The organism is Chitinophaga niabensis (assembly GCF_900129465.1).
Taxonomy (GTDB): domain Bacteria; phylum Bacteroidota; class Bacteroidia; order Chitinophagales; family Chitinophagaceae; genus Chitinophaga; species Chitinophaga niabensis.
In genome coordinates, this window is record NZ_FSRA01000001.1 from 2,674,209 (window position 1) to 3,596,954 (window position 922,746).

750 protein-coding genes, 7 tRNA genes, 1 pseudogene and 1 riboswitch (2 of these 759 running past the window's edge) are annotated in these 922,746 nt (G+C 46.3%); of the genes and pseudogenes, 332 read left to right on the plus strand and 426 right to left on the minus strand.

Annotated features, from left to right (window positions below; all coding sequences use genetic code 11):
• The 5 genes from BUR42_RS10430 to BUR42_RS10450 form a co-directional block, all read right to left on the minus strand.
• Nucleotides 1–990, minus strand: the 5' portion of a protein-coding gene (locus tag BUR42_RS10430; protein WP_074239173.1) for a PDDEXK nuclease domain-containing protein. 108 nt of this gene lie to the left of the window's left edge; only the first 990 of its 1,098 coding nucleotides appear in the window; the start codon lies at nucleotides 988–990; the stop codon falls past the left edge of the window.
• Nucleotides 991–1,104: 114 nt separating this feature from the next.
• Nucleotides 1,105–2,022, minus strand: a complete 918-nt coding sequence (locus BUR42_RS10435; RefSeq protein WP_074239174.1) for a 2-dehydro-3-deoxygalactonokinase — start codon at nucleotides 2,020–2,022, stop codon at nucleotides 1,105–1,107.
• Entirely contained in the window at nucleotides 2,019–3,296 is a 1,278-nt protein-coding gene (locus BUR42_RS10440) for an MFS transporter (protein ID WP_074239175.1), read from the minus strand. Before BUR42_RS10440 ends, BUR42_RS10435 begins: the two co-directional genes overlap by 4 nt.
• A gap of 19 nt (nucleotides 3,297–3,315) precedes the next feature.
• Nucleotides 3,316–4,464: a galactonate dehydratase gene (gene dgoD, locus BUR42_RS10445; protein WP_074239176.1), complete on the minus strand. Its 1,149-nt coding sequence runs from the start codon at nucleotides 4,462–4,464 to the stop codon at nucleotides 3,316–3,318.
• A 13-nt stretch (nucleotides 4,465–4,477) separates the two neighbouring features.
• Nucleotides 4,478–5,101, minus strand: a complete 624-nt coding sequence (locus BUR42_RS10450) for a bifunctional 4-hydroxy-2-oxoglutarate aldolase/2-dehydro-3-deoxy-phosphogluconate aldolase (protein WP_074239177.1) — start codon at nucleotides 5,099–5,101, stop codon at nucleotides 4,478–4,480.
• A gap of 139 nt (nucleotides 5,102–5,240) precedes the next feature.
• Between BUR42_RS10450 and BUR42_RS10455 the strand changes: the two genes are divergently transcribed.
• The 4 genes from BUR42_RS10455 to BUR42_RS10470 are packed head-to-tail and all read left to right on the plus strand — an operon-like array spanning nucleotide 5,241 to nucleotide 12,225.
• Nucleotides 5,241–6,311, plus strand: coding sequence for a 3-oxoacyl-ACP synthase III family protein (locus tag BUR42_RS10455; RefSeq protein WP_074239178.1), 1,071 nt, complete (start codon nucleotides 5,241–5,243; stop codon nucleotides 6,309–6,311).
• Nucleotides 6,312–6,336: 25 nt separating this feature from the next.
• Nucleotides 6,337–6,735: a hypothetical protein gene (locus BUR42_RS10460; RefSeq protein WP_143197404.1), complete on the plus strand. Its 399-nt coding sequence runs from the start codon at nucleotides 6,337–6,339 to the stop codon at nucleotides 6,733–6,735.
• A 46-nt stretch (nucleotides 6,736–6,781) separates the two neighbouring features.
• Nucleotides 6,782–11,092: a CusA/CzcA family heavy metal efflux RND transporter gene (locus BUR42_RS10465; RefSeq protein WP_074239180.1), complete on the plus strand. Its 4,311-nt coding sequence runs from the start codon at nucleotides 6,782–6,784 to the stop codon at nucleotides 11,090–11,092.
• A 2-nt stretch (nucleotides 11,093–11,094) separates the two neighbouring features.
• Nucleotides 11,095–12,225, plus strand: coding sequence for an efflux RND transporter periplasmic adaptor subunit (locus BUR42_RS10470; RefSeq protein WP_074239181.1), 1,131 nt, complete (start codon nucleotides 11,095–11,097; stop codon nucleotides 12,223–12,225).
• Between the two features lie 54 nt (nucleotides 12,226–12,279).
• On the opposite strand, the gene BUR42_RS10475 is transcribed toward BUR42_RS10470, so the two are convergent.
• The 7 genes from BUR42_RS10475 to BUR42_RS10505 form a co-directional block, all read right to left on the minus strand.
• Nucleotides 12,280–13,374 carry a TIR domain-containing protein gene (locus tag BUR42_RS10475; RefSeq protein ID WP_074239182.1) on the minus strand — a complete coding sequence of 365 codons (1,095 nt, stop codon included), beginning with the start codon at nucleotides 13,372–13,374 and terminating at the stop codon, nucleotides 12,280–12,282.
• A gap of 169 nt (nucleotides 13,375–13,543) precedes the next feature.
• On the minus strand, nucleotides 13,544–14,056 hold the full coding sequence (locus tag BUR42_RS10480; RefSeq protein WP_143197405.1) for a hypothetical protein: 513 nt from the start codon (nucleotides 14,054–14,056) through the stop codon (nucleotides 13,544–13,546).
• Nucleotides 14,057–14,067: 11 nt separating this feature from the next.
• The gene (locus tag BUR42_RS10485) at nucleotides 14,068–15,384 is read right to left on the minus strand and encodes a serine hydrolase domain-containing protein (protein WP_074239183.1); all 1,317 of its coding nucleotides are present in this window, start codon (nucleotides 15,382–15,384) and stop codon (nucleotides 14,068–14,070) included.
• 95 nt (nucleotides 15,385–15,479) lie between these two features.
• Entirely contained in the window at nucleotides 15,480–16,247 is a 768-nt protein-coding gene (locus BUR42_RS10490) for an ABC transporter permease (protein WP_074239184.1), read from the minus strand.
• Nucleotides 16,235–16,435, minus strand: coding sequence for a hypothetical protein (locus BUR42_RS10495; RefSeq protein ID WP_074239185.1), 201 nt, complete (start codon nucleotides 16,433–16,435; stop codon nucleotides 16,235–16,237). The genes BUR42_RS10490 and BUR42_RS10495 overlap by 13 nt, the downstream gene beginning before the upstream one ends.
• Before the next feature lie 2 nt (nucleotides 16,436–16,437).
• The gene (locus tag BUR42_RS10500; RefSeq protein ID WP_074239186.1) at nucleotides 16,438–17,202 is read right to left on the minus strand and encodes an ABC transporter ATP-binding protein; all 765 of its coding nucleotides are present in this window, start codon (nucleotides 17,200–17,202) and stop codon (nucleotides 16,438–16,440) included.
• 12 nt (nucleotides 17,203–17,214) lie between these two features.
• The gene (locus BUR42_RS10505; RefSeq protein ID WP_074239187.1) at nucleotides 17,215–18,090 is read right to left on the minus strand and encodes a pentapeptide repeat-containing protein; all 876 of its coding nucleotides are present in this window, start codon (nucleotides 18,088–18,090) and stop codon (nucleotides 17,215–17,217) included.
• A gap of 214 nt (nucleotides 18,091–18,304) precedes the next feature.
• Between BUR42_RS10505 and BUR42_RS10510 the strand changes: the two genes are divergently transcribed.
• Nucleotides 18,305–18,811, plus strand: coding sequence for a VOC family protein (locus tag BUR42_RS10510; RefSeq protein ID WP_074239188.1), 507 nt, complete (start codon nucleotides 18,305–18,307; stop codon nucleotides 18,809–18,811).
• Nucleotides 18,812–18,880: 69 nt separating this feature from the next.
• Here the strand turns inward: BUR42_RS10510 and BUR42_RS10515 are convergent, their stop codons facing one another.
• Nucleotides 18,881–19,777 (minus strand): alpha/beta hydrolase, encoded by an 897-nt coding sequence (locus BUR42_RS10515; protein WP_074239189.1) that lies wholly within the window; start codon nucleotides 19,775–19,777, stop codon nucleotides 18,881–18,883.
• 51 nt (nucleotides 19,778–19,828) lie between these two features.
• On the minus strand, nucleotides 19,829–20,740 hold the full coding sequence (locus BUR42_RS10520) for an AraC family transcriptional regulator (RefSeq protein WP_074239190.1): 912 nt from the start codon (nucleotides 20,738–20,740) through the stop codon (nucleotides 19,829–19,831).
• A 314-nt stretch (nucleotides 20,741–21,054) separates the two neighbouring features.
• Here BUR42_RS10520 and BUR42_RS10525 point away from each other — a divergent pair, with 314 nt between their 5' ends.
• The 11 genes from BUR42_RS10525 (at nucleotide 21,055) to BUR42_RS10575 (ending at nucleotide 43,260) form a co-directional block, all read left to right on the plus strand.
• Nucleotides 21,055–21,387, plus strand: a complete 333-nt coding sequence (locus BUR42_RS10525) for a PadR family transcriptional regulator (protein WP_074239191.1) — start codon at nucleotides 21,055–21,057, stop codon at nucleotides 21,385–21,387.
• 1 nt (nucleotide 21,388) lies between these two features.
• A complete protein-coding gene (locus tag BUR42_RS10530) occupies nucleotides 21,389–24,013 on the plus strand; it encodes an ABC transporter permease (protein ID WP_234979649.1) in 2,625 nt (874 codons plus the stop codon).
• 361 nt (nucleotides 24,014–24,374) lie between these two features.
• Nucleotides 24,375–27,611 (plus strand): SusC/RagA family TonB-linked outer membrane protein, encoded by a 3,237-nt coding sequence (locus BUR42_RS10535; protein ID WP_200798245.1) that lies wholly within the window; start codon nucleotides 24,375–24,377, stop codon nucleotides 27,609–27,611.
• Between the two features lie 3 nt (nucleotides 27,612–27,614).
• Nucleotides 27,615–29,390: a RagB/SusD family nutrient uptake outer membrane protein gene (locus tag BUR42_RS10540; protein ID WP_074239193.1), complete on the plus strand. Its 1,776-nt coding sequence runs from the start codon at nucleotides 27,615–27,617 to the stop codon at nucleotides 29,388–29,390.
• A 194-nt stretch (nucleotides 29,391–29,584) separates the two neighbouring features.
• Nucleotides 29,585–30,139 carry a sigma-70 family RNA polymerase sigma factor gene (locus BUR42_RS10545; RefSeq protein ID WP_074239194.1) on the plus strand — a complete coding sequence of 185 codons (555 nt, stop codon included), beginning with the start codon at nucleotides 29,585–29,587 and terminating at the stop codon, nucleotides 30,137–30,139.
• A gap of 72 nt (nucleotides 30,140–30,211) precedes the next feature.
• On the plus strand, nucleotides 30,212–31,246 hold the full coding sequence (locus tag BUR42_RS10550) for a FecR family protein (RefSeq protein WP_074239195.1): 1,035 nt from the start codon (nucleotides 30,212–30,214) through the stop codon (nucleotides 31,244–31,246).
• Nucleotides 31,247–31,331: 85 nt separating this feature from the next.
• A complete protein-coding gene (locus tag BUR42_RS10555) occupies nucleotides 31,332–34,484 on the plus strand; it encodes a SusC/RagA family TonB-linked outer membrane protein (protein ID WP_084185503.1) in 3,153 nt (1,050 codons plus the stop codon).
• 17 nt (nucleotides 34,485–34,501) lie between these two features.
• Nucleotides 34,502–36,106 carry a RagB/SusD family nutrient uptake outer membrane protein gene (locus BUR42_RS10560; protein ID WP_074239197.1) on the plus strand — a complete coding sequence of 535 codons (1,605 nt, stop codon included), beginning with the start codon at nucleotides 34,502–34,504 and terminating at the stop codon, nucleotides 36,104–36,106.
• Between the two features lie 57 nt (nucleotides 36,107–36,163).
• Nucleotides 36,164–41,602, plus strand: coding sequence for an Ig-like domain-containing protein (locus BUR42_RS10565; RefSeq protein ID WP_084185504.1), 5,439 nt, complete (start codon nucleotides 36,164–36,166; stop codon nucleotides 41,600–41,602).
• Between the two features lie 71 nt (nucleotides 41,603–41,673).
• Nucleotides 41,674–42,612, plus strand: a complete 939-nt coding sequence (locus BUR42_RS10570) for a hypothetical protein (protein WP_074239199.1) — start codon at nucleotides 41,674–41,676, stop codon at nucleotides 42,610–42,612.
• Nucleotides 42,613–42,627: 15 nt separating this feature from the next.
• Nucleotides 42,628–43,260: a class I SAM-dependent methyltransferase gene (locus BUR42_RS10575; protein ID WP_074239200.1), complete on the plus strand. Its 633-nt coding sequence runs from the start codon at nucleotides 42,628–42,630 to the stop codon at nucleotides 43,258–43,260.
• A gap of 122 nt (nucleotides 43,261–43,382) precedes the next feature.
• Here BUR42_RS10575 and BUR42_RS10580 read toward each other — a convergent pair whose 3' ends face one another.
• From BUR42_RS10580 to BUR42_RS10590, 3 genes are all read right to left on the minus strand, one after another.
• Nucleotides 43,383–46,628, minus strand: a complete 3,246-nt coding sequence (locus BUR42_RS10580; protein ID WP_074239201.1) for a S41 family peptidase — start codon at nucleotides 46,626–46,628, stop codon at nucleotides 43,383–43,385.
• A 47-nt stretch (nucleotides 46,629–46,675) separates the two neighbouring features.
• The gene (locus tag BUR42_RS10585; RefSeq protein WP_084185505.1) at nucleotides 46,676–47,962 is read right to left on the minus strand and encodes a glycoside hydrolase family 2 TIM barrel-domain containing protein; all 1,287 of its coding nucleotides are present in this window, start codon (nucleotides 47,960–47,962) and stop codon (nucleotides 46,676–46,678) included.
• Nucleotides 47,963–48,034: 72 nt separating this feature from the next.
• Entirely contained in the window at nucleotides 48,035–48,388 is a 354-nt protein-coding gene (locus tag BUR42_RS10590) for a winged helix-turn-helix transcriptional regulator (protein ID WP_234979650.1), read from the minus strand.
• A 50-nt stretch (nucleotides 48,389–48,438) separates the two neighbouring features.
• On the opposite strand from BUR42_RS10590, the gene BUR42_RS10595 reads away from it, so the two are divergent.
• The 5 genes from BUR42_RS10595 (at nucleotide 48,439) to BUR42_RS10615 (ending at nucleotide 52,664) form a co-directional block, all read left to right on the plus strand.
• Nucleotides 48,439–49,428 (plus strand): ClpXP adapter SpxH family protein, encoded by a 990-nt coding sequence (locus BUR42_RS10595; protein WP_200798246.1) that lies wholly within the window; start codon nucleotides 48,439–48,441, stop codon nucleotides 49,426–49,428.
• Between the two features lie 447 nt (nucleotides 49,429–49,875).
• Nucleotides 49,876–50,613: a hypothetical protein gene (locus BUR42_RS10600; protein WP_074239202.1), complete on the plus strand. Its 738-nt coding sequence runs from the start codon at nucleotides 49,876–49,878 to the stop codon at nucleotides 50,611–50,613.
• Between the two features lie 26 nt (nucleotides 50,614–50,639).
• Nucleotides 50,640–50,849 carry a hypothetical protein gene (locus tag BUR42_RS10605; protein ID WP_074240536.1) on the plus strand — a complete coding sequence of 70 codons (210 nt, stop codon included), beginning with the start codon at nucleotides 50,640–50,642 and terminating at the stop codon, nucleotides 50,847–50,849.
• Nucleotides 50,850–51,095: 246 nt separating this feature from the next.
• Nucleotides 51,096–51,716, plus strand: a complete 621-nt coding sequence (locus BUR42_RS10610; RefSeq protein WP_074239203.1) for a Crp/Fnr family transcriptional regulator — start codon at nucleotides 51,096–51,098, stop codon at nucleotides 51,714–51,716.
• 264 nt (nucleotides 51,717–51,980) lie between these two features.
• The gene (locus BUR42_RS10615) at nucleotides 51,981–52,664 is read left to right on the plus strand and encodes a hypothetical protein (RefSeq protein ID WP_143197406.1); all 684 of its coding nucleotides are present in this window, start codon (nucleotides 51,981–51,983) and stop codon (nucleotides 52,662–52,664) included.
• 846 nt (nucleotides 52,665–53,510) lie between these two features.
• Here BUR42_RS10615 and BUR42_RS10630 read toward each other — a convergent pair.
• From BUR42_RS10630 to BUR42_RS10640, 3 genes are all read right to left on the minus strand, one after another.
• Complete coding sequence (locus BUR42_RS10630) at nucleotides 53,511–56,612, minus strand: efflux RND transporter permease subunit (protein ID WP_074239207.1); 3,102 nt, start codon at nucleotides 56,610–56,612, stop codon at nucleotides 53,511–53,513.
• Nucleotides 56,613–56,614: 2 nt separating this feature from the next.
• Entirely contained in the window at nucleotides 56,615–57,571 is a 957-nt protein-coding gene (locus BUR42_RS10635) for an efflux RND transporter periplasmic adaptor subunit (protein ID WP_234979651.1), read from the minus strand.
• 114 nt (nucleotides 57,572–57,685) lie between these two features.
• The gene (locus tag BUR42_RS10640) at nucleotides 57,686–59,011 is read right to left on the minus strand and encodes a TolC family protein (RefSeq protein ID WP_074239209.1); all 1,326 of its coding nucleotides are present in this window, start codon (nucleotides 59,009–59,011) and stop codon (nucleotides 57,686–57,688) included.
• Nucleotides 59,012–59,361: 350 nt separating this feature from the next.
• Between BUR42_RS10640 and BUR42_RS10650 the strand changes: the two genes are divergently transcribed.
• From BUR42_RS10650 to BUR42_RS10660, 3 genes are all read left to right on the plus strand, one after another.
• The gene (locus tag BUR42_RS10650) at nucleotides 59,362–61,734 is read left to right on the plus strand and encodes an ABC transporter permease (protein ID WP_074239211.1); all 2,373 of its coding nucleotides are present in this window, start codon (nucleotides 59,362–59,364) and stop codon (nucleotides 61,732–61,734) included.
• A gap of 520 nt (nucleotides 61,735–62,254) precedes the next feature.
• Entirely contained in the window at nucleotides 62,255–63,067 is an 813-nt protein-coding gene (locus BUR42_RS10655) for a hypothetical protein (protein WP_074239212.1), read from the plus strand.
• Nucleotides 63,068–63,141: 74 nt separating this feature from the next.
• Nucleotides 63,142–63,675: a hypothetical protein gene (locus BUR42_RS10660; protein WP_074239213.1), complete on the plus strand. Its 534-nt coding sequence runs from the start codon at nucleotides 63,142–63,144 to the stop codon at nucleotides 63,673–63,675.
• Between the two features lie 344 nt (nucleotides 63,676–64,019).
• On the opposite strand, the gene BUR42_RS10665 is transcribed toward BUR42_RS10660, so the two are convergent.
• From BUR42_RS10665 to hsdR, 4 genes are read right to left on the minus strand one after another with little or no spacing between them, the layout of a single operon-like run.
• On the minus strand, nucleotides 64,020–65,309 hold the full coding sequence (locus BUR42_RS10665; RefSeq protein WP_074239214.1) for an SIR2 family NAD-dependent protein deacylase: 1,290 nt from the start codon (nucleotides 65,307–65,309) through the stop codon (nucleotides 64,020–64,022).
• Nucleotides 65,306–67,048 carry a restriction endonuclease subunit S gene (locus BUR42_RS10670; RefSeq protein WP_074239215.1) on the minus strand — a complete coding sequence of 581 codons (1,743 nt, stop codon included), beginning with the start codon at nucleotides 67,046–67,048 and terminating at the stop codon, nucleotides 65,306–65,308. Before BUR42_RS10670 ends, BUR42_RS10665 begins: the two co-directional genes overlap by 4 nt.
• 9 nt (nucleotides 67,049–67,057) lie before the next feature.
• Nucleotides 67,058–68,527 (minus strand): type I restriction-modification system subunit M, encoded by a 1,470-nt coding sequence (locus tag BUR42_RS10675; protein WP_074239216.1) that lies wholly within the window; start codon nucleotides 68,525–68,527, stop codon nucleotides 67,058–67,060.
• Entirely contained in the window at nucleotides 68,524–70,875 is a 2,352-nt protein-coding gene (gene hsdR / locus BUR42_RS10680) for an EcoAI/FtnUII family type I restriction enzme subunit R (protein ID WP_074239217.1), read from the minus strand. The genes BUR42_RS10675 and hsdR overlap by 4 nt, the downstream gene beginning before the upstream one ends.
• A gap of 370 nt (nucleotides 70,876–71,245) precedes the next feature.
• On the opposite strand from hsdR, the gene BUR42_RS30075 reads away from it, so the two are divergent.
• Nucleotides 71,246–71,380 (plus strand): hypothetical protein, encoded by a 135-nt coding sequence (locus BUR42_RS30075; protein WP_262488001.1) that lies wholly within the window; start codon nucleotides 71,246–71,248, stop codon nucleotides 71,378–71,380.
• A gap of 254 nt (nucleotides 71,381–71,634) precedes the next feature.
• Here the strand turns inward: BUR42_RS30075 and BUR42_RS10690 are convergent.
• From BUR42_RS10690 to BUR42_RS10705, 4 genes are all read right to left on the minus strand, one after another.
• Nucleotides 71,635–71,707 (minus strand) — tRNA-Lys (locus BUR42_RS10690).
• A 104-nt stretch (nucleotides 71,708–71,811) separates the two neighbouring features.
• Entirely contained in the window at nucleotides 71,812–74,226 is a 2,415-nt protein-coding gene (locus BUR42_RS10695) for a penicillin acylase family protein (RefSeq protein ID WP_074239219.1), read from the minus strand.
• A 15-nt stretch (nucleotides 74,227–74,241) separates the two neighbouring features.
• On the minus strand, nucleotides 74,242–74,715 hold the full coding sequence (locus BUR42_RS10700) for a hypothetical protein (RefSeq protein WP_074239220.1): 474 nt from the start codon (nucleotides 74,713–74,715) through the stop codon (nucleotides 74,242–74,244).
• 69 nt (nucleotides 74,716–74,784) lie between these two features.
• Nucleotides 74,785–75,882 (minus strand): aminotransferase class I/II-fold pyridoxal phosphate-dependent enzyme, encoded by a 1,098-nt coding sequence (locus BUR42_RS10705; RefSeq protein WP_074239221.1) that lies wholly within the window; start codon nucleotides 75,880–75,882, stop codon nucleotides 74,785–74,787.
• Between the two features lie 41 nt (nucleotides 75,883–75,923).
• Here BUR42_RS10705 and miaE point away from each other — a divergent pair, with 41 nt between their 5' ends.
• Nucleotides 75,924–76,523, plus strand: a complete 600-nt coding sequence (gene miaE / locus BUR42_RS10710) for a MiaE family protein (protein ID WP_074239222.1) — start codon at nucleotides 75,924–75,926, stop codon at nucleotides 76,521–76,523.
• Nucleotides 76,524–76,564: 41 nt separating this feature from the next.
• Here the strand turns inward: miaE and BUR42_RS10715 are convergent, their stop codons facing one another.
• The gene (locus BUR42_RS10715) at nucleotides 76,565–78,793 is read right to left on the minus strand and encodes a patatin-like phospholipase family protein (protein WP_084185506.1); all 2,229 of its coding nucleotides are present in this window, start codon (nucleotides 78,791–78,793) and stop codon (nucleotides 76,565–76,567) included.
• A 126-nt stretch (nucleotides 78,794–78,919) separates the two neighbouring features.
• Here BUR42_RS10715 and BUR42_RS10720 point away from each other — a divergent pair, with 126 nt between their 5' ends.
• A complete protein-coding gene (locus BUR42_RS10720; protein ID WP_074239224.1) occupies nucleotides 78,920–80,428 on the plus strand; it encodes an MFS transporter in 1,509 nt (502 codons plus the stop codon).
• 36 nt (nucleotides 80,429–80,464) lie between these two features.
• Here BUR42_RS10720 and BUR42_RS10725 read toward each other — a convergent pair whose 3' ends face one another.
• From BUR42_RS10725 to BUR42_RS10775, 11 genes are all read right to left on the minus strand, one after another.
• Entirely contained in the window at nucleotides 80,465–81,445 is a 981-nt protein-coding gene (locus BUR42_RS10725; RefSeq protein ID WP_074239225.1) for a GSCFA domain-containing protein, read from the minus strand.
• 22 nt (nucleotides 81,446–81,467) lie between these two features.
• Nucleotides 81,468–82,316, minus strand: a complete 849-nt coding sequence (locus tag BUR42_RS10730; protein ID WP_084185507.1) for a hydroxymethylglutaryl-CoA lyase — start codon at nucleotides 82,314–82,316, stop codon at nucleotides 81,468–81,470.
• Nucleotides 82,317–82,340: 24 nt separating this feature from the next.
• Nucleotides 82,341–83,120 carry a 23S rRNA (guanosine(2251)-2'-O)-methyltransferase RlmB gene (rlmB, locus tag BUR42_RS10735; protein WP_074239226.1) on the minus strand — a complete coding sequence of 260 codons (780 nt, stop codon included), beginning with the start codon at nucleotides 83,118–83,120 and terminating at the stop codon, nucleotides 82,341–82,343.
• A gap of 18 nt (nucleotides 83,121–83,138) precedes the next feature.
• On the minus strand, nucleotides 83,139–83,696 hold the full coding sequence (locus BUR42_RS10740) for an NUDIX domain-containing protein (RefSeq protein ID WP_074239227.1): 558 nt from the start codon (nucleotides 83,694–83,696) through the stop codon (nucleotides 83,139–83,141).
• Between the two features lie 69 nt (nucleotides 83,697–83,765).
• Nucleotides 83,766–84,206, minus strand: a complete 441-nt coding sequence (locus BUR42_RS10745; RefSeq protein WP_074239228.1) for a GNAT family N-acetyltransferase — start codon at nucleotides 84,204–84,206, stop codon at nucleotides 83,766–83,768.
• A complete protein-coding gene (locus BUR42_RS10750) occupies nucleotides 84,193–85,128 on the minus strand; it encodes a GNAT family N-acetyltransferase (protein ID WP_074239229.1) in 936 nt (311 codons plus the stop codon). Before BUR42_RS10750 ends, BUR42_RS10745 begins: the two co-directional genes overlap by 14 nt.
• Nucleotides 85,112–86,023 (minus strand): EamA family transporter, encoded by a 912-nt coding sequence (locus BUR42_RS10755; RefSeq protein WP_074240538.1) that lies wholly within the window; start codon nucleotides 86,021–86,023, stop codon nucleotides 85,112–85,114. Before BUR42_RS10755 ends, BUR42_RS10750 begins: the two co-directional genes overlap by 17 nt.
• Nucleotides 86,024–86,102: 79 nt before the next feature.
• Nucleotides 86,103–87,530 carry a pyridoxal phosphate-dependent decarboxylase family protein gene (locus BUR42_RS10760; protein ID WP_074239230.1) on the minus strand — a complete coding sequence of 476 codons (1,428 nt, stop codon included), beginning with the start codon at nucleotides 87,528–87,530 and terminating at the stop codon, nucleotides 86,103–86,105.
• A 140-nt stretch (nucleotides 87,531–87,670) separates the two neighbouring features.
• Complete coding sequence (locus tag BUR42_RS10765) at nucleotides 87,671–88,180, minus strand: methylated-DNA--[protein]-cysteine S-methyltransferase (protein WP_234979652.1); 510 nt, start codon at nucleotides 88,178–88,180, stop codon at nucleotides 87,671–87,673.
• Nucleotides 88,140–89,024: a DNA-3-methyladenine glycosylase family protein gene (locus BUR42_RS10770; protein ID WP_074239232.1), complete on the minus strand. Its 885-nt coding sequence runs from the start codon at nucleotides 89,022–89,024 to the stop codon at nucleotides 88,140–88,142. Before BUR42_RS10770 ends, BUR42_RS10765 begins: the two co-directional genes overlap by 41 nt.
• Nucleotides 89,021–89,494, minus strand: a complete 474-nt coding sequence (locus tag BUR42_RS10775) for a DinB family protein (protein ID WP_074239233.1) — start codon at nucleotides 89,492–89,494, stop codon at nucleotides 89,021–89,023. The genes BUR42_RS10770 and BUR42_RS10775 overlap by 4 nt, the downstream gene beginning before the upstream one ends.
• A gap of 100 nt (nucleotides 89,495–89,594) precedes the next feature.
• Here BUR42_RS10775 and BUR42_RS10780 point away from each other — a divergent pair, with 100 nt between their 5' ends.
• Nucleotides 89,595–91,013 (plus strand): aminotransferase-like domain-containing protein, encoded by a 1,419-nt coding sequence (locus BUR42_RS10780; RefSeq protein WP_074239234.1) that lies wholly within the window; start codon nucleotides 89,595–89,597, stop codon nucleotides 91,011–91,013.
• Nucleotides 91,014–91,061: 48 nt separating this feature from the next.
• Here the strand turns inward: BUR42_RS10780 and BUR42_RS10785 are convergent, their stop codons facing one another.
• The 21 genes from BUR42_RS10785 to BUR42_RS10885 form a co-directional block, all read right to left on the minus strand.
• A complete protein-coding gene (locus BUR42_RS10785) occupies nucleotides 91,062–92,180 on the minus strand; it encodes an ABC transporter permease (RefSeq protein ID WP_074239235.1) in 1,119 nt (372 codons plus the stop codon).
• A complete protein-coding gene (locus tag BUR42_RS10790; RefSeq protein WP_074239236.1) occupies nucleotides 92,180–93,286 on the minus strand; it encodes an ABC transporter permease in 1,107 nt (368 codons plus the stop codon). Before BUR42_RS10790 ends, BUR42_RS10785 begins: the two co-directional genes overlap by 1 nt.
• Before the next feature lie 4 nt (nucleotides 93,287–93,290).
• A complete protein-coding gene (locus BUR42_RS10795; RefSeq protein ID WP_074239237.1) occupies nucleotides 93,291–94,022 on the minus strand; it encodes an ABC transporter ATP-binding protein in 732 nt (243 codons plus the stop codon).
• Nucleotides 94,019–94,930: an ABC transporter ATP-binding protein gene (locus BUR42_RS10800; protein WP_074239238.1), complete on the minus strand. Its 912-nt coding sequence runs from the start codon at nucleotides 94,928–94,930 to the stop codon at nucleotides 94,019–94,021. The genes BUR42_RS10795 and BUR42_RS10800 overlap by 4 nt, the downstream gene beginning before the upstream one ends.
• Before the next feature lie 6 nt (nucleotides 94,931–94,936).
• Nucleotides 94,937–95,833, minus strand: coding sequence for an HlyD family secretion protein (locus BUR42_RS10805; RefSeq protein ID WP_074239239.1), 897 nt, complete (start codon nucleotides 95,831–95,833; stop codon nucleotides 94,937–94,939).
• A gap of 2 nt (nucleotides 95,834–95,835) precedes the next feature.
• Nucleotides 95,836–97,095: a TolC family protein gene (locus BUR42_RS10810; RefSeq protein ID WP_074239240.1), complete on the minus strand. Its 1,260-nt coding sequence runs from the start codon at nucleotides 97,093–97,095 to the stop codon at nucleotides 95,836–95,838.
• A gap of 50 nt (nucleotides 97,096–97,145) precedes the next feature.
• The gene (locus BUR42_RS10815; RefSeq protein ID WP_074239241.1) at nucleotides 97,146–97,754 is read right to left on the minus strand and encodes a TetR/AcrR family transcriptional regulator; all 609 of its coding nucleotides are present in this window, start codon (nucleotides 97,752–97,754) and stop codon (nucleotides 97,146–97,148) included.
• 77 nt (nucleotides 97,755–97,831) lie between these two features.
• Nucleotides 97,832–98,308 (minus strand): acyl-CoA thioesterase, encoded by a 477-nt coding sequence (locus BUR42_RS10820; RefSeq protein WP_074239242.1) that lies wholly within the window; start codon nucleotides 98,306–98,308, stop codon nucleotides 97,832–97,834.
• 140 nt (nucleotides 98,309–98,448) lie between these two features.
• Nucleotides 98,449–99,210: a glucose 1-dehydrogenase gene (locus BUR42_RS10825; RefSeq protein WP_074239243.1), complete on the minus strand. Its 762-nt coding sequence runs from the start codon at nucleotides 99,208–99,210 to the stop codon at nucleotides 98,449–98,451.
• 58 nt (nucleotides 99,211–99,268) lie between these two features.
• A complete protein-coding gene (locus BUR42_RS10830; protein WP_074239244.1) occupies nucleotides 99,269–99,538 on the minus strand; it encodes an ArsR/SmtB family transcription factor in 270 nt (89 codons plus the stop codon).
• A 64-nt stretch (nucleotides 99,539–99,602) separates the two neighbouring features.
• Nucleotides 99,603–101,078, minus strand: a complete 1,476-nt coding sequence (cls, locus tag BUR42_RS10835; protein WP_084185509.1) for a cardiolipin synthase — start codon at nucleotides 101,076–101,078, stop codon at nucleotides 99,603–99,605.
• Between the two features lie 105 nt (nucleotides 101,079–101,183).
• Nucleotides 101,184–101,573 (minus strand): hypothetical protein, encoded by a 390-nt coding sequence (locus tag BUR42_RS10840; RefSeq protein WP_074239245.1) that lies wholly within the window; start codon nucleotides 101,571–101,573, stop codon nucleotides 101,184–101,186.
• A 56-nt stretch (nucleotides 101,574–101,629) separates the two neighbouring features.
• Nucleotides 101,630–102,145: a Spy/CpxP family protein refolding chaperone gene (locus BUR42_RS10845; protein ID WP_074239246.1), complete on the minus strand. Its 516-nt coding sequence runs from the start codon at nucleotides 102,143–102,145 to the stop codon at nucleotides 101,630–101,632.
• A gap of 3 nt (nucleotides 102,146–102,148) precedes the next feature.
• Nucleotides 102,149–102,490 carry a hypothetical protein gene (locus BUR42_RS10850; protein WP_074239247.1) on the minus strand — a complete coding sequence of 114 codons (342 nt, stop codon included), beginning with the start codon at nucleotides 102,488–102,490 and terminating at the stop codon, nucleotides 102,149–102,151.
• A gap of 46 nt (nucleotides 102,491–102,536) precedes the next feature.
• Nucleotides 102,537–103,103, minus strand: a complete 567-nt coding sequence (locus tag BUR42_RS10855; protein WP_074239248.1) for an RNA polymerase sigma factor — start codon at nucleotides 103,101–103,103, stop codon at nucleotides 102,537–102,539.
• 28 nt (nucleotides 103,104–103,131) lie between these two features.
• Complete coding sequence (locus BUR42_RS10860) at nucleotides 103,132–106,053, minus strand: outer membrane beta-barrel protein (RefSeq protein ID WP_074239249.1); 2,922 nt, start codon at nucleotides 106,051–106,053, stop codon at nucleotides 103,132–103,134.
• Nucleotides 106,054–106,181: 128 nt separating this feature from the next.
• Nucleotides 106,182–108,587: a S9 family peptidase gene (locus tag BUR42_RS10865; protein WP_074239250.1), complete on the minus strand. Its 2,406-nt coding sequence runs from the start codon at nucleotides 108,585–108,587 to the stop codon at nucleotides 106,182–106,184.
• Between the two features lie 16 nt (nucleotides 108,588–108,603).
• Nucleotides 108,604–109,272: a response regulator transcription factor gene (locus tag BUR42_RS10870; protein ID WP_074239251.1), complete on the minus strand. Its 669-nt coding sequence runs from the start codon at nucleotides 109,270–109,272 to the stop codon at nucleotides 108,604–108,606.
• 45 nt (nucleotides 109,273–109,317) lie between these two features.
• Nucleotides 109,318–110,058 carry a sensor histidine kinase gene (locus BUR42_RS10875; protein ID WP_074239252.1) on the minus strand — a complete coding sequence of 247 codons (741 nt, stop codon included), beginning with the start codon at nucleotides 110,056–110,058 and terminating at the stop codon, nucleotides 109,318–109,320.
• Nucleotides 110,059–110,070: 12 nt separating this feature from the next.
• Nucleotides 110,071–110,736 carry a hypothetical protein gene (locus BUR42_RS10880; RefSeq protein WP_234979653.1) on the minus strand — a complete coding sequence of 222 codons (666 nt, stop codon included), beginning with the start codon at nucleotides 110,734–110,736 and terminating at the stop codon, nucleotides 110,071–110,073.
• A 14-nt stretch (nucleotides 110,737–110,750) separates the two neighbouring features.
• Nucleotides 110,751–111,293 (minus strand): hypothetical protein, encoded by a 543-nt coding sequence (locus BUR42_RS10885; protein ID WP_143197408.1) that lies wholly within the window; start codon nucleotides 111,291–111,293, stop codon nucleotides 110,751–110,753.
• A gap of 193 nt (nucleotides 111,294–111,486) precedes the next feature.
• Between BUR42_RS10885 and BUR42_RS10890 the strand changes: the two genes are divergently transcribed.
• On the plus strand, nucleotides 111,487–112,080 hold the full coding sequence (locus BUR42_RS10890) for a DUF1801 domain-containing protein (RefSeq protein WP_074239255.1): 594 nt from the start codon (nucleotides 111,487–111,489) through the stop codon (nucleotides 112,078–112,080).
• A 38-nt stretch (nucleotides 112,081–112,118) separates the two neighbouring features.
• Here BUR42_RS10890 and BUR42_RS10895 read toward each other — a convergent pair whose 3' ends face one another.
• The 6 genes from BUR42_RS10895 to BUR42_RS10920 all read right to left on the minus strand — a co-directional run bounded on the left by BUR42_RS10895 (nucleotide 112,119) and on the right by BUR42_RS10920 (nucleotide 120,446).
• A complete protein-coding gene (locus BUR42_RS10895) occupies nucleotides 112,119–114,503 on the minus strand; it encodes a phosphocholine-specific phospholipase C (protein WP_074239256.1) in 2,385 nt (794 codons plus the stop codon).
• A 131-nt stretch (nucleotides 114,504–114,634) separates the two neighbouring features.
• Complete coding sequence (locus BUR42_RS10900; protein WP_074239257.1) at nucleotides 114,635–115,981, minus strand: polysaccharide lyase 6 family protein; 1,347 nt, start codon at nucleotides 115,979–115,981, stop codon at nucleotides 114,635–114,637.
• A 120-nt stretch (nucleotides 115,982–116,101) separates the two neighbouring features.
• Nucleotides 116,102–116,524, minus strand: coding sequence for a hypothetical protein (locus BUR42_RS10905; protein WP_143197409.1), 423 nt, complete (start codon nucleotides 116,522–116,524; stop codon nucleotides 116,102–116,104).
• A 136-nt stretch (nucleotides 116,525–116,660) separates the two neighbouring features.
• Nucleotides 116,661–118,292, minus strand: coding sequence for a sodium/sugar symporter (locus BUR42_RS10910; protein ID WP_074239259.1), 1,632 nt, complete (start codon nucleotides 118,290–118,292; stop codon nucleotides 116,661–116,663).
• A gap of 9 nt (nucleotides 118,293–118,301) precedes the next feature.
• Nucleotides 118,302–119,408: an acyltransferase family protein gene (locus tag BUR42_RS10915; RefSeq protein WP_074240540.1), complete on the minus strand. Its 1,107-nt coding sequence runs from the start codon at nucleotides 119,406–119,408 to the stop codon at nucleotides 118,302–118,304.
• Nucleotides 119,409–119,558: 150 nt separating this feature from the next.
• Nucleotides 119,559–120,446 carry an inositol oxygenase family protein gene (locus BUR42_RS10920; RefSeq protein ID WP_074239260.1) on the minus strand — a complete coding sequence of 296 codons (888 nt, stop codon included), beginning with the start codon at nucleotides 120,444–120,446 and terminating at the stop codon, nucleotides 119,559–119,561.
• 111 nt (nucleotides 120,447–120,557) lie between these two features.
• On the opposite strand from BUR42_RS10920, the gene BUR42_RS10925 reads away from it, so the two are divergent.
• The 21 genes from BUR42_RS10925 (at nucleotide 120,558) to BUR42_RS11025 (ending at nucleotide 150,564) form a co-directional block, all read left to right on the plus strand.
• The gene (locus BUR42_RS10925) at nucleotides 120,558–121,571 is read left to right on the plus strand and encodes a LacI family DNA-binding transcriptional regulator (RefSeq protein WP_074239261.1); all 1,014 of its coding nucleotides are present in this window, start codon (nucleotides 120,558–120,560) and stop codon (nucleotides 121,569–121,571) included.
• Complete coding sequence (locus BUR42_RS10930; RefSeq protein WP_074239262.1) at nucleotides 121,568–122,014, plus strand: GNAT family N-acetyltransferase; 447 nt, start codon at nucleotides 121,568–121,570, stop codon at nucleotides 122,012–122,014. The genes BUR42_RS10925 and BUR42_RS10930 overlap by 4 nt, the downstream gene beginning before the upstream one ends.
• A 94-nt stretch (nucleotides 122,015–122,108) precedes the next feature.
• Nucleotides 122,109–122,528 (plus strand): SRPBCC family protein, encoded by a 420-nt coding sequence (locus BUR42_RS10935; protein WP_074239263.1) that lies wholly within the window; start codon nucleotides 122,109–122,111, stop codon nucleotides 122,526–122,528.
• A gap of 144 nt (nucleotides 122,529–122,672) precedes the next feature.
• Nucleotides 122,673–122,757, plus strand: a tRNA-Ser gene (locus BUR42_RS10940).
• Nucleotides 122,758–122,859: 102 nt separating this feature from the next.
• Entirely contained in the window at nucleotides 122,860–123,426 is a 567-nt protein-coding gene (locus tag BUR42_RS10945) for an RNA polymerase sigma-70 factor (protein WP_074239264.1), read from the plus strand.
• A 79-nt stretch (nucleotides 123,427–123,505) separates the two neighbouring features.
• Nucleotides 123,506–124,627 (plus strand): FecR family protein, encoded by a 1,122-nt coding sequence (locus BUR42_RS10950; RefSeq protein ID WP_074239265.1) that lies wholly within the window; start codon nucleotides 123,506–123,508, stop codon nucleotides 124,625–124,627.
• Nucleotides 124,628–124,708: 81 nt separating this feature from the next.
• Nucleotides 124,709–128,101 (plus strand): SusC/RagA family TonB-linked outer membrane protein, encoded by a 3,393-nt coding sequence (locus tag BUR42_RS10955; protein ID WP_074239266.1) that lies wholly within the window; start codon nucleotides 124,709–124,711, stop codon nucleotides 128,099–128,101.
• 17 nt (nucleotides 128,102–128,118) lie between these two features.
• Nucleotides 128,119–129,546 carry a RagB/SusD family nutrient uptake outer membrane protein gene (locus BUR42_RS10960; protein WP_074240541.1) on the plus strand — a complete coding sequence of 476 codons (1,428 nt, stop codon included), beginning with the start codon at nucleotides 128,119–128,121 and terminating at the stop codon, nucleotides 129,544–129,546.
• 3 nt (nucleotides 129,547–129,549) lie between these two features.
• Nucleotides 129,550–131,136, plus strand: coding sequence for an FAD-dependent oxidoreductase (locus tag BUR42_RS10965; RefSeq protein ID WP_074239267.1), 1,587 nt, complete (start codon nucleotides 129,550–129,552; stop codon nucleotides 131,134–131,136).
• Between the two features lie 5 nt (nucleotides 131,137–131,141).
• Complete coding sequence (locus BUR42_RS10970) at nucleotides 131,142–132,947, plus strand: hypothetical protein (protein WP_143197410.1); 1,806 nt, start codon at nucleotides 131,142–131,144, stop codon at nucleotides 132,945–132,947.
• Between the two features lie 148 nt (nucleotides 132,948–133,095).
• Nucleotides 133,096–135,666 carry a phosphoenolpyruvate synthase gene (gene ppsA / locus BUR42_RS10975; RefSeq protein WP_074239269.1) on the plus strand — a complete coding sequence of 857 codons (2,571 nt, stop codon included), beginning with the start codon at nucleotides 133,096–133,098 and terminating at the stop codon, nucleotides 135,664–135,666.
• Nucleotides 135,667–135,774: 108 nt separating this feature from the next.
• A complete protein-coding gene (locus tag BUR42_RS10980) occupies nucleotides 135,775–136,794 on the plus strand; it encodes an SDR family NAD(P)-dependent oxidoreductase (protein ID WP_074239270.1) in 1,020 nt (339 codons plus the stop codon).
• A 55-nt stretch (nucleotides 136,795–136,849) separates the two neighbouring features.
• Nucleotides 136,850–137,674 carry a helix-turn-helix domain-containing protein gene (locus BUR42_RS10985; RefSeq protein ID WP_074239271.1) on the plus strand — a complete coding sequence of 275 codons (825 nt, stop codon included), beginning with the start codon at nucleotides 136,850–136,852 and terminating at the stop codon, nucleotides 137,672–137,674.
• 157 nt (nucleotides 137,675–137,831) lie between these two features.
• Nucleotides 137,832–138,326, plus strand: a complete 495-nt coding sequence (locus tag BUR42_RS10990) for a sigma-70 family RNA polymerase sigma factor (RefSeq protein WP_159442248.1) — start codon at nucleotides 137,832–137,834, stop codon at nucleotides 138,324–138,326.
• Between the two features lie 50 nt (nucleotides 138,327–138,376).
• Nucleotides 138,377–139,597: a FecR family protein gene (locus tag BUR42_RS10995; protein WP_074239273.1), complete on the plus strand. Its 1,221-nt coding sequence runs from the start codon at nucleotides 138,377–138,379 to the stop codon at nucleotides 139,595–139,597.
• A gap of 329 nt (nucleotides 139,598–139,926) precedes the next feature.
• Complete coding sequence (locus BUR42_RS11000) at nucleotides 139,927–143,289, plus strand: SusC/RagA family TonB-linked outer membrane protein (RefSeq protein ID WP_234979654.1); 3,363 nt, start codon at nucleotides 139,927–139,929, stop codon at nucleotides 143,287–143,289.
• A gap of 11 nt (nucleotides 143,290–143,300) precedes the next feature.
• The gene (locus tag BUR42_RS11005) at nucleotides 143,301–144,809 is read left to right on the plus strand and encodes a RagB/SusD family nutrient uptake outer membrane protein (protein ID WP_074239274.1); all 1,509 of its coding nucleotides are present in this window, start codon (nucleotides 143,301–143,303) and stop codon (nucleotides 144,807–144,809) included.
• Between the two features lie 8 nt (nucleotides 144,810–144,817).
• A complete protein-coding gene (locus BUR42_RS11010) occupies nucleotides 144,818–145,642 on the plus strand; it encodes a DUF4843 domain-containing protein (protein ID WP_074239275.1) in 825 nt (274 codons plus the stop codon).
• Between the two features lie 21 nt (nucleotides 145,643–145,663).
• Nucleotides 145,664–147,133, plus strand: coding sequence for a PKD-like family lipoprotein (locus BUR42_RS11015; protein WP_074239276.1), 1,470 nt, complete (start codon nucleotides 145,664–145,666; stop codon nucleotides 147,131–147,133).
• 82 nt (nucleotides 147,134–147,215) lie between these two features.
• A complete protein-coding gene (locus tag BUR42_RS11020) occupies nucleotides 147,216–148,061 on the plus strand; it encodes a peroxiredoxin family protein (protein ID WP_074239277.1) in 846 nt (281 codons plus the stop codon).
• Between the two features lie 4 nt (nucleotides 148,062–148,065).
• Nucleotides 148,066–150,564, plus strand: coding sequence for a zinc-dependent metalloprotease (locus BUR42_RS11025; protein ID WP_074239278.1), 2,499 nt, complete (start codon nucleotides 148,066–148,068; stop codon nucleotides 150,562–150,564).
• Nucleotides 150,565–150,632: 68 nt separating this feature from the next.
• Here the strand turns inward: BUR42_RS11025 and BUR42_RS11030 are convergent, their stop codons facing one another.
• The 3 genes from BUR42_RS11030 to BUR42_RS11040 form a co-directional block, all read right to left on the minus strand.
• Nucleotides 150,633–151,040, minus strand: coding sequence for a VOC family protein (locus BUR42_RS11030; RefSeq protein ID WP_074240543.1), 408 nt, complete (start codon nucleotides 151,038–151,040; stop codon nucleotides 150,633–150,635).
• Nucleotides 151,041–151,125: 85 nt separating this feature from the next.
• On the minus strand, nucleotides 151,126–151,698 hold the full coding sequence (locus tag BUR42_RS11035; protein WP_074239279.1) for a Crp/Fnr family transcriptional regulator: 573 nt from the start codon (nucleotides 151,696–151,698) through the stop codon (nucleotides 151,126–151,128).
• Complete coding sequence (locus BUR42_RS11040) at nucleotides 151,699–152,169, minus strand: hypothetical protein (RefSeq protein WP_074239280.1); 471 nt, start codon at nucleotides 152,167–152,169, stop codon at nucleotides 151,699–151,701.
• Nucleotides 152,170–152,231: 62 nt separating this feature from the next.
• Here BUR42_RS11040 and BUR42_RS11045 point away from each other — a divergent pair, with 62 nt between their 5' ends.
• Both BUR42_RS11045 and BUR42_RS11050 read left to right on the plus strand, forming a co-directional pair.
• Nucleotides 152,232–153,140 (plus strand): extracellular catalytic domain type 1 short-chain-length polyhydroxyalkanoate depolymerase, encoded by a 909-nt coding sequence (locus BUR42_RS11045; RefSeq protein WP_074240544.1) that lies wholly within the window; start codon nucleotides 152,232–152,234, stop codon nucleotides 153,138–153,140.
• A 13-nt stretch (nucleotides 153,141–153,153) separates the two neighbouring features.
• On the plus strand, nucleotides 153,154–153,804 hold the full coding sequence (locus BUR42_RS11050; protein WP_143197412.1) for a hypothetical protein: 651 nt from the start codon (nucleotides 153,154–153,156) through the stop codon (nucleotides 153,802–153,804).
• A gap of 5 nt (nucleotides 153,805–153,809) precedes the next feature.
• Here the strand turns inward: BUR42_RS11050 and BUR42_RS30155 are convergent, their stop codons facing one another.
• Together BUR42_RS30155 and BUR42_RS29975 are read right to left on the minus strand one after the other, a co-directional pair.
• The gene (locus BUR42_RS30155) at nucleotides 153,810–154,004 is read right to left on the minus strand and encodes a sigma factor-like helix-turn-helix DNA-binding protein (protein WP_084185644.1); all 195 of its coding nucleotides are present in this window, start codon (nucleotides 154,002–154,004) and stop codon (nucleotides 153,810–153,812) included.
• Between the two features lie 393 nt (nucleotides 154,005–154,397).
• On the minus strand, nucleotides 154,398–154,712 hold the full coding sequence (locus BUR42_RS29975) for a hypothetical protein (protein ID WP_074239282.1): 315 nt from the start codon (nucleotides 154,710–154,712) through the stop codon (nucleotides 154,398–154,400).
• 104 nt (nucleotides 154,713–154,816) lie between these two features.
• On the opposite strand from BUR42_RS29975, the gene BUR42_RS11070 reads away from it, so the two are divergent.
• Both BUR42_RS11070 and BUR42_RS11075 read left to right on the plus strand, forming a co-directional pair.
• On the plus strand, nucleotides 154,817–155,443 hold the full coding sequence (locus BUR42_RS11070) for a class I SAM-dependent methyltransferase (protein ID WP_074239283.1): 627 nt from the start codon (nucleotides 154,817–154,819) through the stop codon (nucleotides 155,441–155,443).
• Between the two features lie 14 nt (nucleotides 155,444–155,457).
• Nucleotides 155,458–155,925, plus strand: coding sequence for a GNAT family N-acetyltransferase (locus BUR42_RS11075; protein WP_074239284.1), 468 nt, complete (start codon nucleotides 155,458–155,460; stop codon nucleotides 155,923–155,925).
• Here BUR42_RS11075 and BUR42_RS11080 read toward each other — a convergent pair.
• Nucleotides 155,912–156,691 carry an SDR family NAD(P)-dependent oxidoreductase gene (locus BUR42_RS11080; RefSeq protein ID WP_074239285.1) on the minus strand — a complete coding sequence of 260 codons (780 nt, stop codon included), beginning with the start codon at nucleotides 156,689–156,691 and terminating at the stop codon, nucleotides 155,912–155,914. The two genes, BUR42_RS11075 and BUR42_RS11080, sit on opposite strands and share 14 nt — an antisense overlap.
• Before the next feature lie 126 nt (nucleotides 156,692–156,817).
• Between BUR42_RS11080 and BUR42_RS11085 the strand changes: the two genes are divergently transcribed.
• Nucleotides 156,818–157,054 carry a YqaE/Pmp3 family membrane protein gene (locus tag BUR42_RS11085; RefSeq protein ID WP_143197414.1) on the plus strand — a complete coding sequence of 79 codons (237 nt, stop codon included), beginning with the start codon at nucleotides 156,818–156,820 and terminating at the stop codon, nucleotides 157,052–157,054.
• On the opposite strand, the gene BUR42_RS11090 is transcribed toward BUR42_RS11085, so the two are convergent.
• From BUR42_RS11090 to BUR42_RS11125, 8 genes are all read right to left on the minus strand, one after another.
• The gene (locus BUR42_RS11090) at nucleotides 157,051–157,404 is read right to left on the minus strand and encodes a hypothetical protein (protein ID WP_074239287.1); all 354 of its coding nucleotides are present in this window, start codon (nucleotides 157,402–157,404) and stop codon (nucleotides 157,051–157,053) included. The two genes, BUR42_RS11085 and BUR42_RS11090, sit on opposite strands and share 4 nt — an antisense overlap.
• Nucleotides 157,401–158,489 carry a chromate transporter gene (locus BUR42_RS11095; protein WP_200798291.1) on the minus strand — a complete coding sequence of 363 codons (1,089 nt, stop codon included), beginning with the start codon at nucleotides 158,487–158,489 and terminating at the stop codon, nucleotides 157,401–157,403. Before BUR42_RS11095 ends, BUR42_RS11090 begins: the two co-directional genes overlap by 4 nt.
• 46 nt (nucleotides 158,490–158,535) lie before the next feature.
• Nucleotides 158,536–159,390: a chromate resistance protein ChrB domain-containing protein gene (locus BUR42_RS11100; protein ID WP_074239289.1), complete on the minus strand. Its 855-nt coding sequence runs from the start codon at nucleotides 159,388–159,390 to the stop codon at nucleotides 158,536–158,538.
• 176 nt (nucleotides 159,391–159,566) lie between these two features.
• Nucleotides 159,567–160,976, minus strand: a complete 1,410-nt coding sequence (locus BUR42_RS11105; protein ID WP_074239290.1) for an efflux transporter outer membrane subunit — start codon at nucleotides 160,974–160,976, stop codon at nucleotides 159,567–159,569.
• A gap of 26 nt (nucleotides 160,977–161,002) precedes the next feature.
• Nucleotides 161,003–164,158, minus strand: coding sequence for an efflux RND transporter permease subunit (locus BUR42_RS11110; RefSeq protein WP_074239291.1), 3,156 nt, complete (start codon nucleotides 164,156–164,158; stop codon nucleotides 161,003–161,005).
• Between the two features lie 77 nt (nucleotides 164,159–164,235).
• Nucleotides 164,236–165,417, minus strand: a complete 1,182-nt coding sequence (locus tag BUR42_RS11115; protein WP_074240545.1) for an efflux RND transporter periplasmic adaptor subunit — start codon at nucleotides 165,415–165,417, stop codon at nucleotides 164,236–164,238.
• A gap of 333 nt (nucleotides 165,418–165,750) precedes the next feature.
• Nucleotides 165,751–166,641, minus strand: a complete 891-nt coding sequence (locus BUR42_RS11120) for a helix-turn-helix domain-containing protein (RefSeq protein WP_143197415.1) — start codon at nucleotides 166,639–166,641, stop codon at nucleotides 165,751–165,753.
• 19 nt (nucleotides 166,642–166,660) lie between these two features.
• On the minus strand, nucleotides 166,661–168,766 hold the full coding sequence (locus BUR42_RS11125) for an endonuclease MutS2 (RefSeq protein WP_074239293.1): 2,106 nt from the start codon (nucleotides 168,764–168,766) through the stop codon (nucleotides 166,661–166,663).
• 227 nt (nucleotides 168,767–168,993) lie between these two features.
• Here BUR42_RS11125 and msrA point away from each other — a divergent pair, with 227 nt between their 5' ends.
• Complete coding sequence (gene msrA / locus BUR42_RS11130) at nucleotides 168,994–169,650, plus strand: peptide-methionine (S)-S-oxide reductase MsrA (protein WP_074239294.1); 657 nt, start codon at nucleotides 168,994–168,996, stop codon at nucleotides 169,648–169,650.
• A gap of 332 nt (nucleotides 169,651–169,982) precedes the next feature.
• Here the strand turns inward: msrA and BUR42_RS11135 are convergent, their stop codons facing one another.
• On the minus strand, nucleotides 169,983–170,183 hold the full coding sequence (locus tag BUR42_RS11135) for a hypothetical protein (RefSeq protein WP_074239295.1): 201 nt from the start codon (nucleotides 170,181–170,183) through the stop codon (nucleotides 169,983–169,985).
• 137 nt (nucleotides 170,184–170,320) lie between these two features.
• Between BUR42_RS11135 and BUR42_RS11140 the strand changes: the two genes are divergently transcribed.
• The 4 genes from BUR42_RS11140 (at nucleotide 170,321) to BUR42_RS11155 (ending at nucleotide 177,197) form a co-directional block, all read left to right on the plus strand.
• A complete protein-coding gene (locus BUR42_RS11140; RefSeq protein ID WP_074239296.1) occupies nucleotides 170,321–170,860 on the plus strand; it encodes an RNA polymerase sigma factor in 540 nt (179 codons plus the stop codon).
• Nucleotides 170,861–170,944: 84 nt separating this feature from the next.
• Nucleotides 170,945–171,961: a FecR family protein gene (locus BUR42_RS11145; RefSeq protein WP_074239297.1), complete on the plus strand. Its 1,017-nt coding sequence runs from the start codon at nucleotides 170,945–170,947 to the stop codon at nucleotides 171,959–171,961.
• Nucleotides 171,962–172,180: 219 nt separating this feature from the next.
• A complete protein-coding gene (locus BUR42_RS11150; protein WP_159442249.1) occupies nucleotides 172,181–175,507 on the plus strand; it encodes a TonB-dependent receptor in 3,327 nt (1,108 codons plus the stop codon).
• A 25-nt stretch (nucleotides 175,508–175,532) separates the two neighbouring features.
• Nucleotides 175,533–177,197, plus strand: a complete 1,665-nt coding sequence (locus tag BUR42_RS11155) for a RagB/SusD family nutrient uptake outer membrane protein (RefSeq protein ID WP_074239298.1) — start codon at nucleotides 175,533–175,535, stop codon at nucleotides 177,195–177,197.
• A 70-nt stretch (nucleotides 177,198–177,267) separates the two neighbouring features.
• Here the strand turns inward: BUR42_RS11155 and BUR42_RS11160 are convergent, their stop codons facing one another.
• The 7 genes from BUR42_RS11160 to BUR42_RS11190 all read right to left on the minus strand — a co-directional run bounded on the left by BUR42_RS11160 (nucleotide 177,268) and on the right by BUR42_RS11190 (nucleotide 188,715).
• Nucleotides 177,268–179,421 carry a beta-galactosidase gene (locus BUR42_RS11160; protein WP_074239299.1) on the minus strand — a complete coding sequence of 718 codons (2,154 nt, stop codon included), beginning with the start codon at nucleotides 179,419–179,421 and terminating at the stop codon, nucleotides 177,268–177,270.
• Nucleotides 179,418–181,175, minus strand: coding sequence for a right-handed parallel beta-helix repeat-containing protein (locus BUR42_RS11165; RefSeq protein ID WP_074239300.1), 1,758 nt, complete (start codon nucleotides 181,173–181,175; stop codon nucleotides 179,418–179,420). Before BUR42_RS11165 ends, BUR42_RS11160 begins: the two co-directional genes overlap by 4 nt.
• 73 nt (nucleotides 181,176–181,248) lie before the next feature.
• Nucleotides 181,249–181,695 (minus strand): DUF5018-related domain-containing protein, encoded by a 447-nt coding sequence (locus BUR42_RS11170; RefSeq protein WP_074239301.1) that lies wholly within the window; start codon nucleotides 181,693–181,695, stop codon nucleotides 181,249–181,251.
• Between the two features lie 25 nt (nucleotides 181,696–181,720).
• Nucleotides 181,721–183,421: a RagB/SusD family nutrient uptake outer membrane protein gene (locus BUR42_RS11175; RefSeq protein WP_074239302.1), complete on the minus strand. Its 1,701-nt coding sequence runs from the start codon at nucleotides 183,419–183,421 to the stop codon at nucleotides 181,721–181,723.
• Nucleotides 183,422–183,445: 24 nt separating this feature from the next.
• Complete coding sequence (locus BUR42_RS11180; protein WP_159442250.1) at nucleotides 183,446–186,784, minus strand: SusC/RagA family TonB-linked outer membrane protein; 3,339 nt, start codon at nucleotides 186,782–186,784, stop codon at nucleotides 183,446–183,448.
• A 247-nt stretch (nucleotides 186,785–187,031) separates the two neighbouring features.
• Entirely contained in the window at nucleotides 187,032–188,111 is a 1,080-nt protein-coding gene (locus BUR42_RS11185) for a FecR family protein (protein WP_074239304.1), read from the minus strand.
• Nucleotides 188,112–188,154: 43 nt separating this feature from the next.
• Nucleotides 188,155–188,715 (minus strand): RNA polymerase sigma-70 factor, encoded by a 561-nt coding sequence (locus BUR42_RS11190; RefSeq protein WP_074239305.1) that lies wholly within the window; start codon nucleotides 188,713–188,715, stop codon nucleotides 188,155–188,157.
• A 161-nt stretch (nucleotides 188,716–188,876) separates the two neighbouring features.
• On the opposite strand from BUR42_RS11190, the gene BUR42_RS11195 reads away from it, so the two are divergent.
• The 3 genes from BUR42_RS11195 to BUR42_RS11205 all read left to right on the plus strand — a co-directional run bounded on the left by BUR42_RS11195 (nucleotide 188,877) and on the right by BUR42_RS11205 (nucleotide 192,809).
• On the plus strand, nucleotides 188,877–191,471 hold the full coding sequence (locus BUR42_RS11195) for a phosphatidylglycerol lysyltransferase domain-containing protein (RefSeq protein WP_074239306.1): 2,595 nt from the start codon (nucleotides 188,877–188,879) through the stop codon (nucleotides 191,469–191,471).
• Nucleotides 191,468–192,121 (plus strand): AcvB/VirJ family lysyl-phosphatidylglycerol hydrolase, encoded by a 654-nt coding sequence (locus BUR42_RS11200; RefSeq protein WP_074239307.1) that lies wholly within the window; start codon nucleotides 191,468–191,470, stop codon nucleotides 192,119–192,121. Before BUR42_RS11195 ends, BUR42_RS11200 begins: the two co-directional genes overlap by 4 nt.
• A gap of 139 nt (nucleotides 192,122–192,260) precedes the next feature.
• Entirely contained in the window at nucleotides 192,261–192,809 is a 549-nt protein-coding gene (locus BUR42_RS11205; RefSeq protein WP_074239308.1) for a hypothetical protein, read from the plus strand.
• A 56-nt stretch (nucleotides 192,810–192,865) separates the two neighbouring features.
• Here the strand turns inward: BUR42_RS11205 and BUR42_RS11210 are convergent, their stop codons facing one another.
• The 6 genes from BUR42_RS11210 to BUR42_RS11235 form a co-directional block, all read right to left on the minus strand.
• Complete coding sequence (locus BUR42_RS11210) at nucleotides 192,866–196,234, minus strand: 3-keto-alpha-glucoside-1,2-lyase-like domain-containing protein (protein WP_074239309.1); 3,369 nt, start codon at nucleotides 196,232–196,234, stop codon at nucleotides 192,866–192,868.
• 13 nt (nucleotides 196,235–196,247) lie between these two features.
• The gene (locus BUR42_RS11215; RefSeq protein ID WP_074239310.1) at nucleotides 196,248–197,528 is read right to left on the minus strand and encodes a Gfo/Idh/MocA family oxidoreductase; all 1,281 of its coding nucleotides are present in this window, start codon (nucleotides 197,526–197,528) and stop codon (nucleotides 196,248–196,250) included.
• Between the two features lie 137 nt (nucleotides 197,529–197,665).
• The gene (locus BUR42_RS11220; RefSeq protein ID WP_074239311.1) at nucleotides 197,666–199,267 is read right to left on the minus strand and encodes a RagB/SusD family nutrient uptake outer membrane protein; all 1,602 of its coding nucleotides are present in this window, start codon (nucleotides 199,265–199,267) and stop codon (nucleotides 197,666–197,668) included.
• 11 nt (nucleotides 199,268–199,278) lie between these two features.
• Nucleotides 199,279–202,482: a TonB-dependent receptor gene (locus BUR42_RS11225; protein ID WP_200798248.1), complete on the minus strand. Its 3,204-nt coding sequence runs from the start codon at nucleotides 202,480–202,482 to the stop codon at nucleotides 199,279–199,281.
• A gap of 187 nt (nucleotides 202,483–202,669) precedes the next feature.
• The gene (locus tag BUR42_RS11230) at nucleotides 202,670–203,743 is read right to left on the minus strand and encodes a FecR family protein (RefSeq protein WP_074239313.1); all 1,074 of its coding nucleotides are present in this window, start codon (nucleotides 203,741–203,743) and stop codon (nucleotides 202,670–202,672) included.
• 66 nt (nucleotides 203,744–203,809) lie between these two features.
• Nucleotides 203,810–204,412: an RNA polymerase sigma factor gene (locus tag BUR42_RS11235; protein ID WP_084185516.1), complete on the minus strand. Its 603-nt coding sequence runs from the start codon at nucleotides 204,410–204,412 to the stop codon at nucleotides 203,810–203,812.
• A gap of 96 nt (nucleotides 204,413–204,508) precedes the next feature.
• On the opposite strand from BUR42_RS11235, the gene BUR42_RS11240 reads away from it, so the two are divergent.
• Together BUR42_RS11240 and BUR42_RS11245 are read left to right on the plus strand one after the other, a co-directional pair.
• Nucleotides 204,509–205,303, plus strand: coding sequence for a helix-turn-helix domain-containing protein (locus BUR42_RS11240; protein WP_200798249.1), 795 nt, complete (start codon nucleotides 204,509–204,511; stop codon nucleotides 205,301–205,303).
• A gap of 69 nt (nucleotides 205,304–205,372) precedes the next feature.
• Nucleotides 205,373–205,729, plus strand: a complete 357-nt coding sequence (locus BUR42_RS11245) for a VOC family protein (RefSeq protein WP_074239314.1) — start codon at nucleotides 205,373–205,375, stop codon at nucleotides 205,727–205,729.
• On the opposite strand, the gene BUR42_RS11250 is transcribed toward BUR42_RS11245, so the two are convergent.
• Nucleotides 205,716–206,411, minus strand: a complete 696-nt coding sequence (locus BUR42_RS11250) for a lysophospholipid acyltransferase family protein (RefSeq protein WP_234979655.1) — start codon at nucleotides 206,409–206,411, stop codon at nucleotides 205,716–205,718. The genes BUR42_RS11245 and BUR42_RS11250 overlap by 14 nt on opposite strands.
• Nucleotides 206,412–206,485: 74 nt before the next feature.
• The gene (gene ung, locus BUR42_RS11255) at nucleotides 206,486–207,157 is read right to left on the minus strand and encodes a uracil-DNA glycosylase (RefSeq protein WP_074239315.1); all 672 of its coding nucleotides are present in this window, start codon (nucleotides 207,155–207,157) and stop codon (nucleotides 206,486–206,488) included.
• Between the two features lie 226 nt (nucleotides 207,158–207,383).
• On the opposite strand from ung, the gene BUR42_RS11260 reads away from it, so the two are divergent.
• The 6 genes from BUR42_RS11260 (at nucleotide 207,384) to BUR42_RS11290 (ending at nucleotide 213,398) form a co-directional block, all read left to right on the plus strand.
• Nucleotides 207,384–207,457: transfer RNA gene (locus tag BUR42_RS11260), tRNA-Arg, on the plus strand.
• Between the two features lie 561 nt (nucleotides 207,458–208,018).
• Nucleotides 208,019–208,393, plus strand: a complete 375-nt coding sequence (locus BUR42_RS11270) for a hypothetical protein (RefSeq protein ID WP_074239317.1) — start codon at nucleotides 208,019–208,021, stop codon at nucleotides 208,391–208,393.
• An 8-nt stretch (nucleotides 208,394–208,401) separates the two neighbouring features.
• Nucleotides 208,402–209,553, plus strand: a complete 1,152-nt coding sequence (locus tag BUR42_RS11275) for a DUF6575 domain-containing protein (protein ID WP_074239318.1) — start codon at nucleotides 208,402–208,404, stop codon at nucleotides 209,551–209,553.
• A gap of 72 nt (nucleotides 209,554–209,625) precedes the next feature.
• The gene (locus tag BUR42_RS11280) at nucleotides 209,626–210,711 is read left to right on the plus strand and encodes a GTP pyrophosphokinase (protein WP_074239319.1); all 1,086 of its coding nucleotides are present in this window, start codon (nucleotides 209,626–209,628) and stop codon (nucleotides 210,709–210,711) included.
• Between the two features lie 108 nt (nucleotides 210,712–210,819).
• Nucleotides 210,820–212,094, plus strand: coding sequence for a phosphoribosyltransferase-like protein (locus BUR42_RS11285; protein ID WP_074239320.1), 1,275 nt, complete (start codon nucleotides 210,820–210,822; stop codon nucleotides 212,092–212,094).
• Between the two features lie 206 nt (nucleotides 212,095–212,300).
• Nucleotides 212,301–213,398 (plus strand): reverse transcriptase family protein, encoded by a 1,098-nt coding sequence (locus tag BUR42_RS11290; protein WP_074239321.1) that lies wholly within the window; start codon nucleotides 212,301–212,303, stop codon nucleotides 213,396–213,398.
• Nucleotides 213,399–213,771: 373 nt separating this feature from the next.
• Here BUR42_RS11290 and BUR42_RS11300 read toward each other — a convergent pair whose 3' ends face one another.
• Nucleotides 213,772–214,521, minus strand: coding sequence for a hypothetical protein (locus BUR42_RS11300; protein ID WP_074239322.1), 750 nt, complete (start codon nucleotides 214,519–214,521; stop codon nucleotides 213,772–213,774).
• Nucleotides 214,522–214,732: 211 nt separating this feature from the next.
• Between BUR42_RS11300 and BUR42_RS11305 the strand changes: the two genes are divergently transcribed.
• From BUR42_RS11305 to BUR42_RS11325, 5 genes are all read left to right on the plus strand, one after another.
• The gene (locus BUR42_RS11305; protein WP_074239323.1) at nucleotides 214,733–218,764 is read left to right on the plus strand and encodes a hybrid sensor histidine kinase/response regulator transcription factor; all 4,032 of its coding nucleotides are present in this window, start codon (nucleotides 214,733–214,735) and stop codon (nucleotides 218,762–218,764) included.
• A gap of 226 nt (nucleotides 218,765–218,990) precedes the next feature.
• Nucleotides 218,991–222,125: a SusC/RagA family TonB-linked outer membrane protein gene (locus BUR42_RS11310; protein ID WP_234979656.1), complete on the plus strand. Its 3,135-nt coding sequence runs from the start codon at nucleotides 218,991–218,993 to the stop codon at nucleotides 222,123–222,125.
• Between the two features lie 22 nt (nucleotides 222,126–222,147).
• Nucleotides 222,148–223,791 (plus strand): RagB/SusD family nutrient uptake outer membrane protein, encoded by a 1,644-nt coding sequence (locus BUR42_RS11315; RefSeq protein WP_074239325.1) that lies wholly within the window; start codon nucleotides 222,148–222,150, stop codon nucleotides 223,789–223,791.
• 18 nt (nucleotides 223,792–223,809) lie between these two features.
• The gene (locus BUR42_RS11320; RefSeq protein ID WP_074239326.1) at nucleotides 223,810–225,030 is read left to right on the plus strand and encodes a glycan-binding surface protein; all 1,221 of its coding nucleotides are present in this window, start codon (nucleotides 223,810–223,812) and stop codon (nucleotides 225,028–225,030) included.
• A complete protein-coding gene (locus BUR42_RS11325; RefSeq protein ID WP_074239327.1) occupies nucleotides 225,030–226,760 on the plus strand; it encodes an alpha-L-arabinofuranosidase in 1,731 nt (576 codons plus the stop codon). The genes BUR42_RS11320 and BUR42_RS11325 overlap by 1 nt, the downstream gene beginning before the upstream one ends.
• Nucleotides 226,761–226,820: 60 nt before the next feature.
• Here BUR42_RS11325 and BUR42_RS11330 read toward each other — a convergent pair whose 3' ends face one another.
• Entirely contained in the window at nucleotides 226,821–227,306 is a 486-nt protein-coding gene (locus BUR42_RS11330) for a hypothetical protein (protein WP_074239328.1), read from the minus strand.
• A 92-nt stretch (nucleotides 227,307–227,398) separates the two neighbouring features.
• Here BUR42_RS11330 and BUR42_RS11335 point away from each other — a divergent pair, with 92 nt between their 5' ends.
• The 4 genes from BUR42_RS11335 (at nucleotide 227,399) to BUR42_RS11350 (ending at nucleotide 231,088) form a co-directional block, all read left to right on the plus strand.
• On the plus strand, nucleotides 227,399–229,168 hold the full coding sequence (locus BUR42_RS11335; protein ID WP_074239329.1) for an NPCBM/NEW2 domain-containing protein: 1,770 nt from the start codon (nucleotides 227,399–227,401) through the stop codon (nucleotides 229,166–229,168).
• Nucleotides 229,169–229,366: 198 nt separating this feature from the next.
• On the plus strand, nucleotides 229,367–230,047 hold the full coding sequence (locus BUR42_RS11340; RefSeq protein ID WP_143197416.1) for a hypothetical protein: 681 nt from the start codon (nucleotides 229,367–229,369) through the stop codon (nucleotides 230,045–230,047).
• 83 nt (nucleotides 230,048–230,130) lie between these two features.
• A complete protein-coding gene (locus tag BUR42_RS11345) occupies nucleotides 230,131–230,697 on the plus strand; it encodes a Crp/Fnr family transcriptional regulator (RefSeq protein ID WP_074239331.1) in 567 nt (188 codons plus the stop codon).
• Nucleotides 230,698–230,761: 64 nt separating this feature from the next.
• Entirely contained in the window at nucleotides 230,762–231,088 is a 327-nt protein-coding gene (locus BUR42_RS11350; protein ID WP_074239332.1) for a DMT family transporter, read from the plus strand.
• Between the two features lie 26 nt (nucleotides 231,089–231,114).
• On the opposite strand, the gene BUR42_RS11355 is transcribed toward BUR42_RS11350, so the two are convergent.
• From BUR42_RS11355 to BUR42_RS11375, 5 genes are all read right to left on the minus strand, one after another.
• Nucleotides 231,115–231,759 carry a hypothetical protein gene (locus BUR42_RS11355; protein WP_074239333.1) on the minus strand — a complete coding sequence of 215 codons (645 nt, stop codon included), beginning with the start codon at nucleotides 231,757–231,759 and terminating at the stop codon, nucleotides 231,115–231,117.
• Nucleotides 231,760–231,847: 88 nt separating this feature from the next.
• Nucleotides 231,848–233,209 (minus strand): hypothetical protein, encoded by a 1,362-nt coding sequence (locus tag BUR42_RS11360; RefSeq protein ID WP_074239334.1) that lies wholly within the window; start codon nucleotides 233,207–233,209, stop codon nucleotides 231,848–231,850.
• 169 nt (nucleotides 233,210–233,378) lie between these two features.
• Nucleotides 233,379–235,139 (minus strand): sulfatase family protein, encoded by a 1,761-nt coding sequence (locus BUR42_RS11365; protein ID WP_234979657.1) that lies wholly within the window; start codon nucleotides 235,137–235,139, stop codon nucleotides 233,379–233,381.
• Nucleotides 235,140–235,224: 85 nt separating this feature from the next.
• Nucleotides 235,225–235,782 carry a DUF4256 domain-containing protein gene (locus BUR42_RS11370; RefSeq protein ID WP_074239336.1) on the minus strand — a complete coding sequence of 186 codons (558 nt, stop codon included), beginning with the start codon at nucleotides 235,780–235,782 and terminating at the stop codon, nucleotides 235,225–235,227.
• A gap of 11 nt (nucleotides 235,783–235,793) precedes the next feature.
• On the minus strand, nucleotides 235,794–236,786 hold the full coding sequence (locus BUR42_RS11375; protein ID WP_074240550.1) for a glycoside hydrolase family 43 protein: 993 nt from the start codon (nucleotides 236,784–236,786) through the stop codon (nucleotides 235,794–235,796).
• A 103-nt stretch (nucleotides 236,787–236,889) separates the two neighbouring features.
• Between BUR42_RS11375 and BUR42_RS11380 the strand changes: the two genes are divergently transcribed.
• Nucleotides 236,890–239,391: a tetratricopeptide repeat-containing sensor histidine kinase gene (locus tag BUR42_RS11380; protein ID WP_159442251.1), complete on the plus strand. Its 2,502-nt coding sequence runs from the start codon at nucleotides 236,890–236,892 to the stop codon at nucleotides 239,389–239,391.
• A gap of 51 nt (nucleotides 239,392–239,442) precedes the next feature.
• Here BUR42_RS11380 and katG read toward each other — a convergent pair whose 3' ends face one another.
• Nucleotides 239,443–241,707, minus strand: coding sequence for a catalase/peroxidase HPI (gene katG, locus BUR42_RS11385; protein WP_074239338.1), 2,265 nt, complete (start codon nucleotides 241,705–241,707; stop codon nucleotides 239,443–239,445).
• 98 nt (nucleotides 241,708–241,805) lie between these two features.
• On the minus strand, nucleotides 241,806–242,798 hold the full coding sequence (locus BUR42_RS11390) for a hypothetical protein (RefSeq protein WP_074239339.1): 993 nt from the start codon (nucleotides 242,796–242,798) through the stop codon (nucleotides 241,806–241,808).
• Nucleotides 242,799–242,920: 122 nt separating this feature from the next.
• Here BUR42_RS11390 and BUR42_RS11395 point away from each other — a divergent pair, with 122 nt between their 5' ends.
• A complete protein-coding gene (locus BUR42_RS11395; protein ID WP_074239340.1) occupies nucleotides 242,921–243,421 on the plus strand; it encodes an OmpH/Skp family outer membrane protein in 501 nt (166 codons plus the stop codon).
• A 68-nt stretch (nucleotides 243,422–243,489) separates the two neighbouring features.
• On the opposite strand, the gene BUR42_RS11400 is transcribed toward BUR42_RS11395, so the two are convergent.
• Both BUR42_RS11400 and BUR42_RS11405 read right to left on the minus strand, forming a co-directional pair.
• Nucleotides 243,490–244,824 (minus strand): RagB/SusD family nutrient uptake outer membrane protein, encoded by a 1,335-nt coding sequence (locus BUR42_RS11400; RefSeq protein ID WP_074239341.1) that lies wholly within the window; start codon nucleotides 244,822–244,824, stop codon nucleotides 243,490–243,492.
• Nucleotides 244,825–244,841: 17 nt separating this feature from the next.
• On the minus strand, nucleotides 244,842–247,931 hold the full coding sequence (locus BUR42_RS11405; protein ID WP_074239342.1) for a SusC/RagA family TonB-linked outer membrane protein: 3,090 nt from the start codon (nucleotides 247,929–247,931) through the stop codon (nucleotides 244,842–244,844).
• A gap of 512 nt (nucleotides 247,932–248,443) precedes the next feature.
• Here BUR42_RS11405 and BUR42_RS11410 point away from each other — a divergent pair.
• From BUR42_RS11410 to BUR42_RS11460, 11 genes are all read left to right on the plus strand, one after another.
• Nucleotides 248,444–249,727, plus strand: a complete 1,284-nt coding sequence (locus BUR42_RS11410; protein ID WP_074239343.1) for a TCR/Tet family MFS transporter — start codon at nucleotides 248,444–248,446, stop codon at nucleotides 249,725–249,727.
• A gap of 194 nt (nucleotides 249,728–249,921) precedes the next feature.
• Nucleotides 249,922–250,488, plus strand: a complete 567-nt coding sequence (locus BUR42_RS11415) for an RNA polymerase sigma-70 factor (protein ID WP_084185518.1) — start codon at nucleotides 249,922–249,924, stop codon at nucleotides 250,486–250,488.
• Between the two features lie 81 nt (nucleotides 250,489–250,569).
• Nucleotides 250,570–251,547, plus strand: a complete 978-nt coding sequence (locus BUR42_RS11420; protein WP_074239344.1) for a FecR family protein — start codon at nucleotides 250,570–250,572, stop codon at nucleotides 251,545–251,547.
• A gap of 188 nt (nucleotides 251,548–251,735) precedes the next feature.
• The gene (locus BUR42_RS11425) at nucleotides 251,736–255,317 is read left to right on the plus strand and encodes a SusC/RagA family TonB-linked outer membrane protein (RefSeq protein ID WP_084185519.1); all 3,582 of its coding nucleotides are present in this window, start codon (nucleotides 251,736–251,738) and stop codon (nucleotides 255,315–255,317) included.
• Nucleotides 255,317–256,918, plus strand: a complete 1,602-nt coding sequence (locus BUR42_RS11430) for a SusD/RagB family nutrient-binding outer membrane lipoprotein (protein WP_074240553.1) — start codon at nucleotides 255,317–255,319, stop codon at nucleotides 256,916–256,918. Before BUR42_RS11425 ends, BUR42_RS11430 begins: the two co-directional genes overlap by 1 nt.
• 10 nt (nucleotides 256,919–256,928) lie before the next feature.
• Entirely contained in the window at nucleotides 256,929–257,552 is a 624-nt protein-coding gene (locus tag BUR42_RS11435) for a hypothetical protein (protein WP_074239345.1), read from the plus strand.
• 17 nt (nucleotides 257,553–257,569) lie between these two features.
• Nucleotides 257,570–260,290: a M14 family metallopeptidase gene (locus tag BUR42_RS11440; protein WP_074239346.1), complete on the plus strand. Its 2,721-nt coding sequence runs from the start codon at nucleotides 257,570–257,572 to the stop codon at nucleotides 260,288–260,290.
• Between the two features lie 7 nt (nucleotides 260,291–260,297).
• Complete coding sequence (locus BUR42_RS11445; RefSeq protein ID WP_074239347.1) at nucleotides 260,298–263,105, plus strand: M14 family metallopeptidase; 2,808 nt, start codon at nucleotides 260,298–260,300, stop codon at nucleotides 263,103–263,105.
• A gap of 284 nt (nucleotides 263,106–263,389) precedes the next feature.
• The gene (locus BUR42_RS11450) at nucleotides 263,390–268,699 is read left to right on the plus strand and encodes an Ig-like domain-containing protein (protein ID WP_234979698.1); all 5,310 of its coding nucleotides are present in this window, start codon (nucleotides 263,390–263,392) and stop codon (nucleotides 268,697–268,699) included.
• Nucleotides 268,700–268,710: 11 nt separating this feature from the next.
• Nucleotides 268,711–269,757, plus strand: coding sequence for a PorP/SprF family type IX secretion system membrane protein (locus BUR42_RS11455; RefSeq protein WP_074239349.1), 1,047 nt, complete (start codon nucleotides 268,711–268,713; stop codon nucleotides 269,755–269,757).
• 47 nt (nucleotides 269,758–269,804) lie between these two features.
• Nucleotides 269,805–270,314: a group II truncated hemoglobin gene (locus BUR42_RS11460; RefSeq protein ID WP_074240554.1), complete on the plus strand. Its 510-nt coding sequence runs from the start codon at nucleotides 269,805–269,807 to the stop codon at nucleotides 270,312–270,314.
• Between the two features lie 5 nt (nucleotides 270,315–270,319).
• On the opposite strand, the gene BUR42_RS11465 is transcribed toward BUR42_RS11460, so the two are convergent.
• The 7 genes from BUR42_RS11465 to BUR42_RS11495 all read right to left on the minus strand — a co-directional run bounded on the left by BUR42_RS11465 (nucleotide 270,320) and on the right by BUR42_RS11495 (nucleotide 284,831).
• Entirely contained in the window at nucleotides 270,320–271,807 is a 1,488-nt protein-coding gene (locus tag BUR42_RS11465; RefSeq protein WP_074239350.1) for a glycoside hydrolase, read from the minus strand.
• Nucleotides 271,794–273,458 carry a RagB/SusD family nutrient uptake outer membrane protein gene (locus BUR42_RS11470; protein WP_074239351.1) on the minus strand — a complete coding sequence of 555 codons (1,665 nt, stop codon included), beginning with the start codon at nucleotides 273,456–273,458 and terminating at the stop codon, nucleotides 271,794–271,796. The genes BUR42_RS11465 and BUR42_RS11470 overlap by 14 nt, the downstream gene beginning before the upstream one ends.
• A gap of 17 nt (nucleotides 273,459–273,475) precedes the next feature.
• On the minus strand, nucleotides 273,476–276,583 hold the full coding sequence (locus BUR42_RS11475; RefSeq protein ID WP_074239352.1) for a SusC/RagA family TonB-linked outer membrane protein: 3,108 nt from the start codon (nucleotides 276,581–276,583) through the stop codon (nucleotides 273,476–273,478).
• A gap of 175 nt (nucleotides 276,584–276,758) precedes the next feature.
• The gene (locus BUR42_RS11480) at nucleotides 276,759–280,817 is read right to left on the minus strand and encodes a hybrid sensor histidine kinase/response regulator transcription factor (RefSeq protein WP_234979659.1); all 4,059 of its coding nucleotides are present in this window, start codon (nucleotides 280,815–280,817) and stop codon (nucleotides 276,759–276,761) included.
• Between the two features lie 48 nt (nucleotides 280,818–280,865).
• Nucleotides 280,866–283,211: a TonB-dependent receptor gene (locus tag BUR42_RS11485; protein WP_159442253.1), complete on the minus strand. Its 2,346-nt coding sequence runs from the start codon at nucleotides 283,209–283,211 to the stop codon at nucleotides 280,866–280,868.
• Nucleotides 283,212–283,325: 114 nt separating this feature from the next.
• Nucleotides 283,326–284,372 (minus strand): helix-turn-helix domain-containing protein, encoded by a 1,047-nt coding sequence (locus BUR42_RS11490; protein WP_074239354.1) that lies wholly within the window; start codon nucleotides 284,370–284,372, stop codon nucleotides 283,326–283,328.
• Nucleotides 284,373–284,450: 78 nt separating this feature from the next.
• On the minus strand, nucleotides 284,451–284,831 hold the full coding sequence (locus BUR42_RS11495; protein WP_074240556.1) for a response regulator: 381 nt from the start codon (nucleotides 284,829–284,831) through the stop codon (nucleotides 284,451–284,453).
• 129 nt (nucleotides 284,832–284,960) lie between these two features.
• Between BUR42_RS11495 and BUR42_RS11500 the strand changes: the two genes are divergently transcribed.
• Complete coding sequence (locus BUR42_RS11500; RefSeq protein WP_074239355.1) at nucleotides 284,961–285,296, plus strand: ArsR/SmtB family transcription factor; 336 nt, start codon at nucleotides 284,961–284,963, stop codon at nucleotides 285,294–285,296.
• Entirely contained in the window at nucleotides 285,280–285,768 is a 489-nt protein-coding gene (locus tag BUR42_RS11505; protein WP_074239356.1) for an SRPBCC domain-containing protein, read from the plus strand. The genes BUR42_RS11500 and BUR42_RS11505 overlap by 17 nt, the downstream gene beginning before the upstream one ends.
• A gap of 40 nt (nucleotides 285,769–285,808) precedes the next feature.
• Here BUR42_RS11505 and BUR42_RS11510 read toward each other — a convergent pair whose 3' ends face one another.
• Nucleotides 285,809–287,452, minus strand: a complete 1,644-nt coding sequence (locus BUR42_RS11510) for a T9SS type A sorting domain-containing protein (RefSeq protein WP_074239357.1) — start codon at nucleotides 287,450–287,452, stop codon at nucleotides 285,809–285,811.
• Between the two features lie 168 nt (nucleotides 287,453–287,620).
• Here BUR42_RS11510 and BUR42_RS11515 point away from each other — a divergent pair, with 168 nt between their 5' ends.
• From BUR42_RS11515 to BUR42_RS11535, 5 genes are all read left to right on the plus strand, one after another.
• Nucleotides 287,621–288,679: an NHL repeat-containing protein gene (locus BUR42_RS11515; protein WP_159442254.1), complete on the plus strand. Its 1,059-nt coding sequence runs from the start codon at nucleotides 287,621–287,623 to the stop codon at nucleotides 288,677–288,679.
• Nucleotides 288,680–291,784 (plus strand): ligand-binding sensor domain-containing protein, encoded by a 3,105-nt coding sequence (locus BUR42_RS11520; RefSeq protein WP_084185523.1) that lies wholly within the window; start codon nucleotides 288,680–288,682, stop codon nucleotides 291,782–291,784.
• A complete protein-coding gene (locus BUR42_RS11525) occupies nucleotides 291,784–292,533 on the plus strand; it encodes a LytR/AlgR family response regulator transcription factor (protein WP_074240558.1) in 750 nt (249 codons plus the stop codon). The genes BUR42_RS11520 and BUR42_RS11525 overlap by 1 nt, the downstream gene beginning before the upstream one ends.
• A gap of 138 nt (nucleotides 292,534–292,671) precedes the next feature.
• Nucleotides 292,672–292,950 carry an ArsR/SmtB family transcription factor gene (locus tag BUR42_RS11530; RefSeq protein ID WP_074239359.1) on the plus strand — a complete coding sequence of 93 codons (279 nt, stop codon included), beginning with the start codon at nucleotides 292,672–292,674 and terminating at the stop codon, nucleotides 292,948–292,950.
• Nucleotides 292,951–293,023: 73 nt separating this feature from the next.
• Nucleotides 293,024–294,238: an MFS transporter gene (locus BUR42_RS11535; RefSeq protein WP_084185647.1), complete on the plus strand. Its 1,215-nt coding sequence runs from the start codon at nucleotides 293,024–293,026 to the stop codon at nucleotides 294,236–294,238.
• A gap of 50 nt (nucleotides 294,239–294,288) precedes the next feature.
• Here BUR42_RS11535 and BUR42_RS11540 read toward each other — a convergent pair whose 3' ends face one another.
• The 3 genes from BUR42_RS11540 to BUR42_RS11550 all read right to left on the minus strand — a co-directional run bounded on the left by BUR42_RS11540 (nucleotide 294,289) and on the right by BUR42_RS11550 (nucleotide 296,515).
• A complete protein-coding gene (locus BUR42_RS11540; RefSeq protein ID WP_074239361.1) occupies nucleotides 294,289–294,798 on the minus strand; it encodes a hypothetical protein in 510 nt (169 codons plus the stop codon).
• An 80-nt stretch (nucleotides 294,799–294,878) separates the two neighbouring features.
• Nucleotides 294,879–296,033 (minus strand): DUF3095 domain-containing protein, encoded by a 1,155-nt coding sequence (locus tag BUR42_RS11545; RefSeq protein WP_074239362.1) that lies wholly within the window; start codon nucleotides 296,031–296,033, stop codon nucleotides 294,879–294,881.
• A gap of 41 nt (nucleotides 296,034–296,074) precedes the next feature.
• Nucleotides 296,075–296,515, minus strand: a complete 441-nt coding sequence (locus tag BUR42_RS11550) for an SRPBCC family protein (RefSeq protein ID WP_074239363.1) — start codon at nucleotides 296,513–296,515, stop codon at nucleotides 296,075–296,077.
• A gap of 122 nt (nucleotides 296,516–296,637) precedes the next feature.
• Here BUR42_RS11550 and BUR42_RS11555 point away from each other — a divergent pair, with 122 nt between their 5' ends.
• A complete protein-coding gene (locus tag BUR42_RS11555; RefSeq protein ID WP_074239364.1) occupies nucleotides 296,638–297,621 on the plus strand; it encodes a GlxA family transcriptional regulator in 984 nt (327 codons plus the stop codon).
• Here BUR42_RS11555 and BUR42_RS11560 read toward each other — a convergent pair.
• From BUR42_RS11560 to BUR42_RS11570, 4 genes are read right to left on the minus strand one after another with little or no spacing between them, the layout of a single operon-like run.
• Entirely contained in the window at nucleotides 297,615–298,055 is a 441-nt protein-coding gene (locus BUR42_RS11560; RefSeq protein ID WP_074239365.1) for an anthrone oxygenase family protein, read from the minus strand. The genes BUR42_RS11555 and BUR42_RS11560 overlap by 7 nt on opposite strands.
• The gene (locus BUR42_RS11565; RefSeq protein ID WP_143197417.1) at nucleotides 298,052–298,849 is read right to left on the minus strand and encodes a hypothetical protein; all 798 of its coding nucleotides are present in this window, start codon (nucleotides 298,847–298,849) and stop codon (nucleotides 298,052–298,054) included. The genes BUR42_RS11560 and BUR42_RS11565 overlap by 4 nt, the downstream gene beginning before the upstream one ends.
• A gap of 23 nt (nucleotides 298,850–298,872) precedes the next feature.
• Complete coding sequence (locus tag BUR42_RS29755) at nucleotides 298,873–299,046, minus strand: hypothetical protein (protein ID WP_159442255.1); 174 nt, start codon at nucleotides 299,044–299,046, stop codon at nucleotides 298,873–298,875.
• Nucleotides 299,047–299,075: 29 nt separating this feature from the next.
• Entirely contained in the window at nucleotides 299,076–299,564 is a 489-nt protein-coding gene (locus tag BUR42_RS11570) for a hypothetical protein (RefSeq protein ID WP_143197418.1), read from the minus strand.
• 84 nt (nucleotides 299,565–299,648) lie between these two features.
• Between BUR42_RS11570 and BUR42_RS11575 the strand changes: the two genes are divergently transcribed.
• Nucleotides 299,649–300,428 carry a helix-turn-helix domain-containing protein gene (locus BUR42_RS11575; RefSeq protein WP_074239368.1) on the plus strand — a complete coding sequence of 260 codons (780 nt, stop codon included), beginning with the start codon at nucleotides 299,649–299,651 and terminating at the stop codon, nucleotides 300,426–300,428.
• 28 nt (nucleotides 300,429–300,456) lie between these two features.
• The gene (locus BUR42_RS11580) at nucleotides 300,457–301,503 is read left to right on the plus strand and encodes a S41 family peptidase (protein ID WP_074239369.1); all 1,047 of its coding nucleotides are present in this window, start codon (nucleotides 300,457–300,459) and stop codon (nucleotides 301,501–301,503) included.
• On the opposite strand, the gene BUR42_RS11585 is transcribed toward BUR42_RS11580, so the two are convergent.
• The 5 genes from BUR42_RS11585 to BUR42_RS11605 all read right to left on the minus strand — a co-directional run bounded on the left by BUR42_RS11585 (nucleotide 301,460) and on the right by BUR42_RS11605 (nucleotide 304,498).
• Nucleotides 301,460–301,990 (minus strand): dihydrofolate reductase family protein, encoded by a 531-nt coding sequence (locus BUR42_RS11585; protein WP_074239370.1) that lies wholly within the window; start codon nucleotides 301,988–301,990, stop codon nucleotides 301,460–301,462. The two genes, BUR42_RS11580 and BUR42_RS11585, sit on opposite strands and share 44 nt — an antisense overlap.
• 62 nt (nucleotides 301,991–302,052) lie before the next feature.
• Nucleotides 302,053–302,802 carry a helix-turn-helix domain-containing protein gene (locus BUR42_RS11590; RefSeq protein ID WP_074239371.1) on the minus strand — a complete coding sequence of 250 codons (750 nt, stop codon included), beginning with the start codon at nucleotides 302,800–302,802 and terminating at the stop codon, nucleotides 302,053–302,055.
• Between the two features lie 15 nt (nucleotides 302,803–302,817).
• Complete coding sequence (locus BUR42_RS11595) at nucleotides 302,818–303,195, minus strand: tautomerase family protein (protein WP_074239372.1); 378 nt, start codon at nucleotides 303,193–303,195, stop codon at nucleotides 302,818–302,820.
• Between the two features lie 8 nt (nucleotides 303,196–303,203).
• A complete protein-coding gene (locus BUR42_RS11600) occupies nucleotides 303,204–303,644 on the minus strand; it encodes a VOC family protein (RefSeq protein ID WP_200798250.1) in 441 nt (146 codons plus the stop codon).
• Nucleotides 303,645–303,709: 65 nt separating this feature from the next.
• Nucleotides 303,710–304,498, minus strand: coding sequence for an AraC family transcriptional regulator (locus tag BUR42_RS11605; RefSeq protein ID WP_074240560.1), 789 nt, complete (start codon nucleotides 304,496–304,498; stop codon nucleotides 303,710–303,712).
• A 166-nt stretch (nucleotides 304,499–304,664) separates the two neighbouring features.
• Here BUR42_RS11605 and BUR42_RS11610 point away from each other — a divergent pair, with 166 nt between their 5' ends.
• Entirely contained in the window at nucleotides 304,665–305,474 is an 810-nt protein-coding gene (locus BUR42_RS11610) for a GNAT family N-acetyltransferase (protein WP_074240561.1), read from the plus strand.
• On the plus strand, nucleotides 305,464–306,015 hold the full coding sequence (locus BUR42_RS11615) for a GrpB family protein (RefSeq protein ID WP_074239373.1): 552 nt from the start codon (nucleotides 305,464–305,466) through the stop codon (nucleotides 306,013–306,015). Before BUR42_RS11610 ends, BUR42_RS11615 begins: the two co-directional genes overlap by 11 nt.
• A 108-nt stretch (nucleotides 306,016–306,123) precedes the next feature.
• Here the strand turns inward: BUR42_RS11615 and BUR42_RS11620 are convergent, their stop codons facing one another.
• Nucleotides 306,124–306,972: an AraC family transcriptional regulator gene (locus tag BUR42_RS11620; protein ID WP_074239374.1), complete on the minus strand. Its 849-nt coding sequence runs from the start codon at nucleotides 306,970–306,972 to the stop codon at nucleotides 306,124–306,126.
• Nucleotides 306,973–307,055: 83 nt separating this feature from the next.
• Here BUR42_RS11620 and BUR42_RS11625 point away from each other — a divergent pair, with 83 nt between their 5' ends.
• Nucleotides 307,056–307,997, plus strand: a complete 942-nt coding sequence (locus BUR42_RS11625) for an NADP-dependent oxidoreductase (protein ID WP_074239375.1) — start codon at nucleotides 307,056–307,058, stop codon at nucleotides 307,995–307,997.
• Nucleotides 307,998–308,024: 27 nt separating this feature from the next.
• Here BUR42_RS11625 and BUR42_RS11630 read toward each other — a convergent pair whose 3' ends face one another.
• Genes BUR42_RS11630 through BUR42_RS11645 form a run of 4 tightly spaced genes read right to left on the minus strand, consistent with a single transcriptional unit; the run spans nucleotide 308,025 to nucleotide 310,608 of the window.
• Entirely contained in the window at nucleotides 308,025–308,618 is a 594-nt protein-coding gene (locus BUR42_RS11630) for a DUF1349 domain-containing protein (RefSeq protein ID WP_234979660.1), read from the minus strand.
• Nucleotides 308,619–308,626: 8 nt separating this feature from the next.
• Complete coding sequence (locus tag BUR42_RS11635; RefSeq protein WP_074240562.1) at nucleotides 308,627–309,877, minus strand: hypothetical protein; 1,251 nt, start codon at nucleotides 309,875–309,877, stop codon at nucleotides 308,627–308,629.
• Nucleotides 309,878–309,927: 50 nt separating this feature from the next.
• Nucleotides 309,928–310,263, minus strand: a complete 336-nt coding sequence (locus tag BUR42_RS11640; RefSeq protein WP_074239377.1) for an iron chaperone — start codon at nucleotides 310,261–310,263, stop codon at nucleotides 309,928–309,930.
• The gene (locus BUR42_RS11645; RefSeq protein ID WP_074240563.1) at nucleotides 310,264–310,608 is read right to left on the minus strand and encodes a DUF1801 domain-containing protein; all 345 of its coding nucleotides are present in this window, start codon (nucleotides 310,606–310,608) and stop codon (nucleotides 310,264–310,266) included. It lies immediately after the preceding gene.
• Nucleotides 310,609–310,721: 113 nt separating this feature from the next.
• Between BUR42_RS11645 and BUR42_RS11650 the strand changes: the two genes are divergently transcribed.
• Complete coding sequence (locus BUR42_RS11650; protein ID WP_074239378.1) at nucleotides 310,722–311,429, plus strand: DNA alkylation repair protein; 708 nt, start codon at nucleotides 310,722–310,724, stop codon at nucleotides 311,427–311,429.
• A 30-nt stretch (nucleotides 311,430–311,459) separates the two neighbouring features.
• Nucleotides 311,460–313,160 (plus strand): GMC oxidoreductase, encoded by a 1,701-nt coding sequence (locus BUR42_RS11655; RefSeq protein WP_074239379.1) that lies wholly within the window; start codon nucleotides 311,460–311,462, stop codon nucleotides 313,158–313,160.
• A gap of 211 nt (nucleotides 313,161–313,371) precedes the next feature.
• Here the strand turns inward: BUR42_RS11655 and BUR42_RS11660 are convergent, their stop codons facing one another.
• Genes BUR42_RS11660 through BUR42_RS11685 form a run of 6 tightly spaced genes read right to left on the minus strand, consistent with a single transcriptional unit; the run spans nucleotide 313,372 to nucleotide 322,444 of the window.
• Nucleotides 313,372–314,514: a glycoside hydrolase family 76 protein gene (locus BUR42_RS11660; protein WP_074240564.1), complete on the minus strand. Its 1,143-nt coding sequence runs from the start codon at nucleotides 314,512–314,514 to the stop codon at nucleotides 313,372–313,374.
• 6 nt (nucleotides 314,515–314,520) lie between these two features.
• Nucleotides 314,521–315,651 carry a SusE domain-containing protein gene (locus BUR42_RS11665; protein WP_074239380.1) on the minus strand — a complete coding sequence of 377 codons (1,131 nt, stop codon included), beginning with the start codon at nucleotides 315,649–315,651 and terminating at the stop codon, nucleotides 314,521–314,523.
• Nucleotides 315,652–315,674: 23 nt separating this feature from the next.
• Nucleotides 315,675–317,282 (minus strand): RagB/SusD family nutrient uptake outer membrane protein, encoded by a 1,608-nt coding sequence (locus BUR42_RS11670; RefSeq protein ID WP_074239381.1) that lies wholly within the window; start codon nucleotides 317,280–317,282, stop codon nucleotides 315,675–315,677.
• 5 nt (nucleotides 317,283–317,287) lie between these two features.
• On the minus strand, nucleotides 317,288–320,782 hold the full coding sequence (locus tag BUR42_RS11675) for a TonB-dependent receptor (protein ID WP_084185527.1): 3,495 nt from the start codon (nucleotides 320,780–320,782) through the stop codon (nucleotides 317,288–317,290).
• A 27-nt stretch (nucleotides 320,783–320,809) separates the two neighbouring features.
• Nucleotides 320,810–321,820 (minus strand): FecR family protein, encoded by a 1,011-nt coding sequence (locus BUR42_RS11680; RefSeq protein ID WP_074239384.1) that lies wholly within the window; start codon nucleotides 321,818–321,820, stop codon nucleotides 320,810–320,812.
• A 42-nt stretch (nucleotides 321,821–321,862) separates the two neighbouring features.
• The gene (locus tag BUR42_RS11685; protein ID WP_159442256.1) at nucleotides 321,863–322,444 is read right to left on the minus strand and encodes an RNA polymerase sigma-70 factor; all 582 of its coding nucleotides are present in this window, start codon (nucleotides 322,442–322,444) and stop codon (nucleotides 321,863–321,865) included.
• Nucleotides 322,445–322,567: 123 nt separating this feature from the next.
• On the opposite strand from BUR42_RS11685, the gene BUR42_RS11690 reads away from it, so the two are divergent.
• The gene (locus tag BUR42_RS11690; RefSeq protein WP_074239386.1) at nucleotides 322,568–324,184 is read left to right on the plus strand and encodes an ankyrin repeat domain-containing protein; all 1,617 of its coding nucleotides are present in this window, start codon (nucleotides 322,568–322,570) and stop codon (nucleotides 324,182–324,184) included.
• 35 nt (nucleotides 324,185–324,219) lie between these two features.
• Here the strand turns inward: BUR42_RS11690 and BUR42_RS11695 are convergent, their stop codons facing one another.
• Nucleotides 324,220–324,921 (minus strand): hypothetical protein, encoded by a 702-nt coding sequence (locus BUR42_RS11695; RefSeq protein ID WP_143197419.1) that lies wholly within the window; start codon nucleotides 324,919–324,921, stop codon nucleotides 324,220–324,222.
• Between the two features lie 101 nt (nucleotides 324,922–325,022).
• On the opposite strand from BUR42_RS11695, the gene BUR42_RS11700 reads away from it, so the two are divergent.
• Nucleotides 325,023–325,409, plus strand: coding sequence for an SRPBCC family protein (locus BUR42_RS11700; RefSeq protein WP_074239389.1), 387 nt, complete (start codon nucleotides 325,023–325,025; stop codon nucleotides 325,407–325,409).
• On the opposite strand, the gene BUR42_RS11705 is transcribed toward BUR42_RS11700, so the two are convergent.
• Nucleotides 325,406–326,074: an NAD(P)H-dependent oxidoreductase gene (locus BUR42_RS11705; protein WP_074239391.1), complete on the minus strand. Its 669-nt coding sequence runs from the start codon at nucleotides 326,072–326,074 to the stop codon at nucleotides 325,406–325,408. The two genes, BUR42_RS11700 and BUR42_RS11705, sit on opposite strands and share 4 nt — an antisense overlap.
• Before the next feature lie 75 nt (nucleotides 326,075–326,149).
• Between BUR42_RS11705 and BUR42_RS11710 the strand changes: the two genes are divergently transcribed.
• A complete protein-coding gene (locus BUR42_RS11710) occupies nucleotides 326,150–326,518 on the plus strand; it encodes a winged helix-turn-helix transcriptional regulator (RefSeq protein WP_074239392.1) in 369 nt (122 codons plus the stop codon).
• Here the strand turns inward: BUR42_RS11710 and BUR42_RS11715 are convergent.
• Nucleotides 326,505–327,539 (minus strand): Atu2307/SP_0267 family LLM class monooxygenase, encoded by a 1,035-nt coding sequence (locus BUR42_RS11715; protein ID WP_074239394.1) that lies wholly within the window; start codon nucleotides 327,537–327,539, stop codon nucleotides 326,505–326,507. The genes BUR42_RS11710 and BUR42_RS11715 overlap by 14 nt on opposite strands.
• Nucleotides 327,540–327,548: 9 nt before the next feature.
• Nucleotides 327,549–328,979 carry a hypothetical protein gene (locus BUR42_RS11720; protein WP_074239395.1) on the minus strand — a complete coding sequence of 477 codons (1,431 nt, stop codon included), beginning with the start codon at nucleotides 328,977–328,979 and terminating at the stop codon, nucleotides 327,549–327,551.
• Between the two features lie 107 nt (nucleotides 328,980–329,086).
• Here BUR42_RS11720 and BUR42_RS11725 point away from each other — a divergent pair, with 107 nt between their 5' ends.
• The gene (locus BUR42_RS11725; protein WP_074239397.1) at nucleotides 329,087–329,812 is read left to right on the plus strand and encodes an Imm49 family immunity protein; all 726 of its coding nucleotides are present in this window, start codon (nucleotides 329,087–329,089) and stop codon (nucleotides 329,810–329,812) included.
• Here the strand turns inward: BUR42_RS11725 and BUR42_RS11730 are convergent.
• Nucleotides 329,807–330,238: a hypothetical protein gene (locus BUR42_RS11730; protein WP_074239398.1), complete on the minus strand. Its 432-nt coding sequence runs from the start codon at nucleotides 330,236–330,238 to the stop codon at nucleotides 329,807–329,809. The genes BUR42_RS11725 and BUR42_RS11730 overlap by 6 nt on opposite strands.
• 224 nt (nucleotides 330,239–330,462) lie before the next feature.
• Here BUR42_RS11730 and BUR42_RS11735 point away from each other — a divergent pair, with 224 nt between their 5' ends.
• Entirely contained in the window at nucleotides 330,463–331,056 is a 594-nt protein-coding gene (locus BUR42_RS11735) for a hypothetical protein (RefSeq protein ID WP_074239399.1), read from the plus strand.
• 62 nt (nucleotides 331,057–331,118) lie between these two features.
• Here BUR42_RS11735 and BUR42_RS11740 read toward each other — a convergent pair whose 3' ends face one another.
• Nucleotides 331,119–333,755 carry a putative LPS assembly protein LptD gene (locus tag BUR42_RS11740; protein WP_159442257.1) on the minus strand — a complete coding sequence of 879 codons (2,637 nt, stop codon included), beginning with the start codon at nucleotides 333,753–333,755 and terminating at the stop codon, nucleotides 331,119–331,121.
• A gap of 361 nt (nucleotides 333,756–334,116) precedes the next feature.
• Between BUR42_RS11740 and BUR42_RS11745 the strand changes: the two genes are divergently transcribed.
• The 10 genes from BUR42_RS11745 to BUR42_RS11790 all read left to right on the plus strand — a co-directional run bounded on the left by BUR42_RS11745 (nucleotide 334,117) and on the right by BUR42_RS11790 (nucleotide 345,749).
• The gene (locus tag BUR42_RS11745) at nucleotides 334,117–335,397 is read left to right on the plus strand and encodes an N-acetylmuramoyl-L-alanine amidase family protein (protein ID WP_074239401.1); all 1,281 of its coding nucleotides are present in this window, start codon (nucleotides 334,117–334,119) and stop codon (nucleotides 335,395–335,397) included.
• Between the two features lie 93 nt (nucleotides 335,398–335,490).
• On the plus strand, nucleotides 335,491–336,489 hold the full coding sequence (locus tag BUR42_RS11750) for an MlaD family protein (protein ID WP_074239403.1): 999 nt from the start codon (nucleotides 335,491–335,493) through the stop codon (nucleotides 336,487–336,489).
• A gap of 5 nt (nucleotides 336,490–336,494) precedes the next feature.
• A complete protein-coding gene (locus BUR42_RS11755) occupies nucleotides 336,495–338,090 on the plus strand; it encodes an OstA-like protein (RefSeq protein WP_084185528.1) in 1,596 nt (531 codons plus the stop codon).
• A gap of 21 nt (nucleotides 338,091–338,111) precedes the next feature.
• Nucleotides 338,112–339,284 carry a Na+/H+ antiporter NhaA gene (nhaA, locus tag BUR42_RS11760; RefSeq protein ID WP_074239405.1) on the plus strand — a complete coding sequence of 391 codons (1,173 nt, stop codon included), beginning with the start codon at nucleotides 338,112–338,114 and terminating at the stop codon, nucleotides 339,282–339,284.
• A gap of 65 nt (nucleotides 339,285–339,349) precedes the next feature.
• Complete coding sequence (locus BUR42_RS11765) at nucleotides 339,350–339,820, plus strand: hypothetical protein (RefSeq protein ID WP_074239406.1); 471 nt, start codon at nucleotides 339,350–339,352, stop codon at nucleotides 339,818–339,820.
• A gap of 20 nt (nucleotides 339,821–339,840) precedes the next feature.
• Complete coding sequence (locus tag BUR42_RS11770) at nucleotides 339,841–340,374, plus strand: hypothetical protein (protein WP_074239407.1); 534 nt, start codon at nucleotides 339,841–339,843, stop codon at nucleotides 340,372–340,374.
• A 68-nt stretch (nucleotides 340,375–340,442) separates the two neighbouring features.
• Nucleotides 340,443–341,963: a bifunctional ADP-dependent NAD(P)H-hydrate dehydratase/NAD(P)H-hydrate epimerase gene (locus tag BUR42_RS11775; RefSeq protein WP_074239409.1), complete on the plus strand. Its 1,521-nt coding sequence runs from the start codon at nucleotides 340,443–340,445 to the stop codon at nucleotides 341,961–341,963.
• A gap of 113 nt (nucleotides 341,964–342,076) precedes the next feature.
• Nucleotides 342,077–344,287, plus strand: coding sequence for a sodium-translocating pyrophosphatase (locus BUR42_RS11780; RefSeq protein ID WP_074239410.1), 2,211 nt, complete (start codon nucleotides 342,077–342,079; stop codon nucleotides 344,285–344,287).
• Nucleotides 344,288–344,397: 110 nt separating this feature from the next.
• A complete protein-coding gene (locus tag BUR42_RS11785; protein WP_074239411.1) occupies nucleotides 344,398–344,808 on the plus strand; it encodes an Rrf2 family transcriptional regulator in 411 nt (136 codons plus the stop codon).
• Nucleotides 344,809–344,891: 83 nt separating this feature from the next.
• Nucleotides 344,892–345,749 (plus strand): NmrA family NAD(P)-binding protein, encoded by an 858-nt coding sequence (locus BUR42_RS11790; RefSeq protein WP_074239414.1) that lies wholly within the window; start codon nucleotides 344,892–344,894, stop codon nucleotides 345,747–345,749.
• A 31-nt stretch (nucleotides 345,750–345,780) separates the two neighbouring features.
• Here the strand turns inward: BUR42_RS11790 and BUR42_RS11795 are convergent, their stop codons facing one another.
• Entirely contained in the window at nucleotides 345,781–346,776 is a 996-nt protein-coding gene (locus BUR42_RS11795; protein WP_074239415.1) for a helix-turn-helix transcriptional regulator, read from the minus strand.
• Nucleotides 346,777–346,874: 98 nt separating this feature from the next.
• Between BUR42_RS11795 and BUR42_RS11800 the strand changes: the two genes are divergently transcribed.
• The 16 genes from BUR42_RS11800 to BUR42_RS11875 all read left to right on the plus strand — a co-directional run bounded on the left by BUR42_RS11800 (nucleotide 346,875) and on the right by BUR42_RS11875 (nucleotide 360,859).
• Nucleotides 346,875–347,084 (plus strand): hypothetical protein, encoded by a 210-nt coding sequence (locus BUR42_RS11800; protein WP_074239416.1) that lies wholly within the window; start codon nucleotides 346,875–346,877, stop codon nucleotides 347,082–347,084.
• Between the two features lie 191 nt (nucleotides 347,085–347,275).
• A complete protein-coding gene (locus BUR42_RS11805) occupies nucleotides 347,276–349,645 on the plus strand; it encodes a TonB-dependent receptor (RefSeq protein WP_074239418.1) in 2,370 nt (789 codons plus the stop codon).
• Nucleotides 349,646–349,668: 23 nt separating this feature from the next.
• Entirely contained in the window at nucleotides 349,669–350,538 is an 870-nt protein-coding gene (locus BUR42_RS11810; RefSeq protein WP_074239420.1) for a DUF4249 domain-containing protein, read from the plus strand.
• A gap of 17 nt (nucleotides 350,539–350,555) precedes the next feature.
• The gene (locus BUR42_RS11815) at nucleotides 350,556–351,176 is read left to right on the plus strand and encodes a hypothetical protein (RefSeq protein WP_074239422.1); all 621 of its coding nucleotides are present in this window, start codon (nucleotides 350,556–350,558) and stop codon (nucleotides 351,174–351,176) included.
• Between the two features lie 125 nt (nucleotides 351,177–351,301).
• Nucleotides 351,302–352,198, plus strand: coding sequence for a sterol desaturase family protein (locus BUR42_RS11820; RefSeq protein WP_074239424.1), 897 nt, complete (start codon nucleotides 351,302–351,304; stop codon nucleotides 352,196–352,198).
• 81 nt (nucleotides 352,199–352,279) lie between these two features.
• Nucleotides 352,280–352,663, plus strand: a complete 384-nt coding sequence (locus BUR42_RS11825; RefSeq protein ID WP_074239427.1) for a BlaI/MecI/CopY family transcriptional regulator — start codon at nucleotides 352,280–352,282, stop codon at nucleotides 352,661–352,663.
• Between the two features lie 10 nt (nucleotides 352,664–352,673).
• The gene (locus BUR42_RS30080; protein WP_074239429.1) at nucleotides 352,674–355,316 is read left to right on the plus strand and encodes a M56 family metallopeptidase; all 2,643 of its coding nucleotides are present in this window, start codon (nucleotides 352,674–352,676) and stop codon (nucleotides 355,314–355,316) included.
• A 131-nt stretch (nucleotides 355,317–355,447) separates the two neighbouring features.
• A complete protein-coding gene (locus BUR42_RS11835; RefSeq protein WP_074239430.1) occupies nucleotides 355,448–355,939 on the plus strand; it encodes a YajQ family cyclic di-GMP-binding protein in 492 nt (163 codons plus the stop codon).
• A gap of 63 nt (nucleotides 355,940–356,002) precedes the next feature.
• Nucleotides 356,003–356,257 (plus strand): type B 50S ribosomal protein L31, encoded by a 255-nt coding sequence (locus tag BUR42_RS11840; RefSeq protein WP_074239432.1) that lies wholly within the window; start codon nucleotides 356,003–356,005, stop codon nucleotides 356,255–356,257.
• Nucleotides 356,258–356,324: 67 nt separating this feature from the next.
• Nucleotides 356,325–357,491 carry a putative sugar nucleotidyl transferase gene (locus BUR42_RS11845; RefSeq protein WP_074239433.1) on the plus strand — a complete coding sequence of 389 codons (1,167 nt, stop codon included), beginning with the start codon at nucleotides 356,325–356,327 and terminating at the stop codon, nucleotides 357,489–357,491.
• A 50-nt stretch (nucleotides 357,492–357,541) separates the two neighbouring features.
• Nucleotides 357,542–358,300, plus strand: a complete 759-nt coding sequence (gene tpiA, locus BUR42_RS11850) for a triose-phosphate isomerase (protein WP_074239434.1) — start codon at nucleotides 357,542–357,544, stop codon at nucleotides 358,298–358,300.
• Between the two features lie 182 nt (nucleotides 358,301–358,482).
• Nucleotides 358,483–359,094: a 2'-5' RNA ligase family protein gene (locus BUR42_RS11855; RefSeq protein WP_074239435.1), complete on the plus strand. Its 612-nt coding sequence runs from the start codon at nucleotides 358,483–358,485 to the stop codon at nucleotides 359,092–359,094.
• Between the two features lie 339 nt (nucleotides 359,095–359,433).
• Nucleotides 359,434–359,736 (plus strand): hypothetical protein, encoded by a 303-nt coding sequence (locus BUR42_RS11860; RefSeq protein ID WP_074239436.1) that lies wholly within the window; start codon nucleotides 359,434–359,436, stop codon nucleotides 359,734–359,736.
• 43 nt (nucleotides 359,737–359,779) lie between these two features.
• Complete coding sequence (locus tag BUR42_RS11865) at nucleotides 359,780–360,052, plus strand: acylphosphatase (protein WP_074239437.1); 273 nt, start codon at nucleotides 359,780–359,782, stop codon at nucleotides 360,050–360,052.
• Between the two features lie 174 nt (nucleotides 360,053–360,226).
• A complete protein-coding gene (locus BUR42_RS11870) occupies nucleotides 360,227–360,454 on the plus strand; it encodes a helix-turn-helix domain-containing protein (RefSeq protein WP_074239438.1) in 228 nt (75 codons plus the stop codon).
• Between the two features lie 156 nt (nucleotides 360,455–360,610).
• On the plus strand, nucleotides 360,611–360,859 hold the full coding sequence (locus BUR42_RS11875; RefSeq protein WP_074239439.1) for a helix-turn-helix domain-containing protein: 249 nt from the start codon (nucleotides 360,611–360,613) through the stop codon (nucleotides 360,857–360,859).
• Nucleotides 360,860–360,891: 32 nt separating this feature from the next.
• On the opposite strand, the gene BUR42_RS11880 is transcribed toward BUR42_RS11875, so the two are convergent.
• The 9 genes from BUR42_RS11880 to BUR42_RS11920 all read right to left on the minus strand — a co-directional run bounded on the left by BUR42_RS11880 (nucleotide 360,892) and on the right by BUR42_RS11920 (nucleotide 370,238).
• Complete coding sequence (locus BUR42_RS11880; RefSeq protein WP_074239440.1) at nucleotides 360,892–362,040, minus strand: C1 family peptidase; 1,149 nt, start codon at nucleotides 362,038–362,040, stop codon at nucleotides 360,892–360,894.
• A gap of 38 nt (nucleotides 362,041–362,078) precedes the next feature.
• Nucleotides 362,079–362,792, minus strand: a complete 714-nt coding sequence (locus tag BUR42_RS11885; protein WP_074239441.1) for a head GIN domain-containing protein — start codon at nucleotides 362,790–362,792, stop codon at nucleotides 362,079–362,081.
• A 30-nt stretch (nucleotides 362,793–362,822) separates the two neighbouring features.
• Nucleotides 362,823–363,779, minus strand: a complete 957-nt coding sequence (locus BUR42_RS11890; RefSeq protein ID WP_143197421.1) for a hypothetical protein — start codon at nucleotides 363,777–363,779, stop codon at nucleotides 362,823–362,825.
• A 112-nt stretch (nucleotides 363,780–363,891) separates the two neighbouring features.
• On the minus strand, nucleotides 363,892–364,419 hold the full coding sequence (locus BUR42_RS11895; RefSeq protein WP_074239443.1) for a hypothetical protein: 528 nt from the start codon (nucleotides 364,417–364,419) through the stop codon (nucleotides 363,892–363,894).
• Between the two features lie 2 nt (nucleotides 364,420–364,421).
• Complete coding sequence (locus BUR42_RS11900) at nucleotides 364,422–364,982, minus strand: RNA polymerase sigma factor (RefSeq protein ID WP_084185529.1); 561 nt, start codon at nucleotides 364,980–364,982, stop codon at nucleotides 364,422–364,424.
• A 174-nt stretch (nucleotides 364,983–365,156) separates the two neighbouring features.
• Nucleotides 365,157–367,568 (minus strand): TonB-dependent receptor, encoded by a 2,412-nt coding sequence (locus tag BUR42_RS11905; protein WP_159442258.1) that lies wholly within the window; start codon nucleotides 367,566–367,568, stop codon nucleotides 365,157–365,159.
• 367 nt (nucleotides 367,569–367,935) lie between these two features.
• Nucleotides 367,936–368,367 carry a hemerythrin domain-containing protein gene (locus BUR42_RS11910; RefSeq protein ID WP_074239446.1) on the minus strand — a complete coding sequence of 144 codons (432 nt, stop codon included), beginning with the start codon at nucleotides 368,365–368,367 and terminating at the stop codon, nucleotides 367,936–367,938.
• An 8-nt stretch (nucleotides 368,368–368,375) separates the two neighbouring features.
• Complete coding sequence (locus tag BUR42_RS11915) at nucleotides 368,376–369,656, minus strand: prolipoprotein diacylglyceryl transferase (protein ID WP_074239447.1); 1,281 nt, start codon at nucleotides 369,654–369,656, stop codon at nucleotides 368,376–368,378.
• Between the two features lie 168 nt (nucleotides 369,657–369,824).
• Complete coding sequence (locus tag BUR42_RS11920) at nucleotides 369,825–370,238, minus strand: BrxA/BrxB family bacilliredoxin (protein WP_074239448.1); 414 nt, start codon at nucleotides 370,236–370,238, stop codon at nucleotides 369,825–369,827.
• A gap of 221 nt (nucleotides 370,239–370,459) precedes the next feature.
• Between BUR42_RS11920 and BUR42_RS11925 the strand changes: the two genes are divergently transcribed.
• Complete coding sequence (locus tag BUR42_RS11925; RefSeq protein ID WP_074239449.1) at nucleotides 370,460–370,900, plus strand: Hsp20/alpha crystallin family protein; 441 nt, start codon at nucleotides 370,460–370,462, stop codon at nucleotides 370,898–370,900.
• Between the two features lie 168 nt (nucleotides 370,901–371,068).
• Complete coding sequence (locus BUR42_RS11930; RefSeq protein ID WP_143197422.1) at nucleotides 371,069–371,905, plus strand: hypothetical protein; 837 nt, start codon at nucleotides 371,069–371,071, stop codon at nucleotides 371,903–371,905.
• 7 nt (nucleotides 371,906–371,912) lie between these two features.
• Here the strand turns inward: BUR42_RS11930 and BUR42_RS11935 are convergent, their stop codons facing one another.
• From BUR42_RS11935 to BUR42_RS11950, 3 genes are all read right to left on the minus strand, one after another.
• A complete protein-coding gene (locus BUR42_RS11935) occupies nucleotides 371,913–372,374 on the minus strand; it encodes a nuclear transport factor 2 family protein (RefSeq protein WP_074239451.1) in 462 nt (153 codons plus the stop codon).
• A gap of 437 nt (nucleotides 372,375–372,811) precedes the next feature.
• On the minus strand, nucleotides 372,812–374,212 hold the full coding sequence (locus tag BUR42_RS11945; RefSeq protein WP_074239453.1) for a type III PLP-dependent enzyme domain-containing protein: 1,401 nt from the start codon (nucleotides 374,210–374,212) through the stop codon (nucleotides 372,812–372,814).
• Between the two features lie 294 nt (nucleotides 374,213–374,506).
• On the minus strand, nucleotides 374,507–375,136 hold the full coding sequence (locus BUR42_RS11950; protein ID WP_074239454.1) for a WbqC family protein: 630 nt from the start codon (nucleotides 375,134–375,136) through the stop codon (nucleotides 374,507–374,509).
• Nucleotides 375,137–375,477: 341 nt separating this feature from the next.
• Here BUR42_RS11950 and BUR42_RS11955 point away from each other — a divergent pair, with 341 nt between their 5' ends.
• The 5 genes from BUR42_RS11955 (at nucleotide 375,478) to BUR42_RS11975 (ending at nucleotide 380,612) form a co-directional block, all read left to right on the plus strand.
• Complete coding sequence (locus BUR42_RS11955; protein ID WP_074239455.1) at nucleotides 375,478–375,933, plus strand: LEA/WHy family protein; 456 nt, start codon at nucleotides 375,478–375,480, stop codon at nucleotides 375,931–375,933.
• An 816-nt stretch (nucleotides 375,934–376,749) separates the two neighbouring features.
• A complete protein-coding gene (locus BUR42_RS11960; RefSeq protein WP_074240565.1) occupies nucleotides 376,750–377,277 on the plus strand; it encodes an RNA polymerase sigma-70 factor in 528 nt (175 codons plus the stop codon).
• Nucleotides 377,278–377,286: 9 nt separating this feature from the next.
• Nucleotides 377,287–378,249, plus strand: coding sequence for a FecR domain-containing protein (locus BUR42_RS11965; RefSeq protein WP_074239456.1), 963 nt, complete (start codon nucleotides 377,287–377,289; stop codon nucleotides 378,247–378,249).
• Nucleotides 378,250–378,271: 22 nt separating this feature from the next.
• Entirely contained in the window at nucleotides 378,272–379,540 is a 1,269-nt protein-coding gene (locus tag BUR42_RS11970) for a hypothetical protein (protein WP_074239457.1), read from the plus strand.
• Between the two features lie 58 nt (nucleotides 379,541–379,598).
• Nucleotides 379,599–380,612, plus strand: coding sequence for a radical SAM/SPASM domain-containing protein (locus BUR42_RS11975; RefSeq protein ID WP_074239458.1), 1,014 nt, complete (start codon nucleotides 379,599–379,601; stop codon nucleotides 380,610–380,612).
• A 40-nt stretch (nucleotides 380,613–380,652) separates the two neighbouring features.
• Here BUR42_RS11975 and BUR42_RS11980 read toward each other — a convergent pair whose 3' ends face one another.
• Nucleotides 380,653–381,033: a heavy-metal-associated domain-containing protein gene (locus tag BUR42_RS11980; RefSeq protein WP_074239459.1), complete on the minus strand. Its 381-nt coding sequence runs from the start codon at nucleotides 381,031–381,033 to the stop codon at nucleotides 380,653–380,655.
• A 52-nt stretch (nucleotides 381,034–381,085) separates the two neighbouring features.
• On the minus strand, nucleotides 381,086–381,721 hold the full coding sequence (gene pyrE, locus BUR42_RS11985) for an orotate phosphoribosyltransferase (RefSeq protein WP_074239460.1): 636 nt from the start codon (nucleotides 381,719–381,721) through the stop codon (nucleotides 381,086–381,088).
• Nucleotides 381,722–381,778: 57 nt separating this feature from the next.
• Between pyrE and BUR42_RS11990 the strand changes: the two genes are divergently transcribed.
• Entirely contained in the window at nucleotides 381,779–382,405 is a 627-nt protein-coding gene (locus BUR42_RS11990) for an NUDIX hydrolase (protein WP_074239461.1), read from the plus strand.
• Nucleotides 382,406–382,415: 10 nt separating this feature from the next.
• Entirely contained in the window at nucleotides 382,416–383,144 is a 729-nt protein-coding gene (locus BUR42_RS11995; protein ID WP_074239462.1) for a class I SAM-dependent methyltransferase, read from the plus strand.
• A gap of 118 nt (nucleotides 383,145–383,262) precedes the next feature.
• Here the strand turns inward: BUR42_RS11995 and BUR42_RS12000 are convergent, their stop codons facing one another.
• Genes BUR42_RS12000 through BUR42_RS12015 form a run of 4 tightly spaced genes read right to left on the minus strand, consistent with a single transcriptional unit; the run spans nucleotide 383,263 to nucleotide 385,622 of the window.
• Complete coding sequence (locus BUR42_RS12000) at nucleotides 383,263–383,700, minus strand: hotdog fold thioesterase (protein ID WP_074239463.1); 438 nt, start codon at nucleotides 383,698–383,700, stop codon at nucleotides 383,263–383,265.
• Nucleotides 383,697–384,179 carry a pantetheine-phosphate adenylyltransferase gene (gene coaD / locus BUR42_RS12005; protein WP_074239464.1) on the minus strand — a complete coding sequence of 161 codons (483 nt, stop codon included), beginning with the start codon at nucleotides 384,177–384,179 and terminating at the stop codon, nucleotides 383,697–383,699. Before coaD ends, BUR42_RS12000 begins: the two co-directional genes overlap by 4 nt.
• Nucleotides 384,180–384,189: 10 nt before the next feature.
• On the minus strand, nucleotides 384,190–384,756 hold the full coding sequence (locus tag BUR42_RS12010; RefSeq protein ID WP_074239465.1) for an RsmD family RNA methyltransferase: 567 nt from the start codon (nucleotides 384,754–384,756) through the stop codon (nucleotides 384,190–384,192).
• Nucleotides 384,747–385,622: a DUF3822 family protein gene (locus BUR42_RS12015; protein WP_074239466.1), complete on the minus strand. Its 876-nt coding sequence runs from the start codon at nucleotides 385,620–385,622 to the stop codon at nucleotides 384,747–384,749. Before BUR42_RS12015 ends, BUR42_RS12010 begins: the two co-directional genes overlap by 10 nt.
• 114 nt (nucleotides 385,623–385,736) lie before the next feature.
• Between BUR42_RS12015 and BUR42_RS12020 the strand changes: the two genes are divergently transcribed.
• Nucleotides 385,737–387,071, plus strand: a complete 1,335-nt coding sequence (locus BUR42_RS12020; protein WP_074239467.1) for an MATE family efflux transporter — start codon at nucleotides 385,737–385,739, stop codon at nucleotides 387,069–387,071.
• Here BUR42_RS12020 and BUR42_RS12025 read toward each other — a convergent pair.
• From BUR42_RS12025 to BUR42_RS12045, 5 genes are all read right to left on the minus strand, one after another.
• The gene (locus BUR42_RS12025; RefSeq protein ID WP_074239468.1) at nucleotides 387,061–387,816 is read right to left on the minus strand and encodes a tetratricopeptide repeat protein; all 756 of its coding nucleotides are present in this window, start codon (nucleotides 387,814–387,816) and stop codon (nucleotides 387,061–387,063) included. The two genes, BUR42_RS12020 and BUR42_RS12025, sit on opposite strands and share 11 nt — an antisense overlap.
• Before the next feature lie 52 nt (nucleotides 387,817–387,868).
• The gene (locus BUR42_RS12030) at nucleotides 387,869–388,219 is read right to left on the minus strand and encodes a dihydroneopterin aldolase (protein ID WP_074239469.1); all 351 of its coding nucleotides are present in this window, start codon (nucleotides 388,217–388,219) and stop codon (nucleotides 387,869–387,871) included.
• 51 nt (nucleotides 388,220–388,270) lie between these two features.
• The gene (trxB, locus tag BUR42_RS12035; RefSeq protein ID WP_074239470.1) at nucleotides 388,271–389,218 is read right to left on the minus strand and encodes a thioredoxin-disulfide reductase; all 948 of its coding nucleotides are present in this window, start codon (nucleotides 389,216–389,218) and stop codon (nucleotides 388,271–388,273) included.
• 28 nt (nucleotides 389,219–389,246) lie between these two features.
• Nucleotides 389,247–390,128, minus strand: a complete 882-nt coding sequence (locus BUR42_RS12040; protein ID WP_074239471.1) for a DUF4249 domain-containing protein — start codon at nucleotides 390,126–390,128, stop codon at nucleotides 389,247–389,249.
• A gap of 161 nt (nucleotides 390,129–390,289) precedes the next feature.
• On the minus strand, nucleotides 390,290–391,147 hold the full coding sequence (locus tag BUR42_RS12045; RefSeq protein WP_074239472.1) for a sigma-70 family RNA polymerase sigma factor: 858 nt from the start codon (nucleotides 391,145–391,147) through the stop codon (nucleotides 390,290–390,292).
• A gap of 419 nt (nucleotides 391,148–391,566) precedes the next feature.
• Here BUR42_RS12045 and BUR42_RS12050 point away from each other — a divergent pair, with 419 nt between their 5' ends.
• The 3 genes from BUR42_RS12050 to BUR42_RS12060 all read left to right on the plus strand — a co-directional run bounded on the left by BUR42_RS12050 (nucleotide 391,567) and on the right by BUR42_RS12060 (nucleotide 396,001).
• Entirely contained in the window at nucleotides 391,567–392,580 is a 1,014-nt protein-coding gene (locus tag BUR42_RS12050) for a threonine aldolase family protein (protein ID WP_074239473.1), read from the plus strand.
• 234 nt (nucleotides 392,581–392,814) lie between these two features.
• Entirely contained in the window at nucleotides 392,815–395,451 is a 2,637-nt protein-coding gene (locus BUR42_RS12055) for a valine--tRNA ligase (RefSeq protein ID WP_074239474.1), read from the plus strand.
• Nucleotides 395,452–395,503: 52 nt separating this feature from the next.
• Complete coding sequence (locus BUR42_RS12060) at nucleotides 395,504–396,001, plus strand: hypothetical protein (protein ID WP_074239475.1); 498 nt, start codon at nucleotides 395,504–395,506, stop codon at nucleotides 395,999–396,001.
• 4 nt (nucleotides 396,002–396,005) lie between these two features.
• Here BUR42_RS12060 and BUR42_RS12065 read toward each other — a convergent pair whose 3' ends face one another.
• Nucleotides 396,006–397,058: an AI-2E family transporter gene (locus tag BUR42_RS12065; RefSeq protein WP_074239476.1), complete on the minus strand. Its 1,053-nt coding sequence runs from the start codon at nucleotides 397,056–397,058 to the stop codon at nucleotides 396,006–396,008.
• 9 nt (nucleotides 397,059–397,067) lie between these two features.
• Nucleotides 397,068–399,848, minus strand: coding sequence for a hypothetical protein (locus tag BUR42_RS12070; RefSeq protein WP_143197423.1), 2,781 nt, complete (start codon nucleotides 399,846–399,848; stop codon nucleotides 397,068–397,070).
• Nucleotides 399,849–399,975: 127 nt separating this feature from the next.
• Here BUR42_RS12070 and BUR42_RS12075 point away from each other — a divergent pair, with 127 nt between their 5' ends.
• Nucleotides 399,976–400,320 (plus strand): HesB/IscA family protein, encoded by a 345-nt coding sequence (locus BUR42_RS12075; protein ID WP_074240566.1) that lies wholly within the window; start codon nucleotides 399,976–399,978, stop codon nucleotides 400,318–400,320.
• Between the two features lie 150 nt (nucleotides 400,321–400,470).
• Nucleotides 400,471–401,187: a DUF3800 domain-containing protein gene (locus tag BUR42_RS12080; protein ID WP_234979661.1), complete on the plus strand. Its 717-nt coding sequence runs from the start codon at nucleotides 400,471–400,473 to the stop codon at nucleotides 401,185–401,187.
• A 224-nt stretch (nucleotides 401,188–401,411) separates the two neighbouring features.
• Here BUR42_RS12080 and secDF read toward each other — a convergent pair whose 3' ends face one another.
• The gene (secDF, locus tag BUR42_RS12085; protein ID WP_074239479.1) at nucleotides 401,412–404,576 is read right to left on the minus strand and encodes a protein translocase subunit SecDF; all 3,165 of its coding nucleotides are present in this window, start codon (nucleotides 404,574–404,576) and stop codon (nucleotides 401,412–401,414) included.
• Nucleotides 404,577–404,802: 226 nt separating this feature from the next.
• On the opposite strand from secDF, the gene BUR42_RS12090 reads away from it, so the two are divergent.
• From BUR42_RS12090 to BUR42_RS12100, 3 genes are all read left to right on the plus strand, one after another.
• Entirely contained in the window at nucleotides 404,803–405,987 is a 1,185-nt protein-coding gene (locus BUR42_RS12090; RefSeq protein ID WP_074240567.1) for a serine hydrolase, read from the plus strand.
• Between the two features lie 49 nt (nucleotides 405,988–406,036).
• The gene (locus tag BUR42_RS12095; protein WP_143197424.1) at nucleotides 406,037–406,705 is read left to right on the plus strand and encodes a DUF4397 domain-containing protein; all 669 of its coding nucleotides are present in this window, start codon (nucleotides 406,037–406,039) and stop codon (nucleotides 406,703–406,705) included.
• A gap of 121 nt (nucleotides 406,706–406,826) precedes the next feature.
• Entirely contained in the window at nucleotides 406,827–408,017 is a 1,191-nt protein-coding gene (locus BUR42_RS12100; protein WP_074239481.1) for a pyridoxal phosphate-dependent aminotransferase, read from the plus strand.
• Between the two features lie 60 nt (nucleotides 408,018–408,077).
• Here BUR42_RS12100 and coaE read toward each other — a convergent pair whose 3' ends face one another.
• The 4 genes from coaE to nusB form a co-directional block, all read right to left on the minus strand.
• Nucleotides 408,078–408,662: a dephospho-CoA kinase gene (gene coaE, locus BUR42_RS12105; protein WP_074239482.1), complete on the minus strand. Its 585-nt coding sequence runs from the start codon at nucleotides 408,660–408,662 to the stop codon at nucleotides 408,078–408,080.
• A 70-nt stretch (nucleotides 408,663–408,732) separates the two neighbouring features.
• Nucleotides 408,733–409,086, minus strand: coding sequence for a preprotein translocase subunit YajC (yajC, locus tag BUR42_RS12110; protein WP_074239483.1), 354 nt, complete (start codon nucleotides 409,084–409,086; stop codon nucleotides 408,733–408,735).
• 36 nt (nucleotides 409,087–409,122) lie between these two features.
• Entirely contained in the window at nucleotides 409,123–409,563 is a 441-nt protein-coding gene (locus BUR42_RS12115; protein WP_074239484.1) for a DUF1573 domain-containing protein, read from the minus strand.
• A gap of 3 nt (nucleotides 409,564–409,566) precedes the next feature.
• A complete protein-coding gene (nusB, locus tag BUR42_RS12120; RefSeq protein ID WP_074239485.1) occupies nucleotides 409,567–410,496 on the minus strand; it encodes a transcription antitermination factor NusB in 930 nt (309 codons plus the stop codon).
• 289 nt (nucleotides 410,497–410,785) lie between these two features.
• Between nusB and BUR42_RS12125 the strand changes: the two genes are divergently transcribed.
• The 6 genes from BUR42_RS12125 to BUR42_RS12150 all read left to right on the plus strand — a co-directional run bounded on the left by BUR42_RS12125 (nucleotide 410,786) and on the right by BUR42_RS12150 (nucleotide 416,102).
• Nucleotides 410,786–411,067, plus strand: coding sequence for a co-chaperone GroES (locus tag BUR42_RS12125; RefSeq protein WP_074239486.1), 282 nt, complete (start codon nucleotides 410,786–410,788; stop codon nucleotides 411,065–411,067).
• A 58-nt stretch (nucleotides 411,068–411,125) separates the two neighbouring features.
• Nucleotides 411,126–412,760 (plus strand): chaperonin GroEL, encoded by a 1,635-nt coding sequence (gene groL, locus BUR42_RS12130; RefSeq protein WP_074239487.1) that lies wholly within the window; start codon nucleotides 411,126–411,128, stop codon nucleotides 412,758–412,760.
• Between the two features lie 127 nt (nucleotides 412,761–412,887).
• On the plus strand, nucleotides 412,888–413,403 hold the full coding sequence (locus tag BUR42_RS12135) for an FKBP-type peptidyl-prolyl cis-trans isomerase (RefSeq protein WP_074239488.1): 516 nt from the start codon (nucleotides 412,888–412,890) through the stop codon (nucleotides 413,401–413,403).
• A gap of 28 nt (nucleotides 413,404–413,431) precedes the next feature.
• Nucleotides 413,432–413,926 (plus strand): FKBP-type peptidyl-prolyl cis-trans isomerase, encoded by a 495-nt coding sequence (locus tag BUR42_RS12140; protein WP_084185532.1) that lies wholly within the window; start codon nucleotides 413,432–413,434, stop codon nucleotides 413,924–413,926.
• Nucleotides 413,927–414,022: 96 nt separating this feature from the next.
• On the plus strand, nucleotides 414,023–415,453 hold the full coding sequence (locus BUR42_RS12145; protein WP_074239489.1) for an L-serine ammonia-lyase: 1,431 nt from the start codon (nucleotides 414,023–414,025) through the stop codon (nucleotides 415,451–415,453).
• A gap of 115 nt (nucleotides 415,454–415,568) precedes the next feature.
• Nucleotides 415,569–416,102, plus strand: a complete 534-nt coding sequence (locus BUR42_RS12150; RefSeq protein WP_074239490.1) for a DUF7935 family protein — start codon at nucleotides 415,569–415,571, stop codon at nucleotides 416,100–416,102.
• A 25-nt stretch (nucleotides 416,103–416,127) separates the two neighbouring features.
• On the opposite strand, the gene BUR42_RS12155 is transcribed toward BUR42_RS12150, so the two are convergent.
• A complete protein-coding gene (locus BUR42_RS12155; RefSeq protein ID WP_074239491.1) occupies nucleotides 416,128–417,027 on the minus strand; it encodes a M23 family metallopeptidase in 900 nt (299 codons plus the stop codon).
• Nucleotides 417,028–417,082: 55 nt separating this feature from the next.
• Here BUR42_RS12155 and BUR42_RS12160 point away from each other — a divergent pair, with 55 nt between their 5' ends.
• Entirely contained in the window at nucleotides 417,083–418,636 is a 1,554-nt protein-coding gene (locus BUR42_RS12160) for an acyl-CoA mutase large subunit family protein (RefSeq protein WP_074239492.1), read from the plus strand.
• 39 nt (nucleotides 418,637–418,675) lie between these two features.
• Nucleotides 418,676–419,578 (plus strand): class I SAM-dependent methyltransferase, encoded by a 903-nt coding sequence (locus BUR42_RS12165; RefSeq protein WP_074239493.1) that lies wholly within the window; start codon nucleotides 418,676–418,678, stop codon nucleotides 419,576–419,578.
• Between the two features lie 17 nt (nucleotides 419,579–419,595).
• Here BUR42_RS12165 and BUR42_RS12170 read toward each other — a convergent pair whose 3' ends face one another.
• From BUR42_RS12170 to BUR42_RS12180, 3 genes are all read right to left on the minus strand, one after another.
• A complete protein-coding gene (locus BUR42_RS12170) occupies nucleotides 419,596–420,492 on the minus strand; it encodes a ThuA domain-containing protein (RefSeq protein ID WP_074239494.1) in 897 nt (298 codons plus the stop codon).
• A 3-nt stretch (nucleotides 420,493–420,495) separates the two neighbouring features.
• Nucleotides 420,496–422,694: a S46 family peptidase gene (locus BUR42_RS12175; protein WP_074239495.1), complete on the minus strand. Its 2,199-nt coding sequence runs from the start codon at nucleotides 422,692–422,694 to the stop codon at nucleotides 420,496–420,498.
• 82 nt (nucleotides 422,695–422,776) lie between these two features.
• Nucleotides 422,777–423,607 carry a M57 family metalloprotease gene (locus tag BUR42_RS12180; RefSeq protein WP_074240569.1) on the minus strand — a complete coding sequence of 277 codons (831 nt, stop codon included), beginning with the start codon at nucleotides 423,605–423,607 and terminating at the stop codon, nucleotides 422,777–422,779.
• 299 nt (nucleotides 423,608–423,906) lie between these two features.
• Between BUR42_RS12180 and BUR42_RS12185 the strand changes: the two genes are divergently transcribed.
• Nucleotides 423,907–426,573: a S8 family peptidase gene (locus BUR42_RS12185; protein WP_234979662.1), complete on the plus strand. Its 2,667-nt coding sequence runs from the start codon at nucleotides 423,907–423,909 to the stop codon at nucleotides 426,571–426,573.
• A gap of 51 nt (nucleotides 426,574–426,624) precedes the next feature.
• On the opposite strand, the gene lpdA is transcribed toward BUR42_RS12185, so the two are convergent.
• The 6 genes from lpdA to BUR42_RS12215 form a co-directional block, all read right to left on the minus strand.
• Nucleotides 426,625–428,031: a dihydrolipoyl dehydrogenase gene (lpdA, locus tag BUR42_RS12190; protein WP_074239497.1), complete on the minus strand. Its 1,407-nt coding sequence runs from the start codon at nucleotides 428,029–428,031 to the stop codon at nucleotides 426,625–426,627.
• A 158-nt stretch (nucleotides 428,032–428,189) separates the two neighbouring features.
• Entirely contained in the window at nucleotides 428,190–428,873 is a 684-nt protein-coding gene (locus tag BUR42_RS12195) for an outer membrane lipoprotein periplasmic chaperone LolA1 (protein ID WP_084185534.1), read from the minus strand.
• 94 nt (nucleotides 428,874–428,967) lie between these two features.
• On the minus strand, nucleotides 428,968–431,541 hold the full coding sequence (locus BUR42_RS12200; protein WP_074239498.1) for an FtsK/SpoIIIE family DNA translocase: 2,574 nt from the start codon (nucleotides 431,539–431,541) through the stop codon (nucleotides 428,968–428,970).
• Between the two features lie 19 nt (nucleotides 431,542–431,560).
• Nucleotides 431,561–431,947: a DUF423 domain-containing protein gene (locus tag BUR42_RS12205; RefSeq protein WP_074239499.1), complete on the minus strand. Its 387-nt coding sequence runs from the start codon at nucleotides 431,945–431,947 to the stop codon at nucleotides 431,561–431,563.
• Nucleotides 431,940–432,446, minus strand: a complete 507-nt coding sequence (locus BUR42_RS12210) for a shikimate kinase (RefSeq protein WP_074239500.1) — start codon at nucleotides 432,444–432,446, stop codon at nucleotides 431,940–431,942. Before BUR42_RS12210 ends, BUR42_RS12205 begins: the two co-directional genes overlap by 8 nt.
• A gap of 53 nt (nucleotides 432,447–432,499) precedes the next feature.
• Nucleotides 432,500–433,129 carry a 4'-phosphopantetheinyl transferase family protein gene (locus BUR42_RS12215; protein WP_074239501.1) on the minus strand — a complete coding sequence of 210 codons (630 nt, stop codon included), beginning with the start codon at nucleotides 433,127–433,129 and terminating at the stop codon, nucleotides 432,500–432,502.
• 72 nt (nucleotides 433,130–433,201) lie between these two features.
• Between BUR42_RS12215 and dcd the strand changes: the two genes are divergently transcribed.
• The 11 genes from dcd to BUR42_RS12270 all read left to right on the plus strand — a co-directional run bounded on the left by dcd (nucleotide 433,202) and on the right by BUR42_RS12270 (nucleotide 443,594).
• On the plus strand, nucleotides 433,202–433,738 hold the full coding sequence (gene dcd / locus BUR42_RS12220; protein ID WP_074239502.1) for a dCTP deaminase: 537 nt from the start codon (nucleotides 433,202–433,204) through the stop codon (nucleotides 433,736–433,738).
• A gap of 111 nt (nucleotides 433,739–433,849) precedes the next feature.
• The gene (locus BUR42_RS12225; RefSeq protein ID WP_074239503.1) at nucleotides 433,850–434,260 is read left to right on the plus strand and encodes a Dabb family protein; all 411 of its coding nucleotides are present in this window, start codon (nucleotides 433,850–433,852) and stop codon (nucleotides 434,258–434,260) included.
• Between the two features lie 2 nt (nucleotides 434,261–434,262).
• A complete protein-coding gene (locus BUR42_RS12230) occupies nucleotides 434,263–434,751 on the plus strand; it encodes a DinB family protein (RefSeq protein ID WP_074239504.1) in 489 nt (162 codons plus the stop codon).
• Nucleotides 434,748–435,557, plus strand: a complete 810-nt coding sequence (locus BUR42_RS12235; protein ID WP_074239505.1) for an alpha/beta hydrolase — start codon at nucleotides 434,748–434,750, stop codon at nucleotides 435,555–435,557. The genes BUR42_RS12230 and BUR42_RS12235 overlap by 4 nt, the downstream gene beginning before the upstream one ends.
• Nucleotides 435,558–435,683: 126 nt before the next feature.
• On the plus strand, nucleotides 435,684–436,124 hold the full coding sequence (locus tag BUR42_RS12240) for a (2Fe-2S)-binding protein (RefSeq protein ID WP_074239506.1): 441 nt from the start codon (nucleotides 435,684–435,686) through the stop codon (nucleotides 436,122–436,124).
• Nucleotides 436,125–436,127: 3 nt separating this feature from the next.
• Nucleotides 436,128–438,191 (plus strand): xanthine dehydrogenase family protein molybdopterin-binding subunit, encoded by a 2,064-nt coding sequence (locus BUR42_RS12245; RefSeq protein ID WP_074239507.1) that lies wholly within the window; start codon nucleotides 436,128–436,130, stop codon nucleotides 438,189–438,191.
• Nucleotides 438,192–438,195: 4 nt separating this feature from the next.
• Nucleotides 438,196–438,642, plus strand: a complete 447-nt coding sequence (locus BUR42_RS12250; RefSeq protein ID WP_074239508.1) for a (2Fe-2S)-binding protein — start codon at nucleotides 438,196–438,198, stop codon at nucleotides 438,640–438,642.
• Nucleotides 438,643–438,661: 19 nt separating this feature from the next.
• Nucleotides 438,662–440,785: a xanthine dehydrogenase family protein molybdopterin-binding subunit gene (locus BUR42_RS12255; protein ID WP_074239509.1), complete on the plus strand. Its 2,124-nt coding sequence runs from the start codon at nucleotides 438,662–438,664 to the stop codon at nucleotides 440,783–440,785.
• On the plus strand, nucleotides 440,782–441,912 hold the full coding sequence (locus tag BUR42_RS12260; protein WP_143197425.1) for a cysteine desulfurase family protein: 1,131 nt from the start codon (nucleotides 440,782–440,784) through the stop codon (nucleotides 441,910–441,912). The genes BUR42_RS12255 and BUR42_RS12260 overlap by 4 nt, the downstream gene beginning before the upstream one ends.
• Complete coding sequence (locus BUR42_RS12265; RefSeq protein ID WP_074239510.1) at nucleotides 441,899–443,029, plus strand: XdhC family protein; 1,131 nt, start codon at nucleotides 441,899–441,901, stop codon at nucleotides 443,027–443,029. The genes BUR42_RS12260 and BUR42_RS12265 overlap by 14 nt, the downstream gene beginning before the upstream one ends.
• Nucleotides 442,992–443,594, plus strand: a complete 603-nt coding sequence (locus tag BUR42_RS12270; protein WP_074239511.1) for a nucleotidyltransferase family protein — start codon at nucleotides 442,992–442,994, stop codon at nucleotides 443,592–443,594. Before BUR42_RS12265 ends, BUR42_RS12270 begins: the two co-directional genes overlap by 38 nt.
• Here the strand turns inward: BUR42_RS12270 and BUR42_RS12275 are convergent.
• The 3 genes from BUR42_RS12275 to BUR42_RS12285 all read right to left on the minus strand — a co-directional run bounded on the left by BUR42_RS12275 (nucleotide 443,572) and on the right by BUR42_RS12285 (nucleotide 447,242).
• Nucleotides 443,572–444,834 carry a serine hydrolase domain-containing protein gene (locus BUR42_RS12275; protein WP_074239512.1) on the minus strand — a complete coding sequence of 421 codons (1,263 nt, stop codon included), beginning with the start codon at nucleotides 444,832–444,834 and terminating at the stop codon, nucleotides 443,572–443,574. The genes BUR42_RS12270 and BUR42_RS12275 overlap by 23 nt on opposite strands.
• Before the next feature lie 494 nt (nucleotides 444,835–445,328).
• The gene (locus BUR42_RS12280; protein ID WP_074239513.1) at nucleotides 445,329–446,558 is read right to left on the minus strand and encodes a TlpA disulfide reductase family protein; all 1,230 of its coding nucleotides are present in this window, start codon (nucleotides 446,556–446,558) and stop codon (nucleotides 445,329–445,331) included.
• A 12-nt stretch (nucleotides 446,559–446,570) separates the two neighbouring features.
• A complete protein-coding gene (locus BUR42_RS12285) occupies nucleotides 446,571–447,242 on the minus strand; it encodes a YggS family pyridoxal phosphate-dependent enzyme (protein WP_200798251.1) in 672 nt (223 codons plus the stop codon).
• 195 nt (nucleotides 447,243–447,437) lie between these two features.
• Between BUR42_RS12285 and BUR42_RS12290 the strand changes: the two genes are divergently transcribed.
• The gene (locus BUR42_RS12290; protein WP_074239514.1) at nucleotides 447,438–448,577 is read left to right on the plus strand and encodes an acyl-CoA dehydrogenase; all 1,140 of its coding nucleotides are present in this window, start codon (nucleotides 447,438–447,440) and stop codon (nucleotides 448,575–448,577) included.
• Between the two features lie 31 nt (nucleotides 448,578–448,608).
• Nucleotides 448,609–449,556 carry an arginase gene (locus BUR42_RS12295; protein ID WP_074239515.1) on the plus strand — a complete coding sequence of 316 codons (948 nt, stop codon included), beginning with the start codon at nucleotides 448,609–448,611 and terminating at the stop codon, nucleotides 449,554–449,556.
• A 104-nt stretch (nucleotides 449,557–449,660) separates the two neighbouring features.
• Here the strand turns inward: BUR42_RS12295 and BUR42_RS12300 are convergent, their stop codons facing one another.
• A complete protein-coding gene (locus BUR42_RS12300) occupies nucleotides 449,661–450,749 on the minus strand; it encodes a DUF3810 domain-containing protein (RefSeq protein ID WP_074239516.1) in 1,089 nt (362 codons plus the stop codon).
• On the opposite strand from BUR42_RS12300, the gene BUR42_RS12305 reads away from it, so the two are divergent.
• Nucleotides 450,748–451,626 carry a fructosamine kinase family protein gene (locus BUR42_RS12305; protein ID WP_074239517.1) on the plus strand — a complete coding sequence of 293 codons (879 nt, stop codon included), beginning with the start codon at nucleotides 450,748–450,750 and terminating at the stop codon, nucleotides 451,624–451,626. The two genes, BUR42_RS12300 and BUR42_RS12305, sit on opposite strands and share 2 nt — an antisense overlap.
• 2 nt (nucleotides 451,627–451,628) lie before the next feature.
• Here the strand turns inward: BUR42_RS12305 and BUR42_RS12310 are convergent, their stop codons facing one another.
• Nucleotides 451,629–454,094 (minus strand): PAS domain S-box protein, encoded by a 2,466-nt coding sequence (locus tag BUR42_RS12310; protein ID WP_074239518.1) that lies wholly within the window; start codon nucleotides 454,092–454,094, stop codon nucleotides 451,629–451,631.
• A 194-nt stretch (nucleotides 454,095–454,288) separates the two neighbouring features.
• On the opposite strand from BUR42_RS12310, the gene BUR42_RS12315 reads away from it, so the two are divergent.
• The 3 genes from BUR42_RS12315 to plsX are packed head-to-tail and all read left to right on the plus strand — an operon-like array spanning nucleotide 454,289 to nucleotide 456,057.
• Complete coding sequence (locus tag BUR42_RS12315) at nucleotides 454,289–454,825, plus strand: YceD family protein (RefSeq protein ID WP_074239519.1); 537 nt, start codon at nucleotides 454,289–454,291, stop codon at nucleotides 454,823–454,825.
• Nucleotides 454,826–454,857: 32 nt separating this feature from the next.
• A complete protein-coding gene (gene rpmF, locus BUR42_RS12320) occupies nucleotides 454,858–455,052 on the plus strand; it encodes a 50S ribosomal protein L32 (protein ID WP_074239520.1) in 195 nt (64 codons plus the stop codon).
• 48 nt (nucleotides 455,053–455,100) lie between these two features.
• Nucleotides 455,101–456,057: a phosphate acyltransferase PlsX gene (gene plsX / locus BUR42_RS12325; RefSeq protein ID WP_074239521.1), complete on the plus strand. Its 957-nt coding sequence runs from the start codon at nucleotides 455,101–455,103 to the stop codon at nucleotides 456,055–456,057.
• A 177-nt stretch (nucleotides 456,058–456,234) separates the two neighbouring features.
• On the opposite strand, the gene BUR42_RS12330 is transcribed toward plsX, so the two are convergent.
• Both BUR42_RS12330 and mazG read right to left on the minus strand, forming a co-directional pair.
• The gene (locus BUR42_RS12330; protein ID WP_074239522.1) at nucleotides 456,235–459,990 is read right to left on the minus strand and encodes a sensor histidine kinase; all 3,756 of its coding nucleotides are present in this window, start codon (nucleotides 459,988–459,990) and stop codon (nucleotides 456,235–456,237) included.
• Between the two features lie 4 nt (nucleotides 459,991–459,994).
• Entirely contained in the window at nucleotides 459,995–460,759 is a 765-nt protein-coding gene (gene mazG / locus BUR42_RS12335) for a nucleoside triphosphate pyrophosphohydrolase (RefSeq protein ID WP_074239523.1), read from the minus strand.
• 167 nt (nucleotides 460,760–460,926) lie between these two features.
• Here mazG and BUR42_RS12340 point away from each other — a divergent pair, with 167 nt between their 5' ends.
• Complete coding sequence (locus tag BUR42_RS12340) at nucleotides 460,927–463,191, plus strand: Tex family protein (RefSeq protein WP_074239524.1); 2,265 nt, start codon at nucleotides 460,927–460,929, stop codon at nucleotides 463,189–463,191.
• Nucleotides 463,192–463,267: 76 nt separating this feature from the next.
• Here BUR42_RS12340 and BUR42_RS12345 read toward each other — a convergent pair whose 3' ends face one another.
• Genes BUR42_RS12345 through BUR42_RS12360 form a run of 4 tightly spaced genes read right to left on the minus strand, consistent with a single transcriptional unit; the run spans nucleotide 463,268 to nucleotide 466,203 of the window.
• Entirely contained in the window at nucleotides 463,268–463,780 is a 513-nt protein-coding gene (locus BUR42_RS12345; RefSeq protein WP_159442260.1) for a hypothetical protein, read from the minus strand.
• Nucleotides 463,773–464,402 carry a carbonate dehydratase gene (gene can, locus BUR42_RS12350; protein WP_074239526.1) on the minus strand — a complete coding sequence of 210 codons (630 nt, stop codon included), beginning with the start codon at nucleotides 464,400–464,402 and terminating at the stop codon, nucleotides 463,773–463,775. Before can ends, BUR42_RS12345 begins: the two co-directional genes overlap by 8 nt.
• 12 nt (nucleotides 464,403–464,414) lie before the next feature.
• Nucleotides 464,415–465,188 carry an enoyl-CoA hydratase-related protein gene (locus BUR42_RS12355; protein ID WP_074239527.1) on the minus strand — a complete coding sequence of 258 codons (774 nt, stop codon included), beginning with the start codon at nucleotides 465,186–465,188 and terminating at the stop codon, nucleotides 464,415–464,417.
• A gap of 1 nt (nucleotide 465,189) precedes the next feature.
• Entirely contained in the window at nucleotides 465,190–466,203 is a 1,014-nt protein-coding gene (locus tag BUR42_RS12360) for a DUF3667 domain-containing protein (protein ID WP_074239528.1), read from the minus strand.
• Between the two features lie 111 nt (nucleotides 466,204–466,314).
• Here BUR42_RS12360 and BUR42_RS12365 point away from each other — a divergent pair, with 111 nt between their 5' ends.
• The 6 genes from BUR42_RS12365 to BUR42_RS12390 all read left to right on the plus strand — a co-directional run bounded on the left by BUR42_RS12365 (nucleotide 466,315) and on the right by BUR42_RS12390 (nucleotide 470,381).
• On the plus strand, nucleotides 466,315–467,154 hold the full coding sequence (locus tag BUR42_RS12365) for an RHS repeat domain-containing protein (RefSeq protein WP_074239529.1): 840 nt from the start codon (nucleotides 466,315–466,317) through the stop codon (nucleotides 467,152–467,154).
• A gap of 73 nt (nucleotides 467,155–467,227) precedes the next feature.
• Nucleotides 467,228–467,303 (plus strand) — tRNA-Gly (locus tag BUR42_RS12370).
• 83 nt (nucleotides 467,304–467,386) lie between these two features.
• Nucleotides 467,387–467,472, plus strand: a tRNA-Leu gene (locus BUR42_RS12375).
• A gap of 262 nt (nucleotides 467,473–467,734) precedes the next feature.
• Entirely contained in the window at nucleotides 467,735–468,523 is a 789-nt protein-coding gene (locus BUR42_RS12380) for a phytanoyl-CoA dioxygenase family protein (RefSeq protein WP_074239530.1), read from the plus strand.
• 95 nt (nucleotides 468,524–468,618) lie between these two features.
• A complete protein-coding gene (locus tag BUR42_RS12385) occupies nucleotides 468,619–469,680 on the plus strand; it encodes an endo-1,4-beta-xylanase (RefSeq protein ID WP_074239531.1) in 1,062 nt (353 codons plus the stop codon).
• 188 nt (nucleotides 469,681–469,868) lie between these two features.
• The gene (locus tag BUR42_RS12390; protein WP_074239532.1) at nucleotides 469,869–470,381 is read left to right on the plus strand and encodes a GNAT family N-acetyltransferase; all 513 of its coding nucleotides are present in this window, start codon (nucleotides 469,869–469,871) and stop codon (nucleotides 470,379–470,381) included.
• Between the two features lie 13 nt (nucleotides 470,382–470,394).
• On the opposite strand, the gene BUR42_RS12395 is transcribed toward BUR42_RS12390, so the two are convergent.
• The gene (locus BUR42_RS12395) at nucleotides 470,395–471,303 is read right to left on the minus strand and encodes a winged helix-turn-helix domain-containing protein (RefSeq protein WP_074239533.1); all 909 of its coding nucleotides are present in this window, start codon (nucleotides 471,301–471,303) and stop codon (nucleotides 470,395–470,397) included.
• An 87-nt stretch (nucleotides 471,304–471,390) separates the two neighbouring features.
• Between BUR42_RS12395 and BUR42_RS12400 the strand changes: the two genes are divergently transcribed.
• The 3 genes from BUR42_RS12400 (at nucleotide 471,391) to BUR42_RS29560 (ending at nucleotide 472,749) form a co-directional block, all read left to right on the plus strand.
• Nucleotides 471,391–471,735: a hypothetical protein gene (locus tag BUR42_RS12400; protein WP_074239534.1), complete on the plus strand. Its 345-nt coding sequence runs from the start codon at nucleotides 471,391–471,393 to the stop codon at nucleotides 471,733–471,735.
• The gene (locus BUR42_RS12405) at nucleotides 471,732–472,463 is read left to right on the plus strand and encodes a YceI family protein (protein WP_074239535.1); all 732 of its coding nucleotides are present in this window, start codon (nucleotides 471,732–471,734) and stop codon (nucleotides 472,461–472,463) included. The genes BUR42_RS12400 and BUR42_RS12405 overlap by 4 nt, the downstream gene beginning before the upstream one ends.
• Nucleotides 472,464–472,563: 100 nt before the next feature.
• On the plus strand, nucleotides 472,564–472,749 hold the full coding sequence (locus BUR42_RS29560; protein ID WP_143197427.1) for a hypothetical protein: 186 nt from the start codon (nucleotides 472,564–472,566) through the stop codon (nucleotides 472,747–472,749).
• A 73-nt stretch (nucleotides 472,750–472,822) separates the two neighbouring features.
• Here the strand turns inward: BUR42_RS29560 and BUR42_RS12410 are convergent, their stop codons facing one another.
• From BUR42_RS12410 to BUR42_RS12445, 8 genes are all read right to left on the minus strand, one after another.
• Nucleotides 472,823–473,374: a dihydrofolate reductase family protein gene (locus tag BUR42_RS12410; protein ID WP_074239536.1), complete on the minus strand. Its 552-nt coding sequence runs from the start codon at nucleotides 473,372–473,374 to the stop codon at nucleotides 472,823–472,825.
• A gap of 116 nt (nucleotides 473,375–473,490) precedes the next feature.
• On the minus strand, nucleotides 473,491–474,603 hold the full coding sequence (locus tag BUR42_RS12415) for an acyltransferase family protein (RefSeq protein WP_074239537.1): 1,113 nt from the start codon (nucleotides 474,601–474,603) through the stop codon (nucleotides 473,491–473,493).
• A gap of 129 nt (nucleotides 474,604–474,732) precedes the next feature.
• Nucleotides 474,733–476,079 (minus strand): hypothetical protein, encoded by a 1,347-nt coding sequence (locus BUR42_RS12420; protein ID WP_074239538.1) that lies wholly within the window; start codon nucleotides 476,077–476,079, stop codon nucleotides 474,733–474,735.
• 162 nt (nucleotides 476,080–476,241) lie between these two features.
• On the minus strand, nucleotides 476,242–476,709 hold the full coding sequence (locus tag BUR42_RS12425) for a hypothetical protein (RefSeq protein ID WP_074239539.1): 468 nt from the start codon (nucleotides 476,707–476,709) through the stop codon (nucleotides 476,242–476,244).
• A 2-nt stretch (nucleotides 476,710–476,711) separates the two neighbouring features.
• Nucleotides 476,712–477,860, minus strand: coding sequence for a glycoside hydrolase family 130 protein (locus BUR42_RS12430; protein ID WP_074239540.1), 1,149 nt, complete (start codon nucleotides 477,858–477,860; stop codon nucleotides 476,712–476,714).
• A 14-nt stretch (nucleotides 477,861–477,874) separates the two neighbouring features.
• Nucleotides 477,875–478,330 carry a MaoC family dehydratase gene (locus tag BUR42_RS12435; RefSeq protein WP_074239541.1) on the minus strand — a complete coding sequence of 152 codons (456 nt, stop codon included), beginning with the start codon at nucleotides 478,328–478,330 and terminating at the stop codon, nucleotides 477,875–477,877.
• A gap of 71 nt (nucleotides 478,331–478,401) precedes the next feature.
• Nucleotides 478,402–479,823: a sulfatase gene (locus BUR42_RS12440; RefSeq protein ID WP_074239542.1), complete on the minus strand. Its 1,422-nt coding sequence runs from the start codon at nucleotides 479,821–479,823 to the stop codon at nucleotides 478,402–478,404.
• A gap of 47 nt (nucleotides 479,824–479,870) precedes the next feature.
• Nucleotides 479,871–480,785 (minus strand): alpha/beta hydrolase, encoded by a 915-nt coding sequence (locus BUR42_RS12445; protein ID WP_074239543.1) that lies wholly within the window; start codon nucleotides 480,783–480,785, stop codon nucleotides 479,871–479,873.
• Nucleotides 480,786–480,886: 101 nt separating this feature from the next.
• Between BUR42_RS12445 and BUR42_RS12450 the strand changes: the two genes are divergently transcribed.
• The 6 genes from BUR42_RS12450 (at nucleotide 480,887) to BUR42_RS12475 (ending at nucleotide 486,063) form a co-directional block, all read left to right on the plus strand.
• Complete coding sequence (locus BUR42_RS12450) at nucleotides 480,887–482,728, plus strand: tetratricopeptide repeat-containing sensor histidine kinase (protein ID WP_074239544.1); 1,842 nt, start codon at nucleotides 480,887–480,889, stop codon at nucleotides 482,726–482,728.
• Nucleotides 482,718–483,359 (plus strand): response regulator, encoded by a 642-nt coding sequence (locus tag BUR42_RS12455; protein ID WP_074239545.1) that lies wholly within the window; start codon nucleotides 482,718–482,720, stop codon nucleotides 483,357–483,359. The genes BUR42_RS12450 and BUR42_RS12455 overlap by 11 nt, the downstream gene beginning before the upstream one ends.
• A 94-nt stretch (nucleotides 483,360–483,453) precedes the next feature.
• A complete protein-coding gene (locus tag BUR42_RS12460; protein WP_074239546.1) occupies nucleotides 483,454–483,879 on the plus strand; it encodes a hypothetical protein in 426 nt (141 codons plus the stop codon).
• A 10-nt stretch (nucleotides 483,880–483,889) separates the two neighbouring features.
• Entirely contained in the window at nucleotides 483,890–484,501 is a 612-nt protein-coding gene (locus BUR42_RS12465; protein ID WP_074239547.1) for an SIMPL domain-containing protein, read from the plus strand.
• 40 nt (nucleotides 484,502–484,541) lie between these two features.
• Entirely contained in the window at nucleotides 484,542–484,967 is a 426-nt protein-coding gene (locus BUR42_RS12470; RefSeq protein ID WP_074239548.1) for a hypothetical protein, read from the plus strand.
• A gap of 19 nt (nucleotides 484,968–484,986) precedes the next feature.
• Nucleotides 484,987–486,063 (plus strand): DUF1266 domain-containing protein, encoded by a 1,077-nt coding sequence (locus BUR42_RS12475; protein WP_074239549.1) that lies wholly within the window; start codon nucleotides 484,987–484,989, stop codon nucleotides 486,061–486,063.
• A gap of 30 nt (nucleotides 486,064–486,093) precedes the next feature.
• Here BUR42_RS12475 and BUR42_RS12480 read toward each other — a convergent pair whose 3' ends face one another.
• Both BUR42_RS12480 and BUR42_RS12485 read right to left on the minus strand, forming a co-directional pair.
• Nucleotides 486,094–487,284, minus strand: coding sequence for a TlpA family protein disulfide reductase (locus BUR42_RS12480; RefSeq protein ID WP_074239550.1), 1,191 nt, complete (start codon nucleotides 487,282–487,284; stop codon nucleotides 486,094–486,096).
• Nucleotides 487,285–487,372: 88 nt separating this feature from the next.
• A complete protein-coding gene (locus BUR42_RS12485) occupies nucleotides 487,373–487,729 on the minus strand; it encodes a LytR/AlgR family response regulator transcription factor (RefSeq protein WP_084185537.1) in 357 nt (118 codons plus the stop codon).
• 442 nt (nucleotides 487,730–488,171) lie between these two features.
• On the opposite strand from BUR42_RS12485, the gene BUR42_RS12490 reads away from it, so the two are divergent.
• Nucleotides 488,172–488,744: a hypothetical protein gene (locus tag BUR42_RS12490; RefSeq protein ID WP_074239552.1), complete on the plus strand. Its 573-nt coding sequence runs from the start codon at nucleotides 488,172–488,174 to the stop codon at nucleotides 488,742–488,744.
• Nucleotides 488,745–488,965: 221 nt separating this feature from the next.
• Nucleotides 488,966–490,309: a sulfatase family protein gene (locus BUR42_RS12495; protein WP_074239553.1), complete on the plus strand. Its 1,344-nt coding sequence runs from the start codon at nucleotides 488,966–488,968 to the stop codon at nucleotides 490,307–490,309.
• A 16-nt stretch (nucleotides 490,310–490,325) separates the two neighbouring features.
• Here BUR42_RS12495 and xth read toward each other — a convergent pair whose 3' ends face one another.
• Entirely contained in the window at nucleotides 490,326–491,099 is a 774-nt protein-coding gene (gene xth / locus BUR42_RS12500) for an exodeoxyribonuclease III (RefSeq protein WP_234979663.1), read from the minus strand.
• Nucleotides 491,100–491,422: 323 nt separating this feature from the next.
• Here xth and BUR42_RS12505 point away from each other — a divergent pair, with 323 nt between their 5' ends.
• From BUR42_RS12505 to BUR42_RS12530, 6 genes are all read left to right on the plus strand, one after another.
• Entirely contained in the window at nucleotides 491,423–491,893 is a 471-nt protein-coding gene (locus tag BUR42_RS12505) for a hypothetical protein (RefSeq protein WP_143197428.1), read from the plus strand.
• A gap of 271 nt (nucleotides 491,894–492,164) precedes the next feature.
• Entirely contained in the window at nucleotides 492,165–493,151 is a 987-nt protein-coding gene (locus BUR42_RS12510) for an alpha/beta hydrolase (RefSeq protein WP_074239555.1), read from the plus strand.
• Between the two features lie 20 nt (nucleotides 493,152–493,171).
• Nucleotides 493,172–493,924, plus strand: a complete 753-nt coding sequence (locus BUR42_RS12515; RefSeq protein ID WP_074239556.1) for an alpha/beta fold hydrolase — start codon at nucleotides 493,172–493,174, stop codon at nucleotides 493,922–493,924.
• 147 nt (nucleotides 493,925–494,071) lie between these two features.
• Nucleotides 494,072–497,269, plus strand: coding sequence for a sigma-54-dependent Fis family transcriptional regulator (locus BUR42_RS29990; RefSeq protein WP_234979664.1), 3,198 nt, complete (start codon nucleotides 494,072–494,074; stop codon nucleotides 497,267–497,269).
• 192 nt (nucleotides 497,270–497,461) lie between these two features.
• Entirely contained in the window at nucleotides 497,462–498,217 is a 756-nt protein-coding gene (locus tag BUR42_RS12525; RefSeq protein WP_074239557.1) for an SDR family oxidoreductase, read from the plus strand.
• Nucleotides 498,218–498,441: 224 nt separating this feature from the next.
• Complete coding sequence (locus BUR42_RS12530) at nucleotides 498,442–498,798, plus strand: YciI family protein (protein WP_074239558.1); 357 nt, start codon at nucleotides 498,442–498,444, stop codon at nucleotides 498,796–498,798.
• 136 nt (nucleotides 498,799–498,934) lie between these two features.
• Here BUR42_RS12530 and BUR42_RS12535 read toward each other — a convergent pair whose 3' ends face one another.
• The 5 genes from BUR42_RS12535 to BUR42_RS29565 all read right to left on the minus strand — a co-directional run bounded on the left by BUR42_RS12535 (nucleotide 498,935) and on the right by BUR42_RS29565 (nucleotide 502,290).
• A complete protein-coding gene (locus BUR42_RS12535; protein WP_074239559.1) occupies nucleotides 498,935–500,179 on the minus strand; it encodes an RNA polymerase sigma factor in 1,245 nt (414 codons plus the stop codon).
• 9 nt (nucleotides 500,180–500,188) lie between these two features.
• Nucleotides 500,189–500,530, minus strand: a complete 342-nt coding sequence (locus BUR42_RS12540; RefSeq protein ID WP_074239560.1) for a YciI family protein — start codon at nucleotides 500,528–500,530, stop codon at nucleotides 500,189–500,191.
• A gap of 26 nt (nucleotides 500,531–500,556) precedes the next feature.
• Nucleotides 500,557–501,015, minus strand: a complete 459-nt coding sequence (locus tag BUR42_RS12545) for a carboxymuconolactone decarboxylase family protein (RefSeq protein WP_074239561.1) — start codon at nucleotides 501,013–501,015, stop codon at nucleotides 500,557–500,559.
• 75 nt (nucleotides 501,016–501,090) lie between these two features.
• Entirely contained in the window at nucleotides 501,091–502,098 is a 1,008-nt protein-coding gene (locus tag BUR42_RS12550) for a bestrophin family protein (protein WP_074239562.1), read from the minus strand.
• Nucleotides 502,099–502,110: 12 nt separating this feature from the next.
• Nucleotides 502,111–502,290, minus strand: a complete 180-nt coding sequence (locus BUR42_RS29565; protein ID WP_143197429.1) for a hypothetical protein — start codon at nucleotides 502,288–502,290, stop codon at nucleotides 502,111–502,113.
• 157 nt (nucleotides 502,291–502,447) lie between these two features.
• Here BUR42_RS29565 and BUR42_RS12555 point away from each other — a divergent pair, with 157 nt between their 5' ends.
• From BUR42_RS12555 to BUR42_RS12565, 3 genes are all read left to right on the plus strand, one after another.
• A complete protein-coding gene (locus BUR42_RS12555; RefSeq protein WP_074239563.1) occupies nucleotides 502,448–502,990 on the plus strand; it encodes a T6SS immunity protein Tdi1 domain-containing protein in 543 nt (180 codons plus the stop codon).
• Between the two features lie 77 nt (nucleotides 502,991–503,067).
• Nucleotides 503,068–503,925: a DMT family transporter gene (locus BUR42_RS12560; protein WP_074239564.1), complete on the plus strand. Its 858-nt coding sequence runs from the start codon at nucleotides 503,068–503,070 to the stop codon at nucleotides 503,923–503,925.
• A 119-nt stretch (nucleotides 503,926–504,044) separates the two neighbouring features.
• Nucleotides 504,045–504,335 (plus strand): hypothetical protein, encoded by a 291-nt coding sequence (locus tag BUR42_RS12565; RefSeq protein WP_200798252.1) that lies wholly within the window; start codon nucleotides 504,045–504,047, stop codon nucleotides 504,333–504,335.
• A 3-nt stretch (nucleotides 504,336–504,338) separates the two neighbouring features.
• Here the strand turns inward: BUR42_RS12565 and BUR42_RS12570 are convergent, their stop codons facing one another.
• Nucleotides 504,339–505,493 carry an FAD-dependent monooxygenase gene (locus BUR42_RS12570; protein WP_074239566.1) on the minus strand — a complete coding sequence of 385 codons (1,155 nt, stop codon included), beginning with the start codon at nucleotides 505,491–505,493 and terminating at the stop codon, nucleotides 504,339–504,341.
• A 71-nt stretch (nucleotides 505,494–505,564) separates the two neighbouring features.
• Here BUR42_RS12570 and BUR42_RS12575 point away from each other — a divergent pair, with 71 nt between their 5' ends.
• On the plus strand, nucleotides 505,565–506,161 hold the full coding sequence (locus BUR42_RS12575) for a TetR/AcrR family transcriptional regulator (protein WP_074239567.1): 597 nt from the start codon (nucleotides 505,565–505,567) through the stop codon (nucleotides 506,159–506,161).
• A 1-nt stretch (nucleotide 506,162) separates the two neighbouring features.
• On the opposite strand, the gene BUR42_RS12580 is transcribed toward BUR42_RS12575, so the two are convergent.
• The 10 genes from BUR42_RS12580 to BUR42_RS12620 all read right to left on the minus strand — a co-directional run bounded on the left by BUR42_RS12580 (nucleotide 506,163) and on the right by BUR42_RS12620 (nucleotide 520,480).
• Complete coding sequence (locus BUR42_RS12580; protein ID WP_143197430.1) at nucleotides 506,163–506,669, minus strand: hypothetical protein; 507 nt, start codon at nucleotides 506,667–506,669, stop codon at nucleotides 506,163–506,165.
• A 34-nt stretch (nucleotides 506,670–506,703) separates the two neighbouring features.
• Nucleotides 506,704–507,303 (minus strand): FMN-dependent NADH-azoreductase, encoded by a 600-nt coding sequence (locus BUR42_RS12585; protein ID WP_074239569.1) that lies wholly within the window; start codon nucleotides 507,301–507,303, stop codon nucleotides 506,704–506,706.
• Nucleotides 507,304–507,350: 47 nt separating this feature from the next.
• Nucleotides 507,351–507,668 (minus strand): nuclear transport factor 2-like protein, encoded by a 318-nt coding sequence (locus BUR42_RS12590; RefSeq protein ID WP_200798253.1) that lies wholly within the window; start codon nucleotides 507,666–507,668, stop codon nucleotides 507,351–507,353.
• Between the two features lie 45 nt (nucleotides 507,669–507,713).
• Nucleotides 507,714–508,361, minus strand: a complete 648-nt coding sequence (locus BUR42_RS12595) for a hypothetical protein (protein WP_143197431.1) — start codon at nucleotides 508,359–508,361, stop codon at nucleotides 507,714–507,716.
• 8 nt (nucleotides 508,362–508,369) lie between these two features.
• Nucleotides 508,370–510,580: a hypothetical protein gene (locus BUR42_RS12600; protein WP_143197432.1), complete on the minus strand. Its 2,211-nt coding sequence runs from the start codon at nucleotides 510,578–510,580 to the stop codon at nucleotides 508,370–508,372.
• A gap of 16 nt (nucleotides 510,581–510,596) precedes the next feature.
• Nucleotides 510,597–512,327: a hypothetical protein gene (locus BUR42_RS12605; protein ID WP_074239573.1), complete on the minus strand. Its 1,731-nt coding sequence runs from the start codon at nucleotides 512,325–512,327 to the stop codon at nucleotides 510,597–510,599.
• A gap of 236 nt (nucleotides 512,328–512,563) precedes the next feature.
• Nucleotides 512,564–512,728 (minus strand): hypothetical protein, encoded by a 165-nt coding sequence (locus BUR42_RS29760; RefSeq protein WP_159442261.1) that lies wholly within the window; start codon nucleotides 512,726–512,728, stop codon nucleotides 512,564–512,566.
• Nucleotides 512,722–513,096: an SPW repeat domain-containing protein gene (locus BUR42_RS12610; RefSeq protein ID WP_074239574.1), complete on the minus strand. Its 375-nt coding sequence runs from the start codon at nucleotides 513,094–513,096 to the stop codon at nucleotides 512,722–512,724. The genes BUR42_RS29760 and BUR42_RS12610 overlap by 7 nt, the downstream gene beginning before the upstream one ends.
• Nucleotides 513,097–513,123: 27 nt before the next feature.
• Nucleotides 513,124–514,338 (minus strand): sensor histidine kinase, encoded by a 1,215-nt coding sequence (locus BUR42_RS12615; protein WP_074239575.1) that lies wholly within the window; start codon nucleotides 514,336–514,338, stop codon nucleotides 513,124–513,126.
• 34 nt (nucleotides 514,339–514,372) lie between these two features.
• On the minus strand, nucleotides 514,373–520,480 hold the full coding sequence (locus BUR42_RS12620; RefSeq protein WP_200798254.1) for a HAMP domain-containing protein: 6,108 nt from the start codon (nucleotides 520,478–520,480) through the stop codon (nucleotides 514,373–514,375).
• Nucleotides 520,481–520,636: 156 nt separating this feature from the next.
• On the opposite strand from BUR42_RS12620, the gene BUR42_RS12625 reads away from it, so the two are divergent.
• Nucleotides 520,637–521,068 carry a response regulator gene (locus BUR42_RS12625; RefSeq protein ID WP_074239576.1) on the plus strand — a complete coding sequence of 144 codons (432 nt, stop codon included), beginning with the start codon at nucleotides 520,637–520,639 and terminating at the stop codon, nucleotides 521,066–521,068.
• Nucleotides 521,069–521,070: 2 nt separating this feature from the next.
• On the opposite strand, the gene BUR42_RS12630 is transcribed toward BUR42_RS12625, so the two are convergent.
• From BUR42_RS12630 to BUR42_RS12650, 5 genes are all read right to left on the minus strand, one after another.
• Complete coding sequence (locus BUR42_RS12630; protein ID WP_234979665.1) at nucleotides 521,071–523,455, minus strand: heavy metal translocating P-type ATPase; 2,385 nt, start codon at nucleotides 523,453–523,455, stop codon at nucleotides 521,071–521,073.
• Between the two features lie 2 nt (nucleotides 523,456–523,457).
• On the minus strand, nucleotides 523,458–524,621 hold the full coding sequence (locus tag BUR42_RS12635; RefSeq protein WP_074239577.1) for an efflux RND transporter periplasmic adaptor subunit: 1,164 nt from the start codon (nucleotides 524,619–524,621) through the stop codon (nucleotides 523,458–523,460).
• A 3-nt stretch (nucleotides 524,622–524,624) separates the two neighbouring features.
• On the minus strand, nucleotides 524,625–528,917 hold the full coding sequence (locus BUR42_RS12640) for a CusA/CzcA family heavy metal efflux RND transporter (protein WP_074239578.1): 4,293 nt from the start codon (nucleotides 528,915–528,917) through the stop codon (nucleotides 524,625–524,627).
• Nucleotides 528,918–528,995: 78 nt separating this feature from the next.
• Nucleotides 528,996–529,298 (minus strand): DUF6660 family protein, encoded by a 303-nt coding sequence (locus BUR42_RS12645; RefSeq protein WP_074239579.1) that lies wholly within the window; start codon nucleotides 529,296–529,298, stop codon nucleotides 528,996–528,998.
• A gap of 130 nt (nucleotides 529,299–529,428) precedes the next feature.
• Nucleotides 529,429–530,016 (minus strand): FMN-dependent NADH-azoreductase, encoded by a 588-nt coding sequence (locus tag BUR42_RS12650; protein WP_074239580.1) that lies wholly within the window; start codon nucleotides 530,014–530,016, stop codon nucleotides 529,429–529,431.
• An 88-nt stretch (nucleotides 530,017–530,104) separates the two neighbouring features.
• Between BUR42_RS12650 and BUR42_RS12655 the strand changes: the two genes are divergently transcribed.
• The 3 genes from BUR42_RS12655 (at nucleotide 530,105) to BUR42_RS12665 (ending at nucleotide 532,007) form a co-directional block, all read left to right on the plus strand.
• Nucleotides 530,105–530,482, plus strand: coding sequence for a winged helix-turn-helix transcriptional regulator (locus BUR42_RS12655; protein ID WP_074239581.1), 378 nt, complete (start codon nucleotides 530,105–530,107; stop codon nucleotides 530,480–530,482).
• On the plus strand, nucleotides 530,469–531,302 hold the full coding sequence (locus tag BUR42_RS12660) for an AraC family transcriptional regulator (protein ID WP_074239582.1): 834 nt from the start codon (nucleotides 530,469–530,471) through the stop codon (nucleotides 531,300–531,302). The genes BUR42_RS12655 and BUR42_RS12660 overlap by 14 nt, the downstream gene beginning before the upstream one ends.
• 63 nt (nucleotides 531,303–531,365) lie before the next feature.
• Complete coding sequence (locus tag BUR42_RS12665; protein WP_074239583.1) at nucleotides 531,366–532,007, plus strand: HD domain-containing protein; 642 nt, start codon at nucleotides 531,366–531,368, stop codon at nucleotides 532,005–532,007.
• A gap of 6 nt (nucleotides 532,008–532,013) precedes the next feature.
• Here the strand turns inward: BUR42_RS12665 and BUR42_RS12670 are convergent, their stop codons facing one another.
• Nucleotides 532,014–532,904 (minus strand): class I SAM-dependent methyltransferase, encoded by an 891-nt coding sequence (locus tag BUR42_RS12670; protein ID WP_074239584.1) that lies wholly within the window; start codon nucleotides 532,902–532,904, stop codon nucleotides 532,014–532,016.
• A 163-nt stretch (nucleotides 532,905–533,067) separates the two neighbouring features.
• Here BUR42_RS12670 and BUR42_RS12675 point away from each other — a divergent pair, with 163 nt between their 5' ends.
• Nucleotides 533,068–534,564 (plus strand): flavin-containing monooxygenase, encoded by a 1,497-nt coding sequence (locus BUR42_RS12675; RefSeq protein ID WP_074239585.1) that lies wholly within the window; start codon nucleotides 533,068–533,070, stop codon nucleotides 534,562–534,564.
• A 2-nt stretch (nucleotides 534,565–534,566) separates the two neighbouring features.
• Nucleotides 534,567–536,864, plus strand: a complete 2,298-nt coding sequence (locus tag BUR42_RS12680) for an ATP-binding protein (RefSeq protein WP_074239586.1) — start codon at nucleotides 534,567–534,569, stop codon at nucleotides 536,862–536,864.
• On the opposite strand, the gene BUR42_RS12685 is transcribed toward BUR42_RS12680, so the two are convergent.
• From BUR42_RS12685 to BUR42_RS12695, 3 genes are all read right to left on the minus strand, one after another.
• The gene (locus tag BUR42_RS12685) at nucleotides 536,833–537,591 is read right to left on the minus strand and encodes a LytR/AlgR family response regulator transcription factor (protein ID WP_074239587.1); all 759 of its coding nucleotides are present in this window, start codon (nucleotides 537,589–537,591) and stop codon (nucleotides 536,833–536,835) included. The two genes, BUR42_RS12680 and BUR42_RS12685, sit on opposite strands and share 32 nt — an antisense overlap.
• Before the next feature lie 134 nt (nucleotides 537,592–537,725).
• A complete protein-coding gene (locus BUR42_RS12690; RefSeq protein ID WP_159442262.1) occupies nucleotides 537,726–538,931 on the minus strand; it encodes a serine hydrolase family protein in 1,206 nt (401 codons plus the stop codon).
• Nucleotides 538,932–539,059: 128 nt separating this feature from the next.
• Entirely contained in the window at nucleotides 539,060–540,256 is a 1,197-nt protein-coding gene (locus BUR42_RS12695; RefSeq protein WP_074239589.1) for a serine hydrolase, read from the minus strand.
• A 208-nt stretch (nucleotides 540,257–540,464) separates the two neighbouring features.
• On the opposite strand from BUR42_RS12695, the gene BUR42_RS12700 reads away from it, so the two are divergent.
• Nucleotides 540,465–541,472: a DUF6528 family protein gene (locus tag BUR42_RS12700; RefSeq protein ID WP_074239590.1), complete on the plus strand. Its 1,008-nt coding sequence runs from the start codon at nucleotides 540,465–540,467 to the stop codon at nucleotides 541,470–541,472.
• On the opposite strand, the gene BUR42_RS12705 is transcribed toward BUR42_RS12700, so the two are convergent.
• Nucleotides 541,469–542,593 carry a hypothetical protein gene (locus BUR42_RS12705; protein WP_074239591.1) on the minus strand — a complete coding sequence of 375 codons (1,125 nt, stop codon included), beginning with the start codon at nucleotides 542,591–542,593 and terminating at the stop codon, nucleotides 541,469–541,471. The genes BUR42_RS12700 and BUR42_RS12705 overlap by 4 nt on opposite strands.
• A 1-nt stretch (nucleotide 542,594) precedes the next feature.
• The gene (locus tag BUR42_RS12710) at nucleotides 542,595–543,242 is read right to left on the minus strand and encodes an ABC transporter ATP-binding protein (protein ID WP_074239592.1); all 648 of its coding nucleotides are present in this window, start codon (nucleotides 543,240–543,242) and stop codon (nucleotides 542,595–542,597) included.
• 34 nt (nucleotides 543,243–543,276) lie between these two features.
• Here BUR42_RS12710 and BUR42_RS12715 point away from each other — a divergent pair, with 34 nt between their 5' ends.
• From BUR42_RS12715 to BUR42_RS12725, 3 genes are read left to right on the plus strand one after another with little or no spacing between them, the layout of a single operon-like run.
• Entirely contained in the window at nucleotides 543,277–544,023 is a 747-nt protein-coding gene (locus BUR42_RS12715; RefSeq protein ID WP_074239593.1) for a helix-turn-helix transcriptional regulator, read from the plus strand.
• A gap of 51 nt (nucleotides 544,024–544,074) precedes the next feature.
• A complete protein-coding gene (locus BUR42_RS12720; protein WP_074239594.1) occupies nucleotides 544,075–544,542 on the plus strand; it encodes a DUF4199 domain-containing protein in 468 nt (155 codons plus the stop codon).
• A gap of 11 nt (nucleotides 544,543–544,553) precedes the next feature.
• Nucleotides 544,554–544,937, plus strand: coding sequence for an iron chaperone (locus tag BUR42_RS12725; protein WP_074239595.1), 384 nt, complete (start codon nucleotides 544,554–544,556; stop codon nucleotides 544,935–544,937).
• A gap of 54 nt (nucleotides 544,938–544,991) precedes the next feature.
• Here BUR42_RS12725 and BUR42_RS12730 read toward each other — a convergent pair whose 3' ends face one another.
• Nucleotides 544,992–545,771, minus strand: a complete 780-nt coding sequence (locus BUR42_RS12730; RefSeq protein ID WP_074239596.1) for an alpha/beta hydrolase — start codon at nucleotides 545,769–545,771, stop codon at nucleotides 544,992–544,994.
• Between the two features lie 152 nt (nucleotides 545,772–545,923).
• On the opposite strand from BUR42_RS12730, the gene BUR42_RS12735 reads away from it, so the two are divergent.
• From BUR42_RS12735 to BUR42_RS12745, 3 genes are all read left to right on the plus strand, one after another.
• Nucleotides 545,924–547,240, plus strand: coding sequence for a hypothetical protein (locus tag BUR42_RS12735; protein ID WP_143197433.1), 1,317 nt, complete (start codon nucleotides 545,924–545,926; stop codon nucleotides 547,238–547,240).
• Between the two features lie 40 nt (nucleotides 547,241–547,280).
• Nucleotides 547,281–547,739, plus strand: coding sequence for a RidA family protein (locus tag BUR42_RS12740; RefSeq protein ID WP_074239598.1), 459 nt, complete (start codon nucleotides 547,281–547,283; stop codon nucleotides 547,737–547,739).
• Nucleotides 547,740–547,929: 190 nt separating this feature from the next.
• Nucleotides 547,930–548,541 carry a sterol desaturase family protein gene (locus BUR42_RS12745; RefSeq protein WP_234979666.1) on the plus strand — a complete coding sequence of 204 codons (612 nt, stop codon included), beginning with the start codon at nucleotides 547,930–547,932 and terminating at the stop codon, nucleotides 548,539–548,541.
• On the opposite strand, the gene BUR42_RS12750 is transcribed toward BUR42_RS12745, so the two are convergent.
• Both BUR42_RS12750 and BUR42_RS12755 read right to left on the minus strand, forming a co-directional pair.
• On the minus strand, nucleotides 548,538–549,488 hold the full coding sequence (locus tag BUR42_RS12750) for a bifunctional helix-turn-helix transcriptional regulator/GNAT family N-acetyltransferase (RefSeq protein ID WP_074239599.1): 951 nt from the start codon (nucleotides 549,486–549,488) through the stop codon (nucleotides 548,538–548,540). The two genes, BUR42_RS12745 and BUR42_RS12750, sit on opposite strands and share 4 nt — an antisense overlap.
• Before the next feature lie 240 nt (nucleotides 549,489–549,728).
• Nucleotides 549,729–550,292, minus strand: coding sequence for a hypothetical protein (locus BUR42_RS12755; RefSeq protein ID WP_074239600.1), 564 nt, complete (start codon nucleotides 550,290–550,292; stop codon nucleotides 549,729–549,731).
• Between the two features lie 252 nt (nucleotides 550,293–550,544).
• Here BUR42_RS12755 and BUR42_RS12760 point away from each other — a divergent pair, with 252 nt between their 5' ends.
• Both BUR42_RS12760 and BUR42_RS12765 read left to right on the plus strand, forming a co-directional pair.
• The gene (locus BUR42_RS12760) at nucleotides 550,545–550,787 is read left to right on the plus strand and encodes an Ada metal-binding domain-containing protein (protein ID WP_074239601.1); all 243 of its coding nucleotides are present in this window, start codon (nucleotides 550,545–550,547) and stop codon (nucleotides 550,785–550,787) included.
• The gene (locus tag BUR42_RS12765; protein ID WP_074239602.1) at nucleotides 550,766–551,353 is read left to right on the plus strand and encodes an alpha-ketoglutarate-dependent dioxygenase AlkB family protein; all 588 of its coding nucleotides are present in this window, start codon (nucleotides 550,766–550,768) and stop codon (nucleotides 551,351–551,353) included. The genes BUR42_RS12760 and BUR42_RS12765 overlap by 22 nt, the downstream gene beginning before the upstream one ends.
• On the opposite strand, the gene BUR42_RS12770 is transcribed toward BUR42_RS12765, so the two are convergent.
• The 4 genes from BUR42_RS12770 to BUR42_RS12785 are packed head-to-tail and all read right to left on the minus strand — an operon-like array spanning nucleotide 551,346 to nucleotide 555,394.
• Nucleotides 551,346–552,119, minus strand: coding sequence for an SDR family NAD(P)-dependent oxidoreductase (locus BUR42_RS12770; protein ID WP_074239603.1), 774 nt, complete (start codon nucleotides 552,117–552,119; stop codon nucleotides 551,346–551,348). The genes BUR42_RS12765 and BUR42_RS12770 overlap by 8 nt on opposite strands.
• A 12-nt stretch (nucleotides 552,120–552,131) precedes the next feature.
• A complete protein-coding gene (locus BUR42_RS12775) occupies nucleotides 552,132–552,536 on the minus strand; it encodes an L-rhamnose mutarotase (RefSeq protein WP_084185542.1) in 405 nt (134 codons plus the stop codon).
• A gap of 6 nt (nucleotides 552,537–552,542) precedes the next feature.
• On the minus strand, nucleotides 552,543–554,168 hold the full coding sequence (locus BUR42_RS12780) for a sodium:solute symporter (protein WP_074239604.1): 1,626 nt from the start codon (nucleotides 554,166–554,168) through the stop codon (nucleotides 552,543–552,545).
• A 2-nt stretch (nucleotides 554,169–554,170) separates the two neighbouring features.
• On the minus strand, nucleotides 554,171–555,394 hold the full coding sequence (locus BUR42_RS12785; protein WP_074239605.1) for an enolase C-terminal domain-like protein: 1,224 nt from the start codon (nucleotides 555,392–555,394) through the stop codon (nucleotides 554,171–554,173).
• A 188-nt stretch (nucleotides 555,395–555,582) separates the two neighbouring features.
• Here BUR42_RS12785 and BUR42_RS12790 point away from each other — a divergent pair, with 188 nt between their 5' ends.
• From BUR42_RS12790 to BUR42_RS12830, 9 genes are all read left to right on the plus strand, one after another.
• Nucleotides 555,583–556,476 (plus strand): AraC family transcriptional regulator, encoded by an 894-nt coding sequence (locus BUR42_RS12790; RefSeq protein ID WP_074240579.1) that lies wholly within the window; start codon nucleotides 555,583–555,585, stop codon nucleotides 556,474–556,476.
• A gap of 429 nt (nucleotides 556,477–556,905) precedes the next feature.
• On the plus strand, nucleotides 556,906–559,968 hold the full coding sequence (locus BUR42_RS12795) for a SusC/RagA family TonB-linked outer membrane protein (protein WP_234979667.1): 3,063 nt from the start codon (nucleotides 556,906–556,908) through the stop codon (nucleotides 559,966–559,968).
• 10 nt (nucleotides 559,969–559,978) lie between these two features.
• Nucleotides 559,979–561,817 carry a RagB/SusD family nutrient uptake outer membrane protein gene (locus BUR42_RS12800; RefSeq protein WP_200798255.1) on the plus strand — a complete coding sequence of 613 codons (1,839 nt, stop codon included), beginning with the start codon at nucleotides 559,979–559,981 and terminating at the stop codon, nucleotides 561,815–561,817.
• Between the two features lie 27 nt (nucleotides 561,818–561,844).
• A complete protein-coding gene (locus BUR42_RS12805; RefSeq protein ID WP_074239607.1) occupies nucleotides 561,845–562,246 on the plus strand; it encodes a hypothetical protein in 402 nt (133 codons plus the stop codon).
• An 11-nt stretch (nucleotides 562,247–562,257) separates the two neighbouring features.
• A complete protein-coding gene (locus tag BUR42_RS12810) occupies nucleotides 562,258–563,235 on the plus strand; it encodes a DUF4466 family protein (RefSeq protein WP_074239608.1) in 978 nt (325 codons plus the stop codon).
• Nucleotides 563,236–563,292: 57 nt separating this feature from the next.
• Entirely contained in the window at nucleotides 563,293–564,465 is a 1,173-nt protein-coding gene (locus BUR42_RS12815; RefSeq protein ID WP_074239609.1) for an alginate lyase family protein, read from the plus strand.
• A gap of 2 nt (nucleotides 564,466–564,467) precedes the next feature.
• Complete coding sequence (locus tag BUR42_RS12820; protein ID WP_074239610.1) at nucleotides 564,468–566,387, plus strand: heparinase II/III domain-containing protein; 1,920 nt, start codon at nucleotides 564,468–564,470, stop codon at nucleotides 566,385–566,387.
• 103 nt (nucleotides 566,388–566,490) lie between these two features.
• A complete protein-coding gene (locus BUR42_RS12825) occupies nucleotides 566,491–566,859 on the plus strand; it encodes a BlaI/MecI/CopY family transcriptional regulator (protein WP_074239611.1) in 369 nt (122 codons plus the stop codon).
• On the plus strand, nucleotides 566,856–568,070 hold the full coding sequence (locus tag BUR42_RS12830) for a M56 family metallopeptidase (protein WP_074239612.1): 1,215 nt from the start codon (nucleotides 566,856–566,858) through the stop codon (nucleotides 568,068–568,070). Before BUR42_RS12825 ends, BUR42_RS12830 begins: the two co-directional genes overlap by 4 nt.
• Before the next feature lie 120 nt (nucleotides 568,071–568,190).
• On the opposite strand, the gene BUR42_RS12835 is transcribed toward BUR42_RS12830, so the two are convergent.
• Entirely contained in the window at nucleotides 568,191–570,308 is a 2,118-nt protein-coding gene (locus BUR42_RS12835; protein WP_074239613.1) for a TonB-dependent receptor, read from the minus strand.
• Nucleotides 570,309–570,390: 82 nt separating this feature from the next.
• Between BUR42_RS12835 and BUR42_RS12840 the strand changes: the two genes are divergently transcribed.
• Nucleotides 570,391–570,951 carry a flavin reductase family protein gene (locus BUR42_RS12840; RefSeq protein ID WP_074239614.1) on the plus strand — a complete coding sequence of 187 codons (561 nt, stop codon included), beginning with the start codon at nucleotides 570,391–570,393 and terminating at the stop codon, nucleotides 570,949–570,951.
• Between the two features lies 1 nt (nucleotide 570,952).
• Complete coding sequence (locus BUR42_RS12845; RefSeq protein ID WP_074239615.1) at nucleotides 570,953–572,542, plus strand: Na+/H+ antiporter; 1,590 nt, start codon at nucleotides 570,953–570,955, stop codon at nucleotides 572,540–572,542.
• On the opposite strand, the gene BUR42_RS12850 is transcribed toward BUR42_RS12845, so the two are convergent.
• From BUR42_RS12850 to BUR42_RS12870, 5 genes are all read right to left on the minus strand, one after another.
• The gene (locus BUR42_RS12850; RefSeq protein ID WP_074239616.1) at nucleotides 572,539–573,330 is read right to left on the minus strand and encodes a helix-turn-helix domain-containing protein; all 792 of its coding nucleotides are present in this window, start codon (nucleotides 573,328–573,330) and stop codon (nucleotides 572,539–572,541) included. The genes BUR42_RS12845 and BUR42_RS12850 overlap by 4 nt on opposite strands.
• Before the next feature lie 84 nt (nucleotides 573,331–573,414).
• Nucleotides 573,415–574,653: a glycoside hydrolase family 88 protein gene (locus BUR42_RS12855; protein WP_143197434.1), complete on the minus strand. Its 1,239-nt coding sequence runs from the start codon at nucleotides 574,651–574,653 to the stop codon at nucleotides 573,415–573,417.
• Between the two features lie 8 nt (nucleotides 574,654–574,661).
• Complete coding sequence (locus tag BUR42_RS12860) at nucleotides 574,662–575,579, minus strand: DUF5017 domain-containing protein (RefSeq protein ID WP_074239618.1); 918 nt, start codon at nucleotides 575,577–575,579, stop codon at nucleotides 574,662–574,664.
• A gap of 24 nt (nucleotides 575,580–575,603) precedes the next feature.
• The gene (locus BUR42_RS12865; RefSeq protein ID WP_074239619.1) at nucleotides 575,604–577,634 is read right to left on the minus strand and encodes a RagB/SusD family nutrient uptake outer membrane protein; all 2,031 of its coding nucleotides are present in this window, start codon (nucleotides 577,632–577,634) and stop codon (nucleotides 575,604–575,606) included.
• A gap of 20 nt (nucleotides 577,635–577,654) precedes the next feature.
• Entirely contained in the window at nucleotides 577,655–580,843 is a 3,189-nt protein-coding gene (locus BUR42_RS12870) for a SusC/RagA family TonB-linked outer membrane protein (RefSeq protein ID WP_200798256.1), read from the minus strand.
• 184 nt (nucleotides 580,844–581,027) lie between these two features.
• On the opposite strand from BUR42_RS12870, the gene BUR42_RS12875 reads away from it, so the two are divergent.
• From BUR42_RS12875 to BUR42_RS12885, 3 genes are all read left to right on the plus strand, one after another.
• Nucleotides 581,028–585,005, plus strand: coding sequence for a hybrid sensor histidine kinase/response regulator transcription factor (locus BUR42_RS12875; protein ID WP_074239621.1), 3,978 nt, complete (start codon nucleotides 581,028–581,030; stop codon nucleotides 585,003–585,005).
• Nucleotides 585,006–585,091: 86 nt separating this feature from the next.
• Nucleotides 585,092–587,980, plus strand: a complete 2,889-nt coding sequence (locus BUR42_RS12880) for a polysaccharide lyase family 8 super-sandwich domain-containing protein (protein ID WP_074239622.1) — start codon at nucleotides 585,092–585,094, stop codon at nucleotides 587,978–587,980.
• A gap of 49 nt (nucleotides 587,981–588,029) precedes the next feature.
• Nucleotides 588,030–588,425: a hypothetical protein gene (locus BUR42_RS12885; protein WP_074239623.1), complete on the plus strand. Its 396-nt coding sequence runs from the start codon at nucleotides 588,030–588,032 to the stop codon at nucleotides 588,423–588,425.
• Nucleotides 588,426–588,516: 91 nt separating this feature from the next.
• On the opposite strand, the gene BUR42_RS12890 is transcribed toward BUR42_RS12885, so the two are convergent.
• The 7 genes from BUR42_RS12890 to BUR42_RS12920 form a co-directional block, all read right to left on the minus strand.
• Nucleotides 588,517–589,266, minus strand: a complete 750-nt coding sequence (locus tag BUR42_RS12890; protein ID WP_074239624.1) for a LytR/AlgR family response regulator transcription factor — start codon at nucleotides 589,264–589,266, stop codon at nucleotides 588,517–588,519.
• Nucleotides 589,267–589,269: 3 nt separating this feature from the next.
• Nucleotides 589,270–590,256, minus strand: a complete 987-nt coding sequence (locus BUR42_RS12895) for a sensor histidine kinase (protein ID WP_074239625.1) — start codon at nucleotides 590,254–590,256, stop codon at nucleotides 589,270–589,272.
• Nucleotides 590,253–591,170, minus strand: a complete 918-nt coding sequence (locus BUR42_RS12900) for an extracellular catalytic domain type 1 short-chain-length polyhydroxyalkanoate depolymerase (protein ID WP_074239626.1) — start codon at nucleotides 591,168–591,170, stop codon at nucleotides 590,253–590,255. Before BUR42_RS12900 ends, BUR42_RS12895 begins: the two co-directional genes overlap by 4 nt.
• Before the next feature lie 24 nt (nucleotides 591,171–591,194).
• On the minus strand, nucleotides 591,195–591,545 hold the full coding sequence (locus BUR42_RS12905; RefSeq protein WP_143197435.1) for a hypothetical protein: 351 nt from the start codon (nucleotides 591,543–591,545) through the stop codon (nucleotides 591,195–591,197).
• Nucleotides 591,546–591,676: 131 nt separating this feature from the next.
• Nucleotides 591,677–594,793 (minus strand): TonB-dependent receptor, encoded by a 3,117-nt coding sequence (locus BUR42_RS12910; RefSeq protein WP_074239628.1) that lies wholly within the window; start codon nucleotides 594,791–594,793, stop codon nucleotides 591,677–591,679.
• 194 nt (nucleotides 594,794–594,987) lie between these two features.
• Nucleotides 594,988–596,589: a purple acid phosphatase family protein gene (locus BUR42_RS12915; protein WP_084185652.1), complete on the minus strand. Its 1,602-nt coding sequence runs from the start codon at nucleotides 596,587–596,589 to the stop codon at nucleotides 594,988–594,990.
• Between the two features lie 103 nt (nucleotides 596,590–596,692).
• On the minus strand, nucleotides 596,693–598,597 hold the full coding sequence (locus BUR42_RS12920) for a cytochrome-c peroxidase (RefSeq protein WP_084185545.1): 1,905 nt from the start codon (nucleotides 598,595–598,597) through the stop codon (nucleotides 596,693–596,695).
• A gap of 82 nt (nucleotides 598,598–598,679) precedes the next feature.
• On the opposite strand from BUR42_RS12920, the gene BUR42_RS12925 reads away from it, so the two are divergent.
• Nucleotides 598,680–598,961 (plus strand): GNAT family N-acetyltransferase, encoded by a 282-nt coding sequence (locus BUR42_RS12925; RefSeq protein ID WP_074239630.1) that lies wholly within the window; start codon nucleotides 598,680–598,682, stop codon nucleotides 598,959–598,961.
• Here the strand turns inward: BUR42_RS12925 and BUR42_RS12930 are convergent.
• Together BUR42_RS12930 and cobA are read right to left on the minus strand one after the other, a co-directional pair.
• Nucleotides 598,958–599,647: a Crp/Fnr family transcriptional regulator gene (locus tag BUR42_RS12930; RefSeq protein ID WP_074239631.1), complete on the minus strand. Its 690-nt coding sequence runs from the start codon at nucleotides 599,645–599,647 to the stop codon at nucleotides 598,958–598,960. The genes BUR42_RS12925 and BUR42_RS12930 overlap by 4 nt on opposite strands.
• Nucleotides 599,622–600,407: a uroporphyrinogen-III C-methyltransferase gene (cobA, locus tag BUR42_RS12935; RefSeq protein ID WP_074239632.1), complete on the minus strand. Its 786-nt coding sequence runs from the start codon at nucleotides 600,405–600,407 to the stop codon at nucleotides 599,622–599,624. Before cobA ends, BUR42_RS12930 begins: the two co-directional genes overlap by 26 nt.
• Before the next feature lie 197 nt (nucleotides 600,408–600,604).
• Here cobA and nirB point away from each other — a divergent pair, with 197 nt between their 5' ends.
• From nirB to BUR42_RS12970, 7 genes are all read left to right on the plus strand, one after another.
• A complete protein-coding gene (gene nirB / locus BUR42_RS12940) occupies nucleotides 600,605–603,094 on the plus strand; it encodes a nitrite reductase large subunit NirB (protein WP_074239633.1) in 2,490 nt (829 codons plus the stop codon).
• 26 nt (nucleotides 603,095–603,120) lie between these two features.
• A complete protein-coding gene (gene nirD / locus BUR42_RS12945) occupies nucleotides 603,121–603,492 on the plus strand; it encodes a nitrite reductase small subunit NirD (protein WP_074240582.1) in 372 nt (123 codons plus the stop codon).
• 80 nt (nucleotides 603,493–603,572) lie between these two features.
• Nucleotides 603,573–604,865, plus strand: a complete 1,293-nt coding sequence (locus BUR42_RS12950; protein ID WP_074240583.1) for an alginate export family protein — start codon at nucleotides 603,573–603,575, stop codon at nucleotides 604,863–604,865.
• A 12-nt stretch (nucleotides 604,866–604,877) separates the two neighbouring features.
• Nucleotides 604,878–606,176, plus strand: a complete 1,299-nt coding sequence (locus tag BUR42_RS12955; protein ID WP_074239634.1) for an MFS transporter — start codon at nucleotides 604,878–604,880, stop codon at nucleotides 606,174–606,176.
• Nucleotides 606,177–606,187: 11 nt separating this feature from the next.
• Nucleotides 606,188–609,700: a nitrate reductase gene (locus tag BUR42_RS12960; protein ID WP_074239635.1), complete on the plus strand. Its 3,513-nt coding sequence runs from the start codon at nucleotides 606,188–606,190 to the stop codon at nucleotides 609,698–609,700.
• A gap of 85 nt (nucleotides 609,701–609,785) precedes the next feature.
• On the plus strand, nucleotides 609,786–611,159 hold the full coding sequence (locus tag BUR42_RS12965) for a rubredoxin (RefSeq protein WP_074239636.1): 1,374 nt from the start codon (nucleotides 609,786–609,788) through the stop codon (nucleotides 611,157–611,159).
• A 1-nt stretch (nucleotide 611,160) separates the two neighbouring features.
• Nucleotides 611,161–611,526 (plus strand): DUF7009 family protein, encoded by a 366-nt coding sequence (locus BUR42_RS12970; protein WP_074239637.1) that lies wholly within the window; start codon nucleotides 611,161–611,163, stop codon nucleotides 611,524–611,526.
• Between the two features lie 66 nt (nucleotides 611,527–611,592).
• Here the strand turns inward: BUR42_RS12970 and BUR42_RS12975 are convergent, their stop codons facing one another.
• From BUR42_RS12975 to pdxR, 5 genes are all read right to left on the minus strand, one after another.
• A complete protein-coding gene (locus tag BUR42_RS12975) occupies nucleotides 611,593–612,651 on the minus strand; it encodes an amidohydrolase family protein (protein ID WP_234979668.1) in 1,059 nt (352 codons plus the stop codon).
• 94 nt (nucleotides 612,652–612,745) lie between these two features.
• Nucleotides 612,746–614,092 (minus strand): thioredoxin family protein, encoded by a 1,347-nt coding sequence (locus tag BUR42_RS12980; protein ID WP_074239639.1) that lies wholly within the window; start codon nucleotides 614,090–614,092, stop codon nucleotides 612,746–612,748.
• A gap of 23 nt (nucleotides 614,093–614,115) precedes the next feature.
• Nucleotides 614,116–615,462: a hypothetical protein gene (locus tag BUR42_RS12985; RefSeq protein ID WP_143197436.1), complete on the minus strand. Its 1,347-nt coding sequence runs from the start codon at nucleotides 615,460–615,462 to the stop codon at nucleotides 614,116–614,118.
• A gap of 11 nt (nucleotides 615,463–615,473) precedes the next feature.
• Nucleotides 615,474–618,284: an FAD-binding and (Fe-S)-binding domain-containing protein gene (locus BUR42_RS12990; RefSeq protein ID WP_074239641.1), complete on the minus strand. Its 2,811-nt coding sequence runs from the start codon at nucleotides 618,282–618,284 to the stop codon at nucleotides 615,474–615,476.
• A 180-nt stretch (nucleotides 618,285–618,464) separates the two neighbouring features.
• A complete protein-coding gene (pdxR, locus tag BUR42_RS12995; protein WP_074239642.1) occupies nucleotides 618,465–619,913 on the minus strand; it encodes a MocR-like pyridoxine biosynthesis transcription factor PdxR in 1,449 nt (482 codons plus the stop codon).
• A gap of 65 nt (nucleotides 619,914–619,978) precedes the next feature.
• On the opposite strand from pdxR, the gene BUR42_RS13000 reads away from it, so the two are divergent.
• The gene (locus BUR42_RS13000) at nucleotides 619,979–620,482 is read left to right on the plus strand and encodes a cupin domain-containing protein (protein WP_074239643.1); all 504 of its coding nucleotides are present in this window, start codon (nucleotides 619,979–619,981) and stop codon (nucleotides 620,480–620,482) included.
• Nucleotides 620,483–620,485: 3 nt separating this feature from the next.
• Here the strand turns inward: BUR42_RS13000 and BUR42_RS13005 are convergent, their stop codons facing one another.
• The 5 genes from BUR42_RS13005 to BUR42_RS13025 all read right to left on the minus strand — a co-directional run bounded on the left by BUR42_RS13005 (nucleotide 620,486) and on the right by BUR42_RS13025 (nucleotide 626,614).
• A complete protein-coding gene (locus BUR42_RS13005) occupies nucleotides 620,486–621,817 on the minus strand; it encodes an acetyl-CoA C-acetyltransferase (RefSeq protein WP_234979669.1) in 1,332 nt (443 codons plus the stop codon).
• Between the two features lie 17 nt (nucleotides 621,818–621,834).
• A complete protein-coding gene (locus BUR42_RS13010) occupies nucleotides 621,835–624,267 on the minus strand; it encodes an outer membrane beta-barrel protein (protein WP_074239644.1) in 2,433 nt (810 codons plus the stop codon).
• 168 nt (nucleotides 624,268–624,435) lie between these two features.
• The gene (locus BUR42_RS13015) at nucleotides 624,436–624,699 is read right to left on the minus strand and encodes a hypothetical protein (protein ID WP_074239645.1); all 264 of its coding nucleotides are present in this window, start codon (nucleotides 624,697–624,699) and stop codon (nucleotides 624,436–624,438) included.
• 66 nt (nucleotides 624,700–624,765) lie between these two features.
• On the minus strand, nucleotides 624,766–625,194 hold the full coding sequence (locus BUR42_RS13020; RefSeq protein ID WP_074239646.1) for an SRPBCC family protein: 429 nt from the start codon (nucleotides 625,192–625,194) through the stop codon (nucleotides 624,766–624,768).
• A gap of 58 nt (nucleotides 625,195–625,252) precedes the next feature.
• Nucleotides 625,253–626,614, minus strand: coding sequence for an acyl-CoA dehydrogenase family protein (locus tag BUR42_RS13025; RefSeq protein ID WP_074239647.1), 1,362 nt, complete (start codon nucleotides 626,612–626,614; stop codon nucleotides 625,253–625,255).
• Between the two features lie 88 nt (nucleotides 626,615–626,702).
• Here BUR42_RS13025 and BUR42_RS13030 point away from each other — a divergent pair, with 88 nt between their 5' ends.
• Both BUR42_RS13030 and BUR42_RS13035 read left to right on the plus strand, forming a co-directional pair.
• Nucleotides 626,703–629,753 carry a CHAT domain-containing protein gene (locus BUR42_RS13030; protein ID WP_074239648.1) on the plus strand — a complete coding sequence of 1,017 codons (3,051 nt, stop codon included), beginning with the start codon at nucleotides 626,703–626,705 and terminating at the stop codon, nucleotides 629,751–629,753.
• A 20-nt stretch (nucleotides 629,754–629,773) separates the two neighbouring features.
• Nucleotides 629,774–631,870 carry a type IA DNA topoisomerase gene (locus BUR42_RS13035; RefSeq protein WP_074239649.1) on the plus strand — a complete coding sequence of 699 codons (2,097 nt, stop codon included), beginning with the start codon at nucleotides 629,774–629,776 and terminating at the stop codon, nucleotides 631,868–631,870.
• Here the strand turns inward: BUR42_RS13035 and BUR42_RS13040 are convergent.
• A complete protein-coding gene (locus BUR42_RS13040) occupies nucleotides 631,851–632,798 on the minus strand; it encodes a YihY/virulence factor BrkB family protein (RefSeq protein WP_074239650.1) in 948 nt (315 codons plus the stop codon). The two genes, BUR42_RS13035 and BUR42_RS13040, sit on opposite strands and share 20 nt — an antisense overlap.
• Nucleotides 632,799–632,936: 138 nt before the next feature.
• Here BUR42_RS13040 and BUR42_RS13045 point away from each other — a divergent pair, with 138 nt between their 5' ends.
• From BUR42_RS13045 to BUR42_RS13055, 3 genes are all read left to right on the plus strand, one after another.
• Nucleotides 632,937–633,977, plus strand: coding sequence for an AraC family transcriptional regulator (locus tag BUR42_RS13045; protein ID WP_074239651.1), 1,041 nt, complete (start codon nucleotides 632,937–632,939; stop codon nucleotides 633,975–633,977).
• 128 nt (nucleotides 633,978–634,105) lie between these two features.
• A complete protein-coding gene (locus BUR42_RS13050; RefSeq protein ID WP_143197437.1) occupies nucleotides 634,106–634,558 on the plus strand; it encodes a hypothetical protein in 453 nt (150 codons plus the stop codon).
• A gap of 68 nt (nucleotides 634,559–634,626) precedes the next feature.
• Nucleotides 634,627–634,968, plus strand: coding sequence for a hypothetical protein (locus BUR42_RS13055; RefSeq protein ID WP_074239653.1), 342 nt, complete (start codon nucleotides 634,627–634,629; stop codon nucleotides 634,966–634,968).
• A gap of 44 nt (nucleotides 634,969–635,012) precedes the next feature.
• Here the strand turns inward: BUR42_RS13055 and BUR42_RS13060 are convergent, their stop codons facing one another.
• Genes BUR42_RS13060 through BUR42_RS13070 form a run of 3 tightly spaced genes read right to left on the minus strand, consistent with a single transcriptional unit; the run spans nucleotide 635,013 to nucleotide 640,393 of the window.
• The gene (locus tag BUR42_RS13060; protein WP_074239654.1) at nucleotides 635,013–635,462 is read right to left on the minus strand and encodes a hypothetical protein; all 450 of its coding nucleotides are present in this window, start codon (nucleotides 635,460–635,462) and stop codon (nucleotides 635,013–635,015) included.
• 23 nt (nucleotides 635,463–635,485) lie between these two features.
• Nucleotides 635,486–636,835 (minus strand): RagB/SusD family nutrient uptake outer membrane protein, encoded by a 1,350-nt coding sequence (locus BUR42_RS13065; RefSeq protein WP_074239655.1) that lies wholly within the window; start codon nucleotides 636,833–636,835, stop codon nucleotides 635,486–635,488.
• Nucleotides 636,836–636,844: 9 nt separating this feature from the next.
• Nucleotides 636,845–640,393, minus strand: a complete 3,549-nt coding sequence (locus tag BUR42_RS13070) for a SusC/RagA family TonB-linked outer membrane protein (RefSeq protein WP_084185546.1) — start codon at nucleotides 640,391–640,393, stop codon at nucleotides 636,845–636,847.
• A gap of 249 nt (nucleotides 640,394–640,642) precedes the next feature.
• Here BUR42_RS13070 and BUR42_RS13075 point away from each other — a divergent pair, with 249 nt between their 5' ends.
• Both BUR42_RS13075 and BUR42_RS13080 read left to right on the plus strand, forming a co-directional pair.
• Nucleotides 640,643–641,158, plus strand: coding sequence for an RNA polymerase sigma-70 factor (locus BUR42_RS13075; protein ID WP_074239657.1), 516 nt, complete (start codon nucleotides 640,643–640,645; stop codon nucleotides 641,156–641,158).
• Nucleotides 641,159–641,231: 73 nt separating this feature from the next.
• Nucleotides 641,232–642,296, plus strand: coding sequence for a FecR family protein (locus BUR42_RS13080; RefSeq protein WP_159442263.1), 1,065 nt, complete (start codon nucleotides 641,232–641,234; stop codon nucleotides 642,294–642,296).
• Here the strand turns inward: BUR42_RS13080 and BUR42_RS13085 are convergent.
• On the minus strand, nucleotides 642,289–642,963 hold the full coding sequence (locus BUR42_RS13085) for an NAD-dependent epimerase/dehydratase family protein (protein ID WP_074239659.1): 675 nt from the start codon (nucleotides 642,961–642,963) through the stop codon (nucleotides 642,289–642,291). The two genes, BUR42_RS13080 and BUR42_RS13085, sit on opposite strands and share 8 nt — an antisense overlap.
• Nucleotides 642,964–643,091: 128 nt before the next feature.
• Here BUR42_RS13085 and BUR42_RS13090 point away from each other — a divergent pair, with 128 nt between their 5' ends.
• The 3 genes from BUR42_RS13090 to BUR42_RS13100 are packed head-to-tail and all read left to right on the plus strand — an operon-like array spanning nucleotide 643,092 to nucleotide 646,448.
• The gene (locus BUR42_RS13090) at nucleotides 643,092–644,012 is read left to right on the plus strand and encodes a family 2A encapsulin nanocompartment shell protein (protein ID WP_074239660.1); all 921 of its coding nucleotides are present in this window, start codon (nucleotides 643,092–643,094) and stop codon (nucleotides 644,010–644,012) included.
• Nucleotides 643,996–645,636 (plus strand): family 2A encapsulin nanocompartment cargo protein cysteine desulfurase, encoded by a 1,641-nt coding sequence (locus BUR42_RS13095; protein WP_074239661.1) that lies wholly within the window; start codon nucleotides 643,996–643,998, stop codon nucleotides 645,634–645,636. The genes BUR42_RS13090 and BUR42_RS13095 overlap by 17 nt, the downstream gene beginning before the upstream one ends.
• Entirely contained in the window at nucleotides 645,636–646,448 is an 813-nt protein-coding gene (locus BUR42_RS13100; RefSeq protein ID WP_074239662.1) for a serine O-acetyltransferase, read from the plus strand. Before BUR42_RS13095 ends, BUR42_RS13100 begins: the two co-directional genes overlap by 1 nt.
• Here the strand turns inward: BUR42_RS13100 and BUR42_RS13105 are convergent.
• The 4 genes from BUR42_RS13105 to BUR42_RS13120 form a co-directional block, all read right to left on the minus strand.
• On the minus strand, nucleotides 646,435–652,176 hold the full coding sequence (locus BUR42_RS13105) for an FISUMP domain-containing protein (protein ID WP_084185547.1): 5,742 nt from the start codon (nucleotides 652,174–652,176) through the stop codon (nucleotides 646,435–646,437). The genes BUR42_RS13100 and BUR42_RS13105 overlap by 14 nt on opposite strands.
• Before the next feature lie 41 nt (nucleotides 652,177–652,217).
• Nucleotides 652,218–653,429, minus strand: a complete 1,212-nt coding sequence (locus BUR42_RS13110; protein WP_074239664.1) for a multidrug effflux MFS transporter — start codon at nucleotides 653,427–653,429, stop codon at nucleotides 652,218–652,220.
• Between the two features lie 40 nt (nucleotides 653,430–653,469).
• On the minus strand, nucleotides 653,470–654,621 hold the full coding sequence (uxuA, locus tag BUR42_RS13115; protein WP_234979670.1) for a mannonate dehydratase: 1,152 nt from the start codon (nucleotides 654,619–654,621) through the stop codon (nucleotides 653,470–653,472).
• An 83-nt stretch (nucleotides 654,622–654,704) separates the two neighbouring features.
• Nucleotides 654,705–655,910, minus strand: coding sequence for a molybdopterin molybdotransferase MoeA (locus BUR42_RS13120; RefSeq protein ID WP_074240585.1), 1,206 nt, complete (start codon nucleotides 655,908–655,910; stop codon nucleotides 654,705–654,707).
• A gap of 39 nt (nucleotides 655,911–655,949) precedes the next feature.
• On the opposite strand from BUR42_RS13120, the gene moaC reads away from it, so the two are divergent.
• Both moaC and mobA read left to right on the plus strand, forming a co-directional pair.
• Nucleotides 655,950–656,420 (plus strand): cyclic pyranopterin monophosphate synthase MoaC, encoded by a 471-nt coding sequence (gene moaC, locus BUR42_RS13125; RefSeq protein ID WP_074239666.1) that lies wholly within the window; start codon nucleotides 655,950–655,952, stop codon nucleotides 656,418–656,420.
• Nucleotides 656,407–656,988 (plus strand): molybdenum cofactor guanylyltransferase, encoded by a 582-nt coding sequence (gene mobA / locus BUR42_RS13130; protein ID WP_074239667.1) that lies wholly within the window; start codon nucleotides 656,407–656,409, stop codon nucleotides 656,986–656,988. The genes moaC and mobA overlap by 14 nt, the downstream gene beginning before the upstream one ends.
• A 68-nt stretch (nucleotides 656,989–657,056) precedes the next feature.
• On the opposite strand, the gene BUR42_RS13135 is transcribed toward mobA, so the two are convergent.
• Complete coding sequence (locus BUR42_RS13135; protein WP_074239668.1) at nucleotides 657,057–657,473, minus strand: molybdenum cofactor biosynthesis protein MoaE; 417 nt, start codon at nucleotides 657,471–657,473, stop codon at nucleotides 657,057–657,059.
• Between the two features lie 3 nt (nucleotides 657,474–657,476).
• Nucleotides 657,477–657,710 carry a molybdopterin converting factor subunit 1 gene (gene moaD / locus BUR42_RS13140; RefSeq protein WP_074239669.1) on the minus strand — a complete coding sequence of 78 codons (234 nt, stop codon included), beginning with the start codon at nucleotides 657,708–657,710 and terminating at the stop codon, nucleotides 657,477–657,479.
• A 47-nt stretch (nucleotides 657,711–657,757) separates the two neighbouring features.
• On the opposite strand from moaD, the gene moaA reads away from it, so the two are divergent.
• Entirely contained in the window at nucleotides 657,758–658,726 is a 969-nt protein-coding gene (gene moaA, locus BUR42_RS13145; RefSeq protein ID WP_074239670.1) for a GTP 3',8-cyclase MoaA, read from the plus strand.
• On the opposite strand, the gene BUR42_RS13150 is transcribed toward moaA, so the two are convergent.
• Genes BUR42_RS13150 through BUR42_RS13185 form a run of 8 tightly spaced genes read right to left on the minus strand, consistent with a single transcriptional unit; the run spans nucleotide 658,713 to nucleotide 671,174 of the window.
• A complete protein-coding gene (locus BUR42_RS13150) occupies nucleotides 658,713–659,453 on the minus strand; it encodes a sulfite exporter TauE/SafE family protein (protein WP_074239671.1) in 741 nt (246 codons plus the stop codon). The two genes, moaA and BUR42_RS13150, sit on opposite strands and share 14 nt — an antisense overlap.
• Nucleotides 659,454–659,465: 12 nt before the next feature.
• Complete coding sequence (locus BUR42_RS13155) at nucleotides 659,466–660,776, minus strand: DEAD/DEAH box helicase (protein WP_074239672.1); 1,311 nt, start codon at nucleotides 660,774–660,776, stop codon at nucleotides 659,466–659,468.
• 20 nt (nucleotides 660,777–660,796) lie between these two features.
• Nucleotides 660,797–662,302 carry a tagaturonate reductase gene (locus tag BUR42_RS13160; RefSeq protein WP_074239673.1) on the minus strand — a complete coding sequence of 502 codons (1,506 nt, stop codon included), beginning with the start codon at nucleotides 662,300–662,302 and terminating at the stop codon, nucleotides 660,797–660,799.
• A 10-nt stretch (nucleotides 662,303–662,312) separates the two neighbouring features.
• Nucleotides 662,313–663,422: a glycoside hydrolase family 88/105 protein gene (locus BUR42_RS13165; protein ID WP_074239674.1), complete on the minus strand. Its 1,110-nt coding sequence runs from the start codon at nucleotides 663,420–663,422 to the stop codon at nucleotides 662,313–662,315.
• 1 nt (nucleotide 663,423) lies between these two features.
• Nucleotides 663,424–664,881, minus strand: coding sequence for a glycoside hydrolase family 28 protein (locus BUR42_RS13170; RefSeq protein WP_074239675.1), 1,458 nt, complete (start codon nucleotides 664,879–664,881; stop codon nucleotides 663,424–663,426).
• On the minus strand, nucleotides 664,878–666,182 hold the full coding sequence (locus BUR42_RS13175) for a pectate lyase (protein ID WP_074239676.1): 1,305 nt from the start codon (nucleotides 666,180–666,182) through the stop codon (nucleotides 664,878–664,880). Before BUR42_RS13175 ends, BUR42_RS13170 begins: the two co-directional genes overlap by 4 nt.
• On the minus strand, nucleotides 666,172–667,917 hold the full coding sequence (locus BUR42_RS13180; protein WP_074239677.1) for a RagB/SusD family nutrient uptake outer membrane protein: 1,746 nt from the start codon (nucleotides 667,915–667,917) through the stop codon (nucleotides 666,172–666,174). Before BUR42_RS13180 ends, BUR42_RS13175 begins: the two co-directional genes overlap by 11 nt.
• 11 nt (nucleotides 667,918–667,928) lie before the next feature.
• A complete protein-coding gene (locus BUR42_RS13185) occupies nucleotides 667,929–671,174 on the minus strand; it encodes a SusC/RagA family TonB-linked outer membrane protein (protein WP_074239678.1) in 3,246 nt (1,081 codons plus the stop codon).
• A gap of 214 nt (nucleotides 671,175–671,388) precedes the next feature.
• On the opposite strand from BUR42_RS13185, the gene BUR42_RS13190 reads away from it, so the two are divergent.
• Nucleotides 671,389–672,420 carry a LacI family DNA-binding transcriptional regulator gene (locus BUR42_RS13190; RefSeq protein WP_074239679.1) on the plus strand — a complete coding sequence of 344 codons (1,032 nt, stop codon included), beginning with the start codon at nucleotides 671,389–671,391 and terminating at the stop codon, nucleotides 672,418–672,420.
• On the opposite strand, the gene BUR42_RS13195 is transcribed toward BUR42_RS13190, so the two are convergent.
• Nucleotides 672,417–674,825, minus strand: a complete 2,409-nt coding sequence (locus BUR42_RS13195) for an ABC transporter permease (RefSeq protein WP_074239680.1) — start codon at nucleotides 674,823–674,825, stop codon at nucleotides 672,417–672,419. The two genes, BUR42_RS13190 and BUR42_RS13195, sit on opposite strands and share 4 nt — an antisense overlap.
• A gap of 161 nt (nucleotides 674,826–674,986) precedes the next feature.
• Between BUR42_RS13195 and BUR42_RS13200 the strand changes: the two genes are divergently transcribed.
• Nucleotides 674,987–675,622 carry a hypothetical protein gene (locus BUR42_RS13200; protein WP_074239681.1) on the plus strand — a complete coding sequence of 212 codons (636 nt, stop codon included), beginning with the start codon at nucleotides 674,987–674,989 and terminating at the stop codon, nucleotides 675,620–675,622.
• Here the strand turns inward: BUR42_RS13200 and BUR42_RS13205 are convergent, their stop codons facing one another.
• Entirely contained in the window at nucleotides 675,623–676,513 is an 891-nt protein-coding gene (locus BUR42_RS13205; protein ID WP_074239682.1) for an aldo/keto reductase, read from the minus strand.
• A gap of 17 nt (nucleotides 676,514–676,530) precedes the next feature.
• Nucleotides 676,531–678,891 (minus strand): T9SS type B sorting domain-containing protein, encoded by a 2,361-nt coding sequence (locus BUR42_RS13210; RefSeq protein WP_074239683.1) that lies wholly within the window; start codon nucleotides 678,889–678,891, stop codon nucleotides 676,531–676,533.
• 358 nt (nucleotides 678,892–679,249) lie between these two features.
• Here BUR42_RS13210 and BUR42_RS13215 point away from each other — a divergent pair, with 358 nt between their 5' ends.
• From BUR42_RS13215 to BUR42_RS13225, 3 genes are all read left to right on the plus strand, one after another.
• On the plus strand, nucleotides 679,250–680,128 hold the full coding sequence (locus BUR42_RS13215) for a phytanoyl-CoA dioxygenase family protein (RefSeq protein ID WP_074239684.1): 879 nt from the start codon (nucleotides 679,250–679,252) through the stop codon (nucleotides 680,126–680,128).
• Between the two features lies 1 nt (nucleotide 680,129).
• Complete coding sequence (locus tag BUR42_RS13220; protein WP_074239685.1) at nucleotides 680,130–680,948, plus strand: SDR family NAD(P)-dependent oxidoreductase; 819 nt, start codon at nucleotides 680,130–680,132, stop codon at nucleotides 680,946–680,948.
• A gap of 112 nt (nucleotides 680,949–681,060) precedes the next feature.
• A complete protein-coding gene (locus tag BUR42_RS13225; protein ID WP_143197438.1) occupies nucleotides 681,061–681,255 on the plus strand; it encodes a hypothetical protein in 195 nt (64 codons plus the stop codon).
• 201 nt (nucleotides 681,256–681,456) lie between these two features.
• Here the strand turns inward: BUR42_RS13225 and BUR42_RS13230 are convergent, their stop codons facing one another.
• Nucleotides 681,457–682,023, minus strand: coding sequence for an HD domain-containing protein (locus tag BUR42_RS13230; protein ID WP_143197439.1), 567 nt, complete (start codon nucleotides 682,021–682,023; stop codon nucleotides 681,457–681,459).
• Between the two features lie 142 nt (nucleotides 682,024–682,165).
• Nucleotides 682,166–682,537, minus strand: a complete 372-nt coding sequence (locus BUR42_RS13235; protein ID WP_074239688.1) for a VOC family protein — start codon at nucleotides 682,535–682,537, stop codon at nucleotides 682,166–682,168.
• 126 nt (nucleotides 682,538–682,663) lie between these two features.
• Here BUR42_RS13235 and BUR42_RS13240 point away from each other — a divergent pair, with 126 nt between their 5' ends.
• Nucleotides 682,664–683,623, plus strand: coding sequence for a GlxA family transcriptional regulator (locus BUR42_RS13240; RefSeq protein ID WP_074239689.1), 960 nt, complete (start codon nucleotides 682,664–682,666; stop codon nucleotides 683,621–683,623).
• 45 nt (nucleotides 683,624–683,668) lie between these two features.
• On the opposite strand, the gene BUR42_RS13245 is transcribed toward BUR42_RS13240, so the two are convergent.
• From BUR42_RS13245 to BUR42_RS13300, 12 genes are all read right to left on the minus strand, one after another.
• The gene (locus tag BUR42_RS13245) at nucleotides 683,669–684,361 is read right to left on the minus strand and encodes a DUF4998 domain-containing protein (RefSeq protein WP_159442264.1); all 693 of its coding nucleotides are present in this window, start codon (nucleotides 684,359–684,361) and stop codon (nucleotides 683,669–683,671) included.
• An 18-nt stretch (nucleotides 684,362–684,379) separates the two neighbouring features.
• Complete coding sequence (locus tag BUR42_RS13250) at nucleotides 684,380–685,552, minus strand: DUF5000 domain-containing lipoprotein (protein WP_074239691.1); 1,173 nt, start codon at nucleotides 685,550–685,552, stop codon at nucleotides 684,380–684,382.
• A 32-nt stretch (nucleotides 685,553–685,584) separates the two neighbouring features.
• Nucleotides 685,585–687,495, minus strand: a complete 1,911-nt coding sequence (locus BUR42_RS13255) for a RagB/SusD family nutrient uptake outer membrane protein (RefSeq protein WP_074239692.1) — start codon at nucleotides 687,493–687,495, stop codon at nucleotides 685,585–685,587.
• 19 nt (nucleotides 687,496–687,514) lie between these two features.
• Entirely contained in the window at nucleotides 687,515–690,712 is a 3,198-nt protein-coding gene (locus tag BUR42_RS13260) for a SusC/RagA family TonB-linked outer membrane protein (RefSeq protein ID WP_234979671.1), read from the minus strand.
• A 371-nt stretch (nucleotides 690,713–691,083) separates the two neighbouring features.
• Nucleotides 691,084–691,617 carry an RNA polymerase sigma-70 factor gene (locus BUR42_RS13265; RefSeq protein ID WP_074239693.1) on the minus strand — a complete coding sequence of 178 codons (534 nt, stop codon included), beginning with the start codon at nucleotides 691,615–691,617 and terminating at the stop codon, nucleotides 691,084–691,086.
• Between the two features lie 76 nt (nucleotides 691,618–691,693).
• Nucleotides 691,694–692,614 carry a DUF5017 domain-containing protein gene (locus BUR42_RS13270; RefSeq protein ID WP_074239694.1) on the minus strand — a complete coding sequence of 307 codons (921 nt, stop codon included), beginning with the start codon at nucleotides 692,612–692,614 and terminating at the stop codon, nucleotides 691,694–691,696.
• 16 nt (nucleotides 692,615–692,630) lie between these two features.
• Nucleotides 692,631–694,193 carry a RagB/SusD family nutrient uptake outer membrane protein gene (locus tag BUR42_RS13275; protein WP_074239695.1) on the minus strand — a complete coding sequence of 521 codons (1,563 nt, stop codon included), beginning with the start codon at nucleotides 694,191–694,193 and terminating at the stop codon, nucleotides 692,631–692,633.
• A 9-nt stretch (nucleotides 694,194–694,202) separates the two neighbouring features.
• Entirely contained in the window at nucleotides 694,203–697,646 is a 3,444-nt protein-coding gene (locus tag BUR42_RS13280) for a TonB-dependent receptor (RefSeq protein ID WP_143197440.1), read from the minus strand.
• A 95-nt stretch (nucleotides 697,647–697,741) separates the two neighbouring features.
• Complete coding sequence (locus BUR42_RS13285) at nucleotides 697,742–698,926, minus strand: FecR family protein (RefSeq protein WP_074239697.1); 1,185 nt, start codon at nucleotides 698,924–698,926, stop codon at nucleotides 697,742–697,744.
• Between the two features lie 57 nt (nucleotides 698,927–698,983).
• Nucleotides 698,984–701,077: a BNR-4 repeat-containing protein gene (locus BUR42_RS13290; protein WP_074239698.1), complete on the minus strand. Its 2,094-nt coding sequence runs from the start codon at nucleotides 701,075–701,077 to the stop codon at nucleotides 698,984–698,986.
• Nucleotides 701,078–701,139: 62 nt separating this feature from the next.
• A complete protein-coding gene (locus BUR42_RS13295) occupies nucleotides 701,140–702,033 on the minus strand; it encodes a 3-hydroxybutyryl-CoA dehydrogenase (protein WP_074239699.1) in 894 nt (297 codons plus the stop codon).
• A gap of 94 nt (nucleotides 702,034–702,127) precedes the next feature.
• Nucleotides 702,128–702,766 carry a carboxypeptidase-like regulatory domain-containing protein gene (locus BUR42_RS13300; protein ID WP_074239700.1) on the minus strand — a complete coding sequence of 213 codons (639 nt, stop codon included), beginning with the start codon at nucleotides 702,764–702,766 and terminating at the stop codon, nucleotides 702,128–702,130.
• A gap of 109 nt (nucleotides 702,767–702,875) precedes the next feature.
• On the opposite strand from BUR42_RS13300, the gene BUR42_RS13305 reads away from it, so the two are divergent.
• Nucleotides 702,876–703,973, plus strand: a complete 1,098-nt coding sequence (locus tag BUR42_RS13305; RefSeq protein ID WP_074239701.1) for an Mrp/NBP35 family ATP-binding protein — start codon at nucleotides 702,876–702,878, stop codon at nucleotides 703,971–703,973.
• Nucleotide 703,974: 1 nt separating this feature from the next.
• Here the strand turns inward: BUR42_RS13305 and BUR42_RS13310 are convergent, their stop codons facing one another.
• Complete coding sequence (locus BUR42_RS13310) at nucleotides 703,975–704,403, minus strand: RDD family protein (RefSeq protein ID WP_074239702.1); 429 nt, start codon at nucleotides 704,401–704,403, stop codon at nucleotides 703,975–703,977.
• 43 nt (nucleotides 704,404–704,446) lie between these two features.
• Here BUR42_RS13310 and BUR42_RS13315 point away from each other — a divergent pair, with 43 nt between their 5' ends.
• Nucleotides 704,447–705,070 carry an FMN-binding negative transcriptional regulator gene (locus tag BUR42_RS13315; RefSeq protein ID WP_074239703.1) on the plus strand — a complete coding sequence of 208 codons (624 nt, stop codon included), beginning with the start codon at nucleotides 704,447–704,449 and terminating at the stop codon, nucleotides 705,068–705,070.
• Between the two features lie 147 nt (nucleotides 705,071–705,217).
• On the opposite strand, the gene BUR42_RS13320 is transcribed toward BUR42_RS13315, so the two are convergent.
• Nucleotides 705,218–706,588, minus strand: coding sequence for a Gfo/Idh/MocA family protein (locus BUR42_RS13320; RefSeq protein WP_074239704.1), 1,371 nt, complete (start codon nucleotides 706,586–706,588; stop codon nucleotides 705,218–705,220).
• Nucleotides 706,589–706,608: 20 nt separating this feature from the next.
• On the minus strand, nucleotides 706,609–707,472 hold the full coding sequence (locus tag BUR42_RS13325) for a sugar phosphate isomerase/epimerase family protein (protein WP_074239705.1): 864 nt from the start codon (nucleotides 707,470–707,472) through the stop codon (nucleotides 706,609–706,611).
• A 117-nt stretch (nucleotides 707,473–707,589) separates the two neighbouring features.
• On the opposite strand from BUR42_RS13325, the gene pyrF reads away from it, so the two are divergent.
• Nucleotides 707,590–708,396: an orotidine-5'-phosphate decarboxylase gene (pyrF, locus tag BUR42_RS13330; protein ID WP_074239706.1), complete on the plus strand. Its 807-nt coding sequence runs from the start codon at nucleotides 707,590–707,592 to the stop codon at nucleotides 708,394–708,396.
• 14 nt (nucleotides 708,397–708,410) lie between these two features.
• On the opposite strand, the gene BUR42_RS13335 is transcribed toward pyrF, so the two are convergent.
• Complete coding sequence (locus BUR42_RS13335; RefSeq protein ID WP_074239707.1) at nucleotides 708,411–708,827, minus strand: YciI family protein; 417 nt, start codon at nucleotides 708,825–708,827, stop codon at nucleotides 708,411–708,413.
• Nucleotides 708,828–708,926: 99 nt separating this feature from the next.
• Between BUR42_RS13335 and BUR42_RS13340 the strand changes: the two genes are divergently transcribed.
• Nucleotides 708,927–710,105, plus strand: coding sequence for an acyl-CoA dehydrogenase family protein (locus BUR42_RS13340; RefSeq protein WP_074239708.1), 1,179 nt, complete (start codon nucleotides 708,927–708,929; stop codon nucleotides 710,103–710,105).
• A 25-nt stretch (nucleotides 710,106–710,130) separates the two neighbouring features.
• Complete coding sequence (locus BUR42_RS13345; RefSeq protein ID WP_159442265.1) at nucleotides 710,131–711,117, plus strand: FAD:protein FMN transferase; 987 nt, start codon at nucleotides 710,131–710,133, stop codon at nucleotides 711,115–711,117.
• A gap of 114 nt (nucleotides 711,118–711,231) precedes the next feature.
• On the opposite strand, the gene BUR42_RS13350 is transcribed toward BUR42_RS13345, so the two are convergent.
• The 6 genes from BUR42_RS13350 to BUR42_RS13375 all read right to left on the minus strand — a co-directional run bounded on the left by BUR42_RS13350 (nucleotide 711,232) and on the right by BUR42_RS13375 (nucleotide 716,411).
• The gene (locus tag BUR42_RS13350) at nucleotides 711,232–711,855 is read right to left on the minus strand and encodes an outer membrane beta-barrel protein (RefSeq protein WP_074239710.1); all 624 of its coding nucleotides are present in this window, start codon (nucleotides 711,853–711,855) and stop codon (nucleotides 711,232–711,234) included.
• A 25-nt stretch (nucleotides 711,856–711,880) separates the two neighbouring features.
• Complete coding sequence (locus BUR42_RS13355) at nucleotides 711,881–712,525, minus strand: DUF4136 domain-containing protein (RefSeq protein ID WP_074239711.1); 645 nt, start codon at nucleotides 712,523–712,525, stop codon at nucleotides 711,881–711,883.
• Between the two features lie 365 nt (nucleotides 712,526–712,890).
• Nucleotides 712,891–713,511 (minus strand): HAD family hydrolase, encoded by a 621-nt coding sequence (locus tag BUR42_RS13360; RefSeq protein WP_074239712.1) that lies wholly within the window; start codon nucleotides 713,509–713,511, stop codon nucleotides 712,891–712,893.
• 62 nt (nucleotides 713,512–713,573) lie between these two features.
• Complete coding sequence (locus BUR42_RS13365; RefSeq protein WP_234979672.1) at nucleotides 713,574–714,833, minus strand: DUF2130 domain-containing protein; 1,260 nt, start codon at nucleotides 714,831–714,833, stop codon at nucleotides 713,574–713,576.
• Nucleotides 714,834–715,130: 297 nt separating this feature from the next.
• Nucleotides 715,131–715,214: transfer RNA gene (locus BUR42_RS13370), tRNA-Leu, on the minus strand.
• A 54-nt stretch (nucleotides 715,215–715,268) separates the two neighbouring features.
• Entirely contained in the window at nucleotides 715,269–716,411 is a 1,143-nt protein-coding gene (locus BUR42_RS13375; RefSeq protein ID WP_074239714.1) for a sensor histidine kinase, read from the minus strand.
• Between the two features lie 126 nt (nucleotides 716,412–716,537).
• Between BUR42_RS13375 and BUR42_RS13380 the strand changes: the two genes are divergently transcribed.
• Nucleotides 716,538–717,575: a glycosyltransferase family 2 protein gene (locus BUR42_RS13380; RefSeq protein ID WP_074239715.1), complete on the plus strand. Its 1,038-nt coding sequence runs from the start codon at nucleotides 716,538–716,540 to the stop codon at nucleotides 717,573–717,575.
• A 129-nt stretch (nucleotides 717,576–717,704) separates the two neighbouring features.
• Nucleotides 717,705–717,902 carry a hypothetical protein gene (locus tag BUR42_RS13385; protein WP_074239716.1) on the plus strand — a complete coding sequence of 66 codons (198 nt, stop codon included), beginning with the start codon at nucleotides 717,705–717,707 and terminating at the stop codon, nucleotides 717,900–717,902.
• Between the two features lie 172 nt (nucleotides 717,903–718,074).
• Here the strand turns inward: BUR42_RS13385 and BUR42_RS13390 are convergent.
• The 4 genes from BUR42_RS13390 to BUR42_RS13405 all read right to left on the minus strand — a co-directional run bounded on the left by BUR42_RS13390 (nucleotide 718,075) and on the right by BUR42_RS13405 (nucleotide 721,738).
• A tRNA-Gly gene (locus BUR42_RS13390) sits at nucleotides 718,075–718,147 on the minus strand.
• Between the two features lie 77 nt (nucleotides 718,148–718,224).
• The gene (locus BUR42_RS13395) at nucleotides 718,225–719,124 is read right to left on the minus strand and encodes an endonuclease/exonuclease/phosphatase family protein (protein WP_074239717.1); all 900 of its coding nucleotides are present in this window, start codon (nucleotides 719,122–719,124) and stop codon (nucleotides 718,225–718,227) included.
• Nucleotides 719,125–719,127: 3 nt separating this feature from the next.
• Nucleotides 719,128–720,510 (minus strand): FAD-dependent oxidoreductase, encoded by a 1,383-nt coding sequence (locus BUR42_RS13400; protein WP_074239718.1) that lies wholly within the window; start codon nucleotides 720,508–720,510, stop codon nucleotides 719,128–719,130.
• 1 nt (nucleotide 720,511) lies between these two features.
• Nucleotides 720,512–721,738 carry an MFS transporter gene (locus BUR42_RS13405; RefSeq protein ID WP_074239719.1) on the minus strand — a complete coding sequence of 409 codons (1,227 nt, stop codon included), beginning with the start codon at nucleotides 721,736–721,738 and terminating at the stop codon, nucleotides 720,512–720,514.
• Between the two features lie 196 nt (nucleotides 721,739–721,934).
• On the opposite strand from BUR42_RS13405, the gene BUR42_RS13410 reads away from it, so the two are divergent.
• Nucleotides 721,935–723,167 carry a DUF6786 family protein gene (locus BUR42_RS13410; protein WP_074239720.1) on the plus strand — a complete coding sequence of 411 codons (1,233 nt, stop codon included), beginning with the start codon at nucleotides 721,935–721,937 and terminating at the stop codon, nucleotides 723,165–723,167.
• Here BUR42_RS13410 and BUR42_RS13415 read toward each other — a convergent pair.
• Both BUR42_RS13415 and ribD read right to left on the minus strand, forming a co-directional pair.
• A complete protein-coding gene (locus BUR42_RS13415; protein WP_074239721.1) occupies nucleotides 723,162–723,758 on the minus strand; it encodes an IMPACT family protein in 597 nt (198 codons plus the stop codon). The two genes, BUR42_RS13410 and BUR42_RS13415, sit on opposite strands and share 6 nt — an antisense overlap.
• Before the next feature lie 3 nt (nucleotides 723,759–723,761).
• A complete protein-coding gene (ribD, locus tag BUR42_RS13420; RefSeq protein WP_084185551.1) occupies nucleotides 723,762–724,772 on the minus strand; it encodes a bifunctional diaminohydroxyphosphoribosylaminopyrimidine deaminase/5-amino-6-(5-phosphoribosylamino)uracil reductase RibD in 1,011 nt (336 codons plus the stop codon).
• 72 nt (nucleotides 724,773–724,844) lie between these two features.
• Between ribD and prmC the strand changes: the two genes are divergently transcribed.
• Nucleotides 724,845–725,699 carry a peptide chain release factor N(5)-glutamine methyltransferase gene (gene prmC / locus BUR42_RS13425; protein WP_074239722.1) on the plus strand — a complete coding sequence of 285 codons (855 nt, stop codon included), beginning with the start codon at nucleotides 724,845–724,847 and terminating at the stop codon, nucleotides 725,697–725,699.
• A gap of 71 nt (nucleotides 725,700–725,770) precedes the next feature.
• Here the strand turns inward: prmC and BUR42_RS13430 are convergent, their stop codons facing one another.
• From BUR42_RS13430 to BUR42_RS13445, 4 genes are all read right to left on the minus strand, one after another.
• On the minus strand, nucleotides 725,771–726,187 hold the full coding sequence (locus tag BUR42_RS13430; RefSeq protein ID WP_074239723.1) for an ExbD/TolR family protein: 417 nt from the start codon (nucleotides 726,185–726,187) through the stop codon (nucleotides 725,771–725,773).
• A 10-nt stretch (nucleotides 726,188–726,197) separates the two neighbouring features.
• Nucleotides 726,198–726,914 (minus strand): MotA/TolQ/ExbB proton channel family protein, encoded by a 717-nt coding sequence (locus tag BUR42_RS13435; RefSeq protein ID WP_074239724.1) that lies wholly within the window; start codon nucleotides 726,912–726,914, stop codon nucleotides 726,198–726,200.
• Between the two features lie 74 nt (nucleotides 726,915–726,988).
• The gene (gene pepT, locus BUR42_RS13440; RefSeq protein WP_074239725.1) at nucleotides 726,989–728,236 is read right to left on the minus strand and encodes a peptidase T; all 1,248 of its coding nucleotides are present in this window, start codon (nucleotides 728,234–728,236) and stop codon (nucleotides 726,989–726,991) included.
• A 68-nt stretch (nucleotides 728,237–728,304) separates the two neighbouring features.
• The gene (locus BUR42_RS13445) at nucleotides 728,305–728,733 is read right to left on the minus strand and encodes an FKBP-type peptidyl-prolyl cis-trans isomerase (protein WP_074239726.1); all 429 of its coding nucleotides are present in this window, start codon (nucleotides 728,731–728,733) and stop codon (nucleotides 728,305–728,307) included.
• A 170-nt stretch (nucleotides 728,734–728,903) separates the two neighbouring features.
• Between BUR42_RS13445 and fmt the strand changes: the two genes are divergently transcribed.
• On the plus strand, nucleotides 728,904–729,818 hold the full coding sequence (gene fmt, locus BUR42_RS13450) for a methionyl-tRNA formyltransferase (protein WP_074240588.1): 915 nt from the start codon (nucleotides 728,904–728,906) through the stop codon (nucleotides 729,816–729,818).
• Nucleotides 729,819–729,859: 41 nt separating this feature from the next.
• Here fmt and BUR42_RS13455 read toward each other — a convergent pair whose 3' ends face one another.
• The 6 genes from BUR42_RS13455 to hemH form a co-directional block, all read right to left on the minus strand.
• A complete protein-coding gene (locus tag BUR42_RS13455; protein ID WP_084185552.1) occupies nucleotides 729,860–730,882 on the minus strand; it encodes a DPBB and LysM peptidoglycan-binding domain-containing protein in 1,023 nt (340 codons plus the stop codon).
• A gap of 149 nt (nucleotides 730,883–731,031) precedes the next feature.
• Nucleotides 731,032–732,405, minus strand: a complete 1,374-nt coding sequence (locus BUR42_RS13460) for a methyltransferase RsmF C-terminal domain-like protein (RefSeq protein ID WP_074239728.1) — start codon at nucleotides 732,403–732,405, stop codon at nucleotides 731,032–731,034.
• A gap of 17 nt (nucleotides 732,406–732,422) precedes the next feature.
• Nucleotides 732,423–733,964, minus strand: coding sequence for an NAD(P)(+) transhydrogenase (Re/Si-specific) subunit beta (locus BUR42_RS13465; protein ID WP_074239729.1), 1,542 nt, complete (start codon nucleotides 733,962–733,964; stop codon nucleotides 732,423–732,425).
• 6 nt (nucleotides 733,965–733,970) lie between these two features.
• Nucleotides 733,971–734,285 carry an NAD(P) transhydrogenase subunit alpha part 2 gene (locus BUR42_RS13470; RefSeq protein WP_074239730.1) on the minus strand — a complete coding sequence of 105 codons (315 nt, stop codon included), beginning with the start codon at nucleotides 734,283–734,285 and terminating at the stop codon, nucleotides 733,971–733,973.
• 13 nt (nucleotides 734,286–734,298) lie between these two features.
• Entirely contained in the window at nucleotides 734,299–735,432 is a 1,134-nt protein-coding gene (locus BUR42_RS13475; RefSeq protein WP_074239731.1) for a Re/Si-specific NAD(P)(+) transhydrogenase subunit alpha, read from the minus strand.
• Nucleotides 735,433–735,596: 164 nt separating this feature from the next.
• A complete protein-coding gene (gene hemH / locus BUR42_RS13480; protein ID WP_074239732.1) occupies nucleotides 735,597–736,637 on the minus strand; it encodes a ferrochelatase in 1,041 nt (346 codons plus the stop codon).
• A gap of 318 nt (nucleotides 736,638–736,955) precedes the next feature.
• Between hemH and hemA the strand changes: the two genes are divergently transcribed.
• The 11 genes from hemA (at nucleotide 736,956) to BUR42_RS13535 (ending at nucleotide 751,523) form a co-directional block, all read left to right on the plus strand.
• Nucleotides 736,956–738,209 (plus strand): glutamyl-tRNA reductase, encoded by a 1,254-nt coding sequence (gene hemA / locus BUR42_RS13485; protein WP_074240589.1) that lies wholly within the window; start codon nucleotides 736,956–736,958, stop codon nucleotides 738,207–738,209.
• 2 nt (nucleotides 738,210–738,211) lie between these two features.
• A complete protein-coding gene (gene hemC, locus BUR42_RS13490; protein WP_074239733.1) occupies nucleotides 738,212–739,135 on the plus strand; it encodes a hydroxymethylbilane synthase in 924 nt (307 codons plus the stop codon).
• Between the two features lie 10 nt (nucleotides 739,136–739,145).
• Nucleotides 739,146–739,856 carry a uroporphyrinogen-III synthase gene (locus BUR42_RS13495; protein WP_159442266.1) on the plus strand — a complete coding sequence of 237 codons (711 nt, stop codon included), beginning with the start codon at nucleotides 739,146–739,148 and terminating at the stop codon, nucleotides 739,854–739,856.
• The gene (gene hemE, locus BUR42_RS13500; RefSeq protein ID WP_074239735.1) at nucleotides 739,853–740,884 is read left to right on the plus strand and encodes a uroporphyrinogen decarboxylase; all 1,032 of its coding nucleotides are present in this window, start codon (nucleotides 739,853–739,855) and stop codon (nucleotides 740,882–740,884) included. Before BUR42_RS13495 ends, hemE begins: the two co-directional genes overlap by 4 nt.
• Entirely contained in the window at nucleotides 740,881–741,795 is a 915-nt protein-coding gene (hemF, locus tag BUR42_RS13505; RefSeq protein ID WP_084185554.1) for an oxygen-dependent coproporphyrinogen oxidase, read from the plus strand. Before hemE ends, hemF begins: the two co-directional genes overlap by 4 nt.
• Nucleotides 741,796–741,817: 22 nt before the next feature.
• Nucleotides 741,818–742,789: a porphobilinogen synthase gene (gene hemB, locus BUR42_RS13510; RefSeq protein ID WP_084185656.1), complete on the plus strand. Its 972-nt coding sequence runs from the start codon at nucleotides 741,818–741,820 to the stop codon at nucleotides 742,787–742,789.
• Between the two features lie 11 nt (nucleotides 742,790–742,800).
• Nucleotides 742,801–744,087, plus strand: coding sequence for a glutamate-1-semialdehyde 2,1-aminomutase (gene hemL, locus BUR42_RS13515; RefSeq protein ID WP_074239737.1), 1,287 nt, complete (start codon nucleotides 742,801–742,803; stop codon nucleotides 744,085–744,087).
• A 163-nt stretch (nucleotides 744,088–744,250) separates the two neighbouring features.
• On the plus strand, nucleotides 744,251–744,862 hold the full coding sequence (locus tag BUR42_RS13520; protein WP_074239738.1) for an RNA polymerase sigma-70 factor: 612 nt from the start codon (nucleotides 744,251–744,253) through the stop codon (nucleotides 744,860–744,862).
• Between the two features lie 65 nt (nucleotides 744,863–744,927).
• On the plus strand, nucleotides 744,928–746,001 hold the full coding sequence (locus BUR42_RS13525; RefSeq protein ID WP_074239739.1) for a FecR family protein: 1,074 nt from the start codon (nucleotides 744,928–744,930) through the stop codon (nucleotides 745,999–746,001).
• Nucleotides 746,002–746,298: 297 nt separating this feature from the next.
• Nucleotides 746,299–749,733: a TonB-dependent receptor gene (locus BUR42_RS13530; RefSeq protein ID WP_159442267.1), complete on the plus strand. Its 3,435-nt coding sequence runs from the start codon at nucleotides 746,299–746,301 to the stop codon at nucleotides 749,731–749,733.
• 17 nt (nucleotides 749,734–749,750) lie between these two features.
• The gene (locus BUR42_RS13535; protein WP_074240591.1) at nucleotides 749,751–751,523 is read left to right on the plus strand and encodes a RagB/SusD family nutrient uptake outer membrane protein; all 1,773 of its coding nucleotides are present in this window, start codon (nucleotides 749,751–749,753) and stop codon (nucleotides 751,521–751,523) included.
• Between the two features lie 41 nt (nucleotides 751,524–751,564).
• On the opposite strand, the gene BUR42_RS13540 is transcribed toward BUR42_RS13535, so the two are convergent.
• Nucleotides 751,565–754,357, minus strand: coding sequence for a S9 family peptidase (locus tag BUR42_RS13540; protein ID WP_074239741.1), 2,793 nt, complete (start codon nucleotides 754,355–754,357; stop codon nucleotides 751,565–751,567).
• Nucleotides 754,358–754,573: 216 nt separating this feature from the next.
• Between BUR42_RS13540 and BUR42_RS13545 the strand changes: the two genes are divergently transcribed.
• The 6 genes from BUR42_RS13545 to BUR42_RS13570 all read left to right on the plus strand — a co-directional run bounded on the left by BUR42_RS13545 (nucleotide 754,574) and on the right by BUR42_RS13570 (nucleotide 765,620).
• Nucleotides 754,574–755,167 carry an RNA polymerase sigma-70 factor gene (locus tag BUR42_RS13545; RefSeq protein WP_074239742.1) on the plus strand — a complete coding sequence of 198 codons (594 nt, stop codon included), beginning with the start codon at nucleotides 754,574–754,576 and terminating at the stop codon, nucleotides 755,165–755,167.
• Nucleotides 755,168–755,235: 68 nt separating this feature from the next.
• The gene (locus tag BUR42_RS13550) at nucleotides 755,236–756,285 is read left to right on the plus strand and encodes a FecR family protein (protein ID WP_074239743.1); all 1,050 of its coding nucleotides are present in this window, start codon (nucleotides 755,236–755,238) and stop codon (nucleotides 756,283–756,285) included.
• 282 nt (nucleotides 756,286–756,567) lie between these two features.
• Nucleotides 756,568–759,969, plus strand: coding sequence for a TonB-dependent receptor (locus BUR42_RS13555; protein ID WP_159442268.1), 3,402 nt, complete (start codon nucleotides 756,568–756,570; stop codon nucleotides 759,967–759,969).
• Nucleotides 759,970–759,981: 12 nt separating this feature from the next.
• Complete coding sequence (locus BUR42_RS13560) at nucleotides 759,982–761,727, plus strand: RagB/SusD family nutrient uptake outer membrane protein (RefSeq protein WP_074240592.1); 1,746 nt, start codon at nucleotides 759,982–759,984, stop codon at nucleotides 761,725–761,727.
• A gap of 88 nt (nucleotides 761,728–761,815) precedes the next feature.
• Nucleotides 761,816–764,620 carry a hypothetical protein gene (locus BUR42_RS13565; protein ID WP_143197441.1) on the plus strand — a complete coding sequence of 935 codons (2,805 nt, stop codon included), beginning with the start codon at nucleotides 761,816–761,818 and terminating at the stop codon, nucleotides 764,618–764,620.
• 10 nt (nucleotides 764,621–764,630) lie between these two features.
• Entirely contained in the window at nucleotides 764,631–765,620 is a 990-nt protein-coding gene (locus BUR42_RS13570; protein ID WP_084185556.1) for an alpha-L-fucosidase, read from the plus strand.
• Nucleotides 765,621–765,663: 43 nt separating this feature from the next.
• Here BUR42_RS13570 and BUR42_RS13575 read toward each other — a convergent pair whose 3' ends face one another.
• Entirely contained in the window at nucleotides 765,664–766,437 is a 774-nt protein-coding gene (locus BUR42_RS13575; protein ID WP_074239746.1) for a carboxylesterase family protein, read from the minus strand.
• Between the two features lie 9 nt (nucleotides 766,438–766,446).
• Nucleotides 766,447–767,238, minus strand: a complete 792-nt coding sequence (locus BUR42_RS13580) for a hypothetical protein (RefSeq protein ID WP_074239747.1) — start codon at nucleotides 767,236–767,238, stop codon at nucleotides 766,447–766,449.
• A 175-nt stretch (nucleotides 767,239–767,413) separates the two neighbouring features.
• On the opposite strand from BUR42_RS13580, the gene BUR42_RS13585 reads away from it, so the two are divergent.
• Nucleotides 767,414–768,043 carry a DUF4142 domain-containing protein gene (locus BUR42_RS13585; protein WP_074239748.1) on the plus strand — a complete coding sequence of 210 codons (630 nt, stop codon included), beginning with the start codon at nucleotides 767,414–767,416 and terminating at the stop codon, nucleotides 768,041–768,043.
• An 8-nt stretch (nucleotides 768,044–768,051) separates the two neighbouring features.
• Nucleotides 768,052–768,144: riboswitch (TPP riboswitch) on the plus strand.
• 35 nt (nucleotides 768,145–768,179) lie between these two features.
• Here BUR42_RS13585 and BUR42_RS13590 read toward each other — a convergent pair.
• A complete protein-coding gene (locus BUR42_RS13590; RefSeq protein WP_234979673.1) occupies nucleotides 768,180–768,971 on the minus strand; it encodes an O-methyltransferase in 792 nt (263 codons plus the stop codon).
• A 1-nt stretch (nucleotide 768,972) separates the two neighbouring features.
• Nucleotides 768,973–769,710: a glycosyltransferase family 2 protein gene (locus tag BUR42_RS13595; RefSeq protein ID WP_074239749.1), complete on the minus strand. Its 738-nt coding sequence runs from the start codon at nucleotides 769,708–769,710 to the stop codon at nucleotides 768,973–768,975.
• Nucleotides 769,711–769,879: 169 nt separating this feature from the next.
• Between BUR42_RS13595 and BUR42_RS13600 the strand changes: the two genes are divergently transcribed.
• From BUR42_RS13600 to BUR42_RS13610, 3 genes are all read left to right on the plus strand, one after another.
• Nucleotides 769,880–771,097: a hypothetical protein gene (locus BUR42_RS13600; RefSeq protein ID WP_143197442.1), complete on the plus strand. Its 1,218-nt coding sequence runs from the start codon at nucleotides 769,880–769,882 to the stop codon at nucleotides 771,095–771,097.
• A gap of 114 nt (nucleotides 771,098–771,211) precedes the next feature.
• Entirely contained in the window at nucleotides 771,212–772,162 is a 951-nt protein-coding gene (locus BUR42_RS13605; protein ID WP_074239751.1) for a hydrogen peroxide-inducible genes activator, read from the plus strand.
• Between the two features lie 143 nt (nucleotides 772,163–772,305).
• Complete coding sequence (locus BUR42_RS13610) at nucleotides 772,306–773,073, plus strand: DUF6934 family protein (RefSeq protein WP_074239752.1); 768 nt, start codon at nucleotides 772,306–772,308, stop codon at nucleotides 773,071–773,073.
• Between the two features lie 70 nt (nucleotides 773,074–773,143).
• Here BUR42_RS13610 and BUR42_RS13615 read toward each other — a convergent pair whose 3' ends face one another.
• Nucleotides 773,144–775,270, minus strand: coding sequence for a carboxy terminal-processing peptidase (locus BUR42_RS13615; RefSeq protein ID WP_074239753.1), 2,127 nt, complete (start codon nucleotides 775,268–775,270; stop codon nucleotides 773,144–773,146).
• A 230-nt stretch (nucleotides 775,271–775,500) separates the two neighbouring features.
• Nucleotides 775,501–776,688, minus strand: coding sequence for a PQQ-dependent sugar dehydrogenase (locus tag BUR42_RS13620; RefSeq protein WP_074239754.1), 1,188 nt, complete (start codon nucleotides 776,686–776,688; stop codon nucleotides 775,501–775,503).
• Between the two features lie 117 nt (nucleotides 776,689–776,805).
• Here BUR42_RS13620 and BUR42_RS13625 point away from each other — a divergent pair, with 117 nt between their 5' ends.
• Entirely contained in the window at nucleotides 776,806–778,062 is a 1,257-nt protein-coding gene (locus tag BUR42_RS13625) for an MFS transporter (RefSeq protein WP_074239755.1), read from the plus strand.
• Here the strand turns inward: BUR42_RS13625 and BUR42_RS13630 are convergent, their stop codons facing one another.
• Nucleotides 778,063–778,554, minus strand: a complete 492-nt coding sequence (locus BUR42_RS13630) for a YkgJ family cysteine cluster protein (protein WP_074239756.1) — start codon at nucleotides 778,552–778,554, stop codon at nucleotides 778,063–778,065.
• A gap of 161 nt (nucleotides 778,555–778,715) precedes the next feature.
• Here BUR42_RS13630 and gcvP point away from each other — a divergent pair, with 161 nt between their 5' ends.
• Together gcvP and BUR42_RS13640 are read left to right on the plus strand one after the other, a co-directional pair.
• Nucleotides 778,716–781,592 (plus strand): aminomethyl-transferring glycine dehydrogenase, encoded by a 2,877-nt coding sequence (gene gcvP / locus BUR42_RS13635; protein ID WP_074239757.1) that lies wholly within the window; start codon nucleotides 778,716–778,718, stop codon nucleotides 781,590–781,592.
• A gap of 368 nt (nucleotides 781,593–781,960) precedes the next feature.
• Nucleotides 781,961–784,786: an outer membrane beta-barrel protein gene (locus BUR42_RS13640; protein WP_084185557.1), complete on the plus strand. Its 2,826-nt coding sequence runs from the start codon at nucleotides 781,961–781,963 to the stop codon at nucleotides 784,784–784,786.
• 833 nt (nucleotides 784,787–785,619) lie between these two features.
• Here the strand turns inward: BUR42_RS13640 and BUR42_RS13650 are convergent.
• Nucleotides 785,620–786,030, minus strand: coding sequence for a nucleoside deaminase (locus BUR42_RS13650; protein ID WP_074239760.1), 411 nt, complete (start codon nucleotides 786,028–786,030; stop codon nucleotides 785,620–785,622).
• A gap of 50 nt (nucleotides 786,031–786,080) precedes the next feature.
• On the opposite strand from BUR42_RS13650, the gene BUR42_RS13655 reads away from it, so the two are divergent.
• Complete coding sequence (locus tag BUR42_RS13655) at nucleotides 786,081–787,769, plus strand: tetratricopeptide repeat protein (protein WP_074239761.1); 1,689 nt, start codon at nucleotides 786,081–786,083, stop codon at nucleotides 787,767–787,769.
• Here the strand turns inward: BUR42_RS13655 and BUR42_RS13660 are convergent.
• Nucleotides 787,766–788,275 (minus strand): DinB family protein, encoded by a 510-nt coding sequence (locus BUR42_RS13660; RefSeq protein ID WP_074239762.1) that lies wholly within the window; start codon nucleotides 788,273–788,275, stop codon nucleotides 787,766–787,768. The genes BUR42_RS13655 and BUR42_RS13660 overlap by 4 nt on opposite strands.
• A gap of 69 nt (nucleotides 788,276–788,344) precedes the next feature.
• Here BUR42_RS13660 and BUR42_RS13665 point away from each other — a divergent pair, with 69 nt between their 5' ends.
• The 3 genes from BUR42_RS13665 to BUR42_RS13675 are packed head-to-tail and all read left to right on the plus strand — an operon-like array spanning nucleotide 788,345 to nucleotide 791,752.
• The gene (locus tag BUR42_RS13665; protein WP_074239763.1) at nucleotides 788,345–790,240 is read left to right on the plus strand and encodes a CocE/NonD family hydrolase; all 1,896 of its coding nucleotides are present in this window, start codon (nucleotides 788,345–788,347) and stop codon (nucleotides 790,238–790,240) included.
• Between the two features lie 33 nt (nucleotides 790,241–790,273).
• The gene (locus tag BUR42_RS13670; RefSeq protein WP_074239764.1) at nucleotides 790,274–790,978 is read left to right on the plus strand and encodes a hypothetical protein; all 705 of its coding nucleotides are present in this window, start codon (nucleotides 790,274–790,276) and stop codon (nucleotides 790,976–790,978) included.
• A gap of 39 nt (nucleotides 790,979–791,017) precedes the next feature.
• The gene (locus BUR42_RS13675) at nucleotides 791,018–791,752 is read left to right on the plus strand and encodes a BamJ family beta-barrel-assembly machinery protein (RefSeq protein ID WP_074239765.1); all 735 of its coding nucleotides are present in this window, start codon (nucleotides 791,018–791,020) and stop codon (nucleotides 791,750–791,752) included.
• Between the two features lie 42 nt (nucleotides 791,753–791,794).
• Here BUR42_RS13675 and BUR42_RS13680 read toward each other — a convergent pair whose 3' ends face one another.
• The 8 genes from BUR42_RS13680 to BUR42_RS13715 all read right to left on the minus strand — a co-directional run bounded on the left by BUR42_RS13680 (nucleotide 791,795) and on the right by BUR42_RS13715 (nucleotide 799,917).
• Entirely contained in the window at nucleotides 791,795–792,790 is a 996-nt protein-coding gene (locus BUR42_RS13680) for a chorismate synthase (RefSeq protein ID WP_074239766.1), read from the minus strand.
• A gap of 10 nt (nucleotides 792,791–792,800) precedes the next feature.
• Nucleotides 792,801–794,075, minus strand: coding sequence for a 3-phosphoshikimate 1-carboxyvinyltransferase (gene aroA, locus BUR42_RS13685; protein ID WP_074239767.1), 1,275 nt, complete (start codon nucleotides 794,073–794,075; stop codon nucleotides 792,801–792,803).
• Nucleotides 794,076–794,086: 11 nt separating this feature from the next.
• Nucleotides 794,087–795,112: a 3-dehydroquinate synthase gene (gene aroB / locus BUR42_RS13690; RefSeq protein WP_074239768.1), complete on the minus strand. Its 1,026-nt coding sequence runs from the start codon at nucleotides 795,110–795,112 to the stop codon at nucleotides 794,087–794,089.
• 19 nt (nucleotides 795,113–795,131) lie between these two features.
• The gene (locus BUR42_RS13695; protein WP_074239769.1) at nucleotides 795,132–796,217 is read right to left on the minus strand and encodes a chorismate mutase; all 1,086 of its coding nucleotides are present in this window, start codon (nucleotides 796,215–796,217) and stop codon (nucleotides 795,132–795,134) included.
• Between the two features lie 36 nt (nucleotides 796,218–796,253).
• Nucleotides 796,254–797,096 carry a prephenate dehydrogenase gene (locus tag BUR42_RS13700; RefSeq protein ID WP_074239770.1) on the minus strand — a complete coding sequence of 281 codons (843 nt, stop codon included), beginning with the start codon at nucleotides 797,094–797,096 and terminating at the stop codon, nucleotides 796,254–796,256.
• Nucleotides 797,093–798,277, minus strand: coding sequence for a pyridoxal phosphate-dependent aminotransferase (locus BUR42_RS13705; protein WP_074239771.1), 1,185 nt, complete (start codon nucleotides 798,275–798,277; stop codon nucleotides 797,093–797,095). Before BUR42_RS13705 ends, BUR42_RS13700 begins: the two co-directional genes overlap by 4 nt.
• Before the next feature lie 16 nt (nucleotides 798,278–798,293).
• Nucleotides 798,294–799,121, minus strand: coding sequence for a prephenate dehydratase (locus tag BUR42_RS13710; RefSeq protein ID WP_074239772.1), 828 nt, complete (start codon nucleotides 799,119–799,121; stop codon nucleotides 798,294–798,296).
• Between the two features lie 583 nt (nucleotides 799,122–799,704).
• The gene (locus tag BUR42_RS13715; RefSeq protein ID WP_074239773.1) at nucleotides 799,705–799,917 is read right to left on the minus strand and encodes a hypothetical protein; all 213 of its coding nucleotides are present in this window, start codon (nucleotides 799,915–799,917) and stop codon (nucleotides 799,705–799,707) included.
• A gap of 136 nt (nucleotides 799,918–800,053) precedes the next feature.
• Between BUR42_RS13715 and BUR42_RS13720 the strand changes: the two genes are divergently transcribed.
• Together BUR42_RS13720 and BUR42_RS13725 are read left to right on the plus strand one after the other, a co-directional pair.
• On the plus strand, nucleotides 800,054–800,620 hold the full coding sequence (locus BUR42_RS13720) for an RNA polymerase sigma factor (protein ID WP_074239774.1): 567 nt from the start codon (nucleotides 800,054–800,056) through the stop codon (nucleotides 800,618–800,620).
• A gap of 72 nt (nucleotides 800,621–800,692) precedes the next feature.
• Entirely contained in the window at nucleotides 800,693–801,715 is a 1,023-nt protein-coding gene (locus BUR42_RS13725; RefSeq protein WP_159442269.1) for a S1C family serine protease, read from the plus strand.
• 62 nt (nucleotides 801,716–801,777) lie between these two features.
• Here the strand turns inward: BUR42_RS13725 and BUR42_RS13730 are convergent, their stop codons facing one another.
• From BUR42_RS13730 to BUR42_RS13770, 9 genes are all read right to left on the minus strand, one after another.
• The gene (locus BUR42_RS13730; protein WP_074239776.1) at nucleotides 801,778–802,554 is read right to left on the minus strand and encodes a carboxypeptidase-like regulatory domain-containing protein; all 777 of its coding nucleotides are present in this window, start codon (nucleotides 802,552–802,554) and stop codon (nucleotides 801,778–801,780) included.
• A gap of 132 nt (nucleotides 802,555–802,686) precedes the next feature.
• On the minus strand, nucleotides 802,687–802,872 hold the full coding sequence (locus BUR42_RS13735) for a CsbD family protein (protein ID WP_074239777.1): 186 nt from the start codon (nucleotides 802,870–802,872) through the stop codon (nucleotides 802,687–802,689).
• Nucleotides 802,873–802,986: 114 nt separating this feature from the next.
• Nucleotides 802,987–803,919 (minus strand): aldose 1-epimerase, encoded by a 933-nt coding sequence (locus tag BUR42_RS13740; protein ID WP_074239778.1) that lies wholly within the window; start codon nucleotides 803,917–803,919, stop codon nucleotides 802,987–802,989.
• Between the two features lie 3 nt (nucleotides 803,920–803,922).
• The gene (gene xylA, locus BUR42_RS13745; protein ID WP_074240595.1) at nucleotides 803,923–805,251 is read right to left on the minus strand and encodes a xylose isomerase; all 1,329 of its coding nucleotides are present in this window, start codon (nucleotides 805,249–805,251) and stop codon (nucleotides 803,923–803,925) included.
• Between the two features lie 13 nt (nucleotides 805,252–805,264).
• Entirely contained in the window at nucleotides 805,265–806,752 is a 1,488-nt protein-coding gene (locus tag BUR42_RS13750) for a xylulokinase (protein ID WP_074239779.1), read from the minus strand.
• A gap of 5 nt (nucleotides 806,753–806,757) precedes the next feature.
• Complete coding sequence (locus BUR42_RS13755) at nucleotides 806,758–808,371, minus strand: sodium/sugar symporter (protein ID WP_074239780.1); 1,614 nt, start codon at nucleotides 808,369–808,371, stop codon at nucleotides 806,758–806,760.
• Between the two features lie 144 nt (nucleotides 808,372–808,515).
• Nucleotides 808,516–809,979, minus strand: coding sequence for an alpha-L-fucosidase (locus tag BUR42_RS13760; protein ID WP_074239781.1), 1,464 nt, complete (start codon nucleotides 809,977–809,979; stop codon nucleotides 808,516–808,518).
• 12 nt (nucleotides 809,980–809,991) lie between these two features.
• Nucleotides 809,992–812,379 (minus strand): glycoside hydrolase family 95 protein, encoded by a 2,388-nt coding sequence (locus BUR42_RS13765; RefSeq protein ID WP_074239782.1) that lies wholly within the window; start codon nucleotides 812,377–812,379, stop codon nucleotides 809,992–809,994.
• 88 nt (nucleotides 812,380–812,467) lie between these two features.
• Entirely contained in the window at nucleotides 812,468–813,601 is a 1,134-nt protein-coding gene (locus BUR42_RS13770; protein ID WP_074239783.1) for an NAD(P)/FAD-dependent oxidoreductase, read from the minus strand.
• Between the two features lie 119 nt (nucleotides 813,602–813,720).
• Between BUR42_RS13770 and BUR42_RS13775 the strand changes: the two genes are divergently transcribed.
• Nucleotides 813,721–814,005, plus strand: a complete 285-nt coding sequence (locus BUR42_RS13775) for a type II toxin-antitoxin system RelE/ParE family toxin (RefSeq protein ID WP_074239784.1) — start codon at nucleotides 813,721–813,723, stop codon at nucleotides 814,003–814,005.
• A gap of 26 nt (nucleotides 814,006–814,031) precedes the next feature.
• On the plus strand, nucleotides 814,032–814,409 hold the full coding sequence (locus tag BUR42_RS13780) for a HigA family addiction module antitoxin (RefSeq protein ID WP_074239785.1): 378 nt from the start codon (nucleotides 814,032–814,034) through the stop codon (nucleotides 814,407–814,409).
• Between the two features lie 6 nt (nucleotides 814,410–814,415).
• On the opposite strand, the gene ilvA is transcribed toward BUR42_RS13780, so the two are convergent.
• The 8 genes from ilvA to BUR42_RS13820 all read right to left on the minus strand — a co-directional run bounded on the left by ilvA (nucleotide 814,416) and on the right by BUR42_RS13820 (nucleotide 824,303).
• Complete coding sequence (gene ilvA, locus BUR42_RS13785; protein WP_074239786.1) at nucleotides 814,416–815,672, minus strand: threonine ammonia-lyase IlvA; 1,257 nt, start codon at nucleotides 815,670–815,672, stop codon at nucleotides 814,416–814,418.
• Between the two features lie 65 nt (nucleotides 815,673–815,737).
• Nucleotides 815,738–816,781 (minus strand): ketol-acid reductoisomerase, encoded by a 1,044-nt coding sequence (ilvC, locus tag BUR42_RS13790; protein ID WP_074239787.1) that lies wholly within the window; start codon nucleotides 816,779–816,781, stop codon nucleotides 815,738–815,740.
• A 47-nt stretch (nucleotides 816,782–816,828) separates the two neighbouring features.
• Nucleotides 816,829–817,371, minus strand: a complete 543-nt coding sequence (ilvN, locus tag BUR42_RS13795) for an acetolactate synthase small subunit (RefSeq protein WP_074239788.1) — start codon at nucleotides 817,369–817,371, stop codon at nucleotides 816,829–816,831.
• A gap of 30 nt (nucleotides 817,372–817,401) precedes the next feature.
• Nucleotides 817,402–819,150, minus strand: a complete 1,749-nt coding sequence (gene ilvB, locus BUR42_RS13800) for a biosynthetic-type acetolactate synthase large subunit (RefSeq protein WP_317044471.1) — start codon at nucleotides 819,148–819,150, stop codon at nucleotides 817,402–817,404.
• A complete protein-coding gene (ilvD, locus tag BUR42_RS13805; RefSeq protein WP_074239789.1) occupies nucleotides 819,116–820,795 on the minus strand; it encodes a dihydroxy-acid dehydratase in 1,680 nt (559 codons plus the stop codon). The genes ilvB and ilvD overlap by 35 nt, the downstream gene beginning before the upstream one ends.
• Before the next feature lie 227 nt (nucleotides 820,796–821,022).
• Nucleotides 821,023–821,925, minus strand: coding sequence for a branched-chain amino acid transaminase (locus BUR42_RS13810; RefSeq protein WP_074239790.1), 903 nt, complete (start codon nucleotides 821,923–821,925; stop codon nucleotides 821,023–821,025).
• A gap of 417 nt (nucleotides 821,926–822,342) precedes the next feature.
• Nucleotides 822,343–823,404: a phosphotransferase enzyme family protein gene (locus tag BUR42_RS13815; protein WP_074239791.1), complete on the minus strand. Its 1,062-nt coding sequence runs from the start codon at nucleotides 823,402–823,404 to the stop codon at nucleotides 822,343–822,345.
• Complete coding sequence (locus BUR42_RS13820; protein ID WP_074239792.1) at nucleotides 823,404–824,303, minus strand: sugar phosphate nucleotidyltransferase; 900 nt, start codon at nucleotides 824,301–824,303, stop codon at nucleotides 823,404–823,406. Before BUR42_RS13820 ends, BUR42_RS13815 begins: the two co-directional genes overlap by 1 nt.
• Before the next feature lie 153 nt (nucleotides 824,304–824,456).
• On the opposite strand from BUR42_RS13820, the gene BUR42_RS13825 reads away from it, so the two are divergent.
• From BUR42_RS13825 to BUR42_RS13840, 4 genes are read left to right on the plus strand one after another with little or no spacing between them, the layout of a single operon-like run.
• On the plus strand, nucleotides 824,457–825,791 hold the full coding sequence (locus BUR42_RS13825; RefSeq protein ID WP_074239793.1) for an alpha-L-fucosidase: 1,335 nt from the start codon (nucleotides 824,457–824,459) through the stop codon (nucleotides 825,789–825,791).
• A gap of 24 nt (nucleotides 825,792–825,815) precedes the next feature.
• On the plus strand, nucleotides 825,816–828,083 hold the full coding sequence (locus BUR42_RS13830; protein ID WP_143197443.1) for a family 20 glycosylhydrolase: 2,268 nt from the start codon (nucleotides 825,816–825,818) through the stop codon (nucleotides 828,081–828,083).
• Entirely contained in the window at nucleotides 828,067–829,056 is a 990-nt protein-coding gene (locus BUR42_RS13835) for a 1-aminocyclopropane-1-carboxylate deaminase/D-cysteine desulfhydrase (RefSeq protein ID WP_084185561.1), read from the plus strand. The genes BUR42_RS13830 and BUR42_RS13835 overlap by 17 nt, the downstream gene beginning before the upstream one ends.
• A 35-nt stretch (nucleotides 829,057–829,091) precedes the next feature.
• Nucleotides 829,092–829,790 (plus strand): hypothetical protein, encoded by a 699-nt coding sequence (locus BUR42_RS13840; RefSeq protein ID WP_074239794.1) that lies wholly within the window; start codon nucleotides 829,092–829,094, stop codon nucleotides 829,788–829,790.
• Here BUR42_RS13840 and lipB read toward each other — a convergent pair.
• A complete protein-coding gene (gene lipB, locus BUR42_RS13845) occupies nucleotides 829,764–830,486 on the minus strand; it encodes a lipoyl(octanoyl) transferase LipB (protein ID WP_074239795.1) in 723 nt (240 codons plus the stop codon). The two genes, BUR42_RS13840 and lipB, sit on opposite strands and share 27 nt — an antisense overlap.
• Nucleotides 830,487–830,533: 47 nt before the next feature.
• Here lipB and BUR42_RS13850 point away from each other — a divergent pair, with 47 nt between their 5' ends.
• Both BUR42_RS13850 and BUR42_RS13855 read left to right on the plus strand, forming a co-directional pair.
• Nucleotides 830,534–831,592: an RluA family pseudouridine synthase gene (locus tag BUR42_RS13850; protein ID WP_074239796.1), complete on the plus strand. Its 1,059-nt coding sequence runs from the start codon at nucleotides 830,534–830,536 to the stop codon at nucleotides 831,590–831,592.
• Nucleotides 831,593–831,759: 167 nt separating this feature from the next.
• Complete coding sequence (locus tag BUR42_RS13855; RefSeq protein ID WP_074239797.1) at nucleotides 831,760–833,448, plus strand: T9SS type B sorting domain-containing protein; 1,689 nt, start codon at nucleotides 831,760–831,762, stop codon at nucleotides 833,446–833,448.
• Nucleotides 833,449–833,450: 2 nt separating this feature from the next.
• On the opposite strand, the gene BUR42_RS13860 is transcribed toward BUR42_RS13855, so the two are convergent.
• From BUR42_RS13860 to BUR42_RS13890, 7 genes are all read right to left on the minus strand, one after another.
• Nucleotides 833,451–834,377: a hypothetical protein gene (locus tag BUR42_RS13860; RefSeq protein ID WP_074239798.1), complete on the minus strand. Its 927-nt coding sequence runs from the start codon at nucleotides 834,375–834,377 to the stop codon at nucleotides 833,451–833,453.
• Nucleotides 834,378–834,426: 49 nt separating this feature from the next.
• On the minus strand, nucleotides 834,427–835,254 hold the full coding sequence (locus BUR42_RS13865) for an anti-sigma factor (protein WP_074239799.1): 828 nt from the start codon (nucleotides 835,252–835,254) through the stop codon (nucleotides 834,427–834,429).
• 50 nt (nucleotides 835,255–835,304) lie between these two features.
• Nucleotides 835,305–835,856 carry an RNA polymerase sigma factor gene (locus tag BUR42_RS13870; protein ID WP_074239800.1) on the minus strand — a complete coding sequence of 184 codons (552 nt, stop codon included), beginning with the start codon at nucleotides 835,854–835,856 and terminating at the stop codon, nucleotides 835,305–835,307.
• 155 nt (nucleotides 835,857–836,011) lie between these two features.
• A complete protein-coding gene (gene def, locus BUR42_RS13875; protein WP_074239801.1) occupies nucleotides 836,012–836,590 on the minus strand; it encodes a peptide deformylase in 579 nt (192 codons plus the stop codon).
• A 43-nt stretch (nucleotides 836,591–836,633) separates the two neighbouring features.
• Nucleotides 836,634–837,050: a Holliday junction resolvase RuvX gene (ruvX, locus tag BUR42_RS13880; RefSeq protein ID WP_074239802.1), complete on the minus strand. Its 417-nt coding sequence runs from the start codon at nucleotides 837,048–837,050 to the stop codon at nucleotides 836,634–836,636.
• Nucleotides 837,051–837,054: 4 nt separating this feature from the next.
• Nucleotides 837,055–837,927 carry a UbiA-like polyprenyltransferase gene (locus BUR42_RS13885; protein WP_074239803.1) on the minus strand — a complete coding sequence of 291 codons (873 nt, stop codon included), beginning with the start codon at nucleotides 837,925–837,927 and terminating at the stop codon, nucleotides 837,055–837,057.
• Nucleotides 837,928–837,931: 4 nt separating this feature from the next.
• Nucleotides 837,932–838,465 (minus strand): RNA methyltransferase, encoded by a 534-nt coding sequence (locus tag BUR42_RS13890; RefSeq protein ID WP_074239804.1) that lies wholly within the window; start codon nucleotides 838,463–838,465, stop codon nucleotides 837,932–837,934.
• A gap of 83 nt (nucleotides 838,466–838,548) precedes the next feature.
• Between BUR42_RS13890 and mutS the strand changes: the two genes are divergently transcribed.
• Entirely contained in the window at nucleotides 838,549–841,146 is a 2,598-nt protein-coding gene (gene mutS / locus BUR42_RS13895) for a DNA mismatch repair protein MutS (RefSeq protein ID WP_074239805.1), read from the plus strand.
• Between the two features lie 146 nt (nucleotides 841,147–841,292).
• On the opposite strand, the gene BUR42_RS13900 is transcribed toward mutS, so the two are convergent.
• The 3 genes from BUR42_RS13900 to BUR42_RS13910 form a co-directional block, all read right to left on the minus strand.
• Entirely contained in the window at nucleotides 841,293–842,999 is a 1,707-nt protein-coding gene (locus BUR42_RS13900; protein WP_159442270.1) for a SusD/RagB family nutrient-binding outer membrane lipoprotein, read from the minus strand.
• A gap of 18 nt (nucleotides 843,000–843,017) precedes the next feature.
• Nucleotides 843,018–846,302 (minus strand): SusC/RagA family TonB-linked outer membrane protein, encoded by a 3,285-nt coding sequence (locus BUR42_RS13905; protein ID WP_074239807.1) that lies wholly within the window; start codon nucleotides 846,300–846,302, stop codon nucleotides 843,018–843,020.
• Between the two features lie 556 nt (nucleotides 846,303–846,858).
• Nucleotides 846,859–847,896 (minus strand): LacI family DNA-binding transcriptional regulator, encoded by a 1,038-nt coding sequence (locus tag BUR42_RS13910; protein WP_074239808.1) that lies wholly within the window; start codon nucleotides 847,894–847,896, stop codon nucleotides 846,859–846,861.
• A gap of 292 nt (nucleotides 847,897–848,188) precedes the next feature.
• On the opposite strand from BUR42_RS13910, the gene BUR42_RS13915 reads away from it, so the two are divergent.
• Nucleotides 848,189–849,064 (plus strand): AraC family transcriptional regulator, encoded by an 876-nt coding sequence (locus BUR42_RS13915; RefSeq protein ID WP_074239809.1) that lies wholly within the window; start codon nucleotides 848,189–848,191, stop codon nucleotides 849,062–849,064.
• A gap of 320 nt (nucleotides 849,065–849,384) precedes the next feature.
• Here BUR42_RS13915 and BUR42_RS13920 read toward each other — a convergent pair whose 3' ends face one another.
• The 4 genes from BUR42_RS13920 to BUR42_RS13935 all read right to left on the minus strand — a co-directional run bounded on the left by BUR42_RS13920 (nucleotide 849,385) and on the right by BUR42_RS13935 (nucleotide 856,381).
• Nucleotides 849,385–851,001, minus strand: coding sequence for a RagB/SusD family nutrient uptake outer membrane protein (locus BUR42_RS13920; RefSeq protein WP_074239810.1), 1,617 nt, complete (start codon nucleotides 850,999–851,001; stop codon nucleotides 849,385–849,387).
• A 28-nt stretch (nucleotides 851,002–851,029) separates the two neighbouring features.
• Nucleotides 851,030–854,500: a SusC/RagA family TonB-linked outer membrane protein gene (locus BUR42_RS13925; protein ID WP_074239811.1), complete on the minus strand. Its 3,471-nt coding sequence runs from the start codon at nucleotides 854,498–854,500 to the stop codon at nucleotides 851,030–851,032.
• Nucleotides 854,501–854,504: 4 nt separating this feature from the next.
• Nucleotides 854,505–855,533, minus strand: a complete 1,029-nt coding sequence (locus tag BUR42_RS13930; protein WP_074239812.1) for a FecR family protein — start codon at nucleotides 855,531–855,533, stop codon at nucleotides 854,505–854,507.
• Between the two features lie 266 nt (nucleotides 855,534–855,799).
• Entirely contained in the window at nucleotides 855,800–856,381 is a 582-nt protein-coding gene (locus BUR42_RS13935) for an RNA polymerase sigma factor (RefSeq protein ID WP_074239813.1), read from the minus strand.
• A gap of 240 nt (nucleotides 856,382–856,621) precedes the next feature.
• Between BUR42_RS13935 and BUR42_RS13940 the strand changes: the two genes are divergently transcribed.
• The 3 genes from BUR42_RS13940 (at nucleotide 856,622) to BUR42_RS13950 (ending at nucleotide 858,142) form a co-directional block, all read left to right on the plus strand.
• A complete protein-coding gene (locus BUR42_RS13940) occupies nucleotides 856,622–857,485 on the plus strand; it encodes an SPFH domain-containing protein (protein WP_074239814.1) in 864 nt (287 codons plus the stop codon).
• 2 nt (nucleotides 857,486–857,487) lie between these two features.
• A complete protein-coding gene (locus BUR42_RS13945) occupies nucleotides 857,488–857,673 on the plus strand; it encodes a type II toxin-antitoxin system antitoxin (RefSeq protein WP_074239815.1) in 186 nt (61 codons plus the stop codon).
• An 85-nt stretch (nucleotides 857,674–857,758) separates the two neighbouring features.
• Complete coding sequence (locus BUR42_RS13950; protein WP_074239816.1) at nucleotides 857,759–858,142, plus strand: hypothetical protein; 384 nt, start codon at nucleotides 857,759–857,761, stop codon at nucleotides 858,140–858,142.
• 5 nt (nucleotides 858,143–858,147) lie between these two features.
• Here BUR42_RS13950 and BUR42_RS13955 read toward each other — a convergent pair whose 3' ends face one another.
• Nucleotides 858,148–858,654, minus strand: a complete 507-nt coding sequence (locus BUR42_RS13955; RefSeq protein ID WP_074239817.1) for a hypothetical protein — start codon at nucleotides 858,652–858,654, stop codon at nucleotides 858,148–858,150.
• 118 nt (nucleotides 858,655–858,772) lie between these two features.
• Here BUR42_RS13955 and BUR42_RS13960 point away from each other — a divergent pair, with 118 nt between their 5' ends.
• The 5 genes from BUR42_RS13960 to BUR42_RS13980 all read left to right on the plus strand — a co-directional run bounded on the left by BUR42_RS13960 (nucleotide 858,773) and on the right by BUR42_RS13980 (nucleotide 867,384).
• Complete coding sequence (locus BUR42_RS13960; protein WP_074239818.1) at nucleotides 858,773–859,330, plus strand: RNA polymerase sigma-70 factor; 558 nt, start codon at nucleotides 858,773–858,775, stop codon at nucleotides 859,328–859,330.
• Nucleotides 859,331–859,395: 65 nt separating this feature from the next.
• Nucleotides 859,396–860,535, plus strand: coding sequence for a FecR family protein (locus BUR42_RS13965; protein WP_074239819.1), 1,140 nt, complete (start codon nucleotides 859,396–859,398; stop codon nucleotides 860,533–860,535).
• 218 nt (nucleotides 860,536–860,753) lie between these two features.
• Complete coding sequence (locus tag BUR42_RS13970) at nucleotides 860,754–864,185, plus strand: TonB-dependent receptor (RefSeq protein ID WP_074239820.1); 3,432 nt, start codon at nucleotides 860,754–860,756, stop codon at nucleotides 864,183–864,185.
• 10 nt (nucleotides 864,186–864,195) lie between these two features.
• Nucleotides 864,196–865,965, plus strand: coding sequence for a RagB/SusD family nutrient uptake outer membrane protein (locus BUR42_RS13975; RefSeq protein WP_074239821.1), 1,770 nt, complete (start codon nucleotides 864,196–864,198; stop codon nucleotides 865,963–865,965).
• A gap of 9 nt (nucleotides 865,966–865,974) precedes the next feature.
• A complete protein-coding gene (locus BUR42_RS13980) occupies nucleotides 865,975–867,384 on the plus strand; it encodes an arylsulfatase (RefSeq protein WP_200798257.1) in 1,410 nt (469 codons plus the stop codon).
• 95 nt (nucleotides 867,385–867,479) lie between these two features.
• Here the strand turns inward: BUR42_RS13980 and BUR42_RS13985 are convergent, their stop codons facing one another.
• Together BUR42_RS13985 and BUR42_RS13990 are read right to left on the minus strand one after the other, a co-directional pair.
• Nucleotides 867,480–868,964, minus strand: coding sequence for a S41 family peptidase (locus tag BUR42_RS13985; protein WP_074239822.1), 1,485 nt, complete (start codon nucleotides 868,962–868,964; stop codon nucleotides 867,480–867,482).
• A gap of 55 nt (nucleotides 868,965–869,019) precedes the next feature.
• On the minus strand, nucleotides 869,020–870,102 hold the full coding sequence (locus BUR42_RS13990) for a helix-turn-helix domain-containing protein (protein WP_074239823.1): 1,083 nt from the start codon (nucleotides 870,100–870,102) through the stop codon (nucleotides 869,020–869,022).
• Between the two features lie 26 nt (nucleotides 870,103–870,128).
• Between BUR42_RS13990 and BUR42_RS13995 the strand changes: the two genes are divergently transcribed.
• Nucleotides 870,129–870,878, plus strand: a complete 750-nt coding sequence (locus tag BUR42_RS13995; protein ID WP_074239824.1) for a DUF4262 domain-containing protein — start codon at nucleotides 870,129–870,131, stop codon at nucleotides 870,876–870,878.
• Nucleotides 870,879–870,966: 88 nt separating this feature from the next.
• Here BUR42_RS13995 and BUR42_RS14000 read toward each other — a convergent pair whose 3' ends face one another.
• Together BUR42_RS14000 and BUR42_RS14005 are read right to left on the minus strand one after the other, a co-directional pair.
• Nucleotides 870,967–871,341, minus strand: coding sequence for a DUF1801 domain-containing protein (locus BUR42_RS14000; RefSeq protein ID WP_074239825.1), 375 nt, complete (start codon nucleotides 871,339–871,341; stop codon nucleotides 870,967–870,969).
• Complete coding sequence (locus BUR42_RS14005) at nucleotides 871,341–872,810, minus strand: sulfatase family protein (protein WP_074240600.1); 1,470 nt, start codon at nucleotides 872,808–872,810, stop codon at nucleotides 871,341–871,343. Before BUR42_RS14005 ends, BUR42_RS14000 begins: the two co-directional genes overlap by 1 nt.
• 76 nt (nucleotides 872,811–872,886) lie before the next feature.
• Between BUR42_RS14005 and BUR42_RS14010 the strand changes: the two genes are divergently transcribed.
• Nucleotides 872,887–873,396, plus strand: coding sequence for a DinB family protein (locus BUR42_RS14010; protein ID WP_074239826.1), 510 nt, complete (start codon nucleotides 872,887–872,889; stop codon nucleotides 873,394–873,396).
• Nucleotides 873,397–873,429: 33 nt separating this feature from the next.
• Here BUR42_RS14010 and BUR42_RS14015 read toward each other — a convergent pair whose 3' ends face one another.
• The 9 genes and pseudogenes from BUR42_RS14015 to BUR42_RS14055 form a co-directional block, all read right to left on the minus strand.
• The gene (locus BUR42_RS14015; protein WP_074239827.1) at nucleotides 873,430–875,214 is read right to left on the minus strand and encodes a hypothetical protein; all 1,785 of its coding nucleotides are present in this window, start codon (nucleotides 875,212–875,214) and stop codon (nucleotides 873,430–873,432) included.
• Between the two features lie 148 nt (nucleotides 875,215–875,362).
• Nucleotides 875,363–877,033 carry a RagB/SusD family nutrient uptake outer membrane protein gene (locus BUR42_RS14020; protein ID WP_143197445.1) on the minus strand — a complete coding sequence of 557 codons (1,671 nt, stop codon included), beginning with the start codon at nucleotides 877,031–877,033 and terminating at the stop codon, nucleotides 875,363–875,365.
• Between the two features lie 35 nt (nucleotides 877,034–877,068).
• On the minus strand, nucleotides 877,069–880,227 hold the full coding sequence (locus BUR42_RS14025) for a SusC/RagA family TonB-linked outer membrane protein (protein ID WP_074240601.1): 3,159 nt from the start codon (nucleotides 880,225–880,227) through the stop codon (nucleotides 877,069–877,071).
• Between the two features lie 192 nt (nucleotides 880,228–880,419).
• Complete coding sequence (locus tag BUR42_RS14030) at nucleotides 880,420–881,466, minus strand: FecR family protein (protein ID WP_074239829.1); 1,047 nt, start codon at nucleotides 881,464–881,466, stop codon at nucleotides 880,420–880,422.
• Nucleotides 881,467–881,531: 65 nt separating this feature from the next.
• Nucleotides 881,532–882,092, minus strand: coding sequence for an RNA polymerase sigma factor (locus BUR42_RS14035; protein ID WP_074239830.1), 561 nt, complete (start codon nucleotides 882,090–882,092; stop codon nucleotides 881,532–881,534).
• A 112-nt stretch (nucleotides 882,093–882,204) separates the two neighbouring features.
• Nucleotides 882,205–883,038 carry an NAD(P)H-binding protein gene (locus BUR42_RS14040; RefSeq protein WP_074239831.1) on the minus strand — a complete coding sequence of 278 codons (834 nt, stop codon included), beginning with the start codon at nucleotides 883,036–883,038 and terminating at the stop codon, nucleotides 882,205–882,207.
• A gap of 69 nt (nucleotides 883,039–883,107) precedes the next feature.
• A pseudogene (bla, locus tag BUR42_RS14045) lies at nucleotides 883,108–883,947 on the minus strand (subclass B3 metallo-beta-lactamase).
• 55 nt (nucleotides 883,948–884,002) lie between these two features.
• Nucleotides 884,003–886,318 (minus strand): M1 family metallopeptidase, encoded by a 2,316-nt coding sequence (locus BUR42_RS14050; RefSeq protein ID WP_074240602.1) that lies wholly within the window; start codon nucleotides 886,316–886,318, stop codon nucleotides 884,003–884,005.
• A gap of 6 nt (nucleotides 886,319–886,324) precedes the next feature.
• Complete coding sequence (locus BUR42_RS14055; RefSeq protein ID WP_074239832.1) at nucleotides 886,325–886,912, minus strand: HupE/UreJ family protein; 588 nt, start codon at nucleotides 886,910–886,912, stop codon at nucleotides 886,325–886,327.
• A gap of 67 nt (nucleotides 886,913–886,979) precedes the next feature.
• On the opposite strand from BUR42_RS14055, the gene BUR42_RS14060 reads away from it, so the two are divergent.
• Complete coding sequence (locus tag BUR42_RS14060) at nucleotides 886,980–887,453, plus strand: DUF6702 family protein (RefSeq protein ID WP_074239833.1); 474 nt, start codon at nucleotides 886,980–886,982, stop codon at nucleotides 887,451–887,453.
• 11 nt (nucleotides 887,454–887,464) lie between these two features.
• Nucleotides 887,465–888,049, plus strand: a complete 585-nt coding sequence (locus BUR42_RS14065; RefSeq protein ID WP_074239834.1) for a Pr6Pr family membrane protein — start codon at nucleotides 887,465–887,467, stop codon at nucleotides 888,047–888,049.
• Nucleotides 888,050–888,078: 29 nt separating this feature from the next.
• Here the strand turns inward: BUR42_RS14065 and BUR42_RS14070 are convergent, their stop codons facing one another.
• The 32 genes from BUR42_RS14070 to BUR42_RS14225 all read right to left on the minus strand — a co-directional run bounded on the left by BUR42_RS14070 (nucleotide 888,079) and on the right by BUR42_RS14225 (nucleotide 920,423).
• A complete protein-coding gene (locus tag BUR42_RS14070) occupies nucleotides 888,079–889,074 on the minus strand; it encodes an alpha/beta hydrolase family protein (RefSeq protein ID WP_074239835.1) in 996 nt (331 codons plus the stop codon).
• Between the two features lie 41 nt (nucleotides 889,075–889,115).
• Complete coding sequence (locus tag BUR42_RS14075; protein WP_074239836.1) at nucleotides 889,116–889,583, minus strand: hypothetical protein; 468 nt, start codon at nucleotides 889,581–889,583, stop codon at nucleotides 889,116–889,118.
• Between the two features lie 32 nt (nucleotides 889,584–889,615).
• The gene (locus BUR42_RS14080) at nucleotides 889,616–890,905 is read right to left on the minus strand and encodes a flexirubin biosynthesis putative acyl-CoA ligase FlxY (protein WP_074239837.1); all 1,290 of its coding nucleotides are present in this window, start codon (nucleotides 890,903–890,905) and stop codon (nucleotides 889,616–889,618) included.
• Nucleotides 890,906–890,915: 10 nt separating this feature from the next.
• A complete protein-coding gene (gene acpS / locus BUR42_RS14085; protein WP_234979676.1) occupies nucleotides 890,916–891,287 on the minus strand; it encodes a holo-ACP synthase in 372 nt (123 codons plus the stop codon).
• Nucleotides 891,275–892,945, minus strand: a complete 1,671-nt coding sequence (locus tag BUR42_RS14090; RefSeq protein ID WP_074239839.1) for a C45 family peptidase — start codon at nucleotides 892,943–892,945, stop codon at nucleotides 891,275–891,277. The genes acpS and BUR42_RS14090 overlap by 13 nt, the downstream gene beginning before the upstream one ends.
• Before the next feature lie 2 nt (nucleotides 892,946–892,947).
• The gene (locus BUR42_RS14095; RefSeq protein ID WP_074239840.1) at nucleotides 892,948–894,456 is read right to left on the minus strand and encodes a phytoene desaturase family protein; all 1,509 of its coding nucleotides are present in this window, start codon (nucleotides 894,454–894,456) and stop codon (nucleotides 892,948–892,950) included.
• On the minus strand, nucleotides 894,449–898,309 hold the full coding sequence (locus BUR42_RS14100; RefSeq protein WP_074239841.1) for a trifunctional MMPL family transporter/lysophospholipid acyltransferase/class I SAM-dependent methyltransferase: 3,861 nt from the start codon (nucleotides 898,307–898,309) through the stop codon (nucleotides 894,449–894,451). The genes BUR42_RS14095 and BUR42_RS14100 overlap by 8 nt, the downstream gene beginning before the upstream one ends.
• A 7-nt stretch (nucleotides 898,310–898,316) precedes the next feature.
• Nucleotides 898,317–899,516, minus strand: coding sequence for a DUF2062 domain-containing protein (locus BUR42_RS14105; RefSeq protein ID WP_074239842.1), 1,200 nt, complete (start codon nucleotides 899,514–899,516; stop codon nucleotides 898,317–898,319).
• A gap of 1 nt (nucleotide 899,517) precedes the next feature.
• Nucleotides 899,518–899,880, minus strand: a complete 363-nt coding sequence (locus BUR42_RS14110) for an ApeI family dehydratase (protein ID WP_074239843.1) — start codon at nucleotides 899,878–899,880, stop codon at nucleotides 899,518–899,520.
• Nucleotides 899,880–900,503: a flexirubin biosynthesis protein LolB2 gene (locus tag BUR42_RS14115; RefSeq protein WP_074239844.1), complete on the minus strand. Its 624-nt coding sequence runs from the start codon at nucleotides 900,501–900,503 to the stop codon at nucleotides 899,880–899,882. Before BUR42_RS14115 ends, BUR42_RS14110 begins: the two co-directional genes overlap by 1 nt.
• The gene (locus tag BUR42_RS14120; protein ID WP_074240604.1) at nucleotides 900,481–901,110 is read right to left on the minus strand and encodes a flexirubin biosynthesis/transport protein LolA2; all 630 of its coding nucleotides are present in this window, start codon (nucleotides 901,108–901,110) and stop codon (nucleotides 900,481–900,483) included. Before BUR42_RS14120 ends, BUR42_RS14115 begins: the two co-directional genes overlap by 23 nt.
• On the minus strand, nucleotides 901,103–901,870 hold the full coding sequence (locus BUR42_RS14125; RefSeq protein WP_084185565.1) for a polysaccharide deacetylase family protein: 768 nt from the start codon (nucleotides 901,868–901,870) through the stop codon (nucleotides 901,103–901,105). The genes BUR42_RS14120 and BUR42_RS14125 overlap by 8 nt, the downstream gene beginning before the upstream one ends.
• Nucleotides 901,864–902,871, minus strand: a complete 1,008-nt coding sequence (locus BUR42_RS14130; protein ID WP_074239845.1) for a beta-ketoacyl synthase chain length factor — start codon at nucleotides 902,869–902,871, stop codon at nucleotides 901,864–901,866. Before BUR42_RS14130 ends, BUR42_RS14125 begins: the two co-directional genes overlap by 7 nt.
• A gap of 7 nt (nucleotides 902,872–902,878) precedes the next feature.
• Nucleotides 902,879–904,069 (minus strand): beta-ketoacyl-[acyl-carrier-protein] synthase family protein, encoded by a 1,191-nt coding sequence (locus BUR42_RS14135; protein ID WP_074239846.1) that lies wholly within the window; start codon nucleotides 904,067–904,069, stop codon nucleotides 902,879–902,881.
• Nucleotides 904,066–904,329 carry a phosphopantetheine-binding protein gene (locus BUR42_RS14140; RefSeq protein WP_074239847.1) on the minus strand — a complete coding sequence of 88 codons (264 nt, stop codon included), beginning with the start codon at nucleotides 904,327–904,329 and terminating at the stop codon, nucleotides 904,066–904,068. Before BUR42_RS14140 ends, BUR42_RS14135 begins: the two co-directional genes overlap by 4 nt.
• A 5-nt stretch (nucleotides 904,330–904,334) precedes the next feature.
• On the minus strand, nucleotides 904,335–904,949 hold the full coding sequence (locus BUR42_RS14145) for a beta-ketoacyl-[acyl-carrier-protein] synthase family protein (RefSeq protein WP_074239848.1): 615 nt from the start codon (nucleotides 904,947–904,949) through the stop codon (nucleotides 904,335–904,337).
• On the minus strand, nucleotides 904,942–906,192 hold the full coding sequence (locus tag BUR42_RS14150) for an NAD(P)/FAD-dependent oxidoreductase (RefSeq protein ID WP_074239849.1): 1,251 nt from the start codon (nucleotides 906,190–906,192) through the stop codon (nucleotides 904,942–904,944). The genes BUR42_RS14145 and BUR42_RS14150 overlap by 8 nt, the downstream gene beginning before the upstream one ends.
• A gap of 23 nt (nucleotides 906,193–906,215) precedes the next feature.
• The gene (locus BUR42_RS14155) at nucleotides 906,216–907,283 is read right to left on the minus strand and encodes a class I SAM-dependent methyltransferase (RefSeq protein WP_074239850.1); all 1,068 of its coding nucleotides are present in this window, start codon (nucleotides 907,281–907,283) and stop codon (nucleotides 906,216–906,218) included.
• Between the two features lie 22 nt (nucleotides 907,284–907,305).
• Nucleotides 907,306–908,415 (minus strand): beta-ketoacyl-[acyl-carrier-protein] synthase family protein, encoded by a 1,110-nt coding sequence (locus BUR42_RS14160; protein ID WP_074239851.1) that lies wholly within the window; start codon nucleotides 908,413–908,415, stop codon nucleotides 907,306–907,308.
• Nucleotides 908,412–908,837 carry an acyl-CoA thioesterase gene (locus BUR42_RS14165; RefSeq protein WP_074239852.1) on the minus strand — a complete coding sequence of 142 codons (426 nt, stop codon included), beginning with the start codon at nucleotides 908,835–908,837 and terminating at the stop codon, nucleotides 908,412–908,414. Before BUR42_RS14165 ends, BUR42_RS14160 begins: the two co-directional genes overlap by 4 nt.
• Nucleotides 908,838–908,861: 24 nt before the next feature.
• Complete coding sequence (locus BUR42_RS14170) at nucleotides 908,862–909,500, minus strand: hypothetical protein (protein WP_143197446.1); 639 nt, start codon at nucleotides 909,498–909,500, stop codon at nucleotides 908,862–908,864.
• Between the two features lie 11 nt (nucleotides 909,501–909,511).
• Nucleotides 909,512–909,934 (minus strand): hotdog family protein, encoded by a 423-nt coding sequence (locus BUR42_RS14175; RefSeq protein WP_200798258.1) that lies wholly within the window; start codon nucleotides 909,932–909,934, stop codon nucleotides 909,512–909,514.
• 30 nt (nucleotides 909,935–909,964) lie between these two features.
• Complete coding sequence (locus tag BUR42_RS14180; protein ID WP_074239855.1) at nucleotides 909,965–910,846, minus strand: LpxL/LpxP family acyltransferase; 882 nt, start codon at nucleotides 910,844–910,846, stop codon at nucleotides 909,965–909,967.
• On the minus strand, nucleotides 910,846–911,103 hold the full coding sequence (locus BUR42_RS14185) for an acyl carrier protein (protein WP_074239856.1): 258 nt from the start codon (nucleotides 911,101–911,103) through the stop codon (nucleotides 910,846–910,848). The genes BUR42_RS14180 and BUR42_RS14185 overlap by 1 nt, the downstream gene beginning before the upstream one ends.
• Before the next feature lie 120 nt (nucleotides 911,104–911,223).
• Entirely contained in the window at nucleotides 911,224–912,444 is a 1,221-nt protein-coding gene (locus BUR42_RS14190) for a beta-ketoacyl-[acyl-carrier-protein] synthase family protein (RefSeq protein ID WP_074239857.1), read from the minus strand.
• 63 nt (nucleotides 912,445–912,507) lie between these two features.
• On the minus strand, nucleotides 912,508–913,236 hold the full coding sequence (gene fabG / locus BUR42_RS14195; protein WP_074239858.1) for a flexirubin biosynthesis SDR family reductase FlxB: 729 nt from the start codon (nucleotides 913,234–913,236) through the stop codon (nucleotides 912,508–912,510).
• 23 nt (nucleotides 913,237–913,259) lie between these two features.
• A complete protein-coding gene (locus BUR42_RS14200; RefSeq protein ID WP_074239859.1) occupies nucleotides 913,260–914,834 on the minus strand; it encodes a flexirubin biosynthesis tyrosine ammonia-lyase FlxA in 1,575 nt (524 codons plus the stop codon).
• Between the two features lie 233 nt (nucleotides 914,835–915,067).
• Nucleotides 915,068–916,354 (minus strand): hemolysin family protein, encoded by a 1,287-nt coding sequence (locus BUR42_RS14205; protein WP_074239860.1) that lies wholly within the window; start codon nucleotides 916,352–916,354, stop codon nucleotides 915,068–915,070.
• A gap of 23 nt (nucleotides 916,355–916,377) precedes the next feature.
• Nucleotides 916,378–917,109 (minus strand): ZIP family metal transporter, encoded by a 732-nt coding sequence (locus tag BUR42_RS14210; RefSeq protein WP_074239861.1) that lies wholly within the window; start codon nucleotides 917,107–917,109, stop codon nucleotides 916,378–916,380.
• Nucleotides 917,106–917,681 carry a phosphatase PAP2 family protein gene (locus tag BUR42_RS14215; RefSeq protein WP_074239862.1) on the minus strand — a complete coding sequence of 192 codons (576 nt, stop codon included), beginning with the start codon at nucleotides 917,679–917,681 and terminating at the stop codon, nucleotides 917,106–917,108. The genes BUR42_RS14210 and BUR42_RS14215 overlap by 4 nt, the downstream gene beginning before the upstream one ends.
• Nucleotides 917,681–918,430, minus strand: a complete 750-nt coding sequence (locus BUR42_RS14220) for a class I SAM-dependent methyltransferase (RefSeq protein ID WP_074239863.1) — start codon at nucleotides 918,428–918,430, stop codon at nucleotides 917,681–917,683. The genes BUR42_RS14215 and BUR42_RS14220 overlap by 1 nt, the downstream gene beginning before the upstream one ends.
• Before the next feature lie 22 nt (nucleotides 918,431–918,452).
• Nucleotides 918,453–920,423: an LTA synthase family protein gene (locus tag BUR42_RS14225; RefSeq protein WP_159442271.1), complete on the minus strand. Its 1,971-nt coding sequence runs from the start codon at nucleotides 920,421–920,423 to the stop codon at nucleotides 918,453–918,455.
• 192 nt (nucleotides 920,424–920,615) lie between these two features.
• Between BUR42_RS14225 and glmM the strand changes: the two genes are divergently transcribed.
• Together glmM and BUR42_RS14235 are read left to right on the plus strand one after the other, a co-directional pair.
• On the plus strand, nucleotides 920,616–921,998 hold the full coding sequence (gene glmM, locus BUR42_RS14230; protein WP_074239865.1) for a phosphoglucosamine mutase: 1,383 nt from the start codon (nucleotides 920,616–920,618) through the stop codon (nucleotides 921,996–921,998).
• 109 nt (nucleotides 921,999–922,107) lie between these two features.
• A protein-coding gene (locus tag BUR42_RS14235) for a cysteine desulfurase family protein (RefSeq protein WP_074239866.1) crosses the window boundary here: on the plus strand, nucleotides 922,108–922,746 show its 5' portion. It continues 489 nt past the right edge of the window; the window shows 639 of its 1,128 coding nt (coding positions 1–639); the start codon lies at nucleotides 922,108–922,110; its stop codon lies off the right edge, out of view.

Below are 922,746 nucleotides of genomic sequence, written 5' to 3' on the forward strand. Positions count from 1 at the left end.
TGTTGCATACTTTACTAAAGTTTCATTTTTACCTGCACAAAGTATGATGCCTATCGGGGGATTATCGCCGGTACTCATTTCATTCTCCCTGTAATAATTCAAATAGACATTCATCTGTCCAGCATCCGCATGCGAAAACTCCCCTATTTTAAGATCAACAAGAACGTGGCATTTTAAGATGCGATGATAAAAAACCAGGTCTATCCGATAATGTGTATTGTCGAACGTAATCCGTTTTTGCCTGGTCTCAAAACAAAATCCTTTACCTAATTCCAATAGAAACGATTGCAAATGATCAATAATAGATGATTCCAGATCGCTTTCTGTATAACTGGGTTTCTCTTCCAGTTCAAGAAATTCCAGCATATATGGGTCCCGAAAAAAATTCTCGGGTATTAATGGCACTGGCTCCTTTTTTTCTACGATTGGTAATTCCACTTTACTTAAACCAGTTCTTTCATATAAAAGGCTATTCATTGCACGCTGCAATTCCCGTACAGACCAATTATTTTTGATAGCCTCTGTTTCATAGAAAATGCGCTTAACATCTGCATCTGCCTTAAACAGCTCTATAAAATGTGAAAAAGACAGCTTCGCTAATAGCTCTTCCGGAGAACAGGAATTTCGTTCATGAGCATACTTAACCGTTGCCAACCCATCTGCAACTATTTGAAAATCAACTTGTTTAAATTCGCCAGACAGTGTCTGACCAATTTGAGGATAAAGAATATAAAGTTGACGGAATAATTTAAGATTGGTCCCAGACATTCCCACCAACCCATTTTTCTTTAAACTACCAGCTAATCTTTCTAACAACTTATCTCCATATACCGCTCTATCTTCTCCATGTTGTTCATACTCTACTATATAATGACCAATAAGCCAGTTTCTCATAGTATATGCTGAATTCACTTGCTTGCGTACCTTATTCAGGAAAATTCCACTGGTGCTGTTTATTTTGTTGGTGAGCGCTTCAAAATTCGTAATCATTTTCTAAATAGATGAAACATAAAAAAGGTTAACAATTGCTATTTAGAAAATCCTTTTCATCAAAGTTGTTAAACTGCTGTTATCAAATTAAAAACAGGTAAGAATTACGAACGCTTAATGCAGGCCCGAAACAACCCCCTGTTGCCCCCGTATCAACGCCTCATCTGCATCTATCATAGCCCCGACATGAATACCCAATATCTGGCAAGCCAAAGTATATAGCGGAATATGCACCGGCCCTGCCACCAAAAAAACAGGCATATTAGATGGCAGTTCTTTTAGTTCTGCACCTATCAGCAACCCGCTTAAATAAAAGCTGTTATATGCCGGAGGTATTTTCTTAAGCAACTGGTTAGTACGTACCATAAAAGCAGCGTGCAACAGGTTTTCGGACTGCCCGGCTTGTAGCCCTGATTTAAAGCAGTCGCGGCAGGCCGGATCATCCAACATGCCATCACCGTTTACCGATGCAGCCAGGATACTATGTGTAGATAAAAGATCAAAGAACTCCCCCGTCATGTAAGTTTTAAAACGAACTACCTGGCCACCTTTCACTACTACATGTTTATTATGCGTACCTGGTATCAGCAGCAATGCTGTATCCGGCAACAAAGCTGAACATCCCACTACTTTTGTTTCTTCCCCACGCATCACATCATTCTCACTGCAGGCACCGGAAACAATAATAAACCTGCCGAAAGTATGTACGGTCAGATCTGCCCCACTCAGGCTAAAGGGCAACTCCTTGTAAGGAAGTTCCATCATACCAATACTGGAAGATGCCATGCCGGATAAGACTACCGGTACCTCCTGCAATGGAATACCTGTTCTTTCAGATAACACATCAATCTGCCGGTTGATGATGGCAGCAAAGAATTCTTCACGCGGTTGCGATGCCTGCTGCCATTGCTGGTAAGTACCGGCAATACCGTTACCGGACCTCTCTTCTGCTATTACGCTCCCGCTGCCGGTTTCCACTAACCGCAGCCGGAAGGAGCTGGTACCCCAGTCACAGCTTAAAAAGTATTTCATTCTTCCCCTGTTTTTATACGTTCCACATTCCCCACCAGGAAAATGTAGGAGCATGCGCCAAGCAATCCCATCGCCGCAACAAATACCAATGCCGGCGCAAAGCTGCCACCGCTGGCCAGGAAGCCTATTACAACAGGCACAATAATACCCGCCAGCTGGCCAATGAAGTTAAACACTCCGCCGGTAAGATTGATAAGATGTTTAGGCGCCAGCGTTGATACAAAGATCCAGGTGATAGAAGCAAAACCTACTCCAAAAAATGAAACAGACATAAAAAGGATGATGAGCGCAGGTTCGCTTACATAGTTAGCTCCCAATATAAAAGCAGATACCAGCAAACCGATAATAATAGGTCGCTTGCGTGCCTTTGCAGGAGATACTCCTTTCTTCACCAGGTGATCAGATAAAAAGCCGGAACACAAAATACCTGTGAATGCGGCGAGGTAAGGTATGGAAGCCCAATAGCCTGATTTAATGAAATCAAGGCCACGATAGTCTACAAGATATTTCGGGAACCAGGTGAGGAAGAACCAGAGTGTGGAGTTCACTGCAAACTGGCCGATATAGATCCCCCAGAGCTTGCGGTAAGAGAGTACTGCTTTGAGGTCGGACCAGCGGAAGGCGGTTTTCTTTTCAGCCTGTTGCTTGTCCAGCAGTCCGCCACCGCTCTCAATATGCGCCAGTTCTGCGGTGTTAACGGCCTTGTGTTTGAGCGGATCACGGTAGAAGACATACCATATGATGCCCCAGATAATACCAATGAGGCCTGTAACTACAAACAGCCCTTTCCAGCCTACTTCGAGCTGGATCTTTGATAATACCGGCATCAGGAACGCCAGGCCGAGGAACTGGCCGGAAGTATACACTGCAATAGCAGAAGCCCGCTCATTGTCAGGGAACCAGTTGCTCACTACGCGGTTATTGATGGGAAATGCGGGTGCTTCAAATACGCCGGTGGCCATACGAAGACCAAATAACGTGGCAAAGCCTTTTGCAAATCCCTGCATAACTGTAGTAAGCGACCAGGCGATGAGGCTAAAAGCATACAGGATGCGCGGGCTGAAACGGTTCACCAGGATGCCCCCGGGTATCTGGAAGGCCAGGTACGTCCAGCTGAAGGCGGAGAAGATCAGGCCCAGTTGTACCGGCGTGAAGCCAAATTCCCTGTCTATTTCGGAAGCGGCTACGGCCAGGTTACTTCTGTCCATGTAGTTGATCACTACGTTCACAAATATCAGGAACAGGACCCGGTAGCGGATTTTAGTAGGTTTCATGTTTAGGTTCGATCTGTGTTTACCATTCCGCTACACTGCCATCCGTATGGCGCCAAACCGGGTTACGCCAGTTATGACCTTCTGCTGCCATTTTTCTTACATGTGCTTCGTTGATCTCTATACCGAGGCCGGGTTTGGAAGGAATATCCACATAACCATCGCTGTATTGGAATACGGTTTTATCTGTGAGATAGTCCAGCAGATCGCTGCCTTTATTGTAATGAATACCGAGGCTTTGCTCCTGTATGAAAGCGTTGTGACAGGTAGCATCCACCTGCAGGCAGGCGGCCAGTGCAATAGGCCCCAGCGGGCAATGCGGGGCTGCCGCCACATCAAATGCCTCCGCCATGGAAATGATCTTTTTGCATTCGGTGATGCCGCCGGCATGGGAAACATCCGGCTGAATGATATCCGCATATCCCTCTTTCAGCAATGTTTTGAACTGCCATTTGGAGAACATACGCTCCCCGGTAGCAATAGGAATAGCTACATGCTGCGCAATCTCGCGAAGGTCTTCGTTGTTTTCCGGCAACACGGGTTCTTCAATGAACATGGGGCGGAAAGGCTCCAGTTCTTTCGCAAGTATTTTGGCCATGGGTTTGTGTACCCGGCCGTGAAAATCTATGCCGATACCCATTCCCGGGCCACCCGCTTCGCGTACGGCTGCGATGCGCGCAATGGCGGCGTCTATTTTTTCGTAGCTGTCCACGTATTGCAGTTCTTCCGTAGCATTCATCTTTACGGCCAGGAAGCCCTGCTCCTTCATTTTGCGGGCTGCCTCCCCTACTTCTGCAGGGCGGTCGCCGCCGATCCAGGAGTAGACCTTCATTTTATCCCGCGCCTGGCCGCCGAGTAGTTGATAGACAGGGGCATTGTAATATTTCCCTTTGATGTCCCACAGTGCCTGATCGATACCGGCGATGGCGCTCATGAGGATGGGGCCGCCGCGATAGAAGCCGGCACGGTACATCACGTTCCAGTGGTCTTCGATGTGCATGGGGTCTTTGCCGATCAGGTACTCCATCAGCTCATCCACCGCGGTTTTAACGGTGGCGGCTTTTCCTTCTATCACAGGTTCTCCCCAGCCGGTAATACCTTCGTCCGTTTCTATTTTCAGAAACAGCCAGCGTGGCGGCACCTGGAACAGTTCGTAGCTTTTTATCTTCATAACGTAGTTTTTTTTAGGATTGAAGGGCGCGGATGAACAGCTTCGACTTTTCCGTCAGCTGTTGCAGATACTCCGCCGTAACGGCCGTTTTTGCATTTACTAATGAGCTGCCGATGCCAAAGCCGGCGGCCCCGGCTTTCTGGAAATCTTTGATATTCTCCGGTGTAATGCCACCTGTGGGCAACAGGTGCATCTTAGGCAGCGGTGCTGAGATATCTTTGATGTAAGCGGCAGAAGTAGCAGGGAATACTTTGATCATGTCTGCTCCTTGTTTATAGGCAGCATAAATTTCAGTGGCAGTGTAGGCACCCGGGATACTCACTACCCCCAATTCCCTGGCCGTTCTGATCACTTCAGGTTCCAATATCGGGGAAAGGATGAAACGGGCTCCGGCTGCGGCAGCCTCCTTAGCCGTTGCGGCATCCAGTACCGTACCGGCCCCTATGATCATCTTATCCCCCATTTTGGCGGATACTTCTTTGATAACGGCCAATGGCTCGATGGAGTTCATCGTTACCTCCAGTAAACGGATACCACCGGCATACATGGCTTCTGCAATGGGCAACACATCCCGGGGCTGTACCCCACGGATAATGGCAATGATCTTGTGTTCAAGTATTTGTGAAAGTGTGGACATGGAATTTGTGCGTATAATTGAATATGGGTAAGATAGAAATAAATAAGTGTATTTTCAACCTTTCCAATATTCTATTGTAATATGGTTTAGCAAGGTTTTTGTGCCTTATATTCAATTATTATTTTAAAGACAGACATTCATGAGCACAGACACCGTCATCATAGGAACGGGCAGTTATATACCCGATGTTATTAAAAATAACAGTGAGTTCGCCATCAACAATTTTTATACTAACACACAGGAGCCTATTCCCAATGCTGCCGGAGAGATCATAGAGAAATTTGAAAAGATCACCGGCATTGCGGCCCGGCGGTACGCAGGAGAAGACATGAATGCCTCCGGAATGGCCTGCCTGGCCGCGAAAGCTGCCATCGCAGATGCCAATATTGATCCTGAAACGCTCGACTACATTATCCTGGCGCATAATTTCGGGAATGTGATCAAACATACCATACAAACAGATGCCGTTCCTTCGCTTGCTTCCCGCGTAAAACATGCGCTGGGCATCCATAATCCTTCCTGTATACCTTACGATATCCTGTTTGGATGCCCCGGCTGGGTGCAGGGCCTGATACAGGCGCATATCTATTTCGCAGCAGGTGTTGCAAAACGCTGCCTGGTGATAGGCACTGAAACCTTAAGCCGTGTTATTGACATCTATGACCGGGACAGCATGATCTTCAGCGACGGAGCAGGCGCCTGTGTTGTGGAAGCCAGGGAAAACAGCAAAGCCGGCATCCTGGGCAGCAGCGTTCAATCCTTTGCTGTTGACGAACTGGAATACATCAATATGGAAAAGGCCAACTATCCCGGCTCTGATGCACGCATACGGTATATTAAAATGCAGGGCAGGAAAGTATATGAGTTCGCGCTAAAGCATGTACCACTCGCTATTAAGGACTGCCTTGATAAAGCGGCCGTGCCATTGAGCGAGGTACGCAAGATCTTTATCCACCAGGCAAATGAAAAAATGGACGAAGCGATCGTTAAAAGGCTTTATTCCCTCTATGATCAGACGGTTCTCCCGGAAAATATCATGCCCATGAACATACGCGAACTGGGCAACAGTTCTGTAGCCACCGTACCAACGCTGTTTGATATGGTAAAAAGAGGAGCTTTCCCCCAGCACCAGCTATCAGCCGGGGATGTTGTGGTGTTTGCCTCTGTGGGTGCGGGTATGAATATTAATGCGGTATGTTATAGAATTTAGACAATCCTGGTTACCTTTGCCCCCGGTGAAGAAACGGATCACACTCATTTTATTTACTGTTTACCTTATTTCAGGTACAGGGCTGCGGGAAATAGCTAAATTACCCGTGCTCTTTCAGCATTTCTATGAGCATAAGTTACTAAACAACCATATTACGTTCTCCGAATATATCACCGATCATTATAATAATATCCCACATACGGATGACGATGAAGATCGGGACAACCAGCTGCCATTTAAACAGGTAGATTCCAATACATCGCTCAGTCCGGTTATACCTGCTTCTTATTTTGTTGACCTGAGAAAGCCCCTGCTTCCATTAACCGCCGGCAAAACTTTTTCCAGGAACGATCATTTTATCCCTTCCGCCCTTATCAGCAAGATCTGGCAGCCTCCAAAGCCAGGGTCATCCATCGTGGCATAAGGCATAATCTGCCTGTACTCATTTACGGATCGATCAAATTAAATCTATGTTGAATCAGATTATCGGGTTTTCCGTAAGGAATAAACTCGTGGTGGCATTATTTACTATCGCCCTTATTATATATGGCTTTTTCGAACTCTTTAAACTACCGGTAGATGCTGTACCGGACATTACCAATAACCAGGTCCAGATCATTACAATAGCCCCTTCTTACGGCGCTACGGATATTGAGCGCCTGGTGACCTTCCCGGTTGAACAGGCCAGCAGCAATATAGCCGGCATCACGGAGATCCGCAGTTATAGCCGGTTTGGCCTTTCACTGGTTACACTGGTGTTTAATGACGATGTTGATATATACCTCGCCCGGCAACAGGTATCTGAAAGGCTGGCAGTTATACAGGAATCCATACCGGACGGTATCGGTAAACCTGAAATGGGGCCTATTTCCACCGGCCTGGGAGAGATCTACCAATACGTGGTGAAACCCCAAAAAGGGTACGAAAACAAATACAACATCACCGAGCTGCGCACTATCCAGGATTGGATCGTTCGCCGGCAACTGCTCGGCGTGAAAGGTGTAGCCGAAGTAAGCAGCTTTGGCGGTAAACTGAAGCAATACCAGGTGGCCATTAACCCCGGTAAACTGCAGGCACACGGTGTTACTATCACGGATGTGTTCAACGCACTGGAAACAAACAATGAAAACACCGGGGGCTCTTATATCGAAAAGCAATCCACTGTGCTGTACATCAGGAGTGAGGGGCTTATCGAAAGCAAAGAAGATATTGAGAATGTAGTGATCAGGAACGTCAACGGCGGTGCCCCCCTGCTCATACGGGATGTTGCGGAGGTAAACATCGGCGCAGCCACAAGGTATGGCGCGCTCACTTACAATAATGAAGGAGAAGTGTCCGGCGCTATTGTGATGATGCTTAAAGGCGCCAATAGTAATGTGGTGATCAAAAACATCAAAAGCAAAATTGCGGAGATCCAGGAAACACTGCCTGAAGGTGTGGTAATAGAGCCATTCCTGGACCGTACCAATATGGTCAGCAATGCCATTCAAACAGTGCAGACAAATCTTTTGGAAGGAGCGCTGATCGTTGTATTTGTGCTGGTGATCTTCCTGGGTAATTTAAGGGCGGGACTGCTGGTGGCTTCGGTGATCCCGCTGTCTATGCTGTTTGCTGTAATTATGATGAACCTCTTTGGCGTAAGTGGTAACCTCATGAGCCTCGGCGCGCTGGATTTCGGGCTTATTGTTGATGGTGCCGTGATCATCGTGGAAGCAGTAATGCACCAGCTCAGCCACAGGAAGAAACTGCTTTCCCGCCAGGATATGGATAAAGAAGTAAAGAGTGCTTCTTCTAAAATGATGAACAGTGCGGTATTCGGACAGATCATTATCCTCATCGTTTATCTCCCCATCTTCAGCCTGGAAGGGATTGAAGGGAAGATGTTCAAACCCATGGCACAAACGGTAGCATTTGCCCTGCTGGGGGCCTTTATACTCTCGCTCACTTACATCCCCATGATGAGCAGCCTTGTTCTGAGCCGGAAGATCAAAGTAAAACAGAACCTCTCAGACCGCATCATGGCTAAGATCGAAGTACGCTACAGATCGTTGCTTACAAAGGCACTGAAGGTGCCGAAGATCATCGTAGCCACGGTGGTTGTATTATTTGTGCTGGCGGTGTTTGTGCTTACCCGGCTGGGCGGAGAATTTATTCCCTCTATTGAAGAAGGCGATTTTGCGGTGGAAACACGTGTGCTTTCCGGCAGTAACCTCAATACCACTATTGAAAACGTTCAGAAGGTAGCAGGCATCCTGAAAAGCCGCTTTCCAGAAGTGAAAAATATTGTAACCAAGATCGGCAGCAGTGAAGTACCCACAGAGCCGCTTCCGATGGATATGGGTGATATGATCATTAATCTGAAACCTAAATCGGAATGGACTTCCGCCACATCCTTTGATGAGCTTTCAGATAAAATGGGAACCGCCGCCACAGAAGTGCCGGGGGTAACCACCAGCTTTCAGTTTCCCGTGCAGATGCGGTTCAATGAACTGATGACGGGGGCCAGGCAGGATGTGGTGTGTAAGATCTTCGGGGAGGACCTGGATACATTGGGCATCTACGCCAAACAGCTCGGCAACATCGTTAAAACCGTAAAAGGCACTACTGAACTCTATGTAGAGCAGATCACCGGAACACAGCAGATTGTTGTGAAATATAACCGCGCCGCCATTGCGCAGTACGGATTAAATATTGCGGACATCAACCGGAACATCAATGCCGCATTTGCAGGCCAGAGCACCGGCCTTGTCTTTGAAGGAGAAAAACGTTTTGACCTGGTTGTACGCCTGCAAAACGAGCAACGTACAGATATCAGGGATGTACAGAACCTGCTGATCCCCACCCCTGCCGGCACACAGATCCCCCTGAACCAGGTGGCCGCTGTAAAACTGGTAGACAGTCCCAGCCAGATCCAGCGGGAAGATACCAGGAGAAGGATCCTGGTGGGCTTCAATGTAAGTGGCCGGGATGTGGAAAGCATTGTGAAAGAATTGCAGGAGAAGGTCCGTGCCGGCATAAAACTACCCACGGGTTATTCCGTTAGCTATGGCGGCTCTTTCGAAAACCTGAACGAAGCAAAGGCAAGGCTTTCTGTGGCTGTACCCGTTTCTTTAATCCTCATATTCCTGCTATTGTACTTCGCTTTCAGTTCCATTAAATATGGCCTGCTTATCTATACGGCCATCCCACTTTCTGCCATAGGCGGCATCTTCCTGCTGGCATTGCGCGGCATGCCATTCAGCATAAGCGCCGGGGTAGGTTTTATTGCCCTTTTTGGCATCGCTGTTTTAAATGGGATTGTACTGGTGGCAGAATTCAACAGGATCAAAAATTCAGGAGAAACCGATATGAAGAAAATTGTTGTCCAGGGAACCGTAACCCGTTTAAGACCGGTGATGATGACGGCCTTTGTAGCTTCGCTTGGTTTTTTACCGATGGCATTGAGCAACGGTGCAGGTGCCGCTGTTCAAAGGCCACTGGCAACAGTGGTGATCGGTGGACTTATGATTGCTACATTGCTTACACTTTTTGTGCTGCCGATCCTTTACATCGCTTTTGAAAAAGCGGTTAAGCTAAAGCCGAAGAAAGTTGTTGTTGGGGCCATGCTGCTGCTCACTGCTTTACCATCTGTAGCACAAAAACCTATTGGTATAGCGGAAGCGCTGGATACAGCAGTGGCCAACAATCTGCTGGTACAGAACCGCAAACTGAGAGCTGAACAGGCAAAAGCGCTGATCAGATCGGGCGTAAATCTTCCGAAAACTTCTATCAATGCAGAATATGGCAAGTTCAACAGCCCGTTTTCAGATGACAGGATATCCGTGATGCAAAATTTCAGCCTGCCTACTGTGTACCAGCAGCAAAGCAAACAGTTGAGTGAGGAATGGAAAGTGGCATTGCTGGAAGTAGAGCTTAAGGAAGCGGAGATCAGGAAACTCACCACTACTATATTTTACGAGCTGTTGCTGACCGGTGAAAAGGAATCTTTGCTGCGTAAGATGGACACTACCTACAGCGCCTTCCTGCGAAAAGCCGAACTGCGGCTGAAGGCAGGAGAAACCAATATGCTGGAGAAAACCAGTGCCGAAAACCAGCTCATGCAACTCAGGATCTGGCAAAAGGGCCTCAAGCAGGAGAAGACCATACTCCTGCAACAGTTTATGCTGTTACTCAATACAAACGACCTGCGCATACCGGAAGCAACCGCCTATAAGCTGGATACACCTTTACCAGATACCGCCACGCTGGCAGCACACCCTGCACTGAAATTACAGCAGCAACAGGAGAAAGCAGCACAGGCAGCTGTATTGGTGGAAAGATCGAAGCTCCTGCCGGAATTCAGTGTTGGTTACAACAACCTGAGTATCCGGGATGGGCTTACTTATACACGTTCGGATCGCTTTCAGTCTTTTCAGCTGGGCCTGGAAGTCCCGATATTTTCGCGATCTCAGAAAGCCAGGGTGAAGTCTGCCAGAACTTTTCAAAGCATTGCCCAAAACGAAACAGCCTACCGTACAAAAGTGCTGCATGCTGAATTCTCCGGTGCCTTAAGCCAGGTAGAACAATTCCGGGAAATTGTATCGGACTTTGAAAAAAGCACGTTGAAAAATGCGCAGGAGATCACTGCTACCCTTAACAGGCAACTGCAGGGCGGTGAAATTAATTTCCTGGAATGGACGGTGTTAAATCAGCAATCGCTGAGCACACAGCTCGAATACCTGGACGCCGTTAAAAACCTGAACAATAGCATTATTAACCTGAACTACCTTTTAGCTAAATAATCATGAACTATCAACTCATTTTTCATTGCGCGATCATTTTATCACTCTACGGCTGTGGCGGCAGCCCTGTACCCGCATCAGAGAATATTCCGGAAACGGGCAGTGCAGATATTGTTACATTAAGCCCTGAGCAGCTTAAGAACATCAACCTCCAAACGGGGGAACTCAGGTTGCAAAACATGAGCGGGAACCTTAAGCTCAGCGGTCAGATTGATGTACCGCCTCAAAACCTTGTATCCGTTAGTATTCCTTTGGGCGGCTACCTGAGATCTACCAGTATGATGCCCGGCACCCATGTGCGCAAAGGGCAATTACTGGCTGTTCTGGAAGATCCCCAGTACATCCAGCTGCAGCAGGATTACCTTACGGCAAAGAATAAACTGAACTATGCCGCTAAAGAATACGACAGGCAGAAGGAACTGAACAGCAGCAAAGCCAGCAGTGATAAAGTGATGCAACAGGCGGAGAACGAATTCAGGAACCTTACGATCGAAAGCAAGGCCCTTGCCGTTAAATTAGGCCTGATAGGCATAAATGCCACCCGTCTTACAGAAAACACCATTTCACAAACCATTAATATCTATTCCCCTATCAACGGATATGTGAGTAAAGTGAATGTGAACATTGGAAAATATGTAACACCGTCAGACGTAATCTTTGAACTGGTAAATCCGGAAGACATTCACCTGAACCTTACCGTGTACGAAAAAGACCTGAATAAGCTGGCCATCGGGCAGCATGCCATTGCTTATACCAACAGCAGGCCTGATCAGCAGTACGACACGGAAATTATCCTCATCAGCCATTCATTGAATGAAAACCGCAGTGCAGATGTGCATTGCCATTTTGAAAAATATGATAAAAACCTGGTGCCGGGCATGTACATGAATGCGGAGATCCGCCTGAACGATACAAAGGAAAAAGTACTGCCCGCCGATGCTGTGGTAAACTTCGAAAATAAAGATTACGTATTTGTGCAGGAAGGGGAACGCAGCTTCAAAATGACAGCCGTGGAGAAAGGGCAATCAGGCGATGGCGTAACGGTGATTGTTTCCCCCGGTTTGGATGGTAAGAAGATCGTTACTTCCGGTGCCTATTCTTTACTGATGAAATTGAAGAATACAGCAGAGTGATATGTGCCTGTTAAAAAAGAGAAAGCCCCTTATGCCAGGGAGCTTTCTCTTTTTTTATACTGTCACCTCCAGTTTTTCCAAAAAGACCATTTTAAAAGCCTGGGGCCTGTCTTTAACAATCTCCGTTTCCACCACACATTCAAAATAATTTTCCAGTACGGTTTGGTTTTCGAGGAAATCCTGGCTAATGGCATGTTTAACGGCTGCCCATGTTCCATATCCAAACGCGCCAAATAATAAGATAACGTTGCGCTTAGGATTAAAGGGATTAGGAGCTTTTATGATAACGCCAAAATCCTTTTTTACTTTGCCATCCATTAAAACGGGTACATACTTCTCTCCTGTTTTTGAGTTGGTAAAGCTCACTTCATATTTTTGAGGGTTGCCAAATCTCAGGGAGAGACTAAGCCGTGCTACTACTTCTTTGCATAATTCATTGGCATCCGGCCCTCCTATGATAATAAGATCATTACCAAGCAGATCACCATCTATTTTGTCAGCATATTCTACCTTTGGCGGCTTGCTGCCAATAGATTCGAGATATGCGCTAACATCTGATAGGGCCCTGGCATCTCCCACCGCAAGAAAACCGGAAGGTTCAAAATGTTTAAATTCCTGGAACCTGCCAACTACTATATGATAACTGTTTGCGAGATAGCTTTTCCAGAAAGATGTGGTAGTTAATGTTTGCTTTGGCAAACTGTCCTTTATTGTTTTGCTGATTAAGTAACTGGCCGGGCCCAGGCATGAAGATAGGTCCGGGTCACTGCTATCGTAAGTTGCAAGTGTAATACCTGCGAGATCGGATATAATCTTCGGTCGCTTATGCGCATCATATAATGCGAAAGTTTTTCTCCGGCCAAGTTTACCCATAAAGAGGCCAAGCTCAAATACAACATTGTCCCGGCTGGTCAGGAATCTTTCATTTCTGCTAACAGACTCATCATCTGCACTCAGGATGAATATTGCATAGTCAAAGTCGTCCAGCGCCTGGATAAGTCCTTCAAGCGTACTATCCCCTAAAGCAAATACCCCCTGGTTCCAGATTTTTGTACGTGCAATGCTTTGAAGCTGATATTGAAGGTTCTTTGCAAGCTCCAATCCTTCGGAAGAACAGCCTATAAAGACAAGGGGTTTGTGTATAGCCATAAGTAAGGATAATTAAGTTTGGGTAAGCTAACAGTTATCAACGCATTATGGAATGAAAATAAGGAAAAATAAGGACATAGCAGATACCCGCTACCTAAGAGGACTAAACAAAAAAGGTGCGGTAACCGCACCTTCATAATTCAGCAGGGACCTGCCTATTATCCAAGCATCATACCGCTGCTTTCCGGAACAGCATAGCCGATCCCGCAAACAGCAAAGCAAACACGGCATGAAGTCCAAAGACTGCCACTACACCATTATCAAAAGCAGGTGTACCAATGATCAACGCAATAGCAGGAACGATCAGCATAGCGAACGCCGTTGCAAACAATGCACGAGACATCCCCTCCGGCTTTAAACCTGCAATAGCCGCGCCAATGCATCCTACAAGCAGCACGCCGAAATACATCATATTGGCGGGGTTATCCCCCAGGATCCCTCCCACTGCAGCATTCATCCAAACAAGGAGTAACACTGCCGCGAGTGCTAATCCCACCGCAAAGCGGTATGGTTTATTGCTCAGCAGTTTTTTTGTCACCAATCCATATGCCATACCAGCTCCACCGATCAGGAGAACAAAGGCCAGGATAAATGAACCCGGTTTCCAATGCCAGATGGCCAGTAATGTAAGTACCAGGGGTATAAGCAGTATAAGCCCTGAAATGCGGATGATACTTTTCATAATTAGGAAGGTTACTTTTCTTTTGTGAAAACCCTCTGTCCACCGGCACGTTTAATGATCATCTGTTTTTTCGCAGCATCGAATTCAACAACAATTGCTCCCTGGATCTGAAATTTATCCTGTGCTATTGCTTCAAGTGGGGCAGCTTTGGATTCTCCGGGTGGTTGAATGAAAAGTATTGTGCCCTGCCTGCTGATCGTAAATTTCACAGGAGCATCGGGTGTTGTATAAATACCTGTGTATTGATCCAACACTTCCGCACTAACGGCGATAGCTTCAAAGCCGGGTATCTGAAATGGTTTATCGTAGTAGATATCTATCACCCCGCTTACAATATCGCGAACGGGAACAACCTTTGCGTTGGTAGTATAAGCCACTGCCAGTTTTTCCTCCGGCTGGTAAGCCAGCCACGCTCCATAGTTATCTGCTCCGCCTGTATGGCCGTAGAAGGTTTTACCGGCGAATGTGAAGGGTTCCATTCCCATACCCTCCCCTTCAATCATTGTTTTCATCTGATCAAGACTTTCCTTTGATACGATCTTTCCATCGAACAACGCCTGGATGAACTTGTTCAGATCATTCGGTGTTGAAACAATGGCTCCTGCGCTGAAGAGGATGCCTGGATGGGTTTCCGGCATCTGTTTCCATGCACTGTCAAAGTACATATAAGTAAGTGCTTCCTTTTTGTTCACATCAATATTTCCGGTGGCCATATAGGTATCCTTCAGCCCGATCTTCCCGGTAACCCTTTTCTCAAGGTTTTTCGCGTAGGACCGGCCGGTTACTTTTTCGAGGATGAGGCCTAACACCAGGTAGGCGGAATTGCTGTAGCCATGTTTTGTGCCCGGCTCAAAATCCGGCTTGCCATTAACGATCAATGTGAGCATCTCATCTTTCTTCATGGGAAGGGTGTTCACATTCTTCCCATGAACCTGTGCACGCCTTACGTTGGGGATACCGCTGCGATGACCGAGCATTTGCGCAATGGTGATCTTCCCGGCATTCGGGATCTGCGGGAAGAATTTAGCGAGCGTGTCTTCAGGCTTTAATTTCCCTTCTTCTATCAGCTGAAAGATCATGGCAGTAGTGAACATCTTTGTGATCGAACCAATGCGGAACCTGCTCTCCGCTGTTAACGGCTTCACATTGAGCTGGCTGTAGCCGATGCTGCGCGTGTAGAGCACCTTGCCGTCTTTGGCGATGCTGAGGTTCCCCATCGCTTTATTCTTTTCGGCCAGGCGGTCAAAATACTGGTCGAGCTTGGCTTTCTGAGGCAGTTGGGCAAAAGCCGCATTACTGAATACCAGAAGGAATAGGATCTTTTTCATGACACTAAAGTAGTTAAATCACTTTGAATTACAAAGCGCTTTAACAAAAAAAGCCTCACGCTCAGGTGAGGCATTGATTTGAGCACGATCATTCCCTATGCCCGCATTTTATACACCCTTCCCGCAAAAATGTAAGCAACCAGCATAATTCCAGCACACCATGCAAGAGCAATCCATATTTCGTTGCCCACCGGCTGGTTTAAGAGTAACGCGCGGATAGCTTCCACGATAGGGGTCACCGGCTGGTTTTCGGCAAAGGCGCGAACAGGTCCCGGCATGGAAGCTGTAGGTACAAACGCAGAGCTGATTATCGGCAGGAAGTGGATCGGATAGGCAATCACACCTGCACCATCCACCGATTTCGCAGATAATCCGGCAATCGCAGCTATCCACGTCAGGGCCAGTGTAAACAATGCGATGATCCCCGCTACGGCAAGCCATGATAATATCCCTGCCGGGGAACGGAAGCCCATAAGGAGCGCTACAAGAACAATTACCACAAGCGAAATAGCATTGGATACCAGCGAGGTTAGCACATGCCCCCACAGTGCGGCTGAATGCGCAATAGGCATTGAGTTGAAACGCTCGAATATGCCCCGTTGCTTATCCAGGAACAGGCGATAAGACACGTAACCTATGCTGTTCGCAACAGCAATCAATAGTATGCCGGGCAACACGTAATTCACATAATTATCAGTGCCGGATTGAATTGCTCCGCCAAATACATAGACGAACAACAGCATCATGGCAATGGGCATAATGGTAACCGTAATGATGGTATCCAGGCTGCGAAAGATGTGGCGCATGGAACGCCCGAGCATTACGCTCATGTCACTGAAAAAATAACTATTCATCGTTTCCATTTATTTCCTTTTTTATTAGTGATCATATCCAGGATCAGGATGGCGCCGCTGAATACATATACAAATAGCAGCATGCACACAAGGGGTATAATTATGATCAGGGTGTTCCTTCGGTGAAGTATATGGCGTATGGAACGCCCAAACATGAGGCCCATATCCCTGAAAAAATAGTTTTCTATCTTTTCCATTATCATTCCCCCTTTTTGCCAATGATTGTAAGGAAGATCTCCTCCAAAGTGGGCTGTTTTTCAATGTATTCAACTTTCGCAGGGGGGAAGAGCTTTTTCAGTTCGGCGAGTGTACCGTTCACGATGATCCTGCCATTATCAAGTATGGCAATCCTGTCAGCGAGTTGTTCGGCTTCTTCCAGGTACTGCGTGGTCAGCAATATTGTTCTGCCATTGCCGGCCATTTCTTTGATGATCTTCCAAACCTCAATACGTGCTTCGGGATCAAGTCCGGTGGTTGGCTCGTCGAGGAAAATCAGCGGTGCATCTCCCACAAGGCTCATAGCAATATCTAACCTGCGGCGCATACCCCCGGAATAAGCAGAAGCCCTGCGGTTGGCAGCGTCGGCCAAACCGAAGCGTTTCAGCAGATCATCGGCAACCTGATGCGGATCCCTGAGGTGCCGCAGCCTGGCTATCATGACCAGGTTTTCCCGCCCTGTCAGGATCTCATCCACAGCTGCAAACTGCCCCGTCAGGCTGATCGAAGCCCGCACGTTATCAGGCTTTGACGCAACATCAAACCCGTTGACCGTTGCGTTTCCGCTATCTTGCCTGAGCAGCGTACTGAGTATTTTAACAATGGTCGTCTTACCGGCACCATTGGCACCGAGCAGGGCAAAAATGCAGCCTTTCCTTACCTCAAGATCTACTCCCGTAAGCACAGGAATATTTTTATAGGACTTTTTTAATCCCTGCACCGAGATGGCAATTTCATGTGGTAACATATCTGTTCCTTTTTATGCTGTTAACAATGTGATGCCACTCAGATCTGCCTTCCCGCTTTTCAGGAATTCATAGGTCATCCGGTCTGCCTGGCAATCTATAAACTGGATCCCTTTCAGGCTCCTGCATTTAAAAAAAGTGTTGGTAAGCGTTGCATGCTGGAAGATCACCCTTTTGAAGGAGCAGTTTTCAAAGTAGCAGTTTTCTATTGCTCCTCCGAAAGTCATATCGCCGAGGTAGGTTTCCTTAAAGGAGGTCCGGTTCCACACGGCATTATCAAGTGTATTTTTGTCCATACCACCGGACCTGATCACCACCCCGGTAAGATCGGCGCCAGAAAGATCACAACCGGAGATGTGGCTTCCTGAAAACTCCGTTTCTTTCATAGAACAGTCCTTAAACAGGTTGTTGGCTAAGTGGGAGTGCTGAATATGGCTGCTGCTGAAATCGGAATTGGAAAAGTCACAACTGTTCACATTATTGCTTTTTAGCAGCAGGCCCGAGAGGTTTGAACCAATAAACCTGCAGCGCTGCATATTGGAAGAGCTGAATTTTTCATGCAGGTTCTTCAACCCTGAAAAGTCTGCATCCACCCAGTTTCCGCGGGACATATCCCAGTTAAGCTTTTTCTCCTCCTTTTCGGATGGTAATATATCCGGTTGTTTAACCGGGGCTTCTGACGGGAAGTTTTCTGAAAAATAGTTAAGATCTACCCCCAGTATTTCTGCAAGACTGTTAAAAGTAGTGATATCCGGCATTGACTCTCCCCGCTCCCACTTTCCGACTGCCTGCGAGCTGATAAATAAACGCTGAGCGAGCTGGGCTTGAGAAATATTTACTTTCTTTCGTGCTGCGGCAATTTTATCGCCGATCATCTTTGCATTTAACATACGTACAATGTTTTTTGATTTGACAGTACAAAGATATTGAGGTTCATGGCCAGAATCAGTAAAACAACCGCCACTCTTAGTTGTGGTTACGCTACTTCCCGTTGTTTTTCGACAACTAACGCTATACATGGTCGCAAAATGCCTTTATATTGACGTAAATACCCCTCGCCGGGCACATCCATCCTTTCTAACTTTGTTGAAACACTTATCTGATATGAGTAGTATTAATAACACCATAACAGCACTCGAATTCGCTCAGATCGGCTGGGTGGTTCCGGACATTCATGCCTCCGTAAAGTTCCTTTCAACTGCCCTGGGGATCAGCTTTCCCGAACCGGAACATATTCGGGCACAGGACCTGGATATGAGCTATCTGGGGAAAGTGGTGCCTGCGGAATGGCTGACCACGCAGACCTATAACGGGGGTACCTTCATTGAACTTATTCAGCCGCTTTCCGGCCAAAGCATGTTCCATGACTACCTTGCTAAGTTTCCCGCCGGCGGCACACAGCACCTGGCCTTTCGTTTACCGGTCAGCGGTTTCGATAAGGTGATCGGGGAGTTCCAGGAACAGGGTTATGCACTTATCAGCGAAGTGGACCACCCAATTGCAAGAATGAAGTTCTTCGATACCTATGCAACACTGGGCGTTGTTACCGAGATCATGGGTATTACACCGGAAGGATGGACCGCCATTAAACAAATGGAAAAGAGCCGCTAAGGGGTTTCGCAGCTATAAAGAGGCCTTCAGATCGTTTGATCTGAAGGCCTTCATGTTAATCATCCCTCTTTAAAACCCGTTTTCAGTCAGCCAGCTTCTGAACATCCTGAACCAATTGTCCTTACTGCCCGCATCGGTTAGGGCAAATCCATGCCCGCCCGATTGCAGTATATGCATTTCGGCCTTTACATTGGCTTTCAGCAGGGCATCAAAAAAGGAAAGCGTGTTCTTAACAGGGATCACATCATCATCTGCGGCATGTACCATAAAGGTGGGTGGCGTGGTAGCCGTTACATGTTTGTCCGTACTGTAGAGGTTTAATAATTCCGGGGAAGGCTGTTTGCCGATCAGGTTTTCACGGGTACGGGGAATGGCCGGGTCATAAATGATCACAGGATAGAGTAAAGCCATGAAGTCTGGCCGGAGGTTGCTCTTTTCTTCGTTGCTGATCACCACCCTGTTTTGTTGCGTTCCTTCCATCGATACCAGGTGGCCACCTGCCGAAAGGCCCATCATCCCTACTTTTTTTGGATCAATCCCCCACTCCGCTGCCCTTTTACGCACCAGCCTGATGGCTGCCTGTGCATCCTGCAAAGGCCCGATGGACCTGTTGATCATGATCGTATCATTGGGTAAACGGTATTTTACAATAAAAGCGGCAATGCCTTCTTTATTAAGCGCCTTCGCTATTTCTTCGCATGCCGCCAGCGACAGGAGGCGATAACCTCCTCCCGGAAAGATAAGTATAGCCGTACCGGTGGCAGTTTGTTCCTCAGGGAAAAAAGGAATGAGTGCCGGTTGTGTTATCCGGGTTATAAGCCCGTCGGCATCTGTTTGCTCCTGGTAATCTGCCGGCACCTGGCGGGCATTAGGTACATGGGTTTCGTAAAGTGGTATTGGTACCTGCTGAGCGGTAGCCTGTTGCAGGCAAATAATAAACAGCAGCATTGTGAACCTGATCATCATACACCAAAAGTACAGATGCCTATATACCGCGGCTATGCAAAAATGCTCAAATTATCCCGCTGTTCTGAAGCGGGTTGGCTGCACGCCATAGACCGATTTGAATGCCCTGCTGAAAGCTGCCGCATTTTCAAAGCCGCACATCCAGGCGATATCCTGCACCTGCTCGTCTGTATGTTGCAGTAAACCTGCGGCCTGTTGCAGCCTGATGCCGGTAAGGTACTGGTAGGGTGTAGTATGAAAAACAGATTTAAACTGCCTGACCAGTTGTGGAACGGACAGGCCGGCCTCGGTACCGATCCTGTTCAGATCAATGGTATCCCCATGAAAGGAATGCAGGAGATCTTTTGCTATACACAAACGTTTATATATTTCCTTCCTGGTGCTGGCTTTAACTGCCTTCACCCGGGTGGCACTCTTTGCATCCAGCTGATGTACGTTTACCAGGTAACGTAACATGAACACAAAATACTCGTCTGTCATGGTCTCGTTATATCCCTTGGTTTCAAGCAAGCGTATAAGACCGGATAATTGCCTGTTCATATCCGGTGTTATGTTACGCAGGGTCTGAAAAAATTCAGGCATATTGCCATTGCCCCCGCCGGGATGTTCCAGCACGTACTCTTCACTGTGCAGTGTATCGAACAACACGGATGAGGCTAAGGTGTTTTTAAAGAAGATGGATAAACACTGTACCTTCTCTTTACTGTCAATGCGGCAGGAATAGTGCTGATCATCATTTAAGACAAGGAATTGGCCCGGACGGACCACTAATTGCCGGCCATCAATACCGTAAATTTCCTCCCCGCTTAATATTGTTTTAATGGAAAGACAGCCTACATGGTCGTCACAATAACTTTCCCTGCTCTCTGCATTGAAGATAATATTGTGCTTTCTGAATTTACTAAAATGCAGTGCTTCATCAAAGCCAGGTTTAGAATGATCGGGTAAACTGGTAAAATACATGATGATCTAAAGTTACAGGAAATTGAGCATTTTGGCACAGCGCTACTACCCCGCCATGGGTATTTTACGCATATGAAGCTCCTGGTCATTTTAATTTCGGTAACCTGCCTGCAAATAACTCCTGTCAAAATAAAAGCCCCTGAGCATGTGGCCAGGCCGGCAGCAATGAAAAATGCCGGCCAAAGGAACATTAAAAAGCTTTGTGATGCCGCAGCACTAATTGCAGGTTGATCAGAACAGGCTTTTTTATCAAGCAATATTTAATTATTCGCCTTTTGCATATATTACATACATTTACGTAATTAATATCAAAGATGAAAGGTACAAACCTCGGAGAATTCGAAGAGTTGGTGCTACTCACCGTTGCAGCATTGACAAATGAAGCATACAGCGTAGCTATATGTGACGAACTTTCGAACCATACCGGCCGCTCGGTGAAACTCGGCGTAGTGCACGCAGTACTCAACCGTCTTGAAGAGAAGGGACTGTTGAAAAGCGAGCTGGGGGAAGCAACGAATGCCCGTGGCGGCAAACGCAAAAGGTTCTATGAACTCACTATGCAGGGAAAAACAGCATTGATCAACGCCAAATCCATGCGCGATCAGCTGTGGGCCAGGATACCATCGCTTGCCTGGAAAAACATGTAGCATGAAAGAACACCATCCGCCCGCCTGGGCGCAGCGATTTGTTGAATGGTATTGTAAACCCGGGCTCGTAGAGGACCTTACAGGAGACCTCAACGAATGCTTCGGGCGAAATGTACAATCCCTCGGGCCACGCCGTGCAAAGCTGATCTACATCATTGATGCCTTCAAGTTCTTCCGAAGTTATACCGTACGAAGCTCAATATTTACGAACCTTTTTATGAACCGTATCATGATCGGAAGCTACGTCAAAACATCAGGGCGCAACATCATGCGCAACAAGCTGTTCTCCTTCATCAATATCCTTGGCCTTGCCATCAGCATGTCCGTTGGCTTACTGCTGATAGCGTTTGTACTCGACCTGCGTTCGTACGACAGGTTCCATAAAAATGGCGAAAGGATCTATCGCATTACCAATGTATTGACCTCCAATAATGAAGACAACGGCAAGTTTGCCACCACATCCGCAAAAACGGGAAAGCTCATCCGCGAGAAAGTAAGCGGCATAGAAGAAGTGACTACTATGCGCAACAACTTTTCGGGTGATGCCAGGGTGGGCGACAATGTTCTTCCTATCCGGGGTTTCTGGGCCGAGTCCTCGCTGTTCAGGACCTTTACATTTCCGATGGTGGAAGGCAACCCCGCAACGGCGCTGAAAGATCCTTATTCAGTTGTGCTCACGGAAACGGCAGCAAGGAAATTGTTCGGCAACCAGGCTGCATTCGGCAAGGCCATCCAGGTGGATACACTCATTTACCAGGTGACCGGGATCATGAAGGACGTTCCCTTCTTTTCCCATATCAGTTTCGAAGCGCTGGTATCCTTATCCACCGTTGAACAAAACAATAAAGGGGAATGGACGGACATGTGGTCCAACTCCGTGTATCTCCTCCCCGCTGAAAATGCGGACATGGCTGCCATCCGGTCCCAGCTCCACGCAATTGCAAAGGAAGAAAACCTCGCCGGAGAAAATTCAAAGATCCAGCTCGAGCTCCTCCCTTTATATAACATTGTGGTGGGAGAAAGCCTCCGTCAATCTGAGGGTGGCCCTGGCTATACGGGCCCTCACATGTCTCCTGTTGTACTTTGGATCCTTGGCGGGCTGGCATTGGTTGTAATATTGTCTGCCTGCTTCAACTATACCAATCTTTCCATAGCACGCGCTATGCGCCGCATTAAGGAAATAGGCCTTCGCAAAGCTATCGGCGCCGGAAAGGGCCAGGTACGCCTGCAGTTCCTGGCAGAGGCGGTTATGATCTCCCTGGCAGCCCTTCTTCTTTCATTCCTCCTGTTCCTCGTATTGCGGCCACTGCTGATCAATATGGCGCCGGAAATGCAGCGCACCGTAAAGCTCGATCTAACGCCATCCATGGTTGCGACCTTCATCGTTTTTTCTGTTACCGTAGGTGTTATGGCCGGTTTCATGCCCGCTGTGTTCTTTTCAAAGATAAGCCCCATCAATGCGTTCGGAAATGTTGCGTCGATGAAAATGTTCAAACACCTCACGCTCAGGCGCGCACTGGTGGTGATCCAATACACGGTTACACTGATCTTTATTACAACAACCGCCATTGGTTATGTACAGTATAAGAACATCCTGGCTTTTGACCTGGGATTCAGTACAGCAAACATCCTGAACATTAATATGCAGGATAATAAACCGGACGCCTTCCTCAAGGAACTTGGTGAGATGCCGGAAGTAACCGCACTCTCCCGCTCGCTGATCACCACGGGCGTTGGGAACGCCTGGGGCGGCAATATGAAATACAAAGATTCGCGGGATTCTGTTCTGGTTATGACCAATCACGTTGACGAAAACTATTTGCCGCTGCATGACTATAAACTCGTTGCCGGCGGAAACTTTATTGCCCGCCCCGCCACCGCCCAGGCCACCGGCGAGGTGATCGTGAACCAGCAGGTTTTAAAAAGGTTCAACATTGGCGCCGGCAACCCCGGGAAAGCAATCGGGGAGCAGATCTCATTGAATGGACGAAAATTGACCATTGTTGGCGTAATACAGGACTTTCATTATGGGAAGGTGGAAAACCTCATCGGACCGGTAGCATTCACTTTCTGGACACCGGAAGACAGGGCTATTATCAGCGCTAAAATACAAAGCGCGGACATGCCGGCCACCGTAGCTAAGATCGAATCCGCATGGAAGAAGATCGATCGCGTGCATCCGTTTATGGCTGAATTCTATGACGAAGAAATAGCAGATGCATACAGCGAATTTTCTACCATGATCAAGATCATTGGCTTCCTTTCGTTCCTGGCCATTTCCATCGCATCCATGGGATTGTTTGGAATGGTGGTATTCACCACCGAAACAAGATTAAAGGAGATCGGCATCCGGAAGGTGATGGGGGCCGGCATCGGCAACCTTATATACTTGCTGAGCCGCAGTTTTCTTTTCCTCCTGTCAATATCCGCAATTATTGCACTGCCGGCAACTTACCTCTTCTTCAGGATCTTTGTACTTCCCCATTACCCTTATCATACACCCGTGCAGATCACTGAGCTGTTCGCTGGTTTACTGGCGGTACTGCTGATCGCGTTCATGATGATCGGTTCGCAGACGTTGAAGGCGGCGAGGAGTAACCCGGTGGCGGTGCTGAAAAGCGAATAACACTACTAATCAAACATAAAAGAAAGGAGATGGTATTTTCACACCATCTCCTTTCTTGCATCTGCATATAAGAAGTAGTACATTAGTAACAGGAACCCTTCAGACTCCAAATTTTGTGCATTATTCATTTTTAACCCGGTAGATTATGAATATGTTAATTGCATTCCACGTGCGTAAACTTCCGATTGAATTTTTCCAATTTTACCCCGTTAAAATCGAGTGAAATACATCGGATAGCCCAACTATCTATCGCTTTTATTCTATTCGTTTATTTCTACCATCGTCTAAATCAAATCTTATGCATTTCTTAAAGAAAAGGCTTAATCTGATGTGGTGCGCCCATCAGAGAACATGGGCATGCATGGCATTGCTCCTTTTGGGAAGCCCGGCAAGCCGGGCAACCACTGCTTCTTTAGCACCTCATTCGCATACCGTTGTATCGCAGGCCGACCGGCGTATTACAGGCAGGGTGACCAGCGATGCCGGAGAGGGTTTACCCGGGGTGAGCGTTATGATCAAAGGCACCACTACCGGTACGGTCACTGATGCCGAGGGTAATTATGCTATCAATATACCAAATGAAAATACCATCCTGGTGTTTTCGTATATCGGTTTCCTTAGCCAGGAGCTGAAACCCGGGCAAAGCGGCACACTCCATGTGCAACTCGTGCCTGATTCAAAATCGCTCGACGCTGTAGTGGTAGTGGGTTATGGTACACAAAAGAAAGTGAACCTCACCGGAGCTGTAGACCAGGTGAACCCGGCTGCACTTCGGAACCGCCCCGTACCCAACCTGGCCCAGGGCCTTGTTGGAGTGGTACCGAACCTGAACCTGAGGATGCTGGACGGAAAACCTACGCAATCCCCTTCATTTAACATCCGCGGAACTACTTCCATCGGGCAGGGCGGTAGTGCATTGGTGCTGATCGATGGTGTGGAAGGTGATCCCCGCATGCTCAACCCCAACGATGTGGAAAGCATCTCCGTTTTGAAAGATGCTGCATCTGCTTCTATTTATGGAGCGCGTGCCGCATTTGGTGTAGTGCTTATTACCACTAAGATGCCCGTGGCAGGAAAAACAAGCCTTTCCTATTCCGCAAACTATGCTATCAAATCGCCTACTACCATACCGGACAATATCACCGATTCCTATCCATGGGCAAAAGCATTCAGCGATGCATGGTCCAGGTGGAACGACAACGGTAGCACGCCTACGGCGATCAATAAAACCATCAGCTTCTCTCCCACTTACCTCGCGGAAATAAAGAGAAGATATGAAGACCCTTCTTTGCCGAGAATAGAAGTGACGCCCGGTACCAATGAATACCAATACTATTACAGCACCGACTGGTACAATGAATTATATAAGAAAAATTTTGGCGCGCAGGAACATAACCTGTCCCTTTCCGGGGGAAGCGACAAAGCTACTTTTTACCTGAGCGGTAGGTACAACGGCCAGGATGGTTTGTTCCGCTACAATAGCGACAACTATAAGATGTACAACCTGCGTGCAAAAGGCAGCATGCATTTAACGCCCTGGCTGCTGATCGACAACAACATGGAGTTTTCCACGCAGAAGTATCACCAGCCGCTGAACGTTGGTGAAGGTAGCGGTGTATACAGGAATATTGCAGATGAAGGCCACCCATTAGCTCCCTTATTGAATCCGGACGGTACGCTGTCATTTTCAGCAGCCTATACGGTGGGTGATTATTACATAGGCCGGAACGCTGTTGATGCCACACAACGTTTCCTTAAGAACAGGGTTGGCGCCAGGGCACACTTCCTGGACGACAAGCTGAACATCCGCGCGGACTTTACTTTCCAGAGCACGGATGTAGCCTCCCAGCAGAACCGCGTACAGGTGCCCTACAGCCGTTATAAAGGTGTGATAGGTTATACCGGTACCAATACCAACGATCTGCAGGAGCGGAAAAGAACCACCAATTATCTCGCCACCAACTTTTATGCAGATTACAAACACCAGTTCAGCGGTGGCCATAACTTCACTTTCCTGGCTGGCTTCAACTACGAACAATCTGTTTACAGCAATTTAACAGCACAGCGTAACGGTGTTGTGTATGGTGCTGCAGACGATATCAGCCTGGCGCTTGGCCAGAGCATCACTACCACCGGCGGTTACCAGAAATGGGCCATCGCAGGCGGCTTCTACCGCATTAACTATAACTTCCGCGAACGTTACCTGCTGGAAGTGAACGGACGTTATGATGGTTCTTCCAAGTTCCCTACCGATCAGCAATGGGCATTCTTCCCTTCTGTATCTGCCGGCTGGAGAGTGTCTGAAGAACCATTCTGGACTGTGAGTCCAAAAGTATTGTCGAATATTAAACTACGTGCCTCATATGGTTCGCTGGGTAACGGGAACATCAGCCCTTACACCTTTTACGAAAAATTCTCCATCTCGCAGTCCGGCCGCATCATCAATGGCGTCCGGCCACAGGCTACCCGTCAACCGGTAGTGTTACCGGATGGGCTCACATGGGAAACTTCCACCACTGGTAACCTGGGCCTCGATTTCTCCGCCCTCAATAACCGCCTGACATTTACAGGTGATTTTTACAGGCGTTGGACCAAAGACATGTTTACCGTTGGGCCCAATGTACCGGAAGTATTCGGTACCACGCAGCCGTTTGGTAACTATGCGGACCTTGAAACTACCGGCTGGGAGTTGTCTGTTAGCTGGGACGACAAGTTTGACATGGCATCGAAACCCTTTACTTATGGCGTAAGGGTTGCCTTAGCCGATTCATGGTCAGACATTACCAAATACAACAACCCGGATAAAAACCTGACCGACTATTATGAAGGTCAGCGCGTGGGTGAGATCTGGGGATACCGTGTAGAAGGACTGTTCAGATCTGCTGACGATATTGCCAAATCACCCTCACAGGCAAATGTGCCCAGCACCAATACCCGCAAGAACTATGTAGGCGATCTCAAGTTCAGGAACCTGGATGGCGACAATACGATCTACCAGGGCCTGAACCGCGTAGGGAACTCCGGTGATAAAACCATTATCGGTAACTCCGAACCGCGTTATACATATGGGCTGAGCCTTTATGGCGACTGGAACGGGATCTTCATTTCCACTTTCTTCCAGGGAGTGATGAAACAGGATTGGTACCCTTCAGCAGAAGCCCGTTTCTGGGGAATGTATAACCGCCCTTATAACGCCTACCCACGCTGGCAGGAAAACAATATGTTCCGCGAAGAGCTGGGAAATTTCGATGCCTACCTGCCCCGCCTTGTTGGCTATATAGCCCAGGGAACCGGCCGTGCATTACAAGTGGCCAATGACCGTTATCTGCAGAATGCAGCCTATATCAGGCTGAGGAATATACAGATCGGTTATACGCTCCCGCAACGCCTCGTATCTAAGATCCATGCCCGCGACCTGAAGGTGTATGTGTCCGGCGAAAACCTCTGGACATGGTCGCCCATGTACAAATGGACACGCGATACAGACGTGACCAATATCTACGGCTCTGACCGTGATCTGAGCGGTGGCACCAGCGGCGATGGTTATAACTATCCCATGCTGAAAGCGGTATCAATTGGTTTGACCCTTAATTTTTAAATCATGACGACAGGAAAAATATTCAACTATACACTCACGCTGCTGTTGCTGTTATCAGCCAGCTCCTGTGACCTGAATGAAGTGCCGGTAGACACTGCCACCAATGAAGCGGTGTTCGGTTCTGAAAGCGGCCTGGAATTATATTCCAACTCGTTCTATGACCTGCTCCCCAATACGGATGTAGGCGTATTCCAGGATGACGATAATTCAGACCTCGTAGCCCGGAACGGCGTAGACAACTACCTGGCACCAAACGCCCTTTCTCCTATCACCAGCTCCGGCTGGTCCTGGACGGACCTGCGCAACATCAATTACTTCATTGAAAACGCAGAAAAGAGTAAAGTATCCACCAAAGGGCATTTCCTTGGCGTAGCACGCTTTTTCCGCGCCCTGTTCTACTACGAGAAAGTAAAAAGGTTCGGCGATGTACCCTGGATCGATAAACCGATAGACATCACCGACACGGCAAAGCTGAAAGCGCCACGCGATAACAGGTTTGATGTGATGGACAAAGTGCTGGCAGACCTCAACTATGCGATAGAAAACATCACGCTGACTGCCGACCCAAGCTGCACACGCATCACCAAAAATGTGGCCCGCGCTTACAAAACACGCATCTGCCTGTTCGAAGCATCGTTGCGTAAATATCATACGAGCTATAACAAGCAAGCCACTGCCGATGCCTGGTTTGAGGAAGTAGTGAAAGAAGCAAACGCTATCACTGGTTTTACATTGCACGCAGGCGCTACACCGGACAGGGGATACCGCGAGCTGTTCATTGCGAAATCTGCATTCGCAGACGAGACGATCCTTTCCGTAGCACTGAGCAGCAGTCTCCAGGTATTCAGCTCGGCAAACCGCCGGTTCATCAGCCCAACGTATGGTAACCGCCCCAGCCTTACACGCCGTTTTATCAATACTTACCTCAACCTGGATGGTACCCCCTTCACCAGCAATGCAGGATATGCCACAACACCTTTCGTGGATGAAGTGAAAAATCGTGATCTCCGCCTCAAACAAACGATCCGCCTGGGAGATTACCGTAGAACAGAAAACGGTTCGCCTGTTGTTGCGCCACCGAATTTCAGCCAGACCTATACCGGTTATCAGCCTATCAAATGGTGCTATGACGAACGTTTCCCCTTCGACGATGAAAGCCGTAACGACAATGCACATATTGTTATGCGCTGGGCAGAAGTGTTGCTCAACAAAGCAGAAGCACTCGCTGAGCTGAACAGGATGACAGCTGCGGACTGGGCTGCCACCATCGGTGCGCTGCGCAAAAGAGCGGGCATTACTGGTGTTACACTTACAACAGTGCCTGCAGTTCCGGATCCTTACATGGTTACGTTCTTCGCCAACAAGTTCACCAATCCCGTATTGCTGGAAGTACTTCGTGAAAGAGGTGTGGAACTGATCTTCGAGGGCCTTCGTCCGGATGATCTGAGGCGCTGGAAGCTGGGTGAATTGTTCCAGAGTGCCCCTATGAATGGAATGTATGTTCCTGCATTGGGCGAATATGATCTGAATGGAGATGGTACCAAGGATGTATATTTCTACCAGGGTACCAAACCACCTTCCACCACACCCGGTATTGCATTTGTGGATGTAAGCCCTTCCACTGCTGTGGGACGTTTACAACTCTCTAATGGTACATCAGGTGAAGTGATGTGGAATCCCGGGCAGCGTCAATGGATTGATGCCAAATATTTGTATCCGATCCCGCAGGCTGTGCGGGACAGGAATCCGGCCCTGGGGCAGAATCCGGGTTGGCAATAGATGATCACACACTATAAAAAAGAGCGCTGCTGTTAATAGCAGCGCTCTTTTTTTATTTCAGACTAACAGCCGGTTTTTGAATGAGCTTTCAAAATCGCTGCGTATGGTTTTATGATCTGCCATATGGAAGACTTGCAAAATATAAAAATAACCCAAGGGAATTTTTCTAAATTGCTGTAGCAAAACACCATGTTGTGAATACTATAGCTGCTTTGAAACAAGGTAACCTTTTGGTATTTAATGAATTATACTATTCCTGGCACCAAAGGATCTACTATTTCATTCTTCGGAAAACAAAGTCTTCTTTCATCGCAGAGGAGGTGACACAACTTACCTTCATCAAGTTCTGGAACTACCGGGAAAGCCTGTCAGACAATCTTGATGCACATCTGCAGCTCTTCCGGATTGCCCGTACCACCCTGATCGATTTCCTCCGTAAGGAAACCGTATATAAAGAAAAGGTGATCCACATCATAGACCGGTACACGCTGCCATCAGAAGAACTCTGGGGCAAACTGGCCGAAAAGGAGTTACAGCACAAACTCGCCCATGCCCTGGAAGAAATGCCCCCCATGCGCCGTAAGGTGTTTGAAATGAGCCGCTTTAAAGGTATGAGCCACCAACAGATCGCGCAGGAGCTTTCCCTATCGTCCAGAACAGTAGAAGCACATATTTTCCAGGCCATTAAGCAGATCAAACATTATTTCGGCCTGCTCCTGCCCCTCCTGGCCTGGCTTTTCCCGTTCTGAAAATATTTTTTTGCCCGGACTAAGTAGTCTGCCCCTCACAAACGTATTACTTATCTATCAGCCGTACACAACATGATAAATGATGAATTACTGACACGGTTCTTTAATGATCAATGCACTCCTGAAGAAGCCCGTGAGGTAGCCACGTACCTGCAGGAACACCCGGAGGTGCTGGAGAAATATTTGCCGGAAGAAGAATTTTTGCAATTACGGGAGAACAACGATCTTCCAGAAACTGTTTCCCAACAGTGGCTGAAAAATATTCATCAGCAAACAGTATTGGCCAATAGCCGTACCAAATGGGCTAAACGGCTGGCCATCGCCGCAGTAACAACCGGCGTGCTGGTTGCAGGCGCGCTGCTGCTGGTAAACCGCAATGATAAAAAAGCAGTAAACATTACCGGCGAAACAGCAGTCACCATTCCGGCCGAACAACAGGAACGGCAGGAAAATACCGGCAGCAAAGCCATGACCGTTGCATTACCGGACGGTTCCGTAGTACAGCTGCAACCAACAGCCAGCATAGTATATAATAAACAGTTCAGAGAAAACAGGACCATATACCTGACAGGAGAAGCAGATTTTACAGTAGCAGCCGATCAACTACATCCCTTCGTTGTGTATAGCAGCGAACTATCCACCACCGTTCTGGGTACCTTTTTTCATGTGAAGGCTATTCCCGGGGAAGACATGATCACCGTTCGGCTAAACACCGGTAAAGTATTGGTACAGGGCGTCACTGATAAAAAGACAGTGCTCACTCCCGGCAAGGAGCTTCGTTATTACCGCAAAACCGGGAAAACCGTTGTAGCCAACTTCAATACCACGGGCACGGACATACTGGTAAAAGCAGGAAACAATGGAGACAGCCATGCCAAGCCCGACTGGTATAAGTTTAACAATCAACCAATGGCACAGGTACTCGATCAGCTGAGTAACTATTACGGCGTAGCCATCTATTATTATCCATCAGATGTGACGGAGATCTATTTTGATGGCAAATTTGAAAAGACAGATTCACTGGAGAAGATCCTGACCGACTTAACACTTCCCAATAATCTGAAGCTCATCCGAAACGACAGCGGATTTATTATTAAAAAGAAATAATTCAAGACTATATCGCTCTATTCCTAAAAAGGCGCAAAGACGCCAGGGGCTTACTATGCCCCGCATTATAAAATAAATTTCAGTTATGAAGATGTTCTATCGACCAAATTGGCTCCTGCTGCTATGCACATTGCTATCAGGTGTTTCCATGTTCACACAGGCACAAGTCCGCATGCAGGTAACCGGCACCGTCCGTACAGATGAGGGGGAGCTCCTGCCCAATGCCTCCGTTGTGGCGCTGAATGAAAAAACAAAATATTCTGCCGGTGTTATTACAGACAGCAACGGCGTATTCCGTTTTTCCGGGTTACCACAGGATGGCAAATATTTACTCAGTGTTTCTTACATGGGCTTTGAAACACAACAGTTCAGCAATGTTCAGCTTAAACCGGGCGCCACATTAACGTACTCTGTACGCCTCGTGAAAACGGTATCTGCCCTGAACGACATTGTGGTGATCGGTTACGGCACTGCCCGGAAAAAAGATGTAGTCGGCGCTTTCAATGTGATATCGGTGAAAGAAGCCGGTGCAGTAAATGCCACCAATCCTTCTCAATTGCTCATCGGTAAAGCTGCCGGTGTACAGGTGCTGCAAAGCAGCGGCGCAGCAGGTGCAGATGCACAGATCATCATCCGCGGTACCGGTAGCTTTACTGACATCAATCCGCTGTATGTGATAGATGGTATCCAGGGCACCAAAAACCTTTTTAATACCATCAATCCCCAGGATATAGAAAGCATAACGGTTCTCAAGGATGCTTCTTCCACTGCTATCTACGGCTCCGCCGCCGCCAATGGTGTGGTGATCATCACCACCAAAAAAGGAAAGGCCGGCCCGCCCCGTGTTAGCTTTACTTCACAATGGGGCATAGCTAAAGCCTGGAAGCAACTGGACCTGCTGAATGCAGCGCAGTATGTGGATGCGTTGAAAGACCTGGCCGCCACCAAAAATGCCGTGCTGCCCGCCAAATTTAATACCCCCGCCGTATTAAAGGACAGCACTGACTGGCAGGATGCTATTTTCCGCAATGCCCTTGTATCTGAAAACGATCTGAACATCAGCGGCGGTGGTGAAAAAGTGAACTACTCCATCTCTGCCACCTATATCAATCAACAGGCCATCTTAACCGATGCTACCAACAAAAGGTTCCAGGCGCGTGTGGGCCTTGAAGAAACCCTGGGCCGCTTCCGGTTTACGCAAAACCTGATATTCAGGCAGTATGTGGGCAATGGTAACTATGCCAATATCATCAATGCTATTCAGTACGCACCCTATAAACCAGTTTTGGATCCGTCTATACAGGGAGGATATTCAATCCTCTCCAACATAGACGACTATAGCAATGCCAGCAATCCCCTGCAGGATATTGCCATGAGGAGCCAAACAAGCAAATCGCTGGCCTTTTTCCCACAGCTGTCTGCTGAAGTGCGGATCATAGATGGACTGAAATTCCGTTCACAGTTTGCCGCAGAAGTGAATTCCAGCCGGAGCAACAGTTACCAGAAACAATACCAGTCCTCCAACTTCCTGAACCAGGCCCGCCAATCCACGCTCGTTTTTTCGGAGAACGCTTATTACATGCTGGAAAACTATTTGTCTTACGACAAAGTATTGGGCAATCACCAGTTCTCTTTGATCGCAGGGCAAAGCTATATAGATCCCGGGCAAACCAACGGTTCCGGCATCAGGGGTACCGGTCAGCCGAACGATAATATTACCAATGTTACGGTAGCTTCTTCCCAGGCTGTTACCAGCGGTTATTCCAACTATGCCCGTCCTTCCCTGATCTCTTATTATGGCCGGCTCAACTATACCTTTGATGATAAATACATCCTGTCTGCCAGCTATCGCAGGGATGGTGCTTCCAACTTCGGCGCTAATAACCGCTTTGGTAATTTTGCCGCAGGAGGTTTATCATGGCGCTTTTCAGAAGAAGGGTTTATCAAAAAAGCACTCCCTGTACTGAGCGATGGAAAGCTGAGTGTAAGCTGGGGGCAAACCGGTAACAACAATATTCCCAACTTCCTGAACACCGCCAGAACATACCAGGGTACACCTGCAGGCGCACTCGTATATTCCTTTGGCAGCACGGAAACATTTGTATCCGGTACTACGATCACTACTGTAAGCAATCCTGATCTGAAATGGGAGAAGACCAACCAGACAGATATAGGCATCGACCTGGTATTTCTAAATAACCGCCTCACGGTAGAAGCCGATTGGTATGACCGTAAAAGTACCGGGCTGCTGGTTACCACCATGCTGCCCGCCAGTATTGGTGTGAGCCCCACCGGCGCGCAACCAAGGAAAACGGTCAATGCTGCAGATGCACGAAATAAAGGCTTTGAACTCACCATTGGTTATAAGGATAAGATCAACAATAATTTCAGCTTTAACGTAAGTGTAAACGGATCTGTCAACCACAACGAAGTACTGTCTTTAGGAGACCAGTTTTCCGCGCCTATACAGGCAGGTGCCTTCACCCCTGTGCCGGCTACTACCTATACTGCTGCCGGTTATGCTATTGGTTCCTTTTATGGCTATCGCTTAGATCATGTAGCTAAAGATGCAGCAGAAGTAGCAGCGCTTGATGAGGCAGCCGCAAAGAAAACAGGCAGGCCTAATGCTAAATACCAGGATGGACTATTACCGGGAGACTTTATCTATAAAGACATTGACGGTGATGGTGTAGTAACTGCAAAGGACCAGGAAATATTAGGCAATGCTATTCCAAAATATATCTATGGCATCAATGCCGGTATAACATATAAGAACTTTGACCTCAACCTGGTGTTATCCGGTATCAGCGGATTGAAACTCCTCAACGGCTTAAAATTAAATACCAGTGCTATGGCCACCGGTCATAATGCATCTACCGAGCTCCTTAACAGGTGGCGCAAACCCGGTGATGTAGCGGCTTTACCCAGGCTGGGCCAGAATACCACCGGCAACGGTAACCTCCGCCCATCAGATTGGTGGCTGGAAGATGGCAGTTACCTGCGTTTGAGGAACATTACCATTGGCTACAGCGCTCCCTCAACCATGTTAAGCAATATCACCAAAGGCACTGTTAAATCACTCCGCATTTATGTGGCTGCGCAAAACCTGGTCACCCTCACTAATTATACCGGGTACGATCCGGAAGTAGTAGGTGACTACATTTTTGCGCGTGGTATTGACCTGGGCCAGGTGCCGCAGCCAAGAACACTCCTGGCAGGTATTCAATTAGGGTTTTAATTGTTAAAAACGATCTTATGAAGAAGTATATATATCAATTGCTGATGATAGCTGTGCTGATGAGCATTGCACCTGGATGTAAGAAATCGCGCCTGGACCTGGTAGATCAGAGCGCCTATGCGTATGAAACTTATTTTAATAATATCACCGCGCTGAACCAGGCCACCATTGCCAGTTACGCCACATTGCTCCATCCCGGGCTATGGGCCAGGGAGTACTACTATATTTTTGATCTGATGGGGCACGATGCCAAACGCGCCAGCTTTTTGCTGGGTGCAGAACAGGAACTGGGCGATTACAGCTTTGGTACCAACAATGCCAATCTTAGCTCGTTATGGGGCTCCCTGTACCGGATGATCTTCAGGACCAACCTGGTGATAGACCGGGCCGCTGCCTGGAACCCTACCGCTACCGTGGATCGCGCCAAGCTGAACCAGTACCTCGCGGAAGTAAAGTTCCTGCGTGCGTATGCTTACTTTCACCTGGTAGTATTATGGGGGGATGTGCCGCTGTACACCGACTATCAAACCACGCTTAATAACAATTATTTACCCCGCACTGCCGCTGCCGATGTGTGGAAGCAAATAGAAAAAGACCTTACAGAAGCACAGGCTACAGCGGAATTACCGGTGGTATACCCCGCCGCGGAATTGGGCAGAGCTACCAAAGGTGCCGTAACGGCCCTGCTTGGCAAGGTATACCTGTACCAGAAAAAATGGGCCGCTGCACAAACGGAACTCGAAAAACTGATGGGGGCACCATACACCTACAAACTTGATCCTTCCTATGACAATGTTTTCAGTACCACCAATCAGAACACGCCTGAAAATATTTTCCAGATCATGAACCAGCAGTGGACAGACTGGGCCATTGGTTCTCCCTATTATATGTTCGGCAACGGTGCGGAACAGGTAGGTAAACAAACACACAGCGGTCGTGCCATGGAGTATGGTTTTAACGATAACTGGAAGAATGTATATATCAGTAACGCGGCCGTTAAAGCATTCACTTATACCCATCCTGCCACCGGCCTGCCCTATACAGATCCCCGTGCCAAATCCACCTTCTACGGCACCGTTGCTACCGGCGGTGAAACCGTTTTCTGCCAGCAATGCCCTACCGGACCAAAAGCGTATCCTTTTGATGCCGCCGATCCACAAGGAGATTATCGCTGGAAGAAATACGAGTATTACCATCTCGTGGAAAAATACGGCGATCCTAAAAGCCCTATCAACGGACAGGTGATCCGCCTCGCAGATGTGATGCTGATGCTGGCCGAAGCACAGATCCAGCAAAACAATACAGGCAATGCACCACTGGCGCTGATAGACAGTGTTCGTTCCCGCTCCGGCGCATTTTTATATACCAGCCTGGGCGATAAAACAAATGCCATGAACATACTCATGCGTGAAAGGCAACTGGAATTATGCGGTGAACAATCCCGTTATTTCGATCTGCTGCGCTGGGGTATCATCAAACAAACCATCAATGCAGAAAAGGCTGCTGAACCAGGAACAGGTACGCAACCTTTCCAGGATAAACATCTTCTATTCCCCATTCCTGATGCAGAAAAAAACTATAATCCTAACGTAGCCAAAGCCGTCAAAAACGGATGGAATTAATCAAAGACACAGCATGATGTATCAGGGATAGTTCAATATAATCCTAAATAATTCCACATGAAAAAGATTTGCTACACCCTATTACTCGCCATTTTTTACATGGCGGCCTCACAGGGAGTGCGCGCACAAACCTATACCTGGAACCAGGTTCGGATAGGTGGCTCCGGCGCCATCCCCTCTTTTGTGGCGCACCCGCTGGTACCCGATCTTTATTTCATCACCACAGATGTAGGCACTCCCTACCGTTGGAATAAAGACCTGCAGAAGTGGGAGCACTTAATGTTATTCAAAAAGATACCGCTCAACTACTGGAGCTGGGAGTTTCACCAGCGTTGCGGCAGCATTGCCATAGACCCCAGCGATTCAACCGGTAACATCCTTTATGCCACGGTAGAGAACGGTGCTGGTTCCGGGCCCGGTAAAGGCTCCAGCACGGTAGGTACCATTATGAAAAGTACTGACAGGGGTGATACCTGGACGGACCTTAATGTTCCTATCGCCGTGCACCCGAACAGCACACAATCATTCGGCGATCGTATACAGGTAGATCCTGCCAACAGTAATCATGTGTGGGTTGTAACAGACGCGCATGGTGCTTTAAAAACGCAAAATGCAGGTACCAGCTGGACGCAGGTAAGCAACATCACTACACCGGGCTATTGTTCTTTTATTCTTTTCGATAAAAGCTCCGGCACTGTTACTGTAAACAGCCAGACGGTTACTAAACGGATCTATATCGGCCGGCAGGCAGGTGTATACGCATCGGAAGACGGCGGGCTTTCTTTCACGCTGATGAGCAACAGCCCTGCATACCCCATCCGTGCCACGATCCACGCGGATGGAACGCTGTACATATCTGCCGGAACCGAGAACCAGGAAAAGGGTGTTTACAAGTATAAGAACGGCAGCTGGCAGAACATCTCTCCCGTAACTTTAGAACCCGATCCTGATCCGAATAAAAACGACAGGTTCTTCATTAAAGTTGCAGTAAATCCTGCCAATTCAGATCATATCATTGTAGGTACCCGCGGCACCTGGCAAAAGGACCCTTATTATATTTCAACACATGGCGGCGCACCCGGCACCTACTCACCGGGGCAGATCACACGTGATAATACAGAAGCGCCACATTCGAAGAATGATGGTGTACCATTCAACGCACCGGGCCATAATTCCTATGGTTTCCACTGGGACCCTTTTTATCCCAACCGCGTGTGGTTAAATGATATGCTGGACGTACTTTCCACAGATAACATCTTTGCAACCCCTACCAACTGGAAGATACGCGTAGTAGGTTTGGAAGAGATCATGGTAACCGGTCCGCTGGTAGCTCCTCCCAGCGGCAAGAACCTGCTGCTCTCCGTTACTGCGGATGTGGGTGGCGCACATCACCGCTCTCTTACGGAGCCCCTGAACCAGGGTAATGTGGCCAATACTGCTTTGTTCACCAATATCTTCAACGCTTTTAACATGACGGGCGTAGCCTTCCAGTACAACGATCCTGAGTTTGTTGTACGCGTTGGCTGCGACGGCCCGGCCACTAACGAAGTGGCTTATTCGCGTGCAGGTTACTCTACCAATGGCGGAGATACCTATACCCTCTTCCCCCAATCACCCGGTATACGCGGGCGTGTAGCCGTGTCCGCTAACCGCAGGAATATACTCTGGCTTACGCAAATGGATGGTAACAGTCCCGGTAATGTGTACTGGTCAGAAAACCTGGGCACCAGCTGGCAAAAGTCCACCGGCGTTTCTGCCGGCATCTTACCTGCAGGCCCGCAGTGGAACCTGTACCCCGGGCAAAATCACCTCGCAGCAGATAAAGTGAACGGTGATTATTTCTATATCTGGGACCGCGGTTCTTTTTATGTAAGTTCCGATGGCGGAAAGTCATTCGTGAAAACAGATGCCACAGGCCTTACAGCCAATGCAGGCAGCAACCCGAACGGTTCAGCTTATGCCACCACTTCCAATGTTGAAGTAACACCCGGGAAAACCGGCGATGTGTGGATTGCCTTTCACAATGAATCCTATCCGCAATTCAGCGGGCTCTTCCATACAACAGATACAGGTAAAACATTCAGCAAAGTAGGGGGTGAAGATTTCAAGCCCAAATGGATAGCTGCAGCCATGTCCGACACAACAGTGAATGCGCACCTTGCGCTGTATGTGACCAGCCAGGCTATTCCCATCAATGGCATTAACTACGGCGCTTTCCGTTCAGACGATACCGGGCGTACCTGGACCACCATTTTAGACAGGTTGCCGGGCGTAGCACCGAATATTACGGCAGACAATAAAGGAAGGATGTTTATTTCCGCTCACGGGAACGGTATCTTTTTTGGTACCCCTGTAGCGGGCCCCGTTCAGTCCGTGGAAATTATCAATCCTGCATCGGACACACTGGTGAAAGGATATACCACTAAACTGAATTTTAAGCTCACACCCGCCTACCCCACTAACCCGGCCATTGTATGGAGCTCTTCCGATACCACCATCGCAAAAGTGGACCAGTTCGGGAAAGTGAGCGGCATCAACACCGGTAATGCCACCATCACCATTACATCGGTCGATGGCGGGAAAACGGATACACATCCGGTTGTTGTGGTCCCTCCTACTATATCCACGGGCATTACGATAGACAGTGTTGTTTATGGCACCATGAATACACCTAAGCAACTCAGCTTTGCCGTTGTGCCTGCCAATACGACCAACAAAACACTCACCTGGTCTGTGGCCGATGGTACCATTGCGGGTGTGGATGCAAATGGTGTGGTCACGGGCCTGAAGCTGGGTACCACCACGCTCACGATTGCTGCAGCAGACGGTGGCTTTAGCAAAACTGTGCAGTTGACTGTGAACACCATTGTGACAGCGATCAATGCCGGCACTAATGCAAACCCGCCAACACCTTACCAGGCTACCACTATCGGCCAGTATGTACCCGAAGGCGCGGCCAACACCGCCGGTCTCTGGCATGCAGGATATACAGGGAATAGCAGCATCACTGCAACCGTAGACCTGAGCCAGGTAACAGAACCTGCGCCGCGCAAAGTATATGAATACATGCGCATCTCCAGGAATAACGTTACACAGATGCGTTACTATCTGCGTAACCTGATCCCCAACGCCAACTATGCGGTACGCCTGCATTTTATAGAGCCCAGCAATACAGAAAAGGCCAATCGCATCTTCAGTGTAAAGACCATCAGCGGCGACAGCCTGATCAATTTCAATCCTTATGCTGCGGCCGGGAATAAGCTGAACACTGTTGTAACGCGCACCCTTGAAGCGAAAGCAAATAGCGCAGGCCTGATAGAAGTATGGTTCTATCCCAAAGTTGCCGCAAACGATCCACATAGTGCCTCTATCGCTGCTCTTGAAGCGCGCATTATTCCACTCCAGGGGATCAGCATTCATTCGGACAGCAGCAACCTCTATGTTAGCTACAAAGATACATTGAAGCTGACCACTACGCCGGTGAATGCCACTAACAGGAACCTGGTATACACCTCTTCCAACCAGGCAGTAGCTACAGTAGACCTGAACGGCGTTGTAACAGGAAGATCTGCGGGAACGGTTACGATCACCGCAACGTCTGTTGAAGGCGGCTTTACGGCTACCAAAAACTATAACGTAATTTACATACCGGTTACATCTTTAACGCTGGATAGTTCATCAGCTACTGTATTTGTTGGCTCCGGCATCCAGCTGAATGCTGCCATCGCTCCTCCGAAAGCCAGCAATAAAGGGGTAATATGGACGTCTTCAGACACGCTGCTGGCTAAAGTAAGCAGCAATGGCACCATCACCGGTATTAAACAAGGCGATGTTATCATCAAAGCCACATCGGCTGATAACCCGGCTATTTTTGCACAGGCCAATGTGCATGTGGCCAATGTATTAGCTACCAGCCTTACGCTGATCCCCTCTACCGCTATCATTGGTGCCCAGGATACATTGCTGATGAAGTTCAGCTTCTCTCCTGCCAACACCTCCATTAAAACGGTTGTGTGGAGCAGCTCTGATGCAACAGTGGCTACCGTTGATAGTGCAGGTATTATCACTGCCATTAAACAGGGTACTGCTACTATCACCGCCAATACACAAGATGCTTCAGGCGTTTCAGCTACACTGCCCGTAACGGTAGTGCCCTTTGATTCCTGCGGCGGTATACCCAACTACGGCTTCGAAAGCGATCTGATCAACTGGGTCACTTACCTGAAAGGCCAGCCAAATACCGGCGCAGTGTACACCGTGAGCGGTAAAGGCCACTCCGGCGATAAAGCGGCAACACTGGGCTTTAATAAAGACAAAACCAGCATGAACATCCAGGGTACTATCCCTGTAAGAGGAAACAGCATCATTGTATTTAAGCAATGGGTGAAGGTAGAAAGAGGTGCGGACGGTTACCCCTGGTGGGCCGGATACGGCGTTGGATTTGTGGATAGCCTTGGTGCTGCCACTGGTACTGCGTCCGTTTCAAGAGATGTACATGGAGCCGCATACTATGATAACTGGGTACAGATAAGGGATACCATTACCGTACCTGACAGCGCGGTTGGCCTCACTTACTGGATCGCTAAAGAAGGCCCCGGTCACGTATGGCTGGATGATCTTTGCATAGAAGTTTTAAAGACCAACAAAAAGGCTATTTACGGTATCAACGCAGGTACTACAACAACCCCTGCCGGCCCATATGCCAATACCACCTTTGCACAATATGTTCCGGAAGGGCCTACCGGCACAGACAAACTCTGGCATGCAGGTTATACCTGGGTACAGAAAGTGAATTCGCCGGTGGACCTCTCTTATGTAACCGATCCCGCTCCGCCGCAGGTATACGAGTACATGCGCGTATTCAAAAGCAATATCACCCAGATGCGTTATTACCTGCGCGATCTCACACCCAATACCGTGTATGCCATCCGCCTGCACTTTGTTGAGCCACAGGATGCGGAGAAGAACAAAAGGATCTTCAGCATCAAAGCCACTAACGGCCTGGACAGCCTTATTGACTTCAATGTGTACCAGGCAGCAGGTAACAGGCTGAACACGGCTGTGATAAAGACCATCAGGGCCACAGCCAACAGCGCAGGTATGATACAGGTGTTCTTCTACCCTAAAACAGGATTGTATGATCCTTATAGCGGATCAATTGCTGCTATCGAGGTGCGCACGCTGATGACGGCAGATACGCTGGAAAGTTTGCAGAACGGGATCGCAGCGGTTGGCAGCAGATCAAACGTCAGGCTGGATTTTTCAACGGAAGTGTTTCCTAATCCTTCCAGCAGTGGATTTAATGTAAGGATGACTTCTTCATCTAAAGCAGAAGCATTGCTTAACATTGTTGATAATGCCGGTAGTGTAATTTATTCCAGGAGGATAAATGCCGGTACATATTACCAGGTTGGGCAAAACCTGAAACCGGGGCTTTATTATATCACGGTAAGGCAAGGGGTTCAGAGCAAGACGATGAAGGTTGTGAAACAATAATGGGTTATAACTTCCATAAAAAGAGCGCTACTGTAATGGTAGCGCTCTTTTTTTATTTTAACTTGTGTACTATGAAGATCATGCTCCTGCTAATAAGCCTGGTATTTAATACCAAACCCATTAAACACTTCACTTATTTCGGCAGGGACCGGGAGAAGATCCATGACCCTGCATTTTATAACAATCCCAATATAACAGGTGCGCAGATCAGGTATGCATGGCGGCAACTGGAACCTGAAAAGGACATTTATAACTTTAGCGAGATAGAAGAAGATCTCAGATTCCTGGCCTCCAAAGGTAAAAAGCTCTTTATTCAGGTCCAGGATGCCACTTTCCTGAAAGAAAACCATGCTGTTCCCAAATACCTGGTAGCTGATACTATCTATCACGGAGGTGAAGCAAGGCAATGTGACGATAATGATTGTTATGGATATGTTGCAAGAAGGTGGGACCCTATGGTAGCGGAGCGCTTCTTTAAACTTTTACGTAAGCTGAGTGAACAGTTTGATGGCAGGATTGAAGGCATTAACCTCCCTGAAACGTCCATTGACATTTCCGAAAAACAGCTGCCGCAAGGTTTCAGTGACGACGTGTATATAGCAGCCATAAAACAGTATATGAAGGTGACGCGTGAATGTTTTAGAAGATCCGCTCCCATCCTGTACGCCAACTTTATGGTTAAGGGGCAGGAAGGGCTTAAGGAACTCTATGACTACGCCGAGGAAATTCACATGGGAATGGGCGGGCCGGACATTAAAGTGAATAAACCTTTCCAGATGGCTAACAGCTATCCGCTGATCAGGGCTTTATCAGGCAAAGTAATTACCGGCGTGGCCGTTCAGGATGGAAATTATGATGTAATTAATGTGAAAACTAATAAGAAAGTAACCGTTCCTGAGATCCTCGATTTTGCGCAAAACTATCTGAGGCTGGATTATATCTTCTGGTGTACGGAGGAACCGTATTATACCAAAGAGGTGCTTCCCTTGCTGGCTTCGCTTAAAAAATAAATAACAACCGGAATTATGGAAATAGTAGAAGCGGCCGATGCGTTTGACAAGTCTGCCAAAATATACCAGGATAAATTTATGGATGTCAGCTTATTTGCCGATACCTTCAATTTTTTCTGCGATAACATACCCGCCGGCAATGCATCTATCCTGGATATTGCCTGTGGGCCCGGAAACATCACCCGGTACTTACTGGATAAAAAACCGGGTTACGATATATTGGGAATTGACCTGTCGCCCAATATGCTCAGCCTTGCACAGGCCAATAATCCAACAGCTGAATTTCAGTTGATGGATTGCCGTGAAATAGGCCATATCGAAAAGAGATTTGATGGGATCATGTGTGGTTTCTGCCTGCCCTATTTAACACCCAATGAAGCCGTTGCGCTGATCACCGATACAGCAGGATTGTTAAAACCAGGCGGTGTATTTTATGTAAGCACTATGGAGGAAAATGATCATACCAAATCAAGATTTCAAAGATCAAGCTCAGGTGACCAGGTGTATGTAAATTATCACAGGGAAGATCATTTAACGCAAGCCATGCAGGAAAATAAATTTGAAGTGGTCCATTTAAAGCGTTTCAGCTCTCCTGATAAGGACGGTGTAATGATCACCGACCTGGTATTGATCGGGAAATTGACATGATCAGTTAATTCCAGCCTTCGCGCACCGATAAGATCGGCGCGGGGCGATCAACTTCATTCCCTAAAAACAGTAAAGCCGCATAAATCTTATGATCTATGCGGCTTTACTATCGATATCAATCATTACTTCGATTTATCCGGAAACGCCGGGATCTTCGGCACCCCTGTTTTCCCGCCCTGCGCCAGTTTCTCCAGCAGCACTTTTATACCCTGGGTCAACTGCACATCATTGCCTTTGTATTCAACATACGGATCATTGATCACTTCAATATCAGGATGCACGCCCTCCCCTTCTATGATAAACGAAGATCCATCCGGCGCAAAATGTGCGAATTCCGGTTTCCGCATATCTCCGCCATCAATAAACGGAAGCGAACCGCTGATCCCAACCACACCACCCCAGGTGCGTTGACCGATCAGGGGGCCAATACCATTGTATTTGAACTGCCAGGGGAACAGATCGCCATCGGAAGCTGAGTACTGATCGATCAGGCAAACCTTTGGCCCTATATGTGCATCCGGTTTAATAGATGCTGTTTTGCTGTTCCGCAACATAGTGCCCAGCGATGGCCGCCGTAATAAGCGCTCAATGATCATCGGCGATACGTTTCCACCGCCGTTACCACGATCATCAATGATGAGCGCTTCTTTATCCAGCTGCGGATAGAAATAACGCGCGAACTGGTTAAGCCCTTCCACCCCCATGTCAGGGATATGCACATAACCGATCCTGCCGCCGCTGGCTGCATTCACTTTGGCTATATTCTGCTGCACCCATTCATGATAGTAAAGAGAAGATTCATCGGCAATGGGTTTCACCAATAGCTTCCTCACATTTGTTGCCGATGGAGAACCCGCCACTTCAATTTCTACAAACTGGCCTGCTTTACCGGCCAGCGTTTCGTAAAGATTATTGACCACCTTCATAGAGGTTCCATTGATGGAAATGATATAGTCCCCGGCTTTCACTTTCAAGCCAGATGCGCGCAAGGGAGATACCAGTGTTTTGTTCCAGCTTTCGCCGGACAGGATACTGTCTATACGGTAGTACCCGCTTTTATCCCGACTGAACCTTGCTCCCAGCAGGCCCAATTGAATACGGTTGATAGGAGGCCTGTCCCCGCTGTTAACATAAGCGTGCCCGATACTCAATTCTCCGATCAGTTCACCGATCAGGTAGGTAAGGTCATCGCGATGGTTTACATAAGGAAGCAGCGGTGCATATTTGTCGTGCATGGCTTTCCAGTTTACGCCATGCATATTCGGATCATAAAAATAATCCCGCATCTGCCGCCAGCTTTCATCATAGATCTGTTTCCATTCTGCTCTCAGGTCTACCGTTATCTTTAATCCGCTCAGATCCACTTTATTGGCAGGCGTGATCTTTGACTTACCCAGGCTTTCAATAAAGAAATCGTTCCCTGTGCGGAACATGATCTTCTTTGCATCTGGTGTAACACTGTATCCGCCAAAGTTGCCGATCTCTGTTTCTTTCAGATCTGTGAGGCTGAAGAATTTGAACCCTCTCGGGCCGCGGGTGCCAGAGGAATAATAAACCCCATCTTCCACAGGTAACAGCCCTCCGTAAGATCCGGGAGATACAGGCAGGCTTTCAATACGGTCTGCCAGGCCTTCTTCGTCCACCACCACAGTTACTCCTTTTCCTGCAGGAACAGGTGTTTTTTTACTGCTGGTATCTGCGTCTCCCTTCACACTCACTTCATCGTTCTTATCAGCTAAGGGCGATCTATCACTGGCGCTGAGCCGGGCAAAATAAGGACGGCCCATATCTGTATAAGCATGGTTCCATTCAGTATTGCTGTAAGTGGGATTGAAGTCGCGCTCAGATATAAAATACAGGAGCTTCCCATCAGGGCTGAACTGTGGCCCGCCACTGTCGTACCAGGTATCGGTAACGGCAATGGTTTTCTTAGTATCGATATGATAGAGTTTGATCACGCTGAACTCACGTGCTTTACCGGGAACGGTAAAAGCGATCCATTTGCTGTCTGGCGCAAATGTGTATGATCCAAGTGTGCCCGCATCGGAATGCGCCACCAGTGTTTTGTTTTCTGAAACAACATCCACTATAAAAAGGTCCTGTTCCCGGTTACCGAACATCAGGTATTTACTATCCGGGCTCCATACGGGATTAAACTTATAAGAACCTCCTCCTTTCGTTATTTGTTTCGCTGGCTGCGATCCGCCCTGTTGCTGGATATACAATTCATCTTCCCCTGTACGGTCCGAGATGTAGCTGATCCATTTTCCATCGGGGCTCCAGCCAACATTGCGGTCGTGCGCGTTGCTGGATTGAGTGAGATTACGTGTAACGCCCGATTTGGAGGGAACCGTGAACACATCGCCGCGTGCGCTGAAAACAGCACGTTTGCCATCGGGCGACAGGTCCCAGCTATACACAAAGTCAGCCGCATCTACCTGTTTGGAACGGCCTGAGGCAAGATCTTCCGCGATGGTGATGTTCAGTTTCCTTGCCTGGTTATTGGTGAGGTCCAGCAGGTAAATATATCCTCCATTCTCAAACACGATGGCATTATCGCCTAACGATGGAAATTTGACATCAAATTCTTTGAAGGTGGTTACTTTCTGCGTTTGTTTTGTTTTGGTATCATATACAAAAATGTTCGCCGTTCTGTCCCGCTCACTTACGAAGTAGATCTTATCGCCATGATACATGGGAAAGATGTCCTGTGCCGGGTTGTTAGTGATATTTTCTGCTTTACCGGATGCAGGGTCTACCAGCCAGATATCATCCGCCATACCGCCACGATAATTCTTCCAGGTGCGGAACTCCCGGAATACGCGGTTCATGGCCATTTTGGAGCCATCGGCATTGTAGGAGGTCCAGGAAGCAACGGTGAAGGGCAATTCCTGGCTGAGGTCTCCATTGAGCGGGGCCAGGTAAAGTTTGCCTTTGAATGCATTAAATGAGGTACCGCGGCTGCGGTAGATCACGTGTTTGTCGTCCGGCGTCCAGCCCATTACTATATTGTTAGGGCCCATACGGTCCGCTATATCATCGCGGCCGAGGGTGGCTGTGTAGGTGATCCGTTTCGGTTCGCCGCCGGTAGCGGGCATAATGAAAACCTCCGTATTGCCGTCGTATTGGCCGGTGAAGGCAATTGTTCTACCATCATGGCTGAAACGGGCAAACATCTCGTAGCCGGGATGGCTGGTAATGCGCCGTGCCACACCGCCTGTTACGGGAACAGTGTAGAGATCACCTGCATAGGTGAAGGCCACCTGGTTACCATGAACGGCAGGGAAGCGAAGCAAGCGGGCATCCTGTTGTGCTTTTAAGGTAAGGGTTGATCCGAATAGGATGAAACCGGTAAGGATTTTTTTCATTAGGGTTTAGACTTTGTGTGAATATGAAAATACAGTATTTATTGGGTTTACTTTTGAGGAGGAGTTCCTACAAAAAAAGGAATGTTGCCGGTAGCCACTTTATTCCTGCCATTACTTACGTATAAAAACAACCTATAAGCGCCGGTTTTTTCAGGGGCTTTCAGGGTACACCCTGCCTGGTTGGCTTTTACCAGGCCTGGTATGGCTTGTGGCCTTGATTCGCGGTCTCCGCCCTCCTTCAGGTCCGTGCTTTCGGGTAATAGTTCCCAACGGGCAGTGAGGTGATGGCCCTGACCCTTTACGTAAGTATGCACCGGGTAGGTTTTGCCTGGTTGCAGGTAAATAAAGCTGGTGGCACGCTTCCCATCCAGCGTTAACGAATCCAGGTGAGGGGCAGGGTTATCCGGCCATTTGCCCGTCCACAAATATTGCATCACGTCTATTACCTCTGATTCTTCTCCCGCTTCCGTAAACAATCCATACCAGGTAGGCGTGCGTTCCTGCTTTTGCCCCCACAGGAATACATAGGATCCCAGGCAACTTTTGTCTATTTTCACAGACGCCTCATAACGTTTCCTGTACACTTCCGCCTTTTCACTGCTGGTTTCCTCTATGGCTGCTTTCCAGGGGGTGATGATACTTTCCCAATGACCAGTTGGGCCCCATTCCGTGACGATATACGCTTTTTTCCATCCGGTATTTATGATCTGTTGCGGCACCTTCGCTAAGCCCCCATATACCTGTACAGCCAGCAAATCAAGGTCCGGGCACCTCGCTATCACCTGCTTTACTACCTCCGGGTTTACGCCTGCCAGCATGGTTGTAACCGGGTGATCAGGATCTTCCTCATGGATCATTTTAGCAATATCGTTCACCGCATCCCATACCTTAGGATTTTTGTAGCTGAGATTAAGTTCATTACCAATGCCCCACATCAGCAAAGCCGGATGATTGCGGTATTTGATCACTTCCTGGCGAAGTTTCTCCAATTGCTTACGAACCGCAGCAGTATCATCATAGTTAAAGCCATGCCTTTCTCTTGCCACATCCAGCCCCATTGTTACCGTTAAGCCAAGTTTATCTGCTTTATCCAGGTCCTGGCCGGCATTACTGGTACTCCAGGTACGCAGGGAGTTGCCGCCATACTTTGCCAGCCTGTCCATATACCTGGTGCCACCCGCGCCCTTTATAAAATAAGGTTTGTGGTCTCTCATCAGCACAAAACCACTGTCGTTTTTCACGATTTCTACTTTTACAGGCTGGGCTTTCACCTGCCATGCAACCGTTAATAGCAGGCATGTAGCTGCGAATTTAAATAGTAAGGATCCCTTCATTAGATGATAGTGAAGATTAAATAAGGCTAATTTACTATTTTTTGAATGCCCGTTTTTTTTAAAATAAAAGAGCTATTTCAAACTTTCCAACTGTATAAAGACTGGGATCAGGGCTTTCCCATTTTCGGTGAGATTGTATTCGATGTGCAGTGGTTTCTCCTTTATGATAACTTTTTGCAACAAGCCGCCTTCTTCTAACTCCTTTAAGGCAATGGACAGTGTTTGTTTATTAGATCCTTCAATCTGCCGGAGTAAACTACTAAACCGTAAAGGGCTATCTACAGCCAAACGAAATATTTCCGGCTTCCACTTGCCTGACAGCAACTTTAAAAGTGCCTGTGCAGGGCAGGTTGCATTATCCTCTGTTTCCTTTTTAGTAGTCATAAAAAACTGACTTATTGCAGATGCCAGCTGAGACGTTGACATTTGTGCAAAAATAACATTTTATGGCACAGGAAAGCGCAATTATTCAACGAATGAAGCCAGTTATCTATCTCCTGCTGCTGCTAACAATGCCCGGTAACCAAAGTTGCCAGGCGCAAACAAATAAGAAGATGGAAAATACCAACCCTTTATTATGTGATCCGGAAAGTGGGGTTTGTGAAATGCCGGGGCAGCAAAACAACCCTGCAGGCACTATCAGATCAGAAAAGAAACCAATTAAGGTGGTTTACTATACTGACCCTATTTGTTCCTCCTGCTGGGGAATAGAGCCGCAACTGCGGAAACTTAAATTAGAATATGGTGATGTTATGGAAATAGAATACCGGATGGGTGGTTTGTTACCGGATTGGAGCTACAATAGCGGCGGCATCAGCAAACCCTCCGATGTTGCCCACCATTGGGATGAAGTGAGCCGCCATTATGATATGCCTATTATTGGCGATGTTTGGATAGAAGACCCTTTACCGTCCTCCTATCCCCCATCCATCGCTTTCAAAGCAGCACAACTGCAGGACAATGGAAAAGCTATTCTGTTCCTTCGTGCAATCCGGGAAATGGTTTTCCTGGAAAAGAAGAATATTACCAAATGGGAATACCTGGAATCTGCCGCTAAAAGCATTGGATTGGATATTGTTCAGTTTAAAAAGGATTACGAAGGGAAAGCACAGCAGCTATTTAAGGAAGATTTGAAGTTAGGCAAGGAGTTAGGGGTCCGGGGCTTCCCTACGATGTTCTTTACCGATGTAACAGGCAAAACTGAAATGGTGTATGGGTCTAAGCCTTATAGCGTTTATGAAGGTGCTTTGCTGAAGCTTCAGCCTGCTTCCGTAAAGAATGCGTATGATACAAGCTGGGATTATGTGTTTTCAACATATCATTCACTGACGGCAAAGGAGTTTGCTGAACTGACAGGAACGGCGAGGAATGAAAGTGAGAGGATATTGGATGAGTTAACTGCAAGCGGGAAGCTGGAGAAACTGGTAACGAGGAATGGGGCAATCTGGCGGGATCTGGGAATCTAAAAATCTATATCCAATCGTCCTTCAACAATATAATCGCCTATGAAGGCGCATGCGCTTGCAAAGAGCTACTATAAACAGTAGCTCTTTTGTCTTTTTCTCCTGTCAATCCCGTATCATTCCCGTAGCAATCCCGTATCAATCCCGTACCCATCCCGTATCAACCCGGGGTACCTGACAAAAAAACATGCTCAAATTCCCTCAAATGACACCAATTCCATCATAAACCCTCTATTCCCGCAAAACACCTCAATTCCCGCAAAATCCACCTAAAAACCTCAAATACCACCCGCTGATTTTTCATGCCTTCATTTGCCATCTACTTTTGCTTTATCGGTACCGAATACACGGATACTGGAAAGACGTCGCCAGTTTTCTGTGTACTAAGGCGAAAGGAGTTAGCCTTTGTAATAACTCCCTAAAACAAAAACAATTTTAAATCTTACTACAATGGCCAAACAAACAGGCGTAATCAAAATAGAAGGAACAGTAGGCAATCTCACCTTCTATACAACCAAAGACGGATCTTTTGTCCGTGAAAAAACCAAGGCAAGGGAAATCACCAACGACCGGGTTAAAGAAAACATGCAGGAATTTGCAAAAGCCGCCAGTGCCGGCGCGCTGGTCCGCAAAACATTTGCGACCATCATCAATGACATCAAGGACACTTACCTGATCCGCAGGTTATCACAGGAGCTAGCCCAGGTGATAAAATCAGACAAGGTAAATCCACGCGGGTTTCGCCGCGTTCCGGATGGAAATATTGAATTACTGAATGGCTTTGAGCTCAATTCAGACATTGCGCTCAGTACTGCACTGAAAACACCGTATACAGCGGAAATTGACAGGGCAACGGGCGTGATGAAATTAGATGTTCCGGCCTTTAATCCCGGCAAACTGATCGTAGCCCCTCCGGCTGCCAGCCATTTCAGGTTCACCATAGCAGGTGCTATGATCAACTTTGAAACCGGAGAACATTTAATGGCGCTTAATGCAGGGGAAGAATTGCCGCTCAGCAAAACGGAAGGCCCCGCAATTTCGCTGGAAGTACAATTGCCGGTTACAGGTACAGCACCGCTGATCCTTGCACTGGGCCTCTCCTTCTACCAGGAAGTGAATGGCATTTACTACAGTGTAGGGGAAGGTTTCTACAATGCCCTTGCATTTGTAGCTGTTTCAGGTTCCTGAGTGATCACCATTAAATGGACCCTTATATGGGAATCAAAGAGCGGTTATTTTCAAAACCACCTCCATTCTTTCGCAAACTTCGAACACTCGGTCTGGCACTTGTTGCAGCAGGCAGCGCAGTAAGTACCGTTAATATTACAATACCAGCAATAATAGCCGAGATCGGCGGCTATCTGATCGTTGCAGGAAGCGTAATGGTAGCGGTAAGCCAGGCAGTTGTAAAAGACGAAGAATAAGGAGTAATAACGCCCCGGTAAGTCCCGGGGCGTTTTACTTTTCATAAGATGAAGTGAAAAATTTCTTTGCCAGGTATTTCATTTCTCCTACATTAGCGCTCAGCGTAACCCCATCAGTAAAGGTCCGTTCAAACAAGTTTGAGTTTATCAAATAACCAATCACAGCCCCCTTTCTGAACACACGCACTGAGCAGCACTATCGTCCTTTTAAGCACAGCCATTATCTAAAAAACCAAATCAATTTTCATGAAAAAATTTACAGACGATCAAATTTATGCTGCTGTATCCGGCAGATTGAACGCTTTTACCATGCTTCCTCCACAAGTACATGAAAGAATCAGAGAAAAAACACAAATCGTATCTTTTAAGAAAAGGGAGATCTTTCACAGGGCAGATGAAACCTGCAGGTATTGCTACTTTATTGTTGATGGCTTTACAATGGCGTACACATTGGATAAGGATATGGAAGAAATAACTTCCTGGTGTATGGATACAGGAGATATCATTACATCCGTTATCAGCTATTACACACAAACTCCTTCAAATGAATACCTCGTTGCCCTGCAGGATTCCATATGCGTAAGATTTCACTATGAAGATATGATAGCTATTGCAGAAGAATTTCCTATATTCTACAAACTCATGTGGCTTGTTGATGTACACTACCATATGCAACTCTACCTGCGGGATTCCTGGAAGGGGCTGGATGCAAAGGACAGGTACATAAAATTACAGGAGCACTTCCCTAATATCATTCTGAAAGCCCCTCAATCCGTCATTGCCTCCTATCTCGGTATATCAAAGTTTCACCTTAGTGATATCAGGAGAGAGCTTAAACTTGGCAATCCTCCGGAAGAGGAAGAATAATGTAAACACCGCATTTTATTGGGAAATCCCAATTTTATCTGTTTGCAGGTGAAATACCTTTGCATTGACAACAACATTCCAATGAAAAACTACCAGGCGCGTGCGCCATAGTAATTAACCTGTTTTTATGTTGAAATTAAACCCACTTCCACAACAATCTCTGGCACACAAACACACTTATTAGCGTGTGTTCCATTTTATTTCAAGAGCATTTATGCGCTTCCATGAATGGGAGCACTATTATCTATTTAAAAAAACAAAATCATGAAATTATTCCTTAAAGACAAGGGATTGGTGTCCGAGAGACATCTCAGGCAGGCTATATATTTTATGGAGTACAGCCGTAGAGATCCGAACATGAGCTACCTTCTCCTCTGCATCCAATTGCATCTGATTGTGCTCTGGAGCAAATATGCATTCATAAAAAAAGTGCCATTCCATAAAAAATGGTTCCTGGATAACTTCAGCCTGGAAGAGTTCCCTTCTCTGAATGGTCAGCAACTCAATGAATCACTGATGAAACTTGATCAGATAGGCTATATAAAGTACTATCCTTCCGAAAGCCCGGAGGAATCAGATAGGTTTACAATGATCCTGCTTTTGAAGATCAGGGCCTATCCGCAAATAGTATGGAAAGGGAATACCTTCCGGGGCATCAAATCTCTCAGAAAACATATGCAGCTGAACCTTCCGCTCGCTATAGACGACCGTGGCCTTAAAATAGCGGATAGCGTTACCAGTTCTCCCTTCGCCCCTTCCCTTAAGCAGATAAAAGACCTGTTTAAGGAATACAAATATCCTTTAAAAGAAGCAGTGGAATTTTATCGTCACCATCAATACAACGACTGGATACATGCCGGTAAAACAATACGTAACTGGGAAAGGAGTGCCCATCAATGGATGAAGAAAGCCAAAGGAGGCATCACCACCGATCAATTAAAGACTTAACAAAATGATTCCAAATCGCATTGTGATCTATATCAGGGATATTCAGAATATAACAGGGCGTAGCGAGAATGGGGCGAGATCACTGATGGATAAGATCAAGAAGGCATATGGGAAAAAACAGCGGCAATTTGTGACATTGACAGAGTTTTGTGAGTATTCGGGGATGGATGAGGAAGAGGTTAAATTATTTCTTAAGCGGTAAATGAGCATTTATGATGGAGGTAAACGAATATTTGGATATTCTCAATTAGCTTATTTCTAAAAACCACATAACACGCCTGAACAATTTCATAAAATCGCACCCAAAAGCCCATTTTATTTGATAAATATCTATTTTTTTGAAATAACATTAGATTTATTTCATTAAAACCCATGAATTACTGTAAATTACATCATATTTGAAAGAAAATTGTGGGGTGATGGAATTGGCAGACATGCCCTCTTGTCTCGGGGGTGGAGATAAAGGATAAACTTTAGCATAATTAACTAACCATTTACTTCTTTGTGCTATAAGCTAACAGCTCCGTGCAGGTTCGAATCCTGCTCCTACAGCAAAAGACCGGAAGAATATCTTCCGGTCTTTTTTATGCCATACACCTCATTAACTTATACAATTGAATCTCAAAACAATTTGAATGAAGACAGTTGAAACCTGAGCTTCCCAATTCAATACCGGAATTATTAAATGTTTCAAGTATGCCTGAACAAACATTCAGAACAGCGCAAACACATTTAATGAAACGAAATCTATCTCAGAAGAGCAGCTGAAAAAAAGCCTGAGTAAGACTACCCCGGCCTTTCCTAGTAAACCTACAACTGTTACATGTTTGTAACACTATTTCTAATTCACCTAATGAGCGGCTTTCCCTTAAAACGCACCAGGAAATCCTCAATGATAAGATACATACCTGGTACTACAAACAGCGTAAGGACCATAGAGCTGGTAAGCCCGCCAATGATAACCCAGGCCATACCATTCTTAATTTCTGAAGCGGCACCGCTGGCAATAGCGATCGGCAGCATGCCAAAGATCATTGCCAATGTGGTCATCAGGATGGGGCGAAGCCTTTCTTTCCCTGCTTCCACCAATGCTTCTTTAACAGTTCGTCCATCGGCTTTAAGCCTATTGGTAAAATCCACCATTAATATGGCGTTCTTGGAAACCAATCCCAATAGCATGATCATCCCGATTATTGTAAAGATGTTCAGGGTCTCCATAGTAAGGGCCAGCGCCAGTAATGCCCCTATTAATGCTACAGGAATAGAGAACAGTACCACAAAAGGATATACTGCATTTTCATAGAGGGCAACCATGATCAGGTACACCAATAAAATGGCAGTGATCAGCGCCAGGCCCAGACTGCCAAATGCGTCCGCCTGGTTTTTTGAGTCGCCGAGGTAATCTATACTGATCCCAGCCGGAACTTTTACTGACCTTGCCTTTTCTTTTATTTCTGCTGACACGGTACCTGTTGGTCTACCGGCAACATTAGACTGTACAGTAATGGCACCTAAACGGTTGATGCGCTGCAGGGTTGTTTCCCCTAATGTTTCGGTGACTTCTGCAAACTGGTTTAGCAGGATGTTTTGCCCCCGGGTGTTTACGAAGGACAAATTCTTTATGTTCCCCACGTCCGAACGGCTGTATTTGTCCAGGCTTACCCGGATATCATATTCATTACCGCCCTCCTTGAACTGTCCTTCTTCATTACCACTAAAAGCATTTTGAAGCGTAGCACCAACGGTACTTGCGTTAAGCCCCAGGAGGCTCATTTTCTCCCTGTTTAATTTAATGCTTACTTCGGGTTTTCTTTCCTTTACAGAAAGCTTTACGAATTGAGTTCCCGGAACCTGTTCCACTATGCTTTTGTATGCTTCGGCAACTTCCCTTACAACGTTAAGGTCCACTCCTTTAACCGCGATCTGTATAGGGGCGCTGCTCACATTTCCTGTAATGGAAGTAGCTACATTAGAGAACTTAACACCTTTTACAATGCTGCTCAATTTCTGTTGAATGTACACCCCGAATGCATCTGCATTCATATTACGTTTCTTTTTATCCACCAGCGTCAGCGTAAGTTCAGCAAGATTGGCATTGCTGCCGGCCCCCGATACGTTTCCGCTTATAAAACCAATACTTGAAAATACTTTCTCTACCTCAGGTTGTTGCAGCAGCACTTTTTCAGCCTCCTGCACCAGCATATTTGTTTTATAAATAGTGGCCGCAGGCTCCAGTTCCATTCTTAATACGAGATCCCCCTGGTCCGTTTTGGGAATAAACGCCGCACCTATAAAGCCCATAGGAACCAAGGCGATTGCACCAACGATCAGCAGCAGCACCCCTGAAAGCAGCCATCTTTTTTTACGAAGCACTATTTCCAGTGATCTTGCGTATTCATCTTTAAGCATCTCAATAAAACGTTCAAAAGCAAGGTTCATTTTTCCCCACAACGTTTCCCGGGTCAAATGCTCCAGTTTGCCAAAACGGCTCACCAATAACGGCGTTACCGTAAAAGAAACAAAAAGGCTCATCAATGTGGAGAATACAACAACCAGGGAGAATTCCCGGAGAATAGCGCCAATCATCCCTCCGGCCAGTGCTAAAGGAAGGAACACTACCACATCCACCAGGGTGATAGAAAGGGCGGTAAACCCAATTTCATTCCGCCCTTCAAGTGCCGCGGTGCGTTTGTCTGACCCCATTTCCATATGACGATAAATGTTTTCCAACACTACAATGGAATCATCCACCAGGATCCCTACCACAAGAGACATCGCCATTAGCGTCATCAGGTTGAGGGAGAAGCCCAGTAAATACATGGCAATAAATGTTGGAATAATGGAAGCCGGCAGTGCAATCAAAACGAACATAGAGCTCCGTAAGCTGTGAAGAAAAGCCAGCATCACGATACCGACAATCATCACTGCAAGCCAAAGGTCCACCATTACCGCATCTGCTGCATGCAGCGTGTAGATACTTTGATCAGATGAAACATTAAACTTTAGTTGTTGAGTGGAGTATTGCGTTTCTACATTAGTAAAGGCTTTTTTCACATGCCTGCTTACATCTACCGCATTGGCGTCACCCTGTTTAATGATCTGCACGCCGATAGACGGGACGCCATTAATATGATTGATGGCAGTTGTTTTGGCAGTGGCGTCAACTACTTCTGCAATGTTTTTAAGATAGATTGCTCCATCCGTTGGATGTTGCAGAACAATGAGGTCCCGAAGTTGATCCAGGGAAACAACATTGGCATCATACCGTATGGAAAACTGCTGGTTCTTTGTTTCAATACCTCCGGCGGGAAAGGAAAGATTGGAAGCGCTGATGGCTTGTGAAACCTGGCCGATGGAAAGCCCATAGGCTAATAGTTTATCCTGCTTAATATTGATCTGTATCTCACGCTGGTCCCCTCCTATTATATTCACCTGTCCAACGCCTGCAACGTTTTGTAAAACAGGCCTGACCTGTTTATCCACCAGGTCGTAGAGGCTACGGGGAGACATATTTGCAGTTACACCTGCTTTGATCACTGGGGTTTCCTCTAAATTAACTTTGCTGACCAACGGCCGTTTGGCATCTTCAGGAAGATCGTTTAATGCAAGATCTGCCTTTTGCTGAACATTCCGCTCAGCTTTATCTATATCAGTTCCGCTTTTAAATGATACGGTTATGATCGAAACACTCTCCTGTGATGTTGAACTGATCTGGTCCAGGCCTTCAACTGATGAAAAAACATCCTCCAGTTCTTTGGTTACCGTGTTCTGCACCTCGGCCGCAGAAGCGCCGGGATAAATAGTACTCACGGAAACGGTAGGCACTTCTATCTTTGGTAAGAGATTGTAGTTAAGACCTAAATACGACTGTATCCCAAACAGCACCAGTACTGTAAATATAACGATCAGAAGCAAAGGTCTTTTTATGGCTATTTCCGTAATTGACATAATTAATTGCTATTTGAAACATTTACCGATGCGCCATCTTTTAGGTTGATCTGCCCCGAGGTAACCACCAGTTCTGCTGGCTGCAAGCCGCCGGTAACCTGTATTTTATTCCCGTATCCTTTCCCGGTATTTATTTTCCGCAACCTGGCTTTTCCGCCTTCAACCACGTATACCGAAGCATCCTGTGTACTTTCATTTAATGCCTCCCTGGGGATCAGTAGTATTTTCTGTAATGTTTTCTTTGAAAAATCTGCGTTTACAAAAGTGCCTGCACGCAATGGAAAAGAGCTGTCATTTGCTACGGTGATCTCCACAAAGTAATTAAAGGCTCCGTTTGCCTGTGGGCTGATAAAAGTGACCTTACCTTCGAAAACCTTATCAGCATAAACTTCCGTAGTGAGTTGTACCTGCTGGCCAGGTTTTACCTGGTAAACTTCTGATTCTGTTAAATATACTGCCGCCTTTAACGAAGACAGGTCCGCAATGGACGCAATCTCCCCTCCAGTGGCAATAAATGCTCCCTCTTCAATTGGCTTGGTGTAAATGGTCCCACTAACCGGCGCCTTTATGGAGGCATCGGCAATTTGTTTGCGAAGCTGTTGTACCTGGTTAAGGGCATCCTCATAGTTCAGGCGGATCTCATTCACCTTTTCCCGGGTGGCAGCATTTCCTGCTAAAAGTTCAGTATAGGTTTGCAGATCATTTTTCAACTTAGATTCGTTAAACAATGATCTTTGCAGATCGTATTGTAACAGCCGGGTATCAATGATGGCAAGTACCTGCCCCTGGCGTACATAGCTTCCCAGGCGGAATTGGATACGCTGAACGCTTCCGCTTGTTACAGACAAAGCTTTGGCTTGTTTACCAGGTGCCAAAGTGCCTGTCTTTATTAAAGAGACCTCTTCTTCTACTTCACTTGCGGCAATGGCAGTAACGGGTATATTTACGTTTTCGGTCACAATTGCCTTCTTTGCCTTGTTGATCTTCTGTTTGACAGATATAAGCCTGAGGGCTATGATAACTACGACAATGACACAGATAAGTATTACTATGAACTTTTTTTTCATCTTACTTTAAAGTGATCTGTAAAATGCTTTTAGTGATCCGGCTGCCTTTTCAAGGTCGATACGCGCTTTGTAATAAGTATAAAGTGAATTGAGATAAGCAGTTTGAGCTTCCTTCAATGAGTGCTGCGTATTAAGCCAATCGGTGAGATCTGTGGTACCTTTCTGAAACTGAAGATCGGTTACCTTAAATACTGATTGAGCTAGTTCGATCGTGCGCTGATCATTTTCAACATTTACTTCTGCCTGCAAAAGTTTAGTCCTTGTATTATCATACTCCACTCTATATTTACCCTCATTTAGTTTCAGGTTTTCTTCCGCATTCATGCGTTTGATCTCAGCCTGCTTATACCTTGCATTTCTCTTATAGAAATCGAAAACAGGAATGCTCAATTTCAGTCCTGCAGCTGAATAAGGCAGCAGGTCATTATAAGCGCCTGTAATGTTGTTTCCAAAACCATTGGCACCATACCTGAAGTAAGCGTTCAATTTAGGCAGCCCCTCTGCCTTAATACGGGATTGATCTACCTGGAGTAGTTTAATGTCCAGTTGGGAAAGTTTATAATCAATCCTTGAAGAAGGAGAAAAGGTGGTTGAGCTATCCCCCGGCATTTCTATTTTGGTTAAGACCTGTACTGCAAGTGGCTGGTCGATGGCATATCCCATTTCGTATTTCAATTCATTTTCCGCCAACTTCAGGTTACCGGATGCAACCCGTGCCTGTGAAATGCTATTATTATAATCGACCATCACCTTATCAAGGTCCTTTTGTAGTGCAACACCTTTGTTTACCCGCAACTGATATATAACTATCTGCTTTTCATAAGCCTCCTTATTATAGGCTAACAGTTCAAGCTGTTGGGTATAGATCAGTATCTGGAAGTATGCGGTGGAAATATTATAGATAATGGCTTCCTGGCTTTGGGCTATATTAAGGTCCGCTTGTTGCGCATAATATTTATTCGCTTTCAGCCCTGTTAATAAGGCTTTATCGTAGATCACCTGGTCCAGTTGCCCAAAGGCATTGGAATTAAATTTCTGAGTAAAAGACACTTTAAGTTCATCGGGGCCAAAAATTCCTGCCGGAATTACGCTTTGCTGCAGTTTAAGGTTATTATCAAGCGTTGAAGCCACAGATACTTTCGGCAGGTAATCTGCCAGCATTTCTTTTGCCTTTGCATCAGCTGCTATCTTTTGATTAGCATAGATCTTATTATTGCGGTGATTGGCAAGCCCATACGCTATACACTGTTTTAATGTCCATGGACCTTGTGCGCTACATTTCAATGCGGCAATGAATAAGAGTAATGTAATGCTTGTTGCTTTGGGTATCATAAGCCTTTGAAAGCGCTAAACTATACGATAGAACAAGGGCAGATCTTACTATTATACCAAAGCCGCCCGATTTTATACAAACTGCGCTCTTTCAACCATTGCCTGTATTTAAAATCAAAAACATACACCCCAGCTTTAGCCGGTGTAGTGGGAGCTGCAAATTTCAATTGTCCAGGCACATTTGCCATATCCGGCACCTGAAACCGAACACCCATGTCCGTATCCGGACAAGTCACCTTAAAAACAGATGCCATATGAATTGAAACAATAGCCACCAGGGGGACATAGGCCAATACCCCTATTAGTGGTATGAAAGTTGCCGAACCTAAAAGTCTTATTAAATTTACCTTATGTTCTCGAACTACCTGAAGATTGCTTTCCGTGTTCTCTGGCGCAACAAGATCTATGTAACCCTAAATATTGTGGGATTGGGCTTTGCCATTGCATGCTGTATATTAGCTTACCTGAACTACAATTACCGGGCAAATTTCGATCAAAATCATACGCATACCGAACATATTTACAGGATTAACAGCACCCGGCTGGTCGATGGCAGTAAGCAAACCTGGGGCGTTGTACCATTAGCGCTGGCCCAAACGATAAAGAAGGAAGCAGTGGGGGCGGATCGGATTGCCCGGTTACGTAGCGCTTCCGTAGTTGTTAAGGTTCAGGAAAATACTTTTGACGAACGTATCCACTACACAGATAAGAGCCTGTTTGATCTTTTTACATTTCCGCTAAAATCCGGGAACTTGTCTGGTTTTGAACAATTGAACCAGGTGGTGATCAGTGAACCTTTTGCAAACAAATACTTCCCTGATCAAATGCCGGTGGGCAAGCCTCTAACAATTGTCGGCCCCGAAGGCAATGCCAAAATATATAATATTGCTGCTGTAATGCAGAAAGTTCCTGCAAATTCAAGCATACAGTTCGATATCGTCACTTCTTTTGAGAATGAAATAGCCCCGGGTGCCCCGGCGAACCAGGAACTCATTACAACATTTGTGGAATTAAAAGACAAACAGGCAACCCATTTTGTAACGGCCAATCTTAGTCCTTATATAGCGCTTCATAACAGTAAGCATACTGACTGGCCCATAGAAAGCTTTTCCCTGCAACCCTTCTCTGATCTGAGGGCCAGTTCAGATATTGATATGCCGGGATATGTAAACGGCAGCCAGCTGATGGCGAACCCGCGTGGTGTGCTTGTTATAGTTCCGGCGCTGATGTCCCTCTTTATTTTAATTATTACCTGCTTTAATTTTACTAATATCTCCCTTGCATTTGCCAGTGGCAGGTTAAAAGAGATCGGTATTCGTAAAGTGATTGGCGGTTTCAGGAGCCAATTGATCCGGCAATTTTTAACGGAGAACATTATTCTTTGTTTGCTGGCTTCGGCCCTGGCATTGTTATTTGTGCTTTTATTATTGCCAATAGTTATCCAGCTCACCAATATTGAACTTTCGCCTGACTATGGCAGGGATTATGGTTTCTGGTTGTTCTTGTTGCTCATTCCCGGCGTGTGTGCCATCTTTTCAGGTCTATACCCTGCGATATATATCAGTTCCTTTCAGCCTGTGCGGATCCTTAAAGGCAAAACTTCCCTTGCTTCTTCCAATCGTTTTACACGTTTCCTGCTGATCGCGCAATTTAGTTTTACGTGCTTTGCGCTGGTGGTTGGCATTGCGATGACCCAGCATGCGTCTTTTCAGAGGAAAGCAGATTTTGGCTATGCCATTAATGAGGTTGCCGTTGTAGAAATCAATGATCCAAAGGAATACACCGTTTTTAGCCAGGCTGTTCAGTCGCACCCGCACATTAAAAGTGTTGCAGGATGTGTTCAGCAAATTGGGGCTGACACATACACTCAAACGGCCAAATCCGGAAATGGCGAGGTGCAGGTGCAGGTAGCGCGCGTTGGAGGCAAGGCCTATCTCAACAGCATGGGCATACGTTTAGTTATGGGGCGTCATTTTTACGATACCGGCGCGGACACCGATGAATCCATCCTGGTGAACGAAACATTCCTGCAAAGATTGCGGCTGACACAACCGCTGGGCCAACGGGTAACCCTCGACAGCACCAGCTACACTATTGTTGGCGTTGTAAGTGATTATAAGGAATATGGCCTGCATGGCCTTGTACCTCCCTGTGTACTACGGTTGGCCAATCCTGAGGAGTATAAATTCATGGTCGTACGTTCAGAAAAAGATAAATTGGCACAGGTAGTAAAGTATCTCCAGGCAGACTGGCACAAAATAGCGCCCGATGTGCCATACCGCGGCTTTTTACAGTCTGATCTCATTGAAAAAGAGGTCCGGATGACCCAGGCATTTAAATCGATCGCTTTTTTCCTGGCTATCGTTACTTTACTTTTATCTGCATCAGGCTTGTTTGCCCAAATTTCCCTGAACATTGATAAGCGGAGTAAAGAAATTGGCGTACGAAAAGTACTTGGCGCATCGGTGCTGCAGATCATTGGACTTGTCAACCGGGGGTTCATACGTATCCTCCTGGTCGCATTTGTCGTTGGTTCCATCCTGGGCCATTTGTTCACCAGCAAGTTTGTTTTCAACGTTATTTACCAATACCATCCGGATGCCGGACCTATCCCTTACATTGGTACATTCCTTATTGTGTTGCTTTGTTGTGGTGCGATCATTGGAACGAAAGTGTTCCGTGCCGCAACGGCAAATCCAATAGAAAGATTGCGGACTGAGTAATTGGGCGCCCGGCTACCTCTACCTGCTTTTTTCTTTACGGGAAAGAAGAAGAATCATTTTGCGCAAATTTCCAGGTTTTAAAATAGCCTAAAACCGCTAAGGATTCATCAATTGGAAACCTAACTTACCGTCTCCGGGATAGATCCCCGGACTATCTGATCTACTTTCTGCATTCTTTGCGAATTATTTCATCAAACCTCCGCTCGACAAGTTTAAACGATTGCCCGCTCCTTCGTGACTCCTGAAAGGATTTTTACAGCAGTCAGGAAAGGATCGCTATATGAAATCAGGTTGTTTGGGTACCAGCTCCCGGTTCCTTAGGCATCTTCATTACGCCGCAATACATTCATCCCACCCCGGGGAACAACAACCTTTTGCAGTCAATGATGATCTTAAACAACAGGTTCTAAGGCCAGGACACGTTTACAATAATTTACAAAGTTTACATTATAATTTACAATCCAAATCCTTCAAGTTCAAGGGATTAAAGTAGGTTCGCTGTATCAAACTTTAATAGGATATGAAAAATAAAAGAACCGTTTTGAACAGCCTGCTCCTGCACAGGCTCCGCAGAAACCCAGATGTCTTTTACCCGCCCGAAATAGAAAAGATCATGAAATACCTACTCATATGTATTTTGTTCTCAATGCCTGTTTTTCACGCTTCCTGTGGACAAAATCAAACAAACGTGCCTAAAGGTAATAGCAGGTCCGAAACCAAAGACACCATTACTTCCCCCGGGCGTAAAGAACCTAATTTCCACACCAGGTATGAGTATACTGATGGTATCGGTAAGAGCCTGATCATACAAAACAGCTTTCCAAAAGCCGAACTATACACTGACCCTAATGGGAAGGAATATGGCAGAGCTATATTCTGGACCCGAATAATCAATGAAACAGATAACCCTTTGGAACTGATGATCGATTTTTCCGGAGATCCATATGAGTTTCCAGGTTCAGTGGGATCTTCATTCGTTAGCTCCTATAATATATTGCTTCGTCCCGACACAATGACGCTTGATAAAGAGCCCTTACATAATTATGGTATGACAGATTTAAAATCCTTTTTAGAAAATAGTATGCATAAACCCTCTTCGTTGAAAAGAACGATTAATCCTAAAGGATCAAGTGGTTTTTATGTCGTAAGGCTTTTAATCCAACCAGAATCGGGTTGGCAAAGAGTAAAAGATGATGGCAATGGTACAACACGGGCAGGATTTAGCTTAAAAGGGCAAAATCTTTTTTATACACTTAACGGTAAAGAAGTTAGTTGTGGAAGCATTAATTTGAAAAATTTAACCTTAAAGGATCAGCGCACAACCGGTATATGAGAAATGCCCTGGTTCGTCTATGAAAATATGATTTAACAACAGCATCTGTATTATTTAATTAAAACAAAAAAGTCATGAAAAAAGTTATTTATGTACTGATCTTATCGCTGGTTGTGGTAAGCGGAGTAGTATTTGCTAATCGCGAAACTAAAACTGAAGCTTCTAAAAAGGCATCTCCAAAACCACTTACTGATGCTGAAAAGAGGGCAGCAAGGAAACAATGGGAAGCTACCCCTGCTGGTATAATGTTCAAAAAATGGGAAGCATCTCCTGAAGGTAAAAAAGTGCTTGACGGTGCTGCTAAAATAAGCGGGCACATAAGTGCTTTTACCAATATGGAAGCTGTTGTAACCTCTCTTTCTCTTCCGCCAGGCTCAAGATTAGGTTTCGGAGTGATGGCCAGTATTAATGGTAGCGAATATATCCTTAGGTTTGACGATAAACCTCAGCAATTACAAAGTCTGAAGGTTAACGACAAAATAATTATAAAAAGTCATAGCGTATCGTACGCGCCCAAGTACGCATATCCTATAGTATCGGGCGAATATGCAGAACGAGATGGTGAAATACTTTATAAGCATGCCCCTCGCAAAAAAGGTGGTTGCTAGGGATTAGATGGGATTAACTTCATTTCCGAAAAACAGAAAAGCCGCATAAATCCTACGATCTATGCGGCTTTGAATCTTTTTGCTTTCGCTACTGTGAACTTATTGGTACAAAGCCCGAACCCGCTATTAACAGATTTGAGAAAACTGTTGTCTATGAAATAGTAACATTTAGGATCAAGACCTAATGCATGCATAAGCTTCTGAGGAACTAACCGCTAATATGCATTGGTTCTACCGATTCCTATTTCTCTATTCCCAAGCTCTTTGACAAAGCTTTGGTCTGTGCTTAGCTTAGGCTTTGTACGGTTTTGGCAATGTGCTTGCAAAATGTTTTGGTATATTCTTTAGCTAAGTCGTAATAATTTTAATATTCCGTTCAATATCATTCGCAGACCAGATGGATCCATTTGCTCTGTCACAACTGGTGTTGGTTCATTTGTCTTTTGTTTCTTAATTCCAGGAATATATCCCCTGTATCGCATTTCGTTCCTCGCTAATCTTAAAATTTGTTCGATGCAATCATAATTGCCTTTTGGGAACCAAATCGGGGTAATTCCGAATTTCAACAAATAGGAGTTTCGATCTGTTAATTCGGCTTCCGTATCAGGCATTGCTTCTAAAGAAAAATGTTGCGGTCTGTCTATGTCTCCTTTCCTCTCTAATTCGTCTTTTACTGCTTGAAAAACTTCCATTGTTCTGTCACGGTTGAGGCTGCAACCAAGGAATAATAAATTACTTGTCCGGTAGTGATAGCTTAGGACTCTCGGAATGGGTTTTGAAAGGTCAAGATTTCCATTACCATATGCATCATTGTATTGACTCTTACTTATGATACAATTTGCAGGCTGTCTGATGTCACCATGCAGCTTAATGATGGTAAGTTTATTATTGTCGGGTATTTCCTGAATGTTGGTGCTGTCAAGCAATTGGATTCTATTTTCCTCTCCTGTGTCGTATGCTTGTTGCAGAATGTGATCGTAGTTTGTTGTAATCAATGTGTCTGTAAACAATTCAGTCAAACGTAAGGTAGTTTGAGTGATCTTGCCTGTTCTTGAAAAAGCATCTTTAATCTCCTGAATGAAAGCATCCCTATGACCGCTGGATTCTATTTCTTCAATAACCGTTTCATAGTGTCCATTATTTAAGAGGTCAAGAACATGATCAGCATCTAAGCCGCATGTTCTGCCCTGGTAAATCAAATGTGCTTTCCATGTTGGGAAACCAGATTCTACAGACAAACCTGCACCAATAAAGGGGACTACCGTTCCCTCTATTAAACAGTTTTCAAGCTGTTCAAACCGTTCAATATTTCTTTCGTACCAATGCTCATCCGTGAAATTATTACGGATATACTCTTTACTTAAAACCTCACTTTTTCTTTCGTTGCGAAAGACTTTGAATAGCTGATTGTATGCTTCTAAATCGCTTACAAAAAAGGCTTTGCTTGGATTGGACAAGCCATTAATTTCATATTTAATCCTGATATCCACACCATCATCTCCATCTATCCACTCGTTGAAGTCAACAAAATATTCATACAAATTATGATTGTCCTTCTCGCACCAAGAAACATTTTTCAGTGCCGGTGGAGCAATGGTTGCTCTGTCAGAATATATCTTGTCTAAAACACTCATGCGATTACACTTTCAACGATAGTTACAGAAAGCATATTCTGCTTTCCCCGACTTTTCGTGATTCTCATAGAAAGTGAATCACAAATGGAAAGCAGCTCTTGAACTTTTGCAACAATACGCTTTTGTTCTTCTAATGGAGGAAAAGGGATTTCAAATTGCTCAAGGATTCTTTTACTCAATCCCTCACGGTTTGCACCTATTTGTCGCCCCCAAATTAAATCCTGGATATATGGAGATAAAATACAACTATGTAAATACAAGGTCGAATCAGGAACAGATGGTCGGATTATTGTAACGTGCTGGCTTACATTCGCAATTTTTTCTTCAGCAGGAAATATAGTACAGCGTCCCAGTGACCCTCCTGTAATATTTAAAAGAATATCATTTGGTAAAACAATGGTATTTGACATTTTCTTGTTTGTTTCCTCATCTATGTAAACTACGTCATCTAGTAATAGTCCCTCATTTCGTATGTTTTGAGAACGAAGGAATAGAATTCCTGAATCAGCATACACATTATTCCCACCTCTTGGCGTACTTCCAGAACCAATTTTGCTTGTAATATTTCCCAGTCTTACCCAACTCCAACTTTCCGGAATTGAGTACGGTTTTTCTTCATCTTTAATATCAGCTAAGATATTTTGTTTTTTCAGCTTTCCTTCTTCAATTAGTATTCCCTTTTCCTCTATTATTCTTTCAATCAATTGACTTGCCGGCTCATCATTTGAGTCTTGCTTCACAAGCCTCCCCATAATTGCCAACTGCAAAATTGTTTGTTTCAATTGCTCAATACTATCTTCTGTGCAAAACAAAGTATCAAAGTGTTCAGATAGCTTTTCCCACGCTATTTGTAGTTCATTTGCGTCAGCAGCGTTTGTAAGGGTTTCTAAAAGGATTTTCACAAGGTAGTGATGTGTGGTAAGATTTGCTGTTTGTTGTTCTTCCAACTGGTCGCATAAAAACATTAACTCATCAACCTTTGCAACAATTCGCTTTTGTTCAGCCAATGGAGGAAAGGGTATCATCAACTTTTTCAAAGACGTGCCATTTACATTGGGTTGCCCTGTTCCCATTGAGCTTTCATAAAGCTGCTTCCAATAAAGCTTACTTCCAAGATATATTTTAATAAAATCAGAATAGGATGATGGAAGCTTTTTCACTCTAATTAAATATGATGCAAAAACAGCTTCAAGATTTAAATTTGAAACCAGGTATGACTTCCCAATCGTTCCACCTGTTCTGGCAATCAGTATATCTCCGTTCTCTAAAAGATAGTTTGGAATCTGATCTTTACTAATTTCACAGCCTGGAACAGTCTCCCAATTAACATCGTCATTTTGAATATCCGTTATTCTAAGTAATTTTATTCCTTTGTTTGCAGGATTAGATGCGGCATTAAAACCGTAATGAATATCTAAAGCAATATTTTCTAAATAAGTCCACTGCCAGGATCCTGGGATCTGGAAGGGTTCGATACTATTAAATTGGCTGCTTTTAAACTTACTGTCCTTAGTTAGCTTTTCTTTTTCCTTTTCAAGTGTGTCAAGTAATATAGTAGCAGGTTCCTCTTTAATATTTTGATCGACTAATTTGCCTTGAACTGCTATATCAAAAATTAGCTCTCTTAATCTTGCAATTCCTTCAAGACTAATATTGTCTATGCTTTTTGACCTGCCTTTGGATTTTACTCCTTGAGCATCAGTCCAAACTTCAAAGCCTTTTAAAATACTTTCTATCATTTAACAATTCTATTTGGATAAAGCTTCCGCCAAAATTCCTTTTAACTGATTGCGGAGTTTTGATATTTCATTCTGCTCCTCTTTGTATTGAGCAAGCAGCTCGTCAGGATCGTGACTTATCTGTTCTCCTATGTGCGGGTTCTTAATATCAAGGTTGTACTTCCTGTTTTTAATATCCTCCACAGAAATCTTCCAAGCTTGTTCATTTTCTACCCTTGCTGCAAAACCATCTTTCTCAATTCCCCACCATTTTATCTCCGCCTCAAACTCTTCAAAACGCATTGGTTTTGTTTTGTTGTAATTCACCACGCCTTTGGGATATGGATGCTCATAATACCAAACATGTTCTGTTGGTTTTCCTTTGGTAAAAAAGAGAATGTTTGTTCTTATGCCAGTGTAAGGATTGAAAACTCCATTGGGTAAACGAACAATGGTATGAAGATTACATTCGGTCAATAGTTTTTCCTTCAACCGTGTTTGAATACCTTCTCCGAATAAAAAACCATCTGGTAAAACAACGGCTGCTCTGCCTTCATTTTTCAGAATATGCATGATAAGAGCCATAAAGAGATTAGCCGTTTCTCTTGTTCGGAAAGCAGAAGGAAAGTTGTTTTCAATTCCATCTTCCTCCATTCCTCCAAATGGCGGATTGGTTACCACAATATTTACTCTGTCGGCATTAGAATAATCCCTTAACGGTCGGGCAAGTGTGTTATCATGCTTCACATTTATTGGCACATCAATCCCATGCAATATCATATTGGTGATGCAAAGCATGTGTGGTAATGCTTTTTTTTCCACTCCGAAAATGGTTTTTTGTAAAATTTCTTCGTCTGCTGTGGACTTAACAAAATGTTCTCTTTTGTATTCAATTACATTGGTTAGGAATCCACCTGTTCCACAAGCTGGGTCAAGGACCGTTTCTTCTAACTTTGGAGCAATTCTGTCAACTATAAATGTCGTTACTGCTCGGGGTGTATAGAACTCACCAGCATTGCCGGCACTTTGAAGGTCTTTTAAAATTTGCTCGTAAATACTTCCGAATGTGTGGCGATCGCTGGATGCATTGAAGTTGATTTCACATATTTTGTTGATTACCTGGCGAAGCAAAGTACCAGACTTCATGTAGTTATAGGCATCTTCAAAAACATTTTTGATGACTAATGCTCTTTTGCTGCCTTCTCCATCAACCTTTAACTCGTTCTTTAAGGTTGGAAATAATTCATTGTTTACAAAATTCAATAACTCATCTCCTGTTATACCTTCTGAATCTTTTGCCCAATTACGCCAACGAAGTTTTTCAGGCAAAGGAGATTTATAATAGTCTTCTGTTATTTCCAGTTCTTCTTCACGGTCATCCAATATTTTTAAAAAAAAGAGCCAAACCAACTGGCTGATGCGTTGTGCGTCTCCATCTACACCAACGTCTTTACGCATTATGTCCTGGATGGACTTTATAACACCTGAAACATTACTCATGCTACATTATCTTGTTTAAATAATTCGTTTTCCAGTTCTTTTATTGCTTGTTCGTATTTGTCTTTGCCCCCAAAAATGTCTTTGATAATCTCCAGAGGTGTTCCGATGTCACTAAACGGCTTAAGTTTTAATACCTTTGGATTTTCGATACTGATTACACCTTTATCTGCATACAGGTCCAGCAAACCTTGCAGAACAGCTCTTGCCTGTTCGCCATACTTTGTAAAGTAGTCCCGCTTCTTCACATTGTTGGCCCTTTCTTTTCTGGTTAATGGTTTTTGTCCAAAGGCTACATGACATATCAAATCGAAGTCACCGAAATCTCTCCCAACAATGTCAGCAAGATTTTCTAAAACAACACCATGCTCTTCCAGTAAATCAATGATGATTTGTTTTTTGTTTGCATCATTCCACTTTCTTAGAAAATCATCTAATGAAGTAAACTCCTGCTGCACCTTTTTCTTACTGAAGTCTTTATAAGATTCGATAATTAGTTTGCCATCTTCTCCTAAATATTCAATTCGCTCGCTTTTGATTTTAGCAGGAACCCCGCTTACTATAATCTTTCTTCTTCCTTCCCCTCCTGTCTGGTCATCATCATCATCATCTCCTTCTTCATCATCATCTGGTTCAGGATCGGGTGGAACAGGGTCGTCATCCGGGTTAGGATTGAAAATAATTACCGGCTCACCATCAAATTCAGGGTCACTGAAATGTTCAGTTGCTTTTTTAAAATCCATGATAGTGAAATAAAACTTTTTGTTTTCCTCATCGATTCGGGTGCCACGTCCAATAATTTGCTTGAATGTGGTCATGGAGTTAATAGTTTTATCCAGAACAATCAGTTTACAAGTTTTAGCATCTACCCCTGTAGTCATCAAATCAGAGGTAGTTGCTATTACTGGAAATTTGCTTTCAGGGTCAATGAAATTATCCAACTCATTTTTGCCTTCAATGCTGTCGCCAGTAATTCGCATTACGTATTTTGGATTGTCGATAGCTAATTTCCCTGCGGCATTAACAATTGCTTTTCGCATTCTTTCCGCATGGTCAATATCTTCGCAAAAAATTATTGTTTTTGAAAACGGATCGGTAGCTTTTAACAATTGCATAACCCGGTTTGCTACCAACCTGGTTCGCTGATTTAAAACAAGGATTCTGTCCATGTCAACCTGGTTGTAGGTGCGTTTTTCTATTTCTTCACCTAAATCATCAGTCATGCCATCTGGTGGTATCCAGCCATCAACATCTTTGTCAATGTCAATTTTGACAACCTTGTAAGGAGCAAGGAATCCATCCTGAATGCCTTGCTTTAGGCTATAAGTGTAAACCGGGGGACCGAAATATGTCATATTGGAAACATATTCTGTTTCCTTTGGAGTTGCAGTTAAGCCAATTTGAATAGCATTATTGAAATAAGCTAAAATTTCTCTCCATGCTGAATCTTCTGCCGCACTCCCTCTGTGACACTCATCGATAACAATCAGGTCAAAAAAGTCGGGCGAAACACTTTTATAGATTTTGTCTTCCTCGTATGGACCTGTCATCGCTTGATATAACCCTAAGTGAATTTCGTATGAGGGGTCAATTTTCCTGTTTTTTATTTTGGTCATGACAGAACCAAAAGGCTTAAAATCATTTACTAATGTTTGATCAGCGAGAATGTTCCTGTCAACGAGAAAGAGCACTCTTTTTACTGCTTTAGCTTTCCACAGTCTCCAAATGATTTGAAAAGTTGTGTATGTTTTTCCTGTACCTGTCGCCATAACCAGAAGAATCCGTTTATCTCCTTTTGCAACAGCTTCAATTGTTCTGTTTATTGCTTCAACTTGATAGTATCTTGGTTCTTTGTTTGAGCCATCGGAATAATATGGTTGTAATACGAGCGGCTCTTCTTCATCTTTGATATTGTGCATTTTCTTGTAGCGTTCCCACAACTCTTTAGGATTAGGAAACTGCTCCAATGAAAATTCGGTTTCTATATCTTCACCATCAGCAGCAACTTTATTGTGAGATGCAAATGCATCACCATTTGAACTAAAAGCACTTGGAACACCTAAAATAGTTGCATAACCCAATGCTTGCTGCATTCCATGGCTTACGGTGCAATTGTTGTCCTTGGCTTCAACTACCGCCACCCTTGTTCCGGGTTTCCATGACAAAACGTAGTCAGCAAACTTTTTCTTCTTATTATTTCTTGTGGACATTTCTCCACGAACAATCACGGGGCCAGGAGTGAGTGTGACTTGTGTTCTGATCTGGGTATGGAGATCCCAGCCAGCTTTAACTATAGCAGGAGTAATGAATATATTTTCAATATCTCTTTCGCTTAACTCTTTTTTGTTCATGATTTATTGCTAAAATGCGATTCGAAAATAGTCAAATTCGCTGGTGGATTGACAAGAGACGGCTCTTTTGAAAGTTTGGGTTGTAGGTCGGCCCGTGCGGCTTGCAAATATACTGTTTGTGCGGTGGCTAAAATTGTTTTTAAAAAATGTGCGGTAAAAAAAGAACATAGGGCCGGCAACGAGTGTAGGCTAGCTCGTTGTCGGATTGTGGTATTGTCTTTTTTGTTTTTCATTTTCCAAATAGAGTTTACCGGTCATTTTAGTTCCTGTCTATCCGTAGTGCAATGTCGCCAGACAGGCTTACTTCTAACACTCTAATATACGCAAGTTATACAAGAATATATACTTAGCCCATCGTTATCCAACCGGCATGGCTGATGTATTTATAGAGGCATTTATAAATGATTTTAATGAGCAGACAAAAATGCAGAATAAGGAAAAGGCTGATCTGTTAGCGCAGATTGAGCAACACAACACCCGTATTAGAAACGCCCTTGTTCCGTAAATGTGGAAATAAAAGACCTTCTTAAGTCCGGCATGAAAAAGATAGCAAACATTGATCGACGCTATGAGAAGGGAGCTATTGAAGAAAAGAGAACTATTATAAGTTTGATGCTCCCTGAATTTCTGGAATTTGACGTGACACGACATCGAACTCAAAGATTAAATTCTGCCGTAACACGCTTCTATCAGAATACTAATCACTTAGTGGGCAAAAAAAATGGGACAAGTCTTTCTTTTTAGACCTGTCCCATCCAGTGATTCCGCTGGGACTCGAACCCAGGACCCATACATTAAAAGTGTATTGCTCTACCAACTGAGCTACAGAATCATTCCCGTCATTTTCAATTGGGAGTGCAAAGATATGTATTAAATTATTTTTCCCAAATAAATCGACAACTAAAATTCCTCACTCCTCCAAACCCCGCTCCCACACTACTTATTAGCTACAAAAAAAATCTTTCCCCTCAATCCCTCCGGTTCTTTCGCCTTGTCATATATATGCAGCGAATAATATTTACCGGCTACCCAATCATCCACCATGTTATCATAAAAAGCACTGCCCGGATTACCGCTCTGACCACCGGGATAAATGCCATAAGCCTTCGTAGTTGGCCCCAATTCAACCACCATTCTCCAGGAAGGCCCATGTGTTTTCTTGGTAGCATTGAGGATATGTGTACCTCCGCCAGTATTCAGGCTCATACGGCTTAAAGCAGGCAAACTACGCGTGAGGTGGCGAATATCAGTGCCTCTCCATTTACCAATGGCAAGGTTGCCAGCAGCATCCAAAGCAGCAGCGGAATCCGCAGCAGCTTTAAACGATTGAAGAACAATATCAGAAAGTGTTTCACGAACAGCAGGCGTACGAACATTATCTACAAAGCGCATGGATGAATCTTTCAGCAGCCATAACACCGTAGTCCGTTGTAATGGTATTTCCAAAGTAATACTGTCGATACCAAGTTCATCATCCCAAATATCCTTCTGCAATTCATCAATCCACAGATTGAAGATCGTAGCAGCTTTAGAATCCGGGTTCGCCTGGCCATCCCAGGCAGCAATGGTCTTAAACTGTTCTTTCTGCGGAGCGGAAAGCGCTACAGGATCAAGGAAACGCGCCAAAAGAGGAATAGCCGTTACAGCAAAGAGGTTCATGTTATCGTTCTGCAGCTTCATCATATCCTCCGGCGTAATGGAAGACATCTCACGCAGTCTTTCATTCGCGCGTTTACCACGGAAGAGATCGTATTCCCCCACCAAACGGTAAGGGTATGTGCTATCCGTAGGCCGCTGGTTCGCAGAGCTTACAAATCCCTGTGCAGGGTTGAAGATATGCGGGTTCTCCGCCTGCGGAATATATCCCTGCCAGGCGTAAGTACTATCAGATCCCGGCATTACAAATTTCCCCTGGTCTTTCCAGCGTGCAGGATACTGGCCATTATGCCAGATAGCAATATTCCCATCTTTCCCTGCATAGATGAAGTTCTGCGCAGGACAGGTATAATGCTTCAACGCCTCCAGGTAATCTTCGTAATTCTTAGCATGGTTTAAGAGCGAAAAGGTCCGCAGTTCATTAGATTCATCATGCGCTTTCCAGCGCACCGCCAGGAAGCCCTGTTTACCCGTGGAATCCATGAAAGTATTATCATACATCACAGGGCCCCAAACCGTATAAGCCACGGTATCCATAAAAGGCGCTTCTCCTTTGATCTTTATTTCTTCCACATGCAGGTCAGCTTTCCGGTAGGCACCATTGAAGAGATATTCCGTGCGCCCATTGCGGAAATCCATGCGGTAATAATCCAGTACATCCTCGCTCCCATTGGTCACTGCCCAACCCATATGATCGTTGAAACCAATGATGATCCCTGGCGCACCAGGTAATGAAGCACCATACGCATTGAAAGAAGGCGTATGCAGCTGCATCTCATACCATAAAGAGGGAAGGCTCAGCCCAAGATGCGGGTCGTTACAGAGAATAACGGCGCCGGATTTAGTTTTACTGCCGGACACTGCCCAGTTATTACTGCCATTATCAGGATCAGGTTTATCTTCTTTAAAACGGAAAAATGCATCCGTAGCATGCAACACACTGTCAGAAGGCGCTACAGGCACAAATGAAGGCGCGGGGAACACTGTTCCCTTTGGAATGATCGGATCCAGTGTATCAGAGAAATCCGGATACATCTGGTCAAATTCGGAAGCAGTAAACAACCGCCGTGCATTCGTAGCCTCCAGGTCCGTATTGTTATAGGCCAGGTCATAGCTCATATACTTGAGCAGCAAGGCCGTTTTAAGATTAGTCCATGGCTCCGGTCTATAACCGAGCAGCTTGTACTCCAAAGGAAGATCGCGATCTCTGAGGCGGTGTATATAAGCATTTACACCTGCGGTATAAGCATCTCCCTGTGCCTTGGAAGCCGGGTCTTTGGCAATAGCAGCCACGGTTTTCTCCGCAGAAGATACCATGCCCAGTCTCCGCTGGCGCCGGTCGTAGGTGAGCATACGAGGGCCCAGCACTTCGCACAGCCGCCCCGCCGCCGCGTAGGTTTGCAGCTCCATCTGCCAGAGACGGTCTTTCGCATGCAGGTATCCCTGTACGAAATAAACATCATTCTCATTTTCGGCAAATACATGCGGCACCATGCGTTCATCCAGCCATACTTCCACCGGGCCGGAAAGCTCTTTAAATGAAAGGCCCACCTCTTTCTTGATAGATGCACGCTCTGCCTGTTGCCAGAAACCGTGCTGCGGACTCAGGAGCATGCCAAATGCAGGTACACTGCCCCACCTGTGATTCAACGCCCAAACAAGCGCAATCGTAAGAATTAAGGGTATAAATCTCATACTGGAATAGATCTGTTACTTAGCGAGGGCCAGCGGCGCTTCTTTCAGCACGCATACCTCAATCATTTTTATCCGGATGTCCGAATACATCTCAAAGATCTTCTTTAATAAGGAATATAATTCCTTGTAATTGGAAAACTGAGGTTTCTTCGCATCTGCGAGTTTGGAAAAGGTAGCCCCGGTGTGATGGGTGGGGTCGGTTGAAAACATCATTACCACATCTACTACGCCGCCTTCCAGGGACACTTCAAGCCCCGCACTCAGCCCTTTGGCGATGCGGTTCACTTCACTGTTCTCCAGGATGTACGTAGTGGTTTTTGGATTGTAGGTGGTTCTTGCGAACCCGAACTCGATCAGCATGTCCTGCGCTTCGCTGGTACTGAAATCAGTAAATGCGGGCGCTGTCTGGTAATTTCCGGATAAGGTCTGGTACCAGTTTACAAAGTCGAGTCCTTCCAATACTTTTTTAAGAACGGGATTTACTTCCATAGAAACAGGCTTTAGGTAATGAATTCCATGTTAATATACACCTTTTAGCAAATATGTTTGCTATTCATTTTAAATATTAATGGCTGTTATCAGGCGGTCCACGTCCGCAGCGGTGTTGAAACTGTGCAGTACCACCCTCAAACGCTCCTGCCCTTTAGGTACAGTGGGATGTAAGATTGCCCGAACATCCAGGCCCTCCTGTTGCAAATTGTGCGCCAATTGCCGGGCCTGCTCATTTCCGGGGGCCATTACCACCTGGATGGGCGTTTCGCTGCCTGCTCCCGGAACTCCTTTCCGAAACTGTGCGATCAGGGAAGAAAGATGGGAACGCTCCAGGTGCATGTCCGGAAATATATCATACGCGGCCAATATTACAGCGATGGCATGCGGTGGCAGCGCAGTGGTATAAATGAACGAACGGGAGAAATTGATCAGGAAATCCCGCAACACCTCAGATCCCAGTACTATCGCTCCATGGCAGCCCACGGCTTTCCCAAATGTATGCACCCGGGCAAAACAGCCCAGGCCCAGGGCCTGCATCAACCCTTCTCCTCTCGGGCCTATTACGCCGGTAGCATGCGCTTCGTCCACGATCAGCAATGCACCCAGTTTATCGCAGAGGGCGGTGATCTCCGCCAGCGGGGCAGTATCCCCATCCATGGAATAAACAGATTCCACGGCCACAAATACACGGCCGCCTTCAACGGCTAAGATCTTCTTTTGCAGATCTTCTACGCTGTTATGAATGAAGGAGTAGGAAGTAGCTGCAGATAAACGCACACCATCCCTGATGGATGCATGGATCAGCTGATCATATATGATGGTATCGCCTTTTTGCGGTACGGCGGAAAATAAACCAAGGTTGGCATCGTAACCGGAATTATAGATCAGGCCGGCGGGCGCTTCATGGAACTTTGCCAATACCTGTTCTGCCTGTTCCACCAACTCGTAATTCCCGGCTAATAATCTTGATCCTCCGCTCCCGTGCACCTGTGCCAGTTGACGGCTGATCGTATGTGCTTCTTCCTGCACCCGTTCACTCCGCGCAAGACCCAGGTAATCATTTGAACAGAAATCTATCATGCGCCCCGGCAGGCGCAGCTGGCGGAATGCGTGCTGCTCCCTGCGTTTGTTCAATGCTGTTTCCAGAAAGTCTTCTTTTCGCATAATGTCAAAACTAAGTATCTTGTCCCAATATCAAACATTGTATGAGCAGTAAAGTTTCGATCCTTGGATTAAAATTACCATCGGACCCGCGGTGGGTAGACCTGGCAGCGATTTCGCTGGAAGAAGTATTAACGGATCATGCTTTCTGCGAACAAAAAGCAGCCACCTCCTGCATCTCTCTTATTCAGCGATATCCTGACAGATCAAAACTGGTGGAAGAACTGGCACCCATTGTTACAGAAGAATGGGGGCATTTCAGGCAGGTGCTGGCCGAAATGAAAAAACGCGGCTTCACACTCGGTAAACAACGGAAAGATGAATATGTGAATGAACTGATCTCCTTCCAGGTAAAAGGTGGCTCTCCTGCAGATGTGCTGCTGGACAGGCTCCTGATCTTCGCATTGATCGAAGCCCGCAGCTGTGAACGCTTCCGCCTCTTAAGTGAAGGTCTTGATGATGCTTACCTCCGCGAATTCTACCGTAAGTTCATGATCTCCGAAGCAGGGCACTACCGCCTCTTTATCGATCTCGCCAATGAATACCTGCCGGAAGAAAAAGTAAAGGAACGCTGGGCGGAATGGCTGGAATTTGAAGCAGGTATGATCGCTACACTTAAAGTGCGCGGCGACAGGATGCATTAGGAATAGCAACCTAGGTTAAATGCGGTACAGCCCCACATGCACTAAAAATGGAATCCCAGGTTCACATACGCTTTTAAATACTGCGCCTGATCACTGTACATCACGGATGCCTCCAAAGGCCCCAGCCTTGTACTGTAGCCGAATGTAACGCCATACCCGGTTACATAATTATATTTCGTTTCAGATACCCCGTTAAAATCATATGCACCGAAAGACGCTTTGGGTGTGATGAAGATATTCCTCAATGCTTCATATTGAAAACCCAGCGAAGCAGATGCCACGCTGGAAGTATTCACCTCTCCATGATACAATCCCATAAAAGGTATCTGGTTACGGGTGAAATCTGTGAGGCCGCCAATCAGGAAGTCGTTGGTGAGGATCTGGTTATAGTTGAAATTAAATCCTGCATAACCATTAACGATCAGGGTAGACCTGCGCGAGAAAGGGAAATAGTAATTCATTTTCAGCAATACGCGCTGGTAGTCGGAGAAATTATACCCCAGGCTGTCTATGTCCTGCGAAACGCCTTCCAGTGTTACCCGGAGGTCCGGATTCTGATTATGGATCATGCCGGCTTCAAACTGTATCTCCGCTCCTTTGGTGGGGAATTGTTTGCGGTCTACCGTGCTTAAGCCGTAATATAAAAAGGTATTGAACTGTTTGGTATTGCCATCCAGCTCTACATAAGGAGAAAGTTTGGGTTTAATACGGATGTATTCCCAGCGGGAACTGACGCCTACTGCCATCACCCGGTTCAGCATGTATTGCAGTTTGGCGTCTACCGAAGCATATTTATTCCGATACTCCTGGATCTTCTTAAAATTATCGTAGAAATTGTAAGGATTGTTCTCGTAATAAGCACCTACGCCAAAACCAAAGTTCCGCTTGCGCCCCATGTATTTAAAGAACTCTGCCCTGATCCGTGGATTCTCACTGATAGCCACGGTTACGTAGGCCCGGGAGTTGGGTACGATGAAATTACGCTGGGTGAGGTTGATGATAGCACTGGCATTGGTGAAGGTATTATAATGCAGCGCGAACTTTACATAACTGAGCGGGTTCTCTTCCACATCTATTTCAAGCTGACTGCTGCCATAACCCATCGGGGTAAGATGATAGGTGATCTGTTTGTAGAAACGGGTACCATATACGTTCAGTACCGCTTCTTCAATCATCTCCGGCGTGTAACAACCGCCAGCTTCCAGGCCCAGGCGGCCACGGAAGAAGCTTTCATCTGAATGCACCAGCCCCCTGATCCTGATCCCGGAGATCTCCACATCCGGCACATTCGGCAGGCGGTTCGCCACCCGTTCTTCTTTGCCATAGATAGCATCCAGCGAATCTGCCATGTGTTTGAAGATGGGATACATCTCCCTTCCTTTCCGCTTTCCTTCTTCAATGATGGAATCCACACTGCTGAAACTGGCAGCGGAATAATTCTTCAGATCGTGATGTATATAGATATTGGCCAGCTTACGGGCCTTTACAAAATCGTCTGCATCCTTATAAAAACCTAACTGGTACAGCACGTCAAATGGCGTGAGCAGTTCGTCTGCAGGCCGGAGGCCATTGCTCACATTGGAGCCGATAATAAAATCGGCGCCCATCTCTTTGGCGGTAACGGAAGGAAAATTACGTACTACCCCGCCATCCACCAGCTTGCGGTTGCCGATCTTTACAGCGGTGAACACGGAAGGGATGGCCATACTGGCACGCATACACGTAACCAGCTCACCTTTATCGAGGGTCACTATCTCCCCGGTGGCCACATCGGTGGCGATACATTTAAAAGGAATATTGAATTTGGAGAAGTCTTTGATGTCCCGCGCGGGCCAGCTGAGCTTTGCCAGCTGCAGCCATAAGCGCTCCCCGGAGATCACGCCGGAATTGAGCTTGGGTTTACCATACTCAAAGGGGATCTCTATCATATAACGGTTGTATTCCGCCCTTTCCTCATAACTGATATCGGTCAAAACGGGCTGATTGGAGAAAAGCGTACCCCAGTCCAGCTTTTTTGCGATGATCTCAATGGTATCGCCGGAATAACCGATGGCATACAGGGCGCCTACGATGCTGCCCATGCTGGTGCCGGTAACATAACTAACTTTTAACCCTGCACTGTCCAGGGCCTGCAGGATGCCGATATGCGCCAGGCCCTTCGCTCCGCCGCCGCTTAAAGTAAGTCCAATGCCCGGCCTGTGGCCCGGCGACTGTTGCGCGGCCACGAAATAAGGCAGGAAAAGAAGTATGATAACGAATAGTCGAAGCATGCGGGTTTACCGTCCTTGAATGGTAATAAAGGTAAAGGATTTAACGATCCGAAAAACAAACTGTGATCAAAGTGATTTTATTTATTAAAGTATTTCTCTATCTTTTCGGGATAACAATTTCACATTATGAGTTTACCGAATCAAAAGCAGAGTATCTGGCAAGTGATATTCGCTTCGTCTGCAGGCACCTTAATAGAGTGGTACGACTTCTACATCTTTGGTAGTCTTTCCCTGATATTATCTGAAAAATTCTTCCCGGACACCAATCCCACCCTCTCTTATGTAGCCACCCTGGCCACGTTTGCGGTAGGTTTCATTGTACGCCCTTTCGGCGCCATCGTATTTGGCAGGCTGGGTGATATGGTGGGCAGGAAATATACTTTTCTCCTAACCCTTTTGATCATGGGGGGCTCAACTTTTGCTATCGGCCTTATTCCCGGGTACGCTACCATAGGCATACTGGCCCCCATCTTAGTATTGATCCTGCGCCTGGCGCAGGGGCTTGCACTGGGTGGTGAATATGGCGGCGCGGCTACTTACGTGGCGGAACACTCTCCCGCAGGGCGCAGAGGTTACTATACCAGCTTCATTCAAACCACGGCCACGCTTGGATTATTTGTATCCCTGGGCGTGATCCTGGCCACCCGTACTACTATGAGTGCTGAAAGCTTTAATGAATGGGGATGGCGCATTCCTTTCTGGTTAAGCATCCTGCTGGTACTGATGAGCTATTACATCCGTATCAAACTGCACGAATCCCCGCAGTTCGTACAACTGAAAGCAGAAGGTAAAACTTCCAAGAACCCTATCAAGGAAAGCTTTGGTAATAAAGAGAACCTGAAACTGGTATTGCTGGCGCTCTTTGGTGCGGCTATGGGTCAGGGTGTTGTTTGGTATACCGGGCAGTTCTACGCTTTATCCTTTTTACAGAACACCATGCATGTGGAGTTTGTGCAATCCAATATCATCATTGCAGTAGCCTTGTTCTTCGCTACGCCTTTCTTCATTTACTTCGGCCACCTCTCTGATAAGATAGGCCGCAAGAAAGTGATGATGACGGGTATGCTCATCGCGGCCCTCTCCTACTATCCCATCTATAAAGCGATGGATAATACAACTGACCTCAGCAAAAAAGAAGAGGTGAGCAGCGCCTACCGCGTGGAAAGCAGCCTCACCCCGCAGGAAGGCGGAAAGTTCTCTGAAAGGTCTGCCAGGATCCATGTGTATACAGATAGTACAGTGGTGAAAGAGATCACCACTACTTCTGCAGCCGGCAAAGTGGATGTGAAGAAAGAAGTAACCGTGAGCAAAAGCAACCAGGCATGGCTGATCCTGCTTATTTTCATACAGGTGATCTTTGTAACCATGGTATACGGTCCCATAGCGGCCTTCCTCGTGGAATTATTCCCTACCCGTATCCGTTATACTTCCATGTCCCTGCCGTATCATATCGGTAATGGCGTGTTCGGTGGATTGTTGCCGGCTATCTCTACCCTGCTGGTTACAAAATACAATAACCACCTGGCGGGGCTGATCTACCCGATCGGTATTGCATTGATCTGCCTGGTGATAGGATTGATCTTCATTAAAGAAAAGAAAACAGCAGACGGTTTTGCAGAAGTGGCAGACGTTTAAACATAACAATAGCTGGTGTGCCGATGGGCATGCCAGCTATACTTTCCCTTCAAAATACCCCAACTCCTCTCCCATTTCCAAAAAAGGATATGCTGCTGCCAGGGCCTTTGTTTTCTTCGCATAAGCCTGTAAGAACTGCTGATGCTGCGGCGTTTGCGGGTTAAAAGGGCGGTGATGCCTGGCCCTTGTTATTTCCATCACCTGCTGCAGAATCTTTTGCCCTTCAGGACTGATGCAGTTGCTGGCAAAGTTGTCCCAAACGTAATTAACAGCCAGTTCATTAGGGTGTACAAGGTCTTCCTTATAAAAACGGTAATCGCGCAGATCATCTATCACCAGTTCGTACGCAGGGAAATAAAAAAGACGGTTGAATTTATTCACCAGGTGATGTACAGCCTGCAACAGGATGGCCTTGCTCAGGTTGTTCTCTACTACGCCATCTCTGACATATCTCACCGGGCTCACCGTGAAAAGGATATTCACTTTCCGGTTCTGGAAGAACAGGCGGTGCATCATGTTATCCAATGCAGCAATGATCTCATTGGCCGTTAATAAACGTTTATAAAAAGCCTGCTCGGGTACTTTATGGCAATTAGCTACAATGCGGTTGTTCTCTTTGAGTGCGTAGGCATGTGCGCTGCCTAAGGTGATGATCAGCCAGTCGGCTTCTTTTAAACGTTTAGCTGCTGCGGCCTGTGAATCGTTGATGTGCTTTAATACTTTTTGTACAGCATCCCCGGAGAAACGGGAATGATGGTCCCAGCTATGCCAGAGGTCTTCGTGCAGGAACAGATCGTTTGCGGTGTACTCTTTTCCATCCAGGTAGCTTTGCATGCTTTGTGCAATGCTGAGGGGATTGAAGAGGATGCCGTTGGGATTGATGTTAACGTTAAACTTGTTCTGCTGCAGGCGCGCGCCGATCTCTTCGGCAAAACAGGAGCCGGTGAGCAGCAGCTTGTCAGTATATTGAAGGGATGGCTCTATGGGAGCCACCGGAAAGGTTAAGCGGAAGTTCATGCTGCAAAAGTATCAAATTGAATTAATGCCGGAACACCTTATCTGCCAGCACACCTGCCTGTAGAAGCTTTTCTAAAGGGAAAGGCAGCGGGATGTTCCGCTTCTGGCAAAAAGCAGCGAGGTTTTCTGTGGCAATGTTCCCCACCAGGTCGTCCTGCGCCATGGGGCAGCCTCCTATTCCACGCAGCGCACTGTCGAACCGGCGGCAGCCGTTATCGTAAGCGGCAGCGATCTTTTCTTCCCAGGCCTGCGGGGTGGAATGAAAATGTGCGCCGAATTCAATCTCCGGGTAAGCGGGAATAAGATGTGAGAAGAGTTTGGAAATATTTTCCGGGTTAGCGACACCTACCGTATCTGCCAGGGAAATGATGGGAATGTTCAGTTCTGCAAAAGCGTTGGCCCAATGCAGCACTACATCCGTATCATACGGATCGCCATAAGGATTACCAAAGCCCATGGAGATATAGATCACCAGCTGTTTGCTGTTCTTTACGCAAAGCTCCTGGATGGTCTGCACCTCCTCCATGGATTCCGCGATGGTTTTATTGGTATTGCGGAGCTGGAAGGTTTCAGAAATGGAAAAGGGGAAACCGAGGAAGTTTACGGCTTCGTGGGATACTGCATCTTCTGCTCCCCGCACATTGGCCACAATGGCCAGTAATCTGGTTTTGGAAGAAGGATGGATGCCCTTGAGCACAGCGGCCGTATCTGCCATCTGCGGAATGGCTTTGGCAGACACGAAGCTGCCGAAGTCCAGGGTATCAAATCCTACTTCCAGCAAGCTGTTCAGGTAACTGATCTTTTCTTCTGTTGGTATCTGCTGCGGCCACCCTTGCATGGCGTCCCGCGGACATTCAATGAATTTGATCATATCCGTTGCTATTTTATCGGCAAATTAACCCTTTACGGCCATACGGTGACGCATGGCTTCAAACAGGATGATCCCCGCCGCTACCGATACGTTAAACGACTCAAAATCGTTCTGCATGGGAATGTAGAACTGCTGGTCCGATGCTTTGAGCAGGGCCGGGTATACCCCTTTATCCTCAGAACCCATGATCACCGCTACCGGCTCCTGCCAGGGCAGGTCAAATAAGGCTGTTTTGGATTCCATTTCACTGGCCATCACTTTAATGCCGTTGAGATGCAGGGTGTCTATGGCCTTCAGCAGGCTGTCTACCCGGCAAACGGAGATCCTTTCCAGCGCACCGGCGGAAGATTTAAGGGCTTCTTCATTCAGGGCAGCAATACCCCTGTCCGGTATAATAATGCCATGGGCACCGCAACAAACGGCACTGCGGGCAATGGCGCCTATATTACGCACATCCGTGATCCCGTCCAGGATCAGGAAAAGCGGGGTCTCTCCTTTTTCTACTACATGGGAAATAACGTCCTGGAGGTCCAGGTAGGCTACTTTAGCGGTTACTGCTATCACGCCCTGGTGGTTGGCCTGCGTTAAGCCGTTGAGCTTCTCCATCGGTACGGTGTTGATGGGCACTTTCAGCGAGGCGGCCAGCTGGCGGATCTGGGGGATAATGTCCCCGGTTGCGGATTTCAGTAAAAATATACGTTCAATGGGCTTCCCGGCCTTCATAGCTTCCAGCAATGGCTGGCGGCCTATGATCAGTGAAGATTGTTTCGGCTTGGGAGGCGATGGCTTAAATCGATTGTTCATCGCGGCAAAGATAAAGCATCAAAGCTCACCTTCCAGCATCATGAGCTTAATCTTTTGGATAGCAGCAATAGAGAGGGAATCTGTTATCTCGTGGTTCTTTACCATCTGGTAGGCTTTTTCGAAGTGTACTTTCTGTACCAGCAACTGTTCTGTTTCCTCCGGCTGCGCTTCAAACTGTTCCAGCCCCTGGGCGAGGTATACAATACCAAACTCATCGCTCACGGAATTGGACAGATGCATCTGGATGATCATGGACCAATCCCTGGCTACCAGCCCGGTTTCTTCCAGCAGTTCCCTTTTGGCAGCATTGAGCGGGTCTGATCCCAGTGGCCCACCTCCTTCCGGGATCTCCCAGCTGAAAGCCTCCAGCGGAAAACGGTACTGCCCTACCAGGTAAAGCTGCTGATCCGTATCCAGCGCTACCACGCCAATGGCCAGGTTCTTGAAATGTACCACCCCGTAAATGCCTGCCCCTCCGGAGGGGTTCAGCACCTGGTGCTCGGTTACACGGATCCATTTGTTCTCGTAAGGAACGGCGGAATCGAGGATCTGCCAGGGATTCTGTTGTATGTTCATCGCACAAATATGCATAAAAAAAAGTGAGAACACAACGAGGCATCCTCACTTAAACGGGTCTATATATGGTTAAATGGAGAGATAATAATAGTAGAACTCATCGTCCCGCTTAAAGCCTGTATCCTCGTACAGGGCCTGGGCCGTGATATTGTCCGTATGCGTTTGCAGCATAATGTACCTCGCATTGGTAAGCTCTCCCAAAGCCCTGGAGGCGGCGATCAGGCCACGTGCCGCACCTATCCTCCTGTGAGCAGGATCTACAAAGAGATCGTTCAGGATCCAGGCCTTTTTCATACCAATGGAAGAGAATACAGGGTATAATTGTGTGAAGCCTACCACTTCATCGTTATACAGCGCCACAAATATTTCGCTTTCCCCTTTGGCCAGCCGTTCCGCGAGATAAGCTTTTGCGCCCTGCAGGTCCGGGGCCTGCTCATAATGCTGCCGGTATGCATCAAACAGTTCTGCCAGCCGGGGCAGATGTGCGGCGGTTGCTTTAGTAATTTGCATGTACAGGAAATATTTGAGCCAGGTGATGGTTCAGGTGACGCAGGTAATCTTCTGCAATGTATTGTAAGGACACGGGGGCATTAGGCCCTATCACGCAGATGTGCTGCAAAGCCCTTGCCGGTATCAGCGGCAGGATGCGTACGATGTGCAGGTTCTGTATGCGCCAGATGTCTATGATCTCCTTCCAGTCCGTTCGCTGGTAAGCTCTTACTTCTACCCAGAAATTCTGATTATAAGCGGGCAGCTCTACGTACTCCGCATGCTGCGCTCTCACAAAGCGGGTGTAATTATTCAGGGCAGAATCTATGAGGTGACCAAGTATTTCCTTTTTACTCCATTTGGAAGGCAGCTTTTTTTCGCCGGCTTCTTCTTCCGAAAAGCGCAGGAGCTTTTCAGTGGTGGCTTCCACCACTTCCCACAGTGCTTTGCTCAGGTCTCCCAATGGTGGCTTTTCCAGCGTTATGGCCATTTTAATATTACATCTTTCATAACCGCCTTTCTCCAGTTCCACTTCTTCAAATCCCAGCTTGCGGTACATATTGATAGCTGCTGCCTGTTTGGTGTTGGAATACAATACCATGCGGCTGAAACCGGCTTCTGCGGCACGCAGCAATAAAGTGCAGCCCAGCAGCCAGCCCAGCTTGCGGCCCTGGAAACTTTCATCCACAGCCATCTTCGTCATCTCCACCGTGCCTTCATCTAACTGCTTATAGGCTACGGTGCCGGCTATCTGATCATCCACCGCTACAAAGATGATATCTCCGCCATGGTTGATGATATATTCCTGCGGGTTGCCCAGCACAGCAATGTCTATCGGCTCTAATGTATAGTCCTTTTTGATCCAGGCACTGTTCAGCTGCTCAAAATCTTTCTGCAAGGCAGGATGCCAGGATAAGATGCGGATGTCATTTGCTTCGTTCATAACTTTTGTTCTTGTTAAAGGCATTGTTCACGAGATATACACCAAACAAGGTAACCAGGCAGGACGCCCCGATCGTCCAGTTGAGCTTTTCGCTCAGGATGAGCCAGCCCAGTACCACCGCCACAATGGGGTTCACGTACGCATAAATGGAAACAAGCGAAGGCGGCAGATTGTTAAGTGCAAAAACGTATGCGGAATAGCCTAATAAAGATCCTATAAAAATGAGGTATAATAAACTTCCCCATAATTCACCCGTAAAACTGGAAGATTGCAGATGCTGCCCTGTAACTACGGCTATCAGTAACATTACCAGTCCGCTGAACAACATCTGGAAGCCGGCACCATACAGGTAGTTTACACCCAGCGCCCATTTGGCGGTGAGTACGGAACCCAGCGCCCAGAACACGCAGGCCACTACAATGAGGATCACGCCTAAACGGTACTCCGGGTTCATCAGTTCTTTGAGATGATCGTAAAAGATCCCGCCTATGCCGACCATGCCGATCACCATCCCTAAGACCAGCTGAATGGAGATCCTGGTCTTTTGTACCAGGAAGTAACTGAAGATGGTGATCCATATGGGAACGGTGGCCGCTATGATAGCGCCCATTCCACTGGGAATGTATTGCATAGCCCAGGTCATGAGCCCGTTACTGCCGCACAACATCAGCACCCCTATTACAAAGAGCCTGGAGAGGATCGGCAACTCAGGGAGTTTATATCCCCTTAACATAAAGAAACCCACCAGTATAACACCAGCGGCGGTTTGCCGCAAACCTGCCAGCATAATGCCATGCATGTGCTGCACACCGATACGTGATGCCAGGTAAGTGGTTCCCCAGAAAAAACTAACTATGATCAACGCCAGGTAGGCGCTTGTATTTGACTTCTTCATGATGGAGCGTTCGATACGGTTAATGATAAACTGCAACGGGTAGATACCCATTGCCACTTACTAATATCAACCTCTAAAATCAATTATTATCTACGATGGCAGATAAATCAGCTATTTCAGCGGCTACAGTTTCCAGTTCTGCAACAACCTTGTCTATATCCTGGTCCGTGGTGCGCCAGTTTACGAGGGCTGCGCGGATAGCAGGTGTTCCCTTGTAATTGGTTGGCGTAACATACACCACGCCGCGCTTGACAAGCTTTTGCAGGAAGAGGTTCACATGTTCCTGTAACATTCGCTGCGAATGGTTCAGCGTAAAGCAGACAACGCACAACCGCACAGGTGCCAGCAAGTGAAAGCGCTCACTCTTAGCGAGCCGCTCTCCTAATTGCTGGGCGAGGCGGATATTGGTTTCTACCATATCTCTGTAACCTTCGGCCCCGTATGCTTTCAAAGAGAACCACGCTGGAAGCGAGCGCAATCGTCGTGAGTTCTCCGGGGCATAATTAATGTAATTAAAATTTGCTTCGGGGTCGCCGAGATAAGCGGCGCCCGCATTCTGGAATACGGATAACTGTAACAACGGATGCCGGGTGAAGACCATCGCGGAATCGTAAGGTACGTTCAGCCACTTGTGGGCATCTATCGTAATACTGTCCGCGCCTTCCCAGCCATTCAATAAGTGTTTGTAACGTGGGCTTACGGCAGCAAAGCCACCGAATGCCGCATCTATATGTAACCAGAAATGATGTTCTTTCTTTAAAGCAACAATGGCTGCGATATCATCGAAGTCTACCGTGTTCACGGTACCTGCATTGGCCACATAAATGAAAGGCTGTGCAGGATGCGCTGTTATCCATGCTTTCAGGGCAGCTACATCTACTGCTTCACGTTCCGGCAATACCGGTAGTTTCACCAGTGCATTACGGCCAAGGCCCAGCATGCTGAGTGCTTTGCCAATACTGGAATGTGGTGTACCACTGAGGATGGTCACTTCTTTCAATGCAACAGCGCCTTCTTCTCCCACATCCACTCCCTGCTGAATACCCAGCCATTGCCTTGCGGTGGCCAGTGCCGTGAAGTTGGACATGGTAGCGCCACTCACAAAACATCCCAGGAAATCTTCCGGTATATTAAATAATTGTTTCAGCAGGTGCAGCGTTTCTGATTCGATGGTGTAAGAAACAGCTGTTTTGTCTCCGGGGTTCATATCAAAGGTACCCGCCAGCCAATCTCCTGCCAGTGCAGCAGGAGTAACACCGCCTGTTACAAAGCCGAAATAACGCGGCCCCGCATTCCCTGTCAGATGATCTCCGTACTTGTTATCAAACAGCTCCAATGCTGCTGCAGTACCGATGCCTTTTTCCGGAAGTAAAGACGCCGGGAATGCAGGCAGCATACCACTAACAGGCAACTCATTCATCTGCTGTAAAAAATCAGAAGCATACCCTGCCGTTTGCGTTAAGAGTTCGTTTATTTCTGCGAGGTCCTGGCGGAAAGTTGCATTCATGTCAGTTAGGTTTGGAGGTCTGTAATGACGCAACAAAATTCCAACATTTCCGCTAAATAAAACAGATTCAGTTTTGGGTATTTTGACCAGATCAGATGGGTTGATCAAGAATAATGATCAGTGACGAATGCGTTTCGTCATCAGAACAACATGCCTCCGCGTTCATGGTCCAGCAACCATTGCTTCCGCCATAACCCGCCGGCATAGCCGGTTAGCACGCCACCGCTACCTATTACACGATGGCAGGGTACTACAATGGCCAGCTGATTTTTACCATTGGTAGTTCCAACTGCTCTGATACTTTTTACATTTCCTACCCGTTTGGCAAGTGCCAGGTAAGTGATGGTATGCCCGTAAGGGATAGTAGTGAGGTAATGCCATACTGTTTGCTGAAAGTCTGTGCCAGGCTGACTTACAGGCAGGTCAAACACTTCTCTTTCTTTCCTGAAATATTCCTGTAACTGCTGCACACTATTAAGCAGCAAGGCAGGCGGGTTATTTGTTGCAACATCTTTCTTCTCTCCATCTATAAAAGAAACGGCGCTGATATATTCCGCGGTTCCGCGTATGGCCAGCAGGCCTACGGGAGAATCCATATAGACCAGGTGCTCATCCATGATAGAGGGAGCGCCAGCAGTAGAAGGTTGCATAAGCTGCATGATTTTGCCAGTGTTGTGTGAATGCTTTTACTTCGGACAAAGCAGGTTTTGCCGCTAAGTTCAGCTGGTTGCGTAATGCATTGTGTAAACCCGCATCTTCCAGCGGTAATGCCTGCGGATGCTGCGCGAACTTCATCAGTACATAATTGGCGCTCCAGTTGCCGATACCTTTGATAGCTACCAGTGTTTCCCGGGCCTGTTCATAGGGCATTTGCTGCAGGACCTCTTCCGTGAGTTCTCCTGCTGCCATTAACTTCGCCACGCGGATAATCCCTTCTGCTTTGGTACGGGAAAACTGCATCACGGTAAGGTCTTCCGGCTGCAGGGATGCTATCACGGCCGGATGCGGATAGAGGTAATGATCCTCTAAGGCGTAACCAAAGGTTTGTACCAGTCTTTGCTTCAGTGTATATGCAAAAGAAAGATTGATCTGCTGGCCGGTGATGGTCCAGGTGATGGCTTCAAAAAGATCAGGAATACCAATAAGGCGAAGGCCATTGAATGATCTGACAAGCGGAGCCAGTAAAGGATCTTTTGCAGCGAAGGCATAAAAGCCCTCCATGCTGCCATCCAGGTGCATCCATTTGTTGAGGAAATCGCGGATATAAACGGTGCCGCTTTCATTCACTTCTCCCTGCAACACTTCTGCCACCAGGGCCTGCTGCGCAGGATCTTCACTGATCTTCAGCAGCACGGGGATCCCTTCCGGCGCCAGTAGTTTATATATGCTCTGTTCCTTTACATGGTGTAAACATTCACGTGGTGAACGGTTCAGGAACAGCAGGCATTCAGCAAAGCTGAAATGCGGATAATCTGTAATCGGTATAACGATCATTTACCGGGAGTATGGATCAACTGAATAATAGTGAATAAGTGATGTGCTTCATGCAGCAGGAACATTTCCAGCCATCCCGGAATATTGAACACGCCGTACTTCATATGTTTACCGGTGCGCGACAGGTCCTCCGCATCAATGTTATCCACCAACCGGATCAGTTCTGTGCGCTCTTTGCGGTAAATGGACAGTAATTCTGCATTGCTGAGCTTGCAATAAGAAAGGAAGAGCGGATCTGTATCGCCAAAATAAGCAGGAAAAACAGGATCATCTTCATTCAGCACTTTCTGTAAACGTGCTTTGAACACAGGCTGAAAAGCCACGAGGTGCGCTGCATTCTCCAGGGCCGTCCACTTCCCTTCCCTCACCCTATCCTCCAGCACTTCCTGTGCAACTTCTCCCGTAATGTCTTCCAGCGCTAAATGTTGCGTACGTAAACGTGTATCAGTGGCAATCGGAATTTGTAGCATGGTATGAATTGGTTAAACGGAGGATGAAATTATACAATTAAATCAGAATAAACAGATTCCATTTCCGTAATTTTGGCCATATCAGTACAAATTTCCCATCATGGAACATTTATATATGCAGGTTGCTGAACGCATTCAGACGATGATTGAAAAAGAAGTGATCAGGATAGGCGACAAACTGCCTTCCGTACGTTCGCTGAGCAAAGAACAGGGCATCAGTATGAGCACGGTGTTCCAGGCATATTATCACCTGGAAAGCAAAGGATTCATAGAACCCAGGCCTAAATCCGGCTATTACGTGAAGTTTTCCCCGCGCCGCATGCCGGAAATGCCCAAGATCTGCCGGCCTGTTAAAAAAGCTACGGAAGTGAATGTGAGTGATATGATCACCGAAGTGTTCTACCACCTTTCCGATGATGATGTACTGCGCTTTTCCCTGGCCGCACCTCCTGAAGAACTGCTGCCTGCTGCCAAACTCGGCAAATCCATGATCCAGGCCATGCGGGACCTGCCTGCCGGCGGCGTGAACTACGAGAACCTGCAGGGAAATGTGAACCTCAGGCGCCAAATTGCCCGCATGAGCCTGCAATGGAACGGGAATATCACTGAAGATGATATAGTGACCACAACGGGCTGTATGGACGCTTTAACGCTCTGCCTCTCCGCTACCACACAACCCGGCGATGTAATTGCCCTGGAAAGCCCTGCTTACTGCGGCACCTTTCAGCTGGCAGAAAGCCTGGGCCTGAAAGTACTGGAAATACCCACCAACCCGGTTTGCGGCGTAGACCTTGAATATCTTGATAAAGCCATCCCCAAGTTTAAGATCAAAGCCTGCGTATTTGTCACCAACTTCAACAATCCCTTAGGTGCTGTAATGCCCGATAAGAACAAACGGGAACTGGTGAAGCTCATGAACAAATACGATATCCCGCTGATAGAAGACGATATCTATGCAGACCTCTACTTCGGCAAGCTCAGGCCTTCCAGCTGCAAGCAATACGACCGTAACGGGAATGTACTGCTCTGCAATTCCTTCTCCAAATCCCTGGCACCGGGCTACCGTGTTGGCTGGACCATGCCGGGGAAATACAAGGATAAAGTTCTACGCCTCAAGCTCAACCACTCCGTATCCAGTGCCACACTGCCACAGGCAGCTATTGCACATTTCCTGGAGAACGGCCGGTACGAGCACCACCTGCGCAACCTCCGCAAGCAGATCCATACCCAATGCCTGCGTTACCAGCAGGCCATTGCAGATTATTTTCCGGAAGACACCTGCGTTACACGCCCGCAGGGAGGCTATGTACTCTGGCTGGAACTAAACCAGTCCATCAACACTTTTGAAATGTATGAGCTGGCCATGAAACGCAAAGTGAGTTTTGCACCCGGCAGGATCTTTTCACTACAAGACCGTTACAACAACTGCCTGCGCATCAGCCATGCCAGGCCCTGGAGCAAACAGGTGGAAGACGGTTTAAAGACCATCGGGAAACTGGCGCAGCAGATGATGATGTAAAGAAAAGCCAGGGCAGTAATGCCCCGGCGTCTGTTACCTACAACTGTACTAAACTGTTTTACGGTAATTCCACACAGCAATGCTGTTGATCACTACCGCAAACACTAGCATCATTCCAAGGTAATACCGGATGTCTGCCCAGCCACTGCCTTTCAGCATTACCATCCGTATCACTTTTATAAAATAAGCTATGGGGTTGATCAGCGTGAGCTTTTGTGCCCAGCCCGGCATACTTTCTACCGGCGTGAACAATCCACTCATGAGAATGAAAATGATCATAAAGAACCAGGTGATGAACATGGATTGCTGTTGCGTTTCCGTAAAGGTGGACACAAGCAGCCCCATTCCCAGCATCACCACCAGGTAAATAGCTGCAAACAGGAACACATACCCGATGCTTCCTACGATAGGAATGTTGAACACCAGCTTGCCCACTATCAGGCCAAAGCTGAGTTCAAACAAAGCAATGATCCAGAACGGCAGCAGTTTGCCGATGATGAAATGATGTTTGCGGATAGGCGTTACATTCAGCTGCTCTATAGTGCCCATTTCTTTTTCCTTCACAATGTTCATCCCGGACAAAAATGCGCCGATCAATGTTACCAGTACTACCAATATGCCCGGTACCATAAAGAACTTGTAATTCATATCGGGGTTATACCAGTAGCGGGAAGATACGTCTATATGCTCCGGGGCATTGTCTTCATCCATCGCCAGCCAGTCCAGCCTGATCTGCCGGTTGAAGCTGCTGATGATACTGACCGCATAACCGTTTGCCAGCCCCGCTTTGCTGCCATTGATGGCATTTACCAGCATTTGCACTTTCACTTCATCTTCCCGCACAAGGTCCCGCTCAAAATGCCGGGGGATCGTGAGGATCAGGTCTGCCTTATTAGCTTCAAGGTCTTCGTATGCTTCTTTTGGATTGAAGGTTTGTTTATTGAGGGAGAAGTAACCTGAAGACAGTAGCTTATCCCTCAACTGGCGGCTCCAGCTGGAGTTATCCTGGTCTACGATATCAACGGATAGATTTTTTATCTCGTAATTCGCCGCAAAGGAAAGCACCAGTAACTGTACCACCGGTACCACAAAGATGATCGGCAACATGGCACGGTTGCGGAAGATCTGAAGGAACTCCTTCTGTAGTATAAAGAATATCGTGCGCATCAGCTTAACCTGGTTTTAAAGTTCCGGACACTTAATACAAGGAAGAATAAGGTCATTCCGCCGAGGATCGCCGTAGGTAATAATATTTGCCTTAGCCCTGCCCCCTTGAGCATCACATCTTTGAGGATGATGATGAACCATTTGGCAGGAATGATGTTTGAAATGATCTGTAATGGCCCGGGCATGCTTTCAATCGGGAATACAAACCCGGATAAGAGGATGGTTGGCAATAACAGCGCCATCATGGAAATCATCATAGCCGTTTGCTGTGAATTGGTGATGCTGGAAATAAGGATGCCCAGCGAAAGCGCTGTAAGCCCGAACAGGCCGCATTCTCCCAGTAACAACAACAGGTTTCCTTTAATGGGCATGCCAAAGATAAAGAAGCCCATCCCTAAAATAATGCATGCTATTATAAAGGATAGTGCGATGTAAGGCACTACCTTCCCTGCAATAATGAGCATAGGCCGCAAGGGCGAAACCAGGAGTATTTCCATGGTACCTAATTCCTTTTCCCTTGTAATGGTAATGGAGGTCATCATAGCAGACACCAGCATGAGGATGAGCGTCATTACACCGGGAACAAAGAGGAACACACCTTTAAGGGAAGGATTATATTCCATCCGTACTTCCGTATTAATGGTCAGCGGTAATTCAATCCTGCCTGTTAGCTCCTGCTGGTATTGCCCGATTATAACAGTGGCATAATTGATAACGGTGGTGGCGGTATTGGGATCAGAGGCATCGGCCAGTAATTGCACCGGTGCTTTTTTCTGGTGATAGAACTTATCGCCAAAATGGTCCGGGATCACTACCACCAGTTTAATATCTCCTTTATGAAAAGCGGCCTCTATCTCGTCTGCGGACCGCAGATGCTGCTTAACCGTAAAATAACCGGAGGAAGTCATCTTCCGGATCATCTGCTGGCTGTAGGTATCGCGTGCATTATCCAGCACGCCTATCTGCACATGATGGATCTCATTGGTGATAGCAAAGCCAAACAGCACGATCAATATAACGGGCATGCCAAAGAGGATCAGCAGCGTGCGCTTGTCGCGGAAAATATGGTAGAACTCTTTTCGTACAAATACGATGAACTGGCGCATGGTGTTAAGATTTGGCCCTGGCTAATTGCAGGAATACATCATTCATGGAAGCAGCATTGAATTGCGCTTTCAGCTTTTGCGGCGTATCCAGCGCTTTGATCTTTCCATCCACCATAATGGAAATGCGGTTGCAATATTCCGCTTCGTCCATATAGTGGGTGGTCACAAAGATGGTCACGCCCCTGTCCGCCGCTTCGTAGATCAGGTCCCAGAACTGGCGGCGGGTAATGGGGTCTACCCCACCCGTGGGTTCATCCAGGAACACGATGGAAGGATCGTGCAGCACAGCAATGGAAAAGGAGAGCTTTTGCTTCCAGCCTAAGGGCAGCGAACTCACCAAATGACCGGCTTCCTTTTCCAGGTTCAGTTGTTGCAGCAGTGCATGTGTTTTGTCTTTGATCTGCTGATTGCCCAGGCCGTAAATACCGCCATAGAAACGGATATTTTCTTTCACGGTTAAATCCTCGTACAAAGAGAACTTCTGGCTCATATAACCAATGCTTTGTTTCACCTTCTCCGTTTGCGTGTACACGTCAAAGCCAGCTACTTTCGCTTCTCCGCTGCTGGGCTTGAGCAATCCGCAGAGCATGCGCATGGCAGTGGTTTTACCGGCGCCATTGGCGCCGAGGAACCCGAATATTTCTCCCTTTGCCACTTCAAACGTGATGGCATTGGTGGCAATGAAATCGCCAAAACGTTTGGTGAGGTCTTTGGTTACGATCGCATAGTTACTCATACCGCTTCGTTTTGTTCCTGCATCAGCTGCATGAAGGCATCTTCAATACCTGCTTTTGCGGTGGTGATAACAAGGCCCTGGTGTTTGTTTGCCAGGTAAGCTTTTAATTGCTCCACATCCGTGTGCAGTGTTACGTGCAGGTATTCACCAAATGCATAACAACTGTCCGTTCCCTCATAAGCGCGGATATCCCTGATGAGGTGATACATATTATCCGCCCGCGCAGCCCAGATCTTTTTACCGAAGCCGGCCACAATAGCAGCAGGTGTATTGATCATCATGATCTCTCCTTTCTGCATCAGCGCTACCCTGTCACATAAAATGGCTTCATCCATGTAAGGGGTGGATACCAGGATGGGGATACCTTTTGCTTTCAAGCGCTGCAGCATTTCCCAGAACTCTTTGCGGGATACAGGGTCTACACCGGTGGTGGGTTCATCGAGGAACAATACCTTGGGTTTATGCACCAAAGCGCAGCATAACGCCAGCTTCTGTTTCATTCCCCCGGAGAGTTTACCTGCGGGGCGTTTTTTAAAAGGTTCTATCTGTTCGTAGATCTCTTTAATAAGCTCATAGTTCTCTTCCACCGTGGTGTTGAAGATGGTGGCAAAGAAGTTAAGGTTCTCTTCGATGGTAAGGTCCTGGTAGAGGGAAAACCTGCCAGGCATATAACCTACCTGCGAGCGGATGGCCCGGTAATCTTTCACCACATCCGATCCGTTCACGGTTGCCGTACCTTTATCCGCCAGCAACAGGGTGGCCAGGATCCTGAACAGGGTTGATTTTCCGGCGCCGTCCGGCCCGATCAGCCCAAACAGTTCACCTTCTTCCACCGTGAAAGAAATGTTCTGCAGGGCCTTTACATCCCCAAAACTTTTATGGATATTTTCTACAACTATAGGTTGCATGATCTTTTATTTAGAAAGCCTTATCTCACCCGGCATACCTATTTTCAGGCTGCCATCGTTTTGTACCCGTACTTTCAGGGCATATACCAACTGTACCCTTTCCTCACGCGTCTGGATTGTTTTGGGCGTAAACTCCGCGTCGCCGGAGATCCAGCTTACAGTGCCGGGGAGGCTTTTCATTTCACCATTCGGCAGATCCGTTTGTACCGTTACCTGCTGGCCTGTTTTCACCAGTCCTAACTGATCACCGCTGATGTATGCACGGAGGTACATGGTATTCAGGTCTGCGATCTTGTACAACGGTTTTCCGAAAGTGACCACCTCTCCTTTCTCTACGTATTTAGTGAGTACGGTCCCCTGTATGGGATTGATCACGCGGGATTGCGCGAGTTGTTCCTTCACCTGTTCCACCTGTAATTCAAGCGGCTGCGATTCACTGTTCAGGCCGCTGATCTGTGTATTCAGCGAAGAGGAAGTAGAAGCGTATTGTTTTTCCAGTAAGGCAATGGCCGCATTGATATCGTCCAGTTGTTTGGGTGTGGCGGCATTGGCCTTTAAGAGGTTCTGGATCCTTTGTTTTTCCCTTTGCTGCGTAGCGATCTGCTGGCGGATCACTTCCAGTTGTGGTGCGATCTCGGGGCGTTTACTTAACACTGCTTTGATATTGGCACCCAGTTGTGCTTTTTTGAGGTTCAGCTGGATGGAATCAATTCCACCTACCAATGCATTGGCCTGTAATACGGCGCCTTCTTCCACATCAAAACTGAGCAGGCGGCCGGAGGCTTCTGCAGATACGATGATCTCCGTGGATTCAAAGTTGCCGTAGGCATCGGCAGCATCATCTTTCGATCTGCATGCAGTGAATAATACGATCAGCGATATAACTGTTAAGGTTGTTTTCATGTTTAATATCCTTTAATGACCTGGTAATATAATGTGGCATACACCCATTGGATCTCGTGTGTTTTATGTGCAATCACGGCCTGCGTTTCTGCATGCAGGTCTGTGAGGTAATCGTGTACGGTGAGTACACCATTATCCAGCTGCGCGGCAGATACTTCTTTCACTTTGGTACGCAGCTGCACGATCTCTTTATCTTTTTCCACGGCCTGCTGTAAGTTGGTGATCTCTGAAGATTGCTGCACCAGCTGCATCTTTGTATTCAGCGTAAAGGCTTCTGACTGTGCCTGGATGCTTTGCTCCTGCTGCTGCAACACGGCCCGTTCTGTTCTGTTATAACGCCAGTTCCAGAGCGTCCAGTTAAAACGGATCCCTGTCATGTAGTAGAAGTCGAACTTATTCTCCAGCATGTTCAAACCCGGGCGGCCGTATCCTCCCTGTGCAAAGGCGCTGACTTTCGGCAATGCTTTGGTGCCGGTGAGTTTGGATTGTTGCTGTAATACGTTCGTTTGGTATTTGTAGAGCTGTAACTCGGGGCGCTGTAATTCTTCCGTTTGGTTGGCAACAGAAAGCGGGAGTTGCAGCTGAAGGGATGCCGGCAGCTCTTTACCGGTGAGCAGGCTTAACACCTGTATAGCTGCGCGTTTACCGGTCTGTGCTTCGAATAACTGCTGTTCTGTTCTTAAGAGTTCTGCTTTGAGGATATCCACCTGGCTGGCCAGTATGGTTCCGTTATCAACGCCTGCCTGCTGACGCTCCATTTTTTGTTTCACTTCCTCCATCATCTTTTCGCGTGCTGCAATATTCTCCTCCCAGAGCAAAGCATTGAAGTAGGTTTGCAATACCTGCTGGCGGAGCTTATATAATTCCACTTCCACCTTCTGCTGTTCTGCCAGTTTAGTTACTTCCTGTAATTCCCGCTGGCTCGCAGTGGCACCGCCATCGTACAACAACTGCTTCACATCTATGGTGGCCTTATACTGGTCTTTGGATAATTCGGGGATGTTCATGCCCGGCAGTTTGATGGGGATCTGTGTTACTTCAGACTGATAGGTAGCCTGGCCATTCAGTTCCACCTGTGGCAGGTAATTGGTTTTGATGTTCTGAACCTGCAGCCGCGTCATATTATCCAGCACCTGCTTCTGTTTCAGCAGGGGATAATTGCGCCTTGCCGACTGCTGCGCCGAGTCCAGGCTTAAGAACTGCTCCTGTGCGGATACCTGCAGGGAAAGCAGTAACAGCAACAGTGGAGGGATCAATTTCATAACTAACTATTTTATTTAACTATTTGGTTAATAGCAGGACAAAAAAATATTTATGGTCGTAATGACATTAGAATAAACTCCGTTACAGATTTTTTCCGCTCTTCCATCAGTGCGCTGTATTGCTGGTCATTCATGCCAAACACATTGCTGATCAATGGCCTGGCCACGAAGGGGAAAATGCACATACTAAGCATGTTCATCATCAGTTGCATGGGATTCATCTTACGGATAGTACCTTTTTCCATTTCCACCAGCATTTCTTTCATGAATTGTTTAATGTCCGGGAAATCGGGGGCATGCACAAATCTTTCAACAATCCTGTCCGGGTTCTGGTTTATTTCGTTGATGATAAAAACAGGCAGGTGTGGATTGCCGGACAGGAAGGTGATATAATGATCCACCGCTGCCGCTACTTTTTCCTCAAAGGCCATTTCCCCTTTAAAGATCACATTGATCCTTTTCAGCAGGTTCTCCATGGCTTCCTGGAATACCATGTCGAACAGTTTATCCTTGCTGCGGTAATAATAGTGCAGCATGGCTTTGTTGATCCCTGCTTCATCGGCAATATCCTGCATCCGGGCGCCTGCCAGGCCCTTTTGCATGAAGATCTTCTTGGCTGCGTCTATGATCTGTTGTTCTGTGGTGTTCGTCGTCTGCATATCTAACTATACTGTTTAACCATTTGGTTAAACTCAGCTCAAAGGTATAGATTCTGCGGATTTCTCCAAATAAAAATTTAAAAAGATTGCAGTACGGCCCCTACTCTCTGGTCGAAAGTGTCTATCCCATTGTGTTCTACCCGGATGGATCCCAGGAGGTTTAGCAGGGCTTCATCGTGTTCCGCTTTTTTGCCGGTTTTCAGGTCGATGTGTACGAATTTGGACCAGAGGAAGGCCTTTACTTTCTTTTTGGCTTCGTCCGTCATCCACATTTCCACGAGGATGTGATTATTGGAAAATTCCAGTACACGGGAGAAGATGTGTACTTTTTCTGCTACCAAAGCAGGTTTGAGGTAAGAGATCTGGTGCTGGGCTACAACCCAACCCACCCCTTTCACCGCATAATCTTTCAGGTGCATGTTATAGGTGGCAGCCAGGTGATCTTCCCGGGCATTCATGAAATAATTGATATAGGAGGCATTGTTGAGATGGCCAAAGGGATCACAGTCGCTAAAGCGGACTGTATACAGCGCTTCCGGTTCTTTGATGATCATGTTGCATGGTTTTGGAGACCCGAATGTAAAGAAAAAGCCGGGTTCAGTGCGAAACTGCCCGGCATTGCTCTGTCAATTGTTTTAAACGCATTAATCAGGGTTCACAACGGATCATGAAAATTATGCAGTCTTACTAATCTTTAACCCAAAAGTACCTGGGAGGATACTCCTCCATCAATAGTATATTCCGAGCCCGTGATAAACGAGGCGTCTGAAGAAGCCAGGAAGGCAACCAGCTTGGCCACTTCTGAAGACTCGCCTGCGCGGTTCAGGGGAACACGTTCTTTTACCTGGTTATTGAATGCGGTGCGGGTGGCATCATCCATCCCCAGTTTGTCGAAAATAGGGGTGTTGATCGGTCCGGGATTCACGGTGTTTACACGGATGTTCCTCGCTGCCAGTTCACTGCTCAAAGTGCGGCCCAACGCATTGAGAGCGGCTTTGCTGGCGGAGTATACAGAGGTGTTTGGCATTGCGGTGAATGCATTCACGGAAGACAGCAGGATGATGGAAGCGCCATCATTCAATAATGGTAAGAATTTTTGTACGGTAAAGTAGGCGCCTTTGAAGTTGATGTTCATGATGCTATCAAAAGCAGCTTCTGTTACGTCAGCAACAGGACTGAAAGTGCCTATCCCGGCGTTGACAAACAGCACGTCAACTTTTCCGAAATGTTCTTTCACGGTGTTTACCAGTGCGTCTGTATCTGCGAGGCTGGCCTGGTCAGCGATAATACCCAAAGTACCGTTGCCCAGTTTGGTTGCCGCCGCATCTACCGCAGCGCGGTTACGACCTGTAATGATAACCTGTGCTCCTTTTGCCACGAATTCTTCAGCCGTAGCGTACCCTATGCCGCTGTTACCGCCGGTAACAACAGCTACCTTGTTCTTTAAGGTGCTCATTAGTGTGTGTATTTGTATTGATTTATTTAAAAATATCGATGTATTAGGGCAAAAAAAATCAACTCAGTTGCAAGAAGAAAGATGAGAGGTGTTTCATCATTTCTTTATTAATGGCCAGCTGTACATTCCGGCCTTCTTTTGTGCTGATCAATACGCCGCTATCTACAAGGATCTTGATGTGATGGGAAACAGTAGGTTGGGAAAGACAGGTCAGGTCCTGGATTTCTCCACAACAAACAGATTCATTCCTTGCTATCTTCATCAGTATAGCCATCCGGTGTTTATCTGCCAGTGCATTTGCCGCCTTCTCTATCAACGCTGCGTCCATGATGCAAATATACATACATTTTCGAAACATCGAAATATTTCGATCTATTTTTTTTAGAAGGCATTTACAATAAGGGGGAAAAGAGGCGTACAATGGCTTCCCCGAGGCGTGCCATGCGGCCGCGGTTGCGCCATTGTTCCAGGTGCAGCTCTGTGCTGTGAAGGGTATCCTGCAAAAAGGCCTCGGTGAGCTTCCAGTTCATGTCTTTACTATACACAAAGGCGTTTACCTCAAAATTGAAGTCGAAGCTGCGGATGTCCATATTGGCGGTGCCCACTACGGATAGGTTCTCGTCCACCACCATGGTTTTGGCGTGTACAAAGCCCTTCTGGTAACGGAAAATGCGCACGCCGCAGGTGAGCAGTGCTTCAAAGAAGGATTCTGAGGCTTTGTTCACGATCCGGCTGTCGCTCTTGTCCGGCACCAGCAGGCGTACGTCCCTGCCGGACAATGCGGCCATTTGCAGGGCATTGAGGATAGATTCGTTGGGAATGAAATAAGGTGTGGTAATATATACAGAGCGTTCTGCCTGGTTGATGGCAGCCAGGTAAGAGAGCATAATGGAGGAACGTTCTGAGTCCGGGCCGCTGGCGGCGATCTGCACAAGGTCCTCCCCTGTTACTTTGATATCCGGGAAAAAATCCTGGGTAATGGGCAGGTCTGCTTCCGCGCAAAAGTTCCAGTCTCCCATAAAAAGGAATTGCAGGGTATGTACGCCCAGGCCTTTTATGCACAAGTGGGTATCTCTCCAGTAGGGCCATTGGGGATGTGCATCCCGGTAACGGGGGGAATTGATGTAACGGTCTGCCACATTAATACCGCCGATGAAACCGGTATGCCCGTCTATTACCACTATTTTACGGTGGTTCCGGTAATTGAGGCGGTTGGCCAGCAGGCGCACGCGGTAGAAAGGATATACTTCAATGCCTGCTGCCCGCATCTGGCGAAGGAAACGGCGGTTGATGTCGCTGCTGCCGAAATCGTCGTAAATGAAACGCACCTCCACCCCTTCTTTGGCCTTTTGCATGAGGATGTCCATGATCTCCCGGCCTATCACATCTTCTTCAAAGATGTAGTATTCCAGGTGAATGTGGTGTTTGGCAGCTTTGAGTGTTTCTACCAGGAGAGGGAACTTTTCTTCTCCGTTGAGGAGTAGCACGGCTTCGTTATCTGCCGTGATGGGGGATAAGGAATCCCTGAAAAGCAAACGGGCGATGCCGGTTTTATTTGTTACGAGGTCAGAATGTTCGATGAGGGTCTGGCGGCTTTCCTGCTGGAGGTATAACTGCAGCTTTTCGCTGAGCCTTACATTACTCATCCATTTACGGCTGTAAATGCGGTTCACGCGGCGGTTCATGCCTACAAGCAGATAGATAAGCACCCCGATACCGGGCAGGAAGAAAAGCACTAAGAGATATGCCAGTGTTTTACCCGTGGACCGGGCTTCCAGCAATGCTTTCACAGCCACCCATGCTGTAATGCCATACAGGATAATGATGGAGATCGTTTGCCAGTGGTCCTTCAGGAATTGCAGTATCATCGTTCACAATAATACGTTTTTCGGGGCACAAAAAAGCCGTACTATACTGCGTGCATTCTTCTACGTTATTTGCAGTATAATACGGCCACGATCTTTTAAGGCTGCTTAGTTGTTGCCGCCACCACCACGGTTACCACCGTTCTGGCGCATCTTCTCCTGTGCTTCCTTGTACTTTTTGAACTGGTCCTCTGTGAGGATGCCTTTCACTTTTTCATCTCTTTCAGTGCTCAGCTTCTGGAATGCTTCCCTGTCAGGACGGTTGCCGGAGGCCTGTGCGTCTGCACGCATTTTCTCCATTTGTTTGTAAGAGTTAGTGAATACAGAATCCAGCTTTGTTTGCTGATCTTTATTCAAAGACAGTTCAGTGGTCAGTCTTTCAATAGTAGCTTTTACGCGTTCTTCAACGGAACGGCGCTGACCGCCACCTTGTTGTGCAAAAACGCTGATGTTCATTGCCAGCAGGAAGGCCAGCATCAGCATGATCCTTTGTTTCATGATTAGAGGGTTTTTGTAGATTGTTTATTTTTTATTTAAATGCTCATGATGCCTTGCTATTGTTTCACACTATCTTTCGGCGGCTGGTTCTTATTACGCCAGGGGGCGTTCATTTTTTTCAGCACCTGGCTTACCACAGAGTCAAAGGCCGGTTGCTGCTGCGGGGTGCAGATGCTTCTCAGCCGTTGAAAATACCGGAATGTTCTCAGGTCTATCTTTTTCTGTTTGGCTGCAATGGTATCCGCTGCCGCATTGATCACGGAGTCTGGAACCGCTGCATTATTGATCAGTTTAAAGAAATTATCTTTTGCTACACGCATTTCCCCGAAGTAAGGCCTGATACTATCCCAATGCTGGTCTTTCAGGCTTTTATACTGAGCCAGTTGATCCGGCGTAAATCCCACCTGTTTTTCAAGCATTTGCAACATTTCACCACCTTTATCCTTATCCGGGTGTTTTTGCTGGGACGCCGGTTTGGTATACACAAAGAATACCAGCATGCCGATGTTTGTCAACAAAAGGAAAAGCAGCAGCAGGCTCAGTATTTTATTCCGTGCAAATGTTTCTTTCATCTTTTATTCGGGTTTGTCAAAGTCGTAAAAGGTGGTGGTGATGCCCAGTTGAGAAGCATCATCAAAGTCTTGCTGCAACATGGCCTGTTCTGTTCTTTCCGGGGCCGGTTTCATTTGTACGAACATAATACTGTTCACCGCCAGGATAAGCAATACCCCGGCAATGGCTATAGAGGGCCTTGTAACAATGGCAAGGAACCGCCCCCATGCGTCTGCGGCGCCGGACCTTTGCATCCTGGCCTGCAGGCGGGTAAAGAAGAAATCACCCGGCTCAGCCCGTTGTACGCCATCGAGGCTACTGAGGGTGCTTTCTACTTCGTGTGATATATTTAGTTTCTTCTTCATGATCGCTGTATTTAAGTTAGACGATAAAAAGCTTGAAAACTTGCATTTATTCTTCGTTATGATAATATTCTTCCAATTGCTGCCTCAAATTCTGTTTGGCCCGGTGCAAAAGCCCCTCTACTGCGGATATGCTGGCATCCATCACCCCTGCTATCTCCTTGCTGCTCAGGCCCTCCAGCTTGTGGAGCACAAAAGCGGCCTTCTGGCTGTCCGGCAGCCGGGCGATAGCCCTGAACAGCAGGTCCGCCCGCTCTTTATTGGCTAATGCGACCCCGGGATGGTGAAAATCCGGCGGATCTATGATCAATTCGTTCTGCTGGCCAAAAAGGCTGTATACTTTTGCCCATCTTTTTTTCCGGTTCTTTTTCCGGAGATGGTCCAGGCATTTGGTAACGGTAATACGGTATAACCAGGTGGAGATCTGTGCTTCTCCTTTGAATGTTCCTATTGATTCATGCACCTGCATGAACACCTCCTGAGCCACGTCTTCCGCGTCCGCAGTATTTTGCAGTATCCCGAGGGCGGTATTATATACCATGCCCTGCCACTGAGCCACCAGTTGAGAAAAGGCGGCCTCGCTACCTTGCTTTAACTGTGCAATAATATCCGTCAATGCGCTCCGAGTATGGTGGTGTTAGGTTTTAAAATGGTCTGTTCATCATGTCCGGTGCGCCGTTTAGTCTGTTAAAACGTTCCCTGCCACCGGTAGGCATGTTGAGCTTGCCGAAATTCTTCAATCTGTAAGTAAATGTAAGCATAAAATACTGCGTGAGCACCTGGCTCTGGCTATCCACAATACTCAGCCCGTTAACGGTACGGCTGATGGCCCTGTTCTGCTTCAGCAGGTCAAAAACAGATGCCCTCAGCTCTCCCCGCTGGTTCTTCAGGAACTTCTTCCCGATACCGGCATTCCACAGGATGTATCCTTTATCCAGGTCTCCTCCCAGGCCCCTGTTGAACTGGTAGTTCACTTCGTTCTGCAATACCCAGCCACTTTTGGTGAGCAGGTTCACAGCACCGGAGGCGGTATGGGTGGAATAATCGCTGTTTGTGCTTGGGTCGATGGTATTTTTGACCGTATTGAAATTACCATTATACGATAAGGTGAAATCCACATACTCGCTGATGTTGCTGGAGATCAGCACACCTGCACTATACGTATAGTTATGCGTAAAACCTCTCAGTTGATTGATCTGGCCCGGCGTACGCTGGTAACTTACCCCTGTATTCAGGTTAAAGTTGGATTTGATGAATTTCAGCGGTACACCATAGGTAAAGAAGGAACGCACACTCACAAAACCATCCATATTCTTGGCCTGTGTTAACCGGCCACCGCGTTTCAGCGTATCTGTCCCCTGCAGAACAGAGTCTCCGCGGGATGGCGTGAACACGGCATTGGTCAGGTAATCGTTATTGGTTTGCAGGAATATATTGGCAAAGAAGTTATTGTTATTTACGGTGTTGGTATAGTTATACCGTGCAGCTACCATATGGCCGAATTGCGGGCGCAGCTTAGGATCACCCACGGAATAGTTCAGCAGGCCGCTTTTGAAATAACCATCCTGTAATTGCTGGATGGAAGGCTGGTTCATGGAAGAACGGTAGAACACCCTGATCCGGCTGTATTCAGACAATTTATACATCAGCATCGCATTGGGCAGGATGTTGGTAAAGCTCTGCGATTCATTGCTGGCAAAAGGAAAGATCCTGTCGCTCGTCATCTCTGTATGCTGGTAGGATACGCCTACAGACAACATCTTATCCCGGTTACCCAAACGGTAAGTGATACCGGCATTCTGGGTAACGGCAGTGTTCTCGAACATGTTGGACTGGGCAGAATCCAGGATGCTATAGTCTTTAGACCCCAGGAAATCATACTGGTAAGCCCTTCTGTCTGAACTGTTCTTACTGTAAGTAGGATTATAGTTTATCTGTAACTGACCGGATTTACCAATAGGCTCTGTATAGGCAATGTTAGCGTTGTAAGACTGCCCGTCTGATAAGGGGCTGATCTTTTGTTTCAGGGAATCATCCTTTCCTGAACCATCATAATAGTTTAGATCACTGTTCCGGTATGTTGTTCCGGAACGGTCGTTGGTGCTCAGGCCAAGGCTCAGGGAGATGGTCCTGCCTCTTTTAGCGAATGCGTGGCGGTACATGATGTTCCCGTTCAGGTTGTATCCTGAATTGGAAGCACTGGAATTATTCATATTGTCCGCCAGCAGTTTGCCGAACTGGATGGTATTACCAAAAGACTCCGAGTAAGAGTTATTGTTCTGGAAACTGATACCGGGTGTAAAAATGATAGAGTTGTTAGAGTCTATCTTATATTCTATCCGCATATTGATGCGGTGATTATAGTTGGAACTGCTGCTGTAAGAAGTATCCGTATCGATCTGTTTCTGCCCTTCTTCCAGTGTTTGTTCCTCACGGTTGATCTCGTTATTGCTGGTGTTGCTGTTATTAAAGAAATAACTGCCGTTGAAGGTTACTTTCTTACCGAAATTATCGTTGAAGTTTACACCAATGGAATTGGTTTTGTTGAGCCCCCTGTTGGTACCGGTCAGGAAGTTGGAACTTCCTCCCCCGCCGCCACCGCCGAAGCTACCACCGCCACCTCCGCCACCACGGCCGCCGCCTCCACCGCCTCTTCCGCCACCTCCGCCGCCACGGCCACCGCCGCCGCCGGAACCAGCGTTTTGTACACCTAAGAGGTCTTGTGAAGAGAAGTTCTGCTGGTTGACGTTATTGGTCATGCCAATGATAGAGATGCGCCTGTCCTGGTTAAAGAGGTTCACATTTCCACCGGCGGAATACCGGCCTTCTGTACCATACCCGGCAAAGATCTTTCCGAACTGCCCCTGGCGCATTTCTGCACGGGTAACGATATTGATGGTCTTTTGAGAGTTACCATCGTCGAAGCCGGTGAACTGGGCCTGATCGCTCATCCTGTCGAACACTTCTATCCGCTGAATGGCTTCTGCAGGCAGGTTCCTTAAGGCCAGTGTGGCATCTTCTCCAAAGAATTCCTTTCCATCCACCAATACTTTTCTCACATCTTCGCCCTGCGCTTTCACATTACCATTCTCTACGGTAATACCGGGCATCTTTTTTACGAGGTCCTCACCACTGGCGTCCGGGTTGGTTTTATAAGCATCCGCATTAAATGCCAGTGTATCCCCTTTCTGCTGTGCAGGAGGCACCTGGCCTTTGATCACCACCTCTCTCAGTTCCCTGGAGGATTTGGGCATTTTAATAACACCCAGGTCCTGTGTTTCCGTTTGCAGCATGATAGCTCTTACGAGCTCTCCATAGCCGAGGAAGCTGATGGTAAGGAGATAAGCCTGCGGCTTGAGGTCTGTGATCTCAAAAGCGCCGTTATTATCAGTAAATACTTGTTTTTTAAAAGTATTATCTGTTGGGGAAGTAAGCCTGATGGTGGCTTTTTTCAATGTCGAACTATCCGCTTTATCCTTCAACACACCCTTCAGCACCAGATTCTGCGCAGAAGTAAGCTGAGCGCAGGTCAGTAAAAGCAATGTAAAGATCAGTGCATGCCGCATAGTAAAAGTTATCTGTATGGTTGGACGATATATCCGGGGGAAACATTTGCGGCCTTGATAAAAATATTAAAAAAAGAGGATATCTCTGCTGAACGGGCGTTCCGCCGGGAGATATCCTCTTTATACAGCTATTTAGCGTCCTTCACATAAGTATTCAACCATTGCGTTTGCTCCCAGAGCAGGTGCAGGAGGTTTTCCTTTGCGGCATAACCATGGCTTTCAAAAGGCAGCTGCACAAAACGAACCGTGCCACCATGCCCTTTTACAGCATTATATAACCGTTCACTCTGGATCGGGAATGTACCGGGGTTGTTATCCATTTCACCATGTATTAACAATAAGGGCGTTTTGATCTTATCTGCAAAACTGAAAGGGCTCATATTAAAATAGACCTCAGGCGCCTGCCAGTAAGTACGTTCCTCTGCCTGGAAACCGAATGGTGTTAAGGTACGGTTATATGCACCGCTCCGGGCAATACCAGCCTTGAACAGTTTCGTGTGGGCGAGCAGGTTAGCCGTCATGAAAGCGCCATAACTATGGCCACCTACCGCTACCCTGTTACTATCTCCCACCCCCATCTTAGCAAGGGCCTGGATAGCTGCATGTGCGTTGAGATAAAGCTGGGGAATGAAATTATCATTCGGTTCTTTATTTCCTTCTCCCACAATGGGCATTTCCGCATTGTCCAGAATGGCATATCCCTGTGTAACCCAGGGAATAGGGCCACCATAACCCACACGGGTGAACGTATACCTGGAACCTCTTACCTGTGCGGCATCTGCGGCAGACTTATACTCACGGGGATAAGCCCAGATCAGTACCGGTAAGGGACCATCTTTCTTTGCATCGTATCCTTTGGGCAGATAAAGATCGCCGGTAAGGTCTACACCATCTGCTCTTTTGTAGGAGATCTTTTGTTTGGATACTCCTTCCATGGCTTTATACGGATTGGTGAAATCAGTGATGGGCGTACCGATCAGCGAACGTTTCTTCAGGTCACGGATATAATAGTTGGGAGCCTCCGTCTGGCTTTCCCGGGAAGTAAGCATGATCAGCTTTTCTGCGTCCAGTACATCCACTACTGTTTCATAGAAGGGTGCCTGGCAACGCCAGAGGATATTGCCTTTACCAGTTTTGAGGTTATAGCTTTGCACAAAGGGCAGGTCTCCTTCAGGGGAAGAACCCTGTGAACGCAGCAGCAGCTCTCCGTTCTTTTGCACAAAGAGTACCGGCCTGTCGTATTGATTACGGATGGTTACAGGTGAACCTATTTCACTGTAAGCATCATTACTGCTTTTTTCAAAAAGGGAATCCAGTTTGCCGGTTTCGGAGTTATAGATACTGATGCGTTCTCTCCGGTCAGCAAATAAAGATTCATATACCAGTGCCAGTTGTTTTGTTCCCCATACTACGTTATCGAAGCGGCGTTTGGTACGGAAGAGTTCTTTTGGTGCTGCTTCTGTAACAGCATCCACAGCCAGCACTGCGTCGCGGAACTCCGCTTTCTTACGGCCCAGCCCTTCATCTAATGCTTTTACATAAATAATAGTATGCGGCTCGTCTGCTTTCCAGGAAAAATTACGCGGCGTGTTCTCCACATCATCGAAACCAATGGGCGCGCCTTCTGTGGAAGGGTTCTTAGCGAGGGTCTTTACCGTATTCCCCTGCAGGTCTGTTATGGTAATGGTATGCGGAAAACCGAAGGCGGTAACGAGGTAAGAGAAGGGTTTCTCCACCTGGCGTACCAGCAGGTATTGTTTATCCGGCGATACGGAATAGCCCTGATAAATACCGGGTTTGCCTATTGGTTTTTCTGATTGCAGATCGTTGATCACCAGTTGCGCATTGGTCATATAAGCGAACAATTGTTCGTCATACGGACTTTTGATCAGGTCCTGGTAAGTACGGGAAGCAGCGCTTTTGCCTTTGCTCTCCTGTACAACAGGCCCTTTGGGAGCAGCAGGCGCAACAGGTAAAGCCCCTGTTCCGGCAGGCACTGTTTTATACAACAGGCGGTTGTTATCTACCCAGGTGAATGATTGGCCAAGGGCCGTGTTCAAAGCTGCCTGGTTTACTTTCCGGGCTGCTTTGGTGGCGATATCTATTACATAAAGGTCTATGCGGTCGTTAAGCGTGTTCGTAAATGCGGCGAGCTTACCATCCGGGCTCCAGGTGACCTGGAAACCGCGGAACTCCTGTGGCAGGCCTGTAATAGGGAACAGCTCTTTGGTTTTGATGTTCTTCAACTGATAGCCTGCATTGTATACCACGCGGCTGGGGCCAAAGTTGCGGGGATTGAGGCGCAGCCCTGCAATACGCAATTCAGGCTGTGCGAGCTCTTCCACGGTAGGATAGGAATTACGGTCTATGAGTATCATCCACTCTCCTTTCTTGTCCACACTCACAGCAGGTAAAGGTTTTGCCAGCAACAGCTCCTCTATTACAGCCGGAGGGCGCTGGTAGGTAACATTATCCTGGCCATAGGCAATAGTAGTGGCCAGCAGGCTTAGTGCAAATAGTGTTGTTCTCATCATGTAAAATTGGATTTATCTAAAGCAGGTCTTCTTCTTTGATCAGGTTGTTCTTAAGGGCATACATCACTACGCCGGCGGTATTGCGCACGTTCATCTTCTCCAGGATCCTGGTGCGGTATCCTTCTACGGTGCGTTTGCTTAAAAAGATCTTATCACCTATCTGCTGGGCAGTGTACTGCAGGCAGATCAGCTGAATGATCTCCTGTTCCCGTTCCGTAAAGGAGATCTGTTCCTTGTGTTTATAGGGATTGAATTTGCTCTTGGCGATCATGCCGGCCAGTTTGGCGGAGGTGCTTTTGCAGTAATACACCCTGTCCTCATACACATTGGCAATGGCGTCCAAGATCTCCTGTTTGTCTGCATTCTTGAGCAGGTATCCCTTTGCGCCGGCTTCCAGCATTTCAACGATCTGGTTCTCTTCGTCGAACATTGAAAGTGCAATGATGCGCGCATCCGGCTGGAGGCGGATCATTTCCCTTGTGGCGGTAATACCGTCCATGCGGGGCATCTTAATATCCGTCATCACCACATCCGGTTTCTCCCGGGCTACTACTTCCAGTAATTCCCGGCCATCTCCGGCCTGGCCAACGAGGGTAATATTTTCCTGGCGGGAAAGCATCAGTGCCAACCCGTCTAAAAAAATTTCGTGATCATCAGCCACTACAAGGCGGATATCGTAATTCATGGAGATTATTGCCGGGATTAAAAAAGGTGTGAACAAATATACAAATTATCCCAAAGGTATCCTGAGATAATAATGGGTGCCTTCGCCGGGCACAGAGTGGATGCTTACGGATCCATGCATGATGTCCATACGGATCTCCATACTTTTCAGGCCCAGGCCGCGGGAGTTCTGTTTGGCCTTTTCCACGTTGAAGCCTTTGCCATTATCCTTTACCAGGATAAGGAGCTCTTTTTCATCCTGGCTGAAACCAATATCCAGCTTAGTGGCATTGGCATGTTTGAGCGTGTTGTGAATGATCTCCTGGATCACGCGGAAGATGTGAATATCCTTTTCAGGATCGGGAGTGATAGTGTTCACGGCATAAACGTGTACTTCCAGCAGATCGTTATGCCCTATATGGTTGGTGAATTCTGTGATAGCTTCAATAAGCCCTCTTCTTTCGAGGGTGTTGGGGAGCAGGTCATAAGAGATCTGGCGCATACTGGTGATGATCTCATCTATATACTTACCTGATTTGGCAATGATCTGTTTATCGCGCGGGTCGGTGACTTCAATGCTCGTCATGTTCAGCTTAACGGTGGAGAGCAATGGACCCAGGCTGTCGTGCAGGTCTGTGGCAATGCGCTTACGTTCATTTTCAAGTGATTTGATCTCTGCAGTGATGCGTTCCCGTTGCAGGCGCACATAGCGCCGGTGATACCGGATAATGGAACCGATAAAGAAAGTGATGATCACTGCCAGCAGTGAAGATAATAGTGCGGTTATATCATATATCCTATCTTCCATGGGGTGAAACACTTACGCTTTGAAACGCTTGGAAAAGTAATAGTCGTCCCTTACGGGGATAAACCAGACGGCTATTGCATAAACAATATTAACGAAAGCATTGATAAAAGCGAAGAGGTTAAAGATATTCCTGGATACTCTTGAATTATCTGGGTCTATTAACAGGAAACCTTCCGTGATCACGCTGTAGACGCCCATGATGATAAGGCCTATACAGATCAGGAACTTAGCATTCCTGAAGAGGTTACCGCCGAACGCGGCGATCAGTGAATTGATCTCATTTATGGATAAAAGCACTGTTACCAGGGAATATAACATTACAAAATAAGAGGAGAAGCCATCTGCCAGGAGGCCCATATAGAGGTTTTCAAATACCCATACCACACAATAGATAATAGCGAGGAAGATCATTAACCTGGGGCGTTTCTTGAGAAAGCCCCAGGTGTAAAAAAGATAGAGGATCACACCAGCTTCCAGCAATGTATAGATATTACTGGTGATGGCATTGCTTTTAGTCAGCCTGATGCTTACTTCACTCACCACTTCCGAGGTTAACGCCAATAGAAGGAGGAGTAAAAAGGGCTGATAGCTGGCACGTATACGGTGCATGCGTATCAACCCCAAGATCATTGGGAATATGATGGTAAAACTAAGTAACTGGGTAACAGTATTGGACATTGATCCGGGGATTATTAGGGTAGCGTTGCGAGCGGACTTCCGAAATCGCATGAATGGGGGCAGCGGTGACCGCGTTCAATAGCGTCTTCACCGCCAAGGCCGCTTGTATCCAGGTCCTGCGCATAGGCGGTACTTACGCCCGGAATCCAGAAATTGTTCTGTGCAAACAGTTTGCCGCGGAGGTCTTTACCGGCTGCGTCAACAGGTACCAGTACAAACACCACTTCCCGTTCCCTGTTGAGGCCCAGGTAAACACGGATGCCATCTGCGCCTTTTTTGTTGAGCATTGCGCCGATAGCGTCTTTATTGAATAATTCGCAAACAGGCAGTTTAAAGCTGGTGGAGAGGTAGGAAGAATCTTTCAGCTGCGCCTGCAATTCATCTTTAGCCTTGTCAAATGCATGCGTATAGTCGCGGGCATCCTTCATGGTAATAATGTGTTCTTTTGCTCTCTCCCTGTCCACAGGAATGCCTCCGCCGCGGCCGAATTCCCTGTAAATGAGCAGTATCAGTAGTAAAAGGATAATAATCCAGGGCACTGATTGTGATCTTTTCATAACCATTGTGTTTTTTATGTGAGTAAATGCAAGGTAATACAGCGATTACATGTTCGGGCAAGTAGAACTTCCCGAAAAAAAGGGTATAAATACTTATTTGAATCTGGGAACCTTTGGGTGGGTGAACTGGATGACGATATACCGCTACAAGTTATGAAATTTCCTTAACTTGTACATTCACAAAGCCCTAGCCATGAAAAAGGTAGATGATTACATCGCCAGATCTGCCCCTTTTGCACAGCCCATCCTTGAACATTTACGGGAACTCGTCTACAAAGCCTGTCCGCATGCGGAGGAAACTATTAAATGGGGCATGCCCATCTTTGAAACTTATGGCGCTAATATGTGCAGTATGGCCGCCTTTAAGCAGCATTGCGCTTTTGGCTTCTGGAAGGCTTCCCTGCTGGAGGACAAGCAGGGGATCCTGCAGGCGGCGGAAAATGCTATGGGGAGTTTAGGCCGGATCACTTCCCTGGAAGACCTGCCTTCTGAGAAGATCCTGATCTCCTACCTGCGGGAAGCGGATGCGCTGAACAGGGATAATATCAAAGTGCCTAAGGTACCTAAGGAGAAAAAGGAACTGGTAACACCCAGGGAACTGGCGGCTGCACTGAAGAAGAATAAAGCAGCTACGAAGGTGTTTGATGCTTTTAGCTATTCCTGCAAAAAGGAATACATTGACTGGATAGATGAGGCGAAGACGGAGGCTACGAAGCTTAAGCGGGTGGCTACCGCAATAGAGTGGATTGCTGAGGGGAAGGACAGGAACTGGAAATATAAGAAGTAAATAAAAATCCCGGCAACGTATGTTACCGGGATAATATCCTAAACAGTTCTTCCCATCAAAGGATCACTGAACGCAGGCTTCCCGGTTTCCACATGCCCTGCATATCTTCTCGCAAATCCTTTTGCACCTTGTACCGTTATTAAGAGGTCATACCAACCAAAGCTGGTATCCAGCGTCAATGGCACGGAAGCTTTCTTTCCTGCTGCTACTTTCACTTCGCGTGATTTACCTTTATAAGACACATCTTTGATCTCTACGGTATAGGTTTCCTTACCATGATTATTAAAGTTCAGTACCGCATTGTCCAATGTTACATCTAAGCGCGGATCATTTTCATCACCCTTTATTTCCCTGTAAAAACCATTAGGGCCGTATACATTCAGCGCATAAGCAGCAGCATCCCATTCATCTGTTAAAACATCACCTGCTTTTACAGCGTAATTGCGAATACCTTTCCCGTAGACTGTAAACGGCGCACCTGCCGCCTTTTTGCCAAAGAGGGTGTTATCCGCTTTCAAACGCAGCACCACTTTTTTACGATCGGCACTCAGCTTTGCATCTGCAGATAACTGGTAAGGAATAGCGCAGGAAGGCCTGATACCCGGCTCCTGTTGCGGCATGATGGCAGACAGCGGGCCGGCTATTTCCTGTGGTGAAAGGAGCTTATAATTAGCAGGCGGTGCTTTGAACTTCGCTTTGTGTACACTTTCAATGAAGGCTTCTTTGTTCAATGCCGCAGGACTTTCTATCTTCTCTCCGTTATAAGGCCTGAATACGGAAGTAAGGTCTCCGCAAACAGTACGCCTCCAGGCGGTGATATTTTCAGATGCTATTTTCTTTTTCAGTTTATGAGACAGGAAGGTTTCCAGGAACTGCAGATCAGAAGTATGATCAAACACCTGTGAGTTCACAAATCCTCCGCGGCTCCAGGGAGAAGCTACTACCATCGGCACGCGGTACCCCAGGCCAATCGCGCTTTCTCTTGCGCCTCTTTTTTCCTGTGCAGCAAACGTTACATACTCTACCGAAGGGTCTATACCTGCTGATACTTTACCCGCATCTGCTTTACCGGGTGTTGGCGGTACAAAAGGTGGCACGTGATCAAAGTAACCATCGTTCTCATCATAAGTGAGGATGAAGATGGTTTTCTTCCATACTTCCGGGTTCTGTGTGAGGATGTCCATCACTTCGGAGAGGTACCAGGCCCCATACCAGGGAGCGCCCGGGTGGTCTGAGAAATTCTCCGGCGCTACGATCCAGGATACTGCCGGTAATTCACCTTTCTTCACATCTTCACGGAACTGGTGCAGGATATCTCCCTTGGGTAACTGCACTTCCCGTTCTGTAGCACCATCATTATATTTCAATGTACTCAGGGAATGATAGTCAGGATCATTCCTGTTAGTGGTGAATGCTTTTTTATGCAGGTGCTGTTCTTTCTGCGGCAGGGTATCGAAAGGTTTTTGTGTTACCTTTTCTATCACCTTCTTTGCATATTCGAGGTATGTTTTTTTACGTTTGAGTGCTGCTTCGTCTTTTTCTTTTTCGATCTCTGCCGGTAATGTTTCCAGCAACTTCTTCAGGTATTGAACATGCGGTTCGTAATAGTCCACATGATATTGCGTGAACCATTCAATGGAGTTATCTGTGAAGTTGGCCAGCCAGGCATCTTCTTCCCCTTCAAGACCAACGCCCACACTGATCTCGTTCTGGTAGATCTTCCAGGAAACATTGTTTTCTTCCAGCACTTCCGGGAAAGTTTTCCAGCTGGCTTCTTTGCCGTAATCCACATCTGAATTGTATACGTTCGCTTTTGCGCCGGCGTTCATTTCATGGCGGATGGTGCCCGTCCAGAAGTACAGCCGGTTAGGTGTGGTGCCGGTCAGGGAAGAGCAGAAATGCTGGTCGCATACGGTGAAGGCATCTGCGAGTGCATAGTAGAAAGGAATATCTTCCCTGTTATAGTAGCCCATGGTAAGGGGCATGTGTTTATATTCTTTATGGCCTGAACTTTTCACATCCAGCCACCTGTTGTATTTGCCGTCGTTGCGGGCATCTACCTGGTCTGCCCAGGAATGCGGCAGGGAACTCATCCAGGTAGCTTTGGTATCAAAGATGTTCAGGCGGAAGGGAGCATAGGTTTCTCCTGCACTATTACTTTGCAGGAATACGGAATGGCCATTTTCCAGCTTAATGGCCCTGGGATCATTGTAACCTCTTACGCCTTTCAGGGTACCGAAGCAATGATCAAATGAACGATTCTCCTGCATGAGGAACACTACATGTTCAGCATCCAGGTAACTGCTGCCAGGGGCGGGATTGATGGCCAGCGCTCTTTGAATGGTTTCGGGCAGGATGTTGGCTAATCCGCCTGCGCCTGACAACAGGGCTGCTTTGCGTAAAAATTCTCGTCTCGTATCCATAAAGCCAAAATAGCAATATTTCCCGAATGGCCGGAGGGGATAAGATTAAATCCTGATTAAAAGAAGAAGGGCTGACACTTAGGTGCCAGCCCTTGCAGGTCATTTATTTTGTGTTGCAACCTACACCTGTTTTATTTTGCATTGCATCCTACATCTGCAGGATGAAGCGCACGTGCTGTAACAGGTTGTACAGATACTTCATCTGCCCCAAGGTCCAGCGCGCCTTTACGTTCCTGGCCATCCATATCTGCGGTGATACCGGGATATCCTTCTTTTACTGCATCAATGGCCGGGCTCCCTTTCTGCAGGTGACCATCTTTGGTAAGTTTAGGATCAAAGGTAGTATAACCGGATTCCGGCATTTGCCCTGCACCTTTGGTATTAAAGATCACATTCCCTTTAAAGGTAGGATTCACATACAGCGGGCCTTGTATACTCATCGCTTCTCCCCCGCCCTGGATAATGTTATAGGCAATGGTGATAAAAGTAGAACCGATACCTTCCTTGCGTTCTGTACGGGTAATGTTATTCTCATTATTCAGGAGTGTATTGAATGCGATCACTACGCGATCAGGACGATCATGACTGGTTAAAGGCGCGCCATCCGCTACTTCCGCACCACCATTCCCTACATTGATAGCAGGTTTGCAGTTTTCAAAATAATTACTGTAAATGATATGATCATCTCCAAAAATGCGAATGCCGGGGGTGTTGTAGAAATAGTTACCATATACCTTGCAGAAATTACCATGCCTTAAAGTGAACTGCGCTTTACAATCCCTGATGGTGTTGTAACGGATAGTTACGGCAGAGGATTTAACAGAGAGTAATTCGTTTTCTCCTGCGCAGTTTTCAAACAGGTTGTATTCAAAGATGCTGTTGCTGGAAGATAAGCTGTAACCGCTCAGCCCGAATTGTACGGCTTCTGCCCCATTCCCTTTCTGCGGAGAAAAGTTATGGAAGTAATTGTGATGGATCCAGAGCCTTTCAGCGATCTGTTTACCTGTACCTCTTACACCAATGAACTTTCCTAAAGAGTTCTTATCCTGGAAGGTATTGTAATCTACCGTGTGATCATTACCGATAACGGTGAGATAATTACCTTCTCCTGTGTTGATGAATATATTGCGCGTCCAGCGGCAGAAAGCAGTACCGCCTTCCATCACCGCTTTATTGGCAGCGTGCGTGAATTTAAACCCTGAAATAACAATCCAGGAAGAAGGGCTTACTATTTTGAAACCTCCTGCACCGGTGATCTCTGCGGCGCCTGTTCTTTCCGTGGTAATGGTGATGGGCTGCTCCTTTGTTCCGTTCCGGTTAATGGTAATGTCTTCCGTAGTGGTGTAAACACCACTGGCCATTGTGATCACATCTCCGGGTGCGGCGCTGTTAATAGCAGTCTGTAATTCAGCGATGGACCTTACGCGTATTTTTTTGGCTGAGATAGTACCTGCAGCCAGCAGGAAAGTTAAGAGCATAAGTGCCCTTTTTGCACAGTGTATTGGCAAGCTAGTTATCATTGTGGAACCTTTTATTACCGCATAATTACAAAAAGTTCCAATAAAGCCGGCTAAAAGTTTTTAGCCGGCTTTATGTTATCAGGGACAACGGTAATTACCGGTCCATGAATAGGTGTGTGTACTGTACTCACCAAAATCGGTCTGGCTGTTGCAGTTGGCGTCGTTCCACTGCTCCTGGTCCTGCCCCACATAGGTGCGGCTGCCTGAGCATAACATCATCCAGTGTGTACTGGAGGAGGTACCGTAATCAGACACGTCTTCCACCTTCATTTCCAGCTCAACACAGGAAGAATACTGGTTAGGATTAAGAAGGGTCACAAACCTTTCTTTGAGCCCGTCGTGCTGGCAGCCATTATCTATCCAGCCATAATCATCCCAGCTGAAGGAGATGTTAGGTACCGGGCATGGTGGTGGCGGCGTGGCGGTCAAAGGGGTGGATTGAATGAGGGGGAGTAATGGCAATAGCAGTACGCATGCCATTTTCAGCATTGATGTTTTCATAAAGTGGAAGTTTAAATAAAAAATGAAAAAAGGGTCTAACAGTCCGGGTTCAACGTTTGGGTCTTCATACCACTATAAAAATAAAAAGAGTAGCGCAATCGCTACTCCTCTTATTTTATCTTTTATGCATGTTATTTTACCAGAACACGGTATACAGCGCAGTGAGGATACCGCAGATGATCACGGAACCCACTACAAAACCCGGTGATACCCGGAACATGGAAGTATCGATCTCAATTTCCTCACCTGTTGGTGCTGTTTTAGGTTTAGACAAACTGATCACGATCATGATGGCTACAATGAGCACGAAAGTGATCGACATCCTGTCCAGGAAAGGATAATCAGGGAAGGCGCCATTCGTCCATACCGGTAAGAACTTCAATATGGTAGAAATAGGAATGGTGAGCAATGTACCCGTGAGTGCTGCTGCTGCCGTAGTGCGTTTCCAGAAGAAGCCCATCAGGAAGATGGCCAGCACACCCGGGGAGATAAAGCCTACATATTCCTGGATGAACTGGTATGCCTGGTCCAGCGATTTCAGGGCAGGTGTTACCAGGGCTGCGAGTAACATGGCAATGACCACTGCCCATTTTCCTACGATCACCAATTGTTTTTCTGTAGCGCTCTTATTGAAGAACTTCTTATAGATATCCAGTGAAAAGATAGTGGAGATACTATTGGCCTTACCTGCCAGCGAAGCTACGATAGCTGCTGTGAGGGCTGCGAATGCCACACCTTTGAGGCCGGCCGGCAATAAGTTCATCAGAGTAGGATATGCCTGGTCCGGTTTTAACACACCGGCTGCATTTTTCATTTCTTCCTGGAACATGCCGTTCTTATGCAACACATACATCACGATGCCCGGTAATACGGCGATCACCGGCACCAGTAATTTCAGGAAGGCTGCAAACAATATTCCTTTCCTGGCGGTTTTAAGATCAGCTCCCAGCGCGCGTTGTGTGATGTACTGATTACATCCCCAATAGGCCAGGTTATTGATCCACATCCCTCCTATCAATACAGATAAACCGGGAAGGTCTTTATAATAAGCGTTCGACTTATCAAAGATCATATGAAAATGAGTAGGCGCCTCTTTGCGGAGCACCCCCAGTCCTTTCCAGATATCACCATCGTACCCAAACTTGTCTGCCAGCAGGGATAATGCGAGGTAAGTAGTGATCAATCCACCCACGATCAATACCAGCACCTGTACCACATCTGTATACCCGATCACTTTCATACCGCCCAGCGTTACCACCAGCGCAAAGATGCACAGGCCTGCAATACACCATTCAAAACTAATGGGTGTGATAGAAGTGATGGCCAGCGCGCCGAGGTAGATAATGGAAGTAAGGTTTACAAACACATACACCAGTAACCAGAACACGGCCATGATGGTACTTACCTTATCGTTGTACCGCCTTGAGAGGAATTGCGGCATGGTGTAGATCTTGTTCTTCAGGTAAAGCGGAATGAAGAACACGGCTACGATGATCAAAGTGGCGGCGGCCATCCATTCATATGTAGAGATAGCCAGGCCCAATGCAAAACCGGAACCGGACATACCGATGAAATGTTCCGCAGAGATATTAGATGCAATCAGCGATGCGCCGATCGCCCACCAGGTAAGCGAACCTTCCGCCAGGAAAAATTCCTTTGCGCTGGTGGAAGTTGCTTTCTTACGATGGTAGATATAATAACCATAACCGGCTATGGCAACAAAATAGATGAAGAATACAATGTAGTCAGCAAGCTGTAGTTTATTCATGTGGTGGAATTAGATTTTGAGGAACCATCGTTTGCGATACAGGAAATAAAGCGCTGCTAATTCAATGGCCAGTACGCCGCACCACAACCACACCTCATGAAATGCTTCGGGCGTAAACTTTATCAATCCTCCAAACAGGTACTGGGAAGTATGTTTGAAATTAACAATGCCATGCGATGCCATGTAGATAAGGATGGCATTGGTGCCGATCCACACGAAGGGCATACTCCATTTCTTCCAGCCTGCGGCGTCTATTACAAGGTAGAAGAAGGATAACAACAGCAGGCTCCAGCCGGCGGTAACCAATACGAAAGAGCTGGTCCAGATATGTTTATTGAGCGGGAAGATAAGCCCCCAGGCATAGCCCAGTATTAAAGACACTACGCCGGCCAGGGCCAGGTAACTGCCTTTCTTCGTCCGGCTCCACTCGCAGGACTTCAGGAAATCCCCGGTGAGTACACCCAGCAGGGCGCTGCCTATGGCAGGAACAGTAGAGAACAGCCCTTCCGGGTCAAATACTTCGCGGTAAAGATGGCCGGGCAGGAAGAGGCGGTCGAAATAACCGGCGAAGTTCCCTTCCGGCGTTAAAACACCGGCTCCAAAACCGGGTACCGGGATCAGCATCATGGCCGCCCAGTAACCGATCAGGAGGATCCCTACCCAAATGATGCGCATGCGTAATGAGCAATTCAGGTAGATCAGGGCCGCAAAAAAGCAGGACAAGCCGATGCGGCCCAATACGCTGGCAAAACGGGTGTTCTCATATCCTTCCCAATGCAGCAGGCCGTTCACAACCATGCCCAATACAATGAGGATAAGGGTACGCCGTACCAGCGAGCTGTATATCTTCTTTTTGCCGACCACGGCCGCTTTTGCATAGGCAAAAGGCATGGATACCCCGGCAATAAAAATAAAAAGCGGGAAAATGAGGTCATAGAACGTGAAGCCGTTCCATTCGGAATGATGCAGCTGAACAGCCATCGTTTCCAGTACAGGGTGATGTGTGGCCTTAGCAAGCTGGGTGAAGATCTCCTCCCCGCTAATGATCCAGAACATATCAAAACCCCTTAATGCATCCAGTGATTGCAGGCGGGACGATACATCCCCTGCCGGCATAGTGTTAGGTAAGCCCCCGGTATTAATCATCGTATAATTTCCCGATTTTTTCTGATACCCGCAATAATCAGTGGTGTTATTTATTAGTTAGCGAGCGGTACAGGTATAGGTAAAGTTATACTGCCGGATCCAGGACCCGGCAGTAGTATATTAGAATTTCAGTGTTTTTGGCAGGTATTTAGCCACCAGGTCCTCATAATAAGGCCGCAGCTCTTTCCAATCCGGCGGAACCGGGTTCTTGGAATAGAGGTCGTAAGGGTTGAACAGTTTCACCCATTTCAGCATTTCGCGGTCGTGATCATCCAGCAACTGCTCATAATCCCCTTCCCGGTGCCAGGAGTAAAAGGAGTGATAACGCAGCATATACAGGCCGGATTCCGGCAGGCTGTCCTTCATCATCTGGTACACATATTCATCATGGCCCCAGGACATATGCACGTTGCGGAGACCGCATCCTTTCTTATATATACCTGTAGGCGTCTGGTATTCCGGGTTATTGAAATCCGGGTTGTTCTTAAAGAACTCAGGGTATACGATCTTATCTGAGTAGGCACAGCCTACGGGGAAGGTATCCCCCACTACTGCCCACTGCGGTTCGCCGAAGAGGCAGAGGGTTTTACCCATGTCGTGCATGAGCCCTACCAGCACCATCCAATCCGGGTGACCATCCCTGCGGATAGCCTCTGCTGTTTGCAGCAGGTGCTGGAACTGGTCCAGGTCCGTATCCGGGTCAGAATCATCTACCAGCTGGTTAAGGAAGTCAAATGCCTCCCAGATGGGCATCTCTTTTTTATTGAAACGCAGGTAATCTGCTCTTTTTTCCTGTACAAAATCATACGTTTGATAAGTATGGTTCAGCCGGTAGAATTCCCTTACCGTATCCCTTTCAGGCGCCTCGTAATTGCGGTATGCTTCTGTGGATTTGGAGGTAGCAATAGCTTCAGGATCAGGATAACGCTCAAGAACGGCATCTTCCCATTCATCAAGGCTTCCCAGAGGGTTAATTTCTTTTTCGGTGAACTTTTGTGTGGTACTCATAGGAGCATCAGTTTACTGTGAGAAAATTGTGGAATGTTTCCCTAATTTCGACGTTTTTCCCAAGATTCTTTGCATAATAGTGTAGCTTTATTTACGAAACCGGTTTCGAAAATGAAGAATGTTACCATCAGAGCGTTAGCTAAGGAATTGAACTTATCCGTTTCCACTATTTCCAAGGCATTGCGGGACAGTTATGAGATCAGCGAAGAAACCAAACAACGGGTGCTGGAAGTAGCCAACCGGCTGAGTTATACACCCAATCCTTATGCCAGCAGCCTGCGCGGCAAAAAAAGCAAAAACATTGCTGTAGTGATCCCCGAGATCGCGGATAGTTTTTTTGCGATCGCTATTAATGGTATTGAAGCGGTGGTGAAAGAAAAAGGTTATCACGTACTGATCTGCCTTACGCATGAAAGCTTTGAAAATGAAAAAGCCATACTCCGGGAATTTGGCAGTGGCCGTGTAGATGGGGTACTGATGTCCGTTTCCAGCGAAACCACCTCCTGCGAGCATATCTGTGATCTGATGGACAAAGAGGTGCCGGTGGTATTCTTTGACCGTGTGCTGGATGAAGTGGATACAGATAAGATCGTAACGAATGATTTTGAAAGTGGTTACGCCGCTACCCGGCACCTGGTAGAAAAGGGATGTAAAAAGATTGCCTATCTCGGCATCTCCAAAAGCCTTGCCATCAGCAACAACCGTATGGAAGGTTATAAAAAGGCATTGGCGGACCACCACATCCCCTTTGAAGCAAGTGATATTGTACTTTGCACCAATGACCCTGCTTATAATATCGAGATCGTAAAAGAACTGCTGCAGCGAAAGAAAAGACCGGATGGAATTGTGGCATCTGTGGAGAAGCTTACCACCACCGTGTACCTGGCCTGTAATGAATTGCAACTGGTCATTCCGCAGCAGCTGCGTATCGTTTGTTTTTCCAATCTTGAAATTGCTACCATCCTCCACCCCTCTCTTACTACTATAACACAGCCTGCATTTGAGATGGGTAAGTCTGCCGCAACAGTATTACTGAAAGCATTGGACAAGAAGAATAACGGCCAGCCTAAAAAACAGCTGGTTATCCCTTCTACATTGATCATCAGAGGCTCCAGCAGTATATGAAACTTATCAGAACAACATCAGAAAACCCGGATTTCGTAGCGCTTGTACGCGAGCTGGATCAATACCTTGCAGGTGTGAACGGCGAAGCACATGGCTTCTTTGCGCAATTCAACAAAATAGATATGCTGAAGCATACCGTGGTAGCATATATTGATGATATCCCGGTAGGCTGCGGCGCATTCAAAGCCTTTGATACCACTGCTGCAGAGATCAAGCGGATGTTTGTACAGCCTGCCTTTCGCGGGAAAGGAATTGCCAGTGCCATCCTCAAAGAACTGGAAACCTGGGCGGCTGAAGAAGGCTTCACTGCCTGCATGCTCGAAACCGGCAGCCATATGCCGGATGCAGTGGCGCTTTATGCCGCCAGGGGCTACAACGTTACCGCTAAATACGGCCAGTATGTGGATTCTGAGCTGAGTGTATGCATGCGGAAAGATGTCTGAAGGTCCCTTGTCGCATTAAACCCTTTCTTTGTCGGAATCTCCCCCCGGCGCTCTTCCCGTGGCGTTGTAAGTTTGTATTGCAAAACAACGAATCATGGAAAATAAAACACCTATCACAGTAGAAGCAACCATTCAGGCCCCGGTTGAAAAAGTATGGAAATACTGGAGCGAGCCTGCACATATTATGAACTGGTGCAGCGCCTCAGACGACTGGCATGCTCCTGCCGCAACAAACGACCTGCGTTCGGGCGGAAAGTTCTCCACCACCATGGCTGCAAAAGATGGCAGTTTCAGTTTTGATTTTGCAGGCGTTTATGACCAGGTAAAAGATCAGCAATACATCTCCTATACAATGGGTGATGGCAGAACGGTAAAGATCACTTTCAGCGGTGAAGGCAATGCTACAAAGGTTGTGGAAACATTTGACCCGGAAGAAGTGAATACAAGGGAATTACAACAAGGCGGCTGGCAGGCAATCCTGAACAACTTCAAGAAATATACAGAAGGGAACTAAGGTTTTCTCTTTTCAGGGGGCAGCATATCAAAGATATGCTGCCCTTTTGCCTGCAAACCCTTTACCACAGGCACTTGTAGATTTTTCTTTATCTCCAAGCAAAAAAGTTTTTTTTAAATACATTTCGTTTTATACTTTTGCCGCGGAGGAATGGCAGAGCGGTCGATTGCGGCAGTCTTGAAAACTGTTGACTGTAACAGGTCCGGGGGTTCGAATCCCTCTTCCTCCGCTGACAAAACAAGATGAACTCACAGGCTAAGCTTGTGGGTTTTTTGTTTTTTAGGAATACCCTTTCTCATAATTCTATTTATATTTATGGAGATTCCACTGAATGCAATACCAATCATATACTGACCATCAGTTATTAGACATGTTAAGGTTGGGAGATAAAGCTGCACTGAACGAAATATACACCAGATACCAGGGCATCCTTTACAGTCACGCCTTTAGACGCTTTCCCGACCGGGAGGAAGTGCGTGATGTAGTGCAGGATATATTTATCAATCTCTGGAATAACCGCGCACACCTCCAGGTTGGCACCAGCCTCGCCGCCTATCTCTATACATCGGTACGGAACCGCCTGCTCAATATTATCCGCCATCAGAAAGTACAGGACGCTTACGTTCATTCCCTGCAGAATTTTATCGACAAAGGAGAAAACATCACGGATGAAAAGCTCCGGGAAAAGGAACTGATCCGCCTTGTTGAACAGGAAGTGGCGGCACTGCCGGCGCAAATGCGCCTTATCTTTGAAATGAGCCGCCAGCTTAACATGAGCCACCAGCAAATAGCCGAAGAATTGAACCTGAGCCCTCTTACGGTGCGGACCCAGGTCAGGAACGCATTGCGGATCCTTAAGGTGCGGCTGGGTCCCCGGACCTTTAGTATTTTCTTCTGATTTTTTTTAAATCATCTACCCCCTTGCCCTTTATTGCGTGTCATATACGTATACAGGGGGAAATAATCCCCATTCCACGATGAAGAACGCCAAAGAACTGCTTGATAAATATCTTTCCGGAGAGGCTACCAGCGAAGAAAAAGCGCTGGTTGAATCCTGGTATCTGCAAGAGGGCCTCCCTCCCTCTGATCTTTCGCAACAACAACTTCAGGAAGAATACGACATGGGCCTGAAAGCGCTGCAGGCACAGCTTACACCTGTAAGGCGCATCTGGCCGCGTTGGGCAGCCGCCGCAGCGGTATTATTATGTGTGGGCACCGCCGTCTTTTATATGACTCCCGCTAAGCAGCATGTGCAGCCAGCCGTAACGGTAAATGTAACGGAAGCGGATATACCAGCCGGCAGCAACAAAGCCGTGCTGACCCTTTCCAATGGGAAAAAGATCAGCCTCACAGACGCCGCGCCGGGTAGCCTTGCCCGTGAGTATGGCGTATCCGCAGAAAAAACAGCAGATGGTGAACTGGTGTACAACGCCAACGGTTCCGCCAACGCGCAGGAATATCATACTATTACCACGCCTGCCGGTGGTCAGTACCAGGTTACCTTGCCTGATGGCAGCCATGTTTGGCTGAACGCCGCATCCAGCCTGCGTTACCCTGTGAAGTTCGGGCAACAGGAACGGCTGGTGGAATTAAGCGGTGAGGCCTATTTTGAGGTAAATAAACAAACCGGCGGGCGCCCCTTCATTGTGCAAACCGGTGGCCAGCAGGTGCAGGTATTGGGTACACATTTTAATATCAGCGGGTATGCGAATGATGCTGCTATTAAAACCACCCTGCTGGAAGGATCTGTGCGAGTACGGAACACCCCGGGCAATACTGTACTGCTGAAACCGGGGCAAATGGCGGTCAACAACCAAACACAGGGCCCCATACGTGTAACGGCGGCGGATGTGGAAGATGTAATGGCCTGGAAGAACGGATTATTCATTTTTAATAATGAGCATATCAGGGACATTATGACCAAACTGGCACGCTGGTACGATATTGATGTGCAATATGAGGGAGATATGTCTGGCGTGGCCTTCCAGGGGAACTACCAACGCTCAAGGAGCCTCGTGAACCTGCTCAAAACAATTGAACAAACCAATAGCATCCGCTTTAAAATTGAAGGAAGGCGGGTTACTGTGATCAAACAATAAACTTTTTTTAATTGACGAACAACCGTTCATACTGCAACTAATGCAGGATGCGGAACCGTATTGTAAAAATTCCCGCGTGTTATGAAATGTAGATTTACTTTTTTCCTGATCGCCTTTCTGCTGGCCGGCGCTCCGGGCTTCTCACAACAAGTCAGCATCCACGTGAAAGACGCTTCTATCAAGGAAGTATTTTCCAGGCTTACGGAACAAACCGGCCTGAACTTTATGGCCGATGCCCTCCTGATGAAAAACCTGAAACCGCTCAACCTGCAGTTCAGTAACACACCGCTGAACGAAGTATTGCAGAAATGTTTCAGCGGCGAAGAGGTGGACATCCTTGTGAACCAGAACTACAAAACAGTAGTGATACGGAAGAAGGCACCAGCCGCTAAAGCAGGCAGGCAGCAAAAACAGGTTACCGGTAAGATCACCAATAGCACAAATGAACCGCTGCCAGGTGTAAGCATCCGTGCGAAAAATACGGTTACCGCTACGGTATCTGATACCGCAGGCATGTTCAGCATTGCCGTTCCGGAAAACGATGCCACGCTCACTTTTTCCTTCATCGGGTTTACAACTAAGGAGGTAGCGGTAAAAGAGGGATCGGATATAAACGTAGTGCTGGAAGATCAGCAAAAGGCATTGGGAGAAGTAGTGGTGATCGGTTATGGCGAGCAAAGCAGTAAAAAAGTGACCACTGCTATTTCACGGATCGGCGGAAGCGCTATCGCCAAACAGCCCGTTGCAACGCCAGGTGAAGCCCTCGCAGCACTTGCGCCGGGCATACAGGTGCAATCAGCACGGGGAGGTTATCCCGGCGAAGCACCTACTATCCGGATCAGGGGTGTTGGTTCCCTCGGCACCAGCAGTGATCCGTTATACGTGGTGGATGGTTATCCCTTACAGGAATCCACGCAATTTGACCTGATCAATCCGGCCGATATCGAATCCATAGAACTGTTGAAAGATGCGGCCTCCGCAGCCATTTATGGCTCCAGGGCAGCTAATGGTGTAGTGATCGTCACTACAAAAAGAGGTAAAGCAGGCAAGGCAAGTTTTAATGTATCTGCATATAGCGGTATGCAACAGATCGCCAAAAAAGTAGATCTGCTGAACCGGGATGAATATATCGATTATGCCAAGTTCACGGCGCGCCTGCGTAATGTAACATATCCTGCGGTGTTTGATACCAACCCGGATAGTTTGCCGGATGTGGACTGGCAGGATGTGATCTTCCGGCAGGCCCCTATCGCCGACTTCCAGATGTCCGCAAGAGGTGGCTCTGAAAAAGCCCGGTATTCCGTGTCTGGCGGATACTTCAGCCAGGATGGCACCATGCGCGGCACTTCCTACAAACGGTATAACCTTCGTTTTAATATGGATGCGGACCTTCATCCTAAATTAAAGATCGGTATCTCCATGGCGCCTTCTTTCTCCGATCAGTACCGGCAGCCGGCAGGTGGACAGTTCAGCGAGGCTTCTGCCAGCGAAACAGTCGGTGGGCGCACTTTACCAAGCCCTATCCACTCCGCGGTATTAATGCCCCCCATAGTGCCTGTATATGCAGCAGATGGGGATTATGCACAGGGATACAGAGGTTTGAAAAATTCCGCGAACGGCGTGTTCTTCCAGGCGAGCCTCTATAACCCGCTGGGTGTGCTGGAACAATACCGCAACAGGGTAAAAGAATACCGCCTGCTGGGGAACAGCTTCCTGGAATACGAACCCTTGAAACGACTGAAGCTGAAAACCTCCCTCGGCGCTACCCTCAACATCAATGATCAGAATGCTTATATACCAGCTACACTGGCCAATAACAGCGCGCCGGCGGCCAGCCGCTCCAACCCTGTGATCGCGCAGATCTATGCAATGGAAAACCAGTCCACCGTGGTAGACTGGCTCTGGGAGAACACACTTACCTATTCAGGCAGCATTGCAGAAGCACATCATTTTAATGCGCTTTTGCTTTACTCGCTGCAAAAATACCAGGCTAAATCCACCGGTGCCACAGGCCGTTCCGGTACGTATACAAGCGCATTACTCGAAAATCCGCTAGCTTCGTCGGACCTTGTAGGCTCGCTGGCTTACAGTCAGAACTCCTTCCTGTCATTCGGCGGCCGCCTCAATTATGATTATAAGAATAAATACCTGCTGTCCGCCGCACTTCGCCGCGATGGTTCTTCCCGCTTTGGGCCCAACAACCGTTTTGCATCTTTTCCCTCGGTATCTGCGGCATGGCGCATCAGCGAAGAACCATTCATGCAAGCCATCAGCCCGGTGTTGAACGAAGTAAAAATACGCGCCAGCTATGGCGAAACCGGTAATGCCAGCATTGGTGATTTTACCTGGGCCAACAACATTGTACCACGCGATTATGGTTTTGGTAACCAACGTACTTACGGCAGCGCACAATCCGGCTTTGCTAATTATGATCTCACCTGGGAAAAGAACCGGCAAACAGACATTGGGCTGGAGCTGGGTTTCCTCGATGATAAATACAGTATCACCCTCGATTATTACACCCGCGAAACAGAAGGTATGCTTTTCCAGAAAGACCTGCCCGCCATTATCGGGTATGCAGCTTTCTATCGCACCAACCTGGGCAAATTGCGCAACCAGGGTGTAGAACTGAATGCAAAAGCCAATCTCAATCTTGGCCCCGTTAAATGGGTGCTGGAAGGGAACATATCAGCCAACCGTACAAAGGTACTCAGCCTGGGCGGCCCCTCTTCCCTCCCTCCGGATGCGGCCATCTTTGGATGGGATAACGTATTCCAGGTAAGAACAGGTGATCCGCTGGGGCTGATGTATGGTTATGAGGTGGCAGGTATTTTCCGCACAGCGCAGGACCTCCAGGCGCATCCTCAATGGGTGACCGGTAATAAAGTAGGGGACTGGATCATCAAAGATCAGAACAACGATAAAAAAATTGACGAGAACGACCGCGCTGTACTGGGCCACGGTTTCCCGGATTTTCTCTATGGCCTCAACAGCACCTGGCAATACCGGAACATAGATCTTTCTATCCTGGTGCAGGGTGTACAGGGCGTTGATGTGATCAATGGTAATGTGCGTCATCAGTTCGGCATCCACAATGTGAATACCAGCCCTGAGTATTACAATAACATCTTCGACCCGCAGCAACCGGAGAAAAATGCAGAATACCCCGCGCCACTGGCCTCCGGTGTAACGCCGCTCAATAATCTTACGAACAAAGCAGTGTCTGATGCCTCTTTTCTAAGACTTCGTAATGTAACACTCGGTTATACATTACCACAAGCTGCGTTGCGAAAAATAAAAGTACAGGCACTCCGCTTTTACGTTACTGCACAAAACCTGTTCACCATCACCCGGTATAACTGGTACAATCCTGAAACCAGTGTCACCGGCGATTCCGTGTACAGGCCCGGGGTAGACCAGGGCACCTACCCTGCTAACCGTGTGTTCATTGCCGGCCTTCACCTTGGTTTTTAACCTGAAAAATGTACAACATGCATCCTGGAAAATACATCACCATCCTGTTGGTTTCATGCGCAGTTACGGGCTGCAGCAGCTTTGTAGACATCACACCGCAACATGTGATCCCTGTAGGGAATTACTATAAAACAGAAGCGGACATACGCGCCACACTTACCGGCGCTTACGGTAGCCTCCGCGATATTTACAATGGTTACTGGATCCATTTTGAACTTCCCTCAGATAATACGCAGGTGTTCACAGAAAACGAAGGCAGCTATGGAGAATTCGACTGGCTGACCTTCCGCTCCACCGGCGGTGTATCAGGCCCCTGGAACCAGGCATACAGAACCATTGCTTCTGCTAATATCATCCTCGACCGTATTGATGGCATCACTATCACCGATGAATTGAAGAAACAATATACCGGTGAGGCAAAGTTCTTACGAGCGCTCATGTACTTTAACCTGGTACGCCTCTTTGGTAATGTGCCGCTGGTGCTGAAAGAACTGCTTACAGAAGAAGAAGCCTATACCTATCGCCGTACTCCTGCTGAGGAAGTATATGCACAAATAGAGAAAGACCTGCTGGACGCCATAGCCATGCTGCCGCCGAAGTTCACCGGTGCCAATGTGGGCCGTACTACCAGCGGGGCTGCAAGGTCGCTGCTGGGTAAAGCATATTTGCAGCAAAAGAAATGGGAACTGGCAGAAAGCACTTTATCCGAAGTGATCAATGCCTACACTTTTGAACCGGACCTTACCAAACTGTTCGGCCCTGCTAACGACAACAATTCCGAAGTGATCTTTTCCGTGCAATATGTAGCAGGTGGCATTGGGTTAGGTAATTCCTTTGCGCATGCCTTTGCACCACAGAAATCCGGCACCTCTGTTGTATCGCTGGGCGCATTCAGTAACAATATGGGTACGCAGGACCTGTATGATGCTTTTGAAGCCGGCGACCTGCGTAAAACCGCCTATATCGGCGTGTTTAAAGATGGCACCAATCCTAAGATCTATTACTGGTCTAAAAAGTTCGTGAACAATGTATCCGTGCTGAATGATGGTGGTAACGACTGGCCTGTGATCCGTTATGCAGACGTATTGCTGATGTATGCGGAAGCGCTTAACCAGAATAACAAAACGGAAGAGGCGCTGACCTTTATCAGTAAAACCCGTGTAAGGGCCAAGCTAACGGCGCTTACAGGGCTTTCAAAAGCAGATACGCAGCTGGCGCTCGAAAAGGAAAGAAGGCTGGAACTCTGTTACGAAGGCCACCGCTGGCACGACCTCATCCGTTGGGGCAAGGAAGTGAGTACCATGGAAGCCTTCCAGGCAAAGTACGGCCCCATTGATCCGCGCCTTTCCAATATGAGCATCACGGCAGACAGGAAGCTGATGCCTGTTCCTTTCAGGGAGATCAACCTCAACCCTTTACTATTACCGCAAAATTCCGGCTACTAACACATGAAAAAGATATTGACATTCCTGCTGATCTGTGCACTTTTTATAGCCTGGAAACCAGCCGATGATTATGATGTAATTGTATACGGCGGAACACCGGCGGGTATTACAGCAGCCATCGCTGCCGCCAGGGAAGGCCGTACCGTATTACTGGTAGAACCTTTGCCGCTGGTGGGTGGCATGATGAGTGGCGGTCTTAGTTTCAGTGACTCTAACCAGATGCTGCGCGAAACGCTCCTCGGGTTGTTTGAAGAATTTCACCGGCGGGTAGAGGCGTATTATACATCCCGCGGCATTACACTACCCTACCGTGTAGCCGAGAAAGATACCAAACACTGGACCTACGAGCCACATGTGGCCGAACAGGTGTTCAATGAGATGCTGAAAGAAGCGGGTGTGCAGGTAGTGCTGAACGAAACATTGAAGCAGGCTGGCATGTCCGGCACACGCATTACAAGTCTCCGCATGTGGTCCGGCCGCAGGTATTCCGGTAAAATGTTCATAGATGCCAGTTATGAAGGGGACCTGATGGCAGCGGCCGGCGTACGGTTCCGCGTGGGCAGGGAAAGCCGTGCGGAGCTGGGTGAATCTTTTGCCGGTGCAGTATACCAGAAGAAGGCGGTAGCTGCTGCCTCCATGAAGGCGGGCAAACCACTTCCCCTCATTTCAGGCACTACGGTAACGCCGGAAGGAGCAGGTGATAACAGGATCATGACCTATAGCTTCCGGCTCTGCCTGTCTGAAGACTCAGCGAACCGCGTGCCTTTCACCAGGCCCGCAGATTATGATGAAAAACGTTACGAACTGTTCCGGCGCTTTTATAAAGCCATGCCGAAGACAGGGATCCCTTTCGATATGTATCCCATTCCAGGCAACAAACTCGATGGCAATAACGGCATCGGCGGCCAGCTTTCGCTGGGGCTGGTTGGAGAGAACTGGCAGTATCCCACCGCTTCCCGCAAACAACGCAAGGCCATCTGGGCAAAGCACAGGAGTTACACAGAAGGTTTGCTTTATTTTCTGATGACCGATACCGCCGTGCCGGAGAACGTTCGCAACCGCATGCAGCAAATGGGTTATGCCAAAGATGAGTTTACCGCTTACGGCCACTTTCCACCGGTGCTGTATGTGCGGGAAGCAAGGCGTATGGTGGGGGAATATTTTCTCACACAGGCAGATATCCTGGAGCATGGTGAAAAGCCGGATGCCATTGCCGTAGCATCGTTCCCGATAGACTCGCACGATTGCCAGCGTATTGCCACACCCGGTGGCGGATTCATTAACGAAGGCACTATATTTCCGGCTAAGACCCGTATTGAAGGCCGCGGTATCCCTTACCAGGTACCCTACCGCAGCATTGTTCCTAAAGCAGCAGAATGTGTGAACCTGCTGGTACCGGTATGCATTTCCGCTTCGCATGTGGCCTTTAGTTCCATCAGGGTAGAACCGGCATGGATGGTACTGGGAGAAAGCGCAGGCATTGCCGCAGCAGTGGCATTGGAAAGCGGAACACCTGTACAGCAAGTGAACTATTCCATACTGGCGGATCGCCTGAAAGCGAAGGGCCAGGTTTTATCATACCAAAAATAACAAGCATGAAAAAAATCCCTTTCATCGCTATCATACTGATAGCGTGGCTTTCGTCGTGCCAAAAAATGGCGGATGTGATGCCTCTCAGCGCGGGAGACACGCTAAATAACATCCCTTATTTATCCATGTTGCAATTGCGAAGCGGCGCAGCAGATAACCGCGATGTTGTTTTTATTACTGCCGATCAGCAATCAGGTTCCTTTCAGTACGACCCTAACGACACCACCACCCCGGACGACAGCGCCATGACGCTCGTTAGCGGCAGCAGGCGCTACAAACGTATTGCCACCTACGTTACATTGGAAATGTTCGGAGCCACCGGCGACTATGATTATGTAGCCCAAACCGGTACAAACAACACCTACAAGATACAGAAGGCACTCAACTACTGTTCTGTGAACGGCACAGAAATAAAACTGCTGGCTGGTAAAAAATACCTGACGGGTACGCTGTACCTGTATAAGGACAGTGTTAAAAATCCTTTGTATGCCGCACGGCCGGGGCGCGTTAAAATTACCGGTCAGGCCGGGGGTATCGCCACAGGCAGCCTGGAGCCACAGGGCGCTGCATTTGTACATCTGAAAAATGATACGGGCAGGCTCATCGAATGCATCGGCAGTTTCTCCATTTCGGCCCCGGCCAGTATGGGCGGACAGATCTTATTCGAGAACATGAACTTTGTAGGCGGCAACAAAACAAAGGACGTGGTTTATTTTGAAGCCTGCCAGGGGCAGATCAGTATGAACAATTATACCGTACAGATCAACAACCCCGCAGGCAACGGCATCACGGAAGTGACCACCTGGGAAACAGAGCACCACAACGGGCTTATTCGCGGTCAGGCCGCAGGTACCGGCAGCTGGACGGGCATTGGCCTGAACATTAAATCCAATGAGTCAGACGGGCAGGTGAACATGAAAATATACAGCAATGTGAACGTGTACAAATGTGGCTACGGCATCCGGATAGGCAGGCGGGGCGCTACTTACGGCACCATCGGGCCGCTTAACTTCATCGGTGGCCAGGTGAGCCTTTCCGATCAGCATAATATGTGGCTGGATGGTGGCGCATACAACCTGGTGTCTACCGGTCAGCAATTCGAAGGTTCCCGCCTCAATGCCATACTCATTGATTCCGATGGTGCAAACGACCTGCCGAGGAATATCAAGTTCATCAACACCTATTTTACCGGCGGTGGAAGAATAGAGGACGACAGCTACAATACTTTCGCTGTGCATGTGAAAGATGGTGTGGGTGTGGAGTTTGACAGTCCTTTGTTCAATAACCTTGGCTGCGGTATTGTATTCAACAGGGCGCTCACACAGGGCCTGGTGATACGCCGGCCTATTGTAAGAACGGTAAGGCCTTACGGCACTACTAACGGTATTTTCATTGATGCGTATGGCACCAATGTATCCAGCAACCGCCTGACATTGGAAGACCCTGTGTTCAACCAGGCGCCGGCCACCTATATCACCGATGCGGCCCTGCAGGCATTCCTCACTACAGCAGCGGGCGGACGTTTATCCGTTAACAATAACGCGGCTGTTGTTTCCTGCTCTATGGGCGGCGGTACTTTGCAGGCTGCACAGATCCTCAACTTCAACAACTCAGTGGCCACCACCGTTACTAACATAACCGGCGGGCAGCTGTACCGTGAGCTGTTGCTCACCTTCAGTAACTCGTTGACTAAGATCGCGCACAATTCCAATATCTTTTTATCGGACGGGCTGGAGTTTTCACCTACTTCGCGCTCTACACTTAAGCTGATATGGATGGGCAGTTATTGGATAGAAGTTTCAAGGAGCTGATATAAAAAGGGCTATTCGTATATTGAATAGCCCTTACTAAACGCCTCTATTTTGTAAGAAAACGCCCCTCCTTTCATCATTATTGTGCAGCAAAAAATATAGTGGAGAAACCGTGTTTGGATGCCCCATACCCCCTACTTTTGGGCACATGAACACATACATACTTAGTTTTCAGGAGATCGGCAGATCAAAGCTGATGATTGCCGGCGGTAAAGGCGCTAACCTGGGTGAATTATCAGGGATCAGTGAGATACGGGTGCCGGATGGGTTTTGTGTTACCACTGAAGCGTATAAAAAAATAACCAGCGAGCTTAGCAGCCTGCTGGATGAATTAACACCTCTCAAAGCAGAAGAACGGGAAAAGGTCCGGGCAATCAGTGCAAAGATCCGTACTGCTATCGAAGCCATTCCCATTCCTGAGGATATAGCAGAGGAGATCAGCGGCTGTATCATAGAAAAAGAAGCCTATGCCGTGCGTTCCAGCGCTACGGCAGAAGACCTGCCCGCAGCCTCCTTTGCAGGCCAGCAGGATACATACCTGAACATTATCGGAAAGGAGGCTATCCTGCAGCATATCAGTAAATGCTGGGCATCCCTGTTTACCGAGCGTGCAGTGACCTATCGTATCCAAAACGGCTTTGATCATCATAAGGTCTATCTGTCTGTAGTTGTGCAGAAGATGGTATTCCCGCAGGCAGCGGGTATTCTGTTCACTGCCGATCCTATCACTGGCAACAGGAAAGTATTATCCATAGATGCCAGCTTCGGGCTTGGTGAGGCATTGGTTTCCGGCCTGGTGAATGCTGATCATTACAAAGTACGTAATGGTGAGATCACCGATAAGAAAGTATCTACCAAAAAACTGGCTATCTATGCCGTAAAAGGCGGTGGTACAAAGGAACAGGAGATAAGGCCCGAACAGCAGCATATGCAGGCACTCACAGATGAGCAGATCTTACAGCTTGCAGAGACGGGCAGAAAAATAGCAGCGCATTTCGGCAGTCCGCAGGACATTGAATGGTGTTTGGCAGATGATACATTTTACATTGTTCAGAGCCGGCCCATCACTACTTTATATCCCATCCCCGAAGCGAATGACCAGGAAAATCATGTTTATGTATCTGTGGGGCATAATCAAATGATGACCGATGCGATGAAGCCATTAGGGCTGTCCTTTTTCCTGATATGGACACCTGCACCCATGCGCACAGCCGGTGGAAGATTGTTTGTGGATATCACCCAAATGCTGACCTCAGCTACCGGCAGGGACACGATCTTACATCATACCCTTGGGAAATCCGATCCGCTTACCAAAGATGCACTGACAACTATCATAGAGCGGGACTTTATAAAATTATTACCGGAAACAGGCGATGGTAAGATGCCGTTTGCTGCTTTACCACCACAACTCGAAAACGATCCCTCTATCGTTCATGACCTGATCAGGCGTAGCGAGGAATCAGTACAAACGTTAAAACAAAATATTATCACGAAATCAGGACCAGAGCTATTTCATTTTATCCTGGAAGATATCCGTTTACTAAAACTCAATGCTGACAAGCAAAGCATAGGGGTGATCATGACTGCCATGAACGCTTCCGCATGGATCAATGAAAAAATGAATGCGTGGCTGGGTGAGAAAAACGCAGCAGACACCCTTGCTCAATCCGCGCCAAACAACGTTACGTCTGAAATGGGGCTGGCCTTAATGGATGTAGCAGATGTGATCCGCCCCTACCCCGCCGTAATTGACTATTTACAGCATGCGAATGATGATAACTTTTTAGATGAACTGGTTCAGTTTGAAGGAGGAAGGGAAACGCGGGAAGCGATCCATGCTTTCCTTAATAAGTACGGCATGCGTTGCGCCGGAGAGATCGACATCACCAAAACCCGCTGGAGTGAAAAACCCGCTATCCTTGTGCCCATGATCCTGAGTAATATCAAAAACTTCGAACGTGGTGCCAGCCAACAGAAGTTTGAACAGGGGCAGCAGGAAGCATTAAAAAAAGAACAGGAATTATTAGAGCGGCTGAAGCAATTACCGGATGGTGAACAAAAAGCCGCAGAAACAAAACAAAAGATAGACCAGATCAGGAATTTCAGCGGTTACCGGGAATATCCAAAATATGGCATCGTTAGCCGTTACTTTGTTTACAAACAAGCTTTACTGAAAGAAGCTGAAAAACTTGTACAAGCCGGAGTGATCCATGAAAAGGAAGACATCTACTATCTCAGTTTTGAAGAATTCCTCGAAGTTGTACGCTCCAACAGATCCGATCACCGGCTCATCAGCAAACGAAAGGAAGAATTCAAAATATTCGAAAAACTAAGCCCGCCACGTGTTATTACCTCTGAGGGTGAAATCATTACCGGCAGGTATAACCTGGAAAACCTGCCGGCCGGCGCTATTGCAGGCCTGGCCGTTTCCGCCGGCGTAATAGAGGGAAGGGCCCGTGTGATCTTAAACATGGAAGATGCGGACCTGGAAGATGGAGATATATTAGTCACCACATTTACTGACCCCAGCTGGACGCCTCTGTTCGTTTCCATCAAAGGCCTGATCACTGAAGTAGGCGGGCTGATGACCCATGGCGCAGTGATCTGCCGTGAATACGGCCTGCCGGCGGTTGTTGGCGTGGAGAATGCTACCAGGCTGATCAAAGACGGGCAAAGGATCCGCGTAAATGGGACCGATGGATATGTGGAAGTATTATAACCCGGGATGTTTGATCTGATTATGACGTTTTAAACAAACCGATTTGACGTTTTAAACAAAGCGACTCCGTGCTGCTGTCTGTAGTTTTGTCTTATAAAAATAAATAAGATGGAAACGAAAGACAATTACAACGGTGCAATGCAAATACCTGTCAGATCAGGATTTAACGCAAGCTCCACTACACATGATGTGATAAAAGGTGTGAACCTTACCGGTAAAACCATTATTGTTACAGGCGGTTACGCAGGCATAGGGCTGGAAACAGTGAAAGCTTTTGTATCCGTTGGTGCAAAAGTGATTGTGCCTGCACGTGATATTAATAAGGCTGCCAATAACCTCAAAGGCATTCCTAATGTAACAGTTGAGGCCATGGACCTTATGGATCCCGCTTCCATTGATGCTTTCGCAGCGAAGTTCCTTTCTGAACAAGGCCCCCTGCACATCCTTGTAAACAATGCAGGCATCATGTGGGTGCCGCTGCAACGTGATCAGCGCGGATACGAATCACAGCTTGCCACCAATCACTTAGGTCATTTTCAATTAACGGCAAAACTCTGGCCTGCATTGAAGAAAGCCAAAGGTGCGCGCGTGATCAATGTATCTTCATTTGGCCACCAGATGGCTCCCTTTAATTTTGATGATCCCAACTTTTTAAACAGGGAGTATGAAACATTGCAGGGATATGGCCAGTCTAAAACAGCCAATAATCTTTTTGCAGTGGAACTGGACCACCGCGGCAAAACTTTCGGTGTGCGGGCTTTTTCCCTGCACCCGGGATCAGTGAATGGTACTGACCTGGGGCGTGTTGCACCGATGAGCTTATTCCAGCAAATGGGTACCCACGATGCAAACGGGAATATATTCCCGGAGGTAGCCGCCACACTTAAAACCGTGGAGCAGGGAGCCGCCACTTCTGTATGGTGTGCTACCAGCAACCAGTTAAACGGGATCGGCGGAGTGTATTGTGAGAATGCGGATATAGCAGAACTGGATGAAGGGAATATTGAACATAACTATAGTGATCCTTCTTCTTTAAGAGGTGTAAAACCTTATGCGGTTGATAAAGCCAACGCGCAAAAGCTCTGGGCATTAAGTGAAGAGATGACCGGTATCCGATTCAGCCTATAAAGACAAATAGCCAGTTGTATTAACACAGCTGGCTATTTTTTGTAAATTCGATCAGATGGAATTCGAAACGAAATATATTACGCCTGATATCAAACTGTCTGAATTCAGCGGGAACATCTTCAGAACGGAAGTTGTGTTTGAGCATCATATGCTGGTGTGGTTCATTTCAGGTGAAACAAAGATCATACAGGCAGATGCTACCTATACTTTCAACGCGGGCGACATCTTCCTTATCCCCCGCAATCAGCTGGCTACGGTGATCAATTACCCGAAGAACGGGAAAGCTCATAAAGCGGTAGCCATGCATCTTACCAAAGAAAGGCTAAAGGATTTTTATGCCCGGCATACCAGCTCCGGCAAAATGCAGACCTTCCAGAAGGTCTACCGTTTCCGGAAGCATCCACTGCTGGAAAGCTGCCTGGCATCACTGATCCCGTACTTTGACCTGGGGGAAGACCTGCCGCCCAACATTGCCAGTATTAAAATAGAAGAAGCCATCAGCATCTTAAGGTCCATTGACAAAGGGGTGGATGGTTTGCTGGCAGACTTCGACGATCCGGGCAAAATAGACCTGAGTGACTTTATGGAACGTCATTATATGTTCAATATGACGATGGACAAGTTCGGATATCTTACCGGCCGCAGCCTGGCTACCTTCCGGCGGGATTTTAAAAAGACCTTTAACACCACGCCCCAAAAATGGCTCACGGAAAAACGATTAGGACTGGCGCATTACCAGATAGCGGAGAAACACCGGAAACCAATTGACGTTTACTTTGAGGTAGGTTTTGAGAACCTTTCCCATTTTTCCTATGCGTTTAAAAACCAATATGGTTACCCACCCAACGCCCTCTTTGACAAAAAGAGGCCCCCGGAATAGGTTTTTTGTTCGTAATTTGCCGGCCGGATACACCAAACGATCGGGGAATGCATTTATTCAAATGAGGGGATAACGAATTTTGCCTGCTAATTCATCATACGAGGACAATGAACTGCTTACGCGCATAGCTGAAGGTGATGCGGCCATATACCCCTATTTGCACGACACTTATTATAATTCTCTCGTTTATTTTTCCCTCAGTATCATACAGGACCTGCAACAGGCTGAGGATATCGCCATCGATTCCCTGGTAAAGCTGTGGCAGATACCTACCCGTTTTGAAACCACCGGTAAATTAAGGGGTTACCTTTTCACCCTGGTACGGAATGCCAGCCTCAACTACCTGAAACACCTGCGGGTAAAGGAAAAGACCGAGCAGGTACTATTAACGGCGCCGCAACTGGAAACCCTGGTGGTGGAATCAGATATCATGCACCTTATTTACCAGGAAGTAGCCCTCCTGCCCGAATCCTACCGCCAGATAGTAGAATTATTGTATATAGAAGATCTCTCTTCTGCAGAAGCGGCGGCCCAATTAGGCATTAGTATGGACAATCTCCGGCAGCGGAAAGGGCGCGCCCTGAAAGAGCTGAAAAGCGCCCTGTTACGGAAAGGGCTCAGCGAACATATCTTCTCGATGTTATTTTTTTAAAAAATCTGTCACGCTTCCTTCCCTTCAGTTGTTCTACTGAAAATAACTGCATGGCTAAGGAGGATTTTCCCATCATTAACACGGAATTACTGGATCCGGTAGCACCCCTGCTGCAAAAACTGCTCATTGGGGAAACGCTGTCCGGGGAAGAAATAGCGTTGCTGGAAGCATGGAAAAACCGGTCAGAAGAAAATAAGGTGCTTTTTGAACGCCTGGAAGAACCTGCTGCCGTACAGGAAATGCTTAAAACATGGCATGGAATAGAAAAGAACCGGGAGTTAAATAAACAACGCGCCATGAACAGGATCAGTGAACTGGTTAGTACGCCCTCCCCGGCTGTTCACCAGGTCCATTTCTTAAGGCGCAGGCCTTTCCGTTATGCGGCGGCAGTATTGCTGCTGTTAAGCGCAGGCACTTATTTCTGGGCTGTTAATAATAAAGGAACAGATAAACCGCAGGCAGCTGCGGCGGTTATAATAGAACCGGGCCGTGAAGGTGCCGTACTAACGCTGGCGGATGGTTCAAAAGTAGTATTGGACAGCCTGGGGAATGGTGTTGTAGCTAACCAAAGCGGTGTACAGGTGGTTTTGCAGAACGGCCAGCTGGCTTATGACGGCGCCTCCAAAGAAACCGTCTTTAATACCATCACTACCCCCAAAGGGCGCCAATTCAGACTGCAATTGCCGGATGGCAGCAAGGTATGGCTCAATGCAGCCAGCGCCATAAAATACCCTACCGCATTCACCGGCAGGGAACGCCTGGTGGAACTGGAAGGTGAAGCTTATTTCGAAGTAGCGAAAAATGCATCGATGCCTTTTAAAGTTGCTGCAAGGGATGCAACAGTGGAAGTACTGGGCACCAGCTTTAATGTAAACGCCTACAGGAATGAATCTGTTATCAGAACTACGCTGCTGGATGGCGTTGTAAGATTAAGCGCATACCAGCAGTCACAAACACTTAAACCCGGCCAGCAGGCCGTGGCAAAACCTGCCAGTGAGCAGCTGGAAGTGGTGAACAACGCTGATCTCGATAAAGTAATGGCATGGAAGAACGGCCTCTTCAATTTTGAGGATGCCAGCCTGGAAGAAGTAATGCGGCAGCTGGAACGCTGGTATGATATAGAAGTAACTTATGCTAAGGGGATACCTCCTATCCGTTTCGGAGGAGAGATAAACAGGCAAAATACATTACAGGATGTTTTACAGATCCTGGAAAAGTCCAACGTGCATTTCCGCTTTGAGGAAAGCCGCAAACTGGTTGTAGTACCATAATATTTCACACTATACCAAAATATCATAGATGAGTCCATGACAGACAACCAGCGGGGATAGCCAATAAAAAACCGAAGGTGCTACCAACACCTTCGGCGGACGGTTGGGCCGATCCCTATAAACAATTTTCCGTGGGAGGAATTACCGATTATTTTATCAACCCTAACCAGATGTAATTTATGGATTTTACAGCTTATCCCAAGCCGTATGTTACGGCTGTGCCATTCGAACAACTACCGGCACACAGGGAATCAACCAAACCGCTGCTGGCAATGGTCCGGAGCAAAATACGGAGCCATCGGGCCAGTACAGCATCAATTGTGCTAGCGATGAAAATGACAATTGTATTCTTAACTGTTGCGCTGATTCATGTTCAGGCCGCTGTTGTTGGACAGGCGGTAACACTATCGGGGAAGAATATACCCGTTAAAAAGATCTTCCAGTCTATCAAGCAGCAAACAGGTTATGTTACTTTTTACAACCAGGAAATGCTGGCAGACGCAAAGCCCGTTTCCCTGGAAGTAAATGGCCTTCCCTTAGATGATGTGCTGAACCTTATAGCAAAGGACCAGCCTTTCCTGTTCGAGATCAAACCAGGCACAAAAACGATTGTGCTGGCACCTAAGCCTGTAGCAGCAAGTACTATTTCCCCCCTTTCGGCGGCCTTCTTTCAGCCCGTTTCCGGTGCTGTAAGGGACAGCCTGAGCAATGATCCGCTACCGGGAGCTACGGTAAGGGTTTCAGGTACGCAGCAGGTGGCAACAACTGATAATGCTGGGCAGTTTAAGGTGAACGCGAATGTGGGCGATGTACTGATCATCAGTTATGTCGGCTACAGAACTGTGACCTACAAGATCAGGGACATCAGCAAACCACTCAGCATTACCCTGGCACCTTCTATTTCAACCATCAATAACGTGGTAGTAACGGGGATCTTTAATAAGAATAAAGAAAGTTATACCGGCGCTGTGAAAGTGATCACGGCGAAGGAAATGCAACAATTCCAGGGGCGTAATATATTCGTTACCCTGGGCAATATCGATCCCGCGTTCTACATAGTTCCCAATAATAGTTTAGGTTCAAATCCAAACCGTATACCGGATATTCAGCTCCGTGGTACACGTAACCTTCCGAATGTAGACCAGATAAATCAGCTCGGAGAAGCCGCTGCAGCTGCACTTAACCAGCCGCTGGTAATTATAGACGGGTTCCAGTCTACCATGGAAAGGTTGCTGGACTTCAACACCAACGAGATCGAATCCGTTACTTTACTGAAAGACGGCGGAGCTACTTCCCTTTATGGTTCCCAGGGGGCCAATGGTGTAATTGTAATTACCACAAAACAACCTGTGAGCGGAAAGTTAAGGTTCACTTACAGGGCAGGCCTGAACCTGAGCCTGCCGGACCTCAGCAGCTATCATTTGCTGGATGCCAAGGATAAACTGGAACTGGAACGCATCTCCGGTTATTTCAGCAATCCTACCAAAACGCCGCAATCGAATATAGCCATGGAGCAATATTATAACCAGCTGCTTGGCTTGGTGCAAAGTGGTGTAAATACGGACTGGATGGCCAAACCTTTACGCACTATGGCAGATCAGAACCATTCTATAAGACTGGAAGGTGGAGATAATGCATTCAGGTATTCCCTGCAGGGCCAGTACAACAAGATAAATGGTGTAATGAAAGGCTCCAGCCGTGAAACCGTAAATGGTACTGTAGATATCTCCTACCGCCTGAACAAGCTCAACTTCCGCAATAACCTTACTGTGGGCAGTACCAGGGGAGAAGAATCACCCTGGGGATCATTTGGCGATTATGTACAACTGAATCCCTACTGGAGTCCTTACGATGCCAACGGAAAAATTGCACAGACTTTCAAGCCTTACCTCAAGGACTACTGGGACCAGAGCCAGCAATTTACCCAGCCGTATGCTAATCCCATGTACGATGCCACACTGAATACTTTCGATAAAAATGCCTATACCAATATCACCAATAACTTCCAGGTTCAATGGCTGCCCGTGGATCACGTGTCGTTAAGCGGCTTTTTAGGGATCAGCAGCAAACAATCTTCTGCAGACAGGTTCAGGCCTGCATCACACTCCTCTTTCTCACAGTATAAAGAAGAAGATCTGATGCGGAAAGGAAGTTATGATTATAACAGCGGCAAGAACTTCAATTATACGGCAAGGGTGCAGGCCGGCTATTACAATGTTTTCAACAGGGTGCACAGCTTAAGTGTGGATGTAAACATGGAGGTTGCGGAAAACAAGGGCACCAATTATATTTTCAGCGCAGAAGGTTTCCCTGATGAAAGCATTCATTTTATTGGCGAAGCACTGCAATATAAGCCCAACAGCTCTCCTGACGGATCAGAAGCCACTACACGCAGAATGGCACTGGCCAGTATGCTTACCTATACTTACGACAGACGTTACACGGCAGAATTGAACTACCGTATTGACGGTGCATCTCAGTTTGGCACGGATAAACGCTTTGCACCATTCTGGTCTGCCGGTGCCGGTTGGAACCTCCATAATGAAGCCTTTATCATGGACAACTTCAGCTTTATCAACCGGCTGAAAGTACGGGGTACTTTTGGCGTAACAGGTAATCAGAATTTCAACGCTTACCAACCGCTGGCCACTTACGGTTATATTACCAACGACCGTTACAAGAACTGGATCGGTGCCGTGCAGAAAGCACTGGGCAACCCGGACCTGCAATGGCAGAAAACGGATAAATATGACCTGGGGCTGGAAGTGGAACTGTTTAACCAGCGTGTGGAATTCCAGGCTGATTACTACAAGGAATATACCTCTAACCTGCTTTCTTCCCTGGAACTCCCCTATTCCAACGGTTTTACGGATTACATTGAAAATATCGGCGAACTGGAGCAGAAAGGTTTTGAGCTGATGGCCAGGGTAAACCTGGTCCAGGATAAGGCACGCCGTATCTATTGGTCTGTTACAGGTACTATTGCCTACAACCAGGATAAGATCGTAAAATTATCCGCAGCTATGAAAGCTGCGAATGATAAGCTCGCTACACAGCCGGACTATGTAAATAACACCCCCAACAGGATCATCCGCGAAGGCGCATCACAAAATACGATCTATGCAGTGCCGTCACTGGGTATAGACCCCAGTACCGGTAAAGAGGTATTCTTAAAGAAAGATGGCGGGGTTACTTACCTCTGGGACCCGAAGGACCGTATAGCGGTTGGCTTATCCCAACCTAAATACCGCGGCAACTTCAGCACCCAGTTCCGTTACGGCGGTTTTGGATTTAATACCTCTTTCGGTTACCGCTTTGGTGGCCAGTTGTATAACGAAACGCTGATCGATAAAATTGAGAATGCAAACAGGTTTTTAAATGTGGATGCACGGGTGTACTATGATCGCTGGAAGAAACCAGGAGACGTTGTTAGTTTCCGCGGGATCAATGAACTGGGAAAGATCTATCCTTCCTCCCGCTTTGTGCAGAATGAATCAACCCTCATCTGCCAGAACGTGAACATTTCCTACGATGTTCAGAACAGGGAATTACTAAGGCGTTTGCGTATGCAGGCGCTGTCTGTAACCGCTAATACCGGGGAACTGTTCTACATCTCCAGTGTAAAACAGGAACGTGGTACGGACTATCCATTCACACGGCAGGTTAGCTTTAGCTTGTTTGCCACTTTTTAATCTGAAATCAAATGAAGAAAATAATTATCTCCACTATAATACTGGGTACGCTGGCCTTTACAGGGTGTAACAAATGGCTGGATGTAAAACCGGCAGCAACTACTACCAAAGATGAGTTGTTCCAAACCCAGAAAGGGTTCAGGGATGCCCTCACAGGCGCTTACCTGCATATGAAAAGCGGCAACACCTACGGCGGTGCATTGATATGGGGCAATATTGAATACCTGTCCCGCAACTGGGATGTAGTTTCCGCCAGCAATTCAGCGCTCACCAACCTGGCTGCAGCCAATTATACAGACGCCACTGTAAGAGCCTGGATGGATGCCACTTACCAGGATGAGTACAAGGTAATAGCAGATGTGAACAGCATCCTGGAAAGGATCGACGGAAAAAGATCAATATTCACCGATAATAACTATGCGCTCATCAAAGGAGAAGCATTGGCTTTACGTGCTTTCACCCACTTTGATGTATTGCGGCTGTTCGGCCCTATGCCGGATAATCCGGGCACTACGGCGGTATTGCCGTATGTAAAAGCAGTATCCAAAGAGATTGTTGTATCTCTTCCTTTCCAGGAGTTTGCACAAAATGTACTGGCAGACCTTGATGAAGCAGAAGCATTATTGAAAGACACCGATCCGTTTGTACAATACTCCATGGCTGAGTTAAATCCTTTGCCGAACAGCACCGCAGCACCTGTAGTAGCAGACAATTACTACATGTACCGCCAGATACGCATGAACTATCATGCTGTACTGGCACTGAAAGCCAGGGTGTACATGTGGCTGGCACCCTCCAACAGCGCAAATCGTGCAAACGCTGCTAAGTATGCGAAGATGGTGGCAGATGCCAAAGACCGTACAGGCGTACCTACCTTCCGCCTGGGTAAAGCAGCTGACCGTAATGCAGGAGATAACACCATGTCTCCCGAGCATATTATGGCCATCAGCATGTACGATCTGAAACAAAAAGCCATTGACCTGTTCCTGGAAGGTGGCAGCCTGGCACGTTCCGACTTTAATATACAGGACGGATACTATTACCTCAACAACCTCTTCCCGGTAGCTGAGAGGATTGCAGATGTGAGATGGGTAGGTATGTGGTCATATAAAGTAACAGCCGGCAACACCAACTTTGTAATGAACGCAAAATACCTGCAACGGGAAACATTGCCGGTACTGCAGATCCCCCTGCTCCGGCTAAGCGAAATGTATCTCATCCTTACAGAGTGCGCGCAATCCAAAGCAGAGGCAGAAGATTATTACAGAACTTATTGCGCAGAGAAAGGCATCCCCTTTACCAATGGATTTAATGCTGCAGCCTGGGAAACAGACCGGAAGAATAAAATGATCAGGGAATATGTGCGGGAGTTCTTTGCGGAAGGTCAGACCTTCTTCACCTATAAGAGATACAATGTAACCACATTGCCAGCCAGCTGGACAGCTGCGTTCTACAGCGGCACAACAGCAAGATACATCGTACCTAAACCTGACCGTGAAATTAATTACCACAACAAGTGATCACCGCCATGAAAAGATTAATATATATTATAGCTATTCTGCTGGCAACAGCCTCCGGCTGCACTAAATCAGAATACCTGCTATTCAACGATATTGCCAGGGTACAGTTGAGCGATACCACTTCATTAAGCTCAACATTTGTTTATGATCCGGTTACTATTGTAAAGGATACCGTTTATATCGAGGTTAGTACTATCGGTGGCATTACTAATTACGACCGGCCCGTAAAACTGGTTCAGATCCCGGAATTTGATTACACCTATGTGCGTGATCCTATCACTAACCAGATAACGGACACCATTGCTACTGAGCGGCCATTTAAAGCAGTTGCCGGTACACATTATATAGACCTGGCAGACAAATCGCTGGAATCTATGATGGTGATCAAAGCGGGCTCTGTAAGGGCCCAGATACCAGTAGTACTGTTACGGGATGCCAGCCTGAAAACAAACAGTTACCGCCTGCGCCTGCAACTTGTTGCCAATAAAGAATTTGGCCTTGGAGAGAAAAATTCAAGAGAAAAAACAATCGTGTTTTCAGACCGCCTGGAACGTTTTTACTCCTGGAGGGTAGACGCTACCAATGCATCGGCATTTATTACTTTCGGAAAATACAGCACGCGGAAACACCAGTTTATGATCGATGTGCTGAAAGTAAATATAGATGAAGCATGGTTCCAGGCTGCAGTTGCTGCACAGGCATTGACCAACTACGCAAACCTGCTGAAGCGTGCATTAACTACATTTAACAACGATCCGGCCAACATTGCCAGTGGAAAAGCGCCTTTGCGTGAAACAGATTCACCTGCCAGCGCCGCAGTTACTTTCCCCTGATCACCATCAATAATTATCAAGATGAAGAAATTATATTTCCTGGCAGCCGGCTTGTTTTCCATACTTGCCTTTGCCTGCACCAAAGATAAAAGCACTTCAGCAGACCGGCCACTGCCCACCTTTACAGTGAGCGGACTGCAAGCCAGTTATTCCGTATTAACACATAAAGATACCTTACGTATTCATCCCACCGTGCAGGATGAAAACCGGTACGAATATTACTGGACTGCATTTGATGCTAATTATACCATCGGGAAGGGCAACAGAAAACCAGATACGCTGGCTAAAACAAAGGACCTTGACTATGCCATGATATTAAATCCCGGCCCTTACGTACTGGTGTTCAACCTGAAAGATAAAGAGACCGGTGTGACCAAATTACTGAATGTGAACATGACCGTGTCCACACTGAATATGAATGGCTGGTACCTGTTAAAAGACAACAATGGGAAAACAGACTTTGATTTCATTCATAGCCTTGGACGCATTGATAACTGGATCGCTTTTTACAATGATGGCAAAAGCCTGGAAGGAACAGCGGTGAAAGCCGTATTCACGAACACCTTTAAGATGAGCCTTACTTCCCTGGATATTTTTTCAGCATTTACTGTACTCTCAGATAAAGATGCCGCGATCTACCGGATAGACAATGGAAAGGCAATGAGGACCTTTGATGATATGTTCTTTAGCAAACCTCCTGTACGCAAGCCACAAAGTGTATACCAGCCTGTTAATACAAACGTTATCGGCGTGGTTAACGATGGGCAGGTATATGTGATGCAAAAGGGCACTTTATTCGCTTCATTGCCTTACAATGCTGCCAAACTATCATCTATAACGGCTGTAGGGGCTATGAGCCTTGCTTTTGACCAGGATTCAAAATCACTGGTGATCATTAACGATTTCAATTTCCAGGCCGTGCCTGCCAGTGGGGCTGAGTTGAAGAATATGAATGCTGATCTTGTATGGCTGAACAGTTATGCGGGCCAGCGCGGTATAGCCATGGCCCTTTTCCGTAAACCGGATGGATCAGGACTTCTTTACAGGCTAAATGTGCAATTCGGTTTTCTGCTCGGCACTCAGCAGCCTATGATCCAGGCAAAAGTAACAGTGCCTGCCACTCATAGCTTAATGGCAGCGACTGCTATCGGCGGGAATTATGATGCGGATTTCGTTTACTACGCCCAGGGAAATAAGGTTTACATGACAGATCTGATCACCTTACAGGAGGCCTTGCAGGTAACACTGCCCGCCGGAGAAACCGTTACTGGTATCCAGCATATCAAATATCCTCAGCCCTCTGCAGGAGTGCCTGTTACAACAGATTTCCTGTCGGTCGCAACGTATAATAACGGCCGGTATAAAGTATACCTGCATAAAATAAGTTCTACAGGCACCATTCAGGCATTGGCGCAACCCAATTTTGAAGGGGAAGGAAAGATCAACACCGTTATCTATATGGAAAACGGATCCGGAAGCAGGGTCTTCTAACTTATTACATACATAAGATCGCCCCAATTGCCACTGTACAACAGCTGGTGGGGTGATCTTATGTCTTTATAAAAATAAATCAATGAAAAGCTTATTACTACTCGCATGCAGCTTTAGTGCCCTGAATGCACTTGCACAAACGGACACTGCCATGCAAAGAACAGAACTGAAACAGGCCCTGCAGCAGATTGATCAGAAAATGGCAGACCGGCAGCAGGCATGGCTGGATGCACAGAAAGCAAAAGCGAAGTATGATACGATCGGGCTCTGGCAGTACCGCGACGACTGGGCTAAGTTAAAAGCAGAAAGGAAAAAGCAGCAGATCGTTTTCGTGCAGCAGCACCCTGATTACATAGTGAGCCTGGAAGCCCTGAAAGATGCTATTGGCCCTATTCCCGATGATATTCAGAAATATGAGGGCCTGTTTAAGAAACTGGGTAAACAGGTGCGGGAAAGCGAAAGCGGTGTGAGTATAAAAAAGCTCATTGATCGTTATATGACGGTGCGTATCGGTGCAAAGGCACCATCGTTTTCAGCACCCGATACTGCCGGCCTTCCGGTACAGCTGGCAGACTACAAAGGCAAATATGTGCTGCTGGATTTCTGGGCAAGCTGGTGTGGTCCCTGCCGGGAAGAGAACCCTGTTGTAGTGGCTGCTTACAATCGTTTTAAAGATAAAAGCTTCGACATCCTTTCCGTATCCCTGGACCAGCCGGGTAAAAAGGCAGACTGGCTGAAAGCTATCCATCACGATGGCTTAACCTGGAAACATGTATCCGATCTGCAATACTGGAACAATGAAGTAGCGAAGTTGTATATGATACGTTCCATCCCGCAGAACTTCCTGATAGATCCACGCGGGAAGATCATTGCCAAGGACCTTCGCGGCGAACAGCTTATCCAAAAACTAGAAGAAATATTAAAATAGTACCATGCTCAGATTTAACATCGCTTTATTTGCGCTGCTTGGCTTCGCTGTTGCTGCTCATGCGCAAAAAGCCGTTCCTGCGGACACATCTGCCAAAAAAACAGATTCTCTTCCTTCCGCCATCAAACCGTACGGAACGGTGATCACCGCTAAAGCAAAAACGTACAACGGTATGTTCAAAGTTCACCAGCTGAACGCCCGTTATTACTTCGAAATCCCTGATTCCATGTATAACCGGGCCATATTGGTAGTAAACCGTATCGCCAGGTCAGCAGCGGGGCCAAGGCCGCAAATGACCGGTTATGCCGGTGACCAGATCGCGGAAAACGTGATCCATTTCGAAAAAGGACCGGATGACAGAATCTTCATGAAAGTGATGCGCTTTAATGAACGTTCCAGCGACTCTACAGAAAATGGCCTGTACAGGTCCGTGATCAATTCCAACCTTGAACCTATTGTTGCCGTATTTCCCGTAAAGGCTTATAACAAAGACGTTAAAAGCACCGTGATAGATGTAACGGATTACCTGAACACGGAGAATGAAATTTTCCATTTCAGCCCGCAGATAAAAACAACGCTCAGCATTGGCGCCATACAGGCAGATAAATCTTTTATCACTTCTGTGAAAGCGTTTCCGCTGAACATTGAGATCCGCATGTTGCGGACCTATTTGAAAGGCGGGCAGCAGGCTGCGTCCACTACTATTCCCGATACCTATGAACTGAACAGCTCCATGGTACTGCTTCCGGCAGTACCCATGCAGCCCCGGTACGCAGATGCACGGGTAGGCTTTTTTGCCAGGGGATATGTGGATTTTGATACCGATCCGCAGGGAGTAAAGCAACAATTCATGATCACCCGCTGGCGGCTTGAACCTAAAGAAGAAGATATAGAGAAATATAAACGGGGTGAACTGGTGGAACCTAAAAAACCCATCATCTATTATATAGATCCCGCTACACCCAAAAAATGGGTGCCTTACCTGATAGCAGGTGTGAACGACTGGCAGAAAGCATTTGAACAGGCCGGTTTTAAAAATGCGATCAAAGCATTACCCGCGCCTGAAAATGATTCAACCTGGAGCATAGATGATGCACGCCATAACGTGATCGTGTACAAACCATCGGCGATAGCTAATGCCAGCGGCCCTCATGTGCATGATCCCCGCAGCGGTGAGATCATAGAAACACATATCAACTGGTACCACAACATCATGCAGCTGGTGCATAACTGGTACATGATCCAGGCAGGTGCTATTGATCCTGCTGCACGCAAAATGGAATATGATGAGGAATTAATGGGCCAGCTCATCCGCTTTGTTTCTTCTCATGAAGTAGGGCATACACTGGGCCTTATGCACAACTTTGGCGCTAGCTCTACCATACCCGTAGAGAAATTAAGGGACAAAGCGTATGTGGAAGCACATGGCCACACGCCTTCCATTATGGACTATGCACGTTTTAACTACGTTGCGCAACCGGAAGACCACATCACCCAAAAAGGCATCTTCCCAAGAATAGGGGAATATGACACCTGGGCTATTGAATGGGGATACAAATGGTATCCTGCATTTAAATCAGCTAAGGAAGAAGGCCCTTACCTGAATAAACTGATCATAGACAGCCTCGCTAAGAACAAACGCCTGTATTTCGGCAGTGAGTTCAATTTCTCCGATCCCCGCGACCAAAGCGAGGACCTTGGCGATGATGCTATTGCAGCCGGCAGGTATGGTATCAAAAACCTCCAAAGGATCCTGCCACAGCTTAAAGAATGGACGAAGGTGCCCAATGAAGGGTATGATAACCTGAAGACCATGTATGAGGAAGTGATCAAACAGTATAAACTGTATACTGTCCAGGTATTGAAAAGTGTGGGCGGTGAATACCGTACCCTGAAAAGCATTGAACAACCCGGCAGGATAATTGAACCCGTGGAGTACCAAAAGCAGAAGGCATCCATGAAGTTCCTGAACGAATATCTCTTTACTACGCCTGCCTGGCTCATCAATGAATCATATACAGCGCTAACCGGCACTGATCCCATCTTACACATTGTTATCGCACAATCCAATGCGCTGATGAAGTTACAGGGTTCCGGCATGCTGATAGGTTTGATCAAATCAGCAGAACTGAACAAGGGCATCAAAACATACACCGCCGCCGAGTTCCTGGAAGACCTTAAGCAAGGCGTATGGAGCGAACTGTACACCAACAAACCTATTGATATCTATCGCCGCAACCAGCAAAAGGTATATATAGAGAATTCATTCAAGGCATTTAAAGCCATGAATGAAATAGTAGGCAGGAACAATGGTAACGGTACTATCTTTTATATAAACCCCGACCCCACGGGCAACGATGTTTCCAGCATTACGCGGGCGCATCTGACAGGGTTGCGGAATGATATCCGGAAAGCGATACCATCACAAACCGGCATTTCAAAGTATCACTTACAGGATATGGAGAACCGGATTAGTGAAGTACTGGAAGGAAAGAACAAATAACCAGCCATATTAATTCCACGGAGAACCTAAGCCGTATAGACCTTTGTGTCTATACGGCTTTCTCTTTTTTATTCTGTTGGCATCTTGCTCATATCCATATAGGCTATCTCCCATTGGTGGCCATCCAGATCCTCAAAGCTATGCTGATACATCCAGCCATAATCCTGTGGTTCATTATAGATATTTCCGCCTGCCTGTTTTGCCTTTGCCACCAGCTGCTCTACTTCTTCCTTAGAAGCTGCATCCAGCGCAATTAACACCTCTGTAGCCTTCTTTGCATCGCTTACCGGTTTCTTCGTAAATGTTTTAAAATAATCTTCCTGTAACATCATCGCGTAGATGCTTTCGCTGATCACCATACAACCAGCCTTTTCATCAGTGAACTGGGGGTTGAATGAAAACCCGAGAGTTGTAAAGAATTTAATTGATGCTTCTAAATTCTTAACGGGCAGATTGATAAATACTTTTGTTGCCATGATATTTGTTTTTTGGTGATTGAATGATACAAAACTAGCGCGGAGAAAAAACCCAAACATTTACATATGTTGAGGAATGGAAAAATTATTTGTTGGCAAATAAGATACGGCTAAATTGTGTAGGAGTAATGCCAAGGTAGGAAGCGATATGGTGTTTCTTCAGCCGTTTAACAAGGCCGGGGTACTTTTCTGCAAATGCCTCGTAACGTTTGCCGGCGGGGTCGTGCCGGAGGGCTATCTCTAAGGGTTCTTTCTCTATGATCCAGTGCAGTTCCATATAGTTCATATAGAAAGTGGCAATATCCATATGCTGCGTTGCCAGCCTTTTAAATGCGAAGAAATCGTATTCAAGTACATTGGTATCTTCCAATGCAGTGATCGTAAATAAACTGGGGGTATTGCTGAGCATGGCACTCACGGATGCGGCAAAACGCTGCTCGGGGAAGAAGGTTTTGATCACTATTTCTCCTTTATCAGAAACATAGTTCTGTGAAAAGAGCCCTTTCTCTACAAACGCCACTTTTTTGGGCGCCTGCCCTTCTGATACAAAGTTCTCTCCCCGTTTGTAGGTCTTAGCTACAAGGATGGTTTCCCATGCTTTACGGCTTTCATCAGAAAGTTTTGTGTAGGTGTTTATTTTTGAAAAGAAGATATCCATTTATGCCATTTTATCCAGGGCTTTACGCAGGATGTTTAACTGTTCCAGTCTTTTTACCCGGTACTCCTCTTCAAACACACTCAACCTGGATGGAGCACACTCCTTCTCTACTGACTGTATTGTCCGGACAAGCAGGTCTTTATCAATCTTACCTTCCAGCACAAACTGGCCAAAGCCTACTGCTATGATCACATTATTGATCCCTAATTTAGAACGCGCCACTAAATATTCCGCCACTTCAGCATCGTGTGGTGCAGCCCCCCTGCTGTATCCCCAGGTATCCAGTAGCAACTCTATGAAAATTAAAGGACTCGCTGTTTGGTTCGTTTCCCGCCATTCCCGGAACTGATAAAAAGCATCTGCACCGTCGTCATTCCCGAAGGGAGAAGTTTCTTCAATGGGGCTCCAGTAAAATTCTTCTGTAAAAAGTTCTCTGGCTTTTATATGCGCATTTTCGTATGTATTGTTCATACAACGAAAATATGCAAAAAAGAGAATTTAAACTTTTACCTTTTCAGAAAGTCTCAGTAACTATGAAAACCGTACTGCTTTCCCTGCTTTGCTTTTGTTCTATGGGCTGCCTCAAAAAAAAGGAGTCCACTCCCGCTAATGGCAGCATCACTGTTGATGGGCTCATCAGAACTTATACCCTGCACCTACCCCCCAATTACAGGGAAGGCAGTGATTTTTCGCTGGTGATAGCGATGCATGGCGGTGGTGGGAACGGCGGGCAGTTTGAATCTTCTTCCAGGCTTTCCCAGAAAGCCGATGCAGCAAAGTTCATTGTAGTATATCCCAATGGTGTAAAAGGCGACGGTTTATTAAAAGCCCAGACCTGGAATGCAGGTGGATGCTGCGATTATGCAAGAGACCATAATATCAACGATGTGAAATTCATCAGCCTGCTGATAGATCACCTGGTTGCAAAATATAAGATCAACCCTAAAAAGGTATATGCCACCGGTCATTCCAATGGAGGCATGATGGCCTACCGGCTGGCTTGTGAACTCTCTGATAAGATAGCAGCGATCGCTCCCAATAGTTCTACCATGGTGGTCACACAGCCCTGTAATGCTTCAAGGGCAGTACCTATATTGCATATGCACTCCGTACAGGATAACAATGTTCCTTATGCCGGCGGGGTGGGAACAGGTGTTTCCAAACATTATAATCCACCACTCGATTCCGTGTTCCAGGTATGGTCATTAAAGAATGCCTGTGCTACTCCTGCGCAGGTAATTGTGAATAACAATTCCTATAAGCTCACGAAATGGACGGATTGCAGTAACAATACCACCATTCAATATTACCTCACTAAAGATGGCGGGCATGCATGGCCCGGCGGAACTCCGGGTGGTTTACCGCTTGGAGACAAACCTTCTGCGGTTATTAATGCGAATGATCTTTTATGGGATTTTTTTCAGCAATATCAATTACCTTGATGTAAATTGGAATATGCGTTTTATCCCTATCTGCTTATTACTTCTCCTTTCTGCGAAAGATCTGTCCGCACAGGATTCCATCAAAGTGCGGTATGTAGCCTGGTACAATCCCGTAAAGCGGAACACTATTGTAAATGGCGTTAACATGGGGCTGATGGCGATACCATGGAAGCCGGCAAAAACATTGATCGTAAATGGCATAACCCTGGAATTACAACCCATCGGTGCTCTAGCTACCATGTATTCCCTTGGAACCACAGTGATCCCCACTGTTGGATGGAGGAAACAAAAAGAAGGTGAGCACGGAAGTATCTATTTCACTCACGTCAACGACAACTGGCCTGCTAATGAAACGATCAGGACCCACCTGAGAGGCATTAATATCAGTCCCGGCTTTATGTCTGAGATATCAGCAACAGGTCTCACTATCAATCTACTCACTTCTGTTATCACGGAAAACCGGGGCCTCACCATCACAGGGTTCGACAATACCAGTCATAAATTTTCCGGTGTAATGATCAGTGGTTTCAAAAACAAAGCCACCATCGGGCACGGCGTGCAGATAGCAGTATTCAATAATTGCAGGGAAGGGAAGTTAGTACAGATAGGATTATTCAACCGTATTGGTAACAGGGTGTTGCCTTTTGTGAATATGTCACTTTAATACTCTCAGCAAAATAAGAGAATAAAAAAGTTCTTAAGGTTCACCCGCAGATACTGCAAAGCATGTGTGATCTGATTCTCTACACTTCTCTTAGAAATATTCAGCCTGTCCGTAATCTCCTGGTTACCCAGGTTCTCCTGGCGGCTTAACAGAAAGATCTCTTTACAGTGCTTAGGTAATGCGTCAGAGAAAAACTTAATTGTTCCTGAAAGGTTTGCTCAGGTAATTTTTCCTCCGCAGAATTGGAAGAAAAGGCCTCATTGTATTCAGCAGGTAATTCCTGTGTTGCTTTCTTTGCTTTTAATTCTCCCGGACCTGGCTTCTGTAAATGCAGAATGAGTAAGCCAGTATTCCGGCATCCGCCAGTGTAATGTTTTCCTGGCCAACTATGAGAAGGCTACTACCGTTCCAGAGGCAATAAAGATCAGATGGCTGGTGAAGCAAGGATCATCAGGGCCTATATGTACATGAACCTGGTTTCCTGCTTCGGAGATCTTCTCCTGACCACCAAACCTTTAAAGACCGATGAATTATACGGGCCACGTAATACTAAAAGAGAGATCATTGATTTCATCCTGATTACGGGCCTCTTTTTATTCTTTGTCTTTTATCTGAGACGGTTTCAGGTATACTTTCTTTCCTTTCTTATCTACGTAATACTTGCGGTCTTTGCTATCAATGTAGACCACCTCTCCTCCCGGAGCCTGTTTGTCTTTGTAGATCTTATCCTTAATGGCGGATACGCCTTTAACAGCTGTAGAGGCTGTTTTATTACCGACCTTTTTTGCAGTGGTATCAATTTTTTCACCTACTTTTTTAGCAGTTTTCTCTATCCCCTGCGCCATACTGGTGAGGGAAATAGCGGAACCCATCAGGGCAGCTACGATAGCTATGCGGATCTTGCTCATGGTTGTTATTTTAGAAGGTAAGGGCCAAAAATAGTGCCATGTCTATAACTGTCGGTTTTTTACAATTTCTTCTATGTTATGGGTCAGATATTTGCATAAAAAAGATGGACGTTAAAGCTATTGCTGAACAATTGAGGAAACCAGTGGGCGATCTGGGGAAAGAGGTGGGCGTAAAGATGAATGAAGGGAACCTGTACATTAACCAGTATACTATCGCGGCTTTAGAGATAAAAAGCCATCAGCAGGTCCTGGAGATCGGGATGGGGAACGGTTTTTTTGTGAAGGATATATTAACTGCGGCCCCTTCGGTGAAATATACCGGCTGTGATGTTTCAGAAACAATGGTAGCGGAGGCCCGGTCCCTGAACACCCGTTTTATACAAAAAAGACAGGCGGAATTCATTGTAGCAGCTGCTGATGAACTGCCTTTATTCGACGCACTCTTTGATACAGTGTTCATGGTGAATACGCTTTACTTCTGGGAATTCCCGCAGAAAGAACTGGCAGAGGTCCGCAGGGTATTAAAACCAGGCGGGAAGATATTCATTGCCATCAGGCCGGCATCTGTAATGCAGTCGCTACCCTTTGTGCAGTATGGCTTTCGCCTGTATGAAAAGAAAGATGTAGCGGTGCTGCTGAAGCAGAATGGATTTAACAGGATACACAGCATTGAAAAGCCGGAGCCCGTGGGGAAAATGCAAACACTGATCGTACGTGCGGAGAAAATTTAGTTTTAATTTGCACTATGCTTATCAGACCTTACACTGCAGCGGACCGGCAGGCTTGCATTACCGCATTTAAAAGTAATATGCCCAAATTTTTCATGCCACATGAATTAACCGATTTTGAGGAATGGCTAAATGATGTGGAGGAAGGAAAGATACAAGCACCTGACGAACAATATTATGTGATAGAGCAGGACCATGAAGTGATTGGCTGCGGTGGCTTCTCTGTATACCCGGATAAGCAACGGGCCACCATGACCTGGGGGCTTGTGCATAACAGCATGCATAAAAAAGGCCTGGGCAAAGCCCTGATCCTGCACAGGATTGCAGCCATCAGGAAAGCATTTCCTGCTGTCACCATCGGCCTTGATACCACGCAGCATTCCTTTTCTTTCTTTGAGAAGCTGGGGTTTGTGACCACCAAAATAACCAATGATTCCTACGGAGAAGGCATGCACCGTTACGATATGGAACTTAGTCCCGCGTAGTGCCGCAGGTTACATTCGCAAACGTACCCGTCATTCCACTGGCCTGATCGGAAACCAGGAACACGGCTGCGCTGGCGATCTCCGCCATCAGGGGCAATTTCTTCAGCATCGTATTATCTATCAGTTCCTGTATGGCGTTATAGGGTTCAGGACCGTTGCCTTCCTCTTCCAATGCTTTCAGAAATACCGCGGAATCAGGAGAGCCTGCTGATCGGATGCCTACTACCCGGATGCCGTACGGCCCCAGTTCATCCGCCAGGTTCCTGGAAAATCCTTCCAGTGCGCTGCAAGCCGGCCCAAAACCACCAACGAATGCATAAGCTTTACCAGCAGGTGTAGCCGTGATGGACAGGATCACCCCTCCCTTCTGTTGGATCATGTGTTTACCTGCCGCCTTAGCCGTGAGGAACTGGGTTTGCATAGCCACATGGATAGGCTGCGTAAAGTCTTTCAACGACATCTCCACAATGGGGATACCCTGTACATCTTCCAGGCCAATGGCATTAAAGGAAATATCTATCCTTCCTGCTTTGGCCACTACTGCATCTGTAAAATCAGTAACGGCCTTTTCATCCAACGCATCTACAACAGCGGTTTCCGCCTTGCCGCCCAAAGCAAGGATGTCTTTCGCCACTGTATCCAGTGAAGATTGTGTACGGCCGGCCAGGAATACCCTGGCACCTTCCCTGGCAAAGGCCCTGGCTACAGCACCGCCAATGGAACCTCCTGCACCGTAGATCACGGCTGTTTTGTTTGTAAGTATCATGCTTAAAATTACAGGTTACGGATGGCCCCGGCCGGGTGTTAATGTGACAATTCATGGGTTTATTGTGACATAGTTCGTATCTTCAGCATTCCTCCTTATATGCCATAACAGCAAACCATGTATGTTATGATATTAATCGCCATTCTGGCTCCCTGGCTTTCCTTCCTTTTAAGAGGAAAATTACTTTCTGCATTTGTTGCATTTACTGTAGAGCTGATAGCAGCGTTTTCGTTCATATTCTTTGGCCTGAGCTTTTTTGTGGCCTGGTTTATCCTGGCTGTATGGGCTGTTACGTCTTATAACAATGCGAAGGCGGATAAGCGGAACAGGGCTTTGATCAGGGCTATGCGGTCAAAAGGCTAATGGAACTTATATCCTATTCCATAAGACCATAGCCACCTGCTTTGATTGCTGAGGTAATATCCGGGTACCAGGAAAACAAACCTGCGGTAATCCACCCGGAACCCCAGTCCGAGCTTAGGCTCCGGTTTGCCTTCGTGTATAAATAAAGAAGGCAGTGCACAAATGCCAACGCTCCACTGCTCTCCTACTTTCAGTTTGAGATGAGGGCCACCTACATTAATAGCGGTGAGGCTGTTGCCAAAGGAAACACCGATCATTCCTTCCAGGGAAAAACGGAGCTTCTTGGCGGTGGAATCCTGTGCTTGTGCAGCAATACAGGTAAATAAAAACAACGTAGTGAGCATTCTCATAAGATGAAGACTTTTAAAAGGATTCCCACCAGTGCTGCTAAAAGGATCAGTAGTGGTTCCGGCACCCTGCTGTATTTCCAGCAAACAAAGGCGGTTAACAATGCGATGGCAACCGTATACCCATCTACCAGGGAACGTTTACCCAATACAACCACGGCGCCGGTGATAGTGCCAATGGCAGCAGCCGTTACGCCATCAACGAAAGCTTTAATGCCGGGATGTTTTCCATATTTTTTAAAATAAGGCGCAGGTAATACCGTAAAGAGGTAACAAGGGAAAAAAGTAGCGAATGCTGCCACAGCAGCACCCTGAAAACCTGCGGTGAGATAACCGATGAACCCGACTGTGATCACAACAGGTCCCGGTGTGATCATAGCTACGGCTACTGCATCAACGAATTCCTGTTCGGTTAACCAGCCGTATTCTTTCACCACTCCCCCATAGAGAAAGGGAACAATGGCCAGGCCGCTGCCAAAAACAAAAGCGCCCGCCTTGGTGAAATAAAAGAAGATCTCCCATAAGGGGAAAGGAACCACGGCGCGCAATACCGGCGGTCTTTTGATGAGCCACCAGAGTATTCCGGCAGACAGGAAAATAAGCACGGATTCACTTTCCTGCCATATCGTATAAACAGCTGCTACACCGTAGATGCCCCACAGGCCCTTTGAAATGCTTTTCTTTGTGAGCTTAAAGGCGCTGTAAGCAATGATCCCTATCACGCTGGCACCAATACCATAAAAGACGGCCTGCATCCATGGGATACCATTGTAAGCTTCATAGACGGCACCCAATGCCAGCACCATGAAAAAAGAAGGTAATACAAAAGCGAGCCCGGTGAGTGTAGCACCTGTTACGCCGTAATGTATATATCCCAGGTAAATGCCCAGCTGAGCCGCCAGGGGGCCTGGTGCAAGCTGTGCAAGGGCCAGCCCTTCTTTGTAATCTGCTTCTGTGATCCATCTTTTACGCTCTACAAGGTCCCGGTTCATATAACCTACCAGTGCTACGGGACCGCCAAATCCCCAGGTACCCAGTTTCAGGAAATACAGGCACAGCTGCTTCAGTGAATATGTTGGTGCAGGCATCATGCTGCAATACTATCAAGGATCCCCGCAGCAGAATAGAACGTTCTTAACGATTTGTATCCTTTTTACCTTTTTGTAGTTCTTTCCGGTATTCTGAGGGGTTTTTACCGGTATGTTTTTTAAAGATGCGGGTGAAATGGCTTTGATCTGAAAAGCCGGTGAGATAAGCTATTTCCGTAAGGGAGTAATGGGTTTGCAACAACTCAATGGCTTTGTCTATCCTTTTCTTACGGATATAATCCCCGAAAGAAAGGTTGTCAAAATACCTGGAAAATTCCCGGGAGAGATAAGCGGGATTTATATCCAGTTCTTTTGAAACATCTCCTAAACTTACATTCAGGTTGGTATCCAGCTGGTCCTGGATGATCTCTTTCAATTCTTTTGCCCAATCCGGGATCTTTTGCTTTGCTTTCTGCCGGATGAACTTATTGAAGATCTCCATCAGCAAATGCTCTGCCGGGCTTTGCGTATGTTTGTCTGTATACAGATGGCTGGCCCAGCTGTAAAGTGCGTCGTAGATAAGCATTCCTTTTTCCAGCAGCTCCTCATCGTTCCTGAAATTATAGGCCAGGCCTGCCGATATGGCCCAAAGCCCTGCCGCCTGTGCAGAAAGATCATGACGGTCTGTATCCGCGCCCCTGATGATCGGCGCCATCTTCAGCAATGCAGGGTCTTTCAGTTGATGTTTGGACAGGAAGTAATCAAAAGTACAAAGGTCTTTATGATGACTGTATTCCACATCAGGAATATCAAAAGGGGTGGCATTAAGTACTTTGGCCTGAGGCAGTACCTGTTCTGCAGGTACATAAATGATCTCCGCATCTTTATCAATAAACCGCCTGATCAGCCAGGGACAGGCAATACGGTCTATTTTGGGATGTTCACGGGTGATCCATTTCATACTGCAATATTAATAAAAAAAAGACCGGCAGGCATAAAGCCCGCCGGTACAACCTGATGTTCATGAAGAATAGAAAACCGCTGACAGATGACAGCTGTCCCTTGCATTGCTTCCGTTTAACCTGTCTGTTGTTCCGAAAAAAAACAACTATCACCTGTCACCGGCTTTCTGTTCTTTTATTGATATCCTCCCCCTAATGAACGGTAAAGGTCAACCATTGCCGTAAGGCGCTGGCGGCGGATATCTACCTGTGTTAATTCTGCCTGCAGGCTGTTGCCCTGTGCGGAGATAACTTCCAGGTAATTGGCCAATCCGCTGCGGAACAGTAAACGGGCGTTGTTCACGGCCTGTTGTGTGGTTTGCAGGCGGGTTGCGGCTATGTCCTGTTGTGTGTGTAGTTTATCTAACTGTACGAGTGCATTGGATACTTCGCGCACGGCATTGGTCACTGACTGGCGGAAAAGGATCACTGCCTGGTCACGATCTACTTTCGCTACTTCCAGTTGCGTTTTTAAACGGCGTTGCTGGAAGATGGGTTGTGCAATGTTTCCGGCTACGGTACCAAATAATGAATTGGGCATGGCGAACCATTTTCCGATCTCGTAGGCATTCAAACCACCGTTAGCGGTTAAACTTAAAGCAGGATACATGCTTCCCTGCGCAACACCCACCTGGGCGTTGGCAGCTTTCAACCCTAATTCAGAGGCTTTCACATCCGGGCGGTTGCTGATCACTTTTGCCGGAACACCTGTTTCCAGGTTATCCCATACCGGGTACGCTTCCAGTGAACCATTGCGGGCAACAGGGCCCGGCATCTGACCGGTGAGGATGCGGATGGCATTCTCCTGGATCGTAGAAGCCTGTTCCAGTTGCGGGATCAGCAATTCTGCGGCCTGCTTCTGCGCTACCGCTTGCTGTACGGCCAGTTCTGTTACTTCGCCGGCTGTTTTCTGCATACGGATCATTTGCACGATGGTATCGCTCAGCGCCACATTGCTGCGGGCAATGGAAAGCTGCGCATCCAGCATCAGCAGGTTGAAGTAACTGTTGGCTACATTGGCGATGATGCCTGTTTGCACAGCTTTTGCGGCTTCGAATGTTTGCAGGTAAGAAGCTAATGCTGCTTCTTTCTGGCGGCGGATCTTACCCCATACATCTATTTCCCATGAAAGGCCCACCCCAAGATTGAAGTCTTCAATGTGGCTTGTTCCCAGTAAGTTATTCAGGTTGGCCCCGTTGAGACTGTTCTTGGAAGGGATCGAAGTGTTTGCAGTGGCGTTAGCTGTAATGGAGGGTAAAAATGCTGCCTTTGCCTGTTTCACATAAGCAGAAGCGGCTTCTATCCTCTTCAGTGCTATTTGCAGATCGAAGTTATTGGCGAGTGCATCACCGATCAGTTGCTGTAATGCAGGATCGGGGAAGAATTGCCTCCAGGCTGCGTTGGCCACGCTGCTATCTGTAGCAGGTACGTTGTTGAATTGCGCGGGGAGCGCAACCTCCGGCCGCTGAAAGTCCTTTCCGACCTTACAAGCGGCCAATGAGGCAGCACCAAGTATAGCTATGAGATATTGATTTAAACGCGTCATTGTTTGCTATATTAATCTGATGAATACTAAGCTTCCTGTTCTACGGCCAGGGGTTGCGGTTTGCCGCTGATCTTCTCCTGAACAAACTGGAAGATCACGAACAATACCGGGATCACGAATACACCCAGCACAACACCCGTGAGCATTCCTCCAGCCGCACCTGTACTGATAGACCTGTTACCAAGGGCTGAGGAGCCTGTAGCCCGCATCAGTGGTATCAGACCTGCAATAAAGGCGAAGGAGGTCATCAGGATCGGGCGTAAACGCAGCCTGGACGCTTCCAGTGCTGCTGCCAGCAATCCCATTCCGGCCCTTCTCCGCTGCACGGCGTATTCTACGATCAGGATCGCATTCTTCGCCAGCAGACCGATGAGCATGATCAAACCTACCTGTACGTAAATATTATTGTCGATGCCAAACATGTTGATGAAAGAGAACACACCGAAGATGCCCAACGGTACGCTCAGGATCACTGAGAATGGCAGGATGTAACTTTCATATTGTGCAGCCAGCAGGAAGTATACGAACACAAGGCACAACAGGAAAATGATACCTGCCTGTCCGCCTGCGGCGATCTCTTCTTTGGTCATACCCACCCACTCGTAAGAATATCCACGGGGTAAATAGTTAGCTGCTACTTCCTCTACCGCCTTGATGGCATCACCGGTACTGTAACCTGGTTTTGCCTGGCCGTTGATGGTTACGGCGTTGAAGAGGTTGTTGCGGCTCACTGTTTCAGGGCCGTACACTCTTTCCAGTTTAACAAGGCCGTTGATCGGCACCATTTCACCTGCGTTGTTCTTCACAAACACACCATTCAGGGAAGCAGGTTCTGCACGGTCTGCAGCATCTGCCTGTACGATCACACGGTAGTATTTACCGAAGCGGTTGAAATCTGAAGTATAAGAGCTACCGTAGTACACCTGCATGGTATTGAGGATCTCACTTACGGGAACGCCTAGTTGTTTACTCTTACGTTCATCCACTACTATTTCATACTGCGGGTTACCGGTGTTAAAAGTAGTGAAGGCGAAAGCGATCTCCGGGCGTTTCATCAGCTCGCCGATGAAGCCATAGGCAGTGCCGCCTAATTTATCCAGGCTGCCGCCGGTACGGTCCTGCAGGATCACTTCAAAACCATCCATGTTACTGAAACCCGGTACGGTTGGCATGTTGAAGAGGAAGATCCCGGCTTCAGGGATGCCGGCTACTTTCTGCTGCATCAGGCCCATTACATCCTTCAGGTCTTTTACCGCCCCTCTGTCCTTATGCGGTTTCATTTTCACGAAACCTACTGCGGAAGAAGAACTGCTGGAGTTGGTGAGGAAGTTGAAACCTGCCACGCTCAGGTAAGTGTGCGTAGCTTCGAGTGACTTCATTTCTTTCTCCAGTTTCTCGATCACTTTCCTGGTACGTTCCAGGGAAGAACCCGGAGGCATGTTCACTGCGTATACAATGAAGCCCTGGTCTTCCGTGGGAATGAAACCGGAAGGTGTTTTACGCACCATCAGTACGGTTACCACACCTATGATCACCAATCCTAAAACAGTGATCCATTTGTGACGTACGAGGAAGCGGAGGCTGTGTACATATTTATTGGTAAGGCTGTCGAAGCCTGTATTGAAAGCAGTAAAGAAACGTTTACCAAAACCTTTGGCTACCACGTGGTCGCCGGGGCCGGTATGGTTATTCTTCAGTAATAATGCGCACAAAGCAGGGCTGAGCGTGAGGGCGTTCAATGCAGAGATCAGGATGGCGATAGCCAGCGTGAAGGCGAACTGCCTGTAGAACACACCCGCAGGCCCCTGCATGAAACCTACCGGGATGAACACCGCGGCCATTACAATGGTAATGGAAACGATGGCACCGGAGATCTCTTTCATGGAACTAACGGTGGCCTCCTTGGGCGACATATGTATCGCAGCCATCTTGGTATGGACGGCCTCCACCACCACAATGGCATCATCCACCACAATACCAATGGCCAGTACCAGTGCGAACAGGGTGAGCAGGTTGATACTAAAGCCAAATAACTGCATGAAGAAGAAGGTACCTATGATCGCTACCGGCACTGCGATGGCCGGGATCAGTGTGGAGCGGAAATCCTGCAGGAAGATGAACACCACGATGAACACGAGGATGAATGCCTCTATCAGGGTAGTCTTTACCTGGCTGATAGATTCATCCAGGTATTCCTTGGTGCTGTAGATAACAGATTGCGTAACACCGGTAGGGAAAGCCGCTTCTGCCTTCTTCATCAGTGCCAGGATGGACTCCTGGATCTCGTTTGCATTGGAACCGGCTGTTTGGAACACAGCGATACCAATACCTGCTTTGCTGTCCACTTTTGTATCTGCAGCATAACTGAAGGAACCAAATTCAACACGGGCCACGTCTTTCAGGCGTAATACAGAACCATCCGCATTTGCTTTGAGGATGATGTCTTCATATTGTTCGCCTTTATTGAGCTTCCCTTTGTATTTGATCACATATTCAAATGCTTCTTCCTTGCTTTCACCACCGAAACGGCCGGGTGCTGCTTCCACGTTCTGCTCACGGATAGCGGCCAACACTTCCTGAGTGCTCAGGCCATATGCTGTGAGGCGTTCAGGTTTGAGCCAGATACGCATGGAATAATCCTTTGCACCGAACACCATGGCCTGACCAACGCCGGGTACCCGTTGAATTTCGGGGATGATATTGATCTTGGCATAGTTCTGCAGGAATGTTTCGTCGTATGCTTTGTTCTCACCGGTGAGGTTCACCACCATGATCATACTGTTCTGTTGTTTCTGCGTGGTGATACCGGCAGCAATAACTTCAACAGGCAGCAGTGCGGTAGCTTTTGCTACGCGGTTCTGTACGTTCACAGCTGCCAGATCGGGGTCTGTACCAAGTTTAAAATAAACGGTGAGTGTCATGGAACCGTCGTTGTTGGAGTTGGAGCTCATGTAGGTCATGTTCTCCACACCGTTTACGGCTTCTTCTATGGGAGTAGCAACAGAACGTGCCACCACCTCAGCGTTGGCACCAGGGTACGAAGCCGTCACCTGAACGCTGGGAGGTGCAATGTCCGGGAACTGCGTCACTGGCAATGATACCAGCGAGAGCAAGCCCAGCAGCACCAGTATGATGGATACAACCGTTGCTAATACGGGTCTTTCTATAAATCTTCTTAACATGAATCAGGTTTTGAAAAGTAAACGAATCCTCTTCCCGCCTATAAAACATAAGCAGGTTTCCGTTCTTAATGATTTGATCAGAGTGGTTTCGCTTTCAGTAAACTATCGATCGTAATAGGTTGCGGTGCTATTACGGCGCCATCACGGAGGCGGTCCAGGCCGGTGTATACAATACGTTCGCCTGCTTTCACTCCTTCTTCCACAAACAGGTATCCACCACTTTTACCGGAGATAGTGATCAGTTTGCTGACTACTTTATTACTGTCGCCTACTGCAAACACAAACACTTTATCCTGCAATTCGAAAGTAGCTTCGGCAGGTACTACCAGGGCATTGCTATGCTGCCTGGGGATGCGTACTTTACCGGTTGAGCCGGAACGAAGTACACCTCCTGCATTCGGGAAGGTAGCGCGGAAGCTGATAGCACCCATGGTTTTATCAAACTGTCCTTCTACGGTTTCTATCTTACCTTTCGATTCGTAAATACTGTTGTCTGCCAATACCAGTTCCACCTGCGGAAGTTGTTTGATCTTTTCCTGGATGGTGGCGCCGGGTACCTCCTCTTTAAATTGCAGGAAGTCTATTTCACTCATGGAGAAATAAGCGTACAGGTCTTTAACATCGCTTAACACGGTTAAAGGCTGCAACTCTCCTCTTCCTACGAGGCTACCTGCTTTAAAGGGTATACGGCCTACATAACCGCTCACGGGTGCAGTGATCACGGTAAAGCCAACATTGATATTAGCATTACCTACCTGGGCTTGTGCCTGTGCTACTGCAGCTTTAGCTCCTGCTAAGGTAGCCTGTGCTGTTTTCAGCTGCACATCACTCACTACGTTGTTCTGTACAAGGGGTGTGAGCTTTTCAACTTCCAGCGCTGCTTTTTCCTGGTTAGCCTTGGCGGCTTGCAGGGCTGCGCTGTTATTGCTCAACTGTTCCTGGTAAGGACGGTCGTTGATCTTAAATAAAGGCTGGCCTTGTTTTACATAAGCGCCTTCATCTACGTAGATCTTTTCCAGGTAACCATCTACCTGCGCCCGGATCTCTACATTCACCTTGCCTTCCAGCGCGGCGGTGTATTCACGGAAAGTAGTGGCTGGCATGGATTGCAGGGTAATTACAGGCAATGGCTGCGCCTGCGGAGGCGTTTCTGCATTACCGGTAGAAGAGCTGCATCCATATAATAGAATAGCAAAGGCGATACTTGCTAATGCGCCTGCTATCAGCTTTCTGTTGAAAGAAAATAATAACGATTTCATACTACGGTTTTTATAGATCATAAACACAGATTGCGCAACCATGTTCCCCTGCGCTGGGAATTAGTTAATTGAATTATACAGGGCATGACAGTCCCTCCGTAATCAGAACATGGAGTAGAAAAAAAGGAAGACTACACTAAATACTGCCTGGGCTTGCAGTATATCCATAATCGTTCGAGGTGTACTTTTTGTTACTGCTGTCGTAAAAAAAAGTCCTCTTCCGACTATAGTTAGGTTACATGATTTTCATGATTCGTTCAAACTTGATGCGTTGCAATTGACAATGCAAATTTAGAATAATAGGCGACACTTTACATGTTGCATATCGCGGGATTAGTTGTACTTTTCACGGATAGTCTTTTGGAAGAGCGCCGGCGTCTGCCCCGTATGCTTTTTAAAGAAACGGTTAAAATACGCGTCGTCGTCGAAATTCAATTCTCCCGCAATCTGCTTTACAGAGTGCTGTTGCCAGAACAGTAGCCGTTTTGCTTCCATAATGCGTTTAGCATCGATGATCTGCTTGGCACTCCTGCCTATGGTAGTTTTTACTGTATCGTTCAAATGTCCGGGGGTTACGTGGAGCATCTCCGCATAGTCCGTAACCTGTACTTTTTCACGGAAGTGCTGATCTACCAGGATCTTAAACTGGATACCCAGGCCACTGAAACTGGTTTCGGTACGGTAGAGGTCCATATTACTTTCCGGCCTGGCAATACGCCCGCAGGCAATGATAAAAGCACTGAGCACATTCCTGATGATAGCCTCCTTCCTGGGTTTATCATTCCTGAACTCTGCCAGGAGGATACGGGCAAAGGAAAGCACTTCCTGCAGCTGGCCTTCTTCCAGGCGCAGTACATTATCCTTGAACACACATTGCCAGCAGCTGAGCACACCTAAAGTTTCCGTGATCAGGAAATCGCGTGTAAAATACAACCCTATCACTTCTGCATCCGAACTCAGGTCATACTGGCGGATCTGTTCCGGGTCCATCATGATCACGGCCGGCGCATCTATAATATGTTTCTCGAAGTCGATATATAATGTAACAGAGCCTTTGAGCAGGATATCTATGGTATATCCGTCATGCCGGTGTGGCACTTCAAATCCTTCCCATTTGATATCCTTCAGGTTGGCCCGGTGGATCATGAACTGAGAGCCTTCTATAGCAAGACTGTTATCCTGCAGGGTGATCAAGGGTATCTGATTATATTTAGCCAGCTGCATGGTTTTGTGTTTATTCAGGTTATTCAACTTTCTGGCGTTCCTGTACTAATACAAGGTCGCTCATTTTAACATTGATCGGGATATTCCCGATCTGTACGATTGCACTCTTATTCCTTAGTTCTGTTACTTTTCCTACCTGGTTATTCGTCCGGATCTTCACCCGGTCCCCTACTTTGATCTCTCCCGCCAGTTCTACGAATTTATCCTGTACCTTTTTCTGTAATTTCTCGTTGATGGACTTTTCTTTTTTACGGAAAAGAAGCGCCTCTGCCTGTTTGATCACTTTCGCCTTATCATCTGTGCGCTTCCATTCAAATACGATCTGCTTCAGTTTGCGTTCCATGTCTTTCAGGTAGATGATCTCTTCTTCCCTGATCTTGTTCTGCAGCTTCAGCAGGGTGTATTGCTGCTGCACGCGTTCTTTGTCAGACAGTATTTCGTATTCTTTCTTAAGTCTTTCGTTCTCTTTGAGTAGTTTTTGCAGTTCTTTTTCTTTGCTTTCTACTTTCTGCAGGTCCTGTTCTGCTTTATTCAGTAATTTATCTAAGCGGAAGTGTCCGTCGTCTACTAATTTGCGGGCCCTGTTGATGAGGGCGGGATCCATGCCTATGCGCTGGGCGATGGAGAATGTATAAGAGCTGCCGGGTTTTCCGATAAGCAGTTTATACATGGGGAGCAGGTTCTCTTCATCAAATCCCATGGCGGCATTCACAATTCCTTTCACTTTACCGGCCATGATCTTCAGGTTGAGGTAGTGGGTGGTAACGATGCCAAAGGCATGTTTCCTTGCCAGCTCTTCCATGATCACTTCTGCAAATGCTCCGCCCAGGTTAGGATCGGAGCCGCTGCCCAATTCATCAATGAAGAACAATGTTTTACCATTGGCGTTCTCCATGAAGTATTTCATATTCTTCAGGTGTGAACTATAGGTGCTCAGTTCAAATTCCAGGCTCTGGGTGTCCCCGATGTGGATCATCAGGTTCCGGAAGATGCCCAGCTGGCTGCTGGGGTGAACCGGTACTAATAATCCTGCCTGCAGCATCAGCTGAATGAGCCCTACAGTTTTGAGCGTCACCGTTTTCCCTCCTGCGTTAGGGCCGCTGATCACCAGGATGTGGTTATCCTTGTTCAGCGTCATGTTCACGGGGATGGTGGGCTTTCCCTGTTTGCGGTTATACAATAGCAGCAAGGGATGATAGGCCTCTACCAGGTGCACCTGCGCGTGTGGCACGAGCATGGGGTAGTTTCCGTTGATATCCAGTGCCAGGCGGGCTTTTGCACGTATAAAATCATAGATCCCAAGGATGGTATGATATTGCTGCAATAAGCCCTGGTGTCTGGCCATTTCTGCCGTGAGGTTCTTGAGGATGGCATAGACTTCTCTCTGTTCATCCCTTTCCAGGGAAAAGACCTCATTGTTCAGCTGAATGGTTTCTTCCGGTTCCAGGAAAGCCGTGCGGCGGGTATCTGATTCCCCGTGCAGGATCCCTTTCACCATTCGTTTCTGTTCTGCAAAGATGGCCACTACCCTGCGTCCGTTGAGGAAACTCTCTTCGATATCAGCCAGGTAGCCCTGTTTCTGCAGTTTGCCCAGGATCCTGTCGAACACCCTCCGGAGCTCTGTTCTTTTACGGAACAGGTTTGTCCGGATCTTTGCCAGCTCAGGTGTTGCATTGTCGCGCACCTGCCCGGTTTCATCCAGCACTTCATCTATCTGCGAAACGATCTTCTTTTCGTAATGGGTTTCTTTGATCAGGCTGTACAGCCCCCAATATGTCACTCTCCTGTCTGTATCAAAGAAACGGACGATACTGTTCATACTTTCCGCCAGTTTGCGGAGTTGCATGAATTGCTCCCCGGCAAGCACGGCCCCCTGGATTTCCAGCAGGCGTAATTCCTGCTTCAGGTTGAGGACGTGATCGTTGGGGAAGTGCTGTTGGATCAGCACCAATTGCTTATACTCATGCGCCTGTTGAAGCGCAGTCTTTACGTAGTCGATATGTGTATGCAGGCGCAGTTCTTCGGCCATTTGCTTGCCCAGCTCCGTTTTACAATGCTCCTGCAACAAAACCTTTACCTTGTCAAATTCCAACTGCACCGGCGCCGATTCTGGAAAATATTTCACCTTCTGTTTTTTTAATATACGGCTGCCGGCCCATGCAGCCTATCCTTTTTTTCGTTCCGCAAAGTTGGCCTATCCACTGGAATTGATGAAAAATGATTGATCAACAGCCAGTCACGAATGACAAATGCGGTTCATCATTCATGCGTTCTCCAAAAGAATGTTAAAGTTACTTAACTTGTTGATCCAAACCGCCATGGATATCGTAATTTGATGTACAGTTAAAGTTTATGAAACAGCTAAAAAGATACCTTTTGTTCGTGGCAATGCTGGGTTCCAGCCTCGCATCCTGCGCTCAGCAACAAACAAAAACCGAAAAAGAACCAGGAGATATGACCATTGATAAAGACACAAAAACCGCAACGGCCATTTTTGGAAATGGCTGTTTCTGGTGTACGGAGGCAATATTCCAGCAGTTAGAGGGGGTATTAAAGGTGGAATCCGGGTATTCCGGCGGCGCCAACCCCAACCCCACCTACGATGAAGTATGTACGGGCCTTACGGGGCATGCGGAAGCGGCCAGGATCACTTACGATCCTTCAAAGATCAGTTATGCCACCCTGCTGGAAGCATTCTGGGGAAGCCATGATCCTACTACGCTGAACCGCCAGGGGAATGATGTGGGTACGCAGTACCGCTCGGTGATCTTCTATGAGAATGAAGAACAGCATAAAGAGGCTGAATTTTACAAAAAGAAGCTGCAGGAGTCCGGCGCTTTTAAGGACCCTATTGTAACGGAGATCACGCCCTTTAAGGCGTTTTACGTGGCAGAGAACTATCACCAGAACTATTACAACCAGAACGGTTCAGCGCCATATTGTACGTATGTGATCAAACCTAAGCTGGAAAAGTTCAAGAAAGCGTTTAAGGATAAGTTGAAACACTAGTTAACTAAATATAATATTGGAAAGAAGAGGGGTCTTAAGGCGCCTCTTTTTTTATGATACCATATTGGCCATATGGACTGAAGCTATGAGAGAGCTATGAAAGAGCTTTGAAAGAACTTTGCAAAGCCTATGTGAAGCAGGGGTAAAATAATATTATAGTAGTTTTCCTTTTTAGAAGTAACTGCGGTCAAAATGTTTGTCTGGCCAGGTAAATACCGTATCAAAAGCATATCAAAAGCGTATCAAGAGCATATCAAAAGCGTATCAAAAGCGTAGTTACCCCCACCCACTGTCAGAAAGACAGTACCTTTTACTAAAAATGGCGGGAAATCTTACAGCAAATCCAGCTTTTTACTCCCCCTGTACAACCAGGATAATAGAAAATACGCGATAGCGGTAATGATGAGTACATAGCCGATAAAACCGACCGTTAAAACTGTTTCAATGCGAACCCAGTTTTGGAGCTCTGCAAAATATGCGAGCACTGCGAGCAGCACTCCTGTTAATCCACCAATAATGGTTACCGTTTTCATGAGGTGTTATTTGGGTTAAATAGTTTTAGCTACCCATATAACGTACCAAAAAGTAAAAGGTTTACAGGCTGTTTTAAAGAATTTTGAAATACCATAGCTTTGCCATCTATATTCGATGCACGCTAATTTTGCTCTAGTTGAAGAACTACTCTGATGTTCAATTGCTGAAGATGCTCCGGGAGGACAGTGAACAAGCATTCCGGGAAATCTATGACCGGTACTGGAAAGTATTGTATGAAACCGCCTTCCGCAAAACTACAGCTGATGATGCCTGTGACCTGGTGCAAGATATTTTCCTCTATTTGTGGAAAAACAGGCACACTATTTTCCTCGAAGTACAACTCAACACCTACTTACAGGCAGCATTACGCCACAAGATCATAGACCTTTACCGCCTCCGTTCCGTACGCGAGCGTTATTATGCACAGATCTTCCCCTCAGGCGCACTTTCCGGCAATGAATATGAGCTGAAAGAGCTCAACCAGGTGATCCGTTCCGCTATCAACCGTATGCCTTCCCGCATGCGGGAGATATTCCTCCTTAACCGGGACGGGGACCTGCCTTCCGCCGCCATTGCTGAAAAGCTTTCCCTCTCCGACCAGACCATCCGTAACCAGATCTCTACGGCCATTCAAAGGATCCGCCTGGCTGTGGACCACTACCAGCGCAGTAAATAATTTTTTTTCCGGAACTCTGGTACAATCCCCTTCATAGCACGACTATGAGGATGACCATTCTATTCACCTTAAAAATCCACGTCATTGAACCAGGAAAGGATCGATCAACTTTTAACGTTATACGGCCGGAACGAATGTACCACGGAAGAACTGGCAGAGCTGCACACATGGTATCAGCAGCTGGAAACCAACCAGGCACCGCCTTTTATGGATGATAAAGCAGCAGCACAACTACAGGCAAGGCTCTGGGAACAGCTTAATACAGCGAGGCAACCAACCCGTGTATTCCGCCTGCCCATATGGGCAAGAGTGGCAGCCGTTGCCCTCCTGCTGGCAGGTGCAGCATTCTGGCTGTTGCAGACCAATTCATCCAAAACTAATACTCCCCTTGCTGTGGCGCCTGCGCCCAAAAAGATCAGCATACCTTACGGCGCTACAAAGAAGATCCAATTGCCGGATGGTACGGAGGTATGGCTGAATGCCGGCAGCGAACTGCTATACGCCGCAGATTTCAACACCAGCCACCGTACCGTACAGCTCAGCGGGGAAGCCTTTTTTGATGTAAAGAAAGATGCAGAACGGCCTTTTATCATTAATACCGGCAAAATGAACATCCGTGTGCTGGGTACTGCTTTCAATGTAAAGGCTTACCCGGAAGATAAAACTTCGGAAGCCTCCCTGATCCGCGGTGCGATTGAAGTAAGCATGCATGGTGATCCGGAAAAGAAATTCATCCTCCGCCCGAACGAAAAGATCGTATTTCCGAACAGGCCTTTACCCGGCAGCACCGAGCTGGTGGAATTACAGCGGGAAGGGTATGCCCTCTCCAATGTATCCATCAATCCGGTGGATAACAGTGTGATCGAAACAGCCTGGACCAATAACCGCCTGGCCTTTATGAATGAACGTTTCGGGGATATTGCGCAGCAGCTGGAAAGGAAGTTTGAAGTGAAATTACATTTTGAAGACAGTACTGCCGCCGGCTTACGTTTTACTGCTACTTTCGAAGATGAGGATATCCGTGAAACGCTGGAAGCACTGCAGTATTCATTGCCTTTTAATTTCAGGATCGAGAAAAAAGATATTTACATCACCCGTTAAAAAACTGCCTATGTAGTATGTAAAGCTATCCTAAATAAAACAGGGAAATGTTTGCGGCACTTCCCTGTAAGAATTTAGAAAACAAGACAGGTACTTCAGTTGGGACCGTAGACCTGTCATCATTTTATTGACCTAAATCCACTTAAAAGTATGAAAAAAATCAGACTTCCGGGCGTCTTATTGCCATCACCGGTTGCCGTTTTAAAATTGCTGCTCTTTATGAAATTGATCTTTACAATTGTTCTCATAACGTGCATGCAGGTATCAGCCAAAGTTTATTCACAGAAGACCAAACTAACATTCCGCGCAGAAAAGGTACAACTGGCCAAAATCCTGAGATTAATTGAGAAACAGACTAACTATCGCTTTGTTTACAGTAATGAGGTCCTTCCCGCTGAAAAAAAGATCACAGTCCACGCTTTAGAAACGCCATTCGACGAGGTGATGAAAACTTTGCTGGATGATACCGGCCTGAACTTTAAATTACTTGCCAATAACCTGGTGGTGATTGCACCAGGGCGTACGGTCATAGAAGATATCACCATCAAAGGAAAGGTATCTGACGCTACCGGTGTGCCATTGCCAGGCGTGAGCGTAAGAATAGAGAACACTACCAAAGGCACCTCCACCAATGCCGGCGGCCAGTTTGAACTGCAGGCACCCGGCACTGCCAATCTTGTATTCAGTTACCTGGGGTATTTAACGCAGGTAATACCTGTAAATAACCAGGCGACGCTTAACGTGATATTGAAAGAAGATACCAAAGGCCTGAATGAAGTAGTGGTGGTAGGTTATGGCAGCCAGAAAAGAGTGAACATGACGGGCGCTGTGGCTACCATCAGCCCCGCACAGATCACAGAACGGCCGGTAACCTCTATCCAGAATGCTTTACAGGGCCTCACTCCGGGTTTAACCGTACTCAACCGCCCCGGCGATGTAGGCAGTGACGTAGGCACACTTACCGTACGGGGAAGAACAAACCTTGGCGCCCCCGGTCCATTGATCATCATAGACGGTATACCCGCATCCAACCGGGAACTGGCCTCGCTGAACCCTAACGATGTGGAAAGCATGAGCGTGCTGAAAGATGCCGCCTCTGCTGCTATCTACGGCGCCAGGGCAGCGAATGGCGTAGTACTGATCACTACCAAAAAAGGGGTGGAAGGAAAAATGTCTATCGACCTGAATGCCAATTACGGCTGGCAATCCCCTACCCGCCTGCCGGATTACCTGGGCTCCGGAGATTTTGCCCGGCTCTATAACGAAGCCATGAAGAATGCCGGCAAACAACCCCGTTATACCGCAGAAGAGATCACCAAATTTGATAACGGTACTGATAGAGACCTTTACCCGAATACGGACTGGTATAAAGAAGCGCTGCGTAAAAACCCCGCCTACAAAGACATTCAGCTGGGTGTTAGCGGCAGCAGCAAACTCACCCAGTATTACCTGAGTACCGGGTATTTTGGCCAGGAATCGCTGGTACAGAACAAAGGACTGAACAGGTATACGATCAGGTTAAACACCAATTCACAGGTATTGCCTATCCTGAACATCGGCACCAATATGTCCTTCCTCAAACAGGACCTGGATACCAAAGGCGGGGAAATGAACTGGGTAAGCCTTAACCGCCTTGGGCCCACTATGGCTGCCCGCCAGTCAGACGGTTCCTGGGGAACGGTCAATGGCGGTAAGGTAGATGCTACGCTTGCCAAAGATAATGTACTCCGCAACATGGCAGAAGGCGGACGCAGCTGGACGCGTAACCAGGTAATACAAACTGCGCTCAATGCCACACTTACTCCCTTACCCGGCTTAACCATTAAAGGACTGGGTTCTCTCAAATACAACAACGAACTCAATAATAGTTTTACGAACGAACTGCCCGCACTGATCAATTTCATCACCAAACAACCGATCGCTTCTACTGCAGTAACGCCAAATGAAATGACAGAATACTGGGGCCGCCGGCAGGAAATACTGCTGCAGGCTTATGCTGAATATGATAAACATTTCGGCAAACACGGCGCAAAGATCATGGTGGGCGCTTCGCAGGAAAGCAATGAATACCGCAATGCTTTCATTGGCCGCAAACGCTTCCCCAACAATGCTGCCACCACCGTAGGACTGGGTGCCGGAGGTTCCGAAAACATCAGTTCTGATGCAACTGGCTCCGCTAACCGCTCCACTGCAGAAGAATGGGCCATTCGTTCTTACTTCGGCCGGGTGAACTATAATTATAACGACAAGTACCTGCTGGAAGCAAATCTCCGTATGGACCTTTCCTCCCGCTTCCACCCGGATCACCGTCTTTCTCAATTCCCTTCCGTATCCGCAGGCTGGCGGGTTTCAGAAGAGCCTTTCCTGAAAGGGAATGTATCCTGGCTGAACAACCTGAAACTACGTGGCTCATGGGGTATCCTGGGCAACCAGGATAATGTGGCCATCGGCAACTATTACGACCGGCTCAATACCGGTTATGCCTACAATTTTGAAGGCGCCCCGGTAGATGGCGTATGGCAAAGCATCGGTACCAATAAACTGGCCAGCTGGGAAAAGGTGAACATGACGGACATAGGTATGGACCTTACGCTGTTCAATGGTTTACTAGATATAACAGCGGATTATTATGTAAAGAAAACCAACGGCATCCTCCTGCCACAAAGCGTACCCAGCACTTATGCACTGGATGCAGCTACGGTAAATGCAGGTTCTACGAGGAATACCGGTATTGAACTAATGCTTTCCCATAATAACCAGATAGGTAAGGACTTTCAGTACCGCGTAAGCGTGAACGTTTCGCACATCCGTAACAAGATCGTGTTCCTGGGTGATGGTGTACACGAGAGATTGTCTGACAGGTGGATAGAACGTGTAGGCGAATCCGTTGGCTCCTTCTATGGATGGGAAGCAGAGGGTTTGTTCAAAGATCAGAAAGATGTGGACGATCATGCCACACAATCTGCTTCCACCAAACCGGGCGACATCAAATACAAAGATCAGAATGGGGACAAGGTGATTGATGCGAACGACCGTGTGATCATTGGGAATGATGTACCCTGGATCAATTATGGTGGTGCAATAGGTGCTTCCTATAAAGGATTTGACTTTGAAGTACTGATCTACGGTGCTGCCAAAGTAAAAACCTACCTGGATGGTGAAGCTGCGTTCTCTTTCTTCAATGGTGCCAGTGTAAAGGATTATCACCTGAAACGCTGGACAACCGAAAACCCTGATCCAAATGCAGCTTATCCACGCATCCTGATCAGTGCGGATGGTAAGCATAACTACGATAACCGTTCTTCTTTCTGGTTGTTCGATGCATCTTACCTGCGTGTGCGTTCACTCAGCTTCGGTTACACCATTCCGCACCGCATCACCAAAAGAGCGGCGATGCAACAGGCCAAAGTATTTGTGAGCGCCAACAATCCTTTCACTTTTATGATGGATAAAAGGCTGACTGACTATGACCCTGAGATCGGCTCCGGAAGAGGCGGCTACCCGGGTATTAAAACGTGGGCCGTTGGTTTGAATGTAAGATTCTAATACAGAACATTAAAGAGATTATTGTATGACGAAGTATAAATTCCATATTATTACAGCGATCACCGCTGCTTCCCTCCTGCTCTCCTGTAATAAGGATTTCCTGGACAGGCCGCCGCAGAACCAGCTTTCAGAAGGCACCTTCTGGACGGGAGAAAAAGATGTATATGCCGCACTGAATGCTATCTACAGTCAGATAGACGGCGGCGAAGGCAGCATCTTTGAAGATGGAGCCTCAGATAATGCCCACGCGCAATATCCCTGGGAAAGCAATGCTACTACCATTTCCCTCGGAGACGTAACCACTTCCATGAATGAAGGCTGGAACTTTACCGCCATACGCCGCGTGAACTACTTCCTGGAGAATGTGGACAAAGTGAAGATGGATGCTACGCTGAAAGAACGTTTCAAAGCAGAAGCCCGCTTTATGCGCGCTTTCCGTTATTTCAATATGACGAACAACTTCGGGGATGTACCACTGATCACTAAAACATTATCAGTGGAAGAATCGTATGTGGCACGCACGCCTAAAGCAGATGTATTGAAATTTGTGCTGGATGAATTAACCGCAGTGTCTGCCATACTGCCTCCCAGCTACAGCGGAGGAAAGAATAATGAGAAAGGCCGTATCACTAAAGGTGCTGTTATTGCGTTGAAAGCAAGGGTGCATTTATACAATGAACAATGGCAGGCCGCTGCCGATGCTGCTTCCCAGGTGATGGGCATGGGTTATGAACTCTTCACTATCACCGCAGAAGATGCCAAAGACCAGGCAGACGATTATGCGCAGTGGGTAAATTTTGCGGACGCTACAGAAGCAGCAAAATTTCGTTTGGGCCTCCGCAGTTATGAAAAACTCTTCTGGCAGAGCAATGAAAATAACAAAGAAGTGATCCTGGACAGGCAGCATATCCCGGAAAAGGATGCGCAGTTTGTGAACACTTACCTCCTCTCTGATGACCTTGGCGGATGGAGTTCTGTTGCACCAACCCAAAGCCTGGTAGACGCCTACCAGAGCTTTAAAACAGGAGAAGCCATCACACCGGTTGCTCCAGCCACCCGGGCAACATTGTACGCCGCCCGCGGCACTAACCCCGCCTTTTATGATGAATACAAGAACCGCGACCCCCGCTTCTATGCCAGTATCCTTTTTGATAAAGCATCCTGGAATTTCATTGAGCAGGGCTACCTGTTCAAATGGGTGAAAGGTGGTAATAACTGTTCCAAAACGGGTTACAATTTCCGCAAGTATGTAGATCCTCCCACCTGGGCTGCACAGGTGGATAACCATGCCAACCACATTATCATCCGCCTGGCGGAAATACTGCTCACCTATGCAGAAGCAAAGAATGAAGTAAGCGGGCCGGATGCCAGCATCTACGATGCTGTGGACAAGATCCGTATCCGCGCAGGCATGCCGGTGCTGGACAGGGCTAAGGTCAATACAAAAGAACTGCTTCGTGCAGCGATCCGTAATGAACGCAGGGTGGAACTGGTGCTGGAAGGGCAGCGTTTTATGGATATCCGCCGCTGGAAGATTGCCCCCGCGGTGATGACCAACCTGTATGACCTGGAGAATGGATTAGTGCAAACGAGAAGATGGGATAACAAATTGTACCTGATGCCGGTACCGCAGGCTGATATTGATAAGAACCCCAAGTTGAAGCCGAATAATCCTGGATATACCCAGTGATTAAAGGTGCTACTCTTTATGAAAAGGCCGCTCATATGAGCGGCCTTTATTACTTACAGTCAAACCAAGATCACAATTCCACCTTTACCGAATACTCCGGAATTACCCGGATGTTTCGTATACCTTCCTTTTTATCTTCCGGTAGTTGTACGCCTGTTATTTTATTATCCCAGGGCTGCACTTCCAGCAACATTTCCTTGCTGCCTAAGAACCGTTTTAGTCCCGGCCTCCATTTGTTGCCGGTATACAGATCATCTGCCACTACTTTTCCATTGATCGTCCCGGTGATACTTCCCCCGAAATAATCAATATCCAGGAAAACATCTGAAACGCCTGCAGGCAGAGATGAAGGCAACTGTACGGCGTTATCTTTCACAGGTATTGCCATTGATGCCTGCGGTGCTTTTACATACCGCTCCTTAAAAACACCGTCAGCATACCATTTAAAATGCATATCCGGTTCATTCAGCTGGCGGAGTTCTAATTCCTTTCCGCTGAGCATTAATTTTGCCGAAGAGATCATAAGGCTTTCCTTCCCTCCTATCTTTAACCGCCAGCTGTTCTCTGCTTCTTCCCTTGTGAGTAATACGATGGAAGATCTTTTACCTTTCAGATCAGTGATATACAGCGTGTTTCCTTCCTGCGGATGAAGGATCCAGTGATTGCCGCTTTTAGTTTTCTTCCATCCCTCCAGGGAGCGGATGTTTGCGGCATCGAGGCAGATCTCCGGTTCCATTCCTTTTACCTGTGTAAAGAAGATGGTGTTGCCTGCTTTAGCCAGTGGCTGGGCTGTGGCATATTTCAGTGTAATACCAAATGCATCCATATTGAAGGGCAGAATGGGAGCCGTTTCTCCAGCCAGGGTAAAGGCAGGGAAAGTGATATCCTCCTGCTGCAAATGAATGGTCAGTTGCACTTCCTTATCCGGCATAGGAACACGTACCTGTGTATTACAGAAGAATACAAATCCGCTGTTGCCTTTTATCCTTGTACTGTACCTGATACTATCCGTATTGCGCGGGTTCACTACAGGATACGCGGATGGCAGTACATCCATTACGGCAAGGTCTTTCCCGAAATCATTGATAAAATGATGCAGGATATTCAATGTATGAAAAGAAGCACGCGGCAGGCCATATTCTCCCAGGGGTGCCTGGAAATCATAACTCTCCGGGCAGCTGGGATCTTTCAACCCGGGAGTTTGTGTGCCGCCCTGGTACATATAATACCCGATGAGGTTCATGCCCCTTCCTATCTGGTTCTGTGTATGGGCTTCCACTACTTTCGGGTCCACAACAAAACGGTTGGCATAAGTGACCTGGCTGCCGCAGCCCTGCTCACACATGCCTTTAGGATATTCATCCATATCATAGAACAACTTACCCAAGGCATCCGTCATGATCCATTGGTCGTTACCATAGAGGAAATCCAGTGAAGGGCCGCCACCGGCCTTTTCCCAGCCACGGTAGGGATATGCGCCCTGTAAAGGCAATACTTCAAAACGGTCCGAATGAAAGACTGTATTTGCTGTAACGGAAAAGAACACCGGCTGTATGCCTGCCCTGATGGCCATTTTTTTAAGCATGGAAATATGATCGGGATCGCCGTTCGCATATTCGTTCTCTACCTGTGTGCCTATAATGGGGCCACCATCTTTGAAATACAGGCCTTTCGTTAATTGCCCGACCTGTTTATACAGGGAATCTGCTGCTGCCAGGAATGCGGGATCGTTGCTCCGTTTTCCCTTCATCCTGTAGATCCATTCCGGGAAACCGCCGTATAATTGTTCCGCGTTGCAATAAGGCCCGATCCGCAACCATACGAACAGATCATGTTTAGCACAAAGTGTAATGAAGCGGCGCAGATCATTATTGCCGGACCAGTTCCATATGCCACGCGGGTTTTCAAAAGTGTTCCAGAGCATATAGGTAGCAATGATGGATATACCACCCTGTTTCATTTTAAGGACCTGTTCCTCCCAGTATTTTTCCGGATAACGGGAGAAATGGAATTCTCCCATTACCGGAAACCAGGGCTTACCGTTCAGTTCAAAATACCTGTTATTTACAGAAAGGGTACGATGCGTGGGGTCGGTTCCTTTCATGGGCAACGGCTTTATAATGGCCGGTTTCCATTGGGTTCCATCAATGCTGATCTCCTTTGTTTGTGCCTGTGCCTGGCTAATACAACATATAAAGAGTAGTGCTAACCGTATATTCTTCATTTGGAAAATTTCTTTTTCTGAATAGTACCGGCATCCAGGATCTCCACATTTGTGCAATCCGTTAGCAGGAAAGCCGGCTTTGCCTGCTGGGGCACCGGTAAAAAATTAGTTTTCATGATGGTGTTATGTTTCATCACGAGGTTATCTGTACTGCGTGCAGATAATACTGCATCGTCCATTATCCGGAAGGTATTTTCCTCGATCCTGATATTACGATGTACTTTATAACCCTTTACCCGTTTATGGTTCTCAGGGCTTATGGAAATCACATGGTTATCCGGCATGGAATTATACCCGCATTCTGTAAATACATTCCGCCGGATGGTCACATCTTTTACCGGACCTGATTCATACCAGGAGGTAGCATCGTTGGCAATAAGGATGGCCTGCATGCCCATGCGGTAAAAAGTATTTTGTTCCACCAGTACCGGGCGGGCAGTTGTAACCAGCAGGCCACGTGTGGCTATTTGCCGGAAACTGTTATTACGGACCACTACAGAAGGCGTCCAGGTAACATTTTCCAGGCAGTCACCCGGTTTCACATTAGCTGGCAGGGGTTCATTGAACGTTACCAGCATCTCTCTTTCATTCAGCAGCTTCGCGGCCTTTAATACACCATAGCGATAAATACGAAGAGAAGGACCATTCAGCAATGCCACAGAATCTCCGGGAAAGAAGGCTTCAAACCCATAGGTCTGGTGATGCATAAAACGGATACGCAGTGTTGCGGGAGATACTTTCTCTACCACCTGCAGATGCGTTCCGTGAATATTTATACCATCATCATGCAATCCTGAGAATACGCTGTTTGTTACACTAATACTGCCTCTGCAGCCGGAAAACTGCATTCCGTCTGCCCCGCAGGCCATACTTCTGCCACTTCCGGGAGCAGGTGCTACCTGTAAACTATCAAAGGAAAGATCTTCAGAGAACTGGGAAACAACCCCCAGCCCATGCATGTAACGTATCCGCACATTGGCGAATGAAATACCCGCACTTCTGTTGATAAAGATCCCAACACGGTCCCTGATGGGGTCTCTCACGCTTACGATCTCCCCGGGATGCCATTCTTTCAGATCAAACTTCCCTTTAAACTTTATTCTGAAAGGACTGATCAGTTCAGCGCCGGCCTTTCCAAAAGGTTCCCAGTGGGTTCGTTTTCCTATCCCTTTAGCAGTATCCGCTACCACGGCATGAAAATGCTGCAGCGTCCATCCTTCTCCGTACCAGTACAATTTGTTATGCAGGATGGTAAAGCGGGAATCCGGGTGAACTGCGGCGGTTACCTCTTCAGGACTCACGGTTAATAAAGTCATTTCAGACATGCCGGGCCTTTCCGCATCCATCTCCACATTTTGCAGGCGGATGTTCTTACAGCGGTCCATGGCCAGGTTCACCATTTTGCCATGGAACATAAAGATGGATCGATTGCCTTCGATGGTAAGGTCTTTCATGCCCTCCAGTAATATGCCCATCGTTTTGTCTTTGGAAGGGCATTCCGTTTCACTGGAAGTATTGGTGATAAAATAAGTACGCACCGCTGCTTTCTCCGGCCAGAAATCATACCTGCCTTCCGGGAAATATAAAGTAGCGCCGGGTTTATCCTTACAGGCTTCCAGGGCTTTTTTCACCTTTTCTGTGGCATCCGTAAAAGTATTTGGCTGCAGGCCAAAATCACGCACATCTATCACCTGTGCTGTACTACGAAGTGTAGCACAGCACAGTGACAGGAATAAGAACAGTTTGCAACCCATCTTTAAGATATTTTACGATCACCTTTCCAGGACTGGAAAGGTCCTTGAAGATCAGATCTATAACCAATAATCATCATTTGACGAAATTCACCTGTACCTGCCAGGTGATCGTTGTTTTGCCATCTGCAGCAGTAACCTGGTAGGCTACCGGTTTGGCGTAATTTCCGGGCAAACCCAGCATGGGCGATCCATTGGCGGGCTGAATGGTTGCAGCTGTTGAGATATTGCACATACCGGTGATATTACTGGCTGTAACCTGATCTCTCACCGCCGTGGTGAATGTGCCGGAAGCAGCCGGTACTGTTGTTGTAACAGTCATACTATTTCCGTTCACTACAGGGGTAGATGTTGTTAAACGTATAACACGGAAAGTGCCATTATCGTTCCAGCGGTATTCAAAATCAAAACGATCTATTTTAGCATCCGTAAAAACAGGCAGATCTTTCAGGCCTCTTTTGAGGCAGGATTGGGAAAAAACTGCTATCATCAATAAACAACCCAGTGCAAAATATTTTTTCATACAGTAATTATTAAAAATGATAAGATCACCAGCCATCATTGTTAGGCGCCAGGTTAGGATTAGCCTGGATCTGTGAAACAGGTACAGGGAACAGGAAACGCCTTGCCGTGAACAAACGGTTACTATTGTTGTTCAGGGTGATGTTGTAAAAAGTGAATGTTCTGCCATCCGCAGAAATATCAATACCACGAATAGGTTCTGTTAATTCCGGAATGGTATTCTGCCCGTTGAACTTAGCCCATCTTAACAGGCACCAGTAGCGATCTTCTTCCAGCACCATATCCACCCTGCGTTCATTGGTATAAGCCGTCCAGGCAGCGGCAGCTGTGGTTGCAGCAAGGGCAGGCAAACCACCATGCGCTTCGCGGGTTTTATTGATAGCGGGTATTGCTTCTCCAAAGCGGTTGTTCAGTAAAAGTGCTTCTGCATAGTTCAGGTACACTTCTCCCAGTCTTAAAATGGACTGATGATGATCCGTAGGATCTGAATACCATACTTTCTTTACTTCATACAAACCTTTGCGGTAATAATAATTCGACTCGGAAACACCCCATTCTCCTCCGGTATTGCTTAAACGGTTCATGTTCCCCAGGTCCCTGGTTTGTATCACATTATTGAACAGTTTTACGGAATCATACGCTACAGTAGCATAGAAACGTTTATCCCTGTTCTTGTACAATACCTGCGAAACATATCCTCCGCTCAACTGGTAATTGGTATAGTAGGAAGTAGCATTCCATTTTTTGGCCACGCCATCTGCATCGATCACTTCATACGCATCTACCAGGTTCTGGGAAGGGAATCTCTCCGGCCAGCCTTCAAAGCTTTCCACGAAAGCGGGATGATTATATCCGGGGTTCAGTTTTTCATTCCCGTGATTGGGGCATAGTGCCTGCATGGCACAACCGGAAAAGGTATTATTGATCCCTTTCCTGAAATAGGCCAGGATCAGTTCTTTGGAAGCCTGTGCTTTTCCGAAATCGTTGAACATGCCCAGGTAATCCGCATCGATATTATATCCCAATGTAAATACCGCTTCTGCCGCTGTGATCACTTTAGTGAGCCAGGCGGCTTTTTGTGCAGGCACATATGCTGCGCCCTGCAACCCTACCCTTGTGATCAAAGCCAAAGCAGCTCCTTTGGTGGCCCTGCCTGTAGCTGCTGCTGCCGGCAGTTCTGCACTGGCTTCATCCAGGTCTTTCAGAATGAATGTATATACTTCCGCTATGCTTTTGCGTGGTAAACGGAAATCACTTTCCTTCTGATCATATACTTTATCCACGATCATTACACCGCCGAAACGTTGCACCATCCAGAAATACACCATAGCACGCAGAAACTTCGCTTCTGCCAGCATGATCTTTTTATCCGCATCCGGAATGGTAGTACTGGCAGCCAGCTTTTCCAGGATAAGGTTACAGCGGCGGATACGCGCATACTGTCCCCATCCTGCGTCGTAGGTGTTATCAAAGTTCTCTGTGGAAATGGAACTGGTGAAATTGTTACAATTGTTATCTGTATAATCATCCAGTTTCTGATTGTAGTACAAGCCTCGGATAACGTCCTCATACGTAGAGAACACAAAACCTTCCGCGAGGTTCTTATCTTTCCAGACAGCTTCTTCCGCAAAACCATCCAGGTATTTTTTATCTAACAGGTCCTTTTTGCAGGCGCCGGTCCCTAAAAGGGTAACCATCACAAAGGACAACCATATTTTTCGTTTCATACAATACTGATTAAAGGATAAACACTAAAGACCGATGTTCAGACCTACTGAATACACTTTCTGTACAGGGTAGCCGTAATTATTCAGATCGCTTGTTTCAGGATCGAAGAATTCTTTTACCGGTGAGAAAGTGAGCAGGTTAGTACCATTCAATGTAAGCACACAACTGTTCAGGAAAGACAGCTGGCGCGGGAACTGGCGTTTGGCATCAAATGCAATGCGTAAACTCTTTAAACGGAGATAACGCGCATCGTATAACCAGAAATCAGAAGCCTGCCCGGCCGGGTTGTAGTTATTGTTCCCGTTCCTTTCCGAACTAAGGGATTGACGGGGGAACCGCGCATCTTTGTTATCAGGCGTCCAGAAATCCCGCTGGAAGTCATACACAATATTCCCTGCGTTATAAGCAGTGAGCGTACCACCCAGCCTTACTGTACGGGTACCTGTGCCCTGCCATAACATTTCCATACTAAAGGCCTTCCAGGCAACATTCAGGTTCAAGCCAAAGATCAATGCAGGAAATTGCTGTTTACCGATACGCCTTGCATCGTTCCCGTCAATCTTTCCATCTCCGTTTGTATCCTGGTATTGAATATCTCCGGGTGTTAACTGATTGGCGGAACTGTTACGCGGATTGTTGAGGATCTGGTCTACGGTCTGATAATATCCCAGGTTGTGCAAACCATTCCCCCATACATAGGTAGCATGTGTTCTGCGGGTGAGCGGATTCTTCAGCGAAACACTGTCCTCACTATCATCCCTTTCCCACAATTCATTATACATGGTTAAAGTACCCCCAACATTGTAACTGAAATCTTTGCCAACGGGCTCTCCGTAGTTCAACTGCAATTCCATCCCATGCCTTCTGAATGCAGAACCGGAAGAGGCATAAGGCAGGCTGGTCCCCAGCGGGCCGGTGTAACGTGCGCCTGAATTGATGATATAACCAGTTGTTCTCTTGTAGAAATAATCCACACTACCCTGGAGTTTATTCCTGAACATGGAGAAATCCAGGCCGGTGTTATAGTCTTTTGTAGAGTACCAGGAGAGCACAAAACGATCTACAAGGCTGCCTTCATTGAAGCCGCCCTGCGGAGTTCCCCCAACTACATAGGCATTCTCCCTGAGGGAATAACCGTTCAGCAGATAAGGGAAACGCACCGGATTACCTGCGGGATCGCGCACATCATCGTTACCCACTGTTGCCAGTGTATAACGCACCTTGAACTGATCAAAGATGTTTTTGAAAGGAAAGAAATTTTCTTCAGACAATACCCAGCCAAGAGAAAGCGAAGGGAAGAAACCCCATTTGCTGTTATTCTCTCTCGGGAAACGGTCCGAACCATCATAACGGAAACTTCCTTCAATGATATATTTTGCAGCATAGTCGTATTTCAAACGGCCTACATATCCTCTCCGGCCGCCTTCCGCGGCACTTCCTCCATTGCTTAATCCTTCATTGCTGCCGGCAAAAAGCTGATCTACGGCAGCAGAAGGGAAGTTGATACGGCCGGCTGATACCTGTTCACTGAAGTCCTCACTTTCCTCATATAAGGCCAGGGCGGAAACGCTATGTTTGCCAAAGGTACGCTGGTACTCTATCCTCATTTGCAGGTTCTGATTCCTGTATTGGTCTGAAATGGTACTCAGAGAGGGTTTGGATTGCTGCTGTTCAATGCCCAGGTTATCAAACTGGGGAGCACGGGTAAACCAGCTTTTCCGGAAACGGTCTTCTATTTTATAATACCCCATCACACCGAGCTTCAGGCCTTCCACACCGGGCACTTCCCAGTCTATGGTAAGGTTTCCGTTCATGTTCCTGTATTCATCCCGCTGATACCCGGAGCGCGGATCTATATCCACCAGCGGATGGTCCACACCTGCAGCATAGGTACCATTCTTATTATAAGCCAGTTTTAACGGCGGGCTGTTCTGCAGGTGGCTCCAGATAGCGAATGCGCTGGCGCCGGGAAATTTATTATTAGTGAGCGTGGCATATAAGTTCAGCCCTATTGTAACACCTTGTTTATCGAACTTCTGCGTAACATTTGCCCTCGCATTGTATCGCTTAAAACTGGTCACATTTGTTTTATAGTTACTGGCCTGATCAAAATAGGCAAGGGAAAGGAAATAGGTGGTTTTTCCTGCACCTCCGCTCACATCCAGGGCGTATTTTGTTTGCGGGGTGAAATTGCGCAGGGTCATGGTGTACCAATCGTTATCCTGCCAGGCCCAGGGATCTTTTTTGTTCAGGATAGTATCCAGGCGGCCGGGGGAATACACCGCAGGCTGCCCATCTGCTGTAGCTGCAGCGTTCTGCGCAACGGCATAATTATAAGCGTTCACTCTTTGCGGCAGTATGGTAGGTTTGCTGAACTCAGTTAACACACTGAAATTCACCCTGGCATTGCCGGCCTGCCCCCGTTTGGTAGTGACCATGATAATACCGTTTGCACCCCTGGCACCATATACGGCGGTAGCTCCACCGTCTTTCAGGATAGAGATGTTTTCAATATCCTGTGGCTGCAGGTTCAGGAAATCGAAACGGGAAGACACTACGTTATCTATCACATACAGCGGGCCTCCCCTGTCCGGACCGGAACCTCCGCGTATAGCGATCCTTGCGGAACCTCCGCCGGGCTCACCGCCTGCAGATTGTGTGATCACCCCTGGCGCGCGGCCGGCTAAAGCGTCTGCCATATTAGAGTAAGGCAGCGTGGTGATCTTATCTGTTTTAATAACGGATACCGCATTCACCAGTTTCTTACGGGTATCCCGTCCGTAACCTACTACCACTACCTGTTCCAGGTTACTGGTAGAAACCTTCAGCACTACCGGAATACTGGTTTTGCCCGCCACGGGGATCTCCTGTGCTTCATACCCCACCAGTGAAAATACCAGCACAGCATTATCTGCTACAGTAAGCTCATAGTTACCTTCGCTATTGGTGGTAGTGCCCACCGTGTTACTGTTCTTCTGACGAACAACCACGCCAATGAGCGCATTGCCCTGTTCGTCCTTTACGGAACCGCTTACTTTAACGGCTGCTGCATTCAGTGCGGTTTCCAGGGGAGAGATCACAATCAGGTCTGAAGGTTTTACCTCATACATCAGGCCGGTGCCTTCCAGTAATCTGTTCATCACTTCTTCCACGGATGCTTTGATCACCTTCATGTTCACTTTTTTATCCCTGGGCAGGATATCATCGTTATACAGGAAACGATAGGAAGACCTTTCCCCGATCAGCCTGAGCGCCTCTTTCAGGTTGGCGTCGTTCAGCTGTAGGGTAAGTTTTTTCTGGGAATAACCGGTTGCATGTACCTGTAGAAAAGCAACGGTCATTAAAAGGGCAATAACTTTCATGACTCTTACACACTTAAGTAAAGCCGGCGGGGGCAGAAAGCCTCCGGCCCTGCAATTTTTTTTCATAACTTTGGTTTGATTGTGGACAATAGGTATCCCATTCCCTGATCGGAGCTCAGGGATACCTTAACAGATACAGTCAGAGGGAATGCTTGAACCATTCCCTTTTTTCGTGTGGAAAGAGTTAGGTTGAATTTGCGGTCATAGACGTGACATTTAGATCTTCAACGTTGATAAAACTTGTTGGTTATTTTTTCTTACTAATCGTAACTATCCTGTTCTCTTTATCGTATTCGTAATCGAAGTAACCGGCGGACCTGGACAAGGCGTCCATTACTTCCAGCAAGTCCTCAGCCTTAATGTAAGCAGTAAATATTTTCTGTTTCAGTGATTCATCTTTTAACACCACCCGGATATTAAACCAGCGTTCCAGCTGTTGCAGCACCTGGTCGAACGGTGTAGCGTCGAAGCAAAGTTTATTCTCTTTCCACACCACTTCCCGGATCACTTTTTCTTCTTCATTATAATATTCGATCGGCGTCATCTGCACAGCGGTTGTTACCAGGGCATCCTTATTGCTGCCGGGTTGTTCTGTTTTCTGCAGGCTTAGCTTCTGCATGGGTTTCAGCAATACTTTCTGCATGGTTTCTCCCAGGGAATATTCTACTTCCAGGCTTCCGCTGATCAGTGATGTTTCTACCCTGCTATCCTGCTTATATGCCTTGAGGTTAAAAGCAGTACCCAGCACCCTTATTTTCATATGGTCGCCCAGTTCAATGAGGAAAGGGATCTCCGCCATCTTCGTCACATCAAAATAAGCTTCCCCTTCCAGCCTCACGGTCCTGTTCTCCCTGCCAAAATCCTCGCTGTAAGACAACCTGGAATCTGCATTCAGCCAAACGTGTGAGCCATCCGGCAAAACAACATGAGATTTGTTTCCCCTGGCTGCGGTGATCTCCTGGAAAGAAACTTCCTTTTCTTTTTTTCCGTAAAACAGGTAACCTGCCCCTGTAAAGATCACTAACAGGAGGCAGGCAGCTATGCTGATCCATTTTTTGTACGGTCTTTTTCCAGGAGTTACTATTACCGGCGGGATAGGTTTATTCATCTTAGCCGCCAGGAGCGTGGTGAGCCTTTGGGCAGTTTCGTCGTCCGGTGCTTCCTGTTCCCCTTTTCCCCAGTGGCGGGCCATTAATTGCAGGAATTGCGCTGTAGAAGGGTCAACCGGGTAAATGGCAGACAGGCGGGTCCATTCCTCCAGCTCTTCTGCAGTTGCCTCTCCGCTTAGTTTACGGCCTGTTAATATCCAGAATCGTTGTATTGACATCCTGTTACTTAGACAGGCAGCATGTAAAAATCACCTAAAGGATTCAGGAATATTTTTTGGAACGGGATGCCAGGGTTTCGTGGATCTTGCGGAGCGCAATGGCTATCTGGCTGTCTATGGTCCTTACAGAGATATTGAGGATAGCAGCTATTTCCTTATACCTCAGCCCTTCTTCCTTTGCCATGCGGAAGATGAGGCGGCATTTGGCGGGGAGTGCGTCCATCGCTTCCTGTATGGCTTGCATGGTTTCTCCGGCAAAAAGGTTCTTTTCAGGGTCATGGTCTGCTATCAGTGGAGAAAGCACTACTTCCAGCTCATCAAAAGAGTAAAAAGAAGTTCTTTCCATCTTTTCCAGGTGGTTCAAAGCGGCATTACGTACGCAGGTAAACAGGTAAACCCGGAGATGCTCTATGCTCATTAAAGTTTGCCTGCGCTCCCAGAGGCCTGCAAATATTTCAGCTACAATATCTTCGGAAAGGGCTTTGTGCTGCTTCAGGAAGGAATTGGCAAAACGGATCAGCGAAGGGGCTAAATGCAGGTACAATGACTGAAAAGCGCTTTCGTCATTGTTCACTGATATACTCCACTGCCATTCTTTAATCATTAACGTGTAATTACAGGAAATATAATACTTCCTTGTTATTGCAAGTATGTTTAAGACAACTTTGCATTGTAAGATGAGAAAATACTATAAAAAAGGGCCTGCCTCCTTGCCGGCCCATGAGTTTTATGCTATCTCCCGCAGGTTACCTATATTTAACAAGCATGCAAACCATTATCACCAAACTCGTTAGCAGATCAAAGGCCTTTTCTCCCAAAGCCTGGTGGAGAGAAATAATGTCCCTGCTGATATTATTGCTGGCCATCGTTTTCTTCCGGAGCGAAAGAAAGGAATTGCATGCCATCATTCCTCACCTGCAGCAATCCAGTCCATTTTGGGTAATAGCCGGGTTAGGTGTTACCTTTCTCTGCATCCTTTTCCAGGCAGGGATCTACCGGCAGTGTTTTGCAGCTATCAGCCTTTCCCTGCAATGGGGGAAAGCCCTGGTATTATTCCTTAAACGAAATTTCATCAGTATCTTCCTTCCGGCCGGCAGCATCAGTTCCCTGGCCTATTCTCCTTCCCAGGTACGCAAAGCAGGGTTTAGTAAAATACAGGTACATCAGGCAAGTGGCCTGTTCGGATTTACAGGATTACTGACGGTATTCCTAGCCGGCCTTCCTGTTGTTATCTTCACTATTTTTCCCGGCAGGAACTTAACACATGCATGGTCCGGACTGGCCATTCTTTTACTCATTTTAGCGCTCCTTTTCTCAGCCGTACGGTCTATCAGGAATAAGGGCTGGCTGTTCCACCTGGTGAACAGGCAATTCCCTTCCTTTTCCCTCACATTAGATGAATTATTTGCGGTGAACGTCAATAATTACCGGTTGGGGGAAGCCATACTGTTTTCTCTTGGCGTAGAGCTATGCGGCATGTTCCATGTATACATTGCCATGCTGGCATTAGGTATGCCTCCTTCTTTCGGGGCGGCGGCGGCCGCCTATATCATTGCCGTACTGATGATGGTGATATCTCCTTTCTTAAAGGGCCTGGGGTTTGTGGAATTATCCATGGTGTATGTACTGGAGCAGGCAGGCTATACCACTACCCAGGCATTATCCATAACCGTGCTGTTCAGGGTATTTGAATTCTGGTTGCCTTTGCTTGCCGGATTCATTGCTTTTGCCTGGAAGGGAAGGAAATTATTCCTGCGGATAGCCCCCGCCTTATTCAGTTTTGCATTAGGTTTTGTGAACATCATTTCTGCTATTACTCCCCCGCTCCATAACCGCTTGCGCCTGCTTGAAGAATATCTTCCCTTATCTACCATACATGCATCTAATTTATTGATCCTGTTTGTTGGGCTGGGTTTACTGATCACTTCTGCGTTTTTGCTGCGTGGCTTACGAAGCGCCTGGATAATTGCATTAACCTTGTCTGCCTTTTCCCTGCTGGGGCATTTATCCAAAGCGCTTGATTATGAAGAGGCCATTGTTGCAGCAATTACCGCTGTTGTTTTAATTGCCACGGCTTCCCAATACCGCATTCACAGCAGTAACAAGTGGATGCAGGCAGGTTTAAAGACTGCGGTGATCAGCTTCCTGGCTGTGCTGCTGTTTGGATTCATTAGTTTTTACTTTATTGATGTAAGGCATTTCGGCATTGATTTTACCTGGCAGCAATCCCTCATTCATACCTTTAAGATCTTCTTACTCGTAGAAGATGAATCGCTGCATCCCGTTACCCGGTTTGGCCATGAATTTATCTGGCTCATCAGAACGCTGGGTTTTCTAACCTGGGGCTTTTTATTGTTCACCCTGATAAAGCCCACCCTCCACCAGCAAACGGTGAGTTATCCATCCAGGGAAAAAGCGGCTTTACTGTTAGAAGCGTTTGGAAATTCCGCTATGGATTACTTTAAACTGTACAAGGATAAATTGCTGTTCTTTTCTGATGTTCACGAGGCCTTCATTGCCTATAAGATCACTGTAGGTTTTGCCATTGTGCTGGAAGAGCCTGTTTGCGCTGAAGAACACAAAACGGAGGTGCTGCGGGAGTTTGATCATCATTGCCGGAAAATGGGCTTAAAACCTGCTTTCTACAGGGTAGATGAAGATAGCCTGCCATGGTTCAAGCAATTAAAGAAGCAACAACTCCTGATCGGGCAGGAAGCTATATTGGATATTACCAGGTTTTCACTGGAAGGAAAAGACAAAGCATCGCTGCGAAATGGGTTAAACAGTTTACGAAAGAAAGGATATTCGGTGAATATTCATAATGCTCCCCATGCGGAATCATTTATCCTACAATTAAAACAGGTATCAGATGATTGGCTGGAGCATTTTGGAAAAGAAGAGCTCGTTTTTTCACAAGGCATGTTTGATGAAAAGGAATTACAGCAACAGGACCTGATCACCATCAAAGATGCGGAAGATAAAGTGGTAGCATTCCTCAATATTATACCTGATTATGCGGAAGATGAATGCACATATGACCTGATCAGAAAAACCAGCCTGGCACCTGGTGCTTCCATGGATGCCCTTATCATCAAGCTCATAGATTATGCTAAAGAGCATCAGAAGTTATTTATCAATCTTGGCCTCGCCCCCATGACCGGGCTTGAACAGCCGGACAATACAGCTGAACAGATCATTAAGCTGGCTGCTGAAAGAATTAAACGTTTCCAGCATTATAAGGGATTAAGGGAGTTCAAGGAAAAATACGCAACACTTTGGGAAAACAAATACCTCGTGTATGATGTGGATTTCGATCTTTTACAACTCCCCATTGCATTGAACAATATCATGAAACCATGAAAATACTGCTATCGCTGCTACTTACATTTACCGGCACAGGTGCGGATACACTGCCTGTCAGGGAATGGAACTCCCCTGCACCCTCTGCACTAATACTTTTCATCACCGGCGATGCCGGGTTTGGAAAATTCTCTACAGAACTGTGCGATAACATTCATGCAGCGGGATATGATGTGTGTGCGATCAATGCAAAGGCTTACTTCTGGAATAAAAAAACACCGGAACAAACATCTGCAGACATTACTGCATACCTGGAAAAGCAATTCAGCAAGCGGGATAACCAGCAGCTGATCCTGGCAGGATACTCATTCGGGGCAGACGTTATGCCCTTTATTGTAAACAGGCTTCCCAATAATATCAGGAAAAAGCTGGTAAGCCTTATCCTGATATCCCCCTCTACTTCTACTTATCTTGAAATACATCTGTCCGACATGTTAGGCGGCAACAAGAAAAGAAGTATGGATGTAGTGGCAGAGATCAACAAGCTGAATGTACCGAGAACAGTAACCATTTTCGGCAGTGATGAAAACGATTTCCCTGTATCCGCCGTTAAACTGGAAAGATACTCAAATGAATCTTTGCCGGGCGGGCATCATTTTAACGGAGATGCGCCACAGGTAGCCAGAACGTTACTAAAATACTTCAAATAAGATCTTAACCTTAAAGTTTATTCCACCTGCTCATTGGTTTCCCCCGCCGGCTAATTCTCATAATTTCCCAAAGCGATATCTACGACCTTCGGAGCGTTTTCCTTCTTCCGATTGTTCATCCCTTAATTTATAAAAAACCATGATACATTTTAAGAACATCTTCATCATGTTTACTTTCCTTATTGCAACCTTATCCTGCAAAAAGGGGGAAACCGGCCCCAAAGGAGATGAGGGGCCGCGCGGGCCGCAAGGCATTACCGGAAATGCCGATGTGATCATGTACAGCTATAATGGTCCCATTTCGATGACCCTTGGAACCGATCTGTTATTAAGTAACATAACAAAGGAAAGGATTGATTCCAGCCTGGTACTCGCTTACTATATTCCCGCTTCATATAGTAGCAATTGGTACCCCATTCCGGGCCTGGGCGGATATGGTACTTCCGTTCAGTATCAAACAATCTATGACATACATCCGTCAACCGGAAATAAATATGTATTCGCACTGAGATTATTCAATCCGGGGTTTACCGCCTACAACGGGTCAACCGTAGTTTTCAATAAGGTTAAAGTGATACTGGCCACCGCATCTTCAATTGTGCCTGGTGGCAGACGGGCCGGAGATCCTTCCGCGCTTGACCTTTCAGACTACCATGCGGTGATGAAATATTTCAATCTTACTGAATAAAGAAAAGGGGCTGCCTCCTTGCCGGAGACAGCCCCTTTTCTTTCTATTGAAAGCATTTATTTCTTTGTAAGGTCCTTAATGCGGATGTTCCTGAAGCGTACCACAGAACCATGGCCCAGGAAACCAATGTGCCCGGTAGTATTTTTCAGACCGGGATGGTCTTTATGATCCAAAGTACCTTTATCACGTGGTTCAGCAATATCACCGTCTGTGATCACAGTGCCGTTCAGTTCTACGGTGATACGTGTACCCTTTACGGTCACCTGCTCATAGTTCCACTCTCCTACCGGCTTGAGGAAACCGCGTTTGGCAGGGATCACACCATATACAGAACCATGATACTGGTAAACCTGCAGGTTCTTATAGATATCTGCTTCGTTATCCAGGATCTGTAATTCCATACCCTGGTAAGCAGCATCCCCTGTGAGCGGAGCGCGGATACCCAACCCGTTGTTAGCGCCGGGAGTAAGCTGGAATTCCATGCGGTAAACAAAATCAGCATATTCATCTTTGGTATAAAGATTACCGCCGCCACCGTTCTTCGGATAACAAACGATATCGCCGTTCTCAATGATATAGCTGGTAGTGTTTCCTGTCCATTCGTGCATGTTGGTGCCATCGAACAGGATCTTGTACCCTTCTTTCTTTTCTGCTTCACTGAGCTCGAAAGGTTTTACTTTCTCAAACTCGCGGATATAGAGATTGCGGTAAGCTACATAGGTACCATGTGCCTGCAGCTCCAGCTGCTCTTCTGCAAAGATGGGCAGCTTGCGGTCCCAGTAGTTTTCCAGCATAACATTGTTCACTACCAGTTCTCCGTTCAGGTATACCGTTACACGGTCTCCCTTCATGATAATGTGGAAGTTATTCCACTCACCAATAGCGTTATCCGCCAGTTTCAGTGGTTTGCTTTCGTTCTTCTGGTTATTATACAAACCACCGGAACCAACCTGGGCGCCTACATCCCTGCGGGAGGTATCCCAGATCTGTACCTGCGGTGTACCGCGTAAATAGATACCGGCATCGCCATCTTTGGTGATCTTCCAGTCCACGAACATTTCAAAATCGCCGTATTTCTTTTCAGTGCAGAGATTATCTCCGTGACCGCCGAATACCAGCAAGCCGTCTTTCGCGCTCCATCCTTCTTTCATTTTCACATCCGCCTTCTCCTGTTCTTTTTTCAGAGTGGCAGCATCCATTTTAGCACGTTTGATGGGATCAGCTACAAGGCCTTTCCAGCCGCTGAGGTCCTTACCATTGAACATGGATACATATCCTTCGCCGGCAGGCATTTCAGAAAGGTATTTACGAATGGCTTCACGCTGATAATCCGCATCACCACCTTTCAGTACTTTGGAAGTTTTTTCCAGCAGGCCACGTACAATTGCGCCGCTGTAGGTTTTGTCTGCCAGTGCAATGTTCATCACGGCTATCGCAGCTTCCTGCTGTACTGCTGCATCATCCAGGAAGTTACCGGCGAAGATCAGTGCGGGGAATGTTTTGCATTGTTCTGCCTGTTGCAGGATGGCTTTCTTCAAACGTGCATCCTGTGCCAGTTCCATAGCATTGGTAAGCATCAGCAAACGCTGGTCCGCCGTAGCGGCCGCTTTTGCCAGGCGTACATAACCATTCAGTGCAGTTGTACGATATGCTGCATCAGCACGGGCAATATTCAGGAGCGTACCGGCTGCGCTGCCATCTTTCCATTCATTCAGGGCAGATACGGCAGCCTGCTTCTGGGAGGCAGTACCTTTTTCAAATGCAGCACTCACTTCGTTCATGGCATCAGCCCCACCGATGCCGGCAAGGATAGCATAGTAACGTTCTTTCTTAGCAGGCGCTTCCTGTGCCATCTGTGTTTTAACAGCATTTGCGTCAGCACCGGAATTGATCACGGCTGCCTGCAATGCTTTGATATCTTTAGCATTTTCTGCTGCGGATAACAGTTTGAATATAGCGGGCAGGTTCTCTGTGGTTACGATATCCTGTAAACCATTGATAGCTGCTGTGCGAACACTTTCATTGGAAGATGTTGTAAGTGCCAGTACCGGGGCAACCTGTTTATCTGCTTTTCGGGCAGCTACCACATCTATCAATGCCACCTGTGCGGCGGCAGGCATAGCAGGAATAGCAGCAGCAGCCTGTTGCGCTACTTCATCTCCCTTAATGGTTTTCAATACACCCTGAACGGCAGCCACTTCTTTTGCATCACCTTTCTTCATCACAGCCAGCAAGGCAGGGATAGCCTGTGTTCCGCCAGCCTGGCCTGCTGCTTTAATAGCCGCCAGCCTTACGCCGGCATCCTTATCCGTTAATGCTTTGAGGATAACGGGTACGGCTTCCGTTGCTTTATTATTACCCAGCATGCCGATCACGGCTGCTTTGCCACCGTTATTCGCTTTTGCCAGGGATTTGATCCAGAGCGCTGTAGCAGCGGGATCCAGGGCACTGCCTGCATATTTTAATGCGGCATCGCGGAATTCAGGTTGCGGATCATTCACTGCAGAGAGTAGCACCGGCAGGTTTTTGCTGCCATCTACCTGGTTGAGCAAGTATAATGCGGCTGTGCGCACATGTACCTGGTCTGCCGCTTTGGCTTCTTTCAGTAATGTCTGTGCAATCTTAGCCGCTGCAGCACTTTGGCCTTTCGCATGCAATTGCTGCGCATACAGGAGATAAGAAGCAGTAGCGTTCGTTACATCGTACTTATAACCTGCTTTTGCTGCTGCGCCGGACAATGCGGTGCCAGCAGCAGGATCGGCGATATGCGCAAGGGCATAGAGGGTGGTTTTAGTGAGCATCTGGTCCTGCTGGTTGAGCAGGGGCAGCAATGCCGGCGTGGCATCTGCTACCCGGCCATCTCCGATCACTTCCACCAGTATTTGCCTATTGCGGCCATTTACCTGGGGCAATGCAGCCAGCAGGGCTTTCTGTGCAGCGGGAGTGTTGATCTTCACCAGTGTACGGGCAGCGGGGTCGCAGAGGCGTTCGTCCAGCAGATAGGGTTGCAGTACGCTTACAGAAGCGTCGTTACCTACCTGTTGCAGCTGAACGATAAAGAAGGATTTATGTTCTTTATCCTTTACCAGGTCCAACGCCTTGCCAAATGCTTTGGCAGCCATTGCACGCTGGTTTTCTTTACCGGGTTGTGTTACATAAAAGGCATAACCGGCCAGCGCATATTCCAGCGCGGTGTTATCACCTTTACCGGGTGCAGCCAGCATAGCGGCCATGCCCGTGATGCCCTCTTCACCCAATTCAGACAGTGCGTCCATATTGGCCTGTAAGGCGGCTTTGTTCTTTGCAGGCTGCTGAGCCAGCAGGTCTGCTATTTTAGTGTGTGCGGCACGGTTATCCTGCTTCGGCTGTGCCATTACGGCCATCTGCGCGATACAACATGCAGCTATTAATAGAATCTTCTTCATGCTTTAGTTAAGTTTAGATGGTCCACGGTCCGCGCATCGGTTGAAAGATCAGCCTGTTAGCGCCTTCATCGTTGATGAACTCCTGTTTTACCGGATCGAACTGAAGATCGCGGCCTAATTGCAATGCAATCTTACCCATATTCACAATGGTAGCAGAGCGGTGCCCGTTCTCTTCGTTCAGCGCAAATTTCTGACGGTTCTTAACGGCGCCTACAAAATCTGTTACCTGTGGAGCAGGATCAGGGAATGCAGCCAATTTCTTTTCCAGGTCCGGGATATCTGATTTGAAACCCGGGTACAGCTTGCCTTTCGGCCCTTCAATATAAGCTGCCTTGGTTTCAGTGCCTGCACCATCCAATATGATCTGGCAGCCATCTGCATAAGTATAGGTGATCTTACGCCAGGTGCCTACTGCATCGAAGTGCTGCTGTGGTGCATCTATTTCCACTTTCACAGGGCTGGTATCATCCTTGCCCAGGAAGTACTGAACAGGGTCCAGGTAGTGCTGGCCCATATCGCCCAGACCACCGCCATCGTAATCCCAATAGCCTCTGAAAGTGCCATGCACACGGTGAGGGTTATAGGGTTTATAGGGAGCAGGGCCTAACCACATATCATAATCCAGTTCTTTTGGAACGGATTGTTGTTCCAGGTTGGTTTTACCCACCCAGTAGAATTTCCAGTCAAAGCCCGTGTGTTTGCTCACGGTTACTTTTAACGGCCAGCCGAGCAAACCGCTGTCCACTAATTTTTTGATGGGTTCCACCGTAGTGCCCATACCATAAAATCTGTCCGAGAAACGGAACCAGGTATTGAGCCGGAAGATCCGTCCATGCTGCTGAACCGCTTCAACGAGGCGTTTGCCTTCGCCGATGGTGGCCGTCATGGGCTTTTCGCACCAGATGTCCTTTCCTGCGCGTGCTGCATCTGCAGCAATGATACCATGCCAGTGCGGCGGGGTAGCAACGTGAACGATGTCTACCTCTGGCAGCTGGATCACCTCACGATAGTCGCTGAAGGTTTTAACGCCTCTGGCCTTTTCGCCTAAAGCGTCCAGTCCTTTCTGGATGTGACTTTTGTCCACATCGCAAATAGCTACTACTTTGGTGCCTGCGTACTCAAAGTGACCGCGGCCCATGCCGCCTGTACCGATAACTGCTTTTGTAAGGGTATCACTGGGTGCCAGGTAACCGCGCCCTAATACGTGGCGGGGTACGATAGTGAATGCAGCCAAGGCCCCCACGGAGTTCCTGAGGAAGGACCTCCTGGAAGAATGGATTTCTTTCTTTCCCATGGTTTTATTTAAAGTAAACGTGAATGTCGCTGTCGACGACACACAAAATACAAATTACATTTTTGGATTTCTGATGGAAATTTTGTGGATACTGGTAATAAATGAACGGTGAGCAGGGTACTGCTCACCGTTAAGTGTTAATAGTCGTCGTTTTGTTCCATATTGGGATTAGAGAGCATCTCCTTTTCCGGAATAGGCCAGTAGTAGTCCCTGGCGGTATAGGCCCTGTCCTGCACCTTGGTAGCAATACCGGTGGCGGGGTCAGTTGCGCCAAATACTTCTCCGTTCATTACGGTACTTACGGTGCCCCAGCGGCGGATGTCGAAGAAACGTTGCCCTTCAAAGCACAGCTCTGCCTGGCGTTCTCTGCGGATGAGGGTGCGCAGGGTTTCCTGAGAGTTGTAACGGGCAACTGCTACGGGCGGCATGCCGGCACGGTTACGGATATCATTCAGGTGAGTGATAACATCCGGGTTTTGCCAGTCGCCACTTTCCACGAGGGCTTCTGCATAGCTCAGCAATACTTCTGCGTAACGGATGAACATGAAGTCCAGCGTACCGGACTTCGCCTGCCTGTCCTTGGCATCGAGATATTTACGTACCCAGAAACCGGTGGCAGTGGATTTCTGCTGACCGATCCTGTCCAGGTTCAATGGGTTAGGGTCGAAAGGTTTCAGAATGTAGCTGGCATCAATGAAGTTCTGGCCGGGGAACAGTACTGCGCCGGTTAACCTGGGATCCCGGTTGTTTTTAAAGTTAGGATTGATCCTGTAGGCCAGTAAAGAATCTGCACCCAGCTCCCGGATGGTGAAACCCTGTTTTGTTTCAAAATTATCCACTACGGTGTTGGTGGGAGACAAATAAGTTTCACCGCCAATGCCCGCAGGTGCAAACCTTGTCCATGCAGTACCGCAACCATCCCTGCGATACCAGATACGTTCTTTATTGAGTTCGCCCGTGTAAGTGAACAACTCCGCATAACTGTTTACAGTGGCGTTTGTACTGCGGTGTAACCTGTACACACCAGAGGAGATCACTTTCTTTGCAGCATCGATGGCCACATCATACTTCTTGAAATACATGGCCATACGAACGATCAGGGCATAACAGGTACCACTGGAGATACGCCAGGCTTCTTCATTGGAGTATTCTTTTGGTAATTTCTCGCCGCAGGTATTCAGCTCCGTGAGGATAAAGTTATACACTTCATCTACCGTATTACGTTTAAGCTTATTTTCCTCTGGTGTGAGTGAAACAGTGGAAATAGGAATACGGCCAAAGAACAACAGGCATTCCAGGTGATAATAAGCCCGCAGCGCCCTTGCTTCATATTTCATACGATCCCGTAAAAGGGAATCCATGAAGCATTTATCTACATTCTCCAGGAACCTGTTGGCACGGCGGATATCCAGGTAGTTATCACGCCAGATCCATTCCGCTACATCCCAGGTAGGGTTTTGTAATCCACGGGTGTACAGATCGTATTTCCCGATATGATCTCCACGGTTCACTGCTTCATCGCTCAGGCCTGAAGTAAGCATTACATTCCTTCCGCTGGAACCGTCCGGCACACCTGCGTAAATAGAACCCAATGCGCCGATGGCATTGGCTTCCGTTGTCCACCATTCATTATCTGCAATACGGGTAGGATGATCGTTGGTCAGGAATTTTTCACATCCTGTTAATGCTACCATGATAGAAAAGGCAGCAATGCATATGTAGGAAAATTTCATTTTCATGATAACAGAATTTAGAATTGAACAGTTGCACCCACCATATAGGTTTTCATAATACCATACGTCCACTGGTTACCCTGGCTTTCCGGATCAACGAGCTTCATGCTGGTGATCACAAAAGGATTCTGGGCATTTGCGTATAATCTCACACCCTGTATACCGGCACGTTTTAATTTTGCGCTGCGAAGGTTATAACCCAGTTGAATAAATTTCATGCGCATATATGCACCATTCTGGAACCAGAATGTAGAAGATGCTTTGTTACTTTCCGGTGCTACGTTCAGGCGGGGAAAACGGGCATTTGGTCTTTCCGGCGTCCAGTAGTTCTCTGCATAATACTGGGTAGGAACACCGCCATCAGCAGACATATCCAGTGGATACGCCAGCATTCCTTTCATGGCTATATCAGCATGAGACACGCCTTGTATGAGCCACTCAAGGTCCCAGTTCTTATAATCCACTTTAAAGTTGGCGAAGTAATTATACTCAGGGTTTGAATTACCGATCAGTTTCTGATCCCTTGAATCAATCAGGCCATCAGCATTTTGATCCACATACCGGATATCCCCTGGTTTTTGCCCTACAGCCAACGGTACTAACCCCTTTCCATCTGTTCCAAAGTCCGAGGTTTGCAGCAGTCCATTTGCTTCGTAACCATAAATACCGAAAACAGGACCTCCATTCTGGTTAATGGTACTCGTATTCAAAGCTGGCTGAATGTATGGGCCTCCGATGAGCAATAGGATCCTGTTCCTGTTATAAGTGATACCGGGGCGGATGGAGAAGCCAAAGTCTTTATTCACCCTTTCATTATAATTCACAGCTAGCTCCCAGCCTTTGTTACTTACTTCACCTGCATTGAGCGGAACCAGCCCTAAACCACCCACATAAGAAACCGGGGGTTCTAACAGGATACCACTGGTTTTCTTATCGTAGTAATCAAAGGTTACTTCTACTTTATTTTTGAACAGGCCCAGATCAAAACCAAGGTCTGTCATCTTTACTGTTTCCCAGGTAATATCCGGGTTACCCCAAACCTCTTCTACCCCGCTGCTGGTATTGATCAGGTTCTGATAACGATAGGCGCCGATATCCTGGTTACCCAGCTGGCCGTAAGAAGCTCTGAGCTTAAGGTTACTGATGGAGCGGGAATCTTTCAGGAAGTTTTCTTTATGTACGTTCCAGCCTACTGCTACTGAGGGGAAATAACCATACTTATGCCCGGGGCCGAACTTGGATGATCCATCCATCCGGACTGCTGCTTCCAGCAAGTATTTATCATCATAAGAATAGTTCACTTTAGCGAAGGTGCTGAACATGGAAGCTATATCCCACTCGCCACTCTGCTGTTGTTCCACTGAAGTTCCCAGCATGGCAAAGAAATGATGCTTCTTTAAGTCAAAAGTATAATCAGCAGAACCACTGGCGTAATAATAAGTACCTCTTGCAGTTTCATAAGTACGTTGAAGTGCCCATGTCTGCACCAGGTTGTTGTTATAATAATCAAAGAAGTAAAAATTATCCCTGCGGGTACGGGTAGCATCACTATTCAGGCGATAACTGAACTGGCCTTTTAAATTGAAACCAGGGAACACTTCCCATTTGGGCTGCAGATTGATACTGCTTTGCATAGATTCATACCTTCTGTCTCCACCTTTTTCAGCGTAAGCCACGGGGTTTGCGATGTCTACATAACGTCCATAGCTATCGGGCTTTCCGGGTCTGGATGGATATTTTGGTAAAATAGTGGGAGGCACCCTGTATACATCTTCCAATATCCGGTTACCAGCGAAATCATTCGGTCTGTTTGGATAGGTCACATTCCTTTTGATCGCCATCATATCCATAAATACCAGGAACTTCTTGCTCAGGGATACGGAAGTATTGGCACGGATATTATATTTCTTAGAATCGTTATCCGGCACCATACCGCCATGATACTGATAGTTGGCTGATAAAGCAAAACGGGCCATGTTATTACCACCACTTACTGATAGTGAATGACTGGTGATAGGTGTTGTTCTGTCTATCACTTCTTTCTGCCAGTCTGTATTTGGATATTTAATTGGATCAGTTCCTGCAATGGTTTGATCAATATCGTTCTGGCTATAGAAAATAGGTTTGCCTGCATTTACCTGCGCTTCGTTATACATCTTCATGTAAGTAGCAGCATCTACCAGTTTAGGCATAGTGGATGGGGTTTGAATTCCATAATAGCCATCATAGGTAACCTGTACCCTTCCCGGTACGCCCCGCTTAGTAGTTACGAGGATCACCCCGTTACCAGCACGGGCGCCGTAGATAGCAGCCGCTGCTGCATCTTTTAATACGGTTACACTTTCTACCGTGAGCGGGTCAATAAAGTTCATATCCATAGGAATACCATCTACCAATACCAGCGGACTGCCGCCACCTGAGTTAGTGGTACTGAGCCCCCTGATCTTGATAGTAGCCGCATCACCACCTGGTAAACCTGAACCCTGGCGTACCTGTAAACCGGTTACACCACCCTGTAATGACTGGGATATTTGTGTAACGGGTTTCCCTGCTATCTGCGATTCTACATTTAGAGATCCTACAGCACTTGCAATGTGCTTACGTTGCATTTCGGAAAGCCCCACTACTACCACTTCATCCAATGCGGAAATATTTTCTTTAAGGGAGATCGTTAAACTGTTGGTTGCTTTTGTTACAGTATATTCCTGGGGCTCAAAACCCATCAGGCTAAACACGAGTACGTCGTTCTTCTCTGCGTTGATGGAGAAATAGCCATCTGCATCCGCCATTACTCCTTTATTTGAATCCTTGATGCGGATCGTAACACCGGGAATACCGCTGGGTGGTTCCTTGGTGTCGAAGATGCGACCTTTTACGATAAAACCGCTATCCGCCACAATAGGCATATAAAACAAGCGGTCCTCTTTCTCAACAATAGCCACCTGCTTGCGAATAATGCGGTAGGTAAGTTTAGTATCAGCCAATGCGAGGTCCAGCACTTCCCGGATGTCTTTGTCTTTTACATCCAGGCTTACTTTCCGCTCATTGAGCATCAATTCGTCTTTATAAAAGATGCGCCAGCTGCTTTGCTGCTTGATCTGTGAGAACAGCTCAGGCAGGCTACCTCCTTCCAGCTTAATGCTCAGCCGGCCCTGAGAGTACGATTCAGATGAAAAGGCACAGGTGGTTGTGACCAACAATAAAAAGAGACTTAGCTTCATAATCCGTAGCACTTTTAAAACAGCCTCTCCCCTGCGCGGGGAGCGCTTGCAGACATGGATTTTTTGCATACATTTACAGTGTTTAATTTAGAAAATAGTTAAGCCTGTCCCGCAGTCCTGCGGGACCAGTAACCGGGAGAAGGGCCAACTTCTTCCGGTTTTTTCAGCTCCTTTTTGGTTGTTTACTTTATTTTTTAAAGATGAATCCCTCTTCTGTACGTTTGTAAGTTAATCCTGTACTGACGCTCACGGCATCCAGCACTGTTTCTACATCGTCCGCCAGATCAAGATCTCCGGAGAATGTTGCTTGTTCGTTGGCTTGTAAGGTGATACGAATGTTAAAATACCTGCCTAGTCTCTTTATTATATGATTTAATGGTGCATGTTCAAATTGTAACTTTCCGTCTTTCCAGGAAGTATATTCCAGGGTATTAACGATCTGCTTACTGAGTTGCAGGCCATTAAAACCGGCTTTCTCTCCGGGTGACAGTAATTGCTCTTTATCGCTGCTGTTGGCTTTCACCTTTACATTACCGGTCACCAGCACAACAGATTGCTCTGCATCATCCGCATACGCACTTACATTGAAACCGGTTCCCAATACCGTGGTGCGGAGATTATTTGTATAAACAAAAAACGGAACGCCTGCTTTCTGCGACACATCAAAGTAAGCCTCCCCTTCCAGGAACACTTCTCTTTTCAGCCCATCAAACGCAACAGGATAGATCATCCTGGAACCTGCATTCAGCCAGGCTACCGTACCATCTTCCAGCGTAATGTGGGCACGGCGGCCATATGGAACAATGAGGGTGTTATATTGTTCCCCGTTATGTTCCTGATCCACCTGTTGCGTATTATTCACCAATACCCCCTGCTGATTGTATTTCAGCGTGGCATTGGTACCGTTTACTGTCATTTGCCGGTTATTACCCAGCATAAGCCTGGTTTCCGTAGTGGTATCTGAAATATGTTGTTGTTTCGCGAACTGCAGGATACCGCTTTCTTCTTTCTGTGCCTTGTCCGGCAACAGCCACCATGTGGCAGCTATCAGTACAGCAGCTGCAGCGGCCACTGCTTTCCAACCTATCCTGCGATAACGTGGCTGTTCTAGTGTAAAGTCATTTTTAATACGATCCCATAACGCCGCCTTTTCGTCCTCCGGAAATACCTCATTACCCGCGGACCGGCTGATCTGTTTTACAGATGCCTCCAACGGATCGTTCTCTCCGGACTGTTTTTCTTCATGGATGTGCTGCGTCATGCTTGATTTATTGTATAGAGTGAGGAAATAGGTATATATAGACTAAGGGGAATAAAAAAAATTAAATTATTTGAGAAGGGCCAAAAGCACTGCTGCCAGGTAATAAACTGGGACTTGCTTAAGCTGTTCACGGAGCTGCTGGAAAGCACGGTATGCCAGGGTACGGCAGGTGGGGACGGTGATCTTCATCACAGAAGCGATCTCTTCATAACTTAATTCCGCATTATAACGCAGGTAGATCACCTCTTTCTGGCGGGCCGGGAGTTGCCGGAGGGCAACTGCCAGTTGCTGCATGGTTTGCTGTTGTTCTTCGTCGGCGATCTTCAGGTGTTGTGTATCATATTCTATGAGGAACTCCATTTCCGGGTCTACCCCGGCCTTCCATGCAGCGGCTTTTTTACTGGCTTCGTGGAGCCTTCTGCGGAAAGCGCCCAGCAGGTAGAAGCGGATATTAACTGTGTCGGAAAGGTTACGGGAATAACGGTGCAGATCAACAAAGAGGTCGTGAATACAGTCCTTTATCGTGTCCTCATCTTTCAAATAGCGAAGACCGTAACGATACAGGACATCCGCATACGCTTCATACAACTCCTTAAATGCTGCTGCATCCCCATCCTTAATGGCGGACCACAGTGCATTTTCATCTTTAAAATGCTTCAGATTGTCCAATTGCGGTTCTTGATGATCTTATTTAGTGGAAAGATGCTCTGCCAATATATAAAACTTTTCGAAATGATTCCTGAAAGGTAAGTTAACTTTATACAAGTGTATCTTACGTTTCAGCCACCACCGCAATTGGCCCGGCATGTACGCATGTTCTGGGTGTTCGAGTACGATGTGCCCGAAGGGCAGCCTTATGTATACCGTTCTATGGCAGATGGCTGTGCGGAAATGGTTTTCCATTACAAGGGGGCGTTTTCGGAGGTTGATTCAGCAGATTATCATCCTGCAGTGCTGCATGCACAAACTAGCCGGCACCGGCGGTTCCTTACCCACGGGAGCTTTGGCATCTTCGGGGCCTACCTCTACCCTACTGCTTTACCGCAGCTTTTTGGTTTGTCTTCTTCTTCTTTTAGCAACCAGATGCCGCAGTTAACGGATTTCCTGGGCGCTGAAGGTGCCTTTCTAACAGAACAGATCATGACGGCGCCGAGTCATAAGCAGCGGGTACATTTGCTGAGTGTTTTTTTGCAGCAGCGGTTGGGTGGGCGCGAGCAGGACGAAACTGCTGCCCATGTAGCCGTAAAACATATCATTCAAGTGAACGGCCAGGTAGACGTGGCCTCTCTGGCTTCCCGCATCTGTCTCTCCACCCGGCAATTTGAGCGCAAGTTCAAAGAGTTCAGCGGTTTCTCTCCCAAAACATACACCCGCATCATCCGCTTCCAGCGTGCCCTGGCTGAATATGGGAACAAACACCTCAACATGACGGAGATAGCCTACCAATGCGGATACTATGATCAATCCCATTTCATTCACGACTTCCGTGAATTCTCCGGATACCATCCGCGGCAGTACTTTTCCGGCCGGCCCGAGGGGATAGAGTACCGGGAGGGTTGAAAATGTCGTGTTTCTCCAATTTTGGTCTGGCTTTTGCCCATTATTTTGGGTTCATAAAAACCTAAGTATATGGCACATCCGACTGTAAGCCCTTATTTCATCTTAAAAGATGGGGCGGCTTTTCTTTCTTTTCTGACAACTGTATTTGGTGCAACAACAATTGCGCTGCATCATAACGACAAAGGTGGAATAATGCATGGTGAAGCAGGCATTGGTGATAGCGTGATCATGTTCGGGGAAAGTTCCGGTGCTTTTCCTGATGAAACAGGATCTGTATTTATTTATGTAAAAGATACAGACGAAACTTATCGAAAAGCGATGGCAGAGGGTTCTGAGTCCCGCCAGGAGCCGTCGGATAAAGATTATGGGCGTGCAGCGGGGATAAGAGATCCGTTCGGGAATACCTGGTGGATCACGCAGGTGTAGGTTCTACTCCTCCATTGGTTAAATAATGGTCCCACATCATCATAAATATCTTTTCCTTCAATGCCGGCAGGTCTTCCTTTGTGAGGCCCTTTGTTTCCACCGGCGGCAGAAAATGGTAATCTATCCGATGCGGTAAAGCGAAGAAGAATTTATCGGGCACCAGTATTTTACGGGTATGGAAAATTAAAGAAGGAATGATGGGCGTTTGCGTTTCAATAGCGAGCGCAAATGCCCCATCATAAAAGCGTTTTAATGGAAATGGCGTGCGGTTACGGGTGCCCTCGGGGAATAAAGCCATATGCATACCCATTTTTAACGCATTCCGCATATGTTCGAAACTCTGCTTGCGGCTCAGATCATCGTTCCGGTTCACTATAATGCCCCCGATCTTGTACATCATACCAAAGATCGGCACCTTGACTAAATCATGTTTGGCCAGGGTTTTATTGGTGCCCGGAATGCCGGGTGTAGCTACCAGTACATCCACGAAAGAATTGTGGTTGCATACTACCACGTACACCTTGCCTTTTTCAAAATATTGCTTCCCTTTACGGTAAACGGGGCAAAAGATAAGGGTCATGTAGACTTTCATCCATATCCTCCCCAATATGAGGAAGTTGCGCGTCTTAGCAGGATCAGGTAAAAAGGAGAAGATCCAGATAGGGATAAGTACAATCAACATAGTGGCCACGAAAAGTAACAGTCCGTAAACTGCAAAAACACGACCAGCAATGTTTCTGAACAATTTTATCATAGTTATAGTTGCCAGTTAACCGGTTCTTTTCCCTGCTTCACAAGAATCTCATTCGTTTTGGAAAAGTGACGGCATCCGTAAAACCCTTTGTCTACACTAAATGGTGAAGGATGGGCCGCTTTTAAGATATAATGCCTGGTAGCGTCTATCAAAACCTGCTTATCCTGCGCAAATTTACCCCAAAGCAGGAAGACCAGGCCTTCTTTTGTGTCGGAGAGCCTTTTTATCACGGCATCTGTAAAATTCTCCCAGCCTATTTTACTGTGGGAAGCAGGCTCCCCTGCCCTCACTGTCAACATGGCATTCAGCAATAGTACGCCGTTTTCGGCCCAGGGGGTGAGATCGCCGGTGTCTGCGATGGGAATGCCGAGGTCTGTGTTCATTTCCTTGTAGATATTCACCAGGGAAGGCGGCGGTTTAATACCTTTCTGCACAGAGAAACAGAGGCCATGGGCCTGACCTGGGCCGTGATAAGGATCCTGGCCTAATATCACTACCTTTACCTTATCAAAGGGTGTTTTATCGAACGCATTAAAGATCAGGTTACCGGGGGGGTATATGGTCTTTCCGGAGGCCTTTTCATGCTTGAGGGACATGACGATCTGCTCAAAATAGGATTTTTGGAATTCGTCTTTAAGTGCCTCTTTCCAACTGCTTTCAATCTTTACATCCATTTAATTAGCTTTGAAACAACGGAATATTTGATTTATTGGTGGAAAATTATATAAATTTGCACTCCCAATAAAAATTAATTTTATTTAATTAGTGATTGAGTGGGATGAGCAGCTGCCTTCTAAGCAGCAGGTGCTTAAAACAAAGATACTGGACCGGTAGCTCATCAGCTGGATAGAGCATCCCGACTTTTAGTCGGGAAGGTCATTGGGGATGATAAAAAAATTTGGACCGGTAGCTCAGCTGGATAGAGCAGCTGCCTTCTAAGCAGCAGGTCATTGGTTCGAATCCAATCCGGTTCACTGAGGCGCAACGATTGTTGCGCCTTTTTTCATGGGTTTTGCCCGTCTGTGGCGCTTCTTCGCAAATTTCTGTATTAATTCAAATTAAAATGTATCAAGGGATTCGGTGACCATTTCGGTGACCTATTCAGTGCCCTATCTTCATATGGGCACTGACTTTTTGTAAGTGCTTTTTGAGGTTGAGAAAGAGCGATTTAATAACCGCTTAAATGTGTTTGGTATGAATTTCAAACAGAAGTTATCTATTCTTTTTTATTTGAAAGGATGTAAGAAATCCAGTGATGGTAAGGTGCCGATATATATCCGTATTACGATTGATGGGATGGCTGAGGATTTATCGCTGGGGCTTAATTATACTTAACAATAAAGTTAAAGTTTTTGGTTCATAATCTATTCCCCTGACGAGTAGAAAGGAATACTACTTGGAAGTTTTAAATTTGTTTATTAATCTAACTTTCAATACTTTGCTTCGTATTGCATGAGCCACTATTACACATTTACTTGTAAATGTAATTTGGCAACCTTTTTTCAAGAGGACAATCAGCCCTAAAACCCCACATTATGAATAACAACTGGTTTGAAGAACTACCAGAGAGATGCCCTCCCCAAGATGTCCTTTTGCCAAATGGAAAGACATTTTACAGATTAATTAATGGCGAAACACCTACTTCAGATGATTTCCTTTCAACACGAGCCGAATTTCCGTTACAAGTATTTAGCGGAGTGGATGAATGTATAGTAAGATCTATATCCATTTTCACCCAGAAAAATGATTGTGAAAACATCTTGAAACTTGCAAGGCACAAACATAAAAAGGTGTTTGAAATAAGCCTATATGAGAATGATGGTGCAATTAAACAAACATTCAAGGCAAGTCACCATTCTTGGTGGAGAACCCTAAGTTTTCAGATTAGTAATGAAAATTCAAATCAATAGATTTATTAGTGCAAAAAAATTTAAACATATTCCAGATCCTTGTCTATTACGATATTCCGGAGTTATTTATAGCAACGGATACCGTAGATACAAAATATGTTTGCTTATTATTAGAGTTGTCAAATGGTTATCCTAAGTATATTGCGACACCAATTTCTCAGCTAAGATTAGCCAATTTTTTGAAAGGCGATCTTGAATTAAAGGAGATCCTTATATCCCCAGAAATGGAAGAATGGTATTCCATTGCTTTGAACGACGATAAAATCATCGCAACTAAATCAGATTTAGATCATTTCCCCCAACAATTCCTACCAGAAGAAGGGTTTTATCTAAATTCGGCCATTAGTGATGGTAGTCAAATTGTTGAAGAAGTAATTGAAAAAAACAATGCAGTAGTCCATCTTGCAATTTCAGATAATATTGATGATTACGGTGCAGATGCCAATGATCTTGGAGACATCATTAAGTTGTACTCTATATTGCTTGAGAATAGTTATAAAAAGTCGGTAATAGAACATAAAGTTAAAGATAAGGGGATTATCATTCCAGCAAATTATCAACTCCGAGCCTTTGCAAGCTCTAGAAACTCATTCAATGTGCATCTATACTCAAAATCCCAAAAAGATCTGTTCGGGAATTGCATGATTGAGTATGGATTAGAGAAAATTTCTAAAGTCTTAGAGTATAGTGACGATGATGACTTAATTAAATCACTGAGAAGTATAAAAGGACATGCTGTAGCCAGTTTAAAAAAAATTTCCAAGAGAATAATTGATGATAAATTAAAAATAAAACATAAGTGGTTCGCACCTAATCAAGAGGTTGTGCATTTCCAAATATTCGATGCCGATAAAGCGACAGTAATTTTTAACATACTTAATCAATCTGAAGAATTAACTGAAGAAATAAAAGAATTTATTGGTGTATTTGTTCAAGCAGATGTTAAGAGAGGAACATGGCGCATCAAAGCTATGGATGATAAGCAAGAACATCATGGCGAAGCTAATCCAGATGATCTAAAAGGTATCACGTTGGAAACTGTTACTTATAAACTAATTTGTCAGGAAATTATAGAAGAATTTAAAGTGAGCGAAAAAGGGAAGATAAAGTATATTTTTAAGTCAATAGAAGAACTAAGAAACAAGTCACCTATAGATTAGTTAATATTCCTTGATGCATTTCGGAATCTTTTTATTAAACTTGAAACTCAAATTTATCCCCACCTTAAAAATATGGATAAAACACTAAATCTCGAAGTAATAAAATTTCGATACCCAGATGTTTCAAGGCTGTATGAGAAACTGGGATCAAAAGTTACTGATATTATAAGATCAATGATATCAACTGAAGGGGTAAAGTCACATGCAATTTATCACAGGGTTAAAGAACTTAAAAGCCTGATTGATAAAATAGAATCAAAAGATAAATACTCTAAATTAGAAGATATTACCGATTTATGCGGAGTTCGTATTATCACCTATTTGGCCAGTGATGTAGATTCAATAGTAAAAATAATCAGAGATAAATTTGTTATCGATGAGATTAACAGTATAGACAAGAGAAAGAAAGACGCGAAAGAATTTGGCTACAAATCTGTACATCTTGTTGTATCGTTACCTGATAATTGGATAGGTTCCCCAATCGATCAAGAGCTTAAAGGTCTTAAAGTAGAGTTGCAAATTCGATCAATACTTGAACATGCATGGGCAGAAATTGAACACGACCTGGGGTATAAAAGCGATAGCGCTGTGCCATATCCATTGCAAAGAGGTTTTACTAGATTAGCCGCAAATTTAGAGAGCGCTGATTTTGAATTTGATCGATTAAAGAATATGAAAAAAGAATATGAACAAGAAGTCGTAGATAGCATTGATCCTACTTCAGTTGTTCCGGTGTCTGTAAATCCTATATCACTATCTGTCTTCGCCAATTCAAATAGCACTTTCAATGAGATACGTGACGAATTGACGAAAGAAAGAGGTATGAAATATGCAAGAGGAAACAAAAATTTTGATAAAATAATCGAAAAACTCAGTTACTTAAAAATTAATACTATCAATGAATTAGAAGTTGTTATTAATGCGAACAAAGAACCTTTTAAACGCTTTGTAAGATTGCTATTTGAAAGAAGAAAGGATAGCAGAGAGGTTATATTACATGAATCACCTCTAGAGTATTTACTCCATTACATTGCAGCTTCTAAAGGTAGAGAGTACTTAAATAAGTATAAAGTTTATGGAACTAATTCACCTGAAGGGAATGTTAAAGAAATTACTGATTTTCTCGACTTATACAGAGATGCACATAGTAATAACTAAGCTATTTCAATATACTACTTAAAGAAACGAGTACGGATGTCGTACGAAGAAGGAAGAAATATGACAGTGTTGCTAAGAAGAATGATACTAACCTGAATACAAGAAATTATGTCCTTTAAAGTAGATATTGATAGTATAACCTTAGATATACTTGTAGGTAGATTAAAGGGAGTTGTTTCGGCAATCGACATACTAAAATGGCTTGCAAACTTTGAGGAAGATGAACAGCGGGTTGCATTAAGCCTTATTAGTAATCTTACGGTATACACATCAAATGAAATAGAGGAAAAATATCATAAAGGTTTGAACATAATAATAAGGGGTGTTCCCAGTAAATCAAAAATTGCTATTCACCCTATTGGACTTTTTGGAAAGAGTGGAAGCATGATGGCCTATCTATTAAGAAAAACAAATACATTCAACATAAACAATAGTCGACTTACCCTTATTCCTGATAGTAAAATGTTAAGTACATTAGGTGAAGAACATGAAACGTTAGTACTGCTGGATGATTTCACTGGAACCGGAAGCTCTATTGAGAAATACTATAATTCTGATATCATTGCTCATATAGGCCGTTTTAAACAGATTCACTTTTTAGGAGTTGCGGCCATGAAGGAGGCAATTATTTACCTTAAACCCTATTTTACAAGTATAATCATTGACAATGATAGCATTTACAAAAAAGCTTTTTCAAGTGAAGCTAGTTACTTTGGATATCGAAAGTATACTGCTCCAAAGGAGTTAGCTTACAAATATGGTGAATTTTTAACAAAACCGGAAAGATTGAAGTCTGGTAAACCCAAATACAGGCATGCATTAGGGCATGAAAATTCACAATCGCTCGTCGCTTTTTTTTATGGTTGCCCTAATAATACCCTACCCATTTTTTGGCAAGGAGATAGTGGCAGAATCAAATGGACCCCTTTAATTCCGAGATTTAATGCTCATAAAATCCAAAAGGCAAGGGAATTTAGAAAGCAGCTATCATACGAACTGAGTCTATTTAAGGAATTTGGTTCAGAAATGCTTACTGAAGCATTTGTAACCTATAGAGTAAAAAAGGGCAAAAAAGAATTCAGTTCTGTAAATCACATTGACTTTTCTGTATATGGCATTTTAAAATTACAACGTGACGGCTTTTCTGAATTCAATATATGCCAAAGATTGGGCATCTCATCAAGCGACTATCTGGATTACCTAAAAAGGGGCAAACAGCAAGGTATTTTTGATAGTACGAACAAAATCACTCAGTGGGGGTTGGAACTCTACCAGGAAGCTAAAAGGTGCATTAACAACAACCTTAAGAACAGATTTGAAGGTAAATCTTTAGAAATAAAAAATATTCACTATTTTCCCAAATCATTCAATGGTAGGACATAATCGACAAGCATTATCTTGTTTAATTGTGTCGAAAGACATTAAATATTTCGCAGAAATGCATAAATATTTGTACAAAGGCAAGATAACATGAGCAGTTGCACATGTATGGCTGAAGTAACTTTTCAACCTTTAATGCACAACATGTCTCCAAGTATTCAAAAGTTGTGCATTAAACGCTTCGCGAATTTTAAAATTGAGTTGTCGATATGACCTATCCATTGGATGTTTTTTTTGAATACGCAAAAGAAATGGACCACAGTCCTCAATTTACTGAGGAAGTGGAAAAGTATGTAAGCTCATTATTGAATAGAAATCTCCCAGTTTTTTTTTCTTTACCTCATCTTGCATTAGCCGCTTCATTTAGTATTAATCATGTGGAAAGAATAGTTAAATCTAATAGAAGGGATTATTATAAAAGATTTAAACTGGCAAAAAGAAGAGGTGGATTTAGAATAATACAAACCCCTGATCAAGAATTAAAGTATTTACAAAAATGGATATTATTGAACATTCTCAATAAAGTCAATTCTCATCCTGCTTGTAAAGGCTTTGACCCCAAATCATCGATTATTTTGAATGCCCAGGATCACCTTAATAAAGAAGCAATTTTGAAAATTGATTTACTTCGGTTTTTTGATTCAATAAATGAAAAACGAATATATGGAGTATTTAAAGGTCTTGGTTATCATCCTAATTTAGCTGTAAGCTTAGCGAAGCTATGTACTTTAAAACCAGATAATACTTTTTTTATAGCCTTTAAGAAAAATGAACTGATGCTTAAGGAACTGATCAAGAAAAGAGATGAAGGCATTTTACCACAGGGAGCCCCAACAAGTCCAAAACTTTCAAATTTAATTGCTAGAAACCTAGATATTAGGCTTGATAAGCTATGTAAAAAGCATGGTATCTCATACACTAGATATGCTGATGACCTGACGTTTTCAGGGGAAAAAACTAAACTTATGCTCCTCAAAAAAGTAGTTTACAAAATCGTTAAAACCGAAGGATTCTATATAAACTACGGGAAAACCAAATTTTTGACACGCGGAAATAAATATTTCGTTACAGGTCTATCTGTCCATAATAAAACTTTGAAAGTTCCCAGAAAGAAGAAACTTGATATCGAACATCATCTTCATCATTGCTTAAAAAACGGTGTTCATGTTCATATGATCAAGAGTAAAATTAAAAATCGCAATTTTAAAGACTGGTTATTAGGATCAATCTGTTTTGTATGGTCGGTAGAACAAGAACTTGGACAAAAATATTTTGATGAATATAACAAAATTGAATGGCCAGTTTAGATCCGAGCCTTTAATATTGCATCCTACACTATGTCAGTAATCACATAAAATTTGCCTAATTTTGGTTTGAAAAGCTCTTTCTCATCCTCCCAAAAAGCACCTCATTTCCAACACCACCCCACCCGGTGACCACTCCCTAAATGAGAATCACAAAAATTTGAATATCAATAATTTGCACCAAGATATACGAATCCAATCCGGTTCACTTTTCAAAAGCAAGTCTGTAAGGCTTGCTTTTGTGTTTTAGTTCCTCAGCTCGCAGAGCATCCCGCTTTTAGCGGGAAGGTCATTGGTTCGAATCCAATCGGTTCACTTATTAGAATCAGGTCACTGAAAATCAGTTCCCTCCTTTCCCCATATTGCCAATGCACTGTTAGCGGTTCATTACCTTATCATAAAGATGTTTTAATTGGGTATCACCAAAACCATAGATGCTTTCCCTATTCCAAAATTCTTTGAACACTTTATGAAAATCAGTTGAAATGTTTTTTGTGATGTCTTCAATAACTTTTTCGGGTCTTCCTTTTGTACCATCTTTGGGGAAACGGTCAACATGTGCCTGTACTACTTCTTGTAAATACGGGAAAGCTGAAGATTGATTCTTTGAAAGATTGGTCAACTCTTCAAGATTACCATTTTTGTACGCTTCCCACAAGTCTTTCCCTAAATTTATGTCGGCTTCACTTAAAGGGATTTTATTCGCATAACAAACTTTAAGTTCATCTGAATTTGCTGGTCCAAAACCATTCCAAAATTGTTTATTGGTTTTGTCTAAATGAGAAGTATAAACAGCAAAAACTTTTTTCCTTATTGGTAAACTATTGATAACTGAAATAACAAACCACATATTTACCTGACAAAACAAGTCATACTCAAACCAAAGATTAAATACTGAATTATCTGGCGCATTCCTTATTTTTTCAAACTCTTTTACAACTTTACTATGGTATTCAGTTTCTGTCACTCCTATATACCTTGCCCTTGATTGCCAAAAGTCATGCAGATTATCCCCTGACAGATCTCCATCTATAAGAGCTTCTCTAACAATTATTACATCCCCTTCAATTTTCGCATCCGGGAAACTATAGGCAAGAGAGTCGCCGTTTAAAATATTATAGATCATGATTGTGATTTTTTTTCATTACCGCTATGCTTGCAATACAGCTAAATTAGCATTATTTGCACGATTGTAACAGCAACCCTTTTATGGAAGCCGGCAATATAACATTACGATAAAATAAGTGTCTAAAAAACACCGATCAATACCCAAACCTGTAACGCATGGATAATTCAGCTTAAATTGGTATATTCACTTTTGCAGTATACATAATTCCATGTTAAAGAAATATACCCTGGTTCCACTTCTGCTCCTGCTGCTGCAATTTGCCTACGCACAGCAGCAATCTGTGCAATTTTCAACCCTGAATATCCATTCCGGGCTGTCTAACAATCAGGTGAATTGTATCTATAAAGATGCAAAAGGATTTCTCTGGTTTGGTACCATGAGCGGCCTGAACCGGTACGACGGTGATAATTTCAGGATATTCCGCCATAGCCTCTCTGATTCCCTTTCCCTCAGCGATGATTATATTACCCATATATTTTCAGCTCCCGGCAACCGCCTGTTCATTAAAACAAGGAATGGGGATAATATCTACGATCCGGCAAAAGAACAATTCACAGATGCCGCTCCCTGGCTCCAAAGCATGGGGCTGCCCACTATTGGTGTCAGGAGCATGCTCCTGACGGGCGACGCCTGCTGGGCCGCGTATGCGGATTCCGGCCTGTATTGTATCAAAGACCGGAACAGGGGTGTTCGCATATTCTTGCCGGAAGAAAAAGGCGGCATCGCTGATATTAAAATGGATGGGGATCAATTCCTTTATATCCTCTTTCTCAACGGCAACGTTACAAAGCTGGACACACGCAGCAATAAGGTCGTTTACAGAACGGATGTACTACGCCCTTTCATAAATGCCAGCTCCTTTACATTGCAGCTGTTTATTGATGCGCAGCACGATCTATGGGTATATAGGCCAAGTACGGACTACGGGGTATTGTATTTTAATCCCGCATCCGGCATGGTAAAGCAACTTTCCCGGAAACAGCAGGTCCTGAATAACGACATTGTGAACAGCGTGATCCAGGACAACCTTGGGCGCATCTGGATAGGCACCGATCATGGGGGTATCAACATCATTGATAAAAAGGATTTTTCCTCCAGCTTTCTCACTAATCAGCCGGAAGATGTGAAGAGCGTTGCGGAGAATGCTATTTACGCTTTGTATAAAGACAACCAGGGCATCATCTGGTGCGGCACCTATAAAAGAGGGGTTAGTTATTACGCGGAAAATAAAATGAAATTTTCACTTTACAAGAACAAACAGGGCAACCCTCAAAGCCTCAGCTACAATGATGTGAACTGTTTTGTAGAAGACCGCAAAGGCAATATCTGGATCGGCACCAACGGCGGCGGGCTCCTCTATTTCGACCGTAAAGCGAATACTTTCCGCCAGTTCAAACATAACGCCGCCGATGATAATAGCATCAGCAATGATGTGATCGTCAGCCTGTATGTAGATCCTTATAACAACCTGTGGATCGGGTATTATTTCGGGGGAATGGATTATCTGAGCAACAACCGTTTTACCCATTTCCGTAATAATGCGGAAGATCCTAACAGCCTGGCCAGCAAAACCGTGCTGAAGATCTTCCGCGATCAGCGGAACAATTTCTGGGTGGGCACCCTGGGTGGCGGTTTAGACCGTTTTGACCCCGGCAACGGTATTTTTTATCACAATAACACTACCTTACCCAACTCTATTCATTCTGATTTTATATCTGCATTTGCGGAAAGCCAGGAAGGAGATCTCTGGATAGGCACTGCATATGGGATAGACGTGATGGATAAGGACAAAGGCACTTTCTCCCATCTGCTGCACAGCACGCACAACCTCAGCAATGATAACGTTACTTCCCTGCATTGCGATAGCCGGGGGAACATGTGGGTGGGCACCCGCGAAGGATTGAATGTATACCAGCCAAAAACAGGCAGCTTCAAATCTTTCCGCATAGAAGACGGCCTGCCGGATAATAGCATCAACTGCATCCTGGAGGATAATAATCACCAGTTATGGGTAAGCACCGCTAACGGCCTGAGCCGCGTTACGATGGAACAGGACCATAACGGCATCCGGATCCATTGCAGGAATTATGATGAAGAAGACGGCTTGCAGGGAAGGGCCTTCAACTCAAGCGCAGCCCTGAAGCTGAAATCGGGCGAATTGATATTTGGCGGGGCAGATGGTTTTAATATTTTTAACCCTGCTGAGATGCGGCAGAACAGGTTTGAACCTGTATTGGTATTTACCGGCCTGCAGATCTTAAATAAACCGGTAGCCGTGAATGAAAAACGGCAGCAGCAGGTTGTACTGCCAACTGCCTTGCCGGAAACCCGGGAGATCACACTGCAGTATAATGAAAACGATTTCTCCATAGACTTTGCGGCCCTCAATTTCATCAATACCCGCAAGAACCGCTATGCTTATCTGCTCGAAGGATTTAATAAAGACTGGGTAACCGCCGATGGTAAAACGCGCCGGATCGCTTACACCAATATCAATCCCGGCGTTTATACATTGCACTTGAAAGCGGCTAATGAAGACGGCGTATGGAACGAACAGGGCATTTCCCTGGTGATACGTATCCTCCCGCCTTTCTGGAAAACAACCTGGGCCTACCTGCTTTATTTGCTGCTTGGGGCAGGCCTGCTTTTCCTTTCCCGTAAAATGATCATCCAACGCGCACATCGCCGCTTTGCACTGGAACAGGAACGAAGGGAAGCACAGGGCCTTCATGAGCTGGATATGATGAAGATCAAACTGCTCACCAATGTGAGCCACGAGTTCAGAACGCCGGTATCCCTTATCCTGGCGCCTATTGAAGACATCCTTAAAAAAGCTAAAGACCCGGAGGATAAGAAGAAGTTTCAGCTCATTCGCCGCAACGCCCGCAGGTTACTCAACCTCGTGAACCAACTGATGGATTTTCGCAAAATGGAAATGCAGGAGCTGAAAAACGAACCTGCTGCCGGGGACCTGATGGCTTTTATACAGGAAACAGCTGATTCTTTTACTGACCTTGCGGAAAGGAAAAGTATTGTTTTTACCTGGCACACCAACTGCCCGCAACTCCCGGCCCTTTTTGACCACGATAAAATGGAGCGCATCCTTTTTAACCTGTTATTCAACGCCTTCAAATTCACTCCCGAAGGCGGCGCCGTGATCATTACGGCCAATGTAACCGGCAATACCCTGGAACTCCGGATAAAAGATACGGGCATTGGCATCCCGGAAGAAAGACAGGAGAAGATATTTGAACGCTATTTCCAGGTGGATAACCCGGGAAGCTTTGTAAACCAGGGCAGTGGCATCGGGCTGGCCATTACCAGGGAGTTTGTAAGGTTGTGCAACGGAAGCATTGCCGTGGAAAGTAAAGTGAACGAAGGCACCACCTTTACCCTTCGTTTTCCAATAGTTCGGCCGCAAACGGAAGAAACGCCCCTGCCACTTCCCGTCATACATTCCGCAGGCACTGAAAAAAGGAACAGCCGCAAAAAACAGCGCATTCTGCTTGTTGAGGACAATGATGATTTCCGGTTTTACCTGAAAGACAATCTGAAAGAATGGTACGACATACTGGAAGCCACTGATGGCGCGGATGGCTGGCATAAAACGTTAAACACCCTGCCGGACCTGGTAGTAAGCGATGTGAATATGCCCCTGATGGACGGGGTCGACCTTTGCAAAAAGATCGGTGGTGATGCCCGTACCCGCCACATCCCCGTGATCCTGCTCACGGCTATGGACACGGAAGAAACCCAGTTAAAGGGCCTGGAAAGCGGCGCGGCGGATTATATGGTAAAACCCTTCAGCTTTGAGATCATGCTCTCCCGCGTGCGCAACATCCTGGCCCGGAAGGTACCCGTACAGCTGGTGATCCCCCAACCGGACATGCAACATGCCAATACCCTGACCGCAGACGAGAAATTCATGCAGCACGCACTGGAAATAGTAGAAAAACATCTTTCTGAAGCCAGTTTCTCTGTAGAGATGCTGAGCCAGCAGCTTTGTATGAACCGGGTATCCGTATACAGGCGTATTTTTTCCCTTACCGGGCATTCTCCCATCGAGTTCATCCGCACCATTCGCCTCCAGCGGGCTGCGCAGTTGCTGAGCCAAACGGAAATGAACATTACGGAGGTAGCCTACGAAGTAGGATTTAATAATCCTAAGTATTTTGCGCGTTACTTCAAAATAGCTTACAACATGCTCCCCTCAGCCTATGCATCCGCCATGCGGAAATGAAGCCTGCAACAAATGATACCCCTCAAATAAACATTTGATGCATGCCGGGTAACATTCCGTCCCGGATAACTAACAGACCCCTACCGCCGCTCCCCTTTCCTGCCGGTATATTTGACTGTATATAATAACAGCCAAAATCATAACTCTATTCCACATTCCATTAAACTGATTTCTACGTATGAAAAAAGAAAGTTTTGCAGGAAGATCATGTCTTTTAACAGGAGTCATGTTCTGCATCTGGCTATTTACCCTGCTGCCGGTGCATGCACAAAATATCCCCCGGAAGATTTCCGGCACTGTTACAGACCAGGCTACAGGCCGGCCGGTTGCAGGTGCCACCGTAGCCGTAAAGGGCACTACCAATGCGGTGGTTTCAGACAATCAGGGCCAATTCAGCATTTCGGCTGAAACCGGCCAGGTAATCGGTATTTCTTTTATGGGGTATGCCACCAGGGAACTAAAAGTAGGAAGTTCCAATATCCTGAACGTTAATCTTGAAACAGACTACCGCATCCTGAACGATGTAGTGGTGGTAGGATACGGCAAGATGAAAAAAACAGACCAGAGCAGCGCGCAGGTATCCATTACCTCTGCAGACATCAACAGAACGGTGAACACTACAATAGACCAGGCTATCCAGGGCCGTGCTGCCGGTGTGTATGTAACCCAGAACTCCGGTCAGCCTGGTGGCGGTATTTCTGTGGTGATCCGCGGTATTAATACCCTGAGCGGTACCAATGAGCCATTGTATGTAATAGACGGGGTGCAAATGCAGCCCGCTACTGTTGAATATGGCGCTACCAGTTCTACTAACCCGCTGGCCGGTATCAACCCTTCAGACATGGAGAGCATAGAAATACTGCAGGGGCCTTCTGCTACTGCCGTATATGGCTCCCGTGCAACAAATGGTGTAGTACTTATCACTACCAAGCGAGGCAAAAGCGGACAGATAAAGGTGAATTATAACTATCTCTATTCCCGTCAGGAAAGGCCGGAGAGCTTGCCCACAATGAGCCTTCAGCAGTTTGCCATCATGAATAATGAAATAGCCTCTATCCTGAACCGCACGCCCACTGCCGAATTCCAGAACCCTTCCGTACTGGGAGCTGGTACAAACTGGCAGAAAGCATTGTTCAAAGCAGCCCCCCTGCAAAAACACCAGGTTACTATCAGCGGTGGCGCCAACAATACCACTTATTATATGTCCGGCGAATATTTTAGCCAGGATGGCGTAGCGGTAGGCTCTGAATTTGACCGGTATTCTTTTCGCCTCAATCTTGATAACCAGGCTTTTAAATGGCTTAAGCTAAGCACTTCGCTGAACTTTTACCAAACGAAAGAAAAACTCGCTTCTACCAGTGAAGATGTGATCCGCAACGCTATCAACCTGGCACCCAATATTGCCGTAAAAAATGCGGATGGCAGCTGGGGTGGCGCTACTGAAAATGAATATGGCAGCAATGCAAAATTTGCGCCACTGAACCCTGTGGCCATTGCCAACCTGGTGAGCAACAATCTGAAAAAAACAGGTGGCTTAGGCGGGGCCACAGCAGAAATAGGCATTATTAAAGGCCTTATTTTCCGCACCAGCTTCAATGGCAATTTTGAATATTCAGATGGCGCCAAATTTATACCTACTTACCGCCTCGGGTATAATTCCAATGAAAAGGCCAGCCTGAGCGTGAGTACTAACCGGAATTTTTACTGGAACCTCAACGAGCTCCTGCAATACAATACCAACTTCGGCAAACACAGCATTGGTGTAATGGGCAGCCACGAAGCACAGGCCTGGAATTACCAGGGTTTCTCTGCTACACGCGTGGGTTTTGCCAGCAATGAGATCCCATCCCTCAATCTTGGCGATGCGCTGGGGCAAACTACAGGAAGCAGTAAAGGATCCGGTGCACTGGAATCCTGGCTGGGGCGGGTTAATTATTCTTATGACGACAAATACATACTGCAACTCGCCGGGCGGGCAGATGGATCTTCCAACTTCGGCTCTGAAAACAAATGGGGGTATTTCCCTTCTGTGTCCGCCGCATGGCGTGTATCGCAGGAAGGATTTATGCGTGCCGTTCCTTTTATCAGCGATCTGAAAATAAGGGCTGAATACGGTACCACCGGTAATAACGGCAGCGGCGGGAAGCAATATTCCGCGCTCAATTCTGTAACCACTCCATGGGGAGCAGGTTTCCGCACAGGCCAATATGGAAACGCCGGTTTGAAATGGGAATCTACAGAAACCAAAAATATCGGTATCAACCTTGGCCTCCTGAAAGGAAGGATACAACTGGAAGCGGATTATTATATCCGTAAAACGGATAACCTCCTGATGCCCAACCCGCTACCTGCCTATATGGGTACACAGAGCGAAGGAAATATCAATCCTCCTGTTGTAAACATCGGAGCCATGGAGAACAGGGGTTTCGGCATTACGCTTAATACGGTGAACATTGATAATAAAAATGGTTTTACCTGGAGAAGTAATTTTAATATCTCTTCCTTTAAAACAAAGATCACCAAGTTCTATTCAGATGCCGCATTCCTCTCCCGTTCTGCCTGGTATATGAACAACTTCACATCCCGCTCTTCTATTGGCAACGCACCCTGGATGTTTTACGGATATATAGCGGAAGGCATTTTTCAGTCTGTGGAAGAAATCAACAAAAGCGCCATTCCTGAACAGTCTCCGGGTACACGTTTACCAGTATCCAGAGATGGAGGTGTATGGGTTGGCGATATCAAATATAAAGATCTGAACAACGATAACATCATCGACTCAAGAGATCAGACCTTTATTGGTAATCCCTGGCCCAAACTCACGTTTGGTTTAACGAACACCTTTGCTTACAAGGGTTTTGACCTGAGCATCCTGGTAACAGGCGCACAGGGGAATGAAATTTATAATTACCTGCGTTTTGAAAATACCAATCCCGGTAATATCAACCTCGGCCGCAACCTGCTACGCGATGCCTTTGATTACGCACGTGTTACTGAAGACGGTAAGTTGCAAAATCCCGGTACTTCCGTACCCCGCATAGTGGGCAGCGATATCAACGGTAATGGCAACCGCTTTACGAACCTTTATGTGGAAGATGGTTCTTATATCCGTATCAAGAACGTGCAATTGGGATATAACATTCCCGGTTCCCTGTTGCGGCAGCAAACTATCGTAAAAGGCATTCGCCTTACCGTAGGCGCACAGAACCTTTTCACCTTTACCAAATACAAAGGTTTTGATCCTGAAGTGGGCGCATACCTGGGAAAAGAAGTGCAGCTGAACAGTCAGCTGATTGCTGTGGATGCAGGCCGTTACCCGCTTACAAGGCTTTATACAGCCAGCATTGGCGTGGATTTTTAATGCAGCTTAAAAAAATTACAACATGAAGAAGATCAATTATAAAAGATATCTTATTGCGCTGGCCTGCTGTGGTATACTGAGCGGGTGCAGCAAAGATTTCCTCAACAGGCCGCCGGAAGATGCGATCGTAGATGTGAACTTTTACAAAACGCCTGAACAGGTGCTTGCCGGTACGGCGCCATTATATAATGTGGTATGGTTTGCCTATAACGATAAATCATCGCATGGTATTGGTGATGCCAGGGGTGGTATATTGATGTCCGGCTCCTACCAGGTGGCCAATATTAGGATGCAGGCAACTGATGTTACACCGGAAGTTTACAGTTCATGGACTTCTTTCTTTAACGTGGTGGCACAGTCTAACATGGTGATCAATAATCTCACCAAATACACCGCACCCTCAGTGTCAGAGAACGTGAAACAGGCCGGCATTGCAGAAGGGCGCTTCATGCGCGCGGTAGCTTATTCCTATCTCGTACAAAACTGGGGTCCGGTGCCGGTGATCGTTGACAATAATGTATTGCTTACAGACACTACTATTACCCGTAATACGGTAGAAACCATCTGGGAATTTATTATCCGCGATCTCCGTTTTGCTTCGGAATATCTCCCCGCAGCCCCTGCGCAAAAAGGGCGGATCACGAAATGGAGTGCCAAAGGTATGCTGGCCAAAATGTTCCTCACACGCGCAGGCATTAGCGGCAATCGCGTACAGGCAGATTTGGATAGCGCTGCCAAATACGCTTTGGATGTGATCCAGAATAGCGGCGCCAAACTGATGACCAATTATGAGGACCTGTTTCTCATGAAAAACAATAATAACACAGAGAGCCTCTTTGCCCTGCAATGGAAATACGATGGGGATTGGGGCACGCAGAACAGCGTACAGGCCTTCCTCGCCTATGGTTCAGAGATCACTGGTTTTGGTGATGGATGGGGCGGAGACCTGGGTGCGAGTTTAGATATGCTGCAAAAATATTCTCCACTGGATAAACGCCGCAAAGCTACTTTCATGTTTCCTGGGGATCATTATTCCTATATTCATCAGTCAGTAGACGATCCTAATAATCCCGGTAAAAAGATCATCCGGGAATTGCAGGTGCCCTGGAATTATGTAGGAACAGACCATTACAATACCCGTGCATGGGTGAAAAAATATGTAGTGGGGCGGCCTGAAGATAATGAAGGTAAAGTAACACAACAGCATACAGAGATGAATACCTATATGTTGCGCCTGGCCGATGTTTACCTTGTATTTGCAGAAGCGAAACTGGGAACAGCAGCCTCCACAGCAGATCCGCTGGCACTGCAATACTTTAATGCCGTACGCGTAAGAGCAGGCATGCCTGAAAAAACGCTGCTTACTGCAGATGATATTTTCAATGAACGCAAACTGGAGCTGGCCATGGAAGGGCAGGTATGGTACGATGCCGTGCGCATGCATTATTATGCACCCACAAAAGTGCTCACAATGCTCAGCAATCAAGACAGAGGTAGTTACCGTATTGTTCCCAACGCCGCTACCAATGCTACTTCCTGGACTATCACCTCAGATGTACCGGCGTTTTATCCTGTAACGGAAAGCAATTTTTATCTGCCTTATCCTGCAGTAGAACTAACAGCTGCACCGAACCTTCGTAAACCTCCGGTGCCTTACAAGTTTTAATGTCTAAAAATGAAAATTATGCGCACACATACATATATCGCATTCCTGTTGTTATGCCTGCTATGGGCTTGTACCAAGGATAATGAATTCAGCGGCCCGCCTGTAATACAAAAGGTGAGCCTGCTGGATTCTGCGCGGCAGGACAGTTCTTTTGCCCGTGCATTGCCCGGCACCCTGGTACTTATTACTGGTGAAAACCTGGGTGGGGCTACCAATATCTATTTCAATGGGCAATCTGCTTATTTTAATCCTACCTACAATACAAATAAACATGTGATCATCACCATTCCGGACAATGCGCCTTCAGAAGCTACCGATCCGAATGTACCCAATAAGATCAGGATCGTAACCGGGCATGGCGAAGCGCTTTTTGATTTCGTGGTAGATATTCCGCCCCCTTCCATCGAGTCCATTTCCAATGAAAATGCATTACCGGGCGACTCACTGATCATCTGGGGCTCCAGCCTCTGGCTGATCGATAAAGTTGTTTTCCCTGGTGGCCGGGAAGTGACCGCTCTGAATGAAAGTAAAGAAGGCTGGAGGATTGGGCTCATTATGCCGGACATCGGCAATGATACCGGGCGCATTGTGGTGCATGCCAAATATGGTGTTACCGCCTTTAACGCACCGCTGAACGATCATGAAAGCGGGAACCTGCTGAGCAACCTCACCGATAATGGTGAAACAGGCGAAAAATCTGTGTTTAACTGGGCCTACTGGGGCGCAAACAGAACAGGTGATGCCACCATGTTTCCCGGCACAAGAGGTCACTACCTGCAGAATATTTTCGGAGGCGTAGGTGCAAAAAATGGCGCATGGTGGGAAGGGAACCGTTCCGGTAATTTTAGTGATGTAGCCCGGTTCACGGCAGCTGATTTAACACAGCAGGCATCTAATTATGCACTGAAATTTGAAGTGAATACAAAGGAACCATGGACCGCCGCCATCTGTGTATTACGTTTCGGCGAAACATATGCTTACCGCTTAATGCCTTTTTCCAATGCCCCGGATAAATCTTTCGAAACTGGTAATAAATGGCAAACCATTACTGTACTCCTATCCGATTTTAAAAAGGCAGCGGATGGCGTGGAAGGTACAGGCGCGGGTGCAACTACGCTGAGCGATCTTGTAAAACCAGACGGGAAAGTAGCTTTCGGTTATCGTTTTATTACAGAAGACGCGCCGGTAGAAGTGTTCAATGCTGCGTTCGATAATTTCAGAATTATAAAGATCAGGTAATGGTAAAAAAAACAAGCGGTGTTTTGTTCTGCGCGGTATTGATAGTAGTAATGGCATGCAACAAAAGGGCCCCGGATAAGGAGAATGGTAATATTGATACTTCCGGCACGGTGATCACCGTGCCGGACCCCGCTGTGGCTACAACAATTGGCTTTTTTATGGAAGGGTGGGCGCAAAAGAAATTCATTGCGCCCACTTATATAGAAAAGGAGCAGCCCACTGAAGCAGCGCAAACTGTAACGCTGGATGCTTCTGTAGTAGCCACTAAAATATCGCCTGCACTTTTTGGTAATAACAGCAATATTTACATGAGCCAGATGGTAACGGAAACAAAACTGATCAATCATATCAGGGAACTGCATCCTGGTATTATCCGTTTTCCGGGAGGTAACCTCAGCAGTCTATATTTCTGGAATTCCGCACCTGGCAGCTCTCCGGCAGATGCACCTCCGAAAATAAAAGATTCGAACGGCAACTTCATTGATGCAGGATATTGGTATGGCGGCAATACCGATGGCTGGACGCTTTCTGTGGAGAACTATTACAAAATGCTGCAGCAAACCGGCAACGAAGGCATCATCACCATTAACTATGCATATGCACGTTATAGTACTGCCAAAGACCCTGTGGCTGCTGCAGCACATCTGGCCGCAGACTGGGTTCGGTATGATAAAGGACGCACCCGCTATTGGGAAGTGGGTAATGAAAGCAATGGTGTTTGGCAGGCCGGTTACCGGATAGATGTATCGCAGAATAAAGACGGGCAGCCGGAGATCATTTCCGGCGACCTGTATGGCCGACACTTTAAAGTGTTTGCGGATTCCATGCGAAAAGCCGCCACGGAGCTGGGTAACACTATTTACATCGGTGCGCAGTTGCTGGAACATGAGCCGGCCACATGGGCTACTGTTACTGATAAACAATGGAACACCGGTGTGCTGCAACAGGCTGGCACAGCCGATTTTTTTATCGTCCATAGTTATTTCACGCCGTTTAATACCAATTCCAACCCACCAGAGGTACTGGCCTCTGCGGAAGCGGTAACCAAGGCTATTTCAGATCATCTCAATTCCGCCATCACAAATACTCATGTAAATATGAAGCCCGTAGCCCTTACGGAATGGAACATTTTTGCCATGGGCTCGCAACAAATGATATCCCAGGTAGCGGGCATGCACGCCGTACTGGTAATAGGTGAAATGATGAAGAACAAATTCGGTATGGCCAGCCGCTGGGACCTCGCCAACGCATGGGAAGATGGAAACGACCACGGTTTGTTCAGCCAGGGCGAAGCTGCTTCCGGAGAAGAAAAATGGGCACCACGGCCTGCTTTTTACTACCTGTACTTTTTCCGGAAAATGTTGGGCGACCGTTTTATAAATTCAGAAGTAACCGGCGCCAGTGCCAATATTAACGCGTATGCTTCTACTTACAGTTCCGGGGAGGCCGCCGTTACACTCGTGAATAAATCTACCGTGGCCAGGAATGTTCAGCTGGCATTCCGGAATTTCAAGGCCGGCAAACGATACTACTGGTATGTACTAACAGGTGGCGAAGGGGTCAGCAGTTTTTCACGAAAGGTATTTATAAACGGGCTGGGGCCGGCAGGCATTGCAGGCGGGCCGGATAATTACACCACACTGAAAGCTTTTTCCGCCGGTACACAGGCCGGTATTAAAATAGCTTTACCTCCTATGTCTGTAATATTTGCTGTGGTGGAAAAACCTTAATGTATGCAAGGGTTGTATCAGCTATGCCCCCTGCCCTGGATGGTACCGGGCAGTACGGGGTCAGTGATCACCTTTTTTATACAAGTCAAACAGCTCAATGATCTCCCGCGGCTTCTTTGAAAACTTATCAGCAGAAACAAGCATTGAACTTCCATCTTCAAGTGTCAAACTAATTGAATGAACATCATTTTCCTGGTACGTGCCCGTTTCATTTGAATAATATCTGTCCTTTTCCGTGATCAGCTGGTAGGATTTAATATCTGCCCATTTATAAAAAAAGGCTGCCGCAGTATTCTTTTTATTATTATCCTGAAAGGCAACACCTTCTGTAGTTAACGTCAAAGCACTATGATATTTAAAGATCACCCTAAAGCCGAAAACCGCTATCACTATTACTAAAAGGGTAAAAAGTGCGGCAAGTATGAACGCAATATCCGCAGGGCTGTTTTCGGACATAATATATAACCCCGGAAACAGGGCTACGCAGGCAATAAGAAGCATCAATGGCACGTCACCTCTTGTTCTCTTTATGGTTACCGTTTTCATTTTCAATCGGGTTAAAGCACAAAAATTTCCTATAAATATATTAAGCTAAGAATTATATTTGAATACTTAAGCCCTAACTATAAATTCCCACTGTGAAATTTCCTACAATAAGCCTCCTATTTGTTTCCCTGGCCGCTAATTGCTTCGGGCAGATCAGCCAGGTCTCCAAAGACGCTATCACCGCCTCAGAAAAGGTCATTAAAGCATACCACGCCGGCACGGCGCCTTCTAATAAAGTAGTAAAAGTGGTCTACTTCCATGGTTACCAGGCACAGCCGCTGCCCAACTGGGAAGAACGCTTAAACAGAACGCTACATGATGTGAGCAAATACTACCAGGAAGAATTCAGCAAATCCGGCATCCAATCCAATGGTGTGCCTTTCGAGAAATCAGGCGACAAATATGTTATTACCGTTGTGGAAGGCAACTTCCGGTCAGGAGATTACGATATCAATGCAGGCCAGCGGATCGGGGAGGAAATCGCCAGAAAGACCGCAGGAAAGGTCAATTTTTCTACTGATCATGTATTGATATTTACCGGGCTAAGCTATAAGAAAGAAGATAGTACCTATGTATTTCATTCTCCTTACTGGGGTACGGGCTCTTCTCAGAAAGGGGTATGCTTTGTAGCAGATTGTGATCTACTGGATTCGAAACTACTGACCGATACCGCGCAGCGAATAAAATTTTCTGAACAGGCAATAGCTTTTAAAGAATGTAGTGTAGCTGAATTCAACAGCTGGTACATCGGTGGCATCGCTCATGAAATGGGGCATATGTTCGGATTGCCCCATGACAATGGCAACCCTTCAGAGTTGGCTGCAAAAGAGATCTCACTGATGGGGCAATACGGAAGCCGGCATTTCAGGGGATACCTGTGGGGAGACAGAAAAAGTTCAGTTATCTCTGCTGCCGGCATTATGCAACTGCTCAGCCACCCGGTATTTACACAATCCGTAACGTCTGCGAATAATGGACCGGAGAGCGCCAATGATACTTTACATTTTGAAAACAACGATAAGGGTGTAACAATAAGGTCCGCTTTCCCAACCGGGACTCTCCCCTACGCCTGCTATACACTGCTTCGCACAGTAGATATTACCGAATACTTCAACAAAAGTTCCATTCATACCATAGGGCCAGCCAATCAACTGAATATGCAATTCGGGAAACTGCCCGGTGGCATGTACCTGCTAAGTGTAGTACTAATCTATCCGAATGGCGCAATTAAAACTGACCAGCAGATTTTCACCGTCAATAGCGATGGCATCGCTGCTGCCCCACAATTGCTAATTACTCCTTATGTAAATATTAAAGCTTTTCATAATCGCCTGCTGAAAGAAGAGAAAAGCAAAGAAACCGCCCTAAAGCTGAAAATACTGGAACCCCTTGTCCATCCCACTTCTCCTGCTGATCCGTTAACGGCTCCCGGCAAGCGTTTGTACTTGTCTGATACCAAATGGGAGAAAGCGGAAGTAGGCTGGCAGGAACCTGCCCGGAATTATTACTCCAGGGAATCAGAACGTACTTTCTTCCTGGAAAACCAGGGCAAAATATATGAGAAAGGCCTTTTTGCACATGCTCCCTCCGTGTATTCATTTAAGTTGGGCAAAAAATGGCGGACGTTTTCTGCACTCGCCGCCTTCAGGGATGATCTGAGAGAAGAAGGATCTGTGCGGTTCACCATCTGGGGAGATGGTAAGCTACTCTATACCTCCCCCGTATTAACTACCGGCCAGCAGACACCTGTTAAGATAGCTATCGCACAGGTAGATATCCTTGAACTGAAAGCGGAAAGCACAGCCCCGGACAATAATGGGCACTGTTGGTCTATCTGGCTAAACCCTGTGATTGAACGATAATTGATCTATCCGTTTTATAGACCCTGACAATATACCCGATATCATATACAACCCCTCTTTGTATACCATTCCAGCAAAAGCATACCCTATTCCTACATTTTATATGGGCTGGCATTAAAATTGTCTGGTGCATGTTTCTAATTTAATTAAACATTAACCTAACTCATCCCGGTAACATGGGATCAAAACACCATTTGTATGAATCGGATCCACACAAGTTTTCCCAAATTTTCATTAGCAATTTTTACGTTGAGCGCATTACTGGCTTCTTCCTGCAGCAAGGATAAGGGTGATGGCGGAGCCAAAAAAGAGGAAGTAGTATTCCAGGACAACTTCGACAATGGAGCTACTGCCATCTGGCAACCTGGCACCAGCGGCCAGGCAACAAAATCTGTAACTGATGGTCATTTTGTATTGACCCATAGCGGCGGTGCTGCGGCTATTTATAAAACATGGGCTACCACAAATGTTTTTGCTGCCGCGCACAAGAAGCAGGCTATTGAAATCATGCAGACACATGTAAAAGGTCATGAGTATGATAAAGCCGGTCTTCTTTTTTCTGTAGCAGATGAGAATTACATCATTGCCTTTCAGGTCGGCAATAAAGAGTTCCGGATATATCAGAAAGTGAATACCACAAATACCAACCTGGTTGCGTGGACAGCTTCTCCTCATATCAAAGGCGCGCTGAATGAATCCAATAAGCTGAAGGTTACGCTGGCTGACGGTAAGTTACAGTATTATATCAACGACAACATGGTAGCCACCATGGAATCCGGCCCTCTTAGCACCCTGGATAAAGTAGGCTTTGAAGTTGTAAAAGGTGCTGCGGCAGAAACCACTTACAAAGTAGATTACCTGAAGGCCATAAGACTATAACAGAAAGGCATGGTTGCAGACCGGGCAGGCGTTACGCGCATTGCCCGGTTTTTATATTACGGCAACCTGTGTATATTCGCTCTATGGATCTGGACAACATACTCGACAATATATACCCCCTCCCTGAACAGTCAAAGGCCCTGCTGAAAGAAAAGATCTACGAGATCACTTATCCCAGGGCACATGTGCTGTTTAAGCTGAACAGGATAGCACCCAAAGTATATTTCATCAGGAAAGGGATAGTGCGGGCCTATGCCAGCCCGGAAGGAGAAGAAGAAATAACTTTCTGGTTCGGAAAAGAAGGAGATGCCGTTCTCTCCATGAAGAACTATGTTGAAAATAAAAAGGGCTACGAAACCATTGAATTACTGGAACCATGCCAGCTCTATGAAATACAAACAGAGGATCTGAGAGCGCTGTACAATACGGACATACATATCGCCAATTGGGGAAGAACATTTGCTGAGCAGGAACTGATAAAAGTGGAAGAGCGTTTTATTTCCAGGCAATGCAGAACCGCATTGGAACGTTATAAAGAACTCATGAACACCAATCCTGACCTGCTGCAAAGAGTGCAACTGGCACATATAGCTTCCTATCTCGGCATAACACCGGTATCCCTGAGCAGAATAAGGGCTGAATTTAAATAATTATCATTTGATAATTTTTCCTTCCCTCCTTCTCACGAACTTGCAGGCATAAAATCTATAAGTCGTGAACTGGATTATTTTAATTATCGCTGGTTTATTTGAGGTAGCCTTTACCTCCAGCCTGGGAAAGGCCAAGACAACAACAGGCATGGAAATGTATCTCTGGTATGGATCATTCCTCATTTCACTGGTCGCCAGTATGCTGTTATTGATGAAGGCCGTTCAAACCCTGCCCCTCGGAACAGCCTATGCGGTATGGACAGGTATAGGGGCTGTGGGTACTGTGCTGATGGGTATCTTTGTATTCCATGAAAGTGTGAACTTCTGGAGGTTGTTCTTTATCGCAACACTGATAGGGTCTATTGTTGGTTTAAAGTCAATGTCGCATTAAAAAGGTAAAAACAGCCTTAGTTTACGTCAATCTGCTACAGAATATACTTTACCTAGCATAGATGTTGAAAACAGATAATCGTAGATGACGTTTTTACCTACATCCTCATATCCCCCGGAATAAGAATAACCACCTAAGATCTTCTGGGTAAAAAGGTATTTGAAGTCTATAAACGTATGTTCAGGGAAATATTTCTCTATCCGTTCTTTAATGCGCTGAATTTTATCAGCAATATTCAGATGATATTTCATACCGCTGTAAAGGTATCCATGTCCGGGAACAAAGCTGCTGTTTTCGCCCAAGGTATAATTATACTCATCATAAACGTAAACCGTATAGTGCTTTACCAATAGAGAAAGCGTTACTGTTAATGTTCCGGTGACAGACAGACCGTTATTCGTTCCATTGAATAGTATAATTGAAAGCTCATAACATGGAAACGGCTTCCCTGCAAAATTAATCACCTCATACCCTGCCCAGTCTTTTTCTGTTTCTCCGGCAAATGTAAACCATTCAGCAGGCTCATTATTACCGGCTGCAATTTGTTTTTTGTGCAATATCTCTTTCAGGTTCCTGAACCCTTCATATTCATGCTGAAGCAGCGGCAAACCGATAGGATAGAAAGAATGAATTTTCTTTAATAACTCTCCTATTATTCTATTATCGTTCATGTATCCAAGTTAGCATTCGTTGAACAACAAACCAAACCAATGACAACGCCATCAGTAACAACAGCGTTGTCATTGGTTTCTTAAAAGGTTAAACCGGATTAGTTGAGGGGCCGGGGCAATACTTCGGCTCAGAGATCGGGATATTTGTTCCGGAACCTCCACATCCTTCATTAAAGAGGATTGTTGCACCAGTGGCAGAAACTCCAAACATCTGATTGACAAGATATTGCTGCATCAATTGTTTGAATCTGTTCCGGACGCCTAAATCCCCGGGAGGAAGCGTCCCTGAATTTAATTCAGCGGTTATTTGATCAACTGTTCTATTATACGCCGTATTTACAAACCCTGTAATGTCATGACCTGCATTTACCAGATATTTGGGGAACTCAACACAAGCAAGCCCTAAGTTCACAGTTATAATAGGTTCCCCGGCCTTAACAAATGAAGCGCCGAAGTTTTTTATCTGGGCATAATATGCGGCCCCCACAACTTTCCAGGTATAGTTGCCACATAATTTTGCTCCGGGCTTTATACTTGCAGCTACCGTAGGAGGAGCTGAAGGTGCGGAGACAGTTCCCCCTCCCCCTCCTATATTGATCCCATCGTCCAGAACCCATGTATCACAACCATTAAACTGTACGGCTATTAATTCCCATTCTGTACATCCGCCTTCAGGACTGCATACCTGCTGGTATATGTAGGTATATGTGCAGACTGTAACAGTCATCATCCTTGCCAACGTTGGCGGGGTAGCGAATTGAAATGCGCTACCCTTTCCCTTGAATTTAACATACCCTTCGATCGCACCATTCACATACGCTTCTTCGAGCAGCTGTACTCCATTCAGATTAAAGAACTTGACGCTCCCTGTAAAGTCGCTCAGTCCGTTATAGTTGTCATAGACATTCGTAATATGAATTTCTGGAATTGGCCGAAAGAGGCTATCCAGCATATGGATATAATCGTTGTTCGGTACAACCCACATTACCTCTGCAATGTTTTGATGCCCCGGCTGCTCCTTTACTATCAAATAGGCTGTTGATGTTCTTCCGGAAAGATAAGGGTGAGGTTCTTCACCCGGCTTGAAGTTAAGCAGTTGCAACTCGTCCGGAAAATCCAAAGGCATTTCATAGATCGTTACTCCGTTTATCTGATGAACTGTTGCTGTATTCCAGCGCGGAACTGCCGCCTGGAACTGAGTTTGCCAATAGCTTTGCGGCGTAGTGTTTCCCGGAATTTTACTAAGGGTGGTTTGAGCCCCCTGCATCGATTGATTAGATTTTGATTCATCCCACCATTTCTTAATTTTATGGATCTGGGATTGTGTTGTGACCTCAACATTTTTCTCAATAGATTTTTTGTCGCGTTGGCATGCAATAATGACCAGGCTGATAATAATGGCGATTACAGGGATCGCGAGGAGGTTTCTGCGATTTAGGATCTTTTTCATAAGTAACAAAGTTTAGTAGTGAGGAAGGGTTTGTTACATGAAAATAAACCTGAAAAATGTATTAAGATATACCACTAAGAGACCATTAGCTCTGCAATTCCACTTCTGTGGATCATTTATAGTGCTGTATTTTAGCAGTGACAGGGCGGTACCCTTAAAGCGAATGCTTTTAAGGTTCCTTCGATAGTTCATTCATCGTAAACCGCAGATCGGTGATCTGCCCATCATAGGATTGGAGCTTACCTTCAAGCTCCTCTCCCTGTATCTTGCCACAGGTCACATATCCTGCTTTTATTTTTGTAAGGTCTTTCTTTAATGCTTTAACCAAAATAACTTCCTGGTTAAACCTCACTTCGAGTTCGCCTTGCGAAGATAATTTCATTAATAGCTGTCCTTCTTTTACAGGGATTGCCTCACTTTCCACTTCAGTACCATCCGCCAGTCTTAAGCCTATTTTGCCGTGACAGGCATATAGCCTGAAATTGGAAAAATAGTCACAGACCACACCGCCTTTATTCATATCATTCAGGTAGGCAGTGATATACAATACATCAGGATTCCATCTTTTTTTATTGAAGGAAAGATCTGACGCGCTCCTGCTCTGCCGGATGGTATAGCTCTGGTCAAAGAAAACCGGTAATGTTCCTTCCAATATCATCTCGTTGGTTTCACCCTGCCTGGCCAGTTCTTTATCAAGCAGCTTTTTCAGCATAACAGTCTTGTTATTATAGGCAGGATCAAGTGCGAGATTATTGAACTCATCACGGTCTGTATTTAAATTATAAAGCTCATCCGGTGGGTGATAGCTGTAACGGTTGAGCAGGAACCTGGCTTTAGGATCATTTTCAGCAGCAGCTACCCAGGTGTCAAAATAGAATTCATTCTGCTCTACCTTGTCTATATGCGTAACAAAGCGAACGCCGGGATGATAATTTTTGATATAATGGAATCCATCATCGGTAATAACAGTGCGGGATGGCGTGTAGTTATACCAGAAGTGAGGTTCCATGGATGTTTCAGCGAAGATGTATGAATGATGGTCTTTCTTCCTGTTTAATAACACGTTTTTAAAAGATTCGCCATCCAGCCCTTCTGGCTTCTTTCCACCCGCCAGGTCTACTAACGTGGGCGTTAGATCTACCAGCGATACAAGTGCATCTGATACAGTACCCGGTATAACTTTCCCTGGCCATCTTACAATCATGGGCACCCGCAAGCCCTGGTCATATGTCGTCCATTTTGCTGATGGGAATTGCGCTCCCTGGTCCGATATAAACATGAGCATCGTACTGTTTTTCTGACCGGCCTTGTCTAATGCCTGCATTACTTCTCCTAACATCTTATCTGCTTCTCCGATACTTTGATAATACGCGCTTAATGCCTGCCGTGTAGCCTTCGTATCTGCCAGGTAGTTAGGCAGCTTTAGTTTCCCAGGGATAAAATCTTTATTCGGAAACCAGGGCACATGCGGCACCCATGGTGCCACAATCAGGCAGATGGGTTGCTCCGGATGCTCCTTAAAATGGCTTTCTATCATCTGTACCGTTTCCTTCTTTCTGTCCAGCCGGTTTTCAATAGGGGCATACCGGCCAAATTCCTCTCCTATTCTTTCAAACGGGAAATTATGCAAGGGGAAAACATCCGTTTTGCCTGCAATAACTACCCGGTACCCCAGCTTCTTCAGTAACTGTGGCAGGTTAGCGGTGTTGGGCTTTACAGTGAAGTGATTCATTTGTGAGCCATTGCGGAAGGGATACAGTCCTGTAAACATCGCGCTCCTTGAAGGTGTGCATATCGGAGCGGCAGCATAGGCCTTATTAAACCGCATGCCTTCAGCAGCCAGCGAGTCCATATTAGGGGTCCTCACATCTGTATTGCCATAACATCCAACATCCGTTTGGTTCAGATCATCCGTAAGGAAAATGACCATGTTCGGCCTTTCCTGTGCAAAAGAAGCGCATAAGCCACTAAAAAAACATATAACGATACAACGAAAAGACAGCATCTATAAAGAATTATACGCTTAATGAACCACGGAATCCCCTGACTCCATAATAAGAATCTGCACCGTTATGATATACGAAAACATGGCCATAGCGGAAATCACAAAAAAGAGCACCACCCCGCTTACGAATATCAGCAGGCGTTTGTATCCAGCTGGATGTTTTTGCATCGAAAGTTCCTAACTGCTGTAACTCCCTGTATTGCTCCTCCGTTAGCATCTCAATCCCCATATCATCTGCCATATTCATGGCGCTGTCTTTAGGTTTATGTTCTTTCCTGGCTTCCAGTGCCTGATGGTCATAGCAGATGCTTCTGCGGCCTTTAGGCGTTTCAGGCGAGCAATCATAAAAAATGTATTCGTCCTTCTTCTTATCATAACCCACTACATCCGGTTCCCCGCCACTGGCTTCCATTTCCTCCAGTGACCACAATTTTCCGGCATTGGCTTCCAGCTTTGCTTCTACTTTAGCCCATGAAAGCCCTTTATGACGGTCCATGTTCTTCTCAAAACGGGTTTTCAATATCTTGAGCAGTGCTGCAGCCTGATCTGCTGATAGCTTCTTTTTCATATCAGTAGGATTTATTTTTTAACGATGATCTTATCTCCTGCATCATCTACCTCAAACAATTTCGGGTAACGTATAGTGCGGCCATTCAGTTCCTTATGACTGTGTAAGGACATGAGCAACTTCCCTTCAAAAGTACGGAATAACATGCCATGCCCATAATTTGGAGGTGTTATGGGTTCCTTCTCCTGGATCCATGGCCCGTCCAATGTACCGCTTTGAGAATAGGCCACTCCCTGTGTATACACATCGAACACCCAGCTTGTCCATAACATACCCAGCCTGCCGGATTGCGTACGAAACAACCAGGGGCCGTCAGTAACTTTATTGGGGATGATATTACCCTCTTTATCACGCTCCCTGCTCCAGGGAGAATCACTCGCTCTGAAAAGGAGTTTTGCTTCACCTACAGACCCGCTCAGATCGGGTTTCAACTGTATCTTTTCAATGGTACCATTCCAGTTTTGCAGCCACTCATAACAATATACCATGTAAGGCTTTCCATCCTTATCCACCCAGAGCGTACCATCGAGTGTTGGCATATTAGCGGGCAGGTACGTGGGATCCGCCATGGGCGTATAAGGGCCTTCGGGTTTATCGCTCACCAATACGTGGCAGGCACGGCGTTCGATAACATTCCCTCTCACGGTATCGATCTTTACATCCCGGTTTGTGAAGGTGGCGAAGTAATAATATTTATTTTGATAATAATGGATCTCTGCAGCCCAGATCATGGGATTGCGCCCCATCCATGAAGCGGTATCCGGCTTTGCAACCCTGAAAGGGCCTGTCCATTTTTGCAGGTCCCTGCTTTTCCATAACATGCCTCCTGTGCCCGTCATGTAATACATGGAGGTGTTCCTGTCTGCAAGGATAAAAGGATCGCTGAGGCGGATTGAATCCAGGGGAACATTTTCCATAACCGGCTGTTCGCGGTTTTGTGCAAAGAGCTGCAGGATATTCACTGCAAATAACGCGGATAGTAATAAGGTTTTCTTATGATCCATACCTACAATATAAACATCATGTATGAATAAATCACGTGTAAATCTGACAATTGTTTCTATTTTTACGGCCCTATTCTTTTCCCCTACCTGTAATACCACAACCATGAACCGAGCGCTACTTCTTTTAATGGCCTTATTGGCTATTCATCATACAACTACTGCAAGACAAACTAATCCCAAAACCGCCTTGCTGGAACGCCTGGCGCAAACAGGCCAGGATACTGCCAGGGTACACGCTCTATATGCCATCGCAGATTACCTCTGGCACAAGGATCCCAACTACGATAGTATTATCAGCTACGCCAACCGCGCCTTCGTCCTCTCCCGTCAACTGAAATACGAGGAAGGATATATTAAGTCGGCCGTTCTCCTGTGTAAGTCCTATACCAAGATAAACGAATTTGATAAAGCAAAAAGCCTTCTGCCCCAGATGAATAAAGAGCAACAGATACATTTGCTCATTCTCATCGGCGAAGGATACCTGTTCCAGCCCGGGTTAAAAAAGCCCGTACTTGATACAGCTTTCAGTTATTTCAACCAGGCCCTGCAGGCTTCCGAAAAAATGGGGTCTGTAAAATGGAGGCACGAAAGCCTTATAGCACTTGCCAAGTATTATTTTTCCTCAGATCAGATCCCAAAAGGAAAAGAAGCATTTCTCAGGATCATCCGTGATTTTCAGCAAACCAAAGAAATCGAAAAGGAAGCACATATCTGGTCGGAACTGGGTAAATATATGCCAGACACAGATAGCACTTTCAATGATCAGATGTGGGCGCACGGTACTGCACTGAAGCTGTACTACAAGTTAAAGGACACATCGAACCTTATATCCGTGCTGCAGGACATATCTGCTATTAACATGAACCATTCCAATTTTGATTCAGCCAGGGCACAAACCATGCAGGTATTGGAATGGCGCAGGCTGACAGGTAATAAAAAAGCATATTCCAATACCTATATGCTTGGCTGGCTCAGCTATGCAACCGGCGATATGGATGAAGCGCTCAAGTGGTTACTGATCACAGAAAAGAACGCTGCGGAGTATAATATATTCAACGAGACCAACATTAATACGCTGCTGGGCCTTATTTATTCTGAGGATGGGCAACATCAGAAAGCATTGTCCTATTTCCTCAATACCCCGAAAGCCTCCGGGTACATTTTATATTTTCTGGCAAGGAAAATAACTGAGGAGTATATCCACCTGGGGCAGCCGGAAAAAGCGTTGGCCTTCATGAGGGATTTTGAAACCAAAAATCCTCCGAAGAACCCGGATCACCAGGAGTCTATCGCCGCAGCCAGAGGAGATATCTATGCAGCACTAAACAAGCCGGCGCAAGCAAGGCAATATTACCTGGAGATGGTTGGGCTGGACAACGAGGCACAGAAATACAGGGGCCGGGAAATACTTCCCAGGCCATTTAGTGTCTCCGGATCAGAAGCATACTATAAAATAGCCCGCTTCTATGCTGATCAGCGGGAATACGCAGCAGCAGCTCCCTACCTGGCTACAGCCGCCAGGATCAATGCATTTTCCGGCAACCGGTTTTACACTGCCAACAACCTGCGCAACATCCGTTTTCTGCAATATGTGGTTGACTCAGCCACCGGTAATTATAAAGGAGCATTGGAGCATCACCGTCAATACACCGCGCTCAACGACTCTCTATCCAATATTGTTAAAATCCGTCAATTGCACCAACTGCAGGTGCAATACGAAACAGAGAAGAAAGAACAGGCCATTCTGCAAAAGGATGGACAGATCAAAACACTGGAACAAAACAATCGTCTGCGGCAGGCTAACCTGAAGCAGGCACAATTTATACGGAATATCTCCATAATAGCCACCCTGCTACTACTGGCACTTGCAGGCCTGCTATACAGGCAGTATAGGCAAAAACAACTCGCCAACCAGCTGATCACGATCCAGAACACACAACTACAGCATCTGTTGAAAGAAAAAGAATGGTTGTTAAAAGAAGTACATCACCGTGTTAAGAACAACCTGCATACCGTCATTTGCCTGTTGGAATCGCAGGCCGCGTTCCTGGAGAACGATGCTCTTAAAGCCATTGAAAGCAGCCAACACAGGATCTACGCTATGTCGCTGATACACCAGAAGCTTTACCAGGTGGACAATGTGAAGACGATTGAAATGAATCGCTATCTGCCGGAATTCGTTCAATACTTAAAAGATAGTTTTGGGATCACGGACAAGATCTATTTCCGGACGGAAGTTGAACCCGTATCGCTGGATGTATCTGTAGCCATTCCTATCGCACTCATCCTCAATGAAGCAGTTACCAACAGTATCAAATATGCGTTCCCGGGCAATAGTAAAGGCAGAATAGAAGTGAACATGTACCATGAAGCAGGAGAAATAGTGCTGGAGATCTCAGACAATGGCATCGGCATCGATAAGAACATTAAAGATAAAACCCTTAATTCCCTGGGGGTAGAGTTGATGAAAGGATTGAGTGAGGACATCAACGGGCAGATTGAGTTTGCCAATGACGAAGGGACTAAGATCACAGTAAGGTTTGCAGCTGATTCTCCTTTTTATCCTGCCTTGCAATCAGAAAAAGAAGCACCCATATCTGCATAAAGAACAAAGCCTCCTATAAAGGAGGCTTTGTTTCTTATACCCAGTGAAATCTTATGCGATATCAAACCTGTCCAGGTTCATCACTTTATTCCATGCTGCCACAAAGTCTTTCACAAACTTACCCTGCGCATCAGCACTTCCATACACTTCCGCAATAGCTCTCAACTCTGAATTAGAACCAAACACAAGGTCCGCACGGCTGCCTATCCACTTTATATCGCCGGTAGCGCGGTCAGTTCCTTCATAAAGCTCTTTCGCTTCAGATACTGCTTTCCATGAAACACGCATGTCCAGCAGGTTTACAAAGAAGTCGTTGGTCAACTGGCCAGGGCGTGCTGTGAAAACACCGTGATTAGAACCGTCGAAGTTAGTGTTCAACACACGTAAGCCACCAACCAGCACTGTTAATTCAGGCGCTGTAAGTGTGAGCAATTGTGCTTTATCTATCAGTAATGCTTCAGTAGATACATGCAGTTTTGACTTGCGGTAATTACGGAAACCATCCGCAGCAGGTTCTAAAAAGCCAACTGATTCAATATCGGTCAGATCCTGCGATGCATCCATTCGGCCGGGTGTAAATGGCACTGTGATAGTTTGACCTGCATCTTTCGCCGCTTTTTCAACACCTGCACAACCAGCCAGTACAATCAGGTCTGCCAGTGAAACCTTCTTACCGCCTGTATTAAATCCTTTCTGAATGCCCTCTAATACATCCAATACTTTTTGCAGCTGCGGAGGATTATTTACCAGCCAGTATTTCTGAGGAGCCAGGCGAATACGCGCACCATTAGCTCCACCACGTTTATCAGAACCACGGAAAGTGGAAGCAGAAGCCCATGCTGTGGAAACCAACTCAGATACGCTTAAACCTGATGCCAGTACTTTTGCTTTCAGCGCTGCAATATCATTGCTATCAATCAATGGATGATCAACTGCCGGGATAGGGTCCTGCCAGAGCAATACTTCTTCCGGCACATCCGGCCCCAGGTAACGGGCACGGGGTCCCATATCACGATGCGTCAGTTTAAACCATGCCCTTGCAAAAGCGTCTGCAAATGCATCGGGGTTTTCTAAAAAGCGCCGGGATATTTTTTCGTAAGCCGGGTCAAACCTTAAAGCGAGGTCCGTAGTAAGCATAGTAGGCACATGCTTTTTGGAACTGTCGAATGCATCAGGAACAATAGCCGGCGCATCTTTAGCTACCCATTGATGAGCGCCAGCGGGACTTTTAGAAAGCTTCCATTCAAAACCAAAAAGGTTTTCGAAGAAATTGTTGCTCCATTTAGTTGGAGTGGCTGTCCATATTACCTCAAGACCGCTTGTAATGGTATCAGCACCTTTACCGGAACCATAGGAGTTGCTCCAGCCCAGGCCCTGTAATTCCAGGCCTGCAGCTTCAGGCTCCTTGCCCACGTGGGAAGAAGGGGCAGCACCATGGGTTTTACCAAAGCTATGCCCTCCTGCTATCAGGGCAACTGTTTCTTCATCATTCATAGCCATGCGGCCGAAAGTATCCCGGATATCTTTAGCGGCGGCAATAGGATCAGGGTTACCATCAGGGCCTTCAGGATTCACATAGATCAAACCCATTTGCACGGCAGCCAGTGGTTTTTCAAGGTTGCGGCCATGGATATTACCATCTGCATCATCGTCTGATGAAACTACACCATGTTCTTTTGGCACTCCTTGGGAACCATGCGCATAACGCAGGTCGCCACCCAGCCAGGTGGTTTCTGAACCCCAATACACATCTTCATCCGGTTCCCAAACATCTTCACGGCCACCGGCAAAACCAAATGTTTTAAAACCCATTGACTCCAGTGCCACATTACCGGTAAGGATCATCAGGTCCGCCCACGAGATCTTGTTACCGTACTTCTGCTTGATAGGCCAGAGTAATCTGCGGGCTTTATCAAGGCTCACATTATCAGGCCAGCTGTTAAGCGGAGCAAAACGTTGCTGTCCTGCACCGGCACCACCACGACCGTCACCTACACGATAGGTACCTGCACTATGCCATGCCATGCGGATAAACAAAGGGCCATAATGCCCGAAGTCTGCAGGCCACCAGTCTTGCGAGTCCGTCATAAGTGCATGAAGGTCTTTCTTCACTGCTGCCAGGTCAAGGCTTTTAAAAGCTTCGGCATAGTTAAAACCTTCATCCATTGGGTCCGATAAGGACGAGTGCTGACGCAGGATACTTAACTTTAAATGGTTGGGCCACCAGTCACGGTTCCTGGTTCCGCCACCACCAACATTCTGCTTCATACTCCCATTATGAAACGGGCATTTACTGATGTCATTTGATTCTCCCATTGTTATAAGTTTTATGGTATTGAATGGACAATTGCTTTATTCATAAAAGTATGACTTCAACAATATAATCAAAATCTATTTAATAGATATTTAGATAGTTAAAATCTATCACCACTCTCCTGCTCCAATAATTCAACAATTGTACGGGGTTTCTTGTTGAACTGGTATTTCACCCAATCCTTTTCCTTTAACCTGGTAAGTGCCAGGAACATGGCCAGCCCTTCTTCCTGTGACCATTGATTACGTTTCCGGCGAAAACCAGCTATCGCAGCATCCCTTTTCACATTCCCTCCCCGGGGATGCATGAGCCAGTACACCGCCACATATTGCCCCAGCCCTTCCATGGAAAGGAAGATATCATCCAGCGTTTTCAGGATCTCCCTGTTACCTGTAAAGTATTTTGCCTGCCTTGCTTTCAGTAAGGCAAGCCCTTTCCGCACTGCCTCCTTTGCCTGTTTTTTGTCCGTTGTGGCAGCAGCCGTGTAAAAAGCATCGATCTCTTCCCGGAAGCTGCGTACATAGCCACTGTCTCCTTTAAAATAGCCCTGAACGATATCATCTGACAACGGCACCTCCTGAAAGGTATGTACACGTTCTATGGAATCCACCAGGCGCCCAAAACCCTTTTGTTGCCGGGTATGTGTAAACTCATGAAGGAATACGCCTGTCAACATCTTGTCAAGTGTAAATGCGCTGCTTTCTATACCGGCAGCTTTCCAGAATGCAGGTGCTGCCATTACAAAGAAACTTTGCCCTTCCGGAGTGGAAGCGGCGAAGCTCATTAGACCAACAGGTACACGCTGGCCATCTGGTAAGGTCAGGGTGTCTCCATGCGGGCCTCTCCTCCAGTAAAGTGGTTGCCCGTACATCCCGGGCCCCTTTATAGGAGCACAACTAATTAAAGATGTTGTATATACCCTGGTATCATCATAAAAGATCATTTCAGGTGGTTTATCAGCAGGCAGTAACAGCAACTGACGATCCACCAGTTCCCATGCACGAAACCAGTCCTCTAACCATTTTTGTTCCTTGTTTTGAGATTGTGCATATAGGGAGGTTAAAGTCAAAATGAAACATAGGGCTATTTTCATGAAGCATGTTTGTATCAAAAGATAACATTTTCATTTTAACTTTTCATTAAAGTTCCCTTAACTTTTAATTCTAATATCAATGTTCAACTTACGGTATCGTCTCATACCTTAAAATTGATATTATGCTTAAAAACTTTACCCTTGCAACACTGCTCCTGTTAACAACTTCATATGTTAATGCACAAACAAAAATCGCCTACATCCACATGCAGCAACTTATTTCCAGCATGCCGGAAACCAAACGGGCACTTGATACGCTGCAGCTATATGAACAGGAACTCAATAAGGATGGGCAGGTATTGGTAACAGAATTTCAGAAAAGGGTGGCGCTTTTTACGAAAGAGGAACCTACCCTGAAACCAGATATTAAAGATATCAGGATAAAAGAGCTGGAAACCGCTAAAGCAAGCATTGATGATTATAAAATGCGCATGGACCAAAAATTGGCGCTTCGCGAACAACAGCTTACCGATCCGATCATTGCAAGGGCTAAAAAAGCAGTAGCTGACCTCGCCGCTGAAAAAGGGTTTGTTTGTGTGCTGGATAGTTCAAAAGATATATTAGTAGCAGCCACCTGTGAAGACCTGATGGCACCGGTAAAACTGAAGCTGGGGATAAAGTAAGGTAATTATCACTTCAATATATTAAAAGCGCCCGCTGATCAGTTATCAGCGGGCGCTTTTATTTAAATTTAAATACCCGGATCGGCCGGTGTACTTGTATTGTTATCCCTTTCAATTAAAGGATAAGGGTAAAAGTTCCTGTTCCTTTCTTCACCCGCTACATTTGGGGCAGGCCGTCCAAAACGGCGGCTGTCCTCCAATTCCTGGCCGCTGATGAACATCTCCAGCCTTCTTTGCTTGTAGATATCTGTCAGCAAAGCTGGCATGGTCATCGCTCCACTGTAGGCAGGCTGGGAAGCCCCGATGCCATATATATCAGTCGTTTTGGTACGTACCGCATCCAGTGCTGTTTTACTTTGCGGGAACTGGGATTGCCGTGCATAGTTCTCTGCCATGATCAGGCTCATCTCTCCTGGTAAATAAACAGGATAGGAAGCGGTTGTATTCAGCGCAAATGCTTTCAGCGGATAAGTGGTAGGCCCTGTTCTGGCGATATAAAATCCTACGCGGGGATCCGTAGCCGCAGGTACCGGCGCCAGGCCATTCCTTAAACCCAGTGTGGAATCAATAGCACCAAAAACGTTCACGGTAAAGTTCCATTCGCCCAGCGGATTGGTGGTAACGGTAGAAAACCGGAACTCAGATTTAATAACCTGGCTGGCCGCAGCAGCAAAGGTCAGTGCTTTATTGCCGGATGCCGTATTATAAGTGCCGCTGATCATGCTCTGTACATTATAATACCTTGCCAGCAATGCTTTTACCGTATTCTTAATATCAATTCCTGCAGGAACTTTAGACAGGAACTTTGCACTGGGATTAGTAGTAGCCAGATCTGTGTCCGCACTTTCAAGTGCCTCGATGGCTTTTTGCAAAACATCTGCCCGCGTATTAAACTGGGCATTCTCTCCTTTCACCAAAGGGATCTGTTCAAAGAACTGTACCAAGGTACCGAGGCTGAGCGCATAAAAGATACTGGCATAAGCTTTCATCCCTACCCTGTCTGCCGGATCTGCAGCTACCGTGAGATTACTTAAAACAGTTTCCGCTTCCGTTTTAGTGAGCAGGCATTGCGCCCACAACTGGGTTATTACTGCATTGCCTTGTGTTACGGCACCTTTGCCGGTTTCCAGTTCCTTTTCAGCAGTATTACCAATGTTTATGGTATATAATGCATACACGCTATACCCACCTGCAATAGGCGCACAATACAAAGGGCTCTGCCGGCCGATCGTAAACCTGCGCTGCAATCCGGCACAAAGTGTCATTAACCCGTCCACACTGGTTGTTACGCTTGGAATGGATGCCTGGCTTGGATTAATATATTCTTTATTACAGGATACAATGGGGAAGCAACTACCCAGCATCAGTAATAAAATGGTCTGTTTTATTCGAAGCATTTTCATGTTACAAAAGTTTGAGATTAAAAACTGGCCTTGAAGGATAACTGAAATGTTCTCGGGATGGGCACATTACCAAAATCAATACCTCTCAATACTGAACTGTTCCCACCGGCATTCGTTTCAGGATCATATCCATCATAATCATCCCAACTGAACAGGTTCCTGCCTATTAATGAAATGGAGGAAGACCTTATAAACCTGGCAAAGGCGGGCAATTCAAAAGACAAGGCCACTTCTCTTAACTTTACATACGAAGCATCTTCCACACGCCATTCTTCTGTATTATATATAGCGAAAATATATCCCCTGGGGAGTTCTCCCTTTATTTCCTTTTCGGAGTAATCACCAATTCCCACACCCTGCCTTGTTCTTCTGTCTGCATTAAATACCTGGTGCCCCAATGCACCGTCAATCAGGAAACTCAGTGTCAGTTTTTTATAGGCGAGGCTGTTATTAAAGCTCAGTATCCAATCCGGGTTGGGATCGCCGAGTATTTTCCGCTGCAGCACTTTTGCCGTAGGATTATTCACTGCCGCAATAGGCCTGCCCGCAGCATCAAGAGCCAGGTTGCCATTTGCATCCCTTTCAAAATAGTTACCGTAGAAAACACCCAGCGGCTGCCCTGCCAATATAACAGATACAGAACCGGCGGCATTAGCCAGCGCAATAGGCGATACCTGGCTGGAGGATGTTACCAGGTTCTCATTTTTACTTACAGATGCGCCGATATTCCAGGAAAAATTATTACCGGAAACAGGATTGGCATTGATCCCAAGTTCCCATCCCTTATTGGTAAGGTTACCTACGTTCTGCACTTTGTTGCTGCCACCGGAAGACGGAGCAAGGACCCTGGCTACCAGCAAAGAATTTCCCACTATCTTTTTATCATACACCGTGAAGATCACCCCCAGTTTATTATTCAGGAAAGACAGGTCCGTACCGAATTCAAATTCGCTCGATCTTTCGGGTTCCACTGTTTCATTACCCAAAGTAGGGTTGATATTATAGGTAGCCACTCCGTTAATACTACCGGAGAGGTAAGTACTAAACCTTTCATAAGACCCAATACCACTAAGATTACCTGCAAGCCCCCATGAAGCCCTGAGCCTTGCAGAACTGAACCAGCTGCCCATGTTCTTCCAGAAAGACATATCGCTGAGATTAACCGAAGTACTCAGCTTTGGATAGAAGTACGTTCTTGTTTCCTTTGGAAAAGAAGTACTGCCATCGATCCGGCCAGCTGCTGTTATGAACACGATATTCTTATAACCGAAGGTCTGCTGTAAAAAACCACCGTAGATCTGTCTTTGATCATAGGTGTAACGAGGATCCAGTCTTACTGCCGCACCCATCACATTTGAGATCCCAGGTAACAGGTCACGTCCTTCATTGAACAATCCTGTAATTTTCTGATATTGGTGATTGAAACCAACAACGGTTAGAGAAGAAAAGTCTCTGAACTTTTTATCCAGGGAAATATTAATATCGTTATTGAGCTGCATGGAAGACACTAAAGCATTGGAAGCATATCCCAATCCTTCCTGCGCTGCTATATACGGATACCTTTCTATAAGGTTACTTCCTTCCTGGGCGTAGTTATCAATACCAAAGATATAATCTATGCTCAAGCCTTCGAGCGGCCTGATCTTTACCTGTATATCACTGATCGTTCTGCTTACTGACTGTTTCAGGCTCATATCTTCGATCACACTCAGCGGGTTCACGCGGGTAGGCTCTACATTTTTGAGATTACCATTTACATCCCTTTCTTCTATATTATAAATGTTATTAGTGATGTTGATGGAGTTAATAGGACTCCAGAATACATTCCCATTGGGCTTTTCATTAGACATGCTATTTACATAGGATATTCCCCCTATCACCGTCAGGTACTTATTGACGGTTTGCTCAATCCTGGTTTTAAAGTTAAACCGCCTGAAATTTGTATTCTTTATGATCCCTTCATTGTTATAATAACCACCGGAGAAATAATATTTTGTTTTATCCGTTCCGCCGCTTAATGAAATGTAGTTATCCGTACCAATTCCGGTTCGAAAGATCTGGTCCTGGTAATCATAACGGGTAACATCTACCAGGTCTGTTGACAATCTCCTCACCTGCCCGTCCGGCCTTGTATAAACAGTAACATTCCCGGGGCCATCGCTGATATTACCTAAACGGAGCGCGGCAGACCCAAACTGTTTTCCATAAGTAGAAATGTATACTTTCTTCCGTAATGAGTTTGTGATAATACTGGTACCAAAATCAATTTTCATCTGCCCGGCTTTTCCGGATTTGGTAGTGATCAGCACCACGCCATTACTTGCCCTTGAACCGTAAATGGCAGAAGCGGAGGCACCTGGTATTATATCGATCTTTTCAATATCATTGGGATTGATATCCGCCATGCGGTTAGTTCCCAATTCAGCAGTACCTGTTCCCACACCAAGGTTCGCTACGCCCGTAGCGGATACATTGAGGTTTGTTACGTTAACAGTTGAATTGCTCACTACCACCCCATCAATAACGTACAAAGGTTCTGAAGATCCCATAATGGTACTTGTTCCTCTCATACGAACGGAAATACCACCGGAAGGATCGCCGGAAGTCTGTTGGATCTGAGCACCGGGCACTTTTCCCTGAAGGGCCGCACCCAGGTTACCAGATCCTGTATTGGTCAGCTGTTTCGCGTCCACCGAATTAACAGTGTTCCCCAGCTGCTTCCGGGATTGCCTTAAAGAAGAACCGATCACCACTATTTCATCCATCTTTAGCACATCCTCTTCCATCTGCATATCCGCAGTAACAGCGTTGCCGCTTACAGTAATGCTTTTTCTGATTGATTTGAAGCCGATACCGGAAAACTCCAGTACATAATTACCCGGTTGAATGTTGGCATTGAAACTGTATTTACCGGTGGCATCCGTATTGTCTCCAACGGTGGCATTCTGCAAGCGGACGGTAATACCAGGCAACGCTGTTCCATCAGGCGCTGTCACGGCTCCGCTTATACGCACCTGTGAATAGGCAAGGGCGGTAATTAATTGAAAAAACAAGATCAATGAGCATGTTTTCCATCTCCTTTGTTTTTTCATGAATACATTTTTCATGATGTGCAATTTTGGCGTTAGTGAAAGAATACGGGCTTCAGGGCCTGAAGAGGTTGTGGAGATCCCTCAGCCGCTAAAGCATTCATGCGATCGCTGAAATAGTAAGTGAGGGCATTGCAGGGGGAAACAACAGCACTCCTAACCGAGGCGCTGCTCGTAACAGCGTTTTTCACGGTTATATGTACTCGTAAATGATCTAATGCCTGGGCTTATCAGTAAGCAGCGATTCTGTTTTGGTTGAAATAATAATCCTGAATGTTCCTGTTTGTAAAGCCTTTCTTTGTAAAGATCCAATGCGTTTATCCTTCTTTGACGGTTATTATAAAGATAAAGATAAAATGCGGTGAAAAGTTTCTTAAGCCTCTTATTTCCAGATATTTAGAACAGGAATTTCTTATCAAGGTACCAATCCTCTCCTGAATTGACGTAATCGCCCTCAATTTTGGCGTAATCACATCCCTGCTTGTTCATTATTTGGATGTAAGTTTGCTCCACTTAAAACAAAGCATCACATGCAGACCACGAATAAGAAAGCTGCCCTCAGCTTTATCTTTATCACACTACTGATCGACGTTATGGGATGGGGATTGATCATCCCTGTAATGGCAGATCTGGTGGCAGAGCTAAAGGGCCTGCCCATCAATGAAGCCAGTACCTATGGCAGCTATTTGCTAACCGCCTTTGCGGCCACTCAATTTGTATTTGCACCACTATTGGGAAATCTGAGTGACAGGTACGGCCGCCGCCCCGTTCTTTTGTTTTCACTGCTTGGTTTTGGTGTTGACTACATCATCCTGGCATTATCACCAACATACGGCTGGCTCTTTGCAGGCCGCATCATTGCTGGTATAACAGGTGCCAGCTTTACTACCGCCACAGCCTACATTGCAGATATCAGTCCGGATGAAACTACAAAAGCCAAGAACTTTGGTATGATCGGTGCGGCTTTTGGTTTAGGGTTTGTGCTGGGTCCTGCCCTTGGCGCGTTGCTGGCAACCTGGGGTATCAGGGCGCCTTTTTATGCAGCCGCAGCACTTTGCCTGGTGAACTGCTTATACGGATACTTCCTTTTACCGGAATCACTCAGCAAAGAAAACCGCAGGCCCTTTGAATGGAAACGGGCTAACCCCTTCGGCTCATTGAAATTCCTGACCAAACATCCTGAGATCGGAGGACTGGCAGTAGGCTTCTTCCTTATTTATCTTGGGGCGCAGGCTGTTCAAAGCAACTGGAACTTCTTCACCATCTATCGTTTCAACTGGAGCGAAAAAATGGTGGGTATCTCCCTTGCCGTGGTAGGTGTACTCGTGGGAGCCGTACAGGGAGGATTAACGAGAGTGGTGATTCCTAAGATCGGAAATGAAAAAAGTATTTACCTGGGCCTGGGACTCTATACATTAGGACTCTTCCTCTTTGCCATTGCCACGCAGGGATGGATGATGTTTGCTTTCCTGATCCCATATTGCCTGGGCGGTTTATGCGGCCCTTCCCTGCAATCAGTAATATCAGGCCATGTTCCCTCCAATCAGCAGGGAGAACTGCAGGGAGCACTCACCAGTTTGATGAGCCTCACCACTGTTATAGGGCCACCGATCATGAGCGGCACATTCGCATATTTCACATCCACACGTGCACCCTTCCATTTTCCCGGAATACACTTTTTGATCGGAGGAGTATGCATGCTGCTGAGCATCGTTATTATAAATAAGGTGCTGAACAGGGAGAAGAAAGAACATCCTGAATTACTGGAAGTGATCAAAGGCTCCGGAGGATTAAGTGAAACACCCATGCATTAAACACCCAAAATTTTCTGGAAAAGGCTTTAGGTCGGAGAAGACTTAAAGCCTTTTTTATTCAAACTACTTTACATTACGTTTTTTAATATAAGTATATCAAAAGACATACAATTAACATTTATTTATCATCACACTATGATTTTCTATATTTTTTTTGTTCTTTTATATCAATAAGTAAATATCATCCTTAAAAATTGGATATTAAAAATAAATACCATTCTTTAGATGAATCTATAATTCTTGCTTCCCTGAGAGAAGGCGATATGGACGCCTTTAAACATATTTACGACAGCTACTGGCCCAGATTATATGGGTATGTATACAATCGCCTGAAGAGTAAAGAAGCTGCAGAAGAAATTATCCAGGAAGTTTTCTTTGCCCTGTGGAAGAAACACAAAGAACTGGAAGTAACCCACTCTCTTTCCGCCTACCTGTTCTCTGCCGTAAAATACCAGCTGTTAAATTATATAAAGGCAGCACATATCCGGCAGAATTACACCCAGCATTTTTTAAAGTCTGAAAGAACCGCAGATAATTCCAATGAAGAGCAGGTAAATGCCAATGATCTGAAAAAGAACATGGATAAAGCAGTGGCAATGTTACCCGAAAAATGCCAGCAGGTTTTCCGTATGAGCCGGCATGAACAACTCTCTATCCGCGATATTGCAAATGTGCTTCATATTTCCCACAAAACCGTGGAAAACCATCTCACCAAAGCACTCCGGCAATTGCGGGCCGTATTAGGCCACTACTTCTGGTAAGAAAAAAATTTACGCCCTGCGTAGGTGTTCCCTCCATCTCAGTTTACTTACTTATAAGAACACCATCACCACGTAGCAATTATGGAGAATAATGCAATAAAAGAACTGATCGATAAATACCTGAAAGGCCTCCTTTCCGCCCGGGAAGCGAAACAGGTAGAACAGTTACTGGAAAGAATGGCGGATGAGCAGGCATTTGAAACCCTGCCGGAAGAGGAACGGGAAGAAGCGCAGCAGGGAGGTTATGAGCGATTATTAAACCGTATCCGGGAAGCAGAACAACCCGCTCCCGTTAGAAACATATTCACGGTAAAACGATTAAAGATAGCCGCCACGGTAGCACTCTTTATCATAGCCGGCACTATATACAGGAACAGCTTACTCAACCTGGTGGCACCACATCGCCTCACAGATATATCAAGCACGGGCGGAAAGATCAGGAAATTGATCCTTTCTGATGGTTCTATCGTATGGCTGAAGGATAACAGCAAGCTGATCTACCCTGTTACGTTTGGTAAAGGTAACCGCGTTGTAACGCTGGAAGGGGAAGCACTGTTTGAAGTGGCCAAAGACGCAGAACATCCTTTTTATATCCATTGCGGCCCACTCACCACGCAGGTATTGGGCACCAGTTTTAATATCAGGAGTAATGGCCGGCAAACAGAAGTAACTGTACTAACGGGAAAGATCTCTTTATCAACAGAAAAGGCAGGCCGCGTGCTGGTATACCCGAATGAAAAAGCTGTTTATGCCGTGTTATCTGAAACAATTGCCAAAGAAAGTAAAGCAACAACATCTTTACATGAGCTCACACGCGGCACAGAGTATGATATGGCTTTTAACGATGCTCATATGCCGGATGTAATAAAGCGCATAGAAAATAAATTCGATGTACAGATCCTGCTGAAAGACACTACGATCAATCATCATTTAATAACTGCCGATCTTACTGATCAATCATTAGACAACACCTTGAAGATGATCGGGCAGGCACTTAACCTGGAAGTATTAATAGAGGGAAGAATGATCTCTCTGCAACAGCAAAAAAAACACAACTAACAACAACCAAAATCAAACTGAAAAAAAGGGAAGCCTATGACTAAAGCAAGCACCGATTAAAAAAGGAAAGCAGGAGGGCTGACATCCCTCCCGCTACAAAATGATAGCCCTCTTATTCACCGCATGTGCGTGCGGTAAGGGAATTCCTTGTGTCGTTCAACTAAATCTACTAACAAGAAATCTGGACTATGTCTACAAATGTAAGCGCAAAAGCCCTCCTCTCCAAATCCATGCGAACAGCGTCCATGCACCTTATGGCAGTGATCTTCCTCTTTGAGATCGCTTATCCTCAGACAGGTTATTCACAAAGCATCCTCAATAAAAGGATCTCTATTCAGGTGGATGACATGAGTTTAAAGAATGTGCTGCATCAGATCGGAAACAAAGCGGATGTAAAATTCGTGTACAGCTCCAGCCACATTGCATTAGACCAAAAAGTAACGGCCAGTGCCCGCCAGGAAGAATTGGGTAAAGTATTGAACAGGTTATTCAACCGTACTGAAATTGACTTTGAAGTAAGCGATCGCTTTATTATCCTTAAAGAAAATGAAACGGCCCCGCCCTTTGAAATGTCTGCCATCCGCCCGGTGGCAGATTCACTGATCAAAGGAAAAGTACTGAGTGAAACCAATGATCCGTTTCCCGGCGCCACCATCCTGGAAAAAGGGACGGGCAATGGTGCCACTTCCGGTGCGGATGGTGCATTCTCTTTGAAAGTAAAACAGGGTGCTACTTTGGTAGTAACAGCTATCGGCTATCAACCGCTGGAGATCACCGCATCAAACGCCCGTACGATCCATTTAAAAGTAGCTGTAAAGCAATTGCAGGACATTGTAGTAACAGCGGCTGGTATCGCCCGCCAGAAGAACAGCCTGGGATATTCCGTATCTACCGTTACATCAGATAAGCTGGCACAAAAATCAGAACCTGATCCGGTAAGAGCACTCACAGGGAAAGTGGCCGGTGTAAATATTCAATCGGCAGGAGGTGTGGCAGGAGGCGCTACTAATATCACGATTCGTGGTAACTCTTCTCTGAATGGCAATAACCAGCCTTTATTTGTGGTGGATGGCGTTCCCTTCGACAACTCAAGTTTTGCAAATGTAGGCGCTACCACAGTGGGCGGAGTAGGCGTCACCAACCGTGCGTTTGACCTGGACCCTAATAATATCCAGAGTATGACAGTATTAAAAGGTGCTGCGGCAGCAGCATTGTATGGCTCCCGTGCTGCCAACGGTGCCATCATCATTACTACAAAGGCCGGTAAAAAAATGAGCCGTAAAGGAACAGAGATCACTTACAGCACTTCTTATGCTTTTGAAAATGTAGCAGGGCTGCCCGAATATCAAACAAAATATGGGCAGGGTACCAATAACGATTACCGGCATGGTGTATATGCTTCATGGGGGCAACCCTATCCCGGCGTAAAAAGCCTGCTTCCTACACGCACTACTGTTCCGCATCAGTTAACACGCACCTTTGGCTCGGACATCTTCCCGCAGTTCTATGAAGCAGATGGTGTAACCCCTATCCAGGTGCCCTACAAATCGTATGCAGGTCAGAATGTTAAGAACTTCTTCAGAACAGGGAATGTATATGAGAACGCGATCACTATCTCTTCCGGTAGTGAAAAAGGAAACTTCAACGCAGGTTTCTCACATACCATGAATAATGGCGTGGTACCCTCCAACGAGATCAACCGTACTTCTGTGAATGTAGGCGGCAATATCAAACTGGAGAATAAATTCTATGCCAGCGGTTCCATCAACTATGTAACAACCCGGCAAACCACCCCACCTATAGGTGGTACTACAGGATCTATCATGTCCGCCCTGATGTATGTTCCCACCAGCTTTGACCTTACCAGCTATCCATACGAAAATCCAAAGGATGGCAGTAACGTGTATGACTATACCGGGGTAGACAATCCTTACTGGTCTGTTAAACACAGTCCCTCCACCAGTGCGGTGGACCGTTATTACGGCAACCTGATCCTTGGTTTTGATCCCACTCCCTGGCTCAATATCCAGAACACCATCGGGTTCAACTCTTATACAGACCGCCGTACGAATGTGCGGGGCAAAGGATCTTCATCTTATCCCAATGGCAGTATCACTACTGATAATATCTACCGCCAGGAGCTGGACAATACGCTATTGGCAACAGTGACCACTAAACTGAAACCGGACCTTTCCATGCGGGCCATTATAGGCAACAACGTGAACCAACGGTTAACGGACCGTAAGGCATTCTATGGTGATAATATCATCGTAGCAGACCTGGTGGACATTCATAACACCAGTTCTATTACACCAATTCAACTCAACAATAACAGGAACCTCCTGAAGCAGCGTTACTTCGCTTTCTTTACAGACATTACTTTCGATTATAAGAACTTTGCCTCCCTCAACTTTGTGGGGAGGAACGATGTATCCTCTACCCTGCCTAAAAATAACCGTAGTTATTTTTACGGTGGCGTGAATGGTTCATTTGTATTTTCAGATGCCTTTCAGTTATCTGACCGCATTCTGAGCTTCGGTAAGATCAGGGCGGGTTACACCAGGGTAGGTAATGAAGCATCCCCTTATCAGACGGCTGCTTTTTACCAGATCAACCCTTCACTGGGCGCACCGAACTCTCCCGGAAATGTAGGGTTACCGTTCAGTGGCAGCAATGGTTCTTATAATGTAGTAACTAAAACAGACGTGCTCACCAATGCCAACCTGAAACCTGAATTCATTACAGAGCTGGAATTGGGTACAGAGTTGCGTTTCTTTAATAGCCGTATTGGAATAGACTTCACTTATTACAATAAGAAAAGTACTTCTCAGATCTTTGAAGTAACAGCCGCTCCTTCTTCCGGTTACACTTCCCAGATACTCAACCTGGGGGAAGCCACCAACAAAGGAGTGGAAATAGGCCTTACCATTGCAGCCCTGCAATCCAACAACGGACTTAACTGGAACATCAATGCCAACTTTACACGCAACCGCAATATCATCCAGGACCTGGGAGGTTATGACCGCTTCAGTTATGGCGGTGCAAGTGGTACCAGCAGCGTACACATCGTAGGGCAACCATACGGACAGATACAGGGAACAGGTTATGCACGGGACGATGAAGGTAACATCCTGATAGACCCTAATACCGGCAAACCATTAGCATCAGGTACTTTGCTGCCTATCGGCAATCCGAACCCTGATTTTATGATGGGCATCACCAATACTTTCCACTTCAGGAATTTTGGTCTCAACGTTTTATTTGACTGGAAACAAGGCGGCAACTTATTTTCTTCTACGGTGGGCAATATGATGTCCCGCGGCGTAACGAGGGATACGGAAGACCGCGAATTCCAGATCGTAGCACCGGGGGTGTTAGGAGATATCAATACCCAAACCGCCCTTCGTGATCAAAGTGGCAAAAAGATCCCTAACAATGTAGCGATCTCCTATGAAGATCATTTCTTCAGTGGTGGCATGGGGCCTGGTGGCGTAAATGAAGGTTCTGTATTTGATGCCACTGTGTTCCGCCTTCGTGAAATAGGATTCTCCTACGATCTGCCTAAATCCATGCTTGGCAGAACTCCCTTCGGCTCCATCTCCCTTTCCCTTTCCGGCAGGAACCTCTGGTACAAAGCACCCGGCTTCCCCAGGTACACCAACTTCGATCCTGAAGTAAGTACACTCGGTGCCGGCAATTCCCAGGGATATGATAACCTGGGGGTACCTACTACAAAACGTTTCGGGTTTAACTTAAAATGTTCTTTCTGATGAGACTAAAACATATAACACAGGTAATTGGTATCGCCGCGCTCCTGTCCGTAGCAGGTGGTTGCAGTAAATTTGTGGATATCAATTCTGATCCGAATAACCCTACTACAGCCCAGTTATCTTTACTGTTGCCTTCTACGGAAATATCGCTGGTAGGAAACATGTATGCGCTGAACAGTGGTACGGCCACTTTTGTACAACATACCATTTTCACCAATGGACTGAGCCGCTACCAGCAACAGGGCACCAGCTTTGATGATCCCTGGACCGGTTTTTATACCCAAACGTTAAACGATCTCCAATCGATCATCACCAGTGGCGCCGCACAGGACCAATGGGGATATGTGGGGATTGCACGGCTGGAGAAAGCTTATCTCGTCACCCTGATGGTAGATATGTGGGGAGATATCCCTTATTCCGAAGGAACAGAAGAAGGCCCTGTGAACGTGAGCCCTCCTTTTTTAAAAGGAGCCGACATTTATGAAAAATGCCTGGTGCTTATAGATTCTGCATTGGCAAACCTGAACAGCGTTGCAGGCACCTCACTGGTACCTGCAACAGCCGATCCTATTTATGCCGGCAGCAAGACCGCCTGGATCAGTATGGGAAGATCCTTACAACTAAAACTCTATAACGGGATCAGGCTTGTTGATCCCACACGTTCTGCCAATGCTATCAAAGCGTTGCTGACAGACCCTTCCAAGCTGATCAGTTCCAATACCGCGGACTTCACCTTTAAGTTCGGCACAGTGCAGAATCCCAATAACCGGCATCCCTGGCATCGTTCAGAATACCAGGGCGGCAAGAGCTTTTACATGAGCCAGTCGCTGATAGACCTGTTGTTCAATAACGATGATCCCCGCCTGCGTTATTATATCTCCCGGCAGAACACTACGGCTGGTTTGAACAATTCAAATAACAGCAACGGTTATTATGGACGTAACCCGGGTGATGGTACCGCTTCTCCCGCAGACCAAAGCCGCCGTTCTTCTTTTGGGATCTATCCTGCGGGCGGCCGGTTTGATAATGCAGCCATTAATAACCTGCCTCCTGCCAATCTCTACCTCACTAACACAGGCGCTACGGGCACAGCTAAAGTGCTGGCTGTAACTGATGGTACAGGAGCAGGCATTATGCCCATGATCACGTATGCCATGGTAAAGTTCATTCGTGCTGAAGCGGCATTAACATTGGCCACAGGAGATGACGCCAGGATAAGTTTCAGGGATGGTATTACAGCACATCTGAGCAGTATGAGCTCCTATGCTGCAGCCAACGGAGGGAATGCACTGGCACAAACAGCTATCGATGCTTTTGCCGCCCGCCTGGTAGCCCAATACGATGCAGCAGATGATGCAGGTAAGCTCAACCTGGTGATGACGCAGAAATACATTGCACAATATGGTAACGGTATGGAAACCTATTCAGATTACCGCCGCACAGGTTTACCTGTTCTGCGTACACCATTATCACCACTGAATACTTTCCCCCTGCGCCTCTACTATTCTGAAGCAGAACTAACGGCCAACACCAATTTAGGTGCTGATCCCGGTCAGCTGCAACTCGCACAGCAAACTACTCCTGTATTCTGGGACAAATAAAACCAACATCATGATGAAACCAATAATATACCTGGCCACTATTATGATCGTAATGATATCTTCCTGTAAAAAAGCACATTACGAATGGGAGAACTATCAATACACCGCAGTGCCTACCGTTAAGATCGATACAACCAAGTCTGCCCTGCCTACTTTTCAAAATGCAAAGGTGGTATTCTTTAATCTCAACGATCCCAACCTGGCAAATGAGCAATTTGCATTTGAGTTGAACTGGGAAGGGTTTGGCAGAGAAGAAGTAGCCTCTATAGAAGTGTATGCCAGCTTCAACAAAGCAGAAGCCAGCGTACCGGCCTATCCCCTGGTGATCTCCTACCCCGGCAACCTGTACCCTAACATTGCGCAGTTCCCTTTACCCAGCATTGTAGGAGCAGGCGACATACTGCATGAAACGGTGACCGCTTTCCCTAAAAGCTATTCCTTCACAGCAGCACAGCTGGCCGCCATTACCAATGTAAACCTGGCGAATGTGGCGATAAATGACTATTTTCTTTTTAAATTCATCCTCAACCTGAAGGACGGCCGAAGGATAGTGACCTTTTTCAATAATATAGCTGATGAAGCCCGCGGGGAACCAGGTGATTGCCGCACCGGCGCAAGGTTTAAGAGAGCTTAAAAATACAATAAATACTTATGATGTATAAATTCTATCGCATGTTGATCCTGTTGTTACTCATGGTAACAATAGCCTGGGCACAAACCGTTCCCTCTCCAAAAGAGCACTTCGGATTTAATATCGGGGACGATTATAAACTGGCCACCTACACGCAAACAGAAGCGTACTTTAAAAAACTCGCCACTTCCAACCGTACCAAACTGGTGGATATCGGTTTAACCGAAGAAGGAAGGCATCAGTATATGCTGATCATTTCAGACCCGGAGAACCTTTCAAAACTGGAGCGCTACAGGGAGATCTCTCAAAAGCTGGCACATGCGGAAGGATTAACGGACGAAGAAGCACGCAACCTGGCAGCAGAAGGGAAAGCAGTAGTATGGATAGATGGCGGCCTGCATGCAACAGAAGTAGTAGGTACCCATCAGCTGATCGAAAGCATGTACCAGCTGGTAAGCCGCAATGACCAGGAAACAAAAGATATCCTGAAGAACGTGATCATCCTGATGACACATGCTAATCCTGACGGGCAGGAGATTGTATCCAACTGGTATATGCGGGAAAGTGATGTAAAGAAACGCGCGCTGAACATCCCGAAAGTTTACAACAAATACGTAGGCCATGATAATAACCGGGATTTTTATATGATGAATATGAAAGAGAGCCAGAACATCAGCCGGCAGTTATTTGTAGAATGGATCCCGCAGATCATGTACAACCATCATCAGCGTGGCCCCGCAGGTTCTGTACTCGCAGGCCCTCCCTATCGTGATCCTTTCAACTATGTGTTTGACCCGCTGATCATGACCACTACAGATGCAGTAGGTGCTGCAATGAATAACAGGTTGAATGTGGAAGGCAAACCCGGTTATACTGAACGGGAAGGCTCTCAGTTCTCCACCTGGTGGAATGGAGGTTTACGTACAACTCCTTACTTTCATAATATGGTTGGAATTCTAACGGAGATCATTGGCGGCCCTACACCGGAAAATGTTCCGCTGGTACCGGAAAGGCTCATCCCCAAAGGCTCCACTCCTAACCCGGTTGTTCCGCAGGTATGGCATTTCCGCCAGTCCATTGATTATTGCATATCCCTCAACTATGCCGTGCTGGACTATGCAGCCCGCTATCGCAGCAGCCTCCTGTACAACATTTATAAGATGGGTAAGAACGGAATAGAACGCGGCAGCAAAGATAACTGGACCTTCTATCCTAAATATGCGGAGATGATCAAAACCTCCAACAAGGCAGCAGACAGCAGCAAAACAGAATCCGCGACGGGTGAAGGAGGAGAAAGTGAATTCTCTTTTGGCAGGGAAGATACCACCAGCACTAAGTTCTTTGATGCCGTACTAAAGAACCCTTTATACCGCGATGCCCGTGGTTATGTGATCCCGGCAGACCAGGCAGATTTTCCAACGGCCGTCAAATTTATCAATGCATTGAGCCGTTCAGGCATTACCATCCATAAATCCACTACCGCCTTCACCATTGGCGGCAAAAATTACCCGGCAGGTTCCTACGTAGTGAAAACCGCGCAGGCTTTCCGCCCACATGTGATCGATATGTTTGAACCACAGGACCATCCGAATGATTTTGCTTATGCAGGAGGTCCTCCCATTCGTCCCTACGATGCTGCCGGATGGACACTCGCCTTCCAGATGGGCGTTCAGTTCGATCGCATCCTGGATCCATTTAACGGACCATTTGTACAGTTGCCTTATGGCCAGATAGAAACACCACCTCAACAAACGATAGCAACTGCAAAAGCAGGTTACCTCATCAGCCCGAAGATCAATAATGCCTTCCTGGCGGTGAATGATCTGCTGAAAGCCGGTATTAAAGTATTCCGTGTAACCACTGCAGCAGGAGCTTTCTATGTTCCTGCATCTGCCAAAGCCCAAAACATCTTACAACAAAACAATATCGTGGTGAGCAGCCTTGCTAAAAAGCCTGATGGCCTCACTGCCATATCTCCCATGCGCATCGCCATCTTTGATAACTATGGCGGCTCTATGCCAGCGGGTTGGACGAGATGGTTGTTTGAACAGTTCAATTTCTCCTATGAAATGATCTATCCCAAAACCATAGATTCCGGTGACCTGCATAAGAAGTTCGACATGATCATCTTCACTGCAGGTGCTATCCCCGATACAGGAAAACCAAGAGCGGGTGCAGCGAGAGGAAGAGGTGGTTCACAACCCAAAGCTGCAGACATCCCTGCAGAATACCGCCCCTGGTTAGGCCGTATCAATGCAGATACTTCTATCCCGCAATTGAAAAGATTCCTGGAAGAAGGTGGCCAGGTTGTTACTATCGGCTCCAGTACCAATCTCGTTTATCATCTGAAACTGCCGGTAACTAACGCATTAACAGAGAAAGAACGCCCTTTGGCTAACACCAAATACTACATCCCCGGCAGCCTGCTGATAGCAGACCTGGACACTACCGCCCCTGCCAATTACGGCATGCCCGCAAAAAGCGATGTGTATTTTGACCGCAGCCCGGTATTTAAATTCAAAGACGGCGCCAACCTGCAAAAGCTGATATGGTTCTCCTCAGAAACACCTTTACACAGCGGATGGGCCTGGGGTCAAAAATACCTGAAGGATGGTATAGCTGCTTTTGTAGCACCCATAGGAAAAGGAAAACTGTACGCATTTGGCCCTGAGATCACTTTCCGCGCACAATCACACGGCACATTTAAGTTATTGTTCAATCAACTGTATCAAACGAAATAATTGCTGCATGAAAAATAAATTCCCATTGCTGCTTGCTGCGGTGTTGCTATTAAATAGCGCAACAGGCTTTGCTCAAAAAGTACCTTCACCCAAAGAACATTTTGGCTTCAACATCGGAGATGATTATCAGCTGGCTAATTATACACAAACAGAAGCCTATTTTAAGAAACTCGAAGCTTCAGATCGTGTAAAGCTGGTGGATATTGGTTTAACGGAGGAAGGACGGCATCAGTATATGATCATTGTTTCTTCCCCGAAAAACATGAAGGAACTGGACAAATATAAATCCATCTCTCAGCAGCTCGCCCATGCAGAAGGGCTGACAGACGACCAGGCCCGTTCATTGGCAGAAACAGGAAAAGCAGTGGTATGGATAGACGGCGGCCTGCATGCAACAGAAGTAGTGGGCACTCATCAGTTGATCGAAACCGCTTACCAGCTGATCTCCCGTACGGATGCAGAAACTATGCGCATCCTGGATAATGTGATCATTCTTTTCACACATGCCAACCCGGATGGACAGGAACTGGTATCCAACTGGTATATGCGGAACAGCGATCCTTTAAAACGATCTACTGAACTATTACCCGTGCTGTATGAAAAATATGCAGGGCATGATAATAACCGGGACTTCTATATGATGAACCTGAAGGAAAGCACCAACATGGGTAAACAATTGTACATAGAGTGGATCCCGCAGATCATGTATAACCACCACCAGCGGGGCCCTGAAGGTTCTGTACTGGCAGGCCCTCCCTACCGCGACCCCTTCAGCTTCTTCTTTGATCCATTACTGGTGACAGGCATCGATGCATTAGGTGCCGCCATGATCAACCGCCTGAATGCAGAAAACAAACCCGGCTTCACCCGCCTGAACGGTTCCAGTTTTTCTACCTGGTACAATGGCGGATTGCGTACTACCTCTCAGTTCCATAACCAGATAGGTTTACTGACGGAGATCATTGGCAACCCTACACCGGAAAAAATACCCGTAGTACCACAAAGGCTGATACCTAACGGTGCTACACCTTTCCCTGTATTACCGAATGACGACTGGCGCTTCCAGCGTTCTATCGATTACTCCGTATCCCTCAATTACGCCATACTCAATTATGCGGCACGCCAGCGGGATGAAGTATTGTTCAACATCTACAGGATGGGCAAGAATGCTATTGAACGCGGCAGCAAAGATACCTGGACGCTTTCTCCCAAAACTTCAGATTCCATTACACAGGCTTTCAGAAGAGACCAGGATGCAAAAGGTGTTAAACGGCCGGAAGATGACGGATCAGATCCCTATGGCTGGAGAAGAAGAGGTAATAATATCCCCCAGGGCTTTTACGATGGTGTACTAAAGAATCCCGCTAACCGGGATGCACGGGGTTACATTATTCCGGCTGACCAACCGGATTTCGGCACAGCAGTGAAGTTCATCAACACACTGGTTAAAACAGGCATCGCTATTGAGAAAGCAACTACTTCATTTACGGTTGCAGGTAAACAATATCCTGCAGGTTCCTATATTGTAAAAGCAGCACAGGCATTCCGCCCACATGTATTGGATATGTTTGAACCTCAAGACCATCCGAATGATTTTCAATATCCCGGCGGCCCTCCCATCCGGCCATATGATGCAGCCGGCTGGACACTCGCTTTCCAGATGGGTGTAGAATTTGACCGTATCATGGATGGCTTTGAAGGGCCTTTTCAAAAATTGCCTTATGGTGAGTTACAATCTCCTCCAAAACAAACCATCGCTGCGAATGCAGGTGCAGGATATTTATTAAGCCCCCATGAGAACAATGCTTTCCTTGCTGTGAACGATCTGCTGAAAGCAGGTGTAAAAGTGTTCCGTACTACAACAGGTAGTGCTGGCATAGCACAGGGAACATTTTTTGTGCCAGCAGGCGCCAAAGCAAAAGAGGTACTGCAGGAAGTGGGATTAAAAACCGCTACGGCTAAAAAACGCCCGGCCAATACTGTCAGCGTGAACCAGATGCGCATTGCATTATGGGATACTTATGGCGGTTCCATGCCCTCAGGCTGGATGCGCTTTATCATGGAGCAATTCCATTTCCCCTATACCGTCATCTATCCAAAAGATATTGACGCAGGGAACCTGAATAGTAAGTATGATGTGATCATTTTCCCAACACGTGCTATCCCTGCACTGGCTGGAAGGGAAAACCCGGCAGGCAATAGTGGCTTCACCCCGCGTGAACCCAAAGAAGAAGAAACACCTGAGCAATACCGCGCTTCCATTGGTAAGATCACACCTGAAAAGTCAATACCTGAATTGCAAAAATTCCTGGAAGCAGGAGGTTCCGTTGTTACCATCGGTTCCAGCACCAGCCTGGCTTATCATCTCAAATTGCCGGTAAGCAATTACCTGGTGGAAAAAGATAAAGAAGGTAAAGAACGCCCATTGCCGGGCACTAAATATTTTGTACCCGGCAGTATCCTCCATGTATCCATAGACAGCACATTGGCAGATACATGGGGTATGCCGGCTGAAGGCAATGTGAACTTTGATAACAGCCCGGTATTTAAGCTGGAAGCTGATGCAGCGGGTAAAGGCATCAAACCCATTGCATGGTTCTCTACTGATCATCCTTTACGTAGCGGATGGGCTTTCGGGCAAGCTTATCTGAAAGATGGTGTGGCAGCATTCATAGCGCCGGTGGGTACAGGCAAACTGTATGCATTTGGACCGGAGATCACTTTCCGTGGACAGTCGCACAGCACATTCAAATTATTGTTCAATGGTTTATATAACCTGGATATAAAACCGTCATTGTCTAATGATAAGAAATAGTTAGCGTTTCAATCAACTAGTGGTAAGTGAGCGGAGTCTTTTGGCTCCGCTTCTTTTTTAATTAGGTTAAAATAATACTGCATATGTGTTGAAATAATAGTGAGAACCTTGTGTCCCTACTAGTCAGGGCATCTAACTATAAATAGTGATATTAGGGTTATAATTCTTATTATTGTTGCTGTTAAATCCCTAATAGCAACAGATTTTATATGCATTTATCCCTTTGCAGTTCAACCTACTGGTCTCGAAAATTAGGCTTTATCATTCTCCAGAGCTTGGCGATAGTGCTATTGGGTAGCTTTACTTCAGTACATGCACAGGCCCCTACAATCGCCTCTTTCACACCTACCACTGCCTGCCAGGGACAATCTATCACCATAACTGGAACGGATTTCACAGGCGCTACATCTGTAAGGATAGGGGGCCTGAACGCCACTGGTTTTACTGTCAATAGCGCCACAAGTATCACTGTTAATGTTCCTGATCAAGCTGCAAATGGAACAGTGGAAGTAACTACGCCAGCCGGTACAGCAGTCAGTAGCACAAACATATCTGTACTAACTACCCCCCAGCCCGTCTTGAGAGACCTGAGTTCACTTGACCCTTTCAGCAATTGTGTGGGGAATGCAACCTATCAACTGGTTGTAGGCAATAACTCTGTTACAACGGGCACAGGAAATGTTTATCAAATTAACTGGGGAGACAATACACCTGTCTTTACATCAACAGATTGGGCTCCGGGCGCACAAACTACCCACACATATACATCCCAGGGATTCTTTCCTATTGTGATCACTATCACACCTGCCAATGGCTGTGCAAAAAGTGTAACCTACCAGTTTTACAATGGAAATAATCCTTTGGCCAGTTTTAGTACTTCCACTTCTACTACAGGTTTATGTGCCCCGGCGCCCGTTGAGTTCCAGATCGGCAATTGGTTCAATAACTCACCTGGTACTACCTATGTACTTAATTTTGGCGACGGGAGCCCGATCGTTACTTTACAACATCCATTAAATGCGACAAACGCTGTTCACTTAATTACCCATCAATATACAACTTCCTCCTGCCCTAATATAGATTTCATAGCAACACTAAGGGTTACCAATGGGTGTTTCACCACTACTTATACTTTAGACAAAATTATTGTAAGGAAAAAGCCTATTGCAGATTTTGGCCTCCCGCTTACGGCTTGTACAAATACTCCCGTTTGTTTCACCAATCAAACAATAAACGGTTCCAGTGGATCTAACAGTTGCTCTTCAGCGAGTGTTTTCACATGGGATTTTGGAGATGGCAATACTTACACAGGCCCTACCCTTTCCCCCTGCCATACGTATGCAGCAGGGACTTATAATGTTACATTGACTGCTTCCAATGCAAGTTGCGGAAGCGACTCTAAAACAAAACAGATCACTGTAAGCCCCCTGTCTCCCCCACCTGTAGTGTCCCCTGTAGCTTACTGCAGAGGAGCAACAGCCGCTCAGCTTACAGCAACAGGTACAGGATTATTATGGTATACAGGCCCAACAGGAGGAACCGGCAGTGTTATTGCTCCTACTCCTTCAACCAATACACCAGGCACTACAACGTATTATGTTACTCAGACCATTCCCGGCAGTTGTGAAAGCCCAAGAGTACCGCTTGTTGTTACGGTGAATGCCTTACCTGCTGCACCTGGTGTAACCACACCCGTTCAACTCTGCTTAAATCAAACAGCCAACCCCCTCACTGCAACAGGATCAGGTTTGTTATGGTACTCAGGCCCAACAGGTGGCATAGGTTCTCCAACAGCTCCTACACCCTCTACCACAGCAATTGGCAGTACAAATTATTATGTAAGTCAAACAGTCAATAATTGTGAAGGCCCAAGGGCGCTCATAGTGGTAACAGTAAATCCATTAGCCGTGATGCCTGCTGTGGTATCTCCTGTCCTTTACTGTCAGAACCAGCCGGCAGTTCCTTTAACTGCAACCGGAACGGGTTTATTATGGTATACAGGTCCAACAGGCGGCACAGGTTCGCCAACTGCTCCAACACCTTTAACAAACACTCCCGGCAGCACAACGTATTATGTAAGCCAGGTTACAGGATGCGGGGAAAGTCCCAGGGCATCTATAACTGTAGATGTTACACAGGCACCAAATGCTTCCATCACTTATACGCCTGCAGTATTGTGTAATGTGATAAACTCTGCGGTTAATCCCAATCCACCAATACCTGTAAGCCAGACAGGAACATCTGGCGGTACTTATTCAACATCACCGGCAGGATTGCCGATAGATCCGGCCACCGGAGAGATCAATCCCTCCGGTGCTACCGCTGGTACTTATACAATCAGGTATATAGTTCCGGGTACAGGAGGATGTGCAAGCTATACAGCTACCACAACTGTTACCATAAATAGTACGCCAACTGCTACAATTACTTATCCGCCTATTTGTACCGCAGATGCTGCAACCAATGTATCATTAACAGGTACGGCAGGTGGAACTTATTCTTCAGCCGCAGGTTTAACCATTAATCCTGCAACAGGAAGTATTACTCCTGCTACAAGTACACCCGGAACTTATGCAGTAACATATACCATTGCTGCAGCAGGCCCCTGCCCCGGATTCACAACAAGTACGAATGTTACGGTTACGCAGGCACCATCAGCTTCCATTAGCTATACACCTGCTGTGTTGTGTAACGTGCTCAACTCAGCAACCACACCAAATCTTCCGGTATCTGTAAGCCAAACGGGAACAACCGGTGGCACTTATTCAACATCACCGGCAGGGTTACCAATAGATCCAACAACCGGAGAGATCAATCCTTCCGGTGCTGTAGCTAGTACTTATATAATCAGGTATACAGTCCCGGGTACAGGAGGATGTGCAAACTATGCAGCTACCACAACTGTTACCATAAATAGTACGCCAACTGCTACAATTACTTATCCGCCTATTTGTACCGCAGATGCTGCAACCAATGTATCATTAACAGGTACGGCAGGTGGAACTTATTCTTCAGTCGCAGGTTTAACCATTAATCCTGCAACAGGAAGTATTACTCCTGCTACAAGTACACCCGGAACTTATGCAGTAACATATACCATTGCTGCAGCAGGCCCCTGCCCCGGATTCGCAACAAGTACGAATGTTACGGTTACGCAGGCACCATCAGCTTCCATCAGCTATACACCTGCCGTGTTGTGTAATGTACTCAATTCAGCAGCTAATCCTAATCCACCAATAACCGTAAATCAGACTGGCACAACTGGCGGCACTTATTCAATCACACCGGCAGGGTTACCAATAGATCCAACAACCGGAGAGGTCAATCCTTCCGGTGCTACCGCTGGTACTTATACAATCAGGTATACTGTTCGCGGTACAGGAGGATGTGCAGATTATAGCACCACTGCCACTGTTTCTATAAGCGGCGCACCAACTGCCACTATTAATTATGCAGGATCTCCCTATTGCGGAAGTACAACAATACTACAACAGGTTTCCCTTTCCGGCACCACAGGAGGAACATTTACTTCAAGCCAGGGTTTATCCATCAATGCAGTAACAGGAGCCATCAATCCATCTCTGAGCGTGCCTGGTATTTATAGCGTAAGGTATACTATTGCGGCTTCTGCTCCATGCCCGGGTTATACTACTACCGCAAATCTTACAATTCATGAAAGTCCGGTAATAACTTTCCCCATTCCTAATCAAACTATTTGCTCCGGGGAAACAGCCACATATATACCCTCTTCAACAGTTGCCAATACTACTTACTCCTGGTCAGTGGTGGGGGCACTACCGCCAAATGTGAGCGGTGTAAGTACAGGAAGCTCAACCGGTCCAATATCCTTATCATTTACAAATACAGGTGTAATTAGCCAGGCCATCACGGTGCGTGTTTTACCGGTTAATCCATCCCTGCCTCCATGCCCGGGAATACCTTATAATATAGTATTGAACGTAAAACCAGCTACACCTGCACCTGTTACCAATATAGCAAACTTCTGCATGGGTACGCCGCCTGCTGCACTGCAAGTGAACCCCATACCCGGTACTACTATCAAATGGTACGATGGAAATATGGTTTTACTAAATGCAGCTCCTGTAATCAGTACAAATACTGCCGGTCAATTCACTTACTATGTTAGCCAGACGAATACCTTCGGATGTGAAAGCCCTAAATCAGCCATCCTTGCCATTGTTCACCCCACGGCTAAAATTGTCAGTTCATCCTACACACATCCAACCTCCTGCGGAATTCCCACAGGCTCCATTGTATTAAATGTGCTGGACCTGAATAATGGCCCTCTTCCTAATATTCCTGTGATTGTTCATTATGATAAATTCCAGACCTCGTATACATTTTCCACCAATACGGATGCTTCAGGAAGGATTGTAATTCCACTCACGGCAGGAACTTATTCCGGAATATCTGTACAAACAAATGGTGGCTGTACATCACAAAAGATACCGGATGTATTTGTTTTAAGGGATCCTACACCTCCCGCTCAGCCTGTGGCCGGTTATAATCCCCCGGTATGTTCCGGAACGGCGTTAACATTAACGGCCCTTTCTCCTACAAGTACACAGGCCGGCCCTGTTGATTATGTATGGGTAGGCCCTGCTTTCGGCACCTTTGCTGACACGGTCCGTAATACGGTGATCACTTTCCCTTCGGCTGCCATGTCCCATGCAGGAACTTATATTGTGTATGCTATCCAGAACAATTGTATTTCATTACCTGCAACTTTCAATGTTGTTATCAACCAGGCTCCTCTCAAACCTGTTATTGCAACAAAAACACCACTATGCGTTGGGGACGACCTGGTATTGCAGGCTTACAGCTCAATTCCTGGAAATGCAGCACTCACTTACCTGTGGAAGGGGCCAGGAACAGGCTTCCCGGTAAATACCTCAAACGCCGGAATAAATAAAGTAAAGATCCAGGATGCCGGGATATATACAGTAACAGTAACTTCTCCTCAAACAGGTTGCAGTACCAGCACGGATACTTTAATACAGATTGGCGGATACCCAATCGTAAAATTCCCGCAGGACACGCTGATACTCCCAACCGGCACCCGTATAAACCTGGCACCTGTAATTACCAATGCCGCAGAGCCTGGTATTTTACCCATACGAAGTTATACCTGGACCCCATCACAGGAGCTTACCTGTAATGATCCAGCATGCTCTTCTCCGGTTGCAACTGTAAAAAACAATATCTGTTATAATGTAACGGCAACGAATATATATGGCTGTAGTAGAAGTGATGATATCTGTATTAAAGTATTCTGCCAGAACTCACAGGTGTTCATTCCAAATGCCTTTGTGCCGAATGGAAATGTTCCTGAAAACACAAAGCTGATAGTCAGGGGAACCGGCATTGCATCCGTTAAATCCTTCAGGATATTTAACCGCTGGGGGAAAATGTTATTCGAAAGAAGCAACTTCCCCGCTAACAGTACGGATTTTGGATGGGATGGCAGGGTGAATGGAAAGATGGCCGATACCGGTGTATATATCTATACAGTAGAAGTTATTTGTGAAAATGGAACGCCCTATACTTTTAAAGGTAATGTTACACTACTATAAACAACTTATTTATGAAACGATATCTTTTGTTATTTATAGGTTGTCTTTCCAGCATTGCGGGATACTCACAGGATGTTGGCTTTTCTCAGTTCTATGAGCAGCCGCTTTTGCGCAACCCTGCTTTGGCCGGCATCTTTACAGGAGATCTTCGGTTTACTGCATCTTACAGGAACCAATGGCAAAGTGTTACTATTCCTTACAGGACTTTTGGGTTAAGCTCAGAGGTTAAGATGCCTATCAATATCGCGAATGACGACAATCTTACCATTGGACTGCAACTGATCAGGGATGTTGCAGGAACCTCCCAGTTCAGTACCACACAAATATTACCGGCAATCAATTATAGTTTCCCGCTTAGCAACGTAAGGAATTCATATTTATCTGTCGGCTTTATGGGTGGCTCCATGCAACAAAGGTTCGACCCCACTAAACTGGTATTGAATGATCAGTTTGTTGCCGGTAGCAATGGCAGTTTCAGTATCCTTCCATCATCCCGCCAGGTCTTTAATAATACCAGTGTCAATTACTGGGATTTCTCTACCGGCATAAGCTATAATGGCGTGATCAAAGAAGAAACGGATTACTACCTGGGTGCAGGATTGTTTCATCTTACCAAACCTAAAGTGGGTTTCTATGAGGGGCATACCATTACACTGAATAAAAAGCTGGCTTTCAATCTTGGCGTATCTACGCCCACCAGCGAAACAGACAGGTTTATTCTCTATGCAGACTATTTTAAACAATTCGGTGAACAATGGAAACCAGTCGGCATCAGTAGCTTACAGGCCGGCGCCATGTTCAGCAGGGACCTTTGGGGAGATGGAGAAAGGATCATTACCGGCGGAATATTATACCGGATGAACGATGCCATTATACCCATCATCCAGTTGCAGTATTCTAAGTTTATGATGGGGATCAGTTACGACATCAACATCGACAAGCTGGCAGCTGCGGCACAGCATCGCGGAGGCTTTGAACTGATCCTGTCCTACAGGGATTTTTTAAACAGGAATCAGACCGAAAGGCGGCAGGCATTATGCCCAAGGTTCAACCGGTAGCCAAATGCTCATTAATAGCTTACATTTACATAAACCCTATTATCACCATGGACAACAAAGATCAGATCCCTTCCCCCTGCGAATGGGCAGGCGGTGTTGAAAAATTTGAACAGCTTACAGACATCTTTTACAAAAAAGTGCTGCAAGACCCCATCCTGGAGCCCGTATTCCGCCACATGCCCGCAGAACATTCCAAACATGTTGCGCATTTTATGGCAGAAGTATTGATGGGCCCTAAAGTATACACCGCAGAATATGGCGACAATGCGCTCAAACACATGGTGGGAAAACACATAGGCCGAAAATTAAAAGAAGAACAACGGAAGAGATGGGTAGACCTGCTACTGGAAAGCGCAGATGAGATTGGCTTAGCCAACGACCCGGAATTCCGTTCAACTTTTATTGCACATTTGGAATGGGGAACCAGGGTAGCCGTATTAAACTCCCAGCTCGACGAAAATCCCACCACAGAGAATGAACAGATACCGGAATGGGGATGGGGAGAAGTAAAAGGCCCTTATGAGGTGGTAGGCTCTTTATTTCAAAAGAAGAAATAAACGACCTAATACCCTGTAATGATCGTTGTAACACTCGCCGGCGCAATATCAACCGCTCCGGCCCTTACCTTTTGCTTCTGCAGTTTACTTGCTGAACTGGTTACATACATTTCCAAAACCCGCTTAGGCAGTATCGCTTTCTTCGCAACAGGCTCTGCATTGATCAGTACTACTACGATCCGTTTATCTTTTTCCTGTTTAAATGCAGAAACCATACAGTTCGCCGGCATATCAAAACCCGCTTCTATCCTTTTCATACCGGGTCTTACAAACCGGCTGTAATTCCCCAATGCCCAAAGCATTTTACTGTCGTAAAAATTACCGTCTTCTTTTCCTTTGTCGATATAAATGAGTCCGTCTTTATAATTGTAAGGAGAAATGGCCAGCCACCATTGCCAGGCTGCGGCATTAGCCACGGTCAGGTCTGTATGGATGGTACGGGCAACATACAAAGCGGCATTTATACCTGTATCTCTTTTCTCTCCGTTTATTTCCCCATTATTATCTCCCAGGATACAATATTCCGATTGCCAGTATTTCAATCCTTTTATTTCTGCCATGCGGCGTGCAATGGCCTGCCTTATTTCTATGCCGGATGCTAAGGGAGAAGTAGAGAAGTAACTATGTGCCGCAACTGTTTTGCTGACGTTGGATAAGTTACCCGTATAAAAAGGAGAGGCAGGATTAAAGAATGCATTTACCTGGTTGCCTTTCCCCGGTTTATCTTCGTCCGCCAGCAGGTATTTCACATGCCCTGCTTCAGGGATCAGGATCCGGGTGGATAAACGGTTAGCCAATAGTGATGCGCTCAATGACCTTACCACCCCGGCAACCTGTCCGTTATTATAAGGGTTTCCCTCCTGCCCGCCATCACTCCAATCCCATTGCGGTTCATTAACAGGGCTCACATAATCCAGCGTAATGCCGGTACGTGATCTTATTCCTTTCACCACACCGGCAACATATTCACCCAGTGCATCATACTTTTCCTGGTCAATATTACATTGGCCCTGGGAAGCAAATGCTTTCCCATTGTTGGTAAGATGTACGGGCGGGCTGTTCAGGAATCCCAGGAACTGTTTCACGCCCCGTTCTTTTGCAGCCTGTAATAACCATACCTGGCCGGCTACATCCTGCCAGTTATACTTACCATCCTTACTCAGCAGATTGCCTGCGCGCCGCCATTCATCCCTGATACCGCTTTCCCGTCCCTGTTCCCTGCTGCCTGCACCTATGTTGTAACGCCACATGGAAAGGCCAATGCCTTTGGGGCTGCCGTCAGGGAAATTCCCTGTGCTGAACAACAGGTCTGCGATCGCATTCTTTTTAGCAGCAGGCCAGGTTCCTACAAACTGGCCGGACCATGCATCGGAAGCCGCGAAATTCTCTATCACCTGGTATTCTTTCGCCGGGTCCAGGATCACTTTGAACTGGCCGGATACGCTGTTACACAACAGCATACCGGCCAGGAATAAACTTTTAGTAGCCTTCATTTTGGGTTATCTTATTATTAGAAGCCTGTATCTCTGCCCTTGGAATAGGAAGCCAGTAATGCTTCGTTTGAAAGAGCCTGCCTGTCAATGCAACTTTACGTGTATACGTAAAGGTATTACCATTTTTAACAACATCTATACCGTAAGCAGGTACATTCTCTGTTACGTCGGCAATCTTCCAGCGGCGTACATCATAAAAGCGGTGTTCTTCAAAAGCCAGCTCTACCCTTCTTTCATTCCGAATGCGTGCCCGCATCTCTGCCTGTGAAAGTCCTGCCGGCAAAGGAGGCATGCCCACACCCTGTCTTTGCCTGATGCGGTTCACAGCGTCGTACACTGTTGCATCGGGGCCAACTGCTTCATTCTGTGCTTCAGCATAGTTGAGCAGTACTTCTGCAAAGCGCATGTAGATCCAGGGTTGGAAACCCGCTACATCCCATGGGTTATTGATCGGGTAAGCATCATTCTGGAATTTCCGTGTATAGTATCCTGTTTTAGAAGTATTCCAGTTCTCATTACCATCTTTACTATCCCTGCCGCCCGGTGTAAAAGTTTCTACGGCGCGGCCCCTGTAATTAGCTGTATTGTAAAGGATGGAAGCCGCGAGGCGCGGGTCCCTGTTGGAATAAGGATCTTGCGGATTATAACCGGATGTGGGATCCGTAATACTTTTACCCGAGGTCGTTTCATAATCATCCACCAGGTTCTGCAACGGCGTATTACCACCCCATGCGCCATAACCGTTTGGCGCGGATGCTATTTCAAGCGGGAAGTGAGAAGCATTCTTTGTATAAAGTCTTTCAAAGATGATCTCATTACTTTCCGGTGTGAGGAACAGGTTAGCATAACCGCCGGTATGTAAACTGTAACGGTTTAAGTCCATCACTGCTTTGGCAGCAGCTGCAGCGGCTGCCCATGTACCTGCGTTATACAATGGGCTTGCTGCATACAATGCCATCCTGGCTTTCAAAGCCAGCGCGGCACCATTGGTGGCTCTGCCCAGTTTCCAGCTATCGCTGTTGGCAGCAGGCAGGTCTGGTGCGGCAGCACTCAGTTCAGCCAGAATATAATCTACTGTTTGTTTGATGGTGGAACGTGCAAAGAGTGCAGGGTCAGAAAGGTCATCTCCAAGATTGTATACCTTATCTCCCATCAGTATCGCACCACCATAATTGGTGAGCAGATCGAAATAACGATAGGCCCTGATGAAACGTAATTCAGCGGCCAGCATTTTTCTATGCCCTTCAGAGAACGGCACCTTACTGATATTCGCCAGTGCATAGTTACATTCCCTGATACTACGATAACTCCTTCCCCAAACCGTTCCTGCAATACCGAGGTTTTCCGGTGCCAGTTGCCCTCTCACTATCAGCCAGGTATTATCGTCATTATTGTAAATGCATTCATCACTTAATGAACTCCACATGGCCCAGGTGAAACCTCTGCCAAAACCGGGAATATCTTCTTTATCCTGCAACCTTACGCCGAGATAACGATTGGTAACAAATGCTTCAAACAAAGTAGAGTCCGCCAGCAGGAATTCCTGCGAAACCTTATCTGTTGGCTTTACTTCCAGGAAATCTTTCTGGCAGGATGCTGCCATTGCCCAGGTGGCAAAGAAGGTGAGTATATATATGACGTTGTTTTTCATTGCTGGAATTTTTAAAATTAGAATCGCACGTTTACACCAATATTCACAATACGCTGTTGCGGGTAGAACTGCCCGCTGTTGCTGTTCCCTTCCGGATCATAATCTTTCACTTTGGTGAAAGTGACCAGGTTGAATGCATTCACATATAAGCGGAGTGATTGCATCTTTAACATGCCTGCCGGGAAGTTGTACCCCAGTTCAACATTCTTCAACCTTAAGAAAGAGGCATCGTTCAGCCAAAATGTATTGGGATACAATCCGCCGTTCACGGAAGAAGATGCTCTTGTATCTACTCTTGGATAAGTGCCTTGTATATTGGAAGGGCTCCAGCGGTTATCAGCCCAGCTGCTGTAAAAGTTTCCTACAGTTCCTGACTCCGGCAACACGTACTGGCTTACCCTGGACTGACCAGCCCATACCATAGACAGATCAAAGTTTTTGTAGTCTGCATAGGCCGTGATGCCGTAAGATATTTCAGGAATATTCCCGTATCTGGAACGTACCTGGTCGTCGGCTGTGATCTTGCCGTCTTTGTTATAATCTTCATAGATCAGGTCTCCCAATTGTGCGCCGGTCAGGTGTGGATTTTTATCCAGATCTGCCTGCGTGCGGAAGATGCCGATGTTGTTATACAGGAGGTAAGTATTCAATGGTTGGCCTGTTTGGCGCTGATAAGGCAGTACACCAGGCGCCTCATCAATGAATACGATATCGCTCTTTGCATAGGTGATGTTTCCCGAAACTCCATAGTGGAAGCGTCCTTCCCGGCGATCGTAACCAATAGTGGCCTCTACACCATTGTTATCTATCTTTCCTATATTTTCTGAAGGCACCAGCGGGTCTGCACCAAATGGATTAACAATACCCGAAACAAATGGAATGGAAGCATTCCTTACAGCCAGGATATTAGAACGCTGCTGCCTGAAGTAAATAAATTCAAAAGAGAAATTATTGAACAAAGTTCCTTCAATACCGATGTCTGTTTTCTTTGCTTCTTCCCAATGTATGGCCAGGTTGGCCAGTTTGGTAAGATCAATGCCCGGCGTGATATTAGAGCCTGATACAAATACGTTATTGAAAGAATAGTTATCGAAATACTGGAACTGGGCCACATTATCATTTCCGAGCACGCCATAGGAAGCACGGAGCTTTAAGTTATTCACGAAAGTAACGTTGCTGAACCAGGGTTCTTTGGAGATCCGCCAGCCAACTGATGCTGCCGGGAATGTTCCGTACCTGTTCCCTTCAGGGAAAGTAGAAGAACCATCAATACGCACCTGTACTTCTGCCAGGTACTTTTCATGGTAATCATAGCCTACTTTACCAATAAAGCTCCTGCGGGTGAAATTGTAACTCTTACCACCGTTATTTCTGTCTGTTGCCGCAGTACCTCCCTGGGATAGTTCAGGCGTAAGCACTGTAGGGAAGTTTTGACGGGAAGCACCGAATGTATCCCGTTTGAAACTGCTTTGTTCATAACCTGCAAATGCACTAATATTATGATCTCCGAATTTTTGCTGATAGTTCAGTTTAATATTGGTGGTTACCTGTGCCTGGTTCTGCTGGCTCTCATTCAGTATACCGGCTCCTGAGGAACCGCCCACAACCCTCCTGTTGTAAGTGTTAGCCGTTTTATCATAACTATACAATACATAAGGGGTACCAAATGCCTTGCTGAAGTTCCATGATTTATCCACGGCAAGGAACCCATCCACGGAAAGCCCTTTCACCCAGGGGAGCTGGTAACTGCCTTTCAGGATACCATTAAATACCTGCGTGGGGTTCCTGTTCAGTCCGCCTGCATCTGTAGCCATCATCACGGGATTATTCCCTTCAATACCTTCTGATGGCAAACCATTCGGATACCGGGCAGGAACAGTGGAATAAGCCCTGTAAATAGAGCGGAAAATATCTCCGGCGCCACTCATGGGGAACTTGCGGTTTTCCTCCCGGCCTGAGAGATACAATCCTACTTTAAAGTCTTTGGTGATATCCGCATCGATATTAGAGCGGAAACTGTATTGTGTGTATTTGGTAGCGCCGTTCTTGTATAGCCCGTCCTGCGAAAGCATGCCGGCTGAAATATAATAGTGGATGTTTTCAGACCCTCCGGAAACGGCAATATTAGCCTGGTTCTGTGTAGTGGTTTTCTTTAGTGTTTCCTTCGCCCAATCTGTATTGGGATAATTGAGTGGGTCTGAACCATCCGCGAATTTCCGGATCTCGTCTGCACTATAATGTTGGTTCATGCCGCCGGCCGGGTTATTGTAATAGTCTATTTCATTATTTATAGCAGCATAAGTAGCGGCGTTTGCCATTTTAGGCAGGCGTGTGGGAGAAGAAAATCCCTGGTTGAAACTTGCGGAGATGGAAGGTTTACCTGATTTCCCCCGTTTGGTGGTAACCAATATTACCCCATTAGCAGCACGGCTTCCATAAATAGCCGCAGAAGCATCCTTTAATATAGACATGCTCTCAATATCATTTGGATTCAGTCTCTCCAATCCTCCGATCTGACCAGGCACCCCATCTACCACAACAAGCACATCGTTATTGCCGGTAGTGGCCAAACCGCGGATTGTAAAATTAGAGCCATCATAACCCGGCTCTCCGCTCCGGTTATTGATCACGATGCCGGAAAAACGGCCCGCCAGTGAATTGGATACATTGGCCTGGGGACTTTTAACAATATCCGCTCCTTTTAATACAGAGATGGAACCTGTGATCGTGGCTTTTTTCTGTGCATTATAACCTACCACCACTATTTCTCCCAGGTCTGCATTCTTCGATTCCAACTGTATTAAGATGCCGCTGCGTTCTTCAGGGCCAAGTACAATCTCTTTGGTAGCATAGCTCATATGAGTACAAACAAGGGTGACCTGGCCGGTTGCGTTAAGGGAAAACTTTCCTTCCCCATCTGAAACAGCAGCCACCCTGGTTCCTTTTACTAAAATGGTAGCGCCTGGTACTGGCCCGTCAATGGACCTGACTGTACCGGAGATCTGCTGCTGCGCAAACCCCAGCAGGCTAAAAAGCTGGAAACATCCCAGGAGGAGTAACCTGAGGATAGTTTTGCGGCACGGAGATGCCTCCGCATCATTGTGCAATAGTCGTGACTTTTTCATAACAGACATACGTGGTTTAATGTGGTTAAATGTCATTGGTTGATATGAGCGGGTATTGTTCACTTCCCCCTTTCATGGAATTATGCTACACAAAGTAGCCTTAACAGCGGGGATGCTATGGGGGGTAAATCACTTAAAAGAGGGGGTAAACTAACAGTCCGGGGGATTTTACCCCCTATTTTTCTTCCGTGCGGATCACGTTAAAATCCCGGTTAAAAGAATGGCGGTATTTTTTAATGTATTCTGATGGAGGCATCCCGAAGAGCTTCACAAACTGCTCTCTGAAATACTTGATATCTCCGATGCCTACATGATAGGCAGCCTGGCTGACATTCATGTTTTCGGTGAGCATCAGCACCGCTGCCCTCCTTAACCGGATGGAGCGGATAAAAGCATTCAGCGACTGGCCGGAGATGGATTTTACTTTCTGGTACAAGCCGGAATGGCTCATGCCCATCAGTTTGGAGAATTGTTTGATGGTAAAATCCTCTGCTTCCAGGTTAGCTTCTATTACTGTGATGCATTCCTGGAGGAAGTCCTGGTATTCCGCAGGAACTTTTACACTGGTTTTCTTCAGCGTGATATTATCCAGGAAGTAACGTTGGAGGAGACCCCGGTTTTTCAGGAGGGTATCCAGCCTGGCCAGCAGCAATTCTGTGTCAAAGGGTTTGGTAATATAATCGTCTGCCCCGCTTTCAATCCCTCTTAGTTTGATATGCGTTTCCGTCATACCTGTGAGCAGGATCACGGGAATATGGCCCGTACTTTCCGTTTCTTTTATTTTACGGCACAATTCCACCCCGTCCATTCCCGGCATATTGATATCACTGATAATAAGGTCCGGAATGAGTTGTTGTGCAATACGGAAACCGTCCTCACTGTCCGTAGCTGTATAAAGCAGGTAACGTTCTGCAAATACCTGTTGAAGGTAGTCTTTGATCAGGGGGTTATCATCTATCAGCAGAATGGCCTTTTTGCCGGTGATGGTCTCTTCCGCCGTCATGCCTTTCTGCTCATTCACTTTATTTGTTTTCAGCGGTTCTACATCTTCCGTCAGTTCCTCCAGCAGTTCATGCTCCTTTACCTGTTCCTGCAACAGGTGACCGGCAGGTAAATGAGAAGAACCTTTCAACAGGGTAATGGTGAATACGCTTCCTTCGTCCGGAATGCTTTCGCAGACCACGGTACCCTTATGGCTTTCCACAAAATGTTTTACCAGGTATAATCCAATACCGAAGCCCATTTTGTGGGATATCTTACGGGAGTCCGCCTGCCGGAACTTCTCAAACACCCGGGTAAGGTCAGCCGACTCGATCCCGCAACCATTATCCCGCACTTTGATCATTACCTCGTTGGACAACGCTGTTACTTCCAGGGAAATGCTGCCTCCCTGTGGCGTGAACTTAAATGCATTGGAAAGAAGATTGAAAACAGCGATCTCTGTTTTCTCCTGGTCCAGGGATAATTCCAGGGGGCTTTCCGGGGCAATGAACTGGTAATTGATCCCTTTTACCTTTGCCTGCTGTGCAAAGCAGCGGAACACTTCATTGCAAAGTTCAATTACATCCAGCCTGGAGACCTTCAGGAGGTCCGCTCCGCTGTCTGCTTTTCTGAAAAGCATCAACTGATCTACCAGGTTCAACAGGCGGCGGGCATTCCGGTAAACTACATCCAGCTCCGGATCTTTTCCATTGCTGTGTTGTACCATTTCTTTCACCGGGTTAATGATCAGGGTAAGGGGAGTTCTGAATTCATGTGAAACGTTGGTGAAGAAAGACAGCTTCCTTTCATTCAGTTCTTTTTCCTTTTCCTTTTCCAGGTGCGCCAGTTTCACTTCATACTGCAAGCGCTGTTTTGCAGCCGTATAACGGATATACAGCCAGATGCAGCCTGCCGTGAAACTGAAATATAAGAGATAGGCCCACCAGGTACGATACCATGGTGGCAGTACAACAATCTTCAGGGCAGTTACTTCCTTTCCCCACCTGCCCTGTGCATCGGTAGCCTTGATCCGGAAGTAATAAGTACCTTCTTCCAGCCAGGAATAGTTGGCGGTATGCACACTATTACTGTAATTCCATTGTTTATCCCAGCCTTCCAGGAAATAGGCATACTTTATCTTATCGGAGGCATCATACTCCAGCGCTACAAAGTTGAAAGAAAGAGAAGACCGGTTATAAGGAATACGGATGCCCTGTACATTTTCCAGGACCTTTTCCGTAATAAAAGAACTGCCGGATGTAAGGGGCTTTCCATCTATCCGGATGTCCGTTAAAAGCACCTCTGGCGGAGAGGCCTGCCCCGTTACACTATCCGGGTAAAAGATATTGAACCCTCTTATGCCGCCAAAAAGGAATTCTCCCGAACGCAGGGCGGCGGCAGCATGAAAACTGAACTGGTTACTTTGCAATCCATCCTGTGTAGAAAAGGGTCTGAACTTAAACTCTTTTGTATCCATCCGCACAAGACCTGTAAAAGAGCTAAGCCATAAATACCCTTGTCCGTCTTCTAAGATCCGCAACACAATATTGCTCTGCATGCCATTGCTCTCATCGAACCGTTTGAACGTGCCTGTTTCCCGGTTAAATAAAAGCAATCCTCCTCCCTGCGTACCGATCCAGAAATTTCCCTTTTTATCTTCATGGATACAACGGGCAGTATGCCCCAGTTCATATACCTTATGCTGTTTCGAAACACGGTCTATCTTTATCAATGTGGTGTAGTTTCCACCCCATAGATTGCCGGCGCTGTCTTCTCCCAGGCATTGTATATTCACAATATTCCGGTCGAAAACTTCAAATGTATTGGTGGTTTTGGAAAAGCGGTATAAAGTGCCGTCGTTTGTAGTGCTTGCCCAGAGGGTCTTTTGTTTATCTTCGTACAGGAGCCAAACCCTTTTCTCCTGACAGGTGTAATGCTCAAATGATCCCGTTCTTTTATTAAACCGGGAGATCCCGCCCAGCCAGGTAGAGACCCAGATGTTGTTCTCCGCATCGTTGATAATACTGGTGATGAAATTACTGCCTATCGTGTTCTTATTGGCAGGATCATGTGTATATACGGTATGGGTATTTCGTTTTCGGTCCCAGTAACGCAATCCTCCCCCATCTGTTCCTATCCATATATTCCTGTCGGCGTCCTCGCAGAAAGAAAGGATGAAATTATTGTTGGGGTTGTTATTCTTCTCATCTTTATAAACAATTGTTTTGAAAGGATCCGGGCGTGGCTCCACTACATTGATCCCTCCTCTGAGCGTGCCGATCCATTTCCGCCCCTCTTTATCCTCATAAATGGAATACACGGCTGCACTATTGATCAGGGATTTACCATCCTGGGAGATGAAAGGTTTTGCTTTGGTTGTAGTACCGTCATAGAACAACACACCTTTTCCATCAGAAGCGATCCACAATATTCCTTTTCTGTCAATACAGAGAGAAGTGATCTTACAGGTCACATCTATATAGTTGGCGGATAAAGTATCCATCTTCCTGTTATACCGGAATAAACCGCTCTCCGTTCCTATCCAGAGATCACCGCTAACATCTGTTTTGATGCAGCTTCCCTGCCGCATAGACTGGTTCACGATAGTAACAACCGTATCTGTAAGCGCATAACGGCATAGTCCTATGTTCTGTACAAATAACCACAGGCTTCCATCTTTCGGATCTTCTTCCAGCGCTGTTACCTGGTAGCTGTTCAATTTATAACGCGCATCTACTAAAGGGATCTGACGGCCTACAGGATTGCCTGATCTAAAAAGCAACAGTCCTGCCATTTCTGTTCCCGCAAAAATGGCTCCTTTTTTAGTAGTAAGGATCGTTGTAACAGAAAAGGAAATGTTCTTCTTAACAGTACTGCCGCTTTGCGTATAATATGCCGGAGCAAATAAACGGCTGCCCGGATCATATATACTGATTCCGCTCCTGTTCACGATCCATATATTATGTGCGGCATCCTCCGTGAGAGAATAGATCTCATTTCCGTTCAACGAAGTAGCATCATTGATCCTGTTCCTGAAAACGGTGAAGGTACTGCCGTCATACTTATTCAGCCCATCGTAAGTGCCGAACCACATGAAACCTTTATGATCCTGAAAAAGACAGGTTACCACGTTATTGGACAAGCCATGCTCTATCCCTATATATTTTACAGGAGGATCTGCTGCAAACAATGCAGGAGTAAAGCAAAAGAGCATAAGCAGTATTATCCCTGCTTTTCTGATGCAGAACAACATAACGTGCGATTTAGATCTGAAATGGCCTTACTACTAAGATAACGTAATTTACATTCCAGCCCTGTTTTCCTCTTCGTTTTTACTGTTCTGCTTTCCTTTGTGTGTAGACCTTCCGAAGCTGTAATTCAAAGTAGCCACTACTCTCCTGTTACCAAACCAATGGGAAAGTTCATTATTCAGGATCTGTTTCTCCCGGAAGATATAGTATACCCGGTAAGTATCCAGGATATCGTAATAACTGATCTTTGCATTCAGTTTTCCTTTCAGCCAGCTTTTCTGCAGGCTCAGATCAATACTGCTCAGGGGTTTTATCCGGTAGATACCATTACCGCTGCGGGATTTGTAATAATAGGTCAGGTCGAAAGTGATGGCATGCGGCAGTGTGAACACCTGGCTTCCTGAAAGGGTATAATCAGTGATAGGGATGGTATAAATGATCTCGTGATAAGGTGTTTGTTCTTTCCTGTAAGCACCCCTGATACTATGCTGCATCTTCCACCAGGTTTTAAGGGAAAGCGGAAAACTAAGCTCTATACCGGCAAAGTCGCCATAAGGCAGGTTGCGGCCCAGGTATTCCAGTTCATTGGTGGCACTGTCATATTCCGGATACCGGGCCATAGGACTCAGTTCACGGCCTATTTGTATAGCCGCGTTAAAACTTTTATGCGAATATGTGAGGCTCAGCATATTGGTCTGGGAAGGCTGTAGCTGCGGATTACCCACCACGTAATTAAGCGGGCTGAGATAAAAACGGAAAGGATTCAATTGGACGAAATTAGGTCTCGTCATCCGGCGGCTGTAAGAAAGATGCAGTTGTTGAGTTGGATCAATAGTATAAGTAAAGAGGAAACCGGGTAGCCAGTTCAGGTAATCCCTTGTAATGATACCTGCCACGCTGTGTGTATGTTCCGCACGTACGCTGAGGGTATAGTTCCATTTACGCCAGCTCCTTTCATAAGAAACATAGGCCGCAGAAATATATTCATCATATTGAAAATTATTAGTGCGGCTGCTGTCCAACCCGAAATCATTATTAGCGAGCAGCGTATCATAACGCAGATCATTCTTAGTAGTGGTATAGGCGAATTTGGCGCCTGCCCCCACTTTCCCTTTCCATACCTTCAAAGAAAGATCAGCCTGTGCCATGCGGATCAGGATCTCATTTTTCAAAGCAGTTTTCCAGTAGTCCAATAACGTTTCTGCTTCCCTGTTCTGAATATCCTCATACTGCCGGTTGCTGACTTTAGCAACGGAGCCTAGCAGGTCCAGCTGATGTTCCCCGAACTGAGCGGTATAATTAAGGTTAGCGGCATAGTTCCGTTGTTTGGGAGCGGAAGTATTGATACTGTAGGTATGGAAGATGGTCCTTTTAGCAGAGGAATCCGTAGTAAAGAGTGTATTGAAGGCATCAACATCCCGGTTCAGATTGAAAACCCTCAGCCCCACATCTATCCGTTGCCCCTTCCTGAAGCTGTATTCCGCTCCTAACTGGTAACTGAAATTATTGTTGCCGCTAAGTGTTTGCGTATTAGTGGCCATGATGTTTGTATTCGCCTGGTGTTGTAAAGCGGCATAACGATGTACCGTGGTACCGGCTCTATAGCCGAGGCGGGCTGTATAGGCTACCTTTCCTGTTTTGTAGCTGAGCTGAAGCGTATTGTCCGATAAGGTATAATTGTTCCGCTGAAGACTGAGAAGCGCGTTGCCTTTCCAGCCTAAGGTCTGATCACGTTTCAGTTTAATGTCAATGATCCCTTTATATTCACCATCATACCGGGAAGAGGGATTGGAGATCACTTCAATGGAGGCGATCATTTCGGGGGTAAGGCTGGCCAGGTATTGCTGTAATTCTTCCGCATTCATCAGCACAGGTTTTCCATCAATAAAAACACCCGGTGTGATCCTGCCGGACATGGTGATCGTACCATCTCCATTTACTTCCAGGCCAGGTACTTTTTTAAGTATATCGAATGTATTGGCCGAGGCAGCAAAAAGTTTGTTCCCGGAAATATTTAAGACCAATTTATCTCCTGACCGCTGAAAGGCTGGCCTCTCTCCGGCAACCACCACTTCTTCCAGCAAACTGGCATCGGCGGCCATGGGGATCTCTCCTGCGTCTCCTGTTTCCGCCAGTTTCCATGTATGCTTATACCCCAGGGTGGATAAACGCAAGAGGTAAGTACCCGCCGGCATCCCGGAGAATTGAAAAAACCCGGCGGAATCAGATACCTGCCCCTGGATCAGTGCAGTGTCTTTTAGAGATAGCAGGCTTACGGTAACGAAGCCTATGCCCGAATGGTTTTTGTCGTCCACCGCTTTACCCCGGAGAACAGTTTGCGAAAAAGCAGGAATGTTTAAGATCAGCAGGCTAAAGAACAGGGATACCCGTACCATCATCTTTGTTTTCCGCAAACCTAAAAATGGAATGGATAGCCGGGGTGCAGGTTCCCTGAATCAGGCGTACGGATTTATAAAACCGTACTCATTGCAGCTGGTTTTCAATGCCTTTTATGCGGCACCGATACTTTCTTTATACAATGCCGGCGTCATATCCTTGATCTTCCGGAACGCAGCATAGAAAGTAGATTTAGAATTATACCCCACTTCATACCCGATCGCTTCAAAAGTAAGCCGCTCATTGGTGGTGATCAGCTTACAGGCTTCCGCGATCCTGTATTCATTGATATAGGTAGAAAAGCTTTTCCCGAGATTATCATTTAGCAACTGGGACAACTGGTGCATGGAAATATTAATATGCTGCGCCAGGTCGTTCAGTTTCAGGTTGGGGTCTTTATAAAGCGCCTTATCGCGGATCACTTTTTCCAACTTATCGAGCCATATACTGGCATCCGTTTCTGCAATCTTCTTTCTTTCCGGTTTGCCATTGTTTTCAAACCCCGCCCCTGATAAACTAAAGAAAACGGTCAGGAACAACATAAAAGTGAAGCAGATACCACCACTGATGTAAATACCATGCACTACCCTGAAGAATGCCAGCAGGTAGGCCAGGAAAATAAGGCAGTTGCCCAGGAATAATATCAGCCAGAATTTCTCCGTATCACTAAGTACTGAAGGGTTCACAAATAAGGTCTTCAGCACCGGTTTCAGTAAAAATCCCGTAGCTACCAGGTAACAGGGCCATTGCAGGTAAATAACATACACAATGATATTATTCCATACATCAGGACGGGTTTGATAAGGGAACAGCATCCCCACCAGCACCAAAGCGCCCAGCTGAATACCCCAGCTCCATTTCCATGAATTGGGAATACCGGTACTTTTCAGCAATACAGCTTTGAAAAAATAATATAAAGAAGGCCCGATAAGGAAACAGGCAGACAATCCTATCTGCAGGCATATTTTAGGAAGGCCGGGATTGAAATACAGGAATACTGATTTTGCCACCCTGATACTGAATGCCAGCAGCAGTAAACCCAGGAAAAAGGAAGCTACGGACCTTCTCTTCTTACTTAAGAAAAGGTAAACGCTCAGGATAATGCCGTTAAATGCTCCTAAAGCACTGACAAGGAATAATAATTGCCGATCAAGGTCCATAGTATAAATGGGTTAAACAGAAAACCGGGCCTCCCGCCTATGCGGAAAGCCCGGTTCAAATATAAATGTATCCCTCTATTATACCAATCCTTGTATGGATTGAATAAGCGTTTTTTTGTTAAACGGTTTTTCCAGGAAAAGATCGGCTCCGTTTTCCAGTGCAATGTCTTTAGCGGCAATATCCACGCCCGAGATCATAATGATCCTGGTAGCCGGATACTCCGACCTGATGAATTCGATCAGATCAATACCATACCCATCCGGCAACCTGTTATCCAGTAATACAACAGAGGGTACTTCCTGTTGAAAATATTCCACAGCATCGGAAATTGATTGCACATGTTCTATCTCCATTCCTTCCCCATCAAGCAATAAATTGATCAGTAAACACATCTCTCCTTCGTCGTCCACGATCAGTATTTTCTGTTTGCCAATAGTCTCTGTAGCGGCATTTGTCATAAAGCTGGTTTTAAAGGTTCTGGTTAATAACTTAAAAACCATACCAACAATTAAAAGAAAAATTTTGTGCAACCAAATCGTTGCCTATATTTGCAACCTAATGGTTGCCTAACCAATTAATGAACTATCATGAGAAGAGATGTATTCCAAGCAATAGCCGATCCTACCAGGCGGGAGATCATTGGCTTAATCGCCAACCAGGCCATGACGCATACTGCCGTGGCAGACAGTTTTGATGTGAGCCGGCAGGCCATTTCAAAACATATTAAGATCCTCACGGAATGCGGCCTCATTGTGATCAAACAACAAGGCAGGGAGCGGTACTGCGAAGCCAGGCTGGACAGATTGAAAGAAATAGCTTCCTGGCTGGAACAATACAACAGGTATTGGGAAGTGAAACTGGATTCACTGGAAAGATATTTAGACAAACTTCAAAAAGATAAAAAACATGGCAGAAAAAAATAAGTCATTCCGCCAGGAAGGCAATGCACTGATCCACACAAGACTGCTGAATGCTCCCCGTGAGCTGGTATGGGAAGTATGGACGGAACCGGAACACATCAAAGAATGGTGGGGGCCCAACGGGTTTACCTTAACCCACCGCAATATGGAAGTAAAAGAAGGCAAGGCATGGGATTTTATCATGCATGGCATGGGTAGGGATTGGGATAACAAGATCGAATACCTGGAAGTAGTAAAGCCCTCCCTCCTGCGGTACCGCCACGGAGATGGCGGAGGCGGACTGAGCTTTACGGTATCTGTTACGTTTGAAGAGGCAGATGGTAAAACGCTGCTTACCATGCGTTCCGTATTCGAGTCAGAAGAAGTGATCGCCGTACTCAACAAACAGGTAAATGCCATAGAAGGTGGCAAACAAACGCTGGACAGAATGGGAGAATACGTTGAAAGACAATATGAAATCCGTAAGGATTCATAGTAAAAGGGAAGGCGCAACTAAACAGCTGCGCCATTCCTTTCTACATCTTTAACAGTATGGAGCCACCGGAAATCTTTTGCGTGCTGAGATCAAACACTTCCAGGAAATAAATACCCTTTCTCAAAGTAACATCCGGCACTACCGTAAACCGGTGCAAACCATTCGCAAACGTGGTATACAGCACTGTTCCATTGAGTGCATGCAATGTGAGTTTATATCTTTTAGCTGCCTCCAGCCCTTCTACGACAAATTGTGTGGTGAAGGGATTCGGATAAACAATGATCGCACTTTTATTTTCGAAGTCCTTGCCCGGAATGCCGGATAAGGATGTTTTGAGTATACGGATGTTATCTGTTGCTGTACTATCCCCAATGCGCAGCTTTACATAAATATCATTCTCTCTTTTGCCCAATGCAGCGGGATGAAGTTTTAATACAGAGTCGGCACTCTCCGGCCTGAACAGGTCTGTAAATGCAGCATCCCTTGCAAAAGTAAAAAGCCCCGGAGCATTTGCATGTGCAGAGATAATAACGGTATCGTTATTATTATTGATGATATTCCTGTTAGCCGATATCGTAACTACCGGCTTCAGCGAAGCGGGAAATAGCCTGTAAAGAGAATCCGCATAAGAAGCGAACCAGTTGGCATGATTATAAAAAATACCGGGTATCAATCCTCCATTCCATACAATAGGAATAAGATGCCTGGATGCACTGTCCAACGCCGTGTAATGAAAACCATTCTGCCACATATAATCGTTCTTCCTCACCAACAGCCCGCCGGCATCATTCACACCCCAGATCTCAGGATATACATAGGCTACATTCCTCGCTCCTATCTGCTGAAAGCCTAATCTCCTTCCCCCATCAGCTCCTCTTACATATACATTCGTTTCCGCCACAGAATAAGGCCATATACCCTGCCTGTCTACCGACACAAAAGCAACATGCCCGTTATTAAGATGGTATTGCCTTTTAGGAAACACCTGCTGATGTACACCACGCAGTATGGCTACCGTATCCGTTGTAATACCATTATACAGATAAAGCGTAGGTGACTGCTGCGCTTTCTCCATCATATACAATACCTGCTGCTGATCAATTTCCACATACAGGAACCGTTCTGCGGTTGTTTCCCCTGTTGCAAAAGCTGTAGTACTTCCGTTCTGATATTTATACAATGTGTCATTGATACTATACAGGTACCAGCCTTCCGGAGACACAGCAAAGGTCCCGGGATTTGTAGACACTCTTACTACTTCTTCCCCCGGCCGTTTATGATAGAAATAACCCCAGCTGGTAAACAAGGCGTAGTTGCCTCCTACTTCCACACTGGTAGCCTGCTTCTCTATCTCTGTAAGTGCATTGCCCCGCCATTCATACAATGCTACCATACCTGCAATAGTAGAAGCTGTGGTGATAAATGCACCACTATCTGTTAACCATCCGCGTTTGATCTGTTTTTCCGCAAATGCTGGTGGACTGTTCAGTGGGATATCAATGATATCAGGTGTGTTAAGCTGATGAATATGATAAGCACCGTCCCGCCAGAAAAGCAGGCGGTTACCTTTAAAGTCCAGCACTTCTGCCGGGCCGCCGGGAATATCATAATAAAATTGCAATTGCGCATGTGCGCTCAGTTCAGTTAACAACAGTAAGCTAAAGAAGAGGTAGAGTTTTTTCATAAAGAAGGGGTTGAGGGTTTTATTAAAATTACTTTCAATTCCCCAAAAAAAAGATACTTGAATAAGTAGTTACAATACCATTTTTCGCCACCGGCTCACCCATTTCCGGGAACGGCTAAATAGCTTTATCACCAGCAACCATATATGCTGATTTTTGACAAAAATCTCATGAAACGCTTAACCCTTCTATTATTATTGTTTTCCTGTTCCGGGAAAAAAGATAACCCGGCCCCACCACCACCGGACAAAGAGATGATCGTAAGCACCGTGGCTGGCAGTGGCACAAGGGGATTTGTAAATGGCAATGCTGCCACTGCACAGTTCAAAACTGTTTGGGGCGTTGCGGTAGACAAACTTGGCAATATCACAGTAGCAGACGGAGATAATAACTGCATACGGAGAATATCTGCATCCGGAGAAGTAACCACAATGTCCGGCAATGCCACACCAGGTTTTGTGAATGGGCCTTTAGCCGATGCCCGGTTTTACAATCCGCTGGGAGTGGCTATAACCACCAACAGTGCCGGTGAAACATTGGACATATATATAGCAGATGTTGTCAATTACAGTGTCCGGCATCTCACTGCAGGATTAGTTAGAACACTGGCAGGCACAGGTACTCCGGGCTTTACAGAAGGTTCCCCTGCTCTCCTCCGTCGCCCGATGGGCGTAGCTGTCAATGCCCAGGGTACTGTTTACGTAGCAGATATGGATAATCATGCCATACGGGCCATCGCCCCCAATGGCAATATGAGTACCTTAGCCGGAAACGGCACGCCGGGTGCTGAAGAAGGAACAGGTGCAGCAGCAAGGTTTAGCAGTCCCCATGGTGTTGCTGTAGACGCTCTGGGGAATGTATATGTGGCAGATTACAATAATCATCGCATCAGGAAAATAACGCCAGCAGGAGTAGTGAGTACCTTAGCCGGCAGTACCAGTGGCTACCAGGATGGTGTTGGTGCTGCAGCAAGATTCTCCTCTCCGCGTGGAGTAGCAACAGATGCACAAGGCAATGTATATGTAGCAGATGCAGGTAATCATCGCATCAGGAAAATAAGACCGGATGGCACTGTTACCACCATCGCCGGTAGCACACAGGGTTATGCAGATGGCCCTGCATTACAGGCAAAGTTAGATACACCCAGTTCAGTAGCAGTAGACCAGAACGGAAATATCTATATAGGAGATTCAGGGAACTACAGGGTAAGAAAAATATCCCTGAAATAGATGCATAAAGCAGTAATTTACAGGAAACGAATTCCCTTGTACGGCATGTACCGGTATTGCCTGTTTATCATAACCTTACTATACGCCCAAACGCTGCAAGCGCAGACAGACAGTCTGCGCTTCAGCCGGCTGGGAATGGAAGACGGTTTACCCGATGCAGCAATCACCGCCATTGTACAGGATGCAGAAGGTTTCTTATGGCTCAGCACCACCAATGGGCTCAGCCGCTATGATGGTACCACGTTCAGGAATTTCTTTCACGATAGCAGTAAAAATTCCCTCCCCGGCAATCACATTCAGAATATAATGAACTATGATGCAGATCACCTGGTAATAGCCACCACTTCAGGCCTCTCATTATTAAACACCCGCACCCTTCAGTTCAGGAACTTCCTGGTGAACAGCAAACCGTTTATGTTCAGCCGCGACAATAATTTCCGGGCTTTAGCCATCGACGAGAATAAAAATATCTGGGCAGGCACAAGAACAACTTTATATTGTTTGAATGCAGAACTGAAGGCCCTGAAAACATTTAGAGGATATAGTGAAAAAGACTATAACAGGTTGCGAATGAACTATGTTTCTGACATTGGCGTATTGCAGGGAAATGAAATTCTGGCATGCCTTCAACGGGAAGACGAAACAGGTGAACTCTACCTATACGATCCACAAAAAGATTCGCTGCAAAAAATACAGCAACTCCCCCACCATCCACTACGTGCACTCAATAATGCTATCAGTACCTACTGGAACATCGATGAAAAAGGAGGCGTGCGTATTGTACAGTTCCTGACAGACAGTTTAATATATTTTAATCCCCTTAACCAAACCCGCCAGGCAACCAGGCTAATATTCAGCAATTCATCCAGAAGGATAGAAAGTACAATGACCAGGATCATAAACGTGGGAGATCAGCTCCGGGCTATTATTTTTCAATCAGGAGGATTTGTACTGCTTCCTCCATCGTTTACGGGCCAGCCACTGCATGCCTATCTTCCGGAAATAAGCATCACCGCCGTTAAAAAGGACAAAGATGGCAACCTTTGGGTAGGCAGCACAAACGGTTTGTATAAGGCCGTTGGTACTGCTAAAGGCATAAGGTCTGTTGCCATTAATTGTGATATTGATACCACTGACTGGGCGCTGGAAAAGATCTCATTCGTTAATGACACCGTATGGTTAAGTTCTACCCCTTCAGGTTTTTTTCTCTTTTCTAAGGATCTCAACATGCTGGATCATGTGATACTTAAAGGGCGGGCTTACGAAAATATAACCTGGTATGCTTTGCAGTCAAATGCCAGGGACACCTTATGGCTTAGTACCCAATCAGGCATGCGCTGGTATCACCAGGCCACACGCACATTTGGTATGCTGAAGGAAAAAGGCAAGCCCGATGCGATGGACCGGCATCCCATACTCAATGCCTTCAAGGACAGCAAAGGACTGATATGGATGGGCATCGGCTTTGGAAATGGCGTAGCAAATTATGATCCGGCCAATCGGACCTTTAGCCATTATCCCTCTAAAGAAAGCGGCAATCCACTCCCTATCCGTCATGCATATGTGATTGCAGAGGATAACGAAAGCAATCTATGGATGGGAAATGTGGATGGTGTTGGGCTGGCTTACTGGAAAAGGAATACAAACACTTTTGAATTGATCCCCCAGGATTACTATTCAACATTTGACAATGCCGCCATCTTCGCATTGCTCTGCAACCGCAGGCCTACACTCTGGGCAGCTACCGGGAACGGGCTTTTCAGATTCCATATCCCCACCCGCCGTTTTTCAAAATACACAGCAGCAGACGGCCTTCCTTCCAGTTCATTGACCACTATAACAGAAGACAACAAAGGCCGTTTATGGATAGGCACCAGCAATGGGATCAGTTGCTTTTTGCCGGAAGAGAATAAGTTCATGAATTTCATGTACCCCATTGCCCTGCCTGAACCCAAAGTAGCAAACATGGCATACGATAGCAGCTCCGGCAAGATCTTTTTTATCACACAACATTACCTGAGCTGCTTTAACCCGGATACACTGCTGGCCTCCCGGCCTGTACTTTCTTTAAAGATCACAGATGTACGCATCGGCAATACCCCCTGGCCCGTTCAGGCCAGCTACCGCATTCCATATACGCAGAACGATATCAATCTTGGTTTTACCGCTATCAATTTTTCAGATGGCCGCCTGAACAGGTATTTCTACCGCATAGATGATAAAAAATGGATCCCGGTAGGCAACCAGCGCCAGGTCAGTTTCCTGAACCTCCCTCCCGGTGAATATGCCATTGCTATAAAAGCCGTCAACAACTCCGGCATCTGGAGCAATGAAACCAGTATTCATTTTACCATCCTGCACCCCTGGTGGAAAAAATGGTGGGTATTAACAGTTGCCATTTTATTAGCTGCAGCCATTATTACCTGGCTGGTAAAACGGCAGATCAGGGGGATCAGGAATGTAGCCGGCCTGAAACAAAAGATGGCTGAGACAGAAATGCAGGCCCTTCGCGCACAGATGAACCCACACTTCATCTTCAACTGCATCAACAGCATCGACGGCCTTATACAAAGCAATGATAAATACCATGCCACCGTATATCTTAATAAATTCGCCAAACTGCTGCGCAATATACTGGACAGTTCCCGGCAAAACACGGTAACACTGGCAAAAGACCTGGAAACATTACAACTCTATATAGACCTGGAACAACTCAGGAATGAAAACAAATTCACTGTACAGATAGAAGCAGATGAATCTCTGTTACAAGATGATTATAAAGTGCCTCCACTGATCGTACAACCTTATGTGGAAAATGCAATCATACATGGATTGAAGAACAGGCCAGATAATGAAGGCAGGTTATTCATCAGGATCTCTCACCGGCAGGAGCATATTGAATACCTGATAGAAGATAACGGTGTAGGCAGAGATGCATTTAAAAGCAGTAGCCGCAAGCAGGATAACTCTTATGGCATGCAAATGAGCCGGGACAGGATCCGGTTTTTCAATAATGAAGAAAATGCTTCCGTATCGGTGACCGATCTGAAGAAAGGCGGAAAGGCAGCAGGTACTATTGTAAAAGTATTATTAAAGATCCAATGATGCTCACAGCAATTATCATAGACGATGAACAAAAAGGGCGCCTCGCGCTCCGGGAAAAACTGCATGACTACTGCCCTGATGTAAAACTGATCGGCGAAGCGGCAGATGGCCTGGAAGGCCTGCAACTCATCAGGGAAAAGAAACCGGCCATTGTTTTCCTGGATATTGAAATGCCCCGGATGGATGGATTTGATATGCTGCATGAACTACCGGAAAAAAATTTCCACCTGATCTTCACTACGGCATACGATCAATATGCCATAAAAGCGATCAGGTATGCCGCATTTGATTATTTGCTAAAGCCGGTGGATATTGAAGAACTCAGAAGCGCCATTAAAAGAGCTGGCATGCAATCACAGCCGCATACGAACGAAAAACTGGAAGTACTGCAGCAAAACCTGCAAACCAGGCAACAGCTGAATAAAATTGCAATCCCCACACTGGAAGGCCTGCTCTTTTTTAACACTACAGACATTGTGCACCTGGAAGCCCAAAGCAACTATACCAATATCTATTTCACCAATGCGCCCAAGCTGATCGCATCCCGCACACTGAAGGAATTTGAAGAGCTATTACCTTCAGATATTTTCTTCCGCACACATCATTCTTTCATCATCAACCTGCACCACATCAAACGTTACATTAAAGGAGATGGCGGGCAGATAGAAATGCAGAACGGGCATTTTGCCTTACTCTCCCGCCGAAAGAAAGACAGGTTCATGGAGATCTGGGGTGGGGGTGCGATATAAAACTTCGCTGCCGTTATAACATCAAATCCGGCAATAATGTAGCATAACCTTTCCTAAGTTAGCTGAAAATCAAGCAACTAAAAAAAGATTTATACATTTCGATATATCTATTTATATTTGCAGGGTAAATGAGGAAGTATGGACAGTAAAAAGTTTGAAAAGATTTCTAAAGCCTTGAGTGACTCAAGCAGGATTGCTATTCTCGAGAAGTTCAAAAAGAAAAAAGACGACTGTTTATACTGCACCGAAGTACACGATTTTCTTGACCTGGCCCAACCATCCATTTCTCACCACCTGAAGCAACTGGTTGACGCGGACCTTCTCATTCCCGAAAAAGAAGGGCGAAACCTGAAGTACTTATTAAACCAGGCCGTCCTGGATGATTACATTAAATTCCTTAGCGCACTGAAATGCTAATATAGACCTCTAAGAAAAACCCGATTTAATCACTTACGATGCAAAACATCGAAACATTTGAATGTTTGAATTTATGAAGAAGTCGATCTATATTATGGCGCTTGGCGCATTTGGTATTATTACCACAGAATTTGGAGTGATTGGAATTATGCCAACCATCGCCAAAGAGTTCAATGTCTCTATTGATACAGCAGGCTGGCTGCTGAGTGGCTTTGCCTTAACGATTGCATTAACGGGGCCCTTTTCCGTGATGCTTACATCAAAGATCAACCGTAAGCTCATGATGTGCCTGGTACTGGGCATCTTCGTGTTATCCAATATCATGTCTGCCCTCGCACCTAATTTCGCGGTGTTGATGATTGCACGGATCCTGCCTGCATTCCTGCATCCTGTTTTCTGGGCTGTAGCTACCGTGGCCGCCTCTAAACAGGTAGAGCCGAAAGATGCACCCAAAGCAGTGTCTGTTGTGTTAGGTGGATTGAGTGTTGCGGCTGTATTAGGTGTTCCCATTACTACTTATGTGGCAGAACTTTATAACTGGCAGGCATCCTTTTACCTTTCAGGACTTATTAACCTGATCGCTTTTGCAGGGCTGGTGGCTTACATACCATCCATGCCGGTAAAGGAAAATGTAACACCTGAAAACCAGTTAAAGATATTAGGCAAACCACAGCTCTGGGTAAACCTCGTGGCTACATTGATCATGATCGCCGGGATGTTTGCCACCTTTGGTTACCTCGCGGAATATTTAGGAAAGATCTCTCACATGAGCGGAGGCCACATCAGCCTGATGCTGTTGCTGTTCGGTACCACCGGTATTGTAGGTAACTGGCTTACAGGGATTGCCTTAAGCAAGAATGTGATCCTCACCACCAGGGTGTTCCTGCTTTCTTTGGTAGCTGTGCATCTCATGGCCTATACCTTTGGCGGATTATTTGTACCCATGGCTATCATCATCTCTATCTGGGGATTCATCCATACCGGTGGTTTCTTAATCGGGCAAACACGCTCTACATCTGAAGCCCCCGAAGCTCCGGAACTGGCAGCCAGCCTGATGGTTTCTTTCGGGAACGCTGGTGTAACCTTAGGCTCTTTGTTAGGCGGATTTATGATCATCCATTACGGTATTCAACAGGTGATCTGGATCAGTATCGTGCTGTTTGCAGTAGCCTTCGGATTAACCTTTGTGAATGTTAAAAAAGCTATAGTAACAGCAGAAGCGGAAGAAGAAGCAATAGAAGAATTAGTGTTTGAAGAAGAACCTGTCCTTGAGCTTTCAAGGGACTAGTGGAACAGTGTATGTTCCGTGAAGACCCGCAAAGGTTTTCACGGAACTTTTTATTTTGAGTAATATCCTATCACCTTATAGGTTCCCTGCACCTTACCAAACACAAAAACTGTTTTAGCTGCATTCACTTCAAACAATTTGGAATCTTTATCGGTTAATTTCCGCAGCTCGGCGTAATCTGCATTCTGCCCTTCTTTTATATACTCCTCTCCCAATTTGGGTACTAAGTTCCTCACATCTGCAGTGAAAACGTCCTTATACTTTGAATGAAAATCCGCATCACTCAGCTCTCCTTTTGATGTTTGCAACGGAAAATGTATGGTGCCCTTCAATTGGTCTTCACTATTCTGCTCCACAGCTGTTTTGAAACTCCCGAAAGCAGTTTCAAACAATTGATCATCTGTGCTGACGGAGGTTCTGGGACCACCACCAGGCATCTGGGATATCGTATCTTCTGCGGGAGGAACAGCTGATGAATCTGCAGTCTGTTTCGGGCCAATGTTGTTACAAGCCAGAACGGCTATACATAAACAACCAAGTAAAAAACGTGGGTAGATCATAACACATGGTTTTGATCTATCAGGGAACAATTAATATGCCTTTTATATCAAAATACTGCTGTTCAATATATCGCAGCCCCTTATACTTTCTTCATCTTCAGTTTCAACACACCTGCCGCTTTCGTATAACCACCTTCTGCCCCATCCACAAAATGAATATGATCATCTTTCAGATCACGTACGTAACAGGACATCACGGATTCATTACTAACATAGAGCGCGTACCTGATCTCTCCCACTTCCTCCAGTGCATTCAACGCTTCCTGCAAAAGCAAGCGCTGCTGCGCCGTACCGGTTATCACGGTATTGATCTTACCGTCCACCACCAATGTATCAGACATCTCTACCAAACGGCTCAGGTAATTCTTCCCGTTTTGTGTTCTGAAATAAATGAACCCCAGCAACGCAGTGAACCAATCCTGGATCAGTTTAAACATCTTTACATTGCCCGACTTCATCCGCATTTCCTGCATGATGGCTGTATAAGTGGATTTCAGCTTAAGCTTTGCAACTGATATGGGTTGCCTTTTCTGTGGCATGCCATAGATCTCATCAATAGCAGAGATCACCTTTTTATAAGCTGTTGATTGCCTGGCTCCCTCTGCCGCAATAGCCAGCAAGGTCACTACTTCAAAATTGTTTTCCGGCGGTTTAACCTTATCCCACCTGCACATCATACCTGTAAGGTCCAGCTCATGATCAGGTGCTTCCAGTTCGCCCAACTGGTAATCTTCTCCCTTTATTACTTTCTCCGCATAGTTCAGGCCATCCCCTAATATAATGGGGATCGCAAAGTTCCCCGAACTGCTGAACTTTGTTATTTTCAGTTCATGCCCCAAAGCATAGATAGCTTTAACCGGCACGGTGCCTGCACGCAATTCAAGATCATAATCCCTGCGCATGTTCTTCCGGTATAACTGCAATGCCCGCATGGCAGTATCTACAACAGAAGGCGGTACAATGAAAGTAGCCCCATCCCCTCCAAAGAAGAAAGGAACACTGATATTTACTTTATAACTGATATTGAGTACCGCCACGATGCTTCCTGTGGCAATCAGGTTAACGGTTTCATGCAGTCCATTCCGGATCGCTGAAGTAGAGCTTTTAATGTCTGTGATAATAACATGCCAGTTCCCGGGAACATTATAGAATAAATGGTCCTCTGTTAAAAGATCGCTGAGTGCAATGCGGTTTACCGGCAACCTGGAGTAAAACTGTTCGTTGTTATCAGACATGTTATCCGAAATTTAAGATAAATTACGGATAACATGGCGCTTTAAGCTTTATAAGGGCTACCGCTTCCACCATTCAGCAGGTCCTTTAAACTTCCCAGGAATTGGTCCCAGCCTGCCGAACAGAAACTATAACATTCAAACTCCTGCGTTAATCCTTCGTGCAGCATATCCAGTTTGGAAGGGCCTATCTCCCAGTAAACCTTTGTACCTATCCATTCTGATTTGTCATGGATCGGCGCGTCTACATCAATGAAAAAGTTCACACAGGTCCAGGTGACCTTTTTGTTGGGCACCAGCTCTGTGACACGCATATGGATCAGGTTCTTTCCCTGGAACTTTACCGTAAACTCATCATTCACTTTTGCGGCTGCACCACTATAATCTTCTGACCACCAGGCAGCAATGCCTGTGGTAAGGGCTGAATAAATAACTTCCGGCGTAGCCTGAACAGCCAGGCTGCTCTTGTAATCTGTTGTTGTCATAAGATGGTCCTTTTTATACAAAAATAAAGGCTGCAAAACCAGGGCAAGGGGGGTTAAAAAGACAATACACCGGGGCAATTTGGCCAAAACTATCCCCTAACTTTGTTTCAAACGGATTTTCTATGCGAACGCTCACTATTCTAGTACCTGAAGGACAGGATAATCTAACCAGTGTGGTAGGTGCCTATAAGTTCTTCACCAAAGCGAATGCTTATTTCAAAAAGGAAGTATTTCATATACAACTGGCAGGTGTTACCAAAGAAGTAGACCTTTATGATGGTTTATTCGCCATCCGCCCGCAAACCCATATCCGGGACATTGAGAAAACAGATCTGATCATCATCCCTGCCCTGGCTCATAACAATATTCCCAATGTACTGGCCAGGAATGCGGAAGCGATCAGCTGGATAAAGCAACAACGTAAACAGGGGGCAGAAATAGCCAGCATATGCACAGGCGCTTTCCTGCTTGCATCCACCGGGCTGTTGAAAGGCAGGGTCTGCTCCACCCATTGGAATGCTGCCGGCAAATTCGCTGAACTCTTCCCGGATGTAGACCTGCAAACAGATAAAATAATCACGGATGAACAAGGCATTTATACCAACGGGGGTGCTTTCTCTTTCATGAACCTGCTCTTATACCTGATCGAAAAGTACTACGACAGGGCAACCGCTGTATTCTGCGCCAAAGTGTTCCAGGTAGATATAGACCGCAGCAGCCAATCCCCTTTCACCATTTTCAACGGACAAAAAGATCATGCGGATGAAGAGATCCGCAAAGCGCAGAACTACCTGGAAAGTAATCTCTCCGATAAGATCTCCATGGACGAACTGGCCAGCAGCCTTGCTATCAGCAGGCGTAACTTCGATCGCCGTTTCATCAAAGCAACAGGCAATACGCCCATTGAATATCAGCAACGGGTGAAAATAGAACTCGCCAAAAAATCATTGGAATCCGGCCGTAAAACCATCAATGAAGTGATGTATGAAGTGGGCTATGCGGATACCAAAGCATTCCGCGATCTCTTTAAAAAGATCACCGGCCTGGCTCCCATAGATTACAGGAATAAGTACAACAAAGATGCGGCGGTGAATGAAAATTACTGATGGCGGTCTGCGATCAGCATAGAAATAAAACAGCCTACTCCGGCAATGGTACGTACAAGGTTAAAGTTATCCCATTTGTGCAGCAGGTCCTGCCAATTCGCAGGAGGTGCATCCGGCGCCCAGGTTCTCATGAGCTGATTGATGGGTACATTCCCGAACCTTGTTACCAGTAAGGAAGTTAATGCAAGCCCTGCCGCTAAGAGTGCAAATTTATTCCGGAACAGATATGCATACACCAAAGGTGCAATAATGGAAAAACCCATAAGTGTCTGCACCGTAATGCCATTATGGTTCATGAGCTGCACCCGGAAAATGAGATGGATATTTACAGGTACTTCATAAAAAGCAGGGACCAGGTTCACATAACCATAAAAGAAAGAACCGGCCAGCAACCCGGTAGCGATCAATGCAATAAACCTCGTAAGCGTTTTCATGAGAACAATTTTAGCTGATCCGGGTTTTCTGACACCTGCGTGGTTAGTTCCTCCAATTCACTTTCTTCATCCGGGTAGGATACGAAATGGATATTCAGGTTGATGATATTTTCATAGAGGATACATAAACTATGCCCCTCGATATTTTTCTGTTCACCAGGTTCGTTGATCATTCGCTGACTGCCGTCCTCCCCTGTTTCCTGTTTCTTAAAATCCCTTTTGATCACATTCTTCAGGTAGATCTGGTTCAGCACTTCTCCTTCACAATCAAAATCAACCAGGAAACCGGAATAGATCATCGTGCCTTCCTGCACCCTCACCAACGCATCTACAAAGATGATATCAAAATCCTCCCCTTCCGGTTTGTAGCCGTTAAAGTAGTAATACCACCTGTTGTATAACCTGAATAGTTCGTACCTGGAATGAAGGGAATACCTGATCACCAGCCATCTTAATCCCCGGCCTAATACAATGCAGCTAAGCAGCAATACCAGGTTATAAAAGGCAAACCCTGTCAGCAAAGATTTAAATGCCGTATTGGAGATCTTTGTATCAAAGGATTTAAGATCGCCGCCGGAAATTAAAGCGAGTATATCAAAACGGATCTCTTTTGAAATGAATAGAACGGCGGCGGCATGCACCAGTAAAGAAAAAACGGCGGAAGCCATTAAACCTTCCAGTAAAGTAAATTTAGGACCGGATTTAGGAAATCGACCGAATGAATAGGAAAGATATAAGGATAGTGGCGGAATAAGGAGAATGAAGATAAGTACCGCGCTGAGGGCAACGTTCATGGATATGGCATTTCAGCAAACTCCTAAGAGTTCAGTCTGACATTAATTTTTTTCTCGGCATCAATGGTCACAGAGAGATTCCTGCCGGACACCCCGGATTTCATCTCACTGGCTACGATCGCCTTTGCAATAGCAGCCGAAACCTGGCTGTTACTCAGTACGATCCTTGCCTTTTTGGAAATTTTTGCATTTGACATATCGTAAAGTTAATGAATTTATCGGAAAATCAGGTAAGGTCCCTGGTATACACATTCCCCATCAGGTCATACGCTTCTACCCTGCGGGCCTTCTTTTTCACCGGGTATTCCCAAACCTCTTTCTTTTTATTGAAAACCGCCGGCTCCCCATCTACCAGCACTTCTTTAACGCTATGGTCATTTTTCATCTTCACGGTCACTGCTTTATCGGAAACGTTTACCTCGCTGATCTCCACTCCATGAAAAGCATCGCTAAAGGCAACATTATAGGCAGATTGACCGTTTTGGGCACGTTTCTGGTACTGTGCTTTCCTTACAGGGTCTGCGATTGCCTCTTTGGCAAATGCATTCGCTTTAGCAAAACGCTCCTGGTTAGCCACCTGGGTAGGCGTTTTGGGCGGATAGGGCTTCGGGAGCTTGCACATCACCGTTTTCCCGTTCCTCTGCCGGAAAACCACTTCTCTGCCAAAGGTGCCCTGGGCGCCTTTCATGATCGAATTGTTATCTATTATTGCCATACTGCAAAGGTAGTGAATATATCTGACATAGGCTTCACATAGGGTCAAAATAGGGGGATCCTATACTTTACCTATATTTACAGTATGCTGAAGTTAGAAAGATCACGATACCTGGGTACCAATGTGCATAGTTTCAGCACAGGAGGCCTCACTATCAGTGAAACCCTCTACCATCAAAAGGTATTCGAAGGCTGGCATTACCATGAGAACCACCACATTACGCTGATACTCAGGGGTGGTAACCGGGAACAAAGGAAACAACAGGAGATCATGGCCGCTCCGGGGGCTGTTTTACGTTATAACGAAGGGGAATTGCACCGGAACATGCATACCCAACACCCTTCCCGGAATATCAATCTTGAGATCGAAGGGGCTTTTTTGCGTCAGCATCAATTAAAATTCACTGATCTGCAACACTCCCCGGCCCTCAAACTCTCCCTTCTGAAGATCTACAGGGAAAGCAAACTGGCGGATACCTGCAGCCAGGCTTCCATCGAGTCCTCCCTCCTGCACCTGTTCAGCAATAAAACATCCAAAAATACCCCGCCCTGGATAGCACAGTTAAAAGCCCTGCTTCACGACCGCTGGAATGAATCACTCTCTTTACAGGAACTCGCTGCCCAGCTCAATGTTCATCCGGTAACTATCTCCAAATACTTTCCCCGTTATTTTTCCTGTACCCTGGGAGAATACCTGCGCAAACTGAGGGTAGAAAAAGCAGTAGACCTGATGCAGCAGGAAGGAATGTCTCTCACGGAACTGGCTTACCATTGCGGTTTCTTTGACCAAAGCCATTTTATCAGGGCATTTAAAATGTACACCGGCTTCCGGCCAAAAGAATGGGCTAATTACATACAATTTTAAATATCCTCCCTAACAGACCTTTGCTGTTATGAAAGGCATAATACTGATCATCATATTGAGCACCGGTTTTGCTCAGGCCCAGCAAACGGTTATAGAGAAAACTGCGCAGCTGATCAAAGCGCACTATGTATCTGAAGAAAAGGGGGCTAAGATCGCCGAACACCTGTTGCAGCAATACAAGGCCGGCACTTTCAACACCAAACCCCTCGATTCTGTAGTCACTGCCGTACTACAGCGTTTCAGCCACGACGGGCATCTCTATTTACGCTACGACCCCCAGCCCCTCAAAGAGGAAGAAAGTGATGAAAATCTTTTCTACTATGGCCCCAAAGCCATAGAAAATAATTACGGTTTCCGGGAAGTGAAGGTACTGGATGGCAACATTGGTTACATAAAACTTTCCGAGATCAATATCTCCGATAAAAGCCTGCCACTGCTCTATGCTGCTATGCGGTTTGTAACCAATACAAAAGCCCTTATCATAGACCTTCAATACAATGGTGGCGGTGGCAGCAATATTGGTGCTGTGCTGGAAAGTTACTTCCTCCCAAAGAACACCCAATTACTGGAATTCAAAAGCAGAACGGGTGGTGTAGAAGTAGAAAGAACAGTCACCTGGCTTACAGAGGAGAGATACAACAAACCCCTCTACATCCTGGTGAATGGCAGAACAGCATCTGCTGCAGAAGCCTTTGCCTATGTATTACAAGCTCGTAAAAGAGCGAAGATCGTAGGCCAGACCTCTGCAGGCGGTGCTAATATGAATCAATTCTACCGTGTGAATAATGAATACTATGTGTCTGTTTCCATTGCAGCACCTGCATTACCCGGAACGGATAGTTCCTGGGAGCAGAAGGGTGTTCAGCCGGACCAGGTAACCCAACCGGGAGAAGAGATCAAAGTGGTCAGGGAACTCATATCCGCAGATAGAACGGTAACTGCAACAGGCAGGGAACTTACTTCCCCCGGTAAAACGGCAACCGGAACATCTACTTCCCCCGGTAAATCAATACCCACAGCAACCGGAACAATTACTTCCTCCGGTAACACAACAACACAACCCCATTCGCAATAGGTGCGGTTTTCACCAGCTCCATCCCTTTCATATGCATCTCATCCCGGAAGAAACGTTTCCCCGTTCCCATGATCACGGGATGCACCAGTAAACGGATCTCATCCACCAGATCAGCCTTCATCAGGGATTCCGCGAGAATGGAACTCCCTTCCACCTGGATCTCCCCTTCCAGCTTTTTAATTTCTTCCAAACTAATGATCTCCGAATTTTCCCAGGTTGCCTCTTTGAGAGAAGAAGAAACCACATACTTCGGCATGCTGTTCAGCTTAGCCGCAATATCCATTTCATTGTTCTTCAGGTTGGGCCAGTAAGAAGATAACATCTCGTAAGTGGTACGCCCCAGCAACAACGCATCACTGCCATGAATACTTTCCCGGATATATTGCTGACGCTCCAGGCTGTCAAAAGGCGCAAACCACTCATTCATTGAATTTGCATCAAAAACGCCATCCAGCGTTACCCATGTTGAAACTACTATTTTGCTCATTGTGATAATTTTCTACAAAGTAACAGCAGCCCACAGAGGCGGAATTGAACAAACCCGACAATCTAGCGGTAAGGAGCAGAACGTTTTAAATATTCACTGGGAGAAGTAAGGGTAAACTTCTGAAAATCACGGATAAGATGGCTTTGGTCTGCATAACCAAACTGGTAGGCCACATCCGTGAGCCGGGAGAATTGCTGGTAGTTGATCTGCTGGAATGCTGCATTGAACTGGCAGATCTTACTGAACAACTTGGGTGATATACCCACATGGAATTCAAATAACCGTTGGAAGGTCCGCTCGGTTATATGTAATTCGTTCCGGATGTCCTTGAGCGGAACCAGGCCATCACTTTTCCGGATGGCATCTGTAGCATAAAGGATGCCTTCATGTACACCACGGATAGGCTCGGCCAGCTTTTGTATATAACTATTCAGGAATTGTACCCGCGCAGGTAAAGCAGCAGCATTGGCCAGTTGTTCCTGTAAACACATGCCCCGGGCAGGCTGGGTAAGGGAGAGATCAATATGGATATCCGTCAGTTCTTTGGCATCAAAGCCGAACAATGTTTTTAATGCATGCGGGTAAATAAAATAGGCAATCATCATGAAACGCCCCCTGAGAATAAGTTCGGCAGGTTTAACACATTGGCCGTACAGATGAAGGTAATCCCCATTCAGGGCAACAATACTGGGATACCCGTTAGCTATCAGGGGTAGCGCCACATCACAGTACGGATCGGAATTTTCGATCACCAGGATGTTGCTGATATAATGAGCAACGGAAGGATCCGGTTGTAAGGCCTGTGTGTTCATGCTCAACAAATATAATCATTCCTCCTTCCAATCTTCACTCCAACCGCCCAGTTGGGGATGATACATTTCATCTCCCGAATGCTGTGTGAACACTATATTCAACCGCTGCAACCCCAACACCTCTTCACAACAGGCCATCAGTGCTTCTGCCAAAGCAGCCCTTGTTTCCACCGGCCGGCCGCGCCTGATATCACACATCAGCAATGCTGCGGGAACAGGCGTTCCTGCATTGCAACGCCAGACTGCCCCTTCCCCCAGCTCCCTGATGGTGATGGTGATCCTGTTCACATCCGCCTTCATGATGTCCGCATAAAGAGCCCCCATTCTTTTAGCCAGCAATTGTTTGGTGGCAACAGGATAATGATCATTCACATCCAATTGTAGATACGGCATTCCTTTTTTTATAAAGGTACCGCTTTGTAGGTAACGATATCTATGCCTACCCCGTTGGGGTCCTGTATGGCAAAGTGACGGTCGCCCCAGGGTTCATCCCTGATCGCTATTTTAATGTCCACCTTTTTGGCCTTCATTTTTTCGTACACCTCGTTCACGTTATCCACCTCTATGGTCAGGTAAACACCTTTACCGGCAAAGGGGGCCCGGAACAGGGGTTGCTGGGAAGCATGCTCCGGCAGCAGGAAACTGATCTCTGCCTGCTTATTGGGCGTATGGAGTAATAAGTAGAAGTCGTTTTCAAAGGTTACACCGAAGCCCAGCACTTCCGTATAGAACTTTTTACTTTCCGTGATCTTAGACGTTACGATCCCTGCATTGAGTTTCATTTGTGCATAAAGATTAGTGATGAATAAAGAGAAAGCAAGCATTAAAAGTAAACGTTTCATGTGTTCCGATTTATACAGCAAAGTTATCCCGGGGTTAAACAGGAACATTGTAAAAAACGGACAACTTACTTCAGAAGGGCCTTGCCGGGTGTAAGGCCATAGAGATGTTTGAACTCTTTGATAAAATGGGCCTGGTCGTAATACCCTGCGTTCAGGTAATCTTCCGGCGCCTGCAGCGTTTTCTGGAATCGTACCACCCTGGAAAACTCCTTGGGTGTATCCCCTATATAGAACTCAAATAAACGCCTCAACTGCCGGACACTGATGCCCTGTGGCAACTCTTTCTCCACGCTCATCGTCCCCCCGTTCTGCAGTATGCGCTCAATGGATTCATACAAACGGCTATCTGCATCAATACGGATATTTGAAACGTGACGCAGAAAATGCTCATCCAGTAAGGCTTTCAGGTTTTCCGGAGATAGATCGGCAGAAAAGGAATCCGCCAGGAATTTTGCCACTGCCGGCAACACATTCTCCAAACACTCTGCCCGGTTGCTTAGCCCGGCCGCGCTGATCTTATACAACTGTGGGAACATACTGGGAAAGAACCGTACCCCAACATAGTTGAAAGTCTTTGCCAACTCAAACTCTACAAAGGAATTTGTAAAGCCCATCACATAACTTTTATCCGGCTCTTCCAGCTCAAAATAAACATCCATACAGCCGTCTGCGATAACCCGGTAATGGAAAGGAGATGTTAATGGATACCTGGTTTTAAGCTGCCAATAACAGTAGATATAGTCCTGTAACCTTACATCAGGAAGGATCTCCTGGTATCCTACCCCTTCAGCCGGATGTTCAGGACCGGGCTGTACAGGCAGATAGAGCGATCGTATGTTAGGCGTCCTTTTCAATATTTCAAGGTACTTATTTATAATAATCTGATAAAATTTCACTAACTTATCCTCCCTATAAACCGCCACAGGCAAGGATAAGTGGTCAGGTAATGGTGTTGATGGCTCTCGATCACATTCAGAAATATGCTGAAATCCCCGCTGGTGGCCCAACTCTATGAACTCTATGACACCAACAATTGTTCACGTAGAACCAGTACTAACTGTACACAGTGTAGAGGAAACCATTAAATATTGGCAGGAGGTCTTTGGCTTCCCCGATAAATGGATGTGGGGAGACCCACCTACACATGGTGCTGTTTCCTGGCATGGCGCCCAGGTACAGTTCTCTCACGATCCTTCACTGGCAGCCACTTCCAGGGGCAATGCCATCTTCGTCCGGGTAAGGCAACTGGAAACCCTATACGATTTCCACAAGGAAAAGGGAGCCGACATCGTTGCACCCCTCGAAAATAAACCCTGGGGCATGGCTGGTTACACCGTTCGCGACCTTAACGGTTATTACATTGATTTTGGCGGGCAAACCATCACCATCCGGCAAAAAAGTCAGAGCAGTTTACCTTCCTACATCCAGGTCCTGAAAAGAACACCCACTCCGGAAGAGTTCAGGCGTTTAGCCATCTCAGTGGGATGGGCAGATCCTGAAAGGGATAGATTGGACAAGATCGCAGCCATGCTCGACCCTGTAATACATTCTGTAGTAGCGGTAAACGGCGATACCGGAGAAGCTGTGGGATGCGCCCTGTTACTCGGAGATAAAGTAACTTTCTATTATGTAAAGGACGTAATGGTACATCCCGACTGGCAGGGCAAACGCATTGGCACCGCCATGATGAAAACACTGATAGACCTGGTGGATGACGATATCATGGTCACCCTTATCTCCGGAGAAGACCTCGCTTCTTTTTATCAGCAATTTGATTTTATTCCGACCTTTGGGATGATCCGCTTTAAAAGGATCTCCGATGATAAGTAAAACAATTAAGGTCGAAGCCTACTCAGATCAATGGCCATTAACCTTCTTACACCTACAGGCCAAATTTAACCAACACCTGGAACACCTGATCGACCGCATTGAACATGTTGGCAGTACTGCCGTACCCGGCCTTGCCGCTAAACCTGTTATTGATATAGATATCATTATTAATGATAAAAGCCGCTTCGAAGAAATTACAGCCATCTTAAAAACACTGGGGTACACACACGAAGGAGACAGAGGTATTCCCGGAAGAGAAGCATTTTCAGGGCCATCGCAACCCGCCCATCATTTATATGTTTGCCTGGCGGATAGCATCAGCCTGAAGAACCACCTGCTCTTACGCAACTATCTCCGCTCCCATCCTGAGAAGGCAACAGCTTATGGCGAGTTAAAAAAACAACTGGCCCAAAAGTATCCGGATAACATTGATCTATACGTAGAAAATAAAACGGCTTTTATCACCAGCATACTTGAAGAAACTGGTATCGATCCTGATAATTTGCAGGAAATTACCGCGCAGAATAAAGCCAGGAAATAAATCCATGCCTGATCACTGGCAGACAGTACCTGTCAGTTAATGAAATCGGCAGTAAGGCAGTACCCCGACCCCGGCCAGACAACATGTTCTATTATCATCAGCAGGTACTTAAACGGGCATACGGCTCGATTTCCGGAAAACGGTAGGGCTGATGCCTTTGTTCTTCCTGAAGAACTTATTCAGGTGGCTTTCATCCGTAAAACCAAACTCCGTAACGATCTCCCCCATACGCATATCGCTGTGCAGCAGCCGGTGTTCTATCATTTTCATCCGGTAGCTGCTAACGTATTGCTGCATGGTTTCGTTCGTCTGCCGTTTAAAATACCGCCCCAGGTAAGATTCAGACACACCAAATTCCTTACTGATCACTTCGGTCCTGATCTTCTCCGGGTAATAGATATTGTTTTGAATATAGGAAAGGATGTCCAATGCCTTTTCATCTGTTTGTTCACCCACCTGCTGTGGCATGTATTTGGAAATATTGCGGGCCACTACTACGATCAGCGTATTCACCAGGTGCTGGATCAGTTCCCGGTTATAACAATCCCTGTTCACATATTCCCTGATCACCGCCTCTATTAAAGGATGCACCAGGCTTTTATCCACCTGGTTCTTCAGGATACAGCCGGGTTGATGGTTGGCATTCTGCAGGATAAATTCCAGCCTTTGAACATTATCTGTATGAATACTGTTCGACTGAAGATAGATATTGGAAAACCGTAAAAAGAAGAAGGAAGTAGTGGTTTCAATCTGGAAGGAATGACAGTCTTCCGGCGTGATCAGGAACATATGCCCTTCGTGATACCGGGAGGTATTGTTATTGATACACTGGGTACCTGTCCCCGAAAGGATGTACACCAGTTCAAAGAAGTTATGCGTATGCCCGGATTTGGGACATACATCCAGCGTTTCAATCACCTCAATAGAAAATGGTTCGTGCAGATTTTCCCGTTTCATGGAGCAAATATACCTAAATATGGAAAATATCTACCAGTAAACATCCAAATATCAGGTATAAATTTGCCATACAAACAGAAACAATGAAAGCTATCACATTAAACGGACCCGGGGGCACAGAACAGCTCCGGGTTACAGAACTCCCCCAGCGTGTTGCGCAGGATGGAGAGGTTGTAGTACAGGTTAAAGCCTTCAGCATCAATCCTGTTGATATCAAAACAAGGAATGGTAAAGCGTTGATGGGCAGGTTAAAAGACGAAAACCCCATTATACTGGGCTGGGATATTTCAGGTATCGTAACGGCAGTAGGCGCAAACGTTACTGATTTCAAAGAAGGGGATGCCGTTTTTGGGATGGTTAATTTTCCCGGGCATGGTAAAGCTTATGCGGAATATGTAGTCTCACCGGCAGCACATCTTACTTTGAAACCGGGTAATATCAGTCATGAAGAAGCTGCGGCCGCTACCCTGGCAGCACTCACAGCCTGGCAGGCATTAGTAACACACGCAAAGATCAAATCCGGCGATAAGATCTTAGTGCATGCAGCAGCTGGTGGTGTGGGCCATTATGCTGTACAGATAGCCAAATATCTCGGGGCACATGTAACAGGTACTTCTTCTGCTGCCAATAAAGAATTTATATTAGGACTGGGCGCGGATGTACACATCGATTATAAAAGCCAGCGCTTTGAAGAAGTGACTGGTGGCCTTGATCTTGTACTGGATGCATTTGGTGGGGATATGATAGAACGCTCCCTGGAAGTGATAAAACCCGGTGGCCAGTTGATCACTTTACCTACAGGAGCAGTAGAAGGATTGAAAGAAAAGTCTGAAGCCAAAGGAATTAACGGCTATCACTTTATGGTATCTTCCAACGGAAAGGATATGGCCAGCCTGGCGGAGTTGTTGGAAAAAGGGATAGTTAAGTCTCATGTATCCCAGGTGTTCCCTTTTACGGAGATAGTGAAAGCGCATCAGCAGGTGGAGACAGGGAGAACTGTTGGGAAAGTTATTGTCAGACCATAAAAAAGTAAAGCGGGCTTTAAGCCCGCTTTACTTTTTTATCACTTTAAAATCCTCAAACACCACATCAAACTTTTCCTTCCCGGGAGCTGCAGCCACAGGCCCTATCTGCACTTTCACCTTCGGTGGAAAATAAGCCAGCCGCAGCATTTTAAAATCTTTATTGTCAAAAGAATATTCGATCTGCACATAATCCCCTTTGCGCAATAGTTTCAACCACATGCTTTTGGGACTATCGTGCCTTGGCACTACAGACCAATCAGATACCTCCCTCGTTACCACCGCGCTCACATTCTGCACACCATCCACATACTCGATCCCTGTTTTGATCCAGTTCTTTGCATCGATACGGATCATCAGTCCAGCCTGGTGGAACAGTTCTTTATACTGCCCCGTGATCTTCACACTGGCTTCAAAATCCCCTTCCTGCTCCTGGTAATAGAACGGTCCGTTATCCCGCTTAAAGCCATAATGCGTCACCTGCCAGTAATCTGTACCGGGATCCACGGTCACTGCTAAAGCTGAATTATTTGTCCATTTTTTAGGCTCATTAAACCATTTCATTGTTTGCGCTTTCAATCCGTTTGAAAATAATACACACGCAATAATAACCAGTTGTTTCATTGATATCCTTATTTACTTTTAGACCATATATCCCTGATCGTTTCTTCCAGGTTCATACCATCCGGCATGCTTGCAGAACGTGTATTGGCACGGTTCTTCACCATGGGTTTACCTCTTCCTAATGATACGATCCGGCTCACCGGCATTTGCAGGAACGCACTTTTGTCGTGTTCTTTGATCCATCGATAAGCATACCGCAACCAATCCTGCCGGTACTTTTCCGGTTGCAGGTAGAACCAGCTCACCTCATCATAGCCCCAGATGAAATGAGAAGTAGTATCCGCCACACCGGGATTCCTGCTAATCCCGAAGTTATCGAACTCTACCAGGAAAGGTAAAGAGGGAGAGGCCCAGCCACTGGGCGTGATACATGCTTTACTTCTTCCAAACAAAGCATCCAGGTATCCCACCTGGAGAACACCTTCCTGCGGTTTATCCACTACTTCTTTGATACGTAAAGGGAAAGAGTTGAAATCCAGCAGGCTCCTGCCATCCACCACCATACCACCGGAAGGCGTATGTGCATCCAGCAACACCCATTTATGACGGGCATGTTTTTTAGCATATTCCCGCACTTTAACAAGAAAAGCCGCCCAGGCTTCCAGCCTGGGATCTGCCATTCCTATCAATGCAATCTGCCCGAGATGCAGGGCTTCACAGCCTATATTCATATAAGTACCGGCGAGGAACATAAACCAGTACTGTGTTTCTTTGGTAGTGATATCCGGCACACTGCTCCCCTTCCGCCAATGGTCCACGAATTTGCCATTGGCATTGAGCATATCGTCATACCGGAAATTCCGCTTTTCCACTTTATCGCCGAAAGTAGTGAATACCCAGTCCGGAATGGGAATATCATTCACCTGTTGCGTGATGCATTCAAATAAAGCCGCCTGGAAAACAACTTCGGGGTCCTGCTGCTGTACTTTTTTGATCAGCGCTGCTGCCTTGTCCAGGTAATCCTGGTTGGTTAACATGGCTTCCTTTCCCCAGCGGTAAATAGCCCGTCCGATGAATTTGGCGCCGATGTTCCTGATCAGCCGGATATCATCTTCTTTATTGGGATAAGCAGCATCCACCGTATAAGGGTCTACTGCCAGGAACTCTGCCATGGTAACGGAATGTTCCAGGTAATGTTCCAATACTTCTTTGGAGATGCCTTTTTCGTTAAAGCCTTTTGTGGGGCGCTGGGCGTAACTGGCTAACGTGGAAAAGACGATAAGCAGGAAGAACGTGGTTTGCCTGTTCAATAACGTCATAGAACCTGATGTTTTGAACAAGATACGGCTTACCATTTTTACAGGCCCTGCTAAATATTACGTTGATTAATTTTAGCAGTAACGATCCTGCTGACCAGGTCTAAGGGCATAGGCTTGTTTAACGGAAACTGCAGGGTACCCTTTCCATGTTTATAAGGCGCAAGCTCTTCATTTTCAACGGTTGCTCCAAAAAAACTGATATGATGTTTAAATGCCGCAAAGTGAAAGAGATTCTTCCCATCCAGCATGAAAGTAGGCATATCGTATTTGATAGCCTCTTCCAAAGAAGGAGCTGCCATTTTAATGGCAGCCCTTATTTCTTTCAACGGTTCACGGACCTCCCTGGGGAAACCAGCGATATAAGCATCAATATCTTTTGCTTTCATTTATAATGATTTAGATGCTTTCTTCAAAAGGTCTCCCAACTGCTTGTAATCTACCTCCTGCCCTTCTGTGATGGTAGCCGTTTTCCGCTCAGGGCCTGACATAGATTTAAAGAACCCTTTGATCTCCGGCAACTCCGTAGCATTGAACAACATAAAAGATACCTTATCCTTTGCTGCATGAATAACGGCAGCATAATGCCCGTTCTTCAGGTAATGCGGTTTGCCATATTGTAAACGCTCTTCCACATCCGGGATGATGCTCTTTACCGTTTTCCGCAATGTTTCGCAGACCTTGATCTGCCAAGGCTGCAATTTCTTAATGTAGTCTGTAACTTCCTGGCTCATATTGATAGGTTTAATGTACCACAAACATACCCCGTCATTCCAACAAAGAAATAGGGCAATTGCGACAATTACAGGGGATAAATACGTCAATTTTCACCCGTATATTTGATAACATGAAAAACACAGCAGAACAATTCATCGCTGCCGTAAAGAAGCTCAGTTCCCCCGCTGAGCAGAAAAAGATCCAACGTTATTTTAAACCGGATGAAGATGATGTATTCATCGGCGTGCCCATGGGAAAACTCTTTGCATTAGCCAAAGAATATATAGACATGCCGGTTAGTGAACTGGAAAAACTACTCAATAATCCCATCCACGAAGTAAGGGCCGGCGCTCTCAGCATCATGGATAAAGACACCCGCCGCAACAAGATCCCCGAAAGCCGCCGTAAAGAACTCTATGATCTCTACATGCGCCGCCACGACAGGATCAATAACTGGGACCTTGTAGACGTAAGCGCTATTTACGTAGTAGGCAGATACCTCTTCGACAAACCACGCAAAATACTTTACAAGCTCGCACGCTCCAGGAACGTCTGGGAACGCCGCACCGCCATTGTAAGCACAGCCTACTTCCTCAAACACAAAGAAAGAGACGATACCTTTGCTATCGCAGAACTACTCGTAAAGGATAAAGAAGACCTCATTCATAAAGCAGCAGGCGGCTGGCTCCGCCAGGCCGGGAAAGGAGATAAAGCAGCCTTACTCCAATTCCTTGATAAATATGCCGCCACTATGCCCCGCACCATGTTGCGCTATGCCATTGAACACCTGGATGTTAAGCAGAAGAAACACTATATGGAGCTGAAAAAGCTAACTTAAGTAAAGGATTTTCCCTATTTTTCTAATACTATGGCAAACTTAAATCTGAAAGCAAAGGAAGCAAACACCTATGATGCAATTGTGGTAGGCTCAGGTATCAGTGGAGGATGGGCCGCTAAAGAACTCTGTGAAAAAGGACTCAAAGTATTGATGCTGGAAAGAGGAAGACAATTAGAGCATATTAAAGATTACACCAACGCTGTCAAAGCACCCTGGGAAGTTCCTCACCGTGGCAGGCTCACCACTGCACAGAAAGGCAGCCACCCTTATCTTATCCGCGAACGTGTATACAGCGAATTCAATGAAAGTTACTGGATGAAGGATGAAGAAAGCCCCTATACAGAAAAGAAACGTTTCGACTGGACGCGCCCCGATATCGTAGGCGGCCGTTCCATTATGTGGGGCCGTGGTTCTCTCCGGCTGAGTGAAATGGATTTTGAAGCCAATGCAAAAGAAGGCATTGGTATAGACTGGCCTATACGTTACAGGGATATTGCACCCTGGTACGATTATGTAGAAGCCTTTGCAGGCATCGCCGGAACAGCAGAAGGACTCCCTCATCTCCCCGACGGGATCTTCCAACCCGCTATGGAAATGAATTGTTTTGAAAAAGAAGTGAAGGGAAGGATCGAAGGGAAATTCCCCGGCCGCAAAATGACCATGTACCGTACCGCCAACCTCACCCAACCTATCGGGGAAAGAGGCACCTGCCAGTACAGGGACCGTTGTGCAAGAGGATGCCCCTTCGGCGCTTATTTCAGCACACAATCCTCCACCTTACCTGCTGCCGTAAAAACCGGCAACCTTACATTACGCCCTGATTCCATCGTGAATTCCATCATCTATGATGAAGCTGCTGGCAAAGCAACCGGTGTAAAAGTGATCGATAAACATACCAAAGAGGTTATAGAATATCATGCACGCATTATCTTCCTGAATGCCTCCACGCTGGGTAGTACCTTCATTATGCTGAATTCCACTTCCAACCGTTTCCCCAAAGGTTTGGGTAACGACAGTGAGGTTCTTGGCAAATACCTGATGGACCATCATTTCCATGCAGGCGCCAGCGGCATTTCAGAAGAGTTCCAGGATAAATATTATTACGGCGGCCGCCCTGCCGGTTTTTACATTCCGCGTTTCCGCAACATCGGAGAAGACAAACAAAAATATCTCCGGGGCTTTGGCTATAGCGGTTATAGTAATCGTACAGGCTGGGCACGTGGCATTGCAGAATTAGGGATCGGCGAAGCCTACAAAGATTACCTCACAGAGCCTGGCCCATGGCAAATGGGCTTAATGGGCTTCGGTGAATGCCTGCCCTACGAAGAGAACCAGGTATACCTGGATCACGGCCGGCAGGATGCATGGGGCCAGCCCGTCCTTGAATTCAACTGCGAGTTCAAAGAAAACGAAATACTCATGCGCAGGGACATGGACCAGGATGCAGCCGCTATGCTGGAAGCAGCAGGCCTGAAGAACGTAACGCCCTTCAACAGGGATTCCTACCCCGGTGGCGCTATTCATGAAATGGGCACAGCCAGAATGGGCTGCGATCCCAAAGATTCAATCTTAAATGAATGGAACCAGGTACACAGCGTAAAGAACGTATTCGTAACAGATGGCGCCTGTATGACCTCTTCCGCATGCCAGAACCCTTCATTGACATATATGGCCTTAACAGCCAGGGCAGCGGATCATGCAGTGAGTGAATTGAAGAAGATGAATTTGTAGCAGCTAAAAAGACTGTAAGCAAAAGAAAAAACGCCCTTTGCCCTGCGGCAGGAAGAGCAGAAAGCAAACAATAAAAAAACATTCACCCAAAAAGAAAAAATCCGCCGTCCTCTTTTGCGCGGCAAGCTTTCCGCCCACATGCAGCAAAAAAACAAAACCGGCAGATCAAAACATCTGCCGGTTTATTTTTTCTCTGCAAACAATATAATCCCTAATCTATCAACCCCAACGCTTTCAGCTTCGCCACCGCCTCTATCAGCATAGCGCCACTCAACTGGGTGGACAGATCGGTAGTAGTAACCACACTCGTCCATTTGGGGCCATAAATAATGGATGGACGTGAAGTACCCTGTAGCCACAAGGTTTCTCCATTCAATTTCAGGAAGTTGATGAACTTGGTTTTATCCGTACTACCCAGGTTACCATCTGTGATGAGTAATAAAAGATTACGCACCAGGATGCCTTTAAACAAACCTCCATCTCCCCCGCCTTCATCCTTCATAATATTGCTCTGCGTAAAATCACCCGTGAGTGAATTATTCGCCGTTTTAAGCGCATCATTGATATACACCGCTTCTCCCGTAATCTTATACAACTCAATTCCTGCACCGATATAAACACCCTGGTTATAAGTGAACTTCCAGGCTTTGTTTGTGCCATTCGCATCCAGCCCATCCCATACAAGCCCGGATACCGGATCTACGAGATTAGTTTTCTGCCATTGGTAACTCTTCTTAGCCCATTCAAGATCAGCAGGGTTCTGTGTTACCTGGTACATCCTGGAAGCAATGATGCAGGCCGGCGCATTGGCCGGTGTATTTTTATTCTTCCGTTCTTTGTTCCAATAGAAACCACCGCCCCAGGTATCATCCCATCCTCCTTTGATGTCCGTCCACACCTGTTCTGCCACCGTTTTGTACTTCACATCACTGGTAGCTTCATAAGCCCGCAGGCAGGCCAATGCCATCCATTCCATATCATCATAGAAGTGATTGATATAGGTATTGCCATTCTTGGCTTTCATGCCATCCAGCAATTCATCCATCCGCGTTTTGATTTGCGGATCATTCTTGCGCACATAAGCATCTACCAATACATCCAGTGCATGTGCATTCCGCCAGTAATGAAAATCCGCTTTCCCGGAATTATTCTCATTGTAGTATTTACCCGGCTGATTGTAAAAATTACCGATCAGGGAAGTGTAAGAAGAGTCCGCTATCTGCGTCCAGTTAAATACATAGGCCTTATTACCGGCACCAGGCCCCGGGCCATCATCCACAGGCTCTTTCAGGCAGGAAGCCGATGAAAGGGACAGGAGTACCGCACAGGTTATTTTTAGAAAAGAGTGAGGCATGGTCATTTATTTTACGATTACTTCATGTGTATAATTCTTATCTGCCTGGAAGTAGACATTCACATCACAGTTCTTTGTATCTACAGCAGCTTTGAATTTATAGCAGTAGTTCCATTGGTCATTGTTGGTGATGGTCCTTATTTCCCAGAAAGCGGCTGGTGTTGCATCAGTTGGGCGGTTATTATCTGCGTTGGAGCTACCTACCCACTCCTCTCCTGCCACACCTGCGGCATTCTTCACATTGATCCTGAACTTGTAACGTTCATCACGGCCCCAGGACTCCTGTTTGAAAGTGATCAGTTTATTCTGGAAGCTCCAGGTACTGTTGCCTGCATAAGTAAGGTCGTACATGATCTTGTTATCCGGTGCAAACCAAAGCCCCATGCCCGTAATCTCCGTAACCGTGGCAGCTGCATTGTTGAAATCCAAACGGATGCGGTATACTTTGGTACCACCAGCCTGCGTGCTTTCTCCGTTCTCTTTCAGTAATTCCCCTTGCAGGTAGAAGGTATTAGGCGTACCTGTTTTTCTGTCTACGAATTGGTATTTACCGTCCTTTAATGAAGTATAGATCTCAAATACACCAGCAGTTACCGCCTTCATCTTCATAGCGTTCGCTAATGTTGCGCCACCTTCTGTAGCAGCACCGGTAAGGAATACATCTACCGGTATTTCTGCAAAACCATTCGGCCTTTCCAGTTCAATGATCCTGCTTTCTTTGGCCGGCTGAATGTTATACCCTTTGGAAGCATTCACAGACCATTTCAGTTTACCGGTAGCCAATGCAGCAATCCCCGCTTTTCCGGCCATGCTGTTCAGATCTTTATGAGAGAGGGTGAGTTTATTCTGAATACCCCCACCATCTGAAGCTATCTTGGCAATGGGGTTAGAGAAATCGCCATTCTCTTTATCGAACACTACTTCATACAATACCAGGGAACCATCTTCCGCCCTGGCCTGCTCCCATTCAAAGCTGAGTGCAGCGCTGGTAGCAGGTTGCAGTTTGGTGAATTTATTGTTGACCGGGGCACTGAGCTTTTCCACCGGCTTGAGGTTAGTGTTCAGTTTATAATCGTCCTTCTTACAGCCTGGCAGGAAGGCGGCTAAAGTAAGTAAAGCAATGATGTATCTTTTCATAACAGTGATTTAAGGTTGAGTGATTATTGCCATCCCGGATTCTGACCAAGATTTTTGTTCTGGTCGCGCTCAAAAGTGGGCACCGGCCATAGGTAATGTTTAGGATTTTCGAAGCGCCTGTTTTCAACAATAATATATCCGTTAGGGTCTTTATTAAACGCTCCGGAGCTTACTTTAATACCTCTTACCGGTACATTCAACACAGCTTCTGCAATCTTCCAGCGGCGGATATCAAATGCGCGGATCCCTTCAAAGACCAGCTCTGCTCTCCTTTCCCTTCTTATTATTGGCCGCAGCTGATCTTTGGTACCCCCGGGGAATTCCGTAGCGCCGGCATCTGTGAACTTAGCACGTATGCGGATGGCACGGACCGTTTTATTCCAGATGGCAGCATCAAGTCCGCCAAGTTCGTTCACGGCTTCTGCATACATCAGTAATACATCTGCAAAGCGGATCATCGGGAGGTTCAGGCCTGAGTTGTAATTAGGCGCCGTTACATCATAATGTTTCTGGAAGTAATACCCCGTAGGCGAAGCTCCCTGATCATCCACACTGTTGGTAGAAGGATTGGAACCAGGCAGTGTAAGGATGGTTTGCACCTTGTTCTCAAAATCCGTAATGGTAGAACCATGATGCAGGATGGTGAGATTGAAGCGTGGGTCTCTGTTAGTGTAAGGATCATTCTCATTGTAACCGGAACCGGCTTCTTTAATGCCTTTCCCGTTCAGCATGATGTAATCATCCACCAGGTCCTGCGTAGGTACCAGCGTACTTCTCAGCAGGGCCACCGTTTGCGGGAGGAAGCTTCTTTGTGTGCTGAAGGTTCTGCCACCACCATATTGCAGGTCCAGGATCACTTCGTTGTTGAATTCGCCGGATACTTTGAACAGGTTGGCGTAATTGTCTACCAGTGTGTAAGTACCATTTGCGGTGGAATTGATCAACAGTTCACATTCTTTCTTCACTTCTTCCCATTCTCCGTTATACAGTCTCACTTTTGCACTTAAGGCAATGGCGGCACCTTTGGTGATACGGCCCCTGTCCTTTTCCGCATATTGCACATTGGTGGGCAGGTCGTTCCGCAGTTCAGAAAGTTCTTTTAAGATGAACGCAATGATCGTAGCCTTAGGGGTCCGGGCAATGGTTTTGGATTCATCAATAGAGATCAGGTTGGTGAAGAAAGGCACATCACCAAACCAGGTGGTCATTTCAAAATAAGAATAAGCACGGATGAAACGGGCTTCGGAAATGATGCGTTTCTTGAGTGTTTCATCCATAGACGGCACCTTGTCGATATTCAATATCACCAGGTTGCATTTACGGATGCAGGCGTAGCGGTAACTCCATTCACTCCTTACCCTTGCATTGGCAGGATCGTAACTGCCTCCGGCCACCAGGGATACACCATTGAATCCCCCACCGGCCACATATCCGTTATCACTCAATGCTTCGTTGCCGAAGTAGTAAAAGTCGTTGGACATGTTCTCATAACAACTGGCCAGCGCATCCAGTGCATCCTGGGCATCCCGCCAGTAAGCGGCTTCCGTGAACTCACGCGTGTTCGGCTGCTCTAGTTTCCGGCAGCTGAACAATGCAGTGATGCATAATATTATTAGCAATGATCTTTTCATAATTATCAGAATTTGATATCTAACCCAAAAGCAAACGTGGCCGAGTTTGGATAGTTACGGCCTGCGATGGCGTTATAATTATTAAACCCCAGTTTATCATCATACTGCGTGAACTCAGGATCTACACCCAGTTCGCGGAAACGGCCCGGTGTGATCGTCAGCAGGTTCTGGCTGGTGAAGTATACCCGCACGCTTTGCATCCTTGCCCTGCCCGTGAGGGATTTAGGCAGAGTATAACCCAGCTGCAGGTTCTTTAACCGTGCATATTTGGTGTCAAACATCCAGTAATCGGAGTAAGCAAAGTTGTTCGCATTAGCCGTACCAATGGTCAGGCGCGGATAAGAAGCACCCGGATTGGTTGGTGTCCAGCGATCGATATGTTGTACGAAAGCATGGTCTTCGTTGTTATGGAATGCTTCCACAATATCTCCGCGGAGGAACTGGGAACGCTTGCCCACACCCTGCCAGAACATCGTGAAATCAAAGTTCTTCCAGGAAACATTGTAAGTGAAACCAAACGTATAACGCGGGAAGGGATTCCCAAACACATAACGGTCGTTTGCATCTATCACACCATCCTTATTCCGGTCAATGTATTTGATATCTCCCGGTTGTACCTGCTGGTTATAAGCGAAAGGTACTTTCGGAGCGTTCTTGATATCGTCCAGGTTCTGATAGAGACCATCAGATTTATATCCGAAATAAGAAGCGATGGGGAAACCTTCCCTGATAATGAAAGTATAGTCTGAACCACGGATGGATTCAGGGCCATAAGTGATCACCTTGTTCAGGTTATCCGCCAGGTTTGCACTTACGGTATGATTGAACTGGCCTGTTTTTCCGCGGTAGGAAAGCGCTATTTCCCAACCCCGGTTCTGCACCTTGCCTACATTCTGTAGAGAAGAACCGATGCCGGCAGTACCCGGTACTTCCTGTGTCAGATAGATACCGGAGGTTTGCTTATCGTAATAATCAAAAGAGAAAGAGAGTTTATTCCGGAACAGATCAACGTCCACACCGTAGTTGGTCATGGTAGAGATCTCCCATTCCAGTAACTCGTTATAAGCAGTAAAATCAGCGCCCGGATTTGCCGTATTGTTGAACGGGTATTTGCTGGGGTTCAGGTTTACACGCGCGAGATAATTGAATCCGCCGATGTTGGAATTACCCACCTGCCCCCATGAATAACGGAGTTTCACATTGCCGAAACGGTTCCTGAAATCTTCCATAAAAGCCTCTTCCGTTAAACGCCATCCTAAAGAGAATGCCGGGAAGAACTGCCAGCGGTGGCCCGGTGCCAGTTTGGAAGAACCATCATACCGCCAGGTGAATTCAGCCAGGTATTTGTCCTTGTAGGCATAGTTCAATCTCCCAAAGAGCGAGTTCAGTGCATATAGGTTAGGATTGGTGATACCATTGTATTGACCGATGGTGCCATAATCAAATGTGCCATCCGGTTTGGGGATATATCCGCCGCCAATGGTCCAGTCATCATCCAGGTTGGTACCACCATACCTTGTGGCCATAAAACCATAACCTTCATTGATAGCATCACTCCTTGCTCCCACCTGTCCTTTCACATAGTGATCGCCAAAGGTGTTTTCATACTCAGCAGTAGCGTATACGTTGGTGGTAAGGTCTTTGTATTCTGATACTTCCTGCCTGTTATATGGTGGAGGGTTCGCCGTAGTATAATAAGGTGCATAAGAATATTTATTCTGGCGGTTCACGAAGTTGTTGATGGTATAACTGCCGGAAGCATTCAGGTTGATACGGAAATGCTCTATAGGTGTGATCATCACATTCAGGCCACCCAGCAGGTTATCCCTTTCATTTCTGTTATACCCCTGCTTTTCCAGCTGTGCGATCACGTTATTACTGTTCAGTGCAGGCACTACATAATTTCCGAGAGAATCCTTCACCGGATAAATACGTGGTGTACGCATCGCATCCCGCATCAGGAAACCGATGTCTGCCTGTTGTTTGTTGAAATAAGATTTAGCATAAGCAATATTCACATCCACTTTCACATACTTACTTACATCCACAGATACATTCGCACGGGCATTATAACGTTTGTAGAACAGGTCTGCATCAGAAGGCAGATATTTGTTCTGCAGCATATTGCCCTGGTTCACGTATCCGAGAGAGAGCAGGTAGCTGGTGTTCTTGCTGCCGCCTGTTAAGCTAAGGCTATGATTCTGCTGTGGTGTGTATTTGCGCAGCATCTCTTTCAGGAAGGCAGGCTCAGAACCCCTGTCCTTCCAGTATTTGATCTGGCTGGGAGTGTATTGTGGTGTTTTACCGGAATTCACTAACGCTTCATTCTTCAGCGTCATGTACTCCCATCCTTCTACCTGCTCAGGTAAAGCAGTTGGGATCTGCCATCCGTACATGGCGTTGTATTGCACCACGGGTTTATCATCCCGTTTCCCTTTTTTGGTGGTCACATAGATCACGCCATTGGCAGCCTGGGAACCATAGATGGCGGAAGAAGCCGCATCTTTCAGTACAGAGATGCTTTCCACATCATTGGGGTTCAGGTTCTGCAGTCCATCGCCGCCGGTTTGCACACCGTCTATAATGATCAGGGGGCCATTGCCGGTGAGGCTTCCCACACCACGGATGTTCAATGTAAGTGCAGCGCCCGGTTCTGCCGTGCTCTGCTGCAAAATGAGGTTAGGTGCCGTTCCCTGCAAAGCCTGGTACATATTGGCCACCGGCCTGCTTTCCAGGTCCTTGGAAGAGATAGTGCTGATGGCAGCAGTAACCTGTTTCTTCCTTTGTGAACCATACGCCGTGATCACCACTTCACCCAGTTCTTTTGAATCCGTGCTCATGACCACTGTGATGCTGGTGCGGCTGTTAATAGCCACCGTAGCAGGTGCAAAGCCCACGGAAGTAAAGAGCAGCGTGCCGTTTGCTTCCTTTGCGGGGATCTGTAAAGTGAAATTACCCTGTTCATTGGTAACTGTTCCCACATTGGGAACATTCTGCAGGCGAACGTTTACTCCAGGGATGCCTTCACCGTTATCACTTACCACCCGACCATTAATGGTCACGTTCTCCTGCTGTGAAAATACGGCGGCGAATACGTTTCCCTGTTTCAGTATGATCTTGTTATTGATCAGTTCAAAGCGGATGTCCAATGGAGAAAAGATCATCTCCAGTATCTCTTCCAGCTTTTTGTCTTTTACATTGAGCGAGATCTTTTGCGAAACGCTGATCTCATCGTTCGAATACACAAACACATAGGGCGTTTGCTGTTCGATCTTTTCCAGCACATCCGTTAGCTTCTGGTTCTTCACCTGCAAGCTGATGCGGTTTTCAAGCGGTTTCTTTGGGTCCTTTGCCTGTTGTTCCACGGAAACGGCTCTCCTGTTGGCAGCATATAATTGCTGCGCTTTCAGGTCTAGCATGCTGAAAAAGGCTAAGCAGCCAATCAGCGGCAGGAACAACGAACGGAAAGGCGCCATCAATTGTAGCGTTCTTTCTTTCATAACGATAGCGAATTTGAATCTCAGTTTTTATTCACTGATCAGCAGGGTGCTGTCAGTAATGGAATATGAAAAAGATTTTGATTTAGTTAGGTAATACAGTATTTCCTGTAAGTTGTTGTTCTGAAACGATCCGGTCATCCGGTACTGACGTGGTTTATCCGATTGAAACTCGATCTTTTTGCCAAATGTCCTTTCTAGTTCAAGGCAGATCTCTTCCAGGGAAACATCCCTGAATACAAGCCTTCCTTCCGTCCAGGCTTTATCATCTTCTCCTGACGTAGCTTCTTTTACGATATTATGTGTAGTGGGTTTGTAGATCAACTTTTCATCCGGTGTGATGTAAAAAGTATCAGGGGTACCTTGCTCATTCTCATACCTGGGAATAAAGGCCACCTTGCCGGTGGTCACAGAAGTCTGCACAGGTTCATTATCGTAGGCACGTACATTGAATGAAGTGCCCAGTACCTTTACCATACCATTATTCAGATGTACAATAAATGGCCGGTCAGGATTACCTGTTACCTTGAAGAACGCTTCCCCATTCAGGTATACTTCCCTGCTATGTTTGCCGAACACTTCAGGATAAGAGATACGGCTGTCCGCATTTAGCCAGATCTTGCTGCCATCTCCCAGTTCTATCACTGCCCTGGTGCCTTTTCCATTCTGGCGGTTGAGCCATTGTGCCGTATCTTTCAATACCGCCAGCTTCATTTCTTCTGTACGTACCGGCCAGAGGAATACAGCAACAATAGCGATCCCGGCAATTACTGCCGCTGCAGCACCGATCCACTTCCAGCGGTTGCTTTTGGTTTCCTCCTGTTGCAAACTGATCTTTCCCCAGGTACGTTGCAGGGCCTGCTCTGTATCTGTAGCGGATTGGTAAGTAGATTCCGTAAAATATTGTTGTAATAAGATATAACGCGCTTTCAGCTCTTCATGCTGTTGCAAAAGGTCTTCCAGCTCCTGCAATTCTGCTGCCGTGGCTTGCCCTGCCAGTTTCCTGGCAGCCAGTGAGATGAATTGTTCTTCGTTTATCATATAGCATAAGGACAGTCCAAGATCAAAAACTACTTACAAGCTTTAAAAAAATAATGGAATGATGGAAATGAGGATCAATAACGGCGGTTTCTTTTTGCTGGGGAGGTAGGGAGAAAGCGCTTCATTTAAACGCCGTACGGCACGGTACAGTTGGGTTTCCACTGTTCTGGAAGAGATGTTCAGGATCACTGCCACATCTTTATATTTAAACCCTTCTTCTTTGATCAGCTTAAATACCTTGCGGCATTGGTCAGGCAGTTTATTCACTTCATGGTCCAGCTGCAGGCGCATCTCTTTCCATTCCATTTCCTTTTCAGGATCAGGAGGTCCGCTCAGTTGAGAAAGCCCTGTATCGATGGGTGTAATGCGCAGTGAGGAATATTGCTGCAGGTGGTTGAGCGCATGGTTTTTAACGGCCACAAAAAGATAAACTTCCAGGTTGCTGATATTCATCAGTTCCTTCCGGCGGTTCCAGATCTTTACAAACACATCGGAAACAATTTCTTCCGCAGCCTCCCGGGAATAGACATATTGCATGCAGAACCGGAGCAACCGGTCATACAATAGCCTGAACAAACCGGAGAAGGCCTGTTCATTACCGTAACGTGCAATTTGTAGTTGCAACTCCCTGATATTAGTGTTGCTATCCGCCATATTTCACCTTAAAGGACAGTGAAGTAGTATAAAAATACTTACAAGGAGAGGAAAAATATTTTAAATTTAGCTACCACCCTCAAAACCTGCATTATGACGCAACCCGAAGAACTCCGCAAAGATACGCCCCTCTTCTGGTCTACCGGGAAAGGTACAGATGTATGGGAAATGTTCTGCGCTGCCAAAGCAGGAGATCTCCCCACCATGAAAAGTTTACTGGAAAAAGATCCTACCCTTTACCGGAGTGAATTTGGTTACCGTAATCCCATGTCCTTTGCCGTAAGGGAAAACCAACCGGCAGCAGTGGTCTTTTTGCTGGAACACGGAGCAAATCCCATCAGTTCCGGCTGCCCTGACACCCTATTGCAGATAGCGAAAGATCGTGGCTTTCCGGAGATACAACAGATACTCGAAACAGCCATAACCGGTAAAGCAGGTACGGAAGGCGGCACCATCATGGCCGAAGCCATCCGCAGCAGGGACCTTCAGAAAGTACGTGCCTTGCTGGACGCTCATCCTGAATATGTATCCGGACTGGATGAAAACTCCAACCAGCCTATCCATTGGGCAGTTATGACACGCCAGCCGGAAATGATAGACGAAGTGTTATCCCGTGGTGCAGATATCAACGCAGAACGGGCAGACGGTGCCAGGCCATTACAACTCTGCAATGGCGACTATGGCTTTCGTGGCTGGAGGGATGTTCCCAAAGAAGGTAATCCAACGCCCCGTGAGATCTACGATCACCTCATTGCCCGCGGCGCTTACCTGGATGTTTATATGGCTGCTGTTACCGGCAACCTGGAAAGGGTACGTGAATTACTGGATGAGGACCCTACGCTTGTAAATGGCATCGCCAAATACGTAAGCTACTATGCCGGCGGGGGCTCCCTTATAAAAAATGCCGCCATCGGCGGTAATGTTGAACTCATGCGTTTATTATTGGAAAGAGGTGCTGACCCTAATCTGCCGGAAGAAGGTATTGCTCCGCAGGGCCATGCATTGCACAGCGCAGTACTCAGTGGCAATATGGAAATGGTACAACTGCTGCTGGACTATGGTGCCCATCCCAATGTGCCTGTTGAAAGTTCCGCAGATACCCTCAGCGCTGTGATCCATAACAACAACCAGCCTATGCTCAACCTGCTCTGCTCCTATGGTGCTTCCCGCTCTGTTGATCTGCTGGCGCATCATGGAGATCTTATGACGGCTGCCGCCGTATTCGCAGCCAATCCTGCACTGGCCAATAACCCAGGTGCATTGGGAAGCGCATTGGAAGAAGGGCATTATGATCTTGCCCGTTTAATGTTACGTTACCAGCCGGACCTGGTGAAAAAGATCGCTGTAGGCATAAACAACAAAACACCGGAGAAATCCCGTGAAATGACGGAATATCTCTTTCAGCAGGGCATGGACCCTAATCATGCTAACTGGCTGTGTATTACGCCTCTCCATCGTTTTGCAGAGAGAGGTGATGTAACCAGTGCAGAAATATATTTGAAACATGGCGCAGACATTAATGCAGTAGATGAAGAATTCTACTCCACACCATTAGGGTATGCTGCTAAATACGGGAAAAAGGAAATGGTGAAATTCCTGCTCGCTAAAGGAGCGGATCCCAGCCTGCCTGAAGAAAAGCCCTGGGCCCAGCCATTAGCATGGGCAAAGCGCAGGGGTCATATTGAAATTGCGGCACTGCTGGAAGCCTAAAACCTTCCTGTTCCTTCGATCAATGGATCCCCTGTTTAATTCTGCACAGATAATGCTGCGATGGCCATACGCCCCTCCCGGTACCAGCAGTCAAATACTTTTTCAAACGCATCAAATATCCTGTTCACGATCAGGTGCGCATTTCTTATCTCTGTTTCATCAGGCAGGTAGTCGCTTTCCTCTTCTTCATGCAGTGCATGGCTGGCTTCAGAATGCGCATGCACCTGGCCAAAATATTCCAGTTCATCCTGCCTGCCCATGCTGTTCACCAGCCTGAACACCGGATCATTAAAGCAATCAAAGGTAGCTTCCAGCGCTTCAATGATCACCAGTTTATAGAAAGGTGTGTTATAGGTTTTAGCCAGGTGGATACTTTCATATACTACCTCCCGGGCTGCACTATAGGGCGCAGACCAGATCTTTTCAAACATCACGGTTCCGGGGTGCTTCAGAAATGCTTTACCATAGCTGATACGTTCCAGGTCTTTCAGGTACCATTGCCAGTGAAAGGAATCTTCATCACAATGTGTATTCACACTTTGCTGCAATGGATCTGTACTGTTTTCAACCTTCATCGTGTCCAGGATATCTTTAAATCCCATCACAAAAAAAAGCATAACAGGGGTGAATCCTAAGCGGGATTCCATAGCCAGGGAAGCATCATCGATCATTAAACATAATGGGGAGCGGCGGAGTTGTTGCTGGCGGTTTTCCAGCACTTGCTGAATGTGTTGCATGCAGGTTTCGGTTTTACGGCAAGCTACATATTTGCCTCCGGCCGTATGTTCACGTTTGCACGAAGTGTTGAGAATAATGCCTGAAATGCTTATATTGTTATATGCAGATAGAAAAAAGCATCCTCATCAACGCCACGCCTGCCAAGGTATGGGAGGTGTTCACCAATCCGGAAGTAACCCGGAAGATGGGCGGTGAATATATTTCGGATTGGAAAGCGGGCAGTTCTTTCGGCTGGAAAGGCGCAGATGGAAAAATGTACACGCAGGGTGTTATCCTGCAAATAATACCCAACCAATTGCTGCAGCATCATCTTTTCCGTCCGGAAGATGGGCATTCCATATTGTCTACGATCACTTATGAATTCCTCGATCAGCAGGGTTCCACTTTACTGCTCGCAAAAGAAGACCCCGTTGAATCATATGAAGATGCTTCGGCAGGCTGGGATGCTGCTTTACAGGCAGTAAAAGAATTGGCGGAAGGTCTTTAATAAGTACCTACCTCAATAGGTGTTTCATTAAACACCTCCTGCAGCCTGGAATGCCAGCCGGCCAATGCTTCTGTCCTTTCTGCCAGAGACATCCTGGCGGGCCCGTACACTACCTGGGGATGTAATACAGAAAACCCGGTGAACTGAAATATTCCTCTGTGTAAGGGTTTCAGCATACTAAGCAGGTCACCGTTAAACCCATTCTTAAGATAATCCGCTTCTTTTCCTCCTGTAGTGAGGGAGAGCAATGCCTTTTTACCATTGAAAACACCCGTTTCATAAATATGCCCGCCACCGTAGATGCGGCCCATGGCAAACACCCTGTCCACCCAGCCTTTGAGGATAGCCGGCACGCCGAACCACCACATGGGGAATTGCCAGATCATCAGATCGCACCATTCCACTTTCTGCTGTTCTGCATCCAGTTCAGGAACAAAACCATTCTGCTTCGTAGCATGTACCTCTTCCAGTTGTTGTTTGAAGAATTGCGGGTCGAGGGTAGTGGTGAAATTATGCCTGCCGGACACAGGATTGAACCGCATGGCATAGAGGTCTGTTGTTTTTACTTCATGCCCTGCTGCTTCCAATGCTTCAACAGCTTCATGGAACATAGCGGCGTTCATGCTCTTTGGTTCAGGATGTGCGTATACGATCAATATTTTCATTCACCAAAATTACCAGCCTGTTCGTAATTTCGTACGGCGGCAGCCCATTGTACGCAACTCACAAAAATGTAAGTAATGGCGAAAAGGAAAATAACATCTACCAATAGCATCAATAAAGAAACCCTCGCGAACTTCTGCGGAATGATCTATGCAGTAGACATGATCGGCGGCAGATGGAAACTGATCATCCTCTATAAACTCGAGAAACGTACCATGCGTTTCAGTGAACTTAAAAAGATCATCCCGGGTATTACAGACAGGATGCTTACCCTGCATCTGCGGGAGCTGGAAAAAGATGGATTGATAGAAAGAATGGCCTATGCAGAAGTGCCGCCAAGAGTGGAATACAGGTTATCAGAAAGCGGCATGGCCCTCATTCCCATCTGGCAGGAATTAGAGCATTGGGGGCTTGCGCATAAAAAACGCTCCCTTAACCTGGTATAGCTTTTCTTACAGCAGGTGCCACCTCTTTCCCAAACAATTCTATAGCGCGTAATACTTTATCATGCGAGATATATCCTTTCACGATCTGTGCGAGGAAACGGGTATGTTTGAATAAGCCATGCTGATAGATGATCTTTTCCGTGATCTCCTTCACACTTCCCACAAACAAAGGCCCATCAGGCATCCGAAGGTATTCAAACTGCTCCCGCGTCATAGGATGCCATCCTCTCTCCTGCCCCACCCTGTTCATCAGGATCTCATAAGAAGGATAAAATTCATCCGCCGCTTGTTCTGAATCTTCTGCTACATAAAATTGAGAATTGATCCCCAGTTGTAATTTCTCTACATCATGCCCTGCTTCCAACGCAGCCTGGCGGTAGAGGTTGATGAAAGGAACAAACTGCGCAGGTTTGCCACCAAGTATGGCTACCGTCATCGGCAGGTTCAATCTCCCCGCCCTCTTAGCAGAAGCAGGTGTGCCGCCAACTGCCAGCCATATCGGCAAGGAGGGTTGATAAGGTCTTGGATAAATACCCCGTTGCATGAAAGGCGCCCTGAACTTACCCTTCCAGGAAATGATCTCACTTTCGTTGATGCGCAATAACATCTCGAGTTTCTCTGCAAACAGGGTATCGTAATCATTCAGGCTGTAACCGAACAACGGAAAGGATTCCGTAAAAGATCCCCTGCCCGCCATGATCTCTGCCCGCCCACCGGAAACAAGGTCCAGCGTGGCAAAGTTCTGGAACACACGCACCGGGTCTGCAGAACTCAACACCGTAACAGAACTGGAAAGCCGGATGTTCTTTGTAACAGCTGCAATAGCTCCCAGCGCTACCTCCGGCGCAGAGATAATAAAATCAGGGCGATGATGTTCCCCCAAAGCAAAAACATCCAACCCTACTTCATCCGCCAGCTGGCCTTCCGCAATCAATTCCTGCATCCGCAAAAAGGATTCTGCTGCATGCCCCGAAACACCTTCAGGTTTTACTTCTCCGAACGTACTGATACCTAATTCCATGATCACAATTTATAAATTATGTATAAAAGCCAGCATCAATCCTGTTAAGAAATGATGTGCCTTCGTTTCTTTTGCATCCCCCAGTAAGTAGTTTTCATCATTGGGCTGATCAAAGTTTACAGGCTGCAGATATTTACCCGTTTGCCCGTATGCCAGCAATAATCCCACCCGCAGGTTGTATTTCTTTCTCCGCAGGTTCCCTCCGATCTGGCAATGAAAATTATTCCATGCTGCGGTATAAGATGTATTTCCTGTGCCGCTGGTGAACAAGCTATTGTCCGCATAAGAGAAATCTGTTCTCAATGAACAATACGCAACAATATGTTCCTTCACCTCGTAACTGGCTCCCAGCGCCATATTAAAAACAGCCTTACGGGCATCTTTCAGTCGCAGTAAAGCGGCCGTCAGCAAATTGTTATTACCCGTATCGGGCCGCAGGAAATACTCATTACGCGGGATAACTACACCATATTCTTTGACAGGCAGGAAATATTCCCCGGCCACATAGATCTGCCCCTTAGCATGATCGTATGCATATCCTGCTGCAATGCTCAATGGCATCTTCCATTTGGATCTTAATTTGGTTTGCCTTGTACTGGCCAGCAAATGGATCATCTCCCCTGAATAAACATCCCTGATATTGGTAATCGCCAGGTCCCCGAACAAGGTAGCGCTTCCACCAACATGCGCCAGGGGCGAAGAGATCATCAGCCCTGCATGATGCTTGTTTTGTTCATAAGCCAGCCCGCCTTTTAAACGAAAACCGATGTGATTATAGGATACTTCGTACAAGGCCTCGTTACTGGCCAGCCTTAAGGAAGAACTGCCTCCATTGATCAGTGCCCTTGACGCGATGTTATTACTATAATGCTGCCGGTAGAACGAACCCTCTGCCGTAACACCCATCGCCCATCTTTCATTCAGCCGGTAACCCGCACTCAGTGATGCCGCCGATGATTTGATCTGGTTCTGCAACGTCATCTGGCCAATGTAATATTCCGTACCCGGGCTATAAGAATCATGTAATACATTCATCTGCGCTTCCTGCCGCTGGGAAGCAGAAAAATTAAGGATGGAAGAATTGATCAGGGCATAGGATACATAAAATGGTTTCTTCCTGCCCAACATCACAGTTCCTGTAAGCATCTGCGGTACACTGGAAGTATTACTGGACAACAGGTCCTTTCCGGTACCTGCCCCGTTCTTTATTTTAATGGATTCCAGCTGGTAAATGCTCCCGCTCACAGACACTGCTTTTTTATGGGACAAAGCCAGCAGGGCCGGGTTATAGAACAACACCCCGCTATCTTTATTATTCGCGATCACCGCCCCGGGGGCAAAAAAACCACCCGGGCCGTAATAAGACGACCAGTAATTTGCATCCTGCGCACCTGCCGGCAGGGAACAGAGCAATAACAAGAAAAAGGTAAAATTCTTCATAAGCGGGGTACCTCTTTAACTAATATAGCAAAAATCTCAGGATCAGGGCTATATACTTATAATATATAATTATTGTATATTTAGGGAACCTATACACCTATTATCCTATGCAAAGCAACCAGCAGTTACTTACTGAAACCTATTATGAAACCGTGGCATCCGAGATCCACCACCTGGAAAAGCTCAAAGAGCACCGGGAAGAAATGCCGCGGATAGCCTCCCTGGAGCAGGTAAATGTAGTAAAAGCCTACTACGCTATGTTCCAGGAACAGGATTTTGACAAGGCCCGCCAATACTTCTACAAAGCGGCCCTGTCCGGCGAATACATGATCAAACGTTATAACTGGCGCTTCAATGGAGCCATTAACCTGATAGGTTATGCCGTACTGAGCGATCACAGCGGCCTCATCAAACGGTACAGCCTTCTGCCGGACCACTATGCCAACGAACATATGCTGGCATACGCCTACAACAAAGCCATACAGGATGTGCTCACCGGCAAACGGCAGGACCTGGAAAAACAGATAGCCGTTATTAAAGCCCAAACCGCCTTTGCGGCCTACCATGGATGTGCGGATGTATTTGAGGGCTTGTTGCGGGATGACCAGGAGAAAGTAGAAACCGGCCTGCAGAAGCTGATCAGAACACACGATGACCGAAAGCTGAGTGATCTGCAATGCAGGTATTTTTCAACAGAAGCAGCCGTGCTCACCAAGCTGGCTTACCGCATAGGGATGTACGTAAAAACAGACAGTTCCCTGGTACCACAGCCGATATTGCCGCTCAGGGAACTGTACGAATATGATGGATACGAATTCTTTAAGGAACTATAATTTCACGCGTTTGCTGAGGAATGCCAGGTATTTGGTGTCTTCTTCGGCAAAAAGACCTTTACCGCCCATCCTGTAAGCTTTTAACAGGTGTTCCAGGGCTTTATCTTCCTGTTTCATTTCCAGGGAAGATTGTCCTAACCGCATTTGATTGAATGAATTGAGCTTGCCTTCCTGGCTTTGGATGGCATTACCGAAATACTTCCCGGCATTTTCAAAGTCGTCCAGCATAAAATACATGTTCCCGATACTGGAATATAACCAGGTACCGGCCTCCCATTCATGCTTTGGCTCTGGTACCAGCTCCAGCGCCTCCTTGAACTTTTCGATCGCAGCGGCATACTCTTCATCGTCCGCGAAATCGTTCCCCATTTCGGAGATCAGTTCTACCTGTTCATAAATTTCATCCTTTAAAATCTTTGCAGCCATTGTTTATCCACTTTTTGATTGTTGGCCAAATCTACTTCATATTTTTTTGCCCTCCATCACCTAAACCTGTGATTCTCTACTTATGCCCATACAGACGTTTATCCCCTCTTAATCAATGAGAAAGGATTGTAGATAACTTAGTTATCAATGGAATTATTATAACATATGCTTTTAATTTAAAATCAGTTAGTTACCTTTATACTAACAATTATCCCTTACCCTTTATGAAAAAAATACTCTTTCTGGTATTGGCCACCTTTGGTGTTTCCAATGCCTTTTCCCAAAGTTTTATGCATGGCGCAGGCATTGGGTTCTATTTTGATAAAGTGGAGGACCTGGATCCCAGGCTTTCTTTCGCACTTACTTATTCGCCGAGGTTTAATTTTGTGGAAACGGAAGCCCTGTCTGTTTCCGTGGGTATCCCTGTGAGTGTTGGGTTTTCCGGGAGCTACAACTATAACAACGCTTATGGTTATAGTGAGGAAACCAATACCCTTGGTTTCATGTTCCACGCTCCGGTGATGGTGAACCTCAACTTCGCAGCAGGTTCCACAAAAGCAAACAGGAGCCGTATTGGAGGTTTTGTGGGCGGCGGATTCGGCTATCATTACAGTGCATCAACGGATTCGGATTACTTTGATGAAAATGGCGATCCGATCATTGTTGAAGGAAGTTCTACCGGTCCTGCTGCCAATGCAGGGATGCGTATCCGTGTTGGCGGAGGTGGTAAAGCAATAGAAATAAGGATGTCTTATTTTAAAGGTATTACAGGCAGTAAACCGGACCTTGTAGGTTTGGGTTGCACTTTCAATTTCTAAAATAAAAAAGCAAGTCTTCACGGACTTGCTTTTTTATTTATACCGGGCCTTTCTCTGGCCCGCTACAGATCGAAGAACTGCCGCGTTCGGTTTATCCGGAGGTCGCGCAGGATACCGGCCTTTGGATTGATGGTGATACTGAATTGACGGTAGCTCCCGAATGGCACTAAGTTGATGCTCATCTGCCAGCAGTGCAGGTCACGGGAGATGGTAAGATTGGTATATGAGATCTGTTTTAACCGGAAATCAAACCCGCTGGAAACAATGATCTTCCACTTGGGCGTAAGGCTGAAATCCCCGTTAAAACCAAGGAACTGCTGGAATATGGTTGTATCCCGCAAACGGTCTAACGTTCTGCTGCGGGTATAGTTCAAACTGTAAGAAAGGTCCAGGCGCCAGGGAATATCAAAATCCACATAATCTCCCGGGTTAGCCCGCATCATTTCCATTTGCCGCCGTTTTTCTTCCAGTGCAGCATCCAGCGGTACATCCCCGTTCTCTTCTTCCTCTTTCTTTTTTGCCTCCTTTTCCTTGCTCTTTTTATCCTGGCTCTGGAAAGAGGTGCTGATAGCGATATTCGCATTCGTTAAACGGCCAAGGCTGAAGTTGCCCCCTTTCCAGGTATATTTGTCGATACGCGTACCGAGGCTATCCAGCTGGTAAGGATCTAAAGTACCACCAAAGGAAATGTTTATTTTATCAAACAGGTTAGTACGGGCATTCAGGGAGAAAGGGCTCAGGTTGAAAGAATCCGCCACCAGGTTATAGCTGCTGCTGATCCCAAAACCATCCAGTAATTTGATCTTACGCACGCCGGAAGTATCCTTCTTGGATTTCACCTTCATTTCCAGGTTGTTATCCAACCCAAAGGTCAAACCCGCAAAGGTCTCTGACGGAGAGGGGCCAAAGGGTGCGCCATCATAATAAGAGAACCGCTGGAACCTGTTCAGTTTACCGTATGGAGTTGCAGGCACCGTGTAATAATCCTTACTGGCCAGGTCCGGAGAGTAACTGATCCCAATATTCGGGCGCATTACATGACGCACGGCCTGTACAGCGGAATTCTTATTCTTGAAACTATACATACCATAAATGGCGGTAGCCAGTGAAGCACCGGTAGACATGGCGCTGCTCCTGAAGAAACCATTTTCGTAGATAGTATCGTAACGTTCCTTTACCTGGTTATATCTCAACTGCAACTTGCGGATGTACCACTTCTCCGTATAGTTAATACTGGGAGAAAGCGTAAGGTTCTTAGTCACGGGGATAGACAGGGTAACAGGGATCTGGTGCTGTATACCGGCCTGCAGGTTGTCAAACATCGCAGGGCGGCCAAAAGCAGTATCAATAAAGCTCATATTGTTCCGGAGCAATGCATTGTAGCTGATCCCTATCTTCTCATACCAGCGTGGGGTGCCTGTCATTTCTTTTGCCTGGAAAGGATATATCGTGTTTACGTTGAAAGACCCATCCGGAAAGTTAATGTTCACCTGGCGGGTGAGGTTATTCTGACTGTGGTTCAGTGCCAGCGTAAGGTTATACGGTTTTCCCTGCCAGCTTTTGGAATAGTTGATGGAAGAGCTCATGTTGTTATTGAGCCGCGTAGCTGCATCCGTTACATTGAACTGGTTGTAACTGGTGGTACCAAAATTCACGCTGGCGCCAAAATTGGTCCCGGGCCTTGCCTTACCGTCCATACTATGGCTCCAGGTTACCCTGAAGTCGCGCGAGCGGGTGAATTCCGATTTTATTTCCGGGTCGCCACTGCGCGTATTGGCAAAGGCGAGGTTAAATCCTCCGTTATATTTATACCGCTTCCGGTAGGTAGGGCTTAAAGTAAGCCCCCAGCTTCCGTAGGAATATACATCTCCCCGTACGGTAAGGTCCAGGTACTCCCCCAGCCCGAAATAATATCCTCCGTTCTCCAGGCCAATACCCTTCTGCTGGTTCACCACGTATTGCGGTGGCAGCAAACCGGTACGCTGCCCGTTACTGAGCGGGAAAATGGCAAATGGTATGAATAAAGGTGTGGGAATACCTTCAATTTCAAGGTTCGCAGGGCCGGATACGATCAGTTTATCAGGTATTACCTTGATCTTACGTGCCCTGAAAGCAAAGTGCGGCGTATCCAGGTTACAGGTGGTATAGCCGTTCCGGAAACCGAAAACAGTATTGTCCGGCTGTTTCTTTACTTTGACGCTGCTTACAAATCCTTCCCCGTATTGTGCGCGGGTCTGGAAGATCATGGCCTTGCCGGAATTGAAATTGTACTGCACGGAGTCCATATCTGAACTGGTGGTACCGTCGTTCAATACCGCTTTGTCGATTGGCTTCCCGGCTGTATCCACTCCCATCCGGGAAGTAAGGATACCTGTCTGCTGGTTAAAGTCCATCGTATTACCCGTGAGCTGAGTGGCGCCATATTTAACGTCCGCTTTATTATAAAGGCGGAATTCCTTCTTTTTCACAAACATCACAATGGAGTCCTGCGCCTTATAAAATACAGGAGCGGTAAGACTATCCTTGGAGAGTTTAACGTTAGGTATAGTATCTGTCTTTACAGATACACTGTCCATTGTGAGGCTATCTACCGCTTTCCCCGGTGAAATACTATCAATTCCTCGTTTTATCACGGGACGAATAGTATCTTTCGGTTTGCGGGAGGTATCCGTCCATTCCGATCTGGCAGGAAATTTCACGGCATGCGGCAAAGGAACCGTGTCTGTGAAAATTTTGTTAAAGTAGTGAGCTGGAAGTGCCGATGCGCGGGCATATGCGTCTATAAATAAAGGCGAGGCCAATATTAATAGAAGAATCAAAGGCAGGAATACCCGCCTTAAAATGTTTTTATAATTATTTTTGCAGAGAGGGTCCATGTGTTAAGCGGGCACAAACCTACATGATTTTATACAAATTATTAAATACTGTGCTAAGTGCCTGAAAAGGGATAATGCGGAAGAGAGGCGGATAAGCGTGTTTCATATGAGTATTAAATTATTGTGTACGTTGAACAGGAACCTTTGCCAAATTGAATACAACCCATTAAAATAAAATGTTGACATGCGCTGGAAAAGAGTTTTATTTTCAGGACTAGGCATAGGCCTTATCTATACCTTGTTCATTCATGCAAAAACTACACCGGATTCCCCCGTACAGGATAAGCCTATCCGTACGATAGTGATCGATGCCGGCCATGGAGGAAGTGATCCCGGTGCCAGAGGAAGATATTCACACGAAAAAGATGTTGCCCTGGACGTTGCGCTGAAATTGGGAAAGATACTGGAAGAAGCCCTGCCTGATGTAAAAATAGTTTATACGCGTAAAACAGACCGTTTTGATGATGTACACCGTAAAGCCGCTATAGCCAACGAAGCACAGGGAGACCTGTTCATTTCCATTCACTGTAATGCCGCCGCGGACCTTTCCAGGGTAGTAGGTTATAAAACACAAACTTACAGGAACAAAAAGAAAAAGAAGGTGACCAGGCAAGTGGCCATCTATGAAAAATATCCTAACCCTGCCAAGGGTACGGAAACGTATGTATGGGCTACCAGTAAGAATAATGCTAAAACAGAATCCCTGCGGAACAACTCCGTGATCGTGTTTGATGCCAATTCCGAAGAAACTAAAGAACTGATGGCCAATTCAGATCCTGAAACCCTGATCATGCTCAATACCCTCCGCAACGTGTATTTCGATCAAAGCCTGCGCCTCAGTACGCTGGTGGAAGATGAATTCACCCGTGTAGGCCGTATCAGCAGAGGGGCACGCCAGCGGAACGATAAAGGCATCCTGGTGCTTCATGCTACCGCTATGCCCAGCGTATTGGTGGAACTGGGCTTTATCAGCAACCCGGAAGAAGAGAATTACCTCAATTCCGCAGATGGCCAGTCTGAAATGGCTAATTGCATAGCCCGCGCCGTGAAAAGATATAAGGATGAACTGGAAAGGATATACAAAGCCGCCGAAAGCGGTCGTAAAGCTGCGCCTGTAGAAACACCGGCCCCGGTTCAGCAGGCCCCGGTTCAAAATATAGCCACCTCCGTTAGTGTAAAAACAGAAGCCCCTCCTGCCCCGGCTGCAGATCCTTCTGTACATTATAAGGTACAACTGATGACTTCAGAGAAGATCTATGCCCGGGGAGCTACCCTCTTCCAGAAACTGGATGGTACCATAGAAAGAGAAGACCTCAAACAAGGAAAGAAAAAAGTACATAAATATATATGGGGCAGCTTCCGTACAGAAGCAGAAGCACATGCTGCTGTATATAAAGCCAAAAAACAAGGTTTTGCCGATGCTTTTGTTGTAACTTACAAGAACGGCGAACGGGTAGACCTGTAGCCGTATTTGGCCCGCCTTTTGCATTATTTCTGTTTTCCTACGAAGCCACACCGTTGTTTTTATCTATTTTTGCACGAACTATACTATATCTCGATGCTTAAAATGTCCAATGAAACGAAAGTAGGCATTCTGGCCGCCGCCGGCATTGTGTTACTGGTACTGGGTTTTAACCTCCTGAAAGGACGGAGCTTGTTTTCGAATAAAAAGATCATTTACGCTGTATATACACAGGTAAACGGTTTGCAACCTTCCAACGCCGTGATGGTCAATGGCCTCACTGTGGGGAATGTGCAAAGCCTGGAAGTAATGGACCAACGTGCAGGAAGGATCCTGGTAACGCTGCAGATCAGCAAAAAGATCGAGATCCCTAAAAATTCTGTGGCCCGTATCAGCTCAGACCTCTTAGGTACCCGTAAAGTGGAGATAGATTTTGGTAACACCAACGAATACCTTAAAAATAAGGATACCATTTACGCTGATGTGGCAGGCTCTATTACAGATGCATTGAAAGAACAAATAAGCCCATTGGTGAAGAAACTGGAAGTAACACTTGGCGCAGTGGATACCCTCCTTCTTACGGTAAACTCACTGTTCGATACTACTACCAAACATAATATCCGTGGTACTATATCCGGTTTGAACAATACCATGTCCAATCTTTCGGTTGCCTCCCGTTCCCTTACAGGTATGCTCCAGGAAGATGGTAAGATCGGCAGCACCTTCGGCAACTTTGAATCGATCTCTGCCAACCTGAAGAATAACAACGACAAGATCTCCAATATCCTGACCAACTTTGATAAAGCATCCGGCACACTGGCTAACGGCACGCTGGACACTGCTATGAATCAATTGCGTTTCACCGTTACCCGTCTCAACGATATGGTAACCAAACTGGATAGCAAAGATGGTTCCCTTGGCCTGCTGATCCATGACAAAAAAGTGTATAACAATCTCCAGGCATCTACCAGCAGCCTCAATAAACTGCTGGAAGACCTCCGGTATAATCCCTGGAGATATGTACACCTGAGCGTATTTGGCAGAAAGAACAAAGTGGTGCCCATCCCCTCCGATACGGCGAAATACCTACAATAACAGACATGTTAAAAGCTTTACGATACGGCCTTATTTTGCTGGCAGGGATTGGTATGACCTCACTGATCACAGCAAATAACAGCCTTCGCCCTCTTACGCCGGTTCAGGAAGATACTGCAAAAAAGATCCGCATTATCCATGCAGATAATATGTCTTTCATCACAAAAGATTCTGTGGATGAAAGGCGTTTCCGTGGCAGTGTAGTGTTCCAGCAAGGCACCAGCCTGCTGTATTGCGACAGTGCCACGTTAAACCAGGCAAAGAACATGATCGAGGCATGGGGGCATGTGCATATTAACCAGGACGATAGTATCCACACCTATTCCGATAACCTTATCTATATGGGAAATACCCGTATAGCTACCCTCGTTGGCAATGCCAAGCTCACAGATAACAAAATAGTGCTCACCAGCCCTGAGCTGCAATATGATATGAATACCAAGATCGGTACTTATACCAAAACAGGTAAACTGGTGAATGAAAAATCTGTGCTGACCAGCCAGGAAGGTTTCTATTATGCAGATACAAAAGACGTGTATTTTAAGAAGGACGTGGTGATCGTAGACCCCGGCTTTACTTTAGGGACTGATACCCTCTTATATAATACGACTACTAAAATAGCCACCATCCTCGCTCCTACCACCATCAACGATGGCAAGATGACGATGTATGTAACAGATGGCTATTACAACACGGATGTGGGATATGGCAGCTTCACCAAACGCCCGATCATTGAAGACAGCACAAATACCTTCACGGCTAACGAAATACAAACAGATAAGGCTTCCGGTATTTCCATCGCAACCGGCAACATGATCTGGCGGGACACTGCGCAGAAAGTATCCCTGCTGGCCAACTATGGCATTGTGAACCAGTTCACTAAAATGGTACTGGCTACACGTAAACCGGTGATGCTGCTGGAAGGTAAAACAGATACTTTGTTTGTTGCATCGGATACCCTCTTCTCAGGGATCATTCCAAGAGATTCTCTTTTAGTAGATTCCACTGCCACTACGGATAAAAAAGATACCACAGAAAAAAGGTTCATGATCGCCTATAATCATGTGAAGATCTATTCTGACTCGCTGCAGGGTGTGGCAGACAGCGTATACTATTCCGGCGTGGATTCTATCTTCCGGCTCTATAAAGATCCCGTGCTCTGGGCCAATGGCAACCAGCTCACCGGCGACACCATCTTCCTCTTCACCAAAAACCAGAAGGCAGATAAGCTGTTGCTGGATCAGAATGCTTTGATCGTGAATGAAGTAGGCCCCGGTATGTATAACCAGGTGAAAGGAAATACCGTACTGGGTTTCTTTGGAGATGAAAAACTGGATTCCATGTATGTGAACGGGAATGCAGAGAACATCTATTATGTGCAGGATGATGACAGTGCCTTTATCAGTATCAACCGGCTGTTGTCTGCCGCTACGCATATCTATTTCACCAATGGAGAGCTGGACCGGATCGTGTTCCTGAAAGAAGCAGAAGCCACCATGTACCCTTTCACCCAGATGCCGGAAGAACAAAAGCAGCTGCCGGGATTTAAATGGGTGATCAACCGCAAACCGAAATCGAAGTACGAACTGATAGGCCAATAGTTTTTCACAAAATATTTATGCATGAGTACAGGGAGCTTTAAGAACAGGTTTATATCGCCCATTTTTCAATTCCTGCAGGACAGTCGCGCTGTAGGCATTGTATTGATTGGATGTACTATCCTCTCCCTGATCATCGCCAACTCTCCCTGGCAGGATGCTTATACCGGTTTCTTTAACACCCTCTTTGATCCTGCAGGCGGGCATCACTACAATTACAAAGGTTTACACCTGCCCAATTCATGGCTGCTATGGATCAACGACGGCTTCATGGCCCTGTTCTTCTTCCTGGTAGGTATGGAGATCAAACGGGAATTAACCACAGGAGAACTGGCTTCCGTAAAGAAATCCCTGCTGCCCATACTTGCAGCTCTTGGCGGTATGTTAATGCCGGCCCTTATCTATACGTTATTTAATGGGAACTCACCATATGCGCACGGCTGGGGAATTCCCATGGCAACAGATATTGCTTTTTCGCTTGGTATACTTTCCCTGTTAGGTAAACGCGTGCCACTCAGCCTGAAAATATTCTTAACAGCACTCGCCATTATAGACGACCTGGGCGCTATCCTGGCTATCGCTATCTTTTATACGGATGCGTTGCATATGCTGTACCTCTACATCGGCGCAGGCGTATTTGCGTTGCTGCTGCTCATGAACTATTTAAAAGTACAGCGTATTATCCTGTATGTGATACCGGGCCTGGTGCTTTGGTATTGTGTCTTTAATTCCGGTATCCATGCTACTATCGCAGGTGTTCTGCTGGCTTTCTGCATTCCGTTGAATAAGATCCACAGCCTTGAACATACCCTTCATGATCCGGTGAACTTTTTGATCATGCCCATCTTTGCGCTGGCCAATACAGCCATAGAATTCCCACCGGACCTCCTGCATGCATTTACCCATTCCGTAAGTTTTGGGATCATTGCAGGGCTGGTACTGGGTAAACCTTTGGGCATTTTCTTCTTCTGCCTGATAGCTGTAAGATTGAAATTAGCCAGCCTTCCCGCCAATACAAACTGGAAACAGTTATGGGGGGTAGGTATGATCGCAGGCGTCGGTTTTACGATGAGTATATTTATAGCCACTTTAGCCTTCAAACCTGTTGATATACAGGTGATCTCTGTGATGTCCGTGATACTGGCATCGCTGCTGTCCGGCCTGGCCGGTTTCATTTTTTTGAGGGCTATCAAATAAATTTCCTGAATAGCCGTTTCCCTACTGAAATTCCTTTGGCATTGTTATTGCAAATACTTAACAGCATGAAATATCGCATCATTGCTGCCTTTGTTGTATTGTGCTTTGCACAGGGCGTAAAAGCCCAACAGGCAGCCGGACAAATTGAAGCAGGTGTAAGGTTGGGGTTGCCATTAGGTGCAACCGGAAGATATTTTCTAACCGACCGTTCCGCAGTAGAAGGCATCTTTGGATTGTATAATACAAGAGCATCACTAACTGCGCTGTATCAATATCACTGGGACCTCTCTGCATTGACAATTGATGGTTTTGGCTGGTATGCAGGCGGTGGCGCACATATCGGCGGAAGGGAGATCAGCGGGAATAAAACCTTCTATGCAGGCGTGGATGGATTAGTGGGATTGAATTATTCATTCTCTAACATTCCGTTGAACCTGAGCCTGGACTGGAAACCGGCGCTTCATTTCAACACTCCTTCCGAACTGGCAGACTTTGGTGTTTCTGCCCGTTATATTTTCGGAAGGAATAAAAAGTAGTTTAAAACAAAGACAACTATATGAAAAGGATCCTGTTACTCTTCGGAGTACTTTCTTTGATGGCCTTCCAGGCAAATGCACAACGCCGTACAAGTGGCGGTGGCTCTCCTGGAGATTACCAAACCGCTATTGGTGTAAGGGTTAACCCATGGACCATCGGTTTTACCGCAAAGCATTTTATTAAAGGACCACACGCAATTGAAGGAATTGTAAGCCATTATTTTGGAAGTGGAGATCGTGATGTAACGAATGTAACTTTTACAGGTTTGTATGAATACACCTGGAATGTATTCGGTAAGTCTGAATGGAACATGTATGCCGGCGGTGGTGCACACGTTGGTGTATGGAGAGACCGTTATTATGATAACGGCAACAAACGTTACCACTCAGAAGCCGTTGTAGGCCTTGACGGTATCTTTGGCGTGGAATATACTTTTAAGAATATTCCATTGAACCTCAGTGGCGATATCAAACCATTCGTAAACTTCAACGGTGGTCATGATTTCTTCGGAGAACAGCTGCTGGGTGTTTCTGCCCGCTACACGTTCAGATAATTTCTTTTTAAAACAAAGCAAAAAGCCCCCCGGTGTTCCGGGGGGCTTTTTGTATATTTATTATCGATATGAAAGTCCTTTCTGCACAACAGATCCGCGAAGCGGATGCTTACACCATCACACATGAACCCATCAGCAGCGTATTACTGATGGAGCGTGCCGCTGCGGAATGTGCCGGCTGGATGGTCCATACTTTCGGAGAGGCACCCCCGCCCTTTTATGTGTTCTGCGGCATGGGCAATAACGGCGGAGACGGATTAGTGATCGCAAGATTACTAAGGGACCAGGGCTATAACGTACATGCCTATATGGTACATCATTCAGCAACCGCCTCTCCGGATAACCTGGCCAATCAACCTTATGTACAGGACGTACAGTCCATCTATTCCCCCGCTGATTTTCCTTTGATGGAAGCAACCGGCGTAGTGGTAGATGCCATCTTCGGCACCGGGCTCTCCCGCCCTGTTGAAGGATGGGTAGCTTCCATCCTTCACAAGATCAATGATGGCTACGGCAGGCATACCATCGTATCCATAGATATGCCGTCCGGCCTTATGGCAGACAGTGTTACCGGCCATGCAGCCTGTGTTCATGCCAATTATACACTCAGCTTTCAGTTCTATAAGCTTGCCTTCCTGCTGCCGGAAAATGCTGCCCGTGTAGGCGAGACCGTGATCCTCCCTATCGGCTTGCATCCGGACTTTATCAACAACGTGGAAACAAAGTATCATGTGGTTGATCCCCGGATCGTTAAAACCATTTACCAGCCCCGCGATCCTTTTGCCCATAAAGGCACGTACGGTCATGCACTACTGGTAGCCGGCAGTTATGGTAAGATGGGAGCGGCAGTTCTGGCCGCCAGGGCCTGCCTCCGTGCTGGTGCAGGATTATTGACGGTACATGTCCCGCAGCGTGGTTATGAGATCTTACAAACGGCTGTGCCGGAAGCGATGTGTGAAACGGAGGACCAGCCCACTGCTTTCAGTGCCCATTTCCACGAACCATTCAAACATCACCAGGCGCCCGGATATGCTACTATTGGTGTGGGACCCGGGTTGGGAACAGCAGCTGCTACCGCCAGGGCTTTGGAAAAGCTCATGGAACTCTATCATAAACCCATGGTGCTGGATGCTGATGCCCTGAATATGATCAGTGAATATCCCTTCCTCCTGCAAAAACTCCCGAAAGATTCGATCCTTACCCCGCATCCTAAAGAGTTTGAAAGATTATTTGGCCCTAAAGAAGATCAGTTTGAAAGACTGGAACTCCTTTCCGCCAAAGCGGTGGAATTACAGGTCTACATCCTGCTCAAAGGCAGGTTTAGCGCCATGGCCTGTCCGGATGGCGCTGTTTATTTCAATCCCACCGGCAATCCCGGTATGGCCACTGCCGGCAGCGGGGATGTACTAACAGGTATTTTAACCGGTCTTTTATCACAGGGATACACCCCTAAAGCCGCTCTCCTCCTGGGCGCCTGGCTGCATGGCCTGGCCGGGGACCTGGCAGCGGACGATATTTCCGAAGAATCCCTTATTGCAGAGGATATCATCAATTATCTCGGACAGGCTTACCTCGAACTCCGCAAGTAAGCTTTAAACACCTATCTATATTATTAATCAACATAATATATGGAAGCACTAGTAAAATAAATCCCAATACATTATCTTCGTCAACCTTGTAATTTTTAAAAGGCTTATAAAGTATGAGTATAGTTTACATTATTCCACTATTCGGACTGTTAGCACTGTTATTCACGGCAGTACAAAGTGCCTGGGTCTCACGCCAGGATGCAGGCAATGAAAAAATGACGGAGATAGCCAAACATATTGCAGAAGGTGCGATGGCGTTTCTGAAAGCTGAGTACAAGATCCTCACCTATTTTGTGATCATTGCTGCCCTGTTATTAGGTTATATGGGATATTCCCACCACAATTCAGACTGGACGATTGCCCTTGCATTTATTATAGGCGCCATCTTTTCTGCCACTGCCGGTTTCATCGGCATGAAAATAGCCACCAAAGCGAATGTACGTACAGCGCAAGCTGCCCGTACCAGCCTTGCCCGTGCATTGAAAGTTTCCTTTACCGGAGGCTCTGTAATGGGAATGGGTGTTGCCGGCCTGGCTGTTTTAGGACTGGGTGGATTGTTCATTGCACTGAAAGCATATTTCGGTGCTGAAGCAGGTACTGCTGAAATGATCAAAACTATTGAAGTACTCACCGGTTTCTCCCTCGGCGCGGAGAGCATTGCGCTCTTTGCACGTGTGGGTGGCGGTATCTATACTAAAGCTGCGGACGTAGGAGCTGATCTCGTTGGTAAAGTGGAAGCCGGCATCCCTGAGGATGATCCACGCAACCCTGCTACCATTGCAGATAACGTTGGAGACAACGTAGGAGACGTAGCCGGTATGGGTGCAGACCTTTTCGGTTCATATGTAGCCACTGTACTCGCAACCATGGTACTGGGTGTTGAAACAACTTCCCTGGACAACTTCGGCGGCCTCGCTCCTGTTATCCTGCCCATGTTCATTGCCGGTATTGGTATTGTGCTTTCCATCATCGGTACTTTCTTTGTAAGGATAGGCGAAAACGCAGGTTTAAGCACCGGCGCTGTTCAACGTGCCCTGAATATGGGTAACTGGGGTTCCATTGTACTCACTGCTATTGTATGCTACTTTGCGGTGAACTGGATCCTTCCTGAAACCATGACCCTCCGTTCCCATGAATTCACCCGTACAGGTGTATATGGCGCTATCCTGGTTGGTCTTGTAGTGGGCACCCTTATGAGTATCATCACTGAATATTACACCGCCATGGGCAAACGCCCGGTGAATTCCATTATCCGTCAGTCTTCCACCGGCCATGCCACTAACATCATCGGTGGTCTGGCAGTAGGTATGGAATCTACCTTCCTCCCTATCCTGGTGCTGGCAGGCGGTATCTATGGTTCATTTGCACTTGCCGGTCTGTATGGTGTTGCTATCGCCGCAGCAGGTATGATGGCCACTACTGCTATGCAATTGGCTATTGACGCCTTTGGCCCTATCGCCGATAACGCAGGTGGTATCGCAGAAATGAGCGAATTACCCAAAGAAGTTCGTGAGAAAACAGATATCCTCGATGCTGTAGGGAACACCACCGCCGCTACAGGCAAAGGTTTCGCTATCGCCTCCGCTGCATTGACAGCCCTTGCGCTGTTTGCAGCTTATGTAGGTGTGGTGGAAGCAAATGGATACAAACTATACAATGCTATCAATATCTATAAAGCAGATGTACTGGCTGGTCTTTTCGTAGGCGCCATGATCCCCTTCATCTTCTCTTCCCTCGCTATCCGCGCGGTAGGTGAAGCTGCTATGAGCATGGTGGAAGAAGTTCGCCGCCAGTTCAGGACCATCCCCGGTATCATGGAAGGAACCGGCAAACCGGAGTACGACAAATGTGTGGCCATCTCTACGGAAGCCTCTATCAAAAAGATGCTGTTACCCGGTGCCATCACTATCCTGTCTCCCATCCTGATCGGTTTCATCTTTGGACCTGAGGTGCTGGGTGGTTTCCTTGCCGGTGCTACTGTTAGCGGTGTATTGATGGGTATGTTCCAGAACAACGCCGGCGGCGCCTGGGATAATGCCAAGAAATCTTTCGAAAAAGGTGTTGAGATCAATGGTGAGATCTATTACAAGAAATCAGAACCACATAAAGCTTCTGTTACCGGTGATACCGTAGGTGATCCTTTCAAAGATACTTCCGGCCCGTCTATGAACATCCTGATCAAACTGATGTCCATCGTTTCACTTGTAATTGCACCAACCTTGGCTGAAATACATGGTAAGTACCAGACAACTACGGCTAAGGTGGAACAGGAAGCCAAAAAACCTGTTGCAATAGAGAAAACAACAGCTATGTTACCTAAGTAATTTATGGCAATCTTATTATATGGTCCCGGTAATAAATCATTACCGGGATTTTTTTTGGTAGTATCATCCCCGCCTCCTATCTTTGTACTGTAATTTTAAATATTACAGAATTGATCCGCAGTAAATTCTCAACATCCGTACACATTCTCACACTGCTGGCCAGTGCGCCGGACGAATGGTTATCGTCCGACTATATCGCCAGTTCGCTGAACAGTAACCCTGCGCTGGTGCGCAAGGAACTGAGTGTACTCAGGGAAGCGGGCCTGATAGAGAGCAAGGAAGGGAAAAACGGTGGCAGCAGACTGGGAAAGGCTACAAAAGACATCCGTATGTCAGACATCTTCCTGCTGGTGAAGAATGGTCACGTTTTTGGCTACTCTCCTAATGAGCCTAATCCTCAATGTGCGGTGGGTGCGCGCATCAACGGCGCGCTGGATGAATTGTTCGGGGAAATTGACAACAGTATCTACGAAAAGCTTTATTCCATCACCCTGGCTGAATTCACTAAAAAGTACTTCTGATTTTTTTACCTTAAACTGTAATAATTTTCATAACAATTTATACATAACTGTAACAAAATTCATAACAATTAATCCTTTCAACAATGTCAAATCAGGTATTAGTTCTCGGTGCAACCGGTTTTGCAGGAAAACAGGTTGTAGATGCCCTCACAGCTGAAGGTATAAAAGTAAAAGCCGCTACCCGTTTCCCGGAAAAGTTTGTGGCCTCTGCCCCCAATGTATCTCCTGTAAAAGTGGTACTGGAAGATCCCGCCACCTTTGCTCCTGCCCTCGCCGGCGTTGACAAGGTTTTCCTTGCAGCGGTGCCGCTGGATGCAGATGCACATCTGAAGCTGAACCCTTTCATCGATGAAGCAAAGAAGGCAGGCATACAAAAAATTGTTTTCCTGTCCGCTATCGGCATGGAAAACCTGCCGGACAGCCCTTTGCGTAAGATTGAGATACACCTTCAAAACGCTGGTATCACGTATAATATCGTGCGCCCTAACTTTTTCATGGAAAACTTTTCGGATGGTTCATTCAGCGGTTCTGTTAAAGCTACGGCACAGATCATTATCCCTGCGGAAGATGCCAGACTGAGCATGATCGCCACTTCGGATATCGCAGCAGTGTCCGCAAAGCTCCTGCTGGACGATACTTTAAAAGGACAGGAACTGACCCTTACCGGCCCGGCTTCCCTGAATGCATACGATACTGCTGAGATCATCAGCAAAACAAGCGGTAAAAAGGTGACGTATGTTCCGGTAACAGCAGATGAAATGACGGAGGCGGTAAAAGCGCATGGCCTGTCTGACAGTGAGGCTCAGTATATTGCTTTATTGTTCCAGGGTGTGAGAGCGGGTTACATGGAAGCAGTAACCACAGCGGTTAAGGATATCACTGGTAAAGAACCGATCAGTTTTGAGACTTTTGCAAAAGCGAACGTAAGCAGTTTCCAATAATATATTGTCAGTGATATGCTGCAGCATATCACTACATACCTTTTTTTACCTCGCTGGGGCTTTGGCCGAACTTCTTCCGGAAAGCATTACTGAAGTGCTGAAGCGAAGAGTAACCCAGTTCATCCGCAATGTCCGTAAAAGAAAACGTTCCCTCGCGCATCATCTGTTTTGCCTGGTCCAGGCGGTAATCGCTCAGGTATCCGAATACGGTATTGTCAAACACTTTCTTAAACCCGCTTTTCAGCTTAAACTCATTGATCCCGGCTTTACGTGCCAGGTCTGTGAGGGATAAGGGATCTTGCGCATGCGCCAGCAGAAGATCGCGTGCATGATAGATCCTTTCTTCATCTGTACGGGATATTTTCTGTACCTCAGGGCTCTTGCGGCCTTCTATCTCTATCTGCTCACATTGCAGGGCTAACAGTTCTATTGATTTGGATTGCAGGAAAAGTTTCTTTAATCCACCGGTGAAATGGCAATTCCTGACCTCATCTATCACTTGCAGCATCCGGGGGGTAATAAGGTATCCTTTGGAATAGTACACCGGTTTACGGTTCTCTACCCTTTCTGCCATCCTATCCAGTATAGGGCCGTTATTCGCTGCGATCTGCACAAATTTATCACTCATAAAGCTCAGGCCAAATATCTTCATTTCCGGCTGAGGCTCTATCTGCAGCGATTCTTCCATTTCAGGATTGTAAAAGATATTATGCTGATGGCTGGACGTTCTGATGTTTTTAGCGATCCCGCTTATGTTCGCCGTTACCTCTCCTTTGAGCATAAAATGCATCCCTATCCGCTGCAGAAAGTCCTTGCCTTCTATATGTAAGCGCTGGTATACGCCCATGCTCCCAAAACCCAGCATAATGCCATCAAAATGCATTTCATTAAACTGTGCTTTGCCGAAGCCAAATTCCAGCTTATGCACAGATTCTGCAAACACAGGCGAATTGTAAGTAGCTGCTTCAAAGCTCTCATCGCTATGATACAGTACGCCCTGGGAATCGTCTTTGATGGTAACTGGCATATAAAATAATCCGTTAGGTATAAATAATAATCCGTTTCGTGCAACCTTTAAAAACCGGTGGATGCGAATTTTGCCTAAAATTATTCAAATTAAAAGACATGATCGGCATCTTCAAAACAAACATCAGCACCCTGCAGGATAAGAACAGGGTCGTTTCTGCAATCGCCGGACATTTCAGCACCACCGACTGTACACTGGACCTGGAGGACTGCGATAAGGTCCTGCGGGTAATAAGCCAACAACTGGAAGAACAGCATGTTATCTCGTTTGTCCACAAGCTGGGATACCAATGCGCTGTACTGGACTGATTTCCTACTATTAAATTGCAGCCTTTTCTACTGATAATCTATGATTTTCATCAGTTAGCCCCCTATTTCACCCCCTTTAATGTGATTTATTTCTTACCTATAGGGGTATACTCTACTTTGCACGTCATATTCTCGGAAAAGCGCATATACGCTCAAAATCCAATAAAACGATAAAAAACCTGGAAACCAATATGAAAACAACAGCAAACACGCTAACGCTCATTTGTTTGTTACTGCTGACAACATTTAGCTTAAAGGCACAACAGCAAAGGTATACGGTTAGCGGATATGTTAAAGACGAACATTCCGGTGAATCATTAATAGGTATCTCTATTGGTAAACCCGGCACCTCAATAGGTACGGTAACCAATGAGTACGGATTCTACTCCCTCACCCTCCCTGCCGGCACTCACGAGATCCAATACTCCTACATGGGTTATAAACCTATTAAGATGACCATCGATCTCAGGAGTAATAAACGCCAGGATATTAAGCTGGCACAGGCAGACCGCCAGTTGAACGAGGTGGTGATCACCAGCAAGCAACAGGAAAAGAATATCAATACCCTCAGCACCAGCATGAACAAACTGGAGATCGCTGAAATGAAAAAGCTGCCAACGTTCATGGGTGAAGTGGACGTATTACGTGCTATCCAGACCCTCCCCGGTATCAATACCGTGGGTGAAGGCGCTGCTGCCTTCAACGTACGGGGTGGTGCAGGAGATGAGAACCTGATCCTGATGGACGAAGCACCCGTTTATAACTCCACACACATGTTGGGCTTCTTCTCCGTATTCAATCCGGATGCTGTGAAGAACATCAATATGATCAAAGGCGGTTTCCCGGCCGAATACGGTGGCAGAACAGCTTCTGTGCTGGATATCAGGATGAAGGACGGAAATAACCAGAAACTGGGGCTTACCGGCGGTATCGGCAATATCTTCAGCCGCCTTGCAGTTGAAGGCCCCATTCAGAAAGATAAATCCTCTTTCATCATTGCAGGCAGAAGGTCCTACATGGATGTGATAATGAAACCCTTCCTCAAAGGAGATATGAAGGATACCAAGCTGTATTTTTATGACCTCACCGCAAAAGTGAACTTCAATCTCAATAAGAACAACAGTTTATTTGTGAGTGGTTATTTCGGAAGGGATGTGTTTGGTTTCGGCAACCAGGTGAATATGAACTGGGGCAACGCTACTACTTCCATCCGCTGGAACCACATCTTCAATAACCGCCTGTTCATGAACCTCACCACTTATTACACCAAGTACGATTACAGTCTGGAATTCAAAAGCAAAGAAACAGACGTGAACAAGCAAAGTTACAAGTGGACCTCCAACATCATCAACTACGGTGTTAAACCAGCATTCACTTATTACCTGAACTCCAACAACACCTTGCACTTTGGTGTACAATCCATACTCTATACCTTCAAACCGGGTAAAGGTACCGGCAGCGATGGCGAAGATGTGAATGAGATCGTGCTGAAAGACAAGAATGCGCTGGAAGGTGCAGTGTACCTGGATCATGAGTTGAAAGCAGGCAAGTTTGGTGTACAATATGGCGTACGTGTATCAGGCTTCCAGTTCCGCGGAAAAGGTACTGCTTACTATTATGCAGATACAACTGCCGGTATCCGCAAACGCCTGGATCATACACAGGAATTTGGTGCAGGCAAAACAATTGCAGATTACTACAACCTGGAACCACGCATCTCTGCCAAGTATAAACTGAATAATACTACAGCCATAAAAGCTGCTTACAGCCGCAGCGCACAATACATGCACCAGCTGAGCAACACCGCATCCCCTACCCCGGTAGACATCTGGACGCCGGTGACCAATAACGTAAAACCACAGCTGACAGATCAGGTAACAGCAGGTTATTTTTACAATGCTCCCGGAGACAAGTTTGAACTTTCTGCTGAAGTGTTCTATAAAACCATGCAGGACCAGCTGGATTATATCGACAACTCTGACCTTGACCTGAATGAATTCATTGAAGCAGACCTGCTGGCGTCCAAAGGCCGTGCTTATGGTTTGGAACTCTATGTTAAAAAGGATGTAGGTAATACCACAGGCTGGGTAAGTTATACCCTCTCCCGTTCTGAACGTAAAACACCCGGCATCAGCCAGAATGAATGGTTCATTAACCGTTACGACCGTACGCACAACGTGAACGTGGTGGTATCGCATGAATTCACCAAAAGGATCAGCATGGGTGCTAACTGGGTATTTGCATCCGGTACGCCTGCAACGTTTGCAGATGCACGGCTGGAATTCCAGGACTGGGATATTCCTTACAACACAACAGAAAAACGTAACAACTACCGCCTGAAACCATTTCACAGGCTGGACCTCTCCGTTACCTGGAAAGGCAAACAATTAAAACGCTGGAAAGGAGAATGGGTATTCTCCCTGTATAACGTATATGCCCGCAGGAATGCTTATACCGTGTACTTCAGGCAGAACGAGGATGATCCCAGCAAGAAAGAAGCTGTTCGTCTTTCCATCATCGGTTCTATCATCCCCGGCATTACCTACAACTTCAAGTTTTAATCATTCGCAAAGCATTGAATTATATGAAAAGGATCATAAACATATTCGCCATACTAGTTACAGCAGCAGGTTTCACTTCGTGTGAAGATGTGATAGACCTCGATATCCCCAAGGGAAAAACCTTTGCTGTGGTAGATGCATGGATCACCAATGAAGCAGGCAAACAGAGCATCCGTATCACGGAAACTGTTCCCTACACATCTACAGGTACAGCACCGGTTGTCAGCGATGCCGTAGTAGTATTAACAGACCTCACAGACAATAAGACCTACCCCTTCACTTTCGCTAACGGTGTGTACAGCCACGATCCGGGCCTGGATAAAAGCATTGGTGTATTGAACCATGCTTACAAGCTCAGGATAGAGTTGAAGTCCCAGGTGTTTGAAGCCATCGATACCATCAAAAGGGTGCCGGAGATTGATTCCATCTCTTACGAGTTCAAAACAGAAGAAAATTCGGCCAGCAATAAAGAAGGTTATTATGCCCGTTTTCACGGCAGGGACCTGGCGGGAGCCTCTGATTATTACTGGGTAAGGAGTTACCGTAATACTAAGGACAACCGTGTAGGAGATGCATTCGCAGTAGACGGTTCTTACCAGGAATATGTGTCGGACAGTGCGGTATTCATCGTTCCCATCAGTGAAAGCATTACCAACTGGGATAAGCCATTTCAGCTGAATGAAACGGTTATTGTGCGCCTGGCCTCCCTTACCAAGAGTAGCCATACCTTTCTCACCCATGTGGAATCACAGCTGCAGAACGGTGGCCTGTTTGCAAAGATCCTGGAGAACGTAAAAAGCAACCTGAAGAACACCAATGCATCCAGCGATGTGAAAGTGCTCGGTTGGTTCGGTACCTCTGCAGTTAAGTTCAAGGAAAAAACTATTCGTTAATCATTTCATTCCATTTTATGAAAACAGCGAAACTAGGTTTAGTACTCATTACCATGCTGCTGGCTCAGTTCAGCTATGCACAGGATAGTAAGATCGAATCACTGGCCGGAGGAGGGAAAGGAAAGATCAGGGTAGGCGGATTTGGTGCGCCAACCATTAAGTTCACCACTTTTGATGATCAATTAGGCATCCTGATGGGTGGATATGCAGGCGTAATGCTGAACAGCAAACTCATGCTTGGCGCAGGTGCCTATGCCCTGGTGAATAATATTGAAGCGGCGCGTACCAATGCATCAGATCCCACTTTATACTGGAACATGTGGTACACCGGGTTTGTACCTGAGTATACCATTAAGTCAAATAAGCTCTTCCACACTGCCGTGAGCGCCCTTATAGGTGGTGGCGGTGTGATGAAGAACGAACGTTACAAAGGTTTTGATGAAAGTGAAAACCTGGATTACAGCGGCTTTTTCGTTGCGGAACCACAAGTGAACTTTGAAATGAACATCACCTCCTACCTGCGTATTGCTATCGGCGGCTCTTACCGTTTTGTAAGCGGTTCCAGCACACAGGGTATTACAGATGACAAGCTGAGTGGCCCTGCTGCACACTTTTCCATCAAGGCAGGACGGTTTTAATTAATTATGGATTGTCAGTTACGAATGACGGATGAGCGGTTACAATTAGGCAAAAAATTGTTAACTTTTGGTAGAAAGAATATACATCATTCGTTTTCGTAACTGATAATCTGTAATTGATCCTCATGCCTGACCTGATCCATTATGCCATCCCCGGGTTTGTGTTACTGCTTACGGCAGAAGTGATCTTTTCCGCCTGGGACAAACGAGGGCTTTACGAAACAAAAGATGCTGCCAGCAGCATAGCCATGGGGCTGGGGAATGTTTTTATAGGCCTGCTCACCAAAGGAGTTATCTATCTGATCTACACACTCATTTACCAGTTCAGGATCTTTACACTCGATGCCAGCCTATGGTGGGTTTGGGTGTTATGTTTCTTTGCAGACGACCTCTCCTACTATTGGTTCCACAGGCTCAGCCATAATATCCGTTTCTTCTGGGCCTCTCATGTGGTACATCATTCTTCCCAAAAATATAATCTCTCTACCGCGCTCCGCCAAAACTGGACCGGCAACCTTACCGGCACCTTCGCCTTCTGGCTCTGGATGCCATTCCTGGGCTTTCACCCGGCGATGGTAATGACCATGCAGGCCATCAGCCTGATCTACCAGTTCTGGATCCATACGGAAGCCATTCATAAGCTCCCCCGGCCTTTTGAATTCATATTTAATACCCCCTCCCATCATAGGGTACACCATGCCTCGGACCTGAAGTACCTGGACAAGAACCACGCCGGGGTATTGATCATCTGGGACCGGATGTTTGGTACTTTCCAGCCAGAGGAAGAAAGGCCTGTATTTGGGCTCACCCGTAATATTAAAACCTATAACCCCTTAAGGATAGCTACCCACGAATGGGCTGAAATAGGCAAGGATCTTCGCAAAGCGCCCACCTGGCGGGATGCATGGCATTATTTATTTGCCCCTCCGGGCTGGAGCCACGATGGCAGCAGGAAAACTACCCGTCAGTTAAGGGCAGATGCCATTGCTTCCACTCCTCCTTCTTCTCCGCCATCCATATAAATATTTTAAGGGGTATTTTGTTATTACGAAAAGTATCGTACATTTGATTACGAAGATATTCGTACAAAACAAAAAGCGCACATGAACAAGCATATAAAACCGACGGAAAGTGAACTGGAGATCCTGGGTATCCTTTGGGAACGTGGGGCAAGCACAGTAAGGGAAGTGCATGAGATCCTGGAGCAAAGTAAAGAAGCTGGTTATACCACTACCCTCAAGCTGATGCAGATCATGCATGAAAAAGGGATCCTTAGCAGGGATGCAAGCGCCAAAACACATATCTATAAAGCGAGCATTTCCCGCGAAAGCACACAACAGCAATTATTGAATAAGATGATCGATACCGTGTATAATGGTTCCGCTACACAATTGGTGATGCAGGCGCTCGGCCACCATCGTTCTTCACAGGAAGAACTGGATCAGATACGTCAATACCTGAACGAAATGGAAAAAAAGCAGAAATAAAACTTTTGCCATGAACTCGTTGCTTCCTTTTACCACAGACATTATCCGTGCATTCGGCTGGACGCTCCTGCACTCCTTTTGGCAAGCATTTTTCGTATATGCCTGTCTGCGGATCGTATTACGGATATGGCCCATGGCCAGTGCCGCTATCAAGTATCATTTGTCCTTCCTTTCCCTGGCCGGGATTGCAGGATGGTTCCTGGTTACTTTCTACAACCAGTTAGATGCCATCCGGGAAGCTCAGAAGATACAGGAAATGGCAATGACCTGGGATACTGCCACCATTGCTGCAGCGATGGAGCAGTTGCCAAAGCAAAGCAGCGGGCTGCAAACGATGCTTCCGGGAATGGAATCGTATTTCCCTCTCCTGGTGGCTGTTTACATCGTAGGTGTTACCCTTATGACCATTAAGTTGTGCCTTGATCTGGCACAGCTGCGCCAGATGCGGCAGGAAGGCATTTCGGCAATGGGCAGAACCTGGGACGAACATCTGTTAAAACTGGCTGTGAACATGGGTGTTACCCGTAAGGTACAACTCTTCATTTCTCAGCATTTACAGGTTCCGGTCATGATCGGTTTCCTCAAACCTGTCATCCTGCTTCCGGCAGCCATGGTCAGTAATCTCAGCCCGGAACAGTTGGAGGCCATCCTTCTTCATGAACTGGCGCACATTAAACGCAATGATTACCTGTTGAATATCTTCCAGTCAATTGTAGAAACCATTCTGTTCTTTAATCCATTTGTTTGGTGGATCTCCAAAAATATCCGCCTGGAAAGAGAGCATTGTTGTGACGACCTGGTGATTGCCGGAACCGTGCAGCCACTGCATTACGCCAAAGCACTGGTGGCACTGGAAGAATATCGTTTAACAGCCAATCCCATGGCCATGGCAGCAGCGGATGATAAACATCATTTACTTCACCGCATCAAACGCATCATGGAAATGAAAACTAAAAACCTTAACTATAGCCAACGTGTACTTGCCCTGCTTATTATAGTGGTGGGCCTGGTATCCATTGCCTGGTTAAATCCGGGAAATAAGAACGAAAAGAAAGAAAAGAAACAATCCACTTTTGTAGGTGTAACAGCAACAGACACTATTCCTCTCCCTCCGCCAGCACCAGCTCCGTCACCTGCTGCAAAACCATTACCTGCACCAGCTCCGGCAGCACCTTTACCAGTTCCAACACCTCCGGGAGCACCTGTACCAGAGATAGCGCCTTTAGCTTCTCCAGCACCATTACCAGCTGTAGCACCATTAGCGCCAATGGCACCGATGTCGCCGCCGGCACCTATTTCCTCCGTTACTTTTAATGCTGCGCCCTTACCTCCTCTTCCCCCTGCGGCACCTGACTATTATACAGCTTACAGTTCATTCTTTGCAGACGGAGATACCACTACTCCCCGTTCCAGGAAGATCATCGTAAAAGGAGATGATGGCGTGGAAAAAGCGTATAACAGCATTACAGAAATGCCGGAAGCTGATCGCAAAAAGATGGAAGAAAACTATATCCGTATGCAGCAGCTGTATGCAGACATGCAGAAACAGCAGCAGCAGCAGCGGAACTACAACTATAACTACAGCTATAATTACGACAAGGCTTTCAAATTCAGCAAAGATGAGTTCAGAAAAGCCATGAAAGCTGCAGAAGAAGCCATTAAGAAAACAGACTGGAGCAAGATGGGGAAAGATATTGAGGCTAATATGAAGAAGATCGACTGGAACAAGATGAATAAGGAAATGGCTGAGAATATGAAGAAATGGAACGCAGACCATAAATTCAATGAGATCCAGTTCAATAAACTGCAAGACGAGATCAAACGCAACTTTAATAAAGCAGACTGGGAAAAGATCAACAAGCAAATGCAGGAAAGCCTGAAAAAGGTAGACTGGGATAAGATCAATAAACAAATGAAAGAGAGTATGGAGAAGTACTGGGCAGATTCATCCAGGCACTTCCAATACTTCCGTGACCGGGACGGCTCTTACAACTGGGATGAAGATCGTGCTAAAGTAATGGCCGAAGGCCAGATCAGCCGCAGAGAAGCCATGCGCGAAGCTGCAAGGGTGCGGGCAGATGTGGATAAGGTGATAGCTGAACAACGGGCGGAAGCTTCCCGCGTTCAGGCTGAAGCACGTGCTCAAAATTCCCGTGTTCAGGCAGAAGCGCGTGCTCAAAACGCCAGGATACAAGCGGAACAACGGACACATAATGAAAGGATAGTTGCGGAACAAACCGAGCGTAATAACAGGATCATGGCAGAACAACGTGCCAATAACGACAAGATCCGTGCAGAGCAAAATGAGCGTAACGACAAGATCCGTGCAGAGCAAAATGAGCGTAACAACAAGATCCGGGCTGAACAAGCCGCAAACGCAGAAATACGCAGGGCAGAAGCTGAGAAACGGGCCAAAGTAGCCCAGGACCGCAGGGATGCACTCAATGATATGCTGGAAGGCATGGAAAAGGATAACCTGCTGGACCGTAGTAAAGATTACGAAATTGAGAAGAAAGGAGATGATCTCTACATAAATGGCAAAAAACAGCCGGATGAAGTAAATAAGAAATATGAACAATATCTTAAAAACAAGAACGTTTCTATAAAGAAAAGTAAAGATAATTATCATATAAACACCCAGGATAACCGTTAAACAGCCCCGCTCTTTAACCTTCATGCTAACCAATTCGCCGCCATTCTATCAACATAAAGCTGCTACCTGTATGGGTAGCAGCTTTTTTTATTATATTTGCACCTCGTTTATTCACCATTAAAAACCCGTTTATGCCGTCTTTCGACATCGTGAGCAAAGTTGATCTGCAAACCCTGGATAACGCCATCAATACTGTAAAGAAGGAAATTACCACCCGTTATGATTTCAAGGGTTCACACGTTAGTATCGAACTGGACAAAAAAGAATTGATCCTTAAGCTGGAAGTGGAAAGTGATATGAAGCTGGAACAGGTGATTGAAGTGCTGATCAGCAGGACCATGCGCCAGGGCCTTGATGCTTCCATCTACGACCTGAGCAAAGACCCCTACCAGAGCGGTAAAGTATATAAAAAAGATATTGCCGTAAGGAACGGGATCAAACAGGAGGATGCCAAGAAGATCGTAAAGATGATCAAAGACGCCGGTTTGAAGGTACAGGCCGCCATTATGGATGATATTGTACGGGTTACAGGCAAGAAAATAGATGATTTACAGGAAGTTATACAAAAAGCAAAGGAGGCCAACCTGGGCATACCTTTGCAGTATGTAAATATGAAAAGCTAGAATTTTCTTGGCTATTTTAAATTTATCTGTTACCTTTGCGTTCTGATTTTAACTTTTTTTGATATGAAACAGGGAATCCATCCGGAAAATTATAGGTTCGTAGTGTTTAAAGATATGTCTAATGGATATAGCTTTTTGAGCCGTTCAACTACTTCTTCTCGTGAAACTGTGAAATGGGAAGATGGTAACGAATATCCGTTGATCAAGCTTGAGATCTCCAATACATCACACCCTTTCTACACTGGAAAGAATGTAATGCTGGATACTGCAGGTCGTATCGACAAATTCAACAAACGTTACAAGAAAGACGCTAAATAAGCGCTTTGTAAATAATTTAACGATCCCACCGGTTAATATCGGTGGGATTTCTTTATTTTAGCCAGTTATGAACCCGCATTACATCCTGTTTGATACGCCTGAGCGCGACCAGTTATTCCCCTTCACGCATACCCGTGCGGTAGCGGCCTGCAAAACAGGTTTGCTCACCATCCGGGAGAAATGGGAAAGATGGTTGCAGACCTCCCCCATCAGTTACATCACGATGGATTACCTCGAGGCAAAGTACCCATTGATCAAAGCCCCTAAAAATGCCGTGAATGTATTAGTGAACGGCCACCTCCTCCCCTCTGTTGCACTTTTAAAGACCATCCGTAAAATGACGGCAGGCCAGGAATTGTACAAAAATGGCCGGTTGCTCGTGAAAGTAGTGAGCGGGGACGATTTCTTCCTGCCTCCCAGCCAGAGCAGGATCGATTTTGAAGGAGAAGTAATGCGCATTGATCAACCCTGGCACATTACACAATACAACGACAGGGCTATCAGGGATGATTTTGAATTATTGACAAAGGGACGGACCTCCGCCCCCATCTCTTCTACCAACCAGGTGTTTAATGCTGAACAGGTATTTATAGAACCGGGGGCATCCGTGGAATGCAGTGTGCTTAATGCAATGAATGGCCCTATCTACATCGGGAAAGATGCCTTGATCATGGAAGGCTGCCTTATCCGCGGCCCTTTTGGTATCGGTGAAAACGCTGTGCTCAAAATGGGCACAAAGATCTATGGCGCCACCTCTATTGGCCACCGTTGCGTGGTAGGCGGTGAAGTGAAGAACACCGTATTCTTCGACAATTCCAACAAGGCCCATGATGGTTACATCGGAGATGCTGTGATCGGGGAATGGTGCAACCTGGGTGCACATACCTGCTGTTCCAATATGAAGAACAATGCCAGGGAGGTGCGGGTATGGATGGAAAGCAAGAACGAAGCCTGGTCTGCCGGAAATAAATGTGGGGTGCTTATGGGTGATTACAGCAGATGTGGTATCAATACCATGTTCAATACCGGAACAGTAGTGGGCGTATCCAGCAATGTGTTTGGAGGCAATTTCCCGCCCAAATTTGTGCCTTCTTTCAGTTGGGGAGGCTCAGATACGCAGGAGCGTTACCGGCTCAATGAAGCCCTCCGCGATGCAGATTCCTGGATGCAACTGAAGGGGCAGGAACTCAGCCCTGCCGATGTACAAATATTAACACATTTATTTCAAGGGTAATTGTGTATTTTTCGCGCTTCAAATTACCTGAATCGAAATAACAAATTCATATGAGAAAGAAGATCGTAGCAGCTAACTGGAAGATGAACCTTACGCTCGCACAAGGCGAACAATTGGTGAACGACATCATTGCAGCTGGTATCAAATTATCAGAAGGTCAGGAAGTGGTAATAGCACCACCTTTCCCCTACCTGATCAAAGTAAAGCAACTCATCCGGAACTACCCCGGCATCTACCTGGCCGCACAAAACTGCTACAGTGAAAAATCCGGCGCATACACCGGAGAAGTTTCTGCAGAAATGTTACAGTCCATTGGCGTGGATTTCGTGATCATCGGCCACTCTGAGCGCAGAGAGTACTTTTCCGAGACTAACGCGCAGCTGGCTAAGAAAATAGACCTGGCGCTGGCAAATGGTATCAAACCCATTTTCTGCTGCGGAGAACCGCTGGAAGTGAGAAAGGCTGAAACACAAAATGCTTATGTAGCCCAACAATTACAGGAAAGCCTGTATCACCTGGATGCAGCAGCCCTTAAGAATGTGGTGATTGCTTATGAACCCATCTGGGCAATTGGTACAGGACTTACAGCCAGTGCGCAACAGGCACAGGATATGCATGCTTTCATCCGTTCTCAGATCGCAGAGAAATTCGGGCGCGAGGCTGCTTTGGGCATTACCATCCTGTATGGCGGAAGTGCGAAACCTTCCAATGCCAAAGAACTGTTCTCTTCTCCGGATGTGGATGGAGGCCTGATTGGTGGCGCATCCCTGGTGGCAGCAGACTTTACAGCTATTGTACAAAGCTTTTAATTATAAGGGGCCCGCACCAAAAGACATGGATGCGGGCCCATTTTTTTTAGTATTATTTGCTAAAATTATTAGTATTTCCAAAAATGTTAGTATATTCGTGTTGTGAAAGAGAGGATAGATATTCATTATTGCTGTTAATGATTCAGATCCAATCAAATTGATGATTGCACAATCGTAATGACATGGAACAAGAAGTATTATATGACTACATGTTGGTAATACATCCTGATGCACAAACGGTACAGGATGTGAGTATGTTCAAGCACCTGATCGCAGAGGAACTGGGACCCTTTAATGGTGCTTTTACGCAGCCGCACATCTCCTTATTCCGGTCGGAATTCCCGGAACGGTATGAAATGGATTTCATCCAGATGCTGGAAACCCTGGCAACAGAACTTTCTGCTTTTACCGTATATACATCCAGGATTGACCACTGCAGGCAGGGAGAGTCTGGTCACATGTTATATGTGAATGTGGCCAACCCCAAACCGGTAGAAGACCTGCATAAAAAGATCCTGCATACGTTTGAGCTGAAAGCCAGTTCTTACAAACCGCACATCACACTGGCAAGGTCCATTAATACCCAGCAGTTCAACAAACTGGCACCTTACTTTTCCAACAAAATGTTTGTGCGCAGCTTTCACTGTCACAGCTTCAGCCTTCTGAGGAAACCTTCAAAAGGAGGCAGATACGAAGTAATACGTGAATTCCAGTTTGGAAAAGACCAGTCAGCAGATCAATCGTTGTTTCAACATACCCAGGCAGTGGAACGCCGCCTTCCGGTAAGAGCTTAATACGTAGTAAACTTCCGCCTTTCAAGAGTCAGTATCAATATCCCTCTAACGGGTCGGGCGTTCGTCTCCCGGCCCCTCCTCTACTACTTACGACCCAACAAATTCACCAAACATACTGCATGCACCTGCACCGCTGTTAAGAAAAGCATGTTCTCAACCGGCTGTAAACAAGTGTTACAAGCCCTTTAGAGCTTACTTTTTTCCAGCTCTTATAGTGCATACTTAGACATGAGATTTTTCATCGGAGATGAAGATAAGCGTCAGTTATGTGCATAGAAATATGCCCAGCTGGGTTAATGCCCTGCATCCATGATGCTTCTTCTCCGTAAATTTAAATACATGGAATGGGTTTCAATTAAACCATGCTACCTGGATGGGAAAGTGCAACACTCTTCAGAACAAGCAACATTTTCTCTTCTTACAAAAGCAGGGTTTCAGCTGGAACACATGAGGAGAGCGGTTTTTCCTTCTGCCATTGAATACTTTTACTTTCATCCATCCTTATATATACAGGTGCATGAAGTGCAGGGTTCGAACACTGAGGCATCTCAATTCTTTATTTTTTACCCCGGTGGCAGTACAGCTTTTGCTGAAGGTGTTGAGCAGCTGCAACAAAGGCTTGCCACCGGGCACAACAGGTAATTATTATTTATTGATAGCTTTGCTATCATAATTCATTCAGCACATGATTCATAAAGAAATAGTCGTAATAGGAAAAGTGCAGGGAGTGTACTTCAGGGCCACCGCTAAATCAGTAGCAGATAAAACGGGTGTACGCGGCGCAGTGAAAAATCTCCCTGATGGTAATGTATGGATAACTGCTGAAGGAAACCCGGAAGCCGTTGAGGAGTTTATTGACTGGTGCAGGTACGGCCCCTCTGGTGCCAGGGTTACCAGCTTAGAAATAACAGATCGTCCATTGCAGCACTTTGAAGATTTTGATATCCTGCACACTTAAAAACGTGCAGGATATTTAAATTAATCCTTTATCCCGTTGTGTTAATCCCCATACCAAAATAGCCACCATACTACATTACAGCGTGTCATTATAAAATAAATACCACTGATGGGTTAGTACCCCTCACTTAATCGAAATAATTTAGCCAATTTAGATGCTTAAGATAGAAGACTAATGCCTACCCAAGCCCCGGATATATTAATTCTATTCGGGACAAACCTCCGCAGGATTCGAAAAGATAAAGGTTTCAGCCAGCGGGAATTGTCCTCCCGCTGCAACATTGATAACGCAGATATTTCACGCATGGAGAATGGTGCTATTAATATCACGCTCACAACACTTCAGCAGTTAGCTGATGCCATGGATATTGCCGTATGGGAATTACTGGTTCCCAGGTTATAAGCAGGGTTGGAAAAATATTATACTCTCCAATTTAGCCTTTAAAAAAAAGCGAGGTACTTATCTCGCTTTTTTTATGCCCGATAGTAAAAAAACACTACAAAGTTGCTGGTAGATTCGCCAGCACTTTTCCGGCGCGATTCAGCCAAATTGCTGTGAATGCCTAAGAAGCTGGAAATAGTGCTTTTGTTTGCTGAAAACCTTCGGAGGATCCGAAAGGAAAAAGGCTATTCCCTGCGGAAGTTAGAATCGCGTTGTGTGAAGATCGATAATGCAGACCTTTCCCGGTATGAGCATGCAGATAAAAATCTCTATATAGGAACACTGGAAGAAATAGCCAAGGCATTAGAAGTTCTTGCAGCGGAATTACTCCTTCCTCCGGGTTATGAAATACGTAAAAAGGAATAAAAAAAGCGAGGTGCTCACCTCGCTCTGAAAATCTAGTTTATCTTCAACTTCTTCAGCAACGCTTTATCCAGCGATGCTTTCGGCACAATCACATTTATAGTGTTCACAGCAAAATAAGGCTCTGAAACATATACATATCCTCCAAACGGAGAAGATGTGGTACCCCAGGAATTCTTAACAATAAAGAAAGGTTTTCCCTTTTTACTCTTACCAATCCCCGTGATATGCATCAGGTGGTCATCTTGTGTAACGAGGTTTTCAAACAAACCCTGGCGGTATTCGGATGTAACCTTCACTTCTGCCAGATCAGGATCGGGATGTGTTTTGTTAGGCACGGTGTCATGCTCTGGTGAAAAAGCATAGCCATACTTTGAAATGAAACCCTTGTTACTTACATCAGCATCCCACATCACGGTATAACCCTTTTGCACCGCAGCTTTGGTGGCTCCTATCAGTTCCTCCAGCGTTACATTGTAGAAACTTCCGTTAGCATGGTTATCAGGGATCTCCAGTACAAATGAACTGTAGAAAGGGTGATGGGTGAAAGAAGTAAGGCTGATATAATCATCAGGATTAAACTTCACTACTTCCTTTGCATATTTTTCCGGTGTATACGTTTTACCATTGTAATCAAAAGTAGCAGGTGGTGTTTGCCCCATGTATTCATCCATGATAGCAGCATACCCTGTTTCCCAATCACGTGATACCGGGCGTTTCTTCAGGATGCTGTCCAGGTAGGATTTCAGCGCCTTCTCCATTTCATTGTGATCAAAGCGTTTTTGCCCTTCTTTCAAACCACTGAAAGCAGATTCAGGCATTAATCCGTATCTGCCGGCAGCATTCAAAACATCGTGCCCCAGGCCGCCTTGTCCGAAACGGGAATCTCCCTGCCGCAGCACATAATTACGCGCTTTGTACAGATAGGTGTTCCTTACGGCGTACATTTCAGAAATATCGGGTTTCTCAACCCCGGCGCGCAAACATTCGCTTTCAATCAGCGATATAGTAGCAAAACACCAGCAGGTGCCGGTGTTTCCCTGATCTTTCACCGCAGTGGCGGCATTATTCTTCAGGATAGAAAAACCATTGTTGTCTGTAGCCTGGATACTAACAGGGCTTTCCTGCGCAGCAGCCTGGAAACCTATCGCCAGGCTGAGCATCAACGTCATCTTAAATCTCATAAGCGGCATATATTTGATTCCAAATATACAAAACCCCGCTAGTTTTCGTGCTCTACCCTGCCATTTCCGGAAACGAACTGGTTAGTGGTAGGAGAACCCTTGTATTTCACTTTGCCATTGCCGGAGATGGCTACTTCCAATTTCTTATCCACATTCACATGGGCATTGCCATTACCGGAAATGTTCAGTTCCATATTTTGGGATTTCAGCCCCGGTGCATTGAACTCCCCGTTGCCGGATATATTCACTTCTGCTTTGGTAGCTGTACCGGCCATTTTTACGGAACCGGAGCCAGACATTCCTAATTCAAGATCATTATAATTCAGCTCCAGGTCCATCTCTGCTTTACCACTTAATCCTATCTCCAGTTTATCTCCTTTGATCACTCCCTCGCCTGCAAAACTGGAAGAGCCGCTGGATGAAATTTCGGATAATTTAGGCAGCGTAACATAGACTGTTATAGTACCGGTAGGCTTTACATTATAGCCTTTCTTAGTATGGATCTGCAACTCATCGTCTTTCACTTCTGTTTCTATAAAAGGCAGTATGTTTTCATCTCCTTCCAGGTCAACGGAAGTAGTACTTCCTTGTTTAATGAGTACTTTGTACTTACCGGAAACGCTGATCTCATCAAACGTACCGCTGGTGCTTCGCTTCTCCTTTTTGATCTTTCCATTACCGGTAACTGTTTCCTGCTGGGCACTCGCGGCAAGCGAGAGAAAAAGGAAAAATAGGACGAAATACGATTTCATGTTTTCTAGATTTAAAGATGAGGTTTTAGATTATTCTCCTGCCAGTCTTACGTCGCTGTACGATCCATTGATCTTAATGATCGGTGAAGCATCCGTAGCATTGGCTGTTATGGCGGAAAAGGAGAGGTTATTGTTCTTTTTAACTTGATTTACATTCTTCCATTCAAAACCTTTGCTGTCAAGGTCTCCATAACGGAGGTTAGCGGTTATCCTGAAAGCGGTCTTCAATGCTATACCCAATTTAACATCTGAATTAGTTGAACTGATATTGATGGCACTGAAAGAAGAAGATAAATGGCGTACCAGTACATCTGAGTACGAGATCCTGAAATCTCCCGCTGTTTTCAATCCGTTCATCTTGATATCAGAGTAATTGGAAGAGTATTTAATATTAACGATCTGGTCTACTTTATAATCATCATAATTACAATCAATGATCAGATCATCTACTTTATTCAATGTATAGCTGCTGTAATTGGAATTAAGTTTCATGCTGGACACATTGTCTGCTTTCAGGGAAGAATAATTTGCATTTACTTCTACCTGATCGGCCTTACCAATACGGGCTTTATCCGTGTAATTCATGTTCACTTTTAACCCGTTATCAGACTGACCAATATCGAAGAAGCCGTAGTTGATGTTAACATGCGTATAGAAAGGAAGCTCCCTGGCAAGGATATCTCCAAAGTTATTCTCAAGTGCCATACCGGCCAGATTGCGGGGAACATAGAGTGTATAGTTCACCTGCACATGATCTTTGGAATCCCGTTTTCCGAAGTTGAACCATTTGTTCCCGGCGGGGCTGTACTTTGTTTCTATCTTCACATTATCCGGAGAGGAGGCTCCCATATTTATTTCCACCATCTCTGCCATTTTACGGGCCTGATCATTGGAATTACCATAACCAATGATCTCTATCTCTGCCTTACACTCCATTTTATCCCAGGTGTTGACAACGATCTTTCCGTATTTGTTTGAAATGGCCACGCGGGCCTTGGGGTTAAGTTTAACTTCTTTAGTAAGACGTATCTTATGCTCCTCATCCCCTTTTGCTGCCAATGCGGCAAATGGTAGAAGCAGAAAAAATAAAAGAGTAGATTTAGAGAACATCTTTTTTAGTTGAAGGTGAGTTAGTATGTTTTTCCTGTTCTGAAAGTATCCTGTCCAGCAGATCCAATTTCATCTGATAATAACGGACCATAGCTGAGCGGATCCTTTCATTCCCCGGGTTGTTCACCAGTTCTTTTTCCAACAGCAGATAGGTTTCGTTCCGTAATTCCAGTTCTGCCCTGGTAGTGCTGTCCAGCCCTAACTGGTCTGCCGGTATTGTTTTCAGCTCATCCAGCTTTTGCTCAATTTTGGATGTATAATAAAGTTCCATTTCTTCCATTTCCGGGATCACCACTGCTACATCCTGTTTGGTATTAGCATACTTCACCAGCAGGCCGGCATTGGCGATCAGCGCTATAAGGATGGCAGCTTTCCACCAATGTTTTGCCATCATTCGTACTACGGAAGTTTTTTGGCGGACTGGCAGCTCCTTTTCAAGACGGGCCCAAACGCCAGGCCCTGGTCCTTCCTCTTCAAAAGAGTCTCTGTGCTGCTTTATAAAATCCTCCAGTTTCATGTTCACGTTGTTTTAAGTTTTACGAGTTGTCTCACTTTCTCTTTCGCCCGCATGAACTGCGTTTTAGCTGTAGATTCCGAGATCCCCAGCATACCAGCTATCTCCCGGTGAGAATACTCTTCAAAAATATAAAGGTTCAAAACTGTCCGGTAGCCATCCGGTAATTGCCCTATCGCGTCTTTTACGGCGGACACCGTCATGGCATGATGTGTTTCATCCACATCTGTTTCTTCCGGAGCATCCGTCTCCCCTACCTCTTCAAAATATACTTTCTTCTTTCTCAGGTAGCTCAGGCAATGATTCACTACGATCCTTTTGATCCAGGCAGTAAGGCTGCTTTCTGAGCTGAGCTTATCCAGGTTTTTAAAGACCTGTATAAAAGCCTCCTGCAACACATCTTCCGCATCACTGGCATGCCCTGTCATCCTTAAACAGATATTGTACATCGCCTTGGAATACGCCTCATACAACTCATGGAAAGCCCGGGCGTCGCCCTTGCGGCAACGCACCACGATCTGATCTGTTACAGGCATTCTTTCCAAATTGCTAGATGATATACTCATATTAAAGACGGCGGTTAAGGGCTATGGTTGCATATAGGGCTTACTTTTATTTCAATTTACGCAAACAACTATGAAAATCAAGGGATTAAGTTCATAAAAACAGAACGCGACCTGCAAGAGGCCGCGTTCCTTCCATCCTTATATACCTAAAACATGATTAGGTACTCATTTGTACTACTTCACCCGGTTCAGTTCATCCTCAAGGCCGGTTTTACGGTTACGGGCCTCTTTTACATTGGAATTACCAAACCTGTAGGAGAAGGAAGCGCGGAATTGACGGCTATCCCAACGGTTAGCCAGGACCAATGCGCGGTTGGTGGTGTTATACGTACCACTAAAACGGTTTGTATTGAAGATATCGTTTACATTGAAACGGATCGTACCCTTCTTTTTCAGGATCTGTTTAGAGATCCCGCCATTGAAAGCATACATGGGGTTCATCCTGAACAACCCTTCCTGGGATATTTGCGTAGAGTTGTAGTAGAACGATAGTTCGGAAGTAATTCCTTTACCTAATGTAAATGTTTGTTGGGTCTGACCAAAGAAGCCACCAGAAGCACGTTTGATCTGTTCCCCATTCACTACCGTTTCAAAAGCATTGTAGTATACAGATATTGTTGTAAAAGAGTTCCACCATTTTGTGATAGGCACAGGAGCTGAAATATTCAGGTTCACATTATCCCTTGTGGCTACGTTCATGTACCGGTACACCACAATGGTGGTATCTCCCGTTTTAGGGTCTACGCCCGCTTCCAGTATCCTGGATAGCATGTCTTTAGTATGGCTGTAGCCTATAGCGGTGGTCAGGAACGATCTGAATGTATGCGTCAGGTCAAAGTTGCTGGAATATTGCGGGCGGAGATTGGGGTTACCGCCTGCTTTGGTATAACGATCGATATAGAACTCAAAAGGATTCAGATCATCATAGCTGGGGCGATTCAGCCTGCGACTATAAGATATCCCCCATTGATGGTTCTTATTGGCGTTATAGCTCAGGAAAACGCTGGGGAAAAAGTTCAGGTAAGTAGTATCGTTGATCTGCTTCAGGGTCAAAGAATTCCCCGTTACATGAGTTTGTTCTGCACGTAATCCTGCCTGAATGCCCAGTTTCTTGAATTGTTTGCTATAATTAAGATAAGCTGCATTCACATTTTCCTTATACAGGAAATGATTGGAACGGTTTACATCGTATTCCCAGTTAGGTCCTTTTAAGGTATCAAACCGGGAATCATTATCTGAATCCACAAAGCTCAGTTTTATCCCTGCTTCGATCTTAGCCTCCTTTTTCAATGGATGCGTATAGTCGATCTTGATGGTTTTTATATTAATAGTGGAAGGCTGCAGGCTGCGGGTAGTATCTCCCCGGAAATGAACCTGTCCGCTGGCATCCCTGAAAGAAGAAAACAACCGGTTGTTCTGGTCTTCGTTGTTACGGGAATAATCCAGGTCAATGTTAATCTCTTTTCCAGTACTGTCCAGCTTCCCTTTATAGTTGATATTATAGGACTGGCGGTTCCAGTTGGAAGTATTGATCCCCTTTGTCAACAAGCTTGAGTCAATGTTTTCTCCGTTCCCTATCCAGGTATTTGATTCATTCAGTCCTTCCCAGGTGCTTTTGCCAAGGTTCAGCATAACACCAATTGTATGGTTTTTATTGATGAAATAATCCAAACCTGCCTTACCTCCATGATAATGCGAGGTTTTATCCATATAACTTTTCTGGTCAAAAACCATCCGTCCCTTGCTTTCCTGGTTATCCCTTAAGATATCCAGTTGCTCAAAGTTCCTGTTGTAATTATAGTTATAGGAACCATAGACGTTGATGTTCTTATTACGGTGGTTCAGATTGAGCCCCCCATTGAGCTTTGGTAATTTACCCTGCCCGCCGCCGACATTCACGGAGCCATTTGTACCGAAATTCGAGTTCTTTTTCAATTTGATATTGATAATCCCGGCGTTGCCCGCTGCATCATATTTGGCGGAAGGATTGGCGATCAGCTCTATCTGATCTACGTTAGAGCTGGGCATATTTTTTAGCAGCTGGGCAACGTCCTGGGCAGACATGTTCGTGGGTTTACCGTCGATCATAATGATCACACCGTTCTTGCCACGCATGGATATATTATCGTCTTTGTCAACTTGTACACCTGGTGATTGTTGCAGCACCTCCATGGCAGTACCTCCTGCAGCAACGATGCTGTTTTCTACATTCACTACCATTTTATCTGCTTTTTGCTCAATGAACGGGCGCTTGCCGGTTACATTCACTTCTTTCAGATTTCGGGAATCTTCGCTCAGTACAAGGGCAGGCACTTTAACAGCACTGCCGTTCACGGTGAACTGGGCACTGAAGTTCTTTTTCATACCCATGTTTACAGCAGCCACCAGGTACTTCCCTTCTTTGATCCCTTCAAATTCATACTTCCCTGTAACGTCTGCAATGGCACCTTTAACAAGACTGGAGTCTTTGGCGCTGAGGAGTGTTACGGTGGCAAATTCAACTGGTTTACTATCGGTACGGGTTACGATCCCATTGATCTTTCCTTTTTCATTGATTGTCCCATTGGAGTGCTGGGCTTGAGCCAAGAAGCTACTACTTACAAGTAACATACTCAGGGTCAATAACTTACTAATTGCTTTCATATAAGGCGGATGATGTTAGGTTATAACGATTTAGATGATTTGATGATTTATATAGTTCCTTCCTTTAACAAGAACAGTGTAAAGGTAGGTATTATGCTTTACATAGTACATAGTTTTACACAAATGGTCATTATCTGGTGACGATTGGTAAAAACTGTTCTTTGCTTCCTTGCATAAAACAAAGACGCGTGTCAAATTCGTTTGTTACAGAATTCTGTTGAAAGAGGGATGAACGGAAGAATTAGGGGGTTAAATGAAAACAGCGCAGTGGAATACCACTGCGCTGTTATATAATAATAATGTATTACTGTCAGGAATTTTCAAAATTGATCTGGTCCATTACATCCGGCAGCAGCTCCTGCAACTTCTCAAACGCTACCCTCTCCTCTTTCCTGATATGTGCTTCCAGGCTGCGGGCCAGGGTATCCATATCCTTTACTACATCCGCACTATCCACCAGCGCACTGTACATACCTGAAATGGTCCGGTGCTCATCCAGTAACTCATCCAGCATGATGTCTATTTCCGGATGGTAACCACGGCATAGTTCAAAGAGATAATCTTCTTTCTGGATATGTGGCACCATTACTTCCTGGAAGATCTTCACCATGTATTCCAGTTTAGCTTGTGTTTCCAGGGGAAACCCTTCGTAGGGAGCGGCATCGGTTTTAAGGTACCTGCATACAAAAAGCAGGCGTTTGTGCTCATGTGATAGTGGAACCAGGTTTGGGTGACGCTGCATATCTGTTACTACGCTGTTTTTGCCGGATTTGTTTTACGGGCATACCATATAAGGATGGCACCGCCGATCACCAGCAGGCTGGCAATGATCTCTGCCTGCGTGGGATGGAATCCAAATATATCGTACTTCGTATTCACTCTTATTTTTTCAACAAAGAACCGTTCTACCCCATTTAAGATCAGGTAAATACCAAAGATCACTCCGGGGGTGGTTACTTTTTTGCGGATGGCCATCAATACAATGAAGAACAATCCGCAAACCAGGATCTCATATAACGGGGTTGGATATACTCCAACGGGCAGTGCGCTGCAGTATTCTCCGTTACAGCCCTGAAGCTGGATACCATCGTTTACCACATTATGCGGATAGCTATAGGCAAAAAAGAAATCAGGTAAGAAGCTGAGAGAAGCCGGCTTTTCAAAGTTCCGGTGGGGAACATTTTCAAGGCTACCAAACTGGCGCACGAAGTAAGCAGAGTCCCTATGCAGTATTTCCTGGTATTGTGCTTCGGTGATCTTTTCCACCTTGCCGGTTGGATTGGTACCGTAGGCGCTGTTATTGATCCCCCAGTCCCCATCTCCTGAAAACTGGCAACCCATCCGGCCAACTGCATATGCAAGCATCAATGCCGGAGCGGCGCTGTCTACCAGGTGTTTCCAGTTGATCTTCTTTTTTGTGGCATAACGAATGATCACGTATGCCGCCACAATCAGGCCACCATAAAAGGTAAGCCCGCTGGCAGAAAATATGGAACCCCATGGATCCCTGACGAATTCACCCCAGTTCTCCAGGTTATGAAATACTTTGGCTCCTATGAGCCCCGCTACTGCAGCCTGGATTGTAAAATCGGGCACGCGCTGGTGAGGCCATACGTTCACTTTTTCTTCCTTAGGTTTATCCAGCGCTGCTTTCTTTTTGGAATAAAATTTCCAGTAAGCCAATGCTGCTGCTCCAAGTACCCCGCCAATGATACTCCCCTGCCCCGATAGCAGGAAATCCCGCATATCACCGGTATTACTGAAAAGGCCTAATATTTTAAACCCGAGTATAAAACCAATGATTGCACTGACCAGCAGGTCCACAGCTGAAGCAGGTTTACCTATTATCATGGTTTCCTGTACCGGGGCTAATAACCCCAGCTTTTCCCTGCGGCGCAGTTCAGCGGTCAATACATATGCAGCCGCTAAAAATGCGATGGCCACAAAGAAGCCGAACGTCTGCAAAACCTTTAATACTGGTATTTTGATCCCAAAGAGATCTTCAAACGCGTAATATAAATTAGGATACATAGGCGTATAAAAAAATGGTGATCTGAATTTTCCTATGAACAAAGCCGAATTATATCAAGAGGAAAATCAAACCACCAAGTTAGCTTTTCAATTACGAATTATCAATTCCATTTATAAAAGATGTACATCCTTTATATAAGATTTAATAATCGTGAAAGCACAATTGAATTAACAATATTCATCAAACGCAGCCAGCAAATTGGTTGCGATCAATTGTGCTGAACGTCCTTCAATCATGTGACGTTCTATGAAATGCACCAGTTGTCCGTCTTTAAACAATGCAATAGCAGGTGAAGATGGAGGGTACGGCAGCAGGTGTGTACGGATCTGCTTTACAGCATCTCCATCAAAACCGGCAAAGCTGGTCGTCAGCCTGTCTGGTTTCTTTTCACTGGTAGCCACAGCCATCAAAACACCAGGACGGGCAGTACCGGCTGAACAACCACAAACAGAGTTGATCATTACCAGGGTTGTGCCTGCCTTAGATAAGGTTTCATCCACCTTTGCAGGTGTCAGCAATTCTTCAAAACCATTATCTGTTAATTCTGCCTTCATAGGCATCACGAGTTCCGCAGGGTACATAATATTCCTTTTTTGCAAAGTTAATAATATATCGACAAACATAAATAAATAATAAGAAAACGACATTATGTCTCATTTGAATAATTAAAAACGCCATTATGGCTTGCTCAAACAGCGCTATTCTAACAAAATAGCAGTTTTCTGGCATTGGTATTCCGTTTGATCTATTCCCTGCGTGACCGAAAAACTTAAAATGGTTTCACTCAAAAAATATAAAGACTATGACACTCGTAAAATTCAATCAACAACCGGTTAAGACCCTTAGCGGCATCATGGACGATATTTTTAATGGCAAGTTCATTAATAAGGACTTCGCTACTTCGGATTTCTTTGGCGCTCACGCACCCGTGAACATCCGTGAAACAAAAGATGCTTATGCATTGGATGTAGTAGCCCCTGGTTTTGAAAAAGGTGATTTTAAGATCAACCTGGACGGCCAGACCCTGACGATCAGCTCTGAAAAGAAAACTGAACAGAAAGTGGAGAATGAAAAACAGATCCGCAGGGAATTCAGCTTCCGCTCCTTCTCCCGGTCTTTTACCCTGGATGAAAATGTGGATGCAGACAAGATCAATGCTAAATACGACAACGGCGTTCTGAAACTGACCCTGCCTAAGAAAGAGGCAAAACAGGAAGCTGCAAAAGAAATTATAGTTGCATAGGGTTAGGAATAGTTGTGATTTGATCTCAAATTCGACTTATAAAGAGCTGCTCCTCCGGAGCGGCTCTTTTTTTTGTGCCCGGTAAATTTACCACAAACGTTGAATGTGCAGGATACGGGATCAGAGTACCTTGCTGATAGTTCACTTAAACTGTTTACGCCTCTTTCCATGTTAACAACCATCAGGAGTCTGCGTGTTTTAGCCAATAAATTATATGGAAATGCCGAAAGAACGGTAACAGCTAAGCTTATTCAACATACCGGCAATGCCATAGAACAGGCACGCATCAAAATGCTGTTCGACTTTATCTTTTTCTATTGCATCCTGATAAGTCCGATATTTTTCACCGTACTATATGTGCAGGATTATACTAACCTGATGGTGAACGGAACTTTCTATGCCATCTTTGCGCTTTGCCTCTTTCTTATGAAGAAAGGCGTTACTGTTCAGGTGGTAGGAACCATTGCTGCACTCAACACCATGATCATCCCCATGTTATCGTCCTTTGCCAACGATCTGGATGTATCCCCCTTATATGCTATACCCTGGCTGATGTCCTGCCTGCTGGGTTACTTTGTGGTAAACCTTCGTACAGCGCTGGCATTAGGCGTTGTGCTGTTCTTATATCTTGTGCTGGTGGCATTTATGAAAATACAGAACATACCGGTACTGCTACCCGCTACCTATTCCATGATGGATAAATACCTGGTTACCCCATTCTTTATGATGGTATACCTGGTATTATGCCTGAGGGTATGGGGTGTTTATTACAGGAACATCACCCGGCTGGAGCATCAACGGGCTATGGAGGAGCAGCAACAGTTCTCTGCACTGATCAATCAAAACCTCACCAAACAGTTCCTGTTGGTAAAAGGCCTCTCCCGTTCCGGGAAGAGTGAATATATGGAAGGAAATATAGAATTACTGGATGCCTGCTTTACGGAGATTGAAAAACAATGTGACACAGCCATTCATTACCTGGATGGCCCTAAAACAGAAAAATAGATCTTATTTACAGGCATTTGTCCTTTCTGCGGGTATCTACCAGGTAGATGATCTTCCAGCCCGTTCCCGATCTGTATAACTGAAAAGAATTCACCCCGCAATGGGAGAACTGGTCGTTGAGGAAAAAACGATAGGGAGTCCATACACATGCTAACGATCCGTCGATCAATATCTTGTCAAACGTGATCCGCTCATCCCACACGTCCGTGTGAGGAGTTCCCACTGCCACCAAAAATTGTGCTAGGGTTAGTGAAACTATGGCTGTTGTACTGTCTTTTTTATTCTGAACGGTTTGCAAGATAGCCTTATCTGCAAACGCACCCTTTACCATTGCGCTATCGCCCTTCCTCATGCCGTCAAAGAGTTGCTGAATGGCACTTTTTACTGCTTCCTCCTCTGAAGACTGCGCCTGCGCTGGATAAGAACATATAAGTAATAAAATGAAGGGGATCGCATAATAACGTTTCATAAATATTGATATTATATAATTTAAAATCGATTATTATGTTTGAAAATTGTTAGCAACGTTTTTTTCGTTAATAAGTTGTAAAAAGATACAACTAAATGGTATTTGCAATCGATGCTTCTGCACCTACTTTTGTACTATCATAACCTATTGACCATATGCCTATTATTCCTATTTCTCTGTACCTCGATCATTTTCCCTATTACACTATGTTTTAAAGTTTTCCTTTTTACTCTGTACCGTGAAGTTTTCTTATTTCTCTATGCCATGAAGTTTCATTTGTCCCTTGCTATGAATGTTGGATCGATCTATCCTATGAAATTAAATGCTCTCCCGCAAGGAGAGCATTTCAATTTTATAAGCGGCTAATCTTATATATGGGCAAAAAGAAACCCCTCGGAGAACCGAGGGGTTTTTAAGTGGATTACTAACCCATTTTTTTAATAACCCAAAATCTTTAACATGCTTTGGGAGGTTTGCTCCTTGGCATATAACCAATCTTTTAATTGTCCGTTTTTATCCTGCCCTACTATCACATGTTTCGGGGAAGGGATCAGGCAGTGCTTGATACCTCCGTAACCACTCAGTTGATCCTGGTAGGCGCCGGTATGGAAGAAACCTATATACAAAGGCTCCTTCGCGTTTGTCAGTTTAGGAAGGAACACGGCGTTGATGTGTTCTTCCGAGGTGTAGAAGTCGTAACCGTCGCAGGTTAGTCCTCCCAGGTGCACCTCCTGGTATTCCTGGTCCCATTTGTTAATGGGCAGCATCAGGAACTTCTCCCCGATGCCCCAGGTATCTGGTAAAGTAGTAATAAAAGAACTATCGATCATGTACCAACTCTCCCTGTCGTTCTGCTGCTTTTCGCCCAGTACGCTATAGATCACGGCACCACTCTCTCCTACTGTGAAGGAACCGAACTCAGTGTAGATATCCGGCACCTCTACCTTATTCTTTTTACAAACGCTCTTGATATTGGCTACGATCTCGTTCACGATGTAAGCATAATCGTAATCAAAACCCAGGGAGTGTTTGATCGGGAAGCCACCGCCGAGGTTGATGCTCTCCAGTTCCGGACAGATCTTCTTCAGCTGACAATAAAGGTTTAATACTTTATTGAACTGGCTCCAGTAAAAGATATCGTCTTTGATCCCCTTGTTCATAAAGAAGTGGAGCATTTTCAGCTCGAACTTCGGATTCCCCTTCAGCTTATCCACGTAAAACTCGAGGATGTCCCTGGAGGCGATTCCCAAACGGGAGGTATAAAAGTCAAATGTCGGCTCCTCTTCTGCGGCTATCCGGATCCCGAGCTTAACCGGGTCTTTAGACCTGATGAATTTGGAGTAGTCATCCAGCTCCTCTTTATTATCTAATACCGGCAGTACATTTTTAAAACCGCTATTGATCAGTTTAGCGATACTGCGGGTATAAGTTTTTGTTTTATAACCGTTGCAGATCACAAACACATCTTTCGTGATCTTCTTCCTTTCGTACAACTTGGTCACAATGTCCAGGTCGTAAGCAAAGGAAGTTTCTATATGAACCTGATGCTTCAGGGTCTCCTCCATTATAAAGGAGAAGTGGGAACTTTTAGTACAATAGCAGTAATAATAATTACCGTCATACTTATTCTTCTTAATTGCGTCCTGAAACATCTTCTTTGCCCTGTTGATCTGCATTCCGATTTTGGGAAGGTAGGTCAACTTGAACGGTGTTCCATACTTATCAATCAAGGCCCGGATATCCAATCCATTAAATAGCAGATTGTTATCCTTCACTTCGAAACCCTCTTGCGGGAATTCAAAGGTTTGGTGAACGAGGTCCGTGTAGGTGTTGTTCATTTAACGCTGTGAATGAATTTTAAGGATTAGTAGTAAAACTTAAACCACATTTTAAATGAGCTGGGAAACTTCTGGTTTATACACCTACGTAAGTCGTTTGACCAGCAAAATTGGATGCAAATCTACAATTTTGTTCCAATGCATTTCCAAAAAAAATTCATCTTTTTTATGAAAGGCTTTCAATGAGGATATTTTATTGATTAACAACTATTTGAAACGTTCTATATTAAATATAAATATCAATGAAATACCGACTTCTCCTCCCTAACCCGGAAAAGTACAACCCATTCATAATCACTTCAATAGTTCCAATCCCCTTTTTCCTTCACAGAATAACAGATCGAGGATGCTAAGGTTCGGGAAGAAGCCGGTCCGTTCCCCAAATACCTGGGCATAGGTTGGGAGCCCTTCCTGATCCTGGCCGGGTACAAAGTGATCCCTTTTATCGAGGATGCCGGCAGCCGGGTCGTATGACTTCTCGAAACCATCAGTCAACAGGATCTCCTTTGAAATGCCCAGGACCTTGTTGGCCCATTCCAGGCAGGCCATGTTCCAATCCAGGAGGAAATCGAATTTTTTCTCATACAACCCTTCGAGGTCATTTTCAAAATATTCAAACCAGGGGGACCGGCGATAAGCGGAAGTTAAAGTCTTCCAATGTAAGCCCTGCCAATTTTCAACATTACTGATCCGAACATCCTTCATAATTGTCCGCTGATTTTTTCCTTTCGATAGGGGAACGCTCAGGAGGATCTTTCCATTAGGTCCAGCAATGTAACAACGATTGCGAAAACTGACCTTCTGGTAGTGTTCATATCTCTCGATCTTTAATATATCTGCTTCAATTAAAGTTTTATAAAAACAAATTGGTGGAAAGTATTGAGATTCAATAATTAAAGTTTTGTTTTCGGACTGTTCTGTCATATAGTCACAATTAAAGGTTTTAAAGTGTAAAATCGATCATTTTGTGCTGCTTGGAATTAAATGTTAAGCTACAGTTGCAACGGCATAATTTATTGAATAACAGTTCATAGAACTATATTAAATATGCTATTAACTTTAGTAAAATTTTACTTTAAGCAGAACTTTAAAAGTCAACAAATTTACTAAAGTTATTAGTTCTAAAAATGATTGATTTTGACCACTTTTTACTTAAAGTGAAATTTGAAGTATGGGATTCGCTCCCATCCGTTGATTCCAAATCTTAACTTCTTATTAAGGGGGAGTTTTGTACGTTTGGGGAATTTTATGCTAATCCATCATTCATGAAAAGGTTTCAATTTGGCATCCTGGTGCTCTTAGTTTGGGGGACGATCAGTTCCTGCGGGAAGATGAAAGACCTGGAATTTCTCCGGGTAGCCAGCTTTAATTTTGACAATCTGAGCTTTTCAAAAAGCACGGTTCGGATGGAATTGGCCTATTACAATCCCAATAATTTTTCCCTTCGATTGAAGGATGCCGAGTTCGATGTTTTCCTGGATGACCGAAAAGTGGGTCACTCCCTTCAGGATACCCTGATCGATATTCCGGCCAGGGATACTTTCTATTTTCCGGTAAAACTGGATGTGGATATGGGGCATGTTTTTCAAAATATCCTGGGGGCGCTAACCAATAAAGAGGTCACAATTAAGGCATCCGGAAATTGTAAAGTGGGGAAAAAAGGGATCTTTCTACCCTTCCCGATCAAATGTGAAACCAAGCAAAAACTCGATTTTCTCTGATCATTGAGGGAGCTTTTGCCATTTTCAGGGTGGCGGACCTTTGGGATTTTCTGTGTTCAAAACCTGATCTTTGACTTTTTAGGAGCTGAGTTAAGGAATGATATTTTGGATTTTTGAGGTTGGAAAGTGTGTGTTTTAACTTTTGAAGGGAAGGATTTTGGCAGTGATTTCCTCATTTTCAGCGATTCATTTTAGGCGAATCGTTCATTTTTATACCGCTTTTTGAAGGTACGATTTCCTGTTTTTAAGCCGTTTTTTCATTTTTCAACGACTGACTAAGAAGCCGGTTTTCCATCTTTTTTTGATTCAATCTCCATTTTTGAGGTATCATTTGAAAAGCTGATTTCCATCTTTTCGAAGTTGATCTTCCATTTTTCTGCTTCCGGCCAAGAGACAAATCCCCTCCTTTCAGGGGGCAATTTCTCATTTTCCAGGCTTCGATTAAGCAATCAATTTTCTGCTTTTTGAGGTCGGTTTCTTCATTTTAAGCGCCTGTCCGGGGAACTGATCTCCTCCTTTTCGATTCAATTTTTCCATTTTTGAGGGACCAATTCAAGGGCTGATCCTCCATTTTTCTACTTTCCCGACAAAGGACAATTCCCTCCTTCCAAGGGGTAATTTTTCATTTCAAGACCTTTTTCCCAAGTCTCTCCGGAAACACCCCACCTCTCATTTCCTGTCAAAATCCTACTTTCATTTTATATTTTATGTTCCGCATAGGGGTAAATTCCTCTTTGCGTGTTCTATTATTAACTACGGAAAAAGCCATTTTCGAGACGGCTTCGGCAGACTTTGGACAGTAAGAATAAGCAGGATATGGCCCATGCCTTTCGGCAGCTTTTCATAACTCATTATGAAAAACTGCATCGTTATGCATTCACCTTACTGAAAAATGAAGCCACTGCCAATGACGCTGTTCAGTCGGTTTTTACCAGGTTATGGGAGAAACAGGGAGCGATTATTTTAGACGAGGGCATTAAAAATTACCTGTACCGCAGTATCCACAACCACTGCCTGAACATCATCCGGCAGGGAAACAATAAGGAAAAGTATACTTTATACCAGGCACATAACAACCATAAAACATCCTTTTCCGGAGAGCCGGAGGAACAAATGATTGCCCGGGAATTGCAAACACGCATCCGGGAAGCCATGGAATCCCTCCCCGCGCAGTGCAAAGTTGTATTTTTAAAAAGCCGGGAGGAAGGGAAAAAGTATACCGAGATAGCTGCTGAACTGAATATTTCTATAAAAACAGTGGAGGCACAAATGGGCAAGGCATTAAAAATATTACGGGAGAAGTTGCAGGAATACCTGGTCATTCTTATTATTCTCCTTTATTAAATCAACGACTTGGATAACAAACAGCACATACCAATTACCGAAGATCTGCTTGCGAAATACCTGGCCGGAGAGGCCGGGCCGGAGGAAGCGATCGCGATCGACAGTTGGCTGGAGGCCCTTCCTGAAAACCGGCAAACCTTCGATCAGCTGGTGAAAGTATGGGAAAATGCAACACTTTCCTCCTACCAAAAACCTGATGTCGACCGGGAATGGGAGCGCTTTTCCCAAAAACAGTCACCAAAGAAAAGGACTTATACCTGGTTGGCGGTGGCAGCGAGCATTGTGTGCCTGATAGCGATATATAAATTATTACCTCCGGGAAAAAGAAACCCGGAAATCATTTTACTGCAGGCCCAAAAGGATATTTCACGCGATACTTTACCTGACAATTCTTATGTAGTAATGCCTCCCGGCAGTGAGATAACCTACCCGGCAACCTTTGCTTCCCGGCAGATCAAATTAAAAGGAGAAGGTTACTTTGAGGTACAGCCTTCTTCCCAAAGTCCATTTATAGTTGAAACGGACGAGCTGAAGATCCAGGTATTAGGCACAGCCTTCAATGTAAAGACCACACCGGAACAGATCATCGTGCAGGTAAATAATGGAGCAGTGCTGGTATCCAGCAAAACGAAGACTATAACCCTCAGGGAAGGGCAAGGATGCATCTATAACCGCGCCAGTCGTACATTTGATACGGTTTCGATAGCGGAAAATGGCAGGAATAACTATGCTTATGCCACCCGGGAACTGCATTTTCAACATACCTCTCTGAGCGAGGTAGTCCGGCAGGTGTCCAAAGCCTATAATGTGGAGATCAGGCTTGAAAATGAAAAGACGGCGGACTGCCGCATCAGTACCACATTTGAAAACAAGTCTTTATCCTATGTACTGGATGTGATCACTGCTTCCCTTGATCTTCAATACCGGACTGAAGGAAATGTAATTTATATTAATGGGGATGAATGTAACTAGATGGGGTACTCTTATATATATAATGGTATGCCTGATTATCTCAACTAATATTCAGGCGCAGGAAAACCATGCACCGCTCCAAAAGCAGGTGCTGATCACGAATACTTTCTTTTCCATTGATTCATTAGCCACGCTGATCACAGCGCAGACAGGGGTTTTCCTTTCTTTTAATTCCAATAAAGTGGCGGCCGGAAAAAAGATCGTGACCCGGAAACGCTCCTATGCTGTGGCGGAATTGCTGGAATTGATAAAAAGCAATACGGGAAGTGATTATAAGTTATACAAGGACCATGTGATCTTTCATGGAGGTGATAAGAAGCATGCCCTCACAAAAGGAACCATTTCCTCCGAAGCGAAACGGACTACTGCTCAAACAGCTTCTAAAAATAAATCCCGCGAATCATCTTTGAGTACCGTTAAAACAAACCTCATCTCCTCCCCGGATAAATCCAGGCTATCATCTGCAGGATCCATCGCCACCAGGGAAACTAAAACAAAAAAGACCACCTCCACAAGGTCCGTAGCCTCGGGGGAAACCAAAAACACCAGCACCGCTGAAATAAAACTTCTTGCTGCAGCAGGATCGAGCACAATTTCATCCACACCTCCTACTGAAACCAACACAAAAAACACAAACGTCCTCCTCGAACCATTGAACCCCAAAGCCCCCCAGATGCAAGAACCATCTATCTCCCTTTTATTAAAACCAGCCATCATGGCCCAACGCCCAATACCATCCCCACAAAGAACAAGATGGTTCGCAGATGGCGGTTTTACTGTAGACGATGTCCTTTACCTCAACACCTCCATCACCGCAGGACACAAATACCTGCATGGCTTCTTCAGCTGGAGCAGCAGTTTTAAAGTAAGCGGTTTCAGATACGGACTGGGCAGCATGCTTCCTTTGAGCGATGAATGGCGTATAGGCATGATGGTAACTACCGGCAAGCTCAGCCGGGATATCGACTTCACAGGCGTGAGGGACACCCTGAAAAACATAATTGTGAAAAGCGAACTGCACCGTTTAGCCATCCAGGTAGAAAGATCGCTCCGGCCCAATCTTGTGGTGAAGGCCGGGCCTGTATTCAATCTTCTCAAATCCTCCTACTACCAGGACGGCAGCCCTGTAACCATTGCTACGAGCGGATATGAAGGCACAAACGGAGATAGGGAAATTTATACTGTAAGACCATTGTACACATTGAGTAATTCTTATAAAGACACAGAATCAACTAACGCCAAAACCTGGATTGGTTTCCAGGTAAGCCTCTGCTACCGCTTCAATTTCTGAAACTGACATAAGGGTATTTACATCTCTGCGTGTTTTACATGAAACAGCACCTAACTATATGTATGTCAGCTTACGAAGGAACCTGAAGCAATGGTTCTATCATACACCTGTGATCTGGAGATCCATTGAAACGTTGCAAGGCCTGGCTTACATGCTGGACTATTATTACTACTATAAATTACCCGGCCACCAGCAGCGGCTGAGCCTCCGCGAGATCAATATTGAATTTGCAAGTCAGTGTAACCTTCGATGTAAATTCTGTTCGCTGGACCATTTCAAACCCCGCGAGATCATCAGCAAAGAAACCCTCAAAATTTTCCTGGAGCAGTTATTGGAAGATGACCGTTTCAGGAAAGTAGAAGTGATCAACCTGCACAATGGCGGAGAGATCCTGCTGCATCCTAAGCGGATTGAAATGCTGGAGGTACTGAAAGCGTATAAACACAAGGCAAAGCAACGGAACAGGAAATTCCCTGAGATCAGGATGCTTACCAATGGCATGCTGCTCAGGGAAAATCTTTCCGCGCAGATCATTGCGCTGGATGTGATCGATGTGATAGGTGTAAGTTTTGATGGCGGTACACCGGAGCTTTTTGAAGAGATGCGCACTAATGCAGTATGGGATAAGTTCTATGAGAATATCCGGGCATTCCACAGGCTCAACCAGGAGGCGGACCATAGAACGAAGATGTATGCCATTACCTGTATACCACATGATAAACCTCTGAACATTCACTGGATGCATCCACAATTCCAGGCACTCTATCAACTGCTGGACTGGTATGAATTACGCCGCCTGCACAACTGGGCGGGAGAAGTAAGCGGACTGAGCTTCCGGCAGAAGAAATATAAAATAGGTTGCAGTATGCTGATGAAACAATTGGTATTACTGCCTAATGGAGACGTAACTGTTTGCTGCAGCGATCTGAATTCGAAAGGAGTGATAGGGAATATAAAGGAGAAGGATGTTATATCTATTTATAAATCCAGGGAGCGGATGCAGTACCTGGACCTTCTGTTGAGAGGCCGAAAAAGCGAACTGGCCCTATGTTCCAATTGCGAAACATTTTAAACAAAAAAGCCTCCCGTTTAACTCGGGAGGCTTAAAGATTTTAATCTTTCTTCTTTGGATTCAGTGGCCCGCCACCATCTTCCGGTTTCTTGCAGCACTTGGGCAGATCATTATAAGAATCAGGATTTGCTGTTACATCGTCCGCATCATATCCCGCGTTAGCAATCCCTGTTTTAATATTCTCAATGTTTGTGCGGTCTGTATAATATTTTACAGTCGCTTCTTTCTTCTTCACATCCACTACCATTGATTTCACGCCTTCTTCTTTCAGAAAGTAACGCTGAATGGCATCCTTACACATGTTACACTGAACTGAAGGTACTTTGATCTTTGCAGTTGCCAGAGTGCCTTTCTTCACCTGGGCCATTGAAACTCCTGCTCCGGTGAGCAAAAGCACAAGCACTAATTGAATAATACGCATAGCATGATTTTTTTATCACTCACAATATACAAAAATTTCTCAATGTATACTATTATTTCCCCCAAACATCGGGAGCAGAACGCCAGGCCTGGAGGGTTTCCTGTTCTGTAGCAGAAACCAGGCCTTTTTCCACGGCCAGTTCTATCAGCGCACTGTAGTTACTGAGCGATTTATAGGTAACGCCGGCTGCTTCAAATGCTTTTACAGCTATATCGAATCCATAATTAAAAATGGACACCATACCAATCACTTCTCCTCCTGCTGCACGGATAGCTTGAACTGCTTCCAGGCTGCTTTTACCGGTGGAAATAAGGTCTTCTATCACTACTACCGGCTGCCCGGGTTGTAATACACCTTCTATCTGGTTGCCCATGCCATGTTCTTTTGGTTTGGAACGCACATAGATAAAAGGAAGTTTCAACTGGTCCGCCACCAGGGCACCGTGAGGGATGCCTGCGGTAGCTACACCTGCAATCACTGCAGCATCCGGGAAACTTTCAAATACGGTATTGGATAATTCCGATTTGATGTAATCGCGGACATATGGGAAGGACAATACCGTACGATTGTCGCAGTAGATGGGAGACTTCCATCCGGATGCCCAGGTAAAAGGCTTTGCCGGGCTTAGCTTAACGGCCTGAATCTGAAGTAGTTTCTCTGCTACCTGTTTTTCGCTGATCTTGTTCATAACGCGGCAAAAGTACAATTTACCTGCAAATAGTTCGCTAATACCTAATTTTGCGTCATGGAAACACCCGTTAATATATATATCAACGAAAGGCCCATCGTTATAGCAGGCACTCAAACTAAACTCGATCCAAAATATTTAGGTGCTCCCACCCTCTTTTCTCCCACGGAGAAAGAGATTGAGCAAACTGTTACACTCCTGGACCAGGATGAACTCCCGATGGCTGTGTTCCGCCATTCTGCACCTGAAACGGTGTTTGCCAATGTAAAAGCACAGTTCACGGTTTATGAAGCTGCGGGCGGTGTTATAACAAATCCGGATAATGAAGTATTATTGATGTTCAGAAGAGGGAAATGGGACCTCCCCAAAGGAAAATGGGATGATGGAGAAACACTGGAAGAGTGTGCCCTGCGTGAAGTTCGGGAAGAGACCGGCTTACATACCGTTAAGCTGGGGCATAAGATCACGGAAACTTTCCATTACTATCCGCTTAAGCAAAAGAAGATCCTGAAGCACAGTCACTGGTACCGGATGTATTTTACAGGAACGGAATTAACAGTGGCACAGATAGAAGAGGATATCCTGGATATTCAATGGATCCGGCCGGAGAACCTGGGAAAATACATGCAATATTCCTATCAGAATATCATCGATGTACTGCTGAAAGCAGGCTATAAACTATAACTATGAAACTATGAGTGTAAAATCCCACTATGACAACCACCTGGCAGCCTTCTATGCCTGGATGACAGGTAATTTCGAGACAAAACAAAAAGAACAGGAAGCCTATTTCGTCAGCAAACACATCGCGCCTTTTGCTAACCAGGCTGCTATTGACCTGGGGGCAGGACATGGATTACAGACGGTTTCACTCGCCAATCTCGGGTATACTGTCTATGCTGTGGATTTCAACCAGCATCTGTTATCCGAACTGAATGCCCGTACAAAAGGTCGCCCGGTAAGAACAGTCCTTGGCAACATCGCCAATAGCAGCCAGTATTCCATGGAAGCGGAGCTGATCGTTTGTATGGGTGATACACTCACACACCTGGATAGTCCTGAACAGGTTTCTGTTCTGATCAGGGAATGGTATAACATGCTGCTGCACAAAGGGAAGCTGGTGCTTTCTTTCCGTGATCTTACACAGGCATTGGAAAATGAAGAAAGGTTTATTCCTGTTAAGGCAGATGATGACCGGATCCATACCTGCTTCCTGGAATATTTCCCTGGTTTTGTAAGGGTGTTCGACATGTTGCTGGAAAAGCAGAGCGGGCAATGGATCCAAAAGGTGAGCAGCTATCAGAAACTGCGGCTGGGGGTTGAGCAGGTGAAGATGATGCTAACGGCAGCCGGATTTTTTGTGCATGATCATGAAGTGATCAGCCGGATGCACTACCTGGTGGCTATTAAGAGGAATGAATAACATCTGGTGCAGAGGCCAAACACAAAAACTAAAGGGTCTATATTCGCTGCAAAGCCAAACACAAAAGCTGTGGGCCTGCGCCCATTGCAAAAGCCAGATATAACACGCAGTAAATAAACTAAACATCCCGCTTCGGCAATACCGCCACTGTGAGCCTGCTCACGCATACCAGTTTATGCTGATCATCCGTGATCCGTATATCCCATACATGCGTGGAACCGCCTATATGCAATGGTTTCACCAAAGCATGCACATACCCTTCTTTGATCCCGCGAACATGATTCGCGTTGATCTCCAGCCCCACACAGATCTGCTTTTCCGGATCAATGATCAGTGCAGACGCAACACTGCCCACTGTTTCAGCCAGCGCAGCAGAAGCACCCCCGTGTAATAACCCATAAGGTTGTTTGGTACGATGATCCACCGGCATCATGGCACGCAGGCAATCAGGGCCGATCTCTGTAAACTCCATACCCAGGAGTTCAGCCATGTTGCCTTTGCCCATTTCATTGAGCTGGTCCAGCGATATGTCCAGCGAGAACCAGATTGATTTCATATAGAAGGTTTGAGATTGATCGAATTCGCTACAACGTCCGGCAGGAACTGCGCGGCATCTCCTTTATAACGGATCACATCACGCACAAGCGTGGAAGCAATGGTAGAATATTCAGGAGAACAGGTAAGGAAAATAGTTTCTACTTCATGTTCCAGCTTACGATTGATGTCCGCGATGGCTTTTTCATATTCGAAGTCGCTCACATAACGGATACCACGTAAGATGAACCGGGCTTTGATCTCTTTGCAGAAATTCACTGTCAGTCCTTCATAGGAGGCCACTTTGATCCTTGGCTCATGTTTATAGATCTCCCTGATCCATTCCACCCGCTGCTCAACAGTGAACATGGGCACTTTGCTGGAATTGATACCAATACCTATCACCAGTTCATCAAACAAAGGCAGGGCGCGGTCTATAATATCGGTATGACCAAGGGTAACGGGATCGAAGGTTCCTGGGAATAAGCAGATACGTTGCATATGGTAAATATTATTCGCCGGCTGAGGGTTTCCTCAATTCTTCCCGGTTAATGAATATGGAAAATATGGTGGTTCCGTAATTTCTTTCTGAGCGGTAATAACTGAACTGTTTGTAATTATTGCGCGGTGTATGCTCCAGCACAAACCAGCCTTCCGGCTTCAGCAGCTGCCGCTCAAAAACGATCTTCGGCAGATCGTCGATTGTGCCCAGTTGGTAGGGAGGGCCTGCAAAAATGAAATCAAACTGTTCCGTACACTGCTGAAGGTATTTGAATACATCCATCCGGTGCAGCTTCAGTTTCACATCCAGCATTTCCGCTGTTTTGGCAATAAAATCAGCCATGGCATTATCCTTTTCCACAATCGTCTGATCTGTTGCGCCACGGGATGCCAGTTCATAACTGATAGCACCGGTACCGCCAAAGATATCCAGCGTTTTGAGGGAGGAAATATCCAGGTTGTTTTCGATGATGTTGAACAGGCCTCCTTTCGCAATATCCGTCGTTGGGCGGGTATGCGGCATATTGGCAGGCGGATTGATCTTTCTGCCACCCATTGTTCCTCCTACTATACGCATAAGGCCAATGCATAAAGATTGTGAAAATGATGTGCAGGCACTTCATTCATCTTGCCGATGTAAAGGAAACCTTCCGGTTTGTTTACCCAGTCCAGCCGCGGTAAAAAACGGTTTAGTTCCTGGTACACCTGGGAGTCCTTTGTGAGTGCACCACCGAGTTTTATTTTTGCCTGTAGTTCCGTCAGTTCGAGCTGACGCAGGGAATTAACGATGTAGTATACAATATCGAGACCGCTGCGGTAAGGTAACTGCTGTTGCAGCAATAATTTACCGGCGGCGTAAATAGTAAGGGCGAATTGCTGTTGTTGTACTTCAATGAACACTACCCCATCGGAGAACATGATATCCCGGTCCTGCTTATAGGATTTCAGCAATGCGGAATGTGCATGCACCACCCTGTCTGAAGAAAACTCTTTGCGGAGGAAACCCAGGATATCTTTATCCGTAGCATATACATTTACCATGCCCAGGTCCGGCAGGCTATCTGTCAATACGGCTTCCTGCATCCTTTCCAGGTGTGCAGTATGGAGGTAATCCTTTTTAAGCTGGCCGGCGAATAAAGGTTCCGGTACCAGTGTACTATCGGGAGAATCAAAAGCCAGCAGCACTTCTTTGAAAGCAGTGAACAATAATTTATCTGCATCAAAGATCTGTTCGATCATTTCCAGATCGGCCACCGCCAGTGTTTTAGGCTGATAGCTGTAACTCTTCAGCGCCAGGAACTTGCGGGTATTTGGCGCCAATACGGCATAACTGAAGGTGCCGCTACCGATGAGCACCAGCAGGGTGCAGATCGTCAGATCCGTTTCCAGCAGAGTGGCATCGTCTATCGCGTAAGTCGGTTGTATGGTATAAGCCACGGGCATGCGTTTCAGTGTTGTAAGGCACAATAATAATCAAAATAAATGAGAGTTATGGATGGGGTAAAGGCCGTATTTTTGCACTGCCCGACGGAAACCGGGGAGTAAATACCTGACTAAATGCAAGTTAACTTATCTAATAGACAGATCCTGAAGATTGCGGGTCCTATCTGCCTGGCCCTTATCCTGCCCCAGATCAATCATATGACCAATGCCGCTTTCCTGGGTCACCTGGGAGAGTTCCCTTTTGCCGTGAACGCTATCGCCGGAATTTATTACCTGGTAATGTACATGATCGCCCATGGCCTCAATAACGGGTTGCAGGTACTTTTTGCACGCAGGGCAGGTGAATTGAACTATGCAGGTATGGGCCGTTATTTTTCGAACGGTTTGATGCTGGCCCTGCTTTTTTCTGCCGTAGCCATCCTCATCACCTATTCACTTGCCCCCTACTTTTTTGCACATAGCCTGCACGACGCACATATCCGGGATGCAGCCACTTCGTTCATCCGTATCCGTATCTGGGGTTTGCCCTTCCTGATGCTGATGGGCTTATGCAATTCATTTTACACAGGCACCGGAAATACCCGGCTGCTGGCCGTTACCTCCCTTTTCCAGGAAGCGGTGAATATCAGCCTGGATTACGGGTTGATCTTTGGCAAGATGGGTTTACCGGCATTGGGTTTAAATGGAGCAGCCTATGCATCCATTATTGCAGAATTCACAGGTTTCCTGGTGGCTTTTTCTTTGCTGTTCGGTTTTAAATTTCCTAAGAAATTTCACCTGTTCACCTGGCTGAAACCAGATATGACGGCTATACGGAATATACTTAGTATCTCCGCGCCGCTGATCGTGCAGTTCCTCTTCAGCATCGGCAGCTGGCTGATCTTCTTTATTTTCATTGAGCACCTGGGGCAAAGGCCACTGGCTATTTCCAACATGATGCGAAGCATCTTCGGGCTCTTTGGTATTTTCACCTGGGCGCTGGCTTCCACCTGCAACACCATGGTCAGTAACCTGATCGGGCAGGGACGGGAAAATGAAGTGATCAGAACGGTGAAGAAGATCTCCGGGATTGCATTCCTTTGTGCCATGGTGGTAAGCCTGCTGATCAACATCTTCCCTTACCAGTTACTGCATATCTATACACCGGATACTGCCATGATCACAGAGGCACTCCCCTCTATACATGTATGTACACTCGTTACTTTACTTTCTTCCGTAACCGCGATCGTATTCAATGGTGTAACCGGCACCGGCAACACGCGCATCAATCTTTTCATTGAATTTGCGGCAGTTACGGTATACCTGGTCTATTGTTTTGTAGTGATAGAACGCTGGCAAAGTCCGCTGCACTGGGCCTGGGGCGCAGAGTTCGTTTACTGGATCACTATGATCTCGCTGGCATTGTGGTACCTGAGGAGTGGCAGATGGAAAGGAAAAACTATTGCATAGCATCCAGCATCTTCTTCATTTCTGCCTTATAGATCTGGTCGTCCTGGATAATGGGACGGAGCCGCAGGCCTTTGTTCAACACTTCCATGGCCTGTGTTTCCTGGTTATTATGTTTGAAAGCAATGGCAAGATCAAGATAGTTCTGGATGATGCTGGCTTTTAGCTGGTTGCATTTTTCATAACTGGTAATAGCTCCTTCAATAGTTCCCGGAGGTACACCACCGAACAATACTTTGGCCGCTGCCTTTTCAATACCGTTGAAGTTGGCCAGTTCATAGTTCCATCTTCCCAGCAGGTGATAAGGTTCTGCATAATCCGGTTTGAACTTGATGGCGAGGTCTGCATATTTTTTGGTCTCCGAGTAAGCTGCTACTTTTTCCTTGGCGCCTGATATAGCGCCGATATAGGCCCATGACATGGCCATTGCGTAATTGGCAACAGGGTTTTCGGGTTCTACTTTCAAGGCTTCGAAAGCATAGATCTTCGCCTGGTTGAAATACTCCAGTTTCTGTGCTTTGTCTTTCTGCCTTGCCCCTTCTCTTCCGCAGATCAGGCTGGCCTGGTTGAAAGAGGGCACATGGCCGGGAGATACCTGTAAAACTTCTTTGTATTTAACAAGTGCTTCAGCATCCTTCATTTGTTTTTCGAGGAGCTGCGCCTGTGCAAACAGTTCTTCAACGGTTTGCGCTTGCAGGGAAATTGAAACCCAGCAGGTTAGAAACAGTAAAATGGTTTTCTTAAGCATAGGACTACATTGAATTAATGGGTATCCAAAAATAAGTCATATTGGCTAAAGATCAGTATTGTTTTTCGAGTGTTACAGCGGAAAAAGTAAGGTCTCCACCAAAGGGCGGCGCCTGTTTTTTCAGCACTACTTTTGATCGGCTCACGGCGGGGAAAGTGCTTTTGATCGTCACCGAGATATCGTGTACCACCTGTTCCAGCAAAGGCTGTGGAGTAGCCATAATGCGTTTGGCGATAGCATGCAGTACTTCGTAGTTAACAGATTCGATCAGGGAGGAAGGATGCTGCGGTTCCGGGATACTTACTTCAATATCCAGTAAGAAATAATTGCCTATTACCTGTTCTTCCGGGTAAAGGCCATGATAAGCGTAGAATTTTAATCCCTCCAGCGCAATAGATAGCATAGTATAAAATATCGAAGGATCAATGTTTTACACTGATCCTTCGTGATGAAATTAATGTCCTTTTGCAGAGAGGTATCTTTCCGCGTCTAATGCCGCCATACAACCGCTACCGGCTGCAGTTACTGCCTGGCGGTATACTTTATCCTGCACGTCTCCACAGGCAAAAACGCCTTCCACGCTGGTTCTGCTGGTACCGGGGATGGTTTTGATATATCCCTGATCGTCCATTTCCAGTTTGTTGGCAAAGATGCCGGAATTAGGCTGGTGACCAATGGCTACGAAGAATGCGCTCACCGGAATGGTCTTTTCTTCTTTCGTTACAATGTTCTGGATGCGAACACCATCTACTTTATTTTCACCGGTCACTTCCAATGTTTCGGAGTTCCAGTAAACCATAATGTTAGAAGTTTTCAGCACGCGGTCCTGCATTACTTTGGATGCTCTCATTTCATTGCGGCGTACCAGCATGTGTACGTTAGAGCATATTTTGGAAAGATAGAGCGCTTCTTCTGCTGCGGTATCTCCTGCTCCAACGATGGCTGCTTCTTTTCCTCTGAAGAAGAATCCGTCGCACACAGCACAGGCGGAAACGCCGCTGCCGTTCAGACGTTGTTCAGAAGGGAGGCCCAGCCATTTGGCGGAAGCTCCGGTAGCTATAATGATGGCATCTGCCGTGATTGTTTTTTCTTCGTCTATTTCTACTTTATAGGGCTGAGAGGAAAAGTCCACGGCAGTAGCTAATCCATAACGGATATCGGCGCCCATGCGGCTTGCCTGCTTTTCAAAGTCCACCATCATTTCAGGTCCCTGGATCCCTTCCGGATAACCTGGATAGTTTTCAACTTCTGTAGTGATGGTTAGCTGACCACCAGGTTGAATACCCTGATACAATACCGGTTTCAGGTTGGCACGGGCGGCATAAATAGCAGCCGTGTACCCTGCCGGGCCTGATCCGATGATCAGTACGTGTACATGCTCTTGTGGAGTGTTGTTTTCCATGCTGTTGTTTGCTGTTGTTGGTTTTTGATTATTTTGGTATAGTAATGGTCTTGTACGTTACGCAATATCCTCCCCAGTTACCTAATGCTCCCTGTACATTACTGGTCACACGGTTAGTCGGGGAAAATGGATGGCCGGTATCGTTGTATGCATAATCCAGCGTACGCCAGAAATCATAAGTACCATGATCTACATTACAGAACTTGAGCGAAACCGTATCTCCTCTTTTAAAGAATTGATGATCACCCATTTCTATTTGTTTGTTCTTGTCAACACCTGCGTCCAGTGGTATTTCAAAAGTAGTGCCGTTCACTACTTTGTCATCAAACACGGAGTTAAGGCCTGCCATAAAGTCTTCTTTATTGCGGGAAGTAAAGTAACGGATATAATTACCTCTTTCAGGCGGGTCTGTTACTTTTACAAACAGGCGGACCTTTGAAACATCCGGCCCTTCCACTCTTTTCCATCCGATAGAATCCAGGGAAAACCTGCCTTCCGGGATAGTGGTAATGGAGGTGATCACTTTACCTTCTGTTTCTATGCGAAGCGTGTAACTCGCTCCTCTTTCACCTACAAAAGCGCTGAGGATGTTTGCCGTATCCACGGTATAAAAACAGGTACCGGTGCCATTGCTGGTATCAGAGCTGTACTCCCTCAGCTGGTGTGTGGTGATACCGTTGGAAACGGTCACTTTTGCACCATGTACAAAAGAGGCCAGTAATTGCTCAGGATCAATTTTCGAAAAGTAATCCAGGCTACGGCTCAGCGTTACTGTTGGGAATTTGCCATCCTCAATCATCCCTTCCACCACCAGTTGCGCTCCTTTATCCCGGAGATCAACAGAGTTCCCTTTTTGACAGGCCGTGCCCAACATAATTGTCAGGATAAGCGGAATAGGTGCGTTTCGCATAAGATTGCAAAAATAACGGGTTGTGAGGAGAAAACCGAACCCACCGGTACGAAAGGTATCTATACGGGTATAATCGTACGCTATAGGCATAAAAAAAGCATCCCGCCATTTGCACAGGCGGGATGCTTTTATCCCAGATTCGAAGATTAAATTTAAACCAATTATCCCAGATAGGATTTCAATGCACCGCTATAGCGGGCTTTTTGCAGCCTTTTGATAGCTCTTTCTTTGATCTGACGGATACGTTCCTTTGTCAGGTCATACTTCTGCCCTATTTGTTCAATTGTTGCGCCATTTTCACCATCCAGACCAAAGTAAGCGTTCACAATCTCCGCTTCGCGGGGGCTCAGGGATTTGAGCACGCGGCGGATCTCTTCCCTCAGGGAATCCTGCATCACATCATCGTCGGTTACAGCGCCACCTTCCAGCAGATCGCCCATGGCTACATCTTCCGCTTCGTGCACGGGTGCATCGAGGGACATGTGGCGGGTATTACTTTGGAAGATATTGTTGATCTCCGATTCAGACATTTCCAGGATCTCAGCCAGCTCTTCCGTAGAAGGCTCGCGTTCGTTCTCCTGTTCGAATGCCATATACGCTTTGTTCGCTTTATTATAAGTGCCAATTTTATTTTGCGGGAGACGAACAAGACGACCCTGTTCAGCCAAAGCCTGCAAAATGGACTGGCGAATCCACCATACAGCGTAAGAGATGAATTTGAAACCTTTTGTTTCATCGAAACGTTGTGCTGCCTTGATCAACCCTAAATTGCCCTCATTGATGAGGTCGCTGAGGCTTAAGCCCTGGTGTTGATATTGTTTGGCCACAGAAACAACGAAACGAAGGTTTCCTGTAGTTAATCTTTCTAGAGCCCTTTGGTCCCCCATCTTAATGCGTTGGGCCAATGTGGTCTCCTCTTCTGGAGTTAACAATGGGATCTTCGAGATTTCCTGCAGGTACTTTTCTACCGCCTGCGAATCACGATTGGTGATCTGGGTGGCAATTTTAAGTTGCCTCATATTTTAAAATTTGGTTTACAAAAAAAAGTTTGATCGCACATCACAGAGAATACTAACGTTATAACACTGGAAAGATATTTTTTGTTGTAACATTTAAATGTGATATCTTACACAGTTGCGAAATTAGCGTGCAAAGATCGTGCTAATCCCCCACTCTTCCAAATAACTTGATATGGTGTAAAATGGGTTACGATTTGCGGGGCAACTTCAGCGTTAAGTGTTCATTGTCAACTGTTCATCGTTTTTCAATTAAGCCTCTATGTCTCAATTAGTATAACAAAGTACTCCATATAAACGTATTTTTATAGCGTTTTAGTCACTATTTCAGGGGCTTTAGGCAAATTTTAACAATTGAAAATAAATCTCATTCAAATTAATAACTTCTCTAATTTATTATAATACTCATTGCAAATTTTTCAATGGACTACAGAAGCGACACTTTTACAAAACCCAGCAAAGGCATGCTGAATGCCATGTTAGAAGCCCAGACAGGAGATGACGTTTTCGGAGAAGATCCTACCGTGAACAAACTGGAAGCCATGATGTCAGAACTTTTTGGCATGGAGGCTGCCCTTTACTGCCCTTCCGGCACAATGAGTAACCAGGTAGCCATCAAAGTACATACCCTCCCCGGAGATGAAGTGATCTGCAGCACCCTGGCGCATGTGTATATATATGAAGGAGGCGGCATCGCCTTCAACGCCGGCGCCCAGGTAAGAGCTTTGGAAGGAGACCGTGGTATGATCACTGCCGCCGATGTGGAAGCTGCCATCAACCCGGATGATGTACACAAAGCCAGAACTTCCCTCGTTTGCCTGGAAAATACTTCCAACCGTGGCGGCGGATGCTGTTACGAATGGGAGCAGATAGAAAAGATCCGGGAAGTCTGTAACAAACACGGCTTAAAATTACACCTGGACGGTGCCCGCCTTTTCAATGCCCTGCTGGCTACCGGCCAAACCGCAGCACAATTCGGCGCCACCTTCGACAGTATCTCTGTTTGCCTCAATAAAGGAATGGGCTGCCCCATGGGTTCCGTACTCCTGGGATCTGCCGCATTTATAAAAGAAGCCCGCCGCGTACGTAAAAAACTGGGAGGTGGTATGCGCCAGGCCGGTTATATGGCCGCAACTGGTGTTTATGCGTTGGAAAACAATGTAGAACGCCTCGCAGAAGATCACCTGCACGCAAAGAAGATCGCAGCCGCCCTGCTGGAAAGAGAATTCACCGGGCATATGCTGCCTGTGGAAACCAATATCCTCATCTTTGAAGTGAAACATCCCTGGTCACCCATTACCTTCCGGGATTTCATGCAGCAGCAGGATATCCGTGTGATGGCTATTTCCCCCACACAGGTACGCATGGTACTCCACCTGGATATTACGCCGGAAATGGTAGACAGGACCATTGCCGTGATCCGGAGCATGGAGTGATCCTCTTTACGAATTTGCGCAATCCCGATCTGATCTTTTGTTCACTATTGTATAATCCTTCAGTCAACCTTCAGTGATCCTTGTGCAGTGCTGTGTGCCAGCAAGGGTTTGAACAAGTTTGACTGAAGGATGGCAGAAGGATGACAGAAGGTTGGCCGATACTTTACGCGGCATTTCCGAATCCATCCGATATTCAATATTTTTGCAAGCTTAAAACAGGCCTTAATCAAGAAAATGGAACTTTCGAAGAATTATATCCCTGCCTCGGCAGAAGACAAGTGGTACCAGTACTGGATGGACAAACAATATTTCCGTTCAGTACCAGATGAACGTCCTCCTTTTACGATCGTGATCCCCCCGCCGAATGTAACAGGTGTGTTACACATGGGGCATACGTTGAATGAGACCGTGCAGGATATCCTTGTCCGCCATGCCCGTATGAGCGGTTTTAACGCCTGCTGGGTTCCGGGATCTGATCACGCTTCCATTGCCACCGAATCCAAGGTGGTAAATATGCTGAAAGACGAAAAAGGGATCGAGAAAAGCCAGCTTAGCCGGGAAGAATTCCTGAAATACGCCTACGAATGGAAAGACAAATATGGTGGTATCATCTACCACCAGATCAAAAAACTGGGCTGCTCTGTAGATTGGGACAGGGTGAGCTTCACCATGGACGACCATTATTATAAAGCGGTGATCCGCGTGTTTGTAGACCTTTATGATAAAGGCCTCATCTACCGCGGCGCCCGTATGATCAACTGGGACCCCAAAGCCAAGACCGCCCTCAGCGATGAAGAGGTGGAATACAAAGAACTGAATGGTAAGCTCTACCATGTTAAATATGCCATCGTAAACGGAGACGGCAAACCTACCGGCGAATTCATCACCATTGCCACACAACGCCCTGAAACCATCATGGGTGATACCGCCATCTGCGTAAACCCGGAAGATGAAAGGTATGCACACCTGAATGGCCACTTTGCCGTAGTGCCTTTAGTGAACCGGAAAGTACCCATCATTTATGATACATATGTTGATAAGGAATTTGGAACAGGCGCCCTGAAAGTAACGCCCGCCCATGATATCAACGACTATAACCTGGGGCTTAAACATCACCTGGAGATCGTTGATACCCTCAACGATGATGGTACCTTAAGCGCTGCCGCTGAAGTATTTGTGGGAGAAGACCGTTTCCGTGCAAGGAAGAAAGTTGTAGCCGCATTGCAGGAACAAGGCCTGATGGTGAAGGAAGAAGAATACGCCACCCGCCTCGGTTACAGCCAGCGTAACCCGGATACGGTTGTAGAACCCCGCATTTCCACACAGTGGTTCGTGAAAATGGCAGACATGGCACAACCCGCGCTGGATGCTGTTGTGAATGGTGATGTAAAGATCCACCCCGGCGATCGTTTCCTGGCTACTTACAAATACTGGATGGAAAATGTGAAGGACTGGTGTATCTCCCGCCAATTGTGGTGGGGCCAGCAGATCCCCGCCTGGTACGACGATAACGGTCAGTTTGTAGTAGCGGAAACACATGATGCCGCACTGAAATTATACGCTTCCAAATTCGGTAAAGAGGCGGTTAAATTGAAACAGGACGAAGACTGCCTGGATACCTGGTTCTCCTCCTGGCTCTGGCCGGTTGAGGTTTTTAACGGTATCAGCGATCCTGATAATAAAGACATCAATTACTATTACCCTACTTCCGTATTGGTAACAGGGCAGGATATCATTTTCTTCTGGGTGGCACGTATGATCATGGCCGGCCTGGAATACAAGCAGGTAAAGCCTTTCAGCGACGTATACTTCACCGGCATGGTGCGAGACAAGCTGGGCCGCAAAATGAGCAAGCAGTTAGGCAACTCACCTGATCTGCTGGAACTGATAGAAAAGTATGGCGCAGATGCCGTACGTTTTGGTATCATGATCTCCTCTCCCGCAGGTAACGATCTGCTGTTTGACGATACCAGCTGCGAGCAGGGCCGCTTCTTCAACAACAAGATGTGGAATGCCCTCAAGCTGGTAAAGATGTGGAAGCCTGTTGAAAATACCGGCGCTCCCGTTCCCACATTTGCAGTGGAATGGATGGAGAACCGCCTCAACGAAGTGCATGCAGAAGTAGAAAAACTCTTTAAAGACTTCCGCCTGAGCGAAGCCCTGAAAGCTATCTACAGCCTGATCTGGGACGATTTCTGCAGCTGGTACCTGGAATGGATCAAACCCGGTTTTGAACAACCTATTGATGCCGGCGTATATGAAAAGACCATCGGTTTCTTTGAACGCCTCGTGCAATTGCTGCATCCCTTCATGCCTTTCATCACGGAAGAATTATATCACCTGCTCCGCGAACGCAAAGCAGGAGACGATGTGGTGATCCGCCAGTTTGCCAAACCTGCAGCCACTAATAATACCATACTCACAGAAGGCGCACTGGCAAAAGAAGTGATCAGCAGTATCCGTGATGCCCGTAACAAGAACCAGTTCAAACCGAAAGATGAGATCGGGTTATATATCGAAACACATCACGGGAATGCATTCAAACGGATAGAAAACATCATTGCCAAACAGGTGAATGCCAACGTGGTAGCTTATACGAAAGAAGCTATCCCCGGCGCTATTGCCCTCGTGATCGGGAAAGACAAGTTCTATCTTGTTACGGAAAGGGAAGTAGATCCTGCTGCTCAAAAGGAACAACTGCTCAAAGACCTGGAATACCAGCAGGGTTTCCTGAAGTCTGTGGAAAACAAATTATCCAATGAGCGCTTTGTGGCGAATGCCAAACCGGAAGTGGTGGAAGCAGAACGAAAGAAGCAGTCGGACTGCATCGCCAAGATCCAGGCAATTGAAGAAAGTTTGAAAACTTTATAATTTTAAAGATCGTCCGGCGTTGAATAACCGGACGATCTTTTTTAACAAGCCTATGACGCAGAAACTCTTTTATACTGTCACGCTGATCTGTTGTTGCGCACTGGGTGCTCTTGCACAAAGCAATAAACCGGCTGTTAAGAAACCAGCGGCAGCCAAAACACCACCGGCAGCTGTTGCGCAAAAGCCATTGCGCTTCCGTACCACCTGGGGCATCTTCCTCAGTGATACCCTCCCCCGCCCTGAAGTATTAAAACTATTGGATTCTGCCCTGATCGTAAGGGATGGCGGTAATCAGAAGTTCCCGGTTGTTTCTTTTGATTTCACCTGGGAAAAGAAGGAGCCTTATTTGAATGATACCACCAATGAAGTAGGCTTTTATACAGAATATATCGGTGATTCCTTTAAATCAGACAGGATAGATACCACCTGGAGCAGCCGGTTGAAAGAAACCATCCAGAAAGGTGAAGTATTGTTCTTCAATAATATCGTGATCAAATACACGGGCGATAAATTCTACCGTGCGCCTGAGCTGAAGATCACTATTAAGTAATTATTTATTCTCCTGAACCCATTAAGATCCCCCAGGGCTTCAAACTCGGCACCCTGTCGAAGATAATTTTCAGCAGCGCCATGGCCGGAATGGAAATGAACATGCCCGCTATTCCCCAGATCATACTACCTACAAATACGCCCAGCAAAGTGATCATGGCATTGATGGATACTTTCGATCCCACAATACGCGGCAGCAATACATTCGCATCCACCAGGTGAATACCGAACAGGGAAAGCGCCGCCCACAAAGCCATTGCAGGCGTGGCCGTTGTTAGTGTTACGATCAGGGTGATGATAATGGTGACAATCATACCCAGGTAAGGGATGATGTTGAAAATAGCTCCCAGCGTTCCCAGCAACACGGCATACTTTACACCCAGCAATAACAATGCAGAGATATTCAACACCGCTACCACCACCATTTCTATGAATAATCCCACCACATAACTTTTCACCACTACCCGCGCATGTGCAATCACTTCATGTACTTCATCCGCATGATCACGATGGAACAGCTTCAGCAGGAAACGCACCAGCAGTTTGCGATAGAACAGCAGGAAGAAAGTATACATCGGGATAAAGATCAGGAAGATGAGAATGGCAGAAACAGAGGAAACCGCATTCATCGCAAACGAGGAAACAGTGGTGATACTCTTTGCGGCTGTTTCATTGATCCAGGCTATCTGCTGATCGGAATCGATCTTGAACTTCTCATCTATCCAAAGTGTGAGTTCATTCGCCTGTACCATCAATCGTTTCTCCAATAAAGGCAGGTCCGTTAAAAAAGAAGAAGTTTGCCAGGAGATGAAGTAGAGCAATCCTGCCATGAACAGGATGAACAACAATACTGCTACAGTAGCTGCGAGACCGCGGGAGAACCTGATCCTTTCCAAACCCTGTGCAACAGGTAATAAGAGGATGGCGAAAATGAACCCGAATGCCACCGGCGCCAGGATCTCCTTCATGGTGCGGAGAATGATCACGATCAACACCAGGCTTAAAAGTGTATGACTTAATCTGATGTAGAAAGGCTCTCTTTTCTGTAGCGGTCTCATGCGTGATTTTTAATAATTGAATAATTGCTGCAAAGGAACGATCACTTCAAACCTGTCCTTCCGCAACGGATCGCCCGGGTTGGTGTTCAGGAGGTGGCTATACCTTACACCAAATGTAAAAGGTAATACATTCCCCAGTTTAGTATCAAAGAACATTTCCCCTCCCGTAGATGCATATGTAACATCCTGCCTGGACCTAAAGTTGTAAGCCACGCTATGATCGTAGAATAAATTACCTCTCAGGCGGTTGAAGAACAGGATATTCGCAAATCCCCAATCGGGATATGCAATGGGAAAATGATAGTTGGCCCCGAGCTTGTACATGTGCTCGTAGAATGGTTTGTTATATCCTCTCGCATACACAAAATAATCTGTAAAGGCATAACGCAGGCTGGTATCCTTCTGCTGGAAGGCACCTTGCAGCACAATGCTGTGGTTTGCCGAAAAGCCCGGCAGGTAAAGGTCTAAACGGCCATACAGTTGTTCTGCCGGAATACCGTTGATCGATCTGTTATAACGGAACTGCAATGACTGTGCAAAATGAGAATTGATATTCTGCAGTGCCTTGATGCGCTGATTAATAAAACTACCGTTCAGATCAATGTACTGGATGTTGTTATCGCGGAAAACATACTTCGAATTACCGCTGCGCGTGCGGGTTACCTGGTGGTAGTTACCATTCAGGGTCAGGTAGCGGTAGTATTTGCCGGAAGTGAAGTTCAGTGGAATGCTTAAACCGCCGTACCAGTCCAGCTCATTCCATTGGATCTGGATAGTATCGTTCACATTCAGGTAACGCTGCATCCGGTAATCCACTCCTGCACGCAGGTAGGGGAACCAGGCGCCATACAGCAGTGAAGCGCTTACGCTGGGGCTTTCCTCATTGTAATTATATCTCACGCCCACCATGCTCTGTAAAGTTCCCAGCACATTCTCTCCATGCAGGAATAAACCATACTCCGGATCGTCTATTTCCGGTAACCAGCTATGGAAGTTAAAGATCCGGTGTGTTTTAGGGTATTTACGGACCTGGTGTTCTCCGGCAGGTATTTTATCGAGGATATTGCCACCTTCGCCAAAATCAGGCTGTAACCAGGCACTGTGGTGATCTACGAAAGTATTTGAGGAAAGCGCCGTCCGTAACAGCTTATACCCGTCTGCGGTGAACTCACTGAATACAATATGATCTCCTGCAACAGCCATATGCTGCACACCATTGGGCCTGTTTGTTACCTGTTTAACTTCATTGCCGTTTAAAGTGTAAACATTGTCCGCATCTTTAAATGCTGCCGTAAAATAAATGTGCTCTCCCTGCACGGAAGGAATACCGATCGTTTGTACGCCAAACGGCACCAGGATCTTCACGCTGCCATCTGCAATGGCCTGTTGTATAAGGGCCATCCTGCCTTCCTGGTCACGCACGGCACTGATAATATGCTGATCGTCTGCCGTAAATTTTGGATAGGTATAATACCAGTTACCGGGATTGGGGAAAGTATGTATGGCTGCCCCGGTTTCCGCATCCAGTAGTTTGAGCTGGTATTGCTGTGTGAGTGAAATGGTGGCCACCACTATTTTCTTTCCATCAAAAGAAAGATCAGGTGAAAAACAGCGGCGTTCCATTCCCAGTGTCTGCATCTGCCCGCTGCTGCGGTCAAATACTTTCACCACGGAATTATCTTTCCAGCCCCAGCGTGCATCAAACCGGCTTTCGGTCCAAAGCAGTTTATTATTGCGGTAGCTGAAATAATCATCAAAACCAATGCCCGGCCGCACGATCAGGGTTTCATGCCCTTGCGCATCCCGTTCATAAAAACCGGGGACCTTTTTATAGGAACTCTTTGAAACAATGAAACTGCTGTCGCCGGCAGCATATACGTATTTGTAATGGGTGACAGTGTTCGTAGCTGGTGTGAGCGTATCCGCCGCCGGTTTTTCTGCTGCATTCCAGGCTGCGGCATATTCATCCCATGAAGCTTTAAAGAAAGCCGCGGCATTTTTGCCGGTGCGGTGTTTAAGGCTTTGGGAGAAAGGATAGAATACACGGCGGTAGCGAACGGCATCGTCTGTTACATCTTTCCAGAACGTTTGCCCGTGATGTTTTCTGCCGTAACTGGTCATCATATACCCCGTGGCATAATGGTCCGGTATAAAATTGCGGTACGATCCGTTGCGGACCTGCATGAAAGAGTACTTTTTATTGGCCAGCGTTAAAGCCCTGAAATCATTGAAAAATGCCGGTAAACGGCCTCTGCCCTGTAAGCTCAAAGCCGTTTCCATCACCACGGCATCCCCTTCCCAGAACCAGTTGGGCACCGCAATGTTGGTGAGGGCTGCCTGACCCAGTTCTCCACCCAGGTAATAGAATACTTTGCTGAGCCCTTTCCGGAAATTGTTGTTCTGCAATACGTGACGATATTCATGAAGGGCGAGCTGATCTACCCAGTTCACAGAACCCACATCGTTGCTGGAAGGGGGTGGTGTAAGAAAGAATTCAGACCGGAAGGGGCCTAACTGCACATAGCCGTTGGATTGCATGGTCTGCGGCTGCAGTACAATGCTCACCTTGTGTTGCAAGGGGCCGATACTGCTCCTGTGATAACGGCTGATCTGTTGTACGATATCCGTTACCCGCTTACCCTGGGCATCCATTCCTTTCGGAAAGATCACCCGCACTGTATCCGTATTGATCTGCTGCCATTTGAGGGAGGGCGGATTGCCGCCGAATTGTTGGGCTGTAACCTGCTGTACCAGCACTACAGCCATTGCAAGGCATAGAAGTCTGCGCATATGGATAACAAATTACATACAATTTTGAAGTATGCCTATTAAATTTCATATTTAGAGGCCTGACATCAGTGTGACAACGCACATACTGCATTTTTCCGTATTTTTGTAAGACTAAATGAATGGAAACATGGAAACGATCGCACCCTCACCCATAAAATTGACCAGCGGCGCCGTTCAGGAGCTGAACCGTATCAGGCAGGAAGATGGCTTCGACGCATCCCAATACCTCCGTATTGGCGTTAAAGGCGGCGGTTGCTCAGGATTGTCCTACGTGCTGGGATTTGATGCTAAAATGGAAGACGATGATATTTTTGAACTGGAAGGCATTCCGGTAGTGATGAAGAAAGCACATGGCATCTATCTCCTTGGTATGGAAATAGACTTCCAGAATGGCCTGAATGCCCGCGGATTCACTTTCAGCAATCCCAATGCAAGTTCCAGCTGCGGCTGCGGTACTTCATTTGCGGTATAGCATATTTTTAAAGATCGTAACCGGCTTCCAACAGGAGCCGGTTTTTTTGTGCCTGATATTTTTCTTATTAACAAGTAATTACAAATGTCCAATAACATGTATCGCCAATATTGCATCTTCTAAAATAGTTGTATGAAATATTGTCTATACATGGATGAGAGTGGAAACCATGGACTGACGCAGGTAGATGAAAGTTTCCCGGTTTTCCTTTTATGCAGTGTATTAATTGCAGAGTCGGATTATGATACCATTAGATGTAGTATAAACGAATTAAAGCACCAGTTCTGGAACAACAAAAATGTAATCTTTCATTCCCGTGATATCAGAAAATGCGACAAGGAGTTTGCCGTATTATTTGATCTGGAAAAAAAGGCACAATTCTACGATGGGATTAATAAAATTGTAGCCGAAAACAACTACACCATAATAGCGTCCGCTATAAGAAAAGATGAATACATAAAGCGGTTTGGCCGTCTCGCAAATGATGTATACGAGATTGCCCTGTCCTTCATTATTGAGAGAGCTGTTTTTCTATTAGATGATATCAGAGATTCCAATAAAGAGCTGGAAATAATCATTGAAAAGCGAGGAAGCAAGGAGGACAAACAACTCCATGAACATTTTCAACGGCTAATGGCACGGGGAACCGGTTACGTTTCGGCGGAAAGGTTACGGGCATACAATCTTTCAATCGTTTTTAAAAGCAAAAGGGAGAATATAAATGGGCTACAACTGGCAGACCTCGTAGCCTATCCCATTGCACGTTACGTAATAGACAGGGATAGACCCAATCCCTCGTATGATGCTATTAAGGATAAAGTCTATTCAAAAAAAGGGCGGATCTACGGACTTAAGGTATATCCATAAAATATAAAGCCAGACTTACGCCTGGCTTTATACCGATCGGGGACACCCCAGTCCAAAAATTTTAAGGTATTTCTACCTCATTCCATACAAAAGTAAGGCTTTTACTGAGAATATTCCTCTCATTATGATAATAAAATTGTCATAATGATGCAAAGCCTATCAAAAACAACAAGGGCCGCCTCATCACTGAGCCGGCCCTTGTATTATGTAAGATAAGTAAAAGCTTATTTGCCGCTTACTAACGGGGGAGCTTTCTGTATCACTACCGCTTCTTTCTCGTTAGAGAGGGTATTCTTCTTATCGAAGTCCACCAGGATCGGTGCAGCTACGAAGATAGAAGAGTAAGCACCGGTGATCACACCGATCAGCATCGCAAAGGCGAAACCACGGGTTACTTCACCACCGAAGATGAAGAGGATCAGGATGGTCAGGAACACCGTTACAGAGGTCATGATCGTACGGCTCAATGTATCGTTGATCGCACGGTTGATCACTGTTTTGGTATCCGCACCCTTCATCAGGCGGAAGTTCTCACGGATCCGGTCAAACACGATCACCGTATCGTTCATCGAGAACCCTATCACCGTCAGGATCGCCGCAATAAAGTGCTGGTCGATCTCCAGGGAGAATGGTACCCAGGTACGGCAGAAAGAGAATACTGCCAGTGTTACCAATACGTCGTGCAGCAGGGAGAAGATAGTACCGATAGAGTACTGCCATTTCGAGAAGCGCAACAGGATGTACAGGAAGATCACGATCAGGGAAAGCACAGTGGCTTTCACCGCACCAGCTCTTAAGTCGTCAGAGATAGTGGGCAATACTGTCTGCGAACCTACAATGAATTTATTGAGGAACGTTTGCTCGTCAATGTTACCAGCGTAGTATCCTTTCAGGCCCTGGAAGAGTTTGGATTTCACCTCAGCTACAGCAGCGTCGGAGTTATCTTCAATCTTATAAGGCGTGGTGATGTTCAGCTGATCTTTACCACCAATGGTTTTCACGAAAGTTTCTGAGCCATAGATCTCGCTCAGTTTCTCCCGTACTTCTTCTTCATTCACTGGTTTCTCGAAGCGTACAGTGTAGCTGCGTCCGCCACTGAAATCCACACCATGGTCAAAACCATGGAAGAAGGAACCGATACCCAGTACCAGTACTACAGCAGAGATCATGTAAGTGTACTTACGCATGCCTACGAAGTTGTAGTTGGCATGTTTGAAGATCCTGCGGGAAATAGGTGTGAAGTATTCCAGGTGTCTTTTCTTATTAGTCCACCAGTCAGTGATCATACGGGATACGAGGATACCGCAGAACAGGGACAATAAGATACCGATGATCTGTGTGGTAGCAAAACCCAATACAGGGCCAAGACCGAAGTAGAACAGGATACAAGCGGTGAGCAGGGAAGTGATGTGACCATCCAGTACCGGCGCGTAAGAACGTTTGTAACCGTCTTCCACCGCCTGCTGGTAAGTTTTACCACGGCTCAGTTCATCCTTGATCCTTTCAAATATAATTACGTTCGTATCCACAGCCATACCAATGGTTAATACCAGACCGGCGATACCAGGCATCGTGAGCGTGGCGCCCAGTGAAGCAAGGATCCCTACGGTAAACAGCAGGTTGAGGATCAGTGCGATGTTCGCAACCCAGCCGCCGGTGTTGAAGTACACCAGCATCAGGACGAAGATCACAGCGAAAGAGATAATGAAAGATTTAGCACCTGCTTCGATGGATTCCTGCCCGAGGGTAGGCCCAACTACCTGCTCCTGTACAATCTTGGCAGGGGCAGGCATTCTACCGGATACCAGGATGTTGGCAAGGTCAGTAGCTTCTTCCAGGGTAAAACTTCCGCTGATGGAAGAGTTACCGTTCGGGATCTCGCTATTGATAGAAGGTGCAGAGTATACTACGTTATCCAGTACGATGGCTACATAGTTAAATGTACGGGCATCGTTAGGATTGGAAGGTTTCAATGCGCGGGTAAGGTTACGCCAGTCGCGTGTACCTACGTTATCCATGCTCATGGTCACTTCCACCTGGTGGTTATCCTGTCCGAAATCCGCTTTCGCTGCAGTCACCCTTTCACCGGTGATCTTAGCGACAGGATTAGCAGGATTTACTTTGATACCATATACAGGCAGTGGTTGTGAACGGTCTTCACGGTTGGTAGGGCCATATACGAACACGAGGTCTTTTGGCAGGATAGCCTTCACACCAGGTGTTTCTATGTACTTGCGGAAAGTAGCGGTGTCTTTAGGGAAGATACGGCCAAGCATTGAGCTGGGCAGGATCTGGCCTTGTTCATTCACTGTAGGCATGAAAATAGCGAACAGTGGATTTTGTTTGATCTGCTCATCACGCAGCGCATCCAGTTGTTTGGCTGAGTCTGAACCCAGTTTGGCAACACCTGAATCCTTAGCCAGCAGGCTGGTAAGGCTGGCAGCTGAATCTACAGGAGCTGCAGCAGTGGTAGCGGCAGTATCCTTTACAGCAGGAGCAGCAGAATCTTTTTTAGCAGAGATACCCTGGGAGATCTTAATGGCCTCGTTCATGGGTTGCAGTACTGTTAAATAGAATTCTTCACCGCTTTTATATGTTTCACGGAATTCCAGGTTGGCACTTGCCTGCAGGTACTTGCGTACACGTGCGGCATCATCCACACCGGCCAGTTCCACGGAAATGATACCGCGGTTCTCATCCAGGTTGATGGTGGGAGAAGCTACCCCGAACTTGTCGATCCGGTTTTGCAACACTTTATAGGTGTTCTTGATAGCTGCTTTAGATTCGCTGCGGATCACGCTCAGCACCTGGTCGTTGGTACTGTTGAAGGTGATCTGCTTTTGCTGTGCATTAGCGAAAATAGAAGCCAGCTTACCATTTGGTGCTTCTTGTTTATAAGCTTCTCCAAACAGGGTCACGAAATCGGACTGGCTGTTCTTTTTAAGCTCAATGGCTTTCTTAATGGCATTGTTGAATGCCGGGTCCTTGGAATGACCGGAGAGCGCGCGTACTACGTCTTCTACACTTACTTCCAACACCACATTCATACCGCCCTGCAGGTCAAGACCGAGGTTCAGTTGCTTTTCTTTCGCTGAGGTATAGGTGGTAAACCAGGGAAATCCCGCAATCTGCTTGCCACTGGCGCTGTCCAGCATTTGTTCTGTCCTTTCCTTGATCAGGTCATTCAGTGTGTCGGCATAAAGGGCTTGCGCTTCCTTGTTACCGGCATACTTTTGTTCAGCGGTAGGATATTGGTGGGCCACAAAGTCTTCGGCCTTGGTCTTTATCTTTTTCTCATAGTTCCGTACCACGAACGTGAAGGACAATTGATACAAAGAGATAAGGATCAGTGCGACAGCAAAAAATCTAACCAGTCCTTTTAGTTGCATTTTGTTTCGGATTATTAATATAAATTTTTCAAGAGTTGCAAAGATAGAATTTAAATTGATATATTAAAGCCCGGTTCAAAACTGTTAGCAATCCACTATCCGATTGGTTTTGAGCTAGATTTTGGCCTAAAAATTTCCTTCTATGATGCAACGCATTTTAACGGCAGGTGCAATATTGGTTTTTTTTACGAACTGCCAAACATCCCGGACAATTAATTCTGCTGCCATGCACAATTTAACATCAGCTTACCTGGATACCCTGCTGCAAGCCCGCAGTGCCAGGCTGGGCCCTGTTATGAACAACCCGGAGGAGTACCGCCTGCAGATAATTTATACACAGATCAACCGCAAAGCCGGCAACCAGCCTGTATTTACGGACTATTACTACCATGTTTCGCCAGACCGGTACTTCTACCCTGCTTCTACGGTAAAAATGCCCGCAGCCTTTCTGGCACTGGAAAAACTGAACCGCCTGAAAGTGGATAAATACACCCCCATGTATACAGATAGCCTGGCAGGCATCACTACGGCTGTTACGGAAGATACCTCTTCAGAAAACACACAACCCTCTGTGGCTCATTATATTAAGAAGATCTTCCTGGTGAGTGATAATGATGCTTTTAACCGGCTGTACGAGTTTATCGGGCAGGAAGAATTCAACCGGGCCCTCTGGGAAAAAGGTTATCCCTCCTCCCAGATCCGCCACCGGCTGGATATTGCTCTTCCCCAGGAAGCCAACCGCCACACCAATGCCATCTGGTTTGAAAAGGATGGGAAGGTGCTTTACCGGCAAAAAGACCAGGTGAGTACCCTCTCTTTTGCTCCCCGGCAGGATTCTGTGGGTAAGGCTCACTATAAAGGGTCCACCCTGGTCAATGCCCCTTTCGACTTCTCCCTTAAGAACCGCCTGCTGCTTGCAGACCTCCATAATATCCTCAAAAGTGTAATTTTTCCGGAAAGTGTAACTTCTACGCAAGCTTTTCGTTTAACAGAAGACGACTACCGTTTTTTATACCGGTATATGTCGCAATTGCCAACGGAAACACGCCACCCGGCTTATGATACAGCCGAATTCCATCACAACTATGTAAAATACCTGATGGGAGGCGCAAACGGAAACGTAGCATTACCCGCAGGCCTGCGGATTTTTAATAAACCAGGCTGGGCTTATGGTTTTTTGACAGACGTAGCATATTTTGTGGACTTTGACCATGGCGTGGAATTCCTCCTTTCTGCCACCATCTATGCCAATAAGGATGGGGTGATAGGAGATGATAAATATGACTTCGAAACAACAGGAAAACCATTCCTGAAAGCACTGGGGGAGATCATTTATGAAGAAGAATTAAAAAGGACCAAAAAATACAAACCAGATCTGAAGCGTTATAAAATAAACTACAATGGCATTTAACAACCGTAAAATAAATAGTAATCAACAAAAATTTGAGAGCATGGTAACAATGAAAAACCGATTCGTAGCACTGTTGGCAATGGTTGCAGTGATCACAGGCCTGTCTTCCTGTTTAAAGAATAACGTGACACCGGAACCACCCAGTACTGTAATTGTTTTCATCCAGGGGTCTCCCGCTTTTAGCATGGACCTTTTATTCAATTCCAAGAAAGCGAACTCGGCTCCTTTTGCATTTGGTGAATCCGTTGGGGACAGGTTTGCACCTGCCAATATAAAGATCGATTTTAATAAAGCAGGTTCGGATAGCCTGCTGACCAGCGTAACTGCCAACTTCGACACGCTGGAATATCATACTATTGTTCTCTGGGGCAGTTCTCCGGTAAAATCTTATAATATCAGGGAAGATTTTTCCACCATCTCCCGTGAAAAAGCAAACATCCGCTTCATTAATTTAGTAGATGATACCAATCCGGTGGACTTCTTTGTCAATAACGCCAAATTTTCCAGCAGTTTTTATCAGGACTTCCAGGGTAGCGCTGAGTTCCAGGCTGTAGAGGCCAATACAGTGAGCTTCTCAGTGAAAGATCAGGCTGGCAACGTACTTGCAACGCTGGCTGACAAAACCCTGGCTCCCCATTATGCGTACAGCATTATTTACATGGGTGTAAAAGGACAAACAGGTGATAAAAAACCAGTGATCAAGATCCTGCAACACTAGTTCGGCTTGTTCCTGCACAAATAATATTTAAAACGTCCCGGGTTAAACCCCGGGACGTTTCTTTTTATGCTCATCTTTTTGCAGTAGGTTTGCGGCGGTCAACCTAAAAAAATAGTTCAACATGCAATTAGCAGAAAGATTATCACGCATCTCCGTACCGCAAACCATCAGAATGGCTAAACTCAGCCGTGAACTGAAAGCACAGGGAATTGACATCGTAGATCTCAGCATCGGCGAACCGGATTTTGACACCCCTGTACATATACGCGAAGCTGCCAAAAAAGCAATTGACGAAGGATATACACATTATACGCCCGTAGCTGGTTATGCAGACCTTAAGCAGGCAGTTGCCTATAAACTGAAAAGAGATAACGGCCTTGAATACAGCCCGGAACAGATCGTTGTATCTACCGGTGCTAAACAAAGCATTGCCAACAGTGTACTCAGCCTGGTGAATCCGGGAGAAGAAGTGATCATTCCCACTCCTTATTGGGTTACTTATTCAGAACTGGTGAAACTCTGCCAAGGCGTGGTAAAATTTGTGCCCTGCCCTATCGAACAGGATTACAAGATCACGCCGCAGCAACTGGAAGCTGCCATCACCCCCAATACAAAGCTCTTCATGTTCTCCTCTCCCTGTAACCCTACAGGTTCTGTTTATTCAAGGAAAGAACTGGAAGGCCTGGCAGCAGTATTTGAAAAACACCCGCAGATCTTCATCATTTCAGATGAGATCTATGAATACATTAATTATGTAGGTGAACATGTAAGTATTGCCAGCTTCGGCAGCTTAAAAGAACGTACTATTATCATCAACGGCCTCAGTAAAGGATTTGCCATGACGGGCTGGCGCCTTGGTTACCTGGCTGCTCCGCTGGAAATTGCCAAAGCTGCAGACATGGTGCAAAGCCAGTTCACTTCCGCCACCAGCTCTATTACGCAACGTGCCGCTATCACGGCATTGCGCGGTGAGTTAGATACTGCAAAAGAAATGGTAGCAGCCTTCCGCGAACGCAGGGCTTTCATCTTTAAAGCACTCAGGGATATTCCCGGGTTAGTTGTAAATGAGCCGGATGGCGCATTTTACATGTTCCCCAACGTGAGCAGTTTCTTCGGAAGATCTTATGAAGGTGAGCAGATCAACAACGCAGACGACCTGTGCATGTACCTCCTGCACAAAGCCAATGTAACCGTGGTATCTGGCCGTGCATTTGAGCAACCGGAATGTATACGTATTTCTTACGCTACCGGTATGGACCGTATACAGGAAGGAATGAAACGGATGAAGGAATGGTTAGGTAAATTGAAATAAGAAAAGAAACCCAGCTGCTGAACTAACTTATGCAGCGCCATGCTGGCGGAAGTACGTTCCTCAGCCCTGCTGAAATAACTTATGCAGGGCCAGCACCTGTGGTATCACCATCTGTTGCTCATCATTATAGATCACATGATCGGATAACTTCATTTTAATGCGGTCGTCGATCTGCTTGTGTATCCTGGCCAGCACCTCGTTGCGGCTCACGCCGTCCCTTTTCATAACACGCAGTATGCGCAGGGATTCAGGTGCATAAACGCCAATCACTTTATCTACATGATGAAAAGATTCTGATTCAAACATCAGCGCGGCCTCTTTGATCACGTAAGGGGATTTCTGTTTACGTGCCCAGGCCTCAGAATCCCGGATGGTAGCGGGATGCACAATGGAATTGAGCTTTTCCAGTTGCGACTTGTCATTGAATACAATATTGGCAATGTATTTCCGGTTGAGGCTGCCATCCGGCAGGTAAGACTCCGCACCAAAGTGCGCTTTGATCTCCTCAATGAGCTGCAGATCTTTCACCATGATCTCTTTTGCAGCATCATCCGCTGAATAAACAGGTATGCCAAGTAATGAGAAGATCCTGGCCACTGTACTTTTTCCTGATCCTATTCCGCCGGTAATGCCAATGATTTGCATAGTAAGGCCAAAATAAATAAAAAAAGGGAAAGAAGTTTACTTCTCTCCCTTTAAATGTCTGAAAGACAATTTACTTTGTTTCAGCAGCTTTATTCACTGCAGTAGTATATTCCATACTTACAGCAGAACGTTCAACCGTCAGGAAAGTACCCGGGCTAACTTCTATCTGCAGTGTGTTGGTTTCGCTGTTGATCTTTTTCACCTTACCGTGGATACCTGCGATGGTAACAATTTTATCACCTTCTTTCAGGTTGTCGATGAATTGCTTTTGCAATTTGGCTTTTTTGGTTTGAGGACGGATCATGAACAACCACATTACCAGGATCATACCACCAAAGAAGAGCAGGGAGCCCATTCCGCCAAAGCCGCCGTTAGCACCACCAGCTGGTGGCGTCATTAAGAAAACATTTAATAAGTTGTACATCGTATGTTGTTTGTTGATTTGAAGCTGTTAAAGGTACTATTTCTTCTTTACGATCATGCATTGGATCCTTGGTCCGTTCATCATGGGGGGATTCGTATTGGCCTGGATATAGAGTTCCTTTTCCGTATGTCCTTCCGGCCTTCCCTTACTGTCGAACTTCACCTTCATGTACCCGCTTTCCCCTGGTTTAATGGGTTCTTTGGGCCATTCCGGCACCGTACAGCCGCAGCTGGCTTCCGCATTATTGATCAGCAGGTCTTTTTCCCCTGTGTTGGTGAATTTGAATGAATATTCCACTACTTCTCCTTCAGTAACATTTCCAAAATCGTGGAGTTGCTTTTCGAAGGTCATTACGGGATAATGGCCACCCGCGGTAGCAGTATCCAATACATTGCCTTTTTCTGACTTTGTGCCCTGGTTGTTACAGGCCGTAACAGCCAGCATTGCTGCAAAAAAAGTAAATAAAAGCGCTTTCATCCTTTATTTTTTATTCCGGTCAGTTTTCTGGATCAGGTTTTCCTGCACCAGGTCTTTCAGTATATTATCCAGTATTCCGTTCACAAACTGGCCGCTTTGCGGTGTGCTGTAAGCTTTAGCCAGGTCTATGTACTCGTTGATGGTTACTTTGGTAGGGATGGTGGGGAAGTAGAGGAATTCGCAAACCCCCATTTCCATCAGCAGCATGTCCACAGCAGCGATACGTTCCGGGTCCCAGTTCTGCAATTTAGGTTTGATCAGCTCCAGTGTATACTCCTTTTTATCCAGTACGGTCAGCAGCAGTTCCTTGGCATATTCCAGTTTCTCACGGCTGATCAGCTGCAGGAAGTTGAATAACTGTGGTTTGGAGAAGAAGTTCCCGACCAGGATGGTCATCATTTCTTCGTCATCGCCCCAGTGAATAAAGCTGTCTTCCATATGCTGGCGGAAGGCTTCACTCTTTTCAAGGATCTCTTTATAGATGTACTCGATAATTTGCTTTTCCTTCGCTTTGTCCCTGCCCGGCTCTGCGATATAGGCTTTGTAGATGTCTGATTCCACCAGCTGGTTATACAGCTTGCGGATCAGTTCCTGGTCCTCCAGCCTGCGGAGCTTCCAACTGTCCAGGTTTACCTGGAACCCCTTATCTCCCAGTACCTGGAAAACAAAGTCATTCCCCGCTATTTTGGTGTTCACGGCCAAATCCTCTGCGCTGGGCAGGTGTTTGGAAGCCCTGACCTGTGCATCCGTTTCCGCGTATTGTGCTATACGGGCCACGGAAAACAGCAAATACGTGAATATCTGGCTGGTCTGATCTAACTTTTCATTCAGCAAACTCGTTGCAGTGCCGGGTTTAACCGTTCCCTGCTCCATGGTGTCCATGGCATACAATGTTTGCATAACTTTTACCCGGATGTTTCTTCTACTGATCATACGTACGCTTAGGAAAATGGCGGCAAAGCTACTGTTTTACAGGGACTTTTTAAAATATTGTTCCGGGGAGCCGGCAGCCGCTTTCCGGGAAACGGGCATGGGCACTGCCATCCGGCATTCTGACTGACAGGGAAAAATGAAAAAATGTCATATCTTGACAGTCCCTCCGGATTATGTATCTTCGCATCCTGAAAATTTGACCAGAATATATGTTTCGGCATAATCTTCGTATGGCAAAGTCATTCAAAATTTCACCTATTCAACTTACTTCTTTAAAAATAGATTAACAATGGCTAAAAAATTAAGTATTAAACCTCTGGCAGACAGGGTTATTGTAAAACCCGCAGCAGCAGAAGAAAAAACCTCTGGTGGCATCATCATCCCCGATACCGCTAAAGAAAAACCTCAGCGTGGAACTGTAGTAGCAGCTGGTCCCGGTAAAAAAGATGAGCCTGTTACTGTTAAAGTTGGCGATACTGTTCTTTACGGTAAATATTCCGGCCAGGAAATTCCATTTGAAGGAGAAGAATACCTGATCATGCGTGAATCTGATATCCTGGCTATTATCTAAGCCCTGATCTCATTACCATTTTTCCACAAAAACAACGTCCAAGAAAACAAATACTCATATGGCAAAGCAAATATTCTTTAATACAGACGCCCGCAACAAAATGAAGAAGGGCGTAGATACCCTGGCAGATGCGGTGAAGGTGACCCTCGGTCCTAAAGGCCGCAATGTGGTGATCGAAAAGAAATTCGGTGCACCCGGCGTTACTAAAGACGGTGTAACTGTAGCAAAAGAAATCGAACTGGAAGATCCTATCGAGAACATGGGTGCACAGATGGTGAAAGAAGTAGCTTCCAAAACTGCTGACCTCGCCGGCGACGGTACCACTACTGCAACTGTTCTGGCTCAGGCTATCATCGGCGAAGGGCTGAAGAACGTAGCAGCAGGTGCTAACCCAATGGATCTGAAACGCGGTATCGACAAAGCTGTAAAAGCTGTTGTTGAAAACCTGAAGAAACAATCAGAAAAAGTTGGTAACGACAATAAAAAGATCGAACAGGTTGCTTCTATCTCCGCTAATAACGATGCTGAGATCGGTAAACTGATCGCTCAGGCAATGAACAAAGTAACTAAAGACGGCGTTATCACCGTTGAAGAAGCGAAAGGCACTGAAACTACTGTAGAAGTAGTAGAAGGTATGCAATTCGATCGTGGTTACCTCTCCCCTTACTTCATCACTAACAGTGAGAAGATGCAGGCTGAACTGCAAAATCCTTACATCCTGATCTACGATAAGAAGATCAGCACCATGAAGGACATCCTCCACATCCTGGAAAAAGTAGCACAACAAGGCGCTCCCCTCGTGATCATCTCTGAAGATCTGGAAGGTGAAGCACTGGCTACCCTGGTAGTGAACAAACTCCGCGGTACCCTGAAAGTAGCTGCTGTGAAAGCTCCCGGCTTTGGCGACAGAAGAAAGGAAATGCTGCAGGATATTGCTACCCTCACAGCAGGTATCGTTATCAGCGAAGAACAAGGTTACAAACTGGAAAACGCAGACCTCACTTACCTGGGCCGCGCTGAATCCGTAACTATCGATAAAGACAACACAACCGTAGTAGGTGGTAAAGGCAAAAAAGCTGATATCCAGGCTCGTATCGGTCAGATCAGGTCTCAGATCGAAGCAACCACTTCCGATTATGACCGTGAGAAACTGCAGGAACGCCTCGCTAAACTGAGCGGTGGTGTTGCCGTACTGTACGTAGGTGCTGCTACTGAAGTGGAAATGAAAGAGAAGAAAGACCGTGTGGACGATGCTTTACACGCTACCCGCGCTGCCGTTGAAGAAGGTATCGTTGCTGGTGGTGGTGTTGCTTTCATCCGCTCTATCGAATCTCTCGAAAAACTGAAAGGTGCTAACGAAGACGAACAAACCGGTATCCAGATCGTTCGCCGCGCTATCGAAGAGCCGCTGCGCCAGATCACTGCTAACGCAGGTATCGAAGGTTCTATCATCGTTCAGAAAGTAAAAGAAGGTAAAGGTGACTATGGTTTCAATGCCCGTACAGAAGTATTTGAAAAATTACTGGCTGCAGGTGTAATTGACCCAACCAAAGTAACCCGCATCGCACTGGAAAATGCTGCATCCATCGCTGGTATGCTGCTGACCACTGAATGTGTGATCGCTGACAAACCAGAACCTAAGTCTGCTGCTCCGGCTCATAGCCATGGTGGTGGAATGGGTATGGACTACTAAGATTGTCCAGCTCAACAACATACATCCCGCTCCGGTCTTCCCGGAGCGGGATTTTTTTATATTGTAACTTTCTGTCCGTTTAGCCCGTTTAACTATTGTATTTTTGACAAATATTTGGAGAACAGGCATGATAAATAAACAATCCTTTCATTTACACCTCCTGCTGGCCTGCTGCCTGGCCGTACTGCTTGGCTCCTGTGCTAAAACCCAGGACCTGTCTGCAGATGCAGTCTTTATGGACCTTCTGAAAGAAACGGAATTCATCAAGTACCGCCTCAAGGCAAAAGGACAGGATTCCGGCGTTTTGTATCATCAAAGCGGAATCGGCTACAAGATCATAGAGCCCGGAAATGGCCGGGATACCATCAAACCCACCAGCATCCCATCTATTGTATATACCAGGTCTCTCTTTGGGTACGATAAAGTAATTGAATCTTCCCAAAACCTCCCCACCTCATTCGATAACCGCCCTTTAAAGGACCATATTATCGGATGGCAGATAGGGCTCACACTTATCACCAAAGGAGGCAGGATCATCCTGTATATTCCTTCCTCACTTGCTTTCGGGCCAGTGGGCGTTCCTCCCAGTATTCCTCCTAATGCTATCCTTGAATGTGATATCACCCTGGTGGACTTTAAATAACCTGTAACTTATCATTTTAAATAAACGTATGAAGAGACACTATTTCTGGCTCCTGAGCCTGTTAGCGATCACTGCTTTTGCAGCATGTAACAAAAAGGACGATACGCCTTTTGACCCTGTTAAACAGGCGGCTACTGACGAAAAGCTGATCACCGACTTTATTGCCAACAATAATATCACCGGCACCGTAAAAGACGACACTACTGCTTTGCATTACAAGATCCTGGAACGTGGCACTACTCCCGGCGATACCATTGAGCTGAACGAAAGGATGAACATTACCTACGAAGGAAAATTACTGAATGGTACCACTTTTGATTCCGGCACCAGGACCACTTTAAGCGATTACCGTTTACGGGAACTGATAACAGGCTGGCAGATTGGCCTCCGGAAGATCTCCAAAGGCGATAAGATCCAGTTATTTGTACCTTCTGCCATGGGTTATAAGAATTTCCCTACCGGAAGTATTCCTGCCAATTCTGTGCTGATCTTTACCGTAACACTGCACGACTTCTACTTTTAAAGGAGAATTATCATCATACTATCATAAATAGGTCCCGCCCCGCAAAGGCGGGATTTATTTTTTCTACCTTAACTTTGAATACTAAACCTGATAGTTTTGCCACACGAGTGCATATCCGTATTTGATATTTTTAAGATCGGCGTAGGACCTTCCAGCTCACACACCTTAGGCCCATGGCGTGCAGCCATGCGCTTCATTGATGATCTGCAGGCCGCAGGCAAACTGCCACAGGTAAAGAACCTGGCCGTGCTGCTTTATGGTTCACTGGCCAAAACAGGCCATGGGCACGGAACAGATATCGCCGTGCAGTTGGGGCTTTGCGGAGATGATCCCGTTACCTTCGACGTAAACCAGATCGGATCTAAAATAGATGGCATCCGCCGCCACCGCAAACTACCACTGGCAGGCAGGTACGAAATAGATTTTGATCCCCTGAACGATATTGAGTTCCTCTACGACGAATCCCTTCCTTTCCACCCTAACGCACTCACTTTCCTCGTAACATTAGAGAACGGAGATCAGACGGCTTCCACCTTTTATTCCATCGGCGGCGGTTTTGTAGTGAAAGAAGGTGAAGAAAAAGGAGCCGGTAACGGCGGCGTGGAACTGCCCTTCCCTATTGATACAGCCCGCCAGCTGCTGCAATTCTGCATTAAAACAGGTTTCTCCATTTCTGAGATAGTAATGGAAAATGAACAGGCCTGGCGCAGTGAAGCAGCAACAAAAGAAGGGGTGCTTAAAATATGGCAGGTAATGCAGGAATGCACTTACCGCGGCTGCCACACTACAGGAGAATTACCCGGAGGCCTGAAAGTAGGCAGAAGGGCCGCCGCACTGAATAAAAAATTGCTGCAGGGCAGAACGTATACAGACTATAACTCCTGGATAGATGCCATCCGCGCCGGTGGCAATCATTTCTCCTATACGCTGGACTGGGTGAGCTGTTTTGCCCTGGCCGTGAATGAAGAGAATGCTTCTTTTGGCAGGGTGGTCACTGCTCCCACCAATGGTGCAGCAGGAGTGATCCCCGCTGTATTGCAATACTACATTGCTTTCTGCGATGGATTACATCCTGAAAAGATCATCCAGTTCATGCTCACCGCTTCTGAAGTAGGCAGTATCTTTAAAAAGCGCGCCACCATTTCAGCCGCTATGGGAGGCTGCCAGGCAGAGATAGGTGTATCTTCCGCTATGGCCGCAGCAGCCCTCACAGAATGTTTGGGTGGCTCCCAAAGGCAGGTACTGATGGCTGCCGAAATAGCCATGGAACACCATCTTGGCCTTACCTGCGACCCGATCGGCGGCCTGGTACAGATCCCCTGTATTGAAAGGAACACCATGGGGGCTATTAAAGCCATCACGGCTTCCCAGCTGGCCCTGCAAAGCAACCCCGAACTGGCCAAAGTTTCCCTGGACGCCGTGGTAAAAACCATGTGGGATACCGCGCTGGACATGAACTCCAAGTACAAAGAAACTTCCGATGGCGGCCTGGCGGTTAATATTCCGCTCAGTTTGCCAGAGTGCTGATATAGCCAATAAATCATTGTATAATAGCGTTTCGTACCTGGCGGAACGCTATTTTAATTAATAGTTACAAATAATAAATTACTATTATATTTGTATTTATAAAATCTATTCATTTATGCCTACTACCCAGGAATTGCTGTTTATATTTATCATTGCCGGTGCCGTGGTATTGGTGATCTGGACGCTGAAGGACCTGAAAAAGCCCGGAAAGTCAGACAGCAAACCCAAGTCATCCTCCAACCCCTCCAATGACCAGCAATCAGTAATACTGCCTTTACAATTACAGGCATATGAGCGGATCGTATTGTTCGTGGAGCGCATTTCTCCCCAAAGCCTGATCAGCCGCATCAATCAGCCCGGTTTTTCCGTACTGGACATGCAGATAGGCATGGTATCAAGCATTAAGTCTGAATATGATCATAATGTATCCCAGCAGATCTATGTAACGGCAGCTGCCTGGGAAGCGGTTAAAACCGTAAAGGAACAGACTATTTCCATCATCAACCAGGTGGCACTGAAACTGCCGCCGGATGCAAATGCCATTGAGCTGAATAAGCAGCTGCTGGAGTTGTTCATGGCACAGAAAGAATCCCCTGCAGAGATTGCGGCAGAGATCATCAATGCGGAAGCTAAAAAATTAATGCAATAATTAAGGGGGCTGAGAAAAAGGCCCCTTATAAATTCTTCTCCCTGATCACTTCATTGAGCAGGTATCCTTTTCCGTTAAAGTGAATATAAAGCGGTGTGGAAGCATACCAGGCCCTTTGCTGTTTTGCATGTACCTGGATGTGCAGATGCGGTTCCGTACTGAACCCTGAATTCCCTACTCTTCCCAGCGGCTGCCCTGTTACTACCGTATCCCCTTCCTGCACAAACACTCCATCCTTTTTCAGATGTCCCATAAACACATAAAAGGAATCTGTTTCTATCAGCACCATATTTGTATTCTTTGGCCCCCTTTGCATATTGGGTGGAATATTATCCGGGTTACCGCCGTAAGCACGGATCACTTTTCCTGCGCAGGGGCTGTATATGGTATCCCCGTAAATAGCATAATCCTCCAGGTCCTTCGAAAAGATGTGGTTGCCCCTTGTGCCATCCTTGTTGAGCTTAATAATATCCATGGCATAGATGGCGCCGCGTAAGCTGAAATGGAAGATATTGGTAGGTAATCCCTTCCCACCCTGTAAAACAAAATAACGCCCTTTTTTAAGCGGAAAATCAAGTTCAACAGTTTGCGGTGTGCCTGTTGTGCCGGTGAAATATAAAATGCTGGCAGTGCCCAGCAAAATGGTCAAAACAACCTTATACCATACAGCCCCTGTACGGAGCTTTACCTGCCGTTTCCATAAGAACAGCAGCGCCAGTAACAGGTATATGATCCCGAAAGCAAACTTGCAATAAATGCTCAGGAACACCCAGGTACCAAAGAGGTAAATGAACACCGCCATTGAAACAGACAGTGCTGCTGTAAAGACGGCATCTTTTAAAGGCTGCCGGGTAGCCCTGTAAAAAAGGAAAATGCTCAGCATTGCCAATCCTACCGTAAAGCCCAGTAACAAATAAGTGATCATAGCCAGCGCAACAAATTTTATCGCAATTTATCGTTTTTAAAGTAACATTGTAAATATGGAAAAGAAGATCAGTACCGATTCAGGCATAGTTATTCAGCCACTCTATACCAATCCCGTACCGATGGAGGAAATGCCCGGCAGTTTTCCTTTTACAAGAGGCATCCACGCTTCCATGTACCGGGATAAACTCTGGACCATGCGGCAGTATGCTGGTTTCAGCACTGCGGAAGAATCCAACAAGCGTTACCATTACCTGCTCAGCCAGGGCGTAATGGGCCTTAGTGTGGCTTTTGACCTGCCCACCCAGATAGGATATGATTCTGACCATGCCATGGCAGAAGGAGAAGTAGGAAAAGTAGGTGTGGCCATAGATTCCATTGAAGATATGGAAATACTGTTCTCCGGGATAGACCTGGAAAAAGTATCCACCTCCATGACCATCAACGCTACAGGTTTTATACTCCTTGCCTTTTATATCGCGCTCGCCAAAAAACAGGGTGCCGATCTGAAACAGATCTCCGGCACTATTCAGAATGATATACTCAAGGAATATGCGGCGCGCGGCACTTTCATCTATCCGCCGCAACCATCTATGCGGCTGATCACAGACATCTTTGATTATTGCAGCCGCGAAGTACCCAAATGGAATACCATTTCCATCAGTGGTTATCATATCCGGGAAGCAGGTGCCAATGCTGTGCAGGAGCTGGCTTTCACCTTATCCAACGGCAAGGCCTACCTGAAAGCCGCATTGGAAAAGGGCCTGGACATCAACGTATTTGCAAAACGTTTGAGTTTCTTTTTCAATGCTCATAATCATCTCTTTGAAGAAGTAGCCAAGTTCCGTGCAGCGCGGAACATGTGGGCACATATCACAAAAGCGTTAGGGGCTACTGATCCGAAAGCACAGATGCTGCGCTTCCATACCCAAACGGGTGGCAGTACTTTAACGGCACAGCAACCACATAACAATATCGTAAGGGTAGCTGTTCAAACCCTTGCTGCCACCTTAGGCGGCACACAATCCCTCCATACCAACGGGTACGATGAAGCCATCTCTTTACCTACGGAAGCTGCCGCCCGCATTGCATTGCGTACGCAACAGATCATCGGGTACGAAAGCGGCATTGCAGATACCGTTGATCCGCTTGCCGGTTCTTTCTATGTGGAAAGCCTCACCAAAGAAGTGGAAACAAAAGCATGGCAGCTCATAGAAAAGATCGATGCGATGGGAGGTTCCGTGAGCGCCATTGAACAGGGATTCATCCAGGATGAAATTGCACGCAGTGCTTATCAATACCAGAAAGAGATCGAGAACGGCGAAAAGGTGATCGTAGGCGTGAATAAATTTGTAGTGCAGGAAGAACCGGATGGAGATGTATTCCGTATAGACGACAGCATCCGCAAAGTGCAATCAGAGAAACTGGCCTCCCTGCGTGCCCGGAGGGATAACGAAAAAGCCCATGCCCTGCTCACGGCACTGGAAGCACGTGCGCTTACCACAGAAAACCTGATGCCGCTGGTAGTGGAAGCCGTAGAAAATTTCTGTACCCTGGGGGAAATTGCAGATGCCCTGCGTAAAGTATGGGGTGAGTACAGGGGGATATAATTTGATTATCTTGCAGCAGCTTTTAGCTTAACCATTACCATGAGTCTAATTAATTACCAACAGTGTCCTGTTTGCGGATCGGAAAAGATCAGCAGCAAAATAACAGCCAGGGACTATACCGTATCTAAAAAGAGTTTCGACATCTGGGAGTGTGCCGTATGCACCGGCCGCTTTACCCAGGACGTTCCTGATATCAACAACATCGGTCAATATTACCAGTCATCCGAATACATTTCCCATTCAGAAACACGCGAAGGCCTGATCAACCGCCTCTATCATAGTGTACGTAAGATCACCATGCGCTCCAAACAGAATTGGGTAAAATCCGCATCCGGCGTAAAGCAGGGCAGCCTGCTGGATATCGGTAGCGGCACCGGCGCTTTCCTGCATTACATGAAACAGCTGGGTTGGGAAGTAACAGGGCTGGAACCGGATGCAGGCGCCAGGCAAAATGCAAAAGAGATCTACAATGTTGAATCCAGTTCTGTAGAAAACCTCTTCACTTTAGCACCTGCCCAGTTTGATTGCATTACCATGTGGCATGTACTGGAACATGTACATAACCTCCATGGTTATATTGAACAGATCCGCAAGCTCTTAAAACCAGGCGGCGCCTTACTCATAGCCGTACCAAATTATACTTCCACCGATGCCCGCATCTATGGGCAGGATTGGGCTGCATATGATGTACCCAGGCATCTTTATCACTTTTCTCCGCAATCCATGGATATGTTGTTACACGAACATAAGATCCGCATTGACCAAAAACACCCCATGGTATTTGATGCTTTTTATGTGAGCCTGCTGAGTGAGAAAAATAAACATGGTGGTAATGGAATGATCAAAGGAGGCTGGAACGGATTACGTTCTTACTGGAAGGCCTGGAGGCATGTGGAGAAGTGCAGTTCTATCGTGTATGAATGTAAAGCTGAAGAAGAATAAGATAAAAAGCCGGCAACTCAATTTGCCGGCTTTTTATCTGGATAATCTTCTTCATCCCTCAGGCTGATCTCATCTGCCGTAGGAAAATTAGCCGGTACCGGATAAGTTACTTTACCTGTTGCCAGCCATTCTGTTACCCTGATCATCGTTGTCTGAAAGCCAATACACCGGTAACTCAGGGGATAGGTCTCCCCTTTCCAGAGATGGCCCATGCTTGAACTATATACATGCCCCTTTCCATATTTCACGATCCATTCAACCGGCCACATTTTATGTGTTGCAGAACTATCATAGGCAAAGGATAATACCGTAAGATTTTCAGCAGGCCCGCGGGGATAGTTATACACTTCCGTAGAAGCCGTTTTCCACCGGGCAGGATAACCCTTATTGACCGGATGCCGGTCCAGGACCTGCACCACTGCATTGAACCTGCTGCCATGCCCCGTTCCCTCTCCTTCTCCGGGAGGTATCCGTACAATATGTTTATTACTGTCGATCTCAATAGCATAACCGGTAGTTCTGGAACGCCAGCCGATCCCGATCATCTTATTGTATCCTTCCCAATGTGGGAAGGCATTATTACCTGAATGAAGCACATATAAAGAACCGCCTTTCCGCACATAATCTTCCAGCGCCAGCTCTGCATTCCGTGGCCAGCGTAAGGCCAGGTTAAAAACATTATTGGTGTTCTGGATCACTACCGCATATTTTTTAAATGACGGTTCCCATGCACTATCCGGCACAACGGTAACAATATCCACTTTAAAGCGCCCGCTTTCTTCCAGTATACGTTTTGTCAGTTCACTGGTTTGCTTCCAGTCGTGATTACTGAACCCGTCTATGATCAGCACAGGGATCGGTTGTTCTTTCTGAAATGAAAAAAAGACAAAGAAAATGCAGGCCAGGTATTTCATGCTTTAAGAGGCTTTTTTCAGTGGTACGCTTCCCTTCTTTGGATGCACCAGTTTCAATTCTTCAATCAGATGTTTAGCCCCTGCGAATTTGTCCACGATGAATAGTACATACCGGATATCTACCATGATGTTCCTGCAAATGGTAGCATCGTAGTTAATATCACTCATGGTGCCTTCCCATGTACGGTCGAAATTAAGACCGATAAGGTTGCCATAGGCATCCAGCGCAGGGCTGCCGGAATTACCACCGGTAGTATGATTGGAGGCAATGAAACATACCGGCATTTTGCCGTTTGCTCCGTATTGCCCGTAATCTTTCTTTGCATACAGGTCGCGCAGTTTTTCGGGTACATCAAATTCATAATCGCCGGGTTTGTACTTTTCCATTACGCCATCCAGTGTAGTGGAAATATCATAGGTCACTGCATCACGGGGATTATAACCGTTCACTTTTCCATAGGTGATACGGAGTGTGCTATTGGCATCTGGGTAGAACCGTTTGTCTTTCATCACATCCATTTGCGCCTGCATGTATTGGCGTTGCAGGCGGTTAATTTCAGGCTGCAGGGCATCATAGGGTTTGTTGATGAAATCGATATAACCATTCCTTAAACCTATCATTAAGCGGGTAGCAGGGTCTTTCCATACTTCTTCTGAAACACTTTTGAAAGGTTTGTTCAGGAAGGCTTCCAGCTTATCATAGCTGGTTAAGGCAGATTGATCATACATTTTATTGGCCGTGGTCCTTCCGTCCTTATTTGTTTCCATCCAGATCTGGTAGGCTTCTCCACCTATTTTATTGGAAGGTACTTCCTTGAAATAGATGTCCAGCAGTGCTACAGCTACTTCGCGGTCTACATTGTTATTGTAGTTCTGGTATTGCGGTTTTACTTTATCCAGGAATTGCTGCCTGAGCTGTGCGTAGTTCTCTTCCCCTTTCAGCCTGGTTTCCTGTAGTAAGGAGATGAGGCCATTTGCGAAACCTAACAACTCTGTACTGCGTAACAGTTCTGTGTAATAATCACGTGCGATAGTGGCAGGCGCTCCTTCTTTATAGAGGTTGTTGAGAGAGTCCAGCAGTCCTCCGTAGGTTGCACGGTAAACAGGATTGGCCTGTACCAGTTGCCGGAAGCGGGCTTCCTGTTGCAGTTTACGCTGGATACCACCTGTCTGGCGTACACCCTGCATCTCTCCTATCCATTTTTTCCAGGCATTGGCAGTGCTGGCATATTTTGCGGCGTATTGAATTTTGATCTGTTCATCCTTCCGCATAAAACCATCTATCACTTTCAGGGCCGCATCGCGCATTTGAACACGAGCAGGGTCCTGGCCTTCCACCGTGAGCTTCATGGCTTCTGAGGGCAGGTATTCATTCGTACGGCCGGGGAAACCAAATACCATGGTAAAATCATTGGAAGCAATACCATCCAGCGAAATAGGCAGGAAGTGTTTGGGTTTCAGGGGCACATTATCCTTTGAAAATTCTGCGGGCAGGTTGTCTTTACCGGCATAGATCCGGAAGATCGAAAAATCTCCTGTATGGCGTGGCCATACCCAGTTATCAGTATCTGCTCCAAACTTACCGATGGAAGAGGGCGGCGCACCTACCAGGCGTACATCTTTATAGGTTTCTGTTACAAAAAGGAAATATTGATTGCCATCGAAGAAAGGTTTGATCACCAGGTCCTGGTAACTTTCCTTTTTCGCATTTGTGCGGATGGTATTGAGGTTCTTGTCTATGGCAGATTGTCTCTCCCTTTCATTCAGGCTTCCGGTAACACCCTGCAAAGCCTGCTGTGTGATATCTTCTATCCTTACTATAAAAGTAGCGGTTAAACCGGGATTAGGTAATTCTTCCTGTTTATTACGTGCCCAGAAACCATTGTCCAGGTAATTATCCTGCAGGGAAGAATGTTTTTGAATAGCATCATAACCACAGTGGTGATTGGTTAAGAGGAGGCCCTGGGAAGAAATGATCTCACCGGTACAAAAACCGCCGAAGCTTACGATGGCATCTTTCAGGCTGCCTTTGTTCAGGCTGTAGATATCGGCGGCGCTGATCTTCATGCCCATTCCTTTCATCTCCTTTTCATTCAGCCTGTTAAGCAGCTGGGGTAACCACATACCTTCCGTGGCATGTGCAGAAAGATGGGTGAAGAACAATACCGGTAACAACAGGTACTTCCCTAAAAGTTGCCTCATATGATTGTGTTTGGTGAATCAAAGCGGCAATTTAGGGAAAAAAGAGGATGTAAGGCCCAACACCTTACATCCCTTTCTTTCATTAATAGAGGTAATTCAGCGCCACCTTGTCGTTTGTGTTGAAGGTACGGTTACCGCCATTGGAGCAGGCCAGCATCCAGGAGCCGGCATCAGGGCCGGTTGGTGTTCCGGGAATGTGTACGGCACCAATACTGCCGGCACCTTCATTACCGGCACCACTGCTGCCGCAGCTGTAAGCGCGGTTCATGTAGTCTGTATGGCGGAAGCCGATACAATGCCCCAGTTCATGCTGAATAACAGAACCCACATAATTCACATTAGGATTGGACCCATAGGCCTGCGGATGTGTGTTCATACTGATGCTGTTGTAGGGATTACCGCTACTGGTGGGAAATCCTGCGTAACCCAGTGTAATAAAACCGCCGCTGGGCCCTTCATAGAATCCCTGGATGGTTACATTCGCAGTACCTGAAGTAACACGTTGGAAAGTGAGGGATAATCCCAATGCATTGTAACGTGAAATAGCCAGGTCAGTACCCTGAATGAAGGCATTACCCAGGTTCACTACTTTAATTTTGATCACGCGGGGCAGATTCCTCACCAGGTTATTGGTGCGGTACTGTTCTACTTCTGCGATGCGCAGGTTAGGCGTGGAAGTTTCTGCAGCGAGAGTTTCCTTATCCAGGAAGATGTCTCCTTCAATAAGATAACCGCCATTGTAATTGCGTACATTTTCCGTGCTGAAACCTCTTGATTTAATAAGGTCCTGTACCTGCCGGGGAATTTCAGATGGTGCAGGTTCTGCTTTGGTGGCTTCTTTCTGACAAGAAGCAATAACGATACCTGCCATCATGAACAGGCATAACAGGATAGATCTTGTTTGCTTTTTCATAGCACTCAGATTTTGGGTTTTGGTTTGTGAATAAAAGATGCTCATGCCGTGCTGTATATAAGCACAGAAAAACAAGGTTTTACCAGATGGCGAAAAAAAGAATAACGGGCGCTGGTTAAGCGTCTACGGGTTAATGCATATGTTTAGATTTTGAATTCTGTTTGCTCTTGACGATGTTTAGATATGTTGCTCTCTGTCTGGTGATTTTGGAAACGGTCTTTCTATTTTCAATAATACTATTTTTTTTACTGATAAAAAAAATTTGATAGCTTTAGCTCATGTATCGCCCAATACCCTATTTGTATTTTCTCTTAACCCTCTGCATATGGGCTATCATCGCTCCATCTGCCACCATCGCTCAATCGCGGCGGTTTGTTATCCTTTCTGAAGATACATCTTACCAACGCGGCGCCAGTTCATTTTATGTTGTAAAATTTTCTGCCTTTCCCGGCGAATCAGTTTTGCATCGATTGCAATTAGTTCGGTCTATCAATGCACTGGAGCATATTGTAAAACAGTTACCAGCAGATACTACTGTTAAAGTATGGCGGGCTAACAATAACTGGAAAGCATCTGATGCTTTGTTAAATAAACTGGAAGCCCTGCAGCCGGAAGATAGTATTGAATTGATGGTGCAGCCTCATACAGTTCTGAGGGTAGCGAAAAAAGACTGGCAAACATTCATTGCACAACCTTCCATACAGTTTGCAGATATTCCCCGTTCACCCACAACGGAGATCATGATCAATACGGCCAATGCTACATTAAATACTATTACTACACTACAGCAACGCATACCTGCTTTACAGGGAGAAGGCATGCGCGTTTCCCTCAAAGAAACATTATACGATACACTGGACCTGGACCTGCTGCAACGTTATGTACCCGGTTCTTTAGCAGCCACCGTTATAGCCCCGCATGCAACCATCATGGCTACACTCATTGCAGGTGCAGGAAACTCAGCCCCTTCCGGAACGGGTGTTGCAAAGAAAGCGCAACTGGCCTCTTCGGATTTTAAGAACCTCTTCCCCGATGCGGTTCCTTATTTCAGTCAAAACAATATTGCGCTGCAAAATCATTCCTATGGAGTGGGTATTGAAAATAACTATGGGCTGGAAGCAGCAGCATATGATGAACAGATCTTTAACACCGATACCTTACTGCATGTTTTTTCTTCCGGCAACATTGGTGTACAAACACCCAATGCAGGGCTTTACAATGGCATAACAGGTTTTGCCAACCTGTCCGGCACTTTCAAACAGGCCAAAAATCTTTTGGTGATAGGTGGTACGGATGGAGATAACAATATACCGGTGGCCAGTTCCAAAGGACCTGCTTTTGATGGAAGAGTGAAACCGGAACTGGTAGCTTATGGAGAAGATGGAACTTCCGGTGCTGCAGCACTTGTTTCCGGCGTCGGTCTTTTATTACAGGAACAGTATAAACTTGCTTTTCAGCACATACCACCTGCATCCCTATTAAAAGCCATACTGATCAACAGCGCCGATGATATTGACCACCCTGGTGTGGATCACAGCAGTGGTTTCGGTGCCCTGAATGCATGGCAGGCTGTAAACACCATCACACAACAAAGATTTGCGGCAGCCCATGTTACTAACGGATCAGTATACACGCAAACGCTGAATGTACCCGAAGCTGCATATGCATTGAAGGTTACCATGTGTTATACTGATCCTCCCGCCACTGTAAACAGCGCACGGGCATTGATCAACGATCTGGACCTTTGGGTAACAGATGCAGCCGGGAACCGTTATGAACCATGGATCCTGAGTACAGCCCCTCACCTGGATTCATTGCGCAAAAATGCCCGTACCGGAAGAGATAGTTTAAACAATGTGGAACAGGTATATGTAGCATTACCTGCTGCCGGTACCTACACGATCCATGTAAAAGGATACAACATCACAACAGCCATACAAAAATTCCACCTTGCCTGGCAGCTCACCCCATTGTTATCCTTCGATTGGGAACCACCCATAGCAGAAAGGCTCCAATGGAAAACAAACATCACCGGCAAAGGGAATATCTCTTATAGCCTGAACAACGGCGTTAGCTGGCAACCGCTAACAACAGACGCCACCGTGGAAAGCGGGCGTTTCAGCTGGGCAGCGCCCAACATCTTCGGCAACGTGTTATTTAAAATGGAAACAGCCTCCCAAACATTCATCAGTGATCCCTTCCTGCTTGCCCCTTCCCTTACGTTACATGCGGGATTTGATTGTACAGATTCTGCGCTTATTTACTGGAATAAAATTCCCGGCGCAGCTACTTACAGGGTATATGCATTGAACGGCCCGTATATGACCTTATATCGCGAAACACGCGATACTTTGATGGTGCTTTCCAAAGCAGCCATCAGCACGCATCATTTTGCTGTAAGTGCTGTGAATGGAACAGAAGGTCCACGGAGTACGGCCATAGACTATACCAACCAGGCCCTGCAATGTTACATCCTCTCCTTTACAGCAGACCTTACAGATGATAAACGCGTACAGTTACAATTGCAGCTGGGCAGCACTTACAAACTAAAGAGCATCTCCTGGGAAAGAGAGCAGGAGAGAATAGCAGGCAATACCACCAACAACAGCACAACATACACCTACATTGATGCCTCACCCATACAAGGCATTGTGTATTACCGGGCAAAACTGGAAACAACAGATGGGAAAGTGATGTATTCAGATGTGGTACCTGTACAGGTACTGACAAACGACAGGTACCTGCTGTTCCCTAATCCCGCAACAAATGTATTGAATGTACTCAGTCGTGATCTGGGGCAGCGAACGCTGCACATCATTGACGGGAATGGCCGGGTAGTGAAACAAACGCTGCTGGTGAACTTATTGCAGGACATTCCGCTGCATGGGCTGCCCGCAGGAAATTACTGGTGCGTGATCTATGGATCAGGAAGGAAGGTATTCAGTGCAAAGTTCATTAAGCTATAACAAAAAGGGCGCCCTGTGCAGAGCGCCCTTTTTTATTCCAATAATATTCAATTACAGGTGAATTGCTTCGCCGTAAGCCACTTCAATGGCATCCTTTACAGATTCGCTCATGGTTGGATGCGGGTGAATGCTGTTCAGCACTTCCTGCCATGTAGTTTCCAGTGTGCGTGCTGTTACAGTTTGTTCGATCGCTTCTGTTACGTTAGCGCCGATCATGTGTGTACCCAGCCATTCGCCGTACTTAGCATCAAAGATCACTTTTACGAAACCTTCTGTTGCGCCTGCACCTACTGCTTTACCTGAAGCCGTGAATGGGAATTTACCCACCTTCACTTCATAACCGGCTTCTTTAGCCTGTTTCTCCGTGTAACCTACAGAGGCGATCTCAGGTGCACAGAAAGTACAGCCCGGTACGTTATTATAATTGATCGGAGTAGGTTTGTGCGCGTATTTCTTTTCGTTGTAAGCGATCGCTTCCACGCAAACAATACCTTCTTTGGATGCAACGTGTGCCAGTGCCTGACCAGGTACCATGTCTCCAAATGCATAAATGCCCGGAACATTGGTTTGGTAGTAAGCATCCACCAATACTTTGCCTTTATCTGTTTTTACGCCTAAAGCTTCCAGGCCAAGGTTTTCAATATTAGCGGTGATACCGATAGCGCTCAGTACTACATCTGCTTCCAGGAAAACTTCGCCGCTGGCGGTCTTCACTTTCGCTTTCACGCCGTCGCCTTTCTTTTCCACTGCTTCTACGCTGGCGTTGGTCATGATCTCAATACCTTTCTTCTTGTAGATCTTTTCCAGTTCTTTGGAGATATCTTCATCTTCTACCGGTACAATGCGCGGCATGAACTCAACGATGGTCACTTTAGTGCCCAGTGAGTGATAGAAGTAAGCAAATTCAACGCCGATAGCGCCGGAACCTACTACGATCATGCTCTTGGGTTGTTTTGGCAGGTTCATGGCTTCACGGTATCCGATCACGGTCTTACCGTCGATCTTCAGGTTCGGCAGTTCGCGGGAACGTGCGCCGGTTGCCAGCAGGATATGTTTTGCTTCATGTACGGCAACTTTACCGTCTTTATCCGTCACTTCTACCTGGCCTTTTGACTTCAGCTTACCAGTGCCCATGATCACATCCACCTTGTTCTTCTTCAGGAGGAAGGTAACGCCCTTGCTCATTTTATCAGCTGCACCACGGCTGCGTTTGATCACCGCGCCAAAATCTACTGAAGAATCTCCCACGGTGATACCGTAATCCTTGGAATGCTGGATATATTCCGCTACCTGTGCGGACTTCAACAATGCCTTAGTAGGGATACAACCCCAGTTCAAACAGATCCCGCCTAAACTCTCTCTCTCTACCACGGCTGTTTTCAATCCCAGTTGAGATGCCCGGATAGCTGCCACGTATCCACCGGGGCCACTACCAATTACGATTACGTCGTATGCCATATTGCTAGATTTTTATAATAAAACTTGGCAAATGTAGCAAAAAAAAGTAAAGTTTAGATAGTTCATACAGATACATGACAGTTGCCGGAGATAGCTGTCTGTAAATGAAAACGGCTCCCTTAGCGGGAGCCGTTCTTCTATCGGAAAAAGCGTTGATACTACCGGAGGTCTACTACTTCCACGCCAGGGTACTTTTTGGCATCGAAAGTGAACAGATCGTCGCTTACTGCGCCATTAGGCTGGAAGCTGCTGATCTCGTAGGTGTATTTATTGCCATTTTTCTCAAATACCTTCATACGGGCCAGGGTGGAGTTCTTTTTGTCCACATCCACCAGTACTTTAAAGAAGGTTTTGGATTTATCTGTAGGCGTAAGTTCAATGTTCTGCAACACCTTACCTTTCTCTGTGCTTTCGCCGGTGAGGCGGTACAGGAAATCCTTATCGTAGAAATTGGTGAAGATCTTGGCAGGCGTCATGCTGGTATTGCTCTGGTCCACATTGTTAATGGTCACTTCGTTCACATCTTTGGCATACGTCCAGGAGGTTTTATTGTCGCTGATGATCTCCTGTTCTCCCATGATCACTTTATATTTAGGCCCTTTTACATATACAGAACCCTTTTTGGAGTCTGTTACGCTGTTATTGGCACCTTCTACTTTCAGGATAAAATTGGCGATAACAGATTTCAGCGATTTGAATTTCTTGCTCACATTATCCAGCACCACTTTAGCCTTCGGATCGTTCTGACCCAGGGAGCCTACAGGAGTTTTGGTTTGCGCCATGGTGCTGAATGCCATTCCGAACATGACCATGCCCATCAATACCGTTTTCTTCTTCATCATAGTTTTTAAGTGTTACAGTTATAGGGTATAAGACAAATGTTGTGCCGCATCGTTTAACGGCTGCTGTTAAAGAAATGCAAAACTCGTTCTTTTATCACATACTGCCGAGGATTTCCTCCAGATCGGCCTCAGTTTTAACATTCACTTCCCGTGCCTTGCTTCCCAGGTTAGGCCCTACGATCCCTGCTGCTTCCAGCTGGTCCATCAGCCTGCCGGCCCGGTTGTATCCCAGTTTCATCCTTCTTTGCAACAGGGAAGTGGATCCCTGCTGGTTCTGAACGATCACCCGGGCAGCCTCGTCGAACAGCGGATCGCGGTCTGCCAGGCTGAAATCCTTGCCTTCCATTTCCTTTTCATCCACATATTCCGGCAACATGAAAGCTTCCGGATAACCCCGCTGCTCCCCGATAAATTCCACTACCCGCTCTACTTCCGGCGTATCCACAAAAGCACACTGCAGGCGCACCAGCTCTCCGTTGAAAGAGATCAGCATGTCCCCCTGCCCTATCAGCTGTTCGGAACCGCCAATATCGAGGATCGTACGGGAGTCTATTTTAGACGACACTTTAAAGGCAATCCGTGCGGGGAAGTTTGCTTTAATTGTTCCGGTGATGATATTAACAGAAGGACGCTGCGTGGCAATGATCAGGTGAATACCAATGGCCCGTGCCAGCTGTGCCAGCCGTGCAATCGGCATTTCCACCTCTTTACCCGCCGTCATGATCAGGTCCGCAAACTCATCTATCACCAATACTATGAATGGCAGGAAGCGGTGCCCTTTTAATGGATTCAGGCGGCGTTCCGTGAATTTCTTGTTGTATTCGCGGATATTACGGGTACCTGCTTCTTTCAGCAGATCGTAGCGAAGGTCCATTTCAATACACAGGGCATTGAGGGTATGCACCACTTTTTTAGTATCCGTGATAATGGCATCCTCTTCCCCGGGCAATTTAGCCAGGAAATGTTTTTCAATGAGCTTGTAGAGGGAAAGTTCCACTTTCTTTGGATCTATCAGTACAAACTTCAGTTGGGAAGGATGTTTTTTGAACAACAGTGATACAAGCAGGGTATTAATACCTACAGATTTACCCTGACCGGTAGCACCCGCCATCAGCAAGTGGGGCATCTTGGCCAGATCGGCTATAAAGTTCTCGTTATCGATCTTTTTACCAATTGCAATGGGAAGGTCCATCTGGCTATGCAGGAACTTATCAGAGGCCAGCATGTTCCGCAGGGAAACGATGGTCTTTTTCACATTCGGCACCTCAATACCGATCGTTCCTCTTCCCGGAATAGGCGCAATGATCCGGATACCCAATGCAGAGAGGCTGAGTGCAATATCATCCTCCAGGTTTTTGATCCGGGAGATCCGCACACCTGCAGCCGGTACTATTTCGTAGAGCGTAACGGTAGGCCCAACGGTAGCACTGATCTTCTGGATTGAAATATCGTAGTTCTTGAGCGTGTCTATGATCTGGTTCTTGTTCAGTTCCAGTTCGGAAGCATCCTGCACAATCTTATCTGAGCCGTGATTATCCAGCAGGTCCAGTGTAGGGTATTTGTAATCCCTGAGGTCCAGCGTGGGTTCATATGGATCAGCCAGTACCGGTTCTCTCACGGGTTCCAGCTCTTCGATCGCTTCTTCATCCGGGTCTTCAAAAACAGGTTTTATCTCAAAGGCAACTTCTGCCGTGTCGTTCTTTTTACGGGCGGGTGGCGGAGTAACAGGCAATTCTTCCTGGATAAAGATCTTCGCTTCCTGTTCCGGTACTTCCGGAATAACAGGTGCAGGTGGTTCCGGCACTGCTACCGGCGGTACATAAGCAGCCGGTTCTTCTTTCTCTATCAATTGCAATTCCTGCTCAAACTCTTCTTCTTCCTCAACCGGCACCAGTGTTACCAGGCTTTCACCTCCTTTATAGGCATTCTTCTTTTCTTCAACAGGCGGTTTTACCGGCAACAGTTCTTCTTCTTCCTCCGGTTCCCCGAATCCGGCAAAAGCTTCTTTCACCGGTTTGGGTTTACGCTCCGGTAATTTGAAATCAATATTGAACTTCCAGATCACCCAGCTTAGCCCTGCCAGTACCAGTAACAATCCGGCCCCGGTTTTACCCAGGAACCCGCTGGTCCATTTATTCAGGCTATCCCCCAAAGCTCCTCCCCAGGGGAAAGCGGCATTGCCTGACAGGAAAGCCATGGTCATACTGATGAACAGCAATCCGAACAGGATATATTTCACATTGCGCCAGATGCGGAAAACGCGGCGGCCTACAATGAAATTGATACCAATAATGAAAAAGAAATAGCAGAACAGGTAAGAGGCAATACCAAAACCTTTGAAAAAGAACCAATGGGAGGTAAAGGCACCTAAGCGGCCCAGGAGGTTATCCACCTCTATCTCGTGCATGAAAAGCACCTGCGAGGAATAACGGAAAACCTTGTCCTGGTCTTCTTCCCAGGTAAATAAATAAGAAGTGAACGCAATAAAGCAATAAAGGGCTAACAAAAGAAATACAGCGCCAAGCACTTTATGGGTGCGCTCGTCCTTCACCAGTTCCTTCACTTTTACTTCAGGCTCCTTATCGGGCTTGAGTACATCAGGATTTGGTGGCTGCTCTTTCTTCTTTTTAGGTTCTTTCTTTTCTGATTTCAGTGTGTTTCCAGCCATAATCGAAATCAAAAGTAACTTATTTCCTGAGCACGCCCAATAGCAATGCTACCCATCCTGCAATAAAAAACAGGCCGCCTAAGGGGGTGATGGCACCAATGCCTCTGAGCCCTACGGTTTCAGTTGCTTTCAACAGGGTCAATGCGTACAGGGAGCCGCTGAAAAGCAGGATGCCTATCAGGAAAAACCTGCCCGCCCAAACAAGTTGAGGTGTGGGAATATGTGCATATAAAATACCCACAGCCAGGAGGGCAAACACATGATAAAATTGGTAGGTTACACCGGTCTGGAAAGTGCTTACGGTTTCCATAGGAACGAGTTCTTTCAGCTTATGTGCGCCAAATGCGCCCAATATCACTGCAAGGCCTCCTAACAGTGCTGCCCAAACGAGAAATGTTTTATGCATTGTTGATCAGTTTATCAAAGGTCTCCAAAGTTATTTCATCTTCACTAATGATAATCTGACTTTGCTCATAAAAGGGCTGGCGTTCTGCTAATTTCTTTTCGGTGAAAGACATCAGCTCTTCTGTTCCCAGGTCCTGTATAAGGGGGCGTTTGTATTGTTTCCTTTGCAGGCGTTCCACCATTACTTCCAGGGAAGGGTTCAGCCAGATGGTAGTGCCGGCCTCATTCATAAAGTCCATGGTATCTGAAAAACAGGGCGTGCCCCCGCCGCAGGAGATCAGGAAGGAATCATTGTCTGCGGCCAGTTCCCGCAATACTTTGCCTTCTGCTTTACGGAAGTAGTCTTCGCCTTTTTGATTAAAGATATCGGCAACAGACATCCCTTCCCTTTCCACGATCACTTCATCCAGGTCGAAATACGGCAGGTTCCAGTGAATGGCCAATTGTTTGCCCCAATAGGATTTTCCGGCTCCCATGAAACCCAATAGAAATAGTTTCAAAGCTGATAGTTTTACGGCGCAGAAAGTAAAAAATCTTTTTTACTTCTGCACGATTACTTTTTATTCTCCCCTGACACCCAGGCCAGGCAAAGGTCTTTATCCATTAAATACTGAAGGTCCAGCGTGGCGATCCGGTCTCCTTTCAGAAAATCGCAGGTAAGGAAACCTGTTTGTCCGAAAGCAAAAACCTGGAGCTGCATATTGGCCTTAAAATCCAGCCCTCCCATTCCATACCATTTATACACCGCTTCCTTGGCAGACCAGCAAACGGTTTGATGCGCCAGCTGGTTTTCGGAAGATAAAAATTCGGCTTCCCTCGGCGCCAGGAATTTATGGGCAACCCGCGCTACCTTGGGTTGTACTTTTTCAATATCAATGCCTACATGTTCCCGCCTGCTCACAATGGCGGCTGCAAAATCCTCACAATGGGAAATGGAAAAATGGTAAGGATTTCCCGGAATATAGGGTTTCCTGCTGTCCATGATCCTTATCTCATTTACGGGTAGGTCCGGGAAAAGCTCCACTAAGAGATACCTCCCGGCAAAATGCTGCAGGCGTTTGTGCGGGTGATGCACTTCGGGCTCAATGGTTACCGCTGTTCTGAAGAATGCTTCTTCTTCACCAATTTTCCACACTCCCAGCTTCGTATCCTGATCTATTTGTATCGTTCGTATTAATGGCATAAATTCGCCGCATTAAATGCGAATTTAATGGGAAATACCCAACTGGCCTAACCTACTAAACAAATCACATTCATGATCTTGTCTGACAAAAGGATTTTAGAGGAAATTGAAAAGGGCACTATCGTGATCAGCCCTTATGATCGCAAATTCCTGGGTACCAACTCCTACGATGTACATCTGGGAAAGTACCTGGCCACTTATAAGGACAGGGTGCTGGATGCCCGCAGGCACAATGAGATCGTGCATTTCGAGATCCCGGAAGAAGGTTTCATCCTTCAGCCGAATACGCTCTACCTGGGTGTTACACTTGAATACACGGAAACGCATGCGCATGTTCCTTTCCTGGAAGGCAAGTCCAGCACAGGCCGCCTGGGTATCGATATCCATGCTACCGCCGGAAAAGGAGATGTAGGCTTTTGCAACACCTGGACGCTGGAGATCTCCTGCGCACAGCCGGTACGCATTTATGCAGGCATGCCTATCGGACAGCTGATCTACTTTGCAGTGGAAGGAGATGTGGAAACTTTCTATAATAAGAAAGGCGATGCGAAGTACAATGGGCGTACGGTGCGGCCTGTGGAGAGCATGATGTGGAAGAATGTGTTTTAACAACTGATATTCAATTGATTATATAAAAAGGTCCGGCATTCCGGGCCTTTTTTGTGCCATTATAATTTCTAAAATTTATACACTACTTTCATTCCCATTAACAAAACCAATATGAGCTCCAAGTCTAACAGAAGAAAATTTCTGGGCACTGCCGCTGCCCTCGCTGCAGGTACTGCCGCAGTGGCCATGCCTTTGTCCAATCAGCCACCGAAATACCCGGTAGTTCACCATGTATTTTTCTGGCTGAAGAACCCTGATTCCAAGGAAGACCGCGCTAAACTGATAGCAGGGGTAAAATCCTTATCTAAAATACCTACCGTAAAAGAACTGCGCGTAGGTGTAGTGGCCAGCACAGAGAAAAGGGACGTGGTAGATAACAGCTGGGCTGTTTCCGAACTGATGTTCTTTGCCGACCTCGCAGGCCAGGAAGCCTACCAGACCCATCCCATCCACCTGGAATTCATTAAGAATTGCAGTCCTCTCTGGGATAAAGTAATTGTGTACGATGCCGTAGAAGCATAATTATGGCTACTGAATACTGGATGAGCGGGCCGGTAGAAAACATACCGGCATTACTGCAACCTGTTGCACATGCATTGTTGCAGGCTAACAGGGAAGTGAATACCATGATGCAGGGATTCCCGGAAGAAAAACTATGGGAAGCCCCCCGGGGCGTTGCCGCTCCCGGATTCCACCTGCAACATATGAGCGGTGTGATAGACAGGCTGTTCACTTATGCCCGCGCAGAATTGCTGAGCCAGGAACAATATGATCAGTTAGCGGAAGAAGGAAAACCGGTGGCAACCTCCGCCGCTTTGCTCCAACGTTTTGATGAACAGGTGAAAAAAGCCCTTCAGCAATTATCTCAAACAGATCCCAACACGCTTACCGACTTCCGTGGTGTTGGCAGGAAGCAACTGCCTTCTACCGTAATGGGTTTATTATTCCACGCCGCAGAACATACCATGCGCCATACCGGCCAGTTATTAGTTACTGTTAATGTCTTAAAATGAAAAAACTCCTCGTTATATTTTTCCTGCTGGCTTGCGGCGTTGCGCAGGCAGCTAAAGTTGACACCGTTGATACCTATAGCAACGCTATGAAAAAAAACATCAAAGCCGTAGTGATCAGGCCGGATAATTATGCTGATAAAGCAGAATGGCCGGTTGTTTATCTTCTGCATGGCCATGGTGGCAGCTACAACAACTGGGTAAAGAATGTGAAATATGTACAGGATGCAGCAGACCAGTTGCAGATGATGATCGTTTGCCCGGATGGCGGCGTAAGCAGCTGGTATTGGGATAGCCCGGAAGATGCATCCTGGAAATATGAAACCTATGTGGCAGGAGAGCTGGTGAAATGGGTAGATGCGAATTACAAAACAAGGAAAGATGCAAAAGGCAGAGGGATCACCGGCCTGAGCATGGGTGGCCATGGTGCACTTTACCTTGCATTCAGGCACCAGGATGTTTTTGGCACTGCCGGCAGCATGAGCGGTGGTGTGGACATCCGCCCTTACCCCAACAACTGGAACATGGCCAAACGTTTGGGCACACAGGCGGAACAACCGGAACGCTGGGATAAATACACCGTGATCAATATGCTGCATCTGCTCACGCCCAATTCACTGGCTTTGATCATTGATTGCGGAACGGAGGATTTCTTCTATAAAGTGAACGAAAACCTGCATAAAGAACTACTGTACCGCGGCATTCCGCACGACTATTTAACCAGGCCCGGCGCACATAACTGGGATTACTGGAACAATGCCGTGCAATACCAGTTACTGTTCATGCACAACTTCTTTGATCGTAAATAATACACAACATAAAAAGGGCCGTCTCGAAGCAGGAGACGGCCCTTTTTTTATGTCCTGACCGCTGATCATTAAAGGTTGCAGGAGTATTTCATTATTGTTATATTTGAAACAGGTCAATTTACGTCTATGAAGATCAATGTCAATTCCACTGATTATACACTTGACGTACCAGATAACACCACTCTACTAGATGCTTTAAGAATCCATTTGAACCTAACGGGCAGCAAATACGGCTGCGGCGAAGGGGCATGTGGTGCCTGTAAAGTATTGGTAGATGGCCGTGCGATGCCTTCGTGCATTACACCTGTTGCGAGTGTACAGAACAAGGCCATCCTTACAATAGAAGGATTGGAAAAGGATGGAAAACTGCATCCCATGCAACAGGCCTTCCTGGATGCGGATGCATTTCAGTGTGCCTATTGTTCTTCAGGTATGATCATGGCCGCCATTGCATTGAAGATGAAAAACCCGAAACCCAGTCGGCAGGAGATCATAGACGCCATGCAGGGTAATATCTGCAGGTGCTGTGTGTACCCACGCATCATTAATGCCATCAGCAAAGCTTAACCCATGGATAATCCGACTATACATACCGTTACAAGGAGGAATTTCTTCAAACTGCTGGGCGGAGGGGTGGCTATTATCCTCACCTGGTCCGATCTGTTTGCATCAAAAGAAACAGCCCTCGCAGACGAAAACAGCATTGCCGCCTGGATCCATATACAGGAAAATGGCAAGATCGCCGTATTTACCGGAAAGGTGGAAGTAGGGCAAAACATCCGCACCTCCCTATCACAGGTGGTGGCAGAAGAACTCTCTGTACCGGTGGATGCCATTGAAATGACCATGGGAGATACATTGCTGACACCTTACGACCGTGGCACATACGGAAGCCTCACTACTCCTACCATGGCCCCCAAACTGCGCAAAGCTGCTGCCTCCCTGAAAGAAGCACTGGCAGATATGGCGGCGGCAGAATGGAAAACGGATAAACAATCCGTGAAAGTGAAAGATGGTAAAGCTGTGCATACCAGTTCCGGTAAAACACTGAGTTATGCAGCACTGGTCAAAGGCAAAAAGCTGGAACTTCCCCTCAACGATAAAGTAACCTTAACTCCTGCGGAACAATGGACGGTAGCAGGGACCGCAGTGCCTAAGATCGACGGTAAACTTTTCGTTTCCGGTAAACACAAATATGTATCTGACATGGTGGTGCCGGGCATGGTGTACGGAAAAATATTGCGGGCACCCTCCTACGGCGCAACATTGGTTTCCGCTGATGTAGAAAAAGCGCGTATATCCCCTGCCGTTACTATCGTAAAAGAGAAGGATTTTGTAGGAGTGATTGCCCCCGATCCGCAAACTGCCGCCAATGCATTGGCCAGGATAGATGCGCAATGGAATACCACTGCACAACCTTCCAAAGCCAATATCTTCACTTACCTGAAGGAGAATGCGAGGAAAGGGGATCATAAAGAAGAAGTGGAAAAGGCGTTTGCAGCTTCCGCCATCAACATTAAACAGCATTTTGAAATACAATACATAGCGCATGTTCCCCTGGAACCACGCGCAGCCATCGCCATCTGGGAAGGTGAAAAACTTACTGTATGGACCGGCACGCAACGCCCTTTTGGTGTACAGGAAGAACTGGCGGAAGAATTCTCCATCGCTAAAGAAAAGATCCGTGTGATCATGCCGGATACCGGATCTGCCTATGGTGGGAAACACAGTGGAGAAGCAGCCCTTGAAGCGGCAAAGCTGGCTAAGGTAACCGGCAAACCGGTAAAAGTGGTATGGACGCGTGAGGAAGAATTTAAATGGGCTTATTTAAGACCGGGAGGCCTCATTGAAGCAGCAGCGAGTGTAAATAAAGAAGGGCTTATCACCTCCTGGGAATTTCATAATTACAATTCCGGCAACGCAGGAATAGATATGCCCTACGATACGGCTAACGAACATATTCAGTTCCATCCTTCCAAAACACCGTTAAAACAAGGCTCCTACCGTGGCCTCGCAGCCACAGCGAACGTGTTTGCCATTGAAAGCATCATGGACGACCTCGCCCGGAAATTAAAACGTGATCCACTTGATTTCAGGCTAAGCAATTTAAAAGATGAACGCCTGAAACATGTATTGCAAACCGCCGCTACAAAGTTTGGCTGGAAGAAAGAAAAGAAAGCCGGCCATGGTTACGGCATCGCCTGCGGATTTGTAAAGAACTCCTACATTGCCACCTGTGTGGAAGTAGTACATGATACCTCCTCAGAACAACTTAAAGTATTGCGCATTGTGGCTGCTTATGATTGTGGTACGATCGTAAATCCCATGCACCTGGAAAACCAGGTGATGGGCTGTATCCTCCAGGGCCTGGGAGGTGCGTTGTTTGAGGAGATCGACTTTGCGGACGGACGGATCTTAAATCCTTCCCTCTCCAGCTACCGCGTGCCCCGCTTTACGGACATACCACCATTGGACATTATACTGATCAACAGGAAAGATATACCATCGGCCGGCGCCGGTGAAACTCCCATTGTTGGCATTGCCCCTGCTATACGCAACGCCATCCTGGATGCTACGGGTATTAAATTGTACAACCTGCCTTTGATTCCACAAGGGCTCAAGACCAATTCATAAAACTATGGCAACATTCAATTTAACGGTCAACGGAAAAAAACACACGGTGGATGTAAGCCCCCAAATGCCTTTGCTATGGGTATTGCGGGATGTGATCGGCCTTACCGGAACAAAGTTTGGTTGCGGTATAGCGCAATGCGGTGCCTGCACAGTTCATATCGGGGATGCAGCCGTAAGGTCCTGCGTATATCCTGTAAGCAGCGTAGGCACAGAGAAGGTCATTACCATTGAAGGTTTATCTGCAAACGGCGATCATCCTGTACAAAAAGCATGGGAAGAAATAGATGTTCCGCAATGCGGATATTGCCAGAGCGGACAGATCATGGCAGCTGCAGCATTATTGAAAAGCAATCCTCATCCAACAGATGAAGAGATCAATGATGCCATGACGAATATCTGCCGCTGTGCCACCTATACCCGTATTAAAAAAGCAGTCAAAAGTTTAATCTAACGCTCCTTAAAACCTACATATGGAAGAACTGGATAAAAAATTAAGCAGAAGGAATTTCATCCGTATCAGTGCGTTAACGGGTGGAGGTTTGATCCTTGGGTTCAGTACCCTTGCTGCAGATACCCCGGGGCAGGAGCAGACCTTTGATCTTAATGCTTTCATCAGGATCGATACACAGGGCCGCATCACACTCATGAGCCCCAATCCGGAAATAGGCCAGGGTGTTAAAACTTCCCTGCCTATGCTGATCGCGGAAGAGCTGGATGTGGACTGGAAAAATATACAGGTACAGCAAGCCGGACTGGATACCACTAAATACAAACGGCAGGTGGCAGGCGGTAGTGGTTCTGTGCGTGCAAGCTGGGAATCTTTCAGGCAAACAGGTGCCACTGCAAGGCAAATGCTGATCAATGCAGCAGCTGCCGCATGGGCAGTACCTGCAGCTGAATGTACCACGGAGAATGGGATGGTACTTCATAAAGGGAGCAACAAAAAAATGAGCTACGGTGAACTGGCAGAAGCAGCTGCCAAACTGGAAGTTCCCAAAGATGTAAAAGTAAGGTCCACGGAAACATACAAGCTGCTCGGACAACGCATCAGGAATGTGGACAATCATGCCATCGTTACCGGCAAATACAAATACGGCATTGACACCAAACGGGAAGGCATGTTATATGCCACCATTATCAGGCCGCCTGCATTTGGCATGTCCCTGGTTTCTTTTGATGATGCAGAAGCAAAGAAAGCATTGGGTGTAAAACAGGTACTCCGTTTTGAGAATAAGATCGCAGTGCTGGGCCGTTCTACCTGGGAAGTGATGCAGGGTGCAAAAAAAGTGAAAGCACAGTGGAAAGAAGAAGGCCCGCTGGAAAGCACAGATGATTATATTAAAAACCTGCATGCCCTCCTGGCTAAAGATCCGCAGGATAAACCCAGGAGAAAAGACGGTGATATAAATGCCGCTTTTTCCAATGCAGCCAAAGTAATAGAAGTAGCATTTGATGCGCCCTTCCTGGCCCATAATACCATGGAGCCCATGAACTTCTTCGCCCATGTGAAAGCAGACAGCGCTGAATTGTATGGCCCCATACAAACACCGGAACGTGCAAGGCAACGTGTGGCAGAAATATTGAAACTGCCCGAAGATAAAGTATCTGTGATGATGACGCGTATGGGTGGTGGTTTCGGAAGAAGGCTGATGACGGATTTTGTGGAAGAGGCGGCTATCGTATCCAAACTCGCGGGCAATCTTCCAGTAAACGTGATCTGGTCAAGAGAACATGATATGGGTGGTGGTTATTACCGGCCCATGTACAGTTATAAGTACAGGGCTGCTGTTGATAAAGACAATAAGCTGGTGGCCTGGCATCATTATTCTGCAGGCGTGGGTGGTGCTGCGAGCCCTGATAGTTTCCCTGCAGGAGCAGTACCCAACTTGCAGGTAGATACCCATGTATATAAATCCCCTGTTACCACGGCACCCTGGAGAGGGCCCACCCACAACTTCATTGCCTTCTCGGAACAATCCTTCCTGGATGAGATTGCACACAAGATAGGCAAAGACCCTGTAGCACTGCGCCTGGAACTTTTAGAACAGGCAAAAAGCAGTCCCACAGGCAGGGTGAATTATGAGCCGGACAGGTTTGCAGCGGTGATCAAAAAAGCTGCTGAAATAGGTGGATGGGGAAAATCCAAAGGTGCAAACACCTTCCTTGGATTCGCCGCGCATTTCTCTTTTGAAAGTTATGTAGCGCAGGTGGCAGAAGTAGAAAAACAGGCAGATGGAAAGGTGAAACTGAAAAAGGTGTATTGCGTGGTGGATTGTGGAACAGTTGTGAACCTGAGTGGCGCGGAAACGCAGGTAGAAGGCAGTATCATTGATGGCATCGGCCACTCTATGTTTGCAGAGATCACACTTACAAAGGGTAAACCTGATCAGACCAATTTCTCCGCTTACCGCATGATCCGCTTAAGCGAAATACCTGAAATAGAAATTCATTTTATAAAAAGTAATGTAGCACCAACAGGACTTGGCGAACCAGCCTTACCCCCTGCCGGCGCAGCATTGGCGAATGCCGTTTTTGCAGCAACAGGTGTAAGGCTCACCAGTCAGCCTTTTATCAAAAGTGATCTGTTCGCATGATAACAGTGCCATTATATTTTGATTATTGTGCTACCACACCCTGCGATCCGCGGGTAGTGGAAGAGATGCTGCCCTACTTCACCCACCATTATGGAAATACTGCCAGCAGGGACCATGGTTTCGGCTGGATGGCCAAAGAAGCAACAGAGCATGCAAGAGAGCAGGTGGCGCATTTAATACAGGCTAATCCTAAACAGATCGTTTTCACCTCCGGGGCAACGGAAGCCATCAACCTTGCGCTGAAAGGGCTCGCAGAAGCAAATGCCTCCAAAGGCAAACATATTATTACCGCAAGAACAGAACATACCGCCGTACTGGATACCTGCGCTTACCTGGAAGAAAAAGGGTTTTCAATTACTTATCTGCACACAGATCAGCAAGGCCAGATCTCCCTGGAAGACCTGGAACATGCCATCAGGAAAGAAACCATCTGCATTGCATTAATGTACGCCAACAACGAAACCGGCGTGATCCATCCTGTTAAAGCAATAGGTACTATCGCCAGGAAATATGGTGTATGTTTTATGTGTGATGCAACCCAGGCTGTCGGGAAGATTCCGGTAAATGTAGAAGACATTGATCTGATGCCTTTTTCTGCGCATAAATTATATGGCCCGAAAGGCGTAGGTGCTTTATATGTCCGGAACAATAAAACCATCCTGCAGCAATTACATGGTGGCGCGCATGAAAGAGGGAACCGCAGTGGTACCTTGAATACACCCGGTATAATAGGGTTCGGCAAAGCAGCAGAGATCTGCCATATGGAAAGCGCAACATTGAGAGATAAAATGGAACGTGAACTGCTGGCATCGCTGCCCGGTTCATTCGTAAATGGAAGCGGCAACAGGTTGCCCCATGTGAGCAATATCCTGTTCCCTGGCATAGATAGTGAGCAATTACTGCTTACCGTATCCAAACACCTGGCCCTGAGCCGCGGAAGTGCCTGCAGCGGGATTGTGCAACAGCCTTCACATGTACTGCTGGCCATGGGGCTAACACGGGAGGATGCACGCAATTCCATTCGTATCAGCCTGGGCCGTTTTACTAAGGAAGAAGAGGTGAACTTTGCAGTGGGGCTGTTAACGGAAACTGTGCGGAAATTACAACCAGTATATGAAAGAGATTAAGCAGATCATACATGCCTATGAGCTGGCCTGTAAAAAGCAGCAAAAGGCTGCACTGGCCACAGTGGTACACGTAGCAGGTTCTTCCTACAGAGCACCCGGCGCACGGATGCTGATCACGGAAGATGGTATGCTTACCGGCGCGATCAGCGGAGGATGCCTGGAAGGAGATGCCCTGCGGAAAGCATTGATGGTAATGATGCAGGGAAAACCCCTGCTCACCACTTATGATACTTCTGATGAAGAAGATGCCGTAATAGGTGTTGGACTGGGGTGTAATGGCATCATCCGGGTACTGATAGAACCCATTCTACCAGAAGACCCTGTAAACCCTATCATACTCCTGCAGCATACTTTGGAAAAAAGGCAGGCAGTAGTACTGGTCACTTTCTTCTCCCTGCACAATAAATGGAGTGAACAGCAAGGCACGCGGTTATTATTGAAAGCAGATGGAGCATTGCTAAAAGCGGATAATATTATACCTGCTGCCATCAACGATGCAAAGAATATAAAGGAGTCCATTTTCATTGAATATCGTGATAATGGCCAGCCTGTTTCTGCATTCTATGAATACATTCCACCACCTGTTTCTATTATAGTAGCAGGTGCGGGCAATGATGTATTGCCTTTGGTACAGATCGGTGAAGTATTAGGATGGGACATTACCTTAGTGGATGGCCGCCCCGCTTATGCCAACTCCCAGCGTTTTCCCGCCTGCCGGGTGATTGTTTCCGACCCCGAAAGTGCATTGCGGGAGCTGGTGATAGATGATCAGACAGCCGTTGTGCTGATGACACACAATTACAACTACGATAAGGCCCTGCTGAAAGCTTTAATAGCAATGCCTGTAAATTACATCGGCATGCTGGGCCCGAGGAAGAAGCTCAGCAGGATGCTGACGGAGTTTGAAGAAGAAGGAACAAAGGTAACGGAAGAACAATTATCACGTGTTTACAGCCCTGTAGGGCTGGATATCGGAGCAGAAACGGCCGAAGAGATAGCGCTGGCAGTTCTCGCTGAAATAAAGGCAGTATTTGCCGGCAGGTCCGGAGTTTACCTGCGCAGCTTCACAGGCAAAATGCATGAAAGAAAAACAGAGATCATTGCAGGAACATCTTAAATATGGCATTGTTATCCTGGCTGCCGGAACATCCCGCAGGCTGGGCACACCCAAGCAATTCCTTCTCTACAAGGGAGATACTTTGCTGAACAATGCTATTAAAACGGCCACTGAAGTAAATGCCGGTGCCCTGGTAGTAATACTTGGTGCTGAAACAGCAACATTAAATGTACCTGTTATACACAATCCTGATCACAATGAAGGAATGGCATCCTCTATTCGCCATGGTGTTCAGTACATGAAGGAACGGGTGGAGAACATCATCCTCATGGTCTGTGATCAGCCACATGTAAATGCAGCACACCTCTCCGCCTTAATAGCCAAACACAAAACAACAGGTGCCAGGATCGTTGCCAGCTATTATGAGGATAGAAAAGGAGTGCCTGCTTTATTTGACCAAACACTTTTCCCTGAACTCTTATCCCTCACCGGCGATACAGGCGCCAAACGTATCATTGAAAAACACGAGGCAGATACCGCCATTGTTCCTTTTCCACCGGGAGCTATTGATATCGATACGGAGGAGGCCTACCAGGCATTAATTACTGCAACGCCTGGTAAGTAAGCACCCGGAACTTCCGCACAAAATCTCCGTAGTAGGCATAAGGAGATACATTCGTAAACACCAGTAAGATCAGCTTTTCTGTTGGATCAATGGTATGCTCTGAACAATAAGCGCCGCCCCATGTCAGTGAACCGGGAGATGCCTGGTCACCATATCTTGTACTGTCTGTAATGATCTGGAATCCCAGGCCGAACTTATCATTCCTGTCCCATACATTACTTCCGCCAATCTGGTTCCGCCCCATCATATCTACGGTTTTACGGGAGAGCAATCTTACATTGTTGAACGTACCGCCATTCAGAATGAACTGGCAAACTTTCGCATAGTCTGTGGCCGTACTTACCAGCCCGGCACCTCCCAGGTGCAGGGTTTGTTTACCGGCAATGGGGAATGTTCTGTTAGAGATATCGGAATGAAGTGTCAGCGGGCTTTCCAGCCTTTGTTTGGAATACAGCTCTACCAGGCGGCCGGCTTTTGAAGCTGGCAGGTAGAAATAAGTATCGTTCATGCCCAGGGGTTTGAAGATCCTTTCCATGAAGAAGTCGCTCAGGCTTTTTCCTGACACCACTTCCACGATCCTTCCTGCCACATCTGTATTGTACCCGTAGGTGAACTGTGTGCCCGGATCATGCACCAGGGGGCGTTGCGCTACCTTCTTCACCAGTTCTTCTGTTGTAACGGCATCCAGTGAACTCAGTCCTAACATTGTTTTGCCATTCAATACGCTGTCCATCGGGTGTTCATAAGGTATTCCGGCTGAATGGGAAAGCAGGTGCCGGATGGTAGGCATTGGCCTGGGCCAGCGGGTTTCTGCCTTACCCGTTTCTTTATCATACTTCACCAAAACCTTTGTGTCCCTGAATTCCGGCAGGTATTTGTAAATAGGGTCATCCAGCAGTAAACGGCCTTCCTCATATAACATCAGCACAGCAATGGTAGTGATCAGCTTCGTCTGCGAAGCGATCCTGAAGATGTCTGTTGTCTGTGCCGGCGTGTGTTTTTCCAGGTTACTGAAACCATACGCTTTATTGTGCACGATCTGGCCATTGCGGGCAATGAAGGTTACTGCATTAGGTGCCAGCCCTTCTTTGATAATGGCGTTGAAGAAACTGTCTATGCGGGCCAGCCTTTCTGCGCTGAAACCCGCGGCGGCGGCATTAGCTGCCTGCTTGAACTGCTGCTGTGCAAAAGCGGCTGATACGAAGAAGAGGAACAGGAATAACGTGGAGATCTTTTTCATATTAGAAAAGTACTAAAAAAGACGTAATTTTAATAAAGAAGCCCGGAGCCGTGAACTCCAGGCTTTGAACCTTAGTGAAAAAGATCAAAAAGGTTCTTCATTTTTGTAAGCAAGCTTACAATCTTTGTGAGGCCATCCAGGATTTTTTTAAACCTGGATGGTTTTTTGTTGAGGGGCGTCATCATGCTACAAAATGAACTGTTTTTCCAGTCCAATATCCTGCACATCTAATGTTCCTGATCAAATATAAAGAAAGGAACAGAACAACAAAAAAACACGCTGACGGCCTTATGATCAATTTGATAGCACCACTATCAACACCCCATGAAACAAGCCATGACACTGACTGAAAGAAAACATTACTTTTTTAAAAAAGTCATAAAATTTATTCTTCGCAAGGGATGAACGCTTGGTAAAAAGCGATGAATATTTTCATTAAAAAAGGAGAAAAATGGTCACCCACCTTTCTCCTTCCCTCTTATCGAAAAGAAAAATCACTTCAATAATCCATCCATCAAAGCATTAAACTCCTTCTTATACGCCTCATAATGTTCCCCTGTACCCGGTCCGTTAAACCCGGTATGTACTTCTTTCACCCTGCCGCTCTTGTCAATATATATCGTGGTGGGGAAACCCTTGATACCTGTCAGCTGCGGCAGCGTTTTCTCTGCTTTCTGCGGATCAGCGGGTGTAACACCTGTGAGCAATACCGGGTAGGTTACATCAAAACGTTTCGCAAAACCGGCTGCTGCTTTCCTCGACTTTTCAAAATCAGTAGTGCGTTCATAGCAAAGCATGATGATCGCTACCCCGCGGTCTTTATTCTTCTTATACCAATCACTCAGGTAAGCCGTTTCATCCATGCAGTTAGGGCACCATGATCCGGATAACTGTACAATCACTGCTTTGTTTTTGAACTGTTCATCCTTAATGGATACCTTATTTCCGTCCAGATCAGGGAAGCTGAAATCCAGTACTGCACCGGTTTCTTTTACAGTGGCCAGCGTAGTGGCATCCTGCAGTTTAGCGCTGCTGTCTTTACGGGCAGAGAATATTTCTTTATTAGTGATGCCCTGGTAAAATACGCCATTGCTGATCGTAGAATCATTTGTAATGAGTGCATTGAACTGGTAGGCATGCGAACCATCAAAGGTGGAAAGTTTGAGGGAATCACCATCTACCACACCCTGCAGGTAACGGTAATCGCCGGTAGTGGTGAGGAAAGTACCATGTACAATACTTCCGTTCTGCGAAAATTCACCAATGGCAAAACTGCTATCCTTGCGGTTAGGGGAAGTGAAGTAAGTGGGCCAGCGGCCGCTGATATTGAATTTGGGTGCCTGTGTACTGGCAAACCTTTCTGAAATACCGGGTTTTGCTTTAAAGGCAATGGTGGCATCCTTATCTGCCAGGTGGCGGATCCATAATCCCTGTAAACTGCCATCTGCCTGCAGCGCCGCACGGAATTCATTATCAAAGAAAGGCATGCGGATAAAAACAGAATCTCCTTCCTGCCGCACATCATCTACCAGCATACGTTCTCCTGCATTGAGGATATGGATGGTCTTCTTTCCGGCGCTATCCAGCAGCTCGAAATTAAATACAATATCTCCGCCGTCTTCCCGCAACAGGTGAGCCTGCCAGGCACCTGTGGCCAGTTGGGCTTTCTGTTGTGTACCACATGCAGCCAATGCCGCGAGGGTTATGAACAATAATCTTTTCATCCTGAAATATATTTAAGCATAGTTTCTTGCCCCAAAAAGTAAACTGCCGATCCTTACGAGCGTACTGCCTTCTGCAAGGGCCAGCTTATAATCTCCGCTCATACCGGTGGACAGTTCTTTAAAATCATCTGTGCCGGGAAAGTACTTTTCCTTCAGCCTGGCATGTAAGGCAGCGAGTCCTTTAAATTCCCTGCTGATCTGCGCTTCATCGTCTGTATTACTGGCCATGCCCATTAAACCGGCGATCCGTACGTTCTGCAAGCCGGCGGCCTGCGCAAGCAGTTGATCCAGCTCTGTTTCATCCAGCCCGAACTTTGTTTCTTCCTGCGCAATAAATACCTGCAGGAGGCAATCGATCACCCGGTTGTTCTTCGCGGCCTGTTTATTGATCTCCTGTAATAGCTTCAGGCTGTCTACCCCATGGATCATGCTCACAAAGGGGGCAATGTATTTGACCTTGTTGCTTTGCAGATGTCCGATAAAGTGCCATTGAATGTCTTCCGGCAATTGGGTTTGCTTATCGGCCAGCTCCTGCACATAATTCTCTCCGAAGATCCGTTGGCCGGCTTCATATAATGCAAGGATATCTGATACAGGTTTGATTTTTGATACGGCTACCAGGCGGGCATTAAAGGACCTTAACTCATTAATAACCTGCTGATAGGCTGCTATATTCACTGCCATATTCCTACAAAAATAATAGACTTTTACCACTTCTGAGCAAAAGGCCATTGTGAAAAGCCTAAATTAAGAGGCTACATTCCTGCAAAATATTCAACAATACCGTATAATTGCTTGATTCCATAAAATTCTATGAGCCGATTTTTTTACATCCTCATTTTAAAATAGGTTTGTAAACACCACTAAAACAATTTACGTATGCATTTTCAGTTAACGGAAGAGCACCTGATGATTCAAAAAGCAGCCAGAGATTTTGCGGTGAACGAACTGCTGCCGGGTGTAATAGAGCGGGATGAGTTACAAAAGTTTCCGGCAGAGCAGGTTAAAAAAATGGGAGAATTAGGTTTCCTCGGAATGATGGTTGACCCTAAATACGGCGGCGCCGGCCTGGATACTATTGCCTATGTTTTAGCCATGGAAGAGATCTCCAAAATAGACGCCTCTGCATCTGTAGTGATGAGCGTGAACAATTCCCTGGTATGCTGGGGCCTTGAAACATATGGTACGGAAGAACAAAAACAAAAATACCTGGTGCCCCTGGCCAGTGGTGAAATGATCGGCGCTTTCCTGTTAAGTGAACCGGAAGCCGGTTCTGATGCTACTTCCCAGAGAACAATGGGGGAAGATAAAGGGGACCATTACCTGGTGAACGGTACCAAGAACTGGATCACAAACGGCAATTCAGCCAGTGTATACCTGGTGATGGTACAAACCCATCCTGAACTGGGCAGTAAAGGTATCAACGCCCTTATCATAGAAAAGAATTCTCCCGGTGTTACTATCGGTGCCAAAGAAAATAAACTGGGCATCCGCGGCAGTGATACGCACAGTATCATGTTCCAGGATGTGAAAGTGCCGAAAGAGAACCGCATCGGCGATGATGGTTTTGGGTTCAAATTTGCCATGAAAACCTTAGGCGGCGGCCGTATAGGCATTGCCTCCCAGGCGCTGGGTATTGCCAGCGGCGCTTATGAACTGGCCCTGAAGTACTCCAAAACCCGCAAAGCTTTCGGTAAAGAGATCAGCCAGCACCAGGCTATCCAGTTCAAACTGGCAGACATGGCCACAAGAGTGGAAGCAGCCCGTTTATTATGCCTGCGCGCCGCATGGGAAAAAGACAATAAAATGGATTATACCCTCAGCGGCTCTATGGCAAAAGTATTTGCGTCAGAAACCGCCATGTGGGTAGCCACAGAGGCAGTACAGGTACATGGTGGTTACGGTTATGTAAAAGAATACCATGTAGAGCGCCTTATGCGCGATGCGAAGATCACACAGATATATGAAGGCACATCCGAAGTACAACGGATCGTGATCAGCCGAAGCATCCTTGGATAACAGGGATGCCGGCCTTACACCAAAATAATTTATGAAAAACATTAAGATCATTGAGGTTAAATCCGAAATAGGCGCAGGAACAAGAGGCGCCAGTTTGGGTGTGGATGCTATTAAAATAGCTGCATTGGACTTTATGAGCAGTTTCTTCGTTCACTTCCCTACGGAAGAGATCGAAACAGAAAATAAACTCCTGTTTGAACCTATTGAATCCCCTTTTGCCAAACGTATCAAAGGCACCTATACTTTATACGAAAGGATCAGCAAAAGCGTAAGTGAGGCCATTAAAGCCAACTGGTTCCCTGTGATCCTCTCCGGCGATCACAGCACCGCAGGCGCAACCATTGCCGGCCTGAAAATGGCAAGGCCCAAAGCCAAACTGGGTGTGATATGGATCGATGCGCATGCAGACCTCCATACGCCTTACACCACACCTTCCGGCAATATGCATGGCATGCCGCTGGCGGCCTCCATTGCAGAAGATAATGAAGAACATAAGGTGCATGAACTGGATGAAAACACTGCCAGGATGTGGAACCAGCTGAAGAATATAGGGAAGATAGCCCCCAAGGTGCTGCCTGAAGACATTGTTTTCATTTCCCTGCGGGATTATGAAAAGGAAGAAGAGTACCTGATTAAGAAATACGGTATGAAGGTGATCACTACAAACGAAGTACGGCGTAAAGGCGCAGAGAATATTGCCCGTTCTGTATTCCGTTACTTAAGTGATTGCGAGCACATTTATATCTCTTTTGATGTGGACAGCCTGGATGCCTCTATTTCCCGTGGTACCGGAACACCCGTTAGCAATGGCCTGCGGGAACGGGAAGCGGAAGACCTTATTTCCAAATTCATGCAGCACCGCAAGATCTGCTGTTTTGAGATAACGGAAGTGAACCCTACGCTGGACAAAGAAAACCTGATGGCAGAGATCGCTTTCAACATCCTGCAAAGGAGTGTGAATGTGCTGATGATGAACTAGATCCTGCAAAGCCCTTAGTCATCCCAAGCTTTACTATGGCTGATGATGAACTAGATCCTGCAAGGCCATCAGTCATCCCAAGCTTTACTATGGCTGATGATGAACTAGATCCGGTAGTAAGCCATCAGCCATCCCACCACTTCACTATAGCTCCTGATCCCTTTTGCCTGTTGGTTTGCCTTCAGGTACTGATCGTACAATACGGCGGAATAATCATCGATAGGCCCTTCGTACTCACGGTAGAAGAGGATCATTTTCCGTACATCCTCCCTTACGCCGGGCGACGTTTTGTCCCACATAAGCCTTGCCAGGTAACTATTCCTGCGCCCCAACTGCCGCACGCTGTACAACAGCATCTCAAAATTGGCAGCATAACGGAAACGGCTATCGGCAGTTCTGCTGGCAGCCAGGTAGCCGATAAAATTAGCATCCTCTTCCGGCGCATATCCCAATTGATGCGCAATCTCGTGGCAGGTGGTGAACGGCTGAAGGAAAGCAGGCACTGTAGTGTTCACCTGAGCTTCATTGGTGAAGGGGTTCAGGTAACCCGTTACCCCAACGTAATTAAGGTATTTGCCGTATAAAGAAGATTTAACGGAAGGATAATTATAACGAAGTCCGGGCCAGATCTTAGCTATCTGGCGGTAACTTTCCGCGGCTGTTTTAAAAGTGGCTTTAGCGCTGGTATCCGGCGAAAGTGCATCCAGCACTGCTTTATCATGGTTGGTGAGTTTCACCAGTGTATCCGTGAGCAGGTAAAGGTCCGCAGTGGTGTAGCGTTTTACTTCAAAACCAAGATCTGCTGCGAGGGAATTGCGGCGGTAATGTCCTCCCCAGAATAAAAGGAAAATAAAATAGAGCCATAGTATGGACCCCAACCCTTTTAAAACCTTGTACAATAAGTGCTTCCACTGGCCACGGATAAGGCTCCACAGCGTTCTTAACAAAAAAATTATCCCAACTATTATCCAGACGATGTATATTACATCGCCTATACTAAAGGGCACGAAGCCAAGAACTTTTCTAAGAAGTGTACTAATGAAAACGTACCACCTATGGAAATAAAGCGCTGACAGCCACCCTTCTGCTGCGAGAACCCAGTTTAATACAAGGATAGCTACAATGCTTACGGCGATTGAAATTAATTGTCTTTTAACCAGGTCGTTCGTTTCCATTTTAACTTGAAGGAACATGATAGATGAAATTATTAAACGGGAATTAGCCAGCGCCCTGTCCCACAAATTATCTGTGAAAATACAGATAAATCAGGCAGAGAGGATACATGGCGGAGATATAAATGAAACATATCGTTTAATGACCAATGAGGGAGACTGGTTCCTGAAATTGAATGATGCTAAACGTTTTCCGGATATGTTCCTCCGCGAGTACGATGGCCTTGAAGAGCTTCGCCAGGCAAATGTGATTGCCGTTCCCAAACCTCTGGCGCATGGCGTAGCCGGTAACCGTGCTTTCCTGGTTACCCAGTTCCTTGAAAAGGGAACAGCGGCACCCGATTTCTGGGAGAACTTCGCAGCGGCCGTGGCCCGTATGCATCAAACTACCCAAAGTTATTTCGGATTAAGTGGTTCCAACTATATCGGTTCCATTAAACAATACAATACGCCTTATGTGAGCTGGCCGGTTTTCTATGCCTTCAACCGCCTGATGCCCCTGGCAAAAATGGCATATGACAAACACCGGATGGATAAGGCCATGCTCGATCAGCTGGAAGCTATCTGCAAACGGCTGCCTGAACTCTTCCCGGAAGAGCCCCCTGCCCTGTTGCATGGTGACCTGTGGAGTGGAAATTTCCTGGTAGGTACGGATGGAAAAGCCTGCATATTTGACCCCGCAGTTTACTTTGGTCATCGTGAGATGGAACTGGCCATGACGAGGTTGTTTGGCGGATTTGATACCCGCTTTTATTATACCTATCAGGCCATCCGCCCGCTTGCGCCGGGATGGCAGAAAAGGATCGGTCTATGCCAGTTATACCCTTTAATGGTACACCTGAACCTCTTCGGCGGAAATTATTATAATGACGTAAAAGAAGTACTGAACGGGATCTGATCTTATCTTTCCTGCATTTTCACAAACTCATACATCTTCTGTAATTCCTGTTCAATGATCGGGAACAGCCCTTTCAGTTCATCTGTGATCTCCCGCAGCATAACAGGGATCGTTTCCAGGGAAACAGCTTTGTTGAGATAATTCTCCAGTGTTTCCATTTTAGTGGTGATCCAGGTAAGGCCCACCATGGAAAAGTTAGGTTTGATCTTGTGTACCTGGAACTTGAGTCCGTCCCAATCCTTATTATCTGCCAGGGCTTGCAGTTTGCCCACTTCCTCCTTGTTCGTCATCACAAAGATCTCGAACAGATCGATGGCATATCCGATGTTACTTTCGTATAGGGTATTTAGGTAGCGAACATCCAGGCTGGGGTGGAATTCGTAACCGCTTAAATTTTGCACTTCCATAATGATTTCGGTTTCATCCTCATTTAGATATTTATTCAACACCTGCAGCAACTGGTCAGGTGTGTATGGCTTTGTTAGTATGTCAGTGATCCCGATATTCCTTGCCAGCGCAATGGTGCTGGGCATCGCTGCTGCCGTGGTGGCGATCACCGGTGTTGCTACATTAGGTCTGCTTTCATCTTCCCGGATCTTTTTGGCCAGTTCAAAACCGTCCATTCCCGGGATCCGGATATCCATCAGCACCAGGTCGTATTGCCTGGATTCAAGGAAATACAAGGCATCAGGGCCATTGGTGGCCAGCTGATAGTTGATCCTGTATTTCTCCAGCAGGCTGAGTATATATTTAAGGTTCATGGCGTTATCTTCTACCACCAGTACCTTTGCATTGCCAAAGTCGATCTTCGAATACTTGTTTTCCAGTTCCCCGTCTGCCACATGCACGGAACGTTTGCGCGTATCCATAAAGGGCAGGTTAAAACTGAAGGATGTTTTGTACACAGGGCCTTCTTCCACACTGATCTGCCCGCCCTGTAATTCCACCAGCTGTTTGGCGATGGCCAGGCCAAGACCCGTGCCGCCGTAACGCTCCCTGATATCTTTTTCTGCCTGTTTATAGTTGTGGAAGATCAGTTCCAGTTTATCTTTCTGAATGCCGATCCCCGTATCGCAGATCATGAATTTGATCCAGAGTGCATTCCCCTGGATATCATCCAGGGATACTTTAATGGCAATTTCGCCTTCTTTTGTGAATTTCTCTGCATTTCCCAGTAAATTCATCAAAATCTGGTTCAGGATCATATCGTCTCCTATCAGCAGGGTATCGATCCGTTTATCGAAGTCCACCGTCACTTTCACCGGCCTTTGACCCAATTTCAGCTGGAAGGTGTTCTTCATGCTTTGGATCAGTTCCTTCAGGTCAAACTCACGGGCATTTATTTCCTGTTTGCCCGCTTCGATCTTGGAAATATCCAGGATATCCGTGATCAGGCCATGCAGGATGCCGGAAGAATGCTTTAATATTTTGATGTATTCCTTCTGTTCTTCGCTCAAAGTGGTTTCATCCAGCAGGTGGGCCATACCGATGATGGCATTCAGGGGTGTACGGATCTCATGGCTCATATTGGCCAGGAACTCCTTCTGGGTACGCTGGGCTTCTTCGGCAGCCTGTTTAGCGGCCTCCAGCTCCATTTGCAGGATCTTCTGGGGGGTAATGTCCATATGGATGCCTACCCCGCCTACTGCATTCCCATCCCGGTCGTAAATATTGCCGGAGCTGGCCAGTACCCATTTACGGGAACCGTCCTTCAGCACGATCTCCATATCATAGAGCAGTGCCACCTTTTTCTCTACCCGGTACCGGCGGAGGTTACGGGCATATTCCCTGTTTTCCTCGGGAACAAAGATATCCGTGATGTTGCGGCCTATCAGCTCATCTTCCGTATAACCGGAAAGGCGGCAGAAGCTTTCATATACTTTAACAATGACGCCATCCAGGTCTGTTTCACAGAGGGCGGCATTGAGATTATCGAGGATCACCCGGTATTTTTCGTCTGTACGGATCAGTTCCTCCTGCCACTGACGGTGGCGGGTAACATCCACGATCTGCCAGATGCTGCCGGCAAAACGGCCATTGTCAAATACGGGTATATAGCTGATTTCACGGATGTGACCAGTTTTGAAAACGAGTTCCCAGCCAAAGAAAGGTTTCTTTCTGCGCTTCAACTCCTTCATTTTCAACTCAAAAGCTATGGGATCAGTAAGATGTTCGGCACAATAATCGATCATGGGGCGGAAAGCCTTGTCGATCATGTTACCTTTGTAGGGGCCGGTGTTGAAATACTCCATGAACACATTATTACCCCAGACAAAACGGTGACGTTCGTCTGACACTAAAACACCTGCATTTGTATTTTGGAGGTAAACAGCGATGGGAAGGGCAAAAATATCCGGTAACCCATCTGTAGAGGTGGGCTTGGACTTCAAGGAACGTGATGTATTGCGGCCTATTCTTCCTTTGGGAGTCATATCGTTTGCGGAATAGGGGGCATTATAGGATTTCATAAGGCATTCATCTGGAATTTATTCATGCGGATATGAAGTTACGAAATTAACACAAGTGCTTATTAGTAAATATCTGACATTTTTATAAATTTTTATATATAAATATCGGTTGAGTATCAGCAAAAGTATGAAATTTTTGCTTTTGGAAATCTTTTATTACCTTTGCATCCCTCTAAAAGTGAGGTTTATTTGATATGAAGCATCTCCGCGAATTCGACATAGCTTTTGTAGGTCTGACGCCCGGAGTGCACACATTCCAATACCAGATCACTGACAGTTTCTTTGAAAACTATGGCCAGCAGGATTTCTCGAATTGCAACGCTACGGTAAAGTTACAATTTGATAAGAAAAGTAACTTCTTTTTGCTGAAATTCGAAGTTGGCGGTACAGCAACTGTTATTTGCGATCGTTGCGGGCAACCATTCGAACTGCAGTTGTGGGACGATTTCAACCAGGTTGTAAAACTGGTGGAAAACCCGGAGGAGATGAATGGGGATGAAGACCCGGATGTTACTTACATCCCGAGGACGGAATCACACCTGAACGTAGCGGACTTTGTGTACGAATTCATCAACCTGAGCTTCCCGATGCAGCGTATCCATCCGGATGACGCGAACGGCAAAAGCGGTTGTGATCCAAAGGTTCTTGAAATGCTGGACAAGATGAAAGAACAGGGCGAAGACAAAACAAACCCGATCTGGAAAGGATTGGAAAAATTCAGAGACAATTAATTTAAAAAACGGACAATTAAAATTCAAATAAAATGCCGAATCCTAAACGTAGACATTCGCAGCAAAGATCAGCTAAGAGAAGAACGCATTACAAGGCTTTCGCTGAAACTTTAAGTACAGACAGCGTAACCGGTGAAGCGCATCTGAGACATCGCGCACATTGGGTAGAAAACAAACTGTTCTACAAAGGAAAAGTTGTTTTGGAAAAACAAGCTGCTGCTAAATAATAATTTTTACTAATTTTACACCCGAGCTAACTAGACAAAATAAAGTTCATGAGAATCGGGCTAGATATGATGGGTGGCGACTATGCACCCGCAGAAGCAGTAAAAGGAGTAAGATTATTTTTAGACAACGCTGCACCAGAAGTGCATCTTGTGTTGATCGGTGATGAGCAGGCCTTAGCACCGTTGATCTCGGATGCCCGGTTAGACCAGTCAAGATATACAGTTGTTCATTCGTCCCAGGTGATCGGGATGAATGAACATCCTACCAAAGCACTGAAAGAAAAGCCGCAGTCTTCCATCTCCATCGGCTTTCACCTCCTGCAGAATAAGAAAGTAGATGCATTCATCAGCGCAGGCAATACCGGCGCTATGATGGTGGGTGCCATATACTCTATCAAACTCATTCCGGGTGTTCAACGCCCCACTATTTCCACTATCTTACCAAGGGAAGACGGCTCCAATGGGCTGTTACTGGACGTAGGGATCAATGCGGATTGCAAACCGGAAAACCTGGTGCAGTTCGCCATTCTTGGTTCCCTCTACTCCCAGTACATCATGGGTACCGCTACGCCAAGGGTTGGATTGCTGAATATTGGTGAGGAAGAAGGAAAAGGTAACCTCCTGGCACAAGCCACTTACCCCCTGCTGAAAGAGAACGCTTTACTGAACTTCATCGGCAACGTGGAAGGAAGGGATATCTTCAAAGAAACGGTGGATGTGATCGTTTGTGAAGGTTTTACCGGCAATGTGGTACTGAAAATGGCTGAATCCTTCCATGATGTGGCAGTAAGACGCAATATCAAAGATGAATACATGGACCGTTTCGATCATGAGCAATATGGTGGTACCCCTGTTCTGGGTGTGGCCGAGCCAGTGATCATTGGCCATGGTATTGCCAGGGCAGAAGCTTTCAAAAACATGATCAGAACTGCCCAGCAGATGATAGAAAGCAAACTGATGGATAAGATCAGGGAGAGCTTTGTAGAGGTAGCAAAAGAGAACTAAGCTTAAGATGGATGATATTTGAAAGAAGGTGGTCCTAAAGATCACCTTCTTTTTTTATTGGACCTGAGCAAAAGCGTATCAAAACCGTATCAAAAGCATATCAAAAGCGTATCAAAAGCGTAGTTACCCCCACCCACTGCCATTTTGCATGCCATATTCGGATAAAATGACAGCTAATCAACCAACCAAAGGCAACTTCACAAAGAAGGTAGTACCAACCCCGGGAGTAGTCCTAAACCAGATCTCTCCCCTCGCCTGCTCCACGATATTCCTGCACATCGCCAGCCCCAATCCCGTGCCGGAAGACTTTGTTGTAAAGTTGGGCACAAAGATCTTGGGTTGCACTTCCACGGGAATGCCATGCCCGTTATCGATCACTTCCACGATCACCGCATTCTCCCCTTCGTCCTTCATACTGATCACCACATGCCCCTCCCGGCCTTCCGGAATGGCCTGAACAGCATTCTGCACCAGGTTGGTGAATAAACGGTTGATCTGTGTTTTATCAGCATCCACCAGGTAGGGTTTCTCCTGCCTTTCAAAATAGATATTGATCTCCGGGTTGCTCATATACAAACCCGTAACTGATTGCAATACTTCACTCAGGGAGAATTTCTCATTATTACCTTTACCGATCTGGGCAAATGCCGCAAAATCGGACGCAATATTGGCCAGGTGATCTATCTGCTCCACCAGCGTACCGGCCACATTTTTAGAGAGGGCCTTTACATCAGGCGAATCATTGGCAATAGCACGCTGCAGGTATTGAATGCTTAGCTTCATGGGCGTAAGCGGATTTTTGATCTCATGCGCCACCTGCCGCGCCATTTCCCGCCAGGCCCCTTCCCGCTCACTTTTAGCCAGCATCGCCGCGCTCACTTCCAGCTTCTGTACCATCTTATTGTACTCCTTCACCAGCATGCCTATTTCATCATCTTTATTCCATTCTATCACATCGTTATGCTGCCCGAGGTTCACATTCCGGATCTTTTCCGTGATCAGCGAGAAGGATTTGGTGATGGTATTGGAGATCAATAACACCAGCAATCCCGCTATCAGGAAAATGAAAGCGTTGATATTGATCAGGGCCACCAGGAAGGTGGAGATCTGTTGGTTCAATTCCGTTTGTGTGGCAAAATAAGGGGCATTCAGGTACGCAAAAACACCTCCTTTATCCCGCAGCGGGATGTAGCCGCTGATATACCTCATGGTACCGATCTGCTCTTCCTGGATGAACTGGATCTTATTCAGTTTGGACAACTGGTAGAAAGCCACAGGGTTCATAGACTCTGAAAGCAGCCCCTTTTCCACCATCAGCGGCTGCGCTGAAAGTTGCAGCCTGCCTGTATTATCATAGATATTCAGATCAACGTTATGCTCTGTTGCAATTTCACTGATGCGGCCGGATAAACTTTTTAAGAAGATGGAATCGTAGATCATATCCATCTCATCAAACATCCGCTGTTCGTAGAACACATCTTCTATATCCTTTGCAATGCCATTCACGGTATTGCTCAGCTTTTCTGCATTCTCCGCCCTGTAGCGGCTGATAAAGAAAAGGATGGTGGCCACTCCCAGCGACAGGAAAGAGAACACTACTGCAAAGATGATGGTACTCTGCACTTTGGTACGGATGCTCAGCTTCATTGTAGTTGTGAGGTTGGATATCCGCAACCGCGCTTTGATCAGCAGATCGAGCAGGCTGTAGATACCAATGATGAGCAGGAAAAGGCAGAACATATAGGCGAAGAGCGTGATAAACTCCAGGAAGTTCCTGGTAGGCTTCACCACTACCACCAGCTTGTCTCTTGAGGCTTTGTAGTAAAGCAGGGAATAGCCGTTCTCCTCCCGGAAAACGATGTCCGCCGCAGGCGTTTCCGATGGCGATAATTTTACTTTGAATGGATAGTTATTGTGATTGCTCACCAGGTTCCCCTTGTCGTACACCGCATAGGAATACAGTTCTACGTATTGCTGGTCAGGCGTCTGCAAGCCGCTCTCGATCAGCAGTTCAGGATACAACCTGTCTGGCCGCTGGGTTTCCGGTTGCGATCTTACTTCGTAAAAAAGATATCCTGAAACCGTATCGCCGAACCGTGTGAATTCTTTCTTACCGATATAACTGTAATCGTTAAAGCTCCTTTCATCATAATAAAGGTCTGTACCCATCACATGCGGCAGCCTGCTATCTACCATGATGCGTTTGTTCAGTTCATCCAGCGTGGTGGAATCATGATTATACAGGGATTGCCCTTCTTCATCAAACGTATAAAAGGATACATCATAACGGCTGAGATAACGGGAGAAATATTTATCCTCCAGCGTTCTTTCCAGCATCATTTTATAATCCTGCGTGCGTTCCAGGAAGAACTGCCGCACGAAGGGGTCCTTTGTGAGCCGCTCCCCCGCATCATTCAGCAGGGTTTCCATATAAGGGTCCCGCTGCCGCGAGATGTTCTTGGCCACCCGTTCCCGCTGCTCCAGCTCCTTCTGGTTATTATAATAAATGAGTACGGCAGAAGTAGTGATGGTCATCGTCAGCATCCATACAATAAAGGGCAAAGTAGAAGAACCCTCACTGAAACGACGTTCCAGCAGGTCCAGCAACAATACATACCCTAACAGCCAGAACATGAACACGATGGAAGTGCTCAGGTCAGGCTTGTTGAAACGGAAAGCCAGCCATACCAGTCCTACTACGGCCAGGGAGATATATTTACTGCGATATTGAAAATCCGTGAGCTGATTCAGCAGGTAGTTAACGATCTGCGAGAAGAATAAAAAGCTGATAGCGATGAAACCAAGGCTCATACTACCTATCACGCTGTATTCATTCAGGCTGAAAAAGTTGGTGACGTCGTAGGAAATATTGGAATCAATAACAAGACTGCGGATCAAATCGAGCAGGAACTGCCCTGCGATGAACATCATCAGTCCTGCGATGCCGATGATCAGCCAGCGCTGCCATCTTTCCCTCAATACGGGGGGATGGATGGTGCGTACATGCTGGCGGAAAAAGAGTATGAGCCAGAAGGCCAGGAGTACGTTCAGCAAAAGATCTCCCAAAGAACGGAACACCTCGTCCTTTGCATAGATGATAGACTTAAAGAGATTGAGCGTTCTGAGGTCCATCGGGAAATTGTACACATAACTGAGGTACCGGAACAGCAGCACGATGCCCAGGAGAAAGAGGAATCCCCAGAGCGGTGTGAGGCTTTTTGCCAGCAGGGTGGCAAAGAGGTTAATAAAAATGAGTACAAAGATGCAACCCACTACCAGCAATAATACACTTACCAGGCTGGGGGCCGGGTTCGATTTGCCCGGATCGTAATGCAGGTAAAAGAGGATATGCTCATTCAGGTCCAGCACCGGCAAACCGGGCGGGCGTACATTGATCGCATACTCCTCCCCTATGGCAGAACGCCCGTAGAACTGGCTACCCAGGTAATCGTTGTTGATGGCATACTCCTGCTTTACGGGAATGAGGCCTACTAAATATTTACCCTGTTCCAGGGGATGGCAGAGCATTACATAATAACCATTGGGTAGCTTGCGGAAGGTGACGCCTGCATGTAAACCCTCAAAAACAGGTGGTTGTACTGTATTTGTACTCCAGAACACCATCCGGTAGCCAATGGCTACTGAATCGTACCCGAAAACAAAATAGTTCTCCTCATAAATGGACTTCAGCGTTTCTTCCGAATAGGTGCCATTCATGAGCTTTTTAACGAGGGCTGTATCTGCGGAGAGTTCGTTAAAGGCTTTCTGGCGGCTGCGGATATCACTTTCCAGGCTGCGCTGCACGCCGTGGGGCGAAGAATAATAACTCCAGTAATTATTGAACAGGAAGGCAAACGTGAACAGCCATGCTGCTATGATCAGCAGGTAACCGTTACGGAGGATGAACAGCCTTATTTCCTTGATATCGAGCATAATGTTATTCCTCTTCCTTTACTTTATTCCATAAGCCGTCCATTTCAGTGAGGCTCATTTCATCCAGCCGCCTTCCTTCACCCGCTGCCATTGCTTCCATTTGGGAGAACCGGCGGATGAATTTCTTATTTGTACGTTCCAGGGCGTTTTCTGCATCTATTTTCAGAAAGCGGCTATAGTTTACCAGCGCAAAGAGCAGATCGCCGAATTCGGCCTCCATTTCGTCTTTATCATCCAATTCCACCGCCTCCATCAACTCCTTTGTTTCCTCTTCTACTTTATCCCATACCTGCTCCCGGGTGTCCCATTCAAAACCAACCTGTTTGGCCTTTTCCTGGAGGCGCATGGATTTGACCAGCGCGGGCAGGGAAACGGGTACGCCGCTGAGCACGGATTTCTTTCCTTCTTTGAGCTTTAACCTTTCCCAGTTGCGTTTCACATCCTCTTCATTTTCCACCTTCACATCCCCGTAAATATGCGGATGGCGGGCTACCAGCTTATCGCAGATGCCCGTGATCACGTCTGTAATGGTAAACTGTTGCTGTTCAGCACCTATTTTGGCGTAGAAAACAATATGCAGCAGCAGGTCGCCCAGTTCTTCCCGGATGCCCTTAAAATCCTCGTTGGTGATAGCATCTGTCAATTCATACAATTCCTCGATTGTTTGCTGGCGGAGCGATTGGAGGGTTTGTTTTTTATCCCAGGGGCATTTTTCCCGTAGATCGTCCATGATCTGCAATAATCGGCTAAAGGCTTGTTCCGGCTGCATAACATTAAATATTAAGGATCCTGTGCTAAGAAACGGAAAAATAATGCAAATTCAGGAATCCTCCTTTCCGCAAATTTCCGGCCGGATCAGTGTTAATTTCTTTTTCTTGGCAGAAAAGCCAATTTAATTAGCTTTGCGGCCTTAGTAAAATCACAAAAGAAACGAATATGAATCCGAAACACGTGGCGCTCATTTCTGCTGAGCTGGCAATATCGATGAAGCAGGCTGAGAGTACCATGAGCCTACTGGCTGAAGGCTCTACCGTACCCTTTATCAGTCGTTACCGGAAAGAACAGACCGGTAGCCTGGATGAGGTACAGATAGGCAAGGTAGAGGATCTGAAGAAACGCTTTGAAGAAGTGGACGACCGCCGGGCTTTTATCATCAAAACCATTACAGAACAGGAGAAAATGACGCCTGAACTGCTGGAAAAGCTGGAAAACAGCTGGGTGATCGCAGAACTGGAGGATATGTACCTCCCCTACAAGCCTAAACGCAAAACCCGTGCTACCGTTGCTATTGAGAAAGGCCTGGAGCCACTGGCCAAACTGATCTTTGATCAGCAGGACGGCAGCCTGGATGAAACAGCCAAAACCTTCATCAACGAACAGGTGGCAACTACCGATGAAGCCCTCAAAGGCGCCCGGGATATTATTGCGGAATGGATCAATGAAAATGCCGAGTTGCGCGACAAGCTGCGTAAGCTCTTTACCAATACTGCTGTGTTCACTTCAAAAGTAATTGAAGGAAAAGAAGCAGAAGGTGTGAAATACAAGGATTACTTCGACTTTTCCGAAGAACTGCACTCCATCCCTTCACACAGGGTGCTGGCCATTTTACGGGCAGAAGCAGAAGGCATCCTTTTCGGCAACATCACACCCGCAGAAGAAGATGCAACAGAGATCATCCATAAACAATTCGTTACCGGTAATAATGCTGCCAGCGAGCAGGTGAGCAAAGCAGCTGCAGATGCTTATAAACGTTTGCTGCGCCCTTCCCTGGAAAACGAGTTCCGCGCTACCGCAAAAGAAAAAGCAGATACCGAAGCCATTGAAGTGTTTGCGGAAAACCTCCGCCAGTTATTGCTGGCAGCGCCATTAGGCCCTAAAGCCGTGATCGCCGTAGACCCCGGTTACCGTACCGGTTGTAAAACAGTTGCGCTGGATGAACAGGGCAATATGGTGGACAACGATGTGATCTATCCGCTGGAAAAGAATTACAAGAGCCAGGATGCAGAGAACCTGCTGCGTAACTGGGTGAATAAATATGATATTGCTGCCATTGCCGTAGGAAATGGTACCGCAGGCCGCGAAACGGAAGAGTTCATCAAAAAGATCGACTTCGGGCGTAAAGTGAATGTGTTCATGGTAAATGAAAGTGGTGCCTCTGTGTACTCCGCTTCTGAAGTAGCCCGTGAAGAATTCCCGGATCATGATGTAACCGTGCGTGGCTCCGTATCCATCGGCAGGCGCCTGATAGATCCGCTGGCAGAGCTGGTGAAGATAGATCCGAAATCCATCGGCGTAGGTCAATACCAGCACGATGTGAACCAGAGCCACCTGAAACAAAGCCTTGACCGTATTGTGGTGAGCTGCGTGAACATGGTGGGTGTAAACCTGAACACCGCATCCAAACACCTGCTGGCATATATTTCAGGTCTTGGTCCTTCCCTCGCGGAAAACATCGTGAAATACCGCAAAGAGAATGGCGCTTTCAAAAATCGTAAGGAATTAAAGAAAGTGACCCGCCTCGGTGAAAAAGCATTTGAACAATGCGCAGGCTTCCTCCGTATTGAGCATGGCGATAACCCATTGGATAACTCAGCCGTTCACCCTGAACGTTACGCAGTGGTAGAAGCAATTGCCGCCGGTCAGAAATGTACCGTGGAAGAACTGATGGGCCGTGAAGACCTCCGTAAGGTGATCAATGTGAAAGATTACATCAGCGAAGAAGTAGGCCAGCTTACACTGGAAGATATCCTGAAAGAACTGGCTAAACCCAGCCGCGACCCGCGTGATGAAATAGCCATCTTTGAATATGCAGAAGGCATCAAATCCATGGAAGACGTGAAACCCGGTATGACACTGCCTGGCGTGGTAACGAATATCACAGCATTTGGTGCGTTTGTGGATATCGGGGTTAAACAGGATGGACTGGTGCACATCTCTCACCTTTCCAACAAATTCATCAGCAACCCGAATGAAGCGGTGAAGCTGAACCAGAAAGTAACGGTAACGGTACTGGAAATAGATATTGCCCGTAAGCGGATCTCTTTATCCATGAAAGATAACGAGCCTGCAGCTAAGCGTGAACCACGTGAACGCAGCAACACAGGAAAACCGGCTCAGGGTGGTGGCAAAGAAAAGAAAGAAGCACCATTGAATGATTTTCAGGCTAAGCTCTTAGCCTTGAAATCCAAGTTCAAGGACTAATAGTTGTGATTTGCTTTCAAAAATTTTCACAACTAATATTAAAAAGGCCCGATGAGATCCATCGGGCCTTTTTGTTTTATTTTCCTTCTTCGAATTTCATCATCCATTGCAGTAGCTTTTCCGGATAGGCAGAGTCTCCCCGCTCCCCGAATAACTTCACTGCTTTATTCCGTGCAATCCCCACATAGATCACATCCTTCCGCATATCAATAGCAATAGCCGCTTCGTCTACAGTACAATCATGCGGTTTGCAGCCTTCATTGAACAGGATGCCGGATTCCACTTCAATAGGCGGCGTTACTTTATAACGCAGCATAAAGTCTTTCTCATCCTCTCCCAGGATAGCTTTCAGGCGGCTCTTCAGGGGATGCTGCTGCAGGAGCTTTACATCCAGCGCGTACTTACCGTTAAACGCTTCGTAGGCTTTCCAGGATTCTACGAGTGAGGGGATGATAGAGGTATCCGTAGTCTGGATCATGGTATCCGTGGGGATCATGGTCACAGAGTCCGGCACCTTCTTTACTTTACTGCTTTCAGAAGGGCTGCCACAGGCAATCATCAATATGCAAAGGAGGGCGAGCTTATACATTAAATTCATAAATAGGATCAATATGAGTACCGGGTTCCATATCAAATAAAGGATTGATCAGGCCATCTTTAATACCGTATACCCAGCCGTGGAGCGTAGGCCGTTGTTCTTTGGCCCAGGCTTCCTGGATGGTGATGGTCTTGGCCAGGTTCATCACCTGTTCCTGCACGTTCAGTTCTATGAGGCGGTCCACCCGTTTATCTTCAGAATCCAGCGCATCAACTTCATCCCTGTGAAAGCGGTACACATCTTTGATATGTTTCAGCCAGGGATTGATGATACCAAAGTTCTCGTTAGTGAGCGCGGCTTTCACCCCTCCGCAACCATAGTGGCCTACTACAAGCACATGTTCCACCTTTAATACCTTCACGGCATATTCCAATACGGTAAGCAGGTTCAGATCCGTAGCCACTACCATATTAGCAACATTGCGGTGTACGAATATTTCTCCCGGTTCTGTATTAGTGATCTCATTGGCCGGCACGCGACTGTCCGAACAACCGATCCAGAGGAATTTGGGCGACTGCTGGTTTTGCAGGCGTTTGAAAAAGTCCTTATCAGCTGCTACTTTATTCGCAGCCCACACTTTGTTGTTCGCTAGTAGTTGTTCAAATATATCCATCTGTTTAATCTTTTATTTGCCGGTAAATACGGGGGGCCTTTTTTCCATAAAAGCCTGCATCCCTTCTTTCTGATCTTCTGAAGCAAAGAGAAGGTAAAAGTTCTTACGCTCAAAATGCAACCCTTCTTCCAATGTACTGTCAAATGCCCTGAGTACGGACTCTTTAGCCATCTTCACAGCCAGGGGGCTTAACTGGGCAATTTCGGCAGCCAGCCGGAATGCTTCCGTTAAATATAACTCAACAGGAACAATTTTGTTGATCAAACCTGCCTGTAAAGCTGCTTCTGCCGTAATAAATCTTCCGGTGAGCACCATTTCCATGGCCAATGCTTTGCCTACGGCCCTGGTTAAACGCTGTGTACCTCCTGCGCCGGGCATTACCCCTATCCTGATCTCCGGTTGCCCGAACCGGGCGGATTCGCTGGCAACGATCATATCGCAGAGCATAGCCAGTTCACAGCCCCCGCCCAATGCAAAACCGCTAACGGCAGCTATGAGGGGTTTCTTTATTTTCTTTATGGTATCCCAGGTGCTGAACTGGTCTACATTATACATGTCTATAGCAGTTTTACCGGCCATCTGCTTAATGTCCGCACCTGCGGCAAAAGCTTTGTCGTTTCCGCTGATAATGATCACGCGTACCTGGTCATCTTCGTCCAGGGCCTTTAATGTATCCCTTAGTTCCTGCATCAGCTGGAGGTTGAGGGCATTCAGTTCCTTGGGGCGGTTTAGCTGGATATGCGCAATATAGGGCTGCGCCTGTTGGTGTATGATGATGAATTCCATATTACAATGCAATTGCGGCTATAATAATAACATAAGCCAAAAGTATGATAATCGCACCGGTTCCGTAACATGCTAAGATTAAAATTGATTTTAACAGCGCTTTGCCCACAGAACCACCATAGAACCGCTTCAAGGCAATAATGAAATAGATGTAAACGATCAGTGTCATCCAGCCATACAGTCCGCTGTAATGCCAGAACTGATAGATCAGCAACGTTATTAAGGATAGAACAAAGATCAAAGTATGGATGTGGATAGTGAAGATGGCATGCTCCGTGTAATACATCTTCCTTCGGAAATAGGCCATTTTCAACAGCAGGGCAAAGAATGGCAGCAGAATGAACATCAGCTTCGGTAAATTATGCTGCAGCGTTTCGCCAATAGTTCTTTGCGCCTCCTGGCCCCCGTATTGTACTTTTATACTCCGGTGCATAATGGCGCGCATCACAAAACCATCTTTTTCCTTCTCCGGCAATGTTTGCTGAAGGGAATCATACCTGGCCAATGCCTCTTTTACAGTGGTGCCAGAGCCCTGCGTAAAAACAGTACCCGTATTAATTGCATTCACCTGCTCTCTCAACTTTGCAGAATCCTCTGCGCCTCTCGCAATAGAATCCAGCAATAACGATTTCTTTTTTTCCAGTTTGCTGGTTGTTTTCTCCAGCTTGGCATTCATTTTATCCAGGTCCTTTTCGTCTGAATGATTGAAAAAGCTCAGTACCAGGAAGAAAACAAAGGAAGTAAAAATGTACAGGCGGATGGGATTTACATAATCCATCCGGCGCCCGTCCACATACTGCTTTGTCAGCAATCCGGGTTTGGTAAAGAGGTATTTGAAAGTGAGCAGGAACTTAGAATCATAGTGCGTGATATCCTGGAAAAAGTGGCTTACCAGGTGGCTGAAAGGTTCCTTGGTTTCAATGTTCTCCTGGCCGCAATGGGAACAGAAGCGGTCTGTTACTTCAGTACCACAGTTAAGGCAAGTTGGGTCGCTTCTTAAGTGTTGTGTTTTCACGATTTAGGTTTGGCAGGTTTAGGAGGGCTAAAGATAGCGGAATTATAAATTATATTCCCGGGATATACGTTTTGTTTATTTTTGTGCGTTCCTAAACGGAGCATTCATTTTATGGGCATATTAAGAACATTCATATCCGCCGCCAGCCTGTTGCTGGTTATTTCCAGCGCCCAGGCGCAGTATTACTACCAGGACGTGTACATTACACAGCAAACAGCGGCTACAATGGCCTTATTCAAGAGCAACAAGGTGAGTTTCCAGCATGTTAAAACGCTGGATGCTAACCAGGAGGAAGACCGTAATTTTATCTGCATCCGGGGTATGAACCCTACTCACCGGCAAATGCGTACCCTTACCCAAAGCAGTGTAAGCGGTCGTTCTGTAGTTGTTTCCACCTTTAACAATGCCGGCAAACTAACCAAATCGGTAGACAGCGTGGAGAACAGCATCAGCACCATGCAATACCAATACACGCAGGATGGCCGCCTGGAAGAGATCCAGACCGGTTCCCGCGGAAGGGAGGATAAGTTCACGATGACAGAGAACCGCCGGTACGTGTATGATACGCTCGGGCGTTTGAAGGCCATGATCCTGAAAAAGGGAGGCCTGGATTCCACAGTGGTAAAATTCACAACAGACGCAGAAGGCAGGGTGACCGAGGAGGCACAGCCCGGCCGCCAGCGCGTATATTACAACTACGACAGCAAAGGCCGTTTAACCGATGTGCTCCGCTTCCACCCTACCCGGAAAAAGATGCTGCCGGACTATAGTTTTGAGTATGATGCGAATGGAAAATTAACGCAGATGACAGTGGTGAATATTCAGAGCGGCGACTACCTGATCTGGAAATACAGTTATGATGCCAAAGGATTACCCCAGGCTGAAGAGTGCTCTGGTAAAGAGAAAACGACCTTAGGCATGGTGCGTTATACGTATGAATATTTTCAATAAGTAAAAAAATACTTGGCAGATTTAAAACAATTCCTATCTTTGCAATCCCAACAAAAAAAGTTCTTATTCATACGCGGAAGTAGCTCATTTGGTAGAGCACGACCTTGCCAAGGTCGGGGTGGCCGGTTCGAGCCCGGTCTTCCGCTCCATACAAGCGTTCCAAACTGCCTTCAGTTTGGAATTTTTGTTTAAAGTTCTTTGTGAATGTTTAATTACATTTACAAGGCAGGATACCCTGGTGGTGGAATTGGTAGACACGCCGGACTTAAAATCCTGTGAGCTGCAAGGCTCGTACGGGTTCGACTCCCGTCTGGGGTACACGACGGAATACCGTCAAAATAGTTTAAGGGTTGCTCAACATGAGCAACCCTTTTTCATTGAACTTTATTGCGTCATACATTGCACCGGTTACTGGTTTCCTGGTCCTTCGCTTAATTATGGCCTGAGTCATTTAAAAAAATTTCTACTTTTGTGATATGAGGATGACCGTAATGTTATAATATAAATTTTCAAGTCCTATAAAATTGATGTCCCGTAGGGACACTAAGTTTTTATTGTCTGAACTTTTATATTACCCATTATGCATAGCACCTTAAACTCACAACAAATACACTCATTTGTTACTGATGGCTTTGTTCGTATCGACAACGCTTTTTCTGCCGATCTTGCCATCGAAGCCAGAAATATACTTTGGAAAGATATTCCCGCCGATCCAAACGATAGCACCACCTGGACGCAGCCTGTAGTTTGGCTGGGTATGTATACCGGAGAGCCCTTTATTAAGGCTGCCAATACCAGTATTCTTCATAGCGCATTTGACCAATTAGTTGGTAAGGAGAGATGGATACCCTGCATGAGCATGGGCGCATTTCCCGTTCGTTTTCCATCAGAGACAGATTCCGGTGATACCGGCTGGCATGTAGATGCAGGCTTTGCCGGTGCTGATCCTAACGACTTTTTCGCCGCCAGGGTCAATGTACATTCCAAAGGCCGTGGCCTGCTGATGCTGTTCCTGTTTTCAGATATAACTGAACTGGATGCGCCAACGAGGTTGCTAAAAGGATCACATCTGGATGTTGTCAAACTGTTGGAACCAGAAGGTGAAGAAGGCCTATCTTTCATGGAGCTGGCCGGTAAATTACCGGAATTACCTGCCAGGGAAGAAGCACTGGCCGTTGGAAACGCCGGTACTGTATATCTTTGTCATCCATTCTTAGTTCATGCCGCACAGCGGCATAGAGGCAAAACGCCAAAGTTTATGGCACAACCACCGCTGTTAATCAGGAGTCCGTTTGACATTCGTAGCACAGGCCCCTGCAGCCCGGTTGAGGAAGCTATAAGAAATGCAATAGCCATTTCCCGCATTTAAAATAAGCAGACATCCGGGGATGCGATCGCATCCCCGGATATATCCGTATCTCAGGTATTGCGAAAAGTTGTTTGAATTTGTATTTTAGAGATCTTATGATAAGATCAAAACACCTGTTCGTTTCAGTTATACTTTTATGCACATCTATTATAGCAAACGCGCAGCATGCAGATAAAGGGCTAAAAGATCATTACAAAAACTACTTCCCTATCGGCGTAGCCATCACACCCCGTCATTTGCAGGACTCCTCCACCAGCTCCTTCATACTCAGGCATTTCAATAGCCTCACGCCAGAAAACGTGATGAAAATGGAACCAATACATCCGGAAGAAGACCGGTATAATTGGGGAGGTGCAGATGCAATCGTTCGTTTTGCAACGGAAAACGGGTTGAAAGTCAGGGGCCATACCCTCTGCTGGCATAACCAGGCACCGAAATGGATGTTTTACGATGCAGCAGGCAAACTGGTAGGCAAAGACACCTTATTGAACAGATTGCGTAAACACATCCATAATGTGGTGAGTCGTTATAAAGGCAGGATCTATGCCTGGGACGTAGTAAATGAAGCCGTTTCAGACCGGCAGAACGAGTTTCTTCGTAATTCCCTATGGTATCAGATCTGCGGGGAAGATTTTATTGCGCATGCATTCCGGTATGCACATGAAGCAGACCCGAATGCCGTTTTATTCTACAATGATTACAACACAGAAAATCCGGCAAAAAGAGACAAGATATATCGCCTGCTTAAAATGCTGCGTGATGCAAACGTACCAGTTCATGCTATTGGCCTGCAGGGCCACTGGTCCGTTACAGATCCATCAAGAGAATTACTTACGTCTGCTATCGAACAATATGCATCGCTTGGAATCAAAATACAGATCACCGAACTGGACGTATCTGTTTTCACCAACGATAAAATGCCTGAACAACGCCATTTCACGCCAGAACAGGAGCAGCTACAGGAACAGCAATATGCTATGTTCTTCAACACATTCAGAAGATATCGTGATGTGATCACCGGCGTTACTTTCTGGAATATTTCAGACCGTTCCAGCTGGCTGGATAATTTCCCCGTGAGAGGCAGGAAAAACTATCCACTGTTATTCGATGAAAATCTTCAGCCTAAAAAGGCATACCAGAAGGTGATCGACTTCTAAACCTTCTTCTCCCGGAGATGTAAAAATTGTTCACCAACCTCAGAAAATCAGTAAGATGTTCAAGAACCTCCCGTCATCCGTACATCTAATTAATTAGTTAAAAAAGCTGCTGAAAAGCGGCCTTTTCTATTTAGTAAATGTAATTTTATCTGTGCCGAATTCGCACAACGATCATTTAATAACACATTATGCTTCCTCCGATAATAACAACTGCACGGTACATACTAAAGCCGTACACTGTAAATGACCTGAGCAGGTTCCTTGAAATTTCCCTTGATAAGGAAGTTTCTCAGTTCATGGGAGGCACTGCCGATAATGCAGAAGAAGAAACAAAACTCTTTTATAAAATATTCGACATCTATTCTAAAGATACTGAAAGGTGGTTCTGGATCTGGGGCGTGTATTCAGACAATAAGCTCTGCGCTCACATGGAACTTAAGCAAACAGATACTACCAACAGCGATGAACTGGAAATAGTATATATGGTACATCCGGAAGAAAGAAGAAAAGGGTTGATGAGTGAAGTTTTGTCTGTTATAAAACAAAATCAGCATAAATGGGATAAGAGAATTACGGCAACTGTTTACCCGGAAAATAAAAAGTCTATTGCCCTTCTGGAAAAATGGGGGATTGAAAAAACAGAAACCAGGATAAATGAAAGCAATAATAGACCTTATTTAAAACTTCTGCTTACCGTGTAGCCAAACCTTCCTGTCAGCTAATTTCAAGCTTATATCCCTTTCCTCGTATAACAACAATTTTGATGTTCGGATCAGGTTCCAGCTTTTTCCTGAGTTTTGATATGAACATATCCAGGCTGCGCCCCACAATAACTCCTTCATCTTCCCATATCTCTTTTTGCAGCCGGCTTCGCTCTATGGTCTCGTTGGGAGACGATGCGAAAACGTGCAATACACGGGTTTCCGTTCCGGTCAGGTCTATTGTCTCTCCATTTACTATGAGGTTCCGGTTCTTCGCATCGAACAACACCGAACCTAAAGTGAATATACTGGCATCACTTGTATCCTGAACTTCAGGTAAATCTCTTCGCGGCCTAGCAGACCTCAAAAAAATAAAACCAACAAATGCTAAAAATGGCAGGCCACCCAGGAGATATACATTCCTGGCTGTATTCATTCCTGTCGGTTTGAATTTAATGTTGATCATATAGTTTGCCCTGGGTTGTACTCTTCCTTTGCATGCTACAATATCATCCTTTTTATTTTTGGATATAGCATATCCATAGGCTACACTGGAGTTGTCGGAATTCAGAACGTTAACTACATAGTCGCTTACGAGGGGATCTTTGCCCAACCAACGCCGGGTAGTATTCACCAGGGATTCCGGTTGAAAGGTCAGATCCTTCTCAAACCTTATCTGGTATTCGTTTTCTGCAACCTTTTTTACCGGGAGTATCCTTGAAGTACTGTCACCCGACTGCAGGAGTACTTCATGTCCGATCCCACGGAGCAACATTTCCCTTCTGGCAGTAGCAAAGTCGTTACTGCCGGCCATACTGAAAGCCACGCAGATTACGGCGATAAACGAGAGTAATATCAATCCGAACAGGTACTTGCCTTTCCCGGAGAGGAAGTTTCGGCTATCAGATATACGATTTACCATTTATTTACAAAGTTTACATTTCTATTTACAATCCTGATTCTCAGGCTGAAAGATATCAAAGTAATTTAGCTGAATTAAAAGTAAAAAATGAAATACATACAGCTATACGTTTTGTTCCTGACGCCTGTTTTACAGACTTCCTGTGGACAAAACCAAACAAATCTACCTAAAGATAATCCAAAGCCTGAAATCAAAGACATAGTCACTGCCTATGGGCCTGATACGATGGTCCGTAATGTAAAAAAAGGCAGAAATGGCACCATTCTGATGAATGCCTGGGCACTTTCACGTTATGATGCAAAGTCCTTGTACGATAAAATGTCCGTTGTAACAGGAATTAAGGCAAGAGGAGGCGGGGATTTTCCGGGGATACCGGAAGTTAACGATGCAAGCATTTGGTTCGGATCTATGAAACGGAGTGCATCGTTATGATAGAAAGACCATTACCGGCTTTAAAAGTAAAGCAGGTCAGCAATAATGAGTATATCCAATTTAAAAACATTTATCAATTGTTATCAATGAACAACAAGCTATCAAACATTTACTTAATTTTAATGATCCCCTCTTTGTTCTTCGGTTGTCGTGGCCGGGTAAAAGAGGAAAATAAAAATAATGCATCAGCAAGCTCCGTATCCTCCGGACAAAAATATCTTATAGATAAGAAGGAAAGTATTGTAACATGGAAAGGTGCTATGCTGGCTTCTGCGGAGGAACATACCGGGTACGTCCATATATCAAAAGGTGAATTGGTCATTGAAAAAGGTCAACTTATGGGTGGTACAGTCGAAATCGACATAAATACGATTGAATATGCAGATAAGGAGAATAAAAACACCCCTATAAACCACTTAAAATCGCCTGATTATTTTGATGTCGAAAAATTCCCCATTTCTACAATCGAAATTACCAGGGTTGCATCTGTGAGTGATACGACTATTAACGTTACAGGGAACCTGACCATTAAGGGTGTTACCCGCTCAGTTACTTTTCCAGCCCAAATAGAAGTTAAGGACGGAATTGTAAAAGCGAATGGCAAACTGACCATTGATCGAACAGATTGGGGCATCCGTTATAGATCAGGAAAGTTCTATGATATTTTAGCGGATCAAATCGTTTCGGATAACATTGAATTCCAAATGAAAATCGTAGCAACATTATAAAAAATGCTGAATAATGATGAATAAATCCAACACAACAGTTATTCAGACTGCTCTCCATAGCAGGCCTCTTTAGAGTAAAAATCTATCAAAAGATATAAGTATGAAAAAGATTGTTTTACCAGGTGCTATAATAGGATTGCTTTTAGTGACCTTGAGCTTATTTGCCAAGATCAATCACTGGAACAATGCGCGTACTTTCCTGAACTTTGGAATTGTGGGTTTTGTATTGCTCCTGGTTTGTGGTGTAATATTGGTTATTCTATCCTTCAAGGGCACAAAGCGATAAAGACACCTTTTGTGTTTAAAAATATTGTAGAAAAAATAACCTGGCTACGATCATAATTGTTCGAAGACTTCCATCACTGTTTCAAATAATGAAGTGCCACACTTCCGGATTTGAAACGTATGGTATCGATCAGCTTTAGATCAAGCTTTTCCTGAAGGCTTCCGGGCTCCAGCAAGAGCCTTCCCTTTCCTACGATACCCGGATGAACAATCAGTTTGAATTCATCGATAAGGCCTGCGCTGATCAGCTCCGGGAGCATGCTTACGCTATCTACCGAAATCTTTTTACCGGGTTGCTGTTTTAGTTTCAGCAGTTCTTCCGCAGGATTGCTACGGATAATCCGCGTTTTTTCGTCGCCGCTGTCCAATGATCGTGAAACAACAACCCTGTCAATAGCACTAAACTTTTGGGCAAATCTATTTTCAGCTGCTGTACCGGATTGATCTCTCGCAACATCGCTCCAATAGGGAAACATGAGCTGGTACATAACACGGCCGAAAAAGAACAGGTCCACGCCGTCCATCATTTCTGTAAAATAATCCATAACTTCTTCACTTGGATTAAAGGCAGTGTGGTCGCAGTAGCCATCCAGGCTAATGTTCATACCGAATGATACAGTTCTCATTTTTATAGTTTTTAGCTTATAAGCCAAAAATAAGCGAGGCATTAAACATTTTGAGGGGTGTTCCGTGACAGAAAAGGGGGCTTTAAGGCCAAGTTTAGGGGGATCAGGCTTCTCCTTCATTTATTGCCGGCGTTCTGGCGTGCCAGCCTCTCCTTCCGCCTATCACTCAAATACTTCCTTACAGGGATGTCGTAAACTACCATCACGAGGTACGCCATTCCCACCAGCAAAACTATCCCGCCTATGATAACGAAAGCCAGTTCCGTACTGCCAGGCTTATGATTGGTGTAATAATTGCCGAACATCCATAAAGCGGCATAATGCGTCATATATAACGGGTAAGAGATCTTCCCGGAGAATACGCAAATCTTCTTTAAACCAGGTTTTAATGCCGCCCCTGCCCCCAAAGCTATCAGCAGGGGAAAGTAAAACAGCACTACCAAAGATTCCGATAACCAATTCCAACTTGAGAATGGCATTACAAAGGCCAGGGATAACAATATAGCCAAACCAACGAACCCCAGTTTGTTCCTGATGATCCAGTTAGAACGGTAAATAAGCAGCCCCGCTAAGAATGAATAGGATATCCGGGCACATCCATCCCAAAAGGTCGGGCCGCTCCAGCCACCCAATAAATTACCGGAACGGTAACATACAAAGCAAATGGCCGCTGCGGAGATAATGGTTAACAATATCAGGTAACCACGTTTGATCTTACAGAGTACAAATGCATAAACAATATTGGCCGCATATTCCCAAAACAACGACCAGGACGGTGCATTGAGGCCGAACAGGTTAAATCCACGATCGCCCATTACAGGAAAGGGTATAAGCAGTGCCGAGCATAAAAAGAGCAGGATGATCTTACCGGTACTGAACAACCCGGGATCACCGCCGAACGGATCAAACAAAAATGCCAGCAGGCCTAATACAGATCCTGCTATAACCAGCGGGTGCAACCTGATAACCCTCGATTTAAAAAACTCAAGAATGCCCATTTTGGCTAAGCGATCGTCATAGGCATATGCGATCACAAACCCCGAAAGGCAAAAGAAGAAATCGACAGCCAGAAAACCGTGCCCGATAAAGTTCTTCCCTGGGTCCGTGTAAACCCATTCCATAAAATGGAATATTACAACGGCCAGCGATGCAATCCCTCTTAATCCATCGAGAATTTCGAAATGCTGTTTGGTTTGCAGAATTGTGGCGGAGGTTTTATTCGTATCCATTTAATTATTTATCCAATCAGTTTTAATGTGGAAACAACTCCTGTTTGTTCCGCCAAATTATCTAAAATTTCCTCATTTTTTTAGATACTGGCAACTAAGCCCATTAATTGGCGGGGAAGCCGTTTAGTTTTACCGTAAGATCTTCCAAAGGAAATAAGAGGGATTTTCTTTAACCTTGTCCATATGGTCCCTGTAATCTTTTAGTCCCTTAATCGCGGCAATTGTAGTGCCGATCAGGCTGACGCCTCCTGTGGGTATACTTAGGGATAATCCACCCAAACCTACAGCTATATTAAAATAGGTCTGCTTTTTAAGATGATCAAATTTCCTATTGATCTTATCCACCTGAACAACACCAATTTCATGCATAATATTTTCAACCTTTAACTTTCTTTGTTGTTCATCCGTAATGGTCCTCAGTTCTTTGAACTGTCGTTCCAGCTCTATCCGAAAAGTGGTAAAAGTATTTGCCTCATGCAGCCGTACAGCCATCAGCTTGTCAATATCTATATTTTTAAAAAAAGGAATATTGACCTCCAACATCCTTTTTGTCGTGAAATCAACAATTGGATCAGCAGGTTCAGCAACCAGGCTAAAAAGTGTTCCCATAGTAGAAGCAGTGACCATGGGATTGGCATTAACGAATGAACTGATTTTAGTAGCCCTGTAGGCGTGGGTAGCATAGTTATTGATCGCCCGGTCGATAGCCTGGTTCAACCATAATTGATAATCGTCTTTATCATAGTAAAACAGGGCCATATAATGCGCCCGCGCTTCCTCAGGAGTATTTCCTTTCGGCGGAATTTGTATTTCGCTTGATGGAGACGGCTTGAAGTTAAAAGTATATTTTACACCAGTTAAAGCATGGTCGTCAAAACGGATTTCAATACGATTAGGGTCTCGGACAGATGCTAAAGGAACATAATCATATGTACCTGAAGTAGTTAATTTGCCACCTCTCACTTCAACTTTTGTTCTTAACCATGTAAATAGATCAGCAGGGATATCTACTTCGCATTCATACTTGTCGTCGGTACTAAATCGCCCGTTTGTATCCCTGTAAACAATTTCCCATGGAACTGGCTTAACGAAATTGGCTGCGACCATGGGTGTTATATGTTTCATAAACCTGCATGCATCTGCCAGGACCGATTTTGAATCAGGGCTGCCCCAGGAGTATTCTATTCTAAAAAGAAACTCTGAAATGGGATCATGAATAATATATTGGTCTAAAAAAAGCGCAGTTTGGGTGATAGTATCTAAATATCTTTTATTAGTAGAATTGTATATCTTCAATAATGAAGTTTCCTTATTTACATCCTCAATAATTTCCTTCGCGAAACGATCAGTATAATTTGAATACTTATCCATTTCTTCTTCAATGCGGGAAGCAGATTCATTTTTGAAATTATTGGCCATACTTTTTTCATGAAAAAAAATGCTTTCAGCAAGAAAATCGTATAAAATACTTCCCATAAGATCTACGCATTAACTTTAAAAATTCATACTGGAAGATCGGATATTTTAGATCATCAAAATCAATAATATTGCATCATGGTCAACTCATCTATTTCTTGCTTGTGAATGACCGCATTAGATCATGGCCTTATTCGGCCATTCTCCCGCATAACATCTGGTTTAGAATATTTCAACGATAACCGTTTCCTGCTTATTAAAAAGAAAACTGTCACCTGCTTTTTTATGTAACAATAACTTCGCAAGCGGAGCATATGGCGAAAGGAAAAATATCAGCTGATCATCTACCTGCTGTTTACCCAGGCCAACTGCAATAAAGAAAGAATGATCCGAACATCTCACATAAGCGCCTGTCCGGGCATTGGTATAAATGAGATCTGTATTTACTTTTTGCAACAGGTCAAGTTCCTTCATATTTTCTGCCTGCTGCCGTGCATACATATCTTTTTCCAGGTGCCCCATGGCTCTTCCTGTTTCATATTTATCGCCTGCTGAACTTTTCCCCTCGTTATTAGCTGCTTCCTGCGCATTGTCAATGGCTAGTTGTGCAGTGGCTATTCGCTCCTTAATAAGGAGTTCTCCGGCTTTTTTTAAACTGGTTTTAAATTGGATCATTTGCTGCTGCGTCATCATCAGTGTTTGAGATCACTAATTGGATCGGCATCCGCGGGTTTGGCAGGATTATATATTGCCACACCAACCCTTGAATCAGCACAGCCGTAGTAGAGGAACCATTTTCCTTTAAACCATGCCATACCTTCTATAAACACAGTACCATCCTGGTACTGCCCGCTTTTTTCAAACGGCTCCATAGGCCTGAAAAAAGGAACGTCCAGGCGGGCCAGCAATTTGGTAGGATCTTTTTTATCAAACAGCATTTGGCCTGCGCAATACGCACCTCCGTTAAATCGTTTGTCTCCTCTGTCGCCGGAATTGTTCCTGCCATTATAGAGCAGCACAATTCCATCTTTAGTCATTACAGCAGGTGGGCCGCATTCAGTCATATCGCTATCGAAAAAACCTTTTCTTGGTGATGCCAGTTTTAGCAATGCTCCCAGTGAATCCACTAATGGCGTCCAGTCAACCAGGTTGGCTGATGTTGCGGCATATACATGTCTTTCACCCCAGTACATGAAATACCGGCCATTCAGCTTAACAATAACCTGTTTATCTTTTTTAACCTGTGTTAAAATGGAGGCTGACTTTGTAGCTATGTTGAGGAACTTCCCATCATAGGCATCCTGGAATATCGGGCCATGTTTTGTCCAATGTTCCAGGTCTTTTGATGTGGCAACTCCCAGCCTGGGTACTTTTCTATTCCATTGCGTATATAACATTACATAAGTACCATCTTCTGTTACGGCTATACGAGGGTCCTCACAGCCTCCCGGCCATTCATACTCCTTCTGATCATCGTCAGCAGGGTAAAGAACCGGTTCCGTTTTGCGGGTGAAATGCATACCATCCGGGCTAATGGCATAACCCAGCCTTGAGGTACGGTGCCCTATTTTTACCCCGGTCTTGTCTTCAGCCCGGTAGAGGACAACGATCCTGCCATCTTTGACTGCTGCGCCCGGGTTAAAGGTATCATTGCTCTCCCAATGAATTTTGGCATTGGTCATTGGGTCCGTAAATGTTGCATTGGTATCTACTGAAATTACAGGATTTACGTTGTTGGGCCTTACAAAGCCGCCCAACGCCCAATCCGGAAGAATATTTTTATTTTGTGCAGTTGTATTTGTGCCGATCAATACCAGGCTTAACAGGAGAAAATACTTCATGATCCTAAACCGGTTTAAAAATGATACAGGAATACCACATCACCTGTGTAAGCCGGTTTGGCCTTGCCTTTAATGCTGAGTGTAGCACCAATGATCACTTTCGTTACACCTCTGAGATTAACTATAGAATTGAGCTTCGCTTTCAATTGAACTTCGTCGTTCACAAGCACGGGCTGGCCAAACTTAAATTGCTCTATACCGTAGTTAATTTCCATTTTAACATTGCGGATGTCTGCAATCTGCTTCCATAAATAAGGAATTAACGCCAACGTCAAATAGCCGTGGGCAATGGTAGATCCGAAAGGGCCTTCATTTTTTGCTCTTTCTTCATCTGTATGGATCCATTGATGATCAAGCGTTGCATCCGCAAACTTATTGATCTGTGCCTGATCTATTGTATGCCATTCAGAACTACCTATTTCTTTACCCTCGAATGCCTGATATTCTGCGAAACTATTGACAATTACCATACTCTTTATTTGTTTATTATTACCTGGTGATTAATGTGTGGCCCCAAGATACATGAATTTATAACCTACTCCTATTTCTTCTCTCCTACCAGTTTTTTTAACTGCGTGCGCAGGTCCGCCACATTTTTAGCCTGTAACGGTTCCGCAGCCAGGTTAACGGTTCCCTCATCGTTATATAATTCCGTAGCTATTAATGCCTGGGTCTTAAAATCATACCATTCTGTAAACCGGTACCGGCCGGTGCGCAGGGAATACCCCATAGCGGCTATACGGGATTCATCGGACAATGCTGCGTAAGGCCTGATGAACTGGCTGAGCGCATAGTTTTTTACAGCGGCACGGGCATTTGTTAATACCGGCACCAGGCTTTTACCAGCCAATCCATTGGGTACCGGAAGACCACACAAGGCTGTTAGCGTAGGATACAGGTCTACCAGTTCGGTGAGTACTGAAGTATGCCCTGCTTTGGCCACAGTGCCCGGGGCATTAATGATCAGGGGAACGCGGGTAGCATTTTCGAAGTTGGTGGCTTTGGCCCACATGCCCTGCTCTCCCAGGTGAAACCCATGGTCTGATAACAGCACTACGATAGTATTACTGGTGAGGCCATGGCTGTCCAATGCCGCAAGCAACTTACCAATCTGTGCATCCGTATAGCTTACCGCAGCATAGTAGCCCTGCAGGAGTTCTTTTACTTTTTCCCCGGGAATAGCTCCCTGCTCCGGGATATCCGTATAGCCCCGGAGTTCCTGTGATTGATGGAAGGCAATAGCCGGCGCATTACGGGGAACTGTTGTATCAGGCAAGGGCAGTGATCTGCCATCAAACTGTTGCCAGTAGCGATCGGGTGCAGTGAAGGGAAGATGTGGTCTGCGAAATCCCACCGCCAGGAAGAATGGTTTATCTTTCAAACGGCTGAGCAGGTCAATAGCAGCTTCGGCCACCTTCCCATCAATATACCCGGTATCTTCCACGGCTGCCCTTTCGGTAGCGGCAGCTTTTGATCTGCCGGCATTTTCAGTCAATACATATTTAGTGCCCGGTCCATTTCCGGTAACGCCTAACAAAGCAGGCCAGGACCATGAAGCAGGGTCATGGTGGGCCGGCGGATCGTGATAGATCTTTCCCGCCGCCGCCGTGGTATAACCGTTGTTCTTAAAGTATTGTGGTAAGGTGATGATCGTGGGATGCAAAGGGCGGAAAGGTTGTGAAAGGCCCCATATCTTCAGTTGGTCAGGACGCCTGCCGGTCATGAAGGACGCGCGGGAAGGAGCGCAAACTGCTTCCTGGCAATACGCCCTGTCGAATACTCTTCCATTGGCGGCCAGCCGGTCGATATTCGGGGTACGGGCATTGGTATCACCATAACAACCGAGTACCGGCTTCAGGTCATCTACAATGATAAAGAGTACATTCTTTTTACCGGCCTGCTGTGCTGCGGCGGATTCATTGAACAAGCAAGCTGCCAGCATCCAACAGATAAGAAATCTCATGCCTAAAAATAGCAGGATAATATTAAAAACACCAATCTTTATGTCCGTTACTGCAAGCGTGCGTTGAAGAACGCAGCTGATTCACCGATAACCAGCTCCCATTTACCCGCCTGCGAAAACCCATGATCGGCTCCCGCAACCTCTACCCATTTATTCGGCACACCTTTATCATTGAGGATATTAGTAAACTGCTGGTACTCGGCTTTGCTACCATCCGGAAGATCGCCTACCGCGTTTGATTCGGGGCGTATATTGATGGTTGCCTTGCCCCGTCCCTGGTAAGCTACCCATAGTGGGCTGGCTGCCATATACGCCAGCACATTAGCCTGCACAGGCTCCGCTCCTACCGCCCTGTAGATCACTTCACGGATCCTTGGGTCCAGCGCCTGCACCTCCGCCTCATTCTGAAATGCGAAATTAGTGGCGCCTGCCCAGTTGCCCGCAACTTTAACACGGCTACCTGTATTCTTATCCCCATAGGCATAAAGCAGTGCTAATGTACCACCCGCACTATGCCCTGCAATAGCCCATTTATCAGCGCTTATACCCCATTCGCCGGATTTGGATACCGCCAGGTTAACCGCCGCCTGAATGTCATTCAGCTGGTCTGCTATCTTTACCGGGCTGGGTTTATGTACAATAGGATCACTGAGTACACCGTCTACATTCACCAGGCGATAGTTTACATTAAGCACAGCAAATCCTTTGGCTGAAAATTGTTGCGCATGTGCAGAAAATTCTGATTTATCGCCAGCCACAAATCCCCCACCATGTAGCATTACCACCACGGGCGTTTGTTCATTTCTGCCTTCAGGAAGATATACATCCATCTTTTGTTTCGCATCATCACCAAAGGTAACATCCGTGATAACCCTTGCTGCTGCAGAACTTTCTTTGTCCTTCTTACAGGAAAAAAGCAGGAAGCAGGTACTTATAAAGAGATAAGCAACAGACTGTTTCATGTGGTATTTTTATAAATAAAACAAAAACTGTTCCCATTTGCTGCTATATCCGGAATTGTTTAATTCATTACCTTTCATATATTTTAACCCAAACCGAGCGAATGAATAAAAGGGCATTGCTTATCATGTGGATGCTGATGATCATTTTTTCCGGCCTGGCACAAAACCCGGGAACCTTTGTCGGCTACGGAACACTTCCTGTTAAAACACCCGATTCATTACTGCAACAGTTGAAACATGCCGGCAATATAAAAGAGAAAATGCGGGCAGCGCAACCGCTATTAGCCTTTCATGCCTCCCATGGCACTACAGATTCCGTTATTTTTTATGCACAGCAGCTGATCGCCGAAGCAAACGAAAACCCTGACAAGGCCACCCTGTACAACATGCTGGCAAAGGCCTACCAGGACAAAGGATTATACGAGGAAGCTTTGCGTTTTTACCTGGAAGGCATCAGGATAACAGAAACACTGGGCGATACGGCCAGCTTTAACGACAATAAACTGGGCATAGCTAATGTGTATTTCGCCCGTAATGAATACAACAAAGCTATTACAGCCTACAACGAATTACTGGCCACCACCCTGGATGAACAAATAAAACATATCGTATACAGGCAGCTCAGCCAAATCCACTTAGAACGAAAGGAACTGGTAAAAGCACAGGAATACGCCGCAAAGGCACTGACCTTTTTCCACCAGTCCGGCCAGCTAAAAAACGAGTTGCAGGCTAAACTCACACTAGGCATCATTGCAGAACTCAATCAGCATGCTGATACGGCGTTCACCATTTACAATGAAGTGATCAATATCGCACAGCAGCGCCAGTTCTTCGACGTCTATATCAATGCAGGGCAAAGATTGGGCGACCTCCTGATTGCAAAACAGGATTATGAAAATGCCAGGGGTCTGCTTACCATGGTGTATGCCAATGCCATGCAATGGAACGACATGAAGGCACAACTGAAAGTACTGAATAGCCTGCGCAACCTGCATGCCGCCATGGGCGATTATAAAAATGCCTATGCTCTCATGACGCAATTAATGGGTATTTCCAGGGAAGTGCAGGACAAGCAAAACAAAAGAGAGATCAACGAACTGGAGATAAAATACCAAACCGCACAGAAAGAAAAAGAGATCCTGAACAAGGAAAACGAACTGAGCCAGCAAAAAACAATAAAGTACAGCCTGTTGATCGGATTCTTAGCCATCCTGCTGCCCGTGATAGGCTTATTGTATATGTATTACCAAAAACTGCAGGCACAAAGTAAGCTGAATGCTACGATGGAGGAAATGAACCAGCAAAAGATCACCGCGCTGCTAAAAGATAAAGAACTGGAATTGCTGAAGGCCTCCGTAACCGGACAGGAAAAAGAACGGAAACGGATCGCCGGAGAACTACATGACAGCATCGGAGGCAACCTTGCCGCTATTAAGCTCCAGCTTTCTAACCTCGGGGTAAAAGCGCTAATAAAACAGGTAGACGAAACTTACCACCAGGTACGTGATCTCTCTCATGATCTTGTTCCTCAAAAATTCAACAACACAGGATTTACCGAACTGATCGCGGGCTATCTCAGGCAATTCGACCTCCCCGGAAACGCCAGGATATCATTTCAGGCTTATCCCCCGGAAGAAATAGAACGCATCGAAACAACACTGAAAGTAGAGATCTATAAAATAATGCAGGAACTGATCACCAATGCCCAAAAGCATAGCCAGGCATCAAAAGTGGAAATACAGCTGACGCAGTTTGATGGCATGCTGAAGCTGCTGTTCGAAGACAACGGTAAAGGTTTCGCCACAGAAACCACCCGGCAGGGCATCGGCCTTCAGAATATACGGGAACGCCTGAAACTTTTCGATGGCGTACTTTCCATTGATTCATTCCCATCGAAAGGCACAGTAATAGACATTGAAATACCTTTAAAATATGAAGCATAATATTATCCTGGCGGATGATCATAAGCTGTTCCTGGAAGGACTGATAAAATTAATTGAGAAGGAAGCAGACCTTCATGTGCTGTATTATGCCCATAACGGCAAACTCATCATGAATTACCTGGATCAGCATCCGGACCAGCAGGTTGATCTTGTTATTACAGACATCAGCATGCCCGATGTAAATGGTATTGTGCTGAATAATCACATCAAGGAAACCAGGCCGGAGATCAGCACACTGGTGGTAAGCATGCATACCGACAATAACATGATCGATGCACTCATTCAGCAGGATGTAGATGGCTATATCTCCAAAAATGCAGATTCCGATGAGTTACTGGCCGCGATCAAAGCGATCCTGAAAGGCGGGAAATACTTTTCAGAAGCCATCAAACAGGATTACATGAACAGTGTTTTCAACAAGGAAAAAGAAACACTGGAAATGCTCACCTCACGAGAAAAGGATGTACTGAAATTAATTGCGGAAGAGTACACCACGCAGGAAATTGCCGATAAGCTCTTCTTAAGCAAACATACCATTGAAAGCTACCGTAAAACCCTCATACTAAAATTAAAAGTACGCAACCTGGCAGGCCTTACCAGGTATGCCGTAAAATTAGGACTGCTCAGCTAACCCCCTGAAAACAGGGTATTGATTTTCACTGGAAACGATGTTGTTGCCCCCATCGTGCCGGGATACCTTTGTTGCATAACAAAAACCTAATATTATGATCTACGGAATTACCTTAATCCTGCTCAGCATCATTGCTGTACCCTCTCTGATCTTATCTAAGAAACCAAACGCAAAGGAACTGCTGGAAAAAGTTGAACCCTACCAGGGTTGGATCGGTATCGTTTTCTGCTTCTGGGGAATATGGGGCATAGTATCTGCCGTATTAAACTTAGGCTGGCTTACCTCCGCTCCCATCTGGTGGGGAACACTGATGGCAGGCAGCCTGGTAGAAGCCTGCCTGGGATTTTTGCTGGGTTTCCCCCTCATCAACAAACTGTTCCTCTCCAACAACGATAAAGCCCGGGAAAAAGCCGCACGCATCAGGGCGAAGGTTGCCCCCAAACAAGGCCAGCTTGGCATATTGGGTATTATCGTAGGTGTATGGATGATTGTAGCTTCTTTCTTGTTCACCATTGCTTAAACAGACACAAATGAAAAAATTAATACTGGCTGCCATCATATCACTGGCAGCGTTGAACAGCCATGCCCAGGAAAAGGAGACCACCATAGAAGTCAGGGGTGTAGCCAAAATAAGCCGGGAGATTGAGTCCTACCTGATCGATTTTGCCATAGCTGTGGATTATGGTGAAATGGAAGGCAGAAAATCTTTCGAAGATCTGAAAAGCGCCTTTTTTGCCAAAGCGAAAGCTGCCGGTTTTGAAGAAAGCCGGTTTAAAGAAGACAAAATGGGATACCAGGCCCTGCAAATGTACAGGGAAGGCAGTTTATTTACTTTTGAAACCCGCAATAAGGATGAACTGCTGAAAGCGGCTAAACTGGCAAATGGAGGGGGCGTTATCACCATTACGGGCACACGGTTAAAGTTCCAGCCACTGAAGGACGAAGAAAAACTTTTTGATGCCGCGTTCCGAAATGGCAAAGAAAGGGCTGCCGGCATTGCAAAGGCCATTAACAAAAAAACGGGAACAGTACTTACCATCACGGAGTATGCCCCACTTGATACAGGGTCTGAAGATAATTTCTATTATAAGCGCCCTGTAGAGCAGGATTACTACCTGATCATAAAATTTGCTGTTGAGTAGCCGGCCATCATTCATTTTTGACCCAAAAATCTAATTCAACATGAAAAAGATCATCTTATTTTTATTAATACTGGGAGGAGCAGCCGCATGTAAAAAAGAGAATATGCAGGAAGTGAATGCAAATAACCTGCAAGGCACCTGGGAAGCGACAAAAAAAATCTATATTTATTATGAGAATGATAAGGAAATAGAAAGAGAAGAAGCCACTGTTCAACCCAAAAAGGATGTATTTGTATTTGCAGGGGACAGCCTTTTATTATACAGAGATGATAAGCGTACGAGGGACAGGTACACCTTCACCTTAAATGGCGGCAACCTGGATGTACGGGAAAGCAATTACACCACACATTTCAAACTCAAATGGTACCAGGATACACAAATGAGCATAGCGCAGGAAGAAACTGACCAGGGTTCAACGGGCGTTAAAACACGCTATATCCAGGAGACTGTTTTTGTAAAAAAGTAGCCAGATAAAAACGATGCAAATGAAGGCATTTATTCAAAATCAACCCGGTGAGCAGGATGCAAAACCCAAACCCAATCTCAATCATAACAACCAGGGACTTCTCTATTCGATACTGATCCTTGTGAGTATCCCAATGGGAATAGCCATTCCGGCACTCAACAGGCTCACGGCCATCGGCAAGATCCAAAGCTGGGTGATGTATGGGATCCTGGTAGTGTTGGGCCTGCTCACCCTCGCCCTCATTGTTTCCGTCACTAAAAGAATGATGATTAAAAACATCATCGAACAAAAAAAATATTACCGGCTGGCCGGGAACCTTACCTGGTTGCCGCAGGAAAAAAGAGAAGCTTTGCAACTACAGGCCCATTCCTGTTATCATGCCGGCAGTTGGGTAGAAACACTTGAATACTGGCCCTCCGAGATAAGACTGCCCGGGAAAACACGCTTTACTACCTTCCAGGTTGTTTCGAAAGAAGACAGGCTGGCCAGTAACGACGAAGCCTGGAAGGTGCTTTCCGAAAAAACATATACCGAGCGGATAGATGCCCTTTATGCGGGCATGCATAGCAGGCTCTTTGCAGCAGATAAGCAGGTAATGGCTGTACAAGACAGGAACTTTATGATCTCCCGGCTGGGAGAATTAACCCAGCTTCCTGAAAGTTATATTACATCCTGCTGGGAGCCGCAAAACGGTAAACCGGCCATACTGGTATGGGCATTCGACCTGCAACGTGTAATAGAGCTCTCCAGGACTTCTTTTATGGCCGGGATCATTTCCGAACAAAAAGCCTGGGAGCAGATCCTTAAAGCCTCCGATTACACCCATGCGCTTTTTGATAACTATACTGATTTCCTCAACAACTATCGCCTCGGGCATGCCTATTGGTGCAACGATTTCAAACTAACCAACGAAGAGGCACAAATGCAGAAAGCTTATGATCATGACTGCGAATGGCCAATAAAAGGCGTAACATGGACGAAGAAAAGCACTTTACCCGAAGTGATCCTGAATGCCTGCAGGGAATATGTAGAAGAAGACGTTAAAAAGAATACCCGGCATACCATCGGGTTCCAGTCAGAAAATAATGATAACTGAAGCATACCCTGCACTGCCACAACTGGCCACCTATTTATATCCAAAATAGTAAACCTTCTGCATCTGTTTACCCAATGTTGCTGTAATACCCATCGGCAAAAGGGATTCCTGCAATTTGGAAAGATCTTTAGTGAAGATAGTGAGGTTGAATCTCCGTTTGCTGAACGGCTCACTATTTTTGAGAACCACCATACCGGGAAATGGCCCCTGCAATGGTATGATCATAGCCGCGAGAGAGTGGTTTTCCAGCGAAACAACACCATCAGCGTCGCTAACCTTACTTTGTATTGCTTTCGGATCTGCAAGGTTCGCCAGCAGTTTAATGGTGTCCGTTACTTCCAGCGTAAGTACTTCCAGCAGGCTATCACGCGTTTCCAACTTTAGTTCAAAGTTATTCATGAGCGTATCCAGCACATGGCCTGCTTCCGTTTTCTTTTCACTTTTATAGCAATAGGAAAGGAACGAATTGATCATAGCAGGTGGCAATACCACTTGTATATTGCTTACATTCAGCAGTTGCGCAAAGGCATATTGCGTATTGATACCAATCCTGGTTTCATTATACAACTTACCGGGGCGGGTGAAAAGAAAACCAGAACCCCTGGGCACGCTCTCCAATGGGCCCACGCTGAAATACTCTTTGATGTCCTGGTTATCCTGTACTGAGTTGAAAACAATTTTTAAAGAATCATAGATGGGACTGGTACGAACAGCCAGATTGGCTGACGGAGGCGCAACTACCTTTTTACGGGCAAGGAAATCCGTTATCATACCTTCTGTGAGTTCATAAGCCGCACCGGCCCATTGCACCTGCATACGGTCATCTATAAGCGCGCAGAAAGGAATGGAGCTGATCCTGAAATTTTTGAATGTTTTGCCTGTGGTGTCTGATACTACTGCGGTAGTAAATACTACTTTGGCGAGCAGCTTTTTCACTTTCGCCTCGTTTTCATCGGTGAGAGAAAGAAAACGCAGCCGGTTATCCTGCTTGTAGGAGTTTGCTATGGAATTGAAGTGTGGTACACCTGCAATGCAGGGCGCACACCAGGTTGCCCAGAAATCCACGACGAGGAACTTACCCCGGAGGTTCTTATCTGGCGGCACATTACTGATCCAGTGTGTAATGTTGAGCGGAAGCACATTTTCCCCGCTCTTGATCTGCGGAAAGGTTTGAAGGGAACAGGTTAAACTGAACAGGAGGAGGATGAATTTTCTCTGCATAACAAAATGTTTACAACCCTAATCTATGAAATCACCGTAGATTATCCTCATCTAATTTCCTGCAAGTAACCTGCCTTTCATAAAAGGTTTAACCTGCTTTCTTTCCTGCCTCTTTATCTCCCCCGATAATATTCAACCGACTTATCAGTTCCGGGTAAAATTGCTTCGAAAGCGCCAAAGGCACTCCACCCACCACTACCAGGTCCTTTTCCTTCCCTATTTCCTCAAGATAATTGAGGGACACGGCAAAGGAACGGTGAATTCTGACGAAGAGGCCTTCCGGCAATTGACTCAACGTTTTTTCCATAGTAGCGCGTACCTGATAGGAATAATCTTTTGCCAAAAACCTAAGATAATTGTCCTCCGATTTAAGTATCATGATCTCAGCCAGGTTAAGTCTTACTAACCTGCGATCATCCCGGATAAAAAATGGCTGGTTCATCATAATGGATATAGTTGGGTGTTAGATCTTGTGCTTAAACGGGTTACGTTCAAATGTAACGAAAAAAACCGTTTTGCAAAACCTACTGACACTTTGCTGCCATCCTTCAGTGATCCTTCAGTGGTTTTCTGCGGCAGCAAGACTTTGAGGATGTTTGGCTGAAGGATGGCAGAAGGATGGTAGAAGGCTCACTGAACAAACACCATTTTTTCAACCTGAAAATTTCATTCACCCCACCTGTTTGTACACTGAGACCACAAAACGCATGCACCGATACCACATATTCAAAGATCGGGTCCTCTTCCAAAGTACTTTTGTATTGTCGATCGCCACAAAGGGAGCATCGCTTAGGTGAACGGAGAGGAGCGACTCCTGTAACCTTCTCCCATAGCGGCATCGGCACTGAACGAAACAATTTTAATTCATCATTTAAAACAATTTTTTTATGGCTAATATTAACGAAAACCTCCTCGTGAGAGGAGCAAGAGGTAACGTAGGTAAACAATTTGTTTACCGCAAACATGGTAATAATACCATGATCGCACGAATGCCCAGGATCAATGAGAATGCGGTAAGCACAGAACAACAACTGGCAAAACGCGAACTCTTTGCATCTGCCGCAATGTATGCCCAGGGAGCAATTCAATCAGCTGAGCTGAAAAAAGAATACCAGAAGAAAGCTCCCCCTGGCAAAACAGCGTACAACATGGCATTGCGCGACTTCCTGAAAGCGCCTGTAGTAAAGAAGATCAATACCGAAAAGTACAATGGTACGCCCGGTTCAACGATCATTATTCATGCAAAGGACGATTTCAGGGTAGCTGAAGTAAAGGTGAGTATTTACCTGGCTTCAACAGGCGATCTGTTGGAAGAAGGGAATGCAACACTGGCCCCTATTAACCGGGAACAGTGGATCTATACCGCCTCTCAGGCTAACGCCTCCATGGAACCTCTTAGAATCGTAGCTGCTGCTACGGATGTTCCGGGGAACAAGGCCGTGCTTGAAGTCACGCTGTAGTTATCACACATAAAAAGGGTTGCGCTGCACAGCGCAACCCTTTTTCCAATCTAATCCATACCGCCTTCATGTTTGAACAGAGATATCTGAATGCCGGCGTTCCCGTTTTCATCTCCGATGTCCTGACATGCATTAGTCATAGCCTGTTATTTAATATTGGATGCACCTTGAGATATTTTCCATAAACACCGTATATTACTTAAAAGCAAATAAAGTTTTTAATGTCAAAGACCTTACTTACTGTAGTTATCTTATTAGGATCAATATCCACATATTGCCAAACCCAGGCACCTAACATCATTTACATCCTCACAGATGATATGGGTTATAGCGATATCACTTGCTTCGGAGGGCAATTTGTACCCACGCCCAACATCGACCGTATCGCAAAGAACGGCAGGAAATTTACCAACTATTACAGCGCTGCTCCTATTTGTTCTCCCTCAAGAGCAGGGCTTCTCACCGGCATGTATCCCGGCAGATGGAATTTCTCCACCTACCTCGATAATAAAAAACACAACAGGAATGCGCAACAGGCAGATTTCCTCGACCCCGCAGCGCCATCCATCGCCAGGTTCTTTAAAAAGGCCGGATATGCAACAGGCCATTTCGGTAAGTGGCATCTTGGTGGAGGAAGAGATGTGAAGGATGCTCCCGGCTTTGAACAATATGGCTTTGATGAACATGCCAGCACTTATGAAAGCCCAGACCCTGACCCTTTAATCACTGCAACAGACTGGATCTGGTCAGATAAGGATAGCATCAAAAGGTGGGAACGGACAAAGTATTTTGTAGATAAAACACTTGATTTTCTAAGCAGGCATAAAGGGCAACCCTGCTTTATCAATCTCTGGCCGGATGAAGTGCATACACCATGGGTCCCCAAAAAAGATTCCATGAACAGAGAAGGACAAGCCGCCTTTAAACTGGTCCTAAAAGAATATGATGTGCAGATCGGCAGGCTGCTGGATGGGTTAAAAAAATTAGGCATCGAAAAAAATACCATCATCATTTTTACCAGTGATAATGGGCCGTTACCAACCTTCCAGGGCAGCAGGGCAACAGGATTCAGAGGATCAAAGTTATCTTTATATGAAGGAGGTATCCGAATGCCTTTCATCATCTCCTGGCCAGGGCATGTTCCGGCAGGAACAATTGATAGTTCCTCTGCTGTTAGTGCAATAGATATCGTTCCTTCACTGGCTAAACTAAGCAACGTTTCCCTTCCCAAAGATTACCCTGGTGATGGAGTTGACAGAAGTGCTGTATTACTGGGAAAACCGGCGGCCAGGAACAAAGAAATATTCTGGGAATACGGCCGTAATGATATTGCATTCGCCTACCCGAAAGGCAATAATATTAATAATAGAAGTCCCAATCTGGCAGTACTTTCCGGGGACTGGAAACTATTAATGAATAGTAACAGTACAGAGGTCCAGCTCTATAATATAAAGAAGGACAAAGTCGAAACAAATAACCTTAAAGACAGCGAACCGGCTGTAGCAGCACAACTGAAAGATAAATTACTGCAATGGTGGGATTCACTCCCAAAGTTGACACAGTAAAAAGTATCATACCTAGCTATTTCAGTTCAATCCACACAGGGGCATGATCGCTTGTTTTCTCCCAGCCCCGCACATGTTTATCAACACCTCCACGGGAAAGCCGGTCCCTCAGATGCGGGCTTATTAAAAAATGATCGATCCTTAGCCCTGCATTCCGTTCCCATGCACGGCGAAAGTAATCCCAGAATGTATAAATAGTTTCTTCAGGATAAAGATGCCGGATAGCATCTGTCCATCCCTGCTTTAACAGGCCATCAAAAGCAGCTCTTACCTCTGTGCGGAAAAGCGCATCATTCACGTACTTCTCAGGTTTATAAACATCCAGTGTGGTTGGCATAACGTTATAGTCTCCTATCAGTATCACAGGTACATCATGAGCGAGCAGCTTTTTAGCATGTGCGGTCAATCGTTTATACCATTTGAGCTTATATTCGAACTTCTCGCCCGGATATGGATTACCATTAGGGCAATAAAGACAAACGATCACTATCTGCCCAACAACTGCTTCAAGGTAACGGCTCTGAACATCATCCTTATCTCCGGGAAGGGAACGCCCCACTTCCTGGATCGGCAGGGAACGTGAAAGGATCGCAACGCCGTTCCAGCTCTTCTGCCCATGCCATACAGCCTGGTAGCCTGCTGCCTGGATCTCAGCCAAAGGAAAGCGCTCACCGGGTGCTTTCAGTTCCTGCAAACAAACAATGTCCGGCTTTGCCTCCTGCAGCCATTGAAGCAATACAGGCAGCCGGGCATTTATGCCGTTGATATTATAAGTAGCAATTTTCAGCATGTCTTTTAAGATTATATATTCGCCAATAAATCAAAATACGGGGCTAACAGGATATAATAAACACCTTTCTTAAGCCCGATAAACACACGCCTTTGCCTGGCGCATAGTGTACATTTTTTTAGCATCGTTGAATCCAGCAAACATTGTAAACCAATCTCCTGCATTAAATATACCCAATTACAGGCAACATCACATGACAAACAAACACTACTTTATGTAAAGTTTATTTTACATTATGGAATATATGCTTTACTTTTACAGTAGTTTAAATTGCCGGCATTTAAACAGACCTCTATTGATAAATCACCTTAAACTTTAAAAAAATGAAGCTTAAAAATCCAATACCAGGGATGCAGACACTGCTTCCCGGAACAGCCATGTGCCTGCTGGTTGCCCTGTTCCTTTTCTCCTGCAATAAGGATAATGATGCAAATCCCAATGCCGGAAACGAAAACCTGGCAGCTGCCGCAAAGGCCGTTACCGGTAACCTGGTACAGGGAAACGTAAAAGCAATTTCCGGTCCGGAAGGTTTGATATTGCACATCAATGATCTTGACATCCTGGTGGAGAAAGCACTTGGCAATACCCTCTATGCATTGCCGGATATGCCTTCAGCAGCAGTCATCACTTCAGAGTATGGATTGATCCTGAAAGACCTGGCCCGCGGCAATGTATATTTTCTTGTAAACAACGATGAGGAAAGCATCAGCAAATTCAATTCCGTCGCTTCTCTTTTTCCTTCCATCGTGAACATCAACAAAATATTCGGTACAACGATCGTACGAAACAGTTAATACAACTGTATCTGCTAATTGATTCCCCGGTCCTGTACAGGACCGGGTTTTGGTGTTTAATATAAATGTTAACCCAGCGATATACAGGGCATCAAATCGCTAATTGACGAAATACGGTCATAAAAACCGTTGTACATCTTACAACAGCATGTGATTATCAACCTATTGCAACATGGCGTGCCACTTGCAACTACTGGTGCGTACACAAACTTCTTATATGAGAGTACTGATCTTCCTTACAATCTTATTTATTCAACTAAACACAAGTATTATGGCACAATCCAAAAAGCCGGCAAAAGCAGAAAACGATGAACAGATCTTTTTGCAGGTGAGGAATTTTTTAAAACAGCTGAATGCCGGAGACGGTAAGCCTATCGAAAAGCTAAGTCCTAAAGACGCGCGGGATGTTTTATCAAATGCCCAAAGCTCAGTTGCCTTTGATTATTCAAACATCGAAGAATCAGAGAAGATCATCACACAGGATGGTGAATTTGTGAAGCTCCACATTGTAAAACCCTTACATGCTAAACCGGATGCTCCTGTGTTCGTATACATTCATGGCGGCGGATGGGTATTGGGAGATTATCCCACGCACCGGAGGCTCGTAAGGGACCTGGTTGTAGCAAGCGGTGCCGTAGCAGTTTTCCCTGATTACACTCCATCTCCGGAAGCCCAATATCCTGTAGCCATCAACCAGATCTATGCTACTACAAAGTGGGTAGCACAACATGGCGGCGAAATAGGTGTGAATGGTAAAAACCTCGCGGTAGTGGGTAATAGTGTTGGTGGAAATATGACGGCGGCAGTTGCCCTCATGGCAAAAGACAAAGGTGGGCCGGAAATAAAACTCCAGGTGATGTTGTGGCCTGTTACGGACGCTAATTTTGAAACAGGTTCCTATAATGAGATGGCCAAAGGCAGGTTCCTTACTAAAAAAATGATGGAGTGGTTCTGGGATAATTATTTACCTCAAAAGAAAAAGCGGGAAGAAATTTATGCCTCTCCTCTAAGAGCTTCCATTGATCAATTAAAAGGTTTACCTCCGGCTTTAATTCAGACAGCAGAAAATGATGTGCTCCGCGATGAAGGAGAAGCATATGCACGCAAACTGGATGAAGCGGGTGTACCTGTAACGCTTACCCGGTATGGCGGTTTGATCCATGATTACGGATTATTAAATGCACTCGCGGAAGTGCCGGCTGTTAAAACTGCACTGCTGCAGGCAGCCGCTGTTATTAAAAAATCATTGAACGACTAATCACCTAAAAAAACAAATGTATGTCTATCAAACAAATCGTTGCTACAACAATGCTTGCAACAGCTGCTATTACATCCAACCCCGCTGAGGCACAAGTTAAGAATGTAGTATTGGTACATGGTGCTTTTGCCGATGGCTCCAGCTGGTCAAAGATCATTCCCCGCCTGCAAGCCAGGGGATTGAATGTTATTGCCGTGCAAAATCCCCTCATTTCCCTGGAAGAAGATGTAGCGGCAACTAAAAGGGCCATTGCCTTAATGGATGGTCCGGTTCTGCTCGTAGGGCACTCTTACGGAGGCATGGTGATCACAGAAGCAGGTAATGATCCCAAAGTGGCAGGCCTGGTATATGTTTGCGCACTGGTTCCCAACGATGGGCAAACGGTAGTGGATGTAACGTCTGCATTCCCTGCTGCACCCGGCAGTGGAGAGTTCAGGCAGGATGCATCTGGTTTCCTGAGCCTGTCGCCTAAAGGTATCAATGAATACTTTGCGCAGGACCTGCCTGCCAAAGAAAGACAGGTATTGGTAGCCACACAAACTCCCTGGGCCGGGAAAGCCACCGTCACCAAAATTTCAACAGCTGCCTGGAAGGATAAACCATCCTGGTTCATTGTTGGTACAGAAGATCTGATGGTACCTGTTGATCTTGCCAGGGCGGAAGCAAAAATGATAAAAGCGAAAACCACCGAACTGAAATCCAGTCATGTGCCCATGGTTTCCCAACCTGAAAAGGTGGCGGAAGTCATTATCAATGCAGCACAGGGATTATAATAACCTGCTATGAGAGATCAGGGACCCGGGCTGGCTGGCCTGGGTCCTTAATTGATTGATCATCAAATTCATGCTGAAAATTTCCTGGAAATATGTCCATTTGCCGGATTGTGATTGTTATACCTATGAACAATCTGTTTATTCAGCATGAAAACGAACAATACACTCCTGGTTAGCTTCCCGGCAGACACAAGCGCTAAAGCAATGAATAGTCGCATCAGGTCACTGGAAACGGAACGCCGGATCCTCCTGGAACTGGGAAACGACATCACAAAGGTCAGAGAGAAAACCGATCTCATCACCATCTTTTCATCCAGGATCAGGGAGCTGTATCCTTTTTCGCATGCCATTGTTACCCTTATCAACCCCGATGGGGAATCATATACACCATTCCTGCTAGATCCCGGGTCCTCCCTCATTCAAAATCATGCCTTATATCCACAGCTGGTGACCGGCCGTTTCCCGATGAATGAACCATTTATACAGGAGGTGATAACAAACGGGGAGCCTACTACCTTCTTATTGGAAGATGTGATGGATCTCCCGGGAAGCCCTGTATTCCTGAAGGTCAACTATGAACGGGGCGTTAGGGTGATCATGATGACACCCTTGAAAGATAAAGACCAGATCATCGGTTTCCTGCATACTTATACAAAAGATCCGGATGGTTTTTCGGAGGAATTTAAAAGCATCATTACCGGTATTGCGCCACAGGTTTCCAGCGCTGTTGCCAATATCATTAAGTATGAGTCTATCAGTCATAATGAAGCTGTCAACAAAATATTGCTATCGCTAAGCAAAGAAATGGTAAAGGTGAGGGACAGGCAGCACCTGCTGAAAGTACTCAGTTCCGGCCTGAAAGAGATCGTGCCTTTCTCCCGCAGTATGATCACGGTGATGGATGAAAAGGAAGAGTATTATAAAGCCTATCTGATCGATGCCGAGTTGCAACTGAAAGAACTGACAGATTCCGGAGATGCATTGCATATGGCTACTCCTGCAGAAGATGGCATCTACGATATCGCCTCCCTATATTATAAGCCCCTGGTTTTTGATATGAAGGCATTCGACCTGGAAAATTCTCCGCGCTGGTTCAAGCTGCACTATGAAGCCGGCGCCCGGGAAATGATCGTGAAAATACTGGGTGGGAATGGTACATCTAAATACACCTTGATGCTGTTTTCCGCAGAAAAAGGCACTTTTGGCCCGGAAGCCGTGAACATCGTCAATCATATTTCCGGTCAGCTGTTTGCCGCTGTGAGCAATATTTCAGCTAATGAAGAAATACTGAAACGGGAAAATGAAAAATCATTCCTGCTCGAATTCAGCAACGATATTGCAGCAGTAAGAAGTAAAGCCGACCTCGCAGAAGCAGTACGTAAAAGTCTTAAAAAACTAAACTCACTGGATGGTTATGCCATCCGCAAGATCAACGAAGACCAGGTTACCTCTACCACTTACATCTATGACGAAACGCTTGCGGAACACAACGATGAACTGGTGCAGGAAATACTCACGGCTAAACTGCCTATTGACGACGGATTGCAGAACAGGGTACTGAACAGTGATATCCCACTCTACTTTAGCGTAAACGCAGAGATCAACCGGGGTAATAAAGCCCGCTACCTGGAACTCTGGAAAAAGATAGGGTTCAAAACTGTTATAGGCACGCCTCTCCGCAGCGGCAATGTAACGCTGGGCATCTTGTGGCTTGGCCTCGAAGATATCAACATGCCCTTACTGCAAGGCATCTGTGCCCAGATCTCCATTGCCATGCACAACATCATTGCCAATGAAGAAATATTACGCCGTGAAAAGGAACAGGCATTCCTGCTCAAATTCAGTCGTGACATTGCCGAACTCAGATCTAAAGATGACCTGCAAAGGGCTATCTCCAATGTTTTGCAGAACGTATTGAATATAAAACTGGTGATGATCCGCCTCATTGAAGAGGACGGCGCCTCACTCCTCCCTTACATGTATGATGAAAGTGTGTTCGAAGAAGAGGTAAAGCCCTTATTCAGGGTACTTGCTGCGAGGATCATTGATATCACTGAACCGCTGACTGCGAGGGTACTTAAAAACGATGGGCCGGTTATATTCAATATCGCAGAGGAGATAAAAAAGAGCGATGCCGGCCCCATCGTTCAGTTCTGGCAGAATGTAGGCATGAAGAACGCATTTGGGGCACCCTTGCGTGTAGGATCCACCAATATCGGAACACTCTGGCTGCTGACGGATGAACTCAACCTCACCATCCTGAAAGGCATCTGCGCCCAGATCTCCATTGCTATTTCCAATATACGCGCCACTGAAAAGATCCTGGCCTATAAACAGAAACTGGAGAATGAAAACGATTACCTGAGAGAGCAGATCAAAACCATCTATAATTTCTCAGAGATCGTAGGTAATGGTCCGCAAATGCAAAAGGTATACCGCCTGATGACGCAGGTGGCCGAATCTGCTTCCACCGTATTGCTACTGGGAGAAACAGGCACCGGCAAGGAACTGATCGCCCGCGCCATCCACAATTCCTCTCCCCGCAAAAATAAATTAATGGTAAAGGTGAACTGCGCCGCTTTACCTGCCCACCTCATCGAAAGCGAACTCTTCGGTCATGAAAAAGGTGCTTTTACAGGAGCAATAGACAGGCGGATCGGGAAGTTTGAACTCGCCAATAACAGCACACTTTTCCTGGACGAGATCGGTGAAATGCCACCGGAGCTACAGGTAAAGTTATTACGGGTACTGCAGGAACGGGAACTGGAAAGGGTTGGAGGGAAAAGCACCATCAAAGTAGATGTGCGCATCATTGCAGCCACCAACCGTAACCTGGAAGCGGAAGTACAGGCAGGGCGTTTCCGGTCTGACCTCTACTACCGGCTGAATGTTTTCCCTATTCATCTGCCCTCTTTAAGAGAACGCCTGGAAGATATTGAACCACTGGCTAATTCATTTATTGCCAAATTCAGTAAGAACATCGGCAAGAAGGTAAGCAGTATTTCCTCCAAAGTACTGAAGCAATTGAGGAATTACGACTGGCCCGGGAATGTACGCGAACTGGAACATCAGATTGAAAGAGGCATCCTGCTCAGTGAAGGAGACATTCTCCAGGAAGTACATCTGCCACTCCGCCAGCAGGAGGAAGAGGGGAAAGGAAATTCATCTTCTTCCAAAACACTGGAACAGATCGAACGAACATACATCATTGAAGTATTGAAGCGATGTGGTGGAAAAATTTCCGGGGCCGGCGGGGCAGCGGAAATACTGGAAGTGCCGGGCACCACACTGCATTCTAAAATGAGAAAACTGAAGATCGCAAAAGCAGACTACTTTATAAAATGAATGAACAAAAACGAAGGGAAGGCTGGAACATACATTGTTCCAGCCTTCCCGCTTTATTTCGTGAACACAGCGTGCAATCCTCTTAATACAGTGAAAGGCAACGCTCAGGAACAAATTCAACTAATTGGTTTATAAACAATTAAACAAGTGGCATTTCACTTGCAAACTATTCGTTACAAAAAATAACAGATCATGAAAATCGTAGTAATTGGCGGGACCGGCCTTATAGGATCCAAAACAGTAAAAAAACTTCTTGGGTTTGGTCACGAAGTCATTGCAGCATCTCCTGCGTCAGGCGTAAATACTATCACCGGCGAAGGACTGGCCGAAGTGATGGCGGGTGCAAATGTAGTGATCGACGTAGCCAATTCTCCTTCTTTTGAAGACAATGCCGTGATGGATTTTTTTAAAACCTCCGGCCGTAACCTATTGGCTGCAGAAGCAAACGCTGGCGTAAAACATCACATTGCATTGTCTGTGGTAGGAACAGAAAGACTGCAGGAAAGTGGCTATTTCCGTGCAAAAGCAGCCCAGGAAGATCTGATCAAGAATTCCGGCTTACCATATTCCATTATTCATTCTACACAGTTTTTCGAATTCCTGGGTGGCATAGCAGCATCAGCCGCTAAAGACGAAGCCATCCATTTATCGCCTGCACCCATACAGCCTATTGCATCAGACGATGTAGCAGCTGCTGTTGTGGATGTTGCACTGGGAGGGCCGTTAAACGGAACAGTTGAAATTGCAGGTCCTGAAAGGGTAAGCCTCTCTGCGCTTGTAGCACGTTATTTGAATAACGTGAACGATCCGCGCACCGTAATTTCTGATGTAAACGCCAAATACTTTGGCGCTCCGCTCAACGACAAAACACTGATTCCCGGCGATAATCCACGCATTGGCCAGATCAATTTCGAAACGTGGTTCGCTAACCAGCCTGCCAGGAGCTAAACTTTCAGGGCTTGCCAGGTGCCGCTTGTAACGAAGATGACGGGTGTCAGCTCGTTGCGGCTGTTGTATATGGCATGTGCTTTCCACCCGTTCGCGCATGAATGCCCGCCAAACGCCGGCGCAATTTTTCGCGACACCCGGTCAACAACGCAACGACACATCGGCGCCGGGCAAGCCAGAAAGTTTCATCAACAAAAATTCACTCATTTTAAAACAGTAATAACATGCAGGAATTCCTTTTAGTGATCCACAGGGATCTTACCAGTGCCAACCCAACACCCACGCCTGAACAAATGAAAGAAGCCCTTAAGCCTTACCAGGAATGGGTAGCGGGAATTGCCGCTCAGGACAAACTGGTTACACCTCCCAAACGTTGGGATGTAGACGGCAGGGTGATTAAATTCGAAAAGAAGAAAGAACAAGTGTATAGCGGCCCTTATGCTGAAAGTAAAGAATCCATCGGCGGGCTTATCCTGATCAAAGCAAAGGATTATGACGAAGCGGTTGAGCTGGCAAAAGGTTGCCCGATCATTCAGTATGGCGCCATTGTTGAAGTGCGGATGGCAGTACCTGTAGCGTAAAAAAAGCCTCCCGGTACACTGAAGTGCCCCCGAAAAGTTAGATACTTTTCGGGGGCATATCATGCCGGGAGGCTTTTTTTATAAGGGTTCTCCTGGTTACACAAAGCAAGGGCTGGCAGACCTGATGATAAGGTCTTTAATTGTTCAGCCTGCGCTTTATTTGCCCGATCTTCTTTTCAATTAAGGCGATATCCACAGGTTTGTTCACCTGTTTTAATGCAGTTTCATAATGCTGCATCGCCTTTCTGTCGTCAATATGTGTATATAGGTTTCCTAACAATGCGTAGTAAAAGTAATTATCCTTCAATCCCAGCTTCTCTGCCGCTATGATTGCTTCCTGTTTGCCTCTTGCCTTGGAAAGCGCGAAGGTGCGGTTTAAGGCCGCAATGGGTGAATACTCCAGGATCAGCAGCTGGTTGTACAGGTCAAGGATGTTGTTCCACTTTTCGCTGGAGTCTTCTTTATGGGTGTGCCAGTATGCAATGCCAGCTTCCAGGTGGTACCTTGTTAACACAGCGGTATCTGCAGCCTGGTTGAGATAATACTCACCCCGTTCAATCAGCTCACGGTTCCAGAGCGTTTCATCCTGTTCCTCATACAGTATCATTTCTCCTGTTTCATTCATCCTTGCTTCAAAACGGGAGGCATGAAAACACATTAAAGCCAGTAATGCATTCACGGCCGGCTGATTGGTGTGCGGCTGTTCTACCAGGAGGTAATTGAGCCGCATGGCCTCCACACAGAATTCTTTCCGCAGTACATTATTATGGGAGGTAGAGTAATAACCTTCAGAAAAAAGGAGGTACAAAGCTTTCAGCACCGTTTCCAGGCGGTCGTTTATTTCGGAGAAGGTGGGCTGCCGGATCTTTAGTTCCGCATCTTTCAGTTTCTCCTTTGCACGTTCCAGCCGTTTGTATATCACGGTTTTGGTGGTCAGGTAAGCATCTGCTATCTCCTGCGCGCCGAAGCCGCAGAGCAGGTTTAAAGCAAGCGCTACCTGCGATTCCGTGGGGATGGAAGGATGGCACACCGTAAAGATCATTGCCAGCTGACTGTCTGTAATATTACGGGCAGAAAGATCTATTTCTATCTCCTCCCCTTCCGGGATACTGTAGCGGAGGTCTGTCAGCAATTTCTGTTGAAAGAAGTTGTTCCTTTTCAGCCAGTTCTTTGTTTTATTCTTAGCCACCGTATATAACCAGGCAGTTGGATTTTCAGGTACTCCCCGGGCACTCCACGATTCGGTAGCTGCCAGGAAAGTATCACTCACAATATCTTCTGCCATTTCTATATGTTCAATGCCAAACAGCGAACTCAGTACCGAAACCATTTTCCGGTACTCCATTCTAAACAGGTGAGGTAACAATTCTTTTTCCTCCATAGCCCTCTCTTATCCCTGTGCCATACGTATCTCTACTGAACCTCCCAGTTCCAGGATCGGCGCTCCCTTTGCAATTTCAACAGCCTCATCATAACTTCCTGCCTTAATAATTACAAATCCTCCGATTGATTCCTTGATCTCCGCATAAGGGCCATCTGTTACACTCTTATCATGTTTAAGCACCTTCCCCATCGATTCCCATGGTTGTAACGGTCTTGCCAGCACATCGCGGCTCTTAAGATCATTAAACCATTCCCGCCACCGGCTCAAATGCGCCTGCAGTTGTTCCGGTGACGGTTGAATCTCCTTTGTTTTGTAGTCTCTACGGAATACCAATAAGAATTCATTCATATTTCATGGTTTTTTCTTCCTGTTCCTCAGCCAAACTGTCCTGCCCTGTAAGTTCCTACTGCGGCCGGGTTAGTGAAGGCTATATTAAAGCGGTTCCAGGTATTGATAGTGGACACCGCCAATGTCAGGTCTACGAGTTCTTCGTCTGTGAACTGCTCTTTTACCCTTGCATACACATCATCCGGTACGTGGGCAGCAGTAACTGCTTCAGCCCATGCCAGCGCAGCTCTTTCCCTGTCAGTAAAGAACGGTGTTTCCCGCCATGCGTTCAAAGTGAATAAACGCTGGGCATCTTCGCCATGTGCCAGGGCATCCTTTGAATGCATATCCAGGCAGTAAGCACAACCGTTGATCTGCGATACGCGCATGTCCACCAATGTTATCAATTTCTCATCAATCAGCGATTTCTTAAGATATGCGCCGGTATGAAAGAGTGTTTTAAGAGCGCCCTGGCCCTTTTCCTGAAAGTTAATCCTTTGTTCCATTTTTTATTTAATTTATTGTTTCTATTATAACAACTGAATTCCCCATTTTCGACAAATTCTCCTAAAAAAATTTATTTATACCAGGATATCGTTCCGGGCCTTTATAGGATCAGGTAATTCTCTTTCACCTAATATTTCCCTGAGATCTATTTCTATTGCCCGGCAGATCTGGGAAATGGGCACATCGTTGGAGCTTCCCTCAAAAGGGTTCTCTGTACTTTCCCCTACCTGTTCCAGGGAGGTGTACATCCAGGATATGAGTACACTAAAGGGGACCACCAGCCAGATCATATGCCCCTTCATTACTCCTGCTACCATGCCATTCAATTTGTCGAACTCCTGCAACATGCCAAATGGCAGAAGGCAGCAGAACATGCGTACAAAAATAGTATTGATAATGGAATACTGCCGGGGATAAGGTGTTTCTTTGATGGATTCGCACTGCCCCTGCTGAATGATGAAATTATTGTGCATCCGCTGCATTTCTATAAAGTGGGCAAGTTGGATCGCTTCACTGTCATAAGCCGTTTTGATGGTCTGGTTCTGCAACACCAGCAATTGCGTTGCTTTGTTATGCATACCTGAAATATGAGCCAGTTCCTCTTTGGGGATATATTTCAACATCTCATCCTCGAAGGTATGTTGCCTTTCAGGAATACTGTAGTAACGTTGGTATTCTGCATTGTAACGTGCGTCTGCCACTTCCCATATACGATTTTCCCGCATCTGGTAACGTAGCGTTGTGAGCCAGGCAAAGTGCCGGTAGAACAGCTTACGTACAAACGCTTCGTCCTGGAAGTAATCGTGGCACATGATCGCCCAGGCTTTGCTGCTATTACTGATATTGGTCCAAATGGTATGGCCGTCCCAGGTCCGGTTGTACGTTTGTGTGTTCTTAAATCCTACGATAAAGGCAGTAGCGGTACCTAAAAGCGAAACTACCGTCCAGGGAACTACAAGCCATCTTATTCCTAAAAGATGATACAGTATCACCGGTATGATGCCCAGTATGATCAGTGTGTAGATCTTTCTCCTTGTCCAGAAAAGAAAAGCAGCGAATTTATAAGATTTTCCTATGTGCATGTATAAATGGGTCTATTTGTTCGTTTCATCTTCTTCCGCATCATCCGTTCTGATCTGATCATCCAGGAACTCACTGCCATCGTAAATGTCTTTTTCATGGATTGGATCCAGGGCTTCTTCCACCGTGGTCACCTTTGGCGTTGTATTATTGCCTCTAAAAAGGCTCCTAAAGATCTCGGATAGCGCTTTCATGATTGTTGGATTTAGTTCATGAAGGGTTTGCAACCTATGTGCCACAGGGTTAACATGTTTAAGATCAATTAATTAATTGCAGGAGTAAAAGTTTAACGTAGCGATATATCGTTTTTACACGGTATATAGTGAGCGGTTTGTTTCTTACATTTAACTTATGAAAAACACCGATAACTTCCAGTTTGAACTAAGCCCCGAAAATGGTTTAGTCGAAAAGTATCGCCCGCTACTTCCCGAAAAACTCATCTCCTTCTGGCAGGAACATGGTTTCGGCACAATAGCAGACGGATATCTTAAAATTGTGAACCCGGATGATCTTGAGCCATCACTCAGGGAAATCTATAGCCCTGTATATAAGAACCCCATTGTAATGTTTGCCACCGGTTTGTCTGATCTTATTATCTGGGAAAACAATTATACCATACTGCTTGATCCCAGGCATGGTACTTCTAAAGTACTTGAATCCGGTTTTGAATACTTCTTTGAGGACATCAATGATGCTGATTACATCAACGACGACCTGGAGGGGGCAAATTATTTTTCAGCAAAAGAAAGATCAGGCCCTGTTGCTTTCGATGAATGTTATGGGTACGTGCCTTTACTCGGTTTGGGAGGCCCGGAAAAAGTGGGGAACCTTCAAAAAGTGAAGATGAAAGAACATATTTCCCTGATCGCACAGGCCATAGGCAAAATCCAGTAGTTATGCTTAACTGAACCCCTCAAAATATACAAAACTGATACTGTGCTTATCGAAATTCCTTATTTATTTTTACCTGCATGATAAATAACGGCTGGATAAATGGATTCATCGGCATATTGATATTCAGCGGTTCGCTACCCGCCACAAAAATAGCTGTTCTTGACTTTAACCCCGTATTCGTAACAGTTGCCCGCGCAAGTATTGCAGGCATACTTGCCCTTTGCATCCTGCTGCTATCTAAAGAAAAGCGGCCATCAAAAGAACAAATCCTCCCTTTAGTTATGGTAGCAGCAGGCGTAGTATTAGGATTCCCCTTACTGACGGCCCTGGCCCTGCAATACATCACTTCCGCACATTCTGTTGTATTCCTGGGCATGTTACCACTTACAACAGCCATATTTGGTGTAATACGTGGCGGAGAACGTCCCCGCCCGGCATTCTGGTTATTCTCTATCCTGGGAAGTTTACTGGTAGTAGGTTTCGCCGTTGCCCGGGGGCTTTCCGCATCCCCTCTTGGAAATACCCTGATGCTGCTGGCCATTATTGTATGCGGACTGGGCTATGCCGAAGGAGCCAAACTCTCAAAAACAATGGGAGGGGCACAGGTTATCTCCTGGGCATTGGTATTGTCTTTGCCTTTTATGGCACCTGCTGTATTCTTCTTCCTTCCCTCCTCCTTTTCCGGGATCAGTACAGCAGCCTGGATCGGACTGGCTTATGTTTCATTATTCAGTATGCTGATCGGGTTTATCTTCTGGTATCGCGGTTTGGCCCAGGGAGGTATAGCTGCCGTTGGACAGTTACAATTACTGCAACCTTTCTTTGGATTAGCCCTGGCAGCTACTTTACTGCATGAACAGGTGAGTTTGGGCATGTTAGGGATCACATTAGGGGTGATCCTCTGTGTAGCCGGTTCTAAGCGATTTGCGAAGTAACACAAAAAATATTCCCCAAATACTTTGAAATACAAAGTACTTTTACTTAACTTTGAAATACAAAGTAAACTGCCATGACATCTAATCTTTCAACAACTCAGCCAATTAATAAAGGTCTATTGATTAAACGTATGCTACTGGGTGCAGCCATCGCTTTAGCAGTGATCTCCCTTTTCATATTTGCCGGAGAACCGAACCCCGCCTGGCCAGCGTATTGGAGAGTAAGGCCACTTATTATAACACCCCTGGCAGGTGCAGCAGGTGGCGCATGTTATTACGTTATAGACCAACATCTGCTTAACCAGCCAGGCTGGAAAAAAGGTTTGGCTATTGTATTGAGCATACTGGTTTATGTTATTGGATTGTGGATGGGTATTGTACTGGGGCTGGATGGCACCATGTGGGATTGATCCTTATTCATCCAGGTTCACTCCGTAGAAAAATGCGAGCTGTTTCTCTGCCATTCGCTTAGGCATGCTCTTCATCAAGCCGTCACGCAACCCGGTAAGGAAACGGCCTTTCCAGTTGGTCAGCTTTGCTATCTGCCAGGATAGTTGAACGATCTTCTTCGCTCTCCCCATCCTGCGTTGCTGATAAGTTTCAAATGCCTTTTTATAATTCTCCTTAGCGGCAAGGCATTGCGCCAGCACCCATGCATCTTCTATTGCCAGCCCTGCTCCCTGCCCTACATTGGGTGTAGTGGCATGTGCAGCATCTCCCAGCAATACAGCACGTCCGCGATGCCATATATTCAGTGGCTCCAGATCGGAAAGGTCGTTTTGTATCAGATGTTCAGGGCGCAGGTGCTGCAACATGGTTTGCATGTATCCGGGATAATCCGCCAGTTGTTCCCTGATATATGGCAAAGCCTTTTCAGGTGACATGACCGTGCCGGCAGGCATGGCTTTGGTTGCCCAGAAATAGACCTGCTGCGGGCCAACCTGTGTAAACATAGCACGCAGGCCATCCCCTTTTTTACTCCAGATCTCAGAAGCTTCACGTGCTTCTGCCGCTGGCAGATCTACAGGAATAATGGCCCTCCAGCAGGTCTGCCCTGAATAACGATAACGGGCCTTCGTTACATATTGTTCACGAACAGCTGAACGGATACCATCTGCTCCTATGACCAATGTACCCTGCGCCGAACTACCATCCAAAAAATGCACGGTGATGCCTCTACTGTCTTCATTGATGGATGCGCAGTGCTTATTATACTGTACAGGTTGCGCACAATGCTCCAGCAATACACCCTGCAAAGTGGCCCGGTGTAATCCGTAAGTACCAGTACCATATTTTCTTTCTACTTCCGCATTGTTGATCTCCTGTAAGATCTCCCCACGGCAGTTACGGATATAAATATTGTCCGCCAGCACAGCCTTCTTTTTTAATTCCCCTGCAATACCCAGCCGGTCATATACCCGCATGGCATTTGCTCCAAGCATGATACCAGCACCCACCGGCTGGTTCCCCTGTGCAGCATCATATATTTCATATGTTATCCCCCTTTGCTGTAAAGCAAGCGCAGTCGTCAGGCCACCAATACCCGCTCCGATGATGATCACTTTCATAAAATAATGTAACTTTAGGTCAAATGTACTAATTATTTCCATTCTAGGTCAAATGGCCTAATATTTATTTTATGAGCACAAAGGATAAGATACTGGATACCGCATTGGAATTATTTAACACGCAGGGGATTGAAGCTGTAACTGTCCGGCATGTAGCCCAGGCCATGGGCATCAGCCATGGCAACCTCCAATACCACTATGCAAATACAGATCTTATCATACAGGCATTATATGACCGGCTGGCTTCCCGCTTCGATGCAATGCTGGTAACTCCTCCGGATAAAATGAATGCTTTCCGTCAGAGCGTAACGGCCAGCTTTGAACTGATCTACGAATTCCGTTTTATATTCCTGCATTTCGTGGAAATCGGCCGCCGCATTCCGGCCATTACAAAACATTATAAAGACAACCTGCGAAAACGGGAGCCACAGTTCCTGTATATTTTCAACGTCATGCAACAGCAGGGAATTATGAGAAAAGATATACCAGAGGATATATTAAAATTATTCGTGCATCAGCTGTTCATCGTTACTGACTTCTGGCTGTCCAGCAACGAGATCACCTTACAATTAAAGGAGAAAAAAGCCCTGAAATACTATTCGGGCTTATTCTGGGGGATGTTCTATCCGTATTTTACAGCGAAGGGATTGAAGGAATTTGCAGATTAACCTACATTAGCTTCTTCACAGATACCTGTGGTGCCTCGCCCTTCGGAACAATAAAAATAGCATCGTTCTCCACCTTTTGCCCGGAATCCAAAAAGAAACCTGCGGGAATGGTCATCTCAGAATTTACCAGCTTACCATCATTATTCCTGTTGAGGTAAGTTACTTTTATCTGATGCGTGGCCATGCTCACCTCCAGTTTTTTGGACGTAAGCCTGGCACCGGTAGCATTCACACAATTTAATTCCACAATTTTACCGCCCCCGATACTTGAAAGATCAGGATAGGTTTTAAGGCGTACATTAAATGATTTGCCCGTATTGTTCTGAACACTGGCCACTACTTTATACCGGTCAAAACTCTGCCCTTTTACATCAACCGATTCCTTGTTCACAATATTAAAAGTAACGGCAATACCATCAAGGTCCAGGGTTTCGCCATCTTTGATCTGCTGGGCATGCAGTACGGTCATAAGAAAGGAGAACAATAGCGTAAGAGATATCCTAAGCATATTCAAATGTTTTATGATTGAACATCGAAAATACTTAATTGTTCAGCTTTGCATATACTTCTATTTCCTGTTCACTCAGCGATGCAAACAACACGCCTTCCACCCGAACAACCCGGGAATTGTTAATACCAATGAAATCCAATATGGATCGTAAATAAGGGGCTACAAAATCCAAAGCCGGCGTTTCCCCCGCTGAATAAATCCCTCCGGACGACATAGCAATATAGGCCACCTTTCCCTGTACCAGCCCTATCCGTTTCCCTTCCGCATCATAACCAAAGGTCACCCCGATACGCAAAAGCTGATCTGCCCATGATTTTAGCCGGGCATCAATACCATAGTTATACATCGGCGCTTCGATAATGATAATGTCTGCTTCAAAGACCTCCCGCACCACACCGTCAGAATAAGCCAATACATCCATATCAGCCGCAGTCCGGTCTGCCGGGTCTTTGAAAAAGGAAACAATATGTTGTTGCTGCAAATAAGGAGGGGGTGTTTCTACTAAGTCCCGCTCTACGATAACTGAGCCGGGATGCATTGCCAATAACTGCTCAGTAAGTTTCTTTCCCAGCTTTTTGCTGTTGGAGTATTCCGCTCTCGGGCTGGACGTTATACGAAGGATCTTTTTCATTATTCCGTTTTGCTTTATAACGAGCAATAAAACAAAACGGGGACATGCTAGTAACTTGCCTGCCCGATATCCAGCCGGCTGATCTTTCCTGAAGGATCTATATGGAACTTGAAATAGGTTTTAAAATCTCCCCACTGATCGCTGTGAAATTTGCCATATACATCCAGGCTGTTGTTCTCCACTTTATCAATACTGGTAAACCGTTCATGGCCTAAAGCCTTCCCGGAGAACTGCTTGAAGTTCATTTTATTGCCATCATCATAAAGCTCCGCATTGGCCGTAAATAAAGCGAACCATGCTTTACTGTCACCGGCATTCAATGCTTCAATGGCTTTCTTAACAACAGGGTTGGTTAATTTCTCCATGTTCATGTTATTTGTTTTTTTTCTGCCCCAAGGTCGGGGTTAGGATCACAATATTTCCAGCGGTGCGAATTTGAGGATACCATCCACAAAAGGAACCGCATAACTCCTGGTGGCATCTGAATTGGCACCCACCAGCAACCCAACGATCAAATGGCTGCTGGACAGGATAATGCTGCCGGAATTACCGGGCTGTGAAAAAGGTTGGCCATCTGTAGGTGCAATTTCAACCAGTTTGGTGAACAGGTAGGGTTTACCGCAAAGGTCAAACTGCATCACATGGTTGATAAAGCTTTTCATGATCTTCCCTCTCCTTACACCCCCATTCTCTTCCTTCATATATACAACCCCAAACTGGCGGGGTTCAATATACCCTGCCGGTTTGGTGATGGTACTATCATCTATCTGCCATGTTGTTTGAATACCAGGCGTTAGTTTGCAAAGTGCCATATCTACCAGGTTAATGGTATGGTTGGCATTCATTACACTGAGTGGTACCCAATGGCTCAAAGTAGCTATCTGCTCATGGGTATCTGCCCTGAGGATGGCATCCCCCACAGCACAATTGTTCAGATTGGCCAGTACATGGTTATTAGAGATCCCATAAACAGCATCCCGGCCCGGCATGGTAAAAAAGCCTCCAAGGGAGCCTGCTCCACATATTCCTTCCCTCAATATTTTAGTATTGTTCTGCATAAAACCGTTTATTTTTTCTGCCCGGTATTCCTCCGGGAAAGATGCAGGTTAAAGATGGTTACATCTACCCCTAAAAAGGCGCCGAACCTAAAGGCATTGGCGGAATAGGTAACACCTTTCTGATCTATATTCCGTAACTCAGGCGTGTAATTGCAGCTAAGGCCAAACACAACAGGACTGTTATTGAAATGCCACATCACCTGCGCTCCCGGAGATAACAATTGTTTCCAGCTGATCTCCGGCGCGGTGGATTCTGTAGAGTCTCCTGACAAACGATAGTTCAGTACCGCGCCAAGATCTACCAGTTGCAAGCCCACGCTCATGCTGGCATACTTATTTTTCTTTGCACGCTCTTCCAGGTCTTTCCGGGAACGTACATGAAAACTAAAATCAAAACCGATCGGCAAATAAGGGGCTGCAGAGAAACTGGTAGCCGTTTTCTTATCCTGGTTAGGAACAATAGCGCCGGAAGCATCTGTAGGATATTTGCGGATGTTCTCAGCGCCCAGCATTACACCCGGGAATGCACTCAGGGATACAGCAAACTGTTTTGTATTCTTCAGCTGATATCTTCCTTTCGGGATCAGTTCATCCAAAGCGGCTTCTACCTGCTCCGGCTTATCGGCTGAAAGGATGTTGAGCATAAAGCTGCCATAAAGCTGGAGGTTACTGATCATCTTATCAAAATCAGGATTGTTCTGTCCTTTATTGAGGGTGGTAAAAACGCCTAACGCACCATCCAGCACTTTGCCATATTCCTGGGTAGAGATCCCCTCTCCTATTTCCTGCGCATACCGGAAGTAAGGTTCTATGCTGGCTTTGAACAATACATCATCTTTTTCCAGTTTAAAGAACTTCATAAACTGCTGTGTTTGTGTGAACAGGCCAAATGCAACTTCAAACAACTTCCGGCTGTCGTCAAAGCTAAGTTTACCGGTTCCAGCCTGGCTGATCAGGTTTTGATAAGTTTGCACCTGTGCAATTACCTTTCTAACCAGGTAATGAAACGCTTCTGTTTTTTTGAAGAGATCACCATTAAAAATATCCAGTTTAGCAGGGGAATCCATTACATATTCCAGGCGGCGGTTGTTCCGGGCATACATCAGTTTTATCAGCACCATCCAGCTGTCTGCATCCAGTGTTTCCACATCGTCCAGCTTCACAGCTTTATAAGTAGTATTATTTTCCAGTGTACCAGATACCTTCATCAGGATATCAGAGAGCACAATGATCCTTTTAAATAAAGGATTGTCTTTAAATACATCCTGCCCTGCACAATAGCCATCGGAAATAGAAGCAACAGCGCTTACCACATGTTCTTTCAGGTACAGGCGATAAGTAAGGTCTGCGCTTCCCATGATGGCCGCCTTCAGTTCTTTTTTTGTGGCATCTTGTATGGACGGTATCTTGCTAAATAGAACATCCACGTATTGTTCGTTCATTAACAGGTGGGGAATACGCCTGAGGTCTTCCTGCATGGCGGCTTTCCACTTATCCCCATATTTGGCCAGGCCAAGCCCGTTATCCTGGGTGAAAGCTTTTGTAACGCTTAAGGTTTGTACCAATAACGGGCTTAAAATTTCACTTTCATTCAGGCGGTTATACCAGCCTTCCAGATAAGACTCTACCAGTTCTTCTTTTCCACGGCGGATGATAAAATCTGTGATGCCATATATAATAGCTGATTCAGAAAATGCAAAGTTCGTAGGGCTTCCTGTTGATTGACCAACAAACACCTCTATGGCCTTTTGAATTTCCTTCAGGAATAAAAATTTCGCAGGAAAGTCACGTACCTTTTTCAGTTCATCTTCACTCTTTACTTTCAGCAGCCAGGCAGCATACAGGATCTCTTTTTCAATCGTTTTGTTCTCTTCATCAGACAATACTGCAGGAACTGCTGCTACCGCCGGGGCCGGTGCGGGTGCTCCGATAGCTCCTTCTGCAGGTACAGGAACCGGATCAGTTGCAGGGCGCTCAGTTTTAAATGCATCCTGCTTTGCAGCAGCTACCAATTTCTGCACATGTTTGGAAAGGGTATTCATTTTTTCCCCTCCGCTTGTTAGAACAGGTTTCCCATTTGCATCAAGACTAACCACTACATCCTTCAATGCCGTTTCTGCCAGTTTGGACAGCTTTTTTGCTTCCGTAAAATAATTGTCTTGCGCCAACAAGCTGCCGGATAACAATACAAGTAAACAAACAAGTTGTATCTTTTTCATCTATCAGGGATTTATTCTAGTCGATAGGATTTATAGCACCTTCATCGGGAGCAGCAATACCGGAGCGCTCACGACGGGGCTGGTCACTTTCCTTATTATAGGCATCTTTATTTTCATCTGCCAGCGCGAATGGCTCTCCGGCTCCATCTGTTTTCAATGCCAGCTGTTTCTTTGCCCATTCCCAGATCCGCTCACTGTACACAGCACCAACAAGGCAAGCCAGGAATAACACGTGCGGGTTAGGATTATTGCTGCCATTGTTCACAATGGCAATACCTCCTTTGGTAGCCAGGAAAATAACGATAGCAGCAGAGAAGCCACGGATGATCACGATATACAGGTTATCTACCAAAGGATCTTTCTGTGAGATCTTCCTGCGGATATTCACAAAGCTTGAAATGGCTGCGCCCAGCATACCAAAGCCAAACATCCCGATCAGTAAAACAAGATCAGGTGCATTGGGTTTGATCAGCCAGCTGGCGCTTCTGCCCAGCCAACCCCAATCCGTACCCGGCGTAGGTTCTATTGGTTCCGGACCCCATTGGGATGCATCCGGCAATATATCTCCCGGCTGCCTGTAAAAAATAAAGTTCGTGCTGGTGTAATTGGATATTTCTGCCGGAACGATATTACCGTCTTTCACCCTTCCCAGATCTGTTACAAAACCACTGTAGGCAGATACATAACGTGCAATGGGATCCTTTACATAGAACATGTAGTCATCATTGATCCTGGCCAATGCCCTGCGGTAAAGGTCTTCCTTGATCCTGATCTCATTACCAACATACTCCTGCAATAGCTGGTAATAGGTATACCTGAGTTTAACAGATCCGTCTTTCCCCTTCAGTTTATCATTCAGTTTTTTAACAAGGTTATCTTTGGACGTTACAAATTCCTTTACGGAATTATTGAATTCATTCGTCCGTTTCACAAGATAACGGTGCTGCTCTTCCATATTTCCAATGAACTGCCCGTTGTTCCGGTTTAACAGTTCTTTGGCCAATCCGCTCAATTGTTCCACATTAGTGGTCCTCATCACCTGGCTTAGCGGAACCGTATCCTGGGCAAAAGTATTCATGGTCATACTAAGATCACCTGATGCGGCGATCCTTATCTGGTATACCGCCGTATCCTTGTTCTGATCATTGTACCCAGGAAAGTTATTATTATAGGGAATGGCAATGGTTACACAGAGGATCAGGTATAAACTTCCGCTCATGAGCAGGAACAGGGCAACATTCTGCTTAACCGCCCTGGAACCTCCGATGATACTGCTATGATAGAATTGAAGGCTCCTTTTCCGTATCTGGTAATCGGTGGTTGCTTCATCATAAAAAAGGCTCCTCAATACTTCATGTAAAAGACAGGCTGTTAGCAGGCCGCCTAAAAAATACGGGGTAAAGAGCCTGGTCTTTTCAAGCAGGAGGCTGTAGGTGTTCTTAATCAACATATACACCTTCTCTGTACCCACTTTTTCCGTTGTGCCCACTGCTATTTCGATCCCACTCAGCAACTGTTCCAATGGCACTTTTATCAAAGAAACCGGTACCCAGAAAAGCACATAAAAGAAATCGCGGAACAGGAAACAGGATACGGAGATCGTGAAAAGCCGCATACCAAAGGTGACACCAAACATGTTTGGCCTGAAGAACAGGTACCGGAATAAGAGAAATACCAGCCTACAGCCAATAAGCAGGATCAACAGCAACAAAACGCCGGTGAGCAGGGAAGGAATTACAGGGATCATATTATCAGATATACAGTATAATATTAATAAAAATATTAAAGCAAGATGCCGCTCAACGAAAATGGGGTGTCGGTTAAATCTGATGCTAATGAAGGATCAACGGGGCTAATTCACTCATAATCATCACAATCAGCTATTAAAAGTACTCTTTACTTTGAATTTTTCAAAAAAAACAAAAGGGTGTCAATCTGTTAGGACCAAAACCCTTTTAAGTTAACAAACCGTTTTATGTTACATCATTTCGTATCCAGGTCATCTGTTTCTTCCACATCATCCAACCCTGCATCCTTTACATTGCTCCTGCCCGTATCCGGAAGATCAGATTCCCTGACCTCCGGCACCTGGCGTTCTGTGGAAACCTCGTGCTGTTCTTCTTTATCTTTTTTATCCTTGTCTACCATACGCTATAAGCAATGCGCCTGTTGTAAGGCACTGTTTTAGTTATCAGTGAACCCACTACGGGGAAAACGCCCAGTGCAAGATGTGGAAGGAACACCTCATGTGAGAAATGGAATAACCAGGGCGCAGCCATCAATATCAACCCGCCTGTTATGTCCAGCAACAGGTGGGTTTTAAACGAAATGGCCCTGAAGAGACCACCTTCATAATGTGTAAAAAGTGAAAGGAAGATCGTGGCAACGCCCATCAATACCGGCAGCCATTCTGCAATTGTTCCGTCGTTAAATTGGAAGATCCAGGGAGCGTTGATCAGCAGGATACCATACATGTAATCCAGCCTGGCATGTGATCTGGTAGAAATGATACGCATAGGAAAACTTTTGATTTTCTATCCAAATCACATACCAAATTTATCAGGAAGACTGAGGATAAAAGTAGAACCCTCATCTGCTACGCTGGTAGCAGTAATAGTACCATTGTGGTGGTCCATAATTTTCTTGCAGATGGAAAGGCCGATGCCGCTACCTTCTATTTCATGGTAACTGTGCAGGCGTTTGAATACGGAGAAAATATCTTCCAGGTATTGACTATCAATGCCAATACCATTGTCCTTTACAAATACCTGGTATCTTTCGGGAGAACTCTCTGCATAAATATGCACTTCCGGCGCCAGTTCTTTCCGTTTGAACTTAAGGGCATTGCTCAGCAGGTTAAAGAATACCTGCCGCATCAGTACAGGGATTACGGGTATGGAAGGCAAAGTATCTATCCTGATCACCGCATTGGTAGCCTGGATCTTCATTTCCAGTTCCGTCATCGCTTCTTTTACTACGGTGTTCAGATCTGTTACCACAAAATCACCGCCCTGTAAAGCATGCCTTGAAAAGCGCAGCAGGTCATTCACCAGTTGCTGCATGCGGGCTGCCGCGTTTGTGATCTTCACCATATATTTTTCCACATCTTCCTCCTTCCCCTGTTTACTGAGGATCAGATCACTGAATACCCTGATCTTCCGCAAAGGCTCCTGCAGATCATGTGAAGCGGCAAAGGCAAAACGGTCCAGCTCTTCATTTACGGCTGTTAAATGCACATTAGATTTTATTAACTGGTTGTTCAGTTCTCTAACCTTCATTTCGGAGTTCTCCCTTTCTTCCACCTCTCTCTGCAAAGAGGCATTCATGCGCAGCAGCTTTTGTTCCTGTGCTATCAGGGACTGTGTTTTCCGGTATAGTTCCACAAACAGTCCTACTTTGATGCGCAGCAGCTCAGGGTTAATGGGTTTATAGATGAAGTCAACCGCCCCTACCCTGTAACCTTTATAAATAGATTCTTCTTCATAATTATGCGCCGTAATAAAGATGATGGGAATATCTTTCAGCTTATCCCTTTCATAGATCAAAGACGCCGTTTCAAACCCGTTCATATCAGGCATCATTACATCCATAAGGATCAGGGAGAAATCATATTCCTTTAATAATATTTTCAATGCAGCCCTTCCGGAGGCAGCATGCACAATACTATAGTTCTCCCTTTCCAATATGGATCCGATAGACATGAGGTTATCCTGTCTGTCGTCAACAATTAATATTTTAACGGGATCTCTTTCCAGCACGGCTGATAAGTATTATTGCTAAATTAGAAAAAAATCATTTGTAAAGCCACACCCGCATTAACGATAACAACTGATCGATCTTCAGCGGTTTCGTAATGTAATCAGATGCCCCTGCTTCCAGGCATTTCTCGCGGTCTCCTTTCATGGCTTTTGCGGTAACAGCAATAATAGGCAAGGAACTGTTCTTATGCTCTCTGCGGATCTTCTGCATGGTTTCATAACCATCCATTTCCGGCATCATGATGTCCATAAGTACAATGTCTATCTCATTATGTTCATCGAGGATGTTCATAGCCTCCTTGCCGCTCTCAGCAGTTATGGTATTGATATGGTATCTTTCAAAGGCTGTTGTGAGTGCAAACAGGTTCCTTACGTCGTCATCCACTACCAGCACATTTTTATTGCTCAGCACATCTTTTTGTGTACGAAGGTCTTCGATCAGTTTCCTCTTTTCCGGCGTGAGGGTATTATGGTTGATGTGTAACTGCATCACCGCTTCTTCCAGCAACAGGTCCAGTGAGTTAACATCCTTCAGCAATATTTTATTTGCGTACTGCTTCAGTTTTGTTTTTTCGTTCTTGGAAAAGTCTTTGGCAGAATAGATGATCACGGGTGTATTATTGATCTTATTGGCCATCTGGATGTTAGCAAAGAGATCGGTACCTTCCACATCCGGCAACATATAATCTGCAATGATGCAATCGTAGGTATTATGCTCAATGAAATGCATGGCCTCTTTACCGTTCTCTGCAAATTCTATATTGATCAGTTCTCCGTTCTCCAGTATACGTGCTATCTGAGATGCATCCGGTTCACTGTCTTCCACCACCAGCACTGTTTTGCTTTTCTTCGTATCCTGGTCGATGATATTCCTGAACAGCACTGCCAGCACTTCTGTTTTCAGGGGTTTCAGGTTAAAGCTCCTGGCACCTCTTTGCATGGCCAGCAAACGGTTCTCTTCTCCGGAGATAAGGTGAATAGGAATATGCCGCAGGTTGATGTCGTTCTTAAACAGGTCCAGGATCCGCCAGCCGCTGGCATCAGGAAGTTTTACATCCAGTGTAACGGCAATAGGACTGAATTTATTGGTAAGTTCGAACACTTCTCCGAAGCTGGTAGCCACCACTACTTTCAGGCCCATTTCATGTGCCTTTTCCAGCATGATCTTGGCAAACCGCACATCATCTTCCACAATAAGCACTACCTTATCTGTTTCGGAAATATGTGTTCTGTCGTCCCCGATATCATTGATGATCTCATTGAGCCCTTCCAGGTCTTTTGTTTCTGATACCTTGATGGTAGGTACGGATTGCAGCAGGTCCATGTCCTCCGACAATTTGTATTCACCTATGGTAAGACTGCTGGCTTTCTCCTTCTTGATAGCTGATGGGTTGTAGCGTAGTGGCAGGAAGAGTGTAAACGCACTACCCATACCTGCTTCACTTTCCAGTTCTATAGAACCTCCCAAAAGATCTGCCAGGCCACGGCTGATGGAAAGCCCCAGCCCTGTACCGCCATACTTGCGGCTGGTGGAACCTTCTGCCTGTTGAAAAGCTTCAAAGATGATGTTCTGCTTATCTTTTGAAATACCGATACCGGTATCTTTGATCTCAAAGGCTACTACCCTATCCGCATTATCCAGGCTGCTGTTCACTATTTTCCAGTTCCTGTCTGCCTCATAGATCCGCAGCCTTACTTCTCCTTTCTCCGTGAACTTGAAAGCGTTGGAAAGCAGGTTCTTCAGGATCTGGTTCAACCTTTGCACATCCGTTTCCAGGGTATGAGGTAGTTTCTCATCCATGGAAATACTGAAGCGCAGGTTCTTGCTTTCAGAAATATGTTTGAAAGTAGTTTCCACAAAGCTGGTCACCTCGTTGAAACGTACTTTAATGAAGTCAGTAGAAATATAGCCGGATTCGATCTTAGACAGATCGAGGATATCATTGATCAGTTGAATAAGGTCATCCCCGCAGCTGTGAATGGTTTTCGCATAACGCACCTGTTTCTCGTTCAGGTTGCCATCGTAGTTTTCATATAACTGCTGCGCAAGGATCAGTAAGGAATTGAGCGGGGTACGCAACTCGTGGGACATATTGGCGAGGAACTCGGATTTGTATTTGGAAGTAAGCTGCAGCTGCTCTGCTTTTTCTTCCAGTGAACGCCTTGCTTCCTCCACCTCTTTGTTCTTTCCTTCCACTTCTTCTTTTTGTTTCACGAGCAGGTGTGCTTTATCCTGCAACTCTTCATTCGTTCTTCTCAATTCATCTGCCAGCGACTGGGATTGTTCCAGCAGGTCTTCTGTACGGGAGTTAGCTTCAATGGTATTTAATACAATACCGATACTTTCTGTTAACTGGCCAAGGAAGTCCAGGTGGGTTTGACTGAAAGTATCGAAAGAAGCGAGTTCTATCACCGCTTTGATCTCTGTTTCAAACAATACCGGCAGTACGATCAGGTTGAGTGGAGAAGCTTCTCCAAGCCCTGAACCGATCTTGATATAATCAGGTGGTACATTGGTGAGCAGGATCCTTTCCTTCTCTACGGCGCATTGCCCCACTAATCCCTGTCCCAGTGCAAATTCCCTGGTCAGGCTTACTTCATCCCCGTAGGCATAGGCTGCAAATAATTTCAGTTTAGGATTGTGCAGGTCTTCTTCCTGTTCAAGGATATAGAACATCCCCTTCTGTGCATTCACCACCTGGGCCAGTTCGGATAAGATCCTGCGTGTTACTGTGTTCAGGTCTTTTTGTCCCTGCAGCATCTGTGTGAACTGTGCAAGGTTGGATTTCAGCCAGTCCTGTTCTTCGTTCCTTAAAGTGGTCTGCTTCAGGTTGGCGATCATCTGGTTGATGGTATCTTTCAATTGTTCCACCTCTCCTTTTGCTTCTACGCGGATCATTTGTGTAAGGTCTCCTTTCGTTACGGCAGAAGCTACCGCAGAGATGGCACGCACCTGGGTGGTTAGGTTTTCTGCCAGCTGGTTCACGTTTTCCGTGAGGTTCTTCCAGATACCGGATGCACCGGGTACGCTGGACTGGCCACCCAGCCTTCCTTCCACTCCCACTTCACGAGCCACGGTTGTTACCTGGTCAGCAAACACCGCCAGGGTATCGATCATTTCATTGATCGTTTCAGTTAATTGTGCAACTTCACCACGGGAAACGATGGATAGTTTTTGTTTCAGGTTTCCTGTTGCTACCGCGGTCACTACTTTTGCAATACCGCGTACCTGGTTAGTAAGGTTGGATGCCATCATGTTCACAGAATCCGTAAGGTCTTTCCAGGTACCGCCCACACCCTGTACTTCTGCCTGGCCGCCTAATTTTCCTTCTGTTCCTACTTCACGCGCCACACGGGTTACCTCAAATGCAAAAGAGTTCAATTGGTCCACCATGGTATTGATCGTGTTCTTCAGGTCAAAGATCTCACCCTTTACATCGATCGTTACTTTTTTGGACAAGTCTCCCGATGCCACTGCTTTTGTTACCTCTGCGATGTTACGTACCTGCGAAGTAAGGTTACCTGTCATCTGGTTCACAGAGTCTGTAAGGTCCTTCCAGGTACCTGCCACGCCGGGTACGAATGCCTGGCCTCCCAGTTTACCATCTGTACCTACTTCCCTGGCCACACGGGTTACTTCAGATGCGAATGCACGCAACTGGTCCACCATGGTATTCAGCGTCTCTTTCAATTGCAAGATCTCTCCCCGTACGTCCACCGTGATCTTCCTGGACATGTCTCCATTTGCCACCGCAATGGCCACGTCTGCAATGTTACGTACCTGTGCCGTAAGGTTACCTGCCATCTGGTTCACGGAATCCGTGAGGTCTTTCCAGGTACCTCCCACGCCCGGCACGTTTGCCTGGCCACCCAGTTTTCCTTCCGTACCTACTTCACGTGCCACACGTGTTACCTCTGATGCAAATGCACGCAGCTGTTCCACCATGGTGTTGATCGTATTTTTCAGTTCAAGGATCTCTCCTTTTACATCCACTTCTATTTTACGGGAAAGGTCTCCATTCGCCACCGCCGTTGTTACTTCCGCAATGTTACGCACCTGCGAAGTAAGATTGGAGGCCATGATATTTACAGAGTCAGTTAAGTCTTTCCATAATCCTTCCACACCGGGCACATCTGCCTGCCCGCCCAGCTTACCTTCAGAACCAACCTCACGGGCTACACGAAATACCTCGGAGCCGAATGAGTTGAGCTGGTCCACCATGGTGTTGATGGTATCTTTCAATTCCAGGATCTCTCCTTTTACGTCCACCGTGATCTTGCGGGAGAGGTCACCTTTTGCTACCGCAGTAGTTACCTCTGCAATGTTACGTACCTGTGCCGTAAGGTTGGAACCCATCTGGTTCACAGATTCTGTAAGGTCCTTCCAGGTACCGCCCACGCCCTGTACTTTCGCCTGGCCACCCAGTTTTCCTTCTGTACCTACCTCAAGGGCTACACGCGTTACTTCTGATGCGAAAGAGTTCAGCTGGTCCACCATCGTATTGATGGTTTTCTTCAGTTCAAGGATCTCTCCGGCAACATCTACCGTGATCTTCTTGGAAAGGTCGCCGTTAGCCACCGCGGTAGTTACCTCTGCGATGTTACGTACCTGTGCCGTAAGGTTAGAGCCCATCTGGTTCACGGAGTCCGTGAGGTCTTTCCAGGTACCGCCCACCCCTTGTACTTTTGCCTGGCCGCCCAGTTTTCCTTCCGTACCTACTTCAAGGGCTACACGTGTTACTTCTGATGCGAAAGAGTTCAGCTGGTCCACCATCGTGTTGAAGGTGTTCTTCAGTTCCAGGATCTCTCCCCGCACATCCACGGTGATCTTACGTGAAAGGTCTCCTAATGCCACCGCGGTTGTTACCTCTGCAATGTTCCGCACCTGTGCTGTAAGATTAGAGGCCATCTGGTTCACGGAATCCGTGAGGTCTTTCCACAAACCACCCACCCCTTTTACCGTGGCCTGGCCACCCAGTTTTCCTTCTGAACCTACTTCCCGCGCAACACGTGTTACCTCTGCGGAGAAAGAGTTCAGCTGGTCCACCATGGTATTGATCGTATTCTTCAGTTCAAGGATCTCTCCTTTAACGTCCACCGTAATTTTGCGCGAAAGGTCTCCTCTCGCCACTGCGGTTGTTACCTCCGCAATGTTCCGCACCTGGCCTGTAAGGTTGGAGGCCATTTGGTTCACAGAGTCCGTAAGGTCTTTCCATGTTCCGGCCACACCTTTTACTTCTGCCTGGCCACCCAGTTTTCCGTCTGTACCCACTTCCCGCGCTACGCGCGTTACTTCTGAAGAGAAGGAGTTCAGCTGGTCCACCATGGTGTTGATCGTATCTTTCAGTTCAAGGATCTCTCCCTGCACATCCACCGTGATCTTTTTAGAAAGGTCTCCTTTTGCCACCGCCGTTGTTACTTCTGCAATGTTCCGCACCTGCGCAGTAAGGTTACCTGCCATCTGGTTTACAGAATCCGTAAGGTCTTTCCATACACCCGCCACATCTTTTACTTTTGCCTGGCCCCCGAGCTTTCCTTCGGAACCCACTTCCCTTGCCACACGTGTTACCTCACGGGAAAAGAGGTTCAGCTGTTTTACCATCCCGTTCACTTCTGTAGCGATCCGTGCAAATTCTCCCTGCAATACGTGATCCCCTATCTGCAAATTCATTTCGCGGGAAAGGTTACCTTTTGCCACAGAACTGATCACGTGTGCAATTTCAATAGTAGGATGTACAAGGTCCGATATCAGTGTATTGATAGAGCCTACAGCCGTATGCCAGGAACCTTTAGCCGTTCTCGGCATCATCACCCGGTGATTCAGTTTCCCTTCCTTTCCGATGGTATTCCTGGCGAGGTTTAATTCTTCCACAAGGGTTTCGTTAAGGGAAATGATCTCATTAATGGTATCACAGATCTTTCCGCTTAACCCTATTTTGTCTACCGGCATGCGGACCGTAAAATTGCCGCCTTTTACCTCAGACAATACCTGTAATAATTCACGGGAATTTAACTCATCAGGTAAGGATTCAAGAAGGATTTCATTTGGTTTTCGGGACTTCTTTGTGGAGGACTGAGGAGTTTTCTCCACACTTTCTCCTTTGGCTGTAGAAGTTCTAGCAGTTCTTTTACGGGTGGCCATTTGTTAGATATTAGTTGACATCAACTCATATTAATATTGAAAAGTATTTTTAAGTATCACTTACTCATGATGCTTCATTTATTTTCACATACTACATATGATATTTTGTAAGATATTCGGTACAATAATTATTTTTGAGTATCGAACATAACAACAGTGGAACATATACAATTTTTAGGCCATACTAAAAAAACGATCTTTCTGGCCGAGGATGATCTGGATGATCAGGAGATGTTAGAATATGCCGTTAGAGAGGTCGACCCATATGTGGATATCGTCAGCATTACAAATGGCCGGAAATTTATAGCACATTTAGAGAGTGTTTCCGATCAGGAGTTACCTGTATTGATCGTCCTGGATTACAATCTGCCTGAACTCTCTGGTGTTGAGATAGTTAAACTATTAAACCAGGAAAGGAGGTACCAGGCAATACCTAAAGTAATGTGGAGCACTTCCAGTTCTCCGGTGCATAAATCTATTAGTATTGAATTAGGCATCCTGGATTACATTATCAAACCCAGCGATATGGCTTCATTCATTTCCATTGCGAAACATATGTTGTCTTTTATAAAAGAGCCATTAGCATAGGGTTAAAACTTCATCCGCTGGATCCTTACCGCGTTGAGGATAGCCAGCAGGGCAACACCCACATCTGCAAAAACGGCTTCCCACATGGTAGCCAATCCTCCGGCACCCAGTACCAGCACAATTGCTTTCACACCAAAAGCCAGCGCAATGTTCTGCCATACGATCCTGTTCGTGGCCCTGCCGATGCCAATAGCTGTAGCGATCCTGGATGGCTGATCTGTTTGAATGATCACATCTGCGGTTTCAATGGCAGCATCGCTTCCCAGGCCTCCCATGGCAATACCTACATCACTTAAGGCAAGCACAGGAGCATCATTTATACCGTCTCCTACAAAAGCAATGATGGCGCCCGTATCTTTTTTAGCCTGTTCCACTTTCTCCACTTTATTTTCAGGAAGCAGGTCGCCATATGCATGATCAATTCCCAGGTACTGCGCCACCTTATCTACCACAGATTGTTTATCACCACTGAGCATGGTGGTTTTGATATTCATGCCGTGCAGGGCATTTATTGCTTCTTTGCTATCCTCCTTCATTTCATCTGCGATGGTTACATATCCTGCAAGTTTCCCATCTACCGCTACTACAACAATGGTGTCTGTAATACTGCGGAGTTCTTCTCTTACAGGGATGTTCATTTTCTCCAGCAGTTTTACATTACCGGCCAGCACTGTTCTTCCGCCCGCTTTTCCTTTCAATCCATGGCCGCTGATCTCTTCCAGGTCTTCTACCGCGAGGCCTGGATCTTTAACATGTGCTACAATAGCCTGTGCCACAGGATGTGTGGATCTGCTTTCCAATGCAGCAGCAAGCGGGAGCCATTCTTCTTCCGGCAGATCGTAGCTCTTCACTTCCTGCACTTTAAAAACGCCTTTTGTCAGCGTACCGGTTTTATCCATGATCACGCTGGTGATCTTGGTCATAAGGTCCAGGTAATTAGAACCTTTGAAGAGGATGCCCTTCCGGGATGCAGCCCCTATTCCGCCGAAATATCCGAGCGGGATGGAAATAACCAGGGCGCAGGGACAGGAGATCACCAGGAAGATCAATGCACGGTACAACCAATCGTTGAACACATAGTCAGCTACAAAGAAATAGGGCAGCAATGCAATACCTATCGCAAGAAAAACCACGATTGGTGTATAGATGCGTGCAAAGCGGCGAATGAACTGTTCTGTTCTTGCTTTGCGGGTGGTAGCTTCCTGTACCAGGGTTAATATGCGTGCCAGTGAACTATCGTTGAACAATTTGGTCACCTTCAGCTCTATTACCTTTTCCTGGTTGATCATCCCTGCCAGCGCAGTTTCCCCTTTACGGATGGTGGAAGGTTTACTTTCTCCTGTAAGCGCAGCGGTATTAAATGCGCTGCCTTCACTCAGCATTTCTCCATCCAGCGGAACCCTCTCTCCTGCTCTTACCTGTATGGTATCCCCTACTTTCACATCTGTGGGGGCCACTTCCTGGTAAGTGCCATTCACTAATACCATCGCCGTATCCGGACGGATATCCAGTAATGCTTTAATACTTCTTTTAGCACGGTTCACAGCTGCATCCTGGAATAGCTCGCCTACTGTATAAAAGAGCATCACGGCTACACCTTCAGGGTACTCACCAATGTAAAAGGCGCCGAGTGTAGCGATCGTCATCAGGATGAATTCGGTGAAGATATCTCCCTTCATCAGAAATTTAAATCCCGTAACGGCAACGGGTATACCTACCGGGATGTATGCAATGCCGTACCAGATCAGCCTTACCCATCCGGGGAAGGTGTTGTAGTTATCTGCTATGATACCTGCTATCAGCATGGTAAAACTGATGATGGCAGGGAGATAACTTTTCCAGGCCGGAGCATTGCTGTCCCCATGGCTATGATCGTGATCATGATCGTGGCCATCATCATCACTGTGATCATGATCGTGATCGTGTGAATGCACCTTTAAAACCTCCTTCACCTTCAAGCCCTGTTGCCGGATCTCCTTCAGCACGCCCTCTTTATCCATCAGGGTCTGGTCATACTCGATACGGATATTCCCTGTGGCAGACACAGATACATCCACCAATGCCGGCACCTTCTTCAACTGCCCTTCCACAACCCCAGCCTCCATCATCTCCCTGATCTTTTCCACTTCTACCATCAGGTGGCCGTACTGCCTGGTGATAGCAGCTCCTGCTTCCCTTGCATAGGCCTGTATCTGTTCCAGCGATATCTGATCAGGATCAAAATGGAAACAAAGTTTCGCTTCATCTTTTTCATTACCGGGTAACAAATGTGCTTTCGCGATACCCTTATGATTTTGCATCATGGTGATGATGCGCTGTACACAGGCATCCCTTTCGTCGGGAATTTCCGGCAGCAGCAGATCAAGGTCTATTTTAATCTTTTCCATAATTAATGTGCGTGTTCGCCTGAATTAGTTTGTTTTGCCAATATGAAGAAAGCTCCTTTCACTACTACCTTCGCATCGGTCGGAATATCCTTCAGTGGTGTTATCTCTGTATAACCTACATCTGTGGTACCTTTGGCAACAGGGATCCTTTCAAAATCCACACCGTGATCATCTTTTCCACGAACGATAAAAATATAATCCTGCCCCTGGGCACTGATCAATGCATCTGTTGGTACCGCAGGTACTACGGCTTTTTCCAGGCTGATCAATGCAGTGATCCCCATTCCATCTATCAATCCTGATTTGTTCCCTTTCACCATTGCATGCACGCTCACTGCTTTGCTCTCTCCTTCAAAGGATGATCCCAGGGAGAAGATCTCTGCATCATATTCCCTGCCCGGATTATTGGTGAGTGTAAAATGGATCACCTGGTCCTTCTTTAACTTCGGCAGGTCCTTCTCATACACAAACAGGTCCAGATGCAACTGGCTGTTATCAACGATCTCTGCTACCAGGGTACTCACATCCACATAACTGCCCAGGTTAACAGACACCTGGCTTACCACGCCGTTAATAGGACTTCTCAATGAAATAACCGAGAGCAGTTGCCCATTAGCCAGGGAAGAAGGATTAATGCCCATCAGCTCTATCTGCTGTTTCAATCCGGCCTTTCTTGCCTGTACTGTTCTCAGTTCTGTTTCTGCAGCCTGCAGGTTCTTCAGCGCGCCGGCATTACCTTCGTTCAATTCTTTCTGCCGGTTATACTCCTGTTCTGCATGCTGGATCTTTGCATTGATCCCCACATATTCCTCCTGCACCTGTATAAACTGCGGGTTGGAGATGGTAGCAATCACCTGCCCCCTGGTAACAGCACTCCCCGTTTGCACCAGTAAGGTCTTAATCACTCCATTATAAACGGAATTAATACTGGCTTTGTTCTGATTGGGTACTTTTAATACGCCATTGGCACGCAGTGAGGCTGTTAATTGTTTCTTCTCAATACTGCCCAGTTCAATACCGATGCTTTTCATTTGCTCTTCGGTAAGCGTGGCCGTATTGCCCTCTTCGGCAGAATGCGCTTGTTCTTCTTTTTCCCCGGGTTGCTTCTGCTCAACACTTCCGCAGGCAGTTAAAAAGATCGCTATAATGATGATGAAATACTTCATGGTTTACTGATTGATAAAATAATTGTACGCAATAATGGATTGGTTGTATGCATTGAGGTTCTCCAGGTAATTTCGCTGGATATCGATAGCCTGTGTCAGGAACTGGGATAGTTCTGCAAAGCTGATCTCCCCGGCCCTGTAAGCCAGTGTTGCCGCTTTGATGATCTCATTCGCCTGTTTCAGGCCCACCGTTTCATAGAACCGCAGCAAGCTGTTGTTCTTCTCTGCCTCCTGCTGTGCCTGCACCCGTTGTGTATGAAAAGACTGCATGCCATATTCATACTGCTTCTGTTGCATCGCCACTTCCGCTTTCGCTGTTTTCACTTTATTGCGGTAGGCCCCGGCACCAAATAACGGGAAGGCAGCACTTACAGAGAATCCCGTGAACGGATCACTCAATCCATATAAACGCTGACTGAAGAAACGCCCTGAAAACTCCGGCCTGTTCTCGTTCTTTACAACCCTCACCCCTGCATTCGCAATGGCTACATTCTGCTGTTGCAAACCAATAACAGGATGCAGGCTGTCTGCACCTCCTAAAACAAAAGGCAACTTCTCCAAAGGCTGCAATACCGGCAGCGTGTTTTCCGAACTGTTCATCAACTGCATCAGCAATTGCTGCTGGATCTTCATATCATTACCAGTTTGTTGCAGGAAGGCCTCCAGCTCCTGCATGCGCACGCTCGCAGCGATGCTATCCAATCCCGGGCTATCACCTGTTTTAACTTTCAGTTTAGCAGCCGCATGCAGTGATCTATAAATACTATCCAGCCGCTGGAATAACAATACTTTATCCTGCAGGTACCATAACTGGTAATACACGCTGCGTACATCCCTTTTGATCTCCGGATCGAGGGCTGTAGTATTTGCCTGGTAATACTTTAACTGTTCCGCATACAGGTCTTTCTGCGCATTGTATAAACCGGGCCAGGCAACACTTTGTGAAACACCTATCTTCAGGATGCCCTGTTTATCGCTGGGCCGGAGATCTTCGTTCTCCGCAAAGATGCCTGTTTTAGGAAGCATGCCGGCTGATTTGGTTTGCAGGCGTCCTTTATTGATCTGTTCGTTATTGATGCTGTATTGCAGATTCCCTTTTGCCGCAACCAATGCTTCATCGATCGTTTTCCTTTGTGCCTGGGCAGATGGAACGACGAAGATGAATAAGAGCGCGGCTACTATGGCTCCTTTCATTTTTATCTTCGAATTAAATATGATGTACAATAATGGCAACACTACCAGGGTGAGGAAAGTAGCGGTCAGCAATCCCCCGATCACTACAGTAGCTAAAGGTTTTTGCACTTCAGCGCCTGCCCCTGTGGAAATGGCCATGGGAAAGAATCCGAAGGAAGCTACCGTAGCCGTCATGAGTACCGGCCGCAACCTGATCTTAGTTCCCTCTATCACGCGCTGCACCACATCCTGCATGCCATCTTTTTCCAATTGATTAAAGGTGCTGATCAGCACAATTCCATTCAATACGGCTACGCCAAACAATGCAATGAAACCCACACCGGCTGAAATACTAAATGGCATACCTCTCAGTAACAAAGCAAACACGCCACCAATGGCACTCATGGGAATAGCCGTAAAGATCAATGCCGCTTCTTTAACAGAACCGAATGTGAAAAAGAGCAATACAAAGATCAATGCCAGTGATACGGGCACTGCAATGCTCAGTCTTGCCGAGGCTTCCTGCAGGTTTTCAAAAGTTCCGCCGTAAGTGTAGTAATACCCGGTAGGCAGGATCTTCGCTGCGGTCAGTTTCTCCTGGATCTCCTTCACCACGCTTTCCACATCCCGGTCTTTAACATTAAAGCCCACCACAATCCTGCGCCTTCCTTCTTCACGGCTGATCTGCGCCGGCCCCTCTTTTATAGACACTGTAGCTAATTGATTCAAGGGTACCTGTACACCATCCGGCAGGGCAATGTAAAGATTGCCCACATCTTCTATGGAAGCACGGTTGGCACTATCCAATCTTACCACCAGGTCAAACTGTCTTTCATTTTCAAACACCATGCTCGCTGTTTTTCCTGCAAAGGCAGTGCTCACGGTAGTATTGATATCCTGTATGTTCAAGCCATATCCTGCTATCCTCGCACGGTCATACTGGATCGTAATTTGAGGAAGACCGCTGGTGCGTTCTATCTGCGGTGCTGTAGCTCCTTTCACGGATTGAATAACAGCGGCTACCTTGGGTGCTAATGCTGCCAGTGTATCAATATTCTCTCCGAACACTTTCACAGCCACATCCTGCCTGACGCCTGTCATCAATTCATTGAAACGCATTTGTATGGGCTGGGAAGCTTCAAAGAAAACACCCGGGATCACTTCCAGTTTTTCCAGCATCTTATTGGCCAGTTCTGTATAACTTTTGGTAGTGGTCCATTCTTTCCTTGGCTTTAGCGTAACGATCAGGTCCGATGCTTCAGGAGGCATAGGATCTGTAGGTACTTCCGCTCCCCCCGTTTTGCCTACCACCATTTCCACTTCGGGAAAAGTTCTGAGGATACGGCTGGCCAGCATGGATGTTTCAATGCTCTGGGATAAAGATGTTCCCTGCGGCAATATGCAATGGAGCGCATAATCGCCCTCCTGCAACTGGGGAATAAATTCGCCCCCCATCCTGTTAAACACCACCAGCGTGATCACCAATGCAATTACCGCCGCACCCGTCACCCAGTATTTTATCCTGATAGCACCACGAATAATGGGTGCATACAATCGTTGAAAGAAGTCCATCATCTTATCCGCGATCGTTCTTTTGTGAGAGAATTGCTTCGGAAGGAATAAAGCAGACATCATAGGGATGTATGTGAGGGACAGGATCAAGGCACCCAGGATAGCAAACCCTACCGTTTGCGCCATGGGCCGGAACATCTTTCCTTCAATACCTACGAGGGAAAGGATCGGGATGTACACAATTAAGATAATTATCTCTCCAAAAGCTGCACTGTTACGTATCTTAGAAGCAGATACAAATACCTCCCGGTCCATTTCCGCCTGTGTCAGCCGTTCCCGGCTTTTCCTTAAACCCAGGTGATGCATGGTTGCTTCCACAATGATCACTGCACCATCTACGATCAAGCCAAAGTCAATAGCACCTAAGCTCATCAGGTTGGCGCTTACACCAAACAGGTTCATCAGCCCCAGCGCAAACAACATGGAAAGCGGAATAGCAGATGCCACAATTAAACCTGCCCGGATATTCCCGAGGAATACCACCAATACAAATACTACGATCAGCGCACCTTCTATTAAGTTCTTTTCTACTGTACCGATGGCCCTGTTCACCAGTCCTGTTCTATCCAGGAATGGTTCAATTTCAATATCGGCAGGCAGCGAATTACGGATGGTTTCCATTTTCTTCTTCACACGGGCAACAACATCTGCGCTGTTAGCTCCTTTGAGCATCATCACAATTCCACCTACCGCTTCCTTTTCCCCGTTATAGGTCAATGCCCCGTAACGTACGGCACTGCCCAGTTTCGCATCTGCTACATCCCTGATCAGTACAGGGATGCCGTTCACGGTTTTAATCACAATGTTCCGGATATCATCCAGTGAAGTCACCAGGCCTATGCCCCTGATAAAATAAGCATTCGGTTTTTTATCGATATAAGCACCGCCTGTATTCTCATTATTCTTTTGCAGCGCATTGAAGATCTCCGGTATGGTGATGTTCAAAGACCGTAGTTTATGAGGGTCTACTGCCACTTCATATTGTTTCTTCAGTCCACCGAAACTATTGATCTCTGCAATACCCGGTGTTCCATATAACTGGCGGGATACGATCCAGTCCTGCATGGTACGCAGGTCCATAGCCGTATATTTATCCTCACTCCCTTTCTTTGGGCGGATCACATATTGATAGATCTCCCCCAATCCTGTACTTACCGGTGCCAGCTCTGGTGTTCCCACTCCCTGCGGGATCCTGGTCCCTGCCTCTTTGAGCCTTTCGCTGATCAGCTGCCGGGCGAAATAAACATCTACATCATCTGAAAACACCACCGTAATAACGGAAAGGCCAAAGCGGGAAATGGAACGCATCTCCTGCAGGTCCGGCAGGTTAGCCAGGCTTTGTTCAATGGGATAGGTCACCAGTTGCTCCACTTCCTGTGATGCCAGTGTGGGTGCAACAGTGATCACCTGTACCTGGTTATTGGTAATATCCGGTACAGCATCTATGGGTAAACGCCCGGCACTCCAAACACCCCATGCAATAAGCGCGAGGGTGAGTATGCCGATAATGAGTTTATTCTTTATCGAAAAATTGATAATACTATTCAGCATGTTTCAGTAAAAGTTTTAAATGCATAACCTTGCGCCATACGGATCCCCGTATGAACACAGCTACAAAAAAGTATACATTTAAACTAACTGAGGCGGCTGCCAGATGGGAAGGGAAATTTCATGCAGGGAATCTGCATAGAAAAAGCTGAAATGAGAAGAAGAAACGGGCACCGTTAAAGTGATAGCCGTATGATAGATGAATGAAAAACTGGCACAGCATGTGCAAATACAGAATGGGGAACAGGCATCCGGATGCTGGTCCTGAACAGGCTGCGTCATAGAAATACTTTCGGTATCCCCATGTACCACGTTAGCATCCGCACAAGGCAGACAGCTAAGTGTTAATACGAGGACAGCCAATATGTATGTCAGCAAACGCATGACACAAAAATAGGGTATTCCGTCACTTTATGGATGAATATTAATGACAATACGTTGCAATTTGGTCCAATTATCCGATTCTTTACATAGGCTTGACATAGGCTCAGGATAGGGTATTTGTTTAAGTATCCTATACTACTGCTACACGCTCCAATCCCTTTTGAACGGCAGTTTCCATAATTCCCGGAATACCTCCTCCTTCTATCCGGAACGTGGTGATATCTGTAAGCCCGATAAACCCAAGAATGAACCGCAAATAGGGTTCTGCATGATCATAAGTTTGCATAGGCCCTTCTGAATAAACCCCGTTTGCTGCAATCGCCAGGTATACCTTCTTATCCTTCAGCAAGCCCACCGGTGCACCAGTCGCATAACTGAATGTCAGGCCCGGGCGTACGATATGGTCTATCCATGCTTTCAATGCGGAGGGTAAATTGAAGTTATACATCGGAACCCCGATCACGATAACATCCGCATCAAACAACTCCTGTACGGCTGCATCTGAATCTTTCAGCACGTCCTCCGGTTTCTCTGTGGCCCTGTAGGCATTGATCAGCGCCGAATCAAGATGCGGATAATCTTTCTCTGTAGTATCATTCACCACCACCGTACTGCCGGGATGGAGGTTCTGTATCTTTTCTATGATCCTGTTGGCCAGCAAAATACTGCTGGATGCAGCCCCTCTGGGGCTTGAACTGATGTGCAATATCTTTTTCATAACACAAAACTATATACCTTTACACATGGAAGGCTCAAGCTAATCCATAGGTTACTACTAACATCCAGGTTAGTGCAAACAGCATATTATGAAGCAGGAAGGAATACTGAAAACACCATGCCTTAAAGTATTACCGGCAGTAAACGATGCCATTTATGTGATAGGAGGAAAATGGAAACTACGCATTATCATAGCACTGTCTGAAGGAGCCGTAAGGTTCAATGAATTACAACGCCACCTCGAAGGTATTTCTGCCAGGGTATTGTCCGGCGAATTGAAAGACCTGGAGCAGAATGGTTTCGTGAAAAGGATCGTATACCCTGATACATCCGTAGAATACGAACGAACGGAATATGCAGAAACACTGAAACCTGTATTAGCTTCCCTGCATGCATGGGGCACTATGCATAAGCAAAATATCATGCAGCGCAGTAAAGAACAAATGGTAACGGATGATAAAGGCTGATGTTACTTTAGAAGATTCCATCGCCATCACTTACCGTGATCACCATATCTTCGTGCAGGAGCCTGCCTGCCGGATAAAGTATCATCGCATCTTTCTCATACTGGAAGGTTCCGGCAGCATACAGATAGATGAAAATACTTTCCGCATCTCCGGCAACGAGATCTTTTTGCTGGCGCGCGGGCAAATGTTTGCTTTTAAAGAGGGCACCACTATTTCCGGTTATGAACTCAGCTTTGGAGATTGTTTCTGGGAAAAAGCACCTGCCAGTGCCAATAACTGCAAAGCCGTATTGTTCAACGATGCTGCCGCGAATCAACAGCTCCCGCTGAACCAGGATGATATCTCTCCGCTCTTTCAAGCCCTGCTGCAGGAATCTCTGAAAGAAAGTTACCTGAATCAAATTGATGCGCTTGCTGCCTATCTGAAGATCATCATGATCAAGATCGCCAATATCAATGCTTCCCTGATCAAAGGATATGATAGTCATGAAAAGCAATTATACCGTACATTCCTCAGCCTGGTGAGCCAGCAATATCAATCCACACATGAAGTAGCGGCATTTGCAGACCAGCTTGGAATTTCCGCCCGGAAGCTTACAGAACTATGCAAACGTTGTGCCGGCAGAGGCGCAAAAGAGATCATCAACGGGCAACTGATCGCCGAAGCGAAACGCTCCCTGCAATTCTCTTCCAAACCAGTGAAGGAAATAGCCTACAGCCTCAACTTCCTCACCCCGGAACAGTTCAGCCATTTCTTCAAAAAACACACGCAATTCTCTCCCAAGGACTACCGGGACCGCTTCGTACAAATTGACAGGTGATTGACCGTTTTTAACATTCCCCCTGAATGGCATGCCGGCTAATTTTGTAGAAAACTTTTACGTATGACTGCAAGATCAATAGCCGGGATCATTATTCCGGACAGCACCATCGCCAAAAATGCCACCGATCTGTTACGAGAACATGGCACGGAATTCCTCTACAATCACTCTCTCCGCGTATTCCTCTTTGCCTCCCTGAACGGACAAAGCAACAAGGTTAAATACGACCCGGAACTCCTCTACGTCAGCTCCGTTTTTCACGACCTGGGCCTCACACCGCATTACAGCAGCCCGGATAAACGTTTTGAAGTAGATGGTGCCAATGCCGCCAGGGACTTTCTCAGAAGTTATGGATTACCTCAAGATGCTTTGCAACTGGTATGGGATACCGTTGCCCTGCATACTACCGTTGGAATAGCAGAATACAAAGAAGCAGAAGTAGCCCTTATGAATGCAGGTGTAGGTCTGGATGTAGTAGGGAAAGGATATGAAGAACTATCCGCAGCTCACAGGGAAGAAATAACGAAGGCTTTTCCCAGGAATGATTTCAAAAAAAACATCATCCCTGCTTTCTTCGAGGGATTTAAACATAAAACAGATACTACCTTCGGTAATATCAAAGCAGATGTATGTGCTTATATGATACCGGGGTTTAAACGCATTGATTTCTGCGAGCTTATCCTGCATTCACCATGGAAAGAGTAAGGGGGATTAAACCCCTACTCTTACATGCAGGAACAGATTCACCCCCTCATCTTCCCTGCCTACGCTTACGTCACCCCTGGAAGCTCCGGCTTCCAATGCCATGTTCATCAATGTTTCCGCAGAACGGTGATGTAAATACCAATCTCCCATCAGTTCCATATAATTGCGTGTTGGATTATGATCGCCAAAGTTCCCGATGATCACTTCTCCACCCGGTTTCGTCCAGCTCATAAACTTACGCAGTAATTTCACAAAGATCTTATCCTCGAAATAATCAAACAGCCCTGCGCTCCATACGATATCAAACTGTTCTTCTGTACTGAAACGGAAAATATTACGGTGAATGAATTCCACCTGCGCGGCATGGGCTTCATTCAATTCTTTTGCATAGTTGATGGCATGTTCATCTGCTTCCACACATACAGTTTGCAAACGTGCCGGATCTACCAGGCTGTAGATCTCCGCCAGGTCCCTTGCCGGACCGCTGGCTACATTTAATAAACGTACAGAAGGCTGATGCTGTAATGCATCCAGGATGGTGTGAATGAAATAATCCTTCCGGTTACGTACTGCCCTGCAGGCTGGTTGTTCATGCCAGAAGTTATCCCACTTCTCAAAACGCTGATCTGCTGTTACCTGCTCACGGTAGATCTTATCAATGATCAGGAAGTCTCCCGCATAACCAAATGGTTTGGATTTTACATGACCCAGGATGGTATCTGTTTCTTCCAGTCCTGTTTGTAAAGCTTCCAGTTCTGCTGCGGTAATATTACCAGCTTTGAAAGCAGAGGAAATTGCATCGAACACAAGATGTAAAGTGTCGTACTGTTCAGTTTCGGGGCCGCCGTTTGCAATTACTTCCCGGAGGAATGCGATAGGCTCGTTACTTGTTTTCATGGGGTGTTTTGTTTTATGATGTAAAGATGGGGGCAATGGTGGCATCTTCGTAAGTGGAATTAACGGAAAGTGGAATTGGGTTAACCAAAACACCCCATACATTAATTCCACCCCTTTTTACAATCCCCTGCAGGCTACATTCGTATCATTAAACCCCCACACCATGAAACATATTGGAATTATCGGCGCCGGACTCAGCGGCCTTGCCACTGCAAAAGCCTTCCTTGAACAAGGATATCATGTAACTCTTATAGAAAAAGCCAAAGCAATTGGCGGCGTTTGGGAAAAAAGCCGTTCTTATCTGAATGTGGCCACACAAACCACCAGGGACGAATACGCCTTTTCTGATTTTCCCATGCCCTCCCATTATCCACTCTGGCCTTCAGGAGAGCAGGTGCAAAGATACCTGGAAGATTATGCCACACACTTTAACATTATTAGCCGTATTCGTTTCCAGGCAACTGTTACACAATTACAATTCAACAATGGCGAATGGCGGATGGAAGTGCAGGACGTTTCCGGTAACACGGAAATAATGCATTTCCACTTCGTTGCCATCTGCACCGGCACTTTTCATAAACCTCATGTGCCTGCATTCAAAGGACTGGAAAGCTTTACCGGAAAAGTGTTACACTCCTCTGCCGTAAACGACCCTGCCCTGCTGGAAAACAAATCAGTAGCCGTGATCGGTTTCGCCAAATCTGCTACAGACATTGCAACCCTTGCAGCAGACCGTTCCAGTGAATGCCATCTGCTCTATCGCAAAGCACAATGGAAAGTGCCGCGTTATTTCGGGAATGTATTGAATATGCGCTACCTGCTGTTCTCCCGTTTCTCGGAAGCTTTCTTTAACTGCCCCCGTAAAACCCTTTTCCAGAAAATACTGCACACCGCAGGCAGACCTATGGTATGGGCACAGTGGCGGGGATTGGAACTGCTGTTAAAAAGCCAGTTTAAACTGAAAGCCTGCGGCATGGTACCACAACATAAAATAGAAGACCAGATCAGTTGCAGCTTAGGCGTAGCGCCGGATGGTTTCTATCAGAAAGTACAGGAGGGCCTGATCAAAGCACAGCAAACAGAGGTGAGTTATTTTGAAGGAAATAAACTCTACCTGCAAAATGGCAAAGTGCTTACACCGGACCTGGTAGTTTGCGGCACGGGCTTCACCCAATCCCTCCCCTTCCTCGAAAAACAGTATGCAGACAAGATCATAGACAGCAATGGTACCTATCGCCTGTTCCGCAATATCCTCCATCCACAGGTCCCGCAACTGGGTTTTGTAGGGTATAATTCCAGCCTGTTCACCACCCTTACTTCAGAAGTAGCCGCAAACTGGTTGGTGCGTTATGTACAGGGGGAACTGGAACTGCCCGCACCGGAAGCTATTGAGCAGGACATGGAATATATGGCCAACTGGCGTCAGCGCAGCCGCCCTGTTTCAGCAGAGTTCAGCGGCACCTGTGTGGCCCCGTTCAATTTCATGCACCTGGACCAGCTCATGCGGGATATGGGTTTACGTACTACCGCTACACGATGGGCGCCCTACGAATTTTTTAAACCTATTAACCCGAAAGATTATCGTATTTTGTTGCAAACAACAGTTAAACGGGAATACCCCCAACCGGCCGTTTACAGAACAGCCGAAATCGTCCAATAACGATGAAAACCTCAACACTACAAGAAAGGATCCGCGCACTGGAAAAAGAGAACGCATCCCTGCGCAATCACTACACGCTGCATGCAGATGAACCTTCCGTAAAAGTTCCTGCCGAATTCCTTCCCCTCTTTCAGAAAGCGGAAGAAAACGTAAAGCAGTATTTCTCGCACATCTCTTTAAATCCCTCACAAGGCACCATAGAGATCAGTAACGAGCGGTATGTATTAATAAGGGCCTCCGCCCTGTCCAAAGACTTTTTAGGCAGTATCCTCAGCTTGTATGCAGACAGGGGAGAAAATGAAGCCTTTGGCATTGGCAGGAATTTCCTTTTCGATATTGCCCATGCATTAGGCATCAATGATGCCAAAGCTTTTCATGCACAAATGAATGTAACGGACCCGCTGTCTAAACTATCAGCGGGCCCGATACATTTTGCTTATACCGGCTGGGCTTTTGTGGACATCCTCCCTGAAAGCCATCCTACGCCTGATGATGATTATTACCTCGCCTATCACCATCCTTTTTCTTTTGAAGCAGATTCCTGGATCAGGTCCGGTGAAAAGGCCAAATCTCCGGTATGCATTATGAGCACTGGTTATTCTTCAGGATGGTGTGAAGAAAGTTTCGGTATACCGCTTACCGCAGTGGAAGTAACCTGCAGGGCGAAAGGAGATGAACACTGTACCTTTATTATGTCTCCCCCGCATAAGATAGAAGAGCATATCCAGCGCTTTGCAAAAACGCACCGCAAACACCGCATAGCCAAAACACCGCCGGAGATCCCTACTTTCTTTGTCCGTAAAACAATGGAAGAACAAATGGAAAAGGCCCGGCAACTGGCGGAAGAATCGTCTAAAGCCAAGTCTGATTTTGTGGCAAATATGAGCCATGAACTCCGAACTCCGCTGAGCGCTATCCTGGGTTTCACGGAACTGTTGAAGAAAACAAAACTGAACAGCCGGCAAACAGAATACCTGGATGCCATCTGCACCTCCGGCAGCAACCTGCTTTCCACGATCAATGATATCATGGACCTCAGCAAACTGGATGCAAAAAAGATCAGTTTTGAATCCGTTCCTGTTAATCTCCCGGAACTGCTACAATCCATTGAAATGATGCTGGCTTCCAAAGTGCGGCATAAAAAGCTGGAATACAAAAGCAATATCAGCAAACAGCTGCATAAACCTTTACTAAGCGACAGCGTAAGACTTACCCAGATCCTGCTGAACATCATCGGCAATGCCATCAAATTCACGGAGAAAGGAAGTATTACAGTGGGTTGTACCGTATTAGATGAAACCCCGCAGGCCATGCAGGTGGAATTCAGCGTAAAGGATACCGGCATCGGTATCCCCGCCGCTAAACAACAACAGGTATTTGAAAGGTTCACACAAGCGGATACGGCTATCACCCGTAAATACGGAGGTTCCGGGCTGGGCCTTGCCATTACACGGGAACTGGTGGAACTGCTGGGAGGCAGTATCACCCTTAGCAGCAAACCGAATAAAGGCACAGAATTTAAAGTGCAGCTCCCTTTCATCAAAGCCGGCAAACAGGTAAAGGGCGCCGCCTCACGGGCACAAACAGTAGATGGCAAAGGATTACATATCCTGGTGGTGGAAGATAATCTGCTGAACCAGAAAATGACCCGCATTATGCTTACGAACAATGGATTCACTGTAAGCGGAGCAGATAGCGGCACCAAGGCCATCGCCTTCCTGCAAAAGAACAAAGTTGATCTCATTCTCATGGACCTGCAGATCCCCGGTATGGATGGTTACCTTACCACGCAAAAGATCAGGGAAAACCTGAAGCTGGGAACACCAATGATTGCCATCACGGCACATGCATTCAGTGGAGAGAGGGAAAGATGCCTGGCGGCAGGTATGAATGATTACCTGCCTAAACCTTTCCGCGAACAGGAATTGCTGAAAGCTATTACGGCCAACTTACCAAAGACCATTACAGATCTTAGTTTCCTCAGGGAGCAGACGCGCAACAACATTCCTTTTATCCGGGAGATGATAAACACCTTCATCAAACAAACACCAAAAGACCTGGCTGCTTTACAAAAAGCGATGAAGGAAAATAACGGAGAGATGATCTATAAGGTAGCTCATACCATGAGCACTTCGGTAGGTTATTTTGGGCTGAAGCAACATATCGGGAAAGACTTAGTGCATATGCAGCAGAAAAGGCTCGCGGATGAAAAGCGTTTCCTTAAAGTGAAGAAGGTCTGTGAGCAGGCGATCAAAGAATTGCAGCAGCTTACACCATCCGCTTTGTCATCAGCGTCATAAACTCGTCCTTCTTTTTCGGAGAGATGGCTACCATGGCATCATCACTCATCACGGCGTAACCACCATCGGTCTTCACCCACCTTTTTACATCCCTCAGGTTGATCATGTAGGAGTTATGGATCCTGAAAAATCCATGCTCCTGCAGGGTCAACTCGTACTCCTTCAGGTTCTTGCTTACCATGATCTGGCGGCCGTCCCTGATATAAAAGATCGTATACGGGCCTTTTGCTTCCAGCCTGATAATAGTAGACAGGGGAATAAAATCAACGCCTTCTGAAGTGCTCAGGCTGATACTGAAATCATCGGCTGAGGGTTTTTGGAAGTTCTTCAGGAGAAGGTCCAGCCGGTTATCTTCCTTTTTCCCTTCTATTTGTTTCACTGCTTTGGCTACGGCCAGTTCCAGTTCTTCCAGGCTGATAGGTTTCAGCAAATAATCCACTGCGCTGAATTTGATAGCCTGGATGGCATAATGATCAAAGGCTGTGGTGAAGATCACCTGGAAGTTGTGGTGATTCGCTTTTTGCAATACATCAAAGCCGGTGCCCGTCTGCATTTCAATATCCAGGAATATCAGCTGCGGGGAATGCGTATTGATAAACTTCACCGCCTCTTCCACATTGGAGGCAGTGCCGGCCAGTTCCAGCTGTGGACAGAATTCGCGCACGAGGTTAGATAGGAAATCCCTGCTCAGCAACTCATCCTCCACAATTAAAGCTGAAATTTTCATACGTAATTGGATTATAAGGGTAAGATCGGCAAAAAACAGCAAAATGAGCCCCTGAATTAACGGATAGGCCCTTCCGCTTAATAAAAAATCCCGGCGGCTTAATGCCACCGGGACTTGTTTTTATAGTGTATCGGTTATTTCCAGGATTCATCATAAAGATCGGCCAGCTTCATACCATTCGCTATCTTGCTGGTGTTGGAATTGGCAAATACCACTACCTGCGTGTTGCCGAAATCAAAGAACATGATCTCGTGTTTCTTGTCTATCACATCATTCTTCCAAACATACCTGCCGTGCTCCCCGTTCACAAAACCACTATACCCCATCAGTTCCTCTTTCACGATCCTGTAGTGTTCTTTGCTGATGATCTTAGAGCGGGCTGCCGCTGACTGAATTTGCCCAAACTCGTAGGGGCTGATATACAATCCTCCGGCGCCGCCATTTTTACGATAATCGGGGGCCGATGTTCCATGCACCTTGGGGTCCGGAGAGGGATAACCCAAAGTACCCAGTGATGATACCATGGGACCATAATTGCTCCATACGCGATAGTCCGTAATATTCCAGTACAAAAGATCTGCCTTTTTGAAAACATTTGTCCTTACCTGTTCAATGAACCGGCTGCCTAAGTGTTTATACAGTTCATAGGGATTGTTTTCAAGGGATTTCAGTAACATCAGTTCTGCCGGGAAACCTTTCTTCGCATTAAGATAAGGGAGCAGGATAACAGCCAGGTTATAGTTAATTTTCACATTAGGGTCCCTGTATCCCGTTTGGAATTCCTCCATCTGCAAACCGTTTTCCACCGTTTTCTTAAGATCGTCGAATTCCATTCCATGATCATTGCCATAATACCAGAAGCCGGTAGCACCAGTTAGTAAACGAAAGAAATCCAGTTGTTTAAATGCCTCAGTAGGTTTCCAGTTGGAAGGGAGATAGTGGTAAAGTTTTTCATCCAGCTTCAGACCATATTTTTCCAATGCTGCAATGGTAGCCAGTACCGTCACAAACTGCGTAGCGTTTGTAGTACCCATACGTGTCTGAGCGCCATAGGGAACATTGGTAAAATCTATCGGGCAACGGGAGCAGCCGCCGCCGCCATTTCCCACGTAATACGCTTTGCCCTCATGCATTACGGTGTAACCGTAACCTGCTGTTTTACCATTCATGAACTCCCCGATCTTCCGCGCAAATAACATGGGATTGAATTCAGCCTGCGGTCCACCGGCAAGTTCACCGATACCGGCTATCTTACCTTCAGCCTGTACTTTAATGTCTTCCTTCTTACAGGATAATGCAGCAACAGCTACAAATACTAATAAAATGTTTTTTGTTTTCATATAAGGGGGTTTGAAAAAATTGTTCTCAAATGTAGAACAGTGTTGGTTTAGCAGAAGGGTACATTTAATGGATGCGTAGTTCCGGTTAATAAAAAATCCCGGTGGCTTAATACCACCGGGATGATCTTTTATTTTTTGACTTCCCATGCGTCATCATAAGCCTTACCTAATACATCAAGGCCATTCCCGATATCACTTGTGCGGGAATTAGTAAATACCGCTACCTGTGTAGGACCAAAGTCAGCTACAATAGTTTCATGCCTGTTGGCACCACCATTCTTCCAGTAATATTTACCATGTTTACCTGGGTAGATACCATCAAAGCCAAGTCTTTGCTCTCTCATCCTTTTGTAGTTGGCGGCGCTCACGATCTTTCCCTGGGCAGCAGCCAATTGTATCTTTGCCATTTCAAATGCGCTGCAGTATAAACCGCCGGCACCTCCATTGGGGCGGGAATCACCTTTCTCGGAACCTTTTTCATTACCGTATACAGTAGTATACCCTAAAGTACCCTGCGATGCATCTATGATACCATTGTTATCCCAGGTGTACCAGTCCATTACCTGCCATTGGTTTATTCCTGCCGGTTTGAACACGTATACCCTTGCCTGGCCAATAAATCTGCTGGCCAGTTGTTTATACAGCTCATTGGGGTTCTTCTCCAATCCTTTCAACACCTGGTAGTCTGCCGGGAAACCGTGTTTGGCTGAAACATAAGGAATGATGATAGCTGCGAGATCATAATTAATGTTATCGTAATCCCTGGTGCTGTCTATCAGCTCTCCTATTTGTACAGGGCCTTCCACTGTTAATTTGAGATCGCTGAATTCCCTGCCATAATTGATCAGGCCTGTTTCATGTGCCAACAGATTTTTGAAGCTGAGCATCTTAAATAGTCCGCTGGGCTTCCAGTTAGTTGGAAGGTACTTGTACAGTTTTTCGTCGAGTGAAATATTGTATTTTTCCAGTGTAGCTACGGTAGTCAATGCCGTAATGTACTTCGTAACACTGGCAGTACCCTGCCTTACAGTAGCACCATGTGCTTTTGCAGGGGGATCGGATTGTTTCCTGGCCCAACCGCCACCACCATTGTCCAGGTAAAAAATAGTTCCGTTGTGGGAGATCGTGTAGCCGTAACCGGATACCCTGGTGTTCAGATAGTTTTCAATGTTCTTCGCAAACTGCGTTACATCCAGTTCCGGCACGGGATTACCGCCCAGGGGCAGATCGGCGAGTTTATTATCCGCCTTTACTTTAATGTCTTCCTTCTTACAGGATAATGCAGCCACCGCTACAATTGCTAATAGAATGTTCCTCGTTTTCATAAAAGGGGTTTTAAAAAGTTTTCTCAAAGGTAGATTGGGCTTGTTTTAGCAGAAGGGTATGTTTAACGGAAAGCAGTTTTCAATTCACAAAACAATAAAAAGGCTATAAAAATTAAGTTTTAGTTATTATATTGATGCAGGAACCCGTCATTGTTGAAGACTGTTTAAATTCCACATTTATTCACGTTTACATCAAAACCCTTCATCAATGAGATCATTATTGTTAGTTGCATCCCTTATGCTGGCCCTGTCCTGCAAGCGCGAAAAAACTGATGCGCCCGAAAACATACAGGCAGGAACAGAAAGGTCCGACGTGGCTGCCGCAGCCGCCACACCCAAAGAGATCATCATCTGCGATCAAAAGAATGCCCGTATCATTATGGTGGATATTGCCAATGGCAATGCCATTACCTGGGAATGGAAAGCCACGGCAGCCTATGCCATGATCCGTGCAGGAGCACAAGGCTGGTTCTCCAACCTCAGCGAAGCAAAGCTGGTGTACAATGGCAAATACATCCTGGCCACCGCATCCGGCGGAGGCGTAGCCCTGATCAGCGTGGCTTCTAAAAAGGCTATCTGGTTCGATTATGCAGGAGGTAACACCCACTCTGCCGAGTTGCTGCCAAATGGTAATGTTGTCACCGCATCCTCCACAGGCGGTTACCTCATGATCTTTACAGTAGATTCGTACATCAACGACAATTCTGCCCAAACAGGCCAGATCGCTTTCCCTGATGTGCATAATGTAGTATGGGACCATGCCCGCCAGCGCTTATATGCTGCCGGCCTTAACAAGCTGAGGGTATATTCCTATAATAACAGTTGCAATTCTCCGGCGCTGAGCCTCATTACTACTTACACTATGCCAGAGGGCAATGCGCATGACCTGTTCCCCGTTTATGGCAGCACTACCGATCTCTGGCTTACTAATTCAGGGCACATTTACAAGTTCAATGTAACTACCGGCGCATTCACTTTGCAAAAGACCATCAGTTCTGTTAAAACAGTTTCTTCCGGCCCCAGCGGTTACCAAACCATTATCGCACAGGCTAATAATACAGGAGGAGAAACCTGGAGAACAAACCGGATCCTGGATATCAATAGTGCAGTGGTATATAGCAACACTGCATTGGGCTTATACAAAGCACGCTGGAAACTCGTGAACACATTCAGCTATCCCGCAGGAGACAGTTTTCACGAATGTACCCATCCCTAAGATCCCATCTTAGGTAAAGGTTCATAAGTACGATACTTCGCAAGGAATACGATGGCCGCCGCTGCCTGTAACAACAGAACAGCCGGCCATTCGTATTTTCCCAGTATCATGAACAATACCACAAAGGAAATAAGCAATACATAACGCAGGTGTATCTCTGCATCTATCTTTGAGAAGTATAATAAGCAACGGAACAATACCAGCAGGGATACCGCCACCACAAAACAGGTTAATAATCCCGGTAAGGATGTTTTACCATATGCATTCACAACGATCATCACCATCTCCGGCAGATATAACAATGCATAGATGCCGGTCACCCTTATATAATGCCGCCACAGGGGAACAGGCAACTGCTGCACAAAGTTCAGGTAGGTATCATCAAATGAACGATGATGCAGCATCAGTTGCATATGCAGCAGCACACTTAATATAATGCCCAGCTGCAAACCCCTGATATCAAAATCCATCTGGGCCAGCAGGAAAAAAGTTAGCCACAGCACGCCCGCAGAAAATAACTTCACACTGAAAATGCGGCGGGGGTAGTTCGTGAACAATTCGTACAGGAAGAACAATAAAGGCGGTTTTGTAAAATGTTTATTCAGCCAGCGTTGCAAATGCCCTGTAAAGAAAAGCACATCCGGCTGATGCAATTTTCTTTCATACAGCAGCAAAGGCCAGATGCACATGACTACATTGAATACCACAATCATGGCAACCGGCAGATAATGGCCATGCACAATCCCCACACCCGCAGCAATGCCTGCATACACCAGCACCGGCATATAAATAGCCGTATGCAGCAATAACCAGATGCGGCGCCGCATGGGCTTATCAATACTGCCCATAGTAGGATACAGGAACTCATACCCCTGCAGCTGAAATGTTTTAAGGATAAACCCCACACACTTCAGCCCATACAATCCCCATAATAATAATACGATCAGCAGGAAAGTATAACTGCCCAGGAATCCCAGCATCAGGGAAGTATGATAGCTGATAAGATTGCCCCCGTCAACAACCCCAAAAAGCAGGTAAAAGAGCACCAGGAAAAAGCCTGTGTTCTGAATATAAAAACGTTGGGTAAAGATCTTCTGAAGGATCTCAATGGTTGTACGCATATCAGTTCAGCGTGATGTTTTTATGAGCTACTTTCAGCGTACCGGTCACTGTTAATTCTGCCGGGTCCAGCGGCTGATGGGAAGTAATGCAGAAGGTGACTCCCTTGGCACTGTAACTACGGATCAGATCATACAGTGTTCTTAATGCCTGCACATCTATCGTGATCAATGGTTCATCCAGCAATATCAATACTGGGTTGCCGGTAAAGGCCAGCAACAGCGACAACTTCTTCAACATACCACTGGAATAACTGCTCACGGGATTATTCACAAACGTATCGATCCCCAGCTTTGTACTGATCTCCGCGATCTGCTGCCGGTCCCCTCCTTTTGTGTTAAGATACAATTCCAGGAGGTCCCGCCCCGTCAGGAAAGAAGGATATAATGGTTCTGCTTCCGCATAATTGATCAGCCTGCGGAATGCCACCGGATGCTGCCGGCTGCTCACATTTCCCTTCAGTACGATCTCCCCCTTAAAAGGAATGAGCCCTGCCATCACTTTCATACAGGTAGTTTTCCCTGCACCATTCTCTCCCTGCAACCAGTATATGCCGGGGATCAGTGTAAGGGATGCGATATCCAGCACCGGGGTATCCTGGTAACTCTTTTTTACTGCATGCAGGGCTATAACCGTTTCAGTAATATTCATGATTAAAAGTAGTAAAATCACGTAAATTTAAAGGATGAATGATAATGACAACGACCTAAAACGGCTTTCCCGGCTTACTGCCATCCTCATTCAACTACAGTCCAAACGCCTGATCACCGCAACCATGCTGGCGGACAAGTTTGAAGTAAGCGTAAGGACCATCTACCGGGATATTAAAGCCCTCGAGCAGGCCGGGGTACCTATCCTCACGGAAGATGGAAAAGGATATTCCATTATGGAAGGATATCGCCTTCCGCCGGTAATGTTCACAGAAACAGAAGCCAATGCCCTCATCACGGCAGAGCAATTCATCCTCAAAGATAAAGATGCCTCTTTTGTGAAAGAGTATACCGCCGCTATCAACAAGATCAGGTCTGTACTCCCCCATCATACAAAAGATAAAATAGATCTCCTTTCTTCCCGTATCATTTATAAGAATAACTACGAGGAAGTAAAGACCAGCAAATATCTCTCACAGCTGCAACTGGCCCTTACCAACTTCAACGTTACCCGGATCAGCTATTACAGCCCGGAAACAGATGAAAGCACGGAAAGGAAGATCCAGCCCTTTGGCCTCTATAACAGCGCGCAGGAAAACTGGCTGGTCATGGCCTGGTGTGATCTGCGGAAAGACTACAGGGCCTTCCGGCTGGACAGGATCAAAAGCCTGGAACTGCTACCGGAAAAATTCGAGCTGCATAAAATGACGCTCCAGAAGTATTTTGAGCAGGCCAGGGAAAGAGAAGAAGAAAAAGCCAGGAATTTTAAACCCCTGACATAAGGCTGTCACAACCCCGGTATAGTTTTGTTCTGAACATTAAAACAATGTAAAATGAACAAATACAAAACCGAGGTAAAATGGGCATTGATCTTCTCCGCCATGGCAATTGCCTGGGCCTTCATTGGTAAATTATCAGGAATGACTGATTCCCGGATAGACAAACTTCAGCTTTTCAACTCGCTGGTACTTATACCCGGCTTCATCATTTACCTCCTGGCATTACTCGACAAGAAAAAGCAAGGCCCCCAAACCTATAAACAGGGGTTGATCAGCGGCCTGGTACTTACGCTGTTTGTAACCATCCTGGGAACACTCACTACCTTTATTTCCACCAGGCTGATATCCCCCGAGCTTTTTCCCAACATCATCCGTTATATGGTTAACACCGGCCAGATGTCTCCGGAGCAGGCAGCGCAACAATTTAATTTAAGTACATTTATTATTACGGGGTTAATAGCCGGCCCTGTTACAGGCTTGATCTTTTCCCTGGTAGCAGCAGCTTTTACACGCCGTAAATAAAACATCCGATCATGTCAAATTTTGAAAACGTAGAAGACTACATGAAAACCTTGCCGAAAGAAAGCAAAGCTATACTGGAAGAAGTAAGGCAGGTGATCAGGAAAACAGCTCCCGGGGCAGAAGAAGTGATCAGCTACCAGTTACCGGCACTGAAGTTCCATGGTATGCTTATCTATTATTCTGCTTATAAGGACCATATTTCCTTATCCTTCCCCAGTGCCAAAACCATTGAGGTATTGAAAGCAAAGGCAGTGCCTTATGAACTGGGGAAGAGCACCATCAAATTCCCGCTGAACAAACCGATGCCCTTCCCTTTGATCAAAGAGATCGTACAGATAAGGATGAAGGAAAACCTTGAAAAAGCAAGCCTGAAAACGAAACCAAAAAAGCGTTAGTGTTTTTGTACCAGGATCAATGTTCCTGAACAGCCCTGGCATAGTTGCCTCCGCTTAATGCTTTTGGATCCAGTCCAGTACATAATCCGCATCTCCCTGCCAGCCAGGCTGGCCTAGCACATTGTGATTCCTGCCCGGGAACTCCTTATACTCCAGCACAGACCCGTTCTTTTTGTACCGCTTAAAGTTCCGGGCATTCAGATGTGCAGGGATAATGTTATCCCAGCTGCCGGAAGTGATCAGCAAGGGGGGATGCGGTTTATCCCAGTCAACCCTGGCTGCGCCGCTTAATCCTCCCCTGGCCACTGTTTTGGATTCAGGAACGGTGAGCTTTTCGTACGCCACCTGTTGTTCTTCCAAAGGCTGTCCGTTCACAAAAGCATACTGCCAGTCTTTAAAAGACATCATATAGGTTTTCTTCAGCGAAGTGAATAAACCCAGCGATTTCCAGCCGCCTTTCAGAAAAGAAAATTCATAGGGAAAAACGCCGAGTGGTGGTACAGGATGAATGGCTACTCCTTTGGAAGCAAGGTCCCGGTTCACCAGGATCTGCGTCATCAGGCCTCCCAATGAATGCCCTATAATGACCGGTTTTTCCGGTAAGGACTTTGCCACATTCGCATAGGAATCGATCACTTCTTTTAAGGTTAAGGTAGCCAGATCAACATCGTTAGGCTGCCTGCTCCGGAGGGTGGGGGCATCACCATCTTTAAAGGGCCAGGCCGGGGCTAAAGTTTTATATCCTTTGCTTTCAAAATACGCTCTCCACTCATCCCAGCAATGATGAGTAACAAATGCTCCCGTCACGAATAAGATAGTTTTAGAAGTTTCCATAATAGTACAGGATTTAGAGGTTTAGAATAAGGGGTACACGTTTATACAAAGTACAATAATCAATTCATACACCCAAACAGGCAGTTCAGCCAGCCTATCCGCTGCCAGCCGGTTAATATGAACTTACTTGCGCCTAAATTAAAAAGTTTGTTATGCAACAGCGGCACCCCTGGCTGTTAACATTGGTCCTTATGACCTTTGTTTCCGGCACCTTCGCGCAAAAGCGCAACCCCATCAATTACAAAAAACAATTAGACGAAACCTTCGCAGCAATCAGCAAAGCGGATATTGCAAAAACCTCCGACATCAAAAAAGTAGCAGACCTGTATCTCCTGTCAGACGTGGCAGACCAGGGCATTGCCCTCCTGGATGCAGAAAGCGAAAGAATGAAACAGGAACTGGCAACCCGGAGATCAGCTTTCTCAGGAGGCTCCGCAGGGCTGGACAGGCAATTCCTGCAACTTATCTCAGATATGCCGGAACCCGTCATCAGTCTGCCCCTGGCTAAAAAGACCATGAAACCAGGCCCGGGAGAGGACATTTATTCCCTTTACATTAAAAAAGTAGAAGCTTACCAGGAACAGTTAAAAGAAGAGATCCAAAAGAATGCACCCACTTTCACCACTGTACCCACTGCTTACAAAGCCAAACAGGACCTGGAGAACAACCCCATGATCCAGCAAATGGGAGGACTGGAAAAACTTCAGAACATGAGTCCCGCAGAACGGCAGGCACTGGCAAAGCAAATGGCAGAGAAGGTGAAACAAGATCCGCCCGGTGAAGATGGCGATCCCAAAAGAGCATTTACCCAAAAGATGATGAAAGATCCCAACTATGCAGCTAAGTTCAACCACATGACGGTGCCAAAACAACAGGAAGAATACGAAAACTTCAAAAAGGAAAATGGATTTGTTGGTAATGAACTTCCCAAAAAAACAGATAATGCTGCACTCAATATCACCATCGATCAAAAAATAACCGCCATCTTTAATCACCGCCAGGAATTAGGTACAGTTGTAAAACCTTTACAGGAAAGAACTGAAGCATACTTCGCCGATGTAAATAAGCAACTAAGCGAACAATTAGAGGAACGCGCTAAAGCATTACCCATCGTAGAACATGGCGAAGCCGGCAAAGGAAAAGAAACCCGCCCGCTGGACATTGCTTACAATATTGTTTTGTATCCCGTAAAAATACAGGAGGCCCTGGCGAACAAGAACATCTGGGCCAGCCACCTTGCTGCTTTAAAAGTGACCATTGCAGAATATGATGCATTCCTGGCTGCCTACTGGGGTAAAGATAAAACCACCGATCAGCTGATGGCGCAAAGGAATCAAACTCCCCCGGCCATACTTTCCGGGATCTGTAATGAAGTGATCCGATTGACAAAAATGGCGAAGTACTACACCAATACCAGTGCATCTGCACAACGTTCTTATGATGAAAAGGTATTGCGTTTATATGAGTAAAGAGGGATTTTCGTTAGTTTTATATCTAAAACCCAGCTATATGAAAAAGACCTTATTTCTTCCATTACTACTGCTGTCGTTCTCTTCCTTTTCTCAAACAGTAAAACTAATTAACCCTCCCTCCCTTGCCACCCCCAAAAGTTATTCCCATGCAGCGGTGATAGATCTCGGCACCTGCACTATGGTGATCATTGCAGGCCAGGTAGCATTTGATAAAGAAGGTAACCTGGTAGGTAAAGGAGATATCGGTAAACAAACAGAACAGGCATTCCGCAACATCAAAAGTATCCTGGAAGCCAACGGCGGCACCATGGAGCATCTTGTAAAACTGGGATACTTTACCGTGGATGTTTCCAGGATCGAGGAGATCCGGAATGCCAGGAACCAGTTCATCAATACCACCAAACCTCCCACCAGTACACTGGTACAGGTTAGTAGATTATTCCGGGAAGACCTGTTGATGGAGATTGAAGCTACTGCCATTATTCCTAAAAAATAAATTCAGGTAACATCCCGTTGTTCTCACGGCTGAATACCCACATTTTACAGTCCAGGGTCAAAATCCTGCAACTCAAGGGAAATTCTCTTGTGTAAAGGACTTGCTCCTGCATTTTTGCCATCAAAAAGCCGATGCTGATATTAGTGATCATACTGGCCCTGAAGCGGCTGTTGAATGCAAAAAAGGAATAATGATGGAATTACGGAAGATCAAAAATAAAGGTCAGGCCAGGTTATTTGAAAGCAGGTACCTGGAAATGCTGACCAAAACACATCCCCTCATCATCTGGGGCATGTACCTTCCCCTGATCATCTATATGATCTATTATAGTTATGCCGTATTATGGTTTGCGGCGGGAACCATTGCATGCTTATTTGCGGGAGCACTTTTATTCTGGACCTTTTTCGAGTACGTAATGCACCGTTTCGTTTTCCATATGGTCAGCGAAAACCCCAGGTTAAAGAAACTGGCCTATATGATCCATGGCAATCACCATGAATACCCGCGGGACAGGCAACGGCTGTTTATGCCGCCTGTTCCCAGCATCCTGTTAGCCGCATCTATATTTGGCATCATGTACCTCCTGATGCAAAACATTGCTTTCATGTTCTTTCCCGGTTTCCTGTTCGGATACCTGATCTATGGGAGTATACATTATGCCATCCATGCCTGGAACCCGCCCTTTCCATTCATGAAACCCTTGTGGCGCAATCACCACCTGCATCACTATAAAAGTGAAGAAAAAGGCTTCGGTGTAAGCACCTCTTTGTGGGACAGGATGTTCGGTACTTTCTTTGACTAAATGCTCAGTTCCATCTGGATGTTACAACGTTCATAAGGAGTGGCCCGCCCTGTCACTTTCTGGAAGCCCAGCTTATAATACAGGTTGATGGCCGGTTTCAGAACAGTATTACTTTCAAGGTATAATTTGCGTGCGCCGAGGGAACGGGCCTTTTCAATCACTGCATTTCCCAGCAGCCAGCCAATGTTCCTGCCCTGTGCACGGGGAGAAACCGCCATCTTGGCGAGTTCAAAATCATACGCCGGGTCTTTCATTTTGATCAAAGCGCAAACGCCCACCGGCTCCCCTTCATATAAAGCCACAAGGATGTGACCTCCTTTATTGAGGATATAGCCCCTGGGATCATCCAGCGCTTTATGGTCCGCTTCTTCCATTTTAAACCAGGTGGAGATCCATTCCTCATTCAACGCCCTGAAGGCCTCCCGGTACGCAGGTTTGTAATCCACGATCTGTACCCTGGCACTCTCCCTTTCCTTTTTCTGTTCCTGCACCCTGCGCAGGAGCGACTTCTGCTCCAGTAAAAATTCCCATTCCCCGATAGCCTTCCAGAGATCGTTCCGGGTGTTTGCAGACAAATCTTCCACGGCATTGTTCACATCCTTATACTGGTCCTGGATCTTCTCCACTATCTCCTTTCCTTTGGGTGAGAGGCTTACCATATTGCGCCGCCCGTCTGCTTTATCATTCTTCTCCTTCACATACCCTTTCTTAGCCATTTCCGTAACGATCTTGCTCACCGAAGGATGAGAATGGCCTATTTCCCTGGCAATAGCTGTTACCGTACTGGCCCCTTCCGTGGAAAGCACATAGAAAACAGGGAACCATTTCGGTTGCATATCAATGTTATACAGCTTGAAGATCTGGGCAGCGTCTTCTGTTATTTTTTCACTCAGTAAGCGGAGCCTGCTGCCGATGGCCAGCTTACCTACCGTATCAAAGAAGTTCATTGTGTATATAATTACGTAACTGGTTACGTAAATTTAGGGAGAAGTGAAATACCGGCCAAATAAAAATAAAAAAGGCCTCTTGGGTGATATGCCCCCAAAAGTGTCTAACTTCTGGGGGCAGTTCATTGGGAGGCCTTTTTATATAAAATGTTGTTCTTTAAATGAAACAAAGTGACCGCATTTTATCCCCACGGTTCCTTAAACAAAGGGATCATACTTTATCCCGGGGCCTTTAAAAACTCACTTCAACTCTTTAAACAACGAAACCGCTCCATCCATCTCTACCCTCAGCACATCAGTCTTAACACCATCCTGCACTTCAATGAAATACATGTCTTCATCATCAAACTGCGTTCCGTACAGCAGCATATCTGTATCATTGGCCTCATTGTCGTCAAACATCAGCACAGGCGCACCTTCATAATTCTGGTAATGTTTCTTTATATATTTCTGCGCACTCATCGGCAGGTCGCTGAATTGCCGGGGAGAAGTAGTGCCTACCAGCTGCGAAGTAATATCGTAGTAAGCAGTTGTTTTCCTCCCATCCTGGTTGGTGAAAGTAGCCTCATCATAATAACCCGACCTTGCCCATTGTACATCCTGCACATCGCCAAAATCAAAGGCAAACTTCTCTTTAGATTGAAAACTAACCTCCTTGCCCTCCAGCGCTCTTAAGGCCACCCGCTTTTCATGCCTTTCTTTCCTGATCTCTTTCTTGTCCTTACCTACCATGGCAATTGTGTTTTGTGCCTGTAAGGAACCCGCCGCCATCACTACGGCCATTAACAATACTACCTTTTTCATTTCCTGTTTTTTAAATTGTTAATTAAAAAGAAATGCCGCCGTAAATCATAACAATTCAACAGGAAAGTTCATGTGCCGGTTTAGAAGGATTTGTTAAATTTAAACCATGTTAAAGGCTACCCGACAAGATAAAGAGAAAGTAATCTTACGGCTGTCGAACCAGGTATGCCCATTCAATTGAACAAAGCGCCGTGAAAATTTATCAGCAAGTTCCGGGTTTAACGGGTTAAAAAGGAGCCCTATCTTTGCCCCATGCTACACCATACCGCCATAGAAGATAAACTGGGTGAGCTGATCCGGAAAGGAGATATAACCCTGGGTGGTTATAAAAAAGCAAAGATCTACGGTCTGCTCACCTGCTCTTCCGGTAAAAGGATGAAAAAAGAGAACCGTGTATTCTTCAAAGATGAAAAGGAAGCCATAGCCCGGGGATACAGGCCCTGCGGTCACTGCCTGCCTCAAAAATACAAACAATGGAAGGAGTCACAAACCTGATACCTGTTGACGGAGCCGTCTATTTCTACCCGGCATTATTTTCCCCGGAAGAAAGTGATCAGCTCTTTTCAGCGTTGATCAATAATATCCAATGGAAACAGGAACCTGTGTTCATCATGGGTAAAGAGATCATGCAACCCCGCCTCACTGCCTGGTATGGCGATGCCGATAAAGCCTACAGCTACACCGGCATCACTATGACGCCGCATGCATGGACGCCGGAACTCTTAATGATCAAAACAAGGATAGAACAGATCGCTCAGCATACATTCACCAGCGTATTGCTCAATTATTACAGGGATGGAAAAGATAGCATGGGCTGGCACAGGGATAATGAAAAAGAGCTGGGCAACAATCCCGTGATCGGTTCTGTAAGTTTTGGCGCCTCGCGGTACTTCCATCTGAAACACCGCGTTGATAAAACCCTCCGCACAAAAATACGCCTCACTCACGGCAGCTTCCTGTTGATGAAAGGTACTACCCAACATCACTGGTACCATAGCATTCCAAAGGAACTAAAAGTTACCGGTGGCAGGATCAATCTTACTTTCAGAACAATTATCTGAGTACTTTACGGTAACCTAATTCCGCGCCTCCGCTCACCGGCATGATATGCCCTGTAATAAAACGGGCTTTATCAGACAGCAGGAAAATACAAACATCCGCAATCACATCTGCCTCCGGGCAGTACCCCAGCAGGTGGATGTTATTGAGATATTCCTCCCCGGCCGAACCCTCAGGCTGTTCCTTACTCCATTGCCGCAACATGGGCGTCCACACACCAGCCGGTGCTACTGCATTCACCCTTACCTGGTACGGCGCATAATCAATGGCCATGGATTTGGTCAATGCATTCATGGCTCCTTTGGTTGCAGCATACGCTGCATGATTATCCTGCCCGATAGCTCCCACCAGGCTGCTTGTATTCAGAATGCAGCCTTTCGTTGCTTTCAGGGCTTCTATTCCAAAACGGCAGGTAAGGAAAACACTTTTCAGGTTAGTGTCCAGCACCTTCTCCCATTCTTCTTCGGAGGTTTCATGTAATGGTTTGGAAGGATCGGCTATTCCGGCATTATTATGGATCACATCCATCCTCCCATAATGTGCCAGTGTTTTTTCTATGGCACTTTGCACATCCCTTGCTATGGTAACATCGCATAAAATACCCAGGTGACCGGGGCCTAATGTTGCCATCGCGGCTTCCAGGGAAAGCTGATCGTTAGTGACCACTACCACACCCGCACCCGCTTCCGCATATCTTACGGCACATTCATACCCGATGCCCATGGAGCCACCGGTAAGGAATATGACCTTATCTTTTAATGCTTGCATACACCTTCTTCTTTAATCTGCATGAAATACTTCTTCCATGGTTGCCCATGTATCCCCTTTCGCTGCTGCTTCCGGGAGCGGCTGCTGGCAGGGCGCAGTTTCACGCCACCACCTTTGGGTAGTAGTGTCTGCCGCCATTTTTTTCATATCTCCTTCAAAATCCTTTCCTGTATATTCAAAATAGCTGAACAGGAAATACTGCGCTTCTATTTTCCGGAGATAGATAGAATAGTTCCGGATATTACATTCCTTAATTTTCTTCAATACACCAGGCCAGGCCTTGGCATGTAACTCCTTGTAATAAGCCAGTTTCTCCGGCTTCAGGCCGGTAACAGAACCATAACGCTGAACAGTAACCTGTTTGGTCCCACAAGCCTGCAATACAATAAAAAACAGTAACAGATTGAATAAACGCATCCTGATCTATTTGAAAAGTAAATACAAAACGATCATAATAGCCACCAGGCAGGCAGACAATACCTTATAATTCGCCAGCCCCTTCCATCCTTTGTGAGCCAATGGTTCCAGGGGAGACTTCCAGTAAAGTTTTTCACTCTCCGTAGTGTGCTGCACCGGGTAGATGTAAGAGAATACTACCTGCACCAGCACACAGCAAAAGAACAGGTAAAAGGCCATCAGCATAAAAGGTATTTGCCCCAATACAGAGCCGGGATAAGTTTTTGTGAAAACAAATACACCTACCCCTAAAGCAGAACCTATCCATAACGTATACTTCGAAGCAGGTGCAGATGCCTTCTTCCAGAAGATACCCAATACAAACACACAGGTGATGGGTGGCGCAATATGTGCAATGATATCATTCAAGCCCACAAAAATACTTTCGTAACTATTCAGCAAAGGCAGCAGGAATAAAGAAATGACCAGCGCCGCGCCAGCTACCACCCTTCCCATCCTCACCAGCTTTTTATCCTCCGTACCAGGGCGGTAGCGTTGATAGAAATCATAGGTAACAATGGTGGATACAGCATTGAGGGCACCGGATACCTGGCTCATCAAACCGGATAACAATGCTGCCACCAATACACCTATCAGGCCACTGGGCAATAATTGCGTGATCATTAAAGTATAAATACCCTTGCTCTCTATCCCTTTTTCAGAAGTGATACTGCTCAGGTCCAGCAGGTTTGTTTTATACAAAGCATAAGCTAACAGCCCCGGCAACACGAAAATAAATACCGGCAATATCTTCAGGAACCCGCAGAACAAAGCCCCTGCCCTGGCATGATCTTCATCCTTTGCACCTAATAACCTTTGTACGATCGTTTGGTCCGCACACCAATACCAGATCCCTATTACCGGGTATCCCAGGAAAACAGCATACCAGGGCATTCCGCTGCTATCGCCATGTGGCTTTAACATAGATAATTTATCCAGCTCCCCGCCTGCCTGCAATACAGCCGTCATCTCATGCCATCCGCCCATCTTATGATAAGCTGCGATACTGATAATAACAGCACCACTCAGCAACACTACTGTTTGTATGGACTCTGTGATCACCACTGCGCGCAAGCCTCCAACAATCGTATATACCGCCGTAATGAGAGAGATAATGATCACACTGGCATACATGTTCATACCAAAAAGTGTTTTCAGCACAATGCCACCTGCCAGCATGGAAAATGCAATATGCACAATGATGGCAGACACTACGGACACGCCGGCCAGCCAATCCCTCGAAGCTTTATCATACCGTTTCTCCAGGAAATCCGGTAACGTGGATACACCTGACCTGATGTAAAAAGGCACAAATAACAAGGCAAGGGTGATCAGCACAAACACAGCCATCCATTCAAAATTACCATTCAGTAACCCTGAATCAAACCCACTTTGCGCAAGGCTTACCAGGTGTACAGTGGAAATATTGGTGGCAAACAATGCCAGCCCGATCGCCGGCCAGGTTAACCGCTTCCCTGCCAGGAAATATTCATTGGCACCTTTATTAAAATTCCCGGCACCGGCCCACAGGCCAATGAATAGAATAGCCAGGATGTAGAGGCCTGCAATGGTGAGGTCCAGATTACTGATCATGTTTACTTTTTCAGATCGCAGCTGCTGCCCGGTTCCATAGGGGTGATATATCTGCCATCCCTGATGTGTACCGGATGAATGAAATGCTGCTGTAGATGTGGAATATGTTCTAAGAATAATGCTTCATGCCCCATGGCAATATGGTTGAATAACACAAGATGCTGATGTAACTGCCCCATATCTCCCACATGCGGCACTACCGGGATACCGAATTTACGGCACAATAAACTCACCGTAATGAATTCACTCACTCCTCCCACTCTCACAGCATCTACCTGTATAAAACCGGCACTGCCGGTTTGCAGGTAGTTTTTAAAGATGATCCTGTTAGGTACATGTTCCCCCAGGGCCAGTTTAGTTGGCGCGATGTGATCCGCCAGTACTTTATGCGCCAATACATCGTCAGGGTGTGTTGGCTCTTCTATCCAATACGGATTCATGGACTGCAACACTTTACAGATCTTCATTGCCTGCGGCAATGTCCATTGCTGGTTGGCATCCAGCATGATCTTCACATCATCCCCTGCTACTTCGCGCACGATATGTGCGCGCCTGATATCCCGTTCAGCATCCGCAGCGCCCACTTTCAGCTTCATGGCGGTAAACCCGTTCTGCACTGCTTTCCTGCAATTGGCCCGTACCTCCTCATCGGAATAATTGAACCAGCCAACAGAAGTATCATATCCCGGATAACCACTGTGAATGATCCCCTCCCGCTCAGCCATGCTGCTGCGGTTGCTTTCCAGTAATTGCAGCGCTTCTTCCCGGGTCAGCTCATCTTCAAGATAAGAAAGGTCCAGTGTGTTCACGATAGTTGCTGCTGGCAGGCTGGTCAGTAATTTCCATAAAGGCACTCCACGCTTTTTTGCCCAAAGGTCAAAGCAGGCATTGGTTACAGCTGCCAGCCCCAAATGCACCACTCCTTTATGCGGCCCCAGCCATCTGAACTGTTGCTCATTCGATAATTGACGGAAGATGTTCCCGAAGTCTCCCATGATCTCTTCAATATCCCTGCCCTGCAAAGTTGCAGCATAGAACTGTGCAGCCTTGCATACAAGATCGTTCCCTTCACCTAATGTAAAAGCGAAACCGGTTCCCGTGTTCCCTTTGTTATCCGTTAGTTCCGTTACAGCGTACGAGTATACCGGATCACGGTGTATGGCATCACTTCCTGCACCCTTGCTGAGTGGGAAACGCCTGTCACTAACAACTATCTTGTTTATCATAATGCTAAAGTAGGGCTAAGGTATCCCTAAAATGCAAACCCTGAAATAGAGTATACACCAACCTTAATGGATTATCCTTTTACGCTTGTGCTATGGATTATTTTAGTTAATTTTAAATGAAACAATGCACCATTAAAGCTTCCCGCTTACGGCACACAACCCGCCTGAACAGGCAAACCGGATTATTCATGAATACGAGCATACAGAAAAGAAAAGATGGATTTGAAGGACAGAAGCTGATCAGCCTGCCTGATATCATTCATAAGAACAACACTCCAGTTACACAGATCTACATTACGCACATAGGATATTTCCCTAAAGCGGCCTATCATTACCGGGAACGCAGGAAAGGTTGTGCAGATAATATCCTCATCTACTGCCTGAGAGGAAAAGGCTGGTACATCATTGGCAATAAAAGATACAATGTGGGGCCGGGGCAGTTCATTCAGATCCCTGCCACTTCACAATACATGCGCTACGGCGCAGATGTTGATGATCCATGGACCATCTATTGGGTACATTACAGCGGTAAGGATATGCATACGTTTAATGCTGCGCTTAAGATCACAGAGAAAGATGGCCCGCGGAACATTACCTATAATGAAAAGTCTATTAAGATCTGGGAGCACATGTATCAGAGCCTGGAAATGGGTTATAGTAAAGATAATCTCACCAATGCTAATTTCTGCCTGCCATACTTCCTGGCTACTTTCCTCTATCCGGAGAAACACGAGGAACAGCAAAGCGGAAAAGAGCCGGACCTGGTAACAGAAACCATCCTGTTCATGCGCAACAACCTGGACCTGAAAGTAACAGTGGAAGACCTGGCAGCCCGCCACAAATTATCCACCTCTCATTTTTCCAACTTATTTAAAAAGGCAACCGGCATGTCTCCCATCGATTATTTAATTCACCTTAAACTACAGAAGGCCTGCCAGTTACTTTATGATGCTACCATAAAGATCAAGGATATCGCGAAAGCCATAGGCTACGATGATCCTTATTATTTTTCCCGCCTGTTCAAAAAGCTCATGGAGATGTCTCCCGAGCAATACAGGGTATTACGGAAGAAAAAAGCCTAACGCCTCTCCTGCATTTTCCAACCCTCCAGGAAGTGTACTTACTACCCTTCATTTGAAAATACTATTATTTTAAGGTAAAAAAGAGCAATCGATTGTTTTTTTTATATACTTTTGTTTCAGGTCATAAATCGAGGACCCGGTAGCAAGCCAAAATCAATACCAGGACGTGAACTAAACAAATTCCACAAACCAAAAACAACATTATTCCCACGATGAGTTTAAAAACAAAGCAAAGCTAAAACACTGCCGCATTATGCAATCGTTTGCATGTATGTGGTACTTATTATTTGTTCCCAGGGGTGAGTGATCTCGCCCAGGGCATTCCATTTCTTGCCTCACTTTAAATAAAGCGTTATGTCAGATTATTTACAACTCTGTCCGACTCCTCGTTGGCTGCGTATCCGGTGGATATATTTAGCCTGGATACCTGTGACATGCTTATCCACAGCAGCATCGGCGAACAGGACACCAACGTCTACTTATTATCAACAGGAAACACGCGAACTCCGTGGCCGCGTTACAGATGAATCCAAAACACCTTTACCCGGAGTAACAGTAACTTTAAAAGGAAGTAAACAAGGTACCGTTACGGATGCCAGCGGATTTTATTCATTGAAGGTTGCTGCTGCTTCCGGCATCCTTGAATTTACCTTTATCGGTTATGCCAAACAGGAGCAGGCTTATGCTGATTTTAAAGGAGTAGATATCCAAATGACTTTTGACCAGAAAGCATTGGGAGAAGTAGTGGTAGTAGGGTATGGTACACAAAAGAAAGTGAACATGGTGGGTGCTGTTTCTGCTATCAAAGTAGATGAAGCCATCACCAGCCGCGCCCTGCCAAATGCTTCCTCAGCACTCTCAGGCCTGGTGCCTGGTTTAGCCGTTACCCAATCTACCGGTATGGCTGGCCGTAATGGTGCAGCCCTGATGATCCGGGGATTAGGCACGGTAAATAATGCCAATCCGCTGGTAGTAGTGGACGGTATGCCGGATGTGGACATCAACCTGATCAACATCAACGACATTGAAAGCATCTCTGTATTAAAAGATGCCACCTCTGCATCTGTATATGGTTCCCGTGCCGCAAATGGTGTGATCCTCATCACCACCAAATCCGGTAAAGGCCTGAAGAAAACACAGCTCAACTTCAGCGGGTCTTTAGCACTTACCAAACCTACAAAGGCCTTTGATTTCATGCCAGACTATGCACGCGGGCTTACCATGCATCAACGCCAGGCTGCTGTTGGAACCTTACGCCCCCTGTGGGATTTTAAAGATGGTACTATCGATCAGTGGATGGCCATGAGTATGATCGATCCCCTTCGTTATCCTAATACAGACTGGTGGGATGTGATCATCCGCGATGGACAGTTACAGAATTATAATGTTTCCGCTGCCGGTGGTGGTGAGAACTCTAACTTCTTCATCTCTTTAGGCGTAGTGGATGAAAAAGGCTTGCAGATCAATAACGATTTTACCCGTTACAATGCACGCTTTAACTATGATTACAAACTGCGCAAAAATATGAACGTGGGTGTGCGTTTCAACGGCAGCTGGACCAAATTCGTATATGCGCTGGAAGATGGTTTTACAGACGACAACGTTTCCAATACCGCTGGTTTTGACCTTCAGTATGCCATAGCAGGTATTACCCCCTATGATCCGGTATCAGGTTACTATGGTGGTGTAATGGCTTACAATGAAGATGCGCAGGCATACAATCCATTTACGGTATATCAGAATACACTCAACCGCCAGAACAGGCAGGGAGCCAACAGTACGTTCTACCTGGACTGGTCCCCCATTGAAGGATTAACAGCACGTGTTGATTATTCCCTGAACTACTACAACCAATTCCGCTGGAATGCTGCTACGCCTAACAGGGCCTACAACTTCCAGAGCAATACTTTCGGCACCCGCACTTACGTTGGAGACAATGCCGGCGTAGGTAACTTTACCAATACAGGGTATAAAACATTGCTGAACGGTAGCCTTAACTACAAAAGAACTTTTGCAAAGAACCACGAGATAAGTGCCATGGTAGTATATACGGAGGAGTACTGGTATGACCGTTACCAGGGATCCACCCGTAACGACAGGCTCCATCCTACCCTGCATGAAATTGATGCAGCACTCACCACCACACAAACAACAGGCGGTAATTCCAGTACGGAAGGGCTGCTTTCTTACATCGGCCGTTTTAACTATACTGCCTTTAATAAATACCTCTTTGAATTCAATGGTCGTATTGATGGTTCTTCCAAATTCCTGCCAGGCCACCAGTATGGCTTCTTTCCCTCCGTTGCATTAGGATGGCGTTTTACGGAAGAAAACTTCATCAAACAGTACACAGAAAATATCCTGAGCCAGGGTAAATTCAGGATCTCCTATGGTTCTCTCGGTAACAACAGTGGTATCAACAGGTATGAACAACAACCCACGCTGGCAGACGCAGCCTACATGATAGGTGATAACGCAAGCAAAGGATTTGTGAACAGGAAACTGGTGAACAGCTCTTTAAGCTGGGAAAAGAATACGGTGTTGAACATTGGTCTGGACCTTGGCTTCTTCGATAATAGGCTGTCTGCCGAACTGGATTATTACAACCGCCTAACCACAGGTATGGTACGGCCTTCCGAAATGTCTATCATGCTCACAGGTGCTTATGATGCGCCAAGGAGGAATATCGGTGACCTCCGTAACAAGGGCGTGGAATTAAACCTTACCTGGTCAGACAAGATCGGCGAAATAAAATACGGCGTAAACCTGAATGGTTCCTACAACAGTACCACCCTCGAAAAATGGAACGAATTCCTCGGTAAAGGTTACACCTTCCTGAATATGCCCTATCACTTCCTGTATACTTTTGAAGACCTCGGTGTTGCACAAACCTGGGAAGATGTATACAATGCCACGCCACAGAACGCATCCCCCGGAGATATCCTGCGTAAAGACCTGAACGGAGATGGCAGGATCACTGCAGAGGATAAGAAAGCCTATCCAAACATCCAGCGCGACCGCCCCACTACTTACTTTGCCCTGGGCGCAAATGTAGGCTGGAAAGGTATTGACCTCTCTTTCCTCTTCCAGGGTGCTACCGGTCGTAAGGACTATATCATGAATAACTACAACAACACCAGCCCTTCCGCAAAAAGATATGCCTGGACCTGGGACCAATGGTACAACATATGGTCACTGGATAACAGGGGTGGTTCATTACCACGTTTATCCGGGAATGCTAACAGGGAGGAAACTTCTTTCTGGCTGGATGATATGACCTATCTCCGCCTGAAAAATATTCAGCTTGGCTATACTATCCCCTCCAATTTGCTGAAAAGGATCGGGGTGAATTCATTCCGCATTTTCGGTTCCGCAGAGAACATTATGACCCTTACCAACTTCCGCGGTCTTGATCCTGAAGCAACAGGCAACAGGAGTAATGCATACCCCGTGAATAAATCATATTCCGCAGGTGTTAATGTGGGCTTTTAAATTTATAATCATGAAAAGATCAATTGCAAAAATATATCTGATAGGTGCTGTTGTCAGCCTAGCTTTCACTTCCGGCTGCGTCAAAAACCTGCTGGACCAGAAAGCTACTGTAGAATTGCCGTATGCGCAGTTCTGGAAAACAGAAGCAGATGCCACCATGGCACTCATGGGCGCATATGCCGATACACGTTATGTATTCGACCGTGATTACATGATGGAAGGACATGGAGAATATACCAGGGTACGCGGCATGGCAGCTCCTACCAATCTTGTAACAGGGGATGCTTACCAGGGAAATTCCGGCATCTACGATCCTACCAACTATGCAGATAAATGGGATAAAATGTACCGCTATCTGTATGGTGGCGTGAACCGCTGCAACTATGTGATCGATAATGTAAACGTCATGATAGCAGCCGCTAATGAAACTTCTAAACCCAGTCTGGAAAGAATAGCCGGTGAAGCTAAACTCCTGCGCGGTCTCTGCTATTTTAAGCTGATATCGATGTGGGGAGATGTTCCTTACATCAGCAAAACAGTGAACGATAACAGTGAAGTAGCGAAGATCCCCCGTACTCCCATCGGCCAGGTAAAGGATTCTATCCTCGCAGATCTTAACTATGCATTTGAAAAGCTGCCCAATAAAAGTACAGAAATAGGCCGTATGGCTAAACCCGCAGCTTTGGCCCTCCGTGGTAAAGTGCAATTATATTGGGCCTCCTGGAATAATTTCGGCTGGCCGGAATTAGCAGGTTTTGTTCCCAATGCCGCAACTGCCACCGCCGCCTATACTGCAGCAGCTGATGATTTCAGGAAAGTGATCAACGACTACGGCCTGGTATTGTTCAGGAATGGAGAACCCGGAGAAATTGACGCCCTCGGAAAAGCGGAAAAGCTCCCCAACTATTTCTACCTCTTTATGCCTGTGGCAAATGGTGATGGGGAAAACCTCCTGTACTTCACACATGGTGGAACAGGTACAGGCCAGGGAGAAGAACTGATGCGTAACCTGGGAACACGTACCGTTGAAAGCTCTCAACTATGGGTACACCCAAGGTATGAAATTGCAGACCGTTACCAATTGACAACAACCGGCGATTTCGCACCTCCTTTGAAACCAATGCCTCCCACCGGAGCTGGCAGAACAACGCTTAATTCGGCAGTAAACCCACAGAGCTACGCCGATCGTGATTACAGGATGAAAGCATCCCTCATTTGGGATATGGAAATGAGCATTGGGCTCACCAGTTTGAAGTCCACCGGCTTCTTCCCCTTCGTTTATAAATCAAACAGCGCTCCTATCGTAATAGATGGTGTGAATTATGTTACTTCTTTCCCTGATGGTGTTAACTCCGGTTACATCTTCCGCAAGTTTGTAAGGAACTATCCCGGGCTGGGCCGCAGTGAAGGTAATTATGCATGGCCGGTGATCCGCCTGGCAGATGTATACCTGATGTATGCAGAAGCTACCAATTTCGCCACCGGCCCACAGGCAGATGCCATCGCCCTGGTGAACAAAGTACGCTACAGGGGGAAACTTCCACCGCTGGCAGCATCAAAAACTGCAGATAAAGCCACTTTCTTTAGTGCCATTGAACAGGAAAGGATCATTGAACTGATCGGTGAAGGCCAACGTGGTTTTGACATCCGCAGATGGAGAGCAATTGAAAGGATCTGGGGAGCCCCTGCAGGCCCGGGCGTATGGCGGCTGGATACACATGGCGGACAAATAACACGGTATTATCAAAACACGCCGGAAAGAACGTACCAGCAGAATTATATTTTCAGGATACCTCCGGGTGAACGTGACCGTAATCCAAACCTCACGCAGAACACACCATGGCTGTAACCCAATTTTCACTTTAAAAAGAGCAAGATGAAAAAATATATTTCAATACCCGTTGTGATGCTGATGGCTTTTGCCTGGATCAGCTGTTCAAAAGATAAGCCGGTGGATGAAGACGGACTGTTGATCACCGATCGCCAGGAATGTTTTGTCAGCAACTTTGAACTGCTTGGAGCCGATTTCCAGACTGTAAGGTCCAAAGCACCGGTAATAGATACTACTGCCTGTACAATTACACAGGAGGTTTTCTTTGGTACAGACCTGAAGAACCTATGGCCGCAGTTCTCCCTGGCAACAGATGCTAAACTGGACCCTAAGATAACCGGTAAAGTAGACTTCTCCGACCTCGCCAATCCCAAACAATATTCCGTTGTTTCCGGAAACCGCAAGATCAGAAAGACCTACAAAATCCTCATTACCGTACAGCAATAAAATCATTGATCATGTCAGCAAAATATTTCCAACATACTGCTCTGCTCTGCTCTTTCATCCTGCTGATGGCAGCTTGTAAAGACAAAGAGTATGCGCTTCCCGAGCCCAAAGGTGTTCTGCAGGCCGATGTCATCAAACGTTCATTCGGCCCCAACCTGGTTGGAGGGAACCTGGAGTTCGCTTTCGCCATGGCATTGCCGGCCTCAAAAGGAAAGCTCGTTTCAGCCGAAGTGGAAGCTTCCATTGCAGGCGCTCCTGCCACCTGGCTGGAAAACAAAACCTACTATACCAATAACAGTGGTGTAGACATTCCCACACAGATCGGAGCAGCTTCTGTAAACAGTGGTAATAAAACTACAGTAACCTTTAGCAAAGACACGATGTCTTCTACCCTGCGCTATTATTACTTTGCGCCGGAAGAAGCACGTGGCAAACCTGTAACATTTAAATTCACCACTAAAAGCAGCAATGGCGAAACCGCTACCTATACCATGGGGCCTTACAACATTTCCAAAATGGATATGAAGCTGGACCTCAAACCGGTAGACGGCGCGGCCTGTTATATCTCTATTGAGGATATGGCCATCTATACTGCAGCGGAAGCAGCTACAAAGCCAGGCAAAATAGACCTGGTGTATGTTTACCGCCCTGCTCCGTATAATCACAGTTTTGTTTCCCCGGGAAGTAATGCACAATACTTACCGGGTGTTACTTTACCCGCAGGTGTAAACAGGGTAACGCAAATAGTAAAAGCCTGGAACCTCCGGGACCAGCAACTGGCACGCCTGCAATTCGGCATATTCATTGATGACCTCGATTTCCAGAAACTGAGCCTCACCGATGCAGCCGACTTTGCCGTGAACATGAAAGCCGAAGCCGGCTTGTGGGTAGAAACCGCAGATAAGAAATACAGGGCCTACATTTTCCTGAATGCACTGGTTAACGGCACCAAAACTGCCACGATCAGCATCAAGAGATACGCCATGTAATAAAAACTTACAGGGGCTATGGGAATTCCATAGCCCCTTTTTTATCTTTAGACTGTTATGAAGAAACTATGCACCTTGTTATGGCTGTTTGCTACTTTGGCAGCCTCCGCACAACAGACCTTTTTGCTGAAACCATCTGTTCTCAGTACCAATAAGCAAAAGATAAGAACAGGTGACCCTGCTATGCTGCAAGCGCTCGGCAAACTAAAAAAAGCTGCAGATAAAGCACTAAAGGACGGGCCTTATTCCGTTACTTACAAAAGCAGGGTCCCCGACAGCGGTGACAAACATGACTACATGAGTGTTGGCCCTTACTGGTGGCCGGATTCCAGCAAACCAGGCGGTGTTCCCTATATCCGTAAGGACGGGCAAATTAACCCGGAACGTTTTGCCATCAACGACGCGGAATTCTACAAATCCCTCTGCCATGATGTTTGCCTGCTGGGCCTCGCCTGGTATTATACCGGAGAGGAACAATATGCCACACACGCCACTAAACTTTTACGCACCTGGTACATCGATACGGCTACTTTAATGAACCCCAACCTGAACTACGGGCAGGCGATACCCGGGGTCACCAAAGGAAGAGGTATTGGCCTCATAGATACCCGCGCCGTTAATAAACTCATAGATGGCATTCAATTGCTCTCTGGTTCCAAAGCACTGTCTAAAAAAGATTATACGGCCATACAGGCCTGGCATAAAAAATTCCTGGACTGGATGCGCAACAATCCTATCGGAAAAGATGAAGCGGACGAGGCCAATAACCACGGCACCTGGTATGATGTACAGGCTGTTTCCATAGCACTCTTCACTGAGCAGCCTGCACTGGCTAAAGAGATCATTACCACACAAACAAAAGAACGGATAAAAAGCCAGCTGAAAGAAGAAGGGAGCCAGCCACATGAGCTGGCCCGCACACTTTCCTGGAACTACTCTTCCATGAACCTGGAAGGTTTCTTTGAACTGGCCATGCTGGCGGAAAATGTACAGGTAGATCTCTGGAACTATACCACCACAGATAACAAAAGCATCCGCAAAGCATTCACCTGGATGTTGCCCTTTGCCAAAGGAGAACAAAAATGGCAGCACGAGCAGATCAAAAAGATGGAGATGAACGGTTACCTGAAAATGGCTGCTGTAGCTGCTAAAAAATACCCTGATGTAGATACCAAAGGATTGAACATCCCGCAGGACGACATCTTATTACTCACTGGCTGGAACTTTTAATTATGCGTTACTTACTCTCTATCCTCTGCCTGTTTACCTTCTCCGCGAAAGCACAAAACCTGCTGAGCGGAAAATATCCTGCTCCTGAATTAAAGCAGTTACTGATCCCACAGGCTAAATGGACGCCCTTTCCCCGTTTGAACGACCGTGCAGGATGGGCTAAAGCAGATGCCGCCTCCGGCAAAGCCATTATTCAGAAAGCTGAAGGATTCATTAATTATGAATGGCCCGGCGTACCTGCTGTTAAATCATTACAGATCGTGCGTAATGGCAACCGCTCAGAATACGAAGCCATCAGTTTCAAAAAAAGAGAAGTACTAGGCACTTTGTTATTAGCAGAGATCTATGAGAACAAAGGCCGCTTTATAGATCCTATTATCAACGGCGTATGGTCCATCTGCGAAGAATCTTTCTGGGGTTCTCCTGCGCATTTACCGAAAGGTCCGCAATACCTGGGCCTCCATGATGTATCCGCACCATTCGTGGAACTCTTCTCTGCTGAAACCGCTACTTTCCTGGCCTGGGTAGATTACTTCCTCGGTGAAAAACTGGACGCTGTTTCTCCGCTGATCAGGAAACGCATTTATAACGAAACCAACCGCCGCATCTTTGAACCCCTGATGACGAAACATCATGGCTTCATGAGCAGCAATGCTGCAGGCCGCCGCCCCAATAACTGGAATCCCTGGATCTGTTCCAACTGGCTCAATGCCGTATTGTTACTGGAAAAAGATGATACCAAACGCGTAGCAGCCGTGAGTAAGATACTGGGTGTGCTGGACAATTTCCTTAACCCCTACCCGGCAGATGGCGGATGTGATGAAGGCCCCGGCTACTGGGGAGCTGCCGCCGCTTCTCTTTACGATAACGTTTCTTTACTGAATCTCGCAAGTAATAATGCTTTCACCTATGTATATAAGGATGAGAAATTCCGCAACATGGGGCAGTTCATTTACAAGGCACAGATCAGCGAAAAATACTTTCTCAACTTTGCAGATGCAGACCCACAACCCGGCATGGCAGCCAGCATGATCTACCGCTACGGGAAAGACATCAGTGATCCCGCCATGATGGAATTCGGTGCGTATTATATGACGGACAAGGATAAAAGCTCATTAGGCCGCTTCCATTACTTCCGCAATTTCTTTTCCCTTTTCATGCAGGATGAATTTGACAAGGCTGCCAAAGGCTTGCCACTCCCCGGAGATGTATGGTGGCCTGATCTGCAGGTAATGGTATCCCGCGATCAGGCAGGCAGCACAAAAGGATTTTTTGTAGCCGCTAAAGGTGGCAACAATGATGAGAGCCATAACCACAACGACATCGGGAACTATGTGGTATACTACGATGGATTGCCCGTGCTGATAGATATCGGCAGAGGCAGCTACACCGCCAAAACTTTCAGCAACAAACGTTACGAGATCTGGTACAATTGTTCTGACTATCACAACGTGCCTACCGTAAACGGTAAAACACAACCGCCCGGTGCTGAATTCAAAGCAACCAATGTAGCTTACAAAACATCCGCTGCTGCCAGCCAGCTCAGCCTGGATATCGCCGCCTCCTATCCCGCAGATGCAGGTATCATAAAGTGGCAACGCAATATCAAACTGAACAAAGGAAAGAACGTACAGGTAGAAGATGCGCTGCAGCTAAAAGCAGCAGGCGATTACACAGAACACCTGATGACCTGTTTTCCGGTAGAAGTAGTAAAACCCGGTATACTGGTAGTACACGCCAAACAGGACTTCTTCATTCACTATCCTGCCAAACGTTTACAACCTGCTATTGAGAAAGTACCGATGGAAAACATGGAAGATAAAGGCGTAATAGAAAAGTGGGGACCTGATATCTACCGGATCAACCTGAAAAGTATCAGTTCAATTACAAAAGAAAAAATTGGTTTAACAATATCAAAATAAGATAAGCGGGGATTGCCTTTCAACAGGTAATCCCCTTATTAACGTAAAAATAAGTTGCATAACTGAAAAATACGTTATACATTTGGGATACAATTTATCCCTCATGGAAGAACTGACTAAATCAGAAGAACACATTATGCAGATCCTTTGGAAACTGGGGAATGCATTTGTAAAGGACATCATAGAAGAAATGGAGGACCCCAAACCTCCTTACACCACCGTATCCTCCGTTGTGAGGATCCTGGAAGCAAAAGGTTTTGTAAGCCACAAAGCCTACGGTAAAACACATGAATACAGCCCCCTGATCTCCAAAGAACAATACCGGAAAGGCAGTATCCAGCGTATGGTCAAATATTACTTTGACGATAAAACGTCCAATCTCCTGTCCTTCCTGATGCAGGAAAAGAAGCTGAGTAAAAAGGAATTACAGGAACTGCAACAGTTCATTGACCAGCAAAAACAACGCTCATGAAAGCTTTCCTCCTCTCTTCCATAGGTTGCATGTTACTGTTCTATAGTCTTTATGCTGTTTTTTTTAACCGTTTCAGCTTTTATAAGTGGAACCGGTTTTACCTGTTAGCCAGCCTCCTTCTTTCTTTGTCTATTCCTTTTCTGCATTTTGCGGAAACAGATTATATCCCCGGAGGTGTATCTATCCGTACAACCATAGAACAGGTACTGGCAGACCAACCGGCTGAAACAGCTCCGGCTCCCGCACCTGCCGCCCGGGCTTTTAACTGGCTGGCTGCTATTTATTGGATAGGAGCATGCATCATGGCTGTTTTTTTTATTATCAGCGCCATTAAACTTTATAAGAAGGTAAAGAACGGTAAACAGGAAGAACATCCGGGTATTACCATTATACGCACAAAAGACCTTAACGCGTCTTTCTTCCGTTTCATTTTCATACAACAAAACCTGGCGCCGGAGGAGGAAGAGATCATTTTTCAGCATGAACGTGCCCATCAGCAACAATTACACAGCCTGGATAATCTCTTTATTGCATTGATAAAGATCTTCTGCTGGTTTAATCCGCTGGTATATGTTTACGGAAGACTGCTAAGGTCCATACATGAACTGGAAGTAGATCAATTGATGATCAGCCGGGTGGAAAAAACAGATTACGCTCAGCTCCTGCTCAAATTTAATGCGGGAAAGGAATACGGTTTATTAAATCTTTATAGCGTACACCCTTTAAAACATCGCATTCACTCCCTTTTCACCCATAAAACCAACAACATGAAAAAAGTCCTTTATCTCTTAGTATTTCCCTGCCTGGCATTGGCCATCAGCAGTTTTTCATCCATAGCAACAAACAAACTGCCCACAGGTGTGATCATTAGATCAGACAGTACAGAACTCACCATGCAAATATCACTCAGGCAATTGCTGGGCTCCAACGCTTCCTGGGCAGCATTTGAAAACTTTGAAACCGGCGCTTTTGAAAAGATCCAGGCAATGTTCAAAGAACAGGGATACGATCTCTCGGTGACAGAGAAAGTACAGGGAGATAATGAAAGTATTAAACTGTTGGGCCTGGGGTTAAAGGGAAATCGCGGAGAGGTAAAAGCTACGTACAGGGTAAATGAAATGATCAGTAAAAATTATTACCTCATGGTTTCATTCAACAAAGAAAAACAGGAGATGAGGGTAATTTCTTTCGAGTCTGCTTTTTTGAAATAATAAAAGGGGCTTTATCAAAAGATGATATAGCCCCTTTTTATTCCGGTACCTGATGGAGAGACATGCCATCATTTATGCAATATTCAGGGCTATCTCCTGTTACTTAGACCGCCCCTTCATTTAATAATTCACTGCAATTCCTATATTAAACGCCCTTCCTTTTCCTTTCGAATAAAAGCCGGGTATCATAAACCATTGTGAACGTGCAGGGAAATAATCCTCGTTGAAGAGATTTTCCACACCGAGTGTTACCAATGCATTCTTCGTTAAACGATAGCTGGCATTCAGGTTGAAAAGATTATACGCTTTCACGATCCCTTCATTTCCTTTGTAAAGCCCGCTGGGTAATTTAACAAAGCGGTTCCTTTCCTGGATGCCGGTATACTGCAAACCAACTTCCAAACCATTTACTGGCCTGTAATGTATGTTAGCGCCGATCTTAGGCGCAGCAATACGTCTTCCGTTCAGGTAAGCATCATATTTATCATCGATACGGCCGGTATCTGCTTTTCCTTCCACATAACTGTAAGAAGCTCCCATGTCGAGGTTATGCAGCGGGCTGTATTGTACAGCAGCTTCAAAACCATAGATGCGCTCCGGTGTGCGGGCCACGTTAAACAGGTCTGTATTCACATCATACACCATTTCAGCGCCCAGTTTAGAAGTACTCACAAAACCGGTAAGTTCAAAACGAAGCTGTTTGTATTTGCTTACAAAACCCAGTTCATAGTTATTCACCAGTACTGCTTCCGTATTGATCTTGCTGATATTATCCACCTTTGCATCCCTCAGTGCAAGGCCTACATCCGCCACGGAAAATCCCTGGGAGAAGCTGGCATAAGGCGTAAAGAGCGGGAAGCGGTTGTAACGCAATCCGGCATTGAATAAAGTAGCGGTATATTTCAGATCACCACCTTTTACGGCAAAGCTGGGGGTAACAGTTCCTCCTGCAGCATTTGTGATCCTTAAAGTAGTATAATCCTCTACCCCGATCTTCACCTTTTCTATCCTAACACCACCTTTCAGGATAATGTTATCCAGGAAGGTCCATTCCGTTTCCGCAAAAGGTGCAACGTTGAACATCTTCATTTCAGGCACCCATACACGGCCATCTACAAGGGGTTGGGAAGTAACATCGCCGATGATATCCGTTCCGTAGGACAATGATCCCATTTTCGTTAAAGGAGAACTAAACATAAAACGCAATCCTTTTTTCTTAGAAAGCGTGTGCGATTGCCCGTCTCCACCTTCAAACCTGCCGATGGACACATAGAAGATATCATCCCGGGATGTATAATAAGCATCTGCATGCAGCGAAGTTCCGCCGATCAGGCTATCTGCCTGGTAAGAGAGTTGCAGGTTATGGTTTCCTTTTACCCCCGTAGGTTCTCCGGGTTGTTTGCCCAATACACCGGTTGCCGGTTTGCCCGTCAGGAAATCACCATTCACCAGGGTATAGTTGGAATTCTGCTGGCTGCTGTAGTAGTTATACATTAACTGGATGCGCTGGCGTCTGGCGGGTTCATAACCCAGCTTCACGAATCCGTTGTAACTCTCTGTTTCGCCCAGGCTGTAGTTGTTGCCCAGGATATTGCCCTTTGCGTCCTTGAACTCCCCGTTCTGCTCATATACTCCGCTAACGGTGTAATCAAACTTCCCGATCCTGCCATACAGCAATTGGCCTACCCTGCCGCCAAGGCTGTTTTTAGGGCTGGTTAAAGAACCCGTAAGGTTGAGGGTGGTTTTACCGGAAATAGCACCCGCATCTTTAGGAGTGAGGGTGATATAGTTGATCAGGCCACCTGTTGCACCATTCCCATAGATCGCCGTAGCGCCTTTCAGCACATCCACCCTTTCCAGCACAGCAGGGTCTATAGACCGGAGGTCTACTTCCCCGTTACGCAGTGGCGTGGATTGTGGGATGCCATCTATCATGATCAATACGGAACGGCCCCTTAAAGACTGCCCCACATTGCTGTTGGTTTGTGCAGAAGGTGCCAGGCCGGGTACTTCGTTGGCCAGGATCTCTGTAATATCTGTGGTAATGGTAAGGTCCCGCTCCAGTGTTTTACGGCTAACCACTGTTACGGAAGAAGGTACTTTGTCCAGCACCTCCGGTTTACGGCTGGCGGATACGATCACCTCCCCGAGAGAAACGGTATCCTTTTTGATCTTTTGCTGGGCAGATGCAGAGAAAGCCGCTGCCAGTATGAATAATGTGGAGCCAATGCGCCTCATAAGCTGATAAATTTGCGCAAAGCTACGGCCTGGTAAGCGGGTTCAATGATCGTATCCGGAAAAAATAATTAAATTGATCATCATGAGAAGGAATTACAAAAAGGAAAACCTGCCGGTAGACAAGATCCGCAAATTCCTGGAACCCGGCCCCATTGTACTGGTAAGCTCCCGTTGGAAAGACGAGACCAATATTATGAGCATGGGCTGGCATACGGTTATGGAGTTCTCTCCTTCCAGGATCGGGTGCTTTATCACCGGGGCCAACCACAGTTACGATATGATCCGTAAAAGCAGGGAATGTGTGATCAATATCCCCACGGTGAACCTGCTGGATGAAGTGATTGGTATCGGCAATTCCACCGGCACACAGGTGGATAAGTTCAGGAAGTTCAAACTCACCCCGGAAGAAGCGGATGAAGTGAATGCACCGCTGATTAAAGAATGTTATGCTAATTTTGAATGCAAGGTAGTAGATGAGAGCTTGTTGCGTAAATACAGTTTTTTTATCCTTGAGGTCGTGAAAGCGCATGCCGCCGTTTATCCAAAGTACCCTACAACGGTACATTACAGGGGTGAAGGCGTATTCATGATCTCGGGGAAGAACATTTCAAAGGTCAGAAAATTCAAACCACAGAACCTATAAGATGCTGGAGCAGGTTATACAATATCTTTCGCTTATCCTTGTTATTATCACGCTGGTAATGCTGGCGCAGAAACTGAAGATCGCCTACCCCATCATCCTGGTGATAGGCGGTTTACTGATCAGCCTGATCCCCGGGCTGCCGGCCGTAACCATCAACCCGGAGCTGATCTTCGTCATCTTCCTGCCACCCCTGTTGTATGAAGCAGCCTGGTATACTTCCTGGAAAGATTTCTGGAAATGGCGGCGGGTGATCACCAGTTTTGCCTTCCTGATAGTGGTGCTTACCTCCTTTGTGGTGGCCCTGGTATCCAGCTCCATCATACCCGGCTTTACCATGGCGCTGGGCTTTTTGCTCGGTGGCATTGTATCTCCGCCGGATGCCGTATCTGCCACTGCTGTACTGAAGAATGTAAAAGTGCCGAAAAGACTTTCCTCCATCCTGGAAGGAGAAAGCCTGCTGAATGACGCTTCCAGTTTGATCGTATTCCGTTTTGCCCTGGTAGCGGTGGATACCGGGCGGTTCGTTTTTCATGAAGCCGCACTGAGCTTTGTGGTGGTGATTGTGATGGGGATCTTAACAGGTGTTCTCATTGGCCTTATCTATTATGCCGTGCATAAATGGCTGCCCACAACCACCAATATGGATATTGTACTGAGCCTTACTGCACCTTATGTAATGTACATTGTGGCAGAGGCTTTCCATTTCTCCGGCGTATTATCTGTAGTGAGCGGCGGGCTTTTCCTGTCTGCCAGGAGCCATCTGTTCCTCAATCACCGAAGCCGGTACCAGGGGAGTAATGTATGGTCCACATTGGGCTTTGTGCTGAATGGGCTGGTGTTTATGCTCATAGGCCTGGAACTCCCGGTGATCGTGAATCAGCTGGGACCGGTAAGTTTGGGAGAAGCCATTAAGTACGGGCTGCTGATCTCCCTGGTACTGATCGTAACAAGATTACTCTCTACATTCGGTGCTTCCTATTTCACTGTTTTTATCAGTCGTTATATTACCACCGCAGATAACAGGCCGGGGCTAAAAGGTCCTTTCCTCCTTGGATGGGCAGGTATGCGTGGCGTGGTTTCACTGGCTGCTGCCTTATCCATCCCCATCTTACTGACAGATAAGGTCACCCCTTTCCCCCAGCGGAACCTCATCCTCTTTATCACTTTCACCGTGATCCTGGTAACATTGGTGGTACAGGGTTTAACATTACCATTAATGATCCGCTGGGTGAAAATGCCAGACCCGGATATTACCCTCACACCGGAAGAACAGGAACTGATGATCAGAAAGAAATTAGCAGCACATACCGTAAAGTTCCTGGACGAGCAACATGCGGAAATACTCAAAACCAACACCATCTTACAGCAGCTGAAAGCCCGCTATGAAAATACACATACCCATAGTACAGAACATCTTATAGAACCGGAACACGAGGATTACCGCCGCGTTTATTTACAGGTACTGGAACAGCAACGTACACTCCTGCATGAACTGGATAAGAGCCCGGAAACAGATGATGAGATCATCCGCCGGCATCAAAGCCTCCTGGACCTGGAAGAAGAAAAATTACGGTTGAAATTTGAGAGCTAGAAGGCAAAGTCTTCCGCCACAAATTCCCCGGGCGTAACACCCAGGAAGTGCTGGAAATCTTTGATGAGGTGCATCTGGTCTGCATAATCAAATTCATATGCCAGCCCGGACCATTTAGTATCCGTATTATGCATTTTGTGGTGCAGCATTTTGGAGAAGCGCAGCATCCTGCTGTAGAGTTTGGGGGTAGTGCCAATTTCCTTTACAAAATTCCGTTCCAGCTGCCTTTTCGATAAGCAAACCTGTTGCTGTAATACGTTAATGGAAGCTTTTGCAGGAGAAGCCATCACCAGTTCCACCATCTGGCCTACACCGGCAGAAGTATAACTGGCCTTCTTAGCCATGGCTAACAGGTATGGCTCTACGACAGCAATACAACTATCAATATCCTCACAGGCCATCAGGCGTTCTGTGATCTCCGGAAAAAGCGCTGATACAGCTGCTCCGTCTATTGCTTCATCCCGGAACAGGTGTGCGGAAATACCCAGCAGTCCATATAAACCTGTAGGTTTGAAACGGATCACAAACGAAACAAAATCTTTCTCTATCCTGATAGCATTTTTCCTGAACGTACGGGGGCCGCGGATGGAGCAGCGGGAAAAAGGCAGCAGCTCCCCGGTTTTATAATCAGTGGTTTCAAAATCCTCTCCCAGGAAAAAATCAATAGAGCTGATGTAACGCAGGGGCATTGCTTTCACAACAGGTACTTCCACCTTTCTGAAAACATATTCCGTAATGAAGGGCCTGAGCGCTTCTGCCGGAGCCTTTTTAGCGACTGAAGAAGACATATGCCAAATTAACCAATTTATACGCAATAAAAAAGGGCTGCCAGACGGCAGCCCTCATTTCATACGCGATTGTCAAGATTAGACTTATTTCTTCAATTGATCTTCATATCGTTGCAATGCCTCTATGAAATAATAATCTGCATATACCAGCGGTACATCTATTTCTGTATGATGCGGGATACTTCCCACGCTGTGCATCAGCAGAAAATTACCATTACTGCCAACCGGCGCACGATATGCCGGGCTGGCCAGTGAATGCAGCATTTTGATTGCGGCCTGTTTATATTTTTCTTCCTTTGCACCTGCATACCTGCTCAGCTCAAACAAAGCAGAAGCAGTGATGGCCGCAGCAGAAGCATCTCTTGGTTTATCTGTTACCTTATTGGCATAAGAGTTAATGCCCGGTGTGTAACCGGCTTCATTCGCATTAAAATCCCAGTAAGGTACTTTATCCTCCGGCAGGTTCTTGTTATCCAGGAACCAGTCTGCCATACCCATCGCCGTCTTTAAAAAACGGGCATCCTTTGTTTCACGGTACACCATGGTAAAACCATAGATCCCCCATGCCTGGCCTCTTGCCCAGGTAGAATTATCTGCGTATCCCTGCGCTGTTTCCCTTGCAGCAACCTTACCATTAGTGGTATCATAACATACTACGTGATAAGAGCTGTAATCCGGACGGATCTGGTTCTTCATGGCTGTTAATGCATGAGAAACCGCCACATGCCGGAAAGCAGTATCGCCGGTTACTTTAGAAGCAAAGAATAACAGTTCCAGGTTCATCATATTATCAATGATCACGGGGAAAGGATAGATCTTATTGCCGTGCCATGATTTAAATCCATTCCAGGATTTGATACTTCCGGTCACCGGATTGAAACGGGTACTCAGGGAACGGGCAGATTGCACCAGGATGTCTTTGTATTCAGCCTTGCCGGTAAGGCGGTAAGCATTACCATAACTGCAATACATCATAAATCCAAGGTCGTGGTGTTTGGTGAAGTCTTTCAGTGGTTCCAGCTTCTCCGTCCAGTTTAAAGCTGCTGCAGCCAGGCTTTGATCTTTGGTGAATTCATAAGAATACCAAAGGCTGCCGGGGAAAAAACCGGGCGTCCAGTCGTACATACTGGTAGATACCATTTTGCCGCCGGCATCAATCGTACGGGGGAAGGTCAATGGTTTCTGATGTACGGTTTCCTTTAACATATTCTTTATCTGCTGTGTGGCAAAAGAATAGTTGTTCCTGATAAAATCATCTTCTGTGTTGTCTGATTTGAAAGCGAGCAGGCTAACGAACGCTGTACCAATTAATAAACGCTTCATATTCATGCTTAGGGTATTACTTTAATGATCACTTCTCTTATCACTGACTTTTCTTCGTCCAACGTACGGTTGAATGCAACGAAGGTGGCTTTGTAAACGCCCGGAACAGCGTATTTATAAGGATAACCTGTTTTGGCAGGCTCTGTAATGCTCTTGATACCTACACTTACATCCGGGGAGATCTGCCCTACATACATGGGCTTGCTTATGATCCAGCTGGTATTGGTAGGAGCAGTTCCGGCACCACCGGTGATCTTCAGATCGGTGGCAGTAGCTGTCCAACGTGCAGCGGCAGGATTCCATACATTACCATAACGCGTCCAGAAGCTGACGTCTGTTGCAAGATTACTGATGGCAACCGTCTGATCCGGCAGCACATTATTAAGTACATAATTCGTGATGGTCCAGGTACGTTGCGTGGAACCGGTTACTCCGCTGTATTTGAATGCAATGAAAAGAGAATCCTTTTCTCCGGATACCTGGTCCGTAAGATCAATGGTACCGGAGTTCACTACCGTGGCACTGGTAGCCAATGCTGCTTTGGAAGTGATGTTCGTCCAGTTGGCATTCACTACTGTGGCGGAATCCAATGCGGTAAGTTTGTTAGTGACCAATACCTGTAGTGTATTGGTTTGTGTACCAAATTCTGCTTTCGTGGAAAATGATAACGCCAGTTTCCCCAGCTTATAAGAGGCTTTGCGGTTAGCATAACTCTTCCCCGGTTCTCCGGAGTAAAAGGCAATATTATCTGCATCACCGGAAAAAAGGAACTGCGTGGTATCTCCTACCTTGTAAGTGAAGGTATCTGCAACCATGCGGGCAGGATCAATCTTCACCTGGAAATCAGGTGTAGTTGTTTCGAGCTTCTTGGAACAGGACGCAACCGCTAAAGCCAATCCTGCTAATATGATGAATGATCTTTGCATAAAATAATGTTTAGAATGTAACAATTACCAGCCTGGGTTTTGAATGAGGGCACGGTTCAGGTTCAGCTCATAAGTTGGTTTAGGCAACAATACGTGCCTTGTTCCCACATTCTGTGCGCCCTGTAATCCATTTGGATTTCCTGTAGCAGTAACGGATGCGCCATTGGCAGCAGCCCATGCCGCAAAAGTTTGCATATCCTGGTAAAAATTTCCCCAGCGGATCAGGTCTGCTTTTCTCACTGCTTCAAAGCAAAGTTCTCTCATCCTTTCATCGCGGATAGCCAGTTGAAAATCTTCCTTGCTAAGCCCGGGTGTAAGATCTGCTTCCGTACCGGTGGTGATAGAAGCTGTAGCTGTTGCCGGTACACCTGCATAAGTGAACACCGCACCTGTTACCGCAGCATTGGATGCACCGGAAGTTTGTGTGGGTGCTGTAGTGGTTGAAGTACCTGCCGTTGTAACTGTATAAAGATTACCTGCGTTTGTTATTTGTGTACCTACTGTATAGGCGGTACCTGGTACCCATGCAGTGCCGATCACTACGATCGGTGCAGAAGAATAATAAGTGCCGGGAGCCAGTGCCCCCGGTGAATTCAGATAGATACCTACTACTTTACCTCCGGTAACAACAGCTGTGCCGCTGGCACCACTTCCTCCACCGCCTGAAATGGTTACTGCCGGTGCTACGGTATAACCGGAACCCTGGTTATTTACCACAACAGACTTCACCACATTTCCATTCATAATGCCGTATCCTCTCCTTCTCACCAGGTTAATATCCGCATAAGCATTACCAGGGCCGTTCAGGTAATTTTCTGCTTCTGCACGCATCAGCAACACATCCGCATAACGGATCACAGGCCAGTTTATATTATAAGCCCCGCCCACTCCATTGGTATTACGGATAATTGCAGGGCAATATTCCCTTCTGAACTTGCCGGCACTCATCTGCCATACATTCGGCCGGGCTGTTTTTACACGCGGCGTGCCGCTATAGATATAGTTCGCACAATTCCAGTCGCGCCTTACATCCAGTGAAGATTTTAATGGTGTAGCTGTATTGGTGGGATCCACTTCGTAAGAATCAAACAATTTCTTTGTTGCCCACACCCAGGATGCAGAGCTGTAAGAAGTAGTATCAGCCGCTACAATACCAGATTGTATACCCACAAAATTACCGATATCATTTCCGCCTTTAGTTACCACACCAGGCGCCGCACCAAAAGAACCCAGTTCCCAGATATTCTCTTTTACATCATACGCGTCTTTACTCAGGTTGATGAAGATCTGCCTGTAATCAGGATTCAGCGCATGCAGGCCTGAGTTCACCACTTTGTTGGTATAAGTAAGCACATCCTGGTATTTGGATACATTATTCTGGGGATAACCTGCCCAATAGATGTATACCCTGGCCAGCATAGCCTGTACCGCAGAAATAGTCACTAATTCATTATAGCCCAGTTTAGCAGCAGTATAATCTTTCAGCAATACTTCTGCTTCTTTCATATCTTTTTCTATCTGTGCATACACATCTTTCTGCGGAGTAGCCGGTATAGTGGTTTCATTAATACCCAACGGGCGCAATACCAAAGGTACATCCCCATAATTACTCGTGAGCGTGAAGTACAGGAAGCCACGCAGGAACAATGCCTGCCCTTTGATGATATTCCTTTTGGTGGAATCCATCGTTGGTTTGTTGATATTCTCCAGCAGGGAATTCAGGTTAGCAATTCCCAGATAAGAGAACTTCCAGAGATTGCCAACATACACCTGCGATGCATCATAATTATAACGGAGGCCGCGCGTATCACCATCCGCCGTGCGGTTGGACAATACCTCGTCTGTACTGGTGGTGAAATTAAAAGGTATTACCTGTGCGTACAGTTCAGGCCGCATCAGATCTCCATATACACCAGTGAGTGCCTGCTGCAGTTGTGCTTCTGTTGCATAATAATTATCCGGTGTATAAAAATCAGTTGGTTTTGTATCAAGGAACTTTTTACAGGAAGAAAGTCCTGCAATAATGATCCATGCAAAAAGATAAATGCGTTTCATAATGGAAAGTTTTGCGTTGATCAAAAGGTTACATTTAATCCCAGTACATAAGAGAGTGAATGCGGGTATACGGCATAGTCGAAACCTGGTGTAAGGTTACCGTTCCGGCCGGATACTTCCGGATCCTTACCGGAATAGTTGGTCCAGGTATACAGGTTTTGTGCAGAAGCATAAGCCCGTATATTTTTGATCTTCGCTCTTTTCAGGAATGGAGAAGGCACATTGTAACCCAGGGACACTGTTCTTAATTTCAGATAAGAACCATCTTCCACTACCCGGGAAGAATAAGCCGCATTACCCATACCACCTGCGCGGAACAAAGTATTGCTGGGATTCTCCGGCGTCCAGCGATTAGCGTAAGTAGCAAACTGGTTGAGATTGGGATTGTTTACAATACCTCCTTCGAACACATAACGGTTGGCATTGATGATATCATTACCATAAGACCATTGGAACAGTACATTCAGGTCAAAGTTCTTGTAGGTGAAGTTATTACTGAAACCGCCTGTATGTTTGGGTAAGCCACTGCCAATGATCGTATAGTCTGAATTATTCACCTGCAGGTCTCCGTTCAGATCTTTGTATTTAATATCACCCGGGCGGATAGCTGTTCTGGCGGAGCCGTTGGTGGTGATATCCGGCTTCAGCAGGTAAGTACCATTAGGCATTACGTTGAAGTCTGCATATTGATATACCCCATCAAATATCAGCCCGTACATTTCACCCATAGGGCGGCCAATCACTGAGATGTAAGGGAACAGGCCGGAATAGGTTGTATTGAAGAAAGTGCCGGAACCGGTCAGGATAGATGTTTGCCCTTCAGTTAAAGAGATGATCTTGTTCTTATTGAAGCTGATGTTGAAGTTACTGTTCCAGGAGAACTTTTTGTTTTCAACAATGATGCCTCCAATAGTAAATTCAAGCCCTTTGTTTTCCAGTTTACCGATGTTCTTAAAACCGGTGGCACTTTCAATACCCTGCATATAAGGCAATGCTGCCTGCAGCAACAGGTCATTTGTTGTTCTCTTATATACATCTACCGTAACGTTCAGGCGATTCTTGAGAAATGCAAGGTCAAGCCCTATATTGGTCTGCTGGTTGGTTTCCCATTTCAGATCAAGGTTTTCAGGAGATACGATCACAGAACCGATTGCAGGGAAAAGACCACCGGTAGAATACCAGTATTGGTTGCTCGTCATTTGCAGCTGGCTCAGGTAAGCAAAATCTGCTACCCGGTTATTACCGGAAGCTCCATAACCGATCCTGATCTTTGCATCAGTTACAAAACGCAGTGGTTTCATGAACTCCTCACTGCTGAAACGCCATGCCGCGGAAGCGGATGGGAAATATCCCCATTTGTGACCGGTAGCAAATTTGGAAGAACCATCTGCACGGATAGATGCCGTGAACAGGTACCTGGAATCATAGTCGTAGTTGATCCTTGCCAACGCAGATGCCATCGTCCAACGTGAGCTCTGGGAAACCAGTGTGGTATTTGCCGCAGGCGCAAGGTCAATGCCATCCAACCCCAGTTCCTCATTAGGGATCTGTGTAGCGGTAAATCTTCTGTTGGAACTTTTATTACCCTGCGCTTCGAATACACCCAGCACATTCAGGTTGTGCTTATTGAACTTCTTCCGGTAGTTCAATGAGTTCTCACTTCTCCAGGTGGAGTTAGGCTGGTTCCAGATAGCACCATTCACACCATTTGCATTCCATTTACTGCCGGACTGGGTTTTGGAGTTATTGAAAATATTCGTTTCTACATTCACATTATTAATACCACCAGCTACACGGAGCAACAGGTTTTTGGTAATCGCATACTCTGCATAAGCATTGGCGATCAGCCCTGTGTTCTTAGCAATGGTGATCTGGTTCTTGATATTCTGTAATGGATTCACCCGGTAGTCCTGGTTATTGGCCAGTTCGTTGGTAGGATCATAGAACTCTTCCAGCAGGTCTACCGCACTATCCCTTCCTGCAATACTGGTGGTAGGGCGGAAACCCCATACAGAATACAAAGTAGTGGCAGATGCATAAAAGTTAGTGGCAGATACCGGGATACCATACGCTTCACTATAAGCATAGTTCACATTCATACCCACTTTCAGCTTATCGTTCACATTCTGGTCTATTGTAAACCTTCCCTGGTAACGTTTAAACCCACCGTTGATAATAATCCCTTTCTGGTTATTGAAGTTACCGGAGAGAGAATACCTTGTTTTATCATTTCCACCTCTTACAGAAATATCGTGGTTCTGGTTCTGACCGGTCTGGTAGATGTAATCCTGCATATCCAACGTCTCTTTATTCCTGTAATCTTCCAGCTTAACGCCATTCTTCAGATATACGGAATCCCTTATACCAGGATTGATGTCACCCACATACCTTACAAATTCATAGGCATTCATCATCTCCTGTTTCGCAGGGATCTGCTGCCAGCCATAGTAAGCATTGTAGGTTACCACGGGAGGGCCGGTCTTTCCTTTTTTGGTGGTGATGAGGATAACACCATTACCCCCTCTTGCACCATAAATGGCTGTGGCAGAAGCATCTTTCAATACGTCGATAGACTCAATATCCGCAGGGCTGATGGAGTTGGCGTTGGAATTTTCGGTAGGGAACCCGTCTATTACATATAAAGGACCATTGTCCTGGGAAATAGAACCCGCTCCCCGGATCACGATGTTGGCAATGGAACCCGGCTGCCCGTCATTACTGGACACCGCCACACCAGCTACCCTTCCTGCCAGTGCTTCATCAAAAGATTTAACCGGCGCCTTTTCAAAGTCACTCATGTTCACACTACCCACCGCACCTGTGAGGTCCTTCCTCCTTTGGGTGGCATAACCTACCACCACCACATCGCTGAGTGTACCTACCTTTTCTTTGAGGCGGACGTTGTAAACCGCCAGGCTGCCTACCGGTATTTCCGACTTTTCAAATCCGATGTAAGTAAATACGAGCGTGGCGCCCGGTGAAACAGATAAAGAAAATTTACCTTGTGCGTCTGTACTCACTCCTGTCTTTTCGTTCTTCACGCCAACCGAAACACCCGGTAAAGGTGCTCCGGTATTATCGCTAACCGTTCCGGTAACGGTTTTTTTCTGGGCGAATAAAAGAACAGGAAAGAGTAGCATCACAATAGAACCCGTAAGAGACCTTACAGCATAACGGGAAAGTTTTTGCGCAACTTTTGGCAATCGCATAGCAATGATTTTGGTGGAATTATTAGAATTGGCGAATCACATGATCGCAAATATGTGGTTCCGGCAAACAAACATGGGGGGAGAATCATAAAAGAATGGGGGGAATATCTTAAACGCCTTACATCATGCTGATTATCAAGCAACTAAAACTGTGCTATTTCTCAAAAAAACCATATATTTAGGTATGATGTATCGCTGGGGGGCTACATTGATACTGGCCATTTTACTATTTTCTGCTAAGACGAAGGGGCAAAATATCGCATTTAATTACCTGACCGTTGAAAATGGATTGTCACACAATTCCGTATTATCTATTACACAGGACGGCAGGGGATTCATGTGGTATGGTACCCGGTATGGTCTTAACCGGTACGACGGGCAGCGGTTCAGGATCTATAAAACGGACCATCAGGACAGTACCTCCCTGGACGACAACCTTGTACTGACCCTCTATTGTGATTCAAAAAAAACCTTATGGGTAGGTACCTCCCAGGGGCTTAACAAATACGATCCGGTCAAAGATCAGTTTGAAAGGATCCCCATCACGCCCAAATCCCTCAGTATCTACGCCATCTTCGAAGATAAAAAAGGAAGGCTCTGGATTGGTTCCCCCTCCGGCCTGTTCCTTAAAACAGCGAATGGCTTCCGGCATTTTGTAACGGATGGCTCAGGCAACAGTATTGCCGGCACACATGTGCGCTGCATTTATGAAGATCAGAAAGGACACCTCTGGATCGGCACTACAAATGGCCTGACCCGGCTGATCATTTCAGGAGATGATTTTCAGTTTGAAACATTCCGCCATGAAGAAGGTAATCCCAATAGCCTCCCGGTAAATTATGTTGCCACCATTACGGCGGACAGCCAGCAACGTTTATGGATCGGTATGCTGAACGGAGGGGTCTGTATCTATGAACCTGCTACCCGTACTTTCACCCATGTAGATAATATTATTAATAATAGTGTAAGAAGGATCATAAGGGACAAAGCGGGCAAACTCTGGGTGGGCACGCAGGAAGGACTAACGATCATTGACCCCGTCAATAAAACAAATATCTCTTACCAGCATGATCCCGGCGGCAAAAAAAGCCTCAGCCAGAACTCGATCCACAGTCTTTTTGAAGATGTGAACGGCTCTGTATGGATTGGTACCTACTTCGGCGGGATCAACATGATCCATTCTTATAATACCTCCTTTTCCACTTCACAAAGCAACGCCTCCCATTCCGGGATCAGCAACAATGTGATCAGCAGCATCCTGGAAGACGGGCAGCATAACTTATGGATCGGTACTGAAGGTGGCGGACTTAATTACCTGAACAGGAAAACCGGCGCTTATACTTATTATAAACACAATCCAAATGACCCTTCCAGCCTTGGTTCCAACCTGGTAAAAGTAGTATATATCGATAAAGACGGGAATACCTGGATAGGTACACACGGCGGCGGCCTCAACCTGTTGGGCGATAACGGTAAGTTTTCACAATACTTCTACGATAAACAAAACCCTTTTACCCTTACCCTGGAAACCACCGCTATCCTGGAAACCACGGATGGCAGGTTCTGGGTAGGCACTAATACAGGATTACACCTGTTCAAACGGAATGGCAGGCAACTCACGGAGATCACGGATACGGCGTTGTTAGGAGAGATGTCCAGGTCTTCTGTCCGTTACCTGTACGAAGATTCCCGGGGCCGCTTATGGATAGGTTCCACTTTTTACCAGTTTGTGGTAAAAGGCAATACACGGCAGATAGTGAACACAGATTGTTATAACAATTCCATCTTTGAAGACTCAAAGGGAAACATCTGGACCAGCCTTTATTACGGCGGCCTGGTAAAGTACGACCAGGAGATGAAGATCACCGCAAGGTATATGGACAAAGATGGGCTCTCCAGTAATAATATCATGGGCATGCTGGAAGATGATAAACAAAACCTTTGGATCAGCACGGATAACGGCCTGATCAAATTCGACCCGGAGAAAAAAACCTTTCAGACCTATACCACCAGCGATGGTATTGCAGGCAACGAATTCAATTATAACTCCTTCCTGGAAGACAGTAAAGGAGAATTCTTCTTTGGCGGGTACAATGGTATCACCAGTTTTTTCCCCGGTAAAATTGAAGCCAATACTTACTCTGCCCCGATGGTGTTCACCGGGCTTAAACTATTTAATCAACCGGTAGGGATCAGCAAAGCAGATCATCTGTTAAAACAGGATATAGGATTCACGAAAGAATTGAAGTTCCATTACAACCAGGAAGTATTCACCATTGAATTTGCATTGTTGAATTATATCAAGAGTAATAAGAACAGGTATGCATATAAACTGGAAGGGATAGACAGAGATTGGATTGAAACGAATGTGACCGCCGTGACCTACACCAATCTGCCTTCCGGCAATTATACCTTTCTGGTAAAAGGCGCTAATAACGATGGGATCTGGAGTGAACCTGCCCGCTTAGGCATCAGGATAATGCCTCCTTTCTGGCGTACCTGGTGGGCTTATTGTATCTATGCATTACTGGCCGCATCCATCTTCTTCCTGGTGACCCGCTTCTTCTTTATGCGTGCTTTATTAACGAAAGAAGAAGAACTTCACCAGGTGAAACTAAACTTCTTCACCAATATCTCTCATGAGATCCGTACGCATCTCACGTTATTAATGGCACCGGTAGAGAAGATGATCGAAACCTTTAAAAAGGACGATCCCGTTCAGCAACAGTTATTTTCTGTGAAGAATAATGCCAACCGCCTGTTGAAACTGGTGAGCGAACTGATGGATTTCCGTAAAGCAGAAACGAACCATTTAAAGTTATATGTAGAAAAGCAGGACCTTATTCCCTTCCTCCAGGAGATCTATACCAGCTTCCGTGAACTATCACTCAGCCGGAACATTAAAACCTCCTTCGTACATAATACGGAGCACCTCTTTATTTATTTCGACAGGGAGCAACTGGAGAAAGTGTTCTTCAACCTGCTGAGCAATGCATTCAAATTCACGCCGGACGGTGGCAATATCTGCCTGAGTGTGGAACAGCAGAAAGATACCGTGTCCGTCAGTGTAATAGATAATGGCAGAGGCATTGCGCCGGAGTACCTGGACAAGCTGTTCTCTAATTTCTTCCAGGTGGCAGATCACGGCGTGCAAAATACCGGGTACGGGATTGGCCTTGCGCTGTCCCGGAATATTGTGGAACTCCATAAAGGCAACTTAACTGTAGAAAGCGAACCCGCTAACAGGACCTGTTTTACCGTTACCCTGATCCAGGGTAACAAACATTTTGAGGGTACCCGGCATGTGCTGGGTAATAAACCAGCAGAAGAAATACCCGAAACTATTACTGACATTCCGGGCAACATTCCGGAAGTGCTGGGTAATAAACCAGCAGATCACCCATTCACCCTCCTGGTCGTAGAAGATAATCCCGAGCTTCGGAAACTCATCCGGGAAACCTTTGAGCAAAACTACCAGGTGCTGGAAAGCGAAAATGGCGCCCTGGGTTTGGCCATGGCCACAGAGCAGATCCCAGACCTGGTGATCAGCGATGTGATGATGCCGGAAATGGATGGCCTGGAATTCTGCTCCCGCCTGAAAACAGACGAACGCACCAGCCACATCCCTGTGGTAATGCTCACCGCCAAAAGTTCCCAGGCAGATCATGTAAGTGGATTGGAGAACGGCGCAGACCTGTACCTCAGTAAACCATTCAGTACCCGGGTACTGGAACTGAACGTACGCAACCTCCTGGCGCTCAGGGAAAAGATGCGGGAAAAGTTCAGCAGGCAAATATTAACGGAAACACCGGAAACACTTAGCAACACGGTAGACGATGCCTTCCTTCAGAAGGTGATCCAGCTGGTGGAAGAACATATGGATGAACCGGAATTCGGGGTGGAGATGTTATCCCGCAAGGTGGCTATGAGCCAGCCCGTGCTTTATAAGAAGTTAAAGGCCCTCACCAATATGTCCGTAAACGACTTCGTAAAATCCCTCCGGCTGAAAAAAGCTGCCGCCCTGATCCTCAAAAAACAGCATACAGTATATGAGGTAGCTTACATGGTGGGCTATGCAGACCGTAAATATTTCAGCAGGGAATTCAAAAAGCAGTTTGGCAAAACACCCACAGAATTCGCCGGAGAGCGGGAAACAGAGTAAAATTCCCCCTATTTATTTAGATTACTCCCCCTACCGCTCCCTTCCGGAAAGTTATATTTGTTTGTATCCACCAAAATCCACGATTTATGAAGAAAACACTACTTGTACTATTGTTGCTTTCCTGCTGGAATACCCTCCGGGCACAAACTGAATACACTATAATTATGGACCGCGTAAGGGCAGATGTGCTCTCTACCGCATCCAACGTTACCACTCTGGACAATGGCGTTACCAGTACCCTGGCCACACTCCAGCCCAATGGTTCCTGGCCGGACATCAGTTACGCTTACAGTTCAACAACTTACACGGCAGACCAGCATCTCATCCGGGTTAAGAACTTTGCGATCGCCTACTCCAAATCCAACAGCAGTTATTACCACGACACTACGCTCTTTAATGCCATTACCAGCAGCCTTACCTACTGGGACACTTCAGATCCCCAGAGCTGGAACTGGTACCATAACCAGATCTCTAACCCACAGATGCTGGGCGAGGTCCTGATCATGCTGGAAGTTTCCCCGCAACCTTTAAACGCTACTTTACGCAGCAACCTTATTTCCCAGATGAACAGGGGCGTTCCGGCTAACCAGACTGGCGCCAATAAACTGGATGTGGCCACCCACTTTATCTACCGGGGTTGCTTAACCGCCAATGCCAGTGTAATGAACACCGGCGTAACAGAAGCTTTCTACCCTATCCTGCTCACCACAGCGGAAGGCATCCAGCCCGACCTCTCTTATCAGCAGCACGGGCCGCAATTGTATGTATACGGATATGGAAGTGTATTTGTAGCAGGCGAAGTAAAGGTAGCCCATTACCTCAGGGGCACTTCCTATGCTTTATCCAGCGCTAAACTTGCCATCCTGAGTAATTTTGTGCGCAATAGCTTCCTGAAAGTAATGCGCGGAAAATATATCGACTTTAGCGTGAACGGGCGAAGCATCAGCCGCAATAACAATCTATCACAAGGTGGTACAGGCACTTTGAATAAACTGAAGGTCATGGATTCCACACACCTGGCGGAATACGATCAGGCCATTGCCAGGATTGCCGGCACACAGCCACCTTCCTATATGGTTACACCATCCCATACCCAATTCTGGCATTCTGATTACACCATTCACCACCGCCCCGGATATTTCTTTGGATTACGGAATGTATCTACCCGCACCGCCAAATCTGAAAATGGCAATGGCGAGAACCTGAAAGGGTATTACCTCTCAGAAGGTGCTACCAATATCACGGTGAGTGGCACAGAGTATCATAATATCTTCCCTGTATGGGACTGGGCAAGGATCCCTGGCACCACTGTTCCTGTGATCACTACCTTCCCCCTGCGTACTGCATGGGGTGTTAATTTCGGCACTGCTGCTTTTTCCGGGGGCGTATCTGATTCTTTATATGGTGCTACAGCCCTTGCATTCAATGATTACAGCACGCAGGCACGCAAAGCCTGGTTCTTTTTTGATAACGAAGTGGTTTGCCTCGGTGCCAATATCAATTCAACTGCGGCACAGGCCATTAACACCACTGTTGACCAGTCTTTGCTGAACGGCGCCGTAACGGTTTCTTCCAATGGGTCAGTAAGCACACTGGCCGCAGGCAGTTATAGTTACAATAACAATCTCAAATGGGTATCCCATAACGGTATCGGTTATTACTTCCCTGCCGGCGGTAATATGCAATTGAGTTCCCAGGCACAAACGGGTACCTGGAAAAGCATTAACGACGGCGGCAGCACCAGTTCCGTATCCATGAATGTTTTCAAACTCTGGTTCGATCATGGGGTAAGCCCTGTGAATGGCAGCTATGCTTATTATGTACTGCCCGGGCAGAATATGGCAACATATGATACAACCGCGGTACGTATTCAGCAAAACACTGCGGATGTGCAGGCAGTAAGGCATGTGGGATTGAATGTATGGCAGCTGATCTTTTATAAAGCAGGTACATTCAGCAAGGATTCTGTAACCATCACAGTAGACAGGGCCTGTGCCATAATGTTGAAAAATGTAGGCAGCGCCAACGTAGCATTATCTATTGCAGACCCCGCCCAGTCTTCTGATCCGGTGAATGTATACATCACTACTCCGGGCATTCCAAATGCCCGCCACCTGGTATGCAACCTGCCTTCCGGTAATAATGCAGGCGCTTCTGCCTTATACAATGTAAGTGCCTCCACCCCGGTATATGCTCCTTCCGTAATACCAGCCATTGCAGATGCTTATGTGCGTAACGGCACATCGTATGCCGGTGTTAATTACGGAACGGCTACTTCACTGGTACTCAAAAAAGATGCGGTAGGCTACAACAGGGAAACGTTCTTTAAATTCAACGTAGCTAATATCCCCGTAACTACAGACCGTGTAAAGCTGCGCCTCTATGTGAACTATGCCAACACTACCGCTAATACCGTACCCTGGATAGCACAATACGTGAGCAACGACAGCTGGACGGAAACGGGTATTAACTTTAACAATATGCCCATTGCCACCAGCAATGTAGATACCGTAACCGGCAAACTGGCGGGTAATTATGTGGAATGGGATGTATCTGCCATAGCATTGGCGCAGCAAAGCGCAGACGGTGTATTATCCCTTAAAGTTGTGTCCAATGGAACAGGTAGCACAACAGACGCCTCTTTCAGCTCCCGCGAAACAGGAGACACTTCCCTCCGCCCTGTATTGCTCTGCTCTACAGAAGCGAGCCTCTTATCCAAAATGCCGCTTGCTGAAAGTGATAACTCCGGCATTAAAATCTACCCCAACCCGGCAGCAGCTTTTATCCGCATAGAATCTGCCGCCACTTACCGGGTAGCGGAATTAAGAAGCGCATCCGGCCAGTTATTACGGCAGGAAGATGTTTCCGGCAGGCAACAATTTGATTTCAGCCTCAAGGGGATTAAACCAGGTATGTACCTCCTGCATTTACTGGGCCCCAATGGCGTACAGGTGAAAAAGATTGTTAAGATCTGAGTGGCAACCTATTAACTGTTGTTTCCGTATATAACTAAAATCGATCTTTATGCGAAAACTCACCCTGGTATTGCTACTCTTTGTATCCTGCAGCAGAGACAATAATTCTCCTGTTGTAGACCCGAACGCTCCAACAAGCGGAACCTGGCGGGTAAGCCTCTTTTCAGAACGCGGTAATAATGAAACATCAGACTTTAATGGCTATACTTTTACTTTTGGTAATACAGGTACAGCCACCGCTTCAAAAAGCGGCACTACCAAAAACGGTACGTGGAACATCAGCTCAAATAAGTTCAACCTGGACCTTGGCGTGAAATCCGATGCCAATAAACCATTGGGCGAATTAACAGACGACTGGAAGATCATTTCCGTGAATACAAATGAAATTAAATTAACAGATGATAATGCCAGCAGTGCGGAGTTTTTAACCTTTACCAAGAACTAAAGTTTAGTGCTTGTAAACTCTTCACATAGGGTACCCGTTCGTTCAAAGTATAAGCAAGGTATACCTGGGGGTATACCTTGTTTTTTTAGTATTAGTAACCATTCATCCATTGCCTGAAATCACCTGCTTTGGCTTTGCTCACCAGTACCTTTTCTCCCGTTGCCGGGTTTATCTTAAGATATAACCTCCCGTTGAAATAATAAGATACTTCCCGGATGGCCGGCCGGCTAACAAGGTATTGCCGGTTGGCACGGTAAAACTGCCCGGGGTCTAAAACAGCTGATAGTTCCTCAAGGCTTTTTTCTTCCATGATCAATATGCTTTTATCCAGCCGCATTCCTTTCACCACTCCCCCATTCAATTCAAACCAGGCAAATTCATTTACATTCACAGGGATCAGTTTATCCTTGCAGGGCACCAGGAAATTACGTTTGTAGTTAGGTGGCGCCACAAGTAGTTTACTTACCTGCTCCAATGTATGCCGGTTCTCCAGCCGGAAGTATTTATCCAATGCCTGCTGCAGTTTTTCCTTGCGGATGGGTTTCAGCAAATAATCGATACTGTTGAGCTCAAATGCCCGGATAGCATATTGGTCATATGCCGTAGTGAAAATAACCGGTATATCTACTTTGATGTCCCTGAAGATCTCAAAGGAAAGGCCGTCGGACAGGTTAATATCCAGGAACATCAGATCGATGCGGGGTTTTGTGGCAAGGAGGTCCACCGCCTCTTCCACATTGTCTATTACGCCTGCAAATTCAGGAGATCCAACAAGGTCGCGGATCAGGCTTTCCAACTGCTGTGCTGCATTATCTTCATCCTCAATAATGAGTATCCTCATGATCTACTGTATTAACGGTACCGTTACGATAAACTTGTTATCCAAACGTTGAATAATAATATCACGGTTAGACAGGTATTGGGACCGCTGGTTTAAATTAGAAAGCCCCAGGCCTGTAGAACGTTCCCGCACCTTCTTTTCATGCAGGTCATTTGAAACAACCAGCGCTCCGTTATCCCTGGTGAAGATCCTGATGTGTAAAGGATGCCGGGCAGAAATAATATTATGCTTCACGGCATTTTCCACTAATATCTGCATAGCCATCGGGGGAAGTTTATAGGAAAGCATGGCATTATCTATGTCCATATCCATCATGATCTTACCACCATGCCTGCCGTTAAGCATTGCCGTATAAGCAGCCAGCATACCCAGTTCTTCTTCCAGCGTTACAGTTTCCCTGCTTTCCAATGCATAACGGAATACATCAGACATATTATTCACAAAATTCACCGCCGCTTCTTTATCCCGCAGGATCAGGGAATTAATGGTATTGAATGAATTGAACAGGAAATGAGGGTTCACCTGGTTCTTCAATACTTCATACCTGGTTTCCGCATTTGTTTTCTTTATTTGCTGATTGTGGAACACCAACCGGTAAATATAGGATATCAGTATGATCAGCAGGAATTCCAATACAAAGGTGATATTGAAAAGGAACCTGAATAACCGCTCCATCAGTGCCGGTTCAAACAGGTAGAGATGCAGACGCATCAATAAATAGTCCACAATAAAGAACAGTCCGCCATTAAGTAGCAGCAATGTAAAGAAACGGTTAGTATCAATAGTAAAAGATCCCAGCGTTATTGCTCTTCTATCCAGGTTGATCGTAAAGAAAAGAACGGCAAACAGGAAAGAATAAACAGTACGCGCAATCAACTCCGGCAGCTCATATTGCGGAAACCGCAGCAATGGCAGCCTTGGTATGGAAAAGAGGATGGTGATGGCCAGCGAACTGAGCAGGATGAGCTGTATCTTATACTTAAACCTCATAATGAAAAACGTTGAAAGAAATCCCATATCAGGTCGTTGGCATTAATCACCGTAGACGGCTCATCTGCTTTATCCCTGCTTTTTCTGCCACCAGGCCAGGCATGCCCCCCATCTTTTGTAAGATAACATTGCATCAGGGCACCATTTCCGCAAGCCGGCCACTCTGTTAATCTATACTGCGCATCATCTCTGATCACTTGCGGCGCCGCGGTGCAATTGTTCTTAGAAGCCCATACATTTAATACAGAATCCACCGGCGGATAATAATAATCTGCTAATCCCACTCCCCCATAATAAGGTACTTTAGTATCCAGCGCGGAATGCAGATGAATAACCGGCACCGCACGGGAGGGATTGCAAGCCTGTGTTTGCACCATAGTGGAACTCACTGCCGCTATAGCCGCTATCTTATCCGGCAACTCACATGCCAGCCTGTAAGCCATCATCCCGCCGTTGGACATGCCCGCTGCATATACCCTTTTAGGATCTGCCTTATAATCTCTTACCAGTTTATCGATCAGCTCACTGATGAATTTCACATCATTGATGTTATGCTCACTGGCGTAATTACAACAGTACCCGGCATTCCAGAACCTCAGCCCCAGCAATCCCTCGCTTCGCACGCCATCCGGATATACCGCAATGAACTTTGCATTATTGGCTTTTTGCGTGAACCGGTAATCCAGCTCAAACTGGCTACCACTGCCTGCAGCACCATGTAAACCAATCACCAGCGGAAACTTACCAGGCGCTTCGTAATAACCCGGAGGAAGGTTCAGCAGAAAATACCTCGTTCTGCCATCCACGGTGATGGCGCCTGAAAACCGGTACTCCCTGCCATCCGTTTGTTTTTCGCAGTTCGTAAATAACATCATGACAAGAAGAACAGGCAGCTGCATGAATAAGTTTTTCATTTGATCGCTATTAAGGATGATAGTTTAATGCTGGCGGCGTTTATTCTTCACGGCTTCCTTCATTTCCTTCTGCTGGGCCGTATAGGTCTTATACTGTTCCTTATCCAGTATGGCTTTCATCTGTTTGTCCTTCGTAGCCGTCATGTCTTTGAACTTCCGCAGCTTGGAAAGTTTAGAGCCGCCTTCTTTCCGCAACCCTTCCAGGCTCAGGAGATACACGGAATCTACCGCTTTCACCTTCAGTTCCTGTTCTTCAGTAAGGTTCAGTTTCGCGCGATTGGCCTGGTATTTTTCCAGCGCCTCCTGCTTTTGTGCCAGCAGGTTTGTGCAGGTTGTGCATAACAGCACCGTGGTAAAAATGATGATCTTTTTCATGCTGTAAAGAAATCCCATCCGGCACCGGCGGACAAGGGCAAAGTAGTGGAAGCTGACTTTTAGAAGGTTAAGGCTGAAATAAAAACAGCCAAACCGGATGGTTTGGCTGTTCATTTTTGAGGAGGATGCAGTTACAGGAGGTTCAGCTTCACACCCAATTGTGCAGTAGCACCTGTGTACAAAGAGGAATACGTATACTGCGGCTGCCACATATACCTGCGTTGCGATTGGTTCAGCAGGTTATTAGCGTTGGCATAGATCACTATTTTCTTAAAAACGAAGAAGTTCATATTCGCATCCAGGTAATATACCTTGTCATAATAAACATCGCCTTTATGGTCCGGCAGGCTGCCTGTAATGGTACTGAAAGCAGAAGTATTATTGAAAGACGCCCTGATACTGAACCGGCTTACTTCATAAGCGATGGACAGGTTAAGGATATCTTTTGCAGTACCCGGCAATTCAGGTTCGCCCTTCTTTGTAAAGATCCAGTTATGCGTGTAGTTAGCATATACGCTCAGGTGGTTGAGTGGTTTGGGAAGAAAGGAAAGATTACGCTGGAAAGCAATCTCCACGCCTACCAGGTTAGCTGTTCCTGCATTGGAAGGTTTGGTCCTTTGCAGCAATTCATTGTTAGCCTTTAAAGGATCGTAATACTTTTTGTAATCAGCGAGTACAGCAGGTGTAACGCCTTCTTTCGCGGCTAACTCTTCTGGTGTGAGCACAAAAGCATCTACCTTTGAAAAAGGCACGGCGTCCTTCCTGATCACGGTATAGCTACTAATGTTCTTCAGGTAAACCCCTCCTGAGATCAGGCCCGTGCCTCCGGTATAGTATTCACCCAGCAGGTCCAGGTTATTGGATAAGGTAGGAGCCAGCTGAGGGTTGCCCTCGGAAACAGTTTTGTCTTTGATACTCACGTTCATTTTAGGCGCAATATCTCCGTAAGCCGGGCGGGAGATGGTACGGGTATAAGCAAAACGGTAAACAGATTGTTTGGTGGGGGTGTACTTAATATGAAAGGCCGGCATCAGGTCCAGTGAATTGGTATTGGAAACGATCTTTTCATTATCGATCGCATCGAGTTTTTTATTGTAGTTATAACCTTCATACTTTAATGTGCTGTATTCAAAACGCAGCCCACCTATCAGCGACAGCTTGCTGCCCAGCTGCTGTGTGCTCATCAGGTAACCGGCAGAGATCCCTTCCGCTCCGTTGTAGTTACCCGCCAGGGCATCCACTTTGGTAGCATCCTTGATGAAGTGCGCAGTATTTCCTGTATAACTTACATCCTGGTGAGATACCCATTCCGTTGTTACGGTGCTGCCCACTTCATAACGGGAGTTAGGGAAAAGAGAACGGCTTACATTCTTCATGCTGTTGCCATAACCTGTCCAGAAATACCTCCAGTCGCGGTAATCTTCTATGCTCACTTTTTCTCCGTTTGCAATCCGCTGATCATACTCTGCTTTCCTCGTAGGATCAATACCCGGTTTCCATACTACCTGGTTCAGGATGGTATTCTCTTTGGTCATGCCGCGGTATTTACCACCAAACTTCAGGGTATTGCCAAACTTACCTTCCCATAATGGAACAGTTATATCCAGCTGCGCTAAATATTGTTGGGTATAGGAACGTTTATCGGAACCATTGTAGCTGTCTGCATACCAGGTATCCACCGTATCGCTGTTATTGGTGGCTCTGCCTTTCAGGCTTTCCAATACGTTATCGATGCCGGTACCTCCGGCAGCTTTTATAAAACGGGGATTGGTATAATCCATCTGCACCGTTTTCTCCATTTCGCTTTCCAGTTCAAGGTTACGGGCATCCGGGTTATCCCCCCTGTTCTTCATGTAAGAACCTTTCCATTCCACTTTTACCTTGCCAAAAATATGCTGTCCTTCCAGGCCCAGGTTAATGATCTTCTGTGCAATCACCGCACCATTCTTACTGTTTACACCGCCATTCACATGCCTCTCCAGTTCAGGATCATACTGCGGATGAAAAGGATCGTTGGTCCTGTCTACATAATATTCCTTCGTGTTATCGTCTATCATATCTTTATTGGAATCCTTCACCTTATTTCCTTTCACCGTACCCCTTTCATAACCGGGTGCACGTTTCCAGTTAGTAGGATAATCTGCGCCGATATCATCTACTTTTAAGGTGTAACGCTGGCGCCAGTCTTTATAATTATTGAAGATGCCTGTGAGCGCTATGCTGTGTTTCTCATTGAACTTATAATCCAGTCCGATAGTATAGCTTTGGCGGATCCGTTCCAGCAGGATCTGTTCCATGCTGAGGTATTTGGGCATGAAGTACGTTTTGTCATCTACCCATTTTGTATCACTCCAGTCGCTTCCATGCATATTGGAACCCAGGGATTGCTGATAGTAAGAGCCGGACAGCATCACGCCGAATTGTTTCTTTTTACCATAGCGGTTACCGAACACCAGGTTCGCATTCGCCATCGGCTTTTTGATCATGAAAGAATAACCCGTGCCGCCGGTGATGGATAACATCTTTGTATAAGGCGCTTTACGGGTGATCAGGTTGATCACACCACCAATAGCATCACCATCCATATCCGGTGTAATAGCTTTGGTTACTTCCACCGCCTGTACCATATCTGAAGGCACTGCGTTAATACCTACGGAACGGTCATTTCCCGTGCCGGACATATTTGTACCATTGATATTGATCGTGCTCTTGGAAGGATCTGTACCCCTTACACTTACCAGGGAAGCTTCTCCCTGGTCTAATTGCACATAAATACCGGGCACACGCTTTAATGCATCGCCGATATTAGGATCGGGGAAACGGCCGATCTGATCTGCAGAGATCACATTCACGATCCTGTTGGAATTCTTTTGCTGGTTCAATGCTTTTAATGCAGAAACAGAAGAACCGCTTACTACAACTGTTTGCAGGTCTTTACTACCGCCGGCAGCAAGCACTGCATCCAGCTGTACAGCTGCGCCGTTTGTGATCGTTACTGTTTTTTCAAAGGTTTTGAAACCAATGTAGGAAATGGTCACTACATGTGTTCCGTCAGGAATGTTGAGGAGTTTAAATGTACCGGTAACATCAGATACTGTATTACGGGAAAGTGCTTTAATAACAACAGACGCACCGGGGAGACTAAGGTTGTCCTGATCTATCACACGGCCGGAAATAAGCCCTTGTGAAAACAGGTGTAATGGAATAAACAAAAACATCAACAGTGTTGAAGTGTAGATCTTTTTCATGCAGTAATTTTTATAGGGATTTGACCTGCATAAAATTACCTGTGCTGTTTAACCAAATTATTACTGCGGTGTTAACAGATCATCAAATAAAAATCCCGGCACACTAAAAGTGCGCCGGGATTCAAATGGATATAAAAATTCACTTCGTTACGTTCACAATGAGAAGGGCTTTCATATGAAATAACCTTTAGGATTTATTTAGAAACGTTCACGATAAAAACATCCTTCACACAAGTGTAGTTATCCTGTACTTCATATACTGTTTTACCGGCAGATGGCTTCACTGTGATGCTTCTTTCTGTACGCTTGCCTTTATTCCATTTATAGCTTCCTGCAAAGGATGCAGTAAGCGTAGCGCTTTGTCCTTTCTTCAGGTTGATGGTAGTTGTTTTATTCACATCTTTCATCATCACAAAGTGGTCCCTGATCTCACCATCTGCTGCAATAAATTTCAGTTCCAGTTTATTACCATCCACTTCCAGCATAGAAGCACCGCCCTTTTCATTATAGGAATAATAAAACGCATCATGCGGATAAGTGGCCTGCCTGCCACCCTGCGCACCTGCTGACCCGGTTACTACATATACGGTACCGGCATTGGTTACCGGATCTTTGATATAAGGGCAGGAATTATCAGATCCGTCGTACAGGGCAGAAGAGCCACTCAGGTTATGCGTGGCGGAATCAAAGGTTGCTTCCATACCATAATGCCCATGCATCAAACGGGAGCGCTCATACACGTGACTATGACCACAAAGGATCAGGTCTACACCATAACGTTCCAGGATACGGATAAAGTTCTCACGGATCTTCACCAGCTCTCCTTCTTTATCGGAGTTGTGTGATCCCATAGTATAGGGAGGATGATGCCAGTAAGCAACCACCCATCCCCTGCGGGTATTCTTAAGTGCTTCCAGGTCTTTTTTGATCCATTGCACCTGCGCTCCTGATGTATCATACATCCGGGTGGAGGCCTCATCTTCCTTACCATAAGAATCGAGGGACAGGAAATGGATGTTACCGATATCGTAAGAATAGAAAGCCTGCGTTTTAGAAGGAACTCCACCAGCTTCGCCATTAGTGGGCATGGAGAAGTTCTGATAATAAGCAATGTCCTTTGTACCCTGGGAAGTAGCCCTGAAGCGGTACAGGTCGCTGTAATCATGGTTTCCCGGCGCAGGGAACAAAGGGTATTTCTTCAGGAGGTTATCTTTATAAATATTGAAGAACTTCTCCTGGAATTCAGGGTCCGTACCGCTGGAGTAAGCGTTATCGCCCAGCAATATCCAGGCATCCATTGGTTTATCTTTAAGATAACTGATCACCTGGTCCCTTACGTTGCGCTGATTGGGAGAGTTATTGCCACAATCGCCGAACACGCCGATGCGAAGTGGAATTTCCTGACCGGGTACCGGCATCGTAACAAAGTAGTTATCAGCATCCATCTGCAAAGTATCCCCATTGCCCCCACCGATGGAATAGTAATACTTTGTGCGGGGTGTAAGACCTGTTACCTGTACTTTATGTTCAAAGGTGAGCGTGGAATCCTCCGCTGCCATATCCAGCTGCCCTTCCGTAGTACCATAAGCCACCACACTTCTCGTCAACGCGTTTGTTCTCCAACGGATAATAATACTATGGTCTGTAGCTACCTGTAAATAAGGACCTCTCATCAGGCCCGCCAGTACATTGGGCTTACGTTCCTCCTTTGACGGCTTGGGCTTAGGAATTTCCTGCGCATATACCTGCACGAAAAAAAACACACCTGACAGTGCGAGTAAAAATCTGATGCTCATGTTTATAGATTTGATACCTGTAATTTGCGCTGCCAAGTTAGTCGCTTCTTATTCTACGTGCTAACAATGTCAGTTAATAAATCTTTAAGCAATTATAAAGCTGCTATGGCAGCTTATCTTCCAGTGCCCGCATAAATCCGGTCACGTCTGCCACTTCCTGTTTAGTCAACTGCAAAGGTGCTGCGGACAATGTTTGGGCAGGCGTTTCCAATCCAATGCCGCTACCACCGCCTTTGTTATAGAATTCCACTACATTCTCCAGGGTGGTAAATGCGCCATTATGCATATAAGGCCCTGTGGCTGATACATTCCTCACGGTAGGTGTTTTAAACGCCTGCTCATAGAACGAGATATTCAACACATCATAGCGGCCTTTATCAGTATCCGCCAATGGTCTTGCCAGGTCTTCATTCTTCGGCGTGCCCAGTACCTCCAGTTCTGTAAGGTTATACAAAGGAGGCACCAGTCCATTAAAGAGTGGTGCAAAATGGCAGGTGCCACATTGCGCCTTCCCCATAAATAAATTAAAGCCTCTTACCTGTGCTGCACTCAAAGCTGTGGTATCACCAGTGATGTATTGGTCAAAAGAAGAGTTACGTGGATTCAGCGAGCGTACAAATGCAGCAATGGCCACCGCTACTTTTTCCGCAGTGACCGTACTATCCGGGAACACCTGTTTAAAAAGTACTGTATAGGCTGGCAATTGTAAAACCTTCGCCGCATCACCGTTCATCTCAAACGGGTTATGCACAACATCCAGCGCCTGCTCTTCCAGGCTTTTGATGCGCCCTTCCCAGAACTGCCCGTACTGGAATCCTGCGTAAAAAAGGGATGGTGCATTCCGGCGTACATGTGAATGCCCGTCAAACGCAACACTGGTAGCCAACCCATCCGTAAAGTGTTTTTCCGGCCGGTGGCAGGTGGCGCAGCTTATTTTGTTATTGCCGGATAAAGCGGTTTCATGGAATAACTTTTTACCCAGGCTGATCAAAGCGCCATTTACCGTTGCAGTAGTTGAAGAAAATGCATCCGGACTGTTAAACTTATATAACGCCGGCGTAGCTGCAATGCCTGATAAAGGAAATGTTTCAACACTTTTGAATTTCTCATTCCCTGCAGCAGGGAATGCATCTATGTTGATGGCATCTTTGCTGAACAAATGTTCCGCACTGTAATTCAACACACCGCCAGTAGTATTCAGCACCAGCTGCATGTCCCTGATCATGTAACCCAGCGTTCTCTGCAAAGGCAAAGCGTATTGCCTGAGAAAACGCAACCGGTCGAAAGCATCAAAATCTTTACCTGCTTCCAGGAACCACAGGCTTTTATCAAGATAATAAATTACGCTATCTGCATAAGGTGCACGTTTATCCAGGTATGGGGCCAGCACAACTTTCACGGCATTCAATGCTTCGTAGGATTCAGTAATACCTGATTTTAACAATGGTGCATCAAACCCTGTAATACCCAATGTATAAACTCGTATCAGTTCTATGCGTACGCTTTCCAGTACCTGTTTATCATCGGCAGTAAATCCATACAGCAGGGATAACAGGTCCTCCGCCGAACTGCGGATCACATTTACCTGTTCCAGCAAAGCCGCTTTATTAGCTATCACATCCTCTTCATATAACAAGGCTTCCATCACCTGCATCCCTACCGGCTCATTGTATTCCATGTAAGGTTCTTCTATTTCTGCTTTTGCAGGTGTATTGTAAATAAGGCTGGATGTTTTGAAGAAGTATTCCAGGAAGAATTCGATCTTTTTGTATTGCAGGCGGCAGGCTTTTAATTGTGTTCTGGCTGTGGCAACACTTGTTGTGTCGTCTTTACGAAGTAAATTGATGGTAGATTGGAGGGTTAATGTGGAAGCAGCAAAGTCTTTTGCACCAGACCTGAAATACTGCACCATTGGCTCCACGCCTATCGAAGGACCTGTGGCATTGGTCAGGCTCATCAGGAGAAAAAGGCAGAAGCCTGGTAGCAGCAATCGTTTTGTAGTGACCATAGGGCAAAAGTAGATAGGCAATCGCAGTTAGTACCTGCGTTCCCATGAAGATAATTATTTCTTAATTTTAATACAATGAGGAATGCCATTCATACATTATCTCCGCTCTTTCAGCAGGCCGTCCAAAGCCCGCAATCTGCGCCTGCTGCGGGATTATCAGCGTATCGGCCTTGGCCGCAAACTGGCGGAGCATGCAGCACGCTGGCTGCTGCAACGTGGTATTGATACCATGGTGTTGTTTGGCACGCCACAGAATCCTACCTGTTATTCCTACGAAGCTTTAGGTGGTAAAAAATTGTACAATAGTAAAGGAGGTTTTGACGGAGAGTATGGCTGGAAGGATATTACTGTACTCATTCCTTAGCTTGCCAGGGTTAAAGCCCGCAGTTTTTCCTCCTGTGCAATCGCAATATCTTTTCCGGATAAGATAATGAGGTTTTCCTGTATCAGTTCATTCAGCATTCTGAATGTGGTTTCATAAGTAGCGCCGATATAGGATGCAAGGTCCTGGCGGCTGAGGGAAAAGTCAATGAAGCCTCCTTCATTCCTTCCAAATTTATCGCGCAGGGAAAGCAGGGCATAAGCAATCCTTCCTTTCACCGGCATATGTGCCAGGTTGCGCATCTTCTTTTCTGATTCCTGCAGCTCACGTGCATAGAACATCATCATTTCATACATCAGCCCTTCATTCACTTTAAGGGATGCCTGGAAGAAGTCCAGCTCAAAGTAACAAACAGTAGCGGCTTCCAGTACAGTAGCGGTTACAGGATATACCAACTCTGCGCCAATACCCCGGTGCCCTACAATATCACCTTCCTTCGCAAAACGCACGATCAGCTCCTTTTCTTCCCCCCAATGTTTATGCACTTTCACCCTTCCTGTATGAAGAAAGAAAACACCTTTCACCGGATCACCTTCTTTAAACAACTGTGCACCTTTTTTCAGGGCAAAGTTCTTACGCTCATGCGTGATGGCCGGTTTCCATTCTTTTACACACAGCCTGCATACGAGGCAGGTTTGCATGTCACATCCCTGCTTGTCTTTCTTCATATCTTTCTACCTTTTGCGATTGAGCGATGATATCCGGTAAAGCTTCTCTCCAGCGCACCACCTCCCCTATTATTATAATAGCCGGGTTCTCCAGTTCCGCATGCGCCGCTTTAAATACAATATCCCGTACTGTTCCTGTAACCATCTTTTCCCCCGGAGTGGTACCATTCTGTATAATAGCTACCGGTGTTTGTGTTTTGCCAAAACTGCTGAACAGGTCCATGATCTCTCCTAACTTGCTCATAGCCATCAAAATTACAACGGTGGCGGTAGATTGTGCAGCCAGGCGGAGATCATCTGAAATACTTCCGTGACGGGTAGTGCCTGTGGTGATCCAGAGGCTTTCCGCCATTCCCCTGCAGGTGAGCGGGATCATCTGACCAGCCGGTACCGCCAGTGCGCTGGAAATACCCGGTACTATATTAACCGGGATGCCGGCAGCAGTAGCAGCCTCAATTTCTTCTGCGGCCCGGCCAAAAATAAAGGGGTCTCCTCCTTTCAGGCGTACCACATGCCCATAAGCCAAAGCACTGCTGATGATCAGCTCATTGATCTCCTGCTGGGACAAGGCATGGCAGCCATATCGTTTACCCACAAAGCTCACCCGGGCATTCGCGCCTGCATATTGCAGCAGTTCAGGGTTCACCAAAGCATCATATAAGATCACATCTGCCTCCCGGATGGTCCGGATGGCTTTTAAGGTGATCATTTCCGGGTCTCCCGGCCCGGCACCAACTAAAGATAAGGATGGTTTTGGCATGCTTAATACATTATGATAATAATTATATATGATATTTAACCTAATTCATGCATAAATTTAGACTAAATACTCGTATTTTTATGATGTTAGTCATATACACCATTACTTTTTTACGATTTTTTAGCCAAAAGACATTATATTGATAATAACATTATATGTCAATATAGCTTATTCCAGATCTTAAAAATCGTCCTCTAATGAAAGTCGTAGTTATCGGTAATGGCATGGTAGGCTATAAATTTTGCGAAAAAATAGTCGAAAAAACCGGAGATACCCATATTGAATTAGTAGTTTTTGGAGAGGAGCCCCGCCCAGCCTATGATCGGGTACATTTAAGCGAGTTCTTCGCCGGCAGATCAGCAGACGATCTCACAATGGCTTCCCTGGAATGGTATACCTCCCGTAACATCACCCTCCACCTGGGTGATCCCGTAAAAGCAATAGACCCTGTTTCCAAAACCGTTCATTCTCACCAGGGCATCACTGAAACTTACGACTTCCTTATCATGGCCACCGGCTCCGCTGCATTTGTACCAGCTATCCAGGGAGTAGATAAAAAAGGTGTTTTCATCTACCGCACTATAGAAGACCTGGAACTAATGCAGGCCTTTGCCCCGAAAGCCCGCAAAGGAACGGTGATCGGCGGAGGGCTTTTAGGTCTGGAGGCGGCCAAAGCATTAATAGACCTCGGCGTGGCAGAAACACATATCATTGAATTCGCACCCCGGCTCATGCCACGCCAGGTAGATGATAAAGGTTCCTTTATCCTCCAGTCCAAACTGGAAAAACTGGGCCTCCGGATCCATACCAGCAAAAACACCCGCGAAATACTCGGTACAGATACCATCACCGGCCTTCAGTTCACAGACGATTCCATATTAGATACAGATATGCTGGTGATCTCGGCTGGCATTCAGCCCAGGGACGAACTGGCAAAAACAGCAGGACTCACCACCGGTCCCCGCGGAGGCATTGTTGTAAACGAACAGCTGCAAACCTCTGACCCTTCTATTTATGCGATCGGTGAATGTGCCTTATATAATGGTATGATCTATGGCCTGGTTGCGCCGGGATATGAAATGGCGGAAGTAGCTGCTTCTCACCTGCTCGGTCAACTCAAAGCCTTCACCGGTTTTGACATGAGCACCAAACTGAAACTCATTGGCGTGGATGTGGCCAGCTTCGGCAATCCTTTCATTACTCCGGAGCAAGGCAACAGCATTGTGCTGGAAGATTCCATGAAGGGTGTTTACCAGCGTATTAATATTTCTACCTGTGGTCAATATTTATTAGGCGGCATCCTCATCGGGGATGCAGATGCCTATAATATGCTCCTGCAAACGAGTAAGAATAAAGTGATCCTCCCTCCCAACCCCATAGACATCCTGTTGGGTGCCAGGAATGGAACTGCCAGCACTGGCATCAATCTCCCTGACGAAGCCATCATCTGCAGCTGTGAAAGTATCAGCAAAGCAGCTATTGCACAGGCTGTAGAAGCGGGTCACGAAACACTGGATACCGTAAAGAAATGTACAAAAGCGGGTACCTGCTGCGGAGGTTGTGTACCCATGGTGAAAGATATTATCACCGCCACTATGAAGGCACAGGGCAAATATATCCGCAATGTGGTGTGTGAACACTTCTCTTATTCCCGGCAGGAGTTACTGGACCTCGTTAAAGTAAAAGCACTGAAATCCTTTGATGAAGTACTGGACCATTACGGAGACGGTGAAGGTTGCGAAACCTGCAAACCTGTAGTAAGCTCTATCCTCGCCAGTTTATGGAATGAAATGATCCTCGGCAAAGGTAACGACACTGCCCAGGATTCTAACGACCGTTACCTGGCCAACATTCAGAAAGGTGGTACTTATTCTGTTGTACCCCGTATCCCCGGTGGTGAGATCACCCCGGAGAAACTGATCGTTATCGGGCAGATCGCTTCCAAATATCATCTCTACACTAAAATAACAGGCGGCCAGCGCATTGATATGTTCGGCGCGCACCTCAGCGACCTTCCTGCCATCTGGGAAGAACTCATTCTTGCAGGCTTCGAAAGCGGGCATGCATACGGTAAAGCATTACGTACTGTAAAAAGCTGTGTGGGATCTACCTGGTGCCGCTTTGGCTTACATGACAGCGTAAGTTTTGCTATCAGGATAGAAGAAAGATACCGTGGCCTCCGTGCCCCGCACAAAATAAAATCTGCCGTATCCGGCTGCATCCGCGAATGTGCAGAAGCACAATCCAAAGACTTTGGCATCATTGCCACAGAAAGAGGATGGAACCTCTACGTATGTGGCAATGGCGGATCCAAACCACAACACGCGTTGCTCCTGGCCAGCGACCTGGATGACGAAACCTGCATCCGTTACATAGACCGCTTCCTGATGTTCTACATCAAAACAGCCGATCCGCTGACACGTACTGCTACCTGGCTCAATAAACTGGATGGCGGCATAGACTACCTCCGCAACGTAGTGCTGCAGGATAGTTTAGGTATAGCAGAAAGCCTGGAAGCAGAAATGCAATTACTGGTAGACAATTATAAATGCGAATGGAAGGAAGTAGTGGAAAATCCTGCGCTCAGAAAACGTTTTAACCACTTCGTTAATGCGCCGGAAGAAAAAGACCCTACGGTAAAATTTGAGACCATGCGTAATCAGAAGAAAGCAGCGGAATGGAAATAGATCACCAACATCAAATCGCTTCACATATGTCAACGCTCAGCACAACCGGAATCACCTGGTTCTTTGCCTGCAAAACAACAGACGTTCCCGCGAACGGAGGTGTTTGCATCAAGTTCAAAGAAGAACAGATCGCCCTGTTCTATTTCACCCGCAGCGATGCCTGGTATGCCACACAGAACCTTTGCCCGCACAGGCAGCAAATGGCTTTAAGCCGTGGTATGACCGGTTCACACCAGGGAGAACCAAAAGTTGCCTGCCCCTTTCACAAAAAAACATTTTCATTGGCAGATGGAAGATGTTTGAACGACGAACATGAATGTTCCCTCACTACCTACCCGGTAAGGACGGAAGATGATCGTGTATATATCGGCGTTAGAGAGAACGAAGAAGCGTATTAAAGCGAAACCCGGTAGCTGGCAGGCTATCCGGGCTTCTGAATTTTAATATGATTGGCTCACTTAAAATTTATCAAAAATACATGAAAAAGTCGTTCCTCGGCGGGGTCTCCTGTATTTTCTTTGGCACCTTCCTTTCCCTTGATTGTTCCGCACAATTCATGCTGGGCGCGCAACTAAGAACGCGCACAGAACTACGGGACGGCCAGGGAGGTCCCCTTCCAAAAGGCAGCAAACCAGCTCTTTTCACTTCCCAACGTACCCGCTTATCCGCAGGTTACAGTACCTACCGCTTAAAATTGGGCCTCACCCTGCAGGACACAAGGGTCTGGGGCCAGGATGCATCAACCATCAACAGAACTACCACTGCAGACAATAACGGATTCCTCCTGCACGAAGCCTGGGCAGAGGTCCTCATAACCGATACCATCCTTAAGAACAAAAGCCTCAGCCTGAAAATAGGACGGCAGGAATTGGTCTATGACGACAGCCGCCTGCTGGGCAACCTGGACTGGCTGCAGCAAGGCCGGAGGCATGATGCCGCCGTACTCAAATTCAAATACAACAGCTGGAACTTCCATGCAGGTGGCGCCTTCAACCAGAATAAAGAAAACGCATCAGGCACTACTTATAATCCGGCCCCACCCGGTAACTATCCGGCTAATACCAACGGCGCACCTCAATACAAGAGCCTGGAATTCCTGCATATCAATAAACAGGCAGGTGCAGGCAGTATATCCCTCCTCTTCCTGGCAGACCAGTTCTCCAAATACAGTGTAGACAGCCTGCTGGTGAAAAAATGGGAAGCAGCCAGTTACAACCGTTTCACTACCGGCCTGTATCTGAACTATCCCTTCTCAAAGAACAGCATCATTGCAGCCGTCTATTATCAGAAAGGCAAAAATGGAGATGGGAAAGCAGTAGATGGCGCATTGTTCTCCGCAGCCTATCAACGGCGTTTTGTAGAAAATTTCAGTATGGAGGCCGGTGTGGATTTTACCACAGATACCTTCGATCCGCTCTATGGCACGCCGCATAAATTCTGGGGCACGATGGACTACTTCTATGTGGCCAGCAAATTCGGCAACAACGGCTTACAGGATTACTACCTGAAAGCCAGACTAAAGAAGAACACTAAATGGAATATCGGCGCAGACCTTCACCAGTTCTATAGTTCATCAGGGTTAACCTTTGGTACGGAAGCAGATCTTACCATGCAGTACAACCTTACCAAAGCCATCTCCTTTGAAGGAGGTTACAGCTACTTTAACAGCACGGCACAACTGGCCGCCGCCAAAAATGTTACGGACGCACAGTATAACAATCACTGGGCTTACCTGATGATCAATATCAGGCCGGACATATTCCTCAAATAAAAAACCTGACAAATGCTTAACAACAAACCGCTCGATAAATTACGCATCTTCAGCCTGAACTCTATCCAGATGCGCACGTTCCATATTACCTGGCTGATGTTCTTCGTTTGCTTCTTTGGCTGGTTCGGCCTGGCACCACTGATGCCCACCATCCGTGCAGACCTTGGCTTATCTAAATCACAGATAGGCAATATCATCATCGCTTCCGTTTCCAGTACCATCATTGCACGGCTGATCATTGGCAGACTTTGTGATACCTGGGGGCCCCGCAAAACCGCAGTACGGTTGCTGGTAATAGGTTCTATCCCTGTATTCCTCGTAGGGTTTGCACATAATTACACCACCTTCCTGATGTTCCGTTTAGCTATCGGCACCATCGGGGCATCGTTTGTGATCACACAATTCCATACATCCATGATGTTTGCTCCCAGTATCAAAGGTACTGCCAATGCGGTTACCGGCGGCTGGGGCAATCTCGGCGGAGGTGTTACAAACATGGTGATGCCACTCATCTTCGCTGCTATTGTAGGAATGGGCTACAGCGCAGGTACTTCCTGGCGGCTGGCCATGATCGTACCGGGGCTGATGATGCTGGGTGTAGCCATACTCTATCATAAATACACAAAGGATACGCCCAATGGTAATTATGATGAAATAGGATACAACGGCGCTAAACGTAAAACAGACTGGAAGGTATTGGGAGATTGGCGCATCTGGGCTTTAACCATGGCATATGCCATGTGCTTCGGTATGGAGATCACTTTCGACAATGTGGCTTCCCTTCACTTCGTAGATACTTTTCACTTATCACAAAGCAGCGCAGGGCTTTGGGCTGGTGTATTCGGATTAATGAACCTCTTTGCCCGTGCACTGGGAGGTTTTGTGTCAGACAAGGTGGGTGCTAAACAAGGTATGAGAGGAAAAGGCATCCTGCTGGCCTTAGTATTGCTGGCGGAAGGAGGGGGTTTATTACTTTTTGCAGGTGCCCCTTCATTGGGTCTTGCCATTGCCGCCATGCTGGGATTTGCTTTATTCCTGAAAATGGCGAATGGTGCTACTTATGGCATCGTTCCTTTTATAAACCAGGAGAATGTAGGGCTGGTGAGTGGTATTGTAGGAGCAGGTGGCAACCTCGGTGGTATGCTGTTCGGCTTCCTGTTTAAATCGGAGAACATTTCCTACGAACAGGCATTCACTTATATCGGGTACGCGGTGATCGCAACGGGTTTTATCGTATTGGTGACCAGGTTCAGTAAACAACCCGCCAATGTAACTGTACCGGTCAAAGCAAAGCCGGTACTGGCTGATTAAATATTTTCAACATGCAGGCATCATTCAAAACAACCTGTTGCTATTGCGGAGTAGGATGTGGTGTAGTGGTCCATCGCGACAGGCAGGGAAGATTAACGGTAGAAGGAGATAAAGATCATCCTGTGAACAGGGGCATGTTATGCTCCAAAGGAATGAACCTGCACTATACGGTAACAGACACTTCAGACCGTTTGATGCATCCTGAAATGCGGTACAGCCGGAACAGCCCACGGCAAAGGGTTTCCTGGGAACAGGCGCTGGACAGGACGGCGGCTGTTTTTAAAGCCATCATTGAAAAACACGGGCCGGATGCAGTAGCATTTTATGCATCCGGCCAATGTTTAACGGAAGAATATTACGTGGTCAACAAACTGATCAAAGGTTTTATTGGCAGTAATAACATCGATACCAACTCACGGCTTTGCATGAGCAGTGCGGTGGCAGCCTATAAGATGTCTTTAGGAGAAGATGTGGTGCCCGGTACTTATGATGATATTGAACAGACGGATTGCATTTTTGTAGCGGGGGCCAATCCCGCATGGTGCCATCCCATTTTATGGCGCCGTATAGAAGCAGCCAGGGCTGCCAATCCACGCCTGAAGATCATTGTCAGTGATCCCCGTGTCACACAGAGTTGCACCATGGCAGACCTTCATCTGCAATTGCATCCGGGCACTGATATTGTACTCCATCATGCAATCGGGAGATTACTGATAGAACAGGGTAAAACAGATGCAGCATTCCTGCAGCAGCATACAAATGGTTATGAAAAATACCGGGAGATGGTGATGCAGCGGAGCATTACAGAAGCTGCGCTCATTTGCGGCATTCCGGATACCGCCATCTACGATGCAGCACATTACATTGGTGAAGCAAAAGGTTTTATGACCATGTGGACGATGGGCCTGAACCAGAGCGTGGTTGGTGTGCATAAAAACCTCAGCCTGATCAATCTCCACCTGATCACAGGAAAGATCGGCAAAGCAGGCAGCGGCCCCTTTTCCTTAACCGGCCAGCCCAATGCAATGGGCGGACGGGAAGTAGGTGGTTTATCGAACCTGTTACCAGCCCATCGCGTACTGGACAATCCCGCTCACCGGCAAGCCGTGCAGGAATTCTGGGGAGGCGTACCCTTGTCAGATAAACCGGGGCTCACTGCTACAGAAATGTTTACAGCCTTAAACGATGGCCGGTTAAAAGCTATCTGGATCATGTCTTCCAACCCACTGGTGAGCCTGCCGGATGTACGTTTCATGGAAGCAGCTTTACAGAAAGCGAAATTTGTGGTAGTACAGGAGATCTCAAATAAACCGGAAACGCTGGCATATGCAGATGTGGTTTTACCCGCCGCAGCATGGGCAGAAAAGGAAGGCACCATGACCAATGCGGAACGCCGCATCAGCTACCTGCATAAAATAACCGATGCCCCGGGAGAGGCTTTGCCGGATGCAGAGATCATCTGCCGTTTTGCGAAAAAGATGGGTTACAAAGGATTTGACTATGCCAATGCCGGAGAAATATACAACGAACATTGCCGGCTGACAGCAGGTACCAATATCGATATCAGCGGACTGAACTACCAACTGCTGAAAGAAAAACGCAGCGTGCAATGGCCTTACCCAGACGGTACCAAAGATCATGGCACGCCCCGGCTTTTCACAGATCATTCTTTTTATACGCCTAATAAAAAAGCGAACATCCATTCTTTTGATGATGAAAATAATTCAGAACCCATAAACGACACTTACCCCCTGATCCTTACCACCGGCCGCATACGCGATCAGTGGCATACTATGAGTAAAACAGGAAAGGTGAGCAAGCTGAAACAACATATAACTTCCTCCTTCCTGGAGATCCATCCTGAAGATGCCCGCGAGCGGAACATCCGGCAGGATGACCTTGTAGAAGTAAAGAACGAAAGAGGTACCGTGCGCGTAAAAGCGCAACTCTGCACCACCATCAAAAAAGGTGTGGTGTTCCTCCCTATGCATTGGGGAAAAATATTGAACAGTGATCTGAACCGTGCGAATAATCTTACTAACAATATCGTAGATCCGATCTCGAAACAGCCAGATCTGAAATACGCCGCTGTACAGGTATTGCGTTATGAAAAACCATTCCAGAAGATCATCGTCATAGGTGCCGGCGCCGGTGCCTATGGCTTTGTGAAAACTTACCGCGCCCTGAATACCCACGATGAAATAGTAGTGTTCAATAAAGAAGACCAGCCCTTTTATAACCGCGTGATGCTCCCTGACTACATCAGTGGTACACAGCAATGGGCGCAATTGGTGAAAATGTCTGATGCAGAGGAAGCCCTCATGAATATTACATTGCACAGGGGTGTAAGCATTGAAAAGATCAACAGGGAAGAGAAATATATCATAGACAGTAAGGGAAATACACACACTTACGATGTACTGATCCTGGGTACGGGTAGCCGTGCTGCCACATTAAAAGATGTACCCCAGCTCAAAGGGATATTCACCATGCGTAGCCGCAGAGATGCGGATGCCTTCGTGCAACACACAGACCCTTCCAAAGGAAAGATCGTGATCGTTGGTGGTGGATTACTGGGTATTGAACTCGCTGCATCCCTGCGTGAAATGCATATCGATGTTACCGTGATACAACGTACCTCCCGCCTTATGGACCGGCAGCTGGATACACTGGGCGCACAACTGCTGTATGAAGAATTAAAGGACCGGAACATCGACATCATCTATAACGATGAGATAGAACAGTTCATTGGTTTAAAGAAGGTGGAAGGTATCCGCCTGAAAAGCGGACGCCACATTGCCTGCCAGGCCGTGGTAATGTCTATTGGCACTGTACCCAATATTGAACTCGCTCAAGCCTCCCAGCTTGCCTGTAACAGGGGCGTGATCGTGAACGAATACCTCCTTACCAGCGATCCTTCCATTTATGCCATTGGTGAAATTGCTGCCTATGAAGGAACGCTGTATGGCATCACTGCAGCCGCAGAACAACAGGCAGCTATTGTAGCCCGTCATATGAACGGCGATATCACAGGATATTATGAAGGCTCCCTTTTCATGAACATCCTCAAAATGCATGGCATGGAACTCTGTTCACTGGGCATGGTGGAAACTCCTGCCGATCCGGCTTATGAAGAAGTAGTGTTCATCGATAAATCAAGAAGGTTCTATAAAAAATGCATCATTCATAACGATCGCCTGGTAGGTGCTATCCTTATCGGCGACAAATCAGAATTCCAGGAATTCAGGGAACTGATACAACAAAAGATAGAGTTATCAGATAAAAGGCTGGAACTCCTGCGCTCCGGTAAAAAAGCAGCACCGGTGATCGGAAAGCTGGTATGCTCCTGCGGGAATGTGGGAGAAGGAAACATCTGTGAGAAGATCAAAGAAGGATTCAGCTCATTGGACGAACTCTGCAAAGTCAGCGGCGCAGGTTTGGGCTGCGGCAGCTGCAAACCGGAAGTAAAACAGCTGCTGGAAAAGAATAAAGTAAAAAGAACCTTGCAACAGGAACTCGTGTAATCAACGAAGCAGGAGAAATACACTATAACAGGAACCGTATATCAGCAAGCCGCAGTAGTAAACAATAACAGGAACTCGTGTAATCATGGCCAGACAATCAAACATTTACAGCATCAATTTCACCGGCGGCATCATTTCCCCCGGTTATCTGCAGGAAGTGCTGAACATAGCTACGGCAGCACAGGTCACACAGGTACGATTTGGCCTGCGGCAGCAACTCTATGTAGAGGTACAGAACAAACACTGCAAACAATTTGAAAATGCCTGCCGGGAGGAACATATCATTCTTTCCCAAACACCAAATATCAGCAGTTCTTATGCGGCAACTGACCTTTTTATTCCGGACTCCTGGCTCAAGGAAGGTATCTATAAAGATATCTTCGATCTGTTTGAGACACCTCCCAAACTGAAGATCAATATCTGCGACAGCCAGCAGACCTTTGTACCTTTCTTCACCGGGCATATTAACTGGATCGCATCTGCTCACGCACATTACTGGTACCTGTATATCCGCATGCCGGGTCAGCAATCCACTTACTGCTGGCCAGAACTGATCTATACCAATAGTATTCCGCAGGTGAGCAGGTTCCTGGAAGAACATATGACGCACATTCCGGAAAAGCTTTGTGATTACATTGGCAGGCCAAAGGATAAAGAGCTGGAACCACCGGTCTTCCATCTCCCCTACTACGAAGGATTCAACAAATACAATAATCAATACTGGCTGGGCATCTACCGCCGGGATGAGGAATTCTCCGTTGCCTTTCTCAAAGACCTTTGCTCCATATGCCTGGAAACCGGCGTAGGACAGCTTTATGCCACCTCCTGGAAATCCATTATTATTCGGGATATTGATCCTGTACACCGGCGGCTCTGGGATTATGCTTTAGGGAAACATGGCATCAATGTGCGGCACGCAGCCAATGAACTGAACTGGCAGATCGCGGATAACTGTGAGGACAGCCTCATTCTGAAAAGACATATCATCCGGCACTTCGATACAGCGGACGTACGTACCTACGGGCTTTGCTTCAGCATCCGCATGCAACCGGGAAATAGTCATTTCGGGGCTATTGTGATCCGCAGGCAGGAAAATAAATACAATAGCAAGCTGAAATACATGCAGCGGTTCGACATCCTCTATACCCCGGATTTCAACCCCAATTCCAGCACCCTGGTACCTTACCGGGAGAATGTCACCAAAGAACATCTTGGACCTTATATCGTATCTTTGTGTAAACACTATTACGAAAAAGGCAGTGAATGGGATGTATTACAGCAGTACGTGGCGGAGCAACAATCAGCTCCTATAAACAACCTGCCAGAAAAATCAGTACTACAGTGCCCCTGTTGCCTTAGTATTTATGAGGAAGGACAGGGAGAACAATGTTACATTTGCGAAACAGAGATCAGCGAATTTAAGGAAGTACCATTCAGTACATTAATTCAAACTACTTAACATGAAGATCAGGATAAGAGGAAATAGTATCCGTTACCGCCTTGACAAAGCAGATATAGACGCACTAAAAGAGCATGGCAAAGTGGAAGAAGAAACACACATCGGTGCTACTAGCCTTCATTTCTGTGTGCGTACCGGCGATAAGTATAAAGTTAAACTGGAAGGTAGCGGTGTGCATATGAGCATCCTTGCTGAAAAGGCGAAGGAATGGATAGATACAGACCTCGTAGGCATCCAATTTGAACAGCAGAACCCGGATAACAGTGTGTTAAAGATATTGATCGAAAAGGATTTTAAGTGTTTGACTGAGCGGGAGGAAGATGACAGTAATGCATTTGAGAACCCATTATCGAAACATGAATGCTAAAAGAAACTTAAAAAATCCCCCGATAAAAAAAGCCGCCCTTTACCAGGGCGGCTTTTTTGTGATCTCCTACTCAAACAAGCTCTTGTCAATCGCCGGGATCAGCTTTAATGCGTTCTTATAATACACCTTCTTCAGGATATCATCCGGCAGGTTCATGCCGTACATCCGCCAGAAAGCATGGTACTTTTTGTGATAAGGAAAGTATTCATCCGCCGTTTCCAGCACGCGGAAATAAGTAGTATACTCTTCCGGCTCCCAGGAATCTTTGCCAAACAGGATCCTGTCCTGGTACTTTTCGAAGAACTGCCTTGCTGCTTTAGGCTGCCTGCCTAACTCTGCTATCACAGCCCCGAATTCCACATACATATGCGGGATCTCGTCCATTAGTTTGCCCAGTTTACCCAGGTCATTTGCATACCAGCCAAAGTGTGCATTGATGAACTTAGTGCCCGGATGTTTTTTGAACATGCGGTGTTCTTCTTCAATGATCGTTTCCCAGGGAACAGGATTATCCGGCCCTCTTTTACGGCCGGGATGGGTCACTATTTCCAGCCAGCGTTCATTGTCTTTATCTACAGGGTCCCAGAAGGGTTTGGGATCAGCTGCATGGATCAGCACCGGTATCTTTAATGCGCCCGCTTTATCCCAGATGGCATCCAGGCGCGGATCATCTACAGCTACGCGTTTACCTGTATTATCTTTAACGCTCAGCCCCAGGCTTTTGAAGATCTTCAGACCATTAGCGCCATTGCGTACATCTTCTTCCAGTTGTTTCACTGCTTTCTCCGTCCACCCGGGTTCACCTATTCCGCCAAAACTGATATTGGCAAATATGATGAAGCGTTTGGGTGCATTTGCTTTCACATTATCCGTCTGCCGTTTCAGGCCGGCGCCATTACCACCGCTAAGGTTTATCATCACTTTCATGTTCAATGCATCCATATCTTTCAGTATCCCGCGCAGATCTCCCGAGCCCAGGCCATTCTGGTGATTATGTATATCAATGAAAGGGAATTTAGCTTTGGTGAGTTTATGTTCCGGCACTACGAGCGTAGACTTCGGCTCATATTCCTCGAAGCCCATGGATGATCTTTCCTGGGCACATAGTATGCCCGCGTAGGGCATCAGGGTACAGATTAGGGTATAGAATTTCCACATAACGTATAAGATAGTAAACTAATAAATATTTAACTCCTGCTAAATGATGAACGGCAATCAGCTAAAGGGTCTTCAGCGCATTTTTGTATATTTTAATGATGGTATCAGATACACCCTGTTCCTTGGCTAGTTTGATAGCCGTTTCCATGGTACTCACTGCTTCTTTTTTCATCCCTACTTTTGCGTACAACTGAGAGAGTGTGGTATAATATGCATAGTTATAAACATCCAGGTCTACTGCTCTCGCGGCCCATACACAGGCCTTCCGATGATCCTGCACGATCAGCGCATAATTCAGGAAATGGCTGGCTGTTTTATTCAAAACACTGGCAACATATCTTGAATAATAGGTGCGGGAGCTTTCCTTCAGATAAGAGAAATCCTCTACCTGGGTGCTATCCTGTTCACCGGATGTATAAGGCCGCATGATCTCCTCAAACAGTTGCTGATCTCTGAGCCGGAATCCCTCTTCTCTTATACGGCAGATACTATCCAAAAAAGCAGGAGCCCTTTCAATCATCCTATGGCTTTGCTTCGTAGCGATATAATATTCATTACGGTAAAGAAAAACAAGATAGGGATACCTCGGCAGTGGATTTTCCAATTTATTGCTGTAAGCATCGGCCGCCCTGAAAAGGTCATCATCCGGCGATGCAGTGGCCTTTATGATGGAATTGATGATCACGCTGCCCAGTCTTAATGAAAGGTCCGGTATGATGCTCCTGTAAGAAGATTGGTTAGCCATAATATGTTTAAATGCAGGAGATAATACTGTTGTAAGTGATCTGAGGAGAATACCCGCTGTAACAGAATCTTTTAATTCCGCGGGACTTAGCTGGCTAAAAAAATGATCGCGCACCATATCGATGGTATCCGCCGACATTTCAAAAAGGATCAGCCTGTTCAGGTATTCTCCTACGAACTCTTTATCATTTTTCCGGCTGGGATAAGATGCCCGCCATGCCGGCATTGTCTGCTTTGCCTCTTGGATGTATAAGGCGGTATCTGCCAGAGAGATGAACCACATCGGATCTTCCCTGTATCCACTGCTTCTGAACACCACGGCACCATCCCCATTTAAGTAGAGAAAAGTAGGATAAACATCTATCCGGTACCTGTTGTCAAAAAACTCCCCTTCCCTCCAGTCTCCGTCTACCCGGTAATTGATAAACTGGTTATTGTATTTATCTCCCACCAGCTTTAGGGGAAAGATCTCCTCTTTCATCTTTTGACTGGATTCACTCCACTCTGCGTATACATTTACAAAGATCAGTTTGTTGCTTTTCCTGGCTTCCTCCATTGCTTTCAGCCAGCTGCCTTTAAAAAAACGCAGCCCTTCTTTCTGTGCAAGAACAGGAAGTGTAAAGAAGAAAAATAAACAGCACGTTAGGATCTTAATTTTTGTCATGCTAAGCTTTTTTATGTTTAGCGTTACAGCTCCTGCAAAGCTCTTTTATATATGGCAATCACTAATGGCGATGCTCTCTGCTCCTGCGCCATTGTGATAGCAGACTGCATGGTAGTGATCGCTTCACGTTTCATGCCTGCTTTTGCATATAACCTTGATAACACCGGGTAAAACTTATAGTTACTATTGTCCAGTTCCACCGCTTTTTCTGCCCAGATGCAGGCTTTCCGGAGATCTGTTCTGTTCCTGGTATTCTGGAGATAAATATCCGCTGTTACCATTAAAGCATGTGCAACATATTTTGAATAAACCGTACGCCAACTCTCCTTTTCCCGGCCAAAGTTCCATACCATGACGCTATCTTTTTCCCCGGAAATATAGGGATACATCAGTTCCTCAAATTGCTGCCGGTCTTTGCTAAGGATCTCTTCGTCCTTCATCTGGCAAACACGGTCCAGGAAAACCGGCGCTCTTTCTATCACCCGTTTCACCTGCTTCTTCTTTACATAATACTGGTTCGTAAACATGAAAACCGAAAAAGGATACCTCAGGGAAGGGTTCTCCAGCTTTTTACTGGCAACAAGGGCGTCCCAGAAAAGGGGATCATCATTTACGTCGATGGCTTTCGCAAGCGAATTGAGTATTACATTTCCCAGTAACTTAGGAAACTCTTCAACAATGTTATTATAAAAGGGCTGATGGGAAATGAAGTATTCAAATACAGAAGACTGTACGGTGGCAGGCGAATTTAAGAGGAAATAAGCAGTGGCTGAATCTTTTAATTCCATTGGTTTTAACAGGCTGAAATATTGATCCAGCACTTTGCCGGCAGAATCCTGCTGGATCCCAAGGGGCCTCAGCTGTTTAAGATATTCTACCAGGAAAACCTTATCCTGCTTCCTTTTTTCATAGGTGGCCCGCCCGAAGATCTCCACCTTCCCCTCTTCATGCCTGCGTAAAACAGTATCTGCCAGGATAAGGAAGCGCTTAATGTTACTGGTGAATCCATAGGCCTTATAAACAAGATCACCATCCCCATTGATAAAGAGGTAGGTAGGATTTCCTCTCACCTGGAACTCCTCCCCAATAGAACGGCCTGTTCTACCTTCCATATCCATCCGGTAATTGATAAAGTGCTGGTTGTATTTATCTCCCAACTCCTTCAGCGGGAAAACCTCATTCTCTAATCTTTCGCTGATAGTACTAAAGTACAAACGGGCATGTACAAAGATCAGTTTCCTGCTTTGCTTAGCTTCCGCCAGTGCTTTGTCCCAGCTACCTTTGAAAAAACGGATCCCTTCTTTCTGTGCAAACGCAGGAAGTGTAAATAAAACGAACAAACAACAGCTTACAATTTTAACTTTTGTCATGCTAAGCCTTTTTAGCGGGTGCACTCATCCGCCAGATACAGGATCGATTCATAGTTCTTTCCTACCGCATCGGACAGGGCCATCTCACAGGTTTTAGCGGTAGAATAGTATCCTTCATAGTGATGCTTCTTCACTTCATTTGCTTCCGGCGCTGTGGCCGCAGCGGTTAACTCAGGGAAGAGGAATCCCCTGTCCCCGGCCATACCACAGCATCCTGCAGTAACAGGCACATCTACATTATTAGCATAATGTTTTGCAATATTTACCAGTTTGCCGGTTAACTTCATCTTCTGCAAAGTACAAACCGGGTGCAATACAACATTATCTTTTTTATGAATGGTGGTGGATGATTGCAGTACATGATCATGCAGGTAATCAATACTGTCAATGATCATCATCTTATCATAACGTTCCCTGTTCTCCTGTGTAAGTACTCCCCTGCTATGCTGGATCGTTTGTGAGCAGGAGCTTACATCCAGCACTACAGGATAAGCGCCGTGGTTGGTCCATTCCCATAATTTACTGATGGTATTATTTGCCGTATGCTGGTAAGCCTGGCTGAAACCTTTGGAAGAGAACAGCTGCCCGCAGCAGGTGGATTGGATATCATCCGGGATCAGCACATTGATCTGTGCTTTCGCCGATACGCTCATGAAGGTATCCACAAGGTTCTTCTTATCATCCATGGCACCTCCCATTACCCGGGAGATACAGGTAGGAAAATACACTACGGTGGCCTGCCCGCCGTTATTGGCACTCTTAGCCTTAAAGGAAGCAGCCTGCAACTGGTTGCTCCACAAAGGAAAAGCGGGGATGATCTTTTTAATGCCACTGGTTAGGTTACGCATGGCATTTTTACCGAACACGCCGTTAATGGCATTTCCTGTTTTCAATGCAAAAGATACCAGCTGCGTGGTGGTCCTGAAATTCTTTGCAATACGCAGCGCCACATTATTGGCGAACGAAGTGTGATTTTCTCTTCTTAATCTTTTTACCAGGTCGCCGGTATTGATGTCCACCGGGCAAACCGTAGCGCATAAACCATCTACGGCACAGGTTTCCAGGCCATCGTACTGGTATTCCTTTATCAGTTCGGCATATTCTTTTTTCTTATCGCTTTCTTTCAGCAGCGCTAATTCCCTTCTCACTACAATACGCCTGCGGGGTGTAAGGGTAATGTCCCTGCTGGGGCATTTATGTTCGCAATAACCACATTCAATACATTTATCCACCTCCTGCTCTACCACCGGCAGTGGCTTCAGATTTTTGATATGCAGGTTCTTATCATCGCTGATGATTACCCCCGGGTTCAGTAAGTTCTGCGGATCGATCACTGCTTTCAGCTGCTTCATCACCTCATAGGCTTCCCCGCCCCACTCCGTTTCAACAAAAGGGGCCATGTTCCTGCCGGTCCCATGTTCTGCCTTTAAAGTACCGTCGTACTTTTCTACCACCAATACCACTACATCTCTCAGGAACCGGTCGTACCGCTCAATCTCTGCCTGTGTATTGAAGGACTGTGTTACCACGAAGTGGATGTTCCCATCTTTGGCATGCCCGAAGATGATGGCATTATCATAACCATGCTGCACAAAAAGTGCCTGCAGATCAAGGATAGCGCTACCCAGTTGCGCTACCGGAAAAGCAATATCTTCCAGCACCACGGTTGTGCCGCTGGCCCTTACAGCACCTACCGCAGGGAACATGCCTTTGCGGAGTTTCCATAAGAACTGCTGCTCATACGGGTCTTCTGTAAACCTTGGTGGTTCCAGCAAAGAAAAGTTCGTGAGGGAAAGACCGTTTAATTTCTCCTGCAATACAGTGGTGCTATCTGCTCCAAATTCCACCAGCAAGGCAGCAGCAGTTTCCGGCAGTGTTTTCAATTGTTCAGGAACACCCACCACCTGTTCTATGGAACGCAGGGATGCCCTGTCCATTAATTCCACAGCCTCTGCACCTGATAAAGTGAGCGAGGGAATAGCCTGGCAGGCAGCATAAATATCCGGGAAATATAAAAATGCGGTGGATTTATAAGGATAGTCAGGCACTGTTTGCATCACTGCTTCCGCAATAAAGCCCAGTGTACCTTCTGCTCCGATCAAAAGATGTGCAAGTATATCCAGCGGGTGTGTATAATCGATCAATGCATTCAGGGAATAACCCACCGTGTTCTTGGTTTCGTATTTCTGGCGGATCCTCAGCTGCAGATCAGCATTCCCGGTTATCTGTGCACGGAGGGTTTTGATAGCCTGGAAAATGGCGCTGCACTCTTTTTCAAACCGTGCATAATCTTCCGGTATGGCAGTGTTGAACACTTTTCCATCCGGCAGTATAAAGCGGATATATTTTGTGGTATGATAGGAATTCAGCTTCACGCCGCAACACATACCACTGGAATTATTGGAAAGGATCCCGCCGATCATGGCAGAATCAATGCTGGAAGGGTCTGGCCCTATCTTCCGCTTGAACTTCTTCAGGCGGGCATTCACCATTCCTCCTGTTATACCCGGTTGCACCCTTACCTGGTTCCCCTCCTCTTCGATAGATAAACTGTTCCAATATTTGCTCAGGTCTACCAGGATACCATCTGTAATGGACTGTCCGGATAAACTGGTACCGCCTGTGCGAAAAGTGAGCGGGATTTTATGCTGATGGGAAAAATGAAATAAGGCGATGATCTCTTTTTCATTCAGTGGCTGCACCACCGCTTTAGGCCGCAGGTAATAAAACCCTGCATCTGAGGCATAGGAAACGAGATCTATCAATCGTGTTTTAATCCTGTCCTTTGGTAAGATCGCTTCTAATAACTTCCCTGTTTCCATTTATGATTCCAACTATTTGCCCTACTAAAGTAGAGAATTCTCCCCATTTTCGGTATCTTTGGAGGAGCACCCCTCTCCTGTTGATATTATTTTAACACCCTTCACATAGGCTTCACATTCGGTTCTCCTTCGGTTCACGTTCGGTTATCCTTCGGTTAGGCATTTAGGGTAATTTAGTATCTATTTACAGCATTTGGCCAATATCCCCACCACATTCGCTAATTCCCGGTCATTCAGGGACGCAAAACCGAACCTTAAGGCATTACCCGGCTTACCCTGGTAATGATAATGCATTCCGGGAGACATCCTTAGACCAAGGTCCAAAGCCTTTTCCGCCACCTCCTGTACAGGCAGGTGTTCCGGGAATTTCAGCCAGAGGGCCAGGCCGCCGGAGGGAGGAGTAAATTGCAACCGGTTGTCCAACTTATCCATAAGGAGCTTACAGAGCAGGTCCCGCCTTTCGTGATAAATCTTTTTGGCCTTTTTGAGATGCCGCTCAATAGCTCCGCTTTGCAGCATAGCCGCCAGGGCCTCTTCTGAAAGGTTATCTCCCCGCAGGTCCATTAACCTGCGCAAATGGCCCGCTTCTGCAATAAAACGGGCCGGCGCTACCAGGAACCCTATCCTCAGGGATAAACCCAGGGATTTCGTGAGGGAGCCGATATACATCACATTGCCGCCATGGTCTGCACTGGCCAATGGCAAGATCGGAGCCGAACTATAATGAAAATCATAATCGTAATCATCTTCTATCACGGCCAGTTTATAGGTACGGATGATCTCCAGCAGCTTCATCCTCCTTTCCGCACTCAACGTTACGGTAGTAGGATGGTGATGATGTGGCACCACGTATAACATCCGGATCTTTTTGGTACGGCAGAGCTTTTCCACGGCATCCACATCTATGCCTTCATTATCCACCGGCACCCTGATAATATTAGCACCCAGCTGTTCAAAACAGAGATCAGCGAAGATATAGTTGGGGCTGCCGGTGATCACATGATCGCCTTTCCTGATCAGCATAGCCGCCGCCGTGTAAATAGCCATCTGCGCTCCCCGGCTGACCATGATATTATCCGGGGAAATATTCAGGCCACGGGTATTGGTGAGGAACTTCGTCATTTCCTTCCGCAGCGTATCACTTCCATCCATAAGTAATTTGGTGTAGCGTGGGCTCTGCACAATAGAACGGCATTCCTTTGTCCATTCGGTTAAAGGCGCCAGCCTTACATCCGGGAAACCATCATTGATCGTATAGCGGATCCCTATGGCAGGAGGCAACATCTCCAGTTTTGGTACAGCATTAAAGGAAAAAGAAGGGCCCTGTGCATAGGCAACAGCAGTAGTTTTAAAAGAACGCGGTTTGATAACGGGCAGGTTCGCAGCTACCATCATCCCTTTGCGCGCCATGGATATTATCCAGTCCTGGCTGGCCAGTTCCTCGTAAGCAGCCACCACGGTCTGCCGGTGCAAGCCTAATTGCGCTGCCATTACCCGGCTCCCCGGAAGGAAAGCCCCCGGCTGTAAAACCCCTTCCTGGATCAGCCCTATGAAACGGTTAGCGATCTGCTGGTAGATAGGGTATTTCGATTTCTTATCTACCTGTATGAGTGTTTTAAATGGAAGCATCTGGACCAGTTAACGATTAGTAATTGGACCACTAAGATAGTCCATACCCCGCGTACTTTTACATCATGAAAAAAGACTTCTTTAACGACAACCTGGAAAACAAAGCAGTGATACTGCATCCGGAAGAAGGTGAGACCTTTCACATGAACGGCGTAACGCTCACCTTTAAAGTAACCAGCGAAATATCCAATGATCAGCTGGGTGTATATGATATTGTACTGGCTCCGGGCGCTATTGGAGCCAAGCTGCACTATCATCGTTTCATGGATGAAACCTTCATTGTTACCCATGGTGTGATAACAATGCAAACACAGGATGGTGAAGTGGAAGCGAAAGCAGGAACTGTAGTATACATTCCGCGTTTTACGCCGCATGGTTTTTCCAATAATTCAACAGAGGAAGCAAAACTGGTATTGCTGTTCAACCCTGCACAAAGCAGGGAAGATTTCTTCAGGGGTCTGAAGGAAACTTTAACTGAGCAGCCGATAGACCCGGCAAAGTATTTAAAGCTGTATAACAAGTACGATAGCTTCCCGGTGGACACAAACAATATGCTGCCGGTGAGATAGGTTTTATTTCTCCAGGATAGCAGTAATGCCCAGGCCGCCTGCGGCGCAGATGGAAATAAATCCTTTACCGCTTCCTTTCTGATGCAGCAGTTTAGCCATGGTGGCAAGGATACGGCCACCAGTGGCGGCAAAGGGATGGCCTGCGGGAATACTGCTGCCTGTAACGTTGAGCTTGCTGCGGTCTATAGCACCGAGGTTCTTGTTCAGCCCGAACTGTGCTGTTAGTTCGGGGCTCTCCCAGATCTTGAGGGTAGCTAATACCTGGGCGGTAAAGGCTTCGTGGATCTCGTAAAAATCAAAGTCCTGCAATTGCATGTTCGCTTTCTGCAGCATGCGGGTGGAGGCATAAATGGGTGCGAGCAAAAGGTTATGCCTGTTCTGCTGATATTCAAGGGCAGCCACTTCGGCGAAAGTAATATAAGCAAGAACGGGCAGCCCATACTGCGCGGCCCATTCCTCACTGGCCAGCAGCACACAGGAAGCGCCGTCTGTTAAAGGCGAGGAGTTGCCTGCTGTGAGGGAACCGTTCACTTTATCAAAAGCGGGTTTCAGTTTAGCGAGCTTTTCCATGCTGGAATCTGTACGCAGGTTATTATCTCTTTGTAATCCTTTATAGGGGGTGATCATGTCTTCAAAGAAACCACGTCCGTAAGCTTCCGCCATTTTGCGGTGACTTTCCAATGCAAATGCATCCTGGTCTTCGCGGGCGATCTGGTAATATTTGGCGGTGATCTCTGTATGCTCTCCCATGGACAGGCCTGTTGGCGCTTCGCGGTTCATGGGTGCTACGGGAGTGAGGTCTTTGAACCTGATCTTCAGGAATTGTTTCAGCCTGTCTCCCGTGGTTTTGGCCCTGCGGGCGGCCAGTAAGATCTTGCGTAATTTTTCTCCCAGTACAAGAGGCACATCACTGGAAGAATCCACGCCTCCTGCTATGCCCGCTTCTATCTGGCCCAATGATATTTTATTTGCGATGTAAATGGCGGCTTCAATACCGGTATCGCAGGCCTGCTGAATATCACAGGCTGGTGTGCCGGGATGCAGTGAAGTGTTGAGTGTGCATTCCCGCATCAGGTTAATTTCCCAGCTATGCCTGATCACGGCGCCTCCTGCTACTTCACCAAGCAGTTGCCCTTCCAGTTTATAACGGGCAATGAGACCATTCAGGGCGGCGGTCATCATGTCTTTATTACTGGCATCCGCATAGAAGGTATTCTGGCGGGCAAAGGGGATACGGTTATATCCTACAATAGCTACTTTCCGGGATTGAAGATTATTCAGCATACTTAAAATAACGGAAAAAGGCTGATAAAGTTTATCAGCCTTTCCGTTCATATGGGCATAATTCAGTGTTAATTTCCTGCCCGCCGCAGTTCATCTGCGGTACCTGTTTGCCGGTCCCTGGCAGCTTCCACTTTTGTGTTACCAAAACGGTAACTGAAAGCAACGTTTACTGTTCTGTTCTGCCAGCGGTTATTCACGTTCAGGTATACGTTGTTATATTCAGCGGTTCCCCTGAAACGGTTGGAAGCAAACACATCTCCTATATTTATTTTAATGTTGCCTTTCTTTTGCAGGATATCCTTCTGCACGCCCATGTTCACAGCTCCCTGTGCCCTTGATTTGAAGATCCCGTATACGGTAGGTGCATTGTACCATGCTCCTACTTCAATTTTAATATTGTTGGGCAGCGTAAAGATATTGGTGGTATTGAAATTACAGGACAGCTGTTCCGTACTGAAATTCTTTGTAGGATCAGGATCGTTGATCTTGTATTTATTGTAGAAGAAAGAAAGATTGTTAGTAGAGTTCCACCATTTGGTAACATCAAAAGGCAGTGTAAGGTCCAGTGAATAATTATCCTGTGTACCCAGGTTCCTGTTGGTACTGATGGTTATCCTGGTTTCATCATCTACGATCAGCCACTCATCCCAGATATCATTTGTGCGGCTGTAACTTAATGCCGCGATATACTTCTGTTTGAACATATAAGACAACTCTGTATTATGGGTATACTCCGGTGTGAGGTAAGAGTTACCCCGGAAGAAAGTATACCTGTCCAGGAAGAACATAAAGGGATTCAGCTGACCATACCCGGGGCGGTTAATACGTTTGGAATAGGCCAGGGATAATTTATTGTTATCATTAAACTTATGATCGATGGAAGCATTCGGGAAGAAATCCAGGTAGGTCCTTTCCGTTCTTGTCTTTAACGAAATAGAATTCCCATCTGCCGTAGTTTGCTCCAACCTTAGCCCCAATACAAAGTCTGTTTTCTTTAATTGCTTTTTGTAGATAAGGTAACCGGCCAGGATCTTTTCTTTATAAACAAACTGATCGTATTGCGAGGGTACGGGTACAAAAGCCCCATTGAGTAAAGAATCATACCGCATAAAGTTCTCCGTATCTACAAAGCTGGCTTTCACACCTGCTTCCACTTTATTGGTCTTATTCAGCACTTTCACAAAATCTGCCTTGATACTTTTGATGATGATATCCGTATAGGGCGTAGTGTTAATAGAACTACGCTGGCTGACAGTACCGGTATGTGCGGATATGGTACTGTCAGCCAGCAGCGTTTTCATGTTATTGCCAAAATCAGCATAGTCCGCATCTACTGTAAATTCGGACCCGCTGGTATCCAGCTTCAATTTATAGTTAAGGTTGTAAGCAGTGTTCTTAAAGCGGTTATTTCCCCATACGCCGGTATAGAGCGTGGAATCCGTTTGCCCTCCTTTGTTGGCGATCTGCGTGGCACTGGGCGCATCTCTCCAGAAAGCGTTACTGTAAGCATTCACCATTACACCGATCGTTTGTTTATCCGTTATCGTATAATCGATGCCGGCTTTCAGGGAACGGTTGAGGAACTCTCCTTTCTGGAAAACATCCTGCCGGAACTGCATTGGAATGCTACCACCCGTAGTACGATGCAATTCCCGGGTATTAAAGAACTGCCGGTCTCCCCAATTGATGTTACCAAAAACATTCAGCTTTTTTGTTCTCCAGTTCAGGCTAAGCCCTGTATTATAGAAAAGGTACCTGCCACCGCCGAAGCTGGCATTTACGGTACCGTTCAATCCTGTCAGCTGGCCTTTTTTTGTTTTAATGTTAATGATCCCGGAGGAGCCTGCGGCATCATACTTGGCACTGGGGCTGGTGATGATCTCTATCTGGGAAATACTTTCCGCAGGCATGCTCTTCAACAGATCTGCCAATGCTTCATTGGTGAGATAAGTTAGTTTACCATCCAGCATTACCGTTACTCCCTGTTTACCCCTCAGCTGCAGGTTATCATCTTTATCTACTGTTACACCGGGAGCCCTGCGGAGAACATCCATGGCTGTATTGCCTGCTGCTACTGCGCTGCTTTCTACATTGAGGATGGTTTTACCTTCACTTCTTTCTATAAAAGGTTTCTGCCCGGTAACATTAACTGTCTGTAAATTCTTGGGGGCGGTAGCAAGCACTAAAGTTTTGAGATCTATTTGCTGATGAGTGGCATCAACATTAAATACACTGCTTTTTTTTGCAGTGAAACCCAATTGGGAAACTTCCAGGTAATAAGCCCCTGCGGGTATCTTTTCAAAGAAACATTTACCATTATCATCACTCATCTGGCCTTTTAAGAGAGAACTATCTGCAGCTTTGCGGACTCCTACACTGGCATATGGCAAGGGGTTTCCGGCGGCATCGGCGATCTTTACGCTGATACTTCCGGCATGAGTTTGGGCGAACATCGGAGCGCCTGTAAGGAACAGGATCACTATCAGGAAGAGCTTTTTCATTGCAACCTTTTAGCTTTATTAAAGTTCGGGTTAAGTACGGAACTATTGAAATTGATTTTGAACTGGAAAACTATATACGACCAGGGAACAAACGATTGCGCCGCTCGCCCTTAAAAAGACGAACGGCGCTTACAAAAGTTGCATATCGGGGGAGAAAATGATGTGATGTTATGATAAACGGATAGATTCAAGGATGGCCTGTGAGAATTCACTTTCCAAGGCATTGCATTTATCCGGGCACCTGTTCTTATCCGTGATCACAAATTGCCCTTCACTGTTTATCTGCATATGGAAGCGGACCCTTTTTGGCCCGTAGTTGAAATAAACCTGGTATAACTGCTGGTCTTTAGCGTTCATCGGATTGAACTCGAACGCTACCTGGTGTTGCTCTATGCTAAATACTTTGCTAAACTTTACGATCTTAATGGCCATTTATCCGCTGTCTAATCTATGAAAATGAGGGCGCAAGGTGCAATAATTTATGGAAGGAAAAAAGTTTTATCCTTCCGCTTCCACCACTTCCTTCAATTTCTTCAACACGGCAGACCAGTTCCCGTCTGAATGTTCCTTTTCTTTTTCTGAAGCAATATTATCCTGCGAAAGTGTGACCACTGTTTTACCTTCTTCCTCTACCAGCCTGAATGTGACCAGGTTGTAATTCTCCGGTTTATCTTCCTTCGCCCCACTTAAAAAAGTGCTTTGAAATATTTTACCGGGTTCCATTTTCCGGATCACCCCTTTGTCTTTATAAGACTTGCCTTCAAATTCTCCTTCATAAGTGATCTCACTGCCTTCTTTAAAGTCAGAGGTCACTTTGGTACCGAACAGGTATTGCTTAATGCTTTGGGGGTCTGTAATGGCTTTCCATACCCTGGCAGCAGAAGCTTTAATACTTACAGATGTTTCCGATATGAGATTCCCTTTCATGGTTGTAATTTTTAGTACAGTTCCTGTACGCCAAATCACATGCCATTACTATTGCTGTTTATACAAAAGCACTAAAGCCGGTAATAGCACGGCCTACGATCAGGGAATTAATTTCCTTGGTGCCTTCATAGGAATAGATTGCTTCTGCATCTGCCACAAAACGGGCCACATTATGGTCCAGCAGGATGCCGTTGCCGCCCATCACTTCCCTTGCCTTACTCACAATGTCCCGCGTGCGCAACGAACAGAACACTTTTGCCAGGGACGCATGCTCATCTTTCAACATACCCTGGTCCTGCAATTCAGATAAGCGGAACACCAGGGATTGCATGGCTGTTAAATTGGACAACATTTCCACGAGGTGGTTCTGGATCAGTTGAAAAGAAGCGATAGGTTTACCAAACTGTTTACGTTTACGTGTATAATCCAGTGCATTTTCATAAGCGCCGCGTGCACAGCCAACTGCCATCCAGGCCACCCCGGCACGGGTCATCTGCAGAACCTTTGCGGTGTCTTTGAAAGAATTGGCATTTTGCAGGCGGTCTTTCTCCTCCACTACACAATCCTTCATAGTAATGAGAGCATTCTGCACAATCCGCAGCGCCATCTTTCCTTTGATCTTTTCGGCCACAAAACCCGGCGTGCCTTTTCTCACGAGGAATCCTTTCACCTGGTTATCATCAACGTCCCTGGCCCATATCACTGTTACATCCGCAAACGTGGCATTACCGATCCATTTCTTTTGCCCGTTGAGCACCCAGCCATCTGCTGTTCTTTTAGCAGTGGTGGTAAGTCCTCCCGCCGCACCGGAACCAACTTCCGGCTCTGTGAGGCCAAATGCACCAACGGCTTGCATCTTATGCATCTTAGGCAGCCATTCCTGTTTCTGTTCCTCTGATCCGCAGATATAAATAGAACCCATGGCAAGCCCGCTATGCACGCCGAAGAAAGTGGCAATGGAAGCATCCACCCGCCCCATTTCCATGGCAATCACCCCTTCCATCAGGAAAGACTTGCCAGGGCAATCATAGCCCTGGTATGTTACTCCGCATAAACCCAGGTCCGCAAACTTGGGGATCACTTCAAAAGGGAAATCATCATGCAGCCAGAAGTTATTGACGATGGGTTGTATTTCGCGTTCCATGAATTCCCGCACCTTAAGCTGTATGGCACGGTCTTCTTCGTTCAGGCGCAGATGCAATTCATAAAAATCACCATTGATCGGCGGCAGCTCTTTCTTCTTTCCACCACCACCATCTAACATATGCATCAGGCCCTTCAATTGATTATCATCCAGCCTGGAAAAACCGTCCATTACCTTTTGCAGGTCTACTTTCTGCGATAACTTTCCCAGCTTATCGAAATCAATTGCCTTGAACAGATTATAAGCATTCTTAATTTTGGAGAATGTACCAGCCATAAGAGATATATTTAATCATGAACATCAAAACTAATATTATTCTTATATTTAGGGTAATATTTAACCGCGATCCCACATTACCCCAAACATGAAAATCAATAAGGTCCTCATCAGAGGGGAACTGCAGCCAAGAGTGCCCGGCGCACCCACCACAGTTTCCACATATAGTACAAAGAGCACAGGTGAATTGTTGGAATTAGCCATCCATGCGGATGTTACATTGGAGTTTATACTGGAAGACAAAACTGCCTGGCGTTGTGGCCAGGATGAGCTGGACCTCCTGTTTCCACTGGTAGTATCAGACCCTTTTGAAATACCGGCACTGATAGAACCTTATGGGATCAAGGTAGACAGCCCTGTTCAATTTATACACATTCATCAAAATGGAAGTGACGACTCCCGGGGGCTGAACCTCAAAGGCCGCCAGGCGGGTACAGCTGCCGCTATGGCTACTGTGCGGCATCCCCTGCAGGTAAGCATTATGCAGGGAGACCTCAGGTTTGCCAGTTATCCTTTGCTGGCAGGGCACTTCCTCGGAGATAGCATCCTTTACGCGGAAAGTGAAATAGATAAAGCACTGAAAGGTGCGTTGCGGGAGAAACATAACCTTGGCATCTATCCCGGTGAAATCGGCACAACGGAGATCATCATCAGCCCTCAAACCACTTTTGCAGGCGCTATTATCGTAGGGCTGGGGAAACCGGAAACCCTTACCTCTTTTCAACTGGCCAATACCGTGGAAAGAGGGATTGCCAAATACCTGATAGACCTGAAACGTGATCTGTATAATCCCGGCGATAATTACGACGGCCCCGTTGGCATCTCTTCACTGATCATTGGTTGCGGATACGGCGGGCTGAGTGTGGAAAATGCTATCAGTGGCATTATACTGGGCATCCAGTATGCCAATGAAAAGATCCATAAGCTCTTTTCCGGCAATGCAAAACTGATAGAACAGCTGGAATTCATTGAACTGTACGAAGACCGTGCCGTGAGCTGCCTTTATTCCATCAGTAAACTGGAAGAGGATGTAACCAACTCTTACAATATCAGTATCGAAAAAGAAAAGAAAAGGATCGGTATGCTGCCCGGAAGCAGGCAGCGGATCATTGAAAAAACAGGAGAAGGCTGGTGGAGCAGGATAACCGTTACCCAGTCCCAGGATGCCAACACGCGTTTCAAATCCCTTGTTTTCAATGCCTCCACCGGCTCCGCGCGGGAAGAGCAAAGTAATCTCTTTAGCAGTACACAGGTGCTGGACCAACTGATAGAAGATATCTCCACAAACAATAAATGGACGCCGGCACTCGCACAAACCGTATTTGAGCTGCTGATCCCGAATGCTTTTAAAGAGCAGTTGAAGCGGCAGGGAAATATCAACTGGATCCTTGACCAGGATACGGCGGCTTATCCCTGGGAGCTATTACAGGATACCACTTCTCCCAGCGCAAAACCGCTATGCATCAATTCCGGTATGATCCGCCAGATGGTCACCAATAATTTCAGGAACAGGGTACAAAGCGTAGCAGCCAATAATGCGTTGGTGATAGGTGATCCCAAGCTCTTCGGTTTTCTCCCGCAATTACCGGGAGCCATTAAAGAAGGAAAGATAGTAGAGCAGATCCTGCATGATCATAACTTTGGCGTAAGCACTATCATCAACGGCAGCGCCACCGCCATCACAGAAGCACTATTCGGCAATGTGTACAAGATCATACACCTGGCCGGGCATGGTTCTTACAACCCTGAAAAGCCAGGTGAAACCGGCATGGTGATCGGCAAGGACATCTTCCTTACCTCCGGAGAGATTGCCCAGATGAGTTCTGTGCCGGAGTTTGTGTTTGTGAACTGCTGTTCCCTGGGCAGAACACAGGGCATGGATAACAGGTATTACCAGCAGCGATATAAATTTGCTGCCAATATTGGCACACAGCTGATACAGAATGGTGTAAAAGCGGTGATTGCCGCAGGATGGGCTGTAAGCGATGCCGCGGCACTGGCCTTTACGGAAGCATTCTACAAACTGATGTTTAACGGGGAAACTTTTGGTGAAGCCGTAAAGAAAGCACGGAGCAAGATCTATGAAGAGTTCAGCGATACCAATACCTGGGGAGCCTACCAATGTTATGGCGATCCGTTCTACCGCTTCAATAACAGGAGCTGGTCCGCGCAAAGCCAGCGCAGTTATATGATCTCACAGGAAGCGGAAATAGATCTTTCCAACCTCCGCAACCAGCTGGAAATGGGTACCGCAAAAGATGAAAGCTTTCTGCAGCAATTAGCTGAAATATCCGCAGCAGTAGACAGCGCCGGCATCCGTACCGCCAGGATCACGGAAAAGGAAGCGCTGATCTATGCAGACCTTTTCCGGTATGAAGATGCCAGCGAGAAATTCCAGGCATTGCTGCAGGTGGAAGACGCTTCTTTCTCTTTTTCGGTGATGGAAAAATACCTGAGCGTACGTTCTAAAATGTGTTATGAACGCCGTGCCAATTTCACTGCAGACATATTACTGCAGGAGATCGGCTACATCGACTCACAATTGACCATACTCCTGGGCCTCGGACCTACCGCAGAGCGTTACAGCCTGGTGGGCAGCAATTACAAACGAAAGGCCATGCTGCACGAAGACCCTGCAGAGAAAATAAAAGCCTGCCAGGCAGCAGCCTACTATTATCAGAAAGCCTGCGGTATAGAAGGTAATACCACACTGGCCTATGCCTATACGAACTGGATAGAGCTGGAAGCTATTGTGAATGTAGCCGCAGCAAGAACATGGGGCACAACCGTGCAGTTTAATGAAGAAAGTTATAACCTTCCTTCAACAGACATATTGCAGGACGTACTCAGGAAGCTCATCAGTACACCCGGCCGTAAATTTGATTACTGGCAGATGATCAACAATGCCAATGTACATTGCTGCAACTGGATCCTGGATGCCTGCAGGGACAAACAGTTCAGCACCCATGATGCCGTATTCAAAAGCTACAACGATGTATGGAAAAAAGCAGAGTCCAAGGGTAAAAAGATGGTGGTGATCAACCACCTTGAATTCCTCACGAATATACTCAGCAGTGCAGGCATTGCCCAGGCAGAGGAAGTAGATAAGCTGCGGGTAAGATTAGCAGAGTTAGTCTGATTTTTTTACCTTCGCTCCGTATGAAAGTTTGCATTGCCGAAAAACCAAGTGTGGCAAAAGACATAGCGGAAGTGCTGGGAGCGAAACAGCGCAGGGATGGCTTCTATGAAGGCAATGGATACCAGGTCACCTGGACCTTCGGACACTTCTGCACCCTCAAAGAGCCACACGACTACTATGAACAATGGCGTTTCTGGCGCCTGGAGGACCTTCCCATGATCCCCTCCGGCTTTGGCATCAAACTGATTGAAAACAGTGGCGTACAAAGGCAATTCAAGATCATAGAGCAATTAGTACAGGAAAGCGAAGAAGTGATCAACTGCGGGGATGCCGGCCAGGAGGGAGAACTCATACAACGCTGGGTATTGCTGAAGGCAAAATGCGCCGTACCCGTTAAAAGGCTCTGGATCTCCTCCCTTACGGAAGAAGCCATACGGGAAGGTTTTCAGAAATTAAAAGAAGCCGAACAATACAATAACTTATATGCTGCAGGCAGCGCCCGTGCTATAGGAGACTGGCTGCTGGGCATGAACGCCACCCGCCTTTTCACCAAAAAGTTTGCACAAGGGAAGGTAGTACTGTCAATCGGCAGGGTACAAACACCTACCCTCGCTATGATCGTACAGCGGCAAAAAGAGATCAATGCCTTTGTATCTGAAGAATACTGGGAACTAAAGACCATTTACCGCGAAACGGAATTCACGGCAGCTATTGACCGTCTCAAAAATATAGACAAGGCTAACAAAGGGCTCGAGTACCTGAAACAACATCCCTTTGAGATCACCTCCTTTGAACGGAAGGAAGGAAAAGAAGGGAATCCCCGTTTATTTGACCTTACCGCCCTGCAGGTAGAAGCCAATAAGAAGTATGCTTACTCTGCGGACGATACACTCAAACACGTGCAAAGTCTCTATGAAAAGAAACTGGTCACCTACCCAAGGGTAGATACCACTTACCTTTCTGAAGACCTGCATCCAAAGATTGCCGGCATTATGGAAGACCTCACGCCCTACAAAGCGCTGATCGCTCCCATCCTGGCTAATCCCATTCCCAAGCTCAAATCTGTATTCGACGATAAGAAAGTAACCGATCACCATGCCATTATTCCCACCGGCATGTATCCTGAAGGTCTTCACCTGGATGAAAAACGGATCTACGACCTCATAGCCCGCCGTTTTATTGCGGCATTCTACCCGGAGTGTAAGATCGCCAATACAACGGTGTTGGGGAAAGTAGGCCAGGTGCCCTTTAAAGCAACCGGTAAACAGATCCTTGAACCAGGCTGGAAAGAAGTATATGCCAATGATGTAACAGAAAAGAAAGAAGGAGAAGAAGAGGAAGAAAAGATCCTGCCTGTTTTTGTAGCCGGCGAAAGCGGGCCACATCAGCCTAAAGTACATAAAGGGAAAACCACGCCTCCCAAACCTTATACGGAAGCTACCTTATTACGTGCCATGGAAACAGCGGGCAAACAGGTAGAAGATGAAGAAATGCGCGAGCTGCTGAAGGATAATGGTATCGGCCGGCCTTCTACCCGCGCCAATATCATTGAAACACTCTTCAGAAGGAAATATATAGAGAAGAAGAAAAAGAACATCTTCGCTACTCAGACCGGCATGGACCTTATTGATACCATTCAATCGGAACTCCTGAAAAGCCCGGAACTAACGGGTACCTGGGAACGCAAATTACGCCTGATAGAAAAAGGGGAATATGCAATGGAAACCTTCAAGCAGGAGCTGATAGAGATGGTAACAGACCTCACACGGGAAGTAAAAACGAGTTCCTACAAAGTGATCACCATAGCCCCTGATGCTCCTCCCCCGCCGGAACCAAAACCCAAAGCAGCGGTGGTGATAGAAGAGTTGAAATGCCCAAAATGCAAAACACATACCGTGAAGAAAGGGAATACTGCTTACGGCTGCAGCAACTACAGCGTTTGCGGATTCAAGTTACCCTTTGAAGTATTGGGCAAAAAGCTCACAGACAAACAGATCACAGACCTGCTCAACAAAGGAAAGACCGGTAAGATCAAAGGCCTGAAAGTACCCGGCAGCGATACGGAGAAAGAAGCCAGGCTGGTGTTCAACGCAGACTTTAACCTCGGGATGGAATAACCTCTTCTTCTTCTACATCCGTTAGCTGGTATTTTATAGCATGCGGCAATGGCTGGATGGGATGACCATTGGCATTTGCCCATACATTCGCAAAAGCGGCACCATAGTAAAAGATCAGGGAAGTATAGAATACAAAGAGCAGTAAAAGCACGGTAGAAGCAGAAGCGCCGTAAATAGTATTGATATTGCTGTACGTCAGCAACCAATGAAGTACCAGTTTCCCCGCATTAAACAATACACTTGTTACCAGTGCTCCGGTAAATAAGATCTTCCACCGGGGCCGCCCGTCCGGCAACAGGTAGAACACTAATGCAAACCAGAGTGTAACAGTGAGGATGGAAACAAGATAACGCAATACACTCTCATAGAAGATCATCAGCTCCGGCAAACCCTTTTCAATATAATGGCCCAGGAAAGCCTGTGCCGCATCTGCCAGGATACCTATTACAAAGAGTACGGCAGTGAACAGGATCACCAGCACACCTTTTAAGCGGGATATCATGATCAGTTTGAAATTCCCTTTAGCGATCGGCCGCAGTCTCCAGATCTGGTTCACAGAGCTGGTCATCACTTTCAGCAAAGTAGTGGCTACGAATAACAGGAAGATAAAACCGCCAATAGCGATCAGCCAGCTTTGCGCAATGCCACGAAAAGCCCGGAGGGTATGTATTACGTCCTGGGTGGTTTCGTCCCCGATGATGGCCCTCAGTTCATCAAAAAGCTGTCGGCTGATCAACCTTGGCTCAAAGATGAGCCTTAACATCTGGATAATGATCACCAGGATGGCCGGCAGGGCAAAAGTGGTGAAAAAAGCAGTGGCACCGGCCATGCGCAATGGGTCATTGGCAGACAGCTCGTTGAAGGCATCTTTAAATGACAGGAAGAATACCTGCCAGCGTTTTAAATGTTCCCGCTTGCTTTTCATCATTTTATAAAGATAATGCAATCACACTGCAGCCGAAGGACATAAATTCACATAACCACCACATTTATACCCTTCCACATTACATATTGAATCCGCAGCACGTTGCATATTGGTCATTTTAACCTTTAAAAGAGACAAACAATGCTGCTTACCAATCATCCAGGCCCAGCCAGGTTATCATTCGGCGTATCCGCCAAAATTAAGAACCAGGTTAACACATCCTCTCAAATACCAGACCACTATAAGCAATATGAGCTATCCTTCGGAGAAGCCGAATTCACGGAAGGGCCTTTTGGCTGCTATTTCACACAGGTGTTCTCCGAGCCGGACTGGACCATTGGCTGGATGAACTTTTTTATCAACAAACAGGTAACATTTAACCCGGTGGCGGATACGCCCATGGCTATGCTCTATTGCAGCCTCCAGGGGAACATACCGGCAAAACTGCATGGCCGGCCGGGACTCTTCAGCCTTCAACACAGAAAGTTTGGGTTCTATTATGTTCCGCCCAAACTTTTGAACAAAGCCATCTTTAAACCGGGGCACTATAAGAGTATCTATTTTTCTTTCTCAGCAGCCCAGTTATCCAAATTCGTCTCCCAACATCCACAGTTTGTACAGTTGCAGGAAAGCCTGCTGCAACAGGCAGCAAATGGAGAACAGTTCCAGGTATTTGAGTTTAACAGCAAAGCATTGCAGATAGTGAACGAGATAAAGGAGTGCAGGCTGGAAGGAGCCGCTGTTCATATCTTTCTGCAGTCGAGGATCAATGAACTGCTGCTTATCTACTTTAACCTGCTGAGTAAGCCGCTCAAAGATATTATCATCCCATACGAAATGGCTATCAGGGAAGCCACTGTTTATATAGGCGAACATTATTCTTTTGACATTTCTATTCCCAAGCTGGCCCGTAAAGCGGGTATGAACATCAATTCCTTTACCACCCGTTTCCGGAAGATCATTGGTACAACGCCGGCTGAATATATCCAACGGACAAGGATCCAGGAGGCTGAGCACCTGCTGCTGCATAGCGATCTTTCCGTGGAGGAGATCGGGGCACAGGTAGGGTTTACCAGCAGAACGTATTTTTCCCGGGTGTTTAAGAAGCACCATGCTTTATCGCCCGTGCAATATAAATATAAATGGGAAGTGAGTACAGCAAAGGGTTTCCCGCTTAATTAGGGTGCAGATGTTTGAAATAATGCACATAATAAAATGAAATAGTGAACGTGATTGAGAAATATTTGGGGCAATTTTACTTCACTGAACCGATAAAGACCATTAAAAACAATAAGACCCTTAAATCCATCATGAAAACGATACAACCCAAAACCTGGCGCCTATGGGCGGGGGAGATCATTACGGCCTTGTTACTGGTGTTCTTTGTGCATAGTGCGATCGATAATTATTTAAACCTGCTGAGCCTCAAGAACCTGCTATGGTTTTACACAAAGCATGTGGGAATAACAGCATGGTTCATAGTTTTCATAGAAGCAGGGATTGCCATACTGTTATTCTTTCCCAAAACGCGGATACATGGACTGGCAGCAACACTCCTGTTTGTAATAATATTGGCAACTGTTGTACTGTTAAACCCGCATTCGCCTCATTTATTTGGTGGGATCCTAAACAAACTGGGGAAACGTTTTTATCTCCCCTTTGAAATATTCCTTTTCCTGATCACCCTGCTGGCAATAGGATTGAATATAAGAAGAAAGACAGCTATTCAGCCCAAAGCCATTCAAAATATTATTGTACAATAAACAGGTGGGAAACCGAAAACCCTGAACAAAAAGAGTAGGTATTCACTTAACTATCTAATACTATTTTTATGAAAAAGAACATTTTAGCCCTGGTAGCCGTAGTTGCTGCCGTTACACTCAGCTCATTCACTACACAAAGAGCAGTAAGTTACTTCCTGGTATATGATGTAGTTGGTCTTGATGACCAGGCAGAAGTAGCCAGCTATACTTCCCAGGAACTCGTTCAGCCTGCTTTTGAAGATGGTACCGGCGTTCTGAACTGGATCAGGGTAGAAGATACCAGCCTCAGCAATGCCATTGAAGACAATGAACTGGCAACTGCTCTCAGCGCATATGACACTGGCACTGCAGGTACATTAGATGATCAAATCGACAGTCCTTCTGGAGATTACGATGTTAAAGACCTTTAATAGGCAATCAGCGATCCGGAGTTATAATTCCGGATCGCTGATAATTATTTGCGCTCTTCCACAAATCTATTCTCTATAAAAAAGTACAGTACATCCCATTTGGCGTTTGCATCCCAGTCTTCATTTCCCCGGTACGGAACCTTCAAGATAGCCATTTCGAATACCTTCCCTGTTGAACCAACTGATGAATAGGTGGCTATCTTATACATATTCAGTTCATTCAGATGTTTAAACAGCCCCGCAGTATCTTTCAAAACAATACTCTTAATCGTTCGCATTTCTTTCGGTACAATTTGTTTGCCAGCTGCCATCTTTACTTTATCAAACTCGTCAGCTCCTATCTGGCGGATCACTTCATCAGCCCATTTATTATCCCAATAGCCGTTGGCAAACATTGCCACCTTCCTCGTCCAATCTGTAATCCTTACTTTTACCTGTGCATAAGTAGAAAAAGATAGCATCATCAGCAGCATCTTCATTACAACAACCTTCATGTACATAAATTGATAATTAATAGTTACCGCGGATTCTGCGGTATACCTGTGAGGAAAATAATATCCGTTGGGATCAAAACAGTATATCGCAGATCATTTGGCGGCAATAAATATACCTGGCCATTCAATTCTCTTTTTAAGGTCATAGCAAACCGGTTATCTTTATTCAACCGCTTTAGATCAGACCAGCGTATTCCACGGCATAATAATTCCTTCTTTCTTTCCTGTAATGTCACCTGAAGTACCTGATCCGGCGAAAGGTTGCTCAATACTGCATATTTCCCGGATGCCCAACGTTTCTGCAGTAAGGCATTCAGATCTTCCATGGCTGCAACAGCATTATTCATCCTTGCATTACACTCCGCTCTGATCAGGTAAACCTCATCCGTAGCAATGCCGTTGAACAATGTTTTCTCCCCGGTATAACTGCCTTTAAAGGCAAAAGTTCCATTACCATTGTCTTTAAAGAACGCCTTCTTTCTCAGATCATTGGGATCATATGACCTATACAGGTTTGAATCAACCCTTGCCCTTGTTTCATCTCCGCTAACCGGCACTTCCGTGCTGGCCTTGAAATAGAAAAGCATCTCATCGTTCTTACTGAAAAGGCCCAGGGGAAAAGTGGCGGTTAATGCCAGGGAATTATAATCGATCAATTTATTATTGATCTTAAGGCAGGCATCCGCGTTTTCGCCAGCCTTTTTAAAATCACCGGTCTGCAAATAAACACGGGCAAGCATAGCCAGAGCAGCAGCCTTACCAGGTCTGGACTTTAACAGCTGATCTTCCGGCAATAACTTTACGGCAGCTTCCAGGTCGTTTATGATCTGCTGATAGGTTTGTTTAACGGTAGATCTTACACTCACTTCATTAAAATCTGCATTTAACCTCAGTACAATTCCCAGATCGGTTCCGGCAGTTGCTTCGTCATACTGCGGAGCAAACTGCTGGGCAATGAAATAGAACAGGAATCCCCTGGTAAATAATGCAGCACCCCTGATATTATTCCGGGTGATATCATCTCCTCCCCTGATCCTTTCCAGGTTAAAAAGAACGGTATTTGCATAGAATACACCCTTATAAGGCCCGCTCCAATCATTGGAATTATTCAGCTCCGGGTCCCATACATAAGCCCGTTTATTATTATCTGAAAGGCTTTGCCAGTTGCTATATAATACATTGTACTCATCCGTACCTGTATTGATCGCATTTAATCCAACCTGCAGGATAGGGTTATCAAGCAGTAGCTGAAGATCATTTAAGTTATCAGGTGTTGCTAATCTTTGTGCAGATTTTGTTTCCAGGAATTTTTTGCAGGCGAAAGAATTCAGCAGGAAGAAGAGTATGCAGAGATATTTAGTGTTCATGCTCATAATTTCAAATTAAAAATCCATCCTTAATCCGAAAACCATCTTTTTAGGTGGCATATAGGCAGTATTCCCTGCATCGTAATCGGGATCAAGCCCTTCTTTGTTCTTCCTCCATAAGATCCCCAGGTTGTCAATGCTGGCATAAAGCTGCATATATTTGATCCGTATCTTCCGTGTTAGTTCCTGGCTTATATCATATCCCAGCCGGATATAGTTTAACCTGATATTATCTCCCCGGAGAATGTTCACAGATGAATTTCCATAGAAATTATCCCTGAGAGCATTAGAGATAGGATATATCATGGAAGGAACGTTCGTGACCTTCTCATCTCCCGGCTGTTTCCATCTTTTGGAAAAATCAGGATGCGTTGCCCCATTAGCAAATAAGGCATTATAGGATATGGTATTTTTCCTGAAATAATAATTGAAGCGATAACTGGCATTTATCGTTAATGAAATACCCTTGTAGCTGAAAGTATTGTTGAGGTTACCAAATATCGTTGGAATAGCAGTGCCATGGTATACCAGGTTTGCGGTATCTGAACGCTGATTCCCCAGTTCAACATAATTAGTGCTTAACTTCTTCCCAGAATAGCCCTGTGGATTTCCTGTAAGAGGGTCCAGTCCGGCAAAAGGGTAACTGAACAATGCATAAGGCGTACGGTCTATGCGGGGCCTTATGGATGTTCCCGCATTTATCACAACATCGCTCGCTCTCGGAAGGCTGCCATTACTCACCAGGTCTGTAACCTTATTAGATACATAACTAAATGCCAGATCTGTTTTCCATTGAAATGCCCTCCTGAAATTAATACTGCTTATCAGCACATCCAACCCGCTACCTTTCATGCCGGCGCTGTTCTTCATAATGTTATTAACACCTGTGGTCAGGTCCATAGGTACTGCCAGTATTAAATTATCGGCTTTTTTCTGATATACATCCATACTTCCTGACAGTACATTTCCTATGATGCGAAAATCGATACCAGCATTTAACTGTTTAACCGTTTCCCAGCTCAATCCTGGGTTCGCCGGTGTGGCAATATTTGCAAATGGAATATTATTAGAGGTGGAATTGCCATTTGCATAAGAAATTATTGTATTAGGGGAAAGGGTATTATTAACATTCCCCTGGTATCCGTAAGTAACTCTCAGCTTCAAATAGGAAATTGCCTTTACCTTGAAAAAAGGCTCGTTTGAAATATTCCAGGAGCCTCCTGCAGACCAAAAAGGTTTCCATTGATCATTCACATCCACACCAAACTGGTTAGCAGCATCCCTTCTGCCGCTCATCGAAATAGTATACCTGCTGTCATATGTATAAGCTGCGTTTCCAAAGAATGAAACAAAGTGGTCAGTTGTTTTTGCATAATCATTTGATCCCGCCGGGATAAAAGCAGGCCCCCTGTTTCCATATTGCGGGAAAGTATTAATATAATCCACCAGTGATGTACTCAGCCTGTTTTCATCATATCCGTATGACCTTTTAGTAGTTGTTGTTACGATCCTTTCTCTTATCTCTCCCCCTATCAGCCCGATTAACTGATGTTTCTGCTGCCAGGAATGATTAAAATTAACCTGTCCTCTGCCCATGTGCGCCAACCGGCCATCTATAGCTTCATCCAGGATCCCCCCTAATGGTATGGGATTCCTTAAAGCCGGAACTGTACTATTGAAATTGGTATAAAGGTTAATAAGGTCCCGGGCATACCAGGACCTGGCATTATAATGATTGCTGCGGACAACATTGGCAAACTGATACTGGTAACTTGCCTGAAGGCTTATATAATTTGTTAGTTTATAATTAAGGCCCGTACTCAATACAAACTCCCTTTCTTTTGTTGTAAAGTCAGCATTATCCAGTTCCTCAAGCGGGCGGTACTTCCAATCCAAAAGCCTGCCTGCACCAGCTGTATCTGTGTATCCTTCCCGGTATTTATAGGGAATGGATAAAAACCGGCCATCTTCATCCGCTAGTTTTGAATAGGAAGGCAATGCCTTCCCCCCTATCGTAAAGGCAGGCGAGCCATAATCACCCGGGCTGTTATCTCTTGCCGTTGCATTAGTATATCTGACACCAAATTGTATTGTAAGTTTTTTTATTGGTGTAAAGCTGTTATCAGTGTTCACCGTAATCCTATTATAATCATCTCCTTTCAGGATGCTGGGGGTTTTATCATATCCTGCAGACAAAAGGTATTTCATTTTATCACTCCCCCCGCTTAAGTTCAGGGCATACTGCTGGCTCACGGCTGTGCGATAAATGTAGCGGTCAAAATCATGGCGAACATCGCGTTGCCGCAATGCATCCAGTAACGATGCGGAGTCAGCTGCAGAAATAAGGCCGGACCTCCTTTTCAATAAAATTTCGGTAGCTGCTGTCATGTATGGATACTGGCTGTTGTTGATGATGCTATTGTAATAGCCTTGCCCAAACAGAAAGGTTTCCACATCAATCACCTCTGAAGAAGACATTTTGGGAAGATGAAACAGATCAGGTTTTTCGGTTATACTGATGTTTGAATTAAAGGATAATTTTACCGGCTGATTGAACTGCCCTTTTTTTGTGGTGATCACAATTACACCATTTGCAGCCCTGGCTCCCCAGATAGATGCGGCAGCCGCATCCTTTAAGATGGTGATATTCTCTACATCGTTAGGGTTAATGTTTTTTATATTTCCATCATAAGGAAAATTATCTACCACCACTAATGGCGCTTTCAGATCTGCACTTAAAGTACTCAGGCCACGAATGATCAGGTTGTTCACTGCTATTCCATTCTGGCTTGGAGGCATTCCCCGCCTGTCAAAGAACACACTGGTAGTTACTCCTTCCAGCCGGCTCAAAATATCACTCCCCACCCGCCTGTTCAATTCCTCATTATTCACAAACTCAAAAGAACCGGTGGCTCTCTCCTTCGGTACATCCTGGTACCCGGTGGAAAACACTTCCACTTTATTGATCTCTTTCACCTGGCGCTTTAAAGCCAGTGCTAATTCAGAGCGCCCTTCCAAAGAGATCTCCTGCTGCTCGAATCCTGTAAAACTTACTGCAAGTGTAGCATTGGAAGGCACTCCCTGCACCCTGAAATTCCCCAGCGCATCAGCAGCTGTTCCTTTCCCCATACCTTTCACTAAAACCGTAGCCCCCGGTAATGGTATACCCGTTTCATCCAGCACTCTTCCGGAAATATTCAGAACGGGGATACTGTCTGAAGAAGGAACGGCAGTAGCTTTCGGTCGGAGGATGATCACCTCATCCCGGTAGATCCATTCCAGCCCTTTGCCTTTGAAGAGGAATTGTAATGCGTCTTCCAGTTTGGTGGCTTTAAACCGCACACCGGTATATACTTCCTGTTCGTTGACCATTTTACCGGCATACATGATCTTGATACCGGTTTGCTGTAAAATAGCCTTGAAGATCTTTCCCAGCGTGATCTCCCTGGCCTGCAACGTAATAACGGCATCTTTCTGCCAGGCTGGTCCTGCGTGTGCGATGCCAGAGCAAAGCATCATCAGGCACAGTAGATAACTGCGTAAACAATTGCGGAATAGTTGCATACAATAGCGTGTAATTGGTTGATCCTTCTAATAGTGGCATATCTCCACCGTCTCGCGCTAAATGATGAAGAAAATAATATTCACAGGTAGATGGAGATAATTCACATGATTAATTATAAGACAGCTATTAACAAACCGGGGAGTAAGTGCAGGAGGATTTTTTTAATAATAATTTAAAATTGGTACTTTTACCCGCCTCCTGGCTTCTGACAAAACATTCTTTAGTAGCGAACCAGCTATTTTCTATGCATGAATGATGGATATATTGATTTCAACCACCTTTATATTACCTACCGGCGGTGGTTAATGGTAGTGGCCGTAGGCATCCTGCAAAATGAACAGGAAGCAGAGGAGATCGTGCAGGAATTCTTTATCGATCTCTGGCAGCGACAATCCTACAAAAACATTCCCACCAGCAGCAGGGAAGCCATGCTGAATTACCTTTTTGTAAGTATCAAAAACCGCTGTCTCAACAGGATGGCTAAAGAAGATACGCGCCTGAAGCGGCTTAACAGGTTCCTGGCCATGCCGCTGCCTGTTACCTCTCCCGATAATAAACTGGAAAATACAGAGCTTAAAAACCAACTGGAAGATGCCATCGGGCAATTACCACCCCGGCAAAGCCAGGTATTTCAGAGCGCCTACCTCATGGATAAAAGCAGGAAGGAGATCGCAGATGAAATGAACATCAGTGAGAAAACAGTAAAGAAGCAAATGCAGCTGGCACTAAAAGCTTTACGTAATTATCTCAGGAATATTCATTGATCGCTTACTCCTAACACTTCATAAAACGGTATTAATAACGATGCAGATGAATGGTGAACATATCTTCAGACTAATGACCCTTAAGCTATCCGGCCTGATAGACGCGGAGGAAGAAGTGTGGCTGGATAATCTTATAAAGAATGATCCCGTAGTTCAACTCCAATGGAATGAACTGCTCAATGCATATAACCCCAAAGACATTGATACCCGTTTTGCCAGGTACAACAAAAAGCCCTGGAAAGCCATCACCACAAAAAACAAAGTATTCACCATCCAACGCGCCCTGGTTGCAGCAGCAATCATAGGCGTATGTGCATTGGCCGCCAGCTGGCTCTTCCAGCCTAAACGGGCAGCAGTGGTACAAAGCCACGGCATCGTACTTAAATTATCCAATGGTGAAACCCTGCAGCTTTCCGGTACACCAGGTACCATCACCATGGCAGGCACACAGTTTTCCAAATCCGGCAACTCCATGTCCTATACTGCAGGAAACGAAGCTCCCGGTGGCTGGAACAGCCTCACCGTGCCCATTGGTATGGATTATAAGATTGATCTGCCGGATGGCTCCCAGGTTTGGATGAACAGTGCCACTACACTAGACTTCCCTTTCCGGTTCAGCGCCAGCACCAGGGAAATAAAGATCAATGGCGAAGCCTATCTGAAAATAGCCCCGGACGTTAACCGGCCTTTCATTGTACAGGCAGGTGCATCCACAGTACAGGTGCTGGGTACGGAATTTAATGTGAACACTTATGATCCCAAACTGCTGAAGATAGCATTGGTAGAAGGAGCCATAAAAATGAAAGCAGGTAACCAGGAGCTGCAGCTCTCTCCCGGACAGGAAGCCATATGGCAGAACACTACTTCACTGGCATCCCGCAGTTTTGATGCAGAAGAAGTATTAGGCTGGCGGAAAGGCATTTATTACTTCAACAATGCCAGTCTGCACGAGATAACGGAAGTACTGCCAAGATGGTTCGGTATTGCCGTAGTGATGGACAGGGCTGACGTTGGCAAAGATCTTTTCAGCGGGCTGGTGAACAGGAATAAACCTATTCATACTTTCCTGGAGAACCTGAAAAGCACCACAGCGATCGATTATTATTTCGATAAAGAAGGAGTATTACATTTTAAGTAGCAGTCTTCGCCAGCTTAATAATATCTTTTACTTCCAATACCTTCTTGGGATAACCATCCTTTGTAACCGCTATCATTGCCTGCCCCAGTTCCTTTAAGGTACTCACAAAAGAAGGGAACACCGCTCTGAAGAAGGGATACATCCAACTCATATAATGGTAGTACTTCTTCACATTCTTCAGGCCCTTTGTTGGCTGCATGTAACCGGGTCGGAATGCATATACTTTTTTGAAAGGGAGGTTCATGAGATCATTCTCTGTTTTACCTTTTACCCTCGCCCACATCACCCGGCCTTTCTCAGAACTGTCTGTTCCCGAACCGGAAACATAACAAAACACCATTTCAGGATTGGCTTTGCTCAGCACCTGTGCTATGTACAGCGTTAGCGTATAGGTCATCCTGTAATAATCTTCTTCGTTCATTCCAATGGCCGATACGCCCAGGCAGAAGTAACAGGCATCATACCCGCTCAATTGCCCTTCAATGGAAGACAGCTCAAAAAAATCGCTATGAATGACCTCTTTCAGCTTGGGATGTGTAACCCCTGAAGGCTTCCTGTTGATCAACAGTACGGCAGTAATATCAGGGCTTTGCAGGCATTCATGCAGTACGCCCTCTCCCACCATGCCGGTGGCTCCTGTAATAATTACCCTTAAGTCTTTATTCATCAGCCAAATGTAGGGAGAAAGCCGGGAAACTGAGATTTTTAATAAATTTTATGCGCATTCTATTAGTCTATCAATTTTATAGACTATCTTAGGCGAGACATATTAAACCACCATAAAAAACAACCCAAATGTCTCAACAACCAGCCAAGCAGACCGCTTTAGGCGATGTAGCTGCGCGCCAGCTTGCCATTGCCACCAGGACCGTCCCCCAGCTCTCCATCATCACACCCAGATGGCTTACGCACCTCTTAAGCTGGATACCTGTGGAATCAGGTATTTACAGGGTGAACAAGGTAAAGGATGCCAGTAGTGTACAGGTTGATTGTTCCGCCCGGGACGAAAGGATCCTCCCTACCACCTATGTGGATTACATTGAAAACCCACGGGAGTATTTATTAAGCGCTGTAAATACGGTACTGGATGTACACACCCGTGTGTCTGATCTTTACAGCAAACCGTACAACCAGATCAGCGAACAATTACGTTTGACGATTGAAACCATTAAAGAAAGACAGGAAAGCGAACTGATCAACAACGTAGAATATGGCCTGCTGCACAGCATTGCGCCATCTCAAAGGATCAAGACCCGTAAAGGGCCACCCACACCTGACGACCTGGATGAACTGATCACAAAGGTCTGGAAAGAGCCGGGGTTCTTTTTATTACACCCCTTAACTATTGCGGCATTCGGAAGGGAATGTACCCGCAGAGGTGTTCCCCCTCCTACTGTTTCTCTTTTCGGCTCCCAGTTCATTACATGGAGGGGCATTCCATTGATCCCTTCGGATAAAGTACCTATTGAAAACAACACTTCAAAGATCCTGCTGATCAGAACAGGCGAAAGCCGCCAGGGCGTAGTGGGTCTTTTCCAGCCGGGCCTTCCGGGAGAACAGTCTCCGGGACTTTCCGTGCGCTTCATGGGTATCAACGATAAAGCTATTGCCTCTTACCTGGTGTCATTATATTGTTCATTATCTGTGCTGGTAGATGATGCTATCGCTGTACTGGACGATGTAGAAATTGGAAATTACCATGAGTACAAGTACTAACATACCTGGCTTTCCGGATGCATCGCTGCTGCAGCAATTAGCGAACCAGTTCTTCACGGCCTTGCCGGGTGAAAGTGTTGCGCCGCCTGCTGTGGCAAAACATGATCCGGCATTGCATCCCGGAAATAATGTAGATCTCAATGATCCGCAAACCAGCCTGCCTGATCCTAATCTTTCAGGTGGCATACCTAAATCTGTGGCAGGGAGCGGCGTATCCCCTTCCAGTTATCAGTTACCCCATCCAAAAGAGGATATTCCTTTCCAGGGAGATCATTCTTTTGAATGGGTGGAATTATTAAAAGGTATTCAGACTTTTGTTCCAACAGGGCAGTTACCTTTTTCGGGAGCGGTTGGCACTGACTACTATTTCCTGCCAACCAAACAGGTAGCTGCTGCAACACCGCCTTTTGATGTGAACCGCATCAAACAGGATTTCCCCATCCTGCAGGAACGTGTGAATGGACGCCCGCTGATATGGCTGGACAATGCCGCCACCACGCAAAAACCCAAACAGGTAATAGACCGCATCAGTTACTTTTACCAGCACGAGAACTCTAATATTCACAGGGCCGCACATGCGCTTGCTGCAAAAGCTACGGATGCATATGAAACCGCACGATCCAAAGTGCAGCACTTCCTGAACGCACGTTCCCCGAACGAGATCATTTTTGTAAGGGGCGCAACGGAAGGGATCAACCTCGTTGCGAAGAGCTGGGGAGAACAGCATTTGCAGGCCGGGGATGAGATCATTCTCAGCCACCTGGAACATCATGCTAATATTGTGCCCTGGCAGCAACTGGCACTCCGCAAAGGGCTCAAGCTACGGATAATACCGGTAGATGAAGACGGGCAGCTGATCCTCTCCGAGTACACAAAACTGTTGAACAGTAAAACGAAACTGGTATCCTTCACCCAGGTATCTAATGCATTGGGCACTATCACACCTGCAAAACAGATCACGGAACTGGCACACCAGGCTGGCGCAAAAGTACTGGTAGATGGAGCCCAATCTGTTTCCCATCTGCGTGCAGATGTGCAGGACCTGGATGCAGACTGGTTTGTTTTTTCCGGACATAAAATATTCGGGCCTACCGGCATCGGAGTTGTGTATGGTAAAGAAGAACTGCTTAACCAGGCCCAGCCCTGGCAGGGCGGTGGTAATATGATAGTGGATGTTACATTTGAACATTCACAGTTCCATCCTGCACCCGGCAGGTTTGAAGCAGGCACCGGCAATATTGCAGATGCAGTAGGTTTAGGTGCTGCATTGGATTACGTGAGTAAGATCGGCATTGATCTTATCAACCAGTATGAACATACCTTACTGCTTTACGGCACTAAATTATTGAAAGAAGTTCCCGGCCTGAGGCTCATAGGCACTGCCGCGGAAAAAGCCAGTGTACTTTCATTTGTACTGGAAGGATTTAAAACGGAAGAAGTAGGTGCGGCATTGAATAAGGAAGGCATTGCGGTACGTTCAGGCCATCACTGCGCACAGCCCATCCTCAGGAGGTTTGGCGTGGAAAGCACCGTCCGCCCTTCCCTGGCATTTTATAATACCTGCTCGGATATTGATACGCTTGTGGCCACATTACATCGTCTTCAAAGCAGACACAGACACTGATGGAAAACGAACATATCCATACCTTTATTTCCCTGTTGCATCATACGCATAAAGCTGAATGGGAGGCCAGCCCCTCTACCATTGATGCTATCAACTGGCTGAATGCGCTTTATGAGTTCCTCTTCCCCAACAATCATTTGAACAAACAATCCAAATACCTGGGGATCCTCAAGAAGAATCAGATAGATTTGGTGAACCTGCTGCTCAGTTACCTGGACCCGAAAGACATTGACATAGAAAAAACGGTGGATGCCTTTTATGATTCCCTGGAATCTATTTACCAGAGCCTGCGGCAGGATGCCAGTAAAACGTATGAATGCGACCCTGCGGCTACCAGCATACAGGAAGTGATCGTGTCCTATCCGGGTTTTTATGCTATTGCGGTGTACCGGATCGCACACAGGTTAACACAACTGCATGTGCCCATCCTTCCAAGGATACTGAGTGAACATGCACATGGTAAAACAGGTGTGGACATACACCCCAATGCCAGCATAGATGTACCTTTCTTTATTGATCATGGCACAGGCATCGTAATAGGCGCCACCAGTATTATCGGAAAGAATGTAAGTATCTACCAGGGTGTAACCCTTGGCGCATCGCAGGTGAGTAAAGATCTCTCTGCCACCAAGCGGCATCCCACAGTAGAAGATAATGTAATTATTTATGCCCGGACCACCATATTAGGCGGTAATACGGTGATCGGGCATAATAGTATTATCGGGGGTAGTGTGTTCCTTACAAAAAGTGTACATCCTTATTCCAATGTATTTAACACGCATCAGTTAAGGATAGATGTTAAAGTACAATGATCTTTCTCACGATCGTTTTTTGCTGATGGCTGAGCCTTAATAAAAAGACGCCTTTACCAGGAATACGGACCTGTAATCTCCCGGCATTGCCGGCTATCTTTTGTTGATGTACCAGCACCCCTTTTATATCATGCACTTCCAGCTGCCAGGTATGAAGGGATATTGGCAGAATGATCTCCACTGGCCCGGAAGTTGGGTTTGGCTGCACTTTAACCAGTGAATCCAGCACCGGGTCATTTACGGCCGTGATCACTTTCACCACGTAATCCTGTGCACTGAAGTCTGCGAGCACATTAGTATACACCATCTCCTTCGGTTCAAATTCATAACTCCAGAATACTGGTTTAAACGTACCGCTCCAGCCTGCAGGCACACTTACGCTGTAATTCCCATTATTATCTGTTTTCACCAGGGAACTGAGCAATATATCCGGTAATCCGCGCCCTGTTGCATAAGTTACTTTACCGGAAATTGTAAAGGCATTCACTGTGGTAAAACTGCGGGCTGCACTTGTTGTGTTGTTGTTGTGATCGTCCTTTGCCACTACCTTCCAGGTATAAATACCGGCGGCCAGCGTATGCGTATAACTTAATGTTGTGAGCCCTTCTGCTACTTTCACATCTGACAGATACAGATCGTAGGTAACAGGGCCGTTCTCAGGATCTGTGGCGGCTGTCCAGGTAAATACAACCGGCTGTGTTGCGGCTATTTTACTTTGATCTGCCGGCGTTACCAATTGTGGTGCAGCAGGAGGCTGGTTCACAACCGGTACCTTATACGTGAATGACCACACTGCACTTTCAGCAGTGGCCTGCTGCGGATCTCTTGCCACTACCTTCCAGTAATAAGTAGTATTGGCTGTAAGCGTAGGTGTAGTGAATGTATTCGTGCTTACCGTTGCTGCCTTTTGTAAAGTTGTACCGAAATAAACATCATACTCAACCGGACCACTATCTGCATCTGTACTGGAAGACCAGGTAAGGGTTGCTGTTGCAGTATTGATATCACTGTTATTAACGGGCGTTTGTAACACAGGTATGGAGGGTGCCTCATTAAGCCCGGTAAAGGAAAACACCTGGCTGATGCCTTCTCCGCCGGAAGGATCACGTGCTATTACTTTCCAGTAGTAAACACTATTATTCTCAATAGGCGAAGCGGTAAAGGATAAGCCGGTAAGTGACTGTGCAACCTTCGTAACAGGCTGCCGGCCTTTATCCAGGTATACATCATATACCAGTACATCATTCTCTGCATCCTGCGCAGCATTCCATGTAAGCAAAGCTGAAGCAGCAGAAAGGCGTTTCCCGTTTTCAGGCGTCACCAGTACCGGCGCCGCAGGTGGCGTGTTAGGTACAGGCGGTTGTACAGTAAAGCTGCTTATATCGCTGGATGTTGAACCACCGTATGCATCTTTCACCACCACCTTCCAATAATAAGTACCCGGCGCCAGGGCAGCTATAGTATGCTGCAGCAACTGCAGATCTGTTGCAATGGTTGCAGCAGGATCAGGGGCCGTGCCGAAGTATACATCATATACCAGGATATCATTATCAGGATCTGTGGCTGCCGTCCAGCGAAGTGTTGAAGGAGCAGAAGCAGAAGGATTTGTAAGTATTGGCTTGGAAGGTAGATTATTCTGGGTAGTGAACCGGCATACGGCAGATTCCCTGATAAGGGTAGAATTATTATTAGCTTTTGCGATCACTTTCCAGAAATAAATACTGTGCGGCTTCAGTTTATTGGCACCGTATAACTGTGTTACCACAAAAGATGTATCTGTAATGTCATTTGCTACCAGGCTAAGGCTCATACTTTCCACCCCTACATAAAGATCGTACCTTAAATTATCACCTGGCTTTGTCCATTTAAGGAGAGGATTTGCATCGATATTAACGGCCCAGTTAAGTGGGCTGATAAGAACAGGAACATCACCGGCAGCCGGACCGCCATTGGTTTTAAAACTGCGCACCGCTGTTTCCGCTTCTCCCCCTTTACCATCTGTAGCGATCACTTTCCAGTAATAGACGGTGTTAGTTTGCAGGTAGCTCCATGGAATGGCATAACGGGTGGCAGTAGGATCTGTACTCCATTCTCCCAACATTGCCGGAGAAGTTCCGAACATTAATTTGTAATACACCTTATCTCCGTCGGGGTCTGTAACAGCAGTCCATGAAAGGTCCTGCTGCAGGGGAACACCTTCCACGCCATCGACTGGGGCTAATAATACTGGCACAGCCGGGGGATGGTTCAAGGTAGTAAATTCTCCAACGGTGCTTTCTGATCTTCCGCCATGTGCATCAGTTGCTACCACTTTCCAGTAATAGGTGATGCCGGCAATGAGATCATTTACCTGGTAGGATGTAGTGTTAAGGTCCCTGGCTGTCAATTGCAGATTTGCCCGTTGAACGCCTATATAAAAATGATATACTACCGCATCTCCGTCAGGGTCTGTAACTGCTGTCCACTGAAAAGCACCAGTGGCTGTACTTTGATGTGCCGGTGCTATCAGTTGAGGTGCGGGAGGTGCAGTATTGGTTGTATTAACCTGGCTGGTAAATGACCATACAGCACTTTCTGCGATCTCTCCGGAAGTATCACGTGCTCTTACACTCCAGTAGTATTTTTTACCCGGCTCCAGTTCTGACAACTGGTAGGTAGTGGCAGAGATACCCTGCTGAACAAGTTTTACAGGTACCTCAACAGTATCAATATACAGGTCATACACCACAATATCTCCGTTATCCGGGTCTGTTGCCGCATTCCATTGCAGTTGCCCGTTGAAAGGTACATGCTGGCTATTGTTCAGCGGGCTTTGCAATAGCGGTACGGCAGGAGGACGATTATCGGCGGTATTTTTCACACAACGTACCGATGCCGCCCCATAAATATTATTGTTGGTGCTAAAGTAGAAGTTGTTTTGCTGACTGTAGGAAATCCCCCGCTGGTTAGTGACTTTCCTGTCCCGCTGAGCGATCCATACCTGGTTGGCGTTGGTCTCAAACTGGCCGCTAAAACCATTAAAGAAACCGGAAGGCAACCAGCTAAAACCGCTGCTGTTTAACCATTCGTTTTCCTTTCCGGAATAACTCCATGTGCTGTAGTGCATCATGGCTGGTTTGTTATTTGTAAGCGGATAAAGTTTATCCCAATCCTCTATAGCGGGAACATGCCAGCCACATGGGCAAACACCCCGGATATTCCTGGCTGTATCCGGCAGGTTATCAAAATCCATAGCCGCTGCCCAGGTATAGAGGTAACCATATTTACTAATGTTCGCATTATTATTGTTTAGGGCTGCATAATTCTTGTCCCTGCTGATCTCATTCCAAACATCGTATCCATAATATCCATCTTTCGCATCCGGCTGGTAGGCCAGGTTATGCACCATCCATTTCTCTCCGTTGAGGCGTATCCACTGGTAGATCTGCCCATCCCGTGTATCCGTAAATGTGCCTGTTTCATTGCCGTTGAGCGGTTTTGTCAGGAACTTCCTTATGGTACTGCTGATGGTCCCACCCTGCTGGTCCCTGGCAACCACCTTCCAGTAATAGGTTGTATTCGGCAGCAGGTTTGATATCCTGTAGGTCTTACCCGTGATGCCCTGCGCTATGCGGTCCGGCGTTGACTTCGTATCCAGGTACACATCATAGGTGATCGCAGGATCATTTACATAACTCCATGCCAGTGTTACATCTGTTTCCACATAAACAGAGATCTCCCGCGGATATTCAAGTGAAGGAACTGTGGGTGTTACTATTTTCTCTGTGACAAAAGTATGTATATCGCTTTCTGTTGATTCACCCTGGGGATCGTATGCAATCACTTTCCAGTAATAACGTTGTGAACCTGACAGTGCCGGAGTAATGGGATAAGATTTGGTATTGGTGAAACCCCGCGGGGTTAACTGGTTCGAAGAAACCCCCAAATATACCCTGTACGTAACTGCGCCGCCATCAGGGTCATCCCCGTCCGTCCATTTCAATTCCGGCGTAATACTTACGTTGCCGGCGCTATTGGCAGGTTCCAGCAGCATTGGCCTTGTTGGTTTTACATTGATCTTCGCATTAATGGTGTAAGAACGTTTTGCTACTCCCGCCTGCAGATGTACCGTGATAATATTACTTGTGGCAAAAGTTCCGCTGATCATGTAGTATTTAGTAGCACCAAATGGAAGGCCGTAGTTGTAAGTGATGCCTTCTGTAACTGTTAAAGAAGAAGGAAGATCAAAGCTGACTACTGTGGATGGATCGCTGTAATCCAATACAAGGGCAACGGCATCTTTGAAGATGGTCCTTCCTATAGCGGTGTAATCAAAAGTGTTCAGATCAAAAGCGGGAGACAATGTAGCCGGGTCGTACCGGTATATTTGTGTGGGATCAGAAAAGCGGTAGTAAAAACGGAAGTTCGTTAATCCCGGATCATCTGTGGTAGTGGCAAATTGCCAGATGCTGCTTTCCGTTACCCCGCCTTTACCATCATAAGCTGCTACTTTCCAGTAATAGGTTTTGCCGGATAACACAGGCGGCAGGAAGGAGGTATTGGTTAAACCGGTGCTTACGGCCATCATATTACTTTGTGTGGTCCCCATGTATACGATGTATTTTACAGGATCACTGTCAGGGTCCGCAGCAGCATTCCACTGCATGGTCTGCTGGAAGAGGATACCTGTGCTGTTATTCAAAGGACTTAGCAATTGTGGTGATGCAGGGGATGTGTTACCTGTATTATTTTTAGTAGTGAAAGTATGGATACCACTTTCCGAACGTCCACCTTTCGTATCTATGGCCACCACTTTCCAGTTATAGGTAGTATTAGCCGGCAGGTTTAAGGCTACAGACAGATCATTAGTTGCCTGCATCCTGTCCGGAACTGCGCCGGTACCATACCAGAGTTCGTAACGCACTGTATCATTGTCTTCATCTATAGCCTTCTCCCATGTGAGCGAAAGATTATAATCCACATCAACCGCCTGGTGTGCGGGAAATGATTGCGTTACAACGGGTGGTGGCGTATTCATTGTGGCGAACTTCCATACATTACTGTAGGACTCAAGGCCTCCGGGGTCTTTCGCCACTACTTTCCAGTAATAAGTGGTATTCCCTTTTGTGGGTGTATTCACCTGGAAGCTGGTACCCGCAAGCCCTGTAGCGATGCAGTCCGTAGCAGCAGGCTGTGAATTGGTTGACAGGTAAAGGTCATATACAGGTGTATCCCCGTCAGGGTCTGTACCACCGGTCCATTGCAATAAAGGAGAACGGGAAATGTTCACTGCATTGTTTGCCGGTACCGGTTGTGTGGGGGCATCCGGGGGATACATATTTTGCCTGCCCATGGTAAAGCTCCATACATCACTTGCTGTTGAGCCTCCTGCATTATCCTTCGCTACTATCTTCCAGTAAAGTGTTGATAGCTGATCAGGCGGATAGAATGCAAGCAGATGAAAGGTATCCTCTACCTGGTACACCACGCAGGAATCATTAGCGAAATCGGCAACCGCGTTTTCTGCAAATACCCGCAGCTGAGCGGGATCAGTACCTATATAAACATCGTATACAATATTATTGGCCGGCGCAGCAGTCCATCTCAGGTCGAGAAGGAAATCTGTATAGCCCTGGGCCTGGTTAAGTGGCCAATGCAATACAGGTTTAGGAGGCGCCGTCTGGCTCAAGGCGGTCTGGGCTACTAATAATAGTAATGAGGTAAGTCTAAGCAGGTACGTAGTAGGCATAGGATATCAGCAATGCTAACGTAAAGCTATAAGGATTTACGCTAAGGCAAAATGGATACTTCGTTGGATTTTGCGATGTACCGCCGCCCCGTTAAAAGGATCAGCAGGGCCAGGATAGCCGCACATGCCATCACCACTGCCACTGGCAATGCGCTGGCTGATCTATAAAGACTTACGAGTACTGATGCCAAAGTACCAATACCCATTTGCAATGCCCCCATTAAAGAGGAGGCCGTTCCGGCATTCCGTTCAAACGGCGCGAGGGCTAAAGCAATGGCATTGGAATTCGTGAAACCCAGCCCGCAGAGGAACACAAATAATACGGCGATAGTACCCGTTAATCCCAGCCAGCCATTCATAGAGGCGATCACAAAAAAGATCCCTGTTAAAGATTGTGCAAAGAGCGCTGCGGGAATGATCTGTTCGCTGGTGTACCTCTTCAGCAGTAAGGTATTCACCTGGCTCGCCCCGATGAAACCTACTGATAACAAAGCAAAGATCCAACCATAGACCTTACCGCTCACCTGGAAGATACCCATAAAGATCTTGGGAGAACCGGAGATGTAAGCGAACAAAGCAGAGAAGGCAATGGCTGCTGTAAACGTATAGGTATAGAATTGCGGCACTTTTAAAACTGACAGGAAATTTTTAATGATGGGCCATGGCATTAATGACAGGCTGGTATCCGGCTTGTAACTATCTGGCAACCACAGCATGCTGGACAGCAATACCAGTATACCCATTACCGTGAGGATGATGAATACGGCATGCCATCCAAATTCAGTGGTCACATAACCACCGACAGTTGGTGCTACCATGGGAGACAGGGCTACTACTAACATGAGTAATGAGAACACTTTGGCGCTGTCCTTCACCGGGAACAGGTCACGTACCATGGCCACGGATGCCACAGCTGCTGCACAACTGCCTATTGCCTGGATAAAACGAAGGGCTACAAAATTATCGATGGAATTCACAAAGATGCAGCCAATAGTGGCAACGATGTATAATACCAATCCTATGTAAAGTGGTTTCTTTCTTCCGAACCTGTCCAGCAGCGGGCCATACAGCAACTGCCCCGCAGAGATGCCCACAAAATAACTGGATAAGGATAACCCTACACTGGAGAGGTCCGTTTCCAGGTCTTTTGCTATGGCCGGAAAACCTGGCAGATACATGTCTATCGTAAAAGGGCCTAAAGCGGTGAGTGCTCCCAGGATCAGGATCAAAGAAAAGTAGGTAGCGCGTGTCAATCTTAAGAATTTCCGCAAAGATGCCTACATTATTTCATTTTCATGGATAGAAAATATTGATCAGCCCATACTCCAAACCCCTTAACTCTGCCAGTCCTTTTAAACGCCCTATGGCGCTGTATCCCGGGTAGGTTTTCTTTCCAAGGTCGTCCAGCATCTGGTGGCCGTGATCAGGTCTCATGGGAATGGATATACGTTTTCTTTGCATCACGGTAATGAGTTCCTTCACTACTTCAAACATGTTCACATCTCCGTCCAGGTGATCTGCTTCGTAGAAGTTCCCCTGGTCGTCCTGTTTAGTATTACGGAGATGAATGAAGTGGATCTGATCACCATGCCTCCTGATGATACCAGGCAGGTCATTATCCTTACGCACGCTTAAAGAACCGGTGCAATAACATAAACCGTTAGCAGGAGATGGCGCTGCATTCATCAATGCTACCAGGTCTGCTTCTGTGCTTACGATACGTGGCAAACCTAATAAAGGATATGGCGGATCATCCGGGTGGATGGCCATTTTCAGGCCCAGTTCTTCTGCTACCGGCACTACCTGTTGCAGGAAATAGAAAAGATGTTGCTGTAAACGTTTGGCATCAATATGTTCATATTGTTTCAATGCAGTGAGTACCATTTCCGGGGTAAAGCGGTCGTCACTTCCCGGCAGGCCCAGCAGCGTATTGTTGAACAACTTCTCTTTTGCTTCTGTGCTCATGGCCTTAAAGTGATGCGCTGCCTGCATGATCTCTTCGGGGGTATAATCCTTTGCAGCATCCGGGCGTTGCAGGAGGAAGAGATCAAAGGCAATAAAGGATAAACGTTCGAAGTATAATGCTTTACTGCCATCCGGCATCCTGTAGTCAATGTCCGTACGCATCCAGTCCAGCACGGGCATAAAGTTGTAGGTGATCACTTTGATGCCGCAGGCTGCAAGGTTATGTAAACTTTGTTTGTAATGATCTATGTACAGTAAGTATTGACCAGTCTGCTGTTTGATATGTTCATGTACCGGCAGGCTTTCCACCACCGTCCAGGTCATTCCGGCCTGCTCGATCATGGCCATGCGTTTCTGTATCTCTCCGAGCGACCATATTTCACCAACGGGGATGTGATGCAGTGCAGTTACCACACCGGTACAACCTGCCTGCCTGATATCCATTAAACTAACGGGATCGTTGGGGCCGAACCAACGCATTGTATGCTCCATTACCATGTTGCTAAGATGCAAAAAAAACAAACAACTGTTTATTATAACGATGTAAATGCAGGCATCTGCTGTTACCTGAATTTCCAAACGGGGAAGCTGCTGCCTTTTCTGAAAACATCCTGGTCCGCAGGTAAGGCCATAAAAGCATCCGCCAGCAGCAGGCTGGCCAGGTCTCCGGAACCATGATAAACAGCAGGTGTTGCCAGCCAGGCTCCTTCGGGGGAACATTTCAATTTAACGGGGAGATAATATTCGAGCGGTTTATCAAACGTTACATCTTCTTCTAATACCGCAAACTCCGGTTTGTTGGCAGCGTCTTGCAAACAGGCTTTCAGCCAGGGTTGCACATACCGGTAATAACACATGAACCCGGAAACCGGGTTACCCGGCAATGCAAATACCACGGGGCCATTTTGAAAAGCCCCAAACAATAATGGTTTCCCGGGCCGCTGCTGAACGGTATGGAATATTTCCTGCATACCGGCTTTTTTCAGCACTTCCGGCAGGTGATCATATTTCCCGGCGGATACAGCTCCTGTGCAGATCAGCAGGTCCGCAGCCGGAATGAGCTTATTTAAATGAGTGGTGAGATGTTGTATATCGTCCGGCAGGTGTACCATTTCTGCCTGTATGCCCAATCCCTGCAAGGCAGCCGCCAGGTTGTAAATATTGGAGATCCGCAACTGATGTGCTTCCGGTTTATTTTCTACCGGCACCAGTTCATTGCCGGTGGCGATCAATACTACCCTGGGAAGTTTGCTTACCAATACCTGTGTTTTGCCCACTGTGGCCAATACCCCTGCTTCTGCTGCCCCCAGGCGGATACCCGGTTCCAACAGGGGTTTCCCTTCCGGAGCGTCTGATCCTGCGCGATGAATGAACTGCCCTTTCTTTACTTCTTTGACGATGGTAAAACGCCGGAATCCTTCGTGTTCTGAAATATCCAGGTGTTCATAGGGGATCACGGTATCTGTAAGATCTGGCAGTACGGCCCCCGTCATCACTTCCATACAGTCCGCCAGGTTACGGAGTTGCATCTGGGGCATTCCTGCCGCCTGTACGTCTTCCAGTCCAAATACCCGCTGGCCGCGAATGTAGCTGTCGTAATAAATGGAAATGCCATCCATCATTACGCGGTCGAATGGCGGAAAAGGCCTGTCTGCATAAATAGTTTCGCGCAATACCCTTCCGGTGGCCTTTTCAAAGGGCACCGTTTCAGTTCCAAAATCACGGACTGTGGCCATAATGGCTGCAAAAGCTTCTGGTACGCGCATCATCATTTTAACTATTTTTGCTCTGATAAATTTAATGCATTTATGGGCAATGATTTTACACACCTGAATGAAAGTGGCCAGCCGCAAATGGTGGATGTGGGTGCAAAAGACCTAACCCGGCGGGTAGCCGTGGCAGAAAGCAGGGTGTTTTTACCAGCCATTATCCTGCAACAGTTCACAGGGCAGGAACTGGTAACAAAAAAAGGGGCCGTATTCCAGACGGCTATCATTGCCGGCATTATGGGCGCTAAAAAAACTCCGGAACTTATCCCTTTATGCCATACCTTACTGCTGGACAATTGCCAGATCAGCATCCAGCTGGAAGGCAATGAAGCAGTGATACGCTGTACTGTTAAAACAACAGGCAAAACCGGGGTGGAAATGGAAGCCCTTACGGGTGCCAGTGTAGCTGCATTGACTATTTATGATATGTGTAAAGCATTCTCTCATGAAATGGTGATCAGGGAAACCAGGCTCATCAGTAAAAGTGGTGGTAAAAATGATATCGGATAATAACATAAAAGGCCTGGTATTATGTGGTGGCCTGAGTACCCGCATGCAGCAGGATAAAAGCCAGATCGCTTATCATGGCAAACCCCAGTGGCAATACCTCCACGACCTGTTAAAAACCTTCCTGCCGGAAGTGTATCTCTCCTGCCGGCCGGAACAGGAATTTCCGGGCTGCGACAACCTTATTCCGGACAGTGTAATGGGTGCAGGGCCTTCCTCCGGGTTGCTCAGCGCCTATGCCGCATACCCTGATGCAGCCTGGCTGGTATTGGCCTGCGACCTTCCGCTGATCAGTGAACACAGTATTGCTTACCTGCTGAACAACAGGGATGAGCGCAAAGCGGCTACGGCTTTTCTTAGCCCGTTTAACTTTTCTCCGGAACCATTGATCACTATCTGGGAACCTGCCGCGCTGGCTGCTTTGGAAAGTGAATTCAGGCAAGGGAAGAATTGTCCGCGTAAAACTTTACTGAAGGTAGAAGTGGAGATCCTGAAGAATCCGTATAGTACAGAGCAGTTTAATGCGAATACCCCGGATGAAATGAAGGATGCGATGGATAAGATCAATTAAAGAATAAAAAGATAGCGCCTTCAAAAACCAGGAAGGCTTTGTAGATACAGGTGCCCTTCCCCAAAAAATCACGGATGCGCCGCCACCCAAACTGCCCCATCTTCAAAAAACTCCTGTTTCCAGATAGGTACCGTTTCCTTTAAAGTATCAATGGCATACTGGCAGGCCTCAAAAGCAGCTCCGCGATGTGGTGCAGCCACGGCAATGGCCACCACAACTTCTCCCGGTAATTTCTCTCCTGTTACATGTAAGATAGCTACCCGCTGCACCTGCCATTTTTCCTGCATCTGTGCGGCGATCTTTTCCATTTCCAGGATGGCCATGGGCTCGTAACATTCAAATACGAGCTTCAGTACTTTTTTCTGCTGCGTTTGATTCCGTACAGTACCAATAAAAGTAACGATGCCGCCGCTCTTTTCTGATTGTACGAATGCAATGGCTTCTGCTGTATCGATATGCTCAGCGATCCTGATCAGTTGTTCCATAAATTAACCTCCGCTTAAAGGTGGAATGATGGCAATTTCATCTTCCGGGGAAAGGATGGTTTCATCTGCCGCATAAGTTTTGTTCACCGCGATCATTACCGCTTTCAGGTTCTGAACGGCAGGATATTCCTGTTTCAGCCAGCGTTTCAGATCCCCTACGGTGGGGAGTTCCGCCTCTATTGTCAGTGTTTTGGCAGCTACGATATCTTTCATGATGCCGAATAACAAAACTCTCATGGTTTAAAGCTACAATATAGCGGCGATAATTTGTTAACTTTAGCCAGATGTTGAAGGATAATCACCAGCGAACGATCAATTATGTGAGATTAGCGGTAACGGACCGGTGCAATCTCCGCTGTACCTATTGTATGCCGGAAAATATGCAATTCCTGGAAAGGTCGTCCCTGCTCAGTTATGAAGAGATCGTACGTTTAATGCAGGTATTAACGGATGCCGGCATCAACAAGATACGGATCACCGGCGGCGAACCCTTTTTGCGGAAAGACCTCATGCTGCTGCTGGAACAACTGGCTCCCATGGCCGGTATTTCAATCACCACCAATGGTGTACTCACCGCTCCTTTTATTCCTGCACTCAAAGCCCTGGGTATCCATCAGATCAATCTCAGCCTGGATACCCTGCAGGCCGATCGTTTTTTCCGGATCACCCGCCGTGATCAGTTCAGCGCCGTACAGCAAACGCTGGAAACCCTGCTGGCGCATGAAATGGATATAAAGATCAATATGGTGGTGATGGACGGGATGAATACCGATGAACTGATCGATTTTACGGAACTTACCCGCAGCCATGCGGTATCCGTAAGATTTATTGAAGAAATGCCTTTTAACGGGCAGGGAAATCGTTTTTCCGGCATCAACTGGAATTACCTCCGTATACTGGATACCATTCGTTCTCAATATACCCTTGAAAAAATAACTGACGCGCCAAACAGCACATCCATGAATTACCGGATCCCGGAACATAAAGGCAGTATTGGCGTAATCCCGGCCTATAGCCGTACTTTCTGCGGAACCTGCAACAGGATCAGGATCACGCCTACCGGTGGCTTGAAAACCTGCCTTTACGGAGATGATGTATTAAATGTAAAAAGCTTATTCCGGGAAGGAAGTACAGATATCGAACTCCTGGAACATCTGCAGGCTGCATTGCAACACAGGGCGAAAGATGGTTTTGAAGCTGCGGCATCCAACACGCATGCACAGCTGGAAAGTATGTCTGTTATTGGTGGCTAAGCAACATTCTCCCCCCTGCATATAAGATCAGCAAAGCCGTAGCGGCTTCTACCCAACGGGGTTTCAGGGCAGCTGCACTTAAACGTGCACCGATCTGCCCTCCTGCTATCACTGCTATAATTAAAGGCAATGTAAAAGACCATTCCACGATGATGGCTCCTTTGGCTGCCTGCCCCAGTAACCCTGAAATGGAATTCACGAGAATGAAAAAACTGCTTAACCCGGCAATGTTCTTGGCGGTATCATATTGGCCGAGCCGCAGCACTGGTGCCAGGTAAATTCCCCCTCCAATTCCCGTCATACCGGAAAGGAAACCAATAGCACCCCCGATGATCCCATAAAGGCCACGTGGTTGCTCACGGATGGTATACGTTTTCTGAAAGAAAAAACGGATACACATGAGGAGTGCTGCCACTGTTAAAGCAATACCGAGTATCAGGAAAAATGTAGCCTGCTTCATAGGAAGATAACTTCCAACAAATGCCAGGGGCACACTTACCAGGCTTAATTGCAAGGCTTTCTTCATGGGCAGGTGGCCATTCTTCCAGAAATGATAAACGCCCCCTAACACCACTACTATATTACAAAGCAGGGCGGTAGATTTCATCAGCTGAAAGCCCACGCCCCACAATGCCATTAATGCAAGATAACTGGAACCTCCGCCAAAACCGGCAGAAGAATACACTAATGCGATAAAGAAAAATATGATGCATAATTCCAGGACCATAGGTAGCAGCAACTATTTAGCGATATCTATCTTTACTTTCTGGTTTTTGATCTTTTCGTTCTTAACCCGCTGTAGAACATCGCTCATACGGCTTTTACGAACGCCAACAAATGAAAAGAAATCCTTCACTTCTATCAGGCCTACATCTTCCTTTTTCAAAGCGCCCTTATTGGTGAGGAAGCCAACGATATCCACCTTATTGATCTTGTTCTTCTTACCTCCGCCAATAAACAGGGTAGACCATTTAGGGCTTTCCGGTAATACGGCCGTTTCCGGCAGTTCAATTTCTTCAACATCTGCAGGAACATAGGCAGGCATCCTTTCATCCGGGGAAAGGATCAAAACAGCTGTACCGCTGGCATCCATCCGGGCAGTTCTGCCGTTACGGTGTGTGAAGATATCTTCTGTATGCGGAAGGTGATAATGTACGATATAACGGATATTGGGAATATCCAATCCACGGGCTGCCAGGTCTGTTGTTACCAGTACGTTGGAAGTACCATTGCGGAATTTGCATAAGGCTACATCCCGCTCCTGCTGTTCCATGGCACCATGGTAGAACACATTGGTAATACTTCTGTCTTTCAGCATGCTGCTGGTACGTTCAACAGATTCGCGGTGATTGCAGAATACAATGGTAGAGCGGTTACCGAAGTAACAGATCAGGCGGAAAAGGGTGGCTATCTTATCGTCTTCATCACTCTTCACCCATTTAACGGCCAGTGCTTCTGCTTTTTCGCCGGTGGAGAAGTTGAGCACCTCATGGGCTTGCAGGCCAATATAATCAGGGATCTCCAGTGAATCGGTAGCTGAGGTGAGGATGCGTTTCTTCAGGTTCTTCAGGCTACCCATGATAAAGGATAGCTCTTCCTGGAAGCCTAATTCAATGGATTTATCAAACTCGTCCAATACGAGCGTTTCAATACTGTCTGTTTGAATATTGCCTCTGCGGATATGATCTGCCAGGCGGCCACAGGTACCAATGATCAGGGCGGGTGCTTCCAGCAGGTTATTTTCTTCTGTTTCCCGCTTGTGGCCACCATAACAAACGGTTACTTTAAAACCGGTGACCATAGACCTGAATACATCGTCTATCTGCAAGGCCAGTTCCCTGGAAGGAACGATGATCATGACCTGTGTTTTCTTATTGGCAGGGTCCAGCAGCTGCAGTACCGGCAACAGGAACGCCAGCGTTTTGCCCGAACCTGTATCAGACAGGAGTACCACGTCCTGCTCTTTTTTACTGGCCTCAATAGCAGCCAGCTGCATTTCGTTCAGCTGATCTATCCTTAATCTCGAAAGTATGTCGTTAATTGCTTGCATCGCCGCAAAAGTACGGCAGTTTAATTGATTACCCGCTTTTTTGAAGGTTTCAGCTGTATTCCCTGCTGCATGATCTCCTCTAACTGCTGTAATACCAGGTCCTGCCAACCGGGCAGCAAACTGAGGTCGTGTTTCCAGAAAGACCTGTCTGCCAGGGTGGTAAATACCAGTTCCGAGGGGGTTAATTCTTGCCAGCGTTTAGCGAAAACGGCGCTCATATCGTCTGTTACTTCATAAGGCTGGCCGTTCAGTTCTCCATAATAACGCCCCTCCTTTTCCCGCACCCGCATAAAATACAGCCATGCGGCGAAGCCCTTCGCAAATAATCCAGGGAGCCGGCCATGCCTTTCATAGTACTCCAGCAGAATAGGCAGGCAGCGCATTTTCATCTTGGTACTGTATTGCATGGTAATGCTTTTCCAGTAGTGACGGATATAGGGGTTCCGGAAACGGTCCAGTACACTTTGCCCGAATTGTGCTGCTACCTGCGGTTCAACAGGATAAGGAATACCATTGGCTAATTCGTCTGACAGCAGGTTACTGATATAAGCAGCAAAAGCAGGTTCATCCATCGCTTCTTTCACTGTTTCAAAACCAGAGAGGAAAGCCACGCCGCAGCTGAGTGTATGCGAGCCATTCAGCAAACGCAGTTTCAGCTCCCGGTGCAGATCAATATCCGGCATGATCACCACTTCTTCATTTGCTGCTGCAAAACTTAAGGTCCTGCGGATATTTTCATCTCCTTCAATGGCCCAGAGGCTATATGCTTCTGCAATGCTGAGCAAGGCATCCGTATAACCAAATTCTTTTTCCAGCGCGGCCTGCTGTGCGGGTTCAGGCGAGCCGGGCACAATACGGTCTACCAGTGAATTGCAGAAGTAATTGTATTTTTCCAGCCATTCCATGAACTCTTCCGGCAAACCATTCAGGTGCGCCAGTTCCAGTACAATGGCTTCCAGTTTTTTACCATTATCCGGCACCAGCTCCGTTGGTACGATCACCATGCCACTATGCACACTTCCGCCGAAAGCTTTAAAACGTTCATACAAAAAGGCCAGCAGTTTACCGGGATAAGAAACAGGGGGATGGCGCCGGATATCATCATTCACCAATTGGATCCCTACTTCCGTGGTGTTGGAAATGATCACCTGCATGCCCTGATCGTGTGCACAGGAAAGGATCTGCTCCCAATCGCGCTGTGCATGTAATACCCTGCTGATAGCAGCATTGATATAATTCTCCGCGATCGTTTGATTGTTCTTCATACCACGGATGCAAAGCGTATACAAAGCATCCTGTTTTTCAAATGCATCCGCCCCGCCCTGGCTGGTAGATTTTACCACTACTATCCTTCCATTAAAGATCCCTTTGCGGTTGGCTTTATCAATATAATGATCTGCCAATCCCCTCAGCAATACGCCCGTACCAAACTGTAATACCTTTTCAGGTAGTTCAAACAGATGTTCATCCGGAACTTTCACTGCACCGGGCACAATGTGCTTCAACGTAAATCGCGACAACATCATAATTTTCTATTTATGGCATTTCCATCTCATTGGCAGCCTGCAGGAAAGCCCCTACTCCTTTGGGGTCGTCCACTACTACTTTTTCAGACATATAATATTCAAAACTTCCATCCCTGTATGGATTACCACCTAAGCCGGATACGCTTACCGTACCGTGCAAATGCGTCCGTCCCTGTTCATCTTTCTTTATAAACTCTTTGAGGATACCAGCATAGGCACGCCTGGCGACTGCTTTATATTTTGCAGGCAAAATACCCAACCGTACCCCTTTGGCGAGTGTATAGGTGAACATACAGGATGCGGATGCTTCGTAATAATTCTTTCCCTTTCCGGGGAGGTCCACAATATCCCACCATAAACCTGTTGCGGGGTCCTGGTATTTTTCCACTGCTATCGCCAGGCGTTTCAGTATGCCGGAGAGGATAGGCCGGCGGGGATCTTTTGCAGGAAATAATTCCAGCACATCCACTAAGGCCATACCGTACCATCCCATAGCCCTGGCCCATACATGCGGAGAACGGCCTGTAGTTTTATCGGCCCATTGCTGCTGCCGTGATTCGTCATAACCATGATAAAGTAAACCTGTTTTTTTATCCCGGGAAACCTGCTCCATCTCTACAAACTGCCGCACAATATCATTCAACGTAGTGTCCTCTTTAAAAGTAAGCGCGTAGTCAAGATAAAATGGCTGACCCATATACAGCCCGTCCAGCCACATCTGCCAGGGGTAGACCTTTTTATGCCAGAAACCGCCGGCCTTTGTGCGCGGGTGTTCCTTTAACTGATTGCGTAAAGTAGTGGCCGCCTTTTTATACTTTTCTTCTTTTGTTTGCCTGTAAAGGAAAAGCAGGATGCGGCCGGGCATGATATTGTCTATATTAAAATCCTGTTGTTTATAGGTGCGGATGGTGCCATCCTCTTCTATAAATGGATCGATGCTTTTTTTGATGTATGAAAGATAAGCGGTGTCTTTTGTGCGTTCCCATAATCCTTCCATACCTCTCATTACAACACCTTGTTCATATGTCCATTTAGCAGGCGCTTTCCAGCTGTCCATCAGGGTAGCGGCCATTTCTTTTGCAACACTGAAAGCGCATGCAACGATTAAAAGATACTTCATCTTAATACACTTTATTGATCAGTTCTTCTTTTCCTTTTGTGATCACCCGTACGTTCTGCATAGCTACTTCCGTTGCATCAGATACTTCAACCCCTTTATCAGCCTGCAATACCATATCCTTCAACTGTATATTCCTGATCTTCATTTCCGGCAGGCCGCGTATGAAAATAGCCCTGGCGGCACCGTAACAGGTAACATTACTGATAAAGAAATTGCGGAACTGTGGAGTAGCTTCTGTTACAGGCAGTAATTCTACTTTGGGAGCAGCCTGTTTTTCACCGGTTAAAGGAATGGGGTCTTTTGCCATGTAATACATATCAAAGAGAATGGCTTCCCCAGGAATATCCTGCATGCTGATATTCTTTATGTAGATGTTCTCTACCACTCCTCCCCTTCCCCTGGTGGTTTTAAAACGCAAACCAATGTCCGTACCCATAAAAGTGCAGTCTTCCACATAAATGTTCTTAGCCCCGCCACTCATTTCACTGCCGATCACAAAACCACCGTGGGCATGATACACTGTGCAGTTGCGTACCCATACATTTTCTGTAGGCACCCCTCTTTTCCTCCCGGCTTCATCACGGCCTGATTTAATGCAGATGGCATCATCTCCTACATCAAATGTGCTGCGTTCGATCACTACATTTTTGCAGGATTCTACATCAATGCCATCTCCGTTCTGTGCATACCAGGGATTCTTTACGTAAACATCCCGCATGGTGAGATGCTCGCTGAGTAAGGTATGCAGGCACCAGGCGGGAGAATTCTGGAACGTAACACCTTCCAGTAAGATCCTTTTGCAGTTCGTCAGCACCAGCAGGTTGGGACGCAAAAAATCTTTGACGGACTGAAAATGCGCATCGCTGTGATCAGCACTGATCACACCGGGGTTCTTCAATTGTGCGCCCCGCTGCATGCTCTCGGAAGGGTACCAGGTTTTCTTATCTTCATCCAGCAGGCCACCGGAGGCAACGAGCTTTTTCCATTGGCTCTCTGTGAGCTTATCTTTCTTCACCATACGCCAGGCATCTCCTCCTCCGTCTACACTTCCTTTACCGGTGATGGCAATATCCTCCAGGTTGGTACCTGATATGGGCGACTGGTTACGCATCTGTTCCAATCCTTCCCAGTTCCCTTTTACCAGCGGGTACACTGTTTTATCTGTTGTAAACCTCAGCAGGGCGTTCCTTTCTATATGCAGATTTACTTTGCTCTTTAGTGTAACAGGCCCCGTCAGCCATAATCCTTTGGGGATACGCACTACGCCTCCCCCTTTTTTACTGCAGGCATCAATGGCAGCCTGGATAAAAGTAGTGTTCAATGTTACGCCATCCGGCTTTGCACCATAACCGGTAATGTTAAAGGTATCCTTTCTGAAAACAGGTACCTGTACCTGCTGCTGTGCCCGCAACGATAGCTGTGAAAACAATGCCAGTGTAATAAATAAGCTGTTCTTCATAATAAACTATTCAGGTACATTTCAATATTTGTGTACTGTTTGTTCAATGTATAAGCCGAAGCGTCTTTTTCATTTTGCGGATCAAGACCATGTTTGCGTTCCCACTCATCCGGCATGCCATCTCCGTCTGTATCCTTTGGTGCTGGCAGGGACCGCAGTAGTGGCCAGTCCCGCGGGGTATCTATAATTCCGTCACCAAAACTTGTTTTACCGGTGCTGATCTCTTTCACTATCCGCTCGTCTACCGCATCCCTGTGTAAACTTGCCCCGGCATATTGCAGCACTTCTTTGTAAGCTGTTAAAGCAGATTGCGGTGAAATAGCCACTACGGGCACCGGTGTTTGTAAACGTACGGCTGCAGGATCCTTACAATCCACACCACCAGCCCAGTTATCTGCTGTTATTTTTTCAGATCCATCCACATAATTGCCCTGCACATAGAATTTTGTAAAGGCGGCCGTATCCCAGGGGTTCACGATCCTGTAACGGACGTTCTTTTTTGTGGCCGGCCCGGCCTTATAGTAATTGTTTACGATGTTGTGATTACCACCTTCTCCGCCATATGCACTGTTATGTACCCAGTTAAAGATCACGTTGTTCCTGAAATCAACCACTTCCTTTGCCGGTTCCTGTGTATAACGCGCACCACAGAAACGGGGATTCCTGCTGGTATTGCTGGCGAGAATATTATGATGAAAACTGGCGCCCAGGCCACCCCATATTCCTCCGTAACCATGTTCGCCTTTTGGATGAACGGAACTCCGGAGGCTTTCAGCAATGATGCTCCATTGCAAAGTAAATTCTTTGTTGTCGTAGAAAGAAGCGCATTCATCTACTGCCCAGCTCATGGAACAGTGATCTATCATAATACGCCGGCGGCCAATGCCGTTAAAGGCATCATCTGCCTGTTCCTTTTCATCTCCCAGCCGAAAACGCATATACCGGATGATCACATTATCTGCATGAATGGACACTGTGTAATTCCTGATGCAGATCCCGTCTCCCGGAGCAGACTGGCCGGCAATCGTACAATTACCTTCGTTGATCTTCAACGGAGATTGTAATGCGATGGTACCGGAAACTGCAAACACGATCATACGGGGATATTTTGCATTGATAGCTTCGCGGAGGCTGCCCGGCCCGTCATCATTCAGGTTACGGACGATCAGTATTTTGCCGCCTCTGCCGCCGGTGGTATTCTTACCAAAGCCCTCGGCTCCGGGAAAAGCTGGTTGTGCAGACGCACAACCAGGGATGATAATTACCAGAATTAGTGAAAAAAATAAGCCCTTAATATCCATAATCCTGTTTCAAGTTCGGGTTAGCATCCAGTACCGATTGAGCGATCGGCAACAGTTCACTTTTACCTGTTTTAAACTCAATTGCATAATACCTGATAATAGTGGTATTGATAGCCGTTCCGAACCAGGCTACACTCGTGTGGCCTGCAGGAGCAGGTGTTACGGTAGGTTTATAGAATGATCCGGCCCAAACCAGGTCCGGAGAATTGTTCCTGAAATACATCGTTTGCGGATAGGTGTTGTAAGGAGCTGTTCTGTTAGACATTGCAGTTAACGCTGCCTTGGTGGCAGTGATCTTTGCATCCAGCAGGTTCCAGCGGATGAGGTCATATTTGCGGATGCCCTCCCCACCAAATTCCAGCAGCCTTTCTTTTACGATGGCATTGAAGAAGTCTGTGTAACTGGTGGGCGTAGTACCAATCGGGTTGGCTCCGTAAGCGCGTTTCCTTACTTCTTCAAATGCAGCGATAGCAGTGGCAGATGCCCCATTGTTCAATTCATTATCTGCTTCTGCATACATAAGCAATACATCGGAGAAACGGATCAGTGGCCAGTTCAATCCAAAATATTGAGCGGCAGATGTTACCACTACAGGATTGGAGATCCAGTCGCGGCGGAATTTTCCGTCTACCATGGTTTGTAATGGGCGGCCTGTTTTGTTTAAAGCTGTATTAATATCATAAGGCGCACAGGTAACATCCCTGCGGGCATCAACGGAATCGAAGGCATAGAAATAAGTAGGCAGGATGGTTAATGCTGCGTTACCGGTAGTGCCATATCTTGGCCCGTTGTAATAACCCATCTTGCTATCGCCCGTAGCACTGTTACTTCCGGCCATTGCCACTTCCCAGATGATCTCACCCGTAGGGTCCAGCTTGTGGGCACAGAGGTTATCCCTGAATAAAGCGAGGTAACTGGTATTCAGACTATGATCACCGCGGTGCTGCATGATCTCATTACACTCTGTACGTGCTATTTCATAAAATGGTTTGTAATTGGCAGGGCGTTCCATTTGTTTTGATCTGCGCAGGGAATATCCACCGCGGAACAATGCGATCTTTGCACGCAAAGCTCTTACTGCCCCTTGTGTGATCCTTTCATCTCTCGGGCCGGCAGCTGTTCTCCAGGGAACGAGTGGTGCAGCAATTGCCAGGTCGTTTAAGATGTGATCATAGATAGAATCCCTGTCTGTTTTACCGGGGTATTGATCTGTTTCAAAGATGGCGGGTTGAAAATGTGCAGGCACATCTCCCCAGTTGCGGATCAGTTCAAAATAGAACTGCGCACGCAGGGTAAGGGCTTCTCCATGCAGGCGTTTCAATTCATTCTTTTCCACTTCTGTACCATTTGTATACAACGCCATCCTGGGAATGTAGTAAATACAAAGGTTTGCCCGTTCAATACCGTTATACAACTGGCTGAACGGTTGTGCCAGCTGTGAGTTATTGGGTGTGAGATTATAATGTGCAATATCTCTCCGTTCGTTATCCGGGAATGGTGTTCCACCCTGCCCCATCATTTCATCACTGTCGTAAGCATAGTACATATTGATCCGGATACCATAACCCTGGTCTCCTGTTAATGCGCCATAAGTACCCAGCACAGCCATCCTTGCGTTCACAACATTGGAAAAGGTGATGGCAGGATCAAAAGAGGAAACCGGCGGCACTTCCAGGTATTGCTTACAGGCAGCCAGGCAAATTGTACATAATAAGATGATATATCTGATTTTCATGGTGCTGTCTTTTATAATGAGAGATTTAGCCCTAAAAGGAAGGAGCGGCTGCGGGGATAGGCAGAAAAATCTACCCCGGGTGTTACCCCACTCGCACGCCGTGTGCTTACTTCAGGATCATACCCGGAATACTTCGTCCAGATGGCTACGTTGTTCACAGTGCCATAAATGCGGAGGCTTTGCATGCGCATCTTCCTCAATAAGGAGGATGGTAATGTATAACCCAGTGAAATATTATTCACCCGTAAGAAGGAACCGTCCTCTACTGCCCAGGAGTGCGCAATGAAAGAAGCTGCCTGTGTACCGGGCCTCCATATCTTTGCATTTTTGTTCAGCTCTGCCAGCGCCACCGGATCTGTTACTACTTCTCCTTTATCGTTGACGGTCTTCCAGCGATCGTTCATAATGGCCAGCAAATTGGAGTTGTTGGTATAACCGCTGGTGAACTCCAGCCTGTTGGCATTGAATACATCGTTGCCTACCTGGAAGTTCACAAATACACTCAGGTCAAACTGTTTGTAAGTGAACTGCTGGCTGAGGCCCCCAAAGAATTTAGGCTGCGCCACGCCGATCACTTTCCTGTCTTTTTCCGTGATCACGCTATCTCCATTCAGGTCTTTGAACTTAAGCGTACCGGGTTGTGGTGGTGTGGAAGTGATGCTGTTATTGCTGGGCACTCCTTTTTTGAGGGTGTATACCTTTGTAGCGGCATCGTAATCAAAATCCTCTATCTTATAGAAACCATCTGTTTCCAAACCCCATATGGCACCTACCGGATCACCCACTCTTACGATGTAATCTGCGGTGGCATTTGTGGGATGGAACCAGCCTGAGTTCTGCAGGTAGCCATTCACCTGTTTGGCAGCCAGGCGGTCTACGGTATTCTTGTTGAAAGAGATGTTGAAATTGAGGTTCCAGTTAAAATCTTTCTGTTGAACGGGGATGGCATTCACCTGGAATTCCATACCCTTGTTAGTGGTAGCACCTACGTTCTGCATTTGTTTATCGTAACCCAGCGTGGGAGAAATAGGCGCTGCAATCAGCAGGTTGTCCGTCGTGTTTTTATAGAAGTCCGCATTGAATACCAGTCTTCCGTTCCAGAACGCGATATCAAAACCGAGGTTACGGGAAATAGTACTTTCCCAAAGCAGGTCCAGGTTGGCCAATGCCACAGGTGCCAGTGCTGCCACCACCTGTTCATTCAATCCGTATTGCGGGAATGAAACGGCCGACTGGATAGCGCTGTACTGCATCTGGTAAAGGAAGTCGTTGATACGGTTATTCCCTGCCTGGCCATATGAGGCACGGACCTTCAGATCGTTGACGGGGCCTAATTTATCCTTCAGGAAATCCTCGTTGGAAAGCCGCCAGGCAACAGAGCCGGAAGGGAAATACCCCCATTTATTCGCTGAAGCAAACTTAGAGGAACCATCTCCCCGCATAGAGAAAGCGAGCAAATACTTTTTATCATAAGCATAGTTTATCCTGCCAAAGAGCGATACCAGCCGGCTGGTTAATTCAGTGGTCACGGGTTTTGGTTGCTGCACACCCTGTGGCGGAGAACCCAGGTTCATATTCGCCAATGCCCATTCCGGTGTAATACCAATCGGGAAGTAACGTGTTTCTATGGTATTTGTATTCATCCTGCTTTCATAGATCTCATGCCCTATGAGTACGGTGATCTCATTCTTTTTATTAAAATCTCCGTTCAGCTGTGCATTGCTGAAGGTGAGCACATTGGAATTATTAAGGGTCACTTTTTTGATGTTCTGAATAAGCGCAAGAGGCGCTACACCATACTGGCGTGCATTAGCCGTAAGTGTATCATCAAAGAACCTTCTTTCTTCCGTATTCAGGTCATAACCGAAAGTACTGCGGAAGCTCAGGAACTTTGTGAGTTCGATATTGGCATAACCACTCAGGTTAAGGATATCACTGATATTTTTCCGGTATTCCGCTTGATTGAGCAGGATGGGATTACCAAGGCTGAGGCTGTTCGCATTTGTTTCCAGCCAGTATTCCTGGTCAAAATCATCTATGCCCAATCCCTTCATCAGCAGAGGGCGGTATTTCAGACTGTGGCGCAGCCTGTTGGTGGAAGCGGAACCTTCATTAGTAGTACCTGCTCCATTTACGATCGTGTGGTTATAGCGGGTATTAAAACCTACTTTAACCATCTTGTTGATGGTATGATCAAACTTAAAGCTGGCCAGCTTTCTGTCGAAGTCTGATCTCAGCATTACACCTTCTTCTGTATTGGAGGTAAGGCTGAGGTTGTATTGCGTGGAGGCATTACCTCCGTTCACACTTACATTATGTGTTTGCATCATTGCCTTGCGGCCGAACATCTCCTCCTGCCAGTCTGCAAAAGGTACGTTCTTATAATTGGCGAGTGTATCCCAGTTAGTACCATAAGCCCTGGCAAAAGCAGTACTGTCTGCCGCTGTACCGCGTGTTCTTTCATACCAGTACGTTACAAAATCATAGGGTTTCATCACTTCCAGTTTATTGGCCAGTTTACGGAAGCCCATAAAACCGCTGTAATTCAGCGTGGTTTTAGCATTCCGGCCACCTTTGGTAGTAATGATCACTACGCCGTTGGCTCCCCTGGCGCCATAAATAGCGGTAGTGGATGCATCTTTCAATACATCGATGGAAGCAATATCCTGGGGAGAAATAGCAGAGAGGGCATTTTCAACCTGTACACCATCTATTACATACAGCGGGGAATTATCCTGTGTAATGGAACCACCGCCTCTTACGCGGATCATTACATCCGCATTGGGAGAACCTTCAGTACCAGTTACCTGTACACCGGCCAGTCTTCCCGTGAGTGCCTGTGCAGCAGAGTTAATAGGGATGTCTTTGATCTGTTTGGCGTTGACGGAGGAAACAGAACCTGTAAGGTCCCGCCGCCTGGCAGTGCCATAACCAATGATCACAACATCATTCAGGGAAGAGGCTTCTTCTGTTAACACAACATCTATCACACTACGGCCATTCACTTTTTCTTCTACCGTCTTAAAGCCCATGAAGCGGAAAATGAGAACGGGGTCTCCGGAAGCAGGTACATCCAGGCTGTATCTGCCTGATCCATCTGTGGAAACACCAGTTTTAGTGTTCTTTACCTGTACCGTTACGCCAGCCAATGAACCGGAACCGGTAGCTGTCACCTGGCCGGTGATCTTGCGGGTTTGGGCCAAAGCAGGAACTGCGATGAACAGGGAAAGGAACAACGTGGGTAATGTCAGTTTCATATGTGGAGGGTTGATAAAATAAAATCGGTTACGTGGAAATTCGCGTTCTACTGTATAGCAATGCTACATCATAAAGTGTCATCTGCACAATTTATGCGTAACTTTATTTATGCAATCGTTCCCGATAACGATTGCGAAGGATGAAAAATCTCCATTAACTCGTTAAATTTCTTATTTTAGTTATCCACGTACGTTTTTTGACCTATCAGCCAATATGAAATTTGATGATGTAATAACGATCAAGGATATCGCCAAGGCCTTAAACCTTTCCACTTCCACAGTATCCCGCGCACTACGGGGGCGGTATGAGATCTCTGCAGAAACAAAGAAGATGGTGCTCGAGTATGCTGAACGCATGAATTACCGTCCTAACCTTATTGCATTGAGCCTGAAGGAACAACGCAGCAAGGCCATCGGCATTGTAGTATCGGAGATTGCCAATAACTTCTTTTCCCAGGCAATTAATGGTATTGAATCCATTGCCTATAACAGGGGCTACCATGTTATTATCACGCAAAGCCACGAGAGCCGGGACAGGGAGATGGTAAATGTGCAGCACCTGGTATCCCGCAATGTAGATGGGCTCCTGCTCTCTTTCTCCTGCGAAACCACAGACATCTCCTACTTCCAGCAATTACATGAAAAAGGTTTTCCTATGGTGCAGTTCGACAGGGTGATGGAAGAGCTGGACACCCACAAGGTTATAGCAGACAATTACCAGGGCGCTTTCCATGCCACGGAACACCTCATCTCCCGGGGTTTCCGAAAAATAGGGCACATCACCAGTACTAACAACCTGAATATCACAAGGGAAAGATTACAAGGGTATAAAGATGCCCTGCTGAAACATCATATTCCTTACGACGAAGAACTGGTTAAACATTGCAATCGTGGTGGTATGATCTATGAAGAAGTAGAGGAGGCAGTGGAGAGTTTATTCTTTAATAAGAGTAAAATTGACGCTTTATTTACCGCGGGTGACCGGCTCACTACTGTATGCCTGAGCGCGCTGAAAAATGTGCAGAATAAATATAAACAGGTAGGTTTCATTGGGTTCACCAATACCAACCTGGCAGACCTTTTTACACCTTCTGTAAGTGTGGTTCGGCAACCGGCGTTTGAGATCGGGCAAAGGGCCACGGAATTATTGATAGAAATGATAGAAAGCAAGAAACCCATCACGGATTTTGAGCAGGAGGTATTATCCAGCCATCTCATTGTCCGCGATTCCTCCAAACCGCTTTAATCTATCTTCAGGCTTTTTACGGGGTTACTATACCCGGCTCTGATGGCCTGGTAACTCACCGTCAGCAATGCGATCGCCACAGCAATGATACCAGCTATGCCAAAAACCCACCAGCTGATGCTGATCCGGTAAGCAAAATCGTTCAGCCAGGTGTAAACAGCATACCAGGCAATTGGCCAGGCAATGAGGTTAGCAATGATCACCAGCTTCACAAAGTCTTTGCTCATCATAGCCACAATATTTTGTACTGTGGCACCCAGTACTTTTCGGATGCCTATTTCTTTCAGCCTTCTCTCCGCTGCATGAGATGCCAGCCCGAATAAACCAAGGCAGGAAATGATAATAGCCAATAGAGCCAGGATCAATACTACGGTACTCACCTGTTTATCAGACTGATAGATCTTGGCAAAATGCTGGTCCAGGAAATAGGGATCGAAAGGATGACCTACCACATGTTTGTTCCAGGTAGCTTCCACCACAGCCATGGATTCTTTGATCTTATCAGCGCTGATGCGGATAGCCATTTCACTGTAACCCCAGTCCTTCTGATTGAACATCATCAGGGTTTCTATCTTGTGGTGGAGGGTATTAAAGTTGAAGTCTTTTGCAACCCCTATGATCCTGCCGGAAGAATCCATGCCGCCGTACCCGAACATTTTACCGACCAGGGATTCCATGGTAGCACCTTTCTTTTCTTCCTTCAGTAATTCTTTGGCCAGGGATTCATTGATGATATACTCTTTTGCATTATTGGACACATCTTTTGAAAAGTCTGTACCTGCCACAAGCGGGATCTTATATAACCTGATGAAATCCTTATCCACTACTACAGCTGAAGTGGCCAGGGAACGAGCGGGCCCTTCTCCATGGAAGGTGGCGCTGGTCTGGTGTATATTAGCACCTAATCTTTGCTGGGAGGCAGATACGGAAGAGATCAGCGAACTACCCAGTAGTTCCTGCTTCATCACTTCGTATTTACCGTTTGTTTCATTATCCAGTTTCAGCAGTAATACCTGGTCCCCGTTAAATCCGCGGTCTTTGGTTTGCATGAAATGCAATTGTTTCAGCGCAAATACCGTGGCTATGATAAGGAACACCGCCGCAGTGAACTGCACTACTACTAATGCATTCCGCAGGTTGCCCTTATTCCTCCCCTGCTGTATGGAACCTTTCAATACTTTCACAGGTTCAAACGAAGAGAGATACCCGGCCGGGTATAACCCGGCTAATATACCCAACAACAAGGTAGCTCCTGCTACAAGGCCAAATACTTTGGGGTTGGTGAATAGCGGGAAGTGTAAGGCACGTTCGCTGAAATCAGATACGTATGGCAGGGTGAGCATCACAATCAGTACTGCGAAGATCAATGCAATGAAAGACAACATCACAGATTCTCCGATAAACTGCCATGCCAGTTGTGAACGATGTGCACCGATCGATTTGCGGATACCTACTTCTTTTGCCCTTTCCGAAGACCTTGCTGTAGACAGGTTCATGAAGTTGATGCAGGCAATGATCAGGATCATCACGCCGATAATAAAGAAGATATAAGTATAACGTTTATCGAACTTCTGGAAGTTGATGTAGTCATGCGTAATATTAGTAGAACCTGCATGCACATCCTTCAGGGATTGCAGGAATAGTTCATATCCCTTCCACCTGTCTTCTTCCGCCATGTATTTTTTCAGGAAGGCAGGGAACTTATTGGTGAGCCCTGCTATGTTGGCTTTCGGCGTTAATTCCAGGTAAGTGGTGAGCCAGTTACCGCCCCAGTTTTTCTCCCATCTTGGATTGTAGCGTGTGTTCAGCGTAACCAGCGCATCAAATTGCATATGGGATGCAGCAGGCACCTTTACAACGCCGGTTACGTTCAGCACGATGGTATCTCCTATATTCTTTACGATGACCTTACCAATAGGATCTTCTTCCCCGAACATCTTTTTTGCCGTTTCTTCCGAAAGGATAACATTGCCGGGCTTCATTAATGCTGTATGCTTATCTCCTGCCGTGAGCTGGAAATTAAACAGCTGCAGAAAAGTAGAATCTACCAGGAGGGTTGTTTTCAGGAATAACCTTTTCTCTCCATAATTTATATCCACATTACTTTGTGTTTGCACCCTCGTAAAGTTCTTCACTTCCGGAAACTCCCGTTTCAATGCTGTAGCCATAGGGTACATACTCAGCGCAACATTCTGCGGAGCTACCATACCCTCCCATTTCTGCACTTCACATAACCTGTAAATGTTCTTTGTATGCTGCCCATCGAAATCCCTTTCGTATGTAACAAATAACATGATCATTATACAGGAAGCCATGCCAATGGCAAGACCGGTAATGTTAATGAAGGAAAATGTTTTGTTCTTTAAAAGGTTGCGCCAGGCAATACGGAGATAATTACGGAACATAGCGGTCAGGTTATGGGAAGATAGTATTCAAATAAAATACCATGAAATGTATTTATTGAAAATCAACTCATTATAAAACAACAGTGTCCGCTTTTGATACAGTGGCTGTTCGATTATGAACAAATAACAAGGCAAAACGTTCTTTATTAAACTGTTATGCTATGAAGAAGGCCACCTGCTTATTGTTATTGACAGCTGCTCTCTTTTCCTGCAGCACCCCTACTTACGTTACCAATTTCTGGAAAACGGATGCAACACCCACCAAAACTTACAAAAGCATTTTTATTGCAGCATTGGTGAATAATGTGAATGCAAAAAGCGCCATTGAAAACAACCTTGCGAATGCAGCTGTTGCAAGAGGATACAAGGCTGTAAAAAGTATTGATGTATTTCCGCCCAATTTCACCAAAGAAAATCCATCAGACAAAAGTGCCATGCTGAATAAGATACAGCAACAGGGATGTGATGCTATCTTTACCGTTACCTTACTGGACAAGGAAAGTGAAACAAGGTATGTACCCGGTTCCGGCAGATATGCTCCTTATCCCCGTTATGGCTGGTATGGCAGCTTCTGGGGATATTACTCATATTGGTCTCCCATGATGTACGATCCGGGCTATTATACCACGGATAAAACCTATGTAATAGAAAGCAATGTATATGATGCCCAAACGGAATCGCTCTTATTTTCCATCCAGTCCTCCACGATGAACCCCAACAGTGTTGATGATTTCTCTAAAAGTTACACCGCTGCGATGGTAAAGGAGCTGGAGAAACAGGGGCTTCTAAAGAACTGATCACAGATGTTCTGTATAGTCCCTTACAGGCACGGCAGCTGTGAGTTGCTCATATTCTGATTCCATTAACCTGGGCACATTCGCCACAGCTTCTTCCAGTTGTTCCTGCGTACGGATGCCTACTACGGCAGAAGTTACTGCGGAATGCATCAGCACATATCTTACAGCCGATTGGGAGGGCAGGCGTTTGGTACCTGAAACAGCAGCTATTGCCTCCTTTGCACGTTGTACTTCTTCCGTGGTATAACTGAGGTATGGCGTGGCAGGTTTGTTGACCAGGAGCCCCTTTGCCACACTTCCCCTGGCCAGTACGCCAATGTTGTGTTTTTCCAGCAAAGGCAGGCAGCTGATCTCTGGCCTGCGATCCAGCAGGCTGTATTGCATCATTACACTTACTATATTGGAGCGTATGATATATTCCCTGATCACGTTGGGGCGGATGGAAGAGATGCCGTAGTAACGGATCTTTCCCTGCTCTTTCAATCGTTCAAATGCTTCTATGGTTTCATCGATGGGGTCTTCTATGGTTCCGCCATGCAGCTGATACAGATCAATATAATCTGTTTTGAGGCGTTGCAGGCTGCCTTCTACTGCAGACAGGATGTATTCCTTCCGGGGATTCCAATCCCAGCCACTACCATCTTCCCGCCACTGATTGCCTACTTTGCTGGCAATGATCACCTTCTCCCTTTTGCCTTGTAAAGCTCTCCCCAGCAGGCTTTCATTAGCCCCCTTATCATACAGGTCTGCCGTATCAAAATAGTTAATACCCAGGTCTATTGCCCGGCGGATCAATTCCTCATTACCTTCATTATGCTGCAGCAGAGACATGCAGCCGAAGGATACTTCACTGATCTTTAAAGAAGACCTGCCTAATGTATGGTAATTCATACAACCAAGTTAGGTATTTATCTGACGAGCACAACAGTACCTTTTCTAAAAACTTTCTTCCCGCTTTCTCCATCGGTGTATTCCAGTACCCAGGCATAGGTACCCATTTCTACCGGTATACCATTCAGGCAACCATCCCATCGTTTCCGCCAGTCCCGGCACTCGAACATCAATTGCCCCAAACGGTTGTACACCAGGAACTTTAGTTCCTGTGCCTTGTATGCATTCAGGGGATAGAAATAGTCATTCTGCCCATCGTGGTTAGGAGAAAAAGCAGAAGGTACATCAATGTAACAACTGCGTGCTGCTTTAATATACCGGTCCATTGTATCCCTGCAATTCACATTATTGCGAACGATCAGGCGGATGCGGTAATCCTGTTCTTTTGATTGCGGGAAGTAACGCATGGAGAGCGGCCGTTCTCCCATACTGGTTGTACCATTGCCATAATCCCATTCCCAGGTTACTATATTACCGGTACTTTCATTCTCAGGTTTTACTATTTCCATGGGGCAATATGGGCCGGGACTTACAGAGAAGATGGCTTCCAGCTCACTGGTGATCAGGATGGAGGTTGCCACTTTTGCACGGCATACCCCATTGGATACTTCCAGCTGTACCGGCATGTTGCCAAAACTATTAAACACTTTCACAGGCCGTTGTTCAAGACGGACCTCCCCATCTGGCATGGTCCATCTCCAGCTGTTAACATGATTGCTTCCATCATGTACGAAACCCGCAGTGGTTTGTTTACAATTGAACTGCAGGGAAAAAGTAAAATTAGCATTAACGGTATCGGCTGTATTAAAATTGGCTGCCTGCCCCACTGCTGCCATTTGCCAGCATGCTCCCTGTAATGTATTACCATCCGTGCCGCTGGCCGTTTGTACCTGGAAGTTTCCCATTGTGAAAATGGGCGCTGAAAATTTCAGGACCACGGTATCTGTAAATCCATTGGCATTACAAATTCCTGTAGCGCTGGTAATTGTAACAGGCCCTGGGCCCGTAATGATAAAATCACTGCCATCTGCTGCAATAGAACTACATCTTACCGGTATGCTCAAACCTAACTTCACAGATTCAGGTGCGCAACCCGGCAACGCTATACTTCTCAGTAATACCGGAGGTTGTGGTGCCATGCTGAACAACGCTTTTTTTCCCGCCAGCGTTTCCACATGGCAATTACTGGTGATGGTATTACCATCTGTACCTGTTACCAGTGTTACTGTATAATCACCTGCCACCAATATGCGTTGGTCCAGCTTTAATATTACTGAGCGGGTAAGACCATTTGCATTGCAGGTAGTACCGGCAGACTTGATATGCACAAGGGAAGGGCCACTCAATACAAAATCACTGCCATCAGCTGCTATAGCACTGCACCTGATATCATCCGGGAACTCCAGTTCCAGCTGGTCCGGCGCACAGGGTAATATTTTCATCTTTGCCATGCCTACCGGTAATATGGCGGCTACCGTAAAGCGGGTTGTTTCACCTGCCGGTAATTGTTTGCTGCATGCATTCAATAAGGTATTAGCATCTTTCCCTTCCTGCGCCATGATGGTATAAACACCTGGCGTTAATGGTTTATCCAGGTAAAGGATTACAGAGTCCAGATCAAATCCATTTGTACAGGTCACTCCTTTTGCAGACTTAATGATGGGGCCTCCGGGGCCAAACGTAAAATCTCCTCCATCAGCATCCAGGGTGCTGCACAATACTTTCCGGGATAACTTTATGCCAACTGAAAAATTCGCACAGTCATAGGTGGAAGAAACCAATGCAGGCAATACAGGATCTGTAATATCCGCAGTACCTCCGCCAAAGCTCAGTTTATATCCGCTCTGTGAATTCGAAAAATGACTGATCAGCAAAAGATATTCATGCCCTTTTTTTAAGGTGGCCATGGAACTGAACAACTCCTGGCCAAGACCTCCGCATACATCCAATGATCTTCCTGCAGAAGATGCTCCGGTAAGCCCTTTTTCTCCAGACCAGTTCATGGTAAGATATAGATTCGTGTTGTTGTATACTTCGTTGGGATCACGGCCTGTAATATCCCAGATCTGCCAATCATAATCTTCATTCAGATCATTGGGTGTGATGGTAAAGCCAAGTGTACCTTCTGTATAACAAGTGAACTTATACCAGAAAGGATTCTTATCCTGGTGAAGAAAGTCTCCCGCATTATTACAGGTAGGGCCAGGTACACCTCTGTACCCACAAATAGGTACGGATTGTTGTATAAACGTTTGTGATCCACATACAGGAAATGCAGTAGCAGGCGTCTGACCAATTGTCGAACAAGCAGTTTGAGAATAAGCCCGGTAGGTGAAAGCCAGGAGTATCAGCAGGTAAAGGGAACTGTATTTCAACATGTTAATTGCGTGCAGTCTAAAAGACTATGTTGTAAATGTAGACAATAAAAAACTTTTTTTTGAAGAATTGAATATTACCATTTATATTTGTCTACAAGTTTGGTAGACTATTAAAAATCCAACCATGAAAGTACAAACCGAAACGTTCGAAACCAGCCACCATCAATTATTTAGTGATCTCTTCACTTTTTCTGTTGTCATGCGCTCCGGTGCATGCTGTTGTTGTAAATGCTAACACCAACATTCTCACCGTTTTAGATTTTATCTTCCGCTGCACCAACCATTTCCCGGTATAAAAACGGGAGCGGAGTCCTCATGGACCAATAATAACCAATCATTACTTCCCAAAAATTTTGTCATGAACAAAACAGAACAACCCGTGTTTCGTTTCGAAGGAACGATCACTAACCCGCAACTGCAATATTTCCGTAAACACGGTATTATTCAATTCAAAAATTTTGTAGACAGGAATACTGTACAACGTTTTATTCATGAAACAGAGAATGTACAGGACCAATTACTGCGATACGACATCAAAAAAGTAAATGGTATTCCTCTCAAATTTGGCCAGGACGAAACCGGAGCGCCTTTCATCCAGCGTATTGCTTTTGCTTCGCAATACAGCGATACCCTTAGTAATTTCCTCAAAGACAAACGCCTGCAGGCACTCACTCAATTGCTGGCTCCTTATGATGGCCGCATTGGTGAAAATGAAAAAGACGGACTGGTAGTGAATCATTACGTGAACACGGTAGAGAGCCAGTTTAAGCAACTGGGCTGGCATACAGACAGTCCGCGTGATCTCTTCCTGGGTTCACGCATTATGCCCATGCTGAATGTAGGGCTGCATTTAGATGACTGCCCCCTGGAAAATGGTGGCCTGAGAGTATTGCCTGGTACGCATCACCAGGGATTGTTCCGTTTGCTGTTCAGGAAAAAGTATTTTATTGATAACGATCCTGATAAAAAAGAAGTGGGGTTTGATATTGAAGCAGGAGACCTTACTATCCATGATGGCAGGTTATGGCACAGGGTGCAGCAATCACCGTTCTATGGGGAAAAAAGCCGGCGGCGTGTAATGTACATTCCTATCATCACAGGAGCTTATCAACCTAAACATGCGGACAGTCCAACACCATTCTATCATAAGCTGGCACAGCTGGGCTCTTTGAAGAACAGCGGTATTGCTGCTTTCCGTTCAAAGGAGAAAAATATTCCGGAATTAAATTCACTATAATATGCCTTACGCTTTAGTAACCGGCGCCGCCAAAGGAATTGGCAAAGCCATTGCAGCAGAACTGGCTGCAAAGAATTACGGGCTGCTGCTGGTAGACCTTGATGCTCATGGTGTGAATACCACTGCGGCAGAACTGATCGTTACCTACAAAGTACCGGTGCAGGTATTACATCTTGATCTGTCCAAACCAGATGCGGCAGAACAGGTAAAAGTATGGACGGCGGACCATCACAGGGAATTGAGCGTGGTGGTGAACAATGCAGGATATGGTTTGAACGGGCGGTTTGAAGAACTGTCTGTCAGAGACCAGCTCAATATCATTGATGTGAACATCAGGGCACAGGTAGCCATTTCGCATACCTTCATTCCTATCCTTCGCAGTTTTCCCAGGTCATACCTGTTAAATGTGGGTAGTACCACTGCTTTTCAAACGGTGCCCTTTCTGAACATCTATGCAGCGTCCAAGGCATTTGTATTGTCCTTTACCCGGGGTCTCCGTTTTGAATTGCGGCAATCCCCAGTATCTGTCAGTTGCCTGATACCGGGCAGTACGGATACTGATTTTGTGAACAGGGCCGGGATGGGGCTGAAAACCCTCCGTATTGCAGAGCGATTCAATATGACGCCGGAAAAAGTAGCTAAGATAGCAGTGAAGGGATTATTTGCGGGAAAAGCGGAGATCATTCCCGGATTTACCAACAGGCTGAATGGCCTCCTGCCTAAATTTTTCCCGAAGATATTCGTGGAAAAGATAGCGGCGGGGATCTATGAACCGGCACAGTTATCTTCAGACCTGCAGGCAGTTCCGGCGGCTACATAAATTTGTATGTAAGGGTTTTTCATTTTAAATTATTTTGTTATATTTATACTGACATTAGATGAGACGTTGCCATCTGCCCAAACAGTATGAATCACCAGCAAAATTAATTGGAATGCCAGACGAACATAATAAGCCGCGGGACATTATTGATAAGCTCAAGTTACACCCACCACCGGAGGCTGCAGACTATGATCATGGAGAAGGAGGAGATTGCCCGGCCTGCGGGGCTAAGGATGCCAGGCAAAGGGGCTTAACACATTGTGCTTATTGCGGGTATGAGTTTATTAAACCAGAAAAGAGAAAATAATATCAAAGGGCTGTTTCAATTTAACATGAAACAGCCCTTAATATTTTGATTTACAATGGAATAGGAGGATCCTTTTACCTGAAATCCGCCATGGTAGCTTAAACCTTGCTTTATCCTTGCTTCATCCCTGCGCTGTAGCAAGGGTTTAAGCTACGTTAAAGCAAGGATAAAGCAAGGATAAGGTTATTTACCCGCTATTTTTTACGCTCTTGCGCTCAAATACTGATACGTTTTATACCTCAGCCGGGCAATATCTTCTTCCAGTACCGGCTGGTTCGCGTCCTTCCCCATATCATCCCAGATGCGGATACGGATATAGGCATCAAATAAAGGATCACTCTTAAAGGCAGCAGCTTCTTCGGCAGACATGGGGCCTCCCTGGAAACCGAGTGTTTGTTTGCTGGCCTCAGACAAGGTATCATAATAAGCAGGATCGGCATAGGTGAGGTAACGTTTTGCAGCTACGTGGCTGGCTACCAGTTTCGCCATCTTTTCCGGGAAACCCCTTTCCATCAGGTAGCGGCCTCCAAGATCATCGTGCTTCATGGTACCGTATACATGCATCTGCTCTTCGGTTTCAAAGAAATGACCGATATCGTGCAGGAAAGCAGCCAGCACCATTTCATCATCATAACCTTCCTGTTCTGCAATGAGTGCAGCCTGCATCATGTGCATCATCATGGTAACGCTTTCGCCATATTCATGATGGCCGTGCTGCTGGTATAGTTCAAAGATCTCGTCTACGGTTTGTTGGGCTGAATTGGACATATAGTTTGGATTTAGGCGCATCTGCAAATTATGAAATTATTCAGGCAGGATGACGTTATCATATCTTTACTTCATAGATGTTGCAACAGGTAAATGAACGGAACATAGGTATCCTTCCCCCTTTTTTTGGGCATTTATTTTTTTATCCCCACAACATAATATACGCTCCGGCCGGGTCCTGTATCAGTACAAATTCCCCCACGTTACCGCAGCTTCTTTTTTCGCTCATGATCTTACCACCGAGCTTTTCGCATTTGGCAAGACTAAGATCGAGATCCGCCACCTGTATATATACCAGCCATGTGGGAGGCAGGTGTTTATTGCTGCCTTTGTTGTGGCAAACACCAGCAATAACATCACCTGTTTCAGGATTCTTCATAAAATAATCTTCATAATCTCCCATCTGTTGTGTGCCAATTTCCCAGCCTATTACTTCGTGATAGAAATTACTTACCTCTGTAGCATTAGGTACAGTGAGGTCGAGACCAATGAGCATTCCGGGTTGCTTATTCATAAACGGTTTTGTTAATATTGCAAATTAATCATTAACAACGGAACTTGAGTATGGGAAAACGGTCAACTAATTGGTCATTTGTGACAAAAAAATAAGCTATATTGAACCTCACACTGCAGCAACTATATGAAAAAGTTAACCGTATTACTTAGTAAAAAGTACAGACATCTCAGCGTGGCTGCCATACTGGATGTATTTCAAACAGTGAATGCACATTATAAGGCAGCAAACGGAGAACCATTTTTTGACATCACCTTAGTATGCCTTGATGATGATCTTCCATCTACGCCGGTATATGATCTTTATGAACCGGTGTTGCTGAAAGACGCGCCTATCTCAGACCTTGTACTCATCCCTGCGTTCCAGAGCGAAAATGTGAACCTCATGGGAAATGCCGCTTTTATTCCTTACTTACAGGAACAACAGCGGCTGGGGGCTGAAATTGCGAGTTTCTGCACAGGGGCTTTCCTGCTGGCAGCATCAGGCCTGTTGGATAATAAAAAGGCAACTTCGCATGTGATGGCTATCCAGGACCTGGCGATCAAATTCCCCCTGGTAAAGGTGCAACCGGAAGCGGTGGTAACAGATGATGGCGGAATCTACACCAGTGGTGGCGCTACTTCTACTTTCCATTTGCTCCTGCACCTGATTGAAAAATACTGCAGCCGGGAAATGGCTATCATAATAGCGAAAGTATTTGCTATTGACATGGACCGTTACCAGCAATCCTATTTTGCTAACTGGGCGCCTTCCCGCCGCCACCAGGATGAACTGGTTACGGAAGCGCAGACCAGGATGGAAAACCGTTTTAAAGACAGGCTGACTGTGGAAGAAGTGATCCATGATCTGCCGGTGAGCAGAAGGAATTTTATCCGGCGTTTTAAAATGGCCACCGGTATTACGCCGATCGAATATTTACAACGCATAAGAGTAGAGGCAGCCAAGAAATTACTCGAACAGCGGTCCCAGAATATTACGGGCGTGATGATGCATACCGGCTATGAAGATGCCAAGGCTTTCCGGCAGGTGTTCAGGAAGATTGTAGGCCTATCGCCAAAGGAGTACAGGGAGAAATATGCAGGATAAAAATTATAAAGCGGGCCACCTGGATACCAGGTGGCCCGCTACTTTTTATTTAGGCCATTTCTTTGTTACCGGCACTGAATAGAAAGTATCCAATGCTGCCGGTTCCGGTTTGAAATAGGTTACATATGTAAACTCAGATTCAGGTTTCACACCAGCAAGCGAATCTGCATTCAGCTTATTGGGTTCCCACCATACTTCTTTGGTTGCACCAGCCAGGTCAACATACGTCATCTTCACCCCGATGTAATTCTCCGTTGTTCCGATCCAATCCCAGCGCATCAAACCATTACTGCGTTTCACAATATCTTTTGTGATGCGGGGCAGGCAGGACAGCTGGAAGATATCTCCGTAAACATTTGCGATCTTCTCTACTCTTACAGAACGATGCCCTGCATTATCGTATGTGTAAATAGAAAAGGTTTTCACACCTTCCGTCATATTGTTGAGTGTTACCCTTACGGTATCTACACCCTGTGTTCTTGTTACCGGTATTTCCACAGAATCAGCCACACCGTTCCAGAAGATGCGGCATTTGGTGATCTTGGGATCAGAGGTCAATAACCAGCTGAAACCGATCCTTCCTTTACCACCATAATTCTTCACAGAATCAACACGGCCGATATACAATATCTCTCCTCCTTTCAGGAAATCACGATAGGTATCATCCTGTTTTGCACAGGCCAGGAAACAGCATGCAGTGATGAATGCCAGTATTCCGTATTTAATATTCTTCTTCATGTTCATTCATTTTAAAGATTATCTGCTATTCCCCCAAATGGTTACTTCCATCAGGTGAAAAAATCCGCCGGGAGATCCTTCCGCTGCGCCCCATGCTTCGCGCACCCTCCAACGTAAGTAGCGGTAAGATCCTGCATTGAGGGGCACAATGAACTCCTCTCCTGCTTCTGCATACTCTTTATCTTCCTGTGTGGAAATGTATGGTTCTCCGGAAGGTTTAATGGATTCAAATGAACCGATCATCGTCCAGTTGGTCATACTGCCATCTGTTGCCGGTGCATCAGATCCCCACAATTCCCAGCGTTTGGGATTACCGTGGCCATAGAGATAAGTACCTGTACGCTGCCATACTTTAAAGCGGCTCATTTTTGCTTTCACGCCAAGGTCCATGGTAAAGTTGAGTGGAAGTCCCACATTTTGCAGGGTGTGAAACCCTTTGGTCAGGTTATCGTCCCAGAACATCTGGATGGTCCAGCTGCTGCTGTAGTTCTTGGGCTCACTGGGGAAACGCGCATCCCTGAACTTTGTTTTATCCAGCAGTTCTTCATGGATAGGTACGAGTTTAGTGATAAGGGTATCAGAGAAATTATTCCATTTGTCCTTGATAAAGATCCCGAATGTTCTTTCTTCTGCTTTATATCCACGTACAGCAAAGCTGGCGGATTTCCGCTTTGTGTAGAAGTTATCTGAAGAAACCCAATCCCCTGTAGAGTCCCTTGTAATTACACCGATCACGATATTGGTTTCATCATTATTCAGGAATTTGATATTACATCCGCCAAAATCCGGCGCTACTTCCAGGGAATTAAACACCTCTTCCACCGGAGGTGTTAAAGGGTTCACTTTAATGGAAACCGGTTCGGAGGATACTTCGCTTTTATTCACTGCATATAACTTCACCTCGTATTCTTCCGAAGCGGAGAAACCTTCCAGCACGATGTAATTGATATAGAAAGATGATTTGGCTTCCCGGATCAAACCTTTGCGGGGTTCATACACTGCTTTTATATATAACAGGTCCGGGTTATCGGGGATGGAATAAGTGATCTTAGCTGTACCATGCAGGTTTTCCACCTTCAAATTGGAAACAGGTTTGGGTGGTGCACCCCCACCTTCTATCGGGCCGCGCTTTTCATCTGTACAGCCTAATAACAACAGGAAGGCCAGTAATGGTATGATGAATGTTTTCATTTCAATGCTTTTAAGAAATGTTTTAATAACTATTACCAACCCGGGTTTTGCACCAGGTTACGGTTGTTCAGGATCTCCCTTTCCTGTATAGGCCAGAGGTATTCCCGCATGGTGAATGTTTGCATGAATAATACTTTCAGGCGGTAATAAGCCTCTGGTTGTTCCTGGTCGATATCCCATCCGGTGATGGGTTTATTCATTTCAACATGGGCTATTTTCCACCTGCGCAGGTCCCAGAAGCGATGTCCTTCAAAGGCCAGCTCTATCATTCGTTCCTGCTGGATGATCTTACGCAGGCCTTCTTTGGAAGCATACTTTGGTCCTTTGTTTGAATAAGTATCCCAGGATTCTTTCACCCCTTTCAAACCAGCACGTGCACGCACGGAATCGATGTATTCAAATGCCTGGTTAGTGGGGCCGTTGGCTTCATTTTCTGCTTCTGCATATAACAGGTAAAGGTCGGCCAGGCGCATTTCAGGATAAGGGTATTGCTGCATGGTAAAGTTGCCGCTCTTTTCCACCACACTCAGGTAGTGGATCAGCTTCTTGGGCCAGTAGCCGGTGATGGAATAGTTGGTATGACCAGCCTGTGCAGCCATCTGGCTTTTACGGGCCTGTATATACATGGCGGTACTGATATTGGTATTATTATCGTCGGAACTGCCATTACCAAACCATACGCCCCTGTCAAAACCAAGGTTGGCATAAAAACGCTGTTCTCTGTCGAAATGGAGGTAAGCACTTTCCGTACCCTTTTTAATGAGCGCGGAATCTTCCGGCGCCGCTTTTCTCACACTGTACCTTTCCGCATAATTGAACTGGTTATCTTCGTCGATGGGCACCCCATTTTTTGTATAGAACAGTTCTGCCATCTTCTCTGTAGCCGCGTACATCCCTTTAGGGTTACCGCTAACAGAGGTCCAGTTATATAACTTCGGCATGGCAAAACGCTGGAGCTGGTTCACCCTGCTTTGCGTATTTGCCCAGATGATCTCTGAATTCCATTTATCCGTTACTGCCATCCGAATGTCCATCTGCGTTCTGATCTGGGAGTTCATCACCAGGGTATTGATCACCGGCCTGAAACGATATAAGCGCATGCCTGTTTCATGGCAAACATCAATGGCCTGCTTACAGGCGGCTGCTGCTTTCACCCATTTATCAGGATCATATGTGTTAGGGAAGATCTTCGTTCCTTTACCAAAATCAGCATAGTCCGGGTTACCATTGAACAAAGGGCTGGCAGCCATTACAAGCAATTTGGCTTTAAGTGCCAGCGCAATGGGGCGTGTAACCCTGCCCAGTTCCCCCACTTCGTTCTGTATCCGCATCGGCAGATCAACTGCAGCAGTGTCCAGGAGCCTGGAGATATAATTTACGCAGGTATCAAAATGTTCCCTGGGTGTTTTCATTTCCTCCAGCTCGTTCATGACGTCTATGTTCCTTCTTACCAAAGGAATAGGGCCATACATCCTCAGCAGGAAAAAATGATAATAGGCTTTCAGGAATTTCACCTCTGCTATCCAACGGGCTCTTTCATCATCATCAATATCTTTCACCAGGCTTATTTTCTCCAGGAATACATTACAATCCCGGATACCCTGGTACAAAGGTTTTCCTGTTGCCAGCCCGCTCCAGTAATTACTGATGGGATTCACTTTGTTCTGCCCGCCTCTTGCCATGTTCCAGTTGGTAGCGTCAATATCTTTGGAGGGATACATGAACCATATTTCATCCGCTCCCATAAAAGCTACGTTGGTATTAAAATCTCCTGTTGCCGGCATGTAGTTGTAACAGGTGAAGAGATATCGTTCTGCAGTAGAGCGCATAGCAAAAGCATAATCGATGGTAGCAATGTTATCCGGCACTATGTCCAGGTACTTATTACAACCAGCCACCATACCCAGCAATGCGGCGAGTGCTAATATTTTGATCCGTTTCACGGTGATTAGTTTTAAATGTTTAGAAAGACACCATTAAACCAAGGTTGAACACTTTCTGGATAGGATAATCCAATCCTTCTCCTGCCATTTCCACATCCCAGAGTTTGAACTTGCTCCATGTGAGCAGGTTAGTGCCGTTCATATAGATCCTGAAATTGGTCATGCTGTAACGGCGTTGTAATGGTTTAGGCAGTGTGTAACCGATCTCTATGGATTTCAGGCGAAGGAAAGAACCGTCACGCATCCACCAGGTACTGGTCTGTGCATTGTTCGCACTCATCTGTTCACTTAAACGAGGCCATAATGCGTATATGTTCCGGTTGTCCTCAGACCAGTGATCATCTGCGATAGCTTTCATCAGCTGGTTTACAGGCCTTCCGGGAAGTGCTGCTTCCCCGCTATAGTTATATGCTCCAAAAGGACTTACTGCGCCGGGGTTTATCCAGAAAGATTCCTGCGCCATTCCCTGGAAGAACATAGAGAAGTCGAATCCTTTGTAACCGGCCGTTACACCAAATCCGTAAACGATCTCCGGTTTTTCAGGATTACCGATCGGCACTTTGTCCAGATCAGTGATCTCTCCATCTCCGTTCACATCCCGGTATTTAATATCCCCGGCCATATAATCTGTGCTGAAGGTTTGCCTGGGAGAGTTGGCCACATCATGTTCATCCACAAATAATCTTTCTGCAATGAATCCCCATACCTGGTTAGTGCTATAGCCAATTTTGGAGAGATATTTTTCATTGTATTCAGGCTCTTCAAACTTCCTGTATTTGTTGGCACTGAGGGTGAAGTTTCCGCGCAGCCCTACCCAGAAGTTCTGGGAAAAGTGTTTATTTCCATCTATGGAGAAATCCAGCCCCTGGGAAGAAGCTCTTCCCATATTAGCATATGTAGTGGCTTGTAAGCCCATGGAAGCCGGTATGGTTGTACGGGCCATTAAGATGTTATGCCGGTAGTCGTGCCAGAAGTCCGCCTGGATATTAATAGCTTCGAATAAGCCTAATTCAATACCCAGGTTTGTTTTATCCGATGTTTCCCAGGTGATGAAACGGTTATCGTAACGGGAGATAGAAACGCCCTGTTGGGTTAAGGCGTTCTCAAATCCGAACGATGCTCCCTTAGCGCTGTTCTTCATGTTGATGTTAGACAGATAGAAGAAGCGGTCCTGTTTTCTGCCAATGGCATCATTTCCTACCAATCCGTAGGTACCGCGTAGTTTCAGGTTGTTCACCACCCGTTTGAATGGTTTCCAGAAGGGTTCGTTTGAAACCGTCCAGCCCATACCGGCAGAAGGGAAGAAACCAAAACGTTCTGTTTTATAGAAACGCTCAGATCCATTGTAACCAAAATTGAACTCCACAAAATACCTGTCGTCATAACCATATGTTAAACGACCAGATAACCCGGAATTACGGAAAGGCAGGGAGGATTGAATATCTCCGTCAGTTGCTTCCAGTTTGTTACGCATCATGTATACCAGCATACCGCTTAACGTATGGTATTTGTTGAATACACGGCGGTAATCCAACGCACTTTCCAGGTAGAAGTTGGTGGTCACATTCCGTTTACCAACACCATTGCTGAGGAATTCCTCTCCCTGTTCGATCTGATCATACCTGTATGTATCTGTTCTTTTATCATAGAAGCCCATCTGGTAGTAAAAGGGAATATAATTCCGTGCAATGTCGAAGAAGCTTTCGCGGTTGGTGTTCATCATACCCCGGAACCGCAAACCTTCTGTAATGGCTTTCAGGTCCTGGTTCACTTCAAACTGTGCCAGCATCAGTGCCCTGGAATAATCCTTATACCCTTTCACCATTTCAGCATAGGGATTGATGTAAGCACCATTCTCTGCATTACCAAACATAATATGCCTTACATGCTCATGTTCTGCATCCTTGGGGAAATAAGCAGGGAACAGTACGGGATTAGAGCGCATCACCAGCCGGTACATGTATTCCCCGCCCTGTATAGGCCCGTTATAATCATCAAATGATCCATAGAACCGGAAGCCGGCTTTTGTAGTGGGGGTAATATTCACATTCAGGTTAGCCCTCAGCCCGTAACTTTTCAGGTCTATGCCGCTGTTGAAATTGTTGCGTTTATCTACTTTGAATAATCCATTATCATGACTGTAAGAACCGCTGATATTGTACATCGCCACTTTCCCCCCGCCGCTTACGTTGAAGTTGCCGCGTTTGTTGATCGTTTGTTTTTTCAGCAGCACATCCTGCCAGTTATTGGAAGGAAAAGCTACGGGGTTTGCACCGGCGGCTGTCTGATCTATTTTATACTGTGAGTAAGGTGTTATAGCCAAAGGATTACGGGTGATAATAGCTTCATTATGTAATTTCATATAGGTTACATTATCAGCCATTTCCAGGTCGCGCGTGGGTTTGGATAATGACGACTCCAACCTGATATTGATCCTTGCCGCACCTTCTTTACCTTCTTTTGTGGTGACCAGTATCACACCATTTGCGCCTCTTGCGCCGTATAATGAAGTAGCCGTTGCATCTTTCATGATGGTAAACGTGGCGATATCGTCCACATTCATACGGGCTAGGTCCGTAGTGGTCAATTCCATGCCATCAATGAGGATGAGCGGGTCTTGTTTATAACCGAAAGTAGTTACGCCACGGATAAAGAACTCTGCATTGTCCTGGCCGGGTTCGCCACTTCGCTGATAGGCGATCACTCCTGCCAAACGGCCTGCCAGTGCTTGTGTGAGGTTACTGGAAGGAATTTTCATTTCAGCAGGATTGATAGAAGTCACCGCTCCTACCACTTCTGTTTTCTTTTGGCGGCCGAATGCTACTACCACGGTTTCCCCGATCTGTGTAGCGGAGGATTGCAGGATAATATCTACCAGGGAACGGCCTGCTACATTTACTTCCTGTGGCAGGAACCCTATGTAGGAAACCTGCAATACGGCGTTCTTAGGTGCTGCTAATTGATAATATCCGTCTGTGTTAGTGGCAGTACCATTGGACGAGCCTTTGATCTTGATGGTAACACCGGGCAAAGGTGTGCCGAGTGAATCTGTAATGCGTCCATGTAGTGTGGAATCCCGTTGGACAAAGGATATGGGATCAGGGTTGCTTTCTGCCGATGCAGGAAGTGCCGCCATTACCAGGCATGCCACTCCCATTACGATGATCGCAAAGCCTGAAAGGCGGCGCATGGCCTGCCTCCAGAACAGTTTTTTCATAACGTTTAACTATTAAAATGAGGAATCCGTACCCATACAGAAAATCGTATGGGCAAAAAATTGACCAGTAAAGGATTTTGGTTCAGTCGTTTACGGATCTGATAATTGGGAACGTACTAGTATCATAAGTGGAATTTAATTGATAAGGTTCTAGTTTTTTCGGGCAATCGTTGTCATACCATTCAATTTGATCAGGGCAGTCTTTGGCTTAGTTAGGGACCTTTTATGCAATCGTTTGCTGAAAGCTAAATTAGTATAAGGTTTAGCATGATTGTGATAGCATCTTGCTTATTAGTGCCGAAAAATTAACGCGGCATAAAAAAGCCCGGATATACCGGGCTTCTCCTATGGGTGGAAAACAGGTCAGGATGTTAAGGCCAATTCATTGCCAGCAGGTAAATGGAAACAATCAGGTCGGGAATCAGTTTCATTCTTAATATTTTCAAACCTTTGAGTTTCTGCGATTTAACCGTATTCACTGAAATACCCAGTTCCTTTGCAATTTCAAGGTTTTTCATACCATCAATATATCCCATCCGGGAAATGCGGCGGCAGGCATCCGGTAATGTTGCCATTGCCTTGCAGATCTTCGTTAATACTTCGGCCTGAATGATATTGTTTATAATCTGGTTCTCGGCTGCGGGAGATAATGCCTGCTGTTCAAAATTCTTTACTACCTGGCGGTGACGGATAACATTCAGGCTGATGCTTTTAACGGCAGCATAGAGATAACTCCTGATCGAATGCAATTCCTGGGAAACATTGTCCTTATTATTCCAGTACCGGACAAATGCTTCCTGAACAGCATCCTCAGCATCCTGTTTATCGTCTAATATTTTAAGGGAAAAATAGACAAGCCGCTCATAATACTCATTAAAAATTACTTCTAACGGAAATATCTGCATGTCGAACGTTTTTTATAACTGGAATTTCATGGCTGGCATCTGGATATAAATATAAAAACTTCTGCTGTAATTTTTATCAGGGAATGATCTCTACCTCCACTTCCCGGATCACTTCTTTTCTACCGGCAACATTGCCATTATATGCTGTAAATACTGCCTTATAATTACCCGGTTTAGTATAAACATACACCGTCTCTTTTATCTTAGGATCGGCATATCCTTTAATGGCAACGGGCCTGTCCGGGCCATAGTCCATATCTCCTGTATCAAACCCTTTGGTTACGATCCAGCATTCCGTTTCTGCCGTTCTGGTAGAATCCACCAGCGCAGGCGCTATCAGCTGTAACGTGGTGGTAGATATGGTAGATCTGCAAGGTGCGGTCTTCTGCTTCTGTTCGTAGATCCTGAAGCCGGCGTTTTGCATATTTCCCAGGCTTAACAACCCTATTGAAGTTTGCGCATTTAGCAGGAAGTTCTGTATCCGCCATACATTACCTGTACCGTATACAGTCGGGTTCCTCACAATATACCGGAAGGCCAGGTAAAACGGTTTACCTTCTATACTAAGGTCCGCCAGGTTTGCCTCTCCGGAAGCTTTATACGTAGCATTAGTTCCCAAAGCAAATCTATTGGTAATATCCGTCCAGCTTGCCGTTGTAATATCCTCAAAGGCGGCACCTCCATTAAAATCAACAGATGCCATTACACGCAGCTGATCAGGTTGTTTACCAAACTCCACATTGCTCCTGAATGAGAGGTCAAGGCTGTTTGTTTTAACGATCCTCCCGGCGGCAAATGCATAATCATGTAATACTTCCCCGGAGTAAAAAGTAATAAGGTCCGGGTTGCCGGTAAGCAGGAATTTGATCTCCTCCCCTGCCCTGGCAGTAATTTTTTTCTGCGTAACATCAAACTCAGGCACACTTACTTCCAGTTTTTGCGTGCAACCGGTTAAAGTCAGCAAACCGGCTATCAGCATGAATATATTCTTCATCATATCATTTCTCTGTTTATTACCAATTAGGATTCTGAACCAATGCCGTATTCAGGCTCAGATCTTTGGAAGGGATGGGAAAAAGCAAATGCCGTTCATTTACATTTTTATATGCCAGTGCGTAGAACGCCGTTGCGCCGTGCTGAGACATTTCCGTAGCAATATTTTTCATAACCGGTAAAAAAATCCCCCAGCGGATAAGGTCCGGTTTTCTTAATCCTTCAAAACACAGCTCCCGGGAGCGTTCGTCTACGATCTGGTCAAAGAACTCGTTCTTATCACTAATGGTATTAGTTCCGGTGAACAAAGTAGCTTTAGCTCTTGCCCTTACTTTGTTCAAGGCATCCAGCGCAGCAGGTGTTGGTGCGCCATGTATTTCATTTTCCGCCTCTGCATACATCAAAAGCACATCTGAAAAACGCAGCAAGGGAAAATTTGTAGGCGTTGAATTGGCTGAGCCTGGTTTAACCAATTCCCATTCTCTGCGGTATTTCCCCACATTGCGGAGATAGAGGTCTGCATCCTTTGTGTAAGTATGATTTGTTTTGCCGCCGGCAGCTGTATACTTATAGGGTGCAATGGCCACATCCCTCCTCAGGTCCTGCGTTTCATATGATCTGTACAGCTTTGCCGTTGTATTCAGGAATCCGTAGGCAAACCCGATGATAGTTGTATTGGTGGAAGTAATTCCTATCCAGGCCCCGATCTGCCCCGTTTCGTCATAAGCGCCGGATACATTGCCCCAGAATTCCACTTCCCAGATGCTTTCCTTTATATCATATTTATCCTGCGCATAGTTGATAAATACCTGTGCATAGTCCATATTGAGATCATGCGCTGCGCCTGCATCATCTATCACCTTTTTGGCCCAGAAAGCAGCCTTCTCATATTTGGTAACATCCCTTAAGGGATATCCGGCCATATACAGGCATACGCGTGCTAAAACGCCACGCACTGCAGACTGGCTAACCCTGCCGCCAAAGCCAAGCGTTTGAATAGGTGCTACCAGGGCCTCAGCTTCTTCCATATCTTCCAGTACCTTCTCATATACTTCCTTTGCGCTGCTCCTGGCAATTTCCACATCATCGCCTGTTAAGGTAGGGGCCAGTATAAGTGGCACACCTCCGAATTGCTGTACCAGTAAAAAATAAAAATATGCCCTTAAAAAGAGGGCTTCTCCTTTTACCTGGTTCCTGATGGTTTCATTGATCTGAGGATTATTATTAAGATTTGCCAGTAAGCTGTTTGCCCTGTTAATCCCTATATAAAGCTCATTCCACAGGCCCGATACATAAGTATCTGAAGGAGAGAAGTTATATACCTGCGGGCCGGTCACCACCGCATCTGTATTATAAAATCCCTCATCTGCTTCCATTCCCAGCCGGCAGGTATAATGGCGTGCATAAACATTCCTTGCACCTAATATATCATATACACCTATGAGGGAAGCTGTTAATTGTTTTTCATTCTGATAATAAGTTTGCGGAGACAACCGGTCCGTAGGCGTAGTATCCAGGAAACGGGTACAGGAGCTGCCGGACAAGAGCATTAAAACAAGTATTATCAACGAGATCCGTTTCATATTATAATGTTATAAAGTAGCATTTAAACCGAATACCAATGTACGTGCGTGCGGATAGGAAGAAAAATCAAAGCCCGGTGTAAGGGTTGAATTCCGTGCGGATACTTCCGGGTCCATCCCTGAGTAATTCGTCCAGGTGAGCAGGTTCTGCGCAGCGGCCGTTAAACGAAGATTTTTAATCCCTATCCTCTTTGTGATAGCGGAGGGTATATTGTATCCCAGTGAAACAGTTTTCAGGCGCAGATAAGAGCCGTCTTCAATCACCTGGTCTGAATATCTGCCAAGCGGCCCCTGCCCTCCCACCCTGAAAAGGGTATTACTGGGATTATCCGGCTTCCAACGATCATTGTAACTGGCATACTGGTTCATCTCTGTCCTTACTGTTGCATTCCCTTCAAACAGGATGCGGTTTGCATTGTATATTTTATTACCGTAAGACCATTGCAGCAATACGTTCAGGTCAAAGCCCTTATAACTGAAATTGTTGGTAAAACCGCCTGTATGAATGGGGAAAACACGGCCGATGATAGTTTGATCATAGCTGTCTACTGTACCGTCGTTATTCAGGTCCCGGTATTTGATATCACCGGGTTGAACAACATCTCTTGCGTTCCCATTTGCAGGAATTGAACTTTTAAGCCTGTATACTCCGGGAGAGGGATTATCAAAATCTTCATACTGGTAAACCCCGTCAAAAACAAAACCATAGAACATCGCAGCAGGCATCCCCGTTTGTGCAACGTATAAAGGAGTAGTATTGTATTGCGATTCAAAGTTCACAAAGGAGAAAAGTTTATCCTGCCCCCTGGTAAGCGCCAGTACTTTATTTCTGTTGAAGCTGATGTTAAAGCTGCTTCCCCATTTGAAGTCCTTCTTATTGATATTAACTGTATTGATGCCTAATTCAAATCCTTCGTTCTGCAATCTGCCGATATTCCTGAATACAGTTTTAAAGCCGGTAGTTCCGGGGAGTTGTGCATTCAGGAGGAGGTCCTTTGTTGTTTTGCGGTAGAGCTCTGCAGTCAGTTCGATCCTTCCATTAAAGAGGCCGAGATCATATCCGAGATCCACCTGTTCAGCCACCTCCCATTTCAGATCGAGATTTCCCAGATCAAGGGGGATGATCCCTTTCAGCGGTGTACCATTATTCCAGGAATAAGCAGCAATGTTAGGCATTCCCAGGCTGGTGAAGTAAGCAAAATCACTTACCCGGTTGTTACCTGTATAGCCGATACTGGCCCTGATCTTGGATTCAGATATAAAGGGCAGGCTTTTAAAAAATGGCTCCTGCGTCATGTTCCAGGCAATGGCAGCTGAGGGGAAATAGCCCCATTTATTCCCCTTAGCAAATTTGGAAGAACCATCTGCCCGCATCGTAGCTGTAAAGAGGTATTTCGACTTGTAATTATAGCTCAACCTGGCATAAAGAGAAGCCAGCGTAAACTTTCCGCTGGTTGCCGGGCTTGCATAAGCGATCCCTTCATCAAATCCGGAGTATCCTAATTCCTCATTCGGTATATCCTGAACGGCCACTCCATGCAATTTGCTGGTACTGCTTTGCATGGAAAAACCTCCCACTGCATTGATCCTATGTACCCTGTTAATTGTTTTCTGGTAGCTAAGTGTATTTTCATTAGACCAGTTGTTGATCTCCGCATACATTACATCTCCATTTACCCCTCTCACATTTAACGGGTTAAAGGGGGAGCCCTGGATTGTTCTGGAATTATAGAAGTTCTTATTTTCTGAAAGCCGGTTATCTACTGTTCCGGTGATCTTAAGCGTAAAATTCTGATTGATGGCATAGTTGATATAAGCATTCACTAATAGCTCCTTGGCTGTGCTGACACGGTTGGTGTTTTGTACAGTAACTACAGGGTTAAACCTTGCGTTATCTGCATTTACTACCAGGTCGTCGAAATCACCTTCCAGGAGGTTCTTATCCGGATCATTGCCAATGGGGCGATACCCCCAGATATTTGAAAAAAGGTAGGAAGTAGTATTATTACCGGCAGAGGAAGCAGCTACAATACCCGTATTTGAGTTGTTACTATAATTCAGGTAAACACCAGCCTTTACCTTAGAGTTGATCACCTGGTCCAGGGCTATCCGGCCCTGGTAACGGCGCGTACCGGTATTTGAAATGATCCCCTGTGTATTATTAAGGGCGCCGGATACGGCATATGTTGTTTGATCATTGCCACCTCTTATGGCAAAATTATTCATGCTATAAGGGCTGGGATCAAACACTTCATCTGCCCAATCTATTCCCTGTATATTTTTATAATCATCCAGTGTTCTCCCGTTTGTAAAATAACGGGAGGCAGTTGATAAAGGATTCCTTTCATATTGGAATGCAACAAACTCGTAAGGATCCATCAGCTTCATCTGCTTTCTTGTTTCACTAAATCCGTACAGGGAGCTGAAAGTGATCACCGGTTTACCCTGCTTTCCTTTTTTTGTTTCCACGATGATCACGCCGTTTGCTGCCCTGGCACCATATATCGCCGTAGCGGAGGCATCCTTCAATATATTGATCGCCGCTATATCGTCATTATTCAACGAACGGGCGTCAAAATCCTCTACAGGAAATCCGTCTATCACATAAAGCGGCGAGGTGTTCTGTGTTAAGGACCCGGCTCCCCTGATTACAATATCCTGCCCCTTTCCAGGCTGGCCGTCTGTAGTAGACACTACCACGCCAGGTACTCTGCCAGCCAGTGCTTCCGTAAAAGAAACAACAGGTGCCTTTTGCATATCAGTTACATTTACCCGGCTTACAGAACCCGTCAGATCCTTTCTTGCCACACTTCCATAACCGATCACAACGGCCCCGTCCAGTACTTTTATATCCTCTTCCAGGGTTACATTATAAGGGCCTGGGCCATTCACAGTTACTTCCCTGGGTTTGAACCCCATGTACGTAAAAGTTAATATCCCTTTTTCTCCGGGCAGATCTATCGCATAACTTCCCCCGGCATTGCTTGCAACACCTGCATTGGTTCCCTTCAGTCTTATGCTTACACCAGGAAGCGGTTCTCCTTTGTTATTCACCACCTTACCCTTTATGGTGACTGGTGGCACATTGCCCTTTACTGCAGAAAGTTTTACAACAATCGTTTTTTCCATGATCTGGTAAGTAAGTGGCTGCTCAGCGAAACAGATCCTTAATACTTCTTCCAGTCTTTCCTTTGTGACGTTAATATTTACGGGCTTTGCCTTTTGGAGGAGTTCTTCACTATAGATGAACAGGTACCCGGTTTGGCGGTTGATCTCTTTAAAAATGTTCTTTAGAGACAGTTGCTCCCCTGATATGGTGACATCCTGCGCATGTACTTTTCCGCTCACCTGTTGAAATACAGATAACAGGAACACCATTTTCATCAGGAGTGATGCTTTGCATAATGGCTGATACAATGTGCTATTTCTACTGAATAATAGCAATACTTTCATAACCTGGAACTTTTAAAAATCGGTTGACACTCTTATAAAAACTGCCGGCCCATTACGCCTGCAAACTATTCGCTTATTTCCGGGGTTACATTCAATTATTTAACGGCTTTTACCAATACCTTCCTTCCCTGCACTTCCATGTGCAGGTTACCAGATGTATTGAGCATAGCAATCACCTGTTCAACAGATGAGTTCTTAGAAATGATGCCACTGAAATGAATATCAGGAACAATCCCTTTCTCATATTCTACTTCAATGTCATACCATCGGGCCAACTGGCGCATCACCATTCCTATGCCTGCATCCTCAAAATGGGAGAGGCCCTGCTTCCATGCCACGGCGGCCTGAAGGTCAGCTTCCACCAGCCTGATGCCCTTACCTGTAACGGCCTCCTGCCCTGGCTTCATCTTTTGTTTTTCCATGCCTTTACTTACTATCACCGCACCTTCGAGCAGGGTGGTCCTGGTTGTTTGTTCGTCCGGGTAGGCCATGATATTAAAATGTGTACCTACTACTTCCACTTTTGTTTCCCCTGCCTTTACAATGAATGGCATACTTTTATTCTTCGCCACTTCGAAATAGGCTTCCCCGCTAAGCTCCACTTCACGAACAGAATCATGGAAAGCAGTTGGATAACGCAGGGAAGAAGTTGCATTCAACCATACTTTACTTTTATCAGGCAGCACAATACGGTATTGCCCCCCTACAGGTGTATGCACCGTATTATATCCTGCCAATGCGCCTTTATCCTCTTCCTTTCCCTGGTATAATAATTCGCCGTTCTTTTTGATCAGTTTCGCAGATCCATCTTCATATAGCGCCCCATCCTCCGCTCCATCCAGTTCTATCACGGAGCCATCTGCCAGCGTAAGCCTGGTTTTGCCAGTGTTTACGGGCGTATTTTTTTTCCGGACCGCAACATCCCGATCAAGTTTTATATCCCCGGGATCCTGCCAGATCAGCCATCCACCGGCGAGGCATAACAAAGCCACTACAGCAGCAGACCACAAGACCTTTTTCCTTTTTCTTAAAAAGGGAACGCTGGCTGTATTTCCGGTGCGCGCCGCAATTAATTCCCAGGCTTTACTTTTATCGCCGGATAAAAACAGTGCCTTTTCCTTATCCAATGCCAGCTGATCTTTGAACTGATCTATCAGTTCTTGATTATGCTCATCTGCCGCCAGCCAATTGTCCACCATCATGCGCTCCTCTTCCGGCAGCTCATCACGCAGATACCTGTATAGCAGATCTGCTTTCTCAAAAGGGTTTAAATTTTCCATATTGAATAACGTATTACTGAGACCCCTGAACAATCAAAAAGGGTGATGGCCCGGGACCTAATATTTAATAAACTTAAGTGCCCTGTTCTCCGGCCCTGTACTTAAAACAGCTATCATGAAACCTCTGGGCAAACCAGCTGTTCCCACATTAAATGTATTAAAGCCTTTCTCTACCTGGATCTGCTGTTGCAACAATACGCGGCCTAAAAGATCAATGATCCTGATACTGCCTCTCGTTGGAACTGCTGCATAAAAAGTTGCGTGTACTTCTCCGTGTGTGGCCCAGAATTGCAGGGATTGTGCTATCTCCGGTCTCTTTATTTGCTGCGGCAGGCTTTTCCTGGCTGTTCCGGAGCTTTGTTTAACAAACCGCACTGCATCTGCAATCACAAAATCATTATTTCCTTCGTCCGTTAACATCACCACACCGTTGCCGGTTGTATTGGTGGTCATGGTATGCGTTCCAAGCAATACCCACCGGCCGCCGGGAAGGGATTGATCCACGTAATAGGTGGTATTGTAACCACTATGGTACACTACGTATTTTGCATTGGTTGCACGGGAAGGAAGCCCATCCGGCAGCCAGACATATACAGCATAATCCCCGGCTTCCGGAATGGCAGCGCGCCATTTCACATAATTTGTACCGGTACCTCCGGAAGCCCTCACGCGATAATTAACACCATAATAATTTGATACGGCAGAAGAGGTATTCCAGGTACCTGTTATTTCTGCGGTGGTATTATCCAGTGTGATGGAAGGTTCCGCAGATAAAGTAAAATCGATGGTATGGATCTTTGAAGGTTGACCACTTGCTGTATATTTCTCCTGTACTAAAACAGAAAGAACATTCGATGTTATCATTCTTTCCTTGTCGATCAGTATAGTTTCTTCCGCATATTTTGCCAGGCTGTCAAAACGGTGGATCAATGCCCAATCCGTATAACCACTGGCAGGCGTAGCCGCCCAGATATCCAGCTTATTACCTGTTACTGCGTATAAGATGCCATTAGTATCTGCAACAAAATTAACGCGGTGATTATTGAAAGGTAACAGGCTGGTGGACCATGTGCCGTTTGTGGCCCTCATGTGATGATATGCTTTAGCTTTATCCCTGGCATCCTCCCAGCTGCTTGCATCCGGCTCTGAAGCAAGCATGTGTTTTTTGAATGCGTGTACCCTTCCCTGTTTATCTACGTACATATATTCCTGGTTCAGCAGCCCGTGCTTTTGTCCCAAACGGTATACAATAGCAGCCGTATCACCAAGGCCTATCAGGTCTGTTCCTAAAGTGGCAAAAGAGACGTTTGCAGAATTTTTCCACGTTCTCCCTTCATCATCACTATAGCTGTATATAATATCGTGTTCAGACTGAACATCTCCCGTTTCGCGCCAGGTAAAAAGAAGGTGCAACCTGTTCCCTCCAAAATACCCCATCCCATCCCTGTATGCATTCCTGTGTTGCCCATCTGTAAGGGGCCCTGTATAGATACCTGCCGAAGACGTCAACCATCCAAGATCTGTCCAGTGAGTAGTGGCAGTATCATATTCAAAAAGCCTTTCTTTCCCGTTTCCGCTATTTCCTATTCTCATTACCAATTGCAGTTTCCCGGATGGCGTAGCTATAAATGACGGATACGTTACAGCGGACTGCGGCACCGTCATTCCAGGTAAAGTATCTGTGATGGCTCCGAAAAGCGCGGCATCCCAGGTATAGCTGCCTGGATTGTTGGCCACACCGGAACCGGAAACACGGTATTTCAGTGCAGACACATGATGGTCAAAAGAAAGGTGGATCTTTCCGTCAGTGGAAATCCCCAACACGGGTACATTATGGCAATCAATTGTGCTGAAAAGATAATCCGTGAACACAAGCGTTTCCCAGGCCCCTCCGGACAAAGACCTCCTTCCCAGGCAAACCCGCCTGTCCTTGTTATAATAAACTACATACTGATAATTATTATAGGTAATAACCGATGGCTGGCTAAAGCTTTGGATACTGGGATAGTAGCCATAGGCGTTCGTGGAATATACCAGTGCTTCGTTATCTACAATCTTGTCGTCCGGAAGTACAACTGATTGTGAAAAACCGGCTGGCGCCTGCAATAACAGTATTATGGCTGCAATGCTGAAAAGTATATTTTTCCTCATAGGTCCTGTTTGAGTATTTACTCATCTAAGACACGTATGTTCAGGAATGAGGTGACAGGTTCCTATATTTTGTGGAACCTGTCGCTTACAACAATATTTTTACTGCCGGCTGAATACTTATAAAAGCCTTCTCCGCTTTTTGCACCGAGGTATCCTGCGGTGACCATATTTACCAGTAAGGGGCAGGGCGCATATTTAGGATTACCGAACCCATCGTGTAGTACCTGCAGGATAGACAAGCAAACATCCAGTCCTATAAAATCTGCAAGTTGCAATGGGCCCATGGGATGTGCCATACCCAGTTTCATCACCGTGTCTATTTCATCCACACCTGCTACCCCTTCAAAAAGAGAATAGATGGCTTCATTGATCATAGGCATCAGGATGCGGTTAGCGATGAATCCCGGGTAGTCATTTACAACGCAGGGAACTTTACCCAATTGCAGCGTGAGTGCTTTGATCTGTTCAGAAACGGCCTTTTCTGTGGCATAGCCATTAATGATCTCCACGAGTTTCATGACGGGTACCGGGTTCATAAAGTGCATACCGATCACCTTTCCGGGTTTCTTAGTAACGGCGGCTATTTTTGTAATGGAGATAGAGGAAGTATTGGTAGCGAGGATCACGTCTGCGCCGGTATGCTGGTCCAGTTCGCGAAAGATCTTCAGTTTAAGGTCTACATTTTCTGTAGCAGCTTCAACGACCAGTTCCACACCTTTCACTCCTTCAGCCAGGTCTGTGAAGGTCTTTAAACGGTCCAGGGTATCTTTCCTGTCTGCTTCTTTGATAATTTCTTTAGCGATCTGCCGTTCCAGGTTCTTATCGATCGTAGCGAGTGCTTTGTCGAGTGCAGTGGGGGAAACATCTATCAGGTGAACGGAGTATCCGTTTTGGGCAAATACGTGTGCAATACCGTTGCCCATGGTTCCGGCTCCGATCACAGCAATTTTCTGCATAAAGATTCATTTTGGTGAATGGTCAATAATCCGGCAATTTAAGGAAAAACCATTCACAAGCGATGGGAACCGCGGTTATTATACTTCACCTGCGCTAATCTTTGCGCTTGAAATCACCCCGTTTCCAGGCTTCTATGAACTGGGCCCAGGCGATTGGATTGAAGATGTTCTGAGGAGGCGTTTGGCCTGCATAGTAGAGGGATTGCTGCTGTTTCTGCATGAAAACACCATAAGCCCCGCCGGCATCGATGGGGATGGAACGGGCCATGGCACGGATCTTGGCCTGGTCGTTATTCTTACGGGCAATTTCATACATATCATTCGGAATATCCATACTTACAAAAGCCTTTTCAAATTCCCTTTTACTGGGATAAGGTTTGATGATGGTTTCAGAGAGGTAAATGGTATCCTCGGTGAGGAGCTGGATCACGGAGTAGCTGTTTCCGGGCAGGTTTGCGGGGATCCTGTATTCTTTTTTGCGGAAGCCCACGGCAGTGAAGCTCAGTGTATCGCCTTTGAAAGCCACGATGGAGAATACCCCCTGGCTGTTGGAAATGGTACCACGGTTCTGCCCCTTTACGATGATACTCACAGCGGGAATGGCCCTCAGGCTGTCCGCCGTCATGGTAATACCGGATATTTGTATAATGCTGTCTTTGAATGCTTTCAACTGCGCCTTTAACAAAAACGGCATGAACAGCAGGGACAAAAATATGATCAGTTTCTTATGCATGCAGCTACTAAGATAAATATATACTCCCGGAAAGAGGAATATAAAACCAACAAATTAAACCTCATTTTAGGTTAACTTTGCTGATCGGAAACAATTTTAACAACAATTTATGATCACAAAAGAAATGGTGCTCGAGGCGCTGTCGAATGTGGAAGAACCCGATCTGGGTAAGGATTTGGTGACACTGAACATGGTGAAAGACATCGAGATCAACGGCAATAAAGTTAAATTTACCGTAGTACTGACCACACCGGCTTGTCCGCTGAAGGAAATGATAAAAAATGCCTGTGTGAATGCCATCATTCACCTGGTGAGCAAGGAAGCTGAGGTGGAAGTAAAAATGACGGCCAACGTAAGCTCCAACAGGAAAGATGGAAAAGGCCTGCTGCCGAATGTGAAAAATATCATTATGGTGGCGTCCGGTAAAGGCGGGGTGGGTAAATCCACCGTAGCTGCCAATCTTGCATTATCCCTGGCACAAGACGGCGCTAAAGTGGGCCTGATGGATGCCGATATTTACGGACCTTCTGTTCCCATTATGTTTGGCGTTCGCGGAGAAAGACCTATGATGGTGAATGTGGACGGTAAAGGGATGATTGTTCCCATGGAGAAGTTCGGGATCAAATTCATGTCCATCGGCTTGCTGGTAGACGAAAAACAGGCGATCGTATGGCGCGGGCCCATGGCCAGCAGTGCATTGAAGCAATTTGTAAGTGATGTTTACTGGGAAGAGCTGGATTACCTGATCATTGATATGCCTCCCGGCACCGGCGATATTCACCTGACCCTTGTTCAGAGTGTACCTGTAACCGGCGCAGTGATCGTAACCACTCCGCAGGATGTGGCCCTGGCAGATGCCAAAAAAGGTATCGGTATGTTCAGCAGCCCCCAGATCCGCGTACCGATCATCGGTTTGGTGGAAAACATGGCTTACTTCACACCGGCTGAATTACCCAATAACAAATATTACATCTTTGGTAAAGAAGGTGGAAAAAGACTGGCAGAAGAACTGGAGATCCCCTTCCTTGGGCAGATACCTTTAGTACAAAGCATCCGTGAAGGAGGTGATGAAGGCGTTCCGGCAGTTGCAGGAAATGATGCCATCACTAAAAATGCTTTTGCTGAATTTGCAGGTGCTACCGCCCGCAGCATTGCTATGCGCAACGCCAATATTGAACCAACGAAGATCGTTGAGATAGTAGTTTAACTTATTTCTGTATCATTACGCTCCCGGCGCCGAAGTCATGTATGGCTCTGCGCTGGGAGTCGAAATGAACAGAGAGGAAAGATACCCAGCCCAATGTTGCCTTCAGGGCATATCTCACGTAAGCTTTCCACAATGCGATCTTTTTCTGGTAATTATCCGCATCCACCACCCTTATCCTCAAAAGATAATTTCCTACAGTGCAGCCGTAAGCTACAGCCAGGGGTTCATATAAACCCCAGATGCCCAGGAAAAGAACAACATTGATCCAGGTGGGTGTATCCTTTTCGTCGCCGATGGCATTCAATAACAGGGAAGCTAACAGCATCAGTACAACGATGATCAGGAAATCAATGAAAGTGGATTGTACTCTTTTTACCAGCACGGGGTATGAAGGCCCGGATACCGGAACCTCGTCCAGATGATCGATCATAGTATAGGAATTTACTTTGCTAATATAACTAAAATACCACTGTATGTATACCCCTAAGTACAACGAGGAAAAAGACTGGGAAACGGTTGCCGCATTTATCCGGCAGAATGGTTTCGGGTTATTGGTCAGTATTCATGATGGCCTCCCTATCGGCACACATCTTCCTATTGAATTAGTTGAAAAAACACCGGGTAAATTTGTGCTTCACGGGCATATTGCCAATGCCAATGATCAGGCTGCCACCTTTGTAACCGGACAAACTTTCATGGTTGTATTCATGGACCCGCATGCTTACATTTCTTCCTCCTGGTATGAAAAGGGAAAGATCCCTACCTGGAACTACATCGCAGTGCATGTGTATGGTGTGCTGCGTGTTCTCACGGAGGCTGAATTGGCGCAATCCCTTCATCAACTTATGGAGCGCTACGAAGCGGGGTCTGAAAACCCGGTGCATGTGCATGATATTCCTGCTAAAGAATTCCATAATAACCTTAAAGCGATCACTGGTTTTGAGATCAGTGTTGACAGGGTGGATACGCGGTTCAAGCTTAGCCAGAACAGGAATGATCACGATTATTTCAGTGTGGTGGACCATCTGAAAGAACTGGGAGATGATCATGCTCACCGGATTGCGTCTGAGATGGAATTAAGGCGGGAGCGAAAATAAGTGGAATAAAGATGTATTAATACCCTTAAGCCTACAAACACCGGTACTAAAAGAGAAACCAGTGCATGTATTTTTTTAAGGAAAGCTGTCCGTATTGTGCTGGTTTTTTCCTTAAAAAAATATATGTACTGGTTTCGGCGCGTTTAGTTAGAGCGTGAATACCTTGCCTCCAACAATTACATCTTGTTTAGCTTCGTCGAAAGTGGCTTTCATGCCAGTGCGATATGCAGCGGTACCCATGATCAGCGCTATTGAGTGAGAATAGGCCGCCTCAATGGGAGCGTTTGTTTTAACATCCTGTTTGCGCACACATTCCATCCAGTTACGTACGTGCGCATCCGTAGTATCATCACCGCCAGTGTTAGCACCGGTTTCAACAGATGCAGCCACGCTGGAGAGGTCCATGCTGGGAAGGAGATTTGCTTTCATGCCCATTTCTGCCGCTTCTTTCTCTCTCAGACCACCGGTTGGACTGATCTTGTTTGTGCTCATGTCTATCATGCCACCGTTGGAATAGTAGAGCTCTTTTGTACCTCCTGCAGAGTTGTGGAAACGGGAACTGTATACTACCTGGAAGCCGTTCTTTGGATCATTTTGCGGACCGTAATCGAACACTGCTGTGAGTGTATCTGCATTGCTGCGGCCATCTTTCCATTGGTAGATCCCTCCGTTTGCTACTGCACTACGTGGATGCTGCAAGCCGGTGAACCAGTGTACAGTATCTATCTGGTGCGTCATCCATTGGCCAAAGATACCTGAAGAGTATGGCCAGAAAAGGCGGAACTCTAAATATTTACGCGGGTCCCAGCTGTCTTTCGGACGGCTGCAGAGGAAACGATTCCAATCCACATCTGATTCTTTGATGGATTTTGTGAGTTCCGGTCTGCGCCAACGGCCGGGCTGGTTTACGTTCCAGGTCATTTCTACCATGGTGATAGGGCCGAACTTTCCTTCTTTGATGAAGTTAGCTGCGGCATGATAACTGGCACCACTGCGGCGTTGCGTACCTACCTGGAAAACCTTTTTAGATTCCTTTACTGCTTTGAGTGCATTGCGGGCATCTTCCATTGTTTCAGCGAAAGGTTTTTCGCAGTAAACATCTTTCTTGTTCTTAACGGCTTCAATAGTATGGAAGGCGTGCTGGAAGTCTGCTGTAGCGATCATTACTGCATCGAGGTCTTTGATCTTATACAGTTCATCGTTGTTCACGCAGGTTTGCACACTGTGGCCCAGTTTACTTTCCAATGCGGCTTTACCTTCTTCACGGCGGCGGTTCCAGATGTCGGAAACGGCGATGATATCAAAGTTCAGTTCTTTATGATTCTTCAGGAAGCAAGGCATCAGGGCCTGGCGAAAACGGTCAGAATAGCCTACCACGCCTACATTCACACGGTCGTTGGCTCCGATAATACGTGCATAACTGCTCGCTGGCATCCCCATTGCACTGAGGGCAACCCCGGCACCTCCCATCATGGAAAGCTTCAGGAATTCGCGGCGGTTCTTTTTTGCTTCTGTCATTTTGTACAGTGTTTTTTTGGTTATTTATATACTTCGTTCAGTTGTTCTGTGAGATAAAGGAATGCGGGTCTGCTTTCTTCCGCCATATTTTTCCAGCCACTTTCTATCATGATGCGGCCTTTGTAATTGGCTTTTCTCATGGCGGCAAAATAGGGTTTGAAATCTTCCTTGCTGGTGCCCGGCGCCCTGCGGCCTTCTTTTTCTGCAATATGGCAATGCACCAGGTAGGGTGCTGCTTTGAGGATATCAGCGGGGTCCTCTCCTTCTTTCATCATATGATAGAGGTCTACCGTGAGCCTGAAATTGGGATGGTTCACCTGTTGTGCCACATCCGTTACGATCTGCAGGCTGTTCATGAAATTATCCTCTGATCTGTTCAGGCTTTCCATGGCAATGATGCGGTCGTATTTCTTTGCTACCGCTGCCATTTTGCGGGAGATGGCGATCAGTTCCTTCTTTGATTGTTCAGGATCCATTCCATCCAGGAGTTTGCGGGAACCGGCACTGCCGAATACGATGATCTTTACGCCTACTATCTTTGCGCGTTGCATGAGGGAATCCACATACCCAAGGATCGCTTTCTCGTCTGCCTCCTTTCCTATGAGGCGCATGGTGCCTGGCATGAAGAGGTTGCAGGTTTCCAGTTTCAGTTTCATTTTCCTGATCCGGGCAAGCTGGCTGTTGAAGGTGGAATCCGGAACGGCCGGGGAGAGTATTTTGCGGGCAGACTCTTCTATATAAGCGAAGCCGGCGGCTTTCAGGAGGCTGTCGTTCTCAAATGAAGTACAGACGCCCAACGGCGGAATACTGCTCTTCTGTGCATTCGATTGCAGATAAAGACCTTGTAATAAGAGGAATAGCAGAAGAAAAGCATATTTTTTCATGGAAAAGTTCGTTTTTCGATACCGTGGGTCAGCCAAAAATTAAGAACTTAAATCGGAAAATCAAAATCGGGTTTTCATAAAAATGAAGGAAATTCGCCAATAATTGCAAATACACTTATGAACAGACAGGAATTGGTGCAGCTTATCAGGGAGCGAAAATCTTACCTTTGTATCGGATTGGATACAGATATACATAAGATCCCCAAACATTTATTATCCCACCCTGACCCCATCTTTGCCTTTAATAAAGCAATAATTGATGCCACCAAGGATATTTGTGTAGCTTATAAGATCAATACTGCTTTTTACGAATGCCTGGGTATCCGTGGCTGGGAAAGCCTCCAACGTACTGTTGAATATATTCCGAAAGAGATCTTCACAATAGCCGACGCCAAAAGAGGCGATATCGGCAATACCTCCACTTATTACGCCAAAACCTTTTACGAAACCTATGGTTTTGATTCCGTAACAGTTGCTCCTTACATGGGGCGCGACAGTGTGGAACCGTTCCTGGGCTTCTCTGAGAAATGGGCCATTGTACTGGGTCTGACTTCCAACGAAGGTTCCCGCGACGTGCAGCAATTGCAGCTGGATGGAGGTTTTGTATATGAGAAAGTAATGAAAACCACTGCATCCTGGGGTACACCGGATAATATGATGTTTGTGGTAGGTGCTACAAAAGCCGATGTGGTAGCGGATATCCGTCGTTTATTACCAGATCATTTCTTCCTGGTCCCGGGTGTTGGGGCGCAGGGTGGCAGCCTGAAGGAGATCTCCGAAAAAGGCATGAACAAGGAAATAGGCTTACTGGTAAATGCCAGCAGAGCGGTGATCTATGCCGGCAATGATGAGAAATTTGCCGAAGATGCCCGTGCGGTTGCTTTACAATACCAGGCGGAAATGGCGGGATATATTCCTGCTTAGGGCCGGCTGCCAGGTTACTTAAAATACATACTTCTTGCCGGCCAGCAGGGCCTGATCTCTGCTTTCAGCCAACCAGCGGCAACAGCGGAATCCTGTTGGATCAGGTCTACAACTTCCAGGCTATCCTTACATTCCACAATGATAACATCCTGCAGTTCCTCATTTTCTGTAAATGGACTTGCAACGATCAATTTTCCTTCTTTCACAAGGTTCCGGACGGCGCTGATATGAGCATCCCGGAGTTGAGAAGTGGTACCGGGATCCTGTTGCCTGTTTATGTCCGAACGCAACATTACCATCCAATATTTCTTACTCTCTGTTTTTTGAATGGGCTCTTCCGCAGCCGCTGTTTTTAATGGTTTTGATGTAAATCTGGCGATCACAAAAGTCAGGAACACCGCCAATAGTAATACAGGCAACAGTTTAGCCATATGCTTCAGATTTGCTGGTCCTAAGGTAATAAATATCCGTAATTCCGTAAATTAGGAGCCGAGGGCTTATAACCTGCTTCCCTCCTAAAATGGAATGCTATGCATCAAGACTTGTTTGAATCGCCTGATTATTTCCAGATAGATGAACTTTTGACGGAAGAGCATAAAATGATCCGTGCCTCTGTGCGGCAATGGATAAAGACAGAAATATCTCCTGTTATTGATGGTTACTGCCAACGCGCGGAATTTCCTTCCCAGATCATCAAAGCGCTTGGCAGCCTGGGTTGTTTTGGCCCCACCATTCCGGTAGGATCAGGTGGCGGAGGGCTTGATTACATCGCTTATGGTCTAATGATGCAGGAGCTGGAACGGGGAGACAGTGGCATCAGGTCCACTGCATCTGTACAGGGTTCTTTGGTAATGCATCCTATTTATACATTCGGCAGTACAGCCCAGAAAGAACGTTTCCTTCCAAAACTGGCAACAGGAGAAATGATGGGCTGCTTTGGACTGACAGAGCCGGACTTTGGTTCCAACCCTGCCGGTATGCTCACTTATTTTGACGACGACGGCGATCATATTTTATTGAACGGCGCCAAGATGTGGATCTCCAATGCACCCTTTGCTGATATCGCATTAGTATGGGCACGTGATCCGGAGGGAAAGATCAGGGGTGTGATCGTGGAGCGTGGTATGGAAGGTTTTTCTACTCCCGAAACAAAAGACAAATGGAGCCTGCGTGCCAGTGCTACCGGGGAACTGGTGATGGATAATGTACGCATTCCCAAAACCAATATCCTCCCGGATGCAAAAGGGCTCAAAGCTCCTCTCTCCTGTTTATCCTCTGCCCGTTATGGGATTGCCTGGGGCGCTATCGGTGCTGCCATGGATTGTTATGATACCGCATTACGTTACGCAAAAGAACGGGTGCAGTTCAACAGGCCTATCGGCGGTTTTCAGCTTATCCAGAAGAAACTGGCGGAAATGATCACCGAGATCACAAAAGCACAGTTGATGAACTGGCGGCTGGGCGTATTACGCAATGAAGGTAAAGCAACGGCGGAACAGATATCCATGGCTAAAAGGAATTCCTGCGAAACAGCCGTACACATTGCCAGGGAAGCGCGTCAGATCTTAGGCGCCATGGGTATTTCCGGGGAATACCCCATCATGCGGCATATGATGAACCTGGAGAGTGTGATCACTTACGAAGGCACACATGAAGTACATTTATTGATCACCGGCATGGATATTACAGGGCTGAATGCTTTTTCCTGAAAAATGGATTGCTTATTTTACAGACATGAAGGGTTTACTCTTTTTAATTGGTATATGCATTTCCGTTAGCACCTCCGCCCAAAAGCTGATCAGCTTCCAGGGAAAGGCACAGGGCACTTATTACATCGTCAAATATATCAGCAATGATACTGGTTCTCTCCGTGAAGATGTGGAAGACCTGTTCAGGCAGATAGACAGGTCTATGTCGCTATACCTGCCCAGCTCCCTGATCAACCGGTTCAACAAGGGGCCACAGGTTGTGATGGACCATCATATGCGGACGGTGGTGCGCAAAGCGCAGGAAGTAAGCAAACTCACAAACGGGTTGTTCGACATTACCATCAAACCATTAGTAGATCTCTGGGGATTTGGCGTTGTAAGGCATAACGGGCAGCCATCCCAGGCAGATATTGCCAGGAAGCGGCGGTTAGTGGACTACAATATGCTCACTGTACGTACAAAATACCTGATCAAAAAAAGAGAGGGTATGGAAATAGATTGCAATGGGATTGCGCAGGGATATACTTCAGATGCAGTGGGCAGGCTTTTGCACGCCATGGGCATTCATAATTTCCTGGTGGATGTTGGGGGCGAACTGGTGGCCTCAGGCGTAAATACACAAGGCCAGCCCTGGAGTGTGGGTATAGAAAGGCCTCCTGATACAGACAGCACCAGCCAGCCGGTACAGGCATTGTTACGGTTGAAGAACAAAGGAGTGGCTACCAGTGGTAATTATCAACGGTTCTTTGATGAAGGTGGTACCCGCTTTGCACATACTATTGATCCCCGTACAGGCCAGGCCCTGCATAACAATATTATTTCCGTTACAGTTACTGCGCCGGATGCGATGACGGCAGATGCATTTGATAATGTGCTGATCATTCTGGGGGTGGATGCTGGATTGCAATTCATCAGCGAACATCCTAAACTAAAGCTCCAGGCTTTTTATGTGTATAAGGATGATGCAGGTAAGGTGCGGGAAAAATATTCTCCTGACTTCTTTGCGGAATAAAGATGATAGGGCACCTGCACCTAACTTCTTCCAGAATAAAAGGCTTCACTCCAAAACAAAAAAAGGGCTGCCCTCAGACAGCCCCGCCATTCTCACATGTTCCGTTAACTTGGTCTATTGGATATGGAACTTTAGTCCAATATTTGCTTGTATCGAGTTAAAATTTGTGATCTCGTTTACTTTGAAAGGTGCATAGTTGTATTGCACATTCGCATTCAGCATTACTGGAGAATATTTACCAAAAGGTATATTGATACCTACTTCAGGACTCACCTGGAAGGCCCATTTGTTCTCTTTTTCCACAAATTCACCCCAATACTTTTCGTAGTTCATATTTGCTGTACCGATACCAGCACCAACGTATGGAATTACGCGGGCATCTGCTTTAGCAAGGTTATATTGTACGGTGGCAAGGATGGGAATGGTCTGCAATGTATGCGTCTGAACGGCAGACACATCTTCTCCCTTACCGGGATATACTGTACGGGGGAACCTTTCATAAAAATCTGCATACCCTACTTTACCACCTACGCTCAAACGATCGTTGATAGCATAATTAAATCCTGCGGTCCATCCACGGAAGCTGGTGTTCTTTGCATAATCGCTCAGTGAACCCAGTGGCTGTGCAATGGAATAGTTCACGTTAAAAGAAACCGGCGGACGGCTGCTTTGGGCAAAGGCACTATGCACACCCAGTGAGCCGATCATCAATAATATAATTACTTTAATACTTTTCATTTTTCTACTTTTTTAGCTGGTCCAATCAATTATTGCTTGCTTTCAGATACGCGCTCTGATCAAACACTGCTTTCACCATCGATTCAATGTTATTACTGTTCCATACACCTGTACCACGCAACATGGCGTTCCAGATAGCATTCAATTTGTTATCTGCATGCGGTGCATTCTTCAGGTCTACCAAGTCCACTACAACAGATTTTTCCCTGGTGCGGAACACTGAATAGTAAGAAGGGAACCAGTAATCAAAGCCCGGATATCCCCAGTAACCTGAATCCCAGTATCCGGGGAAACCTGTCCAGTAACCCGGGATGTAACCAATGGAAGTAGTGGTGTTATCGATGCGGCTTACGTTCACGGCAAGGTCTGGTTTCGCACCTTTATCCACTAATGTATAACCTCTGCCCTGTAGAGAAGTTTTCAGACTATTCAGCAATTTCACATCATATTCTGTCAACTCTTTTTTGGCATCTGCCCTATTGCTGATCACGGCAACAGAATCTACAATACTGAACGTTTTGTAGGACGTAAAGTCTGCTGTGTCGTTATAGTTAGTAACGTAAATACGGGATTCTTCTTCCGTCATGTCATTGAGTGGTTCTTTTCTGCAACTGCTGAACAACAGGGCGCCAACGGCAATTGCACTTAAGATCATTCCTGTTCTTTTCATATGTGTTTATTTTTTCTACTGGTTCTTAAGATGGCCGGTGATGACGTCCGCTTTTACTCATAAGCATTACTAGTTAACCCGGACAAACGGACGTTCATCATCGTTCATTACACTGTTCATCTGCACGCTACATCTCTGCCAAACACACATCATCATCTTCACAATCAACTGCACAACCGACCAATCAATTATTGAACGCTATAGACAGGAGAATGTTACTTTCGTTTACAGGAGAAACGTTAAAATAGGCTTAAAGAAATGTTAAAGCAAAAACCGCCCGGGGAGGCGGTTTGCATGGGGGATTTAAAGTATATATTCTCGAATTTGAATATTATTTTTTGCAGTAGTATATTATGATAACTATATCAGTTCAGTATTCCACGTTTTTTGAGTTCTTCTTCTAACTGAGCAGGTGATTGGAAATGGATACTCTCAATTCCATATGCTTCAGCCGCTTTTACATTGCGTAAATTATCATCGATAAAAATAGTATTTGCTTTGTTCACTTCATAGCGATCGAGCAAAAGCTGATAAAAATCATGTGAGGGCTTGCGGAGTTTTTCTTTACCTGAAACAACGATGCCATCAAACCATTGCAGGAATTTATATTCCATTAATGCGATGGGAAAAGTTTCGTTGGACCAGTTGGTGAGGGCATACAATTTATACTGACCACTTTCTTTTAATTGCTGCAGGATCTTTACGGTTTCGGGGATGGGCCCACCGAGCATTTCTTTCCATCTTCCGTAAAAGGCGCGGATAGAAGTTTCATGTTCCGGGAATTGGCTTACCAGCAGATCTGTTCCTTCCTGGAGGGTACGGCCTTCATCCTGGGCTTCATTCCAGTCGGAAGTACAGATGTGTTCCAGGAAATGTTCTACTTCTTCAGGTGTGGCGAAGATCTTCTTATATAAATAACGCGGATTCCAATCAACAAGTACAGCTCCCAGATCAAAAATGACAGAATGGTAGGCATGGTTCTTCATGAAGTAAATGTATAACGCTAAAATTAACCTTGCAAGGATTTATATAGAATTATTTTCATAGATCACTCTTCTCCTGCGGCAAGCAGGGCGTCGGTGGCATCGTCCAGTAGCTCAAGGTCTACAGAATCGCTGCCGGCAATGCCTTCAATGGAGCCTTTGATGTGGGCGGCGTTGAGCAATACTTTCTCCAGCTGTTTTTCCCGGGCTTTCCAGAGTTTTTCCATGGCTTCCCTTTCCTTCTGGATGCTGGTCCTCATAGCCCTGAAACCTTCCCTGATGGCACTCCATTGCTCTGCAAACTCGCCACTGGTAAGGTAATGATAGAGCAGGTGCATTTTATCACCCTTATTTTCATGGTTCTTGGAAACATTGTATACTCTCATGATGGCATCCCGCAATACGAAGGTGAGGCTTTTCACTTCATGGAAAGTACACACCCATATGCCATCCTTTTCTCCGAAACGCTCCATGTCCCGCGGCATGGTTTGCGTTACCAGTACGGCTATATCTGCTCCCTGGCTGCGCATATCTGATTTCAGCTTTTCGAGCCATTCCTTTGAAAAGTCTTTGGTGCGTTTGCTTTCGTAGATGATCTTTCCGCATTCCTGGCCAAACTGGTTCCGTACGGTTTGGATACAGTCTGCACCTCTTACTCCTTTACCTACTTCAGAGATAGCGTCGAAAGGGAAATGGGTGCGCAGCATTTCTTCCAGCGCCAGTTCCTGCACTTCTCCCTGTAACTGCATGGAGCCTTGTTCTGCTTTGCGGCGCATTTCTTCTACCAGTTTGCGTTGGTCTTCCAGCTGCTTTTCCAGTTCTTTGGTACGCATCTGGTTTTCTGTTTCCTTTAAGCTGTTGCGCTCTGTTTCTTCTTTCCGTACCTGTTCCATTAACTGGCTACGCTCCTGCAGCAGGCGTTTCTGGAGATCGATCTCCATTTCCTGTTCGCGGTTATTGAGCTCCTGTGTTTTACGCAGGAATTCCAGTTCTTTTGCACGTGCTTCCTTCAGTTTCTCTTCATTCTCCAGCTGCGTTTCTTTCATGAGCCTGAGCTGGTTCTCAAAGTCCGCACTCACATCTTTGCGTATATTTTCAGAGAGTTGTTCCTGGAGTTTGGCCCTTTCAGCTTGCAGGCGTTTGTTCAGCTCTTCTTCCTGCTGCTGCTTTTCCTGCGATACCTGTTGCCGTTCCAGCTGGATCTGCTGGCGCTGTTGCTCCATTTCATTCTTTTGTGCCTGTAACGACTCCATTCTTTTACGCCATTCTGTTTCCATCTTACCACGCATTTCCCGCTCGATGTCTGCGGCAAATGCATCTTCCATAACAAACTGGTGTTTACAACTAGGACAAGTGATCGAAGTTCCCATAATTCACATGATTAAGCGATATGTAAAGGTAGGCGATTTTTTGCGGGGAGCGTAATATCCGGAATACGGAGAAATTGTTGGTTTGAGAAGAGAAAGTGTTGGTGTTTTTTGAGCGGTGTGCGGATGGTGGGATGTATTTTTGGAGGGATGTGTTTATGATGGTTTTTTGTTCATAAGAACTTGCTATTCCTGGCAAGTTTTTTTTATTAAAACGAAAAGACCTGCACGATGTGCAGGTCTCATTGTCTTTTGTGCGGAAGAGGAGATTCGAACTCCCAAGCCCTTTCAGGCACTACCACCTCAAAGTAGCGCGTCTACCAATTTCGCCACCTCCGCAGCGTTATAAGGTGTGCAAAAATAAAGCCTTTTTAAATATAAGCAAATATATTTTCATTTTCGCAGCCAAATCCGGAAGGTTGTACCCTTATTCACCTCCGACCATTTTACAGACAAACGGCCTTTGTGATAGTCCTGAATGATCCGTTTGGCAAGGGATAGGCCCAATCCCCAGCCCCTCTTTTTTGTACTGAAACCGGGGTTGAAAATTTTATCGTGGAAGGCTTTCGGGATGCCTTTTCCGGTATCTGTTACGTCTACTGTTATATGTGCGGGATGGTTTTCTATTACAACAGTAATGCTTCCTTTTCCTTCCATGGCATCCAGCGCGTTCTTTAGCAGGTTTTCCACTACCCAGTCAAACAACGGCGGGGAGATCATAGCACTCACTTCTTTTTCTGCCGATTGCAGGGTGATGGTCACTTTCTGCGGGGCCCTTTTCCTGATATAATTCACCATACTATCTATCTGAACTACCAGGTTGCATTCTTCCAGGTTGGGTACACTGCCTATTTTCGAGAACCTGTCTGAGATCAGTTTCAGGCGGTTCACATCTTTGGCCAGTTCATTGGCAAGGGGGGCGCTTTCTTCCTTTTCCTTCAGGATCTCCAGCCAGGCCTCCATGGAAGACAATGGGGTACCCAGCTGATGGGCCGTTTCTTTTGCCATCCCCACCCATACCTGGTTTTGCGTAGCCCGGTTGGTAGAAGACAATGCAAATAATACAATACCAATGAACAAAGCCACTACCAGTAACTGGATGTAGGGATAATAACGTATCTGTTTGAGGATCAGGGAATCCCCGTAATAAATATATTGGTTAGAATTGGCATCTACGCCTAAGATGAAAGGCGGATGCTGTTTCTTGAAAGAGGCCAGCTGTTCTTCCAGGTAACCAGGCTTGCCAATGAATAAAGAGGAATCAAAGTTATTCTGATCTATGATCCTGCCCTGATCGTCTGTAAGGATCATGGGTATGGTGGTATTGTTGGTAACGATCTCCCCTATCAGGTTGAGGTTGGCGTCCGCAGAAGAATGTATCAGTTCACGGTAGGCCTCTACCCAGATGGCTACTTTTTTCGTTTCCTCCTGCTGTATCTTTTCCGTAAGGCTGTTGACGAACCAGATGGTGGTCACGATAATGACCACTGCCACCGATATCAACGTAAACTTCCAACCTATGTACTGTTTAAACATCTGTTTGTTTAAGTGAAGCCACAATCAACGACTGTTAACTATCAACTAAATTAATAATATTCGGAGGCAATGTTGCATATTTGCAACTGCTAAAAAATATTTTGTCACGGATTAAACGGATCTCTTTTGCAGGTATTGCCCTCGGTAGCTGTGGTTATATTGAACTGGAATGGAAAAGCTTTCCTGGAACGCTTTCTGCCATCCGTTTGTGCATCCCGGTATGATAACCTGCAGATCTATGTGGCGGATAATGCTTCTACAGACGACAGCCTGGCTTATGTAACAGCTGATTTCCCGCAAGTTAAGATCATTCGCAATGCCAGCAATGCAGGTTTTGCAGGCGGGTATAACGAGGCCCTGAAACATGTGCAGGCAGACATTTTTGTACTCCTCAACCAGGATGTGGAAGTGGAACCGGACTGGATCAATCCTGTAATAGCACAAATGCAGCAGGACCCTCTCATTGCAGCCTGCCAGCCTAAGCTCAGGGGGTACCAGGACCGTGAAGATTTTGAATATGCCGGGGCCGCCGGAGGCTGGATGGACATCCTGGGTTATACTTTCTGCCGTGGCAGGATCCTCTATACCATTGAAACGGATAAAGGTCAGTACGACGATCCACAGGATATTTTCTGGGCTACCGGCGCCGCACTCTTCATCCGTTCCAAATGTTTCTTTGAAGTGGGTGGTTTTGATCCTTATTTCTTTGCGCATATGGAGGAAGTGGACCTCTGCTGGAGACTGCAAAGGGCCGGTTACCGGATCACTTACTGCCCGCAATCCGTTGTTTACCATGTAGGCGGAGGCAGCCTTCCCCAGGGTAATCCCCGTAAACTGTACCTGAACTTCCGCAATAACCTGATCATGCTCTGCAAGAACCTTCATTTTAAGGAGCAATGGATCATTCTTTCCCAAAGGCATTTTTTAGATCTCCTGGCGGCTTTTAAAAGCCTCGTTTCCGGTAAACCGAGAGACATGGTGGCTATTTTCCGGGCTTACCGGGATTACTATCGCTGGCGCCGTACAGAAGAGAAGAAACTGCAGGATGTATTTCCGCGTAAAAGGCTCTACGATCTGAAAGGTGTTTTCCATGGTATCATGATCTGGCGCTATTACTTCCTCAACAAGCAAAAATTCAATGAACTGACACAGCTGAAAAAGTGATTTTTATCAGTCAGTGATTGTACACCCCTTATCCAGCCTGATTCTCAGCGGGCAACAATGATAGATTTTATTTACATATTTGGACATTGTGGATTTACTTTGTAAGTTTGTGACACGAAAAAAATCTATATGGAGCATACAGTTGAAAATACGAATGATTTTACCCGTGACTGGGTGTCTTCCTCCCGTTTCCTGTTTTATGTAAAATTAGCCTGTATTGTGGCTTTTCTGGTGGGTGGTTCCTTTAAGCTGTGGCAACACCGTTATAAAGGTAAACCTAAGGTACAGGTAAATGAAAGTTCCTTATACGAACCGAAGTATAAATAATCCTTTTAGAACGATATGCTGAAGGCCGCGCTCGCTGAGTGCGGCTTTTTTATGTCCCCCAGGTATAGGATTACCCTATCTTGAGCCTATGTCAAGCCTATCTCAGGTATAGGAATGGCCTTACCAGGCATAAAAAAGCCCGGTTGATGATCAACCAGGCTTTTTGTTTTTGAGCGGAAGACCGGGCTCGAACCGGCCACCCCGACCTTGGCAAGGTCGTGCTCTACCAAATGAGCTACTTCCGCGCTTTCCCGTTTTGGGATTGCAAAAATAGGAAACAGATTGAATCCTGCAAATATTTTTTCGAATTCAGGAAAGAAAATTAAATGATCACTTCAGCCGAAACAAAGTAATGATCGCTTGGATAACGGTTGTTCGCACTGTCCCTGATTATAGCTGCAGCTACAGGTTTTACATTTCCTCTTAAAAAGATGAAGTCTATCTTTTTACCCTTATCTTTTTTAGTGTACTGCTCTCCCTGGAATTCGTGTATGGTATATCCCGGTTCTGCTTCTCCGTGGATCATGGTATAGGTATCCTTCCACGCTCCTGCTTTAACGAGTTCGTATACAGGATTTACAGCACTGGCATTAAAGTCTCCCGTAAGGACCTGTGGATAGTCCGATGCGTATTGTGCGGATTCTTCCAGTATCACTTTGATCTGCCCTTCTTTTGCTGGTTGGCTTTTATGGTCCAGATGAAGGTTCACTACCCTGAAATCTTTGCCGGAGCGTTTGTCTTTCAGCCTCACCCAGTTTGCATGCCTGGCCCTGGCAGTATCCCACGATAAACTACCGGCTATCAAAGGTGTTTCGGATAACCAATATCCTCCTGCGGCGAGTAATTCATATCTTTTTAAAGAGAAGAAGACCGGGTTCTTAGCGATACCGTGATAACCTTCTTTGAAAGCATCCATTTCAGGCCCTTCGAATCCAAAGGAGAAATAATCTTTAAATGCTTTCTTCAGGTCTTCGTTCTGGTTTCTTAGTACTTCCTGCATGCAAATAATATCCGGTTGCTGTTTTTTTATTACCGCTACACAGAGGTCCTTTCGTGCTTTCCATCCAAAGCCCGCCCGTTCATCTTCCGGCAGATCAACGCGGATATTACAGGTAAGTACCTTATGGGATGAAGCATTGGCTACAGGTATGTTTGCATTTGTTATTAAAGGAGTAGCTGCCACTACTCCTATGCCTTTGATAAAATTCCTTCTTGATAACATGTTTTAATTCTTTGCATTCAGATAAGCGCCTTTCTCCAATAATTCAGCCTGTAATGCAGCTACATTTACCTGGGAAGGCAGGATATTCTTTCTTACCGCCATTTTTGCCGCTCTGCCTGCAGCCTCTCCCATGGCCATACAGGGAGCCATTACCCGAATAGCAGACATAGCTTCGTGTGTGGTGGAAATACATCTGCCGGCTACGATCAGGTTCTCTATTTTTTCCGGGATCAGCGAACGGTAAGGGATATCGTAACAATCACCACACCACTCCAATGTACAACCACCACCTTGCGGATGATGCAGGTCTAAAGGATAACTTGCTACGGCGATGGCATCATCAAAACGTGCGCAACCTAAAACATCCTGTGCGGTCATTACATACTTTCCTACAATCCTACGTGTTTCGCGGATACCGATGAAGGGAGCCATTTTTGTGAAATAAGCATTTTCAAAGCCGGGCACGTATTCGATCAGGTACTTCTGGATATCATTGATCTGCCTTCTTCCTTCCATTTCTCCAAAAGAAAGACTGGCGGGGTCTGTACCATCTACTCCGTTTACGCGGGTCATATTCACCCATACTTCTCCTTCTCTCAAACCTGTGATCACAATGGTGCGTTCTGTGGGTAAGGAGAGCCCATCGCTTTGTGCTTTCTGAATTAAAGAGCGCAGGCCAACCACGATGAACTGGTTGTTCTGCCCGAAATATTCAGCGGGAATAAAATCTGTGAGGTATGTTCTTGGTTCTTCAGAAATGCTTAAGCGCAGTTTTTCTGTGTCTACACCACCGAGGCAGAACATTAATGTGGGAGGTTGTACGCCGCCCTGTTCATTTCCCTGTTCGCAGGTTACACCTGATCTGTAAGCTACATCCGCATCACCGGTACAGTCTATGATCGTTTTTGCAAGGATCACTTCGCGGCCGGATTTGCTTTCTATGATCACCCCTTTCAGGTGGTTGCCTTCCATGATCACACCTGCAAAGAACACATACAGCAAAACATTCACACCGCTTTCTGCGAGCATTTGTAATCCTACTGTTTTAACAGCTTCCGGTTCTACGAGTGTGAGGCTCATGTGTAAGGGACAGGGCCTGTGTTCGCTGGCGGCGTTCTTTTCTTTCAGTCTGTCAATGAACTTCTGTGGAATGCCTTTAATGATCTGGTTGCCTTTCTGACCTAAGAAACCGAGTATGGGTAAGCCGATGGTCATGTTGCCACCTACAAAGCTCCTGCTGTCTATCAGCGTTACGCTTAAGCCATCTTCTGCAGCAGCTTGTGCAGCAATGATGCCGGAGGGGCCTCCTCCTACAACTAATACATCTACTTCCAAACGTACGGGCAAACTTCTTGCCGGTTCCGTGATCATTGTTTTATTTTCCATACTATGATATTTTAGGTTTCTCTTGTTTTACCATTGTCCACAGGATCAATACGGCTATGGGATGTAAGAAGGCCATAGCTATGAAGACCTTTTCCGCACCGATCGTTCCCATGAACTGACCGGTGAAATAATTAAACAGCACTGCACCCAATGCACCAAAACCTCCTGCAATACCTAAAACACTCGCTACATTCTTTACGGGAAAGGCTTCTGCAATTACCACGCTGATCGTAAATAACCAGCTTAAGCAGGCTACAGCTACAATACTGAAGATGAGCAAGGTGGCAAAGGGATGTTTTAAGTAAGGCGTTAACATGCAAAGCGGTGCTACAATAGCTACACTGCTCAACATGATCTTACGTGCTTTTAATGGTGCTTTCCCTTTCCTCACCATTGCATCAGACCATATGGAAGTACCAATGGCACCAAGGTCTGCCACTAAAAATGGGATCCATCCGAACATGCCCATCTGTACTAAGGATAGTCCGGATTCTTCCTGTAAATATCCCGGCAGCCAGAAAAGACAGAAATACCAAACGGGATCACTTACCAAACGGATCAGTAAAATGCCCCAGAGACTTTTCCTGGTCCATAACTGTCTCCAGGTGAAAGCTGACGCTGTTATTTCTACTGCTGCAGACGCTACACCGGGAGGCGGCGCTTTATAAATAATGATCCACAAAAGCGCGATGATCAAACCTGTTACACCAGCTACGATAAAAACAGTATGCCAGTTATAGGTAATAGCCAGCCAGGCTACGAGAGGTGGTGCAATGATGGCGCCTATTGAACTTCCGGCCACACATAAACTGTTAGCCGTAGCCCTCAGCTTACCGGGAAACCAAACTGCAATCACTTTTAATTGTGCGGGGAAATTGGTGGGTTCTGCCATGCCCAGCAGGCCGCGGAAAAAAGTAAACTGACCAAAGGTCCTGGAGATGCCGCCACCAATACAGGCAACAGACCATCCTATAATTCCCGCAAACATCACTTTCTTTGCGCCGAACTTATCTACCAGCCAGCCCGATACGGGATACATGATAGCATAACAAACCGTGAATATATTCAGAATGAGTGCATAACCTTCATCGCCTAAATGATACTCGTCTTTAATGACCGGTTTGAGTATAGACACGATCTGCCTGTCGAAATAATTGAATACGATCGCTAAGAATATAATGAAGATTATAAACCAGCGCCTTCTTCGTGGAACTAAAAAAGAGGTCATAACGCAGCCTTGTTTAATCTCTGTCCATCAGGCCTTAAATGACCAAATTAAACAATATAAAAGTAAATTAAAACTAAAATAAACATTTTTAAATAAAATTATACTCATTTTATGCTGTTCCGGGTACCGGAACAGCTACCTGAATTGGAATTTAAATTCTATCATTGTGAATTATTCCGCCGGACATTACCATATCATGAGAAAATGCATCCTCTATGGCGCCCTGTTTTTGATGGCCTGCGGCCAACGTACTCAGCAACAGGAGCAGACACAACAGACTGATAAGAAAGAAACGATCACCCGGCCCGATAATTTCGGGGCAGATGTTGCATTCCTGAAAGAATATGTGGAAACGGTGATATTAACGGATAGTACCAGCAAAGCGGCGATTGCAATTGTACCGGCCTGGCAGGGAAGGGTGATGACCAGTACGGCTGCGGGTAATGATGGAAGAAGTCTTGGCTGGCTGAACCACGACCTGATCGCTTCTAAGAAAACACAGCCTCATATTAATGCATATGGCGGGGAGGATAGATTCTGGCTGGGACCGGAAGGCAGTCAGAACAGTTTCTATTTTGCGCCGGGAGATACATTTGACCTTGCACACTGGCAGGTACCTGCAGCATTGGATACGGAACCATTTAAGCTGATCTCCAAAACAAAGGGGACTGTTACATTTGAGCGGGATATCCAACTCACCAATTACAAAGGCCATGTATTTGATATCAAAGCTACCCGTACTATTACACTTATAGCGCGCAGGGATGTAAGGAATTACATTGGCGTTGACCTTCATAAAAATGTGCAGGCAGTGGCTTTTCATTCAGCCAATACCATTAGTAATACAGGGCACCACAAATGGGATACAGCTTATGGCATGCCATCTATCTGGATACTGGGTATGTTCGTAGCGGCTGAGAAAAATACGGTGATGATACCAGTGCGTAATGGTGGCACCGTAAATGATCATTATTTCGGGAAAGTACCGGAGGAGCGTTTACAGGCAAACGAAAAGATCGTGTACTTTAAAGCAGACGGGAAGTACCGTAGTAAGATAGGGTTGAAACAGCATGCCGGTTATAATTACCTCGGGAGTTATGATGCAGTACATAAGCTGCTGACCATTGTACAATTCACGTTGCCCACTACTGCACAACGGTATGTGAATTCATCCTGGGGCATACAGTCATTCCCCTTCAACGGTGACGCCATCAATGCCTATAACGATGGGCCTCCTGTTGAAGGCCAGCCACAGCTGGGCAATTTCTATGAACTGGAAAGCTCCTCTCCTGCCGCGGCATTAAAACCTGGCGGCAGTATGGAACATTATCACCGCACCATTCATCTCAGTGGGGATGATAAACACCTTGATCCTATTGTAAAAAAAGTATTCGGGGTTACTTTAGCGGAGATCAAAAAAGCACTATAGGTTTTTTATTTCAAGATTGTAGATATCCTTTAACCGCAGCAGGGTAAGGTCCCGGCTGGACTTAGGTATACCTATCTCCATTTCGCAAAAGAGCTGGATATCCTGTTTCAATACGGTGCAGTTATTTTGTTTCACTACCATCATCACATCGTTCAGGATCGTATAATCAAATACAAGGCGGTATTTTGCCTCCACATTCTTTTGCACAGCCGGGATAAGCTGCAGCACCATAGCGCAGGACATCTTGTATGCATTGATAAGGCCTGGCACACCGAGTAATGTTCCGCCAAAATAACGAACCACTACTACCATTACATCCGTTAGCTGCTTACTGTCAATCTGCCCCAGGATGGGTTTACCGGCAGAACCGGAAGGCTCTCCATCATCCACTGCACGGAATTGCAGGCCATCTGTTCCTAAGCGGTAGGCATAACAATGATGTGTTGCTTTGGGATGTTCTTTCTTTACTTCCTGCAGGCACTCTTTTACCTGGTCTGTTGTTTTAACGGGGTAGGCATATGCGAGGAATTTACTTCCTTTATCCTTGAATTCCGCTACTGCTGTTTTTTCTATTGTATAGTAAACTTCCATTTTTTAAGTTGATGAAGTATACATGGAAATGAGATCTCCCTGTACTTCCAGTTCTTCCTGCAATAATGCATTATGCAATACCGGTGCCGGCAAACCACCACCCAGTGCATGTTTTCCGGTGATCACCCGGGCTTCGTCCCAAACGTTATCTATAAACTGCTGTAATAAATGCGCGCCTCCTTCCACGATCATACTTTGAATATTATCTGCATGCAGGCGGGTTAAGAGTTGCGGAATAATATCCTTACTGAAATCAAATGTATCTTCTGACACAAAAATAGTGGGTGCTTCTTCACTATGCAACTGATAATGCCCCGGAACCTCCAAACGCCGGTCGATCACAATACGCAATGGTTGCCTGCCTGGCCAGAGACGTGCCGTTAACTTAGGATCATCTTTCAATGCAGTATGTTTACCTACCATAATGGCCATTTCCCTTGTACGCCATTGATGTACGAGCCGGTCGGTATAAGGATTGGAGATCCTTACGGGCTGGCCATCCGGGGGAGCAATAAAACCATCTGCAGACTGCGCCCACTTTAAAATGATGTAAGGCCTTTTCTTTTCATGAAAAGTAAAAAAGCGGCGGTTCACTGCTCTGCAGGCTTCTTCCAGTACACCGGTGATCACTTCTATCCCAGCATCTTTCATGCGTTGAATACCTTTACCTGCTACTGCAGAAAAAGTATCCACGCAACCCACCACTACCTTTGGGATCTTTCTTGCAATGATCAGATCTGCGCAGGGAGGGGTTTTACCATGATGGGCGCAAGGTTCCAGGCTCACGTACATGGTAGCTTTGGGGATCAGGGATTGTAATTCCTCCGGTACGCTATTGATGCAATTCACTTCTGCATGTGCCTGCCCGTATACACGATGAAAACCTTCTCCAATGATCCTGCCTTCATGCACGAGCACAGATCCCACCATAGGATTGGGAGCCACAGCACCCATACCTGTTTGTGACAGATCGACACAACGTTGCATAAAAAATTCGTGTGAAATACTTACCATGAATGCCTATGAAATATATATGTTTGCAAAAATATCGTTTCAGCGGCTATTTTCCGCTGATATCTAAAGATCATGACGATTCAAACTGCATTTGCCGGACTAGTGGCTGCGATTACACCATTGTACGATAACCGGGAAGCCGCCAATATAGCGCATCTCGTGATGGAACATATTACCGGATTAGGAAAACTGGATCGTGTTTTCCATAAAGACAGCGACCTTTCTGCACCCCAGGAGGCACAATATCAGCAGGCAATGACCGCTTTGCTGGAACACAGGCCTGTGCAGCATATTACTGGCAAAAGCTGGTTCTATGGCATGGAGCTGCTGGTGAACGAACAGGTATTGATCCCCCGTCCGGAAACAGAAGAACTGGTAGAATGGATCCTGCTGGACCATCCCGCCCAACCCGCCTGGCGTTTGCTGGACATTGGCACCGGCAGTGGCTGCATTCCCATTGCCCTTAAAAAACAGTGGCCAGCAGCAGATATGTGGGCCATGGACGTAAGCCCCAGCGCATTGGCCATCGCTACTAAAAATGCAGGGCTGCAACATACGCCTATCCGTTTTATTCCGCAGGATGTGCTGGCTACTGATGCATCAAAAGTATTGCCATCTTTAAACATCATCGTCAGCAATCCTCCTTATATCCGTGAATCCGAACGTGCGAATATGCAGGAGCAGGTAGAAGCTTTTGAACCTTCTATCGCTTTGTTTGTACCCGATAATGATCCCTTATTATTTTACCGGCGGATAGCCCGCCTGGCAAAAGAAAAGCTGGAACACGGCGGAAAATTGTATTTCGAGATCAACGAAGCGCTGGGTAAAGAAGTAGTGGAAATGCTGGAGGAGGAAGGCTTTAGGGAGGCCAAACTCAAACAGGATATGTTTGGGAAAGACCGGATGGTGAGGGCGGTAAAAAAATAAGCGGTAGTACTCCGCATGCAAAAAAAATAACTGCACCCTTTTGCAGGATGCAGTTACCTTAATTATTTCTTCTATTTTTTAGCTGCTGCGCTCTGTGGGTTGGCCGTTCCCAATACTGTTTTAGCCCCCAATTCCCTGGCGATCTGCATCACACTCACCACTACCCCGATAGGTACTGTTTCTTCCGCATTGATCACGATAGTAGGATCTACTTCGTTGGGAGATAACTTAGGAACCAATGTTTCCTTCAATTGTTCAAAATTCACTTTATTGGTGCCCACAAAAAACTGCTGATGTGCATCGATGCTCACTACAACAGTCTGCTTTGCTTTGGTATTACTTTTGGCCTTCGGCAACATTAGTTTGATAACGTTGGGATTGGCCAGTGATGACACGATCAGAAAGAACAACAGGAGAATGAACAGGATATCGTTCAATGCTCCGCTATGTAATTCTGCCGATCCTTTTTTACGCCTCCGCAAATTCATATATCGTAATTTATTTCGTCGGTGTTTGCATTAGATCAATAAACTCGCCGGTGGTGGCTTCCATTTTATTGATCACTTTATCGATCTGTGCATTCAGGTAACTGTAACCAATATAGGCAACGAGCCCGATGATCAGACCTGCGGCAGAGGTAACCATTTTCACATAGATACCACCGGCGATAGTGCTGAGTGTGATATCTGATGTCTGGGAGATATTGAAGAAGGTCTGGATCATCCCTGCGATGGTACCAAGGAAACCGAACATAGGAGCAATACCTGCCACGATGGCCAGGATCACCAGGTTCTTTTCCATTTTATATATTTCCAGCTTACCTACGTTCTCCATTGATTTCTCAATATTGTCGATAGGTTTACCAATGCGCTGGATGCCTTTATCGATCATCCGTGCAATGGGGCTGTTGGTATTCTTGGATAAAGAACGGGCGGCATTGATATTATCAGAGGTGATGTGATCACGGATCATGGGCATAAAGTTATCTTCTAACTTTCCTGCCTTTTGAATGGTGATGAACCTTTCAACGAATACATATACCGCAATTACAGAAAGGATACCCAATGGGATCATCAGGGGTCCACCTTTCACGATCATATCCCATAACCTGATCTCCTGAGCTGTGGCAGCTGCTGCATTTACACCCGCGGCCACAGTGTCCGCTTTGGGGAGTAAAAGAGAGTCCTGCATAAACGTAACGAGTCCTAGCAACATGAATTTAATTTTAACATTCGAGTTCTATAAGGGGTTAAAGTAATAATAAAAACGGATTTAGACGTAATTTATTATCAACTTCTCTCTTCCCAGACCTGTACAAGCTCGATAATGGTGTTCACTGCTTTCTGCATATCCTGCACGCTTACATACTCCTGTTTGCTGTGCAGGGCCATTTCTCCTGTAAAGATATTGGGGCAGGGCAGGCCCATAAACGACAAGCGGGAACCATCGGTACCGCCGCGGATGCTCATTCTTTCCAGTTTGATGCCTGCGCGTTTGATAGCTTCCTCAGCATTGGCCACTACCTGCGGATGTTTATCCAACACCTCTTTCATATTACGGTATTGCTCTGTGACCTTCATAGTGGCTGTGGCGCCGGGATGGCGGGCTACCGTGCTTTCCATGATCTTACGCAGGTAAAATTCATGCCCTTCCAGTTCTGCTGCGGTAAAATCCCGGATGATGAATTCTATTTCTGCTTTTTCCACCATGCCTTCTATACGTACGGGATGAATAAACCCCTGGCGGTCTTCTGTGGTTTCGGGAGAGAGGATATCTTTTGGCAATGCGCTCACTATTTCCGCCGCTACTTTGATGGCGCTCACCAGTTTGCCTTTTGCTGTACCAGGATGTACACTCACACCCTGGATACTGATCTTCACTCCATCTGCAGCAAAGGTCTCATCTTCCAGTGATCCCAATTCTCCGCCATCCATGGTGTAACCAAACCGTGCGCCCAGCTGTTCCATGTTCACATGTTGTACACCACGGCCTACTTCTTCATCCGGCGTGAAGAGGATGCGGATCTTTCCATGTTTTATTTCGGGATGCTGTAGGAGATAAGATGCGGCATCCATGATCTCTGCCACGCCTGCTTTATTATCCGCGCCCAGCAAGGTATTGCCGCTGGCGGTGATAATATCGTCTCCTATTTTCCCCTGGAGATATGGATGATCTTTTGTGCGGATCACCTGTGTGGTATCATCCGGCAGGATAATGTCCTCCCCATTGTAGGCCTTGTGCACAATTGGTTTCACATTGGTACCGCTGCAATCAGGGGCGGTATCCATGTGTGCGCAAAGGCAGATCACGGGCACCTCTTTTGTAGTAGTAGCGGGGATCGTAGCATACACATATCCGAATTCGTCTGTTACCGCATCTGTGATACCTATCTCCAGTAATTCATTTACCAGCAGCTTTGCCAGGTCTTTCTGCTTTGCTGTGGAAGGGAATGTGGTGCTGAGCGGATCTGACTGCGTGTCTATCTGAACATAACGCAGGAAGCGTTCTGTTACCGAATAAGCATAATTTTTATCCATTGGGCAAACCTATTAAAAAAGGCTGTCTTGCAGACAGCCTTTCCCTATATTTCACAAAAATTTCTATATTAAACGATCTCTACCAGTTCAATATCGAAGATCAGTGGTTCACCAGCCAGCGGATGGTTAGCATCCAGTGTGATAAACTCTGCTCCAACGGCAGCCACTCTTACAGGGAACACCTGGCCCTGAGGATTGCTCATTTGTAATTCCATGCCTACTTCGGGATTCAGATCAGCAGGAATATTAGCCTTGGGGAACTCCATGATCAACTCATCGCTCTTGGGGCCATATGCTTCTTCTACAGGGATGTTCAGGGTCTTTTTCTCCCCCACTTTCATATCCAGAACTCCGTTATCGAAACCTTTGATCACAGAACCGGTTCCCACTTTGAATTCCAAGGGAGCTTTCCCTTCGGATTTATCAAAGGTGTCACCATTCTCTAAACGGCCGTGATAGTGCACCCGAACGGTATCACCGGTCTTTACTTGTTGCATATAAATAATTTAAAATGATACAATAGGGTGTGAAGGTACAGATTTTGTTTTTGATTTCTGGGACCCGCCTGTTAATTTGTCCGGCATTGCTTATCCGTGCAAATTATATATTTATTTTTAGCATACAATATCTGCTGCTGAATTCCAAGACTTCTAATACATTTGCATCCATGAGGATAATTTTCATGGGTACGCCCGAATTTGCCGTTGCTTCCCTGGATGCGCTCGTTCAGAACGGATACAATGTGGTAGCTGTGGTTACAGCTCCTGATAAGCCCGCCGGCAGAGGTTTGCAGTTACAGCAAAGTGAAGTAAAGCAATATGCGCTGAGCAGGAACATTCCTGTATTGCAGCCGGAGAAACTGAAGAACCCTGATTTCATTGAAGAATTGCGTTCCTACAAAGCAGACCTGCAGGTGGTGGTGGCTTTTCGTATGTTGCCGGAAATTGTGTGGGATATGCCGCCATTGGGAACGATCAATGTACATGCATCCTTACTGCCACAATACCGTGGCGCGGCTCCTATTAACTGGGCTGTTATCAACGGGGAATCTGTATCCGGCGTTACTACTTTCAAATTACAACATGCTATCGATACCGGAAATATCCTTTTTACCGTGGAAGTTCCTATCCGTGAAGATGAAACTGCCGGGGAATTATATGCCGAATTAATGACAGCAGGCGCAGGTGTATTGCTGAAAACCGTGGCTGCTTTGAAAGAAGGGAATGCGCCGGAACTTGTGCAGAACAACATTCCTGAAAGCGAATTGAAACATGCACCGAAGATCTTCAAGGAAGATTGTAAAATTAAGTGGGAAGATACGGTGGACAATATCTATAACCTCATACGCGGGCTGAGCCCGTACCCTACAGCCTTCACCTTATTGAATGATAAAACATTGAAGATCTTTAAAGCGGAGAAAGAACATACGAAACATGCGCATGCATTGGGTTCTGTACATACAGATCAGAAAACTTTCCTCAAGTTTGCAGCAGATGGAGGGTATATCAGCCTGGTGGAATTGCAGTTGGAAGGGAAGAAGAAAATGGGAGTGGTAGAGTTTTTACGGGGGTATAGGTTTTAAGATATTAAAAAAGGCAGGGTGTACCCTGCCTTTTTTAATTATTATTTCTCATCGTAACTAAGTTCACAATAGAACCGCGCTTCGTTGATGCCCAGTGCGTCCTGTGCAGCATCGCTGAGTTTGATGATCAGGTTTGCGTTTGCTTTCAGTTGCGGTATAGCGTCCAGTACTTTAGCATAGATGGATTTACCGGTGAGCGGATTGGTCACTTTCACGATCGTTCCGCGGGGAGCTGTATTATGGAGTGCATAATATTTGCCGGAACCTACCACTGCATTGCTTCTGAACCAGGTACCGGGGCCTTTTTCCCCTACTACATTCCTGCCGTTATTGGTCTGTTGCAGGTATTGCTGCTCAAATCCTCCTTCCGGAACAGTGGGCGTGCGGCCCAGGCTGGTAGAGGGTTTGCTGTCTGGCTGCTCCTGCCTGGTTTCAGGTTCGGCAGCCTGTGATTTAGGTGTTGGTGTTGCTACTGGCGGAGGGTCCTGGTGTACTTCCTGTTTTACTACAGGTGGTGGGTCCTGCTTTACAACTGGCGGAGGGTCTTGCTTCGGAGGGTCCTGCTTTGCTACAGGTGCTGCAGGCGCAGCTACCGGCGCAACAATAGATTGCCCGTTTCCTTTCACGAAACCCACGATCAGGTAAGCATCTTTCTTCACCCCGTCTCCTGTGAAATTATTCCATTGACGCACATTGTCCAACGGCACTTTATCAAAGCGTACGTGGATCCTGTAAAGGGTTTCCTTTTCTGCCACCTGGTGATATACCGGCCGGAAACCTGCTCCGGCATGTGCTTCCTTGGATTGTATGAAGTTGCTTTTGCTTAAAGGAATGGTGATGCTTTTCCCTAAACTAAGCCCCTGGTCCATCTGCATCTTATTCTTCGCCGCAATGTCCTTAGGACTCAAACCATAAGCACGACCGAGACTGTACCAGGTTTCCCCTTTCTTCACTGTATGTGTCAAATACAGATCGGGTGCGCTGCCCTGTGCAACAAGCGTATCCTGTGCGGTTACTCCTATTGTACTGACCATGAAAACACCTATCAAAACTGACTTTAACATAATATCTAATACTTTAAGGGAACGAATATATGTGTTAAAAATGAATTAATGTTTATTGAAAAACGACAAAAAGCGCCTTTTGTTGTTAGCCCGCAACCGTTGCCGATCCTATTTCTCCACATCTGCCCTCTTACGTTTTCCACATTCCTTTATTCCGGCATTCCTGCTTTCAGGATGCGCATTTCCTTGGGATAATAGTTATTGATCCGGTTCGGTAGAACCTTTGCCCAGCCCAGGTTCATACCGCCATAACGCATTAGTGTCCAGCCTTTCAGACTGAGGTCCAGCTGCAGGTCCTCCTTGCGAAGATAACGTAAAGCATGTTCCAGCGGTAATTCCACGGCAGGCAGCCCGGCGGAGATGCAGGTACTCAGGGCCAGCTGATGATCCGGGATCAGTTCCTTCTGCGTGAGTTGGCCAGCTTTCACACCTGCCTTTCGCAGGTAGAGCTTCTTTTGCAGAACAGGTAGTTCTGTTGCGATGGAAGATCGTAAAATGATCACCTCTCCCTTATGATCTACAAAAGTGAGATTAGCTGCATCCCTTAACCATGGCAATAAACGGGCCGTTTCTTTAGCAGGAAGCGTAGCTATCTGCTGACGCACTTTCTTAGTTATGCCCTCTTCTCCTTTTTTCCGGAAACAGGCAATGAAAAAACCTTCCCCTTTCACCTGGTCCGGGTAAAAGCGGTACCCATGGGCTTTATACTGGTCAGTAACGGAGGTTATGATATTCCATGCAGGATCTATAGAGAGCGGAATATTTTCCAGTTCGAAGTTTTCAAGCAGCCATTCCATGATATCCTCATCCTCTTCTTTTGCATAGGAACAGGTGGAGTAGATCAATACGCCACTGGGTTTCAGGGCAGGTAGCACATCCGCCAGGATCCTTTGCTGACGCTGACTGCAGAGGATCACATTTTCCTGCGACCATTCTTCCACAGCCTCCGGATCGCGCCGGAATAAACCGGAACCCGAGCAGGGAGCATCTACTACCATTACATCAAAAAAACCTTCCAGCCTTGCGAAGTCGCGGGGATCATTGTTGGTGACCACTACATTATCTGCGCCCCATTTGGTGATATTATCTGCCAGCAGGCCTGCGCGGGATTTTATAACATCATTGGCTATCAGCAGGCTGTCCGGATGCAACACAGCCTGTATCAGGGTGCTTTTACCTCCGGGAGCAGCGCAAAGGTCCAGTGCTTTCAGGGGTTGAGAGAGATCTGTTGTTTGCCGGAGTGCTTCTTCGAGGAACATGGAAGATGCTTCCTGCACATAGTAGGCGCCGGCATGAAAATAGGGGTCGAATGTAAAGGAAGGTCTGGCGGAAAGATAGTAACCGTGTCGGTTCCAGGGTACTGGTGTGGGCGCCAGTTCAGGAAAAAGCGCCGTGGCTTTTTGCGGGTGCAGCCGGATGGAAGTGATCCGCTCAGCGGAATTATGCACCTCCAAAAAGGACTCTTTATTGAATCCGGGTAATTGGTCCAGCGTATCCATAAACGCTGATGGTAAAGATGACATTCCGCAAAGGTAAAAATTTATACGATTTTCACTTCAGCCACCAGCTGCTGTAACACAGCTTTTGCATCTCCAAAAAGCATGGATGTTTTGGGTTGAAAGAAGAGTTCGTTCTCGATACCTGCGTATCCCGGTTTCATACTGCGTTTGTTCACTATTACCATCTTGGCATTTTCTACTTCCAATATGGGCATCCCGTAAATAGGGCTGTCCGGGTCATTTTTGGCGGCAGGGTTCACCACATCGTTGGCACCCAGTACCAATACGGCATCTGTGGTATTCATTTCCCCGTTGGCCTGTTCCATTTCCTCCAGTTTTTCATACGGCACATCTGCTTCTGCCAGCAAAACGTTCATGTGACCGGGCATACGGCCTGCTACCGGGTGAATGGCATATTTCACTTCCACGCCTTTTTCTTCCAGTACTTTTTCCAGCTCATGGCAAACGTGCTGCGCCTGTGCCACTGCTAAACCATATCCCGGCACTATCATTACTTTATTGGCATAACGCAGTACTACGGCTGCATCGGAGAGACTGATCTCTTTGTAACTGCCTGTTTGTTCCTTGGCTGCACCACCTGCTTTTGGCCCTCCGAAAGACCCGATGAGTACATTCTTCAGCGAACGGTTCATGGCTTTGCACATGAGGATGGTGAGGATGGTACCTGCAGAACCTACGAGTATACCACCTGTGAGCATTACAGGATTGTTGTACAAGAAACCGCCGCAAGCTGCTGCCACGCCGGTAAAGGAGTTCAATAAGGAGATCACTACCGGCATATCTGCACCACCGATGGGCATTACGAATAGTACGCCGTATGCGATGGACAATGCGAGGATGATGTAGAAGGCAATGTTGATTTCAGGGAGAACGCCGATGCTTCCGTGAGTAAAATATCTGCCATTTTCGTTTACCATAACATAACTATCATTGATCACTGCAACGAGATATGTAGCCAATATCACAATAACAGCCAGCATGGTGAGATTCACGATGTGCTGCCCTTTAAATGCAAAATCTTTTACTTTTCCGTTTAATTTGCCCCATGCTATTACACTACCTGCAAAGGAAACGGTTCCAATGATCAGCCCCAGGAGGATGATCAACAATTTGCCACCTACATGAACACCTGTTGAAGCCTGGGTTATTAATGTTGCAATACTTTCCACCAGGTTGGATACTGATGTATCGTTTAAAACAGCATTTACCGGGCTATGCGTCAAATGATTAAACTCCACAATAGAGATCAGCATTGCACAAGCCCCACCCATGCCATTGAACATACTCACCATCTCCGGCATTGCCGTCATTTTCACCTTTCGTGCAGCAATCACGCCTATCACTGTTCCTATCAATAATCCACTGAAGATCCAGCCGTAGTTATGTAATTTCTCCCCGCCTTCTTCATACAGGAAAATAGTTCCGGCAATGGCCAGGAACATCCCCGCTGCCGCCACCAGGTTACCTTTGCGTGCAGAGGCAGGATGGCTGAGCATTTTCAGGCCGATAATGAATGTAACAGAGCCGATCAGATAAGCGATAGACAAAAGACTTGCTTGCATATAGGGCTATTTACTTTTCTTCTTTGAAAACATTTCCAGCATCCTGTCCGTCACCACAAAACCACCTACCACATTGAGCGTACCCAATATCACAGCCAGGAATCCAAGTACCAGTGCGAGGTAATTATCTGACTCCGCTTTGCCCATTACAATGATGGCGCCGATGATCACCACGCCATGAATGGCATTTGCACCACTCATGAGTGGCGTATGCAATACAGCAGGAACACGGGAGATCACTTCGATGCCAAGGAATATGGAGAGGATCACAATGTATACCATCTCTATATGCAGTTGTAAAAAATCCAGTACTGCGTTCATATGTTCAGGTTATTTATGCGGTTGCGGGTTGGAGGTTTTTCACACGCTCATTTACAATCTCTCCTTTATGTGTAATGCAGGTGCCCTGGATCAGATCATCTTTAAAGTTCAGGTCCAGCTGCCCTTCTTTTGTGAGCATGAGCTTCAGGAAATTCAGCACATTGCGGGCATATAACTTACTGGCATCTGCAGGAGCAGTACCTGCCAGGTCTGAATTACCGATCACGGTTACACCTTTATGTACAATGGTTTCACCGTTCTTAGTAACGGCGGTATTTCCGCCAGTGGCAGCAGCAAGATCAATGATCACAGAGCCGGTGTGCATATTCTCCACCATCTCCTGCGAGATCAGTATGGGTGCTGCTTTTCCGGGGATCTGTGCCGTGGTGATGATGATATCTGCTTTCGCTGCGCTTTGCGCTATTTTTTCTACCTGTTTCTGTTTGTACTCTTCCGTTTGTTCCACTGCATAACCACCTGCTTTGGAAGCATCCGCCGCGCCTTCCACTTCCACGAATTTTGCGCCGAGGCTCATCACTTCTTCCTTAACAGCAGGCCTTGTATCAAATACTTCCACAACTGCTCCCAGCCTGCGTGCTGTGGCAATAGCCTGTAATCCGGCAACCCCGGCTCCCAGGATCAGTACTTTTGCAGGAGGGATACTTCCTGCAGCCGTCATCAGCATCGGAAAATAGCGGCTATAGGTATACGCCGCCAGGATCACTGCTTTATAACCTGCAATATTGGCCTGGGAACTCAATACATCCATGCTTTGCGCACGTGTGGTGCGGGGAATGGTGTCCATACTGAAAGTAGTGAGTTGTTTTTCGGCCCATTGCTGCATGAGCTCCTGGTTGTAGAGGGGCTGGTAAACGCCCATAAGGATCTTTCCGGGGGCTAACTGGTTCCATTCTTCCGGAACAAGTGAACGGATACTGAGCAGCAGATCTGCCTGCTGCAATATCTCTGTGCGGGGTTTGATGGCCGCGCCGGCTTCCCGGTACGCCTCATCCGTGTAAAATGCTTTTACGCCGGCCCCCTCTTCCACCCACACTGTTACCTGCTGCTGCACTAATTGTTTCACTACTTCCGGAACCAGCGATACCCTGCTTTCTTCTGCTTTTTCTTTTAGAACGGCCAAGATCATCTGCGATCGAATTTTGCTGATTGAATTTAAAGAAAAAAGCGGAGAAATCGGGGTTAAGGATTAACCGTATAGGGCAAAATGGGCTGTATCTCTTGCCCCTAAAGGATTAAAAAAAAATCAAATAGATAAAAAAAAGACCGCCCTGGTGCAGGGCGGTCTTTTTTTTATGCGTATTGCGCCATTTCTTCTTTACAAAGCAGGGCTACTGTTTTCACCCATGTTGGATGTGTGTTCATACAGGGGATCATGGTGAAACTGTCTCCACCATTGCTGATAAAGGAGTGTTTACCTTCCATGGCTATCTCTTCCAGTGTTTCCAGGCAATCTGACACAAAAGCCGGGCACACGATCAGTAACTTCTTAACACCCTGTTTAGGAAGGGTTTCAAACAGGCCTGCTGTATATGGTTTCACCCATTCTTCCCGGCCCAGCCTGGATTGGTAGGAAATGCTCCATTTATTCCGGGGGATCCCCAGTCTCTCTGCTACCAGTTCAGAAGTGATGGTCACCTGGTGACGGTAACATTGTTTATGCGCAGCAGAAGCAACATGGCAGCAATCATTCACTTTATAACAGTGGCTGCCTGTTACATCGCCCTTTCGTATGTGCCTTTCCGGTAGCCCGTGATAACTGAAGAGCAGGTGATCAAAATCCTGATCAAGATAAGGACGCATGCTTTCAGACAGTGCCTCAATGTATTCAGGACGGTCGTAGAACGGTTCCACTACTTTTAACGTGAAGGGATAGTTCTTTTTCTTATAGACCTCCTTTGCATATTCCACGGCGGTTTCATAACTGCTCATGGCATAATGCGGGTATAAAGGCATGAGGATCACTTCCTTCAGGTTGGGATGTTCCTTCATGAGCTTCTCGTAAGTGGCCTGGGGAGAAGGATTGCCGTACCGCATGGTGATCTCCACAGGGATCTCCAGATCGTGCTGCAGGGCAGTTTGTAATTGTTTGGTCAGCGCGATGAGTGGGGAACCATCTGCCCGCCATACTTTGCTGTAAGCTTCCGCACTATTTGCCGCCCTGTTGGGAACAATGATCCCTCCCACCAGTATCTTACGCAGCAGCCAGGGGTAATCGATCACCCGCTTGTCCATCAGGAATTCCAGGAGGTATTTCTTCACATCCGGCACCGCCGTAGAATCAGGCGAACCGAGGTTCATCAGCATAATAGCTGTATCAGACTTTGCGACCATAGACCTAAAAAATTGTTGCAAAAGTAAGCGCTTTTGAGGCTTTATCCTGCTAGTAGTGTCATTAAATTGTTAGAATAAAAACGAAGAGGAGGTGATGTTTCAGACTGATCCAGATCATTGTGGTATTGGATTTTCTGTCATTAATTTGTAGCTTATACCGCTAAATGCTTTCGTATGGCAGCTATCAACAAACATGATGGATATCATTTTTTGCATGCTCCACTTACCATGGTTAGAAATGACACACTAGTGACAGCCTCAGGCGCGGTTTTGAAGTCTAGGCAAGTATTTTTGCAACCGGAAGCTTTTAAGAAACACATGCAGGTCAATCAGCCCAAAGACATATCACATTTTCATATCGTTGGCATCAACTATAAGAAAACAGACGCTGCCATCCGCGGTTTATTCGCAATAAATCAGGATCAATACCAGCAACTTTTACAGACCGCCCAACAGGCTGGCCTGAATGACCTATTCGTACTTTCCACCTGTAACAGAACTGAGATCTATGGTTTTGCACCGGATGTGGAAGTATTAATGAACCTGTTATGCGATGCCGCTCATGGCAATCGCCAGGTATTCAAAGAAATGGCCTATCACAGAACAGGAGAAGGTGCCATCCGGCATCTGTATCATGTTGGCACCGGCCTTGATTCCCAGATCCTGGGTGATTATGAAATTGTGGGGCAGATCAAAAGCGCCGCCAAATTTGCAAAAGGAGCAGGCTGCATTGGTACCTTCATAGAAAGACTGGTGAACAGCGTGCTGCAGGTTTCCAAGCTCATCAAAAATGAAACGGGACTTAGTTCCGGTACTGTATCTGTGGCATTTGCCGCCGTACGTTTGCTGGAAAGCAAGATCCCTGATATCAAAAACAAAAGGATCGTTTTACTGGGTGTGGGCAAAATAGGCCGTAACACCTGTAAGAATATGATGGAGTACCTGGGTGTGCGCAATATCACACTAATCAATCGTACTACCGCAGTGGCAGAAGAGTTTGCCGGCACACATGGCCTGCAGTATGCTCCTTATGAAGAAATGGATGCTGTGCTGAAAGCAGCAGACGTGATCCTCGTAGCCACCAATTCCCCACAACCTACCATCCTGAAAGCACACCTGGAAGGAACACAACCCAAACTGGTGATAGACCTGTCCATTCCTTTCAACGTAGCTGCAGATGTACGGGAATTACCGCATGTGGAAGTAGTAAATGTGGATGAACTGAGTAAAGTGCAGGATGAAACATTGCAAAAACGGCTCAACGAAGTACCCAAAGCCATGAGCATCATTGAAGAGCACATGGAGGAGTTCCTCTACTGGTTCAAGATGCGTAAACATGCTGTAGTGCTGAAAGCCGTGAAAGAGAAACTCACGGAGATCCATGCACGCGAAATAAAAGAGCAAAAGAACGGCGCACAATACAATATGGAGGATATGGAAGAAGTTTCTTCCCGCATCATTCAGAAAATGATCAATCTTATGGCCGGCAAAGTGCGCAAAGAATCAGAGAAAGGCGATCTCTACATCGCCATGATCAATGATATTTTTGAAGCCGGCGTTAATCAGGAATAGAAATGGACAAAGTCATCAGGATAGGTACCCGGGAAAGCCAGCTCGCACTATGGCAGGCTAACCTGGTAAAAGATCTGCTTACAGCACAAGGGTTTTCCACTATTTTAGTTCCCATCAAAAGTGAAGGTGATATTGACCTGGTAACACCACTCTATGAGATAGGTGTACAGGGTATTTTCACCAGGAGCCTGGACCTTGCCCTGCTCAACGACCGCATTGATATTGCGGTACATTCTTACAAAGACGTTCCTACCCAATTACCCAAAGGCCTTATCAACGCCGCCATTCTTGAAAGAGGGCCGGTAAAAGACCTCCTGGTATACAAACATGATACACAATTCTTAGAAGACAGTACTTACGTAGCTAATATCGCCACATCCAGCATCCGCCGTAAAGCCCAGTGGCTGCGGCGTTATCCGCAACACCAGTTGCATAACCTGCGCGGGAATGTAAACACCCGCCTGCAAAAGCTGGCTTCCGAAAACTGGGATGCCGCTATCTTTGCCGCAGCAGGACTGGAAAGGATCGGCGTAAGGCCGGATGAATCCGTGATACTGGACTGGATGCTGCCTGCCCCTGCACAGGGAGCCATTGTTGCGGCCTGCAGGGAACAGGATACCTTCTGCCGGGAAGCCCTGGCTCCCCTGGACCATGCAGAAACAGCACTTTGCACAGGTATAGAACGGGAATTCCTGCGTTACCTTTTGGGTGGTTGCACCACTCCTATCAGCGCTTATGCTTATATTCAGGATGGACAATTAAATTTTGAAGGTAACCTCTGCAATCTCCAGGGCACACTGTCCCTCACGGTTTCGCATCAGTTACCTGCAGCAGATGCAGCAGGGCTGGGCACATCAGCCGCTAAGGAAATACTGGTACAGGGAGGCGATGCTATCATTGAAGAGATCAAAAATGCCCAACGCTAAATATCGCATATTGAGTACAAAGCCCCTGCCGCAAACGCTGATCGGGGAAGCTGCCGCACATGGTGTTGCTATATCTGCGCAGGCTTTTATTGACGTGCAGCCAACACTCACACCGGAAGCAACAGCACAGAGCTTACAGCATTTTATCAAAGGCAGTACACTTGTATTCACCAGCCCTAATGCTGTGAAGATCGTGAGTAAAGCATGGCATTACAGCCAGGACCCTGCAAAAAAGGGGATCAGCAAAGTGTATTGCTTACAGGGCGCTACACGCAAAGCAGTGGAGGAACATTTACATCATGTATCCATTGCCGGTACTGCACTGAATTCAAAGGAACTTGCAGAGCTGATCATTGCCGAACATAATATTCCTTCGGTTGTGTTCTTCTGCGGCAGGATCCGCAGGAATGAACTGCCTGATATTTTAAAAGAACACCAGGTAGCAGTAGAAGAGATTGTGGTGTATGATACCGTGGAAACACCTGCCGCCCTGGAAGAAGAATATGATGGCGTACTCTTTCTCAGCTCCAGCAGCGTAAAGAGTTTCTTTTCCGTGAACACACTCCCAAAGCATACGGTATGTTTTGCCATTGGCACTACTACCGCAGCTTCGCTGGAAGATGTAACCAATAACAGGATCGTTGTAAGCCCCGAGCCTTCAATGGACCTTTTAGTACAAACAGCTATTTTTTACTTTGACAATATCAATTGCTACGAATGAGCGGACTACAGAACGATTTGTTGTTAAAAGCACTGCAGGGAACTCCGGTTCCACGCCCACCGGTATGGATGATGCGCCAGGCCGGACGCTTTTTGCCTGATTATATCAAACTGCGTGATAAATATTCTTTCTTTGAACGCTGCCAGACTCCTGAACTGGCCACTGAGATCACAGTAATGCCGGTGGACCAGGTAGGTGTGGATGCGGCGATCATTTTCTCAGACATACTGGTAGTTCCGCAGGCCATGGGTATGGAAGTACAGCTCGTGGAAAAACTCGGGCCCCTTCTCCCCCAGCCCATCAAAACAGCGGCTGATCTGAACAGGATTGAGATCCCGGATGTGAAGGAACGTTTACACTATGTAATGGATGCACTGCGCCTCACCAAACAAACCCTCGCCGGCCGCGTTCCGCTGATCGGTTTTGCCGGAGCACCCTGGACGCTGTTATGCTACATGGTACAAGGCAAGGGTTCCAAAACATTTGATGAAGCCAAAGCATTCTGTTATCAGCAACCTGCCGTTGCACATGAACTACTGAACAGGATCACAGAAACCACTATCCTCTACCTGAAAGCACAGGTAGAAGCAGGTGCAGATGTAGTACAGATCTTTGATTCATGGGGCGGTTTGTTAAGTCCGCAGGATTTTGAAGAATTCTCTTTACAATATATCCGCCGCATTGTGGCTGCATTGCAAGGTGTAGCGCCCGTGATCGTATTTGCCAAAGGTGCCTGGTTTGCACTGGAAGAAATGGCGGCTACCGGCGCACAGGGTCTTGGACTGGATTGGTGTATCAAACCTGAACTGGCCCGCAAGTTTGCAGGCCCTGCTGTTACCCTGCAAGGGAACTATGATCCGGCATCACTGATGCGCCCTATCCCTGAGATCACTAAGTCCGTGCATGAGATGATCCGTGCTTTCGGCCCGCAACGTTATATTGCAAACCTGGGTCATGGCATCCTGCCCAACATCCCGGTAGATCATGCGAAAGCATTTATAGAAGCTGTGAAAAGTTATACGGCATGACCATCAAAGAACAATTCATACCCTTCATTCAGCAGCTGCAAAATGAAATATGCAGCGCAGTGGAAGCCATGGACGGAAAAGCAAAGTTCAGGGAAGACCGCTGGGAAAGAGAAGGCGGTGGTGGCGGGATCACCCGTATCATTGCCGATGGGAATGTTTTTCAAAAAGGCGGCGTGAACACTTCTGTGGTACATGGTAAATTACCGGCTGTGATGGCACAGCAGTTCAATGTTCCGGGAGAAAGCAGTTTCCTGGCGGCAGGGATCTCCCTGGTCATCCATCCGCTGAATCCCTTTGTACCAACAGTACATGCCAATTTCCGTTACTTTGAGCTCTATGCGGCGGATGGCAGCATAGCAGATTCCTGGTTCGGTGGTGGTGCAGATCTTACACCATATTATATCTTTGAGGAAGACGGCGTTCATTTTCACCGTACTTTCAAAGAGGCCTGCGATCCTTTTGGAACAGAACTTTATCCGCAATACAAAAAACATTGCGACGAATATTTTGTGAACAAACACCGGAATAATGAAGCGCGCGGCATTGGTGGTATCTTTTACGATTACCTCCGCCCCGAGCCTTCCCGCACAGCAGAACAGCTGCTGCAATTCCAGTTTGCCAATGGTAATTCCATGATCGATGCCTATCTTCCGATCGTAGCAAAAAGGAAAGACCTTCCATATACAGAAGAAAATGTACACTGGCAGGAATACAGGCGTGGCCGTTATGTAGAGTTCAACCTGATACACGACAGGGGTACTTTATTTGGTCTGAAAACGAACGGCCGCATTGAGTCCATCCTCATGAGCCTTCCCGCCAGGGCACGCTGGGAGTATGATTTTCACCCTGCCGCAGGGAGTCCGGAAGCAGAACTGCTGGAATACCTGAAACCAAGGGAATGGGTTAAATAATGGAAAATTAAAATAGAAGATGATGATCAGAAGAAACAGAATTTTACGCAACTCCCCTGCCATCCGTGCGATGGTAGCAGAAACCATTTTAACCCCTGCCGATTTTATCGCGCCGCTGTTCATTACAGAGGGAAAGGGCATTAAAGAAGAGATCTCTTCCATGCCGGGGTATTTTCGTCATTCGCTGGACCTCACGGTGCAGGAAGCGAAAGAGCTGTGGGGAATGGGCATAAAAAGTGTGCTGCTGTTCATCAAATGTGCAGATGAACTGAAAGATAACAAAGGAACGGAAGCGCTCAATCCCAACGGCTTGATGCAACGTGCCATCCGTGCAGTGAAAGAAGCGGTACCCGGTATGGTGGTAATGACGGATGTAGCCCTGGACCCCTTCTCTTCCTACGGCCACGATGGTATTGTGGAAGGAGAAGAGATCGTGAATGATGCCACTGTGAATGTACTGGCTGCCATGAGCGTAAGCCATGCTGAAGCCGGTGCGGATTTTGTGGCTCCCAGCGATATGATGGATGGCCGCATCCTGGCTATCCGTGAAGCATTAGAAGACAGTAACTTTACCAAAACGGGCATCATGGCCTACAGTGCCAAATATGCCAGTTGCTTTTACGGCCCTTTCCGTGATGCATTGGATTCTGCACCCGGTTTTGGGGATAAGAAAACATACCAGATGGATTATGCCAATGCACGCGAAGCATTGAAAGAAACATTGATGGATGTGGATGAAGGAGCGGATATCGTAATGGTGAAACCAGCCATGGCTTACCTGGATATCATCCGCCTTATTAAAGACAGCGTAACTGTTCCGGTGAGCGCCTATCATGTAAGTGGTGAATACGCCATGATCAAAGCAGCGGCGAAGATGGGATGGATCAACGAGGAGAAAGCTATTATGGAAAGCCTTACCAGCATTAAACGTGCAGGTGCAGACCTGATTGCCACCTACTTTGCGAAAGATGCGGTGCGTTTGTTAAACAACTAAAAACTGATGGCATGTATACTAAAAGTAAAGCCCTATTTGAACAGGCCAATAAAGTAATTCCCGGTGGTGTGAACTCTCCTGTACGCGCATTCAAAAGCGTAGGCGGCACACCGGTTTTCATGCAACATGCTAAAGGCGCCTACATGTATGATGTAGACGGTAACCGGTATGTGGATTATATCAATTCATGGGGTCCCATGATCCTTGGCCATGCTTATGAGCCGGTAGTAAAAGCTATCCAGGAATATGCTACCTACTCTACATCTTTCGGTGCACCTACTCAGCTTGAAATAGATGTGGCAGAACTGATCGTGAGCATGGTGCCGAATATTGATATGGTGCGTATGGTGAACTCAGGTACAGAAGCCTGCATGTCTGCCCTCCGCCTTGCACGTGGTTATACCGGCAGAAATAAGGTGATCAAATTCGAAGGCAATTATCACGGCCATGCAGATTCCTTCCTGGTAAGCGCAGGCAGCGGTGTTGCCACATTAGGCTTACAGTCCATTCCCGGCGTAACCAGTGCCGTAGCTGATGACACACTCAGTGTTCCTTATAATAATCTCCCTGCCGTAGAACAACTCATTGCCGAACACCCTGATCAGATCGCTGCGATCATTGTAGAGCCTGTAGCAGGTAATATGGGTTGCATCCTTCCCCAGCCGGGCTTCCTTGAAGGCTTAAGAAGTTTATGTGATACGCACGGCATTCTATTCATCATGGATGAGGTGATGACCGGTTTCCGTTTAGCAAAAGGTGGCGCACAGGAGTTATTCAATATCAAAGCAGACATTGTGACCTTTGGCAAGATCATCGGTGGCGGCATGCCGGTAGGTGCTTTTGCTGGTAAGCGGGAGATCATGGAACATATTGCACCAGCCGGTAAAGTATACCAGGCAGGTACCCTCAGCGGTAACCCGATTGCCATGATAGCAGGATACACCTTGCTGAAAACATTGAAAGAGCGCCCTGCCATCTATACACAACTGCAGGAAAAAACAGAACAGCTTATAGCAGGATTAAGGGAAACCTTCGGTGCGGCAGGTGTGGTTTACCAGATCAATCACATCGGTTCCATGATGAGTGTGCATTTCGCGGAATATCCCATCGTTGATTTTACGGCCGCATCCGGTGCCAACAATGAACTGTTCAAACGTTTCTTCCATGCTATGCTGGAAAGGGGCGTTTACCTGCCACCATCTGCATTTGAAAGCTGGTTCATCAGTAATGCTATTACAACAGAAGATATCGAATTTACTGTGTCTGCTGCCAAAGCAGCGATGCAGGCTATCAGATAATATCAGGCAAAGAAGTTAACGATCAACCGGTTATTGAATGAACCGGGAGCCTCCCGATTATATCGGGGGGCTTTTTTATGCAAAATGATATCAATTCTTGTTAATTAAGCATTATAATAGCTCGCTTACAATTACGTAAATTTATTCGTAAACTTGGAAATACGTGGCATTGGAGATCAAACCGTCTACAAAAGAACAGGAACAGTTGTTACTGCAGCAGCTTGCTGCAGGCAGTGAGCGTGCATTCACAGCAATGTACCATGCTCACAAACAACATATCTTTGATGTAGCGCTCCTGTATACTAAAAACGCAGACCAGGCAGAAGAGATCGTACAGGAAGTGTTTCACAAGATCTGGGAGAAAAGGGAAACGCTGGCGGATGTGCTGGAATTCAAAAATTTCCTTTTTATCATTGCCCGTAACTGCATCTTCAACCAGTTCAAAAAGTCCTCCCAGGAACTGGCTGCACAAAAAGACCTTTTTCTCACACAAACAGAAACCGTTGATGATACAGACTACCGCCTGAGAAATGAGCAATGCGAGGAATTGCTCCATACCGCCGTTGCCAGCCTGCCGCCACAAAGGAAAAGGATCTACCAGTTAGCTAAGGAAGGCGGTTTAAGTTATGAGGAAATAGCCTCTCAGCTGAGCATCTCCCGTTTCACTGTTAAGAACCAGATGGCAGAAGCCCTGCGCTTTATCCGCGTTCAGCTCCACAAACACCTTCATACCCTGCTGGCCTTCTCTATCCTGATCTGCCAGCTCTTCAGATAATTTTTTTTGACCGGAATAGTCCTTCCCCCATTTCCGGTTGTCTTTATAATACAACAGCCTCCCAAATGACAGAAAAGGAATTTTTGGAATTACTGGCCAAACACAAGCAGGGCAACCTGAACACTAAAGAGCAGATGCTCCTGGCACAGGTAGTGGCTGATGGAGATTTTGACGAAGTATTGAAACAGGATGTTATGCAATCCCTTTCCGGTAAAAAGCAGGGGCTTATACGCCGCCTTTTTACCAACAGGAGGATAGCCGCAGCAGTGACCTTACTCGCCATGGGCGGTCTTTTGTTCATGTTTGTATTCCCGCGTAAAAAGCAAACCAACACACCCATACTGAGCCAAACTGTTAAACAGGATGTATCGCCAGGTACCAACCGCGCTTTACTCACCCTGTCAGATGGCTCTGTGGTGGAACTGGATAGCCTGGGAAATACCATTATTCCTACGCAGGGAAGTTCCAGCGTAAATGTGCAGGGTGGTCAGTTAGTTTACGGGAAGGGAGATGGAGAACAGGTTTTCAATACCCTAACCACACCAAGAGGCGCACAGTATAAGATACAATTGTCTGACGGTACGCTTGTATGGCTCAATGCAGGCTCTTCTTTAAAATATCCGACAATATTCAATAACAGTGAACGCACCGTAGAGCTTCAGGGAGAAGCTTACTTTGAAGTGGCCAAAGATGCCCAAAAAGTATTCCATGTAAAGGTGAATGATATGCAGGTAGAGGTATTAGGCACCCATTTCAACGTCTCGGCCTATTCGGAAGATAATACGATAAATACTACGCTCCTGGAAGGAAAAGTAAAAATATCCGACCATATCCTCCATCCCGGAGAGCAGGCACAACGGGCGTCAGATGGAAATATCAGCATCAAAGAAGTGGATGTGGAAGAAGTAGTGGCCTGGAAGAATGGCCTGTTCATCTTTCAGAATGCAGACGTCAAAACAATTATGCAGCAATTATCGAGATGGTATGATATAGAGATCACGTATGAAGGCACACCGCGCCAAATGAGGCTCAACGGTGAAGTATACAGGAATTATAATCTATCCCAGGTATTAGCGGTACTGGGTGCTACAGGCTTAGAATTTAAAATCGAGGGAAAAAAGCTGAACGTTATTTACTAAGTAAGATCAATCAAAACAAAAACAGTGATCGCTGCGAATCTCACATCGCGGCAGGGGCTACTATTTTCTCACCATTTTAAAACATCATTATGGCAACCTAACTACACAACAGCAGGGGCCTGAAATAAGACCGGAGGTGCTGCGAACACCCCCGGCCGGAAATTCGGGTATCCCTAACAGTATCAATTTGCACAGATCTATTAAACAACACCCAAACATTGCAAAATTATGCATTTGAAATTTAATAGCAGCACTCCGTCTGATACGGGGCGCTGGATCACCAAAATCATCATGGTTATGAAAATGACCACCGCACTACTTCTCATCGGCCTTTTACATGTAAGCGGAAAAGCTTTACCGCAATCCATCACACTGTCTTTAAAGAAAGCGCCATTGAAGAAGGTATTCAAAGAGATCCGCAAGCAAAGCGGTTTATTGTTCCTGTACGATGAAGCACTTTTGCTCAATACAAAAAACATAGATATCCAGGTACAGGGCGCGCCGTTAAAGGATGCGCTGGAGATCAGCCTGAAAGACAGCGGGCTTGAATTTGAGATCGTGGAACGCAATGTTGTACTGCGTAAGAAAACCTCTCCCCTGCTCAGACCACTCAACTTCTTTGCAGATACCACCATCGTTCCACAGGTGACAGGTAAGGTACTGGATGAAGCAGGAGAACCGCTGATAGGCGCCACCGTTATGATAAAAGATACCAAACTGGGCACGGTAGCGGACGCTTCCGGTGTTTTCCAACTGAAAAAAGTACCCAAAGATGCTATACTGCAGGTAAGGTTCACCGGCTATCTATCACAGGATGTTCCCTTATCCGGCCGTGATGCGCTGCAAATACAGATGAAGATAGACAATAGCAAGCTGGATGAAGTAGTGGTGGTAGGTTATGGAACACAGAAGAAAGTGAACCAGACCGGTGCCATTGCACAAGTGAATGGAAAGGAACTCGAAAACCGCCCTATTACCCGTGTGAGCCAGGCTTTACAGGGAATGGTAGGTAACCTCAATATCACAACCACAACAGCGGGTGGTGCACCGAATGCCACACAGGGTATCAATATCCGCGGGTATACCGGTTTTGGTACCACCACTGGTCCATTGATCGTAATTGATGGTATACAGGGTGGTGATATCAATACCCTCAACCCGGATGATATAGAAAACATTTCTGTGATCAAAGATGCCGCCTCTGCTGCCATCTATGGCTCCAGCGCACCATTTGGTGTGATCCTCATTACTACTAAACAGGGAGCCAAAGGCAAAAAACCCGCTATCACCTATAAAAATAATTTACAGTGGGCTACTCCGGTGAACCTGCCTAAAATGATGAACTCACTGGATTTCGCCAATATATACAATGAGGCAGCCATCAATGGCGGCCGCGGTGCCCTGATCTCTGACGAAACCATCCAAAGGATCAAAGATTACCAGGCCGGTACTTTTAAAGATGAAACTGTACAGACCAAAGATGGTGCAGGCAATCCTACAGATGGCTGGCAGGAATGGGGAGGTGCCAATGCTAATAACGACTGGTTCAAAATATACTTTAAAGATAAGGCCTTCAGCCAGCAGCATAATCTTGGTGTTTCCGGCGGCTCCAACAATTCCAATTACTATGTAGGGCTTGGTTATAACGACAGGAAAGGGATGTACAATTTCGGGAACGACAGCTACAAACGTTATAATATCAGGGCTAACCTCAACACGGATATCAGCAGCTGGCTCAGCTTCGGGCTGAGAAGCACTGTTTCCCGCGAATTATTGAATACCCCCAATACTTACAGTAGTAACACTGGCGGCAACTACTTACACCTCATTGCACGTAAATGGCCAACCCTGCAATTAAAGAACCCCGACGGGAATTATTCAGACGGCAGCCAGGTATTATTACACCTGGAAGGCGGACGCAACAAACAGGTAACAGATAATGCCATCATCACCGGTGAATTCAATTTCAAACTCGCCAAAGGATGGACGGCCACGGCCAACTACACCTTCAATGGTACTTTCTGGAAACAGGATTTCCACACTAAAACAGTATACGCAACAAGGCCCAGCGGTACTAAGTATCCTATGGGTGGAACTACCCCCAATGGTTACTATCGCGGAAGCGACAGAACACAATACCAGGTTGTGAACGCTTACACCAAATATGAAAAGCAACTAGGCGGTCATTACTTCAGCATACTGGGTGGTTATACACGCGAACTCAGGGAATATGAGACCTATTTTGCCAGCAATAATCAACTTTATTCCGATGATATCCCTTCTCTCAACACATCTTTCGGACCAACACCCAGCGTAGGCGACGGTATCCGGAGATTAGCCGTGGAAGGTTATTTCGGAAGGATCAACTATAACTTCCGGGACAAATACCTCCTGGAATTCAACGGCCGTTATGATGCTACTTCCCGCTTCCTGAAAGACTATCGCTGGAAATTTTACCCGGGTGTATCCGCAGGATGGAACCTGGACAAAGAAGCCTTCTTTGAACCTTTGAACAGAGCCGTAAGTGCTTTAAAGGTCAGAGGTTCTTATGGCTCACAAGGCGATCAGTCTTTCCTGGATGTCGGCGGCGCTAACTGGTATCCTTTTTATCCAAGCCTTGGTACCACAAGGCCTACTTCAACCGGCTGGCTCTTTGGTGGCGCCCAACAGGCAGCCGTAACACCTCCCGGTTTGGTGAATCCCCTGCTTACCTGGGTTACTACAACACAATTGAATATCGGAATAGATGCAGGTTTCCTTGATAACCGACTGAAAGCTTCTTTTGACTGGTACATCCGTAAAGCGAATGATTATGCGTACACAGGTACAGCGCTTCCTGCAGTACTTGGTACCAGCGTACCTGTAGAGAACAATGCCGGCGTAGAAACCCGTGGTTTTGAATTAATGCTTTCCTGGAGTGATAAGATCGGTGATGTAAGTTATAACCTGCGTGGTGTATTGAGTGATTATAAAGGTAAGGTCACAGCCTATGCGAACAACCCACAGGGAGATAACGGTACCTTTTATGTAGGCCGCAACCAGGGTGAGATCTGGGGTTATACTACCGCAGGGCTTTTCCAAAGCACAGATGAAGTAACCAAATCTCCTTCCCAATCAAAGCTGAATGGTAATGCATGGAAACCGGGAGATGTACGGTATGCCGATCTCGATGGTAATGGTACCATCGACTGGGGCAACAATACACTCAGCAATCCGGGAGACAGAAGAGTGATCGGCAACAACACGCCACGTTACGCCTTCAGCTTTACAGGAGATGCTTCCTGGAATAATTTCGATATCTACATCTTTCTGCAGGGCATTGCAAAAAGAGATGCATGGGTTGGCTCCAACTATTTCTGGGGCGTGAACGGGGATGAATGGCAGAGTTCTTTATTCACCGAGCATTACGACAGGTGGACACCCACTAATCCAAACGGTTATTTCCCTAAATACTATTTAACCAGCGAGATGGGTAAGAACATGCAAACGCAGACAAGGTATCTGCAGAACGCTGCCTACCTGCGTATCAAGAACGTACAGTTAGGTTATTCTCTTCCTAAATCACTCCTGGATCCGATCAAATTCAACAAAGTAAGGTTCTATGTGAGCATAGAGAACCTGGCCACTTTCACCAACCTGATCAAGACCATGGACCCTGAGTTATCTATCTCCGATGCCAAGATCTATCCGTTGCAGCGTACTTATTCTGCCGGGGTGAATGTAAGTTTCTAATGAATAAACTATTGAACATGCGTAACAGAACACTTTTTATAATAATAACAATATGTGCTTTCGGCATAGCGGGTTGTACCAAAGGATTCCTGGACCGCACACCGGAAACCAATATCAGTGATGGTGAATTCTGGAGAACAGGCAACGACCTGAAGTTATATGCGAACAACTGGTACAGCGTATTCCCGAGCTATGGCGGCTTTGGCAACATCGGCATCTATGGGCTGGATGCAGATAATGGCAGCGATAACATGATTTCGATGGGATACAATAATGCGATGAATTCAGAGAATATCGTGCCTGCCAGCGGTGGAGGATGGGCCATAGGCGACTGGAACACGCTGCGCAACATCAACTACTTCCTCGCCAATTATACCAAATCCACGGAATCATTCGACAATATAAAACCTTATGTGGGTGAAGCACTTTTCTTCCGTGCGTGGTTTTACTTTGACAAGCTGAAGAGATTTGGCAATCTTCCCTGGCTCAATGCACCACTTGACCCACAATCCGGACAGCTCTTCGATACCCGCTTAGCACGGAATGTGATCGTGGATTCCCTGATGAATGACCTGGACAAAGCAGTGGAATACCTTCCCACTAAATCCGTGGCCCAGGTATCCCGTATCAATAAACAGATCGCCCAGTTATTCCAGGCGCGTATTGCTTTGTTTGAAGGCACCTGGGAAAAGTACCATGCAGGCTCGCCTTTTGGTGTTACCGGATCTGATGGTAGCAAGTATCTGCAAAAAGCTGCAGCTGTTACAGACGCATTAATGGCAGCCAGTGGCGGTTATGCCTTGGAAACACTAAACCCCGCTGGAAATATGGAATACTGGCAACTCTTCAATCGTTCCAACTATTCAGCCAGCACGGAAGTAATGTTCTGGCGCCAATACATTGTAGGCGTGAATGGTGGCCACAACTGGCATCGTTATACCACATCCGGTGCAGGCAGGGGTTTAACCAAAGATCTCGTGGATGCTTATCTCTGCACAGATGGGAACCCTATCGGCAGCAGCCCCTTATACCAGGGAGATAACACCTTACTGAGTGTGGTAGCTAACCGCGATCCCCGCCTGGCACAAACCATGTATGTAAATGATGGCAAACATTACATCACTAACAGCGGCCCTCCCGGTGTACCGGATGTTATTTTCCAGGCTCCTTCACTCAACGGTGCATCAGAAGGAAAATGCGCCACCGGTTACCAGGTATTTAAAGGACATAACCCGCTCGCAGCGCAACAGATAGCTGAACAAGGCACTACCGGCCAGATCATTTTCCGGTTTGCAGAAGTATTACTGATCAATGCAGAAGCAAAAGCAGAACTGGGTACACTTACACAGGTAGTAGCAGATGCTACCATCAACAAGCTGAGAAGCCGTGTAGGTATGCCGGCACTGAAGGTTGCAGCTATTCCTGCAGATCCTAACAGGGAGTTTCCGGCATTGAGTGCATTGATCAATGAAGTGCGCAGGGAAAGAAGGATCGAATTAGCCTGCGAAGGTTACCGCAGAGATGATCTGCAGCGCTGGGCCGCCATGGGTCTCAAGATCACAGGATTGAAGCCTAAAGGAGCTAAAAAGGCCCAATGGGTTGGCATCATACCCGCAGGTGACCTGAATGGTTACCCGGTAGATGATAATGGTTATATCGAGCTGTACAAGAACATTCCGGCTATGAGTACCGGTTATAAGTTCAAAGTAACCAGAGATTACTTACAACCTTTACCAACCAGTGAATTAACGTTGAATCCAAAGCTCAGCCCTCAAAACCCCGGCTGGTAGTTTTAAAAAAGCCCCCCGATATTCATCAGGGGGCTTTTTATTTATTGTTTATTTTCTTTCTCCTGTTCTTTCATTTTGTCTAAGTAAGAAACACCTTCCGTGATCCACTTCGGTGCCGTTTTACCTAAAAGGTAATGATCAAACCATTCCCGCTGGCGCTTCTGGTAATCTATCTGGTTCTCCTTCTTCGCCAGGCCGTGATTTTCATCTGCATACACCAGCATCACATGCGGTTTCTCCATCCTGCGCATGGTACCATACATTTCAATCCCCTGGTGCCAGTCCACTGCTCCGTCTTTATCACCAAAGGCAACCAGTAATGGCGCTTTGATATGCTGTGCAGCATAGATAGGTGAATTACGCATATGCTCCTGCATCCTGTCGTACCAGGGACCATCAAAACGGCCCTGGCTGGTTTCAAAGATCTTCTGATCAGGAATACCGGAGTTCCAGTAAATAGCGAGGGACATACTGATCAGGTTCGTTAAAGGCGCTCCGGCACAGGCTGCTTTGAACAGGTCAGTTTGTGTGATGATAAAGGAAGTTTGATAAGCGCCCCAGCTATGCCCCATCAGTCCCACTTTATTCTTATCTATCATACCTGTTTTCAGCACTTCCTCTACAGCAGGCACTACGCAATCTACAGCACTCATTCCCGGATCATTGATATCGTATACGATATCCGGGCGGAAGATGAAGTAACCGCCGGAAGTAAAATTGGTGGTGTTATAAGCTCTTCTTTCAGAAGGCATCACATAACCATGTACCGTGTTGGCCAGTTCTTCATAGATATACACCACCATCGGATATTGCTTGCCCGGCTGATAATCTGAAGGATAGAACAAGGCTCCCTGTAATTTCTTGCCTTTTTTATTTGTGAAAGAGACAAGTTCGCTTTTGCCCCAATTGTAATCCTTTTGCTGTGGGTTAGTACCAGCCACCTTTTGTTCTCCCTGGAAGTTCTTAGTGATATAGAGTTCAGGAGAACGGTTATAGTCTGCCCGGATGAAAGTGAATACATCCGCTTCTTTCGCTTTATTGAACTGGTCTACTGCATTCGGTTCATAAACCAGGCGGCTGAATTTTCCTTTCTCTACTTTGCCCACACCGAAGTATTTGCTCTTATCTCCATACAGATCAATATAGAGCGCTTTGCTGTCATCCCAATAAGGATCTTCTGTATCTATCCGGGCGATCCTATGCCTGATCTCTTCTTTCGTTCCATCCGTCAGTTTGCGGAATCCTTTGCCATCTGGCTTTACGGCATAGATATCATACTCATCGTAGAGGTATACTTCTTTATCTCCCTTCGTCCATCCGCCCCAGCCAAAAGGAGGTTTTGCTGCAGGATGATCATCGCGGAAGTTCTCAAAAATGGTGGGGATGTTTTTGGTAATGCTCACATTCTCTCCCGTGGTTGTATTATAGGTGAACCATTGTTTGTCCTTATAGTATAACACATACTTACTATCCGGTGAAAGCATGGGGGAATAACCATATGACTGGATGATCTTTTCGCCGATCAGTTTCTTTTGCCCGCTGCGGGTATCTATAAGATAGAAATCACCAAAGTCTTCCTTGAAAGCTGGTTTGTATTTCTTGTCTGTAGTGATCACCGCAAACTTCTGCCAGTTGGCGAGGCTTGCACGTGGTATACTGTCGCTGGTCAGCTGGAAGAAACTGTTCGCGGAGATGTTCCACACGGATTGCAAACTGAAGTCTTTATCCATGGCGTAAGTAAGCTTCTGACGAGGCTGTATCTCCGCATCTTTCCAATGCCAGATATCCACTGCCGCCAGTTTATCTTCTTTCTTAGGAGCTGCTGCCGGCGGAAGTTTCTTTGTCGTATCCGTCTTTGCTATATTTGTTGTATCCTTCTTAACACTGGTGGAATCTTTCGCCGTACCTTTTTTCGGAGGTTTGGCTGTCCAGTTCTTAATACTGAAATAAGCGGCTGTTACATCATCTGTCAGGCGTAAGGCAGACGTTGGATTGATACGCATACCCTTTGGAAAGGCAGGTTGTTTGGCAGGGTCAAATACGGAGAGCACCGGTTTTTTGTCAAGCGGTGCATACACGTATACCTGTGCATTCTCTTCTTCGTAATCTTCGTTTTTAATGGTCTTATAGAAAGCAAGACCATTACCTTCCTTAGACCAGGTGAGTTTGGAGAACTTGCAGGTATCGCTGGCCAGCACTTTGATCACGTTCGTTTGCAGGTTGAACAGTTCTACCGTATTACCTGCCTGGTTAGCAGATTCCAGGACATAAGCAAAGTGATCGCTCTTACGGTTAAATTCAGATGCTGTTACGTTCCCTATCGTGCGGGTACTGCTATCTGCGAGGTTCCGTAGCAGCACCACGGTCCCTTTATCCTTATTCTCCTTTGGCGGATTGAGTGTAACAGCCAGGAACTTGCCATTACGTGAAAAGCGGAAGTTACTGATGTCTTTGATCACTTCCTTTTTACCGGTGGCCAGGTTCAGCAACCCCATTTTTAAAGGGACCGGCATTTTCTGGTCCCTGAGCTTCTCTGCTTCTTTGAAGGGAACGCCAATATAATAGGCTACCCACTGATTATCTCCTGAAAATGCAGGTGCGCTGCCAAATTCCAGTGCATAGCGTTTATTAGTCAGCTGGTTAAAAAGGTAAAGGGTATCATTATCTTCCTGCACAGCTACTGTGTAGGCCACCCATTCTCCATTTTCTGATAAAGTTGAGCCCGTGAAATACTGCCATTTTGCATAATCGGCAGGGGTTAGGTCTTTTTTCTGCTGGGCATTAACGGATAGGCTCACCGCTAAAAGCAGAAACAGGGAGTAAAATCGTTGCATTAAGGTTTAGATTTTAAATTGAAAGCGTATGTAAATCCAAGATAGCAATATAAAATAACATTGAGAAAGGTTAAAATCATATTGGCTCCATTAACAATCCGGGTAAATTCCGGCTGGTATTGACTAAACAAGGTGAGAATTGAATTATTTTTCGACATAAAGGAACTTGTATTTGTACGAAATTAACAATACCTTGTTTAAAGCAAACCAGTGGACATGAATGATAAAGAGATACAGGCTTTACAGGAACAAGTAGCTCTTTCTGATGACCAGCAAGCATTCAAGACCTTATTCAAGCACTATTACACTACTCTTTTCCAGTTCGCCGTTTCCATTGTAAAAGTGAGGGAATCGGCAGAAGAAATAGTGGAGGACGTTTTTATCAAGGTCTGGGATAAGCGCAGGAACCTAACTGAAATAGCCAACCTTCGTTTGTACTTATATGTGGCTGTAAAGCATCATTGCCTGAATCATGTAACAAGGCGGGGGAACACAACTGAGCTTGATCCTGATCAGCTGGATGTAGTATGCGCAGAACTGGTTCCCAGTCCTGAAGACCTGCTGGTAGCCTCAGAACTGTTGCAGCGTGTGAACAGGTCCATTCATGAACTTCCCCCTAAATGCCGTATTGTTTATAAGCTGGTAAAAGAGAACGGCCTCTCCTATAAAGAAGCAGGAGAAATACTCAACATTTCCCCCCGAACTGTTGAGAACCATATTGCTGCCGCCATTAAAAAAATAGCATCTGTTCTGGATGCCGACTTCCCCCTCCCCCGCAAATCCTTTACCCTGCCGGGTGTAAAGAATTAAGAAAAACTTTTCCTTCCACTAGGGGATTCCTGCATTTCCTGTGTCCTGTAGTAAAGGACCCTTCGTCAATGAATGATACCAGACTTTTTGTTTTATTGGGTAAAAAGCTGAATAAAGAGGCTTCGGAAGCAGAGCTTTCTGAACTGGAAGAACTGATCCGGCAGAATGCTGTTCAACCATATACATTGGAAGCGCTGCAGGAAATATGGATGAAAAAAGCCGTAGAGGATGAACCGCACCTGGAAGAACGTTGGGAGCGTACGGCCCAAAGACTTAATACATATATAGCGGAGCCACGAAAACGGTTTCTTCCGGGCAGGATAGCTGCAGCCGCTGCTTTAACCGGTGCAATAGCATTTGCCGCATGGTTCGGTTACCGGAATTACAACAACCACCCCCTGCAGGCATCTGTCCCGCCGGAGCAGGATTCCATCATCACCGTACTGAACGGGGAACGGAAACGTTTTGTATTGCCGGATGGTACACAGGTGAACCTGAACAGTGGCAGCCAATTAAGATTTCATAAGGATTTCGGCCAGCAGGACCGGGAAATATGGCTCAACGGAGAAGCATTCTTTGATGTATCCAAAGATGCCACACACCCTTTTCATGTATATACGGACCGCATGACGGTAAAGGTATTAGGCACCTCATTTAATGTAAAGTCCTACAACACTTTTGAAAACATTGAAACTACAGTTATATCAGGCAAAGTAGAAGTAAGCCTGAAAGAAAGTAAAGAAAAGAAAGTGATCCTTTTACCCAACGAAAAGATATCGCTGAAGAATAATATACTCACCAAAAATAAAGCAGATCAGCCAATATCAGATATCCAATACGAAGTCCATACCGTAAAAGCCGCCAACAATGAAACCATACCTGAAGAAGCAGTATGGGTAAAGGAGAAACTGGCTTTTACAGATGAATCATTCGATATGGTTGCCTTAAAAATGGAGAGATGGCATAATGTTAAATTCCATTTCGCCAACGACAACCTGAAAGACCTGCGCCTGAACGGCGACTTTGACAACGTAAGCATAGAAGAAACAATGCACATCCTGCAAATGATGGTGCATTTTAAATACGAAATGACAGGGAACAATATATATATCAGGTAATACTTCTTTGATCCGCTTGTTGTCAGCCCAACCACGTAATTCTACAATAAACCAAAATCACAGTTATGGAATACCACGGTCCTTAATGCAGTAAGATCTATGAAAGGGGAAGAGGTGGAGCTCCTCCCCATGAATAGCTAACACTTTCTGGAACTGGTTTGAGCAGGGCTTTTTGCCCTGCTTAGGCCACTGTTATTAACTTTTCAACTCAAATCTATGAAAAAATGCAGGTTTAAGCTGCAGAAAATTTCCACGCAGTCGGTACTAAAGTTGCTCTTGATCATGAAAATAGCTTTTCTATTCATCGTCATACCTTTTTTACATGTATCCGCCATGGGGTATGGGCAGGACAAGTTCTCCCTGAAGCTGGAACAAGTGGATGCAGCGAAGGTGCTGCTCAATATCCAGCAGAAAAGCGACTACCGCTTCTTCTTTCTGCAGGACGACATCAAAAAGCTGGGAAAGATCGACATTAATGTAACAGATGCCACCGTACAGGAGATCCTGCAAAAGGTGCTGGGCAATGTGCTTGCCTACAAGATCCTGAACAGGAACCTGGTGGTGATCTCCCCCAATGCCGCTACCCTGGTGGACAAGATAGAGGTGCATGGTAAGATCCTGGATGAAACCGGCACTCCGCTCATTGGCGTTACCGTAAAGGTGAAAGGCCAGAGCATAGGCGTAGTGACCAAAACGGATGGCTCCTTCTCCCTGGCGGTAGATGATAAAGCAGTGCTGGAGATCAGCTTCATGGGCTTCGAACCACTGCAACTGCCTGTAAACGGGAAAAGCGAACTGGGCAATATTGTGCTAAAAGCCTCCACTGAAGGGCTGAATGAAGTAGTGGTGGTAGGATATGGTACACAGAGGAAGGTGAACCTTACCGGTGCAATTGGTACTGTTAAAACAGGAGAGATCGGGAATATCCCCGCTTCCAATCTGTCCAATCTATTAGCTGGCCGTGCTGCAGGTGTTACTGTTGTAGGCAGTACAGGCCTTGCAGGAGCTTCCTCCTCTATCCGTATGAGGGGAAGTTTTGCAGAACCCTTGTATGTGATCAATGGCATCATCAAAGGGAAAGCTGATTTCGACGCTCTGGATGCCAACGAGGTGGAAAGCATCAACTTCCTGAAAGATGCCGCCAGCGCATCCGTTTATGGTTCTAAAGCAGGCAATGGAGTAGTATTGGTAGTAACCAAAAAAGGCCTCGTTCAAAAACCTTCTTTCGATTACAAAGGCTCCTATTCATTTTCCAATCCCACCAAACCGGTACAAAGTTTTAGCGCTACCGAGGAACTCACATTCCTGAATAACATGGCTGTTACACAAGGGCAACCCAAGCCCTATGGCCAGGAGATCTTCGACTATTTTAAAGACAAGAGCTATGCCGTTAACGACTATATCTGGCAGGACCCAACTGTACAGCAGCATAACTTATCCGTAAGAGGGGGTACAGAAGCCATCTCTTACTATTTATCACTCGGTTATCACGATGAAAAAGGTTCTTACAAAAACCTCGATTTTGACCGCTATAATTTCCGCTCAGATATAACCGCCAGGATCTCCAAACGGCTGCAGGCAAGTGTAAACCTTAGTGGCAACCAAAGAAATTATCACCGCTGGTACTGGCCATATGATGGCGCAGAGGATTTTAACGTAGGCGATTTTTACAGGGCTACATTCAACTGGACGCGTTTATATCCTTTCTATGTAGATGCACAGGGAAATCCATCCACCAATACGAACGATCTCCCCGTTGTTCCTGGTGCATGGCATCCGGTAGAACTGATGATCAATAGTGGCGGCTACCGCGATATCAAAAAACGTACGCTGGATGGTATCGTTCGCCTGGACCTTGATCTGGCTGATATTGTGGATGGATTGAGTACCAGTTTCCAGGCACATTATAATGGGTATGATCAGAATATGAAATCGTTTGTTGTACATAACAAAGCCTATATATTTCAATCTGGCAGCCCTACCAATAAATTTGTTCCGGGGCCTATTGATCCTACCAAGATCAATCTCCATAACCTCAGTGCAACCTACCCTAATATTCAACAGGATGTACAATTCTACAATGCATACCAGATCAATCTGAACCTTAAATACGAAAAAACTTTCGGGAAACATGCTGTTTCTGCACTGGCTGTGTATGAACAGGGTAAGGATAATGGAACTTATCTTACCGGGCGTGCTGATCAATTGCTGACCACAGAAATTGACCAGATCTACAATGCTTCTGCAGATGCTGCCAGGAGATGGTTTACCGGTAATGAGGCCGCATCCGCCAGGGCTTCTGTGATAGGCCGTGCCAATTATGCTTACAACGATAAATACATTGCAGAATTCTCTTTCCGGTATGATGGTAACTACAAATTTGCACCGGGTAAAAGATGGGGGTTCTTCCCTTCTGTATCTGCCGCATGGCGCATATCTGAAGAAAACTTCCTGAAAGCCAATACACCCTGGCTCAGCAATCTGAAACTGAGAAGTTCCTATGGAACAGCCGGTAATGACGAAGATATAAACGCTCTTCCGATAGGCGCTTTCCAATGGAGCCAGACTTATGCTAAAAGTACCGGTTACGTTTTTGGGACATCCCTGAACGACGGGCTTGCTCCCGGTGTTATGCCTAATCCCAATATCACCTGGTCCACTTCAAAAATGTTTGATATTGGATTGGAGTACGGATTCCTGGATAACAGGCTTACCGGCGAAATAGATTTCTTCACCCGCAAACAATCTGATATCCTTGCATCCAGGCTTGGCTCTACTCCTTCCACACTGGGAGCATCCTTACCTGCGGTAAACTATGCAGCGCGTTCCTGGAAAGGATTTGAGATCTCTGTAGGATGGTCAGACCAGATCGGTGAACTGAAATACTCTCTCTATGGCAATATTGGCTATGCTAAAGATAAATGGGATATCATTGACGAAGCCGCTGCACTACGTGACGGCACTTATAAAAATAACTGGAGAAGTAAGTTAGGCCTGCCGGAGAACAGGGTTTACGGCCTCATTTCAAAAGGTATCCTCAGATCACAGGCAGATGTTGATAAACTTCCTTCCGGCTTTACACAATATGGCCGTGCTCCTAAACCCGGTTATTTATTATTCGAAGATATCCGCGGTGCTAACTACTCAGAAGGCCCTGATGGTAAAATTGATGATAACGACATGACCTACCTGTCTAACAACGGTTCTCCAAGAATGAACTATGGTGTTGGCTTCAGGCTGGAATGGAAAGGCATTGGATTAAATGCGCACTTTCAGGGTGTAGGTGCTTATGACAGGATGATCAGTACCCGTAATGGCGGTGGCGTGTTCCAGGTAGACAGGCCTTATTTCGAACTATGGGCCAATGATTACTGGACACCTGAAAACCCCAATGCTAAATATCCCCGGGTTTCCGGAGAGTTCCAGGTGGCAGATGTAGGTGGCGGAGCTTCTTCCTTCTGGCTGAGGAACGGTGCTTACTTACGTTTGAAGAACCTGGACCTTACCTATACGCTTCCTAAAAAATGGCTTAGCAGGATTGGTGTGAACAGTGTGCAGTTATTTACAAACGCTACTAATCTGTTTTACATATCAGCAATGAAAGAACATGATCCGGAACAACTTACACTGGATTCTTATCCACTGATGAAAACCTTTACCGGCGGGGCGTATATTAACTTCTAAACTATGACGATAATGAAAACGATTCAATATATCAGTTACCTGTTTTTATTTATCCTGGTTTCCGCCTGCGGAAAAATAGTGGATAAAGTAGATAACCTGGGGAACTATCCGGCGGCAGGAACTTTTGATGATCCGGCCACTTCCGGTGCTTTCCTGAGTAACCTATATGGCAGCACCCTCTCTTCAGGATGGCCTACCGGTATGGCAGGCAATGCAGATGAAGGTGGAGGCATCATCGGTGACGGATGGGTGACAACAGACAACGGCACTATGAAATTCTGGCCATATGCTACCATCAGGAAAATCAATATCCTTTTGAAAGAATTACCGGCAGGAAAAGTGGTGGCAGAAGTAAAGAACCCAATGATAGGCCAGGCTAAATTCCTCAGAGCTTTCCTGTATTTCAAAATGGTATATTATCATGGCGGTGTACCCATTATTGAGGTACCACAGGAATTAACGGATGATCTGAAAGTACCGAGGAATTCCACCAGCCAGTGTTTTGACTTTATCCTGAAAGACCTGGATGAAGCCGCCGCTTTAGTGCCTAAGAAATACACCGGCAATGATCGTGGACGTATAGATCAGGCCATTGTATTAGCTTTCAAAGGAAGGGTACTGCTGTATAAAGCCTCTCCGCAGTTCAATCCTGCCAACCCATATGATAATGCTCATTGGGCAACAGCTTACACTGCCAACAAAGCAGCGAAAGATTTCCTGGATGCAAATGGCTATGGCCTACTGGAAGATTTCTCCAAAGTTTTTGAAACGAAAGGACATAAAGAAAATATCCTCTCCGTTATATATGTGAATCCGGCCAAAACAAATGGCCGTGCAGAAGATGGTGTTCGTCCTCTATCAGAATCAAAAAACTCAACAGGACTTGATCAACCTACCTGGGGTATGGCAGAGGCATTTCCTATGAAAGATGGTAAAAAACCCGGCGACCCTTCTTCCGCTTATGCGTATAACCCACAAACATTCTGGCTCAACAGGGACCCTCGTTTTGATGCTACCATGGTGTGGAATGGCAGTGTGTATGAATTAAGCGGCATCAAAGGCCGCCGTCAATACACCATGTCCGCCATCGCTAAATCAATGGATGCCTTTGGTTTTATTATCCAGGGAGAAAACCATTACCGTACAGGTTTATATACACGTAAAGGCATTATGGAAGAGTTACCTTCCACACAGGTAACATTGAATGATGTAGACTGGCCGGAGATCAGGTATGCAGAAGTTTTATTTAACTATGCAGAAACTGCCAACGAAACAGGCAAACCTGCCGAAGCGCTACAGGTGTTAAAAGACATCCGGAAACGCGCAGGTATTGAAGCAGGCGGTGATGGCATGTATGGCCTTAAAGCTGGCATGACACGTGTTGAATTACGCCAGGCTATCCTTGACGAAAAACGCGTGGAGTTTATGTTTGAAGGGCAACGCTTCTGGGACCTCCGCCGCCATCGCATGCTGAATGTATTAAATGGTATGCGTAAATACGGCGTGATGGCCACCAAAGTTAATGGACTCGCTTATGATCAGGTAACACCTACCGAGATTGGAAAAGCCAACAGGTTTGAGCTGCTGCCACAGGATTTCACCTATGAAATAGTGGAACTGATCACCAATGGTCCTAAACAAATGGTGATGCCGGATAAGTATTACTTTTTCCCCATTCAGTTAAGCAATATCAATCAGAATCCGAACCTCAAGCAGAATAAAGACTGGGGTGGAGATTTTGATCCTACATTACACTAAAACATCCACAGCCGGCCTGGTAATACCGGGCCGGTTTTATTAACCCGGGGTGCTACTCTTTTAAAAATTTAAACAGGTGAAAGGAAATTTGATCAGAACCACGTTAGCATTGCTGGTAACAGCATCTACAGTAAAGGCACAATCCATCAGCGTAGCAGGGCTTCCGCTATACGATAAAGCAGCGCTGCAAAGTAAAGAAGACTGGCTCCTGGCTACTACTGCCCGCAAGTCCGCTATCTACAGAACACCGGAAGGATACATGGCCCTCAGCAACGGACTCATCACGCGCACATTTACATTGACGCCTAATGGTGCCACCATCGGCCTGGATAACCTGGTAACAAATGAAGCACTGGTACGTGCCGTATCTCCGGAAGCCGTATTGTGGATCAACGGGCATGAGATAAAAGCCGGAGGTTTAACCGGCCAGCCGATCGGGAATTACCTGTTACCGAAGTGGGTCCCAGACATGAAGGCGGACCCATTAAGTCTTAAACTCAGATCCTACACCACAGCACCTATCAAAGCCAGGTTTGAATGGAACCGCCGTACGGCATGGTCTCCCCAGCAATTGCCCTGGCCGCCAAAAGGCATGGAAGTGACCTTCACTTACCAGGCAGATGCCACTATCATGAGCAGCCTGTCGTCAGACATCAGCAGGAAAGTATTGTTCACTGATAATTTCCTGAGCCTTTCGCCCAAATGGGATATCATCAAAGGTGCTGCCTCACAGCATGCTTCATTCCAAAATGAAGGAAAAGCAGGAGAAATGCAAACAGCTGCCAACTCCGTATTGTTTGCTGAACAGCCTTTATCTCCTGAAACAAAAGTGATCATCTGCAAACTGAACAGTGGAACAGATGAAAGTAACGGATATGGTGCAGGTATTGCCTTGCAATTCCCTGATGGAAAATCTTCCAAATTCCACCTGGCTCCCGGAGCAAAACGCTTCCGCGTTTTTCACGATAGCAAGAGCGCTAATTTCGAAGGATATGACCCGGGAAAATCCTATTTCCTGCGGATCCTGTTCCTTCCGGGAAGAATGGCCTGCAGCGTTTCCGAAGATGGCAAAACATATACTACGCTAACAGAATTACCTGTAACAAGCCAACCTACACATGTAAGGATAGGTAAAACAGATCCGCAGGGTGGCAGATCAGAACGCGGGGAAGCTGGTACAAAAGGCCGCAGTAAAATAGAAGCGGTATTGATATTAGGTGCCCCTGAAGCAGTGCAGCAGGACTTGCAGTTCCTTTCCGGATTAACCGTAAAAGTACACTACGAAATATACGATGGCATTCCGCTGCTCAGCAAATGGGTAAGCGTAACCAATAATAGCAAAGAACAGATCATCATCAATAATATTAAAAGCGAACAACTGGCAGTAACGGAAGCGGAAAGCGCTGTAGAACATAAACAACGCTGGGAAATGCCGCCGATCCTGGCGGAAAGTGATTTCGCCTTCGGCTCCATGTCCAGCAATGCCGCACAGAATGCCTGTGTAGATTGGCAGACAGATCCCTCCTATACCACACAGGTGAACTACAATTTAAAAACACCTACTGTATTGGTATGCATGCCTAAAACAGGCATGGGTCAGGAAGTAGCCACAGGTGCATCAACAGAAAGCGCACGCATCTGGGAATTGATCTTTGATAGTTACGACAGGGAAAGAAGGGGTTTAAGCCAGAAAAAACTATACCGTACCATTGCACCTTGGGTAACAGAAAATCCCATCATCATGCACGTAAGCAGTGCAGCAGACGAACCGGTAAAAAGCGCTATCGACCAATCTGCGGAAGTAGGTTTTGAAATGGTGATCATGACCTTTGGCAGTGGTTTTAATATTGAAGATACTACGCAGCAGAACCTGCAGCGCATGAAACAGCTGAAGCAATACGCTGCATCAAAAGGAGTGGCATTGGGTGGATATTCCCTGCTGGCCAGCCGTTCCATCAATAAAGAAAATGATGTGGTAATGCCGGAAGGGATGAAGCCTGCATTCGGTAATTCTCCCTGCCTGCAAAGTGAATGGGCGCAGAGTTATTTCAGGAAGCTCTACAACTTCTATGAAAAAACCGGGCAGGACCTGTTGGAACACGATGGTTCCTATCCCGGCGATGTTTGTGCATCCACTACACATCCGGGGCACAGGGACCTGGAAGATTCCCGTTGGAAGCAGTACAAAACCATTCAGCAATTCTATCAGTGGTGCAGGGGAAAAGGTATCTACCTCAATATACCCGACTGGTATTTTCTAAGTGGCGGCACTAAAGTGGCAATGGGTTACAGGGAAACCAACTGGTCCCTCCCAAGAGAACAGCAGGAAATAATTGAACGCCAGAATATTTATGACGGCACCTGGGAAAAAACACCTTCCATGGGCTGGATGTTTGTACCATTGGTACAATATCATGGCGGTGGGGCTGCAGCTACAATTGAACCATTAAAGGAACATCTCCCCCATTATGAACAGCGGCTTGCTAACCTGTTCGGCGCCGGCGTACAAGCCTGTTATCGTGGCCCACGTTTATATGATGCCCCTGAAACAAAAGTACTGGTAAAGAAATGGGTAGACTTCTATAAGAAGTACCGCCGTGTACTGGACGGGGATCTCATTCACCTCCGCCGGCCGGATGGCAGGGATTATGATGGCATACTGCACGTAGATCCGCAAGGGAAAGACAAGGGCCTTATCATGCTCTACAATCCTCTAACGGAACCGATCACAAGGAACATAGAGGTTGATCTTTATTATACGGGCTTAAAGAACCAGGCCAGTATCATGGGGGAAAATGGTGCCGCTAAAAAAGTAACGTTAAAAGGAACAAAGCTCAATTTACAAGTGACCATTCCTGCTAACAGTCAGCAATGGTTTGTGCTAAGACAATAAATTTAATGATATGCTAAGAATAATATTATTGTTCCTGCTCATTAGTACGCAGGGATATGCACAGCTATCTGAAAGCCGCATTCCTCAGGAAAGGGAAGGCCATACAGATTGGTTCAAAAAAGCAGGCTGGGGTGTTTTTGTGCATTACCTCTACAAAGTACAATGTGCAGGGCAACGCATTACCACAATGGATGGAGACAGCACGGACTGGAATAAATGTGTGAATGAATTTGATACGGAGAAATTTGCAGAACAGATAAGGTCTACCGGCGCGGCGTATGTTATATTCACTATGCAGCAACGCACCCGGCACCTGGTAGCACCCAATAAAACCTACGATAAAATAACCGGCTATAAGCCTGGCGAAGCCTGTTCTAAAAGAGACCTGGTAGAAGACCTTTATACCTCTCTCAGCAAACGTGGCATTAAGCTGATGCTTTATTGGACAGGCGATGGTCCGCGTGATGACGAGAAAGCGGCTAAGGCCATGGGATATACAGAAAAGGTTTCTGAAAAATATGTACAGCATTGGGCAGATGTGGTAGCGGAATACGGGGAAAGGTATAAGGACAAAGTAGCTGGCTGGTGGGTAGACGGCTGTTATGATTACATCGGGTACAATAAAGAAAAATGGGCTATCATGGCCAAAGCGCTGCGTGCAGGAAACAGCAAAAGGATCATTGCGCTGAACAATCCTAAAATGACGTCCTCCAATTCATCCACACCGGATGATGATTATACAACAGGAGAACAGAATAAATTTGGGGAAATACCTTTATCCCGCTGGCGGGATGGTGTGCAATGGCATATCCTGTCTTACCTGGGAAATGACTGGTGTTCACCGGGTCTGCGTTACAATCCGGGATTTATGGCAGATTACATCCGTAAATGCAACCTGGCAGGTGGTGTGGTTACCATGGATGTTTGTTTGTTCAGAGATGGCACTATTGAAACCTCTCATTTAGAGACCCTTAGAGGAATTAAAAGACGGTTGAAGTAAAAACAACGAGGCCCTTTAACTTTAAATTAAAGGGCCTTTTATTTTATTTCCTTTTATTTGAAAACAACCACGCTAAGAGGTCCGGTTCCGCGAAAGCATTATCCCAGCTGTTATGTCCTATGCCTGGATACTCTGTATACTTTACACTGGCACCTGCTACTCTTAAACTGTCGTGATAACTACGGGAGAACTTCACGGGTACTACATTATCGTCCGCCCCATGAAAGATCCATAATGCGGTACTATGTGCAAACCTGGGTGCGTATGATTCGTTACCTGCTCCGCAGATCGGGAATGCTGCTGCAAAACGCGTTGGATAACGGGCCAGTATATCAAATGTACCCATGCCTCCCATAGATAGTCCGCCCACATACAAACGCCGGTAATCCACACTACCGGAGGCCAGCAGGCTATCCAGCAACTGATGCAGCAAACCGCTGGGTATAGTAGGTTTGATATCCGCATTAAATTTCACGCCGGCCCAGCCAACACTGTCTTTATTAAATTCCATCACTGCCCAGCTGGTATTCTTTGCACATTGTGGAAAGATCACGATGGCCGGATACGCTTTACGCAGGGAATCGTTGAGGAACAATTTACTACCGTGTTTAAGCTGGGAAATATTATCATTCCCTCTTTCGCCGGCTCCATGCATTACAACGATCAGCGGATATTCAGTACCGGGTTTATAATCCTTCGGCAACAATAGCCGGTAAGGTAAAGTATCGTTGCCGCGTATAAACGTATGGGCTTTAAAATCCTGTCCGTATCCTGCAATGGATAAAGTGTATAAAAGGAAAAAGAGCGCGTATTTCATGCTATTAAATTACGGATTATGAGCTAGTGATTTGTCTGCGTGCCGCCAATAATATCCTTTTTCCTGGCTGAAGGCCAGCAGGCTGGTACTTCCTCTTGTATCGATATGTATTTCGGAAAAGCTGCGTTGATATTGCAAGGCAAAATAAATAGCACCCTGCGTGGGTTCATCTGCATCTTCATAGTTTAGCCGCACCTCCCGCGTTTTCCCTATTTTGAAGCCTTTGAAATGGCCTTTATAATATTCCTCCCGCTCCAGGACCTTAGTACCGCTTTCGTCAAAGTGATAATAGAACTCTCCGCCGTACATGGCCACATCGCTGGGTTGCAGAGCAGGCATCAGCCAGACGGTGATCGTTTTATCCTGGTGGTACTGGATGAACTTATTCATCTTTACATATGATCTGCCTAATATCACACCTGCTTCCCGGTAGGCTACATTGATAGCTTTTGAAACCGCTGTGAGCATTACGGCATCTATTGAATCAGGTACCAGGTCTATGGTATCGTTTGTATTCAGGCGGTAATGCAGCACCTGGTCGTATTTACCATCTTTGAACTTTCCGTATACGCCATTCCACAGACTGTCTGTTCCTTTGTAACAGAACCATTCCCTGCCGATGCGGGCCAGTTCTTCGTAAGTGGCTTCGGTGACCAGTTCGGACATGCGCCAGGCCACACTGTCGTATTCCCGCATCCACTGTGCGGTTTCCAGTTTTTCGGAAAAAGATCTCGTATTATTCTTCTGGGCCTGAACGGTTTGCGTGAATAGCAACACCGCCAGCAGTAGCCAGGATTTCATAGGGATATAGGTTTTTCTGTAATAAATATATGCAATTTTATTAATTCGTGTATCCTATTCTCTCAGTTCGGGCATTCAATTCCACAACCTTACCCCATAAATAGCTGTTTAATAAGCATTTAGTGCAATGGCACAATCTTTTCAATACTATCCATGAACTGAAAAACCTTAACAAATGAAACAGATAAAACAACTGGCAGCATTCTTTTTACCTTTAGCAATTGGTGGTATGCTGGCCTGTAACAGTGGCACCAACAGAACAACCACGGATGATACTTCTACAGTAGGAAACCAGGATATTACAGCAGTAGATACGGGTATGACGAAGGGTATGGCCCAGGACGTAAACAAAGATAAATTCTCTGATGATTCATTACGCGATGATGCAAGCTTTGTAACAAAGGCAGCAGAGGATGGTATGTATGAAGTAAAACTAACTACCGATGCACAGGCTAAAACAGCCAATGCAGGTGTAAAGAAACTGGCAGCTCATATGCAGAAAGCACATGAGAAAGCGAACAAAGAACTGGCAGGGTTAGCCGCTACAAAGAGCATTACTGTTCCTACTGTTTTACCACAAGGGAAAACAGATGATATCAACAGGTTGTTGGAGAAAAGTGGTAATGATTTCGACAAAGCTTTTGTAGAAGAACTGGCAGATAAACATGAAAAGGCTATCAGGTTGTTTGAAGATGCATCGAAAGACGCTAAAGATCCGGAATTAAAGGCATGGTTTGCCAAGACATTACCTGAATTGAGGAATCACCTTGAGATGGTGAAGAAGGAACAAATCAAGTTGAAATAACTACGCAGCTTCTTATTAGAGGGTGGCCTCAAAGCCTGAGATTACACCTTTTGTACCTGCTCTGGGTAATGCCAGCGAAGGAATTGAGAAGTATGGCGTATGAAGCTCCGGTTCTTTGGAACCGGAGTTTTTTTATTTAGAACTTCAACGTAAAGTGCTGCTTCACTTTAAATTCGTCCCGCAGGAAAATAAGTCCGATAAAGAAGAGATCAATGGATAAAGTAGTAGCAGGATGGGCTTTAATAGTTTCCCATGCGCGCTCCATGCCATCGGTCCAGTGAACATCATCAAAGATCAGCACGGCAGTGGGCTTCACTTTTTTAATGCACTCGAGATAATATTGCACGGTAGGGTTTTCCCGGTGATTGCCATCAATGTATATTAAATCCGGCGCAGGAATTTCGTTTAGCAAACGGGGTAATACGATATCAAAATTCCCGATATGCTGCCGGATGTTCCGCAGCCCCAGGACCTCAAAGTTCTTAGCGGCGCGGGCAGCAATATTGGGGCAGCCTTCGATGGTATGTACATTTGCGCCGGCAGCAGCCATGTAAGCAGTGGAAAGGCCCATAGAGGTACCCAGTTCCAGCACTGTGGCTGCATTAAAACGTTTCACCAGGCGGTGGAACAATTGCCCGAATTTGGGAGGTTTGGCCGCATGGCGCACAATATCACGCACTTTGCGGGTATTGGTAGCTCCCATCAAGGACCCTGCTCCCAGGTCTGTTACTTCCAGCACCTCTTCACTTTGCAGTAATTGCTGCCGCAGCGCTTCAATTGGAGCATATTCCGGGCGGGGTCTGCGGTCATAAAGCACTTCATCCAGTAACGCATAGGCGAATGGAGAATGCAGGCCATGCCGGTTACCTGCCGTAAAACGATACCGGATATATTTCCTGGCTAACGCGATCTGGTGCTGTACGCTCAAATTAGTAGATTTTTGCCTTGATCAGCCCCCATTTATGCAGGCGGTGCTGCAGCGAAACCCGCAATACCCCTAATCCATAAATGCTGCTGCGTTTGAAATTGATGCTGGATGCACCCTCAAAATATTTAGTGGGGCAGGTCACCTCTGCAATATCATATCCCTTCATGAACACCTGGGATACCATTTCATTGTCGAACACGAAATCATCATTATTCGCCATATAATTGATATTCCGGAGCACTTCCGCAGAAAATGCCCGGTATCCTGTATGGTATTCGCTTAATTTCTGGCCCAGCAGAATATTCTGGGTGAAAGTGAGCATACGGTTAAAAATGTATTTATACATCGGCATCCCCCCTTTCAGTGCTCCTTTTCCCAGGATCCTGGAGCCGAATACCGCAGGATATACATCATTGGCGATAATGCTGCTCATGGCCAGGATAAGCTTTGGAGTGTATTGATAATCAGGGTGTACCATAATAACAATATCTGCTCCCAGCTCCAGGGCCTTATTATAACAGGATTTCTGGTTCCCGCCATATCCCTTATTTGCATCGTGGCGAACAATGTGTTTTATGCCTAATTTATGGCCTACATCTACCGTATCATCCTTGCTGGCATCATCCACCAACACCACTTCATCCACCACATCCATGGGTATTTCGAGATAGGTCTTTTCAAGGGTCAGTGCAGCATTGTAGGCTGGTAGCACTACCACTACCTTTTTGTTATTGAGCATGAATCGAGGGTGATTTAGGCTGCAAAGGTATAAAAATACTCCTAATGCATAAGTAGCTATATACAATTCTTACTTTTATGCAGTAGAATTAATTCTTATCTTTGTGACTTGGTGATTTTTTGGCATTATATTTTCTTAAGGTTTTCTTAACATAAAAGGACATTCAAGCATGCTGAAGCTAATTAGATGGATGATGCCATTGTTGATGACAGGTTTAGTGACAATGAAAGTATCTGCCCAGGACCCGGAAAAGAAAGCCGAGGTTAAAACGGCGGATACTACTATCAAGAAGATCATGGAAGATCTTCAAAGGGTAGCGGATAGTGACAAGCAGAATTCACAGGCCATTGAATCATTATCAAGGGGCCGGGAATTCGACAACATCACTAAGTACAACCTGGTCAAGAACAATCTCATCCAGGCCTCCGAAACCTACTATCTGTTGAACAAAAAGATCATTGACCTGAAATCCAGGACCACTACGAGTAACCTTGATGTGTTCATTACCTCCCTCAACAACCCGGAGAGTAAGGAATTGGGGTTCTCCCTGAGCGACCGCGTGGTGGAACTGGTGGAAAAGATCATCCTCAAGGGCAAATCTGACAAGAACGAAAGGAATACCAAACTGGTGGAATCCACCAAGTCCATTATCAACAGCCCGATCTTCAAAAGTTTTACTTCCCTTACCCCTCCCCTGGCCATTGCCAGCTCTGTGATGGGCTTCCTGCACAGCGTAAGCCAGAGCAATAAGGCTATCAATCATAAGCTGCTCCAGGAATTTGAGAAGGAACTGAACAAATACGTGATCTATTACACGGCACTGAATGATGCCAACCAGAAATTCGAATTCGGGTTGAACTTCAATAAGGACCAGCTTTCCCTGCTGCAGGATAATATGTACGATCACCTGGCCTTCACTGCCAGTGCGCTCAAAATGCCCCTGCCAGCCCGTGGTAATAAAACCATCGCGGAATCACTGAATGAATATTTCATTGACTTCAGGAAGGAAAAAGTGGTGGATTACTTCAACAAACTGGAAGAAAAATATACCAAAGGCAAAAAGATCGATTACGAAGCCCTGCTGAACGATAACATGAGCCTCAAAGAGGCCAACAACCAGCTGGAAGATCTCATTCTCCAAACTAAACGTTTCGAGAACCTTTATAATGAATATTTCAGCCTGCTGGATTCTTACTACACCAAGGTGAACCATTCCCTCCGCCTGGCACAGGATAATGCCCTGGCCGATAAAGGGATCGTAGAGACCAAACAGAATGAATTCCGCCAGTTAAAGAATGAAGCAGTACAGGAAATACAGTCTTCTATCAATATGCGGGAACTTACCATCAACGTAGAGAAGGTGAAATACCGTTACAGGATATTCTAAAAGTGGTTATATTCCATACAGGAAAGCGGATCGGAAACGGTCCGCTTTTTTTTAATCACATTTTACACACCCCGTTCTAACCAATCCCCTTTTAATACCTAATTTTGCCCCATTATGACTACAGTACAACTCGAATATGTAGTGGCCGTAGACACCTACCGGAGTTTTGTGACAGCGGCAGACAAGTGTTTTGTAACACAACCTACGCTCAGCATGCAGATCCAGAAACTGGAAGACGAACTGGGTGTGAAGATATTTGACCGGAGCAAACTACCTGTAGTACCTACAGAAATAGGCATGGCCGTTATAGCCCAGGGACGCGTAATATTAAAGGAAAGTGCCCGGATCAGGGAGATCATAGCAGATCAGAAGAAAGAGATCCAGGGCACGCTGAAAGTAGGCATTATTCCTACCCTGGCCCCCTATCTCCTGCCCCGCGTACTCACTTCCTTTATGAAGAAATACCCGAAAGTAAAACTGGAGGTATGGGAATATTCTACAGAACAGATCATCAGCTTACTGAAACAGGAGCAATTGGATTGCGGCCTCCTGGCCACACCGCTGCATAATCAGCACCTGGAAGAGCATCCTTTGTTCTACGAAACCTTTGTGGTGTTCACTGCTAAAAGCAATAAACTCTCGGATAAAAAGGTGATCCTCCCGGAAGACCTGGAAACGAAGGACATCTGGCTGCTCAACGAAGGGCACTGCATGCGCAACCAGGTACTCAATATCTGCCGGGATAAATTCAGCATGGGAGAGTTCAGGAACCTGGAATATAATACAGGCAGTGTGGAAACACTCAAACGAATGGTAGAACTGAATGAAGGATATACCATTCTGCCGGAACTATCGCTGCAGGACCTGTCTGCCAAACAAATGAACATGGTGCGCTTTTTTAAAGCCCCTGAGCCTGTTAGGGAGATCAGCCTGGTCACACATCGCTATTTTATTAAACAGGGGGTTATAGAGGCCTTTAAGAAGGAGATCCTGGCCAACGTGCCGGAGAAGATGAAGGTGAAGAAAACGAAGAAGGTAATAGATATTTTGATCGATAAGAAGTAAATGTCAGTTTCAGTTAATAAGTAATGGTCTGAATCGGATAAAGTGTTAGTGTTTTTTGCTTGGATCCCCAAGGGAATGAGATAGCTTTGTAATCTCCAATTAGTTGAATAAGGCGTAAAAGTTTGTTAACCTAAACATGCACAATGTATACTTATGAAAGTATTCATGAACCAAAGCAATTTACGTATGATGTAGCTCAAAGAGTAACTGAGCATTTAATCGAATATTATTTCATCAGCAAAGGAGAAAGAGATCTATTAAAAATGGTCCAGTATTCCTTTGTAGAAGACGTGAACGAGCGGAAACTCTACAATTTCGGATTTGGAGACTACAACTTCTGGAACGGTAGAATAGCAGACCATGTGATTTCAAACAACGGGGATACATACAAAGTATTCAATACTGTTCTCAGTACAGTTCCGGGCTTTTTTGAAATACAGAACAATGCTATCCTGCAGGTAAAAGGAAGTGATAGCAGTCCTGGATTTGCGGAGGCATGCCGCGTCAGTTGCAGAAAAAATTGCGCTGATTTCTGTAGTAATGCGGGTAGAAGAATAAATATCTATAGAGGATATGTAAACAAACATTACGATATACTCAGAAAGGACTATGCTATCTATGGGGAATTAGTCAGAACTGAAAATAAAATAATCATGATCGATTATACACCTGATCAACAACAGGAATCAATCTTTTTAACCAGGAATAAAAACCAATACAATATGAAAGCAGAAGAAAATCAAACACAGGAAGTGATGGAACCAACCTCTGAAGAAGAAATGTGGGCATTATTCTTCAAACAGAGAGAAGCAGCAAACTGGTCAGATCTCTTTGCCAGGCAAAATGCTGAAGCCAAGGCGTACATCAGGGGCATTCTCTATCCTGATGAACTGGAACCAGGCAGCAAATGATTAAACCATCAGATAATAAAAAAGGGGTAAAACCTTCGTTCTACCCCTTTTTTATTATCGTCCAATAAGTTTAGTTCTCCTTATTCTTCGCATCCGTGTAGTTGTTCTTCAACTTCGGATAAGATTGCAGGATCAGATCATTCATCACATTTACCGCTTCACTCAAATAAGCATCCTTCGTACGGGCCTTTAACCAGTCTTTGTTGCGCGCCAGCTTCACAGTATCCCCCGCAATCTTGCTGAGGTCTACTTTCAGGCTGTTGATGTTCAGGTCTTTCACCTTATCATTCACAGCATCATAACGTTTCAGCGCTGCAGCATTCTTCTTCTGGTCTGCCTTATAAGAAGCCAGGTCCAGCGGATAGGTCTTCTGCTCTTCCAGTTTCTTCAGCGTGGCAATGTTATCATTGATGATCTTGAAGGCTTCGTTGTTTGCCACACGTTTGGCACTGTTCTTTTTCAGTGTTTCCACATCCACAGGATCCTGCCATACGGTATAGTCTGCTTTAGGGATCACATCCCATTTCAGGGCATCTTCGTCTTTGCGCTCCCCTACTTCGTAGTATGGAGAAGGTAACACCACATCAGACTCAACACCTTTCAACTGTGTGGAACCACCATCTGCACGATAGAACTTCTGCACGGTAAGTTTGATAGCACCAAGGCTGCCACCCATATCCGTACGTACAAAGTTGTCCAGCTCCAGCAAACGTTGCACAGTACCTTTACCAAAGGTAGAAGGGCTACCAATGATCACTGCACGTTTGTAATCCTGCATAGCAGCTGCCATGATCTCTGAAGCGGAAGCGCTGAACTCGTTCACCATAATGGCAAGCGGGCCATCGTACTGTACGCTCTTATCACGATCTTTTTGTTGTTGTGTTTCACCGCCACGGGAACGTACCTGTACCATAGTACCTTCCGGTACAAACAGGCCGGCCATTTTGATCACATCAGGCAGGGAACCGCCGCCATTGAAACGGAGGTCCAGGATGATACCATCCACTTTTTCTGCTTTCAGTTTTTTGATCTCTTCAGCAACATCGTCGTAAGAGAAAGAACCCTGACGGTCGTTGAAGTCTGCATAGAATTCAGGCAGATAGATATAGCCGATCTTATGCTGGCCGGAGATAACAGCGGATTTTGCAAAAGTATCGTCCAGTTTGATCTCATCACGTACGAGGCTCACCACTTTGGTGGTACCATCCACACTCTTCACAGTTAAGCGTACTTCTGTTCCTTTGTTACCACGGATCAGGGTTACTGCTTCATCTACGGCAAAACCGCCGATATCAACAGGTTCCTGGCTTCCCTGTGCTACTTTCAGGATCACATCGTCTGCTTTCAGCTGCCCTTGCTTCCAGCTGGGGCTGCCAGTTACGATGCTTACGATCTTGATGCGGCCTTCATCTTCTCTCAGCTGTGCACCAATACCGAAGAATTTACCAGCCATCTGCTCCTGGAAAGCACGTTTCTCCACAGGAGGCATATAGTCTGTATGCGGGTCCATCGTTGTGGTGATGGCGTTCACATACATGGAGAAACGATCGTCTTCCTTCATGCGGTTCTTCATCCGGTCGAAATAGCGATCGTATACTTTTTTCACTTTGGCACGGGCTTCTGCTTCCAGTTCCGCATCCGTTTTACCGGTCTTTTCTTTATCACGCAGTTCTATCAGGTCCGCATATTTTTCCAGCGTACGTAATTTCAGCGATTTGCGCCAGGCTTCTGTGCGGGCTGCAGCATCTGCAGGCCAGTCCGTCGCATCCGGATCAATCACGATATTTTCCTGTTTGGAGAAGTCGAAAGGTTTATCCAGGATCACAGGATAAATAGCCGCAGCTTCTGTAACCCTTTGACGGATGATGTCGTTTGTTTTTTTGAACAGGTCCAGCGGAGCACCGTTCAGCTCATCATCCACATGTGTTTCCAGTGGCTTGAGTGCATCGATGTCACTCTTCATGAAAAATTTCTTCTCACTGTCCAGGCTCTTCATGTATTTCTTGAACACCTGTTTGGAGAAAGCGTCATCTATCGGTTTCGGCTGGTAATGCCCCTCTTTCAGGATCTGGCCTACGAGGGTCATAATAGCTTCATATCTTCCCGGCGGATCGTCTGTACCACCAATCTTTGCGAAGGCAAATATTCCTGCCGAGATGCTGATCAGCATGATCGGTACTATCACTTTCAATTTCATCTGATTCAATTACGAATTACCAATTACTTACGAATTTCGAATGGTTGTTCGGTTCGCGTTTCTACTCAAATATAAACTTATTCGCGCAGCCCATAAGGGGTGCAAGGTGTTTTAACAAAATATTACTATCCAAAAAGTTGTAAATATGATGCGTAAAACAATTACAAATTACCACTAATACGGCTCAATTCACCACTCGTAATTCGTAATAGATAATTCGTGGATCAAATTTACTTTACGAGTTTATAAACACCGGGCGTAACCACACCACCGCCACCTGGAATGGTAACAAGCATGTAGAGTTCACCTGCCTGATCCTGCCCCCAGCTCAGCAACTGTACGTTACCCTGTGGTTTGTTTTCAATTTCGAGGTCAGAACGCTCCCATTTGTTGCCTTTTTGGGACAGTATCCAGGTTTTACCATTATAATCCCCAAACACATATTTACCTGCTAATGCCGGGATAGCTTTACCACGGTAGATGTAACCACCGGCAATACTGATACCCAGGTCATGATCATATTCATGAATAGGCTCTATCAGGTCTTTCTTATCGGCACCTGCGGGAACATTGAAATCGTGGTATCCTTCCATGATGCGCCAGCCGTAGTTACCGCCTCTTACAATGATATCCACTTCCTCATACTTATTCTGCCCTACATCTCCTGCAAACAACCTGCCAGTAGGTTTATCAAATGAAAAACGCCAGGCGTTACGCAGGCCATATGCCCATATTTCGCCTTTTGCACCTTCTTTTCCCACAAAAGGATTGTCTTTAGGGATCCGGTAGGGGCTGCCATTCACATCTATGCGGAGTATTTTGCCCAGCAGAGTGCCCAGGTCCTGGCCATTCCCGATAGTACCGTGTTTATCGCCACCACCGCCACCATCGCCGGAAGAGATATAAAGATATCCATCGGCGCCGAACATGATGTCACCCCCATTATGGTTAGATTCCGGCTGATCGTATTCCAGTACCAGTCTTTTAGTACTGAAACTGGCCGTATTATCGGAAGATTTGGCTGCTTTGAATTCAGCAATAACGGTCTTGTGGTTCAGGCCTTTCCCGGGATTAGCCACCGGCGCGCTGTAATACAGGTAAAATTTGCCGTTGGACTTGTATTGCGGGTGGAAAGCCATACCCAGCAGGCCTCGTTCGTCGTAAGCCGGGTTTACTTTCACCATATCCGAACTTACATCAATAAAGGGGGTAGGGAGCAGTTTACCATTCTGTATTACCCATACTTTACCTTCTTTCTGCACAATGAACTGGCGGTTGGTACCATCTCCCGGAACAGCCATGGTTACGGGGGACGCTACTTTGTCTGTGATCAGTTGTAGTTTAACTTTCTGTGTTTGCGCATAGCCTTGCGAAAAGGGTAACAGGGCACCCAGCAATAATAAACGAACTAGCTTCATACGATTTGGAATTTTAAGGAGTTAAAAATAATCATCTGCTCCATACAAATGATAAAAAGTTGATTAGCGGGGATCGGTGATATGTTTTACTTTTGAACAGCCTTAAAAACTAACAGATTGGACGACGCTATAACTAACAGAAACGATCCGTATGCATCGTTACGATTCAGAGAATTCAAGTTCTTCCTTGTTATCCGTTTTGCACTGATCTTTGCGCTGGCCATGCAGTTCGCCATCATCGAATGGAAGGTGTACATACTTACGAACGACCCGCTGAACCTGGGCCTGATTGGCCTGGCGGAGTTTGTGCCGGCCTTTTGCCTGGCACTCTTTGCGGGCAATATTGTGGATAAAAAGGAAAAAAGAGGCATGGTGCTGAAATGCATTTTCGGCTACCTGTTCATTGGAACCGGCCTGTTCTTTCTCACCTGGGATTATGTGATGGCCAGCGTTCCCAAAAACATGGTCCTGGGCCTGATCTACTTCCTGGTTTTCTGCGGGGGTATTGTACGCGCCTTTACGAGTCCCTCCAATTTCACACTCCTTTCTGTACTGGTTCCCCGGGAATTATATGCCAATGCCACCACCTGGAGTACCTCTGCCTGGCAGATCGGTGCCATAGCGGGCCCTGCACTGGGAGGTCTCTGCATTGCCTGGCTGGGCGTCCACTGGTCTATGCTGCTGGTACTGGGTTTTGTGCTGGTGGCCCTCTTCTGTATCCTCCAGATCTCCCCTAAACCCATTTATTATAAAGAAATAGGTGAAACCGTGAAACAGCGGCTCACTTCCGGCCTCCGTTTCGTCTGGAAAACCAAGGTGCTGCTCAATGCCATGACCCTGGATATGTTTGCCGTACTGTTCGGCGGATCCGTGGCCATGATCACTATTTATGCCAACGACATCCTGCATGTGGGACCACAGGGCTTTGGTATGATGCGGGCCGCTCCTGCAGTAGGCTCATTTGTGATCCTTTTCACACTGGCCTACAAACCTATCGTTACCAGGCCGGGCATCAAACTGCTGGCTTCCGTTTTCGGTTTTGGGCTATGCATTATCGTATTCGGGCTGTCCAAAAACTTTGTATTATCTCTCGCTGCTTTGTTCATGAGCGGGATACTGGATGGGGTAAGCGTAATCATCCGCCAGACCATCCTGCAGCTGAAAACCCCGGATGATATGCGGGGCAGGGTGTCTTCTGTAAGTTCCATATTTGTAGGCTCATCCAACGAACTGGGCTCCTTTGAAAGCGGGGTGGCGGCTAAACTGATGGGCACGGTGACCTCTGTGGTATTTGGCGGATGCATGACCCTGGGGGTAGTGATCACCACTTATATCATTTCACCCGCCATGCGGAAACTGGAGCTGAAACCTTAGTTATTTCACGATCATTTTCAGCCTTTCCAGTACATAATATACGGCCGGGCAGATCACAGAATTGAGCATGGTGATATTGGGCCTTTTGAAGAATTCCTCGCTGTCCGTATAAGGATAATTGCGGCAGTCATTGGGCCTGAGATCATAGATGGTGCAATAGTTATCTGCGCCCAGGAAGGCACAGGGGCTTCTTTTCACCACATAATCCCCATCTTCATCCAATCTCAGATAGGTGTCGATAAAAACGGATTCCCTTAAACCCAAGTGTTTGGATACCCGCTTGATATCCGGTGTTTTAAACCTTGGGCTGATGGTTTTACAGCATCCGGCACATTGCAGGCAGTCAATCTTCGAAAAAGCTTCGTCATGAAGGTCCGGCAACTGGCGCAAAGTTTCCTTTCCCTTCTTGGTCTGCATCTTCAGCAACAGCTGTTTGTAAGATTTCTGATTTTCTTTCGATCTTTTCTCCCATTCGGAGAGTAACTCGGACATCCTGACGATTTTATGCAAAAGTAGATGAAAATTCCATGACAATTACAGCAGCATTTCAGCGGCTTATATCAGCGCATCTTCCCGCTCTTGCCAGCTGTTTGGCTGTTGCTTAAAAACATCATAGCTTTGCGCATTCTTTTCTTTAAATACCTGCTTACATTATGAATCTTTTGAATACGTTCAAGAATGAATTTATTGGTCGCCACATAGGCTCCAATGATGCAGAGACCACTGAAATGCTCAGCAAGATAGGCATCAGCACATTAGACGAATTGATCGACAAAACTGTACCAGCGGCCATCCGCATGAAAAGCGACCTGGATATTCCGGAAGCGATCAGCGAATTTGCCTACCTGAGCCAGCTGAAAGACATTTCCTTAAAGAATAAGGTATTTAAGAACTATATAGGACAGGGGTATTACGATACCATCACCCCCAGCGTGATCCTGCGTAATATTTTTGAGAACCCGGGATGGTATACCCAATATACGCCCTACCAGGCTGAGATCTCCCAGGGCCGCCTGGAGAGCCTGCTCAACTTCCAGACCATGGTGAGCGATCTTACAGATCTGCCTATCGCCAATGCCTCGCTGCTGGATGAAGCTACCGCAGCGGCAGAAGCGATGACCATGTTCTTCAACGCACTGAACAAAGACCATGATCACATTACCCGTGGTAAATTCTTTGTAGATAAACATGTATTCCCGCAAACCATAGATGTGGTGATCACCCGCGCCACACCATTGCAAATAGAAGTGGTGGTAGGTGATTTCGCTACTGCTGACATCAACGGAGATTACTTTGGTGCCCTGGTACAATACCCGAATGCAGAAGGTACTGTAGCAGATCACCGCCAGTTCATTGAAAAAGTACATGCTGCCGGTGCTTATGTAGCCATGGCAACAGACCTGCTGGCATTGACCCTGATCACCCCTCCCGGCGAACTGGGTGCTGATGCTGCTGTAGGCAGCGCACAACGTTTTGGTGTTCCTTTAGGATTCGGCGGCCCGCATGCTGCTTTCTTTGCTACCAAAGATGAATTCAAACGTGCTATTCCAGGCCGTATCATTGGTGTGAGCATAGATGCACAGAACCAGCGCGCTTTGCGCATGGCGCTGCAAACCCGCGAGCAACACATCAAACGTGAGAAAGCTACTTCCAATATCTGTACTGCACAAGCGTTACTGGCCAATATGGCTGCAATGTATGCCGTATATCACGGACCTAAAGGTCTCAGGAACATTGCTTTGAAAACTTCCCTGCTGACGGCTTCCCTGGCGGCCAAATTGCAGGCATCCGGGCTGAAACTCAGCAACGGCAGTCATTTCGATACCATTACCGTAGAAGTAACAGATGCAGCCGCTACTTTATCCAAAGCACAGGCAGCCGGCATCAACTTCCGCGCTATCAATAATACCCAGGTAGGTATCTCCCTGGACGAAACTACTGATGTAGAAGAAGTGAATGCTATCCTCGCTGTATTCGGCGCAGGTAAAGTAACCGAAGCAGAAGTGGAAAAAGCTGCTACCGGCATTCCTGCTTCCCAGCAACGTACTTCCAGCTATTTGCTGCACCCGGTGTTCAACACCCACCACAGCGAAACAGAAATGATGCGTTACATCAAATCTCTCGAGAACAAAGACCTTTCGCTGAACACCTCCATGATCTCCCTTGGGTCCTGCACCATGAAGCTGAATGCTGCTTCAGAAATGATCCCCCTGAGCTGGAACCACTGGAGCAAAATGCACCCCTTTGCACCTATTGCACAAGTGGGCGGCTACCAGCAGATCGTAAAAGAACTGAGCGATTATCTCTGCAAGATCACTGCTTTTGATGCCTGCAGCCTGCAACCGAACTCCGGTGCGCAAGGTGAATACGCCGGCCTGCTCACTATCAAAGGATACCACGAAAGCCGTGGCGATGCACACAGGAACGTGATCCTCATCCCTATCTCTGCACACGGCACTAACCCTGCCAGCGCAGTAATGGTAGGTTATAAGGTAGTGATCGTGAAAGCCCTGGAGAACGGATACATTGATGTAACTGACCTGAAAGCAAAAGCAGAACAACATAAAGATAACCTGGCCGGTGTGATGATCACCTACCCTTCCACCTATGGTGTATACGAAGAAAGCGTAAAAGACATCTGCCAGATCATTCATGATAACGGTGGCCAGGTTTACATGGACGGCGCCAACATGAATGCACAGGTAGGCCTTACCGCTCCCGGTCTTATCGGTGCGGATGTTTGCCACCTGAACCTGCATAAAACATTCGCGATCCCGCACGGTGGTGGTGGTCCCGGCATGGGTCCCATCTGCGTGGCTAAACACCTGGCACCTTTCCTGCCTTCCCACGTAAGCCTCCAGGCTACCAACAATGGCAGCAAACAGGCACATGCGGTATCGGCAGCTCCTTATGGCTCTGCCAGCATCCTGCTGATCTCTTACGCTTATATCCGGATGCTGGGCCGTACCGGTGTTCGCAAGGCTACTGAATACGCTATCCTGAATGCTAACTACATGAAGGCAAGACTGGAAAAAGATTACGAGGTGTTATACACTGGCGTAAGCGGAACCTGTGCACATGAGTTCATCGTAGACCTCCGTCCGTTTAAAACTACGGCGGGTGTTGAAGCGGAAGATGTGGCAAAACGTTTGATGGACTATGGTTTCCATGCTCCTACCATGAGCTTCCCGGTAGCGGGCACCATCATGATCGAGCCCACAGAAAGTGAGGATAAAGCAGAACTGGACCGTTTCTGTGATGCGCTTTTAGCCATCCGCGCAGAGATCCGTGCGATAGAAGAAGGTAAAGCAGATAAAGCCAATAACATCCTGAAGAATGCTCCGCATACCCAGGCTGTGATCACAGCGGATGAATGGGCATTGCCTTACACCCGTCAGCAGGCAGCTTTCCCATTGGAGTATGTTAAACAGAATAAATTCTGGCCTTCAGTTAGCCGGATCAACAATACATTCGGAGATCGTAACCTGATCTGCACCTGCGAACCGGCCAGCGCCTACGCAGAAGCATAATACGTTCAATATCAATGAAAAAGGGGTTGTTCCAATGCGGAACAGCCCCTTTTTTTTGTGTTCGAGGCTCAATATTCCTATATCCCTATATCGCTGAAAGCGCATTCCTATAGCATTCTTATAGCATTCCTATATCGTTTGGATATACCTATGTGCCTACAATGATATAGGAATGCTATAGGAGCGATATAGGAATGTTATAGGAATAAGCAGGGAAAGTACCGCTGTTCACCCCGCATGGCAACTACTCAGGACCTGCTAAGTTTCCCCTTCTACCCCTCCTTTTCACCCGCTCATCCATGTTTTAACTATTTGATTCGTTTTTCTACGAAATGTTCGTATTTTAGTTTTCTAATTTAATCCACCAGATGTTACGAAGTTTACTCGCCTCCATTTTACTCATGTGCAGCCTCTATTCCGTTGCACAACAAAAATCAACGCTACGGGGAACTGTAGCAGACTCTACGAATAAAGAATTACTGGAAATGGCGTCTGTAAGCGTCCAGGACCCAAAGGACAGCAGCCTGATCACCTATACCCTGACAGATAAAAAGGGAGCCTTTGTACTAAACGGCCTGCCGGAGAATAAAGCAGTACGTCTCCTGATCTCTTATACCGGTTACAGAACTTATGCCCGCATCTTACCAGCAGACAGAACTACCGATCTTGGTCAGATATTCCTCCCCCTTGCCACCCGCGACCTGAACACCGTGGTGATAGAAGGAGACCGTCCGCCGGTAGCTATCCGCGCAGATACCATTGAGTTCAATGCGGCGGCTTTTAAAACCCGTCCTAACGCTGTTGTGGAAGACCTCCTGAAGAAACTGCCCGGTGTGGATATAGATGAAGAAGGTGGTATTACCGTGAATGGGAAAAAAGTAAGCCGCATCTTAGTAGATGGCCGGGAGTTCTTCGCCAATGATCCTAAGCTGGCTACCAAAAACCTGCCCTCCAATATTGTTGATAAAGTGCAGGTGATGGACACCAAAACCAAACAGGAAGCAAAAATGGGTGTTCAGAAAGATGGAGAAGACAGGACCATTAACCTCACCCTGAAACCAGATAAGAAAAAAGGACTGTTCGGCCGCCTCTCTGCTGGGTATGGTACAGATGAACGTTTTGAAGCCAGCGGTATGGTGAACTATTTCAACGGCCCAAAGCAGATCAGCGCACTGGGCTCTTCCAATAACCTGAACAAGATCGGGTTTTCACAGGGAGAGATGATGGCTGTAGCGGAGAGAAAAGGAGGCACTTCTGTTATGGTATCCGGTGGTGGGATAGAAGTGAATGGCATTTCTTTCGGTGGCGGAGGAGAAGGTATCCGCACGGCTTCCACGCTGGGTTATAACTTTAACGACAGATGGAATGATAAAGCCAATGTGAATAACAGTTATTTCTTCAACAATACCAATGCGCGTAATTATTCCATCAGTAACCGTCAGCGGCTCATTGATAATTATAATATCTATGGCATCAAAGATGGTTATGGACGTAACTCCAATCACCGCGTGAATTTCAGCGTTGATATTGAACTGGACTCTGTAACACAGTTAAGCATCCGTCCCAGCTTTGATTATACAAAGCAAAGCGCAAACAATAATACTGATGAAACAACCCGGGATGAGAACAATGCGCTGGTGAACACTAACAAAACAACCAACCGCTCTTTAAGCAACCGCTATAACTTCCAGAACAATATCGACTTCACGCGCCAATTGAAAAAGAAAGGCAGAAGTATCGGTTTTAATTTCTCCAACACTTATAATACACAGGAAGGTAACGCGTATATTAAATCCGATCGTGATTTCTATGAGAACGAACTGGTAGATTCTACGGCTAATACGAATCAACGGACTGTTTCAGATAACAAGAATGAAAACTACAGGTTACAGCTTTCCTTTAATGAACCGCTATCAGCTGCATGGAAGTTAAATGTCTCTTATGCATGGAACTATAACCTGAGTAAATCCAACCGCAGAACATATAACTATAATGAAGGAGCGAAAGATTATACAGAGCTGGACAGCCTGTTCACCAACCAGTTCAGAACACTTAACACCAGCCAGCAACCACAACTATCTTTTGTTTACGCCAGCAAAGATAAAAAGTGGAATGCGAACCTGGGCGGTACGGTATACCTGAATGTGCTGGATAATTATTCTTATACAGACAATACTACTTTACGGCAATACCAGACTAACCTCTCCCCTAATTCCCGTATCTCCTATCGTTTCAAGAACAATGGCAACCTGTCTTTAAACTACAATGGTTATATGCAGCAACCTAGTGTTGATCAGTTGCAGCCTGTGCGGGATAATGCGAATACCCTTAACATCAGGGTAGGTAACCCTGACCTGAAACCATCCTTCTCACAGAGCATCCGTTTTGGCTATGACCGTTTTTCTCCAACAGGGTTCGGGATCTTTTCCGGGATCGGCATCACGCCGGTACTTAACCGCTTCTCTACTGCCACGCGTATATTGAGTGGCGGTGGCCAGGAAACAAAAGCCATTAATGTGGATGGTACTTACAGCATCAATGCGAACATAAACGTGAGCAAGAATAAAAAGGCCAAAGATTATCAATGGCGCATCAATGGTGGATTCTTTGGAAATGGCTCAAAGAACATCAACTTCTCTACACTCGGTAATCCCAAAGGTGATACCGTATTGCGTGCTAATTCTACTATGAACTGGTCGCTGTCCCCAATGCTGAATTTCTCCTATTCTTATAAGGAGTTACTTGATATAACAATGATGTACCGCCCCAGTTTTAATGCGGTGAAATATTCCGTAACACCGCCGAATAGCCAGAACAGCTATTATACACATCGTGCCAATGTAGGCGCTACACTATACTGGCCTTATAATTTCTCCCTGGAGAATGATGTGAACTATACTTATAACAGCCGCACTTCTCCGGGTTTCCGCAAAGGTGTGGTATTATGGAATATGGGCCTGGCATATGATTTCTTCAAGGATAAAAGCGCACAGGTGAAAGTAAGTGCTTATGACCTGTTAAGACAGAATACAAGCGTAAGGCGGATGCAATCTGATTATTATATTGACGATTACCAGACGAATATCGTGGAACAATATTTCATGCTCACGTTCTCTTATAATATCAGCAAGTTTGGAGCGAAACCTAAAACCTCTAACCGCAGGGGACAAGGTGGCGGATTCATGATCTGGTAAATTAAAAAGCCTCCGGGATGCCGGGTTTTTTTTAATTATCGGGTTTGAATGATCTGATAGTACATTGGCCACTACAGGATCCAGTGTGCCCAGGTAATCTTTTAGTGCCTCTTCTTTATCTTTATTTACCTTAAAAAGATCAAAGAGTGGAGATTTAGGAGCATTGGGGGAAATGTTTACAAACTTTATTGATCCATCTGCACTATTGAAGTGGATCTCCATGTCTGATTCTTTACCTGAGAGGATGAAAACATGTTTTGCTGTCCACTTTCCAACAGAGAAAAGATTCCCGAATATGCTACGGGTACCCATACCTTCATAGATCAGATGCCTGGATCTCAGGATGCTATTGTAATATATATCAAGATAAACATCGAACTGCTTCATTTTAGGATTTGCCATTACTTTTGCCGTCCAATTACGATCCTTCTTACTGGTGAATTGCCTGCATTCAATCCAGAAATTGAAATTTTCCTGCAATATTTCTTCTTTAATGCTGTCCAACCAGGCCTTGTCCAGCTTACCCTTTTTCTCCGCCAGCAAGATCAATCCGGTATGGATCATCTCAATGATCGTTTTTTGTATGGTAGTATCATCCTGCAACATGATATCATCCTGGATTTCACAACAGACATTTACGCCAATCTGCTTATTCCATAAAGGAAAAACTTCGTCTGGCCCTCTTTCAACAGGAAAATGCCCAATAAAGATGTAACTATGACCTTTTACCTTGTCCCTAAGGAATATATCTGTGTACATAAGCGTAACGGCAGCGGCACATCCTGTTAATTCCGGTATTACGCGCGAAGAGAAAGAAATCATAATATTTATCTTTAACTGGTAAGCTCAATCAGTTCGGGAGGTGGCCCCCATTTCTTAATCGTGATATCTTTCAGCAATGGATAGGCAGAACTGCTGCCGCCGATATCTCCTGTTGTTATTGCCATTACAACACTGCTGATCCGGGTATGCCGGATCACATAGGAACACATGATGCAGGGTTCATGCGTAGTGTACATGGTGCAGGCGGAAAGGTCCTGGCTGCTCAGCTTTTCTGTTGCCTGCCTTATGGCTTCGATCTCTGCGTGGTAAGTGATATCCCGGTGGGTTTTGCCACCTTCTATCCCTTCGGCAATGATCTGCCCATCCAGCACAAGAACGGAGCCTACCGGGCTGTCTCCCCGTTGCCTGGCTATTTCTGCAAGTTCCATGCATCTGCGCATGAAGATGGAATGTTCGTTCATCCTGCTAATTGTTCTTAAAAAAGCGTAAATTAAGCATCTAAGCTGTGAACATGAAACATTCACTCTTCTTCCTTGCACTCCCCCTCCTGCTACTGGGTATTTCCCTGTTCGGAACAAAACATGCCCCGCCGCTGCCAAAGAGCAACAGTATTGGCTGTGCCCCTCCCCCCAGGGAAAACTTCGACACTGCTGCCAATGGAAAATTCATTACATCACTTCCCGGCTGGGGACAGTATACCTACCGTATTTCCACGGATAACGACAGTGCACAGTATTATTTTAACCAGGGGCTGAACATGTATTACAGCTATCACCTGCGGGAAGCTACTGCCTCTTTTAAGGAAGCAGCGCGCTTTGATCCAACCTGTGCTATGGCATACTGGGGACAGGCCCTGTCCCTTGGGCCAGGTTATAATTTTGCGCATACTTATTCCATGCCTAAGAGTGTGCCGGCTGTGTTGCAATTAATGAATCAAAACATTGAGCACGCATCCGATAAAGAGAAACAACTGATCGCCGTGATGAACCGCCGTTATGATGAAACAAAACATTTAAATATTCCCTATGCCATTGGCATGAAGGAACTCATGACCCGATACCCGCAAGATCAGGATATAAAAGCATTATACATAGATGCCATCATGCTCCTGCATCCCTGGGATTTCTGGTTCAATGACGGCCGTCCGAAGGAATGGACGCCGGAGGTTATACACCTCTGTAAATCGCTGTTAAAAGCATCTCCTGAACATCCGGGCGCTTTGCACTATTACATCCATCTTACGGAAGCTTCCCGCCATCCGGAAGTAGCACTGCCTAATGCGGAAGCATTAAAGCAACTTTTACCGGGTGTAGCGCATATGGTGCATATGTCCAGTCATGAGTATGAAAGAAATGGTTTGTATGCACAGGGGGTGGAAGCCAATGATCTGGCAGATAAAAATCTTGTACACTATGACTCTCTTGCGGATAATCTTTCCCTTGCCAGTCATTCTTCTCATTACTTTGCTGTGCAAACCTTCTGTGCATTAAGCGGCGGCATGTATACCACTGCTAAACGTACTGCGCAGGAATGCCGGAATAGTGCATCACCTGCGCCTTCATCTACATACGATCAATACCTGTACATGATGCCTGAACTGATGCTGGTGCGGTTAGGCAAATGGGAAGAAATATTAAAGGACGATCTGCGGCCGGAAAATAGCTGGCCTTATGCATCGCTCCTGCATAATTTTGCGAGAGGGCTTGCATTTGTTTATACCGGAAAAACGGATTCAGCCCGGCAGCAATTGCTGCAATTACAAGAGAAAGCAAAAGATCCGGTATTAAAGGTGAGGCGTGTACCATTCAATTCAACCCTGCAGGGAGCCGGTATAGCGGAAGCCATTCTGCACGCAGCTATACTTTTTGCGAAGCAGGAAAATAATGCTGCTATCAGCAGTCTCACGGATGCAATCAGGATAGAAGACAGTCTTGTTTATACAGAGCCAAAAGACTGGATGATCCCTGCCCGTCAATTTTTAGGCGCTTATCTTTTACAACTGGGTAAACCTGCCATGGCAGAAAAAATATACAGGGAAGACCTGGTGTGGAACCCTGGGAACGGCTGGTCTTTACTGGGCCTATGTCAAAGCCTTGAAGCACAGCACAAAAAGAAAAACCTGGCGGCATACCGTGCTAAATATCAACAGGCTTTTTCGCATGCTGATGAAATACCGCCAGGCTCTGTTTATCTGCGTTAAAAATATCGCTCCTTCAATACATTCTGGTGATGTAATGCATGACCAACGGTAATGAACCCTAAGCTCCGTACCGTGATATCCACACCACTGGCTTGTCCGTAACGGCCCATTTCTTCTTCATTCAAAGAACGGAAAAAGTATTCGCTGGCCTTGCGCACCAAACGGAATTCATCCAGCATATCCGCCCAGTTCAGGTGATCTACCCGTGCAACATCTGCGTAATCATTCTCTTCGAAGCTGGCCAGCGGTGTAGCATCCTTACGTGCAAAACGAAGGGCGCGGTATACAAAGATGCGCTCTGCATCAATGAGATGCTGCAACACTTGTTTCACCGTCCATTTACCGGGTGCATAGGCATAGTTCAGTTTAGCTTCCGGGATATTCTGCAGGAACTGCAGTGTGCCGGCAGTTTGGTTACTAAAAGCTATAGAGAGATCGTCTTCAGGAACCAGGCTGATGTAGCCGTGATAGTATTTACCATATTCCTGGGGCAATGGTCTGGGCATATAGTTCTGTGTTTAAATTTTAATTGAAGATATCACTTATATTTAAGGTGCGAAAAACTTACCTGCACAATGAGAACAACATCTATCCTGCTATTAACCCTCTTCCTTTATTTCACTGCTGCGGCACAGGTGAATGAAGATTCCCTATGGATCAGGCAAAATTATGTAAAGAAGGAAGTAACCATTCCCATGCGCGACGGCGTGAAACTATTCACGGCTGTTTTCATGCCCAAAAGCGGTGCTGAAAAACATCCTATCCTTATGAGCCGCACACCGTATTCCTGCGCACCTTATGGAGAACAAAACTTTCCACCCTTTTACCTCCGTTATCACAATCATTATTTCCGTGAAGGTTATATCATCGTTATACAGGATGTACGTGGCCGCTGGATGAGTGAAGGAGAATTTGTGGATGTGCGCCCGTTCAATCCCAATAAGAAAACAAATAAAGATATTGATGAAGCCAGCGATACTTATGATACCATCGACTGGCTGGTGAAGAACATCGAAAACAATAATGGTAATGTGGGTGTGTTCGGTATTTCTTACCCGGGGTTCTATTCCACCATGGCATCTCTCAGCGGGCATACCGCGTTGAAGGCCGTAAGCCCGCAGGCACCTGTTACTGATTGGTTTGCAGGAGATGATTTCCATCACAACGGTGCCTTCTTCCTGAACGATGCATTCTCATTTTATTCCGGCTTTGGAAAACCACGGCCGAAGCCGACAACTGTTGGGCCTACGGAATTTCCCTATCCTACGCACGATAATTACAAATTTTATCTCGAAGCAGGTTCCTTAAAGAACATTGCCAAAATGATGGGAGACAGCATTAAATTCTGGAAGGACCTGTATGCACATCCCACTTACGATGCCTTCTGGAAAGCCCGTAACGTGCGCAACTTTTTGAAAGATGTAAAGCCAGCCATGCTGATAGTAGGCGGTACTTTTGATGCGGAGGACCTGTTCGGTGCATGGAACACTTACAGGGCTATTGAAACACAAAGCAAGAACACCAATAACCGGGTAGTAATGGGTCCGTGGTATCATGGCCAATGGTCTGCCAATGATGGCAGTTATATGGGGAACGTGCGCTTTGGCAGCAACACCTCCGCATGGTACCAGGAAAATATCGAAACACCATTCTTTGATCATTACCTTAAGGGAAAGACCGAAGCACCGAATATCAAAGAAGCCACCATATTCTTCACAGGAGAAAACAACTGGAGAGAATTACCAGCCTGGCCGCCGGCAGAAATGCAGATGACACCTATCTATCTGCAAGCTAAAGGAGGGCTTGGTTTCAGCCTGCCTGCCGTGACTGAAAGTTCCAGCACTTATACAAGTGATCCTTCCAAACCGGTTCCTTACACGGAAGATGTGCATTTCAACAGAACGATCAGCTATATGGATGATGATCAGCGTTTTGCTGCCAGAAGGCCGGATGTGCTCGTATTCCAGACAGATACTTTAACAGCAGACCTCACATTGGGAGGCCCTGTTGTAGCAGATCTGCTGGTAAGCATCAACACTACGGATGCAGATTTTGTGGTGAAAGTGATAGATGTTTTCCCGGATAATTTCAGTTATGGTGATGCTCCGGCTTCCACAACTCACGCAAGATATGTATCTTCAACCTATCCAATGGGCGGTTACCAAATGCTTGTGCGTGGAGAAGTAATGCGCGGTAAATTCCGTAACAGCCTTGAAACCCCGGTTCCTTTTAAACCCAATGAGCCCACTACCGTTAAGTTCACCTTACCAGACGTGGCACATACTTTCCAAAAAGGTCACCGGCTGATGATACAGATACAAAGTTCCTGGTTCCCTTTAGTTGACAGGAATCCGCAACAATTCACCGATATTTATCGTGCTGAGGACAAGGATTTTATCAAATCGGACATTACTATTTATCACAGTAATAAACGGCCGTCGAAGATCATATTGCCGGTCATTAAAAAATAGCGATACCATTCACCACGTTAAAAAATACGCATTATGAAACAACTATTATCTGCAATACTGCTATTGCTGACTGCACACCTGTCCTTTGCCCAGGATCAACTAACAGGAGCATGGCAGCTTATGCCCGGCGGCAGTGAACCACAAACTGTCCGGATCATTGAGGATGGCTATTTCATGCAAACAGCTTACGATCATGCCGGCAAACAATTTATCAGTACCCTGGGCGGTCAGTTCTCTGCAGATGGGCAATCCCTGCAGGAAACCATTGAATTCAACACAGCAGATAAAAGCAATGTGGGCACTAAAAACACCTGCTCCTACATACTGGCTAAAGATCTACTGACTGTTACCTGCAATGGCAAAAGCGTTAAATGGCAGCGCCTGGATGAAGGTAAAGCAGCCCTGAGTGGTACCTGGCGTATTACCGGCAGGGAAAACAACGGCACTATTGAACCCATGCGTCCCGGCCCCCGTAAAACACTGAAGATCCTTTCCGGCAACCGCTTCCAGTGGGCAGCCATCAATACAGAAACCAAAGAATTCTTTGGCACCGGTGGTGGTACCTACACTTTTGAGAATGGCAAATACACAGAAACCATCGCCTTCTTTTCCCGGGATAACAGCCGTGTAGGCATGAGCCTGTCCTTCGATGGTAAAGTAACCGGCAAACAGTGGCACCATAGCGGAAAAAGCTCTAAAGGAGATCCTATCAGCGAAATATGGAGCAGGATTGAATAATGTATTATATTGCAGTTCTAAATATACATAACTGTTAATATGATAATAAGAAAATGCCTGTTTATCGCCGCTTTGAGCGTACTGGCCCTGCAAACTGCCTATAGTCAGAAAAAGAAACCTGTCAATGTGAAGGCGCCGGTTTCTGCTTTAAAAACACCGCTGGACTCCGTTAGTTATGCTATCGGGAACGACCTTGCACAAATGCTGAAAGGTCAGGGACTGGACAGCCTTAACCTGAAACTGCTCTTTACCGCCATCCAGGATCAATATGCCGGCAAAAAACCGGTGCTTTCTGCAGATGAGGGAACATTAGCTGTCAGCAGGCATATCCAGAAAGTAAAAGCGGAAAAAGCTGCTAAAAATAAAGCGGTAGGAGAAAAATTCCTGGCGCAGAATAAAACCAAACCAGGGATAGTAACCTTACCCAGCGGTTTACAATACCAGGTGATCACAGCAGGAACAGGCCCTAAACCTGTTCTGACAGATAGAGTGAAAGTACATTATCATGGTACGCTGATAGACGGCAAAACTTTTGATAGTTCTGTTGACCGCGGTGAGCCATTAGTACTCGGCGTGAGTGGTGTAATTAAAGGTTGGACAGAAGCGCTTCAGTTAATGAACACAGGTTCCAAATGGAAATTATTCATCCCTTCTGATCTTGCCTATGGCGATCGCCAGGCGGGTGCGCTGATCACACCAGGCAGTGCATTGATATTTGATGTAGAATTAATTGGCATAGAGCCGGCAACACCTCCTGCTACTCCTGCACAGTAAACGCATAAAAAAAGGTAAAGCGGATGCTTTACCTTTTTTTATTTACTTGTTAACTCTTGGTATTCGTGCTTCCAACATCATAAAATCTGCCAGCACCATCGCTGTGATAGCTTCCAGTACCACCGGTACACGGAGTGCGATGCAGAGATCATGGCGGCCTTTTACGGAAAATGTTTCCACTTCCCCGCTGGCGATATTGAGTGTCTGCTGATCTTTTGGTGTGCTTGAAGTAGGTTTCACGGCTACACGGAACACCAGCTGGTTTCCATTAGTGATACCGCCTACAACACCTCCTGCATGATTGGTAGCTGTTTTACCGCTCGCATCAATAATAGGATCGTTGTGCTCAAGCCCCTTCATTTTAGCGGCAGCAAAACCGGCACCGAATTCAATCCCTTTAATAGCGGGAATAGCAAATGCAGCATGTGCGATATTAGATTCCACGGAATCAAAGAAAGGTTCTCCTAATCCTATGGGCAATCCATCTACCGTACATTCCACGATACCACCCACAGAATCTTTTGCTGCAATAGCAGCAGCCAATCCTTCTTCTGCATCGGCAAAACCACCTACTTCTTTCAAAGTAGCGTTCACCTGTATCTTATCGCCCAGTATCTTTTTTGCGATCACGCCGGCTGCCACCAGGTTAAGGGTGAGGCGGCCGCTAAAGTGACCACCACCGCGGTAATCCTCGAAACCACCAAACTTTTGTGTAGCCACAAAGTCTGCATGGCCCGGCCTTGGAAACTCGCGCAGTTTGGCATAATCAGCACTGCGGGTGTTGTTGTTCTCGAATAAAATGGTGATCGGCGCACCGGTGGTATGATCATTGAACACGCCTGATTTCAGGAATGGCAGATCATCTTCTTTGCGGGGAGTAGTACCTTTTGCACCTGCCTTACGGCGGCCCAGGTCATACAGGAAATCTTCCTGTTTCAAGGGAATACCGGCAGGTATCCCATCGATATTCACCCCCACACTTTCCCCATGCGATTCGCCAAAAACATTTACCCTGAATATTCTACCAAAACTGTTCATGAACGTTATTTTATACTTTCAACTCTTCTCTTTCCACTATACCACCCAGTGTTTCCAGGTGCTCATAGAATTCCGGATAGGATTTATTGATCGCTTCCGCATTTTCGATGGTGATAGCGCCGTCTGCTGTTAACGCAGCAACTGCGCAGGCCATGGCAATACGGTGATCGTTATGGGAAGATACTGTCACATTACCTTTGATACCGGTACCACCATGCACAAACATTTCATCTCCCTGCAGGTCTATCTTAATGCCCATCTTTGCAAATTCCTGCTGCAGGGTAAGGCCACGGTCACTTTCTTTATGGGCAAGGCGGCTCACACCTTTGATCTTTGTGATCCCTTTGCAATTGGCTGCAAGTGCTACCAGCGGCGGGAACAGATCGGGGCAGTCCGTTGCATCCATTTCAAAAGCTTTCAGTGCGTTCTTCACTACGATCATGGTGAACACACCCGGCAATATTTCCGCGCCGGCTTTTTCCAGTGCTTCCATAATGGCCTTATCTGACTGGGCAGATTGTGTGTTGAGGTGATGCACTTCTGCTTTACCGGCTACAGCCGCAGCTACAAGTAAAAAGGCTGCACCGCTCCAGTCACCTTCCACGGTATATTCCTTTGCACGGTATTCCTGTTTCTTATCGAAATGAAATACTTGGAAATTATCCTGGCGCACCTTCACACCAAAGTGTTCCATGATCTGTAAGGTCAGCGCGATGTAAGGTTTGCTTTTCAGGTCTTTCACCGTGATAGCCGCCTTATCCGCTACTGAGCCAAAGGCCATGAGTAAACCGGTGAGGAATTGGGAAGAAAGGGAACCATCTATGGTGATATCCTTTGCCTGCAGCGGGCCTTTGATCTTCAGCGGCAACTTACCATCGCGGCTTTTGATCTCAACACCCAGTTGCGGCAGTACTTCTTCAAAGAAATGCATAGGCCTTGTAACAAGGCTTCCATGCCCTTCTATAGTGATAGGCTGTTCAGACAATGCAGCGATGGGAGTGAACATACGGATGCCCAAACCGGACTCTCCGCAGTTGATCTCATCATAAAAAGGTTGTACGCCTTTACTGGTGATCTGAATACCATCATCGAGCCGCTTTACCATGGCACCCAGGTTCTCTGCCACTTCCAATGCTGCCAGGCAGTCATTGCTTAAACCCGGATTGTGGATCATGGTGGTACCTTTTGCCAGGAGTGCTGCCGCAACTGCACGTTGCATGGCACTCTTGGATGGATTGGCTGTAACCACACCATTGATAGCAGCAGGTGATATAATGACTTTCATTCTTTATGGATCTACAGTTCTTGTAAAATTTGTTTCAGCTCATCTAACAGGATCGGTTGCGTGGTGGCTTTACCGATCTCGTTGAGCAGTACAAAATGAATATGGTCCTTCTCGCGCTTTTTATCCAGCTTGAAGATGTTGAACACCTCTTCTTTATTTGAAGTCATGGTCACCGGTAAACGGTAATCATTGATCAAACGGATCAGTCGGTTGGTTTGTTCGGATGGCAGCTTGTTTATTTTTTCGGAGATCTTAGCAGCTGCTACCATTCCGATGGCCACCGCCTGCCCGTGTGCAATGCTCTCCAGCTTCTCCACGGCATGCCCGAGTGTATGACCAAAATTCAACCAGCGGCGAACACCACTTTCAAACTCATCTTCCAGTACAAACTTCGTTTTAATCTCCACCGAACGTTCCACCAGGAATTGTAATACACTTACATCCTGCGCAAGGGCTTTATCCTTGTTTGCTTCCAGGTAAGAGAAGAGTTCTGCATCATAGATACAGGCATACTTGATGATCTCAGCAAACCCGTTGCACCACTCCGTTTCCGGCATGGTAAGGGGCAGGCTGTAATCAAAAAGAATGAACTCCGGCTGGCGGATCGTACCCAGCATATTCTTATGCATACCGTGGCTCACTCCATTCTTGCCACCGATAGACGCATCTACCTGGGCCAGTAATGTGGATGGTATAAAACCAAAAGGGAGTCCGCGCATATATATGCTGGCCACAAAGCCCGTCATATCCGTGAGCATACCACCACCAATGCCAACAAGCATTGTTTTACGGTCTGCTTCCAGTTCAATCAGCCCGTCGATGATCTGTTCCAGCACCTCCATGTTCTTGTGCTCTTCTCCATCCGGTACTACCAGCTTTTTCCAGCCGGGTAGCACATCTGCATATTGTTGGTCCACATTCTCATCCAGCAAAAGGATGGTGCGGTCTTTATTCACATAATTGCCGAGGTTCGCCAGGCTTTCGCCGAGGTAATACTTCGTTGTTGCGTGTTGGAACTGGTGTGTTTGCGTTGTCATATATCCGGAAAAATGGGGCTTAGTCGTTCATCACTTTATTCTGGCGATTGATAGATTCCAGGTGAACTGCATCAAAGTATTTCAATACGAAATCTTTGGTGAGGCCCAGCTTCTCTCCTGCCCTGATAGCGCGGTCCAGGATTTCGTTCCAGCGGTTAGTTTGCAGGATAGTGATGTTGTTATCTTTCTTATACTGACCGATGTTCTCAGCAATGTTCATACGGCGGCCCAGCAGCAACAGGATCTCATCGTCGATGCCATTGATCTGGTTACGCAGTTTTTCCAGTGCGGTGTTGAAATCTTTATGATCAGTACGTTCGTGTCTCCAGGTAATATTATCCAGCAGTTCACCGAATTTCTCGGGTGTGATCTGTTGTTTGGCATCGCTCCATGCGTTATCAGGATCTACGTGAGTTTCCACCATCAGACCATCGTAATCAAGGTCGATCGCTTCCTGGGAAACAGCCTGCAGGATATCGCGGCGGCCGCTGATATGGCTAGGATCGCAGATCATCGGTAATTCAGGATGACGGCGTTTCAGTTCAATAGCCAGGTGCCACATAGGTGCATTACGGTAGTCTGTATTACCATAGCTGGAGAAACCGCGGTGGATAAGACCCACTTTTTCAATACCAGCTTTCTGGATACGTTCTACTGCTCCGATCCAGAGTTCCAGATCAGGGTTGATCGGGTTCTTGATCAATACAGGAATTTTAACGCCTCTCAGTGCATCTGCCACATCCTGTACGGAGAAAGGATTCACGGTTGTACGTGCCCCGATCCACAGGATATCTACACCAAAGTGCAGGGCATCTTCCACTTGTTTAGCGGTAGCCACTTCAACGGTAGTAGGCATACCGGTGAGTTCTTTTGCTTTTTGCAACCAGGGCAAACCTTTAGGTCCGATACCTTCGAAAGAACCCGGGCGGGTACGTGGTTTCCATATGCCGGCGCGGAGTACATCCACTTTACCGGTTTTAGCAAGCGCCAGTGCAGTGGCTAATACCTGCTCTTCAGTTTCTGCAGAGCAGGGACCTGAGATGATCAGCGGCTTCTTGTCTGAAGCCGGGTCAGCGAATTTCGTTTTTGCTAAGATCTGTTCCATTTTATTTGTGATGTGTTAAGTTGAAAATTTGCGTGTCTATTTTAATATCTTCCTTATTTTATTACTCTTCTGGATCAGCTTGTAGAACGTATCATAATCCTCGTCCTGCAGCAACTGCTTCATCTGTTCCAGTTGTTTGATATGTTCTTCCAGAACGTCCAGCACATTGTGGCGGTTGTGTTTGAAGATGGGCACCCACATATCCGGGGAGCTTTTTGCCAGCCGCACAGTGGATTCAAAACCACCGCTTGCCAGTTCAAAGATGCGTCCCTGCTCTTTTTCCTTTTTCAACACCGTTAATGCCAGTGCGAAAGAAGTGATGTGCGAGATGTGGGATACATATGCCGTATGCAGGTCATGCTCTTCCGCATTCATGTATACGATGCGCATGTTCAGCTGGTCTACCACTGTTTCTATCAGTTCCACCGCATCCTCATCGCTGTTCTTCACATCGCAGAGCACCATGGTCTTTTGCGCAAAGAGGTTGGGTATGGCAGCATCCGGACCAGAGTATTCCGTACCCGCCATCGGGTGGGCTGCCACAAAACGGCCTCTGTGCGGATGACCGGAAACGAGCTGCAATATTTGCTGTTTCGTAGAACCCACATCCATGATCACATGGGTTTTGTTTATTTTATCGAGGATGGAAGGCAGTGCTTTCAGCATAGCATCCACGGGGATGGCCAGGATGATGAGCTGGCTGCGGTTCATCGCGTCTTCTATATCCGAAGCTTCATCTATGATCTTTAATTCCTGCGCCCTTTTCAGGTTCGCTTCATTAAAATCCACGCCAATGATCCAGTTAGCTATGCCTTTCTCTTTTAAGCTCAACGCCAAAGACCCGCCTATTAAACCAACACCTATTATAGTTGCGATCATATTTTAGCAGTTTGGGGTTCCCGTATAGTTTGTTTTACACGTTCAATGGCTTCGGCAAATACCTGTTCATCCCTGCAGAGGCTTACTCTTATATAGCCATTGCCGTTAGCGCCGAAGATACCGCCGGGGGTAATGAATACATGTGCTTTCTGCAGTACTTCATCACTTACGGCAAAACCATCTTTGTAACCGGCAGGGATCTTTGCCCATACGAACATACCTACCTGTGCAGGATCGAAGCTGGCCCCCAGGAGGTTCAGCAGTTCAAATACCTTTTTGCGGCGGCCGCTATAGATGGTATTTAAATCAGCATACCATTCAGGGCCTAATTCCAATGCGGCCACAGCAGCCATCTGTACAGGCTGGAACATACCGGAGTCCATATTGCTTTTAAAGCGCAATACTTCATTCAGGATCTCCGCCTTCCCCACCAGCATGCCTATACGCCAACCGGCCATATTGCCGCTTTTGCTGAGGGAGTTCAGTTCCAGTGCTACATCCATGGCACCCGGTGTAGCCATGAGGCTGGCGGGTTTATCGTTCAGGATGAAGCTGTATGGATTATCGTGGCAAAGCAGGATGTTATGTTTTTTTGCAAAAGCTACCAATGCAGTGAAAGTACCTTCCCTGGCTTCTGCGCCGGTAGGCATGTGCGGGTAGTTCACCCACATCAGTTTCACTTTACTGAGGTCCCGTGCTTCCAGTGCTGCGAGGTCCGGCTGCCAGTTATTCTTATCTTCCAAAGCATAGGTAACCGGCGTAGCGCCACTCAATTGAACTGCGGAACGGTAGGTGGGATATCCGGGATCTGGGATCAGGGCTTCATCTCCTTCCTGCAGAAAGGTCATACAGATATGCATGATACCTTCTTTGGAACCGATCAGTGGTAATACCTCAGTATCCGGGTTGAGGGGAACGTTGTAGAACCTGCCGTACCAGTTAGCCATGGCCTGCCTTAATGCCGGGATACCTTTATATCCCTGGTAAGCATGCGTGTTAGGTTTAGCGGCATGCTCATTCAGAGCGGCTACCACAGACGGATGCGGCGGAAGATCAGGACTTCCGATACCAAGGTTGATCACGTTGGCCCCCGCTTTATTCATCTCATCGATCTCGCGGAGCTTCCGTGAAAAGTAGTATTCCTCGGTGTGTTGCAATCTTTTAGCTACGGATGGTTGCATTGATTTTTAATTATATCTAGGCGTGCGTGTTACCTTTTTTGTAAATGCCCAACACCTTGAGGTGTTCTGTGAGCGGTGTGATCTCTTTGAGCGCCTGGTTAAAGTGTTCCAGTGAATCAAATTCCATGTCTGCATGAAAATAATAATTCCACTCTTTAGCCGGTATAGGAAAACTCTGGATCTTGCTCAGATTGATACCTTCAGCCGCTACTCTTGCCAGCACCTTTGCAAGACTTCCCCGCTCGTGAGAAGTTTGGAAATATACGGAAGATTTGTTTGCATCCGCAGGTGCTTCTACCCCATCTTTTGAAATGGCCAGGAAGCGGGTATAGTTATTCTTAGCCGTATGGATATTTGGTGCAATGATATCCAGCTCAAAGATCTCAGCAGCCAGTTTACCTGCAATAGCGGCGGTAGCCTTCAGTTTCTTCTGGCGTACATGTTTTGCGCTCAGCGCGGTATCTTCTGTTTCCACCAGTTTAATGTGGGGGTATTTTTCCAGGAAGTCCGTGCATTGCAGCAAAGCCATCGGATGCGAATGTACTTCTTTCACGTCATCGATCGTTTGGCCGGGCAAAACCATCAGGTGCTGATTGATCTGCAGGTATACCTCTCCTACTATATGGAGGCCGGAGTTCTTCAGCAGGCTGTAATTGGGAAGGATGCTGCCGGCGATGGAATTTTCAATGGCCATCAGCCCTGCGTCCACCACGTTTCCCTGCTTCACTTTCCGTACCAGTTCGGAAAAGGAGCTGCAAGCTTCAATAGAGATCTGTTTACCGAAATAATTCCTTGCGGCAACCTGGTGAAAACTTCCTTCAAAACCCTGAATAGCTATGTGCATAAAATTGTGTTCGTATTTGAATAAAAAAGGGGCCCCCTGAGCAGGGCCCCTTTATTTGTACGTTTATGATAAACTGTTATTACAAAAGAGGCCCTGCTTCTTCTCCGTAAAAGAAAAAGTAAAAGAAATACAGGCTAAAGCTCTTTTGTGACATATAATCGATCGTTTATCAGGTTTCATTGTAAAAAGAAAGGCCTCCTTTAGCAGGAGGCCCTTTTGTTAGTTTATATTTTTTAGCGTTACTAGCAAACGAACCTCCTATTCCTGGTACCAGAAAAAGTAAAAACCATAAAAGTAACCGAAGGTGCGTTGTTGCATTGCTGTTTATTTGCTTGTTTGATTGTACAAAAGTAATTCAGGATTTCAATTTCTCAAACAGGGAGCGTAAAATATACATACTGTCTAATAATTCAGTGTTTTCCATGGAAATTATCTAAAAACCTTCTTAAAATGATCTTATCCGAATAGTAAAAGGGCTTTTTCCCTGCTATAGCAAGTATTTATAAGATGTGTTTAAAATAAAAAAGTCCCGCACTTTATGGTGCGGGACCGGATTAATATCCTTTATATTGCTTGCCGATAATTAGTGTTTAACAGCAGAATCAATCTTTTGAGCAGCAGAGTCAATTACTTGAGCAGCTGAATCAATAGTTTGAGCAGCAGAAGAATCTACTGGAGGTACTGCGTTGATAGCGCTATCTAAAGAAGCAGAATCACCTTTGTTTTCAGTGCCAGCGTTGTTACAAGCAGCTACGAACAGACCCAGAGCGAGAGCTAAGAAACCGATTTTTTTCATGACTAGTGTTTTTTTAAGGTTTTTTTGAAATGAGATTTACAGTTTATACCGGAAAGAGATAAAAGGTAACCCGTTCTTTAAAAAAATATTTTTTCGGTACTTTGGGTTACTAAAAGGTCGTTAATCGTATTAATAAGTGAATAATCTTTTGAACATAGAACGGGATCAGGAATTGCTGCAAGGGCTCGCCATGAATGACGACAAGTCGCTGGAAACCATCTATTTAGATAATTTCCCCATGGTAGCTAAAATGATCTTGCAGAATAACGGATCAGAGGACGACGCCAAGGATATCTTCCAGGAAGCGATGATTGTGTTATATGAAAAGGTGCAGGAGGGGAATTTCATCCTTTCTTCCCGCTTAAAAACTTTCCTGTATGCTGTTTGCCGCCGCTTATGGCTCAAAAAGTTACAGGGAAACGCTTTAAACGGGCCTATTTATGAGGAATTGGAAGAAACTACTCCCGCAGAGGAGACCCTGGAAGCGCAGGAAGAGAAAGACCTCCTTTTTAGCAAGATGGAAGCATCTATGGAAAAGATAGGGGAACCTTGCAAAACCATCCTCGAAGATTATTACATCCATCGTAAGAGCATGCTGGAAATTGCGGACCGCTTCGGTTATACCAATGCGGAAAATGCCAAAAACCAGAAATATAAATGCCTGATGCGCCTGAAGAAATTATTCTTTGCTCAAAATAAATAAAAGGCCCCAGGGGCTACTGTGATGAACGATATACATCTCATACAAGAAATAGAGCGCTATCTGGATGGCGAAATGAGCACCCCCGAAAGGGAGGCGTTCGACGTCCTCCGTCGTAGCGATTCCAATATAGACCGGCAGGTGACCGAACATCAACTGCTGTTACAACAGTTCAGGGCCAATGGCCAGCGGAAAGCCCTCCTTCGTAAGATGGAAGCTATTCACGCCCAAATGCCTGCCATTCCGGTTGCACAGCCGGCAACACCTGTTGTTAAAATGCGCAGCAAGCGCACCTGGCTCAACCTGGCTGCCGCAGCCTGCATTGCCCTCCTCACTTCCCTTGGTACTATTGCTGTTATGCAAAAAGCCGCCAAGAACTCCTCTACTGCCCAGTATGAAGATGTAAGAAGGGTATTGAACAATATCCAGCGTTCCCAGAATGCCCTCAACCGCGATATCAATATTATTAAGAAGGCTCCTCTTAACCCGGGTACTTATGGCGGCACCTGCTTTGCCATCTCCCGGAACGGCTATATGGTTACCAATTATCATGTAATTGCCGGAGCGGACTCCATTTATATACAGAATAATAAAGGCGAAGCATTCAAAGCTGTCAGCGTATTCGAAGATGTATCCAGCGATCTGGCCGTTCTCCGTATTGCTGATTCCGGCTTCCGTTCACCTTCTTTACCTTACTCCCTGAAACAACAACCTATCCGCCCCGGGGAAGAAGTATTCACCATGGGTTTCCCACGGGACGAGATCGTTTACGGAAAGGGATATATCAGCGCACAAACCGGTTTTAACGGAGATACCCTGGCCTACCAGGTATCTATCCAGGTAAATCCGGGCAACAGCGGTGCTCCCCTGTTGGATAATAATGGAGAAGTGATCGGTATCATTACAGGTAAACAATCTACGTCAGACGGTATTGCCTTTGCAGTTAAATCAGGTCACCTGAAACGTTTACTGGATGAATTACCGAAAGAGCGGTTCTCCCGTAAAGATCTGAAAGGGAATCAGCTGAACGGCCTCAACCGTGTAGAGCAGTTGAAAAAACTGGAAGAGTTTGTGTATATGGTGAAGGTGTATAACTAAGCGAATTAGAAATGAAAAATAGAAGGAAGAGCTGGAGTGATCCGGCTCTTCCTTTTTTTATCCTATTGATCTTCCTTTAAAGTAGCCTTTGGATCCCTTCTCCATAATTTGGCCCGCTCCGCTGTCCAGTAGATCAATGTTTCATTGGTCATGGTCCGTAACAGGTCGTGCGAAGGAGTGTATTTGTAGATGAACTGCAGCAGGGAATCTCCCACCAGGCCCGTTACTTTGGTCACAAAGGCTTTGGAATAACGGTAATCCACATAGGATTGCCTGTTATATTCATCGTACAGTTTCTTGAATTTGCGGAGATCTTTCTCCTTTTGGGAATACCGGGAGAAGGGGCTAAAAACGACACCAAATCCTCCCTGTCCGGGGCCTCTTTTGGATTTATCTACCAGGCTGCGGTTCTCAGTTTCCAGGAAAGGCCTGAATTCTTCAGCACGGGCCAGAGAGTCCAGCTGGTAAGGACTCCATTTCCCGGATACTTCCACACTTGGCAGAAAACGCTCCTGCTCGCGCATGCGTACATCATTCACCTGCGTACCTGCATAATTGGTTACCGTAAAACTATCGGATACATAACCAATAAAGGATACAATAATAACATCCCCTTTACTGGCACTGATGCGGTAATATCCGCCATTGTCAGAAAAGGCTTTTGCGTTCGTATTCTTATTACGAACGGTGGCCGGGTATAAAACCGTTTTTTTTATCGGATCAGTGATCTGGCCGCGCACCAGTACGGGTGTTTCAGATTGCGCGAGGGCTTTGCCAGCAAAACCTCCTGCTATGAGGCAGGCTACTATCGGGACGAGGAACAGTCTACAGGATTTCATATAACTATTAACAATTATGCACCAAAATAGTTAAGTATTCCCCCGTAATTATGCCGTACGCTGTTAAATGTATCCTAAAAAAATACCGATATCCGGAGGCAGGGCTTCCTGTCTCCGGTACCGGCTTCATTTTTACAAGGAACGGATGAGATTGATCACCTCATCCCGAGATTTACCCAGTTTGATCTGGATCTGGCCGATGAGCCGGTCATCTTTGCCTTGCTCATAGAACAGGTCTGTGTCAGAAAGGTCAGCAAACATATTTTTCAGTTTCTGTTTGATCTCATTCCACCTATCCTTGATCATTAGGATGTCCATATCGCAATGATTTAAAGTTAAATAATAAAGGGACAGCTAATGAAATTCAAAGTTTGTGCCAAATGAGACAGATGGGCCATGGTGGCGGCAGGAGAAAATCCCCTGCCGCTCCGGCTATGCTTTTATCTTAGTAGTAGTGGTAAAACAGGCAGATTGCCCGGCGGGAATGGTAACAAGACCGATGCCATTATTAAAGGCATTTGGAGCACCTGTAAGATTTTCCACCGCAATGCTTTTACGATGCGGCGGCGTATAGATCTGCAGGATGGGATAACTCTTTTCCGGATAGAATTCGATACTGATACCTTTCAGGGGATCATGCAGGGTGCATAACGGTGACGGTTGCCCGAAATCCAGCACGAAAGAATTATCCAGGCTTATGCCCTCCATACTTTTTGCCTGGCTAAATGCTGTATAAGGCAATACTTTGCCGGTGGGGATCAATTGTTCGTTGAATTCCACGATCTCTTTGGAATGGAATTGCAATTCCAGCTGATCCACAGGCGTGCCGGTAGAAAAATACGGATGCCAGCCATCCATCATCGGGATGGGCGCCGTATGGTCATTGGTGATGGTAGTGGTCACTTCCAAAGCATTGCCACTGAGCAGGCGATACTGTACATCGCAGGTATATGCAAAGGGGTAACCGGGATCGGTACCTTTGTATTTGTGCTGCAGTGAAACACTTGCATACTCCGGGGTAGCTTCTTCCGTTATGATTTCAAAGACCTGGTCGTACAGCAAACCGTGAATAGGTGATTTGCTGACGGTGTAATCTTTCTGTTCCCAGCTGTATTGCGCATCTTTAATGCGGCAGGCAAACGGACTTAGTTTCACGCTTTTGAAACTACCGGCTACCTGCGCCTTCATTTCATCGCTGTTCCTGTAACTGTCGATAAGGTTGGTCTTCTGCCCTTTGTGCATGAATTCAAATGCATGCAAAAGCGCGCCATAGGAAGGGATGATCTGTACGCTGGTACCAGCATCGCTTTTTAACTCAATAATGTAAAAACCGTTCTGCTGGAGGCGTGCTGTACTAAAACTCATGCTTTATATATACTGATTGATGATGTTTTCGAGCCACTCCTGTCTGCCACTGGTCTGCTTCGGTTCACCATTTGCCAATGCGAAACTTCTCAGGTCTTCCAGTTGTAGTTTGCCTTCTTCAAACGCTTTACCCTGACCATTATCAAAAGATGCATAACGATCTGTACGGAATTTCTTATAAGGAGATTCATGCAGGATCCTTTCGCCGATAATAGCAGCACGGGCAAATGCATCCATACCGCCGATATGTGCATGGAAGATATCTTCCAGGTCTGTAGAGTTCCTGCGTGCTTTAGCATCGAAGTTTACACCGCCCCCTGCAAATCCGCCTGCTTCCAGGATCACCAGCATGGTTTCCACCAGCTCGTTCAGGTTCATGGGGAACTGATCTGTATCCCATCCGTTTTGGTAATCGCCGCGGTTAGCATCTATGCTGCCCAGCATACCAGCATCTGCTGCTACCTGTAACTCATGCTGGAAAGTATGACCTGCCAGGGTAGCGTGATTCACTTCGATATTCAGTTTGAAATCTTTATCCAGACCGTATTCACGGAGGAAGCCGATCACAGTAGCACTATCGTAATCATATTGGTGTTTGGTGGGTTCACATGGTTTAGGCTCTATGAAGAAAGTACCTTTGAAACCCTGCTTGCGTGCATAATCTTTTGCCATCGTAAGGAAACGGGCCAGGTGGTCCAGCTCACGTTTCATATTGGTGTTCAACAGGGTCATATAACCTTCGCGGCCTCCCCAGAAAACATAGTTCTCACCACCTAATGCGATGGTAGCATCCAGCGCATTTTTCACCTGCGTACCGGCATGTGCCACTACGGCAAAATCAGGATTGGTGGAAGCACCATTCATATAACGCGGATTGCTGAATACATTGGCAGTCCCCCAGAGCAATTTCACACCGCTGACTTTTTGTTTTTCTTTCGCATATTCCACGATCTGCTGCATATGGCTTTCATATTGCGCCAGGCTATCACCTTCATCTACCAGGTCTATATCATGGAAGCAGTAATAAGGCACACCCAGTTTGGTAATGAACTCAAATGCTGCGTCCATTTTATCTTTAGCCTGTTGTACAGGGTCTTTAGCTGTTAACCAGGGGAAAGCTTTTGTACCGGGGCCGAAGGGATCTCCGCCTGTTCCGCAGAAGGTATGCCAGTAACTAACGGCAAAGCGGAATAATTCTTCCATTGACTTTCCGTTGATCACTCTCTTACTATCGTACCATTTGTAGGCAAATGGATTATCTGATTTTACGCCCTCAAACTGGATCTTTCCAACGGAAGGGAAATAAGTTTTAGTTCCTGTAATGATATTCATGTTCAATGTTTTTTTAGTATTCAAGTAAGATTTGATCCAGCCGCTTTTTCCATTGGTTATAGGCGGCTGCATATGCTTGTTGCGGGCCTTTTTCCGGTTCAATAGTGGCAAGGCATTCCATACCAATAAAGGCATCTTTCATATTGCTATAGTAACCGGAGCCTACACCGGCAGCACGTGCCGCACCTAATGCGCCATCCGTATTATATAGTTCTATGCTAACACCGGCAGTGTTGGCAAAGGCTTCGCGGAATAAAGGACTGAGGAACATATTGGCTTTACCGGCACGCACGCGGTTGATCTTCAATCCCATTTCGCGCATGATATCCACGCCATAGGTTAAAGCAAACACAATGCCTTCCTGGCCTGCTCTCAGCAGATGCTGCTGATGATGCACACCAAATGCCAGCCCTTCCATCCTTGCACCGGGTTGCCGGTTAGCGAGAATACGTTCCGCACCGTTTCCGAAAGGAAAGATCTGCAGTCCTTCAGAACCGATAGGCGCCTGCGCAGCCAGTTCATTCATCTTGTTATAATCCAAACCACCTGTGATAGAACGCAACCAGCTGTTTAAGATACCGGTTCCGTTGAGGCACATCAGTACGCCATTCCTGATCTCTTTCGCAGTTTGGTTTACATGGATAAATGTGTTCACCCTGCTTTGCGCATCATAAGCCACCTGGTCGTGCACGGCATATACCACTCCTGATGTACCTGCTGTGGTAGCTGCTTCGCCTGGTTGCAGCACATTGAGGGAAAATGCATTATTGGGTTGATCGCCGGCCCTGTAGGTAACAGGGATACCTGCTTTCAATCCTAACAACTGCGCCGCCTTTTCTGTTACACGGCCCTGCTCTCCGAAAGTAGGAACAACCGGGGCGAGTAATTCCCTGTCTATATTATAATAGTTGAGTAACGAAGCGGATACCTGCTGATCTGCAAAGTCGTAGAAGATCCCTTCGGATAAGCCGGACAAAGTAGTGGCCGCATCACCTGTTAAGCGCATGGCAATAAAATCACCGGGCAGCATAATGTGCTGAATGCGTTTGTATTTCTCCGGTTCATTCTGCTGCACCCAGCGTAATTTGGATGCGGTAAAATTCCCGGGGGAATTGAGCAAATGCGGTAACGTATAAGCCTCGCCCAATGCGATTGCAGCCTCATCTCCTATCTGCACAGCACGGCTGTCGCACCAGATGATAGCAGGCCGTAATACCTGTTGTTCTTTATCCACGCAAACCAATCCATGCATCTGGTAGGCAATACCGATGGCATTTACGGCTGCGGGATCGAAGGGATGTAATTGTTGTAATGCATGTGTTGCTTTGATCACTTCCTGCCACCACATTTCAGGGTCCTGCTCTGCCCATCCTGAACGGGGAACCTGGATCACCAGTTCTTCAGCAGAACCGGTGGCCGTGGCCAAACACTTACCTGTAGCGGCATCGAGTAATGCTGCTTTGATGGAAGACGATCCTATATCATAGCCGATTAAGTACATAGTTTTTACCAGAATATAGTGTACAATGCTGCCAGGATACCACAGATCAGGATAGCCCCCACTGTAAATCCGGTGTTGAGTTTGAACATGGAAGCATCCACCTCAAGGCCTTTAGGATTGTTTTTGCTTTTCGGATCCAGAAGGCTCACCAGCACCATTATGGCTACGATGATCACAAACACCCAGCCCATACGGTTGATGAAGGGCAGTTCAGGGATAAAATATTTCAGCGCAACGGATAAAGGAATAGCCAATGCAGCGCCTACCAGTGCAGCGTTTGCAGTGGTACGTTTCCAGAAGAAACCGAGGATGAAGATGGCAAATACACCCGGAGAGATAAAGCCGGTATATTCCTGGATGTATTGGAAGCCCTGGTCCAGGCTCTTCAATGCAGGCGCCACCAAGGCACCAATGATGATGGCCACGATGATAGCAATGCGGCCCACTTTCACCTGTTCTTTTTCAGAAGCTTCTTTATTGAAGAAGTGTTTGTAGATATCAAGGGTGAAGATGGTAGCGATACTGTTTGCCTTTCCGGCGAGGGATGCCACGATCGCTGCAGTGAGTGCTGCGAAAGACAATCCTTTCAATCCTTCCGGCAGCAGGTTCAGTAACACGGGGTATGCATGGTCCGGCTTTACGTTACCTGCAGTATCCAGCATTTCCTTCTGGAATACACCGTTCTTATACAATACGTAAGCAGCAATACCTGGCAATACTACAATCACGGGCATCAGCAACTTCAGGAAACCTGCAAAGAGCAGACCGTTACGTGCAGTTTTCAGATCTGCACCCAATGCACGTTGTGTGATGTATTGGTTACAGCCCCAGTAGTTGAGGTTCACGATCCACATACCACCAATGAGTACGGCGATACCGGGAAGGTCTTTATAATGTTCGCTTGAACTGTCAAAGATCATGTGGAAATGCTCCGGTGCTTTCTGGCGTAACAGGCCCAATCCTTCCATCATGCCTTGTCCGCCGAAATGATCGGACACAAGGTTCAGTGCAAGATAGGTTGTAGCCAAACCACCCAGTACCAGGAAGAACACCTGCAATACATCTGTATAGCCAATCACCTTCATGCCACCCAGCGTAATGAAAATAGCAAAGATGGAAAGCCCGACGATCACGGTGGAGAACTCATATCCTGAAATGGTCTGAATAGCTAAGGCTCCCAGGTACAGGATAGAAGTGAGGTTTACAAACACATACAACAGGAGCCAGAATACGGCCATCACTGTACTTACGCGACTATCATACCGCTGCAGCAGGAATTGCGGCATGGTAAAGATCTTGTTCTTGAGATAGATGGGCAGGAAGAAAATAGCCACTACCATCAGCGTAGCCGCTGCCATCCATTCATAAGTGGAAATTGCCAGTCCCATTTTAAAACCGGAACCGGACATACCGATGAACTGTTCAGCAGAGATGTTGGATGCGATCAGTGAAGCGCCGATAGCCCACCACGTGAGAGATCCTTCTGCAAGGAAAAAGTCCTTTGTATCTGTGGTTGCTTTCTTTTTTCTACGATAGATATAATAACCATATCCGGCAACGATCAGAAAATAAAAGAGGAACACAATTTTGTCCCAGAAGAATAATGATTCATTTTTCATTGTAGCTCAGTGAAACGTGTTAACGTGGTGAATGAAAATAGCGCGTCAAGATAACAAACTATTTGAAGTATTTTACTAGTACAGATATAAAAAGTGTTCCGGGTACATTTCTTCCCCGGAACACCTTAATACATTCATTATCAACTATATAACCTCTGTTACTTTAAATGTCCACGCATATTCGCAGGGAACTTCTTTTACAGAAAGCTTTGGTACGGTCACTTCTATCCCCTCTTTCACCTTCTTAAAGGCCAGTGGCTTTTTAAGACCCAGCATTTGAACGGTAGTTTTAGCAGAAGTGTTTAGCACCCTGATCAGGAATTTTCCCTCCGGAAGCTGTGGGGTAACGGCATACAGGGTATTACCGTTGCGGGTAAAGAAGATCTCTTTTACAGCAAAACCGGGATCAGGGTTTACAGTCTGTTTCAGCATGGCTTCTCCGCTTACCATACCTGCTGCGGGTTTCCAGTCGCGGCGGCCTGTGGACCATTGTACCGTAGTTTTACAACTCCGGGTATTATAGATCGCCTCTCCATTCACATCCAGCCATTTACCGATCTGTAACAGGCGTTCCTGCATAATCGGCGGGATCTTACCTTGTGCATCGGGCCCGATGTCCAGCAGGAGGTTACCACCACTGCTTACGATATCCAGCAACAGGTACACTAGGGATTGCGCGCTGTTGTAATCTTCAATGTCTTCATTACGGTTATAGCCGAACGAAAATCCCATGCCACGGCATTCTTCCCATGGGCGGTTGAAGGTGGCGCCAACTTCATATTCCGTAGTATAGTAACCGCCGTGTTTTTTGCGGATGCCTTTCCCCCAGCGGTCGTTCACTGCGATCTTATCTTTCACGGGTGATTCATTATACAACCAGGTGAGGAATTCGCGGGACTGCCATAAAGTATCAGATTGTTCCCATTCCCCATCGGGCCAGATGATATCCGGTTCGTAACGGTTCACGAGGTCTTTCAGTTGCGGGATCATATGTTCATTCACATACTGTTTATATTGTTTGTTCTTGTATAGGGGATTGAACCATTCGTAGAGGGAATAGTAGAAGCCCATCTTCACACTGGTCTTTTTAACCGCTGCGGTGAGGTCTCCCAGCAAATCTCTTTTAGCACCGGATTCCATGGCATTCCAGGGTTTACCGAAAGCTTTGCTGGCTTCCCTGCTGGGCCATAATGCAAAACCATCATGGTGTTTGGAAGTGAGTACGATGTATTTGGCGCCCGACCTTTCAAAGAGCTTAGCCCATGCATCCGGATCATAATCTTCTGCTTTGAAGAGGTCGGCAAACTGGTAGTAAGAAAAGTTCTCTCCGTACACTTTATTGTGATGATCAAATACGGCAGTGGGTTTCGGGTTGTTGTTGCCGTACACCTGTTTGGTTTGCAGCCAGTACTGGTACCATTCTGAGTAAGTGCCCTTGGGGGACCAGGCAGGAACGGAATATACTCCCCAGTGAATAAAGATGCCGAATTTAGCATTCTCGAACCATGCAGGAACAGGCCTGCTGTCCAGCGACTCCCAGGTAGGTTTATACTGGGCTTTGATGGTGAATGGCAGCAAGAGCCAGAAAAGAAACTTTAAATACTTCATACGCAGACGTGTTTATAACAATTGGTTAACCGGAACGATGATCTCCTTCCCTCTTTCAATTGTAAGTGGTAATAGATGCTGACGATATTTTAGAACGAGGTTGCGCCCTCCTACAGAACGAAGTTTCAGCCCTGAAAGCGCTCCATCCTTCCAGGTGATATCTAGTTCAAAGCCTCCCCTTGCACGCAGGCCTGTTACGGAACCATTGTTCCATGCGGCCGGTAAGGCTGGCAACAGTTCCACATAGTCACCATGACTTTGCAACAGCGCCTCTGCGATACCTGCAGTTCCGCCAAAGTTACCATCTATCTGGAATGGCGGATGATTATCAAAGAGATTGGGTAAAGTAGACTTTGCGAACAATGCCTGCAGGTGATAACGCACACTGTCTTCCTGTTTTAAACGGGCATAGAAATTAATGATCCAGGCACGGCTCCAGCCGGTATGCCCACCTCCTTTGCTCAAACGGCCGGTAAGTGTACGCATGGCGCCTTCAAAGAGAGAAGGTGTTTGTTCCGTGATCTGTGTGCCGGGATGCAGACCAAATAGGTGAGAGATATGCCGGTGGCCGGGTTCTGCTTCTTCATATTCATTGATCCATTCCAGTATGCGGCCATCTTTGCCAATTTTAGTAGGTGGCAATAACTTAATGATGCTATCCCATTTTACAGCTTCCAAAGAATCTGTTCTTAATATTTTTGCTGCCGAGATACATTTACTCAGGAACTCCCGCAGGATCTGGTTATCCATGGTAGGCCCATAAGTGATGCCGGTAGGTTTTCCCGTAACAGGATGTTTAAACCTGTTCTCTGGTGAACTGCCGGGATTGGTAACGAGGTAACCTTCAGGGCTTTTTACCAGGAAGTCTTCCACAAACAAAGCATGTTCCTTCATCAGCGGATAAGCTTTGCTCTTCAGGAATTCATAATCCAGCGTAAAAGCAAAGTGTTCCCAGAAATGCAGGCACATCCAGCTGGCAGCCATGGGGAAAGTCCCAAATGCTGCATTCGCCTGCACCCCTGTTTTGCCAAAAGCATCCGTACAATGATGTACTACCCATCCTCTCGCATCATACATTTTCTTTGCCGTCTTACGTCCTTCCGGGCGGATCCTGTCCATAAAGTCAAACAGCGGAGCGGTTGTTTCCGTAAGGTTACATACTTCCGCCGGCCAGTAGTTCATTTGCAGATTGATATTGGTATGGAAGTCTGCATTCCAAGGTGCGTCTATGTGTTGATTCCAGATACCTTGTAAGTTTGCCGGAAGAACACCCGGCTTGCGGGAACTGGAAAGCAGCAGGTACCTGCCGTATTGAAAATACAGGGCAATCAGGTGTGTATCTTCCTTGCCAGTTTTTGTGAGTGTTAATCTTTCATCTGTTGGCAGTTCATCAAGAGCAGGTTCGTTGATCTGCAATTGTACTCTTTTCATGTAAGGTTCAAAGTCCTTTACATGACTTGCAGCTATTAGTGCGTAACTGCGCAAGACAGCCTTTTGCAGGAGTTGTTTACATTTATTGAGCGCGATGTTTGCTCCTTCATCAACATCCTGTTTTACAGCGTTATAATTCGTTGCCCCTTGTATATATAAAGTAAGGGCTACAGCATTCTTCACCTGCAGTGTTTGCTGTTTTGCAATAACAGTACCTCCTTGCGGCACGGCCTGCAGCATTCCGGCGAAACGCATATGATAACCTTCAGGGCCACGCAGGTCTTTTGTATTCTTATCATTGATGCGGCCATTTAAGATCAGTTGGTTCTTCAATGCAGTCACCGTGCAATCTTTCATATGGTTGGCCGTATCTTTTGTATCCGGGCGGTCCAGTGAAAGGATGGCATTGATGGTGCCGGGTTTTACCGTAGTGATCCTTACCACGATCACGTTATCCGGCGCAGAGGCCAGTACTTCCTGTTTATATTCAATGCCATTTACTTTATAAGTAGTGGTGGCAATGCCGTTAATTAAATTAAGCTGACGTTTGTAATCTGTTACATCCGTGAAGCCGTAATCAATGTTCACGTTCATTAATGTCTGATAAGAACGGAAGTTGCGTGCAATGCGGTTGGAGTTCTCATCATCCACGGCTACAAAGTTCTTTTGTGCCAGGTTCAGGGCTTCTTCATTTTCGCCTGCAAAGATCAGTTTGCGGATGGTGTCTAAGTACCTGAAAGCATTGGGATTGGCGTCGTTAAACTTATTTCCGGCCCATACGCTTTCTTCATTGATCTGGAGTATTTCTTTACCGGTGCGGCCATACACCATGGCACCGAGCCTGCCGTTTCCAACGGGCAATGCTTCCTCCCATCTTTGGGCAGGTTGTTTGTACCAGAGTTGCAGAGATTGTTCCTGCGCGAAAGCTGCGCTACTTAGCAGTAAGAGAAGGATAAGGATCTTTTTCATACCTGTAAACGATCTTGGTTAAATGTAATCATTGCAGCACTTGGTTACAAGCTGCTGTTAATTCAGTACTAACAATTGCGATTATTCTTTAGCCTTGCATCATGCCAGCCAATGTTCTGCCCACTTCAGAACCGATGGCAATACCCATTCCTCCCATGCGCACGGCCAGGAATATACGACCAGAGTATGCTTGTATTATGGGGCGTTTGGTTTTACCAAATCCCATGATGCCCGTCCAGCGGTCTTCTACGGTATAAGAATGATTGGGTAGGATGAAAGTGCGGAGTTTTTCCTCCAGGTCCCGCTGGATTGTTTCTTTCAATTCGAAGTTGGTGGTAGCTTCCCCTGCAAAATCCAGGTTACGCCCGCCGCCAAAGAGTACGCGGCCTTCGATCTCTCTAAAATAGTAATAACCTTTGTCAAAATGAAAAATGCCTTTAAAGGGTAATCCCTTAACCGGCGTTGTGATCAGCACCTGTCCGCGGCCCGGCGTGATATCCAGTTCCGGCAGCAGGCCTTTGGCAAAAGCGTTTGTGCATATAGCCAGTTGTTCTGCGCTGAAGGTGAGTGTTCCTTTACTACCGGGCTGCTGTACGGTAACCAATACCTGTTGTGCATTTTCTTCAAAACCAACGACCTCGCAACCTGTTTTGATCTCTATACCTCTTTCAAAGGCCAGGTCTATCAGGGTGCGCATCATTTTACCGGTATTCAGCTCACCTTCAAAATTATTCTGTACAAGGGATTGAACATGTTGTGCATTAAAGCCGAAGTTTTGCAGCTTTTGATCTGCATGGCTGAAGGCAGGGCCGGGAAGGATCCCGAAGAGCATGGAGTTGACGTTTTCCATTTGTTCCAGCGCAGCAGATTCTGTAGCACTGATCAGTTCATAACTGCCGTTTTCCCGGTAGTTCATGCGATCGTCTCCAATACGGGAGCGCAACAACTGAAGACCTTTAAGGCGCATGTGAACGAGGGATACCACTTCTTCTGTGGTCATGGTTTGCAGGTCCTCCAGGATCTCCGTTAAACTGCCTATACAGGCAAAACCGGCGTTTTTGGTGCTGGCGCCTGTGGGTAATATACCTCTTTCCAATACCAGGACCCTTTTGCGGGGGAACTTCTCTTTATAGCTGATGGCCGTGGAGAGCCCAACAATACCACTTCCTAGAAGGATGCAGTCGTATTGGAGGAGGCTTTGTTTTTCCCAGAAGCTAAGCATGCCCCGAATGTAGGTAAAAAATTTGGAAGACCAAAGTGTAAAGTGTAGCTTTGCACTATACGCAGAGATCATATATAAAGAGCCCCCTTTTTAAATAAAAATTTAAACCGGAAGGGTATATGATCAAAAATTTTAAGAGTAAGGCCCTGCGAGCTTTATGGGAAAACGATGATGCGAGTAGTTTACCCGCTCAGCAATTGAGAAAGATCCTCACTATGCTGGATCAATTAAACACAGCGAAAATTATTCCTGATAACCTGCTGGGTTTTAAAGGATGGCGGATCCATCAATTAAGGGGGCCTATAAAAAACGTGTGGAGCTTAACAGTCACAGGCAATTACAGGATCGTTTTTTTATTTGAGGATGGCAACGCCTATAATGTAGATTATCTGGATTATCATTAATAAAAACAATTATTATGCAACGGAGAATGAGATTTTTGCACCCAGGTCTGGCTTTAAAACACGATGTAATTGAAGAACATGGGCTTACTATTACGGAGGCCGCCGCCTTACTAAAGGTAACGCGTGCAGCTTTATCCAATGTATGCAACGGCAAAGCAGATATTTCCGTAGAAATGAGCCTTCGGATAGCCAAGGTTTTTGGTGGCACTGCGGATCAATGGCAACGTGTACAAACAGCTTACAATCTTTACCATGCTGAACCCAAGATCGAGAAACTAAAGCTGAAGCCGTATGTTCCCCCTAAAGAGAAAAAAGAAAAAAGGAAACAGGCTTCAGCTGGTGGCCGGGCAAAAAAAGAAACCCCGATCGCAACGACCGGGGCTTTGAACACTACTATAGGTTGAACCATACTAAACCAGGTAACCAAAAAGATTATCATCTTTATTCAGCTCGGTGTAATTGATATTGTATTTTTGCATGTTAGCAAGTAATACATCATAATCCTTCCTGTCAGTTAATTCAATCCCCACTAATGCAGGGCCTGTTTCTTTATTATGCTTCTGAATAAATTCAAAACGGGTGATATCATCTCCGGGGCCCAGCACAAAGTTCACAAACTCTTTGAGCGCGCCGGGGCGTTGTGCAAACCGGATAATGAAATAATGTTTTAATCCTTCATAGAGCAGGGAACGTTCTTTGATCTCCTGCATCCGGTCGATATCATTATTACTGCCGCTGACGATACACACTATTTTCTTCCCTTTGATCTCTTCTTTAAAATCATCCAGGCATGCCATAGATAGTGCGCCGGCAGGTTCCACTACAATGGCTTCTTCGTTGTATAAACGAAGGATAGTTGAGCAGATGCGGCCTTCGGGCACCAGGCTCATTTTATCGAGCACATCTTTGCAGATATTATAGGTAAGCTGGCCCACCCGTTTTACGGCTGCGCCATCCACAAAACGATCTATTTCTCCTAATGTAACAGGGCCGCCATTCTCCAGTGCACGCATCATGGAGGGGGCGCCTACAGGCTCAAGGCCGATAATTTTAGTCTGGGGGCTGTAGGTACGGAAGTAAGTTCCAACACCGGAGGCGAGGCCGCCTCCGCCAACAGGTATAAACAGGTAATCGATGCCGGATTGTTCTTCCAGGATCTCCTGTGCTACGGTCCCCTGTCCTTCAATGATCCTGATATCATCAAAGGGGGGAATGAAGGTCATGTTGTTTTCCAGGGTATATGCCTGTGCTTCAATAGCGCAATCATCGAAGGTATCTCCTACCAGCCTGATCTCGATATTCTCACCACCGAACATCCTTACCTGGTTCACTTTTTGTTTTGGTGTGATAATGGGCATGAATACTACCCCTTTCACGTTCAGCTTTTTACAGGAATAAGCAAAACCCTGTGCGTGGTTACCGGCACTTGCACAGGTAACGCCATCTGCCAGTTGCTTTGCATCCAGGCTGCTCATCAGGTTGTAGGCGCCGCGTAATTTATACGAGCGTACCACCTGCATGTCTTCTCTCTTCAAATATATATCACAGTTATACCGGCGGGACAAACTGGCGCAGTAAGTAAGCGGGGTATGTATCACCACTGACTTCAACCTTTCGGCGGCTTCCTTTATCCGGAGCGTATTTACTGTATTGACGACTTCCTCCATTTCTTACCACTATTTCAAAATGAAATGGGAAAAGATCTTTCACTTTTCCCATTTTCATTTTATGATTATTTATTAGGGCGCAGTTTCCTAACTGCAGCGCCTGCCTGCCACATTTCACTGTTACGCAGTTCTGCCAGTTCCACTTCCAGCTTAGCGCGGTAATCGGGCTGGCTGTTGAGGTCGATAGAACGAGCTGCTTCTTTACCTGCAGCTACGCTTGCGTACAGTTCATCAAATACGGGTTGTGTTGCATCTTTGAATTTCTTCCACCAATCCAGCGCACCACGTTGAGCAGTTGTGGAGCAGTTAGCATACATCCAGTCCATACCGTTCTCTGCTACCAGTGGCATCAGGGATTGGGTAAGCTCTTCCACTGTTTCGTTGAAAGCTTCTGAAGGAGAGTGACCATTGCTGCGGAGTGTTTGGTACTGTGCAGCAAAGATACCCTGGATGCAACCCATCAAAGTACCACGCTCACCTGTAAGGTCAGAGAATACTTCTTTTTTGAAATCTGTTTCGAAGAGATATCCTGAACCAACACCGATACCAAGTGCAATTACTCTGTCGCGGGCTTTACCGGTTGCATTCTGGAAGATTGCAAAACTGGAGTTCAGACCCTGACCTGCGAGGAACAGTCTGCGGAGAGAGGTGCCGGAGCCTTTAGGAGCTACCAGGATCACGTCTACATCAGCAGGAGGAATGATATTGGTTTGTTCTTTATAAGTGATACCAAAACCATGAGAGAAATACAGCGCTTTACCAGGAGTCAGGAAAGGCTTCAGGGTAGGCCACAAGGTGATCTGACCTGCATCAGACAGCAGGTATTGAATGATCGTACCTTTTTCTGCTGCTTCTTCGATCTCGAACAAAGTTTCGCCCGGAACCCATCCGTCTGCTACTGCTTTATCCCAGGTCTTGGAATTCTTACGCTGACCGATGATCACGTTAAAGCCATTGTCCTTCAGGTTCAGAGCCTGGCCGGGACCTTGTACGCCATAACCAATGATAGCAATAGTTTCATTTTTCAGAACTTCTCTTGCTTTTTCCATGGGGAATTCTTCTCTGGTTACTACGTCTTCCAGTACTCCGCCAAAATTGATGGTTGCCATGTTGTGATTGTGTTTTTTTTAAAGAGTTAAAAATTGCGTCGGTTAGGTTAGTCTTTCAGGTTGTCTGTTTCAATCAGGGACAAGTCCTTCAGATGTTCGTGGAAACGACGGCTCCATTTCACAATCGCTACGCGACCGCTTTTGGAATATTCTATGAGGCCATATGGTTCCAGCTTTTGCAGCATTGCTGTAAGCTCCTGCTGGTGGCCTGTTTTTTCTAATACGAAATAGTCCGGCGTAATGGTAAGGATACGTGCATTGTTATCCCGGATGATCTTTTCAATATCCCCGCTATGCAGGGCTTTGGTTGAGATCTTGTACAATGCCAGCTCCTGGTACACCACTTCATCTTCTTCATGTACGAATGCACGATGTATTTCGATGAGCCTTTCTATCTGTCCCACTACTTTATCCAGCAGTTCCCTGTTGGAAAGTACAGTGATAATGAACTTATAAACGCCCGGGATCTCTGTTTCCGCAGTATTTAAACTGGTGATATTGATGCCCCTGCGGGTGAAGATCACAGAAATACGATTGGTGATCCCAATCCTGTCTTCCGTGTACACCGTTATGGTATATTCTTTTTGCATGTTGTGTCTTTTCTAAAATGTGAAATACTACTACTCGAGGCGGATGGTTGAGATCGGTGCCCCTGCGGGAACCATTGGGAATACATTGTCTTCCTGCTCCACCACACATTCCAGGAGATAAGCGCCTGGTGTGTCCAGCATTTCTTTTACTGCTGCTTCGATCTCAGAACGTTCGCTGACCTTGCGGCCCGGAATGAAAAATCCTTTGGCGATCTGTACAAAATCAGGATTCGTCATTTCTGTTGAGGAGTATCTCCTGTCGAAGAACAACTGCTGCCACTGGCGTACCATGCCCAGGAAGTTATTGTTCAGGATCACGATCTTCACTCCTATCTGTGATTGATAAATAGTACCCAGTTCCTGTAAGGTCATCTGGAAGCAACCGTCTCCGATGATGGCCACCACTTCTTTTTCAGGAGCACCAACTTTGGCCCCCATGGCTGCAGGCAGCGAGAAACCCATGGTACCCATACCACCGCTGGTGATATTGGTGTTGGGATCTTTGAAGCGGTAATAGCGGGAAGCGATCATCTGGTGCTGCCCTACGTCTGTTACGAGGATAGCCTTTCCGTTTGTTTGTTCGGAGATGATGCGGATCACTTCTGCCATCTTCAGCATACCTTCTGTTGGATGCAGTTCTCTCTGCTGCACTTTTTCATATTCCTGTTTATCCAGGTCTTTGAAGGATTGCATCCACTCTTTATGTTCAGCAGGATTGATCAGCGGCAGCAATGCTTCCAGGGCTTGTTTGGCATCTGCATGCACGGCTACGTCTGCTTTGATGATCTTGTTGATCTCTGCTTTATCAATTTCTATGTGTAATACTTTTGCCTGGCGTGCATAGGTATTTACATCTCCGGTGATACGATCATCGAAACGCATACCTATGGCGATCAGCACATCACATTCATTGGTATTGACATTGGGTGCATAGTTACCATGCATACCCAGGAAACCAACATAACATGGATGATCCACCGGTACAGCGGAAAGCCCAAGCAGTGTGGAAGCTACAGGGATCTGCGCTTTTTCTGCCAGTTCGATCAGTAACTTTTCTGCGCTGGAGAGCAATACACCATGACCACAAAGGATGTAAGGTTTTTTAGCGTTGTTGATCAATTCAGCAGCAGCTTTTACATCTTCCATCTTCAGTTCGGGAACCGGGCGGTAGCTGCGGATATATTCGCAGGCTTTGTATTGAAAGTCCAGTTTGTTTACCTGTGCATTTTTGGTGATATCCACCAGTACAGGGCCGGGGCGGCCGCTCCTGGCAATATAGAATGCTTTGGCAATGGCACCGGGAATATCTTCCGGCCTGGTTACCTGGATGTTCCATTTGGTGATGGGTGTGGTGATACCGATCACATCTGTTTCCTGGAAAGCATCTGTACCCAGTAATGCTGCTGCTACCTGGCCGGTGATGCATACCATGGGAGTTGAATCCATATAGGCATCGGCGAGGCCGGTTACCAGGTTAGTGGCACCGGGACCAGAGGTGGCAAATACCACACCTACCTCTCCGTTTGCACGGGCAAAACCCTGAGCGGCGTGTGTAGCGCCTTGTTCATGACGAACAAGGATATGATGGACTTTATCCTGGAAATCATACAGGGCATCGTAAATGGGCATAATTGCGCCACCGGGATAACCGAAAATGGTTTTAACACCTTCTGCGATCAGTGACTGGATCACAGCTTCGGCACCGGTAATAATGTTGGCAGCGGCGGCCCGCTTGTCAGACTCATTAGTCTTCATCGGTAACACATCCTTCTGTTGCATTTTTAACATGTTTAGCGTACTTGAATAATATTCCTTTCGTTGCCTTCAATGCCGGTTGTTTCCATGCGGCTTTGCGGGTTGCCAACTCTTCAGGAGTAAGGTTAACTTTGATAATGTTGTTGACTGCATCCAGTTCAATAATATCATCATCTTTCACCAGGGCAATGGTACCGCCTTCGTAAGCCTCCGGCACAATGTGTCCGACGACGAAGCCATGCGTGCCACCGGAGAACCTGCCATCTGTAATGAGGGCTACGTTCTTTCCTAAACCGGCACCCATGATGGCGGAAGTAGGTTTTAGCATTTCCGGCATGCCGGGCCCGCCTTTAGGACCAACATAACGGATCACTACCACATCACCGGATTTTACTTTACCGGAACTTATGCCTGCGATCAATTCAAATTCGCCATCAAAAACACGGGCAGGGCCAACAAAGCGCTCTCCTTCTTTACCGGTGATCTTTGCTACGGAACCTTTTTCAGCCAGGTTTCCGTATAGGATCTGGATGTGACCGGTTTGTTTCAGTGGTTGTTCCAGCGGAACTATAATATTCTGTGTTGTAAAGTCGATGTCGGGAACATTTGCGAGGTTCTCTGCAATTGTTTTACCGGTTACGGTTAAACAATTACCATGCAGCATACCTTTTTTCAGGAGGTATTTCATGACTAAGGGAACGCCGCCAATGTTGTGCAGATCTTCCATGAGGTATTTACCACTGGGCTTCAGATCGGCCAGCAGTGGCGTTTTGTCGCTGATACGCTGAAAATCGTCTGCAGTGATACTGATATCCACAGATTTTGCGATAGCGATAAAATGCAATACAGCATTGGTGCTGCCGCCAAGTGCCATGATCACGGTGATGGCATTTTCAAATGCTTCACGCGTCATGATATCTCTTGGCTTAATATCTTTTTCCAGGAGCAGGCGGATGTACTGGCCTGCTTCGAAACACTCTTCCTGTTTTTCTTTGCTGAGTGCAGGGTTAGAGGAACTGTAAGGTAAGCTCATTCCCAGCGCCTCTATTGCAGAGCTCATGGTATTGGCGGTATACATACCACCGCATGCCCCTGCACCAGGACAGGAATGCTGAACAATCTGTTTGAAGTCCCCTTCATCCAGGTTGCCTGCTATTTTTTGCCCCAGGGCTTCAAATGCAGAGATGATATTGAGGTCCTGCCCCTTGTATTTACCCGGAGCAATGGTTCCACCGTACACCATGATAGCCGGGCGGTTCAAACGGCCCATGGCCATGAGGGAACCCGGCATGTTCTTATCACAGCCCGGAACAGTGATCAGGGCATCATAATACTGTGCACCGCAAACCGTTTCAATGGAGTCAGCAATCAGGTCACGACTAACCAGGGAATAACGCATACCATCCGTACCATTGCTGATACCGTCGCTTACGCCGATGGTATTGAAGATAAGGCCCACCAGGTCGTTAGCCCAGACGCCTCTTTTCACTTCTTTTGCCAGGTCGTTAAGGTGCATATTGCAGGTGTTACCATCGTAACCCATGCTCACCACTCCTACCTGCGCTTTCTTCAGATCTTCTTCTGTTAATCCAATTCCGTACAACATTGCTTGTGCAGCCGGCTGCGTTGGATCTTGTGTAATCGTTTTGCTGTATCTATTTAACTCCATATGATTAAGTCAGTTAGCCTAATTTCGAAATATTGGTAAAAGTATCCCGGGAGTGCCTCATGTTCCAAACCTATAATTTGCCGGTTCCCGGTCTTCAAAAGGAGGCCCCGAAGGCCAAAATTCGCTATGGTAGTGAGTTAGGGGTTTTAGCGGTTACGCCATTCAAAGGTAAAAAAGAGGGTGGCGGCCCCGCAGATAGCCTGGCCCACCACCCTGCTATCGGTACACTAAGCTGGAATAGCTTCGCGTTTGAATTCTTTTTCGAGGACTTTTGCTTTGTAGGCCTGTTGAATGACCTTTCCTAAAGATGCTGCCCATGGTTTGCTGAAGCCCTGACCGTCCAGAGAATCCCATCCGATCACCTCAGCAGCAGTACCACAATAGAAGACCGCCTCTGCCTGCCTGAGCTCTTCCACGGTAATTTGTTTCTCAATCAATGGAATACCCAGTTCGCCACAGATCTCAATAACGGTAGCGCGGGTAATACCCGGGAGGATGTTCCCTTTTGAAGGAGTGTAGATCTTACCATCTTTCTCATAAAAAAGATTAGCGCCGGGGCCTTCAGCGACGAAACCGTCGATATCCAGCAGCAGCGCTTCTTCATATCCTTTTTCCTTAGCTTCCTGCGACGCAAGTATGGAGTTTACATACAAGCCCGCGGCTTTGGATTCTATTTTGAATGCTTTCGGGTTCGGACGCTGGTAAGAAGACAACATTACGCGCAGCAGTTTCTCACCCAGGTAAGCACCCCACTCCCATGCACAGATCAGCAGATGTGTTTCTGTAGCAGCTTTGAGCGTCATGTTAGGAGGGCAGAATACCAACGGACGGATGTACGCTTCCTGCATGTTGTTTAATTCCAATACTTTATAGCAAGCAGCGATCAACTCATCGTTGTTGTATTTGTAGGGGATATGGATCAGTTCGCAGGAACGCTTGAACCTGTCGAAGTGTTCTTTGGCTTTAAAGATCTTCACCTCACCGCTTTCGGTCTTGTAAGCACGGATGCCTTCGAACACTGCGTATCCATAATGGAGAGATTGACCATAGAGGTCGATTTTGGCTTCGGTGGCTTTGGTAAAAGCCCCGTCAAAGTAGAGAATCGTGTTTTCGTTGTAATAGCTATACATATTATTGGAATTTGCACACATAAAAAAAGCCTTCCTGTGTGGAGGAAGGCGTTCTATTTTCAGTTAGTTTAATACACGCTAATCTATCCTCCGGTCTGGTGGCTGATAATGACAACGACGATCACGACTAGCGTAATAGCCCAGTTCAACTGAGGTACTATGTTACCGATCTTGTTATTGTTTTTATTTAACCACATGGAGGTCTAATCAATTTTTTGTTGATCAGTACAAATGTATTGGTGATTGGAATAAAAAACAATACAAGCACCAATATTTTGTCAAATATTAAACACAGGGGCGATTTTTAAAAATATCGAAATAATGACTTCTCAGATTGAATAAAATCTAAGAATACTTAGCTTCCCATGGTTCCTATCAAAAAGGGCCGTCTAAAAGACGGCCCTTTCCATATAGTTTTTACAGGCAGCTATCGATCACTGCCTGTAGTTTCGGTTCTTTCTCTAACAGCTTCTCCAGCAGTACTAACTGGTTCTTAGCCCGGTTGTAGTTGTGTTCCGGGTATTTAATGGGATAATATACATCGCCATTCAGATAGTCTGTGAGGAAGCGGATGCCCTGCATATAGATCATGAACTTACCGGCATAGAAAAGATGGTCTTTTTCTGTCTGGGACAGGGTGCTGCCCACTTCAGAGAGGTATCCTTTCATTAATGCCTCGTAATAGTCCTCCCGGATGCTGATCTGGCTGAAATCACGTTCTTCTTCGGAAACAGGGCTTACGTAGGTACGCACCATATCTCCCAGGTCTGAAATGATCTTGCCGGGCATGAGGGTATCCAGGTCGCATACGCAGATGCCTTCAAAGGTGTCCTTATTCAGCAGTACGTTATTGATCTTGGTATCGTGATGCATCAGGCGGTCGCCGAATTCGGGATCCGTTTTAAGGGATTCGAAGGTAATGGCGATGTCTGAGTAGCGCAGGCATTGCTCTATCAGCTCTTCCGCGAAGTTCTTCCTTTCTTCTTTAGCTGTGCGGATAGCCTCCTGGAAGGCGGAATAACGCAAAGTGAGATTATGGAAGTTAGGGATGGAGGCTTTGAACTCATGCAGGTCTATACCATGCAGGAGCCGGGCCATTTTCCCGAACTCGCGGGCAGCTTCGTACGCCTGTTTGGGCGTATCTGCCTGATCTACAGAGGTAGAGTTGGGAATGAAAGGGATCATCCGCCAATATTCCTCGTTAAAAAAGAACATCTCCTCCCCTGTTACGGTGGGAATAGGTGTGATGAACAGGTAATCCGGATGGTGTTTTGCCAGAAAATCGGCAGCCAGCCTGAGATTACGGGCTATTATACCCGGTTCTTTAAAAACATAGGTATTGATCCTTTGAAGGATGTACTTCTGATCCTGTTGTCCGCTTAAAAGGAAGGTATTGTTAATATGGCCGCTTCCAAATTTCTTTATTTCGTAATCGGCCGCATTCAATCCAAATGCACTGACAATTTCAGCATTCACCATTATTTCCAGAGATTATCCGGGTATTCCCCTTTATTTACTAATGCGGAGAGGCTTGCCTGAACACCGGGAGCATCTTCTTTATAAGTAACACCAAACCATTGTGAGCTGGTAGGGATCACTTTAACAGAACCCGTACCGCTGGCAATGAACTGATCTACCACAATAGGAATAAAGAATTCAGATTTAGGATCTGTGATCTTCTGGTCCAGGAACTGATCGAACAGTTTTTCGCTTACCGGGAATACGGATGGTGCAAAACCCCAGAAGTTCATGGATACAGGGGTTTTAGGGCCCAGTTCCACTTTCTTATCGCCGTCTTCGTATACGATCTTACCGTTATCGATGTAGATCTTGGTCCTTTCCGTGATGCCAGCCAAGTTGCCGGTGCCATTCACTTCGCATACACCGCGGGATACAGAACCGTATTCACTGATGGTTTTACCCAGTTCGTAACCTACTACGCTGTACCTGTCTGCTGCGCATTCTCCTTTCAGGAATTCAGCCATCTTTTCGAAGGCGTCCCGGCCATAGAAGTCGTCTGCGTTGATTACGGCAAAAGGCTCGTTGATAGCGTCTTTCGCGCAAAGTACAGCATGTGCGGTACCCCAGGGTTTTGTGCGGTCTGCGGGAACAGCATGTTCGCCTACGAAAGCATTCATGTCCTGGAATACATATGCAGTTTCTACTTTACCTTTCAGCTTGGGCTCAAAGATCTCTTTAAACTCTTCTGCAAAGTTGTCGCGTATAATAAACACGATCTTGCCAAAACCCGCGCGGATAGCGTCGTAGATAGAATAATCAATGATAGTTTCTCCACTGGGGCCAAACTGCTGGATCTGTTTTAAACTTCCGTAACGGCTGGCCATGCCTGCCGCGAGAATCAATAATGTCGGTTGCATTTGTTGATATTAGTTTATAAATTTCGAACGAATTAATATCGGGGGCTAAATTTAGTGATTAAATTTTTCCCCAACTCTTTATTTTTTTGTTATAGTTGCTATCTGACGTTAACGTCTACAGTGAACCAATATTTTATTACAAATTAAACGCAGATGAAAAGATTAGTAGTGGCGGGAGCCATGGCACTGCATTTCATGCAGCCTACACATGCACAACAAAAGACTAACCCGGAAGAGATCAGCCCCAAAATGCAATGGTTTGCAGATGCCAAACTGGGGATTTTTATTCATTGGGGCATTTATTCAGTGAAAGGGATTGATGAAAGCTGGAGCTTTTACAATAAAAAGATCGCTTATCCTGATTACATGGCACAGCTGAAAGGCTTTACGGCAGACAAATACGATCCGCAAGCCTGGGCAGACTTGGTGAAGGAATCCGGGGCCCGTTATGCCGTGATCACTACCAAACACCACGATGGCGTTGCTTTATGGGATACCAAACTGAATAAACTCAGCACGGCTAAAAGCACACCTGCCAAAAGAGATGTGCTCAGCCCCTTCTTTGCCGCCTTACGTAAGAACAATATCAAAGCAGGTGCTTACTTCTCTTTACTGGACTGGAGCTCACCTGATTATCCCGGTTTTCTGAAAGACAGCAGCCGTTATAAGATCAGCGATGATCCCAAACGCTGGGAGCGGTTCCAAAAGTTTTACCAGGGCCAGCTGTCCGAAGTAATGACGCAGTTCAACCCTGATCTCTGGTGGTTTGATGGAGACTGGGAACGCAGCGCGGAAGAATGGGAAGCCGTGAAGGTCCGCAACATGCTCACCACACATAATCCTAAAACCATTATCAATGGTCGCCTCCAGGGTTATGGCGATTATGATACGCCAGAACAGAACTTTCCCGTGGTAAGGCCGCAATTCCACTGGTGGGAATTATGTATGACCATTAACAATAACTGGGGATACCAGCCACAGGACACTAACTGGAAAACACCTTATGAAGTGATCACCATCTTTGCAGACGCGATCAGTAATGGCGGTAATATGCTGCTGGACATTGGCCCGAAAGCAGATGGTACCATTCCTCCCGAGCAGGTGAATGTATTGAAGGAGTTAGGAAAGTGGAACAGGAAACACGACAAAGCCATCTTTAATACTATAGGGGGTATTCCCCAGGGGCATTTCTATGGCCCTACTACCTTATCCAAAGATTCCACCACACTGTACCTCTTTCTGCCGGGCAAAGTAAGCGGACAGATCATGGTGAAGGGATTGGATAATAAGGTCCGGGATATTACCGTTGTTGGCAATGGCACTAAGCTCACACATAAGATCGTGGGGAAAATTTCCTGGAGCCCCGTGCCGGGATTGATCTATATTGATGTACCATCCACTGTACAGGATGAATACATGACCGTATTGGAACTGAAGCTGGATAAGCCCGTGAAGTTGTATCGCGGCAAAGGCGGATTGAATGGATAAATGAACACAAGCAACTCAATTAATATGAAAAAAACGCTCCTATCTGCTTTTATGGCGCTGGCCTGCTTAACAGGCATAGCGCAGGAAAAGCAACCCTTGTCAATTATCCCGGAACCTAAGTCCGTAGAAATGCTGGGTAGCCCGGTAACGATCAGTCCACAAATGAAATACTTCTCCAATGGTGCCGCAGCTGATAAAGCAGCGGAACTGTTTGTGTTGTTTGTTTCTGCCAACTATGGCTTTGTAATGGAAAAAGGGACCATGCAAAACAGTACGCTGGTATTTTCGGAAGATGATGCTTTATCTGCTGAAGGTTATCAGCTCACTGTGGCCAAAAATAAAATTGTACTGCAAGGCCGCGCGGCAGGTTTGTTCTATGGTGTGCAAACACTGCAACAGATGCTGCCTTTCAGCGGCCAGGTTGTAAAGAACAAGATCGTTGTTCCCGGTGTGCTCATAAAGGATGAGCCGCGTTTTGCCTATCGCGGGCTGATGCTGGATGTAGGGCGGCATTTCTTCTCCGTTCCTTACATTGAAAAATTCCTGGACATCATGGCTTCCTATAAGCTGAACCGTTTTCACTGGCATTTAACGGAAGATCAGGGCTGGCGCATTGAGATCAAAAAATATCCGAAGCTGCAGACTATTGCCTCCAAAAGAAAGGAAACAATGGAAGGGCCTTACGGCGATAATAAGTTTGATGGAAAACCTTATGGTGGTTACTATACACAGGAGGAGATCAAACGGGTAGTTAAATATGCTGCAGACAGGTTTATCACGGTGATCCCGGAAATTGAAATGCCCGGTCACGCACAAGCCGCACTGGCAGCCTATCCACAACTGGGTTGTACAGGTGGCCCATACGAAGTGGTCACTAAATGGGGTGTTCATAAAGAAGTGTACTGCGCAGGAAATGATGAGGTATTCTCTTTCCTGGAAGATGTACTCACGGAAGTGATCCCACTGTTTCCCAGCCAGTATATTCATATTGGTGGTGATGAATGCCCGAAAGACAGATGGAAGGCCTGCCCTAAATGCCAGGCACGTATGAAAGCATTGGGCCTGAAAGACGAACATGCATTGCAGAGCTACTTCATTCAACGGATGGAAAAGTTCCTGAACAGCAAGGGCAAAAGGATCATCGGATGGGATGAGATCCTGGAAGGTGGCCTGGCACCGGATGCCACAGTGATGAGCTGGCGTGGTGAAGCAGGGGGTATTGAAGCTGCCAGGCAAAAACATGATGTGATCATGACGCCGAACACCTATCTGTATCTCGATTATCACCAGGGCAATCCTTCAACAGAACCTCTGGCGATCGGCGGATATCTGCCACTGGAAAAGGTATATAGCTATGAGCCATATCCTGCTGCATTGGCGGAAGAAGAGAAAAAATACATTAAAGGCGTGCAGGGAAATGTGTGGACGGAGTATATCCCTGACGATAGATCGGTGGACTATTTCACCTATCCCCGCGCACTGGCACTGGCAGAGATCACCTGGAGCCCGCAGCACAAAAAGAATTACTCCCGCTTTACAGCTGCGTTGCCTAAACAACTGGCCAGGCTGGATGATGCACGTGTCAACTTCCGCATCCCTGAACCAGCGGGCCTGGAAGATGAAGTATTAACCGGTGCGAGCACAACGGTTACTTTAAAACCATCTGTAGCTTTCGCCACTATCCGTTATACACTGGATGGTACCATACCTACAGCAAACAGCACTTTATATACAAAACCAATTGTGGTTGCTCCTCCATCCAATGGTACCACTACTGTTAAATGTATTGTGGTCACTCCTAACGGAAGGACGAGTGCGGTATATTCTGCTGCTTACATGCGCAAGGAATATAAAACAGCATTGAATGTAAACCCTGTTAATAAAGGGGTAAAGTTTGATGCCTTCTATAAAACCTTTAACCAGGCTAAAAACATCGGCAGTGGAAAAGCGGATTCAACAGGTGTAATACCTGCTTTCGATATCCGTCCATTCGTTGCCAAAGTTACTTTTGGTGTGCGTTATGAAGGATACCTGAAAATTGAAACAGATGGTTTGTATGAATTCAAAACCAATTCTGATGATGGTTCCGTACTCTCTATTGATGATGAAGTGATCGTGGATAACGACGGGGAACACGCACCTACTGAGAAATCAGGTATGGTACCGCTTCGTAAAGGTTTTCACAAGATCAGTGTAAAATACTTTGATGCCGGCGGGGATCAACGGCTGCAGGTGAGCTTTGGGCTGAAAGGCAAACAAAGTGTTAACTTGCGGAATGCACTTTTCCACTAAAGACATATTACAACCTATTCATACCACATGGCTGCCGGAGCATATCCCGGCAGCCATGTTGCGTTTGGACAAGCTGGACCCACTTGTTTCAGGGAATAAATGGTTCAAGCTCAAATACAACCTGGAAGCGGCGGCAGGCAAACCTATTGTTACTTTCGGCGGTGCATGGTCCAACCACATCCTCGCTACTGCTGCTGCCTGCCAAATGAAAGGTTTAGCCTGCACAGGTATTATCCGCGGAGAAAAACCTTTGATATTGAGCCCTACACTGGAACAGGCCGGCAGGATGGGTATGCAGCTGGTATTTGTAAGCAGGGAGGAATACAAATTGCTGACGGATACAGACGATCTTGGAGCAGATGATCATATGTATGCAGTTTATCAGCTGAACGATGAGATCATTCCCCGCGATGCCTACGTGATCCCCGAAGGTGGTCACAATGCCCTGGGCGTAAAAGGATGCAGCGAAATACTCTCTTTAGCTGACACGAAAGATTTTACACACATTATCTGTTCCGTAGGTACAGGCACTACCCTGGCCGGCCTGATCAATTCAACCGTGGAAGGCAGCGAAAACATGGCGGAAGAAGTATTACATGACCTTGCCCGGTTAGTGACCGGCGATCCCGGCCATGTTGTACAAAAAGTGATCGGCATTTCTGCATTAAAAGGTGCTTTTTCTTTGCAGGCCGAAATAGAAAGCCTGCTGATCAGCCCGGGCCCCTGGGAATTATTGCATGATTTTCATGAAGGAGGATATGGAAAGATCAGCCCTGCGTTGATCGATCTTATGAATGATTTCTACCGGCAGACAAATATTCCGCTGGACAGGGTGTATACCGGGAAAATGGTGTTGGCCGTAAAAAAACTGATTGAACAGGATTATTTTCCAGCCAATAGCCGTTTATTATTGATCCATTCCGGTGGTTTACAGGGCAATGATTCATTACTTCCTGACGTTCTATGCTTTTAAAGAGTGACAACGTATATTTGTATTTTAGCCAACGTATGAAGCAGACTGTTAGAAGAATAATTGTTGCGGTGATCTTACTGGGTAGCATCACTGCTGCAAAAGCTCAAGAGCGCGTACCGCCTGTATTACCTGATTTCTCTGCCCTGATCAAAACAGGGAAGATACAGCTGGACTGGATCTCCGGCTTCCCCAATGCTGTGCAGATAGGCATCCAGCGTTCGCTGGACAGTGTGCTGAACTTTACCACGATCGGTTATGCGAGCAGCCCCGGAGAAAGCCGTAATGCTTACATGGATAACAAACCTTTACCCGGTAAAAATTACTATCGCCTCTTCATCCTCTTCTCCAATAACCGTTATATGCACAGTAAAGTAGTACTGGCTATTGAGGACTCTACCATCAATGCAGACACCAAACTGAACGCTTCGGATATCGCTAATCTCAGCAACACTAAAAAAGAAGATGCAGTTCCCTGGAAACCATCCAATTACATCTATACTACAGCAGACGGAAATGTGAATATCAAACTGCCGGAAGCTTTAAAGAAGAAATATCTCGTTAAGTTCTATGAGCCTACAGGGGTTTTCCTGTTTGAGGTAGAGCATGTGCAGGAGCCTTTCCTGATCATGGAAAAGGCCATTTTCATGCATGCCGGCTGGTTCAATTTTGAGATCTTTGAGGATGGGAAGCTGCTGGAGAAATGGAACTTATTTATTCCCCTGAGTTACAAGTAATTCTGCTTCAAACACTTCTGCAAAATATTTCGCGATCTTACTTTTCACTTCTTCCAAAGGAACGGCATAGCCAAGTTCCTTTTCCAGGGAGGTAACCTGCTTATCTGCAATACCACAGGCCACAATGTTGTTAAAATAATCCATGTCTGTATTCACATTGATGGCGAAGCCATGCATGGTTACCCAGCGGCTGCAACGAACTCCCATGGCACAGATCTTCCGGGCCTTTGCAGGATCTTCCGGATCAAGCCATACGCCTGTTTCTCCTTTTGAACGATCCCCTTTCAGGCCGTAATCTGCCATGGTACGGATGATCACCTCTTCCAGGAAACGTAAATAACGGCCAATATCTGTGAAGAACAGTTCCAGGTCTATGATTGGGTAACCTACTACCTGGCCGGGGCCGTGGAAGGTAATATCCCCTCCCCTGTTGGTTTGTACAAATTCTATCCCCTTTTCCTCCAGCTGCCGGCGGTTGATCAGCAGGTTCTCCAGGTGGCCGCTTTTGCCGAGGGTATATACGGGAGGATGTTCGCAAAAAAGCAGGTGATGGGCAATAACAGCAGATCCGGCAGCGGTGCCATTACGCAGGGCAGCCTTCAGTTGCACACTTTCCTGTAATAACTGTTCCTGGTAGTCCCAGGCGCGCTGGTAGGGAATTACACCCAAATCGTTCACTCTTATCTGCTGTTTCATTCGTCTGCAAAGATAACTATAAGCTATCTTTGCAAAAATTTTTACTGATGAGCGATCAATTGCCGGTACTGGAAGATGAACTGGAAAACGGGGAAGGTAGTGAGGAACTATACGAAAGGGTGAACCTTGTTGTAGACAAGGGGCAGGAGCCTTTGCGGATAGACAAGTTCATCCAGAACCGCATTGAAGGTGCCACCCGCAGTAAAGTTCAGCAGGCTATTGAAGCAGGAATGGTGCTGGTGAACGATAAACCTACCAAGGCCAACTATAAAGTAAGGCCCCTGGACCGCCTCATCGTTTATTCCAACAGGAGCCCCGAAAGCAATGAGATCATCCCGGAAAACATTCCCCTGAACATTGTATATGAGGATGAGGATGTAATGGTGATCAACAAACCTCCCGGCATGGTGGTACATCCCGGCTCCGGCAACCCCAACGGCACATTGGTGAATGCCCTGGCCTATTACCTCAGTGAGGATAAAGAAAATGTGGTGGAAACTATTCCCCGTTTCGGGCTGGTACACAGGATAGATAAGAACACAAGCGGCCTGCTGGTGATCGCCAAATCAGAAAAAGCGATGACGGACCTGGCCAAACAATTCTTTGACCATACCGTAAACAGGCGTTATATGGCATTGGTATGGGGTGATTTTGAAGAAGATAAGGGTACGGTGGAAGCACATGTGGGCCGCCATCAGCGTCTCCGCAAGATCATGGATGTTTTCCCGGATGGGGAACATGGCAAGGAAGCCATCACCCATTACGAGGTACTGGAACGTTTTAACTATGTAACCCTCATTGCCTGCAAACTGGAAACCGGCCGTACGCACCAGATCAGGGTACATATGCAGCATATCCGGCACCCCTTGTTCAACGATGAAACCTATGGCGGGGACCGTATTGTTAAAGGTACCGTATACACAAAATACAAGCAATTCATAGATAACTGTTTCGAGGTAATGCCCAGGCATGCCCTGCACGCACAAACCTTAGGGTTCATTCACCCCAGGACCCGCAAACCAATGCTGTTTGAAAGTGAGCTACCGGCGGATTTCACGGCCGTTCTGGAGAAATGGAGAAGATATAAACGCCGGGAAGAGGATTGAGTGTAATTTTTAAGGCATTATTCCGTTAAATAGATCGTTCCGCTTATTTTTTAAAATTCTATGCAAACCAAAATCAGCCTATGCGCCTGCGTTTCATCTTAATTTCATATTAATTATTTTATTAAAAACATTCTACATATCATTTTTTCTACTAATTTAGTAGCATAATGCGTCCCAAGAAAAACCTTGCCCGTATCCTGACTATTCTGTTCCTGGCTTTCTTTGCTATTCATATAGCCAGAGCCGGTAACCGTCCCCTACTCACAAATTTCACCTATAGCACTACCTGCCTGAACGATACTGTACGCTTCAGGATCACTGACGATATCACCACCATTGATTCCGTGAAGTGGTATTTTGTGAGTCCGCCAGCCTTACCTGTAGATTCTTCCAATAGTATAGACAGTGCCAAATATGTATATAAAACCCCTGGTACTTATACCATTACATTAAAAGCATACCGCGGAGGTGTGGAAGATATCACCACGATGTCTATCACTATCGCTGCCCGTTTAGGTATTGACCTGGGGCCGGATCTTACACTTTGTGAGAATGGCACTACTACTTTGACGACAGGACCTGCTATTCCCGGCGCTACTTATACCTGGTATTATTTAGAAGATACTGTGCCCGGCACGAATACTTTCGTTGTTTCACAAATGGCTACCTACCATGTGGCCATCAATGGATGCCGGGAAATAGATTCGGTGAATGTATTCTATTCTCCGATACCTGATTTTGACCTGGGGCCAGACAGGACCTTGTGTACGGATGAATTGCTTACACTGGATGCCACCGCACAAAACGCCACCTATGTTTGGAGTACGGGAGAAACTACGCCTACCATTGTAGCCAGCGGCGTGAGCAGAACTTACACTGTTGTTGCTACAGTTGCCGGTTGCGGTGACTTTACAGACCAGGTGACCATTAACTTCACCGGCACACCTTATCCTTACAGCCTTGGCCCTGATACCTTACTTTGCCCCGGAGAATCCGTGATACTGGATGCCACCAGGCCTGAAGGTTCAAGTTATACCTGGAACACCGGTTCAAGGCAACCGAGGATCAATGTGAACAGGAGTGGCGAGTATTCTGTGTTCATGACCGTCAACGGCATCTGTGATGTGGTGGACACTATTGAAGTGCGCTATAGCCGCTTAAGGGATTTCAGTTTAGGAAACGATACCACCTTGTGTTATCCTAACTTCCTGGTGCTGAGTGCGGATTTTGGAACGGGTAATTATCTCTGGCAGGATGGATCAGACCAGGCCACTTATCACGTGGACAGTAGCGGATATTATAATGTTACCGTGCAGATAGGCAGATGTATTGAAAGAGATACGATCCGTGTTGATTTTCAGGATAGCCTGAGAGTAACGCTGGGAGAGGATTCCATGCTTTGCGTGGGAGAAACGCTCACTTTACTGCCACGCGGCGCAGGTACAAATTTTAAATGGCAGGACAGTACTTCCACTTCCACCTTCCTGGTTACACAACCCGGTATTTATGCGATTGTAGCAAGCAATGTGTGTAACAGGGCTACAGACTCCGTGAATATCTACTACCAGGAATGTAATTGTACGCTCTTTTTGCCAACGGGTTTCAGCCCTAACGGAGATGGGCGGAATGATGTATTCCGACCGGTGTACCGATGTATCTTAGGTAAATACAAATTAGCCATCTATAACCGCTGGGGAGATTTTATCTTCTTCACCTCAGATCCCGGTGTTGCATGGACGGGTATGCATAACGGGCAAATGGCGCCTGTTGGCACATACGTTTGGACGGTTGAGTATGTAGATGAACTGAATCAGAAATTCTATCAGAAACGAGGTACTGTTACCCTGATACGATAAAGTTATTGTTCGCTTTTGAATTCGGTGAACTTCGCTGTAAAATCTGCTGTTTCGCGCTTTTTTAAAGGTACGTTCCAGGTACCGGAGTAAGTGATCAGGGCAGGCAATAAAAGGTCGTCCTTCTTCGTCATCTGTACATTCATGCGTACATTAAAATCGAAGATCATGGTTTTGTAGGAGAGGGAATATTTACGGCCTACGATCTCCATGGTTTCTTTATCAAAGTAGGTGATCAGTTCGTTGATCACAATTTCTGCACGGTCTATACTATTAAGGTTCTTCCGCATGGTGGCGCTGAATACATAACAATCTGTGCCGGTATATGCTTCCGAGGTAATGGAAAAATCGTAATACTTCATCAGGTCGCGGTCGAAGATGGCTACCTTATTTCCCACGATAGGTACGCCAGTGATGGGTTTACCGGGGTTAAAGATCAATTGTTTCAACTGGTTCTTATGCCGTGCAAGGCTTCCTTTGCTGGATCCGCCCTCATCCCCGCATACGGTGCCATGCGTAAAAAAGAGATTGGCGTAAAGTTCTGCGGTATAGTAATTATAGTCGCCTTTTTTTGTGTAGAAATTACCGGTGGTCTTTTCGTCTATCACTTCCATTTTACGGCAGTTGCCGGTCATGATCTGGCGGGTGTGACTTTTAAGGGAGGCGATGGTCTTTCCTCCTTTTTTATCTGTTACGCGGATGTCGTTATCTGCTGTGAACCCTACCAGGCGGAGGTTTTTGAATGCGCGGTAGAAAGTGGTATCCTCTTCTACCCTTTTGATAAAGCCGGCCACGTCAAAGCCTATACGTTTGGCTTTCACCACTACTTCATCCAGGTTAATGGTCATGCCTTTGTATTTAAAAGCAGTATCCTGGGAAAACAAAGGTGTGCAACAGAACAAAAGTAATAACAGTAGCAGAAACTTGCGCATCTGGCAAATTTAAGGAAATTCAGGCTTATGAGTTGAAGGAAACGTTTTATCAGCTGGATACTTTACCGGCTACGTACATAGCAGTAAGCGTTGGTGTGGGGCTACCACCTTTCTTTTCAAGGGTAACAGCAAACATTTGCGCACCTTCAATAGCTTTCATTTTCTGGAAGCCTTTAGCGGTATCGCCCATTTCGAACACACCAGCATCCACCGGTACGCCATTTACAATGGCCCAGAGTTGGTATTGCTGATCTGCAGATGGTTCAGGAAGGTTATTAACGGTGAGCATCACGTCTTTGGTCTTCGGATTCCAGAAAACAGTAGCCAGCAGATTAGGCCTGTCTTTGGATGCCGTGAACATACGTACTGCTTTTACATCCGGATTGCGCATCATGGCAAGCATATCATCCGATTGTTTCATCTTCGTCTGATATACCTCACTTTGTGCGAGTACTTTGGTTTGGTCTACAAGCAACGCTTCGTATTTACCTTTCCATTCTTTGGAACTGTTGAGGTAAGTAACGTTGAAGGCAACACTGGTGATCAGCCCTGCGATGGCGGCGGCTGCCACCCACTGCCATTTGCGTGCAGCGGAGATAACCCTTGCAGATTTTTCTTCATCTGCATACGCATCTTCATACAAGCTTGCCGGTGCAGAAGATGAACTGCCGCTAACCGGTACTGCTGTTTCCACCCCTTCATTATCCACGATCTGGAAGATCCTGTCTTTCACAATAGCAGGAGGCGGAACCGCCTGCATCTGGATATAGCGCTCCATATCAAGCTGAGCAGCATCTGCCGCAGCTTTTATTTCCGGATATTGGGCCATCGCAGCGATCAGCTCCCGGACCTCCTGGTCCGTAGCTAAGCCAGCCACGTAGCTTTCAATTATTCCGGATGATATGTAACGTTGTACATCCACTTTTACTAGATCGTTTTTAGAATATTTCTAAGTTGAATAATCGCGTTTCTCATTCTAGTCTTCACGGTACCCAAAGGAATATCCAGCACCTTGGCTATTTCTTCCTGGGTGCAACCTTTGTAATAAGCTAGGTCAATAATGATTCTTTGTTCTTTGTTGAGCTTTTCCAACACCTTGGTGAGGCCCAGGTGATCCACGGAGGGATGAACCGTTAAGTGACTTGTATGATGATATACGTCATTACTAAGCTCCTGGATTTTTTGATCCAGCTTGTGGGCTTTAGAGCGTAATGAATCAATAGCAGAATTCCGGGCAATATTGAGCATCCAGGTAAAGAGACGCCCCTTCTCTGTGTCATATTTTTCTATGCTCCGCCAAATTTTCAGAAAGACTTCCTGCAGAACATCGCTTGCCGCGGACTCGTCGTTGAGGACTTTAAGAACTACCCCGTAGAGAGCGGGGGAATAATTGTCATACAGGTAACCAAATATTACCTGATCCCGGTCTTTCAGACCCTGGACCAATTCGGCTTCAGTGTATGTGTTTGCAGTTCCCAAATGTAATTATCGAAAATAGTGGCACTAAAATAGGGAAAATTATTACAATATAAAATTCTTAGGCATAATAATTTTATATAGCTGTTAAAGAATAGCTAAAATGAACAGGGGCCGGTGATCACCGGCCCCTGACAATTACCTGGAAGAAATTTCAGCTATTTAGCGAAGGTCATCTTATAATCCACCTTGATCTTTCCTTTGGAAATATCGTCCAACCTGCTTTTTAACAGGCGCTTTTTCAATGGTTTAAGGTAGTCGATGAACAGTTTTCCTTCTATATGATCATATTCATGGAAGATCACACGGGCGGTGATACCATGGAATGTTTTCTCGTGTTCTTTAAAGTTTTCGTCCACGTAACGGATGGTCACCTTTTCAGGGCGGTATACGTCCTCCCGGATCTTGGGAATGCTCAGGCAACCTTCCTGGTAAGGCCATTCCTCTCCTTCTGTATCCACTATCCTGGCATTGATGAACACCTGCTTAATACCCAGATCGCCGGGGTATGCATTCACTTCATCTTCTTCAAGATTATTGATAATCTGCTCACTATCAATTACGAAGAGGCGGATGGGCTTGTTGATCTGTGGTGCTGCGAGCCCTACCCCACTGGAGGCATACATGGTTTCCCACATATTATCGATCAGCGTTTGCAGACCTGGATAATCCGGGGTGATATCCTGGCTTACTTCTCTTAAAACCTGGCTGCCGTAGGCGACTATTGGTAATATCATCTGGTAAATTGATCAAAATTTGAACTGCAAAAGTAAGGTTTTTTCAGCTAGCGGTATGCTGAAGGTATTCCTGCAGGATGATGGTTGCACTGATCTCATCCACCAAACCCTTATTCTGCCTGTCTTTTTTCTTCATTCCACTATCCAGCATACTCTGAAAAGCCATCTTTGAGGTGAAACGTTCATCTACTTTTTTCAGCGGCATGTCAGGAAAATGTTTTTGCAGGATGCGGATGCATTCTTCCACCAGTGCGGTAGCATCTGTGGCACTACCATCCAGGTTACGCGGCAGGCCTATGAGGATGAGTTCTACCGGCTCTGCTGCAAAGTATTTTTTGAGGTAAGGGATCAGTTCATGTGAAGGAACTGTGCCCAGCCCACTGGCTATGATCTTCAGCGGATCGGTCACCGCAAGCCCTGTTCTTTTTTTCCCGTAATCGATAGCCATTATCCTGGGCATATTCCTATTGATTTAATATAAACATATCTGCAATGGCAAACACGGCAAAAACCACGCTTGCGATACCATTTGTTGTCATAAAAGCCAGGTTCACCCGGGAAAGATCATCGGGTTTTACCAGCCTGTGCTGCATCCATAACATCAGGATAAAAACACCGGCACCTATCCAGTACAGCCAGTGAAAACCTCCCAGCAGGCCAATGGCAACAGCCAAACCGGCGGCCACCAGGTGCAATGCTTCTGAAAACCTCAACCCTCCTGCTTTGCCTAACCAGGTAGGAATAGAATGCAATTGCTGTGATTTATCAAACTCTTCGTCCTGCAAGGCATAGATGATATCAAAACCGGATACCCAGCACAACACCAGGAAACTGAGCAGAACAGGTAATACGGCAAAACGCCCGGTTACTGCCAGGAAAGCTCCTATGGGCGCAAGCGACAGGCCAATACCGAGAACCAGGTGGCATAAAGCCGTAAAACGTTTGGTATAGCTATAGCCCAATACAACGATCAGGGCTATGGGAGATAAAAAGAAACATACGGGATTGATGAACCAGGTGGTAGCCATAAACAACACTGCGTTCCCGATCACGAAATACAAAGCGTTGGAAGCGGAAATGATGCCGGCAGGGATCTCCCTTTGTGCAGTACGGGGGTTCTTTTTATCAAAATCCGCATCCAGCCAGCGATTGAAGGCCATCGCCGCGCTGCGTGCAAAGACCATGCAAAGTACCACCAGTAAAAGTTTCGACCAGTTGAATGAATACCCTGCCCAGGTCACTGCCAGAAAGAATCCGATCATGGCAAAAGGCATGGCAAAAATGGTATGGCTGAATTTTACGAGCGACAGGTAATTCCGGATAACAGGTGAACTCATATGGCTAGTTTTCAGTTTTTAATTTACAGAACAGGTCCCAAATTACGATACCCGTGCTCACGGAAATGTTAAGCGAGTGTTTCATTCCCAGTTGCGGTATCTCGATGCAGCCATCCACCAGTTTCATCACTTCTCCGTCCACACCGGACACTTCGTTGCCAAATACCAGCGCCAGCGGCGTTTGGGAAGGTTTAAAGGTATCCAGCATCACACTTTGTGCTGCCTGCTCGATGGCCATAATAGTATAGCCCTCTTCTTTTAACGCATTCACCGCTTCCACGGTTGTGGCAAAATACTGCCATTCCACTGTTTCTGTGGCACCGAGGGCGGTTTTCTGAATATCCCTGTGGGGTGGAACGGGTGTATACCCACATAATATAATACCCTGTACAAGGAAGGCATCTGCCGTTCTGAATACAGATCCTACATTGTGCATGCTCCGCACATTATCCAGCACCAGCACCAGCGGGGTTTTGTCTGCCGCCTTAAACTCGCTGACCGTTTTCCGGCCCAGTTCATGCATGTTCAGTTTACGCATCCTGCAAAGATAGTTGATGTCAGTTAATGCAGGCACCCTGTTTTGATCGGGTCATTATTTGTCTTTTCTACTATATTTGCCGCATGGCTAAAAGCAAATCGGAAGAAACACCCCTCATGACGCAGCATAAGGCTATTAAAGCCAAATATCCTGACGCAGTGCTGCTTTTCAGGGTGGGGGATTTTTATGAAACATTCAATGAGGATGCTGTAATAGCTTCGAAGGTATTAGGTATTGTACTCACCAAAAGGGCCAATGGCAGTGCCGCTTATATAGACCTGGCCGGCTTCCCTTACCATTCGCTGGAAACCTACCTGCACAAACTGGTGAAGGCTGGTCACCGCGTGGCCGTTTGCGATCAGCTGGAAGACCCTAAAACAGTGAAAGGGATCGTAAAACGGGGTGTAACAGAAATGATCACTCCCGGTGTGGCGGTGAACGACAAGCTGCTGGAAAACAGCACCAACAACTTCCTGGCTGCGGTACATTTTGGATTGAATAATACCGGCGTGGCTTTCCTGGATATTTCCACCGGGGAATTATTTGCTGCGCAGGGTAGTACGGAATACATCGACAAATTACTGCAAAGCTTCCGCCCTGCGGAAGTGATCTTTGCCAAACAACAGCAAAAACATTTCCGGCAAACATTCGGTTCCCGCTTTTATACCTACACCCTGGAAGAGTGGATCTTTACGAATAATTATGCCCGGGAGATACTCCATAAACATTTCGAAACACATTCCCTCAAAGGATTTGGTATAGAGGACCTTACCGATGCGGTAATTGCCGCTGGTGCCACCATGCACTACCTGAAAGATACGGAACACCCTCACCTGCAACATATCACCGCCATTCAGCGGATCGACCAGGATGATTTCCTCTGGATGGACCGTTTTACCATCCGTAACCTGGAACTGCTGCAAAGCACCGTGGAACAGGGAAGATCACTGATCGGCACCCTCGATAACACACTCACGCCAATGGGTGCACGTTTATTGAAACGCTGGATCGTATTCCCCCTGCGTGACCTCACACGTATTCATGAAAGACTGGATACCGTAGAGGACCTGATCAAAGAAGCAGACCGTACCCATGCCCTGCAACAACATCTTAAGGCAGTGGGTGACCTGGAACGGCTGGTATCCAAAATTCCCCTGCGGAAGATCAATCCGAGGGAAGTGATGCAGCTGGCCCGTTCCCTGCAACAGGTGATCGCCATCAAGGAATTATTGTCCAATGCCAGCACAGGACTGTTACAGGAGTTACACGGACTGCTTGACCCCTGTTTTACGATCCTCGAAAAGATCCTCGCAGAGATCTCCGATAATCCCCCGGTTCTGGCGAATAAAGGTGGAGTGATCCGGGAAGGCGTTCATGCAGAATTAGATGACCTGCGGGCGATCGCTACCTCCGGTAAGGAATACCTCCTGCGCATTCAGCAGCAGGAATCTGAGGCTACGGGCATCCCTTCCCTCAAAGTAGCCTTTAATAATGTGTTCGGTTATTATCTTGAAGTAACCAACACCCACAAGAATAAAGTACCTGCCAACTGGATCCGCAAACAAACGCTGGCCAACGCAGAAAGATATATAACACCCGAACTGAAAGAATACGAAGAGAAGATCACCGGTGCAGAAGATAAGATACAGGTGCTGGAGATACAATTGTATGATGCCTTGCTGCTTGCTTTACAGGAATACATCCTTCCTATTCAGCGTAATGCGCAGGCGCTTGGCCGGTTGGATTGCCTGCTTTGCTTTGCGCATAATGCCGTTCAATTCAAATACCGCCGTCCGAATGTTACAGATGCGTACTTCATTGATATCAAAGATGGCAGGCATCCTGTAATAGAACAGGGCTTGCCTACGGGAGAGACTTATGTGACCAACGATCTGTTGTTACATCAGAATGAGCAGCAGGTGATCATCCTCACCGGGCCCAACATGAGTGGTAAGTCTGCGTTATTAAGGCAAACTGCGCTCATCACATTGATGGCGCATATGGGTAGTTTTGTACCTGCTTCCGCTGCTGAGATCGGGTTGACGGATAAGATCTTCACGCGGGTGGGGGCTTCTGATAACCTGAGTGGTGGGGAAAGTACCTTTATGGTGGAAATGAATGAAACGGCCAGCATCATTAATAACCTTACCCCCAGGAGCCTGATCATCCTGGATGAGATCGGGCGGGGTACCAGTACATACGATGGTATTTCTATTGCCTGGAGCATTGTGGATTACCTCCATGATATGACGCCTCACCGGCCCAAAACATTATTTGCCACGCACTACCATGAATTGAATGAGCTGGAAAATAAGCACAGCCGGGTGAAGAACTTTCATATCACTAATAAAGAAGTGGGAAATAAGATCATCTTCCTTCGTAAACTGGCACCGGGAGGTAGCAGGCATAGCTTTGGTATTCATGTGGCGAAGATTGCAGGGATGCCTCCGCAGCTGATCGACAGGGCTAATGAGATACTTACACAGTTGGAAAGCCAGCATATTGCAGCACCTATGGAACAGATCGCTGCACCGATACAGAAAGTGCAGCTGAGCATTTTTGATGCGCATAGCGATACGTTCAAAGATATTCGGGAGAAGCTGGAATCTGTTGATATTAACAGGCTGACGCCTGTGGAGGCCTTGTTGAAGTTGAGCGAGATCAAGGATTTGTTGCAGTAAGTTCCTGCTGAGGGCCTGCCGCGCCGCAGAGGGCGGAGGTTTTTTATTTTTTGGGAAGGGGCGTTTCTTTTTAGCAAGGCATTTATTCAACTTCTTTATAAATAAAAAAAGCCGTCTCCTTCGAGACGGCTTCTCTTTTTTCAAGATCACTGTTTATCCCACCATACGCGTCCGGTCAGCTGGTTAGGGCTGCCGTACTCACCACTCGTCTGCATTTCAGCGAGGGCGTTATTGTAGTTCGTTATGTTCAATGAATTGGGGATGGGCAATTGCCAGCGGCGGGGTATTGCAGCTTCCACGCCACCGATCGTTACAGGTTCCATTGGCAGAATACCTCCTTGCTTTGGAATACCCAGCCTTTTCCAGCTGCCCCATGCTTCCCATGGAGATTTGAAATGGTTCAGGAAATTCTGCACGCCGATCTTTTCCAGCTTCTGCTCATCTGTTCCTCCGAAAGCAATATCTGCATGCTGCAGGTAAGTATCTATTTCTGCCGGCGTTACCGCACTGTATTCAACAACACCAGCTATCTTGCCCATGGCATCGTAAGCCTGGATAGAAGCAGTTACACCTTTGTCGTACCAGGTCTTTGCATCCTGTGTGATAATATTACGCACAGCGAGCTCGGACATGATGAAGCAGTATTCCGCATAAGTGAGCAAAGGTTGTGTGTACTGGCCATTTGCACCACCATCACCAGAAAGATCGAACAGCCTGTTCTGGTATTGGGACAATGTATCTACCGTTACATCTTCTTTTCTGCCATCTGCAAATACGAGGCTGTAAGTTTTTGTGCCGAAAAGGTTCACGTTTGCAGGGAGGTTCACTGCATCAGGACTAACCGGTAAACCCACATAACGTTCCGGGTTATAAACAGCCGTTTCAGGGAAACCGCCACCCAGTTTGATATAATCAAAACGTTCCCTAGTCATGCCATTCTTTTTATAGAACAGGCGAAGACGCGGATCTGTGTGCGTACGCAGGAAGTTCAGCATATTACGGCCGGCTGCGCTGGAATTATTCCCCTGGGAACCCCAGTTACCACCACGGGCAAAGTTTGTTCCGGAAATAAATTTCCATTCTTCCTCATTGCTGGTGTATACGCCGCCTGCACTGGCGAGTACATCATCCACGATCTGTTTTGTTTTTGCAGGGTTACGTTTCAGCAAACGCATCGCGATCTTTAAACGCAGTACGTTGGCTGTTTTTGCGTAATTGGCTGTTGCCGTGGCTGCATTGGTATAGAACATATCGTATGAGCCATAAGAGATCTGACCGGCAGCAGGTTTCACCAGGGAATCCACTGCGCCTTTCAGCTCTGCATCTAAAGTGGCGAACACTTTTTCCTGTGTATCATATACCGGGGTGAAATTAGCTGTTTCGCGTGCTCTCAGTGCTTCTGTGTAAGGAATAGAACCATTCACATCTGACACGCGGAATGCGGCAAATGCTTTATGGATGCGTGCTATGGCTATAAGGTTGCGATACTGGCCACGATCTGCTTCCGGCATTTTACCCACGATCTTTTCGATCTCCACGAGGTTACGGCCGATGTTGGTGTAGAAAGCCTGGTAATAATCATTCACATTCTGTGCGCCAAACATACCAGCCACATTACCTGCAGGAAAAGCTACCGTGAACTGCATCCAGCGCATGAGGTAACCGTAGTTATCGTAGTACCAGTCAAAATCCCTGTCTACCATTGCCTTCTGGGAAGAAGTGATCATATATTCCGGCGGCAGTGTGGGAGATACTTCCGGGTCTGTATTGTATTCAGCAAAATCCTTTGTACAAGCGCTCGCAAAAGTTGCGATGGCCAATACGCCGATGCCTAATTTATGTTTGATATTCATCATCATCCTTTTTGAAAATTAGAAACCAAGTTGAACCGTTATTGCCATGTTGCGGATAAAGGGTGCGCCGCCATATTCAGAGAAAGCGAAAGTGCTGTTGTTACGCAGGCTTTCCGGGTTGATATTATCCGGCAGGTTGTTGAACAGGTAACCAAGGTTACGGCCTACCAGCATCACACGCGCTTTCGTAAGTTTCAGGCGTTCGATCATCTTAGCAGGGAAAGTATAACCCAGGGAAACTTCACGCAGTGCCACATAAGATGCGTCAAATACAGAAGCCTGGCGGATACCGATACCCCACTCCCCTATCATGCTGTAATACTGATAAGGTGTTAAAGGATTTACATACCCTTTATCATATGCTTCGCGATAGCTCATGCCGCTGATGTCTTCTGTTTTACCGGTAGCGGTGGTTCCTTTCATACCCGGGCCAAACACGCCATCCGGGATCATCCCATCGTTGCGTTGTACACCCTGATCATCTGTCCATGCCAGGCCACCTGATGCGGCATCACGGCCAGGTAATGTGCTTTCAACAGTACCACGGCCTGTTCCATATTGATGAGAAGCAGAGAAGATATCTCCTCCCACACGTGCCTGCAGCAATACACTCAGGTTCCAGTTCCTGTATGTGAAGTTGTTGCTCAGGCCCAGGTTGAAATCTGGCGTGATGTTACCCACTTCTGCATAACTGCGTTTGTATTGAACCGGGAAGGAAGTAGATGTTTCAATAATGGGTTTACCGTTCTTGGTTGGATCAGTAGACTTATAAGGCGTGTAACCATAGTTGGTTACCAGCACACCATACGGGCGGCCTACCTGTGCAATTACACGTACATCCTGGTCGTTACCCATTTCGTAAGTGTTCACACCGGGAGTGAGTTCAATGATCTTGTTAGTGTTGCGGCTACCATTCAGGTTTACATCCCACTGGAAGTTTTTGCCCTGAACCGGACGGCCATTAATGGCGATCTCAATACCCTGGTTCTGGAAGTTACCGGCATTGATGAATTTATTCTTCACACCGGATTCAGTAGGTACATCCAGTTTCAGGATCTGATCTTTGATGTTTGTTTTATACAATGCCACATCCAAACCGATCCTGTTGTTGAGGAACCTTACATCGGCACCTACTTCAAAAGAGTGTGCCATGGAAGGTTTCAGGTTATCGTTCGGATATGTGTCTTTGTTATAAGGATAATAGAGGTATCCGCTGTTCGGGCCACCATTCCATATTTCCTCCATAATGTATCCGCTGTTCAGCTGGAATGGATCGGTGTCTCCGCCTACTACTGCATAAGAGGCCCTTACTTTACCATAAGAGATCCAGGAAGGCAGTTGTGATTTTAAGGTTTCGGTGAATTCCCATGCAGCACTTACAGATGGATAGAAGTAAGAATAGTTACCGCCGCCTAATGGATAAGCCAGTGCGGAAGACCAGTCGTTACGGCCAGTTACATCCAGGAAGAAAGCATTTTTATAAGAAAGGCTTGCGGATGCAAACACAGCATTGATCTGTTTGCGGGCCAGGTTTTTATTGTTGCGCGTATCAACAGGGCCGATACTATTGCTCACAGTGAACTTACCGGGGATCAAAAGACCATTGGTGGTTCTTGCGCTGTATTGGTTACCGATGCCGGAGTTCCAGGTTTCAGCACCCAGGTTCACATTCAGGGTGAAGTCATCATTCAGCTTAGGCGTGAACATGGCCATACCGGTGAAAGTGTATTGGGTTTTGTTGATACCGGAGTAGGCATACAATCCACGTGAGCCGCCAAAGTTAACTCCCCAGCCCAGTTCACGGCGATCGTCTTTATTTTGTTCATTACTGAAAGTACCGCGTACCAGGAATTTCAGCCAGTCCGTTGCTGTTGCATTGAGGGAGAGATTTCCCATCATCAGGTTTTCGTTATGCGTCCACCTGTCGTTGTTCAATGCAAACCAGTAGTCAGCTCCGGGATAGGAACCCAGATAATCCATCAGGTCCTGTTTACCGGGATTGGGGCCCAGGTAGCGGGCGCTCCAGTAAGCTGGATCGTAGTTACGGGGGAATACATAGATCCATTTACGGCCAATATTCTGGCTGGTATAGTCACCTCCCTGTGCGGTAGGATTGAGTGTTTTAGAGAATGAATACGTAAAGCCACCTTCTGCGCTGAGCCATTTGGACAGTACAGCAGAAGATTTCAGGGAGAATGCATCCCTGGAGAATTTGTTGTTCGGCATTACGCTGTTGTTATCCAGGTGGGAATAAGAAAAGCGGAAATTTGCTTTATCTGTTCCACCTTCCACGGCCACGTTAGTGTTGGAATATTTACCAAGCTGGTAGCCATCTGTGGCATTATCCGGCATGGGGCTGTAGGGAACAATATCACCATTGGGGAGTTTAGCCATCTGGCCCTGCATTTTAGGGCCGAAGCTGTTACCACCGGGAACGATCACATCATTACCCTGCGCGTCCTTTGTGAATTTACCATCTGTTCCGCCGCCGTATACATTCTGCAATGCAATGGGGCCACGGTATACATGTTCGAACTGAACCGTCTGGCTAACATCTACACCAAGGCCTTTACGGGTGAGACCTTTTTTTGTGGTGATGAGGATGGCGCCGTTGATGGCACGTGAACCATACAATGCAGTAGCGGCTGCACCTTTCAGTACAGATACGGTTTCAAAATCGTCCGGGTTAAAATTCTTCAACACGTTACCGAAGTTCACAGCATTATCTGCGTCTTCATTTTCGAAGATCACACCATCTATAATAAAGATGGGTTGGTCTTTACCATTCAGTGATTTGGCACCGCGGAGTACAATGCGATTTGCTGCCTGCGGACCTCCGGCGGCTCCGGAAATGTCCACCCCGGCTACTTTTCCCTGCAATGCAGCAACAGGGTTCACGGAGTTGGTGCGGGTCAGTTCGGAGCCTTTCAGTTCCGTCATGGCGTAACCGAGTTTGCGGGCTTCGCGTTTAATACCCAATGCTGTTACCACTACTTCATTCAGATTCTTGGAATCTTCTTTGAGTATAACAGCAAGCGGGCCATCTGCTACCTGTACTTCCTGGGCAGCATATCCCATAAATGAAAAGATAAGTGTGGCAGAAGCGGGCACATTGATTTTAAAAGACCCGTCTGCAGCGGTTAACACACCATTCTGCGTACCTTTTTCTTTAACGGTAACACCCGGTAAGAGGGTGCCGTTTACATCCTTGACCGTACCGGCAACTGCTTTTTTCTCCTGTGCCCAAACGTGGGGGGCAAAGCAGAAAGTCAGTAACGTGGCGAGAAGAACAATCCTGCGCATAGCTTCCTTAGATTTTAATTGTGAATGCGTGATCAATAGACAATAGTTATCCATTACTGGTTGATAGCTGATGTTTAAGCATCCGCTGCAAGTCAATACAATTTCATACCGTGACGCGGTGATTTGCGCACAGTCCACATACAGGTTGATAAATGGGAGTGATTAGATTGCTACCTGAATCTTTTTCTTTGTTTCCGTACTACGTTGTCCCTGAAACCTGCTAATAAAACGATTTAGCATTCTACCAATAAAAAAAACCTGCGATCACCAACCTCAACACTTTCAATTAACACGCACAGATTTGGTTCAGAAAAACGAACGCATGCAAACTAGCAAATCTTGTTAAAGGAGCAAAAGAAAATTTAACTTTTTTTTGATGATGTGTTAAGATGTACATCACATTTTGCAAAATAACATCATCGCATGAGAATATTATATAGGCTTCCACGTGATGCATCAACAAAAAAAATATTGCTTTGTGTGCGCAATAAAATGTGCCGTAAATAAAAAGGACCGGCATTGCTGCCAGTCCCTTTTACAGTATCTAAATTATGTATTACCCGGCTACCACTTTCACTCTTTTGCTGCAGCTTTCTCTTTTAATAAGTGTAGCGGGCAGCACTACCTGGTTTAGCTGGTGATTATTATCATTGAGTTCATTCATGAGCACCTGGATCAGGTTGCGGGCAATATCATGGATGGGTTGTGCCACACAGGTGATACTTGGTGTGTGAAGCCGGAAAAGATCGTGATCATCAAAGCTCACAAGCGCAATGTCCTCTCCTATTGTCATGCCCAATTGTTTTATGCTTTCGATGCCGTAAACGCCGAGGTAGTTGGTAGCGAAGAAAATGGCATCCAGGTCCGGGATGGTTTTGATGAAATCCGAGATCTGGTCCACCGCCTGTTCCCGGGTACCGGAAAAAGGGATCTTTTTGAGCATTTTGCGGGGGAAGTTGGCCTGGTGTGCTTTCATGGCTGCGGTAAATCCGTTGAGCCGTTCCTTCATCTGGATCTGTTCAGAGGTGGTGGTCACCAGTGCTATTTTACTATATCCGAGCTTCAGGAGATATTCTGCAACATCATATCCTCCCTGGAAATTGTCTACCATCACATAATTGGTAGGGATCTGGGGAAGATAACGGTCCATCAGCACCATGGGCTTCCGGGCGTTCTTGAGCATTTCTATCTCCTTATCCAGGTTGGGCGTGGGGGTGATGATATATCCATCCACCTGGCGGTATTCCAATACTTCCAGGAGGCCTTTGGCTTTGGCGAGATTGTCTTCCGTGCTGCCGTACAGTACCTTATAACCGAATTTATCCGCTTCTTCCTCCACGATCTTGGCCACATTGGCAAAGAAGTTGTTGGCGATGTCTTCCACGATAAGGCCGATGGTTTTGGTTTTGCCGGTGCGCAGGCCTCTTGCCAGCTGGTTTGGCTTATATTTCAGTTTGGCAGCCAGTTTCAGGATCTTTTTGCTCACCTGCTCACTGATCCGCTTTTCCTTGGCTTTGCCATTGAGGACAAAGGAGACCGTTGTGGGAGATACCCCTGCCTGTTTTGCAATATCTTTGATTGATATACCTTTCATGTGAGTTTATAGGTCGTGCTTAATCGATTTAGCACAGACAAGGTACGGAAAAAAACATAAAACCAAAAAGAATTTGGGGGCTAGATACCCTTAGATGGGGGCTTGAGCGGGAAAAACCCTTCCCGGGAAGCCCGGGATTGCCAGCCGGAAAAAAAGTTTACAATATTCTGAAGATATTAGGCCGGACTAGTATTTTTTTAACTTAAATTTAATAATTTGGCAAAATAGAATTTAAAATGGCAGAATTCCGTTGCCAGCTTTTTCATAGGACTAAAACAATCAAGGAAGCAATATGAAACCCATTCTGATAAAAGTGGGAGCCTTTGCCGACAACCAGATCACTATTATTGAACGTTGTGATCCGCATTTTAATACGCCTTTCCATTTTCATCCCGAATGTGAACTGGTGTATGTTACCGAGAGTCATGGTAAGCGGATCGTGGGGGACAGCATTGAAAGCTTTGACGTAGGAGATATGGTATTCCTCGGGCCTAATATTCCACATGTGTGGTATAACGACGAGGGGTATCATAAAAATGACGAATCGCTGAAGGCACGCTCCGTGGTGATCTATTTCCCTAAGGACATCTTTGGCGACAAATTTTATGGTTTACCGGAAACCAAGGCCCTTACCGACCTTTTTCATCGTGCCCAACGTGGGATGAAGATCATTGGCAATACGCAGGAGACTTTGCGTAGTGAGATATTGTCCCTTCCTAAAAAAGAGGGGTTGGAGCGGATCATTGCTTTGCTGCAGATCCTGAAAACCCTTTCTGAAACGAAGGATTGTTATTACCTGGCCAGTACGGGGTATTCACATGCTTATAATGTAAAAGATAATCATAAGATAGATGAGGTATTCAAATATGTGATGAACAACTTCTCCAAGGAGATCTCCCTGCAGGATGTTGCGAGTATCACTAATCTGTCGCCACAGTCTTTCTGCCGCTTTTTCAAGAACAGAACGAAGAAGTCTTTTGTGCAGTTCCTGAATGAAGTGAGGATCGGGCATGCTTGCAAGCGGTTGACGGAGGAGGATTGGTCTATTGCTGAGATTGCGTATTCGTGCGGGTTTAAGAACCTCTCGAACTTTAACCGGTTCTTTAAGGAGATAGTAGGCAAAACGCCGAAGGAGTATAAGAATGAATTGCGGTTAAAGGAGAATTAGCATTTATCAACCAAAGATAGAAGGCGTAGCATGATAATGCTGCGCTTTTTTTTGCAGAAGCCTTGCCGCGCAGCAGCGGGCGGAGGGTTTTCTTTTTTGGAGGAGGGGCGTTTTTTTATTACCAGGAGCGGGTAACCGGTAAAAAAAGATATTCCTTGTTTATTGAAAAATAGCGAACAAGCCGTTGAAGTGAGTGACACAACGGCGGCTGAGGAATGAACAAAAGCTGACTACATAAAAATTATCCTTGCACTTAAATAAATAAAGCCGGCCCAAAAGGGCCGGCCGTTCATAGTTAGATGAGCTATGTCTATTTATTGTTATGGTTTGTCCCACCAGAGACGGGTTCCCCCGTTATCCGGACCACCTAGTAAAGTAATGGCTCTTTCAACACCTTTCGCGTTTGTGGCATACTCAGGGATCACGAAATTGATGCGGCGAACAAATGTGGCAGTAGGAATTTTTCCTCCGCTGTTGTTCACTACTACCGGGAATAGTTTAGGATAACCGGTACGGCGGAATTCCGTCCATGCCTCCTGCCCTTCCGGGAACATCGCGATCCATTTTTGCGTGATGATGCGCTCCAGCTTTCTTGCAGGGGCATCTCCTTCTTCCCAACGGATAGTAACCGTGCTGAGATAAGGATCTCCGGCTGGTACGTTGTTGGCTGCATTTTTCAGATCTGTATATGGTGCTGCTTTGCTTGTATTATCCAAAAGGTAAGCTGCCGCCTGGCCTCCAATAGCATATTGATCAAAAGAGGTTTTTACACCATTCTCATAATTGGTGGCAGCTGATCCTGCACCTGCCCAGCCATTTAAAGCAGCTTCCGCTTTCAGGAACCATACTTCTGCAGCAGTCATTAACTGCATCTTTGAAGGGAAAGTTGCCAGCCTGGAATAATCTTCATACATCTTGGAAGGCAATGCAATACCTGTTCTTACACCTTTGTAACCATCGGGTTTAGCCACAGCGGTTTTGAAGTATAATTTGATCCGTGGATCGTTGTACCCTGTGAGGATAGATTCCATGGGAGCCCCCATCCTGATATCGTTCCAGCTATCGCTGAAAGCGTTGTAGGGATGTTCAACGGGTGCAATGTTGATGCGTGCATCATCAGCAGGTACTGTCATCAGTCCAACAGGGTTTGACAATGCGGCTTCTCCTTCCAGTTTCGCTTTTGCGGGATCCACTTTTGCGATGCGGATAGCGAGGCGTAAACGCAGGGAATTGGCAAATTTGATCCATGGTTTGTATGACCCGTCGTACATGAGATCAAATTTGGAGAAGGGTTTCAGCGGATCATTCGCCAATGGTGTTAAAGTAGTGATGGCTGAATTGAGGTCTGCGAAAAATGCATAGTAGGCATCTTTCTGAGAATCATAATCGATGCTTTTATCTGGATTAATAACACCAAATTTGGTGTAGATAATCGGGCCGTACACATCACTTATACGATGCATGGTAGCCACTTTCAGGATCAGTAACCAGGCTTTGAAATCAGCGAATTCATTACCGGCTACTTTCATGATACGGCTGGCGATGGGCATTACAGCAATGTTTGGCGCATCGATGTAAGAACCATAAGCGCATCCCCACATTACCTGGTTCCAGCCATCTATGAGGTTATAGGTAGAATTGTTGTTACCGAAGTTTCCGAATGGACCGGGAACACCCATATAACCGGAGAAGATATCTCCCTGCAGGTTCTGTTGTACCTGCATTACCCAACCTGGTTGTACGGCGAATATGTTGAATTGTATCTGGCGGAATGGTTCACCGACTAATCTGAAATCTGCTTTCAGTTCGTCTCTGGTCATTCCGTATGGATTTGTATTGATACGCTCGAAATCTTTTGTACAGGAACCGAGCAAAATGCTACTCAATCCTGCTATAGCCAGACTCCGGGTAAGTTTGTATTTAAACGTTCTCATCATTGTAAGTTTTTTGTTGTCAATACTTCTCTTATAGTCCTACTTTCAGGCTTGCTCCGAAACTGCGTGTGGCAGGCTGGCCAAAAACATCTATACCTTGTAAGGTGTTGTTACCACCAGCACTTACTTCGGGATCAAATGGCGCATCATTCTTGAAGAAGAACAGGTTGCGGCCAATGATGCCGATCTGCAGGTTACGGATGTGTTTGGATTTAACGGGTATCCTATAGCTGAGTGCCAATTCGCGTAAACGGATATTAGTTGCATCGTACATGTAGAATTCGCCTACACCTGCGCGGCCACCGATGGCCTGATAGAATTTCTTGGCGTCCAGTTTGCCGGTGAAAGGTTTACCATCCTGCGTTACTGCATTCAGGCTTACACCTCCGTTATCTCTTGCCTGTGCGGTAGCTTCGCTTACGCCGTAACCATCCAGGATGGCTTGTGTCATGCTCATTACTTTACCGCCAAAACGGCCATCGATCAGGAAGCTGAGTGAGAAACCTTTGTAGTCGAAGGTGTTGTTCCAGCCAAGGTTGAATTTGGGATTGGGATTACCTACCACATAAAAACTACTGTTAGCATTGGCAGCAACACTATCCTCTACATTATCTCCGGCAGCATTCAGGATGAAGGCACCTTGTGCGTTACGACGAAGGGTACGATTAGTGTAGATATCACCCCACGCGCCACCTTCCTGGATAAAGGAACCATACATATTGGAACCGAACTGTGTTAACTGAAAACGGGCGGTAGCATCTGCTCCTGCAATGTTTTCGTCAGACAGTTTGATAACGGTGTTTTTATTGGTGGAAAAGTTGATGTTTGAGGTCCAGGTGAAATCTTTGCTTTTTACCGGCACTACGGTTACCATGGCTTCAATCCCCTTGTTCTGGATATTACCCATGTTCACATAATATACCTGGTAGCCACTGGCGGGTTGTGCCCCAACCTCCATGTATTGTTTGAAGTTGTTGTTCTTGTAAAAGGTGAGGTCGAGAGAAAGCCTGTCATTCAGCAAGCGTACATCAAGGCCGGCTTCGATGGAACGGTTATCTTCCGGTTCCAGGAAAGTGCCTGGGTATGGTGCACGGAGGTTGGAGTTCAATTCATGACGGCCACCTACGATCTGCATGTTAAAGTCCGATGGGCGGGAGAAATAAGGTTGTACTTCGTTACCTACTCTTGCATAAGAGAACCTTACTTTAGCAAAGTTGATGGCTTCCGGGAGTTTCACCATTTCACTGATCACAGCCGTAACACCTGCTGAGTAGTAGAAGTAACCGCTCTTTTCTTTCGGTGTGAATGCGAGTGTGCTGGACCAGTCGTTACGACCTGTAATGTCCAGGAAGAGATAGTCGTTGAGACCTAATTGCACGTTACCAAAAACTGCTTGTGTTTGTTTCTGATCCACACTCCTGATCTGTGTTAAAGCAGTGGGATCGATATTGGTTAACTGGAATTTGTTGGCATATACCAATCCGGGATTGGAACTCCAGTTCACATCGGAAAGTACTCTGTCGTGCGCTTTCAGATCTGTGATGCTGGAACCCAGGTTACCACTGATACTCAGACGCTCGCTGAGTTTTTTATTGGCAGAGAGAATTACATCACCATACAACTGGGTGTTAAACTCTCTTTCATAAGTATAACGGCCATTGGTGGGTGCGAGTGTAGCTTGTGTGCTGGCAAAGGCTTTCAGTTCATACTCGTCGTAACTTTTATCAAAGCTACCACGCGCCTGTACGCTTAACCAATCCAGCAGCTGGTATTTGAGGGAGAGAGAAGCCATACCACGGTTACGCATTTCCGTCCGCTGGTTCCTGTTCAGGATCCAGTATGGGTTCTGCTGGTCCGCGTCACCTGCCCATCCTTTTTCGCTGTTGATGTTCCACCAGTCCTGCAGTGGCATGTTCCTTCCTTTATCGAAGTATTCGTATGTTTTATACTTATCGAAATCAATACCGCGGGGCAATAAGTACAAGCCGGTGAGCGGGTTGAAATAAAGCCCTACACCCGGCCTGTTCCTTGCGTTCTGTGCGAGGAAGGTGATGTTTGCATCTACCGTTAATTTATCGTTGAGCAGCTTCAGGGTTTCGCGGAAATTGAAGGTATGCCTGTTGAGCTTTGCAGTAGGAATGATGCCTTTGCTGCTGGTATTGGAGTAGGAGAAATAGGACTGAGCAATTTCGTTACCGCCGCTGAGTGCAATACTATTGGTATAAGTTGAACCTGTGTTGAAAAAATCTTTTGCGTGTTCCTTTGCGTTGGAAATTTTAGGGCCCCAGCTCTGGTTGTCGCCAGGCCCTGAGCCTCCGGGTGTTTGACCGTACCTGTATTGCAGATCAGGTAATAAGAATGGTGATTCGAAAGTAGCGTCTGAAGAAAAGTCGATCCTGGTTCTTCCTGCGCGGCCTTTTTTGGTGGTGATGATGATCACACCATTTGCGGCCTGGCTTCCATATAAAGCAGCTGCAGAAGCACCTTTCAGGATATTGATGGTTTCAATATCGTCCGGATTGATATTGGAGATACCGTCTCCACCATCACGGCCGGCGCCACTCTGGATATCAGAAGACTGGCCGAATGAGTTGGCTGGCTGGGAAGGAGAAAAGTTGGCTAATGGCACCCCGTCTATGATGTACAGGGGTTGATTTTCGCGGGTGGATTTGTTACCGCGCATGATCACGCGGGCGGTTCCGCCAAGGCCTGAGGCACTGCGGCCAATTGTTACACCGGCAGCTTTACCAGCCAGGCTGTTGATCACGTTCACATCTTTCACGCGGGAAAGATCTTCGTTGTTCAATTGTTGGGTAGAGTAAGTGAGTTCTTTGGATTTACGTTGAATACCCAAAGCGGTTACAACAAATTCACTGAGGGAACGGCTGTTCTCTTCCAGAACTACGTCATATACGTCACCACTACCAACAGCTACTTCCTGACTGGTAAACCCCAAAAAACGAAATACCAGGATGTCGCCGGGATTGGCGGTTAATACAAAATTGCCGTTGGCCTGGGTTTGGGTACCCCTGTTAGTGTTTTTGATCACAACTGTTACGCCGGGAAGGCCGGCACCTTTCGCGTCCTTTACAGTACCGCGGATCTCTTTTTCAGCTAAATTGCCACCGTTCATCAGGGTAACGGTAGTTAACGATCCGTTATGTTGTTCCTGATTTACTATGATTTTACTGTTTTTTCTCGTAAATTTCAGTCCGGTTTGTTCCGCGAGCAGTGCCAGCACCTCATCAATGGGTTGCTTCACACAGTTCAGGTTAATCTTCTTTTTGAGATTCAGATCGGATTTGTCGTAATGGAAACTGAGCCCTGTTTTCGAGGAAATTTCAGTAAACACCTCTTCCATGTTCTTATTCCTGACCTGGATGGTGAGACTGACGTTTTTAGTATCCTGCGACTCGGCATTAGCACTGGCGGTGTAAGGAGCCGCCAGTGTAATGGCCAACGCAAGAGTCACTAGTGATAGAAGGCGTAAGCATTTTTTCATACATCTAGTTTTTGCATTTAAGGAAAATTGTGTCGTTCTTGATCGTGTAGCTTATGTTTTTAGTTAAACAAATGGTTTCTATAATTTCCTGCAGATTCTCATCTTTAAAGAAGCCCGTGTAATTCCACTCTTTCGCTTCACATTCGTTGATCACGGTTACGTTGTACCTGTTCTCTATTTCATTCACCAGTTCATCATAGCTGGCATCTTTGAACACGAGGAATCCGTGTTTCCATCCTACGATATCGTCTTCTTTCTCAAAGGTGGTCTTAGCCATGCTGAGTGATACCTTGTCGTAACTCAAACGTTCGCTGGGGTTCAATATCACGGGGGCTTCACTCTTTGCGTGATCTATTTTCACTTTACCGGTGAGCAATGCCACGGTGATCTTCTTTTCTCTTGAATAAGCCCTGATGTTAAAGGAGGTACCTAATGCAGTGGTGGCGATATCTCCGCTGTGTACCACAAAAGGATGTGCGGGGTCTTCGGCTACTTTGAAAAAGGCTTCTCCCTCATCCAGGTAAATGCTGCGGGTTTTGCCGGAGAATTTTTCAGGATAACGGACCCTTGAGGAGGAATTGACGATGATGGTGGAACCATCTGCCAGTACAACCTTTTCTGTGGAACCCTTAGTGGTGGAGACTTCTACGTAGCCATTCCGGATCACCTTGTTTGCTTTTACCACAGCAGATTGTACGGCTGGATGGAGTGGGTTTACAGGATGACTGGCAGGCATAGATCTGTATAGTAAGGTAAATGCTATCACTCCTGTGATCATGGCAGCGGCGCCGGTATATATCCAGGGGCGCCAGTTCCTTTTGCGGACGGGCATTTCCACGATCGGTGTATTGATCTGGTCGTGGATGCGCATCCGGACCTCTTCCAGTTGTTCCTTGAGGAAATCGTCTTCGATCATGGCGGACCGGTGCTGATTGATGCTCGCAAACCATTGCTCGATGATCTTGATCTCTTCGGCAGTACACTTGTTTTGTGTATACCTTTCCAGGACTTTTTTGATCTGTTCAATATCCACTGCGGTAGTTTTTTAGTTGGTGATATAAAGGGAGTCGCGCGAGTGGATGGGAAGTACCATCTGTTTTTAAAATAAATGGAGGGGGTTGATCTTGAAGGGGTTGGAGGAAGGGGTTGGAGTTTGCCGCGCAGAAGAGGGCGGAGTTTTTTTCTTTTTGGGGAGAGAGTTCTTTTGAAGAAGGGGGTTGACTTTGAAGGGGTTGCTTTTGAAGGAGTTGGAGAATGGGTTTAGCGCCTGCCGCGCAGAAGAGGAGGCGTTTTTCCTTTTTAAAGTATAGAAAGAATAACGGCTACCATCAGCAGGTCCGTTTGAGTGTAGTGGGTGCGCAGGATCTTCAGGGCTTTGGTGATCTGGTTCTTCACGGTTTGTTGAGAGAGGTCCAGGCGGGAGGCGATCTGTTCTATGCTCAGGTTTTCGAAACGGCTGAGCATGAATATTTCCTTCATGCGGGCCGGAAGGCGGTTGATGGCTTCAAATACTTCGCTGGCTTTGGCTTTGTAATCGTAGGTTTCAGAGATGTTATGTGGCTGTGCATCAAAGTGTTCGATCAGTTGCTGGAGGTATTTGCGGTAAGTGCTATCCTTGCGGTAGAGATCGATGATCTTGTGACGGACAGATTGGTATAAATAAGAACGTAAAGATAAATGGATATCTAAGGTGAAACGTTTTTCCCAAAGGGTGGCAAACAGGTCCTGCAGCACATCTTTGCTGGTTTCCCCACGGTCTGTTTTGCTGAGGATGTAAAGGTATAATGGACGGCTGTAGCGGTCATAGATCATATTGAACGCTCCGATATCGCCATCTTTTAAAAGGGATAACAATTGCTCGTCTGAATAGCTATTGTACATAGAAAATTTCGGTTGATAAAATGCTGTTGATCCTGGTTACGCTGTTATTATATCTCTTCTTATCTGTCTTTTTCCGGTTAACTGCTGACCCAAAATAGTCATTCTCTTCTAATTTAAAACTTTTTTACCCTCCTATTTTTTAAATATTTATTGGTGTATGAATTACACGATGCATTTTTTTTATTCCGGAAGGAATACTATATTTGATATCAAATTGATATCATTTTAAATAATCCCCTTATGGAAAAGATCATTAAGCCGATGTCCGGCTACCTCGCGTTTGTATTATCTATTCTTGTTTTCTTCCTGGGCATTTACACGATCGTATTGGCTACCGGAACACCTGGTTTGTCCTGGCTGTCCGTCATACTTTTTATCCTGTTCATCTTTATTGCCAAAGGTATCATGATCGTTAACCCTAACCATTCCCGGGTACTTACCTTCTTCGGGGAGTATGTAGGTAGTGTTAAACAGAACGGTCTTTTATGGGTGAACCCGCTCTACCGCTCACAGAACATTTCCCTTCGTGCCAACAACCTGAACGGGCAGACATTGAAGGTGAACGATAAGATGGGTAACCCGATTGAGATAGCTGCGGTAATCGTTTGGCAGGTGAAGGATACTTACAAAGCTGCCTTTGAAGTAGAGGGTTTTCATCAATATGTACAGATCCAGAGTGAGGCTGCTGTTCGTCACCTTGCGGTAAGCTGCCCGTATGAACACATGGAAGGTGCTCCGGACCAATTGACCTTACGGGATGGTGGTGATAAAGTGAATGATATGCTGGAAAAGGAATTGAATGAAAGACTTTCCCCTGCCGGCATCCATGTATTGGAAGCACGTATCAGCCACCTCGCCTACTCTCCTGAAATTGCAGGTGCAATGTTACAACGCCAGCAGGCAACAGCCATCGTTGCTGCGAGGTCTAAGATCGTGGAAGGTGCTGTAGGCATGGTGGAAATGGCATTGGAGATGTTGTCTCAGAAGCAGATAGTTACCCTGGATGAAGAACGGAAGGCTACGATGGTGAGCAATTTATTAGTAGTATTGTGTGGTGAGAAAGGCGCTCAACCAGTTCTGAACACCGGATCTTTATATCAATAAAAATGGCTGCGAAGGAAAAAAAATCTTTTGTATTAAGAATTGACGGTGCAATGTACGATGCGCTGGAACGCTGGGCTGCGGATGAGTTCAGAAGCGTGAACGGACAGATGGAATGGATCATTTCCAAAGCGCTGAGAGATGCAGGAAGGGAGAAAAAAGTGAAGGAAAAGCGGGATGAAAAAAAGTAAAATTATCTTCTGATAAAAAAAGAGGGCATCGTTGCACGGTGTCCTCTTTTTTTATATTTTAACGAGACCAAAATACCACGGAACCATGCAAAGTAAATTTATCCTGCCAGCAGCGATGCTCATGTTATCGCTCTATGCCTGTACCAAACAAAACGACGACAGCAAAAAACCAATTATTGACTATGCCACTTATGGGTATGTTTCTAACTGGGTAGAGATCCCCAATGGAAATACACTCTCCATCTTCTCTAATTCAATTGACCCGATAAAAGGAGAATATCTTTACAAAGGAGTTCGTTTGGGGATCAATATTGATTCATCTGGTTTTATTCAGCAAACGGATAGTTCCTTCAATTTTATTTCCAGGGGTTTAAAAGATACTACTACCCTGCAGTATAAGATCTACGGGGATTCACTGCTGGTGATCCAAAACCAGTCTGCAGAGATTAAATACAGGAAAGTGCGTTAATACCTTTATCCAAAATTATCCGGCCCTGCACTGTGCCGGACAATATTTCCAGCTATATCATATATCATTATGATGTAGCTTTTTTCTTTCAGGGGGTATTCCCAGTGGTTGTTTTTGAAAACTGCGAACCCTGTTGAAGAGGGGGTAATGATCTTTATTTCTTTTATACGGTGTTTACCTTTTGTTTTGATGATCACTGTTCCTTTACTGATAGTAACTTCTACTTCCGGTTTGTTATATGCATCCTGGAAAGCTGCGTTAAATGCCGTCTGGTGGGGTTTGGCGATGGATTGATAGTAAGCTTTCCTTTCGGGGTCTTTGATGGCAGCTTTAGCGAAGTTGTTGGCCCTTTTGAAGCGCTCCTGGTTCGCTACCTGGGTGGCGGTTTTGGGAGGGTACTTACAAGGGGGCTTGCACATCACGGTTTTGCCGTTCCGCTGGCGGAAGACGATCTGTTTGCCGAAGGTGCCGGTGGCCCCGCGGGTAATGACGTTATGTTCAGATACTGCCATATCCCTAAGATAAGACAAAGATCGCATATAACAATACGAATCTTAAGCCTATGTCAAGCGTATCTAAGGTATGGGATTCTCCTTCTCAGATTTTTGAAGTAGTTTTGTTTCCTGAGCTATGCAGGCCTACTCTTTATATACGGACAGTGAACTGGTTGATTTCCTGAAATCAGGTAATACCGCCGCGTTTGACGAGATCTATCAGCGTCATTGGAATACCCTTTTCAAATCAGCTTATTATCTCCTGCAAGACAGGGCTGCCAGTATGGACATTGTACAGGATGTATTTGTATGGCTTTGGGAAAACCGGGACCATGTGGTGTTAACCACCCTGAAAGGCTACCTGGTGATGGCCGTGCGTTATAAGGTGGCCAACTTTATCCGGCATCAGAAAGTACGCAATACCTTTATTACAGAAAACATTGTGCCGGAAGTAACCCAGGCCACCGAAGAATGGGTACTGGAGCTGAAGGAGTTGAAATCTGTGATTGCCAGTTTTACGGAAACCCTGCCCTCCCGCTGCAAGGAGGTATTTTACCTGAGCCGCCACGAACATTTATCCAACCGGGAAATTGCCGGCCGGCTGGGCATTTCTGAAAAGACCGTAGAAAACCAACTGACCACAGCCCTTCGGAAATTAAGGGTACGGCTGGGTAGCATGTCCCTTCTCCTCTAAAAAATATTTTCTGTCCTTATAGGGGATACCCTTCCTTCAAGTGCCTTGTTCATATAAGATCCTCTATGGACAAGGAAGCATTACAGCAATTATTGGAAAAAATAAGCGATGGCACCGCCACAGATGCGGAAATTGCTTTATACAACAGCTACTACATCGCTGCTGAGAGAGCGGCCATTGCCTCCGGTGTTGAATTACCGGACGATGAAGGTATTGCTGTGCAAATGCGCGAAAATATCCAACGCCGTATTGCTCCTAAAAAGAGACCATTTCCTGTAAGATACCGGTATCTCGCGGCAGCGGCTGTGCTTGCGGGAGCTATTGTAACCGGGTTCCTGTTATTTCAGCCGGGTGCTACTCTTTATCATACCCCATCTACAGTTACCGTTTCTTCGCCGGAAATACCTGCCGGCGGAGATAAGGCGGTACTTACTTTGTCCAATGGTAAACAGGTCCTGCTCAACGATGTGAATGCAGGCGATATTGCTAAACAGGCTGGTTTGCGGATCTATAAAACTGCCAGCGGGGAAATTGTATATGAAGCAACCGGGAATGGAACAGATACCGGGTTGAATCATATTGCTACACCACGTGGCGGGCAATACCGCATTGTGTTGCAGGATGGCAGTAAGGTTTGGCTGAATGCAGCATCTTCCTTAAGTTACCCGGCTTCCTTCCCGAAAGAAGAACGAAAGGTGACGCTTAGCGGAGAAGCTTATTTTGAAGTGGCCAAAGACGCCGGCAGGCCGTTTAAAGTGATCACGCCTTCTCAAAGGGTGGATGTATTGGGTACGAACTTCAATGTGAATGCCTATCCTGAAAATGCTACCGTACACACCACCCTGCTGGAAGGAAGTGTGAGCATTACGGCTAATGCTTCTACACAAAAAACGATCCTGAAACCGGGTGAGCAGGCCCGCCTGAACAATCAAACAGGCTCCCTGTTAAAGAGTATGGTGAATGCACAGGATGCCATCGCCTGGAAGAACGGTTATTTCGTTTTCAATGATACTTACCTGGCAGAGGTACTTTTACAGCTTTCGCGCTGGTACGATGTACAGATCGATCCTGCCACTATTCCAACTATCAGATATACCGGTGTTATACCAAGGAACGAGCCGCTGGCCAAAGTATTAGACATGCTGGAATTCACCGGCGATCAGCAGTTTTATATCGAGAACAAAACAATTAAAATAAAACACTAAAGACCAAAAGCTAATTACAACCAAAAAATAACCGGCTATGCGACAACATAACCGGTCTTAGATCAGGTAAGGACAGTTACCAAACGCGTTATTCAGAAACTTATTCTCTCACCTAACAAAGCAAATGTATGTATTTCAGGAATTCATACAAGGGGATGTTTTGCCCTGTACTTTTTACTTTTTCCACGAAACAGCAGCTAATTAAATCGTTGATCGTCATGAAACTGACTTTCCTATTACTGATCATCACCTTACAGGTATCTGCCACGGCGTTTTCGCAGCAGGTATCTTTGAAGTTTGAACAGGCGTCATTGAAAACGGTGTTTGCAGAGATCAGCAGGCAAACGGGATATCATGTATTATTCAGTGCGGAGCTGGTAGATAAAGCATCTCCGGTAACCGTACATGTAAAAGAAGCATCTATTGACGAAGTACTGACGGCTATACTTAACCGGCAGCCACTGAGCTATAAAATAGAAAATAAACTGATCCTTATCGGCAGTAAAACGTTGCCCTCTCCTACTGATCCCGCACCTCCGGTAAGGCTTCCGGTAAATGGAAAGGTAACGGATGGAAAAGGGAATCCCATACCTGGTGTAAGCATCCAGGAAAAAGGTACAGGCAATGGTACTGTCACCAATGAAGCCGGCGAGTTCACCATTAACGTCAAAAATAATGAAGCGGTACTGATCATCCGTTTTATAGGATTTGAACAACAGGAAGTTAAAGCAGGCACTACACCATTAAAAGTGGTCCTGCATGAAGACCTTACAGCCATGAGCGAAGTAGTGGTGGTAGGATATGGTTCGCAGAAAAAAGCCAACCTCACCGGCGCTGTCAGCTCTGTAAAAATGGAAGATGTATTAGGCGACCGCCCCGTAAGCTCCGCTTCACAGGCTTTGCAGGGTGCCGTTCCCGGTTTACAGATCACTTATGGAAGTGGTCAGCCGGGTGCTTCCACTGCTCTTAATATCCGTGGATATACTTCTATCAATGGTGGCTCACCGCTTGTACTGGTAGACAATGTGCCGATGGATATTGACGATGTGAATCCAAGGGATATTGATAATATAACGGTACTGAAGGATGCTGCGGCAGCTTCCATCTATGGTGCCAGGGCTGCCTTTGGTGTGATCCTTATCACTACCAAAAAAGGAAAGAAGAACCAGCCGATGAAGTTCAATTATTCCTCCAACTTTACTTTTAATAAACCTGTTTCCTTACCACAAAAGGCAACACCCATTGAGTTGGTAAAGGCATTAAAAGACTTTGGCACCACTTCTTACTGGAGCGGTCAAAATGTAAATACCTGGCTGAACCTTTTGACGGAATATAACCAGGACCCCGGTAAATACCCTGATGGAGAGGCCATCATCAATGGCCTGAGATATCCATTAGCACAAACAGACCTCTACGGTGAACTGTTTAATAAAGGGTTTGAGCAGATGCATAATTTTTCTTTCAGCGGCGGTTCCGACAAAACTACTTTCCGTGTGTCCGGCGGTTATACTGGTGAAGATGGCATCCTTGTTACCAATAAGGATAAATTCACCCGTTACAACCTGAATACTTACCTCAGTACAGAGCTGACCAAAAACCTCACTGCCAGTGTAAACCTCTTCTACAAGAACAATAAACGCACCACACCCGCTAATTTTAGCGGCATCTTCTATAATGCAGTTACTTATAGTTCTTATACACCAACCGGTTACGGTAAAGCACCAAACGGAGATATTCTGCCTTATAATACACCTAACAATGTAATAAAAACAGAACCTGTTAATACTGCTTTTGGAGATGATATCCGCCTGTTCGGCAAGTTGGAATATAATCCGTTGAATGGCTTGAAGGTAACAGGAGAATATACCTTCAATAAAAGCAATGGGGATAACCGTAGTATACAGGACAAGAACGAATACATCAATGCAGCTACTTACGACAGGCAATTCCTGAATAATAATACCCGTTACACAAGGTCTAACAACCAGGTGAATTACCAGGCACTAAACCTTTACGCCAGCTATACAAAAGCCATCAACAAACATAATGTCACCTTACTGCTGGGCACCAACCAGGAGATCAGCAAACAGGAAAGTTTTACGGTGAACCGGCTCGATGTATTGAGTCCATGGGTGCCTTCCCTTTCTACCAGTACCGGTACTATTGCCGGGGATGATGGTTTCGGGGAATATGCGATCTCCGGGTATTTCGGCCGTATTAACTATGATTACAAGAATAAATACCTGCTGGAAATAAATGGCCGCTTTGATGGTTCCAGCAGATTTCCACCAGGTCACCGTTTTGGCTTTTTCCCTTCCGTATCCGCGGGATGGAATGTAAGTGAAGAAGAATTCATGAAACCCCTGGCGAATATAATGCCGCTCTTTAAACTGAGGGGTTCCTATGGAGAAATAGGGAACCAGGTGGTGAATAAACCAAATACCAATACACCTGATTATTATCCTTACGTGCCGGGTATGGAACCTTATAATGCATCCTGGACAGACCCCGCTACGAACCTGCGTTATGTTTCTCTTTCCATGCCAGCGCTGGTGAGCTCCAGCTTTACCTGGGAAACAGTACGTACGCTTAACTTTGGGGTGGATTTCAGTTTTCTCAGAGGCCGTTTGAACACTTCCTTCGACTGGTTCCAGCGTAATACTTTGAATATGTTAGCGCCCGGAGCAGACCTCCCTGCTACCCTTGGTGCAACAGCTCCTTTGCAAAATGTGGCAGACCTTCAATCCAAAGGTTGGGAATGGGAACTGAGCTGGAAGGACAAGATCAAAGCAGTGAGTTATTCTATCGGCTTCAACCTCTCTGACAGCCGCGCTTACATTACCCGTTACAAGAACCCTGCCGGCCTGCTGATCATTAATTCAGGAACAGGGCAGCTGGACAATTATTACGAAGGGGAAGAGATCGGTGAGATATGGGGATATGTTACGCAGGGATATTTTACAGTAGATGATTTTGAAAAAGGTTCACTGGATGCCACCTTGCAGAAAGGAAAATTATTGCCCGGCATAGCAGGTGTGAAGGGTGTACAGCAGAACCCCGGAGATATCCGTTATGTAGATATAGATGGTAATGGCGAGATCTTTACAGGCAACAATACCCTCGCCAATTCAGGTGACCGCAAAGTAATTGGCAACGCCCGCCGCAGGTTCCAGTTCGGCATATTCGGAAATGCTTCTTACAGCAACTTTGATCTTTCCTTCTTCTTACAAGGCGTAGGTAAAAGAGACCTCTGGTTAAGCAACCAGCTGTACTGGCCTTATCTGAACCAGTTTGGCACACTTTATAAACACAATCTTGATTACTGGACGCCCACGAATCCGAATGGTTTTTATCCAAGAAGTTATCCTGACGGAGCGGGTACTACCGGCACGAGCAGGAATATACAAACCAAATACCTGTCCAATGGTGCTTACCTGCGTGTAAAGAATATCACGCTTGGATATGCAGTGCCCAAAAAACTGCTGCAGCGCGTATTCATCAATAATATCCGCGTGTTTGTATCAGGTGAGAACCTTTTCACTTTTGATCATCTGCCGGATGGCATGGATGCAGAAGCAGATGGTATCTCCGATGGCGGGATCTATCCCTTCATGAAGAAATACAGTTTTGGTATTAATGTAAACTTCTAATCAGCGCAACATGAAACAACTCCTTATCATCATAGCTACGGCACTTCTTCTTCAAAGTTGCACCGGCAAACTTGATCTGCAACCTAAAGATCAGCTCACGGAGAAAACCACTTTTACCAAATACGATAACATTAAAGCATATGCATGGCAGTTCTATGAAGTATTTCCTGCCTATGCTCCGGCGTCTGTCAATAAAGAATTCGATAGCGATCTTTTCCTGAATGCCAATCCCAATTCAGAATCCAACTGGATCTGGCAGCGGATCGTGATCCCTTCCAGCTCCGCAGATTATACAGATCCTTATGCAAGGATCAGGGCGGTGAATATCATGCTGGACAACCTTGACAAGTCTTCTATTTCAGATACGGATAAAGATCACTGGCGCAGTGTGGGTTACTTCTTCCGCGCTTATAACTATATGAACCTGGTGAGTAAATATGGTGATATCACCTGGGTGGAAAAAGCACTTACAGATGGCGATGTAGAGGAACTGTATGCTAAGAGAACTCCAAGAGCAGAAGTAACGCAGAAAATGCTGGAGCAATTGCAATGGGCAGAGCAACATATTAAACCAGCGGGTGACGGCCCCAATACCATCAACGTACATGTGGTGCGTGCGCTGATCTCCCGTTTTGGATTGATAGAAGGCACCTGGCGGAAATATCATAACCTGGGTGACCCCATCCCCTACCTCCGGGCCAGTGCAGATGCCGCGGCTAAACTGATCGCTGCTTTCCCTAACCTGCATCCCAACTACGATGAAGAGTTCAACAGTGAATCACTGGCCAATGTTCCCGGCATCTTATTATACAAACAATATGATCAGACGCAGGTAGTACATACACTTGCTTCCCTGGGCAGGAACTCTGCCGGCAGATGGGACCTCACCAAAAAAGCAGCTGATATGTATCTCATGACGGATGGACAAACGCGCTGGACCAGTCCGCTGTTTGCAGGGGATAAATCTCCTTACACGGAATTCAGGAACCGGGATAAACGTTTATACTATACCGTACCTCCTCCCTTCAAAGTGAAAGTGGTGCATCCCAGCATGAACTGGCAGCCCAGCGATAATCCTGCAGAGAGTGAATACTTTCCTGTTATGGCTGCTATTTCCGGGCCAAAGAACAAAACATTGCCCACACTCAACTGGCAGGGATTGGTGGTACGTTCAGAGCCGCACTATGTAGATTTTAATGACGGGCAGCCTTTCAATGTTACCTATACCGGTTACCGTTTCTATAAGTTCAGCAATAAGATCCAGATGATCCAGAACTTTGATGTGAATGATGCACCGATCTTCCGGATGGGAGAAGTAATGGTGAACTATGCGGAAGCAAAATATGAATTGGGCGAATTTGATCAGGCCATCGCAGATCAGACCATCAACAAACTGCGTACCCGTGCTGGTGTGGCTGCCTTACAAACAGGTGCCATTCCCAATGATCCTACCAGGGATGCTACAATAACTCCTGTACTTTGGGAAATACGCAGGGAACGGGCTATTGAGCTGATGGGAGAATCCTTCCGTTTTGATGACCTCCGCCGCTGGAAGAAAATGGAATATGCTGTAACGCAAAAGCTGGGCAGATGGATCAAAAAGGGAACGGATGTACCAGCCAATAGCATTATCCCTATCCAGAACGGGGCAACGGAAGGATATATTGCCTATGAAAAAGTACCGCCTGCACCATTCCCGGAATATTACTATTTTTATCCGCTTCCATCTAACCAGATTGTACTGAACCCGAACTTAGTTCAAAATCCACAGTGGAAATAAAACGTAAGCATGATGATGAAACTCTTTGCACTGACAGGCATACTGATGATCTCCGGCCTTTCCTTACAGGCACAGAAAAAACCCAATATTGTTTTTATCCTGGCGGACGACCTGGGATACGGTGATCTCGGCGTATACGGGCAAACAAAGATCAAAACACCGAATATAGACCGCCTCGCTAAAAAGGGCATGCGATTTACCCGTTTCTATGCAGGTACCTCTGTATGTGCCCCTTCCCGTTCAGCTTTGCTGACAGGGCAGCATACCGGGCATACTTACGTCCGTGGCAACAAGGAGATCCAGCCGGAAGGGCAGGAACCTTTAGCAGATACTGTTCAAAGCTATGCGTTACTCTTACAACAGGCAGGTTATACTACCGGGGCTTTCGGCAAATGGGGATTAGGTATGGTAGGTACCACCGGTGCGCCGGATAAAAAGGGCTTTGATGTTTTCTTCGGCTACAATTGCCAGCGGCAATCACATCGTTATTATCCTACACACCTCTGGAGCAATAATGAGAAAGTACCGCTGACCGGCAATGATCTTACGCAAAAGAACATCTATGCACCCACATTGATCCAGGAAAAAACATTGGCCTTTATAGAGGATAACAAGAATAAACCTTTCTTCCTCTTTGTTCCCAGCGTATTGCCGCATGCTGAGTTGTCAGGACCGGAAGATCAATATTATAAACAGTACGAAAACAGTTTCGAGGAAACTCCGCACAAAGGCAATGACTACGGACCGAAAGCATTGGTACCGGGTTATGCCTCCGTTGATAAACCACGTGCTACTTATGCTGCTATGGTATCCCGCCTGGATGCTTATGTAGGGCAGATACTGGATAAGCTGGATGCACTCGGCTTATCGGACAATACGATCGTTATCTTCAGCAGCGACAATGGTTCACACCAGGAAGGTGGTGCAGATCCCGTATTCTTCAACAGCTCCGGAGGCCTGCGTGGTAATAAACGGGACCTGTATGAAGGAGGGATCAAAACACCTTTCATTGTAAAATGGCCGGGTAAAGTAAAAGCAGGAAGCGAGAGTAATTTCATCGGGGCTTTCTGGGACCTGATGCCTACGTTTGTTGCTATTACTGGTGCGCCTGCTCCTAAATATACAGATGGTATTTCCTTTCTTCCTACCCTGCTGGGCAAAGGTAAACAGGTGCAGCATACTTATCTCTACTGGGAGTTTCATGAAAGTGGCGGGCGCCAGGCTTTACGGATGGGGAACTGGAAGGGTGTGAAGTACAATGTGAAAGATAGTAATGCGCAGCTGGAGTTATATGATCTGAGTAAAGATCCGAAGGAGCAGCATGATGTTGCTGCGGCGCATCCTGCGGTGGTGAAGCAGGTGAATGATTATATTAAGGCAGCGCATACCGAGAGTGCGGTGTTTCCTTTGATTAAGTAGTTGGCAGGGACCTTGCCGCGCAGCAGAGGGTGGAGTTACTTTTTCTGCGAAGTAAGTTTTGATAGTAGTATAAGAATGGCCCGACCGGGCCATTCTTATTTTTTGCCTTCTATAAGTTTATACACAAACTCCAGCTGTGTATCCACGCCTGTTAAGAGATCCTGCAAAGTATAGGATACTTCATAATCAGGTATTGTACCCCTCCCCTTTTCTTTTGGTTCATCTACTGCATTACGGTAGTATACAAGCGGGATATTAAGATGCATCTTTGTTACGGGTAAAGTAAGGCCAATAAATTCTGCTCCATTTCCTCCTGTATAATTTCCTCCTGTTTCTTCTCCAACAAATGTTCCTGCTTTAAGATGATGTGCTACTGCGGTGAACTCTGCTGTGGCAGATCCTGTAGCGCCGTTCGTAACAAAGTAAATCTTTCCCTTGTATGCATTGGGTTTGGGTTGCAGTATGGCTAAAGTGGGATTAGCCTGTTCTGTTACGAGGAAGGTGCCATCCGGTTGTGGTATTAACAGTTTTCCTCCTGCGAGTTCTTTTAGTTCTTCTTTGGATATGCTGGACTTTTCCAGGAAGGGAGAATTGTTAGTGATGGTATGCATGCTTTTATAATATTGCACTGGCTGCTGAATGAGCCAGCTCAGTAATTCCTGGCCCTGGGAATCATATCCGCCGGCATTGTTCCGGAGGTCTATTACCAGGTGGCGGATCTGCTGCTTATTTGTTTTGGTGATACATGAATACATGAACTCCCCCAGCTTCTGATCCGCTTCTTTACTTGTTTTCCCCCCAAAGAACTCACGTAGCTGAATTGTTGCGATGCCTTTTCTTTTGTTGATGTAAAAATCCCGGGCATCAAATTTCCTCTTACCTTCTTTACGGATACCTTCCATTACCTGTTTGTTTACCGGATTCGCCCGCATGTTCTTTTCTGCTTCTGCTACACTTATTGAAGCGAGCGTCACCTGCTTCACCTGGCCCTCCCGGTTACGGTATTCAATATGAAAGGAATCTGACTGGGAAATAAAGGCATTGTAGTAATAGGAAAACAGGAGGTTATGGATCTGCCTGTATTTCAGGGTTTCATTAAAGCCATCCGCAAAAAGGTGACTGAATATTTCATGTATGATATCCATGACCGGCCGGCCATCTATCTTTAACAGCACGGCTCCGGGACTGATTTCCTCATTCCTGGAACGGTTAATGATCAGGATGGGCTCTCCTCCTATGAAAAAGATCTGGAATGGAAAATAGAAGCGGGCAGTACGAAGCGTATCCGCCCAGTTGGGTCTGGGGATAATAACGGTGTGGGCACAACGGATACTGGAAATGAAGCCGGACATTACCTTGTAAAAGTCCCTGCCGCTCATATTGTCCCTGATCCGGGCATAGGTGGCGGTGACGGTACTGTCGAATTGCTGTTTTGACTGGTACCTGAATAGTCCGGGATGAGTTTCCCTTAATGCTTTCTCTGCATAACTGAAGTCTTTTTGCAGATCTGCCTTGCTGAATTGGGCAATGGCTCCCATAAAGGGCAGGGAAAATAAGCAAATGAATAAGATGCGCTTCATTGTTTTTTTGAACAAAGGTCAACGGAAATGGTATTTTTTTCTCCGCGAACAATGCTCAAATCCAGCGATGAGTAGTATTTTTCAGGTAGGCAGAGGGTACCATACCTGTTTGTTGTTTGAAAATCCGCTGGAAGGTAGCCTGCGAACTAAAGCCACATTCCTTTGCGATCCCCGCAATGGTGAGCTGGGATGTATCCTGTTCCTGAACCCTGGTTTTAAATGCTTCTATCCGGTAGGTATTTATATACTCGTTGAAGCTTTTATGCAGGTGTTGATTGAGTACAGCAGAAATGGTTTTCTGTGGAAGCCCGGTATGCTGCATCAACATGAGAAGATTAAGTTCAGGATTTAAATAGAGTTTGTCTGTTTCCATGGCCCTGGTTAACAGGGCAACCGCTTCCTGAACAGTTTGATCTGGTAAGATGGAGGACTTTGCAGCGGCCTGTTTCTCTTTTCTTGATTGGAGGAAACCGTTAAACCCCACCCAATAGATCAGTACCACCAATGGAATGAATACAGGGAACCAGGTGATATTGTTCCACCAGGTTGGCTGGATTATATAAGGGACCAGGTAAATCAGCCAAACCAGCTGGAAAATGAAAAACCCCGTTAGGAAATGTTTGAGCCATCTAACGTCTTTCTTCATCCGCCATGCATAGAGCAAATAACCTGTAATGGAAAGCCAGCGTGGGATATCCGCATAGTGGTTCCATTCATCCATGAAGTATCCCCAGGGCCCAGGGCCACTTTTTACCAATCCGCTGAAGAACCCAATAATAAAGGTCCAGGCGGCGAGGTAGGGAACAAGGTCTATGATAACAGGAGCAAAATGCCAGCGCTGTTCTTTGCTGATCCTGAACTGCGGGTCTGCATATGCGCGGGTGTAAAACAGGATCAGGGGGCCGAGGGACATAGGGAATACCAGGGGAATGAGATCAGTCAATAAGCGTGCGAGGGGATTAGCCTGTACCCATTGATCCTCATAAAGGTATTGACTGAGGCAGTTAAGGGTTACCAGTAGCATGAGCCATCCAAAAATGCGGGTATGCATATGGCGTGGGCCTGTGAAGAACAATAACCAGGCAATAATGAATCCCTGGACCGTTCCCAATAGTAGTATGTTATGTAGAAATAACATAAAACTAAAGATAGTATATTTAATGTATGAGCATCCCAGAAGAAGACAAACAACGCATCCTCCAGGATATTGAGCAATATGGTTGCCACCTGATTATGATAGAAGCTGATAACTATCTGCCTGCATTTGTATATTCAATCGGCCTTTATCAGAAATTCGGGCATCCGGAAATAATTTGTTTTGGCTTAGAAATAAACCTAATGGCAACACTCATTAATGATGCCTGTGCCATGGTACAAAACGGCGAAAAGCTGGAATCCAATAAAGCTTATCCTGATTTCCTGGAAAACTTTCCTATCCGGTTCCTGCAGGTTGATAAGGATTTTTATCGGGACTATCTTGGTTATGGCGGAGGGTTCTACGGGTCATTCGATTTTCCGGCCCTGCAACTCGTCTGGCCGGATAAAGCAAGCAACTTTCCCTGGAATGAAAACTTTAACCCCGACTGGAAATTCAAACAGCCATTGCTGGACAGAAATACAGACTTCAAATTTTATGAAGAAAGGAATGTGGCTACTTTTACAACAAAACAAGTGCTGGAAGGTGATCCTATATTATATGTTTCTCATAATATTGATGGCGACTGGCAATTCCACGGCAGTGCGGAAGCTGATCTGGAAGATGCAAGGATCGTATGTTTGGAAGCTATCACCCGGCTTGACCCTTCTGTAAACCAGATCTACCATTTACAATATGGCTGGAATGCCTGGCGGCAGGATATACATTCAGACTGGGAATATGAAGAAGGAGAAGAGGAAGCGGAAGAAACCGAATAACCTCCCACCCGTTACCATCGCAAAACCAACCATGTGCTGAGCGGTTCCGTTTCCCCTGTTGGTTTTCCGAAGTCTGCCAGGATTTATTTTATTTGAGTGCCCGGTATGCTTCCAGGGCCGCCGCCAGTAATCTTTTGAGCTGCGGGGAATTTATTTCGTTTTCACCTTCTATTTCTACATAACGGGAGATCTTTCCTGTTCCCTGTAACAATTTATCAGGATCGGGAAGGCTGCTGCCCCTGTTGAAGCTCAGCTTTAAGCCTTTCTTCGAAGGAATAAGCATACATATCAATTCTGCGTACTTCTGACCATAACAATAGCCGATCATCTTCGCGGGCAGGTCTATTTGTTCCTGTATATCCGGAAGATGGGCAAACAGCAACTTCCGGAGTAGTAAAGCATCGGCAGTTACTTTCTCACTATAAGATGATAAGAAGGTGATTATATCTTTATCACTTGTCATTATTTTATGTATTGTTTTCTCTTTCTGATATCTACATTCACTTCATTTTTCCCCTTCACTACATAACTCTGTAACATTTCGGTGAGCTGCTTCACCACATCCGGATGTGCTGCCGCCACATTGTTCTTTTCAGCAGCATCTGTTACCATATCATAGAGCTGTATTTCCGGCCAACCCTGTTCAAAGGCAGCTACATTACGTGGTGCGGCCCAACCTCCGGAACCAGGGCACAGTGCCAGTTTCCATTTATCATTCTGAATACAGAAATTACCGTCAATGGAGTGGCTTATAACAGCAGGGCGTTCATTCTTCAACATGCTATAACTGTCTTCTCCCATGTTCTCCTGTAAAGGTACATCAATAATATCTGCACAGGTAGCCATGAAGTCTGTAAGGGATACCACTTTATCAGTGACGGTACCGGCTTTGATCTTTGCAGGCCACCTGGCTACTAATGGAACATGATGGCCGCCTTCCCAGATATCAGCTTTGTACCCTCTGAAGTTTACGCTGGGGTAATGGCCGAGGGCTTCTACGTCAAAAGTTTTCAATACATAGGGTGCGAAACCATTGTCGCTGGTGAAAATTACGAGGGTGTTCTCTGCAATGCCCAGTGAGTCTAATGTATGCAATACCTGTCCTACCGACCAGTCTGTTTCCATTACAAAATCCCCGTACTGTGTGAGATTACTTTTCCCTTCAAATCGTTTGCCGGGAACAATGGGGGTGTGTGGAGAAGGTAATGCCAGATACAGGAAGAAAGGGCCTTTCTGTTTAGACTGGGTAATGATCCTTTCGCAGGCTTTATTGGTGAGCGCAGGCAATACATCTACTGCTTCAAAATCCTTTTCTGCCAAACCTGCACGTACCCATGTTTTGCTGACAGTGGGGATCCCTACGGTATGATCATTTTCAATGTAGATATAAGGCGGCATGTCCAGCGAAGCACTGATGCCATAGTAATAATCGAATCCGCGGGTGGTTGGGCCATTCTCTATCTTTCCTGCAAAGTCCACCCGTTTTTCCATTTCTTTTACCGTGTCTGTACCTGGTTTCAGTGCCCAGTCCATTCCAAGGTGCCATTTGCCTACGCAATCGGTCTTGTATCCATTTTGTTTCAGGAAGGCAGCTACGGTTTTATGTTCAGGTGTAATGAGCGGTTTGCTGTAACCATTGAGTACACCGCTTTGCAATGTAGAACGCCAGGGGTACCGGCCGGTTAGGATACTATAGCGGGAAGGAGTACAAACAGCAGAACTGCTGTGCGCGTTGGTGAACACTACCCCACTGCCGGCGATGCGATCTATGTTTGGCGTGGCGATCTTGCCGGCGGGGTTTAATGCTTTTACATCTCCGTATCCCATATCATCAGCCAGGATGAAGATGATGTTGGGCCTGCTATTGTTTTGTGCCATCACTGCACTGCCGGTAATGCAGTACATCAATAGCAATAACATGCTAGTTTTCATTCGTGGATTTTTTGCTCCCCTAAGATAAGACATCCGGCTGGTTGCTGTACATTTGGTATGATAAAAACCTAATGCCATGCAAAAAACAGAATGGTTCAAAAGAAAATTCCCCCTGATTGAAGACAATGGAATTTTGCCTTCTATTATTGAACGATTGAGAGGAACACCTGCAAGGATCGAGGAAATCACCAGGGAACTCAGCCCCGCTCTATTGACCTTAAAACAGGAAGATAAATGGAGTATCAAGGAACAGATAGGGCATCTCTCCGACGTTGAGCCTTTATGGATCGGCAGGCTGGACGATCTCACCAAGGGGTTGGCAGAACTAAGGGTGGCAGACCTCACCAATCAAAGAACACATACCGCTAATCACAATGCAGCGGACATAAAAACATTACAACAGGGGTTCAGGGAACAAAGGCAGGAGTTTGTAAACAAGCTAAGCCGTTTGAAGGATGAACAATTGTATAATACGGCTTTACATCCCCGTTTAAAAACACCTATGCGCATCATTGATCTCGCCTATTTTGTAGCGGAGCATGATGACCATCATTTGGCAAGTGTTCGGGAGATTATAACAAAATAAAAAGGGCGGCTATAACCTAGCCGCCCTTTTTTTCTATTGTAAGAAGAACCGCACTGAATATCCACTGAAATTCCCCCATGCACTGCTGCAATTTACAGCTACCCGATACTGGATGGTCCATCCTGTACCGGAAAGCGGGCTGTAGTTAGGGCTTGCATATGGATAGGAAGAATAGATAGTAGTGGTTGGCAGGTAAATACCTGCCGAAATATTGACTATCGAATATTCTATTTTGTATTGCAAGGCTCCGGCAATAGCAGGCCAGCTCAGGTTAGTATACGTACAACCACTGGACCCATTACATCCCGGCGACTGGCTTAAAGTAGATCCTATCGGCCCATTAGCGCAGGATGCCGGCGGTGGCTGTAATAGATCGGACCATGCAGAGTACGGGCCCCATGTTCCACAGCTGGTTTCTACTGCAAGGCGGTATTTATAAGTTCTCCCTGCTGAGAAATAATAGTAGAAATAACCAGGATTGGGAACGGGATAGGTATTCAGCAGAGAATTGTTTGTTACATCAAACCATTCCATATGGTAAGATGTTGCACCCGGTACCGGGGTAAAATTAAGCGTATATCCATAGTAGGAAGTTCCAACCCAGGACAATGTGCCTGTAAGGTTTGTAGCAACCCCGGAATTGCTCATGCAAACTGAAAGGTTTTTGGTAATGGTCTGCGATTGGCCACAGGCTGTTACGGTAGCGGAAAGTGTGAGGTTTCCGTTTGCCACTGCGGTAAGCGTTGTCTGATCACAATTCGTGCAGCTCAGACTTGCCAGCCCTGCCGGAGTAACAGACCAGGCAACTGAGGCATTACAGGGCAATCCTGCTATATTATAATTCTCCGCACTTCCAATCACAGCATTCCCGTTGATACTTAAGGATGGCAATGTATAATTAACAGCCATAGTGTTGGTTGAATAATTAGTGCCATTGACAGTGACGATTGCCTTTACACTTTGCTGGGTAGCGCCGCATACAGGGGTCAGTGAAATGGTATTACCGGGTGTGCTGATATTCTGTGGAGCCGGAGTTCCGTTATAAAGCCATCCGTTACTGGCGGAACCCAGGTCCCAGTTATATGCACTGATGCCTGTTGAGTTATTTACATTGGTGATAGTGAATTGTTGTGCGGAAGCTGATCCGCAGGTGATGTTCACGGAAGCAGGTAAGGTAAAGACGGGGTTAGTAGGCGCAGGAGGAAACTCTGTTATCACGATCGCTCTGACCTGGATGGCGTTGGTGCCACTGGCAGAAGGGCTCTCCGCAGGATAACCGGCTACCGATAAGGATTCATAATCTATTGCCAGTGGCTGCGGGGTATTAATGATCGGGTTTTGCGGCCATGCAAAACCGGAGCCGGAAACAGCATACCCTGTATAATTAAGAGAAACAGCGCCCGGACCGGGCGCACAATTGGTAGCGGTATTATGTGCAAGGGCTGTTGGATTCAGCCGCAGGGCCAGTACGGGATAGTAATCGTTGGAAGTGGCAATGGTGCCTTTATAATAGGCATTGATCTGGTACTTGTAATTCTTTTTAAAAGGAAATTTGATCTGGTATTCTGTTCCCACCTGACTCGACTGGGAATTCCTTTTACAGGGAAGATTTACATAATAATCCGGGTTGCCGGTAAATTTTGGGAAACCAATGGTGGATTGATGTACAAAATTATCCACCGTAACATTGGAAGCGAAAACGTTGCAGTTATTGTTCAGCGTTTCGTAAGAAAAATCGATCGTATAAGTAGTTTGGGCCTGCGTATACGGAATACTTCCAAGCAGAACGACGGCAACAAAAAATAGAATTTTTTTCATAGCATAATATTTATGGTGAAGGGAAACGGGTTACGAACTAAAAGGGCGGATCACAAACTTTTAAAACCGGGCTTTCATGTCTTAAGCTGATACAAGTTAACTTTTTTTCCAGAAAAAAAGGCGGCTAAATTAGCCGCCTTTTCAGGGTTTAATATCCATCGTTCTGCTTCAGGTTATTGTTCCCTGATATGGCCTGCGTTGGCACCGGGAACCTGTTATAATGTGCATCAGACGGAGTATGGTCCCACCAGGAATCTGAGGTGAATTTCTTCCAGCGGATCAGGTCTGTTCTGCGGCGGCCTTCAGCCAGGAACTCAGTTCCCCACTCAGCCAGCATACGATAATCGTCCAGGTTGGCTGCTGTAACAGGATCGGGATCTACACCGCCTGTAAAATTCCTTTTCCTTACGGCGTTGATCAAGGTAGCAGCACCTCCTTTATCTCCTTCGCGCATCAGGCATTCTGCCAGCATGTATTGAACTTCCGTGAGGCGGATAGCAGGATTATCTGGTCCCCAGCGGAGGGTTTTATCTGTGTTATTTGGGATAGGCACTTTTACAATGCGCACACCAGTATTCTCTTCTCCTTCAGACATTTTCGAAGGCAGGTCTGCAATGCTCGCATAACGTTTACCAGGCCCAACTTCTGAAAAACGGCCTACCTGGTCTACAAATACCATGGGCAGGTTCTTATATTCTTCTCCTCCAACGATCACTTCGCCGGCAGGCGTGAGGTGAGGGCCGTAAATGAACATGCCTTCATATTTTCCGCCGCCTAAATATTTGTAAGGTTTCTTGCGAAGGTCTGCATTATTGAACTTCTCAAACGGAGAACCCAGTTTGTATTGTGCGGAATACGGTGTACCGGTTGGTGTGAGGGAAGGTTGAAGATGCGCACCATTATTAAGACCTCCGTCTATATCAAAATATTTGGCGGTATTGTAATGATAGAAAACACTGAAGAACCAGTCGTATTGCAACTTATTGAATTCAGAGGGAATAGACCAGATGATCTCTGGTGATTTATCGTTTGTAAAAGTATGCATGCCAAACCAGGTGGGATCTAAACTGTATTCGCCATACTGTTTGGCGAGTATATCCTGGCAGAGCTTCTTTGCTTCTGCAAACATGGGCTTATTGATGTAAGCTTCTGCATTGAAGTACAGCCTGGCAAGCAAAGTAGCGGCGGCAGCTTGTCTTAATGCCCCTTCTTCTTTATCTCCTGCTTTCTTCTTTGGTAGTTTCTGTATGGCTTCTTTCAGCAGTGTTTCAATATGTGTGAACGTTTCCAGGTCTGTTTTACGTGGAAGGGATTCACCTTCCAGCGAGGTGAAGACAGGCAATCCGCCGAAATAGTCCAGGCCTCTCAGGTAGAAAAATGCGATCAGTGTATTCAGCTGGTTTACATGATCGTCTTTATCAGCTTGTGTGAGTGCGAATTTTGTGTAATCCAGTTTCTCCAGATCGCTTTTGGCATCGAGGGCTAATGCAATACCCATCAGCGTTCCACGCCATGTTCCCCAAACCCATCCATCGTCTGGTGTCCAGCGGTGATAATGGTATCGTTCATTTTCGCCTCCGTTATACCAGTGGCGGCCTTTGGTGGTGATAGCAAACTGGTCTGCCGTATACTCCTGGAGGTTCCATCTGTCTTCTCCCAAATACCATCGTGCATGGGTAAAGGGACGATAGAGTGCTGCTTTAATGTCTTTTGCGCTTTTAAAGAATGTTTCCGGTGTTACCCTGTCGTAAAAATTCTGGTCGAGGTTTGTACATGCTCCAAGGAGGAGTATCGTCAACAATAATATTATCTTTTTCATACGAATTACTTGTGGAATGAATAATGTGACTGCGATCAGAAACTTGCCTGCAGGCCGAACATGAACGTGCGTGTTTTAGGATATACGTTCCGTTCTTCAAAACCAGGCTCCAGCCCGTTGATGTTCACCTCCGGATCCAGGCCACTGTAATTGGTGAGTACAAAGAGGTCGCGTGCGGTTACATATAAGCGCAGGCCTTTAAAGGGTGCTACTGTTTGTGCGGGGAAAGTATATCCGATATTGAACGCATCCAGTTTCAGGAAGGTGCCTTTTTCCAGCCAGTAATCGCTCAGTTCTTTTTCCCCTTTTATGTTTTTGTGTTTATCGAATGCATCGCGCAGCACATTCTGCCCGCTTACATTCGGAAGGCTGTAATACATATTGATCATGTTGAACACATCGTGGCCTATCCAGCTGCGCATATAGATCCCTGCATCGAAGTTCTTCCAGCTGAGGGTATGGTTCCAGGAGAGGATGATCTTGGGGATGGCATTGCCTACAAATACTTTGTCTTCATTCTTCTTGGCCTGTGCTTTTACATCAAAGGGTTTACCTGTTTTATCATAGAGCATCCAGTTACCAGCATCAGTAAATCCGGCAAAACGCCAGATGAAGAAACGGCCGATATCTTCTCCGGGATAAAGTCTTACGGCAGTTCCAGGGTTACCGGGAGCGGGAAAACTTTTACGGTCAGAGAAAGTTTGTCCACCGTTCAGTGTAGTGAGTGTACTGCGGTTGGCAGAAGCAATGATACCGGTGGTATAGTTCCAGTCAGTATTTTTGATGGCATTCCAGTTGAGTTCAAACTCAAATCCTTTGTTCTCCATATTACCTACGTTCACACTGGTTTTATCGTGAATGGCAGGTGGCTGGGAAACGCTCACGTCGTAGATCATGTCATCCACGCGGCGTTTATAGAAGTCGATGCGGCCATTGATCCTGTCTCCCAACAAACCAAAATCGAGCCCTACGTTGTATTCTTTTTTAACCTCCCAGCGGATGTTCGGGTTCTGGTTATGCAGTACACCATAGGTGCGCAACCATTCCCCATCAACCAACCACCAGGTATCGGCTCCATACATACGGGTAGCTACGTTTGCGCTGAAGCCTTCGTTACCGGTAGCACCATATCCTCCACGGAGTTTCAGGGTGCTTACCAGGTTGGAATTTTTCAGGAAATTCTCTTCTGAGATACGCCATGCAGCAGATATACCGGGGAAGCTGCCCCATTGGTTACCCTTGGCAAATTTGGATGATCCTTCACGGCGTAAAGAGGCGGTGAGGATATAACGGTCCCTGTAAGAATAGTTCACCCTTCCAAAGAAAGCGATCAGTTTTACAGTGGGGTTCTTCCACGATCCTATGCCAGCACGTCCGTCTGCCAGCCAGGTACCGGTACCCATATCATTATCCTGGATACCATCAACGGGGAAGTTGGAGTTGTTGGCACTGAATCCCTGGCCATTAAAATCCTGGTAGGTATAACCACCCACTGCATTGATGTAATGATGGCCGATGTTCTTGTTATAATTAAGGGTAAGTTCCAGTGTGCGATCGTCCCAACGGGAGTACGACTGGCTGGCATTTCCGTCTATATTACCATTCCGGGAAATACGGTGTTGCGAAGAGCGGTAGAAGTTCTTATGTTCCGTGTCGTTCTTTAATGCGATCATTCCGGAAGCGTATAAGTTTTTGGTGATATTGAGCTTCAGGGTGGAACTGGCCAGCAGGTTCTTGTATTGACCCAGGTCTTTGCGCAGTTTTACTTCTGCGATAGGATTGAAATAATCGAATCCGCCTACGGGGATGTTATAACCAGTTACGTCGTTGGAGTTATAAGGAGTTTCCGTAGGATTCATGGTTAATGCCATATTGAAAATGCCATTATCACTAAAGGTAGCATTGGCTTGTGTGTAGCTGATATTGGTACTGAGTTCTGCTACACCATTGAAAAACCGGAAATAGGTGTTCATGCGGCCGCTGTATTCTTTTCTTTTTGATTCGATGGCCATACCCGTTGCATTACGCGTCATGAAGGAAGCGTAGACCTGTGCATTTTCCGTTCCACCATTCACGTTGAATACGTAACGCTGGCTGAAGGGAGATTTGTTGGTCACTTCTTTGTACCAATCTGTTTTATGCCCCAGGTCTGTACCCACTTTATTGGCTACAAATTCTTCTGCGGTAAGGGATTCCGGTCTTTTGCGGATGGATTCCAGGAATAATTCGCTGGTAAAACTGGCGCGGAGCATACCGGCCTTTGCTTTTTTGGTGGTGATCAGAATTACACCTCCGGAAGCCCTGGTACCATATATTGCGGCAGCAGAGGCATCGCGCAGAACGCTGATAGATTCTATATCTTCTTTTACTACGGTATTAATATTACCTCCGGGGATACCATCTATTACAACCAGGGGGCCCTGGGCTGCATTGATGGAATTCACGCCACGCAGTTGTAGGGATACGCCGGCATTAGGATCAGTTCCATTTGTAGAGATCACCGTAAGGCCGGGAACCTTTCCCTGGATAGCCATCAGCGGGGATACGGAGCCTGCGATCAGGTCTTCCTGGCCCAGTTTTGTTACTGCGCCGGTGAGGTCGCGTTTGTTCATGGTACCATAACCTACTACCACTACTTCGTTCAGCTCCGTATCCTTACTTTCCAGCAGGGTAACGTTAATGGAGGTCCGGCCGTTTATAGGGATAGCTTGCGGGGTATACCCGATAAAGCTGAATGTGAGTGTACCTTTTTCATCTATGCGGATAGTATATTCTCCCTGTTCATTTGATATCGTGCCTTTTCCGGGGCCGGATACAATACTAACACCGGGAAGAGGGAGACCCGTGCGGTCTGTGATCTTTCCTTTTACGGTTATTTCTCCCAGCGGGGTTTCTTCTTTTTTGATGACCACCAGGTTTTCTCCCAGTTTATCAAAAACGAGCCCGGTTCCGTTGAGCATTTGCGAGAGCAGGTCTAAAACGGGGACGTTCCTGGCGTCCACCGTCACTTTCACACCTTCGTTCAATACGAGGTTGCTGAACACGAAGCGGTAATCCGTTTTGCGTTCCACTTCCTTCAGTGCGCGGGTGAGTTGTGTGTTACGAAAATCCACACTGACCTTATTCTGCGAGTTTCCTTCATATGCCGTCACCTGCAATGTGGTAAGCAGCAACAATGCCGTTGTCAGTTTCATAAGTAGAATCTTTTTAAACGCCCTCGGGGAGGGCAGTTTAATACAGGTGTTTTTCATACCTTAGAGGAGGTTTAAATGTTAAAAATGCGGCGCAGCAATGCTGCCCTTGTTTTTAGCCAGGGGAGAACAGGTACCAGCTGTGCTCCCCTCCTTTTTTTAAATGGGAATTGTGATTGCTATATGTAAAAAACGTTATCTGCGATTTTGGTGACTGATCTTGACCTCTTTTCCTTTAATGTTATACTTGAATCCATAAGAAGCCTGCAGGGCTTTCATAACCTGGTTGATGTCTTCTTTTTCAAAAGTGGCGGTGAATGTATACTGTTCTACGACCTTATCTTCAAAGATGATCTGAACATTGAACCAGCGTTCCAGCTTTTGCCGGATATCGCTGAAGGTTTCATTTTCAAACACCAGGCGGTTCTGTGACCATGCGGTTTCCACATTCACCTGGTTGCGGTTGTAAGACAGTGGCATGATAGTGGTGGAGGGTGTTCGTGGTTTTATGTCTGCTGCTTTGGATGCGGGTAATGCCTCCAGGTCTTTTACGATCACGAACTTCTCTTTTGGCAGCAGGGTTTTATACGCGGAAGCAGTATGTTTCAGATAGATCTCTACCTTTCCGCTGATCAGGGAAGTTTCACTTTTTTTGTCTCCCGGGTATGCCTTTACATTAAATACAGTGCCGAGTACCTTTACGTCATACCCTTCCACGCCCACGGTGAAGGGCATTTGCGCATCGTGCTGTACATCAAACAAGGCTTCTCCTTTCAGGCTCACACTGCGGTTTTTACGCCCAAAGTCTTTGTCCAGCAACAATTCCGACCCTGCGTTGAGGATCACGGTGGAACTATCCGGCAGTTTGATCGTGCGCTTTTCTGCGAGGGCGGTGCTGAAGGCGTATAATTGTGGCGTTGATACTTCAGGTTTGTTCCTGAAAAGGAAAAATGTGGAAACGGCTATCACAGCTGCAATAGCGGCTGCGGCGAAGAGTGTCTGGAGGTTCTTTCTCCTGGGATGCATGGGGATCACAGCCGTTTCTTCTTCTTCTTTTGTTTCTATTAACATGAGGGAGATACCGAGTACCAGTTCCCGGGCCTCAGCAAATGTGGCTGCCTCTTCCGGATGTTCGGAAAGGTAATTTTTCCAATGGGCTGTATCTGAGGGGTTCCTGTTAAAGCAATAGTTGATGAAACTGTCGTTTATGACCAGTTGCTCGATTTCATAACGGTCCGGCATATGCACCTGTTTCCTCTATAGACGGAGGGAGGAGGTGCATTTACCAACTTTTGGGAAAGTTTTTTTTACAGCGCCGGCAACAGGGAGAAAATGGCGGCGAATTTCAACCTTGGGTTGGAATTCCTCAGCTCCTCGCGGAGGGCTTTAATCCCTTCGTAGAGGTTATTGTATACGGAGCGGGTATTGAGGCCTGTTCTTTCTGCGATCTGCTCTGTGGTGAGGCCCTCGTAGTATTTGAGATGGATCACGTTCTGGCAGCGGGCAGGGAGACGTTTGAATGCAGTTCTGATGGAGGCCAGGAGTTCTTCGTTGGACTGGAGGCGGACCAGGTTTTCCAGCACCGAGGGCTCATAAGCTGCATTTTCGGTCAGTTCTGCTTTGGGCTGCTGTTGTCTCGCACGGCGGTAGTCGTCTATCAGCTTGCGGCCAAAAGCCCGGGTGAGGTAAGCTTTGGGATGCTGAATATCAGCGGGCTCGAGGTTCTTTTGCAGCAGTTCCAGGAAGAATTGCTGTACCTGGTCTCTGCTCTCATCCTCCCCATATCCCCAACGGGTGGCGATATAGATCAGGTGTGCATGAAACTTGGCATACCAACTGTCGACGTGTTGTGTTAGGTTTGAACCCATGACTTTATCTAGTGGCGAAAAAGTAAGGAATTTTATCCAATTGGACTAAATTTCCTTTGGGCCGCCCTGCTCTTAAAAGGGCTCGCATTTTTTGCGAGCCCTTTATCCAATATTAAGAACGTGCATTCCAGATACCTGTTGCCGCTGTTCTTTTAACGTAATCTGAAAAATCCCGTGGCGCTCTGCCCAGTGCGCGTTGTACACCATCGGTGAGGCTTTCATTCCTGCCATCCAGTACTTCTGAAAATAAGTAGATGACCAGCCAGATGAATTCTTCGGGCACATCATACGCTTCGAGCATAGCCCTGTATTGTTTTTCAGAAACCTGTTCATATGTAATATCCCTGCCGGTGGCTTTGGAGATCTCTGCCATGGCTTCGCGAAAAGAGAGCAAACGGGGGCCGGTTAATTCATATAGCTGACCATTATGGCCTTCCTCTGTTAATGCAGCTACGGCTACGTCTGCAATGTCATCCACATCTACAAATGGTTCACGTACATCCCCCGCAAGGAGTGCGACATGGCCTTCAATAATAGGATCCAACATATATCCTTCACTGAAGTTCTGATTGAACCAGCTGCATCTTACGATCGTCCAATCCACACCAGACTGCATGATAAGGTCTTCGCAATCCTGTGCTTCTTTTTCTCCGCGGCCGGAGAGTAATACTAATTTCTTTACACCATTTTCCACCGCCAGTTTAGTAAAGGCACCTACTTTCTTAACGGCGCCGGGGATGGCCAGATCGGGATGGTAACTGATGTAAACAGATTCAATATCCTGCAATACGGGTTTCCAGGTTGCTGCATCCTCCCAATCGAAAGCAGGAGTTCCGGAACGTGAGCCGATCCTTACAGGCCAGCCTTTTGCTTTCAGTTGTTCTGCTACTCTGCTGCCGGTTTTACCGGTACCACCTAATACGAGGGTTGTTGTTTTTGTGTTCATATAGTTTGGTTATTTTTTACCAAAACTAGTATGAGCCACACGGGGAAAATAGAACAAAACCGACAGGGGTTATTTTCCTTTCAGTTTTTTTAAATAGTTATTCTGCAGATCGTTCAGGTAATCATCGTATCCTTTACGGTCTATAAATACGGCAGGGTTATAAGCATCGTTGGGTTTGTGTTTTTTATGCAACTCAAACTGGCTGGCATGGGAAGATAACCAAAGGTCGAATTGCAGCTTTTTCATGGCACCTAAAGTATAAGCATAATCTTTGGCCACCTCCGGATATTTGGGCATGCCTGCAAGATTGGTTTCATCCAGGATCGAGGGCATATTGGCGATCAATACACGATATGAGCGGCTGGAATCTTTCACTGTAAGCATAAAACTATTGGCGCCTTTTGTATGACCGGGATGATGCAGTTCTATGATCTGCATACCACCGAGTGTGATGGTATCCTGTTTGCTAAGCAGGCGATCTGCTTTCACGGGTTCAAATGCAAATTCAGGGCCTAATACATAATCAGATTTCCCGCCATCTGCGAGTACCGGTGCATCCTTTTCATTGATCATCATTTTTGCACCTGTTATCTTCTTTATTGCTGCCATTGCGCCTACATGATCAACATGCGCATGTGTTGTTAATAATATCCTGATATCGGCGAATTTAAAGCCTAAGGCTTCTACATGTGAACGGATCATGGGAGCGGAGCCTGTAGTACCGGTGTTGATAAGTATATGGCCCTGCGGGGTGGTAATAAGATAACAGGCCAGGTCGTACGTACCTACTTAATACAGGTTACCGGCAATCCTGAACGGTTTATAATCCTTTATCCAATCCGGGTTTTGCGCATTTGCGCAGAAGCTGGTTAACAGCAGCAATGTGATCTGAAATAGTTTCTTTAGCATGGTAGTATAAAGATAAAAAAAAGGCGCCTCTTACGAGACGCCTAAACTGCTTTTCTTACTGTGCGGCCCTTTGCATAGGGTTCCCATCATTCCGGGTACCCCGCACCGGCCTTTCCCCTTTGAACAGTTCAAATTTGGAAGGAACAGCCTGACGTGGCCAGTAGTTATTGGTTTCTTCAATATCTGCGGTTTCCCGGTAGGGGTCTAAGCGCACAGATACTACCTGCTTGTCTTTTGCGAAAACCTTGGTTACTTTATATTCATTGAGCCGCCAGATATAAGCGGAAATACGGTCTACTTCTTTGCTGCCATCTGCAAAGGTCCATTCAATGATAATAGGCATTACGTTACCACCCTGGTTACTGAAAGAGAGTTCGTAGAAATTCTTTTTGCTTTCATACAAACGCTTTTCATCCGGCGTAAGGGATGCCTGCATCTGGCTGTAGGCTTCTGTTTGATCCGGCGTAACGGCGTAACGTTCCCATTTATTATAGAAGTCCTGCAGGCTGGTATCCTGCTCTACTGCAAACTTAACACCCTGTGCGCGGTTGCGGGTTTGGGCAATATGTGTTTGTTTCTGCTGCGCTTCGCTTTCTGTGAGTTTGTTTTCAATAGCGGGATTCTTTGAATCCATGCGGTACCATTTCACACTATCTAAAGAGATATCCACCGGTTCAATACCAAAGAACCATCCGCGCCAGAACCAATCCAGGTCTACTGCGGAAGCATCTTCCATGGTGCGGAAGAAGTCTGTAGGCGTAGGATGTTTGAATTCCCAGCGGCGGGCATACTCTTTAAATGCGTAGTCAAACAGTTCGCGGCCCATCACCGTTTCACGCAGGATATTCAATGCAGTAGCCGGTTTTGCATATGCATTCGGACCAAACAACACGATGTTCTCGGAATTGCTCATTACCGGTTCCAGCTGATCTTTAGGCAGTTTCATGTAATCTGTGATGCGTTGTGCAGGGCCACGCTGGGAAGGATAGTTGTTATCCCATTCCTGCTCTGCGAGGAACTGGCAGAAAGTATTCAGCCCTTCGTCCATCCAGGTCCACTGGCGTTCATCTGAATTTACGATCATGGGAAAGAAGTTATGCCCTACTTCGTGAATGATCACGCTGATCATGCCATACTTGGTAGATTCAGAATAGGTGCCATCTTTCTCTGCACGGCCATGGTTAAAACAGATCATCGGGTATTCCATCCCGTTGGATGCTTCTACTGAAATAGCTACGGGATAAGGATAAGCAATGGTATGTTTGGAATATACTTTCAGCGTATGTGCAACAGCTTTGGTAGAATACTTACGATATAATGGATACGCTTCCGGGCCATAGTAACTCATGGCCATTACTTTCTTTCCTTCTACATTGGTAGCCTGCGCATCCCATACCAGGCGGCGGGAAGAGGTCCAGGCAAAGTCACGTACGTTCTCTGCTTCGTAGATCCATGTTTTTTTATTAGTGGATTTACTTTTTAGCGCCTGCTGTGCTTCCGCCAGGGTTACTATTTCCATGGGCTGGTTGGCAGACTGTGCCTGCTGCCAGCGCTGGAATTGTGCCGGCGTGAGCATCTCTTTATAGTTACGGCATTCGCCGGTTGCACCTACCACATGATCGGCGGGCACGGTCATCTTTACTTTAAAATTGCCGAAGGTGAGTGCAAACTCTCCCCTGCCGGTGAACTGTTTGTTCTGCCAGCCCTGGAAGTCTGAATACACTGCAAGCCGCGGATACCATTGCGCCATGGTATAGAGGCTGTTCTGATCTTCCGGAAAATATTCATACCCCCCGCGGCCACCAAGGGTCATACGATTGGGGATCTTGTACCACCAATCCACGTTAAAACGGAACTTTTCTCCGGGCTGTAATGTTTTGGGCAGCTCTATCCGCATCATCGTTTGGTTGATGGTGTAGGTGAGCGCTTTGCCTGCAGCATCTGTTACTTTGAGGATGTTCACACCATGGCCGGGTTCCATTCCCATAATGCCATTGATAGTACGGGAGCTCATCCTGTCCGTCATCTTACTGCCATTAAAGCTGTTGTTATCGCTTTTAGGATCGTGTTCGTTTTCATCCAGCTGCAGCCAGATGTAAGTAAGCGGATCCGGAGAGTTATTGAAATACGTGATGGTTTCGGAACCGTTGAGGCGTTGCTGCGGTTCATCTATCTCTGCCGCAATCTCGTAATCCGCACGTTGCTGCCAGTATTTTGGTCCGGGTACGCCGGATGCGGAGCGGTACATATTCGGGTCTGCCAGCAGGTATCCTAACTGCTCAAACCGGTTCCCGTGGTTAGAGCCAGGGTTCTGTGCGTGTAACAGCATAGGCGCTATTGCAAACAGACAGCCGAATAATTTTTTCTTCATCATATACTACTTCATTAAAGTTCCTAAACGTTCCAGGCTCATCATAAAGGCTATTCCGAAAATAGCGGCGGAAATGAACATCGTCCAATCCCTTTTTTTTGCGCCGGATAAATTTACAATGATCTGTGCCAACAGCAGGATCACCAATACAATGATCAGTTGCCCAGCTTCCAGGCCCAGGTTAAATGCCAGTAATGGCTGTACGATATTGGTTTGCGAGCCCAGCATGCTTTTCAGGTAGTTGGAAAAACCCATGCCATGAATAAGACCGAAGAACAGGGCAAAGAAATAATTCAGCTGCATTTTCTTCGTTTCCTCCGTTTTCCTGAATACATTACTTAATGCAGTGATCACGATGGTGACCGGGATCAGGAATTCTATCAGGGCGGTATTTACTTTGACGATGTTCAATACGCTTAATGCGAGGGTGATGGAATGCCCTATCGTGAATGCAGTGACCAGTACGAGTACCTTTTTCCAGTCCTTCATCAGGTAAACGGCGCATAATGCCATCACAAATAAAATATGATCGTATCCGCTCAAATCGACGATATGTTGCCAGCCTTCCTGAAAATACAAGCTGAACTCCTGCATGGATTTAGATTTTTGTAACTTCGTAATGATAAGGATGCTACATTAAAAAACGAAATATTTGGGGCAAATGGGGCTATTATTATGCAAATGGTTAATTTTTCTGCATCCGTTCTACCTGAGCGTGACGGAGATCAGGCACAATCCGGCTCATAAATCGCTGGAAATCAGCTGCAGGATCTTTGCGGACGACCTGGAGAATACGCTTAAAAAACAGTCTAATACTACTTTTGACATCATCAAACCTCAGAACCGTGTGATGGTGGATACACTGATAGCAAGGTATATCCGGCAGCATTTACAGGTTTCCGTGGATGGTCATGTGCTGGCTCCGCGTTATCTTGGTTACAAGATAGAAGAAGATGCAGCCTGGTGTTTCCTGGAGGCTTCCGGAGTGGCCGGGGTGAAAAAGCTGGAATTAAAGGATGATATCCTTTACGAAGCGCACGAAAGCCAAAGCCATATGATCCATGTGATCGTGAATGACAAGCGGCAGAGTACGAAACTGGATAACCCTAAGAGTGCGGCGAGCTTTACATTCTAACCCTTGCATGTATGAAAATATACCTGTTCATCATCGCCCTGCTGGGCTGGTTTGCTTTAATTGCACAGTTCTATATCCTTATCAATAGTGAAGCGGCTCCTCTTCCCGAATTGGTGATCCGGTTCTTTAGTTTTTTTACCATACTTACAAACCTGCTTGTGGCGGTATGTAGCTCGGTGCTTTTAGCGCGGCCGGTTAAGCCAGCTACGGTCACTGCACTTACTGTTTATATCCTGATAGTCGGTCTGGTCTATAATGTTGTCCTTCGTTTTCTCTGGCAGCCACAGGGATTACAGTGGGTGGTTGATGAGTTATTGCATACGATAGTGCCGGTATTGTTTTTTATTTACTGGTTTATGTTTGTTGCTAAAAACAAACTGGCCTGGAATTCCTTTTGGCCCTGGTTGATCTTTCCTTTGGTCTATATCCTGTATACATTTATCCGCGGAAGTTTTTCGGGATTTTACCCTTATCCGTTCCTGGATGTACCTGCTATCGGTTTTAATGCTGCATTGATCAATGCCGTGGGTGTGGCGGTTTTGTTTATTGCGATAAGCTTATTGCTGATCGGGATTAGCAGGAAGAGAGGGGTCTGATCAATTAGCTTTTCAGCAGGATTATAGCATTAAAACAGCATGGGCTTATCAGTGCCCTTATAATGCAGCACCTTATCAATGAATTGATACGCCTCCAATCTCACTGCCGGCGGAAAATCATGCGCTGCATCCGGGTACCTTACCTGGAGGTTCTTTTCTGCTTTATGCTGTTTATAGGCTTTGGTGATCGTTACCATTCCCTTCTCCACTCCTTTCACGTCAAAGTTAGTATCCCCAACAGGTGAATTGTTGAAGAAGGGTCTTGGGGCCAGGAAAGAAATAACTTCGTCAAAATCCCAGGGTACCTTTTCAAGATGGTATTTATCCTTTATTAAAGGCATGTAACGTGTCTGCGCCCAGGGGCCTAATCTTCCGCCAAATTTTTTAGATGCTGCTTCGCCGATGTTATAATAGTCCATCAACGTCCAGCTGCAACTGGCTACGATCACTTTGATGCGGGGATCAAATGCTGCTACAAAAATGGCGTTGTGGCCTCCCAGTGAATGGCCTATTACACCAATGCGTTCAGGGTCTACTTCTTTCCTGGATTGCAGCAGATCAATGCAGCGGATATGATCGAAGATAGCTTTCATGGTACCCGATGCATACCTGTCCTTTTCAAAATCATAGTCCTTCATATCCCCGAAGCTGGGATAATCCGGGGCTATCACTACATAACCTCTCTGCGCTAATTCTTTGGCATAGGCCCTGTTAGGTTTTTTGTTTTCACCGCTGATGGATTTCCTGCCTAAAGGATCTGTACCATGCAAGGCCAGCATGGCAGGGAGTTTGCCTTTTTTATGAGGGATATAGAGTAATGCCGGCAGGATCTCGTTTTCTGCTACCGTGAAGCGGATATCGTAACGGGTATGATCTTCTTCTACAAGACTATCTATGATTGTAACGTTCATATCCGGCAGATGGGTACGGTTTGGCAAAGGGCCCATGACCAGTTCCATTTTCTGCAGCACTTGTGCTTTAGTGATGCCGGAGAGCAGTAAAAATGCAATAAGGAGCTTTCTCATATACGCTAATATATGAAAATTGTGTACGTTACCGTAATTTCTTATTTGGAGGGATCTTTCTTCCTGTAATCAATTTCCTGCTTAATATGCCTTACTGACCAAAGCCAGATCAGCAAAAGAACGACGATCACAATGGCTACTGTTTTTGGAAGTGCATGTAAGGTATGCTCCACCCCTCCGCCCTGAAAAACACCTACGGTGAACCAATAGCCTATGAGGATCAGGCTTGTTATTAAAGCATACTTTATTCCGGTCTTTATATAATTGTGCGGACTATTTAGTATTTCCTCTCCTGCCATCCTCCCAAAAAGAAAAGCCGCCGTTAAGATCAGGATATAGAACAATAACACAAAGATGTTCAATTGAGAAGCCAGGTAGAAAATAAATCCGTTTGCGAAATCACCACGGGTTTCTATTAACAACAAAAAGAGTTGCCATGCTAAAATAAAAGCCAGGCTTCTTCTGAAGGTTTTCCTGCCACCAATCTGTTTTGCGATAGCTGTGTTCATAGGATTACCAAGATAATGATCCCCTGCATTTTTTACCTGTTATCCATAAATTTCACCGGTTTGCGGCTGCCTTCGGGGAACTGCATTTTGAGGATGTCCTGCATGGTGGCGTATCTTACCTGTGGGATCACCCGGAGTTTGGCCTGCAGGTAGGACTTAATCTTCCTGTCAATCTCCTCAGATTCCTCAGAAGGGCTGAGATGGAGTAAGATCTCGTCTGTACCTATCTCGTTGGAGAATACTTCCACGATAAATTCCTTCACATCTTCCATTTCGCTCAGGAGGTCGTACAGTGCAGGCGGGTATAAGGTAGTGCCTTTGTATTTGATCATTTGTTTGCGGCGGCCGATAACAGGAGATAATCTTACTGTCTGCCGGCCACACTTGCAGGGCTCTTCATAATACTGGCAGATATCTCCTGTTTTGTATCGCAGCAGGGGCATGGCTTCCACGCCTAATGTAGTGATTGTTACTTCACCGGGGGTACCTGGAGGTACTGGTTGATCGTTTTCATCTAATAATTCAACGATCAGTAATTCCGGATGATGATGGCCTCCCTGCCCTGCTTTGCATTCCGTAAAAGCGGTTTGCATTTCTGTGGAAGCATAGGTGGAAAAGAGCCGGATGTTCCATTTATCCGTGATCTTTTTACCCAATACATTATAGGAAAAGTCAACGTTGCGAATGTTCTCTCCGATGCATACTGCTTTCTTAACAGAGGAAGCATTGATATCAATACCATGTTCTTCTGCGAATGCGATCAGTTTTAAGATGAAAGAGGGCACCGCTACGATGGTGGTAGGTTCTATGCGGGCAATATTCTCCCATTGCAGGGAAGGTACACCGGGGCCTACACGTAATACGCCTGCTCCTAATTTCCGGATACCGGAATAATAGGCCATACCAGCCATGAATTGCCTGTCCAGCGTAAGCATCAGCTGGTAGATATCTTCATCTGTACCACCGGCACAGCTGAAAGAAATGTATTCATTATAGGTAAGTCTTGCCAGGTCTTTTTCCGTGAGAGCAATGATCACCGGTTTGCCCAGTGTGCCGGAGGTAGTAGTATATTCTGCGATCTTCCCTTTATCCACGCATAAGAAATCCCAGTTACGCTGCTGCAGGTCTTCCTTGCTCACGGTGGGAATATTACGCAGGTCTGCAATACTGCGCACCTTATCCGTATTCACGTTATGCTTAGCAAACCATTCTTTATAAAAGGGAGAGAACTGCCGCAGGTATCCCAGCAGGTGTTGCAGCTCCTTTTCCTGGAATTGCCGGATCGAAGCGGCAGATTGCAATTCTATGTCTGGTATGTACATAAATATCTTATTACAGGATCACCACGGTGGCCATGGCAACTGACTTTACATGTGATAAGGAAACGAAGATCTGTTGAATATTCAATCCGGCCAACTGGCTGGCCGCATTCCCGATCAGGTAGAGGTCTGGTTTGCCGGCTTCATTATTCCTGATCTCTATTTCATTAAAATGAATACCGCTTCCGCTCCAGCCTGTTCCCAGCGCTTTCAGGAAAGCTTCCTTTGCGGCAAAGCGGGCGGCATAACTTTCGTACTTATGGGCCTGTTTTTCGCAATAAGCTATTTCCAGCGGTGAAAACACCAGCTCCCGGAATCCCTGCCCCTTTTCCATTTTAGCGGCTATCCGGTCTACTTCGATGATATCTGTTCCTATTCCCCGCATAATTTAATACGCTGCAAAATATGATCTTTCTCGGCTTTTGTGGCTATTTCACGTGTTAATGCCTCACGATAGTATTTTTCTGCCTGTTTGTAATCCTTCTTCTTAAACAGGTAATCTCCGGCTATCACGTAGGTATGATAATACTTAGGATTATCTTTTACCAGGCGTTCCACATCTATGGGCTGCTTGTCCATAAAGGCGGCTTTCAATCTTCTGAAGTCTACAAACCGCTTGTAATCTTCCGTGAGCAGGAAAGTATCTGCAGGAATGGTCAGGGCACTGTCGCAGATCTCCTGATCGGCTTTCAGGCCTTTCATGGCCAGTACCTTCTTCAGGTCGTAGGCCACAAATTCACCTAATTGCCAGGGTGCGGTAGATACCCATACTTTCAGCTGTTTCGGTTCAAATACAATGGAGTGATGCGCGATCAGCTGGTTCACTGCTTTTTCATTCCCCATACCTATATCTGTATCCTTTACTCCTTTCTGATCTCTTAAAATAGCCACTGTTTTAGCTACGCTGTTCTTACCGTTGCGTTGCAGCAATTCCTGCAAACGCTGATACCTGTAGGGAGATGCACTTTCTGCGAGTTGTTGCTGATTGGGATCGGAAGCGCCCAGTGTTTTACTCTGGAAGTGGTTAGCACAGGAGATCTCGTTGCCTTTGGGATCATAGAGTGATAACTCCGTAGGTGTTTTTTCTATGATAGCAGCACGGTTATCATTAGCTGAGCCGATCAGGAAAGATTCCGATACGAACATCTTTCTTTTATGTGCAATAGCGTAAGCTTCGTCTATGTTCTTTGCGTATTGTAATATTTCCCTGGCCACCAGCGATACCGGCGTGGCGGAACCAGATGGGATGCTGGATTTGGCAGCATTGATGGTAACGGTCAGCCCCTGTTCATTCATACCGGATACCACACCTGTGAATCCTCCCCAGGTGATCATCATAAAACCATATCCTTTATCCGGTCTGTAGAATGCTACGATCTTATCTTCTGCGAACTTATCTCCCACATAAAAATCAAAGTTGCGGCCGATGATCAGGCTACTGTCCTCCGAACGGTCGTTCCAGGTACCGAAGGAGGTGCAACCCACCAGGGCCATGCTTTGCAGGGCATGCCCGATATCATGTGCGGCATGATAGTTCATGATGCGCTGATAGCTGGAGCCGATGAATTTATATTTTTCAGAAGCGGCGAAGGATACGCCGTAGATCTCTTCTTTATATTCTTCCGGTACATTTTTATCCATGTTCCGGTTGAACCAGCCGATCAGGTATTTGAGGAAGTGCTGGTATGTTTTAGAGGGGATCATTTTACCGATCTGTTCTGTAAAATGATCTTCCTGGCGCTGTACCAGCTCTGCTGCGAGTTTACCATATACAACACCCCGCTCAAAGGGTTTACCTTCCACATACATTTCATACAAGCCACTGCGGCTCTTGCGGAACCAGCTATTGTTTAAAGTAAAAGCGGTGGAATCCAGCTGTGTACGCTTCCATTCCAAACTGCTTTTATCTGCTACCTCCGGCGGGAACATCCTGGCCACGCTGTAGAGATAGATGAACAGCCCGATTATCAGTAACACGAAAAAGCCTACAATGAATAGCAAGCCTTTCCAGGTCCTTCTCCATATTTTTCTTCCTCTGGTCATATTTAAGCCGTCCTGATCTCGTGTAATAATTTCTCCATATCCAATAATTCCGAACAGGTTACCACGGAACTCATGCTCACCCCCAGGATACCATGCATATTCAGGTTCTGCCCGGTGAGGAACAGGTTGGATAATTTTGTTCGTGCAGATATGAAGGTACGCAATGGATCATTGCAATCCTTCAATACACCGTACATGGAACCATCGTGTGTGCCAATGTAATCGCGGAAAGAAAGTGGTGTGGCCACGTAATAAGATTGTATACATTGGCGCAGTACGGGGAAACGTTCTTCCACCAGGTCCAGCAGCTTTTCTGCTCTTTCTGTTTTGTAGGCTTCATAATCCTGCCCGCGGTCACTTTCTTTCGATACGGTGTTGAAGGTATCTTTCCATTGCTCCACATCTTTGATATTGAGGTAAGCCATGATAGAAAGCCCGTTTGCAAAACGATCGTCTTTCGGATTCGGGGAAACGAACATGGCATAACCCGCAGGCCATGATTCATGTGTATACTCCAGACCTCCCCACACATTGTCTATTCCATAATAGTAATAGTTGTAGTTCATATGGGGGAACATGCCGGGTTTGAGTACGGCATTCACCATGAGCGTGGAAGTACCGTTCTCCAGGTTCTGAATGCGGCTGCGGTAAGCCTGGCGGATCACATCGCTTTCCAGCATATCCAAAGTATTGGAAGGATGTGCATTGGAAATATAGTTCTTCCCGGTATAACGTTTGCCTTCTGCTGTTTCCACATACTGCACTTCACGGCCTTCAGCCACGATCTTTTTTACATCCTGGTGTTTCAGCAATATGCCGCCGTGATCTGTGATCACCCGTGCTAACCATTTCCCGATCTGGGAGCCGCCGTTCACACATTTCCAGGAGCTTTCGATATAACTGTTCAGTACCAGTGCATGCACATACATGGGCGTTTTATCTTCCACGCCTGCATATAACGGATTGTTACCTGCCAGTACTGCTGTGAATCTTTTATTGGAGCTGAGGCTGTTGATATATTCTGCGGCATTCACGCTCAATACGGATTCTTTTTCATCAAACCCTCCCATCCTTAAGTTGTACAAGGGAAACTTGGTACAGATATGCTGCAGGGTATTGCAATACTCCCGCAGGGCCTTTTCTTCATCCGGGAAGTCTTTTAACAATCCCTGTATGAATGGTTCATATCCCTGTGCCATTTTATATTCTTTCGGATCACCGGCAAACGCAATACGGTCAAAGCAGTCTGCATCCAGTTTTTTCAGGTGCAGCTTATCCATGATGCCCAGGTACTTGAAGATCTGGTATAGGTTCTGGCCGGGTTCAAGCCCTCCTACATAGTGAACGCCGGAATCGAAAATAGTTTTATCCCTGCTGAATGTTTGCAGGCAGCCACCTATCTGTTTATTCTTTTCCAGCACGCACACTTTGTAGCCATTCTTGCTAAGGATCGCTCCGCAAACCAAGCCGCCCAGGCCACTACCAATGATCACTACATCATAATTATGCATAATGCTCCCTTAATGAATGTTTGATGATAAAAATAACGTTCGATGTATATTTCGTGTTGTCGATCTGCTCCATCGTTGCGCCGCTCCGTTGTACAATGTCGCGGATGGTGGAAGAGGAGAAGAAAGACAATGGCTGATTGCCTGTTTTATTGAATCCCAGCAAACGGGTGCTGAACAGCTCCGTGAGCTTTGTGCCTTCGTGGCGTTTGCCCAGGTCTGCATCTCCATCCCGCACAATGATCACGCCTCCGGGGTTCAGCTTACTGATACATTGCTGTAACAGCTCTTCCTGATCCGCAGGTTGCAGGTAATGCAGTACGTCCAGGATCACAAAGGCATCCTGGTTCTGCAGTTTATACTTTGTGATATCCGCGGCTTCAAACTGTACCTTCTCGTTGCGGATGTAACAATGCTGCGCGGTGGCTATTTTATCTTCATCATAATCTACGCCCAGGACCTGGCGGCCAGGTGCGCGGAAATGAAGCATGTAACTCATAAAACCATATCCGCAACCAATGTCCATGATCTTTCCTTCTTTTGGCAGCAGGTCGTGGAAAAGCGCGTAATTGTTCTCCAGTTTGGTTTTGATGCGCATGTACCATTCCAGCACAGGGCCTTTATAGATATAGTTGTAAACCAGTTGTTCCCTGTAATAATCCGGCCCTTCTATTTCGTTCCTCATCTGCTCGTACTCCTGTTTGAAGTACTTGCTCACAAGTTTGGTACGTGTACTGTAATTATCTCCCCAGCGTTTATCATCCGGTTTGATACGTGGCAGGTACTTCATGGTGAGGATACCATTCTTCAGCAGGAAGTCTCCCTTAGACATGGTGTAGGCAGTTCCATGGATCACAGCAGGCAGGATATCCAGCCCCAGTTCCTCAGCTAAGTAGAAAGCGCCTTTATGGAACCTTTTGATACTGGTATCGGTAGAGCGGGTACCTTCAGGATACACCACAATGGAATAACCATTGTTCACCCTGTCCCGCAATTTATCAATGCTGGCTTCCGCTCCTTCTGCCACAGGATAGTAATCCGCCATCCTCACCACGTAGCCAAATAAGGGAGAGTTGTATACCCATTGGTTAGTGAGCAGGATCACATTCGGATGCATGGAGGTGGACATCAGGATATCCAGGAAAGACTGGTGATTACTGATGATCACCGCCGGTTTCTTAAAGTCTTCTCCATGTTTATTGATCGTTCTCTTCCTGATATTGCCCATGATGTGCAACAGGCTCCAGGTAAAGGTGGATAAGATCCTGTGGTAGATCTTCTTGCCTTTTTCAATGTTGATAAAATTAATCCTGGTAAGGATCACCCCGATCGGCGTCAGCAATAAAGCACCTACGGTATAATAAGCAAACGCAAACATGGAAAGGCTCCATCCTTTCAGTGTCCATGGCGGGCGCTGGCCTTTCTTTACCCTGTTGGTGATGAGCCAGTTAAAGAGGAAAGGGATCAATACCTGCGAGGTGATCACCACGCAGCTGATACCGATCACGGCGATCAGCGCAATGGAACGCAGGGAAGGATGTTTCGCAAAAATGAGTACCCCTAAACCTAATATGGTGGTGACTGCAGAAAAGATAATGGAGGACTTAAAGGAAGGAAGGTGTTTACTGCCGGTCTTATATTCCTGCTGTAAACCATCCATGGTGAATATGCTGTAATCATCTCCCAGGCCGAATATGAAAGTGGAAAGGATGATGTTCACGATATTGAAAGGGATACCAAACAGCCCCATGATACCAAGGATCCATACCCAGCTGATCAGCATGGGGATGAAAGTGATCAGGGCCAGCTCAATACGGCCGTAGGAAAGCAGCAAGGCGGCAAATACCAGCAGGGAGGTCATCCAGGCAATGGTGTTAAACTCCTCCTTAATGATCTCCGCCAAACGGTTAGCGGTATATTGTTTATCAAAGATCACGGTATGTTCCCGGCCATCGAGTGCGGCGTATACTTCTTTCTTCCTTTCATGTTCCACCTTCAGTAAACTGATCACGGAAGCATTGTTCTTTTTGATGGTCACAAAATCACTGATCAGATCAGCCTGCAACAATGCTGATCGTTCCGGTGCAATGGCCTCATATTTTTGGTGGATAAGCTGCCGGAAAGGATCAAATGCGGTGGGTTTGAATTTATACTGTGCCCCTTCTTTGTGCAGCAATGCAAGTAGCTGTTGCTGTTTCTCCGGTGTCCAGTATGCTTCCCAGCGGGCGATGCGTTTTGCCTGTTCTGCCTGGGAGAATAATAAACTGCCGGGGGAGAGTGCTTTTTTTACAGCACCTTTATCGATGAGGGTTTGCAGCGCAGGCGCTATAGCTTCTCTGCTCATCAATGCATCATTCAACGTTTTCCCTTCTGATACAAGGTATACGGATTGCGCGGCATAGGCGTACAATTTATTCAGCTTTGCCTCTGATTGCTGCAAACGTTCCGTCATGAAGTTCATGCGCATCATGTCGCTTTCAAAGGTTACGCTGCGGGCTGTGAAGAAGAATACAATGGTCAGTGCCACGATGCCCCATACCAGGTATTTATTGCGTTCAGGGCGGTAGTTGGATAGTTTGTCTATCCAGTTATGATGTACTGTTGCTGTATCCGGTTGTTTACCCAACACAATAAAATGTGGCAGGAAGATCAGGGAGAACAATGCAGCACCTACCAGGCAGAAAGCAGCAAAGAACCCTATATCCTGTAACATGGGAGATTTCACAAATTGCAGGCAAAGGAAACCGCCTACGGTAGTGAAACTACCTACTGTCATAGGCATGGCGAGGTCTTTGATCACCAGCCTGATATCCGGCAGATGCCGGTAATGATTGAAAACATGCAGGGAGTAATTCACGGCAATGCCCAATACCACACAACCTGCTCCTAATGCGATCACAGAAATGGACCCTTTAAGCAGGTATACCATGGCTACTGAGAACAGGGCACCAAATACTACAGGCAGCATCACCAATAAAGGCGCTCTCTTTTTCCTGAAGAAAAAGGCGATCAGGATAATGAGGAGTATTACTGTTACTCCCTGGGTGAAATAAGTATCCTGGCGCAGCTGATCTGCATTCCCCACAGATACTGCGGTGGCGCCGAAATAACTTACTTCTGTGTTTTTCTGCGGGAGGTTGTTAATTAGTTTATCTAAACCTGCGAGGAACACTTTGTTCTTCCCGGTTTCATTAGGAGGATGTGCCGGTGTAATAAAGAGGATGAGGTTACGATGATCTTTACTCATCACATAACCATCATACAATTCAAACTGATCATCTACCTGCAGGCGTTCCAGTTTTTTCACACCTAGCCAGGAAATGCCCACAGGATCTGCCTGGATCATTTGTTTGAAGACCAGGCCGGCCGGGGAGATCAGGGTATTGTAATTGGACTGCATGGTTTGCTGCAAACGCTCCGGCGTTATCAGCGAATCGATGGTCTTATAATCTTTCTCTTCCAGAAAAACAGGGAGATGCTGTTGTACTGTTTGCAGGAAACCCATCATCATGGCATCATCTGTTTGCGCATGGATGGTTTTGATGTCCTTGCGCAAAGGCTCCAGTCCATTGGTGAATGCCTGTGCGGTGGCAACAAGGCTATCCGCATCTCCGGGCAGCGTGGTATCTTTCTGCGACACCATGATCACCAGTTTGTCTGCAAACTTGGAATTCATTAAGAACTGCTGCAGCTGGTCGATCTTTTTATCCTGCGGGAGGATGCGGGTGATATCTTCTTCCAGTTTAATACGGGAGGCGAGTAAACCTGAAATGAGGAATGTACAGAACATAAAAAGCCATAACAGCCATTTACGCCTGTCGAAGAAATTGTAGATCGATATAAAAATGCTTCCCATTTCTGCTTTAAATTACTGCAGGCCGCTTTTTTCTACGGAATGCGGCCAATAAACCATATGTGACAGCCCATGCAAGTATCCCGGCCACCACAGCCAGCGTAATACTGCCGGTAATATATTGATAGAGGTTCAGGTAGATGTCTTCCAGGTTAAGGCCCTTTTTAAAGAGCACCCAGGTAGCATCTTCCTTTACCCAAAAACGGCCCATTAAAAAGCTCAGGTAAACGATCACGGGAATGCAGGGCGGAATGCTGATATTAGCCGCCACGATCACCAATGCCCTGTTTAAACGGAACAGCGTAGCCAGCGCCAATGCCGCCAGCATCTGGAAGCCCCAGATGGGTATAATGCCCATGAACACACCAAAACCAATAGATAAGGCTTTCCGGCTGGTGCTTTCTTCTTTATTGAATAAATGTTCCCGCAGCATTTTTCTAAAGTTACCCTTTGTGAAAATGAACTTCAGGAAATTGCGCGGGTGGATATAAGCCAGTGCAATGGTTACAAGCACTGTGTTGAGTACACCGATGCGGGAAAAATCTTTGAATGGCCTGAAGTGGGATACCCTTTCCTCCGCAGGCGGGTAATATACTTTCACGGGGGCCGGTAACACTTTGATCCCTTTCCAGGAAGCGCGTACCATTACCTCTATTTCAAACTCATATTTGTTGCAGAAAAAACGCATGCCCTTCAAGGCATACAAAGGATACAGGCGGTAACCGGATTGGGTGTCCGGTAGCTTCAAGCCTGTTTCCACATAGAACCAGAAGTTGGAGAACTTATTGGCAAAGGTATTTTTACCCGGCATATTCTCCTGCTGCAGGTTCCTGGCACCGATAATAATTGCCCTGGGTTCTTCTTCTACCTTTTGCAGGAATACGGGAAGATCGTCCGGGAAGTGCTGGCCATCCGCATCAATGGTAATGGCATAATCATACCCCTGCTCTATGGCAAATTTAAAACCAGTGCGCAGGGCAATACCCTTTCCCCTGTTAGGAGTATAGGATACAACAGCCACCTGTGGATACAGTTCCAGGATCTGTGCCGTCTGATCTGTTGATCCGTCATTTACCACTATCACGTGGCTGGTATAGCTGAGCACATCCGCAATCACTTTGCCCAGCGTACCGGCATTGTTATACGTAGGGATCATCACACAGATCTTTCTGGCGATGAATTGCTGGTCGTATGTAGGAGTCTGTGCCATTTTATTTAAAGAGTCCCTGGAATTTCAGGAAAACCGTTGCTTCATGTTTTATTACGGCAGTTGCCTTTACCCCTTCTTCCACGGTGGAATACGTGATGTCCACATTCACCTGCGGCTGCTGCAGGGGATCGATCATATTCAGGAACTTCATGTTTGCTGCTTTCTGGACCAGCAGTTTCTTTCCCACTACGCCGGAAACGAGCTCCTGGACGATCTGCATCATGCACACACCGGGTACAACGGGCTGATCAGGAAAATGACCTTCGAAAATAGGATGGGCCGCATTCAGCGCAATAGTGGTGTTCACAGATTGTGCATCCGGTTGCTGTTGCGTAACGATCGTATAGAATTTTCCTGCTAACATTATTTTTCCACGCGTTGTGATGAAATATTGAATTTTACTTTTTTATGCTGTACAAAGATCGAATCCGGTACACCATTGGTATAATGCGTTAAGAACACCTCCACTACCGGTTTGCGGCGGGAGCCATTTTCCACGCGTACCAGCGCTGAACAATCTTTGCTGGTGATATAATAGATCTTTCCTTTTTTAAGTCTGAAGGCAGTGTACCTTTCGCTTCCGTTCGTAAACACTTCTGCCGTTGCAGGGTCCTGCCGCATCAACACCATTTCAAAATCCTTCCGCAATGTTTTCACCACCGCTTTCTTATCCATCTTGGGCAGCATATAATGTTTGGTGAAAGTGCCATCCTTCCCGAACTCGAAATCGAAGAACTTCAGCCCCATTTCACTGGCAAATACCACGCGCATACTGCTATCCTCCATTGGTTTGAATAACAGCAGGCCGCTCAGGTGATGCTGTAAGATATCCACCTGCGTGCTGTACAGTACCGTTTGATTGATCTTCGGCTGAAAGCGTTTGATGCAGGCAGCACCTCCTTCTGTACGTTCCAGGGAACGATAGGCGGAACTGCAGCTGCAAAAGAACAACAGCGCTATGAAGCTATTTAAGTGCAAAGATCTCATCGGATATGGGTACGTTCAATTCACGTTGGGTGAAACTAATATTGGTATCGTCTCCGGAACGTTCGTGCATGGTGATCTTCACCACCGCCAGGTCTTTTTTCTCCACCAGCAGGTCTATGGAATTGAAGAAGTCCTTCAGTCCCTTAGCTACCGGCGTCATTTGCACCTGGTAGTACTGGGCGTTTTCCAGCACTTTGGTGCTGAAATCCTTGTTGTTCAGTACATTGCCCTGCACACAGTCCGCCGTTACTTTACTGATCTGTTCAAAGAGCTTGCTGCCGCTGGTGGATATATTCCTGTCTGACTTCGCGTCCTTGATGCGGAAAGACTTTCCATTGATCACCATCAGGTAATAACTGGGCGCGGAGTATTCCATCCTTACTTTATTCTCTTTCTTGAACCAGAACTTGCCTTTGCTCACAATCTTTTCAGAGAGCATGCTCAGGTTCTTTTCCTGCACAAAGTCACTCTTGATGGTATTAGTGCTTTGAGCGGTTTTCATGAACTGCTGTTTGAACAGCTCTAAGTTCGCAACCGGCTTAAAACCTGTTTGTGCACTGGCGCTCAGCGCAACAAAACAACAACATAACAAGATCCAACTACGCATAAGCGGGTACATTTAATAGTTCATCAATCCGTTTAAAAGCAAATCCTTTTTCTTTCAGTTGTTTTATTAATGCCGGCAGCATCTTTACTGTAACGGCACAGGTATCGTGAAAGAGGAAGATATCTCCGGGCTGCACATCCCTGGTCACTTTTGCCAGTAATCTATCTGCATCTTTTATCACCGTGTCCATAGAGCGGATGCTCCAGCCTACGGGTGTGTAAGTTCCCCTGGCCACAGCTTTTCCCAACATGGGATTGGTTACCCCATACGGAGGCCTGAATAACAAAGGTCTTAATCCCGTAGCGGCTATAATAGCCTGGTCTGCACTTTCCAGGTCCTTACTCATCTTTTTCGATGAATACAGATCAAATAATGCATGATGGGAATAAGAATGATTCCCGATCAGGTGACCTTCCGCATGTATCTGCTTTATGATAGCAGGCGCTTTTTCCACGCGGTGACCAATGCAAAAAAAAGCAGCCGGCACTTTGTGCTGCTGCAGTATATCCAGTATCTGCGGAGTATAATTCTCCATAGGGCCATCATCGAAAGATAAGGCCACTACCTTTTCCTTCGTTTCTGCCTTGCATACTACATCGAAATAAAAATCAGAATTCACCTTTGCCGCCCCCCAGATCATGACACCTATACATATTGCCAATACAAGGGCAAAAGGCCATTTTTGCATAACATAAGGCGGCGTGATCAGTGCTATAAGTGCTAACCAGGCTATTGCCGATATGATGTTATACTTTAACATGCGCTCACCAGTATTAAGGAGTGATGAGTGGTATTATGATGATTCCAGATCAGGATCCTTTTTACTTTCTCCGGCGCAGCTCCTTTCACCATAATTGCCTGCGGCACTTGCTGCTTCTTTAATATCCCCGTTGCCATCCACAGTGCAAAAGCAGCGGCGGTGGGAAATTCGCCAAAGAGGTGTTTGAATTTTGCTACAGGTTGCGTAGCAAAAAGGTCTGCTTCTATGGCTTCGTAGTAACTATCATCCCCTCCATTCCTGCCGGTGATCAGCAGATCAATATCGGAAGGCTGCAGGCCATTCCTGAACAGGAATTTTTCTATGTGCGATCCCGTTTCTTCTTTGGAGGCAGGTTTGTACAGCATTTCCACCGCTGTTAATTCCGCCTGTGAGGCTGCGTTCTTCTCTGCACTTAAAACAAAAAATGCGGCGCCTTCTCCGGCGGTTACCCCATTTTTATATAAGCCAACCCTTGAAAGGATGGCATGACTGTAATCTGTGATCTCTTCTACGGCACCTGCCAGCACTTTGCGGGAGGTATCTTCCTGCAGAAAGAGCAGGCTGTCCTGCAGGGCATTCTCTAAGGAAAAAGCGCCGTGTACAAAAGTATTATTGTAAGCGTGGCAGCCCAGCAGCAAAGCTATCTGGCCCCCAACGGTATTATGCGTACTTTGAATAAATGCGGTTGGGGTAAGCATATCTTCCTGCTGTGTAACCAGCTTGTTGAGGAATACACCTGTATCCGCGAGGCAGCCATAAGCGGTACCCATGATAATAGCATCCGGCATTTTCAGGTCCGCATCCTGCAAGGAGATATGCGAAGCAGCTACGCCCATCTTGATCACACGGCCCATGCGGCGGATCTGTTTGATATCGATCCATTGCTTATAATCCGGGTCTGCCACAGGCAAACGGTCTCCTTCATATTCCCGGATGGTTTCCGGAAATACGCTGCTATCCTGAGCGGATACACAACCGGTGCCCTGTATATATGCTTTCATTTGTTCGCTACTTTGAAAAAACAAGGCTGGAACAATTCCCGCCAAATCCGAATGAATTAGACATCACATGTGTGATTGCATTCCCCCGGGAGAAAGTGGTAGCCGGTTTAAACGGCAGTTCTTTCATCTGCGTGGTGAACTGTGCATTCGGATAAATGATACCTTCTTTTATGGCTAATGCCGCAAACACCGCTTCAATTCCACCGCTTGCACCGAGTGTATGCCCTGTAAAGCTCTTGGTAGAGCTTACAGGTGGAAATGCCGGCGCAAACAATCTTTCTATGGCCAGTCCTTCCGAACTATCATTATTCTGTGTACCGGTGCCATGCAGGTTGATGTAATCAATATCCGCAGGTTCCAGTGCAGCCATTTGCAGTGCTCCCTGCATGGCTTTATAATTCCCTATCCCTTCCGGCGATGAGGCTGTTTGGTGATAGGCGTCGTTGGCGTTGGCAAAACCACTGAGCTTACACCAGGGTTTCACTTTCTCCGCAACGGCATCAGATACTAATACCACATATCCTGCGCCCTCACCGAGGTTCAGGCCGGTACGTGTATCATCGAATGGCCGGCATTTCTGCTGATCCAGGATCATGAGGGTATTGAAACCGTTGAGCGTAAAACGCGTGAGGGCATCCGTACCTCCTGCTATCACTACATCCAGCATGCCACTGCGTATCATGCGTGCGCCATACATCAATGCATTGGCGCCGGAAGAACAGGCCGTGCTGATAGTGGATACATGGTGGCGGATACCTAAGGCATCTGCTACCAGTTCTGTTATACTACCACATTCATGATGTACTACTTCTTTCAAACGGCCTTTGCTTTGGTCCGTGAGGAACGCTTCCATGAAGTGTTCCGTTTTGTCCATCCCTCCTACGGTATTTGCTGACACCAGTCCGCTGCGGTATTGTTTCAGCTCACCGATGCCTGCAGACCTTATCGCTTCTTTTGCTGCGATCATGCTCAACAGTGCTGTTCTGCTCCAATGTGCAGGCATGCCGGCACGTTCAGCTAAGGTTGCATTGCTTGCCTTCACTTCCACTACAGGGAAGGTTTGGGCATGCACAGAATGCAGGTATTGCATGGTAGCCATTCCCGGTTGCATTTTCTCAAATGCATCCAGGCAGGCACCGAGGTTTTCCCCAATGCCGCAGATCACGCCGCCACCTGCTATCCACACACCTTTACTCATGCAGTTTTAGCTTTTTCAGCGGTGATGTATTCTGCCATGGTACGCACGGAATAAAAGATATTCGGACCATCTTCGGGATTTGCGATTCGGATACCATGGTGTTGTTGTAATAACACGATCAGTTCCAAAGCATCAATCGAATCCAGTCCCAATCCTTCTCTGAACAAAGGCTGGTCATTCCCGATATCTTCCGGTTTTACTTCCTGCAAATTCAATTGCTGAATGATCTGGGCTTTCAGATCTGCCATCAACTTTTCCATATAAATTATAAGTACAATTTTCTAATGCTCTCCGCAGTGAATGGCGTAGCCATACCACGGCTGTTCTTTTCAATGAGATACAATGCAGCGTCGTACGCGGTGTGGTATTGTTCTACCCAGCCGCAGATGCAGGCGTTCATGGCGCCGGTATCCAGTAATTGCTGCACATATCCGGTTATAAATTCAATATCAAATTCCTCTGTTATAAAAAATGCGTTCTCTCCTTTCAGCTTATGCCGGATACTGATCTCTCCTATCACAATGTTAGGGAGGGTGTATACGAACAAAGCAGGGCTGGCAATTTCCTGAACGGTTTCATAATAACGTTCGTCTGTATCCAGGCTGCTGCTGGTATTTGCCAGGATCACACCGGTATCTTCCGGCATGTATTGATCCATGGGCATGTTCTGCAGTAATACTTCCGTAGCTACCCAGCCCAGTTTACTGAGCAGGTCCATCTTGTGGAACTTCGGGTACTGGCCACTGAAACGATCGTACAGGCTGCGCAGGAATTCCGGCAGTGCCGTACCGGTTTCTTCCAGTATCACAGCACCATTTTTCACTACCGTATTGTTACGGATAATGCAACTGGAAGTGATATATGCGTTTGCGTTACTCACCGGGTGTATTTAACTTCTCCGTCAGTTCAATCAGGCGGGCCAGTCTTTTCAGTGCTTCCTCGTGATTCTTCACATAGGGATTGCTCTGGTCCCAGACGTAACCTGCCAGTACGGAACAGATCTGTTGTTTGATCACGGGATCAGGGTTCTTGCTGAAGAAAATGGTATCCAGCGTACCCTCATACCATGCCATTACGTAGGAACGGAATACATTCACGCCCTGCATGGTGGGTTCCATATAATCTTTCTCCCAATCCACTTCTTCGCCCTGTAATTTTTTGATCACCAGTTTGGCAGCCGTTTGGCTGGAAACTGTAGCCAAAGTTACGCCGGAAGAAAAGATCGGGTCCAGGAATTCTGTTACGTTGCCGGTGAGCACAAATCCATCTCCATAGAATTTATCTGTGGTGGCGGACCATGCTTCGAGCACCCTTGGTTCAAACACAAATTCCACATCCCTGAAACGCTCGCGGGTGTAGGGTTCCGCTTCCAGCATCGCGCGGAATTGCTCTTCGTTTGTACCGGGGTATTCATTGTGGAAACCATGTTCTCCCACAAAACCTACGGAGGTGATGCCGGTAGAGAATGGGATGATCCAGATCCATACCCCTTTTTTGTGCACAACAGCTGTAATACGGTTGGGCTCATCTGCCATGGAGCGGCGAACGTCCATTGTATGCGCAAATAACGCTTTGCGGGACTGGAGTACGGAAGGTTTATCCAAACCGAAGAGTTTGGGGATCACCCTGCCGTAGCCACTGCCGTCTACAATAAAACGTGCTTCTATCTGTTTTTTATTACCATGGATATCTTCTACTGTTGTTACAGAATCAGACCCATTGAATTTAATATCTGTTACAGTTGTTTCGTATTCTACGGGAACACCCATTTTTTCTACAGTGTCCGCAAGCGTTTTATCAAAATCCGCCCGTTGTACCTGCCAGGTCCAGGTCCAGCCCGGCGTATGTTGTTGTTCAAAAGTGAAGTCGCACACGGCACCGTTCTTAACGAACTTGGCACCGAACTTCTTTTGAAACCCTCTTTCGGAAATGGCATCTATGAAACCAGCTTCCGTAAGAGCATCCATACAACGTGGCAGCAGGCTTTCACCGATCACAAAGCGGGGGAATTTCAGTTTTTCCACCACTTTTACAGAATAGCCCGCCTTTTTAATAATGGATGCGGCAACAGATCCGGAAGGACCAGCGCCGATTACAAGCACATCCACTTTTTCAGTTTGCATACTATGGGATTTTGAATTTTTCTTTATGCTTTAGTACATCTCAATAAAGTATAACTCAAGCCTACTTTGTGATTTTCCATCACCACATCCAGCCCCGCGGCACGGATACAGTTATAGAAATCATCGGTATGATACATCTGGCTGTTACCATTTGCTATCGCCGTAAAGTAGAGGGAGGTTTGCTGCAGGCAGAATGCAGCAGATTTAAACTGTTGTTTATTCCAGAAAGGTTCCAGGATAAAGATGCTGCCGCCATCATTCAATGCTTCCCTGCAACGGCGCAGGATGCTGATGATCTCTGCTTCTGAGAAACAATCCAGGAACTGGCTCATCCAGATCACGTCAAAACCTTTCGCAAAGGGCAAGCTTTCGTCCAGGATATTTGTTTCGAAGAAAGAGATGCGGTCGCTCAGACCGGCTTCTGTGATGTTCTTTTTGGCTAAGCCTACCTGGCCGGGAAGGTCCATGATGGTAACATGTACATCCGGGTTGTATTTGGCGCAGGCCATAGACCATTTGCCGGTGTTACCACCAATATCCAGCAGGTTCTTAGGCTGCTGTTCAAAAACGATGGGTAATACGGAAGGGAAAGCAAGGTCTGAATAATAATGGTCAAAGTTGAACCAGCTGGTACCTGCGGGTTCCGGCATAATGGAAAGCCCTTCGTAAATGGTGTTCCATGGGCCGAGTTCTTTCAGGCCGGCAGGTCTGCCTTCTGTTAAACTATCCTGCAGGTGATACATGGCTTTGTAGCATACATCATGCGAGAAGTCCATATTAATACGGGTCAGCGTGTCGTGCAAAATGAAATACCCTGTTTTGGTAAGGGTATATTTTTTATCATTCACGATCAGCATTTCCAGGCCAAGACCTGCTTCGAGTAATACTCTCGCAGAATAACGGGAGAGTTTTATCTTTTCCAGGATCTCTTCAATTGTAACGCCCTGCTGGCCACTTTTGTCCACCACATCCAGGATACCCAGGTCGCGGAGGGCCTTGGATGCCTGGAAGGCGATTGGTGCAAATGCAAGCCATAGTGCCTGTTCTTTTGCCTGTAATGCGGTTTTCGTTTCCTTGTTAAAAAAATCCATTGCTGATCTCGCTTTTAAAAATTTACAATTTCACTTTACTAAACACCATGGCGGCATTACAACCTCCAAAACCGGAAGTGGTTTTAAGGTAGTGCTTCATGGGCTTTTGTGCTAACTGACTGCTCAACATCAAAGGCACGCTTACCCCCGAAGATTCAAATCCTGCGGTGGGGATCACTACGCCTGCCAGCATGCTGTGCATGCCGATGATGGCTTCTATCAAACCAGCCGCACCTAAGGTGTGGCCGTAATAACCTTTCAGACTGTTCACGGGTACATCCTGTAAACCGGAAAGATGGAATGCTTTCGCTTCCATCTCATCGTTATACAAAGTGGCGGTACCGTGTGCAGAAACAAAACCAATGTCCTGCGGTTGCAGGCCGCTTTGCCGGATGGCCTTTGTGATGGCGCCGGACAATTCTTCTCCTGTACGGGAAGGGCCTGAAATATGATTGGCATCATTGCTGGATGCGCCTTCGCCTAAACAAATGACTTCACCTTCCGGCAATAATGATGTATCCTTCGTTAAAACTACAGTGGCTGCGCCCTCTCCTAACGTGATCCCTTTACGGTTGGCATCAAAGGGTTTGCAGGGAGCATCGCTCACTGCCTGGAACGACTGGAAGCCGGATAATACAAACTGCGTGAGCTCATCCGCTCCGCATACTACTGCATGATCGTACTGGCCTGAACGGATCATCCTCTGGCCTATCAGCAAAGCCAGTAACCCGGAAATGCAGGCATTGCTCACTACCACGGGCCTGCTTACTGCGGAGAAGTATTCCCCTACTTTATCTGCCGTGGCATATAATTGCAGTGGCCGCAGTTTTTCTGTCTGCCCCTGTTCCATCAAAGCAATGTTGCCTTTAGTGGTGGAAACAATAAAAGCGGTGCGGCTGTTCAGGAGGCTGATCTTTGTTCCGGATAAAGCATCTGTTATGCTGCTGATGAGCAGCTGTTCGAATTTCGTATATCCCTGTTGTTTAAATTCGCCGGGGATGGCAGCTGCAAAATAACCTTCCGGCTGACGGCTGATACCGCTGTCGCCTTTCAGCAAACGATCAAAATTCGTTTTCGAATCCGCACCGAGTGGTGAAATAATATTATCTGCCGCTACAAATACGTTCATCATATCAGTCCCCACTGTTTTTTCCATTCATTAAAGAAGGAAGGTACTGTTAATTGCAGCGCTGACTCCTGTTTATCGAGGAAAACCTGTACAGAAGAACCTGTACATACGACTTCTTTAGTGGCAGCATTGTAGAGGGTATATTCAAAACGCATCTTGGCAGCTTCGCAGGGCACGTAGCGGGTTTCGATCACTACAGTATCCCCGTAACGCAGCGAGCGTTTGTAATTACATTCCACATTTACAATGGGCACGGTGTACCCATGTTCAAAAATATCGAGATAACGCAACCTGTATTTACTGCCAAAGGCTTCTCTGCCGTCTTCAAAATACCGGATATAATGGCCGTGCCATACTATTCCAAGAGGATCTGCTTCATTAAACCGGATCAGCACTTCAGCACTTTCGCTCAATACAGGTTGCATGTAAAATTTTATACTAATGATGAATTATTCCCCGTAGGAGGACTTCCACTCTTTATATTTCTTCTTTTCGATGTTATCAATGGCATTAGCAATACCGCCCAGCCATGTGTTCTCGAAACCGAAGGCGATCTTATTGAAAGGGCCTGTTACGCGGTCTGTGAACAATACTTTTTTGGCTTTCAAGTCTATCAGTGTTACGAACATGGATACTTCCTTCTTCGTTTTATTTACACCTTCCATTACAAACAGGAGGCCAATGCCGGTTTTACCACCAAAGTCAAAACCTTTCACCAGGGCAGTTACATCTTCCGGTTTCAGGGCCTGGTAGTCATCTGAGTTATCAGACAGGATCTTATCAGGATCTATCTTATCGTTACGTTTATTAACAGGGCCGATATCGGTAGACACTTCATCTCTTTTGAAAGCACCTGCGATATCGAACTTTTTACTTTCGTTCACCACTTTCTGATTAATACTTTTCAGGTTATGGTCAACGATCTGGTCTGTTTTAGCGGCGGCATCGCCGATCAGTTTTGTTTTAGTAAAATCAATCCCCAGATAGGTGATCTTTTGGGTTTTGTCAAACACATCTTTCGCTGTTTGTGCGTTTACGGCTGAAACGCTCAAAACCATTGCCAGCAGGGGCATTACTACTTGCTTCATATTCATTTGTTTTATTTATTTTGGGACACAAAAATCTTCATATCGCATTCCGCCATCAGTTTACCGTTCTGTTTCACAGTGCCCTTTATGACGGTGGCATTAAATACTTCATGTTCTATCACTATTTCAGATTCTACGGTAGTACCGGCTGCGGGTAACTCTATAACGTGTAAATTCTGGATAGCCCCTATAAACCCTAAAGGAACAGGTACATTATGTTTTTTGGCCAGATATCCTATGCGTGCGGCAGCGGTCTGCGCAATATTCTCCACTAACCCGGGTGCCATGAACAAACCATCTTCCACAAATACATTATCCGCCGCAATATCCAGTTCTGTGCGGATGTTCTTTTCGCCAGCTTCCATCAAACGGCTGATCATCACGATCGGCGGACGTTGCGGAATGTATTCTGTAATATCTCCTGTATTGATCAATGTTCGGGTTGTTATCAGGTTAAAGGAATATTAATCTTTGGACCAAAAATCGTAATAATTAAACCATTGCAACGGGTACTTTTTCACTTTCTCTTCCATCACCAGCACAAAGTCCTGAATAGCTTTTTCCACTCCGCCCTGCCTTGGACTCTGGTAAACCGCAGGTTCCGTGGCATAGAGGTGGTAGTGGTTAGTGGTTTCCTTAAATGCGAATACCAGCGATACAGGTACCCTGAAAGTACATGCTAACAGGAACGGACCAATGGGAAAGCGTGCGGGCTCTCCCAGGAAGTTCATTTCCATGGTTTTGTTCCCTCCCAGGAAACGATCTGCATGCATACATACGAGCTCCTGTTTGCTCAGCGCATCGTGGATGGCGTAAATATGCGATAAGTCGTCTTTTAAAACAATGACATTCACATTTCTTCCCCCCGTGATCCCTTCCAGGTAACTTTTGATCCGCTGGTGCTCTCCGTCGAACATCACAATATTGATACGGGTCTGCAACCGGCTGAACAAATGCCCTGCTACCTCCCAGTTCCCGAGATGGGCACTTAGCAAAATTCCTCCCTTCCCGCCGGATACAATATCATGCAAGTGAGGTTCCCCGTCAAATTCAAATGTGAAAGGGTTTGGAAGTTCTGCCATTACCACCACCTTATCCAGCAACGTTTGCCCGAAAACATAATAATTCCGGTACACACTGATGAGGGCGCGGAAGCGGTTATAGCCAATTTTACGGTGAAAATACTGAAAAATGGATCGGGAAGAGCGGTAGGAGAACAAGCAGTAGTAAAATGCAACAAATCTCAGGAGAAAATAAGCCGGCTGCACTCCTCCATAACGCAATACACCAATAAAGATCCTGTACCCCAGCTTATTTCCTTTGGACTTACCTTGCCAGGAAGGCATTATACCAGTTCTTTTTGTTTAACACGGGCTACTACGTAATCATAGAAATCCTGGAAGGTAACAATGCCCTGGAAGTCTTCGGGTTTAACTTTAAATCCAAAGTTGCTCTCAATGGCTACTACCAGGTCTATATAGTCCAGGCTGTCCAATTCCAACGTGGCCTTTAAATCAGCCTCGGGGGTGATGCTTTCGGGAGCAACTTCAAATTCCTCCACTAAAAAAGCATTCGTTTGTGTGATGATCTCGTTAATTTCCATAAATCTTGTGTTCCAGATATAGGTTGATTAGGCAATACTAGCAGCGTTCCGTTATATTCTTTTGTGGGGAAGCTTCTACAAAATTAGATAAATTCCCTTTCCCGCCCTTCTCTTTGTTAATTATTGCCATTTCCTGACAACCAAAGAGGAGTTTGTGCCCCCAAAGCCAAAAGAATTAGACAAAAATATATTAAAGTTTTTATTAATTGTATCCGTAGCGATATTTAATTTGGCGGAATCTTCGTCCGGATTCTCAAAATTGATATTGGGGGCAATGAAGTCGTTCTGCATCATTAACATAGAGTAAACGATCTCGCTGGCCCCTGCCATCCAGCACTCATGCCCTGTCATGCTTTTGGTGGAACTGATCGGTGTTCTGCAACTGCCGAATACAGCATCGAGGGCTTTGGCCTCACTGGCATCGCCTGCCGGTGTAGAAGTAGCATGGGCGTTGATATAGCCAATATCTGAAGCCATCAGCCCGGATTCCCGGAGGGCCATTTCCAGGGAACGCATAGGGCCTTCCACGCTGGGATTGGAAATATGAGCGCCATTGCTGGAGAAACCATAACCCAGCACCTCCCCCAGGATGGTGGCACCACGGCGTTTGGCTGATTCCAGGCTTTCCAGGATCACAGTGGCTGCTCCCCCGCTGGGTACTAACCCATCACGGTCACGGTCAAACGGACGGGAAGCTTTGGCCGGCTGGTCTTCTCTTACTGAGAAAGCAGCGATGGCATCAAAATTTCCCATGGCATATAAGTTCACTTCCTGTGCCCCGCCGCAGATCACGGCATCCTGCATGCCGTTGCGGATGAACATGGCGCCGAGCCCAATGGCATGGGAGCCACTGGCGCAGGCTGCGCTGACACTGAAGTTGATCCCTTTTAATTTGAAAATTGTGGCCAGGTTCATGTTCACGGTGGAATTCATGGTCTGAAACACGGAACCGGAGCCTACCAGCATGGTATCTCCTTTTGCACGCATGATATCGGTGGCTTCGATGATGGGTTTGGCAGAGCTATCGTTGCCGAAGAGGATGCCCACCTCGTTCTTATCCAGGTAATCCTGGTCCATACCAGCCTGGGCTAATGCTTCGCGGGTAGAGATATATGCATATTCCGCCTGCTCCGGCATCATCATCCTTGCCCTGCGGTCCAGCAGGCTTTTTAATTCAGGGCGGGACATATTGCCTGTGAGTCCGGAACGATATCCGAAACGCTTGCGCTCCTCGTCCAGCACAATGCCGGAACGTCCGTGGAATAAGGATTCCCGAACTTCCTCAAGGTTTTTACCAATGCAGGAGTAAATACCTGTACCTGTAATCACGACTCTGTTCATGCGTTATAGTCTTAAAAGCCGCCAAATTGCTGCGGGCCAACGTAATTTATGATATTAAGATGATCAGGAGTAGAGGCCGCCATTAATGTTCATGACCTCTCCCGTTACATATGATGCACCACGTGATGCAAAAAATGCCACTGCTTCCGCCACTTCTTCTGCCGTACCAAATCGTTGCATGGGTACCATGGCAGATAACTCTTTCTCGGGCAATCCGTCCGTCATGTCCGTTTTGATGAAACCTGGCGCAATGGCGTTCACGGTCACATTCCTTTTGGCGATCTCCTGTGCTAATGCTTTGGTAGCTCCTATCAGGCCTGCTTTTGCAGCGCTGTAGTTCACCTGGCCGGGTGTTCCTTTCAAACCAGACAGGGATACCATGTTAATGATCCTGCCGTAACGTTTGATCAGCATGCCGGTGAGCACTTGTTTGGTAACGTAGAAAAATCCGTCCAAACTGGCATCCAGCACTCCTTTCCATTGGGCATTGCTCATCTGGAACATCATGGTATCTTCCCGGATACCAGCATTGTTCACCAGTACTTCTATCTGTTTTTCCTTGTTGTTCTCTATCCAGCCGCCTAATACGGTTTGCACTTCCTCAAAATTCCCTACATCGAACTTCAGCAGTTCTCCTTCCACACCTTTCGCTTTCACGGCTGCGAGGGTTTCTTCTGCTGCTGCGGTGTTTCCTTTATAATTGATCAGGATATTATATCCCTGTTCCGCCAGTTTAATACATACTGCTCTTCCTATCCCCCTGGAACCTCCTGTTATCAAAGCAAATTTCATCTTATTATTCTTTTCGTTTAGGCTTACACGGATGTTTTATGTCTTTTCTCTGTTACCGGTTCCACGGCCACCATTGGTTCGTTGCGCATCAGGTATGCTTTGATGCGTTGTACATCTGCATAACGGGGAGCATCTTCAATAAATTTAGGGAAAATAGCCCTGATGTCCTGGTAGATCCGGGAAGAGAAAGCTCCCAGCCTGTCCTGGCAATTCAGGTAATCCACTGCCTGCAGCAGGGTCATCACCTGTACGGTGAGTACTTCGAAAGTATTTTCGATCACTTTGTAGGTCATCTGTGCTGCGTTGCATCCCATGCTCACAATATCCTGGTTATCGTTATTATTCGGGATGCTGTGTACATACATGGGGAAGCTCAGCGTCTGGTTCTCTGCAACGGTGGAAGTGGCCGTGAACTGTACACCCTGCATACCAAAGTTGAAGCCCAGTTTGCCGAGGTTCATGAACGGCGGGAACTTGTGGTTCAGCTTATCGTTCAGGAGGTAGTTCAGCTGGCGTTCGCTGAGCATAGACAGTTTGGTGATGGCAATCTTCACTTTGTCCATTTCCAGGGAAATGTAATCACCATGGAAGTTACCGCCGTGGTATACATTCTGGTGGCGATGGTCCACTACGGGGTTATCGCTCACGGAATTCAGCTCTCCTACTACCACCGTCTCTGCATGGGTGAGGGTATCGTAAATGGGGCCCAGGATCTGGGGTACACATCTCAAAGAATAATATTCCTGTACTTTATCTTTAAAGATCTCTTCTTCCAGTTCTTTATAAAGGTGATCAGGCCTGTGGCGGATCATCTTGCTGCCCTTGAGCATACCGCGCATCATTTCCGCGATCTTGTTCTGGCCTACGTGTTTCTTCACCACGTTGAGTTCATAGCTCAGGTGATCGTCAAAGGCTTCCACCACTTCATTGATCATGCTGGACAGGGCGCAGCTCCAGAGGAGGAGTTTGCGGGCCTCGATGATGTTCACCAGGCCAATACCCGTCATGGCAGAGGTTCCGTTGATGATGGCCAGGCCTTCCCGAACATGGATATCAATCGGTTTCAGACCCAGTTGTGCGTATACTTCTGCCGCGGGGCGGATCTCTTCTTCATATAATACATTGCCTTCGCCGATCAATGCATGGGCCAGGTGAGCCAGTTGCACGAGGTCGCCGGAGGCACCTACTCCCCCATGTTCGTAAATGCAGGGGTAGATATTATGATTGATGAGGTCTTTCAGCAGGTGTACCGCATCTGTATGTACGCCGGAAAAACCCTGCATGAAACTGCTCAAACGGGCAATCATGAGGCTTTTGGTGAGCACCGGGGCCAGGCATTTGCCGGCTCCGGAGCTATGGCTGCGGATCAGGTTATATTGCAGTTGATGGGTGTCGTCTTCACTGATGCGGTATTGTGCCATGGGTCCGAATCCCGTGTTAATACCGTAAATGAGTTTTTTAGAGGAGAATTTTTTAAGAAATTCAAAATTGTCATTCACATTTTGTACGGCTGCTTTATCCAAAACCAGCTCCTCTCCCTCAAACAAAACCCTATGCACCTCTTCCAAAGAAAGCACCTTACTTCCTAGTACGACCATTATTTTAGATTATATAATTTGTTTATGTAAAAAAGTGCTCAAAAATAATATAAAGATGGATCACTTAAAATATCCCTTATAAAATTTTTATAACATACGTTTTTGGATACTCACTTGGCATTCAACTAGTTCATTCTGCTGTTATAGGTTCCCGGTCTGTCGTGAAAATAGTTAGCTTTTAACATAGGTATGCCGCAGGCTGCGTTCACCTGCGAATTTAATATGTAAATGTATTAATCTTCTTCAATATTTTCAGGGGGAGTCACCAATATTTTATCAATACGGTGGGCGTCCATGTCAACAATTTCAAAAGTAAAGTGCTTCCAGGTGAGCTTTTCGCCTGTTACGGGGATATGTTCGAGGTGATGTAGTATAAAACCGGCCAGGGTATCGAATTCCTGTTCAAATTCTGCCATCAGGTCCTCCATTTCAAACTCGCTGAGGAAGTCGTAAAAGGGGATCTGGGCATCTATGAGATAACTGCCATCGTCCCGCTTCACCATATCATAATCATCTGCTCCTATTTCCGGCATATCTCCCACGATGGCTTCCAGGATGTCGTTAAGGGTGATCATTCCCAGGAATGTGCCATATTCATCCACGATAAAAGCAGCATGTACCTGGGTTTCCTTGAATTTCTCCAGTACCTGGTAAGCGGAGTTGTTATCCGGTATGAAGAGGGGCTTTTTCATTACATCTTTCAGAACGGCCAGGTTACCGGCGGCGTAGAGGTCTTTAATGGTGATGATACCTTTAATATGGTCTATTTGCTCCTCGCAAACCGGGTAAACGGAGTGGGGGGATTGCCTGATCTTTCGTTTATAACTTTCTCCTTCCTCTGAGATGTCCAGCCAGATGATGTCTGTACGGTGGGTCATGAGGGAAGTGATATTACGGTCTCCCAGGTGGAAAACCCTTTCTATGATCTCCTGCTCTGTTTCCTCAATGGCCCCGGAACTGGTTCCTTCGCTGATAATGGCCTTAATTTCTTCTTCCGTTACGTTATTATCCGAGCGGCGCTTTAAACCAAAAAGCTTTACCAGCGTAGCGGTAGAGCGGCTGAGCAACCAGATGAAAGGAAATGTGATGCGGGAAAGCAGGTACATGGGCCGGGCCAGCGCTTTGGCAATCACTTCCGGATTGGCCAGGCCGATCCTTTTGGGTAACAATTCCCCGAGTACCAATGTAAAGTAGGTAACACCGATAACGATAATGGCGGTTGCCAATGCATTGCTGTAGGGCGCCAGTAAAGGAATGGTGTTCAGGTATACCCGGATATCGTCTTCCAGGTTCTTACCGGAGTACAAACCTGTTAAGATACCTATGAGCGTAATACCAATCTGTACAGTAGACAAAAAGGTATCCGGATTATTAGACAGTTTGAGTGCAACTTTGGCCTTTTCGTCCCCTTGCTTCGCTGAGTTTTCAAGACGCGCTTTGCGCGCAGAAACCAGGGCAATCTCCGCCATGGAAAACACACCGTTGAGCAAAATAAGGACGAGGATAATGACGACTTCCATAATATAAGCCTAAAAATAAAGAATTATTCAAATATCAGTGTAATAAATGCCAAACCAATACCAACAGCAATGGCCAGCACCTTCTGGCGGCTTAGTTCATGATGTTTAGTGCCACTCTCATAAAAAATGGTGGTGGAAATATGTAAAAAGGCGCCCACAACGAGGGCTACCAGGTAAACCAGCGAATTGGTGACCACTTCAAACTCCTGCCCTAACTGTGCCGCCAGGATAGCTGATAAAGGCGTGATCAGGGAAAAAATGACCAGGATGCGCCAAAGTTTCGCTTTCCCCTGGTGTGCATGCATCATCACGGTGATGAGGGTAAGCGCTTCCGGTACCTTATGTGCCATTACACCCAGCATCAGGGAGGGCAGGGCAGACTGGTCCTCATAATGGAAACCCAGCGGGATACCTTCCATAAAAGCATGGATAGACAAACCTATCAGCAACGGGAAAATGGCCACATGATGATGGTCCGGACCCGGAAGATGCGTATGCCCATGCTCCATTCCATGGCTCAGCTGCTGCAGGAACACCTGGATGAAAAATCCGAGTACAATATAAATACCTGCGGAATGCCCCAGTTCATGGTATACTTCAGGAAGCAGGTGCATGATGGTGATGCCGAAAAGGAAAGCGCCGGTAAATGCCAGCAGATAGATGGGCAGGTTAGGATGAATCCTTTTAAATAACATGGGAATCATGCCCCCGCCAATAGTAGCGGCCAGTATAAATATCAGGTATGTTAAGTTCATGTTGTTTGTTCCAGTTCCAGTCTTATCCTTCTTTGAAAAAATCCACCACTCAATGTGCCGGCGAGTATTCCCAGTAAAGCGCCTCCCAGGATATCAAGGGGATAATGAACGCCTACATAGATCTGGGAATAACCAATAACAGCTGCCCATAAGAAGAACAACCAGGCCCATTTACCGATCTGCGACCTTAAAGTTAAGAAAGAAAACATCGCTAAGCCAAAATGGTTGGCGGCATGAGAGGAGGTGAAGCTGCCGCTTGAGGGGCAATAAACCACTAATACCCTTACATATTGTGAGATCAGCGGGTCTCTGCAGGGCCGTAACCTGTCTACCGCATCCTTAATGAACATGCTGCACTGATCGGTTAATGCAAAGGTGACGATGAAAAAGGCCATCCAGAAAAATCCGCGCCATTTATAATTATAAGTGATGAACACTGCCAGGAACAGGTACAGCGGCGCCCACAAATAAGGCTCCCGCATCCAGGGCAACAGGAAATCCAGGAATCCATTGATCCACTGACCATTGATCTTAAAGAAAAGCCGCAGGTCCCATGTAAGCAGATGCTCCATTAACTGATTGGTTTTTGAGCGATGATGATCAGCCGCGGAGATTGCTGTTCGTCAAAGATGTTGAAATGATAATCTCCGAAAATATCTGTAATAACAAGGCGCTGCCGGGCAAACATCTCTTCAAAATCCTTCTTGTGGAAAGCGCTCACGCTTTCTGTGTAGGATGCCCGCTGGAATTGTTTTTTATCGAGGATATTGATCTGCTTCAGGAACTTTCCGTTCTGTACTTCCCGCTGAATATCAAATACCACCTGTTCTTTTTCTATCACTTCATCATGTACCAGGTGGTTCTCTACATAAGTGCTGTTCAGGTAATCCAGTACAAGGCGGCCTCCCGGTCTGAGGGAATTGGCCAGTGTGCGGAGTGCATTATCATTTTCATGACGGGTTTCAAAGTAACCAAAGCTGGTAAAGAAATTGAACACTACGTTAAAATAGTTGACCCGGAAAGGCAGGCGCATATCATGCTGAAAGAAGCTGAGGTGTTCGTTCTCCAGTTTGCGTGCAATGGCAATGCTTTCTCCTGAAAGATCAATACCTGTAACGTCAAACCCTTTATCTGCGAGGTATTTGGCATGCCGGCCCCTGCCACATGCCACATCCAGCATCAGTGCGTTGGGCGCAGGATGCAGGTATTCCACCAATTTGTCTATAAACGCAGCAGCCTCCCTCTCATCGCGATTGCTATACAGCAAATGATAATAAGGAGAATTAAACCAGTCTTTGAACCATTGTTTCGCTACTTCCATTCTCAACGCTTGTAAAACAAATCTACTTCTTATTATTAAACATCAAATATCGGGTGCTTTCATAGAACCCGCGTGTTAATTTATCCAGATCGCCGGTTAGCTGCGGGTTCTGCTGCTTTACATCCTTCAATGCATCGGCCTTCAGATCGTATAGGCCGGTAGCATTTGTTTTGGTATCTATCTCATACAAATATTGCCCGTTGATCATGCCCATGCACCAGTTAAGGTTTTTGGAATACTGAATGAAAGCATACCTTTCTGCACTGCGGGTAGTATCCAGCAGGTCCATTCCCAGGGTGTAATTCTTAAATGGTATGCCGGTGAGCTTGGCCACGGTAGGATAAATATCCAGCAGGCTGCCGGCATGGCTGACCCTTTGCGGTTGCAGCAACCGGGGATTGTAAATGATGCAGGGCACATGGTCTACGTAGGTAGACATTTCGTATTCCGGGATCGGCATAAAATGGAAAGGGTCCAGTTTGGCACTGTGGTCCCCGAAGAAAACAAAGATGGTATTGTCCAGGTAACCGGAAGCTTTTGCCAGCTTCATCAGGTGGCCTATATTATAATCCAGGTAACGCAGGGCATTGAACTGATCCAGGTTCACAAAACCGGATGTTTTGAACAGCTTCATGTCTACATCCTTTGCCGTCAGTTTTTTAAAATCGCCCGCCCCTGCTGTAGTGGTATAGGGTTCATGGTTATCTGCTGTTTGAAGGAAAGCGATGAAGGGCTGCTTTTTGTCGTGCGCCTTTTTGAAGATCTCATCGGATTCCGTGATCAGGTCAAAGTCTGAAACACCCCATACGTCTGCTTTGGGAGATTTGAAATAACCTTCCTCAAAGATCTCTATCCCTTCCACATTATTGGTGAACACAGCGCGGATATTGGCCCAGTTGGTGTTTCCGCCCAGGAGGTAGTATTTTTCATATCCCGCAAACTGGTCCATTACCACCCGCTGGTCTACAATACCCGGATGCCGGGAGGCTGTTTTGGAACGTACCACATCCGGCAAACCCGTAGTGATGGCAAATACCGAGCGGGCTGTGCTCATGGCAGGTACATAGAAATTTTCGAACAACACCCCGTTATCTGCCAGTTGCTGCAGGTTGGGCGTTGCTTTCATGGGGTTGTTGAACATGCTGGTCATGGCCGCACCGCCGGATTCCATCATCACAATGATCACGTTCTGCCTGGGTTTGGAGGAATCTCCCGGCACTGTTCTTACAAAGTTGAGCTGATTGGGCACCGGTTTTTCCACTCCTAAATATTGCGCAACAAGGGGGAAGTATTTATGGGTTTCCCTGTCGTCGAAAGTATCGTTCTGTACGGTGAAATTGGAAACGAAGTATAATACAGGGTTCAGGGCAAGACTGGTAACGGCATTATCTCTCGTAAACATAGCCTGGCTCCAGCGCAAAGGGAAATATGCCAAATTGCCATAAATGCCTGCCCCGAAAAGGATCACCAGTGTTACCACATAAGCCGCATACCCCCATGGCCGTACCGGCGTACCTTCCTTTTGTGCATACCTGCGAAAGATCCTTCGGTAGCCATAACGTAACAGTACCATCACCAGGACCATTCCCAGCAGGCCCCACACAACGGGGTAACTTTCCCACAGCATCCTGGCGTTAGTGGCTTTTTCTCCATAGGCCAGGAAACGGGTAACAGAAGGGTCCAGGCGCAGCCCCAGGTAACTGTAATGCCCCAGGTCCAGCACGTAGAATATGGACAATAACAAATAAATAAGAAATAAATAGCCGAAATTGATCCTCCTGAGCAGCCCGGTGCCAAAGAGCCGGTCCTTTGCTATCACGGCTAACAGGCCAACAGGGATCATCAGGATCAGCGCCAGGCGCATATCGAACCGCAGGCCCAGATGCCAGGCCCGGGCAACAATGCCAGCATCTTTTATGGTGCTTGAAAAGAAGAAAAAGTAGAAGACCGCTCTAAATACAACCAGGTAACCAAAAAGGAACAAGGTTTGCATGAAAATATACCGGATGTATCTGGGAATGCGCGACCAAATATGAATCATTATATTCTCTTAAAAATTTATACGTAGCTGCAAATATAGTCTAATTGACATAATCTCTCCGTTGATCCTTCCCGGCAAGCCAAATTAACAGGTAGATTAAAATTCTAATCAATTATCTTTGCACTCCAAAAAAAATCAACAATTGTGGCACTGATTAAATCAATTTCGGGTATTCGTGGAACGATCGGCGGCAGGCCCGGGGAAGGACTTTCTCCCCTGGATGTTGTGAAATTCACCGCTGCTTACGGTACATGGCTGTTAAAACAGAACGCTGAAAACAAGAAAGTAGTGATCGGCAGAGATGCACGCATATCCGGAGAAATGGTCAGGAACCTGGTAGTATCCACATTGAACGGTTTAGGCATTGATGTGGTGGACCTGGACCTGAGCACTACGCCAACGGTAGAGCTTGCTGTTACCATGGAAAATGCGGCAGGCGGTATTATCCTTACTGCCAGCCATAATCCCCGGGAATGGAACGCACTGAAACTGCTCAACGCAAAAGGTGAATTCATCTCCGGCGCGGATGGCGCAGAATTGTTAGACATCGCGGCGAAAGAAGATTTTGTATTTGCGGATGTATCCAAACTGGGTACTTACCAAAGGAACGATTCTTACCTGCAGAAACATGTGGACCTGGTTGTAAATTATCCCCTGGTGGATGTTGCAGCTATCAGGGCCGCTAACTTTAAAATAGTGGTAGATGCCGTGAACTCCACCGGCGCCACTTACATCCCTGCATTACTGAAAGCACTGGGTGTGGAAGAAGTAACCGTACTCTTCGGCGAAGTGAACGGTAAGTTTTCCCATAACCCTGAGCCATTACCGGAAAACCTGACAGCACTTTCCAACGAAGTGAACAAATCCCAGGCAGACCTTGGTATTGCGGTAGACCCGGATGTAGACAGGCTTTGCTTTGTTTGCGAAGACGGCAGCATGTTCGGGGAAGAATATACCCTGGTGGCTGTGGCCGATTACGTGCTCAAACACCGGAAAGGCAACACCGTATCCAATATGAGCTCTACCCAGGCGCTGAAAGATATTACCCTGAAGAACGGTGGTGAATATCATCCTTCTGCTGTGGGCGAAGTGAATGTGGTGAACAAAATGAAAGCCGTGAATGCGGTGATCGGTGGCGAAGGGAATGGTGGTATCATTGTTCCGGACCTGCACTATGGCCGGGATGCCCTTATCGGTATCGGTTTGTTCCTGAGCCACCTGGCACAGAGCAAAAAGACCATCAAGGCGCTCCGCAACTCCTACCCGGACTATTTTATCTCCAAGAACAAGATAGAACTGGATAAAGGGATCGATGTGAAGGAGATCTTCGAGAAGATCAAAGGCAAATACAAGAACCAGCCGCTGAATACGGAAGACGGCCTGAAAATAGAGTTCGACAAGGACTGGGTGCATTTGCGCACATCCAATACTGAACCCATTATCCGCATCTACGCGGAAAGCCGGAATGAAACAACGGCGGACAATATTGCCCGCAAGATCATGCAGGATATCAAGGAATTCATATAATTCCATATAAAAAATAGGATGAACGGATGGCAGATTTGATCTGCCATCCGTTTTTCTATATGGTAATTCCGTAAATTTGTGGCGCTTTTAATCAAAAACCACCACCACCTTGGAAAGAATTTATTTCGACAACGCGGCCACCACTCCGCTTGACAAAGCAGTATTGGATACCATGCTGCCCTATATGACCGATAAATTCGGCAACCCTTCGTCTATTTACTCATATGGCCGGGAATCCAGACTGGGCATTGAAAGTGCGCGTAAAACCGTAGCAAAGATCCTGAATGCACATCCGGGAGAGATCTTCTTTACTTCCGGGGGTACGGAGAGCAGCAATACGGCTATTCATGCCGCTATCCACGACCTGGGCTGCAGGCATATCATCAGCTCCCCTATTGAGCACCATGCCACCCTCCATACCGTAGAGCATGCACATGCCAAAGAGAACATCAGGCTCTCCTGGGTGAAACTGCAGCCGGATGGCCATGTGGATATGGAAGATCTCCGCAGGCTGCTGTCTGAATCAAAAGAAAGATGCCTGGTGAGCCTGATGCATGCCAATAATGAAATAGGCAACCTCCTGGACCTCCATGCGGTAGGTAACCTCTGTAAGGAGTTCGATGCCATCTTTCATTCTGATACCGTGCAAACAGTGGGGCACTATCCTTTTGACCTCCGCAACACACCGGTACATTTCATTAACGGAGCGGCACATAAATTCCATGGCCCTAAAGGCGTGGGCATCCTC

What these genes read in the sequence shown, in the direction of transcription:
- BUR42_RS10435 (WP_074239174.1), bottom strand. Translation starts at nt 2,022, where the DNA reads ATGAAATACTTTTTAAGCTGTGACTGGGGTACCAGCTCCTTCCGGCTG.
- BUR42_RS10440 (WP_074239175.1), bottom strand. Translation starts at nt 3,296, where the DNA reads ATGAAACCTACTAAAATCCGCTACCGGGTCCTGTTCCTGATATTTGTG.
- dgoD (WP_074239176.1), bottom strand. Translation starts at nt 4,464, where the DNA reads ATGAAGATAAAAAGCTACGAACTGTTCCAGGTGCCGCCACGCTGGCTG.
- BUR42_RS10450 (WP_074239177.1), bottom strand. Translation starts at nt 5,101, where the DNA reads ATGTCCACACTTTCACAAATACTTGAACACAAGATCATTGCCATTATC.
- BUR42_RS10455 (WP_074239178.1), top strand. Translation starts at nt 5,241, where the DNA reads ATGAGCACAGACACCGTCATCATAGGAACGGGCAGTTATATACCCGAT.
- BUR42_RS10465 (WP_074239180.1), top strand. Translation starts at nt 6,782, where the DNA reads ATGTTGAATCAGATTATCGGGTTTTCCGTAAGGAATAAACTCGTGGTG.
- BUR42_RS10470 (WP_074239181.1), top strand. Translation starts at nt 11,095, where the DNA reads ATGAACTATCAACTCATTTTTCATTGCGCGATCATTTTATCACTCTAC.
- BUR42_RS10475 (WP_074239182.1), bottom strand. Translation starts at nt 13,374, where the DNA reads ATGGCTATACACAAACCCCTTGTCTTTATAGGCTGTTCTTCCGAAGGA.
- BUR42_RS10480 (WP_143197405.1), bottom strand. Translation starts at nt 14,056, where the DNA reads ATGAAAAGTATCATCCGCATTTCAGGGCTTATACTGCTTATACCCCTG.
- BUR42_RS10485 (WP_074239183.1), bottom strand. Translation starts at nt 15,384, where the DNA reads ATGAAAAAGATCCTATTCCTTCTGGTATTCAGTAATGCGGCTTTTGCC.
- BUR42_RS10490 (WP_074239184.1), bottom strand. Translation starts at nt 16,247, where the DNA reads ATGGAAACGATGAATAGTTATTTTTTCAGTGACATGAGCGTAATGCTC.
- BUR42_RS10495 (WP_074239185.1), bottom strand. Translation starts at nt 16,435, where the DNA reads ATGGAAAAGATAGAAAACTATTTTTTCAGGGATATGGGCCTCATGTTT.
- BUR42_RS10500 (WP_074239186.1), bottom strand. Translation starts at nt 17,202, where the DNA reads ATGTTACCACATGAAATTGCCATCTCGGTGCAGGGATTAAAAAAGTCC.
- BUR42_RS10505 (WP_074239187.1), bottom strand. Translation starts at nt 18,090, where the DNA reads ATGTTAAATGCAAAGATGATCGGCGATAAAATTGCCGCAGCACGAAAG.
- BUR42_RS10510 (WP_074239188.1), top strand. Translation starts at nt 18,305, where the DNA reads ATGAGTAGTATTAATAACACCATAACAGCACTCGAATTCGCTCAGATC.
- BUR42_RS10515 (WP_074239189.1), bottom strand. Translation starts at nt 19,777, where the DNA reads ATGATGATCAGGTTCACAATGCTGCTGTTTATTATTTGCCTGCAACAG.
- BUR42_RS10520 (WP_074239190.1), bottom strand. Translation starts at nt 20,740, where the DNA reads ATGTATTTTACCAGTTTACCCGATCATTCTAAACCTGGCTTTGATGAA.
- BUR42_RS10525 (WP_074239191.1), top strand. Translation starts at nt 21,055, where the DNA reads ATGAAAGGTACAAACCTCGGAGAATTCGAAGAGTTGGTGCTACTCACC.
- BUR42_RS10530 (WP_234979649.1), top strand. Translation starts at nt 21,389, where the DNA reads ATGAAAGAACACCATCCGCCCGCCTGGGCGCAGCGATTTGTTGAATGG.
- BUR42_RS10535 (WP_200798245.1), top strand. Translation starts at nt 24,375, where the DNA reads ATGGCATTGCTCCTTTTGGGAAGCCCGGCAAGCCGGGCAACCACTGCT.
- BUR42_RS10540 (WP_074239193.1), top strand. Translation starts at nt 27,615, where the DNA reads ATGACGACAGGAAAAATATTCAACTATACACTCACGCTGCTGTTGCTG.
- BUR42_RS10550 (WP_074239195.1), top strand. Translation starts at nt 30,212, where the DNA reads ATGATAAATGATGAATTACTGACACGGTTCTTTAATGATCAATGCACT.
- BUR42_RS10555 (WP_084185503.1), top strand. Translation starts at nt 31,332, where the DNA reads ATGAAGATGTTCTATCGACCAAATTGGCTCCTGCTGCTATGCACATTG.
- BUR42_RS10560 (WP_074239197.1), top strand. Translation starts at nt 34,502, where the DNA reads ATGAAGAAGTATATATATCAATTGCTGATGATAGCTGTGCTGATGAGC.
- BUR42_RS10565 (WP_084185504.1), top strand. Translation starts at nt 36,164, where the DNA reads ATGAAAAAGATTTGCTACACCCTATTACTCGCCATTTTTTACATGGCG.
- BUR42_RS10570 (WP_074239199.1), top strand. Translation starts at nt 41,674, where the DNA reads ATGAAGATCATGCTCCTGCTAATAAGCCTGGTATTTAATACCAAACCC.
- BUR42_RS10575 (WP_074239200.1), top strand. Translation starts at nt 42,628, where the DNA reads ATGGAAATAGTAGAAGCGGCCGATGCGTTTGACAAGTCTGCCAAAATA.
- BUR42_RS10580 (WP_074239201.1), bottom strand. Translation starts at nt 46,628, where the DNA reads ATGAAAAAAATCCTTACCGGTTTCATCCTATTCGGATCAACCCTTACC.
- BUR42_RS10585 (WP_084185505.1), bottom strand. Translation starts at nt 47,962, where the DNA reads ATGAAGGGATCCTTACTATTTAAATTCGCAGCTACATGCCTGCTATTA.
- BUR42_RS10590 (WP_234979650.1), bottom strand. Translation starts at nt 48,388, where the DNA reads ATGTCAACGTCTCAGCTGGCATCTGCAATAAGTCAGTTTTTTATGACT.
- BUR42_RS10595 (WP_200798246.1), top strand. Translation starts at nt 48,439, where the DNA reads ATGAAGCCAGTTATCTATCTCCTGCTGCTGCTAACAATGCCCGGTAAC.
- BUR42_RS10600 (WP_074239202.1), top strand. Translation starts at nt 49,876, where the DNA reads ATGGCCAAACAAACAGGCGTAATCAAAATAGAAGGAACAGTAGGCAAT.
- BUR42_RS10605 (WP_074240536.1), top strand. Translation starts at nt 50,640, where the DNA reads ATGGGAATCAAAGAGCGGTTATTTTCAAAACCACCTCCATTCTTTCGC.
- BUR42_RS10610 (WP_074239203.1), top strand. Translation starts at nt 51,096, where the DNA reads ATGAAAAAATTTACAGACGATCAAATTTATGCTGCTGTATCCGGCAGA.
- BUR42_RS10615 (WP_143197406.1), top strand. Translation starts at nt 51,981, where the DNA reads ATGAAATTATTCCTTAAAGACAAGGGATTGGTGTCCGAGAGACATCTC.
- BUR42_RS10630 (WP_074239207.1), bottom strand. Translation starts at nt 56,612, where the DNA reads ATGTCAATTACGGAAATAGCCATAAAAAGACCTTTGCTTCTGATCGTT.
- BUR42_RS10640 (WP_074239209.1), bottom strand. Translation starts at nt 59,011, where the DNA reads ATGATACCCAAAGCAACAAGCATTACATTACTCTTATTCATTGCCGCA.
- BUR42_RS10650 (WP_074239211.1), top strand. Translation starts at nt 59,362, where the DNA reads ATGTTCTCGAACTACCTGAAGATTGCTTTCCGTGTTCTCTGGCGCAAC.
- BUR42_RS10655 (WP_074239212.1), top strand. Translation starts at nt 62,255, where the DNA reads ATGAAAAATAAAAGAACCGTTTTGAACAGCCTGCTCCTGCACAGGCTC.
- BUR42_RS10660 (WP_074239213.1), top strand. Translation starts at nt 63,142, where the DNA reads ATGAAAAAAGTTATTTATGTACTGATCTTATCGCTGGTTGTGGTAAGC.
- BUR42_RS10665 (WP_074239214.1), bottom strand. Translation starts at nt 65,309, where the DNA reads ATGAGTGTTTTAGACAAGATATATTCTGACAGAGCAACCATTGCTCCA.
- BUR42_RS10670 (WP_074239215.1), bottom strand. Translation starts at nt 67,048, where the DNA reads ATGATAGAAAGTATTTTAAAAGGCTTTGAAGTTTGGACTGATGCTCAA.
- BUR42_RS10675 (WP_074239216.1), bottom strand. Translation starts at nt 68,527, where the DNA reads ATGAGTAATGTTTCAGGTGTTATAAAGTCCATCCAGGACATAATGCGT.
- hsdR (WP_074239217.1), bottom strand. Translation starts at nt 70,875, where the DNA reads ATGAACAAAAAAGAGTTAAGCGAAAGAGATATTGAAAATATATTCATT.
- BUR42_RS30075 (WP_262488001.1), top strand. Translation starts at nt 71,246, where the DNA reads ATGGCTGATGTATTTATAGAGGCATTTATAAATGATTTTAATGAGCAG.
- BUR42_RS10695 (WP_074239219.1), bottom strand. Translation starts at nt 74,226, where the DNA reads ATGAGATTTATACCCTTAATTCTTACGATTGCGCTTGTTTGGGCGTTG.
- BUR42_RS10700 (WP_074239220.1), bottom strand. Translation starts at nt 74,715, where the DNA reads ATGGAAGTAAATCCCGTTCTTAAAAAAGTATTGGAAGGACTCGACTTT.
- BUR42_RS10705 (WP_074239221.1), bottom strand. Translation starts at nt 75,882, where the DNA reads ATGCGAAAAGAAGACTTTCTGGAAACAGCATTGAACAAACGCAGGGAG.
- miaE (WP_074239222.1), top strand. Translation starts at nt 75,924, where the DNA reads ATGAGCAGTAAAGTTTCGATCCTTGGATTAAAATTACCATCGGACCCG.
- BUR42_RS10715 (WP_084185506.1), bottom strand. Translation starts at nt 78,793, where the DNA reads ATGCTTCGACTATTCGTTATCATACTTCTTTTCCTGCCTTATTTCGTG.
- BUR42_RS10720 (WP_074239224.1), top strand. Translation starts at nt 78,920, where the DNA reads ATGAGTTTACCGAATCAAAAGCAGAGTATCTGGCAAGTGATATTCGCT.
- BUR42_RS10725 (WP_074239225.1), bottom strand. Translation starts at nt 81,445, where the DNA reads ATGAACTTCCGCTTAACCTTTCCGGTGGCTCCCATAGAGCCATCCCTT.
- BUR42_RS10730 (WP_084185507.1), bottom strand. Translation starts at nt 82,316, where the DNA reads ATGATCAAATTCATTGAATGTCCGCGGGACGCCATGCAAGGGTGGCCG.
- rlmB (WP_074239226.1), bottom strand. Translation starts at nt 83,120, where the DNA reads ATGAACAATCGATTTAAGCCATCGCCTCCCAAGCCGAAACAATCTTCA.
- BUR42_RS10740 (WP_074239227.1), bottom strand. Translation starts at nt 83,696, where the DNA reads ATGAACATACAACAGAATCCCTGGCAGATCCTCGATTCCGCCGTTCCT.
- BUR42_RS10745 (WP_074239228.1), bottom strand. Translation starts at nt 84,206, where the DNA reads ATGCAAATTACTAAAGCAACCGCCGCACATCTGCCCCGGCTGGCAGAA.
- BUR42_RS10750 (WP_074239229.1), bottom strand. Translation starts at nt 85,128, where the DNA reads ATGAACGAAGCAAATGACATCCGCATCTTATCCTGGCATCCTGCCTTG.
- BUR42_RS10755 (WP_074240538.1), bottom strand. Translation starts at nt 86,023, where the DNA reads ATGAAGAAGTCAAATACAAGCGCCTACCTGGCGTTGATCATAGTTAGT.
- BUR42_RS10760 (WP_074239230.1), bottom strand. Translation starts at nt 87,530, where the DNA reads ATGAATGCAACTTTCCGCCAGGACCTCGCAGAAATAAACGAACTCTTA.
- BUR42_RS10765 (WP_234979652.1), bottom strand. Translation starts at nt 88,180, where the DNA reads ATGCAACCTTCTACTGCTGGCGCTCCCTCTATCATGGATGAGCACCTG.
- BUR42_RS10770 (WP_074239232.1), bottom strand. Translation starts at nt 89,024, where the DNA reads ATGATCGTTATACCGATTACAGATTATCCGCATTTCAGCTTTGCTGAA.
- BUR42_RS10775 (WP_074239233.1), bottom strand. Translation starts at nt 89,494, where the DNA reads ATGCTACAAATTCCGATTGCCACTGATACACGTTTACGTACGCAACAT.
- BUR42_RS10780 (WP_074239234.1), top strand. Translation starts at nt 89,595, where the DNA reads ATGGAACATTTATATATGCAGGTTGCTGAACGCATTCAGACGATGATT.
- BUR42_RS10785 (WP_074239235.1), bottom strand. Translation starts at nt 92,180, where the DNA reads ATGCGCACGATATTCTTTATACTACAGAAGGAGTTCCTTCAGATCTTC.
- BUR42_RS10790 (WP_074239236.1), bottom strand. Translation starts at nt 93,286, where the DNA reads ATGCGCCAGTTCATCGTATTTGTACGAAAAGAGTTCTACCATATTTTC.
- BUR42_RS10795 (WP_074239237.1), bottom strand. Translation starts at nt 94,022, where the DNA reads ATGAGTAACTATGCGATCGTAACCAAAGACCTCACCAAACGTTTTGGC.
- BUR42_RS10800 (WP_074239238.1), bottom strand. Translation starts at nt 94,930, where the DNA reads ATGCAACCTATAGTTGTAGAAAATATCCATAAAAGTTTTGGGGATGTA.
- BUR42_RS10805 (WP_074239239.1), bottom strand. Translation starts at nt 95,833, where the DNA reads ATGAAAACAACCTTAACAGTTATATCGCTGATCGTATTATTCACTGCA.
- BUR42_RS10810 (WP_074239240.1), bottom strand. Translation starts at nt 97,095, where the DNA reads ATGAAATTGATCCCTCCACTGTTGCTGTTACTGCTTTCCCTGCAGGTA.
- BUR42_RS10815 (WP_074239241.1), bottom strand. Translation starts at nt 97,754, where the DNA reads ATGCAGACGACGAACACCACAGAACAACAGATCATAGACGCAGCCAAG.
- BUR42_RS10820 (WP_074239242.1), bottom strand. Translation starts at nt 98,308, where the DNA reads ATGATCATCAAAGAACCGGAAGCGCTGTATACAGTCCGCTTTAGCGAC.
- BUR42_RS10825 (WP_074239243.1), bottom strand. Translation starts at nt 99,210, where the DNA reads ATGAGCACCTTAAAGAACAAGGTAGCTGTTGTTACCGGCGGTAACAGC.
- BUR42_RS10830 (WP_074239244.1), bottom strand. Translation starts at nt 99,538, where the DNA reads ATGGACGCAGCGTTGATAGAGAAGGCGGCAAATGCACTGGCAGATAAA.
- cls (WP_084185509.1), bottom strand. Translation starts at nt 101,078, where the DNA reads ATGATACTGCAATTCCTGAAGGACCACTGGCAAACGATCTCCATCATT.
- BUR42_RS10840 (WP_074239245.1), bottom strand. Translation starts at nt 101,573, where the DNA reads ATGAAACAAAGGATCATGCTGATGCTGGCCTTCCTGCTGGCAATGAAC.
- BUR42_RS10845 (WP_074239246.1), bottom strand. Translation starts at nt 102,145, where the DNA reads ATGAAAGAAACATTTGCACGGAATAAAATACTGAGCCTGCTGCTGCTT.
- BUR42_RS10850 (WP_074239247.1), bottom strand. Translation starts at nt 102,490, where the DNA reads ATGAAGAAGAAACTAAATATATCACACGAAGTAGAAAGCACCCTCAGT.
- BUR42_RS10860 (WP_074239249.1), bottom strand. Translation starts at nt 106,053, where the DNA reads ATGCGGCATGCACTGATCTTTACATTGCTTTTACTGACCTGCGCTCAG.
- BUR42_RS10865 (WP_074239250.1), bottom strand. Translation starts at nt 108,587, where the DNA reads ATGATGAGAACAACACTATTTGCACTAAGCCTGCTGGCCACTACTATT.
- BUR42_RS10870 (WP_074239251.1), bottom strand. Translation starts at nt 109,272, where the DNA reads ATGAATTACGATATCCGCCTTGTAGTGGCTGATGATCACGAAATTTTT.
- BUR42_RS10875 (WP_074239252.1), bottom strand. Translation starts at nt 110,058, where the DNA reads ATGGAAGATAGGATATATGATATAACCGCACTATTATCTTCACTGCTG.
- BUR42_RS10880 (WP_234979653.1), bottom strand. Translation starts at nt 110,736, where the DNA reads ATGTCCAATACTGTTACCCAGTTACTTAGTTTTACCATCATATTCCCA.
- BUR42_RS10885 (WP_143197408.1), bottom strand. Translation starts at nt 111,293, where the DNA reads ATGAAAAGATCACAATCAGTGCCCTGGATTATTATCCTTTTACTACTG.
- BUR42_RS10890 (WP_074239255.1), top strand. Translation starts at nt 111,487, where the DNA reads ATGAAAAAGGTAGATGATTACATCGCCAGATCTGCCCCTTTTGCACAG.
- BUR42_RS10895 (WP_074239256.1), bottom strand. Translation starts at nt 114,503, where the DNA reads ATGGATACGAGACGAGAATTTTTACGCAAAGCAGCCCTGTTGTCAGGC.
- BUR42_RS10900 (WP_074239257.1), bottom strand. Translation starts at nt 115,981, where the DNA reads ATGCTCTTAACTTTCCTGCTGGCTGCAGGTACTATCTCAGCCAAAAAA.
- BUR42_RS10905 (WP_143197409.1), bottom strand. Translation starts at nt 116,524, where the DNA reads ATGAAAACATCAATGCTGAAAATGGCATGCGTACTGCTATTGCCATTA.
- BUR42_RS10910 (WP_074239259.1), bottom strand. Translation starts at nt 118,292, where the DNA reads ATGAATAAACTACAGCTTGCTGACTACATTGTATTCTTCATCTATTTT.
- BUR42_RS10915 (WP_074240540.1), bottom strand. Translation starts at nt 119,408, where the DNA reads ATGCCGGCAGGGGATGTATCGTCCCGCCTGCAATCACTGGATGCATTA.
- BUR42_RS10920 (WP_074239260.1), bottom strand. Translation starts at nt 120,446, where the DNA reads ATGAGTACCACACAAAAGTTCACCGAAAAAGAAATTAACCCTCTGGGA.
- BUR42_RS10925 (WP_074239261.1), top strand. Translation starts at nt 120,558, where the DNA reads ATGAAGAATGTTACCATCAGAGCGTTAGCTAAGGAATTGAACTTATCC.
- BUR42_RS10930 (WP_074239262.1), top strand. Translation starts at nt 121,568, where the DNA reads ATGAAACTTATCAGAACAACATCAGAAAACCCGGATTTCGTAGCGCTT.
- BUR42_RS10935 (WP_074239263.1), top strand. Translation starts at nt 122,109, where the DNA reads ATGGAAAATAAAACACCTATCACAGTAGAAGCAACCATTCAGGCCCCG.
- BUR42_RS10945 (WP_074239264.1), top strand. Translation starts at nt 122,860, where the DNA reads ATGCAATACCAATCATATACTGACCATCAGTTATTAGACATGTTAAGG.
- BUR42_RS10950 (WP_074239265.1), top strand. Translation starts at nt 123,506, where the DNA reads ATGAAGAACGCCAAAGAACTGCTTGATAAATATCTTTCCGGAGAGGCT.
- BUR42_RS10955 (WP_074239266.1), top strand. Translation starts at nt 124,709, where the DNA reads ATGAAATGTAGATTTACTTTTTTCCTGATCGCCTTTCTGCTGGCCGGC.
- BUR42_RS10960 (WP_074240541.1), top strand. Translation starts at nt 128,119, where the DNA reads ATGCATCCTGGAAAATACATCACCATCCTGTTGGTTTCATGCGCAGTT.
- BUR42_RS10965 (WP_074239267.1), top strand. Translation starts at nt 129,550, where the DNA reads ATGAAAAAGATATTGACATTCCTGCTGATCTGTGCACTTTTTATAGCC.
- BUR42_RS10970 (WP_143197410.1), top strand. Translation starts at nt 131,142, where the DNA reads ATGAAAAAAATCCCTTTCATCGCTATCATACTGATAGCGTGGCTTTCG.
- ppsA (WP_074239269.1), top strand. Translation starts at nt 133,096, where the DNA reads ATGAACACATACATACTTAGTTTTCAGGAGATCGGCAGATCAAAGCTG.
- BUR42_RS10980 (WP_074239270.1), top strand. Translation starts at nt 135,775, where the DNA reads ATGGAAACGAAAGACAATTACAACGGTGCAATGCAAATACCTGTCAGA.
- BUR42_RS10985 (WP_074239271.1), top strand. Translation starts at nt 136,850, where the DNA reads ATGGAATTCGAAACGAAATATATTACGCCTGATATCAAACTGTCTGAA.
- BUR42_RS10995 (WP_074239273.1), top strand. Translation starts at nt 138,377, where the DNA reads ATGGCTAAGGAGGATTTTCCCATCATTAACACGGAATTACTGGATCCG.
- BUR42_RS11000 (WP_234979654.1), top strand. Translation starts at nt 139,927, where the DNA reads ATGAAAATGACAATTGTATTCTTAACTGTTGCGCTGATTCATGTTCAG.
- BUR42_RS11005 (WP_074239274.1), top strand. Translation starts at nt 143,301, where the DNA reads ATGAAGAAAATAATTATCTCCACTATAATACTGGGTACGCTGGCCTTT.
- BUR42_RS11010 (WP_074239275.1), top strand. Translation starts at nt 144,818, where the DNA reads ATGAAAAGATTAATATATATTATAGCTATTCTGCTGGCAACAGCCTCC.
- BUR42_RS11015 (WP_074239276.1), top strand. Translation starts at nt 145,664, where the DNA reads ATGAAGAAATTATATTTCCTGGCAGCCGGCTTGTTTTCCATACTTGCC.
- BUR42_RS11020 (WP_074239277.1), top strand. Translation starts at nt 147,216, where the DNA reads ATGAAAAGCTTATTACTACTCGCATGCAGCTTTAGTGCCCTGAATGCA.
- BUR42_RS11025 (WP_074239278.1), top strand. Translation starts at nt 148,066, where the DNA reads ATGCTCAGATTTAACATCGCTTTATTTGCGCTGCTTGGCTTCGCTGTT.
- BUR42_RS11030 (WP_074240543.1), bottom strand. Translation starts at nt 151,040, where the DNA reads ATGGCAACAAAAGTATTTATCAATCTGCCCGTTAAGAATTTAGAAGCA.
- BUR42_RS11035 (WP_074239279.1), bottom strand. Translation starts at nt 151,698, where the DNA reads ATGGATATCTTCTTTTCAAAAATAAACACCTACACAAAACTTTCTGAT.
- BUR42_RS11040 (WP_074239280.1), bottom strand. Translation starts at nt 152,169, where the DNA reads ATGAACAATACATACGAAAATGCGCATATAAAAGCCAGAGAACTTTTT.
- BUR42_RS11045 (WP_074240544.1), top strand. Translation starts at nt 152,232, where the DNA reads ATGAAAACCGTACTGCTTTCCCTGCTTTGCTTTTGTTCTATGGGCTGC.
- BUR42_RS11050 (WP_143197412.1), top strand. Translation starts at nt 153,154, where the DNA reads ATGCGTTTTATCCCTATCTGCTTATTACTTCTCCTTTCTGCGAAAGAT.
- BUR42_RS29975 (WP_074239282.1), bottom strand. Translation starts at nt 154,712, where the DNA reads ATGAGCAAGATCCGCATAGCTATCGTAGCTGCCCTGATGGGTTCCGCT.
- BUR42_RS11070 (WP_074239283.1), top strand. Translation starts at nt 154,817, where the DNA reads ATGGACGTTAAAGCTATTGCTGAACAATTGAGGAAACCAGTGGGCGAT.
- BUR42_RS11075 (WP_074239284.1), top strand. Translation starts at nt 155,458, where the DNA reads ATGCTTATCAGACCTTACACTGCAGCGGACCGGCAGGCTTGCATTACC.
- BUR42_RS11080 (WP_074239285.1), bottom strand. Translation starts at nt 156,691, where the DNA reads ATGATACTTACAAACAAAACAGCCGTGATCTACGGTGCAGGAGGTTCC.
- BUR42_RS11085 (WP_143197414.1), top strand. Translation starts at nt 156,818, where the DNA reads ATGATATTAATCGCCATTCTGGCTCCCTGGCTTTCCTTCCTTTTAAGA.
- BUR42_RS11090 (WP_074239287.1), bottom strand. Translation starts at nt 157,404, where the DNA reads ATGAGAATGCTCACTACGTTGTTTTTATTTACCTGTATTGCTGCACAA.
- BUR42_RS11095 (WP_200798291.1), bottom strand. Translation starts at nt 158,489, where the DNA reads ATGCCTGCACCAACATATTCACTGAAGCAGCTGTGCCTGTATTTCCTG.
- BUR42_RS11100 (WP_074239289.1), bottom strand. Translation starts at nt 159,390, where the DNA reads ATGAAATGGATCACCCGTGAACATCCCAAAATAGACCGTATTGCCTGT.
- BUR42_RS11105 (WP_074239290.1), bottom strand. Translation starts at nt 160,976, where the DNA reads ATGACGCGTTTAAATCAATATCTCATAGCTATACTTGGTGCTGCCTCA.
- BUR42_RS11110 (WP_074239291.1), bottom strand. Translation starts at nt 164,158, where the DNA reads ATGTTAAGAAGATTTATAGAAAGACCCGTATTAGCAACGGTTGTATCC.
- BUR42_RS11115 (WP_074240545.1), bottom strand. Translation starts at nt 165,417, where the DNA reads ATGAAATCGTTATTATTTTCTTTCAACAGAAAGCTGATAGCAGGCGCA.
- BUR42_RS11120 (WP_143197415.1), bottom strand. Translation starts at nt 166,641, where the DNA reads ATGCAGCTGGCTAAATATAATCAGATACCCTTGATCACCCTGCAGGAT.
- msrA (WP_074239294.1), top strand. Translation starts at nt 168,994, where the DNA reads ATGAAACAGCTAAAAAGATACCTTTTGTTCGTGGCAATGCTGGGTTCC.
- BUR42_RS11135 (WP_074239295.1), bottom strand. Translation starts at nt 170,183, where the DNA reads ATGAAAACGGTAACCATTATTGGTGGATTAACAGGAGTGCTGCTCGCA.
- BUR42_RS11150 (WP_159442249.1), top strand. Translation starts at nt 172,181, where the DNA reads ATGAAATTGATCTTTACAATTGTTCTCATAACGTGCATGCAGGTATCA.
- BUR42_RS11155 (WP_074239298.1), top strand. Translation starts at nt 175,533, where the DNA reads ATGACGAAGTATAAATTCCATATTATTACAGCGATCACCGCTGCTTCC.
- BUR42_RS11160 (WP_074239299.1), bottom strand. Translation starts at nt 179,421, where the DNA reads ATGAAGAATATACGGTTAGCACTACTCTTTATATGTTGTATTAGCCAG.
- BUR42_RS11165 (WP_074239300.1), bottom strand. Translation starts at nt 181,175, where the DNA reads ATGGGTTGCAAACTGTTCTTATTCCTGTCACTGTGCTGTGCTACACTT.
- BUR42_RS11170 (WP_074239301.1), bottom strand. Translation starts at nt 181,695, where the DNA reads ATGAAAAAATATTTTGCACTGGGTTGTTTATTGATGATAGCAGTTTTT.
- BUR42_RS11175 (WP_074239302.1), bottom strand. Translation starts at nt 183,421, where the DNA reads ATGAAACGAAAAATATGGTTGTCCTTTGTGATGGTTACCCTTTTAGGG.
- BUR42_RS11180 (WP_159442250.1), bottom strand. Translation starts at nt 186,784, where the DNA reads ATGAAAGTTATTGCCCTTTTAATGACCGTTGCTTTTCTACAGGTACAT.
- BUR42_RS11185 (WP_074239304.1), bottom strand. Translation starts at nt 188,111, where the DNA reads ATGTCAATACAACGATTCTGGATATTAACAGGCCGTAAACTAAGCGGA.
- BUR42_RS11190 (WP_074239305.1), bottom strand. Translation starts at nt 188,715, where the DNA reads ATGATTAAAGAATGGCAGTGGAGTATATCAGTGAACAATGACGAAAGC.
- BUR42_RS11195 (WP_074239306.1), top strand. Translation starts at nt 188,877, where the DNA reads ATGCAAACCATTATCACCAAACTCGTTAGCAGATCAAAGGCCTTTTCT.
- BUR42_RS11200 (WP_074239307.1), top strand. Translation starts at nt 191,468, where the DNA reads ATGAAAATACTGCTATCGCTGCTACTTACATTTACCGGCACAGGTGCG.
- BUR42_RS11205 (WP_074239308.1), top strand. Translation starts at nt 192,261, where the DNA reads ATGATACATTTTAAGAACATCTTCATCATGTTTACTTTCCTTATTGCA.
- BUR42_RS11210 (WP_074239309.1), bottom strand. Translation starts at nt 196,234, where the DNA reads ATGAAGAAGATTCTATTAATAGCTGCATGTTGTATCGCGCAGATGGCC.
- BUR42_RS11215 (WP_074239310.1), bottom strand. Translation starts at nt 197,528, where the DNA reads ATGGGAAAGAAAGAAATCCATTCTTCCAGGAGGTCCTTCCTCAGGAAC.
- BUR42_RS11220 (WP_074239311.1), bottom strand. Translation starts at nt 199,267, where the DNA reads ATGAAAATGAAATTTTCCTACATATGCATTGCTGCCTTTTCTATCATG.
- BUR42_RS11225 (WP_200798248.1), bottom strand. Translation starts at nt 202,482, where the DNA reads ATGAAGCTAAGTCTCTTTTTATTGTTGGTCACAACCACCTGTGCCTTT.
- BUR42_RS11230 (WP_074239313.1), bottom strand. Translation starts at nt 203,743, where the DNA reads ATGACGCAGCACATCCATGAAGAAAAACAGTCCGGAGAGAACGATCCG.
- BUR42_RS11245 (WP_074239314.1), top strand. Translation starts at nt 205,373, where the DNA reads ATGGCACATCCGACTGTAAGCCCTTATTTCATCTTAAAAGATGGGGCG.
- BUR42_RS11250 (WP_234979655.1), bottom strand. Translation starts at nt 206,411, where the DNA reads ATGTTGATTGTACTTATCCCTATCTGGATCTTCTCCTTTTTACCTGAT.
- ung (WP_074239315.1), bottom strand. Translation starts at nt 207,157, where the DNA reads ATGGATGTAAAGATTGAAAGCAGTTGGAAAGAGGCACTTAAAGACGAA.
- BUR42_RS11270 (WP_074239317.1), top strand. Translation starts at nt 208,019, where the DNA reads ATGAATAACAACTGGTTTGAAGAACTACCAGAGAGATGCCCTCCCCAA.
- BUR42_RS11280 (WP_074239319.1), top strand. Translation starts at nt 209,626, where the DNA reads ATGGATAAAACACTAAATCTCGAAGTAATAAAATTTCGATACCCAGAT.
- BUR42_RS11285 (WP_074239320.1), top strand. Translation starts at nt 210,820, where the DNA reads ATGTCCTTTAAAGTAGATATTGATAGTATAACCTTAGATATACTTGTA.
- BUR42_RS11290 (WP_074239321.1), top strand. Translation starts at nt 212,301, where the DNA reads ATGACCTATCCATTGGATGTTTTTTTTGAATACGCAAAAGAAATGGAC.
- BUR42_RS11300 (WP_074239322.1), bottom strand. Translation starts at nt 214,521, where the DNA reads ATGATCTATAATATTTTAAACGGCGACTCTCTTGCCTATAGTTTCCCG.
- BUR42_RS11305 (WP_074239323.1), top strand. Translation starts at nt 214,733, where the DNA reads ATGTTAAAGAAATATACCCTGGTTCCACTTCTGCTCCTGCTGCTGCAA.
- BUR42_RS11310 (WP_234979656.1), top strand. Translation starts at nt 218,991, where the DNA reads ATGTTCTGCATCTGGCTATTTACCCTGCTGCCGGTGCATGCACAAAAT.
- BUR42_RS11315 (WP_074239325.1), top strand. Translation starts at nt 222,148, where the DNA reads ATGAAGAAGATCAATTATAAAAGATATCTTATTGCGCTGGCCTGCTGT.
- BUR42_RS11320 (WP_074239326.1), top strand. Translation starts at nt 223,810, where the DNA reads ATGCGCACACATACATATATCGCATTCCTGTTGTTATGCCTGCTATGG.
- BUR42_RS11325 (WP_074239327.1), top strand. Translation starts at nt 225,030, where the DNA reads ATGGTAAAAAAAACAAGCGGTGTTTTGTTCTGCGCGGTATTGATAGTA.
- BUR42_RS11330 (WP_074239328.1), bottom strand. Translation starts at nt 227,306, where the DNA reads ATGAAAACGGTAACCATAAAGAGAACAAGAGGTGACGTGCCATTGATG.
- BUR42_RS11340 (WP_143197416.1), top strand. Translation starts at nt 229,367, where the DNA reads ATGAATCGGATCCACACAAGTTTTCCCAAATTTTCATTAGCAATTTTT.
- BUR42_RS11345 (WP_074239331.1), top strand. Translation starts at nt 230,131, where the DNA reads ATGGATCTGGACAACATACTCGACAATATATACCCCCTCCCTGAACAG.
- BUR42_RS11355 (WP_074239333.1), bottom strand. Translation starts at nt 231,759, where the DNA reads ATGAACGATAATAGAATAATAGGAGAGTTATTAAAGAAAATTCATTCT.
- BUR42_RS11360 (WP_074239334.1), bottom strand. Translation starts at nt 233,209, where the DNA reads ATGAAAAAGATCCTAAATCGCAGAAACCTCCTCGCGATCCCTGTAATC.
- BUR42_RS11365 (WP_234979657.1), bottom strand. Translation starts at nt 235,139, where the DNA reads ATGGTCATTTTCCTTACGGATGATCTGAACCAAACGGATGTTGGATGT.
- BUR42_RS11370 (WP_074239336.1), bottom strand. Translation starts at nt 235,782, where the DNA reads ATGAAAAAGAAGCTATCAGCAGATCAGGCTGCAGCACTGCTCAAGATA.
- BUR42_RS11375 (WP_074240550.1), bottom strand. Translation starts at nt 236,786, where the DNA reads ATGGATCATAAGAAAACCTTATTACTATCCGCGTTATTTGCAGTGAAT.
- BUR42_RS11380 (WP_159442251.1), top strand. Translation starts at nt 236,890, where the DNA reads ATGAACCGAGCGCTACTTCTTTTAATGGCCTTATTGGCTATTCATCAT.
- katG (WP_074239338.1), bottom strand. Translation starts at nt 241,707, where the DNA reads ATGGGAGAATCAAATGACATCAGTAAATGCCCGTTTCATAATGGGAGT.
- BUR42_RS11390 (WP_074239339.1), bottom strand. Translation starts at nt 242,798, where the DNA reads ATGAAAATAGCCCTATGTTTCATTTTGACTTTAACCTCCCTATATGCA.
- BUR42_RS11395 (WP_074239340.1), top strand. Translation starts at nt 242,921, where the DNA reads ATGCTTAAAAACTTTACCCTTGCAACACTGCTCCTGTTAACAACTTCA.
- BUR42_RS11400 (WP_074239341.1), bottom strand. Translation starts at nt 244,824, where the DNA reads ATGAAAATGCTTCGAATAAAACAGACCATTTTATTACTGATGCTGGGT.
- BUR42_RS11405 (WP_074239342.1), bottom strand. Translation starts at nt 247,931, where the DNA reads ATGAAAAATGTATTCATGAAAAAACAAAGGAGATGGAAAACATGCTCA.
- BUR42_RS11410 (WP_074239343.1), top strand. Translation starts at nt 248,444, where the DNA reads ATGCAGACCACGAATAAGAAAGCTGCCCTCAGCTTTATCTTTATCACA.
- BUR42_RS11420 (WP_074239344.1), top strand. Translation starts at nt 250,570, where the DNA reads ATGGAGAATAATGCAATAAAAGAACTGATCGATAAATACCTGAAAGGC.
- BUR42_RS11425 (WP_084185519.1), top strand. Translation starts at nt 251,736, where the DNA reads ATGTCTACAAATGTAAGCGCAAAAGCCCTCCTCTCCAAATCCATGCGA.
- BUR42_RS11430 (WP_074240553.1), top strand. Translation starts at nt 255,317, where the DNA reads ATGAGACTAAAACATATAACACAGGTAATTGGTATCGCCGCGCTCCTG.
- BUR42_RS11435 (WP_074239345.1), top strand. Translation starts at nt 256,929, where the DNA reads ATGATGAAACCAATAATATACCTGGCCACTATTATGATCGTAATGATA.
- BUR42_RS11440 (WP_074239346.1), top strand. Translation starts at nt 257,570, where the DNA reads ATGATGTATAAATTCTATCGCATGTTGATCCTGTTGTTACTCATGGTA.
- BUR42_RS11445 (WP_074239347.1), top strand. Translation starts at nt 260,298, where the DNA reads ATGAAAAATAAATTCCCATTGCTGCTTGCTGCGGTGTTGCTATTAAAT.
- BUR42_RS11455 (WP_074239349.1), top strand. Translation starts at nt 268,711, where the DNA reads ATGAAACGATATCTTTTGTTATTTATAGGTTGTCTTTCCAGCATTGCG.
- BUR42_RS11460 (WP_074240554.1), top strand. Translation starts at nt 269,805, where the DNA reads ATGGACAACAAAGATCAGATCCCTTCCCCCTGCGAATGGGCAGGCGGT.
- BUR42_RS11465 (WP_074239350.1), bottom strand. Translation starts at nt 271,807, where the DNA reads ATGAAGGCTACTAAAAGTTTATTCCTGGCCGGTATGCTGTTGTGTAAC.
- BUR42_RS11470 (WP_074239351.1), bottom strand. Translation starts at nt 273,458, where the DNA reads ATGAAAAACAACGTCATATATATACTCACCTTCTTTGCCACCTGGGCA.
- BUR42_RS11475 (WP_074239352.1), bottom strand. Translation starts at nt 276,583, where the DNA reads ATGAAAAAGTCACGACTATTGCACAATGATGCGGAGGCATCTCCGTGC.
- BUR42_RS11480 (WP_234979659.1), bottom strand. Translation starts at nt 280,817, where the DNA reads ATGTTGTTCTGCATCAGAAAAGCAGGGATAATACTGCTTATGCTCTTT.
- BUR42_RS11485 (WP_159442253.1), bottom strand. Translation starts at nt 283,211, where the DNA reads ATGGTACGGGTATCCCTGTTCTTTAGCCTGCTGATCTTAAACATTCCT.
- BUR42_RS11490 (WP_074239354.1), bottom strand. Translation starts at nt 284,372, where the DNA reads ATGGACCTTGATCGGCAATTATTATTCCTTGTCAGTGCTTTAGGAGCA.
- BUR42_RS11495 (WP_074240556.1), bottom strand. Translation starts at nt 284,831, where the DNA reads ATGACAAATGCCGCTACAGAGACTATTGGCAAACAGAAAATACTGATC.
- BUR42_RS11500 (WP_074239355.1), top strand. Translation starts at nt 284,961, where the DNA reads ATGAGAAGAGATGTATTCCAAGCAATAGCCGATCCTACCAGGCGGGAG.
- BUR42_RS11505 (WP_074239356.1), top strand. Translation starts at nt 285,280, where the DNA reads ATGGCAGAAAAAAATAAGTCATTCCGCCAGGAAGGCAATGCACTGATC.
- BUR42_RS11510 (WP_074239357.1), bottom strand. Translation starts at nt 287,452, where the DNA reads ATGAAAAAACTCTACCTCTTCTTTAGCTTACTGTTGTTAACTGAACTG.
- BUR42_RS11515 (WP_159442254.1), top strand. Translation starts at nt 287,621, where the DNA reads ATGAAACGCTTAACCCTTCTATTATTATTGTTTTCCTGTTCCGGGAAA.
- BUR42_RS11520 (WP_084185523.1), top strand. Translation starts at nt 288,680, where the DNA reads ATGCATAAAGCAGTAATTTACAGGAAACGAATTCCCTTGTACGGCATG.
- BUR42_RS11525 (WP_074240558.1), top strand. Translation starts at nt 291,784, where the DNA reads ATGCTCACAGCAATTATCATAGACGATGAACAAAAAGGGCGCCTCGCG.
- BUR42_RS11530 (WP_074239359.1), top strand. Translation starts at nt 292,672, where the DNA reads ATGGACAGTAAAAAGTTTGAAAAGATTTCTAAAGCCTTGAGTGACTCA.
- BUR42_RS11535 (WP_084185647.1), top strand. Translation starts at nt 293,024, where the DNA reads ATGAAGAAGTCGATCTATATTATGGCGCTTGGCGCATTTGGTATTATT.
- BUR42_RS11540 (WP_074239361.1), bottom strand. Translation starts at nt 294,798, where the DNA reads ATGATCTACCCACGTTTTTTACTTGGTTGTTTATGTATAGCCGTTCTG.
- BUR42_RS11545 (WP_074239362.1), bottom strand. Translation starts at nt 296,033, where the DNA reads ATGTCTGATAACAACGAACAGTTTTACTCCAGGTTGCCGGTAAACCGC.
- BUR42_RS11550 (WP_074239363.1), bottom strand. Translation starts at nt 296,515, where the DNA reads ATGACAACAACAGATTACAAGAGCAGCCTGGCTGTTCAGGCTACGCCG.
- BUR42_RS11555 (WP_074239364.1), top strand. Translation starts at nt 296,638, where the DNA reads ATGCGAACGCTCACTATTCTAGTACCTGAAGGACAGGATAATCTAACC.
- BUR42_RS11560 (WP_074239365.1), bottom strand. Translation starts at nt 298,055, where the DNA reads ATGAAAACGCTTACGAGGTTTATTGCATTGATCGCTACCGGGTTGCTG.
- BUR42_RS11565 (WP_143197417.1), bottom strand. Translation starts at nt 298,849, where the DNA reads ATGAACGTTGCCCTCAGCGCGGTACTTATCTTCATTCTCCTTATTCCG.
- BUR42_RS29755 (WP_159442255.1), bottom strand. Translation starts at nt 299,046, where the DNA reads ATGTCAAATGCAAAAATTTCCAAAAAGGCAAGGATCGTACTGAGTAAC.
- BUR42_RS11570 (WP_143197418.1), bottom strand. Translation starts at nt 299,564, where the DNA reads ATGGCAATAATAGATAACAATTCGATCATGAAAGGCGCCCAGGGCACC.
- BUR42_RS11575 (WP_074239368.1), top strand. Translation starts at nt 299,649, where the DNA reads ATGCTGAAGTTAGAAAGATCACGATACCTGGGTACCAATGTGCATAGT.
- BUR42_RS11580 (WP_074239369.1), top strand. Translation starts at nt 300,457, where the DNA reads ATGAAAGGCATAATACTGATCATCATATTGAGCACCGGTTTTGCTCAG.
- BUR42_RS11585 (WP_074239370.1), bottom strand. Translation starts at nt 301,990, where the DNA reads ATGAGCAAAATAGTAGTTTCAACATGGGTAACGCTGGATGGCGTTTTT.
- BUR42_RS11590 (WP_074239371.1), bottom strand. Translation starts at nt 302,802, where the DNA reads ATGAACACACAGGCCTTACAACCGGATCCTTCCGTTGCTCATTATATC.
- BUR42_RS11595 (WP_074239372.1), bottom strand. Translation starts at nt 303,195, where the DNA reads ATGCCGTATCTACAATTGGATGTGAATGATCATTATCCTGTTGCCACC.
- BUR42_RS11600 (WP_200798250.1), bottom strand. Translation starts at nt 303,644, where the DNA reads ATGAAACGTTTACTTTTAATGCTTGCTTTCTCTTTATTCATCACTAAT.
- BUR42_RS11610 (WP_074240561.1), top strand. Translation starts at nt 304,665, where the DNA reads ATGACACCAACAATTGTTCACGTAGAACCAGTACTAACTGTACACAGT.
- BUR42_RS11615 (WP_074239373.1), top strand. Translation starts at nt 305,464, where the DNA reads ATGATAAGTAAAACAATTAAGGTCGAAGCCTACTCAGATCAATGGCCA.
- BUR42_RS11620 (WP_074239374.1), bottom strand. Translation starts at nt 306,972, where the DNA reads ATGAAACGGGAAAATCTGCACGAACCATTTTCTATTGAGGTGATTGAA.
- BUR42_RS11625 (WP_074239375.1), top strand. Translation starts at nt 307,056, where the DNA reads ATGAAAGCTATCACATTAAACGGACCCGGGGGCACAGAACAGCTCCGG.
- BUR42_RS11630 (WP_234979660.1), bottom strand. Translation starts at nt 308,618, where the DNA reads ATGAAACAACTGGTTATTATTGCGTGTGTATTATTTTCAAACGGATTG.
- BUR42_RS11635 (WP_074240562.1), bottom strand. Translation starts at nt 309,877, where the DNA reads ATGACGTTATTGAACAGGCAAACCACGTTCTTCCTGCTTATCGTCTTT.
- BUR42_RS11640 (WP_074239377.1), bottom strand. Translation starts at nt 310,263, where the DNA reads ATGAAAGCAAAAGATATTGATGCTTATATCGCTGGTTTCCCCAGGGAG.
- BUR42_RS11645 (WP_074240563.1), bottom strand. Translation starts at nt 310,608, where the DNA reads ATGAGCCAGGAAGTTACAGACTACATTAAGAAATTGCAGCCTTGGCAG.
- BUR42_RS11650 (WP_074239378.1), top strand. Translation starts at nt 310,722, where the DNA reads ATGAAAAACACAGCAGAACAATTCATCGCTGCCGTAAAGAAGCTCAGT.
- BUR42_RS11655 (WP_074239379.1), top strand. Translation starts at nt 311,460, where the DNA reads ATGGCAAACTTAAATCTGAAAGCAAAGGAAGCAAACACCTATGATGCA.
- BUR42_RS11660 (WP_074240564.1), bottom strand. Translation starts at nt 314,514, where the DNA reads ATGCCTCACTCTTTTCTAAAAATAACCTGTGCGGTACTCCTGTCCCTT.
- BUR42_RS11665 (WP_074239380.1), bottom strand. Translation starts at nt 315,651, where the DNA reads ATGAAAAGATACATCATTGCTTTACTTACTTTAGCCGCCTTCCTGCCA.
- BUR42_RS11670 (WP_074239381.1), bottom strand. Translation starts at nt 317,282, where the DNA reads ATGAAAAGATCATTGCTAATAATATTATGCATCACTGCATTGTTCAGC.
- BUR42_RS11675 (WP_084185527.1), bottom strand. Translation starts at nt 320,782, where the DNA reads ATGAAAGAAAGAACGCTACAATTGATGGCGCCTTTCCGTTCGTTGTTC.
- BUR42_RS11680 (WP_074239384.1), bottom strand. Translation starts at nt 321,820, where the DNA reads ATGATAAACGAAGAACAATTCATCTCACTGGCTGCCAGGAAACTGGCA.
- BUR42_RS11690 (WP_074239386.1), top strand. Translation starts at nt 322,568, where the DNA reads ATGACGCAACCCGAAGAACTCCGCAAAGATACGCCCCTCTTCTGGTCT.
- BUR42_RS11695 (WP_143197419.1), bottom strand. Translation starts at nt 324,921, where the DNA reads ATGCAACACATTCAGCAAGTGCTGGAAAACCGCCAGCAACAACTCCGC.
- BUR42_RS11700 (WP_074239389.1), top strand. Translation starts at nt 325,023, where the DNA reads ATGCAGATAGAAAAAAGCATCCTCATCAACGCCACGCCTGCCAAGGTA.
- BUR42_RS11705 (WP_074239391.1), bottom strand. Translation starts at nt 326,074, where the DNA reads ATGAAAATATTGATCGTATACGCACATCCTGAACCAAAGAGCATGAAC.
- BUR42_RS11710 (WP_074239392.1), top strand. Translation starts at nt 326,150, where the DNA reads ATGGCGAAAAGGAAAATAACATCTACCAATAGCATCAATAAAGAAACC.
- BUR42_RS11715 (WP_074239394.1), bottom strand. Translation starts at nt 327,539, where the DNA reads ATGGAATTAGGTATCAGTACGTTCGGAGAAGTAAAACCTGAAGGTGTT.
- BUR42_RS11720 (WP_074239395.1), bottom strand. Translation starts at nt 328,979, where the DNA reads ATGAAGAATTTTACCTTTTTCTTGTTATTGCTCTGTTCCCTGCCGGCA.
- BUR42_RS11725 (WP_074239397.1), top strand. Translation starts at nt 329,087, where the DNA reads ATGCAAAGCAACCAGCAGTTACTTACTGAAACCTATTATGAAACCGTG.
- BUR42_RS11730 (WP_074239398.1), bottom strand. Translation starts at nt 330,238, where the DNA reads ATGGCTGCAAAGATTTTAAAGGATGAAATTTATGAACAGGTAGAACTG.
- BUR42_RS11735 (WP_074239399.1), top strand. Translation starts at nt 330,463, where the DNA reads ATGAAAAAAATACTCTTTCTGGTATTGGCCACCTTTGGTGTTTCCAAT.
- BUR42_RS11745 (WP_074239401.1), top strand. Translation starts at nt 334,117, where the DNA reads ATGCGCTGGAAAAGAGTTTTATTTTCAGGACTAGGCATAGGCCTTATC.
- BUR42_RS11750 (WP_074239403.1), top strand. Translation starts at nt 335,491, where the DNA reads ATGCTTAAAATGTCCAATGAAACGAAAGTAGGCATTCTGGCCGCCGCC.
- BUR42_RS11755 (WP_084185528.1), top strand. Translation starts at nt 336,495, where the DNA reads ATGTTAAAAGCTTTACGATACGGCCTTATTTTGCTGGCAGGGATTGGT.
- nhaA (WP_074239405.1), top strand. Translation starts at nt 338,112, where the DNA reads ATGAGTACAGGGAGCTTTAAGAACAGGTTTATATCGCCCATTTTTCAA.
- BUR42_RS11765 (WP_074239406.1), top strand. Translation starts at nt 339,350, where the DNA reads ATGAAATATCGCATCATTGCTGCCTTTGTTGTATTGTGCTTTGCACAG.
- BUR42_RS11770 (WP_074239407.1), top strand. Translation starts at nt 339,841, where the DNA reads ATGAAAAGGATCCTGTTACTCTTCGGAGTACTTTCTTTGATGGCCTTC.
- BUR42_RS11775 (WP_074239409.1), top strand. Translation starts at nt 340,443, where the DNA reads ATGAAAGTCCTTTCTGCACAACAGATCCGCGAAGCGGATGCTTACACC.
- BUR42_RS11780 (WP_074239410.1), top strand. Translation starts at nt 342,077, where the DNA reads ATGAGTATAGTTTACATTATTCCACTATTCGGACTGTTAGCACTGTTA.
- BUR42_RS11790 (WP_074239414.1), top strand. Translation starts at nt 344,892, where the DNA reads ATGTCAAATCAGGTATTAGTTCTCGGTGCAACCGGTTTTGCAGGAAAA.
- BUR42_RS11795 (WP_074239415.1), bottom strand. Translation starts at nt 346,776, where the DNA reads ATGCCAGTTACCATCAAAGACGATTCCCAGGGCGTACTGTATCATAGC.
- BUR42_RS11800 (WP_074239416.1), top strand. Translation starts at nt 346,875, where the DNA reads ATGATCGGCATCTTCAAAACAAACATCAGCACCCTGCAGGATAAGAAC.
- BUR42_RS11805 (WP_074239418.1), top strand. Translation starts at nt 347,276, where the DNA reads ATGAAAACAACAGCAAACACGCTAACGCTCATTTGTTTGTTACTGCTG.
- BUR42_RS11810 (WP_074239420.1), top strand. Translation starts at nt 349,669, where the DNA reads ATGAAAAGGATCATAAACATATTCGCCATACTAGTTACAGCAGCAGGT.
- BUR42_RS11815 (WP_074239422.1), top strand. Translation starts at nt 350,556, where the DNA reads ATGAAAACAGCGAAACTAGGTTTAGTACTCATTACCATGCTGCTGGCT.
- BUR42_RS11820 (WP_074239424.1), top strand. Translation starts at nt 351,302, where the DNA reads ATGCCTGACCTGATCCATTATGCCATCCCCGGGTTTGTGTTACTGCTT.
- BUR42_RS11825 (WP_074239427.1), top strand. Translation starts at nt 352,280, where the DNA reads ATGAACAAGCATATAAAACCGACGGAAAGTGAACTGGAGATCCTGGGT.
- BUR42_RS30080 (WP_074239429.1), top strand. Translation starts at nt 352,674, where the DNA reads ATGAACTCGTTGCTTCCTTTTACCACAGACATTATCCGTGCATTCGGC.
- BUR42_RS11835 (WP_074239430.1), top strand. Translation starts at nt 355,448, where the DNA reads ATGCCGTCTTTCGACATCGTGAGCAAAGTTGATCTGCAAACCCTGGAT.
- BUR42_RS11840 (WP_074239432.1), top strand. Translation starts at nt 356,003, where the DNA reads ATGAAACAGGGAATCCATCCGGAAAATTATAGGTTCGTAGTGTTTAAA.
- BUR42_RS11845 (WP_074239433.1), top strand. Translation starts at nt 356,325, where the DNA reads ATGAACCCGCATTACATCCTGTTTGATACGCCTGAGCGCGACCAGTTA.
- tpiA (WP_074239434.1), top strand. Translation starts at nt 357,542, where the DNA reads ATGAGAAAGAAGATCGTAGCAGCTAACTGGAAGATGAACCTTACGCTC.
- BUR42_RS11855 (WP_074239435.1), top strand. Translation starts at nt 358,483, where the DNA reads ATGGAACAAGAAGTATTATATGACTACATGTTGGTAATACATCCTGAT.
- BUR42_RS11860 (WP_074239436.1), top strand. Translation starts at nt 359,434, where the DNA reads ATGGAATGGGTTTCAATTAAACCATGCTACCTGGATGGGAAAGTGCAA.
- BUR42_RS11865 (WP_074239437.1), top strand. Translation starts at nt 359,780, where the DNA reads ATGATTCATAAAGAAATAGTCGTAATAGGAAAAGTGCAGGGAGTGTAC.
- BUR42_RS11870 (WP_074239438.1), top strand. Translation starts at nt 360,227, where the DNA reads ATGCCTACCCAAGCCCCGGATATATTAATTCTATTCGGGACAAACCTC.
- BUR42_RS11875 (WP_074239439.1), top strand. Translation starts at nt 360,611, where the DNA reads ATGCCTAAGAAGCTGGAAATAGTGCTTTTGTTTGCTGAAAACCTTCGG.
- BUR42_RS11880 (WP_074239440.1), bottom strand. Translation starts at nt 362,040, where the DNA reads ATGAGATTTAAGATGACGTTGATGCTCAGCCTGGCGATAGGTTTCCAG.
- BUR42_RS11885 (WP_074239441.1), bottom strand. Translation starts at nt 362,792, where the DNA reads ATGAAATCGTATTTCGTCCTATTTTTCCTTTTTCTCTCGCTTGCCGCG.
- BUR42_RS11895 (WP_074239443.1), bottom strand. Translation starts at nt 364,419, where the DNA reads ATGAAACTGGAGGATTTTATAAAGCAGCACAGAGACTCTTTTGAAGAG.
- BUR42_RS11900 (WP_084185529.1), bottom strand. Translation starts at nt 364,982, where the DNA reads ATGAGTATATCATCTAGCAATTTGGAAAGAATGCCTGTAACAGATCAG.
- BUR42_RS11910 (WP_074239446.1), bottom strand. Translation starts at nt 368,367, where the DNA reads ATGCAGCGTCACCCAAACCTGGTTCCACTATCACATGAGCACAAACGC.
- BUR42_RS11915 (WP_074239447.1), bottom strand. Translation starts at nt 369,656, where the DNA reads ATGTATCCTAATTTATATTACGCGTTTGAAGATCTCTTTGGGATCAAA.
- BUR42_RS11920 (WP_074239448.1), bottom strand. Translation starts at nt 370,238, where the DNA reads ATGTACCCTGCGGAACTCGTGATGCCTATGAAGGCAGAATTAACAGAT.
- BUR42_RS11925 (WP_074239449.1), top strand. Translation starts at nt 370,460, where the DNA reads ATGACACTCGTAAAATTCAATCAACAACCGGTTAAGACCCTTAGCGGC.
- BUR42_RS11930 (WP_143197422.1), top strand. Translation starts at nt 371,069, where the DNA reads ATGTTAACAACCATCAGGAGTCTGCGTGTTTTAGCCAATAAATTATAT.
- BUR42_RS11935 (WP_074239451.1), bottom strand. Translation starts at nt 372,374, where the DNA reads ATGAAACGTTATTATGCGATCCCCTTCATTTTATTACTTATATGTTCT.
- BUR42_RS11945 (WP_074239453.1), bottom strand. Translation starts at nt 374,212, where the DNA reads ATGAACAACACCTACACGGACCTCGTTCACCAAACCTTTGAATTCCCG.
- BUR42_RS11950 (WP_074239454.1), bottom strand. Translation starts at nt 375,136, where the DNA reads ATGACAGAACAGTCCGAAAACAAAACTTTAATTATTGAATCTCAATAC.
- BUR42_RS11955 (WP_074239455.1), top strand. Translation starts at nt 375,478, where the DNA reads ATGAAAAGGTTTCAATTTGGCATCCTGGTGCTCTTAGTTTGGGGGACG.
- BUR42_RS11960 (WP_074240565.1), top strand. Translation starts at nt 376,750, where the DNA reads ATGGCCCATGCCTTTCGGCAGCTTTTCATAACTCATTATGAAAAACTG.
- BUR42_RS11970 (WP_074239457.1), top strand. Translation starts at nt 378,272, where the DNA reads ATGGTATGCCTGATTATCTCAACTAATATTCAGGCGCAGGAAAACCAT.
- BUR42_RS11975 (WP_074239458.1), top strand. Translation starts at nt 379,599, where the DNA reads ATGTATGTCAGCTTACGAAGGAACCTGAAGCAATGGTTCTATCATACA.
- BUR42_RS11980 (WP_074239459.1), bottom strand. Translation starts at nt 381,033, where the DNA reads ATGCGTATTATTCAATTAGTGCTTGTGCTTTTGCTCACCGGAGCAGGA.
- pyrE (WP_074239460.1), bottom strand. Translation starts at nt 381,721, where the DNA reads ATGAACAAGATCAGCGAAAAACAGGTAGCAGAGAAACTACTTCAGATT.
- BUR42_RS11990 (WP_074239461.1), top strand. Translation starts at nt 381,779, where the DNA reads ATGGAAACACCCGTTAATATATATATCAACGAAAGGCCCATCGTTATA.
- BUR42_RS11995 (WP_074239462.1), top strand. Translation starts at nt 382,416, where the DNA reads ATGAGTGTAAAATCCCACTATGACAACCACCTGGCAGCCTTCTATGCC.
- BUR42_RS12000 (WP_074239463.1), bottom strand. Translation starts at nt 383,700, where the DNA reads ATGAAATCAATCTGGTTCTCGCTGGACATATCGCTGGACCAGCTCAAT.
- coaD (WP_074239464.1), bottom strand. Translation starts at nt 384,179, where the DNA reads ATGCAACGTATCTGCTTATTCCCAGGAACCTTCGATCCCGTTACCCTT.
- BUR42_RS12010 (WP_074239465.1), bottom strand. Translation starts at nt 384,756, where the DNA reads ATGCGTATAGTAGGAGGAACAATGGGTGGCAGAAAGATCAATCCGCCT.
- BUR42_RS12015 (WP_074239466.1), bottom strand. Translation starts at nt 385,622, where the DNA reads ATGCCCGTGGCTTATACCATACAACCGACTTACGCGATAGACGATGCC.
- BUR42_RS12020 (WP_074239467.1), top strand. Translation starts at nt 385,737, where the DNA reads ATGCAAGTTAACTTATCTAATAGACAGATCCTGAAGATTGCGGGTCCT.
- BUR42_RS12025 (WP_074239468.1), bottom strand. Translation starts at nt 387,816, where the DNA reads ATGCTTAAGAAAACCATTTTACTGTTTCTAACCTGCTGGGTTTCAATT.
- BUR42_RS12030 (WP_074239469.1), bottom strand. Translation starts at nt 388,219, where the DNA reads ATGCTATCTATTGCGCTGGAGGGATTAAAATTCTACGCTTATCATGGC.
- trxB (WP_074239470.1), bottom strand. Translation starts at nt 389,218, where the DNA reads ATGGAAAACAACACTCCACAAGAGCATGTACACGTACTGATCATCGGA.
- BUR42_RS12040 (WP_074239471.1), bottom strand. Translation starts at nt 390,128, where the DNA reads ATGCGAAACGCACCTATTCCGCTTATCCTGACAATTATGTTGGGCACG.
- BUR42_RS12045 (WP_074239472.1), bottom strand. Translation starts at nt 391,147, where the DNA reads ATGAGGCAACTTAAAATTGCCACCCAGATCACCAATCGTGATTCGCAG.
- BUR42_RS12050 (WP_074239473.1), top strand. Translation starts at nt 391,567, where the DNA reads ATGGACTACAGAAGCGACACTTTTACAAAACCCAGCAAAGGCATGCTG.
- BUR42_RS12055 (WP_074239474.1), top strand. Translation starts at nt 392,815, where the DNA reads ATGGAACTTTCGAAGAATTATATCCCTGCCTCGGCAGAAGACAAGTGG.
- BUR42_RS12060 (WP_074239475.1), top strand. Translation starts at nt 395,504, where the DNA reads ATGACGCAGAAACTCTTTTATACTGTCACGCTGATCTGTTGTTGCGCA.
- BUR42_RS12065 (WP_074239476.1), bottom strand. Translation starts at nt 397,058, where the DNA reads ATGAGACCGCTACAGAAAAGAGAGCCTTTCTACATCAGATTAAGTCAT.
- BUR42_RS12070 (WP_143197423.1), bottom strand. Translation starts at nt 399,848, where the DNA reads ATGCGCAGACTTCTATGCCTTGCAATGGCTGTAGTGCTGGTACAGCAG.
- BUR42_RS12075 (WP_074240566.1), top strand. Translation starts at nt 399,976, where the DNA reads ATGGAAACGATCGCACCCTCACCCATAAAATTGACCAGCGGCGCCGTT.
- BUR42_RS12080 (WP_234979661.1), top strand. Translation starts at nt 400,471, where the DNA reads ATGGATGAGAGTGGAAACCATGGACTGACGCAGGTAGATGAAAGTTTC.
- secDF (WP_074239479.1), bottom strand. Translation starts at nt 404,576, where the DNA reads ATGCAACTAAAAGGACTGGTTAGATTTTTTGCTGTCGCACTGATCCTT.
- BUR42_RS12090 (WP_074240567.1), top strand. Translation starts at nt 404,803, where the DNA reads ATGCACAATTTAACATCAGCTTACCTGGATACCCTGCTGCAAGCCCGC.
- BUR42_RS12095 (WP_143197424.1), top strand. Translation starts at nt 406,037, where the DNA reads ATGAAAAACCGATTCGTAGCACTGTTGGCAATGGTTGCAGTGATCACA.
- BUR42_RS12100 (WP_074239481.1), top strand. Translation starts at nt 406,827, where the DNA reads ATGCAATTAGCAGAAAGATTATCACGCATCTCCGTACCGCAAACCATC.
- coaE (WP_074239482.1), bottom strand. Translation starts at nt 408,662, where the DNA reads ATGCAAATCATTGGCATTACCGGCGGAATAGGATCAGGAAAAAGTACA.
- yajC (WP_074239483.1), bottom strand. Translation starts at nt 409,086, where the DNA reads ATGTACAACTTATTAAATGTTTTCTTAATGACGCCACCAGCTGGTGGT.
- BUR42_RS12115 (WP_074239484.1), bottom strand. Translation starts at nt 409,563, where the DNA reads ATGAAAGCGCTTTTATTTACTTTTTTTGCAGCAATGCTGGCTGTTACG.
- nusB (WP_074239485.1), bottom strand. Translation starts at nt 410,496, where the DNA reads ATGATCAGTAGAAGAAACATCCGGGTAAAAGTTATGCAAACATTGTAT.
- BUR42_RS12125 (WP_074239486.1), top strand. Translation starts at nt 410,786, where the DNA reads ATGGCTAAAAAATTAAGTATTAAACCTCTGGCAGACAGGGTTATTGTA.
- groL (WP_074239487.1), top strand. Translation starts at nt 411,126, where the DNA reads ATGGCAAAGCAAATATTCTTTAATACAGACGCCCGCAACAAAATGAAG.
- BUR42_RS12135 (WP_074239488.1), top strand. Translation starts at nt 412,888, where the DNA reads ATGATAAATAAACAATCCTTTCATTTACACCTCCTGCTGGCCTGCTGC.
- BUR42_RS12140 (WP_084185532.1), top strand. Translation starts at nt 413,432, where the DNA reads ATGAAGAGACACTATTTCTGGCTCCTGAGCCTGTTAGCGATCACTGCT.
- BUR42_RS12150 (WP_074239490.1), top strand. Translation starts at nt 415,569, where the DNA reads ATGCCTACTACCCAGGAATTGCTGTTTATATTTATCATTGCCGGTGCC.
- BUR42_RS12155 (WP_074239491.1), bottom strand. Translation starts at nt 417,027, where the DNA reads ATGATCACTTATTTGTTACTGGGCTTTACGGTAGGATTGGCAATGCTG.
- BUR42_RS12160 (WP_074239492.1), top strand. Translation starts at nt 417,083, where the DNA reads ATGGAAAAGAAGATCAGTACCGATTCAGGCATAGTTATTCAGCCACTC.
- BUR42_RS12165 (WP_074239493.1), top strand. Translation starts at nt 418,676, where the DNA reads ATGAGTCTAATTAATTACCAACAGTGTCCTGTTTGCGGATCGGAAAAG.
- BUR42_RS12170 (WP_074239494.1), bottom strand. Translation starts at nt 420,492, where the DNA reads ATGAAATACCTGGCCTGCATTTTCTTTGTCTTTTTTTCATTTCAGAAA.
- BUR42_RS12175 (WP_074239495.1), bottom strand. Translation starts at nt 422,694, where the DNA reads ATGAGGCAACTTTTAGGGAAGTACCTGTTGTTACCGGTATTGTTCTTC.
- BUR42_RS12180 (WP_074240569.1), bottom strand. Translation starts at nt 423,607, where the DNA reads ATGAAAAAGCAAACAAGATCTATCCTGTTATGCCTGTTCATGATGGCA.
- lpdA (WP_074239497.1), bottom strand. Translation starts at nt 428,031, where the DNA reads ATGGCATACGACGTAATCGTAATTGGTAGTGGCCCCGGTGGATACGTG.
- BUR42_RS12195 (WP_084185534.1), bottom strand. Translation starts at nt 428,873, where the DNA reads ATGATGAAGAAGAAAACGGTATTGATGGGCATGGTCATGTTCGGAATG.
- BUR42_RS12200 (WP_074239498.1), bottom strand. Translation starts at nt 431,541, where the DNA reads ATGGCTGGAAACACACTGAAATCAGAAAAGAAAGAACCTAAAAAGAAG.
- BUR42_RS12205 (WP_074239499.1), bottom strand. Translation starts at nt 431,947, where the DNA reads ATGCATAAAACATTTCTCGTTTGGGCAGCACTGTTAGGAGGCCTTGCA.
- BUR42_RS12215 (WP_074239501.1), bottom strand. Translation starts at nt 433,129, where the DNA reads ATGCCATTAATACGAACGATACAAATAGATCAGGATACGAAGCTGGGA.
- dcd (WP_074239502.1), top strand. Translation starts at nt 433,202, where the DNA reads ATGATCTTGTCTGACAAAAGGATTTTAGAGGAAATTGAAAAGGGCACT.
- BUR42_RS12225 (WP_074239503.1), top strand. Translation starts at nt 433,850, where the DNA reads ATGAGCTCCAAGTCTAACAGAAGAAAATTTCTGGGCACTGCCGCTGCC.
- BUR42_RS12230 (WP_074239504.1), top strand. Translation starts at nt 434,263, where the DNA reads ATGGCTACTGAATACTGGATGAGCGGGCCGGTAGAAAACATACCGGCA.
- BUR42_RS12235 (WP_074239505.1), top strand. Translation starts at nt 434,748, where the DNA reads ATGAAAAAACTCCTCGTTATATTTTTCCTGCTGGCTTGCGGCGTTGCG.
- BUR42_RS12240 (WP_074239506.1), top strand. Translation starts at nt 435,684, where the DNA reads ATGAAGATCAATGTCAATTCCACTGATTATACACTTGACGTACCAGAT.
- BUR42_RS12245 (WP_074239507.1), top strand. Translation starts at nt 436,128, where the DNA reads ATGGATAATCCGACTATACATACCGTTACAAGGAGGAATTTCTTCAAA.
- BUR42_RS12250 (WP_074239508.1), top strand. Translation starts at nt 438,196, where the DNA reads ATGGCAACATTCAATTTAACGGTCAACGGAAAAAAACACACGGTGGAT.
- BUR42_RS12255 (WP_074239509.1), top strand. Translation starts at nt 438,662, where the DNA reads ATGGAAGAACTGGATAAAAAATTAAGCAGAAGGAATTTCATCCGTATC.
- BUR42_RS12260 (WP_143197425.1), top strand. Translation starts at nt 440,782, where the DNA reads ATGATAACAGTGCCATTATATTTTGATTATTGTGCTACCACACCCTGC.
- BUR42_RS12265 (WP_074239510.1), top strand. Translation starts at nt 441,899, where the DNA reads ATGAAAGAGATTAAGCAGATCATACATGCCTATGAGCTGGCCTGTAAA.
- BUR42_RS12270 (WP_074239511.1), top strand. Translation starts at nt 442,992, where the DNA reads ATGAAAGAAAAACAGAGATCATTGCAGGAACATCTTAAATATGGCATT.
- BUR42_RS12275 (WP_074239512.1), bottom strand. Translation starts at nt 444,834, where the DNA reads ATGAAAAAGATCTCCACGTTATTCCTGTTCCTCTTCTTCGTATCAGCC.
- BUR42_RS12280 (WP_074239513.1), bottom strand. Translation starts at nt 446,558, where the DNA reads ATGAAAAGATTATTGTTCATAACCCTCGCGGCATTGGCTGCATGTGGT.
- BUR42_RS12285 (WP_200798251.1), bottom strand. Translation starts at nt 447,242, where the DNA reads ATGGCAGTGAATATAGCAGCCTATCAGCAGGTTATTAATGAGTTAAGG.
- BUR42_RS12290 (WP_074239514.1), top strand. Translation starts at nt 447,438, where the DNA reads ATGCATTTTCAGTTAACGGAAGAGCACCTGATGATTCAAAAAGCAGCC.
- BUR42_RS12295 (WP_074239515.1), top strand. Translation starts at nt 448,609, where the DNA reads ATGAAAAACATTAAGATCATTGAGGTTAAATCCGAAATAGGCGCAGGA.
- BUR42_RS12305 (WP_074239517.1), top strand. Translation starts at nt 450,748, where the DNA reads ATGATAGATGAAATTATTAAACGGGAATTAGCCAGCGCCCTGTCCCAC.
- BUR42_RS12300 (WP_074239516.1), bottom strand. Translation starts at nt 450,749, where the DNA reads ATGTTCCTTCAAGTTAAAATGGAAACGAACGACCTGGTTAAAAGACAA.
- BUR42_RS12310 (WP_074239518.1), bottom strand. Translation starts at nt 454,094, where the DNA reads ATGAAATCCTATAATGCCCCCTATTCCGCAAACGATATGACTCCCAAA.
- BUR42_RS12315 (WP_074239519.1), top strand. Translation starts at nt 454,289, where the DNA reads ATGAAGCATCTCCGCGAATTCGACATAGCTTTTGTAGGTCTGACGCCC.
- rpmF (WP_074239520.1), top strand. Translation starts at nt 454,858, where the DNA reads ATGCCGAATCCTAAACGTAGACATTCGCAGCAAAGATCAGCTAAGAGA.
- plsX (WP_074239521.1), top strand. Translation starts at nt 455,101, where the DNA reads ATGAGAATCGGGCTAGATATGATGGGTGGCGACTATGCACCCGCAGAA.
- BUR42_RS12330 (WP_074239522.1), bottom strand. Translation starts at nt 459,990, where the DNA reads ATGCTCGATATCAAGGAAATAAGGCTGTTCATCCTCCGTAACGGTTAC.
- mazG (WP_074239523.1), bottom strand. Translation starts at nt 460,759, where the DNA reads ATGCAGCCGGAACAAGCCTTTAGCCGATTATTGCAGATCATGGACGAT.
- BUR42_RS12340 (WP_074239524.1), top strand. Translation starts at nt 460,927, where the DNA reads ATGAATCCGAAACACGTGGCGCTCATTTCTGCTGAGCTGGCAATATCG.
- BUR42_RS12345 (WP_159442260.1), bottom strand. Translation starts at nt 463,780, where the DNA reads ATGTATAAGCTCGCCCTCCTTTGCATATTGATGATTGCCTGTGGCAGC.
- can (WP_074239526.1), bottom strand. Translation starts at nt 464,402, where the DNA reads ATGGATATATTTGAACAACTACTAGCGAACAACAAAGTGTGGGCTGCG.
- BUR42_RS12355 (WP_074239527.1), bottom strand. Translation starts at nt 465,188, where the DNA reads ATGGAATTCATCATCATACACCAACAGGCGCAGCCCTATATTGCGCAT.
- BUR42_RS12365 (WP_074239529.1), top strand. Translation starts at nt 466,315, where the DNA reads ATGGGCATATTAAGAACATTCATATCCGCCGCCAGCCTGTTGCTGGTT.
- BUR42_RS12380 (WP_074239530.1), top strand. Translation starts at nt 467,735, where the DNA reads ATGCATAGCACCTTAAACTCACAACAAATACACTCATTTGTTACTGAT.
- BUR42_RS12385 (WP_074239531.1), top strand. Translation starts at nt 468,619, where the DNA reads ATGATAAGATCAAAACACCTGTTCGTTTCAGTTATACTTTTATGCACA.
- BUR42_RS12390 (WP_074239532.1), top strand. Translation starts at nt 469,869, where the DNA reads ATGCTTCCTCCGATAATAACAACTGCACGGTACATACTAAAGCCGTAC.
- BUR42_RS12395 (WP_074239533.1), bottom strand. Translation starts at nt 471,303, where the DNA reads ATGGTAAATCGTATATCTGATAGCCGAAACTTCCTCTCCGGGAAAGGC.
- BUR42_RS12400 (WP_074239534.1), top strand. Translation starts at nt 471,391, where the DNA reads ATGAAATACATACAGCTATACGTTTTGTTCCTGACGCCTGTTTTACAG.
- BUR42_RS12405 (WP_074239535.1), top strand. Translation starts at nt 471,732, where the DNA reads ATGATAGAAAGACCATTACCGGCTTTAAAAGTAAAGCAGGTCAGCAAT.
- BUR42_RS29560 (WP_143197427.1), top strand. Translation starts at nt 472,564, where the DNA reads ATGAAAAAGATTGTTTTACCAGGTGCTATAATAGGATTGCTTTTAGTG.
- BUR42_RS12410 (WP_074239536.1), bottom strand. Translation starts at nt 473,374, where the DNA reads ATGAGAACTGTATCATTCGGTATGAACATTAGCCTGGATGGCTACTGC.
- BUR42_RS12415 (WP_074239537.1), bottom strand. Translation starts at nt 474,603, where the DNA reads ATGGATACGAATAAAACCTCCGCCACAATTCTGCAAACCAAACAGCAT.
- BUR42_RS12420 (WP_074239538.1), bottom strand. Translation starts at nt 476,079, where the DNA reads ATGGGAAGTATTTTATACGATTTTCTTGCTGAAAGCATTTTTTTTCAT.
- BUR42_RS12425 (WP_074239539.1), bottom strand. Translation starts at nt 476,709, where the DNA reads ATGACGCAGCAGCAAATGATCCAATTTAAAACCAGTTTAAAAAAAGCC.
- BUR42_RS12430 (WP_074239540.1), bottom strand. Translation starts at nt 477,860, where the DNA reads ATGAAGTATTTTCTCCTGTTAAGCCTGGTATTGATCGGCACAAATACA.
- BUR42_RS12435 (WP_074239541.1), bottom strand. Translation starts at nt 478,330, where the DNA reads ATGGTAATTGTCAATAGTTTCGCAGAATATCAGGCATTCGAGGGTAAA.
- BUR42_RS12440 (WP_074239542.1), bottom strand. Translation starts at nt 479,823, where the DNA reads ATGAGATTTCTTATCTGTTGGATGCTGGCAGCTTGCTTGTTCAATGAA.
- BUR42_RS12445 (WP_074239543.1), bottom strand. Translation starts at nt 480,785, where the DNA reads ATGAAACAGTCTGTTGCTTATCTCTTTATAAGTACCTGCTTCCTGCTT.
- BUR42_RS12450 (WP_074239544.1), top strand. Translation starts at nt 480,887, where the DNA reads ATGAATAAAAGGGCATTGCTTATCATGTGGATGCTGATGATCATTTTT.
- BUR42_RS12455 (WP_074239545.1), top strand. Translation starts at nt 482,718, where the DNA reads ATGAAGCATAATATTATCCTGGCGGATGATCATAAGCTGTTCCTGGAA.
- BUR42_RS12460 (WP_074239546.1), top strand. Translation starts at nt 483,454, where the DNA reads ATGATCTACGGAATTACCTTAATCCTGCTCAGCATCATTGCTGTACCC.
- BUR42_RS12465 (WP_074239547.1), top strand. Translation starts at nt 483,890, where the DNA reads ATGAAAAAATTAATACTGGCTGCCATCATATCACTGGCAGCGTTGAAC.
- BUR42_RS12470 (WP_074239548.1), top strand. Translation starts at nt 484,542, where the DNA reads ATGAAAAAGATCATCTTATTTTTATTAATACTGGGAGGAGCAGCCGCA.
- BUR42_RS12475 (WP_074239549.1), top strand. Translation starts at nt 484,987, where the DNA reads ATGAAGGCATTTATTCAAAATCAACCCGGTGAGCAGGATGCAAAACCC.
- BUR42_RS12480 (WP_074239550.1), bottom strand. Translation starts at nt 487,284, where the DNA reads ATGCAGAGAAAATTCATCCTCCTCCTGTTCAGTTTAACCTGTTCCCTT.
- BUR42_RS12485 (WP_084185537.1), bottom strand. Translation starts at nt 487,729, where the DNA reads ATGATGAACCAGCCATTTTTTATCCGGGATGATCGCAGGTTAGTAAGA.
- BUR42_RS12490 (WP_074239552.1), top strand. Translation starts at nt 488,172, where the DNA reads ATGGCTAATATTAACGAAAACCTCCTCGTGAGAGGAGCAAGAGGTAAC.
- BUR42_RS12495 (WP_074239553.1), top strand. Translation starts at nt 488,966, where the DNA reads ATGTCAAAGACCTTACTTACTGTAGTTATCTTATTAGGATCAATATCC.
- xth (WP_234979663.1), bottom strand. Translation starts at nt 491,099, where the DNA reads ATGCTGAAAATTGCTACTTATAATATCAACGGCATAAATGCCCGGCTG.
- BUR42_RS12505 (WP_143197428.1), top strand. Translation starts at nt 491,423, where the DNA reads ATGAAGCTTAAAAATCCAATACCAGGGATGCAGACACTGCTTCCCGGA.
- BUR42_RS12510 (WP_074239555.1), top strand. Translation starts at nt 492,165, where the DNA reads ATGGCACAATCCAAAAAGCCGGCAAAAGCAGAAAACGATGAACAGATC.
- BUR42_RS12515 (WP_074239556.1), top strand. Translation starts at nt 493,172, where the DNA reads ATGTCTATCAAACAAATCGTTGCTACAACAATGCTTGCAACAGCTGCT.
- BUR42_RS29990 (WP_234979664.1), top strand. Translation starts at nt 494,072, where the DNA reads ATGAAAACGAACAATACACTCCTGGTTAGCTTCCCGGCAGACACAAGC.
- BUR42_RS12525 (WP_074239557.1), top strand. Translation starts at nt 497,462, where the DNA reads ATGAAAATCGTAGTAATTGGCGGGACCGGCCTTATAGGATCCAAAACA.
- BUR42_RS12530 (WP_074239558.1), top strand. Translation starts at nt 498,442, where the DNA reads ATGCAGGAATTCCTTTTAGTGATCCACAGGGATCTTACCAGTGCCAAC.
- BUR42_RS12535 (WP_074239559.1), bottom strand. Translation starts at nt 500,179, where the DNA reads ATGGAGGAAAAAGAATTGTTACCTCACCTGTTTAGAATGGAGTACCGG.
- BUR42_RS12540 (WP_074239560.1), bottom strand. Translation starts at nt 500,530, where the DNA reads ATGAATGAATTCTTATTGGTATTCCGTAGAGACTACAAAACAAAGGAG.
- BUR42_RS12545 (WP_074239561.1), bottom strand. Translation starts at nt 501,015, where the DNA reads ATGGAACAAAGGATTAACTTTCAGGAAAAGGGCCAGGGCGCTCTTAAA.
- BUR42_RS12550 (WP_074239562.1), bottom strand. Translation starts at nt 502,098, where the DNA reads ATGCACATAGGAAAATCTTATAAATTCGCTGCTTTTCTTTTCTGGACA.
- BUR42_RS29565 (WP_143197429.1), bottom strand. Translation starts at nt 502,290, where the DNA reads ATGAAAGCGCTATCCGAGATCTTTAGGAGCCTTTTTAGAGGCAATAAT.
- BUR42_RS12555 (WP_074239563.1), top strand. Translation starts at nt 502,448, where the DNA reads ATGAAAAACACCGATAACTTCCAGTTTGAACTAAGCCCCGAAAATGGT.
- BUR42_RS12560 (WP_074239564.1), top strand. Translation starts at nt 503,068, where the DNA reads ATGATAAATAACGGCTGGATAAATGGATTCATCGGCATATTGATATTC.
- BUR42_RS12570 (WP_074239566.1), bottom strand. Translation starts at nt 505,493, where the DNA reads ATGAAAGTGATCATCATCGGAGCGGGTATTGGTGGCCTGACGACTGCG.
- BUR42_RS12575 (WP_074239567.1), top strand. Translation starts at nt 505,565, where the DNA reads ATGAGCACAAAGGATAAGATACTGGATACCGCATTGGAATTATTTAAC.
- BUR42_RS12580 (WP_143197430.1), bottom strand. Translation starts at nt 506,669, where the DNA reads ATGCTTAGGATATCTCTTACGCTATTGTTCTCCTTTCTTATGACCGTA.
- BUR42_RS12585 (WP_074239569.1), bottom strand. Translation starts at nt 507,303, where the DNA reads ATGAAAAAGATCCTTCGTATAACGTCCAGCCCGAGAGCGGAATACTCC.
- BUR42_RS12590 (WP_200798253.1), bottom strand. Translation starts at nt 507,668, where the DNA reads ATGGAGAAATTAACCAACCCTGTTGTTAAGAAAGCCATTGAAGCATTG.
- BUR42_RS12595 (WP_143197431.1), bottom strand. Translation starts at nt 508,361, where the DNA reads ATGCAGAACAATACTAAAATATTGAGGGAAGGAATATGTGGAGCAGGC.
- BUR42_RS12600 (WP_143197432.1), bottom strand. Translation starts at nt 510,580, where the DNA reads ATGAAAAAGATACAACTTGTTTGTTTACTTGTATTGTTATCCGGCAGC.
- BUR42_RS12605 (WP_074239573.1), bottom strand. Translation starts at nt 512,327, where the DNA reads ATGATCCCTGTAATTCCTTCCCTGCTCACCGGCGTTTTGTTGCTGTTG.
- BUR42_RS29760 (WP_159442261.1), bottom strand. Translation starts at nt 512,728, where the DNA reads ATGGTAGACAAGGATAAAAAAGATAAAGAAGAACAGCACGAGGTTTCC.
- BUR42_RS12610 (WP_074239574.1), bottom strand. Translation starts at nt 513,096, where the DNA reads ATGCGTATCATTTCTACCAGATCACATGCCAGGCTGGATTACATGTAT.
- BUR42_RS12620 (WP_200798254.1), bottom strand. Translation starts at nt 520,480, where the DNA reads ATGGCCACCCGTAAAAGAACTGCTAGAACTTCTACAGCCAAAGGAGAA.
- BUR42_RS12630 (WP_234979665.1), bottom strand. Translation starts at nt 523,455, where the DNA reads ATGGAAAAGATTAAAATAGACCTTGATCTGCTGCTGCCGGAAATTCCC.
- BUR42_RS12635 (WP_074239577.1), bottom strand. Translation starts at nt 524,621, where the DNA reads ATGAAGTATTTCATCATCATTATAGCGATCTTTTTAACTGCCTGCGGA.
- BUR42_RS12640 (WP_074239578.1), bottom strand. Translation starts at nt 528,917, where the DNA reads ATGCTGAATAGTATTATCAATTTTTCGATAAAGAATAAACTCATTATC.
- BUR42_RS12645 (WP_074239579.1), bottom strand. Translation starts at nt 529,298, where the DNA reads ATGCGTTTGCTGACATACATATTGGCTGTCCTCGTATTAACACTTAGC.
- BUR42_RS12650 (WP_074239580.1), bottom strand. Translation starts at nt 530,016, where the DNA reads ATGAAAAAGATATTGCACATCAGTTCAAGCCCCAGAGGGGCTGCATCC.
- BUR42_RS12655 (WP_074239581.1), top strand. Translation starts at nt 530,105, where the DNA reads ATGAAGCAGGAAGGAATACTGAAAACACCATGCCTTAAAGTATTACCG.
- BUR42_RS12660 (WP_074239582.1), top strand. Translation starts at nt 530,469, where the DNA reads ATGATAAAGGCTGATGTTACTTTAGAAGATTCCATCGCCATCACTTAC.
- BUR42_RS12665 (WP_074239583.1), top strand. Translation starts at nt 531,366, where the DNA reads ATGACTGCAAGATCAATAGCCGGGATCATTATTCCGGACAGCACCATC.
- BUR42_RS12670 (WP_074239584.1), bottom strand. Translation starts at nt 532,904, where the DNA reads ATGAAAACAAGTAACGAGCCTATCGCATTCCTCCGGGAAGTAATTGCA.
- BUR42_RS12675 (WP_074239585.1), top strand. Translation starts at nt 533,068, where the DNA reads ATGAAACATATTGGAATTATCGGCGCCGGACTCAGCGGCCTTGCCACT.
- BUR42_RS12680 (WP_074239586.1), top strand. Translation starts at nt 534,567, where the DNA reads ATGAAAACCTCAACACTACAAGAAAGGATCCGCGCACTGGAAAAAGAG.
- BUR42_RS12685 (WP_074239587.1), bottom strand. Translation starts at nt 537,591, where the DNA reads ATGAAAATTTCAGCTTTAATTGTGGAGGATGAGTTGCTGAGCAGGGAT.
- BUR42_RS12690 (WP_159442262.1), bottom strand. Translation starts at nt 538,931, where the DNA reads ATGAAAACAAAAAACATTTTATTAGTATTTGTAGCTGTTGCTGCATTA.
- BUR42_RS12695 (WP_074239589.1), bottom strand. Translation starts at nt 540,256, where the DNA reads ATGAAAACGAGGAACATTCTATTAGCAATTGTAGCGGTGGCTGCATTA.
- BUR42_RS12700 (WP_074239590.1), top strand. Translation starts at nt 540,465, where the DNA reads ATGAGATCATTATTGTTAGTTGCATCCCTTATGCTGGCCCTGTCCTGC.
- BUR42_RS12705 (WP_074239591.1), bottom strand. Translation starts at nt 542,593, where the DNA reads ATGCGTACAACCATTGAGATCCTTCAGAAGATCTTTACCCAACGTTTT.
- BUR42_RS12710 (WP_074239592.1), bottom strand. Translation starts at nt 543,242, where the DNA reads ATGAATATTACTGAAACGGTTATAGCCCTGCATGCAGTAAAAAAGAGT.
- BUR42_RS12715 (WP_074239593.1), top strand. Translation starts at nt 543,277, where the DNA reads ATGAATGATAATGACAACGACCTAAAACGGCTTTCCCGGCTTACTGCC.
- BUR42_RS12720 (WP_074239594.1), top strand. Translation starts at nt 544,075, where the DNA reads ATGAACAAATACAAAACCGAGGTAAAATGGGCATTGATCTTCTCCGCC.
- BUR42_RS12725 (WP_074239595.1), top strand. Translation starts at nt 544,554, where the DNA reads ATGTCAAATTTTGAAAACGTAGAAGACTACATGAAAACCTTGCCGAAA.
- BUR42_RS12730 (WP_074239596.1), bottom strand. Translation starts at nt 545,771, where the DNA reads ATGGAAACTTCTAAAACTATCTTATTCGTGACGGGAGCATTTGTTACT.
- BUR42_RS12735 (WP_143197433.1), top strand. Translation starts at nt 545,924, where the DNA reads ATGCAACAGCGGCACCCCTGGCTGTTAACATTGGTCCTTATGACCTTT.
- BUR42_RS12740 (WP_074239598.1), top strand. Translation starts at nt 547,281, where the DNA reads ATGAAAAAGACCTTATTTCTTCCATTACTACTGCTGTCGTTCTCTTCC.
- BUR42_RS12745 (WP_234979666.1), top strand. Translation starts at nt 547,930, where the DNA reads ATGATGGAATTACGGAAGATCAAAAATAAAGGTCAGGCCAGGTTATTT.
- BUR42_RS12750 (WP_074239599.1), bottom strand. Translation starts at nt 549,488, where the DNA reads ATGAACTTCTTTGATACGGTAGGTAAGCTGGCCATCGGCAGCAGGCTC.
- BUR42_RS12755 (WP_074239600.1), bottom strand. Translation starts at nt 550,292, where the DNA reads ATGAAAAAGGTAGTATTGTTAATGGCCGTAGTGATGGCGGCGGGTTCC.
- BUR42_RS12760 (WP_074239601.1), top strand. Translation starts at nt 550,545, where the DNA reads ATGCTACACCATACCGCCATAGAAGATAAACTGGGTGAGCTGATCCGG.
- BUR42_RS12765 (WP_074239602.1), top strand. Translation starts at nt 550,766, where the DNA reads ATGGAAGGAGTCACAAACCTGATACCTGTTGACGGAGCCGTCTATTTC.
- BUR42_RS12770 (WP_074239603.1), bottom strand. Translation starts at nt 552,119, where the DNA reads ATGCAAGCATTAAAAGATAAGGTCATATTCCTTACCGGTGGCTCCATG.
- BUR42_RS12775 (WP_084185542.1), bottom strand. Translation starts at nt 552,536, where the DNA reads ATGCGTTTATTCAATCTGTTACTGTTTTTTATTGTATTGCAGGCTTGT.
- BUR42_RS12780 (WP_074239604.1), bottom strand. Translation starts at nt 554,168, where the DNA reads ATGATCAGTAATCTGGACCTCACCATTGCAGGCCTCTACATCCTGGCT.
- BUR42_RS12785 (WP_074239605.1), bottom strand. Translation starts at nt 555,394, where the DNA reads ATGATAAACAAGATAGTTGTTAGTGACAGGCGTTTCCCACTCAGCAAG.
- BUR42_RS12790 (WP_074240579.1), top strand. Translation starts at nt 555,583, where the DNA reads ATGAATACGAGCATACAGAAAAGAAAAGATGGATTTGAAGGACAGAAG.
- BUR42_RS12800 (WP_200798255.1), top strand. Translation starts at nt 559,979, where the DNA reads ATGAAAAGATCAATTGCAAAAATATATCTGATAGGTGCTGTTGTCAGC.
- BUR42_RS12805 (WP_074239607.1), top strand. Translation starts at nt 561,845, where the DNA reads ATGAAAAAATATATTTCAATACCCGTTGTGATGCTGATGGCTTTTGCC.
- BUR42_RS12810 (WP_074239608.1), top strand. Translation starts at nt 562,258, where the DNA reads ATGTCAGCAAAATATTTCCAACATACTGCTCTGCTCTGCTCTTTCATC.
- BUR42_RS12815 (WP_074239609.1), top strand. Translation starts at nt 563,293, where the DNA reads ATGAAGAAACTATGCACCTTGTTATGGCTGTTTGCTACTTTGGCAGCC.
- BUR42_RS12820 (WP_074239610.1), top strand. Translation starts at nt 564,468, where the DNA reads ATGCGTTACTTACTCTCTATCCTCTGCCTGTTTACCTTCTCCGCGAAA.
- BUR42_RS12825 (WP_074239611.1), top strand. Translation starts at nt 566,491, where the DNA reads ATGGAAGAACTGACTAAATCAGAAGAACACATTATGCAGATCCTTTGG.
- BUR42_RS12830 (WP_074239612.1), top strand. Translation starts at nt 566,856, where the DNA reads ATGAAAGCTTTCCTCCTCTCTTCCATAGGTTGCATGTTACTGTTCTAT.
- BUR42_RS12835 (WP_074239613.1), bottom strand. Translation starts at nt 570,308, where the DNA reads ATGAGGCGCATTGGCTCCACATTATTCATACTGGCAGCGGCTTTCTCT.
- BUR42_RS12840 (WP_074239614.1), top strand. Translation starts at nt 570,391, where the DNA reads ATGAGAAGGAATTACAAAAAGGAAAACCTGCCGGTAGACAAGATCCGC.
- BUR42_RS12845 (WP_074239615.1), top strand. Translation starts at nt 570,953, where the DNA reads ATGCTGGAGCAGGTTATACAATATCTTTCGCTTATCCTTGTTATTATC.
- BUR42_RS12850 (WP_074239616.1), bottom strand. Translation starts at nt 573,330, where the DNA reads ATGTCTTCTTCAGTCGCTAAAAAGGCTCCGGCAGAAGCGCTCAGGCCC.
- BUR42_RS12855 (WP_143197434.1), bottom strand. Translation starts at nt 574,653, where the DNA reads ATGAAGCGTTTATTAATTGGTACAGCGTTCGTTAGCCTGCTCGCTTTC.
- BUR42_RS12860 (WP_074239618.1), bottom strand. Translation starts at nt 575,579, where the DNA reads ATGCAAAGATCATTCATCATATTAGCAGGATTGGCTTTAGCGGTTGCG.
- BUR42_RS12865 (WP_074239619.1), bottom strand. Translation starts at nt 577,634, where the DNA reads ATGAAACGCATTTATCTTTTTGCATGGATCATTATTGCAGGACTTTCT.
- BUR42_RS12870 (WP_200798256.1), bottom strand. Translation starts at nt 580,843, where the DNA reads ATGCGATTGCCAAAAGTTGCGCAAAAACTTTCCCGTTATGCTGTAAGG.
- BUR42_RS12875 (WP_074239621.1), top strand. Translation starts at nt 581,028, where the DNA reads ATGATGTATCGCTGGGGGGCTACATTGATACTGGCCATTTTACTATTT.
- BUR42_RS12880 (WP_074239622.1), top strand. Translation starts at nt 585,092, where the DNA reads ATGAAGAAAACACTACTTGTACTATTGTTGCTTTCCTGCTGGAATACC.
- BUR42_RS12885 (WP_074239623.1), top strand. Translation starts at nt 588,030, where the DNA reads ATGCGAAAACTCACCCTGGTATTGCTACTCTTTGTATCCTGCAGCAGA.
- BUR42_RS12890 (WP_074239624.1), bottom strand. Translation starts at nt 589,266, where the DNA reads ATGAGGATACTCATTATTGAGGATGAAGATAATGCAGCACAGCAGTTG.
- BUR42_RS12895 (WP_074239625.1), bottom strand. Translation starts at nt 590,256, where the DNA reads ATGAGGTTTAAGTATAAGATACAGCTCATCCTGCTCAGTTCGCTGGCC.
- BUR42_RS12900 (WP_074239626.1), bottom strand. Translation starts at nt 591,170, where the DNA reads ATGAAAAACTTATTCATGCAGCTGCCTGTTCTTCTTGTCATGATGTTA.
- BUR42_RS12905 (WP_143197435.1), bottom strand. Translation starts at nt 591,545, where the DNA reads ATGAAAAAGATCATCATTTTTACCACGGTGCTGTTATGCACAACCTGC.
- BUR42_RS12910 (WP_074239628.1), bottom strand. Translation starts at nt 594,793, where the DNA reads ATGAAAAAGATCTACACTTCAACACTGTTGATGTTTTTGTTTATTCCA.
- BUR42_RS12915 (WP_084185652.1), bottom strand. Translation starts at nt 596,589, where the DNA reads ATGAGCATCAGATTTTTACTCGCACTGTCAGGTGTGTTTTTTTTCGTG.
- BUR42_RS12920 (WP_084185545.1), bottom strand. Translation starts at nt 598,597, where the DNA reads ATGGTCACTACAAAACGATTGCTGCTACCAGGCTTCTGCCTTTTTCTC.
- BUR42_RS12925 (WP_074239630.1), top strand. Translation starts at nt 598,680, where the DNA reads ATGCCATTCATACATTATCTCCGCTCTTTCAGCAGGCCGTCCAAAGCC.
- BUR42_RS12930 (WP_074239631.1), bottom strand. Translation starts at nt 599,647, where the DNA reads ATGAAGAAAGACAAGCAGGGATGTGACATGCAAACCTGCCTCGTATGC.
- cobA (WP_074239632.1), bottom strand. Translation starts at nt 600,407, where the DNA reads ATGCCAAAACCATCCTTATCTTTAGTTGGTGCCGGGCCGGGAGACCCG.
- nirB (WP_074239633.1), top strand. Translation starts at nt 600,605, where the DNA reads ATGAAAGTCGTAGTTATCGGTAATGGCATGGTAGGCTATAAATTTTGC.
- nirD (WP_074240582.1), top strand. Translation starts at nt 603,121, where the DNA reads ATGTCAACGCTCAGCACAACCGGAATCACCTGGTTCTTTGCCTGCAAA.
- BUR42_RS12950 (WP_074240583.1), top strand. Translation starts at nt 603,573, where the DNA reads ATGAAAAAGTCGTTCCTCGGCGGGGTCTCCTGTATTTTCTTTGGCACC.
- BUR42_RS12955 (WP_074239634.1), top strand. Translation starts at nt 604,878, where the DNA reads ATGCTTAACAACAAACCGCTCGATAAATTACGCATCTTCAGCCTGAAC.
- BUR42_RS12960 (WP_074239635.1), top strand. Translation starts at nt 606,188, where the DNA reads ATGCAGGCATCATTCAAAACAACCTGTTGCTATTGCGGAGTAGGATGT.
- BUR42_RS12965 (WP_074239636.1), top strand. Translation starts at nt 609,786, where the DNA reads ATGGCCAGACAATCAAACATTTACAGCATCAATTTCACCGGCGGCATC.
- BUR42_RS12970 (WP_074239637.1), top strand. Translation starts at nt 611,161, where the DNA reads ATGAAGATCAGGATAAGAGGAAATAGTATCCGTTACCGCCTTGACAAA.
- BUR42_RS12975 (WP_234979668.1), bottom strand. Translation starts at nt 612,651, where the DNA reads ATGCCCTACGCGGGCATACTATGTGCCCAGGAAAGATCATCCATGGGC.
- BUR42_RS12980 (WP_074239639.1), bottom strand. Translation starts at nt 614,092, where the DNA reads ATGACAAAAATTAAGATCCTAACGTGCTGTTTATTTTTCTTCTTTACA.
- BUR42_RS12985 (WP_143197436.1), bottom strand. Translation starts at nt 615,462, where the DNA reads ATGACAAAAGTTAAAATTGTAAGCTGTTGTTTGTTCGTTTTATTTACA.
- BUR42_RS12990 (WP_074239641.1), bottom strand. Translation starts at nt 618,284, where the DNA reads ATGGAAACAGGGAAGTTATTAGAAGCGATCTTACCAAAGGACAGGATT.
- pdxR (WP_074239642.1), bottom strand. Translation starts at nt 619,913, where the DNA reads ATGCTTCCATTTAAAACACTCATACAGGTAGATAAGAAATCGAAATAC.
- BUR42_RS13000 (WP_074239643.1), top strand. Translation starts at nt 619,979, where the DNA reads ATGAAAAAAGACTTCTTTAACGACAACCTGGAAAACAAAGCAGTGATA.
- BUR42_RS13005 (WP_234979669.1), bottom strand. Translation starts at nt 621,817, where the DNA reads ATGAACGGAAAGGCTGATAAACTTTATCAGCCTTTTTCCGTTATTTTA.
- BUR42_RS13010 (WP_074239644.1), bottom strand. Translation starts at nt 624,267, where the DNA reads ATGAAAAAGCTCTTCCTGATAGTGATCCTGTTCCTTACAGGCGCTCCG.
- BUR42_RS13015 (WP_074239645.1), bottom strand. Translation starts at nt 624,699, where the DNA reads ATGGCCATTAAGATCGTAAAGTTTAGCAAAGTATTTAGCATAGAGCAA.
- BUR42_RS13020 (WP_074239646.1), bottom strand. Translation starts at nt 625,194, where the DNA reads ATGAAAGGGAATCTCATATCGGAAACATCTGTAAGTATTAAAGCTTCT.
- BUR42_RS13025 (WP_074239647.1), bottom strand. Translation starts at nt 626,614, where the DNA reads ATGGCTGGTACATTCTCCAAAATTAAGAATGCTTATAATCTGTTCAAG.
- BUR42_RS13030 (WP_074239648.1), top strand. Translation starts at nt 626,703, where the DNA reads ATGAAAATCAATAAGGTCCTCATCAGAGGGGAACTGCAGCCAAGAGTG.
- BUR42_RS13035 (WP_074239649.1), top strand. Translation starts at nt 629,774, where the DNA reads ATGAAAGTTTGCATTGCCGAAAAACCAAGTGTGGCAAAAGACATAGCG.
- BUR42_RS13040 (WP_074239650.1), bottom strand. Translation starts at nt 632,798, where the DNA reads ATGATGAAAAGCAAGCGGGAACATTTAAAACGCTGGCAGGTATTCTTC.
- BUR42_RS13045 (WP_074239651.1), top strand. Translation starts at nt 632,937, where the DNA reads ATGCTGCTTACCAATCATCCAGGCCCAGCCAGGTTATCATTCGGCGTA.
- BUR42_RS13050 (WP_143197437.1), top strand. Translation starts at nt 634,106, where the DNA reads ATGAAAACGATACAACCCAAAACCTGGCGCCTATGGGCGGGGGAGATC.
- BUR42_RS13055 (WP_074239653.1), top strand. Translation starts at nt 634,627, where the DNA reads ATGAAAAAGAACATTTTAGCCCTGGTAGCCGTAGTTGCTGCCGTTACA.
- BUR42_RS13060 (WP_074239654.1), bottom strand. Translation starts at nt 635,462, where the DNA reads ATGAAGGTTGTTGTAATGAAGATGCTGCTGATGATGCTATCTTTTTCT.
- BUR42_RS13065 (WP_074239655.1), bottom strand. Translation starts at nt 636,835, where the DNA reads ATGAGCATGAACACTAAATATCTCTGCATACTCTTCTTCCTGCTGAAT.
- BUR42_RS13070 (WP_084185546.1), bottom strand. Translation starts at nt 640,393, where the DNA reads ATGCAACTATTCCGCAATTGTTTACGCAGTTATCTACTGTGCCTGATG.
- BUR42_RS13075 (WP_074239657.1), top strand. Translation starts at nt 640,643, where the DNA reads ATGAATGATGGATATATTGATTTCAACCACCTTTATATTACCTACCGG.
- BUR42_RS13080 (WP_159442263.1), top strand. Translation starts at nt 641,232, where the DNA reads ATGACCCTTAAGCTATCCGGCCTGATAGACGCGGAGGAAGAAGTGTGG.
- BUR42_RS13085 (WP_074239659.1), bottom strand. Translation starts at nt 642,963, where the DNA reads ATGAATAAAGACTTAAGGGTAATTATTACAGGAGCCACCGGCATGGTG.
- BUR42_RS13090 (WP_074239660.1), top strand. Translation starts at nt 643,092, where the DNA reads ATGTCTCAACAACCAGCCAAGCAGACCGCTTTAGGCGATGTAGCTGCG.
- BUR42_RS13095 (WP_074239661.1), top strand. Translation starts at nt 643,996, where the DNA reads ATGAGTACAAGTACTAACATACCTGGCTTTCCGGATGCATCGCTGCTG.
- BUR42_RS13100 (WP_074239662.1), top strand. Translation starts at nt 645,636, where the DNA reads ATGGAAAACGAACATATCCATACCTTTATTTCCCTGTTGCATCATACG.
- BUR42_RS13105 (WP_084185547.1), bottom strand. Translation starts at nt 652,176, where the DNA reads ATGCCTACTACGTACCTGCTTAGACTTACCTCATTACTATTATTAGTA.
- uxuA (WP_234979670.1), bottom strand. Translation starts at nt 654,621, where the DNA reads ATGCGTTGGTTCGGCCCCAACGATCCCGTTAGTTTAATGGATATCAGG.
- BUR42_RS13120 (WP_074240585.1), bottom strand. Translation starts at nt 655,910, where the DNA reads ATGATGCGCGTACCAGAAGCTTTTGCAGCCATTATGGCCACAGTCCGT.
- moaC (WP_074239666.1), top strand. Translation starts at nt 655,950, where the DNA reads ATGGGCAATGATTTTACACACCTGAATGAAAGTGGCCAGCCGCAAATG.
- mobA (WP_074239667.1), top strand. Translation starts at nt 656,407, where the DNA reads ATGATATCGGATAATAACATAAAAGGCCTGGTATTATGTGGTGGCCTG.
- BUR42_RS13135 (WP_074239668.1), bottom strand. Translation starts at nt 657,473, where the DNA reads ATGGAACAACTGATCAGGATCGCTGAGCATATCGATACAGCAGAAGCC.
- moaD (WP_074239669.1), bottom strand. Translation starts at nt 657,710, where the DNA reads ATGAGAGTTTTGTTATTCGGCATCATGAAAGATATCGTAGCTGCCAAA.
- moaA (WP_074239670.1), top strand. Translation starts at nt 657,758, where the DNA reads ATGTTGAAGGATAATCACCAGCGAACGATCAATTATGTGAGATTAGCG.
- BUR42_RS13150 (WP_074239671.1), bottom strand. Translation starts at nt 659,453, where the DNA reads ATGGTCCTGGAATTATGCATCATATTTTTCTTTATCGCATTAGTGTAT.
- BUR42_RS13155 (WP_074239672.1), bottom strand. Translation starts at nt 660,776, where the DNA reads ATGCAAGCAATTAACGACATACTTTCGAGATTAAGGATAGATCAGCTG.
- BUR42_RS13160 (WP_074239673.1), bottom strand. Translation starts at nt 662,302, where the DNA reads ATGATGTTGTCGCGATTTACGTTGAAGCACATTGTGCCCGGTGCAGTG.
- BUR42_RS13165 (WP_074239674.1), bottom strand. Translation starts at nt 663,422, where the DNA reads ATGAAGTATCTTTTAATCGTTGCATGCGCTTTCAGTGTTGCAAAAGAA.
- BUR42_RS13170 (WP_074239675.1), bottom strand. Translation starts at nt 664,881, where the DNA reads ATGAAGAACAGCTTATTTATTACACTGGCATTGTTTTCACAGCTATCG.
- BUR42_RS13175 (WP_074239676.1), bottom strand. Translation starts at nt 666,182, where the DNA reads ATGGATATTAAGGGCTTATTTTTTTCACTAATTCTGGTAATTATCATC.
- BUR42_RS13180 (WP_074239677.1), bottom strand. Translation starts at nt 667,917, where the DNA reads ATGAAAATCAGATATATCATCTTATTATGTACAATTTGCCTGGCTGCC.
- BUR42_RS13185 (WP_074239678.1), bottom strand. Translation starts at nt 671,174, where the DNA reads ATGAAACTGACATTACCCACGTTGTTCCTTTCCCTGTTCATCGCAGTT.
- BUR42_RS13190 (WP_074239679.1), top strand. Translation starts at nt 671,389, where the DNA reads ATGAAATTTGATGATGTAATAACGATCAAGGATATCGCCAAGGCCTTA.
- BUR42_RS13195 (WP_074239680.1), bottom strand. Translation starts at nt 674,825, where the DNA reads ATGTTCCGTAATTATCTCCGTATTGCCTGGCGCAACCTTTTAAAGAAC.
- BUR42_RS13200 (WP_074239681.1), top strand. Translation starts at nt 674,987, where the DNA reads ATGAAGAAGGCCACCTGCTTATTGTTATTGACAGCTGCTCTCTTTTCC.
- BUR42_RS13205 (WP_074239682.1), bottom strand. Translation starts at nt 676,513, where the DNA reads ATGAATTACCATACATTAGGCAGGTCTTCTTTAAAGATCAGTGAAGTA.
- BUR42_RS13210 (WP_074239683.1), bottom strand. Translation starts at nt 678,891, where the DNA reads ATGTTGAAATACAGTTCCCTTTACCTGCTGATACTCCTGGCTTTCACC.
- BUR42_RS13215 (WP_074239684.1), top strand. Translation starts at nt 679,250, where the DNA reads ATGAACAAAACAGAACAACCCGTGTTTCGTTTCGAAGGAACGATCACT.
- BUR42_RS13220 (WP_074239685.1), top strand. Translation starts at nt 680,130, where the DNA reads ATGCCTTACGCTTTAGTAACCGGCGCCGCCAAAGGAATTGGCAAAGCC.
- BUR42_RS13225 (WP_143197438.1), top strand. Translation starts at nt 681,061, where the DNA reads ATGCCAGACGAACATAATAAGCCGCGGGACATTATTGATAAGCTCAAG.
- BUR42_RS13230 (WP_143197439.1), bottom strand. Translation starts at nt 682,023, where the DNA reads ATGTCCAATTCAGCCCAACAAACCGTAGACGAGATCTTTGAACTATAC.
- BUR42_RS13235 (WP_074239688.1), bottom strand. Translation starts at nt 682,537, where the DNA reads ATGAATAAGCAACCCGGAATGCTCATTGGTCTCGACCTCACTGTACCT.
- BUR42_RS13240 (WP_074239689.1), top strand. Translation starts at nt 682,664, where the DNA reads ATGAAAAAGTTAACCGTATTACTTAGTAAAAAGTACAGACATCTCAGC.
- BUR42_RS13245 (WP_159442264.1), bottom strand. Translation starts at nt 684,361, where the DNA reads ATGAAGAAGAATATTAAATACGGAATACTGGCATTCATCACTGCATGC.
- BUR42_RS13250 (WP_074239691.1), bottom strand. Translation starts at nt 685,552, where the DNA reads ATGAAAACATTCATCATACCATTACTGGCCTTCCTGTTGTTATTAGGC.
- BUR42_RS13260 (WP_234979671.1), bottom strand. Translation starts at nt 690,712, where the DNA reads ATGAAAAAACTGTTCTGGAGGCAGGCCATGCGCCGCCTTTCAGGCTTT.
- BUR42_RS13265 (WP_074239693.1), bottom strand. Translation starts at nt 691,617, where the DNA reads ATGCAGATATTTCCGTTAGAAGTAATTTTTAATGAGTATTATGAGCGG.
- BUR42_RS13270 (WP_074239694.1), bottom strand. Translation starts at nt 692,614, where the DNA reads ATGATGAAGAATATATTCATGCTGATAGCCGGTTTGCTGACTTTAACC.
- BUR42_RS13275 (WP_074239695.1), bottom strand. Translation starts at nt 694,193, where the DNA reads ATGAAACGGATCTCGTTGATAATACTTGTTTTAATGCTCTTGTCCGGC.
- BUR42_RS13280 (WP_143197440.1), bottom strand. Translation starts at nt 697,646, where the DNA reads ATGAAAGTATTGCTATTATTCAGTAGAAATAGCACATTGTATCAGCCA.
- BUR42_RS13285 (WP_074239697.1), bottom strand. Translation starts at nt 698,926, where the DNA reads ATGGAAAATTTAAACCCTTTTGAGAAAGCAGATCTGCTATACAGGTAT.
- BUR42_RS13290 (WP_074239698.1), bottom strand. Translation starts at nt 701,077, where the DNA reads ATGAGGAAAAATATACTTTTCAGCATTGCAGCCATAATACTGTTATTG.
- BUR42_RS13295 (WP_074239699.1), bottom strand. Translation starts at nt 702,033, where the DNA reads ATGCAGAAAATTGCTGTGATCGGAGCCGGAACCATGGGCAACGGTATT.
- BUR42_RS13300 (WP_074239700.1), bottom strand. Translation starts at nt 702,766, where the DNA reads ATGCATAAGAAACTGATCATATTTTTGTCCCTGCTGTTCATGCCGTTT.
- BUR42_RS13305 (WP_074239701.1), top strand. Translation starts at nt 702,876, where the DNA reads ATGATCACAAAAGAAATGGTGCTCGAGGCGCTGTCGAATGTGGAAGAA.
- BUR42_RS13310 (WP_074239702.1), bottom strand. Translation starts at nt 704,403, where the DNA reads ATGATCGATCATCTGGACGAGGTTCCGGTATCCGGGCCTTCATACCCC.
- BUR42_RS13315 (WP_074239703.1), top strand. Translation starts at nt 704,447, where the DNA reads ATGTATACCCCTAAGTACAACGAGGAAAAAGACTGGGAAACGGTTGCC.
- BUR42_RS13320 (WP_074239704.1), bottom strand. Translation starts at nt 706,588, where the DNA reads ATGACAGAAGCAAAAAAGAACCGCCGCGAATTCCTGAAGCTTTCCATG.
- BUR42_RS13325 (WP_074239705.1), bottom strand. Translation starts at nt 707,472, where the DNA reads ATGAAAAAATATGCTTTTCTTCTGCTATTCCTCTTATTACAAGGTCTT.
- pyrF (WP_074239706.1), top strand. Translation starts at nt 707,590, where the DNA reads ATGAACAGACAGGAATTGGTGCAGCTTATCAGGGAGCGAAAATCTTAC.
- BUR42_RS13335 (WP_074239707.1), bottom strand. Translation starts at nt 708,827, where the DNA reads ATGGCTAAACTGTTGCCTGTATTACTATTGGCGGTGTTCCTGACTTTT.
- BUR42_RS13340 (WP_074239708.1), top strand. Translation starts at nt 708,927, where the DNA reads ATGCATCAAGACTTGTTTGAATCGCCTGATTATTTCCAGATAGATGAA.
- BUR42_RS13345 (WP_159442265.1), top strand. Translation starts at nt 710,131, where the DNA reads ATGAAGGGTTTACTCTTTTTAATTGGTATATGCATTTCCGTTAGCACC.
- BUR42_RS13350 (WP_074239710.1), bottom strand. Translation starts at nt 711,855, where the DNA reads ATGAAAAGTATTAAAGTAATTATATTATTGATGATCGGCTCACTGGGT.
- BUR42_RS13355 (WP_074239711.1), bottom strand. Translation starts at nt 712,525, where the DNA reads ATGAAAAGAACAGGAATGATCTTAAGTGCAATTGCCGTTGGCGCCCTG.
- BUR42_RS13360 (WP_074239712.1), bottom strand. Translation starts at nt 713,511, where the DNA reads ATGAAGAACCATGCCTACCATTCTGTCATTTTTGATCTGGGAGCTGTA.
- BUR42_RS13365 (WP_234979672.1), bottom strand. Translation starts at nt 714,833, where the DNA reads ATGGAAGATGCATTTGCCGCAGACATCGAGCGGGAAATGCGTGGTAAG.
- BUR42_RS13375 (WP_074239714.1), bottom strand. Translation starts at nt 716,411, where the DNA reads ATGTTTAAACAGTACATAGGTTGGAAGTTTACGTTGATATCGGTGGCA.
- BUR42_RS13385 (WP_074239716.1), top strand. Translation starts at nt 717,705, where the DNA reads ATGGAGCATACAGTTGAAAATACGAATGATTTTACCCGTGACTGGGTG.
- BUR42_RS13395 (WP_074239717.1), bottom strand. Translation starts at nt 719,124, where the DNA reads ATGTTATCAAGAAGGAATTTTATCAAAGGCATAGGAGTAGTGGCAGCT.
- BUR42_RS13400 (WP_074239718.1), bottom strand. Translation starts at nt 720,510, where the DNA reads ATGGAAAATAAAACAATGATCACGGAACCGGCAAGAAGTTTGCCCGTA.
- BUR42_RS13405 (WP_074239719.1), bottom strand. Translation starts at nt 721,738, where the DNA reads ATGACCTCTTTTTTAGTTCCACGAAGAAGGCGCTGGTTTATAATCTTC.
- BUR42_RS13410 (WP_074239720.1), top strand. Translation starts at nt 721,935, where the DNA reads ATGAGAAAATGCATCCTCTATGGCGCCCTGTTTTTGATGGCCTGCGGC.
- BUR42_RS13415 (WP_074239721.1), bottom strand. Translation starts at nt 723,758, where the DNA reads ATGGAAGTTTACTATACAATAGAAAAAACAGCAGTAGCGGAATTCAAG.
- ribD (WP_084185551.1), bottom strand. Translation starts at nt 724,772, where the DNA reads ATGGTAAGTATTTCACACGAATTTTTTATGCAACGTTGTGTCGATCTG.
- prmC (WP_074239722.1), top strand. Translation starts at nt 724,845, where the DNA reads ATGACGATTCAAACTGCATTTGCCGGACTAGTGGCTGCGATTACACCA.
- BUR42_RS13430 (WP_074239723.1), bottom strand. Translation starts at nt 726,187, where the DNA reads ATGAATTTGCGGAGGCGTAAAAAAGGATCGGCAGAATTACATAGCGGA.
- BUR42_RS13435 (WP_074239724.1), bottom strand. Translation starts at nt 726,914, where the DNA reads ATGTTGCTAGGACTCGTTACGTTTATGCAGGACTCTCTTTTACTCCCC.
- pepT (WP_074239725.1), bottom strand. Translation starts at nt 728,236, where the DNA reads ATGGATAAAAATTATGCTTATTCGGTAACAGAACGCTTCCTGCGTTAT.
- BUR42_RS13445 (WP_074239726.1), bottom strand. Translation starts at nt 728,733, where the DNA reads ATGCAACAAGTAAAGACCGGTGATACCGTTCGGGTGCACTATCACGGC.
- fmt (WP_074240588.1), top strand. Translation starts at nt 728,904, where the DNA reads ATGAGGATAATTTTCATGGGTACGCCCGAATTTGCCGTTGCTTCCCTG.
- BUR42_RS13455 (WP_084185552.1), bottom strand. Translation starts at nt 730,882, where the DNA reads ATGTTAAAGTCAGTTTTGATAGGTGTTTTCATGGTCAGTACAATAGGA.
- BUR42_RS13460 (WP_074239728.1), bottom strand. Translation starts at nt 732,405, where the DNA reads ATGTCATCTTTACCATCAGCGTTTATGGATACGCTGGACCAATTACCC.
- BUR42_RS13465 (WP_074239729.1), bottom strand. Translation starts at nt 733,964, where the DNA reads ATGCAAGCAAGTCTTTTGTCTATCGCTTATCTGATCGGCTCTGTTACA.
- BUR42_RS13470 (WP_074239730.1), bottom strand. Translation starts at nt 734,285, where the DNA reads ATGAACGCAGTACTGGATTTTTTACAACTGCATATAGAGATGGTATAC.
- BUR42_RS13475 (WP_074239731.1), bottom strand. Translation starts at nt 735,432, where the DNA reads ATGATCTTGGCCGTTCTAAAAGAAAAAGCAGAAGAAAGCAGGGTATCG.
- hemH (WP_074239732.1), bottom strand. Translation starts at nt 736,637, where the DNA reads ATGGTCGCAAAGTCTGATACAGCTATTATGCTGATGAACCTCGGTTCG.
- hemA (WP_074240589.1), top strand. Translation starts at nt 736,956, where the DNA reads ATGCAGGTCAATCAGCCCAAAGACATATCACATTTTCATATCGTTGGC.
- hemC (WP_074239733.1), top strand. Translation starts at nt 738,212, where the DNA reads ATGGACAAAGTCATCAGGATAGGTACCCGGGAAAGCCAGCTCGCACTA.
- hemE (WP_074239735.1), top strand. Translation starts at nt 739,853, where the DNA reads ATGAGCGGACTACAGAACGATTTGTTGTTAAAAGCACTGCAGGGAACT.
- hemF (WP_084185554.1), top strand. Translation starts at nt 740,881, where the DNA reads ATGACCATCAAAGAACAATTCATACCCTTCATTCAGCAGCTGCAAAAT.
- hemB (WP_084185656.1), top strand. Translation starts at nt 741,818, where the DNA reads ATGATCAGAAGAAACAGAATTTTACGCAACTCCCCTGCCATCCGTGCG.
- hemL (WP_074239737.1), top strand. Translation starts at nt 742,801, where the DNA reads ATGTATACTAAAAGTAAAGCCCTATTTGAACAGGCCAATAAAGTAATT.
- BUR42_RS13525 (WP_074239739.1), top strand. Translation starts at nt 744,928, where the DNA reads ATGACAGAAAAGGAATTTTTGGAATTACTGGCCAAACACAAGCAGGGC.
- BUR42_RS13530 (WP_159442267.1), top strand. Translation starts at nt 746,299, where the DNA reads ATGAAAATGACCACCGCACTACTTCTCATCGGCCTTTTACATGTAAGC.
- BUR42_RS13535 (WP_074240591.1), top strand. Translation starts at nt 749,751, where the DNA reads ATGCGTAACAGAACACTTTTTATAATAATAACAATATGTGCTTTCGGC.
- BUR42_RS13540 (WP_074239741.1), bottom strand. Translation starts at nt 754,357, where the DNA reads ATGCAACGATTTTACTCCCTGTTTCTGCTTTTAGCGGTGAGCCTATCC.
- BUR42_RS13545 (WP_074239742.1), top strand. Translation starts at nt 754,574, where the DNA reads ATGAATGATAAAGAGATACAGGCTTTACAGGAACAAGTAGCTCTTTCT.
- BUR42_RS13550 (WP_074239743.1), top strand. Translation starts at nt 755,236, where the DNA reads ATGAATGATACCAGACTTTTTGTTTTATTGGGTAAAAAGCTGAATAAA.
- BUR42_RS13555 (WP_159442268.1), top strand. Translation starts at nt 756,568, where the DNA reads ATGAAAATAGCTTTTCTATTCATCGTCATACCTTTTTTACATGTATCC.
- BUR42_RS13560 (WP_074240592.1), top strand. Translation starts at nt 759,982, where the DNA reads ATGAAAACGATTCAATATATCAGTTACCTGTTTTTATTTATCCTGGTT.
- BUR42_RS13570 (WP_084185556.1), top strand. Translation starts at nt 764,631, where the DNA reads ATGCTAAGAATAATATTATTGTTCCTGCTCATTAGTACGCAGGGATAT.
- BUR42_RS13575 (WP_074239746.1), bottom strand. Translation starts at nt 766,437, where the DNA reads ATGAAATACGCGCTCTTTTTCCTTTTATACACTTTATCCATTGCAGGA.
- BUR42_RS13580 (WP_074239747.1), bottom strand. Translation starts at nt 767,238, where the DNA reads ATGAAATCCTGGCTACTGCTGGCGGTGTTGCTATTCACGCAAACCGTT.
- BUR42_RS13585 (WP_074239748.1), top strand. Translation starts at nt 767,414, where the DNA reads ATGAAACAGATAAAACAACTGGCAGCATTCTTTTTACCTTTAGCAATT.
- BUR42_RS13595 (WP_074239749.1), bottom strand. Translation starts at nt 769,710, where the DNA reads ATGCTCAATAACAAAAAGGTAGTGGTAGTGCTACCAGCCTACAATGCT.
- BUR42_RS13600 (WP_143197442.1), top strand. Translation starts at nt 769,880, where the DNA reads ATGCTGAAGCTAATTAGATGGATGATGCCATTGTTGATGACAGGTTTA.
- BUR42_RS13605 (WP_074239751.1), top strand. Translation starts at nt 771,212, where the DNA reads ATGACTACAGTACAACTCGAATATGTAGTGGCCGTAGACACCTACCGG.
- BUR42_RS13610 (WP_074239752.1), top strand. Translation starts at nt 772,306, where the DNA reads ATGTATACTTATGAAAGTATTCATGAACCAAAGCAATTTACGTATGAT.
- BUR42_RS13615 (WP_074239753.1), bottom strand. Translation starts at nt 775,270, where the DNA reads ATGAAATTGAAAGTGATAGTACCGATCATGCTGATCAGCATCTCGGCA.
- BUR42_RS13620 (WP_074239754.1), bottom strand. Translation starts at nt 776,688, where the DNA reads ATGAAGCTAGTTCGTTTATTATTGCTGGGTGCCCTGTTACCCTTTTCG.
- BUR42_RS13630 (WP_074239756.1), bottom strand. Translation starts at nt 778,554, where the DNA reads ATGTCCGAGTTACTCTCCGAATGGGAGAAAAGATCGAAAGAAAATCAG.
- gcvP (WP_074239757.1), top strand. Translation starts at nt 778,716, where the DNA reads ATGAATCTTTTGAATACGTTCAAGAATGAATTTATTGGTCGCCACATA.
- BUR42_RS13640 (WP_084185557.1), top strand. Translation starts at nt 781,961, where the DNA reads ATGTTACGAAGTTTACTCGCCTCCATTTTACTCATGTGCAGCCTCTAT.
- BUR42_RS13650 (WP_074239760.1), bottom strand. Translation starts at nt 786,030, where the DNA reads ATGAACGAACATTCCATCTTCATGCGCAGATGCATGGAACTTGCAGAA.
- BUR42_RS13655 (WP_074239761.1), top strand. Translation starts at nt 786,081, where the DNA reads ATGAAACATTCACTCTTCTTCCTTGCACTCCCCCTCCTGCTACTGGGT.
- BUR42_RS13660 (WP_074239762.1), bottom strand. Translation starts at nt 788,275, where the DNA reads ATGCCCAGACCATTGCCCCAGGAATATGGTAAATACTATCACGGCTAC.
- BUR42_RS13665 (WP_074239763.1), top strand. Translation starts at nt 788,345, where the DNA reads ATGAGAACAACATCTATCCTGCTATTAACCCTCTTCCTTTATTTCACT.
- BUR42_RS13670 (WP_074239764.1), top strand. Translation starts at nt 790,274, where the DNA reads ATGAAACAACTATTATCTGCAATACTGCTATTGCTGACTGCACACCTG.
- BUR42_RS13675 (WP_074239765.1), top strand. Translation starts at nt 791,018, where the DNA reads ATGATAATAAGAAAATGCCTGTTTATCGCCGCTTTGAGCGTACTGGCC.
- BUR42_RS13680 (WP_074239766.1), bottom strand. Translation starts at nt 792,790, where the DNA reads ATGAACAGTTTTGGTAGAATATTCAGGGTAAATGTTTTTGGCGAATCG.
- aroA (WP_074239767.1), bottom strand. Translation starts at nt 794,075, where the DNA reads ATGAAAGTCATTATATCACCTGCTGCTATCAATGGTGTGGTTACAGCC.
- aroB (WP_074239768.1), bottom strand. Translation starts at nt 795,112, where the DNA reads ATGACAACGCAAACACACCAGTTCCAACACGCAACAACGAAGTATTAC.
- BUR42_RS13695 (WP_074239769.1), bottom strand. Translation starts at nt 796,217, where the DNA reads ATGGAACAGATCTTAGCAAAAACGAAATTCGCTGACCCGGCTTCAGAC.
- BUR42_RS13700 (WP_074239770.1), bottom strand. Translation starts at nt 797,096, where the DNA reads ATGATCGCAACTATAATAGGTGTTGGTTTAATAGGCGGGTCTTTGGCG.
- BUR42_RS13705 (WP_074239771.1), bottom strand. Translation starts at nt 798,277, where the DNA reads ATGCAACCATCCGTAGCTAAAAGATTGCAACACACCGAGGAATACTAC.
- BUR42_RS13710 (WP_074239772.1), bottom strand. Translation starts at nt 799,121, where the DNA reads ATGCACATAGCTATTCAGGGTTTTGAAGGAAGTTTTCACCAGGTTGCC.
- BUR42_RS13715 (WP_074239773.1), bottom strand. Translation starts at nt 799,917, where the DNA reads ATGAAAAAAATCGGTTTCTTAGCTCTCGCTCTGGGTCTGTTCGTAGCT.
- BUR42_RS13725 (WP_159442269.1), top strand. Translation starts at nt 800,693, where the DNA reads ATGAGCACCCCCGAAAGGGAGGCGTTCGACGTCCTCCGTCGTAGCGAT.
- BUR42_RS13730 (WP_074239776.1), bottom strand. Translation starts at nt 802,554, where the DNA reads ATGAAATCCTGTAGACTGTTCCTCGTCCCGATAGTAGCCTGCCTCATA.
- BUR42_RS13735 (WP_074239777.1), bottom strand. Translation starts at nt 802,872, where the DNA reads ATGGACATCCTAATGATCAAGGATAGGTGGAATGAGATCAAACAGAAA.
- BUR42_RS13740 (WP_074239778.1), bottom strand. Translation starts at nt 803,919, where the DNA reads ATGAGTTTTAGTACAGCACGCCTCCAGCAGAACGGTTTTTACATTATT.
- xylA (WP_074240595.1), bottom strand. Translation starts at nt 805,251, where the DNA reads ATGAATATCATTACAGGAACTAAAACTTATTTCCCTTCCGTTGGAAAG.
- BUR42_RS13750 (WP_074239779.1), bottom strand. Translation starts at nt 806,752, where the DNA reads ATGTACTTAATCGGCTATGATATAGGATCGTCTTCCATCAAAGCAGCA.
- BUR42_RS13755 (WP_074239780.1), bottom strand. Translation starts at nt 808,371, where the DNA reads ATGAAAAATGAATCATTATTCTTCTGGGACAAAATTGTGTTCCTCTTT.
- BUR42_RS13760 (WP_074239781.1), bottom strand. Translation starts at nt 809,979, where the DNA reads ATGAAGTATTTAAAGTTTCTTTTCTGGCTCTTGCTGCCATTCACCATC.
- BUR42_RS13765 (WP_074239782.1), bottom strand. Translation starts at nt 812,379, where the DNA reads ATGAAAAAGATCCTTATCCTTCTCTTACTGCTAAGTAGCGCAGCTTTC.
- BUR42_RS13770 (WP_074239783.1), bottom strand. Translation starts at nt 813,601, where the DNA reads ATGCTTAGCTTCTGGGAAAAACAAAGCCTCCTCCAATACGACTGCATC.
- BUR42_RS13775 (WP_074239784.1), top strand. Translation starts at nt 813,721, where the DNA reads ATGATCAAAAATTTTAAGAGTAAGGCCCTGCGAGCTTTATGGGAAAAC.
- BUR42_RS13780 (WP_074239785.1), top strand. Translation starts at nt 814,032, where the DNA reads ATGAGATTTTTGCACCCAGGTCTGGCTTTAAAACACGATGTAATTGAA.
- ilvA (WP_074239786.1), bottom strand. Translation starts at nt 815,672, where the DNA reads ATGGAGGAAGTCGTCAATACAGTAAATACGCTCCGGATAAAGGAAGCC.
- ilvC (WP_074239787.1), bottom strand. Translation starts at nt 816,781, where the DNA reads ATGGCAACCATCAATTTTGGCGGAGTACTGGAAGACGTAGTAACCAGA.
- ilvN (WP_074239788.1), bottom strand. Translation starts at nt 817,371, where the DNA reads ATGCAAAAAGAATATACCATAACGGTGTACACGGAAGACAGGATTGGG.
- ilvB (WP_317044471.1), bottom strand. Translation starts at nt 819,150, where the DNA reads ATGCAACAGAAGGATGTGTTACCGATGAAGACTAATGAGTCTGACAAG.
- ilvD (WP_074239789.1), bottom strand. Translation starts at nt 820,795, where the DNA reads ATGGAGTTAAATAGATACAGCAAAACGATTACACAAGATCCAACGCAG.
- BUR42_RS13810 (WP_074239790.1), bottom strand. Translation starts at nt 821,925, where the DNA reads ATGTATAGCTATTACAACGAAAACACGATTCTCTACTTTGACGGGGCT.
- BUR42_RS13815 (WP_074239791.1), bottom strand. Translation starts at nt 823,404, where the DNA reads ATGGTGAATGCTGAAATTGTCAGTGCATTTGGATTGAATGCGGCCGAT.
- BUR42_RS13820 (WP_074239792.1), bottom strand. Translation starts at nt 824,303, where the DNA reads ATGCAACCGACATTATTGATTCTCGCGGCAGGCATGGCCAGCCGTTAC.
- BUR42_RS13825 (WP_074239793.1), top strand. Translation starts at nt 824,457, where the DNA reads ATGAAAAGATTAGTAGTGGCGGGAGCCATGGCACTGCATTTCATGCAG.
- BUR42_RS13830 (WP_143197443.1), top strand. Translation starts at nt 825,816, where the DNA reads ATGAAAAAAACGCTCCTATCTGCTTTTATGGCGCTGGCCTGCTTAACA.
- BUR42_RS13835 (WP_084185561.1), top strand. Translation starts at nt 828,067, where the DNA reads ATGCACTTTTCCACTAAAGACATATTACAACCTATTCATACCACATGG.
- BUR42_RS13840 (WP_074239794.1), top strand. Translation starts at nt 829,092, where the DNA reads ATGAAGCAGACTGTTAGAAGAATAATTGTTGCGGTGATCTTACTGGGT.
- lipB (WP_074239795.1), bottom strand. Translation starts at nt 830,486, where the DNA reads ATGAAACAGCAGATAAGAGTGAACGATTTGGGTGTAATTCCCTACCAG.
- BUR42_RS13850 (WP_074239796.1), top strand. Translation starts at nt 830,534, where the DNA reads ATGAGCGATCAATTGCCGGTACTGGAAGATGAACTGGAAAACGGGGAA.
- BUR42_RS13855 (WP_074239797.1), top strand. Translation starts at nt 831,760, where the DNA reads ATGCGTCCCAAGAAAAACCTTGCCCGTATCCTGACTATTCTGTTCCTG.
- BUR42_RS13860 (WP_074239798.1), bottom strand. Translation starts at nt 834,377, where the DNA reads ATGCGCAAGTTTCTGCTACTGTTATTACTTTTGTTCTGTTGCACACCT.
- def (WP_074239801.1), bottom strand. Translation starts at nt 836,590, where the DNA reads ATGATATTACCAATAGTCGCCTACGGCAGCCAGGTTTTAAGAGAAGTA.
- ruvX (WP_074239802.1), bottom strand. Translation starts at nt 837,050, where the DNA reads ATGCCCAGGATAATGGCTATCGATTACGGGAAAAAAAGAACAGGGCTT.
- BUR42_RS13885 (WP_074239803.1), bottom strand. Translation starts at nt 837,927, where the DNA reads ATGAGTTCACCTGTTATCCGGAATTACCTGTCGCTCGTAAAATTCAGC.
- BUR42_RS13890 (WP_074239804.1), bottom strand. Translation starts at nt 838,465, where the DNA reads ATGCGTAAACTGAACATGCATGAACTGGGCCGGAAAACGGTCAGCGAG.
- mutS (WP_074239805.1), top strand. Translation starts at nt 838,549, where the DNA reads ATGGCTAAAAGCAAATCGGAAGAAACACCCCTCATGACGCAGCATAAG.
- BUR42_RS13900 (WP_159442270.1), bottom strand. Translation starts at nt 842,999, where the DNA reads ATGAATATCAAACATAAATTAGGCATCGGCGTATTGGCCATCGCAACT.
- BUR42_RS13905 (WP_074239807.1), bottom strand. Translation starts at nt 846,302, where the DNA reads ATGCGCAGGATTGTTCTTCTCGCCACGTTACTGACTTTCTGCTTTGCC.
- BUR42_RS13910 (WP_074239808.1), bottom strand. Translation starts at nt 847,896, where the DNA reads ATGAAAGGTATATCAATCAAAGATATTGCAAAACAGGCAGGGGTATCT.
- BUR42_RS13915 (WP_074239809.1), top strand. Translation starts at nt 848,189, where the DNA reads ATGAAACCCATTCTGATAAAAGTGGGAGCCTTTGCCGACAACCAGATC.
- BUR42_RS13920 (WP_074239810.1), bottom strand. Translation starts at nt 851,001, where the DNA reads ATGATGAGAACGTTTAAATACAAACTTACCCGGAGTCTGGCTATAGCA.
- BUR42_RS13925 (WP_074239811.1), bottom strand. Translation starts at nt 854,500, where the DNA reads ATGAAAAAATGCTTACGCCTTCTATCACTAGTGACTCTTGCGTTGGCC.
- BUR42_RS13935 (WP_074239813.1), bottom strand. Translation starts at nt 856,381, where the DNA reads ATGTACAATAGCTATTCAGACGAGCAATTGTTATCCCTTTTAAAAGAT.
- BUR42_RS13940 (WP_074239814.1), top strand. Translation starts at nt 856,622, where the DNA reads ATGGAAAAGATCATTAAGCCGATGTCCGGCTACCTCGCGTTTGTATTA.
- BUR42_RS13945 (WP_074239815.1), top strand. Translation starts at nt 857,488, where the DNA reads ATGGCTGCGAAGGAAAAAAAATCTTTTGTATTAAGAATTGACGGTGCA.
- BUR42_RS13950 (WP_074239816.1), top strand. Translation starts at nt 857,759, where the DNA reads ATGCAAAGTAAATTTATCCTGCCAGCAGCGATGCTCATGTTATCGCTC.
- BUR42_RS13955 (WP_074239817.1), bottom strand. Translation starts at nt 858,654, where the DNA reads ATGGCAGTATCTGAACATAACGTCATTACCCGCGGGGCCACCGGCACC.
- BUR42_RS13960 (WP_074239818.1), top strand. Translation starts at nt 858,773, where the DNA reads ATGCAGGCCTACTCTTTATATACGGACAGTGAACTGGTTGATTTCCTG.
- BUR42_RS13965 (WP_074239819.1), top strand. Translation starts at nt 859,396, where the DNA reads ATGGACAAGGAAGCATTACAGCAATTATTGGAAAAAATAAGCGATGGC.
- BUR42_RS13970 (WP_074239820.1), top strand. Translation starts at nt 860,754, where the DNA reads ATGAAACTGACTTTCCTATTACTGATCATCACCTTACAGGTATCTGCC.
- BUR42_RS13975 (WP_074239821.1), top strand. Translation starts at nt 864,196, where the DNA reads ATGAAACAACTCCTTATCATCATAGCTACGGCACTTCTTCTTCAAAGT.
- BUR42_RS13980 (WP_200798257.1), top strand. Translation starts at nt 865,975, where the DNA reads ATGATGATGAAACTCTTTGCACTGACAGGCATACTGATGATCTCCGGC.
- BUR42_RS13985 (WP_074239822.1), bottom strand. Translation starts at nt 868,964, where the DNA reads ATGAAGCGCATCTTATTCATTTGCTTATTTTCCCTGCCCTTTATGGGA.
- BUR42_RS13990 (WP_074239823.1), bottom strand. Translation starts at nt 870,102, where the DNA reads ATGTTATTTCTACATAACATACTACTATTGGGAACGGTCCAGGGATTC.
- BUR42_RS13995 (WP_074239824.1), top strand. Translation starts at nt 870,129, where the DNA reads ATGAGCATCCCAGAAGAAGACAAACAACGCATCCTCCAGGATATTGAG.
- BUR42_RS14000 (WP_074239825.1), bottom strand. Translation starts at nt 871,341, where the DNA reads ATGACAAGTGATAAAGATATAATCACCTTCTTATCATCTTATAGTGAG.
- BUR42_RS14005 (WP_074240600.1), bottom strand. Translation starts at nt 872,810, where the DNA reads ATGAAAACTAGCATGTTATTGCTATTGATGTACTGCATTACCGGCAGT.
- BUR42_RS14010 (WP_074239826.1), top strand. Translation starts at nt 872,887, where the DNA reads ATGCAAAAAACAGAATGGTTCAAAAGAAAATTCCCCCTGATTGAAGAC.
- BUR42_RS14015 (WP_074239827.1), bottom strand. Translation starts at nt 875,214, where the DNA reads ATGAAAAAAATTCTATTTTTTGTTGCCGTCGTTCTGCTTGGAAGTATT.
- BUR42_RS14020 (WP_143197445.1), bottom strand. Translation starts at nt 877,033, where the DNA reads ATGAAAAAGATAATATTATTGTTGACGATACTCCTCCTTGGAGCATGT.
- BUR42_RS14025 (WP_074240601.1), bottom strand. Translation starts at nt 880,227, where the DNA reads ATGAAACTGACAACGGCATTGTTGCTGCTTACCACATTGCAGGTGACG.
- BUR42_RS14030 (WP_074239829.1), bottom strand. Translation starts at nt 881,466, where the DNA reads ATGCCGGACCGTTATGAAATCGAGCAACTGGTCATAAACGACAGTTTC.
- BUR42_RS14035 (WP_074239830.1), bottom strand. Translation starts at nt 882,092, where the DNA reads ATGGGTTCAAACCTAACACAACACGTCGACAGTTGGTATGCCAAGTTT.
- BUR42_RS14040 (WP_074239831.1), bottom strand. Translation starts at nt 883,038, where the DNA reads ATGAACACAAAAACAACAACCCTCGTATTAGGTGGTACCGGTAAAACC.
- BUR42_RS14050 (WP_074240602.1), bottom strand. Translation starts at nt 886,318, where the DNA reads ATGAAGAAAAAATTATTCGGCTGTCTGTTTGCAATAGCGCCTATGCTG.
- BUR42_RS14055 (WP_074239832.1), bottom strand. Translation starts at nt 886,912, where the DNA reads ATGCAGGAGTTCAGCTTGTATTTTCAGGAAGGCTGGCAACATATCGTC.
- BUR42_RS14060 (WP_074239833.1), top strand. Translation starts at nt 886,980, where the DNA reads ATGGGGCTATTATTATGCAAATGGTTAATTTTTCTGCATCCGTTCTAC.
- BUR42_RS14065 (WP_074239834.1), top strand. Translation starts at nt 887,465, where the DNA reads ATGAAAATATACCTGTTCATCATCGCCCTGCTGGGCTGGTTTGCTTTA.
- BUR42_RS14070 (WP_074239835.1), bottom strand. Translation starts at nt 889,074, where the DNA reads ATGAGAAAGCTCCTTATTGCATTTTTACTGCTCTCCGGCATCACTAAA.
- BUR42_RS14075 (WP_074239836.1), bottom strand. Translation starts at nt 889,583, where the DNA reads ATGAACACAGCTATCGCAAAACAGATTGGTGGCAGGAAAACCTTCAGA.
- BUR42_RS14080 (WP_074239837.1), bottom strand. Translation starts at nt 890,905, where the DNA reads ATGTACATACCAGACATAGAATTGCAATCTGCCGCTTCGATCCGGCAA.
- acpS (WP_234979676.1), bottom strand. Translation starts at nt 891,287, where the DNA reads ATGCGGGGAATAGGAACAGATATCATCGAAGTAGACCGGATAGCCGCT.
- BUR42_RS14090 (WP_074239839.1), bottom strand. Translation starts at nt 892,945, where the DNA reads ATGACCAGAGGAAGAAAAATATGGAGAAGGACCTGGAAAGGCTTGCTA.
- BUR42_RS14095 (WP_074239840.1), bottom strand. Translation starts at nt 894,456, where the DNA reads ATGCATAATTATGATGTAGTGATCATTGGTAGTGGCCTGGGCGGCTTG.
- BUR42_RS14100 (WP_074239841.1), bottom strand. Translation starts at nt 898,309, where the DNA reads ATGGGAAGCATTTTTATATCGATCTACAATTTCTTCGACAGGCGTAAA.
- BUR42_RS14105 (WP_074239842.1), bottom strand. Translation starts at nt 899,516, where the DNA reads ATGGCACAGACTCCTACATACGACCAGCAATTCATCGCCAGAAAGATC.
- BUR42_RS14110 (WP_074239843.1), bottom strand. Translation starts at nt 899,880, where the DNA reads ATGTTAGCAGGAAAATTCTATACGATCGTTACGCAACAGCAACCGGAT.
- BUR42_RS14115 (WP_074239844.1), bottom strand. Translation starts at nt 900,503, where the DNA reads ATGAGATCTTTGCACTTAAATAGCTTCATAGCGCTGTTGTTCTTTTGC.
- BUR42_RS14120 (WP_074240604.1), bottom strand. Translation starts at nt 901,110, where the DNA reads ATGCGTAGTTGGATCTTGTTATGTTGTTGTTTTGTTGCGCTGAGCGCC.
- BUR42_RS14125 (WP_084185565.1), bottom strand. Translation starts at nt 901,870, where the DNA reads ATGTTAAAGTATAACATCATATCGGCAATAGCCTGGTTAGCACTTATA.
- BUR42_RS14130 (WP_074239845.1), bottom strand. Translation starts at nt 902,871, where the DNA reads ATGAAAGCATATATACAGGGCACCGGTTGTGTATCCGCTCAGGATAGC.
- BUR42_RS14135 (WP_074239846.1), bottom strand. Translation starts at nt 904,069, where the DNA reads ATGAGTAAAGGTGTGTGGATAGCAGGTGGCGGCGTGATCTGCGGCATT.
- BUR42_RS14140 (WP_074239847.1), bottom strand. Translation starts at nt 904,329, where the DNA reads ATGGAAAAGTTGATGGCAGATCTGAAAGCCCAGATCATTCAGCAATTG.
- BUR42_RS14150 (WP_074239849.1), bottom strand. Translation starts at nt 906,192, where the DNA reads ATGCAAACTGAAAAAGTGGATGTGCTTGTAATCGGCGCTGGTCCTTCC.
- BUR42_RS14155 (WP_074239850.1), bottom strand. Translation starts at nt 907,283, where the DNA reads ATGGATTTTTTTAACAAGGAAACGAAAACCGCATTACAGGCAAAAGAA.
- BUR42_RS14160 (WP_074239851.1), bottom strand. Translation starts at nt 908,415, where the DNA reads ATGATGAACGTATTTGTAGCGGCAGATAATATTATTTCACCACTCGGT.
- BUR42_RS14165 (WP_074239852.1), bottom strand. Translation starts at nt 908,837, where the DNA reads ATGCAACCTGTATTGAGCGAAAGTGCTGAAGTGCTGATCCGGTTTAAT.
- BUR42_RS14170 (WP_143197446.1), bottom strand. Translation starts at nt 909,500, where the DNA reads ATGAAGCAAGTAGTAATGCCCCTGCTGGCAATGGTTTTGAGCGTTTCA.
- BUR42_RS14180 (WP_074239855.1), bottom strand. Translation starts at nt 910,846, where the DNA reads ATGCCTTCCTGGCAAGGTAAGTCCAAAGGAAATAAGCTGGGGTACAGG.
- BUR42_RS14185 (WP_074239856.1), bottom strand. Translation starts at nt 911,103, where the DNA reads ATGGAAATTAACGAGATCATCACACAAACGAATGCTTTTTTAGTGGAG.
- BUR42_RS14190 (WP_074239857.1), bottom strand. Translation starts at nt 912,444, where the DNA reads ATGAACAGAGTCGTGATTACAGGTACAGGTATTTACTCCTGCATTGGT.
- fabG (WP_074239858.1), bottom strand. Translation starts at nt 913,236, where the DNA reads ATGAAATTTGCTTTGATAACAGGAGGTTCCAGGGGGATAGGAAGAGCA.
- BUR42_RS14200 (WP_074239859.1), bottom strand. Translation starts at nt 914,834, where the DNA reads ATGGTCGTACTAGGAAGTAAGGTGCTTTCTTTGGAAGAGGTGCATAGG.
- BUR42_RS14205 (WP_074239860.1), bottom strand. Translation starts at nt 916,354, where the DNA reads ATGGAAGTCGTCATTATCCTCGTCCTTATTTTGCTCAACGGTGTGTTT.
- BUR42_RS14210 (WP_074239861.1), bottom strand. Translation starts at nt 917,109, where the DNA reads ATGAACTTAACATACCTGATATTTATACTGGCCGCTACTATTGGCGGG.
- BUR42_RS14215 (WP_074239862.1), bottom strand. Translation starts at nt 917,681, where the DNA reads ATGGAGCATCTGCTTACATGGGACCTGCGGCTTTTCTTTAAGATCAAT.
- BUR42_RS14220 (WP_074239863.1), bottom strand. Translation starts at nt 918,430, where the DNA reads ATGGAAGTAGCGAAACAATGGTTCAAAGACTGGTTTAATTCTCCTTAT.
- BUR42_RS14225 (WP_159442271.1), bottom strand. Translation starts at nt 920,423, where the DNA reads ATGCAAACCTTGTTCCTTTTTGGTTACCTGGTTGTATTTAGAGCGGTC.